677 protein-coding genes, 15 tRNA genes, 2 rRNA genes, 1 other RNA gene, 13 pseudogenes and 3 riboswitches (2 of these 711 running past the window's edge) are annotated in these 822690 nt (G+C 54.8%); of the genes and pseudogenes, 360 read left to right on the forward strand and 348 right to left on the reverse strand.

Features of this window, described 5'->3' with window-relative positions:
* From recN to rnpB, 20 genes are all read right to left on the reverse strand, one after another.
* Positions 1-316: the 5' end (the start) of a DNA repair protein RecN gene (gene recN, locus ABDK75_RS05210; RefSeq protein WP_346005144.1), read on the reverse strand. The gene continues 1403 nt to the left of window position 1, outside the view; the window shows 316 of its 1719 coding nt (coding positions 1-316); its start codon is at positions 314-316; its stop codon lies off the left edge, out of view.
* Between the two features lie 45 nt (positions 317-361).
* Positions 362-1255 (reverse strand): outer membrane protein assembly factor BamD, encoded by an 894-nt coding sequence (locus tag ABDK75_RS05215; RefSeq protein ID WP_046901363.1) that lies wholly within the window; start codon positions 1253-1255, stop codon positions 362-364.
* A gap of 68 nt (positions 1256-1323) precedes the next feature.
* Positions 1324-2361, reverse strand: a complete 1038-nt coding sequence (gene lpxC / locus ABDK75_RS05220; RefSeq protein WP_346005145.1) for a UDP-3-O-acyl-N-acetylglucosamine deacetylase — start codon at positions 2359-2361, stop codon at positions 1324-1326.
* 135 nt (positions 2362-2496) lie between these two features.
* The gene (gene ftsZ, locus ABDK75_RS05225) at positions 2497-4041 is read right to left on the reverse strand and encodes a cell division protein FtsZ (RefSeq protein WP_346005147.1); all 1545 of its coding nucleotides are present in this window, start codon (positions 4039-4041) and stop codon (positions 2497-2499) included.
* Positions 4042-4099: 58 nt separating this feature from the next.
* A complete protein-coding gene (gene ftsA / locus ABDK75_RS05230) occupies positions 4100-5497 on the reverse strand; it encodes a cell division protein FtsA (protein ID WP_046901366.1) in 1398 nt (465 codons plus the stop codon).
* Positions 5494-6438 carry a cell division protein FtsQ/DivIB gene (locus ABDK75_RS05235; RefSeq protein WP_346005148.1) on the reverse strand — a complete coding sequence of 315 codons (945 nt, stop codon included), beginning with the start codon at positions 6436-6438 and terminating at the stop codon, positions 5494-5496. The genes ftsA and ABDK75_RS05235 overlap by 4 nt, the downstream gene beginning before the upstream one ends.
* Positions 6438-7349, reverse strand: a complete 912-nt coding sequence (locus ABDK75_RS05240; RefSeq protein WP_346005149.1) for a D-alanine--D-alanine ligase — start codon at positions 7347-7349, stop codon at positions 6438-6440. Before ABDK75_RS05240 ends, ABDK75_RS05235 begins: the two co-directional genes overlap by 1 nt.
* Positions 7346-8260 carry a UDP-N-acetylmuramate dehydrogenase gene (gene murB / locus ABDK75_RS05245; RefSeq protein ID WP_346005150.1) on the reverse strand — a complete coding sequence of 305 codons (915 nt, stop codon included), beginning with the start codon at positions 8258-8260 and terminating at the stop codon, positions 7346-7348. The genes ABDK75_RS05240 and murB overlap by 4 nt, the downstream gene beginning before the upstream one ends.
* Complete coding sequence (murC, locus tag ABDK75_RS05250; RefSeq protein WP_046901369.1) at positions 8257-9693, reverse strand: UDP-N-acetylmuramate--L-alanine ligase; 1437 nt, start codon at positions 9691-9693, stop codon at positions 8257-8259. Before murC ends, murB begins: the two co-directional genes overlap by 4 nt.
* 41 nt (positions 9694-9734) lie before the next feature.
* Positions 9735-10832: an undecaprenyldiphospho-muramoylpentapeptide beta-N-acetylglucosaminyltransferase gene (gene murG, locus ABDK75_RS05255; protein WP_346005151.1), complete on the reverse strand. Its 1098-nt coding sequence runs from the start codon at positions 10830-10832 to the stop codon at positions 9735-9737.
* Positions 10829-12022: an FtsW/RodA/SpoVE family cell cycle protein gene (locus ABDK75_RS05260; RefSeq protein WP_086633620.1), complete on the reverse strand. Its 1194-nt coding sequence runs from the start codon at positions 12020-12022 to the stop codon at positions 10829-10831. Before ABDK75_RS05260 ends, murG begins: the two co-directional genes overlap by 4 nt.
* A gap of 5 nt (positions 12023-12027) precedes the next feature.
* Entirely contained in the window at positions 12028-13374 is a 1347-nt protein-coding gene (gene murD / locus ABDK75_RS05265; protein ID WP_346005152.1) for a UDP-N-acetylmuramoyl-L-alanine--D-glutamate ligase, read from the reverse strand.
* Complete coding sequence (gene mraY, locus ABDK75_RS05270; RefSeq protein ID WP_064273099.1) at positions 13371-14462, reverse strand: phospho-N-acetylmuramoyl-pentapeptide-transferase; 1092 nt, start codon at positions 14460-14462, stop codon at positions 13371-13373. Before mraY ends, murD begins: the two co-directional genes overlap by 4 nt.
* A complete protein-coding gene (murF, locus tag ABDK75_RS05275) occupies positions 14462-15838 on the reverse strand; it encodes a UDP-N-acetylmuramoyl-tripeptide--D-alanyl-D-alanine ligase (RefSeq protein WP_346005153.1) in 1377 nt (458 codons plus the stop codon). Before murF ends, mraY begins: the two co-directional genes overlap by 1 nt.
* Complete coding sequence (locus ABDK75_RS05280; protein ID WP_346005154.1) at positions 15835-17286, reverse strand: UDP-N-acetylmuramoyl-L-alanyl-D-glutamate--2,6-diaminopimelate ligase; 1452 nt, start codon at positions 17284-17286, stop codon at positions 15835-15837. Before ABDK75_RS05280 ends, murF begins: the two co-directional genes overlap by 4 nt.
* 8 nt (positions 17287-17294) lie before the next feature.
* On the reverse strand, positions 17295-19262 hold the full coding sequence (locus tag ABDK75_RS05285) for a penicillin-binding protein 2 (RefSeq protein WP_211497253.1): 1968 nt from the start codon (positions 19260-19262) through the stop codon (positions 17295-17297).
* 85 nt (positions 19263-19347) lie between these two features.
* Entirely contained in the window at positions 19348-20148 is an 801-nt protein-coding gene (locus ABDK75_RS05290; RefSeq protein WP_346005155.1) for a hypothetical protein, read from the reverse strand.
* A complete protein-coding gene (gene rsmH / locus ABDK75_RS05295) occupies positions 20145-21116 on the reverse strand; it encodes a 16S rRNA (cytosine(1402)-N(4))-methyltransferase RsmH (RefSeq protein ID WP_346005156.1) in 972 nt (323 codons plus the stop codon). Before rsmH ends, ABDK75_RS05290 begins: the two co-directional genes overlap by 4 nt.
* Positions 21113-21583: a division/cell wall cluster transcriptional repressor MraZ gene (mraZ, locus tag ABDK75_RS05300; protein ID WP_211502790.1), complete on the reverse strand. Its 471-nt coding sequence runs from the start codon at positions 21581-21583 to the stop codon at positions 21113-21115. Before mraZ ends, rsmH begins: the two co-directional genes overlap by 4 nt.
* Before the next feature lie 286 nt (positions 21584-21869).
* Positions 21870-22273: RNase P RNA component class A (gene rnpB / locus ABDK75_RS05305), an RNA gene on the reverse strand.
* A 75-nt stretch (positions 22274-22348) separates the two neighbouring features.
* On the opposite strand from rnpB, the gene ABDK75_RS05310 reads away from it, so the two are divergent.
* Complete coding sequence (locus tag ABDK75_RS05310; RefSeq protein WP_346005157.1) at positions 22349-23341, forward strand: alpha/beta hydrolase; 993 nt, start codon at positions 22349-22351, stop codon at positions 23339-23341.
* Between the two features lie 9 nt (positions 23342-23350).
* On the opposite strand, the gene ABDK75_RS05315 is transcribed toward ABDK75_RS05310, so the two are convergent.
* Positions 23351-23809 (reverse strand): hypothetical protein, encoded by a 459-nt coding sequence (locus ABDK75_RS05315; protein WP_046902046.1) that lies wholly within the window; start codon positions 23807-23809, stop codon positions 23351-23353.
* A 6-nt stretch (positions 23810-23815) separates the two neighbouring features.
* Positions 23816-25285, reverse strand: coding sequence for a glucose-6-phosphate dehydrogenase (gene zwf / locus ABDK75_RS05320; RefSeq protein WP_046901381.1), 1470 nt, complete (start codon positions 25283-25285; stop codon positions 23816-23818).
* Between the two features lie 270 nt (positions 25286-25555).
* Between zwf and ABDK75_RS05325 the strand changes: the two genes are divergently transcribed.
* Entirely contained in the window at positions 25556-25822 is a 267-nt protein-coding gene (locus ABDK75_RS05325; RefSeq protein ID WP_007283547.1) for a GapR family DNA-binding domain-containing protein, read from the forward strand.
* A gap of 58 nt (positions 25823-25880) precedes the next feature.
* The gene (locus ABDK75_RS05330) at positions 25881-26471 is read left to right on the forward strand and encodes a hypothetical protein (RefSeq protein WP_346005158.1); all 591 of its coding nucleotides are present in this window, start codon (positions 25881-25883) and stop codon (positions 26469-26471) included.
* Positions 26472-26495: 24 nt separating this feature from the next.
* Here ABDK75_RS05330 and proB read toward each other — a convergent pair whose 3' ends face one another.
* The 4 genes from proB to rplU form a co-directional block, all read right to left on the reverse strand.
* Positions 26496-27632: a glutamate 5-kinase gene (gene proB / locus ABDK75_RS05335; protein ID WP_211500644.1), complete on the reverse strand. Its 1137-nt coding sequence runs from the start codon at positions 27630-27632 to the stop codon at positions 26496-26498.
* Positions 27629-28639, reverse strand: coding sequence for a GTPase ObgE (obgE, locus tag ABDK75_RS05340; protein WP_064273106.1), 1011 nt, complete (start codon positions 28637-28639; stop codon positions 27629-27631). The genes proB and obgE overlap by 4 nt, the downstream gene beginning before the upstream one ends.
* A 77-nt stretch (positions 28640-28716) precedes the next feature.
* Positions 28717-28983 (reverse strand): 50S ribosomal protein L27, encoded by a 267-nt coding sequence (gene rpmA, locus ABDK75_RS05345; protein ID WP_046901385.1) that lies wholly within the window; start codon positions 28981-28983, stop codon positions 28717-28719.
* 26 nt (positions 28984-29009) lie between these two features.
* Positions 29010-29324 carry a 50S ribosomal protein L21 gene (gene rplU / locus ABDK75_RS05350; protein ID WP_046901386.1) on the reverse strand — a complete coding sequence of 105 codons (315 nt, stop codon included), beginning with the start codon at positions 29322-29324 and terminating at the stop codon, positions 29010-29012.
* A gap of 286 nt (positions 29325-29610) precedes the next feature.
* Between rplU and ABDK75_RS05355 the strand changes: the two genes are divergently transcribed.
* From ABDK75_RS05355 to ABDK75_RS05380, 6 genes are all read left to right on the forward strand, one after another.
* Positions 29611-29700 (forward strand) — tRNA-Ser (locus ABDK75_RS05355).
* Positions 29701-31349: 1649 nt separating this feature from the next.
* Positions 31350-32261 (forward strand): tyrosine-type recombinase/integrase, encoded by a 912-nt coding sequence (locus ABDK75_RS05360; protein ID WP_346004483.1) that lies wholly within the window; start codon positions 31350-31352, stop codon positions 32259-32261.
* A 25-nt stretch (positions 32262-32286) separates the two neighbouring features.
* Positions 32287-33471, forward strand: coding sequence for an IS91 family transposase (locus ABDK75_RS05365; RefSeq protein ID WP_346004482.1), 1185 nt, complete (start codon positions 32287-32289; stop codon positions 33469-33471).
* 434 nt (positions 33472-33905) lie between these two features.
* Positions 33906-34817, forward strand: a complete 912-nt coding sequence (locus ABDK75_RS05370) for a tyrosine-type recombinase/integrase (RefSeq protein ID WP_346004483.1) — start codon at positions 33906-33908, stop codon at positions 34815-34817.
* A gap of 25 nt (positions 34818-34842) precedes the next feature.
* On the forward strand, positions 34843-36027 hold the full coding sequence (locus ABDK75_RS05375; protein ID WP_346004482.1) for an IS91 family transposase: 1185 nt from the start codon (positions 34843-34845) through the stop codon (positions 36025-36027).
* A gap of 678 nt (positions 36028-36705) precedes the next feature.
* Complete coding sequence (locus ABDK75_RS05380) at positions 36706-37212, forward strand: hypothetical protein (RefSeq protein WP_346005159.1); 507 nt, start codon at positions 36706-36708, stop codon at positions 37210-37212.
* Positions 37213-37566: 354 nt separating this feature from the next.
* Here ABDK75_RS05380 and ABDK75_RS05385 read toward each other — a convergent pair whose 3' ends face one another.
* Entirely contained in the window at positions 37567-38409 is an 843-nt protein-coding gene (locus tag ABDK75_RS05385) for an aminoglycoside phosphotransferase family protein (protein ID WP_346005160.1), read from the reverse strand.
* A gap of 278 nt (positions 38410-38687) precedes the next feature.
* Entirely contained in the window at positions 38688-39335 is a 648-nt protein-coding gene (locus ABDK75_RS05390) for a glutathione S-transferase (protein ID WP_346005161.1), read from the reverse strand.
* Positions 39336-39491: 156 nt separating this feature from the next.
* Here ABDK75_RS05390 and ABDK75_RS05395 point away from each other — a divergent pair, with 156 nt between their 5' ends.
* Positions 39492-40052, forward strand: a complete 561-nt coding sequence (locus ABDK75_RS05395) for a TetR/AcrR family transcriptional regulator (protein ID WP_346005162.1) — start codon at positions 39492-39494, stop codon at positions 40050-40052.
* A 582-nt stretch (positions 40053-40634) separates the two neighbouring features.
* On the opposite strand, the gene ABDK75_RS05400 is transcribed toward ABDK75_RS05395, so the two are convergent.
* Positions 40635-41450: an SDR family NAD(P)-dependent oxidoreductase gene (locus ABDK75_RS05400; protein ID WP_346005163.1), complete on the reverse strand. Its 816-nt coding sequence runs from the start codon at positions 41448-41450 to the stop codon at positions 40635-40637.
* A 102-nt stretch (positions 41451-41552) separates the two neighbouring features.
* Between ABDK75_RS05400 and ABDK75_RS05405 the strand changes: the two genes are divergently transcribed.
* The gene (locus ABDK75_RS05405) at positions 41553-42446 is read left to right on the forward strand and encodes a LysR family transcriptional regulator (protein ID WP_346005165.1); all 894 of its coding nucleotides are present in this window, start codon (positions 41553-41555) and stop codon (positions 42444-42446) included.
* Between the two features lie 154 nt (positions 42447-42600).
* On the opposite strand, the gene ABDK75_RS05410 is transcribed toward ABDK75_RS05405, so the two are convergent.
* Together ABDK75_RS05410 and ABDK75_RS05415 are read right to left on the reverse strand one after the other, a co-directional pair.
* Complete coding sequence (locus ABDK75_RS05410) at positions 42601-43449, reverse strand: FkbM family methyltransferase (protein WP_346005166.1); 849 nt, start codon at positions 43447-43449, stop codon at positions 42601-42603.
* Positions 43450-43539: 90 nt separating this feature from the next.
* On the reverse strand, positions 43540-43782 hold the full coding sequence (locus ABDK75_RS05415; protein ID WP_339407377.1) for a hypothetical protein: 243 nt from the start codon (positions 43780-43782) through the stop codon (positions 43540-43542).
* Between the two features lie 191 nt (positions 43783-43973).
* On the opposite strand from ABDK75_RS05415, the gene ABDK75_RS05420 reads away from it, so the two are divergent.
* The 4 genes from ABDK75_RS05420 (at position 43974) to ABDK75_RS05435 (ending at position 45793) form a co-directional block, all read left to right on the forward strand.
* Positions 43974-44612 carry a S24 family peptidase gene (locus ABDK75_RS05420; protein WP_346005167.1) on the forward strand — a complete coding sequence of 213 codons (639 nt, stop codon included), beginning with the start codon at positions 43974-43976 and terminating at the stop codon, positions 44610-44612.
* A gap of 213 nt (positions 44613-44825) precedes the next feature.
* Complete coding sequence (locus ABDK75_RS05425) at positions 44826-45002, forward strand: hypothetical protein (RefSeq protein WP_233142602.1); 177 nt, start codon at positions 44826-44828, stop codon at positions 45000-45002.
* A gap of 6 nt (positions 45003-45008) precedes the next feature.
* Positions 45009-45305 carry a hypothetical protein gene (locus ABDK75_RS05430; RefSeq protein ID WP_346005168.1) on the forward strand — a complete coding sequence of 99 codons (297 nt, stop codon included), beginning with the start codon at positions 45009-45011 and terminating at the stop codon, positions 45303-45305.
* 89 nt (positions 45306-45394) lie between these two features.
* Positions 45395-45793 carry a hypothetical protein gene (locus tag ABDK75_RS05435; RefSeq protein ID WP_346005169.1) on the forward strand — a complete coding sequence of 133 codons (399 nt, stop codon included), beginning with the start codon at positions 45395-45397 and terminating at the stop codon, positions 45791-45793.
* Positions 45794-45935: 142 nt separating this feature from the next.
* On the opposite strand, the gene ABDK75_RS05440 is transcribed toward ABDK75_RS05435, so the two are convergent.
* The 7 genes and pseudogenes from ABDK75_RS05440 to ABDK75_RS05470 all read right to left on the reverse strand — a co-directional run bounded on the left by ABDK75_RS05440 (position 45936) and on the right by ABDK75_RS05470 (position 53780).
* On the reverse strand, positions 45936-46583 hold the full coding sequence (locus ABDK75_RS05440) for a hypothetical protein (protein ID WP_346005170.1): 648 nt from the start codon (positions 46581-46583) through the stop codon (positions 45936-45938).
* Complete coding sequence (locus ABDK75_RS05445; protein ID WP_346005171.1) at positions 46580-47227, reverse strand: hypothetical protein; 648 nt, start codon at positions 47225-47227, stop codon at positions 46580-46582. Before ABDK75_RS05445 ends, ABDK75_RS05440 begins: the two co-directional genes overlap by 4 nt.
* A 67-nt stretch (positions 47228-47294) precedes the next feature.
* On the reverse strand, positions 47295-47885 hold the full coding sequence (locus ABDK75_RS05450; RefSeq protein WP_346005172.1) for a hypothetical protein: 591 nt from the start codon (positions 47883-47885) through the stop codon (positions 47295-47297).
* A complete protein-coding gene (locus ABDK75_RS05455) occupies positions 47882-48088 on the reverse strand; it encodes a hypothetical protein (RefSeq protein WP_061509724.1) in 207 nt (68 codons plus the stop codon). The genes ABDK75_RS05450 and ABDK75_RS05455 overlap by 4 nt, the downstream gene beginning before the upstream one ends.
* A gap of 531 nt (positions 48089-48619) precedes the next feature.
* Positions 48620-49911 (reverse strand): annotated as a pseudogene (locus ABDK75_RS05460) (tyrosine-type recombinase/integrase).
* 328 nt (positions 49912-50239) lie between these two features.
* A complete protein-coding gene (locus tag ABDK75_RS05465; protein ID WP_346005174.1) occupies positions 50240-52486 on the reverse strand; it encodes an FUSC family protein in 2247 nt (748 codons plus the stop codon).
* A 31-nt stretch (positions 52487-52517) separates the two neighbouring features.
* Positions 52518-53780: a UdgX family uracil-DNA binding protein gene (locus tag ABDK75_RS05470; RefSeq protein WP_346005175.1), complete on the reverse strand. Its 1263-nt coding sequence runs from the start codon at positions 53778-53780 to the stop codon at positions 52518-52520.
* Between the two features lie 207 nt (positions 53781-53987).
* Here ABDK75_RS05470 and ABDK75_RS05475 point away from each other — a divergent pair, with 207 nt between their 5' ends.
* From ABDK75_RS05475 to ABDK75_RS05485, 3 genes are all read left to right on the forward strand, one after another.
* Positions 53988-54452, forward strand: a complete 465-nt coding sequence (locus ABDK75_RS05475; protein WP_086634139.1) for a MucR family transcriptional regulator — start codon at positions 53988-53990, stop codon at positions 54450-54452.
* A 68-nt stretch (positions 54453-54520) separates the two neighbouring features.
* Positions 54521-55474: a signal peptide peptidase SppA gene (sppA, locus tag ABDK75_RS05480; protein WP_346005176.1), complete on the forward strand. Its 954-nt coding sequence runs from the start codon at positions 54521-54523 to the stop codon at positions 55472-55474.
* Positions 55475-55513: 39 nt separating this feature from the next.
* Complete coding sequence (locus ABDK75_RS05485) at positions 55514-55819, forward strand: integration host factor subunit beta (RefSeq protein WP_046901391.1); 306 nt, start codon at positions 55514-55516, stop codon at positions 55817-55819.
* Between the two features lie 449 nt (positions 55820-56268).
* On the opposite strand, the gene ABDK75_RS05490 is transcribed toward ABDK75_RS05485, so the two are convergent.
* Both ABDK75_RS05490 and trxB read right to left on the reverse strand, forming a co-directional pair.
* Complete coding sequence (locus ABDK75_RS05490) at positions 56269-57165, reverse strand: LysR family transcriptional regulator (protein ID WP_046901392.1); 897 nt, start codon at positions 57163-57165, stop codon at positions 56269-56271.
* 117 nt (positions 57166-57282) lie between these two features.
* The gene (trxB, locus tag ABDK75_RS05495; protein WP_346005177.1) at positions 57283-58257 is read right to left on the reverse strand and encodes a thioredoxin-disulfide reductase; all 975 of its coding nucleotides are present in this window, start codon (positions 58255-58257) and stop codon (positions 57283-57285) included.
* Positions 58258-58355: 98 nt separating this feature from the next.
* On the opposite strand from trxB, the gene ABDK75_RS05500 reads away from it, so the two are divergent.
* From ABDK75_RS05500 to ABDK75_RS05525, 6 genes are all read left to right on the forward strand, one after another.
* Positions 58356-58838, forward strand: coding sequence for an Lrp/AsnC family transcriptional regulator (locus ABDK75_RS05500; protein WP_046902047.1), 483 nt, complete (start codon positions 58356-58358; stop codon positions 58836-58838).
* Complete coding sequence (locus tag ABDK75_RS05505; protein WP_252347491.1) at positions 58838-59959, forward strand: glycosyltransferase family 2 protein; 1122 nt, start codon at positions 58838-58840, stop codon at positions 59957-59959. Before ABDK75_RS05500 ends, ABDK75_RS05505 begins: the two co-directional genes overlap by 1 nt.
* 1 nt (position 59960) lies before the next feature.
* On the forward strand, positions 59961-61358 hold the full coding sequence (locus tag ABDK75_RS05510) for a glycosyltransferase family 39 protein (RefSeq protein ID WP_346005178.1): 1398 nt from the start codon (positions 59961-59963) through the stop codon (positions 61356-61358).
* A 49-nt stretch (positions 61359-61407) separates the two neighbouring features.
* Positions 61408-62328 (forward strand): flagellar motor protein MotB, encoded by a 921-nt coding sequence (locus tag ABDK75_RS05515; RefSeq protein ID WP_346005179.1) that lies wholly within the window; start codon positions 61408-61410, stop codon positions 62326-62328.
* Between the two features lie 26 nt (positions 62329-62354).
* Entirely contained in the window at positions 62355-63221 is an 867-nt protein-coding gene (gene motA, locus ABDK75_RS05520) for a flagellar motor stator protein MotA (protein ID WP_346005180.1), read from the forward strand.
* 68 nt (positions 63222-63289) lie between these two features.
* On the forward strand, positions 63290-65407 hold the full coding sequence (locus ABDK75_RS05525; RefSeq protein ID WP_346005181.1) for a prolyl oligopeptidase family serine peptidase: 2118 nt from the start codon (positions 63290-63292) through the stop codon (positions 65405-65407).
* Positions 65408-65534: 127 nt separating this feature from the next.
* On the opposite strand, the gene rpsU is transcribed toward ABDK75_RS05525, so the two are convergent.
* Entirely contained in the window at positions 65535-65738 is a 204-nt protein-coding gene (gene rpsU, locus ABDK75_RS05530) for a 30S ribosomal protein S21 (RefSeq protein WP_007283570.1), read from the reverse strand.
* A gap of 189 nt (positions 65739-65927) precedes the next feature.
* On the opposite strand from rpsU, the gene def reads away from it, so the two are divergent.
* From def to ABDK75_RS05550, 4 genes are read left to right on the forward strand one after another with little or no spacing between them, the layout of a single operon-like run.
* A complete protein-coding gene (gene def / locus ABDK75_RS05535) occupies positions 65928-66440 on the forward strand; it encodes a peptide deformylase (protein ID WP_339407519.1) in 513 nt (170 codons plus the stop codon).
* A gap of 2 nt (positions 66441-66442) precedes the next feature.
* Positions 66443-66925, forward strand: a complete 483-nt coding sequence (locus tag ABDK75_RS05540) for a MarR family winged helix-turn-helix transcriptional regulator (RefSeq protein WP_244591164.1) — start codon at positions 66443-66445, stop codon at positions 66923-66925.
* Positions 66922-67620: a response regulator gene (locus ABDK75_RS05545; RefSeq protein ID WP_046901400.1), complete on the forward strand. Its 699-nt coding sequence runs from the start codon at positions 66922-66924 to the stop codon at positions 67618-67620. Before ABDK75_RS05540 ends, ABDK75_RS05545 begins: the two co-directional genes overlap by 4 nt.
* Positions 67598-68965 carry an ATP-binding protein gene (locus ABDK75_RS05550; RefSeq protein WP_346005182.1) on the forward strand — a complete coding sequence of 456 codons (1368 nt, stop codon included), beginning with the start codon at positions 67598-67600 and terminating at the stop codon, positions 68963-68965. The genes ABDK75_RS05545 and ABDK75_RS05550 overlap by 23 nt, the downstream gene beginning before the upstream one ends.
* Before the next feature lie 8 nt (positions 68966-68973).
* On the opposite strand, the gene ABDK75_RS05555 is transcribed toward ABDK75_RS05550, so the two are convergent.
* Complete coding sequence (locus tag ABDK75_RS05555) at positions 68974-69546, reverse strand: outer membrane protein assembly factor BamE (RefSeq protein ID WP_086634131.1); 573 nt, start codon at positions 69544-69546, stop codon at positions 68974-68976.
* Between the two features lie 108 nt (positions 69547-69654).
* Here ABDK75_RS05555 and ABDK75_RS05560 point away from each other — a divergent pair, with 108 nt between their 5' ends.
* The 7 genes from ABDK75_RS05560 (at position 69655) to ABDK75_RS05590 (ending at position 74140) form a co-directional block, all read left to right on the forward strand.
* On the forward strand, positions 69655-70236 hold the full coding sequence (locus ABDK75_RS05560; RefSeq protein WP_046901403.1) for a DUF177 domain-containing protein: 582 nt from the start codon (positions 69655-69657) through the stop codon (positions 70234-70236).
* Positions 70237-70390: 154 nt separating this feature from the next.
* A complete protein-coding gene (gene rpmF / locus ABDK75_RS05565; RefSeq protein ID WP_046901404.1) occupies positions 70391-70594 on the forward strand; it encodes a 50S ribosomal protein L32 in 204 nt (67 codons plus the stop codon).
* 63 nt (positions 70595-70657) lie between these two features.
* Entirely contained in the window at positions 70658-71767 is a 1110-nt protein-coding gene (plsX, locus tag ABDK75_RS05570) for a phosphate acyltransferase PlsX (RefSeq protein ID WP_211496947.1), read from the forward strand.
* A gap of 8 nt (positions 71768-71775) precedes the next feature.
* Entirely contained in the window at positions 71776-72744 is a 969-nt protein-coding gene (locus ABDK75_RS05575; protein ID WP_346005183.1) for a beta-ketoacyl-ACP synthase III, read from the forward strand.
* Between the two features lie 72 nt (positions 72745-72816).
* Complete coding sequence (locus ABDK75_RS05580; protein ID WP_064273136.1) at positions 72817-73140, forward strand: integration host factor subunit alpha; 324 nt, start codon at positions 72817-72819, stop codon at positions 73138-73140.
* Entirely contained in the window at positions 73109-74002 is an 894-nt protein-coding gene (locus tag ABDK75_RS05585) for a MerR family transcriptional regulator (RefSeq protein ID WP_346005184.1), read from the forward strand. Before ABDK75_RS05580 ends, ABDK75_RS05585 begins: the two co-directional genes overlap by 32 nt.
* Before the next feature lie 61 nt (positions 74003-74063).
* Positions 74064-74140: transfer RNA gene (locus ABDK75_RS05590), tRNA-Pro, on the forward strand.
* A gap of 48 nt (positions 74141-74188) precedes the next feature.
* Here ABDK75_RS05590 and ABDK75_RS05595 read toward each other — a convergent pair.
* The 3 genes from ABDK75_RS05595 to ABDK75_RS05605 form a co-directional block, all read right to left on the reverse strand.
* Entirely contained in the window at positions 74189-75295 is a 1107-nt protein-coding gene (locus ABDK75_RS05595) for an AI-2E family transporter (RefSeq protein ID WP_099212210.1), read from the reverse strand.
* An 89-nt stretch (positions 75296-75384) separates the two neighbouring features.
* The gene (locus ABDK75_RS05600; protein ID WP_346005185.1) at positions 75385-75816 is read right to left on the reverse strand and encodes a DUF3574 domain-containing protein; all 432 of its coding nucleotides are present in this window, start codon (positions 75814-75816) and stop codon (positions 75385-75387) included.
* The gene (locus ABDK75_RS05605) at positions 75813-76451 is read right to left on the reverse strand and encodes an NUDIX domain-containing protein (protein WP_339407529.1); all 639 of its coding nucleotides are present in this window, start codon (positions 76449-76451) and stop codon (positions 75813-75815) included. Before ABDK75_RS05605 ends, ABDK75_RS05600 begins: the two co-directional genes overlap by 4 nt.
* Before the next feature lie 268 nt (positions 76452-76719).
* On the opposite strand from ABDK75_RS05605, the gene ABDK75_RS05610 reads away from it, so the two are divergent.
* The 3 genes from ABDK75_RS05610 to fusA all read left to right on the forward strand — a co-directional run bounded on the left by ABDK75_RS05610 (position 76720) and on the right by fusA (position 81190).
* Positions 76720-78522 (forward strand): ABC transporter ATP-binding protein/permease, encoded by a 1803-nt coding sequence (locus tag ABDK75_RS05610; protein ID WP_099212216.1) that lies wholly within the window; start codon positions 76720-76722, stop codon positions 78520-78522.
* 96 nt (positions 78523-78618) lie between these two features.
* Positions 78619-78921 carry a 50S ribosomal protein L28 gene (rpmB, locus tag ABDK75_RS05615; protein ID WP_007282133.1) on the forward strand — a complete coding sequence of 101 codons (303 nt, stop codon included), beginning with the start codon at positions 78619-78621 and terminating at the stop codon, positions 78919-78921.
* Positions 78922-79087: 166 nt separating this feature from the next.
* Positions 79088-81190: an elongation factor G gene (gene fusA, locus ABDK75_RS05620; protein ID WP_099212218.1), complete on the forward strand. Its 2103-nt coding sequence runs from the start codon at positions 79088-79090 to the stop codon at positions 81188-81190.
* 440 nt (positions 81191-81630) lie between these two features.
* On the opposite strand, the gene ABDK75_RS05625 is transcribed toward fusA, so the two are convergent.
* Together ABDK75_RS05625 and ABDK75_RS05630 are read right to left on the reverse strand one after the other, a co-directional pair.
* The gene (locus tag ABDK75_RS05625) at positions 81631-83220 is read right to left on the reverse strand and encodes a S10 family peptidase (protein WP_202207331.1); all 1590 of its coding nucleotides are present in this window, start codon (positions 83218-83220) and stop codon (positions 81631-81633) included.
* Positions 83221-83306: 86 nt separating this feature from the next.
* A complete protein-coding gene (locus ABDK75_RS05630; RefSeq protein ID WP_408874424.1) occupies positions 83307-86072 on the reverse strand; it encodes a phosphoenolpyruvate carboxylase in 2766 nt (921 codons plus the stop codon).
* A 125-nt stretch (positions 86073-86197) separates the two neighbouring features.
* On the opposite strand from ABDK75_RS05630, the gene ABDK75_RS05635 reads away from it, so the two are divergent.
* The 8 genes from ABDK75_RS05635 to ABDK75_RS05670 all read left to right on the forward strand — a co-directional run bounded on the left by ABDK75_RS05635 (position 86198) and on the right by ABDK75_RS05670 (position 93501).
* On the forward strand, positions 86198-87487 hold the full coding sequence (locus tag ABDK75_RS05635) for a DUF445 domain-containing protein (protein WP_408874425.1): 1290 nt from the start codon (positions 86198-86200) through the stop codon (positions 87485-87487).
* A 120-nt stretch (positions 87488-87607) separates the two neighbouring features.
* Complete coding sequence (locus ABDK75_RS05640) at positions 87608-88090, forward strand: SUF system Fe-S cluster assembly regulator (RefSeq protein ID WP_046902051.1); 483 nt, start codon at positions 87608-87610, stop codon at positions 88088-88090.
* Positions 88091-88102: 12 nt separating this feature from the next.
* Positions 88103-89590: a Fe-S cluster assembly protein SufB gene (gene sufB / locus ABDK75_RS05645; protein ID WP_346005188.1), complete on the forward strand. Its 1488-nt coding sequence runs from the start codon at positions 88103-88105 to the stop codon at positions 89588-89590.
* A gap of 3 nt (positions 89591-89593) precedes the next feature.
* Complete coding sequence (gene sufC / locus ABDK75_RS05650; protein ID WP_046901416.1) at positions 89594-90364, forward strand: Fe-S cluster assembly ATPase SufC; 771 nt, start codon at positions 89594-89596, stop codon at positions 90362-90364.
* Positions 90361-91554: a Fe-S cluster assembly protein SufD gene (gene sufD, locus ABDK75_RS05655; protein WP_346005189.1), complete on the forward strand. Its 1194-nt coding sequence runs from the start codon at positions 90361-90363 to the stop codon at positions 91552-91554. The genes sufC and sufD overlap by 4 nt, the downstream gene beginning before the upstream one ends.
* Positions 91551-92762 carry an aminotransferase class V-fold PLP-dependent enzyme gene (locus ABDK75_RS05660; RefSeq protein WP_064273146.1) on the forward strand — a complete coding sequence of 404 codons (1212 nt, stop codon included), beginning with the start codon at positions 91551-91553 and terminating at the stop codon, positions 92760-92762. Before sufD ends, ABDK75_RS05660 begins: the two co-directional genes overlap by 4 nt.
* The gene (locus ABDK75_RS05665; protein ID WP_064273147.1) at positions 92759-93127 is read left to right on the forward strand and encodes an SUF system Fe-S cluster assembly protein; all 369 of its coding nucleotides are present in this window, start codon (positions 92759-92761) and stop codon (positions 93125-93127) included. Before ABDK75_RS05660 ends, ABDK75_RS05665 begins: the two co-directional genes overlap by 4 nt.
* Before the next feature lie 17 nt (positions 93128-93144).
* The gene (locus ABDK75_RS05670; RefSeq protein ID WP_046901420.1) at positions 93145-93501 is read left to right on the forward strand and encodes an iron-sulfur cluster assembly accessory protein; all 357 of its coding nucleotides are present in this window, start codon (positions 93145-93147) and stop codon (positions 93499-93501) included.
* On the opposite strand, the gene ABDK75_RS05675 is transcribed toward ABDK75_RS05670, so the two are convergent.
* From ABDK75_RS05675 to ABDK75_RS05685, 3 genes are all read right to left on the reverse strand, one after another.
* Positions 93446-94789, reverse strand: coding sequence for a class I SAM-dependent RNA methyltransferase (locus ABDK75_RS05675; protein WP_346005190.1), 1344 nt, complete (start codon positions 94787-94789; stop codon positions 93446-93448). The genes ABDK75_RS05670 and ABDK75_RS05675 overlap by 56 nt on opposite strands.
* On the reverse strand, positions 94764-97157 hold the full coding sequence (locus tag ABDK75_RS05680; RefSeq protein WP_408874407.1) for a DEAD/DEAH box helicase: 2394 nt from the start codon (positions 97155-97157) through the stop codon (positions 94764-94766). Before ABDK75_RS05680 ends, ABDK75_RS05675 begins: the two co-directional genes overlap by 26 nt.
* A gap of 155 nt (positions 97158-97312) precedes the next feature.
* On the reverse strand, positions 97313-97765 hold the full coding sequence (locus ABDK75_RS05685) for a hypothetical protein (RefSeq protein ID WP_046901422.1): 453 nt from the start codon (positions 97763-97765) through the stop codon (positions 97313-97315).
* A gap of 158 nt (positions 97766-97923) precedes the next feature.
* On the opposite strand from ABDK75_RS05685, the gene ABDK75_RS05690 reads away from it, so the two are divergent.
* The 18 genes from ABDK75_RS05690 (at position 97924) to recO (ending at position 119360) form a co-directional block, all read left to right on the forward strand.
* Positions 97924-99393, forward strand: coding sequence for an NAD(P)H-hydrate dehydratase (locus tag ABDK75_RS05690; RefSeq protein ID WP_346005191.1), 1470 nt, complete (start codon positions 97924-97926; stop codon positions 99391-99393).
* A 69-nt stretch (positions 99394-99462) separates the two neighbouring features.
* Positions 99463-99547, forward strand: a tRNA-Leu gene (locus ABDK75_RS05695).
* 56 nt (positions 99548-99603) lie between these two features.
* A complete protein-coding gene (gene tig / locus ABDK75_RS05700) occupies positions 99604-100935 on the forward strand; it encodes a trigger factor (RefSeq protein ID WP_046901424.1) in 1332 nt (443 codons plus the stop codon).
* 131 nt (positions 100936-101066) lie between these two features.
* Positions 101067-101711, forward strand: a complete 645-nt coding sequence (locus ABDK75_RS05705; protein ID WP_046901425.1) for an ATP-dependent Clp protease proteolytic subunit — start codon at positions 101067-101069, stop codon at positions 101709-101711.
* A gap of 199 nt (positions 101712-101910) precedes the next feature.
* Positions 101911-103176, forward strand: coding sequence for an ATP-dependent Clp protease ATP-binding subunit ClpX (gene clpX / locus ABDK75_RS05710; protein WP_046901426.1), 1266 nt, complete (start codon positions 101911-101913; stop codon positions 103174-103176).
* A 158-nt stretch (positions 103177-103334) separates the two neighbouring features.
* The gene (lon, locus tag ABDK75_RS05715) at positions 103335-105881 is read left to right on the forward strand and encodes an endopeptidase La (RefSeq protein ID WP_346005192.1); all 2547 of its coding nucleotides are present in this window, start codon (positions 103335-103337) and stop codon (positions 105879-105881) included.
* Between the two features lie 139 nt (positions 105882-106020).
* Positions 106021-106308, forward strand: a complete 288-nt coding sequence (locus tag ABDK75_RS05720) for an HU family DNA-binding protein (protein WP_007282110.1) — start codon at positions 106021-106023, stop codon at positions 106306-106308.
* A 70-nt stretch (positions 106309-106378) separates the two neighbouring features.
* Positions 106379-106453: transfer RNA gene (locus ABDK75_RS05725), tRNA-Val, on the forward strand.
* Positions 106454-106474: 21 nt separating this feature from the next.
* Complete coding sequence (locus tag ABDK75_RS05730) at positions 106475-107197, forward strand: biotin--[acetyl-CoA-carboxylase] ligase (protein ID WP_346005193.1); 723 nt, start codon at positions 106475-106477, stop codon at positions 107195-107197.
* Positions 107198-107214: 17 nt separating this feature from the next.
* The gene (locus ABDK75_RS05735; RefSeq protein WP_046901429.1) at positions 107215-108012 is read left to right on the forward strand and encodes a type III pantothenate kinase; all 798 of its coding nucleotides are present in this window, start codon (positions 107215-107217) and stop codon (positions 108010-108012) included.
* Positions 108013-108063: 51 nt separating this feature from the next.
* Positions 108064-109722 carry a ribonuclease J gene (locus tag ABDK75_RS05740; RefSeq protein ID WP_339407544.1) on the forward strand — a complete coding sequence of 553 codons (1659 nt, stop codon included), beginning with the start codon at positions 108064-108066 and terminating at the stop codon, positions 109720-109722.
* Positions 109723-109733: 11 nt separating this feature from the next.
* Entirely contained in the window at positions 109734-111050 is a 1317-nt protein-coding gene (proS, locus tag ABDK75_RS05745; RefSeq protein WP_099212244.1) for a proline--tRNA ligase, read from the forward strand.
* The gene (locus ABDK75_RS05750) at positions 111050-112297 is read left to right on the forward strand and encodes a lipoprotein-releasing ABC transporter permease subunit (protein ID WP_211500692.1); all 1248 of its coding nucleotides are present in this window, start codon (positions 111050-111052) and stop codon (positions 112295-112297) included. Before proS ends, ABDK75_RS05750 begins: the two co-directional genes overlap by 1 nt.
* On the forward strand, positions 112290-112979 hold the full coding sequence (locus ABDK75_RS05755) for an ABC transporter ATP-binding protein (protein WP_264649461.1): 690 nt from the start codon (positions 112290-112292) through the stop codon (positions 112977-112979). Before ABDK75_RS05750 ends, ABDK75_RS05755 begins: the two co-directional genes overlap by 8 nt.
* Before the next feature lie 60 nt (positions 112980-113039).
* Positions 113040-116462 carry a DNA polymerase III subunit alpha gene (gene dnaE / locus ABDK75_RS05760; protein WP_346005194.1) on the forward strand — a complete coding sequence of 1141 codons (3423 nt, stop codon included), beginning with the start codon at positions 113040-113042 and terminating at the stop codon, positions 116460-116462.
* 171 nt (positions 116463-116633) lie between these two features.
* On the forward strand, positions 116634-117428 hold the full coding sequence (gene rpsB, locus ABDK75_RS05765; RefSeq protein ID WP_046901435.1) for a 30S ribosomal protein S2: 795 nt from the start codon (positions 116634-116636) through the stop codon (positions 117426-117428).
* Between the two features lie 102 nt (positions 117429-117530).
* Positions 117531-118439: a translation elongation factor Ts gene (tsf, locus tag ABDK75_RS05770; protein WP_046901436.1), complete on the forward strand. Its 909-nt coding sequence runs from the start codon at positions 117531-117533 to the stop codon at positions 118437-118439.
* A gap of 123 nt (positions 118440-118562) precedes the next feature.
* Entirely contained in the window at positions 118563-119360 is a 798-nt protein-coding gene (recO, locus tag ABDK75_RS05775; protein WP_346005826.1) for a DNA repair protein RecO, read from the forward strand.
* On the opposite strand, the gene ABDK75_RS05780 is transcribed toward recO, so the two are convergent.
* Entirely contained in the window at positions 119320-119796 is a 477-nt protein-coding gene (locus ABDK75_RS05780; RefSeq protein ID WP_211498157.1) for a hypothetical protein, read from the reverse strand. The two genes, recO and ABDK75_RS05780, sit on opposite strands and share 41 nt — an antisense overlap.
* Here ABDK75_RS05780 and parC point away from each other — a divergent pair.
* Positions 119773-121983 (forward strand): DNA topoisomerase IV subunit A, encoded by a 2211-nt coding sequence (gene parC, locus ABDK75_RS05785; RefSeq protein ID WP_211496928.1) that lies wholly within the window; start codon positions 119773-119775, stop codon positions 121981-121983. The genes ABDK75_RS05780 and parC overlap by 24 nt on opposite strands.
* A gap of 2 nt (positions 121984-121985) precedes the next feature.
* On the opposite strand, the gene ABDK75_RS05790 is transcribed toward parC, so the two are convergent.
* Entirely contained in the window at positions 121986-122702 is a 717-nt protein-coding gene (locus ABDK75_RS05790; protein WP_099212259.1) for an arginyltransferase, read from the reverse strand.
* Between the two features lie 115 nt (positions 122703-122817).
* Here ABDK75_RS05790 and cls point away from each other — a divergent pair, with 115 nt between their 5' ends.
* Positions 122818-124230, forward strand: a complete 1413-nt coding sequence (gene cls, locus ABDK75_RS05795) for a cardiolipin synthase (protein ID WP_346005196.1) — start codon at positions 122818-122820, stop codon at positions 124228-124230.
* A gap of 3 nt (positions 124231-124233) precedes the next feature.
* Here cls and ABDK75_RS05800 read toward each other — a convergent pair whose 3' ends face one another.
* Positions 124234-124860 (reverse strand): endonuclease/exonuclease/phosphatase family protein, encoded by a 627-nt coding sequence (locus ABDK75_RS05800; protein ID WP_046901441.1) that lies wholly within the window; start codon positions 124858-124860, stop codon positions 124234-124236.
* Positions 124857-125933, reverse strand: coding sequence for an AI-2E family transporter (locus tag ABDK75_RS05805; RefSeq protein ID WP_046901442.1), 1077 nt, complete (start codon positions 125931-125933; stop codon positions 124857-124859). The genes ABDK75_RS05800 and ABDK75_RS05805 overlap by 4 nt, the downstream gene beginning before the upstream one ends.
* A gap of 51 nt (positions 125934-125984) precedes the next feature.
* Between ABDK75_RS05805 and ABDK75_RS05810 the strand changes: the two genes are divergently transcribed.
* Positions 125985-126875, forward strand: coding sequence for a sulfurtransferase (locus ABDK75_RS05810; protein WP_346005197.1), 891 nt, complete (start codon positions 125985-125987; stop codon positions 126873-126875).
* A 3-nt stretch (positions 126876-126878) separates the two neighbouring features.
* Positions 126879-128096 (forward strand): cystathionine beta-lyase, encoded by a 1218-nt coding sequence (gene metC / locus ABDK75_RS05815; protein ID WP_346005198.1) that lies wholly within the window; start codon positions 126879-126881, stop codon positions 128094-128096.
* A 188-nt stretch (positions 128097-128284) separates the two neighbouring features.
* Here the strand turns inward: metC and ABDK75_RS05820 are convergent, their stop codons facing one another.
* The 3 genes from ABDK75_RS05820 to ABDK75_RS05830 form a co-directional block, all read right to left on the reverse strand.
* Complete coding sequence (locus ABDK75_RS05820; protein WP_346005199.1) at positions 128285-129787, reverse strand: YifB family Mg chelatase-like AAA ATPase; 1503 nt, start codon at positions 129785-129787, stop codon at positions 128285-128287.
* Positions 129788-129823: 36 nt separating this feature from the next.
* Positions 129824-131071 (reverse strand): phosphoglycerate dehydrogenase, encoded by a 1248-nt coding sequence (gene serA, locus ABDK75_RS05825; RefSeq protein WP_046901444.1) that lies wholly within the window; start codon positions 131069-131071, stop codon positions 129824-129826.
* A gap of 80 nt (positions 131072-131151) precedes the next feature.
* Positions 131152-131958 (reverse strand): inositol monophosphatase family protein, encoded by an 807-nt coding sequence (locus ABDK75_RS05830; RefSeq protein ID WP_346005200.1) that lies wholly within the window; start codon positions 131956-131958, stop codon positions 131152-131154.
* A 74-nt stretch (positions 131959-132032) separates the two neighbouring features.
* On the opposite strand from ABDK75_RS05830, the gene ABDK75_RS05835 reads away from it, so the two are divergent.
* The 4 genes from ABDK75_RS05835 to smpB are packed head-to-tail and all read left to right on the forward strand — an operon-like array spanning position 132033 to position 135044.
* The gene (locus ABDK75_RS05835; RefSeq protein ID WP_346005827.1) at positions 132033-132758 is read left to right on the forward strand and encodes a 3-deoxy-manno-octulosonate cytidylyltransferase; all 726 of its coding nucleotides are present in this window, start codon (positions 132033-132035) and stop codon (positions 132756-132758) included.
* Entirely contained in the window at positions 132758-133594 is an 837-nt protein-coding gene (locus ABDK75_RS05840; RefSeq protein ID WP_211508387.1) for a prephenate dehydratase, read from the forward strand. Before ABDK75_RS05835 ends, ABDK75_RS05840 begins: the two co-directional genes overlap by 1 nt.
* The gene (gene dapA / locus ABDK75_RS05845; protein ID WP_346005201.1) at positions 133591-134541 is read left to right on the forward strand and encodes a 4-hydroxy-tetrahydrodipicolinate synthase; all 951 of its coding nucleotides are present in this window, start codon (positions 133591-133593) and stop codon (positions 134539-134541) included. The genes ABDK75_RS05840 and dapA overlap by 4 nt, the downstream gene beginning before the upstream one ends.
* Before the next feature lie 8 nt (positions 134542-134549).
* The gene (gene smpB, locus ABDK75_RS05850) at positions 134550-135044 is read left to right on the forward strand and encodes an SsrA-binding protein SmpB (protein WP_046901449.1); all 495 of its coding nucleotides are present in this window, start codon (positions 134550-134552) and stop codon (positions 135042-135044) included.
* A 121-nt stretch (positions 135045-135165) separates the two neighbouring features.
* Here the strand turns inward: smpB and ABDK75_RS05855 are convergent, their stop codons facing one another.
* On the reverse strand, positions 135166-135891 hold the full coding sequence (locus tag ABDK75_RS05855) for a cold-shock protein (protein ID WP_211502743.1): 726 nt from the start codon (positions 135889-135891) through the stop codon (positions 135166-135168).
* Positions 135892-136178: 287 nt separating this feature from the next.
* On the opposite strand from ABDK75_RS05855, the gene ABDK75_RS05860 reads away from it, so the two are divergent.
* Positions 136179-137183, forward strand: coding sequence for a lipid A deacylase LpxR family protein (locus ABDK75_RS05860; RefSeq protein WP_099212284.1), 1005 nt, complete (start codon positions 136179-136181; stop codon positions 137181-137183).
* 70 nt (positions 137184-137253) lie between these two features.
* Here ABDK75_RS05860 and ABDK75_RS05865 read toward each other — a convergent pair whose 3' ends face one another.
* Entirely contained in the window at positions 137254-138564 is a 1311-nt protein-coding gene (locus tag ABDK75_RS05865) for a GGDEF domain-containing phosphodiesterase (RefSeq protein WP_346005202.1), read from the reverse strand.
* A gap of 459 nt (positions 138565-139023) precedes the next feature.
* Complete coding sequence (recG, locus tag ABDK75_RS05870) at positions 139024-141126, reverse strand: ATP-dependent DNA helicase RecG (protein WP_346005204.1); 2103 nt, start codon at positions 141124-141126, stop codon at positions 139024-139026.
* 72 nt (positions 141127-141198) lie between these two features.
* Here recG and mfd point away from each other — a divergent pair, with 72 nt between their 5' ends.
* Complete coding sequence (mfd, locus tag ABDK75_RS05875) at positions 141199-144699, forward strand: transcription-repair coupling factor (RefSeq protein ID WP_346005205.1); 3501 nt, start codon at positions 141199-141201, stop codon at positions 144697-144699.
* Between the two features lie 27 nt (positions 144700-144726).
* On the opposite strand, the gene ABDK75_RS05880 is transcribed toward mfd, so the two are convergent.
* Positions 144727-145599: a DUF2125 domain-containing protein gene (locus ABDK75_RS05880; RefSeq protein ID WP_346005207.1), complete on the reverse strand. Its 873-nt coding sequence runs from the start codon at positions 145597-145599 to the stop codon at positions 144727-144729.
* Between the two features lie 110 nt (positions 145600-145709).
* Between ABDK75_RS05880 and ABDK75_RS05885 the strand changes: the two genes are divergently transcribed.
* Entirely contained in the window at positions 145710-146528 is an 819-nt protein-coding gene (locus ABDK75_RS05885) for a DUF1217 domain-containing protein (RefSeq protein ID WP_046901455.1), read from the forward strand.
* Positions 146529-146601: 73 nt separating this feature from the next.
* Positions 146602-148014, forward strand: coding sequence for a pyridoxal-dependent decarboxylase (locus tag ABDK75_RS05890; protein ID WP_346005209.1), 1413 nt, complete (start codon positions 146602-146604; stop codon positions 148012-148014).
* Here the strand turns inward: ABDK75_RS05890 and ABDK75_RS05895 are convergent.
* From ABDK75_RS05895 to ABDK75_RS05905, 3 genes are all read right to left on the reverse strand, one after another.
* Positions 147983-149857, reverse strand: a complete 1875-nt coding sequence (locus ABDK75_RS05895) for a cobaltochelatase CobT-related protein (protein ID WP_346005210.1) — start codon at positions 149855-149857, stop codon at positions 147983-147985. The two genes, ABDK75_RS05890 and ABDK75_RS05895, sit on opposite strands and share 32 nt — an antisense overlap.
* A 6-nt stretch (positions 149858-149863) precedes the next feature.
* Positions 149864-150880, reverse strand: coding sequence for a cobaltochelatase subunit CobS (cobS, locus tag ABDK75_RS05900; protein ID WP_346005212.1), 1017 nt, complete (start codon positions 150878-150880; stop codon positions 149864-149866).
* A 78-nt stretch (positions 150881-150958) separates the two neighbouring features.
* Positions 150959-151573: a J domain-containing protein gene (locus ABDK75_RS05905; RefSeq protein ID WP_211496912.1), complete on the reverse strand. Its 615-nt coding sequence runs from the start codon at positions 151571-151573 to the stop codon at positions 150959-150961.
* A 67-nt stretch (positions 151574-151640) separates the two neighbouring features.
* Here ABDK75_RS05905 and ABDK75_RS05910 point away from each other — a divergent pair, with 67 nt between their 5' ends.
* Positions 151641-151931, forward strand: coding sequence for a BolA family protein (locus ABDK75_RS05910; protein WP_346005214.1), 291 nt, complete (start codon positions 151641-151643; stop codon positions 151929-151931).
* The gene (locus ABDK75_RS05915) at positions 151928-152521 is read left to right on the forward strand and encodes an outer membrane lipoprotein carrier protein LolA (protein WP_346005215.1); all 594 of its coding nucleotides are present in this window, start codon (positions 151928-151930) and stop codon (positions 152519-152521) included. Before ABDK75_RS05910 ends, ABDK75_RS05915 begins: the two co-directional genes overlap by 4 nt.
* Here the strand turns inward: ABDK75_RS05915 and lipB are convergent.
* Entirely contained in the window at positions 152502-153203 is a 702-nt protein-coding gene (gene lipB / locus ABDK75_RS05920) for a lipoyl(octanoyl) transferase LipB (RefSeq protein WP_174694821.1), read from the reverse strand. The two genes, ABDK75_RS05915 and lipB, sit on opposite strands and share 20 nt — an antisense overlap.
* Before the next feature lie 57 nt (positions 153204-153260).
* Here lipB and ABDK75_RS05925 point away from each other — a divergent pair.
* The 8 genes and pseudogenes from ABDK75_RS05925 (at position 153261) to ABDK75_RS05960 (ending at position 157739) form a co-directional block, all read left to right on the forward strand.
* Positions 153261-153346, forward strand: a tRNA-Leu gene (locus ABDK75_RS05925).
* 216 nt (positions 153347-153562) lie between these two features.
* Positions 153563-154441: a UTP--glucose-1-phosphate uridylyltransferase GalU gene (galU, locus tag ABDK75_RS05930; RefSeq protein ID WP_099212317.1), complete on the forward strand. Its 879-nt coding sequence runs from the start codon at positions 153563-153565 to the stop codon at positions 154439-154441.
* 213 nt (positions 154442-154654) lie between these two features.
* Positions 154655-154837 (forward strand): DUF3553 domain-containing protein, encoded by a 183-nt coding sequence (locus tag ABDK75_RS05935; RefSeq protein ID WP_346005217.1) that lies wholly within the window; start codon positions 154655-154657, stop codon positions 154835-154837.
* A gap of 9 nt (positions 154838-154846) precedes the next feature.
* Positions 154847-155056: pseudogene (locus ABDK75_RS05940) on the forward strand (double zinc ribbon domain-containing protein); the annotation flags it as partial.
* Between the two features lie 87 nt (positions 155057-155143).
* Positions 155144-155620 (forward strand): hypothetical protein, encoded by a 477-nt coding sequence (locus tag ABDK75_RS05945; protein ID WP_346005856.1) that lies wholly within the window; start codon positions 155144-155146, stop codon positions 155618-155620.
* Positions 155621-155627: 7 nt separating this feature from the next.
* The gene (gene grxC, locus ABDK75_RS05950; RefSeq protein WP_099212323.1) at positions 155628-155885 is read left to right on the forward strand and encodes a glutaredoxin 3; all 258 of its coding nucleotides are present in this window, start codon (positions 155628-155630) and stop codon (positions 155883-155885) included.
* Positions 155886-156362 (forward strand): DUF2147 domain-containing protein, encoded by a 477-nt coding sequence (locus ABDK75_RS05955; RefSeq protein WP_046901467.1) that lies wholly within the window; start codon positions 155886-155888, stop codon positions 156360-156362.
* Between the two features lie 105 nt (positions 156363-156467).
* A complete protein-coding gene (locus ABDK75_RS05960; protein ID WP_064273179.1) occupies positions 156468-157739 on the forward strand; it encodes a lactonase family protein in 1272 nt (423 codons plus the stop codon).
* 41 nt (positions 157740-157780) lie between these two features.
* Here ABDK75_RS05960 and ubiG read toward each other — a convergent pair whose 3' ends face one another.
* Positions 157781-158536 carry a bifunctional 2-polyprenyl-6-hydroxyphenol methylase/3-demethylubiquinol 3-O-methyltransferase UbiG gene (gene ubiG / locus ABDK75_RS05965; protein WP_211498132.1) on the reverse strand — a complete coding sequence of 252 codons (756 nt, stop codon included), beginning with the start codon at positions 158534-158536 and terminating at the stop codon, positions 157781-157783.
* 175 nt (positions 158537-158711) lie between these two features.
* On the opposite strand from ubiG, the gene ABDK75_RS05970 reads away from it, so the two are divergent.
* The 6 genes from ABDK75_RS05970 to prfA all read left to right on the forward strand — a co-directional run bounded on the left by ABDK75_RS05970 (position 158712) and on the right by prfA (position 165845).
* Entirely contained in the window at positions 158712-160034 is a 1323-nt protein-coding gene (locus tag ABDK75_RS05970) for an aspartate kinase (protein ID WP_408874408.1), read from the forward strand.
* Between the two features lie 5 nt (positions 160035-160039).
* A complete protein-coding gene (locus ABDK75_RS05975; RefSeq protein WP_211503934.1) occupies positions 160040-161074 on the forward strand; it encodes a nitronate monooxygenase family protein in 1035 nt (344 codons plus the stop codon).
* Positions 161075-161090: 16 nt separating this feature from the next.
* On the forward strand, positions 161091-162326 hold the full coding sequence (locus ABDK75_RS05980) for a RodZ domain-containing protein (protein WP_346005218.1): 1236 nt from the start codon (positions 161091-161093) through the stop codon (positions 162324-162326).
* Between the two features lie 61 nt (positions 162327-162387).
* Positions 162388-163539 (forward strand): flavodoxin-dependent (E)-4-hydroxy-3-methylbut-2-enyl-diphosphate synthase, encoded by a 1152-nt coding sequence (ispG, locus tag ABDK75_RS05985; protein WP_046901473.1) that lies wholly within the window; start codon positions 162388-162390, stop codon positions 163537-163539.
* On the forward strand, positions 163539-164780 hold the full coding sequence (gene hisS / locus ABDK75_RS05990; RefSeq protein WP_346005219.1) for a histidine--tRNA ligase: 1242 nt from the start codon (positions 163539-163541) through the stop codon (positions 164778-164780). Before ispG ends, hisS begins: the two co-directional genes overlap by 1 nt.
* A gap of 3 nt (positions 164781-164783) precedes the next feature.
* A complete protein-coding gene (gene prfA / locus ABDK75_RS05995) occupies positions 164784-165845 on the forward strand; it encodes a peptide chain release factor 1 (protein ID WP_099212338.1) in 1062 nt (353 codons plus the stop codon).
* A 4-nt stretch (positions 165846-165849) separates the two neighbouring features.
* Here prfA and ABDK75_RS06000 read toward each other — a convergent pair whose 3' ends face one another.
* Positions 165850-166308, reverse strand: coding sequence for a hypothetical protein (locus ABDK75_RS06000; RefSeq protein WP_064273185.1), 459 nt, complete (start codon positions 166306-166308; stop codon positions 165850-165852).
* Positions 166309-166338: 30 nt separating this feature from the next.
* Here ABDK75_RS06000 and prmC point away from each other — a divergent pair, with 30 nt between their 5' ends.
* Together prmC and ABDK75_RS06010 are read left to right on the forward strand one after the other, a co-directional pair.
* Entirely contained in the window at positions 166339-167187 is an 849-nt protein-coding gene (gene prmC, locus ABDK75_RS06005; RefSeq protein ID WP_346005220.1) for a peptide chain release factor N(5)-glutamine methyltransferase, read from the forward strand.
* A gap of 259 nt (positions 167188-167446) precedes the next feature.
* On the forward strand, positions 167447-167881 hold the full coding sequence (locus ABDK75_RS06010) for a DUF4167 domain-containing protein (protein WP_373687787.1): 435 nt from the start codon (positions 167447-167449) through the stop codon (positions 167879-167881).
* A 40-nt stretch (positions 167882-167921) separates the two neighbouring features.
* Here the strand turns inward: ABDK75_RS06010 and ABDK75_RS06015 are convergent, their stop codons facing one another.
* Both ABDK75_RS06015 and ABDK75_RS06020 read right to left on the reverse strand, forming a co-directional pair.
* Positions 167922-168791, reverse strand: a complete 870-nt coding sequence (locus ABDK75_RS06015) for a glycosyltransferase family 2 protein (RefSeq protein ID WP_346005221.1) — start codon at positions 168789-168791, stop codon at positions 167922-167924.
* 72 nt (positions 168792-168863) lie between these two features.
* A tRNA-Met gene (locus tag ABDK75_RS06020) sits at positions 168864-168938 on the reverse strand.
* 174 nt (positions 168939-169112) lie between these two features.
* On the opposite strand from ABDK75_RS06020, the gene ABDK75_RS06025 reads away from it, so the two are divergent.
* Together ABDK75_RS06025 and ABDK75_RS06030 are read left to right on the forward strand one after the other, a co-directional pair.
* Positions 169113-170300 (forward strand): mechanosensitive ion channel family protein, encoded by a 1188-nt coding sequence (locus tag ABDK75_RS06025; RefSeq protein ID WP_064273188.1) that lies wholly within the window; start codon positions 169113-169115, stop codon positions 170298-170300.
* Positions 170301-170449: 149 nt separating this feature from the next.
* Complete coding sequence (locus ABDK75_RS06030; RefSeq protein ID WP_346005222.1) at positions 170450-171382, forward strand: GIY-YIG nuclease family protein; 933 nt, start codon at positions 170450-170452, stop codon at positions 171380-171382.
* Between the two features lie 27 nt (positions 171383-171409).
* Here ABDK75_RS06030 and ABDK75_RS06035 read toward each other — a convergent pair whose 3' ends face one another.
* Positions 171410-172939, reverse strand: coding sequence for an amino acid permease (locus tag ABDK75_RS06035; RefSeq protein WP_346005223.1), 1530 nt, complete (start codon positions 172937-172939; stop codon positions 171410-171412).
* A 39-nt stretch (positions 172940-172978) separates the two neighbouring features.
* Positions 172979-173821 (reverse strand): undecaprenyl-diphosphate phosphatase, encoded by an 843-nt coding sequence (locus ABDK75_RS06040; RefSeq protein ID WP_346005225.1) that lies wholly within the window; start codon positions 173819-173821, stop codon positions 172979-172981.
* Between the two features lie 128 nt (positions 173822-173949).
* Between ABDK75_RS06040 and ABDK75_RS06045 the strand changes: the two genes are divergently transcribed.
* The gene (locus tag ABDK75_RS06045) at positions 173950-174414 is read left to right on the forward strand and encodes an MlaD family protein (protein ID WP_046901483.1); all 465 of its coding nucleotides are present in this window, start codon (positions 173950-173952) and stop codon (positions 174412-174414) included.
* A 6-nt stretch (positions 174415-174420) separates the two neighbouring features.
* Here the strand turns inward: ABDK75_RS06045 and ABDK75_RS06050 are convergent, their stop codons facing one another.
* Positions 174421-175485: an ATP-grasp domain-containing protein gene (locus tag ABDK75_RS06050; protein WP_346005226.1), complete on the reverse strand. Its 1065-nt coding sequence runs from the start codon at positions 175483-175485 to the stop codon at positions 174421-174423.
* A gap of 4 nt (positions 175486-175489) precedes the next feature.
* The gene (locus ABDK75_RS06055; RefSeq protein WP_064273192.1) at positions 175490-176056 is read right to left on the reverse strand and encodes a DedA family protein; all 567 of its coding nucleotides are present in this window, start codon (positions 176054-176056) and stop codon (positions 175490-175492) included.
* 180 nt (positions 176057-176236) lie between these two features.
* On the opposite strand from ABDK75_RS06055, the gene ABDK75_RS06060 reads away from it, so the two are divergent.
* From ABDK75_RS06060 to ABDK75_RS06095, 8 genes are read left to right on the forward strand one after another with little or no spacing between them, the layout of a single operon-like run.
* Positions 176237-177220, forward strand: coding sequence for a lytic murein transglycosylase (locus ABDK75_RS06060; RefSeq protein ID WP_099212368.1), 984 nt, complete (start codon positions 176237-176239; stop codon positions 177218-177220).
* Complete coding sequence (locus ABDK75_RS06065) at positions 177207-178064, forward strand: RlpA-like double-psi beta-barrel domain-containing protein (protein ID WP_346005227.1); 858 nt, start codon at positions 177207-177209, stop codon at positions 178062-178064. Before ABDK75_RS06060 ends, ABDK75_RS06065 begins: the two co-directional genes overlap by 14 nt.
* The gene (locus ABDK75_RS06070) at positions 178061-179338 is read left to right on the forward strand and encodes a D-alanyl-D-alanine carboxypeptidase family protein (RefSeq protein WP_046901487.1); all 1278 of its coding nucleotides are present in this window, start codon (positions 178061-178063) and stop codon (positions 179336-179338) included. Before ABDK75_RS06065 ends, ABDK75_RS06070 begins: the two co-directional genes overlap by 4 nt.
* Entirely contained in the window at positions 179322-179987 is a 666-nt protein-coding gene (gene tmk / locus ABDK75_RS06075; protein WP_346005228.1) for a dTMP kinase, read from the forward strand. The genes ABDK75_RS06070 and tmk overlap by 17 nt, the downstream gene beginning before the upstream one ends.
* Positions 179984-180907 (forward strand): DNA polymerase III subunit delta', encoded by a 924-nt coding sequence (locus ABDK75_RS06080; protein WP_099212377.1) that lies wholly within the window; start codon positions 179984-179986, stop codon positions 180905-180907. The genes tmk and ABDK75_RS06080 overlap by 4 nt, the downstream gene beginning before the upstream one ends.
* A 29-nt stretch (positions 180908-180936) precedes the next feature.
* Complete coding sequence (gene metG, locus ABDK75_RS06085; RefSeq protein WP_346005229.1) at positions 180937-182475, forward strand: methionine--tRNA ligase; 1539 nt, start codon at positions 180937-180939, stop codon at positions 182473-182475.
* Positions 182472-183257: a TatD family hydrolase gene (locus ABDK75_RS06090; RefSeq protein ID WP_346005230.1), complete on the forward strand. Its 786-nt coding sequence runs from the start codon at positions 182472-182474 to the stop codon at positions 183255-183257. Before metG ends, ABDK75_RS06090 begins: the two co-directional genes overlap by 4 nt.
* On the forward strand, positions 183254-184045 hold the full coding sequence (locus tag ABDK75_RS06095; protein WP_211498116.1) for an MBL fold metallo-hydrolase: 792 nt from the start codon (positions 183254-183256) through the stop codon (positions 184043-184045). Before ABDK75_RS06090 ends, ABDK75_RS06095 begins: the two co-directional genes overlap by 4 nt.
* Before the next feature lie 39 nt (positions 184046-184084).
* Here the strand turns inward: ABDK75_RS06095 and ABDK75_RS06100 are convergent, their stop codons facing one another.
* Entirely contained in the window at positions 184085-185692 is a 1608-nt protein-coding gene (locus tag ABDK75_RS06100; RefSeq protein WP_346005231.1) for a porin, read from the reverse strand.
* A gap of 514 nt (positions 185693-186206) precedes the next feature.
* Here ABDK75_RS06100 and ABDK75_RS06105 point away from each other — a divergent pair.
* Positions 186207-187586 carry an MFS transporter gene (locus ABDK75_RS06105; protein ID WP_346005829.1) on the forward strand — a complete coding sequence of 460 codons (1380 nt, stop codon included), beginning with the start codon at positions 186207-186209 and terminating at the stop codon, positions 187584-187586.
* 29 nt (positions 187587-187615) lie between these two features.
* Here the strand turns inward: ABDK75_RS06105 and ABDK75_RS06110 are convergent, their stop codons facing one another.
* The 16 genes from ABDK75_RS06110 to mutM form a co-directional block, all read right to left on the reverse strand.
* Entirely contained in the window at positions 187616-190180 is a 2565-nt protein-coding gene (locus ABDK75_RS06110; protein ID WP_099212391.1) for a cation:proton antiporter, read from the reverse strand.
* A 74-nt stretch (positions 190181-190254) separates the two neighbouring features.
* Positions 190255-190860 carry a thiamine phosphate synthase gene (thiE, locus tag ABDK75_RS06115; RefSeq protein WP_346005232.1) on the reverse strand — a complete coding sequence of 202 codons (606 nt, stop codon included), beginning with the start codon at positions 190858-190860 and terminating at the stop codon, positions 190255-190257.
* Positions 190861-191646: a thiazole synthase gene (locus tag ABDK75_RS06120; RefSeq protein ID WP_046901496.1), complete on the reverse strand. Its 786-nt coding sequence runs from the start codon at positions 191644-191646 to the stop codon at positions 190861-190863.
* Between the two features lies 1 nt (position 191647).
* Positions 191648-191845: a sulfur carrier protein ThiS gene (thiS, locus tag ABDK75_RS06125; protein ID WP_211502714.1), complete on the reverse strand. Its 198-nt coding sequence runs from the start codon at positions 191843-191845 to the stop codon at positions 191648-191650.
* A 41-nt stretch (positions 191846-191886) separates the two neighbouring features.
* Entirely contained in the window at positions 191887-192855 is a 969-nt protein-coding gene (thiO, locus tag ABDK75_RS06130) for a glycine oxidase ThiO (protein ID WP_339407610.1), read from the reverse strand.
* A gap of 52 nt (positions 192856-192907) precedes the next feature.
* Positions 192908-194488 carry a hypothetical protein gene (locus ABDK75_RS06135; RefSeq protein ID WP_346005234.1) on the reverse strand — a complete coding sequence of 527 codons (1581 nt, stop codon included), beginning with the start codon at positions 194486-194488 and terminating at the stop codon, positions 192908-192910.
* Positions 194485-197472, reverse strand: a complete 2988-nt coding sequence (locus ABDK75_RS06140) for an FAD-binding and (Fe-S)-binding domain-containing protein (RefSeq protein WP_346005235.1) — start codon at positions 197470-197472, stop codon at positions 194485-194487. The genes ABDK75_RS06135 and ABDK75_RS06140 overlap by 4 nt, the downstream gene beginning before the upstream one ends.
* A 93-nt stretch (positions 197473-197565) precedes the next feature.
* Complete coding sequence (gene glmS, locus ABDK75_RS06145) at positions 197566-199392, reverse strand: glutamine--fructose-6-phosphate transaminase (isomerizing) (RefSeq protein ID WP_346005236.1); 1827 nt, start codon at positions 199390-199392, stop codon at positions 197566-197568.
* Entirely contained in the window at positions 199392-200726 is a 1335-nt protein-coding gene (gene glmU, locus ABDK75_RS06150; RefSeq protein ID WP_346005238.1) for a bifunctional UDP-N-acetylglucosamine diphosphorylase/glucosamine-1-phosphate N-acetyltransferase GlmU, read from the reverse strand. Before glmU ends, glmS begins: the two co-directional genes overlap by 1 nt.
* 77 nt (positions 200727-200803) lie before the next feature.
* Entirely contained in the window at positions 200804-201622 is an 819-nt protein-coding gene (locus ABDK75_RS06155; RefSeq protein ID WP_211498109.1) for a DUF3108 domain-containing protein, read from the reverse strand.
* A complete protein-coding gene (gene gyrB, locus ABDK75_RS06160) occupies positions 201612-204056 on the reverse strand; it encodes a DNA topoisomerase (ATP-hydrolyzing) subunit B (protein ID WP_099212412.1) in 2445 nt (814 codons plus the stop codon). Before gyrB ends, ABDK75_RS06155 begins: the two co-directional genes overlap by 11 nt.
* 82 nt (positions 204057-204138) lie before the next feature.
* Positions 204139-205242: a DNA replication/repair protein RecF gene (gene recF / locus ABDK75_RS06165; protein WP_346005239.1), complete on the reverse strand. Its 1104-nt coding sequence runs from the start codon at positions 205240-205242 to the stop codon at positions 204139-204141.
* 10 nt (positions 205243-205252) lie between these two features.
* Positions 205253-206377 (reverse strand): DNA polymerase III subunit beta, encoded by a 1125-nt coding sequence (gene dnaN, locus ABDK75_RS06170; RefSeq protein ID WP_046901505.1) that lies wholly within the window; start codon positions 206375-206377, stop codon positions 205253-205255.
* A 96-nt stretch (positions 206378-206473) separates the two neighbouring features.
* Positions 206474-207889 carry a chromosomal replication initiator protein DnaA gene (gene dnaA / locus ABDK75_RS06175; protein ID WP_046901506.1) on the reverse strand — a complete coding sequence of 472 codons (1416 nt, stop codon included), beginning with the start codon at positions 207887-207889 and terminating at the stop codon, positions 206474-206476.
* 314 nt (positions 207890-208203) lie between these two features.
* Positions 208204-208473 carry a 30S ribosomal protein S20 gene (gene rpsT / locus ABDK75_RS06180; RefSeq protein ID WP_046901507.1) on the reverse strand — a complete coding sequence of 90 codons (270 nt, stop codon included), beginning with the start codon at positions 208471-208473 and terminating at the stop codon, positions 208204-208206.
* A 124-nt stretch (positions 208474-208597) separates the two neighbouring features.
* Complete coding sequence (gene mutM / locus ABDK75_RS06185; RefSeq protein WP_346005241.1) at positions 208598-209431, reverse strand: bifunctional DNA-formamidopyrimidine glycosylase/DNA-(apurinic or apyrimidinic site) lyase; 834 nt, start codon at positions 209429-209431, stop codon at positions 208598-208600.
* A 30-nt stretch (positions 209432-209461) separates the two neighbouring features.
* Here mutM and ABDK75_RS06190 point away from each other — a divergent pair, with 30 nt between their 5' ends.
* From ABDK75_RS06190 to ABDK75_RS06210, 5 genes are all read left to right on the forward strand, one after another.
* Positions 209462-210250, forward strand: coding sequence for a class I SAM-dependent methyltransferase (locus ABDK75_RS06190; protein WP_064273224.1), 789 nt, complete (start codon positions 209462-209464; stop codon positions 210248-210250).
* A 3-nt stretch (positions 210251-210253) separates the two neighbouring features.
* Positions 210254-211444, forward strand: a complete 1191-nt coding sequence (gene coaBC / locus ABDK75_RS06195; RefSeq protein WP_346005830.1) for a bifunctional phosphopantothenoylcysteine decarboxylase/phosphopantothenate--cysteine ligase CoaBC — start codon at positions 210254-210256, stop codon at positions 211442-211444.
* A gap of 23 nt (positions 211445-211467) precedes the next feature.
* Positions 211468-211923 (forward strand): dUTP diphosphatase, encoded by a 456-nt coding sequence (gene dut, locus ABDK75_RS06200; protein ID WP_046901511.1) that lies wholly within the window; start codon positions 211468-211470, stop codon positions 211921-211923.
* Positions 211924-212013: 90 nt separating this feature from the next.
* Positions 212014-213660, forward strand: coding sequence for an ABC transporter permease subunit (locus ABDK75_RS06205; protein WP_346005242.1), 1647 nt, complete (start codon positions 212014-212016; stop codon positions 213658-213660).
* The gene (locus ABDK75_RS06210; RefSeq protein WP_346005243.1) at positions 213657-214970 is read left to right on the forward strand and encodes a nitrate/sulfonate/bicarbonate ABC transporter ATP-binding protein; all 1314 of its coding nucleotides are present in this window, start codon (positions 213657-213659) and stop codon (positions 214968-214970) included. The genes ABDK75_RS06205 and ABDK75_RS06210 overlap by 4 nt, the downstream gene beginning before the upstream one ends.
* A gap of 37 nt (positions 214971-215007) precedes the next feature.
* On the opposite strand, the gene msrA is transcribed toward ABDK75_RS06210, so the two are convergent.
* Both msrA and ABDK75_RS06220 read right to left on the reverse strand, forming a co-directional pair.
* The gene (gene msrA, locus ABDK75_RS06215) at positions 215008-215550 is read right to left on the reverse strand and encodes a peptide-methionine (S)-S-oxide reductase MsrA (protein WP_346005244.1); all 543 of its coding nucleotides are present in this window, start codon (positions 215548-215550) and stop codon (positions 215008-215010) included.
* Positions 215551-215600: 50 nt separating this feature from the next.
* A complete protein-coding gene (locus ABDK75_RS06220; protein WP_064273462.1) occupies positions 215601-217532 on the reverse strand; it encodes a CocE/NonD family hydrolase in 1932 nt (643 codons plus the stop codon).
* A gap of 153 nt (positions 217533-217685) precedes the next feature.
* On the opposite strand from ABDK75_RS06220, the gene ilvD reads away from it, so the two are divergent.
* Entirely contained in the window at positions 217686-219542 is a 1857-nt protein-coding gene (gene ilvD, locus ABDK75_RS06225) for a dihydroxy-acid dehydratase (protein ID WP_317213996.1), read from the forward strand.
* Here ilvD and ABDK75_RS06230 read toward each other — a convergent pair.
* Genes ABDK75_RS06230 through ABDK75_RS06245 form a run of 4 tightly spaced genes read right to left on the reverse strand, consistent with a single transcriptional unit; the run spans position 219520 to position 225067 of the window.
* Positions 219520-220398, reverse strand: a complete 879-nt coding sequence (locus ABDK75_RS06230; protein ID WP_346005245.1) for a hypothetical protein — start codon at positions 220396-220398, stop codon at positions 219520-219522. The two genes, ilvD and ABDK75_RS06230, sit on opposite strands and share 23 nt — an antisense overlap.
* Positions 220391-223057, reverse strand: a complete 2667-nt coding sequence (locus ABDK75_RS06235; RefSeq protein WP_346005246.1) for a valine--tRNA ligase — start codon at positions 223055-223057, stop codon at positions 220391-220393. Before ABDK75_RS06235 ends, ABDK75_RS06230 begins: the two co-directional genes overlap by 8 nt.
* Before the next feature lie 45 nt (positions 223058-223102).
* The gene (locus tag ABDK75_RS06240) at positions 223103-223573 is read right to left on the reverse strand and encodes a DUF2497 domain-containing protein (protein WP_346005247.1); all 471 of its coding nucleotides are present in this window, start codon (positions 223571-223573) and stop codon (positions 223103-223105) included.
* A gap of 36 nt (positions 223574-223609) precedes the next feature.
* A complete protein-coding gene (locus tag ABDK75_RS06245) occupies positions 223610-225067 on the reverse strand; it encodes a TolC family outer membrane protein (protein WP_099212441.1) in 1458 nt (485 codons plus the stop codon).
* 153 nt (positions 225068-225220) lie between these two features.
* Between ABDK75_RS06245 and ABDK75_RS06250 the strand changes: the two genes are divergently transcribed.
* Positions 225221-225294: transfer RNA gene (locus ABDK75_RS06250), tRNA-Cys, on the forward strand.
* Between the two features lie 153 nt (positions 225295-225447).
* Here the strand turns inward: ABDK75_RS06250 and glk are convergent.
* Together glk and ABDK75_RS06260 are read right to left on the reverse strand one after the other, a co-directional pair.
* Positions 225448-226416: a glucokinase gene (glk, locus tag ABDK75_RS06255; protein ID WP_046901518.1), complete on the reverse strand. Its 969-nt coding sequence runs from the start codon at positions 226414-226416 to the stop codon at positions 225448-225450.
* Between the two features lie 93 nt (positions 226417-226509).
* Positions 226510-227313 (reverse strand): SDR family NAD(P)-dependent oxidoreductase, encoded by an 804-nt coding sequence (locus ABDK75_RS06260; protein WP_346005248.1) that lies wholly within the window; start codon positions 227311-227313, stop codon positions 226510-226512.
* 150 nt (positions 227314-227463) lie between these two features.
* Between ABDK75_RS06260 and ABDK75_RS06265 the strand changes: the two genes are divergently transcribed.
* Positions 227464-228633, forward strand: coding sequence for a hypothetical protein (locus tag ABDK75_RS06265; RefSeq protein ID WP_346005249.1), 1170 nt, complete (start codon positions 227464-227466; stop codon positions 228631-228633).
* 21 nt (positions 228634-228654) lie between these two features.
* Here the strand turns inward: ABDK75_RS06265 and thiL are convergent, their stop codons facing one another.
* The 3 genes from thiL to nrdR are packed head-to-tail and all read right to left on the reverse strand — an operon-like array spanning position 228655 to position 230588.
* Complete coding sequence (gene thiL / locus ABDK75_RS06270) at positions 228655-229602, reverse strand: thiamine-phosphate kinase (protein WP_339407635.1); 948 nt, start codon at positions 229600-229602, stop codon at positions 228655-228657.
* A 3-nt stretch (positions 229603-229605) separates the two neighbouring features.
* Positions 229606-230088: a transcription antitermination factor NusB gene (nusB, locus tag ABDK75_RS06275; protein ID WP_046901521.1), complete on the reverse strand. Its 483-nt coding sequence runs from the start codon at positions 230086-230088 to the stop codon at positions 229606-229608.
* Positions 230085-230588 (reverse strand): transcriptional regulator NrdR, encoded by a 504-nt coding sequence (gene nrdR, locus ABDK75_RS06280; RefSeq protein WP_339407636.1) that lies wholly within the window; start codon positions 230586-230588, stop codon positions 230085-230087. The genes nusB and nrdR overlap by 4 nt, the downstream gene beginning before the upstream one ends.
* A 107-nt stretch (positions 230589-230695) precedes the next feature.
* On the opposite strand from nrdR, the gene ABDK75_RS06285 reads away from it, so the two are divergent.
* Positions 230696-231163, forward strand: coding sequence for a copper chaperone PCu(A)C (locus ABDK75_RS06285; RefSeq protein ID WP_339407637.1), 468 nt, complete (start codon positions 230696-230698; stop codon positions 231161-231163).
* Between the two features lie 15 nt (positions 231164-231178).
* On the opposite strand, the gene recQ is transcribed toward ABDK75_RS06285, so the two are convergent.
* From recQ to ABDK75_RS06325, 8 genes are all read right to left on the reverse strand, one after another.
* Complete coding sequence (gene recQ, locus ABDK75_RS06290; protein WP_346005250.1) at positions 231179-233029, reverse strand: DNA helicase RecQ; 1851 nt, start codon at positions 233027-233029, stop codon at positions 231179-231181.
* Positions 233030-233042: 13 nt separating this feature from the next.
* Complete coding sequence (locus ABDK75_RS06295) at positions 233043-233450, reverse strand: OmpA family protein (protein ID WP_046901524.1); 408 nt, start codon at positions 233448-233450, stop codon at positions 233043-233045.
* Between the two features lie 59 nt (positions 233451-233509).
* Complete coding sequence (gene cydC, locus ABDK75_RS06300; RefSeq protein WP_346005251.1) at positions 233510-235183, reverse strand: thiol reductant ABC exporter subunit CydC; 1674 nt, start codon at positions 235181-235183, stop codon at positions 233510-233512.
* Positions 235180-236871, reverse strand: coding sequence for a thiol reductant ABC exporter subunit CydD (gene cydD, locus ABDK75_RS06305; protein WP_346005252.1), 1692 nt, complete (start codon positions 236869-236871; stop codon positions 235180-235182). The genes cydC and cydD overlap by 4 nt, the downstream gene beginning before the upstream one ends.
* An 84-nt stretch (positions 236872-236955) precedes the next feature.
* On the reverse strand, positions 236956-238761 hold the full coding sequence (locus ABDK75_RS06310; protein WP_346005253.1) for a sensor histidine kinase: 1806 nt from the start codon (positions 238759-238761) through the stop codon (positions 236956-236958).
* 91 nt (positions 238762-238852) lie between these two features.
* Entirely contained in the window at positions 238853-239026 is a 174-nt protein-coding gene (locus ABDK75_RS06315; protein ID WP_160298815.1) for a NepR family anti-sigma factor, read from the reverse strand.
* A 208-nt stretch (positions 239027-239234) separates the two neighbouring features.
* Positions 239235-239810: a sigma-70 family RNA polymerase sigma factor gene (locus ABDK75_RS06320; RefSeq protein WP_046901528.1), complete on the reverse strand. Its 576-nt coding sequence runs from the start codon at positions 239808-239810 to the stop codon at positions 239235-239237.
* 114 nt (positions 239811-239924) lie between these two features.
* The gene (locus tag ABDK75_RS06325) at positions 239925-240401 is read right to left on the reverse strand and encodes a sigma-70 family RNA polymerase sigma factor (protein WP_244974215.1); all 477 of its coding nucleotides are present in this window, start codon (positions 240399-240401) and stop codon (positions 239925-239927) included.
* A 232-nt stretch (positions 240402-240633) separates the two neighbouring features.
* Here ABDK75_RS06325 and ABDK75_RS06330 point away from each other — a divergent pair, with 232 nt between their 5' ends.
* Together ABDK75_RS06330 and ABDK75_RS06335 are read left to right on the forward strand one after the other, a co-directional pair.
* Entirely contained in the window at positions 240634-241365 is a 732-nt protein-coding gene (locus ABDK75_RS06330; protein WP_346005254.1) for a response regulator, read from the forward strand.
* Between the two features lie 58 nt (positions 241366-241423).
* Positions 241424-243235, forward strand: a complete 1812-nt coding sequence (locus ABDK75_RS06335; RefSeq protein WP_346005255.1) for an ATP-binding cassette domain-containing protein — start codon at positions 241424-241426, stop codon at positions 243233-243235.
* 12 nt (positions 243236-243247) lie between these two features.
* On the opposite strand, the gene ABDK75_RS06340 is transcribed toward ABDK75_RS06335, so the two are convergent.
* On the reverse strand, positions 243248-244243 hold the full coding sequence (locus ABDK75_RS06340) for a Gfo/Idh/MocA family oxidoreductase (RefSeq protein WP_346005831.1): 996 nt from the start codon (positions 244241-244243) through the stop codon (positions 243248-243250).
* A gap of 151 nt (positions 244244-244394) precedes the next feature.
* Between ABDK75_RS06340 and secD the strand changes: the two genes are divergently transcribed.
* Both secD and secF read left to right on the forward strand, forming a co-directional pair.
* Positions 244395-245936 (forward strand): protein translocase subunit SecD, encoded by a 1542-nt coding sequence (gene secD / locus ABDK75_RS06345; RefSeq protein ID WP_064273473.1) that lies wholly within the window; start codon positions 244395-244397, stop codon positions 245934-245936.
* 5 nt (positions 245937-245941) lie between these two features.
* Positions 245942-246886, forward strand: a complete 945-nt coding sequence (secF, locus tag ABDK75_RS06350; RefSeq protein WP_064273272.1) for a protein translocase subunit SecF — start codon at positions 245942-245944, stop codon at positions 246884-246886.
* A gap of 76 nt (positions 246887-246962) precedes the next feature.
* Here the strand turns inward: secF and ABDK75_RS06355 are convergent, their stop codons facing one another.
* Together ABDK75_RS06355 and mscL are read right to left on the reverse strand one after the other, a co-directional pair.
* Positions 246963-247295 (reverse strand): hypothetical protein, encoded by a 333-nt coding sequence (locus tag ABDK75_RS06355; RefSeq protein WP_211503987.1) that lies wholly within the window; start codon positions 247293-247295, stop codon positions 246963-246965.
* Positions 247295-247753 carry a large-conductance mechanosensitive channel protein MscL gene (gene mscL / locus ABDK75_RS06360; RefSeq protein ID WP_099212467.1) on the reverse strand — a complete coding sequence of 153 codons (459 nt, stop codon included), beginning with the start codon at positions 247751-247753 and terminating at the stop codon, positions 247295-247297. Before mscL ends, ABDK75_RS06355 begins: the two co-directional genes overlap by 1 nt.
* 194 nt (positions 247754-247947) lie before the next feature.
* On the opposite strand from mscL, the gene rpmE reads away from it, so the two are divergent.
* The 6 genes from rpmE (at position 247948) to ABDK75_RS06390 (ending at position 251617) form a co-directional block, all read left to right on the forward strand.
* Positions 247948-248172: a 50S ribosomal protein L31 gene (rpmE, locus tag ABDK75_RS06365; RefSeq protein WP_046901535.1), complete on the forward strand. Its 225-nt coding sequence runs from the start codon at positions 247948-247950 to the stop codon at positions 248170-248172.
* A gap of 154 nt (positions 248173-248326) precedes the next feature.
* Positions 248327-248809, forward strand: coding sequence for an Hsp20 family protein (locus ABDK75_RS06370; RefSeq protein WP_167386140.1), 483 nt, complete (start codon positions 248327-248329; stop codon positions 248807-248809).
* Between the two features lie 210 nt (positions 248810-249019).
* On the forward strand, positions 249020-249604 hold the full coding sequence (locus ABDK75_RS06375) for a cell cycle transcriptional regulator TrcR (protein ID WP_346005256.1): 585 nt from the start codon (positions 249020-249022) through the stop codon (positions 249602-249604).
* Between the two features lie 161 nt (positions 249605-249765).
* The gene (locus ABDK75_RS06380; RefSeq protein WP_046901537.1) at positions 249766-249966 is read left to right on the forward strand and encodes a YdcH family protein; all 201 of its coding nucleotides are present in this window, start codon (positions 249766-249768) and stop codon (positions 249964-249966) included.
* Entirely contained in the window at positions 249966-250490 is a 525-nt protein-coding gene (purE, locus tag ABDK75_RS06385; RefSeq protein ID WP_064273283.1) for a 5-(carboxyamino)imidazole ribonucleotide mutase, read from the forward strand. Before ABDK75_RS06380 ends, purE begins: the two co-directional genes overlap by 1 nt.
* Positions 250487-251617: a 5-(carboxyamino)imidazole ribonucleotide synthase gene (locus tag ABDK75_RS06390; RefSeq protein ID WP_346005257.1), complete on the forward strand. Its 1131-nt coding sequence runs from the start codon at positions 250487-250489 to the stop codon at positions 251615-251617. The genes purE and ABDK75_RS06390 overlap by 4 nt, the downstream gene beginning before the upstream one ends.
* 12 nt (positions 251618-251629) lie before the next feature.
* Here ABDK75_RS06390 and radC read toward each other — a convergent pair whose 3' ends face one another.
* On the reverse strand, positions 251630-252388 hold the full coding sequence (gene radC / locus ABDK75_RS06395; protein ID WP_346005258.1) for a RadC family protein: 759 nt from the start codon (positions 252386-252388) through the stop codon (positions 251630-251632).
* A 78-nt stretch (positions 252389-252466) separates the two neighbouring features.
* Positions 252467-253162 carry a JAB domain-containing protein gene (locus ABDK75_RS06400; protein ID WP_346005259.1) on the reverse strand — a complete coding sequence of 232 codons (696 nt, stop codon included), beginning with the start codon at positions 253160-253162 and terminating at the stop codon, positions 252467-252469.
* A 27-nt stretch (positions 253163-253189) separates the two neighbouring features.
* On the opposite strand from ABDK75_RS06400, the gene ABDK75_RS06405 reads away from it, so the two are divergent.
* The 5 genes from ABDK75_RS06405 to ABDK75_RS06425 are packed head-to-tail and all read left to right on the forward strand — an operon-like array spanning position 253190 to position 259519.
* On the forward strand, positions 253190-255418 hold the full coding sequence (locus tag ABDK75_RS06405; protein ID WP_346005260.1) for a UvrD-helicase domain-containing protein: 2229 nt from the start codon (positions 253190-253192) through the stop codon (positions 255416-255418).
* Positions 255418-256323 (forward strand): 50S ribosomal protein L11 methyltransferase, encoded by a 906-nt coding sequence (locus ABDK75_RS06410; protein ID WP_211498242.1) that lies wholly within the window; start codon positions 255418-255420, stop codon positions 256321-256323. Before ABDK75_RS06405 ends, ABDK75_RS06410 begins: the two co-directional genes overlap by 1 nt.
* Position 256324: 1 nt before the next feature.
* The gene (locus ABDK75_RS06415) at positions 256325-256855 is read left to right on the forward strand and encodes an N-acetyltransferase family protein (RefSeq protein ID WP_346005262.1); all 531 of its coding nucleotides are present in this window, start codon (positions 256325-256327) and stop codon (positions 256853-256855) included.
* Positions 256852-258651: an aminopeptidase P family protein gene (locus ABDK75_RS06420; RefSeq protein ID WP_346005263.1), complete on the forward strand. Its 1800-nt coding sequence runs from the start codon at positions 256852-256854 to the stop codon at positions 258649-258651. Before ABDK75_RS06415 ends, ABDK75_RS06420 begins: the two co-directional genes overlap by 4 nt.
* Positions 258652-258685: 34 nt before the next feature.
* Positions 258686-259519 carry a transglycosylase SLT domain-containing protein gene (locus ABDK75_RS06425; RefSeq protein WP_346005264.1) on the forward strand — a complete coding sequence of 278 codons (834 nt, stop codon included), beginning with the start codon at positions 258686-258688 and terminating at the stop codon, positions 259517-259519.
* 9 nt (positions 259520-259528) lie between these two features.
* Here ABDK75_RS06425 and ABDK75_RS06430 read toward each other — a convergent pair whose 3' ends face one another.
* Positions 259529-259696, reverse strand: coding sequence for a hypothetical protein (locus ABDK75_RS06430; protein ID WP_198150435.1), 168 nt, complete (start codon positions 259694-259696; stop codon positions 259529-259531).
* A gap of 562 nt (positions 259697-260258) precedes the next feature.
* Here ABDK75_RS06430 and ABDK75_RS06435 point away from each other — a divergent pair.
* Together ABDK75_RS06435 and ABDK75_RS06440 are read left to right on the forward strand one after the other, a co-directional pair.
* Positions 260259-260768, forward strand: a complete 510-nt coding sequence (locus ABDK75_RS06435) for a hypothetical protein (RefSeq protein WP_346005265.1) — start codon at positions 260259-260261, stop codon at positions 260766-260768.
* 219 nt (positions 260769-260987) lie between these two features.
* Complete coding sequence (locus tag ABDK75_RS06440; protein ID WP_317214043.1) at positions 260988-261386, forward strand: VOC family protein; 399 nt, start codon at positions 260988-260990, stop codon at positions 261384-261386.
* Between the two features lie 243 nt (positions 261387-261629).
* Here ABDK75_RS06440 and ABDK75_RS06445 read toward each other — a convergent pair.
* Positions 261630-261704, reverse strand: a tRNA-Val gene (locus tag ABDK75_RS06445).
* 78 nt (positions 261705-261782) lie between these two features.
* Between ABDK75_RS06445 and ABDK75_RS06450 the strand changes: the two genes are divergently transcribed.
* The 4 genes from ABDK75_RS06450 to ABDK75_RS06465 all read left to right on the forward strand — a co-directional run bounded on the left by ABDK75_RS06450 (position 261783) and on the right by ABDK75_RS06465 (position 266839).
* Positions 261783-262655, forward strand: a complete 873-nt coding sequence (locus ABDK75_RS06450; RefSeq protein ID WP_346005267.1) for an N-formylglutamate amidohydrolase — start codon at positions 261783-261785, stop codon at positions 262653-262655.
* A gap of 118 nt (positions 262656-262773) precedes the next feature.
* The gene (xylB, locus tag ABDK75_RS06455; protein ID WP_346005268.1) at positions 262774-264234 is read left to right on the forward strand and encodes a xylulokinase; all 1461 of its coding nucleotides are present in this window, start codon (positions 262774-262776) and stop codon (positions 264232-264234) included.
* 66 nt (positions 264235-264300) lie between these two features.
* Positions 264301-264900, forward strand: a complete 600-nt coding sequence (locus ABDK75_RS06460) for a nucleoside 2-deoxyribosyltransferase (protein ID WP_064275402.1) — start codon at positions 264301-264303, stop codon at positions 264898-264900.
* A gap of 520 nt (positions 264901-265420) precedes the next feature.
* Positions 265421-266839 carry a diguanylate cyclase gene (locus ABDK75_RS06465; protein ID WP_346005269.1) on the forward strand — a complete coding sequence of 473 codons (1419 nt, stop codon included), beginning with the start codon at positions 265421-265423 and terminating at the stop codon, positions 266837-266839.
* A gap of 99 nt (positions 266840-266938) precedes the next feature.
* Here ABDK75_RS06465 and ABDK75_RS06470 read toward each other — a convergent pair whose 3' ends face one another.
* From ABDK75_RS06470 to ABDK75_RS06480, 3 genes are all read right to left on the reverse strand, one after another.
* A complete protein-coding gene (locus ABDK75_RS06470) occupies positions 266939-267172 on the reverse strand; it encodes a hypothetical protein (protein WP_346005270.1) in 234 nt (77 codons plus the stop codon).
* 189 nt (positions 267173-267361) lie between these two features.
* Positions 267362-267985, reverse strand: coding sequence for a CatB-related O-acetyltransferase (locus tag ABDK75_RS06475; RefSeq protein WP_346005271.1), 624 nt, complete (start codon positions 267983-267985; stop codon positions 267362-267364).
* A gap of 191 nt (positions 267986-268176) precedes the next feature.
* On the reverse strand, positions 268177-269103 hold the full coding sequence (locus ABDK75_RS06480) for a LysR family transcriptional regulator (RefSeq protein ID WP_346005272.1): 927 nt from the start codon (positions 269101-269103) through the stop codon (positions 268177-268179).
* Positions 269104-269354: 251 nt separating this feature from the next.
* Between ABDK75_RS06480 and ABDK75_RS06485 the strand changes: the two genes are divergently transcribed.
* Together ABDK75_RS06485 and ABDK75_RS06490 are read left to right on the forward strand one after the other, a co-directional pair.
* Positions 269355-270089, forward strand: a complete 735-nt coding sequence (locus ABDK75_RS06485; protein WP_346005273.1) for an SDR family oxidoreductase — start codon at positions 269355-269357, stop codon at positions 270087-270089.
* 83 nt (positions 270090-270172) lie between these two features.
* Positions 270173-270778 (forward strand): NADPH-dependent F420 reductase, encoded by a 606-nt coding sequence (locus ABDK75_RS06490; RefSeq protein ID WP_408874409.1) that lies wholly within the window; start codon positions 270173-270175, stop codon positions 270776-270778.
* A 103-nt stretch (positions 270779-270881) separates the two neighbouring features.
* Here ABDK75_RS06490 and ABDK75_RS06495 read toward each other — a convergent pair whose 3' ends face one another.
* Positions 270882-271673, reverse strand: coding sequence for an NAD(P)H-dependent oxidoreductase (locus tag ABDK75_RS06495; protein ID WP_346005275.1), 792 nt, complete (start codon positions 271671-271673; stop codon positions 270882-270884).
* Positions 271674-271774: 101 nt separating this feature from the next.
* On the opposite strand from ABDK75_RS06495, the gene ABDK75_RS06500 reads away from it, so the two are divergent.
* On the forward strand, positions 271775-272692 hold the full coding sequence (locus ABDK75_RS06500) for a LysR family transcriptional regulator (RefSeq protein ID WP_346005276.1): 918 nt from the start codon (positions 271775-271777) through the stop codon (positions 272690-272692).
* 257 nt (positions 272693-272949) lie between these two features.
* Here ABDK75_RS06500 and ABDK75_RS06505 read toward each other — a convergent pair whose 3' ends face one another.
* The 4 genes from ABDK75_RS06505 to ABDK75_RS06520 all read right to left on the reverse strand — a co-directional run bounded on the left by ABDK75_RS06505 (position 272950) and on the right by ABDK75_RS06520 (position 279671).
* Positions 272950-273636, reverse strand: a complete 687-nt coding sequence (locus tag ABDK75_RS06505) for a hypothetical protein (RefSeq protein ID WP_145995782.1) — start codon at positions 273634-273636, stop codon at positions 272950-272952.
* 356 nt (positions 273637-273992) lie between these two features.
* The gene (locus tag ABDK75_RS06510) at positions 273993-274568 is read right to left on the reverse strand and encodes a hypothetical protein (RefSeq protein ID WP_099212503.1); all 576 of its coding nucleotides are present in this window, start codon (positions 274566-274568) and stop codon (positions 273993-273995) included.
* A complete protein-coding gene (locus tag ABDK75_RS06515; RefSeq protein WP_099212505.1) occupies positions 274558-277005 on the reverse strand; it encodes a dynamin family protein in 2448 nt (815 codons plus the stop codon). The genes ABDK75_RS06510 and ABDK75_RS06515 overlap by 11 nt, the downstream gene beginning before the upstream one ends.
* Positions 277006-277043: 38 nt before the next feature.
* On the reverse strand, positions 277044-279671 hold the full coding sequence (locus tag ABDK75_RS06520) for a hypothetical protein (protein WP_346005277.1): 2628 nt from the start codon (positions 279669-279671) through the stop codon (positions 277044-277046).
* Between the two features lie 166 nt (positions 279672-279837).
* Between ABDK75_RS06520 and ABDK75_RS06525 the strand changes: the two genes are divergently transcribed.
* The gene (locus ABDK75_RS06525) at positions 279838-280830 is read left to right on the forward strand and encodes a WYL domain-containing protein (RefSeq protein WP_346005278.1); all 993 of its coding nucleotides are present in this window, start codon (positions 279838-279840) and stop codon (positions 280828-280830) included.
* A gap of 546 nt (positions 280831-281376) precedes the next feature.
* On the opposite strand, the gene ABDK75_RS06530 is transcribed toward ABDK75_RS06525, so the two are convergent.
* From ABDK75_RS06530 to ABDK75_RS06540, 3 genes are all read right to left on the reverse strand, one after another.
* A complete protein-coding gene (locus ABDK75_RS06530; RefSeq protein ID WP_211496793.1) occupies positions 281377-282603 on the reverse strand; it encodes a GTPase domain-containing protein in 1227 nt (408 codons plus the stop codon).
* A 21-nt stretch (positions 282604-282624) separates the two neighbouring features.
* Positions 282625-283800 (reverse strand): DUF697 domain-containing protein, encoded by a 1176-nt coding sequence (locus tag ABDK75_RS06535; RefSeq protein WP_346005279.1) that lies wholly within the window; start codon positions 283798-283800, stop codon positions 282625-282627.
* Positions 283801-284091: 291 nt separating this feature from the next.
* Positions 284092-284331: a hypothetical protein gene (locus tag ABDK75_RS06540; protein ID WP_346005280.1), complete on the reverse strand. Its 240-nt coding sequence runs from the start codon at positions 284329-284331 to the stop codon at positions 284092-284094.
* Between the two features lie 173 nt (positions 284332-284504).
* Here ABDK75_RS06540 and ABDK75_RS06545 point away from each other — a divergent pair, with 173 nt between their 5' ends.
* The 4 genes from ABDK75_RS06545 (at position 284505) to ABDK75_RS06560 (ending at position 286794) form a co-directional block, all read left to right on the forward strand.
* Entirely contained in the window at positions 284505-285191 is a 687-nt protein-coding gene (locus tag ABDK75_RS06545; RefSeq protein WP_346005281.1) for a S24 family peptidase, read from the forward strand.
* 244 nt (positions 285192-285435) lie between these two features.
* The gene (locus tag ABDK75_RS06550) at positions 285436-285975 is read left to right on the forward strand and encodes a hypothetical protein (protein ID WP_346005282.1); all 540 of its coding nucleotides are present in this window, start codon (positions 285436-285438) and stop codon (positions 285973-285975) included.
* 175 nt (positions 285976-286150) lie between these two features.
* A complete protein-coding gene (locus ABDK75_RS06555) occupies positions 286151-286477 on the forward strand; it encodes a hypothetical protein (RefSeq protein WP_346005283.1) in 327 nt (108 codons plus the stop codon).
* 89 nt (positions 286478-286566) lie between these two features.
* The gene (locus ABDK75_RS06560) at positions 286567-286794 is read left to right on the forward strand and encodes a hypothetical protein (RefSeq protein WP_346005285.1); all 228 of its coding nucleotides are present in this window, start codon (positions 286567-286569) and stop codon (positions 286792-286794) included.
* 275 nt (positions 286795-287069) lie between these two features.
* Here ABDK75_RS06560 and ABDK75_RS06565 read toward each other — a convergent pair.
* From ABDK75_RS06565 to gatC, 4 genes are all read right to left on the reverse strand, one after another.
* Positions 287070-287161: transfer RNA gene (locus ABDK75_RS06565), tRNA-Ser, on the reverse strand.
* Positions 287162-287253: 92 nt separating this feature from the next.
* Positions 287254-288711 carry an Asp-tRNA(Asn)/Glu-tRNA(Gln) amidotransferase subunit GatB gene (gene gatB / locus ABDK75_RS06570; protein WP_346005286.1) on the reverse strand — a complete coding sequence of 486 codons (1458 nt, stop codon included), beginning with the start codon at positions 288709-288711 and terminating at the stop codon, positions 287254-287256.
* Positions 288708-290195 carry an Asp-tRNA(Asn)/Glu-tRNA(Gln) amidotransferase subunit GatA gene (gene gatA, locus ABDK75_RS06575; RefSeq protein ID WP_211502612.1) on the reverse strand — a complete coding sequence of 496 codons (1488 nt, stop codon included), beginning with the start codon at positions 290193-290195 and terminating at the stop codon, positions 288708-288710. Before gatA ends, gatB begins: the two co-directional genes overlap by 4 nt.
* A complete protein-coding gene (gene gatC, locus ABDK75_RS06580; RefSeq protein ID WP_064275348.1) occupies positions 290195-290482 on the reverse strand; it encodes an Asp-tRNA(Asn)/Glu-tRNA(Gln) amidotransferase subunit GatC in 288 nt (95 codons plus the stop codon). The genes gatA and gatC overlap by 1 nt, the downstream gene beginning before the upstream one ends.
* Before the next feature lie 67 nt (positions 290483-290549).
* Between gatC and ruvX the strand changes: the two genes are divergently transcribed.
* The 6 genes from ruvX to ABDK75_RS06610 all read left to right on the forward strand — a co-directional run bounded on the left by ruvX (position 290550) and on the right by ABDK75_RS06610 (position 294652).
* Positions 290550-291035: a Holliday junction resolvase RuvX gene (gene ruvX / locus ABDK75_RS06585; protein ID WP_211496788.1), complete on the forward strand. Its 486-nt coding sequence runs from the start codon at positions 290550-290552 to the stop codon at positions 291033-291035.
* Between the two features lie 640 nt (positions 291036-291675).
* Complete coding sequence (locus tag ABDK75_RS06590; protein ID WP_211502611.1) at positions 291676-291915, forward strand: hypothetical protein; 240 nt, start codon at positions 291676-291678, stop codon at positions 291913-291915.
* 142 nt (positions 291916-292057) lie between these two features.
* Complete coding sequence (locus tag ABDK75_RS06595; RefSeq protein ID WP_211508473.1) at positions 292058-292243, forward strand: hypothetical protein; 186 nt, start codon at positions 292058-292060, stop codon at positions 292241-292243.
* 542 nt (positions 292244-292785) lie between these two features.
* Positions 292786-293328 (forward strand): Rrf2 family transcriptional regulator, encoded by a 543-nt coding sequence (locus ABDK75_RS06600; protein WP_086633162.1) that lies wholly within the window; start codon positions 292786-292788, stop codon positions 293326-293328.
* Between the two features lie 32 nt (positions 293329-293360).
* Entirely contained in the window at positions 293361-293750 is a 390-nt protein-coding gene (locus tag ABDK75_RS06605; RefSeq protein ID WP_346005287.1) for a cupin domain-containing protein, read from the forward strand.
* A gap of 17 nt (positions 293751-293767) precedes the next feature.
* Positions 293768-294652 carry an NAD(P)-dependent oxidoreductase gene (locus ABDK75_RS06610; protein ID WP_346005289.1) on the forward strand — a complete coding sequence of 295 codons (885 nt, stop codon included), beginning with the start codon at positions 293768-293770 and terminating at the stop codon, positions 294650-294652.
* Between the two features lie 170 nt (positions 294653-294822).
* Here the strand turns inward: ABDK75_RS06610 and ABDK75_RS06615 are convergent.
* Positions 294823-294897: transfer RNA gene (locus ABDK75_RS06615), tRNA-Val, on the reverse strand.
* A 122-nt stretch (positions 294898-295019) separates the two neighbouring features.
* Here ABDK75_RS06615 and ABDK75_RS06620 point away from each other — a divergent pair.
* The gene (locus ABDK75_RS06620) at positions 295020-296159 is read left to right on the forward strand and encodes an acyltransferase (RefSeq protein ID WP_346005290.1); all 1140 of its coding nucleotides are present in this window, start codon (positions 295020-295022) and stop codon (positions 296157-296159) included.
* Positions 296160-296226: 67 nt separating this feature from the next.
* On the opposite strand, the gene ABDK75_RS06625 is transcribed toward ABDK75_RS06620, so the two are convergent.
* From ABDK75_RS06625 to ABDK75_RS06635, 3 genes are all read right to left on the reverse strand, one after another.
* Positions 296227-297183 carry a glycosyltransferase family 2 protein gene (locus ABDK75_RS06625; protein WP_339408234.1) on the reverse strand — a complete coding sequence of 319 codons (957 nt, stop codon included), beginning with the start codon at positions 297181-297183 and terminating at the stop codon, positions 296227-296229.
* Positions 297184-297380: 197 nt separating this feature from the next.
* Positions 297381-299255 carry a hypothetical protein gene (locus tag ABDK75_RS06630; protein WP_346005291.1) on the reverse strand — a complete coding sequence of 625 codons (1875 nt, stop codon included), beginning with the start codon at positions 299253-299255 and terminating at the stop codon, positions 297381-297383.
* 11 nt (positions 299256-299266) lie between these two features.
* Complete coding sequence (locus ABDK75_RS06635) at positions 299267-300199, reverse strand: mitochondrial fission ELM1 family protein (protein WP_046901628.1); 933 nt, start codon at positions 300197-300199, stop codon at positions 299267-299269.
* Here ABDK75_RS06635 and ABDK75_RS06640 point away from each other — a divergent pair.
* Complete coding sequence (locus ABDK75_RS06640) at positions 300183-301421, forward strand: DEAD/DEAH box helicase (RefSeq protein ID WP_211515190.1); 1239 nt, start codon at positions 300183-300185, stop codon at positions 301419-301421. The genes ABDK75_RS06635 and ABDK75_RS06640 overlap by 17 nt on opposite strands.
* Here ABDK75_RS06640 and ABDK75_RS06645 read toward each other — a convergent pair.
* Positions 301418-302485 carry a glycosyltransferase family 4 protein gene (locus ABDK75_RS06645; protein WP_346005292.1) on the reverse strand — a complete coding sequence of 356 codons (1068 nt, stop codon included), beginning with the start codon at positions 302483-302485 and terminating at the stop codon, positions 301418-301420. The two genes, ABDK75_RS06640 and ABDK75_RS06645, sit on opposite strands and share 4 nt — an antisense overlap.
* Positions 302482-303678, reverse strand: a complete 1197-nt coding sequence (locus tag ABDK75_RS06650; RefSeq protein ID WP_346005293.1) for a glycosyltransferase family 4 protein — start codon at positions 303676-303678, stop codon at positions 302482-302484. The genes ABDK75_RS06645 and ABDK75_RS06650 overlap by 4 nt, the downstream gene beginning before the upstream one ends.
* Before the next feature lie 169 nt (positions 303679-303847).
* Here ABDK75_RS06650 and argE point away from each other — a divergent pair, with 169 nt between their 5' ends.
* A complete protein-coding gene (gene argE, locus ABDK75_RS06655; RefSeq protein ID WP_346005294.1) occupies positions 303848-305023 on the forward strand; it encodes an acetylornithine deacetylase in 1176 nt (391 codons plus the stop codon).
* Positions 305020-306069: a succinylglutamate desuccinylase/aspartoacylase family protein gene (locus ABDK75_RS06660; RefSeq protein WP_346005295.1), complete on the forward strand. Its 1050-nt coding sequence runs from the start codon at positions 305020-305022 to the stop codon at positions 306067-306069. The genes argE and ABDK75_RS06660 overlap by 4 nt, the downstream gene beginning before the upstream one ends.
* Here the strand turns inward: ABDK75_RS06660 and glyA are convergent.
* Entirely contained in the window at positions 306066-307370 is a 1305-nt protein-coding gene (gene glyA, locus ABDK75_RS06665) for a serine hydroxymethyltransferase (RefSeq protein ID WP_046901634.1), read from the reverse strand. The two genes, ABDK75_RS06660 and glyA, sit on opposite strands and share 4 nt — an antisense overlap.
* 92 nt (positions 307371-307462) lie before the next feature.
* Between glyA and ABDK75_RS06670 the strand changes: the two genes are divergently transcribed.
* Genes ABDK75_RS06670 through ABDK75_RS06680 form a run of 3 tightly spaced genes read left to right on the forward strand, consistent with a single transcriptional unit; the run spans position 307463 to position 310288 of the window.
* Positions 307463-308896, forward strand: coding sequence for an APC family permease (locus ABDK75_RS06670; RefSeq protein ID WP_211501214.1), 1434 nt, complete (start codon positions 307463-307465; stop codon positions 308894-308896).
* A 25-nt stretch (positions 308897-308921) separates the two neighbouring features.
* A complete protein-coding gene (hemB, locus tag ABDK75_RS06675; RefSeq protein ID WP_064272956.1) occupies positions 308922-309920 on the forward strand; it encodes a porphobilinogen synthase in 999 nt (332 codons plus the stop codon).
* A 56-nt stretch (positions 309921-309976) separates the two neighbouring features.
* Complete coding sequence (locus ABDK75_RS06680) at positions 309977-310288, forward strand: YraN family protein (protein WP_346005832.1); 312 nt, start codon at positions 309977-309979, stop codon at positions 310286-310288.
* A 2-nt stretch (positions 310289-310290) separates the two neighbouring features.
* Here the strand turns inward: ABDK75_RS06680 and ABDK75_RS06685 are convergent, their stop codons facing one another.
* The 9 genes from ABDK75_RS06685 to purB form a co-directional block, all read right to left on the reverse strand.
* Complete coding sequence (locus ABDK75_RS06685; RefSeq protein ID WP_046901637.1) at positions 310291-310590, reverse strand: hypothetical protein; 300 nt, start codon at positions 310588-310590, stop codon at positions 310291-310293.
* Positions 310591-310782: 192 nt separating this feature from the next.
* Positions 310783-311118 (reverse strand): Grx4 family monothiol glutaredoxin, encoded by a 336-nt coding sequence (grxD, locus tag ABDK75_RS06690; RefSeq protein WP_046901638.1) that lies wholly within the window; start codon positions 311116-311118, stop codon positions 310783-310785.
* Positions 311119-311206: 88 nt separating this feature from the next.
* Positions 311207-311437, reverse strand: a complete 231-nt coding sequence (locus tag ABDK75_RS06695) for a BolA family protein (protein ID WP_046901639.1) — start codon at positions 311435-311437, stop codon at positions 311207-311209.
* A 3-nt stretch (positions 311438-311440) separates the two neighbouring features.
* Positions 311441-313645 (reverse strand): phosphoribosylformylglycinamidine synthase subunit PurL, encoded by a 2205-nt coding sequence (purL, locus tag ABDK75_RS06700; protein ID WP_346005297.1) that lies wholly within the window; start codon positions 313643-313645, stop codon positions 311441-311443.
* A complete protein-coding gene (gene purQ / locus ABDK75_RS06705; protein WP_346005298.1) occupies positions 313642-314343 on the reverse strand; it encodes a phosphoribosylformylglycinamidine synthase subunit PurQ in 702 nt (233 codons plus the stop codon). Before purQ ends, purL begins: the two co-directional genes overlap by 4 nt.
* On the reverse strand, positions 314340-314729 hold the full coding sequence (locus ABDK75_RS06710) for a Rap1a/Tai family immunity protein (protein ID WP_346005299.1): 390 nt from the start codon (positions 314727-314729) through the stop codon (positions 314340-314342). The genes purQ and ABDK75_RS06710 overlap by 4 nt, the downstream gene beginning before the upstream one ends.
* A complete protein-coding gene (gene purS / locus ABDK75_RS06715; RefSeq protein WP_346005300.1) occupies positions 314726-314968 on the reverse strand; it encodes a phosphoribosylformylglycinamidine synthase subunit PurS in 243 nt (80 codons plus the stop codon). Before purS ends, ABDK75_RS06710 begins: the two co-directional genes overlap by 4 nt.
* Positions 314968-315729: a phosphoribosylaminoimidazolesuccinocarboxamide synthase gene (gene purC, locus ABDK75_RS06720; RefSeq protein WP_046901644.1), complete on the reverse strand. Its 762-nt coding sequence runs from the start codon at positions 315727-315729 to the stop codon at positions 314968-314970. Before purC ends, purS begins: the two co-directional genes overlap by 1 nt.
* Positions 315730-315872: 143 nt before the next feature.
* Entirely contained in the window at positions 315873-317204 is a 1332-nt protein-coding gene (purB, locus tag ABDK75_RS06725) for an adenylosuccinate lyase (protein ID WP_099212634.1), read from the reverse strand.
* 81 nt (positions 317205-317285) lie between these two features.
* Here purB and ABDK75_RS06730 point away from each other — a divergent pair, with 81 nt between their 5' ends.
* Genes ABDK75_RS06730 through ABDK75_RS06740 form a run of 3 tightly spaced genes read left to right on the forward strand, consistent with a single transcriptional unit; the run spans position 317286 to position 320224 of the window.
* The gene (locus ABDK75_RS06730; protein ID WP_064272890.1) at positions 317286-317897 is read left to right on the forward strand and encodes a YjbE family putative metal transport protein; all 612 of its coding nucleotides are present in this window, start codon (positions 317286-317288) and stop codon (positions 317895-317897) included.
* Positions 317878-319752 (forward strand): lytic transglycosylase domain-containing protein, encoded by a 1875-nt coding sequence (locus tag ABDK75_RS06735; RefSeq protein ID WP_346005301.1) that lies wholly within the window; start codon positions 317878-317880, stop codon positions 319750-319752. The genes ABDK75_RS06730 and ABDK75_RS06735 overlap by 20 nt, the downstream gene beginning before the upstream one ends.
* The gene (locus ABDK75_RS06740; RefSeq protein WP_099212637.1) at positions 319739-320224 is read left to right on the forward strand and encodes a CinA family protein; all 486 of its coding nucleotides are present in this window, start codon (positions 319739-319741) and stop codon (positions 320222-320224) included. The genes ABDK75_RS06735 and ABDK75_RS06740 overlap by 14 nt, the downstream gene beginning before the upstream one ends.
* A gap of 61 nt (positions 320225-320285) precedes the next feature.
* Here ABDK75_RS06740 and ABDK75_RS06745 read toward each other — a convergent pair whose 3' ends face one another.
* The 12 genes from ABDK75_RS06745 to ABDK75_RS06800 form a co-directional block, all read right to left on the reverse strand.
* Positions 320286-320606, reverse strand: coding sequence for a hypothetical protein (locus tag ABDK75_RS06745; protein ID WP_346005302.1), 321 nt, complete (start codon positions 320604-320606; stop codon positions 320286-320288).
* Between the two features lie 94 nt (positions 320607-320700).
* The gene (locus ABDK75_RS06750) at positions 320701-321171 is read right to left on the reverse strand and encodes a type II toxin-antitoxin system RatA family toxin (protein WP_046901650.1); all 471 of its coding nucleotides are present in this window, start codon (positions 321169-321171) and stop codon (positions 320701-320703) included.
* A complete protein-coding gene (gene lipA, locus ABDK75_RS06755) occupies positions 321171-322139 on the reverse strand; it encodes a lipoyl synthase (RefSeq protein WP_086633185.1) in 969 nt (322 codons plus the stop codon). Before lipA ends, ABDK75_RS06750 begins: the two co-directional genes overlap by 1 nt.
* Before the next feature lie 5 nt (positions 322140-322144).
* On the reverse strand, positions 322145-323551 hold the full coding sequence (gene lpdA, locus ABDK75_RS06760; RefSeq protein ID WP_346005304.1) for a dihydrolipoyl dehydrogenase: 1407 nt from the start codon (positions 323549-323551) through the stop codon (positions 322145-322147).
* 3 nt (positions 323552-323554) lie between these two features.
* The gene (locus ABDK75_RS06765) at positions 323555-324787 is read right to left on the reverse strand and encodes a pyruvate dehydrogenase complex dihydrolipoamide acetyltransferase (RefSeq protein WP_346005305.1); all 1233 of its coding nucleotides are present in this window, start codon (positions 324785-324787) and stop codon (positions 323555-323557) included.
* A gap of 6 nt (positions 324788-324793) precedes the next feature.
* Positions 324794-326161 carry a pyruvate dehydrogenase complex E1 component subunit beta gene (locus tag ABDK75_RS06770; RefSeq protein ID WP_346005306.1) on the reverse strand — a complete coding sequence of 456 codons (1368 nt, stop codon included), beginning with the start codon at positions 326159-326161 and terminating at the stop codon, positions 324794-324796.
* A gap of 5 nt (positions 326162-326166) precedes the next feature.
* The gene (pdhA, locus tag ABDK75_RS06775; protein ID WP_086633189.1) at positions 326167-327171 is read right to left on the reverse strand and encodes a pyruvate dehydrogenase (acetyl-transferring) E1 component subunit alpha; all 1005 of its coding nucleotides are present in this window, start codon (positions 327169-327171) and stop codon (positions 326167-326169) included.
* A 166-nt stretch (positions 327172-327337) separates the two neighbouring features.
* On the reverse strand, positions 327338-328261 hold the full coding sequence (gene trpC / locus ABDK75_RS06780) for an indole-3-glycerol phosphate synthase TrpC (protein WP_211499030.1): 924 nt from the start codon (positions 328259-328261) through the stop codon (positions 327338-327340).
* Entirely contained in the window at positions 328258-329349 is a 1092-nt protein-coding gene (gene trpD, locus ABDK75_RS06785) for an anthranilate phosphoribosyltransferase (RefSeq protein ID WP_346005307.1), read from the reverse strand. The genes trpC and trpD overlap by 4 nt, the downstream gene beginning before the upstream one ends.
* Positions 329346-329942 (reverse strand): aminodeoxychorismate/anthranilate synthase component II, encoded by a 597-nt coding sequence (locus ABDK75_RS06790; RefSeq protein ID WP_339408168.1) that lies wholly within the window; start codon positions 329940-329942, stop codon positions 329346-329348. Before ABDK75_RS06790 ends, trpD begins: the two co-directional genes overlap by 4 nt.
* A gap of 48 nt (positions 329943-329990) precedes the next feature.
* Positions 329991-331403 carry an anthranilate synthase component I gene (gene trpE / locus ABDK75_RS06795; protein ID WP_346005308.1) on the reverse strand — a complete coding sequence of 471 codons (1413 nt, stop codon included), beginning with the start codon at positions 331401-331403 and terminating at the stop codon, positions 329991-329993.
* Positions 331403-333340, reverse strand: coding sequence for a peptidyl-prolyl cis-trans isomerase (locus ABDK75_RS06800; RefSeq protein ID WP_346005310.1), 1938 nt, complete (start codon positions 333338-333340; stop codon positions 331403-331405). Before ABDK75_RS06800 ends, trpE begins: the two co-directional genes overlap by 1 nt.
* 123 nt (positions 333341-333463) lie before the next feature.
* On the opposite strand from ABDK75_RS06800, the gene tpiA reads away from it, so the two are divergent.
* The 4 genes from tpiA (at position 333464) to kdsA (ending at position 337120) form a co-directional block, all read left to right on the forward strand.
* On the forward strand, positions 333464-334258 hold the full coding sequence (gene tpiA / locus ABDK75_RS06805; protein ID WP_211504188.1) for a triose-phosphate isomerase: 795 nt from the start codon (positions 333464-333466) through the stop codon (positions 334256-334258).
* A complete protein-coding gene (gene secG / locus ABDK75_RS06810) occupies positions 334255-334605 on the forward strand; it encodes a preprotein translocase subunit SecG (protein ID WP_211499034.1) in 351 nt (116 codons plus the stop codon). Before tpiA ends, secG begins: the two co-directional genes overlap by 4 nt.
* A 62-nt stretch (positions 334606-334667) precedes the next feature.
* On the forward strand, positions 334668-336299 hold the full coding sequence (locus ABDK75_RS06815) for a CTP synthase (protein ID WP_046901663.1): 1632 nt from the start codon (positions 334668-334670) through the stop codon (positions 336297-336299).
* Positions 336296-337120: a 3-deoxy-8-phosphooctulonate synthase gene (gene kdsA, locus ABDK75_RS06820; protein WP_346005311.1), complete on the forward strand. Its 825-nt coding sequence runs from the start codon at positions 336296-336298 to the stop codon at positions 337118-337120. The genes ABDK75_RS06815 and kdsA overlap by 4 nt, the downstream gene beginning before the upstream one ends.
* On the opposite strand, the gene ABDK75_RS06825 is transcribed toward kdsA, so the two are convergent.
* Positions 337108-337593: a DUF3429 domain-containing protein gene (locus tag ABDK75_RS06825; RefSeq protein ID WP_244591158.1), complete on the reverse strand. Its 486-nt coding sequence runs from the start codon at positions 337591-337593 to the stop codon at positions 337108-337110. The genes kdsA and ABDK75_RS06825 overlap by 13 nt on opposite strands.
* Before the next feature lie 102 nt (positions 337594-337695).
* On the opposite strand from ABDK75_RS06825, the gene eno reads away from it, so the two are divergent.
* Positions 337696-338976 carry a phosphopyruvate hydratase gene (eno, locus tag ABDK75_RS06830; protein WP_064272901.1) on the forward strand — a complete coding sequence of 427 codons (1281 nt, stop codon included), beginning with the start codon at positions 337696-337698 and terminating at the stop codon, positions 338974-338976.
* A 147-nt stretch (positions 338977-339123) separates the two neighbouring features.
* On the forward strand, positions 339124-339453 hold the full coding sequence (locus ABDK75_RS06835; RefSeq protein WP_346005312.1) for a septation inhibitor protein: 330 nt from the start codon (positions 339124-339126) through the stop codon (positions 339451-339453).
* Positions 339454-339567: 114 nt separating this feature from the next.
* Here ABDK75_RS06835 and rpmG read toward each other — a convergent pair whose 3' ends face one another.
* Positions 339568-339735 (reverse strand): 50S ribosomal protein L33, encoded by a 168-nt coding sequence (rpmG, locus tag ABDK75_RS06840; RefSeq protein WP_046901668.1) that lies wholly within the window; start codon positions 339733-339735, stop codon positions 339568-339570.
* A 307-nt stretch (positions 339736-340042) separates the two neighbouring features.
* On the opposite strand from rpmG, the gene lexA reads away from it, so the two are divergent.
* Positions 340043-340768 carry a transcriptional repressor LexA gene (gene lexA / locus ABDK75_RS06845; RefSeq protein ID WP_099212651.1) on the forward strand — a complete coding sequence of 242 codons (726 nt, stop codon included), beginning with the start codon at positions 340043-340045 and terminating at the stop codon, positions 340766-340768.
* A 52-nt stretch (positions 340769-340820) separates the two neighbouring features.
* Here lexA and ABDK75_RS06850 read toward each other — a convergent pair whose 3' ends face one another.
* The 4 genes from ABDK75_RS06850 to ABDK75_RS06865 all read right to left on the reverse strand — a co-directional run bounded on the left by ABDK75_RS06850 (position 340821) and on the right by ABDK75_RS06865 (position 345484).
* Positions 340821-341429, reverse strand: coding sequence for a hypothetical protein (locus tag ABDK75_RS06850; RefSeq protein ID WP_086633198.1), 609 nt, complete (start codon positions 341427-341429; stop codon positions 340821-340823).
* A gap of 101 nt (positions 341430-341530) precedes the next feature.
* Positions 341531-342133: a CDP-diacylglycerol--glycerol-3-phosphate 3-phosphatidyltransferase gene (pgsA, locus tag ABDK75_RS06855; RefSeq protein ID WP_086633199.1), complete on the reverse strand. Its 603-nt coding sequence runs from the start codon at positions 342131-342133 to the stop codon at positions 341531-341533.
* 109 nt (positions 342134-342242) lie between these two features.
* Complete coding sequence (uvrC, locus tag ABDK75_RS06860; RefSeq protein WP_408874410.1) at positions 342243-344162, reverse strand: excinuclease ABC subunit UvrC; 1920 nt, start codon at positions 344160-344162, stop codon at positions 342243-342245.
* Positions 344163-344476: 314 nt separating this feature from the next.
* Positions 344477-345484: a dipeptidase gene (locus tag ABDK75_RS06865; RefSeq protein ID WP_346005314.1), complete on the reverse strand. Its 1008-nt coding sequence runs from the start codon at positions 345482-345484 to the stop codon at positions 344477-344479.
* A gap of 80 nt (positions 345485-345564) precedes the next feature.
* Here ABDK75_RS06865 and ABDK75_RS06870 point away from each other — a divergent pair, with 80 nt between their 5' ends.
* A complete protein-coding gene (locus tag ABDK75_RS06870; RefSeq protein WP_346005834.1) occupies positions 345565-346362 on the forward strand; it encodes an exodeoxyribonuclease III in 798 nt (265 codons plus the stop codon).
* Between the two features lie 17 nt (positions 346363-346379).
* Here the strand turns inward: ABDK75_RS06870 and ABDK75_RS06875 are convergent, their stop codons facing one another.
* On the reverse strand, positions 346380-347114 hold the full coding sequence (locus tag ABDK75_RS06875) for a response regulator transcription factor (RefSeq protein WP_086633203.1): 735 nt from the start codon (positions 347112-347114) through the stop codon (positions 346380-346382).
* A 157-nt stretch (positions 347115-347271) separates the two neighbouring features.
* On the opposite strand from ABDK75_RS06875, the gene ABDK75_RS06880 reads away from it, so the two are divergent.
* Positions 347272-347781, forward strand: a complete 510-nt coding sequence (locus tag ABDK75_RS06880) for a L,D-transpeptidase (RefSeq protein WP_064272958.1) — start codon at positions 347272-347274, stop codon at positions 347779-347781.
* Here ABDK75_RS06880 and ABDK75_RS06885 read toward each other — a convergent pair.
* The gene (locus ABDK75_RS06885) at positions 347778-349601 is read right to left on the reverse strand and encodes a sodium:proton antiporter (RefSeq protein ID WP_346005315.1); all 1824 of its coding nucleotides are present in this window, start codon (positions 349599-349601) and stop codon (positions 347778-347780) included. The two genes, ABDK75_RS06880 and ABDK75_RS06885, sit on opposite strands and share 4 nt — an antisense overlap.
* Before the next feature lie 97 nt (positions 349602-349698).
* On the opposite strand from ABDK75_RS06885, the gene ABDK75_RS06890 reads away from it, so the two are divergent.
* A complete protein-coding gene (locus ABDK75_RS06890; protein WP_346005316.1) occupies positions 349699-350229 on the forward strand; it encodes a GNAT family N-acetyltransferase in 531 nt (176 codons plus the stop codon).
* Here the strand turns inward: ABDK75_RS06890 and ABDK75_RS06895 are convergent.
* The 3 genes from ABDK75_RS06895 to ABDK75_RS06905 all read right to left on the reverse strand — a co-directional run bounded on the left by ABDK75_RS06895 (position 350171) and on the right by ABDK75_RS06905 (position 353279).
* Positions 350171-351505 (reverse strand): RsmB/NOP family class I SAM-dependent RNA methyltransferase, encoded by a 1335-nt coding sequence (locus tag ABDK75_RS06895; protein ID WP_086633206.1) that lies wholly within the window; start codon positions 351503-351505, stop codon positions 350171-350173. The genes ABDK75_RS06890 and ABDK75_RS06895 overlap by 59 nt on opposite strands.
* 56 nt (positions 351506-351561) lie before the next feature.
* The gene (gene guaB / locus ABDK75_RS06900) at positions 351562-353055 is read right to left on the reverse strand and encodes an IMP dehydrogenase (protein WP_086633207.1); all 1494 of its coding nucleotides are present in this window, start codon (positions 353053-353055) and stop codon (positions 351562-351564) included.
* 150 nt (positions 353056-353205) lie between these two features.
* Positions 353206-353279: transfer RNA gene (locus ABDK75_RS06905), tRNA-Gln, on the reverse strand.
* Between the two features lie 158 nt (positions 353280-353437).
* Here ABDK75_RS06905 and ABDK75_RS06910 point away from each other — a divergent pair.
* The 3 genes from ABDK75_RS06910 to ABDK75_RS06920 all read left to right on the forward strand — a co-directional run bounded on the left by ABDK75_RS06910 (position 353438) and on the right by ABDK75_RS06920 (position 356806).
* Positions 353438-354562, forward strand: a complete 1125-nt coding sequence (locus ABDK75_RS06910) for a Ppx/GppA phosphatase family protein (RefSeq protein ID WP_346005317.1) — start codon at positions 353438-353440, stop codon at positions 354560-354562.
* The gene (locus ABDK75_RS06915) at positions 354559-355359 is read left to right on the forward strand and encodes an RlmE family RNA methyltransferase (RefSeq protein ID WP_046901679.1); all 801 of its coding nucleotides are present in this window, start codon (positions 354559-354561) and stop codon (positions 355357-355359) included. The genes ABDK75_RS06910 and ABDK75_RS06915 overlap by 4 nt, the downstream gene beginning before the upstream one ends.
* Positions 355360-355444: 85 nt before the next feature.
* The gene (locus ABDK75_RS06920) at positions 355445-356806 is read left to right on the forward strand and encodes a sodium:solute symporter family transporter (protein ID WP_346005318.1); all 1362 of its coding nucleotides are present in this window, start codon (positions 355445-355447) and stop codon (positions 356804-356806) included.
* Here ABDK75_RS06920 and ABDK75_RS06925 read toward each other — a convergent pair.
* The 4 genes from ABDK75_RS06925 to hpnD form a co-directional block, all read right to left on the reverse strand.
* Positions 356774-357406, reverse strand: a complete 633-nt coding sequence (locus ABDK75_RS06925; protein WP_346005319.1) for a hypothetical protein — start codon at positions 357404-357406, stop codon at positions 356774-356776. The two genes, ABDK75_RS06920 and ABDK75_RS06925, sit on opposite strands and share 33 nt — an antisense overlap.
* The gene (shc, locus tag ABDK75_RS06930; protein WP_211508508.1) at positions 357406-359394 is read right to left on the reverse strand and encodes a squalene--hopene cyclase; all 1989 of its coding nucleotides are present in this window, start codon (positions 359392-359394) and stop codon (positions 357406-357408) included. Before shc ends, ABDK75_RS06925 begins: the two co-directional genes overlap by 1 nt.
* Positions 359395-359467: 73 nt before the next feature.
* Positions 359468-360763, reverse strand: coding sequence for a hydroxysqualene dehydroxylase HpnE (gene hpnE / locus ABDK75_RS06935; RefSeq protein WP_086633211.1), 1296 nt, complete (start codon positions 360761-360763; stop codon positions 359468-359470).
* Between the two features lie 5 nt (positions 360764-360768).
* Positions 360769-361644: a presqualene diphosphate synthase HpnD gene (gene hpnD, locus ABDK75_RS06940; protein WP_317214171.1), complete on the reverse strand. Its 876-nt coding sequence runs from the start codon at positions 361642-361644 to the stop codon at positions 360769-360771.
* A 136-nt stretch (positions 361645-361780) separates the two neighbouring features.
* Between hpnD and ABDK75_RS06945 the strand changes: the two genes are divergently transcribed.
* A complete protein-coding gene (locus tag ABDK75_RS06945) occupies positions 361781-362224 on the forward strand; it encodes a cupin domain-containing protein (RefSeq protein WP_346005320.1) in 444 nt (147 codons plus the stop codon).
* 83 nt (positions 362225-362307) lie between these two features.
* Positions 362308-363483 carry a pyridoxal phosphate-dependent aminotransferase gene (locus tag ABDK75_RS06950; protein WP_099212663.1) on the forward strand — a complete coding sequence of 392 codons (1176 nt, stop codon included), beginning with the start codon at positions 362308-362310 and terminating at the stop codon, positions 363481-363483.
* A 39-nt stretch (positions 363484-363522) separates the two neighbouring features.
* Here ABDK75_RS06950 and hpnC read toward each other — a convergent pair whose 3' ends face one another.
* Genes hpnC through hpnA form a run of 3 tightly spaced genes read right to left on the reverse strand, consistent with a single transcriptional unit; the run spans position 363523 to position 366517 of the window.
* Positions 363523-364383 (reverse strand): squalene synthase HpnC, encoded by an 861-nt coding sequence (gene hpnC, locus ABDK75_RS06955; RefSeq protein WP_086633215.1) that lies wholly within the window; start codon positions 364381-364383, stop codon positions 363523-363525.
* Positions 364380-365522 carry a glycosyltransferase gene (locus tag ABDK75_RS06960; protein ID WP_211502828.1) on the reverse strand — a complete coding sequence of 381 codons (1143 nt, stop codon included), beginning with the start codon at positions 365520-365522 and terminating at the stop codon, positions 364380-364382. The genes hpnC and ABDK75_RS06960 overlap by 4 nt, the downstream gene beginning before the upstream one ends.
* The gene (gene hpnA, locus ABDK75_RS06965; protein WP_046901689.1) at positions 365522-366517 is read right to left on the reverse strand and encodes a hopanoid-associated sugar epimerase; all 996 of its coding nucleotides are present in this window, start codon (positions 366515-366517) and stop codon (positions 365522-365524) included. Before hpnA ends, ABDK75_RS06960 begins: the two co-directional genes overlap by 1 nt.
* A gap of 138 nt (positions 366518-366655) precedes the next feature.
* Here hpnA and ABDK75_RS06970 point away from each other — a divergent pair, with 138 nt between their 5' ends.
* Positions 366656-367825: a lysylphosphatidylglycerol synthase domain-containing protein gene (locus tag ABDK75_RS06970; RefSeq protein ID WP_346005321.1), complete on the forward strand. Its 1170-nt coding sequence runs from the start codon at positions 366656-366658 to the stop codon at positions 367823-367825.
* On the forward strand, positions 367825-368703 hold the full coding sequence (locus ABDK75_RS06975) for a prephenate dehydrogenase/arogenate dehydrogenase family protein (RefSeq protein ID WP_099212717.1): 879 nt from the start codon (positions 367825-367827) through the stop codon (positions 368701-368703). The genes ABDK75_RS06970 and ABDK75_RS06975 overlap by 1 nt, the downstream gene beginning before the upstream one ends.
* 47 nt (positions 368704-368750) lie before the next feature.
* Here the strand turns inward: ABDK75_RS06975 and pyk are convergent, their stop codons facing one another.
* The 4 genes from pyk to ABDK75_RS06995 all read right to left on the reverse strand — a co-directional run bounded on the left by pyk (position 368751) and on the right by ABDK75_RS06995 (position 372371).
* On the reverse strand, positions 368751-370181 hold the full coding sequence (pyk, locus tag ABDK75_RS06980; protein ID WP_086633219.1) for a pyruvate kinase: 1431 nt from the start codon (positions 370179-370181) through the stop codon (positions 368751-368753).
* 24 nt (positions 370182-370205) lie between these two features.
* A complete protein-coding gene (locus ABDK75_RS06985) occupies positions 370206-371144 on the reverse strand; it encodes an SH3 domain-containing protein (RefSeq protein WP_346005322.1) in 939 nt (312 codons plus the stop codon).
* Between the two features lie 79 nt (positions 371145-371223).
* Positions 371224-371580 (reverse strand): hypothetical protein, encoded by a 357-nt coding sequence (locus ABDK75_RS06990; protein WP_408874426.1) that lies wholly within the window; start codon positions 371578-371580, stop codon positions 371224-371226.
* Positions 371581-371597: 17 nt separating this feature from the next.
* Positions 371598-372371: a HesA/MoeB/ThiF family protein gene (locus tag ABDK75_RS06995; RefSeq protein ID WP_346005325.1), complete on the reverse strand. Its 774-nt coding sequence runs from the start codon at positions 372369-372371 to the stop codon at positions 371598-371600.
* Positions 372372-372468: 97 nt separating this feature from the next.
* On the opposite strand from ABDK75_RS06995, the gene ABDK75_RS07000 reads away from it, so the two are divergent.
* Entirely contained in the window at positions 372469-373002 is a 534-nt protein-coding gene (locus ABDK75_RS07000) for a DUF2939 domain-containing protein (RefSeq protein ID WP_339408208.1), read from the forward strand.
* An 11-nt stretch (positions 373003-373013) separates the two neighbouring features.
* Here ABDK75_RS07000 and ABDK75_RS07005 read toward each other — a convergent pair whose 3' ends face one another.
* Positions 373014-373238 (reverse strand): DUF3126 family protein, encoded by a 225-nt coding sequence (locus ABDK75_RS07005; RefSeq protein ID WP_046901696.1) that lies wholly within the window; start codon positions 373236-373238, stop codon positions 373014-373016.
* Between the two features lie 189 nt (positions 373239-373427).
* Here ABDK75_RS07005 and ABDK75_RS07010 point away from each other — a divergent pair, with 189 nt between their 5' ends.
* Positions 373428-374027: a hypothetical protein gene (locus tag ABDK75_RS07010; protein WP_046901697.1), complete on the forward strand. Its 600-nt coding sequence runs from the start codon at positions 373428-373430 to the stop codon at positions 374025-374027.
* Positions 374028-374061: 34 nt separating this feature from the next.
* On the opposite strand, the gene ABDK75_RS07015 is transcribed toward ABDK75_RS07010, so the two are convergent.
* The 6 genes from ABDK75_RS07015 to ABDK75_RS07040 form a co-directional block, all read right to left on the reverse strand.
* The gene (locus ABDK75_RS07015; RefSeq protein WP_339408210.1) at positions 374062-374763 is read right to left on the reverse strand and encodes a pyridoxine 5'-phosphate synthase; all 702 of its coding nucleotides are present in this window, start codon (positions 374761-374763) and stop codon (positions 374062-374064) included.
* Positions 374760-375758, reverse strand: a complete 999-nt coding sequence (gene pdxA / locus ABDK75_RS07020) for a 4-hydroxythreonine-4-phosphate dehydrogenase PdxA (RefSeq protein ID WP_346005327.1) — start codon at positions 375756-375758, stop codon at positions 374760-374762. Before pdxA ends, ABDK75_RS07015 begins: the two co-directional genes overlap by 4 nt.
* A gap of 1 nt (position 375759) precedes the next feature.
* Complete coding sequence (locus tag ABDK75_RS07025; RefSeq protein WP_346005328.1) at positions 375760-377181, reverse strand: M20/M25/M40 family metallo-hydrolase; 1422 nt, start codon at positions 377179-377181, stop codon at positions 375760-375762.
* A 4-nt stretch (positions 377182-377185) separates the two neighbouring features.
* Positions 377186-380386 carry a glycosyltransferase gene (locus ABDK75_RS07030; protein ID WP_346005329.1) on the reverse strand — a complete coding sequence of 1067 codons (3201 nt, stop codon included), beginning with the start codon at positions 380384-380386 and terminating at the stop codon, positions 377186-377188.
* Positions 380387-380435: 49 nt separating this feature from the next.
* On the reverse strand, positions 380436-380951 hold the full coding sequence (locus tag ABDK75_RS07035) for a protein-export chaperone SecB (RefSeq protein WP_046901702.1): 516 nt from the start codon (positions 380949-380951) through the stop codon (positions 380436-380438).
* Positions 380952-381078: 127 nt separating this feature from the next.
* The gene (locus ABDK75_RS07040; protein ID WP_346005330.1) at positions 381079-381369 is read right to left on the reverse strand and encodes a hypothetical protein; all 291 of its coding nucleotides are present in this window, start codon (positions 381367-381369) and stop codon (positions 381079-381081) included.
* A 165-nt stretch (positions 381370-381534) separates the two neighbouring features.
* Here ABDK75_RS07040 and ABDK75_RS07045 point away from each other — a divergent pair, with 165 nt between their 5' ends.
* From ABDK75_RS07045 to ABDK75_RS07095, 11 genes and pseudogenes are all read left to right on the forward strand, one after another.
* Positions 381535-381867: a lipopolysaccharide assembly protein LapA domain-containing protein gene (locus ABDK75_RS07045; protein ID WP_086633227.1), complete on the forward strand. Its 333-nt coding sequence runs from the start codon at positions 381535-381537 to the stop codon at positions 381865-381867.
* 8 nt (positions 381868-381875) lie between these two features.
* Positions 381876-382586: an orotidine-5'-phosphate decarboxylase gene (gene pyrF, locus ABDK75_RS07050; protein WP_346005331.1), complete on the forward strand. Its 711-nt coding sequence runs from the start codon at positions 381876-381878 to the stop codon at positions 382584-382586.
* Positions 382583-383212, forward strand: a complete 630-nt coding sequence (locus tag ABDK75_RS07055) for a phosphoribosylanthranilate isomerase (protein WP_346005332.1) — start codon at positions 382583-382585, stop codon at positions 383210-383212. The genes pyrF and ABDK75_RS07055 overlap by 4 nt, the downstream gene beginning before the upstream one ends.
* A gap of 40 nt (positions 383213-383252) precedes the next feature.
* A tRNA-Ser gene (locus tag ABDK75_RS07060) sits at positions 383253-383343 on the forward strand.
* Between the two features lie 416 nt (positions 383344-383759).
* A pseudogene (locus ABDK75_RS07065) lies at positions 383760-384511 on the forward strand (transposase); the annotation flags it as partial.
* Positions 384512-384744: 233 nt separating this feature from the next.
* The gene (locus ABDK75_RS07070; RefSeq protein WP_346005333.1) at positions 384745-385974 is read left to right on the forward strand and encodes an acyl-CoA dehydrogenase family protein; all 1230 of its coding nucleotides are present in this window, start codon (positions 384745-384747) and stop codon (positions 385972-385974) included.
* On the forward strand, positions 385974-387341 hold the full coding sequence (locus ABDK75_RS07075; protein ID WP_211510269.1) for an LLM class flavin-dependent oxidoreductase: 1368 nt from the start codon (positions 385974-385976) through the stop codon (positions 387339-387341). The genes ABDK75_RS07070 and ABDK75_RS07075 overlap by 1 nt, the downstream gene beginning before the upstream one ends.
* A gap of 52 nt (positions 387342-387393) precedes the next feature.
* Positions 387394-389844: a TonB-dependent receptor domain-containing protein gene (locus ABDK75_RS07080; RefSeq protein ID WP_346005334.1), complete on the forward strand. Its 2451-nt coding sequence runs from the start codon at positions 387394-387396 to the stop codon at positions 389842-389844.
* Position 389845: 1 nt separating this feature from the next.
* Entirely contained in the window at positions 389846-391141 is a 1296-nt protein-coding gene (locus tag ABDK75_RS07085) for an MFS transporter (RefSeq protein ID WP_346005336.1), read from the forward strand.
* Positions 391138-392031: a TauD/TfdA family dioxygenase gene (locus ABDK75_RS07090; protein WP_346005337.1), complete on the forward strand. Its 894-nt coding sequence runs from the start codon at positions 391138-391140 to the stop codon at positions 392029-392031. The genes ABDK75_RS07085 and ABDK75_RS07090 overlap by 4 nt, the downstream gene beginning before the upstream one ends.
* A 333-nt stretch (positions 392032-392364) precedes the next feature.
* Complete coding sequence (locus ABDK75_RS07095; RefSeq protein WP_346005338.1) at positions 392365-394413, forward strand: phosphocholine-specific phospholipase C; 2049 nt, start codon at positions 392365-392367, stop codon at positions 394411-394413.
* Between the two features lie 77 nt (positions 394414-394490).
* Here the strand turns inward: ABDK75_RS07095 and ABDK75_RS07100 are convergent, their stop codons facing one another.
* A complete protein-coding gene (locus tag ABDK75_RS07100) occupies positions 394491-396101 on the reverse strand; it encodes a TonB-dependent receptor (RefSeq protein WP_346005835.1) in 1611 nt (536 codons plus the stop codon).
* Between the two features lie 34 nt (positions 396102-396135).
* Here ABDK75_RS07100 and ABDK75_RS07105 point away from each other — a divergent pair.
* Positions 396136-397322 (forward strand): IS3 family transposase gene (locus tag ABDK75_RS07105; RefSeq protein ID WP_346005339.1). Its coding sequence is split into 2 segments (ribosomal slippage): positions 396136-396394 and positions 396394-397322, totalling 1188 coding nucleotides; the frame shifts between segments, so codons are not numbered across the junction.
* Positions 397323-397342: 20 nt separating this feature from the next.
* Here the strand turns inward: ABDK75_RS07105 and ABDK75_RS07110 are convergent.
* On the reverse strand, positions 397343-398224 hold the full coding sequence (locus ABDK75_RS07110) for a TonB-dependent receptor plug domain-containing protein (RefSeq protein WP_346005340.1): 882 nt from the start codon (positions 398222-398224) through the stop codon (positions 397343-397345).
* 237 nt (positions 398225-398461) lie between these two features.
* Between ABDK75_RS07110 and ABDK75_RS07115 the strand changes: the two genes are divergently transcribed.
* The 11 genes and pseudogenes from ABDK75_RS07115 (at position 398462) to ABDK75_RS07165 (ending at position 420455) form a co-directional block, all read left to right on the forward strand.
* Positions 398462-399700, forward strand: a complete 1239-nt coding sequence (locus tag ABDK75_RS07115; RefSeq protein WP_346005341.1) for a YdcF family protein — start codon at positions 398462-398464, stop codon at positions 399698-399700.
* A 1748-nt stretch (positions 399701-401448) separates the two neighbouring features.
* Positions 401449-408672 (forward strand): GH36-type glycosyl hydrolase domain-containing protein, encoded by a 7224-nt coding sequence (locus tag ABDK75_RS07120; RefSeq protein ID WP_346005342.1) that lies wholly within the window; start codon positions 401449-401451, stop codon positions 408670-408672.
* A gap of 338 nt (positions 408673-409010) precedes the next feature.
* Entirely contained in the window at positions 409011-409151 is a 141-nt protein-coding gene (locus ABDK75_RS07125; protein WP_346005343.1) for a hypothetical protein, read from the forward strand.
* Between the two features lie 7 nt (positions 409152-409158).
* Positions 409159-410043 carry a transposase gene (locus ABDK75_RS07130; RefSeq protein WP_346005344.1) on the forward strand — a complete coding sequence of 295 codons (885 nt, stop codon included), beginning with the start codon at positions 409159-409161 and terminating at the stop codon, positions 410041-410043.
* Positions 410044-410252: 209 nt separating this feature from the next.
* Positions 410253-411560 (forward strand): DUF1800 domain-containing protein, encoded by a 1308-nt coding sequence (locus ABDK75_RS07135; RefSeq protein WP_346005345.1) that lies wholly within the window; start codon positions 410253-410255, stop codon positions 411558-411560.
* A gap of 3 nt (positions 411561-411563) precedes the next feature.
* The gene (locus tag ABDK75_RS07140; RefSeq protein ID WP_346005347.1) at positions 411564-412772 is read left to right on the forward strand and encodes a DUF1501 domain-containing protein; all 1209 of its coding nucleotides are present in this window, start codon (positions 411564-411566) and stop codon (positions 412770-412772) included.
* A gap of 197 nt (positions 412773-412969) precedes the next feature.
* Positions 412970-413992, forward strand: a complete 1023-nt coding sequence (gene mgrA / locus ABDK75_RS07145) for an L-glyceraldehyde 3-phosphate reductase (protein ID WP_264649695.1) — start codon at positions 412970-412972, stop codon at positions 413990-413992.
* A gap of 645 nt (positions 413993-414637) precedes the next feature.
* Entirely contained in the window at positions 414638-415786 is a 1149-nt protein-coding gene (gene lldD, locus ABDK75_RS07150) for an FMN-dependent L-lactate dehydrogenase LldD (protein ID WP_346005348.1), read from the forward strand.
* Between the two features lie 120 nt (positions 415787-415906).
* On the forward strand, positions 415907-417520 hold the full coding sequence (locus tag ABDK75_RS07155) for a carbohydrate porin (RefSeq protein ID WP_408874411.1): 1614 nt from the start codon (positions 415907-415909) through the stop codon (positions 417518-417520).
* A 69-nt stretch (positions 417521-417589) separates the two neighbouring features.
* Positions 417590-419212, forward strand: a complete 1623-nt coding sequence (locus ABDK75_RS07160) for a lactate permease LctP family transporter (RefSeq protein ID WP_346005349.1) — start codon at positions 417590-417592, stop codon at positions 419210-419212.
* Between the two features lie 485 nt (positions 419213-419697).
* Positions 419698-420455, forward strand: a pseudogene (locus ABDK75_RS07165) (IS5 family transposase).
* Between the two features lie 208 nt (positions 420456-420663).
* On the opposite strand, the gene ABDK75_RS07170 reads toward ABDK75_RS07165, so the two are convergent.
* Positions 420664-421521 carry an aldo/keto reductase gene (locus tag ABDK75_RS07170; protein ID WP_346005350.1) on the reverse strand — a complete coding sequence of 286 codons (858 nt, stop codon included), beginning with the start codon at positions 421519-421521 and terminating at the stop codon, positions 420664-420666.
* A gap of 24 nt (positions 421522-421545) precedes the next feature.
* Positions 421546-422529 carry an aldo/keto reductase gene (locus ABDK75_RS07175; protein ID WP_346005351.1) on the reverse strand — a complete coding sequence of 328 codons (984 nt, stop codon included), beginning with the start codon at positions 422527-422529 and terminating at the stop codon, positions 421546-421548.
* 149 nt (positions 422530-422678) lie between these two features.
* Here ABDK75_RS07175 and ABDK75_RS07180 point away from each other — a divergent pair, with 149 nt between their 5' ends.
* A complete protein-coding gene (locus ABDK75_RS07180; protein ID WP_346005352.1) occupies positions 422679-423575 on the forward strand; it encodes a LysR family transcriptional regulator in 897 nt (298 codons plus the stop codon).
* Positions 423576-423603: 28 nt separating this feature from the next.
* Here the strand turns inward: ABDK75_RS07180 and ABDK75_RS07185 are convergent, their stop codons facing one another.
* On the reverse strand, positions 423604-424329 hold the full coding sequence (locus ABDK75_RS07185) for an AraC family transcriptional regulator (RefSeq protein ID WP_346005353.1): 726 nt from the start codon (positions 424327-424329) through the stop codon (positions 423604-423606).
* A gap of 555 nt (positions 424330-424884) precedes the next feature.
* Here ABDK75_RS07185 and ABDK75_RS07190 point away from each other — a divergent pair.
* The gene (locus tag ABDK75_RS07190) at positions 424885-426099 is read left to right on the forward strand and encodes an MFS transporter (RefSeq protein WP_346005354.1); all 1215 of its coding nucleotides are present in this window, start codon (positions 424885-424887) and stop codon (positions 426097-426099) included.
* A gap of 66 nt (positions 426100-426165) precedes the next feature.
* Here ABDK75_RS07190 and ABDK75_RS07195 read toward each other — a convergent pair whose 3' ends face one another.
* A complete protein-coding gene (locus tag ABDK75_RS07195) occupies positions 426166-426771 on the reverse strand; it encodes a DUF1826 domain-containing protein (RefSeq protein ID WP_346005355.1) in 606 nt (201 codons plus the stop codon).
* A gap of 88 nt (positions 426772-426859) precedes the next feature.
* On the opposite strand from ABDK75_RS07195, the gene zigA reads away from it, so the two are divergent.
* Positions 426860-428062 (forward strand): zinc metallochaperone GTPase ZigA, encoded by a 1203-nt coding sequence (gene zigA, locus ABDK75_RS07200; RefSeq protein WP_346005356.1) that lies wholly within the window; start codon positions 426860-426862, stop codon positions 428060-428062.
* 176 nt (positions 428063-428238) lie between these two features.
* Here zigA and ABDK75_RS07205 read toward each other — a convergent pair whose 3' ends face one another.
* The 3 genes from ABDK75_RS07205 to hydA all read right to left on the reverse strand — a co-directional run bounded on the left by ABDK75_RS07205 (position 428239) and on the right by hydA (position 433559).
* On the reverse strand, positions 428239-430581 hold the full coding sequence (locus ABDK75_RS07205) for a TonB-dependent receptor domain-containing protein (RefSeq protein ID WP_346005357.1): 2343 nt from the start codon (positions 430579-430581) through the stop codon (positions 428239-428241).
* Positions 430582-430788: 207 nt separating this feature from the next.
* Positions 430789-432108 (reverse strand): aspartate aminotransferase family protein, encoded by a 1320-nt coding sequence (locus ABDK75_RS07210; protein ID WP_346005837.1) that lies wholly within the window; start codon positions 432106-432108, stop codon positions 430789-430791.
* A 35-nt stretch (positions 432109-432143) separates the two neighbouring features.
* Positions 432144-433559, reverse strand: coding sequence for a dihydropyrimidinase (gene hydA / locus ABDK75_RS07215; protein ID WP_346005358.1), 1416 nt, complete (start codon positions 433557-433559; stop codon positions 432144-432146).
* 132 nt (positions 433560-433691) lie between these two features.
* Between hydA and ABDK75_RS07220 the strand changes: the two genes are divergently transcribed.
* Positions 433692-435146 carry an NCS1 family nucleobase:cation symporter-1 gene (locus ABDK75_RS07220; RefSeq protein ID WP_346005359.1) on the forward strand — a complete coding sequence of 485 codons (1455 nt, stop codon included), beginning with the start codon at positions 433692-433694 and terminating at the stop codon, positions 435144-435146.
* Here ABDK75_RS07220 and ABDK75_RS07225 read toward each other — a convergent pair.
* From ABDK75_RS07225 to ABDK75_RS07240, 4 genes are all read right to left on the reverse strand, one after another.
* Positions 435058-435768: a TetR family transcriptional regulator C-terminal domain-containing protein gene (locus ABDK75_RS07225; RefSeq protein WP_346005360.1), complete on the reverse strand. Its 711-nt coding sequence runs from the start codon at positions 435766-435768 to the stop codon at positions 435058-435060. The two genes, ABDK75_RS07220 and ABDK75_RS07225, sit on opposite strands and share 89 nt — an antisense overlap.
* 81 nt (positions 435769-435849) lie before the next feature.
* Positions 435850-437091 carry a Zn-dependent hydrolase gene (locus tag ABDK75_RS07230; protein ID WP_346005361.1) on the reverse strand — a complete coding sequence of 414 codons (1242 nt, stop codon included), beginning with the start codon at positions 437089-437091 and terminating at the stop codon, positions 435850-435852.
* A 56-nt stretch (positions 437092-437147) separates the two neighbouring features.
* Positions 437148-438416, reverse strand: coding sequence for an NAD-dependent dihydropyrimidine dehydrogenase subunit PreA (gene preA / locus ABDK75_RS07235; RefSeq protein ID WP_346005362.1), 1269 nt, complete (start codon positions 438414-438416; stop codon positions 437148-437150).
* Positions 438409-439761, reverse strand: coding sequence for an NAD(P)-dependent oxidoreductase (locus tag ABDK75_RS07240; RefSeq protein ID WP_346005363.1), 1353 nt, complete (start codon positions 439759-439761; stop codon positions 438409-438411). The genes preA and ABDK75_RS07240 overlap by 8 nt, the downstream gene beginning before the upstream one ends.
* Positions 439762-440148: 387 nt before the next feature.
* Between ABDK75_RS07240 and ABDK75_RS07245 the strand changes: the two genes are divergently transcribed.
* From ABDK75_RS07245 to ABDK75_RS07260, 4 genes are read left to right on the forward strand one after another with little or no spacing between them, the layout of a single operon-like run.
* The gene (locus tag ABDK75_RS07245) at positions 440149-440424 is read left to right on the forward strand and encodes a YtcA family lipoprotein (protein WP_046901761.1); all 276 of its coding nucleotides are present in this window, start codon (positions 440149-440151) and stop codon (positions 440422-440424) included.
* A gap of 2 nt (positions 440425-440426) precedes the next feature.
* Positions 440427-441476 (forward strand): multidrug transporter subunit MdtN, encoded by a 1050-nt coding sequence (gene mdtN, locus ABDK75_RS07250; protein WP_346005838.1) that lies wholly within the window; start codon positions 440427-440429, stop codon positions 441474-441476.
* Positions 441457-443286: an FUSC family protein gene (locus tag ABDK75_RS07255; RefSeq protein ID WP_408874412.1), complete on the forward strand. Its 1830-nt coding sequence runs from the start codon at positions 441457-441459 to the stop codon at positions 443284-443286. The genes mdtN and ABDK75_RS07255 overlap by 20 nt, the downstream gene beginning before the upstream one ends.
* Positions 443283-444878: a TolC family protein gene (locus ABDK75_RS07260; RefSeq protein ID WP_346005364.1), complete on the forward strand. Its 1596-nt coding sequence runs from the start codon at positions 443283-443285 to the stop codon at positions 444876-444878. The genes ABDK75_RS07255 and ABDK75_RS07260 overlap by 4 nt, the downstream gene beginning before the upstream one ends.
* Before the next feature lie 54 nt (positions 444879-444932).
* Here ABDK75_RS07260 and ABDK75_RS07265 read toward each other — a convergent pair whose 3' ends face one another.
* A complete protein-coding gene (locus tag ABDK75_RS07265; protein ID WP_346005365.1) occupies positions 444933-445406 on the reverse strand; it encodes a hypothetical protein in 474 nt (157 codons plus the stop codon).
* 636 nt (positions 445407-446042) lie between these two features.
* On the opposite strand from ABDK75_RS07265, the gene ABDK75_RS07270 reads away from it, so the two are divergent.
* The 5 genes from ABDK75_RS07270 to ABDK75_RS07290 are packed head-to-tail and all read left to right on the forward strand — an operon-like array spanning position 446043 to position 451698.
* Entirely contained in the window at positions 446043-446594 is a 552-nt protein-coding gene (locus ABDK75_RS07270; protein WP_346005366.1) for a sugar dehydrogenase complex small subunit, read from the forward strand.
* A gap of 19 nt (positions 446595-446613) precedes the next feature.
* A complete protein-coding gene (locus ABDK75_RS07275; RefSeq protein ID WP_346005367.1) occupies positions 446614-448074 on the forward strand; it encodes a cytochrome c in 1461 nt (486 codons plus the stop codon).
* 20 nt (positions 448075-448094) lie between these two features.
* Positions 448095-449729, forward strand: a complete 1635-nt coding sequence (locus ABDK75_RS07280; RefSeq protein ID WP_086634285.1) for a GMC family oxidoreductase — start codon at positions 448095-448097, stop codon at positions 449727-449729.
* A 5-nt stretch (positions 449730-449734) separates the two neighbouring features.
* The gene (locus ABDK75_RS07285) at positions 449735-450244 is read left to right on the forward strand and encodes a heme-binding protein (protein ID WP_346005368.1); all 510 of its coding nucleotides are present in this window, start codon (positions 449735-449737) and stop codon (positions 450242-450244) included.
* Positions 450241-451698, forward strand: coding sequence for a carbohydrate porin (locus ABDK75_RS07290; RefSeq protein WP_099213004.1), 1458 nt, complete (start codon positions 450241-450243; stop codon positions 451696-451698). The genes ABDK75_RS07285 and ABDK75_RS07290 overlap by 4 nt, the downstream gene beginning before the upstream one ends.
* Before the next feature lie 132 nt (positions 451699-451830).
* Here the strand turns inward: ABDK75_RS07290 and ABDK75_RS07295 are convergent, their stop codons facing one another.
* Positions 451831-453441, reverse strand: coding sequence for a tannase/feruloyl esterase family alpha/beta hydrolase (locus ABDK75_RS07295; protein ID WP_408874413.1), 1611 nt, complete (start codon positions 453439-453441; stop codon positions 451831-451833).
* A gap of 574 nt (positions 453442-454015) precedes the next feature.
* On the opposite strand from ABDK75_RS07295, the gene ABDK75_RS07300 reads away from it, so the two are divergent.
* Complete coding sequence (locus tag ABDK75_RS07300) at positions 454016-455440, forward strand: MFS transporter (RefSeq protein ID WP_346005371.1); 1425 nt, start codon at positions 454016-454018, stop codon at positions 455438-455440.
* Positions 455441-455760: 320 nt separating this feature from the next.
* Complete coding sequence (locus tag ABDK75_RS07305) at positions 455761-457137, forward strand: NAD-dependent succinate-semialdehyde dehydrogenase (RefSeq protein ID WP_339408729.1); 1377 nt, start codon at positions 455761-455763, stop codon at positions 457135-457137.
* A gap of 216 nt (positions 457138-457353) precedes the next feature.
* On the opposite strand, the gene ABDK75_RS07310 is transcribed toward ABDK75_RS07305, so the two are convergent.
* The 7 genes from ABDK75_RS07310 to ABDK75_RS07340 all read right to left on the reverse strand — a co-directional run bounded on the left by ABDK75_RS07310 (position 457354) and on the right by ABDK75_RS07340 (position 467740).
* Positions 457354-459375 (reverse strand): GAF domain-containing protein, encoded by a 2022-nt coding sequence (locus ABDK75_RS07310; RefSeq protein WP_211510525.1) that lies wholly within the window; start codon positions 459373-459375, stop codon positions 457354-457356.
* Between the two features lie 235 nt (positions 459376-459610).
* On the reverse strand, positions 459611-460471 hold the full coding sequence (locus ABDK75_RS07315; RefSeq protein ID WP_346005372.1) for a glucose 1-dehydrogenase: 861 nt from the start codon (positions 460469-460471) through the stop codon (positions 459611-459613).
* Between the two features lie 165 nt (positions 460472-460636).
* Complete coding sequence (locus tag ABDK75_RS07320; protein ID WP_346005373.1) at positions 460637-461200, reverse strand: hypothetical protein; 564 nt, start codon at positions 461198-461200, stop codon at positions 460637-460639.
* A 134-nt stretch (positions 461201-461334) separates the two neighbouring features.
* Positions 461335-462252: a polyphosphate kinase 2 gene (ppk2, locus tag ABDK75_RS07325; RefSeq protein WP_346005375.1), complete on the reverse strand. Its 918-nt coding sequence runs from the start codon at positions 462250-462252 to the stop codon at positions 461335-461337.
* A gap of 103 nt (positions 462253-462355) precedes the next feature.
* A complete protein-coding gene (locus ABDK75_RS07330; protein ID WP_346005376.1) occupies positions 462356-463810 on the reverse strand; it encodes a carbohydrate porin in 1455 nt (484 codons plus the stop codon).
* A 213-nt stretch (positions 463811-464023) separates the two neighbouring features.
* On the reverse strand, positions 464024-464977 hold the full coding sequence (gene pstS, locus ABDK75_RS07335) for a phosphate ABC transporter substrate-binding protein PstS (RefSeq protein ID WP_346005378.1): 954 nt from the start codon (positions 464975-464977) through the stop codon (positions 464024-464026).
* Between the two features lie 234 nt (positions 464978-465211).
* Positions 465212-467740 (reverse strand): TonB-dependent receptor, encoded by a 2529-nt coding sequence (locus tag ABDK75_RS07340; RefSeq protein ID WP_346005379.1) that lies wholly within the window; start codon positions 467738-467740, stop codon positions 465212-465214.
* Between the two features lie 846 nt (positions 467741-468586).
* Between ABDK75_RS07340 and ABDK75_RS07345 the strand changes: the two genes are divergently transcribed.
* A complete protein-coding gene (locus tag ABDK75_RS07345) occupies positions 468587-471055 on the forward strand; it encodes a Hint domain-containing protein (protein ID WP_346005380.1) in 2469 nt (822 codons plus the stop codon).
* Positions 471056-471204: 149 nt separating this feature from the next.
* On the opposite strand, the gene ABDK75_RS07350 is transcribed toward ABDK75_RS07345, so the two are convergent.
* Complete coding sequence (locus ABDK75_RS07350) at positions 471205-472083, reverse strand: AraC family transcriptional regulator (RefSeq protein WP_346005381.1); 879 nt, start codon at positions 472081-472083, stop codon at positions 471205-471207.
* 138 nt (positions 472084-472221) lie between these two features.
* Between ABDK75_RS07350 and ABDK75_RS07355 the strand changes: the two genes are divergently transcribed.
* The 5 genes from ABDK75_RS07355 (at position 472222) to ABDK75_RS07375 (ending at position 479366) form a co-directional block, all read left to right on the forward strand.
* On the forward strand, positions 472222-474297 hold the full coding sequence (locus ABDK75_RS07355; RefSeq protein WP_346005382.1) for a TonB-dependent receptor domain-containing protein: 2076 nt from the start codon (positions 472222-472224) through the stop codon (positions 474295-474297).
* Position 474298: 1 nt separating this feature from the next.
* Positions 474299-475582 (forward strand): MFS transporter, encoded by a 1284-nt coding sequence (locus ABDK75_RS07360; protein ID WP_346005383.1) that lies wholly within the window; start codon positions 474299-474301, stop codon positions 475580-475582.
* Entirely contained in the window at positions 475579-475947 is a 369-nt protein-coding gene (locus ABDK75_RS07365) for a cupin domain-containing protein (RefSeq protein WP_346005384.1), read from the forward strand. The genes ABDK75_RS07360 and ABDK75_RS07365 overlap by 4 nt, the downstream gene beginning before the upstream one ends.
* Positions 475948-476111: 164 nt before the next feature.
* Entirely contained in the window at positions 476112-476894 is a 783-nt protein-coding gene (locus tag ABDK75_RS07370) for a helix-turn-helix transcriptional regulator (RefSeq protein ID WP_346005385.1), read from the forward strand.
* Positions 476895-477152: 258 nt separating this feature from the next.
* Positions 477153-479366: a TonB-dependent siderophore receptor gene (locus ABDK75_RS07375; protein WP_346005387.1), complete on the forward strand. Its 2214-nt coding sequence runs from the start codon at positions 477153-477155 to the stop codon at positions 479364-479366.
* A gap of 81 nt (positions 479367-479447) precedes the next feature.
* On the opposite strand, the gene ABDK75_RS07380 is transcribed toward ABDK75_RS07375, so the two are convergent.
* Positions 479448-480353 carry an AraC family transcriptional regulator gene (locus tag ABDK75_RS07380; protein WP_064274858.1) on the reverse strand — a complete coding sequence of 302 codons (906 nt, stop codon included), beginning with the start codon at positions 480351-480353 and terminating at the stop codon, positions 479448-479450.
* Between the two features lie 479 nt (positions 480354-480832).
* On the opposite strand from ABDK75_RS07380, the gene ABDK75_RS07385 reads away from it, so the two are divergent.
* The 4 genes from ABDK75_RS07385 (at position 480833) to ABDK75_RS07400 (ending at position 488989) form a co-directional block, all read left to right on the forward strand.
* Positions 480833-484018, forward strand: a complete 3186-nt coding sequence (locus ABDK75_RS07385; protein WP_346005389.1) for an efflux RND transporter permease subunit — start codon at positions 480833-480835, stop codon at positions 484016-484018.
* Positions 484011-485192: an efflux RND transporter periplasmic adaptor subunit gene (locus tag ABDK75_RS07390; protein WP_346005390.1), complete on the forward strand. Its 1182-nt coding sequence runs from the start codon at positions 484011-484013 to the stop codon at positions 485190-485192. Before ABDK75_RS07385 ends, ABDK75_RS07390 begins: the two co-directional genes overlap by 8 nt.
* A 2-nt stretch (positions 485193-485194) precedes the next feature.
* Entirely contained in the window at positions 485195-486661 is a 1467-nt protein-coding gene (locus ABDK75_RS07395) for an efflux transporter outer membrane subunit (RefSeq protein ID WP_346005392.1), read from the forward strand.
* A gap of 153 nt (positions 486662-486814) precedes the next feature.
* The gene (locus tag ABDK75_RS07400) at positions 486815-488989 is read left to right on the forward strand and encodes a TonB-dependent receptor (protein ID WP_346005393.1); all 2175 of its coding nucleotides are present in this window, start codon (positions 486815-486817) and stop codon (positions 488987-488989) included.
* A 21-nt stretch (positions 488990-489010) separates the two neighbouring features.
* Here ABDK75_RS07400 and ABDK75_RS07405 read toward each other — a convergent pair whose 3' ends face one another.
* Together ABDK75_RS07405 and ABDK75_RS17825 are read right to left on the reverse strand one after the other, a co-directional pair.
* Positions 489011-489580 carry a helix-turn-helix transcriptional regulator gene (locus tag ABDK75_RS07405; RefSeq protein ID WP_408874427.1) on the reverse strand — a complete coding sequence of 190 codons (570 nt, stop codon included), beginning with the start codon at positions 489578-489580 and terminating at the stop codon, positions 489011-489013.
* A pseudogene (locus tag ABDK75_RS17825) lies at positions 489581-489724 on the reverse strand (AraC family ligand binding domain-containing protein); the annotation flags it as partial.
* Between the two features lie 190 nt (positions 489725-489914).
* Between ABDK75_RS17825 and ABDK75_RS07410 the strand changes: the two are divergent.
* The 5 genes from ABDK75_RS07410 (at position 489915) to ABDK75_RS07430 (ending at position 495328) form a co-directional block, all read left to right on the forward strand.
* Positions 489915-490682, forward strand: coding sequence for a class I SAM-dependent methyltransferase (locus ABDK75_RS07410; protein WP_346005394.1), 768 nt, complete (start codon positions 489915-489917; stop codon positions 490680-490682).
* A 249-nt stretch (positions 490683-490931) separates the two neighbouring features.
* Positions 490932-492761 carry an adenine deaminase C-terminal domain-containing protein gene (locus ABDK75_RS07415; protein WP_346005395.1) on the forward strand — a complete coding sequence of 610 codons (1830 nt, stop codon included), beginning with the start codon at positions 490932-490934 and terminating at the stop codon, positions 492759-492761.
* A gap of 123 nt (positions 492762-492884) precedes the next feature.
* Positions 492885-493973 (forward strand): HupE/UreJ family protein, encoded by a 1089-nt coding sequence (locus ABDK75_RS07420; protein ID WP_346005396.1) that lies wholly within the window; start codon positions 492885-492887, stop codon positions 493971-493973.
* A gap of 272 nt (positions 493974-494245) precedes the next feature.
* Complete coding sequence (locus tag ABDK75_RS07425) at positions 494246-494665, forward strand: SRPBCC family protein (RefSeq protein ID WP_346005397.1); 420 nt, start codon at positions 494246-494248, stop codon at positions 494663-494665.
* 51 nt (positions 494666-494716) lie between these two features.
* Positions 494717-495328 (forward strand): NAD(P)H-dependent oxidoreductase, encoded by a 612-nt coding sequence (locus tag ABDK75_RS07430; RefSeq protein ID WP_346005398.1) that lies wholly within the window; start codon positions 494717-494719, stop codon positions 495326-495328.
* A 35-nt stretch (positions 495329-495363) separates the two neighbouring features.
* Here the strand turns inward: ABDK75_RS07430 and ABDK75_RS07435 are convergent, their stop codons facing one another.
* The 10 genes from ABDK75_RS07435 to ABDK75_RS07480 all read right to left on the reverse strand — a co-directional run bounded on the left by ABDK75_RS07435 (position 495364) and on the right by ABDK75_RS07480 (position 507331).
* Positions 495364-496563, reverse strand: coding sequence for an MFS transporter (locus tag ABDK75_RS07435; RefSeq protein ID WP_346005399.1), 1200 nt, complete (start codon positions 496561-496563; stop codon positions 495364-495366).
* A 114-nt stretch (positions 496564-496677) separates the two neighbouring features.
* The gene (locus ABDK75_RS07440) at positions 496678-497634 is read right to left on the reverse strand and encodes a BadF/BadG/BcrA/BcrD ATPase family protein (RefSeq protein ID WP_346005400.1); all 957 of its coding nucleotides are present in this window, start codon (positions 497632-497634) and stop codon (positions 496678-496680) included.
* 56 nt (positions 497635-497690) lie between these two features.
* Complete coding sequence (locus ABDK75_RS07445; protein WP_346005401.1) at positions 497691-498887, reverse strand: serine hydrolase domain-containing protein; 1197 nt, start codon at positions 498885-498887, stop codon at positions 497691-497693.
* A gap of 30 nt (positions 498888-498917) precedes the next feature.
* Positions 498918-499682, reverse strand: a complete 765-nt coding sequence (locus ABDK75_RS07450; protein WP_346005402.1) for a GntR family transcriptional regulator — start codon at positions 499680-499682, stop codon at positions 498918-498920.
* A gap of 5 nt (positions 499683-499687) precedes the next feature.
* A complete protein-coding gene (locus ABDK75_RS07455; protein ID WP_099212977.1) occupies positions 499688-500617 on the reverse strand; it encodes an N-acetylmuramic acid 6-phosphate etherase in 930 nt (309 codons plus the stop codon).
* Positions 500618-500622: 5 nt separating this feature from the next.
* On the reverse strand, positions 500623-502146 hold the full coding sequence (locus ABDK75_RS07460; protein WP_346005403.1) for a sodium:solute symporter: 1524 nt from the start codon (positions 502144-502146) through the stop codon (positions 500623-500625).
* A gap of 202 nt (positions 502147-502348) precedes the next feature.
* The gene (locus ABDK75_RS07465; RefSeq protein WP_346005404.1) at positions 502349-504715 is read right to left on the reverse strand and encodes a TonB-dependent receptor plug domain-containing protein; all 2367 of its coding nucleotides are present in this window, start codon (positions 504713-504715) and stop codon (positions 502349-502351) included.
* A gap of 412 nt (positions 504716-505127) precedes the next feature.
* The gene (locus ABDK75_RS07470) at positions 505128-505742 is read right to left on the reverse strand and encodes a nitroreductase family protein (protein ID WP_346005405.1); all 615 of its coding nucleotides are present in this window, start codon (positions 505740-505742) and stop codon (positions 505128-505130) included.
* Positions 505743-505769: 27 nt separating this feature from the next.
* Positions 505770-506495: an ABC transporter ATP-binding protein gene (locus ABDK75_RS07475; RefSeq protein ID WP_346005406.1), complete on the reverse strand. Its 726-nt coding sequence runs from the start codon at positions 506493-506495 to the stop codon at positions 505770-505772.
* Complete coding sequence (locus ABDK75_RS07480) at positions 506492-507331, reverse strand: ABC transporter permease (RefSeq protein ID WP_346005407.1); 840 nt, start codon at positions 507329-507331, stop codon at positions 506492-506494. Before ABDK75_RS07480 ends, ABDK75_RS07475 begins: the two co-directional genes overlap by 4 nt.
* A 253-nt stretch (positions 507332-507584) precedes the next feature.
* Here ABDK75_RS07480 and ABDK75_RS07485 point away from each other — a divergent pair, with 253 nt between their 5' ends.
* Positions 507585-508757, forward strand: a complete 1173-nt coding sequence (locus ABDK75_RS07485; RefSeq protein WP_346005408.1) for an acyl-CoA dehydrogenase family protein — start codon at positions 507585-507587, stop codon at positions 508755-508757.
* A gap of 20 nt (positions 508758-508777) precedes the next feature.
* On the opposite strand, the gene ABDK75_RS07490 is transcribed toward ABDK75_RS07485, so the two are convergent.
* Both ABDK75_RS07490 and ABDK75_RS07495 read right to left on the reverse strand, forming a co-directional pair.
* A complete protein-coding gene (locus tag ABDK75_RS07490) occupies positions 508778-509593 on the reverse strand; it encodes a class II aldolase/adducin family protein (protein ID WP_346005409.1) in 816 nt (271 codons plus the stop codon).
* A 24-nt stretch (positions 509594-509617) separates the two neighbouring features.
* Positions 509618-510724, reverse strand: a complete 1107-nt coding sequence (locus tag ABDK75_RS07495) for an LLM class flavin-dependent oxidoreductase (protein WP_346005410.1) — start codon at positions 510722-510724, stop codon at positions 509618-509620.
* A 137-nt stretch (positions 510725-510861) separates the two neighbouring features.
* Between ABDK75_RS07495 and ABDK75_RS07500 the strand changes: the two genes are divergently transcribed.
* The 6 genes from ABDK75_RS07500 (at position 510862) to ABDK75_RS07525 (ending at position 516448) form a co-directional block, all read left to right on the forward strand.
* Entirely contained in the window at positions 510862-511746 is an 885-nt protein-coding gene (locus ABDK75_RS07500; RefSeq protein ID WP_211503104.1) for a LysR substrate-binding domain-containing protein, read from the forward strand.
* 111 nt (positions 511747-511857) lie between these two features.
* The gene (locus tag ABDK75_RS07505) at positions 511858-512400 is read left to right on the forward strand and encodes a flavin reductase (RefSeq protein WP_346005411.1); all 543 of its coding nucleotides are present in this window, start codon (positions 511858-511860) and stop codon (positions 512398-512400) included.
* Positions 512401-512963: 563 nt separating this feature from the next.
* Positions 512964-513686, forward strand: coding sequence for a response regulator (locus tag ABDK75_RS07510; RefSeq protein ID WP_346005412.1), 723 nt, complete (start codon positions 512964-512966; stop codon positions 513684-513686).
* Positions 513683-515092, forward strand: coding sequence for an ATP-binding protein (locus tag ABDK75_RS07515; protein ID WP_346005413.1), 1410 nt, complete (start codon positions 513683-513685; stop codon positions 515090-515092). Before ABDK75_RS07510 ends, ABDK75_RS07515 begins: the two co-directional genes overlap by 4 nt.
* A gap of 213 nt (positions 515093-515305) precedes the next feature.
* The gene (locus tag ABDK75_RS07520) at positions 515306-515668 is read left to right on the forward strand and encodes a hypothetical protein (protein ID WP_346005414.1); all 363 of its coding nucleotides are present in this window, start codon (positions 515306-515308) and stop codon (positions 515666-515668) included.
* A gap of 72 nt (positions 515669-515740) precedes the next feature.
* On the forward strand, positions 515741-516448 hold the full coding sequence (locus ABDK75_RS07525) for a DUF3313 family protein (protein ID WP_244591191.1): 708 nt from the start codon (positions 515741-515743) through the stop codon (positions 516446-516448).
* A 78-nt stretch (positions 516449-516526) separates the two neighbouring features.
* Here ABDK75_RS07525 and ABDK75_RS07530 read toward each other — a convergent pair whose 3' ends face one another.
* The 6 genes from ABDK75_RS07530 to ABDK75_RS07555 form a co-directional block, all read right to left on the reverse strand.
* Positions 516527-517540: a LacI family DNA-binding transcriptional regulator gene (locus tag ABDK75_RS07530; RefSeq protein ID WP_346005416.1), complete on the reverse strand. Its 1014-nt coding sequence runs from the start codon at positions 517538-517540 to the stop codon at positions 516527-516529.
* Between the two features lie 138 nt (positions 517541-517678).
* Positions 517679-519298: an ABC transporter ATP-binding protein gene (locus ABDK75_RS07535; RefSeq protein WP_346005417.1), complete on the reverse strand. Its 1620-nt coding sequence runs from the start codon at positions 519296-519298 to the stop codon at positions 517679-517681.
* Positions 519299-519308: 10 nt separating this feature from the next.
* A complete protein-coding gene (locus ABDK75_RS07540; protein ID WP_346005418.1) occupies positions 519309-520148 on the reverse strand; it encodes an ABC transporter permease in 840 nt (279 codons plus the stop codon).
* A complete protein-coding gene (locus tag ABDK75_RS07545; RefSeq protein WP_346005841.1) occupies positions 520145-521104 on the reverse strand; it encodes an ABC transporter permease in 960 nt (319 codons plus the stop codon). The genes ABDK75_RS07540 and ABDK75_RS07545 overlap by 4 nt, the downstream gene beginning before the upstream one ends.
* Complete coding sequence (locus tag ABDK75_RS07550; RefSeq protein ID WP_346005419.1) at positions 521104-522768, reverse strand: ABC transporter substrate-binding protein; 1665 nt, start codon at positions 522766-522768, stop codon at positions 521104-521106. Before ABDK75_RS07550 ends, ABDK75_RS07545 begins: the two co-directional genes overlap by 1 nt.
* Before the next feature lie 43 nt (positions 522769-522811).
* The gene (locus tag ABDK75_RS07555; RefSeq protein WP_346005420.1) at positions 522812-525070 is read right to left on the reverse strand and encodes a TonB-dependent receptor domain-containing protein; all 2259 of its coding nucleotides are present in this window, start codon (positions 525068-525070) and stop codon (positions 522812-522814) included.
* A 311-nt stretch (positions 525071-525381) separates the two neighbouring features.
* Between ABDK75_RS07555 and ABDK75_RS07560 the strand changes: the two genes are divergently transcribed.
* From ABDK75_RS07560 to ABDK75_RS07615, 12 genes are all read left to right on the forward strand, one after another.
* On the forward strand, positions 525382-526596 hold the full coding sequence (locus tag ABDK75_RS07560; RefSeq protein WP_346005421.1) for an acyl-CoA dehydrogenase family protein: 1215 nt from the start codon (positions 525382-525384) through the stop codon (positions 526594-526596).
* Positions 526593-527987: an NtaA/DmoA family FMN-dependent monooxygenase gene (locus tag ABDK75_RS07565; RefSeq protein ID WP_346005422.1), complete on the forward strand. Its 1395-nt coding sequence runs from the start codon at positions 526593-526595 to the stop codon at positions 527985-527987. Before ABDK75_RS07560 ends, ABDK75_RS07565 begins: the two co-directional genes overlap by 4 nt.
* Positions 527984-529165: an FMNH2-dependent alkanesulfonate monooxygenase gene (gene ssuD, locus ABDK75_RS07570; protein ID WP_099212958.1), complete on the forward strand. Its 1182-nt coding sequence runs from the start codon at positions 527984-527986 to the stop codon at positions 529163-529165. The genes ABDK75_RS07565 and ssuD overlap by 4 nt, the downstream gene beginning before the upstream one ends.
* Positions 529162-530595, forward strand: coding sequence for an FAD/NAD(P)-binding protein (locus tag ABDK75_RS07575; RefSeq protein WP_346005423.1), 1434 nt, complete (start codon positions 529162-529164; stop codon positions 530593-530595). The genes ssuD and ABDK75_RS07575 overlap by 4 nt, the downstream gene beginning before the upstream one ends.
* On the forward strand, positions 530592-532085 hold the full coding sequence (locus tag ABDK75_RS07580) for an MFS transporter (protein ID WP_346005425.1): 1494 nt from the start codon (positions 530592-530594) through the stop codon (positions 532083-532085). The genes ABDK75_RS07575 and ABDK75_RS07580 overlap by 4 nt, the downstream gene beginning before the upstream one ends.
* 86 nt (positions 532086-532171) lie before the next feature.
* The gene (locus tag ABDK75_RS07585; RefSeq protein WP_408874428.1) at positions 532172-533485 is read left to right on the forward strand and encodes an LLM class flavin-dependent oxidoreductase; all 1314 of its coding nucleotides are present in this window, start codon (positions 532172-532174) and stop codon (positions 533483-533485) included.
* Positions 533482-534423, forward strand: a complete 942-nt coding sequence (locus tag ABDK75_RS07590) for an aliphatic sulfonate ABC transporter substrate-binding protein (RefSeq protein WP_346005427.1) — start codon at positions 533482-533484, stop codon at positions 534421-534423. The genes ABDK75_RS07585 and ABDK75_RS07590 overlap by 4 nt, the downstream gene beginning before the upstream one ends.
* 431 nt (positions 534424-534854) lie before the next feature.
* Complete coding sequence (locus ABDK75_RS07595) at positions 534855-537131, forward strand: TonB-dependent receptor domain-containing protein (protein WP_346005428.1); 2277 nt, start codon at positions 534855-534857, stop codon at positions 537129-537131.
* A gap of 347 nt (positions 537132-537478) precedes the next feature.
* A complete protein-coding gene (locus tag ABDK75_RS07600) occupies positions 537479-537745 on the forward strand; it encodes a metal-sensing transcriptional repressor (RefSeq protein ID WP_064275554.1) in 267 nt (88 codons plus the stop codon).
* A 12-nt stretch (positions 537746-537757) separates the two neighbouring features.
* Entirely contained in the window at positions 537758-539029 is a 1272-nt protein-coding gene (locus ABDK75_RS07605; RefSeq protein WP_346005429.1) for a TolC family protein, read from the forward strand.
* A 182-nt stretch (positions 539030-539211) separates the two neighbouring features.
* Positions 539212-540183 (forward strand): efflux RND transporter periplasmic adaptor subunit, encoded by a 972-nt coding sequence (locus tag ABDK75_RS07610; protein ID WP_408874414.1) that lies wholly within the window; start codon positions 539212-539214, stop codon positions 540181-540183.
* A 3-nt stretch (positions 540184-540186) separates the two neighbouring features.
* The gene (locus ABDK75_RS07615) at positions 540187-543279 is read left to right on the forward strand and encodes a CusA/CzcA family heavy metal efflux RND transporter (RefSeq protein ID WP_346005430.1); all 3093 of its coding nucleotides are present in this window, start codon (positions 540187-540189) and stop codon (positions 543277-543279) included.
* Positions 543280-543456: 177 nt separating this feature from the next.
* On the opposite strand, the gene ABDK75_RS07620 is transcribed toward ABDK75_RS07615, so the two are convergent.
* The 4 genes from ABDK75_RS07620 to ABDK75_RS07635 all read right to left on the reverse strand — a co-directional run bounded on the left by ABDK75_RS07620 (position 543457) and on the right by ABDK75_RS07635 (position 548679).
* The gene (locus tag ABDK75_RS07620; RefSeq protein WP_346005431.1) at positions 543457-544797 is read right to left on the reverse strand and encodes a glycoside-pentoside-hexuronide (GPH):cation symporter; all 1341 of its coding nucleotides are present in this window, start codon (positions 544795-544797) and stop codon (positions 543457-543459) included.
* Between the two features lie 52 nt (positions 544798-544849).
* Complete coding sequence (locus ABDK75_RS07625) at positions 544850-546517, reverse strand: GMC family oxidoreductase (protein ID WP_346005432.1); 1668 nt, start codon at positions 546515-546517, stop codon at positions 544850-544852.
* Positions 546514-547458, reverse strand: a complete 945-nt coding sequence (locus tag ABDK75_RS07630; protein WP_346005433.1) for a sugar phosphate isomerase/epimerase — start codon at positions 547456-547458, stop codon at positions 546514-546516. The genes ABDK75_RS07625 and ABDK75_RS07630 overlap by 4 nt, the downstream gene beginning before the upstream one ends.
* A gap of 312 nt (positions 547459-547770) precedes the next feature.
* Positions 547771-548679 (reverse strand): ROK family protein, encoded by a 909-nt coding sequence (locus ABDK75_RS07635; RefSeq protein ID WP_346005434.1) that lies wholly within the window; start codon positions 548677-548679, stop codon positions 547771-547773.
* A gap of 216 nt (positions 548680-548895) precedes the next feature.
* Between ABDK75_RS07635 and ABDK75_RS07640 the strand changes: the two genes are divergently transcribed.
* The 4 genes from ABDK75_RS07640 (at position 548896) to nagB (ending at position 554829) form a co-directional block, all read left to right on the forward strand.
* On the forward strand, positions 548896-550035 hold the full coding sequence (locus ABDK75_RS07640; protein ID WP_346005435.1) for an ROK family transcriptional regulator: 1140 nt from the start codon (positions 548896-548898) through the stop codon (positions 550033-550035).
* A 206-nt stretch (positions 550036-550241) separates the two neighbouring features.
* Positions 550242-552662 carry a TonB-dependent receptor domain-containing protein gene (locus ABDK75_RS07645; protein ID WP_346005436.1) on the forward strand — a complete coding sequence of 807 codons (2421 nt, stop codon included), beginning with the start codon at positions 550242-550244 and terminating at the stop codon, positions 552660-552662.
* A gap of 122 nt (positions 552663-552784) precedes the next feature.
* Positions 552785-554035, forward strand: a complete 1251-nt coding sequence (gluP, locus tag ABDK75_RS07650) for a glucose/galactose MFS transporter (RefSeq protein ID WP_346005437.1) — start codon at positions 552785-552787, stop codon at positions 554033-554035.
* Entirely contained in the window at positions 554032-554829 is a 798-nt protein-coding gene (nagB, locus tag ABDK75_RS07655; protein WP_346005438.1) for a glucosamine-6-phosphate deaminase, read from the forward strand. Before gluP ends, nagB begins: the two co-directional genes overlap by 4 nt.
* Positions 554830-554954: 125 nt before the next feature.
* On the opposite strand, the gene ABDK75_RS07660 is transcribed toward nagB, so the two are convergent.
* Positions 554955-557171 (reverse strand): family 20 glycosylhydrolase, encoded by a 2217-nt coding sequence (locus ABDK75_RS07660; protein WP_346005439.1) that lies wholly within the window; start codon positions 557169-557171, stop codon positions 554955-554957.
* Between the two features lie 911 nt (positions 557172-558082).
* Between ABDK75_RS07660 and ABDK75_RS07665 the strand changes: the two genes are divergently transcribed.
* On the forward strand, positions 558083-559375 hold the full coding sequence (locus ABDK75_RS07665) for an NAD(P)/FAD-dependent oxidoreductase (RefSeq protein ID WP_099212942.1): 1293 nt from the start codon (positions 558083-558085) through the stop codon (positions 559373-559375).
* Positions 559376-559384: 9 nt separating this feature from the next.
* Here the strand turns inward: ABDK75_RS07665 and ABDK75_RS07670 are convergent, their stop codons facing one another.
* Positions 559385-560497: a CDP-glycerol glycerophosphotransferase family protein gene (locus tag ABDK75_RS07670; RefSeq protein ID WP_339407733.1), complete on the reverse strand. Its 1113-nt coding sequence runs from the start codon at positions 560495-560497 to the stop codon at positions 559385-559387.
* 51 nt (positions 560498-560548) lie between these two features.
* Here ABDK75_RS07670 and ABDK75_RS07675 point away from each other — a divergent pair, with 51 nt between their 5' ends.
* From ABDK75_RS07675 to ABDK75_RS07690, 4 genes are all read left to right on the forward strand, one after another.
* Positions 560549-561877, forward strand: a complete 1329-nt coding sequence (locus ABDK75_RS07675) for an oligosaccharide flippase family protein (protein ID WP_346005440.1) — start codon at positions 560549-560551, stop codon at positions 561875-561877.
* Positions 561878-561935: 58 nt separating this feature from the next.
* On the forward strand, positions 561936-562322 hold the full coding sequence (locus ABDK75_RS07680) for a hypothetical protein (RefSeq protein ID WP_346005441.1): 387 nt from the start codon (positions 561936-561938) through the stop codon (positions 562320-562322).
* 71 nt (positions 562323-562393) lie between these two features.
* The gene (locus ABDK75_RS07685) at positions 562394-564733 is read left to right on the forward strand and encodes a TonB-dependent receptor domain-containing protein (RefSeq protein ID WP_346005442.1); all 2340 of its coding nucleotides are present in this window, start codon (positions 562394-562396) and stop codon (positions 564731-564733) included.
* Positions 564733-566097, forward strand: coding sequence for a PepSY domain-containing protein (locus tag ABDK75_RS07690; protein WP_346005443.1), 1365 nt, complete (start codon positions 564733-564735; stop codon positions 566095-566097). The genes ABDK75_RS07685 and ABDK75_RS07690 overlap by 1 nt, the downstream gene beginning before the upstream one ends.
* On the opposite strand, the gene ABDK75_RS07695 is transcribed toward ABDK75_RS07690, so the two are convergent.
* Both ABDK75_RS07695 and ABDK75_RS07700 read right to left on the reverse strand, forming a co-directional pair.
* On the reverse strand, positions 566068-566712 hold the full coding sequence (locus tag ABDK75_RS07695; protein ID WP_346005444.1) for an SCO family protein: 645 nt from the start codon (positions 566710-566712) through the stop codon (positions 566068-566070). The two genes, ABDK75_RS07690 and ABDK75_RS07695, sit on opposite strands and share 30 nt — an antisense overlap.
* Positions 566713-566782: 70 nt before the next feature.
* Positions 566783-567547, reverse strand: coding sequence for a GntR family transcriptional regulator (locus tag ABDK75_RS07700; protein ID WP_211507851.1), 765 nt, complete (start codon positions 567545-567547; stop codon positions 566783-566785).
* Between the two features lie 176 nt (positions 567548-567723).
* Between ABDK75_RS07700 and ABDK75_RS07705 the strand changes: the two genes are divergently transcribed.
* From ABDK75_RS07705 to ABDK75_RS07730, 6 genes are read left to right on the forward strand one after another with little or no spacing between them, the layout of a single operon-like run.
* Positions 567724-570075, forward strand: coding sequence for a TonB-dependent receptor domain-containing protein (locus tag ABDK75_RS07705; RefSeq protein ID WP_346005445.1), 2352 nt, complete (start codon positions 567724-567726; stop codon positions 570073-570075).
* Positions 570076-570079: 4 nt separating this feature from the next.
* Complete coding sequence (locus ABDK75_RS07710) at positions 570080-571432, forward strand: NCS2 family permease (protein WP_346005446.1); 1353 nt, start codon at positions 570080-570082, stop codon at positions 571430-571432.
* 13 nt (positions 571433-571445) lie between these two features.
* Complete coding sequence (locus ABDK75_RS07715; protein ID WP_346005448.1) at positions 571446-572522, forward strand: nucleoside hydrolase; 1077 nt, start codon at positions 571446-571448, stop codon at positions 572520-572522.
* Positions 572515-574290, forward strand: a complete 1776-nt coding sequence (locus ABDK75_RS07720; protein WP_346005450.1) for an adenine deaminase C-terminal domain-containing protein — start codon at positions 572515-572517, stop codon at positions 574288-574290. The genes ABDK75_RS07715 and ABDK75_RS07720 overlap by 8 nt, the downstream gene beginning before the upstream one ends.
* Complete coding sequence (locus tag ABDK75_RS07725; protein WP_346005451.1) at positions 574290-575552, forward strand: amidohydrolase; 1263 nt, start codon at positions 574290-574292, stop codon at positions 575550-575552. Before ABDK75_RS07720 ends, ABDK75_RS07725 begins: the two co-directional genes overlap by 1 nt.
* A complete protein-coding gene (locus tag ABDK75_RS07730; RefSeq protein ID WP_346005452.1) occupies positions 575549-576211 on the forward strand; it encodes a phosphoribosyltransferase in 663 nt (220 codons plus the stop codon). The genes ABDK75_RS07725 and ABDK75_RS07730 overlap by 4 nt, the downstream gene beginning before the upstream one ends.
* 85 nt (positions 576212-576296) lie before the next feature.
* On the opposite strand, the gene ABDK75_RS07735 is transcribed toward ABDK75_RS07730, so the two are convergent.
* On the reverse strand, positions 576297-577988 hold the full coding sequence (locus ABDK75_RS07735) for an alpha-keto acid decarboxylase family protein (RefSeq protein WP_215766193.1): 1692 nt from the start codon (positions 577986-577988) through the stop codon (positions 576297-576299).
* A 99-nt stretch (positions 577989-578087) separates the two neighbouring features.
* Here ABDK75_RS07735 and ABDK75_RS07740 point away from each other — a divergent pair, with 99 nt between their 5' ends.
* The 3 genes from ABDK75_RS07740 to ABDK75_RS07750 all read left to right on the forward strand — a co-directional run bounded on the left by ABDK75_RS07740 (position 578088) and on the right by ABDK75_RS07750 (position 580933).
* Entirely contained in the window at positions 578088-578984 is an 897-nt protein-coding gene (locus ABDK75_RS07740; RefSeq protein WP_203548875.1) for a LysR family transcriptional regulator, read from the forward strand.
* A gap of 189 nt (positions 578985-579173) precedes the next feature.
* Complete coding sequence (locus ABDK75_RS07745) at positions 579174-579473, forward strand: hypothetical protein (protein ID WP_244591184.1); 300 nt, start codon at positions 579174-579176, stop codon at positions 579471-579473.
* Positions 579473-580933: a PepSY-associated TM helix domain-containing protein gene (locus ABDK75_RS07750; protein ID WP_346005453.1), complete on the forward strand. Its 1461-nt coding sequence runs from the start codon at positions 579473-579475 to the stop codon at positions 580931-580933. The genes ABDK75_RS07745 and ABDK75_RS07750 overlap by 1 nt, the downstream gene beginning before the upstream one ends.
* Before the next feature lie 286 nt (positions 580934-581219).
* Here ABDK75_RS07750 and ABDK75_RS07755 read toward each other — a convergent pair whose 3' ends face one another.
* Positions 581220-582491, reverse strand: coding sequence for an MFS transporter (locus tag ABDK75_RS07755; protein ID WP_346005454.1), 1272 nt, complete (start codon positions 582489-582491; stop codon positions 581220-581222).
* Positions 582492-582885: 394 nt separating this feature from the next.
* Here ABDK75_RS07755 and rfaE1 point away from each other — a divergent pair, with 394 nt between their 5' ends.
* The 3 genes from rfaE1 (at position 582886) to ABDK75_RS07770 (ending at position 586855) form a co-directional block, all read left to right on the forward strand.
* On the forward strand, positions 582886-584316 hold the full coding sequence (gene rfaE1, locus ABDK75_RS07760) for a D-glycero-beta-D-manno-heptose-7-phosphate kinase (protein ID WP_346005455.1): 1431 nt from the start codon (positions 582886-582888) through the stop codon (positions 584314-584316).
* 222 nt (positions 584317-584538) lie between these two features.
* Positions 584539-585360, forward strand: a complete 822-nt coding sequence (locus ABDK75_RS07765; protein WP_346005456.1) for an SDR family NAD(P)-dependent oxidoreductase — start codon at positions 584539-584541, stop codon at positions 585358-585360.
* 91 nt (positions 585361-585451) lie between these two features.
* Entirely contained in the window at positions 585452-586855 is a 1404-nt protein-coding gene (locus tag ABDK75_RS07770) for a DUF2252 domain-containing protein (RefSeq protein ID WP_346005458.1), read from the forward strand.
* A gap of 9 nt (positions 586856-586864) precedes the next feature.
* Here ABDK75_RS07770 and ABDK75_RS07775 read toward each other — a convergent pair whose 3' ends face one another.
* Positions 586865-587323, reverse strand: a complete 459-nt coding sequence (locus ABDK75_RS07775) for a hypothetical protein (protein WP_346005459.1) — start codon at positions 587321-587323, stop codon at positions 586865-586867.
* 105 nt (positions 587324-587428) lie between these two features.
* Between ABDK75_RS07775 and purU the strand changes: the two genes are divergently transcribed.
* On the forward strand, positions 587429-588307 hold the full coding sequence (gene purU / locus ABDK75_RS07780; protein ID WP_086633890.1) for a formyltetrahydrofolate deformylase: 879 nt from the start codon (positions 587429-587431) through the stop codon (positions 588305-588307).
* Positions 588308-588332: 25 nt separating this feature from the next.
* On the opposite strand, the gene ABDK75_RS07785 is transcribed toward purU, so the two are convergent.
* The 3 genes from ABDK75_RS07785 to ABDK75_RS07795 all read right to left on the reverse strand — a co-directional run bounded on the left by ABDK75_RS07785 (position 588333) and on the right by ABDK75_RS07795 (position 590238).
* Positions 588333-589199: a DNA/RNA non-specific endonuclease gene (locus tag ABDK75_RS07785; RefSeq protein ID WP_346005460.1), complete on the reverse strand. Its 867-nt coding sequence runs from the start codon at positions 589197-589199 to the stop codon at positions 588333-588335.
* Between the two features lie 66 nt (positions 589200-589265).
* Positions 589266-589350: transfer RNA gene (locus ABDK75_RS07790), tRNA-Leu, on the reverse strand.
* Positions 589351-589455: 105 nt separating this feature from the next.
* Positions 589456-590238, reverse strand: coding sequence for a methyltransferase domain-containing protein (locus tag ABDK75_RS07795; protein WP_339407763.1), 783 nt, complete (start codon positions 590236-590238; stop codon positions 589456-589458).
* A 168-nt stretch (positions 590239-590406) separates the two neighbouring features.
* Between ABDK75_RS07795 and ABDK75_RS07800 the strand changes: the two genes are divergently transcribed.
* From ABDK75_RS07800 to ABDK75_RS07815, 4 genes are all read left to right on the forward strand, one after another.
* Positions 590407-591264 (forward strand): neutral zinc metallopeptidase, encoded by an 858-nt coding sequence (locus ABDK75_RS07800; protein ID WP_339407764.1) that lies wholly within the window; start codon positions 590407-590409, stop codon positions 591262-591264.
* A gap of 155 nt (positions 591265-591419) precedes the next feature.
* Positions 591420-591938 (forward strand): hypothetical protein, encoded by a 519-nt coding sequence (locus tag ABDK75_RS07805; protein WP_346005461.1) that lies wholly within the window; start codon positions 591420-591422, stop codon positions 591936-591938.
* Positions 591938-592834: a cytochrome c peroxidase gene (locus tag ABDK75_RS07810; protein ID WP_346005843.1), complete on the forward strand. Its 897-nt coding sequence runs from the start codon at positions 591938-591940 to the stop codon at positions 592832-592834. Before ABDK75_RS07805 ends, ABDK75_RS07810 begins: the two co-directional genes overlap by 1 nt.
* A 152-nt stretch (positions 592835-592986) precedes the next feature.
* A complete protein-coding gene (locus tag ABDK75_RS07815; protein ID WP_346005462.1) occupies positions 592987-593445 on the forward strand; it encodes a cytochrome c in 459 nt (152 codons plus the stop codon).
* A gap of 71 nt (positions 593446-593516) precedes the next feature.
* Here the strand turns inward: ABDK75_RS07815 and ABDK75_RS07820 are convergent, their stop codons facing one another.
* Genes ABDK75_RS07820 through petA form a run of 3 tightly spaced genes read right to left on the reverse strand, consistent with a single transcriptional unit; the run spans position 593517 to position 596061 of the window.
* Positions 593517-594203 carry a cytochrome c1 gene (locus ABDK75_RS07820; protein ID WP_346005463.1) on the reverse strand — a complete coding sequence of 229 codons (687 nt, stop codon included), beginning with the start codon at positions 594201-594203 and terminating at the stop codon, positions 593517-593519.
* Positions 594200-595396, reverse strand: coding sequence for a cytochrome b N-terminal domain-containing protein (locus ABDK75_RS07825; RefSeq protein ID WP_346005464.1), 1197 nt, complete (start codon positions 595394-595396; stop codon positions 594200-594202). Before ABDK75_RS07825 ends, ABDK75_RS07820 begins: the two co-directional genes overlap by 4 nt.
* Positions 595397-595404: 8 nt before the next feature.
* Positions 595405-596061 (reverse strand): ubiquinol-cytochrome c reductase iron-sulfur subunit, encoded by a 657-nt coding sequence (petA, locus tag ABDK75_RS07830; RefSeq protein ID WP_346005465.1) that lies wholly within the window; start codon positions 596059-596061, stop codon positions 595405-595407.
* Between the two features lie 243 nt (positions 596062-596304).
* Between petA and ABDK75_RS07835 the strand changes: the two genes are divergently transcribed.
* Positions 596305-598383, forward strand: coding sequence for a phosphocholine-specific phospholipase C (locus ABDK75_RS07835; protein ID WP_346005466.1), 2079 nt, complete (start codon positions 596305-596307; stop codon positions 598381-598383).
* Positions 598384-598444: 61 nt separating this feature from the next.
* On the opposite strand, the gene nadC is transcribed toward ABDK75_RS07835, so the two are convergent.
* From nadC to ABDK75_RS07870, 7 genes are all read right to left on the reverse strand, one after another.
* Positions 598445-599302 (reverse strand): carboxylating nicotinate-nucleotide diphosphorylase, encoded by an 858-nt coding sequence (gene nadC / locus ABDK75_RS07840; protein WP_339407775.1) that lies wholly within the window; start codon positions 599300-599302, stop codon positions 598445-598447.
* 11 nt (positions 599303-599313) lie between these two features.
* Complete coding sequence (locus tag ABDK75_RS07845; protein WP_339407777.1) at positions 599314-600783, reverse strand: L-aspartate oxidase; 1470 nt, start codon at positions 600781-600783, stop codon at positions 599314-599316.
* 2 nt (positions 600784-600785) lie between these two features.
* Positions 600786-601769, reverse strand: a complete 984-nt coding sequence (nadA, locus tag ABDK75_RS07850) for a quinolinate synthase NadA (RefSeq protein WP_346005467.1) — start codon at positions 601767-601769, stop codon at positions 600786-600788.
* An 81-nt stretch (positions 601770-601850) separates the two neighbouring features.
* Positions 601851-602732, reverse strand: a complete 882-nt coding sequence (locus ABDK75_RS07855; protein ID WP_346005468.1) for an NrtR DNA-binding winged helix domain-containing protein — start codon at positions 602730-602732, stop codon at positions 601851-601853.
* Positions 602733-602833: 101 nt separating this feature from the next.
* Positions 602834-603904 (reverse strand): NAD(P)-dependent alcohol dehydrogenase, encoded by a 1071-nt coding sequence (locus tag ABDK75_RS07860; RefSeq protein WP_346005469.1) that lies wholly within the window; start codon positions 603902-603904, stop codon positions 602834-602836.
* A 105-nt stretch (positions 603905-604009) separates the two neighbouring features.
* On the reverse strand, positions 604010-605368 hold the full coding sequence (locus ABDK75_RS07865; protein ID WP_346005470.1) for an amidohydrolase family protein: 1359 nt from the start codon (positions 605366-605368) through the stop codon (positions 604010-604012).
* The gene (locus ABDK75_RS07870) at positions 605365-606372 is read right to left on the reverse strand and encodes an ABC transporter substrate-binding protein (RefSeq protein WP_346005471.1); all 1008 of its coding nucleotides are present in this window, start codon (positions 606370-606372) and stop codon (positions 605365-605367) included. Before ABDK75_RS07870 ends, ABDK75_RS07865 begins: the two co-directional genes overlap by 4 nt.
* A 311-nt stretch (positions 606373-606683) precedes the next feature.
* Here ABDK75_RS07870 and ABDK75_RS07875 point away from each other — a divergent pair, with 311 nt between their 5' ends.
* Positions 606684-607706 (forward strand): isopenicillin N synthase family dioxygenase, encoded by a 1023-nt coding sequence (locus ABDK75_RS07875; RefSeq protein WP_408874415.1) that lies wholly within the window; start codon positions 606684-606686, stop codon positions 607704-607706.
* Between the two features lie 3 nt (positions 607707-607709).
* Here the strand turns inward: ABDK75_RS07875 and ABDK75_RS07880 are convergent, their stop codons facing one another.
* The 5 genes from ABDK75_RS07880 to ABDK75_RS07900 are packed head-to-tail and all read right to left on the reverse strand — an operon-like array spanning position 607710 to position 612580.
* Entirely contained in the window at positions 607710-608891 is a 1182-nt protein-coding gene (locus ABDK75_RS07880) for an MFS transporter (protein ID WP_346005472.1), read from the reverse strand.
* Between the two features lie 57 nt (positions 608892-608948).
* Positions 608949-610253 carry a lipase family protein gene (locus ABDK75_RS07885; protein ID WP_346005473.1) on the reverse strand — a complete coding sequence of 435 codons (1305 nt, stop codon included), beginning with the start codon at positions 610251-610253 and terminating at the stop codon, positions 608949-608951.
* Positions 610250-611119, reverse strand: a complete 870-nt coding sequence (locus ABDK75_RS07890) for a methylenetetrahydrofolate reductase (RefSeq protein ID WP_346005474.1) — start codon at positions 611117-611119, stop codon at positions 610250-610252. Before ABDK75_RS07890 ends, ABDK75_RS07885 begins: the two co-directional genes overlap by 4 nt.
* The gene (locus ABDK75_RS07895; RefSeq protein WP_346005475.1) at positions 611116-611970 is read right to left on the reverse strand and encodes a bifunctional 5,10-methylenetetrahydrofolate dehydrogenase/5,10-methenyltetrahydrofolate cyclohydrolase; all 855 of its coding nucleotides are present in this window, start codon (positions 611968-611970) and stop codon (positions 611116-611118) included. The genes ABDK75_RS07890 and ABDK75_RS07895 overlap by 4 nt, the downstream gene beginning before the upstream one ends.
* A gap of 28 nt (positions 611971-611998) precedes the next feature.
* Entirely contained in the window at positions 611999-612580 is a 582-nt protein-coding gene (locus ABDK75_RS07900; protein WP_064274384.1) for an NAD(P)H-dependent oxidoreductase, read from the reverse strand.
* A gap of 153 nt (positions 612581-612733) precedes the next feature.
* On the opposite strand from ABDK75_RS07900, the gene ABDK75_RS07905 reads away from it, so the two are divergent.
* Together ABDK75_RS07905 and ABDK75_RS07910 are read left to right on the forward strand one after the other, a co-directional pair.
* A complete protein-coding gene (locus ABDK75_RS07905) occupies positions 612734-613489 on the forward strand; it encodes an IclR family transcriptional regulator (RefSeq protein WP_346005476.1) in 756 nt (251 codons plus the stop codon).
* Positions 613490-613498: 9 nt separating this feature from the next.
* Positions 613499-614380, forward strand: coding sequence for a bifunctional 5,10-methylenetetrahydrofolate dehydrogenase/5,10-methenyltetrahydrofolate cyclohydrolase (locus ABDK75_RS07910; RefSeq protein WP_346005477.1), 882 nt, complete (start codon positions 613499-613501; stop codon positions 614378-614380).
* A gap of 43 nt (positions 614381-614423) precedes the next feature.
* Here the strand turns inward: ABDK75_RS07910 and ABDK75_RS07915 are convergent, their stop codons facing one another.
* Together ABDK75_RS07915 and ABDK75_RS07920 are read right to left on the reverse strand one after the other, a co-directional pair.
* The gene (locus ABDK75_RS07915) at positions 614424-615782 is read right to left on the reverse strand and encodes an FAD-binding oxidoreductase (RefSeq protein WP_346005478.1); all 1359 of its coding nucleotides are present in this window, start codon (positions 615780-615782) and stop codon (positions 614424-614426) included.
* The gene (locus tag ABDK75_RS07920; RefSeq protein WP_046901866.1) at positions 615779-616615 is read right to left on the reverse strand and encodes a creatininase family protein; all 837 of its coding nucleotides are present in this window, start codon (positions 616613-616615) and stop codon (positions 615779-615781) included. Before ABDK75_RS07920 ends, ABDK75_RS07915 begins: the two co-directional genes overlap by 4 nt.
* A gap of 219 nt (positions 616616-616834) precedes the next feature.
* On the opposite strand from ABDK75_RS07920, the gene ABDK75_RS07925 reads away from it, so the two are divergent.
* From ABDK75_RS07925 to ABDK75_RS07965, 9 genes and pseudogenes are all read left to right on the forward strand, one after another.
* Entirely contained in the window at positions 616835-617359 is a 525-nt protein-coding gene (locus tag ABDK75_RS07925; RefSeq protein WP_346005479.1) for a DUF2165 domain-containing protein, read from the forward strand.
* Positions 617360-617482: 123 nt separating this feature from the next.
* Complete coding sequence (locus ABDK75_RS07930) at positions 617483-618484, forward strand: ABC transporter substrate-binding protein (RefSeq protein ID WP_346005480.1); 1002 nt, start codon at positions 617483-617485, stop codon at positions 618482-618484.
* A complete protein-coding gene (locus ABDK75_RS07935) occupies positions 618481-619278 on the forward strand; it encodes an ABC transporter ATP-binding protein (RefSeq protein WP_346005481.1) in 798 nt (265 codons plus the stop codon). The genes ABDK75_RS07930 and ABDK75_RS07935 overlap by 4 nt, the downstream gene beginning before the upstream one ends.
* Positions 619275-620039: an ABC transporter permease gene (locus tag ABDK75_RS07940; protein WP_086633863.1), complete on the forward strand. Its 765-nt coding sequence runs from the start codon at positions 619275-619277 to the stop codon at positions 620037-620039. Before ABDK75_RS07935 ends, ABDK75_RS07940 begins: the two co-directional genes overlap by 4 nt.
* A complete protein-coding gene (locus tag ABDK75_RS07945) occupies positions 620036-621322 on the forward strand; it encodes a cytosine deaminase (protein WP_346005482.1) in 1287 nt (428 codons plus the stop codon). The genes ABDK75_RS07940 and ABDK75_RS07945 overlap by 4 nt, the downstream gene beginning before the upstream one ends.
* A gap of 32 nt (positions 621323-621354) precedes the next feature.
* Positions 621355-622944: a CocE/NonD family hydrolase gene (locus tag ABDK75_RS07950; protein WP_346005483.1), complete on the forward strand. Its 1590-nt coding sequence runs from the start codon at positions 621355-621357 to the stop codon at positions 622942-622944.
* 5 nt (positions 622945-622949) lie between these two features.
* Entirely contained in the window at positions 622950-623375 is a 426-nt protein-coding gene (locus tag ABDK75_RS07955; protein WP_339407806.1) for a cupin domain-containing protein, read from the forward strand.
* Positions 623372-624133, forward strand: a complete 762-nt coding sequence (locus tag ABDK75_RS07960; protein WP_339407807.1) for a cysteine hydrolase family protein — start codon at positions 623372-623374, stop codon at positions 624131-624133. The genes ABDK75_RS07955 and ABDK75_RS07960 overlap by 4 nt, the downstream gene beginning before the upstream one ends.
* A gap of 183 nt (positions 624134-624316) precedes the next feature.
* Positions 624317-625062, forward strand: a pseudogene (locus ABDK75_RS07965) (IS5 family transposase); the annotation flags it as partial.
* A 162-nt stretch (positions 625063-625224) separates the two neighbouring features.
* Here the strand turns inward: ABDK75_RS07965 and ABDK75_RS07970 are convergent.
* Positions 625225-627630, reverse strand: coding sequence for a TonB-dependent receptor (locus tag ABDK75_RS07970; protein WP_167386158.1), 2406 nt, complete (start codon positions 627628-627630; stop codon positions 625225-625227).
* Positions 627631-628141: 511 nt separating this feature from the next.
* On the opposite strand from ABDK75_RS07970, the gene ABDK75_RS07975 reads away from it, so the two are divergent.
* Complete coding sequence (locus tag ABDK75_RS07975) at positions 628142-629053, forward strand: LysR family transcriptional regulator (RefSeq protein ID WP_233126160.1); 912 nt, start codon at positions 628142-628144, stop codon at positions 629051-629053.
* A gap of 18 nt (positions 629054-629071) precedes the next feature.
* Here ABDK75_RS07975 and ABDK75_RS07980 read toward each other — a convergent pair whose 3' ends face one another.
* Positions 629072-630190, reverse strand: a complete 1119-nt coding sequence (locus tag ABDK75_RS07980) for a THUMP domain-containing protein (protein WP_346005484.1) — start codon at positions 630188-630190, stop codon at positions 629072-629074.
* 238 nt (positions 630191-630428) lie between these two features.
* Between ABDK75_RS07980 and ABDK75_RS07985 the strand changes: the two genes are divergently transcribed.
* From ABDK75_RS07985 to ABDK75_RS08015, 7 genes are all read left to right on the forward strand, one after another.
* On the forward strand, positions 630429-631451 hold the full coding sequence (locus ABDK75_RS07985; RefSeq protein WP_346005485.1) for an aldo/keto reductase: 1023 nt from the start codon (positions 630429-630431) through the stop codon (positions 631449-631451).
* 327 nt (positions 631452-631778) lie between these two features.
* Positions 631779-633425, forward strand: a complete 1647-nt coding sequence (locus ABDK75_RS07990; RefSeq protein WP_346005486.1) for an FGGY-family carbohydrate kinase — start codon at positions 631779-631781, stop codon at positions 633423-633425.
* Between the two features lie 71 nt (positions 633426-633496).
* On the forward strand, positions 633497-634813 hold the full coding sequence (locus tag ABDK75_RS07995) for a sugar ABC transporter substrate-binding protein (protein ID WP_346005487.1): 1317 nt from the start codon (positions 633497-633499) through the stop codon (positions 634811-634813).
* A gap of 11 nt (positions 634814-634824) precedes the next feature.
* Positions 634825-635733, forward strand: a complete 909-nt coding sequence (locus ABDK75_RS08000; RefSeq protein ID WP_046901879.1) for a carbohydrate ABC transporter permease — start codon at positions 634825-634827, stop codon at positions 635731-635733.
* 1 nt (position 635734) lies between these two features.
* Complete coding sequence (locus tag ABDK75_RS08005) at positions 635735-636562, forward strand: carbohydrate ABC transporter permease (protein WP_346005488.1); 828 nt, start codon at positions 635735-635737, stop codon at positions 636560-636562.
* A gap of 53 nt (positions 636563-636615) precedes the next feature.
* Entirely contained in the window at positions 636616-637719 is a 1104-nt protein-coding gene (locus ABDK75_RS08010; protein ID WP_346005489.1) for a sn-glycerol-3-phosphate ABC transporter ATP-binding protein UgpC, read from the forward strand.
* Between the two features lie 24 nt (positions 637720-637743).
* Positions 637744-638517, forward strand: a complete 774-nt coding sequence (locus ABDK75_RS08015; protein WP_046901882.1) for an SDR family NAD(P)-dependent oxidoreductase — start codon at positions 637744-637746, stop codon at positions 638515-638517.
* 47 nt (positions 638518-638564) lie between these two features.
* On the opposite strand, the gene ABDK75_RS08020 is transcribed toward ABDK75_RS08015, so the two are convergent.
* From ABDK75_RS08020 to ABDK75_RS08030, 3 genes are all read right to left on the reverse strand, one after another.
* Complete coding sequence (locus tag ABDK75_RS08020) at positions 638565-640592, reverse strand: phosphocholine-specific phospholipase C (protein ID WP_346005490.1); 2028 nt, start codon at positions 640590-640592, stop codon at positions 638565-638567.
* Between the two features lie 12 nt (positions 640593-640604).
* Complete coding sequence (locus ABDK75_RS08025) at positions 640605-642974, reverse strand: TonB-dependent receptor domain-containing protein (protein ID WP_346005491.1); 2370 nt, start codon at positions 642972-642974, stop codon at positions 640605-640607.
* A 190-nt stretch (positions 642975-643164) separates the two neighbouring features.
* Positions 643165-644517, reverse strand: coding sequence for an inorganic phosphate transporter (locus ABDK75_RS08030; protein ID WP_064274565.1), 1353 nt, complete (start codon positions 644515-644517; stop codon positions 643165-643167).
* Between the two features lie 204 nt (positions 644518-644721).
* Here ABDK75_RS08030 and ABDK75_RS08035 point away from each other — a divergent pair, with 204 nt between their 5' ends.
* The 3 genes from ABDK75_RS08035 to ABDK75_RS08045 all read left to right on the forward strand — a co-directional run bounded on the left by ABDK75_RS08035 (position 644722) and on the right by ABDK75_RS08045 (position 647972).
* Positions 644722-644889 carry a hypothetical protein gene (locus tag ABDK75_RS08035; protein WP_157091186.1) on the forward strand — a complete coding sequence of 56 codons (168 nt, stop codon included), beginning with the start codon at positions 644722-644724 and terminating at the stop codon, positions 644887-644889.
* 12 nt (positions 644890-644901) lie between these two features.
* Positions 644902-646554: an alkaline phosphatase family protein gene (locus ABDK75_RS08040; protein ID WP_346005492.1), complete on the forward strand. Its 1653-nt coding sequence runs from the start codon at positions 644902-644904 to the stop codon at positions 646552-646554.
* Positions 646555-646715: 161 nt separating this feature from the next.
* Positions 646716-647972 carry a cytochrome c peroxidase gene (locus ABDK75_RS08045; RefSeq protein WP_346005845.1) on the forward strand — a complete coding sequence of 419 codons (1257 nt, stop codon included), beginning with the start codon at positions 646716-646718 and terminating at the stop codon, positions 647970-647972.
* Here the strand turns inward: ABDK75_RS08045 and ABDK75_RS08050 are convergent.
* From ABDK75_RS08050 to ABDK75_RS08065, 4 genes are all read right to left on the reverse strand, one after another.
* Complete coding sequence (locus ABDK75_RS08050; protein WP_099212880.1) at positions 647893-650022, reverse strand: M3 family metallopeptidase; 2130 nt, start codon at positions 650020-650022, stop codon at positions 647893-647895. The genes ABDK75_RS08045 and ABDK75_RS08050 overlap by 80 nt on opposite strands.
* A gap of 74 nt (positions 650023-650096) precedes the next feature.
* On the reverse strand, positions 650097-650654 hold the full coding sequence (locus ABDK75_RS08055) for a thioredoxin (protein ID WP_346005493.1): 558 nt from the start codon (positions 650652-650654) through the stop codon (positions 650097-650099).
* Between the two features lie 16 nt (positions 650655-650670).
* Positions 650671-651093 (reverse strand): alternative ribosome rescue aminoacyl-tRNA hydrolase ArfB, encoded by a 423-nt coding sequence (arfB, locus tag ABDK75_RS08060; RefSeq protein ID WP_211503025.1) that lies wholly within the window; start codon positions 651091-651093, stop codon positions 650671-650673.
* 43 nt (positions 651094-651136) lie between these two features.
* A complete protein-coding gene (locus ABDK75_RS08065) occupies positions 651137-652195 on the reverse strand; it encodes an AraC family transcriptional regulator (RefSeq protein WP_346005494.1) in 1059 nt (352 codons plus the stop codon).
* A 182-nt stretch (positions 652196-652377) separates the two neighbouring features.
* Between ABDK75_RS08065 and ABDK75_RS08070 the strand changes: the two genes are divergently transcribed.
* The 6 genes from ABDK75_RS08070 (at position 652378) to ABDK75_RS08095 (ending at position 659499) form a co-directional block, all read left to right on the forward strand.
* Positions 652378-653760, forward strand: a complete 1383-nt coding sequence (locus ABDK75_RS08070; RefSeq protein ID WP_346005496.1) for an ethanolamine ammonia-lyase subunit EutB — start codon at positions 652378-652380, stop codon at positions 653758-653760.
* A gap of 2 nt (positions 653761-653762) precedes the next feature.
* Positions 653763-654560, forward strand: coding sequence for an ethanolamine ammonia-lyase subunit EutC (gene eutC, locus ABDK75_RS08075; protein WP_339407836.1), 798 nt, complete (start codon positions 653763-653765; stop codon positions 654558-654560).
* The gene (gene eat / locus ABDK75_RS08080; RefSeq protein ID WP_346005497.1) at positions 654557-655921 is read left to right on the forward strand and encodes an ethanolamine permease; all 1365 of its coding nucleotides are present in this window, start codon (positions 654557-654559) and stop codon (positions 655919-655921) included. The genes eutC and eat overlap by 4 nt, the downstream gene beginning before the upstream one ends.
* Positions 655922-655988: 67 nt before the next feature.
* The gene (locus tag ABDK75_RS08085; RefSeq protein WP_408874429.1) at positions 655989-657416 is read left to right on the forward strand and encodes an outer membrane beta-barrel protein; all 1428 of its coding nucleotides are present in this window, start codon (positions 655989-655991) and stop codon (positions 657414-657416) included.
* 135 nt (positions 657417-657551) lie between these two features.
* The gene (locus ABDK75_RS08090) at positions 657552-658289 is read left to right on the forward strand and encodes a DeoR/GlpR family DNA-binding transcription regulator (protein WP_339407944.1); all 738 of its coding nucleotides are present in this window, start codon (positions 657552-657554) and stop codon (positions 658287-658289) included.
* Complete coding sequence (locus tag ABDK75_RS08095) at positions 658282-659499, forward strand: Bcr/CflA family efflux MFS transporter (protein ID WP_099212871.1); 1218 nt, start codon at positions 658282-658284, stop codon at positions 659497-659499. Before ABDK75_RS08090 ends, ABDK75_RS08095 begins: the two co-directional genes overlap by 8 nt.
* A gap of 16 nt (positions 659500-659515) precedes the next feature.
* Here ABDK75_RS08095 and ABDK75_RS08100 read toward each other — a convergent pair whose 3' ends face one another.
* Both ABDK75_RS08100 and ABDK75_RS08105 read right to left on the reverse strand, forming a co-directional pair.
* Positions 659516-661111 (reverse strand): alkaline phosphatase, encoded by a 1596-nt coding sequence (locus ABDK75_RS08100; RefSeq protein WP_099213043.1) that lies wholly within the window; start codon positions 661109-661111, stop codon positions 659516-659518.
* Between the two features lie 98 nt (positions 661112-661209).
* Complete coding sequence (locus ABDK75_RS08105) at positions 661210-661431, reverse strand: hypothetical protein (RefSeq protein WP_244591206.1); 222 nt, start codon at positions 661429-661431, stop codon at positions 661210-661212.
* Between ABDK75_RS08105 and ABDK75_RS08110 the strand changes: the two genes are divergently transcribed.
* From ABDK75_RS08110 to ABDK75_RS08120, 3 genes are all read left to right on the forward strand, one after another.
* Complete coding sequence (locus tag ABDK75_RS08110) at positions 661348-661773, forward strand: RNA polymerase sigma factor (protein ID WP_237390003.1); 426 nt, start codon at positions 661348-661350, stop codon at positions 661771-661773. The two genes, ABDK75_RS08105 and ABDK75_RS08110, sit on opposite strands and share 84 nt — an antisense overlap.
* Complete coding sequence (locus ABDK75_RS08115; RefSeq protein ID WP_346005499.1) at positions 661773-662711, forward strand: DUF4880 domain-containing protein; 939 nt, start codon at positions 661773-661775, stop codon at positions 662709-662711. The genes ABDK75_RS08110 and ABDK75_RS08115 overlap by 1 nt, the downstream gene beginning before the upstream one ends.
* A 100-nt stretch (positions 662712-662811) precedes the next feature.
* Positions 662812-665502 carry a TonB-dependent receptor gene (locus tag ABDK75_RS08120; protein ID WP_346005500.1) on the forward strand — a complete coding sequence of 897 codons (2691 nt, stop codon included), beginning with the start codon at positions 662812-662814 and terminating at the stop codon, positions 665500-665502.
* A gap of 42 nt (positions 665503-665544) precedes the next feature.
* Here ABDK75_RS08120 and ABDK75_RS08125 read toward each other — a convergent pair whose 3' ends face one another.
* On the reverse strand, positions 665545-667902 hold the full coding sequence (locus ABDK75_RS08125) for a TonB-dependent receptor domain-containing protein (RefSeq protein WP_346005501.1): 2358 nt from the start codon (positions 667900-667902) through the stop codon (positions 665545-665547).
* 153 nt (positions 667903-668055) lie between these two features.
* On the opposite strand from ABDK75_RS08125, the gene ABDK75_RS08130 reads away from it, so the two are divergent.
* Genes ABDK75_RS08130 through ABDK75_RS08170 form a run of 9 tightly spaced genes read left to right on the forward strand, consistent with a single transcriptional unit; the run spans position 668056 to position 677344 of the window.
* Positions 668056-669384: an LLM class flavin-dependent oxidoreductase gene (locus tag ABDK75_RS08130; protein ID WP_346005502.1), complete on the forward strand. Its 1329-nt coding sequence runs from the start codon at positions 668056-668058 to the stop codon at positions 669382-669384.
* On the forward strand, positions 669381-670859 hold the full coding sequence (locus tag ABDK75_RS08135) for an ABC transporter substrate-binding protein (RefSeq protein ID WP_346005503.1): 1479 nt from the start codon (positions 669381-669383) through the stop codon (positions 670857-670859). Before ABDK75_RS08130 ends, ABDK75_RS08135 begins: the two co-directional genes overlap by 4 nt.
* Positions 670856-671806 carry an ABC transporter permease gene (locus ABDK75_RS08140; protein ID WP_346005504.1) on the forward strand — a complete coding sequence of 317 codons (951 nt, stop codon included), beginning with the start codon at positions 670856-670858 and terminating at the stop codon, positions 671804-671806. Before ABDK75_RS08135 ends, ABDK75_RS08140 begins: the two co-directional genes overlap by 4 nt.
* Positions 671803-672636 (forward strand): ABC transporter permease, encoded by an 834-nt coding sequence (locus ABDK75_RS08145; RefSeq protein ID WP_346005505.1) that lies wholly within the window; start codon positions 671803-671805, stop codon positions 672634-672636. The genes ABDK75_RS08140 and ABDK75_RS08145 overlap by 4 nt, the downstream gene beginning before the upstream one ends.
* Positions 672633-673466, forward strand: a complete 834-nt coding sequence (locus tag ABDK75_RS08150; protein ID WP_346005506.1) for an ABC transporter ATP-binding protein — start codon at positions 672633-672635, stop codon at positions 673464-673466. Before ABDK75_RS08145 ends, ABDK75_RS08150 begins: the two co-directional genes overlap by 4 nt.
* Positions 673463-674239, forward strand: a complete 777-nt coding sequence (locus ABDK75_RS08155) for an ATP-binding cassette domain-containing protein (protein ID WP_346005507.1) — start codon at positions 673463-673465, stop codon at positions 674237-674239. Before ABDK75_RS08150 ends, ABDK75_RS08155 begins: the two co-directional genes overlap by 4 nt.
* Before the next feature lie 12 nt (positions 674240-674251).
* Complete coding sequence (locus ABDK75_RS08160) at positions 674252-675280, forward strand: P1 family peptidase (protein WP_339407852.1); 1029 nt, start codon at positions 674252-674254, stop codon at positions 675278-675280.
* Positions 675273-676136, forward strand: coding sequence for an alpha/beta hydrolase (locus ABDK75_RS08165; RefSeq protein WP_346005508.1), 864 nt, complete (start codon positions 675273-675275; stop codon positions 676134-676136). The genes ABDK75_RS08160 and ABDK75_RS08165 overlap by 8 nt, the downstream gene beginning before the upstream one ends.
* Positions 676133-677344 carry a tetratricopeptide repeat protein gene (locus ABDK75_RS08170; protein ID WP_346005509.1) on the forward strand — a complete coding sequence of 404 codons (1212 nt, stop codon included), beginning with the start codon at positions 676133-676135 and terminating at the stop codon, positions 677342-677344. The genes ABDK75_RS08165 and ABDK75_RS08170 overlap by 4 nt, the downstream gene beginning before the upstream one ends.
* On the opposite strand, the gene ABDK75_RS08175 is transcribed toward ABDK75_RS08170, so the two are convergent.
* Positions 677345-678343 carry an LLM class flavin-dependent oxidoreductase gene (locus ABDK75_RS08175; RefSeq protein WP_346005510.1) on the reverse strand — a complete coding sequence of 333 codons (999 nt, stop codon included), beginning with the start codon at positions 678341-678343 and terminating at the stop codon, positions 677345-677347.
* A gap of 398 nt (positions 678344-678741) precedes the next feature.
* On the opposite strand from ABDK75_RS08175, the gene ABDK75_RS08180 reads away from it, so the two are divergent.
* Together ABDK75_RS08180 and ABDK75_RS08185 are read left to right on the forward strand one after the other, a co-directional pair.
* A complete protein-coding gene (locus ABDK75_RS08180; RefSeq protein WP_046901908.1) occupies positions 678742-680082 on the forward strand; it encodes a gluconate:H+ symporter in 1341 nt (446 codons plus the stop codon).
* Between the two features lie 46 nt (positions 680083-680128).
* Positions 680129-680884: an SDR family oxidoreductase gene (locus tag ABDK75_RS08185; protein ID WP_215751594.1), complete on the forward strand. Its 756-nt coding sequence runs from the start codon at positions 680129-680131 to the stop codon at positions 680882-680884.
* A gap of 21 nt (positions 680885-680905) precedes the next feature.
* Here ABDK75_RS08185 and ABDK75_RS08190 read toward each other — a convergent pair whose 3' ends face one another.
* From ABDK75_RS08190 to ABDK75_RS08205, 4 genes are read right to left on the reverse strand one after another with little or no spacing between them, the layout of a single operon-like run.
* Positions 680906-681898 (reverse strand): iron ABC transporter permease, encoded by a 993-nt coding sequence (locus ABDK75_RS08190; RefSeq protein WP_346005511.1) that lies wholly within the window; start codon positions 681896-681898, stop codon positions 680906-680908.
* A complete protein-coding gene (locus tag ABDK75_RS08195; protein WP_346005512.1) occupies positions 681898-682851 on the reverse strand; it encodes an ABC transporter substrate-binding protein in 954 nt (317 codons plus the stop codon). Before ABDK75_RS08195 ends, ABDK75_RS08190 begins: the two co-directional genes overlap by 1 nt.
* Positions 682848-683606, reverse strand: a complete 759-nt coding sequence (locus ABDK75_RS08200) for an ABC transporter ATP-binding protein (RefSeq protein ID WP_346005513.1) — start codon at positions 683604-683606, stop codon at positions 682848-682850. The genes ABDK75_RS08195 and ABDK75_RS08200 overlap by 4 nt, the downstream gene beginning before the upstream one ends.
* A gap of 2 nt (positions 683607-683608) precedes the next feature.
* Positions 683609-685834, reverse strand: a complete 2226-nt coding sequence (locus ABDK75_RS08205) for a TonB-dependent siderophore receptor (RefSeq protein WP_346005514.1) — start codon at positions 685832-685834, stop codon at positions 683609-683611.
* Between the two features lie 90 nt (positions 685835-685924).
* Positions 685925-686127, reverse strand: a riboswitch (cobalamin riboswitch).
* Positions 686128-686280: 153 nt separating this feature from the next.
* Here ABDK75_RS08205 and ABDK75_RS08210 point away from each other — a divergent pair.
* Together ABDK75_RS08210 and ABDK75_RS08215 are read left to right on the forward strand one after the other, a co-directional pair.
* Entirely contained in the window at positions 686281-687126 is an 846-nt protein-coding gene (locus tag ABDK75_RS08210; RefSeq protein ID WP_346005516.1) for a fumarylacetoacetate hydrolase family protein, read from the forward strand.
* Between the two features lie 300 nt (positions 687127-687426).
* Positions 687427-689691 (forward strand): TonB-dependent siderophore receptor, encoded by a 2265-nt coding sequence (locus ABDK75_RS08215; protein ID WP_408874416.1) that lies wholly within the window; start codon positions 687427-687429, stop codon positions 689689-689691.
* A gap of 8 nt (positions 689692-689699) precedes the next feature.
* Here the strand turns inward: ABDK75_RS08215 and ABDK75_RS08220 are convergent, their stop codons facing one another.
* From ABDK75_RS08220 to glgP, 3 genes are all read right to left on the reverse strand, one after another.
* Positions 689700-689900, reverse strand: a complete 201-nt coding sequence (locus tag ABDK75_RS08220) for a hypothetical protein (protein WP_211502999.1) — start codon at positions 689898-689900, stop codon at positions 689700-689702.
* Positions 689901-690001: 101 nt separating this feature from the next.
* Positions 690002-691501, reverse strand: a complete 1500-nt coding sequence (locus ABDK75_RS08225; protein WP_346005518.1) for a CHAD domain-containing protein — start codon at positions 691499-691501, stop codon at positions 690002-690004.
* Between the two features lie 50 nt (positions 691502-691551).
* The gene (gene glgP, locus ABDK75_RS08230) at positions 691552-694059 is read right to left on the reverse strand and encodes an alpha-glucan family phosphorylase (protein ID WP_346005519.1); all 2508 of its coding nucleotides are present in this window, start codon (positions 694057-694059) and stop codon (positions 691552-691554) included.
* A 273-nt stretch (positions 694060-694332) separates the two neighbouring features.
* Between glgP and ABDK75_RS08235 the strand changes: the two genes are divergently transcribed.
* Positions 694333-695448, forward strand: coding sequence for a PQQ-dependent sugar dehydrogenase (locus ABDK75_RS08235; protein WP_346005520.1), 1116 nt, complete (start codon positions 694333-694335; stop codon positions 695446-695448).
* 330 nt (positions 695449-695778) lie between these two features.
* Here the strand turns inward: ABDK75_RS08235 and ABDK75_RS08240 are convergent, their stop codons facing one another.
* Both ABDK75_RS08240 and cobD read right to left on the reverse strand, forming a co-directional pair.
* Positions 695779-696279: a histidine phosphatase family protein gene (locus tag ABDK75_RS08240; protein WP_346005521.1), complete on the reverse strand. Its 501-nt coding sequence runs from the start codon at positions 696277-696279 to the stop codon at positions 695779-695781.
* 77 nt (positions 696280-696356) lie between these two features.
* Complete coding sequence (cobD, locus tag ABDK75_RS08245) at positions 696357-697394, reverse strand: threonine-phosphate decarboxylase CobD (protein ID WP_346005522.1); 1038 nt, start codon at positions 697392-697394, stop codon at positions 696357-696359.
* Positions 697395-697430: 36 nt separating this feature from the next.
* Here cobD and cbiB point away from each other — a divergent pair, with 36 nt between their 5' ends.
* Entirely contained in the window at positions 697431-698423 is a 993-nt protein-coding gene (gene cbiB, locus ABDK75_RS08250; RefSeq protein ID WP_346005523.1) for an adenosylcobinamide-phosphate synthase CbiB, read from the forward strand.
* Positions 698424-698427: 4 nt separating this feature from the next.
* Here the strand turns inward: cbiB and ABDK75_RS08255 are convergent, their stop codons facing one another.
* Genes ABDK75_RS08255 through ABDK75_RS08265 form a run of 3 tightly spaced genes read right to left on the reverse strand, consistent with a single transcriptional unit; the run spans position 698428 to position 701827 of the window.
* The gene (locus ABDK75_RS08255; RefSeq protein WP_346005846.1) at positions 698428-699870 is read right to left on the reverse strand and encodes a cobyric acid synthase; all 1443 of its coding nucleotides are present in this window, start codon (positions 699868-699870) and stop codon (positions 698428-698430) included.
* Positions 699871-699899: 29 nt separating this feature from the next.
* Positions 699900-700508: a cob(I)yrinic acid a,c-diamide adenosyltransferase gene (gene cobO, locus ABDK75_RS08260; protein WP_339407879.1), complete on the reverse strand. Its 609-nt coding sequence runs from the start codon at positions 700506-700508 to the stop codon at positions 699900-699902.
* A gap of 2 nt (positions 700509-700510) precedes the next feature.
* Entirely contained in the window at positions 700511-701827 is a 1317-nt protein-coding gene (locus ABDK75_RS08265; RefSeq protein WP_339407880.1) for a cobyrinate a,c-diamide synthase, read from the reverse strand.
* A 62-nt stretch (positions 701828-701889) separates the two neighbouring features.
* On the opposite strand from ABDK75_RS08265, the gene ABDK75_RS08270 reads away from it, so the two are divergent.
* Positions 701890-702978, forward strand: coding sequence for a cobalt-precorrin-5B (C(1))-methyltransferase (locus ABDK75_RS08270; protein ID WP_408871811.1), 1089 nt, complete (start codon positions 701890-701892; stop codon positions 702976-702978).
* Here the strand turns inward: ABDK75_RS08270 and cobM are convergent.
* Genes cobM through cbiE form a run of 3 tightly spaced genes read right to left on the reverse strand, consistent with a single transcriptional unit; the run spans position 702942 to position 705311 of the window.
* Complete coding sequence (gene cobM / locus ABDK75_RS08275) at positions 702942-703709, reverse strand: precorrin-4 C(11)-methyltransferase (protein WP_339407882.1); 768 nt, start codon at positions 703707-703709, stop codon at positions 702942-702944. The two genes, ABDK75_RS08270 and cobM, sit on opposite strands and share 37 nt — an antisense overlap.
* A gap of 13 nt (positions 703710-703722) precedes the next feature.
* Positions 703723-704091, reverse strand: a complete 369-nt coding sequence (locus ABDK75_RS08280) for a cobalamin biosynthesis protein (protein WP_211511002.1) — start codon at positions 704089-704091, stop codon at positions 703723-703725.
* Positions 704088-705311: a precorrin-6y C5,15-methyltransferase (decarboxylating) subunit CbiE gene (cbiE, locus tag ABDK75_RS08285; RefSeq protein WP_346005524.1), complete on the reverse strand. Its 1224-nt coding sequence runs from the start codon at positions 705309-705311 to the stop codon at positions 704088-704090. The genes ABDK75_RS08280 and cbiE overlap by 4 nt, the downstream gene beginning before the upstream one ends.
* 29 nt (positions 705312-705340) lie before the next feature.
* On the opposite strand from cbiE, the gene ABDK75_RS08290 reads away from it, so the two are divergent.
* Positions 705341-706102, forward strand: a complete 762-nt coding sequence (locus ABDK75_RS08290) for a cobalt-precorrin-6A reductase (protein WP_346005525.1) — start codon at positions 705341-705343, stop codon at positions 706100-706102.
* Here ABDK75_RS08290 and cobJ read toward each other — a convergent pair.
* The 8 genes from cobJ to cobU form a co-directional block, all read right to left on the reverse strand.
* Entirely contained in the window at positions 706075-706827 is a 753-nt protein-coding gene (gene cobJ, locus ABDK75_RS08295; RefSeq protein WP_346005527.1) for a precorrin-3B C(17)-methyltransferase, read from the reverse strand. The genes ABDK75_RS08290 and cobJ overlap by 28 nt on opposite strands.
* Entirely contained in the window at positions 706824-707549 is a 726-nt protein-coding gene (locus ABDK75_RS08300; protein ID WP_346005529.1) for a precorrin-2 C(20)-methyltransferase, read from the reverse strand. Before ABDK75_RS08300 ends, cobJ begins: the two co-directional genes overlap by 4 nt.
* Positions 707546-708187: a precorrin-8X methylmutase gene (locus tag ABDK75_RS08305; protein WP_211502986.1), complete on the reverse strand. Its 642-nt coding sequence runs from the start codon at positions 708185-708187 to the stop codon at positions 707546-707548. Before ABDK75_RS08305 ends, ABDK75_RS08300 begins: the two co-directional genes overlap by 4 nt.
* Entirely contained in the window at positions 708184-709368 is a 1185-nt protein-coding gene (cobG, locus tag ABDK75_RS08310) for a precorrin-3B synthase (RefSeq protein WP_346005530.1), read from the reverse strand. The genes ABDK75_RS08305 and cobG overlap by 4 nt, the downstream gene beginning before the upstream one ends.
* On the reverse strand, positions 709365-712733 hold the full coding sequence (gene cobN, locus ABDK75_RS08315; protein WP_346005531.1) for a cobaltochelatase subunit CobN: 3369 nt from the start codon (positions 712731-712733) through the stop codon (positions 709365-709367). The genes cobG and cobN overlap by 4 nt, the downstream gene beginning before the upstream one ends.
* A gap of 4 nt (positions 712734-712737) precedes the next feature.
* Positions 712738-713790: a cobalamin biosynthesis protein CobW gene (cobW, locus tag ABDK75_RS08320; protein ID WP_346005532.1), complete on the reverse strand. Its 1053-nt coding sequence runs from the start codon at positions 713788-713790 to the stop codon at positions 712738-712740.
* On the reverse strand, positions 713787-714200 hold the full coding sequence (locus ABDK75_RS08325) for a DUF1636 domain-containing protein (RefSeq protein ID WP_346005533.1): 414 nt from the start codon (positions 714198-714200) through the stop codon (positions 713787-713789). The genes cobW and ABDK75_RS08325 overlap by 4 nt, the downstream gene beginning before the upstream one ends.
* A 120-nt stretch (positions 714201-714320) precedes the next feature.
* A riboswitch (cobalamin riboswitch) is annotated at positions 714321-714559 on the reverse strand.
* Between the two features lie 37 nt (positions 714560-714596).
* On the reverse strand, positions 714597-715157 hold the full coding sequence (cobU, locus tag ABDK75_RS08330; protein ID WP_346005534.1) for a bifunctional adenosylcobinamide kinase/adenosylcobinamide-phosphate guanylyltransferase: 561 nt from the start codon (positions 715155-715157) through the stop codon (positions 714597-714599).
* Between the two features lie 30 nt (positions 715158-715187).
* Between cobU and cobT the strand changes: the two genes are divergently transcribed.
* The 5 genes from cobT to bluB all read left to right on the forward strand — a co-directional run bounded on the left by cobT (position 715188) and on the right by bluB (position 718796).
* Positions 715188-716246 (forward strand): nicotinate-nucleotide--dimethylbenzimidazole phosphoribosyltransferase, encoded by a 1059-nt coding sequence (cobT, locus tag ABDK75_RS08335; protein ID WP_346005535.1) that lies wholly within the window; start codon positions 715188-715190, stop codon positions 716244-716246.
* Complete coding sequence (cobS, locus tag ABDK75_RS08340; RefSeq protein WP_339407895.1) at positions 716243-717010, forward strand: adenosylcobinamide-GDP ribazoletransferase; 768 nt, start codon at positions 716243-716245, stop codon at positions 717008-717010. The genes cobT and cobS (ABDK75_RS08340) overlap by 4 nt, the downstream gene beginning before the upstream one ends.
* Positions 717008-717147, forward strand: a riboswitch (cobalamin riboswitch). It overlaps the preceding gene by 3 nt.
* Before the next feature lie 29 nt (positions 717148-717176).
* Entirely contained in the window at positions 717177-717401 is a 225-nt protein-coding gene (locus tag ABDK75_RS08345; RefSeq protein WP_215750240.1) for a CbtB domain-containing protein, read from the forward strand.
* A 15-nt stretch (positions 717402-717416) separates the two neighbouring features.
* The gene (locus ABDK75_RS08350) at positions 717417-718154 is read left to right on the forward strand and encodes a CbtA family protein (protein ID WP_346005536.1); all 738 of its coding nucleotides are present in this window, start codon (positions 717417-717419) and stop codon (positions 718152-718154) included.
* Positions 718155-718157: 3 nt separating this feature from the next.
* Entirely contained in the window at positions 718158-718796 is a 639-nt protein-coding gene (bluB, locus tag ABDK75_RS08355) for a 5,6-dimethylbenzimidazole synthase (protein WP_339407904.1), read from the forward strand.
* Here bluB and ABDK75_RS08360 read toward each other — a convergent pair.
* Positions 718786-719337: a histidine phosphatase family protein gene (locus ABDK75_RS08360; protein WP_211515424.1), complete on the reverse strand. Its 552-nt coding sequence runs from the start codon at positions 719335-719337 to the stop codon at positions 718786-718788. The genes bluB and ABDK75_RS08360 overlap by 11 nt on opposite strands.
* A 139-nt stretch (positions 719338-719476) precedes the next feature.
* On the opposite strand from ABDK75_RS08360, the gene ABDK75_RS08365 reads away from it, so the two are divergent.
* Together ABDK75_RS08365 and ABDK75_RS08370 are read left to right on the forward strand one after the other, a co-directional pair.
* Positions 719477-721195, forward strand: a complete 1719-nt coding sequence (locus tag ABDK75_RS08365) for a M20/M25/M40 family metallo-hydrolase (RefSeq protein ID WP_346005847.1) — start codon at positions 719477-719479, stop codon at positions 721193-721195.
* Positions 721196-721404: 209 nt separating this feature from the next.
* Positions 721405-722310: a LysR family transcriptional regulator gene (locus ABDK75_RS08370; protein ID WP_346005538.1), complete on the forward strand. Its 906-nt coding sequence runs from the start codon at positions 721405-721407 to the stop codon at positions 722308-722310.
* On the opposite strand, the gene ABDK75_RS08375 is transcribed toward ABDK75_RS08370, so the two are convergent.
* On the reverse strand, positions 722297-723226 hold the full coding sequence (locus ABDK75_RS08375) for a bile acid:sodium symporter family protein (protein WP_211509941.1): 930 nt from the start codon (positions 723224-723226) through the stop codon (positions 722297-722299). The two genes, ABDK75_RS08370 and ABDK75_RS08375, sit on opposite strands and share 14 nt — an antisense overlap.
* Before the next feature lie 85 nt (positions 723227-723311).
* On the reverse strand, positions 723312-723764 hold the full coding sequence (locus tag ABDK75_RS08380; protein ID WP_046901941.1) for an Lrp/AsnC ligand binding domain-containing protein: 453 nt from the start codon (positions 723762-723764) through the stop codon (positions 723312-723314).
* A gap of 136 nt (positions 723765-723900) precedes the next feature.
* Between ABDK75_RS08380 and putA the strand changes: the two genes are divergently transcribed.
* Together putA and ABDK75_RS08390 are read left to right on the forward strand one after the other, a co-directional pair.
* Positions 723901-727470, forward strand: coding sequence for a bifunctional proline dehydrogenase/L-glutamate gamma-semialdehyde dehydrogenase PutA (putA, locus tag ABDK75_RS08385; RefSeq protein ID WP_346005540.1), 3570 nt, complete (start codon positions 723901-723903; stop codon positions 727468-727470).
* Between the two features lie 200 nt (positions 727471-727670).
* A complete protein-coding gene (locus ABDK75_RS08390) occupies positions 727671-730304 on the forward strand; it encodes a M1 family metallopeptidase (protein ID WP_346005541.1) in 2634 nt (877 codons plus the stop codon).
* Positions 730305-730360: 56 nt separating this feature from the next.
* Here ABDK75_RS08390 and ABDK75_RS08395 read toward each other — a convergent pair whose 3' ends face one another.
* The 8 genes from ABDK75_RS08395 to ABDK75_RS08430 all read right to left on the reverse strand — a co-directional run bounded on the left by ABDK75_RS08395 (position 730361) and on the right by ABDK75_RS08430 (position 737727).
* Entirely contained in the window at positions 730361-731578 is a 1218-nt protein-coding gene (locus ABDK75_RS08395; RefSeq protein WP_211507746.1) for a cation:proton antiporter, read from the reverse strand.
* 111 nt (positions 731579-731689) lie between these two features.
* Positions 731690-732625, reverse strand: a complete 936-nt coding sequence (locus ABDK75_RS08400; protein ID WP_064274479.1) for an ABC transporter permease — start codon at positions 732623-732625, stop codon at positions 731690-731692.
* Positions 732626-732627: 2 nt separating this feature from the next.
* Positions 732628-733674, reverse strand: coding sequence for an ABC transporter permease (locus ABDK75_RS08405; protein ID WP_215766293.1), 1047 nt, complete (start codon positions 733672-733674; stop codon positions 732628-732630).
* Entirely contained in the window at positions 733671-735257 is a 1587-nt protein-coding gene (locus ABDK75_RS08410; protein ID WP_211499178.1) for an ABC transporter ATP-binding protein, read from the reverse strand. Before ABDK75_RS08410 ends, ABDK75_RS08405 begins: the two co-directional genes overlap by 4 nt.
* The gene (locus ABDK75_RS08415) at positions 735250-736353 is read right to left on the reverse strand and encodes a BMP family ABC transporter substrate-binding protein (protein ID WP_086634647.1); all 1104 of its coding nucleotides are present in this window, start codon (positions 736351-736353) and stop codon (positions 735250-735252) included. Before ABDK75_RS08415 ends, ABDK75_RS08410 begins: the two co-directional genes overlap by 8 nt.
* Positions 736344-736895 carry a glutathione S-transferase gene (locus ABDK75_RS08420; protein ID WP_346005543.1) on the reverse strand — a complete coding sequence of 184 codons (552 nt, stop codon included), beginning with the start codon at positions 736893-736895 and terminating at the stop codon, positions 736344-736346. The genes ABDK75_RS08415 and ABDK75_RS08420 overlap by 10 nt, the downstream gene beginning before the upstream one ends.
* Complete coding sequence (locus ABDK75_RS08425) at positions 736892-737503, reverse strand: Rieske (2Fe-2S) protein (protein WP_346005544.1); 612 nt, start codon at positions 737501-737503, stop codon at positions 736892-736894. The genes ABDK75_RS08420 and ABDK75_RS08425 overlap by 4 nt, the downstream gene beginning before the upstream one ends.
* Complete coding sequence (locus ABDK75_RS08430) at positions 737500-737727, reverse strand: hypothetical protein (protein WP_211496182.1); 228 nt, start codon at positions 737725-737727, stop codon at positions 737500-737502. The genes ABDK75_RS08425 and ABDK75_RS08430 overlap by 4 nt, the downstream gene beginning before the upstream one ends.
* Positions 737728-737855: 128 nt before the next feature.
* Here ABDK75_RS08430 and ABDK75_RS08435 point away from each other — a divergent pair, with 128 nt between their 5' ends.
* The 5 genes from ABDK75_RS08435 to ABDK75_RS08455 all read left to right on the forward strand — a co-directional run bounded on the left by ABDK75_RS08435 (position 737856) and on the right by ABDK75_RS08455 (position 743911).
* Positions 737856-738695: an aromatic ring-hydroxylating dioxygenase subunit alpha gene (locus ABDK75_RS08435; RefSeq protein WP_346005545.1), complete on the forward strand. Its 840-nt coding sequence runs from the start codon at positions 737856-737858 to the stop codon at positions 738693-738695.
* Positions 738692-740023, forward strand: coding sequence for an amidohydrolase family protein (locus ABDK75_RS08440; protein WP_346005546.1), 1332 nt, complete (start codon positions 738692-738694; stop codon positions 740021-740023). The genes ABDK75_RS08435 and ABDK75_RS08440 overlap by 4 nt, the downstream gene beginning before the upstream one ends.
* A gap of 12 nt (positions 740024-740035) precedes the next feature.
* Complete coding sequence (locus ABDK75_RS08445) at positions 740036-740530, forward strand: nucleoside deaminase (protein ID WP_346005547.1); 495 nt, start codon at positions 740036-740038, stop codon at positions 740528-740530.
* A gap of 152 nt (positions 740531-740682) precedes the next feature.
* Complete coding sequence (locus ABDK75_RS08450; RefSeq protein ID WP_346005548.1) at positions 740683-742044, forward strand: 8-oxoguanine deaminase; 1362 nt, start codon at positions 740683-740685, stop codon at positions 742042-742044.
* 232 nt (positions 742045-742276) lie between these two features.
* Positions 742277-743911, forward strand: a complete 1635-nt coding sequence (locus ABDK75_RS08455; RefSeq protein ID WP_346005549.1) for a S10 family serine carboxypeptidase-like protein — start codon at positions 742277-742279, stop codon at positions 743909-743911.
* Between the two features lie 85 nt (positions 743912-743996).
* On the opposite strand, the gene ABDK75_RS08460 is transcribed toward ABDK75_RS08455, so the two are convergent.
* From ABDK75_RS08460 to ABDK75_RS08490, 7 genes are all read right to left on the reverse strand, one after another.
* A complete protein-coding gene (locus ABDK75_RS08460) occupies positions 743997-745175 on the reverse strand; it encodes a serine hydrolase domain-containing protein (RefSeq protein ID WP_346005550.1) in 1179 nt (392 codons plus the stop codon).
* 155 nt (positions 745176-745330) lie between these two features.
* Positions 745331-746671: an autotransporter strand-loop-strand O-heptosyltransferase gene (locus ABDK75_RS08465; RefSeq protein ID WP_346005551.1), complete on the reverse strand. Its 1341-nt coding sequence runs from the start codon at positions 746669-746671 to the stop codon at positions 745331-745333.
* Entirely contained in the window at positions 746668-747852 is a 1185-nt protein-coding gene (locus ABDK75_RS08470) for an autotransporter strand-loop-strand O-heptosyltransferase (RefSeq protein ID WP_339407933.1), read from the reverse strand. The genes ABDK75_RS08465 and ABDK75_RS08470 overlap by 4 nt, the downstream gene beginning before the upstream one ends.
* A gap of 2 nt (positions 747853-747854) precedes the next feature.
* A complete protein-coding gene (locus tag ABDK75_RS08475) occupies positions 747855-749666 on the reverse strand; it encodes a fatty acyl-AMP ligase (RefSeq protein ID WP_346005552.1) in 1812 nt (603 codons plus the stop codon).
* Positions 749663-756016 (reverse strand): type I polyketide synthase, encoded by a 6354-nt coding sequence (locus tag ABDK75_RS08480; protein WP_346005553.1) that lies wholly within the window; start codon positions 756014-756016, stop codon positions 749663-749665. The genes ABDK75_RS08475 and ABDK75_RS08480 overlap by 4 nt, the downstream gene beginning before the upstream one ends.
* Before the next feature lie 59 nt (positions 756017-756075).
* Positions 756076-757527, reverse strand: coding sequence for an AMP-binding protein (locus ABDK75_RS08485; RefSeq protein WP_346005554.1), 1452 nt, complete (start codon positions 757525-757527; stop codon positions 756076-756078).
* Between the two features lie 117 nt (positions 757528-757644).
* Positions 757645-758733, reverse strand: coding sequence for a Hint domain-containing protein (locus ABDK75_RS08490; RefSeq protein ID WP_346005555.1), 1089 nt, complete (start codon positions 758731-758733; stop codon positions 757645-757647).
* Positions 758734-758938: 205 nt separating this feature from the next.
* On the opposite strand from ABDK75_RS08490, the gene ABDK75_RS08495 reads away from it, so the two are divergent.
* Positions 758939-759934: an IS481 family transposase gene (locus ABDK75_RS08495; protein ID WP_087652154.1), complete on the forward strand. Its 996-nt coding sequence runs from the start codon at positions 758939-758941 to the stop codon at positions 759932-759934.
* Here ABDK75_RS08495 and ABDK75_RS08500 read toward each other — a convergent pair.
* The 8 genes from ABDK75_RS08500 to ABDK75_RS08535 all read right to left on the reverse strand — a co-directional run bounded on the left by ABDK75_RS08500 (position 759901) and on the right by ABDK75_RS08535 (position 767362).
* Positions 759901-760914 (reverse strand): hypothetical protein, encoded by a 1014-nt coding sequence (locus tag ABDK75_RS08500; protein ID WP_346005556.1) that lies wholly within the window; start codon positions 760912-760914, stop codon positions 759901-759903. The genes ABDK75_RS08495 and ABDK75_RS08500 overlap by 34 nt on opposite strands.
* A gap of 562 nt (positions 760915-761476) precedes the next feature.
* A complete protein-coding gene (rsgA, locus tag ABDK75_RS08505; RefSeq protein ID WP_346005557.1) occupies positions 761477-762508 on the reverse strand; it encodes a ribosome small subunit-dependent GTPase A in 1032 nt (343 codons plus the stop codon).
* Between the two features lie 183 nt (positions 762509-762691).
* Complete coding sequence (locus ABDK75_RS08510) at positions 762692-763459, reverse strand: ABC transporter permease (protein WP_346005559.1); 768 nt, start codon at positions 763457-763459, stop codon at positions 762692-762694.
* Positions 763460-763528: 69 nt separating this feature from the next.
* Positions 763529-764341 carry an ABC transporter ATP-binding protein gene (locus ABDK75_RS08515; RefSeq protein WP_211514100.1) on the reverse strand — a complete coding sequence of 271 codons (813 nt, stop codon included), beginning with the start codon at positions 764339-764341 and terminating at the stop codon, positions 763529-763531.
* A gap of 71 nt (positions 764342-764412) precedes the next feature.
* On the reverse strand, positions 764413-765120 hold the full coding sequence (locus ABDK75_RS08520) for a M24 family metallopeptidase (protein WP_346005561.1): 708 nt from the start codon (positions 765118-765120) through the stop codon (positions 764413-764415).
* Between the two features lie 3 nt (positions 765121-765123).
* Positions 765124-766056 carry an ABC transporter substrate-binding protein gene (locus ABDK75_RS08525; protein ID WP_346005562.1) on the reverse strand — a complete coding sequence of 311 codons (933 nt, stop codon included), beginning with the start codon at positions 766054-766056 and terminating at the stop codon, positions 765124-765126.
* A gap of 86 nt (positions 766057-766142) precedes the next feature.
* Positions 766143-766865, reverse strand: coding sequence for a phosphoribosyltransferase (locus tag ABDK75_RS08530; protein ID WP_339408517.1), 723 nt, complete (start codon positions 766863-766865; stop codon positions 766143-766145).
* Positions 766862-767362 (reverse strand): hypothetical protein, encoded by a 501-nt coding sequence (locus tag ABDK75_RS08535; protein WP_339408516.1) that lies wholly within the window; start codon positions 767360-767362, stop codon positions 766862-766864. Before ABDK75_RS08535 ends, ABDK75_RS08530 begins: the two co-directional genes overlap by 4 nt.
* Before the next feature lie 445 nt (positions 767363-767807).
* On the opposite strand from ABDK75_RS08535, the gene ABDK75_RS08540 reads away from it, so the two are divergent.
* The 3 genes from ABDK75_RS08540 (at position 767808) to ABDK75_RS08550 (ending at position 773429) form a co-directional block, all read left to right on the forward strand.
* The gene (locus tag ABDK75_RS08540) at positions 767808-768833 is read left to right on the forward strand and encodes a LacI family DNA-binding transcriptional regulator (protein WP_346005563.1); all 1026 of its coding nucleotides are present in this window, start codon (positions 767808-767810) and stop codon (positions 768831-768833) included.
* Positions 768834-769371: 538 nt separating this feature from the next.
* The gene (locus ABDK75_RS08545) at positions 769372-771480 is read left to right on the forward strand and encodes a TonB-dependent receptor domain-containing protein (RefSeq protein ID WP_346005848.1); all 2109 of its coding nucleotides are present in this window, start codon (positions 769372-769374) and stop codon (positions 771478-771480) included.
* A 245-nt stretch (positions 771481-771725) separates the two neighbouring features.
* Positions 771726-773429: a Na+/H+ antiporter gene (locus ABDK75_RS08550; RefSeq protein ID WP_346005565.1), complete on the forward strand. Its 1704-nt coding sequence runs from the start codon at positions 771726-771728 to the stop codon at positions 773427-773429.
* Positions 773430-773523: 94 nt separating this feature from the next.
* On the opposite strand, the gene ABDK75_RS08555 is transcribed toward ABDK75_RS08550, so the two are convergent.
* From ABDK75_RS08555 to ABDK75_RS08565, 3 genes are all read right to left on the reverse strand, one after another.
* Entirely contained in the window at positions 773524-774588 is a 1065-nt protein-coding gene (locus tag ABDK75_RS08555) for a trifunctional transcriptional activator/DNA repair protein Ada/methylated-DNA--[protein]-cysteine S-methyltransferase (RefSeq protein WP_346005566.1), read from the reverse strand.
* Between the two features lie 161 nt (positions 774589-774749).
* Positions 774750-775871: a metallophosphoesterase gene (locus tag ABDK75_RS08560; protein WP_346005567.1), complete on the reverse strand. Its 1122-nt coding sequence runs from the start codon at positions 775869-775871 to the stop codon at positions 774750-774752.
* Positions 775872-776001: 130 nt separating this feature from the next.
* Positions 776002-776982 carry an SDR family NAD(P)-dependent oxidoreductase gene (locus ABDK75_RS08565; protein ID WP_346005568.1) on the reverse strand — a complete coding sequence of 327 codons (981 nt, stop codon included), beginning with the start codon at positions 776980-776982 and terminating at the stop codon, positions 776002-776004.
* A 104-nt stretch (positions 776983-777086) separates the two neighbouring features.
* On the opposite strand from ABDK75_RS08565, the gene ABDK75_RS08570 reads away from it, so the two are divergent.
* Positions 777087-777662 (forward strand): TetR/AcrR family transcriptional regulator, encoded by a 576-nt coding sequence (locus tag ABDK75_RS08570; RefSeq protein WP_211510449.1) that lies wholly within the window; start codon positions 777087-777089, stop codon positions 777660-777662.
* 188 nt (positions 777663-777850) lie between these two features.
* Here the strand turns inward: ABDK75_RS08570 and ABDK75_RS08575 are convergent.
* Positions 777851-779980: pseudogene (locus ABDK75_RS08575) on the reverse strand (membrane-bound PQQ-dependent dehydrogenase, glucose/quinate/shikimate family); the annotation flags it as partial.
* Positions 779981-780056: 76 nt separating this feature from the next.
* On the opposite strand from ABDK75_RS08575, the gene ABDK75_RS08580 reads away from it, so the two are divergent.
* The 5 genes from ABDK75_RS08580 (at position 780057) to ABDK75_RS08600 (ending at position 785911) form a co-directional block, all read left to right on the forward strand.
* Positions 780057-780887, forward strand: coding sequence for an IS5 family transposase (locus ABDK75_RS08580; RefSeq protein WP_011251399.1), 831 nt, complete (start codon positions 780057-780059; stop codon positions 780885-780887).
* A gap of 108 nt (positions 780888-780995) precedes the next feature.
* The gene (locus ABDK75_RS08585; RefSeq protein ID WP_346005570.1) at positions 780996-781787 is read left to right on the forward strand and encodes a fumarylacetoacetate hydrolase family protein; all 792 of its coding nucleotides are present in this window, start codon (positions 780996-780998) and stop codon (positions 781785-781787) included.
* Positions 781788-781813: 26 nt separating this feature from the next.
* Positions 781814-782740, forward strand: a complete 927-nt coding sequence (locus tag ABDK75_RS08590) for a 2-hydroxyacid dehydrogenase (RefSeq protein ID WP_346005571.1) — start codon at positions 781814-781816, stop codon at positions 782738-782740.
* A 268-nt stretch (positions 782741-783008) separates the two neighbouring features.
* Positions 783009-784187 (forward strand): carbohydrate porin, encoded by a 1179-nt coding sequence (locus ABDK75_RS08595; RefSeq protein WP_346005572.1) that lies wholly within the window; start codon positions 783009-783011, stop codon positions 784185-784187.
* Positions 784188-784768: 581 nt separating this feature from the next.
* Positions 784769-785911 carry a glycosyltransferase family 2 protein gene (locus ABDK75_RS08600; RefSeq protein ID WP_346005573.1) on the forward strand — a complete coding sequence of 381 codons (1143 nt, stop codon included), beginning with the start codon at positions 784769-784771 and terminating at the stop codon, positions 785909-785911.
* 34 nt (positions 785912-785945) lie between these two features.
* Here ABDK75_RS08600 and ABDK75_RS08605 read toward each other — a convergent pair.
* The 3 genes and pseudogenes from ABDK75_RS08605 to ABDK75_RS08615 form a co-directional block, all read right to left on the reverse strand.
* A pseudogene (locus ABDK75_RS08605) lies at positions 785946-786413 on the reverse strand (class I SAM-dependent DNA methyltransferase); the annotation flags it as partial.
* Positions 786410-787141 (reverse strand): PIG-L deacetylase family protein, encoded by a 732-nt coding sequence (locus tag ABDK75_RS08610; RefSeq protein WP_346005574.1) that lies wholly within the window; start codon positions 787139-787141, stop codon positions 786410-786412. The pseudogene ABDK75_RS08605 and the gene ABDK75_RS08610, both read right to left, overlap by 4 nt.
* Positions 787138-788271 (reverse strand): acyl-CoA dehydrogenase, encoded by a 1134-nt coding sequence (locus ABDK75_RS08615; protein ID WP_346005575.1) that lies wholly within the window; start codon positions 788269-788271, stop codon positions 787138-787140. The genes ABDK75_RS08610 and ABDK75_RS08615 overlap by 4 nt, the downstream gene beginning before the upstream one ends.
* 360 nt (positions 788272-788631) lie before the next feature.
* Between ABDK75_RS08615 and ABDK75_RS08620 the strand changes: the two are divergent.
* Positions 788632-789389 (forward strand): annotated as a pseudogene (locus tag ABDK75_RS08620) (IS5 family transposase).
* A 132-nt stretch (positions 789390-789521) separates the two neighbouring features.
* Here ABDK75_RS08620 and ABDK75_RS08625 read toward each other — a convergent pair.
* From ABDK75_RS08625 to ABDK75_RS08640, 4 genes are all read right to left on the reverse strand, one after another.
* Positions 789522-793043, reverse strand: a complete 3522-nt coding sequence (locus ABDK75_RS08625; protein WP_346005576.1) for a glycosyltransferase — start codon at positions 793041-793043, stop codon at positions 789522-789524.
* Positions 793031-794119, reverse strand: coding sequence for a hypothetical protein (locus tag ABDK75_RS08630; RefSeq protein ID WP_339408712.1), 1089 nt, complete (start codon positions 794117-794119; stop codon positions 793031-793033). The genes ABDK75_RS08625 and ABDK75_RS08630 overlap by 13 nt, the downstream gene beginning before the upstream one ends.
* The gene (locus ABDK75_RS08635) at positions 794116-795333 is read right to left on the reverse strand and encodes an HAD-IIIA family hydrolase (protein WP_338125695.1); all 1218 of its coding nucleotides are present in this window, start codon (positions 795331-795333) and stop codon (positions 794116-794118) included. Before ABDK75_RS08635 ends, ABDK75_RS08630 begins: the two co-directional genes overlap by 4 nt.
* Positions 795334-795454: 121 nt before the next feature.
* Entirely contained in the window at positions 795455-797608 is a 2154-nt protein-coding gene (locus tag ABDK75_RS08640; RefSeq protein ID WP_339408711.1) for a glycosyltransferase, read from the reverse strand.
* Positions 797609-797958: 350 nt separating this feature from the next.
* Between ABDK75_RS08640 and ABDK75_RS08645 the strand changes: the two genes are divergently transcribed.
* The 4 genes from ABDK75_RS08645 (at position 797959) to ABDK75_RS08660 (ending at position 802463) form a co-directional block, all read left to right on the forward strand.
* The gene (locus tag ABDK75_RS08645) at positions 797959-799428 is read left to right on the forward strand and encodes a glycosyltransferase family 1 protein (protein WP_346005578.1); all 1470 of its coding nucleotides are present in this window, start codon (positions 797959-797961) and stop codon (positions 799426-799428) included.
* Between the two features lie 63 nt (positions 799429-799491).
* Complete coding sequence (locus ABDK75_RS08650) at positions 799492-800508, forward strand: IS481 family transposase (RefSeq protein WP_346005849.1); 1017 nt, start codon at positions 799492-799494, stop codon at positions 800506-800508.
* Positions 800505-800888, forward strand: coding sequence for a glycosyltransferase (locus tag ABDK75_RS08655; RefSeq protein ID WP_099213578.1), 384 nt, complete (start codon positions 800505-800507; stop codon positions 800886-800888). The genes ABDK75_RS08650 and ABDK75_RS08655 overlap by 4 nt, the downstream gene beginning before the upstream one ends.
* Before the next feature lie 87 nt (positions 800889-800975).
* Positions 800976-802463 carry a glycosyltransferase family 1 protein gene (locus ABDK75_RS08660; RefSeq protein ID WP_339408710.1) on the forward strand — a complete coding sequence of 496 codons (1488 nt, stop codon included), beginning with the start codon at positions 800976-800978 and terminating at the stop codon, positions 802461-802463.
* Here the strand turns inward: ABDK75_RS08660 and ABDK75_RS08665 are convergent.
* A pseudogene (locus tag ABDK75_RS08665) lies at positions 802350-803234 on the reverse strand (integrase core domain-containing protein); the annotation flags it as partial. The gene ABDK75_RS08660 and the pseudogene ABDK75_RS08665 sit on opposite strands and share 114 nt — an antisense overlap.
* Positions 803235-803368: 134 nt before the next feature.
* On the opposite strand from ABDK75_RS08665, the gene ABDK75_RS17830 reads away from it, so the two are divergent.
* On the forward strand, positions 803369-803524 hold the full coding sequence (locus tag ABDK75_RS17830; protein ID WP_167386181.1) for a hypothetical protein: 156 nt from the start codon (positions 803369-803371) through the stop codon (positions 803522-803524).
* 40 nt (positions 803525-803564) lie between these two features.
* Positions 803565-803909, forward strand: a complete 345-nt coding sequence (locus ABDK75_RS17835) for a transposase (protein ID WP_408874430.1) — start codon at positions 803565-803567, stop codon at positions 803907-803909.
* A 531-nt stretch (positions 803910-804440) separates the two neighbouring features.
* Here ABDK75_RS17835 and ABDK75_RS08675 read toward each other — a convergent pair.
* From ABDK75_RS08675 to ABDK75_RS08695, 5 genes and pseudogenes are all read right to left on the reverse strand, one after another.
* Positions 804441-806918 (reverse strand): DUF262 domain-containing protein, encoded by a 2478-nt coding sequence (locus ABDK75_RS08675; protein ID WP_346005579.1) that lies wholly within the window; start codon positions 806916-806918, stop codon positions 804441-804443.
* A gap of 27 nt (positions 806919-806945) precedes the next feature.
* Positions 806946-808805: a DUF262 domain-containing protein gene (locus tag ABDK75_RS08680; protein ID WP_346005580.1), complete on the reverse strand. Its 1860-nt coding sequence runs from the start codon at positions 808803-808805 to the stop codon at positions 806946-806948.
* Between the two features lie 142 nt (positions 808806-808947).
* A pseudogene (locus ABDK75_RS08685) lies at positions 808948-809151 on the reverse strand (transposase); the annotation flags it as partial.
* 1079 nt (positions 809152-810230) lie between these two features.
* The gene (locus tag ABDK75_RS08690) at positions 810231-814781 is read right to left on the reverse strand and encodes a Hint domain-containing protein (protein ID WP_346005582.1); all 4551 of its coding nucleotides are present in this window, start codon (positions 814779-814781) and stop codon (positions 810231-810233) included.
* 11 nt (positions 814782-814792) lie between these two features.
* Positions 814793-816067, reverse strand: a complete 1275-nt coding sequence (locus ABDK75_RS08695) for an autotransporter strand-loop-strand O-heptosyltransferase (RefSeq protein ID WP_339408714.1) — start codon at positions 816065-816067, stop codon at positions 814793-814795.
* A 258-nt stretch (positions 816068-816325) separates the two neighbouring features.
* On the opposite strand from ABDK75_RS08695, the gene ABDK75_RS08700 reads away from it, so the two are divergent.
* Together ABDK75_RS08700 and ABDK75_RS08705 are read left to right on the forward strand one after the other, a co-directional pair.
* Positions 816326-816574, forward strand: a complete 249-nt coding sequence (locus ABDK75_RS08700; RefSeq protein ID WP_346005584.1) for a LysR family transcriptional regulator — start codon at positions 816326-816328, stop codon at positions 816572-816574.
* A gap of 140 nt (positions 816575-816714) precedes the next feature.
* Complete coding sequence (locus tag ABDK75_RS08705) at positions 816715-817230, forward strand: hypothetical protein (protein WP_346005585.1); 516 nt, start codon at positions 816715-816717, stop codon at positions 817228-817230.
* A gap of 180 nt (positions 817231-817410) precedes the next feature.
* Here ABDK75_RS08705 and ABDK75_RS08710 read toward each other — a convergent pair.
* From ABDK75_RS08710 to ABDK75_RS08735, 6 genes and pseudogenes are all read right to left on the reverse strand, one after another.
* Positions 817411-817627, reverse strand: a pseudogene (locus tag ABDK75_RS08710) (IS5/IS1182 family transposase); the annotation flags it as partial.
* A gap of 198 nt (positions 817628-817825) precedes the next feature.
* Positions 817826-818883, reverse strand: a pseudogene (locus tag ABDK75_RS08715) (IS5 family transposase).
* A gap of 339 nt (positions 818884-819222) precedes the next feature.
* Positions 819223-819299: transfer RNA gene (locus ABDK75_RS08720), tRNA-Met, on the reverse strand.
* Between the two features lie 48 nt (positions 819300-819347).
* Positions 819348-819462: ribosomal RNA gene (gene rrf / locus ABDK75_RS08725) — 5S ribosomal RNA — on the reverse strand.
* Between the two features lie 80 nt (positions 819463-819542).
* Positions 819543-822279: ribosomal RNA gene (locus ABDK75_RS08730) — 23S ribosomal RNA — on the reverse strand.
* Positions 822280-822644: 365 nt separating this feature from the next.
* Positions 822645-822690 (reverse strand) — tRNA-Ala (locus ABDK75_RS08735) (it continues 30 nt past the right edge of the window).

Here is an 822690-nt window from a genome sequence, read left to right on the forward strand (position 1 = left end):
AGCGTCCATCAGGCGTGACGATGCGGCGCAGCACCAGAGGCTCCGAAGCTTCCTCCAGTGCGATTCCCTGTTCACTCAGGAGGGTGAAAACAGGATGCCCGGACGGAACTTCAAAGATGGCAGCCACACTGGCTTGCGCTGCCCCGGAGCGGATCAGTCCAGCATTGGCCCGGTCGCCGAGGGCAAGGCCGAGGCTATCGAGCAGAATGGATTTACCAGCACCGGTCTCGCCCGTAAGAACGGTGAGACCAGCGGCCAGGGTCAGATCGAGCTTTTCGATCAGAACGACGTCACGGATCGAGAGATGGGTCAGCATGACGGGAATGTTGTGTGTAGTGAGGCGTGTTTCAAACGCCTCACATCAGAATACGCTATGCCAGGCGCGGGAAAAGAATCCACGCGGCTTGCTGGACGTCTTGGTGGGCTGCTTGAACTCACTGGACAGCAGCTTGTTATCCCGCAGATTTGCATAGGCATAGCGGTACCACTGACTGTCCGGATAGTTGTAGCCCAGTACGGATGCCGTCTGTCTGGCTTGATCCTTAAGACCGAGAGCCAAATAGACTTCGACAAGACGCTCCAGCGCTTCAGCCACGTGATTCGTGGTCTGGAAGTCCTGCACGACACGCTGATAACGCGTCATCGCGGCTTCATAGTTGCGCTGCTGCTGATACCAGCGGCCAACCAGCATTTCTTTGCCTGCAAGATGATCACGGCAAAGATCGATCTTCAGCTGGGCATCACGTGCGTACGCTGTCTGTGGGAAGCGGGTAATAACCTCTTCCAGCGCATCAAGGGCTTCAACCGTTCCCTGCTGGTCACGCTGCACGTCAGCGATCTGCTCATAATAGCAAAGTGCGCGCAGGTAGAAGGCATAGGCCGCATCAGGGCTGGTCGGGTGTAGCTGGAGATAACGCTCAAGCTGCTGAACCGAAAGCGCATACTCACCTTGCAGGTAGTAGGCATAGCCTTCCATCAGCTCGGCATTTCCGGTGAAACCGGAATAGGGATAGTTCTGCTGAAGCAGCTCGAATTCGCCGCCCGCCAGTTCATATCGGCCGGAATGAAGGGCATCGATACCGTAATTATACAGCGTCTCTGCGTCAGCAGCCTTTGGAATGACCGGCTTCTCATGCTTGTGAGAAAGCAATGAACAGCCTGACAGAAGCAGCAAACCGCTTACGGCCGCAGCCTTCAGAACAAGACCCCGTCCGTTCCAGGACACTTCGAAATGATGCTGAGTGCTGCTTGCCATACCTGCTCTTCCCGTGAAGCCCGTCTTATATCACGGGAATGCGGGGACGAAAGACCCGCCATTTAACCTTAGGCTGCGACGCGTGTGCGACGATGGCCGCGTGCCGAAACGGTAGGGGTCTCTGCTTCAAAACGCCAGTTTTTCTGATCTGAGAAAACGCTGCGCAGAAGCTCGTTATTGATCTTGTGACCAGACTTATGGCCGATAAATCCCGCTTTCAGGCGATGCCCGCAGCAATAGAGATCACCGATAGCATCCAGAAGCTTATGCCGGGCAAATTCCCGCTCGATTTTCAAGCCCGCTGGATTAAGGATGGTCTTGCCGTCCACTACAACAGCATTGTCGAGAGACCCGCCACGGGCGAGGCCGATACTTTGAAGATACTCAATGTCTTTGCGGTTCACAAAAGTACGGCAGAAAGACACTTCTTCCAGAAAACGCGCCGGGTCGAGCTGCATGGCATAGCGCTGACATCCAATGGCTTCAGCATCAAAATTTAACGAAATTGCAAGAGAAAGACCGCGTTGAGCCGGGCGTAGCTCGGCAAAAGCACCGTTGTCGCCCTCAACTCTCACGTTTCGAAGAATTTCAATAATTTTTCGTGGCGTATTCAGCGTTTTCTTGCCAGCGCATCTTAGGAGGAAGGCAAAGGCATCTGCCGACCCGTCCAGCACAGGCAGTTCCGGCCCGCTGACTGAAATAAGCGCATTATCGATTTCCAAGGCGTTAAGCGCCGCCATCAAATGCTCAATGGTCGCTACACGTAAAGAAGGATCGTCTTTGCACGCGACAACAGTCGAAAGTTTGGTGTCGATAATCCGGTCATAGAGAGCGGGAAACGAAGGAGAGCCGGGGTAATCGCTCCGCTGAAAGCGAATGCCAGTATCCGCTTCGGCTGGTGAAATTTCCAGATCGACATCAAGGCCACTGTGAAGGGCGATGCCTTGGCAGGATATAGCAGAATGAAGGGTTGTTTGCAGGTTCTTCAAATCGGGACGCTCAGAGAAAAGAGGCGTCTGCGTGCTGTCAGACGCGCTGGAAAGTAGCGGGCGGACCTTTCGATCTGCTGGAACCGACTTTCCATGATGCGCTGGCGTAACCTGCATGAATCCCCCGACGATTTAGACTGGCTTATAATAAAACCCAGTCATCGCCGGAGTGCCATTCAATGATTGTTGCCGGATATTACCTGACTGTTTTCCTGCGATGCGCAAGATTTTACAGGAAAGCAGTTTGCTTATTCAGCGACGAAGATAGGTCGGGATATCGAGCGTGGAATCATCGCTACCGTCAGACGGCGCTTGGTTATGGCGCTGGTCGGAGGGGTTATGATGATCCGTCTGCTGATGTGTGTCACGGCTGTTCTGCTCCGTGCGCGGGGCTTGGGGAGCTGCTTGCTGCGGAGCCGGACGGCTCCGGAAAGCGCCTGTCATGAGACCGAAAATGCTGCGTGGGGCTTCTGGAGCTGGTGCACGCGGCGGCTCGGAAAACAGGCCAGCGCGAGGGGAGCGCGGCGCTGCATCGTCCTGCGGGGCTGCGACGTGCGGCTGCTGAGGGGCCGCATGCGGCAGTGGTGCAACCGGGCTTTCTGCTGCCGGTGGGGGCGATGCAGGCTGCTGTGACGCGTTCGGGTCAAGGTTAAAGTTCGGGCGTGGCGGCCCACCTGCGTAGGTTGATCCCGGCTGAAACGTCTGGGGTGCCTGGCGGCTTTGAGCAGACGTATCACGTGGGGCCGAGGCAGATGGGGCCTGCTGAGGAGGCGACGCAGGAGCGGTTTCTGTGTTGCCCGGATCATTTCTGGACTGGGTGTCGATGCCCGTTGCCACAACGGACACGCGAATACGTCCGTTCATGTTTTCATCGATCAGAGCACCAAAGATGATGTTGGCTTCTTCGGCAACTTCTTCACGAATACGGTCCGCAGCTGCGTTCACTTCGTAAAGTGTCAGATCTTCGCCACCTGTGATGTTGATCAGCAGACCGCGGGCGCCAGCCATGGACGCATCCTCAAGCAGTGGGTTGGAAATGGCGCGCTCGGCAGCGGCAACGGCGCGATCTTCACCGTCATCTTCCGTGGTGGCTTCACCGGTACCCATCATGGCCTTGCCCATCTCTTCCATCACGGCCTTCACGTCCGCAAAGTCGAGATTGATGAGGCCCGGAGAGACCATCAGGTCCGTAATGCCGCGAACACCCATGTTCAGGACGTTGTCAGCCATTTTAAAGGCTTCACGGAACGTCGTGTTCTGGTTCGCGGAATTGAACAGGTTCTGGTTCGGAATAACAATCAGGGTGTCGACGTGCTTTTGAAGCTCGGCAATACCGGATTCAGCAGCCAGCGTGCGGCGACGACCTTCAAAGTTGAAGGGCTTCGACACCACACCAACTGTCAGAACGCCACGTTCACGGGCCATGCGCGCGATAACCGGAGCCGCACCCGTACCTGTACCACCGCCCATACCGGCTGTGATGAAGACCAGATTTGCCCCTTCGAGCTGACGCTCGATTTCCTGTGCAGCTTCTTCGGCAGCTTCGCGGCCGATTTCCGGCTTTGCGCCTGCGCCGAGGCCGCGTGTCAGATGGGGGCCAAGCTGGACACGGCGTTCAGCCTTGGAGTGGGCGAGCTGCTGCGCATCCGTGTTGGCAACAACGAACTCGACGCCCTTGAGCTCCGAATCGATCATGTTGTTGACGGCATTCGTGCCACCACCACCAACACCGACGACGGTAATGCGCGGGGCCAGTTCAACGTGAGAGTTCGGGGTCGGGGTAAGGTTCAAAGTCATGATCAGGTCCGGAACTGCGATGAAGCAACGGAAAAAAGGGCGTTATTTTCTGTGTAGCTCATCCACGGTCGCGGATGAACCCCACGAGACGTTTCAGAAGGCTGCCAGATCGAGGTTCCGGGGTTGAAATGTCCCCAAAGTCCCGATCTGCGCCCGCTGCCCAGGCCAGAAGCCCCGCAGCGGTGGAAAAACCGGCCGAAGCTGCAGCAGTCTCCGGCAGGCCATGAACGTTTAGCGGTTTGCCCATGCGAACCGGCCGGGCAAGAATGCGTGTTGCGACAGGCACGATGCCTTCCATCAGGGAAGCTCCGCCTGTCAGAACGACACGCCCGTTGGCGAGACGCCCCAGACCTGCATTGTCCAGAGCATGGCGCACAAGTTCAAGTGTCTCTTCAACGCGAGGCTGAATAACGGAGATCACTTTCGAGCGCGGAATACGGGCCAAACGGTCCCGGCCTTCCCCAATGAGGGGTACGGACAGGATTTCGCGTTGATCGTCGGACCCGAGCTGTGCCGCACCATACATGGTTTTCAGGCGCTCTGCAGTTTCCAGAGACGTCGAAAGAACGCCCGCAATATCACGGGTAACATGGAGGCCGCCGACAGGGATTTGTGCCGTATGGATCAGTCGGCCTTCACAGAAAACTGCGAGAGAGGTGGTTCCGCCTCCCATTTCCACGACGGTAACGCCTAAATCACGTTCTTCGTCAGCCAGCACGGCAACGCCAGAGGCAAAGGGGCTGGAAACCAGTCCGTCGAGTTTGAGCTCTGAATGCTGAAGAACGGTATCCAGTGTGCGGAGAGCACTGGAGTTCATGTCAACAACGTGCAGTTTCGTCGCCAGCTGTTCACACTGATGTCCACGCGGATCAGCAATGCCAGGCATGGAGTCAACGACATACCCGATGGGAAGGGTATGGATGACGTCCCGACCTTCTGACCATGCACGGGCCTGACCGTCCGTGATCAGGCGCTGAACATCTCCATCCGTCACTTCACGGCCACCGATGGGCATGTGGGCATCGATCAATCGGCTTCGGGGATGACCGCAGGACAGATTGACGACCAGTGAGTCCATACGTCGCTCTGCGGCTTCCTCCGCCTGGCCAACGGTGGCGCGAATGGCAGCTTCGGCTTCACGAATATCAACGATCGACCCAGATCGAATGCCGTGGGAGCGCCGCCAGCCATAACCCAGAACCTGAATGGAACCATCCGGCTCACCCTTGCCAATAAGGCAGGTCATTTTCGTTGTGCCGATATCCAGCGCACCGAAAACGCCATTGCGCCAGACGCGAGGTTTGGATGTCTCTTCCGGAGGCAGCGGCAGGATTTCACGTGATGCGCGGTTCAGCGCAACTTCGCGTTCGCCGCCCACAGGGATCAGGGACCGGCCCCGCAGACCACCCCGGCGGCGAAAGGCCGGAAGATCGGACGTTGGTGTAAGATCGGTCATGGCTGCTGTGTCGTCTGGCTGCTGTCAGAAGGAGGGGCGGGTGAGTCTGTTTTGGGCGCGTCAGGAGGAGGTGTGGGCGCAGGTGTCTGATGAATGACCATGCGATCTGGAAGGCGCATGTCAATCGAGACGACAGGACGATCCAGCAGGTTCATGCTTGTCTGGTATTGCGCGAGACGTGCAAACGCTGCGGCCTCTTCGCCTTCGGGGAGCATGACAGTTGTCCCGTCTTTCAGGGTCACATTCCAGCGCCTGTTTCCCACACGAATGAGAGCCGTCACACGGGATTTGACATCGGGCTGTTTGGCTAAAGCGTCAATGACGACGGACGCGGCAGTATTGGCACCATCGCCAACGACAAGCGGTAACTGGAGGAATGCCTGAGCATTCTTGCCTGTCATGCCCTGATCGGGAACTTCTTCACCGGCCTGATTAATGAGCGAAAAATGCCCATGCGTTTGCCAGACGGCGATGGGTGTACGTTCGGTCAGGTTAATGATGATCGTATCCGGCATCCGCCGCTCGACGGTCGCATGATCCACGAAGGGAAGTTCATCAATGCGCTGGCGTGCGGCTTCGACAGAAAAACCAAAAATTGGGTGACCAGTGCTCGTTCCCAGTGCTTCGTAAATTGATACTTCGCTGGTCATGCCGCGACCATTGATGATGACGTGTCGAATAGGCAGCGGCTCCATAGCCACAAGTTTGGCTCTTAGCGGAGCAAAACGCTCCTCCGACGCTGCGTCATACAGGAGGCGCGCTCCTACTCCTCCCAGTCCGACCACGACAAGGAATACGATTCCTGGGCGAATCAGTTTCCGTTGACGGCGCAGGAACAGTTTCGTCCGTGACGGCCGGTCTTCGTAAGGCGGCATCGGCGCCGGGCGGAAAGCCGGGTCACGTCGGAAATCGGGTTCCTGAGGGCGGGAGTCCCTGCGCATCAGCGGGTCAGTGCCTCCTGAACCAGCCAGTCACAAAGATCCGGATAGGAGATGCCGCAATACGCAGCCTGTTCCGGCAGCAGTGAGGTCGGGGTCATGCCGGGCTGCGTGTTAACCTCGAGAACGATCAGCGTGTCAGTCTCGTCATCGTAGCGGAAATCCGTTCTGCTGGCGCCAGAACATCCCAAAATCTGATGAGCGCGCAGAGCATAATCCAGTGCACGCTCCGTCACGCTTTTTGGCAGCTCTGCTGGGACGACGTGCCTGGAGCCACCAGCTTTGTACTTTGCTTCGAAATCGTAGAATGCAGCCGTTTCGGCAGGTAGAATGTCTGTTACAGCCAGAGCGCGATCACCCATCACCCCCGCCGTCAGTTCACGGCCAGGCACGAAGGCTTCAACAAGAGCTTCTTTGCCGAAGCGCCAGTTTTTCGCGATTTCGGCACGACGGTTGTCACCTTGGCGGATGATTTCAACGCCGACCGACGATCCTTCCGCAACAGGCTTCACAACGTACGGAACGGGCAGCGGGTCTGCTTCTGCCAGTTCTTCAGGCGTGATGACACGGCCTTCCGCAATGGGAAGCCCCGCTGCCGCGAGCAGCATGCGGGTTGCTCCCTTGTCCATTGCGACAGCAGAGGCGCGGATGCCGGAGTGTGTGTAAGGAAGTCCCATCCATTCCAGCACACCCTGAATGGCGCCATCTTCGCCTTTGGGACCATGCAATGCATTGAAGACGACGTCAGGGGCGGCCGCTTTTAGAGCCTGAATGGTGACGGCAATATCGGCGCCGACATCGACTGGCGTTACCTCATGCCCTTTCTCGCGCAGGGCAGAGATGGCTGCATTGCCACTGACAAGGCTGACAGGTCGCTCGCTGGACGTACCGCCATATAAAACTGCGACCTTCATACTGTCTTCTCTCCTACGTCATGACGACCAATGCGTCTGATCTCCCAGTGCAGGTCAATCCCGCTATGGTCCAGAACTTTCTTGCGAACAGTTTCCCCAAGCGTTTCAAGCTGTTCGCTACTGGCATCACCAATGTTCAGCAGAAAGTTGCAATGCTTCTCACTGACCTGAGCGCCACCCAGCGTCAGGCCACGGCAACCTGCTTCATCAATCAGCGCCCAGGCTTTGTGACCCTCCGGGTTACGAAACGTTGAGCCACCAGTGCGGGCACGAACAGGCTGGGACGCTTCGCGAGAGGCACGAATTTCTGCAAGGCGTTCCCGAATGGCGTCTGGTGCGTCGGGTGTGCCACGCAGTCTGGCCCGGATGACAATAGCACCTTCCGGTAAGTCCGAATGACGGTACGCAAAGCCCAGTTCTTCACAGGTGAGGCGACGCAACTCGCCATCTGACGTGAGAATATCCGCCCAATCGAGAACGGCATTGATGTCCGAACCATAAGCGCCAGCATTCATGCGCACAGCCCCGCCAATGGACCCGGGAATGCCGACAAGAAATTCCAGTCCAGCCAGTCCTGCTGCCGCACTGTGCTCTGCCACCGTGACATCCAGAGCCGCGGCACCCACTACCAGGCCGTCAGCCTGGACTTCAATGTCCGAGAAACCACGGGCCAGCCGGACTACCACGCCTTCAATACCACCATCGCGAATGATGACATTTGAGCATGCGCCCAGAACTGTCAGGGGCATGTCGACGGGGCGGTTCCGCAGCAGATCAGCCAGATCATCTGCGTCTTCTGGCACGAACAGCCAGTCAGCCGGGCCGCCGGTGCGGAACCAGGCGCGGGCTCCCAGCGGGGCATTGGCCGTCAGACGTCCGCGAAGGCCCTGAACTGGAAATTTGTCGCTCATACAGCGCTTTCCGGCGCCGGGCTCTTGGTGTTCAGAGCTTCCAGTTCTTGCGGAAGGGTCTGTGCCCACTGGGTGATTGTTCCGGCACCGAGGCAGACCACATAGTCGCCGGGCTTTGCGATCGCATTCACCATTTCAGGAAGAAGTTCAGGTGAGGGCAATGGCACGACAGACCGATGTCCACGATCCCGCAGGCCTTCGACCAGAGCATCACGATCTGCGCCTTCAATCGGGCTTTCACCAGCCGCATACACGTCAGCCACGATAACGGTGTCAGCATCGTTCATGCAGGTGCAGAATTCGCCGAACAGGCCTTTCAGGCGGGAATAGCGATGCGGCTGCACCACGGCGATGACGTTCTTTGCGCCTGCCTGACGTGCAGCTTTCAGGACAGCAGCAATCTCGACCGGATGATGACCATAATCGTCAATGATCGACACGCCATTGAATTCACCCGTCCGCGTGAAACGACGCTTTACGCCCTTGAAGGACGCCAAGCCGGAGGCGATGACGGAATCACTGATTTCCATTTCCAGCGCCACCGCGATGGCTGCCAGAGAGTTCAGAACGTTATGATGCCCGAGCATTGGCAGGCGGAACGGACCGGCACGACGCGTGCGGTTGCGGGCGCGGTTCGTGACCACAACCTCGAATGTTGCGCCACGCTTGTCCATCACGACCTTCTCAGCGCGAACATCGGCTTGCGGGCTGAAACCGTAGGTGATGATGCGGTGATCGGACAGGCGCGGGATCATCTGCTGAACCTGCGGATGATCCACGCACAGGACTGCAAAGCCATAGAACGGAATGTTGGAGACGAACTGGTCATAGCCCGCCTGCATGGCTTCTTCCGTACCCCAGTGATCCAGATGCTCGGGGTCCATGTTCGTGATGACCGCAATGACCGCAGGCAGACGAAGGAATGATCCGTCGCTTTCGTCGGCCTCAACAACCATCCAGTCACCGGAGCCCATACGGGTGTTGGTGCCGTATGCCTCGATGATGCCGCCATTGATGACGGTCGGGTCCAGCTTCGCATGCTCCAGGACACACGCCACGAGGCTTGTCGTCGTGGTCTTGCCGTGTGTACCGCCGATCGCGACAGACCAGCGCAGACGCATCAGTTCTGCCAGCATTTCCGCACGACGAACGACCGGGATCAGCTTCGCTCTCGCCGCAACAACCTCAGGGTTGTCTTTCTTGACGGCTGTAGAGGTCACGACAACCTGGGCGTCACCCAGATTGGAGGCATCATGTCCGATGTGGATCTGGATGCCAGCGTGTCGCAGACGCTGAACATTCGAGCTTTCCGCAATATCTGAACCCTGAACCCGGTAGCCCAGCATGTGCAGGACTTCTGCAATGCCGGACATTCCGATACCGCCGATACCGACGAAATGAATGGTTCCGATGTTCAGGGGCAGGGCGCGCATGGGGCAGGTACTCTTGAGGTAATAGGGTAAAAAAGAGATGATCAGGACCGAAGGCCAGCTTCGATCAGGTCTGCTACCTTTGCGGCAGCATGAGGGCGAGCAAACTGACGTGCAGCTTCGGCCGCAGCGGACAGACGCTCAGGATGGGTAATCAGGTCAGCGACAAGAGCTGTAAGAGCGGCAGATGTGAAATCCGGCTGACGAACCATCCAGGCCGCTCCAGCATCCTGTAATGCTTTGCCGTTCGCGCCCTGTTCGTCAGAGGCAGCAATGGGCAGGGGTACAAGAATGGATGGCAGTCCGGCCATCGCCAGTTCCGCGACAGAAGATCCGCCTGCGCGACCAATAACCAGATGGGCTGATTTCAGTCGTTCGGGAACATCGTTGAAAAAAGGTTCAACCTCAACCGCAATACCAGCATCTTCATAGATGGCACGAACGCGATCGGTGTCTTTCGCACGAACCTGTTGCGTGACATGCAGACGTGTGCGGAAGCCAACCGGCAGGGTAGCCAGAGCCTGTGGCACAATATCTGAAAATACGCGGGCACCGAGAGAGCCACCCCAGACCAGGAGCCGAACAGTCTCTGTCGGGGCGGTATAGGGTTGCCCGAACAGGGCTTCGATCCCGGCCCGAACAGGCATGCCCGTCAAAGTGATGCGGGCGCCCTGTGGGAGGCGCGCAACGCTGTCATAAGACGTGGCGATGAGCGGAGAAAAGCGCGACAGAAAGGCGTTTGCCTGCCCGAGAACCGCGTTTCCTTCGTGAATAACCATTTCCGGACGCTGCGATTTTGGCAACATGCGAGAGGCCAGAAGCGGCGGAATGGATGGATATCCTCCAAACCCGACAACAGCGGCGGCATCGAGTGTTTTGAGGACCTGGCGTGCTTCGAGCATGCCTCGGAAAAGTGCAGTGATACCACGCACCTTCCCCCCCAGGCCTTTGCCAGCCACGCCTGCGCCGTCCAGCACATACTGAGGTCGATCCTTGAACAGGCCGGTCTCACGCCGTCCATGCCTGGCGTCCGTCATGAGAACAAGATCATGCCCACGTTCTGCCAGAACGGTTGCAACAGCTTCAGCCGGGAAAAAATGCCCTCCGGTTCCACCGGCAGCAACGACAATCGGACGTTTCATGGGGTGTTTCTCTCAAGAAGGGAACCGGGGGTGTAAGGGGTGGCGACACGCTGGGCAATCTTGCCCGGGCCAACGTGATGGCGCGTCAGGGCAAGGACCATTCCCATGGTCAGAGCAATGGACATGGCCGAACTCCCACCATACGAGATGAATGGCAGCGTCATGCCCTTTGTTGGGATGAGGTGAAGTGTTGACCCCATGTTGACGAAAGCCTGTAGCCCAAACCCTGTCACCAGGCCTGCCGCAGAGACAATCACAAAAGGATCTTCTTCCCGCATAAGCTTCAGCAGGGTGCGGAGAACGATAATGCCGAACACGGTGATAATGCCGAAGCAGAGCAACAGGCCGTACTCTTCGCCGGCAACGGCGAAAACAAAGTCGGCATGAGCATCAGGCAGCAGATCCTTGACGCGTCCTTCACCCGGCCCACGTCCGAGCAGACCCCCATTTCCGAAAGCACGAAGCGCCGTGTCGATCTGATAGTGATCGCCAACGTCCGGATGCAGGAACCGCTCAACACGGGAGCGAACGTGCGGGAACATGACGAACGCCATGCCGAACGCACCAATCATGCCTGCAACACAAAGCCCTACCCAATACAGACGCAGTCCGTCGACGAAGAGCTGCGTCATGAAAACCATGGTGATGACGGACAACATTCCAATGTCCGGCTGGGATTTGAGGAGCGCCAGAATGACGCCAAAGCATGCGAAGGCGATCAGCATTCCGGGGAACGCTATGTTCCCCCGCAAAACGACCGTCCGGCGTGCGGAGAGGAGCCAGCCCGTCATGACGGCAAAGCAGGGCTTTAGAAATTCTGAAGGCTGCACGGACATCATGGGCAGGGCGATCCAGCGGCGCGCGCCTTTGATCTCCATCCCGTGCACCAGTGTCATGGCTGTGGCGGCGAGGGCAAGAATACCCCCGATAAAGGCCAGCTTTTTGACGCCCGCTCGCGAAAGATAAGACACACCAAGTACGATCGCCCCAGCCAGTGCCAGGAAGATCACCTGCTTGAGGATGAACATGTTGCGGGACGCGCCAATTCTCGAAGCCACGGCAGGGCTGGCCGCGAGCATCAGCACGTAACCCAGGCCGATCAGAATTCCGACACAGGCGAGCGTGACCCGGTCGGTATTGCGCCACCAGCGGGCGATTGCCGATGAATCGACACGGGAGGAGCCCGCCATGACCGTCAACCTTCCTGTTCTGCTTTGAGCATTTCGCCCGAATGGCCTGATTTCACAATATTATCGCAAATCTGGAGAAAGTGTGACCCACGATCCTCAAAACTGCGAAACTGATCAAAACTTGCACAGGCGGGAGACAGAAGAACGGTTCTGACCCCACCCGTTAAGGCTGCGTCAAACGCTGCGGGCACTGCGCGATCCAGCGTGTCACACATCGTGTAGGGAACGCCACTGGCTTGAAGTGTTGCAGCAAGAACAGCGGCGTCTCGCCCAATGAGGAACGCGTGAGCAATGCGGTCAAACCATGGGACAAGCATTTCGATGCCGCCCGCTTTAGCCGTTCCCCCTGCAATCCACATCACACGGTCGTAGGACCCAAGCGCCTTGGACGCAGCTTCGGCATTAGTTGCTTTGCTATCGTTGATGAACGCCACACCATCCCGCTCGGCTACCTTTTGCAGCCGATGTGCCAGACCGGGAAATGAGGCCAATCCATCACGAATAGCCGTGTCGCTCAAACCAAGATGCTTTGCCATCGCCCAAGCCGCGGCGACGTTCTGACGGTTGTGCCGTCCGGGGAGTGCAGGGCCGTCGAAGGATGGAACCGCATCCGGCGCCAGCGTCGTGACGGGAATTCCTCGTGACGAAATTTTCTCCGCGATCGTCAGGCACCATGGATCGTCTTCTCCGATGGCCGCCAGATCTTCAGACGTCATGTTGTCGAAGACATGCGCTTTCGCTGCCGCATAGCCATCCATGTCTCCATGACGATCAAGATGGTCCGGTGTGATGTTCAACAGGCAGGCAGTTGCAGCGTGGAACTGATCCAGCCGTTCCAGCATGTATGACGACATCTCAATAACGTAAACGCCGGTATCAGCCAGAAGAGGTAGTGCCAGAGACGCAGTGCCCAGATTGCCGCCCGCGACACAGGGAACTCCGGCAGATTGCAGCAAATGCGCCAGCAGAGCTGTTGTTGTGGATTTTCCGTTAGTACCGGTTATGGCTGCAAAACGCGCTTTGGATCCGGCTTTGCGAACATTGCGATAAAGCAGTTCTGCATCTGACAGGATCTGCACATTCTGAGCGCGAGCCAGTTCGGCCACTGGATGCGGCTTAGGCAGAATATGCGGAATACCAGGAGACAGGACGAGCGCTGTCATGCCGGAAAGGTCTGTCAGTGGTGCAAGTGTCAGTCGCTCATGAGGGGGCAGAGACGGGGCATTATCATCCCATGCCTGAACCTCGGCACCCATGTTCAGCAACGCGTTGACTACGGCCGCACCGTTACGACCAAGGCCGCAAACCGCATAGCGCTCACCTGCGAGAAGATCTGTCGGAAAGCCTGTCATCTCAATTTCAGCGTGGCCAGACCACACAGCCCCAGAACAATGGAGACAATCCAGAATCGTACGACGATCTTCGGTTCCTGCCAGCCCTTCTTTTCAAAGTGATGGTGCAACGGTGCCATGAGGAACACACGCCGGCCTGTACGCTTGAACCAGAAAATCTGGATCACAACGGAGAGCGTTTCTGCGACAAACACACCGCCAACAATGCACAGAACAAGTTCATGCTTGACGGCAACAGCAACGGCACCCAGTGCGCCGCCGAGGGACAGGGAGCCTGTATCACCCATAAAAACGGCAGCCGGGGGCGCATTGAACCACAGGAAGCCAAGCCCCGCTCCAATCAGTGCGGCACAGAACACAGCCAGTTCTCCGGTGCCCGGAACAGGATGAAGCTGGAGGTAATCAGCAAAAACATGATTGCCGACGAGATAGGCAATCAGCGCAAAGACGAGCGCTGCAATTACGACTGGAACAATTGCCAGACCATCCAGGCCATCGGTGAAGTTCACGGCATTGCCGAAGCCTGTGATCGTAATCATGGCAAAAAGTGGGAAGGCATAACCGAGCGGAAGGAGGATATCCTTCACGAAGGGGAACGCGACGGCATTACGGAGTTCCGGTGGCGTCAGATGCTGGAGCCAGATGCCTGCGATGAGAGAGGCTGCAAACTCACATCCCAGCCGCACACGCTTGGACACACCTTTCGTATTCCGGCGGGAGAGCTTCAGATAGTCGTCTGCAAAGCCAACGGCACCGAATGCGGCAGTTGTGAGCATAACGGCCCAGACGAAACCGTTTGTCAGGTCTGCCCACAACAGCGTCGCGGAGAACAGCGCGATCAGGATCAGCATCCCGCCCATCGTTGGCGTGCCAGCCTTTTCCAGAATATGCCGTTCCGGACCAAGCGTGCGGATAGGTTGCCCTTCACGCTGGATCCGTTTGAGCTGTGCAATGAAAGGGTTGCCAAGCGCCAGCGAGATCACCAGCGCCGTCAGGCACGCACAACCCGAGCGGAACGTCAGATAATGGAAGAGGTTGAAGAACCCGCCATGCGATGAGGCATGAGAGGCGACGAGATTGAACAGCATTAGGCAGAGACCGGGTTGGAAGCGTTATCGAGGGCCGCAATGACATCGCGCATCCGGCTGCCCAAACTGCCTTTGACAAGCAGAAGGTCACCGGGGCGAAGAGCATCACACAGAAGGGGAGCGAGGGAAGACGCGTCCGGGGCGTAACCACCCCGCACGGTTTCGGGAAGAGCTTCGTAAAGCGCGTGCATGTGGGTGCCACAGCAGAAAGCCAGTGCATCTGCTGCAATTACGGCATCCGCCAGAGAACGATGTTCTGCCTCTGCGAATTCGCCAAGTTCACGGATGTCTCCCAGAGCGACCACGCGCCGTTTGGCGGGAAGAAGCGAGAGAGTCTCTAGCGCCGAACGAATGCTGGTCGTGGAGGCATTGTAGCTTTCATCAAGCAACTGCACGCCGTTCAGCACAGTACGTATCTGTCCGCGGCCTGCTCCTGGAACAAACCCGGTCAACGCTTTAGCCGCATTCGGCACATTTTCGCCAAGGGCTGCGACAGCTCCGAGAGCCAGCGCGGCGTTTCGCGCCAGATGTCGGCCGGGAGCTGTTAATCTGACGGACACGCTCGGCGCATTAGGGAATGTCAGGGTAAAAGTGCTGCCTTCCGCGGTGCAGACCAGGTTTTCTAACCGGACTTGGGCGGCAGCAGAAAAGCCACTTGACCAAAGAGATGCATGGTCAGGGAGAGCTGCCTGAAACAGGTCTTGCCCCACAGCATCGTCCGGAGCAATAGCCGTCCCATGTGGTGCTAATGCGCTGAAGAGCTGGGATTTTTCACGCGCGATTTCTTCCACGCTTCCCATGTGGCCCAGATGTGCTGTTCCGATAGTGGTAATGATCCCAACATCCGGACGAACCTGCGCAGCCAACGGGGCAATTTCCCCCACATGGTTCATTCCAATCTCACTCACGCAAAAACGTGCGTCGCGGGGGAGGCGCGCTAAGGTGAGCGGCACGCCCCAGTGATTATTGTATGAGGCAATGGCAGCATGTGTCGGCCCGAGCGCAGAAAGTGCGGTGCGGAGCATGTCTTTCGTCGTGGTCTTGCCAACGCTGCCAGTAATCGCAACGACTTTCCCGTCGAACCGCGCGCGTGCGAAGCGTCCCAGTGCTTCCAGACCCGCCATCGTATCGGCAACGATCAGAAGGCGTGGATCCGTCAAGCCTCTGGTGTCATGCACCATTACACACGCTGCCCCGGCGTCGAGGGCTTGCGTAATGTGAGCATGGCCATCACTGGCATCGCCCTTAAGTGCGATGAACAGGTCGCCAGATTTCAGTGTCCGCGTATCAATGGAAATTCCGGTGACGGAAACGTCGGCTTCAAGGCGGCCATTTGTCGCATCACGAAGCTCTTCGGATGTCCAGAGAACGCTCATGCTGCACCTGCGAGTTCACGGATAACGCTGCGGTCATCGAACGGAAGAACGGTTTCACCAACAATCTGTCCCTGTTCATGACCTTTGCCAGCAACAACCAGAATGTCCCCCGGCTGAAGCGCGTCCAACCCTGCGGCGATCGCAGACCTCCGGTCCCCGATTTCGTGTGCTTCCGGGCAGGCTGCATGAATGGCGGAACGAATACTCTGCGGATCTTCCGTGCGCGGATTATCGTCTGTGACAATCGCCAGGTCCGCCATGCGCGCTGCAACTTCGCCCATCAATGGGCGCTTGCCACGATCGCGATCTCCGCCCGCACCAAACACAACGACCAGCCGTCCCTGAGTGTGTGGACGGAGGCTGGCGAGAACGCGTTCCAGTGCATCCGGCGTGTGGGCATAATCGACGTAGGCGGCTGCTCCATTGGAGAGCTCAGCTGCACGCTCACATCGTCCGCGGACACCGGTCAATTGCGGCAGGTATTCGACAACGCTTCGTGCTTCGCTTTCATCCTGCCAGCACATCGCGGCTGCCAGCATGGCATTATCAGCCTGGAACAGGCCAGGTAATGCCAAAGTCATTTCCGGAAGCTCTTCTCCATAGAGGGAGAGCCGAACGATCTGACCGGTCGGAGTGGGAGTGGTTTCAAGGAGGCGTAGGGCCGTGCCTGTCTTGCCCACTGTACGAAGTGTCATACCGCGCTGGGCTGCTAATGCCTTCAGGGCGTTGAATGTCTCCGGATCCATATCCGCATTGACCGCAGCGATGCCACCTGCCGGCAAAAGATCTTCAAAGAGACGCAGCTTGGCTTCACGATAAGCTGAAATCGTGCCGTGGTAATCCAGATGGTCACGCGTCAGGTTTGAGAAGCCCGCTGCGTTCAGTTCCACGCCATCGAGGCGATGCTGTTCCAGTCCGTGTGAGGATGCTTCAAGCGCAACATGATCCACACCATATTGTGCCAAAGAGGCAAGCGTTTTAGCCAAAGACACGGGATCGGGCGTTGTGAGCGACGGTGGGGGCGGGACGTCAACGTTAGCGATCAGTCCAAGCGTTCCAAGGCTGGCGGCTTTAAAGCCCTGAAGCGTCCAGATCTGGCGGAGAAACTCTGCAGTGCTGCTTTTGCCGTTTGTTCCCGTGACCGCGGCAATACAGGTCGGCTGCGGACCAGCAAGAGTTACAGCAGTCAACGCGAGCAGGCGCTTGGCATCAGGGGTGAGCAGAACAGGAATATCTGCTTGCGCCGGATGATCAGCAATAACGGCAGCCGCACCATTCGCGACCGCTTGTGGGATGAAAGCTGCTCCGTCCTGTTTTGCGCCACGAAGAGCGAAAAACAGAGTGCCCGGCCGGACCTGTCTGCTGTCTGCTGTGACCGCGCAGATTTCAGGGTCAACGGAAGGCGACAGAACGGGACCATTCTGCCGGAGGAGTTCAGAGAGACGCATGGGCAGGCTCAGTGCTGTGTCTTGGGAGTGTGCGCCTGATTGCGCGGATCCCCAGGGTCGTTACCAGGGCCAAGGGCACGATAGCCCGCTGGCACGGACGGATTCATGGGGATGGCGAGAGATGCATCAATGGCGTCCTTGTTGGCCGTATCCGGGAACTGGTTCAGGATAGGTCCAACACGGGAAATGATTTTCTTGACGGTCGGCGCTGCATTCCATGCGGCAGTGGTCCAGCCATGTGTGGCCGCAGTTCCCTGTGGGCTATCGAGCATGACATACACCGCGTAATGCGGGTTGTTCATCGGGAAAACACTGGTGAAGGCCGAAACGTTGACGTGTTTCAGGTATCCACCATGAGCACCGATCTTTTCAGCCGTGCCTGTTTTGCCACCCACGTAATAGCCCGGAACTTCAGCCGATTTGCCGCTTCCCAAGGTAACGTCAAGACGCAGCAGTTTGCGCAGCAGGGCAGACGTCTTCTCCGACAGAACCCGCGTTCCGACAGGTGTCTGTGCTCCAATGTCATCGCCGCTATCTGCCTCATCGGGCTTGTAAACAACAGGACGCACCTTGGCATCAGGTGTCTGGCTTTCGTCCTGCTGATCCCGGGCCACCAGTGTGGGCTTCAAAAGAATACCGCCATTCACAGTGGCCGCCGTGCCACGGACAATGGCCAGCGGAGGCTCAGCCACACCATGGCCGAAGCCGACAGTCATGACAGTGGAGAGGCCCCAGTTTTTCGATGCGGGTACTAGGGGGCGTCCGGCTTCCGGAAGCTCTACTGGGACGCGGTTGAAGAAGCCCATGCTCCGCAGCCAGTCCTGCTGACGCTGGGCGCCGACATCCAGTGCAATATGAGCCGCAGCAGGGTTGGATGAATAGGCCAGTACACCCGGCAGAGACAGCCATGGCGCAAAGTGATCAGTCTTCATATCGCGGATGGTGAAGCGGCCGACACGAATGGGAATGGTCGAAAACCGATCCCAGATATGAACCACACCAAGCTGAAGACCCATTGCGGCTGTCTGAAGCTTGAATGTCGAGCCAGGCTCGTACATGCCTGTCACGGCACGGTTGAAGCGCGCGTCGTTCGGTGCGTGGTTGAAATCATTGGCGTCATAGTCAGGGAGGCTGACCATGGCCAGAATTTCGCCCGTCCGAACATCCATGACAATGGCCGAAGCACCAATAGCCGAGAACTCGTCCTTGGCGGCCATCAACTCATCATGCGCGACAGCCTGAACGCGAACGTCCAAAGACAGGCGTAGAGGCGTGCGATCCGAGTTCAGGCGCTGATCAAAAAATCGCTCCACGCCGGCAATACCATGATCATCAATATCCACGCTTCCCATGATCTGAGCGGCAGTCCGGCCAAGCGGGTAATGACGGCGCTCACCGGCTTCAAAATAAATACCGGGAATACCAAGATTATTGATCGCGATTTCCTGCACAGGGGAAATATCACGAGCGATGTAAACGAACTGCTTCTTCAGCGAGAGACGACGAACGGTTTCGGCTTCATCCAGCTTCGGCAGAACGGTTTTAAGCTTCTTTGTCGCGTCCTCTGGATCAATCAGTTCCATCGGGTTGGCATAAACCTGCGCGACGGGGAGAGACAGCGCCAGGGCCTGCCCGTTACGATCGGTAATGGTCGCGCGTTTGACTGTAGGCAGGACGAAATCGCCTGCCATTTCACCGCGTGGATCGCTTTTCGGAATTTCTGGAACCTGAGGTGCAATCTGGCGCTTCTCGGGCTCCATGGGCATCAGCACCGTTGCGAACGTGGCTTTGAGGGCAACTGCGCCATAAATGGCCAGAAAACCCATGCCAACGCCCAGAAGGCGACTATGCATCTGATCCAGATTAAGACGGCGGGAAGGCGTTCGCACTGCCGTCTGTGAGTCGCGCCGCTCTGCCCGTTTGCCCGGGCGCGCTGCGCGACGCGAACCTGAAGGGGGTGGCACGTCCTGGGGCATCGTGCGGCGTTGCGTCCTGTCTAAGGTGCTCGCCCGAAGCTATCCGGAAAATACTGAACGAGCAGTTAATAAAGAAGAGAGGGTCTCAGTTAGCCAACGGAACTGGCGGGGGCAATGCGTCTTCGTCATTTCCCAGCGCAGAGCTGGCATGATGGTGCGGGCGTGGGCGTTCTTCAGCAACGCGGGTCAAGGACGCCTCACGAACCTGATGAACGGGTTGTGTGTGCCACGCAGCAGCGACCAGTGGTGTCGGGCGTGCGCCATGATAGCTCACAAGACGAACGGTCGGCGTTACGTCCGAACGGGGTGTCGCACTGACATGCGGCGTCACAGGGCGAGCAGAGGCCAGATCCATGTCTGGGGAATGGACAATCCGGTCAGCATGCGGGTGAGCAACATGCGTCGGGATAGCACGGGCTGTCATGACATGAGGTGTGGGAGTTGCAGCTGTGACTGAAGCAATAACCGGAGCATGCTGAACAGGCGCAACTGGGTGAACAACCGGAGGAGCCGGGAGCGGAAGATGTGCCTCGGTCGCCGCACGGTTGACGACTTCATGCAGGCTTTCGCGCGGATCTGTTGGAACCGGACGCGAGCCCGGGTTTGGAAGGCGTGCTTCAAGACTGGCCATGCGGATGAACTGATCCGGGGCCATAGGGTGAAGGTCGGGAAGAAAGCGCGCTGCCAGGGTGTTCAGGCGATCCGGCTGGTTCAACAGGGCCCATTCCGTGCGCATCATGGCTGTCTGCGCGCGGACTTTCTGCGTTTCCTGGACCACCTTGGTGATCTTCTGGTCGAGGACCGTCGTCTCATGCTTCTTGGTGTAGAGAAACAGGCCAGACCCTGCGGCGAGAACAGCGCAGGCGATGGTGAAGGGCCGGATCATGCTCGGTTTCCTGAGGCGGGCGGTTGTGGGGCGGAATTACGAACCAGGGCGCGCAACCGGGCGCTGCGTGCTCTGGGGTTATCCCGCGCTTCCTCTTCCGTGGCAGGCAGGGGGCGGGAATACAGGAGAGAAAAAGCCGAAGGCTCTTTCCGGACAGGCGCCGGGTCATAGCGGGACGGATTGGCAGTGCGACCTGCCAGTTCCGCCATGGCGCGCTTGGCCAGACGATCTTCAAGGGAATGGAAGGTCACAACAACGAACACGCCGCCGAAAGCCAGAAGGCGAGGGGCTGCCTCCAGCGCGCGTTCCAGTTCGCCCAGCTCGTCGTTCACAGCAATCCGGAGGCCCTGAAAGCTGCGTGTAGCCGGATCGATCTTGGAGCGGTCTTTGGGGACGCAGGACCGAACGATATGTGCGAGGCGGCCCGTGGTCGTAATGGGTTCTTCCGCGCGGGCTGCCACAATGGCGCGTGCGATGCGACGGGACAGCTTCTCTTCGCCATAACGATAGAGAACATCCGCCAGATCACCTTCCTTCATGGAATTCACCAGATCGGCAGCAGAGGGGCCGTCGCCCCCCATGCGCATATCCAGCGGACCATCATTACGGAAAGAAAAGCCGCGTTCAGCCTGATCAATCTGGAATGAAGAAACGCCGAGATCCAGAACGATGCCGTCAAACGGTCCGTCCTGGCCCACAAGCGCTTCCATGTCCCCGAATGTTCCCTGATGCATGAACAGTCGACCATTGGCCTGCTCGGCCATGGCTTCACCACGGGCAATCGCAGTCGGGTCACGGTCAATGCCGTGCAGGGTGCAATCTGCGCTGTTGAGTATGGCACGGGCGTAACCGCCGCCGCCAAATGTTCCATCCAGATACCGGCCGCCTTCACGTGGAGAAAGTGCTGCGAGCACCTCCTTCAGCATGACGGGAACATGTCCTTGATGGACGAGCGTGATTGCGTTCATGCCGCATCTCCGGTGGCCGGTTTGCGGCTGCTGGTAAGTTCTTTTGCCCGTGCGCGGGCCTGGTGACGACGTTCTGCTGCTGCTGCCGGATTCCAGATCTGGAAAACGCGTCCCAGACCCATGAAGGACACTTCGTCGTTTAGCGATGCATGGGCGCGCAGAACATCGGGAAGAATGATCCGGCCTTCCTTGTCGCTGTCGAGCGGATACGCATCTGCGTAAAGGCTGGCAGCTAGATCTTCGTGGTCTTCAGAGAACGGATCGTATTCGTCCAGAGGCTGCGCCAGAGAAGCGAAAGCGGCGGACGTCCAGGCTTCGATGCACGGATGAAGATGTGAGGGCCGAAGAATTACCAGCGCTTCGCCAGGCTGAGCCTGCGTTCTGAGAGCGGATCGGAAGGGGGCCGGAATAGAAACACGTCCCTTGGCGTCAAAGCGGTTCTGATGTGTGCCGAGGAACATGCTCATTGATGATGTGCCTCCCTTCACTTCAGGACTTGCGCAAGGTGATCAGGTATTTCTCTGTTCTTTCTTGGGATACCATGGGATTTCATGGGACGTCAAACATATATCTGCGAAAAACCGCAGAAAACTGCGGCTATTTTCATAGTGGAAATTGTGACGCGATTTTTTGCTGTTTGTTAGGAATTATCAGGGATAATCGCACGGCGAGATCTATACCTGCCGTTATTTGTTCCCTTTATGTTCTCATAGCGTAGCTTTTGAGAATTACTGGGGAACGTTTTTCATCAGAGGTGCCAGACGGCCTGTAAGCCGGGTTCTGTCCGCCAAAGGCGGGACGATCATTCCTCTGGGACATGCATTGCTGCATGCCTCACGCAACCAACCCGAACGACGGAGTGAGACGCTCCCGGCTGCCTTGCGACAGCCTGCCGTTCCTATTCGGTTTTGCTCCCGGTAGGGTTTACCGTGACCGACGCCGTTGCCGGCATCGCGGTGTGCTTTTACCACACCGTTTCGCCCTTACCCGCGACGTATTCCAAGAAGGAACAGTCCGGCGGGCGGTCTGTTTTCTGTGGCACTGTCCCTAGGGTCGCCCCCGCCGGCTGTTAGCCGGTACCGTTGTCCCATGGAGCCCGGACTTTCCTCCATGACGGGGATCCTCATCCCAGTCACAGCGACCGTCCAGCCGTCTGGCGGTGCGGACCTTGCGCCGGGAGCGTTTGCGGGTCAAGGGCAGACTTTGTTCTGGTTTCGCTGCATGATGCTGGAATGAAACCAGTATTTGCCCTGAGGCTGTTTCTTGCATGGCTCGCATGGCAGGCTCGCCGCCGAGGTGTTGTACGTCCGGCAGTGCCTGTCGAAGTGGTTCCAGAGATCCCCGGTCCGGTCCCATCGCCGGATGTGCTGAAGCAGATCCGGAAGATCACCGGGCGCCCCAGCTTTCCGCAATGTCTGTCATCGCTGCGGATCCGCAAATGGGTAGACATCAGGGTTCCGGGCGGAGAAGGCCTGCGACCTGCACGCCTGTATCGGCCAAGAGGGACCGTATCGGGCGTGGTGCTGTTCCTGCACGGTGGCGGATTCGTACATTGCGATACGACATCACATCACGGAATCTGTTGCCGCCTGGCTGCGTCTTCAGGTGCGATGGTCCTGTCTGTTGATTACCGTCTGGCACCGGAGCATCGCTTCCCATCAGGCCTAAGAGACGCGCAGGCAGCCCTTAAGTGGCTTAAACTTGCGGCGCCGGATCTGCCCATTGCTGTGGCAGGGGATAGTGCTGGTGGAAATCTGTCAGCTGTTTTGGCGCAATGGAGTCGCTCACAGCCTGATCTGCAACTGGCTGCCCAGCTTCTTTATTACCCAGCCCTGAGCGGCCCGGTCATTCCTTTATCCCGGCATGATTACGCTGAGGGTTACATGCTGACGACAGACCTTCTGTATTGGTACTGTTCTCAGACGCTCTCATCGCCCGATCAACTGTTCGATCCGGAATTTTCGCCTGTTTTTGCGGATCATCTCAGGGATCTTCCTCAAGCGATGATCGTAACGGCCGGCTTTGACCCTTTGCGTGGAGAAGGTGAACTTTACACGCGATTGCTCAGGGAGGCTGGAGGAACTGTCAAATACCGGGTGTTTCCACGCATGATCCATGGCTTTCTGAACGGGTATGCCCTGTTCAGGGATGGGCGGACGGCATTGCGGGAAGGGGGCGTATTTTTACGGGAGGCTTTCAGGAAGGCCGGACCACGACCTTCCTGAGCGGAAGCTTTAGAGCCGCAGTTCGTGGAACGTGCCAGGCGTTCCTGCATCGGTTTGAATCGTGCGCTCACTGCGATCAACCTTCAGGCTGAACAGTTTGTCAGCTGACGGTTTGTCTCCGGGGCAGCCATTACCGTGGCGTCCCAAGACATCAATGTCCGGATTATTCTCGGCAGCATTGCCATTCACAACGAACACGAGACAACGCTTGGGCATGTCCGTCAGTCCGTCGTTGGTCACGACAAGCCGCAGATGTTCCACAAGGGCTGTATTATCGAACCAGCTCAGCTTGTTGAACGTGAACTTGTCGTAGGAAAAATCCAAAAGTCCGGAACGAACGACCACGAACATCAGCAGAAACGCCGGCACCACAATCAGGAGCCGGCGCATCAGGTGCTGTTTGAGTGTACGGGGCGGACGCCGTGTGCCCCGTGTAAAACGGGGCTTCGCGTTCGCGGGGTCAGTCAAAAGCAATTACTCCATGTCTTCGTGCCACTTGTCGCCCTTGTCGGCGAGCAGCGCTGCAGATTTCTCCGGACCGTAAGACCCGGCGCTGTAAGTCTGCATCGGCACCTTGTTCTCGCTCCAGGCCTTGAGCACAGGCTCGGCCCAGCGCCATGCCGCTTCAACTTCGTCACGGCGAATGAACAGAACCGGATTCCCACGCACCGCGTCAAGCAGAAGGCGCTCATACGAGTCCGGGAAGGGGAGGCCGCCTTCCATGCGGATTGTCGTGTCGAGATCTGCCGTACGCAGTGTATAGGCGTCCAGAGCTGGGTTCTTGACGTTCAGCTGTAGCTCAACACCCTCGTTCGGCTGAATGCGAATAACCAGTCGGTTTCCCGGTGGCGTCGCACCAAACAACGCTGTCGGCGCAGCACGGAAGCGAATAACGATCTCGCTAACTTTGCGTGCAGAGCGCTTGGCCGTCCGGATATAGAAAGGAACGCCTTTCCAGCGTGGGGTATCAACCCAGGCACGCACTGCGGCGTATGTTTCCGTGTTGCTCGGCTGTCCCAGCTCTTCCAGATAGCCTGGAACGCTCTGGCCACCGACAACGCCAGCAGTGTACTGCGCGCGGACGGTCTCAGAAGCGACAGTCTCATCCGTAATCGGGCGGAGTGCGTTCAGCACGGCCAGCTTGGCATTACGGACGGTATCGGCTTCCAGGGAATCAGGCGCTTCCATCGCGACCAGACACAACACCTGCAGGAGATGATTCTGGATCATGTCCCGCATGGCGCCTGACGTGTCGTAGTAGGATGCGCGACCTTCAACCCCGACGGTTTCAGCAGCCGTGATCTGAACGCTCTCGATCTGCTCGGCAGACCAGACGGCGTTCATGATCGGATTGGCAAAGCGAAGAGCCAAAACGTTCTGGACCGTCTCTTTCCCGAGATAATGGTCAATACGATAGACCTGATTCTCAGGGAAATACTGGCCCACGCCGTCATTGATGGCGGTTGCAGTCGCCATATCCGTGCCGATCGGCTTTTCCAGCACGACGCGCGAATGCGGCGATACGAGATTGTGGCTGTGAAGATTTTCGCAAATTCTCCCGTACAGCTGAGGCGCCGTCGCGAAGTAATAAACGCGGATCCGGTCAGCCGGGGCTTCGGAGAGAATGGAGGACAGGGCGCTCCATTCACTGTCGGCCTTCGTGCCATCAAGTGTGACGTAGTGTAAAAGCCCGAGAAAACGGTCTACGAGGACCGGAGATCGGACATCATCGGGAATGAAGCGTTCCAGCGCCTCTTTGGCGCGGGCAACATAGCCGTCCCGGTCGATATCCGTACGGGCGGTACCAATGATGCGGGCATCGTCTGGTATCTGTCCCATGCGGAGACGGTTATAAAGCGCAGGCAGAAGCTTGCGCATTGTGAGATCGCCGGTGGCGCCAAAGATAACATAGTCGAATGGTTCGACTTGCTGGACGTGTTCCATGGGTGCTCTCTGACCTCTCGAACCCGGATTGTCGGGGGAAAAGGGTTTAGGGTTCAGGCCTTTGCAGGCAGGGTCTAGTTCCGCTCTGGGGGGCTTTATGTCAAGGGAACGGGCATGCACGACATCGGGAGGAGGCATCACGGAAACGCGTGCGTTCCCTAAATGTGCACATAATTCCGTTGACCTCCCAAGCCTTGGCGCGATAAGCCGCGCGGCTGGTGTCGCATCTCTGCGATGCCCCGGACTTATGCCTGAAAAAGGAAAATGAACATGGACGCAGAAAGCAAAATCGAAGGCGCCGCAACGGGTGGCATTGCTGCTGACCGCCTGCGCTCCATCATTGAGCGGGTCGAGCGTCTGGAGGAAGAACGCAAGGCTCTGGCGGGTGACATCAAGGATATTTTCTCTGAAGCAAAGTCTGCCGGTTTTGACGTGAAGGTGATCAAGCAGATCATCAAGCTGCGCAAGCAGGAGCCTGCGGAAGTGGAAGAGCAGGAAACGCTTCTTGATATTTATCGCCGCGCTCTTGGCATGTAATCCGGCGTCTCCGGATCGAACCCGCATTGTCTGGCTCTCTTAATATCCGGACCGGAGCATGATGCCCGATATTTCATGGTTGCCCGCATGGGCATTGATGTCTCTGCTGATCATTGTCGGCCTGTTCGCGCTGGCTCTGGTCTGCATGCCGTTTGCCGTTTTCGGTGTTAAGCCACGGTTGCAGGAACTCGAGTTCCAGATTGGAGAACTGCGTGCAGAGCTTCAATCACTGTCCCTGCGTCTGACGGCCCCGCCATCAGACCGGATGGTTGCTGCCGGGCGGCCTGCTGACGAGGAGAGCCGGACTGCCGGTGTTCGTGCGCCCGTTCAGAAAACGCCCTCCGTTGAGCGCGCACCTTCGGAGCCAGCAGATTATTTTGAGCCTGCCGCTGTCGTGCGCGCTGAGGGACCCTCCTATGAGGACGGCCCGTTGGTGGCTGACCCTGATGCTCTGCGCAGAGTAGCCAAGAAGCCTGAGGCCTCTAAAAAAAGCTGGTCCCGCGCTCCTTGGGAGGGTGAGCAGACGCGACAGAGCGCTGCGCGGGAGCGGGAAGAGCTTGCCCCTCGGTCTGTATCTACTCGAAATGACGATGATGAGGCTTTTAGAGCCCGTGCGGAGCCGAAGCTCCGGTGGCCTCCAAGAGGCTAGACACAAATTTGTGCTGGAAAGGCTTTAGTGCTGATCCAGCACAAGATCATCCCGATGAATCAGAACATCGCGACCACGATAGCCTAAAAGCTGCTCCATTTCCTCGGAGCGATGGCCGATAAGCTTCGTGCACTCTTTAGCTGTGTAGGACGCCAGGCCGCGACCCAGCACATCTCCCTGCTCATCTTTGATCAGCACCAGATCTCCGCGCTCAAAGTGCCCGTCAATCGCGGTAACGCCGGCGGGCAGGAGTGACGCGCCTACAATCAGGGCATTTCGCGCTCCCGCGTCAACCACAAGAGCTCCCTTGGGATGCAGGCTGCTTCCGATCCAACGTTTGCGAGCAGAGCCGGTATCCGTCTGGGGAAGGAACCAGGTGCACAAACCACCATCCAGGAGCTTCTGAATGGGATTCTGTGCCTGTCCTGCCGCAATAACCATGGATGCGCCTGCACGGTTGGCAATGCGGGCTGCCATAAGTTTCGTGCGCATTCCACCAGACGAATAGCCAGGTGGAGGCTCGCCTCCCATCGCCATGATGTCGTCCGTCACTTGCTCAATGACCGGAATATGACGCGCCGCTGGATCCGTGCGCGGGTCTGCCGTGTAAAGACCGTCAATGTCGGAAAGGAGGACAAGACAGTCCGCTTCAATCATCTGGGCCACACGAGCACCTAGGCGATCATTGTCACCAAAGCGGATTTCCGAGGTGGCGATGGCATCATTTTCATTGATGACGGGAATGCAGCCCAAGTCCAGCAGTGTCTGGAGTGTGGCGCGAGCATTCAGATGGCGCTCACGGCTTTCTGTATCGTCGGGCGTGAGAAGTAACTGCCCGGCGACAAGTCCATGCTGGGCGAGGGCATCACTCCAGCCCTGAGCAAGACCAATCTGCCCGACAGTAGCAAGCGCCTGCTTCTCGTCGAGGCGCAGGCGGCGGTTCATCAGGCCCAGTTGATGTCTTGCAAGTGAAATTGCCCCTGAGGATACGACAACAACTTCTGTGCCCGCTTTCTTAAGGCTGGCGATGTCTTCACAGACACTGCGCAGCCAATCGGCCCGCAGCGCTGCCTGTGCGCCATCAACAAGAAGAGCGCTTCCAACCTTGATAACAATCCGGCGCGCCTGCGCCAGTTGAGGGGCAGGGGCCTTGGCGGTCATGCCAGCTTACTTTCCTTCGCTGCATTAACACGATCCTGAAGGAGCCGGAGCAACTCGGGCAGGCCTTCGCCTGTCACGCCGGAGAGTGTCAGCACTTCTGCGCCAGATGCTTTTGCAAGAGCCCGTTTTTTGGCTGACTTCTGTTCGGCGGTCAGAGAATCGCACTTGTTGAGCACAATGATCTCAGGCTTGGCGGCCAGAACCGGATCATACGCTTCAAGTTCATTCCGGATCAGACGCCAGTGCTTTACGATCTGCGATTCTGTTCCATCAATCAGATGAAGCAGCGTCGCACAGCGCTCGACATGGCCCAGGAAGCGATCGCCGAGGCCTGCGCCTTCGCTTGCGCCTTCGATCAGTCCCGGAATATCCGCAATTACGAATTCTTCCGTCGTATTCAGGCGTACGACACCAAGCTGCGGATGCAGAGTGGTAAACGGGTAGTCTGCAATCTTCGGTCGTGCGCGGGATGCTACGGAAAGAAGCGTAGATTTGCCTGCATTCGGAAGGCCAACCAGGCCCACATCCGCAATGAGTTTCAGGCGAAGCCAGACCCAGCGCTCTTCACCCGGCCAACCCTTGTCGGCACGGCGTGGCGCACGATTGGTGCTGGTCTTGTAATGGGCATTGCCTCTGCCACCATCACCGCCGCGGCACAGGAGGATCTCCTTGCCGTCTTCGTCCAGATCCGCAAGGAGTGTCTCGCGGTCTTCATCGAAGATCTGCGTGCCGACGGGCACATTGATGATAACGTTTTCCGCAGCTGCGCCAGTTCTATCGGAACCTGCGCCGTTGCCGCCTTTACGGGCCTTGAAATGCTGTGTGTATCGGAAGTCGATCAGCGTATTGAGGGCAGGGACGGCGCGGAAAAGAACATCGCCACCACGCCCGCCATTGCCACCGTCAGGGCCACCGAATTCGACGTACTTTTCCCGACGGAAGGCGATCACGCCGTCACCGCCATCGCCGGAACGTACATAGATCTTGGCCTGGTCGAGAAATTTCATCGTATTATCCGCAACATATGAAAAAGGCCGGCCCTTGGGAGGACCGGCCCTTCCGCTCGCGCTTGGGGCGCGGTGACTTACTCGGCGGCTTCCGGCAGCGCCACGGAAACGTGGACGCGGCCTTCGGCGCGACGCTGGAACTTCACATGTCCGTCCACAAGGGCGAACAGTGTGTGATCGCGACCAATGCCGACATTGCTGCCAGCCTTCATCTTGGTTCCACGCTGACGGACAATGATGTTGCCTGCCAGAACGCTCTCGCCGCCGAACTTCTTGACGCCGAGACGGCGACCGGCGCTATCGCGCCCGTTACGACTGGAACCGCCTGCCTTTTTTTGTGCCATGGCTGTGTATCCTTCCTAGTGCGGCTTCAGGCCGCGTTGATCGCGTCGATGCGCAGCACGGTAACGTGCTGGCGGTGGCCATTCTTACGACGGCTGTTCTGACGGCGACGCTTCTTGAAGATGATGACCTTGGCCAGACGATCCTGTGCGACCACGGTGGCCGTCACGGTTGCGCCAGCAACCAGCGGCGCGCCAACGGTCACGCTGCCTTCGCTGCCGACCATCAGGACGTCGGAGAAGGTCACGGTGCTACCGGCTTCAGCCTCAAGCTTTTCAACCTTCAGGATGCTCTCAGGAGCAACACGGTACTGTTTTCCGCCTGTGCGGATGACTGCAAACATTCTGGAAACTCTCGCTGTTCCGATCTCTTGGCCGCTTTTGCCGGGGTATTCCCGGTCTGGCGCAGCCCAGTCGCTTCTTATCGTTGGTTCCTGACCGACCACATGGGACGGCTAGAACAGGCGGGTCGATACAAGGAGACAGCCTTCCAGTCAATCAAAAACAGCAAATTGTGAGTAGGTCATGCCATACTTTAATTAGGGAAAGAGTGGTGGCTCCCTCTTGCATTATGCTGAAAAGCCAGTCATAAGCCGCGCCATCGATCAGGTCTGCTTCTGTAGGCCGTACGGAGAGGTGCCAGAGTGGTCGATTGGGGCGGTCTCGAAAACCGTTGTGCCTTCGCGGGTACCGTGGGTTCGAATCCCACCCTCTCCGCCATATAAATCAAAAATTTCCAGATTTTCCAGAGAGTTACCTGATTTATCAAAATCTATCCCACCTTGGGTCCCATCTTAAAAAATGCGTCATCGTGCGGCGCCCGGACGCGATATGCGTCGTCCTGTAAATTTATCGACGCGACCTGCTGACTGAAATCCTGTCATTCCCCGAGGCATCCAGATAATCTGAGGCCGAGACTGAAGCAGCACTCCGCAAAAATTCGCTCAGAAATATCTTGAAATCGTCGCCCGTGTTCAGCTAACGTTCTCTTGTTTGTTGACACTAAAGTATAGAAGACTTCTTACAGGGGAAGTGCACTACCTGCTTCTGATCGAAGCAGCAATTTTGCAGAATCCTGAACGCCCAAAAAACCAAACGAACCACGGTGTCATCGTTAGTTCCGCAAGGGACATGTTTGGACGGGCGTATCATGGACTCTATATTGGCGAGTCGTCTTTCGGATGACTTTTTTATAAGCCGTCGCGAAGCCGCGACACGGCTCTGTGTCTCTCTCTCTCTCAACAATTGATCGGTATGTCGCCGCTGGGGTTCTGCAGCGCTACAAGATCGGACCGCGTCGGAGGCTCTTTCGGCTACGCGACGTCGAGCATCTCGTCCGTCGCGACGATGTCGGCTTTCAGGCACCTGCGCCAGTGCGCTTGAGGCCGGATTTCTAGTCATCTCGCCCCTTCAGGGCCAGATCCCCGCAAATCCCGCTTCAATGCTGAAAGTCGCCCCGATGTTTGATGTCGTTGAAACAGAATTTTCTTGGGAAGCTCCCTGGAGCTCTCTTGAAGTCAAAAATGTTGCCCAGGATTTTTTCTACTGGCTTCTCACGAATGTCTTTAGAGGCCCCACGGATGGAACTTATACAGATCCTGATCACCCGCAGGCCAGTTGGTCACTGTTGGACATTTCCAAAGCCATCGAGCGCTCTTTGCCGCGTGATATCGGCGCAAGGTGGTCCCGCGTTTATTTTGAAAGCCCAAATTTCTCGGACAGAAAAATAGATGAAATCATAGAGAGGCTGACACTGCGACAGCCCCATTCGATAACTAGGGGCCCGCACTTTTGGACACAGACAGATGCACTCATGGAATTGCTGTTCGCCCGGACATCCTTCTGGTCTGATGCATTGACACTGGATGACCTTCTTCCGCAGCTGACATCAGGCCGGATGATTCAAGTTTATGACGAATACCGGAAGACAGGTCTGCCACTCAATGTGATTGCAGAACACGTTCTCTTTTATAAAAGACCGATCCGATCCGATGAGCAACGCGATGTTGCTCGCGCTTTGAGGGATCTTGGTTGGACACGGCATCGCACTGCTCAGGCCCGGCTTTGGATAGCACCCCCTGATTTTCCATCGCGAGACCGAAACAAGCCCCGATGGCATCACAGGTGAAGCCCCTTTGAGGCACAGTAAGTTCGCAAGTCCCACTGCACTTTGGAAAGTAGCAGGCTGGCGGCCACCATTGGAGGAGTATCTGACACCCCCAAGTTGTCAGCTATGGGGGGAAGAACGAACCCGCTGCGCGGGATTGGTGCGGTGTGCAGGCTATCACCACGGCGTGAGCGATCTGTTTTGTTTGGAACTCTCCTGATTTGGTCAAGCATTCTGGCTTCTTCCCCCCAGAAGGAGCCGGATGATGACAGAGTCCCTGTGCATTGCTGCAATCAGTCCCCTTCGCCAGCGTCTGCTTGATGACATGGCGGTGCGACGGTTCTCCCGGGAGACGCAGCGCAATTACCTTCGTGATGTTGGCCGTTTCGCCACGTTTCTGGGGCGCTCACCCCATACGGCAACAGCCGAGGATGTGCGCCAGTTTCAGATTGCGCAGAACGCGGCTGGCATGCCGACACCGACCATGAACGCCATCGTGTCCGCGCTGCGGTTTTTCTTCACCCAGACGCTCGACCGCCCCGACCTTGCACGCAGGCTGGTCCGGGTGGCGCAGCCCCGCAACCTGCCCGTCGTGCTGAGCCGCGATGAGGTTGCCCGGTTGCTTAACGCGACCATATGCCTCAAGCATCAGGCCGCCCTGTCGGTTGCCTATGGGGCAGGTCTGCGGGTGGCCGAAGTCGCAGTTCTCAAGATCAGTGATATCGACAGCGAGCGTATGCTGCTCAGGGTCGAGCGGGGCAAAGGGGGACGATATCGCAACGCCATGCTTCCGGCAGATCTTCTGCTCCTGCTACGGGAGTGGTGGAAGGCCGGACGCCAGCAGGGCGTGATGCACCCTCAAGGCTGGCTGTTTCCCGGGCAGGATACCATGAAGCCCATCAGCACACGGCAACTCCATCGCGTGGTTGTCGAGGCAGCACGGGCCGCTGCGATCAGCAGACGTGTGGGGCCTCATACTCTGCGGCACAGCTTTGCCACGCACCTGCTTGAGGATGGTGTCGATGTCCGCGTGATCCAGGTTTTGCTGGGTCATTCCCGTCTGGAGACCACGGCTCTTTATACAAAAGTTGCGACACGGACCGTGCGGGCCGTCATCAGTCCGCTCGACAGGCTGGGCATGCTGACGACCACGCAGGCGAGGCCCGACGGTTGATCCCTGGGCCTCGGTGGGCACCGTCATGTCCGCCTCGCTCGAACTTGGCGATATCTTCAGGGCTGCCGGTCCTGCCTGGCGGGTAGCCCATGCCGGCCGTCTCCCCCTGCAGCAGCTCAAGGTCATGTCGGCGGTCGAACACTGTCGCACGGCAGCCCTTGGTGGCCATGTCGCGGCCTGCGGGGACTGTGGACACTGGCGGATCGCCTATAACAGCTGCCGCAACCGTCACTGTCCGCGCTGTCAGGGAAACGCCGCACGGACATGGCTGGCCGAACGGGAGGCCGATCTCCTGCCGGTCGGGTATTTCCATGTCGTCTTCACCCTGCCGGCGCGGATCGCCGACATCGCGCTCCAGAACAAGGCCGTTCTCTACGCCCTGCTGTTCCAGGTTGCCTCGGAGACGATGATGACGATCGCCGCCGACCCCCGGCATCTGGGCGCGCGCATTGGTATTACCGCCGTTCTGCATAGCTGGGGGTCGGCGCTGACCCACCATCCCCATGTACACATGATCGTACCAGGCGGCGGCCTGTCCCCCGATGGCCAGCGCTGGATTTCATCGCGCCCGGCCTTCCTGCTGCCCGTCCGTGTGCTAGGGAAACTGTTCCGCCGCCTGTTCCTGACCCGGCTGCGCGCACTGTTCGATGCCGACCGGCTGGTCTTTCGGGGGCAGCTTGCCTCTTTGGCAGAGCGTCGTGCCTTTGTGCGATATCTGGCCCCTGTGCGCAGCAGACGCTGGGTCGTCTACGCTAAACCCCCTTTTGCCGGGCCCAAAGCGGTGCTGGCCTACCTGTCGCGCTATACCCACCGTGTCGCCATCTCGAACCGCCGTCTCCTGGCGTTCGATGAAAGAGGCGTGACGTTCCGGTATAAGGATTACCGCCGGGATACCGCGCATCAGCAGCAGGTCATGACACTGGCCACGGATGAGTTCATCCGCCGCTTCATGCTGCATGTTCTGCCACGGGGATTTCATCGTATCCGCCATTATGGCCTTCTGGCCAGTTCCAGCCGCAAGGCCAGCCTCGCCCGAGTGCGGGAACTGCTCAAGGTCATACCAGCGTCAGAAATCCCGGAAGCTGAAACGGTCATGCCACTTCCGTGCCCATGCTGTGGTGGTCCGATGATCGTCATCCAGATCCTTCCCCGATGGTGCCAGCCCCGAGGGCCGCCACGGACAACTGATCCGACCGGAGGATCACCATGACAGCCCGCAGAGACCACAGCATGACCCGATGCCTGTCGGAACCGTCTCGTTCCGGCACACCGACAGACCTGCGCAAAATGCGAAAAAACGGCAGAAAATGGGCACCTGGAACCGATGGTCCTGTCATCATCATCCGTAGGATCCGAGGGAAATGCCCTTTATCGCGTCACGAATGTCTTCACGTGACCCCGCTCTAGGGCGCCTCAGGCCCGCACCAGTTGCAAATTCCCCATAACTGAGTCCCGGTGTCGCGGGTTCGTTCTTCCCAGACTTTCGTACGCCTCGCGGCGCCCGAAACCCTTCAGGGAGAACGAACCCGCTGCGCGGGATTGGTGCGGTGTGCAGGCTATCACCACGGCGTGAGCGATCTGTTTTGTTTGGAACTCTCCTGATTTGGTCAAGCATTCTGGCTTCTTCCCCCCAGAAGGAGCCGGATGATGACAGAGTCCCTGTGCATTGCTGCAATCAGTCCCCTTCGCCAGCGTCTGCTTGATGACATGGCGGTGCGACGGTTCTCCCGGGAGACGCAGCGCAATTACCTTCGTGATGTTGGCCGTTTCGCCACGTTTCTGGGGCGCTCACCCCATACGGCAACAGCCGAGGATGTGCGCCAGTTTCAGATTGCGCAGAACGCGGCTGGCATGCCGACACCGACCATGAACGCCATCGTGTCCGCGCTGCGGTTTTTCTTCACCCAGACGCTCGACCGCCCCGACCTTGCACGCAGGCTGGTCCGGGTGGCGCAGCCCCGCAACCTGCCCGTCGTGCTGAGCCGCGATGAGGTTGCCCGGTTGCTTAACGCGACCATATGCCTCAAGCATCAGGCCGCCCTGTCGGTTGCCTATGGGGCAGGTCTGCGGGTGGCCGAAGTCGCAGTTCTCAAGATCAGTGATATCGACAGCGAGCGTATGCTGCTCAGGGTCGAGCGGGGCAAAGGGGGACGATATCGCAACGCCATGCTTCCGGCAGATCTTCTGCTCCTGCTACGGGAGTGGTGGAAGGCCGGACGCCAGCAGGGCGTGATGCACCCTCAAGGCTGGCTGTTTCCCGGGCAGGATACCATGAAGCCCATCAGCACACGGCAACTCCATCGCGTGGTTGTCGAGGCAGCACGGGCCGCTGCGATCAGCAGACGTGTGGGGCCTCATACTCTGCGGCACAGCTTTGCCACGCACCTGCTTGAGGATGGTGTCGATGTCCGCGTGATCCAGGTTTTGCTGGGTCATTCCCGTCTGGAGACCACGGCTCTTTATACAAAAGTTGCGACACGGACCGTGCGGGCCGTCATCAGTCCGCTCGACAGGCTGGGCATGCTGACGACCACGCAGGCGAGGCCCGACGGTTGATCCCTGGGCCTCGGTGGGCACCGTCATGTCCGCCTCGCTCGAACTTGGCGATATCTTCAGGGCTGCCGGTCCTGCCTGGCGGGTAGCCCATGCCGGCCGTCTCCCCCTGCAGCAGCTCAAGGTCATGTCGGCGGTCGAACACTGTCGCACGGCAGCCCTTGGTGGCCATGTCGCGGCCTGCGGGGACTGTGGACACTGGCGGATCGCCTATAACAGCTGCCGCAACCGTCACTGTCCGCGCTGTCAGGGAAACGCCGCACGGACATGGCTGGCCGAACGGGAGGCCGATCTCCTGCCGGTCGGGTATTTCCATGTCGTCTTCACCCTGCCGGCGCGGATCGCCGACATCGCGCTCCAGAACAAGGCCGTTCTCTACGCCCTGCTGTTCCAGGTTGCCTCGGAGACGATGATGACGATCGCCGCCGACCCCCGGCATCTGGGCGCGCGCATTGGTATTACCGCCGTTCTGCATAGCTGGGGGTCGGCGCTGACCCACCATCCCCATGTACACATGATCGTACCAGGCGGCGGCCTGTCCCCCGATGGCCAGCGCTGGATTTCATCGCGCCCGGCCTTCCTGCTGCCCGTCCGTGTGCTAGGGAAACTGTTCCGCCGCCTGTTCCTGACCCGGCTGCGCGCACTGTTCGATGCCGACCGGCTGGTCTTTCGGGGGCAGCTTGCCTCTTTGGCAGAGCGTCGTGCCTTTGTGCGATATCTGGCCCCTGTGCGCAGCAGACGCTGGGTCGTCTACGCTAAACCCCCTTTTGCCGGGCCCAAAGCGGTGCTGGCCTACCTGTCGCGCTATACCCACCGTGTCGCCATCTCGAACCGCCGTCTCCTGGCGTTCGATGAAAGAGGCGTGACGTTCCGGTATAAGGATTACCGCCGGGATACCGCGCATCAGCAGCAGGTCATGACACTGGCCACGGATGAGTTCATCCGCCGCTTCATGCTGCATGTTCTGCCACGGGGATTTCATCGTATCCGCCATTATGGCCTTCTGGCCAGTTCCAGCCGCAAGGCCAGCCTCGCCCGAGTGCGGGAACTGCTCAAGGTCATACCAGCGTCAGAAATCCCGGAAGCTGAAACGGTCATGCCACTTCCGTGCCCATGCTGTGGTGGTCCGATGATCGTCATCCAGATCCTTCCCCGATGGTGCCAGCCCCGAGGGCCGCCACGGACAACTGATCCGACCGGAGGATCACCATGACAGCCCGCAGAGACCACAGCATGACCCGATGCCTGTCGGAACCGTCTCGTTCCGGCACACCGACAGACCTGCGCAAAATGCGAAAAAACGGCAGAAAATGGGCACCTGGAACCGATGGTCCTGTCATCATCATCCGTAGGATCCGAGGGAAATGCCCTTTATCGCGTCACGAATGTCTTCACGTGACCCCGCTCTAGGGCGCCTCAGGCCCGCACCAGTTGCAAATTCCCCATAACTGAGTCCCGGTGTCGCGGGTTCGTTCTTCCCAGACTTTCGTACGCCTCGCGGCGCCCGAAACCCTTCAGGGAAGCAGAACGACTGCTAACGGGCGACACTAACAGGATAGCCGACATCCATTGCCGCAGCCTTTCTCGAACGTGATCCCCTTGAGAAAGGCCCGGCCGTTTCGACCGCCGTTTCCGATAGAAGAATGGGCTGGCTTAATTGCCATCTCAATCCAACTCAATTCATTCAAGCGCCAGACCTACTCTGCCGTTACGCAGTCATAAGGAGAGCGTCAGTGGGGGGCTTGGGCGGCCTTCTCATATCCGTTTCTTGGGTCTAACAATTTTATGTGATTACAAAAGGGAGGGGGAGACAGAACACACTAATGGAGACTATAAAGTATGTAGTACCAGAACATATATTACATAGAAACTAACTAATATAGGAATGTATATGTTTATTAAAAATAATAACCGAAAGATTATAGGTCTCATAAACATAGCATCGTTTGCGGTTTTTTGTATTATTCTGATACCAGTATCCGCATTTTCTTCTCCCTTGTCCGAGAGCGTAGACCGTTTGCTTGCTTCCGAGAATAAATTCAATCCAGATGAAATGGCACCACTACTATGCGCGGATTATCAAGAGATATCACCGGTTGGTGATTTAGACACTCGTGCTCAGGTATTATCATTCTATGCGCCATCAAATCGCAGTGCTGTTATTTTGGAAAAAACAGTATTAAGTGACACGTCTATCAACGGATTGCCGGTTTTAACGGAACGCCTGCATTACACTTTACGTGACCCCGCTCATATCGGTCGTGAGACAACACTCATTGGAACTTGGATAGGGAAACAGGTGAAAGGCCACATGACAGTATGTCATGCACAATTCACCATATTTCATCCGACGCACGGTCGGATACCTGAAAAACCTACGAGTCCAGATAGAAATTAAAGTTTGCTTGAGCTAGATATCTTTTGCTTCAGAAGAGATGAAAATAACAATCCAGTATATCTTCCAGCTTAAGTCGCATTGACAAAAGATCTATACGATCTGCCTGAGATCTGACTCACTTCCTGCCTGTGGGGTAAGGAGCAGAGAGAACAGGCATGGCACAAGGCGATCTGACGGATCAGGAATGGGCGATAATTGGTCCACTTCTGCCTTCTGAGCGTGGACGTTGGGCGCGCCCGTCCGGAGATAAGCGCCGTTTTCTCAATGGGATGCCCTGCTGCAAACCCTTGTAGACCTTGGCCTGACTGATGACTGGCAGCATATGCTCGACAGCACCGTGGTTCGTGCCCCTTCTCAACCGAGCGCCTCAGACGCCAGATGCGCCACTATCTGCTGAGTTTCCGGTGCAATTCTATCTTTTATAAACCAGACGGCCGATAGGCCGCTCCAGGCATGAATCCATTGTAGGAGTCTGACAGGCTCAACCCCCGCATGTGAGCTGACAATCCTGATCCTACGCTCGAACCTTTGTGGAGAAACAGCGTAGGGCCGTTGTGAATCTGCGAGATCGGGATTCAGAAATAAGGCAGCAAAATCAGCGGCCCGTTCCCCGTAAAGGCCCTTCGGGTCAATCGCACGCCAGCCTCGCGCCCCGAAGTCCAGAACGTTGCCGTGATGGAGGTCTCCGTGCAAGGCGAGCTGCTCTTGTGGATCACTTAACAACCTGTGGGCCTGGCTGGCGCAGTCCTTCAGCCATCCTGCGCTGTGCGAGGACGGTTCGAGTAAGTCAGCAAACCAGCTTTTCAAAGACCGCATTTCTTCTTGCTGTAGTAGTGAAGCTGAGTGCAGAAGTCCCGCTGTCTTACAAAGATTCCGCGTCGCTTCATCGTCTAAACCAGCGTAGACGAGATCGGCGAGAGTACGATCGCTCACCGCTCTTTCAAGAAGAAGAGCATCTCGATCATGTTCCATAACTGCAGCAACACCCTGCCCATCCCACCGCCTCATGAGATGATTGCCGCGACGTTCATCGGGATCAGAAGTCACTTTCAACATAGCCGGAGAGCCATCGCGAGTGACCGGCACCAGGTAGGAGCTTGCTGTCCGAACAGGCGTGCCATCATTAACCAAATGCCATCGTGACATATAAATAGCAGCGGCTGAAGAAATATCCGTATGGTGCTTGGTACCTACCATTCCACGAGCTTACAGCTCTCATTTAATGTCCGCTATTGGGAAATCCTTCAACCACTCGGATTGACTATCATGTAGGCGACTGCCGCCTGTCTGTTTTTGTCTTACTGATCAGATAGGCGGATCAGGGGGCGGCCGCACAATGTCGCCCCCGTTGAAGTCAACGGCCTGTAGCCATTGTTTGACCCGGTTCAGCAGAGTTTGCCGACCGCTTTCTCCACAGGGACCTGGTGCCCATTGATCAGGTCGTCGAGATTCGGGCAGGCCTAAGAATTCTCTCTTCAGTGCGTTGGCGCAACAATCTCCAGTTGCTCCCGTACACTTGGACGCTCCTGCATTCTTGCAAACCAAGATAATAGCGCCCTGCATTCCTGCGGGATCGGCAATTCTACGATATCTGCAAATATAAAACCCCCGATGACTGCAATATCCGCCATCGAGAAAACCTCACCAGCTATGAAAGACTGTTTTCTTAGCACCGCATTAAAGTAATGCATTCCGCGCAGAGCCTTATCACGTTGGCGAAGTCCCCACTCCCGGTTCTGGTAGAGTTCCACATCGGAACCGAGACCTGGTGTGGCATGATGAAAATAGATGCTGATGGCATCCAGCATCTCGATCTCGGCGCGTTTTGTCATCATCTGGACCACGCCTTTCTCAAGCGGCGTTCGACCAGTTAGGGCGGAGTCGCCGGCTAGCGCATCAAGATAGACGGTGATCGCCGTGCATTCAGCGAGATAAATTCCATCGTCCAATTCAAGAACTGGTAACGTTCCAGAATAATTTTTGGCAAGAAAAGTCGGCGTCTTGTGTTCGCCTTTCCACAAGTTGACCGGCACGAATTCAACGTCGGATTGAAGATTTTTTTCTGCCAGAGCAATCCGAACGCGGGCTGGATAGGGACCTGTCGGCCAGTCGTAAACTTTCATCGGAGCATCCTCATTGGCTTCGAAAATGAAAATGGCAGGAGCTAACGTAATTACCTACCTGCCAGATGGTAGGGATTGAATATGGCTTCAAATTCTCACTGTCAACGTCTATCTGTCAGTTGGTAGGCAGACGATAATGAAATGATGGACATAACAATGAGTTTAAGTTCTAGAGAGATCATTCTCGCAGCAGCAAAGCGGGCTGCACAAACCCATGGATATAATGGCCTGAATTTTCGTGATCTGGCGCAGGAAGTGGGAATCAAGGCTGCGAGTATCTATTACTATTTCCCGAGCAAGGCGGAGCTGGGTGCTGCGGTTGCTCGACGTTATTGGGAAGATACCAGTGCTGAACTTGAAGCTATACGAACGGATACCCCAGATCCTCTTATGTGCTTACGTCGGTATCCAGAAATATTTCGTCGATCGCTTGAAAACGGTAATCGTCTATGTTTGGGCAGCTTCATGAGCGCGGAACAATATGATCTGCCAGAGACCGTGAAGCACGAGGTCAAAACGTTTGCGGATATCAACGTGGCCTGGCTGGATACGGTCGTATCCGCGAATCAAAGAATATTCCCCAACAGTACAATTAGAGCATGTGCCATCTTTGCCGCAGTATCTGGTGCGCAACTGCTAGCGAGAAGCTACTCTGATATCGCACTATTTGATAAGATTATTGAAAATTATTTTGAAGTTGGACTTCTGAAAATCTAGATGAAACGATGATGACAAAAATAGAGGTAACCACAAACTGCCCGCAGCCGAAAAATACTACAAGGATAGCAGAGTTAAATTATTCCTTCACAAGTGCGAAATGCTATTCATTTAGACTGGACTGATGCGAGTGTACAAAATCGATCGACGCGCTCAATCACTTTCAAGCGGATTTGCAAGGACCCACCGATAGCTTCAGGCGACGCTGAAAGCGTTTTTTCGGGATGTCTTAGCCTGCTGACGATGTCAGCTTTCGGCAAAGCGTTCCGCCGTTTCGAATGTCCGTAAGGTAGGCGGAAGCAGCAGGTCCGCTTACGCCTACATCTCGGCCGTTCCGCCGTCTCGCCGGATGTCCCGAAGCCGGCCGTCTGTACACAAAGCAGTTTTCTCATTTCCCCCGTCTGCATCGACTGATTCGAGGAAACCCAATCGGGGTCAGATTTCTGGAAAGCTTAGCCCGGGCTGTGCCTGGCAGGCCTTGCCCGCGCGTTTCGGGCTTTGCATTCGTTCTTCGAAGCGCCCGAGGGTCACTGCTGGCGCCGAGTAATAACCTCCCTTGGCCCGTGCCTTTGTTTTCTCGTGTCAGCCGTAATCGGCGGACCGGGCGATCTCCTGTCGCAACTGGTCGACCTTAGCTCCGGTCCACTTCCGGGCATCGGCGCCGAACACGAACCGCGATGGCACCTCGTCCTGGGAAGCAAGCTCCACGATCCGCGCGGCGAGCAGCTTCGGATCGCCCGGCTGGTTGCCGCTGGCCTCATCCACGAACGCGCGATACTGCGCGATCGCCTCGGCATAATCTGGAATGTCGATGCTGCCGAAGCTCGCCGACCTGCCATCCATGAAATCTGTGCGCAGCATCCCCGGCTCGACCAGGAGCGAGCGGACGCCCAACGGTGCCAGTTCCTGGGCAAAGCCCTCCATCCATCCTTCGACCGCGAACTTCGACGCGGAATAGACCGATCCCCCGCCGTTGGAGACCAGCCCGCTGACCGAGGAGATGGTGACGATGAGGCCTGAGCGACGCTCACGCATGTGGGGAGCGACCGCGCGTGCCACGTTCATCGTGCCGAACAGGTTGACCTCGAACTGACGCCGCACCGCGGCATCGGTGAAGGTCTCGAAGAAACCCAGTTCGGCATAGCCGGCGTTGTTGACCAGCACGTCGATCGCACCCAAGCGTTCGATGGTCTCGGCAGCGACGGAGTTCGCGGCTTCAGCGTCGGTGATATCGAGCGCAAGGACGTGCAGGCGATCGTGTTCGCCCTCGAAGGCATCGCGCACGGCGTCGGCGGACCGCGCAGTTGCCACTACCGTTTCGCCCGCATCGAGCGCCGCGCGCGTGATCTCGAGTCCAAGTCCCCGGCTTGCGCCCGTCACCAGCCAGATCTTGCCCATCGCCTGCTCCTCGTTTCTTCCACTGTTGCTGTCTAAGTAGTCATGTTAATGGATCGAGATAAGCGTCTAATCAATAATGGGCCCCAGTAGCAGAGATTATCAATGCGTCCGGATCAGCTTGGCGACCTCGCTGTCTTCGCGGCGATCGCGTCCGACCGCAGCTTCACGCGTGCCGCGAGGCGGCTCGGCGTTACGCAGTCGTCGTTGAGTCAGACTATGAAGCGGCTCGAGGGCCAGCTCGGTTTTCGCCTGCTATCCCGAACGACGCGCAGCGTCGCCCCGACCGCGGCCGGTGAGCGCCTGCTCGCGACCCTGTCGCCGGCACTGGCCGGATTGGACGACGAGATCGAGGCGCTGTCCCAGGCACGCGGAGCGGCGATCGGCACCGTCCGGATCACGACGGGCAAACACGCCGCGGACACCGTGCTGTGGCCGATGCTCCCGTCCTTCATGCGCCGCCACCCCGGCATCGAGGTGGAGGTGTGCGTGGAGGACGGGATGACCGACGTCGTGGCGAGCCGTTACGATGCGGGCATCCGGCTCGGCGAGCGACTGGAGAAGGACATGATCGCGCTGGCAGTCGGGCCCCCGCTTCGCGTCGCGGTGGTGGCCGCTCCCGGCTATTTAAGCAACCATCCGAGGCCGATGGAGCCCGCCGACCTCACGGCGCATCGTTGTGTCGCCTACCGCAACGCGCATGGCGAGCTGTCTCCCTGGTCGTTCGAGCGCGACGGTCGTGCGGTGACGGTGGCGCCGGGATGCGGGCCGGTGTTCAACGACGCCGACCTGCTGGTGGCTGCCACCCTTGAGGGGTTTGGCATCCTTTACATTCTGGAGGATCTGGTGGCGGCGCCGATAGCCGATGGCCGTCTCATCCGCCTGCTGGAGCCGTGGTGCGAGCCTTTCGCAGGCTACCACCTCTATTACCCCGATCGGCAGGGGACGACGGCCTTCGAACTGTTCAAGGAGACGCTTCGAGCAAGCAGGGCCGCATGAAGGATTGGTCAGGCGTCGGCGTCGATTCTCGAAACTCGATCGTTTTTCCGGAAAGCGGAGCATTTGGTTGTGGCACCTTTCGGCATCGGTTCGCCCGAAAGCCGCCCGTCCGCTTCCCCCCCAAAGCTGACAAGCCTCTCCTCCCCAGCGTCCCTCAGAACCTGGAGAGCAGGATATTCCCCCGACTGCGAGCGCGGCGCTCATACCCACAGCGCCGCAGCACCGGAAAGATGTCCTCGACCCACCGGCCATGCTCGGTATCTTCCATGATGAGATGATCAGGCCACAACGCTGCCGGCGCCTCGCGAAAAAACGGTAGCAACGCCCGGTCTTCGTAGCCTTCGATGTCGATCTTCAGAACATGCATGGCGGTCACATCACAGGCCTGCAGAATATCCACAAGCGGACGGATCCGCACCGCGGCACCGTGTCCCGCACCGATTCGACCCCCACCAAAATCCCTGTTCACCTGCACGAGCTGACCAGAACCCTCCTGATCCCCCACCGCGACACGCAAGAGATCGGCCCGCATCCCGTTCAGCCTCATATTGGTGGCCAGTCGTTCGAACAGAACCGGGTTCGGCTCAACGGCGATGACGCGGGCTTCCCGCTGGGCAGCGTAGAGGGAGAAAAAACCCATATTCGCCCCCACATCTACGAACGTGCCGCCTTTCGGCAGATGGCTCCGCAGCCATTTCAGCTCACGATGATTGTAGCACGCGCCACACACCGCCGATTTTGCGTCCGTCTGGTTGTCCTGCGGGTAAAACCGCACCTTCAGCCCGAACAAGGTCGCATCAACAGGACCTAAGGAGCAGTCTTTCTTGAACCGCTTCATGAACGGCCGACGCAAACGGCTGTACCCCAAGGGCGTGTTGAAAAAGGCTTTCCGGATCTTCTTCTGCACATCCGTCAACGGATAGGATCCAAAAGGCAGGGCACGCGCAGGGCCGTGTCCGTCCAGCACGATGTGCTCAGAAGACGGGTCTGAGTATTCTGGCATAAGAGATGATGACCGTATGGAAGGGAGCAACGGGGCTTCGATGAAGCAAACGGCAGGGTCAGGACGCGCTGTGTCCGACGGACCGCTCCGTCACAGCCTCCCGACCTCGCGGCAGAGCTGGAGCAAACCGCCCATCCGCTGCTGCAGCACGGCCCCGAGCACCATCACGCCCTCCAGCAGGCGCGCGCCTTCCGTATCCGCCCGCAGGCTCTCCAGCCGCCCTTTGAGCAGAGCATGCTCGATCTCGATCAGACGCAGCACGTCATGCAGGCCAGCATGCAGGTCCTCGAGACCAGCTGGACGGGGCGGTGGCAACAGTGGATCTTCAGGCATGACAATCCCTTGGACAAAAATGTCGGTTTCATGCGAGGATCTGACGATGACGAGTCACGGGCCACGCAACATTTCGATGTCAACAGATACGGTTTTCCGACTTACATATCAAGCGAAATATCGTATTCATGCCTCATTTCCGAATGAGGACCCTCTGCGTGCCCCGACATTCCAGGCGAAAGCGTAAACTTATGGACGACCAGATCCGCCTGATGCGCGAGCGCGGCGAGCGCCTTCGCGAAGCGGCCCAGAGTATTGGCATCACCCATGCCGCCAAGGCGGCGGGCGTGCCGTATACGACCCTGAGGGATTACATGAATGGCGGGGAGATGAAGTTCTCCGCTCTTGCGTCACTGGCCCGGATCTGCGGCGTATCCCTGGACTGGATCGCTTTTGGCACGGCTGGCGGCTCACCTTCCGGGGCGACAGCGGTCCAGACCACCTCGACCCGTCAGATCGTCGTGCCCTGGTATGATCATCATGAAGACGGTCTGCGGATTGGTCGCGACTGGTTGCAAAGCGTCATTCCCCGGGACCTCACGTCCCTCTGCCTCATCAGCAATGCAGGGGATGCGATGGAGCCGACTTTGTCGTCAGGTGATCTGGTCATCGTGGACCGGAGCGTCACGACCGTGACGGGCAGCGCGCTCTATGCGCTGGAGAGCGCTGGCGCCGTGCTGATCCGTCGCCTTGATCCAAAACTCGGTGGCGGGGTCCGGGTGATTGCTGACAATCATCGCTATCCGCCCCAGGACGTCGAGGCTGATCGCCTGGACTGTTTCAAGCTGCTCGGCGAAGTGGTCTGGATCGGCGGCGTGCCTCATCCCTGAGGTATTCTTGATATACGGGAACCTGTTTCTCAAAATGGGCGCATATTCGTATTGACGATACACGGAAAATCGTAGATTATCTGGCTTGTTGAGTTCATCGTGTGTGCAGGGTCGTCCTGCCGCACAGGAACTGCAAGGAGCTGGCGATGATGTCTCTGTCCTATTGTGCCTTCTGGTCTGCCCCCTGTTTTAGCCGGCCAGGGAGCGTCTGACATGGTCGTGTCTCTCCTTCTTGTGCTGATCGTTCTCCTTCTGCTGGTGCTGGCGCTGGGGTCTTCGGTCCGGCTGTTCGCCTGGCTGAAGGCCCGCGACGTTCTGTCCCCTGCGGCGCTGATGCTGGGCACGGCGCTGGTCGTTCGGGTCGTCTTCCACGCCCACTGGGGGAGATAAGCGCTCATGACGTCTTCAACAGACGGTCTGTACAGCGAGGCGACCGAAGCAAAACGCGCGGCCCGTCTGGCTGCCTATCTCGAAGAATATGGTGCTGAGGAAGACGAGACGCGGGTTCTGCTGAGATATGTCTCGTGGTTCGGAGTGGGCGCCTGTCTTTTGTGCGGCATCGCCCTGGCTCTGCCCTGGCATCCGCTCTTTGCATTCATTCTGGGCATGAGCTGTTGGACGGCTCCGCGAGAACCGTTTCTCCGAAAACTGAAAGCCGCTGAAGACCGCCGCAGGCTTCGCGGGCTGGACTGAGACGGTCCGTTCGTTTTTCGGCAGGTCGCCCGCTTTTTTCCAATTGTCCCGTCATCGACTGTTTTTGCAGAAACAGCAAAGGATCCCGCATGTCTGTACGTTTTCTCAGAACCCTTGCCGTCACCCTGTCTCTCAGCGGGCTGGTCACCCTGACAGGCTGTGCCTCGGAAGGGAACGAAGCCCTCAAAAACGAGACCAGCGCCTCCATCGATCAGAAGATCCATGATGGCGTGACCACCAAAGACCAGATCCGGGCCCTGTTCGGAGACCCGCGCGAGAGCACGTTCACCGATAGCGGTCATGAGCAGTGGCGCTATGCGTTCACCAATGCCTCGTCTGACGCCGCAAATTTTATTCCGCTGTATGGCGACCTGCATCAGGGCACCCATGGCACGGAAAAGACCCTGACCGTGATCTTCAACGGCGACGTCGTCTGGCACCACACCATGAACGCCTCCGCCGTCAAGACCGGCAGCGGGTTGTTCTGAGGTTACAGAAGAAAATCCCCTCTGGTGTTGAAGGCAGAGGGGGTTAACCCAGGCCGCTGAAGAGCTGGAGCTGGATGCATCATCTGGGTCCGAGGGCAGCGTGGAACAGTCCTGCACCAAGATCGACGCATCCGCTGGCAACTTACTCTTCCAGCATGGCAGGGCCTTGAGGCAGACAGGCCCACTCTGCGGCCTGGCCGAAAGGTTCCTCCTCGCCAGGCGGTGGAGAGACGACGTTGCCTGACAATACGAGCAGCCGGTTCAGCGGCTCCCACTCCAGCAGTGTTTCAAGCAGAGCAGTTGCGCAGTGCAGACGCAGGAAAGGGCTGTCCTGCGTCAGTTCTGTCATCAGGTCCGTCCGCAGTTCGAGGACGGATTCCTGCAGCCCACACGGCCGTAACCAGGACGCCCGCTGTCGTGCGAGCCGGTACAGGCAGAGATCATACGGTGGTCGATCCTGCGGTCCGCCCATCACACGGCGCAGGAACGACATGTGAAACCCCGCCAGAATAAAAGGTTGAGGCGCATCCACCGGCATCAGGGCCCTGAACAGGCGATCGCTGATGGTCAGGGCAGGCTGCCCGTCCTCGTCAGGACTTTCCTCCAGACGACCCGAGGAACGCCGGGGGGCGCCGAGCCAGAGCAGGCTGCGCCCTTCGACAAAGCCGTCCCTTTGCAGCAGCGTGACGGGAGCGCCCGCATAGGGCGCTCCTTTCTGATCCGGCGTGATATCGAGCAGTTTCAGGCGCGTGATGGGCCAGCGCGGCAGCCGGATCGGACCAGGGGTCATGACCTGCCTCCCGCGCGCAGCTGCGCTACAAGGGCGAGGAAACGCTTCTGTAACTGCGCTGGCTCAAGGAGGTCGTTGAGATACCAGATCTCGGGCGTAAGGCACTTCTGCCGGTAGACCTCCAGACGCCGGTCGAACTGCGCCAGCAAATAGGCTTCCCAGTCATTGCGCGTCACGCGGTCCGCACCGCAGGCGCCCACGATCTCGATATGCATGACACGTGACCCGAAACGGATAGCGAAATCCGAATAGAACCGCGGCTGCTGCAACGGGTCGAGGGCGATTTCCAGATCCAGCGCAACATCCCGCGGAACAATGGGTTTGATGGCCTCGTAAGCAATGCGCTCGAGTGCTGAATTCAGCAGGGTTCCGTCAGAAGCAACGCGTCCACGGCTGGGCAGACACGGCCAGCGCTGCTCGACCCTGCGCAGGAGACCGGCCCAGACGCCGGGTCCTTCATCACCAAGGCGCATGAGATGCCGCCCCGCCGGTTGAAGGTAGCGGAACAGGCTTGAGGGCGGTTGCGCCTTCAGTTTGAAACTGATGTCGCGATACAGATCGAGATCATCATCCGTGGGCTCGAAGAAAGAGCGCACGTGACGGGACACGGTCGCCGTAGCGACCGGGGTTTTTGTGAGAAGCATGAAGCCTCCAGATTTTTGTGGGGAGAAAATGAAAGGCCGGAGTTGTCCGACCTGTCGGTGTCAGGTGTTACAGGCGATACGGGAGGCCGCTCCCAGGCATCTGTCCGGTCCAAAGCGCCTCGATCAGTCTTGCCGCGGCATGAATGCGGACGAGATCGGAAGCCGGATGGACGCCCGAGCGGTCTTCCGCTGCAAACCGGGCCAGAAGAACTCCAGTCGTGTTCCCAGCTCCCGCCAGCTCTGGCGCCAGCCGGTGTATGAGATCGCCCAGGGTCATGACCTGTGGCTTCTCTGACGACCAGAGCCCGAGCCAGATCATCTCTCGTTCCCCGATAAGCAGAACGATATCTGGAAGCAGGACAGGAGAGAGAAAAGCGCCATCTTCAGTGTGCTCCGCTGCACCGGCTGGGGACGGCATGGGCTGCTGCAGGATCTGGTCCCGCAGAGCCTGTCTGTGTGCCGGATCCTGATCGGCCTCCCGACAGGGGAACCACAGCCCCAACTGCTCGGCCACAGCGAAGGGTTCGGCCCGGGACAGAACAAGATCGTACAGACAGACGGCAGTCCCGGTCGGCCGGAGCGGAGCGTCCGGGCGATCGCGGGAGGAGACAAGACCCATCAGGCGGACAGCCAGGTCCGTGCACAGGAAGTACGTCATGTCCGGTCTCCTGCGTTCTCCGTCAGTTCTCGGTTCAGGGAACGGACTGTCTGCGCCAGAACGATCAGCGTACCCTCAAGCCGCGTGTCGCTGGTAAACGCTCCAGGCTGTGCGATCACATCGCGCAGGGTGGGAAGAACGACGCCTGCCAGGACGGCGTGGGTGTCAAAAAGCGTGTCGAGTTCGGTGAATGATCTGGTCATTGCGAAAGGCTCCAAAGAGAAGAGAGCCCCAGAGAACGAAAGAGAAAACCCTCGCTCTGGTCGCACGGCGACCATTCCAGCTCACGCTCCGCGTGAGCCCTCTGGGGGGAGGACCAGCCCAGTCTCCCTTGCGAAGCCAAAAAAAAACGACAGAACCCCTCTGATCATTTTCCGTCGTGAGAGAGAGGGAGAGAGGTTAAGTTCTGCACCGCCGCCCTCCGGGCGGCGCGACCCCGGAACGGGGGCGCGTGCAGGTTAGAATGACGCGTCACAGCGTGATGCGGACGCCCACGGCAGGGCACGAAAATGAAACGGTTTTAAGGGACTGTTTTAAAAGGGTTTTTGGAGCTTTGCGCCAAAAACCCAGTATCGTGCCATCTTAAGCGATCTGGCAGCACGATTTCATGGCGCATTGCCATGCTTTTGAGCTGCTCATGGAATGGCAACATAGCGCATTGATGACGCGTCACTGAGATTGTGCGGACCGGTACGACGCAATCCGTGACGCGTCATTGGGCTTTTGACGGGCCTTCAGGCATCTGGATCTCCGATTTCAGAGTCTTTCCAGGTGAAGAGCGGCGCGCTGTCAGGATTGGAACGCGGCGGCTTTGCGACCGCCTCCGTGGATTGCCCGGCACAGAAGCGTTCCCAGGCAAACATCATCTCAAAACGCCTGTTGAAGAGATCCCCGCGGCGATAGGCCGCCTCGACCTTGTCACCGATGGCATGGGCCAACGCCATTTCGGCGACCTCGCGTGGAAAGTCGGTTTCCTCGGCCGCCCAGTCCCGGAAGCTGGAGCGCAAACCATGGATCGTCACATCCTTCGTGCCTGCGGCCTGATGGAGGGCCTTGGAGACTGCGACATCGCTCAGCGGCGATCCGACCCGGCCACCGGGAAACACGAAACTGTCCTCACCGGAACTGGATCTCAGAGTCTGGACTTTATATAGCAGGGCCATCGCTCCGCCCGTCAGGGGCACACGATGCTCCCGCCCGGCCTTCATCCGCTCGGCCGGGATGGTCCAGATCTTTTTCTTCAGATCGATCTCCGACCACAGGGCCTTGCGGACCTCGCCAGACCGGGTGGCGGTCAGGCAGACGAACCGTGCGGCCAGAGCTCCTACCCCATGCTCGGCGCTGAGCCGACTGTAGACCGGCGGGAGATCGCGATAGGGCAAGGCGGCATGGTGCACCACCTTCGTGACGGCCGTGGGTTTGGGAAGGATGTTGGCCAGGTGCCCCCGCCAGCGGGCCGGGTTCTCACCCTCGCGCCAGTGATGGCTCTGCGCATAGTCCAGAATACGCTCCATCCGTCCACGCAGCCGTGTTGCGGTTTCGGTCGTGCCTCCCAGATCGGTCGCAGGACAGCGAGCACATCCTCTGTCTGCACGCTGCCAATCGGTCTCGGGCCGAGGACGGGATAGACATGACGGTCCAGAGAGCTGCGCCACATGGGCGCCGAGCGCGGATCTTTCCAGCCCGGCGCCTGTTCGGTGATGTACTGCTCGGCAACCTGCGCGAAGGTGCGCTCCTGAACGGTTTCCCCTTTCTGCCGGGCTTTCTCTTCCAGCGGGTCGAGCCCTTCCAGAAGCAGGCGCCGGTTCTCGGTCGCCCGGAGCCGGGCATCGGCCAGAGAAATATCCCGGGCGGGACCGAGTCCCATCTCCCGTCTTTTGCCGGTCTTTGGGCTTTTGTAGCGAAAGGTCCAGGCCCGGGTGTCGCCCCGGACGGTAATCCATAGATTTCCGCCATCGCCGTGAACCCCGTCTTTGAGGGAGGCGACCTTGCGGGCATTCAGCTGGTTCGGCGGACGCTTGCTCATGGCTTTTCAGTCCCATCTTCCATCCCACCTTACGGGATGGGTTTCAATGCGTCCATCTGCTTCTTCAGGATGGTATGGATTTCTGTAAAACCATGAAAAACAATGGTTATTGCGCTGATCTGCTTTTCCGTGACGCCCTACATCGGCGGACACCCTCTCCGCCATAATTCCCAAGATCTGTATATCTGACCTTAACCCTTACGAAGACTATCCTCTGTCTTGGAGCGTGGGTTGTGTCGCGGTATTGGGAATAAATCAGAGTAGATTATAATCTCTCTGCAATTTTCGAATTTCTCAAGCTATGCGAGAAGCATACTTCTCTTATCGCCTAATGGGACTCCTGTACTTTCAGATGGCTGCGCTCGCCTCTAAATGGGCGGCTGGCATCTAAGAAGTCTGCGTTTGTTTGCATCGTATAAGCAATAACCACGAGGTAAGTGATTGCCCGCGTCATCTCAAGTCGCGTGACCAGATCTGTCTCATGCTCATCCAGAGCACGCAGTCGTCTTACGGCCGCATTGGCGACACGAGCGGCCTTATCATGGCGTCGGGTAGACTGCTCGACGTAATGGAGCACCAGTTGGATCGGGCGTCTTGCGCTGTCGGGAAGGTATTCGCGGTCCAAGAGGGTTCGTAGGCGAATAATGTTCAGGCCCAGCGTGAGTGTGGCGAGCGTCCCCAGAATACAGGCTTCGATGAGCGGAGCAGGGGTGGGGCCAGCATGGCGGATCAGACGTGCGAAACGATCTGTGTTACGGCCGATCCAGATACTGATTTGTGGTGTCTGTGCGGGATCTGCGAGGCCGCGCAACTCAGCCAGCATAATTCTGCGGAGACGCAGCCGTTCATCAGAACTGTTGAAGGGCAATACTGTCCTGAAAACCAGAACGCTGATGCCCACTGCCATAACCACGGCCATATTGCCGTTATAAAATGCCACTTCGTTCATGACGTGATGGTTCTCCAACCCAAGCATGGCAGGAAGAAGAAGGCCGTAAGCTGCCGCGCCGCCAGCAGTGGAGGGGTTGCCTTTCGCCAGACCGCCAAGGAACATGGCCGGCCCTAGGAAAAGCGTCAGGGTTTCAAACGTTGTGACTTTGGGCATGAGCACAAAGACAAGTATCCAGGCCACAATGTAAGCGACCAGTGCTCCTTTCAAGAACTCCGTAGTCCCAAGGACTGGGTTTTCTTTGGTCGCAAACAGGCCACAGACCAGCGTTGTAATGGCGATAAAGCCAAGTCCGCTTGGCCACGCTGTGATTTCATAAATCAGGGCCGTAACCAGTACGGCGCATGCTCCGCGGAGGCCATTATGAATGGCTTCGCGTGTGTCGCGGTGGGTCTGGCGTTGGAAATGAAAATGATCGCCTGGAATGGAGTGTGTACTGGCCTCGTATTCCTTGATGGCAAGTTCCAGGTCTCCGAGTAGCTCCCCAAGTGACATGAAGAGAACGCGTTCATCGAGGTGTGTCTCGGTATCCTGCTCATTCAGGCGTAGATCGAACGGGTCTGTTCCCGGAATGGGTTCATTGCTGTTCTCCAGATCGGTAATCCGGTGAGGGGCAGCATACAGGCGGCAAACATCACGGAGATGCTGGAGTTCTGCCAAAAGATCCGGAACGGACTCAGTATTGGCAATACGCTTCGGGAAATCCTTAAGAAACGAGAGGATCTCATCAGCGGCCTGGGTGAAGGCAGGGTGGTCATGGTTCAGAAGTTGCAGGCGCATTGCCATACCGAACCCGCGAGACAGCAGGGCTGATACGGAGGCCAGAGCCGCACGGGCATGGTCACCTTCGTGTCCATGCGGGCCCATCTCGACTTCTGCAAATTCAATCTGGTCGTTAATGCTGAGGATGGTGCCAAACTGCCTGCGTGCTGCATTCAAGGCGCCGCGTTCCTCACCGAGAATACTCGTAAGCGTCTTCGTAACGAGAACCAGAGCAGATTCCAGCTTCTGGCGCAGTTGGATCCGGGCCTGCCGTTCCTGAGTGGTGGCAAAGATCAGACCCATGAAGGCTTCACACAGAACGCCAAGGGTAATGTAAGTGGTTCTGGAAACGGCAACGGTGAAGATATTGTCAGGATCGGAAGCCGCATCCATGCAGATGATCGAGCAGGTATATCCTGCAAGAACAAGAGCATAGGATCGGAAGTTACTTACGAATGTTGCGAGCCCACTGCACACGCCGATCCAGACGGCGATCATGGGGAAGAAGAGCCAAGGTGCCTGAGGCGCGGCAGCCATCAACGCAATGGATGCGACCGCTCCGGTAATTGTTCCAATGATACGCCATTTGGCTTTGGACTGGCTTTCACCACGGGTCGCCTGTGCAACAGCCCAGACAGTCATTGCGGCCCATGCAGGACTGTCCAGCTCCATCCAGAAGGCAATTCCGATGGCGAGACAGGCTGCAAATGTATTTCGCAGAGCAAAAGTCAGGGTCGCTGCGGATGGCGCATAGATCCATGACAGGGGCAGCTTGACCCTGGGCCGCAGAGCGGCTGACGCACCTGCACCTGATGGGGAACTGTTCGGAGTCGGACGTCCTGTTGACGTAGTACTGCCACTCATTGTGCGGCTTTCTTACTCCTGAAGCCGTCAATTAGGCGAGAGCGGAAATGGCCATTCTCAGATCTGCAACAAATTTTGTGTATTCGCGTGTCCTGCTGTCCTCATCCGGAATTCTGAGCAGGTAAGAGGGATGGACAGTCACAATGCCAGTACTGCCATCGTCCAAAGTCATGTAACGGGAACGCTCCCGTGAAATAGTGATGGGTCGTCCAAGAACGGAACTTGCTCCGGTCACGCCGAGCAGAACTGTAACCTTTGCCTGAAGGATACGCCGTTCAGCTGTGATCCACGGGGCGCAGGATTTTACGTCTGTCGCATCGGGTTTCTGATGAATGCGTCTTGCACCCCGGCGGACAAATTTGAAATGTTTGACTGCGTTACTGATCCAGGCCTGTTCCCGATTGCCCCCGGCTTCCTGAAGTGCGCGCTCGAAGAGTTGTCCGGCTGGGCCAACAAATGGTCGTCCCTGAAGATCTTCCTGATCTCCTGGTTGCTCGCCGACAAAGAGGATCTGTGCCTGCGTCGTGCCTTCTCCGGAAACGGTGCGTGACGCGTGGTGACAAAGATCACAGAGAGAACAATCGACGGCGAGGGACCGCAGGTTTGACAAAGAGGACGTCTTTTCAATCTCCTCCAGATCAGGTGTGACATGCACTGTGGCCGGGTTGGCCCAAAAGGCATTGTCTTGCCCGGCGGTCGCAGTTTTCTGTGCAAGATCAATCAGATCTGCCTCTGGTTGTCCTGCGTCACTAATGGGTGGTCCAACACGATACTTGTGGCCGTCCCAGCAAAGGGTCATCTCGTCTGAAAGGAGAACCCAAGGGGAAACCCGCAGTCTGATGAGAGGGTATCTCTGACTGTCTATGAGCTGTAATTTTTGGCGTGTTCGAATGATCTGCCAGTCTGTTATCCGGTTCTGTGGGAACGCGCCTCTCAATTCAAGAATCTGCTCTCGAACGGTGCTGGCAATCTGCTCAAACCGGGTGATGTCTGTCTTACGTGGGCTTCCGTGCTCCTGGATATGTTCCAGGGCGCGATAGAGAAGATCAAATCTCTCCGGAATATCGGCTGCAAACACGGACGGGATCAGGGCCGCAAATTTTCGGGGCAGACGCAAAGGGGAGGGAGTGGCAAGTAAATCCCGATCTGTTTTCGCTGCGTAAAGAGCGACAGGCGCTCTAATACTCCAAGTGATGGAAGGCCCCGGGATTCGCTTGCTCAGGAAATTACGCGATTGTGTTCGCCATCCTGAAAAATCACTTGGTGAACAGAGTGTAGCGTCAACGGTTTGCATAAGGCTTCCCGGAAAGAAAATTAGCGAATTCCGAAACACGCTCTGAAGTGATTACTTTTTTTTTAAGGAACGTGTGGTCAATTTGGTATTAAAGTTGAGTGGCTATCTCGGTGGTATTGGGTATATATTCTGCAAACAGGCTCGGCAGAATGATTTCACGCTGTTGAGCATAGTAAAAATGCTATTTTGAATGGAAGGTAAGATATTATGTCGGAGAATACATCCCACCCGGATCTGTTGGAGCTTACAGCGCAGATCGTTGCTGCACAGGTTTCCAAGGGTAATGTGGATGCGGCGTCTCTCCCGGCATTGATCCGCCAGGTTTATGAAGCTCTTGCAAATGCTGGTGCTCCACAGGAAGAGCCGCAGCCAGAGCGTCCGCAGCCTGCTGTGCCGATCAAGCGTTCAGTATTCCCGGATTACATCGTCTGCCTTGAAGACGGTAAAAAGCTGAAGATGCTCAAGCGTCACCTTCAGAGCGCTTATAATATGTCCCCAGAGCAGTATCGTGAGCGTTGGGGTCTTCCGTCCGATTATCCGCTGGTTGCTCCGAACTATGCGCAGCGTCGCTCGGCTCTGGCTCGGGAAATCGGTCTGGGCCGCAAGATCAGCGCAACAGGCGAAAGCAAGAAAGAAACTGGCCGGACGCGTCAGTCCAAAAAGCAGGACTAATTCCTGGCTTTCTGGAATTGTCTTTCTAAAAAAGCACTATCTGTCATGTGGTCGGAGAATACTGTTTCATGAGTTTAGAGGCAGAGACGCTTCTCCGATCAATGGCTGATAGCAAGCGCCTCCTTCTCTGGAGAGGCGCTGCGGTTCTGTTTTTTCTTGCAGCGCTTATTATTGCTGTTGGTAAAAGCCACTCAACTGTTTCCAGTTTAGATGCGCGTCCGCACATTGCGCGTCTGGTTATTCACGGCGTGATCGGAAATGACGTTTCCCAGATCACGACGGCTCTTCGCAAAGCACAGAAGTCCTCTTCAGTAACCGGACTCCTGCTGGTTGTTGATAGCCCTGGCGGCGGTGTCACGGGTGGGGAGCGGCTGCACGATTCGATCGAAAAATTTGCCCAGGTAAAGCCTGTTGTTGTCACGATGGGTGATATGGGCGCGTCTGCCGCCTACATGCTCTCAGTTCCAGCACAGCATATCGTGGCATTGCCTTCCACACTGACGGGTTCGATCGGTGTAATCCTGCAGCGGCCCGATCTTTCTCCGCTGCTGGGGCGTGTCGGCATTGATGTTGCTGCTATTACGTCTGGCGCCATGAAAGATCAGACTGATCCCACAAGTCATCTGACGCCAGAAGGGCGCACGATGCTTCAGGGATTGGTCAATGATCTCTTCGATCAGTTCGTCGTCATGGTCGTTAAAGGGCGGCACATGCCTGAAGACAAGGTGCGAAGCCTTGCGGATGGTCGGGCCTATACGGGGCGTCAGGCTTTGAGCCTGGGCCTGATCGACGAGTTGGGAGACGAAGACACTGCTCGGCAATGGCTCAGGCAGCGCCTGAAAATTGGAGACACACAGTACCCAGTGATGCCGTTGCTCTCTGTAAGCAAGCGACACTGGTATGATTTTCCTCGCAAACGGGCCATGCTCGAAGGTGTGGTTGGATCAGGCTTTACGGAGATGCTGGAAGGGCGATTAACCCTCAGCAGCCTTGACGGGGCCGTTGCGATTCTGCAACCCTGACAAGCCAGTTTCATGGGCGGAGGCAGATAGGCTGCAGTCATGACCAAATCGGAACTTATTGCAGAGCTTTCCACGATTTATCCTCACCTTCTGACGCGGGATATCGAACGGATCGTTCACACCATTTTTGACGAAATCAGTGCAGCTTTGACGCGAGGCGATCGTGTTGAACTTCGCGGGTTCGGCGCATTCATTCCTAGGCGCCGAGATGCGCGAACGGGTCGGAATCCACGCACTGGAGACACTGTTTCTGTCGAAGAAAAAAGCGTTCCCTTCTTTAAAGTGGGGAAAGAGTTGCGTGAGCGTGTGAATCAAAGCGCGACCAAGTCAGCCACGGCAGAATGACAGGAGTTTCTGTTCCCTGTGTTCTGGATGCCGCTGTTTGAAGCATAAAAGCGAACCTGATGCTTTCAGGCACGCGTTGAGAAGCGTCGTGCGCTATTGTGGGGCAATGTGGAAAGCCCCTTCCTTATCTGTCTGGATAATCCCGATTTTTATAGGGGCTCTGTGCTGTGCCGGGGCGTCCTCGGCAAAAGCTGCCTCAGGATCTCCTCTGAAAAAAGTAGCTTCAGTAAAAATGCTACAGAATCAGAAGGGTCGGGTCACTGTCACGCCCTGCTATCATTCACAGTTGGGGCTAATTGTTCTCAAGAGTAATATAGAGAGCACTCATTCCAGGCATGGAAATGGCTTTGCGCCTGTCCGGGAAGCCGTCTTCCGGTCCAGTGCAGCCCAACATGTTTGCGTCACAGGGCATGGCCGCCGCGGGTGAACGCGGCGGCATTTTATGGGCTTTATTCCTGGCCTTTGAGGCTGCTGATTTCCGAAAGCAGAAAATCTCGGAATACGGCAATTCTTTTGGAAGTCCGCAGTTCTTCCGGATATACGAAGTAAGCCTCAACCAACGGAACGGCCTGATTGGGAAGAACTCTGACTAGGTTGGGGTAGGACGCAGCAGTGTAGAGCGGCAAAGAACCAATACCTGTGCCTGAAGCAATTGCAGTCGCAACGGCAGCAATATTGTTGATAGCCAGCCTGCTTCCCCGATGGGCCAGACCTTCATGACGAAGGAGGTCCAGAAGCCAGTTTACATTCGGCAATGGCAGGTGGCGTCCTGCAAAGCCGATGATCTGATGTTCCGCTAATTCCTGCAAATTTGTCGGCGTGCCGTACCGGTCCAGATAGTCTGGGCTGGCATAAATTGGCATCGGGAAATTGGCCAGATGGCGCTGTACAAGGTCTGGCTGTGTCGGCGGATGCAGGCGAATAGCCACGTCTGCTTCACGCATTCCCAGATCAAGGTCTGCGTCTTCAAGAAGAAGCGTAACCTCGATATCCGGGTGCAGTTCCAGAAAGCGATGCAGCCTCGGAGAAAGCCAACAAAGGCCAAAACCGGTGGTTGTCGTGATCTTTATTTTGCCCGCCGCTCGTTCCTTGCTTTCGCTCAGGAATGCCTGTGTCAGGGCCAGCTTGGAGAAGACTTCACGAACTGTGCGATTCAGAACCTCACCCTGTTCAGTCAGGATGAGGCCTCGTGCATGCCGATGAAACAGCGGAACACGCAGAACCTCCTCCAGAGCTGAAATCTGCCGGGAAACGGCAGACTGGCTCAGGTTAAGTCTGTCACCTGCATGGGTGAAGGACCCGGCTTCGGCGACTGCGTGGAAAATACGCAGTTTGTCCCAATCCATGTGGTGGTCTCCCCGATCGCTGGCGCGTCGGTCCTCGTCCTTCTTGCCCATGTCACCTGGCGTTGTTTAAGCGGTGTGTCGTTGAAGGGACGAAACTGTCTGAACCTTCGACGAGGGTCAAGTTTTTGTCATAGCAGGTATGCCAGAAATGTAGCGTTCGGCTTCCAGAGCGGCCATGCATCCTGTGCCCGCAGCCGTCACAGCCTGCCGATAAATCCGATCTTGAATGTCGCCTGCGGCAAAAACACCCTCTACCGAAGTGCGCGTTCCACCGGCTTCCGTGATGATATATCCATCTTCGTCACAAGCCACTTCATGGCGGAACGGCCCCGTATTCGGGCTATGGCCAATGGCGACGAACACGCCATCAACGAGCAGAGTTTCGCTTTCTCCCGTCTGAGTGTTCTTCAGACGAACGCCACACACAACTTCCGGCGTTCCGGCACCAAGAACTTCTTCGACAGCACGATTCCAGTGAACTTCGATTTTCGGATTCGCAAAAAGACGTTCCTGCAGAATGCGTTCTGCCCGGAAACCGTCCCGTCGATGAATAACGTGAACCTTGTCAGCGTGGTGAGTCAGATAGAGCGCCTCTTCCACGGCCGTGTTGCCACCACCCACGACCGCAACCGTTTTGCCGCGATAGAAAAAGCCGTCACAGGTTGCGCACGCCGAAACGCCGCCAGCCTGAAGGCGTTTTTCCGACTCGAGGCCAAGCCATTTGGCCTGGGCGCCCGTTGCGATCACGACTGTACGTGCAAGAAACTCGTCCCCTGAGTCGCCTTTCAGATGAAAGTATCCATCTGCAGCCGGACCGTTCTTCAGGTCTGCCTCGGTAATCAGGTCATAGATCAGGCGTGTGCCGACATGTTCAGCCTGTTCGCGCATCTGCTCCATCAGCCACGGGCCCTGAATGGGAGCCGCGAAGCCAGGGTAGTTTTCAACGTCAGTCGTGATGGTCAACTGGCCACCTGGCTGAAGACCAGTCACGAGAATCGGTTTCAGACTGGCGCGTGCGGCATAAATGGCGGCAGTGTAGCCAGCGGGGCCTGCGCCCACGACCAGAAGGTCCGTATGATGGATTTCAGGCATGATCGATCCTCGTCCGTGTTTTGACCCCTCATATAGAGCTTTCAGACGCATGTGCCATCTTTGCGGACGCTGCCACCTGCCATATACGTCAGATTCAAATGAACGCTTCTTTCTCTTCCATCCCCGTTGAACTGGATGCCATTGACCGGCAGATCATCGCCGAGCTTCAGGCAGACGGTCGTATGACCAATGTGGAGCTGGCCAAACGTGCCGGTATTTCCGCTCCCCCCTGTCTGAGGCGTGTCAGGCGTCTGGAAGAACTTGGCATCATCAAAGGGTATCATGCAGAAGTTGACGCAGCCCTGCTTGGCTGGTCGCTCAATTTTTATGCCCTCATCGGTCTTGATAGCCAGAAGGGAAGTGTTCTGGAGGCATTTGAGGCGCAGGTCGGTGCCTGGCCCGAAACACGCGAATGTCACATGATCCGTGGCGGAGGAGATTTCCTCGTTCGTCTTGTCGCTCGTGATGCTGCCCACCAGAACATTCTGACCCGCCGTCTGACAGACAGTGTCCACGTCGTGCGGGTGCAGACACTCCAGACCATTCATACCAGTCGTGATCTGGCTGGAGTTCCTATCTGATGGCAGAAGCATCCCCAACGGTTAGCGCTGGGATGCTTTTGCCTGCCCGGATCAGCATTATTGTTCCCTGCTATAATGAGGCAGAGAATGTTGTTCCCCTTGTCGCGGCTCTGGATGCAGCGCTTGAAGGAGAACGTTGGGAAGTCATTTTTGTTGATGACAACTCCCCGGACGGAACTGCCGAGCGCGTTTCGAAAGTTGCGAACAATGATCCTCGTGTAAGGGTCATCAAGAGGGTAGGACGTCGGGGTCTCTCATCCGCTGTTATTGAAGGTTTTTTGTCGTCCAGCGCACCGTATGTGGCGGTCATGGATGGGGACCTTCAGCACGACGAGACTGTTCTGCCCAAAATGCTGGCAGATCTTGATGCCGGCTCCGATATTGTTGTCGCCAGTCGCCACGTAGAAGGCGGAGACAACGCCGGGCTGGCAGGTTATTGGCGGCATCTCCTGTCAGACACCGGAATTCGCGCTGCTCAATCGGTTTTGCCGCACCGCCTGACTGATCCGATGAGCGGGTTCTTTGCCATGCGGCGAGAGCTTTTTCAGACTGTTCTTCCAAAACTTTCTGGAACCGGCTTCAAGATCCTGCTGGATTTGGCGATGTCTGCGCCAAAGTCCGTGAAGATCACGGAAGTTCCCTTTGTTTTCCGTCCGCGTCTTGCGGGAGAAAGCAAGCTGGATGTTGTTGTTCTTCTCCAGTTCGCAATGATGATTCTGGATAAAGTCACGCATGGCTGGCTGCCATCCCGTTTTCTGGCGTTTGCGCTGGTTGGGCTTGTTGGCGTGGTCGTGAATGTTGCCGTGATGCAGATTGCCCGACTGGGAGGAATGGATTTTTCTCAGTCTCAACTGGTTGGAACGGCCGTTGCCATCCTGACGAATTTTCTGCTCAACAACCGTCTGACCTATCATGACCGTCGCCTGAAGGGCGCGAAGATGTGGGTGGGATTGATCATTTTCTTCGCCGTCTGTTCTCTCGGGGCGGCCGCTAATATCGGGGTGGCCCGTATGGTGCTGCACGATGTTGGCCATGGGCACTGGGACCGTGCGTCTGCCGCAGGGGCCGTGATCGGTGTCGTCTGGAATTACGCTGTGTCTTCCACTCTCATCTGGCGCTGACGTGACTGATAATTTCAAGAAGCAGGCCAGCCTGTTCTGGGCGCTTCTTGTTGCCCTGACTGTGACGCGCCTCGGATTGGCAGCATGTCTGCCGCTCACGCCCGATGAGGCTTACTATTGGGTGTGGTCCCGCCATCTTCAGGGTGGCTATTTCGACCATCCTTTCATGGTAGCCCTCTGGATCAGAATTGGGACATGGCTGGCTGGTGACACGTCTCTCGGGGTGCGTCTGCTCGGGCCGCTTTCCGTTCTTCCCGGAAGCTGGGCCCTGTACCATGCGGCCAGGCTGTTGCTCCCGTCGCGCCCTTGGCCGGTATCGGGCTTTCAGGCCGTTCTTCTCCTGAATGCAACGCTGATGCTCGGACTTGGATCAGCGACCATGACACCGGATACACCGCTGGTATTTTTCGTTTCGGTGTCTCTTTTTGCACTCGGGAAAGCCGTTTCGTCGTCGGGGGGCAGAACAACCGGCTGGTGGCTGTTAACGGGTGTTTTTCTCGGTCTCGCCTTCGATTCAAAATATACTGCTGTTCTGATCGGTTTTGCCCTTGGGGTTGCAGTTCTCACGACCCCGAGGCTCAGGAAACAAGCCGGTCCATGGCTGGCAATTCCGCTTTTGATCATCACGACGACCCCAGTCCTTCTCTGGAATGCATCCCATCATTGGGTCAGCCTGCTGAAACAGGGTGGACGAGCAGGCGACTGGCATCTGGCTCGTGCATCCCAGTTTCTGCTGGAGCTTCTCGGAGGTCAGATTGGTCTGGCGACACCCCTTGTTTTCGGGCTCTTTGCTCTAGGTGGCTGGGCGTGCATCAAACGGAACAGGCTTTTGGCATGGCTAAGCCTTCTGCCTCTCGCTGTGTTTGTCACGCATGCTCTGGGCGATCGGGTTCAGGCAAACTGGCCGGCCGTTGTTTATCCCGTCCTGGCTCTGGCTGCGATAGAAGCAGGTCGGAGTGTTCGGTGGCCGGTCATCAGCGGAATAGTCTTGACCGTGCTGGTTTATGGGCAAGCCGTTTTCTCTCCGTTGCCGTTTCCCGCCGCTAAAGATCCGATCCAGCGACAGACGGCTGGATGGCGCGATTTCAGTCGAAAACTTGTCGCTCGTGCCCAGGAGACGGGAGCATCTGCTTTCGTGGCTGAAGAGTATGGTCTCGCATCTCAACTTGCTTTGACACAGAACAGCCTTCCGGTTCTGGGATCAGATCCAAGGTGGAGCCTGTTTTCTTTTCCGCCTGCTGAGGTGCCGCTCGGTTTAAAAATTGAAGAGCTTCATCGCATTCCTGCCGCGCTGGATCAGGACACGCTGTGTCGCCAGAGCCATGGCCATAATGTGCGGTGTTACCGCGTTGACGTTGTGAAAATGCCGTCTGGTGTGCAGTTGCCAGGGCGGGCTTAAAGCTCTCCTTAACCTTTGATTGCCATACTGACCTCTCTCAGGAGGCAGCATGTCGAAAGCAAACGGCAAGGACGAGCGCAGGATCATCATCAAGCGTTTTGAAGTTGTAGAAGGTGGCCATCACGGCGGGAGCTGGAAGATTGCCTATGCGGACTTCGTGACGGCCATGATGGCGTTCTTTCTGGTCATGTGGCTCATCAATGCCACGACAGAAGAGCAACGTAAGGGCATCGCTAATTTCTTTAATCCGATAGCAGTTCAGCAGGACGCACCACCCAAACTGAGCGTCATGCCCGATCTCTCTCCCATCGCGTCCTCTGATCGCCCTATGGCGGTCAAGCCCGGTCAGGCCGCGGGGCCAAATCCAGATGATGGTCCATCAGGACAGAAACATCTTCCCCAAAAAGATGCGGAAAAGCACAGCGCACAGATTGTAGTTCTGCGCGATGGGCAGATCGAACCAGGAGAGCCCGTATCCGGCCAAGGGGCATTCCCCCACAAGCAGGCCTTTCAGAATGCTGCCGATCAGATCAGTAGAGCCCTGAATGCTCCGTCACAACTGGCAGACGTCCGAGATCAGGTCTCCGTCCAGGTCGGTGATGATGGGTTGCATGTGGAGATTGCAGATTCTGAACATCAGCCAATGTTCGCGCTGGGTTCTGCCACTCCAATGCCGCGCGCTCTTCAACTCCTGAGGCTGGTCGCTCCCTATCTTGAAAAGCTTCCGGGACACCTCTCCATTGCCGGATACACGGATGCGGCGCCTTACAAAGCCGGTTTGCCATCCAACTGGAGCTTATCCAGCAGCCGCGCGGTTGCGGCGAGGGACGTTCTTGTTCAGGCGGGCTTTCCAGACCGCCGTCTGCAAACCGTTAGCGGCTATGCCGATAGAAACCTTTTTGATCATGCCAATCCGCTGAGTCCACGGAACAGACGCGTCGTTCTGGTTCTGTCTCCCGATCAACCATAATCAAGTCGCCACTCAGGAAATATTGAATGTTTATTCTTATCGGCCTTGGTGTCGTTCTGGCCTGCGTGTTTGGCTCCTTCGTGGCATCAGGCGGCGCCATAGGTCCATTGCTTGCATCCATGCCCTTTGAACTCCTGACGATCCTGGGAGCAGCAATCGGCACATTTGTCATGGCCAACTCAATTTCCGCTGTGAAACACCTTCCGGCCGGTTTGAAGAAAGCCATGAAAGGCTCTCAGTACGGTCGACAGGATTATCTTGAACTTCTGGGGTTGCTGTTCCACGTCACCAAACTGGCGGCCAGCAAGGGGATGATGGCTATTGAGAGCCATATTGAAGATCCCCAAGGCAGTACAATCTTCGGGGCGTTTCCGAAGATTCGGGATAACGGACAGGTCTGTTCCTTCATCTGCGATTACCTGCGGATGGCAGGCATGAATGCGACAGATCCGTTCCAGATGGACGACGTGATGGGACGGGAGCTTAAAAAGAACCTGCGGGAGGAGATGCATCTTCCTCACGCACTGCAATCCGTTTCCGATGCACTTCCAGCTCTTGGAATTGTTGCTGCCGTTCTCGGTGTGATCAAGACTATGGCATCCATCAGCAAGCCTCCTATCGTGTTGGGCGAGATGATTGCTGGTGCGCTTGTCGGAACGTTCCTCGGTATTCTGCTGGCATATGGCATTGTCGCCCCGATTGCTGGTCGTCTCGGGGGCGTTGTGGAAGAAGAGGCGTCTTACCTTGATTTGGTTCGTTCCGTCATTGTCGCGCATTTGCAAGGAAATGCGCCTCAGGTCAGTGTAGAAATTGGCCGCAAAAACATTCCCTGTGACCTCATGCCAACCTTTCAGGAGGTGGAAGAGGCTGTCAGTGCCGTTGCCGTGGGGTGAGGTTGTTTTCCCGTGGGTGATCTTTACGATGCCGTCATCACTATGAATGACGGCCGAAAGGATCAGGCATGCGTCCCTCCGCACTGCGGGCTCTCTGTCTCTTACTTCCTCTTTTTCCTTTTGCGTCGGTACAGGCTGCTACGGCCACTCCCTTAAGGGCTCAGCTTGAGCAGGTCGATGGCGGACCAGCCCTTCACTGGGTGAAGGCTGAAAATAAAAAAACGCAGAATGCTCTGGATTCTGACCCCAGATACAAGCCGCTTTATGATCGGATCCTCTCGGCTCAGCAGTCACCGGATCGTCTCGCTGTCCCCACACAAATGGCGGGAGAGATCTGGAATTTCTGGCAGGACAAAGTCCATGCCCGCGGGGTCTGGAGAAGTACGTCCGAGGCTGATTTCAAAAGCGGACATCCGTTATGGAAGACGCGCTTTGACTTGGATGAGCTTTCTCGGTCGGAACATGCCAACTGGGTGATGGAAGGTCTGAACTGCCTGGAACCAGCAGACCGGATCTGCCTTCTGGGCCTGTCCAATGCGGGCGAAGACGCGCACGAGCTGCGAGAATACGACACGACCACCAATCAGTTTGTGCAGAACGGTTTCCGGCTACCAAACGGAAAGCAGGCGGTCGCATGGCTCGATAAGGATACAGTTCTGGTCTCTCGAGACTGGGGCACGACGGATGCCGGTCTGACAACGTCAGGGTATCCGTATGTTGTTCGTGCCCTGAAGCGCGGGCAGAGCCTGTCTCAGGCTCAGGAAGTGTTCCGTGGAACCGGTCAGGACATGGAAGTCGTTCCCACTGTCCTGCGGGACGGGCAGGGGCATCAGGTCGTTCTGATCGATCGGCATAAGGATTTTTTCCATAGCGAAGTTGAGCGACTGGATCCGGGAACGCTTAAAACGAGCCAGCTTCCCATGCCGGAGAAATATGACGGTCTGAGCTATCAGGATGGCCAACTGGTTTTCCATCTGCTCCAGGACTGGCCCACGGCGAAGGGGACAATCCCTGCAGACAGCGTTGTCGCGGTAGATCCAGATCATCCTCAGGCCCCCGAGATCATTGTCACCCCGACCAAGCGGCAGACCATCGGGGATGGAATGGATGGCGCTATTGCGGCGACCAAGGATGGTCTGATCGTTGTCATGTATGACAATGTTCAGCCGGTACTGATGCTCTATCGCCGGGGTTCGAACGGACATTGGTCTGGACGGAGCATTGAGCTGCCCAAGAACATGGCCGCCAGTATTGTCTCCTCTGATCCCCACAGCTCAGAAGCATACCTCCAACTCGAAGGCTTTATTCAGCCGCCGCAGATCTGGAGCGTCAACACAGCCAAACAGAACACTCAGCTTCTCTATAGCCAGCCCGAGCTGTTTGATTCGTCCACGCTCACGGTTGAGCAGCTTTTTGCGCCCAGTAAAGACGGAACGCAGGTTCCATACTTTGTTGTGCATGCGAAAGACTGGACGAAGAATGGTGCGAACGCCACGCTCATGACTGCTTATGGTGGCTTTGGCCTCTCTTACCTGCCTGTCTATCATCCAGACCTTGGGATCACGTGGTTCGAGCGTGGTGGGGTTTACGTGATGGCTAACATCCGGGGTGGCGGAGAGTTCGGCCCAGCCTGGCATGAAGCTGCGCGTCACGCTGGGCGCCAGTCTGCCTATGATGACTTTGCATCCGTGGCCCGGGACCTGTTTTCGAGAAACATTACATCGGCCAAGCGTCTGGGTATTCGTGGACGATCCAATGGCGGCTTGCTGATGGGGGTAGAATTCACTCAGCATCCGGAACTGTGGAACGCGACCATCATTGGTGTGCCGTTGCTCGATATGCTGAATTACGAGCACATGGCGGCAGGCGCGTCATGGGCGGCTGAATACGGAAGTGTGTCTACACCCGAAGGAAAAGCATTCTGGGACAAGACATCGCCGCTTCAGGCTTTGAAGCCGGACGTGCACTATCCAACACCATTCATTTTCACTTCGACCCGAGATGATCGTGTTGGTCCTGTGCATGCTCGCCTGTTCGCAGCGCTCCTTCAGGAGCTCCATGTACCCTTCTTCTATTACGAAGATATGGAGGGAGGTCATGCCGGAACCGTCAATGCTGCCGAGGTGGCACATGAACGGGCCCTGGAAGCAGTCTATCTAAGCCGCAGGCTGATGGACCCACGCTGAGAGGAGACTTGCCTCCTTGCCGGAACAGGTAAGGGGGCGAATTCTGAAATCTCTGTGTACGGCAATAAAAAAAGCCGCGCCCCTAAGGGCTGCGGCTTTTCTCGTCCGTTCAGTAACGGGAAGGACTTTAGAAGCCTTCACGCTCCAGACGCTTGCGCTCCATCTTGCGGGCACGACGAACAGCCTCTGCTGCTTCGCGGGCGCGACGCTCAGAGGGCTTCTCGAAGTGGCGACGCAGCTTCATCTCACGAAACACGCCTTCGCGCTGCATCTTCTTCTTGAGCGCCTTTAGCGCCTGGTCAACATTGTTGTCACGAACGAGTACCTGCACGGTGCCGTCAACTCCTTCTGGGCCCGCCTTTAGCGTCACCCGTGATATGGCAATCCAATTGGGATGGAGCCCTTAACACACTCTTTTGGAGATGTGCAATTCATTCGATGGTGCTTGTGCTGATTTTTATCCATGCGCAATCTGCGGGCGATTTGTGCGTTAACGTTCTGCAACTGATAGAGGAAGCTCATGGCCCTGCTCAAGATTGCCCGTATGGGTCACCCTGTCCTGCACCAGATTGCAGAACCTGTTTCTGATCCAATATCCCCGGAAATCCGCCATTTGATTAAGGATATGCTGGACACGATGGTCGATGCAAATGGCGCCGGGCTGGCTGCGCCCCAGGTTCATCACCCATTGCGACTTTTCGTCTATCGCGTGCCCGCAAACCGGGTTTCCGATCCTGAACAGGCTCTGTTGCCACGTGTTCTGATCAATCCGGAAATTACACCTCTTGGTGAAGAGATGATGGTTTGTGGCGAAGGATGCCTCTCGATTCCAGGTTTGCGAGGCGATGTCCTTCGCCATGCCAAAGTCCATTATCGGGGCGTCGATGAAAATGGAGAAGAGGTTGAAGGCGAGGCGGTCGGGTTCCACGCCAATGTTCTTCAGCATGAGAACGATCATCTGGATGGCATTCTCTACCCGCAACGCATCGAAGATTTCAGCCGCTTCGGGTACGTTGAGGAAATAGTTCGGTGACAATGCGCCTTCCGGACGGACCACCTTCTGCGACCGCACATCTCTATCTTCGTGAAGAGCAGATTCGTCAGTCCTACGAAGCACTCATGCTCGCGTGGCGCAGTCTTAACTCAGAATGCGAGACGCTTCTGCGGGAAAACGGCTTGGGTTCTGCGCACCATAGAATTCTTTTTCTGGTCGCAGCCCATCCCGGGATCACTCCCAGTGCGCTGCTTGCCAGCCTTGGGATCACAAAGCAGTCCCTGGGTCGAGCTTTGGGAGACCTGCGTGAGCGAAATTTTCTGGTGCAGGAAGAAGACCGGCATGATCGGCGCAAGCGCCCGCTAAAGCTCACGCCTGAAGGGGAGGCGATCGAGCGACAGCTTTTTCAGCTGATCCGTGATGTCATGACGCGGGCCTACAGGGAGGCAGGAGGAACTGCGGTTGAGGGGTTCAAGCGCGTTCTTTCACCTCTCCAGATCGCTCCGGGAGGAGGTTTTCGATGAGTGACGAGCATATTCTTGTTGTCGATGATGATTCTCGCCTGCTCAGGCTCCTGCAGCGGTACCTCGCTGAAAACGGCTATCGTGTCACTACGGCGCAAGATGCCCGTCAGGCTCGCGAAGTGCTGCAACTGATCCAGCCAGATGCCATCGTGCTGGATGTCACGATGCCAGGAGAAGACGGGGTTTCGTTAACACGGGCACTCAGAGCGGAGGGACTGTCGTTACCGATTCTTCTGCTTACGGCTCGTGGCGAACCTGCGGATCGGATCGACGGGCTGGAATCCGGTGCGGATGATTATCTGGGCAAGCCTTTCGAACCCAGAGAACTGCTGCTTCGCCTTCGTGCACATCTAAGAAGAATTGTGCCCGCCGTTTCCGCAGTTTCCGAAGTGCCCTCTCTTTTACGGCTAGGCGTGCTGGAGTTCGATGTGCCCCGTGGCCTTCTGACCGGCCCGGATGGACCGGTCCATCTGACAGGAGGCGAGGCTGCCCTGCTGGGGGTGCTGACCAGTCGCCCAGGGATTGTTATGTCGCGCGAAGACATTGCCAAAGCGCTCGACATGGATGAAATCGGAGAACGTGCTGTGGATGTGCAGGTGACGCGTCTCAGGCGGCGCATTGAGGTCGATCCCAAGGAGCCACGTTTCCTCCATACGGTTCGCGGGAAGGGTTATGTTCTCAAACCCGGGATCTGAAGACCACTGGGGGCGGCTGGATCGTCCGCTAAGGCGGGTTCTTCCGCGCTCCCTCTTAGGGCGGTCCATGCTGATCGTCCTGACGCCGCTGCTTGTCACGCAGGCAATCGTCCTGATTTTGTTTTACGGGACTTACCTGAATGTCGTCTCCCGGCGCCTGTCTGATGGCATCACGGGCGAGGTCTCGCTCGTCATATCGATGCTGGAGCGGACGCCTGAGCAGGATCGGCGCGAAGCTCTTCTGCGAGATGCGTCTGCACGAACCCAGCTAGAATTCGTTTTTCATCCGAATGCGACTTTAGGGCGCGAAGGGACGAACCATGTTCTCGGTCCCATCGACGATGATTTTGAGCGTGCTCTGCATCAGGGGCTGGGACGTCCCTTTTTTGTGGACTGGTCTGCCGTTCCGGAAACCGTCAGAGTCTCTATCGCTCTGCCTGATGGTGTGCTGGATGTTCTGACGCCTCATAAGAGGCTTAGCATTGGCCCGATCTGGATGTTCGTTGCTTGGGCGTTCAGCAGTTCTGCGCTTCTTTTTGTCATTGCCGCACTGTTCATGCGCAATCAGGTGCGCGCCATTCGCAGGCTCGCTCAGGCAGCTGAGCTTTTTGGATTAGGCCGCGACGAAGGGGCTATCCGCCCACAGGGTGCGCGTGAGGTGCGTCAGGCAGCCATCGCGTTCAACCGCATGCAGGATCGCGTTAATCGGTTTGTCGCGCAAAGGACCGCGGTTTTGGCGGGGGTTTCCCATGATCTGCGCACCCCCTTAACGCGGCTGCGCCTCAGTATGGCCATGCTCCCGACAAAAGGACGCATTGAGGCGGAAGATCTCCAGCCCGATATTCAGGACATGGTGACGGATATCGAAGATATGGAGCGGCTGATTGGCAGCTATCTGTCTTTTGCGCGTGGAGAAGGATCGGAACGCCCTGTCCTGACAGATCTGCGATCCCTTATTGATGAGGTTGCTGTGGCTGCCAGACGTGCTGGCGGTCAGGTCTTGGGGGTCGAGGGACGGGAGGGTGTTGAAATACCAGTCCGGCCGGATGCGCTGAAGCGTGCGCTCACCAATTTGGCGGATAATGCCAGACGGCATGGGGGCGCCATGCGAATCTCTCTCTGGGAAGGAGAGAGAAGGATCGAGATTACAGTGGAAGATAATGGTCCCGGTATTCCCCCTGATCAGCGGGAGACAATTTTGCAGTCAACACGATCAGGGAGTAACGGCGGAAGCGGTCTGGGGCTGACGATTGTCCGCGATATCATTCATGCCCATGGGGGCACCATCAGGCTGCTCGAAAGCCCACTTGGCGGGCTGGGCGTTCTGCTCAGCCTGCCAAAATAAGTGGAAGATCAGGGCAGGGTATTACCCGCACCACCATTGCCGGTGCCCTGATTGCCCAGCGGGCCCTGGCTGCCACCGAATGTGCTGCTCATGTTGCTCATTGGGTTGTAACGACCAACGTTACCCAGCAGCTCCTGAATGACCGACGTCTTGGTGCCTGGCGTTGGGGTTGTGGCGCCCACCATGCCGACGCGAATGGAATCCTTGCGGTTCAGGGTATCCATCTTGCGCAGTACGCCGGAGTTGTCGAAGTTCAGAACCACAACCTGCTGCTTGTCCACCGTTGGGAAGCCCAGCGGCGTTGGAGACGTGATCATGGACACATAGATCCATGTGTTGTCGTCAAAGGTTGCGTGTGCGGTTGGGGAGCCGAGGCTGTCGAGCACGTCAGACCGGGTGCTGGTACCTGGCACCAGCTGGGCATAGTCGGTTTTCTCGATGAGCGAACCGCGCGGCTCGGGAATCGGGCTGAATACCGAGCATCCTCCCAGAAGGAGCGGAGCACAGGCCAAACCGGTGAAACCGAGGCGTTGCACAAGACGTGTTCTGCTTTTGGTCGTCAGAAAAGATGCGTTATTCATGGAACCGGAAACTATCCTGTGCAAGAGAACCGCTCAACCCTGCGGGTGCCTTAAACGATACCTGCCTGTCAACGATTTCCCCTATGTAACCGGGGATGGAGTGCTCAAATGTCTCATTCTCCCGAATTTTCACGTCGTATCCCCCTGAGTCGGGTAGGGGCAGGAACAGAAGAAACCGTGACGGCAACCCCGCAGGAGCGTGAAGCCCTGGCGCGGCGGTTTGGCATTCCGGCAGTGCATCATCTTGAGTGTCGCTTCGTTCTGACACCTGAAAGCAAGACCGAAATTCTTGCTCAGGGCCGTCTGAGCGCGAAGGTGACCCAGGAATGCGTCATCACGGCAGAAAAATTTGACGATGTGCTCGCCGAGACCTTTGTTCTGCGGTTCATTCCGGAATCCCAGATGCCCGAAGATGAATTCGACATCGATTCCATTAATCTGGATGCCCCTGACGACGTTCCGCATGATGGCAGGGCGCTGGACATCGGCGAAGCCGCTGCCGAACAACTGGCCCTGATGCTGGACCCATATCCTCGTCTTCCCGGTGCCGGTCTCGAAAATGCTGTTGACGTGGCCCCTGCGGAAGGGGAAGAAGGGGACGATCAGTCCGAGGACCTGCCTGAGTCAGAGCGTCGCCCAAACCCATTTGCAGCGCTCGTGGGTCTGAAGAACGGGGATAAAAAAGAATAAAATCCCTCGCTTTAGCTTGCGGGTTTGCGTTTGCTCTGCTAGAGCCGCCCGCCTGAACTCGGCGTAAATACGAGACGACGAACAACGGGGCACCGGATGCCGCTGGGAGCGGAGCAAGGGTGCCGACACAGAAGCAGAAAGAGGCATAAAAGCCATGGCCGTCCCTAAAAGAAAGACCTCGCCGTCCCGTGCTGGCATGCGTCGCAGCCACCATGCCCTGCAGGCTGAAGCGCATGCGGAATGCGCGAACTGCGGCGAACTGAAGCGCCCGCACCACGTTTGCAGCCATTGCGGTCATTACGATGGTCGTGAAGTTGTTGCAGCAGGCAAGAGCCTGAAGACGGCCGTCCGCGCCTGATCTCTTCTGCGGATGCTCTGATGGAGTATCCGCATCTGCGATGCTGTCCGGGAAACTGTCTTAATGTCTAAAGCGCCTGTCACGCCTGTTCGTGACGCCGCGGCCCTAGGGCCTTATGCCCTTGCCGTCGACGCAATGGGGGGAGACAGGGCACCGGATATCGTCCTTGCCGGTCTCGAACTGGCGGCTGATCGTCATCCGACAGCCAGACTGCTCCTGATCGGAGATGAGGCGGTTCTTAAACCGGCTCTGGCACGATATCCTAAAGCTGCCCGCATCTGTGACATTCGTCACACTCCAGCCAGCATTCCAATGGAAATGAAGCCGACCGCAGCACTGCGTGTTCGTGGCTCTTCCATGCGTCTGGCTATGGAGGCTGTATCTTCTGGTGAAGCCTGTGGTGTTGTGTCTGCTGGAAACAGCGGAGCGATGCTGGCCCTCGCCAAGATTATCGTCAAAGCGCTGCCTGGAATTTCCCGCCCCGCGATGGTTGCTGTCCAGCCTTCTGCGCGCGGTGATACGGTTATGCTGGATCTGGGCGCCAACATCGCGTGTGACGCCCGAAATCTGGTAGAATTTGCCGTCATGGGCGAGGCTTTTGCTCAGGCCGCGCTGGGTTTGCCAAAGCCAACAATCGGGCTCCTGAACGTCGGCTCTGAAGACCTCAAGGGTGACGAAAGGCTGCGTCAGGCTGCTGAGCGCCTTCGGGATAGCGCGCTGGCGGAACAGTTCCACGGCTTTGTTGAAGGTCATGACATTACCGCCGGGACGACGGATGTTGTCGTAACAGATGGTTTTACGGGGAATGTTGCTCTGAAAACAGGCGAGGGGGCTCTTAAGCTTGCTTTCGGTCTGTTGAAGCGCGTTTTCGAAACCAATCTGCTGACTCGCATCGGTTATCTGCTGGTTCGCCCCGGGCTGGAGCGAATGCGGGAATGGATTGATCCACGGCGTTATAATGGCGCCGTTTTTGTTGGGTTGAATGGCGTTGTTGTGAAGTCTCATGGTGGCGCAGATGGCGAAGCTTTTGCCTCAGCCGTCGATATCGCAATGGATGCCGTAACCCATAACCTGAACGACAAGATCCGTGCCCGCCTGGATCAGCTCGGTATGCTTGGAGCTGATGTAGCTTCTGCTGCTGCCAGCACGGTCGCCCCAGAACCTGTGAGCTGAGAAACTTTATGTCCGGTCCTTTTCGTGCCCGCCTGACAGGCGTGGGTGGCTATCTGCCACGCACGATTGTCACGAATGACGATCTCGCTCAGAAGATCGAAACATCCGACGAGTGGATCCGGGCACGCACGGGCATCACGCAGCGTCACATCGTTTCAGGGGATGAGACGACGGCGTCCATGGCCGCTGCCGCGGCGCGTCAGGCTCTTGAGCAGGCCGGTGTAAGTGCTGACGACGTTGACGCCATCATCGTGGCAACCTCAACGCCAGATCAGGTTTTTCCCGCTGTGGCAACGCAGGTGCAGGCCCTGCTCGGGATCACCAAAGGGTTCGGCTTCGATATCAGCGCTGCGTGTTCGGGGTTCGTCTATGCGTTGGCCTCAGCAAATTCGTTCATTCAATCCGGGTTGGCCACGAAGGTTCTCGTGATTGGGAGCGAGGTCTTTTCCCGACTGCTGGATTGGAATGATCGCACAACCTGCGTTCTGTTCGGAGACGGCGCTGGTGCTGTACTTTTGGAAGCCGGAGCTGAGGAAGGTGAGGGTGTTCTCTCGACCCATCTTCATTCTGACGGTCGATCTGGGGACATTCTGTACGTTGACGGGGCAGTAGGCTGCGCAGGCACAACTCAACATCTCAAAATGCTTGGGCGAGAAGTTTTTCGTCATGCGGTTGTTAAGCTGTCCCAGGCTGTTGATGAAGCACTGGAAGCCAACAACCTGACGGGTCAGGATATTCAGTGGCTCGTACCGCATCAGGCCAATCTCCGTATTATTGACGGTATGGCCAAAAAGCTGGCTCTTCCCGCTGATCGTGTCGTGGTGACGGTGGACCGTCACGCTAACACGTCTGCGGCTTCCATCCCGTTGGCTCTGAATGAAGCCGTCAGAGACGGTCGTATCCAGAAGGGCGATCTTGTTCTGATGGAAGCGCTGGGTGGCGGTTTGACCTGGGGTTCTGCGCTCGTCCGCATGTGAGACGGCGCATCGTCTTTCAAGGTTAACGATTGATTCCTTTGACTGTTCTGAACGTCATGATACGCATGTGTCATGAGTACAGTCACGCGCGCGAATCTTGTCGAGCACATCTATAGCCGTGTTGGGCTGTCCCGGCACGATTCCTCCATGATTCTGGAAAGTGTGTTGGAGAAAATTTCCTCCACACTTGAAGCAGGTGAGTCCGTGAAGCTGAGCGGCTTCGGGACCTTCTCTGTTCGCCAGAAGGGAGAACGCATCGGGCGAAATCCCAAGACCGGGGTCGAGGTTCCAATCTTGCCTCGCGCTGTCTTGGTGTTTCGGTCTTCGCAGCTTCTGCGGGACCAGATGAATGGCGTGGAAAGCCATGCTGACGATGTGGACGACGCAGATGATTGATATCGCTTCGAACAATAGCGCTGATCTCTCCGACGATAATCTGGCTGATTCTGGTGCTGGGAAAATCAAAAAAGGCCCAGACGCTTACAGAACCATCAGCGAGGTTGCGGAGGAGCTTCATATTCCGCAGCATCGACTGCGTTCGTGGGAAACTCTCTATCCGGGTGTGAAGCCATTTCGTGGGGAGAGTGGGCGCCGTTATTACAGCCCTGAACACGTCGAGACACTACGTCTTATTTCCGATCTTCTCTACGTACAGGGCTATAAGGGCCAGGGCGTTCTGCGAGTTTTAAGAGAAGAAAAAGCTCGGAAATCTCTAGAAAATCGCATTGCTTCTCCTAAGGCAGAGGAGAATGTTGCGAGTGTTCACGCCGCGCCCGCTCCAGTTGCGGATCCAGTTTTAGTAAATGCTGCGGATGATATTATCTTTCCCGAAGCTCCGGAGGTGCCAGAGATCTCTGGTGCTCCTGAACTGAGAGAAGAAAGTGTCGCCGTTAGTGAGACATCAGAGCTTCACGACGAAGAAGACGTATCGCTTTCAGAGTATCGCGAAAAGCTTGAACCTGAAGAAAAAGCGGATCAGGTGCTTGACGAGTGTCTGACGGGAAGGACATTAGCCGAAGCCGAAGCCGAAGCCGAAGCCGAAGCCGAAGCCGAAGCCGAAGCCGAAGCCGAAGCCGAAGCCGAAGCCGAAGCGCCTTTCTCAATTTATGACACAGAGGAAGTTCTGGTTCTTCAGGATGCGAATCAGCACCTTGCTGCCTCCGTCAGGCATTTGGATGCAGAAAACGAATTTTTGCGTTCTGAAATGAAGGAAATTCTGGAAGAACTTCAAATTTTGAGAAGTCTTCTTCCGGTATAGGGCAGATGCCCCATTGCGGTGATGAGTTTGCACTGCTAAACCACCGCCACCGCAGGACGAACGGGCAGTAGCGCAGCCTGGTAGCGCACCAGTCTGGGGGACTGGGGGTCGTGGGTTCGAATCCCGCCTGCCCGACCAGTCCTGCGGTAATTACCTTAAAAAATGATGTTATTATAAAAGGCCTTTTCAGGCCTTTTTCTTGTCTGTGCGCTCTTCTGTCCAAAGCGTCCACAGCAGATGGAGTGCGGCCATAATTGCTGGTCCAAGGAACAGGCCAAGAAGGCCCCACGTTTCTGCTCCGCCCAGAATGCCTAGCAGGACCCAAAGAAATGGCATTTTGGTGCTGCCGCCAATTAGAACCGGGCGGACAAAATGGTCAGCTACAAAAATAACAACTGAGCCCAGAGCCATTACGACAATTGCGCCGATCATGCTGCTTTTAGCCAACAGCAAGAGAGCGACCAGTCCGACTGTTGGCCAGGCGAGGAACGGTATCATGGCAGCCACAGCCGTGAGCATGGCAAACAGCAAGGGTTGAGGAGCGCCTGTCAGCATATAGGCGGCTCCCATGATTGCCCCTTCTCCCAGGCCAACCAGCACCAGCCCCGCGAGTGTTCCGTGAACGGATGAGATCATCTGTTTGGCAAGGCTTTCGCCTTGTTCACCAAACAGCCGGTGTGAGCCCACAAGCCCCTTACGAATCACGTAATCTCCATCCTTCAGCAGGAAGAAGAGCGTCAGTAGGGAGAACGCAAAAAGTGTGCCGCGGCGTGCGACCTGCGACCCAACCTGCTTTGTCATCTGCATGCCATGAGCGACATCGACTGAGTGGAGCAGATGGGACAGCCGTTGTGGGCTGGTCATGTGGTTTTGCCACCACGTGGTTGCCTGCGTGGACACGAATGGAAGGCGCGGGACCCATTCAGGCATTGGAATGCCGTTATTCCGCACGTCTTCAATCCATTCCAGCGCGCTCCTGATTTCGTCGGCAAGTTTGACGCCAACGAGAGAAACCGGGACCAGGAAAATCAGAGCCACAACTAGGGTGAAGCTCATCGGCAGCCAGTCATTGCGGCCAAACCGACGCTCAGCGCGCTGGTAAAGCGGCCAAAGGGAAATGGCGAACACGCATCCCCATAACAAAGCCGGAAGAAAATTTTTCAGTGTGTAGAGACCGATAGCCACGAAAAAGAGCGCCAGAAACCCACGCGCCCGCCGCTGTATGGTTCCGGTGGAATCCGAGGCTTCCACCGGAATGACTTCAGGGGAACGAGGAGGAAATTGATCGGTCATGGGGGTCCTGAAAATAGTGGCCGGAAATTATGGCTGATGCGCTATCCGTTCGCGCACTGGCGAAGTGTTTGCACCATGCCCGTAGGTTCTCAGTTGAACAGCGAGCATCCGGACTGGATGGTGAGGCCCACAGCCTGTTGGGAGAACTGTTGCCGGTAAGCAGCCTGAATTGCACGGAGATTGTGCTGAAGGTTCTTGTCGGGAGGTGTCACAACCCAGAGAATTCTGGACGGCTCCCTGCCTACCACATGGGTCACAGTATTCATCCATTGCCCATCAGCCTTGAAAACTGTCAGGCCGCTCGGGAAATAGGGAGTAATTTCGGATGTAACAAATGTCTGCCACTCATCATCCGTTATGGGCATTCCGCCGGGACGCGTCTGCCCGAACATCATTCTGATCTGCAATGTATCCTGAGCACGCATTTCGCGGCAGAGGTCGGGCGTGACACTCACCGGGACGACGCAGCCTCCCAAAAGGGGCAGCGAAAGGAACAGGGCAGTGAGACCTAGGTTTTTCATGAGTGTGTTTGTGCCAGTGCATTTTTAAGGATGGTACATTCGCTGGGAGTGAACAGACCCCGCCGGATAAACAGATCGATCAGAACGAGATTGACGTTGAACTTGAAGTCATAAGTATCTCGGACGAGAGAGAATGCATCCGCTAGCGGTATCAGATGAAAGCTCTCAACTTCACCATCTTCTGCTACCGGGACAAAGTCTTCTGGCAGGATCAGGTCGTAGCAGTGAAGAACATCTCTCCTAAGCCCTTCAGGGCGGTCCATGGCATAGTGCAGTCGGCTAACGGGCACTGCGCGGCGGGATAGCTCTTCCGGGATGCCAGCCTCTTCCTGAGCTTCCTTGATAACGGTCATCTCTGGGTCAAGCCCGGCACTCATGCCGCCAGCAACCAAATGATCCAGTTTTCCAGGATCAAGACGTTTGGACATACTCCGACGGGCGATCCATAGCATTGTGCCTGTGGAATGCTCCACGAGGCCATTCATATGGATACCTTCTGCCGCTACTCCCAGAACAGGAATGGCGCCCCGGTCAACACGCCCAATGACATGGCCTTGCGCGTTGCGAACGTCGAAGGGCTCATCATGCGAAGCATATACGCCCTGTCTGGCAAGAGTTTGGGAGAGGGGAAACAAGTCCTCTCCTGACGCAACGCCAAATTTTTCCTGTGTTTTTAATCCCAAAGATTCAAGTTGGAGGGACGTTTCCGGGGAAATCCATCCAATCTGCTCGTGAGCACAAAAAAACGGGAGCCGTCCGCCGGGAAGGCGTGCGCTATTGCAGGCCTCTATATGTCGGAGGAACGGATCAAGATTCGGGAATGGAGACTTTTCTAGCACAATCGAAAGTTTCGCATGCGCGCGAGCGATTGCAAAGCGGAGCCTCTCTTTCTCATAGTCTGGCATGTCAAAGAAACACGATTCGAAATCGGAAAGCCTGTCTCTCAAAGAACTCTGGAAAAAAATCCGCCCTGAAAACCCAGGCCGTACGGCGTTCTGGGTCGGGGTGGCGATGGTTCTGCTTCTCGTAGAAAGCGGGACGACAGTTGCGACCCCCTGGCTATTCAGTCGGATGGTGTCGGCGTTGTCAGAGCATCAGGCGCTGCTGGCTGTCCCGTTCTGGCTGATTGGCCAGTACGCGATCATCCGTGTTGTTGCCGGGCTATCGACACCGCTCCGTGAAATGCTGATTGCTCCTATTGAAGCTGACCTGCAGAGGCGTGTTGCGCTGGTGGGATTGGAGCATCTTCACGCCATGAGCGTCCGGTTTCACCTTGATCGGCAGACGGGAGCTCTCACGAGGACACTGGATCGTGGCTCGGATGCGATTGGCACACTGCTCAGTCTTGTCCTCTTCAACGTTCTGCCGAACACCATCGAACTGTTGATGACGCTTTTCGTCGTGTTTCGGATCTTTGACTGGCGGTATGTCGTGGTGGCTGTCGGCGGGATCGGCGTTTATGCAGCTGTATCGTATGTTTTTACACGTATGCGAATGACAGCTCGGCGTGCGCGGAATACAGCCAACAGTCAGGCACAATACCAACTCGTTGACAGTATGCTGAACTTCGAGACAGTCCGCAGTTTTGCCAACAGCCATCAGGAAATTCTCCGCTACGACCGGTCGCGCGTCGCTCTAAAGAACGCTGAAATTCGTTTGAAACGATTGGTCGGCCTTTCCCAGATGGCGCGAAGCCTGCTGATTGCGGGGGCAACCGCGGTCATATTGTTGCTGGCTGCTCATGACATCGTGCAGCACAGAATTGGTGTCGCGCAGTTCGTTCTGATCGGTAGCTACCTTCGAGGGCTGTATAGTTCTGTAGGAGCGCTGAATTACGTCAGTGCGGGCTGGAGAAATGCCCGGGTAGATCTTGAAAACTACCTTGAACTCCTTGGTACGCACTCAGAAATTGTTGAGGCGAAAAATCCAGCACCCTTACCCGTCAAGCTCGCGACAGGTGGGCCTGCTGCGATCAAGTTCGAGCATGTTTCCTTCAGTTACGACCCGTCCCGCGAAATCCTGCATGATATCAATCTGGATATTCCGGCGGGAACATCTCTGGCAATCGTCGGGCATACGGGCTCCGGAAAATCAACTATCGGGCGTCTGTTGACCCGCGCTTATGATCCGACATCGGGCTCTATCTTTATTGACGGGAAAAACCTGCGGGATGTGGCGCTGGAAGATCTGCAACGAGTGATTGGAACCGTCCCCCAGGACACGGTTCTGTTCAATGCAGGAATTGGCGAAAATATTGCCTATGGAGATCCTTCTGCTCCGGAAGCGGCTGTCGAACTTGCGGCCGCCCGTGCGCAAATTCATGACTTCATTAACGAGCTGCCAGAAAAATATGACACTGTCGTAGGAGAGCGCGGGTTGAAGCTCTCAGGGGGCGAAAAACAGCGGGTCGCAATCGCGCGCGTCCTGCTCAAAGATCCCAGAATTCTCCTTCTGGATGAAGCAACAAGTGCCCTCGATACGTGGACGGAAGCTGCGATACAGCAGGAATTGCGCGCGCTTTCTCTGTCCCGAACAACGGTGATCGTTGCGCACCGTCTATCTACCATTCAGGACGCTGATCAGATCGTTGTGCTGGATGCGGGAAGGGTGGTCGAACGTGGAACGCACACGGAATTGCTGCAAAAAGACGGCTATTATGCAAGAATGTGGTCGGTTCAGGCGGGAGAAGCGGTCATGAGGGCTTGACGAAAGCCCTCTCGTTCGCGATAAGCCGCGCCTGATTTACGGAACGCGCCGGGCCTCCGCTGTCCTGCGTCATCCAGCATCGAGGAAAGTGCTACCATGTCTCGCCGTTGCCAGGTCACGGGCAAGGGCGTGCTGACGGGCAATAACGTCAGCCACGCCAATAACAAGTCCCGCCGTCGTTTTCTCCCGAATCTGCAGGAGACCACGATGATCTCCGATATTCTTGGTTCTTCAGTGCGCATGCGCCTGTCAACCAACGGTATCCGTACGATCGAGCACAATGGTGGGCTGGATTCGTTCCTGCTGGGAACGCCAAACCGCAAGCTTCCTGAAGAAGCTCAGGTCATCAAGCGTCGTATCCTGCGTGTTCAGGAGCGTAAGGCTGCACAGACAGCCTGAGAAATCTTTCCGGCTTCGGCTGGTTCATAAAGATTACTCTTGAAAACCATGGCGGTCTGGGTCATTCAGCCGCCACTGGGACAAATCAGGTTCGGCTTTAACGAGCCGCAGCGGAGGTGTTTCAGTCCAGACTGAAACACCTTTTATTGTTTTTTGGAGGTTCTCCGTGTCCGAAAGCGTTCAGGAAGCCAAATCGGCTCTCTCGAAGATCCGCAATATCGGTATTACCGCTCATATCGATGCTGGTAAGACCACCACGACCGAGCGCATCCTGTATTACACGGGTGTCTCCCATAAGATCGGTGAAGTGCACGACGGTAACACCACCACCGATTACATGGCGCAGGAGCGTGAGCGCGGCATCACCATCACGTCCGCTGCCGTGACGTGTGAGTGGAACGACCACCGCATCAACATCATCGACACCCCGGGCCACATCGACTTCAACATCGAAGTGAACCGTTCGCTCCGCGTGCTCGATGGCGCCATCTTCGTGATTGAAGGTGTGGCTGGCGTGCAGCCGCAGTCCGAGACCAACTGGCGTCTTGCTGACCGCTACAACGTCCCGCGCGTCATCTTCATCAACAAGCTCGATCGTACGGGTGCAGACTTCTATTACGCTTTCAGCACGCTGAAAGAGAAGCTGGACATCGTTGCAGTTCCGCTGCAGCTGCCCATCGGTGCTGAAGAAAACTTCGTTGGTGTTGTCGATCTGGTCGAGATGCGCGCCATCGTGTGGGAAGGCGGCGAACTCGGCGCCAAGTTCCATTACGAAGAGATCCCGGCTGACCTGAAGGAAAAGGCTGAGGAAGCTCGCCAGACCCTGCTCGACACCGCTCTTGCCGTCGATAACGACGCAATGGAAGAGTACTTCGAAAAGGGCGACGTTGACGTTGCAACACTGAAGAAGTGCATCAAGAAGGGTGCAATCTCCGGTGAGTTCCGTCCCGTCATGTGCGGTACGGCGTTCAAGAACAAGGGCGTTCAGCCTCTGCTCGATGCGGTCATCGACTATCTTCCGGCTCCGGACGAAGTTGAAGGCATCCGCATTGCTCCGCCGGAAGGCGAAGAGGTTGACGAAGACTTCCTGCCGATCGTTCCTGTCGATCCGGATGGCAAGTTCGCTGGCCTTGCGTTCAAGATCATTTCCGACAAGTACGGCACGCTGACCTTCGTTCGCGTCTATCGCGGCGTTCTGAACGCTGGCGACACGATCCTGAACACGACGAAGGGTCACAAGGAACGCGTTGGCCGCATGTTCCAGATGCATGCTGACAAGCGTCAGGAAGTGAAGTCCGTTGGTGCGGGTGACATTGCTGCGTTCGTTGGTCTGAAGGACACGGTCACGGGTGACACGCTGGCTGATGCCGCTGATCCGGTGGTTCTGGAGCGTATGCAGTTCCCGGTTCCGGTTATCGACATCTCTGTCGAGCCGAAGACCAAGGACGGCGTCGAGAAGATGACGCTGGCTCTGCAGAAGCTGACTGCTGAAGATCCGTCCCTGCACCTCAAGACCGATCAGGAAACGGGTCAGACCATCCTGTCCGGCATGGGCGAGCTTCACCTGGACATCATTGTTGACCGTCTGCGTCGTGAATACGGTGTTGATGCCAACATTGGCGCGCCTCAGGTGGCCTATCGTGAGACGATCACGAAGTCCCACATTGAGACATACACCCACAAGAAGCAGTCGGGTGGTTCGGGTCAGTACGCTGAAGTCAAGATTGAGTTCGCTCCGTCTGACAAGCCGGACGAGATCGTGTTCACCAACAAGGTTGTCGGTGGTACGGTTCCGAAGGAATACATTCCGGCTGTCGAAAAGGGCATCCGCATGCAGAGCACCACGGGTGTTCTCGCTGGCTTCCCGACGGTGGACTTCCAGTTCACGCTGCTCGACGGTAAGTACCATGACGTTGACTCGTCGGCTCTGGCCTTCGAAATCGCCGCCAAGGCTGCTTTCCGGGAAGGTATGAAGAACGCCGGTCCGGTGATTCTTGAGCCGATCATGGACGTTGAAGTTACAACCCCGAACGATCACGTGGGTGACGTTGTTGGCGATCTTAACCGTCGCCGCGGCATCATCCAGAGCCAGGAAACGTCTGGTTCGACCGTGATGATCCGTTCCCAGGTGCCGCTGAAGGAAATGTTCGGCTACATTTCCCATCTGCGTTCTGCAACGAAGGGTCGTGCATCCTTCACCATGCAGTTCCACCACTACGAGGCTGTTCCTCGTAACGTTGCTGAAGAAATCATGGCGAAGTCCGCCTGATTTTTTCACCTCGGTGAGACATCTGACCCCGCCAGAGCAATCTGGCGGGGTTTTTTGTTGCTATATTTTATAAAGACACCCGATACCGCTGCCTGAAACGCAAGCGTCTGTTATCGCAGCTCTTTCTACGAATAATATTCCGCAAGCAGAGGGTTCCTCGGCTTGTTAGGTTTTCTTCTGAGAGTGTTAGCACTCAGGAGCGCCGGCTTTTACAGGCTTTCGATGGTGTTGCTCTTCGTCTGTTGCAGGCTGTCCCAACGTTGGCGTCTAGACCAAATGTTCGCTTGAAAAGGGCACCCCAGCGATCGAGCCGTAGCGTGTATGCGAGTTTTCAATCAGACGCCTCGCCAGAGCTTTTGTTCAAATAGGCAAACCTGATGACGCATAAAAAAGGCGACGAAAGGTTGCCCCTCCGTCGCCTTTTCTGAAAACGCTAGAGATCAGTGCAGATTGTCTGTCCGGCGGATAAATGCTGCGACATTGTCATGAAGCTGCTGCAGGGCTGCCGGGTCTACGTAGACCATGTGTCCGGACGAATACTGAGCGTATTCGATGTTCTTCTGAAGGCTGGTAGCCATCGGAAGATGCTTCATCTCGTAAATACCTTCGTAGTAAGGCGTTGCGAGATCGTAGTAGCCACCGTTTAGCATCACATGCAGGTTCGGGTTCGTCTTGATTGCCATGGCAAGGTCGCTCATGACGTTGGGAACGCCCTTGGGCTGGTAGCCGTGTCCTGGCTGGGTGTGTTTGTTGTCCCAGTTCCCTTCAGGATTGAAGAGGCGGTAGGTTTCGTCTGTGCCGTACTTCAGAGTGTTCCGCACGTAGTCATTGAAGACCGAAACATAGGCAGAGCTAATAGCGCTGGATTGCGGATCGTAATCCGCTTCCTTCGTCATCGGATCAAGCGTCGGGCTGGAATACCGCGTATCGAGGCGACCTGTTGCCATTCCGGTTGCAGCCTGAAGCTGCTGTTCGAACTGGCCGCCGTTCACGCGGAGATCAGAGCGCAGAATATAGTCCACCGGCAGACCAGTGTAGGTGTGGAGCTTCTCTGCGATGGCCTGACGCTCGCTTTCCGGCAGGTCTGCTCCCTGACGGAGGGCAACGGTATAATCCGTCACAGCAAAATGCTCGACTTCCTTCAGGAAGGCCTTCAGGTCGGGATGCTGCTGTGGCAGGCAATGATGATACCACGCCGTTGCAGCATAGGTGGGTAGAGCGAGAACATACGGGTCATCAACGCCAGGATTGAACTGCGGTGCATCAGCGCTGTTGTCGTAATTCAGGATCTGAGAGAGCAGGATGACACCATTGAAATCGATGTTTTCTTCCTGCTCCAGATCATTGATGACGACTGCGGAGCGCATGGTGCCGTAGCTTTCGCCAAACAGGTATTTGGGCGAATTGTAGCGGTGGTACTTTGCAAGAAACTTCGAGATGAAGTGGGTGAACGCTTCTCCGTCACCATCGACACCAAGGAACTCCTTGGCGGCATCCTTGCCCGCAATGCGTGAGAAACCGGTTCCCGGAGCATCAACAAACACAACGTCAGACACGTCCAGTAGAGATTGGGGATTGTTGATGAGAGCGTAAGGCGCGGCGGGAAGATGCTGGTCACCGGGTGTGTTGACGCGGCGTGGCCCGAACGTGCCCATATGAACCCAGACAGACGCCGACCCCGGGCCGCCGTTATACAGGAAGGTAATGGGACGCTTCGCCGATGGAACCCCATCCTTGAAGTAGGCGGTATAGAACATCGATGCGACAGGTGGGTTCTTGTCGCTGTCGTCTTTGCCGGCTTCAACCTTGATGCCGCGCTTGGTCAGAACCTCATTGGAATCATTGTATTCTGACCCGTGCACGAGAATGGTCCCGGCAACAGCCTGATAAGGAATGGTCGAGCCATCCACGACTACCGTGCCGCGTGTAACGCTGTCGGCATTGGGGGCAGGAGTGTCCTTGGCGGGTTCAGCGGCAAGAGCGGGTGTTACCATCATGGCAACACCCAGGAAGAGAGCCTTGCGAAGCATTCAGAAGGGCCTTGTGTTAAGTGTTCTGCCCTTCTCTAAACGCATAGCTGACTTGCAGACAAGCTAGATGTTATAATGTTTCGTTCTTAACCGAATGCACGGTTCGTATGCATGATCGCCACGCCGATTTCCCGTAGCAGGTTGAACGAGCGTTCCAGCGGCTGGAAAATTTCCCGGTGTTCCCGGGCAAAGCCACTTTCTTCACCCGCATCGCCCGGCTCGCCGAAGTCCAGATTGGCCACGCTCGGGCCAGAGACCGGGAAGAGGTCATCCAGCAGATGCAGGGAGCGCGGGATATCCAGACACAGGATCAGGTTGGTGATGGAATCACGTGTCAGGCTATTGCGCGGGCCAAAATAGGGAATGCGCGTAGACAGAACCCACAGGCGATCAATCAGTGCAAAGCGGATGGCGTGCAGCAACTTTTCGCGGGGCTCCATATGCGGTGCATCGGGCCACGCGGCACGTAGGGCAATATGATCCGTCTGGATACGGCGGAACATTGCGGGTGCGCTCGTCCAGAAGCGTAGAACTTCCAATCCATGAGAAATGGTCAGGAAATTCTGACGCTCTTCTTCGTCCTGCGCCTTGGAGGCCCGATCCAGCCATGTCCCCGGATCAAGCTGACGTATTGTTGCACGCAGGACTTCCAGATCGGAGTGAGCCAAGGCCTGTCGGGCAAAATCCATGGCTTCGCGGAAACGTGGAGAGCTGGTGACAAACTGCTCGAATGTTTCCGGATGACGCTGCGCCGCACTTCCAAGTCCGTGCAGCACATTGGCCCACCAGCCAAGCTGCTGAAGGATGGCATTGTTCGGGATGGCGCGTAGCTGACTTGGATGCGTGATGCGCGTCACTGTAGCGGCGTCAGACTGACGTGCAGAGGGACGGGAGCCTGTCTTGTCGATCAAGGATGGGCCGAAAGCACTCAATAGTGCTGCATATCCCGGATCATTGACCAGAGCGCCCATGTCCAACGCGATGGTCGAAAAGAAGTCTGCTGCAAAATCCGGGCGTTCATAGACTGGATCATTTACGCTCGTCGGAACGTGCGCCACATGCTCGGCCAATGTCGCAATCGTGGAGGCTGCAATGCTTCCTGTTCCGAACAATGTATAGCCGTCGCCACCCTGGAATGCGGTTTCTACACGGCAGCCGACACCTGCATTCTGGAATGCAATCCGCGTTCTTGCCGGAGAAAAATAGTCCAGACGCTGGCGAAGGCTGAAAGGATGGGCGCCGCGGCCGATGCTTTCGCCATGGGTGTCGAACAGTGTGAGGGCAACGTCCTCGAGATCATGTTCTTTCAGCAGGTCCAGCGTCCGCATCCGCAGGCGCTCAACCAGATTCGTGGCAGCTAACTGCCCCACATAACGACCCGAGTCCGAATAACCGAACTGCAGGGATAGTCTGCCATTCGCCCGCAGATAATCCCGCCAGTGTGGGGAGCGGAACGCTTCCTCAAGGATGGTCTCTCCGTTTTCGAGTGCGCTTTCCGTCTCGAAAAGAGGAGAAATTTCGATCTGATGATCCTGAATGCCAAACAGGCGGGCGAGCCACAGCGTGGCCAGCAGTGTGTATCCGCTTTCTGTCTCAGCAATGAGAAAGCGGATGGGGGAGCCGGTGTCGATGTGCTTGAGAATCTGCGCCATCGTCATCATCAGGCGCGCGGCCGATGCCGGCTCGACGAGCAGAGAGCCAAAATCAACATGGCGCGCTGTCAGGTCATCGAGGGCATCGTTGATTCGAGACAGCAGCACGCGACGGCGGGACGGAAGAGCCGGGTCATCTGTCAGACCGAGGCGCGTTCTTGCAACGTTATAGATCTGAGCGGCATTCAGTCGCGTGTGAATGTGCGCAATACCCAGCCCGTGGCTCATGAACCCGGCCCGGAGCGTGCGCAGACGGAGGGCATCTGAAGTTTCCAGTCCCGATGCGGCATCCCGAAAGAAGGGCTGGAGTTCTTTCGCGTCCAGCAGGGCTTTTTCCCGGTGTGCGATCAGGGTCTGTGCAAAGTCGCGAATGTCTTCGGGGGTAGCACTTTTGCTTCTCGGACATGCGGCATGTTGTGTCCGGACCGCTTCCATGGCGCGGCGAACACGCATCGCCAGCGCCGTGTCCTGAAGGCGGAGTTCAGTCAGGCCCGACTCAAGACGCTCAAGCTGCGCAAGTTTGAGTTCCAGACGGATGCGAATTGTGTCCCACCAGCCAATGTCATTGCGCCCGTCTGTATCAAAACCGACCCAGCTTGCGAGAATGACGGGTGAGGGATCCACATGATCCGCCTCGTTTGCCCACCGGGATGTCATTTTTTCAATGAGAGATGTCGTGAGCTCATCAAGTGCATCGCGGCCACGCAAAACGGCAGCCAGGGCGAGGGACTGCTCATCGGCAAGTGTCGGCGGTGCCGACCGGCGATGTGTTGTCAGGCATGGGAGAGGCGCTTCCGGATTGGAGGCACGTTCGGCCATGAGCGCATAGACATGGTCAGCCAGAGCAAACGTCGGGTGAGCTGTAAACACAGCGGCAATTGCTGGTTTAGTAAGGGCTTCCGGCGACGGTGCCTGCTCGACCAGTTTGGCCGCAACCTGCTTCAGACGCTCTGTCGGGTCCGCATCTTCAAGGCCGACATATTGGCGAAGATGAGCGGCACGCTGCGAAAAATATTCGTCCCGCAATGTTCGAACTGTGTGTTCCAGCTCCTCGATTTTCTCACCTTTTCCGATGGACAGTTCATCACCAATGGAGGCAATCAGATCACTAAGACCGTTGCGTTCCTGTGTCAGGCGCGTGGTCATGGCGTCGATGCGGTCGGAAAGGGATGTGTCGTGCCGGGAGGCGCAGTCAGACATCGGGAGCAGTCTCGCTTCTGCGGGAGGTAAATTGAAAACGGGCAAGTTATGTTCCATGCCCGGCCTGTAAGCGCAACCTTGTTGCGGACGCGACAGTGCGTCCGGATGATGCTATCGGAGGCTTCATGCATCCGGATATGAAGAAAGATGTCAGTCAGGCCACTCCGCAGAAAGGATCTTCGCCAACAAGATTGGCCGGAGGCCTTCTAATCGGCATGGGCGCGGTTGCCACAGGCACGACCTATCTCGCGGCCAGACATTTCTACGATGATAGCCTGGCGTTAGGTGTACTCCGGGCAGGCTCACGAGCTGGCGTTGTTGGAGGCTTGGCGGACTGGTTTGCAGTGACGGCCCTGTTCCGACATCCGATGGGGCTTCCTATTCCTCATACGGCTATCCTTCCCAGACAGAAGGTGCGGCTAGGGCAGGCGTTGGGCCGGTTTGTGTCCGGTCAGTTCTTTACGGATGCAGACGTTCATCGGGCCCTCTCCAAGATTGATCTGCCAGGTCTGATTGCGGACGCTCTCAGCGAGCCATCTACCCGACAGACGCTTGTCGCCACGCTGCGCGCCAGTATCCCCAGCCTGTTTGATCGCCTTGAGGACGGTCGGGCGAGTGCTGCTCTATCGCGCGCGCTGCCGGTCCTGCTCAATGGTGAGGAAATCGCGCCACTCGTCTCTCGCGCCATGAGGGCGATGGTGGACAGTGAAATGCATCAGGAAGTGCTCTCTTTCCTTCTGGCAAAGCTCAAGGCCACCGTCGCTGCCAAGGAGGGTGATCTGAGGCAGTTCGTCGAGGAGCGGGTGCGTGAGCAGGGGGGGCGCTTCCTCGGCTGGGCCATTGGCGGATCGGTTGCCAATCGGGTTCTGACGGCTCTTCAGGCGGAAATTGAACGGATCGATCCGATGGACTCGGATATTCGGCATGGCTTCACGACGTGGGTGCGGGCTGAAATCGATCGGATGGAAACCGATCCGGATCGCCGACAGGATCTGACGCGAGCGATTGGCTCGGTTCTGACGCATTCCAGCCTGAAGGCCTGGAGCGGCGAACTCTGGGAGCGCGTCCGCCGGATGGCAGAAGAGGATTGCGCAAAAGAGGACGGTTGGAGTGCCTCCGTTCTGGATACGGCAATTAGCGGCCTGGCAACGTCCATGCGTGAAAATGCTCCGCTGAGAGAGCGCATCAATACGACCGTGGAGCGCATGGTCTCGAAGCTGCTTCCTGGCGTCAGAGACAAGCTCTCCGGGTTTATCGCCAATGTCATGGCAGGATGGGATGGCGATGACCTTGCGCGCCGTCTGGAAGCACGTGTAGGGCGGGATCTGGCCTATATTCGCGTCAACGGGACTGTCGTCGGGTTTTTGGCTGGAGCTGGCCTTGATCTGATCTCCCGCCTGTTTTTCGGTGTCTGAAGAGGTTATAACTCCGTTTAAGACATCACAAACTTCTTGACCTTTGTGACAGCATGGGTCATCTGGAACCTAATCAGGACTTCATAAGTCTTGAATGAATGTAATGTGAGTGTGCAAGCTATGCTGAGGCTCTCCAAACTAGCCGATTATGCCACCGTCCTCCTTGTCCACCTCGGACAGCACGAGGGTCTGGCAACAGCCGCCGCGCTGGCAGGAGAGACCGGAGTACCCGAGCCAACCGTTGCAAAGCTGCTTAAGGGTTTGGCTTCGAGCGGACTCGTCATCTCTCATCGAGGGGCACGTGGCGGTTATCGGCTGGCAGGTGCGCTGGAAGAAATTACGATCGCCACGGTTATCGCCGTTGTTGATGGTCCGATTTCGATTACAGCCTGCTGCGACGGTCGGGAGTGCGAACATAGCTCCCTGTGTGGACTTTCGGGGCAGTGGGACATGGTGAATGACGCCATTCTCCGAACGCTCAACAGTATTACGCTTGCGGATATGGACCGACATTCCGTTCTACATAGCGGGAAGGAGCCCAAGGAGCCTTCTCTCGACACTACCGGCGCCGGGCCAGTCCCCGTGGCTGATCCGGTCAACTGAGGACACCAAATCATGCCAGCTGTGACGGAGACCCGCGAGACAGTCGAAAAGCTCGCGAAGTCCAGTTACGAGTGGGGCTTCGAGACTGATATCGAAATGGATATCGCTCCCAAGGGCCTGAATGAAGATACGGTTCGCCTGATCTCGGAGCGTAAGAGAGAGCCTGAGTGGATGCTAGAATGGCGTCTCAAGGCTTTCCGCATGTGGCTGGAAATGAAAGAGCCTGAATGGGCCAAAGTCAGCCACCCTCCGATTGATTATCAGGATGCGCATTACTTCGCTCAGCCTAAGAAGAAGCCTGGCCCGAAAAGTCTGGATGAAGTCGATCCCGAACTTCTCAAAACCTACGCCAAGCTAGGCATTCCGCTGCATGAGCAGGCGTTGCTGGCTGGTGTCGAAGGTACTGAAGATCAGAAGCGTCTGCCTGTTGCCGTTGACGCTGTTTTTGACAGCGTGTCGGTTGCGACAACCTTCCGCAAGACGCTTGAAGAAGCCGGTGTCATCTTCTGTCCGATTTCGGATGCCATTCGCGAACATCCGGATCTCGTAAAGCAGTATCTTGGTTCGGTTGTGCCAGCCGCTGACAATTTCTTTGCGGCATTGAATTCTGCCGTCTTTACGGACGGGTCGTTTGTGTTCGTTCCAAAGGGTGTGCGTTGCCCGATGGAGCTCTCCACATACTTCCGGATCAATGCCCGCAACACCGGCCAGTTCGAGCGGACCCTGATTATCGTCGAAGATGGGGCGAGCGTCTCTTATCTGGAGGGGTGTACGGCTCCCCAGAGAGATGAAAACCAGCTTCATGCGGCAGTTGTCGAGCTGATTGCGATGGATGATGCGTCCATCAAGTACTCTACGGTGCAGAACTGGTATCCGGGAGACGATGAAGGTCGCGGTGGCATTTATAACTTCGTGACGAAGCGCGGGGCCTGCCGCGGCGCACGGTCCAAGATTTCCTGGACGCAGGTTGAAACCGGTTCCGCGATTACGTGGAAGTATCCCTCCTGCGTTTTGGCCGGCGAGGGCTCGGTTGGCGAATTCTACTCCGTTGCTGTGACCAATAATCACCAGCAGGCCGATACAGGTACGAAAATGATTCATCTGGCGCCGAATACGCGCTCGACGATCATTGCCAAGACCATCTCGGCCGGTCGCTCTGACAGCACATATCGTGGTCTTGTTCGTATGCAGCCGAAGGCACGCAATGCGCGCAATTTCACGCAGTGCGACAGTCTGCTGATTGGTGATCAGTGTGGTGCACATACGGTTCCGTATATCGAGAGCCGCAACATGACCGCGCGTATCGAGCACGAAGCAACGACGTCTAAAATCTCCGAAGACCAGCTCTTCTACTGTCGCTCTCGCGGGCTTTCTGAAGAAGACGCAGTTGGTTTGATTGTTAACGGATTTTGCCGCGAGGTGCTCAAGGAGCTGCCAATGGAATTCGCGGTCGAGGCTCAGAAGCTACTCCAGGTCAGCCTCGAAGGAAGTGTGGGTTAAGACATGAATGATTTTCTCAAGATCCAGGGCCTCGAAGCACGCATTGATGCCGATGGGACGCCAAAGGAAATCCTGAAAGGGATCGACCTTGAAATTCCAAAGGGCGAAATTCATGCCATCATGGGTCCAAATGGCTCCGGCAAATCTACGCTCTCCTATGTCCTTTCCGGCCGCGATGACTACGAAGTAACGGGCGGAAGTGCGACCTTTAAAGGTCAGGATCTTCTAGCTCTGGATCCGGAAGAGCGTGCGGCTCTGGGCGTGTTTCTCGCATTCCAGTCTCCCGTCGAGCTGCCGGGCGTTAATAACGCCAATTTCCTGCGGACAGCCGTCAATGCTGTGCGCCGTGCGCGCGGTGAAGACGAACTGGACGCTGTTGCTTTCCTGAAGGCCGTCCGGGCTGAGACCAAGCGTCTGTCCATGTCTGACGAAATGCTTAAGCGTGCTGTTAATGTAGGCTTCTCCGGCGGTGAGAAGAAGCGCAATGAAGTGCTCCAGATGCGCTTGCTGCAGCCCTCTTTCGCTATTCTCGACGAGACAGACAGTGGTCTGGATATTGATGCCCTGCGTATCGTTGCAGATGGAGTGAATTCTCTTCGCGGGCCAGACTTCTCCGCGCTTGTCATCACGCATCATCAGCGTCTGCTCGATTACATCGTTCCTGACCGTGTGCATGTCATGGCCAAGGGCAAGATCATCTTTAGTGGTGGTCCGGAAGTAGCGAAGACGCTTGAAAAGCAGGGCTACACCCAGTTCCTCGAGGCTGCAGCGTGAGTACAGGGACCGCAGTTCAGTCGTCCCCAGCCCTGAGCGCTTTCGTCGGGCGTGCAGCGGGACATGGCTCTGTTCTGGCTGAGCGCGGGATTCCCACGCGGCGTGTCGAGGCATGGCGATATACGCCACTGCGGGCCTTTACGGAAACGGTGTGGAACGAAGCGCCTGCACTGTCGGATCACGACGTGCAGTCGCTGTTGGATGTACTTGCGTTACCAGAGGCGGAAAGCCGTGTAGTTTTCGCGAATGGGCTGGAGGCTGTGTCTCAAACACGCCTTTCGGAAAATCTCGTTCGTTCGCAGGGTGAAGCCGTTGACCCGTTAGAGGATCGCTTTTCAGCTATTCTCAACGCAGCCCTGCGTCAGGATGGTTTGTCCATTCGCGTGCCTGCGGGCGTTGCTGCTGGAACGCTTGTCCTCGTTTCGCTCACCTCAGGGAACGCCATTTCCACACATCTGCGCCATCAGATTGTTCTGGAAGACGGTGCATCTCTGACGGTGTTCGATGTTAACGCAGGGGACGGTCGGTATGTGACCAACCCGCGGTTTGACATTGTAGTGGGAAAAAATGCCCAGCTGAATCACGTCAAACTGCAGCGTGAGGGCGCGGACGCGGGGCATCTTGCTCTTGTTTATGCATCCGTGGACGCGAACGGAAACTACGACAGCTTTACCCTGAATCAGGGTGGTGAGCTGGCGCGGCACGAAGTTGTTGCGACGCTGACCCAAGCCCATGCACAGGTCCATGTGAACGGAATTCAAATCGTGGATGGCAAGCGCCTGAACGACCTGACGTCCATGATTCATCATGCAGCGCCTGATTGTGGGTCGCGTCAAACGGTTAAGACTGTGCTCTCTGAGAGCGGACAGGGCGTGTTCCAGGGCAAGATTCTTGTCGATCGTGTTGCCCAGAAGACTGACGGCTATCAGATGAATCAGGCGCTTCTTCTGTCAGAGAAGGCGCAGATTAACAGTAAACCTGAGCTGGAAATTTACGCGGATGACGTGAAGTGCAGCCATGGCGCCACTGTGGGGGCACTGGATGACGAGCAGCTTTTCTATCTGCGCTCTCGTGGTGTGCCAGAAGCAGAAGCGCGCGCTATTCTCGTTCAGGCCTTCCTTCTGGATGCACTTGATCTCGTAACAGACGAGACCCTGCGCGACGTACTGATCCGGAGCATCACAGCATGACGCCGGCCGTACGCGCGCAGTTTCCGATCCTGTCTGAGCAGGTGCATGGTCGTCCGCTTGTCTTTCTCGACAGCGCCGCTTCAGCCCAGAAGCCGGAATGCGTGATCGAAGCTATGCGCGATGCGGCGTATCATCAGTACGCCAATATTCATCGCGGCTTGCACTGGATGAGTGAGCGGACAACAGAAGCTTACGAACGTACGCGTGATGCTGTCGCAGGGCTCATCAATGCACCCGACCGCCATGAAGTTGTCTTCACGCGAAACAGTACAGAGGCCATCAATCTGGTAGCGCACAGTCTTGGCTCTTTGATGAAGCCAGGGCAGGCGGTTCTGATTTCGGAACTGGAGCATCATGCCAATATTGTCCCATGGCTTATGCTGCGGGACAGGGTTGGTATCGAACTCCGTGTGGCACCAATGGATGAGAGTGGTGACATCGATCTTGAGGCGTATGAAGCGCTTCTGGACGATGGCAATGTCGCTCTCGTATCCATTACGCATATGTCGAACGTGCTGGGGACCGTTACGCCTGCCAAAAAACTGGCAGAAATTGCTCATGCTCATGGCGCGCGCATCCTGTTTGATGGGTCGCAGTCTGTCGTACATCGGAAAATCGATGTGCAGGATATCGGAGCAGACTTTTTTACCTTCACTGGCCATAAGCTTTATGGGCCAACAGGTATCGGCGTGCTCTGGGGTAAGCGGGAGCTTCTAGATGCCATGCCGCCGTTCCTGGGTGGTGGCGAGATGATCCAGAATGTCTCTTTCGAGCGTGCGACCTGGGCGACTGTCCCTCATAAATTCGAAGCGGGAACCCCTGCCATTCTGGAAACGATTGGTCTGGGCGCGGCCGTTAAGTTCGTGGAGGGGATTGGCTACGACGCCATCTCTCGTCACGAAACAGCCTTGACCACATATGCCGAGCAGCGTCTGGGCGAGGTTGAGGGGCTTAAAGTTCTTGGGTCTCCGCAGGTTCGTGGTGGCGTTCTGTCCTTCGTGATGGACGGCGCTCATCCCCATGATCTGGCTACCTTGCTGGATCAGTTGGGAATTGCGATCCGTGCTGGTCAGCATTGTGCGGAGCCGCTTGTCCGTCGTCTCGGTGTGCATGCTACGGCACGCGCCAGCTTCGGTATTTACACGACACAGGATGAGATTGACGTCCTGATCACAGGCCTTGAACGGGCACGGAAGATGCTCACATGAGTGATGCCATGACCGAACAACACCCCATTGATGAGAGCACTCCCGTAACAGGTGAGGGCACCGGCCCGGACCAGGACGCTGTTATAGCGGCCATTGCGACCGTTTATGATCCGGAAATCCCGGTAAATATTTATGAGCTGGGCCTGATCTACGCGATTGACCTGCATGATGACGGCCGGGTCAACGTGGAAATGACCCTGACGGCTCCCAATTGCCCGAGTGCTCAGGAGCTGCCGGAAATGGTGCGCGATGCCATTCTGAAAGTGCCAAATGTGACGAATGCCACTGTGGAAATCGTATGGGATCCGCCGTGGGACATGAGCCGCATGAGTGATGATGCGCGTCTTGCGCTTAATATGTTCTGATCTGAGGGGCAAAAGTCATGTCTGAAACCCTGACACGTCGACCACTTCCCGCTCTGATGTCTGTGTCTGATCGTGCTGCTGAGAGGTTGCGCGTTCTCTATGCCGGCGCTCATCAGGGACAACTTTTACGCATTGGTGTGGGTACGCGAGGCTGCTCAGGCCTGTCCTACGAAATGACTTTTGTGGATGAGCCAGCCGTAACGGACGAGCGCGTAGAAGACCAAGGTGTGACCCTGCTTGTTGATCGCAAGGCCACACTTTTTCTGACGGGAACAGTCATGGACTACGAGATTAAGGATCTCGAAGCCGGATTTACCTTCAGGAATCCAAATGAGAAGGGACGTTGTGGCTGCGGCGAGAGTTTTCACGTTTGATCCGTTTAGGATCACGTGAAAATACCAGAACCGTTTCCACTTCTGTGGACCAGAGGAACTGGTCCACAATTGTCCAGTTCAGGACTGAATAGCCTGCTTCTTTTAATGCGCGGCCATCTTTTTCCAACGCAGCAGGATTACAGCTCACATACACAATGTCTTTAACGCCAGATTTGGCAAGTGGCATTGTCTGTGCACCAGCACCAGCATAAGGCGGATCAAGAACGACAGCTCGTGTTGACTTCAGATCCTGAGGCAGAAGAGGCTGACGCATAAGATCACGGTGGAATCCGTCCACCCGTCGACCGCCTGCTGCTGCCTTTAAGCAAGTTGCAGCAGCAAGATCGCCTTCATACGCTATTACGCGGCCTTTTTCCGACATGGGGAATGTCAGAGTACCGCAGCCTGCGAAAAGCTCGACTGTGATATCTTTTTTGTTGAGTGGCGGAAGCCCATCAACAACAGCCTGTACAATGGCGTTTTCCGCATCTTCAGTCGCCTGAAGAAAGGCAGCAGGAGGTGGAGTAATTTCCACGCTTCCAAATGCTTCCTTGACTGCCCGCGTCTGTGAGACCGTTTCAATAGAACGGTCTTTCGGGTTTTGCCATGAAATCCGCGGCAGTCCGTGTTGCCTCCCGAAGGCGGCAAGTTTCGTGCGGTCAGCGGTAGTCAACTCAGCTGGCGTCGAAAGCGTTAGGTCTGGCCCACTATCCAGAAGATTGAGGACTAAGCCTCCGCGGCCGGTCAACGCACCCAGAGAAGACAGGACCTCACGAAGTGGCTTCAGCAAAGCAAAAAGGGTCGGGTGCAGGACATGACACTCCGTCATATCCACCGGATCGCCGTTGCGCCGATGAAGCCCGAGGATAACGCCACCCGGAATACGCTGGATCGCGAGGTCCATGCGTCGGCGCGTGTATGACGGCGTTTGATAACGCTGTGGAACAGGAAGATCTTCAAAGCCCGCTGCAGTCAGAGCTTCAGCGACTCGCGTTGTCTTCCAGTCCAGCAGCGCAGGCAATGACATCTGTTGAATCGCACAGCCACCGCATTCGCCAAAGAGAGTGCACGGAGGTGCAACTCTATCTGACGACGGAGCCGTAATTTCAATCAGTTCAGGACGCGTACCAGAAAAGCGGGCTAGCACTTCCTCTCCTGGCAACGTGCCAGGAATAAAAAGAACATGCCCGTCGTGATGAGCCACGCCGTCAGCCGCAGCGCCTAAACCTTCAATCCGGAGGGGAAAAGCTCCGGTCCCGGGGTTATTCATCACCGTAATGACGAGCATCGTGCTGAACGGGAAGGGTCAGGTCTGTTTCGGCTGCCACCGACAGTCTGTGTCGCCGAGGTACCAGCATAAAGGCGGGTGTATCGCCGCCAAAGCCTGTCTTCGGCGCATCGTTTTCAAAGGCAGGGGCAAGTTCAACGGACTGGCGATCATGAGGAGCAGGCTGCGCAACGGGGGGTGCAACAGGCTGTGGCGCGTTTGCCACCTGTGTCTCGTCACGATCCGTGCGATTGCGCTTGCGCCCTCCACGTCGGCGCTTGTTACGACGCTGTCCTTCCGATTCGTCCTCAATGCTGGATTCTTCGGAAGTCTGCGATGGAAGTGCCTGCTTGGGTGTATGAATCAGGCGGCCGTTCTCGTCTTCCTGAGCCCAATCAACAGACTGTATTCCGGCGAATTCCAGACGGGGAATAACCTTCCCTGTCAGGGTTTCAATCGCGTCCAAGAGGCGGCGGTCACGCGGTCCAGCAATGCTGAAGGCATGACCATGCTTGCCGGCACGACCGGTGCGTCCGATGCGATGCACATAGTCTTCCGCATTGAACGGCAGATCAAAATTGAAAACATGCGACAGACCGCCGATGTCAATTCCACGCCCGGCAACGTCAGAGCAGACCAGAATCTTCAGCTCGCCAGACTTGAAGCTATCAAGCGTCGAAAAGCGTAAGGACTGTGCCAGATCGCCATGCAGATGACCTGCGGCGAATCCATGCTTCGTCAGATAACGCTGGAGCATGTCCACGTCGCGCTTGCGATTACAGAACACAATGGCGTTCTGAACATTTTGCGCCTGAAGCAGCTTACGCAGTGCCCGGCGCTTCTCGTCTTCTTCAACGACGATCAGGCCTTCTTCAATCGTGGTCGCAACGGAAGATGGGCGGGAGACCGTGATCTGTACCGGATTTCTCAGGAACGCATCTGCAAGGCGACGAATTTCCGGTGCCATAGTGGCGGAGAAGAAAAGCGTCTGGCGATTTGCGGGCAGCAGGCTGACGATTTTTTCAATATCGGGAATAAATCCCATATCGAGCATACGGTCAGCTTCGTCGATAACCAGCGTGCTTGTCTGCGTCAGTAGCAGGCCGCCACGTCCGAACAGATCGAGAAGACGCCCCGGAGTCGCAATCAGAACATCCACGCCACGGTTCAGAACTTCGCGCTGTTCGGCCATGCTTTCACCGCCGATAAGCAGTGCATGAGTCAGGCGTAAGTGCTTGCCGTAAAGCTTGAAATTATCTGCAACCTGGAGGGCCAGCTCACGTGTCGGCTCAAGAATGAGCGAACGCGGCATTCTGGCCCGAGCTCGAGAACCAGACAGCTTCTCGATCATCGGAAGCGTGAAGGATGCTGTCTTGCCCGTTCCGGTTTGAGCAACACCCAGAACGTCGTGCCCCTTCAGAACTTCAGGGATAGCCTGAGCCTGAATAGGAGTCGGATGCTCGTAACCGAGTTCCTGAATGGCGCGCATGATGGCGTCAGAAAGGCCCAGATCAGCAAAGCGCGGACGATCTTCTGAAGTCTCAACAGCGACTACAACTTCAGCTTGGGCCGGCTCAGCTTTAATCTCAGCGACCACTTCCTGAATAGCTGGCGCAGTGACCGGAGCTTCAGCCTCGGGCCGAACCTTCCGAGGGCGTCCACGACGAGCTGGTGCTTTCGCTGGAGCCTCTGCTGCCTCTACCGGAGGAGCAACTTCAGGACGTGCTTCGGCTTCTGCTGGTTCAGGTGCGGACACCTCGGTTGCGACAGCAGCTTTTGGTTTACGCCCGCGACGTGCCTTCGGTGTCTCTGCTGGCTCCACGACTTCAGGTGTAGCCTCAACAGCAACGACTTTCGGTTTACGACCGCGCTTTTTGGGAGCAGGCGCTGCGACTTCTTCAACGACAGCGTCACTCACAACCTTCGGCTTACGACCGCGGCGCTTGGGCGCAGGAGTTTCGGTTGCTTCCGGAGTAACAGCTTCGACGGACTCGGTTGTTTCCGGAGCTGGCTTGCGTGCCTTGCGGCGAGGAGTGCTCACAGTGTCAGTATCAACCGTCTCGCTCTTGGGGCGACGGCCACGACGTACTGGGGCAACTTCAGCAGTTTCTGGTGCGCTTTCCTCTTCGGAGATTGCAACTGCCTTCGTGCGCCGACGAGAAGGTGTTGCGGTCTTGGCAACGGCTTCTGTCTCGGTCTTTTGAGCTGCGGGACGACGACCGCGAGGCTTCTTTTCAGCTACGACCGGCTCAGGAGTAGCCGAATCGGCATCTTCCGTTTCGATCGGGGAATTCTTGATTGCCTTCGCACGGCTGCCTACGGGGCGTCCGCGTTTTGCAGGGGCAGAGGTACGGGGCTTGGAAGGACCGGAGGTCGTTTTCGCGCTCAAATGACTCTCGAGACTCTCGTTGACGGTACAGACCTGACGGAATGGACCGGAGTTGAGGGCGGGCACATGTCCCGCAACTTTAAAGTGGTGCGTTATCGGCTAAACGCTGGAATGGCAAGCGATACAGCCCATGAAGCGCCATATCGCTACCACAATCACATGCCGTGCGCCATGGCTGCAATCAGAATGTTCACAAGACCAAGGCCAGCCATGAGAACCATCCGGTTTCTGAGAGTATCAAAAACAGCAGGCTGAGGGCGCATGGCCCGACGGGCTCGCAGGAATGGACCGCGAACTGTCGTTATGAAAACCACCGCCATGGCAATCCCGATCAACTGCATCGCATTGATCGTCCAGTTCACGGCAGCAAAGCCGCCTTCATGGAAAACAAGCGCCCAGCCGCTCACCAGGGAAAAAGGCACAACCTGCCAGAGACCTTTGAAAAAGCGTGTGTAGTTTTGCAGAAGAACCGAAGAGCGTGGTCCGGGGTCAAGGAGGCCGACTGTGGAGCGGACAACCAACGCGGAGTAGATCGATCCGCCAATCCAGTATGTCATGCACAGAAGATGGATTGCGAGCACTAGGCTCCAGAGAAGTGAACCCGTCATTGATCCTCGTCATGGTCAGGTGGGTGAAGGAAGAGCAGGGATATCCCTGATGTATCGGCCGGAGGTTACCCGAGGGGAATGTCCAAAGGCCATAGGGAACGCGGATGTCGCCTGTGCTTTCTGTAAGCATGCCCGCTCATCAGGAGAAAAACAAAGTTATGCCTCCATACCCTCTTGCGCTGCTAACACCCGAGGAAAGCGACATGATGGATCATGCTGCTTCGGCTGTCGTTCCTGTTGCGCAACTCATGGAAAATGCGGGATGGGCCGTTGCTCGAGCCATTCGCAAGCGGTTTCAGAAATGTCGCGTGGCCGTTGTTTGCGGCCCGGGCAACAATGGGGGAGACGGTTACGTCGTGGCCCGTCTTCTGGCGCGATGGGGGTGGTCGGTCCGAGTGGTGGCGATGGGTGTTCCCAAAGAGGGTAGGTCGGCATTTGTCGCTGCGTCAGGGTGGGCTGGTCCTGTGCTGCCATTCGAGAGAGCGTCTCTGGAAGGAGCTGACCTGCTGGTTGATGCTGTTTTTGGGTCCGGGTTGAAGCGTCCAGTCAGTGACGACGTAGCTGAAGTGCTCGCAGCTGTTCCTCGACGTGTGGCGATCGATATGCCGAGTGGCGTATCCGGAGAAACTGGAGAAGTGCTCGGTCAGGCACAGAGTTGCGCGTTGACGGTCACGTTTGTGAGGCCACGACCAGGTCATTTTCTGGAGCCAGGGCGAGGATTATGCGGGGAGCTGGTCTGCGCCGATATCGGTATGCCTGAGCAGGCATGGAGTGGCCTGACGCCTAAAATAAGCTTCAATTGGCCCGGGCTTTGGGAACTGCCGGTTTCCGGAGAGGGAGACTATAAATATCGACGCGGTGTTGTGAGTGTTTGTGGTGGCGCTGTTATGCCGGGCGCCACAAGGCTGGCAGCACGAGCCGCACGGCGGACAGGTGCCGGGCTTGTCCGCATCGCAGCCCGAAAAGCTGCCGAAGCCTATCGACTCGGCGACCCGGGACTCATCATTGATAACCAGCCTCTTGGTTCCCTGCTGGAAGATTTGCGAAGGAAGGTTTGGATCTGCGGGCCCGGCCTGACCCCTGAAGAGGTCTCTGAGGTTCTTCCTGCGCTATTGGCCGCAAAAAAAACGGTTCTTGCGGATGCTGGTGCTTTGGCGTGGGGAGCGGAAGACCTTTCTCGTCTGAAAGGTGTGGCGGCTGTCACGCCGCATATCGGCGAATTCAAAAAGCTGTTTGGCCCTGTGACAGGGAGCCGAACTGAAGCCGCCTTGAATGCGGCGCGTGAACTGAATGCTGTGATGGTCATGAAGGATTCAGATACCATCATAGCTGCGCCAGACGGACGCATTGCAATCAACGCGCACGCCACATCGGCGCTTGCTACTGCAGGATCGGGTGACACGCTGACGGGTGTGATTGGGACTTTGATGGCTGCGGGAATGGAGACCTGGGAGGCGTGTTGCGCAGGTGTCTGGCTGCACGGTGAGGCGGGAATACAGGCAGCCCGTGATCACGGTGGGTGGCCCGTCGCAGAGGATCTGGATCTTCCCCTGGGAGAGGCGCGGAGCGTTGCGACAGAGCTTTCAAAGGCGGATTTAAGCAAAAACCCGGTGGCCGCCCTGTTGTGAAGTAGCGTTTCATGCGCTAAAGGCCGCGCTTCCAAGGTTCGGTAACACGAACCCCGGAGACGGGGCTGAGCGGGCGTGGTGGAATTGGTAGACACGCCAGATTTAGGTTCTGGTGGCGCAAGTCGTGGGGGTTCAAGTCCCTCCGCCCGTACCAACCCGGTTTCCTGAGAAGAGATTTTAACATACCCGACCGAGAGGATCGCCTGGCTCATGCAGGTTACGCCCACGCTCAACGAAGGACTTAAGCGCGCCTTCACTGTCGTTGTCCCGTCTGCCGACCTGCAGGCTCGTCGCGCAGCCCGACTCGCAGAAGTTGCGCGCACGATCAAGCTTCCGGGTTTCCGTCCGGGCAAGGTGCCGGCATCTCTCGTCAAGCAGCGTCACGGCGCAGCCGTGAATGCGGAACTGATGGAAGAAGTTGTCAACGACACGGTTGGCAAGCTTCTCCAGGAACAGGACGTCCGTCCGGCGATGCAGCCGAAGGTAGAGCTGGTTTCTGCTCCGGACTCTGATGGCGATCTGGAATTCAAGATCGAAGTCGAAGTTCTGCCGGAAATTGCAGTTCCTGACCTGTCTGGTCTGAAGCTGACACGTCTGACCTCCAAGGTTGACGAAGAAGTCGTGAACAAGGCTCTGGCTGACCTCGCCCGTCGCAGCCGCAAGTTTGACGCCATTGAAGAAGATCGCGCTGCCGTAAAGGGTGACGTGGTCTGCGTTGACTTCGTTGGCAAGCATGATGGCACGCCGTTTGACGGTGGCACGGCTGAAGACGTGAATGTCGAAATCGGTGGTGAAGGCTTCATCCCGGGTTTTGCCGAGCAGATGGAAGGCATGAAGGCCGGGGAAGAGCGCGTTATCAACGTGACGTTCCCGGAAGACTATCAGGCTGAAGAACTGGCCGGTAAGGCTGTGACGTTCGACATCAAGGCGAAGTCCCTGAAGAAGCCTGTTGATCCGGAAATCAACGATGATCTGGCCAAGGATATTGGTCTTGAGAGCATCGAACAGATCCGTTCCCTGATCACGGAGCAGGCTGAAGGCGAGTACAAGCAGCTTTCCCGTCTGCGCATCAAGCGCGAGCTTCTGGACGCCCTGTCCGAGAAGACCGACTTTGAAGCCCCGCAGAGCATGGTTGACGCCGAGTTCGGTCAGATCTGGACCCGCGTCGAGCAGGATCGCGAAGCTGGTCGCATGGACGAGGAAGATGCAGGCAAGGACGAAGAGACCCTGCGTGCAGATTACCGTCGTATTGCAGAGCGTCGCGTTAAGCTGGGTCTGCTGCTGGCTGAAATCGGTCGTAAGCAGGAAATCCAGGTCTCCCGCGAGGAACTGCTGGGTGCGATGCAGCAGGAAGCTCAGCGTTACCCGGGTCAGGAAAAGATGGTTTTCGAGTTCTTCTCCAAGAACCCGCAGGCTGTTGAAGGGCTCCGTGGCCCAATCCTGGAAAACAAGGTTGTCGACTATCTGATCGAGCTGGCTGATGTCACCGAAAAGGAAGTCACACCTGAAGAACTCGCAGAAATCCCGCCTGCCGAGCTCTGAGAGTACTGACGTAAGAAGGACGGGCACTCTCAGGAGTGCCCGTTTTGCTGTCTGCTCCCTTTGACGGAACGCTCTCTCGGGTCCATGTTAGAGAGAACAGACAGCCCATCGGGCATTGAGGAACAGACAGTATGACCATTGGGGACCGCGATCCCGTCGAGGTGTTCAACAACTCTCTGGTGCCGATGGTGGTCGAACAGACTGCCCGCGGAGAGCGAGCTTTCGACATTTTTTCACGCCTCCTTCAGGAGCGTATCATCTTCCTGACCGGCCCGGTTTACGATCAGGTTTCATCCTTGATCAGCGCTCAGCTTCTGTATCTTGAGAGCGTCAATCCGACCAAGGAAATTTCGTTCTACATCAACAGCCCTGGCGGTGTCGTTTCCGCTGGTCTCGCGATCTATGACACGATGCAGTACATTCGTTGCCCGGTTAGCACTGTCTGCATTGGTCAGGCGGCGTCCATGGGGTCGCTGCTACTGGCGGGTGGCGAGAAGGGGCATCGTTACTGCCTGCCGAATGCGCGCGTGATGGTGCATCAGCCATCTGGTGGAGCACAGGGTCAGGCGTCCGATATTGAGATTCAGGCTCGTGAGATCCTGTTGATCCGTCAGCGGCTGAACGAAATCTATCGTGAGCATACTGGGCAGACGCTTGAAGAGATCGAGCGCAAGCTCGAGCGTGACAGCTATCTGTCTGCTGAAGAAGCGAAAGAATTCGGTCTGATTGACGCTGTTGTGCGACGTCACCCCAACGTGGCAGCCAGTCAGGATTGAGTTTGTTTGAAGTGACAGGGGAGCAGGTTGCTCCCCTTGGAAAGAAAAAGCGGCATACCGATATGCCGCTTTTCATGTCTTGGAGCCCAGGGCTTCGGGGTTGCCGAAGGCTGAGACCTCGGCCTAGAGTTTTAAGTGCTTCCGCATGTCTGCTGCCGAAAAGTGGTCGGTGCGTGCGTGAGGGGAAAGAGGAACAGCGATGAGCAACAAATCCGGCGATTCCAAAAACACCCTGTATTGCTCGTTCTGTGGGAAATCCCAGCACGAAGTGCGCAAGCTGATCGCTGGCCCGACAGTTTTCATCTGTGATGAATGCGTTGAGTTGTGCATGGACATCATTCGCGAGGAGCATAAGACGCATCTCGTGAAGTCCCGAGACGGTGTTCCGACGCCAAAAGAAATCTGCAAGGTTCTGGACGATTACGTCATTGGTCAGTTCGAGGCCAAGCGCGCGCTTTCTGTGGCCGTTCATAACCACTATAAGCGTCTGGCCCATGCTCAGAAGAGCAATGACATCGAGATCGCGAAGTCTAACATTCTTCTGATTGGCCCGACCGGAACAGGCAAGACGCTGCTGGCTCAGACGCTGGCTCGTATTCTTGATGTACCGTTTACTATGGCTGATGCCACGACGCTGACCGAAGCCGGTTATGTGGGCGAGGACGTTGAAAACATCATCCTGAAGCTTCTTCAGGCATCAGACTATAACGTTGAGCGTGCGCAGCGTGGCATCGTCTACATCGATGAAATCGATAAGATTTCTCGTAAGTCCGATAACCCCTCCATCACGCGTGATGTGTCGGGCGAAGGTGTACAGCAGGCGCTGCTTAAGCTGATGGAAGGGACCGTTGCGTCCGTTCCGCCGCAGGGTGGCCGCAAGCATCCCCAGCAGGAGTTCCTGCAGGTGGACACGACGAACATGCTGTTCATCTGCGGTGGTGCATTCGCGGGCCTGGACAAAATCATTGCCGCTCGCGGCAAGGGCTCGGGCATTGGCTTCGGAGCAGATGTGCGTTCTGATGACGAGCGGCGTCTTGGAGCAATTCTCCAGACCGTGGAACCTGAGGATCTTCTTAAGTTTGGTTTGATTCCAGAGTTCATCGGTCGTCTGCCTGTTATCGCGGCTCTGAACGACCTGGATGAAGCTGCTCTGATCCAGATTCTGAGCAAGCCCAAAAATGCGCTGACCAAGCAGTATGCGCGTCTTTTTGAGATGGAAGGCGTCAAGCTGACATTTACGGAAGACGCACTTTCCGCCATCGCCAAGCGTGCTATCGAACGTAAGACAGGCGCACGTGGTCTTAGATCGATCATGGAGAATATTCTCCTTGGAACGATGTTCGATCTTCCCGGGCTGGACAGCGTTGAGGAAGTCGTCATCAATCGTGAAGTGGCGGAAAGCAAAGCCAACCCTGTTTACGTGTACGGGAAAGGCAAAAGCGAGCCGGCTGAGCAATCTGCCTGAGGATGTTGAAGGGGCCGTCTTGTCAGGCGGCCTTTTCGTTCCGACATTCTGGATAGATGCTGTCTGAATTCGTGCCTTTTCTGCATGAAGAGACATCACGGTGTTCGCGCTGCCAGGCAGGCGGAGGCCGTGGGATCGTCCCTATGGAGATCAAGTGAATGACTGACGATACCAAGCCCAAGACGCGCCGTCGCACAAAGAAGGTGGATGACGCCGCAGTTGTGGAAAAGAAGCCTGCCCGCAAGCCGCGTGCCAAAGCCGCGGCTGCCTCTGCTGTGGAAGCTGTGACTGAGGTAGCCCCGGCTCCTCGCCAGGATGTCATGGCTGTACTGCCGCTACGAAACATTGTTGTGTTTCCACACATGATTGTTCCGCTTTTTGTTGGGCGGGAAAAGTCAGTCAAGGCGCTGGAAACTGTCACACGCGATAGCAAGCAGATCCTGCTTGTTGCGCAGAAAGATGTTTCGCAGGATGACCCTTCTGCTGACGACATTTACCGTTACGGCACGGTTTCCACCATCCTTCAGCTGCTAAAACTGCCGGACGGTACTGTTAAGGTTCTGGTTGAAGGAACCCGTCGTGTTCAGATCACACGTCTCTTCGATGTGGATGGCCACTTCGAAGCCGAAGTGAAAGAAATTGCGGAGGAGCCGTTGTCGGCTACTCCTGGCAGCGATCTGGAAGCTCTGGGCCGCTCAACGGTTTCCCAGTTCGAGCAGTATATCAAGCTCAACAAGAAGATCCCGCCTGAAGTCATGGTCTCGATCAACCAGATCGAGGATCTGTCAAAGCTGGCAGACACAATTGCCAGCCATCTGAATCTCAAGATTTCCGAAAAGCAGGAAATTCTTGAGATGGCCTCTGCTGAACAGCGTCTGGAGCAGGTCTTTGCTCATATTGAGACAGAGATTGGTGTTCTGCAGGTTGAGAAGCGTATCCGGAACCGCGTGAAGCGGCAGATGGAGAAGACGCAGCGCGAATATTATCTCAACGAGCAGCTCAAGGCGATTCAGAAGGAGCTTGGAGAAGGCGAGGATGGCAAGGACGAACTTGCTGAGCTTGAAGAGAAGATCAACAAGACGCGCCTGAGCCGTGAAGCCAAGGAAAAGGCCCATGCCGAGCTGAAAAAGCTGCGTGGCATGAGCCCGATGTCTGCGGAAAGCACAGTCGTCCGGAATTATCTGGACTGGCTGTTGGGTATTCCGTGGAAAAAGCGTTCCAAGATCACCAAGGAGTTCACGCACGCTGAAGGTGTGCTTGAAGCCGAGCATTACGGTCTGGAGAAGGTCAAGGAGCGTATCCTTGAGTATCTTGCCGTGCAGACGCGCTCCCAGAAGATCAAGGGACCGATCCTGTGTCTCGTAGGGCCGCCGGGCGTTGGTAAAACGTCTCTGGCACGGTCAATCGCCAAGGCAACAGGACGGCAGTACGTTCGGATGTCTCTGGGGGGTGTACGCGACGAATCGGAAATTCGCGGTCATCGCCGGACGTATATTGGGTCCATGCCTGGAAAAATTATCCAGGGCATGAAAAAAGCGAAAACGTCTAATCCGCTGTTCCTGCTGGATGAGATTGACAAGCTGGGCGCGGATTGGAGAGGCGATCCTTCGTCTGCACTTCTGGAGGTTCTGGATCCGGAGCAGAACTCAACGTTTGCCGATCACTATCTGGAAGTCGATTACGATCTTTCGGATGTCATGTTCGTGACGACGGCTAACAGCCTGAACATGCCGCAGCCACTGCTGGATCGTATGGAGATCATCAATCTCTCCGGGTACACAGAAGATGAGAAGGTCCAGATCGCGCGTCGTCATCTGCTGTCAAAGCAGGCTGAGGCCCACAATCTCAAGCCGGATGAATGGTCTGTTTCCGATGAGACGCTGATGGAGCTGATCCGCTCCTACACGCGTGAGGCTGGCGTCAGAAATCTCGAGCGTGAGATTGCCCGGTTAGCTCGTAAGGCCGTGAAAGAAATCATCACGACGGGTGTGACGCATGTTGAGATCACGCCGGACAACCTGGAAAAATACGCAGGTGTCCGCCGCTTCCGTCATGGTGAGACCGAGACGGAAGATATGGTCGGTGTTGTGACCGGACTTGCCTGGACGCAGGTCGGCGGCGAGATCTTGACGATTGAGAGCGTCATGGTGCCTGGAAAGGGGCAGGTGAAGCAGACTGGCAAGCTGGGGGAAGTGATGCAGGAGAGCATCTCGGCCGCCCTGTCTTATGTCCGATCACGAGCTCAGGACTTCGGCATCCGGCCACCTCTCTTCGAGAAGCGCGACATCCATGTGCATCTTCCAGAAGGGGCTACGCCAAAAGACGGTCCGTCCGCAGGTATCGCGCTTGCTACGTCTCTCGTCAGTATTCTGACGCAGATTCCCATCCGTAGAGATGTGGCGATGACGGGCGAAATTACGCTGCGTGGTCGTGTGCTGGAAATTGGTGGTTTGAAAGAAAAGCTGCTTGCAGCGCTTCGGGCAGGGATCAAAACTGTTCTTATCCCGAAGGATAATGAAAAGGATCTTGCCGAGGTTCCTGAGAATGTCCGCCATGCTCTCAAGATTATTCCAGTCAGTCACGTCGACGACGTTCTGAAAATTGCTCTCACGCGTATGCCTGAGGCGATTGAATGGGATGAAAATGTCGATCCTGTAGGCGGAATTCCGGCTGAGAAAGTGGCTCCAAGGGCACTTCCGCACTAACGGTTGGGTTCTTATACGATTCTAACAGTTGACGCGGCCAAAAAGCGCTTCATAGTGCGGCCGCAGATCGAACAAGCGCCTGAGCCGCAAGACTCTTCGGAGGTTGGCTCAGGTGCTCTTAACACCAGAAAGGCACATCATGGAGAAGCCCCTCAACAAGCAGGAACTGATCGCCGCCGTTGCTGACGCCGCCGATCTTCCGAAGGCCAAGGCCAGCGAAGTTGTCGATGCGGTGTTCAGCACGATCGAGAAGACGCTTGCCAAGAAGCAGGAAGTTCGTCTGGTTGGTTTCGGTAGCTTCGTGACCGCTACGCGTAAGGCCGCCAAGGGCCGTAACCCGCGTACGGGCGAAGAGATCGACATTCCGGCATCCACCTCTGTCCGTTTCAAGCCGGGCAAAGGTCTTAAGGACGCCGTAAGCGAATAATTTCGCTTTTTTGGTTCTGAGTGCCTTTACGGGTGCTCAGAACCGTGTATATAGGCCACGTGTTTTCAGAGGGCGATTAGCTCAGCGGTAGAGCGTCTCGTTTACACCGAGAGGGTCGGCAGTTCAATCCTGTCATCGCCCACCACATGAAGACTGTTTTTTGACTATGGCCTGGCGTTTCGAAGTTTATGAGACGTTGGGATCGACTTCCGATCTCTGCAAAGAGAAAGCCGAGGCTGGAGCCCCCGAGAGGCTCGCCGTTCAGGCACTTTTCCAAACATCAGGGCGTGGAACCCGAGGTCGCAGTTGGGTAGATCCCGGCGGTAATTTGGCAATTTCTCTGTTGTTCAAACCGCAAAATCCTGAATTTTTTTTGACTGCGTGCCCTTTTCTGACCGCTTTGGCGCTTTACGAAACAGCGCAGAGTTTCTGCCCTTCAAAAGCAGAGTTTTTGCTGAAATGGCCAAATGATCTGCTCTTGAATGAACGCAAAATGGCGGGAGTTCTGATTGAGGCGGGTGGTATTGCGTCTAACAGGTGGGTTGTTGTCGGTATTGGTGCAAACCTGGCGCAGGCGCCTGACGTCCCTGGTCGTCAGTTGGCAGCCCTTTCCGAGGTCGCTCCTTCAGTCGATCCCATCAAGTTTGGCGAGGCACTGACGGCGGAAATGGACCGCTGGATTGCCGCGTGGAATGATCATGGTTTCGAAGTCATTCGTCGGGCATGGCTCGAAAGAGCGCATCCGGTTGGACGTCATCTTGCGGTTCAGCGTGGTGAAACTTATATAACAGGTTCATTTTCAGGGTTGGATGAACAGGGGCGACTGCTTCTCGCTCTCCCGGGTGGTGAAACCATACCGGTCGTAACAGGTGATATCCTGCTGGGTTAAAGGGACCGGATCGGAACGTGCTTCTCGTCATTGATGCTGGCAACACCAACGTTGTGTTTGCCGTCCACGACGGTCAGTCGTGGATCGGTCAGTGGCGCATGTCCACCAGCGACTCCCGTACAGCAGATGAATATGCCGTTTGGTTACTGGGCCTTTTCGATCGTATCGGGCTGACGCCTGCGTCTGTCACGCGCGCGATTATCGGAACTGTTGTTCCCGCAGCATTATATGATTTGCGGCGTTTCTGTCGTCAGTGGCTCGATGTGGAGCCACTTGTGGCTAATGCTGGCTTGGATTGGGGCATTGAAGCACTAGTCGATAATCCGGCAGAACTTGGTGCGGATCGTCGATTGAACGGTCTGGCAGCCCAGCACTTTTATGGTGGCCCGCTCATTGTTGTTGATTTTGGCACGGCAACAACGTTTGATGTCGTGAATGAATACGGTCAATACTGTGGTGGAGCGATTGCTCCGGGCGTCAATCTGTCCATTGATGCCTTGCACAGAGCGGCCGCTCGATTGCCACGGATGAGCATCGGGCGCCCTCTGAACGCAATTGGCCGAAGCACAAGCGTTGCCATGCGTTCCGGACTCTTCTGGGGCTATGTTGGCCTAGTTGAAGGGATCGTAGGAAGAATTTCCGAAGAAATGGGCGGACGCCCCAAGATTGTTGCAACAGGCGGTCTTGCGCCTCTGTTTTCAGAGGGCACCAACCTGTTTGACGTGATGGCCCCGGATCTGACCCTGGATGGCCTCCGTCTTCTGGCGGACCGCAATGCGCTCCTGCCGATCTCAAATTCCCCCGAAGGCATGTAGGCTTTCGGCAATGAATATCGCTCATGATGGTAACACACGTAAGGAATAACTATGACGGATACACCTGACGGTTTGTCCTTCCTGCCTTTGGGCGGGACGGGCGAGATCGGCATGAATTTCAATCTCTACCGCCTCACTAAAAACAGTAAGGAAACTTGGCTCGCCATCGATTGCGGCATTGGCTTCTCAGGTAACGACACGCCTGAAGCTGAAGTGCTGATGCCGGACCCGACGTTTATCGCGGACCGCGCAAAGGATCTGTGTGGGCTGGTCATTACACATGCCCATGAAGATCATCTGGGTGCAGTAGCTCATCTCTGGCCTTATCTGCGCTGCCCGGTTTATGCCACGCCGTTCGCTGCCGCGGTACTGCGTCGTAAGCTGCATGAAGCGCATCTGGTTAATCAGGTAAAAATTCATGTGGTGATGCCGGGCTCGCGCTTCCATGTCGGCCCGTTTGATCTTCAGTTTGTGTCGGTGACGCACTCTGTCGCGGAAGCGCAGGCAGTTGCTCTGCGGACGCCCCATGGCCTGATCGTTCATACCGGTGACTGGAAGCTGGACGAAAATCCGCTTGTTGGCCCGGTCACTGATCTGGAAGAGTTCCGTCGTCTGGGTGACGAAGGCGTTCTGGCGATGGTGGGTGATAGCACCAACGTCATGAAGGAAGGTCGTTCAGAGTCCGAAGCGGACGTCCGCAAAGGACTGACGGATCTGATCACAAGCCTTCACGGGCGTGTGGCCGTAACGTGCTTTGCCAGCAACGTGGCGCGCGTTGAGAGCATTGCGAAGGCTGCCATGGCGGCTGGTCGTGCTGTCATGATCGTGGGCCGTTCCCTGCGTAATCTTGAAACTGCTGCCCGGGAGTGCGGTTACTTCAGCGATCTGCCGCCGTTCCTGACAGAGCAGGACGCACGCGACGTCCATGATGACAACCTTCTGATGATCATCACGGGAAGCCAGGGCGAGCCTCGTTCTGCACTGTCCCGTATCGCGTCCGATACTCATCCGAACATTTCGCTGGGTGAGGGTGACACGGTCATTTACAGCTCACGCGTTATTCCGGGGAATGAGCAGGCTGTCATGGCTGTGCAGGACAACCTGTCCCGTCGTGGTGTGACTGTTCTGACGGACAAGGACGCGAAGGTTCATACGTCCGGTCATGCAACGGGCGATGATATTCGCGTTCTGTATGGCATTGTCCGTCCGAAATACAGCATCCCGACGCATGGCGAATGGCGTCATCTGACGGCGCACGCGGCTCTGGCTCATGAAATGGGTTCTGATCCGATCCTGCTGGAAGATGGTGACATCCTGAACCTGTCGCCGGGTGACGTGAAGGTTGTCGATACGGCACCGACTGGTCGCCTGGCGCTGGATGGCGGTCGTCTTCTGCCCATGACGGGTGGTGTTCTGGCGGCACGTCGCAAGATGCTCTTCAACGGCATGGTTCTTGCGAGCTTCGCTGTTGATGACGAAGGCTATGTGATCGGTGAGCCAAAGATCAGTGCGCCAGGCCTTCTGGAATCGGAAGACCCGGAAAGCATTCGCATTCAGGAAGAATTCGCTGATTCTATTGACGAAATTCCTGATGAACTGCGAAAGGACGACACGGCATTCCGTGATGCGGCCAAGACGGCCCTGCGCCGTGCCCTGGGGCGCAAGCTCCAGAAGCGTCCGCTTGTCGATGTTCATCTGCTGCGCGTCTGAGAGAATAGAGTATGCGTCTGAGTAAAGCCTTTCAGCCGACGCTGAAGGAAGTTCCGGCGGAGGCGCAAATTGCGTCTCACCGCCTGATGCTACGTGCAGGTCTGGTTCGCCAGACCTCCTCGGGTATTTATGCCTGGCTGCCCGCGGGCCTGCGTGTTCTTCGGAACATCGAGCAGATCATCCGCGAAGAGCAGGATACGATCGGCGCACAGGAAGTCCTGATGCCGACGCTTCAATCTGCTGATCTGTGGCGTCGTTCAGGGCGTTATGACGCTTATGGTCCGGAGATGCTGCGCATTCAGGATCGCCATGGTCGTGAGCTGCTTTACGGACCGACGAACGAGGAAATGATCACGGATATCTTCGGATCGTCCGTGAGTTCCTATAAGCAGCTTCCTAAGGCGCTGTACCACATTCAGTGGAAGTTCCGTGATGAGGTTCGCCCGCGCTTCGGTGTGATGCGCGGTCGTGAGTTCCTCATGAAGGACGCTTATTCCTTCGATGCGGATTATCAGGGCGCGGTTAACAGCTATCGCCGCATGATGCTGTCTTATCTGAGGATCTTCCAGCGTCTCGGTGTTCGCGCTGTTCCGATGGTTGCTGATACCGGCCCGATTGGTGGTGATCTCAGCCATGAGTTCCTGGTTCTCGCGCCAACAGGTGAAAGCGGCGTATTCTTTGACGCTGCCCTTGAAGAGCAGGATTGGCTGGGCCGCCCGGTTGATTGTGATAACGAGGAAGATCTCGCCGCATTCTTCTCTTCCGTGACGGATCACTATGCCGCAACGGATGAGAAGCACGACGAGGCTGCTTGGGCGGAAGTGCCGGATGACCGGAAGCGGGAAGGGCGTGGCATCGAAGTTGGCCACATCTTCTACTTCGGCACCAAGTACACGGAATCCATGGGTATCGAAGTCAGCGGTGCCGACGGGACGAAATTCTCGCCTCACATGGGGTCTTATGGCGTCGGTGTCTCCCGTCTGGTCGGTGCTATCATTGAGGCATCGCATGACGACGCAGGCATCATCTGGCCGGATTCTGTCGCGCCGTACAAAGCTGCGATCCTTAACCTTCGTCCGGGTGATGAAGCCTGTGATGCTATCTGCGAAGAGATCTACGGAGCTGATCCAGAGAACTTCATGTACGATGATCGCTCCGAGCGCGCGGGCGTGAAGTTTAACGATGCTGATCTGATGGGTCATCCCTGGCAGATCATCGTTGGTCCTCGGGGTGCCAAGGAAGGCAAGGTTGAACTGAAGCGCCGTGCAGATGGTGAGCGGTTCGAGCTGCCAGTGGCTGAAGCGCTGGCCAAGATCGGAGCAGCCTGATGTTTGGCCGCTTCGAGCGTATGGTGGCGGGGCGCTATCTGCGTGCCCGCCGTGGCGAACGCTTCGCCTCGATCATTGCAGTTTTCTCATTGGTCGGAATTGCGCTCGGAGTGGCCACACTCATCATCGTGATGTCGGTGATGAACGGGTTCAAGGCCGATCTGATGGGGCGCATCCTGGGTCTTCACGGAGATCTCTCTGTGTATGGCTATGGCCGCCCCATTGAGGCCTATCAAAACGACGTTGAGGCTATCCGCTCTATTCCCGGGGTCAAATCCGTCACACCCATGGCGCAGGGAACTGTGCTGGTCGAAGCCGGACGATATTCGACGGGTGCGGAAGTCCAGGGGATTGCACAACAGGATTTTCGTGACTGGCGCGCCTTAAGCAGTGGTATTATCGCCGGGTCGATTGATCGTTTTACGGGAGACGACGCCGTTGCCATTGGGACGACCATGGCGGATCGTGCGGGTCTGACGATCGGTTCTCCAATTACACTCCTTTCCCCGGACGGTCAGGCGACACCATTCGGCACGATGCCGCGCGTAAAAACGTATCATGTGGCTGCCATCTTCGATGCCAATTGGAACGATTATAATTCCAACATCGTTCTCGTGCCGCTACCGGCTGCGCAAAAATTTCTAATGCTTGAAAATGCAGTGTCGCTCATTCAGGTTTCGGTAGACGATCCTATGAACGTCCAGCTTACGCGTCAGGCCGTTGTCCAGCGTCTGGATGATCCGCGCCTACGCGTTATTGACTGGAAGAACAGCGCAAATGGCTTCCTGGATGCTGTGACGGTTGAGCAGAACGTCATGTTCCTCATTTTGACGCTCATTATTCTGGTGGCTGCTTTCAACGTCATCTCGTCCTTGATCATGATGGTGAAAGACAAGACGCGTGATATCGCGGTTTTGCGGACGCTTGGTGCGAGCCGTGGCGCAATCATGCGGATATTCCTCATGAATGGTGCTTTTGTCGGGATTGTCGGGACGGCTGCCGGTTCTGCCCTTGGCATTGCGTTTGCCCTGAATATCGAACGCATCCGGCAGTGGCTCCAGTCTCTTACCGGGACCAATCTGTTCAACCCGGAAGTTTACTTTCTCGAGCGTCTTCCGGCGAAGCTGGTCTGGTCGCAGGTTGGAGAAGTGATTGCCATGTCTCTGGTGCTTTCTCTTCTCGCAACGCTGTATCCATCGTGGAGAGCAGCGCGAACTGATCCAATTGAGGCGTTGCGTCATGAGTGAGGCACAGGTGCCAGCATTAAAGCTGGAGAATTTGACGCGTCGTTTTCGGTCAGGTGAAGAAACGCTCGAAATTCTATCGAATGCCGAGTTTACGCTTTACCCCGGTGAAATTGTCGCCCTTGTGGCGCCGAGCGGGACCGGAAAATCTACGCTCTTGCATCTTGCCGGGCTGTTGGAAGCTCCCACCGACGGTACAGTTTATATCGGTGGCAAGGCGGTAAGTGGACTGAGCGATAGCGTTCGCACTGCTGTGCGGCGTGATCAAATCGGGTTTGTGTATCAGTTTCACCATTTGTTGGGTGAGTTCACAGCACGCGAAAATGTCATGTTGCCCCAGTTGGTTGCGGGTGTGTCCGCAAAGGTGGCGAAGGCACGTGCCGAAGATCTATTGGGACGTTTTGGATTGTCTCATCGCCTGAATTCTTTGCCCGGCCGCCTGTCTGGCGGTGAGCAGCAGCGGACTGCTATCGCGCGGGCATTAGCCAATAGACCAAAACTTCTCCTTGCGGATGAGCCAACCGGCAATCTGGATGTTGGGACGTCTGATCACGTTTTTGATGAGCTATTGCGTGCCGTTCGTGAGGAAGGCGTTGCAGCACTGATTGCAACGCATAATCAGGAACTTGCGGCCCGTATGGACCGGACGGTGACGTTACGGGATGGGAAGCTCGTACCGTTTTGAGTTGAGGTGACCGGCAAGAAGAGCGCTGTATCTGCTCGCCGGTCCTGATAGAATAGAGGCATGTCTCATGCCGATTTTGTCCATCTCCGTAATCACTCAGCTTATTCCCTGAGCCAGGGCGCCATTCGCATTCCAGATCTTGTCAGTCTGGCTGTGAAGAACGGTATGCCTGCCGTTGCATTGACGGACAGTGGCAACCTATTTGGTGCTCTGGAATTTTCTCTTTACTGCCGAAGCAGCGGTGTACAGCCGATTGTCGGCTGTCAGCTTTCCCTTCCATCGCGCAGTACCAAGCCCGGAGCTCCTTCTGAGCCGCTGGTAGTGCTGGCCCGGAACGAGACGGGGCTGGCCAATCTCCAGATTCTGTCCTCTGAGGGCTTTCTGAACGGCGATCCGGCTGATCCAACAATCGCTGTGGATGTATTGTGCCAGCATGCCGATGGGTTGTTCCTTCTGACTGGCGGCAATCGTGGACCGATCAATCGGTTGATTTACGACGAGCAGAAAGGTGAGGCAGAAGAACTGCTGCGTCGTCTGGCAGATGCTTTTCCGGGTAATATTGCGGTGGAGCTCAATCGCTTCGGCGCGGCGGGTGAACGCGAAATCGAAAGCGTTCTGATCCCACTCGCGGACAAGCTTGATATTCCCCTTGTGGCTACCAACGAGTGCTTCTTCCCGACGCCGCAGATGCACGAAGCGCATGATGCGCTCATCTGTATCGCGCAAGGGCGGACGATGGCCGAAGCGGATCGTTGGCATGTTTCCCCGCAGGCCTGGTTCAAGACGCCGGCCGAGATGCGTGAGATCTTCAAGGATCTGCCAGAAGCTTGTGACAATACGCTTATTATTGCGCAGAAATGTGCCATCGCTGCGTGCACGCGAAAGCCACTTCTGCCGATTTGCCCGAAGGTTCGTGAGGGCTCAACGGAAGAAGAAACGCTTCGTGCCATGGCATGGGAAGGGCTGGAAAAGCGCCTTGAAGCGATCAGTGCGGACGAAGATAAAAGAAAAATCTATTCAGATCGTCTGCAAACTGAACTCGACATCATCGCGAAGATGGGCTTCCCCGGCTACTTCCTGATCGTTGCTGACTTTATTCAGTGGGCAAAAGCGCATGATATTCCCGTCGGGCCTGGGCGTGGATCGGGTGCAGGCTCACTGGTGGCGTATGCACTGACCATCACTGATATTGATCCGCTACCCTTCGGCTTGCTGTTCGAGCGCTTCCTGAACCCGGAACGTGTCTCGATGCCTGACTTCGATATCGACTTCTGTCAGGACCGGAGAGACGAAGTTATCCGTTATGTTCGTGAGGAATACGGTGGAAGCCGTGTCGCTCAGATCATTACCTTCGGTAAACTTCAGGCCAAAGCTGCCGTCCGTGACGTTGGTCGTGTACTTGGTTTGCCTTATGGCATGGTTAACCGGGTTGCAGAACTGATCCCGAATAATCCTGCCAAACCAGTGACGCTAGCGCAGGCGATCGATGGCGAACCGCGCCTGCAGGAGATGCGAGACAGCGATGAAGCTTTGAAACGGCTTCTGGAAATTGCTCTTCAGCTTGAAGGTCTCTATCGGCACGCCTCAACACACGCCGCAGGCGTCGTGATTGGTGACCGAGAACTGGTCGAGCTGGTGCCGCTTTATCGAGACCCGAAGAGCGACATGCTGGTCACCCAGTACAACATGAAGTTTGTTGAGCAGGCCGGACTGGTCAAGTTCGACTTCCTTGGTCTGACGACATTAACAATTCTGAAGCGTGGTCTGGATTTCCTTAAAGAACAAGGAATTATCGTCGATCTCTCACGTATCCCATTAGACGATAAAAAGACTTTCGAAATGCTCGCCAAGGGAGACACGGCTGGTGTCTTCCAGTTTGAAGGCGCGGGCATGCGCGACATGCTCAAACAGATGGCCGCCAGTCGTCTGGAAGATCTGATTGCCGGTGTGTCGTTGTATCGACCGGGGCCGATGGCCAACATTCCGGACTATTGTCGGCGTAAACATGGCGAGGCATGGGAGCCGCCTCACGAAGAAATTCGGGATATTCTGGAAGAGACCTATGGGATCATGGTCTACCAGGAACAGGTTATGCAGATCGCTCAGAAGATGGCGGGCTACAGCCTTGGTGGTGCTGACCTTCTAAGACGCGCCATGGGCAAGAAAATTGCCTCTGAAATGGAGAAGCAACGCGAGATATTCACTGACGGCGCTACGGCCCGAGGAATTCCAAAAGATAAAGCCGTGGAAGTCTTTGATCTTATGGCTCGTTTTGCCGACTACGGCTTTAACAAGTCACATGCCGCTGCCTATGCTCTGGTTTCATATCAAACGGCCTGGATGAAGGCGAACCATCCAGTCGCATTCCTTGCCGGCTGCATGTCTCTGGCACGGGAAAAGACGGATAAACTCGCTGCGCTTTGTCAGGAAGCAAAGCGTATGAACATCTCGGTGCTTCCCGTTGATATCAATCGCTCAATGGCAGATTTTTCCATTGAGACACTGGAGGACGGGCGTCAGGGCATTCGTTATGCGCTTTCAGCCATCAAGCGCGTCGGGACTGCCGCCATGGAGGCGGTGGTGGCAGTTCGCGGGAACCGTCCTTTCAAGGATCTGACAGATTTTGCAGAGCGATGTGACCCTAAAAGCATCAATAAAATCCAGATAGAAAATCTCGCAAAATCAGGAGCTTTTGATAGTCTTCTTAAAGACCGGCATACCGTATTCGCGAGTGCGGACATCCTCATCCGGCGGGCGCAGGCGAGAGCGCAGGAACAGCAGGTTGGTCAGACGGGTCTGTTTGGCGGAAGCGGACAGGAGCGGGAAATTCTCCGTCTGAATGAGGGGCGCCCTTGGCCGGATTTCGAACGTCTCTCGCTGGAAGCGTCTGCTATTGGTTTCCATATGAGTGCCCATCCTCTGGACGCATACCGTACGGTTCTCAGGCGCTTGGGTGTCACGCCGTCGAACGCACTGGAAAATGCTGCAAAAACAGGAAGTACCCGCGTCAAGATCGCTGGATGCGTCGTGGATAAGAAAGAGCGTCCTACCCGAACTGGCAAGAAGATGGCGTGGGTCAATCTTTCGGATAGTGGTGGTGGCTGTGAAGTCACGCTCTTTGCTGAGACATTGATGTCCTGCCGGGATCTTCTGGTCGCAGGGCAAGCTATTCTTGTGCAGGCTGAACTCAAACTGGACGGGGACGCTCTGCGGATTACGGCACAGAGCGTCATGGATCTGGAGGTCGCGGCGGCTGCTGAGCGGTCTGAAATGCGTGTGTGGCTTCGCCAGTCAGCCGCTTTGCCCAGTCTTTCCGAAATGCTTGAAGAAATGCGTGGCGGACATGGGCGTGTCGTACTGCTTCCTTCTCTGGAAGAGACGCAGGATGTGGAAATCCTTCTGCCCGGGACATATCGCGTGACGCCGCGGTTGGCAGAGCGGATGCGCACCATCCGTGGCGTAGAGAAGGCTGAACAACGATAAACCAGAGAAAATTCTTGCAATAAGGGCGCGTATCAGCCATATCGCGCTCGTCTGTTTTCTTCCCTTCAAGGAGGTTGACGGACAATCCGCACGCATGACCATGAGGTTTTCTGGTGTTCCGTAAGGGACGTCGTCATGCGGAGGTCTAACCAGATGCTAGGAATTTGAATCATGGCAATGCCAGAATTCACCATGCGCCAGCTCCTTGAAGCCGGCGTTCACTTCGGTCACCACACCCGCCGTTGGAACCCTGCTATGGCGCCGTACCTGTTTGGTATTCGCAATCAGGTCCACATCATCGATTTGCAGCAGACCGTTCCCCTGCTGGACCGCGCCCTGAAGCTGGTCCGCGAGACGGTTGCAAACGGTGGTCGCGTTCTTTTCGTTGGAACGAAGCGCGCTGCTGCTGAGCATGTTGCTGAAGCTGCCCAGCGTTGCGGCCAGTACTACGTGAACCACCGCTGGCTCGGCGGTATGCTGACGAACTGGAAGACCATTACGGGTTCCATCAAGCGTCTGCGCCAGATCGACGATATGCTGTCCGGTGACACGGCTGGTCTGACGAAAAAGGAAGTTCTCGACATCACGCGTGACCGTGAGAAGCTCGAGCGCTCCCTCGGCGGTATCAAGGAAATGGGCGGCCTGCCTGACCTGATTTTCGTGATCGACACGAACAAGGAAAAGCTGGCTGTTGAAGAAGCCAACAAGCTCGGCATTCCGGTCATTGGCATTCTGGACAGCAACTCCAACCCGGCCGGTGTCACGTACCCGATCCCGGGCAACGACGACGCTATCCGTGCCATCACCCTGTACTGTGACCTGATTTCTGGCGCAGTTCTGGACGGCATTTCTGCTGAGCTGGCTGCTTCCGGCCACGATATCGGCGCTGAAGAAGAGCTTCCTGCTGAGACCGCAGTTCTTGAAGCTGCCGTCGCCGAAGGTGAGCAGGCTCCAGCCGCTAACTGAGACAGCGTGCCGTGTTCTCTCTGATGGCACGGCAACTGAAAAACATGCATGCGGTCGGGCGTTTACGCTCGGCCGCATGATCTTTTCGAGGGATAAGAGAACATGGCAGAGATCACCGCAGCCCTGGTTCGCGAGCTACGCGAAAGCACCGGCGCAGGCATGATGGATTGCAAGAAGGCTCTGACTGAAGCCTCTGGCGACATGGAAGCCGCCATCGACTGGCTGCGCACGAAGGGCCTGTCCCAGGCTGCCAAGAAGTCTGGCCGTACCACGGCAGAAGGCCTGGTTGGCGTTGTTTCCGGCCCGAACCGCGCCGCTATGGTCGAAGTCAATGCCGAGACGGACTTTGTTGGCCGTAACGAAGCATTCCAGGCTTTCGTTGAGCAGGTTGCTCAGGTTGCTCTGGAAGTTGGTGATGACCTGGAAACCATCAAGGCTTCCAAGGTTCCGTCTGGCCGTACGGTTGCTGACGAACTGACGCACCTGATCGCCACGATCGGTGAAAACATGTCCATCCGTCGCGCCAAGGTTCTGTCCGTAGAGACCGGCGTTGTCGCAAGCTACGTGCACAGTGCACTGCGTCCGGGCATCGGCAAGATCGGCGTTCTGGCTGCTCTTGAAGCACCGTCTGAGAGCGAAGCTATTCTGACGCTCGGCCGCCAGATTGGTATGCACGTTGCTGCAACCCGTCCGGCTGCTCTGGACGTTGCAAGCGTTGATCCGGAATCTCTGGAGCGTGAGCGCGCTGTTCTGATCGAGCAGGCTCGTGAGTCCGGCAAGCCTGAAGCCATCATCGAAAAGATGGTCGAAGGTCGTGTCCGCAAGTTCTACGAAGAAGTTGTGCTTCTGGAGCAGGTGTGGGTGCTGGACGGCGAAAGCCGCGTGTCCAAGGTCGTTGAGAAGGCTGGCGCGAAGCTGATTGGTTTCGAGCGCTTCCAGCTTGGCGAAGGCATCGAAAAGGAAGAAAACGACTTCGCTGCTGAAGTGGCTGCTGCTGCTGGCACGAAGTAAGATCTTTCTTTTTCCGGCTGATGGGCTTGCCTGTTCAGTTGGATACGAGAGACTGGAAACTCCCGCATGGTTATCGTGCGGGAGTTTTTCTGTTTTCAGGGGCTGTGGGGCTGCTTTGCAATGATGGAATGGGAAGCCGCTGCGCTTGTTCTCTCAGTTCGACCCTACGGTGAAGGCAGCGCACTTGTTCACCTGTTGAGCGAAGAGCACGGTGTTTCGCATGGAATGGTCCGTGGTGGTGGTTCACGGAAACAGGCCCCGCTTTGGCAAACCGGTAATCTTGTTATGGCCAGATGGCGCGCCCGGTTGTCTGATCAGCTTGGAGGTGTGACTGCCGAGCCGGTGCAAAGCGTTGGAGCCAGATTGCTGGACTTGCCGTTGCAACTGGCGATGGTCAGTAGTGCGTGTGCTCTCGCTGACGGGGCGCTCCCACAGGGTGAGCCTCATCCTGAGCTTTTCATGCGCTTGATCCGCCTGCTGACATTGATTGCTGTTGCTCCGGAACCGCCCCCCATGGCGGCCTATATTCGCTGGGAACGTGAACTGCTCGGTGGCCTTGGGTACGGTCTTGATCTTTCGACCTGTGCAGTTACGGAGACGACTGAAGATCTGGATTTTGTCTCTCCACGATCTGGCCGGGCTGTCAGCGTTGTAGGAGCAGGAGAATGGCGGGACCGTCTATTGCCGCTTCCGGCCTTCCTCCGACATGACGAAGAAGAAGGCCTGCCTGACGAATGGTTGCAGGGAATGACCCTGACAGGTCATTTCCTGGCACGCTGGGTCTTTGGCGTCCGGCACCAACCATTGCCTGCAGCCCGCGAAAGGCTTTTTGAACGTGTCCTTAAATTGACGCAGCCAAACGAGTTGCAGAGTGATGAGGTCAGTATTGCACCTGAACCGGACCTGGGCGAAGGCCACTGACGACATCCGGGTCCGCGCGCCAGTTCCAGACTGACCAGTCCCATCCCGGATGCTGATTAATTTCTGCGGTCATACGTTGTTCTTCATTCGCAGAGACATGGTGGCCGGACTGGTAAGCGTGGTAAGCTGACATATTGCCCATATAGACGCACCCGCAGGCTGTCGGATCCGCATAGAGCAGGACCGGAATATTGCCTTGCATGCGGTACGTCATGGTGTTGGCAGGAAGCAGGTTCATCATTTGCCAGCGGGCTGTTGTATTGGCCGGATGGGCGACAAAGCCGCTGCGAGACAGTGTATCCTCCTCATGGAGGATGGGCCGGTAGGGTGAACAGGCCGAAAGAAGAACGAGGGCGGCGCTGGACAGAAGCGGGCGCCAGTGTCTAATTCCTGCGGAGAAAAGGGGAAGTGCATGGGCGTTGATCTGGCGGGTCATATTGAGGATACCAAGCTCGCGGAGGCTCTGAGCGAGCGATATATTGCGTATGCGATGTCGACGATCATGTCGCGGTCCCTTCCGGATGTGCGTGATGGTCTCAAGCCGGTGCACCGGCGCCTCCTCTATGCGATGCAGCAGCTACGCCTTGATCCCACATCAGGGTTTAAAAAGTGTGCACGTGTCGTCGGTGACGTGATCGGTAAGTTTCACCCGCATGGTGATGCGTCCGTTTACGAAGCGCTGGTGCGTCTGGCGCAGGATTTTGCCGTTCGGTATCCGCTGGTTGAGGGGCAGGGCAACTTTGGCTCCATTGACGGTGATGGCGCGGCTGCCATGCGATACACGGAAAGCCGACTGACAGAGATTGCCCAGACGCTGCTGGATGGCATCAACGATGATGCTGTCGACTTCCGGCCTACTTACGACAACGAAGATCACGAACCGATCGTCCTGCCTGGGACGTTCCCGAACCTTCTCGCCAATGGCTCCGCGGGTATTGCGGTGGGCATGGCGACAAGCATTCCGCCTCATAATGCCGGTGAGATCTGCCGAGCTGCAAAGCTGCTGATTGAGAAGCCTGAAGCAACGGTTGCTGAGCTCGTCGATTACATTCCAGGCCCTGACTTCCCGACGGGCGGCATTCTGGTGGAAGATCGGGATTCGATTATCCGGTCTTACGAAACCGGCCGAGGCAGTTTCCGGACACGGGCGCGTTGGGAAGTTGAACAGGGACGTTTTGGTACGTGGTGTATCGTCGTCACTGAAATTCCCTATCAGGTGCAGAAATCCCGTCTGATCGAACAGATTGCCGAGTTGATGGAGCAGCGTAAGCTGCCCTTGCTCGGGGATGTCCGGGATGAAAGCACCATGGAAATTCGTCTGGTGCTGGAGCCCAAGACCAAGGGATGTGATCCTGAGGTCCTGATGGAGACGATGTTCCGTAACACGGCACTTGAGAGCCGGTTCAGTCTGAACATGAACGTTCTTGGCGGGGATCGTGTACCGGGTGTTTTGTCGATCAAGCAGGTCATTCAGGCTTGGCTGGCACATGTGCATGAAGTGCTGGTTCGACGTTCCAACCATCGCCTTGCGGCGGTCCTGCGTCGACTGGAAATTCTTGACGGCTTTCTGGCGGTTTATCTGAACCTTGATGAGGTTATCCGCATCATTAGAGAAGAAGATGAGCCCAAGGTCTGCCTTATGAAGACCTTCACATTGACGGATATTCAGGCGGAAGCCGTGCTGAATATGCGTCTGCGCTCTTTACGGCGCCTGGAAGAGATGGAAATCCGTAAAGAACGTGATGCGCTGGCGGATGAGCGGAAATCTCTTGAAACCCTTCTGGGGTCTGAAAAGCGGCGCTGGACACGGATCGGCAAAGATCTGGACGCCACGATTAAAAAATTCGGCAGTGGCCCACTAGGTGATCGCCGGACAACGATTGCTGAACCGCCTAAAGCCATCGACATTTCGGCGGCTCTGGAGGTGGATCGTGAGCCTCTGACAATCCTGCTGTCCAGTGAAGGCTGGATACGAGCCATGAAAGGCCACGGATTGGACCCGGAAGGTCATCGCTTTAAGGAAGGCGATTCACCGGGACTGATGGCGGAGTGTCAGAGCACAGACCGGGTTTGCCTGATCGCCAGTGGCGGAAAGGCGTTCACACTCAAGGCTGCGGATCTACCCCGCGGGCGTGGTTTCGGTCAGCCAGTGCGGACGCTGATGGATATCGCACAGGAAGAACGCATCGTGGCGATGTTCCCCGTGACGGAAGATGGCAGACGCCTGATCGCGTCCGAAAGCGGGCGTGGCATGATTGTCTCTGAGGCCGGTATTGTTGCTGAGAAGCGGACAGGCAAACAGGTGTTTAACGTCAAGGATGGCGAAAGCGTTTTTGCCTGTATTCCGGCAGTTGGAACGCATGTTCTGGCGGTTGGGCATAACAAGCGCGTTCTTATTTTCCCAATGGAACAGGTTCCTGAGATGACGCGTGGGTCAGGCGTCTCTCTGCAGAAGCTGGGAGATAGTACGTTGCGGGATCTTCGAGCGTTTACGCTTGAAGAAGGCCTTTTGTGGCAGCCCGGGCAGCGTGTACGACCTGCTGCTGATCTGGCCCCGCTTGAAGGACGGCGCGGTGCAGTTGGGCGTGCCGCCCCGCAATGGATCCTGCGCAAACCAAGCTGATGTCAGACCGGTGCGGCCAACGTTTCCCAGTGACCGCCCTGGAAGATCTCAGCCGGACGGAAGGTGGCCTTGTAAGCCATTTTCCGGCTGCCGGGGACGTAATAGCCCAGATAGAGGTGAAGGCTTCCGCGTCGCTTGGTCAGATTGATCAGCGTCAGGATTGAATAGGTTCCCCAGGAGGCCGTCGGACTGGATGTATCGTAGAACGTATAAACTGCGGACAGGCCGTCAGACATAATATCCACGAGGCTGACGCAGACGAGTTGGCCTTCAGGGGTTCGAAATTCCACGACAACCGTTTCCACCGGCGTGTTGGAAATCAGTTCGACGTAATCCTGCCAGGACATGTGGGCCATGTCGCCGTCCGTGTGCCGGCTTTCCTGATAGGCGTGGAACAGGGCAAACTGCTCCTGTGTTGGCACCGGCGGTATGATGACAGCATTGGTATTTTCGTGATGCTTCCAGACGCGCTTCTGGGCACGCGAAGGCGTAAAGAGTCCTACAGGAAGGCGCAGGGGCTTGCAGGCCCGGCAGTCGATGCAGACAGGTGCGTAAGCGATTGTATGGCTGCGCCGGAAGCCAGCCTGGGACAGACGGTCATGCAATGCCGAAGCATTCGGACCGGAAAGATCAGTCAGAACCTTGCGCTCCATGCGGTCAGGCAGGTACGGGCATGGTGCTGGCTCGGTTGTATAGAAGAGCTGTGGGCGGTGTTGCACAGGGCCGCTCCTCCAATGGAAAACCAGATGCGTTCTTCAGCCTAACCCAGACAGGACGCTGGCGCATCCATCATCTTTGCGGGAAGAGTATAGCCTCGGCCTGATTGGGAGTTTTATGAGGCACTGGACCATTCTGGATTGTGTTCTGACGTTTTTTCGCTGGGCGCTTCCCATCTGCGTGACGCTCCATGCGCTGCGGCATAAACGGAATACGTCTGCCTGTGCCGGGTGGATTGGCGTGTGTTGGGTCGGGCCGTTTGTTGGGACCGCGCTTTATCTGATGTTCGGCATCAACCGGGTGCATCGCCGGGCCCGGAAGATGATCGATCATCATTCCTGGGAAGGACGGGAGCTGCTCGCCAAATACCGGCAGGTGATGGACGGCCATCTGGCGCCATTGGCGAAGATGCTCGGACGACTGACAGAACGGCCGCTGATGGGGGGGAACTCCGTCGAGGTGTTGCATGATGGGGATAACGCCTATCCCGTCATGATCGAAGCCATCAATCAGGCGCAGACGTCGATCGTGCTGTGCTCTTACATTTTCCGGGCCGACAGGATTGGAGAAATGTTTGCGGAAGCTCTGGTGGACGCACACAGACGGAGCGTCGAAGTTCGTGTTCTGGTCGATGGAATCGGGAGCGGATATTTCAGGTGTGCGATTGAGCGCCGCTTGCGACGGGACGGCGTGAAGTGTTCGCGGTTCATGCATTCTGTGTGGCCGTGGCGCATGCCGTTCATCAACCTCCGCAATCATCGTAAAATTCTGGTGGTGGATGGTCGTCTTGGTTTCATGGGTGGCCTGAATATTGGTGAGGAGAACATGCTTCGTCTCCGCACTAAACTGCCGGTTGCAGACACGCATTTCCAGCTGCGCGGGCCGATTGTGCATCAGCTTTCCGTAGCATTCGCCTGGGATTGGTCTTTTACAACCGGGGAAGAGCTTCGTGGGGAGCCGTATCTGCCTGAGCCGGTTCCGGTTGGTGATGTACCCATGCGGATTGTTACGTCTGGGCCAGATGCGGATCTGGAGAAGATTGAGTACGGAATGCTTCAGGCCATCACGTTGGCAAAGACGCATGTCCGCCTCATGACGCCATATTTTCTGCCAGACGATCGATTTTCAGCCGCATTGAATTTGGCCGCTCTACGAGGCGTGGTGATTGACGTTGTCGTGCCCAAAAGCAGCAACCATGCCATCATTGATTATGCACGGGATGCCAATCTAAGGCCGTTTCTGGATGCCGGGTGCCGTGTATGGATGGCCGACCCGCCCTTCAACCATTCCAAGCTCATGGTTGTAGACGATGAATGGAGTTTTGTTGGCAGCACTAATCTGGACGTACGGTCTCTGCGGTTAAATTTCGAAATCAATCTGGAGATTTACGATACAGGCGTCGCGCGGGACCTGTCTGCGTTCATGGATAGTCACCGGAAAAACCGCCTGACCCATCACGATATTGATCGGACGCCATATCTGATCCAGATTCGCAATTCGGCGCTCCGGCTTTTTCTTCCTTATCTGTAACCGTCAGGGATTGAGGCGCAGCGTCACCGAGATGGGCCGGTGATCAGAGCCAAAGCGTGGCAGGGCCTTCGCCTCCAGACGGTTCACGCCACGCACAAGGCATCGGTCCAGCCGCAAGGGAAGGCGATCCAGCATGCGGTGTGTTTTTTCACGAGGGCCAACATCGTGAAAGCCGGGCAAAAGCACTGGGCCAACAAGATTGAAGTCCCCCATAATAACGGCACGCCGATGCATGTTGGCTGTCAGACTGCGTAATTGCCTGCGGTTCAGGATCTGACCGTGCGACAGATGAACGTTGGCGAGAGAAAAATTTCCAAAATCGAGGATCTGCGCAGTACGCTTGACCATCAGGCCCCGCGGCAGATGACAGAAAGATGGAGGCTGCGTGAAGGGCAGGCGGCTCCAGCAGGCTGTGCCATGTGGCCGACCGGGTAGAGGGATGCGATCATAATATCCCCCCAGAATTTCCGGTAGGACATCAACGGGCTCCTGAGCTTCCTGCATCAGGACGACGTCCGGGTTTTCCGAGCGAATAACTGTGAGGATGTCTTCCAGTGATGCGCCGTCCCAGCGCAGAAGGTTCCAGCTGAGAACGCGGAACGGCGCGCCAGACATAAGGGATGCCGTCACTTGGGAGACTCCGAAATATAGAGGGGGCCTGATTGTGGCCTGTGCGGACCAGCAGCGAACTCACTTGTCAGGGTGTAGCCGATGGCCAGAAGAACAGGGCCCAGAAAAATCCCCAGCCCGCCAAAGGCTACCACGCCGCCAAGAACTCCCAGAACGGTCAGGAGATAAGGGAGTTGTGCCCCTCGTGAAATGAAAATCGGGCGGATCAGGTGGTCTGCGCCTGAAATGACGATGACGCCATAAGCCGCCAGAAAGAGGCCATGTCCGACATGATGGGTCATGGCCAGCCAGATGGCGGCGGGAATCCAGATCAACGGTGCTCCGATGGGAAAGACAGCCACGAAAGCTGCGATCCCGGCCAGGAGAACGGGCGATGGGACACCTGCGATCATAAGGCCAATCCCGGTCAGGACGCCTTGAATGATGGCCGTGCCGAGCACGCCGTACACCGTGCCACGAATGGTCCGACCAATGACATTGATGAGCCGTGGTGTAGCGCGTGGCCCAGCAATGCGAGCGATGAGGGCCGTAATGGTCATGCCAAGGGCGTCGCCGTTCAACCAGAGGAAGAATGCGACGAACAGTGCCATGACCAGCTCAACGAGACCGCTGGCTAGTTTCACAAGAACGGCAAGCGTAAAATGAGCGATCTGCCCGAAGTAAGGACGCAGCATCTCCGTGGCAGCACCGACGTCATGCGTCAGATGATACCAGCCTTCGACCAGGTGCGGACCAGCCATAGGAATGCGCCCCATCCATGCCGGGGGTGGGCCAGCTGAGGCGGCTTTGAGAAGCAGCGTGTCCAGGCTGGCGATGGTTGCTGGAATATCGCTGATTCCGGCAGATGTCAGAACGGACAGAGGCACGATAATAGTCACGGCGCTGAGCATCATCATGGTGAGTGCAGCGAGAGCCGGACGAATATGGCGTCGCAGCCACCGATAGATGGGCCAACTCGCAAAAGTCAGGATTGCCGCCCAAAGGATGGCCGAAAGAAATGGCCAGAGGATGATTCCACATCCATAGGCAATTCCGACAAGGACGAAGCCAAGAATGATCCGTTCGGTCTTCATGCAATGGTTTTCCGGACGGTCAGAGGCTTCAAGGCTGGGACCTGCATGTTCATGACTGGACAGTGTGCCACGCTCTGGCGTTCTGCGCATCCCTCGACCTATGGTGGATCCATGACGAACTCCCCCCTTATCACCGCAAAAGACCTCCTTTCTGTTGGGACGGCATATGTTCTTCTCGACGCCAGTGTTCTTCTGCCGGGTCAGAAGGGCGATCTGGACGCAGCTTTTCTTGAGCGTCGCCTGCCAAATGCGCGCCGATTCGACATTGATGTTTTTGCCGATCCGGACAGTCCGCTTCCACATACGGTGCCGGGTGCAGCCCGGTTCTCCCGTCTCATGGGTGAACTGGGGCTGAGTGAAGAGACACCTCTTGTCTTCTATGACGGCAAAGGAAGTGTTGGGGCATGCCGGGGGTGGTGGTTGGCTCGTCTTTTCGGGCATCAGAACGTGAAGGTTCTGGATGGCGGACTGGCAGCCTGGGAAAACGCGGGCGGCGCATTGGAACACGGTGCCCAGGCGCCAATACAGCCAGTGTCCTACAGGACGCGTCCACAATACCGGTTACTTGCGGGAAGCGCCGACATTCTGAACGCTGACGCGCACACTGTGGTGCTGGATGCGCGAAGCCATGCCCGTTTCACGGCGTCCGTGCCAGAACCTCGCCCTGGTGTTCGAGGAGGGCATATGCCGGGAGCTCTCAGCCTCGACTGGACACAGCTTGTGGATGAGGCCGGTCATTTTTTGCCCGTTGAGTCTCTGCAAGATCTGTTTGCTCCAGTCGCTGGGCGGCGGGTGATTACCAGTTGCGGGTCGGGTTTGACGGCGGCAACGCTCCTGGCTGGTTTGGCAATCGCTGGGCTGCCAGATGGCGCGTTATATGATGGGTCATGGGCTGAATGGGGCAGCGATCCACAGGCACCAATCGTGACGGGAGAAGAATAAAACATGAGCGACCTTGAAACGAAGGTGAGTGCTGGCTGGAACCGTCTGGCGTCAACGCTGGTGCAGGGTGGCCGGGCAGACGTCAGGGAGAGCGGCACGCTTGTGAACCTTCCTGTCACACGCGGCTCGACAGTTCTTTTCCCAAGTCTTGAAGCCATGAACCGGATGGATGGTCGAAGCCATTCGCATAAGGCCGTGTATGGCGCCATGGGGACGCCCGTTCAGCATGAGCTGGAAAAGCTCCTGTCGCTCATTGAGGGCGGAACGCATACGCAGGTCGTCAATTCTGGCCTGAGTGCTTGCACGACGCCGCTTCTGGCATTTCTAGGGCAGGGTGATCATCTTCTGCTTCCCGATTCGGTTTATGGTCCGACACGTCGTTTCGCAGATACGATGCTCAAGCGGATGGGAATCAGCACAACCTATTATGCTCCCATGGCGACACGTGCGGAGATTGAGGCGCTGATCCGAGGCGAGACCCGGATTATTCTGGCGGAGAGCCCGGGAAGCCATACATTCGAGGTGCAGGATGTACCGATGCTGGCAAATGTTGCTCATCAGGCGGACGCATTGCTGTTTCTGGACAATACCTGGGGCATTGGCGTGTTTCAGCCGTTTGAACATGGCGTGGACGTGTCCATTCAGGCTCTGACGAAATATCCCGGCGGCCACTCTGACGTCATTATCGGGTCCATTACGGTTAATGATGAGACACACTGGAAAACCCTGCGTGATGCGTCCATCCAGTTAGGTCAGTGCGCAAGCCCGGATGACTGCTGGCTCACCCTGCGTGGCCTGCGAACCATGGGAGTGCGCCTCACGCATCAGTCGCGTTCGGCTCTTGAGATTGCACAGTGGCTGAAGACGCGCCCGGAAGTTGCCCGGGTTCTGCACCCCGCTTTGCAAGACTGCCCCGGGCATGAATTCTGGAAGCGCGATTTTACGGGGGCTTGCGGTCTGTTCGGTGTTGAACTGCAACCAGATATCAGTGTCGAAGCTGCGGAACGCATGATTGATGGTCTGAGCATGTTTGGGATCGGCGCCTCATGGGGCGGTTACGAGAGCCTTGTTCTGCCGACCACAGGCCATGTCCGACGTGTGACCGAGGCTGGGGCTCCAAAGGCCGCGACGTTCCGTCTGCATATCGGTCTTGAAAGTGTAGATGATCTCAAGGCGGATCTGGCGCGGGGCCTGGACGGTTTGCGGCGGGTCGATCAGTAATGCCACGCAAGGAATGGGTGATCTGGTGGGTCATGGTCTGCGGGTATGTCTTGATGACTGCGACCCTGCTTTATGGCGTCTGGCTATTTGGAACGGCGTTTTTTCTGAGGATTAATTTCTGGATCACGCTGTTCATTATGGCCGCAATGATCCCATCTTTTCTGGATCTAAAGCGCCGCAAGAACGGGTCAACGCCGCCGAAACCCTAGCGCTTCTGCCACATGGTGGCGCTGGATCTGCTGTGTTCCTTCCAGATCAGCAATTGTTCGCGAGACGCGCATCAGCCGTGTCAAGCCGCGATTTGAAAGGCGCAATTTTTCGGCAGCCTGTTCAGCCAGAGACCTCGCATCATCGTCCATGACAAACAGGTCTGGCGAGGCCTGGGCATTGCACACGTTCTGACGGGTAATCTGTCGATCGCGTGCTTTTTCAACGCGGGCTCGGACGGTTGCACTGTCTTCACCCCGAGGAGCACGACTGATCTCGATGGGCGAGAGCGGGTCAATCTGCACGCAGAGATCCATGCGATCCATCATCGGACCTGAGATCTTTGCGCTGTAATCTTCTCCGCATCGAGGGGCTTTGCGGCAACTCCGTTCCGGGTCTCCCAGATATCCGCAACGGCAGGGATTCATGGCCGCGATGAACTGAAAACGGGCTGGGTAGGTTGTGTGCTGGGCAGCGCGGGCGATCGAAATTGAGCCGGTCTCGATAGGTTGTCGGAGTGCTTCCAGACATGACCGCGAGAATTCGGGCAATTCATCCAGGAAAAGCACACCATTATGGGCAAGGCTGACTTCGCCGGGTCGTGCTTTGGCCCCGCCACCGACCATCGCTGGCAAACTGGCGCTGTGATGAGGCGCACGATAGGGCGGCCGGATTGTCAGGCGACCGTCTTTCAAGAGCCCTGACACACTGTGGATCCGGCTTGCTTCCAGCATTTCCTCAGTCGTCAGATCCGGCAAGATACCGGGCAATCTGCACGCAAGCATGGATTTTCCAGCACCAGGTGGTCCGCTCATGAGGACGGAATGTCCGCCAGCGGCGGCAATTTCAAGTGCTCGACGCCCAAGAGCCATGCCCTTCACGTCAGCGAGGTCAGGGCCATAATCCGGAGTGTATCCTTCTGCCGCGGGAACGGGCGTTAAAACCTGTTCGCCACGGAAATGAGACACAACGCCGAGCAGGGTGTCTGGAGCCAGAATGTCTTGGTCTGGATTGCCCCAGCGTGCCTCTCTTCCCTGCAGCGCCGGGCAGATTAACCCTAGAGAATGTGCTGCAGCACCAAGGGCTGCGGATAAAACACCGTTAACCGGGTTGATCCGTCCGTCCAACGAAAGCTCACCGACGGCCGCATAGGCAGAGACAGCCTCGAACGGCAGAATGCCCATGGCGACCAAAAGTCCGAGCGCGATGGGAAGGTCAAAATGTGCACCTTCCTTGGCAAGGTCTGCGGGGACGAGATTGACCAGAATACGTTTTGGAGGAAGGGCCAGGCCCATGGCTGTCAGGGCAGCACGCACACGCTCGCGTGCTTCGCCGACTGATTTGTCCGCCATGCCGACCAGCAGAAACGCTGGAAGCCCTGTCGAGACCTGAACTTCAACCGTAACCGGAACGGCTTCGATGCCAGAAAAGGCAAAGCTTTGGATACGGGCAAGGGTAGGAGTGTTCTGGCCAGATGTCGTCATGGAACGAGATCTTAGCCAGAACATATTACTGGATGGTTAACGCTGGTAAATCAGGCGCGCACGAAGCGTTCCATCAAGGGCGCGCAGGCCGTCCAGAAGGTGCTGGTCCATATCGGGGCCCGTCGATTCAGCCTCGACGACAACGTAACCGACTTCACCGTCCGTCTGCAGATACTGTGCCGTCACATTGCAGTTCTCGGCTGCGAACAGCTCGTTGATCTGGCGCATGATGCCGGGACGGTTGGCATGAACGTGCATGAAGCGCGTGCCACGTGGCCGCTCCGGAAGCTGCACGCTCGGGAAATTCACGGCACCAATAGTGGAACCAACATCGGAGTAATCCACAAGCTTGCGGGCGACTTCAACGCCAATCCGCTCCTGTGCTTCCATGGTGGAGCCGCCGATATGCGGGGTGAGAATAACGTTTTCCAAGCCCTGAAGCGGGGAAACGAAACGCTCTCCGGCAACTTTGGGCTCCACTGGGAACACGTCCACGCCAGCACCCATGAGATGGCCGTCCTTAAGGGCTGCGGCCAGAGCTTCAAGGTCAACGACACTGCCGCGGGCGTTGTTGAGGAGAATCGAGTTGGGCTTCATGGCCCGGATCTCGGCTTCTCCGATCAGGAGGTCTGTGTCCGGTGTCTGGGGAACGTGCAGCGTGACGATATCGGACTTGGCAAGAAGGTCCTTGAGCGTCGCGACTGCAACGGCGTTACCGTGCGGGAGGCGGGGCATGATGTCGTAATACAGTACGCGCATGCCAAAGGCTTCGGCCAGAACGGAAAGCTGTGAACCGATGGAACCGTAACCGACGATACCGAGCGTCTTACCACGGACTTCCCACGCATTAATGGCGGATTTGTCCCAGCCACCCTGGTGGCACTGTTCAGAACGGGATGGAATGCGGCGCATCAGCATAACAACTTCACCCATCACCAGTTCAGCGACGGAGCGCGTGTTGCTGTAAGGCGCGTTGAAGACCGGAATACCGGCCATGCGGGCGGCCGTCAGATCGACCTGATTTGTTCCGATGCAGAAGCAGCCGATGGCCATCAGCCGATCGGCGGATTCAATAACTTCGCGCGTCAGCTGCGTCCGGCTGCGAATACCCACCATGTGCACGCCTTGCAGTGCTTCCTTGAGGGCATCGCCTTCAAGAGCGCCTTTCAGACGCGTGACCTCTGCATAACCCTGCACATTAAAATGCTCGACAGCACTCTCATGGATGCCTTCAAGCAGGAGGATGCGGATCTTGTTCTTGGGGAGAGAGAAGTGCGTTTCCATATTTCCATCCCGGTCCTGAACCGGAAGGCTCCGGCTCTCATTCCAACCTGTCCCGGCCCATGATCACCGGGGCGTCATGCCTAGCCCATCGTTTCCGGATGGGAAAGGTGGTTCACGATGTCTGTGAGCAGGGCAGGGTTGCCGCACGCCAGAACGGTTCCATCACTTTCGAGCGTAAGAGGCTTGCCCTGCCAGTCCGTGATGCTGCCACCTGCGCCTTCAATGACCGGCACAAGCGCCCCCCAATCCCACGGGTTCATGGTGCATTCGGCGATTACATCGATCTGGCCAAGCGCCAGTAGTCCGTAGGCGTAACAGTCGCCGCCCCATGATGTCCGCCGGACCTGCTTCTGGAGGCTGGCAAAGCGTGGTGCGTGATCGGGCGTCATGATTTCCGGGGATGTGCAGGACAGTTCAGCCTGTCCAAGAACCGGGCATATGCGTGTGCCAATCTGACCGGGCAGTCGGGTAGACACAAAGCGTGTCCGCTGCCCGGCAAGGCCTATCCACCGCTCGCCCGTCAGAGGTTGGTCAATCAACCCGAGAACAGGTCGTCCTTTATGGAAAAGCGAAATAAGGGTTCCGAAGGTTGGGCGGCCGGTCAGGAATGCGCGTGTTCCGTCGATCGGGTCCAGCACCCAGAGCCAGTCTCCTTCGTGACCGCTCATTCCGCTTTCTTCGCCCAGGATAGCGTGCTCTGGCAGAGCATCTTCCAGAATGGAGCGCATGACTTTTTCAGCCGCACGATCTGCAACAGTGACCGGGCTGTCATCGGATTTGGCATCAGCCTGTAGTGAGGTGCGGAAATGGGGGATGACCGTCTCGCGGGCAGCGTCTGCACAGGCTTCGGCGACGACAAGCGCCTTTTCCAGAACTGTTTCGCTCATATTTTCTTTCAATTCCTGCCAGAAAGCCGTGTGTGAGATTGACGCCCGATCAGGCGGGCGGCATCAGAAGGGCCATGCGTCCGATCATCGTCATTCCCTCCAGACTTGCCTCGACCCGCCTCCCACGCAAGCCCCTTGCGGATATTGGTGGCCTTCCCATGATTGTCCGCGTTGCGAAACGGGCTTTGGAAGCAAAGATCGGGCCAGTGGTTGTTGCTGCGGGCGATCAGGACATTCTGGATGCCGTCAGTGAGTTAGAGGGCGTGCAAGGTGTCTTGACCGACTCGTCTCTGGCCAGCGGTTCGGATCGTGTGCATGCAGCTATCCAGAAGCTTGATCCGTCTGGGGCTTATGACGTGGTGATCAATCTGCAGGGAGATCTGCCTTTGATTGATCCAGCCAGTCTGACTGCCGTGCTCGAGCCGCTGGAAAATCCATCCTGTGATATCGGGACGCTTGCTGCTCCCGTTCAATCAGACTGGGAAAGAGATGCCGAACAGGTGGTCAAGATCGCCTGTGATTTTGGCGACGCCGCGGTGACGCGCGCACTTTATTTTTCGCGTATGCCCATTCCATGGGGCGCGGGGCAGCATTGGCATCATGTTGGCGTATATGCTTGGCGTCGAAAAGCGTTGGAGCGTTTTGTCAGTCTGCCACAGTCGGCTCTGGAGCGGCGTGAAAGTCTGGAGCAGCTTCGTGCGCTGGAAGCAGGAATGAGCATCGGGTGTGCCCGGATAGAACATGCTCCTCAAGGTGTTGATACGCCTGAGGATCTGGAACGAGTGAGAGGACTGGTCTGATGCCGGTAATTGCTTTTCAGGGGCAGCCTGGCGCCTATTCGGACCTCGCATGCCGACAGGCTCGTCCGGGTTGGACGACGCTTCCCTGCGCAAGCTTCGCAGCTGCGATTGAAGCTGTGCATGATGGTCGGGCAGATGAAGCGCTCCTGGCCTGTGAAAATTCGCTCGCCGGGCGTGTGCCTGACATTCATTCTTTGCTGCCGGATGCAGGGCTGCACATCGTTGGAGAGCACTTTCAGCGTGTGGAACACTGCCTTCTGGCTGTGCCGGGCACCGAAATCTCTGACATCCGGCGTCTTCACACACATCCAGTTGCACTCGGGCAGGTCCGTAAGCTTATTCATGAGCTGGATCTGGAAGTCGTGCCGGAGTTCGATACGGCTGGTGCTGCCGAAATGGTCGCGAAATGGGGCCGGAAGGAAGACGCTGCCATCGCCTCGTCACTCGCAGGAGAGCTGAACGGTCTCGTCATCTTGCGGTGTAACGTTGAAGATGCGGCGCACAACACGACGCGCTTTTATCGCGTGGCACCTGTGCCAAGTTTTCCCGATTCTCAACGCAATGACACGTTGACGACGCTGCTCATGAAAGTCGGCAACAAACCCGGGGCGCTTTACGCGGCATTGGGTGGATTCTCACGTCATGGTATTAATATGACGAGAATTGAAAGTTACATGCTCAACGGCTCATTCGCGGCCACGCAGTTCCTGATGGATGTTGAAGGACATCCGGACCAGCCTGCATTGGCGGCCGCTTTGAAAGAGCTGGAGCATGTCAGCGATAATTTGAAGATTCTGGGTGCATACCCACGCAGTCTTGCTCGTTCCAGCGCATGACGCTGACGGATCTAGAGAGCAGGATGGTGCGCATGATGAGCAGAGGCAAGGCAATGGTGGAGACGGGCATGTATCAAGGGTCGCTGACGGCTCTGATCACTCCGATGGGTACGGATGGGCGTATCGATTTCGAGGTGGCGACAAAGCTTATTGAGCGCCAGATTGAAGCTGGGACCAGCGGGCTCGTACCGGCAGGGACAACCGGCGAAAGCCCGACGCTGTCGCACGAGGAGCATGGTCAGATCATTGCCCACTGCGTCGAGACATCGAACGGTCGTGTTCCGGTCATGGCTGGAGCTGGCTCAAACAGCACATCTGAAGCTGTGCAGATGGCTCGACATGCTCATTCTGTGGGGGCGAGCAGCCTGTTGGTTGTGGTTCCGTATTATAACAAGCCCACCCAGGAAGGCCTGTATCGCCATTTCATGACGATCGCCGATGCGACGCCACTTCCGATTCACGTATACTGCATTCCAGGTCGGTCTGTGGTGGATCTCACGCCGGAGACACTGGGACGCCTCGCTCAGCATCCCAATATTGCTGGCGTAAAGGATGCTACGGCTAATCTGGCTCGTCCCATCGCTGTGCGACGCAACGTGAAGAAGCCGTTCAACCAGCTTTCTGGTGACGATAACACAGTGGTGTCGTTTCTTGCGGCAGGTGGTGATGGCTGCATTGGCGTGACGTCAAATGTCGTTCCTGCGTTATGCGCGGAAATGCACAGCGCCTGGCAGGAGGGGCGACTCGAAGACGCAATCGAAATTCAGGATCGTCTCTCTCCGCTGCATGATGCCATGTTCATGGAAAGCAACCCGGGACCGGTGAAGTACGCTATGTCTCGGCTGGGTCTGTGCAATGCGACCCTGCGCCTTCCACTCGTGGAGCCTCAGGAGGCAACGCGGAAGGCTATCGATGCTGCTTTACGATCTCTCGATCTATTGGACTGATATTTTTAATGGCCGGAAAAAAAGAGAAGAGCGGCATGATCTCTCACGGGATCGTCGCTCAGAACCGTAAAGGCCGGTTCGATTACACGATTCTGGAAACTGTAGAGGCTGGAATTGTTCTGAAGGGGCCGGAGGTCAAAAGCCTTCGCTTGGGACGTTCAACCATTACCGAGGCCTATGCAGCCGAGCGTGATGGAGAAATCTGGCTCTTTAATTCCTACATTCCAGAATATCAGGGGGGCGTTCTTTCCCGCTTTGAGCCAAGAGCCCCTCGCAAACTGCTGCTGCATCGGAAACAGGTTGCGCATTATCTGTCCGCTGTGACGCGTGCCGGTGCATCGCTTGTGCCGCTGGACATTCATTTTAACGCCCGCGGGGTCGCGAAAGTGACGATTGGTTTGGGGCAGGGGCGCAAGAAAGAAGACAAGCGACATGCAATCGCTGAGCGCGACTGGCAACGTGATAAGGCTCGCTTGATCCGGAATAAGGGTAAGGAATACTGAGTTCTCGCGACACCGCCTTATTTGGCTATGGCACGTAATTTTTAGCAGTCATTAAAAAAGCCGCTGTGGAAAAATCCACAGCGGCTTTTTTTAAAGCTCAGCGAGATGCCGAAGCAACTGATCAATCAACGTTGATTGCAGCAGCTTCCGGACCCTTCTGACCCTGAACAACCTTGACGTTGATCGCCTGGCCTTCGTCGAGAGTCGGGAGCTGTGAACGCTCGAGAGCGGAAGCGTGGACGAAGATGTCCTTGCCGCCGGAGTCAGGCGTGATGAAGCCGAAGCCCTTGGTGGCGTTGTACCACTTCACGGTGCCGCGGATGTCCTGTGCGTCGGACAGGTCAGGAGCCGGACGGCCCGGACGTGCTGACGGGCCACCGAAGCGTGGCTGCGGAGCTGCACCGAACTGGGCGCGCGGGCGGGGAGCTTCAGCCGTGCTTTCGTCAACGGAAATGACTTCAGCAACCTGGCGACCCTTCGGACCCTGGCCAATGCGAACAACCACGGTTGCACCCGGGTTGACGCTGCTTACGCCAGCGTTGCCAAGAGCGTTGGCGTGCAGGAAGACATCGCCCGAGCCGTCAGCCAATTCAACGAAACCGAAACCCTTTTCGGTGTTGAACCACTTAACGCGGGAGCTGATTTCTGGGCCGGAAGCGGTAACGAAGCTGCTGCCAGCGCCACGACGAGGTGCGCCGAAGCCACCACCACCGCCGCCACCGAAGCCGCCACGATCGCCGCCGCCGAAGCCGCCACGGTCACCATAGGATGGCTGGGACGAATAGTCCCCGTCAAACCCGCCGCGGCGAGGTGAGTTAAAGCTGCGGTCGGTTCTGTTGTTTCTCAACGGTCTAATCCCGAGACTGGGGTGCCACGGAGGGCTTCTATCCCCTGCCATGACGTATTTCAAAAAGGTGAGAAAAGCCTCAGGCCTTCCTCTGAGGGAATCACTAGCATGGTTTTTTCCCGCACTGCCACAACGAAAGTGCGAGAAGTGCCCAACTCGCGCGGATTTTAAGATTGTCTCAGTCCGTCAAGGTGCTCCGAAGGCTTTGCTTTGACGCTCAGTAATGACATAAAGACACAAATTGATAACGTCATTACCCTGATCGTATGCGAGATGCAGAGGTGCCCATGCAGACCCGACTGACTCTTTCCTTCGGGGCTATTGCCCTGCTTGCACTGGCATCCTCGTCCGCATTGGCGACTCCTCTTCAGGATCCACACGGTACCTGGACCATTCAGGGCGAGAACGATGCTGTCTCGACCCTGAAGGGAACGTCTGATCAGTATTATACGTCTGGTCTGCGCATTAACTGGACTTCGGGGACCGATAACCTTCCCGAACCGATTGCGAATCTGAATCATTTCCTGATGGGAAATGGTATGCAGCGTATCAGCATCGGTTTGCAGCAGCTGATCTACACCCCGCGTCAGACCCAGATGGCCCAGCCCCCCCTGGGAGACCGTCCTTACGCAGGTCTGATGCTCGGCACCGTTAACCTTATTAATGATACGGACCTGTCCCGTACCGTGATGGGTATTCAGTTTGGTGTCATGGGCCCTGCAGGTCTTGGGCGTCAGGTGCAGAACGGATTCCATAATCTGATCAGCGACACGCCGAACAAGGGGTGGGTACACCAGCTGGCGAATCAGCCGATCATGCAGATTCAGGCTGGTCGAATCTGGCGTCTGCCAGTCGTGAATGTTTACGGCATCGGCATGGACGTTTTGCCTGCTGTTTCAGGTGCAGCGGGCGATTACCGAACCTATGCAGATGCGGCAGCCACCTTCCGGGTCGGACAAGGGCTGGATAGTGATTTCGGTAACTCGACGATTGGGCCGGGACTGGATGGTACAGATGCGTTCCGTGGAACGCGTCCCGTCGCTTGGTATTTCTATGGTGGTGTAGAGGGGCAGGCTGTTGGGTACGACGCCACGCTTCAGGGTAATACCGTGCGTCCCGACTCGCCTCACGTCGAAAAAGTCTGGGATGTCGGCGAAATTCATGCCGGCGTGGCCGTGATGTGGCACGGCGTGCGACTCTCTTACAGCCAGAACTGGCAGACGGCTCAGTTCAAGTCGCAGAAAGCAGGCCTGTTCAACTATGGGTCGCTCAAGCTCTCTGTTAAATTCTAAAGCGTAATTCTTAGCTGGATCTTCGGATCAAGAAAAAAGCCCGACCGCAAAAGCGGGACGGGCTTTTTTCTTAAGTGGACTGTGACGCAGGCTTGGCCTGATCTCGAACCGGAGAGCCAAGAAGATATCCCTGGACCTCTTCGCACCCATAAGCATCCAGGAAGGCCATCTGGGACTCGGTCTCTACGCCTTTGGCGCATGTCGTGATGTTCAAGGCGCGTGCCAAGGCGAGAATCGCGCACATCACTTCATTTGCGCGGTTGTTTTCGCCGAGGCTGTTGATGAATCTGCGATCAAGCTTGATCTGATCCAGAGGATAGAAGCGAAGGCGCTCAAGGGACGAGAAGCCAGAGCCGAAATCATCAAGTGCCAGCCTGACGCCGAGCGCGCGGACGCGGGACAATTCACGGAACGTGATGTCTTCCGGCCCGAAGAAGCGTGGCTCCGACATTTCAATTTGCAGGCGTTCAGGTGCGAGGCCGCTTTCCTGAAGGATTTCCTTGACGAGCTTCGAGAGGCGCTCACTGACGAGCCAGACTGGCGAAATATTGACGCAGACCCTGTGGGGGACATCCCAGCTCGCCGCAGCCATGCAGGCTGTTTTAAGGCTCCAGCTATCGAGCATTTCAACTAGGCCGGCTTCTTCTGCGCAGCGAATAAAGAGGGCCGGCGGGACTTCGCCGTAGCCTGGTCTATTCCATCTTAGCAGGGCCTCATGAGCCACTATTTGCTGTGACGCGGTGTCAACAACCGGCATCCAGTTCAGGAAAAGTCCGTTCTGTTCCACGGCAACGGCAAGATCCTGCTCCAGGCTGGAAGACAGGATATGCATTCGTGTTGTTTCTTCGTCCGCGCGTCTCTCGTGACCGCCACCCAGGCGTTGGGCTTCCATAAGCGCAGCTTTGGCGCTGGTGAGAAGGTCATCAACCGTGTGGCCATCTTCCGGGAACATGCTCCAGCCGATGGACAGGGAAAATGGAAGAGAAGAACTGGCAAGGGCAACGGGGGCTTCAGAAATCCGCAGAATGGATGTCATCAAGGATCGTGTTGTGACCTGCGTGTAGCCTGGTGGCGTCAAGACAATGAAGTTGCCGCCGCCCATGCCGCCAAGGAACGCGCCCTGAGGTAGGAGCTTTTCGATTCTCCGGACGATCTCTTCCAGAATGATGTCGGCGACATCCCAGCCGTAGCGCTCATTAATGAAAGACAGATGGTCCAGGTTGAAGCGAATTAATCCGAACTTTGCTCGTTTCGTCAGGCCTGCAGTCTGCTCAATGTACCACTGAACAGATTCCATGCTCTGCATGCGGTTCGGCAAGACTGAACCGCTGTTGTAAATCGGGTTCCGGGTCAGGTCTGCGAGATCTGCAAGTGCATCCAAGGTCTGCTGGCTTGAAAGGTCAGTTGTCTCGCACGCAGCAAAAAGGAAGAGAGATGTGGAAGTGCGCTTTTGTCGGGGCAGGCTTCCGACATTGATCCCGGCAACAGATCGCCCTGCTATTCTGAATGTCTTAGGCGAAGTGCTTTCATGAAAGTTCTTCGCACGGAAGTTCACCCAGCGTATCGGCTGAAAACATACCAACCGAGGCAATTTCAAGCGGCGCAGAGTCCTTTGACAGGGCCACTATTCCCGCTGACGAAGCACCAGTGAGCAGGCGTGCCAGTCTCAAGAGAGGCAGGTAACTGGCGGACGACGTCCCTTTCAGGAAAGAAGCTGCATGCTGATCGTCACCAGTTGAGAACATACTGTAAACCCGATTATGGATAAGTCGTAAAACCGTCAAAGAACGATAAAGTTCCTTCTCGGAGGGCAGATTAACAATTCTTTCTTAAAGGTCCTTTAACCAGAAATCAAAAGCCTGTCGGGTTCGGAGCGGTCAAAGAGCGTTAGCATAATTCTCAATCCGGCCCCGCGCGGTCCTTCCAGCGACGGATTGCGCATAAGTTCTCGCTCGCTGCCCTGTTGCATTGCCGCCAAAAGCAGCGAAATTCTTGCGCCTTGAGCTAACCGGAAGCCGGGCAGTCCGGACTGGCGGTCTCCAGCAAGGTCGCCGCCACCACGGATTCGGTAATCCTCGTCAGCAATCATGAATCCATCGTTAGTGTCTCGCAAAAGCGTTAACCGCCTGACGGCTGTTGGTGTGGCCATGCCATCATGGAGCAGCAGGCAGAAGGACTTTTTCGAACCGCGCCCGACGCGCCCCCGTAACTGATGAAGCTGAGCGAGCCCAAAGCGTTCTGCCTGTTCGATCACCATGACCGAAGCATTCGGTATATCTACGCCGACCTCAATAACGGTTGTGGCAACGACAATACGTGTTTCACCCTGCCGGAATGCTTCAAGTGCGGCTTGCCGGATGGCTATGTCCTGTTTGCCGTGTGCTAATCCAACGATGTTGGGAAATCGCTCTCCAAGCATCGCCCACCGTTCTTCGGCCGCTGCGGCAGACTGTGTTTCGCTGTTTTCAATGAGAGGGCAGACCCAGAAGACCTGCACCCCATCTGCGACTGCGCGGGATATCGCGGCCAGAATGTCTGGCATGGCATCCATATTATGCAGGGTCGTGCGAATGGGTTGTCTGCCTGCAGGTTTGGAATCCAGCCGACTTACGCTCATTTCTCCCCATTCCATGAGCTGAAGGGTCCGGGGAATGGGAGTGGCGGTCATGACCAGAATGTCTGTGGCCTGTCCCTTGGCGCTCAGATTCATTCGTTGCTTCACGCCAAAGCGGTGCTGCTCGTCAATGACGGCCAGTCCAAGGTCCGCAAACGTCACGCCTTCCTGAAACAGGGCGTGAGTCCCGACGATGATGCGCGCAGATCCATCGGCAATGGCCGCCAGTGTCTCGCGGCGTGCTGCGCCTTTGATCGTCCCGCTCAGATAAACGCATTGCGTGGGACAAAGGCGGGACACTGTCTCGAAGTGTTGGCGTGCCAGAATTTCCGTTGGCGCCATGAGGGCTGCCTGGGCACCTGATTCCACGGCTTGAAGCATGGCATTCATCGCGACAAATGTTTTGCCGGCGCCCACGTCTCCTTGCAGAAGACGCATCATGGGAGCCGTGGCCGCCATGTCCTGACGGATTTCAATGATAGCTGAAGACTGTGCCGCCGTTGGCTTATGCCCAAAACGACGATTTAGCTCTGCTTGGAGTGCGCCCGTGCCCGGCATGCTGCGGCCTATCCGGCTGCGTGCTTTAAGGCGAGCCAGTCCAAAACAGAGCTGGTCAGCAAGAAGTTCATCCGCAGCAAGACGGGAAAGTGCGCGCTCTCGCACTGGCGCCCATTCGACATGAGCAGGAATACTCTCCGGGGCCTGCAGGATATGCAGCGCCTGTGTAAAAGCTGGCCAGCGGCGCTTTTGGACAAGGGCGTGGTCCTGCCATTCTGGAAAATCGGGCAGAAGCGTCAAAGCCGCGCGCATGGCTTTTCGCACGGTGTAGGGAAACAGGCCTGCGGTCAGGGGCCAGACGGGTTCAAGTCTGGGAAAGCTGTCACGCTTTTCCCATGTTGTGACGTGATCCGGCTGGGGCATCGTCAATTCACCCTGGAACCGGCTGGTCTTGCCAGAGACAAGAAGCTCTGCCCCGACCGTTGGGGCAGGCATGTTTTTCTGCTGGAAAAAAACCAGATCCAGCCTGCCTGTATCGTCTTCTGTGCGAATGATGGAGGGTTGGCCGGGGCGTGCAGCCTTGCGGATTGAGAGGACACGGACACGCGTTGTCAGGATTTCTCCGGGTGCGAGATTGTGTCCTGCGGCAACTGTGCGCAGAATACGACGGTCAACAATTCGCTCGGGAAGGGTGAACAGCAGGTCCAGGACGCGCCGTCCCCCTGCGATCTTTTCCAGCAGACTTGCATGTCTTGGCCCGATTCCGGGCAGGGACGTCAGTGGTGCGAAGAGTGGAGCAAGAAAATCTGGAGAGGGCTGTTCGGACTGCATTGCAACGGGCGCTCCCCGGGGCTTTTCTTGGTATGGCAGGGTCTGGAACGGCAGGTATAGGGCAAGAGCAGGATGGAACAAAACGAAACCATGAGCCGTGAAATGCCCCTCACATCCTTTGGTCCGACCGTCTGGGGTGTCCCGGACGGGAGTGTGGCGCTGCTGCTTCGCCAGCGGCTGGCAGAGCATGAAGGGCCGTTGCTGCATGTTGCGCGGGACGACGCTGCTGTTGCGGCTCTGATGGACATGCTGTCCTATTTGATGCCGGAAGTTGAGGTTCTGCGCCTGCCTGCGTGGGACTGCCTGCCATACGATCGTGTCTCTCCAAATGCTGCTCTGGTTGCTGAGCGTGTTGGAACATTGTGCCGCCTGCTGGAGCCGACGAAAGCCCGCCGGATCGTTCTGACGACCGTGCACAGTCTGTTGCAGCGCGTTCCGCCACGATCGGCTTTCAAAGGCCAGTCCATCAGTGTGGCTACGGGTGAAATGCTGGATCAGTCTCTCCTGATCGAAGTTCTTGTCGCCAATGGCTACACGCGGACTGATACAGTCATGGAAGCGGGTGAGTTCGCGGCGAGGGGCGGCATTTTCGACCTTTTCCCAGCCGGTGCACCAGACCCTATCCGCCTCGACCTTTTCGGTGACGAAGTCGAAAATATCCGTGCCTTTGATATCGCGACGCAACGCTCGACAGAAAAGCTCGCGCGTTTCGAGTTACGACCTGTCTCGGAGTTCTCTCTCAGTCCGGAGAGTATCAGTCTTTTCCGCACGGGATGGCGCGATACGTTTGGGCCATCAGCTGCATCTGACACGCTTTATGAGAACGTCTCTGACGGGCGGCGTTATCCGGGTCTGGAGCACTATCTGCCGCTCTTCCATGATGGTGATGGCCACCAGATGGAAACGCTGCTGGATTATCTGCCAGACGTTGCAATCAGCTTCGACAGCCATGCACCGGAGATTTTGAAAGCCCGTCTGGACATGATCGCCGACCACTATGAGGCGCGTCGTGTTCCTGTTCGTGATGGCGAGATGCCGTATCGGGCGCTTCCACCGCATCGTCTCTATCTGGACCAGCATGGCTGGAATGCCATGCTCTCCAGGGCGTCATCTGTTTTGCTGAACGCATTTGGCAAGCCGGATCTGGGAGAAGGCGTAGAAGCCGGAAGCCGTCCCGGACCGCTTTTTGCCCGGGCCAAGGACGGGTCTCGCGAGGGCGTTTTTGAAGCGTTTGGCAAGCAGGTTGAAGAGTGGGCGCAGTCTGGGCGCCGCACGTATGTCACGGCCTGGAGCCGTGGCTCGCGGGAGCGGATTGCCCATCTGCTTCAGGAACATGGCGTTGGCGTTGAAAGTTATGACGACTGGCCGTCCGCAGCAGGCATGTCCCGCGGGACAGTTGGTCTGCTCGTTCTCGGGCTGGAGCGTGGGTTCGTTTCGGATCGTCTGTGTTTCGTGTCTGAACAGGACCTTCTGGGAGAGCGTATTTCCCGGCCGCCCCGTCGCAAGAAGCGTGGTGAACAGTTCATTTCTCAGGTGGGCGAGATTTCCGAAGGGGACCTCGTTGTTCATCAGGAATATGGGATTGGACGGTATGTCGGGCTTGAGACCATCCGCGAAGGGCTGGTCGCGCATGACTATCTTTCCATTCTGTATGATGGAGAGCAGCGCCTTCTTCTGCCGGTAGAGAACATTGAACTCCTGAGCCGGTTCGGTTCGGAGCAGGCCAGCGTCCAGCTCGACAAGCTCGGCGGCACGGCTTGGCAGGCCCGTAAGGCCAAGATGAAATCGCGCATCCGCATCATGGCGGGTGAACTGATTCGGACGGCAGCTGCGCGTGCCTTGCGTGAAGCTCCGACGCTCGCGCCGGCAGAGGGGCTGTGGGACGAGTTCTGCGCCCGTTTCCCGTTCGTGGAGACGGAAGATCAGTCCCGTGCCATCGCTGATGTTCTGGAGGATATGAGCTCCGGTCGCCCGATGGACCGTCTGGTGTGTGGCGACGTCGGCTTTGGAAAAACCGAAGTTGCCTTGCGTGCGGCTTTTGTTGCCGCGCTCTCAGGGATGCAGGTGGCTGTTGTTGTTCCGACAACGCTTCTGGCTCGTCAGCATTACCGTGGCTTTGTGGCGCGATTCGAAGGTCTGCCAGTTCGGATCGGACAACTGTCACGCATGGTGACACCTAAGGAAGCGACAAAAGTCCGCGAAGAGATGGCGGATGGGCGTTTGGATATCGTCATCGGGACGCATGCCCTTCTGGCCAAGACGGTCTCTTTCGAACGTCTGGGCCTGCTGATCATTGATGAAGAGCAGCATTTTGGTGTCTCTCATAAGGAAAAGCTCAAAGCCCTGCGGGAAGACGTGCACGTTCTGACACTGTCAGCCACGCCGCTGCCACGTACGCTCCAGTTGTCCCTGTCCGGTGTGCGGGAAATGAGCCTGATTGCGACGCCGCCGACGGATCGTCTGGCAGTTCGTACGTTTATTACGCCGTTTGACAGCGTCATGATCCGCGAAGCGATTCAGCGTGAGCGTTTCCGCGGTGGGCAGGTGTTCTGTGTGTTGCCGCGACTGGCTGATCTGGACCGGATGGCAGAGCGTTTGGCTGAGATTGTTCCGGATGCGAAGGTCATTCAGGCCCATGGCCGTTTGACGCCGACCGAACTGGAACGCGTCATGACCGAATTTGCCGACGGCAAATATGACATCCTGCTCTCCACCAATATCGTGGAGAGTGGTCTCGATATGCCCAGCGTGAACACGATTATCATTCATCGGGCAGATATGTTTGGCCTGGGGCAGCTTTATCAGCTGCGCGGGCGTGTGGGGCGAGGCAAGCAGCGTGGCTATGCCTATCTGACCTGGCCGCAGACGAACCCATTGTCGGCCGCTTCTGAAAAACGTCTGGAAATTATGCAGACGCTCGACTCGCTCGGCGCAGGCTTCACATTGGCATCGCATGATCTGGATCTTCGGGGTGCGGGAAATCTGCTGGGCGATGAGCAGTCCGGGCATATCAAGGAAGTCGGGATCGAGCTGTATCAGCAGATGCTGGAAGATGCCGTTCTGGATCTGCGTCGCGAACGCGGTCGGAAGGCGGAGGAAGAAGACAGCTGGACGCCGAATATTATCCTCGGATTGCCGGTACTGATTCCAGACACTTATGTGCCTGATCTGCCGGTTCGGCTGGGGCTATATCGGCGTATTGCGTCCCTGACCGGAGAAGCGGAAGTCGAGGCCATGCGCGCTGAACTCGTGGACCGGTTCGGATCCTTGCCGCCAGAGGTGGGGAATCTTCTGGACGTCGTGCTCATCAAGCGTCTGTGCCGTGCGGCTGGTGTGGAGCGTCTGGAAGCCGGGCCGAAGGGTATGGTGCTTCAGTTCCGCAAGAACCGGTTCCAGAACCCCGCCGGGCTGATCGATTGGGCGACTCGTAAGAAGGATTCGGGCGTGAAGATCCGCCCCGATCAGAAGCTGGCCATTATTCGTGAAATGACGAACGCCACCCGCATTGGTTTTGCGAAGAAAGTAACAACCGTTCTGTGCAAACTCGTGCGGAAACTGGAAGACGCCGACTAAGCGTTTTTCCAGCTTCCGCAGTGGCCCTCAGGGAACGGCGATAGGGAGCGGAATACGGTTGACCGTCGCTACGCCGCCCTGAAGGGCAATATCCCACGTGGTGGTGTCGCCGCTCTGGCGTCCCATCAGGCGGGCAATGGTAAGGGCGGTGACCACTTTGGTCGGGGCTGTCTGGCGAATGGCCTCGATCAACTGCGCAACATTGGTGATGCTGACATGGGTGTCTGCGGTCGATGTTGCGGCTGACGAGCCGATCTGAATGGTTCCTGTGCCATCAACAGTGCTGCTTCCGGAAATGGCGTGCAGGGCGTTGATCGTGATCTGCTGTGAGGAGCCGGAGAGGCCGCTTACGGACAGATCGGCGGACAGGGACGACGGAATAAGTGGCTGTTTCGAGTCGTGAATGCCTGTTCCATTGACCTTGATGCGGAGCTCAGGGCTGGTCTGGACTGCGTTGATCGTCGCGTGCTGGATGGTCATTGTGTGACCAGGGCGGGACAGTTTTACGCTGCTCCATGAGGCTTCTGGCGTTCCTTCATGGATGTTGTGGACTGTAATGGTGGCATCCTGCCCCTGACAGGCCGGGCTGATACCGCCACGGAAAGCGCTCAGTGCTGCATAAGCAGCCGTTGCATTGAACTGTTCCAGCTTGGCTTCCGTGACTGCGCCTTTGGGGTCTTTCAGGGTGATAGGCCCGATATCGAGGCCGATGCCGGTTCCTGTCAGGGTCGCGTGCAGGCCTGATGCTGAAAAGCCGTGCGCGGCAGCCTGATGGCCGTTCAGGGAATAGGTGAAGCAGGACGCAGGAATGTTCGGCAGCGTGTCTGCGAGAGCAGATGACGCGAAGGAAGGCAGAGCCGTCGCTAATGCTGTTACGAAAAGGGTTTTAAAAGACATCATGCCCTCAATGCTGTGGTGTCTGATCTCTCAGACAGAAAGACTGTTAAGACTCTCTTAGGATTATGGAGAGACAATGGTTCCCCATAATCCTTCCTTGCGGGTGAGTGTGCATGTCTTCGTCCATTTCCGCCATGCCAGCGGTGCCGCAATACCTGTCCATCGTGAAAGACGAACAGGCCTCCGTGAACCGATGGGAAAAGACCAGTTCATCTTCGCAGCAGGCATTGACGGCGTTCAAAGCTGAGGCCTCTTCCATCACGACGCCTGATCAGCTTCTGAAGAACTACAAGGCGCTGAAGGTCGTTCTTGGCGCCTATAACATGTCTTCCAATATTGATCAGACGGCCGTCCTTAAGCAGCTCATGACGCAGGACCCTACGTCTTCCAAGTCGTTGGCACAGAGAAGCGGGAATGCGTCCTGGAAAGCGTTTGCGACCGCGTTTTCAGACTGGTCTACGTCTCCCCTCTCGTCAGAAGACACTTTGTCCAAAATCGCCCAGAATTACCTGACGAACGGGTATGAAAGCAGTGTTCAGGACGAGACTCCGGGCCTTGGGGATGCTCTTTATTTTACCCGAACCGTCACGTCAGACATGAAGCTTTCCAGCATCATGGCAGATCCAAAACTGTTGAAGGTGGCGGAAAAAGTGTGTGGGTTCGATACGACCCAGTTTGGCGCACTGGATTACGACCAGCAGGTTCGACTGCTGGGGAACAAGCTGGATCTTTCACGTCTCAGCACGTCCCAAGGCGTGCAGCGGTTTGCTGAACAATATCTGGCGCTTCTGCAAATCAGCCCTGAAGCATCCACGACGCCTGCCAGTATGCTCACACTTTACGGAAGTGGAGGGACATCGGACGGTATTCTGTCCCTTTTTACAGGAAGCAGTAGCAGTTCCTCGTCATCGCTGTATTCCGCACTTCTCTGAGCCGGTTGCGTGACATCCTGAGAGGAGGCCTGTATCGCGGCTAGGGAAACGTGGCAGCGAAAAGGATCTCTTCATGGCAGGACTGGACCCTGAAGACTGGAGCGGCATTCGTGCCATGGGACATCAGATGCTGGATGCTCTGTTTGATCGTATGGAACATGTCGGGGAAGGTCCGGTCTGGCGCCCTATGCCGCAGGCAGCCAGGGATGAGCTGAGAACAGGCTTTCCTGCCGAAGGGACCTCTCTGGAAGAGCTGCACGAGCGTTTCACTGAGCTCGTTGTTCCCTATGGCAATGGTAATACTCATCCGGGTTTCATGGGCTGGGTGCATGGCGCCGGAACACCCGCCGGGATGCTGGCAGAAATGCTGGCGGCCGGCATGAACGCCAATTGTGGTGGCCGCAGCCATGCCGCAAATGAAGTCGAGCGTGAAGTTATTCGCTGGGCTCTCTCCATGGTGGGGATGCCGGAAGATGGGTCGGGCTGTTTGGTGACGGGCTCATCCATGGCAAACTTCATCAGCATTATTACGGCCAGTCGGGCGCGTGATCCGTTGTTGCGACGGCATGGCGTTGGGCAGAGTAGAATGGTTGGATATGCCGCGACAACAGCCCACGGGTGTCTGCCTCGTGCCTTTGATCTTGCTGGTTTCGGAAGTGAGGCTTTGCGCCGTGTTCCGGTGACGGATGATCATCGGATGGATCTTGCAGCACTGCGCCAGATGATCACCGAGGACCGACAGAGTGGGCTGGTGCCCTTCATGGTAGCCGGAACGGCCGGAACGGTGGATTGTGGGGCTATTGATGATCTTCAAGGGATCGAGGCTATCGCACGGGAGAACGGCCTCTGGTTTCATGTGGATGCAGCCTTCGGGGCGCTGGCCTGTTTGTCGTCACATTTCAAGGCGCAGCTTTCCGGCATTGAAAAGGCTGACAGTCTGGCATTTGATTTTCATAAATGGGCACAAGTCCCCTACGACGCGGGCTGCGTTCTGGTGCGGAATCGTGAACTTCATGCGGCGGCGTTTGCTCAGTCGCTCGACTATCTGACGCGTGAAGCCAGAGGGCTTGCGGGTGGCGCGCCCTGGTTCTGTGATTTCGGGCCAGATCTTTCCCGCGGGTTCCGGGCGCTCAAAGTCTGGATGACGCTGGGCCATTATGGCTCACAGCGTATGGGGCAGATGGTGGAAGAATGTTGTGACGTTGCACAGCATCTTGCGCGCTGCGTGCAGGCTACGCCCGGGCTCGTTCTGCTCGCGCCAGTAACGCTGAATATCGTGTGCTTCGAAATAGAGGGCCTGTCAGATCAGGATGTTTCCGAGCTGGTGCAGGATTTGCACGAAAGCGGTGTGGCGGCCCCATCTACAACGCGGATCAACGGTCGGTTGGCGGTGAGGGCGGCGATCGTTAATCACCGCACCACGACCGCCGATACCGACCGTATGCTGGATGCCGTTATCGCACTCGCCGCTGACCGGCGGGGGTAAAGAGTTCACTCAACTGAGCCATCATGGTGCCGCCAAGGTCTTCGGCGGAACTGATGGTTACACTGTGTCGATAGTAACGCGTAACGTCATGGCCAATACCAATAGCCAGAAGCTCCGTGTTCCGATCGCTTTCGATCCGCTTGATGACCTCACGCAGATGGTTTTCAAGATAGTTATGCGGATTGGCAGAGAACGTACTGTCATCCACAGGTGCACCATCTGAAATCACCATGAGGATATGACGGTGTTCCGGACGCCGTTTCAGGCGCTTCCAAGCCCAGAGCAGCGATTCGCCATCAATGTTCTCTTTGAGGAGACCATCACGCAGCATGAGGCCAAGGTTCTTCCGGGCCCGGCGCCAAGGTGTATCCGCATCTTTGTAGATGATGTGACGCAGGTCATTCAGGCGTCCTGGCTCGGGTGGGCGCCCATTTTTCACCCATTGCTCCCGGCTCTGACCACCTTTCCATTGGCGCGTCGTGAAGCCCAGAACTTCGACTTTCACGCCGCAGCGCTCCAGCGTGCGGGCGAGAATGTCGCCGCAGATGGCGGCCGTTCCAATTGGCCGGCCACGCATTGAGCCTGAATTGTCGATCAGGAGTGTGACGACCGTATCGCGGAACTCCATTTCGCACTCATACTTGTACGAGAGCGGCATGGTGGGGTTCGTGACAACGCGGGAGAGGCGCCCGGCATCGATGATGCCCTCTTCCTGCTCGAACTCCCAGCGGCGTTGTTGCTGAGCCATGAGCCGCCGTTGCAGACGATGCGCAAGACGGGAAATCAGGCCCTGAAGTTGAACAAGCTGCTGGTCGAGCTGTTGGCGTAGCCGGTCCAGTTCGTCCGGGTCACAGAGGTCAGCAGCCCCGACTTCTTCATCGAACCTTGTGGTGTAAGCTTTATAGGTTGAGCCGCCGCCGATGGCCGTGCCTTCACCTGACTGATCAGACGGCCCCGCAGCTTCTTCCGAACCTGTTTCAGGGGAATCAAGCGCGTCGGAAGACGTTTCTGTTTCGCCTGTTATCCCGCTTTCACCGCTTTCTGGCTGATAGCCATCTTCCTCATCAGGATCATCGCCTGCAGGTGTCTGCTGATCTTCCTGCGGGACGGCCGCTTCGTCTTCGGAAGGTTGTTCGTCTTCAGATAAATCGTCTGAAGGGGCCTGTTGTTCGATTTCCTCTGGAAGTTCTGTGAGCTGGCAGGCTCCGAGCAGATGTGTGATCGCGCGTGCGAAGGCTTTTTGGTCAGATTGCGTGGCGGCCATTTCCGCCAGTGCGTTTTTGGCTGACGGAGAGAGGGATGCGCGCCAGGCTTCCAGCGCCGGGCCGGCCTGCGAAGGGGTATGCTCCCCCGACATGGCCTCCCGAGCTAGCAGGCTCAAAGCCATGGAGGCAGGCATTTCGTCCTTGGTGGCCATGCGGTTACAGCCCGCCTCGGCACACTGCTGGATGACACGCTGGTCAAGATTGGCACGAACGCCCGCCATATGGCGGGAGCCGTAAACTTCACAGCGCGCCTGTTCGAGGACGTTGAACGCCTCCTGAGCTTGTGGCTCTGGAAACTGCGCGTTCAGGCCACTCTTGTGGTAGCGCAGCTTCAGCGCCGCGGCATCGGCTGCTCCGCGAATTTTCTGAATTTCGCGGTCATGCATACTGCGGGACAGGTAGGGCAGTTGCACGGCATCAGGTGCCGGCGGAGCGGGCAGCCTGTTGCCAACAACCGCACCCTGAAAATCCACGCTCTGTTCAGGCGTGCCGCCCATGGCGCGAAGGGTTGCGATTGTGGCGCGGCGGAAACCTTCCTGACGGTTTTCGTCAGGAGGGGAGTTCTTGGGCGCGGACAAGGTTTTTTACTCCACCGGGGAGGTGTTGAAACAACGCTGATAGTATTCCGCAACAATACCGCGCTCGGCTTCGTCGCACTTGTTCAGGAACGTGAGGCGGAACGCGAAAGCGACATCGTTGAAAATGTTGAAGTTCTCAGCCCAGGCAATGACAGTTCGTGGGGACATGACTGTGGAGATGTCTCCGGCCATAAAACCCGAGCGTGTCAGGTTGGCCAAAGCGACCATACGCTCGACCATCTTTGTCTTGTCCTTGTCGTCCGTACCGATTTTCAGCTTGGAGGTGACAATGGCGACTTCCTGTTCAAGCGGCAGATAGTTGAGGGTGGCGACGATGTTCCAGCGATCCATCTGGCCCTGATTGATCTGCTGCGTGCCGTGATACAGGCCTGTCGTGTCACCAAGGCCAACGGTATTTGCGGTCGCAAAGAGGCGGAAGGCCGGGTTGGGACGGATCACGCGGTTTTGGTCCAGAAGGGTAAGGTGACCCTCTGCTTCGAGAACGCGCTGGATCACGAACATCACGTCCGGACGGCCTGCGTCATATTCATCGAAAATCAGCGCACAGGGATGTTGCAGGCACCAAGGCAGCAAACCTTCACGGAATTCCGTTACCTGCTTGCCGTCGCGCAGGACGATGGCGTCCTTGCCGATGAGATCAATACGGGACACGTGGCTGTCGAGGTTGATACGGACGCAAGGCCAGTTCAGGCGCGCAGCAATCTGCTCAATGTGGGAGGACTTTCCCGTTCCATGGAAGCCCTGAACCATTACGCGGCGGTTATAGGCAAAACCCGCAAGAATGGCGCGCGTCGTGTCTTCATCGAACTTGTAGGATGGATCGATGTCAGGGACGTGCTCTGTCCGGACTGAATAGGCGGGGACCTGAAGATCGGTCTTGATGCCAAAGACTTCACGCGAAGACACCGTGAGGTCGGGCGCACCAAGAACACTGGTTGAGACCGCAGAACTTTCGGCGGTGGTGACGGTTTCCGGGGCGTCGATCGTCGCGAAATCACTCATGAGACTGGCGGACTTTCATTGAATTCAGGAATGTTCTGAAAAGATGGGCCTTTAGGCTCTATTCTTCCAGAGAGAAAATCAGGAAACGAACTCTGACTCGCGACTGAAATGCGTTTTCAGCACGGCGTACGCGGATCCAATGGCCTTGAAACGCTCTTCAGCCTGCTTGTCGCCAATATTCGCATCAGGGTGGTGACGGCGGGCAAGGGCACGATATCGGCTTTTGACGTCATCCAACGACACGGGCCATGTCAGGTCCAACGTTGCGAGAGGCAGTCGAAGCGGTTCTGGTGGGCCATCAGCTGCGGCGCGCTGACGCGCACTGTCCTTGGCGCGCTGGGCTCTGTCGCGGCGGCTGGCGCCGAGAATATCCAGCGGGTCCAGAACGTCTTCTTCGTTGAACTCGGCCTTCTGTGCGGCGCCTGTTCCAAGTTTCCATGACGGGCGCTGCCAGGATGTATCGGCTCTGAGTTGGGCTTCGATCTGGGCCGGTGTCATGCCGCGATAGAAGTCCCATCGCGCGTTATAGTCGCGAACGTGTTGAAGGCAGAACCAGAAATAGGACCGCAGGGCATCGCGCCCGCGGGGAGCACGGTAGCCGGCAGGCTCCGCACAGCCTGGATGATCGCAGGTCTGGTCTGGTGCCTCTGGATCGGGGTCAAAAGCCCGATGTCTGGTAGATTTACGCTGCATGGTGTCTGATATGGGCAATGTGAGCCGTTTGATGCAAGCGGACAAACCAAGTCGGATTTAATTGACCATGACGCAGCCCCTCACCAGACGGGATCGAATAGCTGAAATTCTCCAGCGGGAACTGGCGCCGAGCGTCCTTGAAATTCAGGATGACAGTGCCCGGCATGCCCATCATGCAGGAGCAAAAGCTTTGGGGAGTATAGGAGAAACGCATTTCAATGTCGCCATCACCAGTGCGAAGTTTGACGGATTGAACCGGATTGCCCGGCATCGCTTGGTGAACGGATTGCTCGCCGGGGAGTTTGAAACAGGACTACATGCCCTGTCTCTTGTTCTCCACGGAGAAACCACTCCATGAAGCGTGCCCTTCTGGCTCTTCTGTTTCTATCTGGCTGCGCCACAAGTGGGTACGGGCACCTTCCTGCAGACCAGCAGGCGGATGTGCACAGAATTGAAACCTACATGAACGGCGTGACCGGGATGCAGGCGTCGTTCAATCAGACTGGCCCCGATAATGGGATGAGCGCTGGACGATTCGTCTATATGCCCGGTCATCTGCGACTGGATTACGTGACGCCGCATACGATGGAACTGGTTGCGGGGGATGGTCATCTGGTTCTGGATGACATGGATAGCGGGGCAGTTACCCACCTGTCCTTGAAGCGAAACCCTTTGGGGCTCCTTCTTCATTACCCGATTCGGTTTGACCGTGGGATTCAGGTGACTGACGTGCGGCGCGGGCAGGGATCGCTTCAGGTTTCGGTTGCTGAGGCGGACAACCCTTCCCAAGGGCTGTTGACGCTCCAATTCTCCGATACGGCTGGAAAACTGCTGCTCATTGGTCTGCAGGGTGTGGATGCCCGGCAGAATCATTTCAGCGTATCTCTAGGGAATGTAGTGGAGGGGGTAACAGTAACCCCTACCGTCTTTACTCCTCCCGGGGGATAGATCCGAAATGCGCTGGCCAGGAGGCGGCCAGCGCACGATCCAGTTCTTCCATGGAAAGAGCCGGGTTGAAGCGCCTGAGGCTGGTGACACCAAATTCCCGGATTCCGCAGGGTACGATGCCGTCAAAGTCATCCAGGGCCGGATCAAGATTGATCGAGACGCCGTGCCAGCTGACCCAGCGGCTGACCCGGATACCAAGCGCTGCGATCTTGGCTTCCTCGCCGGTGAGAGGATCAAAACTCCAGACGCCGATACGTCCTTCTCTCGTAAAGGCCGTTACTCCTAGGCGGCTAAGAGTTTCAATGATCCAGGTTTCAAGTCCTTTCACAAAGGCACGAAGATCCCTGGGAGGTATTGTACCATTGGGCTGGCTGAGGTTTAGAAGAACATAAGCAAGTCTCTGTCCCGGGCCATGATACGTCCACTGCCCGCCTCGGCCCGCTTCGTACGTCGGGTAGTGATGTGGGTTATAAAGATCCTGCTGCTTAGCAGACGTTCCGGCCGTAAAGACAGGGGGGTGCTCTACGAGCCAGACGACGGGATCAGCTGTTCCATCGTGAATCTGGCGCGAGCGGGTGGCCATGAAGTCCAGAGCATCAGGGTAGGGTGTTAGCCCGTCGGATTTTTTCCACAAAATTTCTTCACAAATATCGTTTCTGGTCATTGCTCTCGTTTCAGGCATCAGCTATATCGCCCCTCACCGGACGGTCTTGCACTACACAAGACGGTTTGTCACGGGGCGGCCGTGGCGGAATGGTAGACGCGCAAGCTTGAGGTGCTTGTGGGGGCAACCCCGTGGAAGTTCGAGTCTTCTCGGCCGCACCATCACTCTTCGGAGCTGATGGAAAAAATCTCGAAAAAATCATAATTATAAAAAACACCCTGAATGCCGATGTTAAGGCATCCAGTGTGGTGTTTTATTCTGTGCCATTTTATTGCCAGACTGTTCGTCCACCGTTATGCCTGACTATGTTTTCATTTGAACGCTGCTAGCTTTGTGCTCAGTAATCAAATGATATTCTGGCTGATGTGTGAGGTTTCGTGATCAAGCCCTTAAAGAAAGCAGTCCTTCCCGTCGCAGGACTGGGAACGCGCTTCCTTCCGGCCACCAAGGCTATGCCGAAGGAAATGCTTCCTGTCGTCGATAAGCCTCTGATTCAGTATGCTATCGACGAAGCTCGTGAAGCTGGTATCGAAGAATTCTGTCTTGTCACAGGGCGCGGCAAAGACAGCCTGATCGATTATTTCGATATTGCTTACGAGCTTGAGGCAACGCTGAGGGAGCGTGGCAAAAAAAGTGCGCTTGAAGCACTTCAGCCAAGCAGCGTGCAGGCAGGATCTCTTGTCGCTGTGCGTCAGCAAGAGCCGCTAGGTCTTGGTCATGCAATCTGGTGTGCTCGTTCCTTTATCGGAAACGACCCATTCGCAATTCTGCTTCCGGACGACATCGTGAAAAGTGGCCGCAGCTGCGTTGCTCAGCTTGTGGATGCTTACAACCAGACCGGTGGAAATGTTGTCGCGGTAACGGAAGTGCCGCGTGAGCATACAAATCGGTATGGTATCCTCGACGTGGGCGCCGATGACGGCAAGCTCGTTGAGGTCAAAGGACTGGTTGAAAAGCCGAATCCTGAAGACGCTCCTTCAAACCTGTCCATTATCGGTCGCTATGTTCTGACGGCTGATGTGATGGAACATCTTGCCAAGCTGGAACGCGGTGCTGGTAATGAAGTGCAGCTTACGGACGCTATGGCCAAGATGATCGGGCATGTTCCGTTCCACGGACTGCGTTACGAAGGCACGCGTTTCGATTGTGGTGACAAGGCTGGCTTCCTGGAAGCACAGATTGCTTTCTCCATTGACCGCCCTGACCTCGGCGATGCGGTTAAAGCTTTCCTCAAGAAATATGTCGACGTCGTCTGACATCTTGGGAAACAGCATTATCTGCTGATGATGTTGGGTCTGATTTAAATACGTGAGGAAGGGTGTTGTCGTTTAATTGCGGCAATGCCCTTCCTTTTTCTATTTTAGGTCTCGATACAAATTTACATCTGATCATTTCAAATGTTTTTTTCGCGTTTTCGTTTTTGCGAAAACGCTGTGCAGTGATGCAAATCTCATGGCATGAAGAGTGTCATGTTCATGCCATTTCAGTCTTTTCTAGAGCCAGGTCAGATTGTGCAGCATCCCGATTTTCCTGAGTGGGGATGGGGGCAGGTGCAATCGGCAATTGGTGAGCGTGTTACGGTTAATTTTCAGAACGAAGGAAAAGTTCTGATTGATGCGTCACGTGTGGAGCTGAAACTGGTTCAAGGCTGATTCCAGCCTTTGGCTCGTTCTCTATTCTCGAAGCTTGGCCGCAGTGCTCTGGACGTTCTCCTTCCTCCAGTGTGCGGAGTGTGCGGAGCAGACGTCATGACGAACGGCGTGTTCTGTTCTGACTGCTTTGCCGAGGCAAAGAGAATTATTTTTCCATGCTGTGAAAAATGTGGCGTTTCTCTGCCTGGTGAAGCTTTTGGAGGGACGCAGAAAACCTGTGTATCCTGTCAACTGTGCCCCCCGGCCTGGCGATCTGCCCGTGCTGCCTTTGAATATGATGATTGGTCCCGGCGCCTTATCCTGCCCATGAAATATGCCGATCGGACTCAAAACGCACATATTCTTGTGCAGGAAATGTCTCGGGCAGGTTCTGCCTTGCTGGATCAGGCGACCGTTTTAATTCCCGTACCGATGCACCGAACCAAATTGTGGCGGCGGCGATACAATCAGGCCGCTCTATTGGCGCATGGTTTGTCTCGAAGAAAGGGGATTACGCTGCTTGCTGACGGACTGACGCGTCGGCAGCCCACCAGACCCTTGGCGCGCTTGTCCGCCAAAGAGCGTCAAATGGAAATTGCCGATACGATTATTGTCCGCGCCGGGCGGGAAAAACGCATTGAAGGGCAGGCCGTTCTTCTAGTGGACGACGTGCTAACGACCGGTGCCACGGCTTCTGTTTGCACTGGTGCTCTTTTGAAGGCCGGGGCATTGTCAGTGGATATTCTTGTTGCAGCGCGGACCTGCAAAGGCGATGAACAGGACGTTCCGTATCCCGAGGAGTAAGAACTTTATGTCAGAAATTGAAATCTTTACCCAACCGGGATGCCCTTACTGTGTTCACGCTGTCGATCTTCTAAGATCAAAAGGTGTGGCCTTTAAGGAGATTAACGCGCCACACGGAACCCGAGAGCGTGAAGAATCCATGAGCCGTTCGGGGCGCAGGACTGTCCCTCAGGTATTTGTGAATGGGCAATCTCTGGGGGGCTGTGACGACATTATGGCTTTGGATCGCGCCGGACGGCTTGATTCTCTGCTTGGCGGTGCCTGAATGCGCTGGGGACGGCTTTTCGCAGGTGCATTACTCTGCCTGACGCCCTTCATGGGATACGCTGAGGCGCCGGCAGTCTCTCAGGCAGCGACTACGCCGTCAGAGCTAGGCCTTTGGCTATCCGCGGGTAAAGACGGTGTTTTCTCGATCGAGCACTGCGGCAATGCCCTGTGCGGCAAGCTCGTCGGAATGGACTATGACGGGGAGATGCCCAAGGACGTTTGGGGCCGAGCAGAATGCCATCTTTGGATTTTGACAGATTTTGTCGCAGCAGAAGACCAGAAATGGCGGGGTCACATCCTTGATCCTCGGAGCGGACGTATCTATCAGGCGTACATCTGGCTCTCCGAGCCAAATGTTCTAAAGCTGCGTGGCTTTGTTCTTGGAATGCCTCTGTTGGGTCAGACCGAGACCTGGACGCGATATACCGGAGGCTCATTCGGGCCACAGTGTAAGATGCCTCCGCAGCCTCACTGAGAAACTACAATGGCAGGTCATATCTCTCTGATATGGTTTGCCAGGAACATGCAGGCCAATCTCAGGTCTCTGATTCTGCCGAACTGAAAGGACCGTGGAACCACTATGTCCCACACTGTTTCCCGCCGCGATTTTGCGCTCGGGCTGGCTGCTGGTGCGGTTGGCGCCAGCGTGGCAGGCACGTCTTATGCTGCTGACGAACCAAAAATTGTCCCTGTTCCTCCGCCGTTGCCCAAGCTGGTGTCCAAAACAGTATGTTTTGTCGGGGGGTACACCAAGCATGCCCCTGCAGGTGGTGCTGGAAATGGGCAGGGCATTGCCGTGTTCGAGATGGATCGGGATTCAGGCGTTCTGACGCCAATCACGACCTACACGGACATTGCCAGTCCTTCGTTCATCACGCTCTCCGCAGATAACCATTTTCTGTATGCGCTGAGTGAGATCGACGACTACAATAAGGCCGGAGACGGATCTGTCACGGCTTTTGCTGTCGATCAGAAGACGGGTTCCCTGCGCAAGCTGAACAGTGTCAGTTCCGGTGGAGCTGTGCCAGCGCATCTGAGTGTTCATCATTCAGGTCGTTATGTTCTGGTCGCAAACTATGTGGGTGGCTGTGTTGCAGTCCTGCCGATCCGTAGCGATGGATCGCTGGGTGAGGCAACCGATGTGGTGCATAATACGGGGCCGCGTCAGCCAGAGCGTGCAACGGATAATCCGCAAGGCAACTTTGCCGTTTCTGACCATTCCGGGTCTCATCCGCACATGATTCGTTCCGATCCGAGCGGTCGCTTCGTGATCGCGGATGATGCGGGTCTGGATCGAGTTTATGTCTGGACGCTGAATCTGGCGACTGGGAAGCTCATTTCGGCAAAAACACCGTATTACGATATGGAGCCGGGGTCTGCGCCGCGTCACTTCGAGTTCAATCACTCGGGGCGCATTATGTACAATCTGTGTGAGCAGAACTCGAAGATTGTCGTGTCCAGCTTTGATCCGCTGACGGGTACAATCACGAATATCCAGACTGTCAGCACCGTCACACCTCATTTCCGAGGGTCAACGCTGGCTGCGGAAATCCTGATTTCTGCCAGTGGAAAGTACGTATATGCGTCTAACCGCTTGGGAGATTCACTCGCGGTATTCGCGATTGCCGCGGACGGAACGCTGTCCCTGCAGGATGAAGTCTGGATGCATGCCGATTATGGCCGCGCCATGATGTTCGATCCGTCTGGAACGTTCCTGTTCTGCGCTAACCAGCGCTCGGATGCGGTGACGTCCTTCAAGGTGGACAAGAACACCGGGCAGCTTGCGTTTACTGAGAACTTCACGCCTGTCGGTAGCCCGACGACGTTTGCGTTCATGAATACGCAGGTCTGACATTCAATGGAAAAGGCGCTCTTCGGAGCGCCTTTTTTATTTCAGCCCTTCGTGAACATGGCGATGTAGTTCACGCCGGTGTCGCGGGTCGTGCGCCAGCGCGGGGGCAGGTAGCTCATGCCGGCAATATCGGTCATGCGCAGGCTGGCGTTCCGGGCCATGGCTGCCAGTTCTTCCGGCTTGATGAATTTCTTCCAGTCATGTGTGCCCACAGGCAGCATGCGCAGAAGGTATTCCGCGCCCAGCTTTGCCATCGCGAACGAACGCGGTGTGCGGCTCATTGTAGAGACGGCAACCATGCCACCCGGGCGGGTCAGGGTTGCAAGCATGTGCAGGAAATCCTGCGGATCGTTGACGTGTTCGATGACTTCCAGAGCTGAAACCACGTCGAATTCTGCGCCTTCCTCGACCAGATCTTCCGCGCTGCCATTACGATAAGTCAGAGGTGCGGCACTCGGTGGTAGCGGGTAGGTAGCCTGATGGGCACGGGCGGCTTCGATCCCGTCCGGGCTTGCATCAAGGCCGAGTGTCTCGAACCCCAGCTTTGCAAAAGCTTCGCTGGCGAGGCCTGCGCCACAGCCAATATCGAGCAGGGAAAGGCGTTTTCCTTCGGAAGGCTTGAGAGAGGTCGTTCGGGAGGCGACCCAGTCCGTCCGCAGGGGGTTCATGGCATGCAAAGGGGCCATCGGGCCACGTGGATTCCACCAGTCCTTGGCCAGCGCACTGAAATGGGCGATTTCGGAATCGGAAACGGAAGAGCGATGTGAGGTGCTTCCGGAAACGGTTTCTGAGGCCATCAGAACTGTCCTTCTGTGTGCCCGCATGATGCCGTCGGCTGGACGCGGCGTGGCGAGACGAGTATGTGGACCGGCAGAGTCTGTTCAGAAGACCGGCCGGCAAATCTGTTTTGTGCCGTATCCGATGCCAGACCCGAGCGCGCAACGCCAGACACGTACTGGAGCCTTATCCGCGATGTCCATGTCCGATACTCCCGTTCACGACCAGATTTCGGGTCGTGCCGATACTCTTTCCATGTCTGTGGATAGCGGGAAACGGAAAACGATCGTCATGAAATTCGGCGGCACGTCCGTCGGAAATATTGAACGCATTCGGATCGTTGCGCAGCGGGTCAAGGCTGAGCACGCGCTTGGGCGTCGGGTGGCTGTTGTTGTGTCTGCCATGGCCGGTGTGACCAATCAGATGGTCGGATACTGTTCCGAACTCGATCCGCTGGCGGACCCGAAGGAATATGATGCCGTTGTAGCGTCTGGCGAGCAGGTTACGAGCGGTCTTGTGGCCATTGCGCTACAGGCACTGGGCGTTCCGGCACGCTCTTTTCAGGGCTGGCAGATCCCGCTTGTGACGGATGATGCGCACGGGAAAGCATCCATTGATGGCGTTGACGGCACGGAACTGCTGAAATGCCTTGATAATGGGATTGTGCCGGTTATTGCCGGCTTCCAGGGAGTTGGTCCGGAAAACCGGATTGCCACACTTGGGCGTGGCGGATCGGACACATCTGCTGTAGCTATTGCCGCCGCGATTCATGCGGATCAATGCGACATCTATACGGATGTTGATGGAATTTATACGACGGACCCGCGTATCGTGAAGCGTGCGCGGAAGCTGGATCGCATCACTTATGAAGAGATGCTTGAACTCGCTTCCGTAGGCGCCAAGGTACTTCAGACCCGCAGTGTTGGGCTGGCGATGCGTGAAGGGGTCCGTGTACGTGTGCTGTCGTCATTCTCCGAGACAGATGATGACAGTGGGTCGATTGTGGTGGATGAGGACGAGATCGTGGAGAAGGAACTGGTTGCGGGCATTGCCAGCTCGCATGATGAAGCAAAGCTCTCCGTCCGGCGTATTCCGGATCGTCCGGGCATCGCAGCGGCCATCTTCGGACCTCTGGCTGCCGCAAACATCAATGTGGACATGATCGTGCAGAGCACGGGCGTTGACCGCATGACGAACATGACCTTCACGGTCGGTAAAAGCGATGAGGCTGCTGCCCGCGCCGTTCTGGAAAGTGCTCATGGCATCATCCAGTATGGCGAGCTTGAGACATCCCACAATGTGGTGAAGATCAGCGTCGTGGGTGTTGGTATGCGTTCGAATGCCGGGCTTGCTGCGACCATGTTCGCTACGCTGGCGGAACGTGGGATCAATGTGCAGGTGATTTCCACCAGCGAAATCAAGATCTCCGTCCTGATTGATTCGGAATACAAAGAGCTTGCGATGCGTGCGCTGCACACCGCGTACGGGCTGGACAAGAAAGAGGAACCCTCTACGTGAGTGCAATGACGGACGCCCGCGAGACCCTGAACCGCCTTTGGAAGCCGGGATGTGACTTCCTGGGCAGCGAAGTCGCCATTCTTGGCGGTGCGATGTCCTGGGTGAGCGAGCGCAATCTTGTCTCCGCCATTTCCAATGCTGGCGGTTTTGGCGTGATCGCCTGTGGTGCGATGACGCCGGAGCGCCTTGAGGAAGAAATCGTTGCCACGCAGGCTCTGACGAAGCGCCCGTTTGGTGTGAACCTCATCACCATGCATCCTGAGCTAGAGCGTCTGGTGGATGTGTGCCTCGCACATAACGTATCCCACGTCGTTCTGGCTGGTGGTGTGCCGACAAGTGCCATCATCAAGCGTGTTCGTGATGGCGGAGCCCGTGCGATCGGTTTCGCGCCTGCGCTGGCACTGGGCAAGCGTCTGGTGAAGCTCGGTATCGAAGCGCTCATCATCGAGGGTTCGGAAGCTGGTGGCCATGTCGGACCGGTGTCCCTGACGGTTCTGGCGCAGGAAATCCTGCCGCACATCAAGGATGTTCCTGTCTTTGTTGCTGGTGGTCTGGGCCGTGGTGATGCCATCGTGTCCTACCTTGAGCAGGGCGCTTCCGGTGCACAGCTTGGAACGATTTTCGCCGCTTCTCAGGAAAGCATCGCGCACGAGAACTTCAAGAAGGCGTTCCTGCGGGCCAATGCCCGGGACGCTGTGACATCCGTGCAGCTTGATGAGCAGTTTCCGGTCATTCCGGTTCGTGGTCTTGCCAATGCTGGAAGTCGTGGCTTCCTGAAGCATCAGGCAGAGACGATCCGCACGTTCCAGAGCGGTGGTGTCAGCAAGGAAGATGCTCAGCTTTCCATCGAGCACTTCTGGGCTGGTGCACTTCGTCGTGCCGTAATCGAGGGTGACGTCGAGAACGGGTCTGTCATGGCTGGCCAGTCTGTTGGTATGGTCAAGGAAGTCCGTCCGGTTTCCGAAATCATTGCCACACTCGTTGAGCAGGCTGTCGAAGCCATTGCGAAGCGGGAAGATCGCGTTCACGCTTCTGCCTGATCAGGTTTTATCAGCCATGTCTCCTCCCTCCGACCGTCCGATGCCGCTTCGCTCAGATCAGCCCAGTGTTGGCACGATTCTGCGTACGCGACGGGAGGAGTTGGGATGGCAGATAGATGACGTTGCGCAGTGGTTACGCATCCGGGCGCGTCTGCTGGTTGCGCTTGAAGCTGATGATCTCTCGTCTCTGCCAGGTGTGGCGTATGCTGTCGGCTTCCTGCGGACGTATGCCCACGCCATGCAGTTAGACGCAGATGGGTTGGTTGCTCGTTTCCGTCGAGAATATCGCGGGGTCGTCAATCGGAAGACGGATCTCGTCTTTCCGCAGCCTGAGGGTGAGCGCGGGCTGCCCATTGGTCTGCTGGTTGGAGCAGGGCTTGTTGTTGTCGTGGCGGCCTATGCTGGGTGGTATCGGTTTGCCTCGCATGACAGTCCGGCAGATCGCCGCATTCCTGCTGTTGCGGAACTGATGCCAGGTGCTGCGACGTCTGCGACCACCTCTCCTCAGGTGGCGTCTGTCATGCCAGGCAGGGCACCAACTCCCGATCCCTCTCTGCCGCATGATCCACTTCCTGCGTCCGTCGCTCCTGTCGTGCCCGCTCCGGCGTCGCAGCCGGTTATTGCACCGACTGAGTCTGCAACGCCTGCAGCATCGCCAGCACCTCCTTTGCCGAGCGCAGAAGAGGATGACGGCGCGCCAAACAATACGGATCAGTTTGGCCCCGCTACAGATGTTCCTGCTGAAACTCCCGCTCCAGCTGTCCCCGTCGGGGCTGTTGTCGTGCGTCTGTTGGCGCCTGTCTGGATGCAGGTGAAGGACAAGGACGGTCATGTTCTTGTGTCTCGCGTGCTCAAGGCAGGCGAGAGCTGGCAGGGTGACGCGTCTGCAGCGCCGTTCCGAATGTCTTTCGGCAATGCGGGTGGTGTTGTCCTTTCGACAGATGGCTGCACGAGCGCGCCACTTGGTCGTCAGGGCGAAGTGCGCCGGAATGTTGAAGTTACAGCGGATGCCATCCGCTCAGGTGCATTCGGCAATGGTGTTGCTCTTCCGGCACAGCCGTCTGCCGTGGTGGCTACTCCTTCCGAGCAAAGTGTTGACGGGTCGACTGCGGCCGCACCAGATGATTCGTCTGCGGCGCCTGCTGTGAAGCCTGTAATACGTCGCCCTAAAAAAGCTCCTACGCCTTCCGCAGAAGTTTCTGCTGACGATCTGAATGCCCGGCAACTGGATCAATCGTCTCCATCGCATTAAACAGGGGGGTAACGCCCCTGACCCAAAGGACCCGGTTATCCCGGGCACGAAGAGGTAAATCATGAGCAGCTACCGCCCCTATCAGCACATCGAGCGTCGCAAGTCGCGCCAGATTCATGTCGGCAAGGTTGCGGTCGGTGGTGATGCGCCGATCTCCGTGCAGACCATGACCAATACCCTGACGTCTGACGCGCAGGCGACGATTGACCAGATCCGTCTCGCCGAACTGGCAGGTGTGGACATCGTTCGTGTGTCCTGTCCGGATGAAGCCAGCACGGCCGCTCTGAAGGAAATCGTTCATGAAGTGAACGTGCCGATCGTTGCGGACATTCACTTCCACTATAAACGCGCGATCGAAGCCGCGAAGGCTGGTGCGGCTTGCCTGCGTATTAATCCGGGCAATATCGGCAGTGCCGAGCGCGTACGTGAAGTTGTGAACGCCGCCAAGGATTACGGCTGTTCCATCCGTATCGGTGTGAATGCTGGCTCGCTGGAAAAGCACCTTCTGGAAAAGTACGGTGAGCCTAACCCGGAAGCCCTTGTTGAAAGTGCTCTGGAGCACGCAAAGATCCTTCAGGACCATGATTTCCATGAGTTCAAGATCAGCGTGAAGGCGTCTGACGTGTTCATGGCGGTTGCGGCCTATCAGCAGCTTGCAGACTGCTGTGACCATCCGCTGCACATCGGCATCACGGAAGCTGGCTCCAAGCGTGCCGGTACGGTGAAGTCCTCCATCGGTCTGGGCAATCTGCTTTGGGCGGGCGTGGGTGACACCATGCGCGTTTCACTGTCTGCAGCACCGGAAGAAGAAGTGCTGGTGGGCTGGGATATTCTGAAGTCCCTTGGCCTGCGTCATCGTGGTGTGAAAATCATTTCCTGCCCGTCCTGTGCACGTCAGGGCTTCAACGTGGTTGAGACGGTGCAGACGCTGGAAGATCGCCTCCAGCACATCAAGACGCCACTGACGCTCTCCATCATCGGATGCGTTGTGAATGGTCCGGGTGAAGCCCTGATGACCGATATCGGCGTGACTGGCGGTGGCTCAGGTCGTCATATGGTCTATTCGGCTGGTCGTCAGGACCATACGATGCCAGCAGAAGACATGATCGAGCACATTGTGGACCTGGTTGAGACCAAGGTTGCCGCTATTGAGGCAGACAAGGCTCAGACAGAAGCTGAAGCAGCCAAGTTGTTGGACCCGGCGGCTCACTGATGTCAGGATTGCAGCCACCTCGCGGCACACACGACCTTATTGGCGACACGATGCGCCGTCACCACCATGTGGTGCAGACGGCCAGAGCTGTTCTGGAAACCTATGGCTTTGAAGAGTGGAGCACCCCCATCTTCGAAGACACACGGGTTTTCTCCCGGACACTCGGGGAAACCTCCGATGTCGTCTCCAAGGAAATGTACACTTTTGAGGACCGGGGCGGCGAGAGCATTACGCTGCGTCCCGAAAACACAGCCTCAATCTGTCGTGCTCTTGTGACGAACGGCTTGACCCAGTCCTTACCTCAGAAGGCGTTTTATCACGGGCCGATGTTCCGTTACGAGCGCCCGCAGAAGGGGCGTTATCGCCAGTTCCATCAAATTGGTGCGGAGCTGCTGGGCGCAGAAGGTCCTCTGCGAGACGCCGAAGTCATCACGATGGCCTACGACATTCTGAAAGCGCTTGGTCTTTCAGAGCATGTTGTTCTGGAAATCAATACGCTCGGGGATATTGCGTCCCGACAGGCATGGCGCGAGGCTCTGGTGGCGTATTTCCGTCAGCACGCAGATGCGCTTTCTGAAGAAAGCCGTGTGCGTCTTGAGGTAAACCCGCTGCGCATTCTGGACAGCAAGTCCGAGCAGGATCGTGCGCTGCTGGCCGATGCCCCTGCTTTTGCGGATTATCTGAACGATGATTCTCGTAAATTCTGGGACGACCTGCGGTCTTATCTGACGGCATTTGGCGTGAAGTTTGTCGAGAACCCGCGGATTGTGCGTGGCCTTGATTACTACAGCCACACGGCTTTCGAGTTTGTGACGACGAAGCTGGGTGCTCAAGGCACTGTTCTGGCTGGGGGACGCTACGAAGGTCTGGTTGAGCAGATGGGCGGTCCTGCTGTTCCGGCAATTGGCTGGGCCGGTGGTATCGAGCGTCTGGCCCTGCTGCTTGAGGACGCGCCTGCTGTTCCTGCTGGAATTGCAATTGTTCCTATGGGAGACGAGGCTCTTCTCAAAGGTGCTGCGATTGCCCGGTCCCTGCGCGAAGCGGGACTGCGTGCTGAAATTGAGACACGTGGGAACATGAAGAAGCGCATGGAGCGCGTCGTGAAGTCCGGTGCATCTCATGCGGTTGTTCTGGGTGATGAAGAAATTGCGCGCGATGTCGTGCAGCTTCGTGATCTGGGAACGCGTGATCAGCAGGAAGTATCTGTTGCGGATCTGGTTCAGGCACTGAAGGGCGCCTGACACGTGGCATTTGACGACAGGCTTGAGCGAATTGTTGCGCGGTCGGAGGAAATTCAGGCTCTGATGTCAGCAGGTGAGGCGACGGGGGAAGAGTTCACGCGTCTCTCACGGGAGTATGCAGAACTCGAGCCTGTCGTTGCTTCGATCCGGGCCTGGCAGGACGCCGACACACAGCGCGATGGAGCCAAAGCTCTTCTTTCTGACCCGGAAATGAAGGAACTGGCTCAGGCTGAGCTGGAAGAGATTGAAGCCCAGATTCCTGAACTGGAGCACAATCTCCGACTCGCTCTTCTTCCTAAAGATGCTGCGGATGAGCGTAGCGCCATTCTGGAAATTCGTCCGGCGGCAGGTGGTGATGAGGCGGGGCTGTTTGCCGCCCAGCTTTTCGATGCCTATCGCCGGTTTTCGGAGCAGAATGGCTGGCGTTTTGAAGTCATGGAATATGCCGAGAATGAAGTTGCAGGCCTGAAAGATGGCATGGCAACGATTTCCGGCCGTTCCGTGTTTGCTCGCCTGAAGTATGAGTCTGGCGTGCATCGCGTACAGCGTGTCCCGGCGACTGAAAGCCAGGGGCGCATTCATACGTCCACGGTGACGGTTGCTGTTCTGCCGGAAGCAGAGGAAGTGGACGTCACGATCAATGACGACGATCTGCGGATTGACGTTTATCGTGCGTCGGGCGCGGGCGGGCAGCACGTCAACAAGACGGAAAGTGCCGTTCGCATTACGCATATTCCTACCGGCGTCGTAGTGGCGATGCAGGAAGAAAAGAGCCAGCACAAGAACCGTGCCAAGGCGATGAAAATCCTCCGTGCACGTCTGTATGAGCGGCAGCGATCAGCTGCTCATGAATCCCGTGCCGCTGATCGGCGCTCTCAGGTCGGAACAGGGGACCGGTCAGAGCGGATTCGGACGTATAACTTCCCGCAGGGGCGTGTGACGGACCACCGCATCAATCTGACGCTCTACAAGATCGAACGCATCATGGCGGGCGAGTTTGATGAGATTATCGACGCGCTGACGCGTGAAGAACAGACAGAGCTTCTAGCTGCTGAAGGCTTTTAAAGCCTCAGCTGCTGGGAACTGCGCAAACAGCAGCCCGTCCATGCCGATGAGTGGCGACGGACGGGTCGTTGTAGTCTACCAAAAAAAAGTCTGTGAAATTATTGCTTCCGACAGCATCCAGGGCATGGTCTTGCGGGCTATGAAGCTGCCCGTCGCTGCTGACCTGATGCGTTTCCTGATGACCGTTGTGCATGATGGTGATTTCGCCGCACAGGGCGTAGTCAACATCGTTGCGTCCGGCAGGCAGCGTGATGGTTTGGGTTTCTCGTGATTTGGATAAGCCGAGGCGGAAGGTCGCCACCAGGTTACCATTCAGGTAAAGGCGAGAGACTTCGGAGATTTCTTCAGGGGCACGTTCATCGGTGACGGTGAAGGTGCCAGGAAGTTCAGACTGGGCGCTGGCTGAATGCAGGGCGCATCCCAGAAGAAGGACCGAGAAGAAAAATGCACGTTTGGACTTCATGATCACAGGTATAGCAGGTTCACTGACAAAATGACTGCAAAAGATGACATTCTTCAGCGTGCAGCAGTGGTCTTGCAGCAGGCTGGACTTGAAGATCCTCGTCGTGAAGCCCGATTGCTGCTGTCTTGGGCCACGTATCGTGATCTGGCTGGATTGTTCGCTCTGAACGTTCTTTCGGAGGATGAAGCGAATCGCTTTGAGGCGGCTGTTCAGCGGCGTGCGTCTCGCGAACCTCTGGCTTTCATTACGGGTGAAACGGGGTTCTGGACTCTTGATGTTTTTACGTCACCCGAGACGCTGATTCCCCGGGGAGACAGTGAAGCTCTGATTGAAGCGCTCCTGATCGTTCGACCGGACAAGGCGGAGGCTCTTAGCATGCTGGACCTTGGGACGGGGACAGGATGCCTACTGTTGTCCGCACTTTCAGAATATTCCCGGGCGTGGGGGGTCGGCGTTGATCTTGCACCTGGAGCGGCGCTTCTGGCCCAGCGGAATGCGGTTCGGAACGGACTGGAAAAACGCAGTGCATTTTTGGCAGGGAACTGGGATTCTGCCCTGAACGGGCAGTTTGATGTCGTGATTTCCAATCCGCCCTATATCGAGAGTGCTGACGTGCCCGACCTGATGCCGGAGGTCTCGCGTTATGAGCCTGCCCGGGCGCTGGATGGAGGAACGGACGGCCTGGATGCCTATCGGTTGTTGTGTGACGCGTTGCCTCGACTGCTTGTTCCGGGGGGGCATGCCATTCTGGAAATGGGCATTGGGCAGATCGATGCTGTGTCCGAACTGGGGAGCCGTCAAGGGCTGAAAGAGGTCGTGCGGCAGGATGATCTGGGGGGCATTGCACGCGCTCTTGTTCTGCAGCGGACAGAAAACTGAGGAAAGACGTTGGCTTAAGGGCTGAGAGTTGGTATGACCCAAAAGCTACGTTTTGGAGTGAAAGCCGTAATGGCGGTTTTTTCCTCACGGAGTTGCTCCTGTTGGCCGTCTTTCAGTAAGCCGGTAACAGATGAGAAGGCTGGCCAGTGTCCAGCCACAGCGAGATAGACAGACGTCTTTTCGACAGCGGCGGATGCATCCTTCTGCAAGGGCAGAAGAGGGGCCCGCCATCAGGAAAGTGCATCACGGGTCGATGAATATGAAGCGTATAAGAGGCCGGCATCATCGTGCAGGCGGCGGGACACCACGCACAAGTAGTTCCCAGACCCCTCTGAACCGCAACCATGTGTTTGACAGCAATGGCCCGGACCTCAGAATTCGCGGAACTGCTCAGCAGCTTTTCGAGAAGTATCTCCAGCTTGGTCGGGATGCCACCGGAACCGGGGACCGTATTCTTGCGGAAGCCTATTTCCAGCATGCCGAGCATTATTTCCGCATTCTGAATGCGATGAATCAGGCGGCCCAGCAGAGTCAGCAGGAGCGCAACGAGCGTCAGGCGCAGCGTCAGCGCGCTTATGAAGATCGTCGTGAGCCACATGGCGAAGAAAATTATCAGGGTGGCGACCGTGAAGGTGGCGAACAGCCTTCCTTCGAGGCCCAGCGACCTCAGGACGCTTCAGCCGAAGCTGAATAAGATTTAAAAAAGAGCCGGACCTGCAAAGGTCCGGCTCTTTTTATATCCGTCCTACAAACCGTTCGGGGAGGTGCCAGAGCTCGGTTCCATTGATGTGGAGGTCGAGCCGGTACTGGTCACGATCGCGGTCAATTGCGCTTTGTTCGACGGCATGACGCCAGTTCTTCAGCCGCTGGTCATGCTGATCGAATGTTGGGTGGACTATCGGGAGGCCTGCCATGTTGCGGAGCATGTTTTCCCAGTCCTGATCAAGGAGGCGCTGGTGCTGGCCGGCACTTTCTGAGCTCCAAGGCTGCGTTCGGGTTCGGTTCAGACGCCTGAGGCCTGAGGCAAGGTCGGCGTAACGCAGGTGGAAAAGAAATAGCGGCGCTGTCAGCTGAGGGCTGACTTCTTTGCAGCAATGAAAGCCAGGAGCCCACGTCACCGCGGCGCGGATGAGTACCGGCTTACACATCGCACTCGAAAATCGTAAATGCTGCCGCTGGATTGAAACCGGCCGACTATAATCGAAGTCAGTCTCGCTGTTGGGCAGATGGATGACATCCAGCCCCGTGGCTGTGACGACAGGGCTACTATTGGCAATGGCAAAATGGGTGAGGGACGGGTAGATGGCAGGATCTGCCAGGAGAAGCTCATCCACATCACTGTAAATGACGCTGTCATACCATTCGAGAAGACTGGCACAGAATGCGCCAATGGCACGCGTGCGTCGTTCGTCATCCTGAGGAGAGCGGGGAATTCGGATCCTGTTGACCTGACCAAGATGATCCGTCGAGCCATCACTGGAGCCATGGTCAATAACGTAACATGACGCTTCGCCGACCTGAGCGCCATAATGCCGACGCCAGATCTGAAGATGTTCTGGTTCATTATAGGCCATGGTGACGACGGCAAGAGGCTTCTTGATCATGTCAACATGATACAAAAATGCTTTCAGATCAGATACCTGAAAGATTTTTATTTAATTTTAGGAAAATATGGATGGTAGCGGTGGACGGATTTGAACCGCCGACCAAGGGATTATGATTCCCCTGCTCTACCACTGAGCTACACCGCCATCCCACCGGGCAACCCGGCGTTGAGGCGGGTTTTTAAGGGGGATCTGTTGGTGTGTCAACACGTTATCAAAAGGAAAATGTAGGATTTTAGTCACCGCATTTTTTACAATGGTCATATCTGTTATGGTTTTCTGAATCCCTCAATTCCCTCTTGATATGGAGCTTCCTGCCTAGTGACGCAGCACTTCGTCAGCACGCTGTTTGCCGTAAGGTCTTATTTTACGTGGCTTCCGGCAGCCGTTGTTTCTGTTCTGATGCTCGCGGTCGTGGGTATTCTGGCTTTTTATTGCGGTAATCTCGTAACGTCCCTGACGTTGCGGATCCCCGGCTCCCGAAGTGGTGCCCTGATCCGCCGGATCGTGGCTGCGCTTCGGCGTCCAACACGGATTATGATCGCACTGCTAGCGATGATTGCGGCTTTGCCTGCCGTGACAGGCTTTGCCTACGAGACTGAACAGAACCTCAGACTCTTTTTCCTGTTCCTGCTGGTTCTGACGTTTGGCTTTTCTGCCATTATCGTTTTTCGGATCATGACGGAAGCGTATCTCAACCGGCTTTCTTCAAGAGAACAGACCGACGACATCATGATCCGTACGCATCAGACGCAGATCCGCGTTCTGAGGCGGCTGACGGAAATCATGGTGGGCATTGTGACCGTGGCGTCTGCCCTTATGCTGTTCCCGTCCGTGAAACAGTATGGTGTGTCGCTCTTTGCTTCGGCTGGAGCCGCGTCACTGATCGTGGGTCTTTCTGCGCGTGGCTTGCTGACCAATCTGATTGCAGGCGTGCAGATTGCCGTGACCCAGCCCATTCGTATGGAAGATCTCGTCATCATCAATGGTGACTGGTGCTGGGTTGAGGAAATCAACGCGACCTATGTTGTGCTGCGGGTGTGGGACTGGCGCCGTCATATTGTACCGATCTCTTACTTCCTGGAAAACCAGTTCGAAAACTGGACGCATAATTCTGCGGCGATCATCGGTGTTGTGTTTCTATGGCTCGATTATGAGGCGCCAATGGATCGCATCCGGGAGATGCTCAATGAGATCATCCGCACATGCCCGCTTTGGGACGGTAAGGTTTTTGATGCGCAGGTGGCGGACTGTAACTCTCAGGTGATGTCGATCCGTATTATCGCCAGTGCACGCAATGCTCTTCAGAGCTGGGATCTGAGGTGTGATATCCGGGAAAAGATTATCGCACGGATCAGGGAAGAGTGCCCGGAGGCTCTACCGCGGGCACGATTTGCCATGATGCCACCCCGACCGGGGGCTGAGGCCTGGCCAAGCGAGCTTTTGTCTCCAAAGATCGATCGGCCGCCGCCGGGAAGTTATATGGGCCCTGGAACACCGGGGGCCTGAGACAGAAACCATCGCTTCGGCGGTGGTTTTTTCTTTTGAGGGACGTAGCCGTTCTGCATCTGGCTTGATCAGCTTATGGCTGTTACGTCGGAATTGAGTATTTCTGTTTGAAACATGAATGCCGGATCTTGTGCAGGACTGAAGAAGTTATGTCGGAACATCCTCAAACCATTCAGATCTTTCTTCCGTCAGGTGACCCGCAGGGCATTCGTACAGCAGCTATTACCACACGTATTGTGCAGGTGATTGAAATTCCCCGAGCGCGCCTTGAGGCCTTTTTGGCGATGCCTGAAGCCGGGTTTGTTGGTGTGTATGTTCTTTTCGGCGAGAATGAACAGACTTCCGTGCCTATGGCTTATGTGGGGCAAACAGGAAACCTGGGTACGCGCCTGAAGCAGCACAATGAGAAGAAGGACTTCTGGAACCGCGCAGTTGTGGCGTTATCTTTGACGCAGAGCCTGACGCTGACGCACGCTTATTATCTGGAATGGTTGTCAATCACTCGCGCCGCGAATGCGCAACGCTTTGAGTTGGATAACGGTACGATCGGTACCAAGCCGCATACGCCACCAACGATGGAAGCCGAATGCCGGGAAATCTTTGAAACATTCGATATTTTGCTGACGACGCTGGGCTATCCGCTCTTTGATCCATTGATCAGGACTCGTGTTGTTCAAACTCCAGTCATTACTCCGCATCACACCTATAATCCTGTGGCATCGGAAGATGTGGAACAGGAGTTTTATTGCAGAGCATCCGGAGTGAATGGCCGGGCGCAATATACTGAGGAAGGTCTTGTAGTTCTCGCTGGATCGTACGGGAGAACAGAGGTCTCCGAGGCGTTTCTGAAAAACGGATACTATCAAAAGCGGCAAGATTTAATTGATCAAGGCGTTCTGAAGGTGGAGGAAAGTCGTGTCATCTATACCCGTGACACGCTTTACAAATCCCCAAGCTCATCCGCCGCTTATTTGCTCGGGCGGTCGGCTAATGGATGGTCTGAATGGAAAAACAGCGTCGGTGTGTCTCTTGGTGCAGCCATGGGCCGCTATGGCTCCACGGAAGAAAGCGTTGCCGAATAAACGCTATTCTGCCGTGAGACGAGACTTTCACCCTGCCATTGTGGAATTGCGCCGTCCGTAAAATACATATGTGACAATGCCGAGAATGACGTAGCCGGTGAGTAGAATAAGCGGCACGGGATTACCGTTGGCAACGGAGTGGATCATGTCCGTGACGAGCGGAATGGTCATGAACAGGCAGAAAATAATCCCCAGCAGTGGTGTTATACCAATCCAGAAACCACGCACCCGGAACCCGCCCAAGGGGACACTGAAAGGCCGATGCAGATCCGGCCGTGTGTTCCGCTGCCAAATGACCGTAAAGCACACGATACCAAAAGCCGCTGCTGTACCGATTGAAACGAGATCACTGATAATGTCGATGGGGAGCGTTGCCGTCATGATGGCAACGATGATCCCAAGAACGATCGTGCCGAGCCAAGGGGTGCGGAATTTGGTATGAACCTTGCCGAACAGCGAGGGGATCAGGCCGTCACGGCTCATTGTCATGAGCACACGCGACTGGGCATACATCAGCCCCATTAGAACGGAACACAGTCCGATGGTTGCGCCCACATTAATGAAAATGGATAGCCAGGGCGTGTTCATTGCGCGCACAGCGATGGCCAGTGGGTCCGGAACATCCAGGTCTCGGTAAGGGACGATCCCGAGAAGAACTGCAGCAACGATGATGTAAACAATCGTGCAGATCAGAAGGCTGCCGATAATCCCGATGGGAACATCCCGTGTCGGGTTCTTCGCTTCTGCTGACGCAGTCGAGACGGCTTCAAATCCGACATAAGCGAAGAAGATGATCGACGCTGCCCGGAAGATCCCTTTGACACCGTAGTGAAAGCCACCTTCGTTGGGCGGAATAAACGGGTGCCAGTTTGCGGGGTGAATAGCATGGATGCCGAAGGCGACGAACAAACCAAGAACACCGACCTTCAGGATAACGATCAGCGTATTAACGCGGGCAGATTCCTCAATGCCACGCACCAAGAGGCCGGTTACCAGAAAGACTGCCGTCAGGCCGATAAGATCCAGTCGCCAGCCAGCGCTAATGGCAGTGCCATCCGAGCCGGGGACGGGTTGCAACGTCGCCTGAGTAAGGCTGGCGGGAATATGGATACCAAAAACGGCAAGGAGAGACGACGCATAACCGGACAGTCCGGCGGCGACGGCTGCACAGGAAATTCCGTATTCCAGAAGGAGCAGCCACCCCACGATCCAAGCCACTTTCTCCCCCATGGAGATGTAAGCGTAGGAGTATGCCGAGCCTGACACCGGAAGCGTGGATGACAGCTCGCCGTATGAGAACGCGGTGAAGAGGCAGGCGAGGGCGGCCACTACGAACGAAACAAGAACAGATGGCCCTGCATATTCGGCAGCAGCCGTTCCAGTCATGACGTAAATGCCTGCGCCGATGGTGGAGCCCACGCCCAGCAGAATAAGCTGCGTGGCCGTGAGGCTGCGTTTCAACCCGTGCGCTTCATTCTCGGACATGATCTGTTCGAGACTCTTTCGACGGGCAGCCGTGGCTGAGGCGGATGAGCTGGATTGTATCGGAAGTGGCATGATCCCTAATCTGCCGGGAAAAGCGGCGTCTGGAAAGGTTTATAGAACGATGAGAACGCCTGCCAGCAGGCCGGCAGCAATGCAGTAGATGCCGAAAGGCTTGAGAGCCCATTCGTCATGATTGCGGAAGAAGCGCAACATCAGGAGAGAACAGATAAGAGCTGTGATGCCGGCAGCGATGGCTCCCACGACGCACTGAAACATCACGTCATGGGAAATCGTCATGTGCCGCATCTGCCAGCCTTCCTTGACGGTCGCTGCCAGAACGACCGGCTGAGCCATGAGCAGCGAGAAGCGGGCGGCGGTTCCATGATCCAGTCCGCGCAGAAGACCGCCATTCATGGTGGCGCCTGAACGCGACAGACCAGGGAACAGTGCAAGACACTGCCAGAACCCGATAATCAGAGCATCCCTGGGAGACAGGGAAGAAATCGGACGGTGATCCGCCTGTCCGCGCTGTCTGCGGAGCCATTCCGTGACCAGAAGCAGCAGGCCATTCAGAACCAGAAAGCCTGCGACGGCCAGAGGCGCCCCGAATATGGAGCGCAGGCTATGTTCAAAAAGCCCACCGAAGATGACGGCCGGGATTGTCGCGATGACGAGAAGACCAAAAACCCGAATCGATTCAAGCTGGTTGTATCGGCCGTGCAGACCGAGCATCCCGCGAAGGATGGCCATCCAGTCGCGCCAGAAGACACCGGCCAGAGCCACAAGGGTTCCGACGTGCAGCATTGTCAGGAATGGCAGGAACATTTCCGAATGTTCATCCAGGTTCCAGTGAAGGATACCGGGCAGCAGAACGGCATGGCCGAGGCTACTGACGGGAAAGGGCTCAGTAATGCCCTGAACGATGGCGAGAATGATGGCCTGAAAAAGCGTCATGGAGCCTGCACGGATGGGCGGAAAAGGAAGTCACTTGCCTGATGGCGCGAAGGGACGCAACCTTGACCATGCTGTGGGGGAAGACTAACTCGCCAGCTTACCGGGTTTTTTGAAAGTTGAGGCACCACATGAAGGCAGGATACAGCGGACGCGGTGGCGCCATTCTGGCAAGCGGTCTTGTGCTTCTCGTTGCCGGGGCTTTTCTTGTTTATGGCGGTGAGCTTCGCAAGGGGCCGGTTCAGCACAGCATCGTCATGCATGCGCAGTTCAATTCAGCGAATGGCTTAAAAGCCGGGGCGGATGTTGATCTCGCCGGGGTGACGGTGGGGCGTGTCCAGTCGATCAGCCTCAACCCACAAACCCAGATGGCTGACGTGACGTTTTCCGTTGATCAGCAGCTCAATCTTCCGGTTGATACGGCCGTCGGTATCGGTGCGCCAAGCATGACGGCTGATAACGCACTTCAGATTGAACCGGGGAAAGACCCCAAGACGCTGTCTGCTGGCGGGGTCATCAAGGACACCCGCGACCAGCTTTCGCTGGAGCAGCAGGTCAGCAACTATATCTTTGGCGGTGGTAAACTCGGGAACTGAGTTTCCTCAGTCGTTCATTGGATAGGACGCCAGCAGACGGCGCTGCTTGCGCCAGGAGTGCAGCATTCCGAAAGCGCCTGATGTCTTCCATCCACGCGCCTTGTTGGCCGCGCCGATAAGGAAGGTCTGGTGATAGTGTGAGAACTGTGCCCGATACGCTTCCCACAGGGTCGTGCGGCGGTCCCAGATATGGATTGCTTCGGAGCCGACACCGTTAATTTCGATAATGCGAAGGCCTTCTCCGCGCTGCAGAGCTTCAACCGACGGAACCTTCACGTCTACACGGCCGAAATAGAAGTCCGGGACGTCTTTCATGATGGCGTCCAGGCGCGCTGTCAGTTCTGGGGTGGTATCGGCCCGGCCATCGCGAAAGACAGACCCTTTGCAATGATTGCCAGCAAACACGAGGGGTAGAACTTCCCCTTCTGCCAGAACGGACTTTTCCCGCCCCGCCAGACGCGGAAGATAGATTTGCGGAACCTGACCCATGCGAGGATCACTCATGATGAGTTCCTCGATGGTGGAATGTCCGTCGCCCGTGAGAACCGGGGCTTCCTTGTATGTTACCGACGTGATGCGGCCTTGCGGTTGATCGGGATGGCGGATGTAAAACAGGCCGGCTTCGACGGGATAGTCGATGAGTTCCTGCACCATCAGGTCAACGTTGTTCGGGAACTGAGGAAGAACGTTTTCGAGTTGCTCCCGGGAGCGGACGAGTTTCACGCCTGTTCCGTTGCAGCCAATATCGGGTTTGACCACTACCGGAAATGATAGCTCCTTCTGTTCCATCGCGGCCAGCGCACGATCCAGCGCGCCCATGCCACTCGCAAAAACAGCGTAAGGGGCAATAGCCTCCTGGGCGATTGGGCCAGCCATGTCGAGAATGGAAGACTTGCTCTCTCCGCAAAGACCACCGGTCTCGATGCGCGGATTGGCGGCCGTCGGAATGCTGAGATCCCGGTACTTCAGGCCCATTGCGATCCAGTACAGGACGATGGGCGTGTAAAAGATGGAACCGGGCCAGAACTCGAAAAGCGAGAGGGGATTTTGTTCAGTCTCTGTTTTGGACATTCGGTTACTGGCTCACGGTCTGGATACGGGCGATCAGGCGCCCGACAACAACAATACACAGAACAAATCCCGCCAGTCCGGCCCAGCGCCAGCCTCCCTGATGCGCCAGAAGCCAGCCGCCAATGCGCATGGCCAGCAGAAACAGCAGTGTTGTCCACACAAGGGTGGCGAGCACTGCTGTCAGGGCAAACCGCAGAAACGGTGCGTGGAAGAAGCCGCAGGCTGTGTAGAGCGGGAGGCGCGCGCCGGGCACGAAGCGGGAGATGGCGACGATGCGGATGACATTCTTGGAAAACCAGTCCTGCGTTCGTTCCTGCTTGGGAAGCGTCAGGAAGCGGCGAAGACGGGGCCAGCGTGCACCAGCGGCCCCTAGGCCATATAGCCCGAGATCACCGATTGCGACGCCAAACCAGAGTGCCCCCAGGGCCAGGGCGATGCTGACATGCCCCGCACGCGCAGCCACTCCGGAAAGAACGGTTGCCACGTCTTCGAGGATAAAGGTCCCCACAATGATGCTGACTGCTTTCAGCCAGGCAGGCTGTGACGCCAGGGCGGGGCCAATGGCTATCATGCCGCGGGATGTTCCATGATCATGGAACGTTGATGTCGCATGTCAGCGCGCTGGCGACAATCTCACGCCGGGCGTTTTGACCGGAGAATGCTCGAAAGGTTTTGCGGAAGACTGGTAGGGAGCATCACAGGTTGCTAGCGTGCGCTTCAAATGAACCACCCTCTGGGGGCTGATATTCCCGTGCTTAAAAGACGTCATCTTCTTGCTGCCTTTTCCTCTGTTGCCGGAGCGGCTGCGATGGGGATCCGCTCTGCTGCAGCTGAGGACTACGGTGCATTTCTCGCCGGCGTCCGATCACAGGCACTGGCGCAGGGGCTTTCTTCCAGCATCGTCTCCCGTGCTCTGGCTTTGACGCGAGAACCCAATGCCAAGGTTCTTAAGCTCGATCGGCATCAGCCGGAGTTCACCCTGACATGGGCGCAGTATCGTGATCGCGTGCTGCCGGAGTCGCGTTTTCAGAAGGGCCGTACTGTCTATTCGGGCGTAGAGAACGTCATGGCACCTGTCAGTGAACGCTTTGGGTGTGACGATCGGGGCGTGATGGGGATCTGGGGTCTCGAGTCGGGTTTTGGTGCGCATACCGGCACTTTCTCTGTCGTGGATGCCCTTGCGACTCTGGCATTCGATGGACGGCGTTCAACGTTCTTCCGTGGGGAGCTGATGAAGGCGCTCCAGATCCTGAATGATGGTGATATCGCACCGGAAGCCATGATGGGCAGCTATGCCGGTGCCATGGGGCAGGCCCAGTTCATGCCGAGCGCATATCTGCGGTATGCGGCTGACGGTGATGGTGACGGCAAGCGTAATATCTGGACGTCCCAGCCCGACGTGTTTGCGTCTATCGCGAACTATCTCGGGAAATGCGGTTGGCAGCCTTACGAGCCATGGGGCCAGGAAGTCACACTGGCCAGCGCGTTAGATAAAAGTGAGATTGGCCGGACCAATACCAAGTCGCTGGCAGAGTGGATGTCTCGCGGCGTGCGGCGGGCAGATGGTGCGCGTTTCTCCCGTACTGACGTAAAAGGCGCGATTGTGCAGCCAGATGGTCCGGGGACGCAGGCCTTTATGGTTTACCATAATTTCAACGTGATCCGTCGTTACAACCCGTCTGATTATTACGCGCTGGGCGTAGGTCTTCTGGGAACCGGCATTGTTTCTCCGTAATTTCGCGCCACTTCTGGCGTTCTTGCCCCTGGTCGGGGCGTGTCATCAGGATGATGAGCCTGCTATTGTGCCGCATCCCCACTATGAGCTGGGGAATGCGTGGCACGGCCCGCAGGGCTGGTTTTATCCCAATGAGCAGTTCGACTATCGGGCAACGGGTCTTGCGACACGTGAGGCGCCGTTACATGGGCAACTGGCTTCTGACGGAGAGGCTTGGTCTTCGGGTGGAATGACCGGGTCACACCAAACCCTTCAACTGCCGTCGATCGTGACTGTCCGAAATCTGTTGAATGGGCGGGTGGTTCGGGTCCGGCTGACCCGACGGGGGCCGGAAAGTGCAGGGCGCGTTGTTGCGTTGTCTCCAAAGGCCGCAGATCTGCTGGGCATGACGTCTGATACGCCTGTTGAGATTGTTGAAGACGAAACCGCGAGCCGTTCCGTTATGGAGGGACTGACGGGTGCACCGCATCTGGACGTCCAGTCTGCTCCGGTTGGGGAAGTTCGCGCAGAGTCGCTTGATGGTGGCGCTTCGAAAAAAGTCTATGGCAGCGACTCGTCTGTGGGTGGCCAACTGTCCGCTGCGCTCACGCCGTTACCTGTAACGTGGTCTCAGGGAATGACAGGTCCGCAGGGGCTATATGTTCTTCTTGGAAAATTTTCCGGGCATGGGGCCGCCGCGAGTGTGGCAGTGCGCTGTTCCGGCGAGGTTCAGCGTGTGCCAGATGGAGCAGGGCTGGACTGGCGCGTAAGGTCCGGACCCTATACCGATACCGCCCAGGCCGATGCGGCACTGGACCGGACCCATGCGTGCGGGGTAGAGGGCGCGCGGATCATTGTGGAATGACGGCCGTGACAAAGGCCGAACAACTGGGGACGAACGTGCGGACTAGACGCTCTCTTTTCGGTGGTGTTGCGGGCTTTGCGGCCTGTGCTTCTTTTGGCGGGCCGCTGAGTGCGCTGGCACGCCCGCACCATCATGCCGCAGCTCATGCAAAAGCCGCTGCCGCCGCTTCTGATGTTCCGGCTGCTCCGGTTGGGACGCCTGCCAATACGCCGATTGGTCCGTTCGATACCGTTGCGCGCTGGGCTTACATTGTGGATTCCAGCACGGGTGCAGTTCTGCTGGATAAATCTGCAGATGAGCGGATGGCACCATCGTCCCTGACGAAAATGATGACGGCCTATATCGTGTTCGGCATGTTGGCGACCGGACGTCTGCACCTGGAGCAGGGGCTTCCGGTCAGTGAGAAAGCCTGGCGCACGCAGGGCTCCAAGATGTTCGTGCCGCTGGGCGAGAGCGTACTTGTCTCTGAACTGATCCAAGGCATGGTCATTCAGTCAGGCAATGACGCTTGCGTTGTGCTCGCAGAAGGGATCGCCGGCTCTGAAGAGCGTTTCGTCGCCATGATGAACGAGGAAGCTCCTAAGATCGGTCTGACAAATTCGCACTTCATGAACGTGACCGGTCTGCCTGCCGAAGGGCATTACATGTCCGCGCATGACGTTGCGACCGTGGCCATGCACCTGATCCGTGACTTCCCGCAATATTACCATTTCTTCGGTGAGACGGAATTCACGTTCAACAAGATCCGTCAGGGCAACCGTAACGTCCTGGTCGACAAGGGACTGGCTGATGGCCTGAAGACGGGCCACACCGATGCGGGTGGGTTTGGTCTCTGTGCCAGCTCGAGCCGGAACGGAAATCGCGTGATTGTCGTGATTAACGGGACAGCGTCCAGCAATGAGCGCGCGCATGAAGGTGAACGCCTCATGTCCTGGGCGTTTGCAAACTTCGAAAATGCCACGTTGTTCCGTAAGGGGCAGGTTGTGGATCATGCGCCGGTCTGGATGGGGGAACACAAGGCTGTACCGCTAGTCGCGGGTGCTGACATTGTGATGACCATGCCGGTGGGCTGGCAGCAGCGCTCCCACATTGCAGTGGATTATGCGTCACCAGTGATTGCACCGGTCGTTGAAGGTCAGGCCTGTGGCGCGATCGTAATTTCAGCGCCGGGCATGGGTGACATTCGTGTGCCGCTTCAGGCTGGTGCATCCGTTGCAAAACTCGGACTGGTTGGACGTGCGATGGCGCGCCTTGGTCATGGCCCTGCAAATTAAAAACGGTTTGTTCGTTACGCTGGAAGGTGGCGAGGGCGCGGGGAAATCCACGCAGGCGCGCCTTCTGGCAGACCACATTCGTGGGCTAGGGTACGAAGCTATTCTGACTCGCGAGCCAGGCGGAACGCCGGGCGCAGAGGCAATCCGGCACCTTCTGCTGTTCGGAGAAGAAGAGCTGGCCTGGCGGGCAGAGGTGCTGGCTCATATGGCAGCCCGCTGTGACCATCTGGATAACCTCATTCTTCCGGCTCTTCAGCGCGGCGCAGTTGTAGTTTGTGATCGGTTCCATGATTCGACGCTGGCTTATCAGGGCTATGGTGTTGGGCGAGGATCAACGGAACGTCTGGACTTCATTACCGGCGCACGACGTCTTGTCGGGCGAGAGCCTGATCTGACCTTGCTGCTTGAACTCCCGCGCGAACAGGCGCTGGAGCGACTGGAAAGTCGCGGAGGCCGGACAGACCGATACGAAGGACAGGCTGAGGCTTTTCATCAGCGTGTCCTTTCTGGCTTCGATGCGATTGCCAAGGCAGAACCGGAGCGCGTGAAGCGTATTAACGCTGGCCGCACTCCTGAAGCTGTCAGCCGATCCCTTCTGGATGCTGTGTCGGAGAAGCTCGGTCATACGGCGTGCGCGTCTGACGCGTGACGGATCCACGGCACACATTCGACCTGCGAGGCCACGAAGCGGCTGAAGAGACGTTTCGTGCTGCCCTTGCGTCTGGGCGATTACATCATGCATGGCTGATTTCCGGCCCTGCCGGGATTGGAAAGGCGACGCTCGCGTTCCGACTGGCGCGGATACTGCTGAATGGAGAAGATCCAGCCTCTGCAGCCGCACGGCGTATTACAGCTGGGACACACGGAGATCTTTTGGAAATCTCGCGTGCAGTGGACGAGAAAAAGGGTCGTTTGCGGGGCGAAATCACGGCTGCAGATGTGCGGCCCGTGCAATCTTTCCTGCACCACACAGCCACGGAAGGTGGGTGGCGTGTCGTGATCGTGGACGGCGCGGAGTATCTGAACCGTTTTGCAGCAAATGCGCTTCTGAAAATTCTGGAAGAGCCGCCCCCGAAAGCTATCCTGCTGCTGACAACCGCGTCTCCGGGACGGCTGCTTCCGACCATCCGTAGCAGATGTCGCGCGCTTGCCCTTTCGCCTCTGCCTGACGCGGATATGCGCGTGCTGGTTCCTGATGTTCCGGAAGATGTTCTTGCGCGGTCTCATGGTTCTCCAGGGCGCGCATTGTTTCTTGCTCAGGATCGGGACGGAGCGATTGCTGCGTTTGTGGCGGAAATACTGGCGGGGAAGACGCTTACGGCTGATATGCTTCCTCTCATTGACCGGATTGCCCGTGAGACGGAAGGTTTCGCATTGCTCTGTGATTTGCTAGGCGAGGGACTGGCAGACCGTGCACGCTCGGCAGCACGACGTGGCGACCTGCCTGTTGCTGATTCTTCTGCCCGTCAGTGTTCGGAACTTGATACACTGAGGCGGCAGACAGACGGTTTTAATCTGGACAAGGCCCAGGCCATCCGTCAGGCAGTAGAACTCGCTGCCGGAACGTGAATGGCTCAGGCATGACAAGACGAGTGGACATGACGCGGCGCTTCACCATTACAACTCCGATTTTCTACGTGAACGGCGCTCCGCATATCGGGCATGCCTATACGTCCATCGCGGCGGACGTTCTGGCCCGGTTCCATCGCCTGAACGGTGAAGACGTTCTGTTCGTCAGCGGGACGGACGAGCACGGCCAGAAGGTTGAGCAGACCGCGACCGCTCAGGGCATGGAGACGCAAGCCTACGCCGACAAGATTTCTGCGTCTTTTCGCCAGATGCAGCAGGACATGGCGATCTCCACGGATGAGTTCATCCGTACGACGGATGAGCGCCACAAGGTTGCTGCAAGTGCATTGTGGGAAAAAGTTGCGGCTAACGGTCACATCTATCTCGGCGCGTATGAGGGCTGGTACTCCACACGCGATGAAGCGTTCATTGGTGAAGATGAGCTGGTCAAGAAGCCGGATGGCACGATGGTTGCTCCATCCGGTGCGCCAGTAGAGCGCGTCAAGGAGCCGTCCTACTTCTTCAAACTGTCCGAGTTTCAGGACCGTCTGCTGAAGCTGTATGAAGACAATCCCGAGTTTATTGGTCCGCATGGACCGCGTCGGGAGATCGAGAGCTTCGTGAAGCAGGGGCTGAGGGATCTTTCCGTCAGCCGCACCAGCTTCAAATGGGGTATTCCGGTTCCGAACGATCCGGATCACGTCATGTATGTCTGGTTCGATGCGCTCGCCAACTATCTGACGGCTGTGGGCTACCCGGATCTGAATGATCCGCGTGTGAAGTTCTGGCCGGCGGACCTGCATATTGTTGGCAAGGAAATCGCCCGGTTCCATTGCGTGTACTGGCCGGCTTTCCTGATGGCTGCGGGTATTGAGCTGCCAAAAAGCGTCTTCGCCCATGGCTGGTGGACGGTCGAAGGCGAGAAGATGAGCAAGTCTCTCGGCAACGTTCTGGACCCGAAGGCGCTGGCTGATGAATTCGGTCTGGATGCGCTGCGGTTCTTCCTGATGCGAGAAGTGCCGTTTGGTGGTGATTCAAACTTCAGCCGTCGTTCGATGATTACGCGCACAAACGTCGAACTGGCGAACGATCTCGGCAATCTGTGCCAGCGGACGCTGAGCCTCGTGGCGCGCAATCTTGGTGGCGTTGTCCCGGAACGCGGGCCACAGACAGAAGACGATCTGACCATTCTGGCCACGGCGCAGCTTCTGCCGTCTCTGATGAGCGAGCAGATCGAGCGCAAAGCCATTACGGATGCGCTTGAGGAAGTCTGGAAGATCATCCGTGCGGCCAATTCTTACATTGACCGTCAGGCACCCTGGGCGCTGAAGAAGACTGATCCGGAGCGGATGGCGCATGTTCTGCGTGTGTTGCTGGATGTGATCCGTGCGATTGCGACGATGCTTCAGCCCTATATGCCCAACACGATGGACAAGATGCTGACCCAGCTTGGTGTGGAAGAGAGCGAGCGCACATTCGCTGCTCTTGAAACGCCGCTTCCAGGTGGTCGCACATTGCCGAAGCCGGAAGGACTGTTCCCGCGCTTCGTCGTCGAGGACGCAGAATGACGGGACTGATCGACAGTCATTGCCATCTTGATCGTCTGGACGATGTGCCTGCCGCGCTGGAGATCGCGCGGCAGTCTGGTCTGGCTGGCATGATTACGATCGGGACGCGCTTTTCACAGGCAGAGACCCAGATTGGTCTGACGCGCTTTGACACGCCAGACCTGCGCGTCTGGTGTGCCATCGGCACGCATCCGGATCATGTGGGTGAAGAGCGTCTTCCTTCTGTGGAAGAGCTGGTTCAGAAAGCCGAGCCATCCTGCGTGGTGGCTATTGGTGAATCCGGGCTGGATTATTTCCACAGTGGAGATGAGGCGAAACCGGCGCAGCACGCTGCATTCCGCACACATATTGCTGCGGCTCGTGAGACAGGTTTGCCGGTCGTCATTCATACGCGACAGGCAGACGATGATACGATCGCGATTTTGCGCGAAGAAAGCGGGAAGGGTGCGTTTCCTTTTCTGATTCACTGCTTTGCTTCGGGGCCCAAGCTTGCTGAGGCTGCGCTCGAACTCGGGGGCTATATCAGCTTCTCCGGACTTCTGACGTTTCCGAAATGTGAGGAAATCCGGGATGTTGCGCGGATCGTTCCTGAGGATCGGCTGCTGGTTGAAACGGACAGTCCGTTTCTTGCGCCCGTTCCAAAGCGCGGTAAGCCGAATACACCGGGATATGTGGCCCACACAGCTGCGCGACTGGCGCAGGAGCGGGGGGTTTCTGCTGAGAAAATCGCGGATATCACCACCGAAAACGTATATCGTCTTTTTGCAAGGACACGCCTGTGAAAGTCACAATCCTTGGATGTGGAGGTTCTGCTGGCGTGCCAATGCTTGGCGGTCAGAACGGCTCACAAACGGGGATCTGGGGGCACTGTAATCCGCAGAATCCCAAGAACAGGCGTACGCGTTCTTCGATTGTTGTTGAAGGTGAGGGTGGGTTTCGGCTTCTGGTTGATTCCGGGCCGGACTTCCGCTCTCAAATGCTGAATTGTGGCCTGAGCCACATTGATGCAGTGCTCTATACGCACCCGCATAGTGACCACATTGCAGGACTTGATGATCTGCGGGCCATCAACCGTGTGATTGATAAACCACTTCCGCTTTTGGCCGCGCAAAGCACTTTGGAAGAGCTTCGGCAGCGGTTTGCCTATGCGTTTGCGCCTTGGAAAGGCCCGGATTTTTATCGTCCGGTTTTCAATGAGCAAGTCGTTACAGCTGGAGAAGACATCGATTTTCCCGGTCTGGAAGGGCGTATTTTCGAGCAGCGTCATGGGCGGATCACGTCTCTGGGGCTGCGGTTTGGAAAATTTGCCTATTCCACGGATGTTGAAACATTGTCCGAAGACGCTCTGACGCTTCTGGATGGTGTGGATACGTGGGTTGTGGATTGCTTCCAATATGAACCGCATCCAGCTCATGCCTGGCTGGAGCGTGTGTTGGAATGGCGCACGAAAATCAGGGCAGGGCGCACAATCCTGACTCATATGGGCACAGATATGGATTACGACATTCTATGCCAGACCCTGCCGCCGGATGTGCGTCCGGCTTATGATGGAATGGTTCTGACGTTCTGAAAAACCGGGCAGGGTGGTCTGCCCGGTCTTTGTGGCTGCTCAGAAGGTGATCATCGCGCCCGCTGACATGGTATGATCGCTCTCATGGTTCGGGCCATGAGCATCGGATTCCGTATGGGCATATTCACCCACGAGGAACATCCAGTCTGTCAGTGTGTAATAAAGTGCTCCAACTTCGGACTGATTGCGACGGACCAGCGATGGATTGTCTTCGCCTGCAGCCTGATAAAGATTGCTGACACCATAGCTTCCAACCAGCTTCAGGCGTGGCAGAATCTTGTAGGAGGCCTGAACGTAGTATCCTTCCGAGTTTCGCTTGCGGCCGGACTGGGAAATTCCGTCAAACAGCAGGCCGGTCGTGCCCAAACCATTACCGTAATAGTAATAAGCCACGCCTTCAAACGGTCCGCGGGAGAGCTTGACGCCAACATCGCCTGCAGCGACGGTCGCGCCTTTGCGGCTGTCTGTGCCCAGGGTTGAGCTTGTCAGGTTCTGGACGTGCTGGGTCAGGAAGCTGGCCCAGAGGCGTGTGGTGAATCCTGCAATTTTTGCGTCGTAGGTAACTTTACCCTGAACCATTGGCGAGCTGTGCTGCGTGCTTGTCGCAGACAGTCCACCGCCAGCATAGTTGAACGGATCCAGCGGCGTCATGATGCCGACAGATCCCTGAAGACCATGCCACTTTGGGGAAATGTAGGTGATCTGTGGGAGCCAGTCCGTGTAGACGTAACCTACACCAATGCGGCCCAGAGATGTATTGGCCGGGTTGGCATTACTGCCCGTACTGCCGACACTCAGCAGTGTTGCATCATTCAGAATGGCATCAGATGCGAACAGGGCAATGTCACGACCGATCTTGATGGTACCAAGTCTGTCGGTGCCAGCTGTCATGTACACCTGACGGAAATCAACGCCCGCTGTTCCGAGGCCCACGGGGCTACCACCGGAGTTGGCGTTGAACGCGCCGACATCTGCGTTGTTCAGTCCCGGATACATTCCGAAGACCGCGCCAAGTTTGATGCCGTCCTGAACCGTGTTCAATTTCAGGATGAGGCCACCAGGAAGCAGGCCGTTTCTGACGGATGAGGAATCAAATCCACTGGAGCCGGTGGAGACGCCACCTGCGACGGGCTTGCCGCCGCCAGGGCTGTTATACGTGTAAAATCCATTGACGAAGCCTGAGAGATTGATCTCGATCTGGCCGGCCTGAACGGTTACGCCTTTGCCTGCGACATAAGGTTTGACGCGCACAACGCTATCTGGATCGTAGCTCGCGCGCGCCTGACGGAGCATGGAACGTGTGTCGCGTGCATCAGCCGCAGCTTCACTGGCTGCACGGCGTGCGGCCTGAGCGGCAGCGATGGTTGTGACGTCGGGGGGCTCCAGGCTGCCGTCATACTGAGTGGGGTTATAGCGGCGGTATCGGTTGCGTTTTGCCGGGTTGGAAGATGCCTCGGATCGGCTATGTCGCAGATGGTGTGCCAGAAGGCTGTTATATTCTCCGTGTGTCAGGCTGCCTTTGGCCCGAAGGATATCCAGAAGTTCGGTGTAATCGTCGGCATGTGCGGTTGCAGGAAGAACCGTGAGAGACCCAACAGAAAAAACGCAGCTCAGAAAAGCAATCTGGCGCAATGAAAGGCGTGGCATGCAACAACCGCTCCAGCGGAGGATCCGGTTCACGACAATGGGTTCGTGCACCAGAAGAATTGATCTTCGTTTCACGTTAGCGCCAAAAATGACATTCTTCGCAACAAGTCATCGTGTATCACGGATATGTGAGTTTTCCGGCTGTTTTTGATGTATAAGTTGGCATAATATATATTATACGACATCCGTGTGAAGCGAAATATTGAGCCTCTTCTGCATTTGAAAACCCAGCCTTGGAGACTGAAATCGGCTTATTCTCCACGTTTTTGGCCTGGTTTGACGTTCTTTGCATTGAGTTAAGTGATTTATGGCATTTTGCCACTTTCTCTGATGCTTATGGCTCTCTGGTATATCGCCGCGTGCGAATTTTCATTCAGTGGCAAAATGCCATAATAACTGATCGCGGTTTGTTGATGGCATTTTGCCATAAATTTTTAGCCTCTTTACCCATGGTCTGATTGGCCTTTACCCATGGTCTCTCCTCTCTTCAGGCTGTGAGACTGTTTTGACCGAAGTGATTCCGAACGACCCTGTGGTCGATGCCGTGAAAGTGCCGTCTTCCAAGGATTTGTTTGGGCATCCCAGAGGGCTTTGGGTCCTGGTGCTGACTGAAGGCTGCGTAGCATTCTCGCTTTACGGCATGCAGGCCATTCTGGTGCTCTATCTGGCGGACTACCTGCTTCAGCCCGGGCATGTAGATCATGTGCTGGGTATGAGTGCGTTGAAGTCTTTCCTTAGTGCGATTTACGCACCGGTCGGGACACAGGCTACGGCAGGTGCAATTACTGGCCTTTTTCTGGCACTGATTTACGCAACCCCTCTTCTCGGCGGTATCGTCGCTGACCGGTTTCTCGGTCGAACCCGAACCATTTTCCTCGGTGCGATCCTTATGACAGTCGGGCATGTTCTCATGTCTTTTGACTGGAGTTTTGTCATCGCCATCACCACGCTCCTGTTAGGGCTTGGTGCGGCTGGTGGTTTACGCGCGCAGGTTGGCGCTCTTTATGCACTGGACGATCCACGACGCTCAGAGGCCTATCAGATCTATTCGTTGGGTGTTCAGGCTGCGGTCATCGCAGCTCCTGCCCTATGCGCTTATCTTGCCATCAAGGCCTGGCACTGGGGCTTTCTGGCAGCCAGTCTAGGAATGCTGACGGGGCTTTTCGTCTATATGTTGGGTAGGCGCTGGCTGCCGGAAGACGGCCATTCCAAAGCAATCATCCCTCGCCCATCTTTGACCCCTGCGGAAAAGAAAACAACAGTTCTGCTTTTGGCGCTTTTGCCCGTTCTGGCTCTGAGCGCCCTGCCAAATTCCGAAATTTTCGATGGTTATTTGTTGTGGGGTCGTGAGCATTACCAACTGACACTTCTGGGGCACCCGTTCCCGGTCAGCAGTCTTGTGTCGCTGGATGGTCTGGTCAGTACTGTTTGTACGATTTCTGTTCTTGGTTTCTGGAAGCTCTATAATCGCCGTCGCCCGGACCCAGCGGAAATCACAAAGGTTGCCATCGGGGCCTTTATCGCGTCGTGTGGCCCGCTCGTTCTGGCCCTTGCATCGTGGCTTTATCCTGCGCCGCATCAGGTCAGTCTGCTATGGGGCATTGCTTTTCATACGATCAACGATATCGGCTTCAGTATGAGCTACGCGATCGGTATGGCGTTATATTCCCGTGCTGCTCCTGCGAGCCTCAATACTATCCTTGTCGCCTGCTTCACCCTGCATCTCTTTCTGGCAAACCTGATGATCGGGAAACTTTCAACCCTGATCGGCCATGTCGCAGATGTCCCGTTCTGGCTTATTCACAGCGGGGCGTGTCTGCTGGCAGCCTGTATTCTATTGGGATGCTCTTTCCTTTGGCGGGATCTGCTGGCGCCTGAGAAAAGAGCTTCGTAATTGAAAGTAGCATAAGGCCGGAATGAGGCTCAGGAAGACGCAATTCCCTTGAGCCCCTGAGCGGGAGCCAGCCTCACGCCTTCTGCCGTTTTCACGACGTATGGGTCCAGAAGGCCGTCTGCGCGCTTATTGCTTCGAGCGATGATGAGACGCTGGACAATCGGGTAGTCGGTGATCAGTTTTTCGAATACCGGCTTGGGGATTGCCAGAAGATGGCTGAACTGAAGCGACCGGACTGTGCCCTGTAGCCTCTCGCCGCGAATAACAGAGGCAGCACCGATCAGATCTCCGCTGCCAAACAGAATTTCACGCTCTGGAAGATGAACTTCGGCCAAGCCCGCAACCTGTGCATAGACGACCCTGGCTTTCTGCCCACGCTTGAAAAGCACTTCGCCCGGTGAAACGAAACGCATCGCGACCTTCCGGGACAATGTGTGCAGCACACTGTCCGGCACGCCATTGAAAGCTGGGAAAGCTCGCAGCCGCTGTTCAATGCCGCTCTTGAGATTAAAGCGCAGGGGAGCTTCAAGGCGCGCGCTCCGGCGTTCAATATCCCGGTGTAGTTCCCGATGCAGCTCCTCGGAAATGAGATTGTCAGCCTGAAGCGCATCGTATTCTTCGTCTTCCAGGCGCAGCGCGATCTGACGGAGAATACGGCTTTCGAGAGCTTCCGAGTAACCGGAATAATGCAGACGGAGTGTTTCCAGAGCATCGTCCAGAAGCTTGCGCTGACGTCCCAGAACCTCGGACACGATTTCCGTAATACGCGGGCCGAGAGTTGGCTCCATGCGCTGCCTTACAAAGCGCTGCAACGACAGTGACACGAGATGCGCGATGATCAGCATCTCGAAGCGTTCCATCATCGCGTACATCAGAGGTTCGTCGAAATGGAAGCGGCTGTGCAGTTCCTGGGCAACCCGGAATCTCACCGGCGGCTGTAGTCGGCGCTTCAGGGCGCGGACATAGCCATAACGTCCTTCGAGACGCGCGCCATCGGCCATGGCTTCAGCCGTCCGCAGGAGCGTTTCCATGACTCGGCGCGACAGGCCCTGAATGCGAAACAGGTCCAACAGAAGAGAGCGTTCCTGATTGGCAATCGTGATGAGCGCGATATTGACGCGAGCGCGGTCGCTCAGGGCAGATTCAAAATTATTGGCCGCCCTCTCCTTTTCAGCGCGCTTTTCGATCCGGCTGATGACACCAATGCGCGTCTGCTCGCTAAAGCCCAGTTCATCAGACATCACGCGCGTCCGTTCCGCGACTTCACCAAGGCCGATCCCAAGGATCTGCTGGCGGATCGCCTGATCGATCGGTGACAGTTGATCAAGCTTCAGGAACAGGACGAGTGAACGCAGGGTCGTCCCGTTAACCAGTAGGGTAATCAGCACGAAGCCGGTTGCGATGATACCGATGAAGTGCGCCACGGGGCTTGAGACGCTCTGGTTTTCGGTCACGGCCAGCGCGAGCGCCAGAGTAATGGCGCCACGAAGTCCGCCCCACACCATGGTAGCCTTGAAAGGCGTTGGGACAGGTGGCGAAAGCTTGGTGAAGGCGAGGATCGGCAGCATACCGAACACAACGGCACCGCGCGCGACCAGACCTGCCACGCTCGCGATCAGGATGAGCACACAGTCCCACTTGGTCATGCCAATCAGGAGGCGCGGAACCAGCATGGAGGCAAGAAGGAACACGAGAGAGCCTGCCCAGAAAACGAGCTGCTGCCAAAGCTCGTTCAGAAAGCGCCAGACTTGCGGACGGAAGGTGGACGGTCCGTAAGCTGAGACTGTCAGACCCGCTGCTGCGGTAGCGACAACGCCGGAGAAGCCGAGCATTTCGTCACAGAGAATATAGACCGTGTATGGCAGAGCGAGGGTCAGGGTGATTTCTGCTGCCGGTGCGCCCCCCAGGCCCGCGATGAGCAGCAGGGTCAAGCGGCCAAGACAGACGCCGACAACAATGGCACCACCAAAAGCCGACGCAAAATCAACGACCGCCTCACCGAGATGGATGTGCCGGTGGGAGGTGACGGAGGCCAGCAGGATGGCGAAAATCGCAATCGCGGCGGCATCGTTCAGGAGCGCCTCACCTTCGACAAGGCGCGTCAAACGTGACGCAGCGCCGATCTCCCGGAAGATGCCTGCCACGGCTGACGGATCAGTCGTGGCGACAATGGATCCAAGGAGAAGGCAGACCACCAGGCTCTGATTGGCGAAGGGGTAAAGCGCCAGACCAATGGTGGCTGTGGAAACCACAACCGCCACAACCGCCAGCAGAAGCACTGTCGCTGTCTCATGGGCCAGACGACGAACGTCGATGCCCATGGCACCCTGGAACACCAGAATGGGCAGGAAGATCAACAGGAAGGCCTCACTGTTGATCGGGAAATAGATCAGGGCTTCGGCGGCGCCATCCAGCAGGTCCGTTGCGGAGGAACGAACAACAAGAGACGCAGCGCCACCCAGAACGATGCCAGCAAGGGCCAGCAGAACCGTTTCGGAAATCTCAAGCCGTTTGGCCAGAGGCTGAATGATGCTGACGAGCGTGAGCAGGAACGCAATCGCGAGAAGAACGGCTGCAAGGCCTGTCACCATCATTGTATTCCGTACTCCCTTGGTTCGAAAACCATCCTAGAGACGGTTGCCGCCCCACGATAGCTCTGTCTTGCAAATTATGTGTCAGAGGCTGCAAGCCACTGTCTGACCTGGCTTTCCGGGTCTTCGGCGCGAATGAAATCGCTTACGGCGGCAACGCTGTCTGCCCCTGCCTTCAGGCAGGACGGCAGCCGATCAAGCGTGATGCCACCAATGGCAACCAGAGGGACATCGCCGCTGAGTTCACGCCACTCGGTCAGGCGCTCAACACCTTGGGGACCAAACGCCATCTTCTTCAGTTTCGTTTCCCAGATCGGACCGAGTGCAACGTAATCGGGCTTGCAGGCCAAAGCACGCTGCAGTTCTTCATGGCTATGGGTCGAGATGCCGAGGCGAATGCCTGTCTGGCGGATGGCCTCAAGGTCTGTGGTCTCAAGATCTTCCTGCCCCAGATGCAGCCACTCATAGCCCAGTTCGATTGCCAGCTCCCAATAATCGTTCAGCACGAGGGCGACATTATGGCGGGCGGCCAGTTCCTGGGCAGTTTCAGCCTGCGCCCGGATTTCTTCTGACGGCATGTCCTTGAGGCGCAGCTGAATGAAACGCGCGCTCGCTCCGCCGAGGCGTTCGACCCAACGAGGATGATCAACGACAGGATAGATTTTCGAAGGCAGACGGGACATTTACAGCATTTCTCCACCGAGGCTGCGGGCCAGACCGAGGGTCGGGGTCGAGGGCACCGCCATATCGCGTTCTTCCATAGGGTCTGCAGCAAATCCGGCAAGCCCGGCTTCGCACGCCAGACGAAACGCAGTGGCCATCTGGGCCGGGTTTCCTGCTTTGGCGACCGCCGTGTTGATCAGAACGGCATCGTATCCGAGCTCAAAGGCTGCCGTGGCGTGAGATGGCTTTCCAATGCCGGCATCCACGACCATTGGAATGTCCGGGAAATGGCTGCGCAATGCGCGGAGGCCGAAAAGATTGTTCAGCCCCCTGCCCGAACCAATTGGTGCGCCCCATGGCATCAGCACCTCAGCACCCGCACGGAGCAACCGTTCAGCCACAACCAGATCTTCCGTTGTGTATGGGAAGACCTTGAAGCCATCTTCCGTCAGGATCCGTGTGGCCTCGACCAGCCCAAAAACATCTGGCTGAAGTAGGTCTCCCTGGCCGATCACTTCCAGCTTGATCCAGTCCGTTCCAAAAACATCCCGGGCCATCTGTGCTGTGGTGACCGCTTCCCGAACCCCATGACAACCTGCGGTGTTAGGGAGAATGGGGACGTTCAGGCTCTGGATCAGAGACCAGAATGCCTGTCCTGCCTGAGCGCCCGCAGCTTCGCGACGCAAAGACACGGTTACAACACCAGCCTGAGCGGCCTTTACCGCGTCTGCGAGAATGGCGGGGCTGTCATATTGGGCCGTGCCCAGCATCAGCCTCGAAGAGAGTTCAGTGCCGTAGAACTGCATGTCAGCCTCCCTGCATGGGGGCAAGAATTTCGAGGACGGCGCCCTCTTCCACCGTTTGTGCACTCCGCTGGTTGGCTGGAATGAAAAAACCGTTCAGGGCCGTCGCCACGCGCGCCTTGCCGTAGCCCAGTTCATCAAGGACCGCGCCAAGTGTTCGCGCGTGAACTTCATGGAGTTCGTCATTCACGGTGATCTGCATGATGTCTCTCCCATCCAGGGGTATAAGAGGAAGAAAGGGTCTCAGGCCCGATCCGTTCCGAAAATGATGTCACAGACTTCTTGTGCACGCGCGGGCGATAACAGGAAACCATGACGATACATGCCATTAAGGGAGATGCACTTCCCGTTCTGCCTCACCCTCGGAACATTGTCAGGATAGGCTGGTCGGAGGCCAGCATTAGCCTCCAGAAGCTCGGCTTCCGCGAAAGCAGGATGCAGCGTATAGGCCGCATTGAGCAGTTCGGTCACGGCACGCACCGTAATGCCGCGCGTATCATCACTTTCGACCATAGTGGCCCCGACCATGAAGACGCTGTCTGCCCTCGGTACAATATAGACCGGAATGCGCGGATGCAGCATGCGAACAGGTCGGTGAAGGCTGATTTCCGGACAGCGTAGCAAAACCATCTCCCCACGCATGCCTCGAAGGTCATTTTGCATGGTCCGGGCCGCTACGCCCGTACAGTCAACAACCCAATCGAATTCATCATCGTTAATCGCCTGAACAGTCAGGACCTGGCCACCTTGTTGCTTGAGGCGTTGAGCCAGAGCCAGCAGGGCCTTGCGAGGATCGACATGACCTTCTTCCGCAAAGAAGAGCGCCTTATCGAAACGGCCTGCAAGATCTGGCTCAAGCGCATCAATCTGGGGAGCGTTGAGGATTTCGAAGTGACTGGTGCGGCGTCCAAAGCGGTTTAGCTCTGGTGTATCGCGAGGTGGCGCGACGACGAGGCTGCCTGCCCGCACAACGTCTGGAACGTGGGCTTTCCACCAATTGAGCGACGTTAAACTGTCCTGAGTGACCTCGTCTGGTGCTGATTCTGCTTCACACCAAGGCGCCAGCATGCCGCCTGCAAACCACGAGGCACCAGCGCCAACCCGGCCGCCGATGTCATGAACTGTGACGTGCGCGCCGTGTTCCGCCAAAGCCACAGCAGTGACCATTCCGGCTACGCCAGCCCCTCGAACCAGAATGCGAGGTCCAGTCATCCACGTCCTCCTCGTAAAAGCGGGACGTGTTTAACATGGCTTGACTGTTTGGTCAGGAGGCGCGCACGGGGAGATGATCGGCTGGGTACAGAAAGATCGTATAGCGCCCTTCCGTCAGACGTTTGGCCGGAGTGCCAAATGTGCGCACGGCCTCGGCTTCCCCGAAGGTCTCTTCCGGGTGTGGGATCAGGACGAAAAAGGCTTTTCCATCAAAGTCATGCCAATCCATTTTCTTGCGAATGTGCACGAACGGCGCAACTGTTCCGTTCCCTTGCTTCATCCCGGGGTAAATGTGCATTTTTCCGAGAGAGGCCACTTCCAGATTGCCGGAACTCCACCAGGAACCAACACCATCCGGAGGGAGGTCGCGCTCAAGTCGGCTGAGAAGCTGGTTATCATCGGAACTTAAAAGGCCAGTCGAATGCGCTGGGAGGTTCCGGCAATCCGTAATGAGGGTGACGACCAGGATCATGGCTGCCAGACTCACGGCTAAGCCTTTCTTCGGCCAGACAAGCGCTGTGAGGCAGGCCAAATCAATCCAAAGCGGGAAAAGATAACGCGCGACAGCGATGGGACTGCCATCTAAAGCGATGCGGTTGCTGAGAGCGAGCGCCACGAAATTCAGGGCGGCGGACAGAAGCAGCATCATGGGGAATGCGGCAATCTGGCCCCTGCTCTGCCATCCTGATCGGGCAATCTTGAAAGCCGCAGTAAGAGCGAGGGCGACGAGAAGAAGCCGGAGGCATTCCGGTATTGTGGATGCTACGGCCTGCCCGAAGGGTTCTGCTCCGTAGAGAAGAAGGATGGAGCGAACGGATGTCCCGAAGTTGCTGCTCAGTTGTTCCCATGGTGCAAAGCGGGTTTCCAACGGCTCCGTGACAAAGCCGCCGGTCACGGCATTGATGTGCAGAATGGCTTTGGCCAACACGGTGCTTGCCATGGATGCGAGGACCAAAAGCCCACGTTGGCGAAGAGCAAAGTGCTGAGCCAGAAAAGCGTAGGCGATGATCGCCCCCGCTCCTGTCACTGCGAGTAACGGATCTCCAATCACCCCGAGGCACAGTAGCACTGCGAAGGCCGCCAGTGACCGGTAGGAGCCCGATGAGAGAAACCGGTCAGCCCAGTGAAGTGCCCAAAGACCGTAAATCAGAGCGCCCATATGGATGGCAGACAGCGTGATGAAATACGCCATCGGAGAGCGCATCAGGGGAAAGGCAAGCACTGGCAAAAGAAGGGTCGCTGCGCCGAGGCGTTCCTCAATGCCTCGCAAGCGCAGAAAAACCACCGAGAAAGCTGACGCGACAACGCCGACCCATAGGATTGCGGGTTGCACCATCAGAAGAAATGGGCTGCCTGCCGGTCTGCCTAACAGGTGCCATAGTCCGCTCAGGACGGCGCTGAGAGGGATATCGGACGTCCAGAAATCCGGCGGGGTCAGAACCCAATCATGCAGGCGCCAGTTTCCATGCAGTACATCCAGCCCCGCAAGGAAATAGGACGCCTGATCCGATGTCTTGGGCCACAGCGAGCAGACGTAAACCGCTAGAACGAGATAAAGCGTTAGCCCTATGACCGAAGCAATAAAATAGCCGTTTCTAAAAGAAAAATTTCCAAAAAATATTTTTGATATCATTGGGTTGAGAAGGCTTTCTCATTTTTTATCTGAAGGTGAGATACGAGTATTTCGACTGGATGAGCAGGCCGCCGTCCGGCAAGACGCTTTGTCTGGCAACGACAGGAGAAGCCCGTTGCCAGAATATTGCCTTCCGCCTTGCTGGCCCAGTTCTGGGCAAAAATGCTGGCGGACAGATCTGCATGTTCCTTCTCATGGCCGAACAGGCCCGCCATCCCGCAGCAACCAGCTTTGCCCGCATCTGCCTGAACGCCCAAATGTCGCAGAATGACCGTCCAGTCCTCAGCACTTCCCGGGCGTACAGCCTGCTCTGTGCAATGTGAGATGATGGTCAATGCTGCTGTGTCAGGTTTTACCGCTTTTGAAGGTATGATGCCCTTGGTGATCTGGCGTTTCAGAAAGGCTTCCAGTGAAAGCACGGTTGGGATGGCTTCCGACCCTGCGACATCCCGATATTCCTGCTCAAACATCAGACCTGTAGCGGCATCCAGAGAAATAACGGGTACGCCGTGACGAGCGATATTCTTGAGCTGCTTCAGGGTCTTGCGAGCAGTGGCTGAGAAGCCTTTACGAAATCCTCGTACATGCCTGGCCTTGCCATTATCCCAAACGGACGTGACGCGCGGGTCCATCCCAAGAGATTTGAGAAGCGTATATGCGCTTTCGATGACACCGCCATCAAAGCTTCCCGTAAATGAGTCCTGGATCAAAACAACCGACCGGTCATTGTTTCCTGCTTGTTCAAGCCATTTTGTGCTGACGTGCGTGCTTTTGGGCAGTCTTGCGGGGCTGATCTTTGGAAGATCGACAAACCCCAACTGCTTGAGAAATACAGTCGAGATCGGGTTCTGCATCAGAATATTGGCGAGCGTCGGCATCTGTCGGCCTACCTTCAGGAGGGGCTCGAGCCAATACACGAGATAGTCCCTCACCGGGCGGCGATGCGTGAGGAAATAAAGGTCCAGAAACTTCGACCGCATGGATGGAATGTCCACCCGGATCGGACATTGCGTAGCACAGGCCTTACAGGACAGGCATGTGTCCAGACTGGCTTTGAGCTCGGCTGTCAGCTCGGGAAGCGCATTTTTGTCAGCGGCGCTATCAGGGAGTGAATTCAGTCGCGCCCAGCTTCGCAGCAAGGTCGCTCGGCCTTTTGGTGACTGAAGCCTGTCCTTGGTAGCCTTGTAGGACGGACACATGGCCATGTCAGGTTCGCGATTATAGCAGGCCCCATTTCCATTGCAGCTCACAGAGAGGCTGAAGTCATCTCGCAGATCTGAGGAAATCTGCTCGTCAAACTGACCTTTGAACGGAATGCCGTCTATCCGGTCTACTGGATATTTGACGCCAACGGGCGCAAGCTTCCCACGATTAAAAATATCTTTGGGATCAAAGACTTCTTTGATGCGGCAGAGCTCTGTGAAGAGTGTCTCCCCAAAGAAAAGAGGCGAAAATTCTCCGCGGTAACCACGCCCATGTTCCCCCCACAACAACCCACCATGGCGTTTGGTCAGGTTGGCCACGGCATCGGAGATCGGGCGGATCAGGGCTCGATCATGTTCGGACAGCATATCCAGAAAAGGACGGACATGCAGACAGCCAACATCGGCATGCCCAAACATGCCGTAAGACAATCCGTATCCGTCGAGAATGCCCCGGAACTCAGATACATAATCAGCTAGGGCTTCTGGTGGAACGGCTGTGTCTTCGACAAAAGCCACGCCCTGTTTGCGGCCATCCGGACGGCCGAGAAGCCCTACGGATTTTTCACGCAGGGTCCAGAGCTGATTAATGATCGACTGATCAGAAACAGGTTTATAGTCAATGACTTCGTAAGGAGAGCTTTCAAGAAGGGTAACGGCTTCCTGCATCTGTTGATGGAGATGGTCTGCGTTATCTCCCACGAACTCAACAAAACTCATCCCCCGTACGGGTTGCTCTGAACGGGCACCAAGAACGCTTTCCAGGGATTGCCAGACAATATCCTGTGACGCTTTCTCCAGCACACGGTCATCCAGCACTTCTACTGCTGATGGATTGGCTGGAAGAATGGTCTGGACGTCTCGGAGGGTGCTGTCGAAACTGGCGTAGCGCACGACGAGAAGCTGCCGATATCTCGGAAGCTTCCGAACACGCAGCACAACACGCTTCGTTAGGGCCAGTGTTCCCTCTGAACCCGCCAGCAGGCGAGCCAGACTGAACTGGCCATTCTCAAGAAGAACGTTTTCGAGGTTATAACCCGTCAGCCCCCGGTTCATGTCTGGGAAGACCCGACGGATTTCGTCCGCCTGCTCTGTCACCACGCGGTACACTTCGCGATAGACCCGCGCAGAGAGATCGCTATCGGTCTTCTTGTGCTCAAGAGCGTCGCTGGTCAGTTTTTCAACATGGAGGTCACTGCCATCCGATAGCACCACATCCATGGTCTCAATGTAGTCGGATGTGCGGCCGTAAATACGAGAGCCCTTGCCTGAAGCGTCGGTCGCAATCATTCCGCCGATCGTGGCACGGGTCGCAGTTGAAACTGTAGGCGGGAAAAAATAACCGTGGGGCTTGAGAAAGGCATTCAGTCTGGCCAGAACAACGCCGGGTTCGACGGTTACGTGCCCAGTGTCAGGGTCAAAATCCAGAATGCGATCCAGATATCGGGCCACATCAACGACAATCCCTGCAGTCAGGGATTGACCGTTGGTTCCTGTGCCGCCTCCACGCATGGCGAGTGTGAGAGAGCCGTCTTCTGCCGCGCGCACGGCACGGTTCAGGTCTTCGGTTGTTCGGGGATAGATGACGGCCAGTGGAAGGCGCTGGTAAATGCTGTTGTCTGTCGCCCCGACTAATCGGGCAGACACCTGAGGTGTGACATCACCCTCAAAGCCTTCGGCAGCCAGTTTTGCGAGGAAAACATCGCGGATCTGCAATTCAGATGCGGCAAGATAGAGGCCGGAGCGTCCGGCCACACCTGTCAGATCTGCATCGCCACCCATGTTCGTTTCTCCCCGGTCGTATAGCGTGTTGGAAGACTATCCTCGACGAAATGAAGCGTCTTGGAAAGTCCTCCTCACGGAAAGAAAATGTCCTTATTCCACCGTGACAGATTTCGCCAGATTGCGAGGCTGGTCGACGTCCGTACCCTTCAGAAGAGCGACTTCATACGCCAGAATCTGGACTGGGATAGCATAGAGAATGGGGGCAACGAACGCATCGACGTCCGGCAGGATGACAACATGCTCCGCGACGCCTTCCAGGCGCTTGGCGCCAGCCGCATCTGTAAAGGCCAGAATACGCCCACCGCGAGCCTTGGCTTCTTGAAGATTAGAAAGTGTCTTATCGAACAGGATGGTTGATGGAGCGATCGCGACAACCGGAACGGTTCTATCGATCAGGCTGATCGGACCATGCTTCAGTTCACCAGCTGCGTAAGCTTCGGCATGGATGTAGCTGATTTCTTTGAGTTTTAGAGCGCCTTCGAATGCGATCGGTGTGCAGATACCGCGACCCAGATACAGAACATCGCGTGCTTCTGCGATAATGCGCGCCATTTCCTGAATGGCCTCGATGCGTGTGAACACTTCGGCGGCCCGGGACGGCAAATCAAGCAGGCTTGCTGTCAGGGTTTCTTCCCGTGCCTTGTCGATCGTTCCACGAGCCCGTGCAAAATCAATAGAAAGAGCTGCAAGAACAGAGAGTTGTGCCGTAAAAGCCTTGGTTGAGGCTACAGAAATTTCCGGACCAGCAACCATGCCCAGGACGAGATCGCTTTCGCGGCCCATCGTTGAATGCTCGACATTCAGAACCGACACAATGCTCTGTCCTGCCTTCTTGAGGCTGCGCAGGACGCCAAGTGTATCTGCCGTCTCTCCAGACTGGGAAATCAGCAGCGCCACGCCCTTGTCTGGTTGTGGTGCATCGCGATAGCGCATTTCAGACGCCACATCGATTTCCACCGGAACGCGAGCGAGTGATTCAAGCCAGTAGCGCCCGACCATGCCCGCATAGAAAGCAGACCCACAGGCTGTAATTGTGACACGGGGTACCTGTGCCGGATCGAACGGCATTTTTGGCAGGGCAATTGTCTTGGACGCTGGGTCCGTAATGCGCTGAAGCGTCTGGCCGATGGCGACCGGATGTTCGTGCAGTTCCTTCTCCATGTAATGGCGATAGCCATCCTTGCCGACCTGCCCCGCCATGAACGCAATGTTCTGGATTGGACGGCTGACTTCCTGACCGTCCCCGTTGAAGATGATGACATTCCCGGGCGTCAGTTCGCACCAGTCTCCATCATCCAGATAGGTGATGCGGCTTGCCAGAGGCGCCAGGGCAAGGCTGTCGGAGCCAAGGAACATTTCGCCGTCGCCGTAACCCACTGCGAGAGGCGCACCGTGGCGTGCGCCGATGAGCAGACCATCATGACCCTGAAAGATGATCGCAATGGCATAAGCGCCTTCAAGACGCTTGATGGCCGCGAAAGCGGCATCACGCGGTGCTTTGCCCTGATCAAGGTAGAAATCGACGAGATGGGCGACTGTTTCTGAATCTGTGTCGGACAGGAAAATCCGGCCTTCACTTTCAAGCTCGGCCTTCAATGTCGCGAAGTTTTCGATGATGCCGTTATGCACGATGGCAACCCGGCCTGCCGCATGGGGATGGGCATTGGCTTCTGTCGGTGCGCCATGCGTGGCCCAACGCGTATGGCCGATGCCCGTGGTGCCAGTTAGCGGATCAGCCTTCAGAACAGCTTCAAGATTATCAAGTTTGCCAGCAGCGCGTCGGCGGTCAATCGTGCCGTCCGCTGTAAGCGTGGCGATGCCTGCGGAATCATATCCGCGGTATTCAAGCCTGCGGAGAGCCTCGAAGACGATCGGGGTGGCTGGACGATGGCCTACAACGCCACAAATTCCACACATCAGCCCTGCTCCTTTTTGGCTTTAAGGGTCTGTTTGATTTCAAGTCCGCGGTCTGGCTTGATTGTCTGGCGAGCGCGCCCGAAAGCGAGTGCTCCGGCCGGGACGTCTTCCGTGATGGTGCTTCCCGCAGCGATCAACGCGTCATCGCCAATTGTGACGGGGGCCACCAGAATGGCATCAGAGCCGATAAAATTGCGGGCGCCGATCGTCGTCCGGTGCTTGAAGTATCCATCGTAATTGCAGGTGACGGTCCCTGCTCCAACATTGGTTTGTGCACCTACGGAGGCGTCACCCAGATAGGTCAGGTGATTGGCTTTTGCGCCAGGGCCTAGATCGACATTCTTCAGTTCCACGAAATTACCGACATGGGTATCAGCAGCGCAGATTGTTCCGGGTCTTAGTCGTGCATAGGGGCCGATCATGGCGTCCTCGCCCACCGTGCAGCCTTCAAGATGAGAGAATGCACGGATCAGGGCACCGCTGCGAACCGTGACGCCTGGGCCAAAAAAGACATTTGGTTCAACGACGACATCCGGCTCCAGGCAGGTGTCGGTGCTGAAGAATGTGGTTTCTGGAGAGACAAGTGTGACGCCGCCTTCCATCGCAGAAATGCGCAGGCGCTGCTGAAGCGTGGCTTCTGCCTGGGCAAGCTCTACACGTGAATTGACGCCAGCCAGCTCAGTCTCGGGCGCTTCGACGCACTGGACGCGCCCTTCCGAAGCGGCCATTGCGACAACATCGGTCAGATAATACTCACCCTGCGCATTGTCGTTGCCAACAGCGGCCAGCCACCGCCGGAAATCTGCGGCACCTGCGCACATGACGCCTGCATTGCAGAGTGTGATTTCGCGTTCCTGCTCGTTTGCGTCTTTGTATTCTACAATTCGGCTGACGCGGCCCTGCTCTTCAACAATGCGTCCATAACGACCTGGATTGGTCGGGCGCATCCCAAGAAGTGCTAGGCTCGCCCCGCCCTGCCGGGCTTCCGTGAGACGACGCATTGTATCGGCTGTGATGAGCGGGTTGTCTGCGTAGAGAACTGCGATGTCGCCGTCTCCGAACAGGTCTTTTGCAGTGTTGGTCGCGTGTGCGGTGCCCAGACGTTCGGTCTGAACGACTGTTCGGTATGGCTGAACGGCTTTTTCCAGTTCAGGCATATCCGGTCCGACGACGACAACGACGTCGTCAAAGATTTTTCGGGCCGTATCGATGAGATGTGTGATCATCGGGCGGTTTCCAAGGCGATGCAAAGCCTTGGGAAGACGTGATTTCATCCGCGTGCCGAGGCCCGCTGCAAGGATGATGGCTGTGGTGTGGCGTGCGGTATTGGTCATGTTCCGTTCCGGGTATCCAAACCACGCCAATCCGTCAAACGATGGTTGAGTTAGGCTCCATCACTTCCGATTGCCATTTATTGCGAAAGGACGGCGGTGGATTTTGAAGGTGGAAGTGGCTGCTGCATGACAACAGTGACGTGCCCAAGCTTGGGATGATTGAATTCGATCCGCACTGGCACAAGTCCAACGCCATCGATCTCTTTGAACCAGGCTGACCCGGGCTGTGGCGCGGCCATTTTCGAGCGATTTGGAGAGTCTTTTACAAAGCCTGCAATCTGTTGGCCGACAAAGTCGCAGCGAAGCGCCGGACCGGAATAGGCCTGCTTATGACTTTGAGGAATGTCAGATGTAACGGGACCATGCACCGTCATTTTTGTCAGACGCAGCCCATCAAAAATAACGCCAGACCCCTCACAGCTTTTCGTTTGGGTCAGGGTCTCAAGAAGTCGCGCCATTCCACTGAGCGTATCAATGGTATGGGGAAGATCGCTGTCCGGAATGGGATCTCGGTCTGTCTCCGCAGGCTCCAGAATGTCTACATGCGGCGTGTTGCCATTGTAGGTCAGCAGAACACGCCGATGTTGGCCCCGGGATAGCCCTCCGCTGTCATAACGGATGGGTTTGACGTTTCCGCCCGGAACGAAGTCGCCCTCGACGCGGGAATGAATGTCCATCGTCACGAACCAGCTGATCAGACCTGCCGGTCTGATATGCGTTGTTCCGCCGTAGCCCCAAGGTTCGATCTGATATGAGGCATCTGCATCAAGCACATGAAGTCCGCGCATATAAATGGCGAACGTTGTGTTGACCTGTCCGGCCGCATGAGCTGTAGGCGCGAAGCCAGCCAGCAGCACTCCTGCTGCGGCCAGCGCGCGAAGGCCCTTAAACGTCAAGGTTGGCAACCTTGAGGGCATTACCCACAATGAAGTCTCGGCGTGGTTCGACCACGTCGCCCATCAGCGTGGAGAACACCTGGCCAGCCTCTTCCACATCGCCAACCTTGACCTGCAGCAGGGTGCGGGTCGAAGGATCAAGTGTGGTGTGCCAGAGCTGCTCATCATTCATTTCGCCAAGGCCCTTGAACCGGTTGATTGTCAGACCACGACGGCCCTGAGCAAAAATCCGGTCCATGACGTTGGACGGGCCAAACAGCGGAAATTCCTGCGTGTCCAGACGAAGTATGGCTGGCGTCATGAAGTCACGTGCCAGACGCTCGCCTTCCGAAGCAAGCCAGCGTGCTTCAGCAGATTTCAGAATGCTCTGCTCCAGACGGTAGATCTCGCTGACGCCACGTACAGAGCGGGCACATTCAATGCCCGTGCTGGAAAGTGAAACTTTCCAGCCACGTTCATTGGCAGGTGACGCTTCTTCCAGGTGGCGCTGGAACTCTGGAATACGATCGCTGATCGCTGCTGGATCAATATCAAGCACGCGGGATACAGCCGCCTGCTCCAAAATCCACACTGGGATTTTGGTTGCGATATTTTTCAGGTTCTGTGCCGCTGCAATCAGGAAGCGGACTTCTTCACGAAGCTCTTCTCCCGTGAGCTCAAGGCCATCGCCGAAGCGTAGCGAAGCATTTGCCAGAGCCTTGTCGAGCAGATACTGCTCCAGCGCAGCATCATCCTTCAGGTAGCGCTCTTCCTGGCCACGCTTGGCCCGGTAGAGTGGCGGCTGGGCGATGTAAAGATACCCGTGTTCAATCAGTTCTGGCATCTGCCGGAAGAAGAACGTCAGAAGCAGCGTCCGAATGTGGGAACCGTCCACGTCGGCGTCTGTCATGATGACGATCTTGTGGTAGCGCAGTTTGGCAGCCGAGAAGCCACCCTGATCGACTTCACCACGACCAATGCCCGTACCGAGCGCCGTGATGAGTGTGCCAATTTCCGCAGACCCAAGCATTCTGTCGAAACGGGCGCGCTCAACGTTCAGGATCTTGCCGCGCAGCGGTAGGATGGCCTGGAAGCGACGGTCACGTCCCTGCTTGGCTGTGCCACCTGCAGAGTCACCCTCAACGATGAAGATTTCTGCTTTGGACGCATCACGCTCCTGACAGTCAGCCAGCTTGCCAGGCAGCGAAGAAACGTCGAGCACACCCTTACGGCGCGTCAGTTCACGCGCACGACGGGCAGCCTCACGGGCGCTGGCTGCGTCAATGATCTTGGCGACAATCGCCTTGGCTTCCTTTGGGTGCGTCTCAAACCAATGTGAAATCGAGTCAGCTGCCGTGGCATGAACGACCGGCTGAACCTCGGACGACACCAGCTTGTCCTTCGTCTGGGACGAGAACTTCGGGTCCGGAACCTTGACTGACAGGATGGCGGTCATGCCTTCACGCATGTCCTCACCCGTTAGCGAGCCTGCTTCACGCTTGGCAACGCTTTCTGCATATTTACCAACAACCCGCGTCAATGCCTGACGGAAGCCAGCCAAGTGTGTGCCGCCGTCTCTCTGCGGAATGTTGTTGGTAAAGCACAGCATTGTCTCGTGATAGCTGTCGTTCCACGTCAGAGCGAACTCGACGCGGATACCGCTTTCAGTATGATCAATGAGGCCGGTGATCGGCGGGTTAACAATCGAGGTCTTGGACGCATCAAGCCATTCCGCGAAAGCACTCAGGCCGCCTTCGTAGAAGAACCGAAGTTCCTTGCTTTCAGCGTGACGCTCATCGCGCAGGATGATTTCCAGCCCGGAATTCAGGAATGCCAATTCGCGAACACGACGTTCCAGAATGGAAAGCTCGAAATCGACCCTTGTAAAGGTCTGCTTGCTTGGCTTGAACGTCACTAATGTGCCGCGTGGCTCATCTGACGGTCCTACAACCGTCAGGGCTTCATCGCGTTCACCGTGCTGGAAGCGGATCTTGTGCTCCAGACCATTCCGCCAGATGCGAACTTCCATCCATTCGGACAGAGCATTCACCACAGCGGCGCCCACGCCATGCAGACCGCCGGAAACCTTATAGGAATTCTGGTTGAATTTGCCGCCAGCATGCAGCTTGGTCAGCACGACTTCAGCGGCGCTGATGCCCTCTTCCGCGTGCATGTCTGTGGGGATGCCGCGGCCATCATCACGTACGGAAACGGAGCCGTCTCCGTTGAGTGTCAGGATGCAGCGGGTGGCGTGTCCGGCCTGGGCTTCGTCAACGGCATTATCGATGATTTCGAACACCATGTGGTGCAGGCCGGAGCCATCATCCGTGTCACCGATATACATGCCGGGGCGTTTGCGGACAGCGTCCAGTCCCTTCAGTACCGAGATCGAGGAGGCGCCGTAATCGTCACCGTCTGCGCCTGGAATCTCCGGCTGGTTCTGGGTCTCTGACATGCGCGAGGCGGTCTCCGTGGAACTCTGAAAAACTGTTGTATGACTATAGCGTGTCACAGGCCGTGAGGCCAGAGCGCACACATCATGCGGGCTGGATATGGCCATCCTGAACGCTGAAAAAGCCCGCTTTTTCGATCAGGCTGGAAAACGGATCAGGATCTGTTCCGGTCAGGAGAACCGGCGTTTTCAGCTTGCTAAGATTGGACAGAAGTGCGTTCCGTCTGGGTTCATCCAGATGAAGAAGCGGTTCATCCAGCAAAATGGCAGGTGCATTGCCCCTGCTCTGTTCGATCAATGCAGCATGGCACAGAACGACCCCTAAAAGCATGGCTTTTTGCTGCCCGCTGCTTGAGAGTTCGGCAGACCGTCCTGTGGTGTGATCAAAAAGAAGAAAATCCGCCTTATGGGCACCCAAAGATGTACTGCCTTTAAGGCGATCTTCCCGCCGACTGTCCCTTAACTTTGCCCGCAACCAGTCTTCCACCTGCAAAGCCGGGCTGATCATCAGTTGTTGCGTAATGGGGCAGTCAAGATGCAGGCGGCTTTTTGGAAAATCGGAACTGTCGAAGGGGTGAGTGTTCATGCTTTCCACAAGCGCCAGCCGGGCGGCTGACGCGGCGACCGCATGACGGGCAATGGAATCTTCCAGCGACGTGAGCCAGAGCTCCTCATCCGGTCTTTCTGAAAGCAAGCGGTTACGACTGGAAACTGATCGCTCGTGAGCGGTCATTTGCCGGGCATGATCCGGAGAAAGTGCCATGACCAGACGGTCAAGGAAGCGCCGCCTGCCGCCCGCACCTTCAAGAAAAATCCGATCCATCTGTGGCGTTAGCCAGACGCAGGAGAAGACTTGAGCAATTTCTGCCTGAGACCGAACGGAAGAACCATCAAGCTGGAATGAACGCCGGCCGTTCTCGGAGAGGTTTGCTCCAGTCCCAAGAATAATCTGGTCGATCCCATGAGAAAGCGTTGCAGCAACGCCCCAGTGATCGGCATCTGTGCGGCACAGTGCTTGAAGAGGCGCGCCTCGCAGGCCTCGTCCAGGAGCCAGAAGGGAAACGGCTTCCAGAAGATTGGTCTTTCCGGAGCCATTCTGGCCGGTCAGAACGGAGATATTTGTCTCAGGCTTCCAAACGGAATGCCGGTAATTCCGGAAATCCGTCAGGGCAAGGCGCGTTAGTCTCAATGCGGACCGATCAGACCCGCATCGGCATCAGAACATACAATGCAGAAGGTGATGCTGTATCACGAACCAGCGTTGGAGCTGAGCTATCTGCGAAAGCAAACTCGACTTCAACATCGATCTGATCCGTGATGTCCGTCAGGTACCGTGCCTGAAAGCCAATTTCGATCGGAGGCGCGTCATACGTGACCGTGCTGTCGTCCAACTCTTCCTGTGCCACGCCCTGATCGGGACTGATGGCCGACAATGTCAGCATGTTGTGCGTGACAGAGAGCTTGACTGGGCGGGAGCGCTCTTGGCTGATGGCAGCAACGCGACCTACCGCAGCAGCGAAATCCTTCTTCGTGATGCGCAGGATGCGGTCATTGCCCTTAGGGATCACGCGCTCATATTCCGGGAACGTGCCGTCAATCAGCTTGGACGTCAGCAGGACAGGGCCAGCCTGAAACTGAATACGTGTATCTGAAAGGGAAACCTCCAGATCCGCAGCGCCCTCGTCCAGTAGCTTGCGAAGTTCAGCAACGGTCTTGCGCGGGATAATAACGCCCGGCATGCCACGTGCGCCTTCCGGAAGCTCGGTCTCGACGCGCGCAAGGCGATGTCCATCCGTTGCGACGGCACGGAGCATCGGGATGGCGCCGCTTTCCGTAACGTGCAGATAGATGCCGTTCAGGTAATAACGCGTTTCTTCGTTGGAAATCGCGAATTTCGTCCGGTCGATCAGGCCACGTAGCGTTCCTGCAGGAATGCGGAAGCGGTGGGGGAGATCGCCAGCAACCATGGCCGGGAAGTCATCAACTGGAAGAACGTTGAGGCTCGTCGCGTAACGGCCCGCACGCAATGCGAGGGGGGCGTCGCTTTCCGGATGATCGAACTCGATTTCCACGCCGTCTGGCAGCTTGCGCACAATTTCGAAAAGTACGGCTGCGGGGACTGTGGTGGAACCCAGACGCTCACCTGCTGCCGGAACGTCTTCGACGACCGCAATTTCCATATCCGTGGCCGTGAGGCGAAGCACATCGCCTTCATAGGACAAGAGAACATTCGCCAGAATGGGAATGGTGTTCCGCTTTTCTGCAACGCCATGAATATGCGCCAGGGCCCGTTGCAGCAGGGTGCGGTCAACCTTGAATTTCATCGTTTTTTTCCCTGGGTCGGCAGTCTTTAAGTTTTGCCGTTTCTTAGCAGACAGCCGCCTCCGGTGAAAGGCACCGAAGGCGACTTGTCGTCTTCCTTAACCTTCGAGCATCCGGCGCAGAAGTTCGACGTCTTCTGCAAAGGACGGATCCTGCTCCATCAGTTCACCAACGCGATTGACCGCATGCATGACGGTTGTGTGATCACGATTGCCAAACTTGCGTCCGATCTCGGGAAGAGAGCGGCTTGTCAGCTGCTTTGCGAGGAACATTGCCACCTGCCGTGGGCGAGCAACAGCACGTGCACGGCGCGCAGAAGACATGTCCGTCAGGCGGATATTCCAGTGCTCGGCAACCTTGCGCTGGATTTCCTCGATTGTGACGCGACGATCATGCGCTTTCAGCATGTCCTTGAGGACATCCTGCGTCGTATCCAGTGTGACAGGGCGCCCGACCAGATCGGCGTGTGCGACAAGGCGATTCAGTGCGCCTTCAAGCTCCCGAACGTTCGATGTGATCTTGTGGGCAAGATACTCAAGCACCTTTGACGGAACATGCGTGCCTGAGGCTTTCGCCTTGGCTTCCAGAATGGAAATACGCAATTCAAAGGTGGTGGCATGAATATCTGCGACCATGCCGCAGCCGAGCCGGGTTCTCAGGCGGTCTTCAAGCCCCGACAGATCGGATGGGCTTTTATCTGCGCTGACGATGATCTGACGTCCGGCATCAACAAGGGCATTGAACGTATGGAAGAACTCTTCCTGCGTATTGTCCTTGCCGATCAGGAACTGAAGATCGTCGATCATCAGCACGTCCACGGAACGAAGCTGTTCCTTGAACTCCATGGTGGACTGCGAGCGGATCGCCGCGATGAAGCGGTACATGAACTTCTCAGCTGACATATAGGCAACCGAGACATTGCCCGTCTTCGTCAGTTCAGACCCAATGGCATGCATAAGATGCGTTTTGCCGAGGCCGACGCCACCATACAGGAAGAGTGGATTAAAACCGGGGCTGGATGGTTTTTCGGCCACACGACGTGCACAGGCATAGGCAAACTCATTTGGCTTGCCGACGATGAACGTATCGAAAGAAAAGCGTGGGTCCAGCGGAACAGCAAGATCGCTGCGAACCTCATGACTGGTTGCGACCTGCGCTGTCACTTCCTCGATGACGCTGTCACCGTCCGTCTCAACTGATGGAAGGACTTCAGGTAGGCCACGTTTGACCTGCAGTTCAATGCCCTGCACGTCCTGCCGTTCGGTACGCCACAGGGTCTGGAGACGCTCTTCGTATTGGCTGCGAACCCAGTCTCTCAGAAAGCGCGTCGGCAGATAAAGGATGAGTTCACCATCCTCCAGTGGGCCAAGAACGATCTGACGAAGCCAGGTGCGGTATTCGACTTCACCGACCTCGCCCTTCAGCTTCTCGCGAACCCTGTGCCAGGAAGTTTCCAGCGGGCTCGACGAGCCGGGGGCGGAGGCGCTGGCGTCCAGATACTGAGCGTTTTCCACCTATGGTACCCCCTTTCATTTCGGCCCCGGGACTTGCGGGGCGTCTGTCTTGATTCCCTGCGCGCAGGGTGAATACGTCCTCAACGGGAAGTGACCACACAAGCTGCATGGCGCTTCAGAAAAAGCTGACGCTTCCCGGAGAAAACAGAGCCTCTGGCACTGACTTGATCTGACAGGATAGGCTTCTGGTCAGACCGAAGCAAGCTGGAACACGAAAGGTTCAGAAGTGCTGCAGAGGGGTGTTGCCATATAGTCAAAAAAGAACGCGCTCCCGTGAGAGAGCGCGTTCTTCAGTTCAAACCCTGCAAAGGGTCTCAGGCCGTGGCGAGAGACTTGATGCGGGCAGAAAGACGGGACAGCTTGCGGCTGATCGTGTTCTTTGCAACGACACCCTTACCGGCAGCGCGCTGCATTTCAGGCTGTGCAACCTTGTATGCTTCGGCAGCAGCCGTCTTGTCGCCGGACTGGATGGCCTGTTCGACCTTCTTGATGAAGGTACGCATACGGGACATGCGGGCGACGTTGCGCTCGCGGCGACGTTCGTTTTGACGGATGCGCTTACGGGCAGAAGCTGTATTTGCCATGGATCTTTCGGTTCAGTTAGCGGTCTTGTCGCGGAAAATGATTGGCGCCCTCTACCCGTCATGAGCGGCGGCGTCAAGCGTTTTACACATTTTATACACACTGCCACCAATGGGGCGGAGGCCACTATTTCTGGCAGTTTGCACAGAAAAATGTGGAACGCCCCGCCTGGGTGATGCGTGAAATGGTGGAGCCTGCCCCACATTGGCGGCATGCCTCGCCTTCCCGCCCATAAACAAGGTGGAGATCCTGAAATCCCCCTTTCGTCCCGTCAGCCTGAACGTAGTCTCTTAAAGAGGAGCCTCCTGACGCTATGGCCTCTTCCAGAACAGTTCGAATGGCATTTGCAAGACTGTCGGCTTCTGCCGCTGTTAGCGTTGTGGCCGCGCGTGCGGGGTGGATATGGCTTCGGAACAGCGCCTCACACACATAAATATTGCCGAGGCCCACAATCAGCTTCTGGTCCAGAAGCGCTGTTTTGATCGGCGTGCGGCGACCTTGCATGACCGTATAAAGATATGTGCCAGTCATATTCGCGGATAAGGGCTCGATTCCCAGGCCGCTCAGAAGGCGATGTGTGTTTTCCTGATGTGTGGGAACCACATCCACCATGCCGAACCTGCGTGGGTCAACGAGGCCAGCGCGTGCCCCGTTTTCCGTTTGCAGGACAAGGTGCTCATGTTTTGGCGGAGTCGTATTCATGCCTGACTGCCCAAGGAGCAGTCTGCCGGACATTCCCAGATGGAGCATCATGCTCCATCCGTTCTCGACGCGCATCAGGATATACTTGGCGCGACGATGAAAGGAGAGCACGGTCTGCCCTTCAAGCTTTTCCCGGAGATCCAAGGGAAATGGCCACCTCAGGTCAGGGCGGTTGACAGTAACGTGACGGATCCTCTGCCCCTGAAAGGCATCTTGGAACCCACGCATGACGGTTTCGACTTCTGGAAGCTCTGGCATGACTGGTCACAAAGATATATCGATTGCCCCATGACCGATAGCGCTGAACATAACGTCCCGCCCTTCCCGTCTTCCGAGCAGACCGGAGACACCACGGATTTTGGTTACCGCAATGTCCCGCGGAACCAGAAGAAGACCATGGTCAGGGAGGTGTTCGAGAGCGTCGCTGGCAAATATGACATCATGAATGATGTCATGTCGTTGGGGATCCATCGCGTCTGGAAGCGGATTTTTGTGGGCATGCTCGGTGCCCGTCCGAACATGAAGCTGCTGGATCTGGCTGGCGGTACAGGTGACATCACATTCGGCTGGCTTCGTGCAGGCGGTGGCCCGGCCATTCTCTCTGACATTAACTCGGCAATGTTGTCCGTTGGGCGTGATCGCGCAATCAAGGCTGGTCTGATTGGCCAGATTGAAGTGTGTGTCGTCGACGCCGAAGCGATTCCCCTGCCCGACTGTTCTGTCGATCGCGTGACCATTGCTTTTGGTCTGCGGAACTGCACGGACAAGGATGCAGTGCTTCGTGAAGCGCGTCGTGTTTTGAAGCCCGGTGGACGCTTCTTCTGTCTTGAATTCTCTCGTGTCGAAATTGCGGCTCTCTCGCCTGTCTATGATACGTGGTCCTTCAAGGTTCTCCCGAAGATGGGGCAGTTGATCGCCAAGGACGCTGAGAGCTATCAGTATCTTGCTGAGAGCATTCGTATGTTCCCGGACCAGGAAACACTTGCTCAGATGATGCGGAATGCAGGTCTGGAGCGTGTTCAGTATCGCAACCTGTCTGGCGGTATCGCTGCCATTCACTCTGGTTGGCGTCTGTAATTGATGCGCCGCGTTCTGCTGATTGTTGGCGGAGGAATTGCTGCTTATCGGGCGCTGGAGCTGGTGCGCCTGCTGAAAGCAGACAATGTTTCCGTGACACCGGTTATGACGGATGCGGCAAAAGCGTTCATTACACCTCTTAGCCTTGAAGCTCTGTCGGGGGAGCGGGTGCATGATGCGCTCTTTGTTCCCACGCAGGAGAGCGAGATTGGCCATATTGCTCTTGCACGCAGTGCGGATCTTGTCGTGGTCTGCCCGGCTACAGCCAATCTCATGGCCCGTATGGCGCACGGGATGGCCGATGATCTGGCCACGACGCTCCTTTTAGCCACCACGACGCCTATACTGCTGGCGCCTGCCATGAATGTGCGCATGTGGGAGCATCCCGCGACACAGGCCAATCTCGCCCTTCTGAAAGAACGTGGCGTGCGGGTCGTAGGCCCCGATGAAGGCAGTATGGCGTGTGGGGAGTTTGGTCCGGGCCGTCTGAGCCAACCTGACGTCATTCGGGACGCAATCCTGGAGGCGCTGGCGTCAGATCATTCTTTGGCTGGCAGGCATGCTCTCGTTACTGCGGGACCAACAGTTGAACCTCTGGATCCTGTCCGGTTTCTCTCCAATCACTCTTCTGGCAAGCAGGGCTATGCGATTGCCGCCGCTCTTGCTGCGCGAGGCGCAAAAGTAACACTTGTCAGTGGTCCGGTTACTCTGCCCGTCCCGGCAGGTGTCGTCTGTGTAAAGGTTCAGACGGCACGTGAGATGTTAGGGGCATGTGAAGCCGCGCTTCCTGCCGAAATTGCCGTTTGCACCGCTGCGGTCAGTGACTGGCGCGCAAAAGCGGCGGCGCAGGGTAAAATCAAGAAGACCAGTGAAGGGCCGCCTGTTCTCGAACTGGTGGAAAACCCGGATATCCTTGCAACTCTCTGTCGACTGGCAAACCGGCCGAAACTGATCGTCGGCTTTGCTGCTGAGACTGATGACGTGCTCGACAATGCTGTTGCCAAGCGTCAGCGCAAGGGGTGTGACTGGCTGGTGGCCAACGATGTGCGTCGCGGCGTCTTTGGAGCGGAGAGAAATTTGGTCAGCCTGATCACTGAGACGGGCATCGAAACCTGGCCTGAAATGGACAAGTCTCAGGTTGCCGGGAAACTGGTACAGCGGATTTCTGACGTCTTCATCTCTTCAATCCCCTGAAAATCCAAGATAAGAAAGGCCCCATGATGACCGATCTTATTGATGTACGGATTACACGCCTTCCTCATTCCGAGGGGCTGCCTCTGCCAGCTTACGCCACCTCTGGCGCTGCTGGTTTCGACTTTGTTGCTGCGATTGCAGAACCCATTGTTATCGCACCGGGTGGCCGTGCACTTGTTCCCACAGGGCTATGCATTGCCCTGCCCTCTGCCTACGAACTTCAGATCCGCCCTCGGTCTGGCCTAGCCCTGAAGCACGGCATTACACTCCCGAATTCTCCTGGCACGATTGATGAAGATTATCGCGGGGAAATTGGCATTATTGTCATGAATGCCGGGAGTGAGCCCTTCACGGTAGAGCGTGGCACCCGCATTGCTCAGGGGGTTTTGGCACCGGTTTCCCGTTTGAAGTGGCAGGAAGTTTCTTCTCTCGATGAAACGGATCGCGGTGCACGCGGTTTTGGCAGCACAGGCCACTGAGACGCTTCGGGACATGCAGAAAACACTTGAGCCTCCGGAAGAACCTTCCTTACTCTCGGTCATCATGAAACCGGGAGGACGACAGTCATCATGACGGGCAGCCCGCTGGCCATGCCCATTCGCGTCATGCATCGCTGGCGACAGCGTATGAGTGGCGTAGAGTTATCAATTCTGTTTGCCATGACGGGTCTGTGTCTTTTCCTGCTGAAGGGTGCAGTCTGGGTTCCGGGTGCTCTGCCCTTGCCACTCAAGCCGGCATTCCCGATCTGGCAGGAAGTCGCCTGGACTGTCTTCCACGCGGTGCTGGCTCTGACGACAGTTGTTATTGTGTCGCTCGTGCTGGCAGGTACGGCGCGGCAGTTTCCACGGTTTCGCAGTATTCTGGTGCCTGCACTCTCTGTTGCGCGCGCTGTTCCGGGGCTTGGCCTGACGGGGCTCTTACTTCTATTTTTACCTCCCCTTGTCGTGATTGTAGCGGCAGCGGCCTTCAATATGATCTGGCGTGTTCTGACGGCTCTTCTCGATGCCCAGGACACGCTTCCAGCCGAACTTGAAGAAGTTGCTACAGGCCTGCGTATGACGGGCTGGCAGCACTTCTGGCGGTTGCAGGTTCCGGTTGCCATCCCTCTGGTGACGTTCCGTGCTGTGCAGGCCATTCCGGGGTTATGGTTTCGCCTGCTGTGTGCGGAGGGTCTTATGACCCTTCTGATGCGGCGTGACGTCGGAGGGTGCGGGGCGCAGGCACTGGTGGCGCTTGAAACCCATCATCTGAGCGGATTTCTGGAGGCTGGCGTCTGCGCGGTTCTTCTGATCGTGATCATGGACCAGTGTCTGATAAGGCCTATGACCGGATGGGCGCAGCGGTACAGGCTGGATGGTCCTCAGCCACAGAAAAAACGTACGCACTCCTGGATGCTTCAGTTCTGGAGAGAAACAGGTCTTCTGAACGGTGTTAGCGTGAGCTTGCACACGCTCATTAGTGGCGTTGGTAACTGCCGGATCGGCCGGACGATGCGTTACGTTCAACCCTCCTCCCCGAAATCCCTGCCGGTGCCTGGCTGGCTTATTCCCGTGGCCTCCCTGATCTTTCTGGGTATCGCCGTTGCGCAGAGCCATTTGGCGGCGCGTCTACCCTATGATGTGCTTGAGAGTGTTCTGACGCTTCTGCATGTTTGCGGGGCTCTTGTCCTGTGCATCGTGCTCTGGTTACCGCTGGCTCTGTTTTTCTTTGATGCTGGAGCCGGTATTTTTCGGGTCAGTAGGATGATTATTCTGGCAGGCTCGCTTTTCCCGGCCGTTCTTCTTTATCCTGCCTTCCGTGGGCTGGATGTCGTTCCCACCGCTGTTCTTCTGTTCCTTGGTGCGCATTGGCTCACGGGTGGGACGGTACTGGATGCCATTCAGGCTATTCCGGCGCCGTTCAGGCAGGTTGCGCGCGGACTGCGGCTTAAAGGCGTTCTGCTGTGGAAGCGCCTGATCTTACCAGCCATTGCACCTGATCTGTGTGGTGGCCTGCTTTTGGCTGCTGTTCCGATCTGGGATGCCGTGATGGTGGCTGAGGCGTTCGTGCCTTCTGATAGCGGACTGGGTGCGACGCTGCTGGCCGATATGCTTCAGGGACAAATTGGCGCACAGATCGTTATTCTTATGCTTCTTACGCTTCTTTCCATGCTGCTTGATCGTCTTGTTCTTCAGCCCCTCGCGGTTTACGCCGCACAGAAATATGCAATCCGATGATCTATTCCCTGCTTAGTCTTCAGGACTGCCGCCAGATTTACCAGAAGGACAGCAATGCTGATCTTGTGGTGCTTGATCAGGTCAGTTTCGATGTGCGTCCTGGTGAAATCCTTGGGCTGCTTGGCCGGTCTGGGTCTGGCAAGTCTTCTCTCTTGCGGATCATGTCCGGACAAACGCCTCCCGTAGAGGGAAAGGTTTATTGGGAGGGCAAGCCTGTAGTCGGCCCATTGGAAAAGGTGGCGACAGTTTTTCAGTCGGGTGCAATGTTTCCATGGCTGACCCTTCGACAGAATGTGCTGCTGGGGCTTGAAGCGCAGCGTCTGTCACGGTCTGAGCGAGAAACGCGTGCCAGTGCTGCAATTGAGGTCATGGGACTTGAGGGATACGAAAACGCCTATCCCAAGGAGTTGTCTGAAGCCCTCAGCCAACGTGCCTCGTTTGCACGGGCGCTGGCGCTTCAACCCTCTCTTCTCATGCTGGATGAGCCGTTTTCTGCCCTCGATGTTCTGAGTGCGGAAAATCTGAGAACGGACCTGATTGAACTCTGGGCCGAGAAGCGCCTCTCCTCGCTCAATGCGATGATACTCGCGACGCATGGCATTGAAGAAGCCGTGCTGATGTGTGACCGGATCCTGATTTTCTCGTCCAGCCCAGGACGGGTGACGCACGAAATTTCCGTTCCGTTTCCCCATCCGCGGAATCGGGAGGGCGCTGATTTTCGGAGCTTCGTGGATCAGATCTACACCCTCATGACACGGCGAGCTCCGATCGTCTCGGAAGTCGATACTACGGTTGGGGTGTCGGCTGCCGCGTTGCCGCCTCTGTCCATTGTATTGCCAGACCTTCAGATTGAAGTGCTGGTTGGCCTTATGGAAGTTCTGAGTGGAGAGCCACTCTCAGGACGCGCTGATCTGCCGGAACTTGGTCAGCGTTTGCAGATGACGCTCGATGATCTTCTGCCGCTGGGAGAGTCCCTGCAACTGCTTGATCTTGCAGAGCTGGAAGATGGAGACATTCTTCTCACGGATGATGGGCGATCATTCGTCGAGGGGGACGCCGATGCCCGCCGGGATATTATGCGCACGGCGCTGCTGCATTATCTGCCGCTCCTTCGCGTCATTCGAAGCACGTTGGATGAGCGGCCGAACCATGTGGTGGATGCCAATCGTTTTCGCAAAGCTCTCGAGGAGAACATGTCTCCCGATTATGCCCAGCAGACACTGACAACAGCTATCGGCTGGGCACGATATGCCGAACTGTTCGATTATGATGAAGAGTCAGACCGCTTCCATCTGGAAACGGAAGAATAGGATCTGCTTCTGCCCTTCAGGAGAAGCAGAAAACCCTTCAGGCCGGTGTCTTGAGACGGTCCCGGTATAGCTTGCGCGCCTTAGTAACTTTGGGCGCGACAACAGCCGCACAATAGGCCGTTTCCGGATTGCGGGCGAAATAGTCGAGGTGCTTTTCTTCGGCGCGCCAGAAATGCGCCGGGCCTTCAATAGACGTGACAATCGGCGCGGGCCAGATCTGCTCTGCAGTGATCTCGGCCTTTACTTCTTGGGCAACACGCTGTTGGTCGGCATCTCCGAAAATAACAGAGCGATACTGCGTCCCGACGTCATTGCCCTGCCGATTGAGCTGCGTGGGATCATGGGTCGTGAAAAAGACCCGCAGGACATCTGCCAGAGAAATTTCCGCTGGATCAAACACGACCTTCACGACCTCTGCATGTCCGGTATTCCCGGTACAAACAGCTTCGTAGGACGGATTATCGACATGACCGCCTGCATAGCCCGGGTCTGCCGAGATAATGCCGCGCAGGCCGGTATAGACGGCTTCCACGCACCAGAAACAGCCTGCACCAAGAAGAATGGAAGAGTGTGCACTCATAAACTGAGTCTCCTGAGACGATAGCCTCCCCATATGGGGAGGCCTCTTCCTTATTTCACCACTGGTAACCAGATTGCGCTGGCAGCATTGCCGCCGCGATGAATGGTCTGGGTTGCAGAGTGATAGTCCGATGCTTTCGCATCGAAGATATTCTGAACGAAGCTCTGAGGGTTGCGGTCATAAAGCGGGAACCAGCTGGACTGGATCTGGATTTGAATCCGATGGCCCTTCTGGAAAACATGGTTCACCGCCGGCAGCGTGAACTTGTATTCCTGAATCTGTCCTGCGGGTATGGCCGATGGGTGCGCGAAGTCATTGCGATAGCGCCCACGGAAGATGTCCATCGAAACTGGAAGCTCATACCCGCCCATTTCCGGACGATCCGGCGTAACGCCAGGCTGTACGTCAATGATTTTTACAACCCAATCGGCGTCCGTGCCGGTCGTGGAAGCAAAAATATCGGCGGTCGGGACGCCTGATACGCGGACGGGCGCGTCCAGAACGGGAGTTTCGTAAGTCAGAACGTCCGGGCGGCTCTCGGCAAAGCGCTGGTCCGTAACAAGCCATGCTTTCCAGCGGGAATCCCCTGCGTTGTAGGGGCGCGGCATGAAAGGAACAGGATGCGCGGGATCAGAGATATAAGCATCCGTGCCGGGGAGCGTCCGCTTGAATGACAGGCCGTGGTCAGGCTGAAGGTACAGACGCTCCCCACGCATCATGCAGGTCGTGTCACACTCTGCAAGCCAGTTGCGGAAATGATCCCAGTGGTTTTCGCCCGTGTTGTAGATAATCGCTTCATCAAGATGCGGGTCAGCGCCATCTTTCAGATAATGATCGAAGAATGGGCGCATGACGTTGGAGCGGTACCAAAGCGCCGTGTCACCTTCAAAGTGAAGTGGACCCAGAGTCGATCCGTCATAATTAACGCCACTATGGCGCCATGGTCCCATAACGAGAACATTCGGGACCTGTGTGTGGTGAGCCTTGAGGTTCATCCAGGAATGGATCGCGCCCCACATGTCTTCCTGATCCCACAGGCCCTGTTCCCAGATTGTCGGGACCTTCAGAGGCTTACGGACAAGGATCTGGTCAAGCGCCTGTTCCTGCCAAAACGCATCGTAGGATGGGTGTGCTTTCAGGCGGTTCCACCACGGATACTGGTTCAGCCCTGCTTTGGTTGCAAATGCCCCTGTTGAGCCAGCCTGTAGGAAATTGGTGTAATCGTCAGCATCTGCGCGAGGAATTGTCGGCCCCTCGCCGGCTTCGCTCATCTGCATGGTAAAATAGTCGAGGCCAGGCTGACGGAACGCGCCGTAGTGGAACCAGTCGTCACCCATCCAGCCATCCACCATCGGGCTTTCCGGAGCGGCCACTTTGAGGGCTGGATGCGGGTCCAGCAGCGCCATCACAACGGTCCAGCCTTCATACGAAGAGCCAGTCATGCCAACGCGACCGTTGCTTTCCGGAAGGTTTTTCACGAGCCAGTCGATCGTGTCCCACGCATCGGTGGTATCGTCTGTCTTGGTGGGATTGAGGGGGCCGATCGGCGGGCGGGTCATGATGTAGTCGCCCTGGGACCCGTACTTTCCACGAATATCCTGGAAAACGCGGATATATCCTTCCTCGACGAAGACCCCATCGCCCTGAGGGCAAATTTCACGCATGGTTGGCGCGTTGGGAATTCGGTTCAGGCGCTCACTGGCATGATATGGTGTGCGCGTGAGCAGGATTGGTGCGTTTTTTGCTCCCTTGGGAATGACAATCACGGTATGGAGCTTCACTCCGTCCCGCATGGGAATCATGATGTCACGCTTGATGTAGTCCTGCTGATCAGTTGGCAGGGCGGCATGAGCTGGAATGTCGTTTCCGGTCTGGATCATGTCTGGCGTTACGGCGGGTCCAGCAGATGCCGGGGCAGCCAGTGCGGCAGGGATACAGGCAATGGAAAGAGCCGTTCCAAGGCTGAGAAGATAACGTTTCACAAAAGGCTCCTGATCTTTGGATAGATTTTGGCCTTGTGAGTTCCCATCTAGCAAGAGCGGGAGAGAATGCTTTTCATATCTTTCCTGCGCTGGTCTTTTTTTGTTTGATTCGCTATGGAGCATGGCTCCTGCTGTTATGAAAGTTCTGTTCTGATGCCTGCCTATCGTTCCCGCACTACGACCCATGGCCGCAACATGGCTGGCGCGCGTGCGCTCTGGCGCGCAACGGGGATGAAGGACGGTGACTTCGGAAAGCCTATTATCGCGATTGCCAACTCGTTTACCCAGTTTGTTCCTGGGCATGTGCATCTGAAAGATATGGGCTCTCTCGTGGCTTCCGCCATTGAGGAAGCCGGTGGCGTCGCTAAAGAATTCAACACGATCGCTGTGGATGACGGCATCGCCATGGGACACGGCGGAATGCTGTATTCCCTGCCCTCACGAGAGCTGATTGCTGACTCCGTTGAGTATATGGTGAACGCGCACTGTGCGGATGCCATCGTCTGCATCAGCAACTGCGACAAGATCACGCCGGGTATGCTGATGGCCTCCCTGCGACTGAACATTCCAGTTGTGTTCGTGTCTGGTGGCCCCATGGAAGCGGGCAAGCTCAATGGCCCAGGTGTTGAGCGTAAGCTGGACCTTGTAGATTCGATGGTTGCTGCGGCGAACCCGAACGTGACGGACAGTGAATCCGAACAGATCGAGCGCTCAGCTTGCCCGACCTGTGGCTCATGCTCTGGTATGTTTACGGCCAATTCCATGAATTGCCTTGTGGAAGCGCTGGGCCTTGCGCTGCCTGGTAATGGGTCTCTGCTGGCAACCCACGCTGACCGTCGCGATTTGTTCCTGAGGGCTGGCCGTCTCTCAGTTGAGCTGGCACGTCGCTGGTATGAGCAAGACGATGCATCCGTTCTGCCGCGTAGCATCGCAACCCGGAGTGCGTTTGAAAATGCCATGGCGCTGGATATTGCCATGGGTGGATCAACGAACACCGTACTGCATCTGCTGGCTGCTGCCCGCGAAGGTGAAGTGGATTTCCACATGGCAGACATTGATCGTCTGTCCCGCAAGGTGCCGCATCTTTGCAAAGTCGCGCCTGCAAAAGCAGACGTTCACATGGAAGACGTGCATCGTGCAGGTGGTGTTCCAGCCATTCTGGGCGAACTCGATCGCGCAGGTCTGCTGCAAACATCTCTTCCAACCGTTCATGCCCCCACATTGGCTGATGCCCTTCAGAAGTGGGACATCATGAACGGCGGCGAAGAAGCGGTTAAAATGTTCAAGGCCGCTCCTGGTGGAGTGCGCACTGTGCATGCCTTCTCACAGTCCAGCCAGTACCATGAACTGGATACGGATCGTGAGAATGGCGTCCTGCGAAGCCGTGCTCATGCCTTCTCGCAGGATGGTGGGCTGGCCGTTCTGTACGGCAACCTCGCGGAAGACGGCGCGATTGTGAAAACTGCCAGCGTAGCCAAAGACATTCTGACCTTCACAGGTACGGCTCGCGTGTTTGAAAGTCAGGACGATGCTGTTGCCGCTGTTCTTGGGAACAAGATCGTTGCTGGCGATGTCGTTGTTATCCGCTACGAGGGGCCGCGCGGTGGTCCAGGGATGCAGGAAATGCTGTACCCGACCAGCTATCTGAAATCCAAAGGGTTGGCTGAAGTCTGCGCTCTGGTGACGGATGGCCGTTTCTCGGGTGGTAGCTCAGGCCTCTCCATTGGGCATGTCTCGCCGGAGGCTGCTGAAGGTGGTGTGATCGGCTTGGTAGAAGATGGTGATCGCATCGTGATCGACATTCCAAACCGGACGATGCGTCTTGATATTTCAGATGCGGAAATCTCGAACCGTCGTGAAGCCATGAATGGCCGTGGCGAAAATGCCTGGAAGCCGAACCGTACGCGTGTCGTATCCCGCGCTCTGCAGGCATATGCGGCGATGACAACAAGCGCTGCCAACGGTGCTGTTCGTGATCTGTCTCAGATTATTGTGAAGACACGCGGCTGATCACGCGCTCTACGGCCTCTCTCAACTCGGGAGAGGCCAGCATTTTTGGCCCGTCATGCCCCGTGTTGGGCACGATATCGATGTCCCAGTTAAAAGGGACATCAAGCCTGTAGGCTTCTTCTCTGGCTTGGGCATAGGCCCACTGCCCTCTCTCCAGGCGATTGCGGCCCTGTCCCATGGCTTGGGCAATGCGGCCTGCCTCGAGAGTAGTTTCCACATCGTCCGAACCAAGCAGGATGGTGAGATGTTCAGCCAAATAACGCTTGATCGATTGCTGCTGGGTATTCTCCGGCCAGCCGTTAAACCCATAAGGGACTGGACTGTCAGTCTCAGGTTCCACGTATGTTGCTGGGTTCATGAGGATGATTTCGACCTCATTTGCCGGAGCATATGCCGCCACGCGGTCCAGAAACTGCGCGCCAGCTGAGTGACCAATCAGAATAATGGGAAGATCCGGCTGCTGGGTTTCCTCCCATGCCCATTGTTCCATGGGCTTGATCAGTGTCGCAGCCGGGATTTCGTCCTGCCGTACGGGAAAGCCGCCGCGCTGATATTGCCAGGTTGGAAACTGCTTCAGAGGAAACGACGGTGAAAAGATCACCCCGCAAACAGCGCGTGCAAGCGGGATGCTTTGATCACGGTATGCCTCGTTATCACGGTCTTTTGCCGCCAATACGAACAGGATAGCCCGTAAACGACAGCCGGAAGGTCGAAACGCGTCAATATCCAGCGACCGACCATACAGAATGGCTTTCTGGGAGCTGGGTCCGACAGGAAGCTCTGTGGCCCTGGCAATTGATGTCTGTGAAAGCATCATTGCCAGGGCAATCAGGAAAAGCTTGGGAGGCTTAGCCAAGCCGCGCAAGTGCAGCCTTGAGGCGTTCGAGATCATGCTCGAAGGTTTCAAGGCGCTGACGGTTTTCTTCAACCACTTCCGGCTTTGCACGTGCAACAAAATCAGCGTTGTCCAGTTTGCGACGGACCTTGATGATCTCACTGTCGTTCTTGCTGATCTCTTTTGCAAGACGTCCCCGTTCTGCATCGAGATCAATCAGGCCCTCCAGCGGGATAAAGATCGTCGCTTCATCAAGAACGATCTGAGCGGCGTTTTTGGGAATTTCGCCTTGGAAAACATCAACGTCCGAGACGCGTGCCATGCGGCCAATAGCTTCAGTCCATGTTTTTGCACGAGTGAGGTTTTCTGGCGAAACATCGCGGAAAATCAGCGGTGCTTTCTGTGCTGGGGGGATATTCATCTCAGAGCGAAGCGTACGAAGTTCGCTGATCAGACGTACGACCCAATCCAGTTCTGCACGGGCTTCTTCTGCGTTCTGTACCAGCATTTTGTCCGGCCAGCGAATTGCTGTGAAGTCACCGGAATAGCCCAGTTCTTTCCAAAGTGTAGCTGTTACAAATGGTGTCACAGGCTGCATGAGGCGCAGAATCAGTCCTAAAACATGGGCACTGACCGCGCGAAGTTCGATGGTTTCGTCATTTTCCGCCGCGAAGACGGGTTTGGAAAACTCTACGAACCAGTCACAGAAGCAGCTCCACACGAAACGATAGCAGCAGTTAGCGTACTCATCGAACCGATAGTTCGAAAGTGCCTGCTGTGCATCCGCAATGGCGGTGTTGGCTTCTGAGAGGATCCAGCGGCCCAGACTGCTTTGGACGCTCGCTGGATCGAAGTCCTCTACGGGCTGTGCGCCATTCATCTCAAGGAAACGGGACGCATTCCAGAGTTTCGTGACGAATGCACGGTGCTCTTCAACGCGCTTGCGACCTAGCTTGATATCGCGCCCTGGGCCTGTGCCCGCACAGATTGCCAGACGCGTTGCATCAGCACCGAACTCTGCAATCAGATCCAGAGGGTCCAGCCCATTCCCCTTGGACTTGGACATTTTTTGCCCTTTTTCGTCCCTGACAAGGCCGTGGATCAGGACCGTTCGGAAAGGCACGTCGTCCATGAAATGCAGGCCCATCATCATCATCCGGGCGACCCAGAAGAAGATAATATCAAAGCCCGTGACGAGGACGCTCGTCGGGTAATAGTGCGCAAGCTCGGGCGTCTTGTCCGGCCAGCCGAGAGTTGTGAAAGGCCAGAGGCCAGAACTGAACCACGTGTCGAGAACATCTTCGTCCTGTGTCAGTGGAACGCCATCACCGGCCTGGGCCTGGGCCTCAGCTTCTGTATTAGCGACATAAACACTGCCATCCGGGCCATACCAGGCCGGAATACGATGCCCCCACCAGAGCTGGCGGCTGATGCACCATGGCTGAATGTCTCGCATCCAGGCGAAGAACGTGTTCTGCCATTGTCTGGGCTCAAAAACGATTTTACCACTTTCCACGGCCTCTACTGCTGGACCTGAAAGCTTTTTTGCATCGCAGTACCACTGCAGGGTCAGGCGTGGTTCGACAACCGCGCCACCGCGCTCGGCATAAGGGACCTGAAGCTTATGTGGTTCGATTTTTTCAAGCCACTCAAGACGTTCGAGTTCAGCGACGATGCGCTTGCGTCCTTCTTCCCGGCTTAGGCCAGCAAGCGATTCCACAAATGCTACTGACGACAGGCCGTTGACATCAGCCAACTCGGTACGGATTTCGTCGAGCCAGATATGGGCTGTCTCATCCAGCATCGTGGGCGCAGACAGATTGTGTCTTTTGCCCACTTCAAAGTCATTGAAGTCGTGAGCAGGCGTAATTTTTACAGCGCCGGTTCCCTTTTCAGGGTCGGAATAGAGGTCTGCCACAACAGGAATACGGCGACCCGTTAGCGGGAGCGTAACGAACTTACCCACCATGTCGGCGTAGCGTTCATCTTCAGGGTGAACAGCAACGGCAACGTCTGCCAGCATTGTTTCAGGGCGCGTGGTTGCAACCGTTATCGTCCGTCCGTCCTCGAGCGGATAACGGATGTACCACATGGATCCCTTGGTTTCACGGTTCTCAACCTCAAGGTCGGAGATCGCGGAACGGAAGTTTGGATCCCAGTTTACCAGTCGGCGATCACGATAAATGATCCCTTCCTGGTGTAACTGTACAAAGACCTTGCGGACGGCGCGTGAAAGCCCCTCGTCCATGGTGAAGCGTTCGCGGTCCCAGTCTGCCGAAGCACCAAGTTTGCGAAGCTGCTGGACGATCTCCCCGCCGGACTGCTCTTTCCACTCCCACACCCGCTCAAGAAAGCCTTCGCGACCTAACGCGGTTCTGCTGACGCCTTCTTTATCGAGCGAACGTTCGACAACCATCTGCGTGGCGATGCCAGCATGGTCAGTTCCTGGCTGCCACAGGACATTGCAGCCCTCCTGACGCTTCCAGCGGATCAGAATGTCCTGCAGCGTAAATGTCAGGGCATGGCCGAGATGCAGTGTGCCCGTGACATTCGGTGGCGGAAACATGATCGAAAATGGTGTTCCCGGTGCACTCGGGTCGGCACGGAAAGCCCCGTTGTTCTCCCAGCTTTCGTAGAGAGACGTTTCATGATCAGCGGGAACAAAACTTTTTTCGAGCATGATAATCCAGAAAATTCAGCGGCAAATGTTGGTAAAAGAAGGCAATCAGTTATTCGGGCGCATGCGCGCAATCTCGGCGCGCACCAGAATTTCTACAAGCGAAGGCAGGTGAGCATCCAGCCACGTCCGTACCATGGAGCGCACTTCAGTGCGAACCATGTCTTCAATCGTCATGCCGCTGCTTCCGCTCACGACGGTATCAGACGGGATTGATTTTCCGTTACTGCTGAAGGCGGTCTGCAGGTCATTGAGCGAGTGCTCTGCCGCAGCAATGGTTTGTGCGCCCATGAGATCATCCTGCGGCGCGGAGTTGCTGTGCTCTATTTTTGCAGGCGACACCATCATGGATGGTTCAAGGGTCAGTTCGTCATTTTCGATAGCTGACGTCACGAGTGTGCTCTCCACTGTTTTGTTCAAAGTCTTGTTGTCCTTCAGGATCCGGCGGATCGAGCTAAGGACGGTGTCGATTGTATCGTCAGCCGAGCCACGCTGCGGCTCCGGAGATGGAGAGGTCATGACGTATGGGGCATCTTGAGCATTACAGGAAAAGCATTAGCGTCCAGGCTGATTGATCGCGTAGTCGCTGGTGCCCCACAGTCTGTTCTTGACCGCATTGTAGTAGGCTTTTTCATCGTAGAGCGGGACCCCCAGCTTGAGGTCAGATGCCGTCAGTCTTCCGATCGACGCTGCGACCGCATACGAGGAGATGACCAGATTAGACAGGTGCTGAACCAGTGTCTGCTGGGCCTGCAGGAGTGTCTGCTGCTGCTGGAGAACGGCCAGTGTTGTGCTGGTCCCGACCAGAGCCTGACGTTCCACACCATCTAACGCAATTACGTTGGCGGAAATGGCCACGCGGTCACTGTTGATGGATTGCTTGAAAGCAACCATCTGTTGCCAGCTCGCCGCTCCTTTCTGAAGGGCCGTACGGCGCTGCACATCCACTTCACGATGGGCGGCCTGGGCCTGCTGGCGTGCACCGCGGATGGCAGAATATTCAGAACCGCCCTGATAGATCGGAATCTGGAAGGCCAGCATTCCATATTTATTATCTGTCAGCGAGCGGCTGTAACCCTGATTTATGGAGTGCTGAAAAGCAAGCTCAGCGGAAACCTTGGGCATAATCGCCGAGATCTGCACAGACACATTGTCTTTTTGCTGCGCTTCAGTGAAGAGCGCATTCACAACGTCCGGATTGTTCTGAACTGCAAGGGCAACGACTTCGCGCTCACTTTGAACGGGCAGCTTGAGTGGCTGGGGCGCTTCAATGTTTGGAGGCGCGGCAATCCCCACGACCTGCATATAGGTTGCCTGTGCTCCCTGAAGAGTTCCTTCCGCCTGCTGCCGCTGCGCTGTTGCGCTTGCAAGAGCTGCCTGCGCCTGAGCGACGTCAGTTCTGGTAATTTCGCCGACGTGGAAGCGTTCCTGCGTGGCCTGGACCTGCTGCTGGAGAACGCGCTCGTTATTGATGGCGAGCTGCAAAAGCTGCTCGTCCTGAACGACGCCTACATAGGCATTGACGACATTTGTGAAGACTGTCTGCTCTGTCGAGATCAGTTTGGCGCGTTCAGCCATGACCTGATTTGTCGCTGCGTGAATGCCTGCGACAGTTTTGCCGCCTTCATACAAAGGCTGGGTAATATTCACACCGCCGCTGTAGCCAGGCGTCTGATAGCGCTGGTTCGTCCCCAGATTACCGCTGCCAGCTGCATAGTTGGTCTGACCGTCGTAGTAGGTCAGGTTCATTGTTGTCTGGATGGTCGGGTGCCAGCCCGCCATTGCGGTCGGAACCTGCTCATCTGTTGCACGCAGGCGGGCACGCTCCTCGCGGAGGGTGGGGTTTGTCAGATAGGCAGTGGAAAGAGCTTCCTGCAAAGTATGTGGGACGAAGGTTGGGGACCCGCTCCCGTCATACTTCTGAGCCAGGGCTGTTCCGCTCAGGAGAAAGCTCAGAAGACCCAGTCCCAAGGGACCAGATAGAGCCTTTGTGCCGTTGCATCCTGAAGTCATGAGATATCCTGCCATCTGAACACTGTATCGCAGCGTTTCGTGAATCAGCCCTTAATAGCCTGATCCCTCTCAGAAGAAAAATCCTCATCGAGGCTGAAATATCTCTCTTGACCAAAATGTCCTGAAAGACGATATAGCCCCTGTCTCCTCCGAGGTCCGGTGGCAGAATGGTGATGTAGCGGACTGCAAATCCGCGAATGTGGGTTCGATTCCCGCCCGGACCTCCAGAGAGACTACTCCCCCCGCAGAAAATAGCCGTTTTTTCCTGATGTTCTAAAAATCAGGAATTCGATTTTACCATTTTCAAATAAAGTATTGGCTTTTTTGATCGGCTGGCCGTGCGTATTGCGTCACGTTAGCCAACCGTCTTGCTCAGTCTGTCAGGAGTGAGCCTCTGCATACGCTGCGGCTGCCCCAAAGAGACCAGGCTGGGGATGCGTGATGATTTTGACAGGCATTTCGCTCATCATGGTCTCAAAGCGCCCTTTTGCGACGAAACGTTCGGCAAAGCCGGACTCACCGAGAATATTCGCCAGACGCAGTCCAAGGCCGCCGGCAATCACAACGGCATGGGCGCCGTGTGCCAGTGCCAGATCACCAGAAACGGCACCAAGGCTCAGACAGAAACGCTCCAGAGCTGCGGCTGCAATCGTGTCGGAGCCTTCCATGGCGTTCTGCCAGAGCGTTCTGTTATCGCGTAGCGTAATGGGCAGGCCCTGCTGTTCAGCAATGACTTCGTAAAGGTTGGTCAGGCCGGGGCCAGACACGATGCGTTCTGCTGAAACGCGCCGGAAACGCTGGCGGAGCGCCTTGAGGATGTTGTCTTCAACTTCGTCGAGTGGTGGGTAGTCGAGGTGGCCGCCCTCGGTCTCCATGACAAAGTATTTTTCTCCACGGCGTAGCAGGCAGGCTGCCCCCAGACCCGTACCAGGCCCGACAATCGTGATGGTTCCCTGCGATGGAAGATCCACGTCCGGGCCGCACAGATGTCTCATGTATGATGAATCAACCTGGGCGACCGCATGAGCCACGGCACCGAAATCGTTGACCAGAACGAAGTTGTCGAGATGCAGACGGCTGGCAAGCTGCGTCGGATGGATGACCCAGGGATTATTGGTCATCTTCAGGATTTCACCTGTAACCGGACAAGCTACGGCAATCCCGGCTTCCCTTGGTAAAGGGCGGTCCAATGTTCTGCCAAAAGCTTCCCAGGCCAGAGCCAGGCTTGCGTGCTCCGCGCATTTTAGGGTGACGGCTTCACCCAGTTCTGCGACGGTTCCGTTTTCGATGCTTGCGATTGCAAAACGGGCATGGGTGCCGCCGATATCGACCGCAACGATTTCCCTCATGACAACTATCCTCTGGCCTGTCTGGCATCTGTTGAATGTGGAAGCAGTCGCCTACCGGCAGCATGCCGTCAAGTTAGTGAGAGGCGTCTTTTCTTAATTTGCAGCACGTTGTCGCACTTCGGCGGAACGCAGCAGGCGATGAACGATTGGCCGCGGCACCAGCATCTCCAGAAGTCGGGCCAGAGCGAAAGGCCATGGAAAGAGAAGATGCGCCCGTCCTTGGCCGATGGCGCGTGCGATGAGGCGCGCTGCTTTGGTTGAGGACACTAGGAGCGGCCGAGCCCCTTCCAATCGCTGGCTCATGGGCGTGTCGACATATCCCGGAGAGACAAGCGTCACATAAACATTGTGCGGTGTCATGGCGGCATGAAGCGCTGTGCTGAAACGGGCAAGGCCAGCTTTTGAGCCGCTATAGGCCGTCGCGACGGGAAGATCATGGAATGCAGCAACAGAACCGATGAGGGCGATATTCCCGCCACCTCGTGGAGCCATGCGGCGCGCCATTTCTGTGGCCAGGGTCACGGGCGTCGTGAAGTTGACGAGTGAAATGGTTTTCACCTGCTCTGGGAGTTCCGTGAGTTCATTTTCCGGGCGGATGTCTCCCAGCCCTGCACCGAGAACAAGAATATCGATCGGGCTGACGTCGTCGGCTTCTCGTAAGGCAACAAGGGCCGCGTCTGTGTCACACAGATCAAGAGCGAGAGTTTCTGTCGTGGCGCCGTGGCGTTGGGCCTGCGCTGCGACCTTATCCAGTCGCTCTTGGTTGCGGCCCCATAGAACAAGATGTGTTCCTGCCCGCGCATAGTGAAGTGCGAGTGCCTCACCGATGCCGCTGGAGGCTCCGGTGATCAGAATTCGTGACTGAGGGCCGCGTCTGGAAAGCGGAAAGGTTGCCATGCGAGAGATATCCACGTTGAAAGTCATGGTCGGATTGGTAATGGGAGGGTATAGCCTTCCGGTGCGAAAAAATGCGACCCTGTGCTGTTAAGGCATATTACTCCATTAGCTCTGAAAAATTTTTCAACCAGAGGTGCAAGGCCCGACCCTATGACATCGCCCGCTCCGCAAGATGATCTAGTAGTCCGTCCGGTTACGACGCGGGCACATTTGAAGCTCTTTATTACCCTGCCCCGCCGTATTTACGCTGGAATGCCCGGGTTTGTTCCACCACTGGACATGGAACAGAATGACCTTCTGAACCCCAAGAAAGCTGCCATTTTCCGTCATGCCAGCATTCGCTATTTTCTGGCTTGGCGTGGTGACACCCCTGTCGGGCGTATTGCTGCGATTGTTGATCATCGTGCGATTGAATTCTGGGGTGAGAAAACAGGGTCTTTTGGCGCACTGGATGCTGTGCCGGAGGCGTCTGTTGTTGCAGCTCTTTTGAGTGCTGCCCGTCACTGGCTTCGCCTTCAGGGCATGGATCGCGTGCGTGGTCCGGTTACGCTGAGCGGGAATGGTGAATCCGGGCTCATGATCGAGGGGCAGGATCAGCCACTCATGATTGCGATGCCCTGGCACCCCAAACTGCTGGGGCAGTTGGTCGAAAGTGCGGGCTACGAACGCAGCGAAGATCTTCTGAGCTACCGTTTCGATCTGACTGAAGAAAACAGGGCCAATTTTCGCGTTCCGGGTGATCTGAAAATCGGAGAAGGTCGTCTCGGATCCATCTCCGTGACGCGTCTTTCCAAGAAGCAGATTGCAGCGCAAGGTGAAGTCCTGCGGACGCTCTACAACGATGCCTGGAGTGGAAAGTACAATTTCGTACCTTTGCAGGACTACGAAATGAAGGCGATGATCAATCAGCTCAAGCCGCTGCTGAGACCCGAGCACTATGTTCAGATTGATCAGGACGGTGAGCCGGTGGCCATGGCTCTGGTTGTACCCAATCTTTACGATATTGCAGGCGATCTCGGTGGTGATCCTACGCCGCTCGGTTGGATCAAGCTTGCTGCCCGTCTGGGACTGCATCGCTTTCACTCTGCGCGTGTCATTCTGTTGGGCGTCACGCGCAAGCTTCAGGGCACGATGCTGGGCTCTCTCCTGCCCTCTCTGGCAATTTCGGAACTGCTGCGTCGCGGGCGCTCTCTACCCTATTCCTGGGTAGAGCTTGGGTGGATTCAGGAATCTGATACGAGAATGAAGAATTTGGCGGAAGCTGTAGTTCCGCATCCTTATAAGCGTTATCGCCTGTACGAACGCTCAATCCAGGATTGAGATCTGAAAGGGGTGCCAGCTTTAGAAGTGCTGCCACCCTTTTTTTTGTATTTCCATAACCTGTCCCTCGGCATTTAGAACGTGCACTCCCGCTCCTGAGCGGATGGCCCCGATACGAGTGACGGGCACATTTCTTTGAGAGCACGCCTGAACCAACACGCTCTCGTTTTCAGGGGCACAGGTTAAGAGAAGCTCGTAATCATCGCCGCCTGTGAGACGTTGTTCGAGCCATTGTGACCCAAGCGCGTTGGCAGCCGAGGACGCCGGAACTGTGTCTGCCAGAATATCTATGGCCACACCGGATTCTGCCGCGATATGACCGCAGTCCTGTATCAGGCCATCGGAAATATCCATCGCCGCATGCACAAGCCCATTCAGGTTCAAACCCGTTCGTGGGCGGGGCAAACGGTATCGCTCTGACAGGAAACCTGTTGGATCAGAAATTTTTCCTTGAAGGGCTAACAGGCCAAGCGCGGCATCGCCGATTGTTCCGGTAACCCACAGGCTGTCACCAGCTTTAGCTCCGCTCCGGCGAAGAGCAGTGCCTTTTTTCAGCCGTCCAAAAACTGTTGCTGACAGAACAAGTGGACCCGCCGTCGAGGTTGTGTCTCCCCCGAGCAGCGTTACGCCATAGAGGTTCTGATCCTCCGCCAGGCCCGCAGCGAACGCACTGAACCACACGTCATCGTAGCGAGATACGTGCGGGATGGTGACGTTCAGGGTGTAGGCATAGGGCTCTGCGCCCATGGCGGCGAGATCTGAGAGATTGCAGCGGAGAAGTTTGCGCCCCACTGTTTCAGGGGGATCTTCCGTCAGAAAATGGACGTTCTCGACCATCGTGTCGGTAGAGATGGCCATCTCCTGCCCCGAGGGACAAGAGATCAGCGCGCAGTCGTCTCGAAGGTCGAGACTTTCCGGGCCAGCGAGCTGCCGGAAATGTCGGGCGATGAAACCGAATTCGCCCGACATGCTTCAGGTGTTGCTTTCGTTGCGTCGGCTGACGGCATCAAGAATGCCGTTCACCATCTTTGGCTCGTCCCCGAAGAAAAAGCCGTGTGCAACGTCCATATATTCATTGATCACGATGCGGTCGGGCGTATCGGTGTCAGCGATTTCGAATGTTGCAGCCCGGAGCAGTCCGCGAAGAACGGGATCGAGGCGCGTCATTGGCCACTGCTCGGGAAGTAGATCGCTTAACGTGTGGTCGATCTTGTCCTGATCGAGCGTTACGCCACGAACAATTTCCTGCATCAGAGTCAGGTCGGCATCAGGAATGTGGCCGTCTTCGAAGGATGCTGTCGGGCTGACGCGGCGGTGACGGAGAAACTGGCCGAGAACGGTCTCCGCATTGTCGCCGGACTGTTCGCACTGGAACAGAGCCTGAACGGCTGCAACACGGGCAATGGTCCGGCTGCGGCGCGTTGGTCGGCTGTTGGGCGCGTCTGATGCGGTCATGGTGTCTCCTGGGAGTCGTTTTTTCCGGGAGACGCATCTGCGTCCCCGGTTATGGGGTTCATGTCGGCGAGGATCTTCGAGAAAGCCTCGACCTCGCGGAAGTCGCGATAAACGCTGGCGAAGCGGACATAAGCCACACCGTCCACCTCGCGCAATGCGTCCATCGCAAGTTCGCCGATACGATGTGAAGAAATATCCTGCTCTCCGGACGCTTCAAGCTGCCGGACAAGCCCATTGACCAGGCGTTCCTGTCGCTCTTCTTCAACGGGGCGTTTGCGCAAAGCGACGCGGATCGAACGGCTGAGCTTGTCCCGATCGAAGGGGACACGCCGACCATCTGCCTTGATAACGTTCAACTCGCGAAGCTGAACGCGCTCTACGGTTGTGAAGCGCTGTGTGCAGGCCGAGCAGACGCGCCGACGTCGGATTGCGGTCCCGTCTTCACTGGACCGGCTGTCCTTTACCTGAGTGTCGTCGTGTCCGCAGAAAGGGCAACGCATGAACAGTCCTGATCGTTCGGGCCTTGTCGGGGCCAGGAAAATAGGAGCAGTTTACCGGATCATCCGTTCTGGCCCAAATGGGCCTGTCCGTTACCGGGAGACTATCGTTGAAACGGGTATCTGCGGCTTTTGCTGTCTTGTTATCGCTCTCTGCTGCTCCTGCTTTTGCGCAGGAAACTGGCGCTCTGCCAGTTGCACAGCATAATCGCCAAAAAATTGTCGTTCTGGATGGAACACTTGCCCCGTCGAAGCATGACGATACACGGGCCAATGCGTATTTTACGATTCGCAATGACGATGACAGTGATCATCTGTTGAAGGGCATCACGTCACCGGCCTGCTCCACCATCACAGCGCATCACACGAACCAGGAGCAGACGCAGGCGACGAATGATCTGTTTTCGCATCTGGCCCTGCCCCATAACTCAGACATGATATTTCCGGTTTCCGGTTATCATCTGCTGTGCGGTGGTGTGCAGCAGGGTCTTCAGCTCGGACAGAAAGTACCGTTTACCTTCGAGTTTCTCGATGGTGACAGCATAACGATCGGTTTTACGGTCGAAGCGGCCAAATAAACTGATTTGGAGATCTCAGGCCATGATGGTGGCTGAGATCTCCTTGATAACGGCCAAAACCGATTCGCCGTACCGGTCGAGCTTGGATGCACCCACCCCTTTGATACTGCCGAGTTCCTGATGGCTGACGGGGTGCTCTCTTGCGATGTCCCGAAGGACCGAATCGTGGAAAATAACGTAGGGGGGAATTTCCTGCTCCCGCGCTTCTGAAAGGCGCCATTGCCGAAGGGCATCGAAAACAGATTTTTCTTCTGCGGAAAGATTGTCGTTTTCTGGATTGGTGGTCGGAGACCGCGCAATGAGGCTCTGCTTGGCGTCCAGTCGCAAAGAGACCCTTTCTTCCCCACGAAGGATTGGCCGCGCAATCTCGCTCTGAAGCGCAAGGCTCCCATGTTCGCCGTGCGTCCGGATCGCACCGCGCGCAATGAGCTGTCTGACTACGGCACGCCACCAGTTCTCGGTCTGATCCTTCCCGATCCCGAACACTGAAAGGTGCTGATAGGCGTGACGTTCGATGGTTTCGTTGGTTTTGCCGCGTAAGACGTTGGTGAGCTGGACGGCGCCGAGGCGTTGTCCTGTGCGATAAATGGCTGACAAAACTTTCTGTGCGGCTTCAGTGCCATCGAATGTGGACACGGGATTGATGCAGTTATCGCAATGGCCACAGGGAGAGGACAGATTTTCTCCAAAGCAGGCGAGAAGAGCTTGTGTGCGGCAGCCTATGGTTTCCGTGAGGGCAATCATGCTTTCCAGACGGGACTGCATGACGCGCTTTTCGTTGTCAGGCGCGCTTGACTGCTCCAGCCAGTGTCGCGCGCGAGCCATATCCTCACCGCCATAAAGCAGGAGCGTGTCTGACTTCTCACCATCACGCCCTGCCCGTCCAATCTGCTGGTAATAGGCTTCCGGAGAGGATGGCATGTCCAAGTGTACAACACAGCGGACGTCCGGGCGATCAATGCCCATTCCGAACGCTACTGTGGCAACAATGACCATGTCTTCGCCAGAGCGGAACCGCATAAGGGTCGCGCGTTTTTCAATGGGAGACAGACCTGCGTGAAACGGAAGCGCAGTCAGGCCTTTGCCCCGCAGCATTGTTGCTACACGTTCGGTCTTGTTACGGCTTCCACAGTAGACGATGGCAGCACCGCTCCGATGGCTTTCCAGTGCCTCGGTCAGCTGCTTGCTTTCGCCTCCCTTTGGGCGGGCTTCCATGAAAAGATTAGGCCTGTGAAAGCTCGCCATCAGGACGCGTGCATCGGGCATCCCGAGAACATTCAGGATATCGTCGCGTGTGCGCGGGTCAGCGGTTGCGGTCAGGGCAATACGGGGGACGTTCGGGAAGAGTTCAGGAAGCGATGCGAGGGCTCGATATTCCGGTCGGAATTCGTGTCCCCATGCAGAAACGCAGTGAGCCTCATCAATCGCGATCAGGGAAATACGGCGCTTGGAGAGAAAGTTGCTGGTCGCGGGCTGTAAAAGCCGTTCTGGCGAAATGTACAGGATGTCGATCTGATTATTGCGAAGATCCTGATGCAGGATATCGCGCTCTTCAGCGTCCAGCTCGGAATGAAGGGCTGCGGCACGGATACCGAGCTGCCTCAGGCCGGCTACCTGATCGTCCATCAGGGCAATCAGGGGGGAAATAACGAGACCCATGCCGTCCCGACATAATGCGGGAACCTGATAGCAGAGGCTCTTTCCTCCACCGGTGGGCATGAGGACGAGAACGTCTTCGCCCCGCATGACAGTTTCAACGGCCTCTCCCTGGAGACCACGAAATCCTGGAAACCCGAACACGTCTGCAAGGACCTGTTCGGGAGATTGGCCCGGTCTGGCCGCAGGGTGGTTTTGTCCCTCCGTCACTCCGGGCTCCGGCTCAAAGACCCGGTGTGATCGTGATGGAGACGCGACGCAGCGCAACGTGGGAGGCGTCGATGGTTGTCTCTGGTTCTGGCTTGATCTCGATTTTCGCACCATTCACGCCGTCATTGGCAAGCTGTGTTGCAACGGCTTGTGCGCGGCTGTCTGCAAGTTCCTTAAGAACGGCCGGATCACCGTTCATGCCAGCAGAACCGGAAACGCGGATGCTCTGAGCGTGCTCATTGCGTGCTGCTGTAGCCGCTTTTGTGACAACAGCCTGAGCAACCGGGCTCAGTGAGACGGAATCACGGTCAAAAAAAACAACGTAGCTGTCGCGTGTCGGCTGGTCGGCACAACCGGCCAGAGCGGCGGTCAGGACGAAAGCCGGAGCCGCAATACGGATGGAAGAAAGGATACGAACCATGGCGTTACGTCCTGAGAGAAAGAATTGAGGCTCCTAGGTGCCTTGTCGGCAGAGGCTGGTCAACCTGCGCTTGAAACTACCTGTCCGTTCTCAAGGCGCCAGATGCGATCCAGCCTTTCAACGCCTGTGAGGCGATGAGCGATCAGCAGAACGCTGCGGCCTTCTGCAACGTTGTTCAGGGTCTCCAGGAACGCCTTCTCGGTATCTGCATCGAGGCCTGTTGCAGGTTCATCGAGGATCAGGATCGGGGCGTCTGACAGCAGGACACGGGCGAGTGCTATGCGCCGCCCTTGCCCGCCGGAGAGTTTCGATCCGCTTTCACCAATCCATGTATCCAGACCTTCAGGAAGGCTGTGCACCAGATCCGCGACTTTCGCCTGATCGAGAGCGTTCCAGAGTGCGGCTTCTGGAAGGTCGGTGCGACCGAGAAGAAGGTTATTCCGGATCGTATCATCAAAAAGATGGCTGGACTGCGAGAGCCACGCGACCTGAGAGCGCAATGCGTCGTTGTTCAGATTGGCAATATTTTCGCCACCCAGACGAATTTCTCCATCTTCAGGTGCAACAACTTTCAGAATCAGCGCTGCAAGACTGGATTTTCCAGCACCTGATGGGCCAATCAGCGCTGCGCGCTCGCCCTGCCGAAGAGAGAGGGTGAGATCACGAAAAACTGGTTCCCGATTCGCAGTCCATCGAAAGGTTACCCTATCAACTTTGATGTCTCGGCCAGATGGAAGCGGCGTTGTTCCCTCGGCGACAGTCGGGGTCTTCTCGGCCACTTCCATGATGCGTTCAGCAGCGTACGAAACCTGGCCGTATAGAAGGCCTGCACGAGAGAGGCCCGTCACGCCTTCCAGAGCGGTAATGGCGACAAAAAGTGCGGCGATACCAGCAACTGGCGCGGCCTGCTGGAAAATCAGACCTGCGACTGCGCAGAGAATGATAGCGATACCTGCTTTGGCGACCAGGCCAGCCACAAGATTTGTCAGCGCCATGCGGATGGCCTGTCTGCGCTGGGCAGAGAACAGGGCTTCCTGACGTTCAGTCACCGCGTTTGCAAGGAAGTCTTCGGCGCCAAAAGCGCGAGCTTCTCGGAGACCTGACGTCAGATCAAGAGCTGCTACGCGCAGATCGGCCTCAGCGTGAAGAATGTCCGGGCCGAAACGCCGTGACACTCGGGTTGCCACCCAAGGCATGGCGAAAGCGAGAACTGCAAATAGAGCTGTTGTGAGTATGCCGGGGAGTGTTCCAGCTTTAATCCAGACAAACGCGGCAACAGGCAGCGTCAGAACAGCGGACGCCATCGGGACCAGAATGCGCAGGTAGAGATTGTCGAGCGTCTGGACGTCCGAGACCAGACGAGACAGGAGATCTCCAGAGCGTTGGAAGCCAAGGCCTGCTGCTGCGCCTTTTGCTAGACGGCGATAGAACCACACGCGCAGGTCTGACAGGGCGCGGAACATCGCATCATGCGTATAGAGGCGTTCCAGATATCGCAGGACGATCTGGGAGGCGCCGGCTGCCTGTAACAGCATCGACCCAGCAGCAACCCCTACGGCTGCAGCCGCAACGCGACTACCGGCCTGCCCCATCAGAGCCAGACTGGAACATACAGCCAGTTCTGCAATGACGATGCCTGTAATCAGGCGGCCGTAATGTGGCTTCCAGACGCGGATAATACGCGAGAGAGCCGTGCTGTTCTCCGGGCGCTGCGATTGAAGAGAAGCGCTCATGCTGCTTGCTCCGTATAGGAGATAACGCGACCTTTGCTGAGAACAAGGTGGCGACCATGGAACTTCTGGGCTTGCGCAGAATGAGTGCAGAGGACGACCGTTCGCCCCTCAGCCAGACGATGAAGGCTGGTCAGGATGTCTGCCTCTGTCGCCGGGTCCAGATGTGATGTGGGTTCGTCCAGAAGCAGAAGTGGCGCGTTCTTGAGGAAGGCTCTGGCAATTGCAATGCGCTGGGCCTGTCCGCCTGAAAGACCAAACCCGCCTTCTCCGATCCGCGTTTCCAAGCCTTCGGGAAGATGCGGGATATAGCTATCCATTGCCGCGTGAGAAATTGCTGACTGCAACTCCTGGTCGGAAGCCTCGGGTTTAGCGAAAAGAATATTCTCGCGAATTGTTCCTGCAAAAAGGACCGGTTTCTGCCCGATCCAGCTAATGCGGGATGAAATCTGTCGTGGCGTCAGGGTAGCCATGTTTGTGCCGTTCAGAAGGATACGGCCCTGTGTCGGGTCTACAAAACCCAGAAGAAGTTCGAGAAGTGTGGACTTGCCCGCGCCCGATGGCCCTTCCAAAATCAATGTCTCGCCGGCCGGGAGCGTGAAGCTCACGTTTTCGATCACGGGACCGCGTTCTTCGTTCCAGGAAAACGACAGGTTTTCAGCAGTCACGGTGAGGCCACGGCCATTCTGTACAGCAGCAAGTGCGGGCGTTGATGACAGTTCTTCGGGAAGGTCGGCCAACTCGTGCATAGCCTCGGCGGCTGCTGTCGCATGGGCGCGATCCTGATAAGCCGCAGACAGGGCACGGAAAGACGCGAATGCTTCTGGCACAAGAAGAATGGCGTAAAGGGCGCGTGTCAGGGCAATTTCAGGCGTCCCGCTGCTAAGGCTATGGCTCTGGGTGATGACGATCAACACCAGCGCCACGACCATGGCGATATCTGTGGTGGCGGATGCAATGAAGGCAATACGCAGGACCTTCATGGTCCGTAGGCGGAGATCATCGGCACTCGCTGCCAGCGCCTGGGCTTCACGTTCCGTGCTGCCAGAGAGGACAATCGTGGCAATTCCCTTAACGCGGTCCAGAAAGCGCGTCTGCAGACGTGTCATCGCCAGAAACTGACGGCGGGACGCAACGGCAGTGGCGATCCCGAAGAATGCCTGAAAGACCGGAAGGGACGCGCAGCAGATTGCGAGGATGATGCCCGCACGATGGTTCTGCCAGAAGACAGCCGCAACAACGATCCATTGTGAGACGAGCCACAGCGCAGATGCAGGGAGCCAGCGTGCGAAATACCCATCCAGCGCTTCCACGCGATCCACAAGGGTGGAGGCGATTGCCGAGCTGTGTTGCCGACGCAGGAGCGCAGGACCTTCTCCAATAATACGGGCCATGATTTCTGAGCGAAGTCGGCGGCGGGCCGAAAGACTTGCGGACGACGCTCTGATGTCCTGCACTGCCGTCAGGGCTACGCGGATCACGCTCACGGCAATGAACATTCCGATAGCCGGGGGGGCGTTGCCCGGATGTCCGGTCAGAATGGCGGCAAGTGTCCGGGCCAGAGCCCATGCCTGCAGAAGACCCAGGAGAGTCGAGAGCAGTCCGAGGATCACTATAACGGAGGTCAGGGAACGGCTGGCACGCCCCTGAGCTTTTATCCACGCTTTTGCGATTGTCTTGTCGGCCTTCATGATCCCTGCATATAGGTCGCAAAGTCGCCACAAGACAGTCTTTGACGCATTTCTTGCTGCTTATTTAGATTTTAAGTGGTTATTTCAGGAGTCGGACGGGCTGCCGGAGCCTGCGGACGATGGCGACTCTTCGCTGTGGATTGCTTTATGGGCAATCGCGACAGCTGTTGGCGACGGATCTGCGGGTACGAACTTCATGTTGTACCATGTGCCGTCCTCATTTGAGATGAGAAGATCCGCATTGATCTGGCGGGCAAATCCCCGGATCAACTGAATGCCAATCCCTTCCCGTCTGTTCCGTGATTCGGTCGCGCGGGACGCTTCGAGCCCAATCCCGTCATCTCCGAGTTCAAATTCTACCAACCCGGATTTGTCGGCAGGTGGATTTTTGACGCGGTGAAGCGAAATGCGAACGACGCCTGCACGATTTTCTGGAAAAGCATAACGGAGAGCATTGCTGACAACTTCAGTCACGATCAGAGCAACAGGGACTGCTTGATCGGGTGAAATCAGGACATGTTCGATGTCCAGTTCCAGCCGAATGCGTGTCTGCGTATTCATGCTGTGGGCGGAGAAGAGAATTGAACACAGCTCTTCCAGAAAGCTTTGAACATCCAGCGCCGAAAGGCCGTTTTCGGAATACAGATAACGATGCAGCGTAGCGAGCGCGCGGACCCTGTCCCGCACCAGTCTGAATTCTTCGCGGGCCTCATGGGACCGGATGCGACTGGCTTGAAGATTCAGGAGAGATGCAATGACCTGAAGATTGTTTTTAACCCGATGATGAGTTTCCCGGATGAGCATGTCCTGATGGTGTGCGGACTTCTCAAGGGCGCGTTCATGTCGCGTGAGCCGGCGTGTTGCTCTCAGAAAGGCACGCTCAAGATGACGGATTTCCAGAGGGATAGAACGATTGATACGCGGGTCGAATGGTGCCCCTCGCCGCCAGTCCGCTACGGCCAGGGCAAGTCTTTCCAAGGGTTCTACAAGGAAAGTCCGTGCAGCCCACGCGACGATCAACAGCTCCAAGACTAGGAGTGTCGCAATCAGACCCACGCGGATCAGAAAAATATTAAGCGCCCGGCTTTCTTCGCGTGTTCGCTCGGTAGCAACAAGAAGGCTGACCGGGCCATAGGCGTTTTGCAGAACATAAGTCGTGCCGTGAAACGTGAACGAGTCATGCAAAGCATGATTCGCAATATCTCTTTTCAGCCGATCATGCACAGCCGTGGGAAGTTCTGGAATATTGGGTCGATCTGGAAAAAGCGAAAAAATCGACCCGTCCCCCATCATGAGGAGGTTTCTCGCATTGTCGTTGACACCGAGGAGCAGTCTTCCATCGCCAGCAGGGAGATGGCTGCGCTGCCAGCCCAGTGTCCTTACTGCGATGATATAGCCTGCGATCGTGCCCTGATTCATCAGGGGAACGACGAATCTTATGAGAGGGCCACGCCCCCCCTTGATGACATCGACACCGATATTAGGGCGTGCGCCATTCTGGTTCAGCGTTGTCAGGAGTTGCCCGGACGGACAGATGGCCGGGTCTTGAGACGACGGTGGAGGAAGCACAACTGACGGATGCCCCTGCGCGTCAGTCAGCATTAGCGAGCAATAATGATGCTGGGAAATCGTCTGGACGAGGCCGAATTCACGGAGAGCCGTTTCCGCGGTGATGTCCCTGTCAGCCAGCATGTCCAGCACGCTGTGGGTCTGGTCCAGATCGCTTGATAATTCGGAAAGCGCTGCCTGAGCGTCGCGCTCGGTTCTTGCCAGAGCATTGCCAACGTTTTCCTGGTAGCTATGCCACGCCAGAAGACCCGCGATTGTCGCAAGGGGAAGCGTTGTCGCGACAATCAGGGCCATGACACGAGCCCCAACCGTATCGAACATGCGAACGCTGCGAAAAACCATTCTGCGATAAGGAATGACGAGACCCTTTATGACCTGCTGCCCAGGATCTCAGGCCAGGCTTCCTGTGCAATCACTTTTTCCGGTCTTCTTCGATCAGCTTTAAAAGCTCTTCAGGGATAGGTTCGCTCGCAACATCGTCAAAGAGCTGATGAAGTCCGCGGCTCAGCCAGATACCAAAGGGAGAATCCTGATCATCGCCTTTGGATTTTCCGGATGAGGATTGGGACTTGTCTCCTCCGGTCATTGTCTAGTCCTGAGCCTCTCTGTGACAACGCAGAATAATCGCCTCTGCTCCCTGCAGATCGCCGTGTGGTTCTGAGGCTGTTCGAAAGCTACAGACCTGCACGGCGGTAAAGAACTGTTTACAAAAACGGCTCAGTTACCGCAATCGCTTCAATTCCGAAATGGGCGAAATACGAACGTTTCCGAGAGGCTAAAAGTTCAATCCAGGCTTACGAGAAAAGCAGATCGTCTGCTGACTGTCCGGCACGATGGCGCACATCGATAGCGTCACGCAGGGCCTTCACCTTCACGCGCAGCTTGTCGTTGCTCGGCATATCGCCTGTCATCCATGCTTCAAGCTGGCGGCGAGCACGGAAAACGCGGCTTTTAGCTGTACCAACAGCGCAGTCAGTTGCTTCAGCCAAAGCTTCGTAGCTCATGCCCTGAATAACGACCATAACGAGTGCCTCGCGCTGGTCAGCCGGCAAGCGAGAGAGTGCCAGCGACAGATCTTTCAGAGCCAAGCGGTCTTCATGTGTTGCCGGGCTTGCGAATGTTGATGCTGGCACATCATCAATGTCGGTCGTCTCACGACGCTTGCGCAGGTCGGAGATAAAGCGGTTACGCAGGATACGATGCATCCATGCTGAGAAATTCGTGCCGGGAATGAAGCTGTTCTGGGCGGCTAGAGCATTGCACACGGCGTCCTGAACAAGGTCCTCCGCAGCAGCGCGGTTGCGCGTCAGGGACAGGGCCTGCACACGCAGCTTCGGTAGGATTGCGATGACCTGATCATGGAACGTCATTGGAGTACTCCTGGTTTCGTCCTGTTTCATGAGATCAATGAACGGGGTTCCAGGATCGTTGCATCAAAAGGAGATTTTTTTGATATTTTTTAAAAATTATTATTTGTCAGTTGGTTAGAGAGTCATTTCCTGATGATTTTTTCCTTCGGCCAACATGGAAAGCTGGCTTCTTGCTCGTGAGACCCGCGCTTTCATGGTTCCGGACGGAACATTGCAGATGCAGGCGGCTTCTTCATAAGACAGCTCCTGTGCGCCCACGAGGATGATAGCTTCGCGCAGAAGGTCCGGAAGTTTCCAGATAAGTTCTCCTAGATCCGTTACGGCATCTCGGGCACTTTGCATGGAGGGGATTTCGGACGACAGGGGCATGTCCATTTCGACGTTCTGCATGATCTCCTGTTCACGGGAAGATCGTCTGCGCTGTTCGTAAAAGGCATTTCTCTGAATTGTGAACAGCCAGGCTTTCAGCGTGGTTCCTGCCTGGAACTGTGTTTGCGCAGCGAGTGCGCGAACAACGGTGTCCTGCACCAGATCGTCTGCTGCGACGGCATCACGTGTCAGGAACCGTGCGAAACCACGGAGGTCTGGCAACGTCTTCAGGAGTTCCTGATGAAAGGAAACGCCTCTTTTCTCCTGTGGAGCCGTTTCAGGCTCGGAAACAGGTGCCGTCAGAGGGAGGTCCTTTCAGGAAGGTGAAGTCTGCGGATGCAGACAGACACTAGGCGTATCCGGTCGCTCGTGTCATGATTATTCAATCGCCACAAACGGATAGTCCTTCATAAGGTTTCCGCGCGGCTGTCCAATATCAAGAGGCTGAGGATCCATGGCTGACACGTCACGTCACGAACTCATTGCGGCGCTACCCTATGCTCGCCGTTTTGCCCGTGCCCTGGCTGGAGATCAGGCGCAGGGAGACCGGTTGGTAGCCGGTGCCCTGAAGGATTTTCTGGCTGCAGAGAAATCAGACCTTCCTCCCCGGCTGGCACTATACGGCAAGCTCGTGCAGGAGTTCTCGAAGGAGCATGCTGATCGGCCAGACATGACTCTTGTTCAAAGGGCTCTCATGCTTCTGACCTCGCTTGAGGAGCAGTCGCTGGCGTCGGCCGCTCGTGCCCTCTCTATTTCTGAAGAGGATGCCGCTGCAAATCTGGCTGTAGCTCGGCAGGCTCTTCAGGGTATTGCGCAGACGACGGTGCTTATCATTGAAGATGAGCCGATCATTGCCATGGATATTCAGGATCTGGTCGAGCGCTGTGGCCATAAAATCGCGGGTGTTGCGTACACGGAGGCTGACGCCGTGAAGCTGGCTGCCGAGACGAAGCCAGGTCTTATCCTGGCTGATATCAATCTCGGCGGTGGCGGTGATGGAATGCATGCTGTCGGGCGTATTCTGAAAACACATGAAACGCCTGTGATTTTCGTCACGGCTTATCCGGAGCGTTTATTGACCGGAGAAGCGCATGAGCCTTCCTTCGTGATTACGAAACCATTCGAGCCTATGGCGCTGGCCGTAGGGACCTATCAGGCCGTCACGGGCGGCATAAAGTCCGTCTGAGAGAAAATCCGTCTCTGGGTGCCTTGCGGGCAAACGTTCCCTGCGACACATAGGGGATATGTCGGCACCCATTCTTCTTCTTCAGAATATTACTTACACTCTTGGCGGACGTCCGCTCCTTGATGGCGCCGAGCTCGGCGTTCTTCCGGGCGAACGCATCTGCCTTGTGGGGCGGAATGGCTCCGGTAAGTCTACACTCCTCAAAATAGCGGCTGGCGACATTGTTGCTGACGACGGGACCCGGTTTGTACAGCCGGGCGTCAAGGTGCACTACCTTGCGCAGGAGCCTGATCTGACGGCGTATTCCTCCACCTTCGATTATGTCGCAGATGGGCTGGATGAGACGGAGCACTATCGGGCCCGATCCATGCTCGCTGAACTTGGCATGACGGGTGACGAAGGATGCGAACGGCTATCTGGCGGCGAGGTTCGCCGCTGCGCCCTCGCCCGCGCCTTGGCTGCGGAGCCAGATCTTCTGCTGCTGGACGAGCCGACAAACCATCTGGATCTTCCGACGATTACCTGGCTGGAAAAAGAGCTGGCCGCATCGCGCTGCGCCATGATTGTCATCAGCCATGATCGACGCCTTCTTGAGACGTTATCCCGAAGTGTGGTGTGGCTTGAGCAGGGCAAGACGCGCCGTCTGGACCAAGGCTTTTCGCGCTATGAGACTTGGCGGGACGAAGTGCTGGAACAGGAAGAACGTGATGCTCACAAGCTGGATCGTCAGATCGCTCGGGAAGAGGACTGGATGCGTTATGGCGTGACAGCACGCCGGAAGCGCAACGTCCGCCGCGTCGCTGAACTGGCGTCCTTGAGGAACAACCGTCGAGAAATCTCCGCGCGCGGCACCAGCACGCTGCGCATGTCTGCGACGGAAGCAGATGGCGGCGGCAAGATTACGATCGGTACGGAAAGCCTGGGATGGGCGTATGGGGATCGCACGATTGTAAAAAATCTCGATCTCAAGATTCTCCGCGGAGACCGTTTGGGGTTGGTTGGCGCCAATGGTGCAGGAAAGACCACTCTTATTCGTCTTCTGACCGGTCGCATGCCCCCGCAGGTAGGATCTGTTTATATCGGACCTTCTGTTGCCATGGTGACGCTGGATCAGCAGCGTGAAAGTCTGGACCCTACCAAAAGCCTTTCTGACACCCTTACAGGGGGCAGTGGGGATATGGTTCAGGTCGGGAATGAGAAGCGTCACGTTATCGGATATATGAAGGACTTCATGTTCCGTCCGGAACAGGCACGTACGCCCGTTGGAAAATTATCTGGTGGTGAGCGCGGGCGTCTTGCTCTTGCATGCGCGCTTGCCAAGCCATCCAGCTTGATGGTGCTCGATGAGCCTACCAATGACCTTGATCTGGAAACGTTGGATCTGTTGCAGGAAATGCTGGCGGACTATGCGGGGACCGTTCTTCTGGTCAGCCACGATCGTGATTTTCTTGATCGTGTAGCGGGTTCTGTTCTCGTATCTGAGGGGGATGGACAGTGGATTGAGTACGCCGGCGGCTACTCGGACATGCTGGTTCAGAGGCGCGGTGAAGCTCCTGCTGAGCGTCATTCAGAAGATCGGGGTGAGAATGACCTTGTATCAAAAAATACTGTAAAATCAGAAAAAAAGCAGACGAAGCTTAGTTATAATGACAAGCGGACCCTTGACCTTCTTCCCGGCAAAATGACTAAGCTGGAAAAGGCTATTGTCACGTATCGCGAGGCATTGTCTGACCCCGTGCTGTACAGCACGGATCCAGCAAAATTCACCAAGATCAGTGATGCGCTTCAGGCGGCAGAGCGTGAATTGACTGACGCCGAAGAGCAATGGCTTGAACTGGAAGCCAAAAAAGAAGAGCTGGAAAGCCAGTAAAAAATAAGGTTTTCAGGCCTTATCTGATACCGGGATAAGGCCTGAGAGTTCCATTGCCTTGCGAGACGCATGGATGCTTTCGGTGACGCGGATTGCCGCATCGAGCGCTCGGATTCCAGCTTGGGCATCAACCAGCACTGGTGCACCGTTAAGGCATGATTCAGCAAAAGCTTCGTGCTCTACGGCAAGGTTGTCGTGGTCATGCCAGCTGATGGCTTCGCGTTTGAAGCCTCCAGTTCCCGGTAGAGGGAGGCCACGTTCTCTGCCAATGAAGCTGAGTTTGCGCTCCATGAAGTCTGCTGACAGGTAGCCTTCCTGTGAGAAAAGTCTCATACGGCGTTCTGTTTTAAGGGAAATTCTGCTCGCCGTGATTGTGGCGACGCATCCGTTCTCAAAGCGGACCCGCGCGTTCGCGATGTCTTCGTGTTCGCTTGAAACGGCTGCGCCAATGGCATCGATGTCCGTAATCGGGCTGTCTACAATTGCAAGAACCAGATCCAGGTCATGGATCATCAGGTCCAGAATGACAGACACATCTGTCCCTCTCGGCTTGAAAGGCGCGATGCGTGTGGCTTCAATGTAAAGCGGCTTATCGATGCGCTCTGTGATTGCCCTGTGCTCTGCGGAGTAGCGCAGCAGATGGCCCACCTGAAGAACTTTGCCCGTCCGGGATGCGAGATCCGCCAGATTGCGAGCTTCATCCAAAGTGGCTGCGATCGGCTTCTCAACGAGAACATGGCGGTTCGCGTTAAGGGCTTCGCTGGCAAGTCGGAAATGATGCTCGGCTGGAGCCGCAATAATCACAGCCTCGACCGAATTCAGCAGAGCCTCGTAAGTTTCTGCAACGGCACAACGTGCCTCACGAGCGACTGTTGTCGCACGTGCCGGATCAGGGTCGAAAAGCGCCACCAGATTTTCAGCCGGATTTGCGGCTGATTTGAGGGCGTGAAATCGCCCGAAGTGACCGGCACCGACGATGCCGACCCGAAGCTGTCGCCGAGTGTTCATGAGTGACAGGATTACCAGTCCAGCACGGCTTCGCAAAGCCGTCAGGGGCGGAATGTTGGTGAAAGGTTGCATCGGCATTGCGGAAGCGGCATGGTCCCGCGCAAGAAACTCGAACCGTCCAAACCCGCCGAGGACATCTCGACCCGTTATGATGTATTATAGCCGGCTCAGACTGCTGGGCGTCGCAGGCATCTGCCTGATCGGCCTCCTGTTCTGTCTGCCCAATTTCATGCGTGCCCCCACGCAGTCCCTGCCCTGGCGGCAGATCCATCTTGGCCTTGATCTCCGTGGTGGTTCATATCTGCTGCTGCAGCTTGACCTGAAGTCCCTGGAGCATGACCGCCTGCAGTCCCTGCAGGATCAGGCACGTCAGACCCTTCTGGACAAGTCTCTCGGTTACCGTGATTTCCAGAAGGATGATCAAACGGCCAGCCTGAGCTTTGAGCCACGTTCCGATGCGGAGCGCGCTGTTGCCCTGAAGACAATGCAGGATCTTCCTGTCGTTGTGCCTGATGAATTTCATGTCACTGAGGCCAACGGTCGCATCGTGCTTACGCTTCAGCATGATGCCATGTTGGCGCGTGCCCGGGACGCTGTTGCCCAGTCCATTGAGATCGTTCGCCGCCGTATTGATGCTACGGGTGCGATTGATCCGAGTATCGCCCGTGAGGGTGATGACCGGATCGTGGTGGAACTGCCAGGTGTGAGTGATCCAGAGCGGATCAAGACTCTTCTGGGAACAACTGCCCGTCTGACATTCCGTTTGCTGGCGCCAAACCCAAGTGTTGCCAGCCCCGGTTCGGCGATGCTGGAAGACATCAGCACTCATTCTCAGGTTGCCGTACAGGACCATGTGGATGTTGACGGTACGGATCTGACGAACGCAGGTGCAGTGATCGATCAGCAGAGCGGTGGCTGGGCCGTGACGTTCCAGCTCAATAGCGCTGGTGCAACGGCTTTTGCCAATACGACCCGCGCTAATGTGGGTAAGCGATTTGCGATCGTGCTTGATAACAAGGTTATCGAAGCGCCGAACATTATTAATCCGATTACGGCAGGGAGTGGTCAGATCACAGGTGGCTTTGATGCTCACAGTGCGTCCGATCTTGCGCTTTTGCTGCGTGCTGGTGCACTGCCCGCTCCGTTGGCTGTTATTGAGCAGCGCACGATTGGTCCGAGCCTTGGCGCTGCGTCCATCCATGCTGGCATTCTTAGCCTTGCGGCCGGATTTGTTCTGGTCGTGGTGTTTATGGTGCTCTTCTACGGTCGCTTCGGCCTGTATGCGGATATTGCGCTGTTCGCCAACCTGATCCTGATGGTAGCGATCCTGTCTCTTTTCCAGGCGACGCTGACGCTGCCAGGTATGGCGGGTATGCTGTTGACGCTTGGTATGGCTGTGGATGCCAATATCCTCATCAATGAGCGCATCCGAGAAGAAGTGAAGCGCGGGCGTGCGCCGCTGCAGGCGTTGCAAGCTGGCTTCGAGCGCGCAACAAGCACAATCGTTGACAGTAATGCGACGGCGTTTCTCGCGCATGTCATGCTGTTCGTGTTCGGCACGGGTCCCGTGCGGAACTTCGCCCTGACGATTACCATCGGCATCGTGACGACCCTCTTCACGACCCTGCTGCTGTCACGCTTCCTTGTCGTGCGGTGGTATGCCCTTGCCCGTCCTAAAGAACTGCCGGTCTGAACGTCATGTTGTCACGTCCCCTTCTCCGTTTTGTCCGTGACGATCGGCGCATCAACTTCATGCGCGGCCGTCATATGGGGCTTATCGTTTCGGCGGTTCTCTCCATTGCTTCTGTCATCCTGTTTTTCGAGCCGGGCCTGAAACTCGGCCTCGATTTTCGGGGTGGTATCATCGTCGAAGCCCAGACGCCGGGAGCCGCAGATTTTGGCAAGCTGCGCTCTGCTTTGGAAAAGGCCGGCATTCATCCGGATGCTGTTCAGGCCTTCGGTTCTCCGCGGGATGTCCGCATCTCGATCAATGCGCCGGAAGGTGCGGATCGTGAAGCGCAGACCCAGAAGCTTGTCGATGGCGTAAAGACCGCCATCTCAGCGGCCGAACCTGGTACGCAGGTTCTGCGGGCTGATGCTGTGGGGGCTTCGGTATCTTCCGAGCTTTTCCGTGATGGCCTGTTGGCACTCGGTTTCAGTCTGGCCATGATTTTGGCTTACATCTGGATCCGCTTTGAGCGTGAGTTCGCCATTAGTGCTGTGGTGACACTTATTCTGGATCTGACGAAAACCGTGGGCTTCCTCGCCATTACGCGTTTTGAGTTTGATCTGGTGATGGTTGCCGCGTTGCTGACGATCCTTGGATATTCCACCAACGACAAGGTGGTTGTCTATGATCGTATCCGTGAAAATCTTCGCAAATACCGTACGATGCCGCTGCGGGAGCTTCTGGATCTCTCCATTAATGAGACCCTGAATCGTACGCTCGGCACCTCCATGACCGTCTTTCTGGCGGCCCTACCGCTGGCTTTGTTTGGTGGCAGCACGCTGACCGGGTTCGCAACGGTCATGCTGTTCGGCATCGTTGTTGGCACATCGTCTTCCATTTTCATCGCTGCTCCCCTGCTGCTCTTGATGGGTGAAAAGCGACTTCGGAAAACTCCGTCCTCCGATACGGAATGATGCTCTGAAGACTTTATCAGGCACAAAAAAACCGGCTCAGTTAGAGCCGGTTTTTTTGTGCCGTGAGGCGGAATGCCTAGCTATCGAAGCTGGTCAGAAATGCAGCGATTGCGGCATCTGCCTGACGATTTTCCGATGATGTCTGAAGTCTTGTAGCGTTCAGAACTGCTTTTTGAGCATCATGGTCGAGGCTTATGAGCTTTTGAACATTCTGAGGGGTAACTTTTCCCCTCATTAACGCCCCTCGTGCCATGCCGTGAGCAATCAGATACGCATAAAGTCTGGCATTCGGAGATGGAGGCACGCCTTCGAAAGGACGTGCCACGCATCCACAGAGCAGGCTCCCCACCAAAACAAAACCTGTCAGTTTGCGGGTAAAGGTTGCTCCGAAAGGAGCCTGCCGTGACATCAGGAAGCCTTGGTGGCCAGAATGTCGCGGATCTCTGTCAGGAGAACTTCTTCCTTGGTTGGTGCTGGCGGCGCTGCTGGTGCAGCCTCTTCCTTGCGGTGAAGCTTGCCAATGAGGCGCACAACCCAGAAAATGAAGAATGCCACGATCAGGAACTGAATGACAGCATTCAGGAAAACACCAAGATTGACGGTAACCGCACCGGCCTTCTGTGCTTCTGCAAGGGTATCCTTGACCGGGCCCTTCAGGGTGATGAAGAGGTTAGAGAAATCCACACCACCTGTCAGGAGGCCGATGAAAGGCGTCAGGACGTCTTTGACGGCGCTGTTCACAATCGTGGTGAAGGCCGCACCGATGATGACACCGACGGCGAGATCCAGCACGTTTCCGCGCATAATGAATTTCTGGAAGTCGCTCAGCCAGCCCGGAGTATGCAGGGCATGTTTCGTTTCGCTCATATTTCGAACCTCTCTTGGGGGAACCCGCATCACTGCGGTTGCAGGCCGGAAAAGCGCTACCTGCATCGCCCAAGGGATAAACGGACTCATGCGATCCCGTAAAGTGTGCTTTCATCCTTGAGCGGTTTCCGTTATACGCGCCTCATGATTCGCTCCGGTCGGTATCGGAGCTTTTTTCCTGGAGTAGAGAATTCATGAAATCCGGCATTCATCCCGACTACCACGAAATCAACGTCATCATGACCGATGGCACCGAGTACAAGACCCGCTCCTGCTATGGTCAGCCTGGTGCTACGCTGCGTCTCGACGTTGATCCGAAGTCCCATCCGGCCTGGACTGGCGTGCAGCGTATGCTCGACACCGGAGGCCAGGTTGCCAAGTTCAACAAGCGCTTCGCTGGTATCGGTACCCGCAAGTAAGCTTGTCTGCCTCCACGCTCCCCTCTTGAAGGGGCGCAGGACAGGTACCATCTGGAATATCGGTCATGATGCCTTCGGGGTCATGGCCGGTAAACCAAGCGCAGTCTGCCAATTGGGGATTGCATCAGATGAACCCTGCCTTGAGGAGGTTTTCATGACATACGATTTTACGCCGCTGTTTCGCAGCGCAATTGGCTTTGATCGCCTTGCCCGTATGGCTGGCAACGCTGCCAATGCTCAGGCTATGCCGAGCTACCCCCCCTACAATATCGAAAAAACTGCCGAAACAGACTACGCCTTGACTATGGCTCTTGCCGGTTTTGGCCCGGATGATGTTGAGGTTCTGCAGGAAGACAATACGCTTGTCATTCGTGGAAGCGTTCCAGAAAATACCCGGGATCGTGAGTGGCTTCATCGCGGTATCGCGACGAGAGCTTTTGAGCGGCGCTTCGTGCTTGCCGATCACACAGAAATTGATCAGGCCGAGCTTCAGAATGGTTTGTTGACCATCGTAGTGCGGCAGGTTGTTCCTGAAGCTGTCCGGCCGCGCCGTATTCCGATTGTTACAGGGAATGGCGTTCCTGGTCATCAGAACGTAGCGGCATCCACATACGCTGGCACGCAGCACGCTGCATGACGGAGGATCGGCAGGGCGCTTTTTGGATTTGCCCTGCCGTTTCGACCTTGACCAGATGTGTGATGGTGCCCCATACCGTTTCTCATTATCGCCGTGCATCCAGCAGGTGCCGCGATCATATCCCGAGCGGCCTTTCGTTCCTCTCCGGGTACGCCAATCGGTGCCTGCGCTCTCGCCGGCCCCTTAGCGCCCCAAAAGGAACGCACTGACATGACCCTGCCTTTGATGCCCAAGGCCACGGCCGTCTGGCTAATCGAGAAAACCGGCCTGACCTTTACTCAAATTGCTGAATTCTGTGGCATGCATCCGCTTGAAGTTCAGGCAATTGCTGATGGTGAAGTTGCAGCCGGAATCAACGGTTACGATCCCGTCAAAAATCATCAGCTGTCTGACGCCGAGATCAAGCGCTGCGAAGCGAACCCGGACTCCAAGCTGAAGATCCTGTCATCTGGCAGTCCGGTGAAGCGTCGCGCCAAGGGCGCGCGTTATACGCCTGTTGCAAAGCGCAATGACCGCCCTGACGCCATTGCGTTTGTTCTTCGTCAGTTCCCGCATCTGACGGAAGCTCAGATCGTAAAGCTGCTGGGCACGACGAAGGACACCATCATTAAGGTGCGTGACCGCCAGCATTGGAACAGCGCCAATATCAAGCCGCGCGATCCCGTCATTCTCGGTCTTTGCACCCAGATGGATCTGAACGCAGCGGTCTCAGCCGCCAACGACCGTCTTGCCCGTGAAGGTCAGACGCTTCCTGTGGTGAGTGCTTACGGCGCTCATGAAGACAGCGCTCACTGAGCTGAGATCAAGGATGTAGCTTTTCACGAAGCTGCATCCTTTTTTTATTGGTGCGGGCCTGACTGGTTTAGGCCGCCTCAGCCGTGATATGGATTCATGACGATGGACGGAATGAATTCTGTTCGTCATCATGCCGTGACAGAGTTCCGGGACCGATAGCAATGATGACCGATAACAATGCCATGCTCCGCCGCCTCCACGAACTCCGGAGCGAGCATCGCGATCTTGATACGGTTATTGAGCGCCTGGTGGACCATCCCCTCAATCAGCTCCAGATCCTGCGCCTTAAAAAGCGCAAGCTGCAGCTAAAAGACGAGATTTCCTGGATCGAGACCCGTCTGATTCCGGATAACATTGCCTGATGAGCCAGATCCTTTCTCCGAGCGAGACCATTCAAGCAGAAGACGCTGTGCGCGTTGGTGTCATTATGGGGAGCCAGTCTGACTGGGAAACCATGCGGCATGCCTGTGACATTCTGGACGAACTGGGCATTGCCCATGAACGTCGGATTGTCTCTGCGCACCGGACGCCAGATCGTCTTGCGGACTATGCGCGTACGGCCCGCAGTCGTGGATTGCATGTCGTTATCGCTGGCGCGGGTGGTGCTGCCCATCTGCCGGGCATGTGCGCGGCGTGGACGTCCCTTCCCGTTCTCGGCGTTCCGGTGGAAAGTCATGCCCTGAAGGGGCAGGATAGCCTGCTGTCTATCGTACAGATGCCAGGCGGCGTTCCTGTTGGAACGCTGGCGATTGGCAAGGCTGGGGCCAAGAATGCTGGCCTGTTGGCAGCGTCCATCCTCTCTTTGGCCGATCCGGAGCTGGCTGCACGTCTTGATGCGTGGCGCGGTACTCAGACGGCAGCTGTTGCGGACATTCCTGTCGAATGACGGTTCAGAATAATCAGGTTTTTGCACCTGGAAGTACAATCGGGATTATTGGCGGCGGCCAGTTGGGACGCATGTCAGCAATGGCTGCGGCCAAGCTTGGTTATCGTGTTCATATCCTGAATCCGGCAGCCACGAGCCCGGCTATTGAAGTTTCAGCCTCCGCGACGGTCGGATCTTACGATGATCCCGTAGCGCTGGAAGATTTTGCTTCTCGCTGTGACGTTGTGACGTTCGAGTTCGAGAACATCAGCGTCGAGGGTCTGTCACTGCTCGAAAAACGTCGCCCCGTCCGTCCAGGTGGCGAGATTCTCAGGATCAGTCAGGATCGGGTTCTGGAAAAGACCCGGCTGGCTCAAGCCGGGGTGGAGCTTGCCCCGTGGAAAGAAGTATCCGGGCCGGGTGATCTTTCTGCTGTGGGAGAGTTGGGTTTCCCTCTCATCCTGAAGACAACCCGTTTTGGTTATGACGGGAAAGGACAGTTTCGGGTTGAGAATGCGGAAGCTCTCTCGGCTTTGACGGATCTGCCGTATCCGCTTGTTGCGGAAAAGATGATCGACTTTCAGCGTGAGCTGAGCGTGATGGTTGTTCGCGGAAGTGACGGAACTGTACGGTGTTTCGACGCAGTGGAAAATCGCCATCGCGACGGTATTCTGGACATCACCCTTGCTCCCGCGTGCGTCATGCCAGAGGTTGCAGAACGCGCTCAGGCAATTGCAATCCGTATTGCGACGGATCTTGAACTGGTTGGCATCATGGGGGTGGAGATGTTCCATGCCGCTGATGGTCAGTTACTGGTCAATGAAATTGCTCCCCGGCCCCACAATTCAGGGCATTGGACGATGGACGCCTGTCTGATCGACCAGTTTGAAATGCATATTCGGGCTGTAGCGGGGCTGCCCCTTCCACCCGCGCGCCGTCATTCGGACGCTGTCATGCATAATCTTGTCGGGCCGGAAGATATGGCGCGGGTTCCTGCCATACTGGCCACGGACGGTGCATCACTGCATCTCTATGGCAAGCACGAGGCACGTCCGGGCCGAAAGATGGGGCACGTCAACACGCTTTTTCCGCGTGGCGCATTGCCGGGCGAACTGGCCCTTGAAGGACTACTGCCTCCGAGGGGCTGAGAGTGGCTTGTGCTAGATCAGGCCAAGCCGCTGGAAGCTAGTATGTTTTCCATTGCCGATAATGAGGTGATCTGTGAGTTGGACGCCTACAACATCCAGAGCAGCTTGAACCTGCTGGGTCATCTGGATGTCGGCTTGTGAGGGCGTTGGGTCACCGCTTGGGTGGTTGTGCACCAAGATGAGGGATGCAGCTTCAATTTCGATTGCGCGGCGGGCAACCTCCCTGGGGTACACAGGGGTGTGGTTGACCGTACCGCGCGCCTGAGCTTCATCAGCGATCAGGCTGTTTTTCTCATTGAGGAAAAGGATACGGAATTGCTCGATATTTTCTCGGGCAAGTCTGGCCGTCAGATAGTCGAGAAGCTTCTGCTCGCTATCGAGAATATCAATTTTGGGTAACCGCTCACGATTATAGCGAAGTGCAGCTTCATGCAGGACCCGGATCATTGGGATCATGTGTGATCCCATCTCTTTTATGCCGGCCAGTTCCCTGTTTGTGGCGGCCAGAATGCCCGCCAGTGATCCAAACCGCTCCAGCAGTAATGGGCTCAGGGTCTCCGCTTTTGCTTCGTGTCCGGTGAAAAGAGTGACGACCATTCTGAGAAGAGTATCGTCATCCAGATGACGACCTCGTCCGCTCAGCAGAGCCCGGGGCGGTTCGGGGAGCTCGACCGATTGCTGCGTGGTTACAGCTACGGACTTTATGGTCTGAAGCAGTTCACTGCTCAGAACTTCAGAAAATCCGTCTTCGGTAGCCAGGGTATCGTCCATGCGTTTTTGTGGCATTTCCCAAGTGTTGTTATCAAGCCAACGGATATGAGCCTATGTCTCTTAGGCCACCTTGCAAAGTTACAGCAGGCCTTCCTGACGAAAGCTGCGAACTGCTGTGTTGGGCGCCTCCAAGAGAATGTCATGCAGAACAATCGAGAGCGGCCTGAGCGCTGTTTCCAGCGTTCGGGCTGCGGTTGAAAGCGCGACTGGCTTCAATGCTGGCTGAACATGAAGTCCAATGACGGCGGTGGCGTGCAGGGCGAGTGCGCGGATTGCGATAGCGCGATTCAGGAAGGTAATATCTTCGAGTTCTGGAGCTGCCTCATCGGATAAAAGACGATTGCGATTGTCCAGGTAAAAAAGGCGGAATTGCCCGCGGATGGCTCCCGCCAGGGCGGTCTCAAGATATTTCATCAGCTGAGGCCAATCCCCCAAAACGGGTCGTTCGCGGTGTTCGGCAGATGCCAGTCGTTCTGCCGCAACGGCTGGCAGTCTCAGTGCACGAATGGTGTCGTCGTTGAGGCCTGCGCTTCTCAAATCCTGTGTGGGCGCGCGGAAGACGTCGATCAGGCTTCCGAAGTGGCTGATGAGGCCTTTTGCGAGCGGCTTGGTATCCTTGCGCGGGATGCCCAAGAACAGCAGCATTTCCAGAATTTCGTAATCTGCAAGGGTTTCGGCGCCGTTGGTTTCAACGCGTGTTCGCATTCTGGCGCGATGTCCCTGCGGGCCTGTGCCGCGTGTCAGGTCGATCCGGGGAGATGATGTGTTGGCCATAGGGCCATCACACTCTATATCGGGAGTGTGCCGCAAGACCCTCTCATCCCCACCCCCGAGTATCTCTCCCGCCTGAACCCGGAGCAGAGACGTGCCATCGAGACAACCGAAGGCCCGTTACTGATTCTTGCCGGTGCAGGAACGGGAAAGACGCGCGTGTTGACGACGCGCTTTGCCCACCTCCTTCTGACCGGAAGGGCTTACCCCAGTCAGATTTTAGCTGTGACATTCACCAACAAGGCTGCGCGTGAAATGCGCGAGCGTGTTGGCGCTCTTCTGGGAGAGCCTGCTGAAGGGCTCTGGCTTGGCACATTCCACGCCATCTGCGCGCGGATGCTGCGGCGTCATGCGGAATATGTGGGCCTGACGAGCGGATTCAATATTCTGGATACGGATGATCAGCTTCGTTTGTTGAAGCAGATCATGGAACCCTTCCGGCTTGATACGAAGCGTTGGCCGCCTAACCAGCTCATGGGCATCATCCAGCGTTGGAAAGATCGTGGCCTGACGCCGGATCGCGTGACACCTGCCGAAGATACGGATTTTGCCAACGGGCAGGCCTTGGCCATCTATCGCGGCTACCAGCAGCGGCTGCGCGAACTGAATACCTGCGATTTCGGCGATCTGATGCTGCACATGGTGGAGATTCTGCGGTCCCAGCCGAATGTGCTGGCGCAGTATCATCGGATCTTCCGCTATATTCTGGTGGACGAGTATCAGGATACCAACACGATCCAGTATCTGTGGTTGCGTTTGCTGGCAAAGCGCGAGCAGGGTCCATCCAACATTGCCTGTGTGGGGGATGACGATCAGTCGATCTACTCTTGGCGCGGTGCCGAAGTTGAAAATATTCTCCGGTTTGAGAAGGATTTTCCCGGTGCCGCTGTTGTGCGGCTGGAGCAGAATTATCGTTCGACGGCGCAAATCCTGGCTGCTGCGGCGGGATTGATTGCTCACAATGAAGGACGGTTAGGCAAGACGCTCCGTCCCGGCCGCGAAGATGCGCAGGGCGAGAAGGTTCAGATTATCGGGGTTCGGGATTCCGATGAGGAGGCCCGGATTGTTGGTGGTGCAATTGAACGCCTTCATGCCGATGGTCATCCGCTGTCTGAAATAGCCATCCTGATGCGTGCAGGCTTCCAGACGCGGCCATTTGAAGAGCGTCTGATGACGATAGGCATACCTTATCGGATTGTTGGCGGTCTGCGGTTTTATGAACGCTCGGAAATCCGGGACTGTCTGGCTTACATGCGCGTTCTGTCGCAGCCTTCGGACGATCTGGCGTTTGAACGGATCATCAATGTTCCGAAGCGTGGTGTAGGGGCTGTGGCTGTGCAGAAGCTGCATGGTGTAGCGCGCACCCTGCCCGGCCCGTTAACTGCTGGTGCTCTGACGCAGATTGAACAAGGTGCGCTCAAGGGAAAGTCCAAGGAAGCCCTGACCAGTCTGATGGAAGCGTTTCAGCGCGCGAAAGCGACGCTTGAGGCGGAAGGTCAGGTGGTGGCTGTTGAGCAGCTTCTGGAAGACAGCGGCTATCTGCAAATGTGGCGTGATGACCGCTCTGTGGAAGCTCCGGGCCGACTTGATAACATCCGTGAGCTTTTGCGGGCGATTGGCGAGTTCGCGACGCTCGAAGGTTTTCTGGAGCATGTCGCGCTTGTCATGGATACGGAAAGCGAGACGAGCGACGACAAAGTTAGCCTCATGACGTTGCACGGCTCCAAAGGACTGGAGTTCGATACAGTGTTCCTGCCCGGTTGGGAGGAAGGGGTTTTCCCGTCTCAGCGTTCCCTGGACGAAGGCGGCAACCGGGCGCTGGAGGAAGAACGACGTCTGGCTTATGTCGGGCTGACACGGGCAAGGTTTCGGGCCATCGTTGTTCATGCGGCCAGCCGCCGCATTTATGCGAACTGGCAAGCCTCGATGCCGAGCCGGTTTATTGAGGAAATTCCATCAGAATACGTGCAGACGAGCGGGCAGTCTCTTGAGAGCCGGAGGCAGGCTGCGGCAGCGCCTTCCATGTTTGCATCCGGCCCGTTTACGAGTACGCGTCGTTCTTCAGGAGGGGCTCAGACCCCTCGCCCGCTTGTTACGGACGTGCAGCCGCAGGCGAATGTCCCTCTTGGAGCAACGGTTTTTCATCAGAAGTTTGGCGAAGGCACCGTGATTGCGGTGGATGGCAGCCGACTGGAAATCAACTTTGAAAATGGCGGCATCAAGCGCGTCATGGCAAATTTCGTGGAGATCAGATCGTGATGGCACCCCGCAGCATTGGCCGACGCCATGCCAGTGCGCTTGAAACCCTGTCCATTACGGTGGAGGAGGAATTTGTTCCTCTTTTCGAACAGGCCCTGATGTGTGTCTGTGAGACTGTCGGGATTTTTGAGGCTGATGATGCGCAGAAATACTGGCGCATCGAAGGTGTCAAAGACACTGGCTACAAGGAAGACGAGCTTGACAATGCGTTGTCCGTTGCGCGTCTTCTGACAGGTTGTGAGGCAGAACTGCTTCGTGAGGCAACGGAAGCCGAAGGTTGGCTGGCACGAACCTATGAATCCTTTCCGCAGCAGGACGTTGGCAAGCGGTTTGCCATCCGAGGAACCCATCTGCATGGAGAGCCTGACCGCTCGCGCCTGACCATTACCCTTGATGCCGGTATTGCCTTTGGGTCGGGTGAACATGGATCAACGCGGGGATGCCTGCGCGCATTGGAAATGGTGGCGTATCGCAAACCTCATCATATTCTGGATATGGGGTGTGGCTCGGGTATTCTGGCAATGGCTGCAGCGAAGCTGCTGCATCGCCCGGTTCTGGCTGTCGACATTGAGCCATGGTCTGTGCGGACAGCCAAAGCCAATGCCCGTCTGAACGGACAGGGCAACCTGCTGGACTGTCGCTTCGGAAATGGCTGGAACACGGCTCAGGTGCGCGTCAAGGCGCCGTATGATCTTGTGTTTGCCAATATTCTGGCGCGTCCCCTCTGCCGGATGGCGCAGTCTCTCGCCATCAATCTGGCACCGAACGGCACGGCTATTCTTGCTGGGCTGTTATACACGCAGGCGAATATGGTCCTGGCTGCGCATCGCCGTCAGGGCCTTGTTCTTGAGCGTCTGTTGCGTGAAGGCGACTGGGCGACCCTGATTCTGCGTAAAAGAGGCTAAGATGTCTGTCGTAATCCGTGAGGTTCAGGAGGCCGACCTTCCCGCAATTCTGCGGATTACGAACGATGCCATCGAGCATACTGATGCACTCTGGATCAGCACGCCGTTCACGATGGAGCAGCGTCGAAAATGGGTTGCTGATCGACAGGCTCAGAATTTTCCGGTTTTCGTGGCCGTTGATGGAGATGGCGTGGTCTGCGGGTACGCATCCTATGGGCCGTTCCGGGCTTTCGAAGGCTACGCTGGCACGGTCGAACACTCCGTATATGTTTCATCCGAGTGCCAGGGACGCGGACTAGGCAGGCTTTTGCTAAATCAGTTGATCCAGCACGCAAAACGGGCCGGATTTCACGTAATGGTGGCCGGGATTACGGCTGGCAACGAGGCATCGATCGCGCTGCATCATCGCTTAGGCTTTCAAAATAACGGTATTATGCCTCAGGTTGGACGCAAGGGTGGCCGTTGGCTGGATCTTTTGTTCATGACTCTCTGCCTTGAGGCTGTTTCCAAACCGGAAAAGGACTTTCCATGACCCTTTCCTCCATTCCGCTCAAAGAGCGCCCTACTCTTGTTCGCAAGGCGTGTGAGGCGCTGGGCGTTGCAGGTTTCATTATCCCGCGGGGGGATGAATATCTTGGGGAATATGTTGCCCCCTGCTCTGATCGTCTGGCCTGGCTGACTGGTTTTACGGGAAGCGCGGGTCTGGCGGTCATTCTTCAGGACGCTGCTGCCGTCTTCTCGGATGGACGATATACCGTTCAGATGGAGGAACAGGTTCCCCATGATCTCTGGGAGCGGCGACATGTGAGCATGGAGCCTGCGTCAGACTGGCTGGAAGAAAATGCGCAGGGTGCGCGCGTTGGATATGACCCGAAACTGGTCAGCCGTTCCATGCTGGCATCCTGGAGTGCTCCCGGGGTTGAACTGGTGCCGCTGGCATTTAACCCGATTGATCAGGCATGGCTCGACCGCCCTGCTGCGCCGGCTAATCCCGTCATTAATCACGGTGTGGAACTGGCCGGGGAAACAAGTTCAAGTAAGCGCCATCGCCTCGCTGCCGGGTTACGGAAAGCTGGACAGGATGCTGTGGTGCTGGCGGACTGCACGTCCGTCGCCTGGCTCCTGAATATTCGCGGTAGTGATGTCCCGCTAACGCCTGTGGCCCATGGCTATGGCCTGCTGCATGCTGACGGTCGGGCAGAGCTGTTTGTGGACCCTGCCCGCCTTGAAGGCGGATTGGCTGCAGCGCTTGGTGAAGAGGTCACTGTTCAGGCACCAAGTGCATTGGAAAAACGCCTTGCTGCGCTGGGTGGCAAAGTCGTACGGCTTGATCCTGTGACGACGCCAGTCTGGTTCGAAACGACCCTGAAAGCCGCTGGCGCTTCGGTGCTCGATGGGAATGATCCCTGCACGCTTCCCAAGGCTGTCAAAAACCTGACCGAGCAGGCTGGTGCACGTCAGGCGCACCAGCGCGACGGTATTGCGATGGCACGTTTCCTCCATTCCGTTTCGGTGTCTGCTGCGGGACAACGGGAGACGGATCTTGTTGAGCGTCTTGGGATGTTCCGCGAACGCTCTGCCGACTATCGGGAACAGAGTTTTGATGCGATTTCGGCCTCGGGACCGAATGGGGCATATCCGCATTATCGTGCAGAAATCGGCAAGGACCGCGTGCTTCCGGCAAATAGCGTTTATCTGATTGATAGTGGTGGGCAGTATCCGTTCGGGACGACTGACATCACACGGACGCTTTGGGTTGGGCCGGAGTCAGCTCCTCAGGACGTCAAAGAAGCGTTCACGCGTGTTCTGAAGGGAAATATTGCGCTGTCCCGCGTGCGTTTCCCCCCGGGGACCACAGGGCATCGTCTGGATGTTCTGGCGCGTGCTGCTCTTTGGCAGGTTGGGCTGGATTATGATCATGGGACCGGACACGGCATTGGCAGTTATCTGTCCGTGCATGAAGGCCCGCAGAACATTTCCCCTGCGCCGCGTCCAACTGCCTTGGAAGCGGGTATGATTGTCTCTAATGAGCCAGGGTATTACGAGCCGGGGGCTTATGGCATCCGAATTGAAAATCTGATGCTTGTTAAGCCTTCCTCCTATCAAGGGGCGAAAGGCGTATTTCTCGAATTTGAAATCCTGAGCTATACGCCGATTGATCGAGCACTCATTGATGTGACGCTACTGGATGATGCTGAACTCGCATGGCTTAATGCGTATCACGCAGAGGTTTTGACGCGCGTAGGTCCGGTTGTTGAGCCTGATGTGCAGGAGTGGCTTGAGAAAGTCTGTGCGCCGATGATGCGCGAAACGACCGGTATTCAGTAAGCGTTTATTCATTTTTCCCGGTCATAAGGTTGGTATGACCGGGAGACTCCTGTTTTTTCTATTCTGCATAAGTGTTGCCACCTCATCGGCAGGCGCCAATGACTGGGATATGGCGCGGGCATGTAGCGACGCCGTGTCTATTGCAGAGCCGCAGGCTGGTATTCCGAACGGTCTTTTGGGGGCTATCAGCCGTGTAGAGAGTGGTCGTCGTGACCCTTTATCGGGCCGGACGGTCGCTTGGCCTTGGACTGTGAATGCTGCCGGAAAAGGATATTTTTATCCCTCAAAAGTCGAGGCTGTTGCTGCGGTCGAGGCATTTCAGAGTGCAGGTATCACATCGATTGATGTGGGTTGCATGCAGGTCAATCTTCATCATCATCCGAATGCATTTCTCTCGTTAGAAGAGGCTTTCGACCCCCTCACCAATGTCAGATATGGGGCTTCTTTTCTAAAGAATCTTTTCACGCAATTGCATGGCTGGAATGCGGCAACGGCTGCCTATCACTCTTTAACGCCTGCTTTGGGCGCGGAATATGAAGAGCATGTCATGGCAGTCTGGAATGGGAAGAATGATATTTACAGGCCGCCAGACTTCCTGCCTCAGGTGGTCATGACTGGTTCAGGTCTGCGGGTTATCGCGCCGCAGTCTGATGAACGAATAGCAACCAATGTGCCACGAAGTTCCTTGCAGGCGAGAACGGCTACTTCTAGTAGCTTCCCGCCATCGACTGTGAGCCATACTGCTTACGCTCCTCCTCCGCGCATTATTCATCATGTGACAAATAACGGAGGAGGAACTGAAAGCCATGGCCGCAATCTGATGTCTTATCGTGCAAGTCCAGTCAGGATGGCCTGGCGACAGAACTGACGTGGCTTATTACCTGCCAGGTGCGGTCCAGTTATTATGTTTGTATCCGGAATATGGACCTGGCGTGTCGCCCTGACGCCAATGGGTGCGATCAACACGATCGGAGTGATGGTCGTGGGCGCAGGATGTTAGCCCAAGGGCCAACAGAACAGGCCCCAGAAGAAAGCGGAACCTCATAATTTCTCTCCACGATATAGCCAGCCTAGCAGCAGGAGGCTGACGACAACGCGTTAGAGGGGATCAATGTTGCGGGGAGAAACCTGTCAAAAGATGATAGAGATACAGCATAAGCCAGTAGAGTTCTTTCAGGAGCACCCAGAAAGCACGGAAGACCTCAAATGGATCAAAATTTGCGCTAACTGACAGATGGCTGTTCCTTCGGGCTTCAAAGTTGCTTTTCGATAAACGAAAAATATCTCCTTAAGAAGCCTGCGTATGATTTCAAAGCGTTCTGAAAGATTTCATGAACGTAACAACAGATTGAGATTTTTTGGAGGGCTTGAGGTCAGTAGCTACCCGATAGTCTTTTCCCGTTGCCTCGCTTCACAGAGTGTTTGGAGTTTTGCTCAAAATGCCTTTTCGAGCAGTTGCTGCGCGCAGGCGAATTTCGCTACGGCATACAACTCAGGAGTAAATTCCCTGATATATCTAAACGGCATCAGGCCAGAATTATCTTGGCAATTCCTTATATTCAACCGCCCCAGAGGGCGGTTTTTTTATGTCTGGAGACTTGTATTCTATGCGTATTTTTAATCGCCTTGCAGCTCTTGGTCTTTCATTTTTCTTGATGGCTACCACGGTAGCATGTTCTACCAACGGCAATACCACCACGTTCGATACCGCGGCCCTCAATAAAGATGCCACGGCAATTGCCTATGCCGTACAGGTTATCGAAACGATGCCGGGTGTGGTTGATCACCTTTCGGCTGATGACAAGGCCAAGTTCGATAGTCTTGTTGCTCAGATCAAGAGTGTTACGGCCTCTATTGACGCCAGTTCGGACGGTGCCGTCACGGTTGATACTGGCAAAGACTGGGCCAAGTCCCTTGGGGCGGATCTGAATACGCTCTTGAGCCTCGCCAGCCCGATTGTACAAACTTATTATCCATCTGCCAGTTCATATATACAGACCGTTCAGTCTATGATCCCTCTGGTAGAAATGCTGGCTGGTCTGGTTGCAGCTCCGTATGAGAATATGTCCCCAGATAATGCGGATTCGATTAGGGCTCGTGTTTATCGCGGGGTTTGATCAGACATTTGAGGCCTACCATAAAGGAGAGCAGTCCTACCTGTTCTCCTTTATGGTTTTTGGAAATGTTGGCAAACTTATAAAGGCGCTGGTGAACCGGGCTGTAAGTTTGCGATGTTTCGCGTTGGGTAGGGCGGCCGTTTTTATTATGGAGGCCCGCGCATCTCAGGCAATGTGGCTTAGAGTGTTCTGGTCGATAAATGAGAGGCATGGAGCCTAATGAAAGAAAGCAAAGCCAATATTTCTGGCTTTCATCACGTAGCAATCATTGCTTCGGATTATCAGCGCTCCCGAGCTTTTTATGTCGATGTGTTAGGGTTCACTGTTGTTGCTGAAAATTTTCGGGAAGAGCGGAATTCCTGGAAATGCGATTTGCAGGTTGGTGATGCGCAAATCGAGCTCTTTTCTTTTCCTCAGGCGCCCCCGAGAGTTTCTCGACCAGAAGCCTGTGGCCTGCGCCATCTCGCATTTCGTGTTCAGGATATTGCTGCGACTGTCGGACATCTGGAGAAGCATGGCGTTGCCTCCGAACCAATCCGAATGGACCCTTATACAGGGCGGCAGTTCACTTTTTTTGCCGACCCAGATGATCTTCCGCTCGAACTATACGAAATATAGTTAAATATGGGTTTTTTTTGGATTTCTAGATCCTGAAGAAACCTTGTTTCGTTTATTCAAAGCGAGATGAAACGAGAGTGGCGCGAAATGTATCCATTTAGAGGGCGTTATTGAGGTGCCTTGTCTTCACTGGGTACAAGGAATACATGCCGTGAATTCAGGTCGAATTAGGCTAGCCCTATATCAGCCAGGATAATGAGCGCTAAGTACTTTTTGGGGGGAGAGATTTCTGACCGGATCGGGTGGTGGGCGCAACAGGGATTGAACCTGTGACCCCTACCATGTCAAGGTAGTGCTCTACCGCTGAGCTATGCGCCCCCGATCCGGTGAGGCGGTGTTTAGCTGTCTCGAATGGGCGTGACAACCCCCCTTTGAACAAAAAAATGCACTGAGGTTATGACCACCCCTACCCCCTATCCTGCTGTAATCATTCAAAAGCCTCAGAAAACGGCCATTCCTCTGGTGGTTTCCTCTCCGCATTCCGGACAGAAATATTTTCAGGATTTTTTGCAGAGCAGTCGTCTCTCGTTATGGGAGCTGCAACAGACGGAAGATCGATTTGTCGATCAGTTGTTTGAGTGTGTTCCGGTCACGGGGGGCGCATTGCTTTCAACAGAATTTCCCCGGATCTGGTGTGACGTAAACCGGGACTGTCGAGAGCTGGATTCGGGAATGTTCAAACCTCCCCTTGCTCCTTCTGGTCTTCTGCAGACTTCCAAAGTTCGTGCCGGTTTTGGTGTTATTCCCCGTTGTGCCACCCAAGGTCGCCCAATTTACACGCATTGCCTGCCATTGGATGAGGTTCAAAGGCGGCTGGTTACGTCTTGGGTGCCTTATCATGAAGCCCTGCATAATCTTTTGCGCGAGATGAAGGATCAGTTTGGCTCGGTCATTCTTCTTGAGGCTCACTCCATGCCCCGCCTCCATCAAGCGAAAAGCTGCGACATGGTTTTGGGGGACTTGCATGGGAAATCCTGTTCCCCTGCCCTGACGAACTGTGTGGAGCAGTATCTTTCAGGGCAAGGTTATGCTGTTCGCAGAAATGTGCCCTATGCGGGTGGTTACATCACGCGGCATTACGGTCGGCCATCTGATGGAATCCATGTTCTTCAACTGGAAATCTGCCGATCCCGATATTTGAATCCAGCGACGCTCCAGCCGTCGCGCGGTTTTGAGCAGGTTAAAGCGGATATGGAAGGTCTCGTTCGGGAATTGGCTGACTTCGTATGTCACTCTTTTGAGGCGGCCGAAGTAGAAGCAGCCGAATGATCCTAATGGCTTTTTTATGGTTTTCTGCTGAGAAACGCGGTCACTAAATTGTGCCCTGATTATTCTCCAGAACTATGCGCTAAGCTCCAGATTTTAAACTCGGGTTTGGGACATAGGCATGTTTCTGGGAATTGATGTCGGAACTTCCGGAATCAAGGTTCTGTTAGTGGACGAAAACCAGCAGGAAGTTGCGTCCCATACAGAGGGATTGACGGTTAGCCGGTTGCACGATGGCTGGAGTGAACAGAACCCTGAAGACTGGTGGACTGCGACCTGTCGCGGCATCGACGTTTTGAAGTCCAGAGTTCCGGACGCTGTTTCTGCGATCCGGGGAATTGGTCTCTCTGGCCAGCAGCATGGTGCGGTTTTACTGGATTCTGCGGGAGATGTGCTGCGGCCTTGCATTCTATGGAATGATACCCGTGCAGAAGCTGAATGCGTCCTTTTTGAAGAGCGCTTCCCAGGGAGCAGGGAAATTACAGGCAATGTGGCAATGCCTGGCTTTACCGCTCCAAAAATTCTTTGGGTCGCACGACATGAACCTGAAATCTTCGAACGTCTTCAGCATGTTCTGCTGCCCAAGGCCTGGTTGCGCTACAAAATGACGGGCCAGATGATTGAAGACATGTCCGACGCGTCAGGTACTCTCTGGCTCGATGTAGGAAAGCGCGAATGGTCAGTCGACGCCTTGAAAGCGACGGGTCTGACGCGTGCGAACATGCCGGAGCTCCGTGAAGGAACCGCGGCCGCGGGGTATCTGAACGACGAGCTAACGAAACAGTGGGGAATGGCTGTCGCTCCTGTCTTCGCTGGAAGCGCTGGCGATAATGCTGCGGGTGCTGTCGGGTTGGGTGCAATTCGCAATGGCGATGCGTTCATTTCGTTGGGAACGTCCGGGGTGGTTTGGGTCACGACCGACGTATTTCGGCCCGAGCACCAATCTGCCATCCATGCGTTCTGTCATGCCGTTCCCGAGACGTGGCATCAGATGGGTGTCACCCTCTCTGCTGCGGCCTCGCTAGCCTGGTGGGCGAGAACATGCGGAATGAAGGAGGTTGATTTGCTGGCCGAACTCCCTGAAAAGCCTGCTCACCCTTCGCCTGTCTTGTTTGCGCCTTATCTCTCTGGCGAAAGAACGCCTCACAACGATGGTACTATTCGCGGGGCATTTATTGGGCTTTCACAAGATACAAGCCGTGCTGAACTGACCCAGGCTGTGCTGGAAGGAGTAGCATTCTCCTTTCGGGACGCTCTTGAGGGCCTGAAAGTGTCAGGATCTTCCATTCAGGAAGCTGATGTGATTGGCGGCGGTTCGCGAAGCCCATTCTGGATTTCCATTCTGGCGTCCGTGTTGGGGCTCAGGCTCCATTGTCTGGCACATGGTGAGCATGGTGGAGCATTCGGCGCCGCTAGACTGGCTCGTATCGCGGCAACGGGTGAAAGCGTGGAGAGCGTTTGCACGTCTCCGGAGCGTGTTTCGGCGACAGACCCTGATTCACATCTTCAAAATGAGTATGCGGCGGCATATCGAAGATACCGAAGGATATATCCTGCACTTCGTAATATTCAGGATGCGTGAATTAATTTTGGCGCTGCGAAAAGAAGAGGTTTTTTCTGCTGTAAACGCGTGATAGGGCCCATGTTCATGCAGACAAAACTTCCTTCCGTCTATCTTGCTGGGGATTTGGTCTTCCGACCTGAGGCCCTCTCCATATTTGAGCGTCTTAAAGCCATCTGCGCAGACTACGGGCTTGAAGGAGTTGCTCCGTTCGATGGGCAGGCAGAGGCTCGCCTGATGCCACCAGGACGGGAGACCATTCTGGCATTTGTTCGCGCTGACCGTGCCCTGATGGATCAGTGCGATGCAGGCTTGTTTTGTGTGGATCCTTTTCGCCGTGCGGCGGATATGGATCCAGGGACTGCCGTAGAGATCGGGTATATGCACGGTCTGGGGAAGCCGATGGAAGGCTATACGGTTGATGGACGGCTGTATCCCGAGAAAGTTGAAGCCTATTGGGGGAAATCCTGGAAACAGACGCTTCGCCCACGGGTAGAGGATGGTGCGCCAGCGTCAGGAAGTCAGGAAGATCCGGATGGAATGCTGGTTCATTCTGAAGGCCTTTTTCAGAATGGCATGGTCGATGGATTCATTGGTTTCTCGGGTGGGGAAATTTCTGTGGATCCAGATTTTTATGAAGCATTTCGAAAAGCAGCAAAACGTCTCTCAGAGCGCCTTGGGAGTTAAAGTGTATTCCACTCTTTGGTACAGGATCTGAACAGGCTCGCCAGCAGGCTTTAAGATCAAGAGCGGTGCGCCTATCATTCTGAGAGGTTATCGCCTTGCAATTTCACAGACTGACCATTGTCTGTTTCAGCATCCTATCCGGGTGTGCTTCTTCACCTCAGAAAGATGCCCGCAGGGATCTTTTTAAGCCTGTTCATTCTGCATCTCCAGAGAGTAATGCGATGAATGAGTTGAAGGATGGCAAAGTTCATGGCTCCATGTCGATGAGTACGGGTTTTGGAGCCGGTCGCGCCCCTAATGGAGTGGGGAACGCTGGGCCGTTGGGTGGCTGGTAAAAGACACAATTATTAAAAGTGATTTTGTTGTTTTTCTATTTCGGGAAACATGACAATTTGTGTTTGTAGGTCTTTATCAGGGTATTTACGTACGCCCATAAGCGCTTCTTAATGGTTTGGAAAACATGTTTGATGCAGACTTCAAGAGGTCGGCTTATTGTAAATCTGGGATAGTTTGATTTTTCATGCTTTTACGTCTGACAAAAAAATGTCCACCATTTCTTTTTGTCGGCGTCGTTGTATTTGTTGCAGCAACGATTGGCATATCTTCCCGCTACATCGGGCAGCTTGCCCAGATCTGGCCAGCAAACGCTTTGTTGCTCTGGCTTATGATCACTTACCCGCGCTTTAGCCAAAAAAGCTGCTGGATCAGCGCATCTGCTGGTTTTTTGCTTGCCGGGTGGATAATGTCGGATCCACTTTTCGTAAATATTTGGCTGGCCACCGCTAACCTGGCTGGCGTTAGTGTAGGGTATGCTCTGTTCCGACGATTGGAGCGACAAGAAAAAGAGCTGGATGGCCCTCAGTCTGTTCTTGCGTTGCTTCTCGTTTGTTCTGGTGCGGCTGGGGCGGCCGCATTGGTGGGAACAGGAATAGCATTCTCTCTCCCTGGTAGTACGCCGTGGGGCCGCTTCATTCTGTGGTTCAGTAGCGAATTGAACCGATATCTCGTTTTGCTCCCTGTCTGTTTTGCAGGGAAAAAATGGTTTTCAGATCTCGTACATGCGGGCTGGCGTAGCGTCCTGTCAGCGCAAAGCTTCAATATTGCTCCGATTGTAAGTTTGGCAGCCTCAGTTGTTCTTGCGACCCTTACCGGAGGCCCCGGTGCTATTGCCTTTCCTGTCCCTGCCCTGCTGTGGTGTGCCCTCACCTATAGCGTGTTGCCAATGTGCCTTGTCGTTTTGATTTTCAACGTCACGGTGATGGGCATTGTGGAAGCTGGCCTGCTGAATTTTCATCAGACGAACGAGACTATTGGCGTCACTGTTTCTTTTCGGCTTGGGCTCTCCTTTTTAGTGCTTGGCCCACTGACGGTGGCCGCCATTATGAATACCCAGCGTGCTCTGGTCGCTCGGCTGAATCAGTCCATTACCTGGGATAGTTTGACGCACGTTCTGAGCCGCCAGGCTTATCTGGAGAGAAGTGCGGATCTAATAAAAACCGTTAGGGAAACGCGGAAGGATGAGGGCGTCGCCATACTAATGCTGGACCTCGATCGCTTCAAAGATATCAATGACACATATGGTCATTTCACCGGAGACGCAGCGCTTGTTGCGGTAAGTGCGGCTATTTCTGATGTTTTGTGTGCCGAGCAAATATTTGGTCGGGTTGGCGGAGAAGAGTTCGCAATTACTATTGCTGCTATTGATGAAAACATGGCGCTCGGTCTGGCTGAAAAAATCCGCCAGACCGTAGAGAATGTTTCGTGCTTTATCTCTGACGTAGGCTTGCAAATGACAGTGAGTATAGGCGTTGTTTATCGAAAGGAGGCGGACGTTATAGATTTTCAGTCTCTTCTGACGCAAGCCGATGCAGCTCTCTATGCAGCCAAGACTGCTGGCCGTAATTGTGTTGTGAAGTACTCGACTTTAAATAGAAATTGATTTTTTAACTATTTTTAAAGTATTGTTTTTTGAAATTTAGAAAATTTTTGTAAATTAATACTTGTTAAAAAGAAACCCAGCCGAAGCTGGGGTTTTAAATTACATGCCGCCGTTGGGACCGTTGCCGCCGCCCATTCCGCCGCCATGGCCTCCACCTTGGTTGTATCCGCCACCGGCATTGCCGCCCGGCCCATTGCCATAACTGCCTTGACCGCCCCCGTGATGATGGCCACCACCATGACGGCCGCCCATACCATCAGGTCCGGGACCCCAGCAGGCTGACAGAGCAAGTGCCAAGCTGATGCCTGTGCCAATTTTTACAATCTTGTTCATAGGTTCCTCCTGACGCCATTAACGCACGAACTTTGGAGCAGAGGGATGGCGAACTTGAAACAAAAAGAAACTGAGGCACTGCCTTTATCATGCTGAATCTATTGAAATAGATAGGCTTCTTGTATGTATGGACAAACGTCTAATGCTATTTTCTTGGATAGCTACATAAAATGGCCTTATGAAATTCTTCTAAATCACTTTGCTCGGATTAAAGGAGGATTTTCCAACTTTAAATGCTCGCAAAAAGCCCTCTATATCGTCGTTCATCAAGAGTTTCATTCTTGTTCGGATAACGTCTTCAGGCCAATCCCACCACGCAATTTCCAAAAGCTGTTCTATTACTTCTTCAGGAAATCGATATTTTATAACACGTGCCGGGTTTCCCCCAACAATGGCGTAGGGGGGAACATTTTTGGTCACCACTGCAGCAGTGGCAACGATTGCACCAGAACCAATGGTGACACCGGACATTATATTAGCGCGCGCTCCAATCCAAACATCATTACCAATAATGATATCTCCTTTTGTGGAGTGGTCATCAACTGCATCCGCAGCTTCTGGCCATGCAAACGAAATATCTTTAAATGGATATGTAGTAATAGTGTCGTGTCTATGATTTCCTAAAATCATCAAAACTTCACTGGCGATGGAGAAATATTTTCCTACTTGAAGTCTAGCATATTTTTCTTCTATAATTATAGGAGACTCTTTGGCTCCATATGAATGCTCGCCAATTTCCCACCCCCATTCTTCAATCTCATATGCGAGAGAATGCCGGAGGAGTAGTGAGAAGATATTGTTACGGCGTAGCATGGATTTTTGTGCCTCCTGGTAAGAGTTTACAAAACCTATAATCGTCTTTCTATCGCCTCACAGATATCTTTTTACTGAGAAATTGGAATGATCTCAATTGTGCGAATGGGGCATCTAATTCTGAATGTTTCACCACGTGTTGAGTATCGAGATGATTGAGAAGAGCTTTTAATCGGACGACATGAAGTTCATTATGTCGCGCATTCATCGTGCGACGATGACATCCCCGCGAGAAGCGGGGCATGGGCAGCAAGCCTTCGGGATATAAATTCGGTGAACAATCGCACGCGTTTTGTCTTGCGTGCCTCTCCTTGTGTCAGAAGCCACAGTGTTCCGTGCCCGTACAACTCGGTGTTAGGAACCCTGACGAGCGACGGGTCCACATCACCCACGAAGCATGGGAGTTTCGTCATCCCAATCCCCTGCTGAACTGCAACAATTTGCGTTTCAGCATCCGGCGTTCTGAACAAAGCCCCAGTGGTACGCACCTCTCCTTCGCGCGCCCACCCAGGTTGCCCTTCGGTGTTTGCGACGATCCAGCGTATGGAGGGCGGCCTATCAGAGCGCCACCCGACGAGGAGATCGTGAGACATATAGATAGCGTTGGATACAACAGGGCCGATCAGACCGTGAAGATTGAGTGGCAACGTGTCACGGTTCAGTACGATACGGATGGCGACATCAGCGTCTCGATTGGTCAGATTCGCGACCGCACCTGTTGGCACGACATTTATCTCGATGTCTGGATGTCGCCGTGAAAACTCGGCGAGATCCGGCATCAGGAGACGTGTCGCCAGGAATGGCGGCAACGTCACGCGTAAGAGGCCTCGTACGGCCTGATCACGCCCCAGAACGCGGGTCTCGAGTTGATGAGATGACGCCTCCATCTGGGTTGCAAACTCAATGATTTCCCGACCGGCCAAAGTCATGCGGTAGCCTGCGGGCAGCTTTTCGAATACCTGCGCCCCAAGGCATTCTTCAAGCTGGGCAATGCGGCGCAGTACCGTCGAGTGATTAACCTTCAGGCGGTTGGCTGCAGATCGCACGGAACCACCCCGTGCTACCGCAAGAAAGTAACGAACGTCGTCCCAGTCAATCATGGTGCACTCGGGCACCACGAAGCGGCTCTTTCAAAACCATATTCGACATTTTTTTCTCCTGACCATCATTTGACCTTAGCGGCCCCAGACAGCCGTCGCTGGGTCTTTCGCGAGTAAGGTCTAGGGACTCGATTTGCGTCAAACGGAAGTCCGGATCGATTTTGCACCACCAATATGCACGGTTGCGCACTCACAGGTCCATGAACAGCAGCCCAATTTGAGTGGCACGGGGCAGTCCCGGACAACCAAAGACAAAGTGGAAAAAACTCATGGGAAAGCTTGAAGGTAAGGTCGCCGTCATCACAGGTGGATCAAGCGGCATGGCGCTGGCGAGCGCACAACTGTTTGTTGAAGAAGGCGCCTATGTTTTTATCACGGGCCGAAGGCAGGAGACCCTGGACGAGGCTGTTAGGCAGATCGGCCGAAACGTAACGGGCGTACGTGGAGATGCCGCCAATCTTGATGACCTTGATCGTCTCTTTGAGACGGTCAAACGCGAAAAAGGCACGATCGACATCCTTTACGCCAGTGCAGGTACTGGTGAAGCCCTCCCACTGGGCGAGATTACCGAGCAGCACTTCGATACGACCTTTAACCTGAATGTGCGTGGCACGCTGTTCACGGTGCAGAAGGCGTTGCCGCTCTTCAATGACGGTGGATCGATCTTCATGACCGGGTCCGTTGCGGCGCTCAAAGGTTTCCCTGGCTACAGCGTGTATGCGGCGAGCAAGGCCACGCTGCATGCTTTTGCGCGCGGGTGGCTCAATGAATTAAAGGGCCGGAATATCCGTGTGAACGTGTTGCATCCGGGGCCAATCGCCACGCCAATGCAGGACCAAGTTCTGACCCCCGAAGCCAAACAGATGTTCGAATCCCTGATCCCGCGCGGAACGATGGGTCGTCCTGAGGAAATTGCCGCTGCTGCGCTGTTTCTCGCTTCAAAGGATTCAAGCTTCGTGAGCGGAATGGAGTTCTGTGTCGACGGTGGTTTCTCGGCCATCTGAGTTACGAACCGGAGGGTGGAGCGTGTTCGCTACTGAACATTTTCCAGTCTCCAAGATTATCGTCGCGAATAAAAATTGGAAACATGACAATGAGCTACGCCATCATCGGGTTTGGCAGGATTGGCCAAGCCCTTGCCCAAGCTTTCGCCCGTAAAAACATCACCGTGGCTGTCGCAAGTCGTCAGTCGCCTGAAGTACTGGCCCCCCTCGCCCAGGAAATTGGTCCTACAGTCGTCGCCTCCTCGCTACAGAAAGCGCTGCAAGCCGAAACTATTATTCTCGCAGTTCCGTTTGAGCAGCATGGTGAAGTGGCGAAGAGCCTTCCAAATTGGGAGGGTAAAACGGTCATCGACGCGATGAACTCGTTGGCACCTCTTGGCGAGATGGACGGCCTCCTGTCATCCGTTTACGCCATGAAGGCCTTTGCAGGTGCAAGGTTTGTAAAAGGTTTCAACCATCTGATTGCTGCCACCCTGGCGACTGATCCGTGCGTCGAGGGCAGCCATCGGGTTGTCTTTTTGTCTAGCGACGAGGAGGATGCGATCGCGCCTGTCGCGACTTTGGCCAAGAATCTCGGGTTTGCTCCCATTAATCTGGGGAAGCTTAACGAAGGTGGCGCGTTGGTCCATGCACGTGGGCGCATCTGGGGGCCGCTCATTTTCCAGGATGTGTTCAAGAAAAAGCAGTAACTGAGGCCCGGTGGGTTGATGCCTCTGTAAGATACGCTCGACCCGCCGCCTCTATCACAATGATAATAAAGGCGGCTTCTAAAGTGCGCAAAAGTACACGCATTTATTTATTTCTGTTCTGAAGGTGCAGAGCGAACCCTGTGACGCCCGGCTCTTCAAGATTAGGCAGAAGTTGCATCGTGGGGATCTGATAGTCGCCGCCGTTCTGCTGCCGATAGGCGATAGGAGGCGTCTCGGTCAGAGTGCTCATCCGCATTCGGAGGTCTTTTTCCAGGAGAGCGAATTTTGCATCGTCAGTGCGATCGGCACGATAGGCCACGAACGGCGGTAGCACTGTAAAGCCCGGGTAGAACAGAATGCCGTGGTGGATCGGGAATAGTAAATCGTCGATCGGACCGTTGATTCCACGTGCAGAGTAATGCTCCGGCCAGCCGCCGGTGGTGACGATGAGCATGGCGCGCTTTCCGGCCATGACGCCTTCGCCATAACGGTCCCCCCAGCGACTGTCGCTGTGTTCCCCAACCCCATATGCGAAGCCGCAGGCATACACCCGATCCACCCACCCCTTAAGAATTGCGGGCATCGTGAACCACCACAGAGGAAACTGAAGTATCACGGTATCAGCCCAGAGCAGCTTCTCCTGTTCTGCTTTGACGTCGTCCGTGAGTGTACGGGCTGTGAACTCCTTTGATGACTCTGCCGCGACTTTCAGGCGGTCCGTGTTTTTGAGCCCCGGAAAATCGTCACGGTCGACGGTTGCTTTCCAGTTCATGGCATAGAGGTCCGAGACCTGAACCTGGTGGCCTTGGGCATGCAGTGCGCTGACAGCGACATCAAGCAGGGCACCGTTCAGCGACTGCCGCTCAGGATGGGCGAAGACAATCAGAACATTCATGAGTGTTTTCTCGCTCGATAGAGAATTGAAACGCCCACTCAGAATAGGAGACCGGATACTGTTCCTCTATAGATCTGGTATGAATAGGACTATGCCATTTTATGGAACAATCTGACGTCACACTCGACCGGATGCGGACCTTCGTACGGATTGCGGAACGGGGAAGCCTGACAGCCGTTGCGCGGGAGTTTGGTCATGGCCAGTCAACCATCACACGGCATCTCCATGAACTGGAACAGGCGCTTGGTGTGTCCCTTTTCACCCGGACCACGCGGCGTGTGGCGCTGACCGATGAAGGTCTGCGCTATTATGAGCATTGCCTGAAGATTTTATGTCTCGTGGAGCAGGCCAATCAGGAGATGCGGGAAACGCGCCAGGCAACAGCTGGCACAATCCGGATATCATGCACGGCAGCTTTGGGTGTCCTTCATATCAGCCAACTGATCTTCGCCTTTCAGGACAAGCATCCGGGTATCCGTGTTGAATTCAACTTGACCGACGAACGGATCGATCTCGTACAAGAAGGCGTCGATATTGCTCTCCGGCTCGGTCCTCTGACGGATAGCGCGATGAAACTGCGCGCCCTCGGGGAAAGCCATCGTGTATTGGTCGCCTCACCTGCGTGGTTGGCGGATCATGGCAGGCCTCAAGTGCCAGAGGATCTTGCCGGTCTGGAAGGAATTCGGCTTTCACGGGTGCAAGGCTCTGACAGGCTCGTTCTTCATGGCCCTGACGGCAAACGCTCAACCATGCCATTTAGAGGGCGTTTGACTGTCGATCACGGGCTTGCAGCACGAGAGGCATTTCTGGCCGGCCGCGGATTTGGTCCTGCACATCGTTGGCTGGTGGAAGATTGTCTCGCTGACGGGCGACTTGAGCGCGTCCTGCCAGACTACGAACTGACGTCTTCTCCGCTTAGCATGTTGATCTCTCCAGAACGGGCAAGCCTGAACCGGGTCAGACTCTGCGTGGATTTTCTAGCCGAAAGGATCGCGAAAATTCCAGGGATCGTTCGATGATCTGTACGATGAAAAAATCATGGCCCGCTTGCGGAGCGCCAGAATAATAAAAGATTTTCGTAAAGGAAGGCGGCTTAGCTTTCAGCTAAACCGTGACACGTCCAAAGCGTGCCTGATGCTTTCTATGACCGAGATGTGACTGTCGCCTATACTTGTCCACATTGCTGATCAGAAAGACCGTCTGGCAAGGATAGGGGCCGGACAGATATTGGATTTATATTCTCCAAGTCGGAAATACCCCTGTAGTAGTTAATACATTAATCACGTGTATTTTTTCTATTTCTCTTCAAAGTAACTACCATTCTATCTTGCGTTGTCTTTATAGATAATAGAGAAAATTGTGTCAGACGAGTTAACATCGAATTGGATGGTAAAATATATACAGGTATATGCTCTAGAATAGCACTTATGGCCGTTTCTCCTGTACCCATCAAGATCTTCTCAAGAGTGGCACGATAGCCGCTGATTAATATATCAGCTTTCTCTTCAACGTTAAGAGCCTTAATTGCCCCGTGCAAAGCCGATGCCCAAGTATTTTGCGTAGGTGCTTTTTTTTCTGAAGAATTCAAAGTAATTTTACCGATGATAATTTTTTCAATTGCAAACCCAGAAAGGTAAAATTTAGCATCACGATATAATAAAGATGCTGATAGCTGGAAGTCGGTTTCCGCTGTGAATATATTTTTATCTGCGCTTACTGCAGTCGAGATATGTACGCGGTTGTTTTCCATCAATGAAATTAAAACCTCAGATATTTGGAGATCGAAACCTCCCACCTCGGTTGCAATTGGCAATGCTGCATTGACAGATTTTTGGATTGCAAAAGCAGGAATTGAAATAGAAAACTGCCGTTGATAGATCCATTTCCAAATGAGGATTGCAATGCCTAATGTGCTAGCAATTACAATAATCAAAAACATCAACATGTTATTAAAATTTAGCACTTAAAGAGTCCATTTTTGGTTGTAACCGCCATTGGTTACGGCGAATGTTTGACTCAGCGTTCCCAAGACCGCAACTCCTGAAGATTTGCTGCCAACATTAGGTTTTGCGCGAATTCTCGTCACTCGTGCATGCCAGAATCATGGTCATACTACTACATTTTAAGGTTGCTAAAGTTGGTTTTGAAGCAATATCCTATATCCCGCATTGAACTCATGTTCTCACTCCGATCCGTAATGGTAATAATTGAGAAATACAGCGATTATAACGAAAATATTATGTTAATCATTGGCAACTTAACCGCCAATGATTAACTTTTTCGGCAGAACCAATCCACCCGCTAGAAATCGGCGCTCGACTAGCCCTCTAAGAAGCCAAAGTGCGTGGGATTAAGGACCAGTGGGCAGTTATAGAAGCCAGAAAAAACGAGCTTCTTCTCTACCGCTGCATTCTCTACGCAGGAACACATATCTAACCTGTTAGTCGGAATTTTGTATTCGGGAAGAGAACTCGTGAACGTCACAATTACGTCTTTGCCGTCCTCTTCAGGACATTCCGAAAGGGGCAGAACACCCATCTGGTTAGTGTTGTCGTTCCATTTCGCCTCAGATCCAGCCCATCGCATGGAAGCATCCGAGAAAAGCTTCTCCGCCTTGTCTGGAGACTGTCCTGTTTCGCGCAATAGCTGCGCCTCGACGACGGCAGCAAAGCGGACCTGTGTTTCGGCAACGCTAGACGAAGTGCCTGTTTCTGACGGATTGGAATGCGGATAATTAGTTTCTGCATTATATCTGTAAATTTTAACTAAAATAGTACCGACGATCGCTACTAATGCACCCGCCACGGCCAAGCATAGAGTCTCACCGCCTCCGGAATTATCCATTGTTTTCATCCTATTTGTTTCTTTTGAGAAATACTGCGAATCAAACGACATCAGCGCCTCCTAGCGTTTCTGCCTGTTTCCACTCAGGTAAATATACTGAAGCATTCAAAAGCTTTATAAGGACACTCTTATGCTGTTTCAGAGTTTGAAGCTCGAGTTCTTTCTTCTGGTCAACTGTATCAATACTCTGGTCTATAGCCCTTTTATAGCCATCAATGCCTTTTTCGATCTTGTTTGTTACATATTTTGAAAAAACATCGACAAGAGTATAAATATATTTCTTAAAAGTTTCCACGAGAGGTATAATTTCCGTGCTTCTATGAAACCCAGCGAACAGGTCACCTAATCCGGCGACTGAAATGCCTCTTATCTCGTATTCTTCATTCACACATCTCTCTACTTCATGAACATAAAGATAAAGAGTCCAGATTGATCTTTCGTGAGAAATTTCTTTTTTTTCACGTATTTCGGTGCGATGCCAATTTTCGATTTTTGGGATAAGTTTAATACCTGTCCCTTTGAATGAAGGGAATGTTATTTCACCGTCGAAAATGGTTTTTAGGCCCGGAAAGGCTTGTAATTCCTGCTCAAGGGCTTCACCGCCTTTCTTCTCGATTCCATTGATAAGCAGAGAGGCGCATTCCTTAAAGACGATCCCGATGCGATCCCCGGATTGATTTGCAGCAACGGGAATAATGAAATTGATGATTATGGATAATTGCTTTCCAAATTCGTTCAAAGCAGATTTGACCGCAGTTCCATCTGAGCCTTCTGAGAAACGGCCTCCACTCTGCCAGACCCTTCCGTAAGGGGAAGCCTGCAGCTTTTCCAAGGCTTCTGTAAACTCAGCAAGAGTCGGAATTCCTATCATGAGAGGTGAAGGAACGGGAGTTTCTCTCCTCATAACGATTTTAGCATAATCCGCGAGATCATTGAGAGGACGTTTAAAGACGTCATCAGAAAGATTTTTGATCGGCGCCAAAAGACCCGGCTTGCCCACACTGCGTCCTATGTAATCAAGCGCCTCACGAATATCCAGAAATGTACTCATGGCTGATATTTCTAATTCGGGTTTGTGACTGATATTGAGCTTTTCAAGAAGCCTTATGGCGTCTTCGGCTTCTCGCGTCAGTAAATCCTCGATTTCCGCCAGACGCTTTTTTGCAGTTGCCGCTTCTTCCTCTGTCCGCGTCATATGTGCTTCGAGTGTTTGGTCAAGTGCGATCAGGAGTTCATTGGCGGCCTTTGATACTGCATCCATTGGTCCTGCAAGGGCGATTTCCGGTAGATTGGCGGCAATATGCTCTCCCAGACGTCTTTCGAAATCACTGGCATGAGAGTAACGCAAGGTGTCGGCAATGAGGTGTCGGCGCAAATCGCCCGTTAACTCTTCAAAGTCACGTGGATAAGTTTTCCAGTAACCCTTTGGGAAAATGGTCTTGAAATTCGCTTCAATTTTTTCCAGACGGTCCTGCTGCTTTTCCGGAGTGGATTGAAAAAAACCGGCCTCGACAGCCCAAAGCGCAGGAAGCGATGAAATGGTGGCAGGCTCTATACCGTCGATTATTACTTTTTCTTCGGGTAGCTCATTTATCAGACCGCCGCGAAGCTGCTGTGTAACGTAGCTCCTAAATTTATTGAGACTTGTATCTGGGTTGCTGTCATTGCGACTGAAGGCATCGATCCGGTTGAGTAGAAACAGCATCCTTCCTAGAACAGAGGAGGTTTTCCGCCATGATGTGACTTGGTTTATGACCTGATTGAGCAGTTCCTTTTGCTTTCTGTCGTCAGTTTCCTCTGCATTGTAAGCCACAAGGCAGAGCGCCTGGGTAATGTTCTTACGAATGATCGGGCCATTTCGCTCATCGTTCATCGCTTTCAGCCCCGGCAGATCCAAGATCGTGATGCGAGTGCCTTCAGGTAGGCCGAAGCGTACCTTTTCCCCGGCGAGACGAATAGGCCAGTCAATCTCGAAATGGACTGCTTCGATAGAAGGATTTTCTTTCTCCGCAGCCCGGAATTGTTCCATGGTTTCTTCAAGGCGAGCGCGCAATTCCTCTGCGCTTAGGTCGTCCCATTCACCAGTGTCCCAAGTAGCGCCGCGCGTGGATGCAATTTTCAACGTGTGACGTTGATCGTGATGCCGTACCGTTACAAGCCCCGCGCTCATTTCCTGTACGGCAGATGGCAGGAGACTGTCACCAATCAAGAAATTTGCCAAAGTGCTCTTACCCGAGCTTGTTGTGCCGGTCGTAGCCAGAATGAGTTCAGGAGATTTCACATGCTCCAGAAGCGTCTGAACCGCATTTCCCAGAGCCTCGCGCTTTCTCGTTAGACTCTCGCGCCTCGCACTGTCCAGCCTGTCAGAGAGGGCTTTCTCGATGTCATCGGCGACGGAAGTGATCTCTATGGTGCGCTGCTGCCAGTAAGCAGCACAATCTCTGAAAAGCCCCTTGAGATCGAGCGTTGGGTGGGCAGTTTCATTCATGGTCTGGATTTCCAAGTTGTGTTGAAAGAATGTGTCGGTCAGGAAAACGCTTGGGCAAGAGCGAGACGGTTGTTCTCGATCAACGCAGGCGCTTCGCGCATGAGTTCAAGAGCGGAGGCACCAAGAGTGACTTCTGCGGGGATGCCCAGACGGTGACGGAGTTGCGTCATCGGAATTTCATTCACGTTCGTTCCCCTCGGCAATCCCATTAGCTTCTGCCAGCCGTGTCTGTCGTCGAATGTCCTGACCGGCAAGACAGATAGAGGCTCTTCCGCCTTGGCGTACTCGATCAGATCCCTTGCGCGCTGGAGACCGTCGTTCCAGCCGATCAGCGTAAAAGACAGGGTGGCGGGGACGAGGTTGTCGTCCGTATCGATCTCGAAAGTCCTCTGGGAGGAAGGCATCTTGATGAGCGTGCGGCGGAGCAGAATATACTGGCCAGTCAGCCACGAGTTTTCCTGAGCCAGCTCCCAGAGGGTAGCGCACCCGGTCAAAGCATGAAGTTCTCGAAGTGCCAGTTCCGCGAAAACGCGCGCGCGCTGGAAACACATCTCAAGCCCGTCGCCCAGTGCGTTCCGGGCGTCGCGCCATGTGCTGAGTGCAAAGGTCATTCCAGTCAGGAGTGGCAGGCGAGCCGGAGAACCGGGACGTTGATCATTGAAGCGCGTCTGGAATTTACCGATAAGTGAACTTGCCAGTTCCTCAATTTTTTCCAGATCACGCTTCAGTGGAAACTCACCTCGCTCCAAGATGGCGGCGCAGTCGCGATAGTTTGCCAACAGCTCATTCAGATTTTCCTGAAGCTGCCGAATTGCACTGAGTTCGACGCCTTCTAGTTTGGCGAGATGGATGGTGTCATGCATTTCTGCGAAACCAGAACGTAATTGGTTCCTGATTTCAGCCAGCAGGGTCATCTGACGTTCCTGGCCGTCGATGACGCAATGTAAAAGCGCGGTATTTTCCCGAACCAGACGCTCGACTGACGCGAAGCCTGTTCGCATAGTCGAGTTGAGGCTCTCAATCCTGTTTTTTATCTGTTCCTGTCCTTGTTCCACGCGGCTCAAAGTAGTTTCGATGCGATTAAGCCTACGGTTGAAATAAAGCGCCACACCGAGGGGAGGACACGCAACGAAAGCAGCAAGATCGACGGCAGGAGAGTTCGCAATGTCAGTTAGGGTGTCAATGCTGCTCTTCAGGTTCTGCCAGAAAATTCCGGTGATATGGGCGATCTTCTGATAGGTAGCATCCGTGAAGTCGGCGATTTTGTGCGCGATTTCGACTACTTTTAGTACGAGTGGCGAGTTGTCGATTGCATAAGCGAGTGTTACGCTGATCATCCCGCCAACAGCTGCACCTGCGAATTCCGACAGAACCTCACGCAGAAAACCCGGCAACACGGAAGCGTATGTCATGATCAGCTTGTCGATCGCCTCGGAGATGATCGGCTGAATTACCGCACCGACGGCAATGGACAGAAGGCGCATTACAGCAGCGAGTTTTTCTTCTTGGCCGAGGTTGTCAGGATTATAGATAAGGATGCGGAGAGAAGTGACGATCGCGCTCCAGAAACTCCTCAGCATCTTCATGGCTTTTTTGGCTGTGCCGGTGAAGATGTTGATGATCGTGGTCACGATCTCAGAGAGCACGCCAGCGGTAAAGCCGCTCTTCATTTCACTCCAGATGTGACTCAATCTCCCTTTTATGCGCTCCCATGCGTTGCGGAGCACGGTGGCCACATGTTCGAGAATGGGTTTCAGATCAAGCTTTTCCTTCCAGGTCGGTGTTTGCTGCCATCGCTGGATAAGTGATGGGAATTCTTCCTGCACAGCGACTGAAAGTTCGAGCAAAACCACGCCTAGTCCCTGCCTGGCACCCATCTTAAAACCGGCAGCTAAAGCATGCTTGGATGTAGCGCCAATAAAGTCCTTACTCGTATAGTAAGCGACGTTGTGTTGCCGTGACATCGCCCTCTCTGCGTTGTGCGTCGCTTCTTTCAGTTTTGTCTCATCAACAACTAGTTTGGCTTCGAGCGATTTAAGTTTCTTTTCTGCGCCATCAGGAGCGGAGCCGTCCACAATTGACTTTCGCAGGCTTGCGGCTTCGGCAAGATTTGATTCCCGCTGTTTTTGTAGTCTTATAAGAAATACTTCAGCAGAGTCGGCTTGTTTAGAGCGGTTTATTGAGCGATCTGTCGGTTGAAGATTGCTACTTTGGTTGGCGAGATCCACTCCATTCAGAGAAGACAAGGCTCTCCGTGGATCGTCATGAATTGTTTTAGCTGCAACCACATGGTCACGGTCATATTTGTCGCCAGGTTTTATAGTCTTGCCTGTGTAAGCATCCCTTAAATTGCCAGCATCGCGTTCTTTATTCCACTCTTTGCCTTTGGCAATATATGCGGAATCAGAGTGATATTGCGCGCTTTCGTATTCTCCGCGTCTGGCATATGCATCGGCATGTTTCGTTCTTTTGAACGTCGGATTTTCACCATTTTTCGCGCTCTTGGCAACGTTGTGGATTGTGTCCACATGGCCGTTCGCTTCATCATTGCTAAATAGCAGGGCGTCCAGACCGAAGCTAGTAATGACGCTCGAAAACAGCACCTCTCTGTAACGCCCAGAGAGTTCTTGGAAAACAGACGGACTTTGATCTGGAACAGCCGACATACTTTCACACGCCCTTTCTACAACATGTAAACGTGATACATGCTGTGCTAATGGTAACCCTTTGATGCAAAAGCGTAGCATATGGATACACAAAGAGAACCCTTGCTTTCGCCCTTTGAGAGACCTTATATCTTGATAGGGTGTCAAAATCTGTCATGAGAGCTGTATGTCATTCGCAAAGGCGCAGGATATCCTCCAACTGGCTATGATGGCCACCAAGCAGGGGGGCGTTGCTCTCGAAGAGATCGCGGAAACGTTTGGTTGCTCCCATAGGACCGCTCAACGCATGACTTCGGCCCTTGAGGCTATTTTTCCTCAGGTTGTATCCATCCAAGGACAGGATCGCCGTATGCGATGGCTGATGGCGGTACGGACTATTGCACCGTTACTTACGCCCTCGTCAGACGAACTTATAGCGCTATCAGAAGCTGTGACACTGCTTGATCGTGCTGGAATGAAACACGAGGCTGCACGCGTTCGAAATCTTGAGTGCAAAATCAACGCTCTTGTCCCGCCAGTTCAGCGGACGCGTCTGGATGTTGATAAAGAGGCGGTGCTTGAGATGCTCGGATATGCTACTCGTCCGGGTCCTCGTCCAGCGGCAGCAGACGATGTAATCAAAGCGATTTATGAGGCACTTAAGGGGCCAAATCTGCTTCGTATTCTTTATCAAAAACATCGGGAAGATGTGCCGCATGAACGAATTGTGGCTCCCTATGGCTTACTTCTAGGAGTGCGCCGTTATCTTGTCGCTCGAGATGTAAAAAAAGGAATGGATGCACAGATACGACACTTTCGCGTGGAAGAACTCCATGAAGCCAAAGTGCTTGATCATGCATTCGAAATCGATCCTGATTTCGATTTGAAAAAACATGCGGAACGTGGATTTGGTTCTTTCATAAATGATGCTGAGTTCGGAGAGGTTGTCTGGTGTTTTCGCCCCGAGGCAGCAGAACACGCACGGCGCTACGTCTTTCATCCGAACCAGACAACCGAGACAACTGAAGACGGTTCTTTGATTGTGAAATTTAAGGCTTCAGGCCATCTTGAAATGGCGTGGCATCTTTATTCTTGGGGGGAGTCTGTCGAGGTTCTCGCTCCGGAAACGCTGCGTCAAATGGTTCTTGGTTATCAGAGGGGGTTTCGAGCTTTGCCGTGAGGCCAACCGATATAAGGTTTGACCTGGACGGATAGGAGCATCATTATTGGGATTAATGGCGTCTCGCTGGTTTTCTACAAGGTTTTCCGAATTCCGCCAGGCGGAAGCATGTCGGCATGTTGTATATCCGGTGTGTAGGCTGAAGCTGGATTTTTACCAAGAAAGTAGTTTACTCTGTCAGTTTCGAAGTTAATTCATAAATCTCATTATCGATTTTCCGGACAGCAGTAATCACATAGATAACGATCTGTTCGCCGATGAACTGATAAACAAGGCGCTACTCATCTTTTGGAAGTATTGATCTGGTAAAGTTCTGATAAACCGCGATGAAGCAAAAGATGGCTGATACCGATGTCTGCTTGCGAGAAACAAGATCGGCCTTCGGAAACGGCAAAAAGTAGGCGAAAGCACCCGGTCCGCTTACGCCTTCATGCTGGCCGTTCGATCGAATTTCGTGCCTTTCCGAAGCCAGACGTAATTAAGGCCCCGCACCCAACGATGGGCTCGTGCCAGAACGATTCAAAATACTTGATTCAAGGAATATTACTAATTTGATGGAGGAGCAGAAAGCACCTTGAGACTGGCGTCTCCGAATCTCAGGAAAACGCTTCTGATAGTGGTTTCTTCCTTGTTCTGAACCATGTTCGAAATGGTATCAATGAGCTGGTTCCCAGCCTGTGAAAGAAGCTCCTGAATCTGCCCAGTTTCTGGCCCGCTCGCCCGGAACAAATAGGAGAAAAATGCTAAAGGGAAAAAGAAAAGTGTGAAGATGGACGTATTACCGTTTGATGCTTCAGCTTTCTCTCGATGCTCTCGAAGATGGGTTGTGACGAGCTTGGCAACCTGCTTTACATCATTCCCGTCATTTGCAACGCCGAATATATAACAGATCCTGATATACATAGCCGAAATAATGGACGGAACAATATCTGCTTCGTCCGCTTTGTTTTGCAGAATTATTGCACGTAGTGCTGTAGCATTATTTGCGCTGAATTTGGCGACAAAACTACGGGCTTCTTTTTCCCTGAGTTCTTTTGCTGTTTTGTTCAGGCCTGAGATAACATTCGTAAAAGCCTGACGCTGGGCTTCTGGAATAAAACGATAAGACATCGAGATGAGGTCATCAAGGCCCTTGACTTTATACCTATGGACAATTGGATTGCCGTCATCACCTTCGGCCTCTTCGTCTTCTTCTTCGTAGGCCAGCCCTCTGGTCATTACGATGCAAGCGACATAAGGACCAAGGATTTTTTCGACCTGCTCCAAAAAACTTTTGTCCTTGAAAAGCCGAACCTTTGTCAGGACCACAATGACTTTTAGCCCAAGGTCAGTCAGAGCTTTTGCCAATCGTATTTCAGCATCTTCAATACGGGCAGAATCATTGCTGATACAAAGCCATGCCACATGGACATAGTCGTCCGGGTCTGCACCGCGACGACGTTTCACTTCGTCGATAATTCCGCCGAGGATCGTTGCGTAATCCGCGAGCTCCAAACCTTTTGTATCGAGGATACGGATAGGGTTGGGGGGATTCTCGATGAGTTCAATGCCTTGGGTAACAGGTTGTCCAATTCCCGTCTTGGCAAGATGATCACCAAAAACAGCATTAATGAGGGTACTTTTACCCACCCCCGTCTTGCCGCAAATCAGGATATTGGCAGCATTGTTGCCCGCCAGAAATTTCTTGTAGAAATCCCGTGTCTGTAATTGGAAGTCCTCAAGGGTTTTTCGCGCTTCATCGCTCAGACCATTATCGACTTTGGCGTCAGTCATAAATTGATATTCCTAAAACCCTTACAGACCGATCTTGTTTTTGAGGGCATTGAGGGCTTCCCCTAGTTCCAGCGGACGGCCTTCTTCAGTCAAGCTCACTAATACATCTACATAGGTCGAGCCCATAGCAGACGTTAGACGGTTGGCAACTGTGGCCGACAGGGCTCCTCCAATGAACGAACCAAGACCCGGAACCATTTTCATAATGCCGGTCACGACTGTTTTGCCCACTAGTGTGGCAGTTGAAGAGCCAATCAGAGTGGTCAGGACAGGAAGAACGCTGCTTTTTGTGACTGACATCCCAAATATAGTCGAGATCTTCACAATCATCGTGGCTTGGACCGGGAACAGCAGAATTGCGTCTGAGAAAGGAATGGGGGTCGCTCCAATAGCAGCTGCCGCAGCGCTGGAGACAGTGATAATTTTGGCTGCTTCCTCCTTCTTTTTCTGAAGGCCTTCTTTGGTCTCGATATTCAGGGCATTGGCAAATGCCTGCTGCTGGGCTTCCGGGATAACCTCGTAGGACACATGGATAAGTTCGTCGATGCCACGGATATTGTAAGCGCCCACAACATTCTCGTCATCGTCATAACGAGGCGTTTTAATGGCCCGGGTCTGAACCACAGCGTGTGCGAGCCCTTCAAACTTAGCTTTCACGATGGCAACGAACTCATTGGCCATAATAAAGGAATGGGATTTCGTCAGAACGACAATGACCTTCACTCCAAGTTCGTGCAGATCCCAGGCGAGCTGAAACTCAGCATCTTCAATACGCTTTCCTGGTTCAGCAATGCACAGCCAGGCCACATGAACGTAGTCATCACCATCATGCCCGCGTCGACGACGAACCTCGTTGATGATTCCGTCGCGAATGACTTGATAGTCTTCAAGCTCAAGGCCCTTAGTATCTAGAATATTCAGAGGTACACCATCGACACTAACCACGCTGAGCTTCTGCGTGACGGGACGTCCAATACCAGTTTCGGCCAGTTTGTCCCGGAAAACGGCATTAATGAGAGTGCTTTTTCCGACACCGGTCTTGCCGCAGATAAGGATATTAGCCTTCTTATGCTTTTTGGAAATTTCATCCCAGAAACCAAGGGCATCATCCTTGAGTTTCAGTATAGAATCTGCAGATGGAATAGACTTTACCACAATGAAGCACTCACCTAAATTCTTTTCCGTTACAGGATTCAATCAGATAATCGCCTGAATGACAATCTATGTCACAAAAACTTTCGAGAATGTTTGTCGCCAAAATTACGTTTTACTTGGCATGAAGGTCGATAATATGAATGACGGCTTTCTACTCTCGTTGTCTAACAGCAGACATACCGCTCCCCCCCAAGCGACATTTTTTGAGTACCATTCGCCCTACGGCTCACGCTCGTAATCTGCACACGTTTCCACCTCAACGCCTAGTAAGTGTCAGACTGTCGCGTTCAGAGATCGCGTATTCCACCAATCTTTGCTCTTATCGCGCAAGTGTCACAGCCGCCCGACCTCCCGGCATATCCCCAGAAGATGCGCGAGCTTCTGGTTCAGCACGGCGCCCAGAACAATGACGCCTTCCAGAATATGGGCCGCCTCACTCTCGGCTTTCAGACCATCGAGCCTGCCGCGGAGCAGATAATGCTCGAGTTCCACCAGTCGCACCACCTCATGCAACCAACCCTGCGTGCAACTCCTCCAGTCGAGGGTCTCGGTGAGAGGACAGGGACAGGCCATGCGCATCGTCGGTCATGAAAACCCCTCGGACAGAACAGTCGGGATATGCGAGCATCCCGCGATGACCTACGAGGCTCCGCGTCACCGTTTGATGCAGAAACATACGTTTATCCGACTATATATTCAAGCGTATTTTCGCCTAAATACAGACATCTCTGGTTCAGGATGTCTGTATGGCCCGATTACGCCCCCGAAAGCGCCCCCACATGGATGACCAATTCACCCTCCTCCGCGAGCGCTGCGAGCGCCTGCGTCAAGCCGCCCAAAGCATCGGCATCACCCACGCTGCCAAGGCCGCAGGCGTCCCCTATACGACCCTGAGGGATTATATGGGCGGTAGTGAGATGAAGCTGTCCGCTGTCGCGTCCCTCGCCCGGGTTTGTGGCGTCTCCCTGGACTGGCTTGCTTTCGGCGTTGGGGATGCCCCCATCACAGCGTCTCATGCAGCAGGCTCCTCTGAATCCCCGACGCGTGGCGGCCACCAGACTGTCATCCCTTGGATCGATGATCGCGATGAGGGTCTGCGCGTCAGCAAAGCCTGGCTTGAAGCCACCGTCGCACGTGAGACGACCGGATTAAGACTGATCAGCGTGACGGGCGATGCCATGACACCCACCCTGCGGGAGGGCGACCTCGGCATGATCGATACGTCCAGCATCAACGTTCAGGGCGGTGCTGTCTTTGCCTTACGCGTCGAGGGCAACATCCTCATCCGTCGCCTTGAACGACGCCTGGGCGGCGGGATCCGCGCACTCGCCGATCATGATCGCTATCCCCCGCAGGATCTCTCACCAGACGAAGCCCAGGCCCTGACACTTCTGGGAGAAGTGATCTGGTCAGGCGGACCACTGGTCAGTTAGGCTTGGCCAGACAGATAGAAACGTCTTGTGCGATTAATCGCGCCATTCTATATACGAATAATCATTGACTAAGGCGATTTGTCGCCTATTATGGCCTGAGATTTACCGCCCCATCGGGTATCTCAGGAGGCCGCCATGTCCGTTATCCTCTCTCTCTCCCCTACCCGCTGACCGAGCTGTAACGCTCCTCCTGCCCTTTCGCCATTTCACGAGAGCATGCGGAACGTCTGTTTCGGAGAGCGTCATGGACCAGAAAGATATCGACTTCGAGAAGATCAAAGAGCGGCTTGTGCTCTTTGCACGGCGGCCTGAAGACCTCCTGATCGCCTCCGTGATCTGTGTCATTCTGGCCGGACTTCTGCCCTGTGCCCACCGCCATGTCGAACGCGATATGGCGTCCTATCAGCAGATTGGCTTCAGCGGCTTTCATGTTCTTGGCTTCCTGCTCTGGATCACGATTGCCGCCTTCGCAGCCTCCACCCTCAGCCGGGTACGGGCAAGCTTCAATGTCCCACGTCATTACTGCGATCGCGCCTGCTATGCGCTGTCCCTGTTTTGCCTGGTCAGGATCTACATCTTCCTGCAATCCGCCCAGACGACCACAAGCGGTTTTTTCTTCTTCTTTTCGACCGTCCAGCTTTATTTCACGCCCGCCATCGGCGCTGTGTTTCTCCTGATCGCCCCGGCCCTGCTCTGGCGGGCTACGCATATCGAGAACGAACAGGTGCAGGCGATCTCGCAGGATCAGACGCAGATGTCCCCGCCCGAAGGTCCTGACACCTGACCTGACGCTTTTCGGCCCATCAGATCTCAAAGACCCTGAGTTTCCAGACACAAGGATTGGCAGAGCCGGATCCTTCCCAAGGCCTGCTGCCTGAACGCGCCCACACAGTCAAATGGTCCGGTTTCGAAATGGTTTTCCTCATTTCTGTCGGACATAAGTAAAGGAACACACGCCCATGAACACACCCTCAAAATATCCCCTCGCACTGGCTGGTTTGCTGATGATGGCAGGCTGCACACAGATGCAGCCCAATGACGCGATCGTGCCGCTTCAGGCGGCAACAGCACAGATGATCGGACTGGCCTCTTCCGATGAACTGACAGTCAGCAATGTTCAGGCCACCAGCCCCGACGGACTGGGCGGTCAGCAACTGTCCTATACAGCCACAACCGTGCGTGGACGTGTCTTTTCCTGCTCTGCGCTCATGACGCCAGGCCTGCTTACAGAGCCCCCCCAAAGTGTCAGCCCCCCCCACTGCACGCCCGTCCTCGTCCATCAATAATCCGGCTCTGAACCGCGTCGGACGACGTCTGATGACATGCCTCCCCTGAAACATGACGCCTTCACGCCCCAAATGTAAGGTTGCTCTCCATGTCCGATACCTTTCTGTCCTCAGGTCAGTCTTTGAACACTGTCACGATCGGTGATGGTGACAGCGTCTATGTCGGTTCCGGGGCCAGCACCTCGGATATTCAACTGGGGCCTGGTGGCAACGAATATGTCATGGCAGGCGGGCGGGTCCTTGGGACCGTTGTCAGCGCAGGCGGCTTTCTTTTTGCCGCAGGCGGAACCGACGCGGCGTCAGCCGTCGTCTCCTGAGGCACAATCGACGTAGGCGCCGAGGCGATACTTCATGCGTCGTCGTTGCGAGCCGTTGAGCTGTACGAAAATGAACAAGCCCCCGTATCAGCATGTCTGTAAGGTTTTCTGCTGGCTTAAGGCCACGCAAGCTGAATATCCGTCAGCATCCGATACCCCAATATATACCCCGACGCTGCATGAGCTTAAGGGCTATCACAGAGCGAATAAAATGACGGGAAAATACCAGCTCTACGACACTAAAAGCGCTACGAATTATTATGGGATATATAGAATGGCGGAGGGGATGGGATTCGAACCCACGATACGACTTACATCGTATAACGGATTAGCAATCCGCCGCCTTCAGCCTCTCGGCCACCCCTCCGCGTGGAAAGCAGTTTTTATACTGCGTTCGTGAAGGCGTTCTTAAGGGGGAACGGCCTCGCCGTCAAACCCCTTAAGAACAATTTTTTTATCTCATTCGGAAAGAAGCTTTTTCAAGGTTTCATTCACCAGAGCCGGGTTCCCTTTACCCTTCATGGCCTTCATCGTCTGGCCAACAAAGAAGCCGAAAAGCTTGTCCTTGCCGGATTTGAATTCAGCAACCTTATCCGCATTTGCTGCCAGGATGTCGCGGATGGAGCTTTCGATGGCTCCTGTGTCCGTCACCTGACGAAGACCTTTCCGCTCAACAATAGCAGAAGCCGATTCGCCGGTTTCTACCATGTCTTCAAGGACTTCCTTCGCAATCTTGCCGTTAATCGTCGAATCCGAGATCAGGCTTAACAGCTCACGCAGTCCTTCTGCACTGACCGGACTGTCTTCAATTGAGCGACCAGTGCGGTTCAGGGCAGCAAAGAAGTCTCCGAGCATCCAGTTGGTGGCAAGGCGCGCATCGGCACCCTTTGCAACGGTCTCGTAGAAGTCTGCAACAGCTTGCTCTGCGGTCAGGACACTCGCTTCATAGCGACTGACGCCGTATTCGCGCTCCAGGCGGTCCCGCTTGGCTTCTGGCAGTTCGGGAAGAGCAGCTTCTAGTTCGTCAACCCAGGACTGCTCGATGATGAGCGGAAGAAGATCCGGGTCCGGGAAGTAGCGATAATCGTGCGCGTCTTCCTTGGACCGAAGCGAACGTGTTTCGCTGCGGACATGATCGAACAGGCGCGTTTCCTGATCGACTTCGCCGCCAGCTTCCCAGATCTCGATCTGGCGCTGTGCTTCTACTTCGATTGACTGCATGACGTAGCGGATCGAGTTGACGTTCTTGATCTCGCAGCGGGTTCGATACCCCTCCTCGCCCGGCTTGCGCACAGACACGTTGACGTCAGCACGCATGGAACCTTCTTCCATGTTGCCATCGCAGGTATCGATATAACGCAGGATCTGACGAAGCTTCCGCAGGTAGGCTCCGGCTTCTTCCGGTGAGCGGATGTCCGGCTCACTGACGATTTCCATGAGGGCGACGCCCGCACGGTTCAGGTCAATGAAGGAACGCGTTGGGTCCTGATCATGGATGGACTTGCCTGCGTCCTGTTCCAGATGAAGTCGCGTCACGCCGATTTCACGTGTACTTCCATCCGCAAGATCAACCAGCACCTTGCCCTCACCCACGATGGGATGAGCAAACTGGCTGATCTGATAGCCAGTGGGGAGATCGGCATAGAAGTAGTTCTTGCGATCAAAGCGGCTGAAAAGATTGATCTGCGCGTTCAGGCCAAGGCCGGTCCGTACTGCCTGCGCAACGCATTCCTGGTTCAGAACCGGGAGCATACCCGGGAAACCAGCGTCAATCAGGCTGACATGCGTATTTGGCTCGCCGCCGTAAGAGGCGGAGGCGCCAGAGAACAGCTTCGCGTTGCTGATGACCTGGGCATGAACTTCCAGCCCGACGACAATTTCCCATTCGCCGGTGTTGCCGGTGATACGATAGCTCATGCCGACACTCCTGCATGGATGGCGGGTCTGTGGGTAAAGGACGCTGCCTGTTCGATGACGTGTCCCGCTGCGATCAGTGTTTCTTCGTCAAAGAACTTGCCAATGAGCTGAAGGCCGAGCGGAACGCCCTGTGCGTCCAGACCGGCTGGAACAGAGAGCGCAGGAACGCCTGCCATGCTGGCTGGAACAGTGAAGATGTCATTGAGGTACATCTGCACCGGATCTGTCGGCTTTTCGTCCTGAGCGAAGGCACTGGACGGTGCGGTTGGCGTCAGAAGGAAATCCACCTTCTCGAAGGCATTCAGGAAGTCCCGCTGGATCAGTGTACGGACCTTCTGCGCGCGCAGGTAATAGGCATCGTAATAACCCGACGACAGAACATGTGTTCCGATCAGGATACGGCGCTTCACTTCTTCGCCAAAGCCAGCGGCACGGGTGGCTTCGTACAGTGCATCAAGGGAATCCCCCTTCACACGTTCGCCGAAACGCACGCCATCATAGCGGGCAAGGTTTGAAGATGCCTCTGCGAGAGCTGCGATGTAGTAAGTTGGAAGGCCGTACTTCGTGTGCGGAAGAGACACTTCCACCACTTCTGCGCCTGCGGCCTTCAGCCAGTTGATACCCTGCTGCCAGAGGGCCTCGATTTCGGCTGGCATGCCCGGGGCATGATATTCCTTGGGAATACCAACGCGCAGGCCTTTGACGCCTCGCGTCAGCGCTGCTTCGTAATTCGGAACAGGCGTGTTGACGCTTGTGGAATCCCGCTCGTCAAACCCGGCCATGGATTCCAGCAGGATTGCGCAATCCTGAAGGTTGCGGGCCATCGGGCCAGCCTGATCCAGCGAGCTTGCGAAAGCGATCGTGCCGAAACGGGAGCAGCGGCCGTAGGTCGGCTTGATGCCAGCAATGCCGGTGAAGGCGGCCGGCTGGCGAATGGAGCCACCCGTATCCGTACCGGTCGCGCCCAAGACCAGACCTGCGGCTACCGCAGCGGCAGAGCCACCGGAAGAACCGCCCGGAACCAGCTTGGCGTCAGAGCCATTGCGCTTCCAGGGGTTTTCTACCGGTCCAAAGGCTGAGTTCAGATTGGCGGACCCCATAGCGAATTCATCGAGGTTCAGCTTGCCAAGGAACACGGCGCCGTCACGCAGAAGGTTGGACGTCACCGTGCTTTCGTAAGGCGGGACAAAATTGCCAAGAATCTTGCTGGCCGCCGTCGTGCGGACGCCGTTCGTGCAGAACAGATCCTTGATGCCGAGCGGAATGCCGGTCAGTGCGCCGCCCTCACCTTTCGCCAGAACGTCGTCCGCAGCCTGGGCTGCTACGCGAGCCTGATCGGGCGTACGGGTGATGAAACTGTTGAGGCGACCATCCAGACGCTCGATGGCATCCAGGTGGGCGTTCGTCAGTTCAACCGCGGAAATCTTGCGAGACTTAAGGGCATCCCGGGCAGAAGCCAGCGTAAAATCGTGCATGCCGGACATTATTCGACCACCTTCGGAACCGTGTAGAACGGACCTTCACGGTCCGGAGCGTTTGACAGCACGTCATCGCGGCGATTGCCGTCCGTGACGCGGTCTTCCCGCAGGCGTGGCGTGGCGAGGCCTGTGCCAATCATGGGAGGGACATCTGTGACGTCCACTTCGTTAAGCTGTTCCACCCAATCGATGATGGAACCCATGTCCTTCCCGAGAGAGTCTACCTCCCCCGGTTCGAGACCAATTCTCGCCAATCTGGCGATGCGCGTGACCGTTTTCGCGTCGAGCGACATGAACATTCCTGAAAAAGAGGAAATTATGGTAGCTTTTCAGCCGTCAGACAGATCATAACGCCGGGTTATGTCCCTGTTCAATCCACAAGACCTCCGTAATGTTCTTCAAACTGATCAGCGTATCCTTGGGCTGGACCCTGGATCGAAGACGATCGGCGTCGCCCTGACAGACGTTTCTCTCATGCTCGCATCGCCATTTATGGGATTAAAACGGCGGAAATTGGGGGAAAATGCCAAGGAGTTGGCAGAGATTACAAAGCGCCAGAACGTTGGGGCGCTGGTGGTCGGTCTACCCCTGTCATTGGATGGATCTTTTGGTCCCGCAGCACGCGCAGCGTCGGACTGGACAACAGCTCTTTCCGAGCGGTTGGGTATTCCTGCGTGTCTTTGGGATGAGCGGCTCTCATCCAGTGCGGTCAACCGCTTCCTTATTCAGGACGCTGATATGACGCGTGGGCGACGCGCTGAAGTCGTCGATAAAATGGCGGCCGCCTACATGCTGCAAGGCTGGCTGGATGCGACGAAGGGTAGCTCTGAAAAGACATTTTTGTGAAAAATGTCTCTGGTTGGTCTGAGTTATATGAAATTTAGACCAACCAGAAGTACCAGAATGGCAATCCCAACAAAAATGCAAACCGGAAGCATAATGGTGGAGAGCAGAGATTCTCCCTCCTCCGTCGCTTCAAGAGCAATTTCGTCTTCGGTATCATCGATGTTTCTTTGGTCGGTCATAGTCAAACAGTACGATATTGCCTCGTCCGAGGCGAGAAAATTATTTTATTGATGAGGTAGAGATTTATTTTCATAACCATTGAAAATAAATCTTCACAGATAAGAAAATAATAGCAATCTCATAATAATTTTCCTTATCGGTAAATATTTTTTATCTTAATTATTTCTGCGGAAATATTTATCGTTGGAATTATATTTTTTGATGATTCTTTCCATGAAAAATTGACTTGTATTTGGCGTTTTTCTCGGAAAATCATCAGATCTGAATGTCGCGTACAGACTTCGAGCATTGCCGCATGAAGGGAAATGCTTATCCGCTCATTCAACGCATCTTTTATCAATGAAGGGTCAGACATGAATTCGGTCCTTCCTTAATTTGGACCAAAATTATCCTGTTTTTCGGGCTGTGGCAATTGATACTGTTTTCAAATAAGCTTTTCTCCTCACAGGAGGGCCCTAAAATGGCTGATGAAGAAATTGCTGGCTACCTAATTCGCCGTGAACTCGAAAACGGAGACGACGAATTCTGGAACCCCACAGAAAAGTGGGTTTCTGATCCGGGCGACTCAGAGCTCTATGAAGATGAGGACGAAGCAAACGCTGTCGCCGATCTGCTGAGCGAGAATGACTCATTGGTGATCACCGTTGAAGAAGTGTATTTCGACGACGGCGAAGAAGATGAAGCCACCGACGGAGAATAAGCATCTCTCCTGAAGGGGACTGCGGCCGCGCGGCTTTTTGTAGCGCGGCCCTTTTCTTTGTTTTGTACGGCCGCTCTTAGAGCCGTCACTGGGCATCTCTTGCTAACGCGCGTTAGTGCCTTACAAACCTGAGGGTTACGTCATGCAGCGGAATGATAACGACGAAGACGGTATCGGATCAGAAATCCACGAACTGATGAGTGAATTGCAAAGCGATGCGGAGCGCCTGAACATCGCAGCCGATAAATCTTCAACTCCTGATGATATCAAGCATATGATTGCTGCACTTGCTGATAAAATTGATGGACTGGCTTCCTTAATCCGATAAGTCCTCGCAGAAACCTTATCTTCTGTGAGTAAAGATTTTCTTTTGTGTTTTCGAGTATTTTTACCTAAAAATTTAAAATAGACCTCTAATCATCATATAGTCTCCAATGACTGCAATAAATATAAGTAGAAGAATTGCTGGTATGCAAAGAGTTAAAAAGACAAAACCGAAAATGACAGGTTTTTTCGGCCTGTTCGGATCTGGGTAAGGACCGCCCAGAAGATTCATAATATATTTATAGGTTATCCAGAGACCAAAATTCGCGGCCCAAATCACAGATAAAACGAAAATCATAAAGTAAAATTTCTTTTGGCTGTTTCGACGGGAGAAAGAGGAATGCACTGTTTCACAGTATTTATGAGATGCTTCCACGTGAACCAATAGACAAAATATTTTTTCTGGTAAGGCTAATAAGCCTCATTTTCTCACGGTCTCGTGATACTTCTCCCCCTCTCTCCAAGCATATTACAATCCAAAAAATCCTAGGATTTTCGACTTGAGAAAATCTTGCGAATCAAAACGCGGATAGATATGGTCTGCGTATGTCATTTTACGGCGCTAGCACTGAATACGTCCTGCACAGCCTCCTGTGGCTTGTCGACAATCCTGAGCCTGTCAGCAGTCTCGATCTGGCGGAGCTTCAAAATATTCCGGCAGCATTTGTTGCGAAGCTTTTGCCCAAGCTGGAAAAGGCTGGTCTCCTCAATGCTGCTGAAGGGTTGAAGGGTGGCTACACGTTGGCAAAACCTGCCGACGAGATCACTGTTTTGGCCATTGTTGACGCAGTGGATGGTGAAAAGCGCCTCTTTAATTGTCAGGAAATCCGCGGACGCTGCGCCCTCTTTGACGAGAACCCACCTGGATGGGCGACGCAGGGGGTATGCGGAATTCATGCAGTCATGCTGCGAGCTGAAAAGGCGATGCGTCGGGAGTTAGCCCAAACATCCCTCGCCGATTTGGCCAAATCAGTTCGGGACAAGGCGCCCTCGCCTTTTCTTGGAGAGGCACAGACCTGGCTGGATGAGCGTGTTCAGACCCGCAGGACGAACAAGGTCCGGCAGAGGCGTCGTTCGGACAGTGCTTGAGCGGTTTCAGCTAACAAAAAAGGAAATATCCCGTGCGTAAATTTACTGTCCTGGCTGTTTTAACTGCTGGCATCTGGGCCTCCTCCCTTCATGCAGCGACAACAGTCACACCTTTGATGAGTCACGAACTGCCAGGTCTTTCAGGAAAGGAAGGGGCCATGGTTACAGTGGACTACGGGCCAGGAGATTCAGATCCGATCCACAGGCATAACGCATCTGTCTTCGTTTATATTCTTAAGGGCAGCGTCATCATGCAGGTTAAGGGTGGGCAGCCAGTCACTTTGAAAGAGGGGCAGACCTTTTTTGAAGGCCCCAACGATGTGCATGTTGTAGGGCGGAATGCCAGTCAGACCGAACCGGCTAAATTCATTGCATTTTTCGTCAAGGACAAAGCGGCCCCCTTCGTCTTTCCTGCGCACTGAGTTACGGGATATTCGCTATGAAAATTTTTGTCGCAGGTGCGAGCGGAGCGCTGGGGCGCTGCTTGATTGCGCGCCTCAAAGAGGCTGGACATGACATCTGGGGGATGGCTCATCGGCCTGAAAGCCTGAGCGCTATCGAGGTGTTAGGAGCCCATGCAGTCAAAGCTGATGCTCTCAATAGGGAGGCACTCTTTGCAATAATCGAGAAGCTCCGCCCTGACGTCGTGATTGATGAACTTACGTCTCTCCCGGCAAGTCCTTTTGATCTTCCAAAGCATCTCCCGATCGATCGAAAACTCCGCCTTGAAGGTGGCGGCAATCTTTTCGATGCGGCGCAAACATATGGCGTAAAGCGTTACATACAGCAGTCTTGCGGCTTTTATCTGGACGCTGGTCATGACCTGGCGACAGAAGCATCTTCTCTTAGAATTAGCGCGCCAGGGAATATCGGGGAAAGCGCTCGGATGTATGCAGCTCTGGAAGCGCGCGTCGGGAGCGCCCTTTCAATGGAGAGCATCACGCTACGATACGGCTTTTTCTATGGCCCAGGTACTTGGTACTGGCCAGATGGTGCATTTAGTGTGCATCTCGCCCGTGGTGAGGTCTCACTGATTGGTGCCGGCGCCAGCGCATTCTCTTTTGTTCATGTAGATGATGCGGCACAGGTAACTGTATCAGCACTTACAGCCAAGCCTGGCATTTACAATATCGTTGATAGTCAGCCTCTTCAGTTCGAGAATTGGCTGAAGGCGTATTCGCGATGGGTCGGGGCACCGGTGCCGCCGTGCATGACTGAAAAGGACGCTGTTCTGCTGATGGGCGAAGAAAGCGTCTATTACCAGAATAGCCTGACAGGCGCCTGCAATCGTAAGGCTATGGCTGCGCTCGGGTTTAGTCCATGAAAAGCCCCGTGGCTCAGTACTGTAGGCTAGAGCTGCCGGCGCATATTTGGATATGAGGGTACGGTATTTATCTGCGCCCGTTTTGGAAGAAAATGGGCCAGCCAATAGAACGATGCAGGCCTTTCGCCCAATTGGCGTAAATAATATTAAGTATTTTCAAAGGGTTCGAATGGTGGGCGCGACAGGGATTGAACCTGTGACCCCTGCCGTGTGAAGGCAGTGCTCTACCGCTGAGCTACGCGCCCATTCGTTGAGCGGGCTTTTAACAGTGGCGATACAGTCTGACAAGACGATTTTTTGGCCATGCCATCGCCTTTGTTTGAACTCATTGCGCCGTCAGAAATATTTTGTCTGACTGGGAGCGACAATGAAACGGAATGCAGCTTTGGATTGTCTGCGAGGAGCAGCAATTCTTTTTGTGATCAGTAATCACATTGGAATACGCATTCCCCTCTCTCATATGGGGTTGGCCAGCTTTCTACCGCGTTGGTTCCTGGTGGGCCTGAACTATAATGGCGGCGAGGCTGTCAGCATCTTCTTCGTTTTGTCCGGCTTTCTGATTGCGTCCCGAATTACGCAGACCTTTGGTGCTTTGGATCGGATACAGCCGGTCAGGTTCCTCATTCATCGCGCCATTCGTATCCTTCCCTGCCTCGTGTTACTTGTGAGCGTTCTGGGAGTGCTCGACTATGTCGGCTTCGAAGATTATCGCTTTTCAAAGCCGGGTCAGAGCTTCCTAGGCGCGGCAATGGCAGCTTTCGGGCTGTATTTTAACGTGTGGCAGGCCCGGCATGGTTGGAGTGTTGCAGGCTGGACGATCCTTTGGTCCCTGTCGATTGAAGAGCTTTTCTATCTGCTGTTCCCGTTCCTCTGTCGATTGAATGTGTGGTTGCGTGTGGGCGTGCTCCTCCTGCTGGCTGTAACGGCACCCGTGTATCAGGCAACGCTTCAAGGCAATGAAATCTGGCGGGAGCAGGCCACCCTGACCGGTTTGGGAACCATTGCGCTGGGTGTTCTCATGGCAATTGCAGCAGCACGGTCTCGTCCTAACGGAAGCTGGCCTGTTGCGATGGGGGGGATTGGTTTGCTGATGATGCTGTCAGAGATGTTTGGTCCGCCATCATGGTGGCATCTGCTGTCTGATGGCTGGTTTGCCGTCCTTTATGGAGGCATTGCCATGCTGGTTTTGGCCTGTGGCTGGCGTTCATTTGAAGGTGGTCGATGGAGCTGGTGGATCCGTAGAATGGGGCAACTGTCATATGAGGTCTATCTCACCCACATGTTTGTTGTCATGGCTGCTGTTCGGATCTGGAGGCATAATCATTGGCCGCAAAGCAATGGATGGACTGTCTATCCAGTCTGCCTGATCGTGATCTGGGGGCTGGGCGAAGCTGTCTCGCGGCTCTTTACCAAGCCCGTTACCAAGTTTCTTGATCGAGCGTTGACGTCCCGGATCTATCAAAAAAGCCGAGTGACAAGTTCGGTTCAGCCGGAAGTGGGATGCTAATAGTCCGCCTCCGGCTCATATGCTTCTTTTCGGAACGCGCGCAGTGAGTTGTCTCAGAACGCTATTTTTACTGTTCTTCCAGCAAGGGAGGTGCGGCCAATGACAGGTAATGCATACGCTTCAACTCGCGTCGACCCAGTGTGATGCTGTCCAGGATCAGGCCGCAAACCAGCGAGATTGCCGCAAGGATCATACTGCCTGTGGCAAGGAGCGCTGTTGGAAGGCGTGGGACGAGCCCTGTGTTGAGGTAAGTCACCACGACAGGAATTCCGAGGATCAGACCGACAAGGGTAAAAAATAGTGAGAGCGCTGCGAAGAACATCAACGGGCGTTCCTGCTTCACCAGATTGATGATGGTTCTCAGGATTAGCAGTCCATCTGAGTAGGTGCGCAGCTTGGATGCTGAACCGGGCGGACGCTCGATATAAGCTGTTGGAATTTCCCCAATCGGCATGCCGAGTTCGAGGGCATGGACCGTGAATTCGGTCTCGGTCTCAAAGCCTGCAGAAAGAGCCGGGAAAGATTTTACGAAGCGCCGGGAAAATACGCGATAACCTGAGAGCATGTCACTGAGGCGACGGCCGAAGACGAGCGTTACCAGTCCTGTCAGTACCTTGTTGCCCAACACATGTCCGCGGCGATAGGCGGCTTCGCGGTCTGTTATGCGCGCACCATTTACCATGTCCAGCCCCTCTGACATGGCAGCATGAAGCATGCCGGGTGCTGCTGCAGCCTCATAGGTGGCGTCACCATCAACCAGAATATAATAGTCTGCCTCAATATCCGCGAACATCCGGCGGATAACGTGTCCCTTCCCTTTCATCCGCTCCGTACGGACAATTGCTCCCGCAGCTTTGGCGACTTCCTTTGTGCGATCTGTCGAGTTGTTATCGTAAACGTAAATATCTGCGCTCGGCAGTGCTGCACGAAAATCCTGCACAACCTTCTGAATGGTCACTTCTTCATTATAGCAGGGCACAAGAACAACCGTGCGAGAAGAAGAGAGATGCGCGTTGGAAAGCATTGAGATGGGACCAATATTCAAAATGTGTGGAATATCATCTTACAGAAGTATAAATTTATTCTGCGTAAAATTCAAAGGCCGATGGAAGCTAGTGGGTTCACTGCGGACGGACATGGTTTCGTCAGCTAGCGTAAGCCGCCGTGTTTCTTGTTGAAGAAAGGACCGTAACCCATTCCTCAACAAGAGGCCTGAAAGGTTTAGAAGCCGAACATGTGATCGAGGGAGAAGCCGCCTTCCCCGTTTTCAAGGCCATGGTACCCGAACAGGCGGCATGTGAGATCGCGGATCAGGATATATCCACCGACACCGGCTCGCTCCAGGTGGGCGCTCTCAAAAAGTTCATGGGGACGAACCATGTAGGAGCCTGATGGCTGGATGCGGATACCCGTCTCGGCCACCAGGGTGCCGTCAGCGGCATGAAGCAGCAGAACCGTTTCGGATTCATCCGTCCCCTCAATTGAGGCGGGATGAATCAGGCAACAGAAACTACGCAGATGATCATGCCCAAGCTTCAGGAAGAGACGCGTTGTCAGGCCCGGCGGTGGACCGGAGTAGGATTGCGGCTCGGAACGCCATGTCATGAGCGTGTTAAAGATGTGCGCTCCAAAGCTGGTTTCTGCCGCATGATCGGTCTCTCGGTTGCGATAGCGCATGAGCGCATGAAGCCAGCCGTCAGCTTCCCCTCCGTCTCGGAAGTCATATACCAGATCTGCATGCCCTGGCCGGTCTGTCAGGTCATGCAAGGCGATGGCTGTTGAGTGGCTGCGCGGAAGATTTCCAAGGAAGTGGGAGCCTACCGGCTGTCCGGCATCATCGAAAATATCCAGCCGCACAGGAAGCGTTTCCAGTGCCTCGGACATGGGGTTGGGTTGGATAAAGCTTTCAAATTTTGCAGGGTCCAGAATGGGAAAAGGCAGCAGAAAGCCTCGGCCTAGCGATGGTGCAAAATTTCTGATGGCTGGGTCCGGGCGAATATTGTCCCGCTCGATATTCAGGTGTGCAATGCGTGTGCGTCCACGCTGCGTTATTTCATAGCGCGGGCGAACCAGATGACGTCCTGCGCGCATTTCGAGCTGGGCAGGCCATGCGAGTTCGGGAAAGATTTTTCCAACATCGACCGCGATGGTCTCAAACGGGCCGATCGCCCGATCAACGCCACGATGTTCTTCCACGCCCATGGGGTTAAAGGTAATGCCTCCCGCCGGGATCGTGGTGGCATGGCTGTTCTGGACCCAGACGGTAAGGGTCTCATCTGCTTCCGGAGCCGGTAGCGTGGCATAACGGACAGATGGCCAGGCATTGGCGTCATGCGTGACGGACAGGCTTGGGTCACCGTTTCTGCCCCAGACATCCAGCGCGTACTTGACGACGTCATGCCCGCGCGCACCGATCACATGAATGAAAAGCTGCCCCATAAACGGCGGCAGGCTGAAACGTTCACGGATTTGGGCGCTATCGATTGTGATGCCTGCGCCAGACTGGGAAACGGGCTGCTCCCATTGGGCGATGACCTGCCCGGACTTGTCATAAAGACGTAGCCAGTAACGCAGATCCTGCGAGCCATAATTGGACCAGTAGTTGGCCGTTACGATCCGTGTGGAGAACTGATCGTCATCCCGGAAAAAAGCAAAATTTGTCGCGAAATTGAGCTTGTCGAGATAGGGGCGACCACGGACGATCATATCATTGGGCAGGCGTGCCGGGGCAAGTGTGTACAATGTACGCCCGTTCAGAAGCTTGCCCAGACGACCGCGCATCTTCGCGTCATCGAACGAGAGCGCCAGAATAATACTTGCTTCAGTGTCGGGCAGTTCCAAAAGGGCTTGCTTCACCCCACCAAGGCCGTCGGGTTGGCCAACCTGCTCGGTATCATGAACCAGCACGACAGAAGGTTTTAGACCCGGATAAAGGGCAACCAGTGTTCGGACGGTGTTTTCGGGGTCGTAAATGACGATTGTCTGCCCGGCGAAAGCCTTCTCCATGCGCGTCAGCGCCTCGGCTGCTAGCGGGTGGGCCAGCGCCTTGTAGAGCACGTTTCCACCCTGTGGACCGAAAGTGCGGATATCGAGCATAGAGGGCCCTTTCAGAGCTTCAGTCGTCGGCGCATTTCTCTCGCCACAGTGGGGGTGTCGTCAAGCGGCTGAACAGACCATGATGTCAAGGTCGGGTTGAATATGCGGACGCGCCCTGCTTCCTCAAGGGTTTGCACAAACCTGCCAATGCGCGCTGACTTGCCCGGAAGCGGAAGAACCATCACCGGTGCAGTCGTAGCGGCAGCTTCAGAAATCATGGAAACACTGTCTGTAGTCACGGCAATCATATCTGCGCAGGCGAGCATCCCGAAATAAGGATTGTTATCTCCCTGCCCTTCAAGAATGCGGATACCGGCTGGAACAAGCTTTTCCTTCAGCACGGCAAGAGCTGCTGGGTCCGTTCGGCGTGAGGGGGTCAGGACAGCCTGCATTCCATTCCGGTTCACGAAAGCGATCAGTCCTTCTGCCATTTTGACTGCTTCTGCCGCCCCAAGAGAAAAGCGCCCGTTTGTGCCGCCAACCAGAATGGCGAGCAAAGGCCGCTCGTCACGTTTCAGACGATCAGCCCATAAGGCACGGGCATAATCCAGCTTCTGGGGCGTGACGGGGTGCAATGCATTGCGAGAGATCAAAACATTCGGGCCATTAATGCCGTCGTGACTGTTGGCAACAATAAGATTAAATTTTGTGAGGTCAGTTCGGGGATTCTGAATCTGCACCACGGGCAACCCTTCCCGTTTGGCAACTGCTGCCCCTGCAATGCCTCCCGTTCCACCAATACTGATGATCAGTTTTGTATCAGGCGCTATGGTGATGGGGGCAATGCGCTTTAAAGGAGACGGCCAGTATCGGGCCGGAATATGGTTCCAGGGTTTGCGGATCAGAACGGGTTGAAAGTCCCAGTCCATTCCTGCTTTCTCCGCGAGACCGGCACCTTGCGCACGCATCCCGGCGAAGTCTTCGGCGATGATCGTGGCCTTCATGGTTGGACTCCGAAAAAAGACGCTATTTCCCGAAACGGAAGAAATTTGGCAAGAAGCGGATATGACGATGCCTGAAACACCTTCCATTTCCAATTCTGACGGTTTTGCCGAGTTTGGACTGATCCCCCCTCTTCTGGCCACGCTGGAGCAGGTTGGGCACAAACGCCCGAGCGCGATCCAGTCTCAGGCCATCCCGCCGCTTCTGGCCGGGCGCGATGTGCTTGTCGCATCCCAGACAGGAAGTGGCAAAACTGCTGCTTTCGTGCTCCCCATGCTGCAGAAGCTGAATGAAGGGGAAGCTGCGCCGGGTCCGCGCGCTTTAATTCTTGAACCTACACGGGAGCTGGCCGCGCAGACTGCGGCGGTCTGCCGTCAGTTAGGGCGTCGCCTGTCTTTGAAAACGCGTGTGATCTGTGGCGGAACACCACGTGATCAGCAACTGCGCACGATCCGCGATGGCGTCGACATTATTGTGGCCACGCATGGACGACTGCTGGACCTGGTGATGCAGGGTGAACTGCTTCTGGAGTATTTGACCTACCTCGTGCTGGATGAGGCTGATCGCCTTCTGGATGAAGACTTCTCCGAAAGCATGACGGCGCTGACACCCTATTTCCCCGATGTGCCGCCTCAAACCGTTTTCTGCTCTGCTACGTTGCCGGAGCCGGTCATGGCTCTGGCCAAGCGTGTAACGCGTGATCCGGTTCGCGTGGATGTTGCTGCGGAAACTTTCACGCCTAAGAAAATACGCCAGCGCGCGATGTTTGTGGAAAAAGACGACAAGCCTGAAACTGTTGCACGTATTCTGGAGAGGTTTCCGGGCCGCAGCATGGTCTTCGCCCGCACTAAGGTGAATGTCGATCTGATGGCGAAGGTGCTTCGCCGTCATGACATCAGGGCGGAAACCCTGCACGGTGATCGGACACAGGGCGCACGAAACAAGGCTTTGGACCTGTTTAGACAGGGTCGCGTGCCTGTGTTGGTGACCACGGATATCGCCTCACGCGGGTTGGATATCTCCGATGTTGATCTTGTCATCAACATGGACATGCCGGAAACGCCTGAATCCTATGTTCACCGCATTGGCCGGACGGCTCGTGCCGGCAAGAAGGGCGCTGCGTTCTCTCTCATCAACAGTGATGAGCGTCTGTTCCTGCGCGATATTGAAAAGCACATTGGCTATCGCATTCGTATCGCAACAGAAGACGCACTCGACACTTAAGGGAGATAGCGGTCGAGAATATTTCTCCCCAGTTCCTGCCAGGCCAGTGTGCTGTCAGGAACTGGAAGGATTGGTGGTGGGTTTTTCAGAAGGCTGGTGATTGCCTCTGCGATAGCCGCTGGCTCCGGCTCACACATTACCGCCTGTGAATTGTTAGCGAATTGCTCCGTGAGGCCACCCACATTCGTCGCGACGATATAACGCCCCCCTGCTGCGGCCATTGCGCCTACGCCACTTTGAGAGGCTTCCCGATAGGGAAGCAGCAATACGTCTGCCCAGCCAATCAGCTGTGACAGCTCATTTTCTGGAACCCACCGATTTTCGACCTGAACTCCGTTGATTTTCTGAAGTTCGGCAAGTTCAGGGCTATCGGGTCCCTGCCCGATAACGCGACATTCGATAGGAATATCAACCTGCGGAAGTGCCGCAGCCAACAGGTCCAGTCCTTTATAGGGCAGAAGACGTCCAAACATCAGAAGCTTGGGTTTCCCCTGATGGCTGAAAGGCGGAGCGGCGTTCGTCCCGATAAATGGTGGATGGGAAAGCGAGAGGATCCTTTTTCCCTGACACGATGCATCGCCTGACAGTGTTTTGGCGACGTGCTGGCTAAAGGTGACCAGACTGGATGACTGCCTGATCAGAATGCGTTGAAGAAACATCTGTAACGGGTAACCGTCTCCCGGGTGGGCACGGGCATCGTGAATGATCGTGATGACCGGTACCCCGGCCCTCCGCAGAGCATGCGCCATGAGAACATCAAGCGGCCCTGGCATTGCACAGATGGCGATATCGGGCCTGTTGCTCAGAATGGCCATGATAAGACGTGTGATAATCACCGGTGCCTGCAGGAATTTGCAGAACAACCCGAACGCAGAGCGATACGTCCTGAATGTCAGGACATTCGCAGGAGCGTGATGGCTATGAAGGATTTCCGCTTGGTCTGAAAGCGAGAGCTGAACACTGGTTCGGGGAAGTGCACCAAGCCCATTGGCAAGGTCCACTGCGATTCGCGGCCCCGCACCCCGTTTCCCCCACTGCCAGACAAAAACTTTCCTGGCTTTCACCCCTGAACTCCTGACGCCTGTACCGCTTGCAGAAGGCTCTGTCCGTTCAGTCGATCCTCCACACGCTTCATGGCGGCATTTCCCAGGCGTTCCCGAAGAGCGGGATTATCAGCGGCTTCTTGTAATGCCTGTGCTGCGGATTGAACGTCAGGGTTGGCCCAGCTGGTTTGCGGCATGTCGAGAATCCCCCGTGGATCCCGGGCGGGAGAGAGACTGTAAGCGACAGGAAGCCCGCATGAAGTATCCATGAACTCCGCCGTTGCAGACCAGTCCGTGGCGACAACGCAGCACCCCAGCGCCATGGCTTCCGCCACAACCAGTCCGAACCCTTCGCTCCTGTGAAGGGAAAGAACGATATCAGCGCAAGCCATGAGCGCCAGCGTGTCTTCGCTGCTGTAATGCGCTGTATCGAGACGAATATTAGGAGCCCCGCCGATCGCGGCCTGAATGGCGGCCATATCGTCTGGGTAGTTCTCTGTATGGCCAATCTTCAGCAGTAAAATCCGGTCAGGACGGATGCCGAACGCCTCACGAAAGGCCCGAATGGTATCGATGGGATTCTTCCGAACCATGCTGGACGCAAGATTGAACGAAACAAGAACAATGAGGGCATCATCTGGCAGGTTGAATGCCGCCCGGTCTTTCTGAGAGGGTTTTTGACCCGCGAGCCCAACAGGGTGTTCCACCACGCGAACCGGGATTTTGAGGGGCGCGAGCGCATCTGCGGTAAAGCGGGACGGCACCCAGATTTCATGGACATGTCGTCGGGCGTATGTCCATGGCTTTGGAATGATGGGCAATTCCCATGCCCAATAGCCGATCACTTTCCGGCCGTTCCGAAGAGAGCGCGGCATTCTGAGAAGGACAGAGGGGAGCATTGGCGCATTGACGTGAATGACAAGAGGTGCGCCTGCCCCGACTGCATCCCCTTCAAGTTGCCGGGTGTCTATATCCCAGGTCGCACAGGGAATGTTCAGCTTGCGCAGAGCCTTCACCATCAGACGAGCCCCTTCGCCCAATCCTGAACTGCGGCTCAGTTCTCCAGCCACAATAATGCCGGAAGCACGGGATGGATAAGTCTTGCTGATGCTGGGCGCGACGAGGGCTGTTGCCCATGCAAAGAAGCGTCGTCTCGGTTCCTGAGGCAGTTTTTGCCAGATCCTGTGAGCTACAGAAAGATCAGGGTGGCTCACGGCATGTCCTTCAAGGCGTGTTTCGTAAGGAGAAAAATCTGTTTCAGTTTAAAATCAGCTGCCGTCACGCCTGCTTCTTTACAACATGTTTCCTGCCTTGAGCATCCGCATCATAAAGCCGTTACAAGCTCTATGGCGACTGGCCAGGAACGTGCTTACACTACAATCCATGACCGATCCACGCACCATTCCTCCCCGGGTAGAGACGATTCTTGCGGCATTGGTCTCGTTTGATACGACCAGCCGCCATTCAAATCTTTCGATTATCGAGTGGATCGAAGGCTATCTGGCTGCCCATGATGTCGCTTTTACCCGGTATCCGGGTGGAGATGACGGGAAGTGGAACCTGCATGCCGTTATCGGTCCAGAAAAAGCTGGGGGAATGGCATTCGCCGGGCATGTGGATTGTGTTCCGGTTGACGGTCAGGACTGGTCGTCTGATCCTTTTGTTCTCCGGGAAGAGAACGGCCGCCTCTATGGGCGTGGCGCAGCAGACATGAAGGGCTACGTCGCCTGCATGTTGGCCGCAGTGCCCGATTTCAAGGCTATGGATCTCCCTAAGCCCATCCATCTGCTTTTTACCTGCGACGAAGAAATTACCTGTGATGGGGCACGACACCTGATCGAGGACATAAAGCAGGCGCACTTGCTTCCTGCCCTTTGCATGGTGGGAGAGCCTACCATGATGACGCCGGTGATCGCTCATAAAGGGCGTTTCGCTGTTCGCGTCCGGCTGGTTGGAAAGCCTGGGCATTCGTCCCTGCCTCAAGGCGGAAAAAATGCCTTGCATGCCATGGGGCGAGCCATCGCCATTTGTGCTGATGAAGCTGACCGGCTTTCAATCGAGGGGCGTCGTGTTGACGGGTTTGTGCCGCCTTATACAACGATGCAGGTTGGCCTCGCATCTGGTGGTAGTATCCTCAATATCATTCCTGAGCAGGCCGAATTCGACGTTGAATGGCGGAATGTTCCCGGTGATGAGGGATCCGTAGAGTTTGAGAAGTTACGTGAGGCCCTCTCTCCGCTGGATGAAAGTCTGAGAGAAGATAACCCCGGTGGAGGCATCAGCTACCTGCTGTTGGTGGACCTGCCTCCCCTTGCCTTGGCCGCTGACCATCTCCTCACAGAACTGACGTGTCAGATCACTGGCAGCAACACGACGGGAAAAGTGTCTTATGGAACCGAGGCTGGGATCTACCAGCGTGGTGCCATGGAGAGTATTGTCTGTGGGCCGGGAGATATTGCTCAGGCTCATCGTCCGGACGAGTTTATTGCGAAGGAACAGCTTGAACGCTGTGAAACAGTCATTCGGGATTTTGCACGGAGAGTAAGCGGGGCAGCATGAGTTGCAAGGCAGGACAGAGGCACCATCCGATCCGGCTTCGTCAGCCGCGCCTGACTGAAGACCTGCCCGGAAGCGGCCGTCCGCCTTTTCCACTGACCGTTTGTCTTGATCCACCAGATCTTTCGGCCTGGAGTACTCCCGCATCTGGAGTTCCCGGTGTCATGGTTTTTGACTCCGGCCAAAATGGCCCGGATGTCGTGATTACCGGCATGGTGCATGGGAATGAATATGCTGGTGGCCATGCCCTGGAGAGACTGCGATGTACTGCGCCTGTTCCTGCAATAGGACGGGTGACGCTGATTCTTGCCAATCTGAAGGCTTTCGATCGCTTTGATCGCTCCGCTCCGATGGCTTCGCGCTACAAGGATGAGGATCTCAACCGACTTTGGCATCCATCACGTCTGAACAGTGATGAACAATCTAATGAACTGGAACGCGCGCGAGAGCTTCGCCCGTTCATCGAGCGTGCGGATCTGTTGCTGGACCTTCACTCGACACTCTGGCCATCCAATCCGCTTTTCATTGTCCCGCCCAGGCGGCGGTCCAGTGATCTCGCCTGCGCCTTAGCCTCAGAAGCTGGATTACCGACGCTGGTCCTGACAGATCTTGGGCATCACGGAGGTTCTCGCCTGATTGAACATGCGCGCTTTATGGCCGTCGGCGGTACCGGGCGATCCTGTCTGCTGGAAGCCGGGCTACATTGGGAGCCGCAGACTGTTGATGTCATGGAGAAAGTCAGCCGTCGTTTTCTGGCTGAAGCCCTGAATGTGCATCTACAGGGGGTGGCTCAGGATAAAACGCAGCCAGTGAGGCTTGCGGTGGTGACGGATAATGTCACGGCAAAAAGTGCCGAGTTTAGCTTTGTTGAGCCTTGGGTTGGAAACACCTGTATTCCAAGAGCAGGAACGGTGATTGCCCGGGACGGCCACGACGCTATCTGCACACCATACGATGACTGTCTGCTCATCGTGCCCAACCTGCGCCCCAAGCAGGGGCAGCTTGCGGTGCGTCTGGCCAGACGCACCGCAGTGCACCTTAACTCTTAGGCAGAAGCGCGATCATAGATCGGGAAGCGACGGCAGAGCGCCTTCACTTCTTCATGGACACGGTTGGTCGTGTCATTGACGTCGCCCTCTTCCAGAGCTGCCGTCAGAACTTCGTCCATCATGCGGGCAATGGTGCGGAATTCTTCTTCGCCGAAACCACGTGCCGTTGCAGCCGGGCTGCCCAGACGAATGCCAGACGTGACGAACGGCTTTTCCGGATCGAACGGAATGGCGTTCTTGTTTGCTGTGATGCCAGCGCGTTCCAGAATTTCTTCTGCAAGCTTGCCCGTCACCTTCTTGGGGCGAAGATCGACCAGCACCAGATGGCTGTCCGTGCCACCCGTCACGATGTCGAAGCCACGTAGCTGAAGTTCATCCGCCAGCGCCTTCGCATTGGCTACAACGCGCTTCTGGTAGTCACGGAAGTCATCCTTCAGGGCCTCACCGAAAGCAACGGCCTTGCCCGCGATGACATGCATCAGCGGACCACCCTGAAGGCCTGGGAAGACCGCAGAATTGATCTTCTTGGCGAGCTCAGCGCTGTTCGTCAGAATGATGCCACCACGCGGGCCACGTAGCGTCTTGTGAGTCGTGGATGTCACGATGTCAGCATACGGGAGTGGGCTTGGATATAGGCCAGCGGCAACCAGACCGGCAAAATGCGCCATGTCCACCATCAGATAAGCGCCGACTTCGTCAGCAATCTTCCGGAAACGCGGGAAGTCGATCACGCGCGGATAGGCGGAGCTGCCTGCAACGATGATCTTCGGCTTATGCTCACGAGCCAGCTCTTCCATCTGATCGTAGTCGATCAGACCGTCCTGCGCGCGCACACCATACTGAACGGCGTTGAACCACTTGCCGGAGTAGTTCGGAGCCGCACCGTGGGTCAGATGTCCGCCAGCCGCGAGGCTTAGACCCAGAATGGTGTCGCCTGGCTTTGCCATTGCCATGAAGGCTGCCTGATTGGCATTGGCGCCGGAATGCGGCTGCACGTTTGCAAATTCTGCGCCGAACAGCTTCTTAAGGCGCTCGATAGCAAGGGTTTCAACGCGGTCCACGTCAACGCAGCCACCATAGTAGCGCTTGCCCGGAAGGCCTTCAGCGTACTTGTTGGTCAGAACAGAGCCCTGCGCTTCCATCACGGCAAAAGATGCCATGTTCTCGGACGCGATCAGCTCGATACCATCCTGCTGACGGGTCAGTTCGTCATTCAGGATTGCGGCAACTTCGGCATCAGCCTCTTTCAGAGGCGCGTGGAAAAAAGGATTCAGCGTGGACTGGCTGGCGTGTTCCGACATCGTGGTCCATTCTCCAGGGTGAGTTCGCCCCGTCACTACCGCAGAATGCGCGCGTCGGCAAAAACAATCCGTGTTTCCAACGAGGATCTTTCATGACCAATCCGCTCTGGCGGACCAAGCCTGTGTCTTCCGCTGCGTCTGACAATACAGGCCTGAAACGTGTTCTTGGCCCCTGGCACCTGATTGCACTCGGCGTCGGTGTGACCATCGGTGCCGGCCTGTTCTCCCTGACAGGCGTTGCAGCAGGCCAGAACGCAGGCCCTGCCGTCACGCTGTCCTATCTTATCGCCGCCCTCGCCTGTGGATTTGCCGGCCTCTGTTACGGCGAACTGGCTGGGATGATCCCGTCAGGCGGGTCAGCGTATTCCTATGCCTATGCGTCCATGGGTGAGTTGATCGCCTGGATCATCGGCTGGGATCTTGTGCTGGAATATACCGTGGGAGCGGCCGCTGTGGCCTCGAGCTGGTCGGGCTATGTATCCTCCCTGCTCTCAGGCTGGGGCATTACGATTGATCCGCGGCTTCTAGCGACACCCATGACACCCGTGACACTGGCGGATGGGTCAGTGGTCAGTGCCTGGTTCAATTTTCCGGCGGTTCTGGCTATCTGGGTCGTGACTGCTTTGTTGATGCGTGGTGTCAGCCAGTCTGCCGCAGTGAATAACGTCATCGTGGTGATAAAGCTGGCGGTGATCGCTCTGGTGCTGGTGTTCTGCATCCCGCATATCAAGCTGGCCAATTATCATCCGTATATTCCGCCGAATGACGGCACCTTTGGGCATTTCGGCTTCTCGGGCGTGATGCGGGCCGCTGGGATGGCATTCTTTGCCTATCTGGGATTCGATATCGTCTCCACAACCGCGCAGGACAGCAAAAACCCGGCCCGGGATATTCCGGTCGGCATTATCGGAAGCCTGCTGATCTGTGGTGTTGTTTATGCAGTGTTCTCTGCGGTTCTGACGGGCGTTGTGAACTATAAAGTCATGGCGAATGATCCAAGCCCGGTTGCAACAGCGATTGATGCTGCTGGTGCCCCCTGGCTCGCCAGTCTCGTTAAACTGGGGATTACAGTAGGATACGTTTCTGTCCTGTTTGGGCTTCTTCTAGGTCAGGCGCGTGTATTTCTGGCCATGTCGCATGACGGGCTGCTTCCGAAAGTCTTCGCGAAGCTGAACACGCGCACGCATACACCCTGGACGTCCCACCTTTGCTTTGCCGCCCTGACAAGTGTTCTGACTGCAGTGCTGCCGATTGGTGAGTTGGGCAACATGACCTCCATCGGAACCCTGCTTGCGTTCATCATTGTCTGCGTCGGCGTTCCACTCTTAAGGATGAAGGAGCCTCAGGCCCCGCGCCTTTTCCGTGTGCCCGGTGGGCCGATTATTCCGGTTCTGGGCGTGTTGTCCTGCGGTGCGGTCATGGTGTCTCTGGATATGCTGACCTGGGTTCGGCTGGTGGTATGGCTCGTGATCGGGCTGGCGATCTATTTCTGTTACGGAGTACGTCACAGCCTGCTTTCCAGATAGAAAATATAGGAGCATGATTGGGGGCATGACGAACGCATCATTCCCCCTCTTCCGCCCGCGGCGTAATCGCCACGATGCCTTTACACGTCGGCTGGTTCAGGAAAATCGACTGCACGTCGATGACCTGATCTGGCCGATTTTCGTTTGTGAAGGCGAAAACCAGCGCCAGAAAGTGTCCTCCATGCCCGGTGTTGAGCGCGTCAGCCTCGACAATCTGGTGGAGCATGTCCGTCCGGCTGTTGAGCTTGGCATACCGGCGGTTGCCATCTTCCCGATCACGCCCGTCGAACTGCGTGATGCAACCGGCACTGAAGCCCTGAACCCGGACAATCTGATGTGTCGCGCCTCCCGCGTCATCAAGGAAGCCTTTCCGGAGCTTGGTGTCATTGGTGACGTGGCGCTCGATCCCTACACGGATCATGGCCATGACGGTGTTATCAAGGACGGTCGTATCCTCAACGACGAGTCTGTCGAGATCCTGCGCCAGCAGGCCCTCAATCAGGCCCGTGCTGGAAACGACATTATTGCGCCGTCTGACATGATGGATGGTCGTGTGCAGGCGATCCGCGAAACACTTGATGCCAACGGCTTCGAGACCGTCCGCATCATGGCCTATACCGCGAAATACGCTTCTGCCTTCTACGGCCCGTTCCGTGATGCGCTGGGATCAGGTGGTCTTCTGACGGGCGACAAGAAAACCTATCAGATGGACCCGGCCAATTCGGACGAAGCTCTTCGTGAAGTCGAGCAGGATATTCGTGAAGGTGCGGACATGATCATGGTCAAGCCGGGAATGCCGTATCTGGATATTATCCGTCGTATCCGTGACCGTTTCGCTGTGCCGACCTTCGCTTATCAGGTGTCCGGTGAGTATGCGATGCTGGCAGGTGCCATCCAGAATGGCTGGCTTGAGCGGGATCGGACCATTATGGAGAGCCTGATTGCTTTCAAGCGGGCTGGCTGTAATGGAATTCTGACGTATTTTGCGATTGATGCAGCCCGTCTTATGAAAGAAGACCGCTGATTAATCGCCGCGCACGAGGCGTTCAGGCTTATTACGGAGGCCTGAACGCAGAAGAAATCGCAAGGCGCCATATGGTGGAGGCAGGGCTGGAAATTCTGGCTCAAAGGCTCAGAACGCCATATGGCGAAATCGATCTTCTGGTTGCGGATGAAGACTGGGTTATCGCTGTCGAGGTAAAAAGCCGTTCCACACTCAGGGATAGCGTGGAAGCTCTTCAGCCGCGTCAGGCTGCGCGGCTGATGGCAGCCTTTGAGTATGTCCTTGCGACCAGACCAGACTGGTCACGCCCGAACACGCGTTTTGACGTTATTGCTGTCAATCGTGAGGGGCAGGCGCGACGCATCGTGGATGCGCTACGCCTTACATAATATCAGGTGCGACGGCTGCGAACGTGGCGATGAGCTGTTGTTGCGGCAGCTGCGTGCGGGCGGTAAGCCACGTTACGGATCACAGCGTGATGTCCGCTCCACGCCATTGAGTGGCTTGCGGAGTGGCGAGCAAAGTGAACAACCGGGCGGTGGTAAACCGGTGTTGCTGTCAGCGCATCAAATGTCAGCTTGCTGGCTTCGTAATCAGTGATGGCTGCACGGGCATGAGCCTTTCCGGCTCCCATGCATAGTCCAACGCCCATAATGCCGAGAGCAATTCGGCCAGCCCACTGTCGCGCCATTGATGTGTTTCCATCCCTGTTTTGATGGAACTACCGTATGACGTAATCAGAGGGTTCGACAACCCCGATGGGGAAAGTTTTAGAAAAAATCAAGGTCTTGCCACTTTTGGACACATCATGGCTGAATTGTGGCGTCTGCAAGCCTTGAAAAAGGTTGAATTCCGGCCGTTTCAGCGGCCGGAATTAACGAAATCAGGCATTCGCCGTAGCGATTCCTTTTTCGGTCAGCAGAGTCTCAAGTTCACCGCTCTGGTACATGTCCGTCACGATGTCGCAGCCGCCAACGAACTCACCTTTGACGTAGAGCTGCGGCACGGTCGGCCACTGTGAGAAATCCTTGATGCCCTGACGAAGCTCAGCGCTTTCAAGAATGTTGCAGGTCTCGAACGGCACGCCAAGGTGGTTCAGGATCTGCACAACGCGCGCAGAGAAGCCGCACTGTGGGAAGAGTTTGTCACCCTTCATGAACAGCATCACCGGGTTTGCGTCGATCAGGTTCTGGATATGCTGGAACACGGTCTCAGACATTGGTTTTTCCTTTTGTCGGCATCAGGGAGAAGCAACGCCCTCCCTGGCTGTCAGCAGTCACTTCAGAAGGGAATGATTCCCCCTGAGTTCAAGGGGTCAGGGTTTTGAGAGCCATCGCATGCAGCTCAGTACCCATGCGGGTTCCGAAAGCATCATAAACCAGTTTGTGCTGGCGTACACGAGAAAGCCCTTCGAATGCCGTGCTGACCACGGTGCAGGCGTAGTGATCCCCGTCCCCGGCCAGATCCTGAATTGTGATCTGGGCATCGGGAATAGCGGCCAGGATGGTCCGTTCGATTTCGGATGCTGTCATCGGCATATGTCAGGCGTCCTCACCCATGAATTTCGGGAAGAATGCTGCGTTGATGTCGCGCAGTCTGCTGGCTTTTAGTGCAATACCATCCGCAAGCTTCAGTTCCTTGCCGCCGGAATGACCCAGCTTGCGGGCGGGGACATGAGCTTTTTCGGCTGCGGCAAGGAGGGCTTGAGCGCTTTTGGTCGCCACAACATAGCATGCCTGATCTTCACCGAACCAGAAAGCATGCAGTGGAATGTTAGATGGGGGTGCATTCAACACGCATCCAACATCTCCAGCCATGACCATCTCAGCCAGTGTCACGAGAAGACCGCCATCTGCAATATCGTGGCAGGCCGTGACCGACCCGGCTTCAATCTGTCCGCGCACAAAGTCACCGTTCCGGCGCTCTGCAACAAGATCAACATGAGGTGGAGCACCGTCTTCGCGATGGCAAATTTCACGGAGCCACAGGGACTGTCCGAGTTCCCCACGGATTTCGCCGATCAGAACCAGATCATGATCTGTAGGCATGGACAGTCCGATGGACCGCGAAGCATCTGCCAGAACACCCAGAGCGCCGATCGCTGGTGTCGGGAGAATAGCCTGGGCCAGACCTGATGGTGAACGTGTCTCGTTATACAATGAGACGTTGCCACTCACGACTGGGAAATCCAGCGCACGGCACGCCTCACCCATGCCTTTGATGGCTTGAGCAAACTGAGCCATGATTTCCGGACGTTCCGGATTGCCGAAATTCAGGTTGTCCGTCACGGCCAAAGGCTTCGCACCTGTTGCCGTAATGTTGCGCCATGCTTCGGCAACAGCCTGTGCTGCTCCGGTTTTCGGGTCAGCCTGACAGTAACGCGGGGTACAGTCCGTCGTCAGGGCGAGACCTAGACGCGTTCCTTCCACCCGCACAATGGCAGCATCTGCTGCACCTGGGCGACGCGCGGTATTGCCGCCGACCGATGCATCGTACTGGTTCCAGATCCATGCGCGGGACGCCAGATCCGGGCAGCCGATTAATGTCAGCAGAGCATGCTCAATTCCTACCGGGTCAGCAGGTGGCTGGATGTGCCGTGGGGCTTCCAGCGGAACAGTCGGGCGATTGTAGATCGGAGCTTCATCGGCCAGCGGTGCCAGCGGAATATCTGCTTCGACCTGTCCGTTGTGTTTGATCGTGATGCGGCCACTATCCGTCAGTTGCCCGACGATCGCGAAATCCAGTTCCCATTTTTCAAAGATGGCCCGGGCCTGCTCGGTGCTTTCAGGCTTGAGAACCATGAGCATACGCTCCTGGCTTTCAGACAGCATCATTTCGTAGGCTGACATGCCGGGTTCGCGCTGCGGGACGGAATCAAGGTCAAGCTCAATACCGACGCCACCCTTGCCTGCCATTTCAACAGCAGAAGACGTCAGGCCAGCCGCACCCATGTCCTGAATGGCGACGATCGCATCGGTGGCCATCAGTTCAAGGCACGCCTCGATCAGAAGCTTCTCGATGAACGGGTCACCCACCTGAACGGTTGGACGCTTGGAGGCGGCCTCATCGTCGAACTCGGCGGAGGACATGGTAGCGCCATGAATACCGTCTCGACCGGTTTTGGAGCCAACATAAACAACCGGATTTCCAATGCCTGCAGCAGCAGAAAGGAAAATCTTGTCCTGCTTGGCGACACCGACCGTCATCGCATTGACGAGCGGATTGCCGTCATAGGCCTTGTGGAAGTTGACTTCCCCGCCGACCGTCGGAACGCCGACGCAGTTGCCGTATCCACCTACGCCGCGAACAACACCATCGACGATACGGCGCGTTCCCGGGTTCTTTGGGTCACCGAAGCGCAGGGCATTCAGGTTGGCGACCGGACGCGCGCCCATGGTGAACACGTCACGCAGGATACCGCCCACGCCTGTCGCTGCGCCCTGATAAGGCTCGATGAAGGACGGATGGTTGTGGCTTTCCATCTTGAAGACGGCAGCCAGACCTTCGCCGATATCAACAACACCCGCGTTTTCGCCCGGCCCATGAATGACCCATGGAGCCTTGGTTGGCAGCGTTTTGAGATGGATGCGGGAGGATTTGTAAGAACAGTGCTCGGACCACATGACCGAGAAAATGCCAAGTTCTGTAAAGCTGGGCGTGCGGCCCATGATGCTCAGGAGCTTGTCATATTCCGCAGGTGTCAGGCCGAAAGACTGGGCCAGTTTGGCGTCGATTGTAACACTCATCCGACGAGAGCCTCCACCAGGCCTTTGAAGAGCGGCACGCCATCAGTCGCGCCGATTTCTGGGTCAGTCAGGTTTTCAGGATGCGGCATTAGGCCACACACACGGCCATTTTCACTCAGGATACCAGCGATCGAGCGAGCGCTGCCGTTGGGATTGGAGTGGCGATTGCTGTCTGAGACCTGTCCATCAGCAGCACAATAGCGGAATGCAACCCGGCCCTCTCCTTCGAGACGCTCAAGCGTTTCAGGTGAGGCTGTGTAGTTGCCGTCACCATGCGCAAGCGGTGCACGGAAAATGTCGCCGCTCTTCCATCCTTGCGTGAATGCCGACGTGGCATTTTCAACTTTCAGGTGGCAGTCCTGCGACAGAAAGCGCAGGCCAGCGTTGCGAAGCAGTGCGCCTGGCAGAAGATGCGTTTCCGTCAGGATCTGAAAGCCGTTACAGACACCGAGAACATGGCCACCCTTCTCAGCGAAAGCTTTGACTTCGCGCATGATCGGAGAATGAGCAGCCATGGCACCACTGCGCAGATAATCCCCGAAGCTGAAACCCCCTGGCAGAACCACGAGATCCAGATCACCAAGGGATGTGTCCCGGTGCCAGATCATCTTCGGGGTCTGGCCGGAAACCAGCTTCAGGGCGTGCACCATGTCGCGCTCCCGGTTCGTGCCAGGAAATACGACGATACCTGCCTTCATTTCTGAGCCTCCGGAGCCGTATGGCAGGGGTAAGCATCATGCAGGGCGCGGTAAACGGCCTTGCCGCCTGACTGCGTCAACGCATCATTATGAGCGTGCAGCCAGGAAATCAGCTTGCCGCGGACCTGCGTTGTCGTTTCGCTGACCGGAACACAAAACGCGACAGGCGCGCCAGCGTCATCGGCGTAACTGTCATATTTCTTGGACCAGACTTCGCTGTCCATGACGCCTGCGAGATACGCGTCACAGAGAGCGGTAGACTTGCTGGCTGAACACATATTGCCCAGAGCTTTTCCGGAGACCTTGGAAACGCGCTGTGCATGAGCGGGAGCCGCGGCTACGGTCACGAGACCGGCAGCCAGAAGAGCAGCGGAGAAGAACTTCATGCCGCCACCTCGACGCTGAAATCTTCAATGACTTCGTTAGCCAGAAGAGCGCGGGCCATGGCCTCACCCTCCGCAAGAGCTGCAGCATTTTCCTGCGCGGCAACGTCCAGTTCGATCACGCGATTGACCCGGACTTCACCAACACCTTTGAAACCCAGAGACTCAAGAGCGTGGCCGACGGCTTTGCCCTGCGGGTCAAGAACACCATCTTTCAGAGAAACGAAAACGCGGATTTTCATTATACTGCCTCCGGACCCTTGAGGTCTCCATTACTGGCTTCGGGCAGGATCCCGAGACGCCGTGCAACTTCCTGATAAGCTTCTTCGACGCGGCCCATGTCCCTGCGGAACCGGTCCTTGTCCATTTTCTCGCTGGTTTTGCTGTCCCACAGGCGGCAGTTATCGGGAGAGATTTCGTCAGCGACGATAATCCGCATCTCCTCGCCTTCCCAGAGACGGCCGAATTCCAGCTTGAAATCAATGAGGGTGATGCCAACGCCCATGAAGATGCCCATCAGGAAATCATTGGTCCTGAGAGCCAGCGTATTCATGTCGTCCAGGTCCTGTGGTGAGGCCCAGTCGAACGCGGCAATATGCTCTTCAGAGACCATCGGGTCCCCGAGAGTATCGTTTTTGTAGTAATATTCGATGATCGTGCGCGGCAGACGGGTCCCTTCAGGGATGCCAAGGCGCTTGGCGATCGAGCCCGCCGCAACATTGCGGACCACCACTTCGAGCGGAATGATCTCGACTTCGCGGATCAGCTGCTCACGCATGTTGAGACGGCGAATGAAGTGCGTTGGGATGTTGATGTCGTGCAACTTCATCATCAGGTATTCGCTGATGCGGTTGTTCAGAACACCCTTCCCTGTGATCACGCCACTTTTGGCGCCGTTTCCGGCGGTGGCGTCATCCTTGAAATACTGCACGAGCGTTCCGGGCTCGGGCCCTTCGAAAAGAACCTTGGCTTTGCCTTCATAGAGCTGGCGGCGGCGGGCCATGAGCAATCCTTACTGCGTTGCGCCGTCCCGTTTGTCTGGGATGCGGAAACGGCTGGTCCAGCGACGGTTTTTCGGTTCCATAGCATTGCGGAACCGGAACCGCGAGAGTGCGGGAAAACTATTCCCGCCCCCGTTTGTCCAGATTAACCGAAAATGCGGTTAAAGATGCGATCAACCTGGCTGAGATGCTGCGCCGGATCGAAGGCCCGGTCCAGAACTTCCGCACTGACGCGGCCGGCAACTTCCGGATCTGCTTCAAGATTCTCGCGGAACGTGCGGAAGTCAGGGTGGCCCAGCTTCGTCCATGTCTCCATGGCGTTGCGCTGGACGATCCGGTAGGCGTCTTCGCGGGAAATGCCGGCGCGGGCCAGAACCAGCAGCACTTCACCCGAATGGACAACGCCACCAAGGCTTTCCATGTTGGCGATCATCTGGTCCGGATAGACCATCAGCTTCTCCATCATGCCAGCCAGACGCATCAGAGCGAAATCAAGCCCGATCGTGGCGTCAGGGCAGATGTTCCGCTCCACGGCCGAGTGGCTGATGTCACGTTCGTGCCAGAGGGCAACGTTTTCCAGTGCAGGCGTAACATGGGAGCGAATCAGGCGGGCAAGGCCTGTCAGATTTTCGGACAGCACCGGATTCCGCTTGTGCGGCATCGCGGAGCTGCCCTTCTGGCCCTTGTGGAAGAACTCTTCCGCTTCGCGCACTTCCGAACGCTGCAAGTGGCGAACTTCAACAGCCAGACGTTCAATACCGCTGGCAATCACGCCCAGGGTGCAGAAAAAGGCTGCGTGACGGTCGCGAGGGATAACCTGCGTGGAGACGCTTTCGGCAACAAGTCCCAGCTTGTCGGCAACGTATTCTTCAACGGCCGGGTCAATATGGGCATAAGTGCCGACCGCACCGGAAATGGCACAGACAGCGATTTCTTTGCGGGCCTGAAGCAGACGCTCTTTGTTGCGCGCGAATTCTGCATAATGGCCAGCCAGTTTCAGGCCGAAGCTGGTCGGTTCCGCATGAATGGCGTGGCTGCGGCCGATCGTCACGGTCAGCTTGTGCTCGTATGCGCGCGTCTTGAGAGCAGCGAGAACGCGCTCCAGATCTTCAAGAAGAAGGTCGGAAGCCTGTGTCAGCTGAACGGACAGGCATGTGTCCAGCACATCCGAAGACGTCATGCCGAGATGAACGAAACGGCTGTCCGGGCCAACTTTTTCTGCCAGCCATGTCAGGAACGCAATCACGTCATGGCGCGTTTCCGCCTCGATCTCGTCAATCCGGGCCAGGTCAGCGTCGGAGAATGCAGCCATTGCGGCATCCCCCTTTTCGCGGATCGTTTTGGCTGATTCGGCAGGGATTGCGCCCTGTTCCGCCATGGCTTCACAGGCCAGTGCTTCAATTTCGAACCAGATACGGTAACGGTTGGCGGGCGACCAGATTGCGGTCATCTGGGGGCGGCTATAACGCGGAACCATGAGAACTCCGGAGGCGAGTGGGGCTTTACGGAGGCTGCTTAGACCAAATACGAGGATATTGCACGGACCCCTTTTGGAAGAATGACAACCTTGCTCCCTGATACTTTCGTTCACGGCCTGTTTGCGCTGGCACAGGTCACCCTCATTGATATCACGCTCGCGGGAGACAACGCAGTTGTCATCGGGATGGCGGTTCGTAGCCTTCAGGGGCGACAGAGGCGTCTGGCCATTCTGATCGGCACGGCGTTTGCGGCCGTCCTGCGAATTGGACTGGCACTGGTTGCAGCCCGTCTTCTGGCTATTGTGGGCCTGACGCTTGCAGGCGGTTGTCTGCTCCTCTGGGTCTGCTGGAAAATGTATCGGGAACTCCGGCACAGTGATACGGACGTGGAGGTTGACGCCCCTTCCCGTCTTGGGCCTGCCATTCTCAAGATTGTCATTGCCGATCTTTCCATGAGTCTGGACAATGTCCTTGCTGTCGCAGGTGCTGCTGTTGGTCATCCATGGATTCTCATGGGCGGCCTTGCATTCTCTGTGTTGCTGATGGGCGTTGCCGCGTCGTTCATTGCCGGGCTTCTGGCCCGTTACAGCTGGATCGCATGGTGTGGTCTGTTTGTCGTTCTGGGTGTGGCGATAGAGCTCATCATCCGCGGCGGAGGAGAAATCTGGCATCATGTTGTGCTGCCGAACTGATCGACCACTTCTGCTGGCTGCTGCCCTGTTTCTTGGGGCGGCAGCTCCTTTGCCCTCTACACCCTCGGTTCAGGACCGATTGGCTCAGTGGCTCTCGCTTGTTGCGCCTTCAGCCACAGACCGACCTGCAGACGACTATGCTGCCTTTCTTCTGCAGACCCCGGTCTGGCCGCAGCGCGCCAAAATTCTGTGGCGATATCAGAATGCCCTTACGCATACATCTGATCCTGAAGCTTTAAACCGTCTCTGCCCGTCTCTTCCCCTGACACTCGTCTCGGCGTTCCTGAACTGTCAGGATCATCTCCCCAGTGCAGTGAATGAAGCGCGTAGGCTTTGGGTCTCTGGTGCGGGAACCGCTCAGGAAGAAGGTGCTCTTTTAACGAGATATGCCACTGTCTTCAGTGCGGATTATCAGTGGCAGCGTTATGCGACTCTCGAAGCCAAGGGGCAGCTTTCAGCCGCTGGACGTCAAATCTCTCGCCTGCCGCCCGAGCGTCAGGCTCTTGCACGCGCGAGACTCGCTGAACGATCCGTCTCCCCGGATGCCGACAGCGCATTTGATGCTCTATCTCCTGCTGAGCGTGCAGATCCCATTTTAATCCGCTATCGCTTGCGGGCTCTTCGGCGCGGAGACCGCCTGGATGACGCTTTGGCGCTCTGGAATGATGCAGGTTCACGTCTGCAAGCTGCGGCTCCTTCTCATGAATGGTCCAGTGAAAGAGCAAGTCTCGCTCGCGCCCTACTCCTCGCAGATCGTGTGCAGGACGCTTATGCCCTGTCGCAGGACACAACACTGCCGCTCACCGAAATCGACCGTCAGGAAGCGCAAAATCTCTCGGGCTTTATTGCTCTTCGGCTCTTGAATACTCCCGACCAAGCGGAGGAGTTTTTCAAGCCGCTCCAGCAGACTTCCTCACTCGCGATGCAGGCTCGAGGCTGGTACTGGACCGCGCGCGCCCGCCAGGCCGCAGGGCATTCAGGAGACGCGCAGAACGCATTTGAGCATGCGACACGTTTTCCCACGACGTTCCATGGCCAGCTTGCTCAGGCGGCTCTTTCCGGGGAGCAGTCTTTTATTTTGGCGGGGGCGACGTCTCAGGAGTTCGATAGTGCGCTCCAGCAAAGCTTGCACTCTCTTCCATCGGTGGCATCAGGAGACTTGCAGCGACAGGATCTCGTCGAGGCTGCCACCGACCTGATGCAGTCAGGAGATCAGGAACACGCTAAAGACTTCCTTTTGCTTCTTCTGATCGCTAATCCGACGCCGCAAGGTCAGAAAGCTGTGGCAGACCTTGGCTCACGCCTTAATGTTCCTGCCGCTGAAGTCTTTGCCGCTCATGCCTTGTCACGAAAAGGCGTTGCCCTTTATCCGCAGGGTTTTCCTAATCCATGGCCGGAAGCATCGACTGTCCCAGATGGTTTGCTTCCAGCCGTCATCAGGCAGGAAAGCGGGTTCGATTCTGCCGCCATCAGTGGGGCTCATGCCATAGGACTGCTTCAGATCTTACCCGGGGCTGCGACGGATGTTGTGCGACGGGCCCATCTGGGGGGCATGAATGTCTCCGCAGCGGCCCTGCTGGATCCTCAAACCAATCTGACCGTCGGGAATGCTTACGTATCCCAGTTGCTCGCGCGCTTTAATAACGTCATTCCCTATGCCTTGGCTGCTTATAATGCTGGGCCGCATCGGGTGGATCTGTGGCTCAAAGCAAATCCACCTGCCGATCCTTTATCTGAAGATGGCGTTCTCGATTGGATCGAGCGTCTCCCTTATCGGGAAACGCGAATGTACATCGAAAATATCGAAGCTAACATGATGGTTTATCGAGTGAGTGCTTCCAATGTCGGAAACTGATTTTCGATCACTTTGTGAACAAGTGCTCGCGCATCTGGCGGCAAGAAACCTTCGCCTTGTGACTGTGGAAAGTTGCACGGGCGGGATGATCTGCGCGGCCCTTACCGATATTGCAGGGTCGTCCAGCGTGATTGAAGGCGGCCTTGTGACCTATTCCAACGCCCTGAAAAGCAGCGCTGCTGGCGTTTCTGCAGACACTCTTGCTCGATACGGCGCAGTCAGTGAAGAGACGGCACGAGCCATGGCGGAGGGCGCATTGTGGCATGCTGCGGATGCGACAGTAGCGGTTTCTGTCACGGGAATAGCTGGACCAGACGGCGGAAGTGCTGAGAAACCTGTGGGAACTGTTTGCTTCGGGCTGGCTGTTTTTCCCGGAAAGGCAATTTCAGAACGACATTTTTTTTCGGGAGATCGAGCTGCAGTCAGAAATGCTACGGTGAGACATGCTCTTGAAATGATCCTGAGGGCCTGAACAAAAAAAGCCCCCACCGATCTGGTGAGGGCCTTTATGGCAAATTGTGCCAACTGACGATTTACTGACCGTCAGTCGGGGCCGTTGCTGGCATTGTTGATGCCGCTGGCGGTACGGTCGGGACCGGCGCCGTAGGAACAACCGCAGACGTCGGTGCCGTTGCAACCGGAAGTGGAGCCGCTGGAGCCTGTGCCTGAACTGGCGTCTGAGCCTGCTGGAGAGAGCGGGCGTTCAGAGCATCTGTTGCAGACGCTTCATCAGACTTCTGCATGTGCGAAGCCGATTTTTTGCCATGGTAATGTCCATGGTGTTCGGCCATAGCCGGGGAAGCAGCAGCAATCAAAGCCGAGAAGGCAAATGCGCCGAAGGTAAATTTCTTCATTGCGTAATCCTTTCATGACACCATTCGGTGCTTGGGGCTCAAAACGCCACATGCGCCAAATGGTTCATGACGTATTACGAATTCTTTCCTGTGCTCAGGAAAGTCCCGGCTGCGGAGTACGGGTTTGTGGCGTCTGTACGCCATAGATATCACGAGCCCGCTTGATGAAGGCTGAGACCATCAGACGAACGCCTTCATTGAACACAACACCCATCGCATTCTGAAGCAGACGAGACCGGAACTCAAAGTCCACAAAGAAATCCACCAGGCAACCACGAGGGTCAGGTGTGAATGTCCAGACGTTGTTCAGATACCGGAAAGGCCCTTTCTCATAGCGGACGCGGATACGCGAAGGGCATTCCAAGGTCACACGGCTCGTAAAGGTTTCACGGAACGGACCGAACCCGATTGTCAGGTCAGCTACCAGTTCATGCTCCGTCTTGGATTTGATAGTCGCTTTGACGCACCATGGCAGAAACTGCGGATATCTCTCCACATCTGCGACCAGATCAAAAAGTTGCTCCGGCGTGTAGGCAATCAACCGTTGCTCGGCATGTGTCGGCATCAGGGACTTTCTTTCAGACGGCTGTTTCGCGCAGCCTGCAGCTTCGCGAAGTCACTGTCCGCATGATAGGAGGATCGTGTCAGAGGGCTTGCACTGACCTGGAGAAATCCTTTGGAACGGGCAGCCGCAGCATAGCCGTCAAATTCTTCCGGGGTAACAAACTTTTCGACCGATGCATGCTTTACGCTCGGCTGAAGGTACTGTCCCAACGTCAGAAAATCGACGTCAGCGACCCTGAAATCATCCATGACCTGCCATACTTCCATCTTCTCCTCACCAAGGCCAAGCATCAGGCCGGACTTGGTGAAAATGGATGGATCAAGCCTCTTCACACCGTCCAGCAGACGCAGGGACTGATAGTATCGCGCACCCGGACGAATAGTGGGATAGAGACGTGGCACAGTCTCGATATTGTGATTGAAAACGTCCGGTCTGGCTTCCACGACAACCTCAAGAGCGCCTGGCTTCCTCAGGAAGTCAGGAGTCAGGATTTCGATTGTCGTGCTCGCTGAAGCCGTGCGGATGGCTTTGATCACATTGGCAAAATGACGTGCTCCGCCATCGGCGAGATCATCACGGTCCACCGATGTAATCACAACGTGCTTGAGGCCGAGCTTTGCTACAGCTTCTGCCACCCTGCGAGGTTCGTCCTCGTCCAACGCCTTGGGCAAGCCGGTTGTGACGTTGCAGAACGCGCAGGCGCGCGTGCAGATCTCTCCCATGATCATCATGGTGGCATGACGCTGAGACCAGCACTCCCCGATATTCGGGCAAGCAGCCTCTTCGCACACCGTAACCAGATTCGCTTCCCGCATCAGAGCTCGCGTCTCGTGATAGACGGGATGATTGGGCGCCTTGACCCTGATCCAGGACGGTTTGCGCTGGATCGGGTTATCGGGGCGATGCGCCTTCTCCGGATGACGGGGAGAAGGCGCTGACCGATGATCAATGGTGATGCGCTGGGACATGATGCTCAGATATGGAGCGGGCCATCGAAGGCCGCCAGAGTCGCTTCATGCATCGTCTCGGAGATTGTCGGATGCGGGAAAACCGTCTCGATCAGTTCTGCTTCCGTCAGCTCACTCGTCCGGGCAATAACATAACCCTGGATCATCTCCGTGACTTCAGCACCGATCATATGAGCACCAAGAAGCTCTCCGGTGGTCGCGTCAAACACGGTTTTGACCATGCCTTCCGTCTCACCCATCGCTACGGCCTTGCCATTCGCCATGAACGGGAAGCGACCGACGCGGACCTTATGACCAGAGGCAATAGCCTTCTCTTCGCTCAGACCTACCGAAGCAATCTGAGGGCGAGAGTAGGTGCAGCCCGGAATGTTCAACGCATGAAGAGGCTGCGGCGAACGACCGGCAATCTTCTCGACGCAGAGAATACCTTCATGGCTTGCTTTGTGAGCTAGCCACGGAGCGCCTGCAACGTCACCGATCGCATAGATGCCCGGCTCTGCCGTGCGGCAGAAGCCGTCCGTGATGATATGAGTGCGATCGACCTGGACTTTGGTGCCTTCCAGTCCAAGATCTTCAACGTTCCCGACAATGCCGACAGCGCAGATTACGCGATCTACCGTCACATCAATCGTGCCAGACGCACTTTCAATCGTGGTGGAGACCTCGTTTTCGCCCTTCTGCAGCGCTCCAACCTTTGCACCGGTGATGATTTTCATCCCCTGCTTCTCAAAGGCCTTGCGGGCAGCTGCGCTGATTTCCGGATCCTCGGCAATCAGAATGCGATCCGCAACTTCAGCAATTGTGACTTCGCTACCCATGTTACGGTAGAAAGACGCGAACTCGATGCCAATAGCACCAGAGCCGATGACCAGAAGACGCTTCGGCAGTTCTGCCGGAGTCATGGCCTCACGCGCACCCCAGATTAACTTTCCGTCCGTCTCAAGACCTGGAAGCTGACGACCCCGCGCCCCTGTTGCCAGGATCACGTTGGGCGACTTGATGACTGCGACTTCAGCGCCGTCTTTGGTGATGGAAACCTTATGTGCTTCCCCTGCCCGTCCAGCCAGTTTTGCACGACCGTCAAAGGTCGTGACTTTGGCCTTCTTCAGCAGGTGAGCAATTCCGCCGCCCATACGGCGTGCAATGCCCCGGGACCGGGCGACAATCTTCGGAAGATCAAAAGAGACATTTTCGGCGGAGAAGCCGAACGTGTTCAGATCATGCAGAAGATGATGGATTTCCGAGGAGCGCAGGAGCGCCTTGGTGGGAATGCAGCCCCAGTTGAGACAGACGCCACCAAAATGCGTGCTCTCCACGATGGCAACGCTCATGCCAAGCTGGCTGGCTCGGAGTGCTGCAACGTAACCGCCAGGACCGCCACCAACAACGATCAGATCGAAAGTATCGGACATGGATCAGACCACCAGAGTGTAAGGGTTCTGTACGATGTCGCGCAGGGCGTTCAGCCACTGTGCGCCAAGCGCGCCATCAACGGCACGATGATCAACAGAAAGTGTCGCCGTCATGACGGTTGCAATTGCAAGCTGGTCTCCACGAACCACAGCACGTTTCTCGCCCGACGCAATAGCCAGGATACCAGCCTGCGGCGGATTGATGATCGCGGCGAAATCGCGGACTCCGAACATTCCCATGTTGGAGATCGAGAACGTCCCACCTTGGAATTCTTCCGGCTTCAGCTTGCCTACACGGGCACGCTTGGCCAGATCCTTGGCTTCACGACTGATTTCGCGCAGGGACTTCTGGTCCGCATTCCGAATAATTGGGGTGATAAGGCCATCTGGAATGGAAACAGCCATCGAGATGTCCACATTATCGAAATGCAGCGTCTCCGAGTCTGTAAACTGGACGTTCAGACCTTGCACCTTCTTGAGTGCCAGCCCTACGGCCTTGATCATCATGTCATTAACAGAAAGCTTGAAGCTATTGTCTTCAGCCGTCGCGTTCAGTTTGGAACGAAGCGCAAGCAGAGCATCAAGTTCGATGTCCACAGATACATAAAAATGCGGCACCTGCGTTTTTGATTCCGTCAGGCGCCGCGCAATGACTTTACGCATCGTGGAATTCGGAACGCGCGTTAAGGAACCCTCGTTAGCAACGGGTGCCGCGGGCGTAGCTTTCGGTGCGGTCGTAGCCGGCTGGCCGCCCTTCTCTACATCGCGCTTTAGAATACGACCGTTTGGTCCCGTTCCGTTGAGCGACGCGAGAGCAATTCCGCGCTCTTTTGCCATACGCTTTGCAAGCGGAGAAACAAAAATACGCTCAGAAGTGTCTGCCGTAACTGCTGCCTTGGTGACGGGCGTAGGTGCATTTACGGGAGCAGCAGGCGCATCAGCGGCAGCTATTGTGGCGGGTGCCTGTGCTGAAGACGCTGCTGGAACATCTTCGCCTTCTTCGACAAGAATAGCGATAGGTGTGTTAACAGCGACACCTTCTGCGCCTTCCTGAACGAGGATACGGCCGAGAATTCCTTCGTCTACCGCTTCAACTTCCATCGTGGCCTTGTCGGTCTCGATTTCAGCGATCACGTCTCCGGCAGAGACTGTGTCGCCTTCGTTTTTAAGCCAGCGGGCCAGCTTGCCCTCAGTCATTGTCGGCGACAGGGCCGGCATCAAAATATCGATTGCCATTGTCGGTCAGTCCCCGAACTGCTTGCGGACCGCTTCCACAACCCACTCGGGTTTCGGAAGTGCCAGTTTTTCAAGATTGGACGCGTAGGGCAGCGGCAGGTCAAGCCCGCAGACGCGCGCCGGAGGCGCATCGAGCCAGTCAAAAGCCTGCTCAACGGCGACCGTGCAGATTTCTGCGCCGATACCCGCAACCGGCCAGCCTTCTTCAACGGAAACAATCCGGCTCGTCTTCTTGACGCTCTTGATGATCGTTTCAGTATCAAGGGGCCGCAGCGTACGAAGGTTGATGACTTCGGCTTCAATGCCCTCTTCTGCCAGCTCGGCAGCGGCATCGAGCGCAACGCCAACCATGATGGAGAACGCAACCAGAGTCACGTCTTTACCTTCACGCTCGATCTTGGCCTTCCCGATCGGCAGGATGAAGTCTTCATCCGTAGGGCATGGGAATTTCTGGCCGTACAGGATCTCGTTTTCCAGCACGACGACCGGGTTTGGATCCCGAATAGCTGCGCGCAGAAGACCCTTCGCATCCGCGGCGGACCACGGAGCAACGACCTTCAGGCCAGGAATATGAGCATACCAGCTTGCAAAGCACTGGGAGTGCTGAGCGCCGACGCGTGCTGCGGCACCATTCGGACCACGGAAGACGATCGGGCAGCCCATCTGTCCACCGGACATGTAAAGCGTCTTGGCGGCAGAATTAATAATATGATCAATGGCTTGCAGCGAGAAGTTCATTGTCATGAACTCAACGATAGGCTTCAGGCCCGTCAGGGCCGCGCCGACCGCCATGCCGGTAAAGCCGTGCTCGGTGATTGGCATGTCGATCACACGCTTTTCACCAAACTCATCCAGCAGACCCTGGCTGATCTTGTAAGCGCCCTGATACTGGGCAACTTCCTCACCCATCAGGAAGACGTCTTCATCACGGCGCAACTCTGCAGCCATCGCGTCCCGAAGAGCTTCGCGAACCGTAATGTTTTTCGTTTCGCCCCAGTCTTTCTCGTTGTCAGCCTGCTTGATGGCGGGAGCTTCGACAATGGCAGGTGCGGATGGAGTTTCGATAGCAACCGATGCGCCAACAGCTGGATCGGCTGAACGCGTCACGTTTTCGGCGGCGGCTACGTCTTCGCCATCCTCAAGAAGGACAGCAATAGGCGTATTGACGGCAACGCTCTCGCTGCCTTCGGGCACGAGAACCTTACCGAACACACCATCATCAACGGCTTCGACTTCCATCGTGGCCTTGTCGGTTTCAATCTCGGCGATCACATCGCCAGACTTCACTGTATCGCCAGGCTGACGAAGCCAGCGTGCGATTGTACCTTCGGTCATGGTCGGCGACAGGGCCGGCATCAGAATCAGAGATGCCATGGAAATCAGGCCTCCACCAAAATGTCAGTCCAGAGTTCGGAGGGATCCGGCTCAGGACAGGTCTGTGCAAATTCAACAGCGTCCGCCACGACGGCTTTCACTTCGGTTTCAATGTCCTTGAAGATGCTTTCTTCGATGCCGTTGCGCAGCATTTCAGCCTTCAGGGTTTCAATCGGATCACGTGTCCGACGCATTTCTTCAACTTCAGCACGATCACGGTATTTGGCCGGATCAGACATGGAGTGCCCGCGGTAACGGTAGGTTTCCATTTCCAGCAGGAAAGGTCCCTTCCCGGAGCGGCAGTGTTCCATGGCTTCCTGCGCAGCCTGGTGGACGGCAAAAATGTCCATACCATCGACCTTGCGGCTCGCGATGCCCCAAGGCTCAGCATTACGAGAAAGGTCTTTGGAGGCAGAGGCACGTTCAATGGACGTGCCCATGCCGTATCTGTTGTTCTCGATGACGTAGATGCAGGGAAGTTTATGCAAGGCCGCGAGATTGAAGCTCTCGTAGACCTGTCCCTGAGCTGATGCGCCTTCGCCAAAATAGACGATGGAGACTTCGTCCGTGCCCCGATACATGTTCGCAAAGGCCAGGCCCGTGCCTAGAGCCACCTGCGCACCGACGATGCCATGGCCGCCGTAGAATTCTTTTTCGCGGGAGAACATGTGCATGGAACCACCCTTGCCGCGTGAATAGCCGCCTGCCCGCCCGGTGAGCTCTGCCATTACGCCGCGGGGTGTCATGCCTGCCACGAGCATCTGGCCATGGTCACGGTATGAGGTGATGGATTTATCACCCTGCTTCATATTCAGACCGATGCCGGCCACAACCGCTTCCTGCCCGATGTAAAGATGGCAGAAGCCGCCAATCAGGCCCATTCCGTAAAGCTGGCCAGCTTTTTCCTCAAAACGTCGGATAAGAAGCATGTCCTTGTAGGCTTGCTTCATTGTTTCCGGCGAAAGGGCCGGACCATTGCTCCGGTAGGAAGCGGACGTTGTCTCGCCCATGGCAGGTCTCCTGCAAATGCACAAATCTGGGGAAGCTCTTACCGTCACTCGACCCGGAAGGCCAGAGTGGCCCCAGTTACATCTCCGAAAGGAAAAGCAGGAGGGCGTGAGCTCAATGCGGAATGACAAGGCTGAGAGGGGAAGATCGCCCTCTCAGCAGAAAAAATTAGACGAAACCTAAAAGACGGCGTGCAGCCTGGCCGGGATCGTCTTCACGAAGGAGGCTTTCTCCGACAAGCACGGCACTCGCGCCGACTTCCCCGACTTTTAGAAGATCATCCTGGGTTTTAATGCCGCTCTCGGACACAACCAGACGATCAGGTGGAACCATAGGGGCCAAATCAAGCGTTGTCTGAATGTCTGTCTTCAGGGTGCGGAGGTTTCGGTTGTTGATGCCGATCAAAGACGTGTCGAGCGCAAGAGCCCGGTTCAGTTCGTCAGCATCATGCACTTCAACCAGCACATCCATGTCCAGGCCACGTGCAATTCCAATGAGTTCCGATGCCTGCGTTTCTGTCAGGGCGGCCATAATCAGAAGGATGCAATCCGCCCCAATCAGACGACTTTCGTGGACCTGCCAGGGATCAAGAATGAAGTCCTTGCGCAGGATTGGAAGGCTGCAGGCCTCGCGAACGGCACGGATATCATCTGTGCTGCCGTGGAAACATGATCCTTCCGTCAGAACGGACAGGCACGTTGCACCTGCAGCCTGGTAAGACAGCGCAATTTCAACAGGATTGAAATTTGGGCGGAGCACACCAGCGGATGGAGACGCCTTCTTGATTTCCGCGATCAGTCCAACCTGTCGGTCTGCTGTCAGATGCTGAAGAGCTTGACCGAAGCCTCGTGTCGGCGCCGTGACTTCACGCGCGCGCAGCGTGATCTCCTTGAGAGACATGATCTGTGAACGCTGTTCTACATCTACCCGTGTGCGGGCGCAGATGCGAGCAAGAACGTCGCTGCGATCGGTTGTCTCGACGGCGGGATCCTTGATGGGCGGCGTGGTCGTCTCCGGAACTTCCGGGTCAGGAAACTGCTCTACCCCTTCAGGTGCATAGGTCATCGCGGGTCGCTGATGCATGAAGGTCATGATAGTCCTGCGTTTGTTTTTATAAGGGTGGAATTTGTCATGGCCGCTCTGTCCAGAGCTGCGCGCGCGGAGCCATCGTCGATGGCACTCGCTGACAGAGCCACATTGTTACGAAAAGCCTGCGCGTCAATTGTGCCGTTCTGCACGACGCTACCTCGGCCTGCCACATGCAGGGCAGCTGCAGCATTCAGAAGTACAGTATCACGATACGGGCCGGGAGCGCCATTGAGGAGTGCGCGCAGGGCGACGGCGTTCTCTTCAGCGTTTCCGCCGCGAACGGCAGAGATTGGCGTTCTAACCATTCCTGCCATCTCGGGCTCGAATGAAAGGGAGAGAACTTTCGCATTTTCAAGGCAGACAATCTGAGCTGGGCCTGCCAGCGTCAGTTCATCGCTGCCGCCCTCATCTGTGGTTCCGTGAAGGGCCCAGACATGCGTGCTGCCAAGATTGGCCAAAGTCCGGACGACAGGTTCGCACCACCGGGCATCAAAAACACCGATAAGCTGGCGATGAACCTGCGCAGGATTGCACAAGGGGCCAAGCAGATTGAAGAGAGTTCTGAAGCCAAGAGCTTTCCGGATCGGTGCGGCATGACGCATCGCGGGATGATGAAAAGGTGCGGCCAGAAAGGTCAGATTGTTTTCACGTAGCCGATGGGACTGAAGCGTCAGGTTATCGGTCGGGGGGATGCCCAAAACTTCCAGTACATCCGTGGCGCCGGAGCGGGATGAAAGTGCCCGGTTGCCATGTTTGGCTACAGGAACGCCGAGGCCTGCCAGAACGAATGCAACCGCAGTGGAGACATTGAGCGTCCCTAGCCCATCTCCGCCCGTTCCGCAGACATCCAGGGTGTTATCAGGCACGTCAGGCAAGGTCGTCATATATCGTCGGACGGCTTGAACTGCGCCTGTGAGCTCCGCCTCTGTTTCACCGCGAACTTTGAGAGCTGTCAGGAATGCGGCGAGTAAAGGAGCGTCTACGGAGCCGGCCATGATGGCGGAAAATGCAGCATCAGCTTCGTGCGATGCCACAGATTTGCCATCAGCAACCTTGCGAAGAACGGCTGCAAAATCTGTCTTTTCTGTCATGCCGCTTCAGTAGCTTTGTGCTGAATACCGGCAATGGTCAGGAAATTAGAAAGAAGTTCACGGCCTGCAACCGATGCGATGCTTTCAGGGTGGAACTGTACACCGTGAATGTCGTAGTCCCGGTGGCGAATGCCCATGATCACGCCATCTTCCGTAAAAGCGTTGACGATCAGTTCGGGAGGAATGGTCGCGGGATCGAGCGTCAGGCTATGATAGCGCACGACGTTTACGGGGTTAGGTAAGCCTGCAAAAACACCCGTCCCGTCGTGATTTACAGGGCTGATCTTTCCGTGCATCGGCACGGGCGCCCGAACGACAGTGGCGCCAAAAACCTGACCGATGGCCTGATGTCCAAGGCATACGCCAAATACGGGAAACTTTCCGGCCGCGGCTCGGATCAGCTCACAGCAGATCCCCGCACCGTCTGGTGCACAAGGGCCTGGCGAAATCACAATGGCAGACGGGTTGAGCGCAAGTGCTTCGTCCACGCTCAGCGCGTCATTTCGTCTCACATCACATTCAACACCCAGTGCGCCCAGATGGTGGACGATGTTGAATGTGAAGCTGTCGTAGTTGTCGATGAGCAGGATCATGGCAACAGGATGGCCTTCACGTTTCGTTACGTCAAATGCAACATTGTTTCAGGATTTTGCTGCGTTGGAGACAGCAACTTCGGCTGCCCTGAAAAGAGCTCTCGCCTTGACCTGTGTTTCACGAAATTCGGAGTTGGGATCGCTGTCCGCGACCACGCCGCAGCCGGCCTGAACATACATCTGGCCGTTTTTGAGAACGGCCATACGGAGCCCGATGCAGGTGTCCATTTCCCCGTCCGCTCCGAAATATCCGACGCATCCTGAGTATGGCCCCCGACGGGTCGGTTCCAGCTCATCGATGATCTGCATGGCGCGGATTTTTGGCGCTCCGGTCAGGGTTCCTGCCGGGAATGCCGCGACGAGGGCATCCATAGCCGTTTTGCCTGCTTTGATCTGCCCTGTGACGGTCGAAGAGATGTGCATCACATGGCTGTAGCGTTCGATCACGAACTGATCCGGCACTTCTACTGTGCCAAGTTCGGAAACACGTCCGACATCGTTGCGGCCCAGATCAATGAGCATCAGATGTTCAGCCAGCTCTTTCTTGTCGGCGAGCAGTTCTCTCTCGAGTGCCAGATCATGCTCCCGATCCGTTCCACGAGGACGTGTCCCGGCTAGCGGACGAACCGTGACTTCCCCTTCCCTCAAACGAACAAGAATTTCGGGGGAAGATCCGACCAGCGCGTAATCTTCCAGCTCCATCAGGAACAGGAATGGTGCCGGATTGACGCGGCGCAGGCTGCGATAGAGGGCAAGCGGTGAAAGTGGGAACGGTGTCGTAAATCGCTGGCTCGGGACAATCTGGAAGGCATCTCCAGCCGCAATGTAATCCTGTGCCTTGCGAACGTTCGCTTCAAACTGCTCCTGCGTCATATTGCAAGACGGCGGTGCCAACTCACTTCCTGCTGGAAGTGTCTCGCTGGCATTTTCCAGTGGAGCAGCCAGTGCTTCACGCGCACGATCCAAAAGCGCATGGCCTTCTGCTTCCGTCATTGAGCCACGGATAGGCACTGCAAGGGTCAGCTCATCACGCACGGAGTCAAAGACCGCGAAGAGCTGCGGACGGATCATGATCCCTTCCGGCAGGTCCAGATCGTTGACGGGAACATTCGGCAGAAATTCCATCTGCCGCACCATGTCGTATCCCAGGACGCCAAAGACCCCGCCGATCATGGGAGGCATATCGACCGGCAGCGTCATCTGGCTCTGGTCGATAATGTCCTTCAGGGTCTCCAGCGGGTTCCCCTCCAAGGGCGTCCCGTCCAGAGCCGCTTCACCGTTACGGCACTTCCAGACCAGATCAGGCAGAAGTGCAATCACGGAATATCGACCACGCGCGGCTCCACCCTCCACACTCTCCAGAAGCATCCGATACGGATCATCAGAGAGGCGTGACAACCGGAGGTAGGCTGAGACAGGCGTTAGAAGGTCTGCGGCTTCAATGCTGTGAACGATGCTCATCACTGCGCTCCGCCTGCGTTCCCCGGTGACGTGGACGCCACGACCTGATTGAAGAGATTGGTGTTCAGGTGCGACACCGGCACTGTTTTTTCAAGGCTGGCGTCCAGGGCGGCAGGGATATCAGCCTGAAGAGCCTGAACGTACTGGGCCGACAGCTCCTTTTGCAGAGAAGCAGCATCTGCTTCTGCGCCCGGCTTCTGCCCTGTCACGTTGACGATCCAGAAAGCATCCGGCCCTTCATACATGCCTGTTGTGCCGACCTTCAGGCCGAATGCGGCACGAAGAACATTCTGAGGAAGAGACTGGTCCGGGTGGATGCGGGAAATTGTCACATCCTTGCGGAGGCTGGACGCTTCAGCCTGACCTTCGAGTGCCTTTGCCAGTGTGCTTTTCTTGGCTTCCGTGAACAGGGCCGTGGTGCGTGTGTCAGCGGCATGACGCTGCTGCTCGGCTGTCCAGGCCTGAACGATCTGATCCCGCACATCAGCGAACGGACGGCGCGTTCCAGGATGGACTTCGTCCACCACAACGGCGAAGGCAGAGCCATCCGGGCCGTTTACAACAACTGGCTGGGCATCTTTCTTCTGAGAGAAGATATGCTGAACGATGGACTGACGCAGGCCTGCGTCGCCCGGGATTGGTGCCGGGGTTCCGTCCTGCATCAAGCCATGGGAATCAAGTGAGCCAGCTGCTGGCACCGCACCAAGGTTGGATGGAATTTTCTCAAGCGTTGTAGAGCCTGCAATCGCGTCCTGAAACTGCTTCAGGCGCGCCTGAAGTGCTTCGGGAGCTTCCTGCTTCTGGACCTGATCGCGCAGTTCAGGCTTAGCCTGCTCGAAAGTGGTCTGATGAGGGGCGACGACATCCGTGATGTTGAATACGACCCAGCCTGCTGCCGTTTTCGTCGGACCACTGATCTGATTGGCGGGCGCTCCAAAAGCTGCCTTGGCTAGCTCGGGGTTCGGAATGTCACTTTCGCGGACGTGCGGAAGAGCGACAGCCGCGGCATCCGGATAAGCCTTCTGGATCGCGTCCCACGCATTGGTGTTGCGCCATGCCGTAGCCGCAGCATTGGCTTTGCTCTCGTCCTGGAACGTCAGAACCTGAAGCGTGCGTGTTTCCGGCATGTTGTACGTGCGGGACTGAAAATCATACAGTTTATGTAGAACGTCATCCGGCACTTCAATTGTCTTGGCGACGCTGTCCGCCGTCATTACGACCATCTTGGCATGACGATATTCCGTGGTTCGGAAATCCTGCGGATGATTGTCGTAATAGCGATGAAGCTGCTCGTCGGTTGGGGCCGCTGACACTGCTGTTGAAGTGAACGGAACGCGCAGAACATCCATGACGCGCTGATCTGCATCGAAGGCGAACAGACGGTTCAGAAGGGATGTTGGTGCCTGAACGGAAGCGCCCATACCCTGAAGCAGGGCACGGGAAATAATGTCCTCGCGAATCATCTGGATCAGGCGTTTTTCGGTAATGCCAATGCGGGCCAGTCGGTCATTCAGCATGCTGCGATCAAATTGACCTGCTGCATTGTGAAAAGCCGGGATCGCGAAAATTTCTTTCCGGATCAACTCATCTGGCACAACCATGCCGGCACGCTCGCCTGCAAGTTGTACCTCATTCTGTATCACGAGATTGTGAAGAACCTGACGTGCAATCTGCTGCTTCGTGCCGTCCGGCAAATGCGATGGATCAGACAGTCCCATCTGCTGGGCTGCTGCCGGTAACTGTGCGGAGAGTGCCCGCGCAAGGTCATCCGGTGTGATCGTTCTGTTCCCGATCGTGACGATCGTATTGGAGCTGCTTGTCCCCATATTGGAATAGACGTCTCCTACACCCCACCCGATGAAGGCCAGGAAAATCAGGATTGCGGCGGCACGGCCGGCCCAGGAGTCAACAAGGAGGTGGCGTAGGGTGGTAATCATAGGGTCAGGACGGATCCGGATGGCGGGATGGTGCGGACGGGGAAGGCCCGCTAGAACTTGCCGCACCATAATGTCGTGAGCCGCGCTTGACCAGAAGCTGACAGGCCACCCCCAGGAGGAAGCATGAATGTAACGCCGAAACTCGTCATCGGGAACTGGAAGATGAATGGCTTGCGGGAGGCGTCACTGCAACTTGCAACAGCTGTGGCCGAAGGTGCGCGTTCGCTGCCTGACGATGTACGGATGGTCATTTGCCCACCCTTCACGCAACTGGACCGTGTGGCTGAGGCACTTGAGGGCGCAGGAGCATCCATAATGCTGGGAGCGCAGGACTGTCATACTGCGGTTTCCGGTGCTCATACAGGTGATATTTCGGCTGAAATGCTCGCCGATACTGGCGCGCGTTATGTTCTTCTGGGGCATTCGGAACGTCGGCAGGCCCATGGTGAAAACGACGCTTTGATCCGGCAAAAGGTGCAGGCGGCAGAAGCTGCCGGGCTGATTCCTGTTGTCTGTATCGGGGAAACGATGGCCGAGCGGCAGGATGGTCGTGCGGCAACAGTTCTGGCCAGTCAGATTGACGGCTCTTTGACCGATAATTTCAATGGCGTGCTGGCGTATGAGCCTGTCTGGGCGATTGGAAGTGGCGTCACTCCATCCCGGGAAGAGCTTGAACGGACGCTGCTTTTGTTGCGTGGTCTGTTGCAGTCCCGTCTCAAGATGGATGACATTCGCGTGCCAATCCTGTATGGCGGCTCCGTAACACCGGCCCAGGCGCCGACTATTCTTTCCATCGGGGTGCTTGGCGGAGTGCTGGTTGGTAGTGCCAGCCTGGAGGCCAGAAGCTTCCTGCGCATTGCCGAAGCGGCATCGCTCCGTCTCTCATCCCAACCATTGTCCGGACCCTATCGTTCATGACCACTTTTCTGCTTGTCATCAATCTGCTGGTCACACTGGCCCTGATCGGTACGATCCTGATCCAGCGCAGTGAAGGCGGCGGCCTCGGCATCGGTAGCAGCCAGGGCATGGGCTCCTTCATGACTGGCCGCGGCACGGCAACGCTGCTGACGCGTGCGACATCTGTGCTTGCTGGCGTTTTCATGCTGCTCTGCCTCGTTCTGGCACTTCTGAACCGCGGTGCTTCCTCGGGTGTCGGCGGCCATGATATCCTTGCAGATCCCCCTGCCCCGGCTGCTGCAACGACGGCTCCTGTCACGCCTGCGACCCCTGCTGCTCCGGCTCCTGCCGAGACGCCCGCTCACTAACTGAATCGGGAAGCATCTCGACGCTTCCCCTCGCCCCCACCTTCGGTGTATGAGGAGCGCCCATGACGCGCTTCGTATTCATCACCGGCGGTGTGGTATCTTCTCTCGGCAAGGGCATCGCTTCTGCGGCTCTTGCTGCTCTCCTCCAGGCACGCGGTTACAAGGTCCGCATGCGTAAGCTGGACCCTTACCTGAACGTGGATCCGGGCACGATGAGCCCGTATCAGCATGGTGAGGTGTTCATTACTGACGACGGGGCCGAAACCGACCTCGACCTTGGTCATTATGAGCGCTTTACGGGCGTCCATGCCCGCCGTGCAGACAACACCACAACAGGTCGCATCTATTCCGATGTCATCGCCCGCGAACGTCGCGGCGACTATCTGGGCGGAACCGTTCAGGTCATCCCGCACATCACGGACGCCATCAAGGATGTCGTGGTGGCTGGGACGGAAGAGTATGATTTCGTTCTGGTGGAAATTGGCGGAACGGTTGGCGACATTGAGAGCCTTCCTTTCCTTGAAGCCATTCGTCAGCTTCGCAATGATCTGGGGCATAACCAGACCATGTGTGTGCATCTGACGCTGCTGCCCTACATTCCCTCAGCCGGTGAGTTGAAGACGAAGCCGACGCAGCATTCCGTCAAGGAACTGCAGAATGTCGGCATTCAGCCGCAGGTTCTGCTGTGTCGTTCGGATCGTCCGATTCCGGAAAACGAACGCCGCAAGATTGCGAACTTCTGTAACGTCCGTTCGGAAGCGGTGATTGCAGCGCTGGACGTGGATACGATCTACGCGTGCCCGATTTCGTACCATAACGAAGGCATGGATCGCGAAGTTCTGCGTTACTTCGGTCTGCCGTTCGAAGGTTCGCCGGACCTGACGCGCTGGGAAAAGATTGTCCACGCGATTCGCGAGCCTGAGGGCGAGGTCAAGGTTGCTGTCGTCGGCAAGTACACGGCGCTTCTGGATAGCTACAAGTCGTTGGCGGAAGCCCTGCTGCATGGCGGGATTGCGAACAATGTGCGCGTCAAACTCGACTGGATCGAATCGGAAGAATTCGAGAAGTCGGGTGATATTGCCGAGCGCCTGAAGGATGCAGATGCCATTCTGGTTCCGGGTGGATTCGGTGAGCGTGGCGCAGAAGGCAAAATTCAGGCCGTCCGCTATGCGCGTGAAAACGGCATTCCGTTCCTTGGCATTTGCTTCGGCATGCAGATGGCCGTGATTGAATGCGCCCGTTCGCTTGCTGGCCTCACCAAAGCGTCTTCCACCGAGTTCGGCCCCACGAGTGAGCCACTGGTTGGTCTCATGACGGAATGGGCAAACGGCAATGAGCTGATGCGCCGCCGTGAAGGTGGTGATCTTGGCGGAACGATGCGTCTCGGTGCATTCCCGGCCAAGCTGGCTGCAGGATCACGCGCCGCTGAGATCTATGGCACGACCGATATTCGGGAGCGTCACCGTCATCGCTGGGAAGTGAACCTTCACTACAAGGATCGTCTGGAAAAGACGGGTTTGCGCTTCTCCGGAATGTCTCCGGACGGCGTTCTGCCGGAAGTCGTGGAATATCCAGATCATCCATGGTTCATCGGCGTGCAATATCATCCGGAACTGCTGTCCAAGCCGTTTGATCCGCATCCGCTTTTCGCCGGATTTATCGGGGCAGCTCGCAAGCGGGCTGAAAGCAAGTGAGCTTCCAGATTGGAAAGCTCGAGATTGGTCAGGACCGGCCCTTCACGCTGATTGCAGGGCCGTGCCAGATTGAATCCCGAGATCATGCCGTGGAGATGGCAGATGCTCTCTCCACGTTATGTCGAGAGCTGGATATCGGGCTGATCTACAAGAGCAGTTATGACAAGGCGAACCGTAGTTCCGTGAATGCGGCCCGCGGTGTAGGCATGGAGATGGGGCTGGATATTCTGGCTTCTATCCGCGAACGCTTTGATGTTCCTGTTCTGACGGATGTTCACGCTGCCGAGCAATGTGCTGTCGCTGCGGAAGCGGTGGACGTGCTCCAGATCCCTGCTTTCCTGTGTCGACAAACTGATCTGCTGCTTGCCGCCGGTGAAACGGGCCGTGCCATCAATGTCAAGAAGGGTCAGTTTCTGGCGCCTTGGGATATGGCACATGTCGCCGCTAAGCTGGCTTCAACCGGTAACGAGCGAATCATGCTCTGTGATCGTGGCACGAGCTTTGGTTACAACACGCTCGTCAGTGATATGCGCGGCCTGCCAATTATGGCTCAGACGGGCTATCCGGTTGTTTTCGATGCCACTCACTCTGTGCAGCAACCGGGTGGCCTAGGGGCCTCCACGGGCGGCCAGAGGGAGTTTGTTGAACCCCTCGCCCGTGCTGCGTTGTCGATCGGTGTTGCGGCAGTTTTCATCGAGACACATCAGGACCCGGATCATGCTCCGAGTGATGGTCCAACAATGGTGCCGCTTTCAGAAATGCGGGCCTTGTTGACCCGCCTTAAAGCGTTTGACGCTTTGGCCAAATCCTACAGCGTATAATTCTGTAAAGGTGCCAGGGCTGCCATGAGGAGACTTATGACAGCCCCCACCGTCAGAACGCCTCTTAGGGGCATGTACCCCGGTGGCAGCGCGCCATTCTTCCAGGCCATTCGTTCTACAGCAAACGTTGCCAGAAAACCGATAACCTCAAGCAGGTATCCGGCGCGCAGTCCTCCAAGCAGTCCGACGCACAGTGAAAGCCATGCCCAGAGTGCAGGGCAGACTCCCAGAAGGAGTCTCTGGCGGTCGCGATCTGCTGTTCCCTGAACTGTGATGATATCTGGCCGCTCCATGGCGAGGCCCCAGTGGACTGCACCGAGAAAAGACAGGATGCATGCCCCATAGGCCAGAAGAATAACGGTTAGATGCGGGAGTGGGGAGAAAAGTCCGGCGAGGAAAATCCACCCTCCAAGGGTCAGGAAAGGTATAAGTCCTGCCAAACCGAGGATCAGGGCGAAGAAAGGAAGACGCATGTCGTCGATTGACCTTGTGTTCTGATTTTGAGACGAGACGTGTGGTCCGTCCCGAACGGTTATGAGCCACCCCCGGTTCACGCATATCCAGGAGAGCTTCCATTGAGCGCCATTGTTGATATCACCGCCCGCGAGATCCTGGACAGCCGTGGTAACCCAACCGTTGAGGTTGAGGTTGAGCTGTCGTCTGGTGCCCGCGGTCGCGCCGCAGTTCCTTCCGGTGCTTCCACTGGTGCCCACGAAGCCGTTGAGCTGCGTGACGGGGACAAGTCCCGTTACAACGGCAAAGGTGTTCTGAAGGCCTGTGGTTTTGTCGAAGACGAAATCCTTGAAGTGCTGCAGGGTGCCGAATCCGAAGATCAGATCGCAATCGACAATGCGATGATCGAGCTGGATGGCACACCGAACAAGTCCCGCATTGGTGCGAATGCAATTCTCGGCGTTTCCCTCGCGGTTGCCAAGGCGACGGCAGAAGAGCTGGAGTTGCCGCTCTATCGCTATGTCGGTGGCGTTTTCGCACACACACTTCCGGTTCCCATGATGAACATCGTGAATGGTGGCGAACACGCGGATAACCCGATCGACATTCAGGAATTCATGATCCAGCCCGTTGGTGCGCCGACGTTGGCTGATGCCGTGCGCATGGGTTCTGAAATCTTCGCCGCTCTCAAGAAGGGTCTGTCTGCTGCTGGTCACAACACCAATGTTGGTGATGAGGGCGGGTTTGCTCCGGGTCTGAAGTCTGCCGATGAAGCTCTGAGCTTCATTACGAAGTCTGTTGAGGCTGCTGGGTATCGTCCAGGCGATGACGTGACGTTTGCCCTCGATTGTGCAGCGACCGAGTTCTACAGCAACGGCCGTTATAACCTGAAGGGTGAAGGCAAAGAGTTCGACTCTTCAGGCATGATCTCCTACCTCGAAGATCTCGCCAAGAAGTATCCGATTGTCTCCATTGAAGATGGTCTGGCTGAGGATGACTGGGAAGGCTGGGCTGAGCTGACGTCCCGTCTGGGTGATCGTCTCCAGCTTGTTGGTGATGATCTGTTCGTGACCAATCCTGAGCGCCTTCGTCGCGGTATCAAGGCCAAGACAGCGAACTCCCTGCTCGTGAAGGTCAATCAGATCGGCACGCTGACCGAGACGCTGGAAGCAGTCGAGACAGCCCACAAGGCTGGCTACACCTGCGTTATGAGCCACCGTTCTGGTGAAACTGAAGACGCTGTGATCGCAGATCTTGCTGTTGCTACGAACTGTGGTCAGATCAAGACGGGTTCCCTCTCCCGCTCTGACCGTACGGCTAAGTACAATCAGCTGATCCGTATTGAGCAGCAGCTCGGAAGCGCAGCCCGTTATGCGGGTCGCAGCATTCTGAAGTCCGCCTGATCAACAAACGCCGGCCTCCATTCAGGAGGCCGGTTTTATGTATGTGCTAAAATAATCTACTGCCTTGAACAACAGTGATTGTTTCGCAGCCTCTCTCTGAGCTACATTGATGGGAAGTTTTCAAGCCAAGGGAGCCTGTTACCCCGCGTGAGACCCGTCAGACTTATCAAACGTGCCATCCGCGCGGTTGCTCCCCCTGTGCTCTTTCTGTCACTGACCGCTTATTTCGGGTGGAACGCCCTTCACGGCGCTCATGGTATCCGTGCCTATCAGGATCAGCTTGTGCTTCAGCAGCAGGCTATCCAGGCGCAGCAGGATGCCAAGGATGAGCAGGCGGTGTGGCACCGTCGAGTGCTGGCTCTGAAAGAGAAGGCTCTTGATGCTGACATTCTGGATGAGCGTTCCCGTGCCATGCTCAATCTGACGCGTAACGGTGATATCGTTATCCCCTACGATCCGCACGACAAACTATTTTAAGAGCCGTTCTCGGCTCTTTTTTTATGTTCGGGAAAGTCTATTCGTCAGAAATTGAGCCAATAAAAAAGGCGACCCGAAGGCCGCCTTTTTTAACGTCGTATGATCCGCGAGATCTTACTTGATCTTGGCTTCGCGGAAGGTCACGTGCTTGCGGGCAACCGGGTCATACTTACGGACTTCCATCTTGCCCGTAGCAGAACGTGCGTTCTTCTTCGTGACGTAGAAGTAGCCGGTGTCAGCCGACGAGACGAGACGGATCTGAATAACGTTGCTTTTTCCCATGATACCCTCGGGCTTGCGCCGTCCTGATGCCGCTCGCAAGTGCCAAAGCAGCAGGTTGATCTAGTTCGGCGCAACATGCTGATTTGTATGTCCTAGGTCAAGGCTTTCTGAAGAAAATCCAGGGATAAGGTGCATTTTTCCGCAAAAACCGGGGTTTTTAGCCAGATAAAAGCTTTGTTGATGCCTGGTAGATGTTCTTGCAGGTGGACGAACGGGAACCTATAAGGAACAAAAGAGCGTCGCATAAGTTTATGCAGTGTCTCAATCTTCAGATTTTGCCTCCACCGAGGTGCATGGGAGCGCCTGTATGCTGACGCGTAAGCAGCACCAGCTTTTGCTATACATTGACGAACATCTTCGGCGGACGGGCTATTCCCCTTCCTTCGATGAAATGAAGGACGCCCTCGAACTTCGTTCCAAATCAGGAATTCATCGCCTCATCTCCGCCCTTGAAGAGCGTGGCTTTCTGAGACGGCATCACCATCGTGCAAGAGCGCTTGAAGTTCTGCGTTTGCCGCATATGGGGCTTGAGGCCCCGGTTGTGGATGCTGTGGCTAATCCGGCGCCTTTCGTTCCAACAGTTGTTGAGGGTGGTCGTCAGGATCTTCCCGGGACATTTTCTGAGGCGCCCCGCTCTCCCGTTGAGAACACAAGCGTTCAGCTTCCACTTTACGGACGTATTGCTGCCGGCCTCCCTATTGAGGCCTTGCAGGATGATAGCGCACAGATTCAGGTGCCATCGTCCCTGCTCGGCACCGGAGAGCATTATGCTCTTACAGTCGCGGGTGATTCCATGATTGAAGCTGGCATTTTGGACGGAGATGTTGCCATCATCCGGCGCGGCGAAGTGGCGGATAATGGTCAGATCGTTGTTGCGCTGATTGATGATCAGGAAGTGACGCTCAAGAAGCTGCGCCGTCGTGGTTCTACGATTGCTCTGGAAGCCGCTAATCGGGAATACGAGACACGTATTCTGCCTGCTGCGCGCGTGCGCATACAGGGACGGCTGGTCGCCCTTTTCAGGCAGTACTAAGAAAACCGCCTTGCCGGATTAATGCTCCGGCAAGGCAGATAATTTCTGATGATTATTTATTGGGAACTGACGGCACGCCGCGTACAACGCGGACTTTACCATCCGGAGCAATAAGCGTGCTCGTTCCATCCCCATTCGGGATGATGATGGTTTTGTCAGGGTTTTTGTTCAGGAAACGACCAGCATTATCCGGAACGCTAGTGGGAAGCGTCGGGACAAAGTGACTGCGATCTTCTGACACACCACGCATCGCATCGATTTTTTCACCGACGGACATGGTGTCGCCTGGCTTCATTTGAGGGCCAGAGACGCCGAGAGCACCGGTACCAGCAATGCCACCGCCCATGAAATTCTTGTCGAGCGTTGCACCGCCAAAATACGTAGCCGGATCGCCAAGAGACTTATTAAAGACGCTGTCAGGGTTCACAACATCTTTGAGGGTTGGCAGAGGCTGAGGTGAGCCGGGCCACATGTTCCCGCCTTCTGGCAGGATTGGTGCAGCTGCTACGAATTCACCGCGTGCCCTGCGAAGGTTTTCACTATCGCCATGGGGAGCATTAGGGTTGCTTCCCGACCACAGCGCGGTGTCATTGAAAAACTTGCCCATGCCCGCACAGCCGCTCAGGGCCAGAGGTAATGCCAGTAGAGCGGCCTTACGCATTGTGTACTCCCATAAGGTCGATCCCTGAACTTTACCTGTCATCGATTAAAAGCGCCAGATGACGAGCTGATAACTGCAATAATAATCACAGATAGTCCAGATCAGGAGACGATCTTTGAGGACTTGCGAGGCTCAGAGGCCATCATTCTGGAAAGTCCGGCGGTGAGATAGCCCCACCCACTTAGAACTGTTGGAATAACTGAAACCCAGAGAAGAATACCGCCGATTAGTGTGGCCGGCAGGAATGAAAGATGAAGCGTAGCCGCAGCTTTGTCTCCGCCAATCAGGAAACCGATCGCAACCATCTGAATTCCGGTCTTCCATTTTGCAAGGCGGGTGGATGGAAGGGTTGCGCGTTGGGAGGCCATGTATTCACGCAAGCCACTGACCAGAATCTCGCGTAGCATGATGATGATGGCTGCGTAGAGCGAATACACTGGAAGTGTGGTCAGGCCAGCGAGTGCGAGCAACAACGCACCGACAAGAAGCTTGTCGGCAATCGGATCCATCATCCGACCCAGTTCGGATAGCATTTGCCATTTCCGTGCCAGAGCACCATCCAGATAATCCGTAATGCAGGCAGCCGTGTACACAACGCAGGCTGCGACGTTACCGAGTGCGGAATGCAGCGCCAGCAGGGCAACCAGAACAGGAATGGCCGCAATACGGAGCAGAGTCAGGACGTTTGGCAGATCAGTCAGCATCACGAAGCAGTCTAGAACAGTTTATCCGTCTCCGGTATGCGCCAATCCGCTCTGAATGTGTGTATTTTTTATGCCAAGGCAGCGTTCAGGGCGTGACCTCACGGAATTGTCAGCTCTGTGTCCGAAGCCATTCGGGATGAAAGTGCCCGTAGATGGCTCTGGCCGTTCCAGAGCTGATTCCGGGCGCAGTTTCAAGCTCTTCGAGACTGGCCTGTCGCACGGTCTTGGCTGACCCGAAGTGATTCAGAAGCGCCTTCTTGCGGGCACCTCCGATTCCCGGAACATCATCCAGTTCAGATTTCCGAAGTCCTTTGGAGCGCCCTGCCCTGTGTGTCGTAATCGCGAAACGGTGGGCTTCGTCTCTCAGGCGTTGAAGATAATAGAGAACCGGATCACGAGGTGGGAGCTGGAACGGTGGCTGTGTTTCAGTGAAAAACCATTCGCGTCCAGCATCACGATCCGGGCCCTTGGCGATTGCCACAATGGGAATTCCCGTAACGCCAAGGTCTGCCAATACGTTGCGCACTGCATTGAACTGACCCAGGCCGCCGTCAATTAGCAGCAGATCTGGCCAGTCTTCAGATCGTTCTCCATCTTCCCTGTTTTTTCCGAAGCGGCGTTCCATGACTTCCCGCATCATGCCGAAGTCATCACCGGGAGTGACCGGGCCCTTGATGGCGTATTTTCTATAGGAGCGCTTTTCAAAACCTTCTGGCCCACCCACAACCATGACGCCATAAGGTGCCTGACCCATGATGTGTGAATTATCGTAGGTTTCGATCCGCTGGGGTGTTTCAGCGAGGCTGAAAACCTTCGCGACGCCCTCTAGAAGTTTGCGCTGTCCGGTATTCTCCGCGAGCTTTCGCTCCAGTGCTTCACGCGCGTTCAGAGTGGCGTGATCTACGACACTTTTCTTTTCGCCGCGTTGAGGACAGACAACCTCGACTTTCTGCTCCCTCTTGATGCTGAGGGCCTCTTCGACGAGCTTCTGTTCCGAGATCTCCTGATTTACCAGGATGACAGGTGGTGGAGGCTTGTTGTCATAGAACTGAATGAGGAAGGCGGAGAGCACGTCAGCCGGGGTCTCTTCCTCCGCATGCACGGGATAGAAAGCACGGTTGCCGTTATTGCGGCTTCCACGGATGAAAAAGACCTGAATGCAGGTTTGCCCTGCGGTCTGCCAGATTGCCACGATGTCTGCATCGTGAATGGAAGCAGGATTAATGATGCCTGAATTCTGAATGCTGGAAAATCCACGGATGCGGTCCCGAATGGCTGCAGCCCGCTCATATTCCATGGCTTCGGAGGCGCGTTCCATTTCAACAGCAAGTTCCTGCTGCAGCTCGGTATTTTTACCCGAAAGGAATTGCCGAGCCTGAACGACCAGTTCGCTATAATTTTCTTTGGAAATGCGATCCACACATGGCGCAGCGCAGCGTTTGATCTGAAACAGCAGGCAGGGCCTTGTCCGGCTCTTAAGAACAGCGTCAGAGCAGGATCGCAGTAGAAAAGTTCTCTGCACAAGGTTCAGAGTCTGATTTACCGCCCATGCGGAAGCAAAAGGTCCCCAGTAGGTGGCGCCTTTCACGGGTTTTCCACGCTGTTTGGTGATCTGAGGAAATTCGTGATTTTCAGTGAGCATCAGCCACGGATAGCTTTTGTCATCCCGCAACAGGATGTTGAAGCGTGGCTTCATACGCTTGATGTAGTTTGCTTCCAGCAGAAGCGCGTCAGCTTCCGTCCGGGTGATGACAATCTCCATCGAGACCGTCAGAGACACCATACGGCGCAGACGCTCTGGCAGCTGGTTTGTGCGCGTATAGGAAGAAACACGTTTCTTGAGGCTTAACGCCTTGCCCACATACAGAACCTCCCCTTTCTCGCCGAGCATGCGATACACGCCAGGGCTGTAGGGAATGGTTTTCAAAGCGTCCCGAATAGCCTCGACGCCCTGCTTTTTTACAACGGGAACAGGAGCTTCTTCAGGTGTCATTGAGGTTTCTGTCTCTGTGGGCGTAGGGTCACTCATGCCAGTTCTTCAGTCATCCACTGATCCTGTGGACAAGTCTGTGGGTTGCTCCATGACAGAATCATGAAGGCCAAGGTTTCCCGGCCTTGCCATCAGATTGCCTAATTTTTAATCAGTAAACGTAAGATATTGATAATAATGGAAAATATTTTCCGTTCCGTCAGGGGGCGGAAAAATTTCTAGTTTGAGGTTCGTGTTGAACGGGACATGACAGCTTTCCGAAACATCGTGGATGAGTGCACTCCACATTAAGTCTGAATGGTCCCGTTCTGTTCCCGTTAGGGCGCACTTTTTTGCTGAATAGAACTGTCTTTTCAGGCTGAAATTGATGCTTGCTCAGCCTTTTCCATCAGACGCAGCATATTACCACCCCAGATAGCAGTCAGCTCTTCAGGGCTAAACCCAGCCTTGAGGAGCGCCTGTGTCACAGACGGCGTTTCAGTTGCATCCTGCCAGCCGGGTATACCACCGCCGCCGTCGAAATCTGATGACACACCAACATGGCGAACGCCCACCCGCTCGGCGACATAGGCAACATGGCGCGCCAGATCTTCTACGGTGCCCCCACCGCCTTTACGCAAAAAAGATCCCATGGCGGTAATCTGGATCAGCCCATCGGTTTCTTTCAGACGATCGAGCTGCTCGTCGTCGAGGTTGCGAGGATGATCGCAGAGACTTCTGACGCAGGAGTGGCTGGCGAATACCGGCGTGGTGGAAAATTCTGACGCCTGCATCATGGTGGATTTTGCCGTGTGTGACACATCCACCAGCACACCGTGGCGATTCATCTCGCGAATGGTCTCGCGGCCCAGTTCAGACAGTCCCCCATGAAGTTCAGGACTGTCATTCAGGTCTTTTCTCGGAATGGCGGCATCTGCGAGAGCATTATGCCCGTTGTGGGTCAAGGTCAGGTATCTGACGCCATACTCTGCGGCCAGTTGACCGATCCGGGACGGTACACCACCAAGCGCATGGCCATTTTCAATGGCCGGTACAATAGCGAGCGCTCCCGACTGGAATGCTGAACGGACATCCTCTGCTGTTCGGCAGACATTTGCGCTCAGTCCGTCCTGATGTCCGCCGAGGGTGTTGATGACCTTGAGCATTGCCTGAACACGGTGCCAGGCTTCTTCGTGGCCCGCTTCATCGCGTGGTCCCTGCGGAATATAAGCCGCAAGGCAGACAGAGCGAAGTTTACCCTGATCGCATTTTCTTACATCGACTTTTCGGTCCGTGTTCAGAGACCAGGCATCCGCCTGATCGGGCCATGGAATGTCGATATGGGTATCGAAAGTCAGAAGCGTGTCGTGCAGTTCAGTCATGATCCGTCCTAGATCGGGTGTGAGCGGGTCTGACGCAAGAGGTGCTTGTCAAAGCGCTCAATTCAGACGATCCAATGGTGATGCGTCTGATTACATGGAACATCAACTCCCTCCGGCTTCGTCTGCCGCTGCTGAAGAAGCTCGTTGAGGAGGAAAATCCGGACATCGTCTGCCTTCAGGAGACGAAAGTTCCCGATCCGCTCTTCCCGGCCGAAGCTCTTGTGGAGCTTGGCTTTCCGCATCAGCTTTATCGAGGAATGAAGGGATATAACGGGGTTGCGATCCTGTCCCGCCTGCCCCTCGACTCAGTTACGAATACGCCTGACTGGTGCAGTCGGAGCGATTGTCGGCACATCGCGGCATCAATCCAGACACCTGGAGGGCCAGTGATGCTGCATGATTTCTATGTCCCTGCGGGTGGAGATATCCCGGATCCGGCAGAAAACGAAAAATTTGCTCACAAACTCGCGTTTGTAGAAGAAGCCGCGAAATGGTTCACGGATAGCCCACCAGTTCGTAGCATTGTGGTTGGAGATCTCAACATCGCTCCGTTGGAGCATGATGTCTGGAGCCATCGTCAGCTTCTGAAAATCGTCAGCCATACGCCGCCGGAGACAGAGCGACTTAATACGTGGATGGCGGCAGGGTTTGAGGACGCCATGAGGCGGATTACGCCTGAGCCCACCAAATTGTACACATGGTGGTCCTACAGGAACAAAGATTGGAAGAAGTCTGACCGTGGAAGGCGCCTAGATCATGTCTGGCTCACGCCAGATCTGATGCCAGGCCTTCGGAATATTCGTGTTCTGCGGGATGTTCGCGATTGGGACAGCCCTTCAGATCACGTGCCGGTCGTGCTGGATTTCGATCCAGCCTGACCGGCAGAGCCTGAGTATCAGGCTGTCAGTGATTCGGCCGTAGCAACAGTGCGGCCTTCCGGGTCAAGACGATACCCACCACCCTCAGTGATCAGCAGGGACGTCTTAGTAGGATCTGGCTCGATTTTCTGACGAAGACGATAGATATGCGTCTCAAGCGTATGGGTCGTGACTGCAGCGTTGTAACCCCAGACTTCGTTCAGAAGCACCTGACGGGCGACGGGGCGCTGACCGGCCCGGTAAAGATACTTGAGAATCGCGGCTTCTTTTTCCGTCAGGCGAATGCGGCGATTACGGGCCGTCTCAACCAGAAGTTTGGCCGATGGACGAAACGCGTAAGGGCCGATTTCAAAAACGGCATCTTCGCTGTTTTCAAAGATCCGGAGCTGTGCCCGAAGCCGCGCCAGCAGTTCCCCGATACGGAATGGCTTTGCGACATAGTCGTTTGCGCCTGCATCAAGCCCGCGGACAACATCGCTTTCATCGTCTGAACCGGTCAGAATAATGATCGGCATCCGAACGCCTTCGCGACGAAGCTCCGCACAGAAGTCGCGGCCGTCTCCGTCTGGAAGGGTGATGTCCAGCAGCATGGCGTCGTAACGGGCACCAGGCTTCTTGAGGAGCTCTCTTGCTGTTGCCACGGAGACTGCTTCCACAGCCTCAAGTTCGCCACCGTGCTGGAGTTGCTCTGTCAGCAGGCTTCGTAGCGTATCGTCATCATCTACCACGAGGATGGGCCGGGGACCTGCCATAATACCTGTCTCGTTTTATCTAGGCGGAAAACGTCACATCCGCATGTGTTCGCGTTAATAGGCCACGCATCCAATTCTGCCTATCCTGCACCGCAGGACCAGCAGCACACTTGCCATCTGAGATATGACAAATACTTATCCGAAAGGGAACAGCAACATGACTAAAGCTATTTTGAGAATCACTGAGGGCCGCGCTTTTCTTCACTTTCGTAATGTAATCATTCCGGCTTTGATCGGGGCTGGAGGTATTCGCCTTGACAAGCGTGAAGGCGATCACGCGACCCCTGTAGGTGAATTACCCCTCCGCCGTATCCTGTATCGCGCAGATCGTGTGGAAAAGCCTGTTTCCGGCGCGGGTTTACCTATCGAGCCAATAGCTGCTTCGGATGGTTGGTGCGATGACGGATCGCACCCGGATTATAACCGTCCGGTGACACTTCCTCACCCTGCATCATGTGAGAAAATGTGCCGGGATGACCATGTCTATGATCTCTGCATTGTGATGGGGTGGAATGATGTCACCATCGAGTCGGGACGTGGGTCTGCAATTTTCCTGCATTTGCCTCCCGCCAGCGGTGTGACGGAAGGCTGTATTGCATTGCAGGAAAAGGACCTGCGTTATGTGCTGGAACAGGGTCTGACAGCAATTGTCGTGGAAGCGCCTTAAACGGCCTCTTCCTCTGTGTGCGAAGTGTCAGTCGGCGGTACCATCGAGATCATCAGGTCCCCTGGCATTGGGGTGATGACAGTCGGATCTTCTGCCGAACGAATGAGAATGGCAGAGCGTCTGCTGACAAGGATATCGAGGCGATTGTCGTCCGCTCCAAACCCTGCCGCATTGGCCTCATTGGCTGCACGGGAAACGAAGCGCCAGCCCTGCTCGAACAGGGTGTCGAACAGGGTGTAATTCCAAGCGGGTTCTCCCAGAACCTTTCCTCGGGAGTCACGGGAAAGCCCATGATAAAAATCCAGTCGGGCGACACCCGGGCTGATCTGGAATACCCGTTCCCGCCCCATGGCTGGCGCGAGATGTCCGCAGATCATCCCGTTATAGATGCCGTCTCCGGTCGTTGCGATCAGGTAGTCTGCCGGTCGTTCTTCCAGTGCTTCCTGCCCGTGCTGGGACAATAGCTCAGTTCTTAGAACTGGAATGTCGAGTTGTGCGGCTGCCATAAGCGCACTGGATCGGTTGTCCACGAGAAGAACGGGTATGTTTTCCCTGTGAAGGCAGGCTGCAAGGTCGATAGACCATTTGCTCGCCCCCAGAATGGCAATCGCCGGATCGTTCGAGAGCGTGAGCTTGAGGGCACGCGCAATTGGGCGAAGCGAAAAGCCATGAAGGATCATGGTGACAGCGATGACGGCAAAGACCGCCGGCATAATGAGGTCAGCTGACTGGTAGCCCGTTTCTTTCAGGCGAATACCAGCGGCGCCGGCAACGGCGGCGGCGACGATGCCACGTGGAGCAATCCACCCGACGAAGAGGCGCTCTTTCCAGGGCATGCTGGTGCCTAGGGTGGAAAAGAAAATTCCAACCGGACGTACGACGAACAGTACCACAAGCGTCAGCATCAGAATGGGAATGGAAAGATGCTTGAGAACGTCGCGATGAAGATCTGCCGTCAGCAGGATGAACAGTACCGACACGACGAGGACCACCATCGATTCCTTGATGCGCCTCAGTTCTGCGACGCCTGGAATGTGAAGGTTGGTCAGTGCCATGCCAAAAATAGTGACCGCGACCAGGCCAGCGCCCTCCATTTCCAGATTGCAGGCCGTGAAAATCAGCAGTGCCATTGAGATAAGCACCGGAGTTTTGAGAATTTCCGGCATCATGTCGCGAGTGAAGAGATAACGGATCAGATAGGCTGGAAGAATGCCCGCCGAAATCGACTCAGTTGCAGCAGCGAGCAGATCAGGAAGTGTGTGCGTGAAAAAGACGCCGGTATGCAGGTCAACGTGCAGAAGCATGAGTTGCAGCACAACGGCAGCGAGAATCGCTCCCAGCGGATCATTGACGATGGCTTCCCATCGCAGGAACGCTGCGACACGAGGCTGGAGCTTAGCGCTTCGTAGAAGCGGGAGCACCACGGTTGGGCCTGTGACGACAATGATGGCGCCAAACAGCATCGACGTGCCCCATTCAAGGTGGGCAACGTAATGGGCTGCCAGCGATCCCAGAACCCAGTTGATGGGCAAGGCCAGCATCGTCAGGCGTGCGACACCTTCCCCGGCCTCACGGAGCTGCCGGATATCCAGAGCCATGCCGCCTTCAAACACGACAATGGCAACCAGGAGGGAGACCAGTGGTCTGAAGACCCAGCCCATCGTCTCTGAGGGGTGCACAATGCCCAGCCCCGGGCCGAACAGAAGCCCAATGGTGAACAGGAGCACGATTGCGGGAAGGCGAAACCGCCAGGCAACCCACTGGGCCAGCATTCCGGCCCCGAAGGTCGAGGCGATGCCGATGAAAATATCATACTGCATGTGTAAGAGCGCGTCGGTCCCGTGCTGATTTTGGAAACCGTATCATAACCCGGATAATGTGTTTGGCCTAACTGCGTGATTTTGAGAGTGTTATCCGATGGTTGAAACGATCCTGACCATTCGTCCGGCACAGTCCCTGGACCGAGAGGGTATCTGGCGTTTGCTGGCGCCGGTTCTCAAGGCTGGGGAAACGTACGCTCTGCCGCGAACGTGGGGCCGTCGTCAGGCCCTGGCGTACTGGATGGCCGTCGAGCATCGTGTGTATGTTGCCGAGACAAAGACAGGCCAGATTGTGGGCACATTCTACGTGCAGGACAATCAGAAGGGCGGCGGTCAGCATGTTGCCAATGCTGGTTTTGTTGCAGCGCCGGGATATGGTGCGGGGACGCAAATGGGAGCCTACGCCCTGAAAGAGGCTCAGGCACTCGGATACAGGGCGATGCAGTTCAACTTTGTCGTCAGCACCAATCTGCGAGCCATTGCGCTTTGGAAGCATCTTGGTTTCAGGGTGATTGGAACGCTGCCCGGTGCGTTCAACCACCCTGAGCAAGGGTATGTGGATGCGCTTGTTATGTGGAAGGAGCTTCTTCCTGTGACGTCTCAACCTTCTGTTCAACCCGCTGCATGACGCAGGCAAAGAAGCCATCCGTTCCGTCACGAAGGGGCGTCAGGGAAAACTGAGCCTTTTCGCGGAGTTCGGCTGGCAGAAGATCGGGGAGGTCTTCCGTAGCCACACGAACAAAATCTGTCCGACGCTTCAGGAATGCATCAATCTGCTGCCCGTTTTCAGCGGCCAAAAGAGAGCACGTCGCATAAATCATTCGGCCGCCGGGTTTAACCAAAGATGCTGCACGATCAAGGATTTCTGACTGTTTGATAACAAGTTCCTGAATGTCTTCAGGTGTCAGTCGCAGTCGTGCATCCGGGTTGCGGCGCCATGTGCCGGTGCCCGAACAGGGTGCATCTACCAGAACGCGATCGAAGCTTGCAGCCCGACGCTTGGCCCATTTGTCGCCTGTAGTGAGCAGGTGTCGCTCAACATTATGCACCCCTGCCCGACGCAGACGTTTAACAGCCCCTTCAAGGCGCTTTTCATGAACGTCACAGGCAACGATATGGCCCTTGTTTTCCATGGTCATAGCAAGGGCAAGAGTCTTGCCGCCAGCGCCGGCGCAGTAATCCAGAACGCGGTGTTCCGGTTTGGCGCCAGCGGCTGCGACAACGAGCTGGGAACCTTCGTCCTGAATTTCTACCAGCCCGTCTTTGAAAGCCTGTGCTGCCGTAACTGGCTGACGGCCATCGAGACGCAATCCCCATGGCGAGAGCTTTGTTGGGACGGCGTTCAATCCCTCGCTCTTCAGCGCACGCAGACCGTCCTCGCGAGTGCCCTTCAGGAGGTTCACGCGAAGATCCAAAGTCGGGGTTCCGAGCATGGCTTCCATTTCGTCAGCCATTCGGGATCCGAAAGTTTCGCGCAGGGCTGGCTCAATCCAGTCCGGATATTCGAGGCGGACTGCTACAGGTTGCTTCTGGGTGGAAAGTTCTTTTCCTTCCAGATGCTTAAGGTTCACATCTTCACGCGGCGTCAGAGGCTTTTGAGCATAGCGCTCGCCACTGAACAACATGCGAACCTGATCCATCGTCGTGCCGGTCAGCAGCATGGAGGCAGCACATAGCAGGCGTGGAGAAATTTCGCCCTGGCTGCCTTCCAGGTGCCAGTGCAGCCGCCGCCAGCCACGCAGCACATCCCAGGCAAGCGTGGAAATGGCGCGCCGGTCTCCGCCGCCTATATAACGGCGTTCACGGAAAAAAGCGTTGGCGGTAGCGTCTGCGGGACGGCGGGGCGCATTCTGGATCGCACAAAGCAGATCAATGGCGCCGGAAAGGCGAGCTGCGGGGGTCATATTGCCCCCGTAGCCGGTTTGGCCTCTCAAAGCGAGAGGCCAATGCACAGGAAATGTCAGTCCCGGCGATAGTTCGGGGCTTCACGCGTGATTGTCACGTCATGGACATGGCTTTCACGAAGGCCCGCATTCGTAATGCGACGGAACATGGTGCGGACCTGAAGATCAGCAACTGTGGCCGATCCGGTGTAGCCCATGCCTGCTTTCAGGCCGCCAACGAGCTGATGCACGACCGGAGCCATGCTGCCCTTGTAAGGAACCTGCCCTTCGATCCCTTCCGGCACGAGCTTCAGCGTGTCACGGACTTCTGCCTGGAAATAACGATCGGCTGAACCTCGGGCCATCGCGCCAAGAGACCCCATGCCACGATACGACTTATAGGAGCGCCCCTGATACAGGAACGTCTCACCCGGGCTCTCATCCGTACCGGCCAGCAGCGAGCCAACCATCACGACGTCAGCACCGGCACCAATGGCCTTTACAATGTCACCGGATGTCCGGATACCGCCATCCGCGATGGCCGGAACATCAAGCTCATGACAGGCTGCTGCCGTCTCCATGACGGCGGAGAACTGCGGAACACCGACGCCTGCAACAACGCGGGTTGTGCAGATGGAGCCAGGGCCAATACCAACCTTGATGCAATCTGCGCCTGCTTCAATAAGTGCGCGCGCTGCCTGTGGGGTCGCGACGTTACCTGCGATGACCTGAAGACCTGGGTGACGCTCCTTCAGTGTCCGGACGGTGCTTAGAACGCCGTGGGAGTGGCCATGAGCGGTATCAACCACAATGACGTCCACGCCGGCTTCCACGAGGGCAGCAGCACGGTTCAGGCCATCTTCTCCGACGCCGACAGCCGCGGCGCAGCGCAGCCGTCCCTGCGCGTCCTTGATGGCGAGCGGATGCGTCGTCGCCTTGTCCATGTCCTTGACGGTGATGAGGCCAATGCAGCGACCGCCCTCATCGACAACCAGCAGCTTCTCGATGCGGTGACGATGCAGCAGAGCGCGAGCTTCTTCAGGGGCAGCGCCATTGAGAACCGTGACAAGATTGTCCTTCGTCATCAGATCACGGACGCGGGTGTTCAGGTCCGTGGTGAAACGGACGTCACGGTTGGTCAGGATGCCAACCAGGATACCGGTTCCCTCTTCCACAACCGGAAGGCCAGAGACACCGTGGCGCGCCATGATGGCGTTGACTTCAGCCAGTGTCTGGTCCGGCCCAACCGTGACCGGATTAACGACCATGCCAGATTCGAAGCGCTTTACGCGGCGAACCTGTTCGGCCTGCTCTTCAATAGAGAGGTTCTTGTGAATGACGCCCATGCCGCCTTGCTGGGCCATGGCAATTGCCATTCCGTCTTCCGTCACCGTGTCCATGGCGGAGGACATCAAAGGGATGTTTAGCTCAATGGTCCGCGTCAGGCGTGTGCGGGTGGATGTCTGGGCCGGAAGCACGGACGATTCAGCCGGTTCGACGAGAACATCGTCGAACGCCAGTGCTTCACGTATGCGTGCGTTAAAATCAGTTGTGCAGGAAGAGGATGTCATGCCCGCTGGCCCCCGTTGGTCATGCGTCGTGGGACGCTTGAAGTCTGAACCGGGGGCCAAGAGGCCCAGCCGGCCGTTGGCGGGTCCTCATAGACTAATTCCCCCCTGGAGGGGAAGTCTCTTTTTTGCGGTAGATTTTAAGGAATTTGTTGGCTGGGAGACCTGGATTCGAACCAGGGCTGACCGGGTCAGAGCCGGTAGTTCTACCGCTAAACTATCTCCCAAGCGGTGAGTGGGTGTTTACCCATCACGGCTGAGTGACGCAAGGGGGTCTTTCCACTTTTTTTGAAAAAACTGATATTTTTCTTGCGGTAAGACGTTTTCCCGTCTCATGCTGCATATTCAAGGTCCCAGCATGGGCAAAATCGGGAGCCTAAACAAGATGATGAGGCAAGGAACGGAGCAGAGGCTTTCAGGTCAGGCGCAAATTCGCGCGTCTGGTGCCCGTCAGGCCGGTCCGTTCTTTGGGGCCATCGATCTTGGGACGAATAATTGTCGACTGATGATTGCTGCAGGCACGCCGAATGGGTTTCGGGTCGTGGACAGTTTCAACAGGTCTGTTCGGTTAGGGGAAGGTTTGCGTGTCAGCGGCCGACTGGCTGAAGAATCTATGACACGCGCGCTCGATGCCCTGCGCATTTGCGTCGAGCGCATGCGGCAATGGCCCCTCTCCCACGTTCGCGCTGTAGCCACCGAAGCGTGCCGTCGCGCCGTGAATGGTCGCGAGTTTCTTGAGCGGGTGCAGACCGAAATCGGCCTGACTATTGATATTATTACGGCGCGTGAGGAAGCAGAGCTCGCGCTGGAGAGCTGTTCTCCCCTCTTCCGGATGCCGTCACGGCCACCTTCTCAGTCTGAACGTGGTGTTCTGTTTGATATTGGCGGCGGCTCCACTGAAGTTGCATGGGTGCGTGTTGATCAGGAGCGTAAGTCTCAGACACTGATTGGCACAACCAGTATGCCTGTGGGTGTCATCACGCTTCAGGAGATGTTCGGTGAAGGCCATGGCTCGTCCTATGAAGATATGGTTTCTCACGTACAGAGCCACCTTGTAGGTTTTGAGAATGTTCACCGCATCCGCCGTGAAGTCGCACAGGGGAATGCGTGCCTGCTGGGTACGTCTGGTACTGTCACGACCCTAGCCGGTGTCGCTCTGGCCCTGCCCCGTTATAATCGCGCGGCGATTGATGGCCTGACTTTGCCGGGGCAAATCATGCGAAGTGCCATCGATACGCTTCGTAGCCTTTCGCGCGATCATTTGGCGATGCATCCCTGTGTCGGACAGGATCGCGTAAAGTATGTTCTTCCCGGATGTGCAATTTTCGAGGCAATTCATCGGACATGGCCTATAGAAGAGGTCACGATTGCCGATCGGGGGTTGCGTGATGGCATGCTGCTGCGTATGGCCCGCGATCATGGTCAGCGTTTCACTAGAGAACGCCGCAGGACCCATCGACATGTAACGCCCCGTTCGAGGGGCCCTCTCGGGAATTACGCCACGATATGAAGCCGCCCAGATCCCGCTCCGGTTCTTCCAAAAAGGATACGGGACCCAAGCGCATCCCTGGAAAAGCTCTCAAGAGTGCTGCCGCACCAGGTGCAGCTGACGCTACTCAGGACGCCTCTACTTCACAGACGGCCCGTAATAAGGTCGTCACCCTCAGAACAGCCCGTGGGCGCACCACGGCACAGCAGCGCTGGTTGAACCGGCAGCTCAACGATCCCTATGTCGCGGCAGCCCGTAAACAGGGCTGGCGTTCACGTGCAGCCTTTAAGCTTATCGAAATCGATGATCGGTTTCACATCATCAAGCCGGGGGCGCGCGTCATCGATCTGGGAGCGGCCCCAGGCGGCTGGTCTCAGGTTGCTGTCAAACGTGGTGCTGGCAACATTGCAGGCGTGGACCTCCTGCCTGTCGACCCTGTCAGCGGTGCCGAGATCATTGAAGGGGATTTCACTGATCCGGAAATGCCTGATCGCCTGAAAGAAATTCTCGGCGGTCCAGCAGATCTCGTCATGTCTGATATGGCTCCCAACACAACGGGCCATGCCGCAACAGACCATATGCGGATTATGGGACTGGCAGAGGGTGCGCTGGATTTTGCAGTTCAGGTGCTGGCTGAAGGCGGAAGCTTCGTGGCCAAGGTCTTTCAGGGTGGTTCTGAAAAACAGATGCTTGAGTCCATGAAGAAAGCCTTCTCTTCGGTCAAGCATGTCAAGCCGCCTGCTTCCCGTAAGGAATCAAGCGAACTCTACGTCATTGCCACGGGTTTCCGCCCCGAGCGACTAAGCGACGAAGGCTGATCGTTGAACTGACGAGCGCTTTTTTAAAGGCGCTCGTCAGTTCCGGTGCTTGACCGGATCACGTTCCACCTACAGAACGGACAGGATGATCCAGAGCCTTACTGTCATCCTGCTTTATCTCGTGTCGTTGCCGCTTTTTGCGCTCACTCTGGCGCGGCAACCTCATAAAGATCTTCCGCCTTGGGCTATCTGCCTCTCGTTAGTTGCAACCGAAACGTCCACATTGACCATCGTCAGTGTTCCTGGCGTGGCATACCTGCATGGATATGTTTTCTTGGGGTTGGCAGTCGGGTATCTGCTCGGACGCGTGGCTGTTGCCTGGTGGTTTCTGCCTCTGCATGAGCGGGGCGCGACATCCATCTATCGGTATGTTGGCCAGCGGTTCGGAACGCGTCTTCAGAAGCTGGTGTCTGGCACGTTCCTGCTGACGCGCCTTCTTGCCGAGGCTGTACGTTTGTACGCTGGCATGATTCCGGTTTCCCTGTTGTGTGCGAGTATCGGCTATCCCATTCCGGATATTGTCCTGCTCATGGGGATTGTCATTCTCACGCTGGCTTATACGCTGGCGGGCGGTCTGAAAGCTGTCGTCTGGTCCGACACGCTTCAATTGCTTCTCTATCTCGGCGGCAGTGTCGCGTGTGGGGTCGTGCTGTTCAACCGCTCAGGGACTGATATTTTTCATGCGGCTCCCATGTTTACTGCGGGATTGCCAGCATTCACCAATCCTTTTTCCGTAGCCGGAGCTGTTGTTGGCGGCGCAATTCTTTCCCTTGCCTCACACGGTACAGACCAACTCATGCTTCAGCGTTGCCTCGCCGCAAAGACGCTCAAAGGCGCGCGGGCAGCGATGATTGGAAGTGTGTTTGTCGTGGCGTTGCTGTTCGCCCTGCTCTCATTTGTCGGGGTGGGGTTAAGAGCACTTTGGCCTGATTATCATGGTGCTCCAGATGCACTCTTCCCGCAGTTTGTTCTGACATTGCCCCCTATTCTGCGCGGACTGCTCGTAGCTAGCATTCTGGCTGCGACAATGGGATCTCTTTCCAGTGCCATGAACTCAATGGCCGCTGCGACAAAAAGCGATTTTTTTCCGAAGAAGACGCTGTCCCTGCGGACGGCGACGTGTTTCTGGGCCGTTCTGCTTGTTGTGACCGCGCTGTCTTTCTCTCACCCGACAGGCTCTGCCGTCGTGTTCGGGCTCTCAATCGCGTCTTACAGCTATGGTGCGACGCTTGGAGTGTTTTTGCTGGCTATGGTCGGACATTCGCGAAATGAGGCAAATGGGATTGCCGGTTTTCTGACGGCCGTTGTTGTTTTGGCCGGTCTGGCGATGGTCAGGATTGAAGGTCATCCCATCGCCTTCCCTTGGCTGGTGCCCGCAGGCGTTCTGGCGACTTTTGCAGGAGCTAGAATTTTCTCACAGCTGCGGCGGATGGGCTTCCAGAAATAAGGCCATTGCTTTCTGTGCCATGGCAGCATCCTTGCCCAGATCGATGAGCGCAGGAATCTGCGATGGCTGCCTGACGAGAGAGGACAACAATCCGCCAAGATGGATGGCGCCATCCTTGAGGCCATCCCGTGCAGCTGGCGGCAGGCTGCGGGCTGAATCATCGCAGACGACACGAAGGACTGCGAAAGGCTTGCCGGTTCTGGCTATTGCGCCGCTTTCCATATCGACGGCGATGCAGCCTGTGGCCTCGTAGAGACGGGATTTTTCTTCCGCCGTTTCGATGAGGTTGTCGCTATGAAGAATGTGCCCCTGACGGGCATGGTCTGCTCCGAACTGTATGCTCAGACCCGCATCGGCCTCGTAGCTTGTATCGCTCATGACAACACGATCTGCCACGATGATCGTGCCTGGTTTTACGCTGGTTGACAGTCCGCCAGCGCATCCGAAAGATAGCAGACGTGTTGCCCCAGCGCGCAGAAGCCTCTCGGCTCCTGCCACAGCGCCTGATGCTGTAGCATTGCTCAAAGCAATCGGTGCGTCCGGCAGGAAGCGGCGAATGATGCGCGCTTCCTGCTTCATTCCGACTAGAACACCCAGCATCAGAAACCGTATTCCACGCGACCGGTGTTGCTGGTTCCCAGATTGCGGTAACGCGACAGAGCCTGAAGCGGGAAGAACTGCTTATAGCCATGATAGCGGAGGTAAAATACCTTCGGGAAGCCAACAGCGTTATAGGCGTCTTCCTGCCATTCGCCGTTATCATCCTGCTTTGATGTCAGGAAGTTGATGCCACGCTTGACGGCTTCACTGTCACGGCGGCCCACAGCCATCAAGGCGAGAACAGCCCAGGCGGTCTGTGACGGCAGGCTCTCCTTGTATGTGCCTGGAGGCGCGCCTTCATAGGTTGCGCAATCTTCGCCCCATCCGCCATCTGCACGCTGAACGTCTTCCAGCCAGGTGACGGCGCGCTTCACCATCGGGTCATCATAGGAGATGCCCGCAATGTTCAGGGCGCAGAGAACAGACCAGGTGCCGTAGATATAGTTCGTGCCCCAGCGACCGAACCAGCAGCCTTCTTTTTCCTGCTCTTTGCGCAGGTAATCCAGTGCTTTGTCGATGACTGGCCGGTCTTCCGGATGGCCAAGCTGACACAGGAAAGAAATGCACCGTGCGGACACATCGGCAGTTGGTGGGTCCAGAAGCGCGCCATGATCCGAGAACGGAATATGGTTCAGCATTTCGAGATCATTATCGATGTCGAACGCGCCCCACCCACCATTGGTGCTTTGCATTCCGATGATCCATTCCCGTGCGCGTTCAATGGCTTCACGGTTCTCTTCAGGATCAACACGATGCAGAAGCATACCGACAACAGCCGTATCATCCACATCCGGGTAGTAATCGTTTTCGTACTGGAAAGCCCAACCACCCGGACGTAGATTGGGTGTGTTGACAGCCCAGTCTCCTTTGACATCCAGGATCTGGCGGTCCCGCAGCCATTCAGCACTTTTCTTGAGCTTCGCGATGGTTTCGTCCCGTTTGGTGGGATGAGCACCGGATGCTGCTTCCATCATGGCAAGCCCTGACAGTCCTGTATCCCACACAGGTGAGACGCAGGGCTGACAGTAAATTTCGTCTTCTTTTTGAACGAGAAGGTCCTGAATGGACTCCCATGCCGTGACCACGCGCGGATCGCTGTCGGGCACGCCAAGCGCTCGATACATCATGACCACGTTGGCCATGGCAGGGTAGATCGCTCCAAGGCCGCCACGACTCAGGCGTGGTTCGATAAAGCTGATGGCAGCCTTGATGGCCTTCTCATGGATGCGGTTAGGGATGAGCGGCAGGACAGGCCGAAGCGCAGAGTCCAGATGTTTGAAAGCCCGTCCCCAGATTGAGCGGTATGGACCCCGGATCCAATCCTTGACCAGCTCAGGTGGTTTGACGAACAGTTCCTGAATATGAATGCCACGCGGATTGATGGCAGTAGGCTTCATAGCCCCCACTGCCAGCATCGGCGCCAGCACACATCGTGACCAGTACGACATGTTCCAGACTGAGAAGAACGCCTTCCGCGGGAGCAGCATGAGCTCAACCGGCATGACAGGCGTGGCATCCCAAGGCACTTCACCATACAGGGCAAGCTGGATGCGTGTGAACACATTGGACCGGGCGGCCCCACCGTGGTCCAGAATGGCTTCGCGGGCACGACGCATATGTGGCGCGTCTATACTGTCCCCGATGGCCTTGAGCGCGAAGTAAGCTTTTACACTTGCGGACAAGTCAAAGCCGCCGCCAAAATAAAGCGGCCAGCCCCCATGTTCGCCCTGAATGCGGCGCAGATAAACGCCGATCTTGTCCTGCTTTTCCTGATCAATACGATCAAGATAATGCTCTAGCAGAACGTATTCGGCAGGAATGGTCGCGTCTGCCTCAAGTTCAAAAACCCAGTGTCCGTCGTCTTTCTGGCGATTGCCCAGAGCGGCATGGGCCCCCTCAATGGCGCGGTTGACGTTTTCGGCGTCGACAGGCTTGTGGGAAAGGGTCTCGCTCACACGGTCCTCCTTTTCATCAGGATAGATCAGCATTGTTCAGGTCTCCCGGGACATGCAGCCCTCATTATCGGGAGTTGTGTTACAGCCATGGTTTGGAGAGCACTCATCACGTTTCCGTGTTTTTCACAGCAGAACGGAAACCCAGAGCGCTGACAGCTGCCAGCCCGGATTGAATGGCCCCTTCGATTGTTGAGGGAAGCCCGGTATCCGTCCAGTCTCCCGCCAGCGCCATATTGGCGGTGTCTGTCTTCGCTTTGGGGCGACGGCGGTTTTGCTCTGGTGTCGCGGCGAATGTAGCGCGTTTTTCCCGTAGCAGCCGAGCAGGTGGCATCGCGACCGGGAGTGGCTGAGGCAGGATAGGATCAAGAGCGCGTCGGATTTCAGACCAGATGGTGGCTAGCATCTCGTTGCTGTCCCGATCTGCGTAGCGATTAGCGGCGCTGACCGTGACGGAAAGGACGTCGCCTTTCAGAAAGATCCACTCCGAAATACCACCCACGAGACCTACAAAACCTGCCTGAGCGACGACGCCCCTCGCCTCTACGGGCGCAGCAAGTTTGAAATGCGCGTTTGCGATGCTCTCGAACGCGTCTGGCACAACCAGTTCTGGCAACAGGTTCTGGGTTACTGGAGCGGGTGTAGCGACAATGACGTGGTCTTCCGGTCCAAGCTCAATGCGGCCTTCCGTCGTCTCAATGGCAGTCGCGCGACCATTCTCTCTGATGATGGTACTAACACGGACGCCCGTGCGGACCGTCGCATGATACCGGTTCAGGTATGAAATCGCTGGGTCGACCAGTGTTTCAGATAGGCCAATTTTTGGGAACCAGGGGCAGCAGGCCATACCGCCTTGTGCCAGAGACTTCCGGATGACGTTTCCCAACAACAGTGCACTGCCAGTGTGCAGGTCTGTGTTCAGAACCGAAATGGCGAAAGGCTCCAGGAGGCGTCGGCTCAGCTGACCGGGCTTCAGGCACTCTTCCACAACGGTCGTGTCATCAGCCTTCAGGAAACGCCCGAGGGATGCCAGTTCGGAAAGCTTCATGCCTGGAACGCGGCGACCGCCAGGTAATGCCCAGAATGGGACTTTTCCTTTTGAAAGGCGTAGGGTCCAAGCCAGATCTTCTGCCAGATCATAGTAAGGAAAGATTGGAATGCCGGGGCCTGCCAGTGTGTGACGGGCGCCGAGAATATCCAGATACCGGAATGTCAGGCCGTTGGCCGACAGCAGCAGGTGGTTGCCGTTGTCGATCAGGGTATCGAGCGTGCGGTCATGAAAAGAGCGTGCGCGTCCGCCACAGGCAGGGCCTGCTTCATAGATCGTGACCTGGGCCTGGGCGGCAAGTTCTACGGCAGCAGACAGGCCGGACAGGCCTCCGCCAATAATATGAACGTGGCTCATCGGGCTTACTTCACGTATGCCGCCAGAGCGCGGACTGCCCTCCAGCCCTTACTGACTTTCGGAGAAAGCTCTGGATTTTTCCATCCACGCTTTTCGAGTGCGTTCAGGACTGGCTCATAAGACGCTGCCATCATGCGTGCTGGACGCATGGCGGTGCTGTCGCATTCTTTCATTGCGCGGCGCGCTTCTCGGAAATGATCATGAGCGCGGCGGCTCAGGATACGTGCCACATCATCCAGGCCGTGTGCGTATAGAGCTTCTTTTGGATTGGTGGGTACGTTGAAGCGTTCCAGCAGTTCTGACGGAAGGTACAGCCGGTCCCGTGTTGCATCTTCAGCAATGTCGCGCAGAATGTTGGTAAGCTGAAGGGCCCGCCCCAGATGTTTGGACACACGGTCAGCCGCAGAGGAAGAGTCCCCGAAGGCACGAACCGAGAGGCGACCTACGGCTGACGCAACGCGATCGCAATACAGATCCAGGGTTTTCTCGTCAGGTGCAACAATGGGGGCACCGCAGTCCATGGCCATACCGTCAATAACGGCATGGAAATCCTTGGCCTGAAGCTGGAAGCGGAAAATTGCTGCCACAAGAACACGATCGAGTGCGTCCTGCGTTTCCCCCTGATACAGGCGGTCTATGCGTTCATGCCATTCCTGCAGGGCCTGTGCGGGGTCAGCGACATTTGTGTCACCATCCGCAATGTCGTCGACCTGCCGGCAGAACGCATAGATCGCAAACATGGCCTGCCGTCTCGCAGCCGGTAAGACCTTCATACCTCTGGCAAAAGATGTCCCGGAGGCTGTGACAATGTGCGCAACATGGTCAAGATCGGCCTGCGCGCAGGGAAGACCAGAAAAAGCACGCGCCCTGCTGAAAACCATGTCTGTCACCTGTTCTGTTTCAGAAATTCTGCGTTCTAGCCCCAAACCGGGATGTCACAAAGCCGACACGAACGGAATGGGATGCCATACGTTTGTATGATGCCAAATGGCAACACTCTGCCCAAAGGAGTATCCGATGAATTTCCGTTTGTCTCTGATCCTTCTGTCCTGCCTGACTGCGGGTTCAGTTGCCCATGCAGAATCGTCGACAGCCACCGCCCATGCTGATCACCTGCTGAACGCATCCCATTCCTGGAACGGAGTAGCCTACACGCCGTATTCCACATCCCAGCCAGAACTAAGTATGATCCGGCTCACCATTCCGCCTCACACGGCGCTGCCCTGGCATGTCCATCCATTTCCAAATGCTGGTTATGTGCTGCAGGGAACGCTGAAAATTGAAGACCGTGAGAGTGGCAAAACCAGAACCTTTCATCAGGGCGAAGCCTTTGCGGAGTCAGTGAATGATGTGCATCGTGGTGTGTCAGGAGATGTCCCGACCGTTCTTCTGCTGACCTATGCGGGCGTTGAAGGGAAGCCGACCTCTATCCCGGTAGACAATCAGAAACCGGAATACTGAAATCCGATTTCATTTCGGGCTTTGACAGACAGATCGTTTCGTTTCTAGTATGTTTTCAGACACACTAGGAGCGTGAGCCGAGCATGACCGACTGCCTGTCCCCTGAAGCAAAAGACGATCTTCTCTCACGCGGTTATTCCCGTCGTAGTCTGGGCCGCGTGGCTGCACTGATGAGTGCAGGCATGGCAGTTCGGTCCCTTGTTGGGCGTGCTGAGGCTTCCCCCCTCACCGCGCTGCCGCCCGGTGATGTCACCAAGATGGTCCGCATCGGCAGCAATGAATGCTGGACAGGTCCTTTTCCAGCCGCTGCCAAGGCGGGTGCCGCTGCCGTTTTCGAGGGAAACCGGTATGATCCGAGCGGCCATACCCGCGAAGATCTGATCCGCACAGCCGCCAAGATCGACAACGTCCCAGAAAATTGCATTCTGCCGTGGGGTGGTTCGTCTGACCCGCTCTGTCGTACGATCGTGACGTTCTGTTCCCCGACGCGTGGTCTGGTCACGGCTGACCCAAGCTACGAAGCCGGATGGGTAGCTTCTGAGTGGCTCAAGATTCCGCTGGCCAAGGTGCCGCTGGACGCATCGAACGGTTATAAGACCGATGTGAAGGCGATGCTGAAGGCTAATCCGAATGCCGGCGTCTACTACATCTGCTCACCGAACAATCCGACCGGCACCATCACCCCGCTGGAAGATATTCGCTGGCTCGTTGCGAACAAGCCGAAAGACTCCATTGTTCTGGTTGATGAAGCCTACATCCATTTCTCTGATGCCCCGAGCGCCGTTTCGCTCGTTGCTGAAGGACGCGATGTAGTTGTCCTGCGGACCTTCTCGAAGATGTTCGCAATGGCTGGCCTGCGGCTTGGCTTCAGCATGGCTCCTCCTGCCCTGCATGAGAAGATGATGCGCTATGACGGTGTAAACCAGACGCACATGCTGCCGATCCCTGCGGTCATCTGCGGTACGAAGAGCCTGACCATGGCGTCGGATATTGCGGCACGCCGTCGTGAGATGGATGCGGCACGCGCCATGACCTATGAGCACCTTCAGAAGAAGGGTATCAGCTTCATTCCGTCTGACGCGAATATGTTCGTTATTGACTGGAAGCGCCCTGCTGCACCGATCAAGGATGCTTTCCTGAAGGAAAACATTATCATTGGTCGCTCTTGGCCGATCTGGCCGAATGCCTCCCGTATTACGGTTGGCTCCATGAGCGACATGAAAAAGTTCTGTGCAGCGCTCGACCGTATTATCGGCTGATCTGCCTGAGGGAAGGCCTGAGGCCTTCCCTCATCTTAGTTAGTTCGACGGAAAGTAGCGCATAGCCAGAAGCAATGCCTTTACACCGTCTGATTTCGTGAGAGACACACGCTCTGCGACAGGGTCCTGACGCCTTAGTTTGCGCGTCAAAATATGCGATAGCTCTACGATAACAGCAGCTTCAAGCCGCATCCGGCGATCCTTGATCAGCATCGGTAGCCCGCGGGCTTCGCGATTCAGCGTGTCTACGCCATCCAGCATTCTATCAAAAACGCGGCGTAGACCTGGTTTGCTTCGAACAAGCCGAAGATCGTCGATCGTAACGCCTTCTTCTGCGAGCCAGGGAAGCGGGATGTAGCATCGATCCAGCGTTTTCAGATCCTCAGACGCATCCTGAAGATGGTTGATGACCTGCAATGCGGAACATAGAGCGTCTGATGGCGCCAAGGTCTCCTGCCCTTCTGCGTGTAGCAGCAGAAGAAAGCGCCCAACCGGGTTGGCCGAATACCGGCAGTAATGCAGGAGTTCCTGCCAGCTCTCATAACGTGTCTTTTCTGCATCCATACAGAATGCTTCAAGAAGATCCGTTGCCGTTTCCAGAGGAACGCCTGTTTTAAGAAGCACCTCTCTTAATTTTACGGCTGTCTGTGCATCTGCTCTTTGAGGCGCCTGGATTTCCCCGCGAATGACGGCAGCCATCCCTTTCAGCCGCGCAATTTTCTGCTGCGGCGTCAGGTCAGGAGTGTCCACCATGTCATCGGCGACGCGGGCGAAATTGTAATATGTGTGAACATATGGGCGCAGGCGCCGGGAAATCAGTAGAGAGCCGACGGGAAAATTTTCGTCAGTTTTGCCTTTGGCGGAGGTGACGTCTTTCGTCCCCCAGATGTCTTCTGTCACGATGCCTCATCCGTATAGGAACGATTTTTCCAGCGTACGCCGACGCCTCTATGGTGGTCTATGGCAGAACCAACGGTGGCAGCCATATAAAAAGCCGCAACGAATGGCAGCGGTAATGCCCGCCATAGTGGAAGACCGAACCGCTTCAAAGTTGGCAGAAAGGTTGCGCAAGACACGAGATAGGTCAGAAGTCCGACTTTCCTCGTATGCCCCTTGCCAAAAAGTGCCAGACCGACAGGGAGAAGCCAGATCAGCGTCATTCCCAGAATGGTCGCCAGCAACAGCAAGGGAGACTGGCGAAGCTGGACGTAAGCTGTCCGGGCAATCATTTCCCAGATGTCTTTGGCTCCGCGATAGGGACGAACTGACCATGCAAGTTCGCTATGCCCCAGATAGAGCCGGCCACCCGATCGTTTGACATGCGCTGCGAGCGTGCAGTCATCAATCAGTGCGCCCCGGATGGCTTCGATGCCACCGATCCGCTCCAGAGCGCGTCGACGGAGAAGGATTGTTCCCCCTGCGGCTCCTGCAATGCGCGACCGTTCACTGGCCGTCCAAGCAAACGGATAGAGCATGGCGAAGAAATAGACGAAAGCCGGAACAAGAAACCGCTCGGCCGAGCTTTCGCAGTTAAGGGCAACCATCTCTGAAACCATGTCGAGATCGTCTTCACGCGCCTTGGCCAAAAGTGTGGCCAGATGCTGCGGCGCATGCATGATGTCGGCATCGGTAAACAGAATGTAGCCGTAAGGCCCAATATGGTGCAGGGCCTTTTGGGCGCCCTGGTTAACTGCCCACAGCTTGCCACTCCAGCCGGGTGGTCGTGGGGCACCAGTGAGAACAATCAGCCTGTTATGAGGGTCGGGAACGGCGCGTGCCAGATCTCCCGTTCCGTCCGTGCTGTTGTCATCTACGAGAATGACAGAAAGTTTGCCGTCGTAGTCCTGCTGCAGAAGAGATGTCAGACACGACTGGATAGACTCAGCTTCGTCACGCGCCGGCACCACGATTGCAACATCCGGGGCGCACGGGGGCGACGAACCTGCTTTGAGAGTTGGGCCACCCTGCCAGAATTTTCCATGGAAGAGTGAAAGATAAATCCAAGCCCCAAGACTGGTAAGTGCGCTTCCAAACAGCATTATTTCATACGTCCATGCAGTCGGAACCATGAAATCGCATCCGCGATCGCATCCCGTGCAGGGCGCGGCGCGTAGCCCAGTTCTCTCTGAGCCTTGAGCGATGAGAAGAACATGAGCTTCCGGGACATGGCGAGTGTTTCACGTGTCACGCGGGGCTCAATCCCGAATCCTCGTGCGAGCCATTCAGAGACGACCGCGACTGGGTAGAGCCAGGATTGCTTGAGCTTGACCCGAGGCGGCTTGACGCAGGCAATTTCGCTGGTGAGCCTAAAGAGGTCTCCCAGCATCATGTTCTCGCCACCGAGAATATATTTTTCGCCAATTTTTCCGCGTTCCAGAGCCAGAACATGGCCTTCTGCGACATCGTCTACGTGAACGATGTTCAATCCGGTCTCGACGTATGCGGGCATCCGGCCGGAGGCGCAGTCAAGAATCATCTGCCCGGTGGGGGTTGGCTTGATATCGCGCGGACCAATCGGCGTGGACGGATTGACGATAATCGCTGGAAGACCTTTTTCCCGGACCAGCTTCAGCACTTCTTGTTCCGCACGATACTTGGACAGTTTGTACGTGCCGATGACACTGCTTTCCGTGACGTATGTTTCTTCGTCAGCAGGTGTGCCGTCTTTGCTCAGGCCAAGCGCTGCTACGGAAGAGCAGTAAACGATCTTTTCTACCCCGGCCTCAAGGGCTGCGAGCATCAGGTTCCGTGTACCGTCCACGTTCGCTTTCATCATGACGGAAGGGTCCGGGACCCAGAGTCGGTAATCGGCAGCGACGTGAAAGAGGATCTTCACACCTTTGAGAGCGGCAGGAAGGGTCGTCGGATCAGACAGATCCCCGATGGCAAGTTCCGCGTCGAGCTCTGCAATGTTGGAACGGTCCGAGTTTTCCCGAACGAACAAACGCAGGCGGTGCCCACGTTCCCGGAGTACGCGGGCAACAGCAGAACCAACGAACCCGGTAGCCCCTGTAACGAGTGTGACATCGTTCATGGTGGCAATCTTCTCCTCGGCTCATCAGCAACAGGTTGAAATTTTTCGGCCACCTTACTGCCGGTGGCTTTCGGGGGCAAGCGTCTGCAAGGCTGGAATATTGCAGAGCTGTGGGTTAGAGTGTGTTGCGAACGGTATGTGACGAAGACGTTGAAAAAAACTCTCCCTATTATTCTCTCCCTTCTGGGTGTGGCTCTTTTCACATTCATTGCCGCCAAGGCAGGCATCCAGCCAGTCATGGAAGCTCTTGGAAAAGTTGGCGTCGGAGGTTTCTTCCTTCTGGTGCTGATCCAGCTTGTTCTGGATGTCGGTCTCGGCCTCGCCTGGAAGGCAGCCGTACCGCAGATTGGTCTGGCACGATTGACCGGCGCGCGATTTGTCCGCGATGCAGCCGGTGCCTGCCTGCCCTTTTCCCAGCTTGGCGGAATGGTCCTCGGCGTTCGTGCAACCCTGGCAGGGCATCAGGCTCGGGACGTTGATGGCGAAGATCTTCACTGGCCGGAAGGTGTGGCGGCCAATCTGGTCGACATCACAACAGAGGTTCTGGGGCAGATCGCCTTCATTCTTGTTGCGATTCTCTGCCTCGTTGGTCATCAGGGAGCCGCGCGGTTTATCTGGCCTCTGATGGGCGGCATGGTGCTGCTCTCTCTCGGCATTGCCGGTTTCATCTGGACGCAGCACCGCGGCGGATCGATGGTACGCAAGGCCGCCATGTTCTTCGGGCGTCATATCGCCTCTGACTGGCGAGAAAGCCTCATCGGAAATACAGACATTTTTCAGGCGCGGCTGGAATCGCTTTGGGGGCGCCCGGATCGCATTATGCTGGGCGCGATCGTGCATTTCAGTTGCTGGGTCGGTGGTGCAGCAGCCACATGGACGGCTCTGGAGCTGTTAGGTGCTCACGTCGGGTTTTTGTCTGCTCTCGCCATTGAAGGCGTGGTGTGTGGGATCATGTCAGCAGGCTTCCTTGTTCCGGCGGCTCTTGGTGTGCAGGAAGCCGCCTATGTGGCGCTCGGCCTCATCTTCGGAATAGACTCACAGATCTCCCTCAGCCTGTCTCTGCTCCGCCGTGGGCGTGATATCCTGATCGGCATTCCCGTTCTTCTTGGATGGCAGGCTGTAGAGATGAATCGTCTTCGCAAAGAACGGGCTACTCTTGCCGACGCTCCTGAAGACACCGTTACGTCGGTCCTGAAAAAGGCCAGAACGTCTGCGATAGCTGGGGCTGCGGGAAAAGACGGATCATCTCATCAGAAAGCTGAAAAAGAGGACGACGCCGCTTTCGCAACCGCGCCGCGCGTTCTGTGATGCCCCTTTTCCGTTCTCTGGCCGTTATTGGTCCCGGTCTGATCGGTTCCTCTGTCCTGCGGCGGGGGAAAGAAATGGGCACGCTGGCGGATACGTTGATCGCGGCTGATATTAGCCCTGCCGTTCTTGATCGCGTCCGCGAGCTTGGATTTGCAGACGTTGTTACAGACGATATGGCGCTGGCAGCGCAGGCTGACTGCGTGATGATCTGTGTTCCCGTCGGTGCAGTAGAGGCGACAGCGCGCGCTATTCTGCCTCACATGCGACCGGGAGCAATCCTCACGGATGTTGCATCTGTACGTGGAAAACTCGGCCCTACGATACAGGCACTCCTGCCCGCCGGTGTAGACTATGTTCCGGGTCATCCTATGGCTGGAACCGAGCACTCAGGGCCGGACGCTGGTTTTGCAACGCTTTTTGAGAACCGCTGGTCGCTGCTCGTGCCGCCAGAGGGCGCAAATGAGCTTGCTATAGGAAAGATCCAGAAGCTGTGGGAGCTTTGTGGCGCTCGCACAAAAATTCTTCCTGATGACAAGCATGACCGTATCTGCGCCATGGTAAGTCACCTTCCCCATCTGCTGGCTTTTACGATCTGCGATACGGCGGATAATCTTTCCGAAGAAATCCGCGCAGCCGTTCTGGACTATGCCGCCTCAGGTTTCCGTGATTTCACGCGTATTGCGGCTTCTGATCCCGTCATGTGGCGAGACATCTTCATCGCCAACAAGGATGTCTTGTTAGAGACCTTGGATCGCTTCGTTGCAGATGCTCAGGGTATGGCGCAGGCGATACGTGCAGGGGATGAGGACGCAATTACAAGCCGGATTGAGCGAGGTCGAGCAATCCGGCGGACACTGATCGAAAATCGACAGGCTTGAATATTTTCCCTTCCTGAAAAATAGCAGGAAGGGAAAATTCTTTAAAATCAGGCCGTTGTGATGCGAAGCGTATTTGTGCTTCCAGCCACGCCGTAAGGAAGCCCTGCCAGAACGATAACGTGGTCCCCGCTGCGACAAAGCTTCATGGACAGCGCCATGGCAGCCGTCGGAGCTGCCAATTCCTCAATGCTCTGAGCAATGTGCTCTTTCTCTACGACCTGAGGGAAGACACCCCATACGACACAGAGACGGCGAGCCACTTCCTGATGAGGTGTAACGGCCAGAATCGGGCAATGAGGACGTTCACGAGCCATGCGCAGGGCGCCACCACCGCCTTGTGTCCGAACGCCAATGGTCCGGGCATTCAGCGCGGTGCTAACTTGCCAGGCGGCCTGAACAATTGCGTCCTGAACCGTTCCTTCCGGCTTTGGGCGGGAGCGGTCCATGCGCAGACGCCATTCGACGTCCTGCTCAACACGAGACGCAATACGCGCCATGATGGACACTGCTTCGATCGGATATTTGCCAGCAGCACTTTCAGCCGAAAGCATCACAGCATCGGCGCCATCATAGACAGCGTTGGATACGTCGGAAACTTCGGCGCGTGTTGGCGTTGGGCTTTCGATCATGCTTTCCAGCATCTGCGTCGCCACGATAACCGGACGGCACTGACGACGCGCTTCAGCAATAGCGCGCTTCTGGGCGACTGGTACTTCTTCCGGAGGCAGTTCAACACCAAGATCGCCACGCGCCACCATGATCGCGTCTGAGAGACGAACGATCCGCTCCAGGTCATCCATTGCCTGTGGCTTTTCGAGCTTCGTCACAATTGCTGCGCGGCCTTTGGCAATATTGCGTGCTTCTTCGACGTCTTCAGGGCGCTGTACGAAAGAAAGCGCAATGAAATCCACACCGAGAGAAAGCGCGAAGTCAAAGTCCTTGCGATCTTTCTCGGTCAAAGCCGGAATAGGAAGCGTCACGTCAGGGACATTCACGCCCTTGCGTTCAGACAGTTTGCCGCCAATGACAACTTCCGTTTCCAGAGCGCCTTCAATAACGTTGACAACGCGCAGCTTGAGCTTGCCGTCATCGAGCAGGAGGTGGCTGCCTGGCTTGGCGGCAGAAATGATTTCTGGGTGTGGTAGGCAGACGCGGTCTACCGTGCCGGGTGTTCTGTCCAGATCCAAACGGAACGGCTTTCCTTCTTCAAGGATAACCGGACCATTTTCAAAAACACCTACGCGCAGTTTCGGCCCTTGAAGATCGGCAAGAATGGCGAGTGGTCGACCAACTTTCGCTTCTGCTGCCCGGATCGCCGCATGACGCTCGCCGTGGTCTTCATGGGCGCCGTGGGAGAAGTTGAGACGGAAGACATTTACCCCTGCTTCAGCCAGAGCAAAGATCATCTCAGGCGAGGACGATGCCGGGCCAAGAGTTGCGACGATCCGCGTACGGCGATGATGGGAGCTGGATGTCATGTGTTGGCGTCCTCGCAAGAAAAATCAGTTGGATTGAATCGTCTCTCCTGGGAGAAGTCCCCAGAACAGACGACGTGGCAGCCATCCCTCGTAGCCTTTGACGACGACGTGGCACCATTGAGAACTTTGTGGGCAGGCTTTGATGTTGCCCACTGTTCCGGGCTGGAGGACAGCAACCACGCTACTGTCTTCCTCCGGATGGCTCATGAGGAGAACATCACTTTTATGCGCGCGGGCTTCGTCCTGCGTCTCGACGTGACCCAGAACGCGTGCATCTGCGCGGCCGATGTGGTCTCCGTCCTTGGCGGAAGCCTCTCCCGTCTGAGCTTTCACGCCTTCAGGCGGCAAGCCCGGAATGACGAAAGTTCGGCTGCCGTACAGCGTTGCCTGATGGACCCATCCCTTCTGGCCGTCGGAGTCTTCGACAAGTCGCCAGACATCGAATTCGCGCTCGATCTGAACAGGGAGACCACGGCGATGATAAACCCAGTCGATGGGATAGCGATCACCCGGGCCTCGCCGCATATAGACCTTGTCCGCACGTAGAGCAGCGTATCTGGGGAGAGGTAGCCCCGTGTTGCTCCCTTTATCGGTCGGGTCGGTGGGCGGCACATCTGGCGTTGCTGCTGCGGTTGCAGGCTGGCTCGCGGCCGCAGCGGCTGCTGCCGCTGCCGCCCCGGCTCCGGCCGCCGCTACAGGCGCGATATGCTTGCCCGAACCGTGATGCGATGCGTGATGAGTCGTCTTGACGGCCCCTGCATTGTCATTTTTGGCTTTTGCCGATTTCTTTTTCGCATGGGCTGTCTTGGCAGCGGCAGAGGTGTCGGCTTTAGCCGTGTGCTCATGCTTGTGATGGCGCGCTTCTGCGGGGTGAATGGCCAGCAAAGCTGTGCCAGTCATGACAGCCAGAAGAAACTGACGGCAGCGCAGTGTTCGGGACAGAGGGGTGACAAGCGTTCTCATGACCGCATCCCTGCCAAGGGTGAAGGGTTTCGGCAAGTCACCAAATCACAAAACTTCCGAATTGTCCGTATGTGGAAACTCATAGTGCTGTGATCGGGCGGTCTCCCGCCTGCTCCAGAAAGGTTACGATACCCCGGACGGAAACGGTTTCGACAAGGGCGTCTGGTTTGAGGCCGGCAAGAGCCAGGCCTGTTTCACATGCCATCAGTGTTACATCGAATTCGATCAAGGCGTCCCGCAACTCACGGAAACCCGGCACACCACGAGCGGCGAGTTCATCATCAGGAATAACGCCTGCAAGACCTGACCAGTCTTTCGCCAGTGCGTGAACACTTTTGCCGCCAGCAAAAATTGTAACTGCACGCCCTAGGGAGAGCATTCCAGCAGCGACGATAAAAGCATAGTGCGCGCGTTGCCAGGAATCGTCTGCCAGCATCAGAAAAACAGGAGGTTTCACGCTGGTGTGCTTTCGTTGTCGGCGTGGACTGGACAGGAGGGATCCCGGGTCAGAGCAAAACTCCTCACGGTTGCGCCTAGAGCATCCCAGATCATGAGGCGTGTTTCATTGCGCCCTTCAAGCTGCATAAGCTCCCGCATTACTTCAACAGCCATCAAACTCCCCATGACGCCTGTTGCCGCACCGAGCACTCCAGATTGGCCACATGTTGGCGCCTCGGTCTGGGCGGCTTCCGGGAACAGGCAGCGATAGCAGGGGCCGCCAGTCTGAGGCCTGAAAACGGCCAATTGCCCGGAAAATCCCTGAACGGCGCCAGAGACAAGTGTTCGGCCATATTTTACGCAGGCATCTGAGACAGCAAGGCGTGTCTCAAAATTGTCAGTACCGTCGCAAATGAGGTCGTAGTGCGGAACAAGCTCGTCCAGCGTCTCTGCTGTTGCACGGGTGCAGTACGCCGTGACGCGAGACATCGGATTGAGCGCTGCAAGCCGTTCTGCGGCCACTTCAGCTTTAGGGCGGCCAATGTCCTGTGTTGTGTAGAGAACCTGACGCTGCAGGTTGCTGAGCTCCAGATAATCGTGATCCATCAGGCCAATATGCCCGACACCCGAGGCGGCCAGTTGCTGCGCCAGAGGAGCGCCTAGCCCTCCTGCCCCAACAATCAGGACCGAGGCCTGCCTGACCTGTGCCTGCCCCGTGGCGCCTACCTGCGGAAGCAGAATATGACGGGAATATCGCTCAAGTTCGGCATCAGAAAAATCAAGGTTCATTAGTACAAGATAATTGCTGACTTTTCAGACGGAAAGACGTTAGATTCACGGATGTCCACCTTCCCCTGATTTTCAGGGCCTGTGCGGAGGCTTGAGCGTGAAAAATTCTTTCTGGAAAATATCATACCGAGCCCGGCAGGGACTGGGTGTTACAGCCAGTGCGGTGCTGGCAGCTTACGCTGTTTCTCCGTTTCTGGCGCTGTGGGATATTGACCGTGCCATGAAAGGCAACAATCCCGCCAGATTGATTCCGCATGTGGACTGGAGTTCCCTGACGCATTCTCTCAAGGAGCAGTTCAGACCGCCCGTCCCTGCTTCAGACGATGATCTTCCGGATTTTGGGAGTTCATTTGCGGGCAATGCCATATCGAATGCCATCGATACAGAGCTGTCTCCCACGACCCTCATGTCAACGGCGCATCAGCTGATGCCAGCAGGGTCTTCCAGTTATTCTTCGGGAGGGGGCTGGCCAGTGCTTGGTGGCCTGCATGCTCATTTCGTAAGCCTGAACAAATTCGAGGCACAAGTTGACCAGCCCGGGCAGACGCCGTTCGTTCTGCACATGAAGTTCGAGCACTGGGGCTGGAAAATCACGCGATTTGAATTGCCGCAGTCAGCCCCTCGGCCCTAAATAAGGGCTGTTCAGGCCGGAGGAAGATCTTCCTCAAGAACTGTGATGTGAATGGCGTATGAGACTTCGCCTTCATCTTCGTCACGATGAACCGTGCCGATAACTTCACCTGAAACGGCAAGTTCAACACTCATTCCCTTACGTGCAGGCTTAACGACTGCGAGCTTCGGCGAGCCCAGAAGACGCTGCAGCGTCGTTTGAAGGCGTGTCACTTCGGAAAGGGTCATATCGGCCATGAGTGGCACTCCTGTGTTTGGCAAGGTCTTGCCCTGTAGCTCATCGTTACCCTTAAAGGAACCCGTCTCCCCTACCCTGAATGGGTTTCGTGTTGTAGAAATCGGGCTCTTTCTATTTTGCCCTGTCCATTCGGTCCTGTCCGGATTGGTTTAGGGCAGTCCATCCTGACCCCGCGCAAAGGAGACAGAATGCGCCCCTTCCTCTTCCGTACACTCGGAGCTCTCGCCACAACGGCAGCTCTTTCCGGATGCGGTTATTTTGATTCCCGTAATGCTCACAAAGCCCAGTTCGAGATGGTCGGCATGACCGGATATGATCTCCAGGCCTGCGCCGGTCTTCCAGGAAGCACCAAGAAGCTGAACGATACCACCGAGATCTGGCAGTATGATGGTACGCAGAGCACACCTACCATTTCTTCTGACTCAGGTCTGATTCCTGCACAGTCCATTATCAGCATTTATCAGTCTGCTTTTGGCGGCGGCGGCACAACTTGCCGTATGGTCCTTCGACTGGACCATGATCGTGTTTCCGAAGTGCATTATACGGGAAATGACGACGAATATATCGGCACTGACGGTATCTGCTCCATCATCACCCGTGGCTGTGCCCGCCAGAGAGAGTCGACGATGCATCGCGTAAATGCAGGTCCATTCGGTCCGGTCTCGGCCTTCCACCCACCGGCAACACCGGCACAGAGCACCTCGGCTACATACTCCGACCAGTCCGGAAAATATGTGCCGAAATTCACCGACGACAAGACACAGTCGGTTATTCAGCCAGCAAAGTAAGAACGAAAAAGCCGGGGTTTACCCCGGCTTTTTTTTATGGGCAGTTGATCAGATATTTCATTTTACGAACGGCTGGGCCGAGACCATCGAAAACAGCCTGGCTGATCAGGAAATGCCCGATATTCAGCTCAGCTAGTCCTGGAAGTTTGGCTACAGGCGTCACGTTGTCATAAGTCAGACCGTGACCGGCATGGAGTTCCAGTCCGCAGTCTGTGACGATTCCGGCAGTATGCTGAAGGCGCTCAAGTTCTCCAGGCTTGTTATGGGCATAAGCGCCTGTGTGAAGCTCCACAACCGCTGCACCAAGCTCCGCCGAAGCTTCGATCTGGCGCTGATCCGGATCAATGAACAGAGAGACCCGAATACCCGCGTCTTTCAGGCGCGCAATCCGCGGGGCCAGCACTTCGCGATGTCCTGCGACGTCCAGACCGCCTTCTGTCGTCACTTCCGTACGCTTTTCCGGAACCAGACAGCATGCGTGGGGCTTCAACAGGCAAGCGATCCGAACCATTTCCTGCGTTGCTGCCATCTCGAAATTCAACGGTGCTGCGAGTGCTTTGAGGCGCGGCATGTCTGCATCAAGGATGTGTCGACGATCTTCCCGAAGATGCGCTGTAATGCCGTCTCCTCCCCATTTAAGGGCAAGCTTTGCGGCTTCTACAGGGTCTGGGTATGCATCGCCGCGGGCGTTTCGCAGGGTGGCAACATGATCGATATTAACACCAAGACGAATCATCGGTTGTTTCCCTTTTTATGACGGGACATGGAATCTGCCAGTCTGAGTGCTGCGAGAAGGCTGGATGGATCAACCTGACTGCCTGAACGTCCTACCGGCCCCGCGATATCGAAGGCAGTGCCGTGATCTGGAGACGTCCTGATAATCGGCAAGCCAATGGTGACGTTCACGCCCTCAGCCATATCAAGCGTTTTCAGGGGAATAAGGGCCTGATCATGATACATACAGATCGCTGCGTCATAGCCCGGCCTCGCTGTTGCGCTGAACATTGTGTCTGGTGGGAACGGACCCATTACGGTCAGTCCTTGGGACTTCAATATGGCTATAGCTGGGCCGATGATGGTTTTTTCTTCCGTGCCCATCATGCCCTCTTCGCCAGCATGGGGGTTTAGGCCAGCGATCGCCAGGCGCGGCTGAGTGATACCAAAGTCACTCTGTAAAGCCTTGTGCGTGGCGAGCGTGACCGCAACAATCCGCTCAGTAGTCAGGCTCTTGATCGCCTGGCGCAGAGACACATGGATCGTCACGGGCACAACCCTGAGATGAGGGGATGCCAGCATCATGACTTCCTGTCCATCGCAATGGCAGAGCGCCGCCAGAAACTCCGTGTGCCCCGGAAAGGAAAAACCTGCTGAGGCCAGAATATGCTTGGCAATCGGGTTGGTCGTGAGGCCTGCCGCCTGCCCGCTCTGAACATATCGTACGGCCTGTTCAATGCTCGCAATGACTGCGGCGGCATTTCGTGAATCCGGCTTTCCAGGGACGACGGGGGTCAAACATTCAACGGGCAAAACAGGCAGGGCATCGGAAAACACGTCGTGAGCATTTTCCGGTGCTTCAATCAGCTTGAAGGGTATCGCGTCGTTGAGAAGCGCTGGGTCACCAAGCCAGAAGAAAGTTGGCCCCGTTTCTCGCAGGGCCGTCCAAGCCAGGGCGGCCAGCTCCGGCCCTATCCCAGCCGGATCACCGAGGGTCAGGGCAATCGGAGCGTTCATGTCAGCCTGCGTCTGCGAGGGAAGCGATGATACGCGCCCAGGACCTCACACCTTTGTGGAAAGAGTCTAGGCCATATTGCTCATTGGGAGAGTGAATGCGGTCATCAGACTGTGCAAAGCCGACCATGAGCGCATCCAGTCCTAACGCGTCCCGTACTTCGCCAGCCACTGGGATGGACCCACCGCAGCCGATCGTAGCGGCAGGGATGCCCCATTCGTCAGTTAGAGCTTTCAGTGTGGGAGCAAGAAAGCGACTGTCACGGGAAACTTCAAAGCCGGGTGAGCCGCCATGCGCTGTAAATGTAACCTTGGCGTCTGCTGGCAGGGCAGCATTCACATGCGCGCGGAAGGTTTCGCGGATTTTGTCTGGGTCCTGCCCCGGCACAAGCCGGAAGGACACTTTCGCCATTGCTTTTGCGGGAAGGACTGTCTTGAAGCCCTCGCCTTCGTATCCGCCAGAAATACCGTTAATTTCGCAACTTGGGCGGCACCAGGTCTGCTCAATGGCGGTATAGCCCTTTTCCCCGGCCGCGACGGATAGGCCAGCTTCTTCCAGTAGGGCCGCATCATCTGGAAACAGTGTTTTCCATTGTGCGCGTGTCTCTGGGGACGGGTCCTGAATGCCGTCGTAGAACCCAGGAAGGGTTACACGTCCGTCAGCATCGCGGAGTGAAGCCAAAATCTGACACAACAGGGCAATAGGATTGGCTGCAGCGTTGCCGTAGATGCCTGAATGCAGGTCATGAGAGGCACATTCGATGATGATTTCTTCCGCCATCATGCCTCGGAGTGAGGTCGTAATGCCGGGGGTCTGCCGGTCGGCCATCGACGTGTCACATACCAGAGCGACATCGGCCTTCAGCTCGGCAGCGTTCTCCTGAAGGAATGGCAGGAGATTGCTTCCTCCGCACTCTTCCTCACCTTCCAGGAGCACACTAACCTGCACCGGGATGGAACCGTGGACAGTTTTCCACGCCCGGCAAGCCTCAAGGAAGGTCATGACCTGACCTTTATCATCGCTTGCCCCACGTGCCACGATGACCTTGCGTCCAGACGGTTCTTCCACAAGCCGTGGTTCGAAGGGAGGTGCCTTCCAGAGATTTTCCGGATCCGTTGGCTGGACGTCATAATGGCCGTAGAACAGGACATGCGGCTTGCCTGTCTGGGTAGCATCATGAGCCACGACCATCGGGTGCCCAGGGGCTGCCCAGCGAACTTCACGTATATCCGCGGTGAGACCCATACTTGCCATATCAGCCTGAAGCCACTCCGCTGCTTTACGGCAATCTGCAGCGTGTAATGGCTGTGTAGAGATGCTTGGAATTCTCAGGAGGCTGAAAAGCCGCTCAACAGAGGTATCAAGCGTCGTGTCGATATGTGAGAGGACAGCATCCAGAGCGGAGGTGTGAGAAGTGGTCGTCATTAGGTCAAAGTTCCGAAAGCGGTAATGAAATTCCGACGCGCGGGGCAAGTGTTTTTGCCGACGCTACGTCACCGTGATCTTCGTCATCAGAGATTGGCGCGGGTGTCGGGGTGTCAGATATTTTACGGGGTTGCAGCCGGATCGGAGCAGGCGCAATGGGCCTTGCAGGTTTGTTCTGCCGGATCATGCGTGGCGGATGGGTTTGAGCGGGCAGAGCGTCCTGGCCGCTTGCCAATGCCAGAATGGCATTGAGCTGCTGAGCGAAGCGGATTGCTTTCGACGCCTCGGAAACTGTGTGACGAGACTGATTGCTGATTTCGTTCCAAAGTGCCTGATCCTGATACAGGCGCACGATTGCATCAGCAAACCTGTCGGGATCACAGAAACCGCCGGATACGCAATCTTTCCCATCTTCCCAATTCAACTGGGCTCGTGTTGTTTCTGTCAGTACTGCCGGTAAACCTGCAGCCGCAGCTTCAAGAATTTCCTTGGCAGAGGCGCTCATGACGCGTGATGGATCGACCAGGATGCGGCGAGAACGATACAGAGCGCTCATATTCACCAGGGATGGCAACGGCTCGACAAGCGAGGCACGTGTGTAGGGTGTTAGATCGACATCATCCCCTATCTGGCCCGCGATAAGAACTGTTGCGTCTGGCGGAAGCCGTCCCTCAAGTTTCTGAATAACGTCGAGCATGAACCAGTTCAGCCCGTCATGTACTGCATTTCCAGCATCAAGTACGGGTAAGGCAAACAGAATGCCGGAGCGTTCACTGAAGCCCGGCGTACTCGCGAGAGGGGTAACTGGCAGTTGGTCCAGTTGCCTGACATTGCCGTAGCCAAGTTGACGGAGACTGTCTGCTTCCGCCTCATGGCTGGTTACCAGGACCTGACACATCCAGGCATCTGCAAGTTCCTGATCGAGGTCATCGAGCATCTGCTCACGATCATCAACCGCCCCGACCCGCTTGCGAAGATAAGTCTCTTCCGCGCCTGTTCCATCCAGGTCCAGAACGATGTTCAGTTCAGGCAGAGTAGCGGCATGTGCGCGAAGAACTGTAGCGGTACGTCGCAGCGCGCTGCTGCCACTTACCCAGATCATGTCAAAAGATCCGCTGCGGTCGCGCAGAAAATCAGACAGCTCGGTAATATCGCTGTCGTTCATGATTTCGATGTCGGCCGGAAAATCCAGAGCGGTCGTTACAGTATCCGTGACGTCTCCGTCGATTGGAAAGACCGTAACGTGGTGCCCCTTCTGGCTTAGTGCGAGAACAAGATCCTGCCGTCGTAGATGGGGAGACCCCAGCGAGCGATGTGGCAGCCTGTCGCACAGAAAGAGAACAGTTGGCACGCCAGAAGCAAAACGTGCCTTGAACAGTGAACTGCCCTGCATGGGGTGTCTGGAAAGAAGGGACGAGAAGCGCCGCCGCAACCAATTCTGATTGCGTGTCAGGAAATCGGCTGGAAGTGCGGTTGGTGGTCTGGTTCTATCAAGGATCGACGGGTCATAAACGATTTTCCCGCCGTGTTGACGCAGGGCAAGACACAGGGAAAGCAGTCGTGCTTCCGAGCCGATGCAGTTCTGATCAATGCTGCCGCATTCTGCGAGTTTCTGGCGCCGACAAAACAGCATGCCAACCGAAATAGCGTCTACTTGACGGCAGAACCCGATTGTGGGTTCGTTTGCCTTGGCGCCGGTGCCAAAGCGCAGCGTAGAGGCATCACGCCATACGACTGTTCCAGCTTCCAGCACGCGTCCATCGAGACCGAGGGACTGTCCACCAACGGCCCAGATATCAGGTGCCTTAAAGGCCTGAAGGGCGGCTCTAATGGTCCCCGGAAAGGGCTGCGTTCCCGGTTCTATCAGGAGTACAATGGGAGCGCGCGCTGCTTCTACGCCCAGATTGACCTGTTCGCTGCTGCTCGCGCGGAACGACGGACGCAGAACGCGGATCCCTTTGACAAAACGCTCGATCTGCGCGGTCTCATCCGTTGATCCGGCGTCAACGATAATGACATCGAGAGTGCCTGCGCCGTTGGTATGCAGGGCCGCGAGACTGGAAAGTGTGTCCAGAAACTGGTTAGCCACCGGGATGATGACACTGACTTCCGCCGGGCGAATAAGACGGAAATCGAGCGGAGCTCTGACGATGGACGGAATAAGTGTTTCGGCGCGTCGCAGGTCCAGATTCTGGTACTGCTGTGCCGTGGCATCCGGGATGTCTTCTTCTACACCCAGAGCACTCTGTGATTGCACCCAGAGCGCAAAAATATCTCTGAAATGCCGTTCCCTGAGTTTTCGTTGAACGCCAGGGTGGTGAGCAAACGCCTGGAGATCTACCCCCGTTTGCGGGACACGCATTTCACGTGCGCCAAACCGGATGAAATGCTCGTACCCGTTCCGGAAGCCACCGTCCGCTACGATCGCGGCGACATCTGGATACAGCTGAGCATAGTGCGCTTCGCTGAACCATTGGTTCGGACTGTACGCGACGGGATTTGAGTTTGTCAGATAGTGATGAAGAGCATTGAGAAAGAGGCCCTGCTCTACTGCTTTTGCGACATCGGGATATGTAGCGAGATACCACTCCGGGTCGAAATACCAGGAACTACGGCATAGACCTGCTTCAGATGACATCAGGAACTGCCGAAAGTCTCCCTTTCCGTAATCATATGACAAGCCTCGGCTCAGGCTCGCCATGCGGAAGACGGAGGTTTCAAAAAAGGGATGTGCCTGTCTGTGCTCGTGTTCGCCGTCGGTCAGGTAATGATCATACCCGTTGCTGAACCCCTGAGAGATCAGGACAGGCAAACTGACGTCTGGATTGCGGCTGAAGTAGTCCGTTTCTGAAAACAGCCAGTGTGGCGAGCGGCTGCGAAAGCCACTTTCACAATAGTGCAGAAAGCCACAACTGAAGACGCCGTAACTGATCCCGTCTCGAACGTCCGGATTTTGACGGAGATACCATTCTTCATCAAAGAACCGGTTCGGTGAAAGGCCTCTGCTGGCACCTTTTTCAAGCCAGTGAGTTTCCATTGCCTCATTGCTGAGGTTCAGCGGCAGACCGTCATCGCTCAGAAGCTTTTCTTCGCGCAGAACGTGAGCATAGCGTGTCCGGTACCACTCCGCATCAAAGCGTCCCCACACGGGGGGACGGTTACCGGAAAAAGCCGGGGAAGCTAGGATGTAGTCTTTCAGGCTCATGCGGACCGTTTCCTCTGCGCGAAACTCTTACTTCAGTGCCAGCAGTATTTCAGTTCTGTTGAGTGCGGCGGCTTTGCCAGAGATCATGGAAGTTGATCGGTTGGATATTGCCAACAGGGAAGCCTGCTTCCCGGATCGTATTAAGCAGGATCATTCTTGCGGACGGGAACAGATACCCAGGAGCATTGACCAGCAGCAGAGGTTCGACATCTGCCTGTGTGACGAGACCAGAAAGCGCAAAGAGACCCGCATAAGCGATCTGAAGCTCATAAAGCGTACGGGCATTGTGTGTGGCGGACTGCGGGGCGTCCAGACCCTGAGCACGGATCACCAGCGTGACTTCGAAATTCGGGTGCCCTCCCGGAAGCTGTCGGGCTGTCACGTCGACTGTCATGCCGATATGGGGCTCGCCTGAAATATCGCGATATATGTCAGGCGTATTCTGTACGTCGATGGACAGTGTGCGAAGGTATTGAGAGCCAAGGACGAGTGTAGGGGCAGCAGCCGGGCTTGCAGAAACGCCCGAAGCGCCCTGAAGTGTGTCTGCGTGATCGTGATCGTTCATCCTGACCTTACCTTGTAAGCTATGCACGGTGTCCTGCGTAGTCGTCTGAAAGCGCAGCAACATGTCTGAGATAGTCTTGTGTCATGAGGGCGGCATTTTGGCTACCCGGCAACACTTTCTGCTGATCTCAAATGAACCTGCCACGTAGCATTCCCAAAGCTGGCAACGGTGCCCATCGTTTAGGTAATTCGGCCCAGCGTATGCGCTCGATGTGATAGACGGGCGGAGGTTGCTGCTCACTGATAAGAAATCGCGAGTAGGTCCTGACCTGAGCCATGCGCCACTGGCAGTCGGCCTCAGCGGCCTTCTGGGATAGATGAATATCTGCGACGACTTTGCGCTTTCCCTGTGAAGCAATGACAGCCCAGAGAAGATCAGCTTTTGGAAGTGTCGGGCGGAGGGGGATGACTTCGGACACAGCTCTCCCTTTCAGTGAGGCGCTGAGAATGTTATCGCCTTAAAGGAACGTCAGCATCGGTGCTTGGTTATGTTCCAGACGCAAGCACATCATGAGTGCTGACAGGAAATCAATCCTCCCGTGGTGCGGTTCTTGCCTCACGGGCAGCACGAATAGGACATTCCTATGCTGAGACTTCTTTTTATTGTCATCTTTCTGGCTGTACTGATCGTATTTGCCCTGAGCAACACGGACCTTGAGCCGATCTGGCTGATTTCTTTTGGCTGGCATCTGTCCGTAGGTACGCTCGCGCTGGGCATCGGTGTCGTGGGACTGATCTTCGGGTTTCTCACGGGCTGGGTGGGTGAGTTTCGTCAACGCTCCCGAGCTCGTCGCTCCGAAGCGCATGTCCGCACTCTGGAAAGCCAGCTTGTTGAGCTGCACCAGCGCCTTGATCGCCTCCAGACACCGCCTGTTGCTGCTACGACAACAGTGTCCTCACCTGAAAACCGGATCTGACTGCACCCATGACCAAGCGCACCCGGCTGATTGCCGCTTTTGATACAGACAGTCGAACGCAGGCAGAAGAGTGGTCTTCAAGTCTTGGGCATGCTGTTGATGCCATCAAGCTTGGCCTCGAATTTACGTATGCCTGTGGTCTGGATGCCGTGAAGTCTGTGTCTGCCGGGCATGAGTTGTTTCTGGATCTCAAACTGCATGATATTCCCAATACTGTAGCCTCGGGACTGTCCGCATTGGCGCCATTGCGCCCTGCCCTGACAACAATTCACGCCTGTGGCGGCACCGAGATGATCTCACGGTCCCGCGAAGCCTTGGAGCAGGCTTTTCCGAATGACGAAAAGCGCCCCAAACTGCTAGCCGTAACTGTTCTGACGAGCATGGATGAAGCTGGACTTAGAGAAACCGGCGTTGAGGCTACGCCACGGGAACAGGTTCTGCGTCTTGGCAAACTCGCCATTCGTGCCGGTGCGGATGGCCTTGTATGCTCAGCACATGAGATTGCTCTTTTGCGAGACGCTTTAGGCGATGACCCGGTTTTGGTTGTTCCCGGCATTCGGCCAGAGGGTAGCGCTTCCAACGACCAGAAGCGCATCATGACGCCCACTCAGGCAGCAAAAGCAGGAGCGGATTGGATTGTTGTAGGTCGCCCGATCACGCGCTCGCCTAATCCCGCAAAAGCCGCGGCAGCTATTATGGCTGAGCTTGCAAGCGTATGACGAAAGTTAAAATCTGCGGTGTGCGAGATGTGGCGACAATGCAGCTTTGCGCCAGTTTAGGCGTCGACTGGGTTGGCTTCGTCTTTCATCCGGCATCACCGCGATACGTTTTGCCGGAACAGGCCCGCCGGCTGCATGAGAGTGTGTCAGGCGGTCTTACGCCCTCTCGTGTCGGGTTGTTCGTCAAAGCCGATGACAAAACAATTGAGCACACTCTGCAAACAGTGCCGCTCAATGTTCTGCAGATTTACGATTCAGTTGAACGTGCAAAAGAAATCAGAAGTCGATTTGGACTTCCCGTCTGGTTAGCACGTGGGGTGAAATCCGCTTTGGATCTTCCTGCTCGCGCGGATATCGACGGATATGTCATTGAAGCTCCCCGGCAGGATGGAGACGATCGTCCGGGCGGCCTTGGACGCACATTCGATTGGACCTTGACCCAGGAATGGAAAGCTCCAGCCTTCTGGATGCTGGCAGGTGGCCTGACGCCTTCCAATGTTCAAGAGGCTATTAACGCCAGTTTAGCGCCCGCTGTGGATGTGTCTTCCGGTGTTGAAAGCCGCGTGGGTGAAAAATCTCACAAATTAATTGAACAATTCGTCGAAAAAACCCGCATAAGGGGTTGATCTTCAAACAGACCTTTCGTAAACACCACCTCGCTCGACAGGAGAGATGGCCGAGCGGCTTAAGGCGCACGCTTGGAAAGCGTGTGTACGTTAATAGCGTACCGTGGGTTCGAATCCCACTCTCTCCGCCAATAATACCCCACCATTAGTGACCGTTATTGAGCAAGGGCAGCCATTTTTGCCCTTTTCGTTCATCTGGTTTGTGTCCATTAATGATGAGAACAAAACACGAACTTTAATCGTGATAGGGGATACCTATGGGGGTATCGTTTGAGGCGTGGGAGTATCGGTGCTGACAGACGTAGCAATCCGCAAATCTTTCCCGCGGGAATCTTAGTATAAACTCAGCGATGCGCAGGGTTTGCACCTTATTGTTCGCCCGAATGGCGCTAAGATCTGGTGACTGGAATATCGGTTCGGCGGAAAAGAGAAGACACCCTCGTTCAGTGTCTACCATAAGGACGGCTGGAGGTTCGAAAAACCCCCTTGGTTTTAAGGTTGCCTCTGTAATTCTGTTTTCCTCCGCGTACATTGGAGAGAGGATCGCATGAAGCAGGTGGACTTCTTTGATGTTGTAGAGCAGCTGGCTCGCCTGCGTGGGTTTGTGATTAACTCGAATCCTTTTCCCGGACTGTGGATTTTGAAGTGTTCCGCCCTGACCTGAAAGTGTCTTTGGCCCATGTGGATGGGGGAAAGGCGGACGGTCGCAGTTTGACCCGGTGTTGATGTTCAAAATTCTGGTGATCCAGGCGCTGAACAATTTGTCCGACGAACGAACGGAATATTTGATCAACGATTGCCTATCCTTTACGCGTTTGCTGACGCTTGGGCTGTCGGACCGCGTGCCTGACGCCAAACGGCCTGCCTGTTCCGTGAGCGATTCAGTTGAGCCGGTGCTATCGACATGCTGTTCAGCCGGTTTGATGCGATCCTGCAGGACACCATTGATCTACCGATGTCAGGTCAGATCTTGAATGCGACATTGGTTGCAGTTCCAAAGCAGCGCAAGACAAACGCTGAGAAGACGGATCTCCGGTAAGGCCGGCTCCCACAGGACTGGCAGAACAAACCCTCAAAGCTGTCTCATAAAAACAAGCATACGCGCTGGATGCTGAAGTTCATCAAAGCGACAGGATGATGGAACATGTCGTGCAACGGATTTTGCCATTCCCGTTCATTGGTTACAAATCGCATATTTCTGTTGATCGGAAGTTCAGGTTAACCCGGAAATGGACAGCGACCGATACGGCAGCCAGTGATGGCGCCAGGCTACGCGAGCCAAAGACCCCTGTCACAAACCGAAATTTTCAATCATCTACACACAATTTCAACTAATTCAAATAGTTAAAATATTTAATAACTATGAATTTGACATAACAAAAGAATCACTACACAGTTTATTTGATATTCAATAATAACGAAACGGTATGGTTTTATGTCTGTAGTGTTTGCCAGTTCCTGTCCTCCGATGATGCCGGGCTCTCCCCTGCTTTCACTCCCTTTGTTCGGACCGCACGCCACAGGTAGACACCATGACCTACATATCCGCTCCTCTTCCTAATCTCTCCCTTCTCTGGGGGCGGGATGCGCGTGAAAATACTCCGCTTCACGAGCAGTTTTCTGCCGTTTTCGAAAAAATTCGGAAACAGGCTCTTCAGGCCGAACTGAACCGCGAACTTCCTTTCGAGCAGATACGCCTTCTCAAGGAGAGTGGTTTCACGGCGCTCCGCGTTCCTGTAGCGCATGGTGGGCTCGGTGCCAGTCTTGAGGATCTGTTTTCTCTTATTACAGCGTTGGCCAAAGCGGATTCAAACGTTGCACAGGCGCTCCGAGCCCATTTCGGCTTCGTTGAGCATCTCCTGTTTGAACCCGATGGCCCCTATCGCACGAAATGGCTCGACCGGCTTGGAGCCGGACAGACCGCAGGGGCCGCAGCCGCTGAAGGCCCGGCCTCCAAGCGTGATCTCTTCAGCACGACCTTGTCCCAGAGAGATGGCCATTGGGTCATTAACGGCTCGAAGTTCTTCACGACCGGTTCTCTCTATGCCGACTGGCTGACTGTTACCGGCACAACGGAAGATGGCCAGACCGTCAAAACACTGGCTGCCCGCAATGATCCCGGCCTGGAAATTGTGGATGACTGGGACGGTGTTGGGCAACGCCTGACCGCCAGCGGCACGGCACATTTCCGCGACGTCCATACCGAAGACGACGATCTGCGTTACGGCAACACGGCCTTCCCGTACTCCCAGGCATTCTTCCAGCTCTATCATCTAGCGACTGTTGCCGGGATTGCGCGCTCCGCTGCAACGGACGTCGCGGATGCCGTACGCCGCCGCAAACGCACCTTCAGCCACGGTAACGCAGACCTTCCCGCAGAAGATCCACAGATCCTCGAAGTTGTCGGTCATGTCTTCAGTGGCGCCTATATCGCCGGGGCAGCTGTTGAACGTGCCTCCCGCGCCATTCAGGCCGTTGCGGATAGTCCTGCCTCGGAAATCGAACTTACGGTTGCGCGTGCTGAACTCGAAGTCTGGCAGGTACAGGATCGGATTTTGCCGCTGGTTCTGGAAGCCACGACGGCTTTGTTCGACGCGCTAAGCGGTGGTGCAACCTTGCGCGTCGTCGGATTGGATCGACATTGGCGCAACGTTCGTACACTGGGTAATCACAACCCCCGTGTCTATCGCACGCGCGTCGTTGGGGACTACGCTGTCAATGGAACCCTGCCCCCCGCTCAGTGGCGCGTGGGGGTGGCGTAATGGGACAGCACATCATCCTCAACGGCTTTACGATGGCCACGGTCTCGCACCTGAATTACGGCCTGTGGCGCCATCCCGCTGACCAGACACATCGTTACAAGGACATCAGCTACTGGACTGAGCTGGCACGCACACTCGATGACGCTGGGTTCGATGCCCTGTTTATCGCGGATGCCCTCGGCCAGATTGATGTTTACGGCGGTAGTCCAGACGCTGCCCTGAAGCACGGTATCCAGTCCCCACTGATCGATCCGCTTCTGCTGGTGTCCGCCATGGCCGCCGCGACGACGACGCTTGGTTTTGGCATCACGCTGTCCACCACTTACGAGCACCCTTATCTTCTCGCCCGCAAGCTGACGACGCTCGACCATCTGACAAAGGGCCGTCTGGGCTGGAACATCGTGACGTCGCAGCAGGAAAGTGCGGCTCGCAATCTTGGATTAGACCATCAGATACCCCATGACGAACGCTACGACCGGGCGGACGAGTTCATGAGCGTCGTCTACAAGTTGTGGCTGAAATCCTGGGAAGATGGTGCTGTCATCCGAGGCCAAACGACTTCAGGTGAGTGGATCTACACCGATCCAGAAAAAGTTCACCCTATACGGCATGACGGCCAGTACTACAGCGTTCCGGATGGCCATACTGCCGAGCCCAGCGCGCAACGGGTTCCCGTTCTGCTTCAGGCAGGCGCTTCAGCCCGGGGTGGCGCATTCGCGGCGCGACATGCGGAAGTCATTTTCGTCGTCGGTGCCGGCGCAGAAGGGACACGAAAGAATGTCCGGCGTATTCGTGAGGACGCTGCTCGCGAAGGTCGCGATCCAGACAGCCTGCGCTTCATTTGCGCCGCAGCAGTCGTAGTCGGGGAGACTGAGGAAGACGCTATTCGCAAATTTGCGGAATACAAAGCCTTCTACGATGCCACCGGATCGCTCATCCACTACTCTTCAATGACGGGTGTGGACTTCTCGAAGAACCAGACAGACGAGGTCCTGACCTATCGTCCAACGGAAGCCAGCCAGTCTGTCCTTGAACAGTTTGACCCAGCCATCAGCGGTCGTTCATGGACTATTGCAGAAGCCACAAGCCCGGCAGAAGGCTTTGGTCGTGCCAAAACTTTCGTCGGTACAGGTGAAACCGTCGCGGATCAGATTGAGCAATGGCTCGAGGAATCCGAGACCGACGGCCTCAATCTGATTCAGCTCGTTAATCCGGACAGCTACAACGACTTCATCCGCCTCGTCCTGCCGGAACTGAAGCGTCGTGGCCGTATCAAGCCTAAGGACGGCAAGACCCTGCGTGAAAGGCTTTTCCCGCAGAATATGTCCGCACATCCAGCTCCCGACCACCCGGCCTGGCGCTGTTGACCCTCCCAAGACCTGAAAATTCCCGTTTCCTGTATCTTGTGAGTGTATCTCCATGCCCGCATTTTCATTTTCCAGCCGTAGCGCCAGTGGCTCCGTTTCCCTGATTGCCCTGCTGACCCTCTCGGTTAATACCTACGCTTTCGCTGATACTGCTTCTCCGGCCACCAAGGTGGGCACAAATCCGCGTCACGGCACGCCTGCGCTGCCTGCTCACAAATCGGCTGCATCCCGCGCCATCAGCGCCAAAGCAACCGAGAGCATTGGGGTGGAAGGACACCGGCAGGCTAACTGGGTGTCCAATCCCGTTTCTGCGGTTACCATTCGCGAATATGCCGCCGGGACCAATCCGCTCAAGGCCCTCACCCGACTACCTGGCGTTCTGTTCAATTCCGGTGATCCGCAGGGCGTGAACACCTGGCAGAACTCGTTCCTGATGCATGGTTTCGATCAGAGCCAGATCGGCATGACGCTGGATGGGATTCCGCTTGGAGACCAGCAATTCAGCAATGTTAACGGCCTGAGCCCGACCTCCGCGATTTCGTCCGAAAACATCGAGCGTATGGATGTTTCAGCGTCCACAGGTTCGGAGAGCGTGGCCAGTACGTCCAATCTGGGCGGTACGGTGCAGTTTATTTCACGCGATCCGTCTCACAAACGTGGGGCCAGTGTGAACCAGACCTTCGGGAGTAACGCGACCTACCGGACGTTTGTGCGTCTTGAAAGCGGTGATCTGAACCGCCAGGGGACGCGCTTCTATGTTTCCTATGCCCGCAACGACACCACCAAATGGCGTGGTGGGCAGGACCAGTTCATGCAGCAGGTCAACGCCAAGGTTCTGCACCCTATCGGGCAGGACAGCCGCATTACGGCCTACTTCGACTACACCGATATGCAGATGCAGAACTATCAGGACTACAGCCTGGATATGTTCAATAACGGTGGCTACGCGATCGATAACTTCATCGGGCAGCCTGGCGGCTATGAAAAGGCATATCGTCTCGCGCTGGCCCAGCGTGGACTTCCGGGAGGACAGGTTCCTGCAGCCTATGCCAACCTCAAGAGCCCTTACACCGCGTCCTATTACGAGGGCGCCCAGATGCAGCATTCCTATGTTGGGGGTGTATCGGCCGATCTTGCTCTGACTGATCGCTTGCGTTGGCAGAGTACGGTCTATGGGCACCGCTCCTATCAGCGCGGTTCAGTCGCAAGCCCTCTGATCTCGTCTCCTAACGGAGCGCCTCTGATCGATCAGGTTACGCAGCCCGATACGAACCGTTTCGGCTTTACGACGTCCCTGTCCTATCGCATCGCGCATAACGTGCTGAATGCAGGTCTCTGGTATGAAAATACCCATTTTGACATCAGTAAGCCGCTTTACCAGCAGCCGCTGCTGCAGGACGTCCTCGACGGGACCGCAACACCCGTCAACGGGCTCGACAACCTTAAGAACCCTTTCCAGAATGGCTACCGACAGGTCTTTAATACCAACACGTTTGTCGCTTATTTCCAGGATACGTATCACGTTACCAGCACCATCGCGCTCCATGCTGGTTTCCGATCCGTCCTGAACACGACCCGCGTCGGCGCGCTGGCCAACTGGGAAACTTACACCCGCACGACTGCTATCGCTGGTGGAGACTCACTCACGTCCAGCAAGCCTTTCCTGCCGCATTTCAGTGGGGAATGGCGCTTCGCTCCCGGCCATCAGCTCTATTTTGATATCGCGGAGAACGTGAAGGTTTATCCCGTCTCGGGTTATAACAGCGGATCATCGCCGTTCTCGACCTCACAGGCCGCCTATCAGGCCTCCAAAAGTACGCTGCGCCCTGAGACAGACTGGAATTTTGCAGGAGGCTATCGTTATACGGGCCGCCTCGTCAGCGGTTCGCTCTACGGCTATCACACGATCTTTTCCAACCGGCTGCAGCGTATCTCCACCGGACCGACAACCCAGCCGTACACCACCATCCAGAACGTCGGTGGCGTAACGATGACCGGTGTGGATGGTGCCGTAACGCTCACACCCGTTAAGGGGCTGAGCCTGACCAACAGCATCAGCTACAACCATGCCGTCTATGACAACAACATTACTCAGACCGTCAACGGATCGCGGGTGACCTACAATATCCGCGGCCAGCAGGTCGTGGCTTATCCACGCCTCATGTATCACGCTGACCTGTCCTACACCTGGCATGATCTTCAGGCGCATATCGAGGCCCAGTATGTCGGCAAGCGGAATCTTAGCTACACTGGCGACACGAAGGTTCCGTCCTACTGGCTGACTAATTTCGGCGCACGTTACGACCTGAGCAAACAGTTGCACCGCTTGTCTCATACGGGCTTTCTCCAGCACCTCTCGGTCGACCTGAATGTCTATAACCTGACGAACGTAAAATACATCTCCACCATGGGGCAGAACGGTTACCCTATGGCGGGTGATTACCAGTCTGTCGTCCTCGGTGCGCCACGCCAGTATTTCGGCGCTGTTCATGCGGATTTCTGACATGCAGACGACGTTTCCCGCCGCTCCGCTTCTGCCAGCCAGCCGCCTGCCCCGGAGCTTTACCCTCCAGTATGCCGGCCTTCTGGTCTTCATGATCGGGGATGGCGTCGAGGTCGGCTATCTGTCGCCGTTTCTGGTCCAGACGGGGCAGACGGAGCACTTCGTAGCCCTTCTCTTCACAGCCTACGGACTCTTTGCTGCTCTGGCGGCCTGGTTCTCGGGCTTGCTGTGCGACATCTTTGGTAGTCGTGCCGTCATGACGGCTGGTCTGTTATTCTGGATCGTGCCGCAACTTCTGTTTCTTGGCGTTGCCATTCCGGCTCATTCTTCAGCCTTGCTACTCCTGACCTACGGATTGCGAGGAGCAGGATATCCGTTGTTTTCTTATGGGCTGCTGACCCTGCTCGTCACCACGATCCGTCAGGACCGGTTGGGTCGTGCTGTCGGTCTGTTCTGGTTCTGCTTTACCTGCGGCTTGCCCACGGTCGGTTCTATTGTGGCGCAACTCCTGCTCCCCGTTTACGGCCAGTACATTACACTCTGGATCGCCCTTCTCGGCGTGGGAGCGGGTGGCCTCCTTGCCGTCCTGCCGCTACCCACTACGCCACGTGCAGAGAAAGGCAGCCTGAAAGACATCGGCCCTACCCTGCGCGAAACGGTTCATCAGATCCGTCACAATCCGGGCGTCGGTCTGGCGTGCATCGTGCGGGCGGTCAATTCCAGCGCTACGCATGGCCTGATCGTTTTCATGCCATTCTTTTTCACGGGCCGTCTGGGCTTGTCCCAGGATGTATGGATCCGCTTTCTAGAAATCATCTTCGCCAGCAACATCGTCTTCAACCTGCTGATCGGTTTTGCCAGCGACTATGTTTCATGGCGGCAGACCATCATCTGGTTTGGCGGTATCGGGAGTGCCGTGAGTTGCGTTGGTTTGTATTGGATCCCGCTGCTGTACGCCCACAGTAGCCTGCTCGCGGTTTATGGCTCTGCCGCAGTTTTTGGCATGACGCTTGCCGGATATGTGCCGCTTTCGGCTCTGACGCCCTCTCTTCTGCCAGATCACAAAGGTATTGCCATGTCCCTGCTGAACCTTGGCGCAGGGAGTAGCGTCTGGATCGGGCCTTTCATTGTTTACCTTTTTGAAGGCGCTGTCGGCACGCAGGGAATTATCTTCATCTACGCCGCTCTGTTCCTGGCAAGCGCAATCCTAACCTTTTTCATTACGCCTCCGTCTCTCACGCGACCTGACCGCACCAGTAGTCAGACACTCCCCCAATCCGAAGGAGTTCCCTCATGACACAGCTTACGATCGAAAAGGTCACATCCCGTATCGGCGCCATCGTCCATGGGATTAACGCCCGCGAACTTCTGCCTGAAGAACACAAAGCATTCATCCATGATGCTCTGCTGCGCCATAAAGTGATCTTCCTGCGCGACCAGTTCCTCGATGATGCCCAGCATGAAACGTTCAGTCGTGTCTTCGGAGATCCAATCCTTCACCCGACAATCCCCGCAGCCGCAGGGACGCCCTATACGTTCGAACTGAACTCCCGCAACGGTCGTTCCACGGATTCATGGCATACAGACGTCACTTTCGTGCCGGCTTACCCCAAGGCCTCGATCCTGCGCGCTATCACGATCCCGCCCTACGGCGGCAGCACACTCTGGGCCAACACAGCCACAGCCTATGAAGACCTCCCCGCGCCTCTGCAGCAGCTTGCCGACACACTTTGGGCGGTTCATGGCAACGACTACGACACCAATTTCTACAAATACGACACGCGCCACGAGGAAATTGCGGACTTCCGGGCTCGTTTCATTTCACGCCTTTACGAGACAGAGCACCCGGTCGTGCGCGTTCATCCTGAGACCGGCGAGCGGACCCTTATCCTAGGCCATTTCTTCAAGGAAATTCGCGGCATCCCTACCCAGCATGCCAACCGGCTGCTGGAGATCTTCCAGTCTTACATCACGCAGATTGACAACACCGTCCGCTGGAACTGGAAACCGGGGGACGTTGCCATCTGGGACAACCGCGCCACCCAACACTACGCAACAGCCGATTTCGATACTCATCCCCGGCTCCTGCGTCGTATCACCGTGCGTGGCGATATCCCTCTCAGCGTTACCGGAGAAAAGAGCCGTCTGCTCAAAGGTCCCGATAATGGCCAGGATCTGGATCATTAACTCTAGGGGCCGGTAAGCCGACCAATAATATAAAATCAGGATGACGTGCGTGGGAAGAACAGCATGGCGTCAGCACTGTCACACGATAAAAGTAATATTTTAGAATACCTCCCAAAAGGAGTGCACATTCCCTATCTTCTACTAAAAATTCCCAGTGAGTGAGGTCACAGGTTCTATTCCGATTTCGATTATCCGCAGGTGGATATTTTTTGCCGAAAGAACACCATCGTATGCGCAAAGATGTTCGCCTGCGGCCTTTTAGGGAACTTATAAAATTCACATTACTTCTTAATGAAAACCAATAAAAATTAAGAAATTTATTGGAAAGAGAGCATGTCTCAAGATCGTCGTGCGTTTTTAAAGCTTTTGGGAACTGGGTTTGCCGCAACCGCTCTTCAAAGCAGTATTCGGAACGCAATGGCTTTGCCTGCTAACAACAGAACTGGATCCATCAAGGATGTGGACCACATTGTTATCCTGATGCAGGAAAACCGCTCTTTCGATCATTATTACGGTACGCTTTCGGGGGTTCGAGGCTTTGGAGATCCACGCACTGCGCGGCTACCTAACGGAAAACCGGTTTGGCGGCAACCACATGGCGATAGAGAGCTCCTTCCTTTCCGACCCAAACAGGAAAATCTTGGACTGAGCTTTATTGGAGATACCCCTCACGACTGGAACACAACACATCGTGCCTGGAATGAAGGGCGATGGGATGACTGGATCGCGCATAAAACCACTACGACGATGATCCATTTTAATCGGACGGATATTCCCTTTCACTACGCACTCGCAGACGCTTTTACAATCTGTGATGCCTATTACTGTTCCGTCATGGGTCCTACCTACCCTAATCGTAATTACATGTTCACCGGATGGACCGGTAATGACGGTAAAGGTCATGGCCCCCAACTTGAAACCGATGCCTTGGTCTGTGATTGGCCAACTTATCCGGAGCGGCTGGAAGCAGCAGGACTATCCTGGAAAATCTATCAAGATACTGGGTCGGGGCTAACGGCGGAGAATGGCTGGGGAGATGACCCGGATCATTACATCGGCAACTCTGCCAACAACACTCTTCTTCGCTTTGTCAAATATCAGACAGTCCTTCCTCACGAGCCGCTCGCTTTGAAGGCTCGCACCGGGACTAATATTGCTGTTTCAGGGACCTTATTCGACGACCTGCAGAAGGATGTCACGGCCGGTACCCTGCCTCAGGTTTCCTGGCTGATGTGTCCCAATGCCTATGATGAGCATCCAAACTGGCCAGCCAATTATGGCGCCTGGTTCATATCACGCGTCATCGACACTTTGACCTCCAATCCGGAAGTTTGGGGCCGGACGGCTCTGTTCCTGACTTACGATGAAAATGATGGCTTCTTCGATCATATTGTCCCTCCTGCCCCACCCGTAAGTCCGGCTCATGGTCAGTCTACAATTTCTGTTGACCATGAGATTTTTGCTGGCAGCGCAACTCACGACGCAGGACCTTATGGACTGGGCCCGCGAGTACCGATGCTGGTGATCTCGCCATGGAGCAAAGGAGGATGGGTCAATTCAGAAGTTTTCGATCATACGTCCCTCATCCGATTTATCGAGCGTCGTTTTGGTGACGAACATCCCGAACTGATTGAGACGCAGATTACACCTTGGCGCCGCGCGGTATGCGGAGACCTCACATCTGCTTTTGATTTTTTAAACCCCAACAGCTCTTTGTCATCACTTCCTCTCACAGCTTCATATGAGCCGCCAGATCGTGTCGCTCATACCAATTCGGTCGTGAAACTGCCGCTCGAACAAATCATGCCTCGTCAGGAAGCTGGCACACGACGGGCACGGGCACTTCCCTATGATCTCCACGTTACGACATGGCTCCTCCCGTCGGAGCATCAGTTAAAATTGAAATTCCAAAATTCAGGCAGCGCAACAGCCGTTTTTCACGTCCGGGATCAATCAGGGATGACGCGCCCGAGGTTTTATACCGTTGAGCCGGGGAAAAGCCTTGAGGATAAATGGCCGATATCGAAATCTGGTCATTATGACGTCGATATTCATGGCCCTAATGGCTTTTTTCGTCAGTTTTCAGGGCAAGTGCCTGATCAAAAACAAGCCTTTAGGCTGACAAGCGTGTCCAAACCCGCATCACAACGTTTGCTTCTGATTTTCGCTGCCGCGTTGGCGGATTTCTCGGTGGAAGATGGGTATAGTCAGCGCAAGACATCGCATACTGTGAATGCCACTCCCACCCAGATCGAAATTGACACAACAGACGCGCATGGATGGTATGATCTAACCGTAAGAAGTAATGGGACGGTCTGTCGTCTTTGCGGTCACATTGAAAATGGCCATCACAGCATAACTGATCCTGCGATTGGTCAATAGACCGTATGAAATCGTCAGAGCCCGAAAGCGTACAGCTGCTTTCGGGCTCCCAAGTTTGCAACTAAATCATCGGGTAGTTAGAAGTCTGCCGCGAGCGTCACAACTGCTGTGAATGCTGAGCCAACCACGTAAGTTGGTGTTGAAGCACTGACAGAGTTTCCAAAAATACCTTTCTGTTTCACAGCGGTCAGTCCGAATCCACTGATAGATGACAGGTAATTCACGCCTCCCATATTGACGAGGTTGAGCATAATTTTCGGATGAACGCGCGTGTTGAAGGACGGGAGAGTGCGGCCAAGATTCAGGTCCGCAGTCATATACCCAGGAATCTTCTGATCGTTCATTAGAGTTGAATACTGTGCGCCCTGATAACGCAGGTTGAAGTTACCAAAATAGACGCCGTCGTCATATGTCAGGCCAATAGCGCCGCTCCATTTCGGGGCACCAGGATCCTGCTTTCCCTTTGTGGGCAGGTAATCTGTGCCGGCATCAACATTGTTGCCAATGCGGGTATGGAGAAACTGGCCAGAGGCATAAGCACTGATGTGATGCCATGGGCGTGTTCCGATTTCCCCTTGGAATCCCCATGCCTCTTCACCGCCAGCGGCAATCTGCGTGCTGATAAGGACGCTGGTTCCTGGCAGGTAAGATGAGCTACCGATCTGGTGATTGGTCAAGTTGTAGTGGAACCATGACGCAGAAACATTGATGGGCCCATTATGTCTGTAACCTACCTCCTGTCCAATGAAGTACTCTGCACCAAGATTTTTTGACGGTGTGCTCGAAGGGGTTGCTGACGTCATTGAAAACTGTGGAACGTAAGGGCTCCAACCGGCCGGCAATCTGTAGGATGTCGTCGCATTCATGTAGACTTGATCGTTCTTGGTGATGTGGTAACTGGCCAGCAACTGAGGGGTAGGTTCAAAATAGTTCTTCCCAGCCTTGTAGGGATCAGCACCAGGAAGGTTCTGTGTGGCACTGACGGACGCCATGGAGGCCTTGAACCCGGCGTCTATAAGGAGCTTGTCTCCAAGCAGGCTAAGTTTGTCGTCCAGCCCGATTGCATTGACCTGTTGAACGGTATTTTCCTGATAACCCGTAATGGCCACACCGTTAACCGTCAGATATTTTTGGCTATAGCTCCAGTCTCCAGACGGAGACAACGCATATTGATGCTGGTATTCGGTATGGTTCCCGTATGAATACCAATAAAACAGTGAAAGTGTGTTATGCTTTGTCTTCCAGTCAAGATTGGTTGTGAAGCCGCTGGTGTTTTGCTTCCAGGGATGCACGCTCTCGACGGTGACTTTACCGGATTGACCCTCATATCCGTCCAAGGTCCCATACTGCTGGGTACCAAGATAACCGCCTGCAATGGGGATGGTTGATCCGTAGTTATTGGGGCCTCTCTGGAACGTCGTATAGGGCTCGATGTGGAGCGTCAGTTCGTCAGAGAGTTTGAAATCATTATGCATTGCGCCGAATACGACGTTGGTAAAGCGTTCGTTTATTTTATAATAATTCGTATCTCCCGCAGTGTAAGTTCCAGTATAATTGAAGCTTGTTCCATACTGCTTCCACTGAGACAGGCTCGGGTTTCTGTAAATATTCTGATGTGAACGTGTGTAACCAAAAACGATGTCTGTGCTGCTTCCCAGAGGTGGTCCCCATTTTTCAGACAGGGCGATAAGCTATAATCCGACCTGAGAGAGGACGGGTTTTATGGGCAAGGTTACGCGCAAAAGGTATGCGGCGGAGTTCAAATCACGGGTTGCCCTGGAAGCGATCCGTGGGGAACTGACGCTGGCGGAACTGGCGTCGAAACATGGTGTGCATCAGACGATGATCGCCCAGTGGAAACGGCAGGCGATCGAGGGGATGGCGGCGACCTTCTCCGGGAAGCCGGTGGCCGAGCCCCCGGTCAGCCCTGCTGATGTGGAGAAACTGCACGCGAAGATAGGCGAGCTTCTCGTGGAACGGGATTTTTTACGCGATGCCTCTGCTCGGTTGGGCGTGATCAGAGGCGGCAGATGATTGACCCACAGCGACCGCGCCTTTCCATTGTCCGGCAATGCCTGCTGCTGCATCTGAACCGGTCTGGCGTCTACTATCGGCCAGTGCCACAGAGCGAGGCCAATCTGGCGTTGATGCGGCTGATCGACGCCCAGTTCCTGGAAACGCCATATTATGGCTCACGGCAGATGACATGGTATCTGCGCCGCCTGGGATATGAAGTCGGCCGCAAGCGGGTCCGGCGGCTCATGGCGATCATGGGCCTGCGGGCGGTCTACCAGAAGCCGCGCACGAGTGTGCCTCATCCGGAGCATCGGAAATATCCGTATCTGCTGCGGGATCTGGTCATTGAGCGGCCTAACCAGGTCTGGTGTTCCGATATCACGTATATCCCCATGAAACGGGGATTTCTCTATCTCGTGGCGATCATGGACTGGTTCACGCGCAAGGTGCTGTCCTGGCGTCTGTCGAACACGATGGATGCGGAGTTCTGCATCGAGGCGCTACAGGATGCCCTCACGCGCTATGGCGCTCCGGAAATTTTCAATACTGACCAAGGGTCGCAGTTTACGACGCCCCGTTTCACCGGGCTCCTGGAAGAGCGTCAGATCCGCATCAGCATGGACGGGCGCGGGCGATGGCTGGACAACGTGTTCATCGAGCGTCTGTGGCGGTCGCTGAAATACGAATGCGTCTATTTGCATGCGTTCGAGACCGGATCGGAGCTACGGGCCGGGCTTGCCGGATGGATCACCCATTATAACGGGCAGCGTCCGCACTCGGCACTGGCTGGACGCACGCCCGATGAGGCGTATCATGACGTGCCGACGCCATCTGGTCCGGGGTTAACCCCGGACCAGATGGCCAACAGCAGCGCCGTCAGAATGGCGGCATAACAACAACCGGGTATAGCTTATCAAGCCCACAAAACTGTCCGAACGGACGGGTCCACCTCTCCCGGGGCCCACCGCTTCTCAACGTTGGCATCCACATGATAGCGCTCGATCTTGCCCGGCCCCCTCCATACGTTAGCAGCTGAGTGAGAGAAGGACGCAAATGCGCGGACGTCACTGTGCCCGATTTCACCTGTGTTCAAGCGGAGAAACTGTTTTTGCAAGCTGTGCGTTCCGCCTGACAGGTCAATATATCCCCCGAATTTATCGGTGGGACGAATTTCCTGCATCGAAACTATTGCTCCGTCCGCATTGTAGAGCGGAGCAGTAAGGTCAACCGATCCTTGAGTGACCTTGACTGAAGCAAGGTTCTCGTTGTCGACCATGGATGTCGCCCACGGCGCATAGCTGAAGGCATCTGAAACGGGTACACCTTCGAACAGAAACCCGATCTGAGACTGGTCAAGGCCCCGGATATGCATGGTTTCAGTCTCAGTATTGATAGGGCCTTCGTTCCCAGCCTGAACGCCTGGCAGACTGGCAATTAGCTGCGTGGGAGAGATAGTGGGAACCTGTTTGGAAATATAGGCGCGTGACACCTCACTGACCGAAACAGGCGCGCTTTGCCTGACCAGAAGGCCCCCTCCCACATTATGCTGCTGAGCACGTACATTGAATTCTTCGGCCTTGGACCGCGATTCAATCTGATGTGTGGGGACACGCCGACTGGATGGTGTCTCCGCTTTTGGGTGGGGTGCCACTTTATGATGCGAAAGAATTTTTGTTGGGACCCCGGCAAACGCGTCCCCATCAATAACGGTGAGACCACAGGTCACCATGATGCAGGAGGAAAGAAGCCGCCGTCGGAAGAGGCTATGGGAGGCCTTTGAACGTTTAGTGGTCATCGTTATCCTGGAGAGATCACTGTCTCAGAGAGCGAGCGTCGTGGGCGACCACGACATCGTTCGTAATGAACGGGCAATCTTTTACGGGAGGCGTAAATCTCTGTGTGTGATGCTTTTATGATGCTTTGTTGAAATCCACCTTCTGTCTCACAGAGTGGGTTTCAATAGTTTCAGTTGCCTCGTAGGGTTTCTGAATCATGGTAAATTAACGCGTTCTGCTGCCGGAGATGCCCGCATTTGAAACGATATCTTCTTCAAGCAGGCAAGCCTGCTTTGGCTTTATTCGGCATTTTGATTGCTCTGCTTTTTTGTGCCCTTTTGGGTATCTACCTGACAGTCACTCCACCTGTGCAGCCAGCTCTTGATCACGACAGTAAAATTCAGGCAATGCAAGACGCAATATTCCCTCGCCTTACAGCTATCATGATGAATGCGGCATGGGAAAAAGAAGTATTTTCTTCTCCAGATATTGTCGAGTTATTTCATGAACGCCATCAAAGATTGAAAGATAACTTAAACTGTACGCCACATCCCGTTTGCATGGTCCAATCGTGGGAAATTACCCAACACGAACGAGAAGTTTTTGGGGCGATTTTGCAAAGCCTCTCCAAGCATTTCCAATTTCAATATGATGAAATGCAGTGGAACCGGGACGCAGACGCCATCAATTACATTCTGTCGGTCTATGGTGAAGGGCATGCCCCTCGGTATCCAAAAATAGACGCCGCCTCTGTGGACGTAACAGCAAAAGATTTTTCTAACCTTATTATGGGAATACAAACCAAAATTCTAAGTGACCAATCTCAACACCAAGGTCTTGCTTACCCATTTTTTAAAGACGCTCTAGTGAATGCCGTCTTTCTTTTAGACGCAAATGATAGAATGGACGCCGTTCGTTTCTCTGGTTTGTGGAATACCTGGAATGCGCCATCTTTGGGTTTTGCACGCCATTTGAACTGGAAAAGGTACCCATACACAGCCATTATCGTTCCAGGCGAAGGCCCCGAAGACCCACATACGCAGCTCTCGGCGTTAGGAAAATTCCGCCTCACATTAGCGGTTGAGAGCTATAATCGACAGGTGGCTCCTTTCATAATTGTCTCTGGTGGGGCAGTGCATCCCGCCCATACGAATTTCGTGGAAGCGGATAAAATGAGACGCTTTCTGATTGAGCGTTTTCATATTCCCGAAAGAAGCATTGTCACTGAGCCTTATGCGCGTCACACAACAACGAACCTACGCAACGCTTCGCGGTACCTGCAAATTCTTGGAGCACCAGAGAATAAACCCGCACTGATCGTGACGGATCCGGGTCAAAGTGATTATATTTCAAGCACAGTTTTCTTTAGCCGCAATATGACTGAGCTGAAGTGTGAGCCAGGAGAGATCGGTCAAAGGCTTTCACCGTTTGTGACGATTTTTATTTCTAACAGAGGGTGTAATAAAATAGATCCTCAGGATCCATTGGATCCGTAAATTAAGTAAACAAATATATTACTATATTTCATGTGAGTTAATTTTTGTTTTTAAATAATTTTCCCTTGTCTTGTAATTTAATGTCTCTTCGGGGGGAGATGTATTCAGAAATTTTTACTTATGATGCCTCCCTTCAACACTAAAAATTTCCATGTCACACAACGTTATTTCCACTCGTGAATGGATAAAGTCGGAAACGGCAGCCGTCTTTCGAAAGCGAAAGGATGGTATGCATCGAATTAAAGAAATATTTTTATGACGATGGTAACTAACTTTCAAATCGGGCGTTATGTTTTGGATTGGTTCTGTTTTTATAAATATACTAAGCGCACGCATTAAATTGCGTATAATATATTTATAAAAACAAAGATGAAAAAGACTAATTTTTAGAAACCTCTCAGAAAATTTACCTGATAATAAGTGGATAATTTCCGCCTAAAGGATCAATGAAAATGGCCATTTTTACTAAAAAAAATGCGGCCACGTCGTTCCGCTTTCATGATGAAAGGGTTATCTGCTCTGATCTCTTTAGCGAAGATCGACTTTTACAGCATGCCCGCAGTTTGTCTGAAAGTCATGGAAACATTCATTTTCCAAAACACAATAATATATTGCCAGACCGACTGAGTGAGAACGCTGAATTTCTTCTGGAATCAAATATTTCGTTATCAAAAGCCGCTGAAAGGGGTGAGCAAATTACACCCGCTGGAGGATGGTTGATTGATAATTATTATCTGATGAATACTCAGATTCAAACTATTAAATTCGACCTTCCTCCGCATTATTATAAAGAGCTTCCTGAGCTATCCAGCGGGCCTTTCTCTGGTCTGCCAAGGGTTTTTGAAATAGCCTGGGCTCTTGTAGCTCATACAGACAGCCGGATTAATCCAAACACAATATGCGATTTTTTAAGTGCATATCAGGAAGATAGAGCTCTTCTCATTAGAGAACTTTGGGCTATTCCCACCCAGATCAGAATAGTTTTGATTGAGAACCTTCGGCGAGTAGCAGATAAAGTTTGCCAGAATCTACAAGCGCAAAAACAGGCTGATAATCTTGCCAACACTTTGTTTTCAGATGCTTATTATAATAACACAAAAATTCTTGAAGCGCTTACCAAAGTAAATACTGAAACATTATCACCCGCTTTTATTGTGCAATTTTCGCACCGCTTGAGAGGGCATGATCCACAGAAAGATCCTGCATCTTTATGGATGGAGGCAATATTACAGGAAAAAGGTACAAATCTTGGAAAGATTGTTCATGAAGAATTGCAGGAACAAGGTGCATTAAATGCCACTGTAAGAAATATTATTACAAGTATGCGTTTGATAACAACTCTAGATTGGAACGGTATTGTTGAGAAAACAAGCCCCGTAAGTCAAATATTTTATCGTCATACGGGCTTTTCGGATATGGATCCTCCTACCCGGAATTTATATAGCAAAGCCGTTGAGGCCCTTGCGAAAGGGTCCAGCTATACAGAGTGTGAGATCGCTCAGAAGGTCACTTCTCTTGCAGGAATGCAAAAAGATCTACCAAATTCTGATCTTCGCAAGTCAGATCCTGGCTACTACCTTTTAGCAGAAGGTCGGGAGTGGCTCGAAGCAGAGTTAAAATTCCGTGCCCCCTTACGTGTACAAATCGGACAGGGTTGCCGCCGGTTAGGCATAACGGGTTACAGTTTGGCTGTAACAGTACTGACTTTACTCGTCCTGACCGCTTTTCTTTCTGCCATGAATGGTCAATTGTCAGGTCGCGCCGCGTTTGCGTTGATTGTTCTGGGATTTATTCCTGCCACTGATGCGGTAGTCGCCGGTGTAAATCGCTTTCTGATGTGGGCCATCAAAGTATCCGAACTCCCCGCGCTTGAACTCAGAGAGGGAGTCACAGCACCGCTGCGGACTATGGTTGTCGTCCCTACTCTTCTGACAAAACGATCTTCCATTGTAGAAATGGTAAATCGTTTAGAGAAACATTACCTGTCCAGTCGGGATGGTGAGATCTACTTCGCCCTACTCACAGATTGGACAGACTCTCCAACCGAGAACCGGAAAGGTGATCATGATCTTCTGGATGTGGCTATCCAAGAAATCGGGAAGCTAAATCGGACTTATGGATCGGGCTCTGCTGGCACAAGATTTCTTCTCCTCCATCGCTGGCGTCTTTGGAGCATTAGTGAAGGAAAATGGATCGGATGGGAGCGAAAACGCGGTAAGTTGCATGAATTAAACCGTCTTCTGCGTGGTGCAACAGATACCAGCTTTCTTGATCTGCCCGATCAGAGCATTCCTCAAGGTGTACGGTATATTGTTACCGTAGATTCCGATACACGTCTTCCGCATGAGGTTGTCAGGCGTCTTGTCGGGAAGATTGCCCATCCGCTCAATAATGCCCGTTTTGATCCGGAAAAAGGCCGCGTCACGGAGGGATATGCGGTTCTCCAGCCACGTGTGACGCCTTCATTGCCCGAAGCTCGGCAAAGCACGCTATTTCAAAGAGTGTTCTCAAGTCCCAACGGGATAGAACCTTATACAGCTGCAGTATCTGACCTGTATCAGGATATGTTTGCAGAAGGGTCTTTTGCAGGCAAAGGCATTTATGAAATCGATACGTTTGAAGCATCCTTAGCCGGCCGGGTTCCCGATGGAACGCTTCTGAGCCACGATCTTTTTGAAGGTGTTTTTGCCCGTGCCGGTCTCGTAACTGATATTGAAGTTATCGAGGAATATCCAACGGACTATTTGGTGTCCGTTGCCCGTCTTAATCGTTGGGTCCGTGGAGATTGGCAGCTTCTTCCATGGATCTTTTCATGGATGGGCCATTTCCCAACCATACGTATAAAAACTCGTCCTCTCACGGGCATTGCGCGCTGGAAAATGCTGGATAATCTGCGTCGCAGCCTTGCTGCGCCAATGGCAGTCAGCGCCCTGTTTGCCGGCTGGTTTCTTGAGTTCCATAATGCCGCGGTCTGGAGCCTTTGCATTGTTTCAACAATTGCTGTTCCAGCAGCGTTGCCTCTTCTGGTTGATATTATCAGGCGCAGAAGAGGAGAAACATTTCGCAGCTATTTTTCCCTTCTGACAATTGACCTCAAACGGACGGTTTTCACCACAGCTCTCTGTTTTGTGTTCCTGGCCGATCAGGCCTGCCTGATGGGGGACGCGATTAGCCGAACACTGGGGCGTGTTTTCGTTACTCGCAAACACCTTCTCCAGTGGGTTACGGCCGCTCAGGCTGCGGAAGCTCCACGTGAGCGGATGCAGGGATATTTCCGTCAGATGAGTGGAGCCGTTTTAACTGGTCTTCTCGCGGCGGGCGTTATGGTTGTGGCCGGTCCCTGGGTGTGGCTCATCATCCTACCATTCGCTGTGGCTTGGTGCCTGTCACCCGCAATCGCGTGGATGGCCAGTCAGTACCGAGCGTCTGCTCGCAGGCTTGAAGCTACTGAGGCTGAGACGGTTTTTATGCGTATGCAGGCCCGGCGGACATGGCGGTATTTTGAGACATTCGTCACTGCTGCGGATCATATGCTTCCGCCGGACAATTTTCAGGAATCCCCTGCCCCTCTTGTTGCCCATCGCACCTCTCCAACCAACATGGGACTTTACCTCCTGTCTGTTGTCGCGGCATGTGATTTCGGGTGGATTGGGGTAGCAGACGCAACATCCCGTCTCAGTGCCACCCTTGAGACAATGCTGCAGCTACCGCGTTTCAGAGGACATTTTTATAACTGGTACAGCACATCTGATCTGTCTCCGCTTTCTCCTATTTATGTTTCGACAGTGGATAGTGGCAATCTCGCTGGCCATTTGATGACACTGGCAGGGGCCTGCGAGGAGTGGGTTCAGAAAGGAAGAAAATCTGACATTTGGCGTGAAGGTATACGAGACGCCCTGAATCTGGCGCTTGAGGAAGCGACATCGGGAAACGGTATCTTTCGGTCATCCGAACTCGCACAACTTATGGACGCCCTTCTTCAGGACATGAAGGACGGCCACGCCAGTCAGATCACACTTACATACAGAGTACAGATGCTCGTCAGTCAGGCAGAGGAACTGGCGCATCTTCTACAAAGACGTGCCACGGCCGGAAGTGCAGGCAAAGGCACTACAACTACAGGTGCCGAGGACCTCCTATTCTGGCTGCACGCGGCACAGAACTGCCTGCGGAGTGAACGGAAAGATCTCGAGGATAACCCTTCCCTCCATTATGAACTCCGTAAAATTGCACAAATCTCAAGAACCATGGCTTTGGACATGGAGTTTGGCTTTTTGAGAAATGCAGATCGGAAACTGCTCTCGATCGGGTTTGCCGTGAATGAAGGCACTCTCGACGATAACTGCTATGACCTTTTGGCATCCGAAGCGCGGCTTGCTGTCTTCTTTGCCATTGCAAAAGGCGACATTCCTGCCTGGGAGTGGTTTCGTCTGGGGAGGCCTCTCGCTGCGGTGGCCCATGGCGAAGCTCTGGTTTCCTGGTCTGGGTCGATGTTCGAGTACCTCATGCCGTCCCTGATCATGGCCGCACCGTTCGATAGTCTTTTAGAAGAGACCAGTCGGCAGATTGTTCACCGTCAGATTGAATATGGCCAGTTCTGCGGGGTGCCATGGGGTATTTCGGAATCTGCCTATAACGCGCGCGATCTGGAATATAATTATCAGTATTCCGACTTTGGTGTCCCCGGACTAGCGATGAAGAGAGGACTGGCCCAAAATCTGGTTATTGCACCTTACGCCACAGCTTTGGCTTCGATGGTTGATGCGCGTCTGGCAACAGAAAACTTCCGGGCCTTGCAGGCCGCAGGCGCTCAGGGAACCTACGGATTTTACGAGGCGCTGGATTATACAAAGGCGCGACTGCAATCGAACCAGACCGTTGCAATCATTCACTCTTACATGGCCCATCACCAAGGCATGTCCATTCTTGCAATAGCGGATACCGTCCTCAAAGGCCTCATGCGAACCCGTTTCCATGCAGAACCGATTATCGGAGCGGCAGAACTGCTTTTGCAGGAGCGCGCACCAACAGGTGGAGCTATTACCACCCCTCTGAAGGAAGAAGAGTTCGCCCCTCCTGCGCTGACCGTGCAGATGCAGGCTGGTGGCCGCCATTTACAGACAGCGGACACGACTGCCCCTGTTACTCATCTGCTTTCGAATGGACGATACAGCGTGATGCTGACGGCCGCTGCGTCAGGATATAGCAAGTGGGGTGATCAGGCTGTTACGAGATGGAGGCAGGATCCCACGCTCGATAACTGGGGGACTTATATTTACCTTCAGGCGTCTGGAGACAATCACTTCTGGAGCGCAGGATTCCAGCCATCTGGGGCTAAGGCTGAGAGCTACGATGTAGAATTCAGGGAAGACCGCGCAACATATACGCGTCAGGACAACAAGCTGACGACGACGATGGAAGTCTTGGTTTCAGCCGAAGATGATGCAGAACTTCGTCGTATTTCAGTTCAGAACTCCAATTCTTCAACGGTTGAGATCAACGTAACGTCTTATGTCGAGCTGGCGTTATGCCCGCCTGGTATGGATCTCAGTCATCCTGCTTTCGCAAAAATGTTTGTCCAGACGGAGTATCTCTCTTCTTACAGGGCAATTGTTGCCACACGGCGGAAAAGAAATCCGTCTGATGCAGAGATCTGGGCAGCGTACCTGATCATTGGCGGCGATGACCTTTCCATCGAGACGGATCGTGCCCGATTTATCGGTCGTGGCAGGGATTTGCGGGAGCCGATTGCCGTTATTGAAGCGGGCCCTCTCTCTGGATCAGTGGGGACGGTATTGGATCCCGTTTTCGCTGCGCGGTGCAAGCTCACAATTCCCGCGCGCTCCACTCGGCATGTATCGTTCTGGACGATTGTTGCGTCAACACGCGAAACGCTCATCCAAAGCATCGAGCGTCATCACGGTGGAGCGGATCTCGATCGTGCCCTGACCCTCGCGTGGACCCATGCTCAGGTTCATTTACGCCATCTCGATATCCAGCCTGTACAGGCAGACCTCTTTCAGAAGCTTGCCGGCTATCTTCTGTTTCCAAGTTCCGTTCTTCGCTCGTCTGCGGCCCGTATAAAACGAGGCGCTGGCAAACAGGCAGATCTCTGGGGACAGGGCGTTTCCGGCGATTTGCCAATCCTGTTGTTGGTCATCACAGAAAGTGAAGATTTCGACCTCGCCCGGACCCTTCTCACAGCGCATGAGTATCTGAATTTCAAAGGTCTGGCTTTTGATTTTGTTATTCTGAACGACCATCCGACGTCTTATGCGCAGAATCTACAACACGCACTGGAAGCCCTTGTTCGGTCCTCCGGGCAGCCGGGTACAGTCCGTCTTCTTCGCGGCACGCTTATGTCAGAAACAGTCAGAGACCTTCTGTTCTCCGTGGCTTATGTGGTGCTGACGGGTAAGGGAGGAAACCTGCAACATCAATTGACCCGTATTGAAGTCATGCAGGGCGCGAAAGTCTTGCAGGCAGCCATACGTCCCTGCCGCCCATACCGTGGAGCAGCGGAAACCCCCGTGCTGCCTCAGCTTGAACTGCCAAATGGATATGGAGGCTTCACGTCTGATGGGAGGGAGTATGCTGTCATCATCCGTGGAAAAGCGCGTCCCCCTGCCCCTTGGGTCAACGTCATCTCCAGTCCTCATTTTGGGTTTCAGGTCTCCGCAGAAGGTAGCGGTTATACCTGGTCGGAGAATAGCAAAGAAAACCAGTTGACGCCTTGGTCTAACGACCCGGTCGTGAATCCAACTGGGGAAGCTTTCTACCTGTGTGACGAGGAAAAACGGCAGTTCTGGTCTCCTCTGGCAGCCGTTTGCCCAGATGACAATGCTGTTTATGTTTGCCGCCATGGACGCGGATACAGTCAGTTTGATCGGCACACTAATGATATTGCTTCGACCTTGCTACAATACGTGCCGCTTGAAGATCCGGTAAAAATTTCCAGATTGAAGCTGACCAATACGTCCTCCCGCCCCCGGACTTTGAGGGTCACGACCTATACCGAGTGGGTGCTGGGACAGTCCCGCAGTACGACTGCCCCTTTTGTATTTACAGAGCAGGATACCGACACTGGCGCGCTGTTTGTCAGGAACAAGTGGGGCGAGACGTTTGGTGACAGGGTCGCCTTTGCGGATATGTCCGGTCAGCAGACATCAAGCACGGACGACAGATGCACATTCTTGGGCCGAAATGGCACTCTTTCTGCCCCTCAAGCCATTGTCCGGGGCGGCCCGCTTGAAGGTATTGTTGGGGCCGGAATTGATCCGTGCGCCGCCTTGCAGACTGTCATTACGCTTGAACCCGGAGAAAGCACCGAAATTGTCTTTCTGCTAGGTCAGGGTCAAAACTCAGACCAGGCTCGTCAGATTGTTCGGCGATACAGAAATGCAAATCTGGATGCCGTTCTGGATGAAGTGCATCGCAGGTGGGAGGCGATTACAGGAGCCGTACAGGTTCATACGCCTGATCGCGCCATGGATATCATGCTGAACGGCTGGCTGCTGTATCAGTCCCTTTCCAGTCGCATCTGGGCACGAGCAGGCTTTTATCAGGCCAGCGGTGCTTATGGATTTCGAGATCAGTTGCAAGACGGAATGTCGCTCGTTCTGGCCGCTCCTCAACTGGTGCGGGAGCACCTTCTGCGGGCGGCATCCCGACAGTTTCCAGAGGGAGACGTTCAACACTGGTGGCTCCCTCAGAAAGGAAATGGAGTTCGCACAAGGATTTCTGATGATTGTGCGTGGCTTGCCTACACAGTCGCACACTATGTTCGAGTCAGCGGTGACGCGACCCTTCTGGATGAAGAAGTTCCGTTCCTGGAGGCAGCAGTTTTGGCTGACGGGGAGCATGAGCGTTTCCTCCAGCCTGACGTAACGGACAGAACAGCGTCGCTCTATGCTCACTGCGTTCTTGCTCTCGATCACAGTCTGCAAAGAGGAGTTCACGGTCTCCCGCTGATGGGAACCGGGGACTGGAATGACGGGATGAACCGAGTGGGGGAAGCAGGACGCGGAGAGAGTGTCTGGCTGGGATGGTTCGTGCACGCCACGTTGGCAGCATTCCTGCCGCTCGCTCAGGCCCGACAGGACACAGAGCACGTGGCGAAGTGGACGCGGATCATGAAGGAGCTTGAAGACGCGTTGGAGGCAGCTTGGGATGGATCTTGGTACCGGCGTGCCTATTTTGATGACGGCAGCCCCTTAGGCAGCCGTGTAAACCCTGAGGGACGCATTGATGCCATAGCTCAGTCCTGGGCTGTAATTTCAGGGGCAGGATCTCCCGAGCGTGCGAAACAGGCCATGCATGCCGTTCAGGAACAGCTTGTCGATCTGAACCGGGAAATCATCATGGTTTTGACCCCACCCTTTGATATCTCAGAGCCTGACCCGGGTTATATTCGGGGCTATCCGCCGGGTATCCGAGAAAATGGCGGCCAATATACGCACGCAGCTCTATGGACAGTTATGGCAACTGCCCTTCTTGGAGACGGCGATGCGGCGCATGAGATGTTTTCAACGCTCAATCCTATTCACCACTCCCGCGATCAGGATGCGGCAGACCGCTACAAGGTTGAGCCATATGTCGTCGTCGCGGATGTTTATTCCTCCAGTCCTCATGTCGGCCGCGGAGGATGGTCCTGGTACACGGGGTCGGCGGGTTGGATGCAACGCGTCGGGGTTGAGACGTTACTGGGCGTGCAGATCGAAGGAAATCGACTGTCCCTTAATCCACGCATCCCCTCAGGCTGGTCGTCATACGAAGTTCGGGTGCGCTGGAAAACATCAGAATATCATATCCAGATAAAAAACCCTGATGATGTCTGTGCGGGAGATCTCTTTATGCTGATCGACGAAGAATTCACAGCATTTACTCAGCCGATTTACATGAAAGATGACAGCCTTACACACAGCATAAAAATCGTTCTCAGGAGAGAAAACGATTCCGGTTTATCTAATTAAATATTTTTTATGGTCTGTGGAATTTTATGTTGATCTTATCCATGTGGTAGAAAATAAAAATGAAGCATACAAAGTCTGAGTATTGAAATCGGCATAAAAGGGGAAGAGGTATTTAGAGCGCCATTTCCTTTGTCTAAATGCAGTCCTGACAGAAGGTCTATCACAATAAGCGCCGGGAAGAGGAAAATCCTAATAAAAGATATTCGCCCGAAAAGGTTCTCCTGAGCCTAAGCCCGACCATCCTCCTGTTCTTCCGGAAACACCTGAAAATCCAACAAAATTAAGCTTTGTATTTTTCGGGCCGGAATAAGAAGAAGTCTGAAGCGACGAGTAAGCATATGGAGCAGATCAAACCATTTTCTTTGGTTGCACATAATAGCACCGGGGATGATACCGTTTTCTATAAAAATAAACCTGGAGGTTTCGCAAAACCCTCTGGTTTTGAGGCTGCCTTTGTGATTCCATTTCCCTTGCGTTGATTGGGGTATGGGTCATGAGGCAGTCCGGTTTTTTTTTGATGTTGAAGAGCGCTTGGCCCGCTTGAGCAGGCTTGGTGATCAGCTTGAAGCGTTTTCCCGGACTGTGGATTTTGAAGTGTTCTGCCCTGATCCTGAGAAGGCTCTGGCGTATTCTGACGGAAGCAAGTGCGGACGTCCTCGGTTTGATCTGGTGCTAATGTTCAAAATTCTGGTCATCCAGACGCTGAACAATTTGTCCGACGAACGGACGGAGTATCTGATCAACGACCGTCTGTCGTTCATGCGCTTTCTGGGATCGGGGCTGTCGGACCGGGTACCGGATGCCAAAACGGTCTGGCTGTTTCGTAAGCGTCTGACCCAAACGGGGACCTTTGAAAGACTGTTTGACCGATTTGACGCGACCCTGCGCAATGCCGGTTACCTTCCGATGTCCGGCCAGATCCTGAATGCAACACTGGTGGCTGCTCCAAAGCCGCGCAATACCAACACTGAGAAAGTGGTTCTCTGGGCAGGACGTATTCCGGAAGACTGGCAGGACAAGCCGGCAAAGCTGTCGCACAAGGATCGTCATGCGCGCTGGACGCTGAAGGTCACGAAAGCAAAATGGCAGGATGACGGAACGATACCCTCCACAGATCTCGCTATCCCGTTCTTTGGATACAAATCCCACGTCTTCATCGACCGGAAGTTTCGGTTCATCCAGAAATCAAATGCTGGAAAGTCAGTGATACGCTCGCGTGTCGAGCATGTTTTTGCCGACCAGCAGTCTCAGACGGGGCTGTTCATCCGAACAATCGGCATCACCCGGACCACAATGAGGATCGGACTGGCCAATATCGTCTATAATATGCGACGCTTCCTCTTCCTGGAGCGGATCGACGCGAGCGCGTAGCAATTTTGCGAATGAAAACTCCAGATCTGCGATAAACGCAGAGCGAAAATCAGCTCCAGAAACCAGGACACAACTGTATCAACAAACAGTGCTTCAATCTCTCCAGGTCGAAAAGGACACAACAGTCGTCATCCTGATTTCGCCACATATGGCAAGTAGTCTCGAGTAAAGTCCAGCCACTCCCGTCCACCGGACATCGCGAGGATGCCATGCGACTTGTCAGTGCCATAAACAGATTCGGCTGGGGCCAGCGAGAGAGTGGCTCTTCCGACATACCTCTCCGGGAATGGCTTTCCCGCCAGCTCGATGCACCTGACGCGGCCATGTTGAGGACTGTCGGGCCATGTTCGGATGGCTTGATTGCCCTGCGGGAACAACGCAAGACCAAGCTACAGGGCGACCCTCTGGTCAAACCAATTTTTCAGACGGAAGTCACAACCCAGCTCGACAACCTGCTTGTGACGGACCAGCCTTTCCGCGAACGGCTTGCGTGGTTCTGGTTCAATCACTTCACGGTCAGCCTGCGCCAGGGCGGCACAAGAGCGGTTATTGGCGCCTATATGCGTGAGGCCATTCGCCCACATGTAACCGGGCGCTTCTCGGACATGCTCCTCGCCGTGATGCGTCACCCGGCCATGCTGATGTATCTGGACAACGCATCGTCCATCGGCCCCACCAGCCCGGCAGGGCGTAAAAGCCATCACGGACTCAATGAAAATCTTGCCCGTGAATGTCTGGAACTGCACACGGTCTCGCCGGCCTCTGGCTACACCCAGACAGACGTCACGTCCTTCGCAGCCATACTGACTGGCTGGAGCATCGACATGAAGGCCGAACGGCCCGGCTTCGTGTTCCGGGCAAAAGCCCATGAACCGGGTGAAAAAACCGTCATGGGTCAGACCTTCCCCGAAGGTGAAGACGGCGGCGTGCAGGCCCTGCACTTTCTCGGCACACATCCCGCGACGTACCGCCATATCGCAACCCAGATGGTCGGACACTTCATTTCCGACACGCCTTCGCCGCAGGTCATTACCCATATTGCGTCTGTCCTTCGGGACAGTGGTGGAGACCTGCGGAAGGCTTCTCTCGCCTTGGCAGACCTTCACGATACAAACCGTTCTGGCAGCAAGTTCCGCTCCCCCATGGACTATGCCACAGCCGTCATGCGAGCCCTGTCTTTAGGAAGCGAACCTAGCCAGCCAGACGGTCCACATTCTCCCGCCCATCAGCTTTACGCAGCCTTTGCTTCACTGGGACAACCGTTATGGACGGCCCCCTTACCCAACGGCTGGAGTGACACTGCGGCAGACTGGAGTGCGCCGGCGGACATGCTGGCCCGCACGGACTGGGCGTGGCGAATGGCGGCTCATGTTCGGGCGGGAGACCCGATGGAGATCGCCCATATCGCCCTAGGCCCGGCGCTCCGACCACAGACACAACTCGCCATGCATCATGCCGGCTCCCGTCAGGATGCACTGGCTCTGCTTTTCTCTTCACCCGAATTCCAGAGGCGTTGACCCATGATGATCCATCGTCGCACTGCCCTGCTGGGTCTGGCTGCAAGCTGGACACTCGGGCGTTCCTCTCTCGCGTTTGCCGGTTCACCTGGCGGTCCGGATGATCCACGCTTTGTGGTCATTATCCTTCGGGGCGCACTCGATGGCCTGTCGGCTGTCACCCCATACGGAGATGCCGATCTCAGAACACATCGCCGGGACCTTGTTCTTCCTGAACCTGGACAGGAGGGCGGCCTCCTTGATCTGGGTGGCTTCTATGGTCTGCATCCGTCTCTTCAGACGCTTCATAGCCTCTATGGTGAAGGCCAGATGCTGCCTATCCATGCCGTAGCAGGCCACTACCGCAGCCGCTCCCACTTTGAAGCGCAGGACTATCTGGAAAGCGGTGCCGATAACCGCCTGAGCAGCGGCTGGCTGAACCGGGCCGTTTCCGCCCTTCAGGGAAAGGCCAACAGACCGGATGGGTATGGACTAGCCATGGGGCTAACGGTTCCACTTCTCCTGCGCGGGTCTGCCAAGGTCGGAAGCTACGCACCAGCAGGAAGCCAACATCCGGACGAGGATCTTTACAACCAGATCGTTGCCCTGAACGCGTCCGACCCCATTACGGGCCCCGCTTTCAGGAACGGCCTGAAAGCCCGGGGTTTTTCGGACGCCACCATAACGGGAATGAAAAATGCCTCTGAGACCGGGAAACCCCGCAAACCCGATGCCTTCATGCAGCTTTCAACCGCCGCGGGGCAAATGCTGGCCACACCCCATGGCCCCCGGATCGCCGCACTGGAAATCGGAGGATGGGACACGCATGCCGCTCAGCTTGGACGATTGGGAAGCCCCCTCGCCCAGCTTGATCGCGGGATCGGAGCTTTGCGTCAAAGCCTTGGAGACAGCTGGAAGCGCACAGTAGTCCTTGCCCTGACGGAGTTTGGCAGAACTGTCCGCATGAACGGAACAGGCGGAACGGACCACGGCACCGGCACTGTCACATTCCTTGCCGGAGGTGCCGTTGCGGGAGGAAAGGTCGGCGGCACATGGCCTGGCCTGCGCCCCAGTCAACTCTTTGAAAACCGGGATCTTGCACCGACAACAGACCTGCGCGCTGTAGCCGCCGGTGTGCTGTGCGACCATCTCCACTTGCCTTCGCAAGCGATTGGCACCGTGTTTCCGGGACCGAAGACTGAGGCCCAGAAAGGCCTGATAGTGTTCACCTGACCAGATACTGGCCAAGTTACGCGCCTACCAGGACCTCGGGATGGAAGCGTTTATTCTATCTGGATATCCTCATCAGAGCGAATGTGATCTATTCGCCAGACATGTCTTGCCGCATCTGAACCATGCGCCGTTGTCCCGATTTGACTGACCATCGCCTCCACAATTCCGTACGCAATCAGCAAAGTTAGGAACTTCTCATGAGTTGGACACCAAACCCATCCCGGTATGAAGCGGCAGAATTTCGTCGTTGTGGCCGTTCGGGCCTTGATCTGCCGCCAATTTCTCTCGGCCTATGGCATAATTTTGGAGGTGTCGACGTTTTTGAGACGGGGAGAGCCGTTATCAGGCGTGCCTTTGATCGAGGGGTTACTCACTTCGATCTGGCTAACAACTATGGCCCTCCTTACGGTTCTGCCGAAGAAAATTTTGGCACGATCCTGAAAAAGGATTTTGCGGCCCACCGTGATGAAATGATCATCTCGTCAAAAGCTGGTTGGGATATGTGGCCTGGCCCGTATGGAAATGGCGGATCACGTAAATATCTGTTGGCTTCGCTTGACCAAAGTCTTCAACGAATGGGGCTTGAGTACGTCGATATTTTTTACTCACATCGTCCAACGCCTGATGTGCCTCTTGAAGAAACGATGGGCGCTCTGGTGCAGATGCATCGTCAGGGTAAAGCGCTTTACGTCGGTATTTCGTCCTATGGGCCGGAGCGAACAAAGCAGGCAGCAGCTATTCTGAAATCTGAAGGCGTGCCGTTACTCATCCATCAGCCGTCATATTCAATGTTAAACCGCTGGGTTGAAGTTGAACTGCTCGATACGCTTGAGAGCCTTGGAGTGGGCTGCATAGCCTTCTCTCCCCTCGCCCAAGGTCTCCTGACTAATAAGTATCTGAATGGTACGCCGGAAAACTCACGTGCGGCGGCAGGTGATTCTTTTGCGCGTGCAATGCTCTCCGATGAAAACATTGCCCATGTTCGCGCTCTGAATGATATTGCCCAAAAGCGCGGTCAATCCTTGGCACAGATGGCCATAGCGTGGATCCTGCGCGATCCGCGTGTCACGTCTGCGCTTATCGGTGCCCGTAATGTTCAGCAGCTCGATGATTCATTGGACGCTCTGAAAAATTCAGCATTCCAAGAGGAAGAACTCAAGCTTATCGACCAATATGCACGCGAAGGAAATATCGATCTCTGGCGTAATCTTTCGGACTGATGCTTGAAAATCGTCTGATTTTATAGGTATCGCGACACAGGTGGCCAAGAGAATGACTATTGGCCACCTGTCTGGGATTTTCGCACATGCCTGTTGCTTGCCCTAGGATTAGATAGCTCTGGCTTGTAACGTCTTCGGTAAAAAACTCTGGGTCGTTTCTACAGTTACGTGATGTAGTGGGGCAACTTGAACACCCGTGTATCTTATGAGACGCACTTTCCGTCGGCTTAAAAATGCTGATCTAGCCTGATTGGGTGTGCCGGTTCCGCGGCTATTGTCAGCTACATGGATAACAGTGTGCTCTCGTTTTTCTGACATTATGCACGCGGCTCTTGCTCCAGAACCATTGATATGCGCCGTTTTGGGGGCTCCAAAAAATCTCAATTCTAATGATGTTAATCACATCTCCTTGACGCTGATTTAACACCGTGCCGGATAATCCGAGTAAGTCATTAAAATATATCATTTTATTTATGCGGATGTAATTTTGCATATCGAAAATATATGGATAGCGCGTTTTTATGCGAATGGATGTTAAGAGTCTTTTCTTCCAGACAATGCGTTAGGCAGTCCGTAAAAAACGGATTTATGGAATTTTGGAAGAAGCGGCTGCGGAATGGCAAAAGCCGCAACAGGAGAGTTGCAATGATTATTTCAGCAGCGACAGATTATCGAAAAGCCGCCGCTCGGAAACTTCCACCTTTCCTGTTCCATTACATCGATGGCGGATCATATGCCGAGCATACACTCAGACGAAATACTACCGACCTCGCAGATCTTGCTTTAAGGCAGCGTATTTTACGCAATGTCTCCGATCTGGATACGTCTATCGAATTGTTTGGACGTAAGCTGGCTTTTCCAGCTGCTCTCGCCCCGGTGGGCTTGACTGGCATGTATGCTCGCCGAGGCGAAGTTCAGGCAGCGCGGGCAGCAAGTCGCAAGGGTATTCCGTTTACGCTGTCCACCGTATCGGTGTGTCCGATTGCGGAAGTACAGGCAGCAGTTCGAGAGCCCATCTGGTTTCAGCTTTACGTTCTCAAGGATCGCGGCTTCATGCGTGACGCTCTGGAACGTGCAAAGGCAGCGGGGGTGACCACTCTTGTCTTCACTGTGGACATGCCTACTCCAGGAGCACGTTACCGCGACGCTCATTCGGGTATGTCCGGGCCGTTCGCCAAGTGGCGTCGCTATGCGCAAGCCGTGACGCATCCACAATGGGCGTGGGATGTCGGTCTGCGCGGACGTCCGCATGATCTGGGCAATATTTCGACCTATCGTGGCACGCCAACGGCCCTCGAAGACTATATCGGTTGGCTCGCTGGTAACTTCGATGCTTCGATAAGTTGGAAAGACTTGCAGTGGATCCGCGATTTCTGGGACGGACCGATGATCATCAAGGGGATTCTAGACCCTGAAGATGCAAAGGACGCAGTAAAATTCGGCGCAGATGGGATTGTGGTATCCAACCATGGTGGCCGCCAACTTGACGGCGTTCTTTCGACAATTCGTGCCCTGCCCCCGATCGCAGATGCCGTCAAAGGCGATCTGAAGATCCTTGCTGATTCAGGAATTCGCAGCGGTCTAGACATCGCGCGTATGATTGCATGCGGCGCTGATTCAGTTCTGCTGGGTAGAGCGTTCGTTTACGCACTTGCCGCCGCGGGAGAGCGTGGTGTCGCGAATGTCCTAGATATCATAGAAAAAGAACTGCGCGTCGCGATGATCCTGACCGGAGCGCGCTCAATCTCGGAGATTACATCGGACAGTGTAGAGAAGCTCGCGCGAGAACACTGACTTTATGATTACTCAGTAATACTGTCTTTAGGTATGTCGCGTGGCATATTGACTGCGCGCTTATCTATTCATTGCGTCTTCAAGAAACAGTATATGTTTCGTATATGGAACGTAATAGCGATGTCGCATGTTTTTTCCGAGCGCTGGAGGCCGTCGTTATGCGACGCTGGAAGCAGAAAATGTTTCCGAACCATCTGGTATTCAGCGGTAATGCTGTTGACCGTCTTGGTGACAGCTAATTCTGCGAACAGTGCTCCTGATGCCTCAGGCGTTGTCGAACAGGCGCGTGCAGGAAAGAGCAGTCAGGCGGACAAGAGCGCGTCTCCCCAATCGAATGGGAACAAAGCTGTAAGAACGCATGTGGATCTTAAGCGCAGTGAGCACCTTGCAGACCCTAACCAACTCGAAAGTCTTTTCAATACTGAGAGTTTGTCTGCGCTCCTCAACCACAGGGATGACGCTTTAAGGGAACGTGATCTTTCAGCTGGCTATTTCGTGCCGGCTCAGGCTTTCGGTAATCTGGTCACGCAGTTGTCTCCTGCAAGGGCATGGCTCGCCAAGCGCGGCTACACGTTCCAGTTTGCTTACAAAGGAGAGGCCTTGGCGAACGTGAGCGGCGGCCTGAGCAGAGGCATGTCTTACGCTCATGAACTGACTTTGGTGAACAACTTCGATCTGGGCAAGTTGCTTGGTTTGGACGGCTGGATCTTGCATGGCGTTTTGATGGAACGAGCCGGCCGTCAGATCAGCTATGATCACGTTGGAGAGCGCCGTATTCTGCTATCGGAAGTGTACAGTCTTTCCGGTCACATGGCAGCGCATCTGGCTGATTTTTATGTGGAAAAAGCGTTTCGTCGCAACAGCATCAACATCAATCTCGGCCGCATTACGCTTACACACACCTACGGCACGTCGCTGTTGTTGTGCACCTTCATGATTCAGTGCTCGGCTCCAGTGGGCATCAAAGGGGTTCAAGGATGGAGCGTCTATCCGAAAGCAACGTGGGGCGGCACGATCCGCCTGCGCCCGACACGTGATCTTACGTTGAGAACAGGTGTCTATGCTTCCTCTGTCCTAACATCCAATCCATCAGGCTGGGCTTGGGGTAGCGAAAAACAGACGGGTGTGATGTTGCCGATCGAATTGACATGGGAACCGTTCATCGGACCCCGAAAGCTACCCGGCCATTACAAGCTTGGCTTCGGCCACGATACCAGCGGCTTTGCAGACATGATTGGCTCCGTCCCCTCTTCCATGGCCTTGCGATACGCGGTGCAGAGACCTCAGCCACGCGACACATTTTACATTGAGGCTGACCAGATGATTTACCGCAGCCATGGTTTGCATCAGATGGCAGGAGGCTACCTGATGGCGGGCTATATTCACAATACGCCGCAAGTCTCTGTCTTTTCTGATCAGTTTTATATTGGAACGTCGCTTCTCGGCATCATCCCGTTCCGTCCTCTCGATCGCTTTGGCGTGATGTACTCATATTATCAGATCAGTAAGCGATTAACGCTCGGGCAGCATCTCCTGCAGGATGCAGGTCTGCCGTTCCCAGCGGGAGTGAATAACCCCCAGACGCATACGGCAACACTGGAGGCCTATTACGGCATTCCGGTTGTGCCTGGTGTGCTTCTTCAGCCGTCTTTTGAATATCAGATGCGCCCCGGAGAGACATCAGTCATCCCGAACGCAACAGTCATCGGCCTCAAAGTTATCGGAAATCTGTAGACCCCCGCATCCAGGGCCGGAAACTGGCATGGATAAGCATTAACGACACGACGTCAGGAGAATTGATCCATGTCCCCCTGGAAGCAGATATACGATCCCGCCGGAAACATTCTTGTTTCAAGTCTGGTCGCCCTCATCCCGATTGCATTTTTCTTCGTTGCGCTGCTGGTGCTTCGCATGAAGGGACATGTCGCCTGTACCATCACGGTCATTCTTACCGCCATCATCGCTGTGGCTTTCTATGGGATGCCGATACCGTACCTGATTGCGACGGGATTATATGGTTTTCTCTACGGTTTGTGGCCTATTGCGTGGATCATCTTGGCTGCAGTCTTTCTCTATAAACTGTCGGTCAAAACCGGATACTTCGACATCATTCGCTATTCGATTGTCACAGTTTCGGACGATCAGCGTATTCAGATCCTGCTCGTTTCGTACGGCTTCGGTGCTTTCCTCGAAGGGGCTGCTGGTTTCGGTGCTCCGGTCGCGATTACCACAGCGCTCCTCGTCGGCCTCGGCGTGCCTCCATTGTATGCGGGCGGACTTTGCCTCCTCGCCAATGCTGCGCCTGGTGCTTTTGGGGCAATGGGCATTCCAGTCATTGTCGGCGGTCAGGTGATTGGAGCCGACCCGTTTTTGATCTCTCGGCTTGCGATGCCCATGCTTGCTGTCCTGGCGTTTGTCATTCCTTTTCTTCTGGTGATGATCGTGGACGGTCTGCGTGGCCTACGAGAGGTCTGGCCGATTACCCTCGTTGCGGCGCTGACCTTCACCGTCACGCAGACTTTGGTGGCTGTTTTCGTGGGGCCGGAACTTCCTGATATTGCGGCGGCTCTGGCAACGCTGCTGGCTATTCCGCTTTTTTTGAAGTTTTGGAGGCCCGCAGTCAGTTTCCGGTTTTCTCAGGGAAACAAAGAGGCGTCCATCATCGGGGCAGAGAAGCATTACAGCCGAAGTGACATTATCCGGGCATGGATGCCATTCGTCATTCTAACCGTTCTTGTTGCACTTTGGAGCATCGGGCCATTCAAAAACCTTTTTAAGTCTGGCGGCCCGCTCGCTTCAACGGTCATTACCTTCCCCTTCCCATATCTTAATGATCTGATCATTAAGATGCCGCCAGTCTCGCTAGAGCCGGCGCCTTATCACTCGGTATTCAAGCTGGATCTTCTCTCGTCAGTTGGCACGAGTATCATGCTGACTGCCATTCTCTCGACATTTGTGTTGCGCGCGCGTCCCCGTGATGCAATGGTGATCTTTCTGCAGACACTGAATGAACTGAAGATTCCGATCTATTCCATCGGCATGGTTCTCGCTTTTGCTTATTTGGCCAACTATTCCGGCTTGTCTGCAACGCTGGCTCTCCTGTTCGCGGCGACAGGGTCTGCATTTACGTTTCTTTCTCCAGTCCTCGGTTGGCTCGGTGTTTTCCTGACAGGATCGGACACGTCCTCAAACGCGCTGTTCGGAGGACTGCAGGCCGCGACAGGTCAGCAGATCCACGTCAGCGGCCCACTTCTCGTTGCCGCGAATGCCGTTGGAGGTTCAGTTGGGAAGATGATTTCCCCTCAGTCGATCGCTGTCGCCTGCGCCGCTGTTGGCTTGGTCGGAAAAGAAGGGGAAATGCTAAAATTCACGCTGAAATGGAGTGTTCTTCTTGTTCTTATGGTGAGTTTTCTTATTACGGTGTGATTTTATTTGGTTTGATTATTTTTATCTATTTCCTATTTTATATATTTTTTATGTTAATGTGTATAAAAATTATATATTTATATAATAAATATTTATTTTTACCATATATTATAATCTTTTTTATTAAAAATAGTTAGATAATTGATTAATTTTATTATCTGTAATGAGAGTTTCTGGATGGAAATAATTAAGGATTATGTTGGTTATTGGTGTCATGAGGTTCATATATTATCATAAGTACATGACAAGTATGACGCGATATAAGATGGACTGGAAAGCAGTGGGCGTTTATCACAATATTGTTATAATGTGATATAATTTTAAATACTACCGCACTTGATATGTTTTTTGGAGAAATCTTCAGTAAGAAAAAACTAAATTTTTCCTTTGGAAGTAGGTGAAGTATTTATTTCAGTTTTAATTAGGCTCAGGATCCATTGATTTGATTGCAGGAATCTGATTCAGGCTCTGCAAGGAGACTGAAGATGAGCGATCTGTTTTGGCTGACGGACGAACAGATGGATCTGTCTGCGGCGGTTCTTTCGCAAGGGCTACGGAAAACCTCGCGTCGATGACCGCCGTGTGCTGAGCGGTATCATTTTTGTGAACGGCAATGGTATGCGCTGGCGTGATGCGCCCGGAAGTACGGTCCACACAAGACGCTCTCCAACCGCGGGAAGCGTTGGGGCGACATGGGCATTTTCATGCAGATGATGGATGGCTTATCTGCTGCAAAGGCCCAGCCTCGGACCATCATGATTGATGTGACGTATCTCAAGGCGCACCGCACGGCTTCGAGCCTGCGGCTAAAAAGGGGGATCCAGGCCGCCTGATCGGTCGCACCAAAGGCGGTAGAATACAAAGCTCCATGCGATTACCGATCAGAACGGACGACTGCTAAGCTTTTTCATGACAGCAGGACAGATCAGTAATTACACCGGAGCCTCTGCTCTGCTGGACAGCCTGCCCATGGCACAATGGATGCTGACGGACCGGGGTTATGATGCTGACTGGTTCAGGGATGCCCTGGAGGAAAGAGGGATCAGGCCTTGCATCCCGGGACGGAGATCCCGCGGAAAACTAGTCAAATACGACAAGAGAAAATATAAGAGCTGCAATCGCATCGAGATCATGTTCGGAAAGTTCAAGGACTGGCGGCGTGTTGCAACACGCTATGACAGATGGCCTGACCGTCTTCTTCTCAGCCATCTGCCTCGCCGCAGCCGTCATCTTCTGGTTATGAGTCCTGAGCCTAGACGATTTTCGCCTTTTGAAGACAAAGCCTTTCGACAGGTCGCAATGTCCTGCATGCTCAGCCCTGAACATAGCAAGGGAGGCGCATAATCGCGCAGTGTTAAAAAACCTTTACTACCCCGGCCCCCTACAGCACCATAGTGACTAAAATAACAGAGCCGCTAAGATTGTAGGAAGCAAGAGCTGGTATCTCAGCATTAGAGCTTTCTGGTACTAAGCCATCTGACTTTCTCCGGATCGCGGTGATCGAAGAAACTGCTGGCTTTCTGATCAAGCGTGGTAATCGCCTCCACATCAGCATCGTCTAACGTAAAGTCGAAAATAGCGAAGTTTTCGGCCATACGCTCTTTACGGACTGACTTGGGGATCGCGACAATCCCGCGCTGGTTCAACCAACGCAGCACAACCTGAGCGATGGTTTTGCCATGCTTCTGCGCAACTGACTGAAGCAGATCATTCGAGAGCAGCCCGTTTCGTCCCTCTGCAAACGGTCCCCAAGCTTCTGCCTGAACATCATATTGCTTCAGGATTTCCAACGCATCGTCCTGCTGGTGAAAAGGATGCAGTTCAATCTGATTGATCGCTGGTGTGACCTCGTTGTGCAGTACAAAATCCACCAGTCGGTCAGAATAGAAGTTGCTGACACCGATCGCCCGGATACGGCCCGCCCGATACAGTTCTTCCATTGCGTGCCATGCGCCATAGACGTCCCCGTACGGTTGATGGATCAACCAGAGATCGAGATAGTCTGTCTGGAGTTTGTTTAACGAGCGCTCAAAAGCAGCCTTGGCGCCCTCATAACTCGCATCTTCAATCCAGAGCTTAGTGGTTACAAACAAATCGCCGCGGTCGATCCCATGGTTGCGGATCGCATGACCGACAGCTTCCTCGTTCCCATAGGACGTTGCGGTATCGATAAGTCGATAACCGACATCAATGGCGTCCCGAACACTTTGTTCACATTCGGCCGGGTCAGGAACCTGAAATACACCGAAGCCAAGAGACGGCATCTGGATACCATTATTCAGTATCACGGCAGGAGTGGTGATTGTCATGACTATTCTCTCTGCGGCTAAGGCTTAGCGATTGATGAGGTTTTGGTATGAGGCAGGATAACGAGCCCCTTGCAGAGCGATTCCGTTAAGCGCCTGTTCAATACGGGCCAGATCATCCTGCGTCAGAATGACATCAGCCCCTCCCAGATTCTCTTCGAGGCGGTGAAGCTTGGTTGTCCCAGGGATAGGAACGATCCAGGGTTTTTGAGCCAAAAGCCAGGCCAAGGCGATCTGCGCAGGGGTGCAGGATTTTTCAGATGCGATGGCTTTGACAAGATCAACGAGAGCCTGGTTCGCAATGAGGGCATCGGCTTGAAAACGGGGAACAGAGCTTCGGAAATCATCTTTGGAGAACACGACCTTTGGGTCGAGTTCTCCAGTCAGAAACCCTTTGCCAAGAGGCGCAAATGGCACGAAACCGATCCCCAGTTCTTCAAGGAGCGGCAGAATTTCTGCTTCGGGCTCGCGCCAGAACATCGAATATTCACTCTGGAGCGCTGCAACCGGCTGTACGGCATGCGCCCGACGGATTGAATCCGTCCCGGCTTCAGACATGCCAAAATGCTTGACCTTGCCCGCTGCGATAAGGTCTTTCACCGTTCCGGAAACATCTTCGACCGGCACGTTTGGATCGACGCGATGTTGGTAGAAGAGATCAATTCTGTCAGTCCGCAGGCGCTTCAGGGCTTCATCTGCAACCTGTCGAATACGCTCCGGCCGACTATCCAATCCCTGTGCTGGCACGCCGTTTACGAAACCAAACTTGGTGGCAATCACCACCTGATCACGAACCGGCTCTAGTGCCTCCCCAACGACTTCTTCATTAATGCTTGGTCCATAAGCTTCGGCAGTATCGAAGAAAGTGACCCCACGCTCATATGCTGCGCGGATCAGGGCAATAGCATCCTTGCGATCGGTGGCAGGGCCATAGCCATAGCTCAGGCCCATGCAGCCGAACCCAAGCGCTGATACTTCCAGACCACTCTGGCCTAATAGACGTTTCTGCATGTTTCTTGATCCCGCGTGTTTATCCTTGGGCGTCTGCCAAGGCTCTGAACACGCAAATCATAAGCCCAGCCTCATCAATCGATTAGACAAGGTAAATTTCTTAGGTCTATGACTTTTAGTCATGAAACCCGTGAGAAGGCCTGAGCATAATGCGGCGTGAAGAGCTTGGAAGTCTGGCCATGTTCATGGCAGTTGCTGATGAAGGCAGTTTTACCAAGGCCGCAGGCAGGCTTGGTATTTCACAATCTGCGCTCAGCCATTCTCTTCGACGGCTTGAAGCCAGACTGGGCCTCCGGCTCCTTACGCGCACAACCAGAAGTGTCGCACCGACACTGGCTGGTGAACGCCTTATAGAAACACTGCGTCCTGCCCTTGAGGAGATTGATCAGAAGCTTGCCGCACTGACCGAGTTGCGTGACCGTCCTGCGGGCACTGTTCGGATCACGACAAGTTCTCACGCGGCGTATACGGTGCTCTGGCCAGCTATTGATCGTCTCACAGCCGAAAATCCTGACATCAACGTGGAAATCAATATTGAAGGAGGCCTCGTCGATATCGTGGCTGAGCGATATGACGCAGGAATAAGGCTTGGAGAAAGACTGGAGCAGGATATGATTGCGGTGCCAATCAGCCCACGCCTTCGGATGGCTGCTGTGGCCTCGCCATCGTACCTGAGCGGAAAGACTATCCCGGAAACGCCTTACGATCTGGCTCACCATAACTGTATCAATCTGCGTTTGCCGACTTCTGGCGGATTATATGCTTGGGAGTTTGAGCGCGATGGCAAAGAGATCCGGGTTAAAACGCAAGGACAGCTTGTGTTCAATGATATCAATCTGATTGTGGAAGCCGCCCTCACCGGGCACGGCATTGCTTTCATGCTTGAGGACCACGTCAAAGATCACTTGTCTTCCGGAACTCTGGTGCGAATTCTGGAAGAATGGTGCGAGCCATTCAATGGCTATTATCTGTATTATCCAAGCAGGCGGCAGCCCTCTCCGGTGTTCACCCTTGTTCTGGACGCTTTGCGTTACCGAGGCGGATAAATTTTAGGGCTGGATGAATGTTCGAAAACTAGATTGACGCTTGAATGGATTGTTCTGCTTCTCGGCGATACCTTCTGGGAGTGACCCCTTTTTCTTCCAAAAATGCTCGATTGAAATTGGATAGATTACTGAAGCCAGATTCTGCGCTTATGACGGAAATGGGGTCTTTCGTTGTCATCAGAAGGTTGCATGCACGACTGATCCGCAATCGGCGCACAAAACTGGTGAAAGTGCCCCCTGTTGCTTGCTGGAACAGACGCGAGAAAGCAGACGGACTCATTTTAACGCGATGGGCGATCTCTGCCTGTTTGATCATCTTTAAATCTGAAGACAACAAGCACCGCATGACCTGATCGATCACCCTAGACTCTTCTGCTTTCGAAGAGCGGGAGTTCCAAGACTGGCATAGAACGTGTCGAGGCACTTGAGCCAAATTTACAAGAAGCGCAATCAGTTTCGAGACCCGCTCTGCTGGGTCAGAGAGCTCTAGGTCTTCCATCTGGTGGCAGAGCATTTCCAGCGATGGCCCATGAAATTCCACCCCGTTGGCCGCGTCCTCAATCAGGTGCAGAATTTCCCCAAATTCCGGGCATAGTTGAATCAATCCCTGAAGCCATGCTGGCTGGATTTGTACGATCAGATCGCGCCCATGACAGACCTGTTCTTGCCCCAGATTGCTTAACCAGTTGTGAGGTAAGTTGGGCCCTATCAGAAACATGCTTCTGGCGTAGAAGGTACCGACATGGTCACCCACGACATACCGCCCACTCCCCGCTGTAATCAAGTGCAGTTCATACTCGGGATGGTAATTCCACTTAGCGCACTCAGCGGGGTAATCATGCCTGGACAGAGTAAAACTGTGCACTGGATTGGCCGTAATGAGCTCGTAAACGGGTTGAAGGGGCTGCGTGGCAAAGGGTTTTCGGCGATGGGACATGCAATGCCTAATACAACGCTGCCCTAAGGCAGCGCTTTAAAAGCTGCGGATGATATCAGGATCTGCATTTGGGATCATGGTTTCCAGTAAGGTCTGATTCGTCGCAGTATCATCAGGAATTTTCCTGTTAGCATCTAGCGTTTGATTTTTATTTTTTCGATACTTTTTTGCGGTTTCGTTCAGCGGTGAGAGCGGTTCGTCCTGCAGTATTTTTGAGTTTCTAAAGCAGAAATTTCCTCAATATAGTTACGATATAATAACATGATAACTATTATCAGCTCTGAATTGCTCCGTCCCAGCATTGCTCTCACGGTTTCTTGTGGTCTATCGCGCCTCGCTCACTTTCTTGAAATTCTTCCTCAAAGAGACCGCATGACCATCGCAGTGCCGCCCGAGAACTCGTGTTTGACGAACGTTCCCTCCCCCCGCACATCTCTTATTTTCTTTGTGCTCGCTCTGGGCGCTTTTGCTATAGGAACTGCTGAATTTACAGCCATGAGTCTGGTGCCTCTGATCGCGCGGGAACTTCAGGTTACGGTTCCTCAGGCCGGGCACGCGATTGTTGCTTACGCGATGGGTGTTGGCATTGGAGCACCGCTCATTGCTGTTCTCAGTGCGCGTTTGAGCCATAAAAAAACACTCATTGGTCTCACTGCCCTCTATATGGTTGGAAATGGGCTCACAGCCTTTGTCCCATCTTATGGCTACCTTCTGATATGCCGATTTGTCAGCGGCCTTCCCCATGGCGCCTATTTTGGAATAGCCGGCATCATCGCTTCGTCACTCGTTCCTCCAAGTCGCAGGACACAGGCGGTTTCGCGTGTCGTGCTTGGTCTCACTATTGCAACAGTTGCAGGCGTGCCTCTCGCCAGTATCATAGGAAGTGCCCTAGGATGGCGCTGGTCTTTCGGTTTGATCGCGGCTCTGGCACTCATCACAACTGTCCTTGTCAGTGTGGTCGTTCCGACAGACCCTTCACGTCCCCATGCAAATGCAATGGCGCAGCTCAGAGGCCTTAAAAACCGACAAGTGTGGCTCACCCTTGGAATTAGTGCCGTAGGGTTTGGTGGAATTTTTTGTGTTTATACTTACCTGACGGCCATTATGCAGGAAGTTCTACATGCATCGTCCACGATGATTGCTATCATGCTGGCTGTCTTTGGAGCGGGAATGACCACAGGAACGGTTGTTTGCGCCTGGGCTGCTGACCGGAAGATGATGCTGACCATGGGCGGTATCTTGCTCGTCAATGCTTCTGCTCTCGCCGGTTTCGCAGGATCGGCGCATAACGTCTGGGAGCTTATGCCTGTTGTGTTCATGATTGGGTGTGGCGGAGGGCTGGGAACGGTGATTCAGTCGCGCCTCCTTGAAGTCGCGGTAGGTGCAGAAGCTATGGCTGCGGCCTTGAACCAGAGCGCTTTCAACCTGTCTAATGCCGTTGGTCCCGCACTGGGTGGGCTTGCCATTGCAGCCGGTTTTGGATGGACCTCAGTCGGCTGGGTTGGCAGCGGCCTGGCTTTTGGTGGTTTCATGATCTGGCTGCTGACTTTGGGGGATATCAAGGCAAAACAACAGCGACCGATCTAATATTTGATAAGGTGTCTTTTCATAGACGCGAAAATCGGAAATTTACGTCAAATCACCAGACATTTATTATGCTGCTATCCCAAAAGGGGCTTCTCCACAGGCGTTAGCTTCATCAACCGTGAGTAGAAGCCTTATGCGCTCCTTGGCAGGGCGATGAGAGAGTGGAGGCGAGCGATGGAGGACCTTCTCTGCGTGGTCCCACTGCGGAAAGTGTTTCCCTTTCAGAAGAACAATTGCCCCGGTAGAGGCTTCTTGGATGGTTGACCCGTTGTCGGTTGTCCATTGAACTCCCGGCCCGACATAGGCGCGAAGCAAACGGAGATCAACGCAATCAACATGAAATTTCCTGCAACTATCCGTCGTTATTTTTTCCAAACGAACGCGGAGTGCTTGATGTCGGGACATATCGCCGTAAAGAGTAGCGATCTCCAGGATGTCTTTCTGTAGAGGCAATGTACCTTCCGGAAATGAGGCTTGTAGCTGGGCAGCAATGTCCCCCAGTTGCCCCCGCGCTATCCATGATCGAGGCGCGGATTTCAGATAGTCTTTCGCCGCCTGTGTCAGTGTTTCCGACAAGCCGGCCTGATGAAGACTGATGCTACAGTGAGGCAACAGAATGTCTTTGAGCAACGACTGACGAGCCAGACGGGTACGGGTGGAACACTGCGGCATGGAAAACGCTTCCTTGCTATTGATATGTTATAACATAACTATTATTGACGCCTGTATCAATCCCCTCTTCTCTTCAGGTGCTTGCCTCATGTCGGACAATCGATTGCCTGTGACCGTTCTTTCCGGTTTTTTGGGAGCTGGAAAAACTACCCTTCTCAATCATGTTCTGAATAATCGCGACGGTCTGAAGGTTGCGGTCATTGTCAATGATATGAGTGACGTGAACATTGATGCCGAGCTGATCCGCAATGGCGGCAGTAATTTGTCCCGGACAAATGAAAAGCTCGTGGAAATGACGAATGGCTGCATCTGCTGTACGTTGCGGGATGACCTTCTGACCGAGGTGACACGGCTGGCGGAAGAAAAAAGATTTGATTACCTCCTGATTGAATCAACCGGGATTGCAGAGCCCCTGCCCGTCGCAGCTACTTTCGAGTTTCGAGATGAAGAAGGCCGCAGTTTGAGTGACGTCGCTCGGCTCGATACGATGGTAACTGTTGTGGATGCCGTGAACCTGCTCAAAGACTACGGATCAACCGATTTCCTTCGGGATCGAGGTGAGGTTGCGGGAGAAGAGGACGAACGCGCGCTCGTAGACCTATTCGTTGATCAGATCGAATTTGCGGACGTCATCGTTCTAAACAAAATCGATACGGCCACTACCGAGCAGGCAGAGGCAGCAAGATTGATCATTCGTTCTCTCAATGCTGACGCGGCTGTGGTTGAAACAAGCCAAAGCCAGGTTCCCATAAACCAGCTTTTAAACACTGGCCGATTTGATTTTGAGCGTGCACACCAGAATCCCTTGTGGTTCAAAGAGTTGTACGGGCATTCTGAACATCGGCCGGAAACGGAAGAATACGGAATTTCCAGCTTTGTCTACCGTGCCCATCGGCCTTTCAGACCGAATGCTTTTGCAGACTTCATCGAGCAGTCATGGCACGGTGTGGTGCGCGTGAAAGGCTATTTCTGGCTTGCAACCCGCCCGGATTGGGTCGGAGATCTGAGTATTGCGGGGGCTTTAGCGCGTCATCAGGCGGCTGGGCGGTGGTGGGCAAGTGTCCCGCATGACAATTGGCCTGATGACGAAGGCTGGCGAGCGACATTGGCCAAATACTGGGACGATGTTTACGGAGACCGACGTCAGGAACTGGTCTTTATTGGAACCGGAATGGAAGAGGCTGCAATTCGTACCGCGCTCGACAATTGCCTTGTTGCACCACCACAGGACGCAATTTTCATGCCTTGGCACTACGATAATCTTCCTGACCCATTTCCTCAATGGTCGTAAATATCTGAGGTATTTTGACGTACGCGCACATATTTTATGCCACCTGGCCTAGCGATTAAGACAGCAATTGGAGGGACTTTCTTCTTAGCCCCTCCCGAACACTCACGGACCCGTAAAATAACCATTCGCTCTGATGTATATCTCAGTAACTATTCTCTCGAAAGATACAGTCAAACTCAGAAATCCGATGAGACCGTCCCCGTCATTGAAAACCTTGGAAGCACATAGAAGGATGCTCCGCTGCTGCCTGCTAGGGTACTGCCGTCGAGCAGTGTCACATTATGGTAGTTGTTGGTAATGCCCGTTGTTCCGACACGAATGATCGATGCCGTCAGGTTAGAGAAATTCAAACGGAACGTAGGGGTTTTCAGGAAATAGAGCGGTTTGAAATGATACCCAAGCGCGAGGGTATTGGTAACAAACCCTGGCATTCTCTGATCGCCCACAAGTGTGACTGACTGCGGGCCGGTATAGTGAAGGCTGAAGTTTCCAAAAAATCCTGCGTTGCTGTAGGTCAGGCCAAAATTTGCAAGCACTCGTGGCGTGAGAATGGACTGTTTTCCTTTGGTGGGAAGGTATGTGTCACCATAAGGAATATTTGAGTCAAAAGTGCCATGCAGGTATTCCACTGAGGCATATGGGCTGAAATGGTGGAAATCCCTTCCTGCAATCATGGCATCAAATCCGCGGATCGTCTGGTTTCCTGCATTGGAAACTGCGTAAGCGGTATTGGGCAGATAGGTGGTGAGAAGACGGTTGGTGATATTGGAATTGAATGCCGAAATATCGAACGTCAGGTACCGGTTGTTATAGCGATATCCAATCTGCTCCGTGATGGAATACTGGTTTTTGGGGAGTGACGTTGAACCAGATAGCTGTGACGGAGACGGCTGGCGGAAATCACCCTCGGCATTCATGTAAACCTGACTGTGAGAGTCGATTTTATACGAGACAGAAAGATGCGGAAGAGGCGCGGTTGAGTTAGCCCCGATCGTAAATTGGCTGAGCCCGGAAGCGCGATCCCAATAGTTGGACATGATATATTTGAAGCCACCATTTATGGTTAGGCGATCATTAAAATATTTAGCGGTATCTTCGATAAAGAAAGAATTCAGCTCGTAACCGGCATTGTACCTGTAAATTGCTTCCTGACCATCTGTTGTATAGAGCTTATAGGCATTGTCATTTGTTTTGGCATTTCGTCCGCCAGGTTGTGTTGCCATGGTTGGAAAGAAATAGTTGACGGCATTGTTCTCATACCAGTATCCGAAAGACAGATGGTTATGACGATCAAGGTCGTAACCCAGTTTGGCGACAAGCCCGACTTGCGGGGACCAGTGCTGCGCCCAGTATGTGCTCAACGGTGTAGAAGGATCTGCTTTCTGCCCGTTCCCATAGAAATATGTGGCGCCCGTCGAGGCTGGCGTGCCGGCAGTCGAGCCGTCCCATCCGAAGCCTGTCGCAAAATAGGGAGACAGGTCGAAGGTCAGACGTTTGTTGATAATGATATGGGCTTGTGTTGTGACGAAAAACTGGTTCCAGGAGTCAATATTGCCTTGCCAGTAATTTCCGGCGGACGTGGAATTCCTGTCCCAGACATTTGTACGGTTATATCCCTGTCCCGTATGCTTATAATTATAAAATGTTTGAGCATCTGGATATGCATCAATTGTAAACATGGAATTGTTCCATGAACCAAAAAATTTTACAGTTGAGCCGTTGGTAAATTCTTTAAAAAGTCCAACGTCTACATGTGTCCGTCGGTTTGTACCTGCACCCATCCATTGTCTCGAATGGGTATTTGAGACTGAGATGTAAGACCGGATACCGGAATTTCCGATTTCTCCGGATTCCAGTCGGACGAATTCACGGGACATGTTGTTGGTGCCGTAAGAAAAATCCATGCTGCCCCCAGCTTTCTTTCCGGGGGTTAGTGTGCGCTCATCAAGCGTACCTGCCGTTGCATTGGATGCAGGCGCATCGATGGGAGAGCTCCCAGGCGTCATGGTGACGCTTTCGATGTTCTCTGCATCAACGTTCTGCTGAAGATACGCCGCAAGAGATGCAGGCGCCCCATCCAAAAGCAAAGCCGTATCGGCATCAGTAAAACCGCGCATATACAGTGCGCCGCCTTTGATGCCAGACGTATCTGGCATGGCAATGCTGACACTTGGAAGATTTTGGACAACATCAAGACCGGTTGATGTCGGGCTTCTCATCTCAATATATTGGCGCCCCACAGACTGCACTGCATAAGGTGCAGTTTCGACGCGCATCATGCCTCCCCCAGAGTTGCGCGCACTTCTCGATCCACGAACACCGACGCTCTCTTCGCTGGCTGCCATCATGGACGTTCTACGGGAGCGTGGTTTTGCGGGTGTGCCAGATGTCGCATGATGAGAGCTTGTCACATGACGAGGGTGATGAGCCGGAGCAGCACTGGAGCGTCCAGTCTCTGCGGAAAGGAGTACGGAACTCAGAATAGTACCGAGGAACAGACGAGAAGCCAGTGTCTTCACTTTTTTTCTCCGAAAGCTCAGTTGGCGTAACTGATAATATGCACTCAAACATATTTCGTTTTAATAATGAAATACTAAATAATCTTTGGGGAAAATAAATATACGAATTTAGTATTTTGGATTAATTTCAGCGCGTTTAGCCGAATGATGCTTCCATCATTCGGCTTTCTGAAGCTTATTTCTGAATTCGGAAATTAAAATGAATATTTAGAAGTCTTTTTCGCAGCTCATAATGACCTTTCTAACTTGGGCTATCATTCCTCTTATTTGGTCTGGAGTCGAAATAAATGGAGGGCCAAAAGAAATCGTGTCTCCTGTGACGCGAAGCAGAACACCCTCTTCCAGGCCGCGCTCAAAAAGCTGGACACTTCGCAGGGCAGACTTGTCAGAAAGGGGATTGAGTTCGATCGCAGCGGTAAGGCCGATGTTTCGCAGATCTTTTACGGATTTCAGGTCCTGCAATGCATGGACCTCTTCTTCCAAGATGGGTTCCAGTGCCCTGACGGCCGCATTGGTCCCCTTTTCTTCCATTATGTCGAGCACCGTATGGGCCACGGCTGCCGCCATTGGATGCCCTGAATAGGTGTAGCCGTGAGCGAACTCTATGGCTGCGTCCGGGCCGTTCATGAACGTTTTGTAGATTTCTGAAGTGACGATAACGCCTCCCATGGGAATGATCCCATTCGTGACCGCCTTGGCGAAGGTAATCATATCTGGTGTGACGCCAAATCTTTGGGAGGCAAAGTTTTCTCCCATACGCCCAAAGCCCGTGATGACTTCGTCGAAAATGAGGAGAATGCCGTGTTTCGTACAGATTTCCCGCAGCTTCTGAAGATATCCGACGGGGGGGACAAGAACGCCGGTCGATCCCTGCACTGGCTCGACAATGACAGCCGCGATTGTGGAGGCATCATGGAGTGCCACCAGTCTTTCGAGATCGTCCGCCAGATGAGCGCCCCATTCAGACTGCCCTTTTGAAAAGGCGACATGGGCGTGATCGTAAGGGTGTCGGATGTGGTCCACGCCAGGGACCATCACCGTGGCGAACATCTTGCGGTTCGGAACAATGCCGCCTACGGACATGCCACCAAACCCTACACCGTGATAACCTCGTTCGCGTCCAATGAGACGAAAGCGGCCGCCCTCACCTTTAAGCTTGTGAAAGCCGATCGCAATTTTCAGCGCAGTATCAACAGCTTCCGAGCCAGAATTCGCGAAGAAAACATGCTCCAAGCCTTCGGGGGCCATTTTTGCGATGCGTGCTGCCAGCGTTACAGCCGGTGCATGCGTCATCTGGAATCCGGGTGCGAAGTCCAGCGTTTCTGCCTGCTGACGAAGCGCGTCCGCAATGCGTGGATTTCCATGGCCTAAAGGCGTACACCACAGCCCAGACAGGGTATCGAAGACCGTTTTGCCATCGGCCATCGTATAGTAAGGCCCTTTGGCAGAGGCCACAACGCGATGATCGCCCCGACCGTTAACCAGTCTGTTGGCTGTAAAGGGCATCCAGTTGCGTCCCTCACTCATGGCAAGGGCGCACAGGCTTTCGTTCGTCAATGTAGTCACGATACTGCCTCCGTCAGGCTGTCAGATGTTTTTTTCTTAAAGGGCGCTCTCTCGACATACCGGCCCTGCCCGCGCTCGGCACGCAGTGTACCGTCATCCCAAAGAATGCGGCTCTGACTGATTGTCTTTTTTGCCACGCCTGTAACGGTCATGCCTTCATAAATATTGTAATCGACATTCTGATGATGTGTGGCGGCAGAAATGGTTCGTGAGGCCGATGGATCCCACAGCACAATATCCGCGTCTGCACCCTCAACAATCATGCCTTTCCGGCTATGGATATTGAAGATACGGGCCGTATTGGTGGACGTGAGGGCAACAAACTGCTCCGGAGTTATCTTGCCGCCGACAACGCCGTGATGCCACAGAATGCTCATGCGATCCTCAATGCCGGGAACACCGTTGGGGATGCGCGTAAAGTTGGTGAGGCCCATTTCTTTCTGGGAGCGGCAGAAGCAGCAGTGATCCGTTGCGGTGGTGTGGAGCTGGCCGGAAGAAAGGCCGCCCCAGAGCGCTTGCTGATGCGATTTTTCGCGGAAAGGCGGGCTCATGACATAGCGCGATGCCTTCAGCCAGTCTGAAGACTGATAAACGCTTTCATCGAAAACCAGATGCTGTGGAAGTACTTCGCCATAAACCTGTAGTCCGCGAAGGCGGGCATTTGCGATGGCGTCGGTCGCCTCGCGTGTTGACACGTGCACGATATAGAGCGGGGTATTGCTGACGGCCGCCAGTGTAATGGCGCGCTGAGCAGCCTCGCCCTCCACGCTGGATGGGCGGGAGAGCGGATGCGCCGCAGGGCCTGTGTTTCCTGCTTTCAGGAGAGTCTCCTGAAGAAACGAGACGGCATCTCCATTTTCGGCATGCACGGTGCATAAAGCGCCCAGCTCTCCCGCTCGGCGCATGGAGTTGAGGAACGTCTCATCATCCACCATCAGGGCGTTCTTGTAGGCCATGAAGTGTTTGAAGGAATTAACCCCGCAGTTCCGCACCAGTGTTTCCATATCCTGGTGAACCTGCTCATCCCATTGCGTCACCGCGACATGGAAACCATAGTCAGCAGACGCTTTTTCGGCTTTGCTCCGCCATGTTTTCCATGCGTCATGCAGCGACTGCCCGTGTTCGGGGATGACGAAATCAATAATGCTCGTTGTGCCTCCGGCGAGACCGGCGGCGGTGCCTGTATAGAAATCGTCACTGGCCGTCGTGCCCATAAAGGGCATTTCCATATGCGTGTGGGGATCTATCCCCCCTGGCATGACAAGCAGCCCATTTGCATCAACGATGGTACAGCCTGTCGGCGCTTCCATATCCGCCTGAACAGCCGCGATTTTCCCGTCATCGTCACATAGGACGTCCGCTCTGAAACGCCGCTCAGACGTAACAACTGTTCCACCCTTGATCAGGAGCATGACATCCCTTCCCTTCAGGAAAAGTGGTTGGCATTATGTCGTTGTCTTACCGAAACTGTATGGTTAATCTGACCAGCCGGTCAACATAACGATTGCGCTTCCGGAATTTTTTCGAGAACGAGGATCACCAGAATGACACAGTCACCGGACGCGTACGCTACAGGGCGCCTGACCAATGCGGATCTTGCGCCTGTTCAGGACCGGAGCTGGGCATGGAAGGACTTTCTCTTCCTCTGGATGTCTGATGTCCACAGTGTCGCCGGCTACATGACGGTTGGCACGCTGTTCATGATGGGATTGCCAGTCAGCAGTGTGCTTATTGGATTGCTTGTTGCGATTGTTGCCGTGCAGCTTCTCTGCAACCTGATCGCGGTTCCAAGTCTGAAGTCCGGCGCCCCTTTTCCGGTCATTATCCGAAGCGTTTTTGGCGTCTACGGCGCGGTCGTCCCGGCACTGGTGCGTGGGATCATTGCCGTCGGCTGGTACGGAATCCAGACATGGCTGGCATCCAATGCCGTGGTTCTGTTTGTTCTTCGAATGATGCCGTCGCTGGCAGACTATAGCGATGTTCATCACCATGGACTGATGGGGCTGTCGCTGCTCGGCTGGATGGCCTTTCTGCTCATCTGGGCTTTGCAGTTGGCGGTATTCTGGCGCGGAATGGAGTCCATCCGGCATTTCATAGACTGGGCAGGGCCAGCCATTTACGTCATGATGGTCCTGCTTGACGGCGTGCTTCTTTGGAAAACGCGGGGACAGATCAGCTTTGCAGTCCTTCCCCACTCTGCTCTTTCCGTCGGACAACATCTGACCGGCGTGCTGAATGTGATCTCTCTGACGATCGCATTCTTTTCTCCGATTATCCTGAATTTTGGCGATTTTGCCCGCTATGGCATTAGCCTGAGTGCGGTACGGCGCGGTAATTTCTGGGGCCTGCCAATCAATTTCATGGCGTTTTGCGCGCTTGCACTTACAACAGTAACCCTCACCCAGCCTGTTCTGGGACAAATCCTCGTTGATCCGGTGGACACTGTGACGCGTCTGGATAGTCAGACCATCATGATCGTAGGAATTTTAACCTTCGTTCTCGCGACCATCGGGATCAACATTTCTGCCAATTTTGTCTCCGCTGCGTTTGATTTTTCCAATATAGCCCCGGCATCCATTTCATGGCGCGGCGGCGGTGTCATTGCGGCGATTGGTGCCATCGCTCTCACGCCCTGGAACCTCTATGCCCGTCCGGATCTGATCCACCTGACACTCGACATACTGGGTCTGTTCATCGCTCCTGTGACGGGAATCCTTCTGGCGGATTACTATTTCGTTCAGCAGGAGACCCTGGACGTGGAGGCGCTGTACAGCACGGACCCATCAGCACCGTACTGGTATCGAAGTGGTGTAAATCCTACTGCGATCTGGGCTTTGGGTCTGGCCGTGTTGGTGGGGCTCGCAAACGTCTTCCTGCCAGCCTTGGCCGTATTCCAGAATTTCGCCTGGTTTACAGGCTTCTTTTCAGGGTTCTGTTTTCATCTGCTTTTGACGCGCCTGAAGCAGATTGGGAGAACAGCGGGCGAACAAGCGTCATGATGGTGTCGACGGCAGTTTCATAATCGCCATTAGTAAGAGGTCTACGGTCCAGAACGGCCTCATACTGGACCTGCATATCCGCATATGCCTGCGTACCTGACCACAAGAGAAACAACAGATGTGTCGGGTCGATAGGTGCCATGATGCCCTTCGCCTGCCATTCCAGGAAGATTGCGACATGTCGGGCCACATGGGCTCGCAGTTCTCCCCGTAAGAAGTCCTGAACCATATGGCCGCCTGAGAGCACTTCCTGTGCGAAGAGACGCGATCCTTCAGGACGTGCGCGGGAGAATGCAATCTTGGCTTCTATGTATCCCCTGAGCCCGTCCAGCGGATCTTTGTCAGAAGAAAGCCAGTGATCGGCATCTGTCAGCCATACATCCAGCAGGCGTGACAGTGTGGCGTTGTACAGGTCTTCCTTGGAGCCAAAATAGTAGAGAATATTGCCCTTGGGGATGTCGCAGACCTTGGCAATATCTTCAAGGCGCGTTCCCTTGAGGCCGCGGGTGCCAAAGGTCCATTCCGCAGCATTCAGAATTTGCGGAACGGTAGCACGCCGTGGGGCGCCTGCACGGGGTCTTTTTCTGGGGCTGGGGGATGCCTCCAGACTGTCTTGTGCCATTGTCTTTCTCCCAGCCTGCTCTGCGGGAGGCGATTTTTGACAGCAGACAGCCTGGACGACAAGCCCTCGGTTGGCAGATCCTTAAAGCGTGCTGTCTGCCCGCAAGACAGCGCCTAGCAGAACATTGGCTCCTGCTTCCGCTTCGCTCTCCGTGATGCTTTCTTCCTCGTTGTGACTCAGGCCATCCCTGCAGGGTACAAAAATCATCGCCGTTGGTGTCACTCGTGCGAGATACGCAGCGTCATGACCCGGACCTGAGACAATCGGAAGCGGATCGTAGCCCATTTGGCGTGCAGAGTCCGCGACCATCTCCACGCACCGCGCGTCAAAATGAACTGCGGGCGCATCCCAGAGGGGCACAATCTCCAAAGTCACTCCTCCAGCTTCAGCAATGCCGTGGAAGCGATCCATGAACTCCTGCTCCATGGCAACGACGACAGCATCATCCGGGTGGCGGATATCCACGGTAAAGAACGTCTCACCAGGCACGACATTGTTGCTGTTCGGGCGATTTTCAATCAGGCCCACTGTTCCCACGGCTCCCGGAGCATGGGCCTGCGCGATCTCTGAGAGGGCCACAACCATTCTGGACGTTGCCAGTAGTGCGTCATGACGCATTGGCATGGGGGTGGAGCCAGCATGAGCATCCTTGCCCTTTACCGTCACTTCATACCAGCGCATTCCCTGTACGCCGGAGACAGCACCGATGACGCGATCTTTGACCTCAAGAATGGGCCCCTGCTCGATATGCAACTCGAAATAGGCCGCGATGGGATGATCGCCACAGATCTCTTCACCGCGATATCCGATAGAAACCAGTTCGTCCCCAAAGCGTGCCCCTGCGCGATCTCGCTTGTCCAGAACCTCCTGTTCCGTAAAAACGCCTGCGAAAACGCCTGAACACATCATCGGGGGCGTGAAGCGTGACCCTTCTTCATTCGTCCAGTTGATCAGTTCGATAGGGTGGCGCGTTGTATGCCCGGCTTCATGAAGCGCCCGTAGAACAGCGAGGCCGCCCAGAACACCTAAAATACCGTCAAATTTTCCCCCGGTTGGCTGGGTATCCAGATGGCTGCCCATCGTGATGGGAGGCAGGCTGTTATCAAGTCCCGGGCGGCGGGCAAACATGTTGCCCATCGTATCGACCGTGATGGCGCAGCCTAGGCTTTCACAGGTCGAGGCGAACCACTCGCGAACCTGTTTATCTTCTGGGGTCAGTGTTAACCGACGGATACCGCCTTTTGGTGTTCCACCAAACCGGGCTGTATCCATCAGATCAGCCCAGAGAGCGTTCCCGTCAATCCGCATATTGCTATGAAACATGCCAGTCCTCTTTCATCCGTCCGTCTGGTGACCCTCTGGCCGCCGCGTCATGCCTCTCAGGCAGGAATACGATTGGGGTTGGAAGGATGATGGGGCCACGTCAGTTCCCCATCTACGGGTTGTGGAACCATTGTGATGCAGTCATCCACCGGGCAGACATGCGCACAGAGATTGCAGCCCACGCACTCCTCTTCGATCACTTCGTAATGTCGGCGATCAGCCGTGTTTTTCTTGGAAATCGCCTGATGGGACGTATCCTCGCAGGCGATATGACAGAGACCACACCCGACACAAGCATCCTGATCGATATTGGCGAGGGTCTTGAACTTCATGTTGAGCTGGTTCCACGGCACGAACTGCGAAACAGCCCGGCCTGTCAGATCCTCCAGCCGCTCATAGCCTTTCTGGTCCATCCAGTTGGACAGGCCATCAATCATGTCTTCCACGATGCGGAAACCATAATGCATCGCGGCGGTACAGACTTGAAGCGATCCTGAGCCCATTGCAAGAAATTCGGCAGAATCCCGCCAGTTGCTGATTCCACCAATTCCGGAGATGGGAATTCCAGCCATAATAGGATCTCTGGCAATCTCTCCGATCATGCGTAGCGCAATTGGCTTCACGGCAGGTCCGCAGTAGCCACCATGCGTCCCTTTCCCGCCGACAACGGGCATGGGCGCCATGGCATCCAGATCCACGCCAATGACCGACTGGATGGTGTTGATCAGGGAAACTGCATCTGCCCCACCTGCCCGCGCGGCGCGTGCGGGCATCAGGATGTTAGTCACGTTTGGCGTCAGCTTGACGATCACCGGCATCCGCGTGTTCTGCTTGCACCAGCGTGTTACCATTTCAACGTATTCCGGGACCTGCCCGACCGCCGCACCCATATTGCGCTCGGACATGCCATGCGGGCATCCGAAGTTCAGTTCGATCCCGTCTGCGCCTGTTTCCTCAACGATTGGCAGAATGGCTTTCCATTTATCTTCCTCGCAGGGCACCATAAGGCTGACGATAAGGGCACGATCCGGAAATTCACGTTTGACGCGCTTGATTTCCGCGATGTTGGTCGCAAGCGGACGGTCCGAAATCAGCTCGATGTTGTTGAGACCGATCAGCCGACGTCCCTCAAAGCCCAGGGCTCCATAGCGGGAGCTCAGATTGACGACCGGTGGATCTTCCCCAACCGTTTTCCAGACAACACCACCCCATCCGGCCTGAAAGGCCCGGCGAACGTTGTATTCCTTGTCAGTCGGCGGTGCAGAAGCAAGCCAGAATGGATTGGGAGATTTGATTCCAGCAAAAACCGTGCGCAGGTCAGCCATTGTGGTTGGCCCTTTCCATGTTGGATGCCATCAGTTCATCATGAAGCGCTTCAGCCGCGTTCCGTCCGTCCCGGACAGCTGCAACGGTAAGATCTTCTCCTGCCGTACAGTCGCCACCCGCATAAACTCCCGGCATGGAGGTGCGTCCTGTTTCATTCACAACGATGCGCCCGTTTTCCACGAGGATCTGGTCGTTTCGCACTGGGTCTGGGACAAAAACCTGCCCGATTGCTTTAAGGACCATGTCGGCCGCGAGTGTGAAGGCATTTTGCGGATCGTACCGGCCATCAGGTGTGCCTCGAATGAATGTGATGCTCCTGATGGCCCCGTCTTCGACATTGAGTTGACTGGGAGACGCCCAGAATCTGACCGTAACGCCGTTTGTCTGGGCCCATTCCCGTTCAACTTCCGTGGCCGACATGTGCTCAGCGCCGCGGCGATAAACCAGCGTTACCTCTTCCGCACCCAGACGTTTTGCCTGCACTGCTGCGTCAACTGCCGTGTTGCCGCCCCCGATCACGACAACGCGTCTGCCAACCACGACCTCGGAAAGGTTTCGGGAGCGCAGGGTCTCGATGAAATCGACCGCATCCAGAACGCCCTCTGCAAATTCGCCTTCCAGCCCGAGAGCGCGGACACCTGCCAGACCCAGACCCAGGAAAACGCCATCATAGGTCTCGCGGAGGCCTGCAAGCGTGATGTTCTCCCCGAGCGTCGCGTTACCCTGGAAAGTAATACCTCCAATTTCCATGAGGAAATCGATTTCTTTCTGGGCGAAATTGTCAGCAAGCTTATAGGCCGCGACACCATACTGGTTGAGGCCACCAGGTGCATCGTGTCGATCAAAGATCGTGACATCATGCCCATGCATTGCCAGTCGATGCGCGCAGGCCAGCCCCGCTGGCCCTGCTCCTACCACGGCCACGCGCTTTCCGGTGCTTGCCGCTCGCTGGAACGGGTGGGTCTTCTGCTGCATTTGCCAGTCTGTAGCAAACCGCTGAAGTGCGCCTATTCGAACGGCATGATGAGCTTCAATCGCGGTGTGAACACATTTCTGCTCACACAGAATTTCGGTCGGACAAACCCGTGCACACGACCCACCCAAGATGTTGGACTGAAGAATGGTGCGCGAAGCGCCAGCCAGATTGTCAGACGCAATGGCTTTGATGAACCGTGGAATATCAATGTCCGTCGGACAGGCCTCAACACATGGAGCGTCGTAGCAGTAGAAACATCGATCGGCTTCCAGCGCTGCCTGTTCGGGCGACAGGCCGGGATGAGCATCGGCGAAGTTCAGTTCCAGAGCGGTTTCCGGCAATCGGCCACATGCAATATCGAGTCGCATACTCGTCTCCTGCCTGACTTGGTTCGTAATCGGAATGGTATGAGTTCGAAATACTCTCTGGCAAGGATTTTCTGACCAAACGTTCAGTTTATGCAAGACTATGGGGTCTAGGTGAGAACCTGCGGCGATTGAGGAAACGCCTAGTCATAAGAAATCGTGTCGATAGTATCTTAGATCAGGAGGTGCGTTTTCTTCCCCCAGGGCTTTTCCGATGAGGACAAATCCAGCATTCACGGGAAGTCTAATCAAGGCGTCCATCATCGTTTACTCCTTAAATCAATGCATCCAAGTTCAAACACTTAGCCACGCGATACGGAGTAGCCTTTGGAGTGGAATGTGGTAGGCTGGCAGTCTGTTTGTTGGACGCAGAAAGCTTTGACACCTCTCATGCGATTTACCCGCCTGCGTTTTCTCATTCCTGTCTCGTGTTTATTGGCGAGTGAAGGATGCACCCTCCAGGGCGCCCCTTCTTTTCCAGTTGTAGGTGCTTACTTTCCGGACTGGATGGTCTGTGGCCTCATCGGGGTTGCGGTTGCAGTTGGATTACGAGTGATATTCCTTCTAACCGGCCTTGATGCCATCCTCAGTTTTCGTCTCTTCACCTATGTAGCGCTGGGCGTGATCGCCGCACTGACTGTGTGGACGCTAGTGTTTGGGCCTTGATGATGCAGCGCGTTCAAGTTTCCGGCAAAAAGCCAATTGGTATTATCGTTGCAATCGTCTGCGTTGGGGTAGCCATTCTCTTCGGCGTCCATGTCTCGCATGAAGACAGCGCTCATCCGTCTTCTGACAGCGGAAGCATTGACGCAGAAATGGTACACGTCGCCTCCACCGTTGGTGGACGGTTGAAGGAACTCAGAGTTGTCGTCAATCAGCATGTTCATAAGGGTGATGTTCTTTACCAGCTTGATCCTGAGCCCTACGAATTGATTGTCCGACAGGCTCAGGCCAACCTGGATCTCGCGAATGCGGAGGTCGAGAACCAGACACGGCTGCTCAGCATCAAGACATCCAACGCCGCCACGGCAGATGATCAGGTTGTTCGTGCCAGAACCAATCGTGATTTGGCTGCACGTACAGTAGAGCGCTTAAAGCCGCTTGCGGGCCAGTCCTATATTCCGTGGCAGCAGTATGATCAGGCTCGTGTGGCACTCCATGACGCTGAAGTGTCGCTTTCGCAGTCGAAAAATCAGTCTGTCGCAGCAACAACAGCGATCGGAGATTTGAAAAGCTCTCTTGCCGCACGGGATGCCAGTCAGGCAGCCCTGGACCACGCAAAATACGAGCTACGCCAGACTGTGGTTACAGCTCCTGCGGATGGCTATGTCACGAGTTTACGGGTTAAAGCTGGTGAGGTTCTCGCGCCGTCTCAGGTCCTGTTCACGCTCATTGCTGATGACGAGTGGTACGCTACCGCCAATATCCGTGAGATCAATCTCTCTTCTGTTCAGATTGGCGACTGCGTGACCGTTCACTCAATGATTGATCGCCATAGTCCTCTACGCGGACACGTCGAAAGTATTGGTTGGGGCGTCCTGTCTGTAGATTCTGCTGGCATTGCCCGCTCACTGCCCATCGTGCCGCGCCAAATGGACTGGGTTCACGTCGCCCAACGCTTTCCGGTGCGCATCAGGCTGGAGAGGGCAAACCCGCTTTTGCTAAGACTTGGCGCCACAGCAACCGTTGAGATCCGGCATGGCGCTGCCTGTCCCTGACACTCTGGCGAATGCCTTGTCGTCTTCCAGCATGAGGGGGCCAGGACTGGGATTGGCACGGATTTGGCGGCTGGTCTGTGACCCTGTTCCGGGGCGATTGGGATATGCGCTTCGCATGGCTGCCGCATGCACGACGACCGTGCTGATTGGGGAAATCTGGCAGGTTCCGGAGCTGGCCGTGCCTGCCCTTGTGACCATGGCGCTGTGGCAGAAAGACCGCGTGACAAATGCTCTGGCTGGGGTTGCTGTAAATGTCCTCATCCTCATTCTGCTTCTGATTATTTACGCGCTCATCCGCCTGACGCTCGATCATCCTATGGGACTGGTGATCGTCATTGCCCTGCTGTCGTTCAGTTTTTTCTTTCTGGGCTCAGCCAGCAAGCTAAAGCCTGTGGCTTATATGCTGGGTCTGATTACGGTTTATGGACTGATTGCGATTGATCAGGTCCCGGTTGGAGAAGTCGTGACACGCGCCCTTCTCTACACGGATCTCTTTCTGGCCGTGCCGGGGGCGGTCATGATTGTGCTGGGGCTGTTGATTTGCCCATCCCCTAAAAAGATCCTGACGGATAGCATCGCTGCTCGGCTCTACATGGCTGTTCGCCTTCTCCAAACTCTTGATGCGCTAACACAGGAACGAGCGACAGATATGCTTCGGGAAGGCACGGCGGGCATGATGAAGTCCGCCAAGATGGCCTCACTTGAAAAGATCTGGTCCGTCCATGATTTGGCCTGCTTGCGACAGGCAGCCAACAGCAGTGTCGCTGTTCTTGCGCTTGCTGATGAGGCAAGTAGGGCAAGACCGCCACAGGAGCAGTTGTCTCGCCTGACTGAAACGCTTGAAGGCATGGCAAGGATTTTTGCGGAGGGTGACTATCCCACAGCCATCGAAAGCCCTGTGATCTCTTCGGAGCATCCGTCTCTACAGGCGATAACCGCTCTCCTGCCGACTTTCACAACCCCACCTGCCCTTGTTGCTGGAAAATCGCCAGAAAAGAAAAAATCGGGTTTCTTTTCTGAGGATGCCTTTACCAATCCAGACCATGTGCGCTTCGCAGTGAAAGGGACTGCTGCCGTGATGCTGAGTTATCTGACCTTCAAGGTTTTGGATTGGCCAGGCATCCACACTTGCATCATCACCTGTTTCATCGTCGCGTTGCCTACGATGGGCGAGATGATTTCAAAGCTAACACTGCGCATCACGGGTGCTCTCATAGGCGGAACGCTGGGGATCGCCTCTATTATCGTCGTGATGCCACACCTGAATGGCATCACCGGATTTCTGGCGCTTGTCTTTGCTGTTTCCCTGATCGGGGCGTGGGTCAAGACAGGCGACGACCGTATTGCTTATGCTGGTTTTCAGATCGGTCTGGCATTTTATCTGATAGATCTGAAGGGCTACGGCCCCACAGCAGACATGGCTACCGCGCGGGACCGTATTGTCGGCATCATGCTTGGTAACCTCATTACATATGCCATGTTCACCAGCTTCTGGCCGGCAAGTGCCTACGATCATTTGGGGGCCAGTCTTCGCAAACTGACAGATTGCCTGAAGCGGCAGGGAAAGGCTCAGAGCTCTGAAGATCAGCTTCAGGCTGCCGCTCTTAGTCAATCCGCGTTACTGGAAAGCGAACGAACGCTAGAATATGTGATGTCTGAGCCAGCACATATGCGCGCTGACCAGCCCCGTCTTCAGGCGGCCCGAAATGCCTTGATCGATGCCTCGAGGCTGACTGAAGAATTGCTTGCAACTCCCAAGCGGCCAGACCTCGCCGATCGCACGGCACGACTGGAACAGATTGCTTTATGATTCATTTCAAAACAACCTTGTTGCTGCCGCTCCTGCTATCGAGCTGTGCGACCCAGGCACTTGAAACGGCGCCAGCCAGCCCTGATCGGCCATGGCAACCGAATGTCGCTGCAAATGGAGAACTGGTGCCCGGTAAGCACGGGCCGCATGCCCTGGCCATCCCCGCTGGATACACATTGCCTTCCAATAGTCAGATCCATCTGCGGCCCCCTGCCCCTGAATTGGCGCCACAGGCTGGCCATGCCTATTCCCTGCCTGAACTGATTGATATTGCGCAGTCGGCCAATCCAGAAACCAGGCGTGCCTGGAATCTTGCGCGTGATGCCGCTCTGGCTGTGGGAATTACGAAGAGTGCGTATTTGCCCCGCCTGACCGCGACAGTTGTAGGCGGATATAATCATAGCCGTAATGACGGTGCGAACCCGTCGGTCAGCAATGCGGGCATTGCTGAAGACGCAATCAACTCAGGCCTGAGCGGATTAAACAGTGCTTTGGGCGGTGTTCGCAATAGCAGGTCGGGCGCTGGCGAAATCCAAACCCTGGGTATGGAATGGCTGCTGTTCGACTTCGGCAAACGTGAGGCCGTTATTGCCGCCACAAAGCAGGCACAGATTGCAACCAATGTGCTCTTCACTGCGGCTCATCAGAAAATCATCTACGGGGTAACAACGGCCTATTACACCCATGCCGCAGCCCAAAGCCGTGTCGTATTGCTGCGTAAGGCACGGGACAATGCACGCTTCGTGGAAGCAGCCGCAGTCGCAAAGCTACATCAGGGGCAAGGCACCATAGTGGATGTAACGCAGGCTCGGCAGGCTACAGCACAGACTGAACTACGACTTGTACAGGCAGAGGGCGACGAACAGAATACGGCCCTTGAACTTCTGAATGCCATTGGTATTTCCCCGAACACGAAACTTGAGACACTCGATATTTCTGGTCGCCCGCTCGGGTTGGACGATATTCGTCTGACTGACGCATTTGTCCAACAGACCGTTTCACGCAGGCCGGACGTTCTTGCAGCATACGCAAATGCGAAAGCGGCAAAAAGCAGGGTTCGCGCAGCGAAAAGCGAATTTCTGCCCAAGATCTTCATGACAGGAAATGTGGCCTACACCACCGGGCGTCTGGCACTCTCATCCGTGCCGGGAGTGGGAAGTGAGGCTCCCCCAACGCTTAACTTATCGAGTAATGCCTTCAGCAGTTTGATCCTTGGCGGGATTACTGTCCCCATCTTCGACGGGGGAACCCGAGCTGCTTTGCTGAAGCAGGCCCAGGATCAGTCTGACAGTGCAGATGCGACATTGCAGCAAACAGTCGACAGTTCAGTGAAGCAAATTGTAGTCGCAGAAAATGCGCTCCGTACTAGCCTGAGTGCCTATACCGCATCAGCAAAGCTGGAGACGGCAGCGATGACAAGTTTTGAGGCATCCTCGACCGCATATCGTAGTGGCGTAGGCTCCATGACGCAGACGAGTATAGCGCAGAATGCGTATCTTGATGCGACACTGAGCCATTCAGATGCCTATTATGCTGCCTTGATCGCCGCGGCTGGGCTTGCGTTCGGCACGGGCTCTCTTAATCAGAATTAGAAGTAACATTTGCCGTTGCTACGATGGTTTTAAGTGGTTCGAAAATATCGGCGCTCAGGGACACGATAATGCGTTATTTTTCAAGTCGGATTTGTTTTTATGGAGCCAGTGCCGAAAAGCTGGATAAGCGGCCTGTGAGAGGGCAAAGGGTTTACCGTCTATTTCTCCCGAAATAGACGCCACGTTTGTAAATGGCTTATCAAAAAACAATTTATGGACGGCTTTCCCATTGGAATCTCTAATATAGATGGCATTCCAGATATCATGTGACGGGTATTCTTGATTGTCTGAAATTTTATATGATAAAATTATTTTCAAAAGGCTATCATTTTCACCGTTTATTTTATGTGTATATGCATTCGCATATGTTGAAAGCGTATCTTCATTGACACTGAATCTTGACGTGGAGAGAGGCGGGCGCATGAATATTTTTTCAATATAGCAATTTTCATGTACATCCGATGCAAGCGTCGCATTTATTGGTATCAATAAAGAAAAAATTAATATTATATAATTATATTTTCTCATTTTGTCCTCATTAATATAGACTTCTCTAAATATAAAATGGATTTCGAAATTTTTTCATGATGCTTCAATGAAATTCGATTGGAACTACAAGATAAAAATTTCGTAAAGTAAATTTAAAAACTAGCCTTTCGCGAATTTTCTCGAATGGGGTTTAGTTCGTCATATTCATATCGATTAAGATGTATTTTGAGGCGGATGGGTAGTGCCCCATTACTCAGTGATTAAACGCTAAGGCGAATCATAAACTAGTACGTGACAGCGATTTTTTTCATATAAGGCCAAACGTGCAACACCAAAAAATTATAAAATGATAAATAAAAATAACCATCTTCCGGTATATCTTTATCGTTATAGAAAATATAGAAATAAATATAAAATAATAAAAGCATAAACAAGATGTAAATTACTTACTTTCAAAAATAATTATAAATGGAAAATTGTTATTTTATAACGTTTATTTCTTTATAAATTTATAAGAAAATAAGAAATATTTCTAATTATGCCGAAAACGTTACCAATAACAGTAACTGTAATCACCATCCTGTTATACCGAACAAAAAATAGTCATTTCTATTATTGGGAAAAAATCCGGATGAAGGGACATAACGTATCAAACTATGTCTCTGGAGAGCGCCGTTGGAAAAATTACCTGATCCCAATCCTGTCCCGGTCTTTCTCTCCCGCAGGCGTCTCCTGGCTCTATCCGGCGCCTGCATCACTGCAGCTGCAATCGGAACGGTTAAGAAAGGTTCTGCTCAAGAAATAGTAGCATCGAACCGGAATGGCGTTTCAGATTTTATGCAACTATCAACCTTTGCCACCGGCCATAAAAATCTGGATCTTGCTATTGGATCCGCGCTGCTCCTCGCGTTTGAGGCCCAGACACAAGATTTTTCTGCTCGCGTAGCAGCTCTTCGCGAAAGGATCGCGAAAAACGGCTATCAGGATGTTGAGGCGCTGGACGAAGGTCTTAGGGGCGATCCTTTGCATGCCACGCTCCTGCAGATTATCCGCGGTTGGTATGCTGGCGTTATTGAAGGTGGAACGAACGCCAAGGTTTACGCTTTCGAAAAAGCGCTGATGTATCAATCGTCTCGCGATGTCGTCGTCATCCCGACTTATGCTCATAACGGGCCAAATTACTGGGTTGCAGAGCCCGGTTCCGTCGACGTCATGCCGGAATTCTAAGGAAATTATCACAGTGAAAATGCGATATTTTCGTTCTCTGTCCGGCACTGCCCTGACAACGGTTTTGCTTTTCGCAGGAGCGTCTGCACTGGCACAACCGACGGAACCCACACCCGCTTCAGCTCATCAACCATCTATTAGTCGCGGCCATTATCTTGCGATTGCAGCCGATTGTGCTGCGTGCCATACAAACGGACGGGATGGTCAATTTCTGGCTGGTGGATATGCGATCTCATCCCCGATGGGAAACATTTACTCCACCAATATTACGCCATCCAAAACTCATGGCATCGGAAATTACACGCTTGAACAGTTTTCTCAGGCGTTAAGGCACGGCATTCGCGCAGACGGTGCGCAGCTCTATCCGGCCATGCCTTATGACGCCTATAACCGCCTGAGGGATGAAGACGTCAAATCGCTCTACGCCTACATCATGAACGAAGTAAAACCTGTAGATGCGCCCTCGCCCAGGACACAGCTCCCCTTCCCGTTCTCTATCCGTGCCTCACTGGGTATCTGGAAGATTGCCGCGCGCATTGAAGGCAAGCCATATGTCTTCGACCATACCCACAACGATGACTGGAACCGCGGGCGCTATCTGGTCGACGAACTGGCTCATTGTGGCGAGTGTCACACGCCACGCAATTTTTTGCTTGCACCTAATCAGTCCGCTTATCTGGCGGGAGCAGATATAGGCTCATGGCGTGCACCGAATATCACCAACGACCCTCAAAGCGGCATTGGCGGCTGGTCTGACCATGATCTCTACCAATACCTGAAAACCGGCCGAACGGCTCATGCACGTGCAGCAGGACCGATGGCTGAAGCCGTCGAGCACAGTCTGCAGTATCTGCCAGACGGGGATATTTCAGCGATCGTGACCTATCTCAGGTCGGTTCCGCCTAAAGCAGAGGCTGGTCAAACGGTTGCCAATTTCGCTCATCTCGGCCGCCCATCAAGCTATAGCGTTGCCGACGCGAATGCGCGCCGTAACAACAGCACCCTGTCCAAAACAACGGACGGGGCAGCCCTCTATGAAGCCGTCTGCGCGAGTTGCCACCAGTCGGACGGCAAAGGATCAGCGGATGGATATTATCCGTCCCTCGTGGGGAATACCACGACAGGGCAGCGCAACCCGAACGATCTGATTGCCAGCATTCTCTATGGCGTGGATCGTACAACGGACGATCATGAAATCCTGATGCCAGCTTTTGGCCCGGGAACTTTGGTGCAACCGCTCAATGATGAGCAGATCGCGACAATCGCAGATTACGTTCTGAGCCACTTTGGCAACGCGCAGGCCACTGTCTCTGCCGATGCGGTGAAACAGGTTCGTGTTGGCGGCAAGCAGGTCCCTCTCGCCAAACTCGCAAGCCCAGGCGTGATGCTTCTGCTCGGAGCTGGTGGCGTTTTAGGGGTCATCATCGTGGTGGGTGGCGTCTGGTGGCTGATCAGCCGTCGGAAACAGCGTGTCGCTTAATATAATTCAAAGGTAAAATCATGTCTGGTGAAACGCTTTCGGCTGATGTCGTCATTATCGGAGCAGGAATCTGTGGGTCCCTGCTCGCCCATAAACTCGTTCGCAACGGTCTTTCTGTCCTGCTCCTGGATGCCGGTCCTCGGCGTGATCGCTCCCAGATTGTGGAGAACTGGCGGAATATGCCGCCTGACAACAAGTCCCAGTATGATTACGCAACGCCTTATCCCAGCGTTCCGTGGGCGCCCCACACCAACTACTTTCCGGACAATAATTACCTGATCGTCAAAGGCCCGGACCGGACAGCCTACAAGCAGGGCATCATCAAGGGCGTTGGTGGTACAACCTGGCACTGGGCAGCCTCAAGCTGGCGGTATCTGCCAAACGATTTCAAGCTGCACTCCACCTATGGCGTGGGGCGCGATTATGCCATGAGCTATGACACGCTCGAGCCGTACTACTACGAGGCAGAGTGCGAAATGGGCGTGATGGGCCCAAATGGAGAGGACATTACGCCGTCCGCCCCCCGCAGAAATCCTTGGCCCATGACATCCATGCCTTATGGATATGGAGACCGCACCTTCACCGATGTGGTGAGCAAGCTTGGGTTTTCCAACACTCCTGTTCCGCAGGCCCGAAACAGTCGTCCCTATGATGGCCGTCCACAGTGCTGTGGAAATAACAACTGCATGCCGATCTGCCCGATTGGAGCGATGTACAACGGGGTCTATGCCGCATTGAAGGCTGAGAAGCTGGGGGCCAAGATCATTCCGAACGCTGTCGTGTATGCGATGGAGACGGATGCCAAGAACCGGATTACGGCCATCCGCTTCTATGATCCGGAAAAACAGTCTCATCGTGTCGTTGCCAAAACGTTCGTCGTGGCCGCCAACGGTATTGAAACACCCAAACTGCTTTTGCTTGCGGCCAATGATCGCAATCCGAACGGTATTGCAAATTCATCGGACCTTGTTGGCAGGAACATGATGGACCATCCGGGCATCGGTATGAGCTTCCAGTCAGCTGAGCCTATCTGGGCTGGCGGCGGTTCGGTTCAGATGAGCTCCATTACGAACTTCCGTGACGGTGATTTCCGTTCTGAATATGCCGCCACACAGATTGGCTATAACAATACGGCTCAGAACTCCCGTGCTGGCATGAAAGCTCTGTCCATGGGCTTGGTTGGCAAGAAACTGGACCAGGAGATCCGCCGTCGTACGGCTCATGGTGTGGACATCTACGCCAATCATGAAGTCCTCCCTGACCCGAATAACCGTCTCGTCCTTTCCAAGGATCATAAGGACGCTCTCGGTATTCCCCATCCCGAAGTCACGTATGACGTGGGAGAATATGTGCGTAAATCAGCGGTCATTTCCCGACAGCGCCTGATGGACATTGCCAAGGCCCTTGGGGGGACCGAAATTGAAATGAGCCCGTTCTTTACTCCGAACAATCACATCACCGGTGGTACCATCATGGGCCATGATCCGCGTGATTCTGTCGTGGATGAGTGGCTCAGAACGCATGATCACGCCAATTTGTTTCTCGCTACAGGCGCAACAATGGCGGCGTCTGGAACGGTGAATTCCACTTTGACGATGGCTGCGCTCTCACTCCGCGCCGCCGATGCCATTCTCAACGACCTGAAACAGGGGTAAGTGTTTTGTACAAACTATTTCAGCGCCAGACCATTGGCGCCGTCCTAAGTATTTTCATCGCAACAGCAAGTCTTACGGGGCTTGCATCAGCGAAGGACCTGACCGTGAATTTAGAGACGTCAAATACCCTCATCGATCAGGCCAAGAAGCTTGCGGTGGCCAGTCATGCCCGTGTCGCCATCGCTATTGTTGATGCGGGAGGAAATCTGGTGTCTTTTCAGAAGATGGATGGGACACAACTCGGGAGTATCGAACTGGCGATCCGCAAAGCCAAGACTGCGCTCTCCTTCGCTCGTCCGACGGCTGACATGGAACATGCCCTCAATAGCGGGAATTACATGATCAGCACGCTGCCGAATGCCCTTCCCGCCGGCGGTGGATACCCGATCATGGTGAACAACGAACTTGTAGGGGCTCTTGGTCTGAGTGGTGGCGAAGGTGAGACCGATGCTCATCTCGCTCAGTCCACAGTCACCACCTTCCTGCAGACTTCAAAGGCAAAGAGCACTGAATGAAAACCCGACGTCCAATGCACAGGAAAAAACTTGCTGGCTTTTTTCTGTGCGCGGCCCTGGGTATCGTTGGTCCCGGCCGTCAGGCGCTCGCCCAGAGCGAAACTTCCCAGAACCTTGCAACACCTGAATCCTACAAGTCCCGTGCTTTTGCGATGGAAGGCATGGGCACCTTCGCGGTCGGTCCCCTCGTCCCGTCTCTTTATGGGAATCCGCATTTGTTTGGAGACTGGGGTGGTGCGCAGACATGGCTGACAAAGCACGGCATGTATCTGAATGTCGCGCTCAATGAAGAATACATGGCCAATGTCACGGGTGGCCGCACGCGGGATAACGTGCTGGCCGGTCAGGTGGCTGCCGAACTGGATGTGGATTGGCAGCAACTTGCCGGTGTAAAGGGGCTCTGGACGCATCTTCTCGTTATTAACGGCCATGGACGCAGCTTCAGTCACACACTGGGCGATTCAGTCACCAACCCGGAACAGATCTACGGTGCCCGCGGTAACGTGGTTGCCCATCTTGTCTCCATGTATGCGGATAAGTCTTTTCTGAATGACCGCATCATTTTGTCCCTTGGTGATATTCCGACGGGAAGCTTCTTTGCGTTTGATTACGTCGCCTGTTCCTTCATGAACGTATCCGTTTGCAGTAATTTTGCTCCCGGAAAATACGTCCCGGGTGGACGCGATTGGCCCTCCGGAAACCTTGGTGGTGTGCTGCGTCTCCGTCCGACGGAGCAAACTTACATCATGGGAGGCGTCTTCGCGGTTTCGCCCCATAGTTACAACGGTGGCATTTCAGGCTGGGCCCTTGCTCAGAGTGGATTGGGTAAAGTCTCGTCGCAGATTGAAATCGGCTGGATGCCGTCTTTCGGTAAGAACAAACTGCGAGGCAACTACAAGCTCGGCGCCTGGTACGATAACTCGCGTTACCCGAACCTTTACGAGGACGTGAACGGCAACTCCTTTCAGGCGACGGGCCTCGGGCGTCGCTATGAGGCCGGGATGACTTCCGCATGGTTCATGTTTGACCAGATGTTGGTCCGCAATGGGCCCGGCGTTACTGATGGGCTTATTCTTATTGGTGGTGTTGGGTATGCGCAGGGCAATCTTGTCGCCATGCGAGATCATGAGTGGATCGGGATAGTCGATAGCGGGACGCCATGGCATCGAAGTGGCGATCAGGCTGGTATCATGTTCCAGCATATGGACATGAGCCATACCGTCACCCTTCAGCAGGAATCATCCCTCGCGCTTGGCCTGCCCTATCTGGATAATCAGTGGGGCCCTGTTTACGGGGTGCAGCATTGGGAGAATGTATATGAAGCGTTCTACAGCACCCATCTCATGCGCGGCACAACGTTGCAGGCAGACTTCCAGTATCTCCAACGCCCAGGGGCTACGACGACCTTCAAGGACGCCGCTGTTATCGGAGGGCAGCTGACTTCCAATTTCTGATTGCCAGAAGTTCGGTTCAACCATATTGGCTTTCTGCACTCCAGATGACGGGACAAAAGCTGACATAGCGGCGTCCCATCATTTGGTATTATGGCTGAAATTCCCGTTCTTTGAATCAAGGAATTTCAGTCTTCACTCTGGTACAACGCAGGTGAAGCTCGCCGCCGTGGTCATAGGGCCGTGGCCGTCATATCGGGCAACTTGCGGCCATGCACAGAGCGGTCTTGTGCGTACGACTTTCCCGCTCTCGACCCGAGAGGCAATAATCGTTTGTGGAGCGTCGTGACGTACGACCCACGCATCGATCGCGCCAAGCTTGTTGAACGTGTCGCACCCTGCTCCGCCATAGCAATGCCCCATACCGGGGATTTCAATGAGGCGAGCAGCCTTCTGTTCTTCTGGTCCGGCATGCTGCATGAGGGCCTGATAGTATCCGGCGAGTTCCTGCGGGTTATGCCCGTCATTCCAGCCAATATACATTAACAGCTTCCCCCCACGCTTGAAGAAGGGCGTCAGATTGTCATCGACATGAAGCAGCGGGCCAAGCTTGCTGGTTGCTGAGGCGATGTCAGTGTCCCACTTCAGTGTGGTCCAGTCCCATGCGGGGTTCTGAAAAGCGGCATATCTGAACAGATCGAGAGCCACAGGAAACGCTTTCCCATCCGCTGAAAATCCGTCTTCACTGCCCTTCGCAGGCCCGGGGAAGATAACCTTGCCTGTTCTGGGATCAACCGGGCCGCGATAGATCTGCTCCACCGCTTTGACCTCGTTGGCCGTCAGGCAGCCCTTCGTATCCTTTCCCCCACACAAAAGCTGCTTGGGCTCGAACCCGCACTTGTCCGGCTCGTCAAGAAAACCCTGGCTTTTCCCGACCGGAGAGGCACATGCGGCCATGACTGCGCGGTTCAAAAGCTGGAACTTCTCGCGCCCCACACGCAGTGCGGGATCGTGATAGCTCATCCACCCTGCCCAGAGCTGCTCACCATTAAAATTGACAATCGGGTTAGGAGGCGCTCCAGCAACGATGCCATCGTAATCATCGGGGTAACGCTTGGCTTCGATCAAGCCTTCCAGCCCGCCCAGGGAGCATCCAATCCAATACACATGGGAAGCGTCTTTCCCATAAAAGCGCCGGACGAGCTGCTTTGCCATCACCGTCATCAGGTGGTCAGCGCGATAAGCATAATCCACCAGCTTTTCCGGATGCCCTAGCGTGAAACGTCCCCCCTGTCCTTCGGGCGTAGAACTGTCATGGCCTGTATCTGTGCTGGCAACAGCATAGCCTTCCCCCAGACCCGTCACCATGCCGTCATACATGAGAGAGCCTGCCCATCCGAAATTTCCGACCCCAAGCAGCTTTCCGTTCCAGCCCTGTAGCGGAAGCCAGATTTCTGTTTGAATTGCTGAATCTGAAGATGGGTGGAGCATCATAGCCACACGGCAGAATGCCGGGTTGGCAGCCTGAATCGGATGTCCTGCAAGGTTCATGCCGGGGGCTGTCATGATCCGGCTCAGATTTGTTTGCGGGCTGTGCCACCCTCCGGCATCTATGGTTTCAACCTTGGTAAAGGTTGCATCGGGAAGTGCTAGTCGCGCCAGATCCGCGCAGCTGGCCGCACGCGCCTCTGAAGACAAAAGCAGAGACCCTGCTGAGGCCAAGAAGAACGCCCCCACTGCACAAGTTGCCAGAATTTGACGCGGCAATTGCGTGTGGCGAGAGCGGCGTGATTGCATGATTGGCATAGCGTCCTCGGCTTTTTACTTTCTTGGCGTTGTCCGGCGTACCAGAGATCAAGCCTCTGCAACCCAAGACAGCATGACGCAGTCTGAACACCTCAAAGCTGAAGAGGTAAAGCCTTGATCCGTTCCGTGCTGCAATGCAGTGTTTCAGTGTCGCTTTTCGGAAGGGAGCGTGAAGCGGTATGAGCACCAATGAGGGGGGGCGGGATGACGAGTAGATTTTGATGATTGGTAGCCTGTTTATGGCCAAATATCCTTCCATTGCGGCCAGTACTCTACAATTTCGGAAGAAAGCGTCGGCTGGATCAACCATGGCCTTCATGCAGACGAGCGCCGCCATAAGGTACAGTTTCCTTATGTTGCACAAAAGTCTGTTAACCTTCCCTGCTTCCGCAGACTGGCTCCACTTATCTTGTCTATATTAATTGTGGGTCACAGTCTGAAACAGCGTGGTTTATGAACTGCCCGCTTCCCTACGATCCCATATTTTCCGGGAAAAACGTTCCCCGAACCCGTCGGACTATCAGCTGAACTTCTCTTCTGGAGACTTTTTTTGCCGGAGACCTCTCAAAAAACCGTGGCCTTTTCTGCTCAGTCTGACGCGGGAGAGGTTTTGCGTTACTCCCCGCTTATTGCTTTTACCATGGCTATTGCGACGTTCATGCAGAACCTTGACGGGGCCATCATCAACACCTCCCTTCCAGCAATGGCGCGCTCCTTCGGGGTAAAGACGCTTGATCTTTCGATGGGCGTGACTGCCTATCTTCTGGCGTCAGTTGCTATTTCACCCATCTCTGCCTGGATGGCCATGAAGTTTGGTGAGAAGCGCGTCATGTGTCTGGCCGTAGCGTTTTTTACGCTTTCGTCCCTGCTTTGTGGTCTGGCGGAGACACTTCCCATGTTTGTCTGCGCGCGGATCGGACAAGGTTTGGCCGGTGCCGTCATGATGCCTGTAGGCATGTCCATCATCCTACGCCACACGCCTAAAGGCGACCTGATGAAAGCGCAGTCCGTCACTGTATGGCCTGCCTTGTCCGCTCCAATCATTGGCCCGGTTCTAGGCGGCTATCTGACCGAGACCGTCGGATGGCGCTGGAATTTCTGGCTTAATCTGCCCATCGGAATTCTAGCCGTTCTGATCATGCTGCGTGTGGTCCCTGTCGAACCTGCGGAAGGAGCAGGAAAGCTGGATATCAAGGGTTTTGTGCTTTGCGGGACAGGTCTGACCTGCCTGCTGTCTGGCCTTCAGCGCATTTCTGAAACGGGAACGGAGCAGATTGTTGCATGTGGCCTTACAATAGCAGGAGCCATCATCAGCCTGTCAGCCGTTCGTCATCTTAAAGCTCACCCTACTCCTATTCTTTCTCTGGAACCTCTTAAACGCGCTAGCCTGCGATATGCGGCCTTCTACCCTGGGCTGATTTTCCGCGCTGTATTTTCCTCTGCCCCATTTTTGCTTCCGCTATTTCTACAGCTTGGACTTGGATTTTCTCCCATGCAGGCCGGAACATGGCTGCTGGCCTATTTCTGCGCCAATCTCGGCATAAAACCTTGGACGTCTGCAATCATTCGGTGGGGCGGCTTCCGGAACGTCCTCTTCTTCAATGGCTTACTCGTTGCGCTATCGCTGCTCCCCTTCACTTTGCTGAACACCCAGACATCTCAGGTCTTGCTAGGTCTTTCCCTTGTAGTCGCGGGTTTATGTCGCTCGCTCCAGCTCACCAGTCTTTCGACGATGGCCTTTGCGGATGTCAGTCACAACGAAAGGAACAAGGCCGCTGCCATCATGTCCATTCTAGGACAGGCGGGCTCAACTGTGGGCGTTGCCATTACTGCTTTCGGGCTTGCCACGCTCTCTCACGTGTATGGTCACGCCTCAATCAGTCTGCGCGAACTGCATATGGTCTTTCTGATGACTGCTGTGATCGTGCTGATTGGCACATCTGGTTTCTGGAAAATGTCACGTAATCTCGGGGCAGAAATTTCAGGAAAGCGAAGCTGAATTGAATGCAATATGCGGCTTGCGGTAAGGTGAGATGACGACGCGAATGCTATAGTCCTCCCGCTCATTGCCGTTGCTACAGCACACGGTTTCTGCTTCCCCGCCGTGATGCCTAGAAAATTGTGATCGGATACCCGCAAGTAATCTCCCTTTTTTCCAGAACTCTCGCGCAGTTGGGAGCGTTCACTGATCATCCAGCCTTCAAAGGTCCGTTTTTTTTTGCGGGATCTCATTGCAAATCACAAAACTGGCTGTTTTCCATTTGTGGGCAGTTGATTAGCCGAAACAGACAATTACCAGTCAGCGGAGAAAATGACACCATGGCTTACCAGACGGTCAATCCTTTCACCGAACAAACTGTAAAAACGTACCCTGAGCACACGGATGCGCAGGCATTCGAAGCTCTCGGAAGAGCTGATGCAGCTTTCAAATCAGCTGACTGGGGTCAGGGACCGATCGAGAAGCGACTATCTGTATTATCGAAAATTGCAGATCTCTTTGATGACCGCGCTGATGATTTGGCGCATGCCGCGAGCATCGAGATGGGCAAGCGGTTTTCTGATGCGAAAGAGGAAGTTAAACTCTGCGGCGGTATTGCACGCTTTTATGCTGATCACGCAAAAGAGCAGCTGAAGCCCACACCCTGTGAGACGTCTCTTGGAGAGGCGTGGATCGAAAATGCGCCGATTGGAACGCTCGTTGCTGTAGAACCATGGAATTTTCCTTTTTACCAGTTGGTCCGTGTTGTTGCGCCAGCGTTCGCGGTAGGGAATTCCGTTCTCATCAAGCACGCGGAAATTGTCCCCCATTGCGCTGAGCTTTTCGAAACCCTCGTTCGTGATGCAGGGGCTCCAGACGGTGCCTGCGTCAACCTGTTCATAACGCCTGACCAGGTCGCTGCTCTCATCGGTGATGACAGAGTGCAGGGCGTCGCGCTTACAGGATCAGAACGCGCTGGTGCAGCGGTGGCGGCTACCGCAGCCAAGCATCTAAAGAAGTCCACTCTTGAACTGGGTGGCATGGATATCTTCGCAGTTCTAGATGACGCTGATCTCGCTCGCGCAATCAAAATCGGCACTGCAGCACGGCTCTCAAACGCCGGGCAGGTTTGCACCGCGGCCAAGCGCTTTATTGTTCATGAGAAAGTTGCAGACGCGTTTATTGCTGGCCTGAAAACAGAGTTTGAAAAAGCCCGTTTGGGCGATCCTTTGGATCCGGCAACCACGCTGCAACCGATGTCGTCCAAGGCCGCATTGGAAACAATCGCCAAGCAAGTGGACGAAGCTGTAAAGCATGGTGCTCAAGTCCTGACGGGCGGAAAAGTCGCTGATCGGACCGGCTTCTTCTACGAACCGACCATTCTGACCGGTATCGACAAGAACAGTCCTTCGTTCAAATCGGAGTTCTTCGGACCGGTGGCGCAGGTTTATGTTGTGAAAAGCGAAGATGAGCTAGTTGCGTTAGCCAATGACTCTCCATACGGCCTCGGTGGATCGGTATTCTCGAAAGATCATGAACGCGCCAAGAAGCTTGCCTCTCAGATAGAAACCGGCATGGTTTTTATTAACCAATGGACCAGCACGGCGCCGGAACTCCCTTTCGGAGGGGTCAAGCGATCTGGCTACGGACGTGAGCTGGGCGACCTTGGGATTATGGAGTTTGTTAATCGCAAGTTGGTCGTTGTCGCGCACGGCTAACAGCCTGCTAGACCCACGTCTGCGCTTTTATCTGGTGCTCGCTATTATGAGCGCTGGATAAAACTGCGTAACCTGATGCCCGCTCTATTTGTCATAGTTTATGTTTGTATCACCAGCCTCTCTCTCAGCGCAGTCTCCGCAAGTGAGCGCCTGTAGAGAACAATGTAAGATTTTCCATAGCCCTCAGACTATGGAACCGACGACTTCTTCCAAATTTCAGTGACTGGCCATCGAAATGATTGATGCTGTCATTTCTACGCGTAAACCTTCGGGATCATAGTGAAGTTCGGTCTTACCTTGATGTCCTAGGCCAGCCTGTAACAGGCGAATTCCGAAACCTGTCCGGTTTGGCATTGTTACCGATGGGCCGTCAGTTTCCTGCCAGGTCAGCATCATAGCTGACTCTGGTCCATACCCTTCGACCGTCCAGTTTAAACTCACGATCCCATTAGGGACACTCAGCGCGCCATGCTTCAGGGCATTCGTGGCCAGTTCATGAAGGACCATTGAGAAGGATGTTGCCGTATCGGGCCCAAGGCAAAGGAAAGGTCCGTTCACTTTCACCCTTCCTTCCAAGCCGAGCGGCGTCATGACTGCCACTGTCAGACTGGCAAGGTCTGTAGATTGCCAGTTTCTTCTCATCAATTGATCATGTGCTGAACCTAGCGCAATCAGTCGCGCGGTGAATGTTGTGAGCGCGCTCTGATCCTCAACACCTCGAAAACCCTGATGGGCCAGGCTCTGAACAATGCTGAGCGTGTTCTTCAAGCGATGAAGGATTTCATGGTTAATCAGATCCTGCCGGGACAGAGTATCCCACTCATCCAAACCAGCAAAAATTCTGTCGGCAGCCGTGCGGATGAAAGACGTCTCGTCCACAGTCCATTCTCGAGGCTGAGAGCTATGGACAAAAAGGCAGCCCGTCAGGTCTCCTCCCCTTATTTTCGGGACCAGAACCTGCGCGATAACATTCACGGACTGATAGGCGGCCTGTTCGACACTCATCCACGATGTGTGGGTGATATCATCAAGAATGAAGACGGAACCTCCGCGAAGGAAATCTGACGTATGCCGAAAGGCTTCGAATGAGAATTCTCCGCTGATGGGCGGCATGTCATCCGCACACCAACTCTGCTCCACAGTGAAGCGCTCTTCCCGCATGGAAATGCGGGCGAAACCAACGCGCTGCGCATCAAGGCGATTTCCAAGCAACTGACATGTTTCCTGAAGGGCCTTCTGGCGCGTTTCGGCAGTACGAAGGGCATCACCAATGGCGAGAAGCGTTGTCAGCCTGGCAGTCGCATTTCGTTCGGGTGTTACGTCCTGAAGAGTTCCGATCAGCCGGATCGGGCGCCCCGCTTCGTCATGATCAAGAATACCCTGACGGAGAACCCATCGCTCCTTTCCGTCACTGGCCCGAAGGATGCGGTACTGCAGTCTTAAGGGAGCAGTTCCTTCAAGAATTCGGTTCAGAGTGGGGATCGTTACCTTGTCATCGGGATGGATCAGGGCAATCCATTGCTCTGCCGAAAGAGTAGGAATCAGATCGATGCCTGCGATCCGGCAGACCTCGGGCGACACGGTGATGTCTCCCGACACCAGATCATACTCATAGATACCTATGCCGCCAGCCGCTCCCGCTGCTTGTTGGAGAGCATATTTTTCCAGAGCATGGCGACGTTCGGCCTCGGCCTCCCGCACCCGCTTAGCAGCACGCTGGCTGCGAAGCTGCTGAGCCGTAAAACGCCGTTCCTGAGTGACTGACGCCTGCCTCAAATCCATCAGACGCATGGACTGGCGTGCCAGTGCAGCGAGGCCATCTTTCTGATGTGAGGACAAGCCATCAGATCGTGTTTCAAGATCGACAACGCAAAGGGTACCGACTACCCTTCCCTGGGTATCGAACAGTGGATAGCCCGCGTAAAACCGTAGTCCAGGCACACCGCAGACAAGTGTGTTCTTCTGGGTGTAAGGATCTGCCAGCATGTCAGGAATAACAACCGGAACCTTACGGGCAATCACTTGCCCACATCCTGAATTTGCAAGCGGACCGAAAGGCTGATCTGTGCCGACACGGGCTGAAAACCACAGTCTGTCCTGATCGAGAATACTGACAAGGGCTATGGGAGTTTGACACAGTGCAGCGGCTGCCACCGCGATGTCATTCAGGTCCGCGTCGGAAAAGGCCGACAGATCTCCGTAGGCATTCACCCGGTCAAGTCCGTCGGCAGAGCCCATTCTCAAGGTATGTCCAAATCCTGCATGGTATCCAGCATACCGCGACTGGCGCTTACCTCCAATCCTGTTTTGGAAGAACGCACCCTCAAATATAACGGCTTTCATACTTCTGGAGTAGAACTGCCAATAAGTTGTATCTTCAGGGTGCCTCGATTGAGCCAAAAAACCTCCCTAGCCAGCTTTGGCAAGGGAGGAGGAGGTCACCTAAAGTGTAAGCAAGGGACACCTTGGACGATCAGCCATTGATAATCATGCCGCCGTTCACATGAAGTGTCTGCCCGGTCACGAATGATGCATCGTTACTCGCGAGGTAAACATATGCTGGGCCAAGCTCGGAAGGGTCTCCACAACGTCCCATGGGTGTGTCTTTCCCAAGATCTGCGACGGCCTGCGGGTCAACTGGCCCCCAACTTGCTGGCTGTAGAGGGGTCCAGACCGGGCCAGGAGCGACGGCATTCACACGAATACCTTTCGAAACAAGCTGAAGCGCCAGTGCACGCGTGAAACCCATTTCCGCAGCTTTGGTGGTTGAGTAAGCCAGGAGGGCTTTGTTCCCGGCGAACGCGTTGATGGAGGACGTGTTGATGATAGCACTTCCCTTTGCTAGATGCGGGAGTGCGGCACGGACCAGATAGAAATATCCGTTGATATTGGTGTCCATATGTTTTTGCCACTCTTGGTCCGATATGGCGGAGATATCTTCCTGAACGATCTGGGCGCCAGCATTGTTGACAAGAATATCAAGTCCGCCAAGCTCCTTGACCGTCTTCTCTACCGCTGAGTTACAGGTTTGACTTGAAGAGACATCCCCCGCGATAGCAAGGCCTTTGCGGCCCTCCTTTTCAATCAGGCGAATAGTCTCTTTCGCATCTTCATGTTCTTCAAGGTAAAGGATTGCAACATCTGCCCCTTCGCGGGCGAAGTGTAAGGCTGCAGCACGTCCAATCCCGCTGTCTCCGCCGCTGATCAGTGCTTTTTTTCCAGCGAGCTTTCCGCTTCCTTTGTAACTGGCACGGATATGCTCCGCTTTAGGCTGCATTAGTCCTTCAAGGCCGGGCTGATGATCCTGCGACTGGGGAAGAATATGGTCAGGCATGCAACTATCACTCCACAAAGGATGATGCGCTTAAAACAAGGGCGCTCCTGACATAATCAACATCCAGAACTTCAAAGTGTTTCTTCGAAAAGTTTTCCCTCATGGAAGTTTTACCAAGCGATGAGAAATTCGTTTGTAAGATAGATATTCTATCAAGAATATTAATTATTTTAAGTATAGATAGAACGGAATAAATCCGAAAATCGTCCAGGCGATAATGAATATGAATGGGGCCTGATGCGCAAAAAGTGCACCTCGTTGTGCTCTTCGCATCATGTCGCGTGTCTCGTCCTCGTTTGGGGCAAGGGTGAAATCAGTCAATGCCGGGCTGCGCTGATGTAACATGCGCTGCTTTCCCTCCCATTTACCAATCGCAGCATACGCCGCGCGGATACCCGGAAGGGCCATTGCTGCCAGAACAAACCCCAATAACGAAAACAGGGGCGGCAGAAGAAGCACCATGCTGTCGCCCCACCTTTTTGTAGAGCCCGTCATGGCTGTTGCGTAGGCAATGACAAGAAATGCCTGTGAACCCAAGAGAGCCTGCAGGCGGCCGTTTACAACTTCAGTCTCAAACCGGATCTCCGAGCGATAAAATGCTAGTAACTCGTTGTCTGTCGGATGACCCTGCGCCACAATCTGGCTGGTGTTGGGGGACGGAGACGCTGTTTCTACCATCAGAACCTTCTGCAAAACTGTAATGACGTTTAGCGCAAGGGTATCCTTCAAGTTTCCTACAAAGCAGGTTTCAGAAAGTATCTCGGTCTGTAATTATGGTCAGTGCGAGTGATTTTCTTCGATCTATAGGGCTATACGGGCAATAAAAGAGTTCATTCCATTACCCGTAAATCATAACGCGGGCGTCAGTAGCGCTGCGGAACCAGCATGGTTTCTGGCGTGGGCTCACGCTCATAGTCGGGATGGAATACACGCGCAGGAAGAACAACTTCCGGGCGGCTGATAGGTTCGTAAGGCAAAAGAGACAGGAAGTGAGCAATACAGTTCAAGCGCGCCCGCTTTTTGTCTACTGCCGGGACAACCCACCAGGGAGCTTCCGGAATGCTAGATCGTTCGAGCATGATTTCCTTGGCTACCGTGTAGCTTTCCCAGCGACGACGGCTTTCAAGGTCCATCGGGCTGAGTTTCCACTGCTTCAAGGGATCCTCAATGCGGGCGCGGAAGCGTGATTCCTGTTCTTCGTCCGTGATCGAGAACCAGAACTTAATCACCCGAATGCCGCTACGGACGAGCATGCGCTCAAATTCTGGCACTGATCGGAAGAATTCTTCGTATTCCTCGTCGGTGCAGAACCCCATGACACGTTCAACGCCAGCGCGATTATACCAACTGCGGTCAAACAGCACGATCTCGCCTGCTGCGGGAAGATGCGCAACATAGCGCTGGAAATACCATTGTGTCCGTTCACGGTCATTAGGCGCCGGAAGCGCTGCCACGCGACAGATCCGCGGGTTCAGCCTCTGGGTAATACGCTTGATCGCACCACCTTTCCCGGCAGCATCACGGCCTTCGAAAACGACAACAACGCGTTCTCCAGTTGCCTTGACCCAATCCTGAAGTTTGATGAGTTCGGCTTGCAGGCGAATGAGTTCGCGAAAATAGGTACGGCGGAACGCACGATCTGCAGGATCAAGCCCCTCGCCCTCATTTTCTTCCAGTGAAAGTTCGAATTCTTCATCCAAATCGTCGATGATTTCGTAGCGCATACGTTCCCGCGCCTGTTCGGCCGAAGAATTGGCGCTGAAATCGTGGTCCTGCGTCATGGATAAGTTCCTTTATCACCGACCTTCAAGGCCGTGAAAGAAACTATACTGTGGAAACCAGACTGAGAGTTTGAAGGTTAATTGACACTACGTTAGCCACTTTTCAGAACGTCGTTGTCATATTCAGGCCAAGAACAGCACCTTCTGAGGCTGCTGCTTGACCTTTTTCTGGCGCCTGACCTCCAACATGCCAGAAATACTGAAAATCAGGCTGAACGGTCAGGTAATCGCGGACCGGAATTTGCCAGGTGAATTCAATATGATCTTCCGGTACGAGCAGTCTGGCGGAGCTGTCTGCGAGGCGTATCGTATCTTTGGCATTGTCTCGTGCACGGTGCCCGTAAAAGCTGGTTCCCCAGCCAATTCCAACAACATCATTGGGCCGAGACGGCACAAAACCCTGAAACGTCAGCCCAGCTTCCACTTCATTCGTAAATCGGTTGCGCGTCCCGCTCGCGATGGTCGCACGAACAAACGTATTGATTGCCTTCGCTGGCCCCTGAACCGTTCTCCAGAGGGTTTGGTCCAGCACGATGTAACCCAGCCAGTTTCCATGGTGATATGCCGGTATTCCGGAACTGTCAGGGCTGCCCAGGAAGCCGCCACGACTATCATATCGGGGGTCAGGGAAATGGCCGGTATCGTAAAGGCCGCCGATTTTCCATGTCCCGGGGAGTGCTGGTGCATCTTTTCCTGAAAGGCTTTGGGCGGCATCGACCCAGAGCTGTGCCTCCCCTAAAAATAACGTTCCACCGCTTGTCGAGAAACTGGTGCCCGAAGGGTCCATACGAGTAGGGCTGAGTTGACTATAAAATGGGCCTTTGGTTGGATTGTCGTCTGTGATGGCCAGCATAAGCACAAGCGGATAAGCTGGAGACCACTTGATCCGTGTTCCGACAGCCGAGAAAGGCCAGGACGGGCCGCCCGAATACAGATTGCTTGACGTCGAGAGCGGCCAGCCAAAGCTTGCATTCAAAAACAGGGATGCGTTCTGGCTGACCAGAAATTCAGTATCCAGATCAATTGTGCCAACGCGAATATCAAGCCGGTTTCCAAAGAAGCCCTGCCCATACCAGAGCTCGAATAAGCGTGTCGTCCGGCCAGCGTCATAGCCGCTCACCGGGTTTAGAGACCCAAGGCGCTCTCCCGCCAGAGATCGTCCCCTGACCTGAATGGCGCTGATATTGAGAAGTCCATCATGCCAACCAAATGTGCGGCGGGTTTCCAGCACGAGAGTAGCGGCTGTCATGCCGTCATATGTGGGCCCCGGATGCATTCCACCTGAGGCTAGGCCCCATATTTCCTCAACATCCTGAAGGTTGAATCTGATCCCTTTTCGGCTCAGCCAGGCTCGTGCTCCACCTGCATCGCCCAACAACTCCGTTCCTGTATCTTCCGGTGGAAGAACAAAACCCGGTGCCGGAGATGGTAACGGTACACCTGACGGCAAAACGTCAGTTACGAGAGGTGCCGTTGCCGCCTCAGCTTTCCCGAAAAACGAATGGAAAATGCTACTGAAAACTACAAGGTGCGCCAGTGAGCGCATTTTCCCAAGCATGCGGAGATCCCGTCAAAAACCTGGAGAAGTTATGCCGCTCTCTATAATTAGTGGCCTTCTCAGCCTTGCGGTGCCGTGTGCGATAAAAAGACGACGATACTGAGCACTCGTAAGCACGACGGTCCCCTCATTCCGAGATGCCGGAAGGCACAATTCATTCACAGAAATGAGAGGAAAATGGGAGTGAAGTTATTATGACTTTGCCAGCCTCGCTCAGGGCCACTCTGCAAGGATTTTGTTTTTTACATCGTTCGGCAGCTGGATGTAATCCAGATCCTGAAGGGCCTTATCGCCGCGACGCAGCCCATAGGTGAAAAATGCCTTCACTGCGCTTGCAGTCGTCTGGTCTGATGGATGAACCGGGACGAGCAAGAAAGTTGCGCTCATGATAGGCCAACTTTGCGAGCCTGAGGCGTCCAGCAAGCTCACCGCGTAATGATCCGTGTGCTGCCAGTCTACGCTGTCAGCAGAGCTTTTGAAGGCGGCTGTTTCCGGAGCAACGAATAAACCTGAATGATTTTTCAATTTTACTGTGTTCAGATGATTTCGGCGCGCAAATGCATATTCCACAAACCCAATCCCGCCGATGGACTGACGCACACTTGCCGCCACACCATCATTGCCGCGTGCCTCGGCCCCCTCGCCCCATGATCCGGGCTTCCAGGATGGCGACTGTGTGCGAAGGTAGTCTGAAAAGACTTGGCTGGTTCCGGATCCCTCTTCACGATGAACTGGCAGGACATCCAGGTCCGGGAGGCGAAGATCAGGATTCAGGGCGCGAATGCGTGGATCGTTCCAGGAAGTAATGTCGCCTCTAAAAAGGGCGACGAGCGTTGAGCCATCCAACCGCATCTGGTCAGCCCCTACGCCGGGAACATTGATAACTACGACGATAGCTCCGATCGCGGTTGGAAACTGATAAAGCCCCTGCATATCAAGAATATTGCCTGGGAGAGAAATATCTGAGGCCCCGAAATCCATCTTGTGCGCCATGACAAGTTTCTGCCCCTCTGCTGACCCCACACTGCGATATTTCAGGGACAGGCCAGCTTGAGATGGAAGACTGTCACTCCATGCTCGATACAGGGGCGCAACGAAGCTTGACCCGGCTCCAGCAACGGGAGCTGAATATGCAGCGCCGCAAATCATGAAGAGAAGCGTGGGCATCACTTTGCGTGCCAAAACTCTTATCGAGAAAAACATGCGCGCCGACGCTCCGTCTGCTCTGGGATTTTCTGCGCATATCACTAAGGAAGGCCGTGTGACTATGCTCTTCCAACACATCAAAAAAGACAGTTTCAAGACAAGCGTTTCGGAGTGTCTGCGTGAAATAGTCCACGAGAGGGTTTAGAGTGCCCTCTCATGGATCTGGTCGACTTTTTAAGCGTGACTGCCCTGTGCTCAGAAAGACGCGTTCACCCGGCCGAAATAATATCCGCCGGTGAATGGTACCTGGTTTGAGAACTGATCATACATGCTGCCACCTGCAGAAATCAGCTGGTCAGGCAGCTTGCGAGGGCGAACATTGAAAATATTGTTGGCGCCCACTGCGACATGAACATGTGACGTGACGCGATAGCCGATCTCCAGATCTGTCAGCCAGCGCGGCGTATTCTTGAACTGTGCGAAACAACTGTTGGAGTAACGCAGCGCTCCACCTTTCGGGCATGTGGCTGAGGCTGGTGTCCAGTCCTGATACGTCATCATGCCCGTCGTTTCACCATACCGGCTCTGACGGATGTTTACGTCCCAATCGCCGACAGTCCACAGGGCATTCAGGATTATTTTGCTGCGTGGGGTCGCCGTCGTGATGTAGGCAATCGTCTGATCGTTTAGCAGCGGGGTCCCGATCGATGAAATACCATTATGATGCAGACGGGTCCGGTTGAAGTTTAGCGCAGCCGTCAGGGCGATATTGCCCCACCGATGCATATGCACAAGGTAATCGGCTTTCAGGTCCAGCCCCTGCGTGCGTGTGCTTGCACCGTTGGACAGGAAGTAAGCGGACGAAGCCGCCGCATTGGTTGCTGTTGGTGAGACGTCGAACCCGAACGAACGGATGGCATCCAGCGCTTGTGCTCCGCGCACCGTTCCACCCTGCACAATGCGATCGCGCAGGTTGATCTGGTACACGTCAGCTTCGACATGAAGGCCGCGTACCGGCTCCATGGTAAAGCCGCCGCTGGCATTCACTGAGCGCTCAGGCTTCAACCCCGATGCACCGAGAGACCGTGCAGCGGCAGATTCAACCGGGAGCTGCCCTCCGACGCTACCTGTCCCTGCAAAAATGCTCAGGCGGCTGAAGTGAGATTCCTGCAATGTCGGAGCGCGAAAGCCGTTGCTGATCGTGCCTCGGAGTGCGAACCGACGAGATACATCGTACCGGGCGGAAATCTTGCCGTTTTCGGTGTTATTTGTGTCTGTATAATACTCATATCGGCCAGCGATATCGATCGAAAGCTTGCTTGTGGGCCGTAGCGTCGTGTCGACATACGCTGAGTACACATTGCGATACCACGTCCCTGCGGATTGGGGTGGAATGCCCGCGTGCTCTACTGGTCCCCCATCAAGATAGGATTCCGGATTGCCCGAGATGATTTGATAGGAATCCAGCCGATGCTCCCCACCAAAGGCAAGGTTCACAGGCATCCCCATAACCGTAAAACTGCGTCGCAGATCGAGATTATTGGTCCATTGTGCGTTCTTCTGGGTGTAGTCCCAGAATTTGGACGGTGAATATCCTGTCCGGGTCAGCATGCCGATGTTGACGTTGTCACGAATGCTGATCCGGGAGTTGTCGCCGCCGTAAACCGTGGAAAGGTTCCAGTCGAACCCAGCAAAATCATGGCCCTTCAAACCAAGGGTGACGCCATAGTCGAGTTCGTCATCGCCCGTGATCGGACGTAACTCGTCAATTCCCATGGCGGGCACGACGTAAGGGTATTTGTAGGCCCGCATGCCTGCATGGCGATAGGCGAGAGTTGCCTGTCCATAAAGCTCGATGTCAGCCCCGAGTGGCTTTCCGAAGTTCAGGCCGAAATTCTCGCGCGTCTCTTCGGGGGTGCTCAGATAATCGGTTTTGCGACCTTTCCACTTTTCTGAGCCTGGCTTAACACCGACAAAGTAGTTTTTTGTATCGGCGCCTGCTGGCCAATAACCGAGGAGAGCGTGATCCGGTCCCCACGCGACTGCATGTTCGCTGTGATAGATCTGCGCGCCAAGGTGTACATAGCCATCGCGACCAAGTTTGAAGCCACCGTCTGCATTGAGCTGGAACTGCTCTCCGCTCCCAAGATACGCATTGGCTCCACCCTGTCCTGATAACGACAGGCCGTGATCCTTCTTTTTGGTTATGATATTGACCACACCTGCAATCGCATCAGAGCCATACATTGCAGCGGCGCCGTCTTCGAGAATTTCGATATGATCGATCATATTCTCGGGAAGCATGTTGAGATCGACACCCGAAGACGCAAATTGCGGGCCTGGCTTCTGCACAATGTTCGCAGTGCTATGCCGACGCTTTCCATCTACCAGAACAAGCGTCTCATTCGGTCCCAGCCCTCTCATCTGGATGGATGACACCAGTGAGTTGGTATTCGATCCGCGGGCGCTCATTGTGATGGATGGATAGATGCGCGTCAGAGCATTGGCGACGTTCATTTCGGCTGAACGTGCGAGGGCTGCCGAGGAGATAATGACGACAGGGCTGATGCTTTGTCGAGCCTTGACGTGGGATTCACGCGTTCCCGTTACGATGACCTGTTCGCTTTCGTTTTCATGGGCAGTCGTCGTTCGTTTTGATTTTCCTTTGGCCTTAGCAGGTTTGTCGTCTGTCGTGGTTTGACCGGAAAGCGGTTGAGCCTGCGCGGGCACTAGGAATGCGCCGGTAGCAGTTGTTGCAACCAGAATTAAAACCGTCTTTTTCATCGGAATGTTTCCCAAAAACGCTATTTGTAACGCCTTGGTACGGATTGTTAGTTGGAAGAAATAAAGCAGAAAAGTTAAGGTTTTGTGTCATTATTATTATGTTTCTGATCTGTTTTTTAATATTTCCATATTTTTATTTCAATATAATATTGAAATAAAAATAAACAATTATGATATACTTTGAATAATTGAGAGCTGTCTGTGACCCTTGCAAGGTATGTGTACTGCATATGCTGCGTCAGTAGATACAGAAAATTACGCTCTCTGCCGGGTCATGGTTATGCCTGGAATATGAATAGGTGCGCACTCAGTGATGATGACAGCGGGGCATAAACTTGGTCCGCCTACTCCTTTTTTGGAACTTCCCATTCGTCATTTTTCGAAAATCGGCTCTTTCCCAAGGCCGGAACGCAGCAAACTTCGTGACAAAATATCATTAACTTACGCTTGAATTGACGAAATTTGAGAAATTTCTCTTCGTGAAATTATTATAAAAACCGTATAAATATATGATTCTAAAATAAATTATTAAAATTTTTTCTATGCCACCCACCAGGGTGTCAACTTTTTTTTTACCTTTGGAAAATTCATCCATATTCCGGCCCCTCAAAATTGTGTCTCTATCTCCATGACAAGATTCTGCAAACAATCTGAATGGAGCCATATTCTGTTAAATTCGCCCCTTTACGTAGGGCTGGTTGCGCTAGCCGCCAGCGATCGAATTTTACAGATATCAAAGAAATTCTGACTGTCCGTCCGCAGGGTCACAAAGAAATACCATCGAGAAGTTTGAATTTCTCACGCTCTGGGTGGTTGCACCGTTAACGAATTCTCTTGGAGGGAATTATGAGCCACGTAACGAACGGCGTTCTTTATGTTGATGATACCGTCAACGGAGGAACAAACCCTGGAAGTTTCTATACTTCAAGCTTCTCTTCGGTATCTGTGTCTTCTGGTGGTACTTACGGAAGCGCTTCGATTGTGTCTGGTGGCACAGTCGTCGTCCAGAGCGGTGGCTCAGTTTTTAACGATATTGTCTCATCAGGCGGCGTATTGACCATTTCCGCTGGCGGCAGCGGAAGTTATATCAGCTTGGCCGCTGGCGCGACATTCAATGTCGGCACCAACTACGACAACCAGCACATGACCTCCCTGACAGCTGTGTCAGGAACAAAAATTAACGTCTTGTCCGGTGGCATTCTCTCCAACGCAGACGCAGGTTCCTCTGGAACCATCGTTGTTAATGCTGGCGGAATTCTACGAAACGCTATCGTTTCCAAAGGCGGCGGGCTGGCAGTAACTGGAACAGCTTCCAACACAACCATTAATAATGGCGGTGTAATGGATATCAGCTCCGGCGGTCTGGCCTTCGGGGGCACCATCAATAACGGCGGCCAGGTCTTTGTAGGCTCTGGTGCGACCCTTTCAAGTGTGATCATCAACACGGGCGCTTCCGCTGTTGTCTCCGCAGGCGCCTCAACCGGCGCCCTGAAACTGAATGGCGGCACGCTCGATACGTATGTTGTCCCCTCGTTTGTCGCCGGTGGAGTTGTTAGCGGGACACTAATCTTTGAAAGCGGGGTCAAAGACGGCGGCTACCAGAAGCTTGGAACTGGGGTCACAATCAACCTGAAATCTGGAGCTGCTCTTTCCAACAGCACCATCGGTTCGGGCAATACTGTTGCAGTTTATTCCGGCGCTACCGCGAGTGGACTGGTTATCAGCGGCGGCGGTCTCGGCGTTCAGGGTGCGACATCAAACACGACCGTTATCAGCGGTGGCGTGGTGGATGTTGGATCTGGGGGCAACGCGACAGGAAACACAGTCAGCAATGGCGGGTACCTTTACGCTGAGTCTGGTGGCACGATTGGTACCACCACCCTTCAGAGCGGTGCAATCCTGAGCGCTAAGGCTGGATCAACTATCTCGGGTACTGTCACGGCCGCCAAGGGCGCTACACTGACAATCCCGACGACTGCTGGTGGCACCATCGACCTGCAGGGTAATGGGAATGTTGGCCTGACCATCACAGGTTCGGGTAACCCGACGACGGTTATCTCCGGTTTCTCGGAAGATAAGACGGCAGGAACCGCAGACGGCATCACGCTGACGAACGTCAAAACCGCCAACGTTGCTTCCGTCACCTATCCTGACGCTGACCATGTCACGTTCACGCTCAAGGACGGTTCAGCCGTCACGCTGAACATCATTGGCGTCCAGAACGTAGGCTATACGCTGGCTTCAGACAGCAGCGGCGATCTTGTCTATGAAGTGTGCTTCCTGGCAGACACCCTGATCGCAGGCCCAAATGGCAATATTGCCGTCCAGGATCTTGCACCAGGCGACACTGTCACGTCCTATCGCGACGGTCAGGCCTATAGCAGCACTATTTCCTGGGCAGGTAAGGCACATTGCGTCGTCCGTCCGGAAAAGGCTGATGATGAGGCCGGCTATCCAGTGCGGATCCTTGAAAACGCGATTGCTCTGGGTGTTCCCTTCCAAGACATGCTCGTGACGTCTGAACATTGCCTCTTCCTGGATGGCAAGTTCATTCCGGCCCGTATGCTCGTCAACGGTCGGTCGATCTATTACGACAAGTCCTTCACGTCCTATGACTACTTCCACATTGAGACGGAAGATCATTCGGTCATCATGGCAAACGGCGCACTGACCGAGAGCTATCTTGATACGGGCAATCGTCGTGCGTTCGAACAGAAGAGTAATGTCTTCATGTTCGGCCAAAAGGCGAAGTCCTGGGAGAACGATGCTGCTGCTGCTCTGACCGTATGCCGTGATCTGGTTGAGCCTGTTTACCGTCAGATCGAACAGCGTGCACAGGACCTACAGTTCGCAGTTCAGGCACCGGCTGCTACGACAGTCACGGAAAGCGACCTGCACCTAGTGTCTGATCGCGGTCACCGCATCCAGCCGCTCCGCACGGTCGATAACCGCGTCATGTTTATGATCCCGAGCGACGTGTCTTCGGTTCGCATCGTTTCGAACAGCAGCCGTCCGACTGATGCGATTGGCCCGTTTGTTGACGACCGTCGTATGCTGGGTGTGTTGATTGGCGATGTTTCGTTCTTCGACAGTGGCGTCACGGTAAACATCAAGACGCACCTCACGAAGGAAAATCTGAGCGGCTGGCACAGCGTGGAGCACATCCCAATGCGCTGGACGAACGGCAACGCCTACCTTCCGCTTGGTGCACGCCTGCCGGGGGGCATCGGTCTTCTTGCCATCAAGGTCGAGGCTGCTGGCCCTTACGTTGTTGCTCCGGCAGATGACGTGGAAGTCGCTCTCAAGACAGCCTGAAGGTTATTCCCCTGCCCGTGAGAACTACGGGCAGGCTTTCCCTCCCAGCTTAATCAAAGTTTTTGCTTTGGCTGGGAGGTTCTTAATATTCAAAAACTAAAGAGTAAGATTTACTAAATCAGTTTCGTGCAAGTCGAAGATGACATTCTTTATTTGCAAGAATGCAGTTGCTTTACTCTGCTTGGCAGATAGCCAAATTTTCTCTGAAAAGCAGCGCTGAAATGACTGACGTTGCTGTATCCAAGTTCCATCGCCGTTTCTGTTACGTTCAAACGCTCTAAAAGGCTTCGTGCGTATTCCATCCGATGGGATTGATACAGCGTATAGGGCCCGCAGCCGTACTGTCGGCTGAACAGTTCTTTAAAACGCGTGGGGCTAAGTTCACAGAGTGCCGCAAGCTGTGGGATTGTAGGAGCTTGGTCGAGACGCGCAAGAAGCGCCTTACGAGCATTTTCCAATCCATGGATTGTTTTGGCCGTTAACTGCGAACGAGCTGTTTTCTGCGTGGTAAACGCATAACCAAGCATGGTCATCGCTAATCCGTACCCCACGAGAGCTGCAGGGGAATGTGCGGCAGGAATAGCTCGTAAATAGCCAAAGAGTTGTTTGGCTGTTTTCAGAGCCGGATCCTGAAGTTCGAGAGATCGCCTCTGAATTCTGGGGAGGTGCTCGATTTGCATCTGCTCCAGCAGTGGCGATGGTACGTGAATTTCAAGAGCCGAGAATTCAGCACTGTTCTCGAAGGTAAAAGATTCAGCAGACGTGCGCGCCATAATAAGATCGCAGGCCTGAAAATGATGCACCTGACCGGCTGCCTTCATACTGCATGCCCCTGAGAGGATGACAGTACAGCGGGTGGTTGATCCTGGTTCATCAAAATAGCCATTCAACGCCCCCGCCTCGGAAGCCAGAAACCCACTTGTGAGAAGGCCACCAGCAAATCCGCAGGAATGCGGATGCAACAGAGATTTGCCTGCTACCCGGTCGGGGTGTGGTTGATGAACCTGAGTTGAGCTGACTTCTGCCATCACAGCGCGGTCTTTCCTGTCCGATCGGGGTAAACAGACTGATCCGGGTAGCGGAGATAATGAGAATTATTATCATCCAGATCCATGAAAGAAAACCTCTCCCTTCCATGGCTCAGGAGCAGCGTCCGTTTGCGGAGCGTGAGTTCACTGGCTTTCGTCTGTACGGCGCTGACGGCATTACCTGTCCCTGGATGGGCGGCCGCATCCCCTGCGGTAAATTGCACTCACAAGCCCGGCGATGATAACCCGGAGACATCCTGTATCTCTGCAAAAGAGGCCCTGACCGTCTGGGGTAAGCGCGCCGCTTTCGTGAACCCCGCGAGCACAACACATCTGTCTGCACAGGACATTCAGGCATACAGAATGCAGACTTTGGGGGACATTGCCGAACGTATCCCGAACCTGTCATTCACCAATACAACGCCCAACAATCCGGTTCTGATGGTACGAGGACTTGGCGGCACGGAGGATGAAGGGCCGGTTCTCTACACGCCCGTCCTGATCGACGGCATACCTGTTCCCAGCTTTGCCATGGGGCAGATGTTTGATTTCAGCAATGTGGATGTCATGCGCGGCCCTCAGTTGACAGAAGGGATCAATGCATTTGGGGGCATGGTTTCTGCGCAGTCGCGAGACCCTGGAAGTCGTCTCGGCGGAGCATTGGATTTCGAGTACGGAACGGGAAATCGCAAAAGAGCGACATTTTCAGGCGACCTTCCGATTGATGCATCCACCAGTCTCCGCCTTTCCGTGGGAGGAGAAACTGCCGATGGTTACATTCACAATCGGGCTCTGGACCGTCGAGATACTGGCGGCTGGCATGGCTGGTTTGGCCGCATCAAACTGCTGCATAAGGATAGTGCTGGCGGAGAATGGCGCTTTAGCCTGCACCATATGTTGAACCATGGCGGTAACGACTTTTTCGAAACGCCGCAACATGCCCGGAACCACGTTTCTTACAACACGTCGGAAGGCGTGAATGATACCGAATATCTCATTGGTTCAGCACAATATCGTCGACGCTTCAGTCAGCGCCTGATTTTGGACGTTACGTTCGGAGGAGCCTCTACCGATTGGCGTTACAGCAATCCCTACTCTGTCTTCTCTGCCAATTCTGGCTTTACCCTACCAACACGCCAGATTGGCGGGTCTGTCATGCTCTCCGGGAGTTCAGGAACACTGGACTGGAAAGGCGGGATTTACGGGCAGCAGGCTAAGCGTTGGGCACCCTATACCTTTGATATGACGCCCTATTATGCCAGCCGCACAACTGCGACATTGGGAACAGCTAACGTTGCCTTTATGGGGGAACTAGGGTGGCATTTCGCGAAGAGCTGGCGCCTTGTGCCATCGCTACGTATCGAGCATGTCGATAGTTCGCTCAGCAACTGGACAAGCTCCATGAGCGGGGACACGCCTTATGCGTATAGCATGCAGGACAGTCTTCCTCGTCAGACACTCTCCAAGACCGCTCCGCTTCCGGGCCTTAAAGTCGAGTATAATCCTCAGCCTTCTGGTCAATTGAGCCAGTTCGGCTGGCTGAGTTACTCCCGCTCCTTCCTGCCGCCAAATTATAGCCCTTACGGTTCCTACAGCAGTACCGTCTCGGCGCCGTATGCTTCCAGTTACGGCAATAATCTGGAACTGGGGTACCGCCTTGGAGATCTCACCGGTCGGTGGTCTGTAGAGGCAACCGGATTTGCGAATTTTCTCTCCAACCTTCAGGTCTCGGCCACCAATGGTGCGGGAGAATCTCTTATCGGGACTGCTGGTACCGCCCACTCACGAGGGGTGGAAGCAACCGCACACTGGAAGCCACTCAATACACTTCAGCTTAACGCGTTCCTTGGGCTGACCTACGCCGCATATGATCGCTTCGTCTTTGGTGGCGCAGATTACAGCGGCAAACAGATGGCTGGCACTCCGCGGAGTAATTTCGGTTTTTCAGGCGAATGGCATCCCGTTCCGGGCTGGGCCATCAATGCCAGCGTGGTCAGGCGCGGACGAACAACCCTCTATCCCAGCAGCAGTATTCAGAATGCACCCTACATCCTTGTGGATGCGCAGATCGAGAAGCGCTGGAAGCATTGGAATGTCGCGCTTTATGGCCACAATCTAACCAATTCGAGCTATTTTACGCGTGGCCTGTCGGGTGGGTACGTCGTGGCCGCCAACCCGCGCCAGCTTGGCTTCCGTGTTGGGGTAAATTTCTGACATGAAGAGCGCATCCTATCTCTGTCGGAGTGACCACTCTGAAGCCAGGACAACGATCTTAACGCGGCTTCTGGCAATCGGGCTCATGTATGGCTCGCAGGGTATCCCTGCGGGACTGGCTTTCAACGCATTTTCAACCATTTTGCACCATAACGGGACGCCATTGAAGGATATCGGCCTGACAGGGCTGGTGTTTCTGCCGTGGGCGCTGAAATGCTTCTGGTCCGGTATTGCTGACAATGCTGGCAAACGATGGGGCTATGGAGCCCTCGCCTTATGGACGCATATGTCAGCGGTCGTGGTCTGCCTACTTCTGGGCTTTGCCTCGCCTGAGCATCACTTTCTGTTGGCTCTGTCAGGCATTCTGCTTCTGAACACTATTTTTGCTACGCAGGATATTTTTACGAATGCGTGCGCCGTTTCACACATGAAGGGGCGTAACGCAGGGCTGGCGAATGCCTTACAGGTCATTTCATTTCTTCTGGGCATGGTGGTTGGTGGTGCAGGATCACTCTTCATCTATGAGCGGCTTGGCTGGTCCGGTGCGATGTGGGGCATGGCGTGTGAACTTTTCGTCCTTTGGCTTGCACTGCTGCCATTAAGAGCTGGCATCGAGCCTAACAGGGTATTCCAGAAGCCCTCTAGCCTTGTGGATCTTTTCCGGCAACCGGGTTTTCGGTGGGCGCTTTTGATGGCGCTTACCTTCAAATTTGTAAGTTCAGCGCTCGCGATGCTGCTCCAGCCCTGGCTGATGGACCGATCTTTCAGTCTGGATTTTGCAGGAACACTTCAGATGTCCAACATCATCTGTGGCGCCCTCGGTGGCGCAGCTATCGGCTTCCCGGCAGTCAGGTTTTTGGGCTGCCGTCGCGCTGTCGCCCTGCTCATCTGGCCATCCAGTTTGCTACTTGGAACGTTGGTGTGTCTGCAGGCCGGGGGGATGGCAACGCCAGTACTTCTTTATGCCGGTCTTGGCATGGAAAACTTCCTTGATGGAGGCTTTTACGTTTCCGTCTGGGCCACACTGATGAACTGGTCTTCAGAAGAACGGCCAGGAACGGACTACAGCTTTCTTCAGTGTGGAGAAAGTCTGGCGAACGTCCTCGCAGGCATGTCGATCGCGCCTTTGGCCTCAGTCATCGGATACAGCAGAACGTTTCTGTTGGCCTGGATCGCTGGGGCGTTCGCGCTGCTGCTTGTCGTGACGGCGGCCAGAAAACTCGCAGGCTTATGTGAGGGCACTGAGCCTTCCAAACAATCCTTCAAACACATGAGACATTCATGACGATATTCAATCTCTCCAAAGAAGCTGCCGATCTGTCGCTTATTGATATTGGCAAAAAGACAGAAACGGTTTCCACAAACGGGTTGAAGATGCTTTTCCCTTTTGGAACCCATGACGTGGGATTACTGCGTTTCAAAGGCTCAACCCCTTGGGAAGAGCATCCAAACGATGAGTTTCTTCTTGTGGTCGAAGGAGAAACTATGCTGACACTTCGAACAGAACAGGGCGAGGTCAGTTCTACAGCCAGCAAGGGTGACGTTCTGGTTGTTCCGGGAAAGACCTGGCATCGGCAGGATGCACCCGTTTCGGTCACTCTGATGTTCATTACGAATCATGAGGGTAACCGCCATCATGCCGCCTCTTGATAAAAGTTTGACGACGACGGACAACTAGGCATTCACGTTCTGGCGGCAGGTTCTTGATCGGACATTCTTGCCGCTACTGCCAATTCGTATGTCCAGCGTCAGGGGAGCCGTGGCCGGTCTTTGCGAAAGATGCTCTCGCAAAGACCGGCCCAGATCATAGCACTATGAAGCGTTCCGCCGATTTACCTGCAAACCCACCTCCCGTCGTCGGTTTTGCAGATTATTATGCCGGCGGTTTCGTAGATGGCTTCCACACACATGAGCGAGCTCAACTGTCTGTGTTCATGGCTGGGAGTGTGACAGTCACTACACATGAGGAAAGCTTCGTCCTTCGCCCCGGACAGGCGCTCTGGCTTCCTGCCCACACGCTGCATCAAGCAACCTGCCGCACCGACCTGTCGTTTCAGGTCATCTATGTTGATCCTGATTTTCCCGGCGCGGGCACGCTTACATGCAAGATGTTTGACGCATCTTCTTTGATACGGGGCCTGATGGACGAGATCATTGCCATGAGCTTTGAGTTTGCCATGGACAGCCGCATGTCAACGATTGCCGGGCTTCTTATCGATGAAGTGGAGCGCGCACCACGGCTCGCCGAGCGCGTGCTTCTTCCTGCCGACCCTCGTATGCGGCGGGTCTGTGAAGCGATTATCGCCAAGCCGGGAGATTGTCGCGACATCGATCACTGGGCGCGCGAAGCCGGTATGGCGCGGCGCACTTTTACCCGCCTCTTTCAGTCTCAAATGGGTATGGGCTTCGCGGCATGGCGCCGGAGAGTAAGGGTTGTGGAAGCCGCTTCCCGAATTGCGACGGGCCAATCGATTGCCGAAGTCGCTTTCGATCTAGGCTACGATAATGCCAGTAGTTTCAGCAGCATGTTTCACAGAACCTTTGGTGTTTCCCCCCGCGAGCTGAGAGCCAACTCGCCTACGGCTACGCGGTTATAAAGCATCGGGCTACCACACCTGATTACTCTACCCTTCCTCTCTACGGCTAGAAACTGGTAACAAACCGTTTCTTTTCTGCTCTGAAAGTGACCCGTTACCAGTAATCGGGCCTTATTCAGTTGCGTTTGGGCCAACTGCTCGCTGGCTGCTTGAAGCTGTTTCCGAAGATGTCTAGGAGCGCAATTAAGTATCATTCTTAACAATAAAGCCGGTCTCTGCCTCGCAACCAGCACGAGCCGGTAACGAAATGAGTTGGGTATGCAGCGCAGCAGGATAGTTTACACGGTTCTTTTCTCCCTCATTTTGAGCGATACGGCTTTCGCGGCTGAGCAGGAGAATAAAGCCAAGGATCCGCAGCAGTCTGGGGCGCCTGGCCCGGCTCAAGCAAGCGCTGACAATGCCAAAGCACGGAGCACAAGGGTTGAACGGGTTGAGGTTCATGCTCGCAAGTCTTCAACCATTGCCTCTTCCGCTACGAAAACAAACACACCTCTTGTTGAAACCGCGCAGTCCGTCACCGTCATCACCCGTGACGAAATGGATGCACGCGGTGTTCTGACACTGAATCAGGCCGTGCGGTACGCAGCAGGCGTTACAGCGGATACGCGCGGTGGTGAAGGCACCCGCTATGATCTCTTCGATCTTCGTGGCTTCACAGTGCCGACTTTTCTGGATGGACTGAAGTTTCAGGACAGCCCAACCGGCTTTGCCGTCGCCCAGACCGATACATACCGGCTGGATCGCGTTGAGCTGCTTAAAGGGCCGGCTTCTGCCCTTTATGGACAGTCCAGCCCAGGTGGTCTGACGGCGTTATCCAGCAAGCTGCCGACGGATCAGCGGTTTTATGGTAGCGTCAATACAACGGGCGGCATGTTCGATCTGTATCGTGTGGATGCTGACGTCGGCGGATTTGCGACCAAGGACGGTCTCGTTCGCTACCGGCTTTATGGCACAGTAAATGGGCAGCATACCCAGCTCAGCAGAACCGGTAGCCGACGCTTCAGCATTAGCCCGGCCTTTACCTTTGGAGGCGACGGCCCGACCACCCTCACTTTGCTGGGTAATTACCAGTACGATCCTGAGAGTGGTTCTTATGGCGGCGTGCCGCTGATTGGGTCGCTCAAGCGTGCTTCCTACGGCTACCTGCCCCGGAATTTCTATGACGGGGATGTCCCATCAGAAAAATTCAACCGCAAACAGGGCGCAATTACCTATATCTTCAATCATCGCTTCAACGATGACTGGAGCTTCAGTACGCGCGGCCGCTACGATGATATCAAGACCATCTATCGCAGCGTGTATAACAATGGCTATTACGACAGCGATGATGGTACGAGTGGGCAGATGCTGTCCCGCTCTGCATACGGAACGCACGAACATACCTATAATCTGGCGTTTGACAGCCAGGTCAAAGGTCGCGTCCGCACTGGCCCGTTGCGGCATGCCCTGATGTTCGGTTTCGACTATATGCAGCAAAAGGCCAATGACACAGAAGCCTATGGCGATGCTCCGGATCTGGATGTGCTCCATCCCGATTATCACATGGTCATTCCGGACCTGTCCCCGTATCTGAATTATGTCACTCATTCTCATCAGATCGGCGCGTATGGTCAGGATGAAATCCGCTGGCATCGGCTGATCCTTACGGGAAGTATTCGCAATGACTGGTATCGCTCGCATCAGGTTGAGTCTCTGACACCTTCTGACAGCCGCCAGAGTTCAAGCCAGGTTACATGGCGTGCTTCCGGTCTTTATCACTTTGACTTCGGCCTCTCACCTTACATCAGCTATTCGACGTCTTTTCAGCCGCAGTCAGGCTCTGTTTCCAACGATGGCGGGGCGACCGTTCGCCAGGCCAATCCATCTATGGGCAAGCAGCTTGAGGGTGGCTTGAAATATCAGCTTCCTGGAACATCCATCCTGCTGACCGCAGCGGGATTCCATATCGAGCAAAGCAACGTGCTCGTCTCGGTCGCGAACACAGGGTACAGTGTGCAGAGCGGACTTGTTCACTCGGACGGTTTCGAATTTGAAGCCCATGCCGAGCCATTCCGTAACCTCATGCTGACAGCCGCAGTGAGTTTCCAGAAGATCAAGGATGATTCGACCGGGAAGCCATTGATCCAGTCTGGAAAAGGGAATGCCTCCCTCTTCGCGTTCTACACAATGCCCTCCGGGCCGCTGAAGGGGTTCGGATTTGGTGGTGGTATGCGCTATTCCGCAAAAACCTACGGCGGTGAAGCAACATATGGCAGCGTCTGGCTTCCCCAATATGCTCTCTTCGATGCGTCCGTGAGCTATGATCTGGCGAACATGTCCCATTCGCTTCATGGCTGGAAAGCCTCTGCAAGCGTTCGCAATCTCTTTGACAAGAAATATATCGCGAACTGCTTCGCGTACGGTGCCGACGGACAATATTGCTACTACGGCGAGCGCCGGAATGCGCAGGCCAGCATAGGGTATAGCTGGTAATTCCTTACGAAGAAGGTTGCCAGAATAGTTTCTGGCAACCCCTTTCAAAAGGCTCATACCGTCATGTGTTAAGCCTTCTCCTTAAGCTGGAAGCATTCCGTCTCCCGCATATTTAAGGCGTTGTGCGTCCCGTGCGGGAGGAACCCCAAACATGCGCCGGTATTCTCTACTGAATTGGGACGGGCTGTCGTACCCGACCGCAAATCCGGCCTCAGCAGCATCGACCGTGGCACTGAGCAGCCTGCGGCGCGCCTCCTGAAGGCGAAGGCGCGTGCGATACTGCAAGGGGCTCATCATCGTGGCTGCCCGGAAATGCCGATGAAATGATGACGGGCTCATCCCGGCAATCTTCGCAACAGATGCAATGTCGAAAGATTCTGCATAATGCGTTCGTATCCAGCCGATTGCCCGATTGAGTTGGGAGAGATTTGTCCCCGCGGTGGCAATCTGCCGCAGAACATAGCCTTGAGGCCCCTGCAACAAACGATACAGCAGTTCGCGAAGGATGGCGGGCTGAAGAATGGGAATGTCTTCCGGATTTTCCAACAGCCCTACGAGGCGGGTCACTGGATCCAGGATTTCATGGGTAAGTGCACTGACCGTCATGCAGGATGGGCAGGTCGTCCCGTTTGTAGGAAAGGCATCCTTCATTTCGAGTAGCAAATCAGCAATTTGCGCAGGATCCAGAGCCAGGCAGAGCGCCAGATAGGGCTTTTCATGCGTGGCTTGTGTCACCTGCCCGGTAACGGGAAGGTCAACGGCCGTTACGAGATACTTGCTGGCATCATAATCGAAGACCTTGTCACACAGCATGACCTGTTTTGACCCTTGGACAATCACACAGAAGCGGGGTTCGTACACCACATCCATTGGTGTCGTGGGGGCATCGGCACGAAAGAGCAGCAGGCCCGGCACAACCGAGCGGGTCGTTGGCTCGACGCAATGGCGGTCGATCGTGTCTCGAAGCCGTGACAGAATATCCTGCATGAAGCGAAATTTCCGATTTTTTCAGTCAGTCGTTTGGGTATTGCACATTTAGGGGTATGCCTGATCCGCCCAGAAGGGTAGTGTAAGACTTTGGTCGGATTGTGCAAGCATATGATCGAATCAGGCATCTTTTTGAAGTTTCGTTCTAATTCATTATGGCACTGCACCCACTTTTGATGGCGCTTTAGGAGCTATTGGCTTTATTTCATGTCCTCGCCTGCAGTTCGATATGGCAGGATTATGCAATCATCTGATTGGATTGCTCTACCGGATGTTGCGCGCGGAGTTGCATGATCCGCCCAAGCCTTCCGCGGCGGTTATGCTCCTTCCCTGAGAACGTCGTTTCCGGTGAGAAGACGGCAAACGCGGCGCGGCATCATGTCATGGCGAAAAGCTTGCCGATTTGTCCGCACGTGGATTGTGCCGGACAAGCGGGGTGCGGGTTCCGTGCTCCAAAGCCATCTGAACAGAGATATTCAATGGGGATCGTCGCCTTTGCGCTACGACGGCCTTACACATTCCTTGTCGCAGGGGTACTCATCCTGCTTCTGGGCATCACGGCCGTCTTCAGAACGCCTACCGATGTGTTTCCGAACATCGATATCCCGGTCGTCACCGTCGTCTGGTATTATGACGGCCTGGATGCCGCCGAGACCGAGAAACGGATCAGTACTTATACGGAGTTTTCCGAAAGCTTCTTCGTCAACAATCTGCGGACCATCGAAAGCCAGACGACACCGGGGCTGGTCCTGCAAAAGCTGTATTTTCAGCCCGGCGTAAACGTTGACCTTGCGGTCGCACAGACCGTTTCGGCTACAAACTCAATCCGCGCCCTGCTACCACCCGGCATTCAGCCGCCCATCATCATGCAGTACAGCGCCTCCAGTGTGCCGGTTCTCCAGCTTTCCCTCTCTTCGGAGAAGCTGACGGAAAGCGAACTGTATGATTATGGCATTTACCGTATCCGTCAGCAGCTCGCCCCTATTCCCGGCACGATGCTACCCCCGCCCTATGGCGGAAAGATCCGTCAGGTCATGGTGGATATTGATGAGACCAAGCTGGCGGGTGTCGGCCTGACGCCGCTGGATGTTTCCAATGCCATCAACGTGCAGAACCTGACGCTGCCCGGCGGAACGGTGAAATTCGGCGCCACCCAATACGACGTGCGTATGAACGGCATGCCAGACGTCGCAGCGCGTTTGAACGATGTTCCCCTCAAGCGTGACCCCAAGACTGGCGCTATCGTTCGTATTGCGGATGTTGCGCAGGTCCGTGATGGAACGGCCGTACAGCAGAATGTGGTGCGCCGCGAAGGACGCCGCTCCGTGCTGCTCTCCATCATGAAGGCCGGAAATGCCTCGACGCTGAGTGTTGTAAACGCCATTCGTAATCAGGTTCTTCCTGTTACGCGTGCAGCAGCCCCGGCGGGCATGAAGATCGAGGAACTGTTTGACCAGTCCCTGTTCGTCAAAGCGGCAATTACCGGAGTGGCGTCTGAAGCTGTCATTGCCGGTCTGCTAACAGCGGCCATGATCCTTGCGTTTCTCGCAAGCTGGCGTTCGACCATTATCGTTGCCGTCTCCATCCCGCTGGCCATCCTGTCTTCGATTGCCGTGCTGTCCTGGAGTGGCCAGACACTGAATTTGATGACCTTGGGTGGTTTGGCTCTCGCCGTCGGTATTCTGGTAGATGATGCGACTGTAACGATCGAAAATATCCATCGTATTCGCCATGAAGGAACAGAACTGCGACAGGCCGTGCTCAACGGCGCGTCGGAAATCGCACTGCCAACACTGGTGTCGACACTGGCCATCTCCAGCGTGTTTGTGTCGGTAGAGTTCCTTGTCGGCCCGTCCCGCTTCCTGTTCACACCGATGGCCCTTGCTGTTGTGTACGCCATGCTCGCCTCCTATGCGATCAGCCGGACACTGGTGCCAATCTTCGCAGCTATTCTTCTGCGGTCTGAAGAACGGCAGACCACGCGCCGCCGCGATGCCGGGCTGCCTCCTGATGTCATTACCCGGTTCGGCATTGCTTTTGACCGGCGCTTTAACCGGCTGCGGGATAGCTACGTCCGTCAGTTACATGGCCTCATCGAAAGTGGCTGGAAAGTTCCTGCGCTGGCAGGTGTGACTGTTCTGGCTGCCGGTTTCCTCGCAACTCAGGTCGGGCAGGATTTCTTCCCCACGATTGATGCCGGCGAATTCAAGCTCCATGTCCGCGCGCCGGAAGGAACGCGCATCGAGAGCACGGAACGACTGTTTGATCAGGTTGAAGACGTCATCCGTGAAGTCGTGCCCGAGCATGAACGGTCATTGGTCCTCGATAACATGGGTGTACCATTCCGGTATTCCATGCCTTTCGACGACGGCACAACCGTTGGACCGAATGACGGTCAGATCATGGTGGAGTTGAAGGAAGGGCATCGCCCAACCGCCGACTATATCCGCACACTCCGGACCGAACTGGCTCGCCGCTTCCCGGACAGCGTGTTCTATTTCCAGCCCGCCGATATCGTGACCCAGATCCTGAATTTCGGGCTTCCCGCGCAGGTGGATATCCGCATTTCGGGTTATGATGCAGCCAATAACCGCAAGGTCATGCAGGAAGTCCGTCAGGAAGTCTCCCGCATTCCTGGCCTGGTGGACGTCCATCTGCATCAGCAGATTGCCGCTCCAGAACTGGCAATTGCGATTGATCGTGAGCGCGCTCTGGACCTCGGCCTGACACTCAATGACGTTGCGCGCAATGTGATGGTATCACTGGCGTCCTCCAATACCGTAACCCCGAACTTCTGGGTCGATCCGGCAACTGGCATCCAGTACCCGCTCGCGGTCCAGACGCCACAGTATCGGGTCAACAATCTGGGTGATCTTCGTAACACCGTCATTGCCTCCGCACTTGGGTCACAGCACTCCTCGGCTCTGTTAAGCAACGTCGCAACCATCAAGCGTGGCACGGCACAGAACGTCATTTCACACAGCAACATCCAGCCAACGCTTGATGTCGATGCGAGCGCGGAGGGGCGTGATCTGGGAAGCATTGCCCGGGACATTGATCGGGTCATTGCGCGCCATCGGGGAGAGCTTTCACCGGGCAATGTGATCACCGTTCAAGGGCAGATTGAAAGCATGCATTCTGCCTTTACCCGGCTGGGTATCGGCCTGATGGTTGCAGCGATTGCGGTCTATCTTCTGATGGTCGTGAACTTCCAGTCCTTCATGGACCCGTTCGTGGTCGTCCTTGGCCTTCCCGGCGCCATGTGCGGGATCGTGTTCATGCTGTTCGTCACAGGGACAACGTTCTCGGTTCCTTCCCTCATGGGGGCGATCATGAGTGTCGGTGTGGCCAGCGCCAATTCGATCCTGCTTGTAACCTTTGCCAAGGAAAGACGTGCTGAGGGCTTGAGTGCCGTCGAAGCCGCCGTCGCTGCCGGACAGGCACGCCTGCGCCCCATTCTGATGACGTCGCTCGCAATGATCATCGGCATGTTGCCCATGTCTCTGGGGCTCGGAGATGGCGGCGAACAGAACGCCCCGCTCGGACGCGCCGTGATTGGCGGCCTGATGATGGGCACCTGCGCCACGCTCTTCATAGTTCCCTGGCTCTACACACGCCTGAGAAAACGAGAAAGCCGCATTCTTGAGGAATACAGTCATGTCTGAACCCGTTTTATCCTCGACCGGCGCCCGTGAAGAACGCCGTGGGCCACCCATTGTGCCGTTGATTGGCCTCGGAGCTATCCTGCTGCTCGGCTACGGGATCTACGCGCATAGTGAACGCGGCATCGCGGTTCGTGCTCTCGCTGAGACGCGCCAGAACCAGACGCCAGATGTCAGCTTCATGATTGCTCACAGAGAGGCGAAGCCTGTCTCTCTTGATCTTCCTGGAGAAACCGCCCCTCTCGAGACGGCGGCAATTGGTGCGCGGGCATCAGGGTATATTGCCGAACGACGTGTTGATATCGGCACTCGTGTGAAAGAGGGAGACGTTCTGGCCATTATTCATGCGCCAGAGCTGGATCGACAGGAAGCACGCGCCAAGGCCGCGGCCGAACAGGCTCGCGCCAATCTGGATCTCGCCCGTGTTACGGCAAGGCGCTCTGGTGGCCTCGTTGGTGGTGGCGCGGTGAGCAAGCAGAACTTCGATACGGATCGCATTACCCAGCAGGCTCAGAATGCTGCACGTGCGGCCGCTGATGCGGCCTTGGCAGAGAGCGCACAACGACGCGCCTACACGACCGTGACGGCCCCTTTCGATGGTGTTGTGACGGTACGGAACGTGGAAGTTGGCGATCTGGTGAGTGCGGATAGTGCTCAGTCAGTCCCGCTGTTTGTGGTCGCTCGCACGGATAGACTGCGTGTCCGCGTGCATGTGCCACAGGAGGAGTCCGGCACAGTGCAGACGGGTACACCTGTCAGTCTGACTGTACCGGACCACCCGGGCGAAAGCTTTGCAGGCACCGTCACACGGACAGGTCATGCGCTGGAACGTGAGAGCCGGATGCTGCCAGTTGAAATCGAGCTGGATAATCGTGACGGGAAGCTTGCCTCCGGTGTGTATGGTTCCATTCATTTCGACTTGCCCCGCCCTGCCCCGACCCTGCTGATTCCAACGGAATCACTGATTTACAACGCGGACGGCCTGTCCGTGGCCACCGTCGAAGATGGGAACCGACTGCGTCTTCACAAGGTGACTGTTGGCCGGGATTATGGAGATCGGATTGAGGTCCAAACCGGTTTGGCTGAAGGAAGCCGCCTGATCATGCATCCTCCCTCGGCTTTGACAGATGGCCGGCAGGTTGCACCGCATGATGTGAATGGATCGAAGGGAGCGTGAAGATGCGTTCTTCCACCACAACTCTTACTGCTGGATTAGCGCTCCTGCTGAGCGGCTGCACGATGATTCCGGACTATCATCGCCCTTCAGCCCCAGTGGCAACCGCATGGCCCAATAAAGCGGCCGATGTGGCGGCTACGGATGGGGGTAGTCTTGAGAACTGGCGCGCATTTTATCGCGACCCCGTTCTGCAATCGCTGATCGAGACGGCTCTGACCAATAACCGGGACCTTCAGATCGCCCAGCATCAGGTCGAAGCGTCCAGCGCGCAGTTTGATATTGAAAATGCTGCCCTCTTCCCAACCCTGAATGGGACGGCGGGAGCGAATGTTCAGAAGATGAACTCCAGGATCTGGAGCCTGTCACAGGGGAATGGTCCGTTCTACATGCGGCAATATGCCGTGGGGTTTGGTATCTCGGCTTATGAGGTCGATCTGTGGGGACGTATCCGGTCAGCCTCTCGTGCGTCGTTTGATCGGTATGTTGCAGATGAACTGGGGCGTGAGAGTATGCGCCTTAGCATCATTGCAAGTGTTTCGACAGCAATGCTCAACTGGGTCGCTAACAATCAGGCCGTTCTTGTTACACAGAACGTCCTTGCGAACCGCCGTCACACTTATGATCTGGTCAAGCAGACAGCCGATGTCGGCACCGGAACTCAACTTGATGTTGCCGAGGCGGAAGCTGCTCTGCGGGACGCGGAAACCAATCTTCAGATCTACACGCGTCAGCGCGAGCAGGCGATGAACCAGCTTGAGCTTCTGGTCGGCACACCTCTGGTGCCATCAGTGCGTGCTGATCTGGAACATAAGGCTTCCCTTGAGGATGTGGTGCCTTTTCCGGATGTTCCAGAAGGGCTTCCTTCAGACATGATTGCACGTCGGCCTGACATCCTTTCGGCAGAGCAGGTTTTGCGGGCGGCGAATGACGATATCGGAGCGGCGCGAGCTGAGTTTTTCCCCAAAATCCAGATCACTGCGGCGAATGGTACGGCGAGCAACAATATCACTCGCCTGTTCCAAAGTGGGATGGGTGCCTGGAACGTAGCCCCTCAGATCACTCTTCCACTGTTTGACGCCGGGCGTCTGACAGCAGAGCTCCACCAGGCAAAGGCTCGTAAGAAGGAGGAAATCGCACGGTATGAGAAGACGGTGCAAACTGCATTCCGGGAAGTTGCCGATGCCTTGGCGGGACGAAGCACCTACCTGGAGCAGTTGCATGCGCAGAACGCCTTGGTTCAGGCTGGTGGCCGCCAGTATCAACTCGCACTCGCGCGTTTTAAAGGAGGTTATGACCCCTATCTCGATACGCTCGTCGCACAACGGACACTCTATAGTGCTCAGCTTGGAGCGATCACGACCCATCTTCAGCAGATGTCTAATACGGTAACACTCTACAAAGCGCTTGGAGGCGGATGGAACGAGACCCTTCCGGCTCGTAAGGACGCCGTTATCAACCACGTTTTGTAGCGCTTTCTTCTCTTTCTACCGTCCTTGGCGGCGAAATTCCCGATTTTGCCGCCATTTACGAAAATGTCCGATATCGTTTGTCATAACTCTCCCAATGACAAACCTTCCGTAACAAACGTAAATGAGAGTAATTATCATTTGCGGAAAAATCAGATGGCTGCCCTTAGGACACTCGCTTTTGCATGCGCGGGATTATCTGTTTTCAGCGGGTTTTGTGCAGAAGCCTCATCCAATGACGCGCCCTCTTCCACATCAAGCAGCAAGGAAGATCGTTACAAAAAGCCCAAAACCGTCACATCGCACGGTAAGGCTGAACATATTCGTGTTCATGCAGATGCACATTCCTATGGAGCCACATCCAGCAGCATAGCGGACAAGCTTCCCACAACATTTCTTCAGCAGACCCAGACGACGAACGTTGTGACCCATCAGGTCATTGAAGACATGACGCCTCAGACGATGGAAGATGTGGCGAAATATGTGCCCGGCATTTCCATCGGCAATAACTTTGGCGGCACACAGGATGATCTGATGAAACGCGGTTTCGGAGCCGTGGACGATGGTTCGATCCTGCGCAATGGTGTGCGGATGCCGACTGGCCGGAACTTCGATCTCGCCACAACAGAACGCGTGGAAGTGCTGAAAGGGCCAGCGTCCCTTTTCTACGGAATGCAGGAGCCTGGTGGCGTCATCAACGTCATTACAAAGCAGCCCCGGAAAACGTGGGGAGCCAATCTCGGGACGACATGGTCTTCGCTCGGCGGCGGTTATGGCCACTTTGATGTGGGTGGCCCCCTCACCCATGGTTTGAGCTTCAGACTTGTGGGGTCTTACAAAAATGAGAATTACTGGCGTAATTTTGGCTCCAACAGGCAGAAGCTTCTGGCACCGTCCCTCCGTTTTGAGCACGGTCGCTTCACAGCAGATGTGTCTTACGAATGGGCGAAATATAACAATACGCTAGACCGCGGTGCTGTCTTTTCGAATGGACGAGCGGTCAGTGGTCCAGCAAAGCGGTTGGATGAAAGCTGGGCCAAATCCTTTGGCGAACGGCATCTTCTGGCTGCGACGATGGAGTATCGTCTGACGGATAATGACCGCATCCGCCTGTCCGGAGGCTGGAACCGGGACAATTATCATGATCGGCAGGCTGATCCGTCTGCCTACAACGCCGCTACGGGCATCCTGACCCGCCGTTATAGAAGCAATACCGGAACCATCCGTGCCAATGGCTATGCGTCTCTGGATTACATTTCAAATCACGTCCTGTGGGGTATGAAGCATGATCTTGTTGTGGGCGCCGATTACGAGAACCGCCAGCAAAACCAAGGCGCTTTTATTGATGGGACGCGACAGGGTGGGTTCTATCCCGCTGATCCTGTGTATGAGCTGCTCAAGCCTGTTGGACCTATAAACAATAGCAACAGTGACTGGCGGCAGCACATCAACAGTGCTTCAGGATACCTCAAAGACAATATCCATCTGGGCCATGGGCTGATTTTAGCACCCGGTGTGCGATATCAGTTTTTTCACATCACGTATGGAGGTCGCCGTCCGTACGTGCAGACAACCGATGCATCATATACCAAGCCTCTGCCGTTCGTAGCGCTGGTGTATCAGCTAGGGAAACGCGTCTCTTTCTATGGAGATTATTCCCAGTCTTTCACACCCAATCAGCTTGATGCTGGCAGCGTTCTTGAAGGGGGATACAAGCCCACCATGGGACGACAGTTTGAAGTCGGTGCGCGCTATCAGGATCGTTTCCTGACGGCGGATGTGGCTTTGTATAATATCCACAAGAAGAACGTACAGCAGTCTGCAGGGCTGGACGAGACAGGGAATACGCTTCAGCGTCTGGCGGGCCTGGTGGGTTCCAAGGGAGTGGAGGCCAGTGTGGCAGGCAAGCTGGACAAGCACTGGAACGTTTTAGCCAATTATGCCTTCACCTATGCGCGTATCCTGCGTGACACGCCTGCTGATGAAGGCAAGCTTGTCGCCAACGTGGCCAAGCATACTGGTGGTGGCTATCTCACTTATGAAGCAGCTTTGCCATGGCTTCAGACGACCATGCGGATCGGCGCAGGTGCTCGATACGTTGGCCGGCGGCCGGGAGATCTGAACAATACCTTCTGGCTTCCAGGCTACACAACGGTTGATGCCTTTGCGTCATGGCACACGGGGCGGCTGTTGAGCCATGACACGTCTTTGCAGGTCAATGCCGTCAATCTGGCCAATAAAGCCTATTTCGTCTCAACCGCGGGGACCCCGCTCCGTGTTTCCTGGGGGCAAGGCCGTACGGTGCATGTGGGCATTGAGGTCGGGTTTTGAACGCTTAAGGGATTTTGAGCCCTAAATGCTCTCCTGCGACTTTCGAAAACATACAGGCGATTGACCCAGAAGGTGTGTGAACGCTTTTGCGAAGGCGCTGAGTGATGCGTAGCCCACCTCTGCACTCACATCGGTCACGCGCTGACCTTCGGCCAGCAGGGTCGCAGCGTGGAAAAGGCGAGCCTGCGTAATCCATGCCTGCCACGTCATTCCGGTTTCATTAAGAAAATGACGGCGGAAACTGCGCTCAGACATGCCGGCTTGATGCAATGCCTGCGTCAGGCTGGCATGGCCGGGATCGACAAGAGCACTATCCATAGCGCGCACCAGCGATGGATGGGTGACGCGCGGTAGAGTGAACGTCTCAGCTGCTTTCTGCTTCATCTGTTCCTGACACAGCAGAAACAGAGCCTGAAAAAACGTTTGTTCGACAGGCATCTTCTCCGCTGATTTATCTGACCAGCGAAGCGTGTGAAACAGCATCTCCTTTATGACGGCCGTCACTGGGAAGGTTTGAATGCGTTCCAACGTTTCTGCAGAAAAATGCGCGGGATCAAAGTAGACCGAGACACCATCCAGATTACGCATCATGGTGCGATGTCGCGTTCCTGCGGGTATCCATATGGCATGAGACGCTGGCAGAAGATGCCGCCCTTCCGGACCTTCGATCTGCGTTGTCCCACGTCTGGCGTATGTGATTTGATGTCGTGGATGCTCGTGCCAATCATAGAACACAGCTGTTGACGGATTGCGAAACCCGAAACCAACACCACCCGAGGTATCGATCCGGTTCTCAATCAGGATGCTCTGTGTTTGATTGGCAGTCAGGTTTTGAATTGGCCGGTTCCCACTATTTTATGGCCGAGAAGCGTTAGTCGGCCAGTTGCTCGGTCTTTATCCTGAACCTATTCGGAAAGGAATAAAGATGTCCCGTTCTCCCGTATCTCACGAAACCCGGATTGTTGATCAATTCACACGATGGGCAAAACCGTTTGCTGAATTGCCCATCCATGCAGACGCTGAAAGCATGGCACAGACCGTTTCCGCCTGTTCTGTCACCAAAGGCATGAAGGTACTGGACGTGGCATGTGGGCCAGGCATTGTTGCTTGCGAACTCGCCCTGACAGGCGCCGACGTCACAGGAGTTGATCTTACCCCTGCCATGATCGAACAGGCCCGTCTGCGAGCACGCAAGGCCGGTGTGAGCGTGAAGTATCAGATTGGTAACGCGCAGCATCTCCCTTTTGAAGCGGAGAGCTTCGATCGTGTTGTGACACGTTACAGCTTTCATCACATGCAGGAGCCGGCTGAAATCCTGGCTGAGATGGTGCGTGTATGTCGGCCGGATGGGCGGATTATTGTCATTGATGCAACGCCAACTCCTGCCTGTCAGGCACACTATGACCTTGCTGAGACCCTGCGTGATCGTTCTCACACAAGCGCCCTCACCTTGCAGCAGTTACTGCGGCTGGGCGCGGATGCGGGCTTGTTCCCTCTGGTAACGCAGCAGTATCGTCTCGCATCCCGCTTGCAGGATCAGGTTGCCCCCGAAGACTGGTCTGCTCTGAAAGAAATGTTCGTGGAAGATATTGCCAGCGGGCAGGATCGATTGGGCATGGGGGCATGGAACGCTGAGGACGGCATTCATTTCTACTTTCCGATCTCAATCGTAGTGTGGCGCAAAAATTGCTAGGCGAACGGGGTGGCTATCAGTTGCCCCAATCTCCGGAAAAAACATTATGTTGCCGGTACGGTCCACGCTAGAATTCGGCACCGTTTTCTGCTGCCGGATGTCCAAGAGATGTTTTTTCCGTTGTCTTTCCGAAAGTTCTCGAATTTTTCAGCAAAGACGCTGGCCTGTTCGCTGTCATGTATCTCTTTGACATCATCATATGCAGTCGCTGGCGAGACGTCAGCGACTGCGGTTCCCACAGCAAGTCGGGTGGCGCACCCCGTTGCCTTCAGTGAAGAAGTTAAAACACGTCAGTTGTTGGTCGCGGTCGCCTTGGGTCATGCCCCGGCTGACCTTCTGATCCACAACGCAAAGGTTCTAAACGTCTACACTCTGAGTTGGGAGGATGGACAGGACATCGTCATTGCAGGGCAACGGATTGCTTGGGTAGGGCCTGTTGGGGCGTGGAAAGGTCAGGCGCTTTCAATCTTCGATGCAAAAGGGCTCGCGGCTGTCCCCGGTTTCGGGGAATCTCATAAGCATATTGAGAGTTCAATGCTCTCGCCCGAGTGGGAAGCAGCCCTTGTCATCCCACTGGGAAATACCTGGACCACGGAAGGCTCTCATGAGTTTGCGAATGTCAGTGGTACGCATAACGTTGAATTCTGGCTGACAGCAGAACACCTTGGCAGTCCGCTGAAAATTTTCCCTGCCCTCGGGTCAGCCACCCCGCCTTCTGCCTTCGAGCAAGGTGGCGGAAACTATGCCTACAAGGAAATCTCTGAAAACATTCGCGATAATCCACGCGTCCAGGGGCTGGACGAAGTGATGGACTGGCCTGCCGTTTCAAACCCTTCTCACCCTGGTCACCAACGGATCTGGGAAAACATTCAAGCTACATTCGATAATCGGGGCGTCGTCGACGGGCATGGGGCAGGATTGTGGGACATGGACACGATCAATGCGTTTGCCGGAGCGGGCCTCTCCAGCGACCATGAAACCCGGCTACCTGAAGAAGCATGGAACAAATTACAGCATGGCCTCTTTTTGCAGCTCCGTGATGACAATATTGAGCGGGCCGTCCCTTACTTTGTGCGTAAAGAACTGAAAAACTGGAATAATATTGCGCTTGTAACAGACGACAGGAATGTCGCGGATACGCTGAAGCAAGGAACAATGGATTATCATATCCGTCTTGCAATCAAGATGGGTGCGCCCATTGAGGCGTCATACGCAATGGGTAGCCTTTATCCGGCCCAGCATGGTCATATGGATCAGATTGTCGGGTCTATTACACCGGGTCGGTATGCTGACGTTGTCCTGCTATCTTCTGTGCCGGACGTGAAGATCAAGTATGTTTTTGCGAACGGAAAGCTGGCGGCCCAGGATGGGAAATACTTGCTCCCAGTGCCCAAAATTACATGGCCGACATGGGCATCCGATACGATCCACATCGGTAGAAAACTGACGGCAAAAGACTTTGAAATCCTGGCACCCAAGGGAAAAACGACCCAGGTTACGGCTGCTATTCAGGCCCCGTTTTACACTGATCCCGTTCAGAAAACAGCAATGCTCTCTGTGGTGAACGGGGTCGTTCAGCGCGATATCGCACATGATATCATCAAAGTTGCAACAGTAGATCGGTACATGGGACAGGCTCGGCTGGGCAAGATGTTCTGGACGGGTAATGGCCCTAAAACGCCCGATAGCGCCATCGCTACGTCCGTCTCCCACGATCTCCACAATATCACGGTCATGGGAACCAGCGACGAGGCAATGGCGCTCGCGGTCAATCGTATCGCCGAGCTCAAAGGTGGGATCGTGATGGTCAGCCACGGTAAGGTTCTCGCCGAAATGCAGTTGGAGATCGCAGGTCTGATGACCAGCCGTCCCGTGCAGGATGCCGCTGCGAGCATGGAAAATGTCTATGCTAAAGCTGACGGGCTCGAATGGATAGGAGCGCCCGGTTATCCGCGGAGACTTCTGATTTCGATGATCACATGCAGCCCATTCACATGGCGCCTGGTCGTTCCATACCCGGGCAATCCAAGCGGGCTGGTTCTTCTCCAGACGGGGCAGACGATGCCGACGGTCTGGTAAGGTATGAAGGCTGTTTCCCAGAACTTCTTCCACGTTAATAGAAATGTAAGAATATCCATTCAAGTTATTGTTTTTGCATTTTTATTTCTAGTTAATTTTCCTGCGTTAGCCGATCCGGAATCCATGACGAGAGTCTTGGTCTCGCTGGATCGGCCCGACACGGCGACGGTCATGATCGATATGGATCTGACAGTTCTTATGGGTGACCCTGCCAGATATTATGTGCTGGCGACTGGGCGCGGCTCACAACATGAGGCTGAAGTCAGATCCGTTGCTCAGGAAATTACCAAGGCCTTACCGCTTTTCTCGGGTCATTCTCCCCTTCACGCCACTCTTGTGACCTACAGTTTTTCTAGCAAGAGCCGGGATGAGTATATGGATCTGGCAGCAGACAAACCTGCTCATTTCCAGTTCGAGATACCGCTTCCTGCCAATAATGGCCCGTTACAACTGCGTATTCCACTGGGGGCTCAGATTGATTACCCCGTCGCTTATACGGTTCAGCTTCCTGAACGCCATTTTACACAAACGCGCTGGCTCGATGCCGGGCAGCATGAGAGCGTTACCTTTGACTATCGGGGGAAGCTTCCAACTGGCCATGTCGATCAGCCCGGAAGTTTTGATCCGGATACGTTGTCATGGTGGCAACAGCTTCCGGTTTATCTGAAGTTTGGGTTCAAGCATATCGTCCCGGAGGGGAAAGATCATATTCTCTTTGTCTTAGGGCTTTTCTTTCTTGGAATTAGCTGGCGCAAGCTGCTGTCCCAAACAACGGTCTTCACAATTGCCCATGCCACCACATTGTTTCTCTCAACCTATGGAATTTTTGATCTTCCAAGCCGTTTTGTAGAGCCAGCAATCGCTCTGTCGATTTCGTTCATAGGGCTGGAAAATGTCTTTAGTCCAAAACTGGGACGAATACGTCTGTTGGTTGTTTTTGCTTTCGGGCTGATTCACGGCTTTGGGTTCGCCAGCAGCCTGAGTGAAGTGCCCTTCCCTCATCGTGACTTCATTGCGGCTCTCATAGGCTTCAACTTTGGCGTTGATGCGGGACAGCTATTTATCATTCTCCTCGCAACACTGGTCGTAGGCGTTTTCAGAAACCGTCCGTGGTTCAGAAGACGAATTGCGATCCCTGCGTCGCTTCTCATCGCAGCAATTGGCCTGTTCTGGGCTGTTCAACGAATTTTAGCTTATCATTTACTGGTCTGAGGATCAGCCATTCGCTGCGTTCTGCTCTTTGTGAGGAAGAGACATGGGTATGACGGATGAGCAAAGCCTAGCATCATAAGAAAGCTCAACTTTCACGGTTAGGTTTCATCTATGAATTCTGTTCATAATTCATATGCATAGACAGGATATTATCGCACAAGATTGAGGACTGCATACTGCACATCTGATGTAACCGAGCCGAAGGGAGGCCTCATGCTCTATCTTATGAACGGCATGGTTTCTTCCGACCGGCGAGCTGTAGAGATCAAAAGATGATTGAAGCAAGCACCGATGTAGATGTGGCGGTGAGTGCCGATAAGGCGTGGAACCTGTTAGGCGGCTTCGATAATCTTCCACTCTGGATCCCAATGATTATCAGGAGCTTCCTGGAAGACGGAGGTCGCGTTCGACGACTGACGGCCAAAGACGGGTCTGTGATTGTAGAGCGCTTGGTCAGTTTCGATCAGCGCAAACGCACTTACACTTATGCCTATATCGAGGGACCGGACCCGGTTGAAGACTACCTTGGGAAGGTCACAGTTACATCCCTTTCCCCTGAACGTTGTTGTATAAGTTGGGGGAGCCAGTTTAGCCCGGTTGGAATAAGCAGCTCAGAAGCAGAAACGCGTTATCGCTCTGCTTATGCATCCGCCCTAAATCACGCAAAGACACTTCTGGAACAGGCGACTTAAGGTCCGTTTCCAGTAAATTTCCATAGTATTCAGGTTTTTAGGATAACTTTGATGAAAAATATTCTTCTTCTGAATGGTTCGAAAGCATTCGGCCACTCTCAGGGCCGTCTCAATGACACGCTCCAAGAGGTTGCTTACGAAACTCTAAAAAGCGCCGGGTTCGATATTCGTCAGACCAAAATTGATGCAGGCTATGATGTGCAGAGCGAGGTCGAGAATTTCCTCTGGGCCGATCTGATCATTTATCAGATGCCAGGCTGGTGGATGGGCGCGCCGTGGATCGTCAAGAAGTATGTCGATGAAGTTTTCACGGCTGGTCATGGCTCCCTGTACGCCAGCGACGGACGAAGCCGCTCCAATCCCAATCAGAAATATGGTTCAGGTGGCCTGATTCAAGGAAAGCATTATATGCTCTCCTTGACGTGGAATGCACCGGAAGAAGCCTTTGAAGATCCGGCCCAGTTCTTTGAAGGTAAAGGGGTGGATGCTGTTTACTTTCCTTTTCACAAGGCAAACCAGTTTTTGGGGATGAGTTCTCTCTCTACTTATCTGGCAACGGACGTCATCAAAGTCCCTGCCGTCGATAACGTCATACGGCGCTACCGTGAACACCTTTCAAAAGTCTTGGGATTTGTGCTTCCAGAAGCCACGCTGGATTCATGAGAGAAAACCGTTTTGCTTTAATGATGCGCTCGGTCTTATGAATGGTTCCAATTGCGTAGTTGGAGCAAAGTAGCAGAAAGTGCCAGGCCCGCACCAAGAAGGACAATTCCAGTCCAGCCGAATGTGGGCCAAACCATCATCGTCGCGGCGGAGCCAAGAGCTCCGCCAAGAAACATTGTTCCCATAAAAATGGTATTCAGGCGTGCTCGCGCTTCAGGCCGCAGGGCATAGACGACATGCTGATGCGACACGAGCGCGCCCTGAATTGCAAAATCCAGAACGATTACACCAGCGACCAGACCTGGAAGCGAATTCCAGAGACCGAAAATGCCCCATGACAGAAGTGTCAACATGGCCCCAAGAATAATCATTTTATGAGGGCCGTGTTGATCGGCAATTTTTCCGGCAATCGGGGCCGCAAGAATGCCAACGGCTCCGACAATGCCAAACAGACCGGCAGCGCCCGCCCCTAATCCAAACTTGGGCTCTTGCAGGTGAAGGGCGAGGATCGTCCAGAAGACGCTGAAAGCTCCAAACAGGAGACTTTGAGTGACTGCTGCGAGGCGTAACTGTGGAAACTCTTTCCAAAGGCCTGCAAGGGACGCAAGTAATTGCCTATAATGCATTTTCGAGGTCGGCTTGCTGGCAGGAAGAACCCACGCCAATAAGGCACCTGTGCCCAGCGCGATCGGAGCACCGAGCCAGAACATCTCGCGCCACCCGGCATATGTGGCGACGACACCGGCCAAGGTCCGACTTAGCAGAATGCCGCACAGGAGGCCTGCCATGACAATGCCGACAGTGTGGCCGCGTCTTTCCGGAGACGAAAGATGCGCGGCAAAAGGAACAATGAGCTGTGCAACAGTTGCGAGTGCACCAACCGCGACGGACGCCACAAGCAGGAGGGATGCGTTAGGCGCTATTGCCGCAGCGGCAAGGGCAAGCAGAACAAACTGAAGAACAATCAGCCGTTTGCGCTCCAGAAGGTCCCCGACAGGAACAAGAAGAAACAGTCCCGCGGCATAACCAAGTTGAGTGCCGGTTGGAATCATGCTTGTGGTCGAACCTGGCAGGTCACGCTTCATGATGCCAAGCATGGGCTGATTATAGTAGATGTTTGCAACTGCAACGCCGGCAGCTACAGCCATGCTAAGCGTCAGAAATGCGGAGAGTGTGTTAGCGCTGTCAGGGCGATCAGCGTGGCTGGAGACGGTCGTAGGAGTTTGATTGCTCATGATACTCGTTCCTTACCATGCCCCTGAGCAACATGGCGACAGGCTCCTTAAATCATGGGATTTTGCCATATTGTGCTGAGATACCGCATACTCATCCCGGCCTCTGTTTTCGTTTCATGAACTGATGCCCGCTAACCGTAAAGTTTCAGCTGTTTTACAGATCCAGCGTTCATCGGGATTCCATCCGGCCATTTGAGCGGCATTGAGCAAAGCCCCACCCACCGGTGGCAGACGGGGCACCAAGGGCGCACCGTGATGAGCGGCTAGTGTCTCTCGAAGGAGACGACTTTGGAGAGCTCCACCAGCGTAGCTCCAGGGGAGAGATGTATCGGGAAATTTATGCCTCGCAGCAGTGATGTGAGCCCCTAGAAGAGCTGCGGCTTCAACTATTATACGCTGAGCTGGCACAATGCCCTGCTCAGCCAGATCAGAAACCGTTTTTGCCAGGGATGCTACTGATGCACGAGGATTTTCGAGGCGGCTGTACCATTCCATTAGTCCCGCATCATAAGAATTCGCGTTAGAAGATAACCCAAGAACATCAGCAAACGGTTCGAGGAATGCCCAATCTTTCTGATTGCGGCCATCTAACAGCATCGCCAGTAATGACAGCGCCTGTCGGCCAATCCAGAACGCACTGCCTTCATCGCCAAACAGGCTTCCCCATCCGCCAACACGGTCTTGTTCGCCTTTGCCATTAACGACCCACGCGACAGAGCCTGTTCCTGCCAGCAGAAGAACGCCGCCATGCCCGGCAAATGCTCCGGTACAGGCAATATCCACGTCGTTGGTAATATTGAAAATATGCGGGAAATTTGCCGCTACGACGTCTTTCTGTTTTCGGCCGGATGGCCGCATCTCTCCGTAGCCCGCGAGCCCAAGAGATAGGGCTTTCGTGGTTGAGGGAAGACGGGACATCAAGGATATCAGGATGGACTGCCAGTCGACTTGATCGAATGGGTTGGAGCCAGGGGCTCTTATAACAGGGCCTAGAGTGCCGTCTCGGTGGAGAACGACAAGCAGTGTTTTGGTGCCCCCGCCATCTATTGCCGCGATGCTGGAACAGGTCACGGATCAATCCAATCAGACATGTCGTGCAGCAGTCGTTTCAGTGCTCATTGTATGCTTTAGGCCCTGTTGTAGAGACCGAGTGCATGCGCGGCTTCCGTGGCAATATCGTATCGAAGTTGAGAGACATTCCCGCTCCCATTCGGGTGGACCCTATTGGTTAAGATTAAGACGTATGAATCATTGGCCGGGTCGATCCAAAGCGACGTTCCAGTGAAACCTGTGTGACCGAAGGACGTATCAGAGAAAGAGCTGCCTCTGGGCGAGGAGTAATGCGTCGCAATATCCCATCCAAAGCCACGAAGTTCTGTTTTTCCTTGTGGTTGTTGTGGGGAGATCATCTGTTGCAGAGTTTCGCGCCGGAGTGGAAATGCACTTGGCCTGCCCGCAAGCCTATCCAGTAATGCTTGCGCGTACAGGCACATGTCATGAGCGTCTGAGAAGAGACCTGCATGCCCGGCCACTCCGCCCATACGGCGCGCAGTCGGGTCGTGTACCACGCCACGAAGCATCATGCCGTGTTCATCATATTGTGTTGGAGCGATGATCATTTTGAGTGATGGATCAGGCAGATAGCCGGATTCCGTCATCCTCAAAGGACTCAAAATTTCTTTTTGAACGTATGTGTTCAGAGAAAGCCCGCTGACTTTCTCGACCACAAGTCCCAGCGTGATGAAGTTGATATCGCTATAAACAAATTTATCGGCTGGGGGATTGGCCAGCGAAGAAGTCATCGCACGACGAACGGCTTCGGCTTTGCCATACCACGCATCGTCCAAAGACAGGTCCGGTGGCAAGCCGGAATAGTGGGTCAGGAGCAGGCGTATCGTGACAGGCGCTTTCCCATTCGCGGCAAAGGTAGGTAGATAATGGCTGACAGGTTCGTCCAGACCCACCTGCCCCCGCTCGACAAGTTGCATAATAGACAACGCTGTCATGGTAGGCTTGGTCAGAGACGCCATATCAAAGCGCGTATCCCAGGTCATCGTTTCTCGATCCGGAACCAATGCTCGGTTGCCGCAAACGTAACGATGTACAATCTGCCCCTGATGCCCGACTGCAAGAACAATCCCCGGTACCTCACCTTTCCGGACTGCTCGCTGCGCTAAGGTATCTACTCGCAAGAACCTGTCGTCTGAAGATTGAGCACAAGCAGACAGACCGCCACAGACCAATGTTGCGGTGCCCGTCAGAAAAATGCGCCGACTTGTAACAGCCAAGTTACGTTTGGACGATGAAGGATTGGGACTTTTCATCTTGCTTTTATCTCCTGATGGACCACAGGGCTAGCCACGCTCTGCTGATGTTCGGAGTTCTACGACAAAGTCATAGAGATCGGCGCGATAGCATGAGAATGTCACCTCAAGTATTCGTCCATCTGCCAAAAAAGATCTTCGCTCAATTTCAAGAATGGCACTTGGCAGCACAAGGTGGAGGAGCTCTGCCTCTTGAGTAGTCGCCATTCGGGCACGAATGCGCTGAAGCGCTCTGACTGGCAACAGGCCTCGCTCTTTCAACGCCTCATAAAATGAATCTTTGACTAACTCGGGAGATGCCAGATCCCTGCGAGAAATAACGGCGGTCTCAATGGCCAGAGGTTCCCCATCTGCGGTTCTGATCCGCTTGAGGCGAAGCACGGGTGCGCCCGGGGCCATACCCATTGCCATTGCTTCGTCCGGGCTGGCCCCAGCCATGCGCTTGCCTAGCCAGATTGAGCCGGGTTCATAGCCCCTCGCCCGCATATCTTCGGAAAAGCCCATCAAGGCAGACAGGGGCTGCTGGATGCGTCGGGTGACAAAGGTTCCAGCACCTGGGCGTTGAGTTAGAAGTCCCGCATTTACCAACTGCTCTAACGATTTGCGGACTGTCACTCGTGAAACACCGGTGAACTCTGCAATTTCCCGCTCTGGAGGAACAGCATCTCCACCCTTAAGGGCTCCACTCTCAATCAATTCCCTTAGTTGCTCAGCAAGTTGCAAGTAGAGAGGCTTGCGGTCTGCGGGATCAGGCGTCAGGGCAGCGAACAGCTTTTGCGAACTTATCACGTGCATGAAAATTACTCGTGTTCCTGGCGGGACGTAAGAGCGGCGCGCAAATTACCTTCGTGGGCAACAAGAGCACTTTCGGCGTCGTCAATTGTCATGCCGGACCGAACGAGCACGGCTCGCTTGACGTTTTGACCACTCACTGCAAGTGCATCAGCGATTTCCGCGGGAGTTCCGCCCGCTAACAAGTGCACCATCTGTGCTGCTCGTCTTTCCAGTTTTGCATTGACGACGCGCATGTCCACCATCTGCCCCCGGTAGCAATGACCCATCTGAATCATGAGCGTAGTGGACAGAAGATTTAGAGCCGCTTTTTGTGCCGTCCCTGCCTTCAAACGCGTTGACCCGGCAATAACTTCAGGACCCGTGACGATACTGAGACCCATCTCTGCCTCACTGAGAAGTCGGCCGGCCGGATTGGAGCTTATGCCGACAGTCAGCGAGCCCATTTCTCTGGCAGTTGCAATCGCGGCACACGTGTAGGGGGTTGCACCACTTGCTGCGATCCCGAGGACAACATCATTCGGCCCTGGAGTGTGAGACAATATCTCGGCACGAGCCGTATCCTCGCGGTCTTCCGCTCCTTCGACAGCTTCGAAAAGCGCTTTGGTACCTCCGGCCAGCATGAGAACCAGACGCTCAGGCTCCCACCCAAACGTAGGTGTAAGTTCTACACCGTCCTGAAGCCCGACACGCCCAGATGTACCGGCACCCACGTAAAAAAGGCGCCCTCCTGCCTGTAGCCGAGGAAGCGCCGCAGCGACGATTTTTGCAATTTGCGGGACTGACGTTTTAACAACTGCTGTTGCGGACATCTGGGCTTCCGCAAGTGCGTCCAGAATGGAGGTAGCCGGCCAAAGGTCAACGTCGACATAACGGGGGTCCTGAGATTCCGTGCCAGAAGAAACCTTTGAAAGGTTATTGGGGTCCTTGATGGCCATGATTGTCAGTCCTTTGAAGTGTCGGGGGCAGACGGAAAGTGTTGGAGCCCGCCTTTTGTGAACATTATTGAAATAGATCCCGATATGACCATCAAGGTAATTCCTAACGGCACTAACCAGGGAAAAGCCACGTGCCAGCTATAATACTGTAATGCCCCCATCATTACGGCCATGCCTGCCAGAGAAACAGAAAATCCTGTTAACGCATCTTTCAAGCGTGCTGAAGGATACAGCATTCCAAACAGGAAGGTGCCTAGTGTTGGCCCATAAGACCATCCTGCGACTGTTAAGCCCAGAATGACCGCTGATTGTCGGCTTCCTGTGAACCACAGCGCAGTCAAGACAAGGGCAAGGCTGCACACCAACGTTAGGACCCGAGGTGCGAACAGCTTGCCCTGCCCTAAATTTAAGCATGTTTGGCACGTCTGAAGGGCACGTGCGGGTAAAGGGCCAAAATCGGTTAAAACGGCACTTGCCATTGCGTTCAGTGTAGATGATAGCGAACCCATCGTTGCGCTTAATACACCTGCCAGGAGCAATCCGCCTAAGCCTGCTGGCAGCCCTGAAACAATAAAAGTCGGGAAAAGGTCGTCAGGAGAATTCAGCCCCAGAGACGTGAGAGAGGTGCCTCCATTGCGTATCCAGAGTTGCACGCCGATTAGGGACAGGATCCCAAACAAAAACGCGATAACAATAGCACTTCCCATCAGTGCAAGGCGCGCATCTCTCAAGCTTCGTGCTGCCAGAAGGCGCTGAACCATGAGTTGGTCAGTTCCGTGAGAGGCAACTGAGAGAATAGCTCCTCCGACTAACGCAGCTAACAGCGTAAAAGGATCAGACACCAGGTTGCCCATAGTCATATGATGGAAAGGTGCCAGATGCCCTGATCTCCAGGCACTGGACCAACCTTCAGGAGAGATCTCGTGATTCAGCAGTGAAACACAGATGACTGCGCCAAAAAGATAAATGCAAAGCTGAATAGTATCAGACCATACGACCGCGCGAAGACCACCCATCATCGTATAAGTCAGTGTAAATACCATAATGATGCCCATGACTAAGGCGCGGTTTATGCTGATCCCTTCATGATCAAGCATCCACATGAGTGGGATAAGCCCTGCCGATAAACGAACGCCTTCCGCAAGCAGTCGGGTTATCAGAAATGCGGCTGACGCCGCTCGCTGCAATCCAGGACCGAAGCGATGGCCCAGATACTGGTATGCACTCGTCATGCGCCCTTGTGCATACAGCGGTAAAAACCATATGGTCACGATTAAACGGCCAATAAAATATCCTGCCGCGAGCCCCAGGAACACCATACCGCTTCCATAACTTACTCCCGGAATACTGATGAATGTCAGGGTTGAGGTCTCCGTAGCAACCAAAGACAGGCAGATTGCCCACCACGGCAGGTCATGATCGGCTGAGAGAAAATCTCCGGATGAGTTCTTTCGGCCTGAAAGCGTGATCGCCAGGACAGGCAGTGCAATGAAATAAGCACAGATTACAGCAATGTCGGCAAACTGCATGAATGTTTCCTCGTAAACCTCAATTGCCATAGAACCTTAATAATACCAAAAAAATACCTGATAACTCACTCCTGCCCTTCTCCTCAGATATGGAAACACGCACTCAAGCTCTACTTTAGATCTCTGTTGAAATTGCTCATGCGATCGATGAGCGCTTGGGATAGTCTTGAACATTTCCAGAGCGCTCATTTTTTCGCGTATCTCAAAATCCAGAGGAGACCGAGACAATTCCTGCAAATCCACCTGCTACGTTGTAGGTTGGTGCGCTGGCGGCAATCGCTGTGCCATACACGCCTGTCGTGGCATGAGCGTTCGTTGCAACAGAATACGTTGAAGAGAGGTAACCCTTGTTACCAAGCCCAAGATTAACCAAATTCAGCTGAATTTGCGGGCGATGCAGGAAACCAACAGACTGAAATCTGTAGCCAAAATTCATATTCAGAGTTTCATATGCTGGCATCTTCTCATCGTTCATAAATGTGGAGTATTGACTTCCAACATAGTTGAACAAAAGGCCACCAAAGGCGCTGCCATTGTCATACAAAATTCCGACGGATGCTGTGAATTCCGGCGTATTAACAGCCAGTTTTCCCTTAGTTCTCAGATAGTCACCGCTGGACGCTCTCAAGTTATTATCGATCGTCGCGTGGATATACTGTCCTGAGATATATGGGCTTAAATGATGCCAAGGCTTCAATCCCAGTTCAATAGTTGCTCCGCGCGATGTTTGTCCACCACCATTAATGGATGAACTCACTCGCGTTCCGCCCACAACTTCTGTCGTGGAAACCTGACGGTTTGTAAAATTGTAATTAAATAGGGCAATATTGACGTTTACGAAGCCATGATGGCGATATCCCAGCTCTTCAGAAATTGCGTATTCTGGCTTTAGATTTTGTGCATGGCCACGCGTCTGTTTGCCGGTGGCGACGCTGATAAAATCAGCGTAGCTCGGCCACCCAGCAGGTTCGGCAAAGCCCGTTGTTCCGTTAACGAAAATTTGGTCATTCGGTGTGATCTGATAACTTGCCATCACTTGAGGAAGCGGCACGGCATCGCTATTGCCATTTCTGTATGAGGGTAGCCCAGGCATGATTTGCGTGAGTTGTCTTGTAATCATGCTTTCTTTGAATGCGGCAGAAAGCTTTAAGCGGTCATTCAGTGCACTATATTCATCGAAAATATAGGCTGTATTGGTCTGCTGCATAAAATTAATATTGTAACTGTGCAGCACGTCACCCGCCGCAGAAACAACCGGGTACTTTCCAGACATGCTGGCGATACTACCGTTCGCATCCGCCGCAGCATATGTTGCAGCTTCTGGCTGCGCAAAGTATGCGTACCAGTACCCGACCGTTAGAGTATTGTGACCATGTTTCCATGACAACGAGGCGTTGAGCCCGGCATTATTTTCTTTGAACGTGTCCGTAATCGAAACGGGGAAAGAACCGTTATAGGATGGGGATACGTTCAGGTTCCCGGCTGGCATGTTTCCGTAATAGCTGCCAGTATTGCTCAGACTGCTACCGACGTCTCCATACCCATCGGAATGCATGTAATAAGGGGTCAGGTGAGCAGTTAGTTGATGTCCCAAGTCAAAATGCATCGGAGCGCCGATCGTAATGGCGTTTCGGACGTTCTGCTGGAAACGGTAATAATTGGCGCTGCCTGGGATATAGTCCTTTTCCCAGTTAAAATTGGTACCGTACTGCTTCCACTGAGTCAGTGTTGGGAAGCGCGGATAGAAACTGGTCGTGGTGTTGTATGAAACCAGTAATTCCGCTCCGCTATGTCCCCACTCTTTTACGGTCTTATTGTCCATATGGTAGCGGGTTGTGTAGCCTGGACCACGCCAGTCTTCTGCATGTGTATGGGAAAAAGAAGCATAGGATCGGATGCCGGTATGTCCGATTTCTCCAGTATCTATCCGAAAAAATTCACGGTCCAGGCTGTAGGACCCGCCGCTGAAGTCTGCATAGCCACCAGCATGATCTGAAGGCGTTCGCAGAGTCTGTGTCAGTTCACCACCGACAGCATTATACAGGGGAGATGTAGGTGAAGCTGAGCCTTGCGTCAGGTCTACGCGAGCCAAGTTTTCATTATCTACGTTCTGCGTTGTGTAAAGCTTGTAATTCGACGGGTCCGCAGCAGGAATTCCGTCCATCAGATAGCCAATTTCCGTTTGTGCCATTCCTCGAACCGTAAGGTTGATGCGTTGATCATCAAGTCCGAGTGGATCATTTCGTCCAACGGCTACACCCGGCATGCTGGCAATCATGGATGCGGTATTCTGCGTCGGCGGCTGATGAGCAATAAAGTCTCGAGTAAAGGCACTCCGGGCCTTGGGTACGGTCTGAACAGGCATCATACCCGCTCCTGCCGAATGCCCGCTCGCTCCATCGGGAGCATTTTTCGCCGTAACCTTTACTTCTTCAGCGTCACCCGAAGCGGAAATGGATTTTTCTTTTTTATTTTCGGATGCAGCCTGCGACGTAGATTTTGCCTCTACGGAAGCTGTTGCCCAAACGGCACACCCTACCCCCAGCATAAGAACCTTACGATAACGCATCGTTCTCTCTCCCAAGCCTCAGCCCGTCATAGGTAAACCATGAATAATACCTTTCTAATACCTATTAATTACGATTGTAAACCGATTCTGCCTTTGGCTCCTTGGTGCTGAATTTTTTTGACATAAGAGGAATATATTTTCAGTAAAACCTCAAAAGAAAAAATTTATTGGGTTGATAAAGTAGGTCAATAAAGTAATTTATATTAATAAATTACCAATTATATAAAATAAATAATGGGAGTAAATCTCTATAACTATCCATATCTATTTTTATGGAATAAATTATTATTGCTATGGTAAGGATAATTATGTTTTTCTAATTAATATAGAAAAGCATAATCATTTTTTAAGCTATAAGAGAATGATGCGGCTTACTAGAGAAATGCCGCTCGCGAGAGGTAATCCAACGTGATCAGTCTTCAGATTTTTCCGACGCGTTGAAACGCCCTTCAAACGCCAATTCTTTAAGACTGACCCGACTGGAGGGCTGCTCACGTTTCCGCAGTTCCTCTGAGAGGTTCTCGCCACTTGCCTGTTTTCCAATGACCAAAGCTGCATGAAGCTGATAGCCTTCCGGTAGTTCTAGGCCTGCATGGGCGAGATCATGATCAAAGCCACTGATAGGATGAACAGCCCACCCTGCTTGAGATGCTTGTAACTGAACAAGGACAGAAGCCGCACCAGCATCGAATGAGTGCGTCGTCAGAGGAGATGGCTCGCCAGTTCGACTTGAGATGGTAATCGTTCTGGATGCGACAAACACGATAGCCGATGCGTTTTCTGCCCATGACCGGTTAAACGGGATTAACCACGATAGAAAACGCTCCCATTCTGGCGTGTTGCGCCGAGAATAAATGAAACGCCACGGCTGGCTATTATACGCTGAAGGTGCCCACCGCCCCGCATCGAGAAACCCCAAAAGATCCTGAGGGTCAATATCTACCGGACTAAAAGACCTTGGAGACCAGCGATTAAGGATGAGCGGTTCGACAGAAGAATGAGCGGTGCGCTCAGGAGCGGTTGTCATAAATATAGCCTTTTTAAAAAGAAATGCTCATGCGTCATGAACACCCAGCGCATTGAGCAAGGTTGTCCGGAGTGCCTCAACATCACCATCGGAGTGTTTTCTCGGCCGTGAAAGAGGAATTGGAAGATCGACCCGGATTTGCCCCTGTTCAAGCACAACGGCTCGATCTGCAAGTAGCAGCGCCTCATCCACATCATGTGTGACAAGAAGAACAGTGCAACCATGTTTTTTCCAGAGGTCGGCGACTAATTGCTGCATTTTCAGACGTGTGAGTGCGTCAAGGGCCGCAAAGGGTTCGTCTAGCATGAGAAAGGCAGGTTCCCGCACCAGTGCCCTGGCCAAGGCAGCCCGCTGCGCTTCACCGCCGGAAAGGGTCGCAGGCCATGCATTGGTTCGATGTGACAGCCCCACTTCTTCCAAAACGACTTCGGCACGCTGTCTGGCACTCGCGTCTTCCTGGCCTAGAACAATATTTTTCCAGACCTTTTTCCAAGGTAGCAGCCGGGATTCCTGGAAAACGACCGAAACTCGTTGTGGTCTGGTCAAAATGCCCTCTGTCACTGGATCAAGTCCTGCAAGTGTTCTCAGGAGAGTTGATTTTCCTGAGCCACTATGTCCGAGCAACGCTACAAATTCGCCTGGAGCTATGGCCAGATTGAGCCGGTCCAACACGGGAGAGCCGCCGTCGAAGCGCTTTGTCAGTTGTTGGATGCTAACTGCTGCCTTTTGTGGAGTAGTTTTCAAAGCAGTCATGTCGGGCGCTTCTTTTCATTGCTAGGACGCCAGGCCAAGAATATGGCTTCCAGAAAGCGGATAATTTGATCTGACAGAAGACCGAGGACTCCGTAGACGAGAAGTCCGACCAGAATGATATCCGTGCGCATGAAGTCCTGCGCATCCATCATCATATGGCCAATCCCGCTTTCGGCATTCACCTGCTCTGCAACTACAAGCATCATCCAAGAAACCCCTACGGCGTACCGCAAGCCTGTCAGGAAATCTGGTAGCGCTCCCGGTAGAAAAATGTCCCTGATTGTCTGCCAGCGTGACAGGCCTAATGTGGACCCCATTTCCAGAAGTTTAGGGTCAATGGAGCGAATTCCACTGTGAAGATTCAGATAGATCGGAAATATGGCGCCTAGCGCAACGAGCAGAATTTTAGGCGTTTCACCAATTCCGAACCACAGAATGAATAACGGAACCAGCGCCAGCGCAGGAAGGGTACGTAATATCTGTAGGGGCGCGTCGACAATGTCCTCACCTGCTTTGGATAGGCCTGAGATAAGAGCCAGTAAGACGCCTAAAATGAGAGCTAGCCCTAACCCGCTAGCAGCCCGCAGAAGGGAGACACCAAGATTATATGGCAACGTTCCGTCAAGGGTGAGCGCCCATCCTGTGATAGCTATCTGCGCAGGAGATGAGACAAGTCGCGTTGACAAGAAACCTGAATAGCACGCTGCCTGCCAGCAACAGACCAAAAGAACGGGGGACGCGTATCTCCGCAAAGACGCAAGGCTTGCAAACGACAATGGCCCTTTTGGAACTTCGGTGGCGCTTCGCGTCTCGGTCAAGACGACGGTGTCTGACATTGGCTTGCTCCACAACCGAAAGGAGCAATGATTGTTTCAACTCTACGCGGAGATGTCAGATGAATATTCTAAATGTGAGAGTTTTACAGGACTTGACGATCGTCTCTCGACCTTTCCTGCCCGACACACTGGCGTGTGCAGCTTTTTAATCCAGAGAGAAGAGCGTGTGTTGTGCGGGATATTTTCAGCCCTTGGTTTCCGCGTCCCGTCAAAGATGTTGTAATCTCGGCCAGACTGAGATCGGAGATCCCCCATGGGTGACAAGCCATTTTTAGAGCACTGCCTCCCAGAGGGCATGGACGAGGTTCTCAAAAAGCTCATTCCATTGTTCGAAGAGCGGGCTGCGCGGTATGACCGGAGTGGTAGCATTTCCCTCGAGAACCTTCAGGATCTTCAAGATGCAGGTTTTTTATCGCTTGCTCTTCCCAGAAGCGCAGGCGGCCAAGATATTTCACTGAGCGCGATAGTCAGGATTGTCGGACAGATCGCGCAAGGAGATCCGTCAACTGCCCTTATTCTGGCAATGCAGTATCTTCAAACTGCAGCTTTTGCTCATTCGTCCGAGTGGTCAGAAGAGGTCAAACAGGAGTTGTTCGAGAGCGTTCTTCAGGAGGGGGCGCTCATCAATGCTCTGCGTGTAGAGCCGGAGTTAGGAACGCCTGCCAGAGGCGGTCTGCCAGCTACGACTGTCAGTCTGCGCGGACAAGCCTGGTGCATCAGCGGCCGCAAAATCTTCTCAACAGGCTCGACTGCCCTGCAATGGGGAATTGTCTGGGCCAAAACGGACGAGACTGACCCCAAGGTTGGTCCTGTCCTGGTTCCGCTTGACCTTCGAGGTGTCCGCATTGAGAAAAGCTGGCACCAGATGGGTATGCGCGCGACCGGAAGCCATACAATCATCTTTGATAATGTGGAAATTCCAGAGCGATACCTTGGTCTGCTCTCAGCGTCTGCGTCAAATGAGGGTCGCCCTACTGTAGCCATTGCCAGTTGGCATGCCATTGTTATTGCTTCGCTGTATAATGGTATTGCTGTGGCGGCCCGTAATTGGCTGATTAACTTCCTGCACCAGCGCGTCCCGTCCAATTTAGGGGCGTCTCTAGCGACTTTGCCACGGTTCGAAGTTCTTCTTGGCGAAATCGACGCACTGCTCCTTTCTAATGCCGGCCTCATCGACCACGCTCTTCAGCTCCAAGAGCAAGGTATTGAAATCACTATACTGGCGGGTTTAACCAAGCACTCGGTCACTGAAAACGCGATCCTTGCCGTGGGCAAGGCGGTGGCAGCCATTGGAAATCCTGGTCTAAGCCAAGCTAATCCTTTGGAACGCCACTATCGGAACGTGCTGTGTGGGCGAATTCATACGCCTCAGGGAGATAGCGCTCTTCTGGCGGCTGGCCGCGAAGCACTGAAAAAACGAAACTAGATTCGTTGGGACCGTTTGGGTCAGTCAAAAAGGTCAGGCTCAAGGGCCACAATCCAGTCCCACAGGGGCTGGAACGAGTAATAGGCACCTTCTGCGCTCCCCACCTGCCCGGCAGTCAGTCGTGCAATGTCTGGTGCGATGAGTTTTAGAGGGCCAGCAGCCTGTGCCAGAAGCTGTGTGTGTGCAGCGTTATCCATGGCTAAAAACCACCAGGCCACAGCTTCCACTGTAGGTCCTGCGGTCAGAAGGCCGTGGTTTTGCAGTATGAGGGCTTTTTTGCCGCCCAGAGTTCGCGCAAGGCGATCGCCTTCCTTGTCATCCAGAACAACCCCGCTGAAGGGATTGAAGATTGCATGATCTTCATAAAACGAGCAGGCATCCTGAGTAATCGGAAGAAGCTCGGTTCCTAAAGCTGAAAAGGCCTTCCCGTATGTCGAATGGGTGTGGGCGGCCGCAATGATGTCCGGTCTGGCACGATGAAGCGCAGAATGAATAGTGAATCCAGCCGTGTTGATAGGTCGCTCTCCAATCAGGATATTGCCGTCGTGGTCTACCAATTGAAGATCCGAAACCCGGATTTGCGAAAAATGGACAGCGAGGGGGTTGATCCAGTATCGATCCGGAAATTCCGGATCTCGCGCGGTAACATGGCCCGCCAGGCCTTGATCAAATCCATATCGACTGAATAATCGAAGTGTCGCGGCCAAACGCTGTTTTCGATGAACACGTTCTTCTTCAAAAGTTTGTGCGGGTATCCGAGGCTGCAAATGGAAAATTCTTTTCCTGAAGCCATTTTCAGAGCTTCTAATATTTTGTGATTTGGCAGTCATGATCATTTTCCAATATTGAAATAATTTTTTCTATTTTCTTGAAATTTTCATCCCCTTTTCACCGTCGAGCTGGTCTTCGTTTTTAATCAAGGCATGCACTCGGGGTAAAAGATCCCGGCCATATTCCAAAGCGTCCATGATTGGATCAAAACCCCGGATCAAAAATGTCGAAATTCCCAGTCGATAGTAATCAAGAAGCGCATCAGCAACCTGATCCGGCGTTCCGACAAGGGAGGTTGAATTTCCTTTTGCCCCTGTCAGAGCGGTGAGGCCGGTCCAGAGGCGTTTATCCAGCCGCACCCCTTGCTCAGCGGCGGCTAATAGTCGACGGGACCCTTCATTTGGAATGCATGTGGCCCGGATGTAACCCGTGTCGTTCTGAAGAGACCGGGCTTTGGCAAGAATATCATCCGCTTTGGCCCAAGCCTTCTCTTCTGTATCGGCCAGGATGGGACGCAACGAAAGCGAGAAACGAATGGTCCGTCCAGCCTTATCCGCAATAGCGCGTACGCGAGCGATGGTTTCCCGTACTTGCTCGTACGTTTCTCCCCAAAGTGCATAGACATCTGCCTGCTGTCCGGCGACGGCGATGGCTTCGTCTGAAGAGCCGCCAAAATAGATTGGGATGGTGTGACCCTGATAAGGCAATACGCGCGATTGACCGCCATTCACGCAATAAAATCGGCCTTGATAATCAAAGGGAGCGTCACTGCTCCATTCCTGGCGTAGGATTTCTATGTATTCGTGCGTCCGGGCATAGCGCTCAGCTTTGGTCGTATGGTCTCCATCAGCCTGGAGCTCAATATCGCTTCCTCCGGTGATGATATGCACGGCGGCACGACCACGGCTGATGTGATCAAGGGTTGCGAACTGTCGGGCTGCAAGCGTGGGAGCTGTGAAGCCAGGACGATGCGCGACCATGAGCCCAAGACGCTCTGTCGTGGCTGCAATGTGCTGTGAAAGCAGAATGCTGTCAGGAGAATTTGAATGGAAGGCTACCAGAACCCTGTCAAAGCCAGCAGCTTCATGGGTTTTTGCCGCAGCTTCAACATGAGCAAGATCAATGATGGGGCCATGAGCCGGAATGATCTCTGAATGATTGCGACTGCCAACAAAGCCGATGAAGTCCACAGGCACGACACAGCCTCCTTAAAAAACGATATTATATTGTTGTATTGACAATATACACTTTTTTGTACGTCATGACTCAAGTGAAAAATATAAATACAACTACATAATATAGTTTTATGTCTTGTTCGCCTTGGAGTGTTGCTATGTCCACCTCTTCTCTGCCCCAGCGCATGGCACGCAATGTTCCGACTGAGCTTCTGCGTTCTTTTGTCGCAATTGTGGAAGCTGGTTCCATGGCTCAGGCGACCGAAACCATTTTTCTGACTCAGTCAGCTTTAAGCCTTCAGATGAAGCGTTTGGAAGACGTGCTTCAACAAAAGCTGTTCAGACGTGATGGACGAAAGCTGGTTCTGACGCCTGCGGGTGAAGAATTGGTGGCATATGCCAGGCAGCTTCTCACTCTCAATGACCGCATCATGCATAAACTTGGGCATGTTTCTGATCCTGAGCCGATAACCGTTGGGATGGTGCAGGATTTTGCCGACACGCTCCTACCAGATGTGTTGGCGCGTTTTCGGCTGGAACATCCCCGGTGCCGTCTGACAATCCGCGTAGGCGGCTCAGTGGAACTGCTGGAGATGTTTGACCGTTCCCGGCTGGATATTGTCTTGTGCCTTGGCCAACACGGCGATCGACCCAACTCAAGCTGGCGTATTGTCGGGCATGATAAAATGGTTTGGATAGGAGATCCCAGCACTTTGGATCAGCCTGAAATTCCTCTGGTTTTGCTGGAGCCGCCATGCCGTTTCAGGGATGCCGCGCTTGGAACCCTAGCGAAGGCCCGCCGTGATTATCGCATCGTTCTCGAAACGCCACACCTTCCGGCCATGCGTGCCGGTGTCCGAAGCGGCTTGGGCGCCAGTTGCCGAACGCGTCGCTTTGCTGCTGCGGAGGGACTTTCTACTCTTCCTGCCGGATTACTTCCCGAAGTCCCCGAAATCGAGACGATTTTGATTCAAAGAAACGGCCTGCCCGATGCGGCTCAAGATCTGGCGGAGCTACTTGTGCAGGCAGCTTCTGACCAATGAGTAAAGCCGAAGCGCCACAGGCAGCAGGCTTTTTGGTGCTTCGTGAAGCCCTTACCAATTTCTTCGGCAGATATGCCGTCCTGAATCCTAAAGCTAGTAAAGGTAGTTTTTATGTCACATAACCCTGCCGCCGCGTTGTTTCCCGAGCACAGTTCTTCCCAGGTTGGTCAGGAAGAGTTTCGCGAGGCAATGAGCCTACTTGGAGCACCGGTCGTTCTGGTCACGACAGACGGCCCGGGTGGACGCCAAGGACTTACAGTTTCAGCTATTAGTAGCGTCAGCGATACCCCACCAACAGTACTCGTCTGCCTGAATCGCAGCAATCGATCGCATCAGTCGTTTTTGCAGAACGGTATCGTAGGAATTAGTGTGTTGTCGCCAAATCATAGCGACCTGGCACGCGTATTTGCGAGCCGGTCTCTTGATGCTCAAGAGAAATTTTCTCACGGCACGTGGGAAATTGGCAAAACTGGTGCTGCGCTTTTGTCAGACGCTCTTGTAACGCTTGATTGTGTGATACGAACGATACATAGCGCCGGAACACATGATGTGCTCTTTTGCGAAGTCCAGTCCATATATAACAACCCTGAAGCCGAACATGGCCTCACGTGGTTTTCTCGTGACTTTCATCACCTGCCGATCAAGAAGCAGTAAGAGCTATCAAGGTCATTTCTAACGCGCTCCCGTACTTGCGACACGCGCATGTCGCGGGGATGCGTTGGATAAAATCCTAAGTATAATATTAATTATTAACAGAGTAGCTTTCTAAAACGTCTCTCTTCGATTGTTCAATAGTGTGGTAAAACTCAAGAAAAAATTTTCCGATAATATGCCTGATAACTGATATTTTTCCAAAATAAATATAAATATTAAATGGATTGTTTATAACATCCATTATGCACAAGGCTATGTATGCCATGTATCCAAAATTAAACTTAAAAACCGCAACTCGCCCCAGCATAATAGCACCTTTTTCTACAAATTCTTAAGGCCAACCTGAAGGAAGGACTACCTTTAGCCGTTGTAGTAGCGATTTTTTTCGATGAGATGTCCGTAATATGTCAGCTTAGAAATGCTATACCTTTTAGATATCAAAACGGCACTTGATGGATTGAAAGGCAAAAGGAAATTGTGGATGAGAGGAATATGTCCGTGCTGAAATAATTTGCTCACATAAGAGACATCATCAGGATGATCTCACATGCTACCAAGACTGGATGACTGTGATGCCTCATCTCCTTATCGTTGATGACGACAAGGACATTCTCGCCTTGTTGACAAACTTTCTCGGTAAACATTCCTATACCGTGTCCATAGCTGAAGATGGCGTAGCCATGTTCTCAGCAATGTCGGCAGGAAATGTTGATCTAGTCATTCTAGATATCATGCTACGCAATGAAGATGGCTTTAGCCTCTGCCGTCGGTTGAGAACGTCTTCGAATGTACCAGTCATCATGCTCTCTGCTATGGCAGAACATACGGACCGGGTCGTCGGTTTAGAAATCGGAGCGGACGATTATCTGACAAAGCCGTTCGATCAGCGTGAGCTTCTTGCCAGAGTTAAAGCAGTTTTGCGGCGAACATCTCGCAAGCATGAAATTTCATCTGAGAATGAAGCCCGTCCCCTCCTGGCATTCGGGGGCTGGCGCTTGGACGTCGCGCGCCGTGAACTGCGATCTGAGGATAACGCCTTGGTTCTCTTATCAGGTGGAGAATTCGAGCTGCTGTTAGCTTTGGTAGAGCATCCGCAGAGGGTTCTTACCAGAGATCAGCTTCTGGATTTTGCCCGGGGACGAAACCACACAGCCTATGACCGCAGCATCGATGTGCAGATCAGTCGTCTACGGCATAAACTTGAAGATGACCCTAAAAATCCGACCGTAATTCGTACTGTTCGGAATGGAGGGTATTTGTTCTCCCCTGCGGTCAAGCGTTTATGAAACGCCGCCTATGGTTTGAAGACACCATTACCCTTCGTCTCGTCACCACCGTTGCGCTTGCAGCTGCTACGACAATTGGTTTTCTGCAGTTATTCTTCATGTTTGGGGGGTATTGGGCAGCACCTAATATTGAACAAACCGGCCTTCTACAAGAAGTCGCTACAGTAAGTCGCGTAATAAGTGCTGCCCCACAGTTTGATCGCGTCAAGCTTTCTAATGCTGCTTCAACTGAGAGACTGACGTTTGAGTGGTTTGAAACGGGAAGCAATACCGCAAAGGCCCTTGAAACGGCACATTATAAGCCGTCCGAAGTTCAGTCTGGGGAACAATTGATTTCGTCATTCATCGGAAATACAGCGCGGCGCCTTGACGCATTCTCGATAGAAAACCCTGTTTCCGCAGCGGAGGGTATTCGTGTTGATAAGCGAAAATACCCGAATGCGACTTTCCTGGCTCTACAACTCCAGGACGGTAGCTGGCTCCTTTGCTCCGCGCTTGTGCGTAGTTGGGGCTTTTACGCCCGCGAACGCCTTCTTTTAGAACTTACAATTCTCGTGTCATGGATCATCGCAGTATCGCTTATTGCCTCACGTCAACTATCTCAACCAATTGAAAAACTTGCAAAAGACGTTGGCCGTTACGGTGCCAAACCATATACTGCCCCCATTCCGGAGACCGGGCCCCGGCAGTTACGGTTGGTTGTGAGAACGATCAACGCCATGCAGGCACAGATTCAGAAGTTCATTGCTGACCGTACAACCATGCTTGCGGCGATTTCTCATGATCTGAGAACGCCCTTGACCCGTATCCGTCTTAGAGGGGAGTTCATCGAAGACCCGGAACAGCAAGCAAAGCTGTTTCGTGATGTTGATGAAATGCAGGCGATGATTGACGGCGCGCTCTCTTTCTTTCGTGACGATGCCATAAGTGAAAATATTACAACATTTGATCTTCCCGGAATTTTGCATACGATTGTCAATGATTTTGCGGACCAGAATATTTCAATAAACTACATCGGTCCAGTCCGCGCGACATGCCAAGGTCGACCCTTTGCTCTCAAGCGTGTTTTTACCAATCTGGTAGAAAATGCGATCAAATATGCTACTCCGCCGACGATAGAGTTAATATGCACCAAAGAGCGTTACATCGTCTCCATTCGAGATAAAGGCCCTGGCATTCCTGAAAGTGCAATCGAACGAATATTTGAGCCCTATTTTAGGGTCGATAAATCCCGCAACCGAGAAACTGGTGGCGTGGGTCTGGGGCTTACATCGGCTTTGTCAATTGTTCAGGCTCATGGCGGCTCAATTGATGTTTGCAATCATTTCGAAGGCGGCCTTGAAGTGCGTGTCAGTCTGCTTAATCAGAATTCTATTTTCTTATCCACATCAAATAATTTTAAATAAAAACTCTGCGAATATAATTCACTCTAATTTTATAAAAATATTATCTTGTGTTTCAATTCTGAAATAATAGAGAGATATTTTAGAAATCCTTATCTTGTAGATTAACGACATAGAGGATCCTCGATATTACCTTTGAGGTAATCCTCTCTTGTAGTCTATATTCTGGTGAGGTTTATTCAATGGAATTATCTGATTCATCCTTTCTTGGTAAAAATGGCTGAGCAGATGCGCTGTAAATTCGCCATGGCGGCCTACTTACGATTTCTCGGCTATCTGTTCTGCATCAACGCGATGAGTTTCGCGTTCACCGTAAATGCTAAATCACCAGATAAATGCCCTGAAACAGTAGTTCAGAAATCAGGCTTTGCGTCCTTAGATGCAGATCATGATGGTCGTCTTTCTTGGCCAGAATTTAGAATTGCGCTTGAGACGATCATCCGTTGCAAAAACGGTATACACGCACGCGAATTCAAAGCACTTCCAGAGCCACAACAGGAATCTATTCTACTCTATTTCTTCTTTGCCATGGATCCGCACCAAAAAGGATTTGTAAGCGAATCCAACTGGAAACCTTAAAGAGAAAACAACAATATTTTCTCTTTTTATAAATAGAAACGCAAAACCGATCTAAATAGAAGGAAAATATCCGTGCTAAGAGCAGTAAAAAATACCGCGCAATTAGGAACCTCCATACTCCTATTTCTGGACATAACGGGCTGCGCTGGACAGAAAGTGACGCATTCAGGTTTTCTACCGGAAGAGACCTACACTGAAATGACACCCCAAAAAGGGCATGTGGATGATCATATCTACGTAAAGCCTGGCTTGGAGGCTTCTAAATACAAAATTGCGGTGATTGATCCTGTTGCATGGCACCCTGTTGCCAACGCGCCTCACCTCAAACCCGAAGTAGCTGCACGTATGACTGATGCGTTCACTACAGAAATTAGAAAGCAGGTCGGAACTATCTATAACGTCGTCGATGCATCAACATGCGCACCTTGCACAGACGCAATACATATTCGCGCTGCGATTACCAATATTCGTCGTAGCAAATGGTACTACAACGCTATTCCTGTCGTTGCAGGGTTTGCCGCAGGTGCCGCCGGAGGTGGTATGCCTCCCATTCCTCCGCCGTTCCCAGGCGGTGCTAGCGAAGAACTCATTGCGGTAGATGGTTCTAACAACGAAACACTTGTTGCTATCGCTACGTATAATAATGGCATGCCATGGAACATGATGGGACAATGGCTACCATATGCCCACGCAAAACGTGCATTCCACCTTGCATCGACTCTGTTAGTAGAAGAATTCAAAAAAAGTGGGGCAACAGTTATTCCTACAGAAAAAAAATAAAGAACTTGTGGCATCATCAAGACCAATCTTAATGATGCCACCTTCACATAGATGCTACGGCTTAATACGGATACCTACTCAGGTAGACTGCCTCACCAATAGGGATGGCACTAACGCTGCAAGGGTGGGATTCAGTATTTTTTTGTTCCAAATATCATTTAACATTCGCACAGCAACGCATCCCATCTCAGAAGATGGCTGTGATGATGTTGTGAGCGAAGGCGTTGTGAACGCCGTATAATCAAGGCCATCGTAGCCTGCTATTGCTACGTCTGCAGGCACCTTCAGTCCGGCATTCTGAACTTCATGCAGGAAGCCGAAAGCCAATGAATCACTGCAGCAGATGACAGCCGTTGGCCGTGTCTTGAGTTTTAGAAATTCTTGTGCAGCGCGTTTCCCAGATTGTAGATCGAATGGCCCCCCTTCCAGTCTGACGAGGTCCGCTAAAAGGCCTAATCTTTTCAGGTGACTGGTAGTCGCTTGAAATCGTATTTGCTCATGGGTGGTCTCGCGTGGCCCGGAGACGAAAGCAAAATGACGATGACCGCGCGCCGCCAAATGATCCACGATTTCCGAGAATGCCTGCTTTTCCTCGGCTACGACGCTAACAAGGCCATAAGATGTCAAATCGTTTAATACACTGATGACAGGGAGGACAGGTTCTCTCGGTCTGAACGCATGAGGCGTTGTCCATTTCTCTGCTGCGAGAAGTAATACCCCGTCTACCGTTCCAGTTCTTAAAAATTTGGTGGCATCGTCAGACGAGATCGCCTGACTTAGATTTTGTTGCAGCATTACGCTCAATCCATGAGCTTCCGCCTCTTCGCAAATCCCTCGAAGAACTTCGGTAAAAACTGGCGAAATCGGTTGTCCTGGAAAGGTCGGGATCAGCACCATGATGGTGTCCGTTTTTCCAAGGATTAGGTTGCGAGCTGCGGCATTGCCGACGTAGCCCAGTTGCGAGGCCACTTCTTGAACAAGGTGCCGTGTCTCCTCACTCACGCGCTCCGGATTTGAGAGCGCGCGACTGATTGTGGAAACATTCAGGCCAGTTTTCTTTGAAATATCAGAAAGCTTAACGCGCCTGTTCAATGCCTTGCCTCATGCCTGCGTCTACCGCGCGGGTTCATACCTTGCATGAGCTCTTATAATAATCCCGTTTAGATTGAAATTATCATTGCTAGAATCACCTTAAGGGCCCTCCCAAAAAAGCGGAGCTCGCCTTTTTTACTATACATAATTCGACAATTTTGAATTGAGTAAAAGCCGCGTGAAGTTATGCTGTGGCGCTTCAAAGACCTGTTGTGTCGGTCCGGCTTCCACTACGCGACCATTCTGCATTACAAGGACGTCGTCACTGATCTGACGAATGACGCCCAAATCATGAGAAATGAACAAATAAGAGATATTGAGGCGTTCTTGTAGCTCTGTGAGCAGTTCCAGCACCTGTGCCTGAACTGAGACGTCAAGTGCTGAAACAGGTTCATCACAGACGATCAACTTGGGATTTCCCGCGATGGCACGTGCAATTGCGATGCGCTGGCGCTGCCCGCCTGAGAGCTGAAGAGGAAACCGGCGGGATATATCTGGTGTTAACCGCACTAATGTCAAAAGAGCCGCAATGCGATCATTATGCTTGGCATGTGGGATGGCACTGGCTTTTAGAGCATCAGCAAGAATACGCTGAACCGTCCAGCGTGGATCGAAGGAACTGAGTGGATCCTGATAAACGATACCCATTTCATGTCGAAACGGTCGGCGTTCATGTTCTTCAACGCTTCGATTGGTCTTCGCTTGAACTCCGCTCCATAATCTGTCGTCAAACCATACATTACCTCGATCAGGTTCCAGAAACCCGGCGACGATCCGTGCTGTTGTCGTCTTCCCTGAGCCAGATTCACCCAAAATGCCGAGTGTTTTGCCTCTTCGAAGGGTAAAACTGACATGATCTACTGCGAGCCTCGATGCTCCAGTCGTATTAGGATAGCTTTTGACGATATCATTCACGACGAGTAACGGGGTCTCGTCGTTCGTTTGCAGAGTTGAAGGTTGCGGGGAGTTATGGTTTTTCTTCGGAACCGAACTTAGTAACAAGCGCGTATAATCCTGCGAAGGATGGCGCAAAATTTTCTCAGTCTCGCCCTGCTCTATCATTTGCCCGTTCTTGATGACGATGATTGAGTCAGCGACCTGAGACACCGCTTCGATGTCATGGCTGATCAACAATATTCCATGACCCGCATTTTTCAGGTCACGAAACAGGACGAGGACACGGGAGACCGCACTGGCATCCAGCGCAGTCGTTGGCTCATCAGCAATTACTATCCCTGGGTTCAGAGCTATTGCAGAGGCGATGAGCGCTCTTTGCCGAAGTCCTCCAGAGAGTTCATCGGCCCGTTGCCGTGCACGTATTTCAGGTTCTGGCACAGATGTGCTTTTCAAAAGCTCCAGCACCTGCTTTCGACGCGCTGCACGATTACGCAAGCCGCGCCACTTAGCATCTGCCGTCAGGGATTCTTCTATTTCCTGCCCGACTGTTCGTAACGGATCGAGTGATGTCAGCGCATCCTGAAGGACGAACCCTATCTTCTGCCCACGAATCACGCCCCAGCCAGCGTCATCCAGCCGCAGGAGCTCATCATCACCGAGGCGAAGGCTCCCTGCTGTAACCTGAGCCCGGTCGCCCGCTAATCCGACGAGACTGCGCGCGGTTACGCTTTTGCCCGATCCGGACTCACCCACCATAGCCAGAATTTTGCCAGGTGTTATTTGAAAAGAGAGGTCGTGTACGACCTGCTTTCCACCAAATGATATGGAAAGCTTTTCAACCGTCAGGTCCTGTCCGGTCATAGTGAGTACCTCACGAGGGTCTGCCTTCAAGGTGACGTTGCAAGAAGCGCCCGACAATTGTTGTGGACAGCACAGTCAGCACGATGAAAAGGCCAGGAAAGAGAGTGAGCCACCAGGCATCAGCGATGAAGTCGCGGCCCATGGACATCATGGTTCCCCACTCCGGGGTGGGTGGCGGTGCTCCAAGCCCCAGAAAAGATAATCCTGACGCCCAGACAATTGTCTGGCCTACGCCCATGGTGGCGGTCACAATGAGCGGGCGAAGTGCATTGGGGAGAATATGCCGCTGAACGATGGAGAACGGCGTGTGACCTAGGGCACGAGCGGCCTCAACGTATCCGGAGTATCTGACTGATAGAACTTGACTGAAAACCATCTTGCCATAGCCGGGCGTCGCAGCGATCCCGATGGCTAAAGCCAGTGGTCCTGCCCCCGTCCCAAGACTTGCAGAGAAGAGAAGCGCCAGTATCAGGGCGGGAAACGAAAACAGCACATCTATGATCGCGCCAATACCTTTCTGAAGCCATCTAGGGCCAAGGCCGCCTGCCAATCCTAGGATAATTCCACCGGAAAAACTGATTGCGACAGCCCCTGCCCCCACAAGCAGAGATTGGCGTGTACCGTGAATGACACGCGTCAGAATATCCCGGCCAGACTGGTCTGTTCCGAAAAGGTGGATCCAGTCTGGGGATAAGAAAGCGTGTCGTGGTGCGATGGCATAGGGATCAGTTGCGCTGATCGCATTGGGAATGATGGCTGACACCAAAAGGAACACCAGAAAGCCAGAGGCAGGAAGCACTGCAATGGGAATCTGTTTCCATGCCATGAGCCTTTTTGCGGTTATGGTCATGGCGAGACTCTCCGCCCACGAGATGTTGCGAGGCGCGGATCAACCAGTTCATGGATGAGTTCGATACCCAGGCTGGCAAATATGTATGCGACCGTGACGAACAGAACGACGCCCGTTGTTAGGGGCATATCCTGCGCGGAAACGGCATAAACCAAGGTGCGTCCAAGTCCTTTACGCGAAAATATGGCTTCGATGACAGCCGTCTCACCAAGAAGAGCGCCCAGAGCCCACGCAGAGAGTGCGATACCCGGAAGAAGCGCGTGACGCAGGGCATGACGACGCAAAACCTGCCCCAGACTAAGCCCTCGCATTCTTGCGCTGAGAATGAACGGCTGATCGAGGGCAATCTCCAAAGACTCACGCGTGACCTGTGCCAGAAATCCGCCCAAGGGAATGGCGAGAGAAAATGCCGGCATAATGAGTGAGGCTAGCGATGAGCTTCCAGCAGGCGGTAGCAGATGTAATCTGAATGCGAATATCCAGAGCAGTACAATTCCAAGCCAGAATGGCGGAAGCGCCGCAGCGGAGATGTCGAAAGAGGCTCCAATGGTCGCGAGCACTCTTCCGCGCCGCACTGTGCAGAACACTGACAGCAGTGCGAGCGTCCATGCGAGGAGCAGAGAAATGGATGCCAGTGCCAGCGTGGGTAGCATCTGCTGGCGTAAAACTTCCGCGACATGCAGATGCTGGCTGAAGGAGACGCCCAAATCCCCGTGCAGCAGGCGCCATATATAGAAACCATATTGCACGATAAGGGGGCGATCGAGGCCGTACTCCTTTGTGATCGCTGCGACCGCACCCGGTGTGGGGTTGGCCAGCGCTCCGCCGAGAATGATCGTTGCCGGATCACCTGGCATCATACGTACCGCGAGAAATGTCAGCGTGGCAGATGCGAACAGCATGCCGAGACTCAAACCAATCCGACCGATCAGCCGCTGAGAAGCCAAGCGTTTCATCACGGCGTCATCCAAGCATCATGAAAATTGATGACGCGTAATGATGGCTCGATGCGTACACCGTGGACATTGCTGAACACCCCTAGACGCGTGGTTTGCGAATACGTCGTGATTTGGAGCTGTGCCTTGGCGATGATCTCTTGCGCCTGTTGATAAAAGGCTTTTCGTTGCTGCTGGTCCTGCGTGGCCAATGCCTGTTGCACGACACCGTCGAAGAGCGGGCTGCTATAGCCTGAAGCATTCTGATGGATGCCGTGTTGGAACTGGTTGGTAAAAGCAGATCCGAAGACGATGCGAAGGACATCCGGGGTATTTGTATTCCAATACCCGATCCGCACATCGTAATCCCAAGCGTCGCTCCGCGCGATATTCGCAGTCTCACTTAAAGGCTCTAGGCGGACATCGAAGCCTGTCTGGCGGGCTGTGGCCTGTACCTGCTCCCAAAGAGTGCGATCTGCAGGTGCAAGAACCGTGGAGATCGGGATATGTACGATCAGTCTCTTGCCTTCCCGGATCCGATATCCATCGGGATCGCGCTTTTTCCAGCCCGCGTCATCCAGAAGTGTATTGGCGCGCTGTGGATCGTAATTCTTGGTATGCTCGAAATCCGGACTATAATCTGGTGTGGACGGACTTAACGGGCCACCCGCCCGCGCATAATGATGGAAAAATATACTGCCTAACGCCCCATCAATATCTGCGGACCGAATGAACGCCTCACGGACACGGATGTCGTTAAATGGCGGTCGAAGGGTGTTCAAGGTTCCATTAGTAGGATTTCCCGGTCGATCTGCCATCAGTAATGATACGTCCGGATTAGCTTTTGCCGGCGTTTCGCTCTCAGGGGGTAAGCTATCAATCACACCAACCTCACCTGCCTGAAGCATGGCAAAACGGACTGACGGTTCGGAAACGAAACGCCAGACGATACCCTCAAGCCAGGCTGATCCCTGATGGCGTGCGGTAGGAGGCGCCCATGCATATGCTGGATTTCTCCTGAGAACGACCTCGCTCTGATGATCCCAGTGGCTGATAATGAAGGGACCAGACCCCACAGGGCTTTGGCAGTTCACATCGCGAGGCCGTGCCAACGCTGCGGGGGACTCAATTCCCAGAAAACCCTGCGCCAGAACGTTCAGGAACGCTGAGTATGGCGAAGACAGGTGTACCGCTACCGTATAAGGATCGAGAATATCGGTTCGGGTGTATTGGCGGATGTACCCCCCCGCAGTCCCCGATTGCGTCGTGGGGTCCACCATATGGTCCAGATTACGCTTTACGGCCGCCGCATCGAACCTGGTCCCATCAGTGAAGGTCACGTCATGACGGAGGTGAAAGATGTATGTAAGTCCGCCGTCCATAATCTCCCATGATGTTGCGAGCCACGGGTGAATAGCGCCCTGTTCGTCCATGGAAACGAGCCGGTCCAGATACTGTTCGGCAATATAAACCTGCGGCATGTCCCCATAAACATGGGGATCAAGGCACAAAGGCTCACGTTCAGTCGCAAAGACAAGCGTCCCGCCTTTTTGAGGCACTGAACTCTGCTGCCGGCTCGTATGTCGCGGTCTACTGTCTGTATCATGCCGATAAAACAGGACAGCTAAAGACACCACGATCGGAGCGAGTATCAAAGCCTTTCTGCGGTTATGATGTTTGCTCATGTGTCTGACCAATGTGTCGCTTCAGGAAAAGACCGGCGCATCATCAGAGGTGCTTCCCCAGGTCACTGAGGTGGACAGTCACGCCGCCAAACACACTGAACCCGTCACCCGGGTAAAACATTGCGGAATCCGTATGGTTCAGGTTGTAGGCGGTATAAGCGGCTGTGGCGTAATGCTTGTTTCCGAGATTACGGAAATCAAGAAAAGTGCTCCAGATTTTGCTTTTCGCCTCGTAACCGAGCTTCAGACCAAAGATCCCGTATCTCGGCGCCTTTAATGTGTTGGCGTAATCAACATAATAGCTTGAAGACGATCTGAAATCGAAGTTCGCATAGAACCCCAACGGATTATTATACTGAAGTTCAGCCTGATATTGCCATGTTGGGATCGACGGGAGTTTATTCTGTCCGAGAAGTGGGTCATGTCTGTAATAGAAGTCATTAACCGTGAGAGCCTGCCGGAATGACAAAGCACCATATTGATGCAGATTAAAGAGCTTCGTTGACAGGCCCGCTTCAATGCCCTGATGAATAGTCGGACTGGCGTTAGATGTTGTGGTGATCTCTGCTGTTGTACTGGTTGCGCGCGTGACTACAACGGACAGTAGTTCATCTTTGACCCAACTCCGATAAAGAGTCAGATTTCCATCAAAGATGCCGACATGGCCTCTGATGCCGATCTCGGCCGAATTAGCCCGTTGGGCTTTTAGTGGCCCTACAGTTCCTGTGTCATTGTAGGGACTGCCCCCTTTGACATCATGGTAGTTCCACGTCACAGGCGGGTCGATCAAACGACTGAAATTGGCGAACACATCAACGTCAGGATTAATCTCGTAACGCAAGCCTACGCGAGGCGTAATGAAGACATTATTATAGTGTTCACGACTCTGAAGAGCTGAGTTGGGTATTAGACGGTCAACAACGCGAATATTACGGTCAATCCAGATGACTGAAAAACCGCTGGTCAGCCAAAGCCGATTGAAAATGTTGAAATTATTCCCAGCTGCAAAAACCAAATCATGTGATCCGCCATATTTGACACGCTGATGAAGGGTCCAGTCTTCACTATTAGACTGCGTAGAGCGGACGGACGATGTATAATATCTGGAATCTCCAGAGACCATATGCACGTCACTCAAAATGAAGTTGCTTTCGATCCGCCGTCCGAGAAGACGATCGTTCCGGTTATATTTGATCGAATTATTGATATCCGTAGAACGCCACAGGTTAAACTGCTGCGTATTCGTCCCATTAAAGAGCGGATAGTCGTTCCAGGTAATGCCGTATTCCAGCCTGGAATCATCATCGAAAATATAATTGGTTTTAAATCCCAGCATTGTGCTTCTGGTCGGGCGCCCTCCCCAGTCATTTGGGTTGATGCTCGGGCTTTTGCGAAGCTGAGCAAGTGTGAGCAAACCACCGTAGTGGCCGAACCCTTCATCCCACTTGAAAATAAGGCGAGCAGATAATTTATCGGTGAAACGGTAGCCAAGATTTGCGACGACATCAGTACGATGCATTGCCGTATAGCTCTGGAATCCCTGGCGATTGGTTCGCGCTACGGTGACGTAGTAATCGCCTTTCTTATTGCTGAATGTTCCGCCCTGACTGACTTGTTCTTTCAGTGTGCCGTAGCTGCCAGCTTCAAAGCGGGCCATAAACCCTGGAGCAGACACGCCTGTATGCGTTACGAAATTGATGCCACCACCGAGAGCAGTGGCAGCGTAGTCAAATGCGTTGGCGCCATAAAGAACTTCAGTGCGCTGATAGCCGGTATTATTGAGGCGATCTTCCTGAAATCCACCCACACCGCTTACAGTCAATCCGTCAACGAGGTATTTCATTCCCAGACTGTAACCTCCGTAAAAAACGCCTGCGCCTGATCCTCTTATGGAAATCTTGTTTCCGGTGCTTCCACTGGTTGCCTGCGCAAAAATGCCGGGCTGGAATGCCAGAGTGTCCTCGAGTGTGGCTGATCGCCCCTTCTCGACCTCCTTGCTGCTGATAACTGTAAAGTTTCCCGGCACCTTTCTTAGGCGCTTTTCAGCGGTACGAACACCATTTGAACCCGTGACACTGATATCCTCACTCTTTGGAGAAGGCACAACGCTGTTTTTAGGGTGTGAAGATGCAACGTGAGTGTTCGAGGAATTGACTCCAGGGCGGGCGTGAGGCGCACGCGGGCTCGGATTTTTGTTGCGTTCAATATCCTGAGCAAAAGCAGTCGGCATCAGGGTGCATGTTGAAAGAACGGTCATGCCAAGGAGGAGGATGCGTGTGCGCTGCTCGTAAAAGGCTTTCATGACTTGTTTCTCAACATTTAGGTGACATCTCGGAACATAAAATCAGCTGCTGTGGGGCGTATTTCCCCCGAGCGATTCCTTTATTCACATATCCAAATGGATAAACGTTAATAACAACGTATTTTTAATGTTGTATTTTGCAAGTGCAGTTTTTCCTTATTAACCCTAGGAAAAGAGCCATTCCAGGGGTTCACATTGAAATAATTAATGTGAGAGATGACGAATTAAAAATTACGCTCCTGACGGTTTGGTGCACATCATAAACTACGAATTCTAGTTGATTTTGCCTTATATCCGTTAGGTGTCGTTGTATGTCCTCTTCCGACAATTTCGTCTCTGCCAGAGAACGCTTGCAGCCGACCATTGAAGCGATAACGCGTGCATCGCAGGAATTCGAACGCGACCCCGCGCTTGTCCGAAATGTCGTTCAGGATTTGAAGACTGCCGGACTGGGTCGCGTACGTCTGCCCAATAGATTTGGCGGGTATGGAGCATCTCTCAAGCAGAGTTTCAGGCTGCTGCGAGATCTGGCGACAGCAGATTCAAACCTCCCGCAAATATTTCGCGCTCATTTTGCATTTATTGAAGGCAGGCTCCGCCACGCTCACAAATCTGCCGAATGGTTTGACCGTGTTCGTGAAGGCGCACTTTTTGGCGCTGCCATGGCGGAACGCTCGGACGAAACAGGCGTGTCTACACAGTTAAGTTCTGACGGAAATGAGTTTCGCCTGAATGGGACGAAGTACTATTCCACCGGCACGCTCTATGCTGACTGGATCATTGTCTGGGCCGCAGAGGGAGAGCAACGGGCACACGTCCTGGTCCCTTCAGATGCCCCCGGTGTCACACGTATTGATGACTGGGATGGCTTTGGTCAGCGCCTCACCGGCAGCGGAACAACTGTTTTTGACAACGTCTTAATTGGCCCAACACACGTTCTGGATCGCTCTCAGCCCGGAAATATTCCGGCTCATTCTTATCTCGCCGCTTACTATCAGCAATTTCATCTTGCAGCACTGGCAGGAATTTCAGCTGCCGTATTGCGCGATGCGGTTGAGTTTGTACGGCCTAGAACGCGAACTTTCGGGGTCCCCGGCAAAGTTGTTCAACGAGAAGATTCCGTTGTTCAGGGTGTTGTTGGGCGTTTGTCGGCCCTTGCATTCTCGACGTCTGCTTTGGTCGATCGTGTTTCGGATGCGTTGACTGAGGCCGAACCGGCCTGGCTGCGGGGCGACACTGAGAGCGTGACGTTTAGCGAGGCAGAAGAAGCCGCCTTTAAAGCGCAGCAAATCGTTATTGACCAAACGCTTGAAGCCGCAAATCTGCTTTTTGAAGTTGGCGGCGCATCCGCCACCAGTCAGACCAGAAATCTGGATCGCCATTGGCGCAATGCTCGCGTTCTGTCCTCACACAACCCTGCGGCCCAGCGCCGTCGGGAACTCGGGGATCTGGCTTTGAACGATACCCCTCTTTGGACGCCGTACCGTGAAGGTCTGAAGAAAAGTCTCTCCAAGGAGCCGGCATGAGTAAGGCACCGGCCCCTAAGCAGTTAAAAGTCAATCTCTTTGAGATGGCCTGCGTGAGTCACATTGTTCACGGAATGTGGACGGCGCCTGACAACAATCGCCACCGTTTCGGAGAAATGGCGTTTTGGCTGGAACAGGCTCGCCTCGCGGAAGACGCAGGGTTCGACGCAATTTTTCTTGCAGATGTCATCGGGGTTTATGACCGTTTTAACGGACTTGACCCCGCCCTTCGGCTTGGGGTGCAAATCCCGAACCTCGATCCACTCTCCCTGATCCCTGCTATGGCCGCTGTCACCACGCGGCTGGGGTTTGCTGCAACATTTTCAACGACTTATGAGCCACCATTCGCCTTTGCCCGACGTATGAGCACGCTGGATCTTCTGACCGAAGGGCGTGTTGGCTGGAACATTGTGACCTCCTACCTGCCAAACGCCGCCAGAAACTTCGGCCTCGCGGACGAAATCGAGCAGGACGAGCGCTACGAGCGGGCTGAGGAATATCTTGAGGTTCTCTACAAGCTCTGGGAGCAAAGCTGGGACGAAGACGCCCTGGTTATTGATCGCGAGAAGGACGTTTTCACGCACCCGGATCGCGTTCACTACATCAACCACAAGGGTCGCCATCATCAGGTTGAGGGGCCTCATCTTGTGCAGCCCACACGCCAGCGCACGCCCGTTTTATTCCAGGCGACCGGCTCCAAGCGTGGCCTGGAATTTGCAGCCCGCCATGCGGAGGCCGTTTTCATTGGTGGCCGTACGCGCGAGGAAATTCGCCACAGCATTGCACAGACACGCGAACAGGCAGCCCTGAACGGACGAGACCCCAACGACCTGAAGTTTTATGTCATGGCCGGCCTTATCGCTGGGAATACGGAAGTCGAAGCTCAGGAGAAGCTGAGCCGTTATCGGGCGCGCTATAGCGTCGAAGCTGCTCACGTCCATGCGCAAGCCGAGATTGATCTGCGGAATTTTGACCGCTCACTCACTATTGGTGAGGCGCTTGAACAGTCAGGGCGTCCGTTTGGAAACATGGGACGCCGATTTGGCCCGGACCAAACAGTTGGCAGCGCGCTGGACCAGATTGCCAGCTTTGAACAGGGACGTTTTTTCGTCGCTGGCACACCATCCCAGATCGCGGATGCCGTTGAAGACTGGCTCGACGAAGATGGCATCGACGGGATTAATCTCCGTCAATACCACACGTTCGAGACGGCCAGAGACTTTGGAGAATTGATCGCTCCTGAGCTCCGCAAGCGTGGTCGGCTGCCAGAGCGCAATACCCCTCTAGAGACATTCCGTCATCGCCTGTTCGGTTTTGACCGCCTTCCAACAAGCCATCCCGCCCATCAAGCCTCCCTACCCGTTCACGCCCAGACAGCGAGTTCTTCATGAGCACAAATGCCGCCATCGGGGGTGTCCCCGAGAAAATCAACGTTCTTTGGTTCCTTCCAACTCATGGAGACAGCCGATATCTGGGAACGCAGGAAGGTGGCCGCAGCGTTGATCTACCATACCTCCAGCAGGTCGCACGGGCTGCGGACAGTTTGGGATATTATGGCGTCCTCCTCCCCACAGGGCGGAGTTGCGAAGACTCCTGGATCGTTGCGTCCTCCCTTATTACGTCCACTGAACGGTTGAAATTTCTGGTGGCCGTGCGCCCCGGCTTGCAATCTCCAACCTTTGCAGCACGGATGACAGCGACACTGGATCGTCTATCTGGCGGCCGTCTTCTGATTAATGTTGTAACGGGCGGAGATCCCAAGGAAAATGAAGGGGACGGTCTCTTTTTTGACCATGCCACCCGGTACGAAATTACTGACGAATTCCTGTCGATCTACTCTCGTCTTCTGAAGGGCGACACCGTCAATCACGAGGGTAAGCACTTTCATATTGCGGACGGCCAGATCCTTTATCCTCCTCATCAGGCTGGGGGGCCGCCTCTATATTTCGGCGGATCTTCTGAGGCGGGAATTCAGGTCGCGGCCAAGCGGATCGACAAGTATCTGACGTGGGGAGAGCCACCGGAACTTGTTAAGGAAAAAATTTCCCGTGTTCGCGAGGCCGCTGCGCGTGAAGGACGCGAAGTCAGTTTCGGGATCAGGTTTCATGTCATCGCCCGTGAGACAACCGAAGAGGCTTGGGCCGCGGCAAACCGCCTGATCTCCCGTCTTGATGACGCGACCATCGCGCAGGCCCAATCTGTATTCTCAAGGCTGGACTCAGTGGGACAGTCCCGCATGAGCGCCCTGCACGGCGGACGGCGGGACAAGCTGGAAGTCAGCCCTAACCTCTGGGCTGGCGTTGGGCTGGTCAGAGGCGGAGCTGGCACGGCTCTGGTCGGAGATCCAGCCACCATTGCCGAGCGGATTGATGAATACAGACGCGCTGGCTGCGACAGCTTCATCCTTTCCGGATACCCTCATCTGGAAGAAGCTTACAGCTTTGGCGAACTAGTCCTTCCGTTGCTTCCCACAGCTCATCCGACACGTGCAGCCGGCGGTCAGAACAATATGGGGCCGTTTGGTGAGACGATTGCCAACTCTTATCGCCCGGCCCAAGCCTCTTCATGAACGTGGAAGTCCAGATCAGCCGCCCTCCCGTTTCTGCCACCCTGGCAATTATTGGTGGCGGAGCGACAGGGACGATGATTGCGTATCATCTTCTTCGTAAACGCCGAGATCTGGGTGTCGGTAGCGTTGTGATCTTCGAGCCTCGCGCCCGGTTGGGTGCGGGCGTCGCGTATGGCAGCACAGATCCACAGCATCGCATCAATGTTCCAGCGTCAAGGATGAGCATTGATACGGATAAGCCTGATGACTTTGCGCAGTGGTTCAAATGGCACAGTCACGAAACCCGTGATCCGGAAGCCTTTTTGCCATCTGGAGACGTTTACCCGACGAGGTCAGAGTTTGGCCGCTATCTCTTTGAGAGAATAACGCCATCTCTCGTCAACGAGACACTCAGGCATGTTCAGGATGCCGTAGTAGCCGTGCAGCACGATGGTCAGCACTGGCTGATCCATACCGCTCAAGGCACGGTATTTCCCGTATCGGATGTCGTCATTGCGACATCTCATCCCGCTCCCGCCCTGCCGTATCCCCTCAAAAAAATCGCGGACGATCCACGTGTGATCTCCGACCCATGGGCGAAGAATGCCTTCAAAACCATAGATCCTCGCGCAGGGATTGCCATCGTAGGTACCGGCCTCACAATGGCAGATGTTGTAGCAACGCTCACCGCACAGGGGCATCTGGGCCCTATCACCGCGGTTTCCCGACGTGGCCTACGCTCCCGGGGGCATTCTCCTCAGCCTATCAGTCTCTTCGGGGATTTTTCCACCAACCCTGAACAGACGGCGTTAGGTCTGCTCACACGCATTCGTAAGACACTTAGTTTAGCCCCGGACCGCCCGTGGCAAGACGTTCTGGATGCTGTGCGGCGACAGGGCAAAGCTATCTGGACGGCACTTCCCCCGACGGAACAGCGTCGGCTTGTCCGCCATCTTCGACCATTCTGGGATGTCCATCGTTTTCGGATCGCGCCACAGGTCGAACGCACTCTGAACCTGAGATCAGAAACTGGATCACTTACGGTTCTTGCCGCGAGGATCGAACGCGCGGAAGCCACACCTGACGGCCTGACTCTGCATCTCCGGGAACGTGGGGGACGAACCCGCGCGATACGGACAGACATTCTGATCAATACCACTGGCCCGGACCATGTCGGAATTCTGACAAAGCCCGGTTTTCTCTCTCGTCTGTCTCAGGATGGTTTTGTGCAGAAAGATCCCGTTGGTCTCGGGCTCTGGACAGGTGAAGACCACGTGGCCCTTGTTGGCGGACGCCCGGTATCGGGCCTGTTTATTGCCGGGCCACTCTCCCGTGGGACCTTCGGCGAGCTTATGGGTTTTCCGGAAGTGACAGCGAACGCTCAATCAGTCGCCGCCCGACTGGCCGATACCCTTCAGATCTCGACACACTCTGAACAGGTGCATTCATGACGTCTGCTCAAACAGCCACATCCGGCACGCCTCGCCCTGTCATCCGTCATGCTGATGATGTTTCCGCCATCGTCAATGCAGGGCCTCAAGGGGGCGGGCATGCAAACATCATCGTGGCTTTGGCTCTCGGTGGCGTCTTTCTTGACGCCTACGATCTGACAACGCTCTCCTACGGCATCGGCGACGTACAGAAGCACTTTGGTCTTTCCACATCCGCCACAGGGATGGTCGCAGCAGCAATGAGTGCAGGCACGATCGTCGGGAGTATCGCGGGGGGATGGCTGACCGACCGGATTGGTCGATACGCCGTTTTCATGGCTGACATGATCTGCTTCGTTATCGCAGCCCTCGTAGCAGGTATGGCCCCCACTGCCACCATCCTGATCCTTGCCCGTTTCGCAATGGGTTTTGGCGTCGGAATGGACCTGCCTGTGGCCATGGCATTCCTGTCGGAGTTTTCGAAGCTGAGTGGAAAAGGAAGCAAAGCGAGCCGGGCCGCGGCATGGTGCCCAACCTGGTATGCGGCTTCCTCGTTGTGCTTTTTCCTTGTCTTTGCCCTTGATGCGGTCGTTCCAGCCACTCATCCGGACTGGCTGTGGCGCGCGTCATTGGCCTTCGGAGCACTGCCCGCGCTTCTGATCATCCTTGTCCGTAACAGGTACATGAGTGAGTCCCCTATCTGGATCGCTCGGAACGGAGATCTGGAAAAAGCAGCGGAAATTTTAAGGGCGTCTCATGGCATTGACCCGGTTCTTCAGATCGAAGCGCCTCCTATCCGACCACAACCTCACGGGATTTCCCCCCTCTTCCGGCAGCCCCTGCTGAAGCGTGGAATTCTTGTCAGTATCATTTCGATCGTCAGTGCCTACTCTTACGCCGCAATCGCGTTCGGGGCGCCAAGTTTGCTTGCAGGAATGCTGCACCTCGACCGTAAGCAGGTTCTGATTACATCAATCATCCTGAACCTCGTCTTCGCATTTACGGGTGGTTTGATTGGGGTTCGTCTGGCGCGATACGTGTCGTCCCGTAAGGTCAATATCGCTGGATATATCCTGCAGGCGATCTCCATAGGAACGCTGGCGATTGTGGGCACACCACATTCTACGGCAGGCGTCATAGCGGTACTCGCAGGTTTTGCAGGGTATCTTTTCGGTCAAGGTTTCGGCCCCGGCTGCCAGCAGATGATCTATGCCACTCTGACCTATCCGACCGAAATCCGGGGCGTTGGTATTGGCATGAACCGGCTCATTTCTGGTCTGGGTGCCACCATGGCCATGTGGGCTCTGCCTAGTCTCTATGCGAATTTCGGGACGAACCTTTTCTGGTTCATTTTGAGCGCGCCTCTGATCGGTCTGACATTGCATCAGGTGATCCGCTGGGATGTCTTCAATTATGACCCAGATGGCGACGACACATTAAAGTCCGTGCTGAGACCAACACCCCGGCAAGACGCATCTCCTCAACACTCAGCCCTCGTAAATCAGGGCTGAGTACAGCCGAGCCCACCCCCTCGCCGTTTCATCCTGATCGTTTTCAAGGAGCGCCTGTGTCTCTTATCCCCGTAAACGCGTTTGATATGAATTGCGTCTCCCATCAGGCGAGCGGTCTTTGGCGTCATCCAGACGATCAATCATGGCATTACAACACCCTCGGATACTGGACGAACCTCGCAAAAACGCTTGAACGCGGCCTGTTCGACGGTCTTTTTATCGCAGATGTTCTTGGCATTTACGACGTCTATGGGGGCGGACCGGAAGCCGCATTGCGCAATGCATCTCAGGTGCCCGTTAATGACCCAGCCATGCTGATTTCTGCCATGGCCGCTGTGACCGAGAACCTGGGTTTCGGGCTAACAGCAACACTTTCCTTTGAACATCCCTACCCTTTTGCTCGCCGTATCAGCACATTGGATCACCTGACCAACGGACGGATGGGGTGGAACATTGTAACGGGCTATCTGAACAGCGCCGCAAAAGGCGTGGGTCAGCAACAGCAGACTTCTCATGATGAGCGCTATGATGTCGCGCGTGACTACATGCAGGTTTTGAGGGGCCTGTGGGAAAGAAGCTGGGAGGACGGTGCCGCCGTTCGAAACAGAGAACTCGGAATTTTCACAGACCCCTCAAAGGTTCATCGTCTTCAGCACAAAGGCAAGTATTTTGAGGTCGATGCAATCCATCTTTGTGAACCCTCGCCGCAACGAACGCCCGTTCTCTATCAAGCTGGCACGTCCAGTAAAGGGCGGGCTTTTGCGGGCGACTACGCTGAATGCGTCTTTATTGCCGGCCCATCCAAAGAGGTGGCACGACATGCTGTTTCCGGGCTGGAAGCAGAGCTTCAACGCACGGGACGTTCCCGAAAATCTCTCAAGATTTTCTCACTCGTAACCATCGTCACTGCCGAAAACGATGCGGCGGCTTTGGAAAAATGGGCAGACTATAGAAAATATGTCAGCCACGAAGGGGCTCTGACGCTCATGTCAGGATGGACGGGGATCGATTTTTCAACCTTCGATCTCGATGATCCAGTTCGTCATATCCGCAACGATGCCATTCACTCCGCAATCGATGCCTTGACCGTGGTGGACCCCAAACGGGTCTGGACTGTCAGGGAACTCGCAGAACATGCGGCGATCGGGGGAATGGGCGTAACGTTCGTTGGCGGGCCTCAGAAAGTCGCGGATCAGATCGAAACCTGGATTGAAGACACAGGTATTGACGGCGTCAATCTCGCATATGCCATCACCCCCGGGAGCTTCGAGGATTTCGTGACATATATCGTGCCAGAGCTTCAAAAGCGTGGCCGTTACAAGACGGAATATCAGCCCGGAACTCTGCGGGAAAAGCTCTTCGGAACATCTAAACCACAATACAACACGGCGGCTCCATGACTGATCCACGTACCGTTATCACCCGTCGCAGTCTGTTGGCGGGGGGGCTTGCACTCACTCTTGCCTCCTCGGCACATGCGGCCACGCCTGTCATCCGTATTGGCTACCAGCGCTATAGCACTCTCGTTATTCTCAAGGCTTCTGGTGCCCTGGAAAAAGCATTGGCGGGCCGCGCGAATGTCGTGTGGTCAGAATTTGTCGCTGGTCCACAACTCCTGCAAGCCCTCGTAGCGGGAGCCCTCGATTTGGGGCAGACCGGTGATGCTCCTCCAGTGTTTGCATCGGCTGCAAGTCCTGATGCGCTTGTGTATGTAGGGCACGAGCCTCCTGCTCCATTGGCTGAAGCCATTCTCGTCCCTAAAGACAGTTCGATCCGAACCCTCGCGGATCTAAAGGGTAAACGGATTGCTCTCAATCGCGCGTCCAACGTCCACTGGTTCCTTCTTCAGGTTCTCCATAAAGCCAGTTTGTCTTTTCATGACATCAAACCAGCCTATCTGACCCCTCCCTCTGCTCGTTCCGCTTTTGAAAGCGGCCAGATTGATGCATGGGCAATATGGGACCCCTACCTTTCCAGTGCGCGCTCTAACAGTCCGCGCATTCTGACGACCGCTCAGGATATCGTCGCCAATCGAGAATTTTTCCTTGCTCGTCGTGGATTTGCAGAAAGTCAGCCAGACCTTCTTCGGGAGGCACTTCACCAGATCGCTCAAACAGATGATTGGGCTCAGGTCCATAAGCCTGAAGTGTCCCGTCTTCTCGCAACACAAACGGGATTACCATACGACACGGTTTATTCTGCAATCAAAACACGTGATTTCGGTTATGCGCCTATGAGTGCAGAAATTATTCAGGAACAACAACAGGTTGCTGACGGTTTTCTAAAAGAAGGACTTTTACCGTCACACATTGATATTGGTTCAACGGTTTGGAAGTGATCAAAATTCTTGATGAAGGAGCTTTTGGAGGAAGATTCACGTTTCATTGCCGCCCCAACACTCAGGGATTTGTCATATAAGACGTGAATCAAACTCATATTTACCGCCATATAAATCAAAATTGAAAAGTAATATAATATTATCAACCATTGTATTTGGTGATATATCTTTCGAACAAGGAATACTTGGATGCGATGTAAGTGTTGTGATGCCTGAGAGGCATTAAGCCTTGTTGTGAAGTCGCGTCGGGCGCATCACAGGTAAAGACGTTGTGTATCTGTATCTTGCGTCAAACAACGCGAGAATGGAGAAGCACATAAATCTTCAATACAGGTGCGATCACGGTCTTCACACATAAAATACAGAGCTCCCAAGCGAGCTAAAGCATCAATAAACATGAGGCAAAACTTCGCCTCAGAATGAGCTTGAAAATGAAGAGCATGAAAAATCGGGTGTATTTTCACACAGGTTTTCGCCTCAGTGTGTCTCGCGCACGACTGTCTTCCGTCCTGTTAAGCGCGGTTGCAATGACACCGCTTGTGAGCGAGGCTGCGGAACACAAAATCCACACGAACCATCATCGTACAGGCACTTTAAGTAAAAAACCGGCGAAGTCCCCTACCGTAAATGGGGCGCAGTCTCCTGATACGCTCTATCGTCCTGCTCCTCCTAAATCCTTTGTTGCTCCGAGCAGTGAGACAATCAAGGTTTCTACTCGGCGGCGTTCTGTTGTGGACCAATCGAAGGCAGCGTTAAGCACTATTCCTGGCGGGGTTAGTGTGATTGACGCGCACGAAGTTCTGAAAGGTCGGAACTTCACGAATGCTGACGTTCTTGCGTTCCAGCCTGGCGTTTTTGCGCAGAGTTCGGGCGGCGGTGATGGATTGCGCCTCTCTATCCGTGGATCAGGGATTCAAACGGGTACGAACTATTTTCGCTCAGGCATCCTGATGATGTTCGACGGACTACCTGTCACGACCCCTGCCGGTACGCCATACGAACTCTTTGAGGCACTTGGGGTGCGTTATACCGAAGTACTCCGTGGAGCCAATGCATTCGATTATGGAGGCATGCAATTAGGGGGCGCCATCAACTACGTAACCCCTACGGGTTACGATGCAGACGTATTCCAGGTTCGGGCAGAAGCCGGAAGCTTCAACTATAATAAGCAACAGATCAGCTCAGGAAAAGTGATCGGGAAGTCTGACTACTATGTCAGTATCACCAAATCCTATCGAGGCGGATACCAGCAGCAGACTGCGGCAAGCAGTTTTGGTGTAAACGCAAACTATGGATACCGCTTCAATGACAAGGTCTCCACACGGTTCTTCTTCCGGTATCGGCAGACGCAAAACGGCTATCCGGGCTTCCTGACACGCGATCAGATCATTGATAATCCAAAACAGGCACAATCAACTTACGTTGCGCTGCATTCCAAACGCATTCAGCCGGGCTCAAAATGGTATGGAAACATGACCACCATCCGGATTGACGATCATTCCAAGCTTGAGTTGGGAATTGATTATCAGGATGCTCCGATTGATATTGAAAACGGTACGACCGCTGGCGTTTGGGGATACAAGACGATTGCTGGCGTGATCCGCTACAGCCGCAAAGACAAGCTGTGGGGACATAGCAACGACGCATTGTTCGGAATTGACACCTATAGTGACCTGGATGCCTGGCAAACCACCCGTACACGAACATATACGGGCACGTATGCCGGGATTCCTCTTGGAACAAAGCTCCGGCACGCTACCTACGGCGGAACGGACAATTATTTCCATATCAGAGATAACTTCGAACTCTTTCATAATTTCTGGCTAACAGCCGCTGGAGCACTGGATTTCGTACAGCGCTCTACGGCCGTGACGTATCCAACGCAAAGCTCTCTCGGCACCTCGGCCGTGGGCTTTACCCCGCGCGGAGGGTTTCGGTATGTCATCAGTCCGCATGTCTCTGTGTATGGAAACGTCAGCCGCAGTTTTCAGCCACCTAATGACTGGCAGCTTCTGTCTGGTGCCAACTACACGACCGGACCTGCCGCAGGTTTGACAGCAACGGGGGCCAGTCTCGAAAATCAGACGGCAACAACATACGAAATCGGCACGACAGGTGACTGGCTACACAATAAATGGAGCCTGACGTACTACTATTCCTCCGTCAGGAACGAACTTCTGTCAGTTATGACTCCGCTGTCACAGCTTTACGGAAATGCGACCTACTCAAACGCCTCTCCAACTGTGCATCAGGGGGTAGAAGCTTCATTGGAGACAGACCTGTATAAATGGTCCGGCGGAACATTAGGTCTGCGACAGTCCTATACCTACCAGGATTTTCATTTCAAAAATGATGCTGTGTTCGGGCGCAACAAACTTCCGGGAATTCCAGCGCATTTTTATCAGGGGGAAGTCCGCCTCGATCTGAAAAATGGTTTCTATGCGGGGTTCAATGCACAGGTTTCGTCAAAGGTTTCAGGCTCTTATGACGATACCTATTTCGCGCCGTCCTATCATATCTATAATGCCAATGTTGGCTATGAATGGCCCGGAAAGCATCGTCAGGTATTCCTGTCGTTCAACAACCTGACCAATAAACATTATGCTTCCATCGTAGTGCCTGGATACATTGCGGGAGGAAAACAATTGTCGGTCATGCAGCCGGGAGATGGTTTCGGCCTCTTTGGCGGCGTCTCAGTCGGCTTCTAAACCGTGTTGGGGCAGGACGGAGACCGTCTGCCCCACTCCGAGCCGATTGGAGAATAAAAACCAATCTGACGCAAAGCGATAGCGGCCTTCACAAGAGCGAGATCTTGAGCACCTTAGGATGATTGATCCTGCTCATATTTGGCGCCATCCTTGTGTATACCCCCCTGCTGCGTGGCCCCTAACTTCCGACGGAAAGTCGCTAAAACGACGGCTTACCCATGTTTTTGGAGAGCTATCCTCAGGCATAGAGGCGGCAAGAACATGGAGAGCCACGCTTAATAAATTTTGTGCCCACAAACGAAAGTTGGACTTTACGACCCCCTCCCCCTCAGGGTAGGGAATGGGACATGGCACACGAAACACACACTTTCATCAAACCTCGCCTCAAGCAGGCTCACGGCCATATCGCCAAAGTCATAGAGATGATGGAGGAAGGTCGCTCCTGCTCTGAGCTTGCTCAACAGCTTGCGGCTATAGAAAGCACCATCCGTGGTGCCAAGCGCCTGCTCGTGCAGGATCATCTGGAACGATGCATCGTTGATGCCGTCGCCGATGGCAAGATGAGCCGCGAGGACGCCATTCAGGAATTTTCTTTCCTTGTGAAATACTTTTAAGGAACGAGACAGGTGCGGTTTCCAGCACATCTCTGCTTCGTGGTGTCGCGCAGGATGGCACTGGCCTGCCTGCTTTCAGTCGGCTGGTTTCCAACGCTTGCCCTCAGTGCAGACGACACGGTTATTCCACTCCATACGGCTCTGGGAGCTGCCTGGGACAACGATCCGGTCCGCCAGGAGCTGGCCACTAACGCTCAATCTGCCGATGCCCGCGCAGCAGCAGCCAAGTCCTGGTTTGCGGGAGGCCCCATCCTGACGGCAAGCTACAGCGACGATCGGGCGTCAGGGACAAATCTGGGATACATCACGTGGCAGGGTGGCGTGTCCGTGCCGCTCTGGCTTCCTGGCCAGGGAAGTGCAACTGAACATCTGGCTCAGGCTGATGCCAAAGCCGCTCTTGCTCGCGTTGAAGTGGAGCGAATGGCAATTGCTGTACGCGTGCTGGAACAGAGTGGTGCGGCCATTTTGGCTGATCGCCGCGTCATAGCAGCGTATATGCTCGTGCGGTCGATGGAACATATTGCGTCTTTGACATCTCAGTCTAAGGCTCAAGGCGAAACGACCGGCGTTGAGATGCAAGCAGTCAATGCTCAGCTCGCGGATATTCGCTCTGAACTCGCTGAAGCGGAAGAAAATCAAACCCGAACCCGCGCCGAGTTACTGTCTCTGCTGGGAATTCCAGGTCTTCCTGATATTCTGTCGGCACAGGCGCCGTGGCTTGCCCGGATCCCGACTGGCAATCTTCAGGCTCTGGAAAACCTTGACCCTCGCCTACAGTCAGCTCACCGTGCTGTCGTGGCCGCTGAGGAAGACATGCATCTGGCCCGGTCCAGCTTCATGCCCAATCCTGAAATAGGGATCGATGCAATTGATGAGGGGCAATACGGCAGCCCGTGGGCGACACAGGTTGGCGTGAATGTGCGCGTCCCTCTTCCCAGCGATGTTACACATACGCCCCTTCTCTCTGCTGCTCGTGACCGTCTCGCCGCAGCGACGCGTGCTGAAGTTCAGGCGCGCCGTGCCGTTCATACGGAACTTGTTCAGGTCATGGCGCGGGTGAAAGCGGCTCATGAAATGCTGTTGCAATCGCAGACAAGTGCATCCCAGACCATGAAGCGTGCAGATGCCATGGAACATTCATGGCGCCTTGGTGAGACACCACTCATTGAAGCACTACGCGCCAGAACGGATGCGTGGCGCGCTCTTCTAACCTTGAATCAGGCCGAGGTTGCCTGGCATAGCGCCATCGTGCGTATCTGTATTTCCACAGGGACACTGCCTTGAAAACCATACGCTTTTTGCCGCTTTGTATGTTCGGCATCATGTCCGTGCCTTGTCAGGCGGAAACTCCTTCGTGGCTCAAGCCTGTCCATATGAGCGCCTTAGCGCAGCAAAGTGAAAGCATCTCCGTCTCGCCGGTCAGATACGGCGAACTTCACGCGCTCCTGCCTGCAATGGCCAGTGTCATGGCCAATTCAACGCATTCGGTGATGATCAGACCTGCAGGAAGCGGCAAGGTCACTGAAGTTCTGGTCACACCAGGCGCACGCGTCCGGAAAGGGCAAGTGCTGATTACATACACTGATCATTCCCTGCATGAACTCTATCTCGAACAGGGGCAGACCAATGCGGCATTAAGTTCAGCCCGGGCGGCAGTCTCAGAGGCTGAAAAAGCTTATCAACGAGGGCGCTCCCTGAGCGGCACAACCGTCTCATCCGGGGAAGTCCTGCGCCGTCTGGCTATGCTCCAGCAGGCACAAGCCACATTAGCTGCAAAGCGCGCTGATAGTGAGACCATCAAGCATCGTCTTGAGGAAGAATTCACCTCTGCAACAGAGACGATCGGGCATGGTGAAGACTCCCGGCTGATTTCCCCCGTAGATGGCGTCGTTCAGAACGTCGGTGTTGCCGTTGCTGATGATGTTACAAGCGGCGATGTCGTAGCCAATGTGACAGACCTCTCATCAGTCTGGATCGTCGCGAGCATTCGACCAGAGGATGCGCAGGATCTCGTTATTGGTGGACGCTTTTCCGTTCGACCGTCAGGTCATATGAAACAGCCGCCCGCCTATGCGAAGATCAGCACTATTAATGACGTGGCAGATGCTGACACAGGGTTGCTTCGGGTTATTGGTACGTTTGATAAACCTGCCGTTAATCTCAGACCTGGCACAATGCTTGATGCGACACTCGAGACTGCCCAAGCCGCCAAAGGAATTATTGTACCGGCCACCGCCATACAGCAGTTCAATGGCCACGACGTGGTCTACACCCCTTCTGGGGGCACCCTCTTCCAGCCCCATGACGTGCACATACTACTCTCAACTGACGACGAAGCAGTCGTACAGAGCGATCTGCCTCCCGACAGTAAAGTCGTAAGCCGCGGCAGCTTTGCCCTCAAGAGCGCGGCCATTTTTTCAGCTTCGAGCGGCGACTGAAATATGCTGGCGTTCATTCAGAAAAATACCTTTCTCCTATTCGGCCTTGTCGCCGCCCTGCTGGTCGGTGGTCTTCTCACTATTCCCGGTTTGCCCGTGGAACCAGTGCCAGACATCTCTCCTCGTCAGGTCATGGTTTCTGTCACGGCACCGGGCCTCGCAACGGAAGAAGTTGAAAAACTTATCACCTTCCCGCTTGAGACAAACCTCACAGGAATACCCGGGGTCACTGACCTTCGGTCTGTGTCTCGTACGGGTGTGTCCGCTGTCTATCTGCAGTTCTCGGATGCAACAGACATTGATCTGGATCGAACACGGGTCAGTCAGCGTCTGCAACAGGCGCGGGATACGATTTCGGTTCCCGGAATATCCATCACGATGGGCCCTCTTGCCACCGGTATGGGCGAGATCATGCAAATTCAGATCATGGGAGCGGGCTATTCCCTCACTGATCTGAATCGGATCATGACGTGGACCGTTGTGCCCCAGCTAAAGCTCGTTCCGGGCGTCGTTGACGTCAATGTCAATGGTGGCGCGGAAGAAACATTCGAGCTAACGCTCGACCCGTCCAGAATGGTCGCATACGGCGTATCCATCCGGGACATCGATCAGGCTATCGAGACCAATAATGCATCATCCGGCGGAGGATGGATTGCTCATCATGATGAGCAGCAGGTAATCGTCGCTCGTGCGCGGGTGACGGGCCTCGACGTATTCGGCCTGATACCCGTCAAGATGGGCCCCCGTGGGCACGTCATTCGGATCCGCGATATGGGGAAAGTTGCTCTCGGCTCCCGTACGCGTCTGGGTGCCGTGACGCGTGACGGTAAGGGCGAGATCGTCAATGGCGTCGTGCTGATGCAAAATGGGGCCAGCTCAAATGCCACTCTGGACGCCATCAATGCAGCCCTTCCAGAAATTCGGCAGTCCCTTCCCCCCGGCATCAAACTTGACCCATTTTATACGCGCGCCAGCCTGACCTCTGAAACAATCGGAACGGTCAAGGAAAACCTGATGATCGGCGCTATTCTGGTAATTGGCGTTCTGATTGTTGTCCTGGGCGACTGGCGAGCTGCCTTCGTCATTGCGTCTGTTATCCCGGCAGCCCTGATCTTCGCCATGGCGGGTATGCGATGGTTTGGCGTCTCTGCCAATCTGCTGAGCCTCGGGGCCATAGATTTCGGGATGATCGTCGACAGTTCGCTCGTCGTCGTGGAGCATCTTCTGGCCACCCGGGACAAAGCCACCAACAAGAACGACTTCAAAACACTCGCTCATCATGCACTCCTGAGTGTTATCCGCCCTGTCAGCTTCGCAATTTTCATCATCATTATCGTCTATCTTCCCATCCTCACCCTTCAGGGAATTGAGGGGAAGATGTTCAGGCCAATGGCCCAGACGGTCATTATGGCGCTGGTTGCATCCCTTCTTTACTGCGTTATCTGCATCCCGACACTTGCGGCATTGGTCATGCGGTTTGGTCTGGTCGATCGGGAAACGCGCTTCGTGCGATTTGTACGCCGCTACTACGAACCCGCACTTGCCTGGAGCGAACACCACGCGAAACTCCTGACTGGCATCACACTCACAACATTCGCTATAGCCGTACTTGTTGCGTCGCGCCTTGGCGGTGAATTTGTTCCCCAGCTTGATGAAGGGTCTCTTCTCGTCACATCGCTACGGCTTCCGAGCGCCTCGCTGGATACAGTTCTGCGGGGCGTGACTGAGGAAGAGCGTATTCTCAAGAGCTTCCCTGACGTTGCGACTGTGGTCAGCAACACGGGAACCTCAGCCATCCCCACAGATCCTATGGGTACCGCTGAAACAGATACGTTCGTGTTTCTCAAGCCCAGATCGGAATGGACAACGGCCGGGACTGAAGCTGGGCTTGTCAAAAAGATGAGCGCCGCCCTGAATGAGCGCCTGCCAGACGCAGATTACTCGTGGACGCAGCCTATCCAGATGCGAATGGACGACCTCCTCTCCGGCGTTAGAACGCAGCTCGCAATTTCAATCTACGGAGATGATCTGGAGACACTGTCACGGCTGGCCAATACAACGATCAAGGCAATCAACAGCGTCCCGGGTGCAGCGGATGTGAACTCTGCCAGTGAGGGCACGATGTCCTACATGCATGTTGACGTAGATCGGGATTCAGCGGCTCGCCTCGGTGTGAATGTCTCGGACATTCTTCAAACCATAGAGGCCATTGGCGGCCATACAGGCACGTTCATTACTCTGGAAAACGCCATTATTCCGGCTCAGGTGCAGTTTGCGAGCGACGCTGTAAAATCCATGGATCGCGTGGGCAGGCTCCAGGTACGACGCGCAGATGGAGCCGGCTGGGTTCTGCTCAACGAAGTTGCCCATATTTCGCTCGTTGATGGGACGTCCCGCATAGATCGTGACAGCCTGCGCAGACGTATCATTGTACAGGCTAACGTCCGCGGGCGCGATGTCGCGAGCTTTGTAAAGGCCGCACAGACAGCAGTTGAAAAGCAGGTTGTCCTGCCCCCGGGATACCGGATGTCCTGGGCAGGTCAGTTCCGGAACCTTGAATCCGCCAGCCGACGGCTTGCTATCGTCGTGCCAATCGCGCTTGCCCTTATTTTTATCCTTCTGGTGGCAGCACTTTCTTCTTTGGGTACGGCAGTTCTGGTGTTCGTAAACCTGCCCGTAGCCGCAACAGGCGGCATTCTGGCACTCGCCATACGAGGTATGCCTTTCAGTATTGCAGCCGGTATTGGTTTCATTGCCCTGTTTGGCGTTGCCATCCTCAATGGTGTGGTCCTGGTGTCCCAGATCCGGACCTATCGGGATGAAGGCATGGAGGCCGCTCAAGCAGCATTCGAGGCTGCTCGGGTTCGGTTGCGCCCCGTTATCGCAACCGCGTCCGTGGCGAGCCTGGGCTTTTTTCCCATGGCATTTTCTGGGAGTGCCGGAGCTGAAGTAGAACGGCCGCTGGCAACTGTCGTGATTGGTGGACTGGTGTCGTCAACGCTGCTCACGCTTCTGGTCCTCCCGTCCCTCTATGCGTTCTTTTTCAGCCGTCGGTCAGATTTGAAAGGCCCAAAACCTACGTCTTCTGCTGGTTAGGTTGGGGCGGGGCTCAGTATCAGAAGGCCTATCCCAGTAGCAGTGAAGATGCAGAATTAAATTTTCGCATCTTCACTGCATTACTATCTGATTATTTCATACATATGCCATCAATCACGATTGACGGAAAATTCGTAGCTTCTGACACAAACTTTGTTTTTTGGCGTGAAGACATGATCAAAGAGAAGTAACAAGAAGCTCCTTCTCCGTTCCTCGAACTGATTTCCAGAGCAGTAAAAGGCCATACTGTATGATGACGGACACCAGCGGTAGAATAACAAATCCTGCGGTAACCCATGCGGCGGTGCTTCGGCTCAGCACCAGAGATGTAGCGTCATAACGACCATAGGACAGGCAGAGTGCCAGAACGAAGCCAGTGACGCCCATAGACACTTTTGAAATCAATGTATTGATCGAATACGCCAGACCTGCAGCCCCGGTCCCGTCGACCGCACGGCCATTATCAATTGCTGCTGCGAGAAAAACATACGATATGGGGGACATTAGCCCCTGCCCTAAAGCCAACGCCACAAAAGCTATCAAAAATCCCGGCAACCATACTCCGCAAACGAGCATGGCTACATAAGCTAGGCCCTGGACAACTGTTGCCGCGAAAGCTGTCTTCATGATTCCGAAACGGCGCGAGCTCATTGGACAGAATGATGCTCCTGTAAAGCTGCAGACACTTGCAAGCGTCAGGATCGCTCCGCTCAAGGCATCAGTTCCACCGAGCACACATTTCACATAGTAAATAGCAAACCCATAGAGTGCGGCAATGACGATAAACTGTTGAAATACGATAATGTTGCAAATGAGCCAGAGTCTGTTTTTAAACAGTAATCTCAAGGTTTTACGGATGTCATGGCGCGCAGGAGTTGTCGGATAACGTGCGACACAATTTGTGGATACCATCCGCCATAGAACAATACCTACGCAGGAAAGTAGCAGGACGAACATCGTAATTCCCCGCTGCCGATGAGCTATGCTGCTCCCCCCGCCCAGCCACGTAATGGCGGGAATGGTTAACGCGGCAATACAGAATTGCCCAACCTGACAGCCCATCATTCTGAACGAATTCAGATCAACCCGTTCGCGCGCCGACTTGGTCATCATGGGAGCGAGTGCACCATAAGGCGTGTTGATACAGGAATATACGGCGCCGAATATAATATACGTCCCCCCTGCCCATAGTATTTTTCCCGTGGGCGAAAGCGGTAACGGCAGAAAACAAAAAAAATCAGCAATACCGAGCGGAATTGCCAAATTCCGGATCAGCGGCCGAATAAAGAGTCCACCTTTTCGATCCACCACCCAGCCGATTGCTGGATCGCAGAATGCATCGAACACGCGTGCAATGAGTAGGATCCAGGCAACAGAGGCTGCCGGAATACCGTAGATATCAGTGTAGTAAAACATCAGATATGCTGACGTTAGACCCCACATCAGATTGGAAGACAGGTCTCCACAACCATAGGCCACTTTTTCACGACGAGAGATCTCGTTTGGCTGGCCTGTCATCACGACTCTCCAATGGCAGAAGGAAGCTCTGAATGTGTTGCAGAACTTTGTTTTAGAGGCACCCCGCTTTTAATTCTGTAGCCAGATGCTCACACGCCCGAATACTGAGCGCCATAACTGTTAATGTGGTGCCGAGTGATCCGCCTGTCGGGAAACTGGATGCATCCGTGACATACAGGTTGGGGACTTCCCAGCATTGCCCATACGGATTCAGATATGAAGTCGCTGGGTCGCTTCCCATTCTAGCACCCCCACTTTCATGTATGGCGGCGCCCACTACCAGACTTTTCGGAAACATTTTACGCATGAACCACCGGATTGGCCAAACCTGGGCGGGATACATTCCAGCGCCTTTCTGCCCCAAACCTAAGGGGGAAGCCCAGAAATCAACCAATCCGCCGCCACTTTCTATCATGTCAGCACTATCCTGGATTTGGCGCTTTAACATCGCCCGCTCGTTGGAATGGATGCCGCAACTGATGTGAGGAAGGGGAATACCCCAGCGATCCTTTCTGGAATAATTCAGCGTAATCCGATTGTCTTCATAAGGGAGCATTTCACCGAAGCACATCATGGTAACAGGCAGATATCCTTGCGCATCCGGTCCAGCATAACGCCCAATCGACCCCTGATAGGTATAGCCACCGGTGAAAGAGGCATCGTGATGATTGGCAGTATTTTCATATCGAGGCACATACATTCCCCCGGTCGCGCCAAATAAAGGATGTTCTGGAAGAGTTTCCGGCTGGCCTTCACGTGCGATCGCAGGCCAGCGCCCAAACATCAAGCTGGCGCATTGATCCATAAAATATCGGCCTAGGACGCCTGAACTGTTTCCGAGCCCGGAAGGATGTCTTGCACTACGGGAATTCAGAAGCAGCCGGACACTTTCAATGGGGGATGCGCAAACAACGACGGCTTTTGCGGAGATCGTGTGCCGTTTGCGAGTGCGGCGATGGACGAATGTTACGCCTGTCGCTCTTCCGCTGTGTGAATCGCTTTCAATCTTCTCCACAATCGCTTCAGACTGAAGTGTCGTGCGGCCACTCGCGAGAGCCGCTTCCAAGCCAGCAGGCAAAGGGGAGCTTTTGTAACGGTTGAACCGCCACGCCACTGTGTGTCGATCTGCCCACCGTGCCTTCAGAGCAGCTCGAAATCCTTTTTCTTCCGGCGTCAGGATCGCAGGCTCTGCCATGATTCCGTCGGGCGCGGTCTCTACACCGTCATCATTCCCGCAAATTCCAAGGAAACGCTCAACCTTCTCATAGAACGGCGCAATGTCAGCGTAGGACAATGGCCAGTCTTCAGGTCCTGTTCCAAGACTTCGCCCTTTGAAGTCTGTATCGGACCAACGAAATAGAACGCGCCCAAAGACGTGTAATCGCCCCCCTGTCTGCCTGCCGCGGATCCAGAGAAACGGCCTGTCTTTCGGTGTCGTGTAGCCATGTGCCCAATCATTGACGAAAAGATGCCGGAGTTGCTCTTTGAAAAATGCGACGCGGGCCTGAATAGGCTGCCCCAAGAGCGTTGCCTTCACACGAGGAAAAAGGGCTGTATGAGACCAGTTTCGACCAGAACGTGGCTCGACATCAGATTGCCTAAGCCGCTGGCCAGCCTCCAAAACCAACACCGATAGACCCTGTTCGGCGAGTTCCTTTACAGCGAAACTTCCAGCGGCACCGGACCCCACAACGATCACATCATAGCCGGTGCGGGTCATGCAGACGCCCCTTCAAGGCCGTCATAAATCGTGTTGATGAATTGAACGCCGTCTTTCAGCGCTTCTTCAGGATTAGCGCAGGAATCCATTTCCAGAATTGGGCCACATTTTAGGGGAGATTTTTTTAATCGAGTGGCCAACTCCACAAAATTGACGCTTCCCTGTCCTATCGGACAGAAATACGGTCGATGCTGGGCATAAATGGTCTCATTGATTTCAACTGAGATCGGCATCACACCTGACGCATCTTTCCAATGCATCGCCACCACACGCTCAAGATGTCGCTCCAGGAGTTTAACCGGATCTCCACCCTCAATGGTAATGTGCGCAGGATCCAGACAGAGAGAAACATAGCGTGGGTCAGTTAGAAGCATAAACAGATCCACATCCCGTGGAGCGCAGAAAACGGAATTTGCTTCGGTGTGCAATGCGAGAGCTACGCCTGCACGAGCAGTCACAGCCCCCATACGATTCAACAGATCCGCCATAGGCTGGGCAAGTGCCATATCGACAAACTGAACCGGCTCAGAAAGCCATGTCGTACGGCAAGGAAGGCCGACAACCAGCACCTTTCCGCCAACGGAAGACAGGAAAGCTGCCGCTTCGGCAACCGATATGAGAATTTTTTCTTCTGCCGCGCGGTGTTCGGATAGTGGAATACGGTCGAGATCTGCGAAAAAGCTGGACCATATAGAAAGGTCTCTATTTTTCAGTTCCTGCGCCAGATTTTCTTTAGAACCAAAGGCTTTAGTCGCACCTTTCCAGTCAAATGGAGGAAATGTCAGCTCTATCCCGCTTAAACCTGTTTCTGCCTGGGTATCCAGAATTTTTGTCCAGAAGAAGGAAGGGTCTTTTTCTGCGAGACGTGCGATGTCGTCTTCGGAAGTTACCCCCCAGAACTCGGGATTATAAAACGTGATCAGATCAGTCCCGGTTTTCATACAGGCTCTTTCTGTTGCCGCTCTCTAAAGCTGAGGATCGGAATAGACGCACTTGAGATGAAGTTCATTATGAAGAAGGAACGGACTGTGTGCAATCGTTTGCCATAAGGCACGTCACTGCAATTTTGCGGACACAATGAGCTGAAAGTCAGGGCGGGTCTAACTGGGTTTAGTGGCTTGGGCGCGCAATAGTGTCTTTTGTCTATACCAAAAACTCAACTGGTCTGCCGCCGCGCATAATCAGGCGAGAATGAACCATGATGATATTCCTCCAATACAAGAGACAAGCCCTCATAGGTAATGGGGGTTCGCCTACACGTCCGTGAGGCAGGCTGCCCCCAGCAATCCGGCTTCCGTCCCGAGTGTTGCCTGAGTGAGAAGTGGCGCTTCAGTCGGGTAAAGAATTTTCTCTCTCACGGCACGATCGATCGCCGCTATAAGGCTCTTGGAGTTGCCCAAGCCGCCTCCCACCGGAATGATCGTGCATCCCGTAATGTTAACGACATGCGCGAGAGCAGCAGAAACGTAAGACAGGTAAACCGTCATCGTCCTTTCAGCTTGAAGGTCTCCTCCTTCCCACGCGGTCAGAATGCTGCGGCTATCGGAAACGTCTCCTCCAGCCCAGAGGTGCAGGCGCTCAAGCGCGCGGGCTCCTGCTATTGTGTCCAGGCACCCTGCCTGCCCACATCCACACTTAAAGAGTGGAACAATATTTGAATGATCAGGCTCACAATTCATGAATGGCGGTGACAGCACAGTAGGAGAATGCCCCCATTCACCTGTGATACCGCCTAGGCCAGTTACGATTTTTCCGCTGAGTATATGGCCGCCACCAATACCCGTTCCCAGAATAATGCCGAATACGTTTTGATGCCCCTTCGCGACACCAAATCTTGCTTCCGCAAGAGCAAAACAATCTGCATCATTGGCAATCAAAACTCGCCTATTGGCCTTGGCTTGTAAAAACTCCCCTAGAGACGCGTGCTTAAGGCAGGGAATATTGGCAGCGTGAACAATGCCAGTTTCAGGATTTTCAACGCCTGCAATAGCGATATGCAGGGGAACTTCCGGCCATGGGCGACACAGTTCGACGAGAGCGTCTACAAACGCGGTCAGGTCATTAACTGGCGTCGGCACAGCGGTTCTGTGTTCCAGTTTGCCTCCTGGCCTCACAGCGGCAAAATCGATGAATGAACCACCTATGTCTGCACAGAGAATCATATATGCGTCCGCTTAAGAGTGAGGCAGCCCCGTCTGAAACGTGCAGTAGCAGTCTCGTAGGCGAAGCGATTTTAGTGAGGCAGATTCACCACGTTCGTTATTCGGTTAAAGAGCGAGACGTTCTTTGTAAATATGTTGATGTAATTCTACGGTTTATAATTTAGATAAAAAATTATCTCACACCTAGCGTCTCCTGCGAGACGAGCAGGAAAACCAATGCTTTCAGCTGGCCACTACCAGATCCTCAGCACTCTCAGTCGTGAAGGCTCAAAAAGTCGAACCGAGCTGGCTCAATTCCTGGGGCTCAGTAAAGCGACTATTTCCGGGTTAGTCAGAGATCTCCTCGACAAAGACATCCTTTCCGAACGGGAACTCGTTTTCGGAGTAGGTCGGCCGTCTGTCTCCCTGGCCGTCAGAGCAGATGCTGCCTGGTTCATAGGCATTTCGATGCAAGACGACCCGATGGTGCTCGTGCTGACCGATCTGCACGGAACAGTACATGCACGTGTAGAGTTGCCTCGCCCTACGGATCCAGATGAGTGCATCAGCGCCCTTGCCAGAGCAACTGAGCAACTACGTCAGACGATGGGAGAAGCCGGAGACAAGCTTTCCGGGATTGGAATTGCGCTTCCCGGGTTCGTCTCTCGAGACAGACATACCTGCGTCGCTTGCACTGCCCTGGGCTGGCGGGACGTCAACATTGGCACGGCCATGGCAGAGAAGACAGGGCTACCGACATGGGTTGAAAACGATGCCAAGGCCCTGATCCTTGGTGAGGAACTCTTTGGGCCGCTCAGAGGCAGCCCCGATTTTAGCATGGTTTTCGTCAGCCACGGCATCGGCTGTGCGCATATCGTCAACGGGAAACTACTCTGGGGCAACTCGGGCGGAGCCGGAGAAATCTCACACGCTCCGGTAACGCTGGAAAATTCCGATGCCCTTCCCTGCCGCTGCGGTAACAAAGGGTGCCTGGAGACAGTTGCTTCCCTGCTCGCTATCTCTAATTCAGCGCGAAAGATCGGGCTTCCAACCAGCGCTCAGGAGCTCACAACCTTGGCTACAAGCGGCAACCCTGAAGCACTGACAATTCTGCATCGCGCAGGATCGGCTATGGGTATCGCGACAGCGCAACTCATCCAAATGCTGGATCCAAGCCACGTTGTAGTCATGCTCGACACAGCACTGAGAAACGGGGTCTACAGGCATGCACTTCTCCACGAAGCAGAATCCCACATTCTGAACCGCGTTGGCGCTCGGACCATGATCCATTTCCGCGATTTTGAACCAGATAGCTTTGCGAGAGGGGCGGCAAGTTTGGCCGCACGATATTTCATTTTTGGCCAAGACGACGTTTGAAGCCACCCCAGACAAAAGAAACCACCAAAATTCGTGCTTTTTTAGCAACAGTTTTGAATGCAGATCGAAAATTGTTTTGTTCGCATTATGAATTAAGTTTCGCTTCTTTGAGACCTATTGCGTACTAAAACACGGCTCTGCATGATGATTGCCATAAAGAAACGAAAGATCGGCGCTGAGACGGGCCGTAGAGTGGAGTTGTCACAATGCGCATAACATTCCGTCAGCTTTTGGTTTCCTGTGTCACGATGGCCAGCCTCGTGAGCGTAAGTGCAAATGCACAGGATAACAAAGCTGCCCCCGCCTCATCCAAAGGCTCCTCAACCACCAAGGCTTCTGCCACATCGCGACATTCCAACTCTTCAAGCCCAGGCCCTTCTGTTCTGGGGCAATTCACCCCGTCGGTAGAAGAGATTTCCGTTACAACCCATTCCCTATCGGCAACGGGCGTTACGAACCGCACCCCTGGCGGCGGTCTTATGCCGCATCAGACGGCTCCACGATCCCAGAGTGGAATCACGCGTGACTTTATCGCCAAGCAGTCACCCTCTTCCAATATCACGGCACTGGTTGCGGACCTTCCTGGCGTTACCGTTTCGAGCCAGGACCCTTACGGTATTACTGGCGATCATATTCAGATGCGGGGCCTAAACCAGACGCAGATTGGCTACCTGTTCGAAGGCGCTCCCCTCGCCGATCCGATCAACTATGCGCCTTATACCAGCACGCTGGTTGATACAGAGAACCTTGGGGCTGTTACGGTTTCTCAGGGATCGCCTGACCTGAATGCACCATTCTACAATGCTGTCGGTGGGCAAATCACAGCGTCTGCTCTCAATCCATCGAAGAAAGCTGGTGGCTTTATCGATGTTGCTGGCGGGTCTTACAGCTTTAACAAAGAATTTCTTCGCCTCGAAACGGGCAATATTGGCAACTCAGGTATTCGCGGGTTCGTGTCATTCTCCCACACGAGTTATAACAATGGCGCCCGTGGCCCAGGCGGCCTATTCCGTTATCACGTCGATTCAAAGTTCGTAAAAGAGTGGGGCGACGGGAACAGCATCTCTGCAATGTTCTCCTATAACCGCCAGCAGGCAACATCATGGCGGTCCCCAACGATGGCGCAGTGGAAGCAATACGGCGTTGGCTTTGCCTATTCCCCGACGTTCTCTCCGGGCAATGCCTCTTATTACAAGCTGAACCAGCAGAACCTGAATCAGCAGCTCGTCGTCGTGCCGATGCACTTCACACTCTCAGATCACCTGCATCTCCAGGTAACACCCTACTATGTGCATCAGTTCGGCCCCTCTCTTGGTGGCGAGAACATTCCTGCGAGTGGCGGATATTACGGAACACAGCAATACGGTAATCTTGATCGTGGAACAGTTGTCAATGGCAACATCCTGACGTCCAGCCGCGATCCATGGAATCAGAAGACTGGTGGCCTCAATACTTCTGCAGACTGGAACATCAGCAGAAGCAATACCTTCTCGTTCGGCTGGTGGTACGCGTACACAACACATGAAGAGCTTTCAGATTTCACGCCAGTCAACGCAAACGGTGTGGGGCTCTCAGGTGGCGTGATTCGACTAAACGGCAAGATCTTGTCCGGTTACGACCTGAATTTCATGCAGCAGGTTAACACGCTGTTTATTGCTGACACCCAGAAGCTCCTGAACGATAAGCTCACGCTTAGCGCAGGCTTCCGGGTTGCTATGGTGTCACGTCAGGGTACCAACCTGATCCCAGGCGCTGATCCTTACAAGATGCAGGGCAACTATTTCGAGCCGCTGCCGCAGTTCTCTGCCAGCTATCAGATCACCAAGCAGGATCAGATCTATATCAACGGCACCACGTCTTTCCGTGCGCCAGAGTCTGTTGAGGCTTATTCCCAGATTTTCGATCCAAATTCCGCCCATGCTGTGATGCAGCCGCAGAGCCTGAAACCTGAATACTCGATCAGCGAAGAAATTGGCTATCGTCATCAGGACAAACTCTACAACTTTGCGATGTCACTGTTTAATATCAACATCACGAACCATCAGGTCACATCAACGGGCTACATCCCGGGTACGAACATGATGGTTGCGTCCCCGATCAATATTGGTGGGCAGACGTCTCGTGGTGTTCAGGCCGAATTTGGACTGGCGCGCTGGCACCATTTCAGCCCCTATGTGTCTGGTCAGTTCCTGCACTCCACGTTTGATAATGACTTCAACACAGGCAGCGGTCTCCTGCCGACGGCCGGCAAGATTGCGGTTGGCGCCCCGAAGTTCACTGCTGCAGTCGGCCTGAACTATGATGACGGGCACTTCTTCGGAAACTTTGATCTGCGGTATGTGGACTCCCAGTACACGACGTTCATGAACGACCAAAAGATGCCGTCGTACATTACGTCAAACATCGCACTTGGTTACCGTATGAACTCTTATGGGCGTATCAAGCACCCACAGATTCAGTTGAACCTCACCAATCTTGGCGACAACCATTATCTATCCGGTTCGAGCTACACCTCCAACGCCAAGGCCCACCTAACCTCCACGGGTGCGACCGCAAATGCCAGCGCACCAGTTTATTATGTTGGTGGCGTGTTCGCGGCGATGGTCTCGCTTTCCACAGGCTTCTAATTCCCACGACAGGCTGCTGATCACATCAATATTGGTCAGCAGCCTATTGAGAGGGCGATCTTTTGTTCAAGTTTCCCATATCGAGCCCTGCCGGGGCTTATGGATGGCGGCCTGTTCTTATCATGGCCGCCCTTTTTTTCAGCATAGGGTTTGTTACCTGGCTGAATGGACCCCTCATCACTTTTGTACAGGTTGCCTTCAACCTTAGTGACGTGGCATCCTTTCTTGTTCCCGTGTGTTTTTATCTTGCATATTTTGTCTTTCCCCTTCCGGCGACCTTGCTATCCAAGCGGATTGGCTTGCGACATGGCCTGGTTGTATCGCTGGCCATTATGGCTCTTGGCACCGGCCTGTTCGGGGAGTGTGTTAACGCACGTTGGTATGCAGGGGCGCTCAGCGGATTGACTGTGATTGGCGCAGGCCTCTCCCTCCTTCAGATCACAATCAATCCCTATGTCAGCTTCCTTGGCGATCACGACCGTGCGGCTCAGCGAATTGCCATTATGGGGGTGGCGAACAAGTTCGCAGGCATTGTAGCCCCTGCTCTGTTCGCGATTATTGTCATGCCGCACGTCGGAGACGTTGCAGCCAGCATCCATAACACACCTGCCGGACCGGAACGCGACGCTATACTTACAGGCTTTACCAATGCCGTACACACGCCTTACCGCGTGATGGCTGGCCTGCTCGGGCTGCTGGCGTTTCTTGTTGCGCGATCCTCTCTCCCTGAAATTTCAATAGAGCAAGATCTTCCGGCACGAAGTCCTGGACACCGCAGGAATTCGCTGAGACTAGCCACTGGGGTACTCGCCATGTTCCTCTACGTGGGTATTGAGGTTTTGGCAGGGGATGCGATTGGGCTTTTTGGGCGTTCTTATGGCCTCTCTCTCGATGTAACCAAGTATCTGACGGCTATGACGCTCGCATCAATGATGGCTGGATATCTTGTGGGCATGGTCGTTGTTCCGCGGTTTATTAGCCAGGAACGCTACATGATTGTGTCTTGCGTTGTTGGGGTCCTCATCTGCCTGATAGCGCTAACAACACATGGGATCGCACCCGTGTTGTGTGTAGCATTACTGGGCTTCACTAACGCCATGATCCTACCCGCCCTCTTCCCCATTGTACTCGCAGAAGCCGGTGCTGACGGCGCAAAGGCAACAGCCTTCCTGGTCATGGCCTTTTCCGGAGGCGCTGTGCTCCCTCAGATCTTTGTTCATCTGATCCCAGAACTTGGAACCACATCGGCCTTTATGGGACTAGTAATCCCCTCCTACCTCTTCATAGGGCTTTGGATGACTGTTATCCTGATAAAAACTCAGCCAACGCTCGCTAACCTTATTAAAACGCCTGCAGGAGCTCCCGAGGCATGAAAATCTTGATTTGCCCGGATGCGGCATCCGCTCGAACTGTCGCCGCCCATGTTTTGAAGCGTCAGATAGTGAAGAAACCCGCGTCCGTTCTTGGGCTCGCAACCGGGCGCACAATGGAAGCAATCTATAAGCTTCTTGTCACGGAACACCGTGAAAGCAATTTGGATTTTTCGTCCGTAACAACATTCAATCTGGATGAATATATCGGGCTAGATGCTGCGAACGAGCAGTCTTACCATTACTATATGCAAGAGCATTTGTTTTCGAAAGTTAATGTTTCGCCGAACAGCACGCACGTTCCTAATGGTGCGGCAAGTGACGTAGATGCAGAAGCCAAAAATTACGAAGCCGCTATTGCTCGGGCTGGAGGTATCGACCTTCAACTTCTTGGGTTAGGCCAAAACGGGCATATCGGGTTTAATGAACCACTTTCTTCACTGAACTGCCGAACACGCGCCATCACTCTTGCTCAGACCACGCTTGAGCAGAACGCGGAGATGTTTGGGGGCAACCCAGACAGCGTTCCCTCTCGGGCCATCACGATGGGAACAGCAACAATTCTTGAGTCACATATGGCTCTCATGGTCGTCACTGGCCCATCTAAGGCGCAAATTGCAGCACAGATGATTGAAGGGCCTGTTACTGCAGCTGTGCCAGGATCAGCATTGCAATACCATCCATCCTGCCTGGTCATTTTAGATAAAGATGCAGCATCTGCGCTCGTTGCGCGCGAAGCCATCGATTGGCAAATGAAGCACGATCCTGAACTGATGGCTCTGATGGATTGTTTATAAGTCATAGCGGGGCAAGATTTTTGTTCTCTGCCCCGTCAATTCTCATCATGTTCACGACCATAATAGAAACAGAAGACTTAATCCGGCGCAGGGTATGAACCCCGTTGCGCCGGAAATAGCAAACCTTACCTGGCGCTTTGAACCAGTGCGTGAATTCCTGGAACGATAGCAATCAGCAAACCGCTCGGCGGAATAACGCGCTCCTTTCCTGCAAAGCTTGTCGGGTCGATCAACGTCAAATCCTGTTCCGCCAGCAACTGCTGAGCCTTTTTGTGCCAGGCACGATTATGAGCTCCAGGTTCCATTGCCTCCAGCCCGATCAGTGCCAATTGAGAGAGCTGCTTAGAGACAGGCTCAGCCAACTGGAGCTGAGGCGTCGTCGCAACTTGTTCATAAGCTGCATCATTAGCTGCCCAGACACTCAAGGAGGCTCGAAGCTGAGCGGCGGCACTTTTGTCCCCTGCGGCATAGCGCTTCGCCAGAGCGTTGAATTCTATGGCCTTGAAGCTATCCGGCGAAGCAATAGAGGCTGGACTTTTGAGCATCGCATCCCCTGTGGGACCTGCCAAATGGTTCAACGCATAGTTCTGCACCGGCACAGTGACGGACGTTAGCACCGTAAGTGGAGTAATGTTGCTCGGTGTGAGTTCTGCAATCATCCGATCCGTATGCTCGCGCGCGAGAAGACCCGTGCTCTCGAGTTCATTCATGACAACGGGAAGCCTACGATACAGATCGTCAACATCCTGAACTGTTTCCGGCGACCAGAAGCGTTCAGCAATCGCTGCCGAACGCGGCCATAGCCGTGCATCCAGCATCTCATCAGATACAATTTCCGCCCACAACGGCGCTTCCCCGCCTAGAACCAGCTTGCGTTGGGCTTCGTCCAGAGGCGCCATATCCGGATCTGGAGCAAAGGCACGTTCCAGGCGATCCAACGTCTGATGACGCAGCCGCTCGGCATCTTCAGCGCTTATATTAGCCGGGCGCGTCGCATCCGGATCAACGGCATAGTGGTTGGCTGAGGAGTACAGAAGATCCAGATAGTATCCGGCAGACACTACTACCGGATGGCCAGCCTTCGTGGCAGATCCAGTCCATTTCGCGTTTCGCCAGACTTCAACCACAACATCTTTCGGAATGGGCGCTTCGCTAACTTCGTCCCAACCCATCATGATCTTGCCTTGCGCGGCCAAAGCCTTTTCAATCTTGCCCGTGAAGGCTGCCTGGAGCGCCGGGACATCCTTATAGCCATTGGCCTTCATGTAGGAGACGATCGCCGGGTTATCCAGCCACTGCTGATCCTGAACCTCGTCCCCACCCGAATGGATGTAGCGATCCGGAAAAAGCCTTCCGATCTCAGCATAGAGATTTGCTGCAAAATCAATGACCTGAGGACTGACCGGGTTCAGTGCCGCGTTATTCAGATTGGGTCTGCGGCTACAGTTCGTCGTTGTCTGCCCATCCGCTGAACTCGTCGTACATGCTCTGCCCGCGGCATCAGTCACCAACACGGGTTGTTGCGCTGCCAGCTCTGGGTAGGCTTGCAACAAGGAGAGCGTATGCCCGGGAATATCAATTTCCGGTACCACCCTGATCCCACGATCGGCAGCATATTGAACAATGCTCCGGACCTGAGATTGCGTATAATACTGGTGATGTGCGCCAACATCCTGAAGCTTCGGGTAACGAAGGCTCTGGATCCGGAAGCCGGTTCCATCACTCAGATGCCAGTGTAGAACGTTGAGCTTTGTGAGCTCCATCGCATCAAGCTGGCGCTCCATAGTCTCGACAGACATGAAATGTCGGGAGACGTCAATCATGAGACCACGCCAGGAGAACCGCGGGGCGTCCTGAATATCGCCCTCCGCAATCTGGCGCCCTGACGGACCTGCCTGCACAAGTTGCAGAAGAGTAGCGAGGCCGTGGATCACGCCAGCCGGTCCACTTGCCTCAAGTTGAATGTTCTGCCCCTTTACGGACAGACTGTATCCTTCCCGTTCATTTACCGTCAGATAAGCAGGGTCCTGCCCGGCTCGAATAAGCAGGACGGTTTTGGGTCCGCTATTATCTGAACCGCCCTGTAATTTTTCCAGTCGGCCGAGAAACCGGGCCACGGCTCGCTGTTCAAGAGGTGTGGCTTTTCCGTCCCAAACGATCTTCACGCCTTGAAAGGGAACGGATCGACCGCTCAAACTCACATGGGCGGGAACAGGCAGCAAAACCGGGCTGGAAGACAATGCCTCCTGGGATTGCGCATGCGCTTGAGACAAGGAAAATGCGCAGACACTACTGAGCAAGACCCCAGAAAGTGCGAGAGCGTGCTGAAGGCGTTTTTTCACAAACTGTTTTCCTGATCAGTTAGGAGAGATTTTCGCGGTTCACATAAAACGTCATGAGACAGGGTCTCGGAGGTGATCCGAAGACGTCATAACTGCATCAATGCGTCAGGCTCATCGATACAGTCGGGGATGATTAAGAAGGGAGATTTCTCAGCCATAATTTGGGGCAAAGTCTCTCATTCGACGTCATCTCTTCACTGCTCCCCCGAAAGATTTTTTGTATTCTTATTACGGGATAGGAATTAAATCTCTGTCAATAGATTTTCATGTTGCATTAACGACGCCCGAGATTGTTTAGGCGAAAAACTTAATCAAGAGCGGATAAAGCCCCTCTCGAGGCCCTAATTTGGGTTCACACACACCATAATTTTGAAGCTCGTGAATGACTTATAAAACGATGCGTCCATCGTTTTGCGTCAGTCGTTTGCTCGACTAAATATGGTGATCCTCCTCGCTTCATCATGAGAGCACTGCCTGTAGAAAAACGAAGATGCATGATTTTTGAATCAAGGAAATCATTGCCGTGACATGTTTCCCTTGGGAGGAAAGAGAGGCAACCATTTGTACAGTCAAAGACGGAAAAGAATGCTGTCTTTTATGGATACAACAACCACCTGCAATGAATTTGCACAAAAATAATAGCAAATAATAGATATATATATTCTGATTTCACATATATTTTATCAAAAAAATAGGTTTGTATTTCGATATAAGCAAAGTAAATAATTATGTATCCGCAATAAGCCTCGCGCGATAAATATGAAATCACCAGAATATTACTTTCTAGAATTTCAAAAAATTCTAATGTCCACCACAACGTTCGTGGCCAGTTCATCCGGCTTCTACTCTTGCCGGAAATGTTCTGTATCACTTCCTTGTGCCTGACTCCTATAAAGGGGGCGAGAAAATCAATGGCGTCTAAATCTGAAATTCTGATTGTTGGTGGTGGCGTTGCAGGCCTAGCCCTCGCGACGCGGCTTGGAAAAGCCATGGGAAAACCGGGAAAAGCCCGCATCACGCTGATCGACAAAAGCTTTTCCCATGTTTGGAAACCAATGCTCCACTGCTTTGCGTCAGGCACGGTGGGAAACGAAAACGACCGTATCAATTTCATCACTCAGGCCAGCGGCCATCATTTCGAGTTCTGGCCTGGAGAAGTTGTATCACTTGATCGAGAAAAGCATGAAGTTGTCCTCAGCCCTCTTCATGCTTCCGATGGGACGGTGGTATTGGAAAGCCGAACCATTAAGTATGACACCATAGTCATCGCTATTGGCAGTTGCGCCAATGATTTCGGCACACCAGGCGTCAAGGAACATTGTCTTTCCATTGATAATCTGGTCGAAGCAAATGCTTTCAATGAAAAATTCCGAATGGAGCTTCTACGATCATTCGCGAATAATTCGGAACTGGATATTGCAATTGTTGGCGGCGGAGCAACGGGCACCCAACTCGCCGCAGAATTACACAAGGCGCTCGAAATAGTCGGGCCTTATAACCTCCATGCTTTTGGCAAACCGCCACCAAAACTGCGTGTCACTCTCCTCCAGTCAGGGCCACGTATTCTCCCGGCCTTTCCGGAATCAGTGTCCGCAGCCGCCCAACAGGAACTGGAACGGATTGGGGTAACGGTTCGAACATCAGCACGTGTCGCGGGGGCCAACTCAACAGGTTTCATCCTGAAGGACGGCTCTCAAGTCTCGGCAAAGCTTCGGGTCTGGGCTGCAGGTGTAAAGGCTCCTGAAGTTACGACAACTTATGGCGGCCTTGCTTTAAACAAAACTGGGCAAATTCTGGTCAATCCCAACCTGTCTTCAATTGCAGATGACAGGATCTTTGCCATGGGAGACTGCTCATTCATTGAGAATGATCCCCTTCCCGCAACCGCGCAGGTTGCCCGACAGCAGGCTCGGCATCTCGCACGTTACCTGCCTGCCTGGATCGAGAAGGGTCAGAAGGTTCCAGCCTGTATTTTCCATAATAAGGGCGCCATTGTTGCCCTGGGCAAATACAACGGCTGGGCAGCCCTCCCCGGAGGCACCGTGTGGGGTGGCGGCGTGTCTCATGGTTTATCAGCGAGGCTTGGACACCTGATGCTCTACAGAAAGCATCAAGTCGAAATTTTTGGCCTCTATCGCGGTCTGATCTCTTGTTATTCGGATTGGGTGGAGGGTTTCGTACGACCTTCTGTGCGACTGGACTAAACGCCGCCATTAGCGGTTCAAGAGCCCCCGGATAACATTTGCGCCACGACGCGCTGCCCCCGGAGAACGATCACCAAGCGACTTATCAGCCATTTCTTTTTGTCGGTCACGGTACAGTCTATGGCGTTCGGGCGCGGCGCGGATGACATTTAGAAGATCTCTAGGATCATCAACGACATCTCCGAAGTGCCAGTGCGCAAAATCAGGATTGTTTCGCCAATCAATCTGATGAGCATTCAGGAAAACGCACGGCCGAGGCGTCTCCAAAAATTCGTAAACCTGACTACTCACATCCCCTACGTAAATATCAGCGGCAGATGTGTACGTCATATCGACACACCGCTCAGATCCGGTGTCGATTAATATTTGAGAATTGCTTCGCCCGTTCCAGCTATCTCGAACTAATTGTCTGCGCCGCCTGAACATCTTTGTATGCGGTGCAACAATCAAATTAAAATCAGACTGCTTGGAAAACTGCTCAAGCAGAGGCTCAATAAACCGTTTCCAGGATGACAGCCCCCTCGCCTTATGAGCATTGTAAAGCACCGTTGGGCGTTGAATAGAAAAGAACCGTGTTACATCGGGAAAGAGCTTGCAGGTCTCAAGCTTGACTGATCCGATCACTGAATGATTTTCAGGCTTGATCAGCGCGTTTTCCAGCATTCTTTGAGCCGATTTTTGGCCCGACAGAAGAACATGATCAAATGCTTTGACTTCGCTGGTGAAGCCACGCGCGCGATCACCGCAGCCATGTGGAATATAGATCAATTGAGGAGACGAAATGCCAAGTCGCCTCGCGGATGCAACAGTATCCTCAACCGTTACAATGGCATCGTATCGATCCAGCTCCGCAGCATTATCGCGCAGCACCATATCCTTGAACATTCCCAAGATACGGATGGACTGCATCGCAGCAGTCGGCAACGATCGACGAAGTGGCCGATACTCCATTTCAGGAGCTCCAGCCGCGTAACGAACTCTTTCTAGGTGATAAGGTGTTTCCGGATCGTTGTAAAAGTTTGTAATATTGACTTTATCAGATTGAGCTAATTCCAGCGCAATTGCCGCAGCGTGATAACACTGATAAGATTCAGCAATGTACAGAAATGCAACGTTCTTCATGTCTAAATATATAGTTTTCTCTCATTTGGTAAGCAAGCACCATTGAATACCATGCCACGAGAAAACGGATTACTGAAACGTACGCTGTCAAATCTTGCATGGCTCCTGGCAGGCAAAGGCGTTGGCGCAGTTCTGAGTCTGATTTATCTGGGACTGGCCGTTCGAACGCTGAAGAGCGAAGGTTTTGGCCAGTTCACCCTCGTGTTCAGCACAGCCCAGGCCATCGCTGCGTTCGTCAGTTTTCAGACGTGGCAAATTATTATCCGGTATGGCGTGCGTCACGTAACGGCACAGGATGAAAGCGCCCTTTCGCGCCTTACAGGGTTCTGTATCGGCCTTGATGTGTCTGGGGGCATAGCCGGATGCCTCATTTCATGGGGCGGGGTTACTCTTTTGGGCCCGCTGCTTGGTTGGTCCAATGCCCTGTCCAATGCCGCACTTGCGTTCTGCTTTGTTATCCTACTGTCAGTCCGGTCCACCGCTGTTGGTCTGCTGCGGCTGCACGACCGTTTCGGTGTAGGAGCCATGGCTGATGCTGTTACCCCGATCGCACGGTTTATTGGTGCGATTGCTGCAACCTTGTGGCATCCAACGGTAACAGGCTTTCTTATCGCCTGGGCTATCGCCGATATTATAACAGCAGTCGCTTACTGGGTGTGCGTCTTGCGGACCATGCCACGATCTCTTCGCATGAGTGATCTCCGGCAAGGGTGGCAAGCCCCGCGAGAGAACCCGGGGATTTGGCGTTTCACATGGCTTACTAATCTGAATTCAATCATCGGGACAGGCTGCAATAATATCGTATTACTGCTTGTCGGTATTTTTACAGGTGCCACTGACGCAGGCCATTACCGCTTGGCTTATCAGCTCAGCCAGGCACTTGTCCGCGTATCAGAAATGTTCTCCCGAGCGGTATTGCCAGAGCTTGCCCGTGCTCATGCCAGTCAGGAAGCTGATAATATAAGACTATTACTTCGCCGTTCGACTGGTCTCGCAATCGTCGTAACGGTGGTTATCGCGGTAGCTCTTGCGGCCGGGGGGCGTCCGGTTCTTCAGTTAGTGGCCGGACATGCTTATTTAACGGCGTTCCCTTTACTCGTGATCCTTGGCATTGCCGCCTCCCTGGACCTTATAGGCGTAAGCTTTGAACCAGCCCTTATTGCGACTGGCCACGCAGGCCGGGCACTTCAGGTTCGCATTGCCCGAACAGGGGTTTTGTTCGCAACGCTTGCTGTTCTGATGCCATATCTTGGCACTATGGGCGCCGCCTTGGGCATGGTAGCTTCAGCAATTCTTGGCCTTGGGCTTTCTGCCATTACAACCAGAAAGGCGCTGGCAAAGGCCCAGAAACTCTCTGATACGCTCACCGACAGGCCTTGAACGGAAATCTTACTCAGCCATCTGGTCAGAGCGGGAAAGAGAGAGTAGCACATCCGGTATGGATCGCCGGATCAGGAACTCAGCATATCTATTGGGCTTTTGGCCCTTGGTGCTGCTTGCCTTATTGGCACGGCTGACGTTTGGTAGCCTTGTAACGACCTCGTCAGTCGTTGACGATTCCTTAAACGAACTCAAAAAATTAAGCATTTTCTGTGCGCCGCAGGATGCCTCGTCCGATCCAGGCACACATCATCATCAGAACAATCAACAGGACGATGCGTTCCTGCTGTCTGATGCTCTGGATCTTTTCCAGCTAACAATCGCTTTCTGCACGCTCGTAGCGTTGAGCATGGCGTTCGTTCACCGCGTCTGGATGTTTGCGCCAATTCGCGGGCCACCTACTCCCGAACGCACCTCTCAATGCCCCCAGGGCCCTCCCTTCTGATCTGAACTGCAAAAGCCACTCGCCTGCAACACGCACGCGGGTTTTCGTGCTGTCTATCCAGGTTCAGACCAATGCCTCACTCTATGTATCGCTCTTCCCACCTGCTTGCAGGCGTGATGACCTGCGCCGTCCTCTGCTTCTCTCCTGCCATGTCTGCCCCCCTCCGGCATGAGAGAGGTACGTCTCTCAAAGACAATCGCCGCAAACCTCAATCTCTTCCTAAACAATCCTCACCTCTTACCAAACCTGAAGTTATTACCGTCACGGCAGCCAATCATGCGCCGGCGACAAGCCATCCGGCCGGGCAGACGACTTACAGTTCAGACCGAAGCAATTTTGGTAATCAGGTGGGACAAAGCGTCGCGGACATGGTGGTTACCATTCCAGGCGTCAGTTTCACCCAAGGCAATGGGCCGCGTGATACAGTCGTTTCTGTCCGCGGGTCGGGAGATCGGCAATCCTATGGGCTAAAAAACCTGCAGGTGCTGGAAGACGGCTTTCCCATGACGCAACCAGACGGCACAGCAAGAGCCGATCTGATTGACCCTCATGCTTATCAGGGGATGGACGTGTTTGAAGGGCCGGCGTCTACCCTTTACGGAAATTATGCGATCAATGGTGCAATCAATTTCCGAACCCGCAAGGGCACGGACATCCACGGGCTGGAATTAGGATCGGATTTCGGCAGCTTCGGTATGTTTAACAACTACGCGACGCTCGGACTTGGAAACCAGCGTTATGACCTTATGGTATTCGCGAGCGATGTCCGTGGAAATGGGTCTATCGCTAACAGTCGCTACAATACGTCAACAGAAAACGTCCGACTTCGGGTCAATCTGACATCTTCAGACCGTCTCATCCTGAAGTTCGTCAACAACGTGACAGACGCGTCCCTACCTGTTCGCCTGTCTTTGAACCAGTATCACGCAAATCCTTATCAGAATGGATGTTACAATACATCCAATTCCCGCGCTGGGTGCGCTTCTGTGAACCTGCTGGTTAATGGTCGGTATGGCGGCAAAGTTGCCATGAGTCCCGAGGCTGCTGGTCTGGGTCGCTTTGATCGCCGTACCGTTACAGGCCTCCGTTGGGAGCATGATTTTAATGAGCAGACGACCTGGCGCAACCAGTTCACATACGATCAGCGCCACGTAGACCAACCCACCTCACCAACGTCTTTCGTAGGCCCCTACAACTCGTATAACGTCAGCAGCGACGTTACCAATCACGCCCGGATCGGGGCAACATCTCTCGATACATTCGGCGGACTGAGTTTTGATTATCTCGACTACGGATATCAGACGTACAACATCATGCCGTTAGGCGGTGCCACGCGAGGTGCCATGAGTTCTGCTTCCTACGGACATCAATCAAATATCGGCGCACGTTTCCAGGAAGACTGGCACTTTGCGCCCGGTTGGCATGCTGTTGTTGGACTAGGAGGTACATACTCAGATATCGGTGCCACTGAGACGTTATACGGATATTCAGCATCTGGCATGAACAGCCAATACGTCACCGCCAACCGGTTCTACTTCAATCTCGCGCCTGAAGGTGCTCTGATTTATGATCCGAGCGAACACTGGACTTTCCATACACGCGTTGGCACGGCTTATGGCACACCGTCATCTTCCAATTTCTTCATCACGCCCCAAGGGCAATATGGAAATAATACGCAACTAAAGAGCCAGACGAGTGTCGGAGTTGACCTCGGCGCGGACTGGCACCCCACAGCCACAACACATCTTCAGGTCACGGGATTTTACGAGTTTTACAACAATGAACTCGTCAATCAGTCTGCAGGCGTCAACGCCGTTGGGGCCTACACATTCAACGCTCCTGCCTCACAGCATCGCGGTATTGTTTTGGGTGCTGACTGGAAGCCTCTTCCCCATACCCTGCCCGGTGGACGGATCTCGCTCAACTATACCTATGATAATCAGGTCTACACAAAATATACGGAAGTTCTTTCCAATAGCACTGCCTCAAAGCGTTTCAGCCGGAGTGGAAAATACATCCCGGGCGTCATTCCCAACTTCCTGAATGCCCGTTTCCTTTACGATCAGCCTTCTGGCCCTTTAGAGGGCGTTGGGGGATATGCAGAAGTCACCTGGCGTGATGCCTATTGGCTAGACAATGCCAACCGCCTGAAAGCGCTCGGATATGCCCTTCTAAATCTGGAGATGCATTACGATCCCCCCGCGCGGATGGGGTGGGCGCATCGCCTGCACTGGTATTTCGAAGTACAGAACGTCACGAACCAGACCTATGTGTCAGGCGCCACGAATATCAGCGATCAGTTGCAGGCAAACGGGCAAGAAGCGACGGCAGCCACACTGATGAATAGCACTGGATCGATTTATGCGGGCTCCCCCCGGGCATATTTCGGCGGCTTACGGATAAAACTGTGATGCGCACGAATATAAAACATTATCTGGCTTCCCTTGGGCCAGACCACCTTACGGTATGGCGATGGCATTTCTTTGCGGGACTGTTTTGTCTGCCCTTTGTCGCTCTTTTGTGTCTCACAGGAAGCATTTACCTGTTCAAACCACAAATTGAAGGATGGATTGACTGGAAATACGATCACCTTCCAGCAGCAATAGCCTCATCGCCTCATGAGGACGTCACTTCTGCTCTGAAAGCTGTGCCCGGCGGCAGTTTTCTCGCATACGAACTTCCTACATCCCCACACAGTGCTGCCCGCATTCTGGTCAATCGTGCCGATGGTGAGGCCGTGCGAGTTTATGTGGAACGGAACCACCATGCCGTCCTGAAAACCGTGCTCGAAGAGGATCGGTTTGAGCGATTGGTTTTCAAACTCCATGGGCAGCTTTTACTGGGCAATCTGGGCTCAGTTATCATGGAGATGGTTGCATCATGGACGATCGTGCTTGTGGTATCGGGCCTCTGGTTATGGTGGCCGAGAAATCAACGCGGCTTGGCTGGCGTGCTCTATCCGCGCCTTCATCAGACCGGGCGGGCACGCTGGAGGGATCTGCATGCTGTGACAGGCGTCTGGGTTTCCATCGTGCTGACACTGTTTCTGATATCGGGCCTTCCCTGGTCTTATGTCTGGGGACATGTCCTTCTTTCTGCCGAGAATACTGTCGGCCACATCACATCAGTGAAAGACTGGGAAATTGGAGCGGTGCCGGCCCAAGAGACGATAGCCGGTCACCCAATGATCTCACATCATGAAGACATGCCCGGAATGGACATGTCAGAGGATATGCCGTCACAGGTGAACTTGGACGGCCTGAATAATGTTTCCCGCACAGCAGAAAAGCTGTCCCTTGCTGCTCCTGTTCTTATCACGTCCCCCGCAGGATCTGACGATGTATGGACCGTTAGATCCGACGCCCAGAACCGGCCCCTCAGGGAAAGTGTGAAAGTGATGGGAGACGGGCATATTATTGCGAGAGAACCTTTCTCCCGGAAGGCAGCCATTGACCGTGCCATAGGATATGGTGTTGCGGCGCATGAGGGGCATCTGTTCGGTTGGGCAAACCAGTTGCTCAACCTTCTAGTCGCCCTCGGCCTCCTGCTGATGAGTTGTGCCGCAACGGTCCTGTGGTTCAAACGTCGGCCCGAGGGGAAATTTGGAGCACCGCCCGTTCTTCCATCGTCTAGAATGGGTCTAATTGCGATCGGGGTGCTTTGCATCCTTGGCATTCTGTTACCCGAGTTGGGCATATCTCTGATCTGCATAGCAGTGGCTGGAAAGCTCTCGCGTTTGAAAGCATCACGAGGGAGCAGGCAAGAGACGCTTTAAATCTGTCGCTATCTGATGTGCGCTGGAATCAACGGGTATCATCCCGATCAGATGGTTCCGACCGTCCATCAGGTAGAGCAACGAGCTGTGGTCAATCAGGTATTCAGGCCCCATGCCAGAATGATGCTGCATCTTTACGTGAAAGGCTTCCATAACAGGCTGAATCTGCGCAGCCGTGCCTGTCAGCCCGATGATCCTGGGAGAAAAATTCTCTACGTAATCCTCAACGACTTTCGGGGTATCGCGTGTCGGATCAACGGAGATGAAAATGGGAGTTACAGATTTACCCAGCACGCTGAGCTCATCGAGAGCTGACGAAACTGTTTCAAGCGTCAAAGGGCAGACATCTACACAGTGCGTGTAGCCAAAATAAATCAGGGTATAACGTCCTGCAAAATCTGACTGACTAACGGGGCGTCCTTGCCCGTCAATCAATGCGTAAGGGCCGCCAACTGCTATAGTATGATGTGAGGTCAGAAAGATCCTAAATGCTGTAGCGCCCGCTAGCAACGCAAACGTAATGCTGACAATCAGCACAAGAGCTTTTCTGTCCTGCCGCAAAGGGGCGGCAGCTCTCTTGGCAGGAATTTTCTTGCGGGTCGGACGCCGTTTCATGGGGCATTCATAGCAAATGCCAATGCGCTATGCACAACATGTTTGTTACGCGGCAGACCTCGGCCTGCCCTCACAGCACGCCTTCGCTCATCATCTCACCATCCGCACCGATACGAAAATCCGCAGTCCCTTCCGTCACGAGCAGTCGGCTATATTCACAGGCACCTTCTCCGAGGCATGTTGTCACACGCTTGATACGCATCAGCGCGGATTTCTCGGAAACATCGAGCCATTGAGCGACATCCGGAGACGCGTAAGACAGACCGATGGAAATGTCTGCATGAGCAATCTGGAACTTAAAAATATCCCGCAGGATTGCTGTCGATGTCAGGGAAGCTGCGAGTTCTGGCGTTACGAGTGGCGCAAGCCGTCCCGGATAGAAGACTTCTGTCACGCCCAGAGGTCCTTCGTCCGAACGATAGCCGCGCCGGATGAACAATGTCTCGTCATTGACCGACAAAGCCGAGGCAACCTCTTCTGGGGGGCGACGCATCTGATAGTCCAGAAGCGTCATCTCGGGGCTTAAGCCTTTGCCAGCCAGAATTTCGAAAAAGGAATGGATGGTTTTCTGGCGTCCTGGACGATGCAAGGCCCCCACAAAAGTCCCGCGCCCGTGCTGGCGGACAACAACATCCCTCTCCGCAAGATAGGATAACGCCTGCCGAATGGTGATGCGACTTACGCCATACATCAGACACAGCTCAGCCTCGGACGGAAGCCGCTCCATGAAACGGCTGTCCTTGCCAATCAGCCCGGAAATATGATGCCCGACCTGAAGATAAAGCGGCGTCGGGCCATTCGTATCGAGGGCTGACGAGAAGACGGCGTTACGCATAGAGAAAAAATTCCAGAAAACGTTTCACTTTTGGATTGAAGAGCGCATCAAAACCCGATACCAAGACGTCTTATAACAACCTAATACGTCTTTGCCGATTCAGTCACTGTTTTGTGGCCAGTCTGCAGGATTTTCGTGCCTTTCCGGCGTCTCCGCAGTGTTTGAGAGCTTCTTCCATGCGTGCTTCAACCTTCCTGAGTACAGCCCTTATCGGCAACATGTTCTATGTTGCAGCCTACGCTGCTCCTGTTGCAGATACAAAACACGACGGGGAGAAGCGCCATTCTCCAGCCACGCGCAAGACTGTAAAAGCCGCTCCTTCCCGGCCTGAAGTCATCCGGGTGGCGGCAGAGTCCGTTGCTGGTGGCCGCATGGTTCCTCAGAACGGCACGAAATCACGCAGCGAGATCACGCAGGCCTATATCGCCAAGCAGGCTCCTACTCCCAACGTCTTCAAACTGCTGGGTAACTTGCCAGGCGCCAATGTCGCAAGCGCTGACCCCTTTGGCATGGTCAGCGGCAACATGACGATCCGTGGCATGAACAGTGACCAGATCGGCTTCACTGTTGAAGGCGCGCCTCTGAACGACATCGGGTCTTACATGGCGTTCCCAACAGAATGGGTAGATTCCGAGAACCTCAATGAAGTGACGATGCAGCAGGGCTCCGCCAATCTGGACTCCCCGGTCATTGGTGCATCTGGGGGGATCGTGACGATGAACCTGATCGATCCGTCACACAAAATGGGTGCGACGATTGCGGGCTCGTTCGGCTCCTACAATACGCACCGCGAATATGTCCGGCTTCAGAGCGGTGACATTGGCAACACTGGGATGCGGGCTTTTGTGGCCTGGTCTCATCTTGAAGAACCGCACTTCCGCGGCGCCGGTGACGATCACAAGCAGCACATTGATGCAAAACTGGTCAAAGACTGGGTCAATGGAAGCCGCAGCACCATGGCGCTGACATTCGATGATTCCATGAAAGTTGCTTATCTGAGCCCTTCCCTGTCTGCCTGGCAGCAGTATGGGCGTGGTGCCAACTACACCGAAGATTTTTCACCGACCGACACCAAATACTGGAAACTCCATCAGAGCCCATATCGGGTCCTGATCCTGAGTGCGCCGCAGAATATTGTGGTTAATGACAAGCTTGGCTTTGACTTTACCCCATATTTTTACTGGAACTCAGGCACGATCGCCTCAGCATCTCTTCTGTCTGAGAACGCCATCTATTCCGGCACGCAGAAATACAGCATTGACCTTAATGGTAACGGCACCACCAATGACAAGGTGATGATGTATACGCCATTCGGCACGCCTTACGTCTATCGTCCGGGACTTGTTTCCAAAGTGCATTATACGGTGGGCAAGCATACTCTTGTCTTTGGATACTGGTTTGACTGGTCCAGACAGCGCATGGTCAATCCCTACAGCGCGGTGGGAGAAAATGGTGGCCCGGCGAATGTCTGGGGATATCTGGGGAATGTGAAGCTGTCCGATGGCACGCGTCTTGCCAGCTATGACAACCTGACCATCACCCGCGTCAACACCTTGTTCTTCGGCGACACGTTCAACGCGCTGCATAACCGTTTGCGCGTTGAAGCGGGGATCAAGGAGTCCATGGTAACCCGTATTGGTTACAACTATCTCCCCGGCGCGCAGTATCGCACCAGCATGAACGCGGCAGTCGCAACGCCAAACCTTGGCGCTCGTTATCGCATCGACAGTCACAACCAGATCTTCGCGGATGTCGCGACCAATTTCCGCACACCGACGTTAAATGCGCTTTACAACACGTACAGTGCATCGACGGGCAAAGTGGCGACGCAGGCGAACCCAGCCCAGAAGACTGAGTATTCGATCTCGGAAGAGCTGGGATACCGTTATCAGGGTGATATCCTGAGTGGGTCTATCACCTTCTTCAATTACAACTTCACCAACCGCCAGGTTTCTACGCAGGTTACGATTAACAATGCGCAGATCACTCAGAACATCAACGCGGGCGGCCAGACGTCACGCGGTGTAGACATCGAACTTGGATTGCGCCCGTGGCATCATCTGCGGCCATATGTCTCGGCGGAATATCTGCACGCGACGATCGATAACAACTATCAGGTCGGATCGGATTACCTGCCAACTGCGGGAAAAACTGCCGTGCGTAGCCCAAATGTGCAGGCTTCCGTCGGGCTGGATTATGATGACGGCACATATTTCGCAGGCTTTGCCGTCAAGTATGTAGGCCGACAGTTCTCAACTTTCATGAATGACCAGGCCATGCCAGGGTATGTCAACGCAGACATGAACTTCGGCTATCGGGCTCCGAAGATCTTCCATACACACCCGGAAATCAGGCTGAACCTCATGAATGTTGGCGATAACAAATACCTGTCAGGCGTCGCCGGGGTCGCCGCATCCTCACGCGCAGCACGTGGGATCTATGGCAGCACCATCGCATCGCAGGGTTCACCGACATACTACGTCGCCGGAAGCTTTGCGGCTCTGGTCACGGCCAAGATTGACCTTTGATCTGATGCTTCAAGCCCGTCTGGATCGTTTTTTCGGGCTCACGGCCAGCGGTACAACTGCTGGCCGTGAGGTCATCGCTGGCCTAACAACCTTCGCTGCCATGGTCTACTGTGTCGCAGTCAATCCCATGATCATGGCAGAAGCTGGCATGGACCGCGCAAGCGTTCTGAGTGCCACATGTCTGATTGCAGTCTTCAGCACGACGTTGATGGGCCTTTTCGCAAATCTGCCCCTTGGTGTGGCGCCCGCCATGGGATCAAACGTCGTCTTTGCAATCATTCTGGTCAAACAGATGGGCGTTCCCTGGCAGGCTGCCCTCGCCCTCGTCTGCCTGACCGGCCTGATTTTCATGGTCATGAGCCTGACGCGTATCCGCGAGCGTATTGCCCACGACATTCCTGACACCCTTCGGATCGGTATTCAGGTTGCGGTCGGTCTGGTGATTATGTTCATCGGAATGCGCAACTCTGGGTTTGTCGTGCCGAGCCCGTCCACGTTCGTCACCATGGGCCCAATTACCAGCCCTAAAGTACTCATGACACTGGCTGGGTTTATTCTCACGCCAGTCTTGGTTGCCAGACGGGTGCCGGGATCTCTGATCATTTCGATCATTGCGCTAACGATTGTGGGCCTCTTCCTACCCAACGGAAAAGGTGGAACGATCACCACCTGGCCAGAGCATATTTTTGCCCTGCCTCGCTGGCCTCATGAAACAGCATTCCAGCTTGAGCCGCTCTACCTTCTGCATCACATTTTCTACGTGCTGCCGATGCTGTTCTTTTTCCTGTGCACTGAACTCTTTGGAACGCTTGCCAACCTGCTAGGCGTTGTAACGGCTACAGGAATGGTGTCCGAAGACGGTCGCATACCGCGGGCCAGAGAGGCGTTCATAACGGACGCAGCAGGCAGTATTCTGGCCCCCATGCTGGGGACGTCCATCGTAACGGTATACTCAGAGTCCATCACAGGGGTTCATGCCGGGGGCCGAACAGGCCTGACGGCATTGGTGATAGCAGGAGGGTTCTTCACCGCACTTTTCCTGTGGCCCCTGTTCATGATCATTCCGCCGCAGGCCACAGCGCCATCGCTTCTTATGGTGGGAATGATGATGTTCCAGGGCGTTCGCCATCTGGACCTGTCAGATCTCAAAGAAAGCGCTCCGGCTGCTTTGACGTTCATCATTGCCCTCCTGACCGGCAACCTCATCAACGGCATGGCCATCGGGACCTTTTCCTACGCGACCATGGCTCTCGCCACAGGCCGGGGCCGAGCCGTTTCGCCAGTTGTGTGGGGGCTTTGCGTAATTTTCATCATGTTCTTCGTCGTTTCCGCCCAGATGCACGGCCACCATGGCTGAGAGGATATTTCCCATGTTCCCCAGACTTTGCCTTTCAGCTTTTCTGGCAGGCCTCTCCGCCTTGGCACCTATTCACGCGCACGCTGCATCTGCTCCGAATTACGTCATTATCGACAATGATTTTGCCGGACCAGGCGGAACAAATATCCAGTCGGTCATTCCCCTACTGGGTCAGCCAGATAAAATAACACTTCTAGGATTTACGGTTGTCGTAGGAGATGGCTGGGAAAACGAGGCCGTTGCCCATCTGTCCCGCTTTCTGGAGGTTGCCTCTGCTCCAGCAGAGCTCCCGGTCGTACCGGGTGCGACCCAACCGTTGGTTAATTCTCGTCCACGCCTTTTGGCATGGGAGAAATCCAACGGGAAAATGCCATGGAAGGGTGCATGGCGCGGGAATGCTCCTGATTTCCAGCCTCCAGTCAAAGCCCTGAAAGAAGGACAGCCGACCCGTGCTGTCTCTCGGGAGACTGCCGCACTTTTCCTGATTAAACAGGTGCATGAACATCCTCATGAGGTCACAGTCCTTGCGGCTGGTCCCATGACAAACATTGCTCTAGCCATCAAGCTTGACCCTGACTTCGCCTCGCTCTGCCGCAGGCTGGTCTTCATGGGAGCCATCGTGGACGGCAATCTTTCCCAAGTGACAGAGAGCGCCGATTACTACACGGACTTTAACTTCATGTTTGACCCGGAAGCCGCCAGCATCGCGTTGGAAGCTCCCTTTCCGGAAGTCATCTCCGTGGGTTCGGTCGCCAACCCCATTCGTATGACACCAGAAATCCGCGATCGCGCGACCCAGCGTCCGGGACCGCTGTCAGACTACCTGAAGCACTATTTCCACCCGCAGCCCATGTGGGACGAACTGGCTGCCGCGATCGCTGTAGATCCCGCTCTGATTACACAAAGCGTGACGGCTTACATGACGGTTGATCTGACGCATGGCCCGAATTACGGGTATGCCCATGTGTGGCCTGACAGCACGCGCCCCCATATTGGTGAGCGCCCCGTCAAGATTGTCACAGCAGTCGATACGCCGCGTTTCATTCAGACGTTTGTCGATGCAGCCAACCGGATGAATACGCATGGTTGATGTAACGGTACCTCTCACCTCACCTGAGTTGCGTAGACGCGCGGTGGATGCCGCAGCAGGTCGAGCTCCATTTGATGTTCTGCTCCGGAATGGAAAAATTGCTGATGTGGCTACCGGAGAGCTTCGTGACGCCGATGTCGGATTAGTGGGCCCACTGATTGCCAGCACCCATCCAACTGGCCAACGACACGACGCTCTCAAAATTTTTGATCTCGCAGGCGCGGTTATTGCGCCTGGCCTCATTGACTCTCACATGCACATCGAGAGCTCGATGGTCACGCCCCGGGTCTATGCGCAAACCGTAGTTCCGCAGGGAACAACAACCATTTGCTGGGACCCGCACGAAATCGGGAATGTGAGCGGCCTGGCCGGGGTCAGGTGGGCTATTGAAGCCACCAAAGGCCTGCCTCTGCGCATTTTGGTTGAAGCTCCCTCCTGTGTTCCATCTGCGCCCGGGCTGGAACGATCAGGGGCAGCCTTTGACGCTACGGCCATGACAGAAATGCTGTCCTGGCCCGAAGTGATTGGCGTTGCTGAGGTGATGGACATGCGCGGCGTCATCAATGGCTCATCCCGTATGAGCAGCATCGTCAGTGCTGGCCTTAGCAGTGAAAAATTTGTGTGTGGTCATGCCCGGAACCTCAAGGGCCAGGATCTTCAGGCTTTCATGGCGGCAGGCATTGAGTCAGATCACGAACTGACAAGCAAAGCCGATATCCTGGAAAAGCTCCGGTCTGGCATGACGCTGGAACTGCGTGTTTCGCATGAAAATATTTTACCTGAAGCCGTTGCCGCTTTTCAGGAACTGGGCTGCGTTCCTCAGACCGTTACCCTCTGCACAGACGATGTCTTTCTGGATGACCTGGCACGCCGCGGCGGAATGGTCCATCACCTGAAATGCCTCGTGTCTCTCGGGATGCGTCCGCTGGATGTGCTGCGATGCGCCACTCTTAACGCAGCGATGCGCCTTGAACGTAGGGATCTCGGCTTGGTGGCAGCTGGGCGCCGCGCTGATCTGGTTATTTTTGACAACCTGTCTGATTTCACGCCGCTAGAAGTGTTCACGTCAGGCGTCCATGCGGCCTCCCACGGAACACTTCTGGCAGATCTTCCTGCCGAACTTCCAGGTCTCCCACTCAAGACCGTGAAGCATTCTTTAGTCACATCTGAAGATTTTCAGGTGCCCGTAACTGACGCTTCCAAAGCCCGCATTCGGACCGTTCGTACTCCACGGACGACCCAGTGGGGAGAACGTGACGTCGATGTGAAAGACGGTCACATCACGCTGCCGCCTGATACTGCGCTGATGGCTGTTTTCAATCGTTACGGAGAAAATAGTGCCCCTGGGCTTGGAGTTCTTGAAGGGTGGGGAGACTGGTCAGCTACAATCGGAACGACCATCCTACATGACAGCCACAACCTCGCAGTTTTCGGTCGAAACCCCGAGGATATGGCGCTTGTGGCCAATACTCTTATAGCCAGTGGCGGCGGTATGGCCGTTGCACGAAATGGCCAAATTGTCGCTCATGTTCCACTTCCCGTCTGCGGCCTACTATCTCCGGAAAAACTGGATGTTGTCAGTCAGCAATTCGCGGCAGTACGTGATGCTGCCGCAGCAGCGACAACATGGGATGGCCCAACGGCCATGATCAAACTTGTGACAGGCGCATCCCTCGCCTGTAATCCCGGACCGCATGTCACAGATCTCGGCATTACAGACGGCATGACAGGCGAAATCATCACGAACATGGTCATGGAGACCATTTGATGACATTTCCCTCTGAAGTCACAGCCATGCGGCGCGATCTTCATAGCTTTCCTGAAACGGCATTCCTGGAATACCGTACTGCCTCGATCGTCGCAGCGCGTCTGACAGAACTGGGATATTCTGTCAGAGTAGGCCCCGAAATCATGTGCATGGATGACGTACGTGGACTGCCGCCGCAAGAGGATATTCATTCCGCCCAAAATGCAGCATTAGCAAATGGGGCCACCCCTTACTGGCTCGAAAAAATGCCAGATGGGCAGACCGCTGTCTGTGGAGAAATCAAGCGTGGTGCAGGCCCCGTTCTGGCCCTTCGCTTTGACATGGATGCCCTCCCCGTTCACGAAAGCGCATCCGGGAACCATCGCCCTGGTGTGGATGGCTTCGCATCCAAATGCGAAGGTCGGATGCACGCATGCGGGCACGATGGCCATACGGCAATTGGCTTGGCCGTTGCGGAAAAACTGTCGCATCCCAATGCCGAATGGAAAGGAACACTCAGGCTTATTTTCCAGCCTGCAGAGGAAGGTGGCCGAGGAGCGCAACCTATAGTCTCAAGCGGCCTTCTGGATGATGTAGACATTTTTCTCGCAACCCATGTCGGCTGTCAGTTACCGAGTGGGCAGATTGCTTTGACAGCAGACGGCTTTCTCTGGGCCGAAAAATGGAACGTAACCTTCACGGGGCAAGCTGCGCATGCGGCCATGTGTCCGGAAGAAGGTCTTAACGCCCTTCTCGCTGCGGCAATAGCCATTCCCGGTCTCTATGCCCTGCCCCGGGATGGCCAGTCGGACACGCGAATTAACGTGGGACTTTTGCAGGCCGGCCGAACGCGGAACGTCATTGCGGACCATGCCTATCTCGAGCTCGAATTGCGGGCATCAACTCATGAAGGTCTTAGCCGCCTTACTGCGAGCGCGAGGCGAACCTTGCAGGGCGCAGCACTGACACAGGGCGTTGAAGCCACAATCGACGTTTACGGGACTGCCATCAGTGCCGCCTCTGACCCGGAAATAATGGAACGCTTGCGAGACGCTGTCTGCTTCACCAAAGGCGGCAGTATTGTTCAAAGCTGGCCTATTGGTGGCGGAGATGACGCGACGTTCATGATGCAACGTGTTCAGGACCGGGGCGGCAAAGCTGGATATTGCCTTTTTGGTTCCGATATTGCCGCTCCTCATCATGCCAGCCTGTTTGATTTCGATGAAACCGTTCTGCAGACAGCGGTGACGGTGCTTTCTCGATTTGTGGAGCTATCATCATGAGCACGCTTTCTTTCTGGCAGACTTTTGCTCCTGATGTAGCGCTGAAGCCCCCATACACAGATCGCTACAGAGTTCAGATAGGAAATCGGCACCTCGATCTTCCCCTGCGAGTTCTTCCGAGCAAAGACCAGGCAGTCTCATCCCTTCTGGTGAACCAAACATCCTTCGAAGTCATGGACGTTCTCTGTGGTGAACTGGTGGCTATCGCTCGTTCGCTGCAGCCAGATCTGATTGTGGGCATGCCGACCCTGGGCTTGGGTCTGGCCGCCGCCGTTGCCCGAGGATGTGGGTTGGCGCGATACGTTCCATTAAGCACGTCTCGAAAATTCTGGTATGACGACGCGCTGTCTGCGCCACTTGCGTCTATTACCAGCCCGGATAACGTCAAAAATCTTTATCTGGACCCCAATCTGCTGCCACTTCTGAAGTCAGCACAAAAGATTATTATTGTTGATGACGTGGTCAGCACCGGACAATCACTCGCGGCTGGCGTGTATGTTCTTGCTGCGGCGGGAGTGTCCCCCTGTGCAGCCCTTTGTGTCATGACCCAAAGCAATCGCTGGATAGATCGTTTTTCTTTTCCTGTCCTAAGCTGCTTTTCGTCTCCGCTCTTTGAGCGGGTTCAAGATGGGTGGCTTGAACAGAAATCTGCTTCCTAGAGCAGCTTCTCCCAAAAAACCGTGGGATCTGAAGAAGTACTCCAGATCCCACGGCATTCAATACTAACTGAGCAAACGCTATTCTTCAGCTCAGCGTAGGCTTGCGGGAATTCGCAGCAGCGACAAATTTTCCCCATTCTACCAGCGTCTCTGTGCAGTCCGTCCGATCAAGTTTGCACTCGATCAGGGTCGGGCCACGTGTGTTTTTCTTTGCCTTCTCAATTGCCTCGGCGAGTTCAGCACCGGTCGTGGCATGCAGACCGAGGCCGTACTTTCCGCTTTCTTCACCGGGTACCCCCTGATTGAAGCAGTTGATCAGAGCAGCGTAATCCCAGTTCTGGATGTAATTGTACGGACCGTCATGGATCTTGATCTCAATGACGTAACCGTAGTTGTTGATAAGGAAAATAATAACCGGAAGCTCATAGCGCACCATCTGCGCGACTTCCTGCGCGGTAAGCTGGAATGAGCCGTCACCCACCATCAGGACATGCTGCCTCTCCGGCGAGCCCATGGCATTTCCGAACATGGACGGGACAGACCACCCGATATGGCCCCACTGCATTTCGGACTCAACCTTGGCCCCTTCGGGCAGGTTCATGCGAATGGCGTTGAACCATGAATCGCCTGTTTCAGCGAAAAGGGTTGTCTTGCCATCAACAAGTTCGTTGATCTGGCGAGTCATTTCATCATTCGTCAGAGGCTTGGCCTGATCGGCCACTGGCAGCTTCACAGGCGCATACCCTGCTGCAAGAGACGCAGGCTTGCTGGAAACACGCTCCGTAAGGGCGGTGACGAATTCCTTCAGGCGGAAGCCTTCGAAGGTTTTTCCTGCAACCGTGACACGATGAGGGTCGACTTCAAGGACACGCTCTCCGCGCACCAGATCGCGCCAACCAACAGAGGAGTAGTCATTCCAGACGGGCGCAAGCGTAATGACGACATCCGCGCTCTTGACCACGTCTTCGACACCAGGGCTGCTGACTTCACCCCAGTAAACACCCCGGAACCCCGGATGCGTTTCGGGGAAGAAGCTTTTGGCTGCGGCCATGACGGTGACAGCGCAACCCAGCTTGTCAGCCAGCGCAATCGTTTCGTCCAATGCCTCGCTGGCCCGAAGCTTGCTGCCGACCAAAATGACAACCTTGTTGGCCTTCTCCACAAAAGCCGCACTCTCATCGAGAGCAGCGTTCAGACTGTCCGTGTCTGGGGTCAGGTGAGCCAACAGAGACGAGACTGGACCTGGGCGCGCACAAGGGGCATTCGCCACGTTACAGGCGATTTCCAGATAAGCGGGCTTCTTTTCGCGCAGTGCCGTCCGGATAACATGGTCAATCTTCTCAGGGGCGTTATCAGCGGACGTGATGCTCTCAGCGGCACAGGTGACGTGCTTCACCATCTCCATCTGATAGTTGTAGTCCGTGGTTCCAATCGTGTGATGCAGCACACGTCCTGAACCATGGTCATTGGAGTTCGGCGCGCCAGAGATCAGAATAACCGGCAGGTTTTCGGCATAAGCGCCACCAAGGCCGTTCATGGCCGAGATCGCCCCCACGCTGAACGTGACAATCGCGGCGGCGGCGCCATTGGCCCGGGCGTAGCCTTCTGCAGCAAAGCTACAGTTCAGCTCGTTACAGTCATAGATCTGCTTCATGCCGCCATGCTCAATCAGCTGGTCCAGCAAGATCAGATTATAGTCGCCCGCAACTGCGAAATGGTGCTTGAGGCCGATCTGCGTCAGCCGTTCTGCAAGGTAATGTCCAACAGTGAAAACCATGAGATCCTCCGGAGTTCGTTAACCCAGAGGGTGCGCGTTCAGGCTTCGGACGTCCAATATATAGTTGAGCTCTATACCATATCTAATTAGTATGGATTTATGGATCTCCGCCACCTTCGCTACTTTATCGCCATTGCAGATCACGGAAGCTTTACGCGCGCTGCCGAGGTTCTGCATATCGAGCAGCCTCCTCTGAGCCAGCAGATCAAAAGTCTTGAGACTGAACTCGGGCTCAGACTGTTCGAGCGATCACGACGTGGGGCGGTTCTGACGGATGCTGGCGAGCAACTTGTTGAGCAGGCTCGCACAATCCTCACGCTTGAGCACCAGTTTCGGCTTCTGGCAACGGGTCTTGCACGCGGTGAACAGGGGCGATTGCGCATTGGAATGGCTGGTGCCGTGTCGCTCCTTCCTCTCATTCCTCAGGCTATTCGCGCCTTCCGGGAAAAGTGGCCCGAGATTCAGATCACGCTGGAGGAGAGTAACACGCCAGCATTGTGCGAAGCGTTAAACGAGAGCCGCGTTGATATTGCGATTGTGCGGCCTCCGGCTCCGGACCCTGGGATTTCGCTCCATCCTCTCTTTGATGAACCGACATTGATCGCGGTCCCGAAGGGGCACCCGCTCTCTCAACGCGGAACACTCAGACTGACGGATGTCGCCAATGAGCCCTTTCTGATCTTTGACCGCACTCTGGGTCCAGGCTTTTACGATGCTATTATTTCAGCCTGCCAACAGGCCGGGTTCACCCCGCATTTCGGGCAATCCGCACCACAGATTGCAGCCACGGTTCCCATGGTTGCCGCAGGCCTCGGGGTTTCGATCGTTCCAGCTTATCTCAGCCAGATCCATGTTGACGGAGCCACTTTTCATCGCATCGAAGGCCCCTCGCCTCGTGCCAGCATCTCTCTCGCATCACGCACGCCAGAGCTATCCGGGCCAAGCGCCAACTTCCATAAAATATTGCTGAAACTGGCGACATCTGAAGGCAAGTGAGACCGATCAGCTTACTGGTCTCGTGTTGGCGGAAAAGCACAACGGTCTTCATTAAGCTGTAGCAACAAGACGTATACTTTCTATCCTCAACAATCTTGTTACGACCCGCTATGACAAGAACGCAGAACGCCTCACTCATTCGCTTTCCAAACCAAGAGACACCATGTTGCCGTTGACACACGACGCCTGATGACAGTGAAACAGATTTCGTCTCCTCGGCAGAAAGCTTCACCCACATCGCGATGGATGTTGAGGGGGCTTCTGGCCCTTGGTCTCGCATGGACCTGCGCTCACCTCATTACGGTTGGATCTCCGCAATGGGGGCCCGGAGCCCGACATGACTCTGTCGTTTTCGGCCAGATGATTGCGATTGCCGCGTTTCCTGTGCTTCTGCTCATTGCCTTTGGAACACAGAAGCCCTTGCATGGAGCACTTATCGCGGGGACCGCCTGTATCCTTGCTGCGCTCGGTTTACTGTTTCACGCCTGATGCAAGATAATCTTCGTACACGTATGGGCTGGCTCCATGCATGGGTTGGCTTCATCGCCGGACTGCTTCTCTTCTGCGTTTTCGTGACGGGAAGCCTCTCGGTGTTCGATACCGAACTGACGCGGTGGCTCCAGCCTGAAGTCCCGCCCCAAGCGCCCGCTTTTTCTCCGCAGGCTCTGGATCGCACCCTCCCGACCGTCCGTGAGCTGCTCCAGCAAGGAGAAAAGCCGTTCATAACTCTCCCGTCGTCGCGGGACCCTTTCGTGCGCGTCCAGCACCATGATGGATATGAATTCCTGACGGTGCCGTATAATCCGCAGACTGGAGAGCAGCTACAGGCACGCGATACTGCGGGCGGAAAGTTTTTCTATGACCTGCACTATACCCTCCGAACTGGGCTTTACGGAGAAACACTTATTGCCGCGGCCGGCCTGGCTCTTCTTGTAACAGTCGGATCCGGAATCATCATTCACCTGCGGGGACTGATTTCGGATCTGCTTCTGGTGCGACCTTTCGCCGCACGACTGCGCGCATGGCTGGACGTGCATGTTCTCGCCAGCGTTCCCTTTATCCCGTTCGTTATCATGATGGCCTATACGGGCACGTTCATTCGCACACGCACGCTATTCCCGCCCGTGTCTTATATCAGTTCCATCCAGAATTTTGTTTCGCCTCATCGAGCCACAGAAGCCGAGCTACCAGAACCAAAACGGGACATTCCGGTCAGTCCCTCTCTGCCGCCCCTACTCGATACTGCAGAGAAGACACTCGGCAAGGGGCAGACCGGGTTCATTCTCTTTCTACCCAACAGCATTCTATTTAGCCGAACCGATATGTCTGGGCCTCTACTGACACGGGAACACGTCGATTTCAGCCCGGTTGACGGGCATTTTCTACGGCATGTGCTGCTTTCAACTCCTGTCACCCAAACGCAGCAACTTATGGAAGGCATTCATTATGCCCGCTGGACAGGCACAGGCTTAAGATGGCTGTATTTTCTGTCTGGTGTCATGGGAGCCATCATGTTTGCCAGTGGAGCTATCATTTTTCTGATGAAGCGCCGCAAAGTCTTCGGAAAGCGCATCATATTCCGCGTAGCTGAGGGGCTCACGATTGGCTGTATTCCAGGCTTCCTTCTGGCAACATTGGCATTCTTCTGGGCAAACCGGCTTTTGCCAACATCTCTCCCAGCGCGCCATCTGGCGGAAGTCCACTGCTTTTTTGCCGTGTGGGGCCTGAGCAGCATTGCCGGGATGCTCTGGTCTCTGCTGCATCGTGCACTACCGGGGTGGAAGATACAGTTAAGTGCTCTCGCATTCTTGGGTGTTCTTCTAACGCCGCTCGACTTTCTGACACGTCCCGGCGCCTCCATGCTGCACGCCCCTACGGTTTTTGCGGCAACGGACATCTGCGCCTTACTCTTGGGATTTGCCTCTCTTCAGATGGTGCGCCGTCTGTGATGCTAATTTTATGTTTGGTCTTTTGGCTACTTGGCCTTGGCCTTCAGGCCGCGTGCGAACCAAAGATGCTTCGCTTCGCACGTCTGCCTGATCTGACATTGCCCCCGTCAGTTCGGTGGGGACGCTTCATTTTCCCCCTGCTTGGCCTTGTTATGGTTTTTTGGGCTAACCCGGTTGTGGCAATTTTTGTCTGGGCAGGCACATTCTCAGTGGCTGCTGTCATCGTCGCGATTATCTGGGCCTCATTAACTCACGTGCTTGAATCCCAACGATAACAGACTTTTCCCTAGGCCTTTTCGGGTGAGAACCAAAGACCAATACCACCGATAAGCGCCGTAAGTGCAACGTAAATAGCGGGCGCAACTGGCGTATGAGGCGTCAGGGCTGAAATGATTGCGGGTGTGAGGCCACCAAAGATTGCGTAGGAAATATTATAGGACAGAGACAGGCCAGAAAAGCGAACCTGCGCCGGAAAAGCGCGCAGCATCCCGATAGGAACGAGCCCGACGAACCCACAGCAAAGCCCACTCAATGCGGCCCAAGGCACGAGCGCTCCCGAGAACAACGGAAAGAGCGCGTAAAGCCCAAAACCTCCTAAAGCAAGCATGAGCCCACACGCCACGCTTAGCGCTCTGAGAGAGAAAACGTCTGTCAGCGCGCTCACCAGAACTACTGAAACTGTGAGGCAAAACGTCGCGGCAAGGCTCGCCAGCATGGTTTGGGAAGGTGACACATGATGGAGCGTCTGCATCAGCGGAGGCATCATGAGAACAAGCACTACAATGGCTGCTGTTAATGTCCATGTCGTCATCATTGAGCAAAGAATGGCGCGGCGATGGTCACGTAACAAAAGCTTTGCGGGCATGCCCTCGGCAGTTTTAGCCGTCGCATGCATCTCCCGGAATACAGGGGTTTCTTCTAGCCAACGCCGAAGGAACATCGCTCCAAAGCCGAAAACACCGCCCAGAATGAAAGGAATACGCCAACCCCAGTTTGACACCACATCAGGCGCCAGGACTGCATGCAGCAATAGAATGACGATGGACCCAAGAAGGATTCCGCCCGTCAGCCCTCCGGTGAGAAGGCCCGTGGCCAGACCAACACGGCGGCTGGAAGCATGCTCGGAGACGAACACCCAACCTCCAGGGGCTTCTCCACCAATTGCCGCACCCTGCATGATACGCAGGATAAGCAATGTGAGCGGAGCCATGATGCCAAGTGTCTGGTAGCCAGGCAGCAACCCCATCAACAAGGTCGGGAACGCCATCAGGAGCACGCTGAGCGTAAAGACCTTTTTTCTTCCTGCGACATCTCCAAAATGGGCCATAATAAGCCCACCTACAGGACGTGCCAGATAGCCGGCTCCAAAAAGGCCGAATGCCTCCGCCTGTCGCAACCATTCAGCCTGACTGTCCGGGAAGAAGTGCGCGGCAATCAGCTTTGCAAGGAACGCAAAAATAACAAAATCATAGAACTCCAGTGCCCCTCCCAGCGAAGCAAGAGCTAAAATCCGAAGCTGAGATAAACTGAGAGGCGAAGCTGCCGGGTTAGACGACATGAAGAAGTGTTTCCTGCGCACGGAAAGGTTTCAGCAGAGAGGCTGGAACAAAAGGATTGGATCTTATAATCGCGCTTGTTTCAAACCGTCCATGTTTTTTGGAATAATATACCACACAAAAACCGAAGATTTTCACTTTCAGTCTCTATAACCCTCCATTTTACCTTGAACCGAGCGGTATTTTAGCAAGGGTGGCTGAGTTATACCGAGTATTCTTATGCCTATAGGACCAGAAGGAACCCGCAGCAGGTGCATCTAGACCATTCGTTGAAAACGGGTAAGATAGCTCTTAAGGTTTTTGAGGCAACAAACTCTAGTAATCAAACGACAGGAACAGCATTTCGAAGTTTTTTAGAAAATTTTCTAAGGAGTATTCAAATGCGATGTAAATGACATGATAGAAAACTTTGATTTTGGTCGTCTCACGGTTATCGGCGATATTCTTCTCGACCAATACATCGTTGGAACAGTAAATCGCATTTCGCCTGAAGCACCTGTTCCTGTCCTGTTGCGCTCAAAGCATTCTGTTGTCCCTGGTGGAGCCGCCAATGTGGCTGTCAACGCTGCCTCTCTGGGGTGTACTGTCAATCTTGTTGGTGTCGTCGGGCCGGACGCCAATGCTGATATCCTACGGACAATTCTGGGAAAACATAAAGGCATTAACGTCAGCGGGTTAGTTGAAGAGCCTGAATGGTCTACCATTTCTAAAACCCGCGTTCTGAGCGGCCAACAGCAGATCGTCCGCATTGATGAGGAAGAGGTAACGGGCTTTACCGAACAAACTCGGCAGAGGCTGATCTCCAATGCACAGGTCGCGATCGATAACTCGGACGTTCTTGTCTGTTCAGACTATGCCAAAGGTGTACTGGCTGATGACGTTCTTGAAGCAATCATAAGATATGCCCGCGGGAAAAATATTCCTGTTGTCGTAGATCCAAAACGCAAAGATTTCACGGCCTATTCGGGCGCGACCTTGGTCACCCCGAACCGTACGGAAGCGGCCCTTGCTACCAACCTCCCCGTAAATACGGATGAAGAAGTTCTCAAGGTGGCCGCGACACTCTCCAAACAATTCGGCGGAAATGTTCTTCTTACGCGTTCTGAAAAGGGCATGACACTCTGGCAGAGGGACGGCCACGTTCATCATGAGGCTGCCCACCAGTCAGAGGTATATGACGTTTCAGGTGCAGGAGACACCGTTCTCGCAACAGTAGCGAGTATGCTCTCGGCTGGTCAGGACCTTGATACAGCGGTGATGGTCGCAACCGTTGCTGCCTCTATAGTCGTCAGAAAATTGGGTACTGCGGCAATTTCGAGAGAAGAGCTGAGCCAGCAACTTCTCAAAGACGTTCCAGAAGCCGGGTTGCTGGCGTCTTGGGAGAGCGCGGCGCGAACTGTCGAAAACTGGCGCAAACATGGGGCTTCTGTCGTTTTTACAAATGGATGTTTCGACCTGCTCCACCCCGGACATATCGCTTTAATCAAAGGCGCGGCCGCCGAGGGCGATAAGCTGATCGTCGCGATCAACAGCGATGCGTCCGTCAAGAGACTCAAAGGCGAGGCACGCCCCGTTCAAAATGAAATCGCACGCTCAACAGTGATCGGTGCATTACGGGACGTCGACATGGTTGTGATTTTCGATGAGGATACGCCTCTCGACATCATAAAAGCATTGAAGCCGAATGTTGTCGTAAAGGGTGCCGACTACACGGAGGACGCTGTTGTTGGAGGCGATTTCGTAAAGGAACATGGTGGTCGGGTAGCTTTGGTTGATATTGTCAATGGACACTCGACGACGAGCATCGTTAAAAAAATAAGTAATTGAAATTATTGTTTCATGAAATATCCACCAAATTACCTGAATAACGTTACAATAAGGCAGATAAAATCTTTCTGTAGGAGGCCCTCGCGGAAGTAAAATTAATTTATTTCAAAATATGCCTGATCCCTCTAGATTTAATTTACGGGAAATAGGAGTATGAGTATCGTCGCTTTCAAATTTTTCTCGCCTGACGTTCTCTCCATGCTCACAACGATTGTTTCCTAGATGCCTTTCAAGTCACACTGCAGGCCGGTCTCGGCCTCTAAAACCATCGTTCTTACGGGCGCGTCTGGAGGTATCGGGACGATCGTTACCCAAAAACTGTTGGACCAAGGGCATGTTGTCGTCGCGCTGTCCCGCACTGCGCCGGATATATCGCATGAGGCACTGACACATATCCGATACGATGCTGCGAACTTGCACGATATCAGCCAGATCAATAAGAAAATTTCAGAAAAAACTTCTCATATTGACGTTTTACTTCATTGCGCCGCAATCATAAGTCCAAGCACGATAGAAAATTCTCCACCAGAAGATATAATACGGCAAATATCGATTAACCTGACCGCACCCATTACTCTGACGTCTCTTCTACTGCCAAAAATTACGGCTGGTGGTCGGATCATTCTGGTAAATTCGATGGCTGCAACAATTCCTTTGGCCGGAAGTAGTGTCTACGGCGCCACAAAGGCAGGATTGCGTAACTTTGCATTATCATTAGCTCAGGAAGTGCGTTCCAAGGGTATTTCTGTTTCCTCTATCTTCCCGGGCGCTGTGGAAACCGGGATGCTACGCCAGGAAATGGAAAACGGTGGCTCGGTTCTCAATTTCGTTAGTGATCCCGCAAAGCCAGAAGACGTTGCGTGTGAAATTCTGAAGCTCATTCGCAAACCAAAACTGGAGCGTTTTCTTCCGACACTCGACGGAATTTTCGGTGGCCTTTGCCTGCTGATGCCTACGCTCCTGCGTCTTAGCATGCCAGCGCTCACGTTCTTTGGAAAACGGGGCTTTCAGAAGTTTCTCCGGAAACAGACAAGCCAGCAGTAACTCGGGCAACCTTCACACCGGAGCCGAAAGCTCGACCTCCTGACCCTACAATCCGTCTCTCAAAACTGATCTATAGGAAGGCAGAATATCCATGCAGAATACGTCGCCAAAGATAACTGCTCATGCCTCTGATCTTTTGACGCGCAAAGAAAGCCATTGTCAGGGGGCCAAGCTTAGAAAGAAAATTCCGCGTGGAGCTCATGCCGAGTGGAGTTCTCCTTCGACCCGGCAAAGCCCTATAAGCCTTCTATCTCAACAGGGTAAGGACCGGATCCCGTCTCTTTTGCCTGTGCGCTATGACCGAATGAAGGTGTCTCCCTTCACGTTCCTCCGCGGCGCAGCGATTGTTATGGCTCAAGACCTCGCATCAACCCCAGCATCCGGCATTGATGTTCAGTCTTGTGGAGACTGCCATCTTGCTAATTTCGGCAGTTATTCGTCTCCGGAAGGCGTGCCAGTCTTTGATATCAATGACTTTGATGAAACCCTGAAGGCGCCATTCGAATGGGATATCAAGCGCCTGGGAACGTCTCTGGTTCTTGCAGGTCAGGAAAATGGGTTATCCAGCAAGGCGGCCAGAGATCTAGCCGCCAATATGTCCCTTTCATATTGCGAGCAAATGACGCGGCTAGCCGCGATGACCCCACTTCAGATCTGGTCAGAGCGAATTGACCTGACCGCTGCTATTGCCGGCTTCGACGATCAGAAAGTTCGGGCCCGCGCCGAAAAACTTTTGTCCGACCGGTTGGAAGCGGCGAAGGGGCATTTCGGCCTGATCGCCAGCGACGGAAAAAATCCCTCCTTCAAAGAAAAGCCACCGCTCGTCATGCGGCTGCCAGAGCAGGAAGACACCATTCGTCTTGCCTTCAACCGATACGTTGAAACGCAGCCGTTAGAACGCGCCATTCTGCTACGTCGCTACACCCTTAAAGACGTTATTTTCAAGGTTGTTGGGATCGGAAGCGTCGGGACATTCTGTGCGATCGGACTGTTCTCAACTGCCGATGGTGAAACCATGCTTTTGCAGATCAAGGAAGCTCAGGCGTCCGTTCTACAGGCCGATACGCGGACCTCACCATTCGCCAATCAGGGCGAACGTGTCGTAACAGGCCAAAGGATCATGCAGGCTGTCTCTGACACCTTCCTCGGATGGACACACAGTAATGCATCGACCTCCAGTGACACACCATATCTATCCGGAAGCGGGCGGCAGTTTTACGTTCGTCGCGTTAAAGACAGCCGATTAGCGGCAATTGGTTCGGACGTTGCTCAGGATGGTCTGGCGGACTACGCAAAATTATGCGGCCGTACGTTAGCTCGAGCCCATGCACGCTCTGGAAATGTCAGTATGATCTCTGGATATCTGGGCAAAGGAGCTTCGTTTGCTGCGGCCGTATCGGAATTCTCCGAGACATATGCGGACCAGACTTACAACGACTGGAAGACGTTTTGCTCGGCTCTGGAAAGCGGTGAACTTAGTCAAAAATCTGCGTAAGGATACGCATTATGGTAAGGTCCTGACCGGATTTTTCGTCTTCACGTCGAACTTTCGGACTTTCCCGGTATTGGGGTCTAGGTGACATTCCCATGTGAATGTCACCCACTCAATAGGGTTGGTCTTCGTCTGATATTGCCCTCGCCCTTGTATTAGAGACGCGTTGATCACTCTCTGGCTCTCAGGCTTATCGTCTTGAAGAAAAAAGCGGTTACTTGAACTTCCCAGCCTCACGAGTTCACGTCTGGCAGCAGACTGACAGAGATAGGTTGTCATAAGCCAAGCCGTTCCTTGCGTCGCCACGGCATTCCTCTCTTGAGGATCGCGAATAGAGGCGATCTGACGCGAAATGAGCTTTTGCTCTGCGGGTGACGGACCAGTCTTGTTCTGGGCGGCCGCGTTTGCAGTCCCGGACAGAGCAACGAAGAGCAGGAACGATCCCGCTAGCAGATAATCATCGGTTTTCATAAAGTCCTCTCCACCGTATTTTGCCTGTCTTTCATCCCGAGCGTATAGGGTGGGACTGATCCCTCACCCTGCCCAGTAGCAATTTAACCCTGGACCCCTCCTTTCATGATCCGTCAGTCATCTACACTTACAACGTTCGTAGTCACCCTAAGCTGCCCTAACCGACCTGGCATTGTAGCGGCAATCAGCCAGCGCCTTTACGAACTTGGTGCGAACATCACGGAAGCACAGCAGTTTGATGACACAGGCAGTACGCAGTTCTTCATGCGAATTGTTTTCGATGTGGCAAAAGAAGCGTTATCCGAAACCCAGTTGAAAACAGAATTTTCCCGTCTGGCGGAAAATTTCTCGATGGACTGGCAAATCAGTGACATCTCAAAGCGCCAGAAAGTTCTCCTTTTTGTGTCCCGCTTTGATCATTGCCTTGTGGACCTTCTCTATCGCTGGCGTATCGGCGAATTACAGATAGATCCGGTCGGCATCATCTCCAATCATGCTCGGGAAACCTATGCTGATCTGGATTTCCATGGTGTTCCATTTCACCATCTTCCCATTACCAAAGATACCAAGGCGGAACAGGAACAGCGCATCTGGACTGTTTTTCAGGAGAGTGGGGCTGAACTGGCTGTTCTGGCGCGATATATGCAGGTCCTTTCCAACGAAATGGCCACTCGCCTTTCTGGACGTTGCATCAACATTCACCATTCGTTTTTACCAGGATTTAAAGGTGCTCGCCCCTATCATCAGGCGTTCAGCCGTGGCGTAAAGCTTATTGGTGCGACGGCCCATTATGTCACCAGCGATCTGGATGAAGGACCGATCATTGAGCAGGACGTTGAGCGGATCTCTCACGCTGACGACCCGGAAGACCTGATCCGTAAGGGGCGTGATATCGAGCGTCGCGTACTTGCTCGTGCCGTACGGTATCACATTGAACGACGGGCCATTTTGAACGGAAACAAGACGATTGTTTTTACGCCCTGAGCGAGAAGACGGCCGACCAACGCGCTTATTGAACAAGCGCCTTGACGAGAGCCTTAATCGCCTTCTGTGCCGCTTTGGACCCCCACTCCTTAAGTAGCCTGTTGCTACGAGGACGCTTGGAAAGTGCATAAGGACTTTCCCTGATGGGCGGCATGCCTACAACCTGTTCTTTCATGGACTGCGGAAGCGCAGGAAATGGGTCCACATTCACGAGTTGCATCAGAAGCGCAACGGCTATGATCTTGCAGGTCGGTTTGCGAGTGTTCAGGCATACATAGGCGCCCGTCCCGTTGGAGGCAGGATCGTATATGGCTTTCCATGTCACAGCGGGAACCGGAATACGCCCTCTTCCAACTGTTGCGGTATGATCGGGATCGTATCCGGGGCCGGTAACGACGAATATTTCGCCCTCTTGGCGTGCGCACCCTCTGACCGCGCTTTCAACACCTTCCCACGGTCCACGGTTCAACTCACCCGTTTGGGGAACAATGTTGGACAGCAGGAAAGACTGCTGCTGAGACGCAAGACCCGGCTCATTGCCGCTTGGTGTCATATGCCCTCGGTCGTAGCCTGAGGCTCTGTAGTCGGTCAGTAATGCACGCATGGAGGCTGGTAGCCTCATATCGGGAAAGAATTTTCCTTGCCGGTTTGTGTCATCGGCAATTTCGAGATTTTCTTCGGTCAGGTCCTCCGCAGACCAGAGCGGACCCTTTGTCGCTTCTGAAACCAAAACGGCATAATGGTCATTACAGAGCTGAACGGTGCCTGAGCGAGCGGTCTCTGACAGAAGTGCGGGGGGAACGCCTTTGGCAAATAAGGCTGGGCAAGAAGCCGCATGTGCGGGACATGCTACAACCAGAAACCCGATAAAACCAAGCGGAAGATATTTCAACGCCCCTCACAGACCTGAAAGCCAGACAATCTTGCCTGCCGGAACAACGAGGATATTGAAAATGACTGGTACGGGCAGAGGGACTTGAACCCCCACAGCTTGCGCCACCAGAACCTAAATCTGGCGTGTCTACCAATTCCACCATGCCCGCAGACTGTGAAGTGGGTCTAGACGATCTCCACTGCTCTTGCAATGGCTATCAACGACCTAAATGACTGAAAAATCACACCTCACAGAAAGAAAACTGATTTAGGAGTTAATTTCCAACCTTCTGGAATTTCAGAACAAAATTGTCCCCTTCCCCGATGGCGGCATATTTGGCGCGATCAACCTGGCCCAGAGCGTATGTTGGAGGAAGGGTCCAGATCCCTTTGGGCCACTGTGCCGTATCCCGGGGATTGGCGTTGATTTCGGAGCTCCCAACAAGCTTGAAACCCGCTTTCTCAATCATCTGGATAGCGTAGGCCTGTCTCACATAGCCATCTTTTGCCTGCGGGTCCTGTGGAGCGCTGGTGTTCCCGCGATGGTCTTCAATACCCAGAATACCGCCAGGCTTCAGCGCTTTGTGGATTGCCTCCAGCATCTGCGGGGCATTTCCAGCTTCCATCCAGTTGTGCATATTCCGGAATGTCATGACGAGATCCGCACTGTCTGCCGGTGCGAAATTCAAATTCTCTGCATCAAAACGAGTGGTTTTGACGGCTCCGTAGATATCCGGATGCGTCGCCTGAAGCTTGGCAATACTCTGCTTTTTGATATCTGCTGGCCCGAGAGCAACCGTATAAGTGCCTTGATCATGAAGATACGGCGCGAGAATTTGGGTCCAGTACCCTCCAGCAGGCCAGATCTCTACGACATTGGACGTCGGAGTTATCCCGAAAAACTGCAGCTCTTCCAGCGGGTGCCGAACACTGTCACGGGCGACGAATGCCGGCGTTCGCTCTGAAAGTTTGAGAGCTTGATCCAAACTTGGGCCAGCCAATGCTGGCGTGGCTGTCAAACATGACAAGGCCAACAGAAAACCGGATCTCGACAGCATGATAATGACTCCTGTTGCAGATGTTGTGACTGTGACACGAGGTTGTAGAGGCTGTCTTCACACTTCTTCGAAGCCTGGCGCCCAAACGGTGCTTTACAATCGCGAAATCTGATAAAGGATAATTTAACAATCATCCCATCCGGGAAACGGCAACAGGGCAAAGCACACATGCGTCTCGACGACCAACGGGAAAGCACCAACATTGATGATCGACGCGGTTCCGGAGGCGGAGGACGCGGTCCTTTGAGGATCGGAGGCATTGGCGGTGTCATCCTTGTCATAGGGGCGCTGTACTTCGGCGTAGATCCCCGCGTAGTCCTGAACCTTCTGGAAAACGGACCGACAGCAAACACCCCGACGGCCAGCCAGCCTCAGGCAGCAAAAGACGACCCCGGCAGAAAATTCATCGCCCGTATTCTCGGCTCAACCGAAGATGTCTGGAGCAGCACCTTTCAGCAAATGGGCCGAACCTATCATGATCCCGGTCTGGTTCTCTTTTCTGGCGGGACACAGTCTGGCTGCGGGTATGCACAGACATCCGTGGGCCCATTCTATTGCCCTGCCGACCATAAGGTCTATCTGGATCTGCAGTTCTTTCAGGAATTGCAGGATCGTCTGGGAGCAAGTGGCGACTTTGCCAAGGCCTATGTCGTGGCTCACGAGGTAGGGCACCATGTCCAGAATGAACTGGGCATTATGCAACAGGTCAATCAACAGGGAAACGCCGCACAAAAAGGGGCAAATGGCCTTTCTGTCCGTGTTGAATTGCAGGCGGACTGTTTCGCGGGTGTCTGGGCCAAGCGTGCGAACGATACCCGCCACTTCCTTGAGACGGGAGATATTGAAGAAGGTATGAACGCGGCCTCAGCCGTTGGTGACGATCGCCTGGAGCGCAAAGCTCAAGGTTATGTTGTCCCGGACAGCTTCACCCACGGGACATCTGCCCAAAGAGTTGCGTGGTTTAAGCGCGGACTGGAAAGCGGAGATATCAAACGCTGCGATACGTTTAACGCCCCCGCGCTCTAATCTTTCTGACCTCTGGGCATGGAGAACTCAAATGTTCCTGTAATGCCCAGAGGCCAGACATCTGACACGTTTCGATGCCGTCATACCTCTGGAAAATTTCCATATTCTGGTGCTTCAATAGGCGCATCTTAAAGCTTCTGCTGGAAACTGTGACCATGAAGCGTATCCTGCTCGGTGTCTTCTCCCTAGCCCTGCTTTGCAGCACCGGCACAGCATTGGCCGAACCTGCATCTTGTACGCCTGGAACGACCTTTTTACCTGCGGGGTATCAGGGCTGGAGCAACCCCACTCCTTTGACCGCAGCCACAGACAAGGCTGGTCTTTCTACCAGTCATCTAACACTCAATCACGCGTCTGCCGTTCATCTGACACACACTCCAGACGTTCACTTCCTGCAGAGGCCCGCTGAACCAGGCGGAAGTGTCAGCTATGGAGGGATGATTGCTTTCGAAGCTCCCCAGTCGGGAACTTATCGCATCATGCTGCCAAACAAGACATGGATTGACGTTCTTGGACAGGCGGGACTAGCCGTTTCGACGCATCATCAACATGGTCCCGACTGTTCGGGTATCCGCAAAATGGTAGATTTTCAGTTACCGGCCGGGCAATACACGCTTCAACTTGCAGGAAGCGGTCTGCAGGATATGCCCGTCATGGTGTCTGCCTTGCCGTGATGCGCTATCCCATAATGCTGTTTCTGGGCTTTCTTACGACTGGAGCAGCATTTCCTGCGATAGCCGAGAATATTTCCCCAACTGGTGCGAAAATCGAACTGGGGCACAGACTTTTCTATGACGCGGACCTCTCTCGTGACGGAAGCATGTCGTGTGCAACCTGCCATGAACAGCGTCATGCCTTCTCAGATGGGAACCCAACCCATCCGGGAGTGACAGATGAAGACGGAATCCGGAATGTTCCACCCTTAGCGAATGTCGGGCAATTTCATACGCTCACCTGGATCAACCAACACGTTATAACACTGGAAGATCAGTTCTTTATTCCGCTGAGTGGCCATCACCCAGTGGAAATGGGCATGACAGACATGCCCGAGCTCGCACGTCGGCTCTCCGCAAACCCTTGCTATCGCGTTCTGTTTTCAAAAGCCTTTCCTGAAAAAAATATTCCGATTGATTCCCGTTCCGTAGCCCAGGCCGTGTCGGCCTTCGAGCGAGAGTTAATTTCCGATAAGTCACCGTGGGATCTTAGGTTATCCGGGACGACGCAGTCACAAACAAACGGAAAAAAGATATTCTTTGGCAAGGGAAAGTGCAGCTCATGCCACCAACCACCCCTGTTCACTGATCAGGAATTCCATACACTGTCGACATCTTATTCCGAACCCATCAGGACGCCTTCTCTTAGGAATGTCGAAGTAACCGCTCCTTATTTGCATGACGGTTCTGCCCCCACTCTTAGAGACGCTATTCTGGCGCATCCGAAAGGCACGCTGCTTTCGCAAAACGAACTGATAGATCTGGCCGCGTTTCTTAAGCTGCTGACGGATCAGAATTTTCTTTCTGATGGCAACTTGGGGTTGCCATCTGAAGAATGCCCAATAAGCACGCAATGATCAGCCCTGGATAACGTAGCCAGTCTGCACACACGTTATACAAATCCGACTGCGCTTTTCAATTGAACCGGAGCGATGGCTTGGTACGAGGCCTCGATACTGATACATCCGTTGGTCTCCGCTCCACTCAGATGATCTGTCGGGAACCATTCATGACCAAACTTACAGCTCTTGTTATAGGACTTCTGTTCGGGTCTACATCGATAGCTTACGCAGAAGATGGTCAGGCTCTCTACAGCAGCAAGTGCAGCGTATGCCATCAGGCCGCCGGAATTGGATCGCCGGGGCAGTTTCCTCCCCTCAGCGGAAGAATTGGAAAAATCGCCTCATCTCCTGAAGGAAAGGCTTATCTGAAAGACGTTCTTCTGAATGGCCTTCATGGCGCGATTGACGTCTCAGACGAGACATACGTGGGCTTTATGCCGTCTTTCAATTCACTGACAGACAGCCAGATTGCCGCGGTTCTTACGTATGTCTCCTCCCTGAATACGCCTGGAAAGGCTCCAGCTTTTTCTGAAGATGAAATCAAGTCTGCCCGTGGCACTCCAAAAAAAGCGAAAGAAATTATTTCGGAACGAGCAGCGCTCAATTCCATCCACCCTCTCCCGTAAAGAATTTACTTTTAGAGATCCAAAGCTATTTTCTGTGACTTCCCATTAAAGAGAATATGGGATGTCACAGGCTAATTTTTAACCTTTTGCCATATTCTTTTCTTTATAAAAAAGACCAGAATGCTCATAGCGATCAGGTACAGCAGAGTAAAAACGCCTACCTTACGTCTGGTGTGAAGATGTGGATGGGCCGCCCATTCCAGAAACGCGCCTACATCCTGCGACATCTGGGGAATGGTTGATGCCGTTCCGTCTGAGTATTGGACCTGACCATCATGTAGAGGCTGAGGCATCGCGATGTGGCGATGCTTCATCGCCAGATTGTAGTACGAGCCTTTAGGCAACACCGTCCCTTCCGGGGCGGATGCATAAGACCGCAAAATCTGAATAATGCGCGCCGTGCCTCCTTGTTGGGTCAGAGCAAGTCGTGAAAAATCTGGAGGAAGACCACCGTGGTTGGCTAGTCTTGCCAAGTTTTCACTTGGATAAGGCGATCCAATTCGATCTGACGGGTGGGCTGGCCGTGTTTTAGGATCGCCATCATCGTCAAGACCATCGGCAACCTGATGCTGTGAAGCATACTCTTTGATGGCCGCCATAGACAGGCCGAGGTCTGAAAGATCTGAATAAGCAATATAGTTCAAGCTGTGGCAACTACTGCAAACTTGCCTGAATACCTGGAGGCCGCGCTGCTCAGGCGTAGATGCGCCTGCTTTGAAAGAAAAAAGGGCGAGTAAAACTAAAAAAGAATATTTCATTCCCTGCCCTCTTTTGCGAAGCCCAAGGAAGATGATGTTTCGCCACGCGATTGAAGAGGCAAAAGTATCAGAAAATATAAATACCAATAGAAAACAGCAACGCGGCTAAGCCACAGCCACCCTCCTGCGGGTGGATGCATTCCAGCGAAACCCAAAGCCATAAACGAGAAGAAAAGCATTAAAAGCGCTGGTCGGAGGAGAGGTCGAGACTGTGCCGATCTGACAGGGGACTTATCCAGCCATGGCACCGCAAATAATACGCCTATGCTTCCTGTCGCAAGGATGAGGCCTCCAAGTTTGGAAGGAACCGCCCTTAAAATCGCATAAAACGGTGCAAAATACCATTCCGGCGTAATGTCCTGAGGCGTCACAAGCGGGTTGGCCTGTACGTAATTCTCTGCAAGAGTCAGAAAATCCGGAGCGAAGAAAACAACTACTGCATAGAGGATAAGAAACAAACAAAGCCCCAACCCATCCTTGGACGTATAATAGGGATGAAATGGGACTGTTTCATCAGAATATTCAGGATCTATTCCTGTCGGATTATTTGATCCCGCAACATGCAATGTTGCAATATGAAGCGCAACGACGCCAATAATAGAAAATGCTGTCAGGAAATGAAGAACGTAAATCCTGTGTAAAGCAATATTACCAAGACCCTCCCCTCCCATCAGCCAGGACGTCAGGGATTTGCCAATCAATGGCACAGTATTGAGCGCATTCACGACCACTGTAGCGCCCCAATAGGACATCTGCCCCCACGGGAGAATATACCCCGCAAAAGCCGTTATCATGACCATTAAAAGCAGTCCGAGCCCTGTGAGCCAGATCAGTTCGCGAGGCGCTTTGTAGGATCCGTAATAGAGCCCTCTTGCGACATGAACGTAGAGAGCGGCAAACAGCATGGAAACGCCGCCCATATGAATGGACCGAACCAGCCAGCCCGATGCGACCTGCCGATCCATGATCTCAATGCTTGAAAATGCATCTGACACTGTCGGAGTGTAATTAAGAGCAAGAAAGATCCCGCTCAGCAAAAGCATCCCGAGCGCAACCGTGGCAAAGGCACCGAAATTCCATAGATAATTGAGGTTTTTCGGCATCGCGAAGTCAACATATTCACGCCGAAAAGAGGAAACAATCGGGAGGCGTTTCTCTACCCACTTGGAGAGATCTTGAGGTTTATCGGTCATGAGGGCAATCAGATCTGCTGGATCGTCGCAATGTCAAAATCTGGATCGCCTTTACTCTTCCCAATGAGAAGGTGCTGATCAGAAATTATCGTCACGGGCGGAACTGGGAGATTATAGGGCGCTGGCGCATCCTTATATGCCCGCCCTGCGATATCGAATTGGGACCCATGGCAGGGACAGGCATATTTCCCGGATCGATCGCCTGACGATGGCGCATCAAAAGATGGCACACACCCCAGATGCGTACAGATCCCGATCAGAACGCCAATTTCAGGCACAACAGAGCGATGCCAGTTGATCGCATCCTGAGGTTGCTGGTGCATTTTGGAATCTGGGTCACGCAGCCGATGCGCCAGTTCAGGAACACGGAGCGAAGCCAGCATTTCGGGTGTGCGCCGCTGAACGAACACCGGCCATCCACGCCACGTCACCACAAGCTGCTGCCCCGGCGCCAGCTTCGAGTAATCAACCTCAACAGTATCATCTTCGCCAATGCGACTGCTCTGCGTACCATTCAAACTGTTGAGAAACGGATATGCCAGTGCACAGGCCCCTGCACAGCCCATCCCCAGCGTAACTGTCGCGAGCACATCGCGTCGCCGAGGGTGGTTTTCCTCTTCCAATCCCTGTTGGGACGAGGAAGGAGGTGCATCATCCTGTGTCATGGTGTCCTACTCAAATAACCAGCTCAAATCATTCAAGCCCATATGGGTGAAGTCAATCTTAAAGATACGCTGCACGAAACGGAGCCTCTGTTTCTCATCATGCACCTCCAGGGGCCAAACCGCTCTTTTCAACATCATACCCATTCATAAAAATGACATGAAACTCTTGAAATTCCTTGATGATTTCATCCGCCGGGGCTGATAAGCGTCTTATCACAATTGAGTGTATGGAAGAGATCAACGGTGGCAACAAAACTGAACCGTCGCGGCGTACTAGGTCTGGGAGCAGGTTTTTCCCTCAGTGCGCTTCTTCCATCCATTCAGCGTGCCCGTGCCATCCCTGCCCGTCGGGACACAGGCACGATCGAAGACGTCCAGCATATCGTTGTGCTGATGCAGGAAAACCGATCTTTCGATCACTATCTTGGTCATCTGTCAGGCGTTCGAGGGTATGGAGACCGGCATGTCGTGCGTGGTCCGAACCGCGAACCGATCTGGTGGCAGCAACGGCAGAAAGCCGAAAATGGCTGGATCACGCCGTTCCATCTCCCAACACAAACTACCAGTGCAGAATGCGTGATTGATCTGGACCATAGCTGGGCTCCTACTCACGCAGCGATCAACAAAGGCTGGAACAACCAATGGCCTCGTCACAAGAAAGATATGACGATGGGCTATTACACACGGGAAGATATTCCCTTCCATTACGCTCTGGCTGACGCGTTCACGGTCTGCGATCACTATTTCTGCTCCACGCCGACACAGACACACCCCAACCGCTTTTACCTCATGTCGGGCACCGTTGATCCCAATGCGTCAGGGGGCGGCCCGATCCTCGACAATGTGGATTGGGTAGACAGGGATTTTTATCCCAAGGTGCCTGAACCTTTCACCTGGACGACCTACCCTGAGCGCCTTCAAGAAGCCGGTGTGTCATGGCAGGTTTATCAGCAGGGCCTGTCTGGCGCCGATGTTGAGAATGGTAATTTCGGCACAAACGTTCTGATGTGTTTCAAGAACTTCGCTGACGCCAAGCCGGGATCAGCCCTGCATGAGCGCGCCATGACCGCGAGAACCCTTGATCACTTGAAACAGGACGTTCTGGCGGATCGGCTGCCACAAGTGTCATGGATCCTGCCTCCGGCGGCATATTCTGAACACCCCCGGTGGACGCCCGGCTACGGTGCAACCTTTATTGCTCACGCGCTCGATGCCCTGACGGCAAACCCGGATGTCTGGGCCAAAACCGTCTTTCTCGTGATGTATGATGAGAACGACGGGTATTTTGACCACATGCCGCCCCCACAGCCTCCCACACCGGTTCTTCCCGGTCAGAGCACGGTGACGACCAGAGACGAAATTCACAATCATCTCCAGAGCTTCAGGCCAGACCGCTACAAGGCTGACGATCTTCCTTATGGTCTGGGGCCGCGTGTACCCGCTTTCGTTATCTCTCCTTGGAGTACCGGCGGCTTTGTCTGCTCCGAAGTGTTTGACCACACCTCTGTGCTACGCTTCATCGAAGCCCGTTTTGGCGTCAGGGAAACCAATATTACGCCATGGCGCCGTGCAGTCTGCGGCGATTTGACCAGCGCGTTCGATTTTTCGCGCAAAACTACGGTTAAGCCGCCGCTTCCAGACACGGCCGCCTACAGGAAAATTGCTGACGCGTCCTGTAAGCTTCCCTCGCCCGTTATTCCTCATCAGAGCACGCTCGAGGATATCGGCAACCAGGAACGAGGTGCACGCTTGGCGAGGCCACTGCCATACCAGCTCTCTGCAGACCTCCTGGAGGCCAGTGCAGACAGCGTGACTTTCGAAATCCGCAATGACGGCACATCCGGGGCATGTTTTTACGTTTACCGTGATGGAACCGAGGAAACCCCTCGCCGCCATACTCTGGAGCCGGGAAAAGCCATCACTGACGTTTGGCAAATAGAGAGCGCCGGACAGCACGACTTCACCATTCTCGGGCCAAATGGGTTTGCGCGTTACTTCCAGAACGCGAAACCTATGGATATCCAGGTTCAGGCGCGGGGAGATACTCAGACCGGCAATCTGGTCCTAAACCTAAAGAATACTGCGTCCACAGAAAAGAAGGTCAGGATCCAGGATAACGCTTATGGTGCGGAAGACCGTTTTCTTTCCCTTGAAGGAAATCAGTCGGCATCCGTGTCTGTCGATCTCGATGCCAGTCATCACTGGTATGATCTTGTTCTCTCCTGCTCCGATGAACCGGGCAATCAATCTCGATTTGCAGGGCATGTAGAAACCGGACAAACGAGCATCACAGATCCTGCCATGGGCAACGTTCTGGCTTGATGGACACAGGTATACTATCGGCAAGAGCATATTCTGGAATGCTCTTGCCGGAAACGCCAGCTTAGCCGCTTATATCAAGGCCGATGTCCAGCGCTTTGACCGTATGTGTAAGCCAGCCCAAAGACAAAACGTCCACTCCGGTCTCTGCAATCGGGCGCGCCGTCTGCGGTGTAATTCCACCGGATGCCTCTGCAATAGCGCGGCCATCGATAAGTTTGACAGCTCTACGGAGCGTTTCCACACCCATATTATCGAGAAGGTAAGCATCTGCTCCGCCAGCCACGAAGGCTTCTTCGAGCTGGTCCAGCGTATCAACCTCCAGCTCAATCTTCATCAGATGCCCCACCCGCTGACGAGCCGCCTTCAAAGCTGCTGAGACGCCCCCACATAAAGCCAGATGATTGTCCTTAATCAGGATGGCGTCATCAAGCCGATATCTATGACTGGCACCACCTCCTGCACGTACCGCATATTTCTGAACCGCTTTAAGGCCAGGAAGCGTTTTGCGTGTACAGCAGATCCGAGCCCTCGTGCCATGAACAGCATCCACGATCGCCCGTGTCGCTGTAGCGATGCCGCTCAGGTGCGAGAGCAGATTTAACGCCGTGCGTTCGCCTGCCAGAACCGTACTTGCAGACCCGTCAATGACGGCTAGGACATCCCCGGCCCCAATCCTGTCACCATCCTGCCTGTGAGAAATAAACTCAGCCTTGCGGTCCAGAAGACTGAATGCAAGCTGGGCTCCCTGTAACCCAGCCAGAACGCCATTTTGTCTTGCACGAAAAACTGCCTGAAGGGGCTGTTCAGGATCAAGAAGAGCCTGTGTCGTCACATCTCCGCCCGTTCCCAGGTCTTCAACGAGCGCGGCACGAATTACAGGTTCCCAGAGAAGATCAGGCAGAAAGGTCTGAAAGGTCATGCAATGTGTCCTTATGGCGAAGGAAGATCAGTTATGGTCAGCACAGTTCGGTTAGGCATCGTTTGATTTGGAAAGTCCGTGCGCCAGTGGCTTCCACGACTCTCCCTACGTCTCAGGGCAGACGATGCAACGAAGGCGGCAATGAGCGCTTCATTACTGACGTGGATATCCGGAAGAATTGTTTCAAAAAGGGCCTGCAATCCACGCTCGTCCCTGAGCAGTCCGGCATACTGGCTCATGAGTGAGGCCAAATCATGCATAGCAGGAGCATTGCTGACTTCGCGCGGCACAATCGTCCCGAACGGCACCTTTGGAAGCATGCTGCTATCGACGCTTTCTGCGACCCATTTCCCGGTTACGAAGGCTTCGAGCAATGAATTACTCGCCAGGCGATTAGCGCCATGAAGGCCGGTACAGGCCGCTTCTCCGCAGGCCCACAGACCCGGCACAGAGGTACGCCCCTGTTCATCAACATCCAGACCACCCATGTGATAGTGCATTGCTGGACTGACCGGAATTAACTGTGCGTCCGGATCAATCCCCATGGCCATGCATGACGCTGTTATGGCCGGAAACCTCGCACTAAAGGGCGTTTTTCCTATTCCGCGCGCATCCAGAAAAACGTCGTGTCCGCTTTGAATATGAGCCGAAATCGCTCGCGCGACGATATCGCGTGGCTGGAGTTCTTCCGTAAATCTGTTTCCAGTTTCATCGACCAGAAGAGCACCCGCCCCGCGTACCGCCTCGCTCACCAGAGGTCTGCGGCCAGTCTGGCCAACGCCTTTGAGAGCTGTTGGATGGAACTGGGTGAATTCCATGTCGACCAATCTGGCACCAGCCCGTGCAGCATGAGCCAGACCGTTCCCGGTCAATGTTCCAGGACTGGTGGTACAATCATAAAGAGCGCCAATGCCTCCGGATGCGATGACGCAGCATGAGATGGGCAGAAAACCTTGTGAGGTCCTTACGCCGATAAGGCGTCCTTCTTCCGTAACCAAGCCCTCCAGTCGCGCTCCTTCCAGAACAGTGATGGTATCGCGACTTCGAACACGCTTTATCAACGTCTGCATGATCGCAGCACCGCTTCCATCTCCGCCGACATGGAGAATACGGTGTCTGGAATGCGCGGCCTCCAGATGCAGGTCCAGCGCTTCGCCCTTTTTTGCAAAAGGGACGCCCCACTCGAGCAAAGTCCTGATGGCGTCAGGTGCCGAGTTCGTAATCAGTTTCACTATGTGGGGAACACTGAGGCCGGCACCTGCGGCTAACGTGTCCTGAGTGTGCAGATCCGGTGAATCTTCTGCTCCAACTGCGGCTGCAATTCCCCCCTGAGCCAAAGAACTCGCCGCCTCGTGCCCTAACGGAGCCGGGCTGAGAACAACACAGGGCTGGCGAAGGTGCAGGGCAGCGGAAAGACCTGCCAGTCCTGCCCCTACGATAACGGGTTGCCCAGCGAGATGACTTAAAAGAATGTCCTTCACAATTAGATTGCCAGCATTCTCTCGACCGCCATGCGGGCTCGCCCTTGAAGCTCGGACGGAATGGTTACCGGAGTTTCGAGGTTTTCGAGCGCTCTGCGGATTCCTGCCAACGTAATGCGCTTCATGTGTGGGCAAAGATTACACGGGCGAACAAACTCGGTTTCCGGATTCAGCGCGGCCAGATTGTCGCTCATCGAGCATTCTGTCACCAGCAACACTTTTTCCGGGCGGTGGGTCGCGACGTAGTCAATCATATTGGCGGTAGAGCCGGAATAGTCCGCCTCGGCAACCACCTCCGGCGGGCATTCAGGATGCGCTATGACTGTCACACCTGGATGAATTCGCCGATACTGCCGAATTTCCTGCGGTGTAAAGCGTTCATGCACTTCACAATGACCCGCCCAGGTCAGCATTTCGATGCCTGTTTCGTTCTCGATGTTTTGAGCCAGAAACTCGTCTGGAATCATGATAACACGAGGAACACCTAGGCTTTCCACGACCCGTCTGGCATTACCCGACGTGCAGCAGACGTCTGTTTCCGCCTTCACTTCCGCTGTACTGTTAACGTACGTGACAACCGGAACCCCCGGATAGCGCCGCTTCATCTCCCGGACGTTTTCCGCCGTTATGCTCTCTGCCAAAGAACAGCCAGCCCGATCATCCGGAATTAGAACCGTCTTGTCGGGATTCATCAGCTTGGCGGTTTCCGCCATGAAATGAACGCCCGCCATGACAATGATGTCTGCATCGAGGTTCTGGGCATCACGAGCCAGAGCCAGACTGTCTCCTCGGATGTCCGCGACACAGTGGAAAATTTCCGGCGTTTGATAGTTATGAGCCAGAATAACGGCATTTCGTTCGCGTTTCAGGCGAAGAATAGCCTCGATGTCATCCGCGTATAAGCGTTCCCAATCCTCCCGCGCCATCAGGCGGGAGACAGGTTCGTAAAGCCTGTCACGGCTTTCCAGGACATGCTGACGGCCCATGACGGACTCCGTAATAACATTATGCTCCTATTGAGCATAATGCATCTTGCCGTATTCACAAGCCTGTCGGTCAACACGTTTTCAGGAGAATGTTCCCAGTGGAAGCTTGGCCCCTGTCAGATAGCAATTTTCAGAATTGTCAGTCCGGAACCTGTAAAGCCGCGCAGGCCTCCCCTGAACCCCGCTCTCGTAGCGATCGGTTTCACTGACCAGATCCTGATTTTGTACCAACCGACGAAAATTCTGCTTGTGCATCAAACGCCCGGAAAGAGCTTCCATCGCTTGCTGGAGTTGAAGAAGCGTAAATTCTTCGGGCACGAGCTCGAACACGACAGGCGTGTAACGGATTTTCGCTCTTAAACGAGACATCGCCGTTGCGAGAATACGCCGATGATCCCAGAGCATGGGGCGCTCTCCCAGCCCGGCACTGCAATAAGGTGACTCCTGGACCAGCCCTGCCTCCCATAGCAGTTCATAACGCTCAAGCACGGCTTCGTCGTTCCAGCTTTCTCCATTTAGGCCAAACGTGACCCTACAGCGGTCGAGCTTTTCCTCCTCATGGGCCGCCCACTCAAGAAGGGCTCGCTCAATGGTCTTGAGGAGGGCAACGCTTCCTTCAGTTCGGCGGTCTTCCCAAGGAAAGTACTGATACCATCCCCTCCATCCTGCCTGATCGCCACTGTCGCGCGTCAAAGCCATGTAGGAAATACGCACAAGCCGTTCAATTTCAGCAGGAACAGAGTCCCCGAACGTATAGAGCTGCTCAACATGGCCGAGGCGGAATCCCGTGAGTTCCTCTACCCAATGGCGCACCCCACGCTGCAATGACGAGTGTTCCGTTTCCAGGGCGCCTGCGGGTAAGCAGGCTCCGTTCTGAACGGTCAGAACTTCTGGTGTTCCGCTCTGGAGTGTGGTCAGGACGGCAACCAGTTCCGCCCGACACGTCGCAACGTGATGATTCATTTTAAAATCATGTCTTCCCGTTGGGTAGAAACTCCAGAAGTAACGCTTTGTTCAGAAAGGAGGCTGGGAGTTTCTTGCTACCACCTCCCCTCCCTAAGGTTTCAGCCTGCGATGCTGTCTGGCATGGACGCCATATCGATCACGAAGCGATATTTGACGTCTGAACGCAGGACGCGCTCATACGCCTGATTGATCTCATCCATCCGAATGATTTCTACGTCACTGACGATGTTATGCTGACCGCAGAAATCAAGCATTTCCTGCGTTTCCTGAATACCACCGATAGCGGAGCCAGCCAGACTACGGCGCTTGGCAACAAGGCTGAACGCCCCAACCGACATCGGCTTTTCCGGCAGTCCTACAAGCACCATATGCCCGTCCTGCTTCAGCAGGGACAGGTAGGCATTGATGTCATGATCTGCCGACACAGCATCAAGAATGAAATCAAAGCGGTTCGCCTCGGCAGCCATCGCTTGTTCATCGCGGGAAATGACAACCCGGTGTGCACCAAGTCGCTTCCCATCTTCGACTTTACTCGGAGACGTTGTGAACAGCGTCACTTCGGCTCCCAGCGCAACGGCAAATTTGACCCCCATATGGCCAAGTCCACCGAGCCCTACAACACCAACACGATGCCCTGCCCCAATTTTCCAGTGAGACAACGGAGACCATGTCGTGATCCCGGCGCAAAGCAATGGTGCCGCCGCAGCCGGATCAAGATTTTCGGGAATACGCAGGACGAAACCTTCATCGACAACGATGGCGCGCGAATATCCTCCGAACGTGTAGGCGCTTTCTGCCGGAAATGCCGGATCGGGGCTGTTGTATGTCCATGTTGGACTGGCATCGCAATACTGCTCCAGACCAGCCTCGCAGGACGCGCAGGTTCGGCATGAATTCACCATGCAGCCCACGCCCACTCGGTCACCGACTTTAAAGCGTGTTACGTCAGGCCCAACCGCTTTGACATGCCCGATAATCTCATGACCTGGCACGCATGGATAAGAAGCAGGTCCCCATTCGCTCCGTGCGGTATGAATGTCAGAGTGACAGACACCGCAATGGGTAATGTCAATCTGAACGTCCAAAGGACCGCATTCACGACGCTCAAAAGCGAAGGGAGCCAAGGGAGATGTCGGGCTGGAGGCCGCGTAACCAACACAGGTAAGCATTGCAGGTCCTTGTCGAGACAGAAGAATCAAAGCGTCAAAACGATTGATCCACTCTAACAGGAAGTCTCGCTGAACTGTACCCATGCTGAGTTCGCACAGGTTTCGTCAGGCACGCGTAAGACAACCTACAACGTCACGAGCCTCTGCCAGTAACGCCTCAAGATCCAGTCCCGGAATAGCGCCATCCACTACCACAGGCACACCGTCCATAAGGACATGACGTACAGTTGTCGCGCCTGACACGACCGGAGCAATCAGTGGATCATGCAATCCAGCACATCTGGGTGCATCCAGACCATGAATAACCAGATCTGCCGCTGCGCCCACCTCAACCCGGCCAACATCGGGAAGCCCCAGGATTTGCGCTCCCGCGGATGTTGACCAGCGCATGACGTCCTCAGCCGTGACAGCATCAGCACCGTGAACAGCACGATGGATCATCCACGCACAATGCATCTCCGCCCCCATGTCACAGGCTTCATTGGATGCTGCCCCATCAACTGCCAGCGATACGCGCCCGCCCAGAGCGTCCAAGGCCGGTGCAGGCGCGATACCTGACCCAAGGCGGCAGTTGCTCTGAGGGCAATGCGCCATACCGGTCCCGGTTTGGGCCATAAGCGCCAGTTCGCTCTCATCAAGATGAACCAGATGGGCAAACCAGACGTCTTCTCCAACCCAGCCATGCTCGGCAACAAACTGAAGGGGCCGCATTCCGTAAGTTTCCAAACTGAACCGGACATAGTTCTCTGTTTCAGACAGATGTGAGTGTAGCGAAATACCCATGCTTCGGGCGGCAATAGCCATTTCCCGAAGCTCATCCGGTGTGACGCCCCATGTTGGCGTATTAGGGGCCAGAGCAACTCGGCGTTTCGCATTCGGGCCAGATTGATGATACCGGCCGACAAGCCCTTCGACACGTTTCATCATCACATCCAGCGTCTCCGTCGGCGCTGGAATAATATCGTCCGTATCGAATTTTCTGGCGCGCGTGGTGCCGCCACGCGCCAGAACATAGCGCAGACCAAGATCTTCAGCGGCTTCAAACAGAACGGCAGCCGGATCGTATGCATACATATCTGCAAACAGGTAATGATGATCAGCGACCGTCGTGCAGCCCGACAAGAGCAGTTCCACCATTCCAACCCGGGCCGCCACATTCAGCGCCCGCTCATCTATGCGGTTCCCGTAGGTGTTGGGCACAAGGCGAAGCCATGGTTCCAATGGCTTGTTAATGGCTGTTGGAACCGCTTTGAGTACACTCTGAAAAAGGTGGTGATGCGTGCTGATAAGCCCGGGAGTTGCAATTCCTCCCTTGGCATTCAGAACCTTCTCCCCAGAGCCAGGTGTCAAATGACCAATTTCCGTGATCCTGCCGTCGCGAATGCGAATGTCACCGGCACGTCTGGCGGCATCGCCACGTAGTCCCGTCAGAATTCCACCAATATTCTGTATCAGTAAGCTCATACTGGCATCACCCGGAGAGTATCCACAAATTCTGTGGTGAAGGCACTTTTCCAGTCAGCATCGGATGGCAAGAGGTTTTGGCTGACCATAAAGTCCCGTGTGGCCTGCCACCGGGCAAGCGTCATCGCGCCAAGACCTCGCTCTTTGACATCTGGGGATGACAGAGCATGTGCTTTTTTCAGTCCTGCGTAGCCGAAAGCCAGATGCTCCAACGTCATGTTGGGGTTAGCTTTGAGGATCAGAGCATTCCCCGGATCGCGGTTTTGAAAATAATCACGCCATCCCATCAAAGACGCTTTCACAAAGCTGCTTACCTTTTTCTTATCGGTCGCAACCATCTGCTGCGTCGTGACCATAGGAGCGCCATAGGGCGGATAACCCAGATCCTTGAACAGGAAAAACTCGACCGGCATTCCTTTCTGCCGGGCATCCCACAGTTCGGAGGATGCATAAGCCTGAACGGCCATTTCCGGATCCAGAAAAAACGGCTGGAGATTGAACGAATAAGGCCTCGCCTGCTCTTCCCTGTAACCAAAGCGATTTTTGAGCCATGGCCAGAACGTCGCATGGGAAGATGCTGCTATCAGAATTGGGTGGTCACGGAGTTGCGCGAGATCCGTGACACCGGCATGCGTCATCAGGCCCTGCTGATCGTGCTGAAATGTACTGGCCACAGCAACAAGAGGAATTCCAGAGGCAACGGCAGAAAGAAGCTGGAAGTCGTAGCCAGTAATGAAATCTGCACGGCCGGCAGCCAGAAGCTGAGGAACATTCATTTGCGGGCTGGCAGCCTCTATCGTGACGTCCAGTCCTTCCTGTGCGTAATACCCCTTGGCCAGAGCTTGATAAAACCCACCAAACTCAGCTTGTGCATACCAGGATGTTATAAGCTTGACGGGCGTCCCCGCATTTTGCGCCCTACTGATGAGCGGCATAGATAATCCGCCGAGACTTCCAGCCAACCCCAAAAGGGTTTGCCTGCGACTGAGAGACATCCTGGACATACGGAGCGTTCTCCATTCTTCATTCAATCATAGTTTATGAATCGAAACGGTTTTCATGAAAGTGCCTATTTGAGAATATCGGAATGCTTTTATGAGAACGGCTTTTATAATTGACAGGAAAATCCCCACCATGTTTTGTGTTGAAAACGAGTAGAAGCGGTCGAAGTCCTGTTGCAGGCTTTGGGCATTGCTCCAACAGATCCGGACCACGGCTCTGGTTGGGGGCATATGCCATGATTGATCGCTACAGCCCCTTACCCTGCCGTAGTTCCGTCTCTGTTGTCTTCAATACGTTTATGGAGAAAACGAGTATGGTCCCGACAGGTCTGAGCGAACTTGAAACCGAACGCCATATTGGCGGAATGGGGACGAATATCGCCCGTCAAATTCCCAGGATCGATCTCTCCTCTTTTGAAGAGCGGAAATACCAGATTGCCGACGAACTTTGGTCTGCAGCCACGGAAATCGGTTTTTTTCAGGTTTATAATCACGGCATTCCGCAGAACGACATAGATCGAGCGTTTTCACTGGCAACAGCCTTCTTTGCCCTCCCTAAAGAGGCAAAAGCCCGCCTCCCCCTAAAACCTGGTACGAACGCTGGATGGGAATTTCAGGAACAGGTGCGGCCTTCAACAGGTACACCTGACCATAAAGAATCATTTCAGATCACTCTTCCCAGAATGGCGGCTCTATGGCCAACAGAGCATGACGCGCCAGACTTCAAGGAATTCCTGACCCACTTCGAGCACCAGAACTGGCTTCTGGGTATGAAGATACTGTCCTGCTTTGCCATCAAGCTCGGGTTTGACGAAGAGTTCTTCACCGAACTGCACGACCCGTCCTCCCCTGACTACCAGTGCACCCTCCGTCTCATTCACTATATGAGCATGGAGAATGCTCTGCCGGAGGACTTCAAACGCTGGCGTGCAGGCGCCCATTCGGATTTTGATTGCCTGACACTTCTTCACCAGCGAACAGGCGAAGGCGGCCTTCAGGTTTGCCCTGGTAAGGATGCAAAGAGCGGGGCATGGACCGACGTAGAGCCCGTCTCAGGATATGTGACCTGCAATATTGGCGACATGCTGATGCGGTGGAGCGACGACAAGCTGCTGTCCACGCTTCATCGTGTTCGCATGCCACAACCGGGCGAATATCTTGGTGAGCGTCTCTCCATTCCCTTTTTCTGCCAAGCCAATCGGGATGCAATCATTCAGGGGCCAGAGAAGAAATATGCTCCGATCTCTGCTCAGAATTATCTTTTAGAGCGCCTGAAGGCTAATTTTGCGGCGACTGAAGCGAAAGGCAGCCCCCCAGAAACTGGTGCTGCCCTTTAAAGATCAAGCCAGCGCCTTACGTTGCCTGACCTGGAAAATTGTCAGGCAACCCATTCCCAAGGCGCAGAACGCAAACAGGGCGTAACTGGTCCAGAGCGTTGTCGAGAAGTACAGGTAAGGCATCAGGACTGCCGAGACGGAAATAAACTGGCCGACCGTGCCTGCAACAACGCCACGGGTCTTCCTGTCTGTCGCAACCACCGGCAGCAAAGACATTCCTGCACCACTCAGGCCGCTATAAGCGAATGTCCAAAGAAATAGCCCGGCAGACGCGACCAGCATCGTGCTTCCCGGGAAAAGCAGCAGCCATTGAGCCAGCATGCCAATAGCCGCCATGATGCAGAACATCAGCCGGGAACGACGCTCCGTTCCGACACACAGACTGACAATCAGCCCACCAGCCAGCATGACGACAATCTTGATGATCGCGACTTCTGCGGCAGACGCAGCCAAGCTCACATGGTGAACACGCGCAAGGTAGGACGGGGCGATCAAACTGGTTCCATAAGCAATCCCGTTCGGGAGCGTTACTGAAAGCCCGAGAGCCGTGACCAGCCAAGGTGACAGTCGCTTGGCCGGACCGCTTTCAGTCAAGACAACCGGGGGCTCTTTCAAACCAGCGAGTGTCAGAACGCCAACAGCAAGAATAACAACCATTAGGGCCATATGGGCCGTGCAGGCTGCCTGCCAGCGTCCCCCATTCAAAAAAGGAATGGCGAGCAGAAGACCGGCTGAATAGCCGGCCGGAGCAAAAGTGGACCAGAATGCCAAAGCTTTGGAGCGACTTTTTTCCGGCAGATAGCGCATGAACAACACCGGCGAACCTGCTGTTGCGAACGCAAACCCGCACCCACACAGCATAAGCCCAATCCGCAGGCTCCATAACGTGGATGTTGACAGGAGGAGACTGTCACCAATCAACGTAAGGACAACGGAAATTGGAAAAGCGCGCTTTACGCCAATACGGTCAACCACCATGCCAAACAGGAAGGACGTGAAGGCTGCGGGCACCGAAAAGAAGGACAAACTGGTGCCCACAGGTCCCGGAGGAACATGTCGGGCTTCCGCGATCGCACTGATAAACGGAACCACCAATCCGACAACAGCCATGGATACTGCCGAATAAACGTAAATCACCAGAACAAGAAAGAGATGATAGCCTGATCTGTCGCTCGTGGTCTGCATGGTCTTGTATCCTTGAAAAGGCCGGCCACGGGTCCGGCTAAGGGCTATTCAGTCGGCTTAGTTATTCCATGGAACATTCGGCAAAGCTGCCTCTACCGGGCCTGGCGGCTTGATCGAAGCGCAGCTTTGCGGAGGCATACGGCCAGCCAGAAGCGTTTTCACGAAAGGAATGGAGTCCTTCAAAGACACGTTGACTGCGCCATTATGGGTCATACCCGGATAGCGCTTCCACAGAACGTGAGTCCCCGCATCACACATGGCTGCAACGGCATTATACTGCCCATTCACTCCGGCCTCACCATCTGCCAGACCGGTCCCGGCAAACACAGGAAAGCTGATTTTAGCATTCGGGATCGTGAAGGCTGCGTCATGGCCAGCTTCGAAAGCAGGAAGCTTCTCGTTGAAAAGTGCGTTACTCTGCACTTTGAGCTGGTCAGCTTTGTCGAAAAGATTGTGCAGGCAGGCGTGACGAGCAATCTGGGACATCTGGCGCCCTGCACTCGTCAGGACCGTCCGGCTGTCTGTCTCAGGCTGTAAAGATTGGTCAGATCCTTCAACCCGCAACATGGCAAACGCGGAATCCATTTTGCTGGCGTCCGTATAAACTTCAGGAATAGGCACATGTCTCGCGCCTGGTGGGACTGCAAAACCTGTTACGAGGCCTGTAGCAACGACTCCCCGAATGTTTAACTCAGCAGCGTATGAGGGTGCTAGCCAGGCGGCTCCAAGTGCTGCCCCGGATCCCTGCGATTGCCCCACCAGAACGATCCAGTTTCTGATATCGTTAGGGAAACCGCTCAAAGACGCTCTCAATCCGTCCAGAACGCTATAACCCTCCGGTCGATAAAACAGATACGGGTGCGGTCCTGGCGTTCCCAGACCCTGATAATCCGTCGCGACAACGACAAACCCTTCAGACAACCACCGCGACAGATAGGCTTTATCCCGACTGGAATACCCGCGCCAGGATGGAGCACAAACATCCGCAACGCCTGTCGTTCCGTGCTCCCAGGCCACAACAGGCCATCCACCGACAGGAGCCTTGCCCTTCGGAAACAGAACCTGCCCTGAAACTGCAATCGGACCGCTTTTGTTCACGCCGTTCTGGGAAGAATACAGGACCCTGACGCCGCGACTGGCTCCTTGAGGAAGTTTGGTCAGATCCATGTCTTCATGCTGGATCAGCGTTCCGGGTATTGAAGAGATAGCCGTATTGGCCGTGTAAAAAGCACTTACGCCACCGTCGCCATATCGGTCGTCAACACTCGCAGTGGTGGCTGATTCAGGTGAGACTGTGCATCCACCCAGTGCCAGCAGGAAAGCTCCTGTAGCGCATGTCAGGCCAGTCAGTTTTGGCATCATGAATGGTCTCCGGTACTGAGGGAGAGTGCACGGCGCCATTCCAGCGTGCGTGCAATTGCTCCAAACGGATAAAAATGTAGCCCACGAAAATTCGTGTTGGGTGTTTGAGTAATTTCTTGGGCTACAGCATCAACAAGATGTTGCGGATTGCAGGGCATAAACCAGCGATGAAGTTTCCAGCGTTGACGCTGCATGAAACGCAAAGACTGCCCAACACCACAGGCCAGACCATACCGCACCAGCGTTTTTGGCGTCGTTAGCCCGTAAATTCCCAGGTTGATTGGTAGTGTAATCCCGCCATCCCTTAGCCGTTTCTCCCAGGCAAGAACTGGAGCCGCATCAAAGCAAAACTGCGTTACGATCTGCATATTCAAACCCTGCGTCCGTGCAAGATCCTGTTTGCGGCGCACATACTCCAGCAATGTTGCCTCGGTAGCCTGCGGGTGCCCCTCAGGATGCCCAGCAACGTAGACAGTGCGAATGCCCGTGCGAACCGGGATCTCTGTTTCCAGAATTTGCACCGTATCGGCAAAGATACCAGCAGGCTTATCCGCTCCCCCCGCGATCAGGAGCATTCGCGGAATATCCCGCTCGGTCAATGCTGAGCAGATTTCCTGCAGATGGCCTTCGTCACGGATGGATCGAGCTGCGACGTGAGGAACTGGTAGGTAACCGCACAACTTCAGCAGGTCACAGGCCGCTAAAACGTCTGCAAATGGAACTCCCGGAAGCCAGGTCACGAAGACCCTTGATCCGCAGGCAAGATCAGGCAGAACACCCGAGAGCTCCAGAATACGGGATGGCAGAAGCTCGATAGAGCTTTCCGTCATCAGATCTGCACGCACCTGGCCGACCAATATAGTCATGCAGCAATCCTTTTTTCCGCGAGATCCAAAACGGTTTTGAGAAGCATCATACGTGTCATCACGCCAAAACTTCGATCAGGTGGCGTCATCCAGCTCGCAACATCAGCAACTGCAGGATGGACATCCCCTTGCAAAGAGCCCTCGGGCCAGCTCATGCCAACATCAATGACAACAGCTCCCGATCGCACCATATCCGACGTTACCAGATGCGCTGAACCCGCGGCGGCTATAATGACGTCGGAGTTCTTCAGAACATTCTTAAGGTTCCGGCTTTTACGATGCAATATCGTAACGGTCGCGTTTCTGCTTTTTCCAGACAGCAAGAGCGCAGCGGGGCCGCCGACGAGACGTCCCCGCCCCAGAACAGCAACATTGGCCCCTTCCAGAACAAGGCCTGCCTGCTGCAACACTGCATCAATGCCCCTCACAGTGCAGGGAATAACAGACGGATCTGATGTCGTCAGAGACATCAGGTTAACCGGATGAAGACCATCCACATCCTTTTCAGCGCTGATCGCCTGAAGAACCTGTCCCTCTTCTAAATGTGCCGGCAGAGGAAGTTGAACCAGAATTCCAGTGATGGCTGAATCTTCATCAAGCCTTCGGATTTGCTCTAAAAGATCTGCCTGCGTGATAGATTCAGGCAGAACAATCTTCCGAACTGCTATTCCAACCTTTTCGCAGTCCTCGATTTTACGACTGACATATGTAGCGCTTTGTGGATCATCGCCTACCTCCACCAGCGCCAGGCAGGGAATGGTGCCTTGTTGCCTCAGCGTTGCGGCCCTGTTCTTGCTCTCCTCCAGAAGTGCGAGACCCAGTGCATCCAGATCAAAGAAACGAGCAGCCACCGCAATTACTCCCCTGCCAAAAACGGTCTCAGATAGCTTTGAGACGACGAATGATTTTTTTCATAAACGTCCGACGGGCGTTCAACGTGGTGTTATTCATATTGTAAAGCCCCAGGTAATCGACGCTGACACGACGGTTCATGACGGCACGCAGAAAACGTGTCCCATTCTTCCGTGGTGGATCACCAAGAACAAACGCACGATGCCGCGGGCAACCGTAAGTCGTGACGGTCATGACCTTCTTGATGTTTGTAAAGCCAGGAGAAAGCTTTCCATCTATCAATTTAAAAGAGACATCTGGAAGAAAAACGCGATCAAAATAGCCTTTAAGAATTGCGGGCCAACCAAAATTCCAAACAGGATGACACAAAATTAGTACATCCGTACTTTGCAGGCGCTTCACGTAATCAGCTACACGATGCTGATTAATGCTAACATCGTGATACTCGATACGATCTTGCGGGCTTAAAACAGGATCGAAATTGTCCCGATACAGGTCCAGAGCATCGACTTCATGCCCTTCAGCTTCCAGTGTCTGCGTTACCAGCCTGAACAGTGCCGCATTGAAGCTATCTTCAAGCGGATGGGCGAAAATGACGTGGACTTTCACGCGGTGTTCCCTGTTTTTCTGGCTCTATCAGAAGAGTTTTGTTCGCTATTCGAACACTTGTTCGTTATATTTATTTTAGGCATAATCATTTTCAGCCTGCAATGATATTCGTAACGGCTATGCATAGCTTTTTGCCCAGAAACGGATTTGTCCATGGACCAGCCCTCGCCTGTCCCCGATACCGAGATTTCCCTGACATTTGTTAAGGGCCTCGAAGTCCTACGTGCTTTTGAAAATGGCCAAACAGACATGACTGTCGCAGACATTGCGCGTCTGGTAGGGCACACGAGGGCCGCCACGAGGCGACTTGTCAGAACGTTGGAAGTTCTCGGATATGTCCGGAGTATCGATCAGCGCTACAGGCTGACAGCACGCGCCTTGAAACTGGGGCTCGGCTTCCTACAAAGCCGCTCCATCGGTCACCTTGTCGGTCCGGTTCTTCGAGCTGAATCCATTGTTATCGGAGAATCGATCTCTCTCGCTCTGCTTGACGCAGACGAGGCAATCTATGTTTTTCATAATCCCGCAGACAAATCTGCCGAAATGTCCGGGCATACTATCGGTAGCAGCATGTCTCTTGCCAGAACTGCGACTGGCCAAGCCATTTGCGCCTTTTTATCCGAGATCAGACAACAGACCATATTGGCCACCTCAGGCCTTTCTGAAGCAGAAGCGGCATGCGTGGCTAAGAGTCTTAAAGACGTCCACGCTCAGGGTTTCGCCTTGAGAGATGTGTCTCCGCAAAGCGATCTGCGTGCCCTTGGGGTGCCTGCCTTTAATGTAAATGGCCAAATTGCTGGTGCGCTCAGCATCGTCTTTCCAACCAGCCGATACTCCATGATGCAGATCCAGAAGGATCTGGTTCCCCACCTTCAGAGATGCGCAACTTATCTTGTAAGCGCCCTGTGAGACCCACACATGACAATCATCCTGCATACCTCTGAGCTTACCCAAAACTATTTGGCCAGACTCAAAGCACAGATCCGCTCACAGCAGAAAATTCTGGACCGTACGCCAACTCTCGCTGTCGTCACCGGATCTTCTGACGCGGGGCCATCAGCCTATCTGCGTCGCATTGGCTTGCTGGCGGAACAAGCCGACGTTAACCTACAAGTTGTTGACGTTGCAGGACAAAACGAAAGCAATTTTTGCCAAACGGTCCGAGAGCTCGGTGCTAACAAGCACATAGACGGAATTCTGATCCTTTTCCCACTCCCGGAAGAAATTTCCCGCCAAGCCATCATAGACGCCCTTCTCCCGGAGAAAGATGTGGACTGTCTCCATCCACTCAATCTTGGAAGCATCATGAATGGAACTCCATACTTCGAGCCCTGCACGGCAACAGGCGCATTGATGGCAGCAGAACATCTCGTCGGAGATCTGCGCGGAAAAGACTGTGTCATCATTGGCAGTTCGCCCGTTGTCGGGCGCCCTTTGAGCATGCTTCTTCTGGATCGCGGCGCAACGGTCTCCGTTGTTCACATCGATACTCAGGACATCCAGTCACATTGCGAGAAAGCAGACGTCCTCTTTTCAGCCGTAGGAAAAGCCCGATTAGTCACGGAGGACTGGATCAAACCAGGAAGCTGTCTCATCGATATTGGGATCAGCTATTGCCCGGATGAGGGCCGTGTCGTCGGAGATGTCGATCTCAAATCTGTCAAAGACATCGCATATGCGGTTACTGCGGTTCCAGATGGTGTTGGGCCACTAACAACCTGTACATTACTGGCCAATACCGTGAAAAGTGCTTTTAATCGGGAAGAATTAAAATTCAGCTATCCGGCTCTTTCGCAATAACAATAGAAAAGGCCGGAAAGAAGATCTTTCCGGCCCATAGTCTTTAACCCTCTGCCTTCAGCGTTCTGGCACTGAGCATTTTTCCAGGGTTCAACAATAACATCGGATCATATCGCTTCTTGATTGCGGCCAGATTTGGTGATGCCACACGGTGCATGCCGCCCTCCTCAATGGTCACGACATGCGGGTTGGCAATATTGACCCCCCGCTTCTCATGTTCCGCGATGATATAGTTCAGGCGCTCTTCGTCGGTGAAGCGAATAACCGGCAACGCAGCACAACTCACATGGCCGCCCATCGGAAAGAATTCCAGATGCATCATCAGGTCATCAGGGAAAAGCGCACGGATTTCCGCCACCTTCTCTAGTGTCCCGACGTGCGGATAACCGCACTGAAGATACGTGTAACCACGATCTTTCTTCAGAACCTGAAGCGTCGTGTGGTTCCATGTCAGCTCATAAAGCGGAGTTGCACCCGCCGTGTCCTCAGCTTCTCTGGTGTTGGCTTCATAACAAAGGCGACCGTCAGCAGCCTCGGCAAGCGCCTTAACCGTCTCAATACCCGCCGGAGCAATCATGAGAATGACCAGTGACGCCCCATCCGGCACCTGCTCGCGTACGGATGCGAAGAATGGTGGCAGGTCACCGTCAACAACAGACACCAGCTTCTTCTGAATACCGGCCTGAAGCGCAATATCACGTGCAAAAACCGCTGCTTCTTCAAACGTGCCGAATGAGATGGCCATATCCTGCCAATCCACGGCTGGCTCAACACCAATTTCCAGTTCGGTGATCAGGCCTGTCGTACCGTAGGTGTGAAGAATACCCCTCGCATCAGAGCCGCGAAGTTCGAGAGCTTCCGGATTTTCGCCCAGAGTGACAAAGCGGAGCCCCAGAATATTTCCCGGTGACGAAAGACCGCCCCATCGAACAGACCCAATACCGCCGGATCCACCCGCAATAAATCCGCCGATCGTTGCCGTCCGTTTCGTGGACGGATACATGCGGACTTCCCAGCCCAGTTCATGCAAAGCACGATCCAAGTCCAGCATGTTCATGCCCGCCTGTACGCGTGCGACACCATCCTTGACCCAAAGGAGCTTATTGAGCTCCGTCATTTCAACGACAGCCCCCCCCTCCATCGGAACAGCCTGACCATAATTCCCAGTGCCACCCCCACGCGGAGTAAGTGGCGTTTTTGTCTCGCGTGCCACCCGCGCAATGTGAAGAAGGTCCTCTTCATTGCGCGGCATAACGATACAATCGCCAAAACAGCTATCAAGCTGCCGCTTCAGAACCGGACTATACCAGTAAAAATCACGGCTTTTCCGCTTCACAAGAGCCGGCACCGTCTGAACAGGAATATCGCCAAGGAGCGACAGGAAGGTCTCAACCGAGCTCATCGACCCAGATCCTCCGTAATGGGGCGAAGACGATCCAGCGGATATTCAGCAATCTCGGCAAGAAGCTCGAGAAAGCCTTCAATCCACTGATTAGCAACGGCTTCGCCCTTCTCAGCCGTAGCAATCCCGGCATTTCCTGCCGCACCTGACGGGTGAATGTCGTGCGTCAACCAACCAAAGCCCACACGACCTTCTGCTTCCAGCCATTTGGCCGTCTCGGCAAGCTTCTGGGGCCATGGCTCGAAATTGTCAGCACGTTCCATCTCAACAAGGTCCGGCCGGAGGTGAAGCATCAGGGATGTTTCAATATCGCCACCATGGATCCCATACCGGCGCTCCTCTTCGGTAAACATGCCATCCGGCACGCCAAAACGGGACCAGCCGACACAGACAACAAACATTCCATGTGTCCGGCGGAGTGTTCTGGCAACGATATCCAGGATCTGTGGCTGCCCACCGTGAGAATTCAGGAGCACCAGCCTCTTCACGCCAGATCGTGCAACACTTTCACCAATTTCGATGAGAACCTGTGTGAGGGTCTGCGCACTGAGGGTCAGTGTTCCAGGATAAGCAACATGCTCTTCGCTTTTGCCAACAGCCTGAATAGGAAGTGCGGTCGCGGGGACGGTCGCGGGGAGCGCCTCCATTGCCTTATCAAGCAGCATTTCATTGATACAGGCATCCACATAGACCGGAAGATGTGGGCCATGCTGTTCCACCGCGGCCACAGGAAGAATGGCCACGGTCTCAGGGGGAAGCTGACGAAACTGGCGGGAAATCATGTCACACCAGCGCTTTTTGGGCCAGAAAACCGTCTCGGAACTGCTTGTCATGGGCTTGTCTTCCGTTGTCTCTTGTGTGGAATGACACGCCCCGGTGAGGACGAGCCAACACATTCCCTGCTCCGATATGATATCATCCCGGAACGAAAAGATAGATGAAACAGGAAGGTCGCAGCTTTTAAAGCATCTATTTTCGACAGGAGCGATGCAAAAAAGAGGGCGCAAATTTTACGGGCATTCCGCTAGCGTTTTAAAAAACAGGAGCCAGCCATGTCCGAATTTTCAACACAGTCAATGCCTACGCGCTCCGTGCGCCTGAATCGTCTATCCAAAACGGTGATGGTCGCGTCGTTGGGAGTCTTCGGCCTTCTCGTCGCACTTAATAATATTACAGATTATGGTTCGAACTACGAATTTGTTCGTCACGTTCTGTCGATGGATACCACGTTTCCCGGCAACAGCCTCAGATGGCGCGCGATCTCAGTTCCGCTGCTGTGGCATATTTTTTACGTCCTGATTATTGGCGCTGAATTCGCAACCGGTGCCCTTTTTTCGTTTGCGGCCTGGAAGATGGCGAAGGCGATCAACATGGCTAGTCCGGCCTTCAAGGCCGCTCACACCCTTGTTCCCGTCGCGACAGCCGTAGGATTTCTCATCTGGTTTTTCGGCTTCTCTGTCGTCGGAGGCGAGTGGTTCGCGATGTGGCAATCCCATAGCTGGAACGGACAGGAAGCCGCCTTCCGGTTTTTTATGACCATGCTGGGAGTTTGTATTTTCACCCAGCAAAAAGAATGAGTGCAACCTTTTTGCGCGCACAAATAGGTTAAAAAGGTATCGGTCCAGCAGCAGAATAGCTCTTCCCACGGAGACAAAAAAACCGTTACGGTCTAATTATAAATGGACGTTGGGAGGCAGCTCATGACACCTTACAGGCTTGATCGACGCAGTATGCTCCGCGGCATCATGGCTGCGGGCGCGGTGTCTTCCCTACCCTCTGGGCGAGCAAAAGCGGCATCCAGGCCCCTGAGTCTGCTGACCAACTGGTATGCTCAGGCAGAGCACGGAGGCTACTACCAGGCCTCCGAAGACGGACTGTACAGTGCTCAAAATCTGGACGTTTCAATTCAGATGGGTGGCCCCCAGATGAACATGACCCAGCTTCTGATGGCGGGACAATGTGACATCGCCATCATGCAGGGTGAAGAAGCCATCCGCTGTGCAGTGCAGGGCATTCCCGCCGTCGCAATCGCTACGACTTTCCAGAAAGGCGTTGGCGGCTTGATGACCCATCCGGATATTCACGACATTGCCCAACTCAAGGGCCATCCCATTCTGATCAGTTCAGAAGGGCGAGCCAGCTTCTGGGTGTGGCTTAAGAAGCGTTATGGTTTCACGGAAGACCAGGCCCATCCCTACACCTATAATCTCCAGCCCTTCGCTTTCAATCCGCAGATGGCCATGCAGGCCTTTGTTTCCTCGGAGCCCTACGGCGCCAAAAAAGCTGGTATTCCATTCAATTTTTTCCTCCTCGATGACCTGGGCTACGCTGCCTATGGAAACGTGCTGATGGTGTCCCGCAAGACCCTCGAAGAACGTGGCCCCGAGCTCCAGAAGTTCATCGCGGCCAGCAGCGAAGGCTGGAAACACTATATTTTTGGAGAGTCCACCAAGGGGGATGCTGCGATCCGTAAAGCCAATCCGGATATGAGCGCGGACCAACTCGCGTGGTCCCGTCAGAAACTCCGCGACATCAAAGCTCTGGGCGCACCGGGAGCACCCATCATGACAATGAATAACGAGCGCTGGCAGCGCATTTACGACATCCAGCTTTCAGCTCAACTCATTGCAGACAGTCCGAAATGGAAAGATGGGTATACCCTTGATGTCGTCCACAACAGCCTGGCGACTGTCCCCGCATGAGCAGTCCCGTTCTTTCCCTGAGCAGCGTTGAGAAAATTTTCCCCAACGGCGTGCGCGGTCTTTCTCCTGTCGATCTGAGTGTGGAGAAAGGAGATTTTGTTACGCTGATTGGGCCATCTGGATGCGGCAAAAGCACGCTCCTCAAGCTCATCGCCAATCTTCATACCCCGTCGGCTGGCACGCTGAACTGGTGGGGCGGTGGCTTCAAGGACGTAGGCCAGAAAGGGCGCCGTATGGCGTTCGTCTTTCAGGACGCGACGCTCATGCCATGGGCCTCGATCGTGAAAAATGTGCGCCTTCCGCTTGATTTGGAAAAAGTGGATCGGACAACGGCTGACAAGCGTGCCCATGCCGCTCTTGAACGCGTTGGCCTAGGTCATGTGGCCGATCAATATCCGGCACAACTTTCCGGCGGCATGAAAATGCGCGTGTCCATTGCCCGTGCACTCGTTACCGAACCAGATCTTCTTCTGATGGATGAGCCATTCGGTGCACTGGACGAATTTACCAGAAACCGTCTGGATGAAGAAATGGCCCGTCTTTGCTATGAAGACGGCCTCACCACTCTGTTCGTCACACACGCCCTTCATGAGGCTGCATTTCTATCCAGCCGCGTGATGGTCATGGCGGCTCACCCTGGGCGTATTCATGCTCAATACGAAATAGACCGTGGCATCGTTCGCGACGAAATTTTCCGCCTTTCCGATCAGTTCGCCGGCATCAGCAAAGAATTGGCGATCCTCCTCGAAGATGCCAGTCGGGACAGCATGATTGGTCAGGAGGCGCGGCAATGATGACATCTCGCTCTCTGTCGCTCCTTGCTCCCATCACGCTCGGAATCATCATTCTGGCAGCATGGGAAGCGATCTGTCGCTTCTGGCATATTCCGCCTTACCTGATGCCCTCTCCGTCTGCCATCTGGCGTGCTTTGATGCTGGACGGCGTATCATTACTCCATGCGCTGCTTATCACTCTGGAAATCACATTTGCGGCGCTCGTTGTAGCCGTCCTCGGGGGTGTTCTGATAGCGTTCCTGTTAGTGCAAAGCCCGCTGATCGAGCGGTGCCTGATGCCTTATGTGGTTATCATGCAGGTGACCCCGATTGTAGCCATTGCGCCGCTGATCATCATCCTGATCCACAATACTCCCCTCGCCCTCACTGCCTGCGCAGCATTGGTAGCGATCTTCCCTGTGATCTCGAACACTCTGCAAGGCCTGCGCAGCGTAGATCCAGATCTGGCGGCTTACTTTCAGATGCACAAAGCCACCCGCCTTCAAATGCTGCTGCGACTGCGAATTCCAAGTGCTCTTCCCATGTTCATGGCGGGCTTGCGCATCGCAACAGGCCTTTCACTTGTTGGCGCCATTGTAGCTGAGTTTGTTGCCGGAACCGGCGGCAATTCGGCTGGCTTGGCGTACCAAATCCTTCAATCCGGCTTCCAGATGGATATTCCCCGGATGTTCGCGGCACTGTTCCTTATTACAGTCGCAGGCCTCGTCCTGTATGCCGCAGCAGCCAGCCTCCAGCGCTTTGCTCTGAGACATCGCTCATGACTTTTCCTGCCTCTTCCAGCACCGGCCCAAGGGCCCTCCTGAACGCGACTATTCCGGCAGGCCTGCGGCCTTCGTCATTCACTGATGAGTCCATGCGCTACGATATCGCGCTCTCAGATGGGAAAATTTCGGATATTCTACCGGCAGGAAATTTTTCTTCCGTCGGTGAAGCGATTGATCTGAAAGGTCAGATGGTCTGGCCCTGCTTTGCAGATATTCATACCCATCTGGACAAGGCCTTCATCTGGGAGCGCACACCCAATCCTGATGGAACCTTCATGGGGGCCTTGCAAGCCACAACTCAGGATCGAGAAGGGTATTGGACGGACGCAGACGTTGAACGCCGCATGGAGTTCAGTTTGAACTGTGCCTACGCGCACGGAACAAGCGCCATAAGAACGCACCTGGACACCTTCGGAACGCACGGGAACCGCGTTTGGCCGCTTCTGCGTCGCCTTCAAAAGAAATGGTCCGGGAAAGTTGCTCTGCAAGGCGTCTCCCTGACCATGCCTGAGCGCTACATGGGTGAAGACCGGGACGGCATCGTGAGAAATGTCGCCGAGACAGAGGGGGGCGTTCTGGGCGCCGTCCTGATGAAGCACAACACGACGCCGGAAGCCCTCGAAGTTCTCTTTGGACTAGCCACAGAATACGGGCTCGAACTGGATCTGCATGTCGATGAGAATGGAGAAACAGACGGAACGGCTCTGGAACTGATCGCCCAGACAGCCCTGAAGCTTCGGTTTCGTCAAAAGATTTTATGCGGCCATTGCTGTAGCCTTAGCGTCCAAAGCGAGACGCAACAGACGCACATTATTTCCCTGCTCGGCGAAGCCGGGATTGGCATTGTGAGTCTCCCACTTTGCAACATGTATCTTCAGGACCGCACCGCAGGGCGCACACCAAGATGGAGAGGTGTAACCTTACTGCAGGAACTCGATGCCGCGGGTATTCCAGTCATGCTTGCCAGCGACAATGTCCGAGACCCCTTCTACGCTTACGGGGACTTTGACATGCACGAAATTCTTCAAGGCGGTACGAGGATCGGCCAGTTGGATCATACTCACCGTCCTTGGGCGCAGTCGGTCACAAGCCGTCCGGGATCCTGGATGGAAAGGACCCATCGCCTCGAAAAAGGTGCACCAGCCGATCTGATTATCTTTCCAGCTCGTTCCATGAATGAATGGATGAGCCGCTCTCAGGCCGGACGGACAGTTCTCCGAAACGGTCGCATTCTTGAAGCAGTTCCCCCCTCATACGAAACTCTGGGAGGTGAAATCTGATGTTAGCGCTGAAACCTCGCCGGACGGAGACAATGCAAACGCGGGATGGCGTTTCACTGGTTGCTGATATCTGGGAACCAGAAGGAGACGGCCCCTTCCCCGTTCTTCTGATGCGACAGGCTTACGGTCGCAAGATTGGTACGTCGCTCTGCTACGCACCGCCAGAATGGTATGCCAGTCACGGCTATATCGTCATCATGCAGGACGTGCGGGGACGCGGAGATTCTGGCGGTGAGTTTGTACTGTTCGAGCATGAAGCGACAGACGGTGCAGATACGATCGCTTGGGCTGCATCCTTACCGCGCAGCAATGGTCGCGTGGGGATGTTTGGCTTCTCCTTTCAGGGGAGCAACCAACTTCTGGCAGCCGGAGAAAAACCAGAAGCGCTCAAAGCGGTAGCGCCTGCCATGATCGGCTGGCAGCTGGATCAAGACTGGGCGTATGAAAATGGGGCTTTCCCGATGCGCGCAAATCTTGGTTGGGCGACGCAACTGGCAGCAGAAACCGCTAGGCTTCAGGGAGACTATGAAGCCCAGCAGGCGCTCTTTGCGGCTAGTCGGGGCATGTCTTTCAATGGGCGACAACCAACAGTGCCTGCCCATGAGGCGCTTCTGGCGAAATATAGCCATTATACCCGCTGGAGAGAGACGCCTCCTGGAGATGCCTACTGGGACAAAATCTCTCCCGCATCGCGGCTGACCGAAATCTTGGAGTTGGCACCCGCAGTTCTACTGATTGGGGGATGGTACGACAGCCACCTACCTGGCACGCTGGAAGCATATCGTGCTCTATCTCCCGACATGCCAACACGCTTGATTGTTGGCCCCTGGTCTCACTTTCCTTGGGACCGACATATCGGGGATGTGGACGTCGGCGAGGCGGCCATCACAGATATTGATCAGCAACAGATCGCATTCTTCGATCAATATCTAAAAGCTGCCCCTATACCCGACGCGAACCCAGTACGCCTTTTCGATATGGGCGCCTGTTGCTGGCAGGACTTCCCGACACTCTCGTCGGGGACAGTTCCAAGCTATCCAGCCGGGACGGGCCGCTCCGCGATTGACACACGCGATGGCATTCTAAGCGCGTCGACAGCTCCTACAGCACCGTCAGAGAGCCTTACTCTCGATCCGTGGCGCCCTTCGGGTCCGTGTGGTGGAAGCTTTGGGTTTCCGGGAGGCCCAATAGATCGTGCCCGCACCGATGCGCGTTCGGACGTCCTGACATTCACGACGCTCCCGCTCGAATTCGATCAGTTGCTCGCAGGAACGATCACAGGGTGCTTTGAAATCGAGAGTGAATACGCCGGTTTTGATCTTCATGCCTGCGTCTCACGTATCGATCAGAACGGCAAAGTACACCCCCTCGCAGAAGGATATGCGCTGACCGCCCCTGGTCAGACATCTCTGCCGCTGCGGGGAACATGCGTCACATTGAAAGCCGGCGAAAGATTGAGACTGTCCCTGTCTCTCTCCTGCTTTCCCGTGTTTCCAATCAACCCCGGCACAGGGGCCAGCCCTATTACCGCCACTCTGGACCAACAACAGGTGACGACAGTTCACTTCAAATGCGGCTCCGGAACCTACCTTCTTCTTCCTTGGATCAAACAGGAAAGATAATTCTCATGCCTTTCGCAAAATGCAGCCCTGATAGCGTTGAAGCCTTCCGGATTGCTCCGGATTCAACCAATTACTTTGCCATTTTGTTTGACAAGACGGCTGGCGATTATGCGTCTATTGTCGTTGTCGAAATTTTTGAACCTGGTGGTGCAACACCACCCAACACACACACTGATGCGGACGAAATGTTTTTTGTGCTGTCCGGCACAGGCCGCGCCTGGTGTGATGGCCAGAGCTGCGAACTCAAGGCTGGCGACGCGCTTCTGGTCAAGCCGGGATCCGAGCATGTTCTGGAAAATACGGGCACCAACAAGCTCTACACCTTGACAGTAATGACCCCGGACGAAGACTTTGGAAAACTGATCCGTAGCGGAGTTCCAGTCAAGCTCGATGCCGAAGATCTGGCGGTGCTGTGCGGAGGCAGTCAATGAGGCGTCTGGGCAGCACACACGTTAACAGTTGGGGGGCAACGGCGTCCTCCATAAGTCTGCTACGGCCAGAACGTCCTTCTCGGCCAGTTAGTGTTCCGTCTCAGCCTCAGGCACTGACGTTCGATCTTGCTCGTACCGCGATTATTGTGATCGATATGCAGAATGACTTCTGCCACCGGGACGGCTGGCTCGCGTCCATTGGTGTCGACATCACAGCTGCCCGCCGCCCCATTGATCCGCTGAAGACACTCCTTCCCGCGCTTCGAAAGCATGATGTCCCTGTTATCTGGCTAAATTGGGGAAATCGCCCGGACAGGCTTAACCTTCCCCCTTCTGTCCTGCATGTGTATGACCCCGCAGGTGAAGATAAAGGCATCGGAGCGGCTATAGGCTCCACAGATCGCAAAGTTCTGGAAGATGGCAGCTGGAATGCTGCAATCATTGACGAGCTCGAAGTCGATCCGGAAGATATTCACATCTCGAAGTATCGAATGAGCGGCTTTTGGGACACGCCACTCGAAGCGATACTCAAAAACCTTCGCGTAGACACCCTGCTTTTCTCAGGCGTCAATAGCGATCAATGCGTTCTCAGTACACTGACAGACGCAGGATGTCTCGGTTACGACTGCATCCTCCTCGATGACTGTTCCGCGACGACTTCTCCAGATTTTTGCCAAGACGCAACCGTTTACAATGTTCGCCAGTGCTACGGATTTGTAGCATCCGGCTCAGATCTAGCGAAAAATCTTATTCGCTGAACGGTGGACACAGCGGCTTTCAGGAGCAACCTCAGTGCTACTGGAAGCCGCACAGACAAGGGTCTTGCGATGCTTTTGCTCCGCAAGGAGAGGCAATATGAGCCCTCTAATTTAATGACTACGCTCAGGCTCCATTGATATTGAATGGCCGGATATGATTCAGGCTCCTTGAGGAGACTGGAGATGAGTGACCTGTATTGGCTGACAGACGAGCAAATGGAGCGTCTGCAGCCCTTTTTCCCGAAGAGCCATGGCAAACCTCGTGTTGATGATCTTCGTGTGTTGAATGGGATCATTTTCGCAAACAGAAATGGTTTGCGCTGGCGTGATGCGCTCCGGGAATACGGTCCACACAAGACGCTCTACGATCGCTGCAAGCGCTGGAGTGCTATGGGAATATTCATCCGCATGATGGAGGGACTGGAGGCCGGAAAGCCAGAGCCTCAGACGATCATGAGTGATGCGACCTATCTCAAGGCACATCGCACAGCTTCGAGCCTGCGGTTAAAAAAGGGGCTCCAGGCCGTCTGATTGGGCTCACCAAAGACGGGATGAATACGAAGCTGCATGCGTTACCGACCGGAGCGGACGTCCGTTCGGCTTCTTCAATATGACAGCAGGCCAGATCAGTGATTACACCGGTGCGGCTGCCCTTCTGGACGATCTCCTAGGATGCTTGTAGACCCGGGCTATGACGCTGACTGATTTAGGGGTGCCTTAGAGGAGAGAAAGATCAAACCATACATTCCGGGGCGAAAATCTCGTAGGAAACCGGTAAAATACGACAAGCGAAAATATAAACGCCGCAATCGCATCGAGATCATGTTCGGAAGGCTCAAGGACTGGAGACGGGTCGTGACACACTATGACAGATGTCCCACCGTTTCTTCTCGTCAATCTGCCTCGCTGCAACCGTCTTGTTCTGGCTATGCGTCCTGAGCCCAGACACACGTCAGACCTCACGTTGCTCGACACAACCATCACACTGCTGTTTTTGACGGGAAGAAACGGCAGCCACGAGCCCGCGAAACTCAACAATAAAAAAAGCCCCCGGAACGTAATGTTCCGAGGGCCCATTAAAAGTTCGAAAATCAGAAGCCTGTGGAAATCGTCCCTGTCATGCTGAAGCGCGGCTCAACATAGAACTGGGCACTGGATCCATTGCCTGAAAGATTACCATTCATCAGACGAACAGCCGATGCATTTGTACCCACACCCACGACACCCGTCCGGACAATTGAACCTGTCAGGTTTGTAAAGTTCAGGCGGATTGTCGGAGACTTCGCATACCACACTGGCTTGAAGTGATAGCCGAGTGACAGTGTGTTCGTTACATACCCAGGAATACGCTGATCACCTGCGATGGTGACGGACTGCGGCCCGGTGTAGTGAACGGTTGCATTCGCGAAGAACCCTTGATGCACATACGTCAGACCAAAATTCGCCATTACGTGCGGGGATAGAGGTGCCTGCGTACCCTTAGTCCTGAAGGCCGTCAGATTACCGCTCGCATCGGATGCCGCAATATTCGTGTCCATCCGTGCATTCAGATATTCAAACGAAACATACGGACTGAAACCATAGATCGGCTGTGTAGAGAACATGGCATCAAAACCGCGAGCAGTCTGATTGCCAGCATTAACGACACCCGATTGGTTGTTACCAAGATACGTTGTCAGCAAGCGATTGGTAATATTGTAGTTAAAGAGATCGAGGTCTACGATAACGTACTTGTCGTTATACCGATATCCAAGCTCTTCTTTAATGGAATACTGGTTCTTAGGCAGCGTCCCAGTGTAGGTCGTGTTGGCCAATGCTGATGCAGACGGCTGACGGAAGTCACCCTCAGCATTGATGTAAACCTGATGGTGCTCATTAAAGTGATAGCTGACGGACAGGTGCGGCAGAGGTGCCGTCAGGTTCTGACCCATCTGCTTGTGCCCAGGATATGTTGTGTACCAGACATTGGACATCACATATTTGAAGCCAGCATTGACCAGCAGGTGGTCATGGAAATACTTCGCTGTGTCCTGCAGAAATAGCGAGTGAATTTCGTAACCAGTTGTGTTGCCCGGGTAGGAACGGGTAGTCCCAGAATACACCTGATACGTTGAGTCGTTCGGGCTCGGATTGGAGCCATCTGCTTTTGTCACACTGGTTGGGAAATGCTGGGTATAGTCCTGATTTTCATACCAGTAACCAAGCTCAAAATGGTTGTGCTTGTCGATGTCATATCCCAGCTTGGCTGTCGCCCCGACATCAAGTGCTGCGTTTTCCAAGAAGTAACTTGTGATCGGCGTACCTTTAGCAATGGTCTCGCCCGACTTATAGTTCGTAGCACCGCTAGCAGCTGTTCCAGCTGAGCCATCCCAGCCTTTGCCCATGTTGTAATACGGGCGAAGATCAAACTGCAGCTTGTCTGTAAGAACGATATGGATTGGAGCACTCAGGAAAATCTGGTTCCAATGATCAATATTGTTCTTCCAATAGTCATTTCCGCTGGAGTCAAACCCAGCCTTGCGCCCGTAGCCCTCGCCGGTTGCCTTGTATTTGTAGAACTGAGCGGCGGTGGGGTACCGGTCGATGGTAAAGTCTTCATTATTCCAGGACATGAAGAGCTTCGCAAAAGAGCCATTCTCCCAGTCCTTGCGAATACCGAAATCAAGATGACGGCGCTCGTTGATACCGGCGCCCATCCATGAACGGGCATGAGTATTCGAAAATGAGAGGAAGGTGCGAACGCCAGTCTTTGCGATATCACCACTTTCAACGCGCAGGAATTCGCGAGAAAGGTTATTCGTACCGTATGAGAAATCCATCAAGCCGCCGAACTCATGCGACGGATCATGGGACACTTCGTTCATGACGCCCGCAGCAGCAGACGTGGCCGGCAGATCAACTGCGGACGAACCCGGCGTGAGGCTGACACTATCCAGATTTTCTGAATCAATGTCTTCGGCCATATAAGCCGCGCTAGCTGCAGGCGCACCGTCGACCATAAGGGCCATATCAGCATCGGTCAGGCTTCGGCTCTGAATACGTCCACCCTGCATACCGGACGTGTCTGGCGTGGAGACGTTTACGCTCGGCAGGTTCTTGATGAGATCAAGTGCCGTACTTGTCGGACTTTTGGCCTCAATGAACGCCTTCGTGATCGTCTGGATTGCGTAAGGAGCAGTCTCCACGCGCATCATGCCGCCGCCGCGGCTTCTGGCCAGGCGTGACGTCGATACGGTAACGTGTTCATCCCCTGTCGAATTGATCGAGGCAGGCCGACGCATTTTCGGATGTGCAGGAACAGCTACAACATCGCTTTTCTGACCCGCAGCAGCTTGGGCGCGGGCTGCATGACGCGCGTGAGCCTTATGGTGGACTGGAGCATCACTCGAAGCTGCCTGCGCAGATGCAGCAAGAGACGACGAACCAAAGCCAGCCAGACACGTTACAAGAAGAAGCGCCTTCCTGGACGAGTACTTTTCAAATCGGTACGGACACATAACCTTTTGGCTTCTCCTGCTGCAAAACGATTTTCGTTCCTGACAGGACCTGATCTCTGTCAGAAGAGACCCTTTCCCATAACGAAAACGTAACATAATTGAGCGCTACCTCAGAAGGCGAATAATTGCCTCACACCGACATCAAAAATAGGACACAAGGCAGATCCCGAATACATGATGTGTCTTTTTCACACGCCTTCACATGTTTTGCAACATTCCAGCGATAGATCATGCCCAGTTCTTTGATATCAAAAATATATGTTTTATTTCAGTAATTTATAAGAGTTTTTGCCTGGAAAATATGCACCTTTCCAGTGGCCACATCTCTATCGCTCGGGCTATTATTTTCCGCCCAAGGACAGTGGATACTCCAGTGTGCTTTTGAGGCAACATACCCCATCCTAATTACGAAAACTGTGCTTACCAACGGATCTTGCAGGCAATTTACTCTCTTTTCTTGAAAGATCTTCGGAACGTTCTTAGTCTGCATCTTTTCGGTGCGAAAACTACGATGCTTCACAGTCGCCTTCTCATCTATCTGGATACGGTCGCCCGCTGCGGTTCCATCCGAAAGGCGGGCGAGCATCTGAATGTGGCCTCAACGGCTATCAACCGACAGATCCTGACACTGGAAGATAACCTAGGCACCCCAATCTTTCAGCGCCTTCCACGCAAGCTGGTCCTAACGGCCGCAGGAGAGATCCTGCTTGCTCACGTCCGTGACACGCTCAAAAACATGAACCTTACGAGGCAGGTTCTTGAGGATCTGAAAGGACTCAAACGCGGCGAATTCTCGATCGCCACAATGGTAGGTCCGATTTCGACCTTTCTACCACTCGCTCTGGCTGACTTTCATAATACGCACCAGAATGTTCGTATTCATGTCAGCACCTACGGCACACATGATCTGGTCGAAACAGTCAAAAATGGACAGGCCGATATCGGTATTGGGTTCGATATTCCAATGGACAACAGCCTTGTTGTTCAGACTGCGCGTACCGTTCCTCTGGGCGTCGTGATGAGTGTGCATCATCCCCTCGCCCATCAGGAGTCCATTACTCTTGAAGAATGCAACGCATGGCCCCTGACGGTAGCAGACGACAGCATGGCCATCCGCCCCCACCTTGAAGATCTCTATGCCGCCCGCGACCTGAGCCTGACGCCCGCCATCGAGACCAACTCCATTGAACTCATGCGTCAGATGGCTCTATCCCCCGGAAATATAACCTTCCTGACGCCATTGGACATCATTCAGGAAAGAGCAGAGGGCAAGCTCAAGTTCCTGTCGCTCAACGAGCAAGGTACTCAACCCCAGACCCTCTCGATCGTGGCGAGATCTAAGATTTCCAATCCATTTACCGCGCTCTTCATTGAGAGAGTGGAGTATTTTCTCCAGGATTACACGAGTACCTACCCGGTTTGATCCGGCTGATAAACGCTATCAGGAGAGCGCTTCAGTCTGGAAAAGAAACACCTTCAACCCGCCATGGGGAATGGGCGCGCCTGTCGGCAGGAATGGAAGACCTGTTGCGTGGGCCAATGAGACTTCCGTCGTCAGAATACCCACACGCCATCCCTTGAACTGCTCCAGAAGCCTGTTTCCCAGGGCACGATAGAGTGCAGATAACTTTGTCTTGTCGCCGATGCGTGTGCCGTAGGGCGGGTTCAGAATAACCAGTCCGGGAGAGCTCCCTTCTGGCGGCATGATTTCGCTGATCGTGGCCTGACGAAACTCCGTACATGCCGTGACACCCGCTCGCAACGCGTTGGCTTCGCTCATAGAAATGGCGCCTGCGTCTCGATCACTTCCGTAAAAGCGAAACTCAGGCGTACGCTCACTTTTAACAGAGCGCATTGTCTGCCACGCGTCTTCGTCGTATGTGGCCAACTGCTCAAAGGCGAAATGCCTTGATCGTCCCGGATTGAGGCGAGAAGCGATCTCTGCCGCTTCAATCACGAAAGTCCCGGAACCACACATAGGGTCCAGCACAGTTTCCTGACCATTATAGCCGCACTTTCGCAGAAACAGCGAAGCCATAGTTTCTCTCATGGGAGCACGATTAACGGCTTCCTTGTGCCCTCGCCTATGCAGAAGATCGCCAGACGTATCGACACTGATGGTGCAGAAGTTCTGATCGATCCGAACGCGCAGGACGACATCTGCATTATCTTCCGCAGATGCGCCTAGCAGTTCCGTGACAATCTTGGAGATCCGTTCAGCCGCCGCGCCGCTATGATAGATCCGCGAGGACGAACACGAGACCTCCACTTTGAACGGCACGTCAGGGCGAAGAAACTCTGCCCATTTCACTTCTCGGGCGCGTTTTTCAAGCTGGGACAGGTATTCTGCCTTGAACTGCGCCACGCGCGCCAGAACCCGACTTGCGCCCCGGATCCAGAGGTTGGCACGCCAGACTTCAGGCCACCCACCCCGCAGTGTCACACCACCAGGTACGACTTTTGGCTGGCGAAAGCCCTTCATCCGGACTTCGGAGCAAAGGGTCTCTTCCAGTCCCGGAGGAGCAGCAAGAAAGATCTCAAAGTGCCTGTTATTCGTCATGCGCTCTGAATGGCAGGAAGAGAAGGAAACAGCAATCGTCCGTTCTGAGTTTCAGCTGAGCTAAAACTGGGCCGGGGGATCACAACCACTGACAATAAAATTTTTGTGCTCACGCAAACAAGTGCCTCCCTGCAACGTAAGCCGCAGATACGCGGAAGCCCCCTGATGATCCTTTAACCAGCGGCCTTTCCTCTCACAAACTCTGTGCAACGCGATCATCCCATCAGGAGGACCGATCATGAATCCTTCAGAACGTCGTAAGTTCGGGCGGAAAGACTTTAGCGTTACAGCCTTCGCTTTCGGAACGGCCCCACTTGGAAATTTTCTACAGGAAGTCGGCGAGCAGGAGGCAGATGACATGATCCAGCAGGCCTGGAACGCTGGCATTCGCCTGTATGACACGTCTCCCATGTATGGTCATGGACTGGCAGAGCTTCGGCTGGGGCATTCCCTCCGCTGGAAAAAAAGAGATGACTTCGTCATCACAACAAAAGTCGGGCGAACGCTACATTCCGCCCGCAGGGCTGAGATTGACTTTGCCCCGTGGGTCAATGCGGCCCCTAACAAAATGACCTTTGACTACAGCTACGATGGAACGATGCGAGCCTTTGAGGACTCCCTTCAAAGGCTCGCTCTTGAGCATATCGACGTCGCTTTCATTCATGATATCGACCGCTTTACGCACGGCCCCAACCAACCTGAAGTTTTTCGGCAGGCGATGGACGGAAGCTGGCGTGCGCTGGAAAAGCTTCGATCAGAAGGCGTCGTCAAAGCCATTGGCGTCGGCGTCAACGAATGGGAAGTCTGCCATACCGCGCTTCAGCAACGAGATTTTGACTGTTTTCTTCTGGCAGGCCGATACACGTTGCTGGAACAGGACGCCCTGAACGAATTCCTGCCTCTCTGCGAACAACGAGGCGCTACGCTTATTGTGGGGGGCGGCTTCAATTCAGGCATTTTGGCGACAGGGGCAGTTCCTGGCGCGAAGTATAATTACTCCCCTGCTCCCGCGAGTATCCTCGAACGCGTCAAGAAAATTGAAGCTGTCTGCGCAGACTATAATGTGCCCCTCCCGGCGGCTGCGCTGCAATTTGTGGTGGCACATCCCGCAATTTCTTCTTTTTGCGCAGGGACACGAAATGTGAGCCAACTCCAGCAGAATCTGAAATGGTTTACGCATCCCATCCCTGAAGACTTCTGGGCTAAACTCAAGTCAAGCGGCCTGCTTGCAGAACGAGCTCCCGTACCTGCTATGGCTTGACTTTACCACTTGTAAACTCGGGATTTTTCTGAGGGCTGTTCCTGCTTTGAGACGTAATCCCGAGCCTCAAAACATCATCTTTTTGCGAGGCGCACCCTTATTCGACGAAAATGATGCCCCACACTCTGGACACCATAAATGCTATATGTAACATTAATAACGTTATATGTTGTTGTGTAAACGTTATTCCTACAACAAGAAGCACATGCCAGTTCCATCGAACGTAACATTCCAGAATGTTCGGTCTTTGATCTGATGGTGCATCTTTCAGGATGACCCAGCCCAACGGCCTGTTCTCTGCGCGTTTGTCAGCTTTAGGTGTGCTGTATGGATCTGGTTCTCGGAATTGATGTTGGGACTGGCAGTGCACGCGCTGGCATTTTCACCCTGACGGGGCAGAAAATGGCCTCTGCCGTTCAGCCAACCAAGACGTGGTCACCAGCACCAGATTTTGCTCAGCAGTCCTCAGAAAACATCTGGACAGCCATCTGCACAGCCACACGCACCGCACTCGCCACCCTGACTGAGTCTTTCCGCATCATTGGGATTGGCTTTGATGCAACCTGTTCTCTCGTCGTGCTCGATACAGAGGGCAAACCGCTATCGGTGGACCCGCAAGGCGCGCCAGAGCAGAACATTATTCTCTGGGCCGATCACCGGGCATTGAGAGAAACTGCCGAAATTAACAACGGAGGATATGAAGTCCTGCGTTATGTTGGCGGAAAAATCTCGCCAGAGATGGAAACGCCCAAGCTTCTCTGGTTGAAGCGTAATCTGCCCGAGATTTTTGCCCGGGCTGGCCATTTCTTTGACCTCCCCGATTTCCTGACCTGGAGGGCAACCGGTTCCCTGTCACGTTCAGCCTGTTCCACAGCCTGCAAATGGACCTATCTGGCTCATGAAGACAGATGGGACGATACTTATTTCAAAACTATCGGCCTGGAAGAACTAACGGATGACAACTACGCCCGTATTGGCAATGACATTCGTCCGCTCGGCGGGATCGTCGGAAATGGCTTGAGCCCAGAGGCCGCCACTGAACTGGGTCTTGAGGCTGGCATTCCCGTGGGTGTTTCAGCCATTGATGCTCATGCTGGCGGCCTTGGCATTCTGGGGATTGAGGCTCACGGCGAACTCTCTGACGATGTTCTTGAGCGCTCAATATCTTTAATATGTGGCACATCCAGCTGCCATATGGCGGTATCACAGGAGGCCCGTTTCGTGCCAGGCGTGTGGGGCCCCTATTGGAGCGCCATGGTCCCTGATATGTGGCTGAATGAAGCAGGTCAGTCAGCAACCGGTGCGCTGATTGATTTCGTCATTTCTCATCATGCCGCGGGGCCCGAGCTCAAGCAGCAGGCTGAGCAATCAGGCAGTAATATCTACGCCCTCCTCAATGCCAGAATTGAAGAGCTGGAAGCCGGTAAACTGCCAGGAGGCAGTACAGTCAATCTTCACCTGTTGCCAGATTTTCATGGAAATCGTTCTCCCCACGCTGACCCGGATCTGAAGGGCGTTATCAGCGGCCTCGCCCTGTCAGCGACGCCGGACGATCTCGCCAGGCTTTATCTGGCAACCCTTCAAGGCCTTGCTTATGGCACGAAGGACATCATCGATGCCCTCAATGCCCAAGGATACCGGATCGACACCATTCTCGCCACGGGAGGGAGCACCAAGAACCCCATCTTTCTGCGTGAACATGCAAATGCCACTGGCTGTCGTATCCTTCTGCCCAAAGAGCCTGATTCCGTTCTTCTTGGGGCAGCAATTCTGGGGGCTGTCGCCAGCGGGCAATATGCCACTTTGCGCGCAGCTATGGCTCAGATGAGCCACGCCGGCAGCGAAATTCTGCCAGATGCAAAGACCCATACCTATCACACAGCCAAGCGGTCAATCTGCCACGATATGCTCGCCAGCCAGCTCGCATGGCGTCAGCAAATGCAGGACGCTTTGGAAAAAACGTCCGCTCACTGATCTGCCTCCCGAAAACCCAAGCTGTCGTCCGTAATCCCGTTCACAGCTCTTTTTTCAAAGGTCTGAGTTCCATGTCCCGTCTGAAAACAGCCTGCACCCTTGCAGTTCTCTTGAGCGGTTCAGTTCTTTCTACTGCGCAAGCCGCAGGCACCCTGACAATCGCAACCGTGAACAACGGGGACATGATCGTCATGCGTCAGCTGTCGCAGGAGTTTGAAAAAGCGCATCCCGATATTCATCTCAACTGGGTGACTCTCGAAGAGAATGTTCTGCGCCAGCGCGTCACAACCGACATTGCCATGAAAACCGGTCAGTTCGACGTTGTGACGATCGGGAATTACGAAGTTCCCATCTGGGCGAAACAGGGATGGCTCACAGAAATCAAGCCGGACGCTGCATACGACATCAACGATGTGCTGCCATCGGTTCGGGATGCTTTGACATCAGATGGCAAGCTTTACGCTCTGCCCTTCTATGCCGAGAGCGTCATGACCTACTACCGCAAGGATCTGTTCCAGAAAGCCGGTCTGACGATGCCAGACGCACCTACCTACGATCAGATCCGGCAGTTCGCCGACAAGATCACAGACAAGTCAGGACAGGTCTATGGCATCTGTCTTCGTGGCAAGCCTGGCTGGGGTGAGAACATGGCCTATGTCTCGTCGCTGGCGAATACATACGGTGCCCAGTGGTTCGACATGTCCTGGAAGCCAATGCTCACGTCAGACGCATGGAAAAAAGCTCTGACATGGTATGTCTCGGCGTTGAAGGAAGACGGCCCACCGGGCGTCACATCCAACGGATTCAATGAAAATCTGGCACTCTTCGCGAGCGGACATTGCGGCATCTGGATTGACTCCACGGTTGCCGGCGGCCTCCTGTTTGATCCGAAGCAGTCTCAGGTAGCCGACAAGGTCGGCTTCGCGTCGGCTCCCAAAGGCCCCTACGGCAAGGGACCAACATGGCTGTGGAGCTGGAGCCTTGCCGTTCCCGTCAGTTCCCATCAGGGCACGGATGCCCAGACCTTCATCACATGGGCAACATCCAAGGAATACGTGAAGCTGGTTGCGGACCGAAAGGGATGGGTTGCCGTTCCCGCTGGAACCCGTGCCTCAACATATGCTGCACCCGAGTACCAGAAAGCAGCCCCGTTTGCGTCGTTCGTTCTGAACGCGATCAAGACTGCCGACCCGAGTGGACAAACAGCAGAACCACGCCCCTATACCGGAGCGCAGTTTGTCGGAATTCCTGAATTCCAGGCAGTTGGCACTCAAGTCGGGCAGACAGTCGCCGCGACCCTTTCCGGGCAGATGACCGTGGATCAGGCACTGACTGCAGCACAATCTTCTGTCACCCGTTCGCTGCGCCAGTCCGGCCGCGCCAAGTAAGGCAGAGTGCCATGCAGGCAGTTCTAGAACACAGCCCCCCAAAAGGGGCATCAGAACGCAAAGGCAAGCGAACGGGGCTTCTGCTCCTTTCGCCTGCCGTTCTGATCCTTCTCGTCTGGTCTCTTGTCCCACTGGCAATGACGCTGTGGTACTCGCTGATCAACTACAATCTGATTGACCCGACGCTTCACGGCTTCGCTGGCTTCAGCAACTACTGGTACCTTCTGACTGATCCGGATTTTCTGTATTCCCTGTTGCATACAGTCATTCTGGTCGTTGGCGTCCTGATTATCAGCGTAGGAGGTGGCACACTTTTAGCCATCCTTTACGATCAGGAGTTCTTCGGGCGCGGCATTGCACGTGTTCTGGTCATTTCTCCGTTCTTCGTCATGCCGACAGTGTCTGCCCTGCTGTGGAAGAACCTGATGCTGCACCCGATCTATGGCGTTTATTCCGCCATGATGCGGGCTGTCGGTTTGACGCCCATTGACTGGCTTGCCCGGTTTCCGCTCCTGACAGTCATGATGATCGTCAGCTGGGAATGGTTGCCATTTGCCGTCCTCATTCTCCTCACAGCCGTCCAGTCGCTGGATAGCGAGCAGAAAGAGGCCGCACGGATGGATGGTGCCGGTCCGATCGCTCAGTTCCGTCATATCATTCTCCCTCACCTGAGCCGCGCTATCAGCGTCGTCGTGATGATCGAGACGATTTATCTGCTGACAATCTTTGCGGAGATCTCCGTCACGACGGCAGGCGGCCCTGGAGTGGCCTCCACCAACCTGGCGTATCTCATCTACTCCCGTGCATTGCTTCAGTTTGATGTCGGCGGCGCCTCTGCCGGTGGTGTGCTGGCCATCATTATTGCGAATGTCGCTGCGATGTTCCTCGTGCGCTCCGTCGCACGCAACCTGGAGGTGTGAGATGGCGATCAAGACAAAGAACAGTACAAAAATCGCCGTCACCTGTCTGGGCTGGGGTATTGCGCTATGGCTCTTCTTTCCCATTTTCTGGATGATCTTGACGGGTTTCAAGAGCGAAGTTCAGGCGGTCTCAACACCGCCAAAACTGATCTTCGCGCCGACGCTCAGCAGCTATGCGGAAGTGTTCGAGCGCGCGAGTTACTGGCACTTCACCTTCAACACCGTCATCATCTCGGTTGCCGCTACTGTGGGCGCGCTCCTGCTTGCCATTCCGGCGGCATACTCGATGGCCTTCATGCCCTCAAAGCGCACACGCGGGACGTTGCTGTGGATGTTGTCGACACGCATGCTGCCTCCTGTTGGCGTGCTCGTACCTATCTATCTTCTGGCTCGCAGCACCCACCTTCTGGACTCATGTACAGGACTGGCCATCGTCAACATGCTGACGAACCTGCCCATCATCGTCTGGATGCTGTTCACATTCTTCCGGGAAGTTCCTGCCCCAATTCTTGAGGCTGGTCGCATGGACGGGGCAACACGCTGGCAGGAAATGACAATGGTCCTGCTTCCCCTTGCCCTGCCGGGGATCGCCTCCACAGCCCTGTTGTCGCTGATCCTGTGTTGGAATGAGGCTTTCTGGTCTCTCAATCTCACCTCCTCCAATGCCGCTCCGCTCACAGCATTCATTGCTTCCTTCTCCTCACCGGAAGGACTGTTTTTCGGCAAGCTATCCGCCGCATCCACACTCGCAGTCGCGCCGATCCTTGTGCTGGGCTGGATCAGCCAGAAACAACTCGTACGTGGCCTCACCTTTGGAGCCGTCAAATGATGGCTACCCTCGCATTCTCCGTCCCCCAAACGCTCAGGAACGGGATCTGATTCATGGCAACGCTTGAACTCAAGAACCTCCGTAAAACCTATCTTACGGAAGAAATCATCAAAGGCATTTCGCTGTCGATCAAGGATCGTGAATTCGTGGTTTTCGTCGGCCCGTCCGGCTGCGGAAAATCCACGCTGCTTCGTATGATTGCAGGCCTTGAAGACATCACTTCCGGAGACCTTCTGATTGATGGTCAGCGCGTCAACGACGTGGAACCGGGAAAACGCGGCCTTGCCATGGTGTTCCAGTCCTACGCGCTCTACCCGCACATGGACGTCTACAAGAACATGGAATTTGGCCTCAAACTCGCAGGGGTGCCGGAGAAAGAACGGAGCGAGAAGATCAAGCATGTTGCCGCCACGCTTCAGCTTGAACCCTACTTGCATCACAAGCCAGGTCAGCTCTCGGGCGGTCAGCGGCAGCGCGTTGCTATCGGCCGCGCCATCGTACGTAACCCGAAGGTCTTCCTGTTTGATGAACCTCTCTCAAACCTGGATGCAGCCCTGCGAGGCCAGATGCGAGTGGAGCTTTCGGCCCTTCATCGCAAGCTGAACGCGACCACCATATATGTGACCCATGACCAGGTGGAAGCCATGACAATGGCGGACAAGATCGTGGTCCTTCAGAAAGGCGTTGTGGAACAGATTGGCTCACCGCTGGAGCTTTATCACCACCCGCGCAACCTGTTTGTCGCCAAGTTCATCGGTTCACCTCCCATGAATTTCTTCTCCGCAATCTTCCAGAACGGCGGCCACGACGGATCGAGCGTTCAGCTCCGGGACGGTACTCTTCTTCATGTCCCGGTCTCGCCACCGGATATTCTGCCCGGAACCAAGATTACAGTCGGCATTCGCCCAGAACACGTTGAACTGGCTCCCGCGAGTGATGATAGCGGGGTTGTGGAAGTTATCGAGCGCCTCGGCGCCATCACACTGGTTCATGTCCGCTGTGCCGACGGGCAGATCATCGTTGTTCAGACAGACGGTTTCACAACCCTTGAAGTCGACACGCCGGTCAGCCTGAAGCTTCCTCCGCAGCATTGCCACCTTTTTGCCCCTGATGGCCTGGCGTTCGAAGCCTGCCGCCGTCATCCCCTTGCCGCCTGATTTTTCTTCCCAGGAATATACATCATGTACATGGAAAAACTTCGCCTTGACGGTCGCGTCGCAGTGGTTACGGGCGGTGCACAGAATATTGGCCTCGCCTGCGTCACGGCTCTGGCAGAAGCAGGCGCACGCGTCATCATCGCAGATCTGGATGAAACACTTGCTGCACAATCCGCGGAAGACCTGCGCAAGCAGGACCTGAATGTGGATAGCATCCGGATGGATGTCACCAGCACGGAGAGCGTTCAGTCCGCAATCAAAACCCTTCACGAGAAAGAGGGGCATCTGGATATCCTGGTTGCCTGTGCCGGTATCTGTATTTCAGAGGTCAAAGCCGAAGATATGACGGATGGGCAGTGGCTTAAACAGGTGGACATCAACCTGAACGGTATGTTCCGGTGCTGTCAGGCTGTTGGCCGGATCATGATCGAGCAGAAAAAGGGCGCCATCGTCGCGATTGGCTCCATGTCCGGACAAATCGTCAATCGTCCCCAGCAGCAGGCGGCCTACAACGCGTCAAAAGCGGGCGTACACCAGTATATTCGTTCGCTGGCCGCAGAATGGGCCCCTCATGGCATCCGCGCCAACGCTGTCGCCCCGACCTACATCGAGACAACCCTGACGCGTTTCGGCATGGAAAAGCCAGAGCTCTATGACGCCTGGATCGCCGGAACACCAATGGGCCGAGTTGGCCAGCCGGATGAAGTGGCATCCGTCGTTCAGTTCTTGGCTTCAGACGCCGCCAGCCTCATGACCGGTGCTATCGTTAACGTCGATGCCGGTTTCACTGTCTGGTAAGTATCAATTCCGCAATCGGGCCTCTCGGTGAACGGCCCGATTGTTTCTCAGGAACGCCGGGCCATAAGAGGGTCTGTTTTCCCCAGCCGCCCCGTTTCGACCCGACCGGCAAAATGGACGTGTCCTCCAGTTTTCCCGCTTCGGCTGGTCACGGTCAGATCATACCAGAAGTCACTTCCGACCAACGGATAAAAGCGTGACGTCTCCTGCCCGGGAGGCAGTATGGTCGTCCATTCTCTTGCAGGGCCGTAAGCATCTTCAACGGTCAATTCTGCGGTCGCTGACTGGATGTTTTTGAGCGCAAGCCTTACACCATCATGGTCTTCCAGAATCTGGACCTGCAATCCGGAAAACCCTTTGCCCGCCCGATAAAACCCGGCTGGACCATGTAGAGTGAAGTCATGCTCAATCTGTAGCGGGATATTTTGCGTGTGCCCTGCCCCAAGAGTGTATTGGCGTGATGGTCCCTGGCCGGAAAGCCGGAACACTGCCCCACGCGTCCCACTGTTGGCGATTATCAGATTTTGCAATTGCCCCGTGACCTGAACATCAGCTGATAACTTATATGGCAGTACACAGGTTGTTCTCTGCCCTTCCTCCTGTCGAGGCAACGTTTGATATTGTGGAACCAACGGCAGCGGAAGCATGCAGGACTTTCGCGTCTGAGGCATATAGTCGTCTGTATTTGGCAGGCTGGCTTGCCATGATGTGTCAGTCTCGGAAAAATCAAAAGCCGATGTCAGATCACCACACACAGACCGACGCCAAGGCGTAATGGTCGGAGCACGAACCCCAAACCTGGCTTCGAGGAACATCAAGACGGATGTGTGATCAAACAGCTCCGAATTGACACGTCCTCCCTTACTCCAAGGCGAGATCAAAATTGCCGGAACCCGAGGACCTAGGCCCACAGCAACGCCGTGATAGGTCTCTCCGCTCACTGAAACGGTGCTGCTGCCTTCATCCGGATGCAAAGCCGGAACAGGCGCCGGAACATGATCGAAAAACCCGTCGTTTTCATCATAATTCAAGATAAAAACAGTTTTTGACCAGACGTCCGGATGTCGAACGAACACGTCCATCAGCCTTGAAATCAGGTGTTCACCATATCCGGGCGGAGCATTGGGATGTTCGGAAAGAGCGGCGGACGGCACAATCCAGGAGACCTGCGGAAGCGTCCCAGAAGCAATATCTTTCTCAAACGCCTCTACAAGAAACCGTCCTTCAGATGTCGCAGCATTTCCGGCGGTTGAGCCTTCAACAATCGCCCGACCTCGCTGATACTGCCATGACGCCTCTGACAGCCCACGAAAGGCACTAAATCCAGCGAGGGCATTATCACCGAAATTATCGTACTCCTGGTATACTTTCCACGACACGCCTGCCGTCTGCAGCTCTTCTGCATAAGTGGTCCATTGGAAGGCCTGAAACTTCGGATTGTCATGCCGCATATCAGCCGACGTGTTGCCATCATCAACATTTTCAACGGCCTGCCTGCCGTCATGCCCGACACTCAGACCATTGGTACCCGAGAACAAAAACAAGCGGTTTGGGTTGGTCGGACCGAAAATCGAACAGTGATAGGCATCGCAGATCGTAAATGCGTCCGCCAGAGCATAGTAGTAAGGGATGTCACGGCGGGTGAAATGCCCCATCGTCATAGCGGTTTTGTGAGGGACCCAGCAGTCCCACTCATTCCAGGTTTTCTGGCTGCCTATCCAGCTATGATCCAGACTGGCAATGCAGGCACTCGAGGTGTGAACTGTGTTCATGCGGAAAGGCATAACCGTAGCCCCATCCGCAGTTCTCTGTGCGAAAACTGACGTTCCATCCGGTTGATACGCCGCACGCGGGTCTCCATACCCTCGAACACCCTGCAAGCAGCCGAAATAGTGATCGAAAGAGCGGTTTTCCTGCATCAGGATCACCACATGCTCGACGTCCTGAATAGTGCCGGTTTTCCGGTTGGCCGGAACCGCCAGAGCCTGTCGCAAATTGCCTGGCAGTGACCCTGCAGCAGCAAAAGCAGCTCCCAGTTCAAGAAATCTGCGTCGGCTGGAAAGCGGTCCGGTCATGATGTCGTCCGATCAGTCGAAATGCTTGCGAATTGTAAAGAAGACCATACGCGGAGCACCAGCCTGTAGCGTCTGGAAGGTCCCCGAGGGGTCGGAATTGACGAAGCCATTGCTTCCGACTGTTGCCACATAACGCTTGTTGAACAGATTGGTGACGTTGATCTGAGCATCCATGCCACGCAGGAACCAGTTCTGGCTCTGGAAACGATAGCCAACGTTCAGGTTGAAGATCGCATTGGCCGGCACAGAGGCATCGTTGGTGTAGGTGTAGTAGCGCTTGTCCTGAAACTGCATCAGGACATTGCCCCAGATCGCGCCATCATCATATCCGAGTTCCACATTGGCGAGATTGGACGGCATCCCGACTGTGTGCTTACCCTTGATGCGCGCAGAGACCACGCCGTCTGCGTAAACATTGTTGTCATACAGGGAGTTGTTGAACGCGTAGGATGCAAAGAGCGACCAGTTGCGGGCAAATTTCCAATTTGCAGCAACGTCCACGCCGCGCGCTGTTACACCGCCAACATTGCTCAGAACCGACGCATTGCCCTGAATACCAACACCCTGCGTCACAGCCAGAAGCCGGTTTTGGAACTCGACATAGTAGCCTGTGACAGATGCCTGGAATGTATGGTTATGGAAGCGATATCCCAGCTCCTCAGTATTGGACATCTCCGGCTTCAGCTTCTTTTGAAGCACTTCGAAGCCAGCCGTCGTTGTGGAGAACGGGCCTGATGTCTGCGCGCTATCGAAAGCTGCCATGTTGCGAGCGAAATCAGCAAAGATTTCGTTATGCTGGTTAATGCGGTAGTTCGCACCAATCTGCGGCAGGAAGCCATTCGAGGCGCTCAGGGAGCCTGATGGATAGGTCGTGCCGGTTGGCGTACCCATCAGGTTGCCGCTGAGGGCGCGAGCAGAGTTGTCCACGATCAGGGACTTGAACCCGTAAGTCAGCTTCAGCGCTGGCATAATCTGCCAAGTATCGCCCAGGTGGACCTGATAAGTCTTGGTATTAAATGTGCTCTGCCACTGGGTGTAGAAGGAATTGCCCTGATACCAGTGAATGGATGACGGAGATCCGCTGTCCTGAAGCGGGTAGAAACGCCGCGCCTGCTCAAAATTGTTATTTTCGAACCAGAAGCCCCAGTCGATCGTGTGGTTAGCAATCTTGTAGCTCAGACCACCGATAAAGCCTGCACGATGAATGTCATATTCCGTAGTCCGGGTCGTAAGCGGAGAGCCACCAAGAGCCGCGGGGGTGGCGAGATAAGGCGTGACCCATGCGCCCTCACCCGTATTGGTGTGGCCATATCCGGTCACGAAGCCTTTAAGGCGGCTCGTAATGTCAAAATCCAGACGGCCATATCCCATCGCATCTTCACGCAGGCCTGCTGCGTTGTAGTAAACCGTGTCCTGATCCTGAACGCTTGAGGGGAAAGCTGTGCCCGTCTGGTAAGCCGTAGCAATTTGCTTGGCGAGAGCATAATTCCCCGTAATATTGTCGAGATTATATCCATACTTGCTGATCTGAGCGAGCGAGAGATCCTGGTAATCGTTTTCCTTACGCTTGGACCAGTCTCCATAAACCGTAAGTTTTACATGCTCTCCAAAGGGCTGAATGTACTTTGCATTCGCCTGATCCTGCACCTGAACGCCATCACCCTTCCACTTGTTGGCATCCTGATGGTTATAGGACACGTAGAAGCGACCGCCACCCTTCAGCTCTCCGCTGTTAATACGGGCAAATGTGCGCCAGGTCGAAGCAGAGCCAATCGTTCCCGCAACATCCACGCCAAATTTCTTTGTGGGATCAACAGACGTGAACTGAAGAGCACCGCCCAGATCGTTGGATGCTGTCACACCAAGAGCACCAGCGCCCTGTGTCAGGGTTGATGGCCCGTTATTTTCAGTTTGAAGGGCCCGCCCGATCGAAAGGCCGTTATCATTACCATAAGCAAGATTGCCGAGCGGAATACCGTCCATTGTGAAGCCAAGACGGCTCTGGTCAAAGCCTCGGATAACAATCTGCTGAGACCATTCGTAAGATCCCAAGGGATCAGACGACGTGAACATGACGCCCGGCAGTTTCGAGAGTGTCTTGAACGGGCTGGTTCCCGGCGTCATCTCCTGAATGGCACGGCGCGACACGGTTTGTGTTTCGCGAGCGGCGCCCGCTCCGAGAACGACAACGGATTCCGACGTTGTTGCTTCTACAGGCTGTGCAACCGTCTTTTTTGCTGATGCTTTCTTAACCTGCACACCCGACGGAGCGGCCTTGCGGGCAGATTGTGACGGGCTCAGATCATCTGCAGAGGCAGACTGTACACCGGAGAAGACGAAAACGCCGCTCAGGCAAGTCGTCAGTGCAAGCATCAGCTTCATCAATGTATTCCTGCAAAGGGCACGGCACTGCCCGTGAATTCGCGGGAACGTTATGCAGACGGTTCATTTGTGTCTTGTGATCGTTTCAAGACATTGCCACACCACTTTAACAATTTGCAGTTCACCTACAAAAAAGGACCTGCCTCACGGCAGATCCTTCTTGAATACTATCTTATTGTGAAATTGACGATCAGGCGAGAATATAGAAAAGGATCGCCGAGACAGTGATCGTTACAGGCAGTGTAAACAGCCAGGCCAGAGCAATCTTGGTCAACATGTGCATGTTGATCCCGGAGCCTGAGGCAACCATGGTTCCAGCCACACCAGATGTAATGATGTGCGTGGTGGAGACCGGAAGGCCCGTGTAGCCAGCCGTCATGATCAGGCCTGCGCCAACAACTTCGGAAGCAGCGCCCTGTGCAGGCGTAAGGTGTGCCTTGCCAATGCCCTCACCCAGTGTCTGAACAATCCGGCGATAACCGATCATTGTTCCCACGCCCAGGCAAAGTGCACTCAGCAGTCGAACCCAGAACGGCGCATATTCCACTGTGGGGCGAAGCTTCTTGGCCAGAGATCCGGCTTCTTTTTTCTGCTCGTTGGATGCAGCAGGATTGGACGCTACGGAACGCAGGCCAGACAGAACCTGATAGATGTCCCCGCGTGTTTCAGCCGGGCTAGCATGAATTTCCGCGCCCTTTTCCAGTCGATCAATCGATGCAAGGGCATCAGATTTGAACGAATAACGATCAAATTCAGCAACAAGCGGGCGAGCAGCCTGCACGTCCTGACGAATGATATCGTACTGCACCGGCACCTGAGGGTTCAGGGCAAACGTCGCTGGCATCAGACCGATGATCGTCAACATGATCAGGCCAATGCTCTTCTGCCCATCATTGTTACCATGCGAGAAACTGACCAGCGTGCAGGTGGTGACCAACAGAGCACGAACAACCGGGTTCGGCTTGTGATGCGGCTCAGGGCGCTGATAAAGGGCCGGGAGATGCACGAATTTTCGGATAATCAGGAACAGAATGCCTGCCCCAATAAAGCCGAGCGGCGGAGACACGGCCAGCGTCGTCAGGACCTTCCAGATCTGGTTCCAGTCCACGCTGTGCCCCAGGTCACGGGCATGCAGGAAGGAGTCACCAATGGCGATGCCGACCAGAGAACCAATCACACAGTGAGAGGAAGAGTTCGGAATACCGAACCACCATGTAAGAAGGTTCCAGGCAAGAGCTGTACCAAACAGGGCGACCAGCATTGGAACTGCCGGATTTCCATTCGGCGGAGACAAAACATCCGGCGGCAGCAACTCTACGAGCGTGTAAGCAACGGCAATACCGCCGAGCAACACACCCAGAAGGTTCATCAGGCCGGACCAGACAACCGCAACCTTCGGTTTGAGGGAATTCGTGTAAATGACTGTCGCAACAGCATTTGCGGTATCATGGAAGCCATTGGCAAATTCAAATACGCAGACCAGCAGGAAGCAGATCCCAAGCGCAATGATTGACCATGTTGACTCTGGGGCGAAGTGCAGCATTCCGGATGCCATCTCCAAATAAAGGTATGTCTAATCTGGTAGCTGTTTCGGTAATTTTACTAAAGATCCCGGGAACTTCTTTCATGAAAGTTTCATCACACCTTGAAACTGGTTTTTATTTAACCGAACCATAATATTTCCCCGTCCTTTCATCCGTTATGGTGCCATTGGCTCTGTCGCCTGCTTCACCCAGAAGGCTTTCCAATGAACCAGCCCACGAAAAAGCAGCCTCACGAACTCTGGCGGGAAACACTCATGACCGCCTGGAACGACCGGATCGGGCAGGACAAAAGTTCTGGCCTCCACCTCCTGTTTGCCAGTACAGAACAGGCTGACAAACGCCGTACTTCCCAGTCTCACCAGAGAAGCTAGATTTCTGCCTGCATGACTTTACGTTCAGCTCTCCTCCTCACGACGTTCATTCCGTTCCTGCTTGCTCCGGCTCAAGCCGCGGAAACGCAGGCTCCGGAGCCTGCAACGCCAATTCGCCATCTTGTTGTGATCTATCAGGAGAACGTCTCCTTTGATCATTACTTCGGAACATATCCGTCCGCAGCGAACCCTGCCGGAGAGCCCGCTTTTCATGCCGCGGCAGAAACCCCAAAGGCCAATACGCTCATCGCGGCTGACCTTTTGTTGAAAAACCCCAATACGCGCGCTGAAAACGGCCGGGATGCAGCTCTGCCCTTCCGTCTGGACAGGACACAAGCCAGCACCGCCGATCAGAATCACGCCTATACTGCTGAGCAACAGGCTTATCATCATGGCCTGGCAGACCTGTTCCCTCTTCACACCGGTCGCGGCGCACCTGGTGGCGTCGGAGCATTTTCAACACGCGGGCAGGTGATGGGTTATTTTGACGGTAACACTGTCACAGCCCTGTGGAACTACGCTCAGAATTTCGCCATGAGCGACGCCGCCTATACGGACACATACGGTCCTTCCACTCCGGGTGCTCTGGAAGTGGTTTCCGGACAAACCAACGGCATGAAGATCGTCAAAAGCTCTCAAGGACGGTCCACCCTGACAGTCCAGTCTCCGTTCATTCCGGACGGACAAGGGGGCTGGACGATGGTCAACGATATCGACCCTGCTGGAGATGTCTGTTCCGTCCCGACCGAACAGGTCATGATGACGAGCAAAAACATCGGTGACCTGTTGAACAACAAGCATCTGACCTGGGGCGGCTTCATGGGCGGCTTCGATCTGACTGCTCGCAACCCTGACGGCACGACAGGCTGCAACCGCCAGACCTACTCATCTGTCGTGGCCCAAAATGTGGTTGACTATATCCCTCACCACAACTGGTTTCAGTATTACGCCAGCACATCAAATCCGACACATGCGAGACCATCCTCTCTCGCCGTCATTGGCCGTACTTTTCAGCAGGACGGTATCCACCGGGACCCGGCCAACCATCAGTATGACCTAAAAGACTTCTACAAAACTGTCGCTGCAGGAAACCTTCCTGCTGTATCCTTCCTGAAAATGCCAGCTTTTCAGGATGGCCATGCCGGTTACTCGGACCCACTGGACGAGCAGCATGGCGTGGTAGAGGCCATAAATCTTATTCAGCACAGCCCGCAATGGCACGATACAGCCATCATCATCGCCTATGATGATTCCGACGGCTGGTACGATCATGCCTATGTCACGCCGACGCATGGCTCCTACGATAATCCGGCAGATCAGCTTAACGGCCCTGGCCGCTGCGGGACAGCCCCGGCTCCGAGCGGAGTTTCGGGTCAGCCTGTAAACGGCCGTTGTGGCCCAGGAACAAGAACACCGCTGATCGTTCTATCTCCATGGGCTAAACCTAACTACGTCAGCCATATCCAGATTACCCAAAGTTCCATCACGCGCTTTATCGAAGATAACTGGCTTCAGAGTCAGCGCCTTGGACAGGGATCATTTGACGCAGATGCTACTGATCTGTCTGATCTGTTCGACTTCAAGCAAACCCCGCACCTCACACCCGTTTTCCTGAACCCTGAGACAGGCGAACCTGTCAAACAGGCTCCTGTTACACCGCTTTGACCGTTTCACTCCGTTCTTTCACAGTCGTATTGGCTGGCGGCCTGATGTCCGCAATGCTGGCCAGTCAAGCCGTCGCTTCGGATCAATGTTTGCCAACCCGGGACGGCAGCAATCCATGTCCAGTTGAATTACATCGGCCGGCTCATGCCCCTCTTTCCGAGATGGCGAAGATCGGGCGTGAAATCTTTCACGACCCCCTCTTCTCGGGCTCAGGACGTCTATCCTGTGCATCCTGTCACAGCCCAAAACATCATTACGGGCCTTCCGGTGCTGCTTCCGTGTTTCTGGGAGGCCCAACACTGGCAAGCCATGGCCGCAGAGCCATTCCTTCCCTGACATATCTGGAGCATGTGCCAAATTTCAGCATTGGCCAGGATAATCCAGAAAGTGAGACTGCTCCCGTTCTGGCTTCGGCAGCACCCGATGCTAATCGGTCACCGAAGAATGCAGCCGCGTCCCCAACGATCAGTATGGTGCCTCAAGGAGGAATGTTCTGGGACGGTCGGGCCGATACGCTCCAGCAGCAGGCTTCCGGCCCCCTTTATGATCCGGCTGAAATGGCCTCTACCCCGGAGATTGCGTTTCATCGGCTTGAAAATGCCAAGTACATCCAACGGCTGAAGGCTCTAGGCGGTCCTGCGACTGACGCATCCCCTGACCTGCTGCTGTCTGAAGCCTTATTTGCTCTAGCGCGCTACCAGATCGAAGATCCGTCTTTTCATGCCTATGACAGCAAGTTCGACGCCTGGCTTGAAGGGAAAGCCCGTTTCACACCGGAAGAGAGTACTGGATATCGGCTCTTCAACGATCCGACAAAAGGCAACTGCGCAGCCTGTCATCTGGATCGTCCGCTTCCCGGTAATCTCCCACCACTTTTCACGGATCGCCAGTACGAAGCACTGGGCGCCCCGCGCAATCAGGCTTTGATGGGGCCGTACGACACAGGGCATTTCGATCTGGGATTGTGTGAAGTCATGCCGGGAGGCGCCGAGACGTCATCGGCCTATTGCGGTATGTTCGCCACGCCAACTCTCCGCAATGTGGCAGAACGCAAGGTCTTCTTCCATAATGGCGTGTTTCATGACCTTCATCAGGTTCTGGATTTCTACGTCCTGCGAGACATCCACCCAGAGCGCTTCTACAGCCGTGACACACACGGCCATCTTCAGGTTCCGGACGATATCCCGCCCCAGTATCGCTCCAACCTTGATCGCACGGACGCACCGATGGATCGAAAATCAAATGACCTGCCTGCCCTGACACCTCAGGAGCGCAGTCAAATCATCCAGTTTCTAAAGACACTTACGGACGGATGGTCTCCCACCCGTCCGTCACCTCTTACTTCTGGCTATCAGCCGTCAGGCCGCGATGCGCCAGCATCGGCTCAATATCCGGGTCTTTCCCGTAAAATGCACTGAACATCGGGCCGTAATCCATCGTGTGCCCTTTGGACAGGATCATGTCGCGGAAACGCTGACCATTCTCACGCGTCAAGCCACCATGCTGCGTGAACCAGGCAAAGGCATCCTGATCCAGCATTTCGGTCCACAGATACGCATAGTATCCGGCAGAATAGCCATTGGACCAGATATGCAGGAAGTAGCTGGAACGATAGCGCGGTGGCACGTTGGCCACGTCCAGTCCCATGCTGTTCAGGGCATCAGCTTCAAACTTGTCCACATCCTGACGTGGTGCTGACGCCGGGAGAGCATGCCATTTCATGTCCAGTTCTGCTGCAGCGACGATCTCACCCAAGGCGTAGCCCTGATTGAAACGGGCAGCCTTCTTGATCTTGGCGACCAGTTCCTGCGGCATCGGAGCGCCAGTCTTGTAGTGCCGAGCGTAATGGGAGAGCACTTTCGGATCGAGCGCCCAGTTCTCGTTAAACTGAGACGGAAACTCAACGAAATCCCGTGCGACACTGGTCCCTGAAATCGAAGGATATGTCTGGCTGGCAAACAGTCCATGCAAGGCATGCCCAAACTCATGGAACATGGTCGTCACATCATCAGACGTGATGAGCTGCGGCTGACCTGGTGCGGCCTTTGTGAAATTGGCTACGTTGTAGATGACCGGCTTCGTGCCCAACAGCGTGGACTGACCAACGAAGTTGGACATCCATGCGCCGCCGGATTTGGTATCACGCTTGAAGTAATCAAAATACATCAGGCCAAGCTGTGAACCATCCTTATCAAAAACCTCAAACACCATGACGTCAGGGTTATAAACCGGGATGTCAGTGCGCTGTTTGAAGGTCACTCCGTAAAGCTGGTTGGCAGCAAAGAAAACACCGTCTGTCAGAACGGTCTTCAGTTCGAAATATGGCTTCACTTCATCCTGGTTGAGCGCATACTTCTCATGACGCACCTGCTCCGCGTAACGGCTCCAGTCCCAGGGCTTCAGTGTGAAGTTCTCACCATCCCGATGGATGGCATCCTGAAGGACACCAGCTTCCCGCTTCTGTTCAGCTGCAACCGCAGGAACAAGCTGCTTCATGAAATTTTCGGCAGCTTCCGGCGTCTTGGCCATCTGATCATACAGCGTGTATGCCGCAAAGCTCGGGTAACCAAACAGAGCCGCCTTCTGCGCACGAAGCTGGGCGAGTTCTGAGATTGTGGACCGCGTATCGTTCTTGTCGCCCTTCTCCGCACGGTTCCAGCTCTGATCGAACAAGGCCTGACGCGTTTCACGCTTGCTCAGGTTTTCCAGCGCTGGCTGCTGCGTTGTGTTCTGGAGCGGCAGAACCCACTTACCGGAAAGCTTGCGGCTTTCAGCATCTTTCTGCGCGGAGGCGATCGTCCCGTCATCCAGTCCTGCAAGCGCCTCCTTGCTATCAACGACGAGAGCCCCATTTTTTGCAGCGGCAATCAGCTTCTGCTGATAGGCAGATTCAAGATTAGCAAGTTTCGTGTTGATGGCCCGCAGCTTGACCTTGTCCGCTTTGGAAAGCTGGGCGCCCGCATGGACGAACTGCTGGTAATAAACATCCAGAAGCTGCGCCTGCTCGGCATTCAGATTCAGGCTTGCGCGAGCATCGTAGATTGCCTTTACGCGCGTAAACAGCCGCTCATTCAGATAGACTTCATCTTCATGCTGAGACAGACGCGGCGCTTCACGGCTTTCAACCTTGTCCAGTTCGGCATCACTGTTGGCTTGATAAACACCAAAGAACGTCTCCTGCACACGATCCAGCAAGCGACCAGACTTCTCCATGGCGACAATCGTGTTCTCGAATGTCGGAGCGGCCTTGTTGTTGGCAATCGCTGTGATCTCGCGCAGATGATCTGCCATACCGCGCTCAAAAGCGGGCGCGTAGTCACTGTCCTTGATCAGGTCAAAACGGGGAGCCTGATAGGGGAGCGTGCTGGCGCTGAAGAACGGATTTTCTGCGGCAGCATGTGCTTCAGTGCCAACGAGCGCGGCAAACGAGAGTGCAAAAGCCGCTCTGGTCCAGAGGTTGGAAGTCATTGAAAAGTCCTGACTGCTAAACGTTATGGCGACTGTATTGAAGAAGCCGCATAACGTCCAATCTCTCGGTCTCGTCAGCCCTTTACGGGAAACAGCTTGGCTCCCCACTCGTCCACACTGTCGCCACTACTGAAGGCTGGATCAATCAGACCATCTACCATGAAGGTTGGCGAGACATGAATGCCATTCTGGCGACCGTAACGAGCATGCCATTTGACTGCTGCCGTCACCTCGGGACGAACAAAGGCCTCAGCAAGCGGGACGCCGCTATAAACCTCGATACGCCGTAGAATGTCTGCCGGTGTAGCGTCCATATTCGGTCCACGGCAGTGATCGGTAAATTCGAACTCTTCCCGATGATCTGCAACAGCCATCATGACGGCTAAGGCAGCATCCCGGCCTTCGTCCAGCGAAGACGCAGCCAGAATGGCCCGTACAATGACGCCGGAGAACATATGCCACGGTTGGGACTGGAGCCGCACGCGAACCGTCAGGCGGTCTTGCCCCGCAAGTTGAAGGAGATCTGGTATTTTGCGTAGGGTCTTGACGGAAAATGGGCAGGTCGGTTCCAGAAAGACTTCAAGAACCTTGGGTCCTGCGCCCCATTCCAAAGCAGAAAGCTGGAACGTCATGTGTCTGTTCTCCCTCTCAATCATCAAGCCGGATGCGACGATTGCGTTTGATCCCGGCCCTATGGGCTTTGCCATCCAGTCGGCGCTGCCGCGCTCCTTTTCCGGGGCGTGTCGGCACCCGGTAGGCCTGTCGATGCGCGGCTTCACGGATCATTTCTGCCAAACGCTCGATAACGTCTTCCCGATTGCGTAACTGCGTCCGAAAACGCCGCCCGGTCAGAACGATTTCCCCATCCCGGGTCGCACGACTTCCCGCAATTTCTAAAAGACGGGTTCGTATCCGCTCTGAAAGAACAGCAGAACCGGAGACATCGAAACGCAATTGCGCGGCAGTTGCAACCTTGTTGACGTTCTGACCACCTGGGCCAGACGCCAGAATATACGTAACTCTTAGGTCCTCTTCCCGCAGGGACAGGCCGGGCATGACTTCAACACTCATCCCTCTTCCATACCACACGGACGGATGAACGTGCGACAGTCAGTTAGCTCGCTGAGACGCTGTTCTGCTGTCTCCAGACCCGCGGAGAGACCCCGAACCAGCGTCTAAACGCACGGCTAAAAGCACTAGTTTCAGTATATCCAAGGAGAGACGCAATCTCACTGACATCTTTGTTCGGGTCTGCCAGATATCGCAACGCATCGATCTGACGTGTCTCATCCAGGAGCCCGGAATATGAAAGGCCGAGTTGGGCAAGTCTGCGTTGAAGGGTCCAGGGCGAAAGAGACAGTTTTTCCGCCACATCAGAAAATTCAGAGCCGCCCTGCCGCATCGACTTTCGGACCTGAACCATAACCTGTTCTTTGAGGCTTTGCCCTGAATCAGGCACCGTATGCCCTGCCCCTCGCGCCAACGTCACAAGTGAAGATTTCATCACCTGTAGCAAAGCGGCATCAGCGCCTGGCATGGGCTTTTTCAGCCCCTCTTTCCGGAACACCAAAGCATTCATCCCGGCAGAAAAGCGTATATCGGCCTGAAACGCTTCTCGATGTTCAGACGCCTGTTCCGGTTGCTCGTGAGCAAAAAGAACGGCCTGCGGGCACCAGTCCGCACCAAGACCAGCCCTTAAAATATTGGCAAACATGCCCATCGTCAGCTCGGCATCATGACGTTTGTCCTGAATGGCCGTGTCTGCGATCATATATTCGAGCCGGACATGATCACCCGCTTCAACAAACCGTGTAATGGTCTGGGCCTGATGGTACCCGAAATAAGTCGCCAGATTCTGCGCCGCCTGCCCCACTGTTTCTGAACAAAGCGCGATGTAACCAATGAGCCCGAGTTGCCTCGGTCTGAACTGTTGCCCGAAATGCAGACCGATGTTTCCGTCGTGCGTATCTGTTTCGGCTTCGGAAAACAGACGGCAGTACGCACCCAGATTCAATGCATCTGTCGGCATGGCGAATTGATGCGTTGAAAGACCCGACCGCCCAGCGATCCGGTCCATGTCTCCGCCTTGCTCCGTAAGGAATTTTTCCACACCGGTAGCGGCGGCCGCCAGGACATAGACATCTGATCCGGAAGACTTGGGAAAGGATGACATGGCGTCTTCCTGTTGCTGCTCACTTGACACGAGTGTTGGGCGCATTGTCGTCAAATGTCAAAATGTTGTTGTTTCGGGTCAAGTCAAACTCGGTCCGAAAGAGATATAATTGCGATAACGGACAAAACCTTGATTCTCCCAAATGCGACTTTCGGGATGAGCAACGGCAGAGGACTCTGGCCATGGCTTACAGATGCACCCTGCGAGGGGAACAGTACACCTTTGATGATCTGAAGACGCTGCTGGCCAAAGCGTCTCCTGCCCGCTCTGGTGATGAACTCGCGGGCCTATCTGCCTCTTCCGATGCTCAACGCGTTGCCGCCCGTTACGCTCTCGCAGACCTCCCCCTCGACACATTCCTGAAATCAGAACTCATCCCTTACGAAAGGGATGACGTGACGCGCCTGATTCTGGATACACATGACCAGAACGCCTTCTCCCGGCTCTCATCGTTGACTGTTGCTGGCTTCCGGGACTGGCTGCTGTCCGAAGACGCCACGACAGAAGCACTGGCAGCCACAGCTCCAGGCATCACACCGGAAATGGCCGCTGCCGTCAGTAAGATCATGAGAAATCAGGATCTTATGACAGTGTCGCGCAAGATCCGCGTCCTCACAAAATTTCGCAACACCATCGGCCTCGAAGGTTGTCTGTCCACACGTCTGCAACCCAACCATCCTACAGATGATCTGAGGGGTATTGCCGCTTCTACGCTTGATGGTCTTTTGCGCGGCATGGGCGATGCCGTCATTGGCATCAACCCGGCGACAGACAGCGTCTCCAATGGTCTTGCCTTGCTGGAGATGCTGGACCATGCCCGCCAGCGCTATGACATTCCCACACAGACATGCGTTCTGACGCACGTCACCAACACGCTCGAAATCATGAATCGTGGCGGCGCGGTTGATCTCGTGTTTCAGTCCATCGCAGGCACCCAAAAAGCCAATGAAGGTTTCGGAGTTAGCCTCTCAATTCTCAAGGAAGCCCATGAGGCCGCCCGAGCGCTGAACCGCGGTACGACTGGCAACAATGTCATGTATTTCGAGACGGGTCAGGGCGCTGCACTGTCCGCCGATGCCCATCACGGCGTTGATCAGCAAACCGTGGAAGCCCGCGCCTATGCTGTTGCTCGCGCCTATGACCCCCTTCTCGTCAATACCGTCGTTGGGTTCATCGGGCCGGAGTATCTGTATGATGGAAAGCAGATCATCCGTGCGGCGCTTGAGGATCATTTCTGTGCGAAATTGCTGGGCGTCCCGATGGGATGTGACGCCTGCTACACCAATCATGCCGAAGCGGATCAGGATGATATGGACAACCTGATGGTTCTTCTTGGAGCTGCCGGGATCACCTTTCTGATCGGGGTGCCCGGAGCTGATGACATCATGCTCAATTACCAGAGCCTGTCGTTCCACGACCTTCTGAGCCTTCGGAAGCTTCTGGGCCTCAAGCCCGCTCCGGAATTTTCTGGCTGGCTGGAAAAAATGGGCCTCTATGATCCGCAAACGGAGCGCATGCTGGATATTCCACCCGGCCAGACCCTTCTTGGTGAAATGGCGCGCTGACCATGACGGATGATCGCAACGCGCCCTCCGCCCCACTGCACACAGCAGACCTCTGGCAGGATTTGCGGCGTCTGACCCGTGCCCGGATCGGCTTGGGTCGCACCGGAAACGCGTTGAAAACCGGGGATGTGCTCGATTTTCAGGCCTCTCATGCTCAGGCCCGCGACGCGGTCCACACACCTTTGGACGTTTCAGCCCTGACAGCGACTTTAAGGCCTGAGCCCTATCTGATCGTCCATAGCCGCGCATCAGACCGGTCCACTTATTTGCGTCGCCCCGATCTTGGCCGCCGGCTGGCCCCAGAAACGCTCGGCACTCTCACAAAAGGAGACTGGGACGTGGTGTTCGTCGCGGGCGATGGCCTGTCTTCTTTTGCAACCCAGCAAAACGCCATCCCGCTCTTTCAGGCCATGAAGAGCCGCCTTCCGGACTGGAAAATCGCCCCGCTGGTTATTGCGACACAAGCACGCGTCGCTCTGGGGGACGACATTGCCGCCAGTCTCGGAGCGAAAATGGTTGTGATGATGATTGGCGAGCGACCCGGTCTCAGCGTCGCGGATAGTCTGGGCGTGTACCTGACATATGCGCCTTTTGTGGGCTGCCCGGATTCAGCACGGAATTGCCTCTCCAACATTCATGCTCATGGCATGACCATCCCGGCCGCTGCGACAAAGCTGGCCTGGCTCATGCGTGAAGCCCGCCATCTGAAATTCACTGGCGTCGGCCTCAAAGACGCGGCGCCAGATGCCCCTCTGATTGAAAACACCACTCCCACCCTGGAAAAGGACAATGACCAATGAGCACTGCTCCGACGCATCTCAACAAGTCCCTTAGTGCGTTTCATCTCTGGGGAATTGCGGTTGGTCTCGTCATTTCGGGTGAATATTTTGGATGGAGCTACGGCTGGGCAACAGCAGGAACGTTAGGTTTTCTGATTGCCACAGTCTTTGTCGCGCTCGTTTATACCAGTTTCATTTTCAGCTTCACGGAACTGACATGTGCCATCCCGCAGGCAGGGGGCCCGTTCGCTTACAGCCAGCGTGCGCTTGGCCGCTGGGGTGGTTTGATTGCGGGTCTGGCCACACTGGTTGAATTCATTTTCGCACCGCCAGCCATCGCGCTTGCCATCGGAGCCTATCTGAACGTTCAGTTTCCTCATCTGAACCCAAAGGTGGCAGCACTGGGCGCCTATATCGTCTTCATGGCGCTCAATATCGTGGGGGTCCATATTGCCGCCACGTTCGAACTGTTCATAACAATCGCCGCAATCATAGAACTGCTGGTATTCATGGGCGTCGTTGCTCCCGCTTTTTCATGGGACAATTTCCTGCACGACGGATGGGGCGTTGCCCCACATTTCGGACTGGAGGCCATGGGTGGCATCTTCGCGGCCATTCCTTTTGCCATCTGGTTCTTTCTGGCGATCGAAGGCGTCGCCATGGCGGCTGAAGAAGCCAGCAATCCTCGCCGATCCATCCCCATCGCTTACGTTGCGGGTGTTCTGACGCTGGTCGCACTAGCTTTCGGCGTCATGGTATTCGCTGGTGGTGCGGGAGATTGGCATGCTTTGGCCAACCTGAATGATCCCCTGCCTCAGGCGATGAAGCATGTTGTCGGCGCACATAGTGGCTGGTTGCATATGCTGGTCTGGCTTGGTCTGTTTGGACTTGTAGCGTCTCTGCACGGAATCATCATGGGATATGCGCGCCAGATTTTCGCAATGGCGCGGGCTGGCTTTCTGCCCGCTGTTCTCGGCAAGGTGCATCCCCGCTGCCACACACCCTACACCGCGACCATTGCCGGTGGCGTTATTGGCATTGCTGCCATTTTCTCAGATGACGTTATTTCGATCCACGGCCAGTCTTTGACGGCAACGCTTGTCACCATGGCCGTCTTCGGGTCCCTGACGATGTACATTCTCAGCATGGTAAGCCTGTTTCGCCTACGCCAGACGGAACCAGATCTTGCACGCAGTTATCGTGCACCGCTCTACCCCGTTCTTCCGGGCGTTGCCTTGGCAGGCGCTGTGATCCTTCTGGTTGCCGTCACGTATTACAACCCAGAAGTCTGCCTGATTTACGTGGCCTTCATGACGATACTGAGCCTCTTCTTCATGCGAAAATACCAGAACGGGCAGAAGCAGGCAGCGTCAGAAATCTGATCCGTTTTTCCTCACGACCCTTCCGAAACCTTCAGGAACGGAATTTCGCGTGTCAAAAAAACACGTCATGGCAGTCTTTTGTCTGCTGGCCGGAACCGCCCTGCCGTCCTTCGCCTATGCGCAGGCGGCGGCCTCTTCAAATACGACTATCACGCCAAACGGCACGCCCAATCCCAATCACCCGACACCGCCGCCAACAGCATCACATACGAACGATGCCGGAGACCCTGATCTTCCGGCGTTGAAAGCCGGAAATCTTTTCTCTCCCAAAGCAGGACGTCCCCTTACCTATTGGGATGGGCTGGTCGGACATCTCACGGTCGAAGCTGGTATCAGCGGGAACCCGTGGACGAGATCTGGACGGAATTTCGGGCAGTTTTATCTGGATCGTGCGAATACCGTGACCCTTAACCAGATCATGGGCTCTCTCTCGCATCCCGTCACCTCCATCGGAAGCGGTTACGGGATCGGGTTTGTCGTAGAGATGATGTACGGATCTGACTCACGTTTCGACCCAACGATCGGAATGGGCGACGGTACAATTAGCGGCTTGTATCAGTGGGCACCGACACAGGCCCATATCGACATCCACACGCCCTGGATTTTCCATCACGGCATCGATTTCCAGGCCGGTCAAATGTACGGCCTGATGGGCGCTGAAGGCACACCAGCCCTCGCCCGTCCGTTCTATTCTTTCAATTACGCTGCCGACTATATCGTTCCCTTCGAGACGGTAGGCGTCGTGGCCACGATGCATTTAAGCCATCACATGGACTGGATCCTTGGCATAGATGCAGGCAATTCCACAACCTTCGGAGGCGCTGGAAACAACAGCAGACCCAAAGGCTACTTTGGCTTTGCCTGGAATAATCTGATGGGCGGCAAGCTGAATGTCCATGCCATGGGCCATTTCGGCCCGCAGGCAAATAATGGTCGCACGATCGTCTCACCCGCCGGGTGGAATAGTGCGGGCATCGGGCGATCCGCCAACGATCTCATGCAGTATAACGCGGACCTTCTCGCCACTTATCACGTGACAGATGCCCTGTCCGTCATGGCAGAAGCCCTCTATCTGCACGACGATGCGTCGCGCGACGATGCTTATGGCGTTTCTTCATATCTGTCGTGGGACATCCGGCCATCCCTCACACTTAACGTCCGAGGTGAGATTTTCCGAGACAACACTGGCGGCATCATCAACCAGTATTCCAGCGACATGTCCTACACAAACTCGCTGAGAAACCGCCCGTTCGAGTATTATAACGCCCTGCCGACCACATACGGAGACCTGACAGTCGGGGTGGCGTACCGGCCTAGCTTCATCAACCGACATCTGGGTCCAGCCAGCCTGGCCGTCCGACCTGAAATCCGTCTGGACAAATCCCTGAATGGAACACACCCCTTCAATCAATCCGGCACAGTCTCTTCCAGAACGGTGAATAACGGGATGAACAACATGCTGTGGTTCAATCTGGATGCTGTCCTGAGTTTCTGATCTGCCACACCTTCCCTTTCAAAACAGAGGAACATGCAAAACTTCTTGACAGGTTATGCGCGTTTATGACGGTTTGCGCGTGTTTTAATCCGTTTCGGAGAAAGTCCCATTCTCAAGGACGAACGTCTCAGCCACATTCGCGCCCGTCTGCGAAGCCACGGGCGTGTTGTCGCGGCTGATCTGGCTACTGAATGGACCGTCCCGGTCGATATGATCCGGCGCGATTTACGTGAGCTCTCTGAAGCAGGAGAATGTCGTCGCGTTTATGGCGGTGCACTACGGCTACAGCCCAATGCGTCTCATATCCGGGCGAGAATGGGCGAAAAAGTTCCGCTGAAGAACGCCCTCGCACGGCAGGCCGCAACGCTTTTCAAGCCCCTGCAGGTTGTCTTCATCGACACTGGCTCAACCAATATTGCGCTGGCTGGATCGCTTCCCCGCGATACACCTTTGACTGTGGTCACATCCAGTCCCGCCGTTGCTGTTGCTTTGAGCGACGCAGACCAGATTGAAACCATTATGATTGGCGGACGTCTGGAAGGAACAACGGGTGGCGTGACAGGTTCGGTCGCCGTCCAGGCTCTTCAGCATTACCGTTTTGATCTCTGCTCTTTGGGCGTCTGGGCCATTTCCGCCGAAGGACCAAGTGTCTGGGATCATGAGGAAGCCGCCTTCAAACGTGAGGTTCTGAGCCGGAGCGAAAGCGTGGTGATCATGGCCGAAGCAAGCAAGATCGGGTCCGGGGGGCGCTTCCCTGTTGCCCCTCTTGAAACTGTCCAGACCCTGATCGTTACCGATGATGCCCCAACAGACGAACTCACCCGCATGACTGCCTCTGGCGTCACCATTATCAAGGTTCCAGTCCATGACTGATCCCACTACCGAGACATCACGTCCCGCCCAACGGGATCTTATCCTTATCCTCGGGCTGCTGACCTGTCTCGGTCCGCTTAACATCGACATGTACCTGCCGGGTTTCCCCAGTATCGGGCATGATTTCCACGCTGGAGAGACCGCGGTTCAGTTCAGCCTGACCAGCACCCTGATCGGGTTGGCTCTGGGACAGCTCATGGTGGGCCCGTTCAGCGATTCACGTGGCCGGAAAGGGCCGTTGCTAGCAGCGATGGCGCTTTTTGCGCTGTCATCCCTGTTCTGCGCCATTTCATCCAGCATCACAGCGTTCATCGTTGCCCGCTTTCTTCAAGGCCTCACAGCATCAGCCGGACTGGTTCTGTCCCGGGCGGTGGTGCGAGACGTGTTTAATGGACCGGAACTTGCCCGCTTCTTTTCCCGACTCATGATCATCAATGCTGTCGCCCCTATGGTGGCACCAATGATGGGTGGAGCCATTCTGGCCCTGCCATCAGCAACATGGCGCACCATGTTCTGGTTCCTGACAGGCTTCGGCGTCGTGGCGCTAGGTCTCGTCGGCGGGCGCCTGAATGAAACGCTTGAATTACACCGTCGCCTCCCCAATTCAGCACGCTCGACGCTAGAGACATTCCATAGTCTATTGACGGACCGGGAATTCATTGGGCATGCGTTGACTGTGGGACTGATCCATGGCGGCAGCTTTGCCTATGTGGCCGGTACGCCGTTCGTCTATCAGGACATCTACGGCGTCTCGCCCCAGACATTCAGTCTTCTGTTTGGAATCAATGGTCTGGCACTCGTCGGGGGGAGCTGGCTGATTGGCCGTGCAGGCAGCATGGCGCGAACCAATACAATGCTTCGGGCATCTGTGATCTGCATCACCACCGCAGCCGCACTCATCACACTTATCGCGACACTGAAAGGACCGCTCTTCCTGTTAGTGGCAGCCATCTTCCTTTACATGATGTGCATCGGCATGATTTTGACGGCCACATTTGTTCTCGCCATTGCCAAGCAGGGCCACCGTGCAGGAAGTGCGAGTGCCATCCTTGGCTCTCTCAACCTCCTGGTTGGCGGCGTTGCTGCTCCTCTCGTCGGACTGAGCAAAACCAGTGCCTTACCGATGGGACTGGTTCTGTTCTTTACCTCTCTTGCAGGCTTGCTGACCTGCTTTCGCATGACCTCAAGCCATCAGGACGAAACGCCCTGATGGTCGACATATCCGTTCAGGCCTTTTGAAGGCCTGGGTTGCCACGCTCAACTGCAAAACTGGCGTAGGTTGAGAGCTGCCCGTCGTGATTGCTCACCTGATCCAGAGTTTTAAGATCTGCTCGCCAGACATCCCGGCCAACATCACACAACACATAGCCACGCTTGTCTGTCGTTGCCTTAAGATGCGGGTTTTCACGCCGAACCGACTGGCTATGGGCGTCATTATCCCCCACGCCATCACCGCCTGACGAAATGGACGTCGCCAGAAATTCCACCGACACTGGCTTCTGCTTGGCGGGATCAATCACGAGATTACCCGCATAATGCCGATGTGCGTCGCCTGTCACGTTGACCACGTTTCCGGGGCAGTGCTCTCCGATGAACTGAAGCAGTCTGTTACGGCTATGCATATAACCGGACCACTGATCCATACTGTAAAGCAGCTCCGAATGGGCTGACTTGCGGTGAGCAAGATCCATAACCATGACCTGATGCGCCAGCAGGTTCCACCGCGTGTCAGACTGTCCCAGCCCGTTGAAAAGCCAGGCCTCCTGCTGTTGTCCCATCATGGTACGTTCGGGTGACCAGACATCCGGTCCCTGCGGAACGTCTTTATCACCATAAGCCTGATCGCTCCGGTACTGACGGGTATCCAGCACGAACGTATTCATCAGATCACCAAAGCGGAAGCTTCGGTACATCTGCATGTGACTGGCGTCCGGAAGAGAGCTGATACGAAGGGGCATATGTTCGTAATAGGCCTGCATGGCGGATGCCCGACGCAGACGGAAAATATCCGCCGGAGTACCGTCCTGATCGGTATCCCCTGCCCAGTTATTATCAACTTCATGATCATCAAAGCTCACCAGCCAGGGGGCAGCGGCATGAGCAGCCTGTAGATCCGGGTCAATTTTGTACTGCGCGTAACGGCGGCGATACTCGTCGAGGGAATAGATTTCTGGCCCGATGTGCCGACGGACCGCCGTAAATGGCTTTCCATAAACGGTGTGTACACCTGCGCCGATATCGGCTCCTTCGTAAATATAGTCCCCGTAGTGGAAAACAAAATCGACGTTCTCGTTCGCGATAGCCCGCCAGGCACTGTAATATCCAAATTCGTAGTGCTGACACCCTGCGGCGGCGAACCTTACACGCTGCACGCTTGCACCGGGCATCGGCAAAGTACGGGCACGACCTATCGGGCTCTCATGTCCGGCAATATGGAAACGATACCAGTAAGGCCGATCTGGAAGGAGCCCATCAACTTCAACATGAACGGAATGAGCGAGTTCTGGGTGAGCAATGGTTTGCCCCGACCGCAGGCGTGTTGAAAAACGCTCATCCTCGCTGATTTCCCAGTCCACCAGAACGGGCTTCAGGCGCTTCATTCCTCCTGCCTCTTCCAGCGGGTGCGGCGCAAGGCGTGTCCATATTACGCAACCGTCTGGTGCCGGATCTCCGGATGCTACACCCAACTGAAAGGGCGATGCATCAAACTCAGGAGTTTTGTCCAGATTATGCGGGGCGGCAGCAGACAATTGCTTCAGGCGGTAGGAAAACAGGAGCCCGGCTCCCAGACCTGTCAGTACCCGTCGGCGGTTTAAAAGCATGATGAAAAATCTTTCGCTGAAATCGAGCGGTCGCACTCTTTCCAAGACAGCGAATGAGAGCGTTTGCCCATGCCTTTCAGCCTCTTTTCATGAAACTGTCACAGACCCACCCCGCCAAAATCCGTAATGGAGCGCTTCAGGCAGTCCATCTTTAAAACAGGATGATAGAAGCTTTGGCGGAAAACTGGTTTCCCTGTCAGCAGGAATGGCTGCGCCTTTGCCGCCGCATCAAGAGCCTGACGCATCGCGACGATGCGGAAGATCATCTGCAGACGGCGCTGGCGAATTATTATGAACGCGCCAAAGACGACGTGACGCATCCGGAGGCATACATCACCAGAAGTGCGCTCAACCTGCATCTCAATGATTTGAAAAAAGCCTCATCGCGCCTACAATCTTTCAGCGATGATCGGGATATTACATTAGAAATAGAAGATCCTGGGCCATCCCAGGAAGACGTTTATGCGTCAGGCCAAAGAATGGATCGCTTTCACGAGGGTTGCAGACAGCTTCCCGAAAAGACAAGGCAGGCCTTTCTTCTCAATCGTGTTGAAAAAATGAAGTATCGGGAGATTGCTTTAACGCTGGGAATGAGCGAAAGCAGCGTGGAAAAGCATATTGCAAAAGCCCTTGTCTTCCTTGCTTCCTGGATGGACCATTAATGCCCTCCGAAAAGCAGTTCGCAGTTCGGGAACAGGCCGCCCTCTGGATTGCGCGCCTGCACGCTGATGATTGTAACGACACGGACCGTGCCCGCTTTGTACAGTGGATGCGTGAGGACACCTGTAACGCCAATACTTTTGAACTCCTGACGGATTACTGGGAGCTTGGCGGCGGCGTTCAAACACAAAGCATTCCTGCAACGCCCGCAAAACGCTCAGATACGCATGGTTTTCCGTTAGGGCGTAGAAGTGCACTGGCCCTTGCCTCAGCTGCGCTCATAGCACTTGTGCCGATGAACAAGACTGCTCGGGCATCCCGTGTTCTGCAGGCATCGACTGGGCATACTCTGCGCATTGCATTGCCTGATTACGGCACATGTCTTCTGGATTCAGGAAGCCGAATGACGCTGTCTGAAGATGGGCACCGCGCGAGACTGGAACACGGACAAGTGCTGCTTTCCCCTGAAAGCCCATCAGATTTTCACCTCTCAGTTCGAAACGTCACAGTTCGGCTCTCACGACAGACCTCAGCGAATGTCCGCATGGAACAGAACTGCACAGACATCACGGCGCTTCGGGGCAGGATATTGCTCCGAAGCGGAACAACTGCCGCGCGTGATATCTGGATCCGCACGGGGCAGCGCTTTCGCATCGCCCAGAATGGTGCGGTAAGCATCGATTATCCCAACATCGAAGCGCTTCTTTCCTGGCAAACCGGACGTCTGATTTTTCGCAATACGCCTCTGCAGGAGGCTGTTTCAGAAATCCGACGGTATAGCCAACGTCAGATCATCCTGGCGTCGCCAACTGTTTCAAATATGCGGTTAAGCGGGGTTTATTTTATGTCGCAGGGCGAGATGTTTTTGCGGATGCTTCCGCGCCTTCTTCCCTTGACGCTCCAGGAACAGGGAAACGTTTTCATCTTTCGTGTTTTATGACGGTTTCATGAAAACCGTTGAACAATGCTGAGGTTTTTCAGTTTTGATTTGTCTTCCTGTTGAGACCGCCTTCTGCGATCACCAACAGGATAGAGAATACATGGCCGTCAACGTCCGGTGCCCCCTTCGCGCAGTTCTGCTTCTGACTGTAGGGACGACCATTCTGACCCATTCTGCTCTGGCTACACCGTCAGCCACAGCGAATATTCACATTAGCCGTCAGCCAATGGCACAGGCACTGGAATTCCTGAGCCAACAGACCGGCCAGAGCGTCATTTTTTCTCCTGAACTGGTGGACCACCTTGAGGCTCCGTCCGTTAATGGTGCCCTGTCAGCTGACGCAGCCGTCGCGCGGTTGCTCAGTGGGAGCGGTCTGGTTGCCGAGGTTGCTCCAGGCGGCGGAATGGTCATTCGACGTGGTACCGCCACAAAACGCCTCCCAAAGCACCTACGCGCATCGCGGACCCGGGATGAGCGCGACATTGAGCAGATTGTTGCAACAGGCCATCGAACGCGGTCTGTCTTGAGCATCAGCGGCGACCAGATGCAGGAAATGATGCCGGGTCAGAACCCGATGCAGGCGCTGGATCTCTTGCCGGGCGTGACGTTCACCAACGTTGATCCGTGGGGCAACAACGAGCAGAACTCAAGCATTTACGTTCACGGTTTCTCCAACAGCCAGCTTGGCTACACCCTTGATGGTGTGCCGCTCGGTGCAGGCGCTTACGGCAATTATAATGGCCTCTCTCCGCAACGAGCCGCCATCAGCGAAAATATCGGCCAAACCTCACTGTCCTCTGGCGCGGGCGCACTCGGAACAGCGTCCACCAGTAACCTGGGCGGAACGATTGAGTTCAATACGCGGGACCCGAAAGCAAAAGCCGGCGCAACAATCCGGCAGACTTTCGGCAGCTATTCCACGTTTCGCACCTATGCCCGTCTAGACACAGGTAATTTCGGGAACGGAAACGCGGCCTACGTCTCTTTCTCACGCCAGGATGCCAGACCCTGGAATCTTGGTGCAGGAAACAATCAGGGTGGCTATCAGGTAAATGGTAAATTTGTTCACAAAGGTGAAAAAACTACCATCACGGCGTATTTTGACTGGCAGGACAAAGCAGAACCCAACACACAAGGCCTGACAGCGCCGACAGACCTCTATGCTCGCGGTGCGTTTTTCCCTGATTTGAACGCCGCCATGGCCAACTACCCTGCCATGACCTCCAAATCCGCAGCCCCGGGAACGCCCAATAATAAGTACTATTACTCAGCAGCGCAGCGAACAGATTACCTCACCTATCTGAAAATCTCGCACAAATTTTCCCCAAATCTGACGTGGGATAACCAGCTTTACTTTCACTATGACGATGGCGCAGGTGTGGTCGCAACGTCCATTCGCACCAACGCTATCCTGACGATCCTTGGGAGCTACCTGGACCCTACTGGATCCAAATACATCAAGAATGGTCAGTTCACGTATAGCAATGCCGGAATTGATCCGAAGGTCTGGAATGCAACCGGCGGAACGGGTTTTGCTGTTCGTACGACGGAGTATGAAGACTATCGCGGAGGACTGACCAGCACCCTGCACTATCATCTGGGCCACCATAATATTGAAGTTGGCGGATGGTACGAACGCAACAACAATACACAAGGGCGTCTTTGGTATCCGCTCACCGCAACGGACACGCTGACGCCGTATAAGCGCGCGACCAATCCTCTTTTTACTCAGTGGATGAATGCGTTTTACACGAACACGTTTGTCACACACCTGCAGGATAGCTGGCGCGTAACGCCCCATTTGACCCTGACAGCAGGCTTCAAGTCCGAGATGGTTTATACCAACGGCACGTTGCCGGTCGCTGCTTTGCCGCAGTCTCTGGCATCATCTGTTAAAGGCGCAAAAACGATTATTGATACCAGCACCCACACAGTGGCTGGTGGAACGATCCCGTCTTACAAACCCTTTCTTCCTGCTTTTGGTGCCTTGTGGAGCTTCACGCCCCATGAGCAGTTATTCGCCAACATTCAGGAAAACATGAATTCGTTTGCCCAGACCGGATATGGCAGCACGTCACCTTGGGCCGTGACCAGCCAGGAAGCGTTCGAAGACTTCAAGAAAACAGGAAAACCGGAAACGTCCTGGACCTATGAGACAGGCATCCGAACCAATCGGCCGCTGTTTCTCGCCCCACTCACGGGCATTAGTGGTCAGCTTGAATATTACCATGTCGATTTCTTCAATCGTCTTGGCTCGATCAAGCCACCTAATCAGGGAATTTCCGGCGTGGGTGGCACTGTAGCCAACCTGGGCAGCGTTTCGACAAATGGTATGGATCTGTCCTTCACACTCCGGTTTGGGCAGCACTTCTCGATTTATGATGCCGTATCCTATGTCAGCAGCATTTACGGCAGCGATTTCATGGACGGCACCACGCTTTACGCAACAAAAGGTGAGAAAGTCCCGGCTATTCCTGTCTGGTCTGACAAGTTCGCCATCAACTACAATCAGGCAGGCTTCAACGCTCAGCTCTTCGGAACCTATATGGGCGTTCGTCCTGGAACAATCACGAATACAGTCATGGTGCCACCAAGGTTCCAGCTTGGCTTCAGCTCTGGTTATACATTCAAGCATATCCCCCACATGCAGAGCCTGAAGCTCCAGTTCAACGTCAGCAACCTGACGAACACGCGCTCCTGGTCCACCATCACCGCGGGAGATGGCTCAACGTATGTGGGTTATCCCACCCCTCCACGCATGTTCTTTGGCACGGTGGCGGCCTCGTTCTGAAAAACGTCAGAGGGATGGCAAAAAACGCCATCCCTCGCCTTTTTAGAAGTCTGCGCGAACGCGGACTTCCCAGGTTGCTGGTCGGCCAGCAACTGCAATGTTGTCTCCACCCACAAAATAGCCGCGCGTCACGTCATAATGCTTGTCGGTGATGTTGCGACCAATACCCTCGATTTTCCAATGGCCCTTATGAGGCGCAAACGAAATATACCCGCCCCATAATGTATAGCCCGGAATGGTATTGGCAGAATTCAGAGCCGTACTCGTGGTGCGCAGGCTGTAATCCACACCTGAAACGAGATCATATTTTCCAACGCGCCACGTATAATCGACGGAACCATTGGCCGTAAAATGAGGCACCTCGATCCCACGTCCAGACACATCCTGCGTGACACCAACCCAAACACCATTGACCTGCTTTGAGCTCGTAACAGCACTAAACTTGTCGTAAGCACCTTCGACACACGCCCCAGACTGCGCCACGTGCAGCCCCGGGATCGGGGACCATTCGATTTCGTATTCGCCACCAAACATATGGGAGCGCGGCGCATTTACGAACAGACCAATCGCGGAGCCAGTTGTCGGGCTATAGGCGATGGACTGAACCTGACGGTCGAAATAATCATAGTAAAAGAAGTCAGCATTCACCCGCAGGTTATACCTTGGCAGGATCAGCTTGTTTCCCACCTCGAAAGAATAAAGCTGCTCGGGCTTGAACGGATTGGTCATCTGCGTGACGTCAGACGAGTTGTACACCGTGAAACCACCGGATTTCACACCCTTACTGAAGGTGAAATACGTCATGTCATGGCTGAACGGATGATACTGAATGCTGAATTTTGCAGATGGCAACGTATAGGATTGCGACTGCTGGGCGACAGCGTTCTGCGGGTTCGTCACCACCCCGCCGACGAGGTAGTGAGCATAGACGTTATCGAGGGTGCGCTTCTCGTGCTCGACGCGAATGCCACCAACCAATTGCAGCTTTGGCGTAAGGTCATACGTCACCTGACCGAAGCCGCTGATTGTATTGACCGTCTGCGAATAACGGACGTCTCCATCCGTATTGTAAAGAGCCTCAAATCCCGACTGGTACCGGTCATTCAGCCACTGATGACCGTAGTAAATGCCTCCAATCCAGTGAAGCCGACCAGATGTATTGGATGAGAAACGCAGCTCATCGGCAACGACATTAGCCCGCGTATTGAACTTCACGTCTGCCAGAGACAATGAGGAATCATCGAAATTGTCGTATTCGTCGCGCTGCATGTAATCGTAGCTGGCGAGGTTCGTAATCGTGAAATCACGGAGATGCTTCTCAACCCGCAGACTGCTGCCACCTGTATCGATATGGCTGTATGGCTTTTGATCCGGCGTCAGACCAGTTTCTTTGGCAAACTGCTCCGAAGTCCCCCAACGGGTATTATAACGACTGGTGGACGCAGGCATTGGATTGGTGGAGCTGAGGCTGGTGATAGGCTCCCACGCATAGACGCCCGTTCCGTCAGAACGATCCCGGCTACCGTGAAGGTTCCACTCCACCTTCCAGCTCTCTGACGGGGTATAATCCACCAACAGGCGAGCCGCGCCACGATTGACGTTCCCGAGATGGGCCTGAGCCTCAGGATTGTACTGCCACGCCCCGCCCTGCTGTGTTTCGCCAGACAGGCGAAACTTCAGTTTGTCGTTGATTGGACCGGAAATATATCCGTCGATCTTGGCGCTGTCGAAACGGCCATACTGGGCACTCACGCCTCCCGCCAGCTTATCGGTCGGTTTGTTCGTGATATAGTTGATCGCACCGCCTGTCGTATTCCGACCATACAGCGTACCCTGCGGACCGCGCAGAACTTCCACGCGTTGCATATCAAACATCATTCCGTTGATGCCGAACGGGACCGGGTTCGCTACCTCATCGATATAGATACCCACAGTCGGGGAGTTGTTGCTGGAGTAATTGCTAAATCCGACACCGCGGATCGTATAAGTGAACTGACCACTGCCGTAGGACGGCTGGATCTGAAGCGATGGCGTAGCGTACTGGAGATCGAACACATTGTTGATGTTCCGATTTTCCAGCATCTTTGCGGAAACGACGCTGATTGATGTACCGATGTTTTGTGGGCTGTCTGCCTTGCGCTCCGACGTCACGACAACGTTTTCCACCCGGGAGGCTTCAGATGCGTGAACTTCAGGCGCAGCCGATGCATGAGCAGCTTTTGCAGAAAGCGCGCTGCCCTTTCGTGACGTAGCCTGAGCAGGCTTCTTCGTCTGGGCATTCTCTTCCGCAGCCGCAGCAACATTCCAGAGCGGCAGAAATGCAACGCTGGAAATCAGTGCAATACGCCCACGAACAAGGAGGGCATTCCTGCGGTACGGAGCAGTAAGTACGTCGTGCATCGGTTCCGCCTAATAACTAAGTTTTTTGGTTGTTAATAAAAACAACTATTTAATTGCGTTTAAGGGATAGAAAAACGATTCACAACAGGTTATGTTGTGGGTGCAACAATTTTTTGTGTTTCTGACCGCGATATAAGCAAGAGATCAAGATCCATGGCTCCCCAGATGAAACTCGCCGCATTTCTTCTCCCGACCGGCCATCATGCGGCAGCCTGGCGCCACTCAGGATCTGCCCCTGACGCAGGAAGCAATTTCAAACGCCAGCTTGAACAGGCACGCCTCGCTGAACGGGGGCTGTTTGATGCCGTGTTTATCGCTGATTTTACAAGCTCCATTGACGAAGCGACAATCGATGGCTTCCGCAGGATGACATATGCGGCGTCTTTCGAACCTCTGACGCTCCTTTCCGCACTGGCTGCCACAACAGATAAGATCGGCCTGATTGGTACTGTCAGCACGACCTATTCGGTGCCTTATCACCTCGCCCGGCAGTTCCTCTCGCTTGACCAGATCAGCGGCGGACGCGCTGGATGGAACCTTGTCACGACAGCCAACGTCAAGGAGTCCATTCATTACGGGCGTCCAAGCCATGTCCCGCATGCAGACCGTTACCGTCAGGCCCGCGAATTTGCACAGATTGTAGAGAATTTCTGGGATAGCTGGACCGACGATGCATTCCTGAGAGATACAGAAAGCGGAACATTCTTCTCGCCTGAGGGTCGGCTCCCATTTGATTTCAAAGGCGAGTTTCTTTCTGCAGCGGGTCAGATCGATATTCCCCGCTCGCCGCAGGGCAGACCTGTTCTCGTGCAGGCGGGCTCTTCCGAGCCGGGGCGCCAACTGGCTGCGGAAACTGCCGAAATGGTCTTCACCGCCCAGCAAGACCTTGAGGAAGCAAAAGCTTTCCGCTTCGATCTCCACCGCCGCATGACAGAAATCGGGCGGGACCCTGCATCTCTGAAAGTTATGCCAGGCGTATATCCGCTTGTTGGTCGCACACAGATGGAAGCGGAAGATCTGAAGGCTGAACTTGACGAACTTACCCACCCTGACGTCGGGCTATTTCTGCTTGGCGGCATGACAGGCACAGATCTCCGTGGCCTCCCCCTTGAGGCCCCCCTTCCAGAGGCCCCAGCGGACTTCAACGGAAACCGTAGCCGTCAGACACTTCTGGTAGAGATGGCCAAAAAGCGCAACATGACCCTGCGAGACCTGTATCTGGAGGTCAGCGGCGCTCGCGGCCATTGGTCCATTTATGGTGGCCCAAAGGAGATTGCAGATCAGCTTGAAGAGTGGTTTGTGGAGGGCGCGGCAGACGGGTTCAATGTTATGCCTCCCATTCTGCCGCAGAGCCTTGAAACGTTTGTGGATCATGTGGTGCCAGAACTTCAGAGACGCGGCCTGTTTCGCACTGCCTATGAAGGCTCCACCCTGCGCGAGCATCTTGGCCTCAAGCGCCCGGCTCCCGGCGAGACCCCATGAAGTCAACTTTTGCGCTTTTAACCATGGCGGGTCTGAGTCTGGGCACGTCCGCACTGGCCCAGACGCGCGATACGATGAGCATTGGCGTCTCCATTGAGCCGCCTGGCCTGGATCCGACCCGCAGCCCAAGCGAGGCCATTGGCACAATCACATACAACAACATCTTTGAAGGCCTGACCCGGCTGGACCGTGACGGGCACGTCCAACCCCTGCTTGCACGGGCTTGGACTGTCTCAGACGAAGGCCGCGTTTATCATTTTACTTTGCAAGAGAACGTCCATTTCCATGATGGAACTCCCCTTACCTGTGAAAATGTGCGGTTTTCCCTTTTGCGTGCAGGGGCGACGTCCAGCACAAACCCCGATCGTACATTCTTTACAAACATTGCGAATGTGAGCTGCCCCGACACCACCCACGCAGATATCACACTCAAAAAAGCCCATGGCAGCTTCACCTATGAGCTTGCGTGGAATGATGCCTCCATCCTGTCACCCTCATCAGCAGACAAGAACGCCAGCCATCCCATAGGGACAGGTCCGTTTCTCTTCCAAGCCTGGCAAAGAGGCGATCATGTCACGCTGTCCCGTAATCCCGATTATTGGGGAAAGGCGCCAGAACTAAAGGCTGTCACATTCCGGTTCATGCCTGATCCGCTTGCTGCCAGCAATGCGCTTCTGGCGGGAGAACTGGATGCTTATCCGTCATTTCCTGCCCCTGAAATTCTTGGCCGTTTTGCAGGAAACCCGAACCTCAAGGTCGTGCGTGGAACCTTTCCGTTCAAAGCCATTCTGGCACTGAACAATGCTCGCAGGCCATTCAATGACCTGCGCGTACGTCAGGCTCTTGCCTACGCCATCGATCGAAAGGCCCTCATTCAGGCTGGGGCCGATGGAGACGGAACGGTCCTGCAATCTCACATGGCTCCCAATGACCCAGACTATGCTGCACTCCCCGATCGGTATCCATACAATCCGGAACGTGCACGGGAGCTTCTCAAAGAGGCTGGCATCAAACCGGGAACGCAGCTGACGCTCTCTTACCCGCCCATCACCTATGCTCGCGATACGAGCGAAATCGTTGCCGCTTATCTGGAGCAGGTTGGCCTGATCGTCACGTTGCAGCCGCTGGAATGGCCATCATGGCTGGGACGCGTTTTTGGGCAGGGCTCTTTTGACATGACAGTCATTGCCCATACAGAGCCGCATGACATCGGGATCTACGATCGGGATAACATCTACTTTCATTACAAAAATCCGCAGTTTCATGAGCTATTCGAACAGTACGAAGCCAGCGACAACGCGGAGGATCGGCATCGGCTTTCCGTCGCCCTGCAAGATCGCCTCGCGCAGGACGAGCCCAACGTCTTCCTGTATTCCCGCCCTCGGGACACAGTTCTGAACCGGCGTATCTCCGGCTTATGGATTAACCAACAGATCGCAGCCTGCCCTATGGCAGATGTGACGTGGCAACCATGATGACCAATCTTGCCGCTGCCATTTCAGGAAGACTGGTGGTTCTCGCAGTCGCCAGTGTGATCGTGTTCGCTCTGTTAAACCTACTTCCGGGGGATCCGGCCACAGTGATGCTTGGGCTGGATGCAAGCCCGGACAGCATTGCGGCTCTCCATCACCAGCTCGGCCTCGATGCTTCCCCTGCAACACGGTATCTGCGCTGGATTGCGGGCCTGATGCACGGAGAGGCTGGAACGAGTTATGCCTATGATGTCCCCGTTCGTGGGCTGATCCTTGAGCGCTTCCAGAGCACCCTCCCTCTGATCCTGCTGGCTACGGGCCTCGCTCTTCTCATTGGGTTACCCACGGGAGCTATTGCAGCCACTCATCGTGGGAAAGGTCTTGATCTTGCCGTCATGGCAACGTTGCAGTTCCTCAAATCCATTCCGGATTTCTGGCTGGCCATGATGATGACGCTGCTGTTTTCCCTGACGCTGCACTGGTTTCCGGCAGGAGGATTTACGGGCTGGAACGCAGGATTTTTCACTGGATTGCGAGCTCTTTTCCTCCCCACAGTCGCGCTGGCCATCCCCCAGGCAGCCATCACAGCACGCTTCATGCGCTCCTCTCTCATCGATGTTCTGAACCAGGACTTTATCCGGACCGCACGTGCTCAGGGCTACAGCCGCAAGGGCGTTCTCTGGAAAGTCGCCATTCCAAACGCATTGATTCCAGTTCTGACACTGATCGGCATTCAGCTTCCCGTTCTGGTGACTGGGGCAATCATTGTCGAAAGCGTGTTTAATATTCCCGGCTGCGGAAAACTGCTTCTGGAAGCCGTGAACCAGCGTGACATTCCGGTCGTACAAAACCTTGTCATGCTGATTGTGGCGGGTGTTCTTCTGCTCAATCTGGCACTTTCCATCATTGTTCGTTGGTTGGACCCGCGCCTTGCAGGAGAAAGTGCATGACCCGGCTTCGCACGAACAGGAGCCTGATTGCTGGAAGTGCCCTTCTTCTGGCGTGCCTTGTCCCGGCAACATTTACGTGGATCTGGCGGGGTGGACGCTCTCCTCTGATCGATATCGCGCATCGTTACGCTCCGATTTCTTTCTCTCACCCACTGGGGACGGACCCGTTCGGACGTGACATTGCGAGTTATGTCCTGACAGGGGCCTTCAACAGCACGGTAATCGCCGTAATTGCGGTGACATTGGCAACAGTCATTGGGACAGCCTTGGGGCTCGTCGCTGCTTACGGTGGTTTGCGTGGCAAAGCTGTGATGAGCACAGCAGATCTGGGGCTGGCTTTTCCACCTATTCTGATCGCCGCCATGCTCGTCACAGCGCAAGGCGCCTCTGCCACTGGCGAAATTCTCGCTATTGCACTTTTCGGCATCCCAGCCCAGATCCGGATTACACGACAGGCTGCGCACTCCATTCTTGTACTCGATTACATTGCCGCCGCCCGCATGGCAGGACTGAACTCAATCGATACGATCCTTCGCCATGTTCTTCCGAACATCGCGCCTATCCTGATCGTTCATGCCTCGACGTCTTTAGCGTTGGCCATTCTCTCAGAAGCCGGCCTATCGTACTTGGGGCTTGGGGCACCGCCCCCTCAGCCGGATCTGGGACGAACGCTCGCGTCTTATCAAATCCATATTTTTGACCATCCCCTGCTGGTTGCAATTCCAGGTGTGACCGTGATGGTTCTGGTGCTCGGGTTTAATCTGCTTGGCGACGGCCTGCGTGACCTTCTGGAACGCCCTTTCAATCGACTGAAAGGACAGCCGTCATGACCAGCCTTCTGTCCGTTCAAAATTTGTCAGTCCATGCTGGCTCCACAGCCATTTTGCACCCTTTGTCTTTTACAATGAACGCTGGTGAAACTGTCGCTGTCACAGGAGAATCTGGTTCGGGAAAATCCACGCTTGCCCGTACGCTTATGGGATTGCTCCCTGATGGCTTTGAAACGTCAGGTCAGGCTCTATTTGAAGACCAGAACCTCATTTCTCTTCCGGAGCGCCAGTTTCGAAGCCTGCGCGGTCAGAAGATTGCCATGGTTTTTCAGGAACCCATGACCGCGCTTAATCCAGTCCGTCGGATTGGTCAGCAAATCGGGGATACGTTCCGACTGCACACCGCCATGACAGGTCGCGAAATCAAAGAGGCCGTTCATCAGCTTCTGGATCGTGTTGGCCTCAGTCGTGCAGGGGTCTCAGCCAGCGACTACCCTCACACGCTGTCAGGCGGTCAGCGACAGCGTGTGCTTCTGGCTATCGCAATCGCGTGCAAACCAGCACTGTTGATTGCTGACGAGTTCACAACCGCTCTGGATAGCCAGACCCAAGCCGAGGTCATGGATCTGGTCCAAGATCTGGCATCTGAAAATCAGATGGCCATTCTGATGATTTCGCATGATCTGGGCCTGATCCGCCATAAAGCCAGTCATGTTCTGGTTCTTCAACACGGGACACTCGTGGAAAGTGCAAAGACGGAAACACTTTTTTCAGCACCTCAGCACCCATACACACGTGCTTTACTGAGCATGTCCCTGCACGGAGTAAACCATCCGCCGCTGACACGCCTTCCAGTGCCAGAAAATCTGGCGCCTGGAGTGGAGCCATGAGCCATCTTCTGGAAGCCCGGAATATCCAGTACGATGTTGCAGGCCGGGGAACATCGCTGCTTCGCTCGCGGAAACCGAAGACCATTCTACAAGATGTCTCGCTTCACGTAGAGAGGGGCGAAACACTGGGGCTTATTGGGTCCTCTGGTAGCGGAAAATCCACGTTGGCTCGTATCCTTACGGGTTTGGTCGGTGCGAAAAGTGGTCAAATTTTCTTTAAAGAACAGGATATTACGTCCCTCACCGGCGCTGCCCGACACCGCTTCAGACCCCACATCCAGATGATTTTCCAGGACCCCCAAGGAGCTCTGGACCCTCGGCAGACCGTTGAAAAAATCGTCGCAGAACCTCTTTATCAGACCGGTTTGAATGCTGAAGAGAAGAAGCGTCGTGTTCTTGACGTACTGGCGGACGTGGATCTGCCGCAAGACGCCATCAGCCGCTATCCGAGGGAATTTTCCGGAGGCCAGAGACAGCGTATCGCAATTGCTCGCGCGCTTGTAACCCGCCCCGATGTTATCGTGGCCGACGAGGCTGTTTCGGCGCTGGACGTCTCCACTCAGGCCGTCGTTCTGAACCTTCTGCTGGAGCTGCAGGAGCATCATGGGTTGTCATATATTTTTGTTAGCCATGACTTGGCTGTAATCCGACACATTTCACATCGTATTGCTGTTTTAGATGGTGGAAGAATTGTCGAAACGGGACCTACAGCGGACGTTTTGACGCACCCTCAACACCCGACAACCCGCGCCCTCATCAACGCCAGCCTCTGAAATCACACCACCATGACTTCCAGAACTCGCCATAATCTCATCACGGACATTCCCGGCATTCGCGTCGGAAATGTGCGCAATGTTCAGCAAAGAACTGGCGTGACGGCGCTTGTGTTCGACCGCCCCGTTGTCGCCTCTGGCAGCTTTCTTGGTGGAGCCCCTGCGCTTCGGGAAAACGCGCTTCTAGAGCCAGAAATGCTGGTGGATGGCATTCACGCCATCGTGCTGTCCGGTGGATCGACGTATGGTCTGGATGCAACCGCCGGCGTGCAGGCATGGCTGAGAGAAGAGTTTGACGCTCTTCCCACGCCAGACGGCCAGGTCCGCGTACCTATTGTGGTGCAGGCCAGTCTTTTTGACCTTGTAAACGGAGGGGATAAAGACTGGGGGCGATACTCGCCTTATGCGGAACTCGGCTATCAGGCCGCACAAGCAGCATGTCACGGTCCCTTCAAACTAGGGACCGAAGGCGCCGGAACCGGCGCAACCACTGCGACCGTGAGAGGGGGACTTGGATCAGCCAGCACCATAACCTCCAGCGGGCACACGGTCGCAGCGCTTATGATTGTCAATGCTGTCGGGACGGCCACGGTTGGAGACGGGCAGCATTTCTGGAGTGCGCCTTTCGAACAGGACGCTGAATTCGGAGGGCTCGGTTTCCCGCCTCATTTGACAGCAGATGACCTCAAACTCCGCATGAAGCCGAATTACGTCGCTGGAACCACAATCGGCGTTATTGCCACTGATGCCACCCTGACGAAAGCTCAAGCCAAACGGTTGGCCATTCTGGCGCAGGATGGCGTCGCACGTGGCGTTTTCCCCGCGCATCTTCCGCAAGACGGAGACGCAGTGTTCGGCATCGCTACAGGCGATGCACCCGCGCCCGCTTCCATTGAGGAGTGGACCGAAATTCTGCATACGGCCACGCAGGTGACAGCCCGAGCGATCGCGCGCGGCGTTTATGAGGCATCGCCCTTGCCGGGTGAGCCCACTCGCCCCACGTGGCAGGAACGTTTTGGGAGGAATACCAGCCATGACTGAGACACTTCCACCAGCAGAAACATTTTTCCGCGTTCCAGGCCGCAGGCTTGCCGTCTCTTCAAAACAAGCTGGAAGTGACACAACGCTCTTTTTTGTGCACGGATTGGGCGGGAACCGTCAGCAGTGGCGGCTACAGTGGGACCGATTTTCCAAAGAGCCCATCAATCTCGTCGCATGGGATGCGCTTGGACATGGCGAGAGTGCGCGCTCCAAGCACGAACAGGTTTTTGCCAGTCTGTTTTCGGTACAAGACCTTGCCGCTGTTCTGGCAGCGTTTCCCTCGCGCAAACGCATCATCGTCGCTCATTCTTTTGGCTGTCGCATCACGCTGGAATGGATTTCCGGATTACTTGCTGCTGGAGAGAACATACCCGTTGATGGCCTCATTCTGTTGGGCCCAGCATCTCTTGCCCCGTCGCTGAAGGGGCCGATGTTTGGAAACTGGATGGACCATCTGCCCTTCTGGATCGCCTCGTTTGCAAGACCGGCTTTACAGGCGCGCTTCGAGAAGCTGGCATGGGCTCCGGACGTAGATCCAGAGATACTCAAAACCGAGCGTCAGGCGACGAAGCGCAACAGCCTGTTCATGATCAATGCTGTCCGTTCAGGTGCCGCCCCGGTCAATACGGAAATCCTGCGCCATTTTGACAAGCCCGTGTACATTCTTGCGGGTCAGAACGATGGCATCGTCTCTCTGGCGGAAGTCAGAAAAGTGCATGATTTTCTTCCCACCAGCACTTTGGATATCCTGCCAGACTGTGGTCATCAGATCATGCTGGAACAGCCTGTTATCGTAAACCAGTACATTGAAAGAGAACTTCAGCCACTTTCCTCCTATCCCGGAGAGGCGCCATGACTCAGGACGTTCTGAACAACGACATTTCTGCTGACCAAGCGTCCACGATCGCTGGCATCAATGATTTTATCCTTGGCTACCTTGGATACGACCTGCGTCTGGTCAAAATTCTCGAAGTTGCAGACCAGTCAGAAGACTGCCTGGCGAACACCTATGCCGGGTTGCTCTGGATGCTGTCTGAAACAGGTGATGTTCCATCAGAAGCGCGCCGATATCATGAACGCGCAGCTCAATCCGTTATCAGTGCCCTTCCTCGTGAAAAGCTTCTGTTTTCAGTTCTGGAGGCCTCTATTGCGGACGATCCAGACGCTATTATTCGCCTGACAGATCGTATACTCGCCCAGTGGCCGCGCGATCTGGTGACTTTGAAACTTCGGCAATACCACGATTTCATCCGGGGTCGCTTTGAGGACATGCTGGCCGTTGCGTTACGCAGCGAAGATGCCGCCGGAGACGTTGCCGCCCTGCACGGTATGCTGGCTTTTGCCTATGAGCAGTGCCACGATTTACCTGCCGCTGAGCGTTCTGCCCGCACAGCCCTTGCCATGGATGCATCGGAGCCGTGGGCCCAACATGCCCTTGCTCATGTTTTCCTGACGCAGGGACGGATTGATGAAGGTACCGCGTTTCTTGAAGAGCGGTCTGCTGGCTGGAAAACGCTGACCTCCTTCATGGACACGCATCTATGGTGGCATCTGGCTCTCTTTTACCTTGCACGCAATCGGGTAAGCGATGCTGTTTCAGTTTATGACCAGCATTGCTGGACCAGAGAACGCAGCTTCTCACAGGATCAGGTTGGCGCAGTATCCCTTCTGGTCCGTCTGGAGCTGGCGGGAGCTGATGTCGAGGACCGATGGACGGACCTAGCGAACTGGCTCGCTTCACGACAGGACGATGTCAGTCAGCCCTTCCTGACCCTGCAATATCTTTACGGATTACTTCGCGCCCATCGTCCGGAAGGGCAGCATCTGCTGCGACGTATCGAGGGCCTCTCCGGGCAAAACCTACCAGATCAGCGAGCGTGGGATCTGGTGGGCATTCCTTTAGCCCGTGGGCTGAACGCCTATCTTCACAATGAAAACGCTTCAGCCCTGCTCTCCTTCAACGCTGCGCTTCCTCACTTGCAGGACATTGGTGGCAGTCACGCCCAGAGAGACCTGTTCATTCAAATCCATCAGGACCTGAAGCGGCGCATGTCAAAGGCTTGATCAAGCCCCCACGTCTGCCTTGATCTTGGCTGTAATTTCAAGCGAGCGCTTGCGGCTGTCCTGATCATGAATCGGGACTGCCACCATCAGCTCGTCAGGCTTGTGGCGTTCCAAAAAGCGTTTCAGGTGTCCCGTCACACTCTCTCTGGACCCCGCAAACGTATAAGCCAGTGTCTGCTCAAGCAGCGCCTGCTCCTCTGCCGACCACAACGACAGGATATTGTTGACAGGCGGTGGAAACGCGATAGGCCGCCCGCGGCGCAAAGCCATGAAATACTGGTATAGTGACGTCGCCAGGCGCTTGCCATCTGCTTCCTCATCCGCTGCAATGACATTGACTGTCAGCATCACATGAGGCCGAGCACATCTCTCGGACGGCTCAAACCGCGACCGATAGAGAGCAATGGCTTCCTCCATCTGTGCTGGCGCGAAGTGAGACGCAAAGGCATACGGTAGCCCCAACTGGGCGGCCAGAACGGCCGAAAACAGAGACGACCCCAAAATCCAGACCGGAACGCGCAGGCCCATTCCGGGAATGGCACGTATCAAATGCGTATCTTCCGCCGCCATGGGCTCGAAGTAGTGCAGAAGCTCAACAACATCTTCCGGAAACCTGTCAGGCGCCGACGGATCGCGCCGCAAAGCACGAGCCGTTCTCTGGTCAGCACCTGGTGCCCGGCCCAGACCCAGATCTATGCGGCCCGGAAAGAGCGTCTCCAATGTTCCAAATTGCTCTGCGACAACAAGGGGCGAGTGATTTGGGAGCATGATTCCGCCAGAGCCCACCCGAATACGGGTCGTTGCCCCAGCCACCTGACCGATCAGAATAGCCGTTGCCGCAGAGGCAATTCCCGGCATGGAATGATGTTCAGCCAGCCAGTACCGATGAAACCCCAGATTTTCAGCTAACTTCGCAAAATCGATTGTATTCCTGAACGCCTCACGAGGACCTGCGCCGCGGGTGATGATTGAGAGATCAAGAACGGAAAACGGGATCATTGTGTGGTCCTTGAGGTCAATGCGTTCAGACGTACGGCATCGTAGCACGAACCGACAAAGCCGTAGCCATTGTCACCGTACAGACTCCTGACGCGGCACTTCACTGCTGCGTTGCGTTCAAGTTCCCGTCATTCAGGCGCTTCATTACTGTCGGCTCAGGACCAAAAAATGCAGGAATAATTTAAAAATTCACAGCTTCCATATTCTTCAACGCACGCATTTGAGCAATGGTGAAAGCCTTCTGCCGAGATCATGACGCAGACTTTACATCCGTTCTTTGAGGCAATCGGCGTATGGGTCTGAGAAAGTTTCAGTTCTCTGCAGGAGCCTCTCACGTAACGGTTTTTTTGGTTTCCGCTTCTGAACTGTTTCCTCGTTCTGACAGGGCTGCGTTCCATATGACAACAACCTTTGCCATTCTGCTGGCAACAGCCGCAATCATTGCAGTCGTCGTACTCATTGCGCGTTTTCGTCTGAATCCTTTCATCGTTCTCTTCAGCGTTTCTATTCTGCTGGCTCTTTGCGCGGGTATGCCTGCGGACAAGGTTGTCGCATCTTTCGAAGCTGGTGCCGGACACGTCCTCGGGCACGTTGGCACGATCATTGCTCTCGGGACCATGCTGGGCAAAATGCTGGCTGAGTCCGGCGGTGCTGACCGGATTGCCCTGACAATTTCAGAGCGCGCTGGTCGTCAACGGATTGACTGGGCGATGATGGTGATTGGCCTGCTTGTGGGACTGCCAGTCTTCTTCGAAGTTGGCGTTGTCCTGCTCTTCCCGCTCGCTTTCGTTCTTGCAGCCCGAACGGAAACTTCGCTGCTGCGCGTGGCCCTTCCCATGGGTGCGGCGCTTTCCGTTACGCACGCCATGATCCCGCCTCACCCGGCAACGCTGCTCGCCCTCTCGGCCTATCACGCCAACACTGGAACAACGATCTTCTGGGGCGTTCTGCTGGGAACACCGATTGCGGCCATCTCAGGCCCGCTATTTGCGCGCTTCATCAGCCCCCGTGTTCTCATCACAGAAAAGAATGCGTTGGCAGAACAGTTTGTGCGGCGTGAAATCCCGACAAACCTCCCAGGCTTTACGGTTACCGTCCTAACCATCACATGCCCTGTCATCCTGATGCTGATCGGCTCTTCCGCGGACATGTTTACGACTCCGAGAAGCGCACCAAACATGTTCCTGCACTTCATCGGCAACACGGACATTGCGCTGCTTCTGGCAACCGTCATGTCGTTTTACGTGCTGGGGCTGGCCCGCGGCTTTTCACGGGAAACCATTCTTCGCTTCACCAATGAGTGTCTTGGCCCAACGGCTCTGATCATGCTTCTGGTTGGCGCGGGCGGGGGCTTTGGTCGTGAACTCATTGATAGCGGCGTCTCCAAAGCCATCACGGACGCGGCCGTCAGCGCGCACGTTCCACTTCTCGTTCTCGCATGGCTTCTGGCCGCGATCGTCCGCGTCGCTTGCGGATCTTCTACCGTTGCCATGAGTACGGCCTCCGGCATCGCGGGTCCGATCCTCGCGCACTCGCAGGGCGTATCGCCAGAACTCATGGTGATTGCCACCGGCGCAGGGTCCGTAGCTTTCGGCCCCATGAACGATGCCGGCTTCTGGCAGATGAAAGAATATCTTGGCCTGACCGTGCCGCAGACAATCAAGACCTGGTCAGTTCTGGAAACGATTATTGCCGTTCTGGGACTGGTCTTCTGCGTTGGTATTTCAATGTTCATCTGATCCGCGTTGACAGAGCGCTGACACAGCAAAGGAAAAAGGATTTTCCATGAGTGTATCTCTTTTTGACCTGACGGGACGCCGCGCTCTGATTACGGGATCGTCTCAAGGTATCGGCTTTAGTCTGGCTAAAGGCCTGCAAGCGGCGGGCGCTGAAGTTGTTCTGAATGGGCGGGATGCTTCCAAACTCTCGGTCGCAGCCGAGGAACTGGGAGGTGTCGAGACACTTGTTTTTGACGTGACCGACCACGCAGCTGTTCGAACGGCAGTCGATCGCTTCGAAGAAGATACCGGGCCTATTGATATTCTGGTCAACAATGCAGGAATGCAGCACCGCGCGCCCTTGGAGGACTTCCCACCAGAAATGTTTCAGAAGGTTCTTCAAACAAACCTGACGTCCATTTTTAATGTTGGACAGGCTGTTGCGAGACATATGCTAGGCCGTAGACAAGGTAAGATCATCAATATTGCCAGCGTCCAGACGGCCCTCGCCCGCCCGAATATCTCCCCCTATACGGCCACCAAGGGTGCCGTGGGGAATCTGACCAAGGGGATGGCGACCGAGTGGGCAAGACATGGCCTTCAGTGCAATGCCATTGCACCGGGTTACTTCGACACGCCTCTCAACGCTGCACTCGTAAATGATGCAGAATTTTCAACGTGGTTGGAGAAGCGCACACCGGCGGGTCGATGGGGACAGCTTGATGAGCTGACGGGTGCCTGTATTTTCCTTGCGTCCGCAGCATCCTCGTTTGTGAATGGCCATGTTTTGTATGTGGACGGCGGTATCACGGTGTCTCTCTGAAGCAAACGCGCCAAATACACATCAACGCCGTGTCAGAAGCCCCATCAGGAAACAGGCGCCTATCGCAGAAATGACTATCCCAACTGGCAGCTCCTGAGACGGCAAAAGACAGCGGCTGAGAAGATCTGAAAGGATTGTGAGCATCCCCCCCGCGACCATAGCGGGGATAAGGACATTTCGAACAGACCGTCCCCAGATGGGCCTTATGAGATGAGGCACAATCAGTCCGACGAAGCCGATCGGCCCACACAAAGCCACTGTCGTTGCACAGCTAAACGCGCAAAGGGCAAGAACACAAAGCCGTAGCTTTCTTGTTTGCACCCCGAGGGACGCTGCGGTTTCCTCCCCGGCCATCAAGGCATCCAGATCAGCGCCAAAAGCCCATTTACCGAAGATCACGGGCAGAAGCCCCAACACGACAAGTGGCAGGGCCGACCAGCGAGCGGCGGAAAAACTGCCCATCGTCCAGAACAGAACGGATTGCGCCGTATTACGGTCACCCCAAAAAATCAGCAGGTTTGTTAGAGTAGAGAAGACGAAGGAAATCGCCAGACCAGACAGCAGCATCCGTTCCGTTGAGACCCATGCGCCAGACCGGGATCTAAACGATACCAGCAACAGAAGTGCTGAGGTTGCCAGAAATGCCCCACCGACTGCACCAAAAGCGATCGTCCAGACGCCAAAAACATCCCCCAACAATACGATGACAGCAACAGCCCCTGTTGCTGAGCCCGAGGACAACCCGAAGAGAAACGGATCTGCCAAGGGGTTACGGGTTACGGCCTGAAGAAGTGCTCCTGCACCGGCAAGAATTGCTCCGGTCAAGAAGGCCAGAACCAGCCTTGGCATCCGCAGGGACCAGATGATCCGGGCGGCAATATCATGACTGGCTGGACCGGCCAAAAGTCCCGCTTGCAACGAATGCCAGGGAAGAGAAGCACTTCCGAGCGTAACTTCCAAAAATGCCATCACACTCAGAGCTGGCAAAGCGCTGATGCCAAGAACACGCTTCATCAAGGTGCTGCGTCCGGGTGGAGAAAGGCGGCAATCTTGTCGATCACATCGATATTCGCGGGAGACGGCGTCATTTCATCATAGCGCACAACCAAAACACGGTTTGTCTTCAGGGCCGTACTCTCCATCAGCAATGGCTGGCTTCTCAGAAATTTCAGACTGTCTGAAACACCTGCCCCATAATCCATCACCAAAATAGCTTCAGGATCACGCAAACCCGCGTTTTCCCACGAAGCAGCACCCCAGTTTGTTGGTAAATCACGAAAAATATTTTCGCCCCCGCCCAGCCGGATTAACTCTGTCGCGAGGGCATATTGGCCAGCTGTAAATGGCCGATCGCGTCCACTGTCATAAAGGAAAACACGTAACGGGTGATGGCCCTGGAGACGATCCTGAATGTGCTGAACGCGCCTCTGCCAGCCTTCGACCAATTGCCGAGCCTGCTGCTCCCGGCCGAAAACCTGTCCAAGTCTCTCTTCGTCGCCATACAGAAGGTCTAATGTCGGGATAGTTGTAGAGTGCCCGGCCCGGAAGCAGCTTTCAGACAGAACAAGCGTCGGGATACCCTGAATTGCCAAGGTCTCGGGTGTCACATCTCCACCGACATGCATCCCATAATTCCAGCCGGCAAAGAAAAAATCTGTTCCGGCATCAAGCAGTTGTTCGAGACTGGGATAATGAGTCGCAATTTCCGGGATATCGCCCTGCTGAGCTTTGAAACCCGGTGTGTATTTGTTCCAGCCTGATATCCCCGTCACACCACGAATATAGGGCTGCAAATGCAGAGCAAAAGCCATTTCCGCCATATTCACGTCGTGGATGACAGCGTGCTCTGGCTGATGCGTGATCGTTACGGGCTTCCCGCAGCTCTGCACGGTAACCGGGTAGGCGAAGGCCGTTTGCACGGCAAAGCCACAAAACCCCAGAAACAGCATAAAGGCAGGCGCTTTCATGCGCCTCGCGGCCTAAAAACGAACGTTGTGCTGTTATCATCCAGTTGAACGGGATGAACATTCAAGCCGAACGCATGCCCTAGTTCTGAAGAGAGCAAAACCTCAGAAGACGCCCCATCCAGAACGATTCCCCCCCCCCTCATCAAGAGAGTTCGCGGCGCAAAATCAGGCACGAAAGACAGGTCATGCAGGACGGCCACGATTGTTAGAGGAAGGTCACGCAACAAACTTAACAGTTCTGCTCTGGCCGCAAGATCGAGGTGATTCGTGGGCTCATCTAGCAACAGTATTTTGGGGGTCTGGGCCAGACATCGCGCCAGCATCACACGCTGACGCTCGCCACCAGAAAGACTGCCAATCGACCGTTTTAAAAAAGGTTCGACACGGAAATGCTGGATCGCCGTTTGCAGAGCCGCAGTGTCCTGCTGTGCCTGAGGAGTGCCTCGAAACGGGAGACGGCCAAGTGCGATATAATCCTCAACTATGAGTTCAGGTGTTACATCATCGGTCTGGGAAAGCCATGCAATCTTGCACGCTACCGCTGGTCTGGAAAGGGTGCTGAGCAGCGTTCCTTCCAGAAATATCTCCCCTTCCGTGGGCGAAATTAATCCAGCGAGGAGCCTCAGCAGCGTGCTTTTCCCAGCACCATTGGGGCCGATGAGTGCAACATGCTCACCCTCCCTGACGGAGCAATCCGTCAAAGAGACTATGCAGTCATACCCGGCACCATGTGTCTGAAGCACAACCTCAGGCACGATCAGAAACCGGCCTGAACACTGATCGAGAAGGACCGCGGCGCCCCCAACATCACTTCACTCGGATAACTGGTATCAGCCCACTGAATGAAGTGCTTGTTTCCCACATTGTCTACCCGGCCATAAACCGTCACGCCACGATAGGCGTGCCATGCCGCGAAAAGATTGACGAGCGCATAGTCTTTCAGACTCAAGGTGTTGGCATAATCGCCCTTGCGGGCAGATACGTAACGCATGCCAGCCCCCAGATCGACCGGCAAATCCGCAACCCGGGACCAGACACCCCACAGGTTGGCCGTTACAGCCGGAACGTTCGGAACCTCGTTCCCGGAGGCATTCACTGACGCTGAAGGATGGAATGATCCATAACGAGACCACGTATAGGCAACATTTCCCGACAGGCTCCAGTGTTTCCCCAGCGTGAGGTCTCCCTGCCATTCCAAACCCCGTGACTTCTGAACGCCCGCCGTTGCCACGCTGTCCACACCGGTAGCAACGAGAACTCGGGTACGGCGGATATCGTACAGAGACAGCGTAGAGGACAGGCGCCCTTTCCAGAAAGAACCCTTGGCGCCGATTTCTCCCTGCCTGGACTGACTCAGGCGTGAAAACTGGCCTTTATTAACCAGGAAGATATTGGAGCCCGGCGGATCTTCAGCCGTTGTGTACACGCCGTAAAGGCTGATGTTATCTGTCAGATCATAAACAGGGCCAATCCTGAAGTTGGCAGGATTGTAGTTCCCCTTAAAGCTGGTCGCAGGATTGAACGCACCGGACTGGCTATAATTCTGGCGGTCCAGTTTCAGCCAGTCATAGCGAAATCCACCCACTACACGCAGATTGTCCCTCACGGTCAGGACGTCTTCCATGAAGATACCTGCGTCCACCATGGTTGTGGGAGATTTCGTATACGGATATTCTCCCGCAAAACTCTCGACGGCCGTACTCTCAGGACTACTTAGAGAAACACTGTCCGCATATGTCGCATCCGGAAAACCACGGTTTCGGATGAGCCGCACATAATACGCGTCTCCACCGACGACCAGACGGTTCTTCATTCCGAAAACGTGGAAATCAAACTGGCCATCCAGCGTGTCACCAACCTGATGCTGGTTCATATAAACATAGAACCGATCCCGGCCGACCCGACCGGGTGCAATGGCATTTCCCGCTGCGTCCGTCTGCCCGGCTGAACCGATATAGCTGTAGGATTCAGCGTTATTCCAGTTGCGCTTGGCATAAAGGACATAGGTTTTATTGTGGAACGTCATGTTCTCCGTTGGCTGCCACGTCAGATGGAGCGTCGGAGTCAAATTAACCGAGCCAGCTTTTGCATCCTTGGCATTGTAATACCGCCAGAGCGATGACCGGCTTACGCCTAATCCCTTGGAAGACGACAGCAGGCCGCCTACGCCATCATGGACCTGAGCCAGCGGGATCAAAGGGGTTCCATAGTACGTCGATAAGCGATCTGTCAGATAGTCGACGCCAAAGCGAGCTGTAAACTTCTTCGAAGGGTGCCAGAGCAACGTTGTCGTGAAATCGTTGCTGTGTGGGTCTGCGCCAGCAACGTATCCATCAGACGAGGTACGACTGAAATCACTTCGAATGGCCAAAGTGTCAGTAATGGGAACCGAACCGCCCACGCCAGCATTCCACGTATTGAAACTGCCATAAGATACCAGCGCATTAGCATGCGGCCCATCAAACGCAGGGTCACGCGTTCGCATGTCCACAGTGCCGCCAACAGCGCCCTGCCCGTACAGAACAGACGACGGCCCCTTGAGAATCTGAACGCTCTCAAGATTAAAGCTGTTGAGCGGACGGTTCACCATCGTGGTCGGGCCATAATAAATTCCGTCCCTCAGGATCAAAACCTGATTTCCGCTGAAGCCACGCATCATCATCTGCGCCGGACTTCCTGGCGATCCACCGGAAGAAACACCCGGTGCACTGTCTGCGGCGTCTTCAGCGTGCGCATAACCTCGCTGTTCCATCACGCTGCGCTGAATCACATTGATCGTCGCAGGATTATGTTGAACCGTCAGCCCAAGCCTGCCCCCGATAACAGCACTATCCTTCAGCGGCTGCGCCCGACCGTGCGCCGTAATGTGTTCTTCTTTCGCTTTGGCTGCCGCCTTCCTGACGTCTTCTGTCTGGGCGAACGCAGGCTGAAAAACGGTCAATGCCGCGACGGGCAACACACCGACAAAACTGATTTTCCTCATGGATAACGCAAACTTCACTCAACAATGCGTCACTACGATGAGCAGGATAAACATCCTGCTGCGTCCGGTGCACCCCGCCCTTTCGCTTCGTCCATGACCATTTTCGATGGCAGGTCTCCTGGCTTGCGGATCATCGGCAGATCGCGAGCCTTCCCAAGGCTGACGCCCCAGTGGCCGGGTTCATAGAACCCATCGTGATCAGCCTCACCGCTCACAGTTGCGGGGGCAGCCGCAGCATTTCACTGCGTTCCCTTTTCATCCCCTTCCGGGGAACCATCATTGAGCAGGGGCATAACCGAAACTCCCATATAGTCAAACACGTATGTTATAACATATCAATAACTGAAGTTATCAATTTGAACAATGGAGGCCCCTCGATCCTTGGAAGAGAAAACAAAACATGCCTAATCTCATGCTTCCCCACTCTGGACGGAAAGTGTCGCAGGATGAAGCTCTGTCGTTTTGGTCCTTTGGATCAGGAAACACCCGGACTCATTGATGACACTGGCATGCTGCGAAGCCTCAAAGGGATTCTGCCTGATATTACGGCTGCCGACCTGTCTCCAGAGCAGCTTGACGCCTTACGAGCCATTAATCCGAACACTCTCCCTGTCGTTTCAGAAGCACCACGCTACGGTATTCCGTTCTCAGGTGCCGGAAAGTATATCTGCATTGGCCTGAACTATCGGGATCATGCCGAGGAAGCAGGCCTCCCCCTCCCCTCAGAGCCAATCGTCTTCATGAAAGCCATCTCTGCCCTGACGGGTCCGAGCGATGGTATTCTGGTCCCCCAACATGCCACCAAATTGGACTGGGAAGTCGAACTCGCAGTCATTATTGGCACAAAAGCGTCTTACGTCTCCCCGGAGAAGGCTTTGGAGCATGTTGCGGGATATTGTGTCGCCAATGATGTCTCTGAACGCTCATTTCAGATGCAGACAAGCCAGTGGGACAAAGGCAAAGGCTGCGATTCATTCGGGCCTTTGGGACCATGGCTTGTGACGACCGACGAAATCGCCGATCCGCAAGCACTCTCCATGCGGTTAGATGTCAACGGACGCCGGCGACAGACGGGACATACCTCCGGCATGATCTTTGACGTCCGCAGAATCATTTCACATGTCAGCAACTACATGACCCTGATGCCGGGCGATATTATTGCTACAGGCACACCTGCCGGCGTCGGAATGGGCATCAAGCCTCACCCAGTCTATCTCGAACCAGGGGATGTCGTAGAGCTGGAAATCGAAGGGCTTGGCATTCAAAGGCAGACCGTGAAGGCCAATTCTTAGCTGAATCGACAGGAAAACGTCTCTTACGGAGCGATTCTTGAAAAACAGTCGGTTTCATAATTATTTTTTTGTACGAATGACTTGCCCGCTCAACATCGCAGGAATGCTGCCTACAATGTAACAACTGCGAAGGTGCGTGAATTAAAGATTGAAGTTTCTGAGAATGAATATCATTTGTAACTTTAGAAATACGGGAAAGTCAGCTGAAATTCTCGTGAAAATTCATTTTCCAGGAGGCAGTTAGCCCTTTCCATGAGACTTCCAGCGTCGAACGTTCCTCAACGTACACATCTAGGCCCAATGCTTTTTACAGCACTTTTGCTGTCAGGTACGTGGAATGGCGCCTTTGCCGCGACCACTGATGACGTATCTCCAGAAGCTCGTAAGAAATCAGCTTCAACGACCGGTCTTAAAGAGGAACGTTCCGCTTCATCAAAATCGCAGAGCACGCAACAGAAACACGCGTCACAAGAAGATGAGACCCCAGGCAGCATTGAGCAGCTTCTGGTGCAAGGTCATCGCCGCAATGCCTCTACGGATGGTACCGGCACTTACACGGTTTCTGCGGTCTCTACGACGAAAATGCTCCTCAAACCGTTGGACGTTCCACAATCCATTTCGGTTCTCAGCAGCCAGCAGATGAAGGACCAGAACCTCAATACGGTTGATGCTGCGCTCAAACAGGTCGCGGGCGTGAACGTCAATATGTATGGCGACGGAACGGGCGGATACACTGCCCGCGGCTTCTCGTTACAGGCCCAGTATGACGGTGTTCCGTCCATGAGTGGGCTGACTTTAAGCCAACAGTATGATCTGGCCATCTACGATCGTATTGAAGTCCTGCGTGGACCAGACGGCATGCTTCAGGGCTCCAGCACACCCGGCGGGAGTGTCAATTTCGTCCATAAGCGCCCGACCGATGACTTTCAGGGCAATGCGTCGTTCTCGGCTGGCTCATGGAACAATTACCATGCCACCCTTGATGTCGGCGGCCCTCTCGCGCACTCGAAAATTGTCTCAGCACGACTTGTCGTCGCAGGCACCGACCGCAACCAGTTCTACAACAATGCCTATGATCGTCGCTGGACGATTTATGGCGTCACAGATGTGCACTTAACGCGGCATGACACCCTGACAGTCTCCGTGACGTCTCAAAGTAACGATACAACCCGTTATATGGGGCTTCCCCGTGCCAGTAATGGCGCGGATCTGAATCTGCCGACGAGCACGTTGGTGGGGGCCAACTGGGGCAAATCCGAAGTCCCGATGACTGAAGTTGAAGCACAACTGGAGCATCTTTTCTCTCATGGCTGGCGCGGGCGCCTCAACTACCGTCACCGAACCGCAGCCACCACACTCCAATACGCTTATCTCAACGCGTATAACGCGTCCGCAAAGACTGGCAATTTCGTCGCAGCCAATACACGGTATGACGAGACGAATGATGGCCTGGACGCCTACGTCACCGGGCCGCTTCACCTCTTCGGGCAGAAACATGTTCTGATGATGGGAGCGAACTATGATCGCTATCTCTATGAAGGCGGCGGTGCCAGTGCAAACTCGCGGACCTACACGGCGCTCGCAGGTATCCCAATCAATGCGAACAATGCCATTCCGTCTCTGGCTCTCCCTACCATAACCAATCGCTACTGGGAGCCATCCACGCAATGGGGCGTGTATGGTCAGGCACAGATCAAGCCTGTTTCACGCTTTTCCATCCTGATTGGTGGCCGGGTGAGCGGGTATGTCAGCAAGACACGTCGTATTTCCCCAACTGTTGGTGCCACCAGCACCGATATCGACCAGCAGGGCATCCTGACCCCTTACATCGGCGGCGTTCTGCACCTATGGCCGAATGTCACGGCTTATGTCAGCTACGTTTCGACTTTCTCGCCTCAGTCTGCGTTTGATACCACCGGCCGCCTCGCACCGGTCCGAGGCAATCAGCTCGAAGGTGGTATCAAGGGAGAGTTCTTCCACGGGCACCTCGGCATGACCCTCTCTGGCTACAAAATCATCCAGAAAAACGAGGCCATCTATAACGGCACCATCGGCGCCATCTGTGGGCCCGGTGGCGTGGATGACTGCTACGTCGCGACAGGCAAAACACGCAGCCAGGGTGCCGAAGCAGAACTGATTGGCCGTCCTCTTGAGGGCTGGGACATCAATGCCAGCTATACTTATAACGACAACCGGATCGTCAATAACGGTAGCGCCACACAGTCTGGCCTGACCTATGCTGGCAACTCGCCCAAGCATCTGTGGAAGCTCTGGACACACTACCGGTTCGAGCCATATCGCGGGGCACAAAAAAATGTCTGGAGTATCGGCGGCGGGTTCAACGCTCAAACGAGTACTTTCGGAACAAATCGTACCGTGACGCAGGGCGGATACATCATTGGGTCCATCCAGGCTGGATACCAATGGAACAAGTATCTTTCCCTCTCCGCAACACTGAACAATATCGCCAACAAGCGATATTATCAGCGCCTGGGAAATCTGTATTACTATAACTACTACGGAGAGCCGCGGAACTTCATGTTTACGCTCCGTTCTAACTTCTGAAGCAAATCTCAGCTCGCTTCAGAAACTCTTTGATTGTGCGCGGGGCTCCATAGATATGGGTGTGCCGCGTTCAACGCTTGGGGGGCCGTCTTCTCCGTATGCGTATCCGGGCCAATCGTGCCCGGGTCGGTCTGTCTGGCCCACAGCAGTATCATGATAAGCCCGGCGATCAGGATAATGATTGTCAGAAGAACCCAGCGTTTTTCCATGATTTTTGCTCCTTGCGGCAATCAGTCACGCTTTTTGGCTGCCCTTTTGGATCATAAATCGGAGCTGGACCCAAGGTTTCCGCTACATACAAGGAAATAACTCACTGACACCAGAACGGGACGTCCTTCGAGAAAATCTTCCATCGCTTGGGAAGTTTTTTCAGGATCTTTTTCCGCTCCCGATGCGCCATGTGAACGATCGCATTTCCTGCTTCGGTGAGGTCAGGCCTTTCTTTTATCGCCTGCCTGACCAGAGCCTCTGCCGTTGCTGCATCGTTGAAACGACCAAACAGGTCCTGCAAATCCTTGCAATGGCCCATATAGGTTTCAACGCGGCTCCCCTTATACAGAGGAAGAATGCTCTCAATACTATAGCGCAGCCCCTTCAGAGATTTACGGACGTCATGCAACTGGCGGTCTGACAGGTGCCCGATGTGATGACCCCGATGCTGGACTTTACGCGCCATTCGATCGAGCAGAACAGGCGCATGATCTTCCAAAAGCGCATCAGCAGTCTCTGCTCCGAAAAGAGCTGCCGGGTCTTCCGTGCTTTGTCCAAGAGAAAGTAGCGTAGACGTTATGCTCGGATCAGTCAGTTTCTGTCGCATCTCCGCCAGTGCAGACACTCGCTTTTCTTTGGCTAACTGAACGAATTCACTCGCAATATCCCCGCTCACATGAGCCGGTAGAATTTCGGTCTGAAAAACATCCCAGTCTCGAACATTGCCGAGAAACCGCCCAGTTTGCTGAAAAACTGACATCTCATTCCCTAACGCTCCTTTAGGGAACAGAGGGCGAAAAGCTTTCAGGATCGTTCGAAGCCGCCTGACGGCGACGCGCATCTCATGCACAGCATCGACGCTCCCGTGTTCGGCAGCAGGCTGCGCGGCAAGAAATACCGTCAGAAAAGCACGAACAGACTGGCTCCACCCTTTCCCAACCGTCATGTCCCCTGCGAAAGGCAGCGCCGATTGAACTGTGACATCCTCATCATACTGTCCAAGCGCCAGCCGCACTCCCCTCATGGGAAGCGTCTCGCCCGTCAGCCATATGGGAAGATCACTTAAAGTCTGCGCAAAAGCATACAAATCTCGTACTTCACCGCTCAGGAGCGTCAAATCCAGTGCACAAACAGCTTCCGCTTGCTCTCCAGCCTGAACTGATCCGCGCGACAGAGACACCTTGAGGCTACTGGCACCAACCGCCGCCTTTCCCTGTAACTGCCAAAAATCTGTGCGATATATTGGCAGAACTGCGCCTGAAAAATCGATTTTTGCAGCCCCAGTGCCTTCGAGCAGCTTGATATCTGGACGTAATCCCCTCCGGGACCAGACCCATTGTTCAGGACGCGTCATGTTGGGTAACCCGGCCCAGGAAACAGGCTCAAGCACCTGAACTGACGCACGGCCTTTTCGCGCGGTGGAGAGTGCCCAATCGTGGCGAGACAGTATGCCGGATGCGGTATCGTAAAATGTCCGGATCCGATGCCTCGGTCGCACGCTTTTCAAAGCGGGTGCTATGTCTGTGTGATGACGAACGAGAGGCCATGCTTCTGGTAGAAAGCGAAATGTCAGACGTTGCGGCAAAAGGCTTCGGATCATTATTCTTTTCCCTCCAGCATGACAGCCCATGAAGCGTAAGCCTTCATGCCCTACCGTTGCCAGAGGATAAAAGGCGCTTCGAGCGGAACACTCATGATCTCTGCGGCCGGAATGATCCGCAGTGTACACTCTGCTGCGGGGGCAGGAAGCTCAGTCTCAAGAGTATAGGCAATCCAGCCATCCTGAAGATGTTCTCCCTGTGTCAGGGACTTGATGCGCGGGTGCCCATCCTGAGCGTCAGCGTAGAGTTCAACACGCAGCAACGCAGGATCGAGCGTTCCGGGATGAATGAAGGCATGCGCTTTCTGATCCCCACCGTTCTCGGGAATGATAACTTCCCCGATCCTTAGGCTATTCCAGCCAGCAGAGAGGGCGTTTTGCCTGTCGAGAACCGTTCCAGCACTCACCCCATGGTCAGACAGGCGACGCCTGTAGCGCTGCGCACCAATCAAATAAAACTGTTCTGTATAATCGCGAACTGTACGGTTTGCGGAGAACTGAGGCGTCAGACGCGCCATGCTTTCACGCATCTTCGCGACCCACGCCCTAGGTATTCCGCCAGCATCGCGTTCGTAGAACTCAGGAAGAACGTGCTCTTCCAAGAGCCTGTAAAGTTCCTGTGCATCAGAATGGTCGTAGGCCGGATCTCCCGCGTGCTCCAGTCCGTCCCCTAACGCCCAGCCGACTTCCGGCGCATAGGCCTCGGCCCACCATCCATCGAGTTCTGACAGGTTAAGCCCACCATTTACCAGGACCTTCATTCCGCTGGTCCCGCTGGCCTCCCAGGGACGCCGCGGTGTGTTCAGCCACAAGTCCACCCCCTGAACCATTTTCTGGGCCAGAGCCATGTCGTAATCCGCGAGGAATACCACTTTTCCCACGATATCCTGACGCTGGCAGAACTGGACCCAGCGTGTGATCATCGCCTGCCCTTCGAGATCCTGCGGATGGGCCTTGCCGCACAGAACGATCTGGACCGGCCTATGAGCGTCCCGCAACAGCCGGACAAGTCGCTCCTCATCGTACAACAGAAGGTCCGGACGCTTGTAAGTGGCAAACCGGCGAGCAAATCCGATTGTCAGCGCCTCCGGGTTCAACGACGGCGCAGGCAGGCACCATAACCCCTCTTCGCCAACGATGCATTGCCTTGCGGAAAGCTCCTGCCCCAGTGCGTGAACAAACTCCGCCCGGGAGTTGCACCTGCTGCGCCAGAGAGTGTCGTTATCAAGATGACGAACGGCATCGCCCAACCCTTCCAGATCTCCTTCCCACCTGCTTCTCCCCCCCACCTGAGTCCAGAGTTCATCGGCAGATGCTGAATCCCACGTCGGGGTATGGACGCCGTTCGTCACATGAGAGATCGGGACTTCATTTTGCGGCCAACGCGGGAAAAGTGGCGTGAACAAGGACCGGCTCACAGCCCCATGCAACTGGCTCACGCCGTTAACGGCCCCGCTGCACCGAACGGCGAGATAAGCCATGTTAAAAAATTCATCCTTATTCGCCGGATCAAGACGCCCTAGCGCGAGAAAGTCCTGAATTGGCATGCCCAGACGGTCTTCGGCGTAGAACGTGAGATGGCTCTCAATCAGCTTAGGCGGAAAACGATCAAACCCGGCTGGCACGGCAGTATGTGTCGTAAAGACCGTTCCCGCGCGAGCAATGACCTGCGCCTGCGCGAAAGAAATACCTTCTTCTTCCGAAAGGCACCGGGCTCGTTCCAGAGCTGCAAAAGCCGCATGCCCCTCATTCAGGTGGCAGATATCCGGTCGGTGTCCTAGAGCATGAAGCAGTCTCCACCCCCCGATCCCGAGAACCATCTCCTGCCTCAGCCGCAGTTCTGCATCTCCACCGTAGAGTTGGGTCGTGATGCAGCGAACAGCGGGCGGATTGGAGGGATCGTTCGTATCCAGAAGGTACAGAGTCGTCCGACCTACGACGGCTTTCCAGGCGCGAAGCCAGATCTCTCCGGTTGCCGTTTGGACAGAGAGCCGGAACCAGTCCCCATCCGGCGTGAGGACGGGCTGTATCGGAAGCTGGTCAGGGTCATTGAATGGGTAGAGCGCCCGCTGCTCACCTGCGGGAGTAATAACCTGGCGAAAATAACCCTGCGCATAGAGAAGCCCGACCGCAACAACAGGAACACCCAGATCACTCGCGGCTTTCAGCTGGTCTGCAGCAACATTCCCGAGCCCGCCAGAATAGATGGGAAGTGCCTCGCTCAGCATATACTCCATGCTGAAATAGGCGACTTCAGACAGCCCCGCGTCCGCATATTTCTCCGCAAACCAGGTGGAACGCTCCAACTCATATTTCCGGCGCTCCATACTGGCCTTCAAGAGATTGCGGACATCCGGGTTCTGTAGAGCTTCCCACAGTTGGGCTTTGGGTGTTCGGGTCAGGGTTATCCAGGGATTACAGGTTCGGGACCAAAGATCCGGATTGATCGTCTGCCACAGCAGATCCGCCTCGTGGTTCCATGTCCAATGCAGATCAAGTGCCAGCATGCGCAGCGCTGCTTCTGCTGCGCGCGGCTTACGGGGGGAAGTGTCAACCATAGACCTGGAAACTCCCATGACTGTTCACGCTCGCTCTCCAACATGGTGAACATGTCCAGAGAGACGAACAGAATGCGTTCATTAAGGCAGCAACTGGACCTCTAACGCGTCAGAACGGAGGAAGTATGAGGGCCTTGGAGCTCCAGACATTCTTCGTGACATCACATTTTCAAATGGAGGAATAGCCGAACACCTGAAAACCTCTGAGCCATTCGTCCGTTGCGGTTACCAGCGCTCTCTTTCAAGCCCTGCTCCACATTGATGAGGTGCATCATGCTCCGGAAATTTCTGCAGTTCTCAGTGATAGGCTCGTGCCTGACCCTGCCTGCATGGGGCGCTCCTGCCTCTGAAGACCTGTCTGTCGCGCCCGGGTTTCATTTAGGCGTTATATCGGCACAGGTCCGTGGAGCACGTGAAATCGCCCTTGGAGACAGAGCAACTGTTTTCCTTGGCTCCACGGGGCCCGGAAAGGTTTATGCCGTCTCTGGAGTAGGTGATGCAGGCAGTCGCGTTCAGGTCAGGACACTTGCCAGCGGCCTCGAAACCCCTTCAGGCGTGGCATACCATGATGGAGATCTCTACATCGCGGAACCCGAACGCATTCTGGTTCTACGAGATATCGAAGACCACCTAGACAATCCGCCCGAACCGGAAGCCATTACGGATCACCTGCCTTTCAAAGACGGCGACCATTTCTGGAAGTTTATCGCTTTCGGGCCGGATGGCAGGCTGTATGTGACCATTGGCGCACCTTGCAACGTTTGCGACGTGGGCCACGATCTCGGAAAAATCATCAGCATGAATCCCGACGGCACGGACAGGCAGGACGTTGCTTACGGCATTCGCAATTCAGTTGGTCTCGCATGGCGGCGAACAGGAAAAGACCTGTGGTTTACGGATAACGGCCGGGACATGATGGGCGATGACGTCCCTTCTGACGAACTGAACACCCTTACCCAGCCCCGGCAGTCTTTCGGCTATCCCTATTGCCATCAGGGAGACGTCCCGGACCCTCATTACGGAAAAGGCCACTCGTGCGGTGAGTTTACTCCGCCTGCCCTGAAGCTTGGAGCCCATGTCGCAGCATTAGGGCTGCGATTTTACGATGGCCCCGCCGCAGCGCGCTCTTTGAAGGGTGCATTGCTGATTGCCGAGCATGGATCATGGAACAGAAGCGTTCCATCAGGGTATCAGGTCGTGTCCGTCAAATTCGATAGCGCTGGCCATCCACAGCAGTCAGAGCCGCTAATCTGGGGATTTCGGCGCGATGGGCGGACCGTTGGCCGTCCGGTAGATGTTCAGCCGATGCCTGACGGCAGTATCCTCGTTAGCGACGATTTTTCCGGGTCGCTCTACAGATTGACCTATACCTCTGCAGTACGGAAATAAGTGTCATAAAGTTGGAAGAGACCGAACAGGTGACGAGACACGCGAAAGCGTCTGAACGGAGGCTATCCGCAGCCAGAAGCGGGTGACGACAGCCCCGAGTAGAATCATGAGAAAATAACGCATATCGTTCCCCTTTTCAGAGGTTATTGTGAAGCATAAACTTGGCGAATATGCGCATGAACTATGGCAAACGTGCTTCAGAGCGTAACAGTTTTCATCCTGAATAAGGAAAGAAGAAAATGTCTTTCGGTATTATTATTTTAGTAGCCCTTGCAGCGGTACTTTTTATTATCGGACCCATTCTCGTGGCCGTGGGCGCCGCAGCCTGGATTAACGATCGCTTTCTGAACCGAAAATAATTTCAGACGTTATTTTGTTGTCTGGAACCGAAAGGGCCTGGACCCTCCACGTCCTGTAAAAAGACAGGACGTTCCAGCTCTGCGGGAGAATATCAAGCTTCCCTGCCGCTTCTGCATTCAAGCCCATCGCCAGCAGAACAAGCCCCCGCACGACATCAGCATCCACACCCAAGATCACAGACTTTTCCGCGTCACGGATATCCGACAGCCACTCTGCAAGACGGACATACATCCCCTTCTGGCTTTCACCGGAAGGTGGCGAGAAATTGGGGTCTGTCATCCACTGTGAAAGAATTCCAGGCGATAAGGCTCTGAGGTTCTGTCCGCACCAGTCACCGTAGTCACGGCCGCGAAGCCGTTCATCCACGGTCACGACGCACTCGGAATATGCCTCCAGCCACGCAACATCTGCCGCACGCCCTGTCAGGATCGGTAGAGATTTTGGCCAGAACGCAGGGTCCGTACTCGCCATGTCACGCAGTTCCTCTTTCGGAGGAAAAATGCTTCGTTTCGAAGACGGGAGCGATGGAAGGGCAAAGCAGAACAGCTTCACTTTGCGATCTCTGACCAATCATGAAGCGCGCGTTCCAGGCGGTCCCAACCCGCGCTATTTCGCGGCAAACCAAACCTCAGCTCCGTTGGTCGTTCAGGGAACGCACGGGTCACGATCCCGCGGTCACAGAGAAACATCCACAGCGAAGCAGCCTCATCCAAACTCACCAGGCAGAACAGAAGGGTGTTTCCTTTGATGACGAGACCTGATTCCTTCAGTAGGTTTACAAGACGCTTGGCATCCCGCTCCAATCGGCTTTTGGTGCTGTTCAACCACTCATGATCCGACAATGCTTGCCGTCCTACGGACAGAGCCAGAGCGCTTACCGCCCAGTCCCCCATCATGGACCGAAGTCGATCCGCTGTGCCGTCAGATGCGATTAAAAAACCAAGGCGGACACCGGGTAACCCGTAGGTTTTCCCAAAAGAGCGCAAAACCAAGAGCCCTGCCCGAGGAAAAGACGAGGCAGCACTTTCATGATCGAAATCCGCATACGCCTCATCGACGACTAACCAGCCACCGGATGCCGCGCAACGCTCCGAGAGTTCTAAAAGTGTCTCGACAGGCAGGCGTCGTCCGTCTGGATTATTCGGATTACAGACGACATATACAGTCCCCGATTGTCCTGCGGCAGCCCTGAACGCCTGAAAGTCTGTCACGATCGATACATTTATTCCCGCATTTCTCCACGCCTGCTCATGCCCGGAGTAAGTGGGACCAAATATGACGACTTTTCGCGCTTTCAGAACCAACGGAAGCAACCCAATCAGCAGCTGTGTGCCGGGGCCCGCGACAATCATGCCTGCATTCGGTACCCCGTAGGCTGTCGCAGCAGCCTCTAGAAGCGCCTCCTCGTCCGCTGCTTCTGGCAGCTTTGTGAGTACCGCGACATCCAAGGGGGAAAGAGGATATTCGTACGGGCTGATACCCGTGGAGAGATCGATGAAGGGCTTTGGAGCGTGGGGAAACCGCTTCATAATCTGCCGCACCTGGCCACCATGGATCGGCATGTTTTCCAGCACCGTGGGCATCATGCTAGATCACGGCATCTGGATGAAACACGCAGGCCCATGACTTTCTCTCCCCTGTCCCACACATTCTCTGTCGCCTGTCTGGCCTGTGCGATTGAAGCCGCTTTCGGTTACCCGAACTGGCTTTTTCGCAAAATTGGCCATCCAGTCATGTGGATTGGTGCCCTTATCGCGCGACTGGATCGTTCACTCAACCGCTCACACGATAGCGCTTTCCGGCAACGTCTATGCGGTATTGTAAGTTTGGCCATTCTTTTCGGTCTTCCCACTCTGATTATCTACACGGCCATTCAGGCCCTGGACCTTCTCTTTCCGCGTCTCGTTGCCTGGGGGATCGAAGGCGCTGTGGGCAGCACTCTGATTGCCCAGCGCTCCCTGTGGGAGCATGTCAGGGCAGTTCACACGGGCTTGCAGGAAAGCGGTGTGGCAGCGGGCAGGAAAGCCGTGTCCATGATTGTTGGCCGCGATCCGGAACAGCTGGATGAAGCTGGCGTCATACGGGCCGCGATTGAAAGTCTGGCCGAGAATTTTTCAGATGGAATTGTTGCGCCGCTTTTCTGGACTGCCCTCTTTGGCCTGCCGGGCACAACGGCTTACAAGTCTATTAACACAGCAGACAGCATGATCGGCCACCTTACCCCCCGTCATAAAGCCTTCGGATGGGCCTCTGCGAAGCTGGATGATCTGGTCAATCTCCCAGCCTCCCGCCTCTCCGCTCTCTGGATCTTTCTGGCGGCATTCACGATCCCCGGTGCCGACCCAACAAAGGCATTTCGCGCCGTCCAACGTGATGCAAGCAATCATCGCTCCCCCAACGCCGGATGGCCAGAAGCTGCTATGGCAGGAGCCTTAGGACTAACATTGGCCGGCCCCAGAGTTTATGACGGTATTCTGGTCGATGATTCATGGATGGGCAACGGACGCGCCACCGCGACTGCTGATGACCTTTGGCGCGCACTTCAACTCTACCGTCGAGCATGTATTTTTCAGGGCATGGCTCTGGCCGTTTTTTCTGGCCTATTCTGGCTTTGAAGGATCAAACAGGTCGAGCCAATGCAAGAAGCGCATCCAGGTCAATGCAGGCTTCAAGATGGTCCGCCCAAGCATCCAGCGCAGCCTCAACCCGCTCATCATGATCCTGAAGGTCAGGCCCGGCGCACCCTACGCGTGAAAGAAGAGCTTTCCGCGCGTTTCCACCAGACAGAACTCCGTGGAGATAAGTTCCCCAAACACGGCCGTCAGGCGAAACGGCACCTTCAGGCTCACCGTCTATCGTTGCAAATGGTTTCTGAGTAGCCGGTCCAGTCGTTCGCCCGACATGAATTTCATAACCCGTGAGCGGGACGCCCTCCGGCACCAGTAATCCCCTTACCTCGGTCAAACGCTTGTCATTCGTCAGGACTGTGTGCACGTCTAGTACGCTCAAGCCCTCAACGAGACCCGGGGGGCCTTCGATCCCTCCATTATCCTCAATGGATTTTCCAAGCATTTGATACCCACCACAAATGCCAAGAACACGACCGCCGCGCCGGGTATGCGCCTTCAGGTCTATGTCCCATCCTTGTTTCTTGAAAAATGCCAGATCAGAAATGGTCGCCTTCGAGCCTGGTATGATCACAAGGTCACAAACTGGAAGGGGCCGACCAGGTGCCACGATCTCCAGAGTGACGCCCGGATCAGATCGCAAAGGGTCTAAATCATCGAAATTTGCGATCGTGGGTAGCCGCGGCACGACAACCCGCAAGCCGCCGCCTACGGGCGTTTCGTTCACAAGATCAGATGCGTCTTCAGCGGGAAGGTCACCAACATGCGCACAGTGTGTGACGAGACCAAGCTTTTCCCAACCCGTCTGGCGTGAAATAGTGGTCATGCCATCGGTAAACAGCGAGGCGTCTCCACGCATTTTGTTTACGATAAATCCCTTGATCCGCCCTGCATCCAGCTCTGAAAGCACCATTTTGGTTCCGACAAGGCTGGCAATCACGCCCCCCCGGTCGATATCACCAATGAGCACGACGTCCACATCGGCGGCTTCGGCAAAACCCATATTGGCAATGTCGTTTGTCCGCAGATTGACCTCTGAAGCCGATCCGGCCCCTTCAATCAAAACGATATCAGCTTCTGCCGCCAACGTGCGAAACGCGGACAACACATCCGGCATAAGAGTTGTCTTGACGTCCTGATAAGCGCGGGCCCGCACGGTTCCTCGCACTTTCCCCCAAACCACAAGCTGGGATCCTGTCTCGCTCTGCGGCTTCAACAGCACAGGATTCATGTCCACGGTAGGAGGAACCCCGCAGGCACGAGCCTGAAGAGCCTGGGCGCGCCCAATTTCGCCTCCGTCTCTGGTCACGGCGGCGTTGTTTGACATGTTCTGAGGCTTGAACGGACGCACTGTAAGGCCACGTCGTGTCAGGGCTCGGGCAATCCCTGCAACGAGCACAGATTTCCCAACGCTGGAGCCCGTTCCCTGAAACATGAGAGCCCTGGGGCCCTTCCGCTGCGTCATCAGAATTCGAACCCGGCCTGAGCTTTCACGCCTGCACTGAAATGATGTTTTACCAGTGTCATTTCCGTCACCAGATCCGCAGCTTCCACAAGGGCTGGTTTAGCATTGCGCCCGGTTATGACGACATGCTGCATGTCAGGACGCGCTTTCAGGTCCTCCAGAACCTGCTCCAAGGGCAGATAGTCGTATCGCAGGGCGATATTCAGTTCATCGAGAACCACAAGAGCGACATCGTCGCGTTTCAGGGCAGCTTGCGCCACCTCCCACGCCCGGGCGCACGCAGCAATATCCTTTGAGCGATCCTGCGTTTCCCAGGTGAACCCCTCGCCCATCGTGTGCCACTCTACCAGATCGTCAAATCGTTCCAACGCAGCACGCTCTCCAGTCACCCAGGCGCCCTTGATAAACTGCACGACAACAACCCGCTTTCCATGGCCCAGCGCACGAAGCGCGAGGCCAAAGGCTGCGGTAGATTTACCTTTACCCGGACCTGTGTGGACCGCCAGAACGCCCTTTTCGACAGTCTTTGACGCGACTTCCTTGTCCTGCACGTCTTTGCGTTTCTGCATTTTCTCCCGGTGCCGGGTCGCATCATCCGTGGTGTTCATGCTCACTTCCTGTCTCTACGTGCCATCACGTGAAAAAATGATCCGGCCACCAGTCCACGACAGCCTCCAGCCATCCCAAGATCATTGCCGTAGCCGTCTCTCAAGGTTGCAAGAGCCTCGTCCGCTCCGGCCTGGATCACGCGGGCATAATGAAATTCATGTCCCCGAAAGATACTGCCTTTTGACCCCAGCGCGCAGTCTGTTGCCAGTATCGCCTCACGATATCCCAGATTCATTTTACGCTTTGCAAAGCTGGTTCCGTGCCCCAGAAGGCCCACCATCTTATGCGTCACACCGTTTGCATCTTCTAGGAACTCTCCCAGCGCCATGAAGCCCCCGCATTCTCCATGAACTGGCCGTGTCTCTGAGAACTTCACCAGACGAGATTGAAAGTGACGGGATGCCGCCAGTTGTTCAGCATGTAACTCCGGATATCCTCCGGGAAGCCAGCAGACATCACAGTCTTCATCCGGCCCTTGATCTGCCAACGGAGAAAACGGAACAAGTTCGGCTCCTGCATTCCTCCAACTCTGCGCCACATGCCCATAAAGGAACGAAAACGCGGCATCATCAGCAACCGCGATCCTTTGCCCTGGAGGGCTTATGGCAACACAGCCATGATCCTCAATAGTGAGAGGTGCTGCCGCGGCCATGATGGCATCGAGGTCAAGCGAACCTTCCGTCCTCTCCCGCAGGCTAGCAAGAAGGTCTTTCAGTGTGTCCTGTTCCCGTGCCTGCACAAGGCCAAGATGTCGCTCCGGAAGTTTCAGAGTGGTGTCCCGCATGTATGCACCCAAAACAGGGATACCTGCGGCCAGAATGGCCTCGCGGGCCATAGCCAGATGCCGTGCGGACGCAACTTGATTGAGAATAACACCAGCAACATGCAGAGCGGGATCGAGCGTGGCGAAACCATGAGCAATGGCCGCAGCAGACTGGCCCTGCCCTGATACATCCAGCACAAGAATAACTGGAATACTGAAACGAGCCGCAATATCGGACGGTGCACCTCGCGCGTCTGCGGGTCCCAGCAAGCCGTCGAATAGCCCCATAGCAGATTCAACGACCAAAAGATCTGCGCCTTCAGCCGCACGCGCCAACATGCTCTCGAGAAGCTCAGGCGTCATCACCCAGCTATCGAGGTTTAGGCTGGAACGCCCGGTTACAACCTCATGAAACGCTGGATCAATATAATCCGGGCCTGTCTTAGCGGCCTGAATTTCGATATTTCTGGCCCTCAGAGCTGACAGAATGCCAAGCGTGGCAGTCGTTTTCCCTCCACCTGAGCGAGGCGCGGCAATCATGATCGCGCGGGTCATATCAGCGATCCTTTCTGATGGCATGTCTCGCTTTCATCATGAAATATCGTATCCTGTCTCCGATGACTGCCCAAGGCTCCCCTCTGCGATATGGCTGGACGACTGGAAGCTGCGCAACCGCAGCGGCCAAAGCTGCATGGATAGCGCTCCAGACTGGAGCGTTTCCTGATCCCGTGTCCATCGAGCTGCCTGGCGGCAAACAGGCGGCATTTGCACTGGCTGCTCATGGGATGAACAAAACGGGCGCCTGGGCAGCGGTCGTCAAGGATGCCGGAGACGACCCCGATGTTACGCATGGCGCCCTTATCCGGGCAGATGTGCGCCAATTGCCGGAGGGGCAAGATATTATTTTTCGCGCAGGCGATGGTGTTGGAACAATTACGCGCCCGGGTCTTCCCCTTCTGCCGGGGGAACCGGCCATTAACCCCGTCCCCCGCCAGATGATCCGTCTCGCACTTCAGGGTGCCTCCGCTGAGGTCACAATCAGTGTTGAAAATGGCGTTACGCTGGCCAGAAAAACCCTGAATAGTCGGCTGGGCATTGTCGGCGGGTTGTCCATTCTGGGTACAACGGGAATTGTCGTGCCCTTCTCCTGTTCGGCCTGGATTGACAGCATTCATCGTGGGATCGACGTCGCGCGCGCTCTGAACCTGCCACATCTGGCCGCGACCACAGGAGATGTTTCCGAACGCGCTGTTCAGGCGTTCTACAGATTGCCTGAAACAGCCCTGATCGAAATGGGTGACTTTGCAGGTGGCGTCCTGAAATATATCCGTCGACACCCGGTCCCTTGCCTTACAATCGGCGGAGGCATCGCCAAGATGACCAAGCTGGCTCAGGGGCGGATGGATCTGCACTCCAAGCGAGGGGCCGCAGATATGTCGGCTCTGGCGGCCCTGGCAACGCAGGCAGGCGCGAGCGCGGAGTTGGCCGATGCTATTGTAGTTTCCCCCACGGTCGCAGAAGCATTTCTTCTTGCTTCCGCACAAAATATTCCGCTGGGTAATCACATCGCCCGGGCTGCGTACCAGTTTGCCAGCAGCGTTCTGGAAGACAACAGTATCGCTCTGGACGTTATGGTTTTTGACCGACAAGGCAACTGCGTAGGACGCAGTCATCCGGCTGATAATCCAGACCTGAACCGGCGCTGATAATCCGGGTCATAGAGCGCACTCTCCCGAAATTCATCCACCGCAAGCGCGGGGCCAACCAAAACCAGAGCGGTACGCTCCACTGGGTCAGCTGCCGCTTTTTCAAGAAGAGTTCCAAGCGTGGCGCGAATGGTGATCTGATCCGGCCAGCTTGCACGTGCCACCACCGCCACAGGGCACTCTGGCCCATAATGTGGCAGCAACTCCGTAACGATACGGTCCAGCGCATGCACTGCCAGATGAATGGCCAGTGTAGCGCCGGTCGCGGCATAGGCTGAAAGTATTTCACGCGCGGGCATGGAAGACGCTCGGCCACTGACGCGGGTCAGCACGACGGTCTGCGCAACTTCCGGGACAGTAAGTTCCCGGCCCAAGACAGATGCCGCTGCCGCAAATGCAGGCACTCCCGGCGTCATTGTCCAGGGAATACCAAGCCTATTCAGGCGGCGCGTCTGTTCGGCAACCGCGCTGTAGATAGACAGATCCCCAGAATGAAGACGCGCGACGTCCTGCCCTTCGGCGTGTGCCCGGATGTATTCCTGCTCGATCTGGTCCAGCGATAACGGCGCCGTGTTCACCTTTCGGGAATCTGGCGGGCAGTGCTCCAGCATTTCCACCGGGACGATAGACCCCGCATATAGACAGACTTTGCATGAGGCCAGAAGATCGCGACCTCGCAGCGTCAGAAGATCAGCGGCACCCGGTCCTGCACCAATAAAATGAACCGTCATCCGTTCTCTTTCCTCATGTCTCAACTGACTGCGCAAGAGCACAGGTCACGTCTTTTCCACTCTGTCGCATAACGATCAAACGGCTTTTTGGCCCGGCACCTGCCAGCGCGCAAGCCTCCGCCACAGAGCTGAATCCTGTCTTTTCAAAAGCAATTGCGGAATGGGTCTCGCACTCTACCTGACGCTCCGTCAGGCTTTCAGTATCAATCCACACAAGCTCAACATTCAAACGTTTTGCCAGCTCTGGAATAGCTGGCTCCGCTTTTCTGAACTCCGGAGCAGCAAGCCGATCGAACCTGTGGCCAGACGTCACCTGCATGATGAGGTCCAGCAGGGATTGTTCGTCCACTTTTGGTCGGCAGCCGATACCCGCGACGATCATAACCTGCCCTCAGAAATCACTGTCGCATATTGCGTGACGCGCATGGCGGGCCGGAAAGCATGCAATCCCCCCACAGCATCAAGCCGTTCAACGCCGATCCGCGTTAGCGTCCCGCCATAGCGCGTATATTGAGCGAATAGAACCGTTTCACCTTCCAGCGTTACAGCATTGGCAACAAGACGTCCGCCAACGGGAAGTGCGGCTCTCGCCTGCGTGAAAATATCCACCTGTGCCAGCCCTCCGCCTATGAAAACGACGTCTGGTCTTTCAAGTTCAGGCAAAGCATCAGGCGCAGTGCCTTCCACAATCTTTAGTCCTGGCACACCCAGTTTCAGGGCATTTCTCGCTATTCTCGCCGCCCGCAGTGGATTTTTCTCAATGACGATGGCTCGATTGGCGGGATGATGAAGCATCCACTCAATGGCGACTGACCCGGCCCCTCCACCAATGTCCCAGAGGAGTTCTCCGGGATGCGGGGCTAATGTTGAAAGCGTGACAGCGCGAATTTCGCGCTTGGTAATCTGCCCGTCATGCTCAAACAGATCGTCCTCTAAACCACTGGAAAGGGGGATCATCTTCGCCCCTGGAGCCGCCTCGATTTCAATTCCCATAAGGTTCAGAGGATCGACATCTTCGAGCCCGTCCGAAGCTACGATTACACGCGACTGTTCATTGAGCCCGCCTACCCGTTCCATGACATGAATGCGAGAGGACCCAAAGCGTCGCCCAGTCAAAAACTGACTGACTTTTCTCGGCGTGCTACCGTCTTCTGACAAAACAATCAGCCGCATAGTCCGATGAAGGTGCGGAACCAATGTCTCAATTGGGCGCCCACAGAGCGACACGACACGCACGTCCTGTTCAGCCCATCCAAGGCGCCCGCAGGCCCAGGATATTGAAGACGGCGCGGGCACACAGAGCATTTCCTCTGGCGGAATATGGCGTGCCAACGTGCTTCCCACACCAAAGCAGAATGGATCTCCGGATGCGAGGACGACGGTGACGGGCTGTCCGCGCCGTTCAAGAACACGACGCACTCCACTCGAAAACGGTGAACCCCAAGGTTCAGCTTGCCCGGAGATCAAACTCGCAGCCAGTTCAAGATGCCTTTCACCGCCCATCACAAACTCGGCCTGACGAACGATCTGACGTGCGAGAGACGAAAGCCCCTCGACACCATCCTCGCCAATTCCGATAACGCTCAGCCATGGGGTCTTCATTGGCCTGCTCCGGCAAAGGAACCAAATCCATGCGCGTTCTGATCCTTGGCGGCACGACACAGGCCAACCAACTGGCGCAACATCTCGCGGAAAGAGAGGATTGCGAGCCAGTCTTTTCTCTTGCTGGCGTAACGAAAAATCCAGTTCTTCCCGGGATCCCTGTGCGCATTGGCGGTTTTGGCGGCATATCGGGGTTGGAAACGTTCTTGGCCGCAGAGAACATTGATGCGGTGGTGGACGCGACCCATCCGTTCGCCGCACAGATGAGCCGACACGCCGTGACGGTATGCGAGCGAATGGGCCTTCCTCTGCTGCGGATAGACCGCCCTAGCTGGGAAGCCCAACCTGACGACCAATGGACGTTCGTTCCTAGTATTGATGCAGCGGTGGAAGCACTGGGGACCGCCGCACAGACAGTCTTTCTGACGACGGGCCGCAAGGACCTGCTGCCGTTCCAGAAGGCTCCGCATCATCATTACGTTCTGCGCAGTATCGACCAACCTGATCCCTTGTCCCTGCCGTCTAACGTCACGCTTCTGCTCGCCCGCCCTCCGTTCACGGTAGAAAGCGAAATCGCGCTCATGAGAGATCATGCGGTGCAGGTTCTGGTGACCAAAAATGCTGGCGCTGATGCGACGGCTGCCAAGCTGATTGCCGCCAGAGCGTTGAAATTGCCCGTAATCATGATTAACCGCCCGACGCTGCCGCCAGCGGAGAGTGTCACGACGGTCGAAGACGCGCTGGACTGGTTGGAGCGCCATTATCACGCGGGTACAGACCGGGACGTGTAAAGCCATGCTTGCCCATCCGGCCGCTCGATGCGATGTGTCAGAGTAGTCCCGATCAGGACAAGTGTACTCATATCCACCAGTTCGGGATCAGCATCGCTCAGAGTCGTTAGATGCAGCCTTTCATCAGCTCTTCCAATAGCCCTTGCGAAGGCCACAGGCACAGTTCCAGACAATTCCTGACGCAGCACTTCGAAAGCCTCGCCCAACTGCCGGGGACGTGCCTTTGAACGAGGGTTGTAGAGCGCAATAACGAAGCCCGCCTGCGCGGCCAAAGTCAGGCGCCGGCAGACCGTCTCCCAAGGCTTAAGATTATCTGACAGGGACATGACGCAGAAATCGCCTCCGAGGGGCGCGCCAATACGGGCTGCGGCCGCCAGAACGGCGGAAACACCGGGAATGACCGTGACATTCATACCACTCCATCGATCCGGTTCGTGATCGATAGCTTCAAACAGGGCACTTGCCATGCCAAACACGCCCGCATCCCCGCCTGACACGATCGCCACACAACGCCCCTGCTCCGCAAGTTCAAGGGCATGGCGAGCGCGATCCAGTTCGACACGATTATCGGATGGATGGCGAGTGATATGCGCTGGCAAATCCACACGATCCACGTATGGGCCATATCCTATGACATCTGTTGCCTGAGCAAGTGCTTCTTGAGCCTCAGGCGTTCTCTGGCTGGGCTTTCCCGGCCCGAGACCGATGACGAAGATCCGGCTCACCGGACACCCCGGCGGCCTGGCAACAACGCCAGAGAGAAATAAGGAGCCGCACCATCCATGTCATTCAGTGGCAGAACACGGGCTTCTTCCTGCGTCCCCCGCTCCACATAGACGGCATCCTGCAATCGACCTGCACGTTCCAACGCTGTGCGCAGCTTTGGAAGATTGCGTCCCAGTTTCATCACAACGGCTGCATCAGCCTGCTCCAGCCAATGAGCAAGATCATCTTCCGGCATAGTGGCAGGCAGGACGCACAAGACATCATCACCATGCGTCATGGGGAGTGCCGCCTGCGTCCAGCATCCACTCATTCCGGTGATTCCGGGAATGACTTCGCAGGGTCCGACAGACTCAAGCCGATCAAACACATACATGGCGGACCCATACAGAAACGGGTCACCCTCACAAAGAAGAGCCACGCTCCGGCCAGCTTCTATTTCGACCGCAATCTGCTTCGCACACTCATCGTAAAACGACGACATATCAGGATGATAGGATGGATCGTTAACGAGGCGCTCCGTCGTAAAGGGATACGCAAAACGCAGCTCTTTCGTGCCCGGCGTGATATGCGTGTCAGCGATTTTCCGCGCATGACCCATTTTGTCATGACGGCAGAAATAGGCGATGACGGGAGCTGTTGAAATGACCCGCGCTGCCTTGAGCGTCATAAGTTCCGGATCACCCGGCCCTACGCCGACGACGTAAACTGTTGCAGCTGTCATTCTGCCTCGCTGGCAAGGGCGTTCAGGGCAGCAGCAGCCATGGCGCTTCCGCCCAGTCGGCCGCGTACGATGACATGCGCAAGGTCACGCCGAGCAGCCAGTGCATCCTTGGACTCTGCGGCACCTACAAAGCCAACAGGCATCCCGATAATTGCTGCGGGGCGCGGGCCACCTGCATCAATAAGCTCAAGGAGATGAAAAAGCGCTGTCGGGGCGTTGCCAATCGCTACAACAGCCCCTTCAATCTGATCACCCCAAAGATCAAGGGCTGCGGCAGAGCGCGTATTACCAATTTGTCTGGCCAGGTCTGGCGTCCGTTCATCACGCAACGTGCAGATAACGGCATTATTGGCTGGCAACCGGGCGCGCGTAACACCATGGGCGACCATCTCGGAATCACACAGGATTGGCTTACCCGCCTGCAACGCTGCACGCGCTTTGCTAACAAGATCAGACGTCATGGCGACTGATGCTGCGACCTCCACCATTCCGCATGCATGGATAATGCGCACTGCAATTTTGGACTGTTCAGGCGTAAAACCCGACAGATCGGCCTCTGCACGGATCGTTGCAAAGGACCGGGCATAAATGGCCGCGCCATCCCGAATATAGTCGTAGGAAGAGGGTCCGGCGCTCAAACCTGTGTCTCCTTCAATTCATGACGCAACAAGGCCCGTATCTGCGGAATATCCCTGCCGTGCCATGATGGCGTATCTGTTGTGCGCCCATTGCGCACAACCTCATAATGCCCGTCATCGGCAACGAGCGTCATATCTGCCGCACGGGGATGCGCACACCCCTTTATGCAGCCTGAAACATGCAGCACACAGCCGGGCGGCACATCAGATGCCAGAGCCAAGGCTGTCCCGACAACATCTGCGGTTGCTTTCGCACATCCGGCACGGCCAATACAGGCTTCCACTCGCAACAATGGATCTACCGAACTGGTGATGAAGCCGGGCCACGTTCCGTCCTGCTGTGGCAGAAGAACACTACGCCAAGGTGTAACCCGCAGACGTGATGTCCCGGCGAGTTCGGCAAGAATCTCAAAGTCTTTAGCATGGCATCGGCCGAATGGCACACCAACGCCCATGACCTTCCCCGGCAATGGCCCTATGAGAGACACCGGACGAGTACCCTGCCGTTTGCACGGAATTCCCTCTAGCCCGGCCTTCGCGAGAACGAATGCTGCTGTATCGGTGTCTCGCGAAGGCCGGCCAAGGTCAGAATTTTCTGAACAAACCCGGGACATCACCACGGCTGCTCTGACAGCCCGAGCGTTATCCAGCACTCCGGTTTCCATAGCACCACAGACAACTGACCATCCATCCGGGCGGGACTGAAGGGCAATATCCGCTGATAACGTGCCTTCTGGAACATACCCGCCACCATCAACGGCCCAACCGAACTTGCCGCTCAGCGCCGACAATGCGTTTTCTTCAAGAAGCGCCGTCTGAAGCGATTGAGCGACGTCCAACGTCTCCGGATTACATGCAGGATCCAAGCCAGCAAGGGGCGAGACCAGAATTACCCTTCGTCGCTCTTTTGCTGGATCAGGATCTACAAGCCCTTCTGCCAGTGCGCCTTCTAACGCGAGTTTTGCACTCGTCGAAGAAAATCCCCGCAACTGCACGTTGCCACGATTGGTCAGCTCAACAACGCCGTTTCCGAAACGTCGTGCCAGCTCTGCAATAGCCAGCACTTGTGGCCCCTCAAAACCACCGAGCGGGGAACGGACACGGACCAGAAATCCATCTCGCGCTTCCATCGGCGCGAACATATCCGGACACCAGCCGCGAACAAGGGGGGAAACTGTCATTCGCTCCCACTTTCCAACATCGCAGAGACGCTATTCAGGCGCGGGTGCCAGAGGCCTCGACGGATCATATCCTGGAACCGCGTGCGCATTGCCTGACGTGCCTGGAGGTTGGCGCTTTTCAGGAAAGCATCACAGGTGTCATCGCCAAGCGTTGCGGCAAATACCAGGTCAAACTGTTGGTCAAACCGAACAGAAAGGGTCGAGGCAAAAGCGCAGAGCGCGTCCAGTCCCCGTGCAATTTCGGCGCCTCCCCGATAGTCATGCCGCTGCATCCCTGCCAGCCAACGAGGATTGGCCAGACGCCCTCGAACGATGCGTTTCACTTCGTCTTCAACTCTTCGAAGACGGGGCGCATCCGCATGGGACGTATCGCCATGCCAAAGGACGGGATCGGCCCCTAGCAGAGCCGCCGCCGCTGCAAGCCCACCTTCATGAGCAGCAAAATCCGGGCTTTCGAGAATATCCGTCTCTGCATGGTCCTGCACATGCAGGATTGCATCTGCCCGTGCCAGATTTTGGGCCAATGCTGCGCTGCTACGTGTCCCGTCACGACCGCCACCATACATCCAGTTATTGTCGGCCAGATAGGACTGGCCAAGATCAGATCGTTCTTCCCAGTTACTCCGCGTGAGAGCGTCTTCAATGCCTGTCCCGTACGTACCGGGCGCTGCACCAAAAATCCGCGCTCCAGCAATTTCTCGGGCCTCACCCTCCAGATTTCTCACACGGGCAGACAACGGGTTCCAGTCCTCGCCTTCCTCCAAACAGGAAACAGCTTCAACCACCTGATCGAAAAGAGAAATCTGTGCCGGAAAAGCGTCCCGGAACAATCCTGAAATTCGAAGTGTCACATCGACACGCGGACGATCGAGAACAGCCAGCGGTGTAATTTCAAATCCTGATACCCGACCGCTCGACGCATCCCACGTGGGGTCAACTCCCATCAGGATCAGAGCCAGCGCCAGATCCTCTCCCCCCGTGCGCAGGGTGGAGGAACCCCATAGATCTATAACGATGGTTTGAAGCGGCTCGCCTTCGTTCTGCAAGTGACATAGAAGGATCTGCTTTGCCTGCGCTCGGGCAAGCTCTACCGCAGAAGCCGTGGGAACAGCTCTCGGATCAAGCGTGAAAAGATTGCGGCCGGTCGGCAGAACATCCACTCGCCCACGTGTCGGAGCACCAGACGGCCCGGGTTTAATGAATCGTCCTTCCAGCCCGGCCAGAAGTGCCTTCATTTCCGCATCTGCGCTGGCTTCGATCAGAGTAGCAACCATTTGCTGGGGCATCTGTGCGACAGAAGACACCATGTCGGCCAGTTTCTCGGCATGTGGTGCTACTTGACCGAAAACATGCAGACCGTCACGGATCTGAAGGTCCTTCACATCACAGAGATAAGCATCCAGCCGCGCCAGAGCCTCTGCTTCGTCGCCTTCCCTCGCTTTGACACCACTTTCGCTCAGAAGCCCCATGCGCGTGGCTCGGTCCAGAATATCACGCTTCAGAATGGCGCCTCGACGCCTATCCAGACCATCCGCCTCTGCAAACTCATCGATCAGTTGTTCCAGCTCTGCCATGTCCGGATCAAGTCCGGCCTTCATAACAGGCGGTGTCATATGTCCGATGGTGACTGCGCCGAGACGACGTTTCGCAGAAGCTGCTTCTCCCGGATTGTTGACGATAAAGGGATACAGAACCGGCAAAGCGCCGCGAAGAACGGCGGGAGCGCACTGGTTGGAAAGCGCCACAGCTTTGCCAGGCAGCCATTCTAGAGTGCCATGCGTTCCAAGATGAACCATGGCATCTGTCTGGCAGACATGACGTAGCCAGAGGTGGAACGCGATATAGGCGTGGCGTGGAGGTGTATCAGGGTCGTGGTACTGGGCTTTACGGTCCTGCGCGCTGCCACGATCGGGCTGGACAGCGACTACGATGTTACCCAGCGCCACAAATTTAAGACAAAATGAACCGTCCTGAACGGCGGGGTCTTCCGCAGAGGATCCCCAACTCTGGGTCACAGCGTCCCGGAAGGGGACGGGCAAGCGCGCAAAGAGTTCGTTATAATCGTTCAGAGACAAACAGGGCTGTGGCAGGTCTTCACACAAAGCCTCCACCAACGCCCTGCTGGTAGGACTTTTCGCAACTCCACAGTCATACCCTGCCTGTTTCAAGGCCTGCAGGATGGATTCAAGGCTGGCAAAAGTATCTAACCCGACGGCGTGTGCAGTCTGTCCATCCGCACCGGGATAATCAGAAAGGACAATCGCAAGACGCTTCGCGCGCGTAGGCGTTTTTTTAAGCCTCGCCCATGCAAGAGCCTGCTGTGCAGCAGCGGCAATACCCGGTTGAAAGGGCATATGCCTTGCCGCATCCCCCGGAACTGTTTCGGATTTGAAGGAGATCGGAGACGAAGAAATTCGCCCATCAAGTTCTGGCAAAACGACCTGCATCGCGAGGTCGGACTGCGATAGGCCGCGCCCGCTTTCAGCCCAGGCCGAGGCCGTCACACCAGGCTGCAAAATCTGAAGAACGGGAACAGCAGCAATATCAAGAGGAGATGGCCCCTCTTTTCCGCGTGCAGAAAAGAAGGTCGCGTTCAGAATAATGTCTGGCTGAGTTTCAATCAGGCGGCTTTGAATCCACTCGGCAACATCCGGGTTCTTCAGCGATGCGACATATAGAACATCTGTCGCGACCCCGCACTTTTCCAGTTCATCGGCAAGACCATCAATCGCTGCTGTATCGGCAGCCAGAAGGTGAGCGCGGTAGAAAACGATTGTGGCTCTTAGAGGAAAATCCGCAGTCGTCTGGCGATAAATTCCAGCTGCGGGAAGCGCCGCGGGTTGCCCTGAGACGTCTTCTCCATGCCCGGCAAGATGAGCCATGAGCAAAAGGGCGCGACGTGCATTCTCAGGACCACCTTCCCTCAGAAACCCCGTGAGTCTGGAATGGTTTGCTACTTCGATGCTGGACCACTCTTCAAGCCGTGCATCCTGACGGGCATCTCCGGGCAACAGAGCCAGTGGGATAGTGTTACTGCTACAAAAATTCCGGAGTTCTTCCGCCCCATAGCGCCAGTAATCCACGCCACCCAGAAGCCGGGCGATGACGCATCGGGACGATGCTATGGTCTGCTCAACGTATAAATCGACCGACATGGGGTGTCTGAGGCGAGCAAGATTGACCAACCGCAGTGAAAAGCCTGCGCCGTTCGGGGTCTGCTCGTTCAGATTGGAGTACGCCCGCTCAAGCGCCAGAAGATCGCTATCCGAGAAGGACAGAAACACGACGTCAGCAGGAGCATGACCGAGATCCTCGGCCACGTCCTGATCGTCTATTCCGTGTCGTTCCCGGACAAGCAGATGCATCAGGTCAGTCCGCCAGCAATGCGGCTTCGATGGCTGCGCGATCCAAGCCTGTCTGGCCAATTACCACAAGGCGCCCGTCCCGGCCTGTATCTGCAAGAGGTACATCAAATTCATGGCGGAAACGGGTCCCGACACCCTGCACGGCCAATCGCATTTTCTTACCCTGCACGGCTGCAAAGCCTTTCATGCGGAGGATATCGAATTGCCCCGCAACCTCGCTCAGGCGTTTGAGTAACGCTTCAGCACTTTTCTGCTCCGGAAGGACCACGACGAAACTCTCGAAGTCATCATGTTCGTGGTCATCTGCGCCATCATGATTGGACGGACGAGCCTGAAGATCGTCTTCGGCACCGGCACCAATTCCCAGCAGAACAGCGGGGTCCAGTCGTCCCTGTACTGCCCGCAGCGTAATAACTTTCCGCGGCACGGCCTCGGTAATGCCCTTTTCAACCGCATCAATCCCGGCTTCGTCCAGAAGATCAGTCTTGTTCAGAACAATAAGATCCGCCGCATTCAACTGATCTTCATAGACTTCAGCCAACGGGTTATCATGATCCAGCGAAGGGTCAGCCGCCTGCTGTGCGGCAACAGCTTCCGGATCGTCCGCAAAGCGACCAGCGGCGACAGCGGGTGCATCCACCAGCGTAATCACACCATCAACAGTCATGCGGGTACGGATCCCGGGCCAACTGAATGCCTTGAGAAGGGGCTTGGGCAGCGCAAGGCCAGATGTCTCGATCACGATGTGCTCTGGCGGATCAGGACGATCGATCAGAGCCTCCATGGTCGGAATGAAATCGTCTGCAACCGTGCAGCAGAGGCATCCGTTGGTGAGTTCGACGATATCCTCGTCAGCGCATCCTTCGATCCCGCAGGACCGCAGGATTTCACCGTCGATCCCAAGTGAACCGAACTCGTTCACGACGATTGCAATACGGCGCCCATCAGCCTGTGCGAGAAGATTTCGCAGAAGGGTTGTTTTCCCTGCCCCCAGAAAACCCGTGATGATCGTAACCGGAATCTTGCGACCGGAGCCTGAAACAGTCTGGGACATCATGAAAGTTCCTGTGAAGAAGACAATGAAGATGGAAGACGGGCGATAACCATATCAGAAAGCGATGCAGGTCGCTTTGACGGCATCACTGTTCCGGTTTTCGATGCTCGGTAAAGCTGAAGGTAAGCTAGCAGGTCAGACAGCTTTTCCGGACCAAGTTCACCTAGAACAAAAGTCCATTTTTCCGGCATGGAAAGCGTGGCAATACAGCCTCGGCTACAGGCTGCCATACATTCAACGGGCTGGACGCTGAAATCACCTTCAGCAGCCTGGCCAAGCAAGGCATCGTAGAGCTGTCGCCCCTGAACAGGATCATTCCCAACCGGTAGACCGCGACGACACGTCACACAGACGTGGAAAACTGGCGAAACGGATGATTGGCCCGTTTCAGGATAAGGCAGTGGATCTGCCATGGTTTCGTCTCTCTTGCAGCCACAACAGCATAACAAAAGGCGCGATGAAAGGCCTTCGCAATCGCGAAAGTGACACGCACATGATGGCGCGCCCTCACAGTCCGGGCACCCCGCCGGATCATGACACTTGGCTCAGATGGCAGGTCTCCTGACTCACGGCTGAGGCGCCATTGGCACCTCCTCTCCCACCGGGCCTTCCCAGATCGAAATCCAGTGGCTGCCTTTCCTGAAAGAAAGACTGGCAGGACAGAAAACCGTCCACAGTTGCGGGGGCAGTGCCGGGTTTGACCTACTTCTAAGGCCGCACCAGCTTCCCTTTTCATCCTCTTCTCAGAGGAACCATCAAACACTCTCCTATCTCTGGGATGAAAGCGTGTCAAAGCCCGGGAAATGGGCTTATTTCATTTTCAAAGACAAACCCGCCGCCACAAACAGCACTTCTCCGGCGACTGCGGCGATCTTCTGATGAAGAAGACCCGCTTCATCGCGGAAACGACGAGCCAGGGCATTGTCCGGGACAATTCCGAGCCCTACCTCGTTGCCCACAAGAACGGTCCGGCCTTTCCGTGTTTGCAACGCCTCGAGAAGATCTTTCGTCGCGGCGTGTATATTACGGTCTTCCAGAATGAGATTTGTCAGCCATAAAGTGAGGCAATCAACCAGAACCGGCGCACCCTGCTCGACCTGTAAAACACCAGCGATATCAAACGGCTCTTCAACTGTACGCCAGCCTTTGTTCCCACGGGTGGTACGGTGCAAATCTATCCTGGCCTGCATTTCTTCATCAAAAGCCCGACCGGTCGCGAGATAAACCCAAGGGGCCGGAAGACCAGTGATGATTGCCTCAGCGATCCTGCTTTTTCCTGACCTGGCGCCCCCGAGGACCAGTGACACATCCGGTAGTCCTGTTTGCGTGATGGTCTGTGCCACAATGTCTCCTGCGCCTTCTTCTTGCATGGTCCCTGATAACAGCACAAAAGACCTGTCATGCCACCGCACATCATGCCCTCGTTCTGTCAGCCTCCTTTCGCCAGCATGGCAGAACTTCGCAATGCCTGCCTGTCACTTCCAGACCCCGACCAAAAAGTCGCCGCCCTGATAGGGGAGCGAGATGCAACTCTGACCAAACCTCCCGGCAGCCTCGGGCGGTTGGAAGAGCTGTCCATTTGGCTCGGTGAATGGCAGGGCCATCAGAAACCAACGCTAGAGCACGTTCAGATAACGATTTTCGCAGGGAATCATGGTGTGGTCCGCCGGGGGGTATCTCCGTGGCCTTCGGATGTTACGGCCCAGATGGTGTCGAATTTCCAGCGTGGCGGCGCAGCAATCAATCAGCTTGCCCGAAATGCAGGTGCTGACCTTGCTGTTGTGCCCGTCCGAAATCTAATGGCCACGGCAGATTTTACCGCGACCCCAGCTATGGGCGAAGACGAATTCCTTGATGCGGTCTCGGTCGGATACACCGCCGTATCCCCCGCTCTGGATCTGTTTTGCCCAGGCGAAATGGGTATTGGCAACACAACCCCCTCCGCCGCACTTTGCGCAGCACTTCTGGGGGGTACAGGCGCGGACTGGGCAGGACGTGGAACGGGTCTCGATCAGGCGGGCGTTAACCTCAAGGCTTCTGTTATTGATGAGGCCCTGTGTCTGCACGCGGCGTCACTTAACGACCCCTTGGATGCCGCACGTTGTCTGGGTGGTTACGAACTGGCCGCCATACTGGGAAGTGTTCTGGCCGCCAGACACCATCGTATCCCGGTTCTGCTTGACGGCTTCGTCTGTACCGCAGCCGTGCTGCCATTGATCAAACTGACTGCCTCAGCACTCGACCACACAAAGCTCTCGCATTGTTCCGCTGAGGCTGGTCACCACAGGCTGGCAGATGCCCTCAGGCTGAAACCAATACTGGACCTGGGCTTGCGCCTCGGAGAGGCATCTGGGTCGGCCGTTGCCATTCCCATCCTCAGAGCGGCATTAGCCTGCCACAACGGTATGGCGACGTTCGCAGAGGCTGCCGTTTCCCAATCAGACGTTTCCATTCAATGAGGCTTTGGCGCACCATTCGGGAAGACATCGCCTGTGGTGCGGGCCTGCTGACCCGCCTCCCCTTGGGATGGCTGCGCGTCAGCGGACAGGACTGGTCTCTGGCGCGGTCTGTCTGGTGCTGGCCCCTGGTTGGGGCGCTTGTCGGTATTCTCAGCGCATCAGTGTTCTTGCTGCTGAGTGCCTTGAATGTTCCCTCTTTGGTAGCAGCAGCCTGGAGCGTTGGCCTACAAATTCTCTTAACCGGAGGCCTGCACGAAGACGGACTGGCGGATATGGCGGACGGCTGTGGTGGTGGCCATACTCCTGAAAAGCGCCTGACTATCATGCGCGATAGTCGTATCGGCAGCTATGGGGCGTTAGCTTTGGGCATCAGCTTAATCGTCCGCGTTACGACGTTACCAGCGCTGCCTCCTTCAATGATCTTGCCGGCAATGGCTGTAACGGGAGCACTTTCCCGCTCTATCCTGCCTCTCCTAACGTTCCTCACAAAGCCTGCTCGTGACAATGGGCTGGCAAAGCAGCTGTCCAATCTGACACGAGATCAGCTACTGGGCGCCTTGTTTTCTGGCTTTTGCGTGACGGTGATTTGCCTTCCCGCACAACTGGGTCTCCAGACTATTCTTGCCGCCCTGTGCACGATGCTTGGAGTTCGCGCCGTAGCCCGGAAACTGCTCGGCGGCTATACAGGAGACGTACTCGGGGCGACGGCCAGTCTCGCTGAGTGCGTTCTCCTGACAGTGCTGGCCTCAGCATGGAAAAGTTGACACTCCCGCACGAAAGGTTACATCCTCCCTGCTAGCGAAAGCAGGGAGAAGCCGGTGCAAATCCGGTGCGGTCGCGCCACTGTAATGCTCGTGAAATCACGTTGCGAAGCCAGACCTCCTTTACCAATTTTCCACCGCAGAACGCGCTTTTCCAGCGGAGCCTATTATGAGCCAGAGCCTTTCCCCGTCCCACCTGCCCGCCAGCATCACCGCACCGGTTGCGCTGCCAATCCGCACGCTCCTTCCATGGGCTGCCTTTACGGTCGTGCTCAGCCTTCTGCTGCTTTATTTTGTTGGTGCAGAACAAGGTGCGACGTCTTTGATTTCAGGGCACGCAGTTCATGAATTTGTTCATGATGGACGCCATCTTCTCGGATTCCCCTGCCACTAAACGCAGCATAGTTTCATGACAGGTCGTCTTTTGAGCCGCGGCATGATTGCCGGGATTGCTGCCGCATTGCTTGCGTTCGTGTTTGCGCGTTTTTTTGGAGAGCCGCAGGTCAATCTTGCGATTGCATTCGAGAGCGCGAAAGACCTTGCTGCTGGCGAGCCGCCTGAACCGGAAATTATCAGCCGAAGCATACAGGCGTCTTTCGGGCTTCTCACCGCTGCCGTTATGTATGGCGCGGCTTACGGCGGCATCTTCGCGACTATTTTTGCTTTTGCATATGGTCGCGTAGGCCGCTTTTCGCCGCGGGCCTTATCAGCACTTCTGGCAGCTGCAGCATTTGTTGTGTTCGTGCTGGTGCCAGACCTGAAATATGCTCCCAATCCCCCTGCCGTTGGACTTCCATCGACCATTGGCCTACGAACCGGAGCCTATTTCGGTATGATCGCTCTGTCGCTTTGCGCGGCAGCGGCATCCTATATGGTCAGCCGGCCACTCATCCGGCGCCTGGGTCATTGGAACGGCGTGCTAGCCTCTCTTGGTGTTTTCATCATTCTGGTGGCCGCCGTACAAGCCGGTATGCCTGATATCAATGAAGTTCCAACAGATTTCCCGGCAACAGTGCTCTGGCGTTTCCGCGAGGCAGCCTTGGGGATGCAGATCGTTCTGTGGGCTACGATCGGACTGCTCTTCGGGCCTCTGGCATCCCGTGTCCTGACGGCGGCCGCTGACAAACCTTTTGCACGTAACGGATAAACCATGACGGCACCAGCCTTTTCAGACGATTTCAGAAAGGATCTGGAGCGCCTTTTCACATGGCGCCGGGATGCGCGACATTTCCAACGTGACCCTCTGCCCGCATCGGTGCTGGACGATCTCCTGCATGCATCGACCCTGGCGCCTTCCGTTGGTTTGAGTGAGCCCTGGCGCTTCGTGCTCGTTGAAAACCCAGAGCGAAAAGCAGCCGTTCGAAAGAGCTTTGAAACCTGTAACCGGGAAGCCCTTCAGGGATATGAAGGCGAACAAGCAGCTTCCTATGCGACGCTCAAACTGGCCGGATTAGATGATGCCCCGCATCATGTCGCAGTCTTCTGCGAAACATTTCCGGACCAAGGACATGGTCTCGGACGTGCGACCATGCCGGAAACAACGACGTGGTCCACTGTGATGGCTATCCATACGTTCTGGCTGGCCGCAACGGCGGCTGGTGTTGGGCTGGGCTGGGTCTCCATTCTTGAGCCCGAGCACGTGTCAGACCTTCTCGATGCCGAGCCGGGATGGAACCTTATCGCGTATCTTTGCATCGGATATCCGGCAGCCCATGCCAACACACCAGAACTGGAGCGCATGGGCTGGGAAACAAGAAACCCGGACCGACGTCAGTGGATCAGACGCTGACATAGTGGAGCCTGCTGCTGCCTTGCGGCATTGAAGGTGCTAGCAGGTTCGCCCTTTCTCCTTTGGCAAGCCCATCAAGGAGACGAAGTGGGCCGCCGTGCGAAATGACTAATGCGGCCTCTCCAGCATGAACGAGGTCTGCCCAGAAAGACTGCACACGCTCCTGTAGCGCTCGCCCACTTTCACCTTTGGGCGGAGAAAACCCTTCAGGATCTTCGGCCCAGCTATCGAGAGCTACCCTTGGCACAACATTCCAGGATAGCCCTTCCCACTGACCAAAATTTAGCTCCAGTAGCCGGTCATCCAAGCGCAGCGGCCACCCGGTCTGCGCCTCGAGCCTTCGCGCGACAGACAGACACCGGGCCGATGGTGACGTGTAGATGACAGAACAACCGGCGCCCTTTGCAAGGGTCAGCAGGCCAGCGGCCTGAGCCTCCCACCCCGCTCTGAGTTCCATCTCCTGTCGCCCATAACAAAGGCCTTCACTCCCCTCAACGGGAGGATGGCGGGACAGGAGAACCGGAATGGTAAGAGTGGTCATTAATCGTAGATGGGGGTGCCACGCGTTTTCCGTCAACCAGCCAGTCCGATGATTTTATGCCATTTCCTGATCAGCAATCCGATGTGTAAGGTGTGCCTCATCTCGTCAGACACGCGTTATGACAAAGACTGAGGACATGATGCACAAATCTTCCCTTCGAAACCGCCTGAAATTGGCTACCGCTCTTGCCGCTTTTGCCATAGCTCCGGTCGCGATCGGCGTTTCCGGGGCCCACGCAGCGTCTGACGCAGGCGCCTCCGGCCCGATCGACCCGGCTCGGATGTCGGAGACAATGCGGGTTCTGGCTTCCGACTCATTTGAAGGACGTGCCCCTGGCACTCCAGGTGAGGCCGTCACGGTCAAGTGGCTGATTGATCAGTACCAGAAGCTTGGACTGGAACCTGGCGGCGAAAATGGCGGATGGACGCAAAATGTCCCCATGATCCGTACCCGCCCTGATCCGAAAGCAATCGCGACGATCAAGACACGAGGTCAGGCTGCTCTGCCGCTTCATCAGTTGACAGATATCGTCATGTCGACGCTCCAGCCGATCGAGCGCCTTCAGCTGTCGAACGTCCCTCTGGTTTTCGTGGGCTATGGTGTGACGGCGCCGGAACGTCGCTGGAATGACTTCAAGCAGGTTGATCTACACGGCAAGATTGCGGTCTTCCTGGTGAATGATCCTGATTTCGATGCTGGACCAGAAGAGCCTGTTGCTGGCCGCTTTGGCGGCAAGACCATGACGTATTACGGGCGCTGGACGTACAAGTTTGAAGAAGCAGCCCGTCGTGGTGCAGCCGGAGCGCTGATCATTCATGATACTCCGGGCGCGTCCTATCCCTGGAGCACGGTCGTCGCACCTCAGGGTGAAGAGTATGACATTCTTCACGACGATAAGGACCTGAAGTCCGTACCGATGATCGGCTGGATCGAAGGCAATGCAGCCAAAACATTGTTCACACGGGCCGGGCTGGATCTGAACCGTCTGCGTCGTCAGGCGCGTTCGCCGGATTTCCATCCGGTCAACATTCATGACACGACGCTTTCAGTGGATATGCCAGTCAAGGTCGATCACCTCCAGAGCCAGAACGTCATCGGCAAGATCACGGGCACGGATTATCCCGACGAAACCGTGATGTTCGGCGCGCACTGGGATGCGTTTGGTAAAAGCACCGACGGCGCGGGCAAGACCGTTATTCGGCGCGGAGCGATTGACGATGGTTCGGGTATTGCAGCCGTTCTGGAAATCGCACGGGCTTTCAAAAACGGGCCAAAGCCAAAACGGACTGTCAGTTTTGCTTCCTGGACCGGTGAAGAGCGTGGCCTTCTGGGATCGAGCTGGTATGTCGCCCATCCGCTGGCACCGCTGGACAAGACTGCGGCCAACCTGACGATGGATGTGCTTCAGATGGCAGGCCCGGCTCATAATGCCTTCATTATCGGCGCTGGACAGGACACTCTGCAGGACGACTTCGCAGCCGCAGCCCTTAAGCAGGGCCGTACAACCCAGCCGGAAGCTATGCCGGAGCGCGGAGCCTTCTACCGTGCGGACCATCTGCCCTTCGCTCGGGCTGGCGTGCCCGTTCTCGCGGTTATGGATATGGCTGGCCCGTTCGATCTTCTTCAGGGTGGAACAGCCGCAGGCAGCAAATGGCTGACGGCGTATATGGCCTGCTATCATCAGGCTTGCGATGCCTGGAGCCCTGACTGGGACGTCCGAGGTGCGGCGCAGGACGTCGATGTTGTCCGTCAGGTCGGATATAATGCGGCCTTCTCGCATGATTGGCCGACGTGGAAAGGTGGCTCCGAGTTCCGGGCTATTCGTGAAAAGAGCAACGACGTTCGTTCGGCTCACTAAACTTCAGGTTCAGGCGGCTCGGAGAAAAAGCCGCCTGAATTTTGCTTTTAAACGATATATTGTGGAAATTTCTTAATCCGTTTCGTAGCGAAGAACATTTCCAGCGGCCTTGTTCAAGCAGGTGACAATCCACGCTTGGCATCATGCGCGCCTTAAAATTTGCGCGCTTTGAACAAAGTCCCTGCAACCCGTTCACAGATGAGATCGAGATGGACAATCGCGTTGGCGAAATGCAGGTTTTTCTACGGGTAGTCGAAAGCGGCAGTTTCTCGGAGGCCGCCCGGCTGTTGGTCATGACGCCGTCAACCGTCAGCAAGCTCATCGCCAGAATTGAAGCCCGTCTGGGTGTCCGCCTGATCGAACGCTCGACCCGCCGCCTTTCCGTAACGCAGGAAGGACAGACCTATTATACGCGTGCTGTCAGCCTGATAGCGGATCTCGATGATATTGAACGTAGCCTCACAACGGGAACCATGCAGCCCAAAGGGACAGTCCGGGTCAATGCGTCCGTTGCATTCGGCACCCTTGGACTGGAGCCATTCCTCCCTGCGTTTTGGGATGCCTATCCGGATATTCTGATTGATCTCTCACTTTCTGACGACGTAACAGACCTTTACCTTGACCGGACAGACGTGGCTTTCCGTGTCGGCCGACTGCAGGATTCAGGCCTTACAGTCCGTCACCTGGGGGCGGTGCCACGCAGGATTGTAGCCTCACCCACCTATCTTGAACGCCACGGAACGCCTCAGACCGTTGCGGATTTAGACAGCCATCAATGCCTTGGGTTTAACTTCCAGCGCACAACCCCTGTCTGGCCGTTTCAGGAAAAAGGGCGGCTGATTGACCGCCGCGTACACGGTCCCCTTCTGGCGAATAATGGTGAAACGGTAAGGCGTATGGCCCTGCAAGGCGTCGGCTTGGCACGGCTTGGCGAATATCATGTCCGTGAAGACCTGAAGACTGGCCGTTTGGTTGAAGTTCTGAATGATGCCACGATACAGGACGAAGAAGACATTCATGCCCTCTTCCCTGCAGGACATCAGAGCCCACCGCGAGTGCGGGCCTTTCTTGATTTCATGGTTCCGCGAATACAGGATTATCTCAAGGCGCCTTGATCCGTGACGTGCCCTTACTGAGAGGCCGCGCAGCCCAGTATGCGGCCAGAACGGAGCCGGACACATTGTGCCAGACGGAGAAAACTGCTCCTGGCAGCGCTGCAAGGGGTGAGAAGTAAAGACGGCCCAGAGTTGCGGCGAGCGCCGAGTTCTGCATCCCGACTTCAAGAGCAAGCGTTCGGCAGACAGACTCATCGAAGCCCAGAAGTCTGCCGCCCCAGTATCCGCCCAACAAGCCAATAGCGTTATGCAGGATGACACCGAGGATCAGGAGGGGGCCAGCTTGAGCCAGAGAAGGACCGGCGCCAGCGACCACGCAACCAATGATCAGCAAAATGGACACCATGGCCACGGGTGGCAAGGCGCTCTCAATCCGCTGGATGGTCCGATGCCACAGCGTGTTGACGATCACACCGGCAAAAACCGGTAACGCAACCATGGTAATGATGCTTCGGAACAGCCCCCAGCTATCAACAGAGACACCCGCAGACACATACAGCCGTGTCAGTAATGGTGTTGCAAAAATTCCTACCAAAGTAGACAGCGCACTAATACTGACGGACAGCGCGACGTCCCCTTTGGAGAGAAAAATCATCACATTGGAGGCTGTGCCGCTAGAGACACAGCCCACAAGAACCATGCCTGTCGCCAGACCGGGAGGCATACCGAGCATGTGCGCAATACCCCATGCTGCCAAAGGCATGACGAGATAATGCAATCCTACACCTGCCAGAACAGGATAAGGGCGCCGGGCTATGCGGGAAAAATCCTGCACTGTCAGAGACACACCCATCGTAAACATGATGAACGCGAGCAGCGGTGTGATGACCGGCAACAGTTTCAAGAACGGCGCGGGAAGCACGATGGCTGCCAGCGAGACCAGAATGGCCCAGACCGGGAAAAGGCGCGTCATCATCTGGCGGAGCGTCTCCATTGTTAGAACACGGGTAAGGTAACGTTCCTCATACCGTCATCCTGTCCGCTTGGGAAAATGATAGCCGTCAGATCGGCAATTCAGGATCGGCCTTGACCTCTTCCATGACGGTGTAAGTGTGCGTCTGGCGTACTCCCGGGAGCCGGGTCAGGGTTTTCCCCAGAAAATTGCGATATGCGGTCATATCCTTGACCCGCGCCTTCACCAGATAGTCGAACCCGCCTGCAACCATATAACACTCACTGACCTGAGGAATGGTTTTGAGTGCTTTAGAAAATGCCTCGAAAATATCCGGACTGGTCCGATCCAGCGTGACCTGAATGAAAACAAGTAGCCCAAGATTGACGGTTTCAGGATCCAGACGGGCCATATAGCCGCGGATTACCCCACTTTGCTCCAGCTTTTTGACGCGCTCCAGCGTAGCGGCCGGGCTCAGATGAATCTGCCGTGACAGATCAATGTTCGTGATGCGGCCATCCTTCTGAAGAAACCTCAGAATTCTGCGATCTATGTCATCCACTTCGCGCCACCTGCTAAATATAATTTTCCATAAATTCGATAAACCGAATTTAATTCGTCGTCTCCCTTAAAATACCAGCACCTGTTTCGCAAACGTTTCAATATCTGTGAGAGACCATCAGAACAGCGGTATCCTCATGACCTCACCTTTCGCGTCCCTTGCAGCCATCGTTCCGCCGCGGTCTCCGTTACGTCAGGCCATCACCGACCACACCCGTGTAGCGGAAGCCCCGCGTGTGACGGCGCTTTCGCGTGAGGCCCGCCTTGAGGACGATCAGGCTGCCCTCGCCCGTCAGACAGCAAGGCGTTTGGTCGAAGCTCTTCGTCAAGGCCGCAGTAGCGGCATCGTTCAGGATCTGGTGCAGGAATACGATCTCTCCTCTCAGGAGGGTGTCGCCCTGATGTGCTTGGCGGAGGCCCTGCTTCGTATCCCTGACCTTCCCACGCGTGACGCCCTCATTCGCGACAAGATCGGGAACGGTCAGTGGCATGAGCATATCAGTCGCAAGTCTTCCCTGTTCGTAAACGCAGCAACCTGGGGACTGGTCGTCTCAGGCAAGGTCCTGTCGACGGAAGAAACGAAAGCGCTGCCGGGAAGCCTCAAACGCCTGATCGGACGGTGCGGTGAGCCTGTGATCCGCAAGGGCGTCGATATGGCAATGCGCATGATGGGTGAGCAGTTTGTAACCGGCCAAACCATCGCGAACGCGCTCGAAAACAGCAAGCCCCTCGTCGCAAAGGGGTTCCGTTACTCCTACGACATGCTGGGAGAAGCTGCCACGACCATGGCGGACGCTGATCGGTATTACCGTGATTATGAAACAGCTATTCACGCCATTGGCCAGGCATCAGCAGGCGCTGGCGCCTATCAAGGCCCGGGTATTTCAGTCAAGCTGTCTGCCCTTCATCCGCGCTATAGCCGCCTCCAGAGGGAACGGGTTCTCGCCGAGTTGGGCCCTCGCCTGACAGCACTTGCGCGCCTTGCCTGTCACTATGACATTGGCTTCAACATCGATGCTGAAGAGACAGACCGGCTGGAGCTCTCTCTGGACCTGCTGGAAACGCTTTGTTTCGATCCAGCCCTGAAAGACTGGAAGGGCATTGGCTTCGTAGTCCAAGCTTATCAGAAGCGTGCGCCGTTCGTACTCGACTGGGTGATTGATCTGGCCCGTCGCACAAATCACCGCCTGATGGTCCGATTGGTTAAGGGTGCCTATTGGGACAGTGAAATCAAGCGTGCCCAGGTCGATGGGATGGAGGATTTTCCGCTCTTTACGCAGAAGATCCATACCGACATTTCCTACATTGCCTGCGCCAAGAAGCTTCTGGCTGCTCCAGACGCCATTTTCCCACAGTTTGCTACGCATAACGCGCAGACACTGGCCAGCATTCACGCCTTGGCAGGCCCGGCTTTCACGACTGAGTCCTATGAATTTCAATGCCTGCACGGCATGGGAGAAACGCTGTACAAAGAAGTTGTTGGTCCGGAAAAGCTGAATCGACCTGTCCGTGTCTATGCTCCTGTGGGCACGCATGAAACGCTCTTGGCCTATCTCGTACGCCGCCTACTGGAAAATGGCGCGAATTCGTCCTTTGTGAACCGAATTCAGGATCCCGCAGTTTCGGTGGAAGAGCTGATTACCGACCCCGTCACGCTCTCCGCCAAAGCCCTCCCCAGCACACTGCGCCAGCCGAGCGACCTTTTCCAGCCTGAGCGTGAAAACTCGCATGGGCTGGATCTTGCAGACGAAAACACTCTGAAAACACTTGGCGTTGCCCTGCATAAGGAGGCCTCATTTGGTGAAACAGCGGGCGAGGATGTTGTTAATCCTGCCGACAAGTCAGATGTCATTGGGTGTATCAAACCCACGGCTGTCGAAAGCGTAGGGGCTGTCATCAGCAAAGCCGTAACGGGTTTTGATGTCTGGAAGAACACACCAGTCTCCGAACGCGCTACATGTCTGGAGAAGGCCGCTCAGAGCCTCGAAGACGACATGCCCAGACTGATGGGACTGATTATCCGGGAAGCAGGAAAGACCCTTCCCAATGCGGTGTCTGAAATCCGCGAGGCTGTAGATTTTCTACGCTATTATGCTGCCCAGATCCGCCGCGACTTTACTGCTAAAAATGCTGCGCCACTGGGTCCGGTCGTCTGCATTAGCCCCTGGAACTTCCCTCTCGCCATTTTTCTGGGGCAGGTTTCTGCTTCCCTGGCAGCCGGGAACAGCGTTCTCGCCAAACCTGCGGAAGAAACGCCTCTCATTGCGCAAGAAGCTATCCGCATTCTTCATAATGCCGGAGTGCCAGCAGAAGCCTTACAACTTGTACCAGGTGGCGGCGAAATCGGAGCGGCGCTCGTCGCCGATCCCCGCATAACTGGCGTTCTGTTCACGGGTTCGACGGAAGTCGCAAGGCTGATCCAAAAGCAGCTTGCCGGACGCCTGAATGCAGATGGCACACCTCTTCCTCTGATTGCCGAAACGGGCGGCCAGAATGCACTTGTTGTGGACAGCTCGGCTCTGTCCGAACAGGTCGTCGGGGATGTGCTGTCTTCCGCCTTTGACAGTGCTGGGCAGCGATGCAGCGCACTCCGGGTACTGTGCCTGCAAAACGATAGCGCGGATCGTGTTCTGACGATGCTCAAAGGGGCGATGGCAGAACTGCGTACGGGAAATCCAGCTCTTCCGCAGACAGATGTCGGGCCAGTCATCACAGAAGAGGCTCAGAGCGGAATTCTCAGCCATATTGAAGACATGCGCGCTCGTGGTTTTTCGATCCATCAGTCTGCAATTTCTGAAGAGTGCGCAAACGGGACCTTTGTGCCGCCGACCCTGATTGAAATCGACAGTTTGTCAGCTCTGCGCCGCGAGGTATTTGGGCCGGTTCTGCACGTCGTCAGATATCGCCGCGAAGAGCGCGCGCAGTTGATGGAAGCCATCAACAACACCGGATATGCCCTGACCTTCGGCGTCCATTCACGCATCGACAGTACGATTGAAGACCTTAAAGCCATCTCAGATGCGGGAAATATCTACGTCAACCGTAACCTTGTGGGTGCCGTCGTCGGGTCTCAGCCGTTTGGGGGGCATGGCCTTTCCGGAACCGGCCCGAAGGCAGGTGGGCCGCTTTACCTGCGTCGCCTTCTGTCCCGACGCCCTGAACTGGGTGCTCTGGCGCACCACGATCTGCCAGTTGTCCTGAATTTTGCCGGGCAGTGGTTAAGGGCCATAGCACCAGACTTCAGAGCCGTTGTGCCTGCCGGCACGCCTTTGGGAACAACCCTTTCTCTCCCCGGCCCTGTCGGAGAAGACAACGTTTACACTTTGACAGCACGAGGTACCGTGCTGTGTGCAGGGCCTACACTTGAGGATCTGTGTCAGCAAATCACCGATGCCCTCTCTACTGGAAACGCCTGTGCGATCCCTGCGGAAATCTGGCGCCGTCTGCCCCCACCGCCTGCGGCCCTAGGAGACTCTATCCTCCCACTATCAACAGACGTTCAGGTGGATATGGCGCTGTGCAATGGCGATGCAACAGACCGCAAGCAGGTCTTGGCCGCACTGGAACGTAAAGACGGACCGGTAGTCTGCCTGCACACACCAGACGCAGACAGACGTTACCCACTGGAATGGCTGGTTCAGGAGCGGGCCTGCAGCACCAATACGACGGCTGCTGGCGGAAATGCAGCTCTTATGGCGACCGTTTAGTATTCACGCCCCAACACAAGACACACTCCCATCGTGATCATACAGGCTGCGGTGGGAGGTCTTGGTTTTAAAGAGACAGACGCATCAAACCTGCCTCCCACTTTCATGTCAGGACCGAGTGTGCGACCCTTGCGCCACCATTGAAACAAAGCGTTACGCTGTTTCTTCAATATTCTGACTGATTAAGGATACGCATCGTTATGCGCCGCCTTCTGGCTTTCAGCACCCTTCTTGCCGGTCTTCCCTTTGCCATGGTGGCGCATGCCGAAGGAACGTTTTCCTTCCAGCAGACACCAGGACAACTTCCCAAAACCGTTGTTCCGGCCTCCTATGCCATCGATCTCGAAACAGACCCGGAACATCTGACCCTCAAGGGCCAGGAAACCATCGACGTCACGGTCCTAACAGATACGCAGGACATTGTTCTCAATCAGGCAGGACTAAAGCTGTCTGGTGCCGCTCTGGATGGGACGCAGCATGCGACCATCACACAGGATGACGCTGCAGAAACTGCCACGCTGCATTTCTCACAGCCTGTTCCCAAGGGCCCCCACACTCTATCCATCAATTACACGGGCCCAATCCTCAAGACGCCAAATGGCCTCTACATCAACGATTATACGTCAGCCACCGGTCAGGCACGCCGCATGCTGGTGACGCAGTTCGAAGTTGCTGATGCCCGCCGCATGTTCCCCGGATGGGATGAACCCGCATTCAAGGCCAGCTTCCAGCTGAATGTGACGTTGCCTTTCGATGATATTGCTGTCAGCAATATGCCCATTATCGGCACCACTCAGCAGGACACAAAGACCAAGCGCGTTTCCTTTGCCCCAACACCTCGCATGTCCAGCTACCTGCTGGCACTTGTTGCCGGTGACATGGGAGCCGTTCATGGAGAGGCTGATGGCACGCCCCTGAGTGTTTATGCCCCGGCCGACCTGGAGGAACAGGGTCGATATGCTCTTGAATCAGCCCAGCGCATACTGCCGTATTACAACAGCTATTTCGGGGTAAAATATCCTCTCCCGAAGATGGATATGCTGGCCATTCCAGGAAATTATCAGGCCGGTGCGATGGAGAACTGGGGCGCTCTCACATACATCGACAATGTGCTTCTGTTTGACCCAAAAAACAGCACACCCAAAACACGCGAGCTGATTCACGAAGTCGTTGCGCATGAGATGGCGCATCAGTGGTCTGGCGATCTTGTGACGATGGGCTGGTGGAACAACATCTGGCTCAACGAGGGCTTTGCGTCCTGGATGGAAATCAAGGTCACGGACAAGCTGAACCCACAGTGGGACATCTGGCCACGTCAGCACGAGACCCGCGAAGAAACGATGGGCATTGATGCCCTTTCAACCACCCATCCGATCCAGCAGACCATTCACAACGTCAGTGAAGCAAATTCAGCGTTTGACAGCATCAGCTATGGCAAAGGCGAGCTGGTCATCCGGATGCTGGAAGGCTGGCTGGGTGAAGACAAATTCCGTGATGGCATGCGGGCCTACATGAAAGCACACGCGTTCGGCAATGCTACCAGTCAGGATCTGTGGAATGCCCTTTCTTCCACCTCCGGCGAAGACGTTGCCAAGGTGGCGCGCAGCTTTACGGAGCAGCCGGGTATCCCGCAGGTTAATGTCACATCGTTCTGTCAGAATGATCAGGCCACCTACACACTGACCCAGAGCCGCTTCACAATCCATGACCCACAGGCTCAGCCTCTGACATGGAGCGTTCCGGTTGTGGCTGGTGGACCAGGACTTCCGACAAAAACCCTTGTTCTCGGCACTGAACCCGTCACTATCACAGCGCCCCGCTGCGATACGGCCTTCAAACTCAATCTTGGCGAGAGCGGCTATTATCGTGTTTCTTATGACAAGAACGCACTCGGCGCCCTTGCAACATCCCTCAGCAAATTTGCTCCCGTTGATCGCGCCAACCTGCTTGGGGACCAGTATGCCCTTTTCCGCTCAGGGCAGGCCAAACTTGGGTCTTATCTGGATCTGGTCGATAGCCTGACTGCAGCGCATGAAAGCGACATTGCGGTTCTGGAAGAGATCATCAGCCGCCTTGAAACGATTGATCAGTACGAAATCGGCAATGCCGATCGTGATGACTTCCAAACATATGCTCGCAGCCGTCTGGCACCGGTTCTGGCGCGTCTGGGCTGGGACGAAAAACCGCACGAGAACATTCTCGACACGATGCTGCGCCCATCAGTGATCAGCGCACTCGGGACATTCAACGATCCGCAGGTTATTGCGGAAGCCAAGCGTCGCTTTGCACTCTGGAAGGAAAACCCAGCCTCTCTCCGCCCCGATCTTGTCGGTGCTGTTACGACCATTGCCATGAAGACGGCGGATGGCCAGACATATGACTTCATGGCTGAGAAAGTTCGTACCACCCAGGCGACAGAACTCAAACTGCGCTACTTCGCCGCTCTTGCCAGCGCAACCAACCCGGATCTGATCCGCAAGAACGTGGCCCTCGCCTATAGCGGAGCCATTCCGAACGGACGGATTGCACGCTCACTGGCCGTCATTGCAGCGTCGAGCGAAAATCCTGATCTGGTGTGGCAGCTGGTGAAGGAGCATGAGGCAGATATTCGCACGCATCTGGCTCCGTGGTCACAGGATGACTTCCTCGCCTCAATCGCCGCACACTCCAATAACCCACAGGTTCTTGAAGCACTTCAGAACGATCCGTGGTCCACGAAAACAACAGGTGCAAAAATCGCGACAGCAAAAGCGGTCAATACGATCAATGCCCGTCAGGATGCTATTAAAGCCACTCAGGAACAGATCCACGACTGGCTGGCAACGCATCACTGATTGTTTTGAAGGATGATTATGGAGAGGGGATTAATTCCCCTCTCCTCTTCAAGCCCTTAAGGCACCGCAGAAGATCGGGGCGCGACGAGCTTGAACATGGGCCCTGTCAGGACCGTGGAAATGACAGCAAGAACCATCAGAGATGCGAAAGCAAACTCTGAAATCATGCCCTGGGCGTGGAAAATCGTTGCAGCAACAATTTCCATGAGCCCCTTGCACTGCAACAGAACACCGACGCTCAACGCCTGACGCCTGCTCAGGCCGGATGCAGGCGGGTAAATATAGACCGCCAAAATCTTCGTCACGATCGAGATTGCAACCAGTGACAGAGACGCGATCACGGAGGGCCATGTCAGAGCATCACCATCGATATTCAGGCCACTATGACCAAAGAACATCGGGGCGAGCCAGATGAGTGAGAACGTTCCCACCTTCTCAACGGGCAACCGCCGAACCCACGACGGCGGCATGATCGCGCCAGCAAAGTAAGCGCCAATCAGTTCGTGCAGACCGAGTTGCATGCTGGCCCACGAACCGGCAGCAAGATAAATCGGCACCGCAATCCAGATAACAGCGGAAGGCGGGTTCCTGAAATGACGGGAAGCCCAGTTTCCGGCAACTGCCAGCCCCACTAGCAGCGCAATCGCAAGGACTTCGAGGCCCGTCCATCCATGGAGGGCAGCCGTCCCACGCTCGGCAACCTGAAGCATTGCCAGACCAATCCAGAGAGCAGCATCGTCGACAACGGCCAGCTTAAGCGCCAGCTGACCCAACGGACGTTGAGACGGATTAAGCTCACGCACCACGCCAATCAGAACCGGCAAAGCACTGACGGCAATGCACAGGCCAATAGACGCTGCGGCGACCCAAGGCTGTGCATGTGGCGGATGCCATCCGGGAAGTGGCAGAAAAAATTCGTAAGCGAGTATGGACCCCACCAAAAGCGGACCACCCAGCGCAACGGCCGCCCCCGTTAGCAGACGCCCCAATGTCGGCGCTGGCAGGGCATGATCGTCCGCCACGCTTCCCGGGGACTGCCACATTTCAAGACCGGCAGTAAACGCCAGAACCAGAACGGCAACCCATCCAATATCGCTTCCATAAACCGATGGAATACCAAGTGATTTTACAGGAATATGCCAGACAGAAATCAATATACCGACAAGTATTGGCAGAACCACAATCGGTATTGTTTTCTTCAGTATCCTCCACACAACCCATGGAAGAAAAACAAAAACTGCGGCGTCTGCAATAAGTGCCGTAATGTTTGTCATCAGCCTCCCCTCTATGCCTAAATGAAGAGACAGAGTACGCGATTATGGGGAAAAGGTGCAAACCAAAGTGTTTGGGACGCTTGCTGGCGCCCCACTCCACACCCGGTTCGCTTATCTTCCACTTCGATAATAGGGCGTCCCGAGCGCCGCGGGAGCGGCCATTGCAGAGCGCAGTTTTGCGAACGCCAGCATCGGCACAATAATGCAGGCAACTGTCCCAAGATATGGCAGCGTATTCAGGATTGCGGGTGCAACTGGCCAGCCTCTGGCCTGCCCCATGAACCCTACTGCCGTTACAAGCCCGAACAGTAGGCCGGACAAGACGGCAACAATTGGGCGATATCCCGCAAAAATCACCAGCGCCACTGCAATCCAACCCCGCCCGGCGATCATCCCGTCTGACCAGACAGGCACGACGGCGAGCGTCAGATCAGCTCCAGCCACACCAGCCAGAACGCCCCCAACAATCACGGCAAGAGCTCTGTACTTCATGACGGGCACCCCAACCGCATCTGCCGCTGCCGGATTTTCGCCCACGGCCCTCAGATCCAGGCCCGAACGCGTCCGAAATAGCCAGAAATGCGCCATTACGGGAAAGACGAGATAGATCAGGTAAACGAGAATATTCTGGCTAAAGAAGGCAGGTCCGATAACAGGAATGGCAGACAGAACCGGGATGGAGACTGGTTCGAACACAGCAGAGACCGGAACACCGGCAACGGACCGCCCGATTACAGAACTAAGACCCAGCCCCAGAAAGGTGATCGCCACGCCACACAGAACCTGATTGGCACGAAGTACAACGCTGGAGAGCGCAAGCACACTTGCTCCCAGCCCACCCACCAGTCCTGCTGCCAGCAGACCCAGCCATGGATGAGGCGTCGCGTTCACAGTCATGACAGCAACGACGGCCCCGAGGGACATCAGGCCCTCTACCCCGAGATTCAGAACACCTGCACGTTCGGCAATCACTTCACCGAGGGCACCAAGCGCCAGAACCCCGCCTGACAGAACGGCATGACCGAGAAGGTCGCTGAGAAGTGCCATGATCAGTTCCTGTTCACACGGACATAGGCTGCCATCTCGTCCCCGGCCGCAATGGCAAGAACCAGCAGACCGGTAATGGCAAGAACGGCGGAAGAACTGATCTGGGTTGTCTGGAGAACAATCCCCGTATCCAGAATCAGTGCCATCAGAAGCGCTGCTGGAATAAGGGCAAAGCACGACCCACGAGCCAGAAGCGCCACGACAATGCCCAAGTATCCATAATTATTGGCAAGGCCACCCTGAAGACGGTGAACGGTTCCCGCGACTTCAAACACGCCAGCCAACCCGGCCAAAGCGCCTGACAACAACAGCACAGCCAGAATACGGGGAGCGACCTTAATCCCAGCATAATGCGCAGCCTGCGGATTGGAGCCGCACACAGCCGTTTCATAACCAAACCGGCTTTTCGCGAGGCCTACTCCCAAACCAACAACAATACCCAATGCGAGCAAGAACCCCAGATGAACCGCCCCCCAGAGCTCCGGAAGTGCCACATGCAGGCGTTCAGTTGAGGCCAGAGCACCAGTCACGCGATCAGCCCACGGTCCGGTTGCCAGATAATAGACAAGCAGCGAGGCCACGAAGTTCAGAAGAAGAGAGGTAACAATCTCACTGACGCCAAGCCAAGCCCGGGCCGCAGCGGGAATAAAAATCCATGCCGCTCCCGCCAGAGCGCCAGCTACAACCATCGCCGGAAATGCGACAATCGCGGGCCAATGCGTGAACAGACCAACAGCCGTCGCTGCCGTCGCACCTGCATAAAGCTGCCCTTCCGCCCCGATATTCCAGAGATTGACACGGATCCCGACCCAAACTGCCGCCCCTGTGAGCATCAGAGGTGTCATGAAGAGTGCAAGGTCCTCAATGCCAAAGCGGGACCCGACGGTCGATCGAACGACGAGCCCGGCGAGTTCGATCGGAGATCGTCCCATCGCGGCGAGCGTAATTGCTACAATGCCCAGAGCAGCAAGGATGGAGAGCCCGCGCCCAACGGCAATACGATGAGACGGAACAACCGTAAGACGCGTGCGAGGGGATACGGCGCTCATGCGGCCTCCGACAGATTACGGCCACTCATGAGCGCGCCTATGCTTTCCCGATCTGCGTCTGCACGATCCATGACTCCCATGAGGCGCCCTGCATACAGAACAGCAATACGATCACTCAGGGCAAAGATTTCATCCAGATCTTCTGACATCAGAACCACGGCAACACCTGCGTCACGCGCACGGGCGAGCATATCCCTCATGGCTGAGATAGCCCCGATGTCCAGACCACGGCTGGGATAACTGGCCACCAGAACATGACTGGCAATCCTGATCTCACGTTCCAGAACCAGCCTCTGCTGATTGCCGCCGGATAACCCGCGAATTTGCACCTGTGTGCCCGGAAGCTTCACCCCTGCCCTGTCTGCAAGCATCTGGGCAAACTTGCGCGCCTGCGCCATGGAGAAGCTGAACCGGCCACCAATCGGCGGACGGTCATACTCCCGAAGTGCCATGTTTTCCGCAACGCTCAGCCCCGGCATCAGGGCACGTTTCAGCCGGTCTTCCGGTACGTGACCCACGCCCGCATGCGCAAACATCGCCGGGTCTGCACGATTGGCAGCCTTGCCATTCAAATAGACCGTTCCGCTCTCAGCCGCCTTCAATCCGGTCAGGACTTCTGCCAGTTCGGGCTGGCCATTCCCCGTCACCCCTGCAATCCCCAGGACTTCTCCCGGACGAAGCGAAAGACTGACATCATCCAGACGGACCACGCCTGCGGCATCCCGCACTGTCACCTGTTTCAGAGACAGAGGTTCAGACCCACCGCCTGCCGGAGCAGGAGACTGCCGTGGATAAGAGGTTGCAAGCGTAACAGGGCGTCCGATCATCTCCGTTACAAGACTGTCAGGCGTCACATCGGACGTCTGATGCGTGCCCACTAATCGCCCCTGCCGCAGAACGGAAACCCGGTCCGCAAGCGCCATGATCTCATCAAGCTTGTGGCTGATGATAACGACCGCCCCTCCCTCGGAGCGAAACCGACGAAGGGCGGAAAACAGTTCGCCTACTTCAACGGGGCTGAGAACAGCCGTTGGCTCATCAAGGATAAGAAGTCGCGCGCCCCGAGACAGGACACGAAGGATTTCAACGCGCTGCTGCTCGCCCGCAGACAAAGAAGACACAACGGCCGAGGGCGTAATCGGGAGGCCAAACTTCTTGGAAAGTGCGGAGGCACGCTCTTCAATGTCTTTTCCCGCAAGGCGGCGGGGTGTTTCCGACCAACCCAGATGGAGGTTTTCAGCGACGGTAAAACGGGGAACCAGACGAAAATGCTGGTGAACCATGCCAATCCCGGCAGCGATGGCTGCGTCAGGGGCCGGAAACGTGGTCCCATATCCATCAATGATGATTTCCCCGGCATCGGGCTGGTATAGGCCCGTCACCACGTTCATCAATGTGGACTTCCCTGCACCATTTTCCCCTAACAGGGCGTGAATTTCGCCGGGGAACACATTCAGGGAAACATTTTCGTTCGCTATCACGCCTGGAAAGTACTTCGCAATATTCACCAGCTCCAGAATGGGCGGTGTTCCTGCTGCAAGATGAGCGGGAGGCGCGTTGGACGCATGCGTGACATCAGCCAAGACCAGACACTCCCTGAACCTGCCACGACCAGTTATACATCTCCATGTCAGTCATGACATGGCCTGCTGGAACCCGCAGCGTTCCCTCAGAGTCATAGATCGGCCCCTGAAAAGGCGACCATCCAGCCAGCATCCGGTCCCGCGCAGCGTCGGCTTCTTTCTGTACAGCCTCAGGAACGTTCTGCCCCCAGCGATCCCGATCGACGCCTTTGGCCAATGTGAGAAAACGTCCCTCCGGCGCCCACTCCCCCCGGATCCGGGCACCAACCTGCTGGATATAATAGTCAGCAAAATCCAGCACGACAGAGCTGACATATGCATTGGGCCCGAACTCACGCATGTCGGTGTTCCACATCGCTGCCCAGACGCCGCGTTTCTCCGCGACACGCAGATAGCCCGGATCGTCCATAATCCCGCACAGGAAGTCACAGCCACTGTCTACCAGAGCAGCCCCCGCTTCCGTTGCAGCCTGCGGGTCAAACCACGAATTGATGGAGATAACACGCATCGTCGCCTGCGGATTAACCGAGCGCGCGCCCAAAAGCACGGCATTCGCGCTGGCATAGACGGAGGGAACCGGGAACGAGGCCACATAGCCCAGCTTACCAGTTTTGCTCAGACGGGCTGCGGCGATACCAATGACATAACTGGCGTACCAGTGCGTAATATAATACCAGCCAAGATTATTGCTGACAGCATGGCCATCACACTCCATGAACGCAACGTCCGGAGCACGATCCGCAACATCACGAATGAAGTCTCCATAATTGGACGTGGAAATTACCATCTGCGCTCCTTCCGCCACGAACTGGCGGAAGATACGGGTTGCATCTGCGGAGTAAGGCACGCTCTCGACAAAGAGGGTTTTGACGGCTGGATAGGCACGTTTGACGGCTTGAACCGCCAGATCGTGAGCGTGGCTCCATCCGCCATCGGTGATGGGGCTGGTGTGCCCAAAGCCAATCAGAAGATCCTCTTCCCGAATGGGCGCAAAACGACGTGACGCCGCCTTCAGAGCCGACGGCATCACAAGCGAGCTGCCCAGAGCAGCCAGTACGGAACGCCGCGGGAGCATCAGAGGATTTTTCAGTGACATTCCGGAACTCCTGGCATCGTTATGAACCCAGGCAGCGCCTTGAAGTGCCTCATGAAGTTCCGAGCTGCCGGATAAAGATCCAAAGGAACTTCAAGATCCTGGCTTAAGGCAACGACTGGAAACAGCATGATGTCGGCAACTCCTGGATGATCCCCTGACACCCAGCATCGACCGTCCAAGCGGTTCTCTGCAAGCCGATCTTCAATCTCGCCCATCAATGGCATCGCGAGCTGGGCGGGATTTTCAACAGGGAGAGATGCCAGCATGACCGTCCTACGCATGATGGAAAAGCTGTCCAAGGCGTTCGCTGCCCATGTCATTTCGTCCGTTCCGGAATTCCATTCCTGCTGGACGTCTGGAAGCGTTACGAGCCGTTTCAGGATCTCTAACGGCCCATGAAGAACATCGTCAACGAGTTCAAGGGCCGGGCCACTTTCCAAGGCGCTATCATCCGTGACCGTAGGCAGCTTCACTCCCATCAGGGACGCTCCCAGCCGAACGGCATAGCATCTGTCATCAAGTGCCCAGTCTCGTAACTTCATGCTGAAACGGTCTCCTTGATGGCTTCCAGACGGTCCCGTAACTGCATAGCTTGTCGCGCAGCCTCCCGCTGCCCGGCGACAGTCCATGACGCAACATGCAACATGGTCAGGCCAACTACTGGTTCATGCACAGCAAAAAGACAGTTATCCTGCTGCTTCCAGTTCGAAGCCTCCATATTGAGAGACGTCCGCGCAGTTTGCAAAGGCACCTGAACCAGCAAGCTCCGAACGCCTGACGCCTCGCCTTCCGGCAGGGGCGAAAGTGATGGCGTCTCATCAAGGCTCACCCAAATCACTCCGCATCGCTCCTGCACCTGATAAGCTGTCGCGTGAATGGTGCCCGGCACACGGAGTTCAGGATGAGCTGGAATGTGGCGACACGTCGAATCTGCTCCAAACTGCCAGCCGTGGTAGAGACAAGCCAGATTTCCGTTCCTCACGAAACCGAAACTCAGCCGCATTCCTCGATGTGGGCAACGATCTTCCCAGGCATGGATCTCACCATCTGTGCCACGCCAAAGAGCAATTTCTTTGCAAGACAAGCGTACCGGAGCGGCTGTTCCAGCGGGTACATCCATGCTGAGAGCGACTGGAAACCACCCTGTCATCCGAGGCTCTCCGTGCCTGTCACGATACAGCCTGTTGGCCCGAGAAGACATGCCATCTCGAACATTCCGAGAAGTGCTTCTTCACCCACCAGCCGAACTGAAAAACAATGATCTGAAACAGACATGTCTGTAATCTCCACGGCCAGTAGGCGCGCCCGGGCAACAGCAAAATCCCGGAACAGCTCGGGATCAAAGCGCCCTTCGAAACGAATCTCCCGCACCACTGGATCATGCCTTTCTTATCTCATTTCACAATAAGAATTTTCCGGTTTATCAATATTCTGTATTCCATCAATGCCGGGGAGCATGATTAACTCTTCCCATCCGTCACCAGCAGCAGGTTGCCCGTGCCATGACCAGCCCCGATCCAGAGACGTTATCACACTGGTATCCTGTGGCTATGGTCGGGGATCTGACACATGCGACTTTCCAGACCATGCTGCTCGACCGGCTGATTGAGATCTCCCGCGACGAAAACAATGCGTTTCAGTCGCTCTGCCGCAATCGCCCCCTCCCCGTGCAGGAACGCTACGGTTATCTCTGGACGTCTCTTGGAGAGCCAGTGCGGGACATTCCCGCCATTCCCGAAGCTGCTGAGGCAGACCGCCGACTGGTATGTTGCGGGTCCATCGCAGTACATTCGTCAGGCTTGAGGGTCGTCGAAAACTTCCTCGATATGGCCCACTTCCCCTTTGTTCATACCAATATCCTCGGGGCAGAGCCTGAAACCGAGGTGCGGCGATATCAGATCGAAACACGAGAAGACGGTGCGGAAATCTGGGCAACCGACTGTACATTCTTCCAGCCTCAGGCGGCACTCTCTGCGTCCGGCGGGATTTTAACAGACTATACCTATCGAGTTGCGGCCCCGTTTTCGACGCTTCTTTATAAAACCTGCCCGGCCTCTCCCGAAAGACAGGACGTCATCGCTCTGTTCGTCCAACCGATGACCGCAACCCGTTCCCGGGCGCACCCAGTGATGTTCCTGATCGACGACAGTTCCTCACTGGGCGGACTGGTTGAATTCCAGCAATTCATTTTTCTTCAGGACAGGATCATTCTTGAAAACCAGCGCCCTCGCCTGATGCCATTGGACGGAAAATATGAAATTCCGACCATGGCAGATCGTTCGTCCGTGGCTTACCGGCGCTGGCTTAAAGGAAAAGGCGTGACGTATGGTGCGCTGTCGTGAGTGCATTTGTCGTCACCGGCCGGACGCTGGCATCCCGAACGCCGAAGGAAACCGTTCTGGAAAATGTGGCTCTGCTGGTTGCCGACGACGGGATCATTCAGCGTCGCGCAATCTGCGGCACACAGGCCTATCAAGACCTGCAAAGCAGTGAAACGCTTGTTCACCTGCCAGACGACACTCTCCTAGTTCCCGGCCTGGCAGATCTACACATTCATGCGCCTCAATGGCCTCAAGCTGGCACGGCTCTGGATCGTCCGCTGGAAGAGTGGCTTGGCACATACACCTTCCCTCTAGAGGCCCGCTATTCGGACGCAGCCTTCGCAGCCACGGTTTATGAGGACCTGGTTCAAACCCTTCTGCGAAATGGCACAACCACCGCGCTCTATTTTGCCACGATCCACGAAGAAGCCAGTCTTGTTCTTGCCCGCACCTGCCTCAAATACGGGCAACGCGGGTTCGTTGGACTGGTGGCAATGGATCATCCGGACCTGTGTCCGCCAGACTATCGTCAGGCCAGCGCTCAGGATGCTCTCGATGCAACCCGACGCTTCATTCATGCCGTTCGAGCCTTGCCAGGCAACGAGGCCGGTCTGGTCCAGCCCGTTATTACGCCTCGCTTCATTCCTGCCTGCTCCGACGCACTGTTAAATGGTCTTGGCGCACTTGCCGCAGAAATGAATGTCAAAGTGCAGACCCATGCGTCAGAAAGTGACTGGGAGCATCATCATGTTCTGGAGAGAACAGGCAAGACAGACACGTCTGCACTGAATACTTTTGGTCTCCTGCGAGACCATACCATCCTGGCGCACGCAGGGTTCCTGAACCAGAATGACCGAACCCTGGTCAAAGAGCGCAACGCCGGACTTGCGCACTGCCCCATTTCGAATGCCTTTTTTGCAGGAGCAGCCCTGCCCGTTCGCGACGTTCTCGATGAGCACGTTCACTGTGGGCTGGGAACAGACCTTTCCGGCGGTTATTCTCCGTCCATCTTTGAAAATGCACGGCAGGCCGTTTTGGCGTCCCGGATGCTGGAAAGCGGGACAAACCCCGAAATTCCTCCGGCAGAACGTGGCCTCCCTAACCACAGGATAGATTTTCAGGAAGCGTTCTGGCTTGCAACACGAGGCGGCGCGGAGGCTCTCGGGGTGCCAAGTGGACAACTCCTGCCCGGACAGGCGTTCGATGCGCTGGAGCTTCGCTGCACGTCAGGCAGTCTGCGATTATCGTCGCAAGACAGTGCGGCCAGCTGTGCCCAGAAAATTGTCTGTCATGCTTCGCCTGAGACGATTGATCGTGTCTGGATCAATGGCCGTCTGGTCAAGGAATAAGGAACTGATTGCATGATTACAGAAACAGACGACCTGCGTTTTCTCCGTATAGCGTTCGATGTTGCCAGAAAAGCACGTGACGGCGGGGATCATCCGTTCGGGTCTATTCTCGTGGACGAGACAGGCACTGTTTTGATGGAGCAGGGTAATGGCTACAGCGCAGAAGGATGCGACATGACAGCCCATGCCGAGCGTCTCCTCGCCAGCCGGGCCAGCAAAGCTTATGGGGCAGAACGCCTGCGCCAGTGCACGCTCTACAGCTCTGCAGAACCCTGCGCGATGTGTTCAGGTGCCATCTACTGGTCCGGGATCGGACGCGTGGTTTACGGCCAGTCCGAAAAGGACCTGAAAGACATGACCGGCAATCACGCGGAAAATCCTACGCTGGATCTCCCTTGCAGGACCGTCTTTGCTGCTGGCCAACAGTCAGTGGACGTCGTAGGCCCTCTGCTGGAACAGGAAGCAGCCACATTGCAGGCAGAATTCTGGGCGACACATGGCTCGTGACAGCAGAACGAACCTGATGCTACGATAAGCCTTCCTCGCCCGCTCAAAGCAAGTTTGATGACGATCCGGACTTCGCATCTCCGGAACAGGGCCTTCTGCGAAAGCCATGAGTGATCATGGCTTGCTGATGGTTATTGGGAAAGGATGCCGCAATGACGGTCAACCTCCTCATCACAAATGCTTCTCTGTACATTGATCGGAATTGGGAAATCCCAAATGGATGGATCGCCATTAAAGACGGGCGCGTTCATTCCACAGGTCACTCCGGAGAAGCTGCTCCACAAGCAGAAAAAATCATATCGGCTAATGGAAAGCTGGTAACTCCGGGCCTGATCAATGCCCACCATCACATGTATCAAAATCTCACACGCTCCTATGCCCCCGTAACCAATGGGACGTTGTTCGAGTGGCTTCAGGGATTGTATCCGCTCTGGGCCGGACTGGACGAAGAGTCTGTTTACCTCTCAACAGCTGTTGCAATGATTGAACTGCTTATGGGGGGCTGCACGACATCCATGGATCACATGTATGTCCATCCCAAGCCCTTTCTGATCGACGCCCAGTTTCGTGCGGCCAAAGATATAGGCTTTCGTTTCCACGCCACTCGCGGCTCCATGACGCGATCCGTAGAGGATGGAGGACTTCCCCCCGCATCTGTCGTGCAGGACGAAGAGACCATTCTGGCAGACAGCGAAAGGCTGGTAAAAACCTATCATGATGCCTCTCCAGGCGCGATGGGTCGGGTGGCTCTGGCGCCCTGTTCTCTGTTCAGCGTCTCCGAACGGATCATGACAGAATCTGCCGCCATGGCAGACAGATATGACCTCAGGTTACACACCCATCTGGCAGAAGATCACGATGAAGACCGCTATTGTGCGGAGGTCTATGGCTGCACACCGACAGAATATTTCGAACGTGTAGGTTGGGCCAGCCCGCGCTCCTGGGTGGCACACTACATTTACCCTTCCTCTGACGAAATCGACCGTCTGGCGCATGCTGGCGTCTGCACGGCGCAGTGTCCCTGCTCCAACATGATGATTGGAGGTGGCTCTGCGGATGCCATGGATATGCGCCGTCGTGGGATGCGTGTGGGGCTTGGTTGTGATGGTTCAGCTTCGACAGACCATGCATCGCTCTGGCTGGAGACCCGCATGGCGCTGCTTCTGGGTCGTTTCCGCAATGGGCCACATTCCATGACGGCCCGAGACGCTTTGGATATGGCCACACGCGGTGGAGCGGCCTGCCTAGGCTGGGATGATGAGATCGGGCATCTACGTCCCGGGGCATGTGCGGATCTGGTTATCTGGCAGATGTCGGACATTTCCCTTGCCGGGGCTTTGACGGACCCCGTGGAGGCGTGGCTTCGCTGCGCCCCGGCGACTGCCGGAACCACGATCGTCAACGGCAAAATTCTGGTTGAGAACGGGCAGCCTGTGCTGAAAAACCTGGGGGATATCCTTGGGGCTCATCGCAAGGAGGCCATGCGCATCCAGCGTTTGACGCCCGCGGCCTGAAACAGAGCTGAACGATGATCTGGACATCCGTCTGGATCATCATTCAGCTACCGGAAAACGATCGTTCTGAAGATTGCGAAAATATTATTTTCAACGAAAAGAGTGCGGTATGCCCCTGTTTCGTCAGACAGAACGTGAGAGTTCAGAGGTGCCACATTTCCCTCACCAGATCCTGAACTTGTAACGGTTCCGTATTCCTTACAAAATCATTTTAATCTGTAAGGAGTTACCCATGCGTTCAGGCATCCTGACCCGTTCTTTTCTTGCTGTCAGCCTGCTGGCAGCCACCTGTCTCACAGCTCACGCGGAGGCCCCGGTCTCTGACAACGTCAAACAGGCTGAAACGGCATCGCAGTTTCTGACAACACCCCAGAAGGTTGTATCAGACGGGGCTGTAACCATTCGTGGTCAGCACATTCCTTATCAGGCCGTCACCGGCACGCTGATTGTCCATGCCCAAGGATGGGATGATTCCGATACCGGCCCCAGCGATCCAAAAGCTGAAAAGAAAAACCCGGACGCCGTCGCTTCCATTTTCTATGTAGCCTATTTCAAGAAGGGCGCGCATCCAGAGAACCGCCCGATTACGTTTGTTTATAATGGTGGTCCCGGTTCTTCGAGTGTCTGGATGCATATGGGTGCTTTTGGCCCACATCGTATCGTCACCGCGGATGACAGCCACACCGCAGCTGCCCCGTACAAACTGATTGATAACAATGACAGTCCGCTGGATGCCACGGATCTTGTCTTTATTGATGCGCCAGGCACTGGCTTCGGGCGCCTTGTCGGCAAAGACAAGGAAAAAGCCTTCTACGGTACAGATCCGGACGCCGCAGCATTCACGGACTTCATTGCTCAGTTTCTGACCCGTTTCGGACGGTATAACTCTCCCAAATACCTGTTCGGAGAAAGCTACGGCACGACGCGCTCAGCAATCGTCGCCAACCAGTTAGCCTCTGAAAAAGGCATCGATCTGAATGGCGTTATGCTGTTGTCGCAGATTCTGGATTACGACAATTCGATCGACAACGTGAAATCAAACCCCAGTGTTGATCAGCCTTATGTCCTTGCGCTGCCTAGCTTCGCTGCCACGGCCTGGTATCATCACAAGTTGCCAGCACAACCCAAAGACCTGAAAACGTTCCTGAGCGAAGTCGAACATTTTGCTCTAACGGACTATACCAGCGCCCTCCAGGACGGCACCGCCATCTCAGACGAAAAGCTGGAACAAACAGCTCAGAAGCTGCACCAATATACGGGCCTTCCCGTTGAATACCTGAAGAAAGCTGACCTCCGCGTCAGTGGTGGTGAATTTGCCAAAACCCTGCTCGGCGATGACGGAATGGACACAGGCCGTCTGGACAGTCGCTTCTCCGGGCCAGCCATTGATCCACTGGCGCAGACCCCTGACTATGACCCCCAGTTTGCCGCGATGCAGTCAGCCTATGTGTCCGCCTTCAACGATTATGCACGCAATACACTGCATTACGGCACAAACCCGGCTTTCAATGACGGCTACGAAGAATACAAGGTCAGCGCCCATTCAATCGGCAAATGGGCCTTTGTGCATAAGCAGCCAGGCGCCGGTCGGCCAGCCAAGGGCGCGCCAAATGTCCTGCCGGACCTTGCAAGCGCCATGAAGCAGAACCCGAGCCTGAAGATTATGCTCAATCAGGGATACTACGATCTGGGGACGCCCTTCTTCGAAGGGATCTATGAGATGCAGCATCTCCCGATCCCTCACAAGCTGGCCTCAAATATCGAAATTCATCAGTATGAATCCGGTCACATGGTCTATGCCCATGCACCAGCCCTCACCGAGCTTCATGATAATGTTGTCAACTTCATCAACAAGACGCATGGCTAACACCATACGTCTTGACGATTAACCCATACTGAATGGCGGACCTGTCAACTTTTGAGTTTTGACAGGTCCGCCATTCAGAACATGATCAGGCGTGTACTGCTACGCCCAGCGCACGAGCTGCGTCCGTGGCAATATCATGCCGGAGTTTCACGACACTGTGCCCCCCGGACGGATGAACCCGATTGGTCAGAATGAGCACATAACTGTCATTCTCAGGGTCAATCCAGAGTGACGTCCCGGTAAAGCCGGTATGGCCGAATGATCTCACCGAAAACAGATCTCCTCGTGGGGAGGAGTAGTGCGTGGCGATATCCCATCCCAGTCCTCGCAGGTCAGTTTTCCCAGCGGGCTGTTGTGGGGTTGTCATCAACTCCAATGTACTTCTTTGAAGCGGAAACGTGCTGGGACGACCAGCGAGACGATCCAGTAACGCCTGTGCATACAAGCACATGTCCTGTGCATCGGAGAAAAGCCCCGCATGCCCTGCAACGCCCCCCATGCGGCGGGCAGTCGGATCATGCACGACACCACGCAACATGTGATGTTGGTCATCATACTGCGTAGGCGCAATATCAGGCTGTAAGGCAGCGTCCGGCAGGTAACCGGAGTGCGACATTCTCAAAGGCGTTAGAATATTGTCAGCGACATACTGGTTCAGGGGCTGACCTGTAACCTTTTCCACGATCAGACCCAGCGTAATGTAATTGATATCGCTATAGACAAACTTTGCCCCCGGCGGATTGGCAAGCGGCGATGTCATGGCAAGCCGGACGGCCTCTGCTTTTCCACTCCATGGGCTATCAAGCGGCACATCCGGGGGGAGACCCGAATAATGGGTCAGCAGAAGCCGCAGGGTGACAGCCGATTTTTTTTTGGCTGCGAACTCTGGAAGATAACGCACGACCGGATCGTCAATATTGATTTTTCCGTGTTCCACCAACTGCATGACAGCCAGAGCCGTCATTGTTGGCTTGGTCAGAGACGCCATATCGAACCGCGTGTCCCAAGTCATGGGCTCACGAGTAGGCACCAGAGCCCGGCTTCCATACACATAGCGATGTGCGATCTCGCCATTATGACCAACAGCAAGAACAACGCCAGGAGTCTCTTTGTCTTTCACGGCCTGTCGCGCCAAGGCGTCAACTTTGGAAAACCTTCCCTCACTGGAAGAGGCACATCCCACCAGAGCGCTACAGGATAGCGCCGCACCGCCGATCAGAAACTGACGCCGACTGCTGCGCTCTTTGGTCAATGAATAAAGCAATCTGGCCTCCTGCTTCCCGGTTCTTCCGGATACGTAAGAACCGGAACAGTAACGCGGTTCAGGGAGAGCGCAAGCGGGACAGCTTCAGGGGGCACGTTAAAAAAATGGCTACCCGAGCTTGCCCCTTACTCAGAGGGAGCATTTTATAATTCATTCTAAGGACGATGCGCACTCTCTCGCGGGTGTTCATGCATCACTGCTTTGATAGTCCGGATGACCTGACCAGATGTGATATTCCGCGTACATTCAAACTGACGACTGGTGCCCGCATGACGGGGGCAGAAAAGAAAGTCATTATGCATGAAGGGATGCCGAATATCGTGCCAGCAACTGTTGCAGGCGTTGGTATTAAAAACCCGATACGGTGTCTGAAATTCGTTTATCGGATGTGTAAATCCGGAAATCATGACAACGGGTGTGTCAGCCGCCCAAGCGAGCCAGGAGAGACCGCTCGACAGGCCCACAAAAAACTCTGCGTGCTTCAGCCACTGAAGACGTTCGCGGAGGGGCCGGGCGCCAGTCTCATCTTCCGCGTTATGCGGGATCTGGTTCCAATGAAGGCCCTGCCCATACTTTATTTCTCGGTCGATGCAAATAACGCGGTACCCTGACCGTTTGAGAAACTCCACGACGTCATACCAACCCGTCGGGTTATTCCAGTATTTGCACTGGGCACTGGCCTGACTGGCGATGACAACGTAAGGTTCTTCAATCGGTCTTTCGTCAGGAATATCCAGATGCAGAGGCTCTTCCTCGGGGGAAACCCCGAGAATATAGCCTGCTGTTCTGTGCAATCCAACAATCCGGAAGTCAGCAGGTTGCCAGGTGTTATCTTCATCCCCGAAGAACAAACCGATGTAATATGTGGCGTAAAACTCGTCTTTTAACGCGCTGAACTCATGCTTTTCAACAAATCTGATATTTGGGCATGACGCGGAAAGCAGTTCTTTCATCTGCGCCGATACCATCACTGTGAGTTCGCATGCATGGTCTCGTGCAAAACGCACAGCATATGGCACCCAACCAGCCGTATCGCCGATCGTATTGCCAGCCATAAGAATGGCTATCTTTTTACCCTGAGCGTCATAGTCGTGAGAGAAAACGAGCAGGCCAGCCTGAAAGACTTCGATCCTTGCGTTTAAATAATGCTTTTTTCGGCTTTGAAAGGTCGCATCACTCCCCTCACCATCAAAAATAACCGCATCCGTATCAAGATCAGTAAGCCGAACGCGCCATATCCCTTTGGGAACCGTGACACGGACCCCTTCGTTAAAATCATAACGAATACCCGCAGGCCCTTCCTGCGTTGCTACGTTTGAAGGGCTCGGAAATGTCGCGGTCTCGGTTGATGACGCAGAAACGGCAGCCGCATCTAATTCTGAGACACTGTCAGTCTCATTAGACGGATCTACGACAGGCGACGTCGCAACAGGCTTACTGGAATGTCCAGCAAGAATAATTGACTGGAAGATGTCATTCGCTTTTGCAGTCGTCATTCTGACACTCCCTCAAAATCGGGAATTTTCCTGATTGTGTCGATTACCTGCTGCGAAGAAATCAGTCGGGTACATTCGAACTGTTTGTCAGTGCCACTCTGCCGTGGACACCAAAGATAATCGGCTGGATCAAGCTGACAGCGGATATCATTGGAACACCCATTGCAGGCATTCCAGTTAATCACGCGGTAGGGTGTTTCAAACTCATTGTCAGGCCGCGTGAAGCCGCTGATCAGTACAATAGGCGTACCGACTGCCCAAGCAAGCCAGCTTAGACCGCTGGAAAGCCCAATAAAAAACTCTGCATGCCGCAACCATCTCGCACGTTCAGCAAGAGGCAGCGCGCCTGTGAAATCTTCCGCCCCATACGGGATATTATTCCAGATGGTTCCGACGCCGTTGACCCGGCTCCTGTCGATACAGATGACTCTATAGCCATGATTTTTTAGGAAGCGGATCGTCTCCACCCAACCGAACGGATTGTTCCAGTATTTGTTCTGGGATGTCGCCTGGGTCGCAATGCAGACATATCGTTCCGCAAGAGGCCTCCCTCCCTCCATGACGTCAACATCGGGTGGACGTGATGTCCTCGAAAGGCCCAGAATAAGAGCCGCATTATTTTCCAGGCCTGCTTCGCGATAATCCACCGGGCTATGGTTGCGGGCAACGTCATTGTAAAAAATCAGAACTTTATAAGAGGCATAATAGTCTTTTCCTGCCTCTTCTTCAGTCGAAACAAGCCGAATATAAGGGTACACCGGAATGAGCAGACTGGCGATGTCCGGGCGCACCATACATGTCAGGCGACATTCGTGTTTGCGGGCAAACTCTGCCACTTGCCCGAACCAAGCCAGATGATCACCGATGCCGCCTTCCCGCATTCGGACGAGAACGGGTTGATCCTTCAGGTCCATTTCATACGTAAAGAAGGGGGCGCCGTCTTTTGTAATCTCGATCTGATAGCGCAGGTAATATCTTTTTATGCTCTGTACGATCCCCTGAGACACGTCCTCAGAAAATAAAACCGTGTGCGTATCCAGATCTTTCAGGACAACATGCCAATTGCCAGCAGGCAGAAGAACGCGGCATCCATCGTTAAAATCGAAGCGAATACCTCCCGGCCCGTCCTGCGTCGGCACAATGGAAGCGGGTTGAACTGGAGGCATTGAGGGGCTGCTCATGTTCACATTTTCCCCTCTGCAATTTTCAGAATACGCACTTGGCCAGACCCGGCTGAACTATGAGTATATTCGCCAAGGATCGGAATATTGCCCTGAAGAAGCTCCTTCTTGGTTTCCGCAACTCTGATTTTTCCGCTTGGCGTTTTCAGGATCGCACTGGCGCGCAGGAAAACGACACGGCAACGCCGCGTCGGAAAATGTGTGCAGATCGTCTCGCCGATAGCTTTACCCAGTTGCGTCAGATCACCATCCAATCCCGATGGGAGTTCAGTCACAAGAACAAGCGACGTTTTGTCTTCAATGGTCTCATCAAAGACTGCCGTTGAGAATAGTCGAATATCGGCCTCGAACGCTCCCAGACAAGCGATAATATCTTCAGGATCAAGAACACTGTCGCCTAGTTTGATCCGATTATCCTGACGGCCAATGACATACAGCGTTCCATCCAGCAGAAAACCACGGTCCCCTGTCCTTAGAAAAGTCCCTTCTTCGCCCCCAACATGCCCTTCGAAAACCCGACTGTTTTCTACAGGGCGGTTCACGTACCCGGTTGCGACGCCGGGACTATGAATACGAATTTCTCCGACGTCTCCATCTGGAAGCGCTGTTTCAGTGTCCCCATCGGCAATTCGTACGATAATGTCAGATGGTGGCCTGCCGCAGCCTGCTAAAAGGCGCCTGTCGAGGATATCGCGCGGCGGGAGTGCATGACCATGCGCAAGACCGTCACGGGAAAACTCCCGAAACGACACGCCTTGCCCACGCTCACTGGCCGTGACCAGCAAGGTTGCTTCTGCAAGGCCATAACATGCAAAAAACGCACGTTCATCAAACCCGGATGACGCAAAACGTTCTGTGAACGACTGCATCGTCTCTGCGCGGATATATTCTGCCCCGTTAAACGCCACTTCCCAGCAAGACAGATCCAGCGATGCAACGTCTTCAGGGGCGATAGACCGCACGCACATTCCATATGCGAAATTCGGGCCGCCGGAGAGCGTCGCCCTGTAACGACTAATAGCCCGCAACCACCGTATCGGTTTTTCAGCGACAACTTCTGGCGGCAACAGAATACAACGCCCTCCAGTTGCCAGTGTCATGAGGGCGCCCCCAATCAATCCCATGTCATGAGAGAGAGGAAGCCAGTTAACGCCGCAATCGCCCTGCCGATACCCAAAAGCCTCCGCCTGACGGAACAGATTATGCGCGATATTGCGATGCGTGAGCAGAACACCCCGTGGTGTCCGTGTAGAGCCCGACGTGTACTGAATAAGCGCAACATCCGTTGGCAAAGGATGTGCCACACTCTCGTGCTTTGCAGACGAGCGGATCTTGTCCGTCGGGATCCATAGAAACCGCGCACTATCGACCTTGTCGGGGCAAACTTTCTGAAACTCGGTGAGAATGCTGCGATTGCCGATGACAGCCGCAGCCTCAACATCATCTCTCAGCGCGACAAACCGGTCCCGTGCCCCAAATGCTTTGGGATACACGCCTGAAACCGGTACCAGCCCCGCGCACAGACACCCGAGAAGCCCCCGAATATAATCAAGGCTGCTTTCATACAGCAAAAGCACCCGAGCACCGGGCTCAAGCATTCGCTTCAGCCATACAGCCAACGCCGTAGCCTGCGCAGCAAGCTCAGACGCCGTTACAGTATCCGTTTCATTTTCGCCGTCTCCGAGCAAAGTATAGACTTTGAGGTCCGGCGTTCTGGCGGCATGAAAAAACAACGCATCAACGATCGTGCTCCGCTGCCAATCCAGTATTTCCTGTCCATCAGCGGCAAGAACCGTGGCAAAGGACTGTGTCATGGGAGTTGCGCCGTCTGGCCGATCTTGACCCTGTTCAAAAGAAACTGGGACATTTTCCGGATACTTTCATCACGTGCGAGAACAAGGATGGAGACTTCGACACCAAACTCTACCCGCAGAGCCGTTTGAAGTTCAACGCCGGCCAAAGAGTCGATCCCAAGTTCGGACAAGCGTGCACGGTCATCAATGCTCGTGGGCTCCAGATGCAATGTCTGGGCAATCAGAACCTTCACCTGCTCTACAACATAAGGAAGACGCTCATCTTCCGGCAATGCCGAGAGCGTGGCGAGCCGCTCACTGGTCGCTCCATTACTGGCATCCGCCAGGCGAACAAGTGAAAAGCGGGCCAGCGCGTTTGCCCCGGGAACAATCTGCGCCCATTTCTTCCAGTCAATCTCAACACAGGAAACTTCGGGCAACTCTAGCGCAAGCATTTCCGGTAAGTGGTCCAACGCATCATGAGCTGTCATTCCCTTAAGACCGGCGGCTTCTAAAGCCCGAGCCGCAGTCTCGTTGCGGCTTAGCATGCCCACATCTGCAATCGCTCCCCAATCAACCGCGAGAGCTGCCTCTCCATCCTTCCAGCGGTTGGCCGCTACCGCACCCAGAACGGCATTGGCAGCGATATAAGCACTCTGGCCGACGTTCCCCAGTAACGTAGTGACAGACGAAAACAGCACGAAATAATCCAGGTCCATGCCTTGAACCAAACGGTCAAGGATGATTGCGCCCTGGGCTTTTGCCTCAAGAACCCGGCCAATCCGCGCTTCGTCCAGATTTTGGACAAGCGCGTCGTCCAAAATTCCAGCACAATGAAAAATGCCACGAATTGGTGGGAGATTGCTCGTAAAGGCAATTTCCTCGAAGACATCCTGCATAGCCTCTTCGTGCGAAACATCGACCTGGATGGTATGAATGTGCACGCCTGCGGCACGCTGGATTGCCAATTGCTCGCTCACCCCGGTTTCCTCCGGTGTTCTGCGACCCAGCAGAACCAGGTTACGAGCGCCCTGTTCAATCAACCATTCAGCGGTTGCCCAGCCAAAGCCACTCAGGCCGCCTGTAATAAGATATGTTTTTCCATCCGACACCTGCGGCTGCGGCCTCGGCAAGGGCGAGGCTTTGAGGTCGTCCAGATCAGAGTAATCAATAACAACCTTGCCCATGTGCTTGGCAGACGCCAGCAGGCGGAACGCTCCGGCGGCATCGCGCGCAGGAAAGCTTTCCAACGGCAAGGGCTGCACGTCTCCGCTTTTGGATAGCGCAGCCACATCTGACAGGAGGGACCGCATCAGTGCAGGCCGCTCCAGCATCATCCGATCAAGGTCGAGTGAGAAGAAAGACAGGTTTTCATTGAACGGAGCGAGGGGCAATCCGCGTTTTTCAATGATGTCCTTTTTCCCGATTTCGACAAATCGGCCATAGGGAGCCACGATCGACAAGCTGTGCGTCTGCCCCTCTCCGGGCAAGGAGTTCAGAACGACATCAACACCGCACCCCTGCGTGACGTCTCGGATCCCTTCTGCAAATTCCAGCGAACGGGAATCCCAAACTCCCTCACATCCGAGTTCTCTAAGATACTGCCGTTTCTCAGGGCTTCCCGCAGTTGCAAAAATCCGGGCTCCCACCCGTTTCGCCAACTGGATTGCCGCCAGACCAACGCCACCAGTCCCGGAATGGATCAGGACTGTTTCACCCTTTTCAAGATGCGCGAGACGGCACAGACCATAATACGCCGTAATGAACGCCACAGGCAGCGTGGCGGCCTCAAGTGGCGACCCAAGCCCTTCAGTGGGAAGCGCAAAAATGCTTTCTGCGTCAGCAGTGAAATGAGACGCAAAACACCCCGGCCAGGAGACGAGATATCGTTCGCCCGGCGCAAAATCCGTTACACCCTCGCCGACAGCAATCACTTCAGCAGAAGCTTCCATGCCAAGGCTTTCACCATGGAACGTATCATCCACAACACTTTGCGGAATAAGGCCGGTCGCTTTCAGGATATCCTTGAAGTTCAGTGCTGCGGCAAGCGTTCGAAACAGAACCTGACCTGGTTGCAGAGGATCTGCGACAAACCGCTCATGATGCAGCCGATCCAGCGAACCATTCGACGCACTCACAAGACGGACCCCGACAAGCCGTCCATCCGCCGTTTCGTTGGGATGATAAAGCGTCGGCACAGGTTCTGGCTTCGTTTCCGACGGGGTCAGTCGCCCTACAGCCCGCAGGCCGGGGCGCAGAACGATATCGTCCTCCGCATCCTGCTGAACAATTTCCGCACAGAGCTGCTGTAACGTGGCTTCGTCAACCATTCGACCGATATCGACGATGCGAAGCGCAAGATCCGGTCGCTCTGATGCGACCCCTCGTGCAAAACCCCGGATAGCGGTCTGCCCTGTATCCAGATCATCACTTTGAAGCGCTTCCGCAGAAACTGCCCCGCGCGTGACGATCAGGCATTTCGGCGCAACTTCACCGTCTTCCGAAACCTTGATTGCCCTGACGAGACGTAAGATCTCTGCAATACACTGTTTTCCGGTTGCGTCTTCGATAGGTGAGCACAGATAAAGGATTGCATCATTCGTTTGAGCCAGCGCCTCTGCCAGGGCCGCCTGATCCACATCATCGATCTTCAGGGTATCAACCATAATCCCCTGGCCAGCAGAAACCTGACTGAACTGCTCCAGCAGAGGTCCATCACGCCCCAGAACCAGTGCTGTTAGAGGCTCCGCAAAATGCGGAAGCAACTCCGTCTGAACCCACGCCGGGCGATAGAAACGACGGACATTCTCCGCCCCCATACCTGCAGCGACCAGCTTTCGAATAGCCCGCGCCTTGAAGCCGAGGATTTCGGCAACAGGTTCACCCGCTTCTGTAAAGAGCCGGATATCGCCCTCAATGCCGGTTTCGGAACGACGTGTTAGAGCGGCATGAGTCAGAAGGACTTTATGGCGTCCTCCACGATAGACGACCTGCCGCGCGCCTGTCGGAACAAAAACTCTTTCTTCCGCAGCGCTGTATCCGGCACCGATCAATGCCTGGAAAGCACCATCAAGCAGTGCCGGATGAAGAAAATACTCTGCGATGCTCTCAGCATCTGCCAACTCCAGACGCGCGAAGGCAATACCTTCACCGGCCTTCAGCTCTTTGATCGTCTGAAAAGCCGGGCCGTACGAGAAGCCATGCTCTGCAAGTCTGGCATAGAACGTTTCTGGTAGAATTTCGTGTTTGAGATTGGCTTGTAAGCTCTCAGGAGCCACTGGACCTGCTGCCCATGGCACACTCGCCAAAACACGGAGCTTAGCGTGCTGAATCCACTCTTCTTCACCATCGTCCCCATGAGACGATGATACCGTCAGAACGCGCGTTTCTTCATCAAATGCCCACTCGACAACAGGTGGCGTGAGGCTATCCAGAAGGAGAGCCTGACCAATTTCCAGATCTTCCAGAATTGCGGCATCAGAGCGTTCGATCTGACGATGTATAGCCAGACCGCCTTCAATGTAGCCCGCAGCAGGAAACAGGCAAATCCCGTCCACTTTATGATCGGGCAACCACGGCATATAGTTGCGATTAATGTCCGCAAGCCAACCCGGCCGGGATGCGCTGACTGGAATACCGAGAACCGGATGAACGGTTCCGTCCAGCCGATCCTTGCGCGAAACCTCAGTCTCAGACCAGAACCGGCTTCGAGACCAGGCATAATGAGGAAGGTCCGTCCGATGCCCTCCCGTCAGCAGAGACCAGTCCAACGGCACGGCGGCCATGTAGAGTTTGGCGATACTGCGCGCTATGGCTGTATCTTCCGCGTCTTTGCGGCTCAGGCTGGCAATGACGGCAACGTCCCCGTCAATCTGCTGCGCTGTTTCCCTTATCAAACCACCGAGCACCGGGTGTGCACCAATCTCAAGGAAAACCCGGTGCCCATCACCCATTAAGTTCTGAATAGCATCATGGAACAGGACGGGCTGCCGTGCATTTCCGTACCAGTATTCCGCATCATGAAGAGCATCGTCAGCCCAGCGCGTGCCTGTTACTGTTGAATAGAGCGGAATGCTCGGACTTTTCGGAGCGAGCGCGGCAAGCGGGTTCAGAAGATCATCTCGGATTTCTTCCATCAGGATGCTGTGATAGGGGACTTCAACTCTGAGAAGGCGATTGAACGTGCCATCCTGATCACATCGCGCAGCAAGCTCTTTAAGTGCGGCCTCTTCACCCGCAAGCGTCGCAGACTTCGCGCTATTAAGAGCGGCGACTGACACCCGGTCTTCATAGCCTGGGAGTAATTTGTCGGCAGCCTGTCTGCCAGACATCCCAATCGCGAGCATCGCACCACGCCCAGCCAGACGCGCCTGTTGTTGGCTCCGATGAAAGATAACAGTCACAGCGTCTTCAAGAGACAGGGCGCCAGCGATGTAACTCGCGGCAACCTCACCCACGCTATGGCCAACGATCGCCGCGGGTACCACGCCATGAAAACGGAAGAGCTCGGCAAGAACAACCTGAACCATAAAGATGGCCGGCTGGGCAACAACCGTCTCATCAATGCGGGAATGTTCCGCAGGCCTCAGGATTTCATCCAGAATGGACCATCCTGCAAGTGTGGAAAAGAGGTTATCGATCTGCTGAATAGCGCTGGAAACAGGTTCAGGGGCATGCCTGAGAATATGCTGCCCCATGCCCTTCCATTGGGAGCCCATTCCTGAAAACACAAAGACAGGGTGCTGCATCTTACCATTGCGACGCCGCCCCACCGTGACCGCTGGTGAAGATTGCCCTTCAGAGAGCGCTTTCAAGCCTGCAATCAGCTCTTCACGATCCCGGCCGGACACGACGGCCTGCATTGGCAGACGCGTCCGGTAGGTTGCTGCAGAAAAACAGACATTGGCTACGGACGGAGCGGCAGAAGATGCCAGAAGACTGGCATAAGAGCGCGCAAGTGTTTTCAAAGACGCGTCTACCAGTGCATTCACAGGCAGCAGGAAACGTCCAGATGGCATCCTGACGATCTCTTCCAGCCTTTTCTGAGGCTGATCCGCTACCGTCGGTGCCCTGAGAAGCGCAACTGCGTTTGTTCCGCCATACCCAAACGAATTGACGCCTGCATAGACCGTTCCGGCCTCAGCCTTCAGCGGGGTGAGAGTGTCTTGAGCGACCTTCAAATGAAGATCTGCGAACGGGATTGCAGGATTAACCTGTGTGAGGTTCGCCTGCGGCGGGATAGCACCATGTTTCAGGCAGAGGAGCGCCTTGATAAGCCCGGTAACACCGGCCGCGGCTTCCAGATGTCCCAGATTGGCTTTGATGGACCCGACAATCAGGGGACTGTCTGAGGCACGTTTGTGACCGATCGCCGTTCCCAACGCACGCGCTTCGATCGGGTCGCCAACCGGTGTGCCGGTACCATGTGCTTCTACATATCCAATCGCGGCGAGATCGACGTGCGCTTTTTGGGCTACCTCTTCGATAAGCGCACGTTGAGCATCTTCACTGGGCATCGTTAATGACAGGGTACGACCGTCCTGATTGACGCCCGTTCCCGCGATCACACCATGGATAACGTCTCCATCCCGCTTTGCATCCGCAAGTCGCTTGAGCAGGACGATGCCAGCACCCTCCCCGCGGCCATAGCCATCCGCATCAGCAGAGAAGCTTTTGCAGCGCCCATCAGCCGCCAGAAAGTGCCCTTTGGACATGGTGATGGAAGCAGGTGGAGCAACCATGATGTTGACGCCACCCGCCACGACGACATCACTTTCCCCATTCAGCAGGCTGGTACGGGCCTGATGAATGGCCACCAAGGATGATGAGCATGCTGTATCGATAGACATGCATGGTCCCTGAAGACCAAGATTATGCGAAATACGCGCGGCGAGCATCGTGGCTGATGCTGCGGTTGCGGCAAAATGATCCGTGATCAGGGGCCGGTTAAGAGGAGAGCCGCAAGCAACGAGCCAGTCCAGAGAAAACGTTCCGATGAAGACACCGGTGCGGGTTCCTGCCAAGGTGGCAGGAAGAATTCCGGCATTTTCCATCGCCTCCCAGACGACTTCCAAAAGAAGCCGCTGCTGAGGATCCATGAGGGTGGCTTCACGCGGCGAAATACCGAAAAATAACGGGTCCATTTCATCGATCTTCTGATCAATGAATGAGCCACGTCGCATATAGGTCTTGTTGGGGGTTTCGTATTCAGGATCGTAAAAACGCTTGATACCCCACCGATCGGCCGGAACATCGGATGTGGCGTCGCCTTGTTCACACAGAAAGCGCCAGAGAGCCTCGGTTGTCTCTATTCCTCCAGGAAGGCGACATCCAATCCCGACGACTGCCACTTCATGTCCGTAATCGATCATTTAAAACCCGCTTTTTGTCTTCTAATCTGTATGGAACGGAGCATATGAAATATTATTGTTCAGGAGGGTTTGACTGCCTTTTGTAAAGCCACTCTGTCAGGCTGGCCGTCCTCGGTCCGGGGAAGAGCATCAATCCACACAGCCGCCGCATCAGGCAGATTGGGAAAGTCCTGCCGCATCCATTTTGAAAGCAGTTCCAGGTTAAAATCATCTTCTGTCACGAGAGCGACCCATGGCGTTGGAAGTCCCTGATCATCAGGGACAACAAACATCGCACCATCCTTGACGCCGGCACATGCCAGAAGGCGCGCGTCCAACCTCTCCAGATCGAACTTATCCCCGCCAAAACTGATCAGATCGTCGGCGCGGCCCCGCAGGTGCAATGTTCCATTGGCATCCACAAAACCGGTATCACCAGGGTAGAACCATCCGTCACGAAATTGTACTGCAGTCGCAGCTGGGTCCAGATCGTATCCGCCGATAACCCCAGTGCCGCTGACACGAATGCGCCCCACCTCACCAGCAGAAACACGCTGATGATTTTCGTCAACGATCTCCAGTCCAACCCAGGGAAGTGGCTTTCCAACCTCATCATCGCTGGACTGAGCGTCCGTCGAGACAATGGTAATCACTCCACATTCATCAGCGCCGTAAACAACCTGAACATTCGGGGTGAGCTTTTGCCGGATGGAGGCACAAAGCGCTTTTGGTAACTTCCCTCCCGCAACCGTCAGAAACAGATTGTCCAAGGGACTCATCCCGGGTGGTAGCTGAGAGAGTATGCCCTCCACATGCCGAGGAGACACAACGGCAACTGTCGGAATATCCTGGCTGAAGACGAGCCCTAACTCGGACCCCGTCATCATTTGCAAACGCGTCCCGCCTACGAGGGCGGAGAGAATGATAAGAAAGCCGCTCGAAGTTTCTGCCCCCAAGGTCGGTAAGACACGCAGGTTTTCCGGGCGATGGGTATGAGACAACACATCCTGGAACAGCAGGTGATAAACTACTGTTTCTACGTATCGCGATGTCAGGGCGATACGACGCGCATCCTGGCTTGTCCCACCGGCTACAGAGAAACGCACGACGTCGTCAGGCTGAACTATGATGGTTTCAGCACATTCTGCCCCTGTCTGACAGACATGCTCAAACCAGGCGTCGTTCAGTACCAGAACCTGTTGCTCAAGCCCTTCGACAGGCTCATCAAGCAATATGATGTCCGGAGACAGGATTTTCACAGAGCGGTGGAAGTTCGCATCCACATATCCCGGCAACGAAGCCGAGGGTATTCCGAGCCGGGCCAAAGCAAGAATGAAAACCCAGTGTCTGTATGGATGTACGCATCGAATGGCCACAACTGATGGGAGAAGATCCCGAAGTTGAAAAAGTGCGTTGGCAACTCGGCTGACATCGTGGGAAAGCTGATCGAAGCTTGCTTCTCCCTCAAACCAGCTCATCGCAATTGAGGCCGGATGTCCGGCTGCATATTTCAGGGCCAGACGTTCAAACATATTGCGTCAACCTATTCCTCGGAACTCTATGAAAATCCTGCAAATAGAAAGAAGGAAGTAACGTGCGTTCCTGAAACGCACGTTACTTCCATTTCGTTCAACTTTCTAAGCAGTTTTTCAGGATGCGATGACAGCTACGTTGTCAGTCTCATCTTCAAGCAGGTATGGCCCTGCGTTCTTCACTTCGATTGTCAGTACAGCAATCGAAAGATCCTGACGCGCAGGAAGCTTCAGAACAGCGTTGCCATTCGTCCACCGAACGCCGCCCTCTTCGCGGTTGTTCCAACCCGACAGTTCGTCTTCCGTGATGTGTGCAGTCAGGCTCTTCTGACCATTACCTGCCCAGAGGCTAATACCCCCAATCAGAACACCAAGGTAACGACGGTCATCAACCACCGGACCAAAGACATCCGCCGGACGAGATGCACGGGACATGATACGGACTTCGTCAACGCCAGCAGGAAGCATGAAAACAAAGTCGCCGTTTTCTGCACGACGTGCCGCGTTAATCCGATGACCAGCAGGCGTCACAAGATGCAGGTTGGCATCTTCGGTTAGAACAACGGGCTTCCGCTGGTCTGGAATGGACATTTCTACAGCGCGTTCTTCGAGTGCACGGTAGATTGGCTCAACCAGATCACGGGTCACTGCCAGCGGTGCCGCTGCATCAACACTCCATTCACGAACCGGACCACTGACAAGACGGACAACACCACCCTGCTGACCGAATTCACGACGGTTTCCAGTGTCCAGATAGCTTTCGCTGAGGGCACCGTTGGACCACAGAATGGAATGATTTTCCGTCTCAACGTGGAAGTACTCGTAGTTCGTCATTGTCAGATCGTAGAAAACGCTACGACCGTTAACGAGCATACGTGCCGGGACGAAGCGCCCTTCGAAATACAGGCAATGCTCGGGTGTAACCACGAGGTCCTGATGAGGCACGCCAGGCGAGATGGCATCCTTGAGGATACGGACAGGATATCCAGCCTGATCCACCGGCAGATCCGTACGAACCTGCGCCGTGCGGTGACCAACCCAAGTGATAGGCTCGATGACTTCACGACCAGCCACATATGTGATGGCGCGGTCACCAATCTGAAGGTCCTCGACGCGCTTCTCGCCATCTTCTGTAAGGATCAGCGTCCCGGCGCAGAAGCAAACGAACGTTGCAATCGTGCTGCCATCGGTGTCACGGCCAATCACGAAATAGTCGGTGCTCTTAAAGGTGCCACCAAACGTTGTCTGCCAGGTGGAACCACCTTCGGAAATCGTAAGGGTGTTACCGTCAAGCTTAACAGTGCCGCCCGAAGCGTAGGTGTCAGGTTGCGAGACGTCATTGGGATGATGTAGCGTGGGCGATACCGCGTTATGCTTCGTTGTTTTCTTCCGTTTGCAGGGAGACCGAATGATGCTTCAGATCCACCCACAGGCACGCACGACACCGGCTGTCCGGGCTGAGATAGCTCGTTCGTCAGAACCGACATCCGTGCTCGCCAGACGCTACGGGATCAGCGATGAAACAGTCCGCAAGTGGCGCAGGCGTGGTTCGGACGCCTGTCAGGACCGCAGCAGCCGTCCCTGGAGGCTGGCCTGGAAAGCCTCGGAGGAGGAGCGCGCCATTGTCTGTCAGCTTCGGCGTTCTACCGGTTTTGGTCTGGATGATCTGACCTTTGTCTTACGGCATTTCCTGCCGCATCTGAACCGGGACAATATCTGGCGGATACTGAAAGACGCCGGATTGAACAGGCTGCCTCCTGTTCCAAAGGCCGGACCAGTTCGGGGACAGGGAAAGTTCCGCGATTACGATCCCGGTTATGTCCATATCGATGTGAAACATCTGCCAAAATTACAGACAGCAGATGGGGACCGGCGGAAACGTTTTCTGTATGTCGCCATCGATCGCTGTTCCCGTTCAGTGCACCTGGCTGTTTATGACGCGGAAAATGCGGATAATTCCGTTGATTTCCTCAATGCCGTCAAATCGGCCTTTCCTTTCCGGATCACCCATATCCTGACCGATCGTGGCTCCTGCTTTACAGCGGACGCCTTCGAAAAAGCCTGTCATGACATGGGAATCGACCGACGCCGGACCAAGGCTTACTCCCCTCAGACCAATGGAATGGTGGAACGCTTCAATGGCCGTGTCGCTACAGAAGTACTGCAGGTCTGTGTCTCAAACCATGAAGATCTGGAAATTCTGCTCAGAGGCTTCTGTTTCGCCTACAATCATCGCCCGCAGCGTGTTCTGGGCGGCATCGCTCCCGCCCAATGCATCATCTCATGGCTTGAAAAACATCCCGCGTCACGTAATCAAGACTATATCAAACCGGCTGGTCGTGACATCATGAAACAGGTCGACGAAATCCTTGATTACGCCAATGACGTCTCGCAACCTGACACGTAGGTCAGTGTATCGACATCGATAACTGCACCCTGAGCAACCTGTGTTCCCGACAGGACAGCGCCAGCAACAACTGTGAGCGAGCCGCCGGACGAGACTGTGACGTTGTAAGACGTTGCACCGGAAGCAACAGATTCCTTGCCGCCGCTAAGCACTGTGCCGCCAGAAATGACACCACCAGACAGCACGCTCTCCGTACCGCCAGACGATACAGTCACGCTGGATGCAGTTGCGCCACTTGAGACAGTAAGCTTGCCCCCGGCGCTCACGACCGCACCGCGGAGAAGAGCAGCAGCATTCAGCTGAACAACACCACCAGAAATGTTTGTCGCACTGATGGTGGCGCCACCGCTCGCAACCGTCGTGCCACCAGAGGCAACAATCGTCCCACTGGTGATAGCACCACTATACAGGTTCTGAACGCCACCACTGTTGACGGTGTTGCTGATCGTGAGGCCACCGGCAGAAACATACTGACTGCCCTGGATCAGGGATCCCCGGTCAGTACCACCACTCGTGATGATTTCCTGTGCCCCAGCATGCAAGGTGCCAGCCGAGACAATGCCAGGCCCACTTAGATTTGTCAGTCCCTTGGACGTCAGGATCGCAGAAGCAGACGTGTTGAGCGACTGATCGCCAACAAAAACTGCGCCACCTGCTGCTACATTATAATTCGTAACGGTTCCACCGTTAAAGGCCAGAACTGCGGCAGAGTTTCCAACCGTTGCGCCAGTAATGGCACCGCCGGAAGCAAGCAGAGCACCTGCGGACGTCGCAACGAGATTTGTTCCGACGTCGCCAGTTTGAGCTATAATAGCTCCGTACTGCGCCGCAGTAGAACCAGAAAGCGTATTATTTATTAGAAAATATGACTCATTAACGGTCACATCCCCAAAAATATCTGTCGATGTAGAACCCGATATTGTCCCACCATTAGCAAGTGAGTACTGCCGAGTAGTATTATACGTTGTTCCGCCAGCCATGCTTAATTCCTCCATCACTAGAAGCGTTAAGCATTTATTAACTAATTATAAATTGTTAATCCGTGCTCAGCGCCGGAATCGAACATAAGGTAGTACGTTAATTTTAATCAATAGGAATCATTGATGATGTTGATATAAAAAAAACCAAATAACTATCGATTAACGATATCGGTTATCGTTCCGGAAATTTCGGCGTAAATTAATCGTCATACGGTATGGGTCAAGGTAAAATTCTCGGCATCATTCTCAATTTCTTGCATACTTATGCAGCATATTGATCAATATCAAATTATCCGAGTGCTCGACCTCAGAGCCATTATAATGCGACATGCGCGCAGCCACACAGCACGAACCGATGCTGCGTGGCTTGCTCTTTATGATTGCTTTAAGGGTGCTGTTACGAAGTAGAGAGGCAAACTATAGGTCGTTTACCTATCGAGCAGATAGACGCACATCGCTTTAAAACGGCTTCAACGAGCATGCATCTCGTTTCACTCGTAAATTATTCGTAAATCTCTTCCAACGCTGGAAACTGTGGCGCTCTTATGTATACGCCCACAGTTCAGTCGTGACGCTTCGCTTTCCGGGCTTCTCTATTAAGACGCAACTGCTCGCGCCGCTCCGCTCTTCGTCCCGCTGGATTTTTCTGCTCCTGCAGCTGGATTTCATGCTTCATCTTGAGCCAGTTATTCCAGCGCCGCTCATCAAGCTTCCCATCTTCACGAGCCTTCCGGACCGCACAACCGGGCTCGGCTTCATGTTTGCAGTCCCGGAAGCGGCATTGCTGAGCAATCTCCTCGACTTCAGCATTGAATTCCCCGAATGCGGCGGCGAGACCCTCCGCTGCATTCACCATGCCGAGTTCACGCATTCCTGGCGTGTCGATCAGCAGGCCACCCGAAGGCAGGCTCACCATCTCCCTATGGGTCGTCGTATGCTTGCCCTGCCCGTCATACTCGGAGACAGCCCCCGTTGCAGCATGGTCGGTTTTCATTAGGGCGTTGAGAAGGGTAGATTTTCCCGCCCCAGAGCTTCCCACCATGACGCCAGTGCGATGTCCGTCGAGATATGCCGAAATCTCGTTCAGCCCCGTCCCCTCAAGAGAAGATACGATCCTGAGATCCACTCCAGGGGCGCAAGTCTGGGCAGCATTGGCGACTTGCTCAATATCCTCACACAGATCAGCCTTGGTCAGGACGATGACAGGCTTTGCGCCGCTTTCTCTTGTGAGCGCCAGATACCGTTCAAGACGGGACAGGTTGAAATCTGCCCCAGTTGTCATAACCAGGAATGCGACATCAATATTAGCTGCGATGACCTGCGATTGCGTCCGCTTCCCGACTTCTTTACGGACAAAACAGGTCGTGCGCGGCAGAACAGCCTGAATGGTGCCACGTCGTTCGTAAAACCTCGGATGGCACACCACCCAGTCCCCAATGGCTGGCCGATCCAATGGATCCGACGTATGCAGAAGCTTCCCTGCAGTGTCAGCCTGAATCAGACCACTTTCAGTAATGACACCAAGAAGGCCTCGTTGCTGTGCAACGACACGCCCAGGGATCAGCTCACTTCCGGAGTAAGGTTGGAAGGCCAACGCAGTTTCAGCGCTCCACCCATAAGATGTCAGTACGGTCAGGGATCTTGTCTTTCGTTCAGGCTTGGGTCTCTGCCTGCTTTATAAGCACTGTCCCAGCGTTTTGGTATGCTCCTTTATTGGGGCACTGGGTAGTCCTTTAAGCAGCAAGTCCTGTAGCCCCAACAAAAAGTACCCTGCCCCTCAAAGGTGTGGGGCACGCCGCCAGGGTGATGTCGCTCTGTGCCGCCATGGCATGGCGCCGTATTCCAGCAGCAGCAGCATTGCGAAAGAGCCAATGCCAATCAACGTCATCAGAAGCATGGCACCATAAACCCCGACAGAATTCATCTGCGCGTTCGCCGCCAGCAAGTAGGTTCCCAGTCCCATTTTGGAAGATGCTGTCCACTCCCCGATCACCGCCCCCGTTACAGCATAAGAAGCGCCGATCTTAAGGCCGGAAAAAAGCGGTCCCAGACAGGCTGGCAGGCGGATGTAGAGAAATGTACGAAGGCGCGTCGCCCCAAGCAGACGGGCGAGATTGATCTGATCACGATCTATATGCGCCAGTCCGTCCATCATATTGACCACGACCGGAAAGAAGACGATCCAGGCCACAATAATAAGCTTTGGCGTCATACCGAAGCCGAAGATGATTACGAGCGGCGCTGCGATACCCACAATCGGAATGGCTTGGGATGTAACAAGTGCCGGATATAGCAAGCGCCCCAGCCCCGGCAACTGTGACATCACGACGGCCAGGAGCACACCAACCGCTGCGCCGACAAGATAGCCTGCCAGCGTTTCCTTGAAAGTTTGCCACAACAGTCCGCGTATCATGACTTCATTCTGGAACAAGGCACTTATCGTGGCGACTGGAGACGGAATGACAAAAGCTGGCACATGGAACACGGAAACGACGACCTGCCACAGCCCCAAAAGCGTGAGCATGGCCACAGACCAAAACCCCATGGATTTGACCATAGGATGAATAAAAATCGACCGGATCAGGCTCATTCCAAAATTCATTTCTGATAAGGGTCAACGATAAAGGAGATCAAGCGCTTCCGCTTTTAGTGACATGAATGTGCTGGACGTCATGCATGAAACATCTCGGGGGCGCTCCAGATCAACGTTGAGAATACGACCGATCCGTCCCGGCCGTGGCAGCAGCACGACGATCCGGTCTGCGAGGAAGATCGCCTCATCCACATCATGAGTGACAAACATGATTGTACGTCCTGTTTCAGCCCAGACCTGTAGCAACCATTGCTGCATGCTCAGTCTCGTCTGACTGTCCAGTGCGCCAAATGGCTCATCCAGCAACATAAGATCCCGGCCAGCCGTAATGGTCCGCATAAGTGCAATACGCTGGCGCATCCCTCCTGAGAGGGTTGTGGGGTAATTGTTCAGATAGCTACCAAGACCATAATGCGTGGCAAGCGCCGTAGCCCGAAGCCGGTCATCCTGAGTGGCACCGCGGGTCAGAGATGCCCCAAGAACAATGTTATCCAGCGCTGTCAGCCACGGAAGGAGCAGGTCCTTCTGCAGCATATAACCCACATTACCGGGCTTTCCGACAATATCCTCTCCATCAAGCCTGATGCTGCCCTTAGTGATAGGCAACAAGCCGGACACCGCATTAAACAGCGTGCTTTTTCCGCAGCCAGATGCCCCCAGAACGCATACAAACTCTCCCGGTGCGATATCTAGGCTGACATTGTCCAGCACAAGATTATCACCGAATGCATGCGACACCCCGTCAATGGAAAGCTTGACGGCACGACCTGCAGTATTCCCGTTCGCACCGGTATGCGCCTGCGAAAAGAGTGCGTCGGAGGTATTGGGCATCATGAGGTCTTTCTGTTGAAGGCGTATCCAAGGCGTGCGTCAGCCAAGCCCGGCACGGTGATCGTGTATGACCGTCAGACCATTTTAACTAACCCATGATCGAAGTAATAAATTTCCTCATATTTTACGGCCAGAGAGCTACCAACCTTCGCGATATGAGGCTCGAATGTGAAATAATTCACACTCCCGAGAAGGCGTTCATTTCCTTTCTCCATAATAATGAAATCATCGGTCGAAGCAGCGATGCTGTGACCATACGCATCGAGCAAATCGAGGTTTTCATAGCCATTTTCAGAGACCAGTGCAGACATCTTCTGATGTAAATCCCCGAATGTCATGTCTGGCTGAACAGTCTTTATGAAGACGCCATGAAGATAGGCTTCAAAATCCATGGCCTCAGCCTCTTCCTCACCGGCTTCAGCGGCGGACACGATAATCCCGTTACGTAGGAAGTAGGTCCGCGCGCTATCTCCGAAGTAATCATCAATGCGAGGGCCCACATCAATCGTAATGGTTTCGTTTTCGCCAAATAGCTTCGTAGACGGAACATAACTGCTATCAAACATAGACAGCCGAAGCCGCTCTCCCGCCAATACAAAAGCGGGCGTATTGCCCCAAAAATCGGTTGCTCCGTGTGCAAGCATGAGGTCATGGCATGCCTGGTGCACACTCGCCTCAGATGCACCGGGCACGATATGGGCTGTAATATCGGTCAACACTGCACGAGCAATGTCCTGTGCAGCAGTATAGTGACTCAGATCTGAGGGAAGTGATGCAGTCATGATCTACCTCGGCAGAAAATCGTTGGTGTAATAAGTGGCCAGCGGACGAACTTTTGAAATCAGACCAATGCGATGCATTTCACTCGCAAGCTCTGACCAAGACTGTGATGTCTGGCTCAAAGCGGTGTCACTATTTCCAAAATAAGGGACAGCCGCCGCCCAGCCAGCTTTATCGTAGAGCGGACTATCCACTTCCGGATAAATTTTGCTGAAGAGGGCTGCCGCCTCGGTCGGGTGAGCCGTCGCCCAGAGAAGACCTTCACGCGTCGCAGCCAGCCAAGCCTTGGCATCCGCACCATGCAGTTTCAGCCACTGAGGCGTTGCCGTGAAGGACCAGATGGGAATGTCTGGCACCCCGGTGACATTCGGACATGCCAGACTAGGCATTTGTCCGTCTTGAGCTATAGATGCCGCGATCGCAAAGGACGCCGCATTGGTGGCAAGATCCAGACGACCGGAGAGCAGTAATGGCAAATCTTCAAACTGTGTAATGATCTGCTGGACATTCTCCGCATCTTTCACGCCACTCTTCTCAAACAGCAGATGCATCATCACCGCTGTCCATGAGTCGGTAAAAATTCCTATTTTCTTACCTTCAAGCGTACGGAGATCTATGGGCTCGCCCGGTCTGCCGACAACGCACCAGCTATTATGCTGATCGTAATTGGCGATGGAGACGAGCGGCAGTGAAACCTCTGCCGCAAAAACTACATCCGTCCGTGCTTCCATGCCGATTTCGGCCTGCTCTGTTGCGAGCATACGCGCCGTAGTCTGAGCATCTGGCGGCAGAACAATTGATACATCCAGTCCATATCGTCGATAAATGCCCTGCTCCTGAGCAACAACGATAGGAATCAGAAGAAAGCCCTGTACCGGCCAAAAATAAACCAGACGGACATGATGCAGACTATCTGAAGCACGCGCTTTGTGGGGCAAGCATGCCAACAAGAGGCATGCTGAGAAAACAGCAGCAGCCCACTTGCGCCAGAGCCGCCCGTTCACAGAACTTGCTTTATTCCGTGTCATCCGTTCAGGGAAGAAGGACGGTCATTTGTACACGTCCCTTCGATAGGCGACCAACCCTGCCCCGCCAGACGAAACATGGGGATATGCCCTATCGCCTGAACCAGCGCGGGAAGATCCGGCCCGATTTCGCTCAAAGCCTTATACCAGGCCCATCCTTCGGTCAGAGGCGCCACAACGCCAACTATATCTGCACCCGCCTTGCGTAGAAGCCTGACGGCAGCCCCTGCGGTCTGGCCCGTGTTAATGACGTCATCCACAATAACAACACGCCGCCCTTGCACGCGCTCTATTAGCGCGGGGTCAAGATAAAGCCGCTTATTGTGAAGTGGGCTGGTTGAAGAAACCAGTGGCTCAGAAAGTTCTTCATCGTACCAGAATTTGCACGAATGCCCGAGTGCCACATAATCGTCCAAGCCAATATTCTGAGCGACAGGACGCGCATAAGCCAGTCCCATCGTCGGCACCCCCACGATGGCTTCAGGGGCAAAGTCATGAACCAGATCAGTCAGCAGGCGGATGATTTCATGCTCGACAGCAAAGCTTGTCTGATTAGACATAAGAAGCGCAATTGCCATTTCTCCCCCCGGAAGCGCTCGCAGGGGAAGCTGAAGCACCGAACCGTCCCTTAGCGGAACAGGGTAGCTCTCGGAGTATATTGTCGCTTCCTCTAAAGATGACCTAGGGAACCAGCGAGCGTGATAGGGCTTCACTTGCGTCATGAGTGTTCCCCTGCGTGGCTTTCGGCGCCACTTCCAATACGACAGAAGCCCGGAGGAAAATGCTGTGAGACCTGGGCAAAACAGGCTTCGTCAAGTATTCCAAGATTGACGTGCATGACGCGCGAGCGAACACCCTGCCCCTCATCATGCAGATCTGTCGCCAAGAGCGTTTTAACCTTCAGTCCCGTCTGCTGCGCAATGAAATCCCGGCCTTTGTTCTCAGTCTTTTCGCCGATCGTAAAAATTTCAAGGACCTCGGCCCCGGCGGTGGTGATCGCCTGAATAAGCGAAACCAGTGTTCCTCCAGTACTAATCAGGTCGTCGATCAGAATAATACGGTCCGTAGGGCGGACACCATTCAGGTACAGATCCGTGGACCCTTCTGCGAGATACTCGTTACTCAATGGGACTTTAACTTCCCCAGGAGCACCTGAAGGCGTCCAACGTGCAAGGGTGCGCGGGAGACGATACTGCCGCAGAATATCCGCAGTGATCATAGCGCCTCTATCCTCCTCCCCCACACCCAGCGTCGCATCGTCTGCGTGCGCTATATGGAGACGAGAAAGCAGACAGATAGCATCCGCCAGTTCAGGGGAAAGCGGAGGAATATTATCCGTTACAGAGGTCGGAAAAAAAGAAAACGTCTTTCCTCCCTTCCCTGATACAACATTGGTACCCCGGTCATGAAAATCTTCCACCACCAACCGAATGGCATCCACAACCGAACTACTCTTAATTGGAGCGCCAGGGATGTGGGCGGTGAAAGCCATATATGACACGGGACCTCACTTTGTCAGTAAACCGGTTTACAATGACTAACTTTCGGATCATATCATTGTCAATAAGCAACATAACGATTCCGATCTGGAGTTGCATACCCTCATTTCCTTGAGATGCAGCTCTAAATCGTACCAACCCCATGCCCGACAAGTTGAGCTTCAGATGAGTAAAGGCCCTACGATCAGTGACGTCGCCACTTTAGCTGGCCTCTCGAAAGGCGCCGTTTCTCGCTATCTGAACAACAAACTCGTGCTGCCTGCCGAAACTGCGGCGCGACTGGAGGCAGCCATTCAAACCCTTGGCTTCCGTAGAAACCACTTTGCGCAACGCTTAAGCCAAGGGAAAAGCGAAACAATCGGGCTAGTTGTGCCTGAAATTTCAGATCAGTTTTTTGCCGAACTTGCCGAAGGTGCTGAACTCGAAGCCGCGTCAGCCAACTATGGCCTGATTCTGGGAATTGGCCGCAATGACGTATCGCGCGAGATTGATTTTCTTCGATGGCTCGACACTCACATGGTTGATGGTCTGCTCTTCGTTTCAAACCGACCGGATGATGGACAACTCCGAGATCACCTTAATCGCTATCGGAATATTGTTATTCTGGATGAAGATATTCCCGGCAGCCATGCAAGCAAGGTCTTCTGTGACAACGTGCAGGGCGCACTCTACGGAGTCAGACATCTTATCAGCACAGGGCATCGACGTATTGCTCACGTGAGCGGCCCATCTGCTTTGATGAGCGCGGGTGAACGGCTTGCGGGTTACAGACAGGCTCTGGAGGAAGCGAACCTCCTATTTGACCCCGCTCTTGTACTGAATGGCCTTTATAGCCGTGATTATGGTCGTCAGGCGGCTGTAGCTTTATCTGCCATGCACCCCAGACCTGATGCAGTCTTCGCTGGCAGTGACTATATTGCGATTGGCCTGATCGAAGGATTTCTTGATCTAGGCCTTACCGTGCCTGGCGATCTGTCCATTCTTGGATTTGATGATATCGCTCCGGCTGACATGGTCACACCCCGCCTGACGACTATTCGACAGAATGCACAGACCATGGGACGCGAAAGTGTACGCCAATTGCTGGAAACCATGAGTCACCCAGCACGTCCCGCCATGGAAATCAGAACACCGATCGCACTGGTAAGGCGTGGCTCTGTCAGACACAGGGGGCGAAATCCATCTATATAAGTAAATATTACTGAATATAAAAATTATACAATAAGATAAATTACTAATTGTTATTGGTTTATTCCCAATTGCAACATTCAAGAACATAATTTGAAATTTCAAATTTAAAAATACCGTTTTATTTTAAAAACCAATTTAGGTTACGTTTCCGTTATGGATTAAACCCGCATTATCGCTCGGTTGAAATTCATAATGATAAGAAACAAAAACAACTTGGTTCCACATGAAAGGAAGCCATGTGATGCGTTCTCGTGCTCCGAAAATTCGCTCGTTAAATCGGCGCCTCCTCGTCATGACTTGCCTGGGAACCAGCCTACCAGCCGGAATCATTGACGCCACATCCTTCTCGGAAGCACAGGCCGCAGCGACCGAACAGGAGGCGGAGAAATCTACTCCTCATCGGGAGGCCCGCTCACGTCGTCACGACATTCCCAGTGTCTCAGAACATCCGAAACCTCGACATGCGCGTACGGAGATCAATTCCACGGCAGATGAAACTGTTCACGTGTCCAGCGTACAGCGAAGCCGAGGCGGCGGGATGATGCGTGTTGAAACTGCCCCATACGCAGTACAGACCATTACAAAATCGTTTATTGATATGCGGAGCCCCACAAGTACTGCCCTCGAACTCGTTCGAAATCTTCCAAGCGTTAACATTGCGGTCACCGACACGTCTGGCTTGCAGGGTGGACGCATTCAAAGCCGAAGCCTGACAGATGCTGATATGGCACTCATGATTGATGGTGGTCCTGCAGCCAGCGCGGCGTATATGGCAGAAAACGTTGAATCCGAAGACGTCGACAGCGTCAGCATGATGCCGGGTTCGTCTCCAATTGATCTTCCGGTAACATCAGCAGCCGCTGGCGTTTTGAATCAGGCCACTCATGATCCCTCACACAAATTTGGGGGAACGATGGATTTTTCATACGGCACAAACAATCTGGCACGCCAGTTCATTCGCCTTGAATCAGGAGACGTTGGAAACACGGGAAGCAGAGGATTTGTTTCCTTCGCCCATACTCAGGCACGCTCATGGTTTGGTGGCGGACGCAACGAGAAGATTCACGTGGATGTTGGCGTGCGAAAAGACTGGGCCAATGGCTCATATGCCCGCGCATTCATGGGGTGGAACCTCGAAGACTTTGTCGTCGACAGATATGGCACCGCCAATCAGTTTTATGATTTCAAACGGACGGGAAATAGCTACGGCCGGAAAGCTGAATTCGATGCGGCCAGTAACGATTACTGGAAAAACAACATCAACCACTGGATGCAGCTTTTCCTGACCGCGCCAATGCATGTTGTCCTCACACGACACCTGCATTTTGATCTCCGCCCCTACTACAACTGGGGACGCGGCTGGAGCGGAAGCGCGGGCGCTTTTTCAGGCGCAACGAGCGGTAATACCTATAAATCCGGAGTACCTGTCGCCACCGGAACTCCCGTAACCAGCTTTTTCTTGCAGGATGGCGCATTCAGCGTCGGCCTAACAGCAATTCTTGGATACGATATCGATAAGCACAATCACTTTGAACTTGGCTACTGGTACCAAAATCAGGATTACACCCAGCATTTTCCAAGCAGCGTGACAACTGCCGAAGGCGCTAACCCAAGTCCCAATAATTCTACTTATCAGATCTATCGGAACGGCAGCCGCGTTTATCCAGGCAACACGGCAGGCTTTGAAATTCATTCGTTATTTTTTCAGGACACCGCAAAATACTTCCACGACCACCTTTTGGTTAATGCTGGCTTCAAATATGTCATGTCGAATGTTTGGTATATCGTTTATCCAAGCAAGCAAAAGCTTGGACAGAACCTGACTGCCCCATTGCCGCATGTGTCAATCAGTTATCACTTCAATGAGCACCATCAACTTTACATGAATGCAGAAGGTGACTTCAGACAGCCCGCATCCTCTGCGGTAGCGAACACGAATATCGATGGAACACTGCCTAAAAATCAGTATTCGATCAGAGAAGAGCTCGGCTATCGTTATAACGATAAATACCTCATCGTCGATCTTGATCTGTTCAATTACAATATCACAAATCGCCTCCTTTCCACTTATGTCGGAAACAACCAGACTGGCGTCGTGAATGCCGGAAACCAAACCGCTCGCGGCGTGGACTTGATGGTATCAACACAGCCTATTCACGGGCTCAGCCCTTATTTTTCTATGGAATATCTCAACGCCACAACTGATACCAATATTGCTGCTTCAGATATTAACGGAAGTCTTACGGCCTTTGCGAGTAAAGCAAAGCAAGCCCCGTTAGCTCCACATTTCATGGCAAACTTTGGCCTGACGTATACCTATAAAGGCATTTTTGCGAACGGTGCCCTTCACTATACTGGCCCGCAATCCACAACGCTTGCGGGGGACCAGCGGATGCCAGGTTATTTCACAAATACGCTTTCACTCGGTTATCACTTCAAGCCTCTCTGGCACGCAAAGTCACCAACAATCCGACTAAACTTTACCAATCTTACCGGTGCAATCCTGCGAACAGGAGTTGTTGGCGTCGGCACAAATGCCAGCCAGGTCCGCCTTATGAACGGAAACCTCTCTAATCCTGGCTCTGGTGCACAGTTTATTCTGGAACCCAGATTTACAGTTACAGGCACGGTCTCAACAGCTTTTTAAAAGTTGTAAGAGATCTTTCACGAGGCACTTAAAGAAGACGGGAAATTCATATTCCAGTGAAATTTCCCGTCTTTGAAGGAGATTTTTTAGAATAAAATCCATTACTTAGGATGAAGAAATATACGGTGCACCGATAAGCTCCCAACATACTTGGACCGCCAATAATTATAATGATGCGACATCCTCAGAAATTTCAAAATCACGAAACATTTGCCTGCTTCTGAAAATTGGCCGAAAGACTATGTATGTCGGAAGCAGAAACCACTCTCGTCCTCCTCGCCATGATCGTTGTAAGCAGTCTGGCAGTTAAGGCGCTTTCCAATCGTGTCCCTGCCCCTCTGGTTCAGATCCTGCTCGGTATTATTGCGTCTCTTCTCGGATTGCATATCGGACTGAAGCCAAGCCTGTTCATGCTGGTTTTCCTGCCCCCACTCCTTTTTACAGACGCTTTTCGTATGCCGTTGCGAGAGTTTTCAGAACTCCGTAGCGTAATTCTGTTTCTGGCATTCGGCCTAGTTGTGATTTCGACAGTCCTTTGCGGCTATGCAATTCACTGGATGATCCCGGCCGTTAGTCTCGCGGTATGCTTTACACTGGCTGCCGCACTCTCTCCCACAGATACGGTTGCAGTCTCCAGCCTTATTGCAGGGCGCCGGGTGTCTGAGCGGCTGATCCATATCCTAAACGGCGAGGCTCTGTTCAACGACGCGTCAGGCCTTGTCTGCTTTCATTTTGCAATGATTGCCGCAATGACGGGAGAAATTTCATACCGTCATGCTTTCAGTTCGTTCCTGCTGGTCTCGTTCGGAGGATTGGCCATCGGAGCTGGACTGGCATGGATTGCCGTACGCGCTGAGCGCATCCTGCTTCGCCGCGGATTTGACGATCCTCTCATGCAGGTTTTGATGATCGTGCTCCTGCCATTCGGGATCTATCTCGCAGCCGAGACAGCACATGCTTCAGGCATTTTGGCAGCTGTCGCCGGATGTATGGTTATCAAACTGACAGGAGTATCAGACGAAGCTGCAACCTCGACCCGACTGCAGGCGAGCACGGTTCTCGACACTGTCAGTTATGTTTTTAACGCCTTAATCTTCCTTCTTCTAGGGCTACAACTCCCCTGGCTACTTGATGCTGGCGTCGAGTTGGCTCACGAGCACAGCGCGCATTTCTGGCAACTCTCGTTACTGGTCGCGAGTGTTTATGCCATTATGTTCATTATTCGATTTTGCGGAATTTGGGTTTCCATCATTCGCAGATGGGCAACTGCCCGGATGTCACATCGCACCTTCGCGTTCCCACATATCCTCGAGGTTGTGTTGCTCGCCTTCTCGGGCGTCCGTGGCGCCGTTACGCTGGCAGCAGTGCTTTCACTGCCGGCTATCGGGATTGACCCGGAAGCATTTCCTGAACGCAGCTTTGTAATTACTGTCGCAACTGGGGTAATTGTTCTTTCCCTCGTTATGGCAGCGATCGCTATTCCGCTGTGTATCCGATATCTGCCACGCGATATGGCAGACAAGCACGCTCAGGAAGAAAGTCTTGCCCGCCAGCGCCTGCTTCAAGCGACTTTGCAGCTTCTGCACCGTGAACAAAGCCGCACAGAGAAAGACCGAAGTGAATCCCTTGACCAGGCAGACAGTGATCATAGCAACGAAGATATGAGGCTGGAGGTTCTCGGACGCCTGCTACAGACCTATGAAAACCGCCTCAGCCAAATTGATGGCCCAACCCAGTCCCCAGTGTTGACGCGGACGACAGCGCTGCGCCGTGAACGGATCGAACTGGCATTGCGCCTGATTGTCCTGAGGCTGCAGCGACAAACACTTCATGCGCTGGTGGATGCACGCGACATCAATGATCAGACGGAATGGGACATTCAGCGTGAACTCGACTACGAGGAGCAGGTAATCCGCAGTCGCGTTCAGAGATTGCCTCAAGATATTTAATATCAATAAAAATAATACAATTAATATGAAGTAATTAACTAAAAATACTCTCCGCGAACCTATGACATTATAAAATATTAAACCTGAAAAGCGGTTATCCTATTTTCAATTTTTTAAGTTCGCGTTCGATCTCAATAAGCCTGTGTTTCCGCCAAAGTCCACCACCATATCCCGTCAAGGAGCCGTCCGCCCCAATAACGCGGTGGCATGGGATCATTAGCGCTATCTGGTTGGCACCATTGGCGCGCGCAACAGCTCTCACTGCGGAGGGACGGCCGATTTGCCGTGCAATGTCAGAATAGCTTCTGGTTTCACCAGCAGGAATTGTTCGCAAGGCCTCCCACACCTTTTGTGTAAAGGCGCTTCCGGCCACAGCAAGAGGGGTATGAAACCTGTCTGATCGCGCAGAAAAATAGGCCGCGAGTTCGGTTTCAGCCTGCTCTGATGGGGGCATACGGCCGATACCAATTCCCCCCGTCGAGGCCTTGTTAAGTTTCTTGAGCTCTGCGGGCAGCGCTTTTCGATCTACGAACTCTAAAAGATGCAGATGACTGCGACTGCTGACAGCCATCATATCGCCCAAAGGTGTGGGTATCCATGTCGCCTGTAAAAGCTTATTGGGGCGCAATTCTCCCGGTGCGCATCCCAGCAGACGAGAAAAAGCCGCACGAAACGCACTTGCTGACTCAAAGCTGGCCTCATGCTGAGCTGTAATGACCTTGCCCCCCTCGGCCAACGCTTCGAACCCTTCTCTCAGACGCCTCTGACGCGCCATTTCCAGAAATGTTATTCCAAACTGTCGCTTGAAGCTCCGGCGGATTGTAGAAGGGTCGTACCCCAACCTGATAATACAGTCTTCAGACCATCGCACATCAGGACGTGTATCCAAAGCCTGCAAAAGGGCCAAAATTGCAGGGTCGGCAAGCGCTGCAGCCTGAAGCGGATGACAACGCTTGCATGGACGAAAACCCGCTTCAATACAGTCCCCAATCGTCGGGTAAAACGTACAATGCTCGCGCTTCGGTTTTCTGGCCGGACAGGTCAGGCGACAAAACACCCCTGTTGACGACACGCAGACGAATGCCTGTCCGTCGAAATATTCGTTCCGGGCAAGCAGAGCGGCATAGAGAGTGTCTGGGTCAGGAAGATCGAATAGCATTCAGAAAACCTATAGCCACCAACTCTCAAATGTCGCCGGTTTTCAGGCGTTGATTTTTTATTTTCGGCGTAGCCTCTTCCTTGGCACCCAAATACCCGCCAAGGGACGGGTATCGTTTTCTAAGGTTCGCTCGTCTAACGCCTCCATGAGAGGCGCAGATTTTAATTTTCTTCAGTCCGCAGATGAAAACACGTGATCTCGGATGGTCTGCCAAGCCGCAGTGCAAAACCTGGCCACAACCCGGTCCCATTACTGACGTAGAGCGTCATATTACCCACATTGTAGCGCCCGGAGACGAACCCGTTATTACCGCGTGCCACCAAACGATCTAACCCCAAAATCATTCCGCCGTGCGTGTGACCGGATAACTGCAGGGCAACGCCATATTCGGCTGAGGCACGCGCATCCCCAGGTTGATGATCGAGCAATATGACCGGCGCTCCGTCCGGGCTCCCTTTAAGGGCTTCCTCTAAATCTGGGCCAGGCTGACCATGGCCGGGCGCAGACCTGTCTGTCACGCCGGCAACTACCAACTGATCTTGCCCCTTGGTAACCACTGCATGGTCGTTCAACAGCATATGAAAGCCTAATCCCGACAGATGCTGCATCCAGTCGGAATAATTAAAAAAATATTCATGATTTCCGGGAATTGCCAGTACACCATCACGCGCCTGCAGGCGGGCGAGTGGTGCGACATCAGCACGACGCATCTCCACAGATCCGTCGATAAAATCTCCCGTCACAACGATCATGTCTGCGTCTGCCGCATTGGCACGCTCGACCATTGCCGCAGCCCATTTGGTCGGAAACAGCCGACTGATGTGCATGTCACTCAACTGGAGCAGCCTGTATCCATCAAACACCCTGGGCAGACCGCGGATGGTGATCGTCACATCTTTGACTGGCGGTACGCGCAAAGCATTCGCAACACTCACAGCAGCCAAAAATCCCGCAAGCCCGCCAATAGCCTCTCGCGCACTAGCGGAGATATGGACTGGCTGCCATTCCGCGAGAGCGAAGACCAGTGCACCAACATCAAGCGCGATCTGGAACAGCGTGAGAAACAGGATTGCCCCAAAACCCCAGTTGAACAGGACGACGAAAGGTCGAGGAAATTCCGGAGCGAAAACGGAGCCCGACGAGAGCCTGGACCAGTAATGATAAAGCGCTGCGACGATCACCAGAACGCTTCCGAGCATTTTCGCAGCGAGAGGCAACGGAAGCGGCCAGAGCCAGTTCAGGATCACGACAAGGAGGGGCAAACCGAAAACAACAACACGCACGGCAATCAGCCTCCTTGCATGAAAGCACCAAGAGACGACCATCGCCTCTTAGCCTTAGAAATATTCACTGCGTCCATGTGCTGGGCGTCAAAACTACGCATGATCTCAAAACATGAGACATGCTTACATTTCAGGAAAAGCTCTCTCCAACCATCTCTTCGCTCTTCTTCCAAAGAGCCTCGGCATGAGCCAGATCGAGCGCATAAGACCGCACGCCCTCATCCCCCAGACCAAGCGGCTGATCATCAGAGACGATTGGGCTCACGTGGCAGTCTTCACAGTAGCGACCACCTATAGCATCTGCATCCGCCACGATCCCTGCCCAAACTGATGTAGCGGCGCCTTGCGGGATGGTCTTGAACTGGAATGGTGGCTTTCCCTCCTTGGCCGCCTGTTCATTGATGCCTGTGACCATAGCCTCGATTGCTCCTGCAGGCATATGACGAGGGAGTTCAGTCAAGATACCGCCGGGATGAACGGCTGTAGCCCGCACGCCACGAGCACGATGACGCGCGTCGAACGCAACAGCAAAGAGGATATTTGCGGTCTTGGAGCGCCCGTAAGCAACAAATGGCTCATAGGAAGCGTGGTCAAAATTTGGATCTTCCAGATCGACATCTGAAAAGCGATGGCCCGCCGAAGACAGGTTCACCAGTCGGGCGCCATTGTTCATAAGCCCCGCTATCCGGTTAATGAGCAAGAAGTGACCAAGATGATTGGTTCCGAACTGTGTCTCGAACCCGTTCTTCGTATGCCCGAACGGGGTAGCCATGACGCCAGCATTGGCAATGACCAGATCAAAAGATAGACCAACACTGTTCAACTGGTCCGCACACGCCCGAACACTGCCAAGATCTGCAAGATCCAGCGCAATCAGCTCAAACTGTCCTCCCCCAGATTCGGCGTCTGCACGAACCTGAGTAGTCGCATTTTCAGCTTTATCCAGATTGCGCGCTGCCCCCACAACATGTGCGCCATGAGCAGCAAGAGCACGTGCAGTTTCGATGCCCAGGCCCGCAGAAACGCCTGTCACGAGAATGCGTTTTCCCTTGAGAGACAGACCAGAAAGAACATCATCGGTTGTTGATCTTGCGCCAAAAATCTTCGTCATTCGTGAAACTCCTGGGCGTGGTGAAACCACACGCGAGATGATATATGGAGCATTGCTCCGTTTCATATATGCGGAGGGATACTCCGTTTAACAAGAGGGAGCCAATGGCTGAGGATAAAAAACTTCGACGCAGACCGCGCAGCGATGGTCAGCGCAACAGAGAGCACTTGCTAAATGTGGCGAAAACCGCGTTCACGGCAGGGGAAATCGACATTCCCCTGGATGAGGTTGCGCGACGTGCAGGTGTCGGGATCGGCACGCTTTATCGGCACTTTCCCAACCGCGATGCTCTTATTGAGGCTGTTTACCGTGTTGAACTCGACCGCCTCGCAGACGCAGCTCCTGTCCTAGCCACGCAGCATCCACCAGTCGAAGCGCTTCGCGCATGGATGCGCCTGTTCGTGGATTACATTGCCGCAAAGCAGGTCATCGCACCTGCACTTAACGGACTGGTTGGCGGCACAAGTGCGCTCTATGCCCAGTCCGGGATTGTGCTTCAAGGAGCGATTGACACACTTGTAGCGGCGGCTGTTGCAAGTGGAGATCTCAACGCTGAGATCGAACCGCTCGACCTGCTCCGAGCGTTGGCTGGCGTGTCGAATTTTTCAGCCGGTCCCGGGTGGGAAACAAGCGCAAAACGCCTCGTCGACATCCTTATTGCCGGATCGAGAGCATCCTGATTGTAAACGAAAAAGGACGACTGATATTCAGCCTCCATGCTCTATCTAAAATACTGAATGACTGCGCCGCGTTAGGGAACCTCCCTTGATACGTCCATAGAGCATTACTTGATCTGTTTTCACGAAAATAACGAAGTTTCATGATGATAGTCGGGTTTCCATAATAGAAACCCGACCTAAAAAACAGATCAATGAGCCTGAGACGTCTGCCCATCATCAAGAGCGTAGGCGAGAATATAATCGCCTGTTCGTGTTCCCATGCCGGCGTGGCCTCCAGCGGCAATAACAATGTATTGCTTGCCATTGATCATGTAGGACATCGGGTTTGCCTGCCCACCCGCTGGCAGACGTGCTTTCCAGACAACCTTGCCGGTGCTTTCGTCAACAGCCCGCAGGTAATCGTCTGCCGTCGCACCGAGGAAGACCAGTCCACCTCCCGTCACCATCGTACCGCCGATGTTGAACATACCGGTTGGTAATGGAAGATTGGTGTGGGTTCCAAACGGCCCCGTATCACGGGTCGTACCAATCGGGTGCTGCCAGACGATTTTCCGGCTGACAAGATCGATTGCCGTCAACGTACCCCAAGGTGGTGCGTCACAAGGAACCATAAGCGGATTGAGCCATGGATGAACGTACCCGACATAGGGCGTACCATATTGCGGGCCATATACTCCTCCCTTTACATAAGGCTCGTTGCCGCTCCCGTCCCATGTCGGCACAAAACCCGCCTTTTCGACCGGTCCACGCGGCGCCATACGCAACATGAAGGGAATGTAGTTGGCTGTGGAAATGACAAGTTTGTTGACCGGATCGACCGACGCGCCATTCCAGTCCACAACACCATCAAACGCCGGATAAACGATCGTTTCCTTTAGCTGTGGCGGCGTAAACTGGCCCTGATACGCGGCCTTACGGAATTCGATCCGGCATAGCATCTCATCAATCGGCGTAGCGCCCCATAGATGCTTTTCTGTCAGATCCTTGGGGGCAACAGAGGGAAGCCCAACCGAATACGGCTGTGTAGGTGTTGTCCAGTCGCCCGGAACAGCCCCTTGTGGCGTCTTTTTCTCCTGAACTTCCGCCACTGGTTTTCCAGTCTCGCGGTTGAGCATGAAGAACTCGCCACGCTTGGTAGTTTGTACGAGCGCCGGGATCGTTGATCCGTCAGGACCCGGCAAATCAATCAAAGATGGACCAACCGGAACATCCATGTCCCAGACGTCATGATGAACGGTCTGAAAATGCCAGCGCAATTCACCGGTTTTTGCGTCCAACGCAATGATGGAACTACTAAACTTGTCATCGAATGGACGTCGGTGACCACCAAAATAGTCCGGTGGTGCGTTGCCGGTGGGCAGATAGACAAGACCAAGTTTCGGGTCCGCCGTATAAACGCCCCACGCATTCGGCGTATCACGGGTGAGCTCGTCATTAGGCCCGGGAGTCCAGGTTTGTGGATTATGGCCCACGTCCCATGCCCATACGATCTTGCCTGTCACTGGGTCGAACGCGCGAACTGCACCGGATGGTTCAAACGTCGCCTGATTGTCGAAAATCCATCCTCCCGTAATGACCCGATCACTGATGATCATCGGGGGCGACGTCACAAAATGAAACCCGTCAGGAACGTGCCCCAGGTACTGCGTCAATGAAATGAAACCGTGATCACCAAAGTCTTCGCAAGGCTTACCTGTCTTGGCATTAAGGGCCATCAACCGGGCATCAAGAACCGGAGCGATGATCCGTTCCGGGCATTCGCTACTCGCCCCTTCAGGCGCCTTGTAATAAGCGACACCGCGGCATGCGAGATATACGTCTGGCCCGGTGTTGGCCTTGGGATCATATTTCCATTTAATCTTTCCCGTCGCAGCATCAATCGCTTCAACCCAGCTATGACCGGTGCAGACATAGAGAGTGTCGTCCACCTTGATGGGCGTATTCTCAAAATTGAATTCATGGCCACCATCCGTGCCGCCTTGATCTTCACCAGCATGCATGGTGTCACCAGTGTGCATACTCCATGCCAGTTTTAGGTCTTTGATATTGCTGGCATTAATCTGTTTCAAAGGAGAAAAACGGTCCTGCCCTTGCGTTCGGCCATAATATCGCCAGTCCTGATCAGGAACAGAGCTATCAGAACCCTCTGTTCCATTAGACGCCAACTGCGCACTGCCAGAAATCCCGTTGGGCTGAAGCGCAGCAATTACAAGAGTTAAAAATGAGGCGGCTGTAACCCCTACGACTGAATATGTCGCGGCACGTGATATCGGTGAAAGCCGACCTCTAAACCATGGGAGCAGCGTCAAAAGGCCTAAGAGCCTGACCTAAAATGAGTTGAGTGATTTCAGCAGGTTATGATTCATGGGTTTGCGATAACCTGATGAGATCAAGATGGCCTGGACTGAAATCACCCGAGCGCAGTATCGCCGGGACGACCTGGAGTATGCAAGCGACCTGCGCGACGCGGAGTGGGCGCTGATTGCGCCGCTGATGCCCGAGAGGAAACGACTGGGGAGACCCCGACGTACGGATTTGCGCCGGGTCATGGAGGCGATCCTCTATATCGTCACCACGGGCTGCCAGTGGCGGCAATTGCCGCGTCACTTTCCCGCCTTCACGACCGTGCAGGGCTATTTCTACCGCTGGATCCGCGAGGGACGATGGGAAGCCATGAACCATATTCTCGTGATCCTGTCGCGTGAGCAGGATGGACGAGACGCCACGCCTTCGGTGGGCATTATCGACAGCCAGTCGGTTAAAACCGCTGAAAACGGCGGCCCACGCGGTTATGACGCGGGCAAGAAGATCAAGGGACGCAAGCGGCATATCGCGACCGACACGCTGGGTCATGTCGTGGCGGCTGTCGTGCATCCCGCCGACGTTCAGGATCGTGACGGCGCGCCGCTGGTAGCGGCCAGGATACGCTCATTGTTCCCCTGGCTTCGCCATCTGATCGGTGACGGAGGGTATGCCGGCGAGAAGTTGCGTGGTGCGCTGGCTGAACTCGGCCGATGGACGATCGAGATCGTCAAGCGCAGCGATCGGGCCGAAGGCTTCGTCGTCCTGCCCAAACGCTGGATCGTGGAGCGTAGCTTTGCATGGCTCGGACGCTGCCGCCGCCTCACGAAGGATGTCGAGGCAACAATCTCGTCATCCTGCGCGTGGTTGATGATCGCCCATATCCGCAGAATTCTGCGGAAAATCAATCAAACCGCTTTCTGATTCAGGCTCTAAGGGCCTCCCCTAAAACACACGTCACTTTCTTTCAGCTCATTCCAAATGCGCCCGTGCTCCGGACGCATGACGGCCTCCCTATGCCCGAGGTTTATCATGAACAATACAGTATCTCTTTCTCCAAGCGCCACACTGACTCAGTGTGCAGAGATCTTTCTTGCTGCCAGAAAAAGTAAAGCCTGCCTGGATAGACTTCCCGATACCGTCAAGATCCATGACGCTAAAGAAGCGTATTCTGTTCAGGATCAGGTCGCACAAGCTCTGACGGCTTCCCTCGGCCCCATCAAGGGTTGGAAAGTCGGAGCTCCGACGCTAGAAAGCGAGCCATTCTGCGCACCCTTGCATCAGGTCACCCTGTTTTCCGGAGATACCAAGCTCCCGGAAGGTCTTTGCCGCCTTTACGGTGTTGAGGCGGAGATTGTTTATATTTTTCGGAAAGACCTCCCCCTTCGGGAAACCCCTTGGACGCAGGCTGAAGTTTGCGACGCAATCGGCAGCGCTCATGCCGCTATCGAAATATTTGACACCCGCTTCTGCAAGGCAGGCTCCCAGGACGGACTGGTGCATCTGGCCGATCAGGGCAACCACGGCGCCCTGATTTACGGCCCCGGAATTTCAACGTGGCAGCAGCTCACACCTGTAACCGAACAGGTCAAGCTTGTCCTCGATGACCAGATTGCCATTGAACATGCCGGAGGGAACTCCGCTGGAGATCCAATCCGTCTTCTTGTCTGGCTGGCCAATCATGCTGCGAAGCGCGGTCTTCCCCTGGAAGCAGGAACGGTCGTCACCACCGGATCCATGACCGGCACGAAATTCGTACCCGCAGGCACGACTGCAAAAGTCGAAATCGGATCTCTGGCCCCCGTCTCCGTCGTTCTTCCATAAAACAGGCTGTGTAAGGTTCTCTGATCATGAAACCGGAAATTCTTCTTATCGAGCCCATGATGCCTGAAGTCGAGCAGGCACTGGACGCCGCGTATGTTGTGCACCGTTATAATGAAACACTGGTATTGACGGACATCGCACCGCGCATTCGGGGTATCGTCACCGGCGGCGGAAGCGGTGTCCCTTCCCACATCATGACAGCCCTTCCTAACCTGGAGATCATTTCCATCAATGGAATTGGGACTGATGCCGTCGATCTCGTTCAGGCCAGCCACCGTGGTATTAGCGTTACGACAACGCAGAACGTCCTGACAGATGACGTGGCAGATCTCGCCATGGCTCTCATTCTCGCGGCAACGCGCGACCTGCTTCCGGGAGACAGTTTTGTCCGCAACGGTCAGTGGGGCACGGGCTTCCTCCCCTTGGCCCACAAGGTCACCGGCAAGAAACTCGGAATTTTTGGGATGGGAAAAGTCGGACAGGCCATCAGCCGACGCGCGCATGGCTTTGACATGCCCGTTTCCTATTTCAGCCGTACCAATCTTGAACTTCCTGATATTCCGTTCATTCCCAGCCTGACAGCACTGGCAAAGCAGAGCGATATCCTTGTCGTCGCTGCATCGGGCGGCCCTCAGTCCCGGCATCTTGTAAACCGGGACGTCATGGAAGCACTGGGGCCGGATGGGCTGCTGGTCAATATTTCCCGTGGAAGCGTGGTAGATGAACAGACCATGGTGAGCCTGTTGCAAGACGGTAGACTTGGCAAAGCCGCGCTTGATGTTTTCGAGAACGAGCCCAGTGTTCCGGCTGCCCTCTACGGTATGAACAATGTCGTTCTTCAGCCACATCGTGCCAGCGCAACCGTAGAAACACGCCGACAGATGGGCCAGTTGGTCACGGCCAACCTTGCGGCACATTTCTGCGGCGCCCCGCTACTGACCCCCGTGATTTGAAACTGCTTCAGTCTGGAGCACTTCGATGCCGCGCTCTTCATTACCCACTACAAAAATCTTTCTGGCATGCGTTTTCTCATGCGTGGTGTTTCTTTCCTCCAAAGCAGAGGCACAATACCGAGGGCCGGTCTCCGCAACGGCTCCTCTCTTCGCCCTGGATACGCCGGCCGGCTACGACAATACCCCTTTTACGCCTCCGGTAGAGAACATGCTCCTTCCCTGGGATAGGCTGATCAAAAAGCTGAACAAGAAAGGGATCGGTATTGTCGTGGACTATACCAGCGAAAGCGCCATCGCTTTAAATGCAGGGCATGGCGGGGACGCTGGTTATGCCCATCAGATCGGTGTGGAACTTGATCTGGACTGGGAAAAAATTATTGGCTGGAAGGGATTTATCACCCATGCAGTTTTCGTTAACCGCGCGGGCCATAACCTCGCAGCAGATCTGGGCGATCACTCTTTGAATGGGTTTCAGGAAATTTTCGGCGGTGGCGGCAATGTCGGCGTTCACCTGGTTTATATCTATGGAACTCAGGATCTATATAAAAAGCGCATCCAGATTGCAGTTGGCAAAATGCCCGTGAATATTGATTTTGCTAATTCCCCCTTGTTCTGCACGTTTATGAATAAATCGAACTGTGGGATACCAAAATCTCTGACGCGCGGTGCAGCGGGATATGCGACATATCCAGGGTCAACATGGGGATCCAGAATTCGTTACTGGCCGCTCCATGGTCTCTATATCCAAGCGGGTCTTTATGGCGTCAATCCATACCTGAATACAAACAAGTATGATCGGACTGGTTTTGAAATGGGTACAGACCTTTATACAGGCGTCTATACTCCTGTTGAAATCGGGCTCATCCCTCATTTTGGAAAAAACAATCTTGTCGGCCATTATAAATTTGGCTTCGCTTATGATTCTTCTCAATACCGAGATGTCTATTACGACAATAATGGAAATGCTGCTGCTGCCACCGGCCTCCCTTATCGCTGGACGAATGGAAAAACACAAATATGGCTTCAGGCAGACCAGATGTTAATCCGTAACGGAAGCGGCCCATTACACGGTCTCTACGCACTCGCCGGGTTCGCTAAAAGCGATGGGAAAAACAGCCCTTACACCTATCAGATCTATGCAGGGCTCGTAGATCGGGGACCATTTTCCACTCGTCCCCAAGATACATTCGGCGTCGAGTGGTCTGAAACGATGGCAAGCCCGGAACTGGTTGCTTCGCAGTGGATACGCTATCGTCAGGGGTTGTCTCTCCCCGGAAACACGACCTACCCTCAAAGCCATATCACGACCCTGGAGGTCACTTACAACATCCATGCATTCCGAGGTCTCTCCATCCAACCTGATTATCAGCGTATCTGGAGAACAAATCTTCAGAAGAACAAACCTACTGTTGATGCTGTAGGACTAAAGTTACATGCTGTTCTTTAGTCTTAATGTTATAAATTATTATATAATGTCGATGGCCACTTTCTAATACCTATATATTTACCAAACATCCTATTTTTTATGGTGAAACATGAATTACTGCTTGTGAATAGGTGTAATATCAGGGTATATATTATCTTGTTTCTTATAACATCGCAGATTATTTACTCTAACTAAAAATCAATTATAATTTTATTCAATTTTTAAAGAAATTATAATAAATTATTTATTGCACGATATTTTTAAATTCTCTCAGTCTTTTTTAAGTGATGTGAACTTCCTGCCCAGCTATCCATTTAATGGTCTTACCAATGGAGGCTATCATGTCTTTCCGTAGCAGTACGCTCCCAAAAAATCCGACGAAAGCTCCTGGCTCGCCTGATGAACTTGAGCCTTTTGACCCATATCCTGACAAAAGCCCGATCACGGATGAGCCCCCGGAAGAGGAAAATCCCGGTAAAAGGTATGCGCCTGAAAAAGGCTCTCCAGATCCTAAGCCTGATCAGCCTCCAGTCCTTCCTGATGCACCTGAAAACCCAACAAATTAAGCTCTGGATGTTCAGGCCGGGACGACGAGTAAACCCATGGGACAGAACAAGTCATTTTCTTCGAGTGGACACAAAAACAACGGGGAAAATACCGGTCTCGATAAAAACAGACATGACTTTATAAAAAAACAGATACTGGTTGCTATTCCAGTATGCAATGAAGAAGAACACATTGTCCCGTGTCTTTTAGCTCTCGCGAGACAAGAGACACAGCCTGACAAAGTTGTACTCTGGATCAATAATACTACTGATCAAACACATGAGCGAGTAGCATCGCTAACGAACACATTACCGTTCGAACTGGAGATCGTCAGAGTTGTCTACGATCCAGGACTGGCAAGTGCAGGCTTGGCAAGAAGAGATGCAATGGCCCATGCGGCTCAGTATGCATCTTCTGATGCCCTTTTAGTGACCACGGATGCTGACAGCGAAGCCGCTGAGGATTGGTTAAGTCGTACTCTAAACGCTTTTACGCATTATCCTGTTGAAGCCGTGTTTGGCAGGGCTCTTCTCCTCCCCGAGGAAGCCAGGAAAATCCCATTCAATTTGCATGAAGATGAAAGAGCAGAACAGGCTTACGGGGCTCTTCTCGATCAAATCGCATTGCTGCTTTATCCGGAACCCCATGATCCCTGGCCTCGGCATACCGAGCATTCCGGCGCCAGTATCGCGGTGACTTATCAGGCCTGGAGTAAGGTTGGTGGAATGCCTGCCGTACCAACGTCGGAAGACCGTGCGTTCTATCAAGTGCTTCGAAAGAACGGAATTCGAGTTCGTCATGCGCCGGACGTTAAAGTGTATGTGTCCGCTCGTTTGGTCGGTCGGGCACAAGGAGGGATGGCCGAAACGCTGGCACGCAGATTACACGTACAGGACGAATATATCGATGATATTTTCGAGCCTGTTTCCCGAAGGCTACTTCGTATGCGACGTCTGCGTCAGCATGCAAATCAACTCTTTCTTTTTGAAAACGCCTGCATGGCATTACCTCAAATGCGCGTGCGCCGTGATGACTTGGAAAAGCATCATAAACGAGCCCAACGGGTGCTAGATTATCTTAGAAAGATGACACATCGTTCTCATCGTGATTGCTTAAGTGCCTCAATCGATCAATTCGATATCCCTCACCGCGCTCACTTAGATCAGGCACCCAACCGTGTGCAAGACATGCCTGAATAAAACAATTTGCTGCCTCGTCTCCAGTACAAGGCGTATCTGTCTCTCCAGTCCAGTTAACGATTAGGATATGCCCAGTTATTTTCAGGCTTGTGGTCGTTTGAAAAACGAGTTTCTGAATGTCTGTCTGACTCAAAAAATAAAGAATTTCCGAAATAATAATGAGATCACAGCCTGCTGCAGCAACCACTGGATAAGCACTGGGCAGAAAGGCTTTGATAAAGCTGACTTGTGCATATTCTTGGCAGCGCTGTCTTGCCTTGGTAAGCGCAGTTTCCGAAGCATCTACTGCCAGGATATGTTGACACCGCTGCGTTAGAGCTAATGTGCCTACCCCTATGGCACATCCGAGCTCTACGGCGAATGCAATCGGCGAACATGGGAGACATTGTAGAACCCTTTGAAGCTTCTTTTGTTCATACGGGCTGCTTTCAAAATTCCATGGGTCAGGATCCTGCTGAAACAGGTTTTCAAAAACGTCTGCTGTCCATGTCTCTTTCCTCATGACGCGATAAAGATTTCATAGGGTTGCAGCATTTTCTCCAGTAAATGCTCCGGTAAAACAAAACCGTTTGGATCGTCTTTTACGATCAAGCCTCTCTGACTTCGATGCGCGTGGATCGCCTGTCGTTTCTGTTCCAAAAAAGACCGAATATTCAGGCGCCAACCTGTAAGGGCATTTTCTGGAATCTTCGTTTCAGGAGGAAGTGTTAAACCCCAGACCGGGTACGCCAGAACTCTAAGCTCTGGCTTCAGAGCTTTTAGCGTTTCGCCAATCAGCCAGACAGCTTCATGGTCGCAGTGAGGGTCGTACCGCCAAGGAGCCAGTAGATTTTCGCAGTCATGAAGAGAGAGAAGATCAAGCAAATCGCGGACAGTAGAGTCAAAATGGCTTCCTTCCACCGGAACTCTCGTATCCTTAAGGCCCATAAATATCAGTCTATCAGCAGAAAGACCCAGAATTTCTGCAGCACGGATGCATTCTTCCTGTCTCTGTCGCGCCAGCCGATCGGGTGGCCATAAACGAGAGCCCGGGTGAGATGCAGAGCCGTCCGAAACGATCACAACAATGGGCGGCCGCCCATGTGCCACTGCCGAGGCTATAAATCCCCCACATCCAAGACTTTCGTCATCAGGATGGGGCGCCAGCACCAGTGATGTGCCGGGAGCAACGGCATCGAATGAGGTAACTGGAAAACTCGCAAATTTTTCCAGAGTTTCACGAATATTCATAGACCTGCCTCCGGCCAGTCATGACGGACGAACCATGCGGCAGCCTCCGTCAGAGCTTCGTCAGGCGCAGGTTGCCTGAGATAAGTCGCAAGGTCCCTCATGACCTGCTCTACCGCTTTTCCCTTTATGAAGGCCGACAGGCCAAGACTTCTTTGAACGAGCGTGATCAGGTCAAGAGCAGCCCGTTCAACAGCCAACCGAGCGAGATTAACGATTGACGTCACGTCTTCTGGTTTCATGTGCGCAGAATATGCAGCTTGAGCGGCCTCTGTCACCCACATCGCTGCTGTCTGTTGAAGAATAAGTGCTTCTCCTATCCGGGCGAGTTGATGTGGACTACCAGCACGCTCGCGTTCCAGTAACTCCTCCCTGAGTAGATCAATCAAATGATCCATCCCGCCTAAGGCAACCGCCGACCCTCGCCAGGCTCCTGCAGAAAATTCAGGCTGCCGCAGATAGTCACCTTGTGAGCCAATAATGTCATCCGGTGAGATCTGGAGGCTCGTGAAATCATAGGCTCCCGTTCCGCTGGCCTGCATACCAGTCAGTGCCCCCGGACCGGGGCGCTGGCGTTTAAGGTCTGTTGTAGGAGCTAGAACCATGAGCGCTTCGCCGTGCTCAGGTATGGCGGTTATCAATGCAACGCTAACCTGCCTGACGCCACTGGCAAAACCTTTGATCCCCGAGAGCCTGTAGCTCGGCCCTTCCCTCTGTATGCTGACAGCAGAGTTCCCGTCCGTAACCCAGATGCCAGCCAAATTCCCGTTTTCCAGTTGGAGCTTCAGAGCATGACGTTGGAATCTTGTGCCGTACAATTCTACGAGACGGACTACATTCACGTGCCCTTCAAGACATCGCCCTAGAGAAAGACTCAGATAGCCTATTCTCCTCAGTAAAGTCAGAAGAACCTGGCCTCCTTCAGATGTTTGGCAAAGCCCGAGCCCATTGTCTTCCACGGAAAAAAGAGCGTCAAACGCACCCATTGTGCGTAGTGCATTTAAAAGCTCAACAGGGAACTGATTTTCTGGAGCAGAAAATGGTTTGGTTTTCCATTCCTCAAATAAGCGCTCCACCCTGGCCCTAAAAAGAGCAAGCCCCTCAACGTATGCGCTCTGATCTGCAACCGACATGCCTGAGCATTCCTTCACGCTTTCGTACAGGAACGTCGAATGGCGGCTGATGGCTTCAATTCAACACCACGCTATGTGGTCACTCTTTTGAGTAAGCACATGAACGTCAGCGAAGTATGGGCTTCTTTCTCAAATTATGTCTGATCTGAAGGCACTGAATAAGTTTTCGGCATGCTTCGTGTAAACAGACCAGTTACAATGCCCCCGAGCCCAAAGATCATAAAGGGTATTAAATACATAATATAATCTAGGTTATGTTGATAAAAGACCTATTCCAAAATCTTGCGGCGGCAAGGTTAGGCTCAGGATCCATTGATTTGATTGCAGGAATCTGATTCAGGCTCTGCAAGGAGACTGAAGATGAGCGATCTGTTTTGGCTGACGGACGAACAGATGGATCTGTCTGCGGCGGTTCTTTCGCAAGGGCTACGGAAAACCTCGCGTCGATGACCGCCGTGTGCTGAGCGGTATCATTTTTGTGAACGGCAATGGTATGCGCTGGCGTGATGCGCCCGGAAGTACGGTCCACACAAGACGCTCTCCAACCGCGGGAAGCGTTGGGGCGACATGGGCATTTTCATGCAGATGATGGATGGCTTATCTGCTGCAAAGGCCCAGCCTCGGACCATCATGATTGATGTGACGTATCTCAAGGCGCACCGCACGGCTTCGAGCCTGCGGCTAAAAAGGGGGATCCAGGCCGCCTGATCGGTCGCACCAAAGGCGGTAGAATACAAAGCTCCATGCGATTACCGATCAGAACGGACGACTGCTAAGCTTTTTCATGACAGCAGGACAGATCAGTAATTACACCGGAGCCTCTGCTCTGCTGGACAGCCTGCCCATGGCACAATGGATGCTGACGGACCGGGGTTATGATGCTGACTGGTTCAGGGATGCCCTGGAGGAAAGAGGGATCAGGCCTTGCATCCCGGGACGGAGATCCCGCGGAAAACTAGTCAAATACGACAAGAGAAAATATAAGAGCTGCAATCGCATCGAGATCATGTTCGGAAAGTTCAAGGACTGGCGGCGTGTTGCAACACGCTATGACAGATGGCCTGACCGTCTTCTTCTCAGCCATCTGCCTCGCCGCAGCCGTCATCTTCTGGTTATGAGTCCTGAGCCTAGGCCTATCTGCTTTTCTGTGCATGATTTTATCATCCGAAGCAAGCTGCTCTTTCTGGTTTTAATACTGAACATAGCGGCTTGCCCAAGCTTATTTTCATGGCCTTTTTAAGAAGCCCGTCTCAATCCCGGAGGGCCTCAATGATCTGCAGAGAAGTCTCATCGCTGTCATACATATCGACGTTATAAATTGTCACCTGAAAGCCAATTTTCCTCAGAGACTCTATCTTCTCATTCGCCCGCTTGAGAACTGCGCAGATATATTTGCCACCCGGCTTCAGAATACGATGCAGTGTCGGCAGATCCTGTACTTGGTCCTCGGGATTGAGGAATAGATCGATCAGGCCATCTTCATAAAGCAGCCGGTCAATAGGCTTGTCAGAACAGGTATATCCGTCCAGCCCCGATAGCGCGGCGCGAAACGCGTCGCCCCTGCCGAATTCGTGAATCCGCAGATCTTGCAAGTATGGAAGCGCATCACGCATCGTGTTGATCCGCTGTCGATGCCACGGCGTCACCACAATTTGCGCCACACCGGCTCCAAGATTATCCACCCCACAATTCGTACAGTGCAGTCCCAAGCGCCAGTCAGCTTTTGCGTAACGGGCTTGCCGCGGGCGGCTGCCACAGACCGGACACAATGCATCTCCCAGAATGTTCCGCAGGATCTCACGCGCCCGACTGGCGGAAAAGCGCGTTCGCACCACCTCCGCTCCGGAGCGGATCAGCGTCCGACACAGAGTTTCGTCATCCAAGAGACGGATAACTGCCTGCGCGATATCCTCGGGCTTATCGGCAATCAGTGCTTCTTTCCCATCCTCAAGCTGGATGCCCTCATTACCGCAGGTGGTGGTGACAACCGGAATACCCGCCTGCAATGATGTAACGATCTTGCCCTTGACGCCCGCCCCGTAACGCAGCGGATTGACCGAAACGCGCGCCTTTTCAAAATAAGGCTCCAGTTCTGACACAAATCCCGTCACCTGCACCCGCTCCGACGCCAGAGCCTGTACATTCGGCGGCGGCACGTTCCCCACGATCCACAACGTGCTGTCCGGATGCTTCTCCCAGACCAGCGGCATGATCTCCTGACCGAGCCAGACCGCAGCGTCCACGTTGGGTGTGTGGTCGAACCCGCCGACGAAGATCAGATCTCTGCGGCTTGCAAAATCAGCCGGCGCGTCTGTCAGATCCGTATTGCCAAACAGATACGGCGGCACGACCGTGACATTTGCATGCGGCACCTCCCGGAGGATATCGAGCTTTTCTTCCGCGCTCGGTGTCAGGACATGATCGACAACATCGAAGATCTTCAGTTCCATCGGCTTGAGCCGCTGAGATTCCTGAAGGGCCCAGATGCTGCCCTCCAATTCGTAACGCCGCATCTCCCGCAGATAATGCAGGTCATGAGTGTAATACAGAATTGGCGCACCGGTATGACGCCGAAGTTGCGATAGGATCGGGAATGTCACATCCGGGCGCGCCGTCCAGATGAAATCGACGTAAAGCCCATAGGCCTGCAGCCAGCGGTCCAGTCGGTCCGGCGCATGAAGGACCTCAACTCCAAGCTGCTGGAGAGCAGATGTGTAAGGCTCCAGCGGCTTACCGTCCTGCGGGGCATAGATTACCCGCAGCCCCAGTTCCCGCATGAGGCGCAGGTACTGGAACAACGTAACTGCACCGGCATGTTTGTCGTATTCCGGCACCTTGTCATCAATGACAAGGATAATGCCCCGCGGAGACGGCCGTTCGCGACTCAGGAAGCTGGACGTGTCAGGCGCGGGTTGAGTCGCCAGGAGCGTCTGCCACTTGCGACAGAAGGTCGCATGGTTCTTCAGCGTCTGCCTGTCGCGCATCTCCGTGCCATAGGAGGCGCTACCATGATGACGGACACAGCTCGCAGGCTGATATACGACCCGGTATCCCGCATCCCGGATACTGGTGGCAAGATCAAACTCTTCGTAGAAGGCCGGAGCATAACGACCGTCAAATCCGCCCAATTTCTCGAACAAGTGGCGACGGACAAGGAAACAGGCTCCAGTCACCACATCCACTTCACGGACGTAATTGTAGCAGCCACGATCTGCACGGTCATTCTTCCCGAACGGATCACCCCAGCCAGTTCCATAAATGATGCCACCCGCCTCCTGCACGGTGCCATCGCCGTTCAGAAGCTTGCAGCCCACGACGCCCACACAGGGATCGGCTTTCATGAGCGACAGCATCGGGGCCAGCCAGTTGTCCCCGACAGTCGTATCATTATTCAAAAACATCAGTTCGCGACCTCGCGCTCGTCGCGCGGCGGTATTGCTGTTACCGAGAAAACCGAGATTCTCAGTATTGATGATCTGTACCGCACCCTTCGCTCCCAAAAGGGAAGCAATCGGCCGAGACGGACGATCATCCGCAATAATGACCTCATACGGCACTTTCCGCGTCAGCAGCATTACAGATGCCAGACAGCGCCAGGTATCGTAATAATGACCATAGACTGGAATGATGATCGAAACTTCCGGAGCACGTTCCTCCGGGAAGGATAGCGCAAACGGCAGAGAGAGCGTACTGTCACCCAGCTGCGCCATATGTTCGGAACAGACCACGCCCTTTGCGCATTTTTTTTCCCGCAGATAATGCGCAAGTGCTCCGAACTCTACGGCAGCCGGGTGGCGCGCCGTGTACCAGGCCGGATCAAACAGCGGATGCGGCCAGAACCCGTCGGCTTCCCCTTCCGCGGCATAGTGCGCCAGCGGATTGGTCCCGTCTTTCAGGCTGGTGGCATATTCCTCGGCATAGGCCACAGGATCAAAAACAGCATTCGGCCTGATCGCAGATCCGGACGGACGCGCCAGAAAATCTTCCAGCGGTGTGCGTCCAAGCTCTATCTTTCCGACCTGCTTCAGATAGAAGCCCGTGTCGAATAGGGGATGCGGATCGGGTGGGTTGCGTCCCTGATGGGTAATGTAATGGACAAGCGGATTGATCGCCGCCTCAACCGGCAACGCAGCAGTATACCAGCTGCTGCTGAACAGCGGATGCGGATCCAGTCCCTGCGCTGCGCCTGTCCAGTAATAATGTGCGACCGGATCAGTCCCCGGCGGTAACATTGCCGCGTAACGCCTGCAATACCAGGCCGCATCGAACAACGGCGACTGTGCAAGAAGGGCAATGCCTTTTCTGGCACCCCGTCGAACCTGGATCCGCGACCACAGACGCAGCGTGAGGGTCCAGTATGCGAGCTTGGCAGCCCGGCGTGCATGACGGGCAAAGACCGGATGGCGCTGCGCCAGATCCCGCAGCCTGCGCCCGACACGCCATGCGGTGGACTGAAGCAGCAGCCGATGCTCCGACTGGAGCTGCTGAAGCTGGTTGCGCAGTTCCGCATTGTTGCGGGTCAGAGACTGGACATCATGCTCCGAAACCGGCTCCCGTGCGAACAGACGTTCCAGATGACGGCTCCGCTCCTCCACCTGGAAGACACGCCCCATGGCCTGCTCCAGCTGATTCTCGATGAGCACACGCACATGCTTTTCGACCGCAGGCTCCCTGATGGGCAGATGCTCTTTCCCCGCGGACCGTTCCCCGTCGTCCCATCTCATGCCGTCTGCGAACGGGCTGTCATCAGTCACCGGCTTCAGCTCAGCCATGTTTCGGCTCCTTCCGTCACGAGATGTACGCCACCAGCCTGCGCGCCCGCACCATTCAGGCCGCGGATTACCTGCACCCGACGCTCAGGCGGCACAAGGAACATCATGAACCCCCCACCACCGGCGCCCGAGACCTTCCCACCGATCGCGCCATCCGCCATCGCCTGCCCATAGAGCTTTTCGATCAATGGATTGGAGATGCCCCGCGCCGTATTTTTTTTCGCTTCCCACGACCGGTTCAGGATCTCGGCCATATACGCCACTTCCCCGCGCAGAAGAGCATTCTTCATATCGTGCGCGTCCTGTTTGAGGCGATGCATGTTGCGCATGGTCTCTTCCGTAACCTTGAGCAGACCACTGCGCTGCTCGGCAATGATGTCGGCGGAGGCCCGCGACACGCCCGTAAAGGCGATGACCAGAGACATCTCAACCTCATTGCGGATGCGACTGGACAGCCGCAGCGGGTTAACGATCACCTGGTTCTGGGCCAGGAACTCGATGAAGTTCGTTCCACCAAACGTTCCGGCATACTGATCCTGCTTGCCCCCCTGAAGCCCCAGATCGATCCGCTCGATCTCATAAGCCAAGTGCGCCACATCGTAAGGGCCCAGCGGAAGCTGGAGCAGGCTTACAAAAGCCTCCACCAGAGCGACGACCAGCGCAGAGGACGACCCGAGCCCTGATCCGGGAGGTGCATCCACGAAAGACGTGATGCGCCATGGCTCAACCTGTACTGAGAAACGACGGCTGATCCCGGCCAGAACCCCGGCATGAAGCCTGAGCTTCGCATGGACCGGGATGGTGCCATTGATGTCACGCGGGTCAAACGCTTCATCGATGCCCACATCGGGGGCAATGAAATGGACATTCCCGTCTGCCGATCGCTCGATGAAGGCATATGCGTACCGGTCGATGGTCGTGTTCAAGACGGCCCCGCCGAAGTCGTCACAGTACGGGCTGAGGTCCGTCCCGCCACCAGCCAGCCCTAGACGCAGCGGCACCCGTGCGCGAACGGCACTCCGCGTCCCGGCAATCGGGCGTGTGCGGGACGAGCGTGTATGAGGATCGCTGTTCACAGGAACGCCTCTCTTTCGGAAATTAGGTCAGCCAGACCGAAGGGGCCCACACGAACGCCTTCGAGACCTGCCGCACTGGCAGCCTGCATGTCGGAGGGCTGGTCTCCGAACATCACGCAGCGCTCCGGATCAAGCTCCCACCGCCGCAACAGGTCAAGGATCATGCCCGGTTCAGGCTTGCGGTCAGGACTGGTCCCCCGATACCGCTCCACCACGGCCTCGGGATGGATGGGGCAGTACCGCCAGTCGTCGATCGTCCCCCCATGGACGCGTACCGTCCCGATCACCCACCCCATCAGGGATTGAAGATCGTGCTCGGAATACAGTCCACGCGCCACGCCAGACTGGTTGGTGACGATGAAGACATGATGCCCGCTCTCCGTAATCCGACTGATGGTGTCCAGAACACCCGGCTCCCACTCGAAACGCTCCCGCGTCCCGACCCAGCCAAGGTCACGATTAATGACGCCGTCCCGGTCCAGAAACACGGCCGGACGCCGCAGCACTGCGGGCAGTTCATGTCCTGCCGCTGCAAGATCGTCCGGCAGGCCGATATCCCGGAAATATCCCGTCAGTTCCATGCCACGCAACTCTCCACCCGCTGCCAGCGCGGGCAAAATGTCCTGCTCCAGCGAACAGTCCGGCGTCAGATGATCGAAGACCGTGTGATCCAACAGATAGATCCCGCTGTTGATCAGCCCCGACTGCCCCGGCTGCTCGGCTTTAGGATGAAAGGACGCAACATGTTCGCCATCTTCTGCCAGACGGACTTCCCCATACCGGTCCAGATCCTCGACTGCGCGCAGCAGCATCCAGTTCCCCCGCCGCGCACCCGACAGGAACCGCGACAGGTTGCAGGAAAACAGGGAATCCCCGTTACAGAGTAGGAAACGGTCATGAAGATGCGCGCGGGCATGATACAGCGCGCCCCCCGTTCCCGCGCGGAACGGCTCCACGCTGATCGTGATCTTCGCCGGCTTCGGCAGAAAAGACCGGATCTGTTCCACGGCCTGCTCGATCTCGGCCGAGAGATGTCCTGCCAGCAGGACAAAATCCTCTACGCCAAAACGCTGCATTTCCCGCATCAGCCACGCCAGAAATGGCCGGTCGCCACAGGTCATGAGCGGCTTGGGCAGGGCGCGAGTCAATGCGCCCAGACGCGTACCAAGCCCTCCCACCAGAATGGCGCACTGACGCACTGTCACATCACTCACAGGACAGGATACTCCACAACGGAACGGAAAACGGAAATAGCAGGACAGAACATCTTTGATCTTTTCAGGTCAGAACGGATCAACTCAAGACAGATGACCGCAGACAAAACGGGAAAACCCTTCAGGACAGCACTGTACGCGTGGATGCCTTATGCCCGCGACCACGCCGCCGCCAGGGCTTGGGTGCACGGGGTGGGGTGGCCAGTTGCAAGGTGTAATCCGTTGCCTCGAGATTGGCATTCAGGAACGGATCATCGAGCATGATCTGCTCCCATCGTTCCAGCAGCCGCCCGACATCCACGCAAGCATTGAACAGGCTACGCGCCGTCCCATCCCGGCCGCGCGTACCGCCATCCTCGTGCATCAGCGTCGCGTGCGGCGTCCAGACGACCCGCAACCCGGCCTCCCGGGCGCGCAGACAGAAATCAATGTCATTGCATGTCAGGGGGAATGTCTCGTCAAAACCGCCGATCTGCTCGAAAACCGGACGGGGGACAAGCATGCATGCTCCCGTCACGGCCATGAGATCCCGTGTCAGAACAAGTTGACCAAGATAACCGGGGTTATCCTCCGCCGCGCTGCGCAGGATATGCTTTGGCCCGTGTTCCGTCAGAACAACGCCCCCGTGCTGCAAAGTACCGTCGGGGTAAGAGAGCCGAGCCCCTACCACGCCGACACTGGGTTGCTGCGCCAGTGACACCATCTCCGTCAGCCAGCCTTCCTCAAGGACTTCGGTATCGTCATTGAGGAAGAGCAGCATGTCGCCCTTCGCTTGACGGGCCATCCTATTGTTGAGGGTAGACCAGTTGAAGGGCGTGGCAAGCCGCAGCACCGTCAGTCGCGGATCACGTCCCATACGCCGCAGAAGATCAAGCATCTCCGGGTTCGTACTGCCATTATCGGCAATCAGCACCTCGAAATTCTGATATCCGGTCAGGTTCAGAAGACTGGAAACACAACGCTCAAGCAGCCTGAACTTGTCCTTGGTCGGGATGATGATCGAGACCAACGGTATGCCGTTCGCAGGATAGACGATTCTCGGCCAGACATTGCCACCGATATAGACATCCTTAAGATCAAGGTCTGGGTGGCTTTCCCGAAAATGCTGAAGGACCACGTCCCGCATCTCAGGATGCTGCTGCGTAGCACGCACCAACGGGAACATGAGCGGCAGACCCGGCGTCCGTCCACGATGGAACAGAAGCCGAGGCAGATGTCGGATACAGACCGCCGGCACCCCCTCCGTCACGCGCAGCAACAAGTCATACCGCGCAAAGCTGCCGCCCTCGTCACGGATTCCCCCAACCGCCATGATCCGCGCCCGGCTAAATACGGCAAGCTGCCCGATCACATCTCCTGCATAGGCGAGGTCCCGGCTCCACCCCGTCTTGAAAGACGGGTGACAGCGCTGCCCGTCACTGCCCAGACGATCCTCGTCACAATACAGAAGCACCAGATCAGGCCGATTGGCGATAGCGACCGCAAATTCGTAAAGCGCCGTTCGGGAGAGCTGGTCCCCAGGCTCCATAAAGGCACAAAAACTACCTACCGCAGCCGCCAGTGCGCTCCGCCAGCGACCTTCAACACCTTGATGGGAAGAAACTTCCACACCGACCAGTCCGGGCACACGTCGCATAATCTCTCTGAGATGCGTGCGAATACCTAGCCGCAGATTCTCGGGATAAACCACGATCAGCGTCCAGTCGGTATAGATCTGCGCCTCCAGGGAAGCGATCGTTTCCTCCAGAAGGTCAAGTCGGTGATTGCCGACCTGTAGCATCAGGGAAAACGTTGGGCGCGAAGGCATCCCTTGATCGATATGGCGTCCGATAGCCAGCCGCTCGGTCGGGGACAACCGGTCATAACGCAGCAGCCACGCTTTGTAGGCCATGTCGTCCTGCGGCGACGCACCTTCCGGATAAAGCAGCGCATAGAGATCGGTCCGTGCACGCGCCTCCTCTGATCCAGCAACGATCACCAGCCCATCGCCCCGGTTCGGGGCCGCCATAAGGCCGGCTTCTCCCTGCGGATCAGGCGTCCGATCCAATCCGTTATGGTACAGGAAAGATACATATCGGGCGTCACAGATGTCTTCGTCACCGTGAAGCTGACGGAATTCTGGCGATCCAGCGATGATATGAGCCACGTCATAGAACGTTGCTCCATCTTCCAACAGGGAAGCAAAATTGGCGAGAGCCGCGGGCTCTGGTCTTCTTCCAAGACCTGTACGAAATAGCCGGACGATGTCAGCAGCACTCTCGGTCGAAATCGGCATAGCGGAACGGTTTCTCAGAAATTGGATAAAAAACGGAGGTCAATAAGCACGGTTTATGCGAGACTAACATTTTTTCTGCAGTCTCGTGCAGTCCCGTTTGCAGGTTTTTTGCCTGCTGGTTTTTTAATCACAGGCGATCTGTTTGAAATAGCAAATAGTTGTCATAAGTGCAGGTTCAGAAAACGGAAATTTTCAGCAACAAATATAACATCTCCCCGCTCTCACAGCTTCCGTGCTTCAATTAAAGCCCAAGATTGCTTGCTCCGGAAGTGGCCTTTATTCTACAGAACGCCCTACACCGTTTGACAGACCGACGCTCTCGTCGGTCAGCCCGAGGCTACTCCGGACGCATGAGCGCAGATTATACAATTTGGATCGACGTCGAAGATATCTTCCAGTACTTCGAGAAAAACGCCCGCCCCAGCGGAATCCAGCGTCTCGTTTTTGAAATTCTTCGCGTCATCCGCCAGCAGGCCGCCTCCATACCGGGGATCGGCCGCATCGTTCTAGCCCGTCGCGGGCAGTTGGACGGCGACCTCCTTACACCCGTCTCCTTCGCAGATCTGGACGCCTTGTTCGCAGTCCGGACGGATGAAAAAATCATACCCGACGCCACACCTGCGTCTTCCACCGCACAGTCGCCCCGCGCCCTGATCCAGCGGTTGCGCCATGGTGTGATCCGGCGGCTAGAGAGCCTCCCTCCCGAACTGGCCCGCCCTCTGCTGAATATTGCCGTCAACCAGCTCCGCGCGCTTCAGCTCCTGCGCCGCTATGCACGCTCACGCCTGCGCCGCTCCACGGCCCTCGCCTCCCCCACGACGGCGCCACAGCCCGCTTCCGTTGCCCCCGATCCGGCTCCGTTCTCCGTCAGCGCACCGCAACGCGGGGACATTTTCCTGATTCTGGGGGCCGCTTGGTCCGAACCGGATTTCGGGGAACGTCTGGCGCGGATGCGACAGATCTATGGCATCCAGCCCGTCCTGCTGCTTTACGATCTGATTCCGGCAGTGCGTCCAGAGTGGTGCGCCCTATCCCTGATCCGGGATTTCCGCCACTGGCTCGACACTACCTTGCCTCAGTGCGGCCGCCTGCTGGCCATCAGCAATGCTACCGCACGAAGCGTGGAAGACTATGCCCACCGGTATCGCCTTAAGCTGCACGCCCCGGTCCAGACCATTCCCATCGGCAGCGGTTTCGGGCCACCGCGCTGCGTTCAGGACGAGCGCCCCAGGGGGCTGCCCGTTCCGGGAAGCTATGTGTTGTTCGTCTCCACCATCGAGGCACGGAAAAACCATCTGCTGGCTTTCCGAATCTGGCGCCGTCTGGTGACCGACCTGCCGCGTGACGAGATCCCGACGCTGGTTTTTGCCGGCCGTGTCGGCTGGCTGGTCTCCGACCTCATGCAGCAGCTTGAAAACACCGAATGGCTTCGCGGCAAAATCCGCCTCCTGAACAATCCGACCGATGAGGAACTGTTCCACCTTTACGAGGGCTGCCTCTTTACGCTGTTCCCCTCCCTGTATGAAGGCTGGGGCCTGCCCGTAACGGAAAGCCTCGTGAGCGGCAAACCCTGCATCGCCTCGAATTCCACCTCCATTCCAGAGGCAGGAGGCCACCTAACGCGCTACTTCGACCCGGAAGACATCGACGCCGCCTATCGCGTAGTCAGCGACACCATCACGGACCGCGAGGGACTGGCCCGCTGGCAGGAAGAGGTCCGCACACAGTTCCAGCCCGTCCCTTGGGAGCGCACGGCCGACGCCGTCCTGGATGCCTGCCACACGGCTTACCTGTCAGGTTGCGAGACGTCATTGGGATGATGTAGCGTGGGCGATACCGCGTTATGCTTCGTTGTTTTCTTCCGTTTGCAGGGAGACCGAATGATGCTTCAGATCCACCCACAGGCACGCACGACACCGGCTGTCCGGGCTGAGATAGCTCGTTCGTCAGAACCGACATCCGTGCTCGCCAGACGCTACGGGATCAGCGATGAAACAGTCCGCAAGTGGCGCAGGCGTGGTTCGGACGCCTGTCAGGACCGCAGCAGCCGTCCCTGGAGGCTGGCCTGGAAAGCCTCGGAGGAGGAGCGCGCCATTGTCTGTCAGCTTCGGCGTTCTACCGGTTTTGGTCTGGATGATCTGACCTTTGTCTTACGGCATTTCCTGCCGCATCTGAACCGGGACAATATCTGGCGGATACTGAAAGACGCCGGATTGAACAGGCTGCCTCCTGTTCCAAAGGCCGGACCAGTTCGGGGACAGGGAAAGTTCCGCGATTACGATCCCGGTTATGTCCATATCGATGTGAAACATCTGCCAAAATTACAGACAGCAGATGGGGACCGGCGGAAACGTTTTCTGTATGTCGCCATCGATCGCTGTTCCCGTTCAGTGCACCTGGCTGTTTATGACGCGGAAAATGCGGATAATTCCGTTGATTTCCTCAATGCCGTCAAATCGGCCTTTCCTTTCCGGATCACCCATATCCTGACCGATCGTGGCTCCTGCTTTACAGCGGACGCCTTCGAAAAAGCCTGTCATGACATGGGAATCGACCGACGCCGGACCAAGGCTTACTCCCCTCAGACCAATGGAATGGTGGAACGCTTCAATGGCCGTGTCGCTACAGAAGTACTGCAGGTCTGTGTCTCAAACCATGAAGATCTGGAAATTCTGCTCAGAGGCTTCTGTTTCGCCTACAATCATCGCCCGCAGCGTGTTCTGGGCGGCATCGCTCCCGCCCAATGCATCATCTCATGGCTTGAAAAACATCCCGCGTCACGTAATCAAGACTATATCAAACCGGCTGGTCGTGACATCATGAAACAGGTCGACGAAATCCTTGATTACGCCAATGACGTCTCGCAACCTGACACTTACCTAAGTGAAAGAACATCATGATCCTTGACGATCTACTGTTCCATCTAGGAGGCCCAGCGGCAACCAGCGCGTCGTGGTCGAGATCAGCGCAGCCCTACGCCGATTGCAGCTTCACCGTCTTTCCTTCTTTCTTCGAAGGCTGGGGTCTACCCGTGACGGAAAGTCTTAGCATGGGGCGCCCCTGCGTGGCCTCATCCACGACGTCCATCCCCGAGGCCGGCGGCAGCCTCGCCCACTATTTCAATCCATGCGACACCAACGACGCCTACCGCCTCATCCACGACACCATCTCAAACCAGCCCGCCCTCGGCGAATGGACGGAACAGGTCCGCTCCCGCTTCAAACCCATCCCCTGGACAGACAGCGCCAGAGCCGTTCTGGCAGCATTCGACATGACCTGACCGACGACGCCGCCCCTACCCACCTTGCCTGCGTGTCGGTAGCCGCGCACGCTCCCCTTTCCCTAAGTGCGACAACAGTAAAGACCCATGACACTCTGGCTCGATATCGACGATCTGCTCACCTATCTAACCCACCACAACCGACCCAGCGGCATTCAGCGCGTCGTTTACGAACTTTCGAACGCGCTTGATGAACTGGGCGGCGATGGAATCCGGTTTGTTCACAGGGGTGAGAACGACCGTGACCTGCGGATCATAGAATGGTCTTTCGTTCAGAACATGTTTCAGAACGTCACCACCCAGACCCAACCGCGCCCGTCACAAAAAGACGCAAAACAGGACAGCCTCTCACGTCTCGCCCCTGCGAAACCAGAGGCCCGTCCCGCGCGTGCGGACCTCTCCTTCGCGGACCTTGACCACCTTCACGATGTGGCAGGATTGCAACAGGCCCTCCGACTTCAGAAAACAGTTCTCGACCACACACTGCAGCTTCCGGCCTCCATCTTGAAGCTCAGCGCACGCGCTGCCGAACGTCATATCCGCCGCCAGCAGCACGCTTGGCACAAAAAACAGGTCGCATGGGCAAGTCGGCGGCGGCATCTGAAACAAACTGATTTAATCAGCCCCATGGTCATTCTCTCGTCCGGCCGGAAGCTTGAAGAACTTGCACGCCCGGGTGACGTGTTCCTGACTCTTGGCGCGCCATGGCACCACAGGAACTACATCCATACCATCCGCTGGCTGCGCGATGACCTGCGTATGACCTATGGCCTACTAATGTATGATCTCGTGCCGGTCCGCTGCCCTGAATGGTGCAACCGGGACATGATCCTTGCCTACACGGAATGGCATGAGAACATCCTACCCTTGGCAGACACCATTTTTGCCATCAGCAAAGCCACGGCTGCAGACGTGCAGTCCTACCTGACAGAACTGGACATCGGCACCTCCATCACCGTCCAGCCCATTCCGCTTGGCACGGGCTTCGGCCTCGCCGACATGCACGTCGCCAACGAGCCCCTCATGAACGGGCCTTACGTCCTGTTCGTCTCCACCATCGAGGCAAGGAAAAACCACGCTCTGCTCTTCCGCGTCTGGCGCAGACTCCTCGAAGACCTACCCGAAGACCAGGTTCCCACTCTCGTCTTCGCAGGCCGGAAGGGTTGGCTCGTCTCCGATCTCATGCAGCAGCTGGAAAATGCCGGCTGGCTCAACGGTAAGATCCGCTTCATCCAGAACCCCACCGACGCCGAGCTACGCCGCCTCTACGCCGATTGCAGCTTCACCGTCTTTCCTTCTTTCTTCGAAGGCTGGGGTCTACCCGTGACGGAAAGTCTTAGCATGGGGCGCCCCTGCGTGGCCTCATCCACGACGTCCATCCCCGAGGCCGGCGGCAGCCTCGCCCACTATTTCAATCCATGCGACACCAACGACGCCTACCGCCTCATCCACGACACCATCTCAAACCAGCCCGCCCTCGGCGAATGGACGGAACAGGTCCGCTCCCGCTTCAAACCCATCCCCTGGACAGACAGCGCCAGAGCCGTTCTGGCAGCATTCGATAGCCTCATATGATGAGATCCTGAACAGCTTGTGACCTAGAATTGCTTTATGAGAACGAATGGGAGGTAGGAGCAGGCCTAAGGTATTTAGTCGTAGGATTTGATAGACTGGATTAATATTGAATCTTTCGGGCTCTGGAGTCCAGATTTTACAAATATATTCTTAAGGTGTGAGGGCATTGAGCCTTCGCCCAAAGTTATAGGCCGCCATGAAGTCGTTGAGGTGTGTCCTCAATTGCTCATGGCTGTCGTAATGGAAACGTTTGACGGCTGCTTCCTTGATTGTCTGGCTCATCTGTTCCACCTGACCTTTCGTCCAAGGATGATTGGGTTTTGTCAGACGATGTTCGACAAATTTCCAGACCGTCTTCAGGTCGGCTGTCCCGACCAGTTGTGTGACAGAAAATTTACTTGTCTGATCGATGGCAACTAAGAGTTACAGCTTGCCTTCAGCAGTCTGGACCTCGGCAATATCGATATGAAAAAGGCCAATGGGATAGCGTTTGAAGCGCTGGCGTTTGGGGCTTGTCTCCCTTAATGCCCGGCAGCCGTGAGATCTCGTGAGGCTGAAAACAACAATGCAGAGCCGAGCGTGTCAGATGGGGAATGCTGGCCTGCAGGAGAGAAAGGCAGTCATTCAGTGGAACCAATGTATGGCGCCGAAACACCCCGATCATCACTTCTCGTCCGTCTCGGAAAGGACCGTTAATTGGGGCTCTTTTGGTCCTGTCTTCTGGTCTTCGACAGCCTGTCGCTTCCACTGACGTACCCCCCGGGAATGTAGCCATTTAAAAGTAGAGTCCAATCAAGAAGGATACGGACGAATGAAATGCAGCAGCTGCTTTACGGAAAAACAGATCATAGGGGTTCTGAAGAAATATGAGGATAGACTGAAGGTCTCGGATCTTTGCCGTAAATATGGGAGCACTGACCCGACATTTTAAAAATAAAAGACCCGCTATGGTATCCTTGGGGTATCGACTAAAGGCGCTGGAAGATGAAAACAACCGCCTGAAACGTCTTTTGGCTGATGCCACGTTGGATAATGCGGCACTGAAGGAATCGTTGAAGTAAAGTGGTAACGTCTGTCACGACACGCCATGTGGTCCGATACATGCAGGAGGTTCTACCCCTTAGCCTGTGTGCTTGTTGGTGTTGCCAGGCGTGTCGCACGGTACGTGTCTGCCGGAGCGGACGATGCTGTCCTGCGACATCAGGACGGACCTTGCGAAATGCAACATCCAGGCGCCGATCAAATCGCCGGGTGACGACTAGGTATGAGCGGACGCTTTATAATCAGCGCTACCGTATCGAGCTCATGTTCGGCCGGCTGAAAATCAACTGCGCCCTCGCAACCCGATACGATCAACTCGCCGCCAGTTTCATGAGCATGGTCCATATGTCCACAGCCAGATACTGGCTCAAATTCGTCCACGTTGCCTCGCCCATAAACTTATAAGGAGAAGCATTTGGCCTCCTCAATCACTGCAGGAGCCGAGCTAGTAAGGTCCACTTGGTGTTGAATGGGGTATGATCTCGGTCAGGGCAATCTTCGACGCACTCCACAGACGGTTCGGTGTCAGTGTCGGCCAAATGTTCCTTATAGCGGATAGCGGTCTATCAGTTATCATCTCCGAGGGATGGAACAATCCGGCACTGCATGACGGATAACATGTGTGGATTGCCTACTCCGCGGCATTGAATATAAATGCCGTATGCGCAATCCACTACAGATACGATACAAACGACTAATGTAACGATCCCGGAAATCATTATGCTTCACAAGTTTATGTTCGCGTTTCACACGTTCATTGAACCGCTATTCATGGACACCTCATTGACCCGGCCATTACGGGGGCGCTGATGAGTATCAATTTTGCTACCCCAGACGTCTCAAAATTACCTGATCAGCGTGAAGAATTACAAATGTCTCTCCTCCATGAACGGACTGTATTGTAACTCTTCAAAAAGCTGGATAATTTTGTTTCGATTAAGATACCTCGCTTACAGATTCAAGGTATTCGGGAGGTACATACGTTTCCAGAATGCCCCGTAATATGGGAGGAAATGCTATGTGTTCTTTCCCGCCAGGGCCTGATACAGCCACGAAACGTCCATGTCGATACGTTACATGGAAGGTACGGCCATCTGAAAACTTCATATCTAGGGTGGGATATACGCCGTGTCCAGAGACTGGCGTATAGTTGATTTTGGCAAGGTCTTCAAATATATGCCTGCGTCTTTTCAGGCATTGGTAGAGCACATAGGTCCGTAATTCTACATGTCTGCTGCCATAAGTCGTTTTACTGATCAGGTAGATATCAGGGTTATTATAATTTTTTCCAGTAGGATTGTTATGTTCCCAGGAATTTCTGCCAATACGGTGCTGCCTGCAGTAAGAAAACGCCTGCGGGCATGAAATCATTAAATTCCACCAGTACCGTGGACACGGGTAGCCATGATATGTTTCCCCCCGATTTTCCATCGCTTTCATGTCCTTGCGGATTATAGTCGCCAGTGCGCGCTTCACATTCCGAACCAGAATAGCAGATGGTACTATTGGGAGAAGCAAGTCGACTGCGCACACAAGGCTCGTAAACAAGTGTTGGCTCTGACTATGGTCACGTTGCCATTTACTATCGCGCCTATTTATAACACCCAGCCAATTCTGTGACCGTTCACTATAACTGCGCTGCTTCGGGCCACATAAATTATCCTTCCCAGCCGTGTAGTCACCCAGCGTCAGCAACGCGCGCTGCAGCAGGTAGCGCGGGCAGGCCAGGACTGTTGGACTCAGAAGAACATGGAATATAGCTGTGTTGCGGGCAAACTGCGCCTGGTCCGGGTGGTGCGCGCCTTCGGGCCAGGACTGTTCCAGGACTGCCCATATCCGGCCGCGCAGGTAGTCATGCTGCTCACATACTATGATGGCAGCCTCCCATGCCGGGTAGGCGTGGATCAACCATGCCTTGCAGCATTCTTCATGCCATTGGTTGGGAACAGCGGCGGTGCGGTCTGGCGGACTATTCGCGCCGGGCTCCTCAGCCATCCAACCATACAGGTCGGCATGGTGTTCAGCCATCCTGCCTAGCGAGCGGCAGATCCTTATGAAAGCCGGTACATCGTCAATGGTATGGTTATGAACAAGATTATTCACCACACGCTGCCAGCGACGATAAGCCTGCGGATTACCCACTGGGTCTCCCCCGGCATGGATGTAACAGACCAGTGCATAAAACAGGGCCTGTGCTTCGTACCCTGCGCGCGGCGCCAAGGCAGAAGCCAGGGTTGCCGCGCCATCACCACTGAAGGGCGCATGGGCAAATGCCGGGTACCGCAGGTAGTAGTCCAGCAGGCGCGTGATCCGCTCCAGCGTCTTACCATCAAACAGGCTGAAGTTTTTCAGGGTTGTAGGCGGATTGTAGTCGTCCGCCGTCCTGAGTTGCCTGATATAGGCCTGCTCTTTGCCGGATAGCCTGTCAAAGGACGAGGCTGCAGTTTCATCACACTCGCGGTAGAATGCCATAAGCATAAAAAACCGTAGATAAAGCCGGTTGTATTCATCCGTATGCGCGCTGCCCTGCTGGCGCACCATACCCCAGAACAGGTCGGCCCATTGTGTATCCAATTGGTGCGTGAACCGGTCATCACCGAGCGCGTTAACATCCAAGTGCCCGCATAACCCGGCCTTGAAGTTTTCAAACGCGCTCAGACTCCTGCCGCGCGCGTTCATGCGGATGTACAGGTCATCCGTGAGTTTGAACGACCCGATATCCAGAAACTGGAAGGTAATGCGCGCGCCCTGCCCGTCACGCCCGGTCAGGCGGGCGTATAGACCGGATTCACATGGGCCAAGGTCAACATGCAAAGCATCAAGCATGGTCAGGCAACCCTCAATCGTAGGGTCATCCATCCATGCCAGATGGAACCATGTCTGGTCGCAGATGTGATCTGCCATGCCTGCGCCGGTCATAAGCCCGGCCCATAGTCCGCTCAGCGCGTCCTGCTGCACGATGGCATCAAAAAACCGCCGTGCGCTTTCGCGGGTATGATAGGTCAGGCGACTTGTACCATGCGGTGCGAACCGACTGCGGAAATCCGCGATCTCCCCTTCCTTTAAAGCCAGATACCAATGCAGCAGGAACAGCGTGGTCAGGCGCTGCTGGCCATCGAGCACCGAAAAGAACGTAGACGTGCCACATGTGTGATGGACCGCAGGCCCGGCATCCGAGTGCTCAGGGTGAACATCGGCGGACTGCTCCTGGCTGCCGTAAATAAAATCAAGGTCAAGCGGCAGGCTGCGCTGCCCGGCCAGAAGGGCATCTTTGATGGCATGGAGAAAGTTCTGCCGCCGGGACTCTTCCCCTTTCCTGCCCTGGGCGTAATCGCGCTGGGCTACAGGGATGCGGATGATGAAATCTTGCGTGCCAAGCAGGTCGTACAGGCTCAGAGACCGGTTGGTGCTCATAACTTGGTGCCTTCCTTTTCCCAGTTTTCAGCAATTTTTTTTCAGGAATTTTTTGATGGTTTCGATGATGGCCCCCTGATAGGCATCACGGTCGATTTTGCGCCAGTACATCATATCATCGGTATCAGGGCTGTAGTATTTCAGGAATACATTGGAAGTGCATGGCGGGACAAATGTATTTGTCGCATCAAGATCAAGTATACGCGAACGCTTTATGGGAAATATACTGTCGCCATAACTGCGGTTAGTGTGCCGGTCGAGCAGGGTCAGGTTGCCAAGTGTATCCTTGTTATCGTCATCTTCGCCTGCCGTGTAATGTGCTGTCACAGCCCTGACCAGGGCAGCAAAGGCCGCCGGGTCCACGCTATCCTGATCCTTAAGGGCCTGTGCCTGATTGTACAAATCGGTTTCGCCCAATTGGGTAGGACTCAGAAAGCGGCATGCGTATTCCAGCCATTTCTGGCTATTGTGCAGCATCCTCCCACTATCATGCAGGCGGCTGTTACTATCGCTCTCGGCCATGGGACTGATGTGTTCCACATCCCAATAATTCATGTTGTAAAGGTCGAACTGGAAGCGGGTATTGGCGCTTCTGTTATTGAGCAGTGTTGCAATATTGAAGAACAACAGGGTCTTGACCACGTCTGTGCGGGTTCCACGGTAGCTCAGTTCCTCTACCTTGTGCCGGCCCACCATGAGGCACTCCCCGTTCAGCCGGAATCCCGTCCTTTCGCGCAATAGCGCGTGGAAAGTGGTGCGGGAAGGACTGTTCTGATACGCTGCCCACAGTTCGGATACGAGAAACTGACGTTGTGCAGGTTTCTCCTGTTTGTGCGACGGTGACGATATGGTCACCATGAAACCTACCAGATGGAAGATCGTGCGATCACGGTACCATTCCTGCATGGTCAGGAAGCACGCCCGCACTGCCTGCCAGCACGCTTCGCGCCTGTGCGCCTGCTTCCTGCGCACGTCAGCCTTGCTGGCTTCCTGCAGCGCGCGTGAATCGTTACTGGATTCCGGCCCAGGTTCGAGTGCCTGGACAAAGCTGAAGAAGGTAAAGTGCGCATCATGCGTGCTGGCGCCCCCGTTATTCCACTGCCGTGCCACAAGGTCCAGTATCAGTTCGATGCGGTTGGCTTCTTGCCTGGTATTGCTCAGGAAAAACCAGAAATCATCGGCCTGCAGCACTCGTTCCATCTCATCCCACTGCTGGGCTATGCGCTGCTGTTCCAAGGCGCCCGTTTTATTGTGAAAATTACTGTCGCGCAAAAACAGAGCCTTGACCAGTTCGGCATCAGTCAGCGGGATCCGACCCATGTTCAGGCGGGTGAACACGGCAATGGCGTTTTCCTGCGCATCGACTTCGTACCAGATGATCTTGGCATTGGGTTCGTCTGCTGCCTGCAGCATGCGGGTTATGGCCGCGCAGGCTTCTGGCGTGTGTTTGTGTTCATCACGCCATTGCGCCACCGCGCTTCTGGCAGCGAACATGTGGTAAAAGTCGATGTTCATATCGGCCCTGTCCTGCTGCATGCTGCTTAGGAATGCTGCACTGTCAGGGCGGGTCTGATATTCGATCGTATAGGGTACTGTAACACCCAGCGTGGTCAGGATGATATGGACGGTAGTCAGGCGCTGTTGGCCATCAATCACTTCCCATGCTGCGGGAGACTGTGCATCAGGTACGCGCCGCCTGACCACAACAGGTTGTAGACAATAAAAGCTTTGGCCACCCTGGTTCTGGCTGAACTGCCACAGGTCATTCAATAAATTTGTGACATCCTGCTGCTCCCATCGGTATCCACGCTGGTAATCCGGTATAAAAAAATGATGATTTTTTAGTTCTGAAATGGATTTTTTGCACAAGGTACTAGTACCTATCATAGAAATAATTCCAAAATAATTAAGACATTTATATTACGACATATATCATATCCAATATTGAGCAACAAACCATCCTTATACTCTATCGTCATCATTCGGGTGGCGGCAGTCCCCGTAAGATCTGTAGCGTATCATGCGCTTGCTAATCAGGTAGAGGGATCAAAGAACCATTAATTAAATTTCTTGCTAACTGATTCTTGAACTCGGCGGAGAAGCATTGATGGTTCAGAATAACTCCGCCCAGACCACGAAAATTCATAAAAGACAGGCGATCGTTGATCAGATATTCCGTCCGTTCGTCGGAGAGAGTCTTCAGTGTCCGGATCACCAAGATTTCAAACATCAAAGAAACCGGGCTGCTTCATGCAGCCATCCCCCATCACGACAGAAGGGATAGAACCATAGAAAAACACTCAAAAATAAAAGGTTTTTAGAACGCGCCACCTTGTGAAACCAGCCCAATAGGCATTTCCCTCAAGTCTGTCATATCTTCCCTGATTGCTTTTCTTGCCTCAGCGTAACCGGCTACTTTCTCGGCAAAAGATGTCCCGTAAGCGAAAAAACGTCATTCAGAAGCTGCTTTTTACTTACCTTTGTCCAATATTTTGTTAAGTGATTGATAGAAAGCTACCGAACCTCAGTTCTGAGGGATGTAGAGCAGCTCACTGACTAGGTCACGTTGACAAAAGACCTATCGGTCTGGGGTAATATCAGATTCACTTCCTGGCCGTGGGATAAAGGGCAGAGAAAACTGGCTGGAACGAGGCGATCTAACTGGTCATAAATGGACGGTTATTGGTCCGCTTCTGCCTCCTGAGCGTGGACGTTGAGCCTGTCCAGCCAGAGACAACCGCCTGTTTCTCAATGACATGTAATATTTTCTACGCACGGGATGCCCTTAGCGGGACCTGCATAAGCGCTACAGCAAGTGGAGTTACGTTTATGTCAGGTTTCGCCCTTGGGCTGAACAGAGCGTATGGGATGCCCTGCTGCAAACCCTTGTAGACCTAGAACTAACCGATAACTGGCAGCATAGGGTCGACGGCACGGTAGTCGGTGCGCATTCACAGGCCATCGGGGCAAAAGAAGTGCTCATTCTGAGGCTTTTGGTCGGCCACGCGGCAGCCTTACGAGCAAGGTCCATACCCGATGTGAGAGTCAGGGACGTCCTCTCGGCTTTACCCTCACCGGTGGCCAGACCTCGGGTTACAACGCCACAACGCCCTGATGACGCTGCTTGTCCCGAACCCGAAAGCCAGGCTGGCCGACTGGGGCTATGACAGCGGCGGTTTCCGTCAAGACCTGCTAATCCGTTGGATCCTACCGGTCATTTTATCATGCAAAGACCGTAGTGCAACCACAGAAAACAGATCAGCGGCGTCACAGTGACCGTAACTGCCTCAGGGGATGTTCAACCATCCGCGCCTAGCAACCCGCTACGACAGGACTGCCCTGTACTGTACAGTACTGTACTGTACAGTACTGTACTGTACAGTACAGTACTTTATCGGCTTCCTCAACCTCGCCGCAGCAAGATTTTAGGTTAGGTCTTTTGTTAATATGATCTAACAAGATCGCATACTGGCGCATAACCTCAACCTGGTCTTTTTGTTCATTTTGAACATAAGGCCCTGCTGCCAGAACCTGAATGGCCAGCATTCCAATGCTTCCTGGTTCACGCGCACCGATCGACAGGAGAGCGTTTCCATTTGTCCAACGACATGGAGCGGCTTCCTTGACATCCCAGCCTTCGAGCTGATCGCTCTTCAGGTGCTGGTCAAGCTTGCGGGTATCACGGGATTCAAAAAACTGAATACTCCCCACAAGAACGCCGAGATAACGACGGTCATCCACAAACGGGCCAATCGTATCGCTAGGACGGCAGGTCCGAGACATCATCCGGACCTGCTGAACACCAGGCGGGATCATAAACACGCTGTGTCCGTTATTTTCACGAACTCTGCGAAGAGCGACCCCAGCCTCAGTCACAAGATGAAGATCCGCATCGTCAACAAGTTTCTGCTGCGGGGCTTCAAGACCAAGACCCGCATACTCTGCCCGAGCTTCGAGATTCCGAAAAATTGGCTCAACCTGATGACGGGCAACCGTCAGCGCAGCTTCGCCATCTTCTTCCCAGGTCTTGACGTTTTTGTCACCGAACAGAGCCAGCGTTCCACCCTGCGCAAACGTCGAACGGTTCCCGGTATCAAGATAGCTTTCCGTCAGCGTACCGTCCGCCCAAATGACCGAATGAGGGTCAGTCTCGACATGATAATATGTGTAGCTGGTGAAAGAGCGGTCATAGAAGATCGAACGCCCGTTCACGAGCATGCGGACCGGAATAAACTGCCCGTCAAAGAACAGGCAGTGTTCTGGCGTCACAAGAAGATCCTTGTATGGCACGCCGTCAGAAACTGCATTTTTCAGGATGCGGACTGGATATCCGGCTTTATCATCAGGAAGATGAGAACGGACAACCATCTTTTTATGACCAACCCATTTGACCGAACGGGTCAGCTCTGCAGCGTTCCGCCAGTCATAGACACAGATCTCGTCACCAATCGCCATGTCTTCGACGGCGCGCTCGCCTGTCGGCGTCCGCAGCATGGAACCAGCAAGGAAACAAACCTCAAAAAGCATGCCATCCTTGGTAAATTCAACATATTGCTGCTGACCAATTCCGGGAATGTTCAGAGTGATTGGGCTGCCATTAACGAGATTGATGGTAACAGAATTACCATCAGAAGAATTCACGACATTCTTCACATTGGCCTGGCTCAAGCCAGCGATTGTGACCCCGTCAGAAGCTCCGCCAGATGTCCCATCAAAGCCACTGATAACCGTCGAAAGCGTCCCGCCAGAGGCCAGACCACTCACAACAAGGCCAGTATTCGTGCTGCCGCCCATAATAATGGTACCGCCAGCATCCGCCCAGATCGTCGCTTGACCACCATTTTCAAGGCTAACGGTCGCAGCAGACATGACAGCACCGCTTGCAAGATTAAGCGATCCTGCAGCGCTGACCGTAATATTGCTTGAGAGGGTAGCGCCCGACTGAAGCTGAGCTTTCCCGCCAGATGTCACCCAGAGCTGGTTAACGGTGCCCCCACTGGAGACTGTCAGTGTGCCATGGACTTCACCGCCAAAGAGCTTGCCCCCGTTGGAGATCGTGGTGTTGCCACTGTAGCTGCCAGCTAGCCCACCAGAGACTGTTCCGCCAGAGAGCACAACCGTATCACGGAGGTCTCCTACAGCAACAAAGGCACTAGCTCCATTGCCAACAGTAATACTACCTGCTGAACCACTCGTTGCATCCAGGAAGGTGCCAGAAGCTAGCGTACCTCCAGAGACCGTACCTTGGTCTGTAATGTGACCAGAGAGAACAGTACCTGCCGTTGCGGAAAGCAGGCCACCGGAATTAACCGTCGTGTTTCCTCCAACAGATCCGGAGATTGCCAGAAGTTGACCACTGGAGCCGACTGTCAAATCAATAGCGGTGCCACCACCTGAGACAGAAACTATACCGCCGGACAGAACCGTGCCGCCGGACGTGCTTCCGCCGTTGAAGACGCGCTCGGTTCCACCATTGCTGACCGTTACGTTCGAGCCTGACGCACCATCCTGAATACGCAGACCAACGCCACTGCCAACGCTGAAGTTCTGGACCGCACCATAATTGCCCAAACCATCAGACGTGATCTTGATATCAGCGCCAGACTGGAAAATATTCGTTGTCGAACTGTCGAGAGTACCTGCAAGCTCGAAATACTGGCCACCATTCCCGATCGTGTTGGACACGATTGTTGAACCGGAATTGACATTCAACTGACCACCGCTGGTGACTGTGACGCCAGCAATCGTGCCGCCGGAGCTTCCATAAAGCCAGGCACCTGCGCCTGAAACAGTCCCGCCGCTGACCGTACCGTTCTGGATCGCAACAAACTTTCCGGCAGACGTCAATGTCAGACCACTGACAACGCCCCCAGAAGCAACCACACCCGTGGCGCCAGAGCCGCTTACCGTCAGACCAGATGCAAGGCCACCATTGACAGAAACGGAGCCGCTGACAATTGCTGCCGAGGCAGTACCACCAGTGGAAATGACCAGAGAACCGCCAGATGCAACGGCTGTTGCACTCGCAACCGCACCAGAAGAGACCAACTGTTGCCCCCCTGAGAGCACATTGGCACTGACAGAATTCCCAGCCAGGAGGTAGTCACTCGTTCCAGAGGAAACAATGGTATTATACTCGGTACCACCATTAAGGTAAGTATAAGCACCATAATGATCAAGAACTGTATTGTAAGCAACGGCGCCGCTAAAAATGTTCAATGCCGCGCTGGTATCTGGTTCATTTCCGATAATACCACCACCAGAGAGATGGAGACTGGATGCAACGGCCCCGGAATACAGGAAGGCACTTGCATTATTGGCAACCATACCGCCAGAGATAACGCTTCCGGCCCAGCCCTCAAGAACGCCACCACTCTGAACAAGCACACCCGATGCTGTACCACCATTGAGTGTCAGGTAACCGCCACTCTCAACGATGCCTCCATAAGCACTTCCTCCGGAAACGACATTCCCGGAACCACCGCTCACCAAGACACTAGAGGCACGTCCACCGCTTTGAACTGCCAGAACACCGCCACTCGAAACTGTCGTCGCGGAAGCCGCAGCGCCAGAAGAAACAACCTGGGTTCCACCAAACTGAACCTGCGTTCCACTTACAACTGCGCCAGACTGGAGGTACTCGTCACCACCAGACGTGACAACTGTGCCCTTTACGGTCGCACCGCTACTGACGACAAGCGAGCCTGCGACGGTTGTGCTGGAGGCTGTACCGCCGGAAAGAACCGTTTCTGTACCACCAGAAAGAACCTTATTGGCCAAGGTCGTACCAGAGCCAGAGACCGTGGCGGAACCAGCACTGGCAATCGTTGTTCCAGAAGCGGTGCCTGCAGAAGAAACCAGCAGGTTACCACCGGACAGAACCGTGCCGCCGGAAGTGCTTCCGCCATTGAAAACGCGTTCGGTTCCGCCATTGCTGACTGTTACGTTCGAGCCGGATGCGCCGTCCTGAATACGCAGACCAACGCCATTGCCAACGCTGAGATTCTGGACCGTACCATAATTGCCCAAACCGTCAGACGTGATCTTGATATCAGCGCCAGACTGGAAAATATTCGCTGCCGAACCATCCAGTGTCCCAGCAAGCTGGAAGTAATGGCCACCGCTCGCAATCGTGTTGGAACCAGCAGTCGATCCGGAACCTGCAATAATTTGTGCCTGGCTTGTGACGGTAACCCCTACTACCGTACTGCCAGAATTGGCAAACAGATAGGCTCCGGTCCCACTCAGCTGACCGCCACTGACGATGCCTCCGGAAAAAGCAGTAATGGTGCTGTTCTGCGCGGCAGACACATTAATGGCCTGGCCACCACTAATGGACAGGCCCGCACCAGAAACTAAGCTATAGTTAGAAACTATGCCCCCGACATCATAAACGTCAGCCCAGCCAATGGCGGTCCCTCCGACGACAGTTGCGCCTGCAGAAACGATTGCCTGCGTGAACGCTGTTCCACTCGAACCCGCACCTGAAAGCGCACCCGACAGCGTGAGGGCGCTCGTTATTGAGCCAGAATTTGCATATAAACTAGTGCCAGAAACGGTTATACCACTGATCAAAGCACCCGAATTGTTCGCAACTGTATAGTAAGCGGAAACATTATAGGAAGATCCATAATTATTAAGAACCGCACTTAATGTTGCGCCACTTAAAACGCCGCTGTTATAGACAATACCGCCACCTTGCATATTCAGATCAACGATCCGACCGCCCGACAGAATAACGACGTTTGCCGTGTTCGGAGACACATTCGACGCGGAAGAAACAACGCCTCCGCTTGAAACGTTCAGAACATCGTTCGCTCCGAGCACAGACCGCTTGAAGTAACGCCAGATTTTATATCCCACTGTGTCATATTTTAAGCCTTTTCGCGCTGCTCATGATTGAATTTTTCCGAAAGATGGATTGATTTTATTTTCCCGATCACGTGTTCGCTCGTAATCAGGCGTGTGCACTCGAACTGTCGGGATGTGTTCGCGTGCCTTGGGCACCACAGAAAATCATGGTGATCGAAACGCTCTTTTGGATCATTCCAGCACGAATTGCAGACATGCCAGTTCATGACACGGTACGGCGTTTCGAATTCGTTTGTTGGATGAGTAAAGCCGGAAATCATCACAACAGGAGTGCCGGTTGACCACGCCAGCCAGGCCAGTCCCGAGCTTCCTCCGATAAAGAAATCAGCGTGCTTCAGCCATCGAGCACGCTCTGCAAGAGGACGATTTCCCGTCTGATCTTCAGCCCCGTGTGGAATATGGTTCCAGACGATTCCGGTTCCATGGACCGGCTTCTGATCAATGCAGACAACACGGTATCCCTGAGTTTTCAACCAGGCGATAACCTCTGCCCAGCCAGTCGGATTGTTCCAGTACTTGCATTGAGACGATGCCTGGACCGCGATGCAGACATAAGGTTCCTCGAGAGGACGTCCCTCATCCAGGAGCTGAATTTTGGCCGGTTCTTCTGCGGGATTTACACCGAGAATGTACGCTGCAGTCTTATGGAGTCCGACGAAACGGAAATCTGTCGCCTGCCAGTCACACGCGGTATCATCGAAAAAGAGGCCTAAGCTGTAGGTGGCGTAAAAACGCTCCGCCAGTTTCTGCTCTACAACGTCTTCATGCGTCACAAAGCGAATATGCGGATAAGCAGATTCAAATAAGGGCAAGATCAGCTTTGACAGCGCACAAGTAAGACGAGCGCCATGCTTCTCTGCAAATCGAGCGGCATAAGGCATCCAGGCCAACGTGTCGCCCAAAGTTCCAATCGGAAACTGGACCAGCACGTCCTGCCCGGTCGCATCGTAATGATGGGTAAAGACGGGAAGATTTTCCGAAGTGGTACTCTCTTGCCAGACTTCAATCCCGAACCTTACGAACCAGCGTTTACTGGAGGTCACCAGAGCGTCTGTCAGGCCGCCATGCTCGAACAGAACGTTCCCCGTATCGAGATCGCGGAGCTTGATACGCCACGTTACACCGTCTTGAAGCGGTAATTTAACCCGGCAACCTGCATTGAAATCAAACCTTATTCCCTTAGGCCCGGCTTGCGTCGGAATCGCAAACACCGGGGGATAAGGAGAAGGAGCTAGCGACGTATTTTTATCTGGGGAAAGTGTCTGCTCTTCCGACATCACAAGAACGCCACGACTGCTGCACGAGAGATCGCGCAAGGACCTGTGATGACCCCGTTGCAAAAATTAAAACTCATTATAAGCCAATCAATTTTGTCGCGTTAGCCTTCCATTAACAGTGGATTTCACTTGTGTATCGAAGTATTTCTGCAAAGAGATTTGCAAAAATGCTTCGAGAACAGGAGTTCTCAGATCTCGGGCAGACTGCTAAGCGGATATTTCGAATTTTGATAATAAATAGCTAACAGGTATAAATTTGTGTTTGATAAAACTCGCAAGGCGGCACTAAGTGATCGTGAGGTTTTTGCTGTTTTTTTTCGTTCAGAAAGTCTTGCAAAAGCGGCCGATACTTTAGGAACCTATCCATCGACCATTTCGCGAACAATTCGGGCGCTTGAAGTGCAGTTGAAAATAAAACTGATGGAAAAAATAGATGGTAGAGTTTTACCAACCCAAGAGGCGATGATTTACGGAAAATTTATTGAAAAAAAAGATAGAAGAAATTAGAAGATTTGAATTCAATTTGTCTCATAGTATTTTAGAAATTGATATTATAGCGACTGAATGGCTTCTTAATAACGTTGCCATTCCCGGTATACCTAAAAATGTTAAAGAAAATCTCGATATCCGAATAAATTTGTCTTCCAGTGCTAGCCTTAATAGCATTAAGCCAGGTAAACCTACTATCTTTATTGGAAGCAGTAGAGAAAATAAAAAAAACCCATGATATGTTATTGAAAAATATTTCGATAGTGAACATCGGAATATTTTCTCCATCAAATTGTAGTATTGTTGACTTTAATAAGATTTACACACCAATTGAGATAAGCAAAATACCTCTTATTGATGTTGTGGATGGAAACACATGCAGCCTAATTAAATTTTCAGGAGAAGCGTTCGACAAACTTCCCAACGCGTTAGGCATTGTTGATGCTTTTCATACCGCTTTCGAAGAAGGCATGACGCGGGGATGCCCCTTTGTTTCATCTGAGTGTGTTGTCAGAGACGCTGTATCAAAAAATTTATGCACCGAAGTAAAAATATCTCCTTCACTAGACCCTGTTTATATCTATGTAATTTTTTCAAAATCAGAAAATCGTATATTTATGGAAACAGCTAGGTCCATACATGAATATGGAAAGATACTTTTTTCACATAAGTAACTTTCCAATAAACTTATTTGTATGGTTCTAAGAGGTAGATAGTCGAGAAGAAGACAGTCGGTTATCTGTCATAGCGGGTTGCGAACCGCCACCAGTCCTTGAGCCTATGGAAAGTGAGGGATCGAAAAACCATTGATTAATGCGTCTGGCCCTTGATTTCAGGATTGTGGTGTGTTGATTGATGGTAGCTCGAACGATGCCGATTTTTCGAATAAACAGTCCCGTTTGTGACTTCTGGTCAGAAAAAACACGATCAACATGCGATCGAATGACCGACTTTCCGGTGTTGGATTTCTGGATATGCCTGGGCATAAGTTTGAGGTGCAGCTTCTTTCCTGTGAAACTTCGAGACAAAGCCCTGCTTTTCCATGAAATCTTCACTGGCATTTGAGCGATAGTCTCCTGTCAGAGAAATATGCTCTCAGCCGAGTGGTGCGATATGCGGCGTCATATCATCGGAAATAGAGGTTTCGAAAAACCTTTGATTGACTGCTCTTGCGCCTAATTTCAGGTTTTTGACGTGTTGATTTCTGGTTCCTTAGCCTGATTTTCGCTCTGCGATTTGAGCAGAGCGAGGGTTTCATGCTCTGGGTTGCTACGAGGCAGCGTTAATCCGCTTTAGGAGGAGAAAGCGGCGCATGTTGTAGACGATATTGGCCAGCCCGATCCTCATGGTGGCCCGCGTTATCCCTATGGTTCGGACGAACAATCCTGTCTGCGATTTCTGATCAGCAAAGACATGCTCGACACGGGATCGGATCACCGACTTCCCGGCGTTGGACCGCTGGATATGGCGGGGCATGGGTTTGAGATGAGGCTTCTTCCTGTGAACCTTCGAAACAAATCCCTGCTGTTCTCATTGGCTTTCGAGCGGTAGGCTGTATCAGCCCAGACTGTTGGTGCCATATTGGTTTTATCCAGTAGGCCCTCGCGTAGTCTGGCACCATCGCTGGCCGCGGCATCTGTCGCCTTCCATTTACGGATCAGCCGGAATTTTCGGTTGATGGAAATATGCGACTTGTAGCCAAAGAACGGGATGGCCAGATCTGTTGCGGGCATATTCCCGTCATCCTGGCGCTTTGCTTTCGTGAACTTCAGCGTCCAGCGTGCATGACGATCCTTGTGCGACAGCTTTGCGGGTTTGTCCTGCCACTCCTGTGGGATCCGTCCTTCCCGAAGATACTTGGTGTTCCGCTGCTTTGGAGCAGCCACCAGTGTGGCATCCCGGATCTGGCCTGACATCGTTAAATACCCGGCGTTGCGCAGGATTGCGTCAAAGCGGTTGAACAGCCCATCGATCGTACCCGCCTGTGTCAGACGTTCGCGGAACAGCCAGACCGTTTTGGCATCCGGCACCTGATCTGAAAGCTCCAAACCAAGGAAGCGCATAAAGGAGATGCGGTCGTTGATCAGATATTCCGTCCGTTCATCAGACAAATTGTTCAACGTCTGGATCACCAGAATCTTGAACATCAAAACGGGATCAAATGGCGGTCGTCCGCCCTTGCTTCCATCGGAATACGCCAGGGTCTTGTCCAAATCAGGGCGGAACGCTTCAAAATCCACAGTCCGGGAAAACGCCTCAAGTTGATCGCCAAGCCCGCTCAGGCGAGCCAAACGCTCTTCAACATCAAAGAAACCCGGCTGGTTCATGAGCCAATTCCCCAAATCACGACATGAGGAATGGAATCATACAGAGAGACCCAAAACTAGCGGTTTTTCGAACCCTCCATCTGCTGCCGAGCGCTTCGGCGATCTACGCCCGGATGACCGACGCCCTCAACCATCCCGAAGAACGGCTGGAAGCCGCCGAGGCACTGCGGGCACTGATCGAGAAGGTCGTGCTTACTCCCGGCCCGAACCGGGGCGAGAGTGACGCGATTCTGTATGGAGAACTGAGCACAATCCTGAACTGGATTGAGCGGCAAGCCATTGGAAAGGCTAGAAACACGAACACTCCCGGAGCTTTGCTCACGGGAGTGTCGGTATCACTGGTTGCGGGGGTAGGATTTGAACCTACGGCCTTCAGGTTATGAGCCTGACGAGCTACCGGGCTGCTCCACCCCGCGGTGGTAATGGTGATGTTGGTGTTTTGGGAGTGATGAGTGGGCTAGGGGACCTGGCGGCGACCGACTTTTCCGCACCTTGAGGTGCAGTATCATAGGCGCTGAGGGATTTCACGGCCGAGTTCGGGAAGGGATCGGGTGTAGGGCCCTCGCAATGGCCACCAGGTCTTCTAGCCCACCCAGTCTTTTTGAGAGTGGGTGGAGGTTGGTGTTTTATGAGTGTGGCTGATTTCTGTGCATGTGTTTGATGTGAGAAGTATGAGCGATTAGGACCGGTTAGCTGCATGCATTACTGCACTTTCACACCCGGCCTATCAACGTGATGGTCTGTCACGGCTCTATGAGACCTCGTTTTGAGGTGGGTTTCCCGCTTAGATGCTTTCAGCGGTTATCCCGTCCACACTTAGCTACCCGGCTGTGCCACTGGCGTGACAACCGGTGCACCAGAGGTATGTTCATCCCGGTCCTCTCGTACTAGGGACAAATCCTCTCAAGTCTCTTACACCCACGGCAGATAGGGACCGAACTGTCTCACGACGTTCTAAACCCAGCTCACGTACCACTTTAATCGGCGAACAGCCGAACCCTTGGGACCTGCTCCAGCCCCAGGATGTGATGAGCCGACATCGAGGTGCCAAACCTCCCCGTCGATGTGGACTCTTGGGGGAGATCAGCCTGTTATCCCTAGAGTACCTTTTATCCGTTGAGCGATGGCCCGTCCACGTGGGACCACCGGATCACTATGGCCGACTTTCGTCTCTGCTCGAACTGTCATTCTCGCAGTCAGGCGGGCTTATGCCATTGCACTCGACAGCCGGTTTCCGACCGGCCTGAGCCCACCATCGCGCGCCTCCGTTACACTTTGGGAGGCGACCGCCCCAGTCAAACTGCCCACCATGCAGGGTCCCGGACCAGGCTTACTGGTCTCGGTTAGACATCAGAAAAATTCAGGGTCGTATTTCAAGGGTGGCTCCACCGGTGCTGGCGCCCCGGCTTCAAAGCCTCCGACCTATCCTACACAGGATTTTCCTGATGCCACTGCAAAGCTGCAGTAAAGGTTCATAGGGTCTTTCCGTCTGACCGCGGGTACCCCGCATCTTCACGGGGAATTCAATTTCGCTGAGTCGATGCTGGAGACAGTGGGGAAGTCGTTACGCCATTCGTGCAGGTCGGAACTTACCCGACAAGGAATTTCGCTACCTTAGGACCGTTATAGTTACGGCCGCCGTTTACCGGGGCTTCAATTCAATGCTTGCACATCTCCTCTTAACCTTCCGGCACCGGGCAGGCGTCAGGCCCTATACGTCATCTCACGATTTCGCAGAGCCCTGTGTTTTTACTAAACAGTCGCTACCCCCTGGTCTGTGCCACCCAACCATGGTTGCCCACGATTGGGTCTCGTTTATCCCGAAGTTACACGAGCAATTTGCCTAGTTCCTTCAGCATCGTTCTCTCAAGCGCCTTGGTATTCTCTACCAGTCCACCTGTGTCGGTTTCGGGTACGGTCTATACGCCAGAGCTATTTCCTGGAATGGTCGAAAAGCCTGTTCAATCCGATAAGGACAGACAACATTTCTCATTCGTCACTTCTGGCAGGCCTAGGAATATTCACCTAGTTCCCATCGACTACGGCTCTCGCCCTCGCCTTAGGGGCCGGCTCACCCTGCGTGGATTAACCTTGCGCAGGAACCCTTGGACTTTCGGCGACAGTGTTTCTCGCACTGTTTGTCGCTACTCATGTCAGCATTCGCACTTCCGATATCTCCAGAGGGGGTCACCCCGCCTCCTTCGCAGACTTACGGAACGCTCCGCTACCGCGCATTCATAAGAATGCACCCACAGCTTCGGCACGTGGCTTGAGCCCCGTTACATTTTCGGCGCAGGGTTTCTAATAGACCAGTGAGCTATTACGCTTTCTTTAAAGGATGGCTGCTTCTAAGCCAACCTCCTGGTTGTTTTGGAATCCCCACATCCTTTCCCACTTAGCCACGATTTAGGGGCCTTAGCTGGTGGTCTGGGCTGTTTCCCTCTCGACAATGGACCTTAGCACCCACTGTCTGTCTGCCGGGCTATACTCCTGGGTATTCGGAGTTTGGTTAGGTTTGGTAAGGCTTTGGGCCCCCCTAGCCCATCCAGTGCTCTACCCCCCAGGGTAAACACCCGACGATCTACCTCAATAGATTTCGCGGAGAACCAGCTATCTCCGAGTTTGATTGGCCTTTCACCCCTAGCCACAGCTCATCCCCGACTTTTTCAACAGGCGTGGGTTCGGCCCTCCAGTGCGTGTTACCGCACCTTCAGCCTGGCCATGGCTAGATCACTCGGTTTCGGGTCTTCTGCCAGCAACTCATTCGCCCTATTCAGACTCGCTTTCGCTACGCCTACACCTAACGGCTTAAGCTCGCTGCAAACAGAAACTCGCTGACCCATTATACAAAAGGTACGCCGTCACCCCATAAGAGGCTCCGACTGCTTGTAGGCGTCCGGTTTCAGGTCTCTTTCACTCCCCTTATCGGGGTGCTTTTCACCTTTCCCTCACGGTACTTGTTCACTATCGGTCACTAAGGAGTATTTAGGCTTGGAGGGTGGTCCCCCCATGTTCAGACAGGGTTTCACGTGCCCCGCCCTACTCGAATCCTCACCAAGACACTACGCATACGGGGCTATCACCCATTATTGCCGGACTTTCCAGACCGTTCTGCTTCTTCTTGGTAAGGCATTGGCCTGCTCCGCGTTCGCTCGCCACTACTAGCGGAATCTCTGTTGATGTCTTTTCCTCCAGGTACTGAGATGTTTCAGTTCCCCGGGTTTGCCTCATGCACCTATGTATTCAGTACATGATCCTCTTGCGAGGGGGTTGCCCCATTCGGACATCCACGGATCAAAGCCTGTTCGCGGCTCCCCATGGCTTTTCGCAGCGTACCACGTCCTTCATCGCCTCTTAGTGCCAAGGCATCCACCGAACGCCCTTCTCATTCTCACACCATCAAATCATCATTGCTGATGAAACACATGCACAGAAACCAGCCACACCCTGAGGTGGTGCCGACGTCTGTACACGACAGTGTCAGTCACACTCTTTTTGTCACCGTCTGAATGCTTCATCCGTTCTCTTAACGCCGCTCTTCAGCCTAAGCCAAACAGCAGACGGGTCAGACCAACCCGAGAACGGTACACGCAGACAGTGCACCAACCTATTCACACTCTAAAAGACCCAACATCCCTGACGCTTCATCCGACTATGCGGTGACAGGATCAGGAAACAGACTTCCCATTTCCTATGATTTTCCCAGTGACCAGATTTTGAGCTCTTCACCACATTCAGGAGACCGAAATCTCGACCAAAGGTGGTGGAGGCAGACGGGTTCGAACCGACGACCCCCTGCTTGCAAAG

Source organism: Gluconobacter sp. OJA, assembly GCF_039638325.1.
GTDB lineage: Bacteria > Pseudomonadota > Alphaproteobacteria > Acetobacterales > Acetobacteraceae > Gluconobacter > Gluconobacter cerinus.

Bases quoted from the DNA above. Each gene is read 5' to 3' on its own strand.
- ABDK75_RS08280 (WP_211511002.1), bottom strand. From the start codon at position 704,091: ATGATCGTCGCGGGTATCGGCTGCCGACCAAAAGTGGACGAACAATCC.
- ABDK75_RS05730 (WP_346005193.1), top strand. From the start codon at position 106,475: ATGGCCTGGCGTTTCGAAGTTTATGAGACGTTGGGATCGACTTCCGAT.
- ABDK75_RS08265 (WP_339407880.1), bottom strand. From the start codon at position 701,827: ATGACCCGCGCGATCATGATTGCCGCGCCTCGCTCAGGTGGAGGGAAA.
- ABDK75_RS06355 (WP_211503987.1), bottom strand. From the start codon at position 247,295: ATGTCACGGCAGGCTCCTTTCGGAGCAACCTTTACCCGCAAACTGACA.
- ABDK75_RS06525 (WP_346005278.1), top strand. From the start codon at position 279,838: ATGTCATTCGCAAAGGCGCAGGATATCCTCCAACTGGCTATGATGGCC.
- ABDK75_RS17835 (WP_408874430.1), top strand. From the start codon at position 803,565: ATGCAGGAGGTTCTACCCCTTAGCCTGTGTGCTTGTTGGTGTTGCCAG.
- ABDK75_RS08680 (WP_346005580.1), bottom strand. From the start codon at position 808,805: ATGATAGGTACTAGTACCTTGTGCAAAAAATCCATTTCAGAACTAAAA.
- ABDK75_RS06925 (WP_346005319.1), bottom strand. From the start codon at position 357,406: ATGCTGGGTGTTCTAGTCGGAATGAAGCAGGAAGCGCGCATCATTCGC.
- ABDK75_RS06520 (WP_346005277.1), bottom strand. From the start codon at position 279,671: ATGTCGGCTGTTCCAGATCAAAGTCCGTCTGTTTTCCAAGAACTCTCT.
- ABDK75_RS05485 (WP_046901391.1), top strand. From the start codon at position 55,514: ATGACCAAATCGGAACTTATTGCAGAGCTTTCCACGATTTATCCTCAC.
- cobD (WP_346005522.1), bottom strand. From the start codon at position 697,394: ATGATGCCCACGGTGCTGGAAAACATGCCGATCCATGGTGGCCAGGTG.
- ABDK75_RS07195 (WP_346005355.1), bottom strand. From the start codon at position 426,771: ATGCCGCAGTGTTCCACCCGTACCCGTCTGGCTCGTCAGTCGTTGCTC.
- ABDK75_RS08550 (WP_346005565.1), top strand. From the start codon at position 771,726: ATGTCGGAAGCAGAAACCACTCTCGTCCTCCTCGCCATGATCGTTGTA.
- ABDK75_RS06035 (WP_346005223.1), bottom strand. From the start codon at position 172,939: ATGCCACTTCCGATACAATCCAGCTCATCCGCCTCAGCCACGGCTGCC.
- ABDK75_RS07810 (WP_346005843.1), top strand. From the start codon at position 591,938: ATGCGCTATCCCATAATGCTGTTTCTGGGCTTTCTTACGACTGGAGCA.
- ABDK75_RS06260 (WP_346005248.1), bottom strand. From the start codon at position 227,313: ATGGCAACCTTTCCGCTTTCCAGACGCGGCCCTCAGTCACGAATTCTG.
- ABDK75_RS07795 (WP_339407763.1), bottom strand. From the start codon at position 590,238: ATGCTGTCGAGATCCGGTTTTCTGTTGGCCTTGTCATGTTTGACAGCC.
- ABDK75_RS06735 (WP_346005301.1), top strand. From the start codon at position 317,878: ATGTTGTGCTGCCGAACTGATCGACCACTTCTGCTGGCTGCTGCCCTG.
- pdhA (WP_086633189.1), bottom strand. From the start codon at position 327,171: ATGGGCGAGACAACGTCCGCTTCCTACCGGAGCAATGGTCCGGCCCTT.
- ftsZ (WP_346005147.1), bottom strand. From the start codon at position 4,041: ATGACTTTGAACCTTACCCCGACCCCGAACTCTCACGTTGAACTGGCC.
- ABDK75_RS07955 (WP_339407806.1), top strand. From the start codon at position 622,950: ATGCCTTTCGCAAAATGCAGCCCTGATAGCGTTGAAGCCTTCCGGATT.
- ABDK75_RS06595 (WP_211508473.1), top strand. From the start codon at position 292,058: ATGCAGCGGAATGATAACGACGAAGACGGTATCGGATCAGAAATCCAC.
- ABDK75_RS06870 (WP_346005834.1), top strand. From the start codon at position 345,565: ATGCGTCTGATTACATGGAACATCAACTCCCTCCGGCTTCGTCTGCCG.
- ABDK75_RS06540 (WP_346005280.1), bottom strand. From the start codon at position 284,331: ATGGCCTGTCCCTGTCCTCTCACCGAGACCCTCGACTGGAGGAGTTGC.
- ABDK75_RS07940 (WP_086633863.1), top strand. From the start codon at position 619,275: ATGATGACATCTCGCTCTCTGTCGCTCCTTGCTCCCATCACGCTCGGA.
- ABDK75_RS05475 (WP_086634139.1), top strand. From the start codon at position 53,988: ATGTCGGAGAATACATCCCACCCGGATCTGTTGGAGCTTACAGCGCAG.
- nusB (WP_046901521.1), bottom strand. From the start codon at position 230,088: ATGACCGCATCAGACGCGCCCAACAGCCGACCAACGCGCCGCAGCCGG.
- ABDK75_RS05365 (WP_346004482.1), top strand. From the start codon at position 32,287: ATGTCCGCCTCGCTCGAACTTGGCGATATCTTCAGGGCTGCCGGTCCT.
- ABDK75_RS08005 (WP_346005488.1), top strand. From the start codon at position 635,735: ATGGCGATCAAGACAAAGAACAGTACAAAAATCGCCGTCACCTGTCTG.
- ABDK75_RS05880 (WP_346005207.1), bottom strand. From the start codon at position 145,599: ATGATGTCTTTTAAAACCCTTTTCGTAACAGCATTAGCGACGGCTCTG.
- ABDK75_RS05405 (WP_346005165.1), top strand. From the start codon at position 41,553: ATGCGTCCGGATCAGCTTGGCGACCTCGCTGTCTTCGCGGCGATCGCG.
- ABDK75_RS08405 (WP_215766293.1), bottom strand. From the start codon at position 733,674: ATGAGCGCCGTATCCCCTCGCACGCGTCTTACGGTTGTTCCGTCTCAT.
- ABDK75_RS07715 (WP_346005448.1), top strand. From the start codon at position 571,446: ATGTTCCCCAGACTTTGCCTTTCAGCTTTTCTGGCAGGCCTCTCCGCC.
- ABDK75_RS07885 (WP_346005473.1), bottom strand. From the start codon at position 610,253: ATGATGCCAAAACTGACTGGCCTGACATGCGCTACAGGAGCTTTCCTG.
- rpsT (WP_046901507.1), bottom strand. From the start codon at position 208,473: ATGGCAAATACAGCTTCTGCCCGTAAGCGCATCCGTCAAAACGAACGT.
- ABDK75_RS08500 (WP_346005556.1), bottom strand. From the start codon at position 760,914: ATGGCTGGCGGAACAACGTATAATACTACTCGGCAGTACTCACTTGCT.
- ABDK75_RS06875 (WP_086633203.1), bottom strand. From the start codon at position 347,114: ATGGCAGGTCCCCGGCCCATCCTCGTGGTAGATGATGACGATACGCTA.
- ABDK75_RS07875 (WP_408874415.1), top strand. From the start codon at position 606,684: ATGGTCCCGACAGGTCTGAGCGAACTTGAAACCGAACGCCATATTGGC.
- ABDK75_RS08570 (WP_211510449.1), top strand. From the start codon at position 777,087: ATGGCTGAGGATAAAAAACTTCGACGCAGACCGCGCAGCGATGGTCAG.
- ABDK75_RS07005 (WP_046901696.1), bottom strand. From the start codon at position 373,238: ATGGCCGATATGACCCTTTCCGAAGTGACACGCCTTCAAACGACGCTG.
- purE (WP_064273283.1), top strand. From the start codon at position 249,966: ATGAGCCAGATCCTTTCTCCGAGCGAGACCATTCAAGCAGAAGACGCT.
- rpmG (WP_046901668.1), bottom strand. From the start codon at position 339,735: ATGGGAAAAAGCAACGTTATTCAGATCCGTCTCGTCTCGTCGGCTGAC.
- ABDK75_RS07295 (WP_408874413.1), bottom strand. From the start codon at position 453,441: ATGCCAATCATGCAATCACGCCGCTCTCGCCACACGCAATTGCCGCGT.
- hpnA (WP_046901689.1), bottom strand. From the start codon at position 366,517: ATGAACGATGTCACACTCGTTACAGGGGCTACCGGGTTCGTTGGTTCT.
- ABDK75_RS05330 (WP_346005158.1), top strand. From the start codon at position 25,881: ATGATGCCCGATATTTCATGGTTGCCCGCATGGGCATTGATGTCTCTG.
- ABDK75_RS07740 (WP_203548875.1), top strand. From the start codon at position 578,088: ATGGATCTCCGCCACCTTCGCTACTTTATCGCCATTGCAGATCACGGA.
- ABDK75_RS05445 (WP_346005171.1), bottom strand. From the start codon at position 47,227: ATGCTTCTCACAAAAACCCCGGTCGCTACGGCGACCGTGTCCCGTCAC.
- ABDK75_RS07625 (WP_346005432.1), bottom strand. From the start codon at position 546,517: ATGACCCGCACCGGCTATGATGTGATCGTTGTGGGGTCCGGTGCCGCT.
- ABDK75_RS07545 (WP_346005841.1), bottom strand. From the start codon at position 521,104: ATGAAACGCTTGGCTTCTCAGCGGCTGATCGGTCGGATTGGTTTGAGT.
- mraZ (WP_211502790.1), bottom strand. From the start codon at position 21,583: ATGAGCATGTTCCTCGGCACACATCAGAACCGCTTTGACGCCAAGGGA.
- ABDK75_RS05635 (WP_408874425.1), top strand. From the start codon at position 86,198: ATGCATCCGGATATGAAGAAAGATGTCAGTCAGGCCACTCCGCAGAAA.
- rpmA (WP_046901385.1), bottom strand. From the start codon at position 28,983: ATGGCACAAAAAAAGGCAGGCGGTTCCAGTCGTAACGGGCGCGATAGC.
- ABDK75_RS08625 (WP_346005576.1), bottom strand. From the start codon at position 793,043: ATGGCTGAGCTGAAGCCGGTGACTGATGACAGCCCGTTCGCAGACGGC.
- hisS (WP_346005219.1), top strand. From the start codon at position 163,539: ATGTCAGGATTGCAGCCACCTCGCGGCACACACGACCTTATTGGCGAC.
- arfB (WP_211503025.1), bottom strand. From the start codon at position 651,093: ATGAGTGTTGAAGTCATGCCCGGCCTGTCCCTGCGGGAAGAGGACCTA.
- ABDK75_RS05285 (WP_211497253.1), bottom strand. From the start codon at position 19,262: ATGCCCCAGGACGTGCCACCCCCTTCAGGTTCGCGTCGCGCAGCGCGC.
- ABDK75_RS06765 (WP_346005305.1), bottom strand. From the start codon at position 324,787: ATGGCAATCGATATTTTGATGCCGGCCCTGTCGCCGACAATGACTGAG.
- ABDK75_RS07600 (WP_064275554.1), top strand. From the start codon at position 537,479: ATGGCACACGAAACACACACTTTCATCAAACCTCGCCTCAAGCAGGCT.
- ABDK75_RS06625 (WP_339408234.1), bottom strand. From the start codon at position 297,183: ATGCTTTCCAACGCGCATCTCTCTTCTTCTCGCACGGTTGTTCTTGTG.
- ABDK75_RS08240 (WP_346005521.1), bottom strand. From the start codon at position 696,279: ATGGCGAGTACGGACCCTGCGTTCTGGCCAAAATCTCTACCGATCCTG.
- ABDK75_RS07080 (WP_346005334.1), top strand. From the start codon at position 387,394: ATGCCCGCATTTTCATTTTCCAGCCGTAGCGCCAGTGGCTCCGTTTCC.
- cobO (WP_339407879.1), bottom strand. From the start codon at position 700,508: ATGAACACCACGGATGATGCGACCCGGCACCGGGAGAAAATGCAGAAA.
- ABDK75_RS06815 (WP_046901663.1), top strand. From the start codon at position 334,668: ATGACGCGCTTCGTATTCATCACCGGCGGTGTGGTATCTTCTCTCGGC.
- ABDK75_RS05955 (WP_046901467.1), top strand. From the start codon at position 155,886: ATGCGCTGGGGACGGCTTTTCGCAGGTGCATTACTCTGCCTGACGCCC.
- ABDK75_RS07670 (WP_339407733.1), bottom strand. From the start codon at position 560,497: ATGAAGAACGTTGCATTTCTGTACATTGCTGAATCTTATCAGTGTTAT.
- ABDK75_RS06560 (WP_346005285.1), top strand. From the start codon at position 286,567: ATGTCCGATACCTTTCTGTCCTCAGGTCAGTCTTTGAACACTGTCACG.
- purU (WP_086633890.1), top strand. From the start codon at position 587,429: ATGATCCGTCAGTCATCTACACTTACAACGTTCGTAGTCACCCTAAGC.
- parC (WP_211496928.1), top strand. From the start codon at position 119,773: ATGGGCGTTGATCTGGCGGGTCATATTGAGGATACCAAGCTCGCGGAG.
- mfd (WP_346005205.1), top strand. From the start codon at position 141,199: ATGGAACAAAACGAAACCATGAGCCGTGAAATGCCCCTCACATCCTTT.
- ABDK75_RS06485 (WP_346005273.1), top strand. From the start codon at position 269,355: ATGGGAAAGCTTGAAGGTAAGGTCGCCGTCATCACAGGTGGATCAAGC.
- dapA (WP_346005201.1), top strand. From the start codon at position 133,591: ATGACGCTGACGGATCTAGAGAGCAGGATGGTGCGCATGATGAGCAGA.
- ABDK75_RS07745 (WP_244591184.1), top strand. From the start codon at position 579,174: ATGACAGTGAAACAGATTTCGTCTCCTCGGCAGAAAGCTTCACCCACA.
- ABDK75_RS08585 (WP_346005570.1), top strand. From the start codon at position 780,996: ATGAACAATACAGTATCTCTTTCTCCAAGCGCCACACTGACTCAGTGT.
- ABDK75_RS07475 (WP_346005406.1), bottom strand. From the start codon at position 506,495: ATGACTGCTTTGAAAACTACTCCACAAAAGGCAGCAGTTAGCATCCAA.
- ABDK75_RS05555 (WP_086634131.1), bottom strand. From the start codon at position 69,546: ATGAATAACGCATCTTTTCTGACGACCAAAAGCAGAACACGTCTTGTG.
- ABDK75_RS08030 (WP_064274565.1), bottom strand. From the start codon at position 644,517: ATGCTGCACTTCGCCCCAGAGTCAACATGGTCAATCATTGCGCTTGGG.
- ABDK75_RS08270 (WP_408871811.1), top strand. From the start codon at position 701,890: ATGACTGCCCAAGGCTCCCCTCTGCGATATGGCTGGACGACTGGAAGC.
- ABDK75_RS07580 (WP_346005425.1), top strand. From the start codon at position 530,592: ATGACGTCTGCTCAAACAGCCACATCCGGCACGCCTCGCCCTGTCATC.
- ABDK75_RS06210 (WP_346005243.1), top strand. From the start codon at position 213,657: ATGATCTATTCCCTGCTTAGTCTTCAGGACTGCCGCCAGATTTACCAG.
- ABDK75_RS08055 (WP_346005493.1), bottom strand. From the start codon at position 650,654: ATGACGTTCCAGCTTTCTGCTTTGGAATGGGGCGCAGGACCCAAGGTT.
- glgP (WP_346005519.1), bottom strand. From the start codon at position 694,059: ATGGTTGACACTTCCCCCCGTAAGCCGCGCGCAGCAGAAGCAGCGCTG.
- ABDK75_RS06950 (WP_099212663.1), top strand. From the start codon at position 362,308: ATGACCGACTGCCTGTCCCCTGAAGCAAAAGACGATCTTCTCTCACGC.
- ABDK75_RS06660 (WP_346005295.1), top strand. From the start codon at position 305,020: ATGAGTTGCAAGGCAGGACAGAGGCACCATCCGATCCGGCTTCGTCAG.
- ABDK75_RS06045 (WP_046901483.1), top strand. From the start codon at position 173,950: ATGAAGGCAGGATACAGCGGACGCGGTGGCGCCATTCTGGCAAGCGGT.
- ABDK75_RS07815 (WP_346005462.1), top strand. From the start codon at position 592,987: ATGACCAAACTTACAGCTCTTGTTATAGGACTTCTGTTCGGGTCTACA.
- cls (WP_346005196.1), top strand. From the start codon at position 122,818: ATGAGGCACTGGACCATTCTGGATTGTGTTCTGACGTTTTTTCGCTGG.
- ABDK75_RS07390 (WP_346005390.1), top strand. From the start codon at position 484,011: ATGTCTGAACCCGTTTTATCCTCGACCGGCGCCCGTGAAGAACGCCGT.
- ABDK75_RS07505 (WP_346005411.1), top strand. From the start codon at position 511,858: ATGTCACATAACCCTGCCGCCGCGTTGTTTCCCGAGCACAGTTCTTCC.
- hydA (WP_346005358.1), bottom strand. From the start codon at position 433,559: ATGCTCCTGATCAAGGGTGGAACAGTTGTTACGTCTGAGCGGCGTTTC.
- ABDK75_RS05525 (WP_346005181.1), top strand. From the start codon at position 63,290: ATGCGTCCCTCCGCACTGCGGGCTCTCTGTCTCTTACTTCCTCTTTTT.
- ABDK75_RS08235 (WP_346005520.1), top strand. From the start codon at position 694,333: ATGCTCCGGAAATTTCTGCAGTTCTCAGTGATAGGCTCGTGCCTGACC.
- ABDK75_RS07090 (WP_346005337.1), top strand. From the start codon at position 391,138: ATGACACAGCTTACGATCGAAAAGGTCACATCCCGTATCGGCGCCATC.
- ABDK75_RS06590 (WP_211502611.1), top strand. From the start codon at position 291,676: ATGGCTGATGAAGAAATTGCTGGCTACCTAATTCGCCGTGAACTCGAA.
- ABDK75_RS07765 (WP_346005456.1), top strand. From the start codon at position 584,539: ATGCCTTTCAAGTCACACTGCAGGCCGGTCTCGGCCTCTAAAACCATC.
- ABDK75_RS08390 (WP_346005541.1), top strand. From the start codon at position 727,671: ATGCGCCGCCTTCTGGCTTTCAGCACCCTTCTTGCCGGTCTTCCCTTT.
- purS (WP_346005300.1), bottom strand. From the start codon at position 314,968: ATGAAAATCCGCGTTTTCGTTTCTCTGAAAGATGGTGTTCTTGACCCG.
- lipB (WP_174694821.1), bottom strand. From the start codon at position 153,203: ATGCCTGAAACGAGAGCAATGACCAGAAACGATATTTGTGAAGAAATT.
- ABDK75_RS05915 (WP_346005215.1), top strand. From the start codon at position 151,928: ATGAAGCGTGCCCTTCTGGCTCTTCTGTTTCTATCTGGCTGCGCCACA.
- cydD (WP_346005252.1), bottom strand. From the start codon at position 236,871: ATGAAGGCCGACAAGACAATCGCAAAAGCGTGGATAAAAGCTCAGGGG.
- ABDK75_RS07220 (WP_346005359.1), top strand. From the start codon at position 433,692: ATGACACAGTCACCGGACGCGTACGCTACAGGGCGCCTGACCAATGCG.
- ABDK75_RS06070 (WP_046901487.1), top strand. From the start codon at position 178,061: ATGACGGCCGTGACAAAGGCCGAACAACTGGGGACGAACGTGCGGACT.
- murB (WP_346005150.1), bottom strand. From the start codon at position 8,260: ATGAGCGACAAATTTCCAGTTCAGGGCCTTCGCGGACGTCTGACGGCC.
- ABDK75_RS07310 (WP_211510525.1), bottom strand. From the start codon at position 459,375: ATGGGCTCTGCCGACGGACTTGACCGGGTGAATGCCTACGGAGATCTG.
- ABDK75_RS05380 (WP_346005159.1), top strand. From the start codon at position 36,706: ATGTTTATTAAAAATAATAACCGAAAGATTATAGGTCTCATAAACATA.
- ABDK75_RS06995 (WP_346005325.1), bottom strand. From the start codon at position 372,371: ATGAACCTTGATTTTTCTGATGCCGAACTTGAGCGATATTCCCGTCAT.
- ABDK75_RS06880 (WP_064272958.1), top strand. From the start codon at position 347,272: ATGACTAAAGCTATTTTGAGAATCACTGAGGGCCGCGCTTTTCTTCAC.
- mutM (WP_346005241.1), bottom strand. From the start codon at position 209,431: ATGCCAGAGCTTCCAGAAGTCGAAACCGTCATGCGTGGGTTCCAAGAT.
- pdxA (WP_346005327.1), bottom strand. From the start codon at position 375,758: ATGAACGCTCCGATTGCCCTGACCCTCGGTGATCCGGCTGGGATAGGG.
- ABDK75_RS06040 (WP_346005225.1), bottom strand. From the start codon at position 173,821: ATGACGCTTTTTCAGGCCATCATTCTCGCCATCGTTCAGGGCATTACT.
- ABDK75_RS07800 (WP_339407764.1), top strand. From the start codon at position 590,407: ATGCGTCTCGACGACCAACGGGAAAGCACCAACATTGATGATCGACGC.
- cobS (WP_339407895.1), top strand. From the start codon at position 716,243: ATGAGGCTTTGGCGCACCATTCGGGAAGACATCGCCTGTGGTGCGGGC.
- ABDK75_RS07345 (WP_346005380.1), top strand. From the start codon at position 468,587: ATGAGCCACGTAACGAACGGCGTTCTTTATGTTGATGATACCGTCAAC.
- thiO (WP_339407610.1), bottom strand. From the start codon at position 192,855: ATGACTGGACCTCGCATTCTGGTTCGAGGGGCTGGCGTAGCCGGAATG.
- pgsA (WP_086633199.1), bottom strand. From the start codon at position 342,133: ATGCTGACTGATCTGCCAAACGTCCTGACTCTGCTCCGTATTGCGGCC.
- ABDK75_RS05885 (WP_046901455.1), top strand. From the start codon at position 145,710: ATGTCTTCGTCCATTTCCGCCATGCCAGCGGTGCCGCAATACCTGTCC.
- ABDK75_RS08565 (WP_346005568.1), bottom strand. From the start codon at position 776,982: ATGACGAAGATTTTTGGCGCAAGATCAACAACCGATGATGTTCTTTCT.
- rfaE1 (WP_346005455.1), top strand. From the start codon at position 582,886: ATGATAGAAAACTTTGATTTTGGTCGTCTCACGGTTATCGGCGATATT.
- ABDK75_RS06435 (WP_346005265.1), top strand. From the start codon at position 260,259: ATGCGTATTTTTAATCGCCTTGCAGCTCTTGGTCTTTCATTTTTCTTG.
- ABDK75_RS08140 (WP_346005504.1), top strand. From the start codon at position 670,856: ATGATGACCAATCTTGCCGCTGCCATTTCAGGAAGACTGGTGGTTCTC.
- preA (WP_346005362.1), bottom strand. From the start codon at position 438,416: ATGGCTGACCTGCGCACGGTTTTTGCTGGAATCAAATCTCCCAATCCA.
- motA (WP_346005180.1), top strand. From the start codon at position 62,355: ATGTTTATTCTTATCGGCCTTGGTGTCGTTCTGGCCTGCGTGTTTGGC.
- ABDK75_RS08445 (WP_346005547.1), top strand. From the start codon at position 740,036: ATGATTACAGAAACAGACGACCTGCGTTTTCTCCGTATAGCGTTCGAT.
- ABDK75_RS08105 (WP_244591206.1), bottom strand. From the start codon at position 661,431: ATGCGTCACGTCGTCTTTGGCGCGTTCATAATAATTCGCCAGCGCCGT.
- ABDK75_RS08350 (WP_346005536.1), top strand. From the start codon at position 717,417: ATGACAGGTCGTCTTTTGAGCCGCGGCATGATTGCCGGGATTGCTGCC.
- ABDK75_RS08210 (WP_346005516.1), top strand. From the start codon at position 686,281: ATGAAGCTCTGTCGTTTTGGTCCTTTGGATCAGGAAACACCCGGACTC.
- ABDK75_RS08480 (WP_346005553.1), bottom strand. From the start codon at position 756,016: ATGATCGATTACGGACATGAAGTGGCAGTCGTCGGGATTGGATGTCGC.
- uvrC (WP_408874410.1), bottom strand. From the start codon at position 344,162: ATGAGTGACCCTACGCCCACAGAGACAGAAACCTCAATGACACCTGAA.
- ABDK75_RS05440 (WP_346005170.1), bottom strand. From the start codon at position 46,583: ATGACCCCTGGTCCGATCCGGCTGCCGCGCTGGCCCATCACGCGCCTG.
- tmk (WP_346005228.1), top strand. From the start codon at position 179,322: ATGGCCCTGCAAATTAAAAACGGTTTGTTCGTTACGCTGGAAGGTGGC.
- ABDK75_RS06380 (WP_046901537.1), top strand. From the start codon at position 249,766: ATGATGACCGATAACAATGCCATGCTCCGCCGCCTCCACGAACTCCGG.
- ABDK75_RS07620 (WP_346005431.1), bottom strand. From the start codon at position 544,797: ATGACAGGCCAGCCAAACGAGATCTCTCGTCGTGAAAAAGTGGCCTAT.
- ABDK75_RS07135 (WP_346005345.1), top strand. From the start codon at position 410,253: ATGCGACTTGTCAGTGCCATAAACAGATTCGGCTGGGGCCAGCGAGAG.
- ABDK75_RS07365 (WP_346005384.1), top strand. From the start codon at position 475,579: ATGACGATATTCAATCTCTCCAAAGAAGCTGCCGATCTGTCGCTTATT.
- ABDK75_RS06770 (WP_346005306.1), bottom strand. From the start codon at position 326,161: ATGGCATCTCTGATTCTGATGCCGGCCCTGTCGCCGACCATGACCGAA.
- ABDK75_RS05910 (WP_346005214.1), top strand. From the start codon at position 151,641: ATGACGCAGCCCCTCACCAGACGGGATCGAATAGCTGAAATTCTCCAG.
- ABDK75_RS07575 (WP_346005423.1), top strand. From the start codon at position 529,162: ATGAACGTGGAAGTCCAGATCAGCCGCCCTCCCGTTTCTGCCACCCTG.
- ABDK75_RS06945 (WP_346005320.1), top strand. From the start codon at position 361,781: ATGAATTTCCGTTTGTCTCTGATCCTTCTGTCCTGCCTGACTGCGGGT.
- sufC (WP_046901416.1), top strand. From the start codon at position 89,594: ATGAATGATTTTCTCAAGATCCAGGGCCTCGAAGCACGCATTGATGCC.
- ABDK75_RS07435 (WP_346005399.1), bottom strand. From the start codon at position 496,563: ATGAGCAATCAAACTCCTACGACCGTCTCCAGCCACGCTGATCGCCCT.
- ABDK75_RS05415 (WP_339407377.1), bottom strand. From the start codon at position 43,782: ATGCCTGAAGATCCACTGTTGCCACCGCCCCGTCCAGCTGGTCTCGAG.
- petA (WP_346005465.1), bottom strand. From the start codon at position 596,061: ATGACACAGGATGATGCACCTCCTTCCTCGTCCCAACAGGGATTGGAA.
- ABDK75_RS06320 (WP_046901528.1), bottom strand. From the start codon at position 239,810: ATGACGTTCCATGATCAGGTCATCGCAATCCTACCGAAGCTGCGTGTG.
- ABDK75_RS06330 (WP_346005254.1), top strand. From the start codon at position 240,634: ATGGCTGACACGTCACGTCACGAACTCATTGCGGCGCTACCCTATGCT.
- ABDK75_RS05840 (WP_211508387.1), top strand. From the start codon at position 132,758: ATGCCGGTAATTGCTTTTCAGGGGCAGCCTGGCGCCTATTCGGACCTC.
- zigA (WP_346005356.1), top strand. From the start codon at position 426,860: ATGTCGGACAATCGATTGCCTGTGACCGTTCTTTCCGGTTTTTTGGGA.
- ABDK75_RS07125 (WP_346005343.1), top strand. From the start codon at position 409,011: ATGGAGCAGATCAAACCATTTTCTTTGGTTGCACATAATAGCACCGGG.
- ABDK75_RS08515 (WP_211514100.1), bottom strand. From the start codon at position 764,341: ATGATGCCCAATACCTCCGACGCACTCTTTTCGCAGGCGCATACCGGT.
- ABDK75_RS06245 (WP_099212441.1), bottom strand. From the start codon at position 225,067: ATGACTTCAGGATGCAACGGCACAAAGGCTCTATCTGGTCCCTTGGGA.
- ABDK75_RS07680 (WP_346005441.1), top strand. From the start codon at position 561,936: ATGGATCGCCGGATCAGGAACTCAGCATATCTATTGGGCTTTTGGCCC.
- murD (WP_346005152.1), bottom strand. From the start codon at position 13,374: ATGACAGGCTTTCCGACAGATCTTCTCGCAGGTGAGCGCTATGCGGTT.
- ABDK75_RS06750 (WP_046901650.1), bottom strand. From the start codon at position 321,171: ATGCCGACACATGCCGAGCAACGGTTGATTGCCTACACGCCGGAGCAA.
- ABDK75_RS06730 (WP_064272890.1), top strand. From the start codon at position 317,286: ATGACAACCTTGCTCCCTGATACTTTCGTTCACGGCCTGTTTGCGCTG.
- ABDK75_RS07725 (WP_346005451.1), top strand. From the start codon at position 574,290: ATGACATTTCCCTCTGAAGTCACAGCCATGCGGCGCGATCTTCATAGC.
- murF (WP_346005153.1), bottom strand. From the start codon at position 15,838: ATGAGCGTTCTCTGGACATCCGAAGAGCTTCGTGATGCGACAAATGGC.
- ABDK75_RS06910 (WP_346005317.1), top strand. From the start codon at position 353,438: ATGATGAGGCAAGGAACGGAGCAGAGGCTTTCAGGTCAGGCGCAAATT.
- ssuD (WP_099212958.1), top strand. From the start codon at position 527,984: ATGAGCACAAATGCCGCCATCGGGGGTGTCCCCGAGAAAATCAACGTT.
- ABDK75_RS06515 (WP_099212505.1), bottom strand. From the start codon at position 277,005: ATGAATGAAACTGCCCACCCAACGCTCGATCTCAAGGGGCTTTTCAGA.
- ABDK75_RS06975 (WP_099212717.1), top strand. From the start codon at position 367,825: ATGCCCCTTTTCCGTTCTCTGGCCGTTATTGGTCCCGGTCTGATCGGT.
- ABDK75_RS07085 (WP_346005336.1), top strand. From the start codon at position 389,846: ATGCAGACGACGTTTCCCGCCGCTCCGCTTCTGCCAGCCAGCCGCCTG.
- proB (WP_211500644.1), bottom strand. From the start codon at position 27,632: ATGACCGCCAAGGCCCCTGCCCCTCAACTGGCGCAGGCGCGCCGGATT.
- ABDK75_RS07945 (WP_346005482.1), top strand. From the start codon at position 620,036: ATGACTTTTCCTGCCTCTTCCAGCACCGGCCCAAGGGCCCTCCTGAAC.
- ABDK75_RS05780 (WP_211498157.1), bottom strand. From the start codon at position 119,796: ATGACCCGCCAGATCAACGCCCATGCACTTCCCCTTTTCTCCGCAGGA.
- ABDK75_RS05370 (WP_346004483.1), top strand. From the start codon at position 33,906: ATGATGACAGAGTCCCTGTGCATTGCTGCAATCAGTCCCCTTCGCCAG.
- ABDK75_RS06370 (WP_167386140.1), top strand. From the start codon at position 248,327: ATGACATACGATTTTACGCCGCTGTTTCGCAGCGCAATTGGCTTTGAT.
- ABDK75_RS07980 (WP_346005484.1), bottom strand. From the start codon at position 630,190: ATGACGAATAACAGGCACTTTGAGATCTTTCTTGCTGCTCCTCCGGGA.
- ABDK75_RS06550 (WP_346005282.1), top strand. From the start codon at position 285,436: ATGGACCAGAAAGATATCGACTTCGAGAAGATCAAAGAGCGGCTTGTG.
- ABDK75_RS08420 (WP_346005543.1), bottom strand. From the start codon at position 736,895: ATGAAGTTACGAGACTGGGCACTTGATGACAGATGCTATGCCGTTCGG.
- nrdR (WP_339407636.1), bottom strand. From the start codon at position 230,588: ATGCGTTGCCCTTTCTGCGGACACGACGACACTCAGGTAAAGGACAGC.
- ABDK75_RS08290 (WP_346005525.1), top strand. From the start codon at position 705,341: ATGCGCGTTCTGATCCTTGGCGGCACGACACAGGCCAACCAACTGGCG.
- ABDK75_RS05550 (WP_346005182.1), top strand. From the start codon at position 67,598: ATGTTCTCAAACCCGGGATCTGAAGACCACTGGGGGCGGCTGGATCGT.
- ABDK75_RS07860 (WP_346005469.1), bottom strand. From the start codon at position 603,904: ATGCTTACCTGTGTTGGTTACGCGGCCTCCAGCCCGACATCTCCCTTG.
- cbiE (WP_346005524.1), bottom strand. From the start codon at position 705,311: ATGAAGACCCCATGGCTGAGCGTTATCGGAATTGGCGAGGATGGTGTC.
- ABDK75_RS05670 (WP_046901420.1), top strand. From the start codon at position 93,145: ATGTCTGAAACCCTGACACGTCGACCACTTCCCGCTCTGATGTCTGTG.
- ABDK75_RS08040 (WP_346005492.1), top strand. From the start codon at position 644,902: ATGACTTTACGTTCAGCTCTCCTCCTCACGACGTTCATTCCGTTCCTG.
- ABDK75_RS05740 (WP_339407544.1), top strand. From the start codon at position 108,064: ATGACGGATACACCTGACGGTTTGTCCTTCCTGCCTTTGGGCGGGACG.
- ABDK75_RS07155 (WP_408874411.1), top strand. From the start codon at position 415,907: ATGTCGCATGTTTTTTCCGAGCGCTGGAGGCCGTCGTTATGCGACGCT.
- ABDK75_RS07975 (WP_233126160.1), top strand. From the start codon at position 628,142: ATGCTTCACAGTCGCCTTCTCATCTATCTGGATACGGTCGCCCGCTGC.
- ABDK75_RS05390 (WP_346005161.1), bottom strand. From the start codon at position 39,335: ATGAAAGTTTACGACTGGCCGACAGGTCCCTATCCAGCCCGCGTTCGG.
- ABDK75_RS07665 (WP_099212942.1), top strand. From the start codon at position 558,083: ATGGCGTCTAAATCTGAAATTCTGATTGTTGGTGGTGGCGTTGCAGGC.
- ABDK75_RS05420 (WP_346005167.1), top strand. From the start codon at position 43,974: ATGGACGACCAGATCCGCCTGATGCGCGAGCGCGGCGAGCGCCTTCGC.
- ABDK75_RS08130 (WP_346005502.1), top strand. From the start codon at position 668,056: ATGGCTCCCCAGATGAAACTCGCCGCATTTCTTCTCCCGACCGGCCAT.
- ABDK75_RS06530 (WP_211496793.1), bottom strand. From the start codon at position 282,603: ATGACTGACGCCAAAGTCGATAATGGTCTGAGCGATGAAGCGCGAAAA.
- ppk2 (WP_346005375.1), bottom strand. From the start codon at position 462,252: ATGACGCAGGACCACGATTTCAGCGCCAATTCTTCGGCCGAACAGGCG.
- ABDK75_RS06600 (WP_086633162.1), top strand. From the start codon at position 292,786: ATGTCATTTTACGGCGCTAGCACTGAATACGTCCTGCACAGCCTCCTG.
- ABDK75_RS08395 (WP_211507746.1), bottom strand. From the start codon at position 731,578: ATGACAAACATTACGGCACTTATTGCAGACGCCGCAGTTTTTGTTTTT.
- ABDK75_RS07330 (WP_346005376.1), bottom strand. From the start codon at position 463,810: ATGCTTGGGAAAATGCGCTCACTGGCGCACCTTGTAGTTTTCAGTAGC.
- prmC (WP_346005220.1), top strand. From the start codon at position 166,339: ATGACTGCAAAAGATGACATTCTTCAGCGTGCAGCAGTGGTCTTGCAG.
- ABDK75_RS06865 (WP_346005314.1), bottom strand. From the start codon at position 345,484: ATGACTGAACTGCACGACACGCTTCTGACTTTCGATACCCATATCGAC.
- radC (WP_346005258.1), bottom strand. From the start codon at position 252,388: ATGGACGATACCCTGGCTACCGAAGACGGATTTTCTGAAGTTCTGAGC.
- rpmB (WP_007282133.1), top strand. From the start codon at position 78,619: ATGTCTCGCCGTTGCCAGGTCACGGGCAAGGGCGTGCTGACGGGCAAT.
- ABDK75_RS07730 (WP_346005452.1), top strand. From the start codon at position 575,549: ATGAGCACGCTTTCTTTCTGGCAGACTTTTGCTCCTGATGTAGCGCTG.
- ABDK75_RS07170 (WP_346005350.1), bottom strand. From the start codon at position 421,521: ATGACAATCACCACTCCTGCCGTGATACTGAATAATGGTATCCAGATG.
- ABDK75_RS08370 (WP_346005538.1), top strand. From the start codon at position 721,405: ATGGACAATCGCGTTGGCGAAATGCAGGTTTTTCTACGGGTAGTCGAA.
- pyrF (WP_346005331.1), top strand. From the start codon at position 381,876: ATGACCAAGCGCACCCGGCTGATTGCCGCTTTTGATACAGACAGTCGA.
- secD (WP_064273473.1), top strand. From the start codon at position 244,395: ATGTATTATAGCCGGCTCAGACTGCTGGGCGTCGCAGGCATCTGCCTG.
- ABDK75_RS06110 (WP_099212391.1), bottom strand. From the start codon at position 190,180: ATGATGGTGACAGGCCTTGCAGCCGTTCTTCTCGCGATTGCGTTCCTG.
- ABDK75_RS05640 (WP_046902051.1), top strand. From the start codon at position 87,608: ATGCTGAGGCTCTCCAAACTAGCCGATTATGCCACCGTCCTCCTTGTC.
- lldD (WP_346005348.1), top strand. From the start codon at position 414,638: ATGATTATTTCAGCAGCGACAGATTATCGAAAAGCCGCCGCTCGGAAA.
- ABDK75_RS07960 (WP_339407807.1), top strand. From the start codon at position 623,372: ATGAGGCGTCTGGGCAGCACACACGTTAACAGTTGGGGGGCAACGGCG.
- cobG (WP_346005530.1), bottom strand. From the start codon at position 709,368: ATGACAGTTTCCCCCCTTGTTCGCGGCTGGTGTCCGGATATGTTCGCG.
- ABDK75_RS08155 (WP_346005507.1), top strand. From the start codon at position 673,463: ATGAGCCATCTTCTGGAAGCCCGGAATATCCAGTACGATGTTGCAGGC.
- ABDK75_RS07275 (WP_346005367.1), top strand. From the start codon at position 446,614: ATGCGATATTTTCGTTCTCTGTCCGGCACTGCCCTGACAACGGTTTTG.
- ABDK75_RS06190 (WP_064273224.1), top strand. From the start codon at position 209,462: ATGACCGATAGCGCTGAACATAACGTCCCGCCCTTCCCGTCTTCCGAG.
- ABDK75_RS07500 (WP_211503104.1), top strand. From the start codon at position 510,862: ATGTCCACCTCTTCTCTGCCCCAGCGCATGGCACGCAATGTTCCGACT.
- def (WP_339407519.1), top strand. From the start codon at position 65,928: ATGGCCCTGCTCAAGATTGCCCGTATGGGTCACCCTGTCCTGCACCAG.
- ABDK75_RS07610 (WP_408874414.1), top strand. From the start codon at position 539,212: ATGGCCAATTCAACGCATTCGGTGATGATCAGACCTGCAGGAAGCGGC.
- ABDK75_RS07805 (WP_346005461.1), top strand. From the start codon at position 591,420: ATGAAGCGTATCCTGCTCGGTGTCTTCTCCCTAGCCCTGCTTTGCAGC.
- ABDK75_RS06555 (WP_346005283.1), top strand. From the start codon at position 286,151: ATGAACACACCCTCAAAATATCCCCTCGCACTGGCTGGTTTGCTGATG.
- ABDK75_RS08365 (WP_346005847.1), top strand. From the start codon at position 719,477: ATGCACAAATCTTCCCTTCGAAACCGCCTGAAATTGGCTACCGCTCTT.
- ABDK75_RS05595 (WP_099212210.1), bottom strand. From the start codon at position 75,295: ATGACCGATCAATTTCCTCCTCGTTCCCCTGAAGTCATTCCGGTGGAA.
- ilvD (WP_317213996.1), top strand. From the start codon at position 217,686: ATGCCTGCCTATCGTTCCCGCACTACGACCCATGGCCGCAACATGGCT.
- ABDK75_RS06415 (WP_346005262.1), top strand. From the start codon at position 256,325: ATGTCTGTCGTAATCCGTGAGGTTCAGGAGGCCGACCTTCCCGCAATT.
- ABDK75_RS08655 (WP_099213578.1), top strand. From the start codon at position 800,505: ATGATCCTTGACGATCTACTGTTCCATCTAGGAGGCCCAGCGGCAACC.
- ABDK75_RS06885 (WP_346005315.1), bottom strand. From the start codon at position 349,601: ATGCAGTATGATATTTTCATCGGCATCGCCTCGACCTTCGGGGCCGGA.
- proS (WP_099212244.1), top strand. From the start codon at position 109,734: ATGCGTCTGAGTAAAGCCTTTCAGCCGACGCTGAAGGAAGTTCCGGCG.
- ABDK75_RS06640 (WP_211515190.1), top strand. From the start codon at position 300,183: ATGATCGTGGCCTTCATGGTTGGACTCCGAAAAAAGACGCTATTTCCC.
- ABDK75_RS07255 (WP_408874412.1), top strand. From the start codon at position 441,457: ATGGCGCTGCCTGTCCCTGACACTCTGGCGAATGCCTTGTCGTCTTCC.
- ABDK75_RS07590 (WP_346005427.1), top strand. From the start codon at position 533,482: ATGACTGATCCACGTACCGTTATCACCCGTCGCAGTCTGTTGGCGGGG.
- ABDK75_RS05755 (WP_264649461.1), top strand. From the start codon at position 112,290: ATGAGTGAGGCACAGGTGCCAGCATTAAAGCTGGAGAATTTGACGCGT.
- ABDK75_RS05260 (WP_086633620.1), bottom strand. From the start codon at position 12,022: ATGGCGGGCTCCTCCCGTGTCGATTCATCGGCAATCGCCCGCTGGTGG.
- ABDK75_RS08535 (WP_339408516.1), bottom strand. From the start codon at position 767,362: ATGATCACTGCGGATATTCTGCGGCAGTATCGTCTCCCGCGCACCCTT.
- ABDK75_RS07055 (WP_346005332.1), top strand. From the start codon at position 382,583: ATGACGAAAGTTAAAATCTGCGGTGTGCGAGATGTGGCGACAATGCAG.
- ABDK75_RS07865 (WP_346005470.1), bottom strand. From the start codon at position 605,368: ATGAGCTTACTGATACAGAATATTGGTGGAATTCTGACGGGACTACGT.
- ABDK75_RS07515 (WP_346005413.1), top strand. From the start codon at position 513,683: ATGAAACGCCGCCTATGGTTTGAAGACACCATTACCCTTCGTCTCGTC.
- pyk (WP_086633219.1), bottom strand. From the start codon at position 370,181: ATGACATCCAGCTCCCATCATCGCCGTACGCGGATCGTCGCAACTCTT.
- ABDK75_RS06895 (WP_086633206.1), bottom strand. From the start codon at position 351,505: ATGACCCCCGCAGCTCGCCTTTCCGGCGCCATTGATCTGCTTTGTGCG.
- dnaN (WP_046901505.1), bottom strand. From the start codon at position 206,377: ATGAAATTCAAGGTTGACCGCACCCTGCTGCAACGGGCCCTGGCGCAT.
- ABDK75_RS07700 (WP_211507851.1), bottom strand. From the start codon at position 567,547: ATGCGTAACGCCGTCTTCTCGTCAGCCCTCGATACGAATGGCCCGACG.
- secF (WP_064273272.1), top strand. From the start codon at position 245,942: ATGTTGTCACGTCCCCTTCTCCGTTTTGTCCGTGACGATCGGCGCATC.
- ABDK75_RS05455 (WP_061509724.1), bottom strand. From the start codon at position 48,088: ATGACCAGATCATTCACCGAACTCGACACGCTTTTTGACACCCACGCC.
- ABDK75_RS08580 (WP_011251399.1), top strand. From the start codon at position 780,057: ATGGCCTGGACTGAAATCACCCGAGCGCAGTATCGCCGGGACGACCTG.
- ABDK75_RS08530 (WP_339408517.1), bottom strand. From the start codon at position 766,865: ATGACGCAAGTGAAGCCCTATCACGCTCGCTGGTTCCCTAGGTCATCT.
- ABDK75_RS08220 (WP_211502999.1), bottom strand. From the start codon at position 689,900: ATGGAAAAACGCTGGGTTCTTCTGACAATCATTATCCTGATCGCCGGG.
- cobW (WP_346005532.1), bottom strand. From the start codon at position 713,790: ATGATGTCCCAGACTGTTTCAGGCTCCGGTCGCAAGATTCCGGTTACG.
- ABDK75_RS08120 (WP_346005500.1), top strand. From the start codon at position 662,812: ATGGCCGTCAACGTCCGGTGCCCCCTTCGCGCAGTTCTGCTTCTGACT.
- dnaE (WP_346005194.1), top strand. From the start codon at position 113,040: ATGTCTCATGCCGATTTTGTCCATCTCCGTAATCACTCAGCTTATTCC.
- ABDK75_RS05830 (WP_346005200.1), bottom strand. From the start codon at position 131,958: ATGAGCGAAACAGTTCTGGAAAAGGCGCTTGTCGTCGCCGAAGCCTGT.
- ABDK75_RS07595 (WP_346005428.1), top strand. From the start codon at position 534,855: ATGAAGAGCATGAAAAATCGGGTGTATTTTCACACAGGTTTTCGCCTC.
- mgrA (WP_264649695.1), top strand. From the start codon at position 412,970: ATGAGTTGGACACCAAACCCATCCCGGTATGAAGCGGCAGAATTTCGT.
- ABDK75_RS06120 (WP_046901496.1), bottom strand. From the start codon at position 191,646: ATGCAGTTCTACGGCACTGAACTCTCTTCGAGGCTGATGCTGGGCACG.
- ABDK75_RS06740 (WP_099212637.1), top strand. From the start codon at position 319,739: ATGTCGGAAACTGATTTTCGATCACTTTGTGAACAAGTGCTCGCGCAT.
- ABDK75_RS05360 (WP_346004483.1), top strand. From the start codon at position 31,350: ATGATGACAGAGTCCCTGTGCATTGCTGCAATCAGTCCCCTTCGCCAG.
- ABDK75_RS06315 (WP_160298815.1), bottom strand. From the start codon at position 239,026: ATGACCGGAGGAGACAAGTCCCAATCCTCATCCGGAAAATCCAAAGGC.
- ABDK75_RS05690 (WP_346005191.1), top strand. From the start codon at position 97,924: ATGCCTCCATACCCTCTTGCGCTGCTAACACCCGAGGAAAGCGACATG.
- ABDK75_RS07420 (WP_346005396.1), top strand. From the start codon at position 492,885: ATGACGAGAGTCTTGGTCTCGCTGGATCGGCCCGACACGGCGACGGTC.
- ABDK75_RS06470 (WP_346005270.1), bottom strand. From the start codon at position 267,172: ATGAACAAGATTGTAAAAATTGGCACAGGCATCAGCTTGGCACTTGCT.
- ABDK75_RS06420 (WP_346005263.1), top strand. From the start codon at position 256,852: ATGACCCTTTCCTCCATTCCGCTCAAAGAGCGCCCTACTCTTGTTCGC.
- ABDK75_RS06630 (WP_346005291.1), bottom strand. From the start codon at position 299,255: ATGCTCGATATCCGCACTTTCGGTCCACAGGGTGGAAACGTGCTCTAC.
- glk (WP_046901518.1), bottom strand. From the start codon at position 226,416: ATGAGGGAAATCGTTGCGGTCGATATCGGCGGCACCCATGCCCGTTTT.
- ABDK75_RS08205 (WP_346005514.1), bottom strand. From the start codon at position 685,834: ATGAGGAAAATCAGTTTTGTCGGTGTGTTGCCCGTCGCGGCATTGACC.
- ABDK75_RS06825 (WP_244591158.1), bottom strand. From the start codon at position 337,593: ATGCGTCTTCCTTTCTTCGCCCTGATCCTCGGTTTGGCAGGACTTATA.
- sufB (WP_346005188.1), top strand. From the start codon at position 88,103: ATGCCAGCTGTGACGGAGACCCGCGAGACAGTCGAAAAGCTCGCGAAG.
- ABDK75_RS07470 (WP_346005405.1), bottom strand. From the start codon at position 505,742: ATGACAACCGCTCCTGAGCGCACCGCTCATTCTTCTGTCGAACCGCTC.
- ABDK75_RS07265 (WP_346005365.1), bottom strand. From the start codon at position 445,406: ATGAGAAAATATAATTATATAATATTAATTTTTTCTTTATTGATACCA.
- ABDK75_RS07340 (WP_346005379.1), bottom strand. From the start codon at position 467,740: ATGAAAAAGACGGTTTTAATTCTGGTTGCAACAACTGCTACCGGCGCA.
- rsmH (WP_346005156.1), bottom strand. From the start codon at position 21,116: ATGAACGCAATCACGCTCGTCCATCAAGGACATGTTCCCGTCATGCTG.
- ABDK75_RS07410 (WP_346005394.1), top strand. From the start codon at position 489,915: ATGTCCCGTTCTCCCGTATCTCACGAAACCCGGATTGTTGATCAATTC.
- ABDK75_RS17830 (WP_167386181.1), top strand. From the start codon at position 803,369: ATGGGAGCACTGACCCGACATTTTAAAAATAAAAGACCCGCTATGGTA.
- thiS (WP_211502714.1), bottom strand. From the start codon at position 191,845: ATGCAGATCACCGTGAATGACGAACTCCATGAAGTTCACGCGCGAACA.
- ABDK75_RS05325 (WP_007283547.1), top strand. From the start codon at position 25,556: ATGGACGCAGAAAGCAAAATCGAAGGCGCCGCAACGGGTGGCATTGCT.
- rpmF (WP_046901404.1), top strand. From the start codon at position 70,391: ATGGCCGTCCCTAAAAGAAAGACCTCGCCGTCCCGTGCTGGCATGCGT.
- ABDK75_RS06465 (WP_346005269.1), top strand. From the start codon at position 265,421: ATGCTTTTACGTCTGACAAAAAAATGTCCACCATTTCTTTTTGTCGGC.
- ABDK75_RS07755 (WP_346005454.1), bottom strand. From the start codon at position 582,491: ATGTCGTCTAACCCGGCAGCTTCGCCTCTCAGTTTATCTCAGCTTCGG.
- ABDK75_RS05630 (WP_408874424.1), bottom strand. From the start codon at position 86,072: ATGTCTGACTGCGCCTCCCGGCACGACACATCCCTTTCCGACCGCATC.
- ABDK75_RS08225 (WP_346005518.1), bottom strand. From the start codon at position 691,501: ATGATCCGAAGCCTTTTGCCGCAACGTCTGACATTTCGCTTTCTACCA.
- thiL (WP_339407635.1), bottom strand. From the start codon at position 229,602: ATGTCGGGCGAATTCGGTTTCATCGCCCGACATTTCCGGCAGCTCGCT.
- ABDK75_RS07695 (WP_346005444.1), bottom strand. From the start codon at position 566,712: ATGAAACGGCGTCCGACCCGCAAGAAAATTCCTGCCAAGAGAGCTGCC.
- ABDK75_RS06240 (WP_346005247.1), bottom strand. From the start codon at position 223,573: ATGACCTCTCCATCTCCGGAGCCGCAGCGTGGCTCGGCTGACGATACA.
- ABDK75_RS08195 (WP_346005512.1), bottom strand. From the start codon at position 682,851: ATGAAAGCGCCTGCCTTTATGCTGTTTCTGGGGTTTTGTGGCTTTGCC.
- msrA (WP_346005244.1), bottom strand. From the start codon at position 215,550: ATGAGTGCACACTCTTCCATTCTTCTTGGTGCAGGCTGTTTCTGGTGC.
- ABDK75_RS06205 (WP_346005242.1), top strand. From the start codon at position 212,014: ATGACGGGCAGCCCGCTGGCCATGCCCATTCGCGTCATGCATCGCTGG.
- ABDK75_RS05450 (WP_346005172.1), bottom strand. From the start codon at position 47,885: ATGACGTACTTCCTGTGCACGGACCTGGCTGTCCGCCTGATGGGTCTT.
- ABDK75_RS08615 (WP_346005575.1), bottom strand. From the start codon at position 788,271: ATGTCGGTTGCAGATCAGAGCGCATACGTTGAGGGGCTTGCTCTTTTT.
- cydC (WP_346005251.1), bottom strand. From the start codon at position 235,183: ATGAGCGCTTCTCTTCAATCGCAGCGCCCGGAGAACAGCACGGCTCTC.
- metC (WP_346005198.1), top strand. From the start codon at position 126,879: ATGAGCGACCTTGAAACGAAGGTGAGTGCTGGCTGGAACCGTCTGGCG.
- ABDK75_RS06495 (WP_346005275.1), bottom strand. From the start codon at position 271,673: ATGAATGTTCTGATTGTCTTCGCCCATCCTGAGCGGCAGTCGCTGAAC.
- xylB (WP_346005268.1), top strand. From the start codon at position 262,774: ATGTTTCTGGGAATTGATGTCGGAACTTCCGGAATCAAGGTTCTGTTA.
- ABDK75_RS08675 (WP_346005579.1), bottom strand. From the start codon at position 806,918: ATGAGCACCAACCGGTCTCTGAGCCTGTACGACCTGCTTGGCACGCAA.
- ABDK75_RS07035 (WP_046901702.1), bottom strand. From the start codon at position 380,951: ATGAACGATCACGATCACGCAGACACACTTCAGGGCGCTTCGGGCGTT.
- ABDK75_RS05835 (WP_346005827.1), top strand. From the start codon at position 132,033: ATGCGTCCGATCATCGTCATTCCCTCCAGACTTGCCTCGACCCGCCTC.
- ABDK75_RS08375 (WP_211509941.1), bottom strand. From the start codon at position 723,226: ATGATGACGCGCCTTTTCCCGGTCTGGGCCATTCTGGTCTCGCTGGCA.
- gatB (WP_346005286.1), bottom strand. From the start codon at position 288,711: ATGAGCTATCGTATCACCGGCAACACCGGCGAATGGGAAATTGTCGTC.
- ABDK75_RS07260 (WP_346005364.1), top strand. From the start codon at position 443,283: ATGATTCATTTCAAAACAACCTTGTTGCTGCCGCTCCTGCTATCGAGC.
- ABDK75_RS05465 (WP_346005174.1), bottom strand. From the start codon at position 52,486: ATGAGTGGCAGTACTACGTCAACAGGACGTCCGACTCCGAACAGTTCC.
- ABDK75_RS06545 (WP_346005281.1), top strand. From the start codon at position 284,505: ATGGCCCGATTACGCCCCCGAAAGCGCCCCCACATGGATGACCAATTC.
- ABDK75_RS07095 (WP_346005338.1), top strand. From the start codon at position 392,365: ATGTCTCAAGATCGTCGTGCGTTTTTAAAGCTTTTGGGAACTGGGTTT.
- ABDK75_RS06985 (WP_346005322.1), bottom strand. From the start codon at position 371,144: ATGAGAACGCTTGTCACCCCTCTGTCCCGAACACTGCGCTGCCGTCAG.
- trxB (WP_346005177.1), bottom strand. From the start codon at position 58,257: ATGCCTGAAATCCATCATACGGACCTTCTGGTCGTGGGCGCAGGCCCC.
- ABDK75_RS06850 (WP_086633198.1), bottom strand. From the start codon at position 341,429: ATGCGTAAGGCCGCTCTACTGGCATTACCTCTGGCCCTGAGCGGCTGT.
- eutC (WP_339407836.1), top strand. From the start codon at position 653,763: ATGACGGATGATCGCAACGCGCCCTCCGCCCCACTGCACACAGCAGAC.
- ABDK75_RS08175 (WP_346005510.1), bottom strand. From the start codon at position 678,343: ATGATCCCGTTTTCCGTTCTTGATCTCTCAATCATCACCCGCGGCGCA.
- ABDK75_RS06635 (WP_046901628.1), bottom strand. From the start codon at position 300,199: ATGAAGGCCACGATCATCGCCGAAGACTTCGCCGGGATGCGTGCGCAA.
- ABDK75_RS07935 (WP_346005481.1), top strand. From the start codon at position 618,481: ATGAGCAGTCCCGTTCTTTCCCTGAGCAGCGTTGAGAAAATTTTCCCC.
- ABDK75_RS08035 (WP_157091186.1), top strand. From the start codon at position 644,722: ATGAACCAGCCCACGAAAAAGCAGCCTCACGAACTCTGGCGGGAAACA.
- ABDK75_RS06015 (WP_346005221.1), bottom strand. From the start codon at position 168,791: ATGATCAAGAAGCCTCTTGCCGTCGTCACCATGGCCTATAATGAACCA.
- ABDK75_RS08015 (WP_046901882.1), top strand. From the start codon at position 637,744: ATGTACATGGAAAAACTTCGCCTTGACGGTCGCGTCGCAGTGGTTACG.
- ABDK75_RS07210 (WP_346005837.1), bottom strand. From the start codon at position 432,108: ATGAGTGAGGGACGCAACTGGATGCCCTTTACAGCCAACAGACTGGTT.
- ABDK75_RS05290 (WP_346005155.1), bottom strand. From the start codon at position 20,148: ATGATCCGGCCCTTCACCATCGCCTGCGCTGTTCTCGCCGCAGGGTCT.
- secG (WP_211499034.1), top strand. From the start codon at position 334,255: ATGACCACTTTTCTGCTTGTCATCAATCTGCTGGTCACACTGGCCCTG.
- ABDK75_RS06790 (WP_339408168.1), bottom strand. From the start codon at position 329,942: ATGATCCTGCTCATCGACAACTACGACAGCTTCACATTCAACATCGTC.
- ABDK75_RS07775 (WP_346005459.1), bottom strand. From the start codon at position 587,323: ATGAAAACCGATGATTATCTGCTAGCGGGATCGTTCCTGCTCTTCGTT.
- ABDK75_RS06295 (WP_046901524.1), bottom strand. From the start codon at position 233,450: ATGGTTCGTATCCTTTCTTCCATCCGTATTGCGGCTCCGGCTTTCGTC.
- ABDK75_RS07735 (WP_215766193.1), bottom strand. From the start codon at position 577,988: ATGGTTTTCACTGTTGGACATTACCTTGCAGAACGGCTGACGCAGATC.
- recO (WP_346005826.1), top strand. From the start codon at position 118,563: ATGGAATGGGAAGCCGCTGCGCTTGTTCTCTCAGTTCGACCCTACGGT.
- ABDK75_RS05400 (WP_346005163.1), bottom strand. From the start codon at position 41,450: ATGGGCAAGATCTGGCTGGTGACGGGCGCAAGCCGGGGACTTGGACTC.
- ABDK75_RS08215 (WP_408874416.1), top strand. From the start codon at position 687,427: ATGCTTTTTACAGCACTTTTGCTGTCAGGTACGTGGAATGGCGCCTTT.
- ABDK75_RS05860 (WP_099212284.1), top strand. From the start codon at position 136,179: ATGCAGACCCGACTGACTCTTTCCTTCGGGGCTATTGCCCTGCTTGCA.
- ispG (WP_046901473.1), top strand. From the start codon at position 162,388: ATGAGCAGCTACCGCCCCTATCAGCACATCGAGCGTCGCAAGTCGCGC.
- ABDK75_RS08115 (WP_346005499.1), top strand. From the start codon at position 661,773: ATGCCCTCCGAAAAGCAGTTCGCAGTTCGGGAACAGGCCGCCCTCTGG.
- ABDK75_RS05805 (WP_046901442.1), bottom strand. From the start codon at position 125,933: ATGAAGACCGAACGGATCATTCTTGGCTTCGTCCTTGTCGGAATTGCC.
- ABDK75_RS05395 (WP_346005162.1), top strand. From the start codon at position 39,492: ATGAGTTTAAGTTCTAGAGAGATCATTCTCGCAGCAGCAAAGCGGGCT.
- ABDK75_RS05600 (WP_346005185.1), bottom strand. From the start codon at position 75,816: ATGAAAAACCTAGGTCTCACTGCCCTGTTCCTTTCGCTGCCCCTTTTG.
- ABDK75_RS06500 (WP_346005276.1), top strand. From the start codon at position 271,775: ATGGAACAATCTGACGTCACACTCGACCGGATGCGGACCTTCGTACGG.
- ubiG (WP_211498132.1), bottom strand. From the start codon at position 158,536: ATGGCCTCAGAAACCGTTTCCGGAAGCACCTCACATCGCTCTTCCGTT.
- ABDK75_RS08170 (WP_346005509.1), top strand. From the start codon at position 676,133: ATGACTCAGGACGTTCTGAACAACGACATTTCTGCTGACCAAGCGTCC.
- lipA (WP_086633185.1), bottom strand. From the start codon at position 322,139: ATGTCCCAGCGCATCACCATTGATCATCGGTCAGCGCCTTCTCCCCGT.
- ABDK75_RS07520 (WP_346005414.1), top strand. From the start codon at position 515,306: ATGGCTGAGCAGATGCGCTGTAAATTCGCCATGGCGGCCTACTTACGA.
- ABDK75_RS05435 (WP_346005169.1), top strand. From the start codon at position 45,395: ATGTCTGTACGTTTTCTCAGAACCCTTGCCGTCACCCTGTCTCTCAGC.
- ABDK75_RS08325 (WP_346005533.1), bottom strand. From the start codon at position 714,200: ATGGCAGATCCACTGCCTTATCCTGAAACGGGCCAATCATCCGTTTCG.
- ABDK75_RS06430 (WP_198150435.1), bottom strand. From the start codon at position 259,696: ATGAGGTTCCGCTTTCTTCTGGGGCCTGTTCTGTTGGCCCTTGGGCTA.
- ABDK75_RS08545 (WP_346005848.1), top strand. From the start codon at position 769,372: ATGATGCGTGTTGAAACTGCCCCATACGCAGTACAGACCATTACAAAA.
- ABDK75_RS08415 (WP_086634647.1), bottom strand. From the start codon at position 736,353: ATGTCACTGAAAAATCCTCTGATGCTCCCGCGGCGTTCCGTACTGGCT.
- ABDK75_RS08345 (WP_215750240.1), top strand. From the start codon at position 717,177: ATGAGCCAGAGCCTTTCCCCGTCCCACCTGCCCGCCAGCATCACCGCA.
- ABDK75_RS06030 (WP_346005222.1), top strand. From the start codon at position 170,450: ATGTCGGAACATCCTCAAACCATTCAGATCTTTCTTCCGTCAGGTGAC.
- ABDK75_RS06055 (WP_064273192.1), bottom strand. From the start codon at position 176,056: ATGATAGCCATTGGCCCCGCCCTGGCGTCACAGCCTGCCTGGCTGAAA.
- ABDK75_RS07705 (WP_346005445.1), top strand. From the start codon at position 567,724: ATGCGTGCTTCAACCTTCCTGAGTACAGCCCTTATCGGCAACATGTTC.
- bluB (WP_339407904.1), top strand. From the start codon at position 718,158: ATGACGGCACCAGCCTTTTCAGACGATTTCAGAAAGGATCTGGAGCGC.
- ABDK75_RS07640 (WP_346005435.1), top strand. From the start codon at position 548,896: ATGCTTTCAGCTGGCCACTACCAGATCCTCAGCACTCTCAGTCGTGAA.
- ABDK75_RS05625 (WP_202207331.1), bottom strand. From the start codon at position 83,220: ATGCTTCGCAAGGCTCTCTTCCTGGGTGTTGCCATGATGGTAACACCC.
- ABDK75_RS07465 (WP_346005404.1), bottom strand. From the start codon at position 504,715: ATGCGTTATCGTAAGGTTCTTATGCTGGGGGTAGGGTGTGCCGTTTGG.
- grxC (WP_099212323.1), top strand. From the start codon at position 155,628: ATGTCAGAAATTGAAATCTTTACCCAACCGGGATGCCCTTACTGTGTT.
- ABDK75_RS08010 (WP_346005489.1), top strand. From the start codon at position 636,616: ATGGCAACGCTTGAACTCAAGAACCTCCGTAAAACCTATCTTACGGAA.
- ABDK75_RS06340 (WP_346005831.1), bottom strand. From the start codon at position 244,243: ATGAACACTCGGCGACAGCTTCGGGTCGGCATCGTCGGTGCCGGTCAC.
- ABDK75_RS08125 (WP_346005501.1), bottom strand. From the start codon at position 667,902: ATGCACGACGTACTTACTGCTCCGTACCGCAGGAATGCCCTCCTTGTT.
- ABDK75_RS07025 (WP_346005328.1), bottom strand. From the start codon at position 377,181: ATGACGACCACTTCTCACACCTCCGCTCTGGATGCTGTCCTCTCACAT.
- mraY (WP_064273099.1), bottom strand. From the start codon at position 14,462: ATGCTGTTCAATCTCGTCGCCTCTCATGCCTCATCGCATGGCGGGTTC.
- ABDK75_RS05540 (WP_244591164.1), top strand. From the start codon at position 66,443: ATGCGCCTTCCGGACGGACCACCTTCTGCGACCGCACATCTCTATCTT.
- ABDK75_RS08540 (WP_346005563.1), top strand. From the start codon at position 767,808: ATGAGTAAAGGCCCTACGATCAGTGACGTCGCCACTTTAGCTGGCCTC.
- ABDK75_RS07510 (WP_346005412.1), top strand. From the start codon at position 512,964: ATGACTGTGATGCCTCATCTCCTTATCGTTGATGACGACAAGGACATT.
- ABDK75_RS06990 (WP_408874426.1), bottom strand. From the start codon at position 371,580: ATGCTGGCAGACGATTCCTGGCAACGCGCGCACTATGCTTTTATCGTC.
- ABDK75_RS06960 (WP_211502828.1), bottom strand. From the start codon at position 365,522: ATGCTGTTTGGAAGCGCACTTACCAGTCTTGGGGCTTGGATTTATCTT.
- lexA (WP_099212651.1), top strand. From the start codon at position 340,043: ATGCTGACGCGTAAGCAGCACCAGCTTTTGCTATACATTGACGAACAT.
- ABDK75_RS07905 (WP_346005476.1), top strand. From the start codon at position 612,734: ATGGACCAGCCCTCGCCTGTCCCCGATACCGAGATTTCCCTGACATTT.
- ABDK75_RS07675 (WP_346005440.1), top strand. From the start codon at position 560,549: ATGCCACGAGAAAACGGATTACTGAAACGTACGCTGTCAAATCTTGCA.
- ABDK75_RS08510 (WP_346005559.1), bottom strand. From the start codon at position 763,459: ATGGGGTTTTGGTCTGTGGCCATGCTCACGCTTTTGGGGCTGTGGCAG.
- ABDK75_RS07820 (WP_346005463.1), bottom strand. From the start codon at position 594,203: ATGAAATATTCTTTTTTAGTTTTACTCGCCCTTTTTTCTTTCAAAGCA.
- ABDK75_RS08100 (WP_099213043.1), bottom strand. From the start codon at position 661,111: ATGCTTTTAAACCGCCGACGGGTACTGACAGGTCTGGGAGCCGGGCTC.
- nadA (WP_346005467.1), bottom strand. From the start codon at position 601,769: ATGGGCCGTCAGCATGTCCTGGAAAGCCGTGACAGGCTTTACGAACCT.
- ABDK75_RS07915 (WP_346005478.1), bottom strand. From the start codon at position 615,782: ATGAGCTCGGTTGAGACCTTCCTGTCGCTCCTTGGCGATATTCCTGTT.
- ABDK75_RS07450 (WP_346005402.1), bottom strand. From the start codon at position 499,682: ATGCACGTGATAAGTTCGCAAAAGCTGTTCGCTGCCCTGACGCCTGAT.
- ABDK75_RS05890 (WP_346005209.1), top strand. From the start codon at position 146,602: ATGGCAGGACTGGACCCTGAAGACTGGAGCGGCATTCGTGCCATGGGA.
- nadC (WP_339407775.1), bottom strand. From the start codon at position 599,302: ATGACCTTTCAGACCTTTCTGCCTGATCTTCTCTGGGAACCTGTAATT.
- zwf (WP_046901381.1), bottom strand. From the start codon at position 25,285: ATGGAACACGTCCAGCAAGTCGAACCATTCGACTATGTTATCTTTGGC.
- ABDK75_RS08640 (WP_339408711.1), bottom strand. From the start codon at position 797,608: ATGCCGATTTCGACCGAGAGTGCTGCTGACATCGTCCGGCTATTTCGT.
- trpD (WP_346005307.1), bottom strand. From the start codon at position 329,349: ATGACAGAAAAGACAGATTTTGCAGCCGTTCTTCGCAAGGTTGCTGAT.
- ABDK75_RS08095 (WP_099212871.1), top strand. From the start codon at position 658,282: ATGACTGATCCCACTACCGAGACATCACGTCCCGCCCAACGGGATCTT.
- ABDK75_RS06140 (WP_346005235.1), bottom strand. From the start codon at position 197,472: ATGGGTGGCGATGCAGATCTGACAGGTGTGGCCGGACGCTCCGGCCTC.
- hemB (WP_064272956.1), top strand. From the start codon at position 308,922: ATGACGAACGCATCATTCCCCCTCTTCCGCCCGCGGCGTAATCGCCAC.
- eat (WP_346005497.1), top strand. From the start codon at position 654,557: ATGAGCACTGCTCCGACGCATCTCAACAAGTCCCTTAGTGCGTTTCAT.
- ABDK75_RS05280 (WP_346005154.1), bottom strand. From the start codon at position 17,286: ATGCGTCTCTCTGAACTCCTCCGGCAGAATGGTCCCGTTCTGTCGCCT.
- ABDK75_RS07880 (WP_346005472.1), bottom strand. From the start codon at position 608,891: ATGCAGACCACGAGCGACAGATCAGGCTATCATCTCTTTCTTGTTCTG.
- glmU (WP_346005238.1), bottom strand. From the start codon at position 200,726: ATGACCAATACCGCACGCCACACCACAGCCATCATCCTTGCAGCGGGC.
- ABDK75_RS06100 (WP_346005231.1), bottom strand. From the start codon at position 185,692: ATGCCACGCCTTTCATTGCGCCAGATTGCTTTTCTGAGCTGCGTTTTT.
- ABDK75_RS08190 (WP_346005511.1), bottom strand. From the start codon at position 681,898: ATGAAGCGTGTTCTTGGCATCAGCGCTTTGCCAGCTCTGAGTGTGATG.
- ABDK75_RS06010 (WP_373687787.1), top strand. From the start codon at position 167,447: ATGAAGCGTATAAGAGGCCGGCATCATCGTGCAGGCGGCGGGACACCA.
- guaB (WP_086633207.1), bottom strand. From the start codon at position 353,055: ATGACATCCTCTTCCTGCACAACTGATTTTAACGCACGCATACGTGAA.
- lpdA (WP_346005304.1), bottom strand. From the start codon at position 323,551: ATGTCCGATACTTTCGATCTGATCGTTGTTGGTGGCGGTCCTGGCGGT.
- purL (WP_346005297.1), bottom strand. From the start codon at position 313,645: ATGAGTGTTACAATCGACGCCAAACTGGCCCAGTCTTTCGGCCTGACA.
- ABDK75_RS06450 (WP_346005267.1), top strand. From the start codon at position 261,783: ATGACCACCCCTACCCCCTATCCTGCTGTAATCATTCAAAAGCCTCAG.
- ABDK75_RS08000 (WP_046901879.1), top strand. From the start codon at position 634,825: ATGCAGGCAGTTCTAGAACACAGCCCCCCAAAAGGGGCATCAGAACGC.
- ftsA (WP_046901366.1), bottom strand. From the start codon at position 5,497: ATGACCGATCTTACACCAACGTCCGATCTTCCGGCCTTTCGCCGCCGG.
- ABDK75_RS08475 (WP_346005552.1), bottom strand. From the start codon at position 749,666: ATGACACAGTCCTTTGCCACGGTTCTTGCCGCTGATGGACAGGAAATA.
- ABDK75_RS07995 (WP_346005487.1), top strand. From the start codon at position 633,497: ATGTCCCGTCTGAAAACAGCCTGCACCCTTGCAGTTCTCTTGAGCGGT.
- gluP (WP_346005437.1), top strand. From the start codon at position 552,785: ATGGCCGCCCTTTTTTTCAGCATAGGGTTTGTTACCTGGCTGAATGGA.
- ABDK75_RS07825 (WP_346005464.1), bottom strand. From the start codon at position 595,396: ATGACCGATAAACCTCAAGATCTCTCCAAGTGGGTAGAGAAACGCCTC.
- ABDK75_RS07395 (WP_346005392.1), top strand. From the start codon at position 485,195: ATGCGTTCTTCCACCACAACTCTTACTGCTGGATTAGCGCTCCTGCTG.
- ABDK75_RS05810 (WP_346005197.1), top strand. From the start codon at position 125,985: ATGACTGGACAGTGTGCCACGCTCTGGCGTTCTGCGCATCCCTCGACC.
- ABDK75_RS08135 (WP_346005503.1), top strand. From the start codon at position 669,381: ATGAAGTCAACTTTTGCGCTTTTAACCATGGCGGGTCTGAGTCTGGGC.
- ABDK75_RS07130 (WP_346005344.1), top strand. From the start codon at position 409,159: ATGGGTCATGAGGCAGTCCGGTTTTTTTTTGATGTTGAAGAGCGCTTG.
- ABDK75_RS05820 (WP_346005199.1), bottom strand. From the start codon at position 129,787: ATGACGACATCTGGCCAGAACACTCCTACCCTTGCCCGTATCCAAAGC.
- ABDK75_RS08085 (WP_408874429.1), top strand. From the start codon at position 655,989: ATGGCAGTCTTTTGTCTGCTGGCCGGAACCGCCCTGCCGTCCTTCGCC.
- ABDK75_RS05960 (WP_064273179.1), top strand. From the start codon at position 156,468: ATGTCCCACACTGTTTCCCGCCGCGATTTTGCGCTCGGGCTGGCTGCT.
- ABDK75_RS08650 (WP_346005849.1), top strand. From the start codon at position 799,492: ATGCTTCAGATCCACCCACAGGCACGCACGACACCGGCTGTCCGGGCT.
- ABDK75_RS07690 (WP_346005443.1), top strand. From the start codon at position 564,733: ATGCGCACGAATATAAAACATTATCTGGCTTCCCTTGGGCCAGACCAC.
- lpxC (WP_346005145.1), bottom strand. From the start codon at position 2,361: ATGCAGGTTACGCCAGCGCATCATGGAAAGTCGGTTCCAGCAGATCGA.
- ABDK75_RS05425 (WP_233142602.1), top strand. From the start codon at position 44,826: ATGGTCGTGTCTCTCCTTCTTGTGCTGATCGTTCTCCTTCTGCTGGTG.
- rpmE (WP_046901535.1), top strand. From the start codon at position 247,948: ATGAAATCCGGCATTCATCCCGACTACCACGAAATCAACGTCATCATG.
- ABDK75_RS05975 (WP_211503934.1), top strand. From the start codon at position 160,040: ATGACGGACGCCCGCGAGACCCTGAACCGCCTTTGGAAGCCGGGATGT.
- purB (WP_099212634.1), bottom strand. From the start codon at position 317,204: ATGGTTCCGCGTTATAGCCGCCCCCAGATGACCGCAATCTGGTCGCCC.
- ABDK75_RS06610 (WP_346005289.1), top strand. From the start codon at position 293,768: ATGAAAATTTTTGTCGCAGGTGCGAGCGGAGCGCTGGGGCGCTGCTTG.
- ABDK75_RS06475 (WP_346005271.1), bottom strand. From the start codon at position 267,985: ATGCTACGCCGTAACAATATCTTCTCACTACTCCTCCGGCATTCTCTC.
- clpX (WP_046901426.1), top strand. From the start codon at position 101,911: ATGAGCAACAAATCCGGCGATTCCAAAAACACCCTGTATTGCTCGTTC.
- ABDK75_RS08695 (WP_339408714.1), bottom strand. From the start codon at position 816,067: ATGTCGGAAGAGCAGACACTTTCCCCAGATAAAAATACGTCGCTAGCT.
- cobM (WP_339407882.1), bottom strand. From the start codon at position 703,709: ATGACGGTTCATTTTATTGGTGCAGGACCGGGTGCCGCTGATCTTCTG.
- ABDK75_RS06050 (WP_346005226.1), bottom strand. From the start codon at position 175,485: ATGTCCAAAACAGAGACTGAACAAAATCCCCTCTCGCTTTTCGAGTTC.
- gyrB (WP_099212412.1), bottom strand. From the start codon at position 204,056: ATGTCAGAGACCCAGAACCAGCCGGAGATTCCAGGCGCAGACGGTGAC.
- ABDK75_RS07455 (WP_099212977.1), bottom strand. From the start codon at position 500,617: ATGGCCATCAAGGACCCCAATAACCTTTCAAAGGTTTCTTCTGGCACG.
- ABDK75_RS05705 (WP_046901425.1), top strand. From the start codon at position 101,067: ATGACCATTGGGGACCGCGATCCCGTCGAGGTGTTCAACAACTCTCTG.
- ABDK75_RS07375 (WP_346005387.1), top strand. From the start codon at position 477,153: ATGCAGCGCAGCAGGATAGTTTACACGGTTCTTTTCTCCCTCATTTTG.
- ABDK75_RS05490 (WP_046901392.1), bottom strand. From the start codon at position 57,165: ATGGATTGGGACAAACTGCGTATTTTCCACGCAGTCGCCGAAGCCGGG.
- ABDK75_RS05505 (WP_252347491.1), top strand. From the start codon at position 58,838: ATGGCAGAAGCATCCCCAACGGTTAGCGCTGGGATGCTTTTGCCTGCC.
- ABDK75_RS06440 (WP_317214043.1), top strand. From the start codon at position 260,988: ATGAAAGAAAGCAAAGCCAATATTTCTGGCTTTCATCACGTAGCAATC.
- ABDK75_RS07615 (WP_346005430.1), top strand. From the start codon at position 540,187: ATGCTGGCGTTCATTCAGAAAAATACCTTTCTCCTATTCGGCCTTGTC.
- ABDK75_RS05310 (WP_346005157.1), top strand. From the start codon at position 22,349: ATGAAACCAGTATTTGCCCTGAGGCTGTTTCTTGCATGGCTCGCATGG.
- ABDK75_RS06710 (WP_346005299.1), bottom strand. From the start codon at position 314,729: ATGAAGTTCTTCTCCGCTGCTCTTCTGGCTGCCGGTCTCGTGACCGTA.
- trpE (WP_346005308.1), bottom strand. From the start codon at position 331,403: ATGAGCATCGTTCACAGCATTGAAGCCGCAGACCTTCTAACGCCTGTC.
- ABDK75_RS06670 (WP_211501214.1), top strand. From the start codon at position 307,463: ATGACCAATCCGCTCTGGCGGACCAAGCCTGTGTCTTCCGCTGCGTCT.
- ABDK75_RS06335 (WP_346005255.1), top strand. From the start codon at position 241,424: ATGTCGGCACCCATTCTTCTTCTTCAGAATATTACTTACACTCTTGGC.
- ABDK75_RS08160 (WP_339407852.1), top strand. From the start codon at position 674,252: ATGACTTCCAGAACTCGCCATAATCTCATCACGGACATTCCCGGCATT.
- ABDK75_RS06915 (WP_046901679.1), top strand. From the start codon at position 354,559: ATGAAGCCGCCCAGATCCCGCTCCGGTTCTTCCAAAAAGGATACGGGA.
- ABDK75_RS07890 (WP_346005474.1), bottom strand. From the start codon at position 611,119: ATGACTATATTGGTCGGCCAGGTGCGTGCAGATCTGATGACGGAAAGC.
- ABDK75_RS06685 (WP_046901637.1), bottom strand. From the start codon at position 310,590: ATGGCGCGACAGTGGGCTGGCCGAATTGCTCTCGGCATTATGGGCGTT.
- ABDK75_RS06800 (WP_346005310.1), bottom strand. From the start codon at position 333,340: ATGATTACCACCCTACGCCACCTCCTTGTTGACTCCTGGGCCGGCCGT.
- ABDK75_RS07540 (WP_346005418.1), bottom strand. From the start codon at position 520,148: ATGACCATAACCGCAAAAAGGCTCATGGCATGGAAACAGATTCCCATT.
- ABDK75_RS07160 (WP_346005349.1), top strand. From the start codon at position 417,590: ATGTCCCCCTGGAAGCAGATATACGATCCCGCCGGAAACATTCTTGTT.
- ABDK75_RS08600 (WP_346005573.1), top strand. From the start codon at position 784,769: ATGGGACAGAACAAGTCATTTTCTTCGAGTGGACACAAAAACAACGGG.
- ABDK75_RS07720 (WP_346005450.1), top strand. From the start codon at position 572,515: ATGGTTGATGTAACGGTACCTCTCACCTCACCTGAGTTGCGTAGACGC.
- ABDK75_RS08025 (WP_346005491.1), bottom strand. From the start codon at position 642,974: ATGAAGCTGATGCTTGCACTGACGACTTGCCTGAGCGGCGTTTTCGTC.
- ABDK75_RS07350 (WP_346005381.1), bottom strand. From the start codon at position 472,083: ATGGCAGAAGTCAGCTCAACTCAGGTTCATCAACCACACCCCGACCGG.
- ABDK75_RS08425 (WP_346005544.1), bottom strand. From the start codon at position 737,503: ATGACAGGGTGGTTTCCAGTCGCTCTCAGCATGGATGTACCCGCTGGA.
- ABDK75_RS07010 (WP_046901697.1), top strand. From the start codon at position 373,428: ATGCGCCCCTTCCTCTTCCGTACACTCGGAGCTCTCGCCACAACGGCA.
- ABDK75_RS07685 (WP_346005442.1), top strand. From the start codon at position 562,394: ATGCCTCACTCTATGTATCGCTCTTCCCACCTGCTTGCAGGCGTGATG.
- ABDK75_RS07970 (WP_167386158.1), bottom strand. From the start codon at position 627,630: ATGTGTCCGTACCGATTTGAAAAGTACTCGTCCAGGAAGGCGCTTCTT.
- ABDK75_RS07950 (WP_346005483.1), top strand. From the start codon at position 621,355: ATGCAAACGCGGGATGGCGTTTCACTGGTTGCTGATATCTGGGAACCA.
- argE (WP_346005294.1), top strand. From the start codon at position 303,848: ATGACCGATCCACGCACCATTCCTCCCCGGGTAGAGACGATTCTTGCG.
- ABDK75_RS07190 (WP_346005354.1), top strand. From the start codon at position 424,885: ATGACCATCGCAGTGCCGCCCGAGAACTCGTGTTTGACGAACGTTCCC.
- ABDK75_RS06890 (WP_346005316.1), top strand. From the start codon at position 349,699: ATGGTTGAAACGATCCTGACCATTCGTCCGGCACAGTCCCTGGACCGA.
- ABDK75_RS05675 (WP_346005190.1), bottom strand. From the start codon at position 94,789: ATGCTCGTCATTACGGTGATGAATAACCCCGGGACCGGAGCTTTTCCC.
- ABDK75_RS08020 (WP_346005490.1), bottom strand. From the start codon at position 640,592: ATGACCGGACCGCTTTCCAGCCGACGCAGATTTCTTGAACTGGGAGCT.
- ABDK75_RS07245 (WP_046901761.1), top strand. From the start codon at position 440,149: ATGCGATTTACCCGCCTGCGTTTTCTCATTCCTGTCTCGTGTTTATTG.
- cobU (WP_346005534.1), bottom strand. From the start codon at position 715,157: ATGCAAGAAGAAGGCGCAGGAGACATTGTGGCACAGACCATCACGCAA.
- ABDK75_RS05980 (WP_346005218.1), top strand. From the start codon at position 161,091: ATGTCTCCTCCCTCCGACCGTCCGATGCCGCTTCGCTCAGATCAGCCC.
- ABDK75_RS07140 (WP_346005347.1), top strand. From the start codon at position 411,564: ATGATGATCCATCGTCGCACTGCCCTGCTGGGTCTGGCTGCAAGCTGG.
- murG (WP_346005151.1), bottom strand. From the start codon at position 10,832: ATGAAACGTCCGATTGTCGTTGCTGCCGGTGGAACCGGAGGGCATTTT.
- ABDK75_RS06410 (WP_211498242.1), top strand. From the start codon at position 255,418: ATGGCACCCCGCAGCATTGGCCGACGCCATGCCAGTGCGCTTGAAACC.
- ABDK75_RS06695 (WP_046901639.1), bottom strand. From the start codon at position 311,437: ATGCCGATGACAGCATCCGAAATCGAACGGACCATCCTGGCCGCTATT.
- ABDK75_RS07870 (WP_346005471.1), bottom strand. From the start codon at position 606,372: ATGTCCAGGATGTCTCTCAGTCGCAGGCAAACCCTTTTGGGGTTGGCT.
- ABDK75_RS07075 (WP_211510269.1), top strand. From the start codon at position 385,974: ATGGGACAGCACATCATCCTCAACGGCTTTACGATGGCCACGGTCTCG.
- ABDK75_RS07930 (WP_346005480.1), top strand. From the start codon at position 617,483: ATGACACCTTACAGGCTTGATCGACGCAGTATGCTCCGCGGCATCATG.
- ABDK75_RS06135 (WP_346005234.1), bottom strand. From the start codon at position 194,488: ATGATATCAAAAATATTTTTTGGAAATTTTTCTTTTAGAAACGGCTAT.
- ABDK75_RS06090 (WP_346005230.1), top strand. From the start codon at position 182,472: ATGACGGGACTGATCGACAGTCATTGCCATCTTGATCGTCTGGACGAT.
- ABDK75_RS06920 (WP_346005318.1), top strand. From the start codon at position 355,445: ATGATCCAGAGCCTTACTGTCATCCTGCTTTATCTCGTGTCGTTGCCG.
- ABDK75_RS07770 (WP_346005458.1), top strand. From the start codon at position 585,452: ATGCAGAATACGTCGCCAAAGATAACTGCTCATGCCTCTGATCTTTTG.
- ABDK75_RS07180 (WP_346005352.1), top strand. From the start codon at position 422,679: ATGCGGCGTGAAGAGCTTGGAAGTCTGGCCATGTTCATGGCAGTTGCT.
- ABDK75_RS06490 (WP_408874409.1), top strand. From the start codon at position 270,173: ATGACAATGAGCTACGCCATCATCGGGTTTGGCAGGATTGGCCAAGCC.
- obgE (WP_064273106.1), bottom strand. From the start codon at position 28,639: ATGAAATTTCTCGACCAGGCCAAGATCTATGTACGTTCCGGCGATGGC.
- mscL (WP_099212467.1), bottom strand. From the start codon at position 247,753: ATGAGCGAAACGAAACATGCCCTGCATACTCCGGGCTGGCTGAGCGAC.
- ABDK75_RS07425 (WP_346005397.1), top strand. From the start codon at position 494,246: ATGATTGAAGCAAGCACCGATGTAGATGTGGCGGTGAGTGCCGATAAG.
- ABDK75_RS05750 (WP_211500692.1), top strand. From the start codon at position 111,050: ATGTTTGGCCGCTTCGAGCGTATGGTGGCGGGGCGCTATCTGCGTGCC.
- ABDK75_RS05470 (WP_346005175.1), bottom strand. From the start codon at position 53,780: ATGCAAACCGTTGACGCTACACTCTGTTCACCAAGTGATTTTTCAGGA.
- ABDK75_RS05545 (WP_046901400.1), top strand. From the start codon at position 66,922: ATGAGTGACGAGCATATTCTTGTTGTCGATGATGATTCTCGCCTGCTC.
- purC (WP_046901644.1), bottom strand. From the start codon at position 315,729: ATGGCCCGCCGCCGCCAGCTCTATGAAGGCAAAGCCAAGGTTCTTTTC.
- ABDK75_RS08255 (WP_346005846.1), bottom strand. From the start codon at position 699,870: ATGTTTCAGGGAACGGGCTCCAGCGTTGGGAAATCTGTGCTCGTTGCA.
- ABDK75_RS05575 (WP_346005183.1), top strand. From the start codon at position 71,776: ATGTCCGGTCCTTTTCGTGCCCGCCTGACAGGCGTGGGTGGCTATCTG.
- ABDK75_RS07360 (WP_346005383.1), top strand. From the start codon at position 474,299: ATGAAGAGCGCATCCTATCTCTGTCGGAGTGACCACTCTGAAGCCAGG.
- ABDK75_RS08300 (WP_346005529.1), bottom strand. From the start codon at position 707,549: ATGACAGCTGCAACAGTTTACGTCGTCGGCGTAGGGCCGGGTGATCCG.
- ABDK75_RS05515 (WP_346005179.1), top strand. From the start codon at position 61,408: ATGTCGAAAGCAAACGGCAAGGACGAGCGCAGGATCATCATCAAGCGT.
- hpnE (WP_086633211.1), bottom strand. From the start codon at position 360,763: ATGAGCCACGTTCATATTATTGGCGGAGGCCTGTCCGGCCTGTCTGCT.
- ABDK75_RS07405 (WP_408874427.1), bottom strand. From the start codon at position 489,580: ATGATGCGTAATCTGGATGGTGTCTCGGTCTACTTTGATCCCGCGCAT.
- ABDK75_RS05240 (WP_346005149.1), bottom strand. From the start codon at position 7,349: ATGAAGGTCGCAGTTTTATATGGCGGTACGTCCAGCGAGCGACCTGTC.
- ABDK75_RS06510 (WP_099212503.1), bottom strand. From the start codon at position 274,568: ATGTCGTTTGATTCGCAGTATTTCTCAAAAGAAACAAATAGGATGAAA.
- ABDK75_RS06620 (WP_346005290.1), top strand. From the start codon at position 295,020: ATGAAACGGAATGCAGCTTTGGATTGTCTGCGAGGAGCAGCAATTCTT.
- ABDK75_RS08470 (WP_339407933.1), bottom strand. From the start codon at position 747,852: ATGAGCAGCCCCTCAATGCCTCCAGTTCAACCCGCTTCCATTGTGCCG.
- ABDK75_RS07030 (WP_346005329.1), bottom strand. From the start codon at position 380,386: ATGAGCCTGAAAGACTACATCCTAGCTTCCCCGGCTTTTTCCGGTAAC.
- ABDK75_RS05685 (WP_046901422.1), bottom strand. From the start codon at position 97,765: ATGACGGGTTCACTTCTCTGGAGCCTAGTGCTCGCAATCCATCTTCTG.
- ABDK75_RS08185 (WP_215751594.1), top strand. From the start codon at position 680,129: ATGAGTGTATCTCTTTTTGACCTGACGGGACGCCGCGCTCTGATTACG.
- trpC (WP_211499030.1), bottom strand. From the start codon at position 328,261: ATGACCTTCATGCATCAGCGACCCGCGATGACCTATGCACCTGAAGGG.
- ABDK75_RS05235 (WP_346005148.1), bottom strand. From the start codon at position 6,438: ATGCGCAGGGACTCCCGCCCTCAGGAACCCGATTTCCGACGTGACCCG.
- ABDK75_RS08465 (WP_346005551.1), bottom strand. From the start codon at position 746,671: ATGACGACTGCAAAAGCGAATGACATCTTCCAGTCAATTATTCTTGCT.
- ABDK75_RS06000 (WP_064273185.1), bottom strand. From the start codon at position 166,308: ATGAAGTCCAAACGTGCATTTTTCTTCTCGGTCCTTCTTCTGGGATGC.
- ABDK75_RS06400 (WP_346005259.1), bottom strand. From the start codon at position 253,162: ATGGCCAACACATCATCTCCCCGGATCGACCTGACACGCGGCACAGGC.
- ABDK75_RS06390 (WP_346005257.1), top strand. From the start codon at position 250,487: ATGACGGTTCAGAATAATCAGGTTTTTGCACCTGGAAGTACAATCGGG.
- ABDK75_RS08150 (WP_346005506.1), top strand. From the start codon at position 672,633: ATGACCAGCCTTCTGTCCGTTCAAAATTTGTCAGTCCATGCTGGCTCC.
- ABDK75_RS08520 (WP_346005561.1), bottom strand. From the start codon at position 765,120: ATGACTGCATCACTTCCCTCAGATCTGAGTCACTATACTGCTGCACAG.
- ABDK75_RS08360 (WP_211515424.1), bottom strand. From the start codon at position 719,337: ATGACCACTCTTACCATTCCGGTTCTCCTGTCCCGCCATCCTCCCGTT.
- sppA (WP_346005176.1), top strand. From the start codon at position 54,521: ATGAGTTTAGAGGCAGAGACGCTTCTCCGATCAATGGCTGATAGCAAG.
- mdtN (WP_346005838.1), top strand. From the start codon at position 440,427: ATGCAGCGCGTTCAAGTTTCCGGCAAAAAGCCAATTGGTATTATCGTT.
- ABDK75_RS07565 (WP_346005422.1), top strand. From the start codon at position 526,593: ATGAGTAAGGCACCGGCCCCTAAGCAGTTAAAAGTCAATCTCTTTGAG.
- metG (WP_346005229.1), top strand. From the start codon at position 180,937: ATGACGCGGCGCTTCACCATTACAACTCCGATTTTCTACGTGAACGGC.
- serA (WP_046901444.1), bottom strand. From the start codon at position 131,071: ATGGAAACGCACTTCTCTCTCCCCAAGAACAAGATCCGCATCCTCCTG.
- ABDK75_RS07015 (WP_339408210.1), bottom strand. From the start codon at position 374,763: ATGATTCGTCTTGGTGTTAATATCGATCATGTTGCCACCCTGCGAAAC.
- ABDK75_RS07385 (WP_346005389.1), top strand. From the start codon at position 480,833: ATGGGGATCGTCGCCTTTGCGCTACGACGGCCTTACACATTCCTTGTC.
- ABDK75_RS07110 (WP_346005340.1), bottom strand. From the start codon at position 398,224: ATGACCACTAAACGTTCAAAGGCCTCCCATAGCCTCTTCCGACGGCGG.
- ABDK75_RS07430 (WP_346005398.1), top strand. From the start codon at position 494,717: ATGAAAAATATTCTTCTTCTGAATGGTTCGAAAGCATTCGGCCACTCT.
- ABDK75_RS08495 (WP_087652154.1), top strand. From the start codon at position 758,939: ATGCTTCAGATCCACCCACAGGCACGCACGACACCGGCTGTCCGGGCT.
- ABDK75_RS07585 (WP_408874428.1), top strand. From the start codon at position 532,172: ATGAATTGCGTCTCCCATCAGGCGAGCGGTCTTTGGCGTCATCCAGAC.
- recG (WP_346005204.1), bottom strand. From the start codon at position 141,126: ATGCAGTCCGAACAGCCCTCTCCAGATTTTCTTGCTCCACTCTTCGCA.
- tsf (WP_046901436.1), top strand. From the start codon at position 117,531: ATGGCAGAGATCACCGCAGCCCTGGTTCGCGAGCTACGCGAAAGCACC.
- ABDK75_RS08400 (WP_064274479.1), bottom strand. From the start codon at position 732,625: ATGGCACTTCTCAGCGACCTTCTCGGTCATGCCGTTCTGTCAGGCGGG.
- ABDK75_RS06265 (WP_346005249.1), top strand. From the start codon at position 227,464: ATGACATCGCCCGCTCCGCAAGATGATCTAGTAGTCCGTCCGGTTACG.
- ABDK75_RS07985 (WP_346005485.1), top strand. From the start codon at position 630,429: ATGAATCCTTCAGAACGTCGTAAGTTCGGGCGGAAAGACTTTAGCGTT.
- ABDK75_RS06425 (WP_346005264.1), top strand. From the start codon at position 258,686: ATGACCGGGAGACTCCTGTTTTTTCTATTCTGCATAAGTGTTGCCACC.
- ABDK75_RS07230 (WP_346005361.1), bottom strand. From the start codon at position 437,091: ATGTTTCATAGCAATATGCGGATTGACGGGAACGCTCTCTGGGCTGAT.
- ABDK75_RS07175 (WP_346005351.1), bottom strand. From the start codon at position 422,529: ATGCAGAAACGTCTATTAGGCCAGAGTGGTCTGGAAGTATCAGCGCTT.
- ABDK75_RS08065 (WP_346005494.1), bottom strand. From the start codon at position 652,195: ATGTCATCCTTTCCCAAGTCTTCCGGATCAGATGTCTATGTCCTGGCG.
- ABDK75_RS05580 (WP_064273136.1), top strand. From the start codon at position 72,817: ATGAGTACAGTCACGCGCGCGAATCTTGTCGAGCACATCTATAGCCGT.
- ABDK75_RS07990 (WP_346005486.1), top strand. From the start codon at position 631,779: ATGGATCTGGTTCTCGGAATTGATGTTGGGACTGGCAGTGCACGCGCT.
- ABDK75_RS08590 (WP_346005571.1), top strand. From the start codon at position 781,814: ATGAAACCGGAAATTCTTCTTATCGAGCCCATGATGCCTGAAGTCGAG.
- ABDK75_RS07910 (WP_346005477.1), top strand. From the start codon at position 613,499: ATGACAATCATCCTGCATACCTCTGAGCTTACCCAAAACTATTTGGCC.
- smpB (WP_046901449.1), top strand. From the start codon at position 134,550: ATGGCCGGAAAAAAAGAGAAGAGCGGCATGATCTCTCACGGGATCGTC.
- ABDK75_RS08165 (WP_346005508.1), top strand. From the start codon at position 675,273: ATGACTGAGACACTTCCACCAGCAGAAACATTTTTCCGCGTTCCAGGC.
- nagB (WP_346005438.1), top strand. From the start codon at position 554,032: ATGAAAATCTTGATTTGCCCGGATGCGGCATCCGCTCGAACTGTCGCC.
- ABDK75_RS08180 (WP_046901908.1), top strand. From the start codon at position 678,742: ATGACAACAACCTTTGCCATTCTGCTGGCAACAGCCGCAATCATTGCA.
- ABDK75_RS07315 (WP_346005372.1), bottom strand. From the start codon at position 460,471: ATGCCTGACCATATTCTTCCCCAGTCGCAGGATCATCAGCCCGGCCTT.
- ABDK75_RS07645 (WP_346005436.1), top strand. From the start codon at position 550,242: ATGCGCATAACATTCCGTCAGCTTTTGGTTTCCTGTGTCACGATGGCC.
- ABDK75_RS07460 (WP_346005403.1), bottom strand. From the start codon at position 502,146: ATGCAGTTTGCCGACATTGCTGTAATCTGTGCTTATTTCATTGCACTG.
- ABDK75_RS07630 (WP_346005433.1), bottom strand. From the start codon at position 547,458: ATGAAAACCGGGACTGATCTGATCACGTTTTATAATCCCGAGTTCTGG.
- ABDK75_RS08070 (WP_346005496.1), top strand. From the start codon at position 652,378: ATGGCTTACAGATGCACCCTGCGAGGGGAACAGTACACCTTTGATGAT.
- lon (WP_346005192.1), top strand. From the start codon at position 103,335: ATGACTGACGATACCAAGCCCAAGACGCGCCGTCGCACAAAGAAGGTG.
- glmS (WP_346005236.1), bottom strand. From the start codon at position 199,392: ATGTGTGGAATTTGTGGCGTTGTAGGCCATCGTCCAGCCACCCCGATC.
- ABDK75_RS05720 (WP_007282110.1), top strand. From the start codon at position 106,021: ATGGAGAAGCCCCTCAACAAGCAGGAACTGATCGCCGCCGTTGCTGAC.
- ABDK75_RS07710 (WP_346005446.1), top strand. From the start codon at position 570,080: ATGCTTCAAGCCCGTCTGGATCGTTTTTTCGGGCTCACGGCCAGCGGT.
- ABDK75_RS07855 (WP_346005468.1), bottom strand. From the start codon at position 602,732: ATGAATCATCACGTTGCGACGTGTCGGGCGGAACTGGTTGCCGTCCTG.
- ABDK75_RS08660 (WP_339408710.1), top strand. From the start codon at position 800,976: ATGACACTCTGGCTCGATATCGACGATCTGCTCACCTATCTAACCCAC.
- ABDK75_RS07535 (WP_346005417.1), bottom strand. From the start codon at position 519,298: ATGACCGGACAGGACCTGACGGTTGAAAAGCTTTCCATATCATTTGGT.
- ABDK75_RS05935 (WP_346005217.1), top strand. From the start codon at position 154,655: ATGTTCATGCCATTTCAGTCTTTTCTAGAGCCAGGTCAGATTGTGCAG.
- ABDK75_RS06460 (WP_064275402.1), top strand. From the start codon at position 264,301: ATGCAGACAAAACTTCCTTCCGTCTATCTTGCTGGGGATTTGGTCTTC.
- ABDK75_RS08485 (WP_346005554.1), bottom strand. From the start codon at position 757,527: ATGTTTGAACGTCTGGCCCTGAAATATGCAGCCGGACATCCGGCCTCA.
- ABDK75_RS07280 (WP_086634285.1), top strand. From the start codon at position 448,095: ATGTCTGGTGAAACGCTTTCGGCTGATGTCGTCATTATCGGAGCAGGA.
- cobT (WP_346005535.1), top strand. From the start codon at position 715,188: ATGCCACCGCACATCATGCCCTCGTTCTGTCAGCCTCCTTTCGCCAGC.
- purQ (WP_346005298.1), bottom strand. From the start codon at position 314,343: ATGAAGGCAGGTATCGTCGTATTTCCTGGCACGAACCGGGAGCGCGAC.
- ABDK75_RS07920 (WP_046901866.1), bottom strand. From the start codon at position 616,615: ATGACAAGCAGTTCCGAGACGGTTTTCTGGCCCAAAAAGCGCTGGTGT.
- coaBC (WP_346005830.1), top strand. From the start codon at position 210,254: ATGCGCCGCGTTCTGCTGATTGTTGGCGGAGGAATTGCTGCTTATCGG.
- ABDK75_RS08645 (WP_346005578.1), top strand. From the start codon at position 797,959: ATGAGCGCAGATTATACAATTTGGATCGACGTCGAAGATATCTTCCAG.
- ABDK75_RS08045 (WP_346005845.1), top strand. From the start codon at position 646,716: ATGGCGAAGATCGGGCGTGAAATCTTTCACGACCCCCTCTTCTCGGGC.
- cobN (WP_346005531.1), bottom strand. From the start codon at position 712,733: ATGCATCTGCTTGTCCGGGAACGACACGGAATAGACGATCAGGACGTG.
- pstS (WP_346005378.1), bottom strand. From the start codon at position 464,977: ATGCCCACGCTTCTCTTCATGATTTGCGGCGCTGCATATTCAGCTCCC.
- tig (WP_046901424.1), top strand. From the start codon at position 99,604: ATGCAGGTTACGCCCACGCTCAACGAAGGACTTAAGCGCGCCTTCACT.
- ABDK75_RS06745 (WP_346005302.1), bottom strand. From the start codon at position 320,606: ATGAAGAAATTTACCTTCGGCGCATTTGCCTTCTCGGCTTTGATTGCT.
- grxD (WP_046901638.1), bottom strand. From the start codon at position 311,118: ATGTCTGAGACCGTGTTCCAGCATATCCAGAACCTGATCGACGCAAAC.
- ABDK75_RS07555 (WP_346005420.1), bottom strand. From the start codon at position 525,070: ATGAAAGCCTTTTACGAGCAGCGCACACGCATCCTCCTCCTTGGCATG.
- ABDK75_RS07240 (WP_346005363.1), bottom strand. From the start codon at position 439,761: ATGCGACTCGATATTGCATGTGGCCGATTGCCGGAAACCGCTCTGGAA.
- ABDK75_RS06375 (WP_346005256.1), top strand. From the start codon at position 249,020: ATGACCCTGCCTTTGATGCCCAAGGCCACGGCCGTCTGGCTAATCGAG.
- ABDK75_RS07370 (WP_346005385.1), top strand. From the start codon at position 476,112: ATGAAGCGTTCCGCCGATTTACCTGCAAACCCACCTCCCGTCGTCGGT.
- ABDK75_RS05385 (WP_346005160.1), bottom strand. From the start codon at position 38,409: ATGGTAGGTACCAAGCACCATACGGATATTTCTTCAGCCGCTGCTATT.
- dut (WP_046901511.1), top strand. From the start codon at position 211,468: ATGATGACCGATCTTATTGATGTACGGATTACACGCCTTCCTCATTCC.
- ABDK75_RS08435 (WP_346005545.1), top strand. From the start codon at position 737,856: ATGACCAGCCCCGATCCAGAGACGTTATCACACTGGTATCCTGTGGCT.
- thiE (WP_346005232.1), bottom strand. From the start codon at position 190,860: ATGTCCCGTCTGCCTTCGAAAATCTATCCTGTCGTTGATCATCCTCGT.
- ABDK75_RS07070 (WP_346005333.1), top strand. From the start codon at position 384,745: ATGACCTACATATCCGCTCCTCTTCCTAATCTCTCCCTTCTCTGGGGG.
- ABDK75_RS07550 (WP_346005419.1), bottom strand. From the start codon at position 522,768: ATGAGCAAACATCATAACCGCAGAAAGGCTTTGATACTCGCTCCGATC.
- ABDK75_RS05905 (WP_211496912.1), bottom strand. From the start codon at position 151,573: ATGCAGCGTAAATCTACCAGACATCGGGCTTTTGACCCCGATCCAGAG.
- ABDK75_RS05970 (WP_408874408.1), top strand. From the start codon at position 158,712: ATGTCCATGTCCGATACTCCCGTTCACGACCAGATTTCGGGTCGTGCC.
- ABDK75_RS05215 (WP_046901363.1), bottom strand. From the start codon at position 1,255: ATGGCAAGCAGCACTCAGCATCATTTCGAAGTGTCCTGGAACGGACGG.
- glyA (WP_046901634.1), bottom strand. From the start codon at position 307,370: ATGTCGGAACACGCCAGCCAGTCCACGCTGAATCCTTTTTTCCACGCG.
- gatC (WP_064275348.1), bottom strand. From the start codon at position 290,482: ATGTCGCTCGACGCGAAAACGGTCACGCGCATCGCCAGATTGGCGAGA.
- shc (WP_211508508.1), bottom strand. From the start codon at position 359,394: ATGCTGATCTATCCTGATGAAAAGGAGGACCGTGTGAGCGAGACCCTT.
- ABDK75_RS07045 (WP_086633227.1), top strand. From the start codon at position 381,535: ATGCTGAGACTTCTTTTTATTGTCATCTTTCTGGCTGTACTGATCGTA.
- ABDK75_RS07290 (WP_099213004.1), top strand. From the start codon at position 450,241: ATGAAAACCCGACGTCCAATGCACAGGAAAAAACTTGCTGGCTTTTTT.
- ABDK75_RS07490 (WP_346005409.1), bottom strand. From the start codon at position 509,593: ATGATCATGACTGCCAAATCACAAAATATTAGAAGCTCTGAAAATGGC.
- hpnD (WP_317214171.1), bottom strand. From the start codon at position 361,644: ATGGTTTTCAGCAGGGCGCGTGCTTTTTCTGGTCTTCCCTGCGCGCAG.
- ABDK75_RS07305 (WP_339408729.1), top strand. From the start codon at position 455,761: ATGGCTTACCAGACGGTCAATCCTTTCACCGAACAAACTGTAAAAACG.
- ABDK75_RS07635 (WP_346005434.1), bottom strand. From the start codon at position 548,679: ATGATTCTCTGTGCAGACATAGGTGGTTCATTCATCGATTTTGCCGCT.
- ABDK75_RS06235 (WP_346005246.1), bottom strand. From the start codon at position 223,057: ATGCTCGAAAAAAGTTTTGTTCCCGCTGATCATGAAACGTCTCTCTAC.
- murC (WP_046901369.1), bottom strand. From the start codon at position 9,693: ATGCGCGCCCTGCCCCTGAACATCGGAACCATTCATTTCGTCGGTATC.
- ABDK75_RS08145 (WP_346005505.1), top strand. From the start codon at position 671,803: ATGACCCGGCTTCGCACGAACAGGAGCCTGATTGCTGGAAGTGCCCTT.
- rpsB (WP_046901435.1), top strand. From the start codon at position 116,634: ATGGCAATGCCAGAATTCACCATGCGCCAGCTCCTTGAAGCCGGCGTT.
- ABDK75_RS08610 (WP_346005574.1), bottom strand. From the start codon at position 787,141: ATGAATATTCGTGAAACTCTGGAAAAATTTGCGAGTTTTCCAGTTACC.
- ABDK75_RS08050 (WP_099212880.1), bottom strand. From the start codon at position 650,022: ATGACTTCCAACCTCTGGACCAGAGCGGCTTTTGCACTCTCGTTTGCC.
- ABDK75_RS08450 (WP_346005548.1), top strand. From the start codon at position 740,683: ATGACGGTCAACCTCCTCATCACAAATGCTTCTCTGTACATTGATCGG.
- cbiB (WP_346005523.1), top strand. From the start codon at position 697,431: ATGACTTTCTCTCCCCTGTCCCACACATTCTCTGTCGCCTGTCTGGCC.
- ABDK75_RS07925 (WP_346005479.1), top strand. From the start codon at position 616,835: ATGTCCGAATTTTCAACACAGTCAATGCCTACGCGCTCCGTGCGCCTG.
- tpiA (WP_211504188.1), top strand. From the start codon at position 333,464: ATGAATGTAACGCCGAAACTCGTCATCGGGAACTGGAAGATGAATGGC.
- ruvX (WP_211496788.1), top strand. From the start codon at position 290,550: ATGTCCCTGTTCAATCCACAAGACCTCCGTAATGTTCTTCAAACTGAT.
- ABDK75_RS05660 (WP_064273146.1), top strand. From the start codon at position 91,551: ATGACGCCGGCCGTACGCGCGCAGTTTCCGATCCTGTCTGAGCAGGTG.
- ABDK75_RS07225 (WP_346005360.1), bottom strand. From the start codon at position 435,768: ATGGCACAAGACAGTCTGGAGGCATCCCCCAGCCCCAGAAAAAGACCC.
- ABDK75_RS05410 (WP_346005166.1), bottom strand. From the start codon at position 43,449: ATGCCAGAATACTCAGACCCGTCTTCTGAGCACATCGTGCTGGACGGA.
- ABDK75_RS07485 (WP_346005408.1), top strand. From the start codon at position 507,585: ATGGGTGACAAGCCATTTTTAGAGCACTGCCTCCCAGAGGGCATGGAC.
- ABDK75_RS07750 (WP_346005453.1), top strand. From the start codon at position 579,473: ATGCAAGATAATCTTCGTACACGTATGGGCTGGCTCCATGCATGGGTT.
- ABDK75_RS05610 (WP_099212216.1), top strand. From the start codon at position 76,720: ATGTCAAAGAAACACGATTCGAAATCGGAAAGCCTGTCTCTCAAAGAA.
- ABDK75_RS07445 (WP_346005401.1), bottom strand. From the start codon at position 498,887: ATGAAAAGTCCCAATCCTTCATCGTCCAAACGTAACTTGGCTGTTACA.
- ABDK75_RS07480 (WP_346005407.1), bottom strand. From the start codon at position 507,331: ATGTCAGACACCGTCGTCTTGACCGAGACGCGAAGCGCCACCGAAGTT.
- ABDK75_RS08455 (WP_346005549.1), top strand. From the start codon at position 742,277: ATGCGTTCAGGCATCCTGACCCGTTCTTTTCTTGCTGTCAGCCTGCTG.
- ABDK75_RS05560 (WP_046901403.1), top strand. From the start codon at position 69,655: ATGTCTCATTCTCCCGAATTTTCACGTCGTATCCCCCTGAGTCGGGTA.
- ABDK75_RS05665 (WP_064273147.1), top strand. From the start codon at position 92,759: ATGAGTGATGCCATGACCGAACAACACCCCATTGATGAGAGCACTCCC.
- cobS (WP_346005212.1), bottom strand. From the start codon at position 150,880: ATGAGTGATTTCGCGACGATCGACGCCCCGGAAACCGTCACCACCGCC.
- ABDK75_RS05945 (WP_346005856.1), top strand. From the start codon at position 155,144: ATGAAATATGCCGATCGGACTCAAAACGCACATATTCTTGTGCAGGAA.
- putA (WP_346005540.1), top strand. From the start codon at position 723,901: ATGACCTCACCTTTCGCGTCCCTTGCAGCCATCGTTCCGCCGCGGTCT.
- ABDK75_RS08555 (WP_346005566.1), bottom strand. From the start codon at position 774,588: ATGCTATTCGATCTTCCTGACCCAGACACTCTCTATGCCGCTCTGCTT.
- gatA (WP_211502612.1), bottom strand. From the start codon at position 290,195: ATGTCCGGCATGCACGATTTTACGCTGGCTTCTGCCCGGGATGCCCTT.
- ABDK75_RS05585 (WP_346005184.1), top strand. From the start codon at position 73,109: ATGCTGACGATGTGGACGACGCAGATGATTGATATCGCTTCGAACAAT.
- ABDK75_RS05375 (WP_346004482.1), top strand. From the start codon at position 34,843: ATGTCCGCCTCGCTCGAACTTGGCGATATCTTCAGGGCTGCCGGTCCT.
- ABDK75_RS07400 (WP_346005393.1), top strand. From the start codon at position 486,815: ATGGCTGCCCTTAGGACACTCGCTTTTGCATGCGCGGGATTATCTGTT.
- plsX (WP_211496947.1), top strand. From the start codon at position 70,658: ATGTCTAAAGCGCCTGTCACGCCTGTTCGTGACGCCGCGGCCCTAGGG.
- ABDK75_RS07560 (WP_346005421.1), top strand. From the start codon at position 525,382: ATGTCCTCTTCCGACAATTTCGTCTCTGCCAGAGAACGCTTGCAGCCG.
- ABDK75_RS07380 (WP_064274858.1), bottom strand. From the start codon at position 480,353: ATGCAGGATATTCTGTCACGGCTTCGAGACACGATCGACCGCCATTGC.
- rplU (WP_046901386.1), bottom strand. From the start codon at position 29,324: ATGTTTGCAGTCATCCGCACAGGCGGAAAACAGTACCGTGTTGCTCCT.
- ABDK75_RS05500 (WP_046902047.1), top strand. From the start codon at position 58,356: ATGAACGCTTCTTTCTCTTCCATCCCCGTTGAACTGGATGCCATTGAC.
- ABDK75_RS05430 (WP_346005168.1), top strand. From the start codon at position 45,009: ATGACGTCTTCAACAGACGGTCTGTACAGCGAGGCGACCGAAGCAAAA.
- ABDK75_RS06310 (WP_346005253.1), bottom strand. From the start codon at position 238,761: ATGTTCGATACGGTTGGGGCTCGTGTCATGGCCCTGATTGTCGCGACA.